Raw genomic sequence first — 922,746 nt, 5'->3', positions numbered from 1 at the left:
GATTTGGCAAGACCCAGTCCCAGCCGGACGTGACGACTATGATGTTGAAGCCCTCAAAGCGGCGATTAGTGACACCGATTTGTCGGTCAGCGATTTGGTCAGCACCGCGTGGGACAGCGCACGTACGTTTCGTGGCTCAGATAACCGCGGTGGTGCGAACGGCGCACGTATTCGCTTAGCGCCGCAAAATCAGTGGCAAGGCAATGAGCCACAACGCTTGCAACGCGTGTTAGCTGTACTAGAACCGCTTGCTGAGAGTTTCGGCGCGAGTGTAGCAGACACGATTGTATTAGCAGGTAATGTTGGGCTAGAAAAAGCCATCAAAGCCGCAGGTTATGCTGTTTCGGTTCCGTTTGCTCCTGGGCGCGGCGATGCTAGCGCAGAGATGACCGATGAGGACTCTTTTGACGTGTTGGAGCCACTTGCTGATGGATTCAGAAACTGGCAAAAAGAGCATTACGCTGTCTCACCAGAAGAGTTACTGCTTGATCGCGCTCAACTGATGGGGCTCACTGCGCCTGAGATGACGGTATTGCTTGGTGGGATGCGCGTATTGGCCACCAACCATGGCGATACCCGCCACGGCGTATTTACCGATCGTACTGGTGTATTAAGTAATGACTTTTTCGTCAATCTCACTGATATGGCTTACCAATGGCAACCTAAGGGTCGTAATCTTTATCATATTAATGATCGAACCACTGGTGAAACAAAATGGACAGCCACTCGGGTAGACTTAGTGTTTGGCTCTAACTCGATTTTACGCGCTTATGCTGAGGTGTATGCTCAAGACGACAATCACGAGAAGTTTATTCAAGACTTTGTCGCCGCTTGGAACAAGGTAATGAATGCGGATCGCTTCGATTTAATCGCTTAAAACCTGACACGTAAGTAACCATAGGCTGTTCATATGAATGGCCTTTTTTAATCGGAACGGTTTGTTTATTGATGCTGCAGTGTGTATGTTAAACCTGTGACTCTCATCATCGGAACCGTTATGAACCCACCGCGAACTCTGACTTCAAAACAGGCAATAGCTGATAAAAACGTCAAGCTCGAAAAGCGAAGTTTGACTATTTTGACTGAACTGATTCGATTTGTTCGCCCTTATCGTTGGCAAGTGATCGCCGCACTGGCCGCGCTGGTTGTGACCGCATCATTAACCTTGTCGGTGGGTCATGGGGTACGATTATTGATTGATCAAGGCTTTGCCAGTCGTTCATTGACGCAACTTGGTAGCGCCATTGGTTTTATTCTTACGGTCACGTTGCTCATCTCTGTCGGGACTTTTTTTCGCTTCTATTTGGTTTCGTCGGTAGGGGAGCGAGTCAGTGCCGATATTCGCTTAGCGGTCTTTAACCATGTCATTCGTCTGCACCCAAGTTATTTCGAAACCAATGGTAGCGGCGAAATTATGTCGCGGATCACCACCGATACCACGTTACTGCAAAGTATTATTGGTTCGTCTTTTTCAATGGCGATGCGCAGTGCTTTGATGTGTGTTGGGGCGCTGATCATGTTGTTTGCCACCAACGTAAAACTAACCCTGATCGTGCTGGCCAGTGTGCCGTTTATTTTAGTGCCAATCCTCTACTATGGGCGCAAAGTTCGCGCTTTGTCGCGCCAAAGCCAAGACTCAATGGCAGAGGTAGGTAGTTACGCAGGAGAAGCGATCGAGCAGATCAAAACCGTGCAAAGCTACAGTCAAGAAAGCCAAGAGCAGATCCTTTTTGCCACTCAAGTAGAAAAAGCCTATCAAATTGGTCGTCAGCGTGTGATGCAACGAGCGATTTTAATTTCCGGCGTCATTGTCATTGTTTTTAGCGCTATTTCAGGGATGTTATGGGTCGGAGGCAGTGACGTGATTGCAGGCACCTTGTCTGCAGGGGACTTAGGTGCATTTGTTTTTTATGCGATTATTGTCGCCTCATCGCTGGCGACCATTTCAGAAGTGATGGGTGAATTGCAGCGTGCTGCTGGTGCAACTGAGCGATTGATTGAAATTCTTCAGGTTGAAAGTGATATTGTTGCCCCATCGAGTAACGGTGTGTCGCTTGAAGAAGTCACGCCTCAGATCGAGTTTGCGTCGGTTACTTTCCATTATCCATCGCGCCCTGACCAAGCCGCGTTATCTGATCTGAGTCTCCTCGTTGAGCCCGGCAAAGTACTGGCGTTAGTAGGGCCTTCAGGAGCAGGTAAAACCACCATCTTTGAGCTATTGCAGCGTTTTTATGACCCTCAGCAAGGCTCAATCGCCTTAGGAGGCGTTGATATTAAACAGTGTGAGCCGAGTCAACTGCGTAACAAAATGGCATTGGTTCCTCAGCAACCAGCTCTGTTTAGTCATGATGTCTATTACAATATTCGTTATGGTAAGCCTGAAGCGACTGATGAAGAAGTTGTAGCGGCGGCGAAGAAAGCCCATGCTCATGAGTTTATTGACAACTTACCAAACGGCTACAGAAGTTTTTTAGGCGAGAGGGGCGTGCGTTTGTCGGGTGGACAACGACAGCGAATCGCGATTGCGCGCGCGATCTTAAAAGACCCCGAGATTTTGTTGCTTGATGAAGCAACCAGTGCGTTAGATAGTGAAAGTGAACACCATGTACAACAGGCACTCGAAGAATTAATGCGTGGTAGAACGACAATTATCATTGCCCATCGGTTATCAACCATTCAGCATGCTGACAAAATTGCGGTTTTAGAACAAGGTAAATTGGTCGATATTGGCAACCATCACACCTTACTCAACACTAGCCCACTTTATCAACGCTTGGTTGAACTGCAATTTAAGTCCAAGTCTAACGTTTAAACAAAGACAACAAAAAAGAGCCACTCGATGAGTGACTCTGTTAAATGTTCAAGTCGTTAAACTTGTTCTAGTCGTTATTAAGCTTGCTGTTTTTGCAGCTCAACGTCTTTCGCTTCTTCTTCAATCAGAGCGTCAACAATTACTGCACACGCAGCGTCACCGGTGATGTTGAGCGCGGTACGGATCATGTCAAAGATACGGTCTAAAGCAAACAGTAGCGGTAGACCTTCAATTGGAATGCCTGCGGCAAGCAGTACGGCAACCACTAAGAAAGATGGACCAGGAACGCCTGCTTGACCAACTGCACCTAACGTTGAAGTAATGATGATGGCGATGTAGGCGCCCATACCAAGATCAATGTTAAACAGCTGAGCAAAGAAGATAGCCACTAAACCGTAGTAAATAGCGTTGCCTGACATGTTGATGGTCGCGCCAAGTGGCAGAACAAACGATGCTGTCGAGTTTCTCACTCCAAGCTCATGCTCAACGGTGTCCATCGTGACAGGCAGTGTCGCCATAGATGAAGCCGTTGAAAGTGCCACAGCTTGTGGTTTTTTCATCGCGGTTAGGAACTTCTTCGCCGAAGTTTTGGTGAAGATGTGTACCATCAATGGGTAGACAACAAAGCCGAAGATAAGGATAGCGGCAACGTAAACCACAAACAGTTTGAATACTACCATCAGGGCACCAAAACCGAAGGTGCCGACCGCTTCTGCCATAAGACCGAAGACGCCGATAGGAGCAATCACCATCACTTTGTTGATCATCCATACCATCGCATCAACAATACAGTTTACGCCATTGATGATAGGTTCACGACGTTCTTTGGCCTGCTTTGAAATCGCGATACCAAAGAACATACAGAATACCAAGATCTGGAGGATGTTAGCTTCATTGAGTGACTGGAAAACGTTGGTTGGGATCATACCAGTGACGGTAGCCCAGAAAGTAGGTAGTTCACCTTTTGAAGCGTACTCTGCAGAGAACATGCCTTCAACGCCAGAAACGTCGATGCCCATGCCTGGTTGGAATACTTCACCCATCAGTATTGCGAGGGCAACGGCAAGTGCCGATGTAAGACCAAAATAAGCTAAGGTAGTTAGACCAACTTTACCTGCAGATTGGCTGTTTCCTAGACCAGCAGCACCAGAAATAAGTGCGACTGCTACCAAAGGAATAACCAACATTTTAATCAAGCTGATAAAGATTGCACCTAACGGAGCGAATAGGACTGCGTCGCTGCCCATCATGGCACCCACGGCAGTACCAACGATCATTGCAATGACGACTTGCACGCCAATGTTGCTTAGTAAACTCTTTTCTTTTAACACTTCCATAACCTCTGTGCTAATTAAATTTAAATTCCTGGAATTACACTCCATTAATCATATTTGATTTGGATGATAATCCTGTCTCGCTTTGTACACTTAATTTTTACAATTGGCAATATCAGCAACAGGGTTATTGACTAAATAATCACTGTTTTATTGACGAGTGCTAATTTTTTGCGCAAAAGCAAACGATTGCTATTGATCTTGGTAATGATTCAGCGACATCTAATTAACGTTTCGGTTGTTATCGGCAAGAGGGAGAAAGGGCGGGAAATGTTAATAAAAAGATCAGCTTCATCAAGGGGATAAGAAGCTGATCTCATAGGTGGTTAGATGGCTAACACGCTACTTTTGTGTTGCAGCTTTCATTGCTGAAACAAAGCTCGCGAGCTTATTTAACATCTCGTGGGGTTGGTCGAGATTGTTTTCGATGATTTTAACCACTGCAGAACCTGATATCGCGCCAGCAGCGCCTGCTTGCAACGCTTGTTTCACTTGTTCTGGCTCTGAGATGCCAAAGCCTAGTAGGGCTGGTGGGGCATCAAATCGATTAAGGTTGTCTATCATATCGGCTACGGGCATATTCGCCTTTGTTTCAGCGCCTGTGACACCTGCACGCGAGAGTAAGTAAGTATAGCCTCCACCAAGCTGGGCAACCGACTGCAAAGTGGCATCCGAGGCAGTGGGCGGCGCAATAAAGATCGGTTGAATGCCATGATGTTTGGCCGCAATAACGAACTCTTCACTTTCATTAGTTGGAACATCTGCGATCAAAACAGAATCCACCCCGGCCTGTGCGCAGCGCTGATAGAAATTATCGATGCCGCGTGAGTAGACCAAATTAGCGTACATCAACAAACCGATTGGTAGCTCTGGGTATTGCTGACGGATTTTGCTGATCGCATCAAAGCATATCTCTGGTGTGGTTGCCGACTCTAACGCGCGGATATTCGCCCCTTGAATGGTTGGGCCATCGGCCAAGGGATCCGAAAAAGGAATGCCTAATTCCAGTGCGTCAGCGCCTGCTTCTACTAAGGTTTGCATAATGTTGAGTGAGTGCTCTGGCGTTGGGTCACCAACCGTTACGAACGGGACAAAAGCGCCTTGGTTTTTTTCGCCAAGACGGGCGAACATAGCTTCATAGCGGTTCATTAGATCGCTCCTTTTTGTTCAAGAATGTCATGCACAGTGAAGATGTCTTTGTCACCACGACCAGATAGGTTAACCACCAGTAATTGTTCTTTGTCTGGGTTCTCACGAGCCATGCGCAGTGCATGTGCTAGTGCATGAGAAGATTCGAGCGCAGCAATGATCCCTTCACTACGTGCGATTTCTTGGAATGCTTCGAGTGCTTCGTCATCGGTGACATTGTCATACTCAGCACGGCCGATAGCGTGGAGGTGAGCGTGTTGCGGCCCGACCGATGGGAAGTCAAGACCTGCAGAAACAGAATACGACTCTTCAACTTGGCCATTTGCATCTTGCATTAACGGCGCTTTCATACCGAAGAAGATACCTGTTTTACCGTGTTTAAGCGGCGCACCGTGTTGGTCAGTGTCAATTCCTTTACCTGCCGGCTCAACTCCAATAAGGCGAACGTTTGGCTCTTCGATAAAGTCTGCAAAGATGCCAATCGCGTTTGATCCGCCGCCAACACAGGCAATCACCGCATCGGGTAAACGACCTTCGCGGGCGAGGATTTGATTTTTGGTCTCCTCACCAATAATACGCTGGAATTCACGCACTATGGTTGGGAACGGGTGTGGACCGGCGGCAGTGCCTAATAGATAGTGCGCTTTCTCGTAGCTACCAGACCAGTCGCGCAGGGCTTCATTACAGGCATCTTTTAATGTGGCTGAGCCCGAGTGAACAGGGATAACCTCGGCGCCCATCAGCTTCATGCGAAATACATTAGGATTTTGACGCTCAACATCTTTTGCACCCATGTAAACGCGACATTTGAGGCCAAGCAGAGCACAAGCCAAAGCGGTCGCAACACCATGTTGACCTGCGCCAGTTTCAGCGATGATTTCATCCTTGCCCATACGTTTAGCGAGCAACGCTTGACCGAGTACTTGGTTGGTTTTGTGCGCCCCGCCGTGCAGTAAGTCTTCACGCTTTAAATAAAGTTTAGTTTTGGTTCCCTTGGTGAGGTTACGAGTCAAAGTCAATGCAGTAGGACGGCCGGCGTACTCTTGCAACAGTGACATAAACTCACTGCGAAACTCAGGGTCGTCTTGGGCATCAATGAACGCTTGCTCAAGTTGATCTAGCGCTGGAACCAGAATTTGCGGTACGAATTGACCGCCGTATTCGCCGAAATAGGCGTCGAGTTTTGCCATGATGTTGTTCCTTTAATTTGAGTCAGCGCAACCATGCCACGCCGATGAAATTGGTTAATAGTTTCTGATTGCCATAAACGCTTGGGCGAGTTTGTCGGCATCTTTTTTACCTGGCGAGCTCTCTACGCCAGAATTTAAGTCAAGACCCAAACAACCTTGCTGAGCCGCTTTTTGTGCATTGAATGGGGTAATGCCTCCTGCCAGCATGACTTTTGAACGATCGCCAATTAATGACCAATCAAAGACTAACCCAGTACCGCCGACCTGAGAGCCGACTTTGGTATCCAGTAGATGGCGGTCAATGTGTTCGGCGATCAGGGCAGGCATCGATTCACCTACGCCGTATGCTTTCCAAATTTCAATGGTTGGCGAAAGCTGAGCTCTTAGCTGCGCAATGAAGGCTTGATCTTCATCGCCGTGCAATTGAACCGCCGCTAGACCGAGTTGACTGGCGGTGGCGGTAATCGCGTCGATAGCGTGGTTACGAAAAACCCCGACGTATTTCAGTGGTGCGCCGCTCATTATGATGCGAGCGGTTTCAACCTCAATAAAACGTGGCGATTTCTCGACAAAAATTAGACCACCGAAGACCGCACCCGATTGATAGGCTTTGGCTGCGTCATCAGGGTGAGTAAGGCCACAGACTTTGTTTTCACCTAAGATCACCTTACGTACCGCCAGCTCGAGATTCTCTTCGGCCATCAGTGAGCTGCCGATGAGAAAACCATCAGCAAAGTCGGCTAACTCGCGAACTTGTTGGTGGGTATAAATCCCAGACTCGGAAATCACAATCGCCTCAGGGGCAAGCTGTCTAACCAGAGGCGCGAGTTGTTTTGTTCGGTCTAAATCGGTGGATAAGTCACGTAAGTTACGGTTATTGATACCGATGACTTTTGCTTCTAGTTTGACAGCGCGATGCAACTCATCTTCATTGCTGACTTCAGTCAGTACGCCCATCTTTAATGAGTGCGCCACCTCGGACAGTTGTTGGTACTCTTCATCACTTAACACGGAAAGCATCAATAAAATAGCATCTGCGCCGTAGAGGCGTGCCAAGTAGACTTGGTAGCTATCGACCATAAAGTCTTTACATAAAATTGGCTGTTTGGTCTGTTTTTTTACCTGCGGCAGAAAGTCGAAATTGCCTTGAAAGTATTTTTCGTCGGTCAATACCGAAATAGCGTCAGCATGATGATTGTAAACGGAAGCGATGTAATCCAAGTCAAAATCTTCACGAATCAATCCTTTAGAAGGAGACGCTTTTTTGCATTCGGTAATAAACACGGTGTCACTTTGACTTAGTGCTTGATAAAAACCGCGATCAGACGCTTCAAGCGAGTCTTTAAATGAGGCGAGGGGTTGTGACTGCTTTCGTTGTGCAACCCATTGATACTTATCAGCTACTATCTTAGCCAGTACCTCAGCCATTTGCGCCTCTTGTCGCGAAACGTGCTCAGAGAGCTTGTCTTTAACCTCAGTCATGTTGATTACCTTCTCTTTACTAGCTTAAGCATGCGCCGCAAGCTGAGTGACCAGCTGGTAGGCTTTGCCTGAATTCATTGCGTCAATCGCTTGTTGAGTATTGGCCTTAAGATCTTCATGACCAAACAAGCGCATTAATAATGCGACATTAACCGCGACCGCGCCAAGCTGCGCCTCGGTTCCTTTACCGGTTAAAATATTGGTGATAATCGCTTTGTTCTGTTGTGGATCACCACCTTTAATCGCCTCAAGTGGGTGGCGATTAACGCCAAAATCTTCTGGCGTTAACGTATATTCGACGATGTTACCGTGTTTAATTTCAGCGACGAGTGTCTCACCGTGAATGGCGACTTCATCAAGACCGCTGCCATGCACAACCGCCGCGCGCTTCATCCCCATCTGTAACATGGTTTCAGCGATAGGGCGAACCAGTGCTTTGCTGTAAACGCCCATTAATTCGATATTTGGTCGAGCCGGGTTAATCAGGGGGCCAAGAATGTTAAAAATGGTGCGTGTTTTCATGGTTTGGCGTACTGGCATCGCGTGTTTGACGCCAAGGTGATATTGAGGTGCGAATAAAAACGCCACCCCTAACGTGTCGACAGCAGAGCGGGTATCTTCCGCGCTCATCGCTAAATTGATGCCAAATGAGTCAAGCAGATCTGAGCTGCCAGATTTGCTAGAGACGCTGCGATTGCCGTGTTTCGCTACCTTTAACCCACAAGCGGCAGCGACAAACGCAGCCGTAGTGGAAATGTTAATGGTATCGTGACCATCGCCACCAGTACCGACAATGTCGGCAAAATCATAATCGGGACGTGGGAATGGTTTGGCGTTTGCCAGTAGTGCTTTGGCCGCACCTGCTATCTCATCCGGTGTTTCACCTTTGATTTTTAGCGCGGTTAGGGCCGATGCCATTAGAATCGGATCGAGTTCGCCACGGATGATCGAGTCAAAAAGCTGTTGGCTCTCTTGTTGAGTAAGTGGCACTTGGTCGTAGAGTTTATTAATGATCGCTTCCATGTCACTTATCCTTGCTGTTGATGGTTGGCAACGGCCCACTCAATCGCATTCGCGAGTAAGGTTGCGCCGTGGGTGGTCATAATGGATTCTGGGTGAAATTGAAAACCACACACTTTGTCTTGTTCTTGTACTACAGACATCACTAAACCATCAACCTCTGCGGTAACGGTCAATGCTTTGGGCACGTGAGTGGCAACCAAAGAGTGATAACGTGCGATCGCAAGCGGGGAAGGTAAATTTGCATAGGTCGGATGTTGCTGATGCGCCATCATCGAGACTTTACCGTGAATGATTTCGCCTGCGCCTGCAACGACACCACCATAGGCTTCGACGATCGCTTGATGACCAAGACAGATACCAATCATTGGCACTTTACCGCGTAAGAGTTGAATCACCTCTGGCATAGAGCCTGCGTCTGATGGAGCGCCTGGGCCGGGTGAGAGTAACACCACGGGATTGTCGAGTTCAGTCACTGCCGTGATAATCTTTTGCGCCGCGATATTGTTGCGATAAATGGTGACTTGATGGCCGAGTGAACGAAACTGATCAACTAGGTTGTAGGTAAATGAATCGAAATTGTCGATAAAAATAATATTCGCCATCTCTGCATTACTCCTTATGTGCGTTTTGGATAGCAGAGATTACTGCTTGCGCTTTGCCGCGGGTTTCGTCGGCTTCTGCTTGAGGATCTGAATCAAACACCACCCCAGCGCCTGCCTGAACTTGGGCCACACCATTTTCAACGTATGCCGAGCGGATGACGATACAAGTATCGAGTGTCCCTTCGCCAGTAAGGTAACCCACGGCGCCGCCATAACTGCCTCGGCGAGTGCCTTCTACATTACGAATAAGCTGCATGGCGCGAATTTTTGGTGCCCCGGTCAGTGTGCCCATGTTCATACATGCCTGATAAGCATGCAGGGCATCAAGGTCGTCACGCAGTTGACCGACGACGCGCGAAACAAGATGCATCACATGGCTGTAACGGTCGACTTTGAGCAGATCAGCCACGTGTCGAGTTCCTGCTTGAGAAATGCGCGCCACATCATTACGTGCTAAATCAACCAGCATCATATGCTCTGCGTTCTCTTTTTTATCGGTGCGTAATTCAAGTTCGATACGGCTATCAAGATCAAAATCAAGTGTTCCGTCAGGACGTTTTCCACGGTGGCGAGTCCCGGCAATTGGATAGATTTCGACTTGGTTGGTACCAGTTTCGTATTTGAGCGCGCTTTCAGGTGATGCGCCAAATAGGGTAAAGAGTTCATCTTGCATGTAGAACATATACGGGCTGGGATTGCTCTGCTTAAGTTCTTTATAAGCCGCAAGCGGCGATGGGCAAGGAAGGGTGAAGCGGCGTGATGGCACCACTTGGAAAACATCACCGTTAACAACGTACTGCTTTAAATCACGCACGATTTGACAAAAGTCTTGGTCAGAAACGCTTGGTTGCACATCAAGGTGATTAACTGGGTGTGCTTTAGGTACGGGTTTTAGTGCGCCACATTGTTGACGGATATCGTCGATTCTTGCTTGCAGCGCTGGTTTTTGTGAGTCATCGACAAACAAACTTGCTTGCACATCGCAAGATTGAGTCTGATGGTCAATGACTAGCAGTGTTTCAGCAACGTAATAAACGTAGTCAGGGCATTGATTATTGGCTTTGGCTGCCCCCAAAGGTTCGAAGTTTGCCACAAGATCGTAGGCGAATAGTCCGCCGATAAAGATGGCATGCTTATGCAGGTTGGTAATGTCGAAACTATGTTGAATCAGGCGCAAGGCATCAAATGAAGAGGCTTCACGTAGTCGAGAGTCTTCATCCAATAAGTCAGACGGCGCTTTAAAGCTAAGGGTTAGCTCAGTACCGTTAAATTGGTGCTGAATATCGTCATGAATATTCATTGCAATATGGGCCAATAGATTGCGGCCATTGGCGGTCAGCGCCGTCATCGTCACCTGATGACCAAAACAAACAATTCGTACTGCTGAATCGACGATCAATAAACTTTTGAGATCTTGTTTAGAATCAATTTCAGCCGATTCCAATAACAAGCTATCGGTCTTACTTTCACATAGAGTGTGAAATAACTGCGTTGGGTCTTGTGCATAGGGAGCGTCAGTTCTTATCAGCTCAATATTAGCTAGCTTTCTGATTTCAATGGCCTTGTTCACAAGACCTCCTTATCGATATCGTTATTCTTCCTTTGTCACCATAGTCGCATAAAGCGTAGGTTGACCCAATCAAGATTTGGTCAAAACTGACCAATGTTTAAACACCTGAATGTGAGGAAGATTGCAAAACAAAAAAGCCCGCTTCAAGAGCGGGCTTTAAAACATGAATTCTTTAGATTAAAAGTACACGTTAGCCCACCAACAACTGGTCCAAGTACGCCACCAAGCAAGATCCGCCTGAATCCGTTGGTTAGGATTGGCAGCAACTTTTTCTTTATGCAGTTGGTTAATGTCTTGTAACATAGAGAGCCTTGAATTAAGTACTTCGTATTTGTGTACTAGTTAACTAGTGCAGGGGTAAAAAGTCAACAAAAAAATGAAACTATGAGAATTGATTTACACAGCCATACCACTGCCTCTGATGGTCGACTAGACGCCGAGCAGCTTATTGACCGAGCTTTGAGCTTTGATCTCGATGTGTTGGCGATTACCGACCACGATACTGTTGATGCTCTCGGTGCCGCGCATCAATACATTCAAGATAAGCAACTGCCCTTACAATTGATCGACGGCATTGAGATTTCGACCGTATGGCAAAATAAAGATATTCACATTGTTGGGTTGAACATTGATCGCCACAGCGAAGCGCTACAAGCATTAATCACCAAGCAACAACGTCACCGCGAGTCGAGAGCCGAGTTGATTGCCGAGCGGTTGCAAAAGGCGACCCGAGAAGGAGTACTTGACGAAGTCAAAATGATTGCGGGCAGTGCGCCAATCACACGAGCACACTTTGCCAAGTGGCTGGTCGATAATGGTTACGCTAAAACGATGCAACAGGTGTTCAAAAAGTATTTAACTCGCAATAATCCCGGTTATGTTCCACCGACTTGGTGCTCTATTGCCGATGCGGTTGAAGCAATTCATGCCGCGGGCGGTCTTGCTGTGTTAGCGCATCCTGGACGATATGATCTCACGGCAAAATGGTTGAAGCGCTTATTAACCGCCTTCGCTGAAGCGGGTGGTGACGCGATGGAAGTGGCTCAACCTCAGCAAGGGCAACAAGAAAGACGCAACTTGGCTGATTATGCTATACAATACAAACTATTAGCCTCTCAAGGCAGTGACTTTCATTACCCGTCACCTTGGATGGAGCTAGGTAGGAATTTGTGGTTACCGAAAGGTGTTGAACCAGTATGGAAAGATTGGGGTATTGAGCCTTCTGGAACAGACTCCATCCCCACAGATTAACTATAGAGTCGAGAGACTCGATAATGAGGAATGACAATGAGCCAGTTTTTTTACGTTCATCCAGAAAACCCCCAGGCTCGCTTGATCAATCAGGCTGTAGCAATCATTCGAAACGGTGGGGTGGTCGTTTATCCAACCGATTCAGGCTACGCTTTAGGTTGTCAGCTTGAGAATAAGCAAGCGCTTGAGCGTATTTGCCAAATTCGTCGTCTCGATGATAAGCACAATTTTACGCTGCTTTGTCGCGATTTGTCTGAGCTTTCTCTCTACGCACGAATCGACAATACCGCGTTCCGTTTGCTCAAAAACAATACGCCGGGACCGTACACTTTTATTTTTAAAGGGACCAAAGAGGTGCCACGTCGCCTAATGAACGCCAAGCGTAAAACGATTGGTATTCGTGTCCCTGATAACCGCATCGCTCTTGATTTACTCGAAGCATTGGGCGAGCCCTTAATGTCGACATCGTTGATACTGCCGGGAAACAGCGTGACAGAGTCAGACCCTGAAGACATTCGCGATAAGCTTGAGCATGCAGTGGATTGTATTCTAAATGGTGGTTACTTGAGCGAGCAGCCAACCACTGTGGTTGACTTTAGTGATGGTGAGCCTGTTATTGCACGTATTGGCTCGGGTGATACTGCGCCTTTTGAATAATCGAAAGTACGTGATTTCCTCCACACTTTTTGCGATAATGTGCGGCCGCGATTTTGGGTCGCACTTGTTTATTCGACGTCTGAGAAGACGACACATAGGTAGATAAATGAACGAAAAACTACAGAAAGTATTAGCTCGAGCAGGACTTGGCTCTCGCCGCGAACTAGAAGCTTTGATTAAAGCGGGTCGTGTGAGTGTTAATGGTATTGTGGCTAAGCTTGGTGAACGACTAGAAGATGAAAGCGCTGTAGTGCGTATCGATGGTCATATTGTTTCTGCCAAAGCGCAGGAAGAGGTGGTGTGTCGTGTGCTTGCCTACTACAAGCCGGAAGGTGAACTGTGTACTCGCCATGATCCGGAAGGTCGCCGTACTGTCTTTGACCGTTTGCCTAAAATCCGCGGTTCACGCTGGATTTCTGTGGGTCGTTTAGATGCCAATACTTCAGGTTTGCTCTTGTTTACCACCGATGGTGAATTAGCCAACCGCTTAATGCATCCAAGTCGACAGGTAGAACGTGAGTATTTGGTTCGCGTATTCGGTGAAGTGACCGAGCAGAAAGTGAAAAACCTTGTCCGTGGTGTTGAGCTAGAAGATGGTGTTGCCCGTTTTGAAGACGTGGTTTACGCTGGTGGTGAGGGTATGAACCACACTTTCTACGTCGCGATTAACGAAGGTCGTAACCGAGAGGTTCGTCGTCTTTGGGAATCTCAAGACACGACGGTAAGTCGTTTGAAGCGTGTTCGATACGGTGATATCTACCTCGACAAAAAATTGCCACGCGGCGGTTGGATGGAATTAGACCTGAAACAGGTTAACTACTTGCGTGAGTTGGTTGAACTGCGTCCTGAGAAAGAGACGCTGCTTGACGAAAACAAAGCCAACACTTCTCGTAAACGTGAACGCTCTCGTAGTCAAAAAATTCGTCGTGCTGTTAAGCGTCACGAAGAACGAGTGAACAGCGGTGGTGGTCGTAGCAATAACCCATCTCGTCGTAAGCCGAAGAAAAGCGCAGGGCAGCAGAATGCTCGTAACAATCAACGCTAATACATGATTAGCGCATAAAAATTATAAAAGCAGCGGCTCAATTCGCTGCTTTTTTTATGCGAAAAATTGGTAAATAGTTAAATAATTGTAGAATATGATATGTAAATCAGAACAATCGTAGAATTAATTGGTAACCTACGGATTGACGTCTCGCGCAAGGTAATGGATGAATCGTTGAGCGGCGTTATAAGAGTTATCACATCTAATCGTAGGCTTCGGCAGGGATATGAGCTAAATGGCTTTGATCAAGAAAAATATTTGGTTGGCGTTTTACTTTATTATTGCGGTTTGGTCTGTGATCTCTGCGGTGGCTGCATATTTGTCTTATCAAGACTCTTATCAAGATATCACACGCTCTCAAGTTAACCTGACAAAGTTAACAGCCAGTGCGTTTGATGCCTCATTAAATCAATATCGTACTATTCTCGACATTATAGGCTCCGACTTAATTCGCTTTGATATTACCCAAGATATTGAGCATACTCGACAAATACTCGACTCAACGGTCAGCCTTGATGAGTCTATTTTGGCGGTAGAATTGTTTAATCTTGATGGCACGCCAGTGACTAGCTCGACCAGAGTATTAACCAACCAAGCGATAAACCCACTTTTTCGTCCCCAAACTCGTGATAGCTTTCAGCAGACCCTAAAAACGGATCAGACCGTGATAGGGCGCACTTATTTAAAGCCCGGCCTGGGTGAGCTAATTATCCCGTTTCGAAAAATGATGCATGATAACAATGGTAAACCGCTGTTTGTGATTTCAATTTCGGTATCGCTCGAAAAAGGTTTTGACTATTTCTATGCTTACAGAACGCAACAGGCCAATCAAGAATTTGATATTTACCTTTATCGTGAAGAAGACAGATATTACCAAATCGCTCCCAAGAACAAGATATATCAATCCAAGAGCTATCTCTATCAATTACGCCAGTCAGAAGTAGACTTGAGTGTTGCGCGCTTAGAGCGAAAAAGCGGGCTTGATTATGATCACATCAAATCGAACCAGAATGTTGTGGTCAACCAACTTGAAAACCGTGCCCGAGGAACGATTGGGGCGGCAACCTACATTGACCGATATCAGCTTTGGGTCGTAAGTGAAATTAACAAAAGCATGGTGATTGAGAGTTTCTTATCGAAGCTGCCAATTATTATTGGTCTGTACATTATTGCGATCAGTGTGATGTTTTTCTTGTTCCGAAGTATCGCGCTTAGCGAACAACGCAAACAACAAGAACTAACCTATCAAGCCAATCACGATTATTTGACCGGAATTGCCAACCGTTTTTGTCTTGAGCGTTATTTGTCGAGCCTGAATAAGTTCCAAGATTTTAGCCTCATCCTAGTGAATGTTGACAGCTTTAAACTGGTCAATGATAACTTTGGTAATCAAGCGGGTGATGCGGTGTTAAAGAGTATTGCTAAACGCTTGCATGTTTTCATTGATGAACAACACCGATTATTTCGCTCAGGTGGGGATGAATTTACGGTTGTCACGCCGTTAACTGACCAACAGGCTTTAACGACCTTGTGTGAAGGGATCCAGCAAGTATTCACTCAGCCGTTTAGTTATCGTGATGCAGAGATTTCGCTTGATTGCAGCATGAGTGTTGCGACAAGGGAAGAGAGTAATTGGGATATTGAAGCAATCAAACGTAATGTCGGTCTTTCGATGCATTATGCCAAACAAGCTCGCCATGGATTGATGTTTTATCAAGCGAGCTTCCTCGAACATTACCTAGAAAGAAACCGTATTGAATTAGCACTTAAGCAGGCGATTCAGCGTGGCGAGTTATCCATGGCCTATCAGCCTCAAATTAATGCCCATCGTCAACTAAAAGGGGTTGAAGCTTTAATTCGCTGGCATAGCCCTGAGCTCGGTTTTGTGCCGCCAGATAAATTTATTCATGTTGCAGAAAACTCCGGCTATATGCCGATTTTGGGTGATTTTATCTTGGAGCAGACCTTAACTGATATGACTGAGCTTAAAGCCAACACCGGCGCCAATATCGACGTCGCGATCAATGTTTCGGTTAAGCAGTTGCAAGACTATCGTTTTGTTGAAAACGTAAAAAATCAGCTCAATCACTACCATTTTGATCCACATAAGTTAATTCTTGAGGTGACAGAAAGTGTCTTTGCGGAAGATGTCGATACGCTGATTGTTTTACTCAATGCACTTAAAGAGCAAGCGATTCGTATTTCCCTTGATGACTTTGGCACTGGTTACTCGTCACTCAGCTTGCTGAAGAACTTGCCTATTTGCGAAGTTAAAATCGATAAAAGTTTTGTCTCAGATATGCTCACTAGTGACAAATCTTACTCTATGTTGGCGGGTGTGCTGGATATGGCGCAGCGTATAGGCATGGAAACGGTAGCCGAAGGCGTCGAATCTTCAGAGGAGGCGGCGGTGTTGCGTCAACTCGGTTGTGACGTCTTCCAAGGTTACTTTTTTGCCAAGCCGATGGATCTGGCTTCGTTGCATGAGTTTGTGTCCAAGCAGGATGTCGCCTAGCGCTGACAACCCGAGTTGCCAGCGCTAGAGGTTTAAAGGGTCTGAGTCAGTTGAAAGTAGCGCCCTTGTTGTTCAACCAACGCTTGGTGGCTGCCGTGTTCAACGATTTCACCGTGTTCGATAAGGCAAATCGAATCCATCTTATTGAGATTAACTAAGCGGTGTGTGATAAAGACCACTGTCTTGCCGCTAAAGTGCTGCTCGAACAGTGCCATGACCTGCTGCTCTGTCTGTTTATCAAGCCCTTCAGTCGGTTCGTCTAATAGCAAGATCGGTGCGTTATGCAGTAAAGCACGTGCGATGCCAATCCGGCGTTTCTCCCCACCAGAAAGCTGTCGGCCACCATCGCCAAGCCAAGCATCAAGGCCGTTATCTAGCGTCAGTTTTTCTAGCCCGACTTGACTTAACACTTGGATGAGCTCGTTGTCATTGGCGTCAGGCTTTGCCATCAAGAGATTGTCGCGCAAAGTACCGTTAAGCACATCGACGCGCTGGCTGACGACACTGATCGCTTTTCGCAGTTGGCTCTCGCTCCATTGTTGCAAAGGTTTTCCGCCGATTTCAATCGTGCCTTGTTGTACATCCCAGTATCGATTTAATAGCTGAATCAAGGTAGATTTACCAGAGCCAGTTTGACCGACTATCGCAATACGATGCTGAGCAGGAATCGATAAGTCGACGTGTTTCAGCACTTGTGTTTGCGAGTCTGGGTAGTGGAATGAGACACCTTGGTAGGCAATCGAAAATTCGCCGCTATGCGCAACATCTTGCTGGGTAAACTGAACCTCTGGCTCAGAGAGAATAATGTCGTTGAGGCGACGCGCAGAGGTTAGGGTTTGGCCAAGATGTTGAAATGCGCCTGCAATTGGCATCAGTAATTCAACACTCGCCATGGTCGCAAATGCGACTAATGCAATCATCGGGTCGGGCGTGTTGCCGCCAACGCCGTCGGCGGCGAGCCACAGCATAAGAACCAGAGTCCAGCCATTGGCTAGCAGCAGTAACGCTTGTGCTAAGCCTGAGAAATGGGCGTTAAAAAACTGATTCTTCAATAACTTTTCTTGTGTCGTCACGATGACATCGCGATAACGCTGCTCAGCGCCAAACAGAGTCAGTTCACTATAGCCTTGCAACCAGTCGAGTGTTGCGATGCGCAAGTCGGCTTTGTGTTGGGTGAGCTCGCCGCCATTACGTTTACCTAGCTTATAAAACACCAGTGGCCAAGCCAGTAAAAGAGCGAAGAGGATGGCGCCAAGAATTAAACCAAGCTGGCTGTCAAACCAACACACCAAAGCCGTTAGACCCATAATGCCGAGTGTACCAACCATCATCGGACTAACCAGTCTGAGGTAGACATGATCCATTGCATCAATGTCGGCGACAAGTCGGTTCAGTAGATCCGCATCGCGTAGATTTGATATTCGGCCTGGAATAAGCGGTGCTAACTTGGAAAAAAAGAAAACTCGTAGGTCTGTCAGTAATTTAAACGTCGCATTGTGGCTGACGACACGTTCGCCCCATCGCCCAGCAGTGCGTCCCATAGCAAAACCGCGTACAAAAGCACCAGGCAGCATGTAATTAAAAGTTTGCCTTGCAATGGTCAACCCCGCCACCGCAGCCGCTGACAAGAACCAACCAGATAAGGTCAACAGTCCAATTGAAGCGGCGACCGTCAAAAACGCTAGCAGCATGCCGAGCGAAAGACCAAACCAATGTTTCTTATAAAGTTTAAGGTAGGGAAGGAGTTCACGCATCGAGATTTCCCTTGTCTGTCTGTTGAAGTGTCTGGTTAGATTGCAACATCTGCCTGAATAAGCCGTCGTTATCGGCTAACTGTTGATAGTGACCGCGTTGAACGAGTTGTCCGTTTTGCATCACCAAAATTTGCTGCACATTCTGCAGCGGGGTGAGCTGGTGGGTCACCATCAGTGTGGTTTTGCCGTTAATTTGTTTATCTAAGCCTTGCATCACCAGTTTTTCACTGCGTGCATCAAGGCTTGCGGTCGGCTCATCCAATAGCCAGAACAACCCATCTTGAATCATTGCGCGAGCAAGGGCTAGCCGCTGTGCTTGACCAACAGACAATCCACCCGATCGATCAGAAATGTTGTAGTCTAAACCGTGTGCATCGACAAACTCCGAGGCAAAAGACTCATCTAGCGCTGTGGCGATCTGTTGATCACTGACACCCTGCTTGCCGAGCGTAACATTGTCACGAATCGTGCCGTGCAGTAACAGTGGATTTTGGCCAACCCAACTGATGTTTTTGCGCCAATCTGACAGTGAGAGTTCACGACGTTCAATGCCGTTAATTTTTAATGAACCTTTATAAGGTAAAAAACCAAGCAGAGCGTTGATAAGGCTAGTTTTTCCTGCGCCACTAGGGCCAACCAACGCCGTAGTTTGGCCATTATTGATGTCGAAACTCATCGGCCCAAGGAGTTTCACGCCTTCGGGTGAGAACACCTCAAGTTCACTCGCGGTGATGCTTACCCCTTGATTCACAGGTAAAAGTGTTTGTCCAGAGCGCACGGTTTCGACATCAGTGTCTAGAAACTCGACGATACTCTCTGCCGCGCCAACCGCTTGTTGCTTGGCATGGTAAAACGTCCCAAGGTCACGAAGCGGTTGATAGAACTCAGGTGCCAACACAAGAATAAACAGCCCGGCAAAGAGGGTAACTCCTGCGCCATAATCACCAAAATTAAGCTCGCCGATAAAGGCAAAACCGAAGTAAACCGCCGTTAATGCAATCGAAATAGAGGTAAAGAACTCAAGCACTGCAGAAGAAAGGAAGGCGATTTTAAGCACATCCATAGTGCGAGTGCGGAAGACTTCAGAAGCGCCACGCATCATCTCAGTTTCTGCTTTGGTTCGGTCAAACAGACGAATGGTTGTCATGGATTGTAGGCGATCATAAAAATGGCCTGACAAGCGCTGCAGTGCTTTAAAGTTTTTACGGTTTGCGTCAGCGGCTTTCATTCCCACTAAGGCCATAAATAATGGCACTAGAGGCGCGGTCAGCAAAAAGATTAATCCAGCCGCCCAGTTAACCGGGAACACCACAATTAAAATAACGAACGGGATCAACACCGCCAACGACATTTGTGGCAGGTAACGGGCGAAAAAGTCGTGCATGTCTTCAACTTGCTCAAGCAGTAGTGTTGCCCAAGCTCCAGCAGGTTTTCCTTTGATATAGGCAGGGCCAAGCTCATGCAACTTATCGAGAATCAATTGCCGAATGTAAATACGAATCTGCTCACCACAGCGATACCCTGCGATTTCACGACCCCAAGAACAAAGCGCTCGAATAGCAATGATGGCCGCGAGAGCGGCGAAATGAGGCACAAGTTGAGACTTATCAACATGTTCGATGATCAATTGGTGTAATAGGCTAGCCAGTAAAGCGGCTTGAGCTAAAAGGAAAAAGCTTGAAAGTACACCAAGGCCAACAGCCATCATAAGCCAGCGTTTGGCGAGCTTACTTTGCTGCTTGAGCCAATTGTTCAAGCTGCGTTGTTTCTTTTTATCCATCGTGAAGGCTTAATGATAATTATTATTACGAATTAGAATGGGCCATTATACAAAAGAAAGCCCTATGGGCATACCATAGGGCTGTAAGGATTTGAGCTAAAAATGGAAATTATTATTTAGCGTCTGCAAGTTCATCAAGGTAACGTTCTGCATCTAGCGCAGCCATACAACCGCTGCCCGCAGAGGTGATCGCTTGACGGTAGTTGTGATCCATGACATCACCAGCCGCAAAAACACCAGCAACGCTGGTTTGAGTCGCATTACCTTCAAGGCCTGATTGAACCAAGATATAGCCATCTTTCATTTCTAGTTGGCCAGCAAAGATATCGGTATTTGGTTGGTGACCAATGGCGATGAATGCACCCATAACATCAATCTGTTCGATAAGATCTGACTGGGTATCTTTGATGCGAACCCCAGTAACACCCATGTCGTCACCGACAACTTCTTCAAGGGTGCGATCAGTGTGCAATACGATATTGCCGTTTTCGACTTTGTCCATTAGGCGCTTGACCAGAATTTTTTCGGCACGGAAGCTATCACGTCGATGAATAAGGTGTACTTCAGATGCAATATTGGACAGATAAAGCGCTTCTTCTACCGCGGTATTACCGCCACCGACAACGGCAACTTTCTGGTTTCGATAGAAAAATCCATCACAGGTCGCGCAAGCAGAAACACCGCGGCCTTTAAATGCTTCTTCAGATTCTAGCCCCAAGTATTTTGCTGACGCACCCGTCGAGATTATCAACGCATCACAGGTATATTCACCGCTATCGCCTTTTAAGCGTAGAGGACGTTGGCTCAGATCGACTTCGTTAATATGATCGAACAGAATTTCGGTTTCGAAACGTTCAGCATGTTCTTTCATTCGTTCCATCAAAACCGGACCAGTTAAGCCCTCTGGATCGCCTGGCCAGTTTTCAACCTCAGTGGTAGTGGTTAGCTGACCGCCTTGTTGCATTCCGGTGACCAATACGGGTTTTAGGTTCGCTCGGGCTGCGTAAACCGCTGCTGTGTATCCTGCAGGGCCAGAACCAAGAATTAAAAGGCTGCTATGTTTTACGTCGCTCATTTGTGCTCCATTAGCGGTGACGCTTGCTGAATAGTTTGTCTCGATTGTAGGGAATATATACGGCTTTTGAAAGAGTTAGCAAGGGAGAAAGCTGTAATAATTGGTTATAGGCTAGAACGTAAACGATCACGCTACTGATAAAAGCTTGTATTCTAACTATCTGAAAAATAATAATTAATTTTTCCCACTAGTGGAGTTGTCTAATATTTCTACACTCACTCGCTTTAAATTGGTTTGTTTGACTGATTTTTTATTATTTGTTGGATTTTAATGCTTAAATAAATATTTTGATAGATAGTGATGCTAATAAAGGTTGAACTTACAAGATAAATGCGCAGATAATGATTGTGAACATGATGTTAATTTATTTGTAAGTATGTACGTTCATTAAGGAGATGATGATGTTACATCAGCGTGAAACCACTCTTCAACTGACCAAACTCAGCGACACGGCGATTGCTCAGCTTGCCCCCACTTTCACCCAGCTTCCTAAAACTAGCCATGCTGACGGTAAATTCCGCTTACGACGTTATTCCGTAGTTGCCTTTAAAAACGGTGAAGTGCTTGATTTAAATAAAAATGAGTTTATGCAAACCGACGATATCAATCGCTTCCAAGGCAACGTTGTACGCCAGTTCGAGCCTGTAGAGGAGACCACTTTGAAAAGTGATGGCATGCGCGAGATGTGTCAGTTGTTCGCGACATCAAATAATCTTGTCAATGGTCAAGAAATAGAAATTCACCAAATTCGCATTGCAGCGGTTTACGACGAAACTCAGGTTGCCCCAGAAGGCGTTCACCAAGATGGCTTTGAACATATCGCCTTAATCGGTATGGGACGTCACAATATTGAAGGTGGCGATATCATGCTTTACAACAGTTTTAATGAAGCGCCATTTTTTAGAAAAGTTCTGCAAAGTGGTGAAGTGGCGATGTTGGCTGACAATAAGCTGTGGCATAACGCGCAACCAATTCGTTCTGTCAACCAAGGCCAAGAGGGCTATATGGATGTATTTGTACTGACTGCGAAGGATGCCGTGAATGAGCTTCACTCCTAATCTAGTAAGGGCGCAATTTAGCGCGCTGAGCCAAACATATAATGACTTACCAGTGACGTTTCTTGATGGCCCGGGCGGTTCGCAAGTGCCACAGTCGGTGTTAGAAGCGATGCAAGCTTATCTGGGTTTTTTCAACGCGAACTTGGGTGGGCATTATTTTTCAAGCCAGCAAACGACGCAATTAATGCTCCAAGCGCGCGAGCATGCCGCGGCACTGGTCAATGCAGAGTCGAAAGATAATATTGTGTTTGGCGCTAACATGACATCACTGACTTTCCAACTCAGTCGAGCCATCAGTCGTGAGTGGCAGGTGGGGGATGAAGTGATCGTTACCGTACTCGATCATTATTCGAATGTGTCGAGTTGGCAGCAGGCAGCAGATGACAAAGGGGCGATTGTCCATCAAGCCCGTGTTGACGAACTCGATTGCAGCTTGGATATCGACCATTTGCTGTCACTTATTAATGACAAGACCAGACTTATTGCGTTGACGTTTGCGTCAAATACCACAGGGTCGATTGTTGACGTGAAGCGTGTTGTTGAGGCTGCACATCAAGTCGGAGCTATGGTTTACGTTGATGCAGTGCATTACGCGCCGCACCATTTGGTTGATGTTCAGGCCCTTGGCTGTGACTTCTTAGCCTGTTCTGCGTACAAATTTTTCGGTCCGCACGTTGGTATCGCCTATGTCGCTCCGAAATGGTTGCATGCGTTAAAACCCTATAAGGTCGAGCCGGCAACTGACTGCGGCCCTGGTCGCTTCGAGACAGGAACGCAAAGCTTCGAAGCATTGGCAGGCTTAGTATCTGCGGTTAAATACCTTGCGCAATGGGGGTCGAGTCATTCATCGCTACGAGAGCGTTTGGTTGAATCTTATCGTTACTACAACCAACATGAATCTGGGCTCAGCGAGCGTTTCCTACTGCGTCTATCTGAGTTATCAGGCGTGAAGCTATATGGTCGACAGGTTGCTGATAGTGCGCTTCGAACCCCAACCTTTGCGTTGACGTTCGACAATCATTCATCAGAAACGATTGCACGTAAGTTGGGCGAACGTAATATTTGTGTTTGGAACGGCCACTTCTATGCTCTTGGCTTAGTGCGGCAGTTAAAGTTAGAACAATCGGGCGGTGTGGTGCGTATTGGCTTTATGCATTACAACACGCTAGAAGAGGTCGATACGCTGTTTGATGAGCTTAAGGCCATTCTTGGCGATTAACCTGAATCAACAAAGGACCTCAATTGAGGTCCTTTTAACTTTACGCGCTGACTTCAACTTCATAAGAGGTGAATTTACGAATGTTAATTACCCCGGTATCAAAAATCAGATATTGGCCTTTAATCCCTTGAAGAACCCCAGTCACTTGGGGAGTTTTATCAAAATTATGTGAAGTGATTTTGATCGGATGCTGTTCGACAGGGTATTCGATTGGCGTAATACTTTCTGTCAGAACGTCAATGGCATCATCGCCAAATTGCTGTTTTATCTCTGCAATCTTATCGCTGAGGAGCGGCAATAGTTGTGCAAAGCGCTGATTAAGATCAATCGGTTCACCATCACCTTTGAGTAGCGTTCTCCAATTGGTTTTATCCGCGATATGCTTAGCAACTTCCACTTCAATTAAACCAGAAATATGACGGGTTTTGACTTTAAAAATAGGCAAACCCTGTGTCGCCCCTTGGTCTATCCAACGCGTTGGGATCTGCGTATGGCGAGTAATACCGACTTTTAAACTCGAGGTATTAGATAGATAGACATAATGGTCGACCATACAGTTGTCCTCACCCCATTTTGGCTCGCGACAAGTACCTTGATCGTAGTGACAGGTTTCTGGCTTCATTATACACATGTCACAGCTGGCAAGCTTGCGCATACAAACAAAGCAATGGCCTTGTGAATAGCTTTTTTTGGTCTTCTTACCACACGCACTGCAATAGATATTGCCAGTGTGGGTTAGCGTGAGGGATTGACCGATAAATGGTGTCAGGTCGACAAACTGTTCGCCGACAGGAAGTTGATAGATGACTTTGACATCCAGTGAAGCACGCATTTTATTGAGCGTACCTTTCGCAATTAAAGACATGACAATGCTCTGTATTCGTTCTTAGGTTGACCTTTTGTGTGGCGGCGATTGTAGCATTTTTTGTTATCGAACCTGTAAAAAATACGCTAACAACATCTCCTGATAGCTAATCCGTAACGCTGACCAGTCACATACTTTTCACAGTCGACTGAGTTTATGAGCCACTTCTAATAATTATCGATAATTAGCACAGTAAAGTGAACTATAATGGAACCAGTATCTTATTAATTGGCATCGTTACATTTAATTTAATTATTAATCTGGTCAGGACAGTAGGGACTACGATTGAAAACAATCCACAAAATTATCTTTCTATTGGTCGTGGTCACCGTACTTCTGGTGCAGACTTATTGGGTCTATGGCAGCGGTCAGGTGTATAAAATACACCCTAATCAATTTGATTTCTTCGCAACCAATGACCAAGTTCAAGGTGGTTCAAGTACGTCAACATTGACGCAGAGTGAAGGAACGTACTTGCTCGAATGCCAGTTGTTTAAAACCGACGCTTATCAGTGGCCATATTGCGGTGTCTCGATTCATTTGGGAGAGAGTATCGAGAAGGGCATCGATCTTGATGGTTATCATACATTAAGACTGAATGTCGACTTTATTCGCCACGATAGCCCAAACGAGCCGGGAATGAGAATTTATTTACGTAATTTCAACCCTGCCTACTCCAATGCCGACAATCAATATAGCCTTAAATACAATGGACTTGAATATACGCCCGGCGCAGAGTCGGGGCAAGTCGAGATCCCGCTCGCTAATCTACAGGTGATGACTTGGTGGCTGGCTGATAACGATATTGAGATTAAATATTCGGCGCCTGAATTTTCCAATATCTCGTTGCTTGAGCTAGCGACAGGATCTGGAGAGAATGAGGGTCGATATACCATGAAGATCCATGGCATTGAGTTTGTCGGCAATTACATTGATGGTGAGTACCTGATGTTCGGCTTACTGGTTTTCTGGGTCTCGTTAGTATTGGTGTATAGCATGGTGGAAATTAAGCGCAGCCGACAAGCAATTTCCCAAGCTCAGTTTAGACAGATTCACTTACGACGTTTAAATCGTGAACTACAAGAACAGAACATTCACTTTGCTGAACTGGCCAATCGCGATGCGTTGACTGGGGCGATGAATCGTCATTCGATTCGAGAGTGGTTAGCGCGTCATTTTGAAGGCGAGGGCAATCGTCACCGCTCTTTGACTGTGCTCTATCTCGACATCGATCACTTTAAGCAAGTTAATGATCACTATGGACATAAAATGGGAGATGACATACTGCGCGAGTTCACTATGGTGGTGTTAAGTATATTGAGTTCAGAGCAAAGGTTGGTTCGTTGGGGCGGTGAAGAGTTTGTCATTTTCTGCCCTGACCTCGATCTTGAGCAAACAATAGCACTGGCCGAGAAAATATGTCATCGAGTGGAGTCACATATCTGGGTTCATGGTGATGTGTTGACAACCAGTATTGGTGTCGCAGCTCGTGGTAATGAACGTATTAACGAGATGCTAACCAGAGCGGATGACGCACTTTATATCGCCAAGCGTCGAGGTCGGAACCAAGTTGCGGTTAGTGCGTGTCACCATTAGTTGTCACTGCGCTTTGCAGTTGGTCTGACTCTAGCTGTTGGTCGATAGCGATTGGCTCTTTAGGGCCTAAAAACTTAGGTTTGGTATTAGTGATGTAGATATCAAGTAACGCCTTTGCGCGGGCGAAGACTTCGCGGATGCGGACTTTAAAGCCTGAATGACGTGAAGGGCCAGGAACCGCAAAACACTTGGCATTAATATTGTGCGAGTTGGCAATAAATAGCGCCCGTTCACAGTGAAACTTCTGCGAAATAATCAAAAAATTATCGGTATCAAAAATCTCTTTTGCCCTGACGACGGAATCTAGAGTGCGAAAGCCTGCATAATCCAACACAATCCGTTCTTCAGGAATCCCCGCTGCTAGTAGATCACGCTTCATGGTCCAGGGCTCATTGTATGAGCGATGTGCATTGTCACCACTGAGTAGAAAATGACTGACTTTGCCCTGTTGATAGAGTGCGATAGCCGCCTCAATACGATGGGTGTAGTATTCGTTGAGGATTTTACCAAGGTATTTGCTGGTGCCCAAAACCACAGCAACATTGAAAGAATCAACCTGATCCATTTGCGAAAACAACTGTTCACGTGCTTGAACAGAGACCCACCGATCGACGCTAAATAGTGTTACCGCGATCAACAGTAGGCTAACGAATAGCCAGATGAACAACTTGATTAGCCGTTTAAGCCAAGTCTGTGATTGTGTCTCTCGATGGAATAATTTTCGCACTAGATTTGTCGATTCCTTTGCGCCCAAAGACCGATGATAATAAAACATGTCAGCACGATAGAGAACATTACACCGCTGTCCAATGATCGTAGTGTCCGAGTTAAATAGGGCGTTGCTTTAATGATGATTAAGCCGTAACCAAACGCGTTGATCAAGACAAACGCGATCGTTCTGAGCACGAAGTTGTAGTTTCTCAGCCATCTTCTGACTATGGTATTGATTTCACCGCCTGCCATCACTAACGTACAAGCAATCAATGCCGTAGAGATTTCACTCAGATAAGGCAGCAAATAGCGCCCGAGTATATGTAAATATTCCATTATTGATTAAAGAGTTAACTGAAAACAGCCCAAGGATATCATGAAGTAGTGCGCCGCTGTCTAGAGTAAATCATAAAGAAAAAACCCAGCAGTTGCTGGGTTTTAATGGATTAGAACGCTGTGCGTTTGTAACGGCGATACACTGGCTGCCAGAAAGAGGCGTCGATGGCCTCTTCGAGAGCTTCGTCAGTTATCTCAAGCGCCACACCTTGCTCAATCGCTTTTTTGGCGACAGCGAAGGCGATTTTCTTCGAGACAGAATGAATCGCTTCAAGTGGCGGTAACAGTGGGCCTTGACCATTGATCGCCAGCGGAGAGCAGGTCGCTAGTGCGCGGCTCGATTCCATCAGCATTTCATCTGTCACGCGTTTTGCTTGTACGGCCAGAACGCCCAAACCAATGCCCGGGAAGATATAGCTGTTATTACATTGGGCAATGGCGTAGGTCTTACCATCATGAGTGACTGGATCAAACGGACTGCCTGTGGCAACCAAGGCCTCACCGTTAGTCCAACGTATGATGTCATTCGGCGTGGCTTCTACTCGGCTGGTCGGGTTTGACAATGGGAAGATAATAGGGCGCGCGCAGTGAGCGTGCATCTCTTTGATTACTTCTTCGCTAAACAGACCTGGCGCACCAGAAACGCCCACTAGCACGGTTGGTTTGGCATTGCGCATCACATCAAGCAGTGAAAACCCATTGCTTTCTGCTTGCCAATCGGCGGTATTTTTGTGCTTTTGTACCAAGCGTTGTTGGAAGTCGAGTAGGTTAGGCATGCCCTCTTGCAGTAAGCCCCAACGATCGACCATAAAGACTTGTGAGCGAGCTTTGGCATCACTAATACCCTCAGACACCATTTGTGCAATGATCGCTTCTGCAATGCCGCAACCTGCTGAACCTGCACCAAGGAAGGCGACGCGTTGCTGTGATAATTTACTGCCTGCCGCCTGACATGCAGCCAGTAGCGAACCAACAGTAACAGCGGCGGTGCCCTGAATGTCATCGTTAAAGCAACAAACGCGGTCTTTATAGCGCTCAAGTAGTGGCATCGCGTTCTTTTGTGCGAAGTCTTCGAATTGGATCAGCGCCTCTGGCCAACGACGTTGAACGGCTTGCATGAACTCTTCGACAAAGGCATCGTATTCTGTGCCAGTAATGCGCGGATGACGCCAGCCCATGTACATTGGGTCAGCCAGACGCTGCGGGTTGTTGGTTCCCACATCAAGAACGATAGGCAAGGTATAAGCAGGGCTGATACCACCACAGGCAGTATAGAGGGCAAGCTTACCAATAGGGATACCCATACCACCGATACCTTGGTCGCCAAGGCCCAAAATACGTTCGCCGTCAGTGACCACGATGACTTTAACGTTGTGGTTCGAGGCATTGTTGAGGATATCATCGATGCGATCTCGGTTGGCGTAAGAGACAAACAGACCACGGCCACGACGATAGATGTTAGAGAAATTTTCACATGCCGCGCCAACCGTTGGCGTATAGATAATTGGCATCATCTCAGAAATATGATTTTGCACTAAACGGTAAAACAGAGTTTCGTTTGTGTCTTGAATATTGCGCAGGTAAATATGCTTGTCCATATCGTTTTCAAAGTTACGATATTGCAAATAAGCACGTTCTACCTGTTCCTGAATCGTTTCAGTATTTTCTGGTAGCAGACCTTCAAGGTTAAAAGAGCTTCTCTCTTGTGCGGAGAATGCGCTGCCTTTGTTGAGCAGAGGTGTACTCAGAAGTGCTGGGCCTGCATATGGGATATATAAAGGGCGTTTATCGTTATTCATTACATGCCTATAGTAGGGTTTCGGTCAACAGACCATCGGGAACAGGAACCTAAAAATGATAGGGATTCGTAGTCGTATTGTAAACTGAATATTCCTCCATTTTAACAAACTTTGCGTATATAATTTGCCGCTTCAACTCAATCTGCGTATTTGTCATGACACCTTTACCGATCGATATTCTCAAGCCTCAATTTGACCAACTCATTACTGATGATGATTTAATCATCGAAGCGGAAACTGGATCGGGAAAATCGACACGTCTGCCGTTATGGGCTGCTGAAAAAGGCAGAGTGTTGGTTATCGAACCAAGACGGATTGCTTGTACTTCATTGGCACAGTTTCTGGCGCAGCAATCAGGTCAACCAATAGGCAAGTCGATAGGCTACGCGATAAAACTCGACAACTGCTGTGATGAGCACACCCAAGTTGTCTTTGTTACTCCTGGGGTTGCTTTACGTTGGTATGCCGAAAACCGTTTGGCAGAATTTAGTCATGTCATTGTGGATGAATTTCATGAACGACGTTGGGATACCGACCTAATAGTCGCGCTGTTAAAAGGGCGCTCGTCACATCGATTGATCATTACCTCAGCGACGATTGAAGGTGAAAAGCTCGCTCACTACATTGGCGCGTCGCGTTTGCAAGCGCCGGGGCGCCAATTCGACGTTGAAATTGGCTATCGGGCAAAAGATGCCAAGCAGTTACCGGATAGCCGTTCTTTAGACCAACGGGTTGTTGGTGAAGTTGAAAATAGTCTGCATACTCCTGGCGATATTTTGGTCTTTCTGCCCGGGAAAAAAGAAATAAATCAGTGCATGAGCCGACTGGCAGCAATAGAAGAGATAGTCGCCGTTCCGTTGCATGCATCAATTACCGATCAGCAACGTGAAATCGCACTCAACCAACAAGACTATAAAAAAGTGGTACTGGCCACCAATGTGGCAGAGACCTCGTTAACCATTGCTAATATAAGTCTGGTGATTGACTCTGGGTTAGAACGAAGAACCGAGCAACGCAACGGAAGAACAACACTAAGTCTCAAGTCCATCTCTAAAGCCAGTGCTAAGCAGCGTTGCGGCCGCGCAGGACGAGTGATGAACGGCGTCTGTATCCGCTTATATGGTGAATTTGCAGCGTTATCAGAATCAACACCACCTGAGTTACACCGTGAAGCGCTCACTGAGGCGATGTTGGCGTCGGCTTGTTGTGGTTACTCATTGGATCAACTCGAATTTCTTGAACCACTACCGGCAAAGTCACTTTTGCAAGCGCAGCATATATTAACCGTAATGGGGGCGATTGATTCACACGGCATAGCAACCAATCACGGCCAGCGCCTTTATCCATTGCCCATTGATGCGCTTTACGCCGACTTAACCACTCGCATGCCAACTAAGGCACTGCAAGAGGCCATGGTTGATTTAACGGCGGTGCTAGCCACGCCAGCGACGTTATACCGACTCAATAATGATCAACAACAACGCCAACAATTGGATCAGCAAGAGCCATTAGGCTGTGATGCACAGCTAGCAATTGCCTTGCTGCGTGGTCAAACGTTTTCAGCACTCACTGTTGACCAAGAGGTGCTAAAAGAAGCGCGTTTACTTTCACAGCAAATGAGAGCGGCGTTTGAGTTACCTCAGTTGAGTGTTGCTTCTCGCTATCAGCATGCGCACTTGAGTGAAGCGATTGCAAAGTTGCACCCTGAATTGGTTTTTGTCCGCCGTGAAAAGCGTCGCGAAGCGTTTGGTAACGGTGAAATGGAGGTGCTGTTAGCTAGAGAAAGCCGACTGAAATCGGACCAAGAAGCGGTGTTGGTGTTAGATACTCACAGTGTGCCGGGTCGTGGCGTTAAACAGACTCTGAACCTTGCCACTATCACCGTCCCCTTAGCTTTCAGTCAACTGCAACATTTGGCCATCGGTGAGTGGCGGCAAGGCGATGTGATCCATCAAGATGATAAGATCTGGGTAGAGAGCGAGTTATATTATGCCGGTAGGGTGATTGCTACTTGCCAACAAGAAGCCAAAGGAGAGTTGGCGGTCACCCCCATTGTACAAGCGGTGCTGGCTAACGAACAATTTCCAGGCTTTGCCAAACAGCGCGGCCAAGAAATAGAGCATTGGAAACTCTATCTTGGTTTAGGATTGAGTGAGACACCACAAGAAGCTTGCGAGCTGACGTTTGAAACTTGGTTTACACAACAACTCTCGTTGCTTGAAATTAGTGATATCGAAGAGTTGGCGCTGTTTGAGCCACAAGATTTTGCGTTTAACGGTATTCCTGACTGGGAGTATGCCGAGTTTGCCCAAAGTTACCCGTTTGAGCTGTTGCTCGGTGATCTGAACTTAGATGTTGATTACCACATGGATAAGAAGTTGGTTCAGGTGGTTTATCGCGACGGGCTGAGAAAAGGCTACCCTAAACGCTGGGAGTTACCCAAGTGGCCAGGTTGGCGAATTCAGTTTAAAAAAGCCAGCAAAGTGATCGACATCCGCTGATGTGTACAGGGATATTATTCGATAAACAAAATATTACGCAACCGGTTACTTATATCTCTGAGATGTACATAGATTGTTACTTTATGGCGTTTTATATAGCTTTTTCAAACAAAGAATGGGTATAAAAGACCATTCTTTTATATCCTATTGCCATAAGGACGCGGATCTTGGATATTGGGTACATTGTGTTGCCGTTAACACGGGGGATGATATGGAACATCTGGGCAAGACAAGCGTTGTTTTTGACTATACTTCTTTTCTTGGCGCTTCATGCACTAAAAAATGGACGTTTTTAGAGGCAATGAGTACTTTTGCACCCATTTTTAGCTTGGCGTGGAAAAACACCATTAAAGAGTCGATAACGGTTGAAGATCGTTTGTGGCAACAGGCGATGAATAGCTTGTCTGCGAATCGCAGTGATGAGTCCAACATTCTCACTCTGCTTGAACTGGCAAAATTCGAAGGGGTGGAAGAGCTTAAGTTGGTGATGCCCTACGAGTTAGAGGATGAGCAAATAGAGCGGATGCGCCGTAAATCTGGCGTATCGATTCTGGCACTGACTCAAGATGAGCTCATGATTCGTTTTTAAACTGAAAAGATCTCGCAAGAGGTCTTTTTTTATTTTTGCTCGGATCAGATCATAGTTCTCAACTGTGGGGCAATAACTTGAAGCGCTTATGATCTATATTAAATGACATAACTACCTGACTCTTATCAGGGTATATGGATTGTACGAGGTTGTAATGGAAGTAAAGTACACACGTTTTATCACGCCATTTTTGCTCGCCTTCGCAGCATCGGCGACTGCCAATGGTGGTACAAATCAACTCAATTATGATTTTCTCTATGCAGATTTAAGTGCCGGTTCGCTTAATGAAAATTTAGGTGTGAATAACAATGTCACGGCGTTAGCGGTGGGGGGCAATTATCTACTCGCTGATAATGTGTTAGTGACACTCGATTACAGTGCACGCTTCATTCATCCTGAAGGCTTTACCACTGAGCTATACACATTATTGCCAGGTGTGGCTTATCGCTACCCTATTATTGACAAACTCGATCTGGTCGTCGGGGCTAGGTTAGGTTACTTGTGGGCGACACAAACTAAAGATGATACTCAGCAGAAATTATTTAGCGACAATGACTTTGTGCTGAGTGCGACCTTAGCATTGAAGTATGCCATTAATGAAAAGTGGGAGGTTGCCGCGCAAGGTGAAATCAACCATAGCGATTTCCTTGAAGAAAACGTCTTCCACTTTAGGGCGGATTACCAATTTGCCGAACGCTTTACTGTTGGTGGATTTTATACCCATCGTGATGGTGATTTTGAAACGACACGAATTAATGGTAACGCTTCAACTAACGAAGGGGGAGTATCACTTCGTTATCTTTTTTAGTCCCAGCATAGAAACCAAAAGAGCCAGCAATTAAATGCTGGCTCTTTTTAGTTAAATCAGCCGCGATTAAAGAACGGCTGCAATGCCTTTACATAGTGGTAGCATGTTGTTGCGCGTCATGCCTGCAACACTGATGCGACCCGAGCCGACAATGTAGATAGCAAATTCGTCTTTTAAGCGGTTGACCTGCTCTTTACTTAGACCAGAGAAAGAGAACATGCCATTTTGGCGCTCAATAAAGCTAAAATCAGCGTCAACGCCTTGCTCTTTTAACGTCGTAACGAAGAGTTCGCGCATCGCTTGAATACGGTCACGCATCTCTTTCACTTCCTGTTCCCATTCAGCGCGCAAGGCTGGATTGTTAAGGATATGAGTAACAACAGCGCTGCCGTGTGCTGGTGGGTTTGAGTAGATAGAACGAATGATCGCTTTCACTTGTGAAAATGCGGTCGTTGCGACGTCAGCAGACTCAGCCACCAAGGTAAATGCACCCACACGTTCATTGTAGAGGCCAAAGTTCTTCGAGAATGAACTCGCGACGAGAATCTCTTTATTGTACTTGGCGAAAATACGCAGACCAGCGGCATCTTCTTCGACACCTTTAGCAAAGCCTTGGTATGCGAAGTCGAAAAGTGGCAGTAGTTTTTTATCGGCGATCAGTTTTGCTAATGTTTCCCACTCTTCAGCGGTTGGGTCGATGCCCGTAGGGTTATGACAGCAGCCGTGCAACAGAACGATATCGCCTGCTGCCGCTTTATCGAGATCCGCGAGCATTGCCGAGAAATCTTTGTCTTGAGTGTCTGCGTTGTAGTAGCTGTATTGCGCAGTTTCGATGCCTGCAGCAGTGAAGACACCGTTGTGGTTTGCCCACGTTGGGTTACTGATCCAAATTTTCACATCGCCAAGTTGGCGTTTGATGAATTCGCCTGCAACGCGCAGCGCACCTGTACCGCCTGGAGCTTGCGCTGTTTTAGCACGGTTGGCGCTGACGATTTCAGCGTCTGCACCGAACAGGAGTTTTTGTACGGCGAGGCCGTATTCGGCTGTCCCTTCGATGGTTAGGTATGACTTGGTTTTCTCAGTTTCTACCAGTGCCGTTTCTGCTTTTTTCACCGTCGCAAGAACGGGGGTTTCACCTTGTTCATTTTTGTAAATACCAACACCAAGGTTGATTTTTTCTGCGCGCGGATCTTTTTTAAATTCTTCAGTCAGGCCGAGGATAGGGTCAGCCGGAGCAGCAACTACTTTTTCAAACATAATCGTCATCCATGTTAATCGAAGGGAGGATAGTAAATAACTTGGTTATTTATACCTTTCTAAGATGAACGAAACAACCGCAAAGCAAAGAAAAATCTAAAAATAGCAGCATTTTATAGCCACACTTCTCTTAACATGGATTTCTATATAAAAAGTCCCGCTATCAAACCGAGTAGCGAGACTTTATCTGTCTTGATGATGTTATTTTAATCAGACACTAGCTGGGCATGACGCCTTCTTCTAATGCGTTCTCACTGGCTTCCATGCTGCGATATTTGTCCGCAATGGCGACGAACTGCTGTTCAATAGCTAAAAAGGCTTCGACAACTTGAGGGTCGAAATGGTTACCGTTGCCCTGCAAAATAATCGATTTGGCTTTATCGTGGCTAAACGCTTTTTTATAGACGCGTTCAGAGATGAGTGCGTCATAAACATCTGCTAATGCCATCAATCGTCCTGAAAGTGGGATTTCTTGCTCTTTTAGTTGGTTTGGATAACCGGAACCATCCCACTTTTCATGGTGAGTAAGCGAAATTTCTTTGGCCAGCTGTAAGAAAGAGTTACTCCCTAACTGGCCTTCTGCCATGGATAACGCCTTAGCACCAATTTCAGGGTGTCCTTTCATGATTTCAAACTCATCGTCAGTCAGTTTACCTGGCTTGAGTAAGATATTGTCGGGGATACCAACTTTACCCACATCGTGAAGTGGGGCGGATTTATAAAGTAGCTCAATATAGTTGTCAGTCAGCAAGTCTTTATAGCATTCAAACTGAGACAAGTGCATTGCCAGAGCGCGGACATACTCCTGTGTACGCAGGATATGCGCACCGGTTTCGTTATCTCTTGATTCTGCGAGCGCAGAAAGGCTGACAATAGCGACATCTCGAGTGGTTTTTACCTCATCTTGAGAGGATTCAAGACTGTCGAGCATTTGGTTTGTTAACGACGCCACCGAGCCCAACTCATTATGTTCAAAGATTGGCAGGCGCTTAGAAATGTTGCCCTGTGTGACTTCCATTAGAGAACTTTCGTGAGAGAGTAAAACACGATGCATTAATTTGCTCCACTGGACCATAATCGCGATGACATAGCCCCCTAACACCAAGGCGATATAAAGGAACTCTTTAATGACACTTATCTTGCCACTGCCATCTAGAATACGTTGTGGATTGTGCTCAAGCCAAAAAATGTCTTTGACTGCTACCATGGTTAACATTGTTGTCAGAGTGAACAGTAACAGGCTGATCAGCAATATCATCTGTTTTACCAACGATTGGCGTTGGCCGCTGAGTTCAAATTGCGCACGCTGCTGTTTATCTAATCCATCAAAGGTGGCGATTTTTGAGTCGAGTTGCAAAAGCAGGCCAGTAAAGAAACCAAACAAGGTCATACCGAACAGGACTTTAAGATTACTGTCTAGGGTGAAGTCGTAGTGAAGGTTATAGAAAGCGGCGAGTATCAAACTGGCAAAAAACATCAATGTCGTGTCTAAACGCGCTTGTCGCTGTTGAGTCACTAAACTATGGTCGCGGAGTAGAAAGTGACGTATTAAAAATACCACGCCAAACGTTAAGGTAATGTGGCTGAACAATTGGGTAAAAGAGAGGGTTTCTAGCATTGGACACACTCGTCCAGCATAGATACCAAACACCACACCAGCTAATACATAGAGTTTGAGAGTTAATGGTGCATTATAAGGGGAATGTGTCATATCGAAGCCTATATTCTATGATGCATTGCGAGTTCAGGTTAGCAACGCAGAAAGAAAGTCGAGTAATCATCCATCTACTCAATACAAGACCGTTGATAGTATCGATTTATTGCATTTATTGATATGTTTTTGCAACTTAAGTGCTAAAGCTATAAAGCCAAAGCAAGTAGCGTTCGCACACCTTAAGAGGTGTGCGACAGGCAATTATTTTTTTAAATCGAGTTGAGATTCGACAGCATTCGCTTCAATGTCTGGGTTTTTATTTAGTTTGTCTGCTGCCCACTGATTGAGATGAGACAAAATGGCGGTAACGGCGTGTTTTTCATTAGCCGTTTCGCCAGCACTGACATCAAGCGCTTGCTTAGGGTGAGAGCCCATGGCATCTTCAGCAATATGGAGCCAGTCAGGGTGCCAGTAGTATGGCTGACCACTTGGTGCGATCCAACTGTGTACGCCGTTAGTTTCGCCTTTGTACTCGATGTGCGAGGAATCGTATTTTTTCATTATCATCTTGTCCCTAATGTAAGGTTGTTTTGATCACTTTAACCTGATAAATGTAACAAACTCGTCAAGTATTAATGTGATTTGCTTCAATAAATCGAGTTCGCCTAACACAATCACTTTTTGTGTTGTTGATTGGAGGCCGAGTTTGACTTGCTTGTGGTAAGCTGGCGCAGTGAAGCTGAGGAAGTTATGAACCGTTATCAACAGTTGGCCCAGACAATCCAAGTGCAAATCGAGCAGCAGGTATGGCGTCCAGGTGACAAAATACTTTCCATTCGTGCCGCGAGTAAAAGTTATGCAGTGAGTGCCGCGACCGTATTGCAAGCTTATCAGCGATTAGAGAGCGAAGGTTGGCTGATCGCGAAACCGCAATCGGGGTATTTCGTTGCATCGAGGCTTGCACATCATCATGCGAAGCCAGCTTTACCTACCACAGTAACGTCGTATCACGATCAATTGTATGACTATCTAAAAGACAGTAATCAAGCTAGCATCGCGCTTGGGGCCGCTTTTCCTTCACCCGATTTGTTTCCATTGGCACTGCTCAATCGTCATTTGGCAAGTGCAGGGCGCAAGCTTCCTGTTGAAAGTGTGTTGCATAGTATGCCTCCGGGAAATGAATCTCTACGCCGTAGCATAGCCCAGCGCTACCTAGCTAATGGCCTCACCGTTTTGCATCAAGATATTGTGATTACCTCGGGAGCGATGGAAGCACTTAACCTCAGTCTAGCCACGTTATGTAAGGCTGGTGATACTGTGGTGATTGAGTCGCCAGCATTTTATGGTGCACGACAAGCCGTCGAGAGACTGGGCCTAAACGCGATTGAGGTGCCGGTTGATCCTCAGTCTGGTCTCTGTCTTGCTTCCTTCGAGCGAGCGCTGCAATCTCAACCCGTCACAGCGTGCTGGTTAATGTCACGTTTTCAAAACCCAACAGGTGCTTGTTTAAGCGATGCAGGAAAACAGCGAGTGGTGGAGCTGGCCAATCAATACCATGTTGCGATTATTGAAGATGATGTTTACGCTGAACTTGGATTTGCTGCGACTTCGCTAAAACCATTCAAATATTATGACAAGCAGGATAGGGTGCTGCTGTGCGGCTCATTGTCGAAATCGCTTTGTCCTGGTTACCGTATCGGTTGGGTGGTCAATCAAGGTTTCAATGGCCAACTACAGAAACAGCAAATGCTATCAACACTGTCGGGTAGCGCTCCGGTACAACAAGGTATCGCGCATTATCTGCAACATGAAAGCTACGATAACCACTTGCGCAAATTACGTAAGACGTTGCAACAGCGTCAGGCTGATACCATCGCGATGATTAGACAATATTTCCCTGCTGATATCACCTTGCATAGTGCCGAGGGCGGCTACTTTGTGTGGCTAGAATTGGCTGACGATATTGACTGTTATTCAGTCTACACTCAGGCATTGGCCGATGGAATTTCTATTGCATATGGTGGTCTGTTTGCTAGCAAGCCCCAATACCGTCACTGCATGAGATTAAATGTGTCGTTAGCACCGAGTGAACAACTTGAGCAGGCTCTAAGACGAATAGGATTATTATTACGTCAGCAAGCAACTGCTTAGTCATTTTTCCGTTTAACTGTACCGTAACAGAATGTAGCTTGCGTGATTAAATAGCGTCATTGGAATCAATGAGGTACAAGTATGCAAGCAACGAGGAAGTCAACACGTGAATCTCGCCTGATCATCATTGCGGTTATTTGCGCAGCACTCTTAGTGTTTGGTCATGTTATTTTAGCGAAAGGGTTTGCTGAATTAATCTGGACAGAGTACACCGCGGCAGCGATCCCTTTCATTATGTTCGGGCTTTGCTTATACAGCATCCGTTACGCTGCAAAAGGGCCAGATGACAAGCAATAATGGGTGTTTTGTTTAATCATTTAGGTAAGAGGCATCAACAACAAATATGCTGAAACTAGCTGATTACACATCGGTTCTCTAATAGCGATAGACACAAAAAAGCCTTCACAATATGAAGGCTTTTTTACACTATAACCTAACGTTGTGCGCCAAGTTAGAAGTTAGCTGAGCGTGGCGTACGTGGGAAAGGAATCACATCACGAACATTGCCCATACCTGTGACATAAGACACAAGGCGTTCAAAACCTAAACCAAAACCGGCGTGCGGCACTGTGCCGTAACGGCGAAGATCGCGGTACCAGTTCATGTGTTCAGGATCGATACCGACTTCACGCATACGTGCATCGAGAACGTCCAGACGCTCTTCACGCTGAGAACCACCAATGATTTCACCGATACCCGGTGCAAGGACATCCATTGCAGCTACAGTTTTGCCGTCTTCATTGAGACGCATGTAGAACGCTTTGATGTCTTTCGGGTAGTTCTTAACGATAACCGGCGCTTTGAAATGCTCTTCTGCAAGGAAGCGCTCGTGCTCAGAAGACATGTCGATACCCCATTCAACAGGGAACTCAAACTCACGACCTGATTCAATCAAGATTTGAATCGCGTCAGTGTAGTCAACTTGGGCAAAGTCAGATGAAACAAACTGCTCAAGGCGTGTAATGGCCTCTTTATCGATACGTTGTGCAAAGAACTCAAGATCATCGCGGCACTCATCAAGTACGGCTTTAAACACATACTTAAGCATATCTTCAGACAATTTAGCCACATCGTCGAGATCAGCGAACGCAACTTCTGGTTCAACCATCCAGAATTCCGCTAGGTGGCGACTGGTGTTTGAGTTTTCAGCGCGGAAAGTAGGTCCAAAAGTGTAAACTTTGCTTAGCGCACAAGCGTAGGCTTCTGCGTTTAGCTGACCTGATACGGTTAGGAACGTCTCTTTACCGAAGAAATCTTCGTTGTAATCGACATTGCCTTGCTCTGTACGAGGTAGGTTTTCCATGTCTAGCGTTGATACGCGGAACATTTCACCAGCACCTTCAGCATCAGACGCGGTGATAAGTGGTGCTGACACCCAGAAATAACCTTGTTCGTGGTAGAAGCGGTGAATCGCTTGTGAAAGACAGTTACGAACACGCGCTACTGCACCGATCACGTTTGTACGTGGACGTAGGTGTGCAACTTCGCGAAGGTATTCAATTGAGTGACGAGTTTTCGCCATTGGGTAAGTTTCTGCATCCTCAACCCAACCGACTACTTTTACATCAGTAGCCGCTAACTCAAAATCTTGGCCCTTCGCAGGAGACGCAACAATCTTACCTGTTACTTCAACAGAGCAGCCAGTGGTTAGCTTGAGTACTTCGTTATCGTAATTATTCAGATTATTAGGGACCACGGCCTGAATCGGGTCGAAACAAGAGCCGTCATAAATGGCGAGAAAAGAGATTCCAGCTTTGGAATCACGACGTGAACGGATCCAGCCACGAACAGTCACTTCACTGTCTACTGCTAGCTGACCTTTCAAAACGTCTGATACAGGCGCGTAAGTCATGTTGTAAATATTCCCCATTGAGATGAAAATTCAACCCAATGTGACATTAGTTTACGAATAAATAATGAACAAACATTGGGTTGGATAGAATTCTAGTACTTCAATGAGACATATTACCTTTCAATTACTAAGCTTCAACCTTTATTGTCGTTTAGTCGGACAAAAATAGCCGATAAAGGGTTATTTTTTGGTTGAAAGGGTGAATTGATCAAGCAGAGCCTCCAAATGTTCGGAAAGTTGCTCAAGATTCATACTGATATTATGAGTTTGAGCCGCGGACTCGCTAGTTTGGTTGGCATGTTTGGTAATGATCTGCACTTTACCTTGTACCTCCTGACTGATGGCCGCGGACGTATTGGTTTGCTGTTCGATACTGTTGGCGTGTGACAATGCTTGTTGCATCTCTTTTACTACTCCCGACATCGCTTGTGAAAGCTGCTCAATTTCTGTCGAACGCTGGTGGGCAGTACTACATACACTGTCAACAGAGTTCAACGAGGTTTGGCTGTCATGTTGGAACTGAGAAATAATGGTTTCGATGCTACTGGTGGCCTCTGCGGTGCGACTAGCGAGATTACGTACTTCATCGGCCACGACCGCAAAGCCGCGCCCTTGTTCGCCCGCGCGCGCCGCTTCGATCGCAGCGTTGAGTGCCAGTAAATTGGTTTGTTCAGCAACGCCTTTAATCACTTCAAGAATACTTGATACTTCAGAAGTTTGATTATTGAGGGAAACGATACTGTCTTTGACGTGTTCAATATCATCGACCAAGGATTTTATATCATGGCTGGCGTTGTGTGCTTGCCCAGCACTTTGATTGGCAATGGTAGTGGTATGGGTGATCAAAGAAGAGGCGTCTTTGGTGGCTTGCTCGACTTGAACCTGCTGCGCTTGCATGTTTTCGATGTGGTCTTGAACGTCTGAAGTTTCGCGTTGCTGATTGTCGGCGGCAGAGTCAGTCATCTGAGCCACCTGAGTCAGTTCAGTCGCGCTAACCGCTACTTTATGCGAGGTGGTTTGAACTTGTTCAAGACTGTCGTTCACTGTATCCATAAACGAGTTAATGGCGCCAGAAAGCTGGCCGATTTCGTCTTTTTGCGTAGCGTCTAAGCGTTGGGTTAAATCTTTTGTTGCGCTCAAGCTTTGCATAAACCCGGATGTCTTTTGAATCGGGCGAACAATTATCTTACGAATCAGTGCCATAGTAATAAGGAAGCCGACGAAACCAAACGCAGACATGATTGCTAAAGCGATAAACGCTCGTTGACTGATTAATTGATTAACATGAGAAAGGTTGTACTCAAGTCGAATCGCGCCCAATACTTCACCTTCTGCGGCCATATGGCAGGCCACGCAGTTAGTTCCGCGGTAGTTTTCACTAGACTTCATCGGCAAAGCAACCACAATCCCTTTACCCCAATCGGCAGAAATTGGCTCAATCACCAATTCGCCCGCCAACGCACGTTGGTCTATTTCATCAGTTGGAACTTGATTGTCCTGACCCGGACCGTACAGTTTGCTGACGGCATCGGCACGCAAGACTTTGACTTGCTCGATACCGTCTTGTGCCAGTGCTTTCTGGCGCAATGTCTCTTTTTGAGCCATGGTTCCGGTTAGCATCATCATATTTAAGCTATCGAAATAATTGCTCGCTTTGTCGTGCAATTGTTCACTTAAAACGGAGTTGATAAGTTCACGTTGTTGGAGGTATTGGTAGGTTGTTGATGCGACCAATACCAGTCCGAACACGGTCAAAAGGGTGATAAGCAACTTGGTTGTAATTGTTAAGCGCATGATAGACTTATTATTTAGAATTATTGGAATGAACTTAAAAGATCTTGTCTTATCTACTAGCAGAAAAAAAGATAGCGAACTTTATACTGTGACCTTACTCTCCTCAAGGGTATTGTAAATGTGATGTAAGCGTAATGTAATCAAAAAATTGACGCGGTAACGTGAAATTGACGTGCTAGGGGCAGGGTATCGTTTAATCGCAGAATAAGTGGCCGAATGTCGAGAGCAAAGCTTGTCTCACTTGTCGTTATTCCTTAGTATTGCGTCTGTTTTGACAAGCCTGAGATCTAAGATGAAAACAGAATTATACAAAGAGTTTATGTTTGAAGCGGCGCACCATCTTCCGCATGTTCCGGAAGGCCATAAATGTGGTCGTCTCCATGGGCACTCTTTTTTAGTTCGCCTTTATGTTGAAGGTGAGGTGGATCCACATACAGGCTGGGTGATCGACTTTTCTGAGATTAAAGTCGCCTTTAAACCGATTTACGACCGACTTGATCATTATTACCTAAATGATATTAAAGGGTTAGAAAACCCAACTAGCGAAGTCCTTGCTAAATGGATTTGGAATGAGCTGAAACCAAGCTTGCCACTCCTGAGCAAAATCGAAATCAAAGAAACCTGTACCGCAGGTTGTATCTATAAAGGCGAAGCCTAACGGTTAATCGAAAAGCGAAGCACAGACTTCGCTTTTTTATTACCATTAACTGCCTGAACTTTAGTCACTTGACTGCTCGTCCGTTGCAATCGTTTGTTTTGACGATAAGATAAAAATATCTCGATGTGAGATGACATAGAGCATGAAGCGCTATTATTTCAGCCAGCGGATGGTTGTTTGTTAGGATACCAAAGTGATTTTCAAAATAACGACACCGATAATAGAGCCGACAGAAGGATCACCCCATCGCGCGGTTTTCATTTGCCAATATTCCTTATCATCACTGCTTTCCCCACTTTGCCGCAGCCCCTATTTAAAGTCCTATTCATTTTCTCGCTTTAGCGCCTTGTATTGATCATTGCATTCTATACCCGTGCTCAAAATACCCACATACAGTCAAAAATAATTAATTATTTCGGTTTTACAAAAAATGAATACAAAACTATTGGGCAGTGCGCTCATTGTTTCGGGGACCGCTCTTGGTGCCGGTATGCTAGCTATACCTATGGTATTAGCTCAATTTGGCTTGGCTTATGGCTCCTTGTTAATGGCCTTTATATGGTTTGGTACCACTTATGCCGCGTTGTTGTTACTTGAAGCGACCATCAAATCAGATGGTGGCATTGGGCTTAATTCGATCGCGAGAAAACTGTTGGGCCGAAGCGGCCAATGGCTAAGTAACAGCCTGCTGTATGCGCTGCTTATCTGTCTGCTAATGGCTTATATTCTGGGTGCTGCCGATTTGTTAGCACAATTATTATCCAGCGTTGGCCTAACTCTGAGTCAGGTTGAAAGCCAAGTAATGTTTACCTTAGCGGCAGGTGCAATCGTTACCTGTGGTACGGGCGTGATTGACAAGCTTAATCGCGTGCTGTTTATGGTGATGATCTTGTGTTTAGTTTTAACACTCGGCGCGCTTTTACCACAGTTTTCTTTTACTGCGTTACAGCAGGTGAGTAATCACGATCACTTTAGTTTAATCGAAACCAGTTCGGTGCTATTCACCAGTTTTGGTTTTATGGTCGTTATCCCAAGCTTGGTGACATACAACAATGAAGCGACCGACAAACAGCTAAGAAACATGATCATACTTGGCTCAATTATTCCCTTAGTTTGTTACTTGTGTTGGTTGTTTGCCGTGGTAGGGAGCTTGCCAGCACAGCAATTGAAACAGTTTACTAATGTGTCTGAATTGATGAGCGTTTTTCAGCAGCAAACCCCATGGATAGGGAACGTATTGTCACTGTTTATTGGCTTGGCGTTACTGACATCATTTTTTGGTGTGGCGATGGCTTTGTTTCATCAAAACAGTGATGCGCTGGGTAGTAATCGCACGCTGATTTACGTGGTTACCTTTATATTGCCATTGCTTGGTGCGATAGGGGCAGCGGATAAGTTTTTGTCAGTACTGGCTTATGCGGGGATTATTCTCGTGTTGTTAGCCGTTGGCATGCCGTTAATCATGGTGATAAAAGCACGCCGAGCAGAGATCATGTCGCAACGATATCGAGCTGAAGGTGGTACGTCCATGCTGATCTTTAGTTTATTGTTTGGCGTGTTTCTTATTACCTCACAGCTGTTGTGATGCAATAAAAGAGCTGCGGTTGATCATATCTTGAATAGGGTAAACCGCAACGGAAAATGGGTAGGATTTCATGTTTGATATCTGGTAACAATCCATAAAAAAGCCCGAACAAATGTTCGGGCTTTTTAGATTATACAAGGCGGGTATTTAGCAAATAACTTTGATTGCTAAGCCACCTTGAGAAGTCTCACGGTATTTTGCGTTCATATCTTTACCTGTCTCTAGCATGGTCTCGATAACCTTATCTAGAGAAACGGTTGGAGCAGAAGAACGACGTAGCGCCATACGAGTCGAGTTGATCGCTTTCACAGCAGCAATGCCGTTACGTTCGATACAAGGTACCTGAACTTGGCCAGCAACAGGGTCACACGTTAGACCTAGGTTGTGCTCCATGGCAATTTCTGCTGCCATGCAGACTTGCTCAGGGCTACCACCCATAAGCTCTGCAAGACCAGCCGCAGCCATCGAACACGCAACACCCACTTCGCCTTGGCAACCTACTTCAGCGCCTGAAATGGATGCGTTACGCTTGTACAGACCACCAATCGCGCCAGAAGCAGCAAAGTAGCGGATGTAATCTTTTTCAGTAACCGTCTGAATGAACTTGTCATAGTAAGCCAGTACCGCAGGGATGATGCCACACGCACCGTTGGTTGGTGCTGTCACAACACGACCGCCTGCTGCGTTCTCTTCGTTAACAGCAAAAGCAAACATGTTTACCCAGTCAACCACAGTCATAGGATCGTTGGTGGTTTTCTCTGAAGTAATCAGTTGCTGGCGTAGCGCTGCTGCACGACGCGGCACACGTAGGGGACCTGGCAAAATACCTTCGGTATTCATACCGCGTTCCATACACTCGCGCATGGTTTTCCAAATCTTGGCAAAATAAGTATGTGATTCTTCTTCAGTATGTAGTGCAGCTTGGTTCTTCATCACCAAGGTACTGATAGAAAGGCCACTCTCCTTACATTGCTTCATTAGCTCTTCAGCGCTGGTGAATTCGTAAGGTGCTTTAACTGGATTTTGTTCTTCTTTACCGAAGTTTTCTTCATCAACGATGAAACCACCGCCGATAGAGTAATAAGTCTTTGAGTACGCTTTTTCGTCATCGACCCACGCGTGGATCTGCATGCCGTTTTCGTGTAGTTCAAGGTTGGTAGTATGGAAGTTCATACCACCTTCTTTCGGGAACGATACTGTGTGACAGTGCATGCCAACAGGAAGGCGCTCAGTTTCTTCTACGCGAGCAATAAAGCCCGGAATAGAGTCGATATCAACTTTCTCTGGCGTATTACCAGCAAGACCCATAATGATGGCGATATCGGTGTGGTGACCTTTCCCTGTCAGTGATAGTGATCCATAGACGTCCACGGTAATTTTAGTGATGTCGCGCAATTTTCCCATTGAACGTAAATCATCAATAAATTCTTTACCCGCTTTCATTGGGCCTACAGTGTGTGAGCTTGAAGGACCAACGCCGATCTTATAGATGTCAAAAACACTAATCATATCGATTACCTCAAAACTAAGCCTCCCAAGGGTTGGGAGGCTTATTATTATCGTTATATTTTTGGCTTAATCAGACTGTGTAAAGTCTTAAGATTAAAGAGCGCCGTAGATTACAGAACTAATTGCAGCAAGACCACAGATAGTTGTGAAAATCTGTACGGGTGCAGAAGTTTTGTACTTCGCCATCGCTGGCACTTTATGCATTGCGAATACAGGCATTAGGAACAAGATACCCGCGATCATTGGTGCGCCCATTGTTTCAATCATACCTAGGATACTTGGGTTAACGATAGCTACGATCCAAGTAGTAATGACGATGAACAGCAGTGACACTTTTTCAATTTTGTTGACTGATGCGCTAGAGCGAGACTTAACTAAACCAACCAAACCTTCGTGAGCGCCTAGGAAGTGACCAAAGTAGCTAGAAGTGATTGCTGCGAATGCAACCAAAGGACCCATGTAAGAGATCAGCGGTGATTCGTGAACGTTAGCAAGGTAAGAAAGCACTGAGATGTTTTGCTCTTGCGCCATAGCAAGTTGCTCTGGAGACAGTGAAAGTACTACAGAGAAAACGAAGAACATTACGAAGCCCATCAGCATCATTGCTGCGCCGCCCGTGATCGCGTCGGTTTTCTTCACTGCGTCATCACCGTATACACGACGTTGCTCTTTAGAGAACTGTGAGATGATTGGGCTGTGGTTGAAAGAGAACACGATGATTGGGATTGCTAACCAAACGATAGATGGCATTGCAGACCAATCCGGTGCGACAGAAACCATTGAGCTGTTCCAGTCTGGGATAAGGAAGAAAGATAGCGCAAGCAAGATAGCGACAAGTGGGTAAACCATCGCTGACGTTGCTTTTAGCATCAATTCTTTACCAAATACCACGCCCGCTGTCATGGCCGTGATAAGTGCACCAGACAGTAACCAGCGTGGAATAGATTCCATACCGACTTGGTTAACCAAGAAAGAGTCAACCGTGTTGGTGATACCAACGCCGTAGATAAGAACGATTGGGTAGATAGCGAAGAAGTAAGCGAAAGTAATAAGGTTTGCGCCAGTCTTACCAAAATGTTCTTCAACAGTGTCCGTAATGTCAGCTTCAGGGTTTTTCGCAGAAAGCACGAAACGAGCAAGAGATTTATGCGCAAACCAAGTCATTGGTGCTGCGATTAGAGCAAGGATAACTAATGGCCAAAAACCACCAGCACCTGCTTTGATTGGTAGGAAAAGTACGCCAGCGCCGACCGCAGTACCAAAAAGCGACAGACACCAGGTGAAGTCCTTGTAATTAAATTTACTAGACGATTGTGTGGCAGAAGCCACTGTATTAGCAGTATTCATTTTGTGATACTCATTTTTGGGAACAGGAAATAAGTCGGGTGCAATTCTGCAGAATTTCTTTACATGAAAAGTAGATCTAAGTCATGAATTGATAAGAGTTATAATAGGATATGTCAAAAATAGGTTTTTGCTCACGAAAATGATGTGCTACTAGTGATTTATGCTAATACGTAGCATTAGAAAAACTAATGATGTTATGAGTTTGTTTAATCGATGTCGATAGAAAACGATTGCTATATTAAAAAACAATTTACCTAATGTGACGGATTATCAAGAGCTAGTCGGTTTTTTCGCTACTATGCATAATCTGTTTTTGCATCGCATCGATAATTTGCGCTGTCATTCCCCAAATAAAGTGGTTTTGATAGGATAAACCAAATACGCGATGGAAATAGTTGTTGATTAAGAACTGCTCACTGTGCAATTTCTGAGTATCTAAAACGACGTTAGCCGGGACTTCAAACACTTGGTCGACTTCGTTGTGATCGATCTTGGTTTGATAGTCAGAAGCGATAAAAGCGACGAAAGGAGTGACCGTGAACTTACTCACTGTCACTAGCTCAGGTAACTGACCAAGAATTTGTATTTTATCTTGGCTAATTCCCACTTCTTCATAGGTCTCCCTCAGTGCGGTGGTGGCCAAATCACCATCACTAAGTTCATATTTGCCTCCGGGAAAGCTCACTTGACCTGGATGGTGTTTAAGGTGGATCGCTCGGCGAGTAAAGAGTACGTGTAAGCCGTTGTCTCTTTCAACAAAACCAATTAGTACCGAGGCTTTTCTTAGCTTACTCGGTTGTAAATGCGCAACACGTCGGATCGCCTCTTGATGATAGTCAACGGTCTTGTGCAATTGGAAGCGCTGAATTAGGCTGCTTTTATTTAAATCAGACAACACGTTAGCTCCTAGTGCAATTTGAAAATGTGAATAAAATGACTCATGCTTTTGGTAAGCAAAAATCGCGTAAGGATAGCGAAACGGATGAAAGGAATTATATTCACCGAATTTATGGATTTAGTTGAACAGCAGTTCGGTCTTGAAGAGCTAGACGCTGTTCTATCTCAAGCCGAAGACAGCGGTGTCTACACCACAGTAGGTAGCTATGATCACAGAAACCTAGTTAAGCTCATCGTCCAATTGAGTCAGCGTACTGGCATTTCCCCTCAACAACTGCAACGTATATTCGGTCAGTCCGTCTTTCACAATTTATATCGCACCTTACCTAGTAATAGTAGTCTACAGAATTGCAAATCTACCTTTCAATTCATAAAGTTGGTTGAAGACTATATTCATGTCGAGGTAAAAAAACTCTATCCAGATGCTAAACCACCAAGGTTTGAGTTCTTATCCGACTCGCAAACGAAGTTAGTGTTTGATTACATAAGTGCTCGTTGTATGTCACATGTTTGCCTTGGATTGATCGAAGGCTGCGCTGAGTACTATCAACAAAGAGTGGCGGTTGAAATGGAGAACCAAAGCGAAGATGGTCGCCAAGTTCGGTTCATGGTCACTTTAGTTGAGTAATCGACATGGACAATCAATCGCCGCTAGAGAGAAAATTAATCCGTGAAATTGCTTCACGAAAACAAGCAGAACAGCTTTTAGAAAATAAGAGTTTAGAGCTGTATCAATCCAACCAACATTTAGAGCTGGTCCTAAACCAACTCAAATTGCAAACACGTACTGACCTGCACAAACTTGAATTTGAACAGCATATTAATGACGCGCTGATTCATTTTGGTCGCGCCTTTCTGAGGCGTAATTTTGATGATGGGTTGATCATCAGTTTGCTGGAATGCCTTGAAGCACTCAGCGTCATAAAAACCGCCAGTTTAATTCTTCAAACGGATCTGATTGCAACGGTGGTCGAAAGTGAATTTGGTCAATGCAGTGAATCAGCGTTACATATGACTAAGCCATACCCGGTTTGGGATGGTTTACGGCTGCGCTTACCGATAGAAGTTGATCAGCAAGTAGTGGGTGAATTAACTATCTTCGTCAATGAAAGTGATATCGAAAAAGATTTCATCGTCAGCCAGATGTTACTGGTGTCTGAGTTGGTCTGCAGCGCAATCAGTCGCCAGTTAATCGTAATTAGCAATCAGCAAGCTCGGGCAAGAGCAGAAGAGTCTGAACGCTCGACTCAAGAGTTTGTGGCAATGATCAATCATGAACTGCGAACGCCCCTCAATGGTTTGCTAGGCAGTGCCGAATTATTAGCCGACACACCATTGACGGAAGAGCAACAAGCACTGCTGTCTAATCTTTCCCATTCCGGTGACTTATTGCGCCATATTATTAATGACCTGCTTGATTTCAGCAAAATGAACGCTGGCATGATGGAGCTTATTCCATCTCAGTTTTCATGGACAGACTTGTGTGAAACACTTATTGGCATCTTTGACAACCCTGCGCGTGAAAAAGGCATTGAGTTTGAAATTCGTCAAGAAAACTCGTTACCCGCTGCGCTGATTGGCGATTTTGAGCGTATTGGACAAATTCTCGTTAACCTGATTGGTAACGCAGTAAAGTTTACCCTTGAGGGTAAAGTGAGTGTGGTTGTCGACTGGCATCAAGACCAATTGCGCATTTTAGTCGAAGACACTGGGGTAGGGATAAGCCCAGATGCGCAAAAAGATCTGTTTAACCCATTTGTTCAGGTCGACCGAACAGCAAAGCGTCACTTTGAAGGCACTGGCCTTGGTTTGGCGATATGTAAAAACTTAGTTGAGCTGATGTCAGGGTCAATCACTCTCAGTAGTCAGCTAGGCAAAGGAAGCTGCTTTGAGGTGATATTGCCTTTAAAAGCAGGCACGGTAGAGCAAGCGCGCGACTTACAACTGGCGCCAGAGAATCGTAAGAAACCACTTGATGCGTTGGCAATTTTGGTTGTGGATGATATTCGTATGAATCAAGTTATTATTAACCAGATGCTCAAAAAGTTGTCGATTACGCCAGATATCGCTAACAATGGTATTGAGGCCATTAAAGCGGTGTGTAGCGGTCAGTATGATTTGATTTTTATGGATTGCCGCATGCCCGAAATGGACGGTTTTGAAGCAACACAATACTTACGTGAGCAAGGCTATCAATTGCCCATTATTGCCCTGACGGCAAGTACAACCTTAGGTGAACGTGAAAAATGCATCCAAAGCGGCATGAATGATATTTTAACCAAACCGTATACCGCTAAGGATTTAACACAGACGCTAGATAAATGGGTTTAGTGTTCGCGGCTTTGGCGACTTAACACGGGTAAAATGCGACTGAGCTTATCAAGTGTCTCTTGGTATTCGCTATCGCATTGACTATCGGCTACGAGGCCGCCTCCAGCCCATACATAAAGCTGATTGTTTTCGGCGACCAAAGTACGAATGGTAATGCTAGTGTCCATGGCGCCATGTCGACTGATGTAACCAATGCTACCGCAGTATGCACTGCGACGATGTGGCTCTAACTCCTCAATGATTTCCATTGCTCTGATTTTCGGAGCGCCAGTAATTGAGCCTCCCGGAAACGATGCTCTAAGTAGATCGGCGGCAGCGAAACCGTCATCCAGTTGAGCTCGAATCGTGCTGACGAGGTGGTGAACAGCTGGAAAGCTTTCGATTTCAAACAGTTTCGGTACATGCACACTGCCAGGCTTAGCCACCCGACCGACATCGTTACGCAGTAAATCAACGATCATCAAGTTTTCAGCTTGATCTTTTTCAGCATGAGCGAGTTCGCTGGCCGCTTGCTGGTCAAGCGTTTTATCGACGTGTCTTGGTCGAGTTCCTTTGATTGGCTTGGTTTCGATCATTCCCTGTTTAACTTGCAAGAAACGCTCAGGTGAGACGCTGATGATCGCGCTCCTATCCGTACGGACAAACGCTGAAAATGGGCCCTGATTGATCTGCTCAAGTTCTAGGTAGGCTTGCCATTCGCTGCCTTGGTATTCGGCGTTAAATCGTTGGGCAAGATTGATCTGATAGCAATCCCCACAGCGTAGGTACTCTTGTACTTGATGAAACTTGTCACTGTAGCTTGCTTTGGTCATATTCGATTGCCAGTCACTGGTGAGCGAGAAAGCTTTATTGCTCTCTGACGTTTGGAGTTGTAACCACTGCCAACGCGCCTCAATATCAACGCCAACCACGAATGCATGCTTTGTCTGGTGATCAACCACAACCGCCCAATCATAAATGCCGACAGCCATATCCGGAGTCGTGAGATCTTGCTCGGCAATTACCGGTAAACGCTCAACACGGCGACCCAAGTCGTAAGCAAAATAACCGAGCGCGCCACCAATAAAGGGTAGCTCTCCCTGATAGTCGATTTCAGGTAGGAGCTCGGATTGAATCTGCTTAAGTAGCTCAAAGGGATCTTGCTGTGACTCGCTGATATGACCCTTTTTGACAAGGCATGTTTTGTCGCCAGTGGTGGTTAGGGTTGCCACCGGATTGACGACAAGAATGTCAAAACGGCTATCGATATGAGAAGGCGAGGGAGAGCGGAGTAACATCGCCCACGGCTGTGACTCGACAAGATTAAAAAGCTCGATTGCTAAGGTGTTTTTATAGGTAATCGGCTTGATTTCTAAGCGATTTGGCTTGTTGTTATTCATTTGTTTAATTTGTGACAAAGAGATCGTTGCTACCGTGGCGTGTTGAGGAAAGCAAGAGTATCATAATGACCATAAATGTCGCTACACCAGCGTGTTGCTAATACAAGTTCGTTTAGCAATCGTTTGTGTGCGATGACAAAAGGAAGCATAACGATAACGAGGCATGCAATGACCGTAATTCGCCAACAGGATGTGATCAGTAGTGTTGCTGATGCACTTCAGTACATCTCTTATTACCATCCATTAGACTTTGTCCAAGCCCTAGAAAAAGCCTACCACCGTGAACAAAGCCAAGCGGCAAAAGACGCCATGGCGCAAATTCTGATTAACTCACGTATGTCTGCCGAAGGGCACCGCCCGATCTGTCAAGATACGGGTATTGTGACCTGTTTTGTCTACATCGGTATGAACGTGCAATGGGACGCGACCGATATGACCGTTCAGCAGATGATTGATGAGGGTGTGCGTCAAGCTTATACCAACCCGGATAATCCGTTACGTGCTTCTATATTGAAAGACCCAGCAGGAAAACGCATCAATACCAAAGACAATACTCCGGCGGTCGTTCATATCAGTATGGTGCCAGGCGACAAGGTTGATATTCAGATTGCAGCCAAAGGTGGCGGCAGTGAAAACAAAACCAAAATGGTGATGCTCAATCCTTCCGATGATATAGCTGAGTGGGTAGAAAAAACCTTGCCAACAATGGGCGCGGGCTGGTGTCCACCGGGCATGCTCGGTATCGGTATTGGTGGCACGGCTGAAAAAGCAGCCGTGCTTGCGAAAGAGTCTCTGATGGAGCATATCGATATTCAAGAGCTTATCGATCGCGGTCCAGAAAATGCAGAAGAAGAGTTACGTCTCGATATCTTTGATCGTGTCAATAAACTCGGTATCGGCGCGCAAGGTCTTGGCGGTTTGACGACCGTTGTTGATGTCAAAATTAAAACGGCGCCAACTCATGCGGCCTCTAAGCCTGTCTGTTTGATCCCGAACTGTGCGGCGACGCGCCATGTTCACTTCACACTTGATGGCAGCGGCCCTGCAGAATTGACGCCACCAAAACTTGAAGATTGGCCAGATATTACTTGGGAAGCGGGTGAGAACACACGTCGCGTGAACTTAGATACGGTCACTAAAGAGCAAGTTCAAGAGTGGAAAACCGGTGAAACGGTACTCCTATCGGGTAAAATTCTGACAGGTCGTGATGCGGCGCATAAGCGTATTCAAGGCTTGCTTGAAAAGGGTGAAAAGCTACCAAATGGCGTTGATTTAAAAGGTAAGTTTATCTATTACGTTGGCCCAGTTGATGCCGTGGGTGATGAAGTGGTTGGCCCTGCTGGCCCTACAACGTCAACCCGCATGGACAAGTTCACCGACATGATGCTCGAAGATGCGGGCATTATGGGCATGATTGGTAAAGCTGAGCGCGGACCTGCGACAGTTGAATCAATCAAAAAGCATAAAGCGGTTTACCTAATGGCCGTCGGTGGTGCTGCCTACTTAGTCGCTAAAGCGATTAAGAAAGCGCGCGTGGTCGCATTCGAAGATTTGGGTATGGAAGCGATTTACGAGTTCGAAGTTGAAGATATGCCAGTGACAGTGGCAGTTGACGCAAACGGTGCTAATGCTCACCAAATAGGTCCAGATACTTGGAAAGTAAAAATCCAAGAAATGGATGTTAAATCGTAATTATAACGGTTAATTTTGAAAGAAATTACTGATTTAATTAGCAAATATTTGACAAAGGTGGCGCAAAGGCACCACCTTTAGTCTGTATACTCTAATATTTTAAAATCGTCAGGAGCTTACATGCCACGTTTTATTCAAATCTTGCAAATCTTCATTGCGGTGGTGGTGGGTGCATTTGTCTGTTATGACCTTATTTTACATGGTATTAGTATCTTCGATGAGAAGTACGTGACGATCACCTGTGTGTTGTTGCTAATAGTAGAAATTGCCCTGTTTATTATCTATAAATTGATCGAAGACGATTAAATTTTCGTTGATAGCACATATATTTTAAGCCTCTGGATCTCTTCAGGGGCTTTTTTGTTCATCTAGGATTAAGGTTAGTCACAATAAGCTAGGGCTATCAATCGCAAAAGAGAGTGTGAATGAAGCAATTAACGCAAGAAATGAATGATTTACTTAGCCGTACTATGGACTCCCATGTTCGTATCGCGGTGACGGGGTTATCGCGCGCAGGTAAAACCGCTTTTATTAGTTCACTGGTGAATCAGTTACTTCATACTTCGACGCACGACAATCTGCCATTGTTTGCCGCGGCTCGGGATAAGCGAGTGATTGGTGCAAAACGAGAGCCACAAAGCAACATGCTGGTGCCGCGTTTTGCTTATGACCAAGCCATGGACCAAGTCCATGCAACGCCACCAACATGGCCTGAGCCGACGCGAGATGTGAGTGAAATTCGTCTGGCGGTAAAGTATCGTCCAACAAAACGGACTAAAAAACTCTTCGGTAGTACCGCAACACTCAATATCGACATCATCGATTATCCAGGTGAATGGTTGCTCGACTTGCCTTTGTTAGACATGGATTTTAATCATTGGTCCCAGAGTCAGTTTACCGCGCTAAAAGGTTTACGTGCGGATTTGGCCCAACAGTGGCTTGCGCAGATTGAGCGCTTTGACCCTGACGCGCCGTTAGATGAAAAACAGATTGCCCAGATATCATCTAGCTACAGCGACTTTTTGTTTGCGTGTAAGGATCATGGCTTGCATTGGGTGCAACCGGGGCGTTTTGTGTTACCCGGAGAGCTTGAAGGTGCGCCAGTGCTGCAGTTCTTCCCATGCCGTTTTGATCCAGAGCACAAAGTGGTCAAGGGCTCGAACTTAGCGATGCTAAAAGCACGCTATCGAGAGTATCAACAAAAAGTGGTTAAGGCGTTTTACAAACATCACTTTTCAACGTTTGACCGTCAAATCGTACTGGTGGATTGCTTGCAACCACTCAATGCAGGTCACGAGTCGTTTAACGATATGCGTCAAGCGTTAGAACAGATCATGCACAGTTTTCGTTATGGTCGCAGTAATGTGCTTAAACGTTTGTTTGCACCGCGTATCGACAAGATTTTGTTTGCAGCAACCAAGGCTGACCACGTGACTCCAGAGCAGCACAATAACTTGGTGTCACTGTTACAACAAATGGTGCATCCGGCGTGGCAAACGGCATCTTATGAAAACATTGAGATGAGCTGCATGACATTAGCGTCGATTCAAGCCACTGAAGCTGGTTTTATTGCCCAAGGCGATCAATCACATCCTGCATTGCGTGGCGTGACTATTGACGGGCAGCCGTTGACGGTCTTCCCCGGAGACGTGCCGAAAAAACTGCCAGAAAAAACTTATTGGCAGCAACAAGGCTTTGAGTTTATTGGTTTTAGGCCGATGGCAAATTCTATCGATGAACCGTTACCGCATATTCGTATCGATAAGGCGTTAGAGTTTTTAATAGGAGATAAACTGAAATGACCTCAAGTGATAAAGCACCGCTTAAACCTAAACAGGTCTTCAATGAGTCTTTGGATCAACCCAACGTTAAGCTTGACCCCGATCTGACAGCGAAGATGCAGTTTGCTCAAAGCGAGACGTTTGTTCCGGTCAATATCGAACCAGAAACACCGACAGAGGCAGAGCAAAAACTAGAACAAGTAATCAGACCTAAAAGTGGTTCTAAGTGGCTGACTACCGGTTTATTAACGTCTTTTGCAGGTCTAGTGGCTTGGCAAGCGATAGACAATGTGCTGACTGCAATACAGAGTGCAGATTGGTTGGCGCTAGGCTGGGTTGGCTTTGTAACTGTGCTCGCGAGTTTAGGGATTGGTGCGATTGGTAAAGAGCTTCTAAAACTGCGTAAGCTTAAGCATCACTTTAGCGTTCAAGAGCAGAGTGAGGTGATGATCAACACACACAATGTCGGACAAGCCAAGGCTTTTTGCCAGACCTTAGCTCAAGAGGCGGGGATTAAGCCCGAGTCACCGAGTTATGACCGCTGGCTAAACAGTATCAATGCGTCGCACAATGATGCAGAAATCCTCGATATGTACGACGCTATGGTGGTTGCCGAGCAAGACAAAGTGGCAACGCGCATTGTCTCTCAACACGCAACCGAGTCTGCTGCGTTGGTGGCCATAAGCCCTCTAGCGTTAGCTGATATGCTGCTGGTGGCGTGGCGCAACTTTAAAATGATCGACAGCCTAGCGGAAGTCTATGGTGTTGAGCTTGGTTACTGGTCACGCTTGAAACTATTTAAAGCGACCTTGATTAATATGGCCGCGGCAGGAGCGAGTGAATTGGCGGTTGATGCGAGCATAGATCTGATGTCGATGGACCTAGCCGGCAAAGTGTCGGCAAGGGCCGGGCAAGGTCTTGGCGTGGGGATTCTGACTGCCCGTTTGGGGCTGAAAGCAATGACGCTGTTAAGACCGACGCCGTGGAACGCGCAGCGACGGGTTAAATTGGGTGCAATTCGCAAGCAGATCGTTGAAAAAATCGGCGCAATTACCTTCAAATAGTATGAATGTGACGCGAGCGTTATCAGTTTACTTGACGGGGATCTAGGCTTAAGGGAAACTACTGTCAACTTTTCGTGACACCTAGTTAGGAACTCATCCGTGCGTCTAGAAGTTTCCTGTGAAGACAGACTTGGTCTGACTCGTGAATTACTCGATATCCTCGCGTCTAAAAGCATAGACTTGCGTGGTATCGAAATTGATGTCAGCGGTATTATTTATCTCAATTGCCCAGACATTGATTTTGATATGTTTAGCGAGTTAATGGCTGAAATTCGTCGTATTTCGGGTGTTAAGGATGTGCGTAAAATTCAGTTTATGCCCATTGAAAGACACAATAACGAATTGATTTCATTGCTCAACAACTTGCCCGAACCAGTACTTGCTATTGATTTGAAAGGCAATGTTGATATGGCAAACCATGCGGCTCTGACACTATTTGGCCATGAAGAGAGTGACATGATTGGTCATCAAATCTCTTCACTGCTGCCAAGCTTTAACTTTAGCAAGTGGGCGGAAGGTAAGATCACCCGCCTGAGAGAAGAAATCGTCATCCGCGGCCTCGACTACATGATGGAAATCATGCCTGTCTATATCAGCGATGAAACCAACGAGTCAATGCTGGCAAGTACGGTGATGATTATTCGCTCGCGCAATGAAAAACCGCTGTTTGATGATTCTCTTTCTGTGCACAATAACTTGGGTTTTGAGCACTTTGTTGGGGTTTCAAATCGTCATAAGGCATTGATTAGTCAGGCGAAGAAATTGTCTATGCTTGATCAGCCGCTATTGATTCAGGGTGAGACCGGTACTGGCAAAGAGATGCTCGCTAGGGCATGCCATAATCGCTCTCAACGCGCGGCACGGCCATTTTTAGTCTTGAGTTGCGCTTCGATGCCCGATGATGTGGCAGAAACCGAGTTGTTTGGCCATGCGCCGGGCTCGTTCAATCACCAGCAAGGCCATAAAGGGATCTTTGAACAAGCTAACGGTGGCACCGTCTTTCTTGATGAAATTGGTGAGATGAGCTCGCACTTGCAAATCAAATTGTTGCGCCTACTTCAAGATGGCACTTTCCGCCGGGTTGGTGAAGAAGATGAAATACATGTTGATGTGCGAGTGATTGCCTCAACAAGACATCATCTTGCCGATTTGGCTGAATCAGGAACTTTCCGCGAGGATCTTTTCTATCGACTCAATGTATTAACGCTGCTTATTCCACCGTTAAGAGAGCGATCGAATGATATTGCACCGCTGCTTGAGTTATTTGTTGCGAAATACGTTAAACAGTTGGGAATGGCGAAACCGAATATTGATGATGAGTTGATTGATCAACTGGTTAGCTACCAATGGCCAGGTAATATGCGTCAGCTCGAAAACGTAGTACTGCGCGCACTGACCGAGTTAGAGTCCGATCAACTGACGGCGGATCTATTCCATTTGCCACAACTTGAGTCAGCCAGCAGTAACGCGCCAACATTAAATCTCGATGGTTCGCTGGATGAAATCATGAAAGAGTATGAATCTCAGATCTTAGAGCGTTTGTATCAGTCTTTCCCATCAAGTCGTAAACTTGCGAAACGTCTTAATGTGTCGCACACCTCAGTGGCGAACAAACTCAGAGAATATGGTATTCGGAAAAATTAATGGACAGAGTCAGTACCCCCACTCAAGTATATGAGGTTGATGATGAGATTGTGGTCCGCACGGCTGAGCCAACCGATGGCGCGTTGATTGCGGACTACTTTATTCGCAATAGAGCACACCTTAAAGCGTGGGAACCCAAGCGTGAAGAGGCGTTTTTTTCTATCTCTGGATGGACACAGCGTCTTATCAAGCTCAATGAACTGCATCGGATGGGGTTAGGTTATTACTTATTGATTATCGATAGAGAATCGGATCAAATGTTAGGCACTATCTCATTTAGCAATTTGTCGCGCTTTCCTTTTCATGCTTGCAATATGGGGTATTCGTTAGGCGAAGAGGTGCAAGGAAAAGGCGTGATGACCCGTGCACTGCGTTTAGCGGTTGACTACATGTTCCATATACAGAATATCCACCGCATCATGGCCAGCTACATGCCGAAAAATAAACGCAGTGAAGCGGTACTTGAGCGGATTGGGTTCGTTAAAGAAGGTTTTGCGCAAGATTACCTGTTGATCAACGGTAAGTGGGAAGACCACAACTTAACATCTTTGATCAATCCGCACTGGAAGACATTGTAATCGTGCATCATTGAAACCAACCTGAATCATAGTAATTTATCAAGTCAGCAGATATGGCTGGCTGAAAGCAGCATGCTTTAAGAGGAAACTAAATGTCGTACCTACCTTTGGATCAATACCAAAGAAAATGGATTTTTACTCACCAGTCAATGCCAGTGCCTGAATCAGAGCTTGCGGCGATAAAACCAATGACTCAATTGCGCGCGTCGCAGCTGTGGAAAGAAAACATCAGTGCGCAAAGCCCAGATGCCGATCGCTTCAGTTCTAGTGATTGGCCGATGAAAGAGTCAAACTGGAAAGACAACGTTGATTGGATGGCGGCTTGGGAATCTGATGACGAACAATTGCCGCAAGAAGTATTAGACTTCGTTGACTGGCAAGATGATGTCACTGTCTATTTTTGTTACGAGAAATACAACGTGATCGAAACCAGTTGGTCATTTTTTAAAAAGTATTGGAAAAACTTCCTTTTTTACGATGATGGCCCGATGTTGATTGGTCGTCGACGCAGTGAAGCATTATGGTTTGATAGCGAAGGCAAGGTGAAATTAGGCCAACGTAAATAGATAAAAGCAGCGTCAGCTGCTTTTTTGCATTGCGTCTTTTGCCATGCGGCTCTTATCGAACTTGTATAACATGTTATTTGCTAGTGGTTGAATCTAATGATCGTACTTAAGCCAATGAAGATCATTATTGATCGACTAAGTACCAGAAATGTAAAGAGTATGTTTGACGATAAAGTGTGATTTTAAGCCCATTATTGAACCTATTTTTTGCGTGGGAATTTGTGTTTGTTATCATTTATAAGACAAATACATCCAGTGAGTTATTTTTCACATTTCATCATCGTCTTAGGGAAAAGTAGTGGCCATGAACATAGCTCAATTACGCGAAGATTTTTATGCGCATATTAGCGCTATACAAGCCTACGCGCTGCCTCAGACTAAGCCGACGCTTTCACTATTAACTGAAGAAGAGCTCAGAGAACTAGAAGCCTGCTGGATTGAATTATCAGTTTGGAAAAACCAGCAAGATTAAGCAACTGATAGCCAATCGTTGTTGAAAAACCTCAATATATTTCATATTGAGGTTTTTTATTGCCTGGACGATTAATTGTTATATTATAACAATTGTGATCTTGTTATTGAATTATCCAGTAATAATCCCCATAGTTAACCTCAAAGTGGAGCATCGCATGAATGCAGCGACAGATATAACAATTACAGAATTCCAGGTGAGTAAGAATATGGCGGAAGTAAGAGCCAGAGTTGACTTCAAAGTCGGTGTTAAAAGTAATATTGATGCAGAAATCCTATCTTTCAGCGGTTTAAAGACTGATAAAGAGCATGTCGCTGTGATTTTTAAGCATGCTGATAAAAACCAGCCAGCGCCTTTAGTACGCATGCACTCAGAGTGCTTAACCGGAGATGTATTTCACTCTTCGCGTTGTGACTGCGGTGAGCAACTCGACGAAACCATCAACCGCATGGGAGAGTCGGGCGGTATCATCCTCTATTTGCGTCAAGAAGGTCGTGGCATCGGTCTTTACAATAAAATTGATGCATACAAGCTGCAAAGCGAAGGGATGAACACCTACGAAGCTAACAATCATCTCGGTTTTGGCGATGACCTACGTGACTTTACCGAAGCCGCGCAAATGTTATCGGCCTTGGGTATCACCAATATTCGTTTAGTGACCAATAATCCAAAGAAAGTTAAAGAGCTGCAAGAGCATGGTATTACCATCGAAGAAGTTGTTAACACTTCTGCTCACGTCAAAGAAGGCAATGAAGGTTACCTGAAAGCGAAGGTGTCTCATGGCAAACACAATCTCGATCTCTAATTTGTTAACCATTCCATGTTGATAAAAGCCTCACTTTTGTGAGGCTTTTTTGTTTGGTGCTTGCAAAAAAAATGTAAATTTGTATTATTCCCACCTAAGAGTGCAAATGATAATAATTAGCACTACAGATAACAAATGATAATTAAGCTCAACAAGGATGCTCTTTAATGAATGTAAACACGCTTTTCGCTCAATCAGCAGTTGCCGCGTCACTTTTGCTCGTTGGTGGCTCTGCGTTGGCCGCACCGGTCACTCAACAACAAGTGGTTGAGCATTATGCCGATGTGGCCCATGCGGTATTTGCTGACTCGTTAACCACCGCTAAAGCGCTAGACACAGTAATCGAATCCTTCTTAGCCAACCCAAGTGCAGAGAAGTTTGAACAGGTTAAGCAAGTTTGGCTAGCGTCACGCGTACCATACCAACAGTCTGAAGTTTTCCGTTTTGGTAATGCGATTGTCGATGATTGGGAAGGGCAGTTGAATGCCTGGCCGCTTGATGAAGGTCTGATCGATTACGTCTCTGCTGACTACCAGTATGAACTCGGCAACGAAGGGGCGAGCGCGAACATCATTGCGAGTAAAACGCTGAAGATTGGTCCATCAACGCTGGATGTATCGACGATCACTCCAACATTGATTGCTGATTTGAATGAAGTGGGTGGTTCTGAGGCGAATGTGGCATCGGGCTATCACGCCATCGAATTTTTACTGTGGGGCCAAGACCTTAACGGTACCAATGAGGGCGCAGGTGCGCGCGCTTATACCGATTTTGTGGTTGGTGACGCCTGTACTAATGGCCATTGTGATCGCCGTGGTGCTTATCTGCAAGCGGCAGCGGACCTGCTGGTACAAGATCTTGAGTGGATGGAAAAGCAGTGGTCGGCTAACGAAAAAGGCAACTACCGCGAAACTCTTCTCAATGAGTCTGCTGAAAATGGTCTACGTAAAATGCTGTTTGGCATGGGCTCACTCTCATTAGGTGAACTGGCTGGTGAACGGATGAAAGTCGCGCTCGAAGCAAACTCAACCGAAGATGAGCATGATTGTTTTTCTGATAACACCCACAACTCGCATTACTACAACGAGCAGGGCATCTACAACGTTTATACCGGATTGTATAAGCGTGAAGACGGAACCTTACTTTCTGGACCTAGCCTTCACGATTTAGTTGCGCAAAAAGATAAACAAGCAGCGCAGCAGATCCAAAAACAATTTGATCTGACTCGAGCGCAAGTGGGCCAATTGGTGACGTCGGCGGAAAAACATAATCAGCACTTTGATCAATTGATTGCGGCAGGCAACGTTCAAGGCAACGCACTTGTCAATCAAGCGATACTCTCTTTAGTCGCGCAAACTGCACAAATTGAACGAGCTGCAAAAATTGTTGGTATTACTAGTCTTAATCCAGACACAGCGGACCACGAATTTTAAGCTCTGTGACAGTTATCGATAAAGGGCTCACTAGAGCCCTTTTGCTGTTATGAGTCCTGTTTGTTTATGAGAAATATTCCCATTTTCATGCTTCGGTTTTTACCTTTATAGAGTTATCGCAATGACGTTTTTTCCCAAATCTTTAATGGTCACCTGTTTGGCACTGAGTGCATGCTCTTCATTTGCTTATGAAGTGAAATCGGGTGGTGACACTGCTGTTAAAAAGCAGGGCGCGAATGCCTATTCTCTTCCTGCCGCCAATTTACCGATGTCAAAGCGACTTGATTTCAGCGTCGGTAACAGCTTTTTTCGTAATCCATGGGTTCAGGCACCAGCCTCAACCGATGCTCGGGATGGCTTAGGTCCGTTATTTAATACTAATGGCTGTCAAAATTGCCACATTAAAGATGGTCGTGGTCATCCCCCTGAGAAAGGCGACAAGCACGCGGTGTCGATGTTGGTTCGTTTAAGTATTCCAGCTATGACAGCAGAACAAAAGAAGGCATACATTAAAGACGGTGTGATTCCAGAGCCCAATTATGGCGGCCAACTGCAAGATTTTGCTCTCCAAGGTGAGCAGCCAGAAGGAACGATTGATATTCGCTATGACGAGGTTCCAGTTACTTTTTCTGATGGCACGGTAGTGACGCTGCGCCAACCGAATGTATCGATTACACAATTAGGTTACGGGCCGATGCATCCCCAGACTCAACTGTCCGCGCGTGTGGCGCCACCTATGATTGGTCTTGGTCTGCTAGAAAGTATCCCTGATCAAACCCTCATCGACTGGTCTGATCAACAAGACCAAGATAATGACGGCATTTCCGGCAAAGTGAATCGAGTTTGGGACGTACGCAAGAAGGATTTCGCGATTGGGCGTTTTGGCTGGAAAGCAGGTCAACCTAATTTGATGCAGCAAAATGCAGCGGCATTCAACGGTGATGTTGGTTTAACCAGCGCCTTGTTTCCACAAGAAAACTGTACCGCGACACAATCCATCTGTGATGATTTACCTAATGGAGGCGCCCCTGAAGTCAGTGATAACATCCTCAATTTCGTTGAATTTTACTCTCAGCATTTAGCGGTGCCTGTTCGTCGAAATGTTGATGATCCGCAGGTTAAACTTGGTCAGACACTGTTTGCTAAAGCAGGCTGTGATAGCTGTCATAAACCGAGTGCCAAGACTGAGGTGCGCTCCGATCTGCCGGCGCTTTCTAATCAAACTATCCATCCTTACACCGATCTTCTGCTTCACGATATGGGGCCTGGATTGGCTGACCATCGACCTGAATATTTAGCCAATGGACAAGAGTGGCGTACGGCGCCGTTGTGGGGTATCGGTTATACCCAAGAAGTGAATGGCCACACCTATTTTCTCCATGATGGTCGAGCGCGTAATTTGATGGAAGCGGTACTATGGCATGGTGGTGAGGCGAAAATGGCTCAGCAACAGGTATTAACATTCAATCAAAAACAAAGAGATGCATTAATTGCATTCTTAAACTCGTTATAGGGTAGGCCAATGGATTTTAAGCAAGTGCTGTTAGCTTCACTGCTGACGATATCTCTGTTAGGTTGCCAGAGCACTGACACACAGACGGTCAACCCACAAATTTCTAGTCATCCTAGTCACCACGTTTATAAGCTTGAGTTTGAGTTTGCTCAACGCTTAAAAGTTGAGTCAATCAATTTATCCCAGACGGTGAGCGATTATTGCGCCGCCAATGGTGATCTTGCGTCGTTAAAGCAGCAATGGCATCGTACTATGCTCGCCTGGATGGCATTACAAGGCCAACAACGAGGGCCTGAGTTGGCATTGGCTCAAAGTTGGAACCTGCAGTTTTGGCCAGATAAGAAGAACACGACCGGGCGTAAGATGCATCAGCTTATCGCGCAACCTAAGCGTTGGACTCAGGCTGAAATTGCTAAGCAAAGCGTTACAGTGCAAGGGTTAGGCGCAATGGAGTGGTTGTTGTTTGATTCGGCGTCTGACTTGTCTACAAACACGTCGACATGCCAAACCGCTATCGCTATCAGTCATAATTTAGCACGAAATACCAGTGAGATTGCCCGTGCGTGGCACACAAATCCATGGCTCAATCTTGATGAAAAACAGTGGCATGCAGAATACATTGCTCTTCTATCCAATCAACTCGATTATAGTATCAAGAAGCTAAGTCGTCCTTTGGCAAATTTTGGTCATCCAAGGCCGTATTTTGCTGAATCTTGGCGCTCACAAGCCTCGATGAAAAACTTACAAGCCAATATTATGGCTTTGCAGGCACTCTATTTGGCTGATGGCCACGGAATCGATGCTGTGCTGCGTGATAGGGGTAAAGCGAACCTGGCAGATAGAATTGTCAATCAGTTCAATACGATGGTAGAGACTTGGCCAAGTGAGCAAAGTGTGTTTGTTTTACTGCAAACCAAATCAGGCTATCAGAAGGTCTATGCGCAACTGAATAAGTTAGAGCAACTCAACTACCTTATTCATGAAGAAGTAGCGATTGAACTAGGTGTCATAATAGGGTTTAACGCAACAGATGGTGACTGATAAAACAAGACGTCGTTTACTTAAAGTCGCTCTGTTGGGCACGGCTTATCCATTGGTCGGGTGTGTATCGACGTCAGCAAAAAACACCCAACCTGCGCTTATTGGCTGTGCGATCAATGGACGCGATCGTTTTTGTGCGGTTGTTGCCAATGCGGATGGTCAGTTTATTCGCCAAGTTGCGCTGCCTGAACGTGGGCATGGTGTTGCCACCCACCGACGCCTGCACCACGCGGTGGCTTTCGCTCGTCGTCCAGGGCGTTATTTTCAAGTGTTTGACTTTAATACTGGCGAGTCGATAAAACTGCGCCCAGCTGATGACAATCGTCACTACTATGGTCATGGAGTTTACTCTAACGATGGACAATGGCTGTATGCGACAGAAGGGCAACGCGGCAGCAGTCGAGGAATCATCGGTGTGTATGACGTTGTTGCAGGCTATCAAAAAGTGGCAGAGTTTAGCGGCTTTGGTATTGGCCCACATGAAGTGATAGTCATGCCGGACGATAGGCTAGTGATTGGCGTTGGAGGCGTACATACCAATGGACGCGAGCCACTCAATCTCACCACTATGTCGCCGAGCCTTAGTTATTTGGATCGAAATGGCGAGCTGGTGGATCAAGTCGGGCTTAGTGATCACAAGCTGAGCATTCGCCATCTTGCTCATGACGGAGATAAAACGGTGTTATGTGGTCAGCAGTATCGCGGTGAACCAGAGGAATACCCAGCGCTATTAGCGATGCATAAAGCTGGGGGGCCGATGGTGCAGCTTGAGGCAGAACCAGAGCAGTGGGCACGTTTTAACCATTATATTGCCAGTATTGCGGCAACTAAGGAATGGATCTTAGCGACTTCACCACGTGGTAATTGCTATGGAATTTGGTCTAAGCAGACACTAAAACTGGTCGAGTTAGCGCCGCTTCCCGACGCTTCTGGTGTCGTAGTGCAGGACGAGACATTTAAAGTAAGTTCTGGGGCTGGGGGCGTGGTGTCTTTATCCAACGCTACGAGTAAGCATGTGAGCCAATCGGGCATCCAATGGGATAATCATTGGTCGGTCATCACCTAATCAAGAAAAACGTAGACGTGGTTAGAACTCTTAGCAACAAGTCATACCTATGTCACTTATCTCTGCCATACTTCTTGAATGGATGTGAAGGGGTGAATCAATGGGAAGATGGACATGCTGGCTGTTGGTACTATGCCTAACACCCACAGCGGCTTTTTCTGGGCAATACTTTAATCAGATAGGTTGGCTTGAGTCGAACAGTCAACTGACGAAAATACTGCAATATCCAGCAGTTGTAGAAGACATCTATCGCAACAATAACACCCAGATGATTTGGTTTGACTTGCAACAAAGCAGCAAGCTGGAGTTTCAATTAGAAGTTATCCAACATGCGGGGTTTAGCCCGTTGTTTTCTCGTCAACTTAGCTACCTTCAGTTCTATCGCAAAAGTAATCGCTGGTATGAATACGACATTCTTGCCACTGACACGCTATTGCTCTATCTCAGCTATGCAGAACTGGCTAAAACTCAAGGCAAACAATGGTTTTTTCAGACGAAACTCAAACGAGGCTTAGATCTGCCACCAAATAGCGCCTTTATTGCCATGCACCGAGCCATTGCTCAGCAGCAACTTGGCGAGTTAATAGAAGCTTATACACCAGACAGTCGTGAGTACCAAAAGCTGGTGGATACCTATCTGCATCTGATTAAGTTTCAGCAACTCGAACTCCCGCTTTATCAACAAGCTGGGTTAAAACGAGTAGGTGATACGCTGGATTATCGTGACGTGTTGCTTCAACGCTTGGCGATGGTAGACATTAACCTAGCTGATGTCCGTAAAGACGTTAGTTGGTATGATTTGTCATTACAAGCTGCGATCAAGCAATTTCAGTATTTACACGGATTAAAAGATGACGGCATTATTGGCCCTGAGACAGTTAGGTGGCTTAATCTGCCGATTGAAAAGCGTTTGGCAACGTTGGCACTGAATGCCGAACGTGTTCGTTACTGGCCTGTGCAACGTGACACTATAATTGTGGTCAATGTTCCTAGTTTTCAGATGAGATATTGGGCGGCAGGAGAAGAGGTTTTTCACTCTAAAGTCGTGGTCGGTAAAAAAGCGCGTCCTACCCCGGTAATGACAACCAATTTAGATTCACTGATCCTCAATCCGACTTGGAATATACCATGGAAGATTATGATCGAAGATATCATTCCGAAAGTGAAACAAGACAAGCAGTACCTGGCAAAACATAATATCAAAATCATACCCAAGTGGGGCTCGCCTGAAGTAGTCAACCCTGCTGAGATTGATTGGGATAACCTGAAACCGCAAGCGTTTCCATATCGGATGACCCAGTTATCAGGAAATGCCAATGCGTTGGGGTTGTATAAATTTAATACGCCAAATCGCCGTGCCATTTATCTGCATGATACGCCGAGTAAAAACCTGTTCACTCAGACTCAGCGCGCGTTCAGTTCGGGTTGTATTCGCGTTGAGAATGCCGATGTGTTTGCCAATTTATTGCTCGAGTCACAAGGTTTGATGATGGAACCTAAGTCAGACAGTGAACCGACCCCAAACCAGTCAATTCCACTGCGAAGCCGTATTCCTGTGCATATCATTTACCAAACGGCATGGTTTGAGGAAGGAACCGTCCACTATCGGGAAGATATTTACCGTTTCGATAGATTTGGTTACACAAAAGGATAGAATTAACACAATCATGACGTGTTTTGTATTTGGTTTATTTTATTAATAGGTTCAATAAGTAAGCATTTCTTACCGTGGCTTACAGCGGTTTGAGCATGTTTTATGCATTTGCACTTCACTATAGAGTTCGGTACGGTCGCTGCCGAAAACAGAATAACTCAATTGTGAAGGTAAAAGATTGTGGCATTATCTCGACGAAATTTTTTAAAATTAGCCGGAAGTGGATTAGTGGTCGCAAGTTGTGCGCCGACGATCGCCTTGGCCTCTTACCCAGAAGAACCTCGCTCGCTTGCTTTGACTAACCTGCATACAAGAGAAGCGCTTGAAACTTGCTATTTTGATGGGGCAGAGTACGTTTCAAAAGAACTGCGCCGTATTAACCATTTGTGCCGAGACTTCAGGCGCAATGAAGTTCATCCGATGGACAAACGCTTGTTCGATCATATTAGCCAAATTCAAACCGAGCTCGGTGTTGAAAGCGAAGTGCAGATCATTTCTGGCTACCGTTCGCCAGCAACCAATGAAGCGCTGCGCAGTCGATCCGATGGTGTGGCGAAGAAAAGCTACCACATGTTGGGGCAAGCCCTCGATTTCCGTCTTGATGGTGTCGAGTTAAAACGCGTGCGAGATATCGCTCGTGAGCTTGATTTTGGTGGCGTTGGCTATTACCCACGCAGTAATTTTGTTCACATTGACACCGGTCCCGTACGTTACTGGGCGTAGCTTCGCCGTGTCTCTGGTTGTCAAAAGGCTCGGCAAATGTCATAGTTCTGCCAGTTTAGAAGATTGCTAAAGGTTAGCTATGTCGCTTAAGTATCAAGTTGTTCCTGTTACCTCGTTCTCTCAGAATTGCTCTATTGTTTGGTGTGATGAAACCATGGAAGGCATCGTTGTCGATCCAGGTGGTGATGTCCAACAACTTAGCATGTTGATTAATCAACTCGGTGTGAAAGTGGTCAAGTTAGTTTTGACTCATGGCCATTTAGATCACGTAGGTGGCACTGAGCCTTTAGCCAGTGAATTGGGTGGTGTTGAGATTGTTGGCCCACATAAAGCCGATAACTTCTGGCTACAAGGATTAGAAGGGCAAAGCCAAATGTTTGGTTTTCCTCTGACTCAAGCATTTGAGCCGAATCAGTGGCTTGATGAGGGTGATAAAATCACCTTTGGTCAGCAAGTTCTTGATGTTATTCATACCCCTGGTCACACTCCAGGCCATGTGGTGCTATTTAGCGAACAAGCGAAATTAGCTTTTGTTGGCGATGTGCTATTCAATGGTTCTGTTGGTCGTACTGATTTCCCTCAGGGTGACTTTAATACTCTGATTACTTCAATTAAAACTAAGCTGTGGCCGTTAGGTAACGATGTGCGCTTTGTGCCAGGTCATGGCCCAGAATCCACTTTTGGTCGCGAACGCGCTTCAAACCCATTTGTTGCCGACGAAATGCCGCTCTATTAACGCGTGTTTAAACAGTAAAGGTCGCTGATGCGGCCTTTTTTATCGCCGTTGTTCATCAAGCTGTCGGCTCAGACTCGGCAGCGGCGAGATAGCGCCGTGCAAGGCCAACGAATTCTTCTGGCGCTCTGTCTAAGTCTTGCGCTGCAATAAAAATATCGTAATCGAAATAACGCCGCTGATAGCGCATGCGGTTGGCTAACATCGCTTGTAGGCCTTTAAACTCCACACCCTCTTCATTTCTATAAATAGCTGAGTCGAGTACAATATCCTCAAAATTTTCGCTTTGTTTATGCTGTCTCGCACCTAAATAAAGCAGCGCTCGTTGACTTAGCAACAGCTCGGTAGCGATGCGTGGGCAAATACTATTGATGTAAGGGGAGTAGCATTTCAACTTGATTCCGATCCACGGCAAGGGGTGCTGCCAACCGTCTTGCTCGTAGGTGCAAATATCAATTTTTTGGATGTTATTCCATTTAACTACCCAACCGCCCTTGAATAAGTGTTGCTGGAAATGCGTGGCAGTGAGAGTAAAACGTACGGTGCTTTTCAGGATCAGTAGGTAGCCGAAGGCGAGCACGCAGCCTATCGCGATTATCGTGATCAACCCCTGCTGCCAACCAGGAGCATACACCATCAAAAATACGCAACCAATGGTAAAAATACCCGTTAGCCAACGTACGGTGATAGAAGAAAATACAAAAGGTTGATTGGTTAAGTGTACGGTTTGCATCCTTCATTACTCAAGTCGCGAGATACCTCTGTTTATATAATCAGTAGTCTAAGAATCGATCACAATAACACTGATTAAATTGTAGTCTGATACCTGCGTATCGGGTATTTTTGTGGCATAAAGGCGTCGATACCCTGTAAATTCAGCCAAAAATTTGCTATAAATCGCGCTTCAAATTTTCACCACTGCCACGTATGCAGTGAAATGGAGAAATACTCGATGAGACTTGCTCATAAGCGTAAGGTGCAGTTAAAGCTGCAAAAACGCATTAAAGCGACAGTTGCAAACGTAGAAGCAACACAGAAAGCCAAGCCTGCTGTTGAGAAAAAGCTAGTGGCCAAGCCAGCAGCGAAACAACAAGTTGTAGCCGCGGCGAAAATAACTGACGTTGCGCTCACTCCAAAGCAACAACAAGTTTTAGATATCGTTGTGAAAAATGCAGACGGTATCAATCCAAAAGGCATTGGCCTTGAAGCGGGTCAAGATGACGCTAAAGCGGCTTCTTGGGCGACTGGCGCTTTGAAAAAACTACTGGAAGAAAACCTAGTAGCGAAAGAGCAGCTTGCGGGTAACAAAGTTATTTACAAAGCCATTTAAACGCCGCAGCAGCGTGCTTTATGCCGCTAAATGTACATTGAAAAGCCTCGATTTTGTCGAGGCTTTATCATTTATTCAATGTGTTATTAATATCTTTGTCACATTTCCAGCTAATGTCTGCGTTGTTTTACTCGCGTTTATCACTACGTAGTTAACGCATGGTAGTCATATTTCTCTTCCGTTTAATTTATTGATTTTTTTACTATAAAATTATCTCGTATCTTATGGATTACGTAGTACTACGTAGTTCTTTAGTCTAACTTCCGTCGTGTGTGTTAAAAAACATCCGTGTTCACGCTGATTTCATCTTTGCTAATGATCGACCACTCTGTAATCGATATAGAACATATCTAAAAAGGTATGACCCGTTAACAAAGGACGTGAACATGAGTGTTATTAAAAAATCGCTAAAACGAATTTTTAAAGGAACCGCAATGGCAGCTGCGTTAGCTGTTATGGCTACTTCTGCTTCTGCGGCAGAAAAAGTATATCGCTTGAAGCTGGCAGAAACATGGGGACCAAACTTTCCAATATTTGGTGATGCCACCAAAAATATGGCCAAAATGGCTGAAGAGATGTCAAACGGACGTCTACAGATTCGTATCGACTCTGCCAACAAACATAAAGCGCCGCTAGGTGTTTTCGATATGGTTAAGTCTGGCCAATATGATATGGGCCACTCAGCGTCGTATTACTGGAAAGGTAAAGTGCCAAACACCCTTTACTTCACTTCGATGCCTTTCGGCATGCTACCAACAGAGCAGTACGCATGGTTCTACTACGGCGGTGGTATGGAACTAATGGAGCAGGTTTATTCTCAACATAACCTTCTATCGTTCCCTGGCGGTAATACCGATACCCAGATGGGTGGCTGGTTCCAAAAAGAGATTAACTCCGTTGAAGACTTACAAGGTCTGAAAATGCGTATTCCAGGGTTTGCCGGTGAGATCCTTGCCGAACTTGGCGCCAAACCGACTAACATTGCCCCGGGCGAGCTTTATACCTCACTTGAGCGTCGTACCATTGATGCACTAGAGTGGGTCGGTCCATCGCTTGATTTACGTATGGGCTTCCACAAAATTGCGCCTTACTACTACACAGGTTGGCATGAGCCAGCAACAGAACTTCAGTTCTTGGTTAACAAACGTGTATGGGAACGTCTACCGGCTGATCTACAAGCTATCTTACGTGTCGCGATGAAGACTGCAGCCTACGATATGTACACACAGTCAAAACACGAAAGTGGTAAGAACTGGGCGTCAATCAAGTCTGAGTACCCTAATGTCATGGTTAAAGATTTCCCAGAAGAGGTCATGACAGCGCTACGTGAAGCTAATGATCGCTTGCTAAAAGATCATGCAGAGAAAGATGCATTGGCGAATGAGATTCAACAGTCTCAAGCGAACTACCTAAATCAGGTTCGTCCGTGGTCTAACATCTCACATCGCGCTTACCTCAACAGCCAAGCACAACAATAAAAGATTTGGCGTAACAATAACAATAAGCGAATGGGTGACGTTGTCACTCATTCGCTAGCCCAAGAAACCTATCAGATAGTACTTCGCTGCTCTATGAGTGGCATCTATTCAAAATTCCATGGAGTAGGGAATGAGAAGCCTAATATATATCGAGCGAGCATTTAATCGCCTTGGTGACTTCCTCGGATGGTTATCGAGCATTTTATTTATCTTGCTACTGGCCAATGTCGTCTACGATGTTGTGATGCGCTATGCGTTCAATGATGTTTCCATTGCGTTTCAAGAAATGGAATGGCATCTATTCTCGGCCGTTTTCCTACTCGGCGTTCCTTATGCGATTAAATCCGGTGGGCATGTTCGCGTTGATTTGTTTTATGAGCGTCTGTCGAACAAAGCTCAAGCCATTATCGATGTGCTCGGTACGCTGTTTTTCTTATTCCCATTTTGTCTGCTAGTGGCTTACTACGGCGTCGACTTTGCTCGCGAGAGTTACGAGCTAGGCGAAACATCCGGTGACCCTGGTGGTCTGCCTTACCGTTGGATAATCAAAGCGATGATCCCACTTTCATTCTTCTTTATGGCGATCAGTGGCGTTGGTTTATTGCTTCACTCCATCAACAAAATCGTCAATCCACATCTTATATATTCACAAGAGCAAAAGTAAGGAGACAAGAAAATGGTCGGTATTGTAATGTTTTTTGTAGCCTTGTTTGCTTTGCTACTTGGCTTTCCAGTTGCGTTTACCTTTGGCGGTATTGCGTTGATTTTTGGTGTGTGGGCAGAAGGCATGGATATGTTTGCCTTTATGCCATATCGAATCCAGTCGATTATGGAAAACACCGTGTTAATGGCCGTTCCCCTGTTTGTCTTTATGGGGTTGGTATTGCAAAAAACGCGTCTTGCTGAGCAACTGCTAGAATCGATGGGCAAGTTATTTGGCGGCGTTAATGGTGGTATCGCGATCTCTACCGTATTGGTTGGTGCGCTTTTAGCGGCGTCAACAGGTGTTGTTGGTGCTTCTGTTGTTGCCATGGGGTTGATTTCACTCCCTGTTATGCTCAAGTACAATTACGATAAAGGCTTAGCGTGTGGCACCATTTGTGCTTCTGGTACGCTTGGCCAGATCATCCCACCTTCTATTGTTTTGATTCTGCTTGGCGACGTACTAGGTGTCCCTGTCGGTGACTTGTTCCAAGCGGCGATTTGGCCAGGTTTCGTGTTGGTTGCAGCTTACATCATCTACATACTTATCTATGCCAAATTAAACCCTGAATCGGCCAAAGCGATGCCAGCTGATGAGAATCTTAATCGTAAGCAAGAAGTTATTGCTGCTCTGAAAGCGGTGGTCCCGCCATTAGCGTTGATTATTGTGGTACTGGGCTCGATTTTTGCGGGTGTGGCGACACCGACAGAATCGGCGGCGTTGGGTGGTGCCGGTGCGATTGTACTCGCGCTACTGTATGGTCAATTCAGTTTCATGATGGTTTATGATGCGGCCAAAGAAACGGTTAAAGTGACGGCGATGGTCTTTGCGATCTTGCTCGGTGCAACGGCTTTCTCAATGGCGTTTACCTACACAGGTGGTGACTATTTGGTTGAAGAGTGGATGCTTCAGCTTCCAGGTGAGAAATGGGGCTTCTTGATTATCACTATGTTGGTTATCTTAGTGTTGGGCTTTTTCATCGACTTCGTTGAAATCTGTTTCATTATTGTGCCAATTATAGCGCCAGTGGCTGAACTGATGGGCATCAACATGACATGGTTCGCAATCCTCGTTGCGATGAACTTGCAGACATCATTCTTAACCCCACCGTTTGGCTTTAGTTTATTCTATCTAAAAGGGGTCGCTCCAAATGGTGTGACAACCCGAGACATCTACCGAGGTGTAATGCCATTCATCGCGATTCAGGTGTTGGTCCTGGCTTCCTTGTTGGTCTTCCCTGGATTCTACGGAATGTGATCAACAAGTTACGATTTGATCACAACTCCTGCTAAAGTGAGGCTGCTTAACCGAAAGGTAAGCAGCCTTTGTTTTTTTATTGGGGAAAGGGATGCCTCTACAAGGAAAACTCATACTTCTCAGTCTACTGCCACTTATGTTGGTGACGGCATTGACCAGTTGGATATCTATCCACCAAGCTAAAACGCTGGGTGAAAAAGAGATTCAAATTTTTGAAGATGGATTGATTCGTTCCAAAGAGACAGCATTGAAAGATTATGTTGACCTTGCTTTTGATGCTATCGGGCATATCTACAATGACACCAGTTTACCTGAGCAACAAGCCAAACAGCAGGTTAAAGAGGTGTTAAATAAGCTTCGTTACGGCAAAGATAAAGACGGCTATTTTTTTGCCTATGATCAATTTGGCGTCAACTTAGTTCACCCGATACAGCCAGAGTTGGTCGGACAAAATCTTCTGCTTCTTCAAGACGAAAATGGTGATCACCTTATTGAAGCTCTGCTTAATGAGGCACAAAATGGTGGAGGTTTTCATCGTTACTTATGGCAAAAACCATCAACAGGAGAAAATGTCCCTAAACTCAGTTATGCCGCCTGGCTTGAAAGGTGGAACTGGATGGTGGGAACAGGGCTTTACATTGAAGATGTTACCTATGAGGTAGCGAATTTAAAGTCCGAGGTTAATAATAACATTGATACGACGTTTTTCTCGGTGATCGTCATTATGAGCGTCACCGTAGGAGTCATTGTGGTGATTACGCTGGCAGTTAACCTGCATGAACATCGATTGGCGGATAAGAGTTTAAAAGAGCTTGCGCATAAAACAGTGATGTTTCAAGAAGATGAAAAAAAGCATCTGGCCAGAGAGCTACACGATGGTATCAATCAGTTATTGGTATCGAGCAAGTGTCATTTGGAGTTATTGGCCAGTAAAATTGATGACGCTCCCCTTAAACAGCACCTGGCTCAATCGCAACAATCGTTGATGACGGCGATCAATGAAGTGAGGCACATTTCGCATAACCTGAGACCAAGTGCGCTTGATGATATTGGCTTAGAAGCCGCATTAAACAGTTTACTGCTAGACTTTAAGGCGCACTCAGGTATCGATGTTGAAGCGACACTCAATACTGACTCTTCGAGTAAGCTAAAATCGGAAGTGGCGACCACATTGTATCGCGTTGCTCAGGAGTCACTGACCAATATTGAAAAACACGCTCACGCTGACAGCGTCAGTGTCATTTTGCAGCAGATGGGCAATATGCTGCAGTTGATCATTCGTGATGATGGGGTCGGGTTCGATGTTAATGCAACCTTGAGGAAAAGCGGCATTGGTCTGCGTAATATGCGTGAACGTGTCGAATTTATTGGTGGCGAACTGGATATCGAAAGTCAGCCAGGGTTGGGCACTGAGATAACCGTATTGTTGGAGTTGGACGGATTAGTTTATGGATGAACCGATTAAAGTGGTGATTGTTGATGATCACCAAGTTGTTTTAGACGGTTTTAAAGCGCGACTGCAGACCGAATCTGATATTGATGTTGTTGGCTCTGCAAGTAACGGGCTAGAGGCGATAGAGGTTGTGAAGGCGCTGCAACCGGATGTTGTTTTGATGGACGTTAGCATGCCACTGATGAACGGTATTGATGCAACGAAGGTGATCAAAGAATCGATGCCTGATGTAAAAGTGTTGATGTTAACCATGCATGACAATCGAGAGTACATTATGAAAGTGATGCAGGTGGGGGCCGTCGGTTATATGCTCAAAGAAATCTGCGCACAACGCATGGTTCAAGCGATCAAAACTGTCTATCAAGGCTCGACCTATTTTTGTGAATCGGTCACACAAACCTTGTTTTCCCAAGAAGTGATCCCCGCAGCGCAACGGCCAAATCCACTCAGTCGACGAGAAGAGGCGATCTTGAAGTTGGTGGCGGAGGGCAATAGTAGTAAAAAAATCGCATCACTTTTAAATATCAGTTACCGCACAGTGGAAACACATCGGCAAAATATCAAACACAAACTGGACTTACACAGTACCGCGGAGCTAGCAAAATACGCACTTGAGCAGGGTATCGTTGCGTAGTGAATGTTTTTCTTGTGTAAAATTTGGCGTGACTTGGTGGTGGCGCCACAATTTTCTGTTTTGACCTCATTTGTCGTTACGACAAGAAATCTGATTAGTTGTTGTCTGTATTGATTGTGTATAAGCGTGGTTCCAATCGCTTTAATGGACTCCACGCGAGAAATGAACCAGCTTATCGATGCGTTATTTACCCAAGGATATTATGTTTGGGATGACTTTCTGTCGCCAAATGAAGTTGAGCAGCTACGGCAGTGTCTACCTCCTGAATGGGAAAAAGCACGAATCGGGCGTGGTGAGCAAGCAGTGCGTGCAACCTCAATTCGCAGTGATAAAGTTCATTGGCTACACCGAGCGATGGACGCCCCTGTTTTGTCCTACCTCGATAAGATGGAATGCCTACGATTAGAAGCAAATCGCCATTTCTTTCTTGGTTTATTTGAGTATGAAGCCCACTTTGCCAAGTACGAGCGAGGAGATTACTACCAAAAACACCTCGACAGTTTTAAAGGCAATGAGAATCGTAAACTGACAACCGTCTTTTACTTGAACGACTCATGGACAGTGGATGATGCTGGCGAGCTAGCGATCTATGACCTTGAAGATAAGCACTTGCTGACCATCGCCCCAAAGTCAGGTCGGTTACTGGTGTTTTTTTCTGAGCAATTTCCACATGAAGTGTTGCCGACCAATAGTGAGCGTTACAGTATTGCTGGGTGGTTTCGCGTCAATGGAGTACAAAACAACCGGCTTGATATCGCCAACTAGATACAGAAGTGACAGTTTTCACGGGTTAAGCCATGTACACCTTGTCGACTAGCAAGGTGTTGTTGTCCTTTTGAACGTCCCATCTGATAACCTTGCTCTAATAAAGTTTGTTTCATGGTTAAACGCTTGACGGCAAATGTCTGTGAGGGTGCGATAACTCTGATGGTGGCATCAACAGGTGGATGGCGAATAAACTCAAGCGATTGATTGTAGCGCCTAGCTCGGTCGACCATCGCATCGCCTATCTTTGGATACTGTTTAAGAAGGCGTTTAAAGACTAACGCACTTTTTCGTACTGGCATTTGATAGCTGAGCGGATGAGACAGTATTACCGTGATCTCTCGTGCACCACGACGATAAGCTTCGATGACAGGGATCGAATCGGCGACGCCGCCATCGGTGTAACAGCCACGTGATAAACAGGGAGTCTGTTTGTAGGCGATTGGCAGCGCGCTAGTGGCTTCTAGCACTTTCTCTAAATTGTCAGCATTTACCTGATAGTAGTCAGCACGGCCTGTTTCGATATTAGTCGCCGTCGCAATTAAAGGGATGTTGTTAAACATAGTATCGGTATCAAGCGGATACTGTTGATTCGATTGTGTCACCAACCACTTTACATCAACAAGGTTGCCTCCTTTAAGGAAGCGAGCAGGATTATAAAACTGCTTATCTGTCGCAAGTTGAGTAATCACTTGGTAACTACGACCAGATTGTTTGGCTAAGTACCCGACTAAATTAGAGACACCCGCCGACACTCCAAGTGCGAAATCAAAGGGATAATAGTTTTGCTCGATAAATTGATCTAACACACCTGCCGCAAAAATACCTCGCATTGCCCCACCTTCAACCACTATCGCTTTCATCGTTACTTCATCATCTGCTGTTCTTCAATATCGACAGTGTAATTAGTGTTGCTAGGTTTTTGAAATGGGTGGTGTATATCACTGCGATAGAGTGTTCCTATTGATAGAAAATACCAATGTAATTGATAGGGAATGACAGGTTCAAGATAACACCAATAAAGACTAGCTTAACTAAATGGCCAGACAAACAAGCAGTTAAAATGATTGTCTGTGCATATACACAGGTGTTTTCTTGCATTGCTATTAAACTGAACTATACTGTTTATAAACACAGGTTAAGGAGGTGTGTATGTTGTTAGAAACGATTGAACGTGTAAACCGCCTACGCCAACAAGCGTTGAGCGATCCTAAATTTCTTAATTCTGCCAAAGAGCATGAGAAAGCATTGCAGGCGCAAGAACAACGTTGTGTGAGCCAAGCTAATAAAGCTAAGTCTCGTAAGGATCGAAGTCTTGCCAATATCTACCACCAAGCCGAATTTGGTCAGCGTAGTGATAGTTCAACTCACTAGATGCGGCTTTTATGTGGCATAAAAAGTTATTACTAGGGGAGCACTTAGCTCCCCGTTTTTGATATTTTATTCATCGATTCGCCAATGGATCATGCTGCATAGAGAGGATGAATGTTTTCATCTGGTGATATCGACATTAGGTAGAAATCATCCAAGTTACTATTGAGATATTGAAAAACTTCATCGTCAATTAGTTTATCCGTCACCATCGGCTGCATGATGTCGATAATTTCATTGGCTGTAAGACGATCACGATACGGGCGGTCTTGCGACAAGGCTTGAAAAATATCGGCAACAGCGATGATTCTTGAGGGTAAATCAAGGTCTTTAGCTGATTTATTGTACGGGTAACCTGTTCCATTGAGTTTTTCGTGATGATTTGAGGCCCATTCTCCAATCTTTGAGTTAGGGAACACCATCTGCAGCGCAATTTCTGTGTCGATAGTGTGACGTTTGATGTGAATATACTCTTCAGCAGTGAGCTGACCGGGTTTATGCAAAATCTCGTCTGGTGTACGCAATTTACCGATATCATGAACCAATCCAGACACATATAACATACGTGCAGTGTGCCTAGGTAGATGCATTGCCAGAGCAAGGTGTAAGCACAACTCGGCAACTTTGATTGAATGCTGGTAAGTAAAAGGACTTTTAGCATCGACAATACCCGCAATAAAGCGGCCTAACTGAATCAGATCATGCATCGAGAGATCTTTGTGCAGCCATTCTAAGTGAGTGAAGTGCAACGGTATTGATTCAATGTTTTCAGGCTCCATCGCAAACCAAAAACCATCTTTGGTCACTAATTCACACAGAACTTCAACGTATTCTGGACGGAAAAGCGTGCCGCTGCGTTTATTGAGTTCGTCAGATATTTCCTTTTTGCGTAGTGTTACCAAGTCAGCGCTATTAGAACTAATATGTTTGGCACGCAGAAAGTCCAATCGATCCGAAATAAAAATAAGCGCCGCGATATCCTTCTCGTAAGGAGACAAATCGATCTCTTTCAATAGCTCCCAATGGGTATGATGATGAAGAATGATTGTAGAAAACTTGGCCAGTAAACTGCACTTATTAAGGGCGTTAAATCCGACAGAGCAGTGCGTTTGGACGTGGGCTGGTGTTAATTCACGGATAAGTTCTTGGTGTTCATTCGTTTGCGATACACCACAATCGTGTATAAGGCCTGCGAAAAAAGTAAACTCTTGTTTTTTTATCGGCCAGTTGAGTCGTTTCGCACACTCATGCGCGATATAGGCGACGCGATGATTGTGGTGAATGTCATCGACACCGACATAGTCTAGTGCCCGAGCTACCCAGACGAGCGCGTGCTTAAGATCCACAGAAAAGGATTCGGCACCTACGGTTTTTATCTTTTCCACCAACGAACACCTCAAGCTAATGATAGTTAGGTAATTTTCAATCACTGAAAGGCTAGTCTAAAAAAGTTGCTTCACGAGTGATGCTGCTCAAAATTACAGTATTTGAGTTGGTAAATGTGATGAGTGGTGTGAAATGCGTTGATATCCAAAGTAGGCCTTGCACCTCAAAAACATGCTGATGAATTTGAGGTGCCACTAGCCTTTATGAATGTTCGAATTGATCAGCGAAATGAACGCCCCCTAAGAGGTAAACGAACTTGTTTGAGGGTATTCGTGACACGAGGTTTAGTCACTGTTGTGTGCTTAATTGACTCAAATAAAACAGGATCAAATGCATCTGGCTGTTTGAGATCATGACATAAGCTGTCGATCAGAGTCTTGTCTACGTCCCACATCGTGAAAAGGTGAACATAGTGCCTCTGCTCTTTATCTTGGCCTTCTCCTAAGCTGATGCTCTCTTTAGCAAGCGAGTAACGGAAAATGATCGACTCATTCGGTTGGCAGAAGATAAGAGAGAGCGACAATGGTGTTCTTTGTAACCATAATCCTTCTGGTAATCCCACTCCCTTGTTGCGCCAAAACTCGGCCACAAGAGACAACTGCTCATAAGCATAATGTGCCATTTGTTGTGCTTGCATGGCGAGCTCGATTTGTTGCTGATAACTGTTACGAGCAAAATATTCCCAAAGTACTAGCGGAGAGAGCCCATTACGTGAACCAGCAAAGGTGGTATCGGGGGAGCCAATGTATTCTGGGTTATCAGGTGGGGAAACCATAAATTGTTGTTTGGTCATGTAGACGCCTGTCGGCCAAGGAGCCCCCGGCCATTTATGTCCGCTAGTGACAATCGAGTGAACCATAGGGTTACTGAAGTCAAAATTAGGCCCAGTGTCGTCACCATGCTTGGCAAAGTACGTCTGATACTCTTGGCAATCCTTGGCCATTTTAATGAAGGGCAGGTAGCTGGCGCCAAGTGCTCCATCGATATGAAGCCAGTAACCTGTGCGAGTCTCGTAGTGGCTCTGGGGATCTTTAGGGTCAACGGGCACCTTTCTTTGCCACAGTCCATTGGCTTTTAAAATTGGTTCCAATCGACGAGTAACATGGTCAACATCATCATAGGCGCCTTTAAACGTCGTACCGCAGTTGAGAACCACCAAAATAGGGTGACCTTTTTCAGCAAAAAACGTCACGTATTTAACGAGTTTTTCAATATCAATTGCACCGGAGCCTGCTGGAAGGTCTGCAGTTGGTTTCTCTGACTCGACCTCGCTTGGCCAAGGTTTTCCTATTTCGACGGGGTTCTGTTGCGGGTAAAGTCGATTCCCAAGTTCACCAAAGGTATCGATTTTTTCAACCGCCATCGCCTTCACGATCGAGTAATGAGTGTCCTCTGAGAAAAATGCGACAGGAGTATAGGCATTGGCGTTTTGTGGTGGTGGGCAAGGGTAGTGTGCATAGACTTCGCTATTCATTATGGTTGTGCCGGTTTCGGTTTCAGATCGTATTTCCTCTTCTAACAACATCACACCGCTTAAATAGTCTCGAGCATTGAGCATCGCATATAAGTTTCCTTCGGTACTGCCCATGGTAAGGACATAACCCCAGTAACTCTGTGGATCACCTGATTGAAGCTGGTTGTTCTTATCGATATATGGCCCTTGAGATGGCCATTTTGCATTCCATAAACAAGCAAAATAGTCGAGCACCGAGCGCTCTACACATTTTGAATTGATCGTATAGTTGCCGTTGACGAAAGGGTCACCCACGTTGTTTAGACTGGCGTTAAGAAAAGGGGGTAAATGACTTTGATAGTGGATTTTTTCTTCCGTTTGATAACCAAGAAAGTGCTGTTTTTGTCCATCAACATAGGCAAGAAGTTGTCGAAAAACTTGGTCTTGTTCACTTGCCGTTTGCCCACCGGGAGGCAGCTCTACATCAAAGCTGTTAACGGCTTGTTCGGTGTAGTGAAAATCATAATTTCTTTCGGCATAGATCTTGGTCGGATCTGCTGAAGGTGGGGAGATCTTGCCAAGCGCGAAGTCGGGCACCTGTTCTATCCAGGGGTCTCGCCTAGGACCGTACTTAATGTTGGTTTTTTCACTCATAATTGTTGCTCCAAGTTTTTAAGATTGTTTTATCCGGAACAAGTAGCGAGAGCTTTTTCGCTACCTAGCCAACCACGATATGTTCGTGTATCGCTTACTATAGTCACCTGGTTGAATATTAGCTTGAGCAATTTTCAAAGTATTAACTCAGTCGCATATATGCTTGTCGGGATTTACTAAAGACTAAATAAGGCGATTTTTCGAGAATAAATACTATTCAAATGTTGATAGTTGTTGTCAAAACAGCTACACATTCTATTGGTAACTTAGTTGCATATAATTAAAAAGAGTTATCATGGCTAGGTGATAGATTGGTTTTCGTCTTTGCGTATTGAGTGATCAGTAACGTGAAGCACAAAATTAATGACCAACATCATCAAAAATACCGCTCTAACACGCAAACCGTGAGGTATAAGATGAATTTAGGCTTTAAATCAAGAATTTACATTGGCGTAGGGGTGCTCGTCGCGGCTTCTCTCATCGTATTGGGCACGCTCAATATCGTCGCGATGAGAGACAATATGGTTGACGGCCTAGTGGCGAAAACATCAGACAAACTGAGTTTTCATGTGGCAGAGCTTGAGCAGATGATGACGTTTAAAACTCAGGCGATTAAGAATGGTGCCAAAAGTTTTAACCTCCAACTCAACGATGACGACAATCAACGCTTAGTTGAACTTCTGGCGACAAGCGCTTCGATTTCAAATGTCATCATGTCCTATCAAGACGGTCGTTCGTATATGTCGCTTGACGATAGCAAATATGATTTTCGTACCAGGGATTGGTATCAAAGTGCGAAAAACGCCTCTGACGTCACGGTTACCGGAGTATATAAAGACCAAATTACTCAACAGAAAGTGGTCAGTGTAACGATGCCTGTTAAGCAAGAGGGGCAGGTGATAGGCGTTTTATTGGGTGATATAAAACTTGGCGATGTGATCAGTGCGGTGAGCAATATGCGTTTTGCTGGTGGTGCAGCGACACTAACTGACAACAATGCGGTATTTTTTGCCAGTGACGATCCGAATGATATCGGAAAAACCCCTTCGCAAATTAGCGCAAATTTCGCTGACATGGAGCGCGCCTTTTTCTCGCAACAATCTGGCCATTTAAGTTTTCCTTATCTCGGTATTCAATTTGATGGTTATTTCGAACGCGTTAACTTGACCCCCGATATGTATTGGACCTTGATGGTATTTGTTGATCAAGAGAGTGCGCTGGTGGATGTTTACGCAGCAATGTACGAATCTTTGCTGACCGGCGGCATATTACTGCTTGTCAGCTGTGGCGCGATTTTTGTTATTTTACAATACGCTTATCGACCGCTGTTGAAATTAAAAAGCGCGGTGCTTGACTTGTCTCATGGTACCGGTGATCTGACGCAGCGACTCAAAATTGAAGGCGATGATGATTTAGCTCAGATAAGTCAGGGCTTCAATCGATTTGTTGAAAACCTCCAAGAGATGATGCTGCATATATCGCAAGCCAGCCAAAATATCTCGGTTAGTGCTAAACAGTTGGGCACGACGGCGCGTGAAAATGAGGCCAAACTGGTGACCCACTCAAGTGAAACAGAGCAAGTGGTGACTGCCATTACTGAAATGAGTGAGAGCGCTCGAACCGTAGCAGAAAACGTCAATCAATCAAATCGCATCACCGAAGAGGCGAGTAAAGAAGCAGAATCATCTCTTGCCATTGTTAATAACGCCGTTAGCACCGTAAGTGCGTTAGTGACAGAAGTAGAGGACATGTCAAACCGCATTCTTCGCATGAATCAAGACGCGAATAAGATCAGTAATGTGTTGACTGTGATTGGTGAGATCTCTGAACAAACCAATTTACTTGCGCTTAACGCTGCGATAGAAGCCGCTCGCGCGGGTGAGCAGGGTCGGGGTTTTGCCGTTGTTGCTGATGAAGTTCGTGCTCTTGCCGGGAGAACGCAAAACAGCACGATGGAAATTTCTGACATGCTTAATCAGTTACTTGGTGGTACAGAAAGCGTCGTTAAGGCTATGGACTCAACCAAAAGGCAATGCCAAGAGACCGCCGATAAAACCGCTGAAGTGTCTGAAAGCCTGACCGTAATGAGCACATCGGTACAAGAAATTGATGATGTCAGTACTCAAATTGCGGCAGCTACAGAAGAACAAAGTACCGTAGCAGAAGAGTTAAGTCGTAATATGCTGTCGATCCGAGATATTGTCGAGTCATTGGTCACTAGCGGTCAGCAAACGGTACAAGCGACGGAGTTGCTTAATGACACCAATGACGATCTTAAGCGACAGGTCGCCAACTTTAAGCTGAGCTAATTCAAACAGTTAAAGCGATAAACTGTAAAAAATCAAATCGGCTTAACTGAGCGTTAAGCCGATTTTTAGTTTAACTTATCAAACGACACACGGCTCTCAAGGCAACAGCTATTCATTTTGGCGTAACTAATTTTTGGGCAAAAGTTTCTTAGTTAAAATGACTTAGAGGAATAAATTCACATAAGAAAAAGTATCTTGAGACTTTAAAAATTTGTATGTTTGCAGCTTATGTCCATCTAAAATCCTACTGTCAGATATGAAATTATAATACCTAGGTCTTATTTCCATTAACCATTAATACTTCTTTGTATTATCGCATTGGTGAATACGTCAAACCGAGTTTTATCAATGAGAGTCAGATCATACTTCAACTGTGTACGTGTTTTCTACAGGTCATTGATACCTTACCATTCTGCCTGTTTACAATTTTTTAATAATCAACTTATGAAATTACCTCTATTTGCCTTATCTACCACGCTACTGATTAGCACTTCCTCTTTTGCTGACACTTACACTTATGTCTTTTGCGGCCTACCTGACGGGAGTGATTGGGATTGGTTAATTTCAGAGCAGGATGACTACATCACCATTGAAGGAAATTGGGGACGCGTAACAGAGACAACGGGGCGGTATTTTGATGTCTTCAAGGTTAACGAGCATACCTTTTATACCAAGGTGTTACGTTGTCCAGCGGGTTACATCCCTCAACCAGCAGATAGAGGTACATCGCGTTGGCAGATCTTCGAAATCATTCGAGCCGATGGCTCAAGTTATCTTATTGACGCATATACAACCTATTATTTCCAAAATTCAGTTGAGTCAAACTTTCAACTTAGAGTTTAATCAGAAACTTCTCAGTTTAGCGCTGTACCGCCTAAAAGTAAGGCTCATTTTCTATGTTTAAACCATTCTTACTAGCACGTTCTATTTTGGTATCTTGTATCTACTCAGTACGAAGAGTGTGATTAAAGAGAACGGAAAATTACTTTAACTTCAATGATTTGAAGAAAATTGAGCGCGTTTTTGAGGGCTCAAAAACGGTGAAACCCCGATGTTGGTAGTAAGCAAAATTGTAGGGTATTGATTTTTAATGTTTTCATTGTTTTATAGAGCATTTCGTATCTTAAAGTGGCGTCTTAAATGCGAAAATGCTCTAATTGGTAAAGGCTTATAAATCAATCGTTTGTAATTTTGCTATTACTGTATAAGTCCACCCTATAGCGACTGGCATCGACCACTTTACGCACCTCTTCTTCATTTGCTTTTGTTGCCAATTGCCGCGCAAAACAAATCTTACCGAAAATTTCATGCATAGTTTTTCTTAAGCAGTTTTCATTATTTGAAATGTGAGGAGAAGAACATGGCAATCCGATACTTAAGACCGAGTCAGTACATTGAGGAATTTTATCCTGGATCTGGTATGTGCAGCGCCACGATCATTAATTGGATAAAAATTGGGAAGCTGGGCGGCACTCGAACCCCCACAGGCCGATACCTTGTCTGTATAGATGAGGATATAGGCAACCCAGCCGATCGAATTTCAGAATTAGTCAGATTTCTGGAGTCGTAATGGTAGGTCGAGCAAGAAGTAAAGAAACGGCTCACTACCCAGCATTTCTTGTGCGAATGAGCCACAGGGGAGAGCTTCGTTTTCGCTTTACAACAGTTGAAGGTGTTAAACGACTTTTCCCTAGTGGCACAACTGAGCAAGAGGCGATTCAAGCGGCATATGTTTATAACATGCAGAACAGGCCGGAATTGACGCAGGATTTTAATCTCAGTGAGCCAACCCAATTTCAAAGAGCAATCTCAAAAGGGCGTAGAGATAAGTTTAATAAGCCATTAAAAGATTGGCTCCCTGTCGTGTTGGCCCGTGTCAAAGCCGAAGAGAAGCTTTCAAAAGATGTATTTAGAAACTTAGAACGCGACTGCGAAAGGTTAGAAGAGCATATGGGTAAGTGCTTAACAAAATCGCTGAAGTTACAGCATATCAATGAGCACATTGGTAAATACTATGCTGAGCTCAATAATCGACAGCTAAATGGAAAAATTAGCAATCTGAAAAAGATATTTTCCTATTTGGCTGATGAGAGTGCTATAGAGAGTAACTTTGTTCTCAACAAGAAACAGCGACGTTTATCCAAAGAGGATTACACCAAAGCGCGTCACAACTTAGATTATGAAAGCTATCTTCAGATTTACGAAGCAGCACCACTGTTCTTGAAAGTAGCAATGTCTTTAACCCTAGAGACGACTCATGCTGTGCGAGAAATCTACAGATTGCGCTATCGAATCAAGAAGCCCAGAGAAGGTGTATGCGGCATCCTTTGGAATCCAGAGGGCAGGGTAGATTACATTGACAGCCAACCTATCTACGGAACGCTTTATATCCACCGCCAAAAAGTCCAAAAGTCTGAGACCTCTGCGGTAGCGATTCCTGTAACTCAGGCGATTAAAGACATTGTCGACCTATCCAAAACCTCAAGGCTGCACTGTCCGTATGTGGTGCATAGAAAACCTCGCCAGTTGCAGCGTGGCATTTCTAAGGAAACGGATCATCTTTATCAGGTTCACCACCACAATATAAGCAAAGAGTTCAGCAAGGTAAGAGACTCTTTGGGCCTATACGATCACCTCAAAAAATCTCTTCGACCTACCTATCACGAGATTCGAGGTCTATCGGCTAGAATGATAGAAGAGCAGGGCATAAGCGCAACTGAGCGAATGGCCCATGCGAATGCAGATACAACGAAGATATACACGAGAGAAAATGATATTCGCTGGAATCAGGTTCCAGCGATTGAGGTGAAGCCAAAAGTGAGTTAGTGCAATAGCGCTCTTCATCTAAGTAGATCAGAAAGGCTATATTGAAGAGCAGACCAGGGAAAATGGCGGTGTAATTTTGCTAATTGTTATCGCACTTCAAACTTGATACTAAGTTTTTCCACAAACGGGTAGCTTGTTGTTAGAACTAAAGTTGCTAATAATTTCTGAGTCAGACTTTTTCTTATCTTCTTCTAACGAGTAATTAAAACTAACTTGAGGATCACTTGATAGTTTTGAGTACAAAATTGGTCTTAATATTCGCGTCTTATTGTCATTATATGGACTTCTATTCCCATTGTTCGGATTTCTCTTAGCTGAAAAACAGTATATTTTTCTTGGGTCCTCACTATCACTCTTTGACAAAGATTCAACCATAGCAACATCAACTTCTTGAGTTCTATGTAAACCAACGGTTAAGGGGATAAAGTTAGAGAGATATTCATAAAATTGACTTAAGATATCACGCAAATTTTCTGACCACTCAATACCAAAATATGTTCTTAGCTCCTGAGCTGTGATCAAAAGCTTCCTGGTATTAGCCGGAGCAACTAAGTTATCTGAGATGTCATTTTTCTTCAAAAACTCTAGCTCCAAAAGTGCATGTTCTGGTCTTTTAGCATCGTTTTTATCGTACAGCTTAACTAGTACAATATAGTCTACCGCTTTAAATGTGAACGGAAACGCATCGATCACCCAACCGTTACTTTCCATGTCTGTTTTGAGTACCCTAAGGTTTTCTAACACATTCATAACGCTACCAATTTATTCTATTATCGTTGTACACATTACAATCTAAATGCCCTTAACTGTACAGCGTGTATTGTGAAAAAAGCTCACAATTTAGAATAAAAATAGGATATTTCTGAACTGTGATTTCGAACAAAAACATAACTATTGTTAGCTGTCGCTTCGTGGGCTTAATCTTTACGTTTAGGCATTTATGCGCCACAACGTGCGCTAACAATCAATGTGCATATCACATAATGAAATATTGGAATGTAGTTCTGTATAGGCTTTTGTTATCAGATTCAGTACGGAGTTTGTTCACTAGTCCTGTCACTCCAAGCATGGAGTGACAGGACGGACAGCGCCCGCCATTACTACCTTCCGAGCTAATTCTCAGAATTACCAGCGAATGACGCCGAACCCAAACTGACGCTGAGAGCGTCACTAAATTTGAATACTCAACGCTCATCGCACACAATGAAATGGAATTAAATACGCAGCTATTGCTGCACAGATTACTCGTAGAAGAAACCACTTAATTTACCAGCGCATTCTTATCTCACCAGCCTTACGGGCTTCTGGGAATTAAAACAATTGTTCGTGGCTTACAGTCAGTCAATTGTACGGAATTTTTGCCGCGCAGTAGTCTCGCTCCAATACCTAATTACTTCACTGAAGTGATAGGCGTTCTGTCGAAACGAACGGGAGCAACAACACTAATCTAAAATCGCATTGATACCTAACTACTGTACCCGTGAAATAAGAATCGCAGCTTCAAAATGGAAAGAGCCGATGGCCTCGGCTCTTTGTTTTTCATCTTCTAACGGAGAAGTAAAAGATGGCTTCAGATTTCTCTTATCAGGTAATACAAATATTGCGTCGAAATCCGGATGGTTCGAAATCGACACAGGCGGAACGTAAGAAAACGCTTAGGTTGGTGGATAAACAACTACAAGAGATGCATGTAAAAAAGCTCCAAGTGCGAAACTTAGGTCGTCGTCATATCGACAAGCTCTTAAACCTGTGGCAATCGCAAGGCTTATCGGCAGGCACCATCAAAAACCGAATGTCTCACCTAAGATGGCTATCTGAAAAATTGGCAAGCACGGGCTTATACCCGCTAACAATGCATCTCTCGGTATTGAAAAGCGCCACTATGTCACAAACATCAATCGATCCCGTCACATATCAAATGAGCAGTTATCTAGGCTCAATAACCGCTATTTAGAAGCGAGTTTCAGATTACAAGCCGCTTTTGGTCTTCGCCGCGAAGAGTGCATGAAGATAATACTGCGCTTTTCAGATAAAGGTGATTACTTAGCTCTGAGTAAAACGAAAGGAGCTAGACCCCGAACTGTACCGATCAGAACCCAAGCACAGCGTGAGCTCATCGATTCGATAAAAAAGTGGGTGGGGGATGGCTCACTTATACCGAAAGAGGATACGTATAAAACTCAAAAAGGTAGATACGAACGAGCATGTATCAAGATGGGGCTAGAGAGTGCACATGGCCTGAGACATGCGTATGCGCACCAGCGATACCTTGAGTTGACGGGTAATAGTGCTCCTGCTGCGGGAGGACCTTCAACGAAAGGGTTGAGTGGTGCAGACAAGCAGCGTGACTATGAAGCCAGAATGTGTAGTGGTCAACTAAAATTGGCCACGGTTTTAGAGTTTTCCCAATATAATCGTTCTGATTCATTGGGAGTTAGACCACCGTTATACTGATGTGGTCTGAGTTGGCAGTAGTATCCGATAATGTAACGGGTAATCTCTTGTTGAGCCTCAGCGAAGCTACGATAACCCACAGTTGGCACCCATTCAGTCTTCAGACTTCTAAAGAAACGCTCCATCGGCGCATTATCCCAACAATTTCCTCGGCGAGATAAACTCTGTTTTATTTGAAAACGCCACAGCAATTGACGGTATTTACGGCTAGTATAATGACTGCCTTGATCGCTATGGAACATAACACCTTTAGGCTTACCACGTGACTCATAAGCTATCGAAAGAGCTTTGCCTGTTAGTTTAGAATCAGGTGATAGAGACATCGACCAGCCAATCACTTTTCGGGCAAAAAGATCGATAACAACGGCTAAATACATCCACCGATTACCTGTCCAAATATACGTCACATCACCAGCCCAGACCTCATTTGGGGCGGTAACCGCAAACTGACGACCTAAGTGATTTGGAACGTCAATATGTTCTTGTGAAGCTTTTCGGTAACGATGTTTTGGCACTTGGCAACTCACTAAACCAAGCGTTCTCATAAGTTTTGTTGCTCGGTATCGGCTCAGCTTTACACCCTGATTTGTGACTATATCTGCAATGGTTCTAGCTCCCGCAGAGCCATTGCTTGCAGCGTGAGCCTCACTGACCAAGCTGCGCAACTTTACTGTTTCAGCGTTAATTACCGTTGGGCGTTTAAGCCAATAGTGATAACTACTTCGATGAACATTGAAGACTTCGCATAATGTTTTTACGCTGTAGCTCTGCTTGAGTTTCTTGATTATCAAGAATTGTTCAGTGAGTCCGACATCAACAGAGCCGTGGCTTTTTTTAATATTTCATTATGCTCTTCAAGGCGAGCCAACTTCTTTTTTAATTCCCGAATTTCTATTTGCTCAGGGGTCATCGGTGAAGCTTTCGGTGTTTTTCCTTGGCGCTCTTCTCTAAGCTGGCGAACCCACTTATCCATCGTGGACTTGCCCACATTCATGGCTTGGGCTGCTTCAGTCACTGAGTAATTTTGGTCTAGGACTAACTGAGCTGCTTCTAACTTAAATTCAGCGCTAAATAGTCGTCTTGTACGTTTTGTCATAGTGTCACCTGTTAACTTATGAGGTGATGATATCACCTCTAACTAAGTGACCAAATTCACTATGCCACTACAATGATCATTAGCGAAGAGTTAGGGCATAGTCGAGAGGAAGTGACAGCGGTTTATCTAGGGCGTTGAATTAACGATTGAATCTCAACAACCGATCTTAAAAGTGTTCGAGGTTGGAACACTTTTTGTCGTTTTTCGGAGGAGAAAAATGTTCAAAGTCTGAACATTTTTAGCTGTTTATCCGTGTTGCTCTAACTTGTTCTTGCCCCAAAGTGCGTTAGCACTAACAGTTCAGGCTATTTCGCACGCTGATAACTGGCTTAAAAACTCTACGTGGTTGGGTTGCCAATTTTTTGTAATTTGTGACCATTGTGAGCCACAAAAATTGCTTGTATCGGGTAAGTGACTATGCTCATATCATCCTTCCGTATTTTGCGATAAAGTGTTGAAATTTAGTGAGACTTGCGCAGCGAAAGACTCATGAATTTCATTGTGCGCTTTATGGAGATGATAAATGAGTAATGATGTCAAACAACAGAGCAATCCATTTTCTACTGGAGGTGGTGGTGTTAACTTTGAAACTAGAGTTCAAGCTGCTTTTGCATTGTCATTACTAACAAAGTCTTGTGTTCCCTGCTTATCACAGGATATGAGGGCAAAAGAGTTAAAGTTTCAGAATAAATATGATGGCGTAAATACGGATGACTTTGTTTTAGTAGCGACTGATAAAGCAAGTAACCAAAGCCAGCTTTTTGCTCAGATTAAGCATGAAATCACTATAAGCGGGGCTGTTGATTCAATGTTCGCTGAAGTTATTCATAGTGCGTGGAATGATTTTAAAAGTACTGACTTTAATGTTGAAAATGATTCAATTGCATTAATAACAGGCCCGTTACCCAAACTTGAAGTCAATAATACTCTACCAATATTGGAATGGGCTAAGTATTCGTCAAACTCAGCAGAATTTATTAAAAAATCTAAAACGAAAGGCTTCACTAGTGAAGCAAAAGTTAACAAGCTTAATATATTCAGGTCACAATTAACCGCTGCCAATGGTGGGAGTTCTGTTACTGATGATGAATTATGGCGTTTCTTAAAAGCTTTTCAGTTAGTTTCATTCGACTTAGATGCAAAATACTCAGTAGTTGCAAATCTTTTGTGCTCTTTGATTGAATGTTACTCGGATGAGTCACCACCTCTTGTTTTGTCTAAATTAGTAACTTGTGCTCAAGAATTTAACCAGAATGCAGGAACTCTAACTCAAGATAATGCACCAGAAGAAGTTAAATTACTATTTAATTCGAGAGGTAAAGTAAATTTTGAAAATGATTTCTTAAAGCTTAAAGAGCGTGGTGAACATATATTTAATGGAATATCGAACACTATTAATGGTTTTCATATAGATAGAGCTGATCAGATAGCAGAAATATCTGAACTGTACGAGGAAAATGACTTTCTTTTTGTTACTGGTGCTAGAGGTGTTGGAAAGTCTGGAGTTGTTAAAGACTTTATCTCAACGAAAGGTAAAGACGTTCCTGTTTTCTATTTAAGAGCTGAAGACTTAGATAAAAACCACCTTAACGATGTATTTACATCTATCGGAATGAATTCTACGTTAGGTCAGATTGAAGGGTACTTCTCGTTACTTAAAGAAAAAATACTTGTTATTGAGTCTCTAGAAAAAGTTTTAGAGCTAAATTATCAAGATGCATTTATTGATTTACTTCAATACATAAAAAAACAAGCGGGTTGGACCATTATTGCAACAGGCCGTGATTATGCATATCAACAACTTACTTTTAATTATCTTCAACCAAGTGCTATCCAGTTTGACAGTGTTAATGTGGAAGGGCTTACTACGGATCAAGTTGCTCAAGTCAGTGAACATATTCCTGAGTTAACAGGGCTAATATCTAATGACTCGTTAACTGAATTGCTTAAAGTACCATTCTTTATCGAGATAGCAGTAAGAGCTATTGGTAATGGTGCGCAATTTAAATCTGGTGATACCGAAGTCGATTTTAGAAATACTGTCTGGGCAACAGTGATTTCAAAAGAGGCAGATAGAAAATCAGGAATGCCAGATAAGAGAAGAATAACTTTTATTAATATTGCAAAACAACGAGCAAAAAAGATGTTGTTTGGTATTAGAGCTAGTGAGTTTGATCCTGAAGTCATTGCTAAATTGGAAGAGGACCATTTAATCCACCGTGATCAGAAGTCTGCCACTATAAGTCCAATGCACGATGTATTAGAGGACTGGGCATTGGAAGAATACATTGAGAGCGAATACGTTGAAAATTCGCATGACTTAATTCAATTTTTATTAACGATTGGTAATGAACCTGCAATTAGTAGAGCCTTTCGGTTATGGCTATACAGAAAATTGAAATTTGATGATACAACCAATGAATTTGTTGAAGAAGTCTTGACTACTGATGGTATAGAAAGTTACTGGAAGGATGAAGCTATTGCAGCGATTATGCAACATGGTTCGCCAGAAGATTTTCTATATTCTCTTAAGTCTCAGCTTCTAAAGGACGATTGTGCGCTTTTGGTCCGCTTTTGCTTTATTCTCAGAATAGCCTGTCAAAGACCAAACTCACTATATAATAATTTATTGGTTAAAGATGAAAAATCAGGGATTTTGAAATCTTTGTTTTTACAGCCTTATGGTAACGGTTGGGAGGCATTGTTTAATTTTATCTATGAGGTTAAGCATGACTTGAGCAACACTATGCTTACTCAAGTTGTTGAGGTGATAAATGAATGGTGTGGACTCATTAATATATATGAGGAACTACCAAATGCATCACAAAAGGTTGGCTTGTTATGTTTATGGCTGCTTGAACCAGTTAAAGATTCTTATCGTGATGAGGGGCGAAGAAAGAAAATACTTAATGCCTTATTAAAGGTTTCGACAGCAATCAAAGATAAATTTGATGAATTAATGGCTCAGGATGTTTTCATCTCCAAGGTAAAGCCTAGAAGGTTAAGCTATGTTGATGAGCTGACTAGTTTAGCCCTAGTAGGAACTAATGTGCCTATGTTATGCAAGCGTGATCCTGACTTTATAGTTAAGCTTTCTTTGCATGAGTGGTTATTGCAAAAAACAGAAGAAGATGAGTTTGGCTATAGTTCTTATGGCCGAATTGATGTTGAAGAATCCTATGGATTAGATCGAGAGCGTGATTTTTTCCCCGCAAGTGGTTCTAAAGGGCCTTTTAAGTACCTACTGGAATCAAAACCTAGATTAGCGTTAGATTTTATTATTAAATTATGCAATTTAACTGCACAGAAGTATGCTGAATCTGAGTTTGGCGCTCCTTCTGCGGATGAACAAGAAAAGTACTTCTCTGATGAAACAGCTGCAACGCAAGTGGGTGTAATTCTCAATGATGGAACATTAATAAAGCAGTATGCCTCACCTCACCTTTGGAAAGGTTACCGAGGTCAGTCAACATTACCATATCTTCTTCAGTGTGCGCTTATGGCGTTAGAAAATTGGTTGGTTGAATATGTAGATACGTGTAGTGAAGACAATGAAATAGAATGGATATACGATTACTTGCTGAGAAAAAGTAACTCTGTAATGCCTACTTCTGTTTTATCTTCTGTGGCGACAGGTTTCCCTAATAAAGTAGGAAAAGCAGCATTTCCTTTACTGAAAACTCCTGATTTATACCATTTAGATTTAATTCGAATGACGCAAGAAATGGGGGGGAATGAATTACACTTTTTTAGCCATCAAAGAGATGTAATGACAAAAATTTACATCGAGGAAAGAAGAAAAGCCGCACTTAGACCTTGGAGAAAAGAGTCTTTAGAAACCTTACTAACAAGGTTTCAATTCGTAAGTGAGTTAAGAGATGATGCTTTAAAAATTGTTGATGAATTGACAGGTGAAGCGATTGCTCGTAATGAAAAAAAACTTCGGTATATGGTACACCGAGTTGATACAAGGACTTGGGAAGCTGTTGAAGATAAAGATAATGATCGAATATTGCTTCAAAGCTCGTCTGAGCTTCCTGCAGATTTAAAGCAAGATCAACAAGAGTTTAACGAACAGTATGCAATTGATAACACTGTAACTAGTTTGAAATTATGGGGCCGAAAATTATTCGAAGAGAAGTTGCTCGAAGAAAAATATTTCTCTTCATATCAAGATGCATTAATAGCCGCAAAAGAATCACTCAATTCCCTCCAAAAAGGTGAAATTCACAACTTTGCCGATATGGCGGTTGGTGCAATCACAACTGTTGCTGCTGTTTGTGTTAGAGATGACCTTTTGAACTTAAGTGATGGAGATAAAGAGTGGTGTCTAGGAGTTATCCTAGAGTCCATATTTATGCACGCAGATAATATGAATGGAACAACAGCCCATGATAAGACTGATTATTATGGCTCTGGAGCGTGTGCATTTGTTTTACCTAAATTATTTGATTTAGAGCTAGATTCAGAACAAGAAGAGCATTTGAAGTTTGCTTTGGCAACAGCATTAACCCATGAGAACCTTAATGTTAGTGCTTATGCTGCTAAGGGGGTAAGGGAATTTCTTTGGTCAAGAGACGCTGAATTAGCATCCAGTTGTATAGCTGGAATAGTTGAGTATTCCAGATTACGAAGAGAAGATAGTGTGGTACGTAGGTTTTATCATCTACAAGGTGATGAGTTGCAAGCAGCTATCGAAAATTGGAATGCCCTTATAACAAAATTTCGCAATGAATTAGTTGATGGAAAATTTAAGCTTTCGGTTAACGACATTTCTTTGGAAAGTCATTGTTCATGGTTTCTTCATTTACCAATGTTAATGGTTCCATATTGTACTACGGATGATGTTCAGATTCAGTTAGTTAACAGGTTAGTGAATTTTGTATTTGATACTGAATATCAAAATCATCGTTCAAGTGGTTATGAAAAAATAAATCATGACATTAAAAAACAGATGCAAGATTGTCTTTCTGAGCATGTTATTTACTCAAGAAATAATAATTTTATGCCCTTTAAAGAGTTATTGGTCTTAGGGTGTTCAAAAGCCCCCAGCTTTATTTACTCTATAACACTCTCATATAATGTAGTAGTGGAAAAAGAAGATGATTACTACGCAGTCTGGGCACTTTGGAGTTTGTTAGCGCCAGAGGCACATAAGATAGCCATGAATGATGTCAATGACCGTTATGTAGGGTTACAGAATGATTTAAATCAGCTATTACGTGGACTAATGTATGCGGATAGTCCTTGGCAAGGCCATCCTAATGAAGAGCGTGACATGAAGGCTGGGGCACACTATTTATTGGAATTTGCCAATCAATCTGCTGGCAATAGCCACGTTTTTGAAGCTTTAGCGTCTTTAATATATCACTTTCATAGTGTGTTCTTTGATAAAGGTATTCATCTTCTAGCTTCAAAGTTCACTGTGAACTCGGAACTTATAGGTAAGCAAATTAATACGGCTTATTACTTAGAAATGTCGATAGGACGATATCTTCAAATAGAAAATAGAGGTGTATTAAATAAGAAAATGTATAACTCATGCCTTGAGCTACTTAATGGGATTGTAGAAACTGGTTCTGCAAGGGCTTATTATCTACGAGAGCACATGATTAGATCGAGAAAAATACGTGTTTAGTTATACTAAATTTTACTTGCTCAGACTTTATCTTACAGTCATCAAGTGCGTCTTGGTGGCTGTACTTGAGCCCGAATATTTACAATGTAGGTCTTCGATATTTTTCTCATCTAACTTAGCAGTTATAGGACAAAAGTCCTAACTCATTTTCGTCCAAAAATGAGTTAGCCCCTCAGGTCAATTTAATAGATAAGCAGCTGCGAATGAGCGCTTTACTCGTGGCTGCCTTCTTCTTTGACTTCATCTAAATCCATCTCTGTCTCAACCGGCTCCGCCAACTCATCCGCATGCGCAGTATGAGCATCTAATCCTTCGAGTAGCTCTTGCTCGGTCAAAGTCATCTTTTTCATTTCTGTAGCCTCACCAGTAAGCGATTTAATAGGAAGTATATCACTGATGGGGGATTGAATCGGACACCGTTTAGAGAGTCTTGGAGGCAGTTTCAGATATGTTCTAGAGTAAAGAATAAAGTAGGGGAAGCAGGGCAGTGATTTGAGTCGTGGTGAAAATGGGTCTAAGATAGTTGAGAGAGAAACTACTGTATAAGTCCACTATTCGTCCACACTTAATTCACCCAAGAATGATGTGGTTATAGTGGGTTCAGGTAAAGTGGCGAAGTTTCAGTAAGTTGAAGAGAATTGAGAGCGTTTTTGAGGGCTCAAAAACGGTGAAACCCCGATGTTGGTAGCATCGGGGTTTCGAATTTCTAGACTTCTCGGTTGGTAATTCCGATTATCTTATATGCAAAAGGTTGGATTTTATCCGAATAATTCCTGGTAGGAATTAGATACGGATGAAGTCCATGTGCTCAACTTTTGGCTTGAACGCGTGACGTTGAACGTCTTGTGGCTTAACTTTAACTTCAGCGCCGTCAATTACTAGAACGATACCTTCGTAGAACTCAGGCTTGTCCATTTGGTTGATAACGTCATCGTGCTTAAGAACGATAGATACTGGCGCAGCTTCACCACCGTAAACGATAGCAGGGAATTTACCAGCGTGACGTAGGCGGCGGCTCGCACCTTTACCTAGTTCAGTACGTACTACTGCTTCAAATTTCATAGTATGACTCTCTAAAAATACAAATTGATTTATACGTCCGCAATGCGACCTCGCGGACATTGAACGCTCAAGAGAAATTGGTAGTAACTCCATAAGCGAGCGCGGATACTAACATTCTCTCTCTTTTGCCGCAACTCAAAATCCTTTAATCCCTTTGTTTTAAGGCGATGCACTATCAATTGGTTAAGTCTAAAGCACTGTCTGTATAACGCTCTGATAATAGAAATCTTGCCTATGAGTAAAATGCTGCCTGAAAGTAGGCAAAACCTTGCTTGATTTTAGCGGTTCATGCGCTGGATATCAGCAATAAGCACAAGTTGTTTGTTGGCGCTATCTTTGCAACATCGCGTAGATTCACTAAATGGTCTCGTGAGTTGCGAGCAAAGAAAGGAAGCGTTATGCCAACACTGCATTACCGGATAAAAATTGAAGGGCTAGACGATGATTCGCTGGTAGTTCGACAGTTTTCAGGTACTGAGTCGTTATCTTCGACGCGTTTAGAATCTGGCCAAGAGTGCTGTGGTTATCGTTTCAACATTGATTTAGCCAGCCGACGTCATACTCTTCAACAAGATGATGTTGTTGATCAAAATGTACAGCTCGAGCTGTATCGTAATAATGTTCGCGAGCGAGTTGTACATGGCGTGGTAAGAAGCTTTACCAAAGGCGATACTGGCCATCATCATACCTTTTACTCGATTGTTCTTGTTCCCGCTCTTGAGCGTTTGTCGTTACGACATAATAGCCGCATATTCCAATCGCAGACGGTGCCAGAAATCGTCTCTATTCTTTTGCAAGAGATGGGAATTTCAGATTACGGCTTTGCACTAAAGAAAGAGTATGCAACTCGAGAATACTGTGTGCAGTACCGAGAGACAGATTTGGCGTTTATTCATCGTCTGTTGGCCGAAGAGGGCATCACGTACTACTTCCAGCATGAAGATAACAAGCATAATGTTGTTTTTTGTGATGCCACTGAGTGTCTAATCGAGTATCAGACACCGATTCCTTATAATGCAGTTTCTGGTGGCTCTGCAGATATTGCGCATGTTTTTGGCTTGGCAGAAACCAAACGTGTACAGGTAAGTCACGTTCAAACCGGCGACTACAGTTTTAAAAAGCCAGTTTATCGTTTTTTACAAGATCAACAAGCATCGCAAGCTGAATATCAAAACAGTCACCTTTACGAGCACTTTGATTTTCCTGGACGTTACAAACAAGAGTCAGTCGGCGCTGCGATTAGTCGTACTCGCTTAGAATATTTACGCAGGATGGCGCATTCAGCGGTTGCTCAGAGTAACCATTTACAAATGCAAGCCGGGCTCAAGTTTCAACTTGAAGATCAATTAGAAAACTTTTCTACTAACCTGTGGCAAGTGATTAATCTTGTCGTGACCGGAACCCAACCTCAAGCTCTTGAAGAAGAGGGGGGTAATGGTGCCACAACGTACCAAAATGAACTTATTTTGATTCCAGCCAATACTGTTTGGCAAGCAGAGCCGCAAGCGAAACCTAAAGTCGATGGTGCTTGTGTTGCCCTGGTCGTTGGCCCAGAAGCTGAAGAAATCTATTGTGATGAATATGGGCGAGTGAAGCTACATTTCCCTTGGGATCGTTACTCAAATGGCGACGAGTATAGTTCTTGCTGGGTAAGGGTTTCTCAAGGTTGGGCGGGTTCTCAGTATGGAATGGTTGCGTTGCCAAGAGTGGGGCAAGAGGTCATCGTCTCTTTCTTAAATGGCGATCCAGATCAGCCGATTGTTACTGGCCGAACTTACAATGCAACCAACGCCTTGCCTTATCCGTTGCCAGACAACAAGAGCAAAACGGTGATTCGAACTGAGTCACACCAAGGAAATGGTTTTAATGAACTGAGCTTTGAAGATCAAGCCAACCAAGAGCAAATCTACTTGCATGCACAAAAAGATTTTCAAGCTGAAGTTCTCAATGACGCAAAAACCCATATCCGCAATGACCTCCATGTTCAAATTGATAATGATCAGTTTGACTCAATCACTAACAACTATCATGCAGCGACACAAGCTGAATCAAGGCTGACCGTTGTAGGCTCAAACACGGAAATAGTCGAGAGTAACCTTGAGCAAAAAATTGGCACCTTATTCGCAGCCGAGGCGGGGCGCGAAATTTCATTCAAGAGTGGCGCCAAAATCGTTGTAGAGGCTGGGGCTGAAATTACCCTCAAGGCCGGTGGCAGTTTCGTCAAAGTTGATGGCGGTGGTGTTCATTTAGTTGGTCCTGCGATCAATCTAAACTCTGGAGGCAGTGCAGGTTCAGGCAGCGTCTATAGTGGCAGCGAGCCAATACTACCGATTGATGTAGAGTCGCCGCCAGTTCCTGAAGTTGCAAAAACCATCCGTTACCAATCTCTTTTACAAGCTGAAGAGTCAAGTATTCCGGCGGTGAAAATGTGCCCATTAGCAGGTGATGTTTGATGTTAGCCGCTTATTTACCGAGGAGTGACAGTAACGCCTATTGGTTAGTCGATAGCAAAGCGCATCGTCTTGCTGTGAAAGCGCTTGGTTTCGGGTTTGATGAGGCGGTACCACTCTTCTTTGGAGAGAGTTTTGCGCCAGCGATGGACTTATCACCTTGGTTGATCCCCGTAACCGAACAAGTCACGTCATTGGATGATGTTGTATTGGATCTAGGTATCCTATTACGCAGTGAAAGGCCAGTTGATGAGGTGATTGATCACCTACGCAGCCTTTTAATCGCATCGTTAGACGGTGAAGAAGTCATGTTTCGCTATTACGATAAAAAGGTCCTTCTCGCGATGCTTCAAGCCATGGATGAAAGTGAACGTTATGCATTTATGGGCAATATCGACACTATGATACTCGCAGAGCAAGAAGTTCATGAGTTTAAAAATAACGCGAGTATGCCTTTTGAGCTCAATGTGGACGTTTGGTGGCGTCTATTGCCGCATCATATGGATGCGCTCTACGACGTTCAAAACCATGCGAAAATTCTTGAAAGACGTTTGTGGGAACTGATACCCAATGCGTTAGCGCAATTCGACAGTCCATCCAATGTGATCATTCATGCGCTTGAAAGTGCTATTGAACGCAACTATGAAAAGTCGCAGCTAGAGTCGTGCGTGATCATTGAAGTGGCTAAACAAGCGAATCTACACCTTTCAGAACTATCAATGCCCCTTCGTTTAACATTTGATGAGCTTAAAGCATTACAAAGCATTAAGGAGACTTGGTCGTGAGTAGTGAAACAGGAACCAGTCCTTACTGCTATCCGTGTGAAAACAGTAATCACTGGATTGAAATCCTTGTTCGGGATGAGTTCAATCAGCCCTTTTCAGGCGTGAGTGGCGTTTTAATTGACGGCGCTGGTAATGAATTTTCAATATCATTAGGTGAAGCTCCAATTTTATTGGAAGAGCTCGCACCGGGTGTTGCCACTCTTAAGTTAGACAGTCAATCTTGGTTGATTGAAGCCCAAGGTGACAAGCGCACACCGAATTCAGAAGCCAATCCGACAAAAGAGTTCGCCAGTGAATATCAGGGACATCAAGATTCTACACCAAAATACGTCGAGATAACCGCCGGAGATGTAACCGAACTTGCGGAAGGGGAAGTTCTGCCTTCTCGCCATCAAAAAGGTAAAGCAGACAGCTTAAAGTTGGTAGTAGATAATAGTTATGTACTGCAAGTACGCGGCTTTAACTTTATTACTCTTCGTGTAGGGATGTTCTTTGATGGGACAGGTAACAATACTTACAGTGCTCAGTGGGGCAAAAAGCAGTTAGAGAAGTATCAATCTAAGTGGCGTCAAATATACGATGCAGATTGTCAATTGATCTCAGAAAGGTCTGACTACGAGAAAAATAATATACCAATTACGGAGTTGTCTGAGGAATGCTTCAAATACCCTGAGGAAGAAAACTTCTTGGTCAAATTATTTTCTGAGAGTGATGATGAAGTAGAAACTGTTGAGGGTAGTGCGACCAATGAGCTAACTAATATTCAAAAGCTTTTTGATTTATATAAGAAAAACGTATTTTCTGAAGATGGTGACGTTTATCATCACGCGGTATATGTTACGGGTATTGGTACTGGCAATAACATAGCAGTAGCTCCTGCAGATGAGTCACTATTCGGACAGGGAACAGGTATCGGGGATTACGGTGTTGAAGCAAAAGTAATAACAGCTATCAATAGCCTTACAAGTACGCTGAAAAAAGAAGTTTTTCCTAACTTTCCAGAAGATCTCGATGGACTCGGAAAAATAGATATTGATGTTTTTGGATTTAGTCGAGGAGCTGCAGCGGCAAGGCACTTCATTAATATGCTGTTGGATGGTAAAGGGAGTGAGTTCTCTACCAGTTTTGAAAAAGCAGTTGAAGAAGCGGGCTTCATCCTATCAAAGTCGTTTGATTGGGCTGAGAGGGATGTTGACAAAGCGAGCTGCATAGTTCGGTTTGCAGGGCTTTTTGATACTGTCGCCTCTATAGTCCATTTAGTGTCATTGGATGCTGAAAACTTGCTTGATTTGGATTTTTCTACTCATAAAGACAGTGGGGATGTTCGCTTGTGGCTCGATCCTTCTCGAGTGATGAAAGCCGTCCATTTAACTGCAGATCCTACGTTAGAGTGCCGTGATAATTTCAGTTTAAACCATCTCAATGAACATGCTAATTTTTCAGAACTCGTTCTTCCTGGTGCACATTCTGATATCGGTGGGGGTTATCAGTCAGTACACACCTACAAAAATAGTAATTTCTTGTTACCCGAATTGGAAATGAAGCGCATCAAACGAATAAGTCGTGCTTATTCATCTGACTGGGAAAAAAAGAGGGCTGAAAATTACATTACTGAGAACCTTCAAGACTTTGTGGAAATCGATCAAAGAACTGGTTGGAAAAAAGAAGACTACTATATTCCAGATTTTGTATATAGAAAGGTTAACTCCTCTAAAAATATCGTGACGGGTAGCGCATACATAAAGCGAAGAGTAAGAGGTGAATTGTCGCGCCTATATTTGCGACTGATGTATGGTTTGGCCAGCTTTAACGAAGTTCCATTTGAAGATGAAAGTAAGTATGTTTGGACTGACAACCCCTATTATACAGTTCTTGATATTGAGGGGAACTCAGGATTTAAAGAGTTAAATGAACAGATACTGGAACTAGCTATGCAAGGTAAATGCGACGATATTGAAAGGCTGTTATCGAATGAAGAGAGAAGGAATGAGTTTATGTATCTAAACTTAGTTCATCATTCGTGTGATGACAGTTTCGCCTTTAAACCTTTGTATGATAAAGAAAATAATGCGTATAGACGAGCGAGCTATAACGTTACGCAAGAGGATTAGAATGAATACCAATGGTTTGTTGCTGAGTGTGATGCTTGCATTTGTCTCATCCTGCTCAGGCAAGGCTTATTCTGCGCCAGATAGACAGTGGTCTATCAGGGTGGCGATGCCATCTTTTTACCCTGTAAGTATAAGTCAAGCGTATGGGATTAATGGTGACCAAGACTGGACTTCACCAATACACAATATGCTTAGCACTATGAGCACAAGCAGGCTTTCGTCGGTCCGTAAACGGATACCTAATTATGATGGATATGGCATCCCTATAGATACCTTTACTAGTGTGTGGGGAAGGCAAGTTTCTGGCACGAATCAGTTACCTGATACAATAATAATAAATTGGGTATCTCTAACTAATACAAAGTTCTACTTGACGAAGTTTGATTTATCTGAAGAGATAAAAAGGATAATGTCCTCAAAAGTTTCATATGCCCGTCCAAATGGAACAATAGAAAACTTGTGTTTTAGAACTGAAGTTGTTTTTGGGCTTTTACCTGACGGGCGCGCTAAGGTATTTGTAAAAGGATGTGGAGAACTCATCTACATCGCAGAGCTAGAGCCAGAGCGAGTTATGGATCATGATAGCCATGGCTTCGGTGCCGACGACTACAAAAAACGTTCATACCTAAAACGAATACAAAAAAGAGCCGAAGAAGCTGGTGTGTCGATAGACCCAATTCCATGGGACAAAGTGAACAAAGTGTACTCCAGCGACAAAATTACACAGTTAAACTGATATACATTCTTCTAGTGTTTACCAAGTTTCCCGAAAGTGGTGATAGTGCAAAAATTAATGTCTAGCGTGTTAATGATGTTGCCGATGGCCTCTTGTGCATTTACAAAAGTACCGAGTGTTCCTGAAGATATGCCTAAATGGCGTATTGGATATGCTATGTCTTCGTTGTATCCGGCAAAAATAACCGAAGCTTATGGAGTGAATGAGGAAAAGGATTGGACATCGTTTGTTCACAACGATATGCACTTTCTGACTAGAACTGGGTTTAGCAATATAAAAAGGATTGAGCCTGAATATGATGGGCTTGGTTTGGTGTTAGGAACTCCAGTTACAGTAAAGAGGCAGATTGGAGGCACGAGAGAACTGCCAGATAGTATTTATATTTATTGGGCATCCATTAGTAATGCTAGGTTTTTTGCTACTCGGTATGATTTATCAGAACAAGTAAAACAACAGATGGCACTGAAAAAGAAATTTATAACTTTGGATGGTGCCGAACTAGATTGTTATGATAAAGACATTATTTTCGGGTTTTTACCCAATGGGCATACCAAGGTTTGGTTAGATGGTTGTGGTGAGTACAAATATCTTACTGAATTATCTCCTGATACAGAGCAGGACGCAGACACATTCGGCAATGATGCTTTAATCTATAAAGCAAATTATAGTCAGATAATTGCTAAAAGAGCGAAACAGGCTGGTGTGTCGATAGATCCCATCCCTTGGGACAAAGTGAACAAAGTGTACTCCAGTGACAAAGTTAAGTAGGTCAACTGGTGCGAGTAATCCTATATTTTCCCAAGTTTCTCGTGAGTAGTGATAGTGCAAAAATTAATGTCTAGCGTGTTAATGATGTTGCCGATGGCCTCTTATGCGTTTGCTCAAGTCCCGAGTGTTCCTGAAGATATGCCTAAATGGCGTATTGGTTATGCTATGTCTTCGTTGTATCCGGCAAAAATAACCGAAGCTTATGGAGTGAATGAGGAAATGGATTGGACCTCATTTGTTCACAATGACATGCATTTTACGACTAGGACCAAGTTAGCAAGTCTTCGAAAACACATCCCAGAATACAATGGATTTGGGTTAGTGCTTGGCTCTCCGGTAACAGAGAAGAGGCAAGTAGCAGGAACTCAATCTTTGCCTGACACTGTTTATATTTATTGGGCTTCAATTACAAACCAACGCTTTTTCACCACTAAGTGGCAACTGACGCCAGAAGTGAAAAAGGTTATGAGTACTAGAGAACAGTACACCAGATGGGACGGTGTGGTGAGAGATTGCTATCGTACCGACATGATTTTTGGCTTCTTACCCAATGGAAACACCAAAATATGGCTATATGGTTGTGGTGAATACAAATACATCACTGAGATAGCGGCGGATGCAGAACTTGAAGCTGATACTTTTGGCAATAATGCCGATATCTATAAAGCTAACTACAGTGACATGATTGCCGAGAGAGCCAAACAAGCGGGTGTGTCGATAGACCCTATCCCATGGGAAAAGGTAAACACAGTCTATTCAAGAACAGAAATTACACCGTTAAACTAGATAGCGAAGGCTAGGTACTTACTGAGTTGTCCGAGAGAATTAATGATGCATAAATTAATGCCTAGCCCATTGGTGTTGCTGCTAGCCTCTTGTGCATTTGTCAAAACTCCGAGTGTTCCTGAAGATATGCCTAAATGGCGTATTGGATATGCAATGTCTTCGTTGTATCCGGCAAAAATAACCGAAGCTTATGGAGTGAATGAGGAAAAGGATTGGACATCGTTTGTTCACAACGATATGCATTTTCTGACTAGAACTGAGTTGAGCAGTATAAAAAAGGACTTGCCTGATTATGATGGGTTTAGCCTTGTGTTAGGAGCTCCAGTTACAGTAAAGAGGCAGGTTGGAGGCACGAGAGAACTGCCAGATAGTATTTATATTTATTGGGCATCCATTAGTAATGCTAGATTTTTTGCTACTCGGTATGATTTATCTGAAGAAGTAAAACAACAGATGGCACTTAAAAAGAAATTTATAACTTGGGATGGTGCCGAACTAGATTGTTATGATAAAGACATTATTTTCGGGTTTTTACCCAATGGGCATACCAAGGTTTGGTTAGATGGCTGTGGTGAGTACAAATATCTTACTGAATTATCTCCAGATGCCGAGCTTGATGCTGATACTTTTGGCAATAACGCTGAAATTTATAAAGCGAACTACAGCGATAGAATTGCTGAAAGAGCTAAACAAGCTGGTGTGTCGATAGATCCCATCCCTTGGGACAAAGTCAATAAAGTCTACTCAGACATCAACTAGTTAAGTTCATTTAGTTAATCAGAGTCTCGGCAGTGCTTTTCGTGGTTAGGCGGAAAGCTTCAATGATAGAGTGACTTTTAGTCCACCTAAGTGACTCGTAGAAAGCGACAGCTTACCACGGTAACTATGAGCCATTTCGCTGACAATATTGAGGCCAAGACCGCTGCCGGGTGTTGTTTCATCTAACCTGACACCGCGCTGCGTGACTTGATTAACATCCTCGTTAGGAATTCCCGGTCCATCATCTTCAATAATAATATTAATGTCGCCGATTTCACCGGGCTCGGAGTAAACACGAATAATCGTATTCGACCACTTGTAGGCGTTCTCAAGTAGGTTGCCGACCATTTCATCTAGGTCGGTTTGCTCTACAGCGACATCGATTTCAGAATCTAACTCGTTAACCAAAGTGATTTGACGGTTCGCATAGAGCTTGTCAAATGCCATCGAAATTGCATCGACCCTTGATGCTACGTTGCTACGCACGGAAAGAATATTCTTCGATCCTGCCATGCGGGCTCGGCCAAGATGATAATCAATCTGGCTTTGAATTTGTTCGACAGAAGGCAGTAAGTGCTGTTGAGTGTTAGAGTCCAAGTTATTGATTTCGTTTTTGAGTACCGAAAGGGGCGTTTTTAATGCATGGGATAAGTTACCACCATGATGCCGAGCGCGTTCGAGTAACTCTTGATAATGGAACAGTAGCGCATTGAGATCAGAGACGACGGGCGAGACTTCTTTCGGATAGTCTTGGTCAAGGCGTGTTTTATCTCCGCTGCGCAGTTGAGCCAACTCTTTTTGCATTTTGGTCAATGGACTCAGCGACCACTGAACTTGCAACATGATGACGAGAAGTACGCCAAAATAGAGTAGCCCAAGAATGACCCACAACTGACTCATAAGGTCGCGCACCGTATCTTTAATCGGTTGCTCATCGATACCAATTAGTACTTGAATTGGCCCTTTGTAATCGGGGTAATAGAGATTCGTTTTGACGAAAATTAGTGGCTCACCGCGCGCGCCGAGCATCTCTTTACCGTTACGTTCAGACACCATGGTTTTATCCCACAATGAGCGCGAACGCAGTAAATCAGAGTCAGTCTGAGCAGACCAATAAAGCCCGCTGTAAGGTCGATTAAAACGCGGATCAGAAAGCGCATTAGCCAGTGTGATATTGCCGGTTTCATCCGCCTCAATCGACGCGGATATTTCGTCTATAAATAGATTTAATTGTCCTTTAGTGTCATCGACCATGTAGTTGAGTACTTGGTTCGGAACACTGATTCCAGCAGCAAAAACCATCGCGGTTAGCCACACAATGGCAGCCAGTACTAAGCGACTTTTAAGGCTCAGGCGCTTGAGAGTTGGACGTATTTTATTCGGCATTCAATTGATACCCTAAACCGCGGACAGTCTTTATTACTTTAGGGGCGATTTTTTTTCGGATTCGGCCAATGAAGACTTCAATTGTATTTGAGTCACGATCGAAATCTTGTTTATAGATATGCTCGACGAGCTCAGTGCGTGAAATGACTTTTTCTGGGTTATGCATAAAATAAGCAACAACTTTATATTCCAAGGCGGTTAAGCTTACCGTTTGTCCTTGCCACATTACTTTTGACGTACGAGTATCTAGGCTCAAGTTGCCGACTTGTAGAATAGGTGAAGCACTGCCTGAAGCGCGGCGCAGTTGAGCACGAATACGAGCGGTGAGTTCGACCATCTCAAATGGCTTGGTAAGGTAGTCATCGGCGCCGGCATTGAGGCCTTCAACGCGCTGAGTCAAGGTGTCACGGGCGCTCAAAATAATCACTGGGGTATTGATGTTTTCATCGCGAATGCCATTTAATACGGTTAAACCATCCAGTTTTGGTAACCCAAGATCTAATACAATCGCGTCCCACTCTTCAGATGTCGCGCGGTATAAAGCATCAATGCCGTCTTGGGCAAGTTCTGGCACCCAGCCCGTCTGTTCCAGTGACTCAATAATTTGTTGGCCTAAACGTGGGTCATCTTCAACAACAAGAATTTTCATAAGCGTTAGTCTTCTGTATTTTTAAGTGCTTGTCTGATGTTTCTGCCTTTAATTTGCAGCATTTCCAACGTCTGGGCGTTGTATTCAACTTTCAGAATGTTGTTATTGTGGTTTAGTTTTAGCTCGTAAATCCACATATCATCATCCTCTTCAAGTTCAACCTGAATAATTCGACCATGCAAGTCGCGCTCAACCACGGCGTACATTTCAGAAAATGGCTGAATATAGCCTTTTTTTACGGCGTCGTAGACTTCGTCTTGGTCCTCATCGAATTCAATACGAGTGCCCGGTTTGTGGACGTCTTGAACTAATGCATGGCCATCATAGTCGTCGTGATCTTTTGCTATCGTAGGCCAAGCGAACAGTGTACATACCATCAAGACTATAAAATGTGTAATTGGACGTTTAGACACAATGGTACCCCTTTAAAGTTTCTCAATATGAGTATATGGACTCAAATATGAACGCCAAGTGAATTATCGATTACTGGGTTAACTCATCGGCGAAGATTTTGTCGCGCATTTTCCAAAATCGGCCAGATTTTCTGGCAATAACAAATTGTGGCGGTCGAAAGCGGTGTTGATTGTTCACCACTTTAGTTGGTGAAGCGTCTTCAAATGGGCGGTGTTTGTCAGCAAGATGAGGACGAACAAACTGATCTTTAAAGCGCTGTTTCTGATTTTTAGTTGTGAGTGACCAAAATTCGCTGACTTTAGCCTGATTTTCGCCGATATAACATACCTTAAGACTACTTTTTCCCTTGTCATCTCTATGCACGGTTAAATCCATCTCGATGCACTCGAAAACCAAGGCATCTTTTAGATTTAATGCCTCTTTAAGCTTTTTGTCAGGGTCGACTAAGGTTGCGTCACATTCATGACATATACGCGCGGCAATGTCATTGTCTGCGCCACATTCACCGCAGTATTTGGCGCGAAAACGGTAGTTGCAATGCTCACGCTCTCCCGTTTCATCGTCTTCGAGAAAGCCCTGACATTTACGACCAAAGTGTTCGATAAGAAAACCGTTGCTATCAAGCTTGCCCCAAAAGTTATTATTGAACCCGCAAGCAGGGCAGGGAATGGTAATGATTTCGCTATCAGAATCGGGTTTGGGATCGCCAACTTCAGGCTGATAAAGATCGTAACTGTTACCCGCATAATCAAGCACTAAACACTCTTTTTTTCCGGGAGATAACCGTAATCCACGTCCAACAATTTGCTGATAGAGGCTAATTGATTCGGTTGGGCGTAAAATGGCAATGAGATCAACGTGGGGGGCGTCAAACCCAGTCGTCAGTACTGAGACGTTAACCAGAAACTTAATCTGACGCTGTTTGAATTGGTCAATAATGCTATCGCGTTCGGGTGTCGGGGTATCACCGATAACAATGGCTGTTTGGCCGCTGGGTAAAAGCTGATAAATCTCTTGAGCGTGCCTGACGGTAGCGGCAAAAATCATCACACCTTGTTTCTCTTTAGCCATGGTAATGATCTGCTCAACAATTTGCGGGGTGGCTCGCTTGGCCTTGTCGATCACCATGTCGAGTTCTGCCTCTTTGTAGCGTCCTGTGCTTGCAGGTTTAAGCTGCGAGAAATCGTAACTTAACACGGGAGCATCCATCATTTTCGCGGGCGTCAGGAACTGTTCGTCAAGCAGGTAACGAATCGGCAGTTCAAAAATGCAATCTTTAAAAAATCGAGGTTCTTCACTACGCACTAAGCCGCGTGTGTGGTATTGGTAAATCCATCCCATGCCTAAGCGATAAGGGGTGGCCGTTAAACCGAGTACTTTGATGCCAGGGTTCTGTTCGCTGAGATGCTGAATGACTTTCTGGTAACTGGTGTTTTTGTCATCGGGAACGCGGTGGCACTCATCAATCACCAGCAATGAGAATTGATTTTTGAACTGATCAAGGTTACGAACGACCGATTGAACCGAGGCAAAGACCACTTGTTGATCGGTCTCTTTGCGGCCAAGTCCAGCCGAGAAAATGGCCCCTTTAAGATCATACCCTTCGTATTTTGCGTGGTTTTGTTCCACCAATTCTTTGACGTGGGCGAGAACAAGCACGCGTCCTTTGGCTAGCCGGGCGAGTTCTGCAATCACTAAGCTTTTGCCCGCTCCGGTAGGAAGCACCAATACCGCAGGTGTCGAGTGTTTACGAAAGTAATGGATGACAGCTTTGACAGAGTCAGCTTGGTATGGGCGAAGTGTATACATAAATTGTGTGAAATAGCTCAACTATTTGGTCCAGTCGCACTATAATACCTCACCTAAGAAAGATGAGGTATTCATGCGTTTAGATAAATATCTATGCGACGCACTTGGTGCGACGCGAAAAGAAGCAACAAAAATCCTTAAAAGTGGTGAAGTCACGGTGAACGACGTCGTGCAAAAAAGTGGGGCGTTCAAAGTGACCGATGACTGCTGCGTAGAGTGGCAGGGCAGAGAAATTCACAAACTGGGTCCGCGCTATATCATGTTATTTAAACCAGATGGTTTTGTGTGCTCGCATGAAGATGGCTTCAATCAAACGGCATTTATGTTGCTAGATGAAGTAAAAATGGACGAACTTCACTTTGCTGGCCGATTAGACGTTGATACCACAGGTTTGGTTTTAATTACCGATGATGGTCAATGGTCACACCGTATTACATCGCCAAAACACAAGTGTGAGAAAACCTACCGTGTTTGGCTTGTTGACCCGATATTAGATGATTACGTCGAAAAATGTGCCGAAGGCATTCAACTGCGGAGCGAAAAAGATCTGACGCTTCCTGCCAAGCTTGAGATTGTGGATCGTGAAGATAACCAAGTATTACTGACCATTACCGAAGGTAAGTACCATCAAGTGAAGCGTATGTTCGCGGCATTGGGCAATAAGGTCGAGCATTTACACCGAGAGCGAATTGGTGCTATCGAATTATGTGATTCTCTAGAGCCTGGTGAATATCGCTACCTCACTCAAGATGAAATCGACTCTGTTTGGAAATAATTCTAGGTTTAGGAAATGGTTTATTTCCAAATAGGAACTAGTCTTTTTGCTTTAAATGTTTGAGGATAGAACGCTCAAATATCTTTTTTTAGGTGTCGATCGTCATGTGACTTCGCGATGAAGATACACGGCACCGCGATTCCATTCTGTTTGGTTGTAGCAAGGAGGCTGCACCTAATCCACAGCCGAGTAGGAGACTTATGTCCGAGAATACCTCACCGTCATCTAATGTTAATGCGCCACAAATCAATTTGCTTTTATTTATTGTTCTCGGTGCCATCGGTGCACTAACGCCTCTGGCGATTGATATGTATTTGCCAGCGATGCCAACGATTGCTCGCGATCTTGGTGTGCAACAAGGCGCCGTTCAGATTACGTTGACCGCTTATACAGCCGGTTTTGCTATTGGGCAGCTTATTCATGGCCCACTTGCGGATAGCTACGGGCGACGCCCAGTATTGATTTTAGGTATACTGTTCTTTGCTTTAGCATCCGTTGTCAGTGCGACAACCGAGGGTATTGAAGCATTGATGTGGATTCGTACCGCGCAAGGCTTTGCAGGAGCAGCCGCGGCCGTTGTGATTCAAGCGGTCGTACGAGATATGTTTGATCGCGAAGACTTTGCACGAGCGATGTCATTTGTCACTTTAGTGGTCACGCTTGCTCCTTTGGTCGCGCCAATGATTGGTGGTTATGTTGCTATTTGGTTTGGTTGGCGAGCCATTTTTTGGATATTAGCCGGCTTCTCTTTGGTTGTGATTGCTTTGGTATTGTGGAAGATCCCAGAAACATTGAGCGCTGAGAATAAGCAACCGTTCAGATTGCGAAATACCTTAAGAAACTATTCACGTCTGTTCCAAAACCCTCAAGCGCTTGGTTTGATTTTCTCGGGGGCGTTTTCGTTTGCAGGTATGTTTGCCTTTCTAACGGCGGGCTCGTTTGTTTATATTGATATTTATGGCGTGCGTCCTGACCAGTTTGGTTACTTGTTTGGTATGAACATCATTGCGATGATCGTGATGACAAGTATTAATGGACGTTTGGTTAAAAAGGTTGGCTCACATACCATGTTGCGCTTTGGTTTAGCGGTGCAATTGTTGGCCGGATTCGGATTGTTCGCGACATGGTTATTTGATTGGGGACTGTGGGGGACCGTGATTTTTGTTGTGATGTTTATTGGCACGCTATCAACCATAGGTAGCAATAGTATGGGGCTACTTTTGAGCGGATACCCAACCATGGCAGGCACAGCATCTTCACTGGCAGGCACATTGCGTTTTGGTACCGGTTCGATCATTGGTGCCGTTGTCGCATGGTTGCCAGGCGGTGTAACATGGCCAATGGTATTAGTTATGAGCGCGTGTTCGATTATTTCGGCCGCGTGTTATTGGATGTATGGAAGAAAGGCGTGATGTCGCAATATACCGTAGAAATACAAAAACTCGTGGATCAAGCACTAGAAGATATTGCTAAAGAGCATAAAGCGGGCAGGCTAAGCAATGGCTCGGTGGCTAACAATCTCTATCTGGTACGTTGGGTGACTAAAGCGATTAAATCGCAGCAGTTTCCGCGTATTGTTGTCGATGATCTTGTTCGTTGGCAAAAAATGGGTCGCTCAAAAGGCGATCAGGCCGGATTGATGACAACCTTCCAACGGATCTCGACTTATTATCAGCAGTTTTTCCCGCAAGGTGAAGCTGAGCGTGTGATCAAAGATAAAGAGATCGATGCTTTTCTCGATATGATGGAAGCAAACGGTTGGGAAGTGTCGACGTCAGAGCCTTTGGTTGGCTGTGGCAAGGTGCAGATATTTATCGAAGGTTCTAATTCGTTGGCGCTTTGCTCGGATCAATGTGACGACTGCTTTGATGGTGAAGAACTGGTCAAACCGATGAATTGGTTTGTTCGTGGCCACCATGCTGATTTTATTGAAAAAGCATCAGCGGCAGGTTTTATGGTGCATAAAGTGACCGACTACAAGTCAAATGTGAAATATCATGGTGAGTACCTGATTTTTCCTGCCAACCGCGGTAACCAGTTAGCTGAAATTCCCCTGAGCTTAACGGTCTAGCTGAAACGATAAAAGAGCTTCCATTACGGAAGCTCTTTTGCTTTACGCACAATGGCTTTAACCATACCTTTAAAAATAAACAGGTGCGCTGGCATCATCGCAAACCAATAAAGTAACCCTTTAAAGCCTTGTGGGTGCCACCACGCGGTGACATTCAACGTTCTTTTATCGCCAAGATCTTGAATAGTGAATTCGAGTCGGCCAAGCCCCGGCCCTTTCATGCCAAATAAGAGTGAGATAAATGCCTCGTCTTCACAACGAATAACTTTCCACGAATCAATAAAATCGCCCACTTTTAGTTCCGGGCCTGGCGGGGTGCGTCTGATAGGTTTACCGCCGCCAAAGAAAATATCGAGCCATTCACGTGTGCGCCAGAGGCTATTAGCAAAGAAGTAACCTTGTTCTCGGCTACCAATTGTTTTCACGATTTGCCAGAGTTGTTTCGTCGTTAAGTCCGTGGTTATTTCAGCACCAGTTTGTTTTGGGTAGTAGCCAAATCCGGGTTGCCAACGTGAAAATGCTGCAGGGTCGAACCCCCAGACATTGCTGCGAACAAAGGTTCCTTCGCGCTGAATACTGTTGTTGACCATCTGCTCGAATCGAATCAAAGGCTGTGGGTATTTAGCTTGAATATCTTCGCAATTAGCAATGAAGTCATGCTCTAGGCCTGACAACAAAGCAGCGCCGATACTGGAAGGTACCGAAGTCACAATCCCCAACCAACGTGATGCCATTTTAGGTGTCAGTAGTGATGTTGGCCAAATCGTGATCGGCTTATTGACCGCTTTAGCGATTACTTTAAATTGATCGCGGTAGCTAAGGGTGTCAGGACCGCCGATTTCGTATAGCTGATGAGTCGACGGCTGCTCTTGAGCGATTTCAAGAAGGTAGTGATTAAGATTTTCTAGGGCGATAGGATTGGCTCTAGAGTCGACCCATTTCGGTGTGATTAATATCGGCATGTTATAAACAAAATCGCGCATTATTTCGAATGCTGCCGAGCCAGGACCAATGATCACTCCAGCGCGAAGTTCTGTAATAGGGATATTGGCTTGGCGGATGATGTCACCGGTCATACGCCGAGCTTTCAAATGATAAGAATCGCCAGTTTGCGGTTGAATCGCACTAAGGTAGATCACGTGCTTAACCGAGCTTTGCAGCAACGCTTGTTTGAAGTTCTCTGCGAGTGAGATTTCGTAGTCGAGAAAATCATGTCCATGGGCCATGCCATGGACAAGGAAATAAACTAAATCAAAGTTTTGGATAAGCGTTTGAGTAGCTTGCTTGTCGGCTAGATCAAGATATTTCAGTTGCAGGTTCGGATGAGGAACAACCCGAGCACGCAAATAGTCTATTTGACGTGCGGCAGCCGTGACATTGTAACCTTGGGCGCACAGCTGGGTAAGCAATTGCGAGCCGACATAACCAGAAGCTCCTAAAACCAGCACATTCTTCATCACGACCCTCTGTTATTTTATTGGTTTCATATCAGGAGTGATCATATAATAGTCGGCCGCTTTTTTCTCTTTTTTCATGCTGTTACAATTTAAGGTACGGTCACTACGATGTTTTCACAAGTGTTACACCACACCCGTGGTGATTTTATTCGCCGTTTGATTGCGATCGCGATGCCAATAACGCTACAAAGCATTATGTTTTCGAGCCGTAGTTTGGTTGACGTTTTAATGCTCGGTCAGCTCGGCGAGGCTGAAATTGCCGCCGTTGGGGTAGCCGCTCGAGCCACGTTTGTGACGACCATTATGCTGGTCGGCGTCACCACTGGTGGTGCAATGCTGACGGCGCAGTATTGGGGAGCCGGCGATCGTCAAGGGGTTCGTGAAAGTACGGCGCTCACTTGGTTAGTTTGTACACTCTTTGCCGCGTTGACAGCGATTTTGTTTATTTTGTTCCCGACACAGATAATGGGACTTGCGACCAACGATCCTGAAGTGAATCGCTTAGGCAGTGAGTACTTGGTGATTACTTCTGTGACAATGTTTGCAGTTGCGAGTGTTGCCAGTATGTCTGTTGGGCTACGAGCTATGCATCGGCCTGGTATTAGCACCTTATTTAGTGGTATCGGGATTGTGTCGAACATTTTCCTCAACTGGGTATTGATCTTCGGTCAGTTCGGTATACCTGCAATGGGAATCAAAGGTGCTGCGATCGCGACGGTATTGAGTGGCGCGATAGAAGTGGCGACACTTTTTGGCTATCTGTACGCTAAAAAGCATCTTCTCGCGTTTGGCCCTGATGATATTCGCTCGGTCATTGAGTTACCACGAGTGATTAAATTTCTTAAACTCTCTCTACCGACTACGTTTAATTTTCTTGCTTGGGCTGGGGGGTTGTTTGCCTACCATGCGATCATGGGGCAGTCGGGTGTGCAAGGTTTAGCGGCACTGTCGGTAATGACTCCGGTTGAGTCGATTTCCTTGGCACTTTTGATTGGTATGTCTAATGCTGCTGCGGTGTTAGTGGGAAATCAGATTGGCGCCAAAAATTACGAAGCGGTGTATTACCAAGCGATTGGTGTGACGTTACTTAGCTTAATCGTCGGTATTGTGGTCGCAGTAATACTCTATTTTGTGCAGGGTAGCGTGTTGGATGCCTTTAGTGCCTTAACCCCTGAAACCAGAGCGCTGGCTGAAAAGTTTATGATTGTATTGAGCTTGAGCATTATTCTGCGTTCCGTACCAATGATGACTATCGTTGGCATATTGCGTGCTGGCGGCGATGTGAAGTTCTGCCTCTATCAAGACTTGGTTGCGCAATGGCTGATCGGAATTCCATTAGCGGCGTTCGCCGCGATCGGGCTAGGTTGGGAGCCGCAGTGGATTTATCTGCTGTTTTTAACCGAAGAGCTTATCAAGTGGTTTGGTTCACTTTATCGCACCCGTACTCGCAAATGGATTCGAAATTTGATTGAAAATTAGACGTTAGGCGTGATTTTATATCACTTGAGTGCATATCCTGTGATCTAGAGTCCAAAATACTTTCTTGAGAGTGAGATTTAGTGTAGATTCACAGCCTAAATTTACGTTATTGAGAGTTTCAATGTTACAACTGACAGACCTATGTAAAGGCTATTTAGACGGGGGAGAATTCCACCCAGTTTTACAAGGTGCTGAGTTGTCTTTGAAGCAAGGTGAGCAAATCGCTTTGATGGGTGAAAGTGGGTCAGGTAAAAGTACCTTGCTTAACTTGATCGCAGGTCTTGATACGGTCGATTCTGGTGAAGTGCTGTTTCCGGACTTTTCGATGCATCAGGTCACCGAAAACAAACGTACGGTTTATCGAAGAAATAATATTGGTCTTATTTTTCAGCAGTTTAATTTACTTCCGACTTTGAATATCGCAGACAATATTCGTTTTTGTCGTCAGTTAAAAGGGCTACCTGAAGATCAAGGCTTATGGCGTCAGATTCTCTCCTCACTCGATTTGATGCCGCTGCTAGGTCGTTACCCTGAAGAAGTCTCAGGTGGGCAGCAGCAACGAGCGGCGATTGCACGCGCACTGTATATGGAACCCAAACTGCTATTAGCGGATGAGCCCACTGGCAGTCTCGATGAACGTAATGCCGAAGCGGTGATGCGCTTGTTGACATCGCTAACCAAACAGCTTAATTGCACACTGTTACTGGTTACTCACAGTCAACGTGTGGCAGAGCACATGGAAGGAAAAGTGAGGCTGCAAGGAGGGCAATTGCATGTTATGGCCCGTACTTAAGGCGTTACTGGGTCACTATCGACGTTATCCGTTGCAAATATTGCTGGTGTGGCTGGGTTTGACACTTGGCGGCTCATTGCTTGTTGGTGTTACTTTAATTAACGACCATGCTCGTGCCAGTTATGAGCATGGTGAAAAACTATTTGATAATCCTCTTCCTTACCGAATTCGTTCTAAGCACTCTCCTAACAAAATACCTCAAGGTTTTTACGTTCAACTACGTCGCGATGGTTTCCAGCAATGCGTGCCGTTTGATAATGTTCGGGTTAAAACCATCGATGGGACCGATATTACTCTAATGGGTATTGACCCTGCGGCCATGATGCATTTCAAGCAAGAGGCTCAACTTAGTCAGTTTAAGTCTTTGGTTTTGATGCGCCCTCCTTATCCCATTATGGTCAGTAGCGAGTTAGCTGCGCATATGGGTTGGAAGGCAAATGACGCCATCCAATTGCAAGACGGTCGCATGATAGGCCCTATTGTCATTGATTCGGAAGGCGTGATCTCTGGAACCCGCATCGTGGCGGATATTGCACTACTACGCATGATAGAGCGCAGTGCTGGTATCTCTTTTATTGCTTGTAGTGAAATGCCACAAGAGAAGTTGGCAATGCTTAGAGCTATGTTGCCAAACGGGATAGAGATCAGCCATAGTTCGCGTATGGAGCTTGAGTCTCTTACCCAAGCTTTTCATATCAACCTCAGTGCGATGGGGATGCTGGCATTTCTGGTCGGACTGTTTATTTTTTATCAAGCAATATCACTCTCTTTGACTCAACGTCAGCGTTTGGTCGGCTTACTTAGACAAATGGGCGTTTCAGGCTGGCAGCTTGCTCAGGCGCTGTTTTTAGAGCTGATTGTGTTGGTCGTTGTCAGTTGGATGTGCAGTAATTTGTTTGGTATGTTGCTCGCCAAACAATTGATTCCTTCTGTATCGGCAAGCTTGGCCGATCTCTATGATGCCAATGTCGGTTTGTCAGTGGCTTGGAGTTGGCACGCAAGTTTGTATAGTCTAGCGATGTCGGCATTGGGCGCTGTAACCGCTTGTGCATGGCCATTGGTTCGTCTGCTGCGTTCGCCGCCTTCACGGTTAACCACAAGGCTGTCGCTGACTCGCTTTACTGGTAAAGAGTTTACCTTCCAAGCATTACTCGCATGTGTTTTTTGTGTCTCAGCGGTGGCTATCTATCAGGCGCCAAGAAGTCAGGAGTTGGGCTTTGTAATCATCGTGCTGATGCTGCTGAGTGTGGCACTGTTTACGCCCTACATTATCTGGCGGGTATTTGAAGGTTTTTCTTACTCGCTTCGTTGGGTTAAAGCACGTTGGTTTTTTGGTGATGCGGCTGCGAGCATGAGTTATCGCGGGGTTGCGACGATGGCTTTTATGTTGGCGATGGCAGCCAATATTGGTATCGAAACCATGGTCGGGAGCTTTCGAGATACAACCGACAAATGGCTGAGTCAGCGTTTAGCTGCCGACTTGTATATCTATCCAAATAGTCAATCAGCGACAAGGATAAGTGCTTGGTTAACCGAGCAACCTGAAGTTAATTCGGTTTGGTGGCGCTGGGAGAAAGAAATATCAACCGATAAAGGTTTGTTGCAAGCTGTGAGCACTGGGCCATCAGAAGGCGAACTTGACTCGTTAACGGTTAAGCTTGGAATTCCTAATTATTGGTATTATCTTCATCAAGCCAAAGCCGTGATGATCAGTGAATCGATGGCGCTTAAAATGGACATACGTCCCGGTGATATCATTAACCTCAATGGTGAATTGGGTGATGGCTGGTTGGTGAGCGGAGTTTATTACGATTATGGTAACCGCTATAACCAAATACTGCTTTCTCATCGGAATTGGCTTTATGCTTTTGGTGGCACTGGCAGTATTGCCTTAGGTGTTGTGCTTGACCCTAAAGCAGAGACAAAAGCATTGCAGCACCGCCTCGAAAACCTGTTCAGAATCGACTCTCAACGCATTTTTGACACTGGCTACATTCATGATCAAGCAATGCGTGTATTTGATAGAACCTTCTCTATCGCAGATTCTTTGGGCAACATTACTTTGGTGATTGCGGTGTTTGGTATTTTCTTTGCGACAGTGGCCGGGGAAATCTCGCGTCAACGGCATATTTCGTTATTGCGCTGTTTGGGAATGTCTGGACGAGAGCTGATCGTGATGGGCAGTTTGCAGTTGTTTGTCTTTGGCGCAATCTCAATACTGATTGCGATGCCTCTCGGGCTGGCTTTGGCGAGCCTTGTGGTCGACATTATCATCAAGCATTCATTTGGTTGGACCATTGAGCTGCAATTTATTCCTCAAGAGTACTTTTATTCGGTCACACTAGCGATGGGCTCTTTGATGCTGGCAGGTGCAATCCCCGTTTTAAGAATGGTTCGAAACACACCCATGAAGTCTCTGCGAGACTCGTTGTAAATGGAGGTTGTGGTGAAGAGGCGTTTAGTATCCACCTTGGTTGTGATAACCATCATCGTCTTAATCGCTGCCGCTTTTCAATCGCGCTTTTTTGATCTCTTTGCACAAAGTCACGACACTGCTGTCAATGAAGACATCTACCTACCTAATGGCAATGTATTCGAGCCGGTTTTACCTGATAATCCTGTCGTTCTACCGCGTGATTTCGCTTTTCATTATGAATATCAACATAGCTGGTGGCACTTTTTTGCTAACGTGTTTGATAAACAAGGTAATCAATACTCAGTGCAATGGAGTTATTTCCGGATTGCCAATCATGATACTAACCTTAAGGGGTGGTTAAATTCACAGCTCTATATTGCTAACGTTGTGATATCAAACCAACAACAGGTATGGCGTGAGCAGAGAATTGCCCGAGGTGGTATTGGACAAGCGGGAATGTCACAGAAACCTTTCAAGATATGGATTGATAATTGGTATTGGCGCTCACTTGGTTTAAATCCATTCCCTGGCATGCTGAGCATTGAGACCGACCAGTTAAAATTAAGTTTGCATACCTCAACATCGGGTCCTTTGGTTGTACCTGGAGAGCGTGGCTATGTACAGAAACACGATTTGCTGCCCGTGGCGTCGCACGCGATAACCGCGCCCTTTTTGTCAGTACGTGGTGAACTGCAACTGAATGACGGCCAACCTTTTCAAGTGGAAGGCAAAGCATGGATGAGCAAAGAGTGGGGAAGTGGTCTGCTTGGTCAAGGGCAACAAGGATGGGATTGGTTTGTTATCAATTTAGACAATCAAACCACATTATCTGTCAGTCGGTACAGACAAGATAAGCAGATACCCTATCTGTTTGGGACTCTTGCCAGCAACGACGGTAAAGTGATTGAACTTAATAATGAACAATTGACTATCGTACCTCTTAACACAACGGTTATCGCTAACGGAAAATCGATTCCCACTCAGTGGCAAATTGCTGTACCTGAGTATGGAATTAATGTCGAGGCGACGACACTGAATGACGAGCTTTGGCTACCTTTTGCCCTTCCTTATTGGCAAGGCCCCATCGAAACGCAAGGCAGTCACCAAGCGCAAGGCTTTATGCAGCTAGTTGGTTACTAGTACAACGTTGTAGAGCAGTATTTAAACGAGCCACAGGTCAGGAAATGACAAGTGGTTTTTGACTTGCCTAGGGAAAATGGTCAATATTGCCTATAATTACTGAAAGAAAATAAGTGGTTTAAAGTTGTTTGTATCGGTTTTTCCGAAGTTACAACTCTAAACAAGCGATTATTATCAAGGTGGCTTACTCTATACACTCAGAGTTATTCTTTGCTACTCGCTTATGTAAATAATTAATATAAGGGCAATATCATGACTGATGCTATTCGCGATTTTTTCAAAATGGAGTCTGCCGGAGGCATACTTCTTGTGATAGCTGCGGCTATCGCAATGACTATCGCAAATACTGATCTCAACGATGCATACCAAGGTTTTCTGCACACTTACTTACTGGGTATGTCAGTTTCTCATTGGATTAATGACGGCTTAATGGCTGTGTTTTTCTTACTTATTGGCTTGGAAGTAAAACGAGAGCTGCTCGAAGGGGCGTTAAAATCTAAGGAAACCGCAATCTTTCCAGCCATTGCCGCAGTCGGCGGTATGTTGGCTCCGGCCCTCGTATATGTTCTGTTTAACTATAACGATCCACAAGCTATTCAAGGTTGGGCAATTCCAGCAGCTACTGACATCGCGTTCGCGCTTGGTATCATGGCATTACTAGGTAATCGTGTTCCTGTTAGTTTAAAAGTATTTTTACTCGCGCTTGCGATCATTGATGATTTAGGTGTGGTCGTCATTATCGCCTTTTTCTACACAGGTGATCTTTCTACCACAGCGCTTGCGGTAGGCTTCGCGATGACGGCGGCGTTAGTTTTACTCAATAACAAAAAAGTCACTAAGTTAACTCCGTATATGATTGTCGGTGCGATTCTCTGGTTCGCGGTTCTCAAATCTGGTGTGCACGCGACCTTAGCGGGTGTTGTGATTGGTTTTTCTATTCCATTGCAAGGCAAGGAAGGGGAGCACTCGCCGCTTAAACATATGGAACATGCGCTGCACCCTTACGTCGCTTTCGGTATTTTACCTTTGTTCGCTTTTGCTAATGCTGGTATTTCTCTTGAGGGCATTTCGATTGATAGTTTAGGTGCTGCGCTGCCTATCGGTATTGCGCTTGGCCTGTTGATTGGTAAACCATTAGGTATTTATACATTCAGTTGGGCGGCAGTGAAGCTGGGTATCGCTAAGTTACCTGAAGGGATTAACTTCAAGCATATTTTTGCGGTATCTGTGCTGTGTGGTATTGGCTTTACGATGTCAATCTTCATCTCTTCACTGGCCTTTGGCCAAGCGAACGCTGAGTTTGATACCTATGCTCGACTTGGTATTTTGATGGGATCGACGACGGCTGCCGTGCTTGGTTATTGCTTGTTACGATTGTCACTACCAAAGAAAGCCGTTAATGTCGCTCAGTAGGTAGTTCCGAGCAACAATCATCGTGCTAATTCCTAGACGAAACAAGCGCTCCAACTGGAGCGCTTGTTTATTTTCAAATGAACATTATGATTTATTTTTCGATTACAGTGAAAATTGTCCACTCTTCTATCACCTCTTCTTTCAGTCCAACCACTTTTGCTGTAACTCTTCGATTTAGAGCGTGAGAGGTTTCATCGTCACCCTGAGCTTCGAGCCTATTTTCGCCATAACCAACAATGGTCACCCGTTTGGGAGCAACATCATAAGAGAGCAGTTGATCTTCGACCGCATGTGCGCGTTTCTTCGATAGCTCAAGGTTGTAATCTGGGTCACCTACTTGACTGGCATAACCTTGAATTTGGATTGAAGCGGATTTATACCTTTCAAGAAACTCTGCCATGGTTTGGATCTGGTTGGCGAAGATAGGATTAATCTCATAAGAATCATTAGCAAAAAGAATTCTTAGTTCACGTTCCTCTTGCGCATTGACCGCAGCACCACAACCATCGTTATCAACTTGCGCACCCATTGGTGTTCCAGGACAGATATCGCGCGCATTAACAACGCCATCTTTATCATCGTCTGTAAGATCAGAAATCTGGTCAGCGATGGGTGTTTCTATATAACGGTACTCATCTTCCGCGTTCACCATAACGAACGGTATGCTTGCGATAAGTGCACAAGGAATCAGTTGTTTGATTTTCATGTTAATACTCCACTGGCTCTGCCCATTCTTTTGGTGTGTCGACCAATAATGCATCAAGCAGCCCGCCGCTCGCGTTCATCACACGATACTTTGCATATTGCTCAGCGTAATGCGCATCAAGGTAGTCTTTTCTCGCTTCAAAAAGTTCGTTTTCGGTATTAAGTAGATCCAGTAGGGTACGTTGGCCGATACCATACTGTTTCTTATAGGCAATAACGGTTTCTGATGCCGAATCGACGTGGTCAGCAAGGAAGTTCTTTTGTTGTAGGGTTAAGTCTAATGCGCTCCATGACAGTCTTAGGCTCTCTTCAACTTGTCGATAAGCGTCGTCTCTGAGATCTTTCGCTTTATTAAGTTGGTAGGCTGATCTTTCAGATAAGTCACTGTCAGTACCACCGTTGTACAAGTTGTAGCGCATTCGAAGCATGGCTAAGGTTTCTTCACTTTGTCCTCGATCACCGCCTGCATCATCGCGCCATGTCTGGCTGGCTTCAATTGAGAATGTTGGAAAATAGTTGCCTTTTGATTGCTTATATTGGAAGCGGGCTGCATCCACATCAACCATAGATATACGAATAACAGGGTGTTTATCGAAGGCTTCGACTAATGCGTCCGATAATGACAGCGGCAGTTTAGACTCATCGGCACGAGGATAAATAAGGCCAAGTGGGGCTTGTCCCACCAAACGTTTAAACTGGGTGTGAGTGTCGATGAGGTTATTCTGCGCGGCCAGAAGATTACCGTGCGCTTTGGCAATACGGGCTTCAACTTGGGTTACGTCAGCTGTTGAGCCAATCCCCGAAGTCGCTCGTCTCTTGATGTCGCGATAGATATCTTTATGCACAGCGAGGTTACTCTCTGAAAGCGCCAGTACTTCAGTCGCCTTTACTGCGTTAAGATAGATTTGAGTAATTTGCAGCGCAAGATCGGACGCATTCGATAAAAGTTGATAGCGAATTGACTCGGCGTCTGCGGCGGTTCTATCCATATCATTTAAGGTGGCGTTACCATCCCACAATAATTGGGTAAGGCTGATAGTTGCTTCTTTTCGAGTTAAGTCTGTGTCGTTGCGCCCAGTCGAGGAAGCAGGATCAATGCCTTCATAGCCAATACCGGCGTCTAAGTCTAGGCTTGGAAGATAAGCACCGCTGGAGGCATCGGCTTGTTTGACCGCACTCTTAAACTCGTTATAAACACTTTTAATTTCGGGGTTGGTTGCTAGGGCAATAGCGACGGCTTGTTCGAGTGTTTGCGCGTACGATGGCGCATGAGTCGCCATAATGACACTGCATGCTACAAGTGACTTTTTCCAGTTCAAGGTGGCCTCCTTACTATAGTGCCAAGACTTAGTCCGCTTTAATGAGGGCAGAGAAATCCCCAAAGCCAGCTAGGTAAAAGAAGCTGGCTAGGTAAAAAGATCTTAGTTGACTCGGGGATGTTTTGTGAGCTTGTTGTCAATAAAATGTTCTAAAAGTTTTAAACCCGCGACACATTTCGTTAGGACTTTCTTGTTATTAACTAGATTGTCATTAGTAACGGGTCTAGTTTTTAGCATGTAGAGGTATGCGAATTTTTCATTCTCATAGGGTAGAAGGAACTATTTAGCATAGACGCAGCAGGGGAACTGGGTTATGAATGCGAAAAGTCTAGCGACATTAATGCTCGCTAATACCAGCGTGGTTATTGATGTAAACGGGGAAATCCGCGCGCTACTTCCGGGTGAGGTGCCAGCGCCGGGAGAAGTAGTCGTAACGGTGGGACAAGATACGACAGCAGAAGTTGGAAGCACGATTGATGCTCAGCTATTTGGTAATAACGTTGATGGGATTGGTTTAGATCTCGATAACGAAATTGCGTCAATAATTGAGCAAATTGAACAAGGGGTCGATCCAACTCAGAATGATGAATTTGCCACTGCCGCCGGAGGACAAAATGGGTCGAGTCCTACCAATACGGGTGCGATTGAGCGAACAGGGGCAGAAACCTTAGCGCAAACTCAGTTTGACACCGCGGGGCTTGAGTCACAGGGGCTGTCAGAGACACAAAGTTTAGCCGTATTGGATCTCGTCACGGCGCAATTGATCTCTGAAGTAGAAGCTCCGCAATTTGATTTAGACAGTTATAACTTTTCCTATGATGAAAACTCACTAGCGGGTGCTGTTGTTGGCACTGTTTCTGCAACCGACCTTGAAGGGGATAGTGTTACTTACTCACTCGTTTTTGAAGACGGTAATCCACTCGCTGATTTCTTTATCATCGACCCTGTTTCGGGAGAAATTTCTCTAACATCAGCAGGCGCTGCCGCTTACACCAATGATTTTGAAGATCAAGGCGCTATCAATACGCACCAGCTAGTGGTGCAAGCAAGCGATGGCAATAACATTTCTCAAGTGCTTGTCACTCTCAATGAACAAGATGTCAATGAGCCGCCGACGTTCCAGCCTCCTGAAGATGAAGAGCAAGGCTATGTGTTTAGCTATCCGGAAAATAGCCCAGCCTATGATGAGAACGATGTCGAGGGCACTCGAGTCGCGTCTGTGTCAGCGAGCGATCCTGAAGGAGTGACAATTAGTTATCGATTAGATTTTGCTGAAGGTGATCCACTCGCGGATTACTTCATGATTGATGACAACGGCAATATTTTCCTCACCGAGGCGGGCGCGGAGGCGTTCACCAATGATTATGAAGATCTCAATGTATTGAATGAGCATGGGTTAACCGTGGTCGCCAGTGATGGGGTCAACGACACCTCGATCAACGTGGCGTTAAGAGAAACCGATGTCAATGAGCTGCCGACGTTCCAGCCTCCTGAAGATGAAGAGCAAGGCTATGTGTTTAGCTATCCGGAAAATAGCCCAGCCTATGATGAGAACGATGTCGAGGGCACTCGAATCGCGTCTGTGTCAGCAAGCGATCCTGAAGGAGTGACAATTAGTTATCGATTAGATTTTGCCGAAGGTGATCCACTCGCGGATTACTTCATGATTGATGACAACGGCAATATTTTTCTCACTGAGGCGGGCGCCGAAGCGTTCACCAATGACTATGAAGATCTCAATGTATTGAATGAGCATGGGTTAACCGTGGTCGCCAGTGATGGGGTCAACGACACCTCGATCAACGTTACGCTCAAAGAAGAAAACGTAAACGAATTGCCAGTGTCGGAAGATTTCAATATTGATGCGGGTAATGCGGTATTTGTACCGATTGTGTTTGATTCAGATGATCCAGCCCTTGACCACATTTCAGATGAGGATGATGATTTTAATAAGGTTGATTTGAATGTCATGATCACCTCTTTACCTACATACGGCACTTTGCTTTACACCGATGATTTCGGCGAAAGCCGTGTGATCACCACTGAAGACTTGCATGTAGTAGGACAAGAGATTGATGCGGCTAAACTATTTAACCCGGATAACTTCACCTACGTACCCGGAGAAGGAGAACCGTTCGAAATTGGTTACAGTGGCGATCCTGAAACCATCATTGGTAGTCTTGATGATGATGGATTTTATAACTGGGGGGCTTACGTTAGCGATACCGAGCGCCTGATAACACTCGATAATGGTAACACCATCGGCGTAGCATTACTCGACAATAACGATAAGGAGCTAGTTCAATATCTCGGGGGTACACCACACACCGGATTCGGTATTGGTGATGAAGACGGCCAAGGCCTGAATATGCAAGAAACACTGGTGTTAAATTTGTCAGATAATCCTCTAGGCGTTGTTACCTTCGGACTAGATGGCCTAGGAGGCTCATTTACTACTAACAGTGCAGTATATGTTGCGGTCACTTATACCTTGGCCGACGGTTCTACTCATATAGAACACTACCAAAAAGATGAAGGTGATGTAGGTAACAGTGAAACGTTGTACGAATTTAGCTATTCATCACCAGACAATCCAGTTGTCGAAATGGAAATGACATCGACAGGTGGCAACTGGGTATTAAGCTATCTTCAAGGCACTCAGGAGATAACTGAAAATGACAGCTTCGATTATGTTGCCGTAGATTCAGACTTAGCAGTGAGTAACGAATCTTCAGTCTTCATTGATGTCTCTGATTCGCCGGAATACAGTGTTGTGAGTGCTGATGATACAGGTGAGGTTAACGCTGAACTTGGTAATCAAGTCATGTTAGGTGATGAGCAAGATAATGTATTTGTTTGGTTAGATGACGTTATCGATAACGGTAGTGATGTGGTCGATAACTTTACCCTCGGAGAAGACTTACTCGACTTACGCGGGATTTTAGAAGAGGCGGAGAGTGTTGATCTTGAAGATCTGGTTGGCAAGATTGATAGCGAAATCGTTGATGGCGATATCGTGTTAACGGTTATCGACAATGAGGTGGAACAAAGCATTGTACTTGACGGTGCTGCAAGTGATCCAAGTTTCGCTGTCTTCATTGATAACGGCACACTTAACGAGATGGAGATGTTAACGCAAATTCTAAAGACTGATACTGTGTAATTTCGACGGCAAAGTGTAACAAAAGCTGGCCTCAATTAGGCCAGTTTTGTTTTGATAGTTAGATAAAAATTTTGCTTCTTGACGACAAATTATTATTGCCAGTGCGTCGCATTTTATGATAATTTTCGCCGCAATCTCGGAGATGAGTCGAAAAGATATTCTGGGGGATACGCGTGATGACATTCGGGCTGAGTGAGCATCACGTAGGGTAGGTATCGACAAGTCCTTTTGTCGATAGACGGGATACTAATGTCGCTTAGCGGCATGTGAATGGGAAACCCAACATTGAATTCACATAAAAAACAACCATTAATCAGCTTCGTTCTTCCTCAATGCCCTGTTCTACAAGACAGTTGCATTACTGAACCTTGATTTAATTACCAGTATATAGTCCATCTTTGATGGAGCGATTTGTCGTACACGCTACTTTATTTTAGTGCGTGACTCTTTGCTTTGCCCTCATTCTAGAATCGGTTTCTGAATAGGGAAATAAAACTATTTCAAGGGATTACATCATGAGCACCGCCTTTGAAGTCGATAATTCATTTATCGCAACACCTTTTTCTACTCAGGTTCCCGTTCTGGAAGGTATTTACGATCTTACTCCAGACCAGGTTCTTCTTGACCAAGAGCAGCATGAATCTGCCGTTCGTTCATACCCTCGTCGACTCCCTATTGCTATTAAACAGGCATACGGGGCGCTCGTGGAAGATACGCGTGGTCAATTATTTCTCGATTGTTTGGCTGGAGCTGGCACGTTGGCAATGGGTTATAACCACCCAGAGATCAACCAAGCGCTTAAAGACCAACTTGACAGCGGTTTACCATATCAAACATTGGACATCGCCACTGAAGCGAAAACCAAGTTCATTAAGGCCGTTAAAGACTTTTTGCCTGAGCAATTGGGTAATCACTGTGTGATTCAGTTTTGTGGCCCATCAGGCGCAGATGCGGTTGAAGCAGCGATTAAACTGGCTAAGCAGACGACTGGGCGTAATACCATGTTTGCTTTTCGTGGTGCCTACCATGGTATGACCAATGGTACCATGGGAATGATGGGGAATTTAGGTACAAAAGCACGTCGTACAGGTTTGATGTCTGACGTCCACTTTATGCCATTCCCATATAACTTGCGTTGCCCGTTTGGTTTAGGCGGAGATGAAGGCGCTAAAGCGAGCATTCGTTATATCGAACGTCTTCTTCACGATGATGAAGCAGGAATAATGAAGCCTGCCGCTATCGTGGTAGAGCCCGTTCAAGGCGAAGGCGGCGTTATCCCTGCTCCAGCGTTCTGGCTGCGAGAGTTGCGCCGCATTTGTGATGAGCATGGCATCCTACTTATCTTTGACGAAATTCAGTGTGGCGTTGGCAAAACAGGTTACAACTTCGCTTTCGAAGAAGCAGGTATCGTACCCGATGTGCTCTGCTTATCGAAAGCGATCGGCGGTGGTATGCCGATGTCGCTATTGGTGATTAAAAAAGATCATGATACGTGGAAGCCTGGTGAGCATACGGGTACGTTCCGTGGCAACCAACTTGCGATGGTTTCAGGCGCCAAGGCTCTTGAAATTATTCAGCGTGATAACCTTGTTGAGCATGCCAATATTGCTGGTCAATATTTACGTCATGGTCTTGAAGCGATCCAAAAACGTGTTGACTGTATTGCTGAGGTCCGAGGCAAAGGGTTGATGCTGGGTGTTGAAATCCGTAAGCCGGGCAATGAACTGAACAAGTTTGGAGAGCCTGCATCGGATGGTGAGCTTACCCTAAGAATTCAACGTGCGGCGCTAGAGCGTGGATTGATGATCGAAAAGGGTGGTCGTGACGGCTCGGTGATTCGTTTCCTTGCGCCTTTGATTATCTCTTTTGAGCAGATCGACTTTGCACTGCGTGTGATTGAAGAGGCTATGTTAGTCTCAGGCGCCAATAAAGTCGATGCTGAGCAGGCCAATCAAAGTTGGAAGCAGCACTTTATCCATACCGGAGAGATGGGAAGTCACGAGTTTGCTAAGGTGATGAACCACACCACGGCGACAATGAAGTCGGTATTTGAACAAGTAGACGCGCCATACTCTGGTCTTGATCCTAAGCTTTTGCAAAGTGCGATCAACGCCGTTGACCTCGATAACAAGAATGCTTCGCTTATCGATGTGATTGGCGAAACCGCGGACCTTGTGGCGAAGAATGCTATCTTTACCCAACATCCCAACTGTATTGCGCATTTGCATACTCCGCCGTTAATGCCAGCCGTGGCAGCGGAAGCAATGATTGCGGCGTTAAACCAATCGATGGACTCTTGGGATCAAGCGTCATCAGCGACCTATGTCGAGCAAAAAGTGGTTGATTGGTTATGTGATAAGTACGAATTAGGCGAAAAGTCAGATGGTATTTTTACCAGTGGCGGCACGCAAAGTAACCAAATGGGACTCATGCTCGCACGCGACTGGATTGCCGATAAGTTATCGGGACATTCGATCCAAAAGCTTGGTCTTCCTGACTATGCAGACAAACTGCGTATTGTGTGTTCAAAGAAATCTCACTTTACGGTACAAAAATCCGCCTCTTGGATGGGATTAGGTGAAAAAGCGATTTTAGCAGTAGATGCCAACGTAGACGGTACGATGGATGTCACTCAGCTTGACGCAGCCATTGAGCAGGCAAAAGCTGAAGGTTTGATTCCTTTTGCTATCGTTGGTACCGCAGGTACAACCGATCACGGAGCGATTGACGATCTTGATTTTATCGCTGATATGGCTGACAAGCATCAGATGTGGATGCATGTTGACGGCGCGTACGGTGGTGCATTGATTCTAAGTAGCCACAAGAATCGTCTTAAAGGCGTTGAGCGCGCAGCGTCGGTAAGCGTTGATTTCCACAAGCTGTTTTACCAAACAATTAGCTGCGGTGCTTTGCTGGTCAATGACAAATCCAACTTCAAGTTTCTTCTGCACCATGCAGATTACTTGAACCGTGAACATGATGAGCTGCCAAACTTGGTCGACAAGTCTATCGCGACAACTAAGCGCTTTGATGCATTGAAAGTGTTTATGACAATGCAGAATGTTGGCCCAGCCACTTTAGGTGAAATGTACGATCATCTCTTGGCCCAAACTCAGCAAGTGGCAAATTTAGTGCGCAGTAATGACAGTTTGGAGTTATTGGCAGAACCTGCGTTGTCGACAGTTTTGTTCCGCGCAGTGCAGGGGAATACCGACCTAGATGAACTCAATAAAACTCTAAGACTAGAAGCGCTAACACGTGGTGTAGCGGTACTTGGAGAAACTGTTGTGGATGGCAAATCGGCCCTTAAATTCACAATACTAAACCCTTGCTTGAAGATCTCGGACTTCGAATCTTTGCTAAATAAAATTAATACTCTAGCGGTTGAGCTAGCGAAATAAAGGTAACGAAAACTATGGCAATTCTACAAATTGGTGCAGGCGGCGTTGGCTGGGTAGTTGCACATAAAGCGGCGCAAAACAACGACGTTCTGGGTGATATCACCATTGCATCACGTACCGTGGGCAAATGTGAAAAAATCATTGAATCTATTCAGAATAAAAACAACCTGAAAGATCCATCGAAGAAATTAGAAGCTCGTGCAGTCAATGCCGATGACGTTGACTCTCTCGTTGCTCTTATTAAAGAAGTTCAGCCTGATCTTGTGATCAACGCAGGTCCTCCATGGGTCAACATGTCAATCATGGAAGCGTGTTACCAAGCTAAGGTATCTTACCTAGATACTTCGGTTGCAGTCGACTTGTGCAGCGAAGGCCAACAAGTACCACAAGCGTACGACTGGCAATGGGGCTACCGCGAGAAGTTCGAACAAGCAGGCATCACAGGTATTCTAGGTGCCGGTTTCGATCCGGGCGTGGTATCCGTATTTGCCGCTTATGCTGTAAAACATCTGTTTGATGAAATCGATACTATTGACGTCATGGACGTTAACGCTGGCGACCACGGCAAGAAGTTCGCGACTAACTTTGACCCAGAAACCAACATGTTAGAGATCCAAGGCGACTCTTTCTACTGGGAAAATGGCGAGTGGAAACAAGTGCCTTGTCATTCTCGTATGCTTGAGTTTGATTTCCCGAACTGTGGTTCGCACAAAGTTTACTCTATGGCACACGACGAAGTGCGTTCAATGCAAGAGTTTATTCCGGCAAAACGTATCGAGTTCTGGATGGGTTTTGGTGACCGTTACCTAAACTATTTCAATGTAATGCGTGATATCGGCCTGCTAAGCCCTGATCCGCTCACACTCCACGACGGTACCGTGGTTCAGCCGTTACACGTTCTTAAAGCACTGCTTCCAGACCCAACGTCTCTTGCGCCGGGTTATACAGGCTTAACGTGTATTGGTACTTGGGTTCAAGGTAAGAAAGACGGCAAGGAGCGCAGCGTATTTATCTACAACAACGCTGACCATGAAGTGGCATATGAAGACGTTGAGCACCAAGCGATCTCTTACACCACTGGTGTTCCTGCGATCACGGCGGCACTACAATTTTTCCGCGGCAAGTGGGCAGACAAAGGCGTGTTCAACATGGAACAGCTAGACCCAGATCCGTTCTTAGAAACGATGCCTGCTATCGGTCTGGATTGGCATGTACAAGAACTAGATCCGAGCCAACCTGTGATCCACAAGTTGAAATAAGAACGTCACTGCTCTTATTTGAAATCTAAATGTAAGCCGATGCATCTGCGTCGGCTTTGTTCGATTTTATATTTATAGTGCCTTCGTTTACGCGAGGGAGCTTAAGGTATTTAAATGCAACACAACGAACTTAAAACTCCGTACTTCATGATCAATGAAGATAAGTTGATAGAGAACCTAGAGAAAGCCAAACAACTCAAAGAGATCTCTGGCGTAAAGCTTGTTCTGGCGCTGAAATGCTTCTCAACTTGGGGAGTATTTGACATCATCAAGCCATATTTAGATGGCACCACGAGTTCGGGCCCGTTTGAAGTCAAGCTTGGCCATGAAACCTTTGGTGGTGAAACACACGCTTATAGTGTCGGTTACAGTGAAGATGACGTGCGTGAAGTGGCAGACATTTGCGATAAAATGATCTTTAACTCACAGTCTCAACTCGCAGCGCACCGTCACATTGTGGAAGGTAAAGCATCGATTGGCCTTCGTTTGAACCCTGGCGTGAGCTATGCGGGGCAAGATTTAGCCAATCCCGCACGTCAGTTCTCTCGCCTTGGGGTTCAGGCTGATCACATCAAGCCAGAAATTTTCGATGATATAGATGGCGTGATGTTTCACATGAACTGTGAGAACAAAGATGTCGATGCGTTTATTGGCTCGCTCGATTCCATCTCACAGCAGTTTGGTGAGTATTTAGACAAACTTGATTGGGTTAGCATGGGCGGCGGTGTCTTCTTTACTTGGCCTGGATACGATATCAGCAAGCTTGGTTTAGCGCTGAAAGCGTTCTCTGAAAAGCATGGCGTGCAAATGTATCTAGAGCCGGGTGAAGCTATTATTACTAAAACCACTGATCTGGTCGTGACTGTGGTTGATGTGGTTGAAAATGTGAAGAAAACGGCAATTGTTGACTCAGCCACTGAAGCACATCGTTTAGATACTCTGATTTACAATGAGCCGGCTTCGATTCTAGAAGCGTCTGATAATGGTGAACACGAGTACGTTATCGGCTCATGTTCATGTTTGGCGGGTGACCAGTTCTGTGTGGCGAATTTTGATCAGCCATTAGAAATCGGTCAGCGTCTGCACATTCTTGATAGCGCTGGTTACACCATGGTGAAACTAAACTGGTTTAACGGTCTGCGCATGCCGTCGGTTTACTGTGAACGTTCAAGCGGTGAGATTCAAAAGCTTAATGAGTTTGACTACGTTGATTTTAAGCGTTCGTTATCGCAGTGGTCTGTGACATAACGGGATAAAATAACAAGAGAGCGTTCATTTCGCTCTCTTTGTTGTTGCAGTATTCGCCTAGTCGCGGTTTTAGCTTTCAACAATCACTCGGGTATCTTCGCTAAGAGACTCTAATTCGTTAGCGACATCGTTGATGTCAACTTGTTGAGGAATACGAATGGCTAAGCTGGCAGTAAATAGACTCGAGCTGACGCCACCGCCACCTGCGATAAAGACTCGTTGACAGTCCATATCGAGAATACTGATGCCTTGGTCATCAAGGACGTGAGTAATTTCATTAACGATACCAGCCCTGTCGTTAGAATCGACTCTAAGTTGATAGATGGTATCGGCATTGTGACTTGTGGTATCTGAATCGGTAAATTGAACCATCAACTCTGGATGTGAACTAAACGCCTCTTTCACGATATCCATATTGCTTGTCGGCAAATCAACTTTGATCACCGCGGCAACTTGGTCTTCAATAAAGTTAACTTTACTGATAAGCCATTTACCACCATTTTCGTGAGTAATGGTCGCCAATTGTTTAATGGTTGTCGGGGTTGCTCGGCCGACAAAGTTTACGATAAATGTACTGTTCATAGTGGGGCCTCCTAGCGCTGAAGTAGATATTGCAAACCAATCTTTTCAGCGTCGAAAAACGGATTGGTGCCTAACCTCAGTGTAGAAGAGCTCAAAGGCTAAGGTTTGATGTAAATCAACTTTTAAACCTAATGCCTTGTCAGTCTTACCAATATTATACCGCGAGCACAAAAAAGGCGCATCAAGCGCCTTTATTTCACCAAAATCTGTTGTTACGGCGATCAGAAGGTGACCTTCATTTCTACACCGTAGAAAATATCGTCGTAGCTCGCACCCGCATCAAGGGCAAATTTGGCTGCATCTTGATTGCCAAACCAAGGATTGCTGCTGTACTGAAATTCTGCGCTGCCGCCCCAAGCACCACTGACCCAACCGTGAATATGCCCGACAGGGTTCAAGAAGAAGAGTGTGATATCGCCCATGGTTTCCGAGCCCATGACTTCACCACCAGTGTTGACAATGTTTTGCTCGGCTTCGAACATCATTTCACCGACGATCGCACCAAAGAATGGTGTGATAAAGAGATCTTGCCATGAAGGGATCTCAGCAAAGGCTTCTACACCATATTCCCAGAAGAAAGTAGACATGGTGGCAGAGTAGAGGAAGGATTCAAACTCGTTAAACCCGGCATGGCGCGCTGCCGTGTAATACACGCCACCAAAATAGGGGTGCATAACGTAGTTGAGAAAGTGTTCATCGCGATCCCAAACTGGGCCTGCGGTGACGTTGTCTTTCCATTTTGAGCCTAAACCACTTAAGTTACGGTCTTCTTCATCCCATTTAGTGATAGATTCTGGCAGAAGTGTCATCAATCCGACGGTTGCGACGCTCAAACCTAAAATGGTGTAGGTTTGACCTTTTAAATAATCCCAATCCTTCTCCTCAGACATGGTTAAATATTTTGGTAAGCCTGGTGCTTCTAATTTAAACGTGCTCTCAGTTAGACTTAGAGAATAAGGATCGCTGATCTGATACTGATAGGAGTTGTGAAATATGCTGTCAGGTTGCGCTTGATCTACTTGATACGAAAGCTCAATATGTTGATTCGACTGATAAACATTGGCATTGGCGTAAGTGCAAGCTGACAACATTAAAGCGGAAATGCTTTTTTGGAACACGAAAGACTCCATCGTTATTATTTTTTGATGATCAGGTTCACAATTATCCAACAAAGTCAGCATAATGGGAACTTGAAATTGTCCTAAATAAGAAACTGGGTCCATTTTTCACCAAAACGCATGATTATTATCAGTTAAACTCTACAAATATGTGACGATTTCCCACAAAGGATATAACAATGTTAAAGATAGCAATGCTCAGCACTGGGGAAGAGGTCCTTCACGGCGATATTGTTGATACCAACGCTGCCTGGTTGTCGCAACGCTTTTTTGAACATGGCTATAGCATGACCAAACGTTCAACCGTCGGTGATGAAATGGCGGCGTTAATTGAAGAATTATTAATGCTCAGTTTTAACTGTGACATTGTGGTTGTGAACGGTGGACTAGGTCCAACATCAGATGATTTGAGTGCTCAAGCGGCAGCGCTCGCGCTAGACACTGAACTTGTGCTGTTTCCACAGTGGTTAGAGACATTAGAGGAATTTTTTGCTGCTCGCGGCATTGCCATGCCAGAAAGTAATCGCAAGCAAGCAATGTTGCCTAAAGGCTCAATATTGCTAGATAATCCTGTCGGAACGGCATGTGGCTTTAAGCTCACGCTTAACGACTGCGATTTTTATTTTACTCCTGGCGTTCCCAGTGAGTTTAAACTCATGATTGATCAACAAGTGCTGCCTGATATTAAAGCAAGTCACCCTCAAGTGACAGGACAAGATTGCAGCAAGCTTTATACTTTCGGTACGTCAGAATCAGCACTCTCTGACAAACTCGACAAGATCAAACTGCCACCAGGTTATACGCTTGGTTATCGCTCCTACTTACCTTATATCGAAGTAAAGTTGTTCGGTCCCAAAGAGGACTTGGATAATCGCGTCAAACTACTACAAATCATATTTAAACTTATCGAAGAGCATGTAGTGAGCGTCGATGAGTCGATGCAGAAACATGTTGCTTACTTGATCCAAGAGAAGAAAATGTCTATTTCGACCGCAGAACAATCTACGTTTGGTGCGCTTTCTCAGTGGATCCAGTCAAATGCTTTGGCGGCAGAATTTTGTGGTCATGGTTGGGTCTTAGGTGAGCGAATTGCGGTTGGAGAACAAGCGGATGACAAGTTAGCGGCAGCGTTGGCGTTGGTTGGTGCGACTAAGGACAAATGCGGTACCGATGTAGCGATTGTGACGGGGAAGGTTACCGATAATGCGTTCTGCGTTACGCTTGCTGCGCCAGAAGGTGAATGGGGACAAACACTAACCTTGAAGCGAAATTACTCCCGTGATGAGCAAGCATTGGTGATAACCATTGTCGCCGCCGATATGTTGCGCCGTTATTTGAGTAAGAAACCGATGTTTGTCGGTTACAGCTCGTTATCGAGAGTCAAAGAGATGTTCGTGCCTCGTAGCATAATTAGTGAATAAAAATTCAGCTAGGGTAGTGCGCTAAGTTTGTCAAACACTAACCGTTTTGCGTTCTGTAATAAGTGAATGAAAGCTCTTCTTATTACTCATCGAGCGAGATAATTAATTTTTATTCGAATTTCATATAATAGCTAACTGAATGATTTTTCATAGAAGACGTTTTTGTCTTAGATTTGCAACGTGCATTCGTCAGAATAACCTTTAAAATGACAATTCGGTTGCCAATTGCATAAGGAGGTTAGCATGTTAAATCAGTCCAAGATTTTGGTTTGGTATCAAGTGGCTAGCCAAAAAGTTATTTTGGGTGAAGCGCTGAATAATCAGCACCAAGACTTGATTTCGAGATGGCTGCAGGCGCCAGAGGAGCCTCTTGCTACCGATTGCCTAGGGTACCGTCTTTCTTTATATGATGATGATGGCAGAGAGATTGGTGGTAAGTCAGTATCAATGCTGACAGCAGATGAATTTTTATCCGGTGTTCGAGTGCAGATATAAAAAAGGCCAGCGTTTCTGCTGGCCTTTTTTGAATGATTATGCACGTCTTTCTTTGAGCGTATATTTGACATCTTTGACTTCAATGTCAGATTTTGCTCGGCAAATGCACGGCAAAATCTCTTTTTCTTGAGTGTAAGCCATCGCAAAACCAACGTACTCAACTTCTCCAGAAATCAAGGTGCAGCGACAAGCACCACAATGCCCATCGCGACAATTGTATTCTGGCTCCAGCTCTGCCCGCTCTAGAGTTTCTAGAATGGTATTAGACGGGTGGGACTGAATCGTTGTAATTCCGTTAATTTTGATACTGGGCATTACAGTTCGAAATCCTTAAAATCATCGGCGCGAACATCACTGTCGATCTGGCCGACAAGATAAGATGAGATCTCTGCTTCTTGTGGTGCAACTTGGACGTTGTCTGATGATAACCACGCGTTAATCCAAGGAATTGGGTTAGACGTCGCTTCTGGGTAAGCCGTACCTAGGCCAACCGCTTGCATACGAATGTTCGTGATGTATTCAACATACTGGCTCAGAATATCTTTGTTAAGGCCAATCATAGAGCCATCTTTGAATAGGTATTCTGCCCACTCTTTTTCTTGCTCAGCAGCGGCTTTAAATAGATCGAAACACTCTTGCTTACACTCTTCTGCAATCTGAATGAAAGCAAAGTCATCTTGTCCATTACGCAACAAGTTAATCATATGCTGCGTGCCAGTGAGGTGCAGCGCTTCATCGCGAGCGATAAGCTTGATTATTTTAGCATTACCTTCCATCAATTCACGTTCAGCAAAAGCGAATGAACAAGCAAAACTCACATAGAAACGAATGGCTTCAAGTGCGTTGACTGACATCAGACACAGGTAAAGCTTCTTCTTAAGCCCATGCAGTGAAACCGTTACATCTTCACCGTTGATTTGGTGAGTGCCTTCACCATAGCGGTGGTAGTCGTTGGTCAGCTGAATAAGCTCATCGTAATAGCGAGAGATATCGTCAGCACGCTTTAGGATATGCTCGTTCTCAACAATGTCGTCAAACACCACACCCGGATCATTAACAATGTTACGGATAATGTGAGTGTATGAACGCGAATGAATCGTTTCTGAGAACGACCAAGTTTCAATCCAAGTCTCGACTTCAGGCAATGAAACCAATGGCAACAGTGCAACGTTAGGGCTACGGCCTTGGATTGAATCCAACAACGTCTGATATTTCAAGTTCGAGATGAAAATATGCTTTTCATGATCTGGAAGCTTGTTGTAGTCGATGCGATCACTTGAAACGTCGACTTCTTCTGGGCGCCAGAAGAACGAAAGTTGCTTTTCGATCAACTTTTCAAAGATTTCAAATTTTTGTTGGTCGTAACGTGCCACGTTAACGGATTGACCTAAGAACATTGGTTCTTTTAATTGGTCATTTTTATTTCGATTAAAAGTACTGTAAGCCATGATGCCTCAATTCCTTTTATGCCCCTTAATCATAAGGGGCGAATAATTTGTTAAACCTGATAACTGTATAAGGCTATCGATTAGATCTTACAACCGCCGCCTGCACAATCGTCATCTTGTGGTTGTACTGCGTCTTTTTGGTCATCGCTCGCACCATCACGTGTGTTGTGGTAGTAGAGTGTTTTGACACCAAATTTGTACGCAGTCAGCAGATCTTGAAGCAATTTCTTCATTGGAACTTTGCCACTCTCAAAACGAGTTGGGTCATAGTTCGTGTTGGCAGAAATGGCTTGGTCAACGAATTTTTGCATAATGCCGACAAGATGCAAGTAGCCCTCATTTGAACCAATGTTCCACAGCAGCTCATAGTTATTCTTGTATTCAGTGAATTCAGGAACCACTTGCTTAAGAATGCCATCTTTAGATGCTTTAACTGAAACGTAACCACGTGGTGGTTCGATGCCGTTGGTCGCATTTGAAATCTGAGAAGAAGTCTCAGATGGCATAAGCGCCGTTAAGGTAGAGTTACGTAAGCCATGAGTCATTATTTCTTGACGTAAGTTTTCCCAGTCATAGTGCAGCGGCTCATCACACACTAAATCGATATCTTTCTTGTAGGTATCGATAGGCAATAGACCTTTTGCGTAGTTGGTTTCGTCGAACAAAGGACATTTACCTTGTTCTTTAGCCAAGCCAACAGACGCTTTCAACAAGTAGTACTGCATTGCTTCAAATGTACGGTGAGTCAAACCGTTGGCACTACCATCCGAGTACTTAACACCATTTTTCGCTAAGTAGTAGGCGTAGTTAATCACACCCACACCAAGAGTACGACGGTTCATACTTGACTTATAAGCGGCCGGAAGTGGGTAGTCTTGGTAATCAAGTAGGGCATCTAGTGCACGTACAACCAGATCAGCCAACTCTTCAAAATCATCCAGTGACTTAATGGAACCTAAGTTAAACGCTGACAGAGTACATAGCGCGATTTCACCTGAGTCGTCTTCAACGTTCGTCAGTGGCTTAGTTGGTAATGCAATCTCAAGACATAGGTTTGACTGGCGAATAGGCGCAACTTCAGAGTCAAATGGGCTGTGCGTATTACAGTGGTCAACGTTCTGAATATAGATACGACCCGTTGAAGCACGCTCTTGCATTAAGATTGAAAACATCTCAACGGCTTTTACGGTCTCTTTCTTGATAGAAGGATCGTTTTCGTACTTAACGTATAGGCGTTCAAATTCATCTTGGTTTTCGAAGAATGCGTCATACAGACCTGGAACATCCGAAGGTGAGAACAGTGTGATATTACCGCCTTCAACCAAACGTTGGTACATCAGACGGTTCAGCTGTACGCCGTAGTCCATATGACGGACGCGGTTCTCTTCAACGCCACGGTTGTTCTTGAGCACCATTAATGCCTGAGACTCACCATGCCACATTGGGTAGAAAACGGTTGCAGCACCACCACGAACACCACCCTGAGAACAACACTTAACGGCAGTTTGGAAGTACTTGTAGAAAGGAATACAACCAGTATGGAATGCTTCACCGCCACGGATTTCTGATCCTAAGGCGCGGATGCGTCCAGCGTTAATACCGATACCAGCACGCTGAGAAACGTAACGAACAATCGAGCTCGCTGTCGCATTGATCGAATCTAGGCTGTCACCACATTCAATCAGTACACAAGAGCTGAACTGACGAGTAGGGGTACGCACACCAGACATGATCGGCGTTGGTAGCGAGATCTTGAAAGTAGATGTCGCATCGTAGAAACGCTTGATGTAGTCAAGGCGAGTCTCTTTTGGATACTTCGCAAACAAACAAGCGGCAACTAAGATATAAAGGAACTGAGCACTTTCATAAATTTCACCGCTGACACGGTTTTGGACAAAGTACTTACCTTCTAGCTGTTTAACGGCCGCGTAAGAAAAATCGAGATCGCGTCTGTGGTCGATATACGAATCCAACTCATCCAGTTCCGCCTTACTGTAGTCTTCGACAATATGCTTGTCGTACTTGCCCTTATCAATAAGGCGAGTAACGTGATCATACAGCTTTGGTGGCTCATATTGACCATAAGCTTTTTTGCGCAAATGGAAAACCGCTAAGCGTGCTGCAAGATATTGGTAATCTGGCGTTTCTTCCGAGATAAGATCGGCGGCTGATTTGATGATAGTTTCGTGAATATCAGAGGTCGTAATGCCATCATAGAACTGAATGTGAGCGCGTAGTTCTACTTGTGATACAGAGACGTTGTCTAGGCCTTCGGCAGCCCATGTAATCACGCGATGGATCTTGTCGAGATCGATACTTTCTTTGCGTCCGTTACGCTTAGTAACGGTAAGTTGTTGGTTCATTCTGCTTCATTTCCCTAACAAAACTGATTAAAGCCGATTTTATGTGTAATTCTTGTAAAAATCGTTCCGGCTTTGTGATCAAAGTCTATCTATATATTGTAGTACAAACACAACATATAGGGGTGCACTGCGGTGCGGATTACAAGATAGTGCTATCTCGGGTAGTTTTCAAGTTACAGATCTTGGATGACTTGTGGATAACTAACAAAATTAAAAAAAACAGTAAGTGACTACTAACCGATGAGAATAGTGCTGGCAAGATTGCATAAAATTACCGTTTTAGAATCGGTTTATAACTAACCATAAACAAAAAAAAATACCTTGATCTTTAGATAAATTTGAGACCGTTTTTTAGGTTGTTTAAATTGGAATCAAATCGACAAAAATCGGTTAAAAAAGCACTAAAAAAGGCGGTGAGCTTGTGCTACCGCCTGAATCGTCATCACTTAGAGTAATGAGTGATGGTTGGTTAAAATTTCTGGGTATGGACGATGTAATTTACGTCGACATTGTGGCCGAGCTTGTAGCTATCGGTGAGTGGGCTGTAATGCAGCCCAGTGATGCCTGTTTCGGTTAAATCGGTTTGATCGACCATTTTAATTAGTTCAGCAGGGCGAATGAACTTGTCATGGTCATGGGTGCCTTCTGGAACGATCTTTAATAGCTTCTCTGCGCCGACAATAGCGAACAGGTATGACTTAATGTTTCGATTTAAGGTCGAGAAAAACACATGGCCACCAGGTTTTACCAACGCTGCACAAGAGCGAACGACCGAAAGTGGATCTGGAACGTGCTCAAGCATCTCCATACAAGTTACTACGTCGTAGGTACCCGCATTGTGCTGCGCGTGATCTTCGATCGTACTCTGAATGTAAGTCAGTGTTGTGCCTGTTTCTAGTGCATGAAGGCGAGCGACTTCGAGGGGCTCTTTACCCATATCTAAACCTGTCACCTTGGCGCCTTCTTTCGCCATGCTTTCAGCAAGGATACCGCCGCCACAACCTACATCAAGTACCGTTTTGCCAAACAGACCATTACAATTGTCGAGCACATAGTTCAAACGCAGAGGGTTAATTTGATGTAGAGGTTTAAATTCACCCTCTAAATCCCACCAGCGAGAGGCCATATCCTCGAATTTTTTAATTTCATTTGGGTCGACGTTTTGTGATTGGGTCATAACAACTCTGCTAATAAACTGCTTTCCTTAAGATAGGCATTATACCTGACTCGATAAATGAGGCCACTTTTATCCAAATGTGGATAAAATGTAGCCACTTATCAGCAGCATATAGTCCAAATGTGCATTTTGTCGGCGTTTGATTCACAACCAATCTCACAACCTTGTAAAAGGAGAGGGAAAGTGATGCCGAACAAATGAATTCTATGTTATATTTTTGCACCTTAAGCGTATTGTACATACGATCTATAGAATAGAGGGATAATGGCTCTATGAGCGATCTAGCGAAAGAGATCACGCCCGTAAACATTGAAGATGAGCTGAAAAGTTCGTACTTAGACTATGCGATGTCAGTTATCGTTGGTCGAGCTCTTCCAGATGTGCGTGATGGCCTAAAGCCAGTGCATCGCCGCGTATTATTTGCGATGAATGTGCTAGGTAATGATTGGAACAAACCATATAAAAAATCTGCCCGTGTTGTTGGCGATGTAATCGGTAAATATCACCCACATGGTGATAGCGCAGTGTACGACACTATCGTACGTATGGCTCAACCGTTTTCACTTCGTTACATGCTAGTCGACGGTCAAGGTAACTTCGGTTCGATCGATGGTGACTCAGCGGCGGCAATGCGTTATACCGAAGTTCGTATGGCGAAAATCGCCCACGAGCTTTTAGCTGATTTAGACAAAGATACTGTTGATTATGTACCTAACTATGATGGTACAGAACAAATTCCAGCAGTTCTGCCAACAAAAATTCCTAACCTATTGGTCAACGGTTCCTCTGGTATCGCAGTAGGTATGGCAACCAACATCCCACCTCATAACTTAACTGAAGTTATCGATGGTTGCCTTGCATATATCAATAATGAAGAGATCACTATTGATGAGCTAATGGACTATATACCTGGTCCAGATTTCCCGACCGCAGCGCTAATCAGTGGCCGTAAAGGCATCATTGACGCTTATAAAACAGGTCGCGGTAAAGTCTACATGCGTTCGAAAGCGGATATCGAAGTAGAAAAGAATGGTAGAGAAACTATCATTGTCAGCGAGATCCCTTATCAGGTAAACAAAGCTCGCTTGATTGAGAAAATCGCTGAGCTTGTAAAAGATAAGAAAGTTGAAGGTATCAGTGCACTGCGCGATGAGTCAGACAAAGATGGCATGCGTATTGTTATTGAGTGTAAGCGTGATGCAGTTGGCGAAGTGGTACTAAACAACCTGTACGCCAATACTCAGCTCCAAACGACTTTCGGCATCAACATGGTGGCATTGAACAATGGTCAGCCACAACTTTTCAATCTAAAAGACATGTTGAAGTGTTTCGTTGACCACCGTCGTGAAGTGGTGACTCGACGCACTATTTTCGAATTGAAGAAAGCACGTGACCGTGCTCATATCTTAGAAGCTTTAGCTCTCGCTCTCGCGAATATCGATGACATTATCGAATTAATTCGCAGCGCATCAACTCCAGCGGAAGCCAAAGCTGGCCTAATCGCCCGTGGTTGGGATCTCGGTAATGTTGCTGAAATGCTGGAACGTGCAGGTACTGATGCTGCCCGTCCAGATTGGTTGGAAGACCAATATGGCATTCGTGACGGACAGTACTTCTTAACCGAACAGCAAGCACAAGCGATTCTTGATCTTCGTCTACATAAGCTAACAGGCTTAGAACATGGCAAGATTCTCGATGAATACAAAGCACTGCTTGATGAAATTGCAGAGCTAATGTACATCTTGGCAAACACCGAGCGTTTGATGGAAGTGATCCGTGAAGAGCTTGAGCTAGTGCGTGAGAACTATGGTGATGTTCGCCGTACAGAGATCACAGCCGCTAGTCATGATATCGACATGGAAGAGCTGATTGCACGTGAAGATGTGGTAGTGACTCTATCGCATGGTGGCTATGTTAAATATCAAGTACTGAGCGACTACGAGTCACAACGTCGTGGTGGTAAAGGTAAGAGCGCAACTAAGATGAAGGACGAAGACCATATTGAGCGTCTTCTAGTGGCGAATACCCACGATAACATCCTATGTTTCTCTACTCGTGGTAAGACCTACCGTCTGAAAGTGTACCAACTACCATTTGCTAGCCGTACCGCGCGTGGTAAGCCGATTGTTAATATTCTTCCACTTGAGGATGGCGAGCGTATCACGGCGATCCTGCGTGTTGATGAGTTCTCAGAAGATAAATTTATCTTTATGGCAACGGGTGATGGTACGGTGAAGAAAACGCCGCTCAACCAGTTTGCCAACGTACGTTCAAACGGTTTGATTGCGGTTAACTTACGTGATGATGATTCACTGATTGGTGTGGATATCACCAATGGTGAAAACGAAATTATGCTGTTCTCTAAGGCGGGTAAAGTGGTTCGCTTTAAAGAGGCAGAAGAGACACCTGTACTTGATGAAAATGGCAATCCAGTTCTTGATGAGAACGGTCAACCAGAAGTGAAGTTTAAAGGGGTTCGCCCAATGGGTCGTACTGCCTCTGGTGTCCGTGGTATGAAGTTGGCTAATGATGATCAAGTCGTATCACTGATTGTTCCATCGAATGATGGTGATATTCTTACGGTGACAGAAAACGGCTACGGTAAACGTACGACGCTTAATGAGTACCCTACCAAAGGTCGTGGTACTCAGGGTGTTGTATCGATCAAAGTTTCCGAGCGAAATGGTCCGGTTGTTGGTGCGGTTCAAGTCGTAGAAGGCGACGAGATGATGATGATCACCGACGCCGGTACTCTGGTACGCACACGTGTCGCTGAAGTTAGTCAAGTTGGCCGTAATACTCAAGGGGTTACCTTGATCCGTACTGCTGAAGACGAATCTGTGGTCGGTTTGCAACGTATTGAAGAAATTGATGAAGCTGAACTGTTGCAAGATGAAGACAATGCAAGTGCTGAAGAGGCAAGCGTTGACACATCGGCAGAGGCTCCAAGCGATAGCGATGATACTCAAGAGTAATTAAATTTCGTTACTTTGTTCGAACAAATGCCAGACTTTATGTCTGGCATTTTTTTTGTTTTTACTCGCATTATATCTACAAAAACATGCACTTTGGCGTACATCATATACAGTTATAGGAGTGTCTGTTTAAGTTCAAAGCTTAACCAAAGCGATGATATCTAGCGTGGATGTCGAGAACAAGCTCGAAACTAAGAGGGGTAGTCAGTGACAGCTGAACAAATGAATAAGTTTGCTCGGTCAGTACTTATCGCCTTCTTTTTTATATCTGTTTACCTGATCTCGGACACTCTAATCTCTGAGCATAAAATGCTACGTTGGATATATCTGTTGTTTCCGATCGCGCTTATTGTGTGTTTCTTTAGTGCTAACCGAAAAGTGAGAGCCTATTTATCTACGTTGTCACTCCTTATTCTGTTTATCGGTGGACTCTTCGAACCGCTAGATTTTGATGTAATTGAAGAGAGCTTTATCCTGCTGCCTCTTTGTTATGTTTTCTTGTTTCCAGGTGCGTTATGGCCGATTGCGGTTGCGATTGGGTTAGTCATAACTTATTGGTTCAACCTACCGGCTGAGAAATTTGGTGAATTTGTCGAAGATGCAATCGAGTTGGTTTTCATCGCATCATTTGCGACTGTGATGACTTATTATTATCAAAAGTCACAACGCCAGTCTCTGCGTTACAAAAAAGCCAGTTTGACAGACCACCTCACCAACTTACCCAATCGTAAATCCTTCTTTAATACCACCGCTGATTTACTGGCCGATGAGCAGAACGATCATGCGGTAATACAGTTAGGGTTGGATAACCTCAAGGCAGTGAATGACAATCTAGGTTACGGCTATGGCGATGAATTACTCAAACAGTTTTCGACCCATGTACAAAGCATTGTAGGAGAATTTGGCACAGTATTTAGACTTGGCGGAGATGAATTGGTCGTGTTGGTCTCGTTTGCTACAGGAGATAGACAGCCGTTGCAGCAGGTCATCGATAGGCTCGTTCAGCACTATGATACTGTCTGCCAAGTTTTTAATACTTCGCATAGTTTACTTTTTAGCGGGGGAGTAGCGTTACTCAGTGATGCACATAACAATATTAATGTTTGGGGCAAGAATGTTGATGCCGCGGTGGCCCGCGCCAAGAGCAGCGATAATGAAATAATGCGCTGGTATGACGAAGAGCTGATGAATGACACTATTCGTGATCATCAGATTGAAGTTGAATTAAAAGGCGCAATTGATAACCAACAACTGAAGTTGGTCTATCAACCTAAAGTCGACACTCGAAGCAATTCGATCGTTGGGGCCGAAGCGCTGCTGCGTTGGCATCATCCAGATCTAGGTGTTGTCTCTCCTTTAGACTTTATTTCTGTTGCTGAAAAAACAGCGCAGATTATTCCCATTGGGCGCTGGGTACTTGATCAGGCCATTCAGCAAGCAAAAGAGTGGCAAGAGATAGGCAAGCCAATCTGTGTTTCTGTCAATGTTTCCAGTGTTCAATTTACCCATGATGACATTTATCCTTTCATCGAAGGTTTGTTGGTTAAACATGAACTTGCCCCTCAACAGCTTCAAATAGAAATTACTGAAACGGCGATGATGGATAAACACACTCGGGTAGCGAAAACTTGTGACAAATTGCAACGATTAGGCGTCAGTATTGCGATTGATGACTTTGGTGTCGCGTATTCATCACTCAATTACCTTAAACGGTTACCTATTGATGTGATAAAAATCGACAAGTCTTTTATTGATCACTGTGTTACAGAGAGAACGGATCATATGATAGTCCGCACTATTATTCAGATCGGGCACAACTTAAATAAGGGTGTCATTGCTGAAGGAGTCGAAAATATAAAGCAGTGCGAGTTGTTAAAAAGTGAGCAGTGTTATCTGATCCAAGGCTATGTGTATTCTAGACCAGTCTATTGTCGCGAGTTTACCCACTTGCTCCTTTCTCAAAGTTGATGGCTCATTTCGTGATTGAAAAAAAAAGGCCGCAACTGCGGCCACATAACAGGAAGTAATGGATAACGCCAAGAGACAGAGGTTACGGTCTGTTGAACGTTTAATACTCAGTGTAGTCGATTAACACTGTTTAGCGATTTTTATGCATTAATTTATCAATAATAGGGATAATTAGTCGCATATTTGTCGATTTTTGTTTCGCTGTATATTCCGTTTTTGTCTTTAATTTTAGTTGTAAATGTTGTAATTGTTGCCTCGGTGTTTACTAATTTGCTGTTATCTTTGATTTCTGCGTTTTATTTGACTAAAAATGAATTCATCAATTGATCGGTGGCAATGAAGTGCCAATTAGTTGCTAAAGTATGAGATGTGGCTCACATTCGATCTGCCTATTGATGCCAAATCAGCGTAAAATCCCCCCTTCGAAAAACGGTATCTCCGGAAATGAAAATGGATAATAAACTCGGATTAAGCTCTTTAACCGCCATCGTGATTGGCTCGATGATCGGTGCGGGGGTATTTAGCTTACCGCAAAATATGGCATCCGTGGCAAGCCCAGCCGCCGTCATGATTGGTTGGACGATCACAGGGGTAGGGATGATCTTCCTTGCGCTTTCATTTCAAAAACTTGCATTTCATCGACCTCACGTTGATAGCGGTGTTTTTGGGTATGCCAAAGAAGGTTTTGGCGACTTTGTAGGCTTTTGTTCTGCGTGGGGTTATTGGTTGAGTGCGATGTTAGCCAATGTCTCTTACTTAGTGATTGTATTTAGTACCTTAGGAATGTTATTCGATACGCCTGACAATGTAATATTTGGTCAAGGTAATACGCTAGTTTCGGTCGTTGGTGCATCGTGCTTATTGTGGCTAGTGCATGCTTTAGTATTACGCGGTGTACAAACGGCGGCGTTAATTAATATGGTCACCACTTACGCAAAGTTAGTTCCTCTAATAATTTTTATTATTTGTGCAATGTTTGCCTTTAGTTGGAATACCTTCACCTTTGATTTTACCGGTGTTCATTTTGGTGAAGAGTACGATCTGCTCGAGCAGGTGAAAAGTACTATGCTTATCACCGTCTGGGTATTTATTGGTATCGAAGGGGCAGTCGTTGTCTCAAGCCGAGCTAGAAATCGAAAAGATATTGGTCGAGCGACAATTTTGGGGCTGCTCACGGCACTGGCGATTTATATCTTCGTGACTTTGTTGTCTATGGGGGTTGTTAAGCCAGTGGAATTAGCCACTTATCAAAATCCATCGATGGCCAAAGTATTAACGTTGATTCTCGGCCCTTGGGGGCAATACATTATCAGTGTTGGGCTGTTGATTTCAGTATGTGGTGCGTTTCTCAGTTGGACAGTTCTGGCATCCGAAGCGCCGTACTTGTGTGCTAAAGAGAAAATGTTCCCGAAGAAATATGCGCAGTTAAACAAGGCTGGTAGCCCAGTGAAACCGCTAACCTTAACCAATATATGGATACAGGTTTCGCTGATTTTTGTCATGTTCGCTGGCAGTACTTATGATACTTTGTTGATCATCGCTTCAGAAATGATTTTAGTGCCTTACTTCCTTGTTGGGGCATTTGTATTGAAAATCGCCATCACTGAGAAAAACAGAGGTAGCTTGCTGTTGGTTGGACTTGGTGCGAGCGTATATGGTTTATGGCTACTGTATGCTTCTGGTCTTAACTACCTGCTGTTATCAGCATTGCTCTACTTGCCGGGTCTCTATTTCTACATTCAAGCTAAACGAGAGCAAGGTATCCATCCATTTAAAGGAAGAGAAAGGCTTGGCGCTGGTGTATTGGGTTTCACCGCAATGTTGGCGGTTGGCATGATATGGAGCGGTAGTCTGAACTTAGCATTGTAAATAAAAGCCCCAGTAAATATTTGCTGGGGCTTTTTTCTAGTCCAAATCAGGACGTTACCTCTCACTAGTTTGCCCATCTACACCACGTTGATATTCATCATCATTCACTTTTTATATGGCATGTTTTCTCTTAGTGAGCAAAAGCTTGCTTGAGTGAGGTAGAAAACTGCTTGATTACACTCTGAGCTTCACTTTAAGGTGCTGATATATAATAATATTAAGTTGGTATTAAGTTTGCTTCTATTGTGCCTCGATAGTTTCTATCAACGGTTAAAGACAAAAGGAAGCCCCGATGCCAACGCTCAACTTCAATATCCGAATCGATGGATTAGCACCAGATACATTAAGGGTGATTGAATATTCTGGATGGGACACTTTTTCACGCCAATCTTTACCTGTTGAGCATGCATGTAATGGTTACCGCTATGAGTTTCAACTTGCGAGTCGTCAGCACACCATTACGCCTCAACAAGTGGTTGATAAAAACGTTCAGTTTGAAGTGGTTCGTGATGGTGTTGTTGTGCAGCGGCTGCATGGTGTAGTGCGTAACTTTGGTAAAGGTGACACAGGTCATCGTCATACTTTCTACACCCTCAGTGTTGTTCCAGCAATTGAACGTCTGTCATTACGCCATAATTCCCGTCTCTTTCAGTACAAAACTGTCCCTGAAATTGTTTCTATCTTGCTGCAAGAGATGAACATCAATGACTATGCATTTGTGCTAAAAAACGATCATTTGCAAAGAGAGTTTTGTGTTCAATATCGAGAGTCTGATTTAGATTTTGCCCATCGTTTGCTCGCAGAAGAGGGGATTATTTATCATATTGTGCATGACAGTGATAAACATACCGTGGTGTTCAGTGACGCCAATGACAGTTTGGTGAAACTTGGCCAGCCGGTACCGTACAACAACCTAAGTGGTGGCGGAGTTGTAGGCGCGCCTTATATCAACACTTTTGCAACCCATCATACAGCGCAAGTCAGCCATGCCGAGATTCAAGATTACAGTTTTAAAAAACCGGCTTATTCATTCGCACAGAGCGTTCAGGGTACAGAAATGGCGTATCAAATTGAAAATCGCTACGAGCACTTTGATGCGCCAGGCCGGTTTAAATGCGATGACGCAGGCAAGACCATCACCCAAGCACGGCTTGATTATCTAAGGCGAGACGCTCGCTTAGCGACAGGAATAAGCAATCAACCATCACTTTCAGCAGGAGTGAAGTTTGAACTTCAAGAGCACAGTGATACTAGCTTGAATCGAGAATGGGTAGTGGTAGCGACGCAACATATTGGCAAACAACCGCAAGCGCTAGAAGAAGAGGGGGGCAGCGGGGCAACCACCTATCACAACGAATTTAAACTTGTTCCTAGTGACGTTATTTGGCAAGCAGAGCCTATGACGAAACCTCAGGTTGATGGCCCTATGATTGCAACCGTCGTTGGCCCGGAAGGTGAAGAGATATATTGCGATGAATTTGGTCGTGTCAAAGTTCATTTTCATTGGGACAGATACTCAAATGGCGATCAACACAGTTCATGTTGGGTTCGAGTCTCTCAAGGTTGGGCGGGGCATCAATATGGCATGGTCGCGATCCCGCGCGTTGGTCATGAAGTGATCGTCACCTTTCTCAATGGTGACCCAGATCAACCAATTATCACAGGTCGAACTTATCATGCGACCAATGTAACGCCGTACCCTTTACCCGACCATAAAACCAAAACAGTGATTCGCAGCGAGTCTTATCAAGGCGAGGGTTTTAATGAGCTGAGCTTTGAAGATCAATCTGGCCTAGAGCGTGTTTATCTACATGCCCAGAAAGATATTGAAGTTGAAGTGAAGAACGATCACACAACAGAAGTGCATAACGATAAACATCTGACGGTTGAAAATGATCAATTCAGCCTGACAAAGAACAATCGTCACCTAACGATAAATGGTGAACGACGAGAACAAGTCAGCGCCGACAAAACCATCAATATCGGTGAGTCATTACAACAAAAGGTCAAGCGCAAAACGGCGATAGACAGCTCTGATGAAGTTCATCTTAAAGCGGGCAATAAAATTGTTCTTGATGCAGGCAGCGCAATCACAATAAAAGCTGGTGGTAGCTTTGTTACAGTGGATGCTGGAGGCGTACACCTTGTCGGATCAGCGATCAACCTTAACTCCGGCGGCAGCGCAGGTGGTGGTTCTGGTTATGCCGGTGTTGCTGCTGTACTACCAATGGGGCTAGAGGCGTTGGCTGCGCCGGAGGAGTTGGAGCCGTTACACGTCTCTTCAACAAAAGAGTCCATGAGTCCGTTATTGAAGAGTCGTCAGATAGAAGCGCTCAAGAGTGCGGAGCCAGTATGTGAAGTTTGTGAAGAGATTGACAATAATGATTAGTCTTAATGAAGCTTTCATAGATTCTGGGTTCAGTTTCGATCTGTCTAAAGGTGAGCGCTTATATTTGATTGTTGATGGCGCACAAATTGAGGGATTAGCTAGAACGCTTTACGCCTTAAATGGCCCTATAAACGTAGAACCAATTTATATGATGCCTCCTCACGATCAGCTTCTAGAAGTATCTCCGTATATTGTGCACGCAACAAAGGCAATCCAGGACTGGTTCCTTGCTCAAAATAAACCTATGTCAGGGTATTTCGTCGCTTCCGCTAAATCTCTAGAAATTATCTGTGAAAACTATAGAAACTTCATTATTGCAGAATCACCGTACGGAAGTCAGCTTTACATAAAAATGGCAAACTCTGAATGTGCTTGGGTTTTTTACTCGACTCACACTCCGCAATTTTGGAATGACATATCTCAGGTTTGGATTCCAACTCGTAAAGGCTGGCAGTCCGCCATCTGTCCAGACCTAAACCGTAATAGAGATAAGTTGAAGATTTCTGACGAGCAATGGTCCTTATTAGGGAAAGTCTCTTGGGATACAACCGTTATTAAGTTAAAAGATCACGTGCTGAAATGGTTCCCATTATTGCTAGATGGAAACGTAGAAAGTTTATCATGGGTAGAGACGTATGCATTGAGTGCATACAAACAAGGCTTTACCTCGGAGCGCGATCTTATGATGTACATGAACATTATAGGGTTTTTAGGAGAGGATAAATTTTTGGATGAAAGGCTATATCCGGATATACATGATTTGATTCTCAACGCGTCTCAGCAAACCCCTTCTCAGCGAGTAGAGAAAGCCGCAAATCTAGCCCAAGCCTATTCAAACCATAATAACAATCAGGAGAAACAAGTATGAGCACCCCAAATGACGACGCCAGAACTGGTCAGACAAAAGATGCTCAAGACCCCGCGGGTACTTGTCCTCTGAAAAAAAGTAAAATACAGCTAGTTCCACTTAGGTATGGATTAGTCGAAAAATTGTCCGTCAAAGAACACACAAAAGTACCTTTCGAGACCTTTGCTAAACCTTTAGGAATTAGGTTACTTCGTGATGGTTGGATCTATGTATTGGTAAGCGACAATAACCAATGGATTCTTCATGAGTATCGAGTAGAAGCGGGATTAATAACAAAACTACTATGGCAAGACTCTGAAGTAAGCAGTGACGAGCGAACAACATCTGTCGGAGAAGCAAACTTAATCTTCAAAAGGTGTAGTGTTATTTATTGCTCCTATTCTGAGCTTCAATGGACGGCAAAAAAATGCTCTCAGGTAATTGGATCTGATAAAGATAGATTGCGTTTTATGCAAAAGGTAAACCTATCGAGCTTTGATGCAATTAATGGTGGGACAAATCTACTTACTCCAAAGCAAGCCTCGGAACTTATTGCCGAATGTTCAGAGAAATCAGCTGATTCAGCCAGTAATCTAGAATATCAACCTTATGAATGGGAACACAAACCAATCTTCCAACCTACTGATTTCACGAATCTAAATAGCGAAATTCTTACTGAGTACCAAGAAGACCATCTTTACTTAGTCTTCAATGATGATATTGGCGTTTTAAGAGATCTAGCAAGCTATCAAGGGTTAGTTGCTAAGTCTTTGGAAGAGTGGCAGTCAAATGAAACACAGTATCAAAAATATGTAGAAGGCTGCTATATTGAGACACAATTGCAGATTTCGCCTGAAAAAGTCGATGCTCTAGCTGCGATGCTTGGGAATGAAAAGTTTAGTAGTGAACTTAACCCAAGCCAGAAAGAAAGCGTTGTAGCTTGGGTAAAAGAGTACGACGACAAATACCATGATTTTAGTCGACCTTCTGTTGGAGAGAAATATCGACAAATGGAGCAAGCCCTTGGACATGAAAAAATGGATACATATAAAGATCTGATCCATGACATCCAAGAACAGTTTGCCAACGATCTGCATGGAGTCTCAACGTTGAAAATTTGGAATGGTTCGCATGGAAAACAAGGAATTAAAGATGTAATCAATCAAAGTGAGATGGAACAATTTCTCGTACAAGAAAGAGAAAAACTGGCCTATTGGGATGAAAGACTTAACACCATTTCTAAAGACCGTATAGAATTGTTCAGTCGCTTCTACTTCGCAGCTTGGTACTATGATGCTAGTACCAGTACTCAGTTAGAAGAACTCTTAGCAGCTGAGTACAGTTGTATTCAGGATATATGTTGGAACGACGCAGCTAGTCAATTAGTTGCTAAAAAGTTAGAAAAGATGCCTTGGGTTGCGACCTATCGAGCGCTATTTACGCTTTCCGTTGATGAATACGACAAACTAACAGAAGCCATTAGCAAAAAAATATCAGAAGCAAGGTTCATAGCTGAATACAAAAATAATCTTACCGAACTAAATAGTGTCGGCACGGAGCTCAATAACATTATCAATGAGCAGTTCAGGCCTCATGAAACAATTCAAACAAACGACAGTTTAAATAGTTTCTCTCAACTTATTGACTCAACATACACCCCAGCCAATACCATTGGATTAACAAGTACAGTTGAAGCTTTCTTTCAAAAAGTAAATAGCGTTCAGGAGTTTAACCCCTCAGACGTTTTACGCAATTACACCGGAGCTGCATGGTTGGGCGTACTGCAAGCCTATAAAAATACTGACATAACTCTTGGCTTTGCAAGTGAGCAAGAGATGCATAAGTTCAATAACCTCACTGAGCGGGCAACTCAAATCCGCAAAGAAAACACCGTTTTAAAAAACTCTATACGCCAAGTGTGGGCTGAACATAGGAAAAAAGGGCGCTCAGGCAAGCCTGATGTAACAGCACTTACCGAGAGTCACAAAGCCAATCAGGTTAAACTATCCGAGCTTGAGATTAGCATCCATAATGCAATGTCTCCTTTTGGGGAGGGCTCAGAAAAAGCTGGCTTCTATATAAAAGGCCTTACAGAAGCTCAGAAACTGGATGTTAAAGCAATGGCTTCAGATTATCGCTCAGAGCGCCGAACTAGAGCTTGGAGCAAACTTAGAGCTTGGGACGGATTGGGCGCTCTTATTTCAGCCTTTGCAGTGTACAATGCAGTTAATGCATATAAGACGCAGTTTTCATCATCTACACCAAGTATAAACAAAACATTGTTAGTGAAAGAAACTACTACTGCACTAAGTGCTGTTTTTGGTTTTGCCCAAGGACTAAGAGAAGGATACGATAAAGCCGCTCTTCAGCGTGTCAATCACGTTAACTCAAAATTAGCGTATGGAGCAATTCTAGGACGCTGGAGTGCAACGCTTGGTAGTATGGCATACTTTTTTGGATTATTAGCATCTGCATCCAAAACATATCAATCGGTTACCCAACTTACAACTTCAATTAAAAAAGGAGATATTGCGAATATAGCAAAGCACGGTACCGATGTTGTAGGTGAAACGACTATGACCTTAGTAAACGGAGCTGGCTTTGTGCGAACTACTCAAGTAGGTTGGATGGTATTGAATACAGAAAAGGCAGCAAGAGCCGTTGTTTGGGCTAGCAATAGTAGCCGTCTTTTATCTATTGGTATAAGAGTTAATATGATCGGCTTGGTTGTGTCTGCAATTCAACTTGGAGTGACCGCAGGGTACAATTATTTTAGCTTATCTGACTATATGCAATGGTTTAGGGATAGCTTATGGGGAGATTCCCCAAAAAATAACTCTTTAAAAACCAGTAATGAAAAACTTGCCAAGATTAGCTCTAAACCAACCATGTCAATTCAACAACTCCCGGCAGGAAACGCTCTTTCATTGATAATGCCTGGCATTACCATTAACGAACTTGATGATGCTGGTATCGAAATTGCGGTTTATTGGCTTGTGGATCATCAAAAAAATAACTGGCAACCTTGGACTGAAGCAGCAGGTCAACAATGGGTTTGTTTAAGCTCACCAGAGGATCCACTTGAGATCGGACTTCCAATATTTATACAAGAAGCAAATGCCCATCATGGAATCGGCGTAGAGTTACATTATTTACCAACAGCCGATTCCTCAGAAAAAAGTGTAGTGCGATATCAAACCACAAGTTTAAACCGACTTGGGCTTTTGAGTGAGGTAAGTATGCTAAAAGTAAGGACCATTGCACAAGGCAACCTATTACCGCTAACGACGAATCAACTGAAACTACAAGGCGTATAACGTGGCAAAAGATCAAAGTGTGGAACAGGATTTTAACTTAAATGACCAACGCCCTCTTGCGGGAGAAGTACGCACTTATCCTCTGGGAGAGGCATTATTCTTTTCACCAAAACCGTTGCCTTCTGCAAGAATTATTTCTGGTGGCTTAGGTGAATCAAATCAAATAGTGGTCATCAACGATACCTATATGGACATCGGACAATCGAATCACGGTAAAGCCTTTCAAGTTCAATTAATAATGTTTTGTGTGATGCTGGGGGTAATAGTCGTTGCATTGATATTTTTGGCTAGCGCATATGCGACGCAAGACAGGTTAGGGGGCTTTTTTGAGGCTTTATTGTTGGGACTTCGTGATGAAGGGGTTGTAATTGGTACGATTCTGCTGATTCCCCTATTCATTGGTTGGTACACCATAATCAATTCTTCTTTAAAAAAAGCACGTCAGAAGCCTATTCGTTTTAATCGACAGCGCCGAGAGGTTTGTTATTTCGAGGAAGGAAGTCAAACTCCAACCATTGTTCCTTGGGAAGAAACCGTTTCATGGGTGTCCATGTATAAAGGCTTTACTGGCAATGCTATTGTTTCAAATGTCACATTCGGAATTGCCTTACCGGATTCAACGGGTAAAGATTATTGGATGTTTAAAAGACCCGTAGGGATTATGGAAGAAGGACAACGCTCGTGGGAGATTATCCGCTGCTATATGGAAGAAGAGCCCGAGTTTTGGGCTCAAAAAGCGGGAGATGAAAGTCGACAAACATTCGATGAAAATCGCCGCCAGATAAAGCAGAAGTTCAAAAACGGGCCTAAGCCTTTATTTGCGATGAGTATGTCGGATCCCACTGCCTCGTATTTCAATATGTTTGGTTACTATGCGTTTAATATTTTATGCCTTTGGAAATTACCTTACTTGGTTTCAGAGTGGGACAGCAAAATATCCATGGCAAAGTTTCCAAGCGAGATCGATGAGTGGTCTAAGCCCTTGCCGAAAGAAGAATGGGCTAAACCAAGTGATGTGTTAAGGAAACAGAAAGACGCTGCGATTAAGCATTACAAATCTGGTGGGAATCTAACCAATCTAAAGTTGTTGAACGCATAGTAGATATAGAGAATAAGCCGCTTATTGAAGCGGCTTTGTACACACTAAACCAAATACCCACCACTCAACGCACGTCACTAAAGAAACCAGTGAATTTGTCGATATCATTCTTAGTATGTTAGATTTATTTGATCAATTATCGGTTCACGCGTAACCGACTATACTTAAGGATAAGCTGTAGCCATGTGTTACGAGGAGTACGACCATGAGCGACATTGAACAGAAGCGTCAATATTACCGGTTGAAATACCCCAAGCGGGCTAGGCCATATGTGCGCTTTGCTGATGAGATGTTTCAAGTGACCGAAGTATCTGAGGGCGGGATACGAATGGTCTTGAATAATTTTACCTCTATGTACAAAGGGTTAACTATGAAAGGCGTACTCAACTTGCATGGTGACCATAGTATTCCCATCGAAGGTGCCGTGCTCCGTTTTGACAACGATGAAGTCGTACTGCAATTGCGTAAAGGGCCGACATTCAAGATTATGGTCGACCAACAGCGCCACATCAGACAAAAGTACCCCTCTTTTTTTGAACGTTTACGCGGGACGGCGGCTTAAGAAAAATTCCACAAAGCCGCACAATTAATCATACTCATCTCTCAAGAGCAGAAACCCGGAAAGGATTTCTGCTTTTTTTACACTTTTTCCAATCTCGTCAACGCGTTATGCTACCTGTATCGAAGATAGATGTAGGAATTCGAGATGTCTGAGTTAGAAAAAATGATGGCAGGCGAACCCTTTGATGGTGCCTCGCACGAAGTTGATCAGATCAGAACACAAGCCGCCAAGACTTTACAGCAACTGAATTTGTGTCTGGAAACAGAGCAAAGACACCAACTACTCACTGCACTGCTTGGGAAGATAGGCAATAGTATGGTCCAGCCACCGTTTCAATGTGAATTTGGCAAAACCATTGAAATAGGCGACAGCACGTTCATCAACATGAATGTCGTGATGTTAGACGGTGCGAAGATCACCATTGGCAACCATGTGTTAATTGGCCCTAGCGTACAGTTCTATACTGCTGGTCACTCTCTGGATTATCGAAGCCGTCGTTTATGGGAAACCTTTTGTTTACCTATCACGGTTGAAAACGATGTTTGGATCGGAGGTAATTCTGTTATCAATCAAGGTGTTACAATTGGTGCGCGTTCGGTGATTGCTGCTAATTCGGTCGTCAATAGTGATGTACCCTCAGACTGTTTGTATGGTGGGACGCCAGCCAGGCTCATCCGCCGACTTGATGATAAAACGCCGCTTTAGTAAACCACTTAGTAAACAATCCATACCTGCTCATAAATACGTCAAATCGACTGAAATTGGTCGCCGAATATTCATTCGGCGACAGAGTAATGACGTCAAAAAATAAACATAATAACAATAAGTTATCTTGACCCAATCGTCCTATATTATTGCGTGCATATTCAGCTATTTGATTATAAAATTCGCGCCCTGTCTGTTCCTATTATCAATAAGAAACTCTATGAAACTCACTCTTAAGCAAAAACTCATCGGCTCAAGCCTGTTGGCTGTGGTGTTGATGGCAAGCGCGTTGACTTGGCTGTCTGCTGATCAGCTAAAAAAACAAACTCAAAATGGCGTTCACGCACGAGCAGAAAGCCTAGCGAATGCAGCTTCTGCAGGTATCTCAGATTGGATCTCGATTCGTGAAGATATTGCCTCTGCATTTAATGACTACAGCCAAGAAGTGAACGTTGTTCCTTTTTTGCAGCAAGCACGCAATGCTGGTGGTTTTGACGATATATTTCTTGGTACACCAGAGGGCGGTATGTACCGTTCTCATCCGGAGCGTAACCGTGCCGACTACGATCCTCGTGTGCGTCCTTGGTATATAGATGCGAACAACGCAGGTAAGCAAATTATTACCACGGCGTATAAAGATGCAATCACTAACGCGTTGTTGGTCACCATTGCCGAGCCTATTCGTAGTAATGGTAAATTTGTTGGTGTCGTTGGTGCAGATGTACTGATTGACCAACTCGTCAACGATGTTATCAATCTTGATGCGGGCAAAAATGCTTACGCAATGCTAATTGATACTCAAGATGGTACTTTCCTTGCGCACCCTGATAATGCGTTATCGCTTAAGCCGGTCACAACGTTATCGAAGCAGTTTACGCTTCGCGCGATCGAAGATGCGGCTAACTCGGGCAAAATTGAACAGATTGAACGTAAAGGCCAGCAGAAGTTGTACTTCTTCCGCCAAGTCGAAAATACGCCATGGATTTTTGCCATTGAAATGGATCGTGCAACAGAGGAAGCGGCGCAAAGTGAATTGCTGACCAGCCTGATTGTTACGGCCATCATCATTACGTTGATTGTCATTGCCCTTGTTTCTTGGTTGGTCAGCTTCTTATTCCGCGATTTAGGCCGCGTCTCGAAAGCTCTTGAAGAAATTGCTTCAGGTGAAGGCGATCTTACGCAACGCCTTGAACCGCGCAGTGATGATGAGGTGGGCCAACTTGCAACTAACTTCAACACCTTCGTTGGCAACATGCACACCATGGTATCTAAACTAAGCCTCGTTTCTGCGTCACTTTCTGAACAATCAAAGCAGACCGCTCAGCAAGCTGAAGAGCGTAGCTCGCGTATTCGTTTGCAACAAGACGAAATCAATATGGTCGCAACGGCGATTAATGAGATGGCGGCGGCGACGCAAGAAATTGCTGGTAATGCCGACAATACCGCACAAAACTCAACGGAAGCGGTAACGGCGTGTGTGCACGGTGGCGAGCAAGTGGTTCGAACTCAGGGTTCAATTAAGAACTTGGCAACAGAAGTGCAGGTAGCGACAGACGTCATCCAAGAACTAGAAACACATGGACACAGTATTAGTACGATTTTAGGTACCATCCAAGATATCGCTGAGCAAACCAACCTTTTAGCATTAAATGCTGCGATTGAAGCGGCACGTGCTGGTGAGCAAGGTCGTGGTTTTGCCGTGGTGGCTGATGAAGTTCGTGTACTTAGCCAACGTACACACGCTTCGACCAAAGAAATTCAGCAGATGATTGAAACGCTCCAGTCGACCACAGGCAAGGCGGTCGGCATTATGGATGATAGTCGTCAACTGGCAGATACCAGTGTGTCGGATGCTGATTCTGCGGCAGTGAGTTTGACTCAAATTCAAACAGCGGTTGAGCGTATTAGTGATATGGCTACACAGATTGCTTCGGCGGCTGAAGAGCAAGCATCTGTGACCTCTGAGATCACTCGCAATACGGTGGGTATCCGTGACGTATCGAATGAACTTGCTGATGAAGCGCACGATGCTGCCGCTCAGGCCGCTCAACTATCCGAATTGTCACATGAATTAGAGCAAGAGATTCAACGCTTCAAATTGTAATCTGCTTAACTTTAGTGCTTGTCTAGGCCTCGCTTTCCGTGAGGCCTTTTTATTACCATGAATATCTTAATCGTAAATCATGTCCAAATCGTAACTAGTTTCCAAATTGGAAATATTAGTAGGATGTAATTTCAATCGTGGACATGATGTGGCTGATATAAAATCCATAAAAACTTTAGGGGATTATAGTCATGTCCGATTTATATCAAGCGTTCCAGTCGCGTATTACGTCTATTGTTAACGATCCTCACCTTGGTGTGAAACAGAAAAATCAGTTTTTAGCGCTAGAGGCTGAGGCAAGTTTGCCGTATCTGACTGTTTCACAGCAGGTTAAGAGTGCTATGGAGAAAGGCATTCTATGCGATATGTTTGAAGGCCATGCGCCCTTTAAGCCGCGCTATGTATTGCCTGATTATGCCAAGTTTCTCGATCAAGGCTCTGACTATCTTGAGTTAGAACCAGCGCAAGACTTTGACGATGCACTTAACCTGCTAACCATTCTCTATCACCATGTACCGTCTGTGACTAATATACCAGTTTACCTTGGACAACTAGACGATGTGTTACTTGCTTATGTTGGCGACCTATCAGAGCAGCAGGTATATCAAAAGCTAAAGCGTTTTTGGATCATGCTTGATCGAACCCTGCCGGATGCGTTTATGCATGTCAATATTGGCCCAAGTGACAATATTATTTGTCGAATGATTTTGCGTATTGATGCTGAGCTTAAGCAAATTGCGCCAAACCTAACGTTTATGTATGACCCAGAGATAACGCCAGATGATCTGCTGCGTCAAGCGACCGACAATATATGCGAATGCAGCAAACCCCATATTGCCAACTATCCTATGCACGCCGCCGCTTATGGTGAAAAGCGCTTCGGAATTGTCAGTTGTTATAACTCCTTACCATTGGCTGGAGGTTCAAACACGTTAGTGCGGATGAACCTTAAGCAGATCGCGCAGTTAGCTGAGAACCCGGCACACTTCCTCACGCAATTATTGCCGATGTACAGTGAGCTTATGATTGAGTTGATTGATGCGCGCTCAACCTATCTCCATGAAAAATCCAATTTCTTTCAAGGATTTCTGACCACTGAGGGGCTGATTGAAGAAGCACGCTTTGCACCAATGTTTGGAATTTATGGTATGGCTGAAGCGGTAAATCTTTTGATTGAAAAAGAAGGACGATCGGAACGCTATGGTCATGACCAACAAGCGAACCAATTGGCACATACAATATCATCTAAACTGGCTGAGTTAGTTGATAGTTTGCCAGTGAAATATGGCCTCAATGGTAAGGCGTTGCTGCATGCGCAAGGTGGGATAAGCCTTGATCAAGATGTCACACCAGGTGTGCGTATTCCATATGGCAACGAACCAGATCCGGTTAGCTACGTTCAGGCAACAGCTCAACATCACCAGTACTATACCTCAGGTATCAGTGACATCTTAACCATTGATGAAACGGTGAAGTCGAATCGCGAAGCCATGTACAATCTGTGTAAAGGGACGCTGAATATGGGCTATAGAGAGTTCACCGCTAATGTCGATTCCAATGATTTGGTAAGAGTTACGGGCTACATGGTTAAACTGTCTGATATTGAAAAGTTTGCCAAACAGGGCTCACGTAACAACACCACCTTTCTCGGCACCGAAGCGGCCAAAAATACAGCGATTCTCGATAGAAAACCGCGTGTTGCTAGCTTAGAGAGCACGCCAGTTTATACGACGTCGTGAGCAAGTATTATGACAAAACGCGCCAAAGTTAGCCGCATACTGCGTTTTTCTTGTGTTGATGGACCGGGTAATCGCCTGGTCATCTTCATGCAAGGGTGCAATTTCAACTGTGTCAGTTGCCATAATCCGCATACGATTAACCACTGCAATCATTGTGGCGATTGTGTAGAGCATTGCCCGACGCATGCGTTAACAATCGACAACGATAATCACGTCATATGGGATGAATCACTGTGCACACATTGTGATATTTGTATTAATACCTGTCTTCATCAATCAAATCCAAAAATATCTAGTTACAGCGTCACTGAGTTGCTGGATGTTATCGAAAAGCAATGCGGTTTTATTAGCGGGATTACCGTTTCAGGAGGTGAAGCCACGTTGCAGTTGCCGTTTATTATTGAGCTGTTTACGCAAATAAAACGCAACCAACAACTTAAACACCTTAGCTGCTTTGTTGACAGCAACGGCTACCTCAATCAAGTCGGATGGCAAAAACTCGCACCGGTACTCGACGGCGCTATGATTGATTTGAAAGCATGGCAAAACGATACTCACCAATGGCTAGTCGGTCGTGATAACCACCGAGTGATAACATCGATACGCTATCTGGCGAGCTTAGACAAACTGCACGAACTTCGACTTCTTCATATTCCGGGCGTTACTGATCTCGAGGACGAGGTACAAGCCATCGCGCAACTTATCGGCACATTCCCTAAGCAGGTGATCATCCGTCTGAATGCATTTCAACATCACGGCGTTATTGGTCAAGCGTTTGAATGGCCAAAATGCAATGAAGCGCAAATTGAATCATTGCGCGCAAAACTGGCGCAACGAATCTCTCACACCATTATTACTCCAAGCGTCTACACTTAATCCTCGGTGGTGAATTGGGTATGAAGCCAGTTCAGTGCAGGTTCGTTAAGGCTGGCTGGATTCCAGACTAAGCTGTATGCAACTTTACCATAGTCAAAGGGCAGCGATTTTGTGACTAAGCCTTTAGCTTGCAAGGCATGTTGCGCCCACATTTTTGAGCATGTTAAAAGTAACTCGGTTTGATGGCATAACACTGCACCAGCGCCAAAATCAGCGACCGATAAAGCGAGCTTTCTTGATCCATATTGCTGAGTCAGATTTTGCTCAAAATAAGGCTCAGACAGATCTTTGTCTAAGATGCCTATGTGATAACAGCTTAAGTAATGTTCAATGTTCATCGGTTTATCAACCAGCGGGTGCTTCGGGCTCATCAAACATACCATTTCATCTGCAAGCACTTGTTGCCACATAAGATCACGACTGCGAGTTGGTGGTTGACTGATATCATGAGGGAGCAACATAAAATCCACTTGTCCGCGGCTCAGCGCCTCAAAACTTAACTGCTCTTTAGCGAACACATTAAGACAGCGAGCATTCGAAAGTTGTTGAGAAATCTGGACGATTTTCGGTGCAAACAGTTCAAAGGTGCTCTCTCGCATTGAAAGAGAAATGGAACCGGAAAATTGCTGTGGTGAAAAATCACCTTGATGAAGAATGCCATTCATCGCAGATAAAATCTTGTGAATTTCAGGGCCAATGCTTAAAGCAAATTGCGTCGGGATCAGGCTGCCATTATCACGATAGAACAATTCATCATTGAGTTGTGTACGTAATAGAGACAGATTTTTGCTGACGCTTGATGGGGTGACGCACAAGATCTCGGCCGCGCCTGTCACGCTATGAGTACTAAGCAGGACATGCAAAACTGTCAGGTGTTTCAAACTGATACGGGAAAGGGTGATATAGTCCATAGAGTTCAATAATACGAACAACAATAAGCAGTTATAACGTTTTGCACTACTAATTGATAGAGCCTAGTTATCTAATCCGCACTTTTCAACTGGTGTTCTAAACTTATGGTTGAAAGATAAATACGGAGTCAGTTATGTATAAAGCAACCAGTGTACTCGTCGCCTTGTTAACCATATTAGTTTTTGGTGCTCAAGCTGAAGAAGAGAGTGATATCAATAATCGTTCAAAGCTATCACCCGACATTGCTGACATGGACAGTAATGGTGATGGGTTAGTTTCTAAAGATGAATTTAACCAGTATCGTTTAGGATCATCAGATCAAGAGCCTGAAGAGGGCGCAGAGGAAGAAAGTGAAGTTGATAATGATGATGGCAATAAACTCAGCGCTTTTGCCTCGTTTGATAAAGATAAAGATGGCTTTGTGACCCAGCAAGAACTTGATGCTCATGCAAAATATTCCAATCCTGGGAATGGGACTGGTGAGTTAAAAGAGCAGAAGCAGCAAATCCGCGCGACCGCACAGTCTGACAAGGCCAGTGAATCCAACAACCGTTCAGGCAGTAATAAGGGTGGAGGTAACAAGGGCGGTGGCAATAAAGGAGGATCAGACAAAGGTGGTAAGGGGAAAGATAAATAACAAAAAAGCCTCAACATGGTTGAGGCTTCTATTTTTGATTAATCAATGAGTCCGTAGTCACGGGCGAGAATATCGATAATCTCTTGCTTCGGATTGGTGCTGAGTGCGATTGACCGTCCGGTTATTTTCTCTGCGATACCAAGGTAAGTTGTTGAGATATCCATTAAAGCGTCTGTCGGTAGGGCATTGTCGCGAGCCAGTGCTTCACGTTCGGCCATTCGCTCTTTATTGAGCAAGATGTCTGGATCTGGGAAATAGTTAAGCAAAAACTGGCGGAAGCCTTCTTTAGAGTTCTCGACAATCTTGCCTGCATTATACTCATTTTCATCCCAGAGACGTGATGAGTCAGGCGTGCCAACTTCATCCATGTAAATTAGCTTTTCATTACCAGCTGAGTCGGTGACATAACCAAACTCGAATTTTGTATCGACGAAGATTTGGTCAATTTCTGCCAGCGCATTGCTGATTAGAACGAAACCTTCTCGCAATAACTTTTCGTATTGGGCAATATCTTCGGCTTTAGAAAAATTAAATGCAGCGTAGTTTTCTTCAATGTTTTGGCGAGTAATGTTGACATCATCGGCTTCAGGAACCCCAGGAATACCGCGTAAAATGCCTTTGGTTGAAGGGGTCATCAGCAGTTCGGGCAGTGGCTTATCTTTTTCTAAACCTTCTGGAAGCTCAATGCCACAGAAATTACGTTCGCCGTTTGCATAGGCGCGCCACATTGAACCCGTAATGTATTGACGACAAATCGCCTCAATCATGATTGGTTTTGCTTTTTGTACAATCCAGACAAAAGGGTGGGGAATATCTAAGATGTGACTGTCTGCTAAACCGTGTTGCTGAAATAGGCTGAACCAGTGATTTGAAATCGCATTGAGTGCAGCGCCTTTACCCGGAACGCCTTTTAGGCCACCCTCGGCATGCCAAATGCAGTCAAATGCAGAGATTCGGTCACTGATCACCATAATCGCCAACGGCGCATCTTCGGCGACGTCGTAGCCTTTTTCTTTGATCAGACGTTTACTGTCTTGCTCGGTTAACCAATACACAGAGCGGACTTTACCGCTATGAACGGGTTTATCTGTACGAATGGGTAGATCGTCGTTTACAGCGAGTACTTGATCTGCGAGATTCATTTAGACATTCCTATCTTAAGCAACATGGAAATTATCAGAGTCAGATAATTTATTTGCCCCGCATGATACCAGAACTATTTTGCTCTGCCAGTTAAAAAGCAAACGTTTGCTTATTTTTTCTTATTAGAGTCGAATCATGATTTATTGGTTGGGATAGAAAAGAAAACCCCTCGAATGAAGGGGTGCACGACCGTCTATGATTGCTGTGCTTAATTAGTGGTACTGATTAGTTTTGCCCTCAACAAAGAACACTTCACACTGGCATTGAACGGCGAGATCACAGAGTAAGCTTTGTTCTGCTAGTGGAATTTTGTTTGAAGCAATAACCGCGCTCGCATTTTTTGACTGTATGGCTTTCATGACGATTTCAAATTCGGATTGTTTTTGAGAAGCCTTCATGTGAATAATTTTTTTACAGCTAATACGCGAGGATGCCAGTTGACTATAATCAGGGCGAGGGCATTCGGCAGTAAATAAGATCCACTGCTTTTGATTTGAAAGACCCGCTAAGCGACTCAGCGTCAGTGGATCGATATTCATTGGCTGCGTCGGTTGAGCAAGAACATTGTATTTTGAAAAAGTGCGAGCTGCAGTCTGTGCCTGAATCATGATTACTGTTCCCTTGTACATGCTGTATACTTATACAGTAGTTTGGGCGCGGAAAATTATCAAGACTTTTTGGTGCAACTTTTGAGCATAATTTTGTATTGAAAAACAATGAATTTAATTATCTATATGATTTTTAAATAATTTATTTATTTTTACTTTTGAGGAAAGAATGAGGGCGAAGATTAGATAATGTGACAAATATCACGAGTGTGAATGCAGGGCCATACAGTCGTTCTGTATGGCAGAGGTATACGGACGGTTAGTTTACGAAGCGCTGCGGATAGTCGCTAAACAAGGCATCAAGATTCGATAAATATTTTACACGGTGCGGGTTGTTTACTGTGTAACTCCAAACTTGATAACCGAGTGATTGAAGTTTTGCAATCTGCTGCTTGCTAGTCCAACGATGATCAATATTACAGCTAAAGGCCGCCACTTCGGCTAACAATGCATACACCTTGTGTGAAACTCGGCCACACAAAACTGCGCGTCGATACTGGGGTAGCATTTGATGTAACTGACGCATCACATCAGGATCAAAGCTCGATAAGATTATGTTGTCGGTTGTGACGTTTTCTTGATGCAATACATCGGTAAGCAGTTGACAGACAAATTTGGCATCATGCTTGTCGACTTTAATTTCTAAGTTTAACTTCAATCGATGTAATTTAGAGAGATTAAGTAATTCACCCAGCGTCATAATACGCTCGCCAGTAAATCTCTTATCAAACCAATCGCCAAAATCCAATTGTTTAAGTTCCTTTAGTGTGTGTTGATCAACACGGCCATGACCATTACTACAACGATTAATGGTGTGGTCATGACAAACGACAAGATGGTGATCTTTAGTCGACTGAATATCAACTTCGACCCACTCCAAGCCCAAGTCAATCGCTGCCATAATACTTACGCGTGTATTCTCGGGATAGTGGCCAGCAACGCCACGGTGTCCAACAATAATCATCAATGCATTTCTCGATAGTAAGCGATTTTGCTTGCCGCTTTTCCAGCACACTTTACGTAGCCAGCGACGCCAAGATCTGACACTATCAAGTGATAATGAACAAAACAATAATCAACGAGATATAAATTGAACGCGGAACAAAAAGCAACATGGATCTTGATAGCGACCACAGCGTTGGCTGGTTTAGGCTGGATATTTTCTAAACAAGCAATTCAAGGTTTACCACCTTTTGGCTTTGTTGGTTTGCGTTTTCTCGTCGCTTCGATCTGTTTGTTGCCATTCTCAATTAAGTTTTTCAATCAACTGAATGTCAAGTTAGTTATGCAGGCTCTCGGGGGCGGTGCGATTTTGGCGTTGGCGCTGCTGAGTTGGGTGTATGCAATTTCAATAAGTGAAACTTTAGGCGAGGGGGCATTTATTGTCAGCCTATCGATGATTATTGTGCCGATCATTGCTTGGCTGCTGTTTAAAGATAGGCCAAAACGGGCGTTTTGGCTCTCCATGCCTATTGCGGTTTCAGGTCTAGCGATGCTTTCACTAACCGAAGGCTGGAATAGCTCCTCAGGTCAATTATGGTTTCTGGTCAATGCTTTCCTGTTAGCGCTTCATTTCAACATCAATAGTAAGCTTGCACAGCAACTCCCGGTTTTATTGCTCACCTGTATTCAGCTCTTTACCACTGGCGTTATTGCTTTGGCTGCATCGTTATTATTCGAAACGTTTCCACAACACATCGACGCTTCTATTTGGGGGTGGTTTGCATTAAGCGCGATTTTGGCTACGAGTTTAAGGTATGTGATGCAAACGCTAGGACAAAAAGGCTGCAACCCAGCAAACGCCGCTTTGATTATGTTATTGGAGCCTATTTGGACGGTTATTTTGAGTATTGCTTGGTACGGAGAGCAACTCTCAGGTAACAAACTGATTGGTTGTGCTTTAATTTTGTTGGCGCTGATCTTTTATCGTACCGATGGTCGACTGTTTAAAGTAAAGAATTAGTCAGTGGTGTATCGTTTAAACAAGTCGGGGTTTTGACACAGCTTAGCATTGCGACACAACATAAACGCAACTAAGTCACAAATTAGAGTGATTACTCTTTCTTGCCAGGCAATCCCTGTTAAAGTCATTTGTTGTGAAATTGTTAAAACGGACTTCAAGCATGAAGATTCACGCTCTTGATGGATACATCCAGACTCTCTATTTAGCGGAATACCCAGATAAATTACTGCTTTTGGATGGAGCGTCGCGAGCGGATATCCCTTACCTAAAGCATTTTATTGTCCACCAACTGCAAAGACCATTCTCTAGCCTGACCGCAGTAGTGGTGACTCATATGCATCCTGACCATGCTGGTGCCGCACATAAACTGCGCACTCTCACGGGATGCAAAATTATTTCGGCGAAACGCAGTCGAGATTGGTATTCCGGTGTGGATGGGGCATTAATGCATCTTACCGATATTGCTTTGGCACGCTGGGTTGCGCAGCGTAAACGTAAACCAAAACGAAATCTGTGGTACTCACGTAAACTACGACCGGATATCGTCTTATCGGATGGCGAGCCAATACCTAACTTTTTAGATTGGACGGTATTAGAAACTCCGGGACATACAGATAGAGATCTGTCGCTATATCATCCGCAGCAGCAAATACTGTATGTGGCGGATCTCATGGTTGAGGTGAAACAAAAACTGGTGGCACCTTTCCCAGTATTCTATCCGAATCAATATAAAGCGTCCTTAAAACGCGTCTACAACTTAGCGCCTAAAGTTCTGTTGGTCGCGCATGGAGGGCAGGTGGCTTTGAGTCATGAAGTCTATCAGCACCTTATATCAACGGCGCCAAGAACACCCGCGACACACTGGCGAGCGATTAAAGTAAAAGCGAGAAGTTTAGTTGGCGCTTTGCTAGCGGTGGGTGTCACGAAATCCCATTAATTGAAACTCGTAAACGATTTACACAGAGAAATCACTGCTGTTGTTTACGGCAACAGCAGTGAAGCAAAAATAAACGTCGTGCTTTGTATTTAACCAATGATCATTTGTTGTCCATACAGACAAACTCGGCGCGCCAGAATAAGCGGTTTGACTCGTGCATATTGCTGAGTACTTCTTGCCCTGACATCTGTGGAAAAGCGCGCATGACAACAAGGTCGTCGCTTCCATTTGGTTTTTCATAAGCTCTGACGTGGGTAAATGTACTGGCTAGATTGTTTGACAGCATATTTTTCGACAAACAAATACCAAAAACGTCACGTTTCATTGTCTTTCCCTCTGACATTTGTTCAGTCGACTTTTTATGTTGTTTTATTGTTAAGTCTGACTGGCCGTGTATCAACGCACACTCTATGCGTGCCTAATAATTATACAACCGAATGGATGCTTTCGTACGAAAAATAACCGCCATTTCCTTTGATCTAAATCAAAGGAAATGGCGGAGTTAAGGATGATTTTGTGATTAGTAATGATTGCAATCGTTTGCTCTTTGCTGAGTGCTTTTTTAGTAATCAAAGAGAGCGCGAATTCCTTGTAGGCTTCACAGTTTGTTCTGACACTACTCGGTTGCTTGTTAGCAGGATGTTATTCTGGCGCGAAAGTAGGGAGAGAGTATGAAATGGAGCAGTGTCAGTTTTCGTAAAAGAATGCTGATCATCATGACACTATCTGGGCTGATTGAGCTTTTGATTTTAGTTGCCGCAGGTTTTATCTACATTAAACAAGCGCAAGAAGATGAAATCGGCCATAAAGCACTCGGCGTTGCCTCTTTTTTGGCTCAATCTCCGTACGTTGTGCAAATAATCGAAAGTGGTACGACGCCAGCGAGTCAGCAGCGGTTTAGAGATCTCACCACCTTGATTGGTGCTGCTTTTATTGTGGTTGGTGATAACCAAGGTATGCGTCTTATTCATCCTCTTGACCAACGTTTGGGTAAACCGATGAAAGGCGGAGATAATGAACGAGCTTTGATTGATGGCGAAGCTTATATTTCGTTCGCCAAAGGATCGCTCGGTTACTCAGTGCGAGGGAAATCGGCGGTTTTCAATCAGCAAGGTGACATCATTGGCGTGGTATCAGTTGGATATTTAATTGACCGACTGCAAGATAGAATTGAACCTTATCTTACTTATTTGATTTTAATGGCGTTCATGGTTGTTGGGGCAAATGCAGTCATCTCTAGTTATGCTTCACGTCGTTTTCAGCGAGCAATATTGGGGTTTGAACCTGAAGAAATCGGCCGTCTATATGTCGAGCTAGACGTCACAATGGAAACGCTGAAAGAAGGAATTTTAACTATTGATGACAAGGGAAAGCTGCGTTCGATTAACAGAAGTGCCTGTAACATCTTAGAGTTAGTGAAAGAGCAATGCCTCAATCAACCGCTCAATGAAGTGCTACCCGACAGCGATTTACACACAGTATTGCAAACTGCACGTACCGATCACGACATCAATTTATACCTTAACAAAAAACGCTTAATTGCCAACCGTAGCCCCATTATTGTTGAAGGGAAAGTGGTTGGAGCGGTATCCAGTTTTCGTCTTAAAGATGATTTAACAGAGTTAACCGAACAACTGGCTAAGACCAAAGAGTACGCTGAGATGTTACGTTCACAAACTCATGAACATCGAAACAAACTCAATACGATCAGTGGGATGGTCCAAATGGGTGAACTTGAGGCCGTCCAGCATTTGATTGGCCAAGAAACCGCGCATTACCAAGCCTTAATCGAATTTTTACGTGAAACAATAAAAGAGCCCTTAATCGCAGGAATGTTACTTGGTAAAACAGAGCGAGCACGTGAGTTGGGCCTTGAACTGGTTGTTGAAGAGGGCTCACGTTTAGAGCCATTACCTGAGCAAATCAATCCAGAAGATGTTGTCACTATATTAGGCAATTTGATTGACAACGCGTTTGATGCGGTTCGGGATGAAATTAATAAGGATAAGTACTTTCCACTTAGTCGCCGCGTTATTGAAGTATCGATTAGCGATTTTGGTAATGAAGTTATTTTAGAAGTCATTGATCAAGGATGCGGACTGCCTGATGAATTGAGTTTACAAGCCTTAGTGAAGCGAGGGGTCTCAAGTAAAGGCTCAACCATGCGTGGTGTCGGCTTGTATCTCACCAACCAACTTGCGATTCGTTATCATGGTGAATTAGAGATGGCTAATAATAAGCAGTATGGAGCGAGAATGGCGGTGTATTTGCCTAAGGAAAAACAGATATGAATGGTGTGACTCAAGTGATGATCATCGAAGATGATCAGGCAATTGCTCAACTGCATCAACGCTATTTAGAACAGATGGGCGGTTACCAGGTGATCGGTATTGCAACTAGTAAGCTGGAAGCGCAAATGCAACTCGATATTTTTGAGCCTGATCTATTGTTGCTTGATGTCTATCTTCCGGATGGAACCGGACTTGAGTTACTCAATGCGTTACGCGCAAAAAGCCTCAGTTGCGACGTGATTTTGATCACTGCCGCAAGAGATGTCGATACGCTTCAGCAGGCAATGCGTGGTGGTGTCGTTGATTACTTATTAAAGCCCGTCGTTTTTTCTCGCTTGGAGGCTGCGTTAAAGAAGTACAATGCACAGAAACTTCAATTTAACCATACTAACGACCTAGACCAGTCGATTGTCGATAAAATGTTACGCTCCAATAATGGCCCTGAGGTCGCGAAAAACCGGTTACCCAAAGGAATTGATAGCGTCACCCTAGAGAAAATCCAAGCATTATTTAATGATCACGAAAGTTTGACTGCCGATGAAGCGGGAGAAAAAATTGGAGCAAGTCGAACGACGGCAAGACGTTATTTAGAGTACTTAATTAGTAGTGGTCAATTAGAAGCAGATCTTAGTTATGGTAGTGTAGGTCGCCCTGAACGTACCTATCGAAAATCCGTTTAAAGTCAATAACGAACGATAGAAGACTGGACGATTGCGCAAAGCGCTCCTACATTATTAAGTGAATGGTCAATAAATGTGGTTGTTTATGTTATTAAAGGCGCTGTAACGCTAAACAATCATTGCTGCTTGATTGTGCAATGTATTACAAACTGAGTAGGTCGCTAAAAGGAAAGTAAATGAAGCTTTGGAGCATACTTCTTAGTCTTGTCGCGATGCATAGCTTTGCTAAAGATTCATTGACACTAACACTCGCCTCTCAACTTGATAATGGCCATGCTTTTTACCATGAATTACTTTATCAAGCGCTAACTCGTGAAGGGTATTCGGTCGAAATTATCGTTCCGAGCGAGCATATACCACAAAAGAGAGTGGTAAAAATGGTTAAAAGTGATCAACTCAGTTTAACTTGGTTGATCGCGACACCGGAGCGAGATGCTGAGTATACATCGGTTAATGTAGCGTTAACCAATGGATGGATTGGTAAGCGTTTGCTATTGATTCCGCCAGGCTTGCAAAGTCAATTTGACAAAATCGATAGCCTTCAATCTTTGAGAGATTCTAAATTGGTTGCAGGTCTTGGCATTAATTGGTTTGATGTCGATGTATGGAATTTCAATTCATTGCCTGTTTATCAGCAAGATGGTGAGTGGCGCTCGTTATATTGGAATTTGACCGAAAAAGGACCGGTGAATTACTTTCCTCGTGGTCTAAACGAAATCGGTCTTGAAGCGGCGCAGAATCCCCATTTATCGATTGAAAAGCACCTTATGCTCGTTTATCAGCGCGATTTTAAATTTTATTTGTCCCCTCAAATGGCCAAGTATAAACCCGTTTTAGAGCAAGCGCTGCTGCGCGCACAGCAAGACGGATTGATTGATCAATTGGTTGTTAAATACTGGGGTGAGAGCTTTAAAACATTGCAACCAGAGCAGCGAGTTGTGATAAATCTCGATCTACCCTCTCCGGTCTCTCAAAAACATTAACTCAGGCTTGCTGTCTGGGTGTAAACTCGAATAATTGATGTATGTGATTCATTTAAGGTCAGTTTTAGCCCAATGGAAAGTGTTTTTATTGTCGTTGGCATTTTGGTCATCTTTTTTGTGGTAGTGCAAAAGCGGTTTTTGAAGCAAGATGAGCTCAAGGACAACCACTATAAAAGAAAGGGGCCGTTACTTAATGCAAAAGAATCAGCCTTTTATAACGCTTTGATTGCTGCTGTGGGTCATCACGGTGTGGTAATGAGCAAAGTGAATATGGCCAATGTATTGGCGCCCGTTTCAACAGAAAAAAAACAATGGTTTATCGCCAATAACCGAATTGCTAAAAGCTACTTTGATTATGTGGTCTGTGACCCACGAACTATGGAAGTACGTGTTGCTATTGAACTCGACAATGGTAAAGAGCTCGACAAAGGTAAGCTTGAGCGTCAAAAGTTATTACTGCATGTGTGTAAGTCAGCAAATATCCCATTGATTGGTACCAATATCAAACACAGCTACCAAGTAGGGCGTTTACGTCGTCTATTGGCCGCACATATTGATTTGATCGAGCCTGATAAAGAGGTGCGTTTTTGTAAACGCTGTGGAAGTCCGATGACGATTAAAATTGCGTATCAGGGAGAGCATAAAGGAAGACGTTTCTTTACCTGTAGCCGTCAGCCGCATTGTACGTATACCGAAAATTACAATGTCGTATTTGAAGACGATGAGTAACAGTTAAGAGAAACTGATTACAGAAGATTGGCTGCATACCATGACTTGGTTGCGGCCATTTTTTTTTGCCCGATAGAGCTCTTTATCGGCTTCTTTTAATACCGATTCAAGATTCGCGTAATGGTCGCATTGATAAACACCAATACTTGCCGTAAGTGATATTGGTTCAGACACACTATTGAATGACGATTTCTCAATGGCGCCGCGAATGCATTCAGCTTTTTCCTGAGCGCTTGTAACATCACAGTTATGTAGTGCGACGCAAAACTCTTCTCCGCCAATTCGATACACCAAATGTTCATCACTCAGTGAGTCAATGAGTGCTGCGGTTTCAGTCAATACCTTGTCACCGACGTCGTGGCCATGTTCGTCATTCACTGCTTTGAAGTAGTCTAAATCGAGGACAAGTAGAGACAAAGGCAGCTTACGACTCTCTTTTCGATAACGTTCAAAGTTGTGCATTAAAGCATGACGATTATAGACACCTGTCAATGCGTCTCTGGATGCCAGTTGGCCTAATGAAGATTCTGATAAACGTCGCTTAACTTCAATAACATGCGCGATGATCCAAATTGAAACAAAGGCAAAAATGAAGTTCCCAACAAGTGGTAAATAGTGACTTAACCCATTAGAAAAAAACAGGTTTGCGATGATACTCATTTGCAGAGTAAAGCCAAAAAATGTCGCGATGAAACCAAAACGTCGCCCTAAAAGAAGGTAGAACACGGCAGGAAATAAGCAGGCCCACATGATGACTCCAAACTCAATTGGTAGCATTGCGGTGGTGAGGTAAGTGACACTGATTAAGCTATAAACGTATAAAGAAACCGTGAACTTAGAGGTGTTACCTTTAAATGCATAATGAGCGATGAAAACAGAAAATAAACCGAACAGTGCAAGAAGGACGTTAATCCCATCGAGTCGACCCACGACAAGGTTATAGATCGTGATCGCGAGCGCTAAGCAGGCCAATAAAGTACTGAGCCAAAACAGCACCGCACGTCGTAATTGCCGTGAAGGATTGAAAATATCTAGCTCCATCCGTGTCGCCTTGGTTAGATTGAAGAATATATGCTCAAGCTTGAATATCGATTTATACTATGCTTTTTTCGGATGGAATCAAGGATATAAATGAACCAGTGTCACACTATGAAAAACAAAATAGCAAGAAATTAACCGATTTTCGCGGCGCGCATTAAAAAGCTAATGAAATGATGTGGGATTGTGTTTCAGAACAGAGAAAGTGTCATGTGTGAACATTCAGTCGCTGATATTGACCTCGATCAGATGTGGCCAGTCGAAATGGTTTCGATATTAATCCACTTACTTGAAACGGCTGCATGCAATGTGTCTTGCCGTGAGCTTCTTGGTTAGCGATTAATGATTTATTACAAATTGACAACTTTTAACTCAATTTGTACTAAAAGCACACTTTTATCAATCTATTCCTTTCATCTACCCCTTTAGAGTAGTTTAAAACTGTAATTGATTTACATCATGTATTAATTTTCTTTCACAAACAACAATGCACCTAGATATAAGAACCTAACCCTTAGGAAGTACTATGAGCAAGTTGAAGCTGGTCGTTGTTGGTAATGGAATGGTGGGCCATCGCTATCTCGAAGACCTCGTTGATAAAACCGATGTTTCACAATACGACATCACCGTTTTTTGTGAAGAACCTCGCGTCGCTTATGATCGCGTTCATCTCTCTTCTTACTTTTCACACCATACCGCTGACGAACTCTCTTTGGTGAAAGAGGGCTTCTACCCAAAACATGGCATCAATGTGCTGGTGGGTGAGCGTGCGATTACTATTAATCGAGAAAAGCAAATTGTTTACTCTAGTACTGGTCGTGAAATCCAATACGACAAGCTGATCTTAGCGACAGGTTCTTACCCATTTGTTCCACCGATTAAGGGCAATGAGAGCAAAGACTGTTTTGTTTATCGAACGATTGAAGATTTAAAAGTCATTGAAGCTTGTGCGAAAAACAGTAAAAGCGGCGTTGTGATTGGTGGCGGGCTGTTAGGCTTAGAAGCTGCGGGTGCATTGAAAGCTCTAGGTGTTGAAACTCACGTGGTTGAATTTGCGCCCAAATTGATGGCAGAGCAACTTGACCAAGCGGGTGGTGATCAGCTTCGCCAAAAAATCGAACGCATGGGGGTTAAGGTTCATACTAGCAAGAACACACTTGAAATCGCAGCAGAAGGTAATAATGCGCGCAATGTGATGCGGTTCGCCGATGGCAGCGAGCTTGAAACCGATTTTATCGTATTTTCTGCTGGCATTCGTCCTCAAGATAAATTAGCTCGTCAAATGGGACTCGGTATTGCGCCACGCGGTGGTATTGAGATCAACGATGTTTGCCAAACCACCGATGAAAACATTTACGCAATCGGCGAGTGTGCTTCTTGGAACAAGATATTTTATGGGTTAGTCGCGCCAGGTTACAAGATGGCGACAGTAGCCGTCGATCACCTGATTGGTAACGAGAGTAAATTTGAAGGCGCTGATATGTCAGCCAAACTGAAATTACTCGGTGTAAAGGTTGGCTCTATCGGTGATGCTAATGGTCGCACTCCAGGTTGCAAAAGTTATGTGTATCAAAACGAAGAGCAGGAAGTGTACAAGCGCCTGATTGTTTCACAAGATAATAAAAAGCTGCTTGGCGCTGTAATGGTTGGTGATACCTCCGATTATGGTGACTTGTTGCAATTAATGCTTAATGAAATCGAGTTGCCTGAGCACCCCGACACACTAATCCTACCGGCGCATGCTGGCGCAGAGAAGCCGACTCTAGGTGCGGATGCTTTGCCAGAAACTGCGGTTATCTGCTCATGTTTTGATGTTACCAAAGGCAAGATCGCTCAAGCCGTTGCAGATGGTCACCATACTATTGGTGATATTAAAGCGGTTACGGGAGCGGGCACGGGTTGTGGGGGCTGTATCCCGTTGGTGACATCCGTACTCAACGCTGAACTTGCAAAAGCAGGTGTCGAAGTGAAAAACGACGTTTGTGCGCACTTTGCTTATTCACGTCAGGAACTGTTCCACCTCATTCGTATTGAAGAGATCATGACTTTTGAAGAGCTGTTAGCGAAGTACGGCACAGGTTACGGCTGTGAAGTATGTAAGCCATTAGCAGGTTCAATCTTAGCTTCATGCTGGGGTGAGCACATCCTCAAACCTGAACTGGTCAAACTGCACGACACCAATGATAACTTTCTTGGCAACATGCAAAAAGACGGCACTTACTCGGTGATTCCGCGTATGGCAGGTGGTGAAGTGACACCGCAAGCGCTGAAAGTATTGGCGGAAGTTGCCGCCGAATACAAACTCTACACTAAGGTGACGGGCGCACAGCGTATTGGCTTGTTTGGGGCGCAAAAAGACGATTTGCCAGCGATTTGGAAAAAGCTTATCGCGGCAGGTTATGAAACGGGTCAAGCTTACGCGAAAGCACTACGTATGGCGAAAACTTGTGTTGGCTCCACTTGGTGTCGTTACGGAGTACAAGATTCGGTTGGTTTGGGCGTAATGATCGAGAACCGTTACAAAGGTATTCGTACCCCACATAAAATGAAGTTTGGTGTTTCTGGCTGTACTCGTGAGTGTGCAGAAGCGCAAGGTAAAGACTTAGGTATTATCGCGACTGATGCAGGCTGGAATATGTATGTGTGTGGTAACGGCGGTATGAAGCCTCGTCATGCAGACTTGTTAGCCAGCGATCTAGACCAAGAGACCTTAATCAAATACGTCGACCGTTTCATGATGTTCTACATTCGCACCGCAGCACCACTGCAACGTACATCGGTATGGATGGAAAACCTAGAAGGGGGCGTTGACTACCTTCGCGAAGTGATTGTGAATAACAAGCTTGGTATTAACGATCAACTGGAAGCGGATGTCGCTAAGCTTGTCGAAGAGTACCGCTGTGAGTGGACCGATACCATCAACGATGAGACGCAGCTTGAGCGCTTTGCACATTTCATCAACTCGGATGAGCGTGATGACAACGTGGTTTTTGTTTCAGAGCGTGCGCAGCACCGCCCAGCAACATTTACTGAAAAACACCCAGATGTGAAGGGCGATATCCTTCATGTTGAACTTGTTTAATTAGGGGCATCATCATGGCATTTACCAAAGTATGTAATATCGACGCAATCATCCCAGGCACTGGTGTGTGTGCTCTAATCGAAGGTGAGCAGGTCGCGATCTTCAGACCGAGTGAAGAGCAACAGGTGTTTGCAATCAGCAACCTAGATCCTTTCTATCAATCCAATGTGCTATCACGTGGTTTGATCGTTGAACATAACCAGCAACTATGGGTAGCTAGCCCGTTGAAGAAGCAGCGCTTTAACCTAGTTACTGGTGAGTGTATGGAAGACCAGCAATTCAACGTCAAGGCCTACCAAGTACGTGTTGTCAAAGGCACCATTGAAATCGCTGCTTAGATGCGGATTAAACAAGATTAAATAGCTTAAAGGCTTGCTGTTTCACTATCGGGGGACAGGAGAAACCGCGAGCCTTTCACTATTTGATTTCAACTTTTAACTTTCACTTTTGGATAAGGACACATTCATGTCTACTGATTTTAAACCTGCAGAATTCGTGCAAACCATGATCAATGTTGGTGAAGCGAAAACAAACACCAGCGCTCGTGATCTTCTACTGCGCGGTACTATGGCTGGTGTTATTCTTTCGTTAGCGGTTGTGGTGGCTATTACAGCTATTACTCAAACAGGAATTGGGCTTGTTGGTGCACTAGTGTTCCCAGTGGGTTTCGTTATTCTCTCGGTAATGGGCTACGACTTGGTAACCGGCGTATTTGGTCTTGCGCCGTTAGCTAAATTTGAAGGACGTCCAGGTATCACTTGGGGACGTATCTTTCGCTGTTGGGGCTTAGTGGGGCTTGGTAACCTAATTGGCTCATTGTTGGTCGCTTACCTTGTTGCGGTTTCTTTAACAGGTAACTTTACGCAAGAGCTCAATGGTGTCGCGAAAACCTTTATTGGTGCCTCTACTGCTCGTAGCGCAGGCTTCGAGGCAATGGGTATGGACGGCTGGATCACTTGTTTTGTACGCGCTATCTTCTGTAACTTGATGGTGTGTCTCGGTGTGATTGGTAATATGACGGCTCGCACAGTGGCAGGTCGTGTGATGATGATGTGGTTCCCAATCTTTATCTTCTTCGCGCTCGTGTTTGAACACACGGTAGTAAACATGTTCCTGTTCCCACTAGGCATGTTGCTAGGCGCTGATTTCGGTATCGCGACGTGGTTGAACTTCAACTTAATCCCAACCATTTTAGGTAATATTGTTGGTGGCTTAGTGATGACTTGTATTCCACTTTACCTAACGCACGCAAAAACGGCGCCTTCTATCAATGTTGAACAAGAAGTAAATGCGCAGCCTGCTATGGCTAAATAATCATTGATTATGGTCCTGCCTTTGATTAGGTGGGACCGTTTTAATCTTTTCTTCCTCCTCATCTTTGATTGGTTTAGCGATAAAAAGTAATACTCTTTACTGGCTTGTTGAGCGTTACTCTTTATATCTAAATTTTCGATAGGCATTGATATGACTACTCATCACGACTCTTTGAACAACGGTTTTGTTTCCCTTGTGGGCGCTGGACCGGGCGATCCTGACTTGTTGACGGTAAAAGGGTATCGGGTCATTCAACAAGCTGACGTAGTGGTGTATGACCGCTTGGTCTCGGCCGAGATTTTGGCGCTCGCTGATAGCAAAGCCGAGATGATTTATGTCGGTAAAAAGCTCGACTTTCACTGCGTGCCTCAAGAGCAAATTAATCAAATTCTGGTTGAAAAAGCCCAACAAGGTAAAAGGGTCGTGCGCCTCAAAGGAGGAGACTCCTTTATTTTTGGCCGAGGTGGTGAAGAACTTGAAGAGCTTGTCGATTACGGAATCAGCTTCGAAGTCGTGCCGGGAATTACCGCAGCAGCCGGAGCAACGGCTTATGCTGGTATACCATTAACTCACCGTGATCATGCACAAAGTGTTCAATTCATTACTGGCCATGTACAAAAAGATGGCCGTGAAATTGAGTGGGCATCCTTGGCGCAGTCAAATAACACCTTAGTATTTTATATGGGGTTGAAGCAAAGTGGCCATATCAGTCAAAAGTTAATCGACACTGGGTTAGACTCGTCAATCTCTTGCGCGATTATCGAAAACGGAACGCGTCGCGAGCAACGCGTGTTTACTGGTGAGCTAAAAGACCTCGCGACGATGGCGAAACAGGCGCTTAGCCCCGCGTTAATCGTGGTTGGTAGCGTGACGTCGCTGCACAATAAATTAAAGTGGTTTAATGAATCTAGATGAGACCACACGGACGTGGTGATCAGCAGACAGCTCGTAATTTTTCATCGCAATACAGTAATTAACTGCCAAGCGGTTCAATCGTTGTTAGAATAGCTCGTTATGTCACTCACCTATGGGCTTACGATGGAAAAAGTCGCAATTTTTGTCGATGTGCAAAACATCTACTACACCACTCGAGACAAGTATCGAGCTAACTTTGACTACAACCAGTTTTGGTATGTGGCAACGACAGATGTCGAAGTGGTGGAAGCAAACGCCTATGCGATTGCCTCACAAGATCCTAAACAACGTCAGTTTCATCATATTCTTCGAGGTATCGGGTTTAACGTCAAACTTAAGCCCTATATCCAAAGACAAGATGGCAGTGCGAAAGGGGATTGGGATGTCGGCATCGCGCTTGATGTTTTTGAGTCAGCAGCCACGGTAGATCGAATCATTTTGCTTTCAGGCGACGGTGACTTTGAGCTGCTGGTAGAAAGAGTCCAGCAGCGTTTTGGCGTCAAAGTTGATGTTTATTCTGTACCGGGATTGACGGCTCAAACCCTGATTGATGTGTGTGACCGATTTGTACCGATCGAAGAAGAGTTATTGCTCAGAAGGTAGTGTCTGTTGCTCATCTTGATTGGCAGCGGTGTCAACGTCACTCTGCTCAATAGCTTGTTCTGCTTCGTTTTTTTCGCGTTCTGCTTTTGAAATGTAGCGCGGTTTATTGCTCTTATGCAGTTTGGCGTTTTGCTTTTTGAGTTTAGATTTTAAGATGCTATTGATCTTTTTCTTACGGTTCATGATTTAGTCCAAAACGAATCGAACGCGAATAGTATCAGAAAAAAAATCAACCAAACACCTGATTCTCTTCAATGGTTGTAGCTACGATGTAAAAAGTTAACTCGGTTATCGATACGACAATACGACAACAGCCTGACTAGTACTTGTAGCTGCACCTATCATTTAAGGAAAAAGCGATGAAAGATCTCAATAAACAACTGGCAGAAATTAAAGTAGTTCCTGTGATTGCTATTAAAGATGCAGGTAAAGCGGTGAAGCTTGCACAGGTGCTGATTGAAAATGGCCTTCCATGTGCAGAAGTCACTTTCCGAACCGATCACGCCGCGCTTGCGATCAAAAACATGCGTGAAGCTTTTCCCGATATGTTGATTGGAGCAGGGACAGTGTTAACCAGTGCGCAAGTTGATGAAGCGATTGAGGCTGGCGTAGACTTTATTGTTAGCCCTGGTTTCAATCCAACGACAGTGAAGTATTGTCAGCAACGTAATGTGACCATTGTTCCAGGTGTAAACAACCCGAGTCTCGTTGAGCAAGCGATGGAGATGGGTCTGCGTACGCTAAAATTCTTCCCAGCAGAGCCATCAGGTGGCGTTGCAATGCTAAAAGCATTGTCAGCGGTTTACCCAGTGAGCTTCATGCCCACAGGTGGTGTGAGCCCAAGCAATGTCAAAGATTACCTGTCTGTTCCCTCAGTCTTAGCGTGTGGTGGTACCTGGATGGTTCCTGGTGATTTGATTGACAATCAGCAATGGGATGAACTGGGACAGTTGGTACGTAAGGTTGCTGATATCATTAGTTGATGAAATGTGTTGTTGTTTTCACTTCGCGCAAAACCACATCTTAACTGAGAACTGGTCACCGATTTTGAGGCTAAACGGTATCTTTTGACACCGTGATATCGTCGGTAGCCTCAAGATTGTACTCGTCGTTAAGCGCGGTTTTTAAATTAGCAAACTCACTTAGGCTGCGCTGTAAAATCTCATTTATCGTTTTAAAATTGACCGCTTCGTTGTATCGGACTTCTTGCTCAAGCTCAGCCATCAACTCACTTAACTCATCAGCACCAATTTGGCTGCATAGTCCTTTTAGTTTATGGGCCCAATGCGCAATTTGGTCAATATCCTGATGATTAATCACTGCCTCTAATGTTTCTATGTACTCAACCGAAGATTGTTGGAATATCGACACGATGTGTTCTAACAATTCGTCATCGCCTTCCATTCGCTTGAGTGCCGCCTCTTTATTCCATCCAGAATAACGTGAAGGCGCTGGGTGGGCAGGCATGTGGTTTAAGCCCTGCGTAGTATTACTGCTAGGGTGTTTTCGAGTCCAACGAGAAACTTTGTCTATCAAAAGCTTAGCGTTTACAGGTTTGGTGATGTAATCGTTCATACCATGAGCAAAACACTTCTCTTTTTCGCCAGAAAAGGCATTCGCCGTCATCGCGATAATAGGTGTATTTACCACGTCATAATATTGCGAGCTAAAGCGTAATGTCTTCGAACATTCGTAGCCGTCCATCACAGGCATCTGGCAGTCCATGAGGATACAGTCGAATAGGGTGTTATTAAGTATTGCTTGCTCGATTAAATCGAGCGCTTGTCTGCCATTATCAGCTGTTTTGACGTTCGCTCCTAATGGAGCCAGAAAACCTTTTGCTACCTCTTGATTAATCTCATTATCGTCTACCACAAGTACATGGACGCCTGATAAGTCGACAGAAGTGGGATTGAAGTCATTTTGCGTGTCATCATGTGAAGTGTCGTTTGACGTATCGAGTTCGCCGATTAATGCGGTAATTAAATCATGACTGATTAAGGGCTTGGCGACCAAAATAGTACTCAATTGATCAGAGACTCTATAAGGAGGTAGAACGCTACTCGCACTCAGTTCAATAACATTGGGTAACTCTGGGTGGGTGATTCGGTGGCTCTCGATTGCTTCGATAATAGTTTCAAACAGAGGTGAGTCTTTCTCTGTGACCACGGTATCGAGATCGCTGAGCCAGATATCCAGTGGTTCATCTACGGCTTTAGATTTGCCGCCGAAATTCTCAACCGCTTTGGCCACCGCTTGAGTTAAATCTGCGTTGGCCAGTGAGATTCCCACCGTTACACCATCTAATATACATTCAGAAGGCATGGCTTCACATTCTGAGGCATTGATGTCTAGATAAAAATTAAATTGACTGCCAACGCCTTGCTTAGACTCAAAATCGATATATCCATTCATAAGCTCACACAATTGGCGGCAGATAGACAGTCCTAAACCGGTTCCCCCATATTTAGTGGCGGTGTCGGCCCCTTCTTGAGAAAAGGGTTGGAACAAACGATGCTGGTTCTCTTTTGCAATGCCAATTCCAGTGTCAGCGACTTCGATTTTGAGGCGTACCATATCATCCAAACGTTCCGTTGATGCGATGATTTTAATCGTGCCGCTCTGCGTAAACTTAATGGCGTTATTCATTAAATTATTGAGGATTTGCTTAAGTCGGTTCGGATCGCAAGTTATCGATTTATGGCGTATTTCGGTGGTGTCTAGCACCACTTCAAGTCCCTTTTTAAACGCTTTCACTGACGTTGACTGAACCATACTTTCAATAACATTACGGGGAGAAAATCGTTGGTTATGCACCTCTAATTTGCCCGATTCTATTTTCGATAAATCTAAAATATCGTTGATTAATATGGATAAGGTATTGACAGAATTCTCTGCCATGGTGAGGTATTTTTTTTGCGCCGTATTCAACGAATCATTACGGATCAAGCTGAGTGTTCCCACCATACCATTTAACGGGGTGCGCATTTCGTGGCTGATTGTTGAGATAAAATTACTTTTCGCTTGGCTCGCTTCTAACGCTTTGTTACGGGCTTCTTCCAATGCTTTACTGTGCTGTTGAAGTTCTAGCGTTCGCTTATCGACCTCGTTTTCCAGCTTGGTATTGTATTGTTTAAGTTTTTCCTGAGCTTCAACCATCTCGGTCACGTCTCTTGCGGAAATTACGTACGAATCAATCTCATCAATGTGGTTGTTCATTACTGGTGAGATGATGATATCGAGGTACAGATGCCGATTGTCGCTGAAAAAAACAATATCTTGAAACTTCATTGTCGATTTACTGCTTTTGCACTGTTCAATCTGATCCATCAAATCGAGAGAATTCAATGACACTAAGGTGTCAATGTTTCGATTTAACGCCAAATTAGCTTGAACGTTAAATAAATGAGCAGCGGTACTGTTCCACGTTTTTACCAATCCAGAGGGGGAGATACAAATGACTGCATCTGTTGAGCCTTCAACGATAGCTTGAAATATCAAGTTGGCTTTATTAAGTTTCAAGCTGGCGGCATAGGAGCGATAGAACATCGAGAGAACGATGAACACAATCGACATCGCCCCAAGTGTTAACAATAAAATTTCGTTGAATCTGCGGTTGACCTGCTCCAGTACTTTTGATTTGTCTATCAAGCCATAAACAAACAGTTTTTGCTGGGTGTTCGTCCCTGTTAAAAGCGTACTTCTGTATCCAAACCAGTGTGTCTGAGCGCTATCTTTGCTCACCATCTCTACGATGTCACTGTGAGCACTGCTACTTAAAGAGAAGACACTGTCAAGTGTGATTTCCGGCGCAAGTTGGCGTGTAAACGAAAAACCTTCAACCGGTGAAAAAACGATGTAACCGTCGTTGTCCACCACCCAAAATGCATCCAGAACCGAATTGTCAGCATTGAGAGCGCTGAGTAATGGTGACGCATCAATATTCATAATGATAAAACCGAAACGCGCTCCCGAAGCATAAAAAATCGGAATCGCCAGGCGATAGGTAGGCTGCAAAGGGTAGGCAATATTGCCGTACTCTTTATTTAAGTTAATCGGGCCGACGTAGACTTGATTGGGCTGGAGAGTCGAAGCGGCTTCGTAATAGTTCTCTTCGCTCTTATTTTGTAAGCGAGTTGACGGTTGAATAGTGACTCTGCCGCTTTCTCTGTCAACGCGCAAAAATTCTTGACCTGCATCTTCGACGGATATCACTCTCAATTGCCTGATAGAAGCGTCATTTTCGATGAGCGCTTTAAAGATGGTAGAGAGTCGATGTTGCCATTGAGCTAACGTGGTTTTATCGAGGTTATCAATGCCACCGTTCGATTGCGCCCGTGTTATTCCTGAAATTGGTGGCGTCGAATGAAGAAAGCGTATTTGGTCAATGTTGCGCGAGATACTTTGTTGTATCACCGCGACTTTCTCTCTAGTTTGAGATTGTAAGGTGAAAGCGGTGTGATCATAAACAGTACGGATAGAATTGTGTCTGTAGGTGTTCAGCGCATAGACGACAAGCACAATGAGCAAGGGAATAGACCACCACCAGATTTTTTTTATTCTCATAAGGGTTCCTGTAATAGTTGTCAGCTCTACTAACCGCTACACATGATCAAACACGACTTTACCTTTGGTGTGGTGTAGAAAGCATATGCAACTCTTAACCTTGAATAAAAATATTAGCACAGTCTTAAAGGTTCAACGTTCTAATGCATTGATATTGATTAAACATTGTTAACGATATCGTGTGAGCGAGGGGGATTTAGCTCAGAGACTTGAAGTCAAGTTAGGGGTATATACGACATTAAGCTCGGAAATAGGCTACGAGCGCTTTCAATACTTGAAGTGATTTTTGTTGGGCTAATTGCAGCTTGAGCTAGCGTTAAATGAGATTAAATAGTTTGGTGGCTTGCGGTTGCACTGCCTAGGCCGGGAGAAACCGTTTATACCGGCATGCCATCAACACACCGCAATGATCGAAAACTGAACACGACGTGTACCGTGCACTTAAGGCGTATTAATTAACGCGATACATTTCAGTCATCAAATCTATGAAAGTTCTAACTTTTGCAGATGAAAAATGGCTCTCTCGATGGATGATGTGTATCGGTAAAGCTAATGGTTGGAATGACTCAAGTACGTTAACAAGATGGTTATTTTCACATTCTTCAACGACTTGATAGGAAATTGCTCGAGTTATTCCTAATCCGGCCTTAGCGGCATCTATTGCTGATTGATTGGTTGTTACTGTAAGACGAGGCTGAATATGAAGCCTCGTCTTTTGACCATTGTGGGTAAATTGCCAGTCGCGAGGAAAGTTATTTGACGAAGAGCTAATCAGTGTGTGTTGTTTTAAGTCTGCGGGCGATGTAGGTATACCATGAACGTTTAAATAGCTCGGTGATGCGACAAGCATCAGTTTAACTTCGCCAATTTTTTTTGCTCTCATGCTTGAGTCTGCTAAGGTTCCAATTCGAATGCCCAAGTCAAACCCCTCTTCTAAAAGATTGACAGTTCTGTCCAAAAATACCGCGTTAACATTGACCATAGGGTAGCGACGTAAATACTCGACTACCACTGGCATAACGTGTTTTTGCCCAAACATCACAGGGGCGGTTATGCCCAGTTCACCTTTAGGCTCAGAGTTAATACCAATAGCCGTTTGATTGGCAAGTTCGATATCGTGCAAAATTTGACGTGTATCTTCTAAATATCGCAAACCAACATCTGTTGCTCGTACATGGCGTGTGGTTCGAATCAACAGTCTCACACCAAGTTGTTGTTCTAACGATAAAACCGCTCTAGTGACAGCAGGTGGTGACATATTTAAATGCCGAGCTGCGGCGGCAAAACCTTGTTTTTCTGCGACGGCGACATAAACGCGCATAAGATGTAGTTGATCCATACTATCAATTAATTATTCCGCTAAGTGGAATAATCAATTGTGCTTGATGGGTATTCTTTACTCAATCACTTTTTGACACACTGTTTTCGTCGAGTGAGGAGAACCTCTTATCGAGCACTTACACCTTTTGGGTGATTTAGATGTATAACCATTGATTAAAAAGGAAATAGTATGAGCCGCATCAATATCGTTTTAGAACAACATGCCGACAGTGAACAACAAGAACTTTATTCGGCGATTCAATCTCAGTTAGGCATTATTCCTAATTTTCTAAAAGTTTTTGCCAATTCCCCAGCAGCACTCAAAGCTTTTCTAGGTTTACACTCCATCGCAGGCGCGGGCTTTTTAGATGAACAAACCCGAGAAAGAATTGCGCTTGGCTTAGCCCAGAAAAATGCGTGTCAATACTGTGTATCTGCTCATACAGCTATTGGCCGAAAAGTAGGATTATCGGATAGCGAGATGGAAGAAAACAGAAAAGGGGGCAGTCAAGACAGTAAAGCGGCTGTTGCCGTCAAATTTGCCCAATCATTAGCAGAGAAAAATGGCGAGGTATCAACTGCAGAGTTGTTACAAGTACGTAATGCAGGATATAGCGACGCCGAGATTGTCGAAGTAATTACGCATGTCGGTATGAATATTTTAACAAACATTTTAGGTAAAGCTAGCCGAGTTGAAATCGATTTCCCGAAGGTTGACTTACACACAAAATAGTCTGCTGTGTTGAGCTTTAGTTCGAGTTCTTAGTCACCCAGATGCTAGGAACTCGGATGCGATAAAATTTATAAGGAGGCGCTCATGCCGCATAAGTACGCAGAGTTGATGTTTACCGATGACGTTAAACACTTTCAACAAGAAATGGGCAGCCGAACTAGCTATAAATCTATGGAGCACGGCGAAGATTACAATTTTATTCTTTCGGAAGTTGAAGCATCATTTATTGAACAACGTGATAGCGTATATATGGCAAGTGTAAATAGTTCGGGGTGGCCATATGTCCAGCATCGCGGTGGCCCTAAAGGTTTTATCAAGGTATTGGACAATAATAAGCTTGGCTTTGCCGATTTTAGTGGTAATCGACAGTACGTGAGTGCAGGAAATTTTCGAGGCAATAATAGGGTGTCTCTCTTTTTTATGGACTACCCCAATCAACGTCGACTCAAATTGAGTGGTCGGATTGAGCAAGTTGCTGACGACGATTGGGATACTTTAGCGCATTTAGAAGTGGCGGATTACCCAGCACCAATTGAACGCGCCTTCATTATTAGTGTTGAAGCATTTGATTGGAATTGTCCCAAATATATAACGCCTAGGTTTACAGAGTTGGAAATTTCACATTTTCAGACCTCTTTGCAAGCAGAAAGTAAGACGTTAAATACAGACAAAAAACAGACAGAAAGCTTAGGTGATGGAAAATTGCCCTTGGTTGTGACAGGAATACGACAGCTGACTCCCAATGTACGTGCGTTTGAATTTCGCCACCGTGATAATCTTCCTCTGCCTGAAGTATCCGCTGGTGCCCATCTTTCTGTTCCCATTACTATTAAAACTGGGGACTTAACTACTCGTCGATACTCGATTTGTTCTAATCCCAGTCGGCGAGATATTTATGAAATCGCAGTGCAGTGTAAAAGTGATGGGACCGGAGGGTCGAAAGCGATTTATGAACAGTTCACACTTGGCTTACGGCTTAACTGCGAGCATCCTGAAAACTATTTTGAGATGCACAACGACCATCGGCCAAGTGTATTGATTGCTGCAGGGATCGGTATTACACCAATCAAACCAATGGCCCAGAAACTGGCTGAGCAGGGGCGGGATTTCGAACTTCATTATACTGGTAAACGACAAGAGCAAATGCCATTTCATGATCGGTTATCAAGGGAGTTTGGTGATAAAATTCAATGTTACTATACCGAGGGCTTACAACGTCTTAACTGTCAAAAAGTGCTAACGCAAGCACCAGAACAGAGCGTATTTTACGTGTGTGGGCCTGAAGCGTTGATCGATGAAATGTTAGTAACGGCAACTAAGCTAGGCATAAATACGAACCGAATTCGATATGAACGTTTTTCAGCGCAAACTGCGAACAACTGGCAAGCTTTTTCTGCGCGATTAATTCAATCGAATCTGACAGTCAACGTCGCTAACAACCAGACTTTGTTAAATGCAATTATAGAGGAGGGCGTGTCTATCCCAAGTGGTTGCCATAGTGGTGAATGTCGCAGTTGCGTTGTCGAAGTTGAGCAGGGTCTAGTGGACCATAGAGACAACTGCCTGACCGAGAAAGAGCGTCAACTTTGGATGTGTCCATGTGTGTCACGTGCCAAAACGGGTATTCTCAAGCTTAAAATTTAGTGAGATATGGAAGAGATTTAAATCGAGCAAAAATGGGAAGATTCAAAAACAATAAAGCCCGCTAAAAAGCGGGCTTTATTGTTTTGTTCACAAGGAACTAAATTTGGTGGGTCCGACCAGATTCGAACTGGTGACCCCTACCATGTCAAGGTAGTACTCTAACCAACTGAGCTACGGACCCAAATTTTGTGTTCTTGCATTACTGCACTCTAGGGAGTGGTGGGTCCGACCAGATTCGAACTGGTGACCCCTACCATGTCAAGACATGTCTAATGTATTTTAATATAATAATAATCACAATAAATTACTTAATTCAATGATTTACGAGCATTTCCCAGATTGGAAATGTATTGTTTATCACAAATATTGGTCACCACATGGTCACCAGGCGCTGTAAATACTATAGTTCCTATATTGTAGTAAAATTATACAGCGATTTAGTCAATGAAGGAATTGAATAAGTTTGAATCGACTCTTTTTGATAACGTCGAGTTGAAGCATATCGCCCTGGACGATCTCGTTCCCGACGACATTTTGGAGAAGCTGTACAGTGAGGCCAACCCGATCGCACTGTTAAGAACTCAGCCGAAAGTGAACTTCAATAATGAATACTTATTTAATTTCTCTACACTTCAATCACCAGTGATTACGTATCCCTCTCGCCGCTACTTTCGATATCTCGTAGGAAGTTTTACTATCGAAAATCTGCGGACAGCCAATGCGCAAAAGCTCATATCTCCAGACTACGAATTGCCGGTTTTCGTATTAAAGAAAAAACCATCAGAAACAATAAGACGTCGAATAATCCAGTTCGACCTCACCGATAATCTGCTCGACAAATGCTTCGTTAGTGACACAAAAAAAATCCTATTCATTCTAAAAAAATGGTTCAAGAAAGACGTCGGAAAACGCAGTATTCTTCAATCGGAAGAGTGGCGGTCTTTGTACCCCCAGATTACGTCTACTGAAGCGCTGGCATCTTACCTTTCAGCTTCAAAAAAAGACATTTAGGATGATGTAATGGGAGCGATAACTGAAGAAAATTTGATTAAGCTTTGTCCCGACATTTCGCAAGAATTAGCTAAGGTTTGGTGCGCATTTTTAAACACGATTGAGTGTCCAGAAGATTTTCAATCACTACAGTATGTTTTGCATACCCTCGAATCAGCTTGTCTGAACCATCCGCATCAGTTTTTTAAAACATTTTCCATAGCACAATCGGTCAGTTCATCTTTGTTCGACGTTTTTATGAAAGTCGATCATGACGCCTATCCAAAGTACTCATTCCAAAAGTTACCTCATGGTTCCAAAAGTGAACGACCAATTTTTTCATTGTTATTTACTTTTTCAGAACACTTCACTTCAAAAGGCACTCTCTCTTTGCTGTTATTTCTTGAGCACTACTTTGCAAATGAAGCAAAAATCGTAGCCAGAGGCAAAGAAGAGGAGTCATTCAGGGCATACCGGTTGCTATATACAGATCAACTGTTTGAACATGATTGCTTGGTCGGAGAAGATGCAGAGAATGTTGCGGTTCAACTTGAGGAATATAGAAAGCATCTATCAACTTCAAAAGATGACAATGATGCCAAGAGAATGAGTAATTACGTACGTGAACTCATTCATTTTTATAGGTTAGATTGGACCAGCAGAACCAAACGGCGAAGAAAAAATGTCTCTTCGATGCGAGCTGCATATCAACGAAGTGGTTATGAGCGTATTTATGGCACCGATAATCTCTATACAAGCAAGTTAAATAAGCCTCAGTTATCGGAAGAAGAAAAGTTAACGGGCATTACTGTTGAAGAAGACTTTCCACCTTTAGCCTTTATCAAAACTGAAGTCACAGACTTGGCTAAACCACGGCATGAAATGCCAAATAAAGCCGTGATTCGAGACAGTCACAAAGAAAGGTTACAGCAAAGGCTTATTCAGCGAGACTCCAAAAAATCGCACAACCTAAGCCTAGTGAGTAGAAACGTTCTTCAACCCTATGAAATCCAGTACTTAGTTGATGAGTTACTATCAACAAGAAAAGGAAGCCTTAATGGTATCGATAAGCGTCATGTCAGAGTCATTGTATTGCTTTGTTTGATTCTAGGCCGTTATGTAGAGGGTGTTAATACACTTGGTGTATTGAGTACTGAGGATTTTGATGGTGAAGGGCTGTATTCAAAAAGTGGCCGGTGGTTTTTTAAAGCTCATCATGGATTGACTGCGGTGTTGGGATCACAAAGATTGAATACTCATTTACTTTCAGCAGGCACCGAGATTCATATTGCGCTCCCTAGTTGGGCAAGCGAGGCGTTGGAACAAGCGCGTATGCCAGTCGGGAGCAAATTTTTAAGTGGTAGTAAAAATCATTGTTTGATTGCAGCCGTTGAGCAGTTACTAAAAAGTATCAACAAGAAACACCATTGTCAGATCAGCATTAAACGCATTACCAATCATCTTACGAATTACGTCGTCGCTCGTGAAAGAACTGATCCTGTATTGTTAGAATGCCTGACAGGTAAATCGAGTTACTACACGCGAGCGCCAAGACATTACATGTGGTACTCAACGGAACTGGTGAACCGCAAGTTGGCTGGATTATATACAGAAATGTTCTCGATGGTTCAAACCTGTCAATCGCAACTAACTTTAGAGCTGACGGACGATGTTGTTGATGAGAATGAACAGGGGATTGGTTCTCAATTTACTGCTAAGCGATCATCGTTGCGGCAGCTTGTTAAAACACTTCAGAAGCCTTTATACCAGACAAAAGCGTTTGATGCTGCAAGTGATCTTCATTCAATCGTGACCTATCATAATGCTTATACACTCTATACCCTATATATGCTCCTATCTTCGACGGGCTATAGGGCGGTGGGAAATCCCTTACCCACGTTTAATTTATATCTGAAGAGGTATGGGGCTCTGTGTATATCAGATAAAGATAACATAACAACATTCGCGCATATGCGTGTGGTGACCTGTGCTAAGACACTTGAAAGCCAGTTAGATCACTACCTGTCGCACATACAGGCAATGTCGAGGTTACTAACGGTGGCCTCTCCACATTATTCGAGCCAGTATAAGTGGCAAGCGACTAATTCTCAGTTGCTGGACTTGAAATCAAAGAACGTAAAGCTTGATTGGTTTATCAGTGTCAAAAACTCTAAAGGGACTGATGGACTGTTTTTATTTTTCAAGCTCAACGAGCAGCAAAAGTTGGTTGCTTACAATGCCTACCCAAAATCTGTAAAGCAATACAGTCAACATTTACCTGATATTCCAATGAACTTTGGAAGGCACTACCTTCGTTTACACTTGCAGAATATGGGTGTACATCAAGAGTTAATAAAATTTCAATTAGGGCACTGGGTTGCAGGGGAGAACCCACTGGAGCTATTTTCATCTTTTGCAATGGCAGACTCGATAAGAACACTACAGCCGATTCTAGATACTATGCTCAGTGAAATGGGCTGGGAAGCTATCCCATCACTCTTGACGAGACGCCGAGCATGAAGAAACCGCAACGTATTCAAAGTGATGGGCTTTGGCTTAAGTTTGAACCAGAGGCAGAGCGTGAACTAGAACTGTATCTAAAATCGCTCTCGATTGAAAATCTGAATTACTCAGAAAAAAGTAAGATCATAAAGAAAGTTTACAAGTTCACGGTTGAGTCTGCTCGTCATGTTGAAAACCAGATAACATCGTCGTCTCTAAACTCTATCCAGCAGCGCTTCCCTAAGAATATCGAATTAGAGCCAATTTATAGAAAAGTACTTGGACTTTTGCTGGTCGTGATTGAAAAAGAGCTAGGAATACGCGCACCAGAGTTAGGTTCTAGCACCTATCTGAATCAAGAAGTCCCGCAACTCACACCAGATACATTTCTCAATTCAAGGTTAGCCAATGAGATATATGACTTACTCGAATCTAAACATGCACTGCACGAGTATTTAAAGGCTCCTAAAGAAAATAGTGGGTTCCTAGCGTTGTGGCTGTGTCTTAAAGAGGCTATAGATCATCAAAAGGGCATCCTTAAGCTCTTGAGTTCAGCGGATAGCTTGCTGGAAATTGATAAGCACTGGTTGTTCCCTTATCAACAAAAACGTTATTGGCTATCTACCAAAGCGGAACTCCTCCTGCATCGCTGGTATGAAACATGTACATCAAAAAAGTTAATGGTTGTTGGTGTGATGAATCGATATCTATGTGAAAAAGGTATATTGCCAGGAGAAGTCACTCTTAGTTTTATTGAGCTTAGGCAGATGCTAAAGCTTGAGTACATTATGCGCCGAAGTGCTATCGAGTACGGTTTATCAACACGAAAGATTGATTCAGCTTTGCTGCCAGAGCATGTGTTGTACCGATTGTTGCATAATGAACGTGTTGAGTACGACACAACCTCTCCTCCTAATATATCGACGACGGTCAGGCAATCACGAAGTTGGGATGGCGCTTTTTCCGAGAGCTGCAATGGGAAGCGCCGCAATGCAAATAGCGTTGAGATTTTAGAATTAACGACTAAAGAACAACTTAATGTGGTAAGTAAATACACAAAAAAACTCGAAAAGGAAAACCGCAAGACCAGTATTCGTATTCGTCACAGCCTATTGGAAAAAATAAGAGTTAAACTGGAAGACCCCGTGACAACAAAGAAAATGCCATGGGCCTGGTTAACCCTTTCATGGCTATACCATTTGCTGAAAAATGGCGGGAAACATAAGCGCACGTTACGCTTAGATACCATAAAGTCTTATGTTCATTATGTTGCACAGCCTTTCATTGCAGAGTTTAATGGCTGCAACCCGACTTTAATGAACGAAGTTGACTGGGCAGAAAAGTTAAACACGGTGATAGAGCATATCGCTTCTGTTAGCAAGAAGGCTTATGTTGCCTATTTCGCTGAGTTCTTGATTGATAGTGAATTAGTGCCAAACCTCTGCTTGTCCGATATTGATGTGCCAGCCGCGCAACACAATGCTGATGCTAATGTGATCACTCAGCATGAAGCAGATAGGATATTAAGTGCTTTGGAACAGAGCTCTCATCCAAAGGCTGAATTGGCAACGCTTTGTTTTGTGTTTGGGTTTTATGCGGGTTTACGGCGTAATGAAATCAAAGGATTGCAGTTCAAAGATTTTCATCAGTACCGCGATAGTTATCAGACGTTGCATGTTCGCCCCAATCGCTACCGAGAATTAAAATCCAAAGACAGCTCGAGAAATTTACCGCTTGATGCCTTATTGCCAAAGCCCGCGTTAATTCAAGTTTATGATTTTCTAGATAGATCGAGAGTGAAGTACGCTAGTAAAGATAGCTCTGTCTTTCACTTTTATGGTGATGCAGAGCTCAATGAAGGGTTTAGTTTTCTCACTCAAGTGATAAAGGGCGTGACGGGTGATGGCACACTTCGTTTTCATCATTGCCGCCATTCGTTTGCTAACTGGACTATGTTGCAGTTTTATCACCGAGCTCTGACAAACGTGGAAGGCTATGCTTTTTTAGATCATCCGCATTTTAGCAACCAAAGAAGCGATTTTTTGTTAGAACGATTGGGAATAGAGCCGTTTAGCCGAAAAGGATTTTGGTCGGTAGGGGAGATGTTAGGGCATTCGTCACCGGCAACCACTGCTTCATCTTATTTTCATTTGGCCGATTTTTTGAGACGTAACTTGTATGCCAATCACCAGGCAGAATTATCAGCGTTAAGATTGGTTTGGGGACAACGTATAGCTACTGATCTGTTTGGTCGAATTGTGCCCAAGCCTTCCATAAGTCAAGCAATCATCGCGACTAGGCCAAATCCATCAGGGATTAAAACATCCAATGATGCATTTGATATTAGAACTCTAGAGAAGAAAAAGGTTGGAAAATCACTGATTGGGCTAGGGCTTGATACCTACTGGAGGATCCTCAGTCGCACAGCGGAGAAACACTCACCACAAAATATAGCCCATGATTTGAATATGACGTTGGATGGCGTAAACACGGTTCTGGAGCTGGAAGCGGAGATAACTGCGAGAACACTGCGAAACTCAAAACACAGAGCAGAACCCAATATCAACTATGCTCGGCTTAATAAACCGAACATCAGTGTCGTTAAAGGGCTGATAAAACGTTTTATGAGTATCGAACAACAGTTAAACAGCGAGATCAAACTGTCGTTGTTATTACCGAGCATTGAAAACTTGATCGGTGCTAAAGACTCGCTGTTACGAACTAGGGACAAAAACTCTGCATTGACCATACTTAGATTTTTAAAGTTAATGAATTTCGAGCCTTTTGATATCAGTGTTAAGTGGTATATGGACGACATACCATTAACTGAAGGAAATAAGCTGAAACCCTACTTGAATCATGCTGAATTTTGGAAGAAAGCTTTGGCCAACAACGTAGGGTTAACCAATACAGCGTTTTCAATTGTATTGCCTCATTGCTTAAATCAATTTAAGCGCCAATTTGAGAGCATTGCAACAACGACGTTAAGTGATGACGGTAAATTCTTAGCTTACAAAGCGCCTGGCTACGTTTCTATTCATGTCAAGCAGACACGGTTTGTAAACGATATGCGTAAAGAGCCCGAACATTTGCCAAGCCGCCCACGGAGAACAAAAGCCTTTGTCAGTTTCCTTCGATTGCTAGTGGTGTATTTGTCAGCCAAGCAGTCGGTTACTAATATCGGCACTTGAGCATGGAAGTACGCTTGAATATAGGTAGTTTTCTATCCCAACTCAGGTGGGTCAATTTTAAATCGGCGTTGACTGATCAAAGCTATGAGACGAAATCGGCAATAATGCTCAGCCCCCATATTACCCACCGAGCATAATTCCTAGTTACTTATCCTTATCATGCGGCCCCTCGCTCCACTTTATGATTTGTGGCGAAAAGTATGCAAAAGTGCAGACAGCAAATGCTAGCCCTGCAATGGTCATCACAAATAGCATAACGTATACCTTTCGGAAGCCAGTTACATTTCTGTATTAGACTTTAGCACATCGAAATAAAACATGCTTTAGCCACCATCGAAGTAGAACAAGTTCAGAAACGCAAGTGCTTCTGTTTCGGCGCTTTTCGAGCTCAATGGTCTCGATTACTTTGTTAGTCCACAGTTCATCATCCAATGAAAAAGATACTATGGCACTCGATTAATTCGTTTAGTATGTGTGGTGATTGACCGCTTACTTTGAAGATAACTTGAGTTACCACATGATTCAATGTGAGATTTTCGGCGTGAATGAACCACCTCATTTAGAATAAAAGAGTAAAACGATCAATCATGTTAGTCTTTCGTATGTTCAATCAGATCTTCAATTTTACATCCGAAGTAATTACAAAGTAGGTCAAGCGTACTGGTAGTAGTGACGTAATTATCATCATTGATTAATTTGTTAATAGCAGAGCGCTGAACCCCAATATCTCGAGCAATAGAAGCTTGAGATATTTTTCTCCCTTCAACTTTCTCTTTTTTATCAATTAGTTCCGAAATTTTATATCGAATAGCCAAAGTAAGCTTCCCTTTGTATCTTGACAGGGGACGTCAATGCGTTATATTGAATAATGTATCTTGTTAGGAAACAGAGAGGGGTCGTATGGACCAAACACTATTAACTACTAAAGAGCTCGCAAGTCGCATCAAATTTAGCGCCAACTATATCAATTCGACATTGCGAGACTCTGTATTCATCGAAGGTAAACACTACATTCGACCGTTCAATGGTAGAAAAATTTTGTACATTTGGGAAGAGATCGAAGTCGATTTATACCGCTCTGCCTGCAGAAATGTTGCCTACATCCCGATGGCGGGTGGGAGAGTGTGTAATGGGTAGTATCAATGTACGTAGAGAAAAGCTGTTCATTGATTTCAGATATCAAGGAGTTCGTTGTAGAGAACAAACAGCACTTTCTGATTCTCAAGCTAACCGTCGTAAGCTGCAAAAGTTACTGAATCAAATTGAAGCTGACATTCGGCTAGGTTGTTTTGTGTATGCGGAGTGTTTCCCAGGCTCGCCAAAAGCTGTTCGCTTCGCTAAACAGGACGCGATTGCTAAGAGGCAAAAATCCGAAATGCTAGTGAACTACGAAGTAGCTGCTAGTCAACTTCAAGGGATTTCTACGATCCGTTTTGATGACTTTGCTCAGGAGTGGTATGAAGAAAACGAAGTGCGGTGGAAAGAAAGTTACAAGGACAGTATGCGTATTTACCTTGGCTCATATCTCATTCCTCAGTTTGGGGAGTTATCTGTCGATAAAATTACGCGTCCAGATATCCTGAAATATCGCGCATCGCTAGTGAAACCCAAAGCAAATGGTAAGAGATTATCGGCCGATTTTATCAACCACATTATGACACCACTTAGAATGATATTGAATGAAGCTGCTGATCGTTACGAATTTAAAGCTCCATTTGAGAATATTAAACAACTCAGAGTAGAGAAGCGTGATGTTAACCCATTCAGTCTTGATGAAGTGGTTCAGTTCCTCCGTGTGGTAAAACCAGAATACGTTGACTATTTTAAGGTTCGCTTCTTCACGGGTATGAGAACCTCCGAGATCGACGGGCTTAAATGGGACTATGTTGATTTTGAGCGTCGTACTATTTCGATTCGCGAAACCTATGTTCATGGCAGAATGGATACAACGAAAACAACGGGTTCTCATCGTGATATCCAGATGTCTTCCATTGTATTTGACGCTCTTATGTCACAACGTAACGTTAGCGTAGGGCAAGAATTTGTCTTTAGTAATGCTGCTGGAAACCCATTAGACAAACGCAATGTACGTGAACGAGTCTGGAAGCCAGCCTTAAAGGCAATGGGGGTAGGTTATCGTCGCCCGTACGAAACCCGTCACACAGCCGCTACCTTATGGCTCGCGGCAGGTGAAGCTCCGGAGTGGATAGCTCGGCAGATGGGGCATACGACAACTAAGATGCTGTTTGAAGTCTACAGTCGGTTTGTACCGAACCTAACTCGCCAAGATGGTAGTGCATTTGAAAAGTTACTTGAGAACAATCGTAGTGGAAGAGGGAAGCTATGATTTATTCCCCATTAGCAGTACATTGCACGAGTCTATGCTGCGATATCCTGCAGGATGAAAAATTCCTCATGTTATCTCATGAAGAGATTAACTGGTTTTATGATGATGTGTATGAATTGATTCAACAAAGAACGGAACTGTGGCCAAACAAGCATAAAAAAGAGCATGAATTTGTTCATGCAGTAACACTTGGTGTACTTAAGGCTCTGCACTTCTGTAAAAACAGCTCCAAGGCAAGAAACCCCGCTTGGCTGTTAAAGGCAATGCAATCAAGGATCTCTTCAACACAAAAACGACTGTATACGGACATTAAGGTCAATCGAAGATATTTTATCTAAAGTCTCATGTTCAATAAAAGCCGCACATCAAAGAATGATTGTGCGGCTTTTGTTTTTACGTCATGAGTACGCTAATGTCACTTCGTGTAGCAAATCTTGATTACCGATGGATCTTTTTGTGGGCAGGTTTAACCCACAGTGTTCAACTCACTTCTGCCCCATTGTGAGTCAGCATCATAATTTTGGCTAAGTGTGATACATACTAATAGACCAAATTTTAGTAATGCTGCAGAGTATCTATAGAAATCAGGCCTTACCAGTTTTGTTCTGAGCCTGATAATATCGTAGAGCTAAAAGATGGAAAGTCATTCAAATTATCAGATATATAGAAGTAATTAAATAAATTCGAAGTTGGGGGCAAGGATGAAACTGCACAGTATTCGGATATCAAATTTTCAAAGTTTTGGTGCAGAACCAACAGAACTGGAACTGTCAGATATTACTTATCTGATTGGCCCCAACGGCTCAGGTAAGACTGCTGCACTTCTGGCTCTGTGCCGACTGTTTGCATTTGATCAATCATTACGCCGTATTCAGCGCTCAGACTTCCATGTCCCGCACGATGAGCAAGAAGCGCCCGAAGAAAGGCAGCTATGGATTGAGGCGGACTTCGTGTTCCCCGAGTTAGAGGGTGAAGAAGATAACTCAACCGTTGCTCCCCATTTCAGTCACATGCGCCTTGATGATCCTGATGGAATTCCTAGGGTACGGTATCGCCTAAGTGCCACTATGGGCCTGGATGGGGATATTGATGAGACTTTTGTGTATGTGCTTGAAGCTAACCCGGACGGTTCACCTCTAAATCCCGAATCCGTTCCCAGATCAGAACGAAATCACATACAAGTCCACTATCTTCCCGCAAGAAGAGATCCTACTGACCACATTGCATACGGAACGAGCGCGTTACTTGGCCGATTGCTACGTGCTGTTAACTGGGAAAATGAACGAGAAGAGGTCAAAGGATTCACCGACCAGATTAGCGAGAGTTTGGCTGCTAATCCATCGGTCAATGCTTTTAGTGCTCACCTGAAGAAAACATGGAGCACCCTTCATAAAGGTAGCTACTTTACAGATCCCAAGATTACTTTTGTGGCATCTGAAATCGAGGCGTTGCTTCGTCATTTGTCTGTATCATTCTCGCCTGGACATGACGAACATCTTATCGATTTTTCCCGACTCAGTGACGGCCAGAAATCGATGCTCTATCTGTCATTGGTTCTTTCATCTCAAGCAATTGGCCGTGCTGTCCTTGCCGGTGATGACGGCTCTTTTGACCCAGAAAAATTGCGTCCGCCAGTCTTCACTTTGATTGCCCTTGAGGAGCCAGAAAACAGCCTATCGCCTCACTATTTGGGGCGGATTGTCAGCGCTCTGAGCGCCATGACGAGCAACCAGGATGCTCAGGCATTAATCGCTACGCATGCCCCGTCAATGTTACGACGTGTTGAACCGGAACATATTCGATATCTTCGACTTACCGAAACCCGGCAATCAAGAATTAAGAAAATCCAATTACCCGCTAAAACCGATGAAGCGCACAAATTTGTACGCGAGGCTGTCCAGGCATTCCCTGAGATCTACTTCTCTCGTGTAGTTGTGTTGGGTGAAGGAGATAGCGAAGAAATTGTATTACCGCGTATTTTCAGTGCAAAGGGTGTACCAGTTGACGAATCCGCGGTGACGATTGCACCTTTAGGAGGACGACACGTTAACCATTTTTGGCGCCTTTTATCGGCATTGCAAATCCCATTTTTAACCCTTCTCGATTTAGATGTGGGCAGATATCAAGCGGGCTGGGGAAGAATAAAGTATGTAAATAACCAACTTGGTTTGTATCAACCTGAAAAGGTACTACCAACTACTTTTTCTTTATCAGATTGGAATGATGACAAAGTACCTGTTCGTACACATCATTTCTTTGAAAACGGAACTAAGAGTGTATTTTCAGAGCTGGAAACACGTGGTGTTTTTTTCTCATTTCCAATGGATTTAGATTTTTCAATGCTTCTTGCTTTCCCTAATGCGTACGGTGTTCAGCGGGAGGTTTCAGATGAGTCTACGATTAAAGCCGTTTTGGGCAAGAGCCATCATGGCTCATACCAATACAGCGGAGACGAGTTAAATCTTTTCTCTACGTATCACAAGCTTTTTAAACTGGGTAGTAAGCCCGCTGCGCATATAGATGCTCTTGCTCAACTGAGCAACAAGGAATTGCTGGCGAACATGCCAGAATCATTTGGACGACTTGCAGATGCCGTGATAGCCAAGCTTGCGGAGTTGCCCGAGTGATTGCTGTAGATGCATGGTTGCCTTCGGATGGGCTAACACTTGAACCCAATGCTCTGCTGGCTGCGAAGGAGCAAGCGCGCTGTCTTGCACTAACTGCGGGGCCTGGAGCGGGCAAGACGGAAATGCTTGCACAGCGAGCTGACTTCCTCCTCCGAACCGGAACCTGCCGTTATCCGAAGAGAATACTCGCTATTTCTTTCAAAGTTGACGCCAGCAAAAACTTGAAGGAGCGAATCCAGCGACGCTGTGGACAAGAATTGGCTTCCCGTTTTGATAGCTACACATTTCATGCGTTTGCAAAGCGTATTATTGATCGCTTCCGAGTAGTACTTACTGGTAATAATGCTCTGGATATGGATTATTCGATTGGCGAAAGAAAAGTCACAAGAAGGCAAATTACATTTCATGATCTTGTGCCGCTAGCAATTCAAATTCTCAAGGCCTCTGCTGTCGCAAGAAATGCCATACGCCAAACTTACAGCGATGTTTTCTTGGATGAATTCCAAGACTGCACGGATCAGCAATATGAACTCGTTAAGGTAGCTTTCCAAAGCACAAGCATTCGTCTTACCGCTGTCGGTGACACCAAGCAGAAAATCATGGGATGGGCAGGAGCTTTGGACGGAATTTTCCAAACTTTCGCTAAGGATTTTTCAGCTGTACCACTAAACATGTACCGAAACTTTCGTTCAAAACCACGCCTGCTTCGGATGCAGAACGAGATAATTCGTGTGCTTGATCCAGCTTCCGTTATGCCAGATCACCAACTTGCTGGTGAGGAGGGAGAGGTTTTCGCGTGGCAATTCGAGAATGCACAGGGGGAAGCTGAGTATTTGGCCGATTTGATTGCCGGGTGGATAAGAAATGAAAAGGTTCCGTTGTCCGAAATCGCCGTCTTAGTGTCCAAACAACTAGATCTTTATGCCAACCACTTGATGACGGCATTGGAAGTTAGGGGAATACCGTACCGGAACGAGCAGGAGATGCAGGATATTACTGTTGAACCTGCCGCGAGGCTCGTTGTTGACTATTTGTCCTGCCTCTATGGCCAGCGAGAGCCCAAAGCTTGGATTCGGCTTATGAATCAATTGATTCCCTTCGCTGATGATGAGGTGCAGTCTAGCGCTAGGCAAAGTTTCCAACGCTTCTTCAAGGAGCAGAGAAAAATCATCACCATGACCGAGCTGTTGGATGAGCCGTTTTCGGGATGGTGGGATTCTGTGTGTAGCTTTCTGAAGAAAATAGGAATGGAGACTCTTGTTGCTCTCTCGCCTGACTATGAGTCACATGCTAGGTTAAGTGAAGTTGTGAGAGATACCAAAGCGCACATTGAAGAATTACTTGAACTTACCCCCGATTTGCCTCAAGCCTTGACTCGTTTCTCTGATGATCAGGCTGTGCGTATTCTGACGATCCATAAGAGTAAAGGATTGGAGTTCGACTCAACGATAATTATGGCCGTTGAGAACGAAATATTCTTTGGGGATCCAGATGCTAATCGGTGTGCTTTCTTTGTTGGTGTATCCCGTGCCAAGCGTCGCCTAGTTCTTACATACGCAAAAGAGCGAGATAGGCCTGCTGATTATCATAGGAGGTGGGATATAGCACGAACTCCTCAAGTCGAATATTTTGGCTACGTATAGCCATTCCTAGTTAGGTCAGGTTAAACATCTAATTCGACTATCAATGCTTGCAAGCTTAGGCTTTGAACTATTGTCGGAATTACAGTTAGGTGATACGTGTGGTCAAGTAAAACTGGCCACAGGTTTAGAGCTTTTCCATACTTTTGGTAATCTGAAATGCCTTCGTTAGAGCAAAAGTCCTAACACGCTTGTGTTCATTCTCGAGTCCTCTTGATCTAAGCTGATTCATTTTGCTCCAATTTTGGATAGACCTATACTCATTCATATCTTGTTAATGGTTTTTTAGTCCTACTAAAAATTATCCGATTGAGTTGATGGCGGAGCATCCCCGTTGTTAAGCGACATCTTGCATTTTAGTTCATCTTCGTGTGGTATAACTTATTGATTATCAGTTGAGCGCATGTGAGAGATGTTGCAACATTGAAGGTTCAAAGACGACAGTTTGTCGTCTAATAAGCGTTATGTTTACTTGAATTTCAATGGCTTAAAAATTCTTCGATCTCTGTTCTTTGTCCCTTTAGCCATTCGTCCGAGTTGCCTCAGCAAATCTGTATTGTCGGCCTAAATTCGTGAATTTCTCAGCCAGTAAAACATGCCAATATTCGTGGGTTGCTTCATTTGCAGGTCGTGGAGGTTGGCTTCAAATCTCATTGGCTCTAAGTCGCTTTTAGGTTCTTTGCCAAGCAGTATTTCAATTTGGCAGTTGCCTCGGCAATTTGCCATTGTCTTGCGCTTTGGTTGGAAAGAGAGGGCGCTTGTTGAAGTAAAGTCGGGTTGCCTCATTGGGCAGGGAAGTGGACTTACTCGCTTGGTGTTTCGTGCATTTGGCGGCCAAGTGAGTACGAGCTTGTGATTCACTTCTTGAAATGCGTTCAACAAAGCAGTTCTTTGCCAAATAAATCAGTCGTTTGTGGTAAAACATAACAAACAATTCAAGCAGACCCTCAACGCTCGGCATTTTTGGTTTGCGTCGGGTTTGGTGTTTACGGCGCAATGCGGAAGGTTAGCCAGGGCGTTTCGGGCTACTTAATTGGGCGTTATGAGGCATATGGATATTCAACTAATACAAATAGAAAATGATGAGTTTGAAAGTCTGTTCTCTGTTGTGAAACAGGGGCTTTATTCGCATGTTGATGCCGTCTTTGGCTGGTGTGATGAGTTCCAAGTCAATCGTTTAAAAAATGACTACGAGCCGCATTGGTTTCACTGGGTTTATCTCAATAACACGCAAGTTGGAATGCTATGCTTCAAGCCTTACGAAAACGCATTTCATGTACATTTACTCATTGTGTTTCCAGAATTTCAGAATCAGCAACTTGGTGGAAGGGTAATGAATGTGGTTCACGAAATGGCGCGAGAGCAAGGGCGTAGTCATGTAACCTTATCAAGTTTTACTAGAAACGAGTCAGCGGTAAGGTTTTACAAATCTCTTGGCTATAAGATGACTGAAAGCGATGAAAACTTCCTTTCTTTGTCGCTTCAAGTTGCCTCATAACAAAGCGTTTAAGACGGATTCTCAACGCTTGGCATTTTCGGTTTGATTCAGCTTTAGTGTTTACGGCACAATGGTTTAGGTGTGGTGGTCTGCGTTGCTCACCACTTAACGCGGCGTTAGGTTTTCGAAGTACTAATTTCCTGGATTTGCTTGAAAACTTCTTCTGCTTCAGCTGTTAATTGAGAGTAAGTTCGTATGTCACCTTTTCTCTGGGCATGCATCGCTTGCTCAAGTAACGTTGAGTGTCGCTTTTTGAGTTTTTTGGCTGGGTTGCTTTTGAAAAAAGAAAACATGAATAACTCCTTAATGTTGAAGCAAGTACTACGTATATTTACAGCAAAAGTTCATTCAAAGGGAGGTTGTGACTACAAACCTAACAAGCAATTCAAGCAGACCCTCAACGCTCGCCGATTTTTGTTTGCGTCGAGTTTTGTGTTGCCGAGGAATGCGGAAAGTAAGTCAGGGCGTTTCGGGCTACTTAATTGGGCGTTAGTTGCCAGCGGTAAAAACGTAGCTAAATCGGAAAACTTAGGGCTAATGAATCGTGCAATTTTGCTCTGTTTTGTGTCTGGGTGTGTGGTTTGATGAAATTGTGTTCGATTTTTATTATTGTGGCTTTGTTTTCCCGTTTCAGACGCGAATGTACTCGTTGAAAATCAGCTTTGTGAGATTGTCTTTCCAAAAGGTCTTTTTGGTGCTTTTAGTCAGTTTTCTACGGCGTTGCTAGTCCCAAGTGGTTTCAGTGACAGGCGCTTTAACACTGCGCCTGATTTGAGTTTTTCAACGCGCTCGAAAACGGTGTTGGCAAAATGGTAATGAACTGGAAATCAGAGGTTTAGAATGGCAACTAACAAGGCGTTTAAGGCAGATTCGCAACGTTGGGCATTTTCGGTTTGCTTTGAATTTAGTGTTTACGGCACAATGGTTTAGGTTAGGTGGTAGTGTTGCTCACTACTTAACGCGGCGTTATGAATTTACAAGTTTAAACACAACATATAAGGAAAAATTATGGCTAGAAATATCTTGTTAGTGGTACTTGCAATTGGACTTACTGGTTGTACAGCGTTCAATGTTTGGGATCAAGATGACGGCTCAATTGTTATTATCGGGCATGCTACAGTGCTTAAAGATAGAGCAACAGTTTTTGAAGAAGTGAAAGAAAAAGCCGAAAAAGTGTGTGATGGAAAAGGATACGATGTGGTCAATCCTGCGACAGGAAAAGTCGACCCAAACTATAATCCGAACGTTTTCGCCTCAACTCAGTCAGTGTCTATGCGTATAAAATGTAAAAATTCATAACAAAGCATTTAAGAGTGATTCGCAACGCTTGGCATTTTCGCTTCGCTCAAGTATAGCCAAGCGCTGCTCACACCTTAATGCGGCGTTAGCTTAATAGAACGAGATTTGAGTATGTTTACAGTTCCAGATACAGAAAAGAAAATTCGAGCTAAGATTTCAAGCTACAAATCTGGGCTTAACCGTGAGCTTAGAGAGTATGGTGCCATCTCGGATGGTTACGGGAAAAGGTACTTAATATTTCCGTTGCTGCTTGTGCTCAATGACTTGAAGAAAGCAGAAGAATACATGGAATGGTATGACTCTCAATTTCCAGACGATATTGGCGAACCAATCCAGATGTTATGTCGCTCAATTTTGTCTCATCGTTTGGGTAAAACAGAAAAGGCAACGTATGAATTAGCAGCAACGATGCTATCTAATGTGTACCTTTTACCGTGGCTTTTCGGTAATAATATCGGTCCATTTGGTATAGAACAAACACCAGGCTTTGCTGACCCTGAACACTGTGATTATTTACCTGTGGAAGTATTTCACAGCATCAGTGGTGAGGAACTGCATTGGATTGAAAGTTGTTTTGAATCTGAGCTTTTTAGAGAAGCTCATACAAGGTTTATAGAAATATCGCTTATTTTGAATCTTGTTTCAGAAGAAGAGCGTCATGCTTTACTAAATGAACGAAATGGTCTTCTAAAACCGTTTGAGAAATTCAGCTAACAAAGCATTTAAGAGTGATTCGCAACGCTTGGCGTTTTCGCTTCGCTCAAGTATAGCCAAGCGTCGCTCACACCTTAATGCGGCGTTATGTTTACTTGTATTTCAATGGCTTAAAAACTCTTCGATCTCTGTTCTTTGTCCCTTTGGCAGTTCGTCCGAGTTGCCTCAGCAAATCTGCATTGTCGGCCCAATTTCGTGAATTTCTCAACCCGTAAAACATGTCAATATTCGTGGGTTGCTTCATTTTCAGGTCGTGGCGGTTGGTTTCAAATCTCACTGGCTCTAAGTCGCTTCCAGCATATTTGTCAGTTAGCATCTCGGCTTGGCAGTTGCCTCGGCAATTTGCCATTGTTCTGCGCTTTGGTTGGAAAGAGAGGGCGCTTGTTGAAGCTAAGTCGGGTTGCCTCATTGGGCAGGGAAGTGGAATTACGCGCTTCGTGTTTCGTGCCTCTGGCGGCCAAGTGAGTTTTGGCGTGTGACTGACTTCTTGAAACGTGGTCAACAATGCAGTTCTTTACCAAATAAATCAGTCATTTGTGGTAAAACATAACAAACAATTCAAGCAGACCCTCAACGCTCGGCGATTTTGGTTTGCGTCGGGTTTGGTGTTGCCGAGCAGTGCGGAAAGTTAGCCAGTGCGTTTCGGGCTACTTAATTGGGCGTTAGGCAAATAGGTAGATAAATGAACATAGAATTGTTTTTTATTCATGCAATTTTAGCAATGGTTTTGTTTTTGTGCATGAACTGGATTGGAAAGCACTCCATTAATGCTGGTTATATTCAAATGTCGGTCTTTGTAAAAACAGATGAAGCACCTGCATTTAACTTTCTATATCGCTCTTTTGCGCCGGTAGTTTTTATAACATTGGTATCCGCTGCATGTTATGTTGCTAAACAGGATTGGGTCGTTACTGATATTTATATGGTTGTTGTTTACCATGCTGTATTTCGGTTAGGGTTCAATATATTGACTGGTCGAGCTAGGCTGCTAAATTGGGGAATGCAAATAGCATATATACTCCTTTCAGTTGGAGCTTCATATTATGTTTACGCAAACTTGATTTTGGATAAGTCTTTCTTCTTTCCTGAACCGAAAGACATTGGCAATGCTTTGTGGTTGGGGGTTATCGGTTTTATTTACCACACGTGTAATTCAGTGCGGCTTTCAGAAGAAAGCACTAAAAGACGTAAAAGAAATTACCTTTCAAGTGTTTATCAAACTTATAGCCAATTGTATGGAGAAACCATCAAAAGCATTGTTGAAAGCCAAGATCAGGAAAGTTTAGTTTACGCTGTTCTGATTTATGAAAACTTCAATCGACCTAAAGCATACCGAATAGTCGAAAACGTACTTTTCTATCTCGGGTTCGCAAAGACACTCGGCATCATGCAAGTAACGACAGATAAATACATAAACGATCAAGAAAGTGTAGTGTTGGGTTGCGAAAAAATTGTCAAAGATTTTGAGTTGGCAAAGAAGCACCCTGATGCAAAATATGGTTACTGGAGTATTCGCCGAGAAGTGTTAAAGGCTTATAATCCGGATATCGATTACATTTCTGAAGTTGCCAGAATTCATGAAGATATTAAGCAAAGCTTTTACCAAGAATACTTTGAACAGTTGGAAGCCGAGTCGTGCTAAATTTGCCTAACAAACAATTTAAGAGTGATTCGGCACGCGTGGCATTTTTACTATGCGTTGTTTTTAGTGATTAAGGTGGTATGCGGAAGCATCGGCATTGCGTGCCTCACACCTTAATTGGGCGTTAGTTGCCAATGAAGAAAAAGTAACTAAATCAGCAAGTTTAGGGCTAATGTTAGTGTGCTAGTGGCTAGGTTTTCGTGTTTCACCTTCTAGCTTTTCGAATCGGTGATAGTGTAGTTCTGGTTGATGTGTCGCTGGGCTCTTTGTTCCAGAAACTGATTCGTTCGTTGAAGGTTAGCTCTGTTGCTTAGTCTTTCCAAAAGAGTCCTTTGGTGTGCAAAGTCTGTTTTCTGCGGTGTTGTTAATTCCAAGTGGTTTCAGTGATAGTCGCTTTGAAACTGCGCCTGACTTGGTCTTTTCAAAGTGCGTAAAGGCAGTGTTTGCAAAGTCTCAATGAATTTCAAAGTAAAGTCTTTGAGTAGGCAACTAACAAACAATTTAAGCAGATTCGCAACGCTCGGCATTTTTGGTTTGAATCAGTTTTAGTGTTTACGGCACAATGGTCTAGGTAGGTGGCAGCGTTGCTCACTACTTAATTGGGCGTTATGTGAATCCAAGGTATTTGAGTATATGAAGAAGTTTTTAGCAATATTTGTGGCAGCCTTGTGCCTGATTTCAGTTTGTGCGCAAGCCAATGATCACAAATTGAAACAGGCATATGAAAATCATCAAAGTGACCTTCAAGTTCAGGGGGTAGGCACTGTAATTCGTTTGTTACCCGATGACAATGATGGAAGTCGACATCAAAAATTCATCATAAGACTGAATAGTAAACAAACCCTACTTGTTGCTCACAATATAGATCTTGCGCCGAGGATTCCTAACTTAAGAGTAGGCGATCGAGTTCAGTTTTACGGTGAATATGAATGGACTAAAAAGGGTGGTGTAATGCACTGGACACACCACGATCCTAACAATAAACATCCGCATGGTTGGTTAAAGCACAACGGTAAAAAGTACGAGTAAAAATTCACATAACAAACAATTTAAGAGGGATTCCCAACGCTTGGCATTTTGCTTCTACTTCAATTTTAGTGCTTACAGTACAATGCATTAGGTTGGGTGGTAGCGTTGCTCACCCCTTAATTGGGCGTTATGTGCTAGCGAGGAAAAATGAAAATACCAACAGATTTAAAAATACTAGAATTCATTTTGAATCATTATATGGAAGATTATTTAGCATATGAGACAGCTAAAAATAGAGAAACAAAAATCTATGTGCCAATCGATGTAGATCATATCGCCAAACACTTCCATATGGAAGGTGATCTCGTATTTGGTCGTCTCTATTATCACCTGAATCCAAAGTATCAGCACGACAATGCAGATGGAGTGACAAACTATTTGTTCAACCTATCTGTAGGAAAAGACAAGCATTGCATTAATTTCCCTATGCTATCATCAATCGTCGCAGATCTTTCAAATGATCATAGTCGCTTTAAAACATCACTTTATGTCGCTGTTTTAGCTGCTATTGTTTCTATTTTTACTCTGGGTGTAACCATAAAGTCAGAGCTACTTAATCAAACCGAGCAAGTTGTAGAGAGTGTGAAAAAAGAACGCACATAACAAAGCGTTTAAGACAGATTCGCAACGCTTGGCATTTTTGGTTTGCTTTGGCTTAAGTGTATACGGCACAATGGTTTAGGTTTGGCGGCGGCGTTGCTCACTACTTAACGCGGCGTTAGGTGTTTTCACGGAAATAAGGACAATTCAATGGAAAGTAGGATCCCTTTACCAACGGATAATATATATAAATTTTATGCTTTGTTTGGGTTATTGCTTGTTATATTTGGCTTGGGTTCCATCATCTATGTTAACCAATCAACGAACAGCCTTGTTTATGATGTAATTATCGAATATCACACGCTTAAGAACATCCCAGTTGAAGCACGGACGCTGGTGCAAGAAGCTACATTTCAAGTTTTAGATAAAAAATTAGATGTTGCAGTCCGTAACAAGTTTATATTCCTAATCGCAATCGGCGGAATGATTGCCGGTGGTATTTATATGCTGTGGTATGGTTTCAAAACTTGGCATACTAAGATCCAACCGATGCAAGATGAAATGGCTCGATTGAATATTAAAAAATTAAAGCAAGAAGTCGGTGAATAACCAACACCTAACAAAGCGTTTAAGAGTGATTCGTAACGCTTGGCATTTTTGTTATGCGTTGGCTCTAGTGTTTAAGGAACAGTACTGAAATTTCGGTATTGCGTTACTCACACCTTAACGCGGCGCTGGCGGATCCCCTCATAATTCCCCCAACCCACAGGTATGCGTGAGGCGCTGATATTCCACCATTGCCCAATGATATTGGGACTCTTGTATTCGGTATCTCCGGTGGCAACGTACTTCCTTACCAAGTCTAGGAATGGAGAGCACACGACGGTGCTTGATGGTGTTGGCTTGGAAGTCATAATGCCATTTGGCTTGCATGGCGATTAAGCCATTCCACCACATGATGATTTCGGCCATCAATGCCATGAGTAACAAGATATCAATGCGTTTGGTGCAACGTGTTCGGTTATGGCGGAGCGCCAACCCGTAGGCTGGACTTTTTAGATCTCGGAACGACTCTTCAATTTGCATTCTTTTGGCGTATAAACGGGTAATTTTAATGCCGTTAAGTACATGGTTGGGGATGTTAGTGACCAGAATCCAAGGTTCTTTCGCTCCTTTATGGAACACTTTTCCAGCCGAGTGTTTCTGGCAGGTTCGACTATGCCGATGGGCTTTTCTGCCTTTGGAATGACTCTTGTATAAGTAAGCAAAGCACTTAAGCGGTGAGCGCTTAGCAAGTTGGCTTTCTCCTAAAAACAGCGGCTTATCAGATGCTTGAGGATAAAAGGTTTTATTCCATTGCCAAGAGCCCTCGCCACACTTAATCGAGACTTCGCCCCGAACACGCCCAAGCCAGAACCAACCTTTGTTGGCGACTTGCCTGAACCACGTATTTCTAAAGCCAGCGTCGGAGATAATGATAGGGGTGCAGCCTTGGGGGAGTAGGGATTGAAGCTTATCGAGAAAGTGTTGATGGCTCTTGGGTGAGTTGTAGTTTTTGTACTCAAATGCCTGCTCATAAAGCGTGACGGCGCGACCTTTAACGGATACCGAAGCGCGTAATGTCATATAGCGCAGTTGCTCACGAACATCCGACCAATCAACAAGCACCACAGGAAAAGGATTGGCTCGGGTAATAAAGGACGCATGCCATTTATATATGGACTCTTTTTCACGGTGTAGATTGCGATTACCAAGCAATCGGTCGATACGTTTGATAGCATGTTTCACCGTAGTATCAGTGTCGAGAGCTCGTCCAATTTTAGTGAGGGTGAGATCAGAGCCGTCAAGTACCGTTCTGGTTGCAAGCATCAGAGATCTAAGTCGTTTTTTGTGAATGTCAGGGCATTGGTTTTCGAGTGTTTGCTGTAGAATTTGAACATCGCGCATCGTTAGGGTTCCCTATTAAATCCATTTAATCAGGTGTGTTTTTGGCGAAATTCATTAGATCAGAATGAGCGATGCGCGTCTACTCATTGTTTTATATAGAAATTATGAGGGGATTCGTAAGAACGCGGCGTTAGCAGCTAGGAAGTAAAAAATGATTAGGCACATATTATTAATCAAGTTCAAAGAATCATCACCGCTCTCGGAAATCGAAAAGCTTAAAGGGTTATTCGAAGCTATGCCTGAAAAAGTCGAGGGTGTTGTGTCTGTCGAGTGGGGTGTCAACGATAGCCCTGAGGGTAAAAACAAAGGTTACACGCATTCAGTCTTAATGACGTTTGCAAACGAAGCTGGGCGTCAAAACTATTTACCGCATGTTGAGCACGAAGCGTTGAAGCAAGTTTTTAGACCTTTGCTTGAGGATATCGTTGTATTTGATTATACGTTCTGATTTGAGAGCGCAGCTAACAAGCAATTCAAGCAGACCCTCAACGCTCGGCGATTTTGGTTTGCGTCGGGTTTGGTGTTTACGGCGTAATGCGGAAGGTGAGTCAGGGCGTTTCGGGCTACTTAATTGGGCGTTATGCGACTGAGCAAAAAATCTTCTCTATCTCTTTTTCTCGCTCTCTCTAGCCATTTGTTTTTCGGTGTCGGCAATTTAGCATTGTCGGCCTAAATTCTTGAATCACTCAGGCCGTAAAACATGCCAGATTTCGTGGGTTGCCTCATTGGTTTTCAGAGTTGGTTAGTGGCGAGGTTGGCTGGTGCAAAGTGTGGCAAGGGCAAGTTTATCGGTGGTTCTTCTTCGATGGTCTGCCGCCTCGTTGATTTTCTCGAAGCAAAAGCAAAGTCATGCGCTGAAGTTCACCATTAGCTACTTGTGGGAAGTTGGTCTGTAACATAGCGACTTCGGCTGTTCAGTGAATCACAAAAAGTGCTTGGTTTGTTTGTGGTTTATCGTGTCTGAGGTAATCTTTCCACTGCCAACTTGGCTTGGTAGGTAAATTCGCATAACAAACAATTCAAGCAGACCCTCAACGCGTGGCACTTTTGGTTTGCGTTGGCTTTTGTGTTGCCGAGCAATGCGGAAGGTTAGCCAGGGCGTTTCGGGCTACTTAATTGGGCGTTATATGCTTTCAAATTTCAAACAATAAAAGGACTTAAAAATGATTCTAAATCACGTCTCAGTTGGCGCATCTGATGTGGTAAAAGCAGTTGGTTTTTATGACTCAGTTCTTTCTACGTTGTCTATTAAGCGTGCTCACTATATAGAAAATATCGCAGCGGCTTATGGTGAAAACTTTGAATTTTGGGTCGGAAGTCCCTGCGAAGGAAAAGCTACATCAAGTAATGGTGCTCATATTGCTTTTAATGCGCCTTCAAAAGAAGCAGTTGACCAGTTCTATACTACAGCCATTGAGTTAGGTGGTTCATGTGCAGGTAAGCCAGGGGTAAGACCAGAGTATGGTGAAACTTACTACGCAGCATTCGTACGTGACTTAGACGGAAACAAAATCGAAGCAGTTTCAATGTAGCTTCTAATACGCATATAACAATAAATTTAAGAGTGATTCACAACGCTTGGCGCTTTCACTTCAAGTCAGTTTTGTGTTTATGGCACAATGCGTTAGGTAGGGTGTTAGCGTTGTTCACACCTTAATTTGGCGTTATGCATAAGGAGTATATATGACAGATTCATCGTTTAGTTGGGAATATGCTTATGCTTACGATCTACTAGAGGAAATCGATGGGAAGCTAGAGCGAAATACCAAAATCCAAGCTTTAGAACTTGCCTGTAAGACAAGTGTTTTAAGCAACAATCAACTCATTTCAGAGTATTCGCAAAGTCTCAAATTAATAAAAAGTGTTCAGTTGAATGTGGACGAGTTCTTTGGCTCAATAGCGGCGTATGTTCGTCAATACATAGACGAAAAGCACATGACAGACGAACTGTATGAAAATATAACCTTAGACCTAACTAGGCAGTTTTTGAATCTATCTAGTATGTTTCGCTCCTTGCTTGATCATTCTGATTTTTCAATTTCTCGGCTTTGTGGAAAAGAATCGCCAGAATTTAAAAAATGGAAAGCCTCTCAATCTGAACTATACGACGCACATAGTGAATACAGACTGTTTTACAAATTGAGGAACTATTGTCAGCACGTTGGTGTTCCTCCTTTCACTTTTCAACTTGAAGACTCTATGGGTTCAGAAGAGGTAACGTTACAACTAGATTTGAAAACTGATATTTTGTTAGAAGAAAAGTCGGTTTGGAATAGCCAGCTGAAACAGGATTTACGCGCATTCCCTGACAATTTACCAGTTCTTAGTTTCCTCGAAGTTTGGCACAACTGTTTCCAGAAACTCAGTGAAGTTTTACTAGATATAAAGGCTAGTAAGGTATACTCGGTCGCAAATGACATAGTCAATTTGCGAGTTAAACATGATTTGCCAGCTGAGGTAGGCAAGCTGTGTTTACTAGGTTTACCGTTAGAGGGCTCCAATTCCGATAGCTTAAACATGCACATGTCTTGGTTACCCGAATTGTCTGCTCAACAAATTGTATCTCGTGTAAATCGAGAAAATGCATAACAAAGCATTTAAGAGTGATTCGCAACGCTTGGCAGTTTCGCTTCGCTCAAGTATAGCCAAGCGTCGCTCACACCTTAATGCGGCGCTGGCGGATCCCCTCATAATTCCCCCAACCCACAGGTATGCGTGAGGCGCTGATATTCCACCATTGCCCAATGATATTGGGACTCTTGTATTCGGTATCTCCGGTGGCAACGTACTTCCTTACCAAGTCTAGGAATGGAGAGCACACGACGGTGCTTGATGGTGTTGGCTTGGAAGTCATAATGCCATTTGGCTTGCATGGCGATTAAGCCATTCCACCACATGATGATTTCGGCCATCAATGCCATGAGTAACAAGATATCAATGCGTTTGGTGCAACGTGTTCGGTTATGGCGGAGCGCCAACCCGTAGGCTGGACTTTTTAGATCTCGGAACGACTCTTCAATTTGCATTCTTTTGGCGTATAAACGGGTAATTTTAATGCCGTTAAGTACATGGTTGGGGATGTTAGTGACCAGAATCCAAGGTTCTTTCGCTCCTTTATGGAACACTTTTCCAGCCGAGTGTTTCTGGCAGGTTCGACTATGCCGATGGGCTTTTCTGCCTTTGGAATGACTCTTGTATAAGTAAGCAAAGCACTTAAGCGGTGAGCGCTTAGCAAGTTGGCTTTCTCCTAAAAACAGCGGCTTATCAGATGCTTGAGGATAAAAGGTTTTATTCCATTGCCAAGAGCCCTCGCCACACTTAATCGAGACTTCGCCCCGAACACGCCCAAGCCAGAACCAACCTTTGTTGGCGACTTGCCTGAACCACGTATTTCTAAAGCCAGCGTCGGAGATAATGATAGGGGTGCAGCCTTGGGGGAGTAGGGATTGAAGCTTATCGAGAAAGTGTTGATGGCTCTTGGGTGAGTTGTAGTTTTTGTACTCAAATGCCTGCTCATAAAGCGTGACGGCGCGACCTTTAACGGATACCGAAGCGCGTAATGTCATATAGCGCAGTTGCTCACGAACATCCGACCAATCAACAAGCACCACAGGAAAAGGATTGGCTCGGGTAATAAAGGACGCATGCCATTTATATATGGACTCTTTTTCACGGTGTAGATTGCGATTACCAAGCAATCGGTCGATACGTTTGATAGCATGTTTCACCGTAGTATCAGTGTCGAGAGCTCGTCCAATTTTAGTGAGGGTGAGATCAGAGCCGTCAAGTACCGTTCTGGTTGCAAGCATCAGAGATCTAAGTCGTTTTTTGTGAATGTCAGGGCATTGGTTTTCGAGTGTTTGCTGTAGAATTTGAACATCGCGCATCGTTAGGGTTCCCTATTAAATCCATTTAATCAGGTGTGTTTTTGGCGAAATTCATTAGATCAGAATGAGCGATGCGCGTCTACTCATTGTTTTATATAGAAATTATGAGGGGATTCGTAAGAATGCGGCGTTATACGTTCTAAGGAGGAACGGTGGTAGTAATATATGGAATCAAAGAGTATTTAAACCCGATCAAAGCTGAATTATCTGATGTAATTCAAGCCTCTATGACACAAGTGTTGAGTCTGCCCGAAAGCAAGCGTGCTCACAGAATTGTTCCACTCGATCAGTCTGACTTCTATTATCCAGAAGGTCGCACGGATGCTTATACAGTCATTGAAATCAATATGATGCAAGGGCGTAAAGCTGAAACTAAAAAAGCTCTGATAAAGTCACTTTTTGCTAATATCGAATCTAGCTTGGGCATTTCTCCTGTAGACATTGAGATTACGATCAAGGAGCAACCACCGCATTGTTGGGGTTTTCGTGGCATGACTGGAGATGACGTTAAGGACCTGACATATAAGGTAAATGTCTAGCTGTGGATATGGTGGAAACAAACGTATAACAAAGCATTTAAGAGTGATTCGCAACGCTTGGCAGTTTCGCTTCGCTCAAGTATAGCCAAGCGCCGCTCACACCTTAATGCGGCGTTAGAAAACCAGTGAGGTTCCGAATATGTCAATAAAAGATGAAGTTATGAATTGGGATCGAAAGTCAGCATCTGATATTGAACAGATCTATGCTACTTACCAACAGACTTCAGAATTTGAATCACAACTCATTGAGCTTTGTCTAGACGAAAGTTTGAGTGTAGGTGGAACTTGGTTAGTTAAATTTCACATCGAGCACGGTGGTTCTATCAATGCTCTGGATATACAAAAGGTACTGATTAAGTTACCAACTTACGGCCACTGGGAATCAAAGCTTCACATATTGCAGGTTTTATCTCACTTCGAAGTTAGCCGTAAAACTCGAAAAGTTCTCGAACCGTTTTTTAAACACAGCGTATCAGGTACAAATAAGTTTGTTAAAGCGTGGAGCTTTAACGGGTTATATGAGTTAGCTGTACAGTACCCAGAGCTACAACAGGAAGTGACTGACCTTTTAAATCTTGCACTAAATAATGAGCCAGCATCAGTAAAAGCTAGGGTTCGCAAGCTCCTCAAAAAAGGTTTCTAACAAACAATTTAAGAGGGATTCACAACGCTTGGCACTTTTGCTTCTACTTCAGTTTAAGTGTTTATGGCACAATGCTTTAGGTTTGGGTGGAAGCGTTGTTCACCCCTTAATTGGGCGTTAGGCGAATACTCACATTAACTAAAATTAGGTGGAAAAATGGCAGTGAAACATGAATGGCGTAAGCATGAGAAATCGATCTATATGCCGAAGAACACACCAGAATTGATCAACGTGCCTACTTTTAATTTCATTACGATTTCCGGACAAGGCAATCCTAATGATGATGATTTTTCTGAGCGCGTAGGTGCTCTATATTCTGTGGCCTACAGTCTCAAAATGGGACTTAAGAAAAGTGAGCACAAACCTGAAGGGTATTGTGATTTCACAGTTTACCCCTTAGAGGGTGTGTGGGATATTACCACTGAAGCGAAAGCTACTTTCGACGGGACAATCAATAAGGATGACCTAGTTTATACGTTGATGATCAGGCAGCCAGATTTTGTTGATAATGTTCTTTTTGAAAAAGTTATAGCTCAAGTTAAGGTAGCGAAGCCGTCTAAGCACTTACCTTCCATATCATTCAAGAAAATATCAGAAGGTAGTTGTGTTCAAATGCTTCACTTAGGGCGTTTCGAGGATGAGCCAGAGAGTTTTTCGTTAATGGAAGAGTTCGCAAAAAGCAACGGACTGACTCGTATTTCGAAAGTACATCGGGAAATCTACCTATCTGATGCAAGGCGGGTGAGTCCAGAAAAATACAAAACTGTATTGAGGTTTGGGGTGCAATCTTAACCCATCGCCTAACAAGAGACTATGGCGTCAATAGTTAATTTTGGGCGCTATTGTTATCCCACATTACACCGTCTCTGAGCATCGAGTTTAAGATCACAACCATCTTTCTCATGCAGGCAACTATGGCTACTTTTTTGGGTTTTCCTGCCGCAAGTAATCGTTCATAAGTGGTCTTAAAAACAGGGTTACATTGGATAGCAGACATCATCGCCATATACATAACGGTTCTAACCTGAGTCCGACCGCCTTGTGTTATGCGCTTTACTTTGTAACGACCACTTTCTCTAACGATGGGTGCAACGCCAATCAAGCTAGAGGCTTGTTTATTGGTGATGTAACCAAGTTCTGGGACGTTGCTAATGATTGATGCGGCCAGTATTTTACCGACACCAGGCATGCTTTGAAGTATCTCATTTTTATTCTGATATTCAGGTGAGGTATCGATGAGCTTAGTGATTTTAGCTTCTACTTTCTCAATTTGATTTTTAAGAGCGGTTAAGATGGGTGTAATGGTTGAAGCGATGTTCTTTGGCAATATTTGTAGTCGGTTTCGTTCCATGGTCTGTATGGAGAGTAACTGATTACGCCTTGTTACTAAGTCACTCATTAGTCGGATGTTTTCGGCTTTCAGTTTGGTTAGCTCAGGCTGAACTTTTTCCGCATAGTGGGCAATGATAGCGGCGTCTAAACGGTCGTTCTTAGCTCTTTGTCCGATAGCACCAGCGAATCTTTTTATCCTCAATGGGTTAGCGATGACATAGGGTAACTTTGCTTGGTCACAAGCAAGGATGAAGGGCATTTCTAATCGTCCAGTAGCTTCAATCACGACACGTTGAGGATGGTGTTTAGCGATAGTTTTGACGGCCTCTTTAATGTCTTTGTCACTGTTAGGAACAGTGAAGTAAATATCGAGAGGACGAATATCAATATCTAACTGTGATTTGCCAGTATCAACACCGACATTAATGTTTTGAAGTGTGTTTGTATTCATAATAAGCTAACTCTTGCTTGCAAATGCGGGCTCGAGACCCAGAAGACTATCCGAGTGTGGTGCTTGGAGTTCTATCTGACGTTCGTACTTGTTATCGGTCTCTCGATAGAGGAGCCATCATTTAATCGAACTATCAGATAGAAGAACTTTAGTTGCAGCTAAAGTCTGGGTCTCACCTTACCCGATTGCGTTAGTTATTATCCATACAAACAATTTAAGAGGGATTCCCAACGCTTGGCTTTTTTGCTTCTACTTCAAGTTAAGTGTTTATGGCACAATGCTTTAGGCTGGGTGGTAGCGTTGCTCATCCCTTAATTGGGCGTTATGCGACTAAGCAAAAAATCTGTTATGTCTCTCTTTCTCGCTCTCTTTAGCAGTCGGTTTTCGGTGTCGGCAATTTAGCATTGTCGGCCCAAATTCTTGAATTTCTTAAGCCGTAAAACATGCCAAAGTTCGTGGGTTGCCTCATTGGTTTTCAGTGTTGGTTCGTGGTGAGTTTGGCAGGCGCAAAGTGTGGTAAGGGCTAGTTTATCGGAACTTCTTCTTCGCTGGTTTGCCGCCGCGTTGAGTTTCTCGAAGCAAATGCTTAATTACTAGCAGAAGTTCACCATTAGTCACTTGTGGGAATTTGGTCTGTAACATAGTGACTTCGGTTGTTCAGTGACTCACAAAAAGTGCTTGGTTTATTTGTGGTTTTTCGTGTCTAAGGTAACCTTTCACTGCTCAACTTGGCTTATGCGTGTGAATTCGCATAACAAACAATTTAAGCAGACCCTCAACGCGTGGCACTTTTGGTTTGCGTCGGGTTTGGTGTTTACAGTGCAATGCGGAAAGTGAGTCAGTGCGTTTCGGGCTACTTAATTGGGCGTTATAAGGCTATAGGGTAGTAATAAAGTGTATAAAATCGACAACAAAAAGCTCAGAAAGGAAAAGCTAAGCCCCATTTGGACGCTAGTCTTTGTCCTGTTTTTAGGAAGTCTAATGTCTACGCCAGAATATGGTGAAGACTTTGATTGGTCCAAACTCATATTCCTAGTTGCTTTCACTGGATTGTTCGCCGTCGGTACGAGAGTCTACGGTGTAATACGTTACCTAAAGTGGGCGAAGATTCATCGAGTGGTTATTGAAAGTGACGGAGTGAGTTTTCAAAACTTTGGTAGTAAAACTATTTTACCCTGGGATCAAGTTACCTATTTACAGGTTAAAGAAAAGGGCGGAAATGTCACCAACATAATATTGAAAACACGAGCGTCCGGCAAAATAGATTTCAAAGATTACGACAATCTAAACCTATTAAGCGAAGAGCTGAAAGCTAATGTAGATGAACAGTTTTGGGTATAACGTTGTTGTACTTCGTACTTGAATCCAAGCCTTATAACAAACAATTCAAGCAGACCCTCAACGCTCAGCACTTTTGGTTTGCGTCGGGTTTTGTGTAGCCGAGGTATGCGGAAGGTTAGCCGGGGCGTTTCGGGCTACTTAATTGGGCGTTAGGCAACAAACCGGCCGCAATAAAGCCGGCTTGCTAGTTCTTAGTCGGTGTTCTCATCCATAATAAACTCCAGAGTCTCTCTTATATCAGCGGTTGCATTAACGACTTTAAATATTTTATAAGCTTTCATACCTGTGGACTTAACTGGAGAAGCAAGCAGAGCGCTCAAGAAACTGTGTGGTGAACTTTCAACTCCTTTAAAATCAAGTAGTATCTTTTTGCCAGCTTCTAATGCAGGGAATATACGTTCGTTTTTGAAGCGGATCGCTGATTCTTTATCCTCTGCGAAAAATCCAAAGTAATTTGAGATGTTGACGTACAGTTGAGAGTCTTGTTCTTGTCCATCTGCTCTAAGGTTTGCTCGGATGGCTCTAAGTCAACCTTGATTGTTACTAACACAAATGTCCCAGGTCAGTAAGACTCAATATTCCTAGTCGTAATATCTCGTGGAGATATATGTACAACGCCATTTCCGGATACAATATGCATATCTGCATTTAATCGGCGTATGATGTTAGTTGACAAGAATAATCCAATACCAGCATTATTTTTGTCTTTATAAGGGTCGTTTTTTCCAAAAGTCCCTGAAACTTGAGGTTTCATTGCTTTTAGAATCGCATCGGCGTGGCTGTCCTGTCCAGGATACGCTTGCTCTAGGTGCTCCTTAATACCAATCCCTGTGTCAGCAAGGATAAATGAAACTTCATTTTTACTTTTGTACCAAGAAAACTGACACAATGAAGGTAGTCGATGCATTCGTTCACCATACTCATAATGAGCTTGTCCATGCTCTAAAGTGTTGTACAGTAATTCACTCAGTACAAAAACTGACCCGTTATCGAGCATCTAAGATGATGAAATTATTAGGGCTGGTAAGCTGTCAAACACCGAAGCACCGATATCGAAAGGCATCACAAGAGCACGTAGAGATCCCAAACCATCTGTCTCGACAGTTTGCCGTTACCGCTCCCAACCAAGTCTGGGTCGGTGATGTGACGTATGTTTGGACGGGACAGCGCTGGATGCATCTTGCTGTTGTCATCGACCTGTTCGCGAGAAAGCCAATTGGTTGGGCGGTGTCAGTATCGCCTGATAGTAAGTTGACAGGGAAAGCACTCTCTATGGCGTTTGAATCACGAGGTAAGCCCAAAGGCGTGATGTTCCACAGCGACCAAGGAAGTCATTGCACCAGTCGTTCTTATCGGCAACTGTTGTGGCGTTATCAAATCAAACAAAGCTTATCTCGGCGAGGTAATTGCTGGGACAACAGTCCGATGGAACGGTTCTTCAGAAGCTTAAAGACAGAATGGATACCAACCAGTGTCGGGTTATCGGAGTTTTGGCGAAGCGAGAGAACATATAACTCGATACATCACAGGCTACTACAGCCAACTCAGGCCACATCAATATAATGGTGGGCTTAACCCCCAATGAGTCTGAGCGACTGTATTGGGAAATAAGATGAGTCGTGATAACAACAAAGGAGCTCTATATTGTCTATACAAAGTGTTGTCGCGTTCTCAAAACTTAGTAATGAAGCTAGGTTTTCATGAAATGTTTGTTCATATTGTCCCTTGGTATTCGCTCAGGAGAAAATATGATTACGCGTGAATATATGGTTGAAGGGGATTTGACCTCAGATAGAAGCGGTGAGGCATACACAATGGTTGTACTTTGCGATAAAGCAGCTATCGACCTTGGTTTCGCCGTCTTGCAGGGAACGGTTGTTCATGATGGGGTTTGTGAACATGAGGACTGTGACTGTAGCAACTAGACCTTTCCTTGTGTTCGAAAGGCCCATTTGGTTAATGTACCAGCAGTTGCCTTTATCCTTTATCGCTGAACCTATTTCGGTCTAGATTGTTTTTGTCCAATAGGTCCCCAAAGCAAAAGTCTAGAGATAACTCTAGACTTTTGCTTTGGGGACTATCGTCTATATACGTAACTAATGCGCCAAAATGTATCGATTTGAGGGCAATGAAGCAATGAACCTAGGCTATAGCTTTGGGTTAAATGAGAATAGCAAAGCCTTGCACATAAAAACGCGAGATTAACTAATCATGAGGTTTTCTTCTGCGATGTGAGAAAACTTAGCTTTTCTACAGCTAGCTTTCCTAATGCATTTGCCGCTAGTGGACTTGCACCAGTGATTAACAAACGGTCAGAGCAAACCGTGTTGTCAGCTGCTCTGTTGACCAGCTCGACGCCAAAGTCCTTTAACTTCTGACTCAATTTCCAAGGCATGTTACCTGGCAAGTATCCGATGAAAGGGGTTAGAGCATCGACTGAATCAGGGAAAACAGCCATTCGATAGCCATGATATATGAAATCAGATTCTGGTTTTAATGTTGAAAAGAAAGCAGCCGGGCCATGGCAGATGGAAATTGTAAGTAAATCGTTGTCATGTGCCCACCTAAGTGCGGATCCAACAGCTCGGTTTTCAGGTAGGCCTAACATAGCGCCATGACCTCCAGGAACAAAAATGGCAGCATAGTCTTCTGCGTTGAGGCCATTGGACACAAGCTCACTTAAGTTATTAGGGGCTTCGAAATGCTCTCTATATTCGGTATAAATTGAACGCACGTGCTCGTCTTTCTTTGGAAAGGCCCACATTTCTATTACGGCGGACTTTCCAGTAGGGGTTGCTATTTCTAACTCATAACCTGCACTTTGTAGATGTAACATAGGGACTAAGGTCTCAACAGGGTGATTACCTGTTGAAAACAGCTTCCCATTTTTCATTTTCATATTTTTTTGTTCAGTCATGATGACCAAAACTCTGCTCTTCGTTTCTGGAAGCGGACTGGAGTCGACTTTCTGGTAATCTGTCTTATCAGTAGTAGCAAGCATCAACGAAACTTTTGAAGGTGCGTGTGAACCGTCTGGTTCGAGTTTTGGGTCTATTCCTAAAATTTTCTTGAGCATGGTTGGATTCCTCTTGAAAATGGATTAAGGATTTTAACTTGAGCTACTGTGTCACAAGCTGAATCTGATGTTTGTGCCTCGGACTGAAATCAGTAGGATTGATGGTTTACTTATCGCGTGTCGACGTAAAGTCAAAGCTATATTGATTGAGCCTGAAGTAATTGATTGTGTACTCAAAAGGCGTTCCGCATTTTAGGTAGCCTGTTGACTCTACCTTCAAAATAGCTGAGTTGACCTTCTCATTCAGGTGATTCGCCATATCTTTGTCGAGCAAGTAGGGCTTGACTGATTGCCTGCTTTTGGAAATGGTTAGTCCCTTCTCGATTTCTATATAGTCATATTTAGAACCACACATAACGGCTATGCTGAGGTCTGGAAAAAGGCTCGCAGGCATATGAGTGATTTCATATATTTCTGGCTCATCGTTAATGCAACGTAGCCTATGTATCTCAAAAGTATCATCGTCGAGTTCAAGCTCCAGCCTTTCTGCGACAACGGGTGTGGGCTTTTTCAGCTCAAACTTCACCACTCTAGAACTCGGTGTTTTTCCTTGGCGACTCACCTCTTCGATAAAGCCTAATAGGTGTAGTGCGTCATGCCGCGCTTTGAGGTCATTGATATACGTGCCACTTCCACGCGAGCGAGAAATAAGCCCACTGTCGACCAAAATTTGTAAGCTTTTTCTTATGGTCACACGACTTACTGAAAATTGCTCTTGAAGAACACTCTCCTTAGGTAGCATTGATTTAGGTGCTAAAACACCTTGCTTAATTTGGCTCTCAAGATACTCGGCGATTTCAATGTATTTTGGTTTCATAGTTCCTCTCAATTGACCGGCGTATCTTATCAGGGATCTGTGATCCCAGCACAAGTTTAAGTCTTTTCTGAGGTTAGTTTTGTGACCGACGATCTTTTTGTGTGACTTTTCACTTTAAAAGTATCTAAAAAGTATTAATACTTAAAGCAAACATAGCAACTAAAGTCATTTACCAGAGGTCTTCTAATGAAACGCCTAAATCTCACTATTGTCGGTGCCGGTAGCACATACACGCTCGGAATGATAAACAGCTTGATTGCCGAGAAGGAAAATTTTCCTCTTAAGAAGGTGGTGTTCTACGACATTGATGCAGAGCGTCAGCAGTCAAATGCACTGGCGACTGAAATCTTGCTGCGCGAGCAATATCCAGAAGTAGAAGAATTTGTTTATACCACTGATAAATCAATCGCGTTTGCTGATTCTGATTTCTTCTTTATACAGATTCGAACTGGTGGATTGGCCATGCGTGAACGCGATGAACAAATTCCACTCTCAAATTCTTGTGTTGGCCAAGAAACCTGTGGAGCGGGTGGGATGGCCTATGGCCTTCGCTCAATAGGTGACATGATTGAACTGGTTAACGACATTCGTCAGCATTGCCCTGATGCTTGGATTCTAAATTACACGAACCCTGCTGCAATCGTGGCTGAAGCCCTAAACCGCGAGTTTCCCCACGATAAGAAAATCCTCAATATTTGTGATATGCCTGCAGCCATCATGGTCAGCTATGCGCAATTGCTTGGCTGTGAGATATGGGACTTTGTTCCTGAGTATTTTGGTCTTAACCACTATGGATGGTTTACCAAAATTCGCAACAAACAAGGCGAAGATCTAACCGGACGAATCAAAAAAATCATCTTAGAGCAGGGGATCAGTGCAGTCGATTCTGAGATTGCTGATGATCCATCTTGGCAGGCGACATTCAAAAATATGCAGGTGATGCTTGAGGATAATCCAGAGTATCTACCCAATACATATCTTCAATACTATCTCTACCCTGAAAAAATGGTTGCTAAAGAAGACATCAACAATACACGCGCCCGTCAGGTGATTAACGGACGAGAAAAACGAGTCTTTGAGTTGAATCAACGCATCATTGATGCAGGGACAACCGCACATGAAACGTTGCATGCAGACATTCATGGTCGTTACATGGTTCGAGTGGCCTCGTCACTTGCTTACAACCTCAATGATGTTTACTTGGTCATTGTTCCCAATAATGGCGCTATCTCTAACTTACAAGACGACGCGATGGTTGAGGTATCCGCAGCATTGACGAATGAAGGTCCCAAAGCGTTTAGTGTTGGAACAATCCCTACTTTCCAAAAAGCGATGATTGAGAGTCAGCTCGGCTATGAAAAGTTAGTCGTGGATGCCTGGTACGAAGGCAGCAAGCAAAAGCTGATTAACGCGCTGACCCTCAATCGTACTGTGGTCAATGTACCGAAAGCAAAAGCGATTACAGAACAATTACTAGAAGAAAATAAAGCCTACCTTCCACAATTTTTTCAATAACACATGGAGGACAGGAGCTCAATGAGTGGGCTCCTAGTCACAACAAGAGGTTGACATGAAAGATATTATCCAACGTTTTGGGGCAGCGATGTTTGTCCCCGTACTACTATTTCCGGCCGCAGGTATGTTACTTGGGCTGTCTGTTGTATTACTCAATCAGGATGTGTTTCCTTGGGCGCAAGAAGGCAGTGCCTGGGTAAAAGTATCGACCATTATTCTTCAGGCTTCACTGGCTGTTTTTAAGAATATGGCGCTGATATTTGCTGTGGGCTTACCCATAGCTCTAGCAAAGAAAGCCTCGGGCCGAGCAGTTTTGGCCACGCTCGTCTCCTATATCACGTTTAATTACGTTATTGGCGGGATTCTTCAATTCTGGGGCCCAAGCCTTGGTGTGAACTATGTTGCTGGTGAACGCGGGTTGACTGAAGTGGGTGGCATTCTCACGCTAGATACCAACTTACTAGGTGCAATTCTAATAGCGAGTGTCTCTGTTTGGGTACACAACCGATTCTTTGACAAAAAACTTCCCGATTGGGCCGCTGTGTTTGCGGGTACACCACTAGTGGTTATCATCAGTTTTCCAATGATGATTGCGATGGCTGTTGTTACCTGTTTTGTTTGGCCGAGCATTCAACATGGTATCAATAACTTGCAATCATTCCTAGTGGAAGCAGGCTCATTGGGAGTATGGTTATTTACCTTCCTAGAACGCATTATGATCCCAACAGGCTTACATCACTTTGTGTATGGTCCTGTGTTTTATGGCCCAGTCGCTGTCGATGGCGGTACGGTCGCTTACTGGATAGAAAATATGCAGAGCTTTGCCCAGAGCTCGGAAAGCTTGACCACTCAGTTCCCACAAGGCGGGCTCATGCTTACAGGTATGGGTAAAGTATTTGGCTGTACAGGGATTGCTTTAGCACTGTACTCGGTAGCCAAACAAGAAAACAAAAAGATGGTCATGGGCCTGGTATTAGGTGCTGCGATTACCGCTATCCTGACCGGGATTACGGAGCCAATTGAATTTACTTTCTTGTTTATCGCTCCTGCATTATTTGCACTGCATGCTGTCCTATCTGCAACCATGGCAACCATCGCTTTTACACTTGGGGTATCTGGAAACTTTCAAACGGGCTTAATCGATTTTATCTTCCAGAATTGGTTACCACTGGCGGGCAATCATGCAGGAACCTATGCGCTTCAAATTCTAGTTGGTTTGCTTTTCACTGCGATTTACTTTGTTACTTTCCGAACTCTGATTTTGAAGTACAACATTTTAACGCCCGGACGTGAAGGCGCTGAAAACAAACTGTATTCAAAAGCGGACTACAAAGAAGGTAAAAAATCAGTAGCTCAAGGTTCGGAGACATCGCAGGCGAGCGCGTTTATCGAAGGCCTAGGCGGTAAAGAAAATATTGAGCTTTTGACGAACTGCGCCACGCGACTAAGAGTCAAGGTCAAAGATACAAGTATTGTTAAAGACAACGCCTTCTTTACTTCGCATGGAGCAGTGAATGTGGTGCGCAACAAAGAGAGTTTTCAAATTATTGTGGGTCTAACGGTTCCTCAAGTTCGTGAAGATATGAGTCAACTTATAAAAGCATAACCCCCCTGTGCTCCTGAAAGTAGACTCATGGGTGAGGCAGTTTCTGCCTCACCTATTTTAATCTACTGAATCTCATAAATATCTTTGTAATAAAAATGTCAATATGTACTACCTTAGTAGTATGTTACAGTTTTATAAACTTAGTTAGACAATGGAGTGTCATCATGATTAAGAAAATATCGTTTCTACTCCTATTGGTGTTCAGTACATTGCTGAGTCCCTTGGTTTACGCCGATACAATAACCGTGCGAAAAGTAGAGGGCCTTAAAGAGGAGATTGTCTTCGACATACTCAAGCTAGCACTCAGTAAAACTCGTCCTGGTGCTCAGTACGCCACTTCCACTCAAGATTACAATGAAGCACGCTTAATGGAGGAGGTCGTTGCCGGGAATATTGATGTTATGTGGGCCGGCGCAGCACCTGATAAAGAAGAAAAAATGCTCACCGTGCGAATCCCTATCTTGAAAGGGTTGTTGGGGCACCGAATCTTTATCATTCGTCAAGAAGACCAAGCGAGATTTGCTTCTATTCAAACGTTGAATCAACTGAAAGCTTTTGAGGCAGGGCAGGGCACTTTTTGGGGGGATACAAAGGTGTTAAAAGCTGCACAGATACCAACGATTACTACTATTAAGTACGCGAATCTATTCCCTATGTTAGAAGGTGGACGGTTTGACTATTTTCCTAGAGCAGTCCATGAGCCTTGGAGTGAAGTGAACTCTCGTCCAGAGTTAAACCTAACCATCGACAAAAATGTCATGCTGGTCTATCCGTTTGCCATGTATTTTTTTGTCAGCCCTGACAATCAATCGCTGCATGACGATATTTACAACGGATTCGAGATGGCAATTCAAGATGGTAGTTTTGATCTTCTCTTCTTCAACCACCCAATGATTAAGGAAGTGTTAGCAAAAGCGAACTTAAAAGAAAGAACTGTGTTTCGTATTCCTAACCCATATATGCATGAGGAGACCCCTTTTGACCGAAAAGAATTCTGGCTTGACGTTTCCAAATTGTAACAATCACAGGGAAGAATGATGAACTCTATTAAACAAAAGTCGATGACATCTTTGTCACTGGTCACGCTCGTCGTCATGACAGTAGCGTTTATATCTACATATTATGTCGCGAAGGGCTATCTCGATAAGTCGTTGCAAAGTGACATAACAGACACTAACCAGACGTTAAGTATCGTATTGCAAGAGCCTGTTTTTGCGTATGATCAAGCACTTATCACCAACATTATCGATTCTTTTGTGGCGTTCCCACACATCCAAAGTATTCAAGTCTCTGATCATCGCAATAAAGCACTGGCAACGGCGAGTGCTGAAGAAGAGGCCTCTATGACTGAACTAGAAACTCAAACAGTCGATGTTTTCTGGGGAGGAGATAAAAAGGTCGGCTCTTTGGAGATAGAGTACCGCCTCGACGCGAATGATACCTTGTTACAGGCATTAAGAATGGTATTGCTGCTACTGGGTGGAGCGTTACTTGTCTCGCTTCTGGCAACGAGTTGGATGGTTTTATCACAATTTGTAGTGAAACCCGTCGAGAAAGTCGCACTGGCATTGCATGAGATCGCCCAGGGTGGTGGTGATTTGACTAAGAGACTCAACATCACAACGAATGATGAGATCGGTCGACTGGCGACAAGCTTCGACAGTTTTGTCGCCCATCTGCAATCATTGGTTCAAAGTATAGCGACATCCACAGAAGCGTTAGTGGAATGTTCAAGTGATATTAAACAAAGTGCACATGTCAACGCTCAGTCGATGAAGCGTCAGTCTGCTGATGTGGAACAAGTAGCCACAGCGCTCAGTGAAATGAGCAGTGCTACAGAGGAAGTATCTGGCAACGCGGTTCAAACGTCTGAAAAGACTGCCCAATGCAGCAACTTGGCCAAGTCTGGAAGCGACGTTGTCAGTAAAACAGTGTCTGATGTCAAAGAGCTCGGTGTACAGATAGAGCAAACGTCATTGACGATAGGTGAGTTGAGAGAAAAAAGTTCTCATATCAATACGGTACTAGAAGTAATTAAAGAAATAGCTGAACAAACCAACCTTCTGGCGCTGAACGCTGCGATTGAGGCTGCGAGAGCGGGTGAGCAAGGTCGAGGATTTGCTGTTGTTGCTGATGAGGTAAGGGGGCTTGCTCAACGCACTCAGAATTCAACAGAGGAAATTGAAGAAATTATCCGAGAGTTGCAAACTGCATCCATGCAAGCTGGTGAGCAGATGAACCGAACGAGCGATCGCTTGTCGGGTACGCTAGAAGAGTCCGACAAAGCGCTCGAAGCGTTAGCTGATATATTAGAAAACATTACAATCATTGCTGATATGAATGCACAAGTTGCGACGGCAACCGAGGAGCAAAATGCAGTGGCATCTGATGTAAGTGAAAAAGTAGAGAACATCAATAGCACTACGCAGGAAGTTACTCAGAATGCGCTTCATGTCGGCGATCAAACCGAGATATTGGACAAACTGAGTGGAGAGATTAAGTTGGGCCTTAAAAAATTCAAAACAAGCTAGAAACGTTTTTTTCTTTGAACTTGTGATGCGAAGGCTTGTTTCGTTTAATAGGTGGTGTACTGATTATGGGAAGAACAGATACAACATCTCTGATGCTGCAACTGTTTGAGAGGGAACTCTCTATAGGAACCTGGAGCTTTAATATAGATGGAGAGTTGTTTTCGTGGAGCAAAACGACGAGAACAATGTTTGGTTTTCAGATTGACGCTACACCTAGCCTTGTCGAAGTCTTGGGCTTCTTTTTACCTCGTTATCAAGCGGATTTGATTTATAGACTACGTAACATAAATCGATTCGGTGGACGGTTTCAGTTTGATGCGGAAATAAGAACTCAGACTGGCAAATTGGGCAGAGTGAGGCTTTATGTTGAATATACAGAACACAATAAGGAATACTACGGCCTTATAAAAGAAGTCAAAGCAACGGAGAGTAATGATCGTCTGGCAACATTATTTGGGTTAGAAAACTCAGTGTCGACACTGAGTTCTCAACTGCTCCATCTCATTGAAGAGTCCGTTATACTTTACGATAAAGATGGACTGATTGTCAGTATGAATGACGCCGCCAAGTCGAATTTGCTACTTTCAGGAAGCCGAGACGTCACACTTGACGCAATACTACCATCATTGATTTTTGATAAAAGCTGGTTGCAGCCTCCAGTGGGCAACCAGGTTTACTTTGATACTAAAGTTCCATTTTCAACTGGTGTGGAAACATGCGTGCAGGTACTACTAACACGCTTTTCCACGGATAAAAGTGCGCCAAGAATAGCGATAGTTAGACCTAAACCCAGTGCAGATACTAATCTTTATGAAGACGTTTTGACGGGGCTCAAAAGTCGGCATGCCCTTATTGAGTTGCTGAGTTCGAACACGACTGAAGAGATGACTGTTTTGGCGATCAACTTGAAGGAGTTTGCCAAGATTAATTTTGTGTTCGGTGACGAAGAAGGTGATTCGGTTCTTATAGAGCTTTCTAGAACACTCGTAGACCATTTTGGACACAATGGCGTTGTTGTTAGAGACTATGCTGACCGGTTTTTTGTTGTATTGCGCGACTATGGCTACGGCGAGATAGACGATGTGAAACATCAAGTAAAAGCTTTTTTGGAGCGACTTGAGAAGAAAGTTAGTGGGTATCGTTCGGAGCACTATGTCACGGTTTATGTTGGGATTGCGGTAGTTGATAAGTCTTCTCCGTTATCAGTACTCGCTAATGCTCAAAGCGCTTTAATGAATGCAAAAGTAAGAGTAGGCAAAAACTACTCTGTGTTTAAATATAGTCAGTTAGAAAACGTCAAAGCGAACTACAACTTGGAGTTCGAACTGCGCGAAGCATTGGAAAATAACCAGATTGTGTTTTGGATTCAGCCACAGTACTCTCCAGAAGATACGATTCTTGGGGGAGAATTACTATCTCGTTGGGTTGGTAAAGATGGTGTGATTAAACACAGTCCGGCTGTTTACATGGATATAGCTGAAGCCACGGGATTGGTTCACGGCATAGGATTATTAGCGATTGAGTACGCGGCGATATTTTTGAATGAAATTAACGAGAGTTATCCAGATTTTTCGCTGTCTATCAATGTAAGCCCCTCACAGATGCTCTCTTCTTCATTCGTTTCAAATATAGAGGACATCTTTTCTGCGTATGAGGCGAACTTAGCCAACTTAAACGTTGAAGTCACAGAAGAGCTACTTGTGAGCGATGTTAGTCAAGTAGAGAAATCGATTCGCTCTTTACGTGCACGAGGTGTTTCGGTATCGATTGACGACTATGGGACAGGGTATTCGAATATAAGAAGGCTTGTCGATTTAGATGTCACTGAACTCAAGATTGACAAATCTTTAATTATACCCCTACCGATTTCCAAACAGTGCAAGGCAGTCGTCTCTTCTATCGTGGAGATGTCACATAAACTTGGATTCAAAACGGTAGCAGAGGGGGTTGAATCCAGTGAGCATGCTGAGCTATGTAAAATAATGGGGTTAGATGTGTTGCAAGGTTTCCACTTTTCGCCAGCGGTTCCCTATCCAGAATTCTATATGCTCATTGAGAGTAACAGAGGAAAATAGAGTGTTTTGTCAGCGGTGAAATTGTGAGCAAATACTTACTCAATTTAGTATGATTGACCTAGATAAACTTAACCAAAAAAGCTTATGTCCATTTGGATAGACACATTGATATCGATTTAGTCACTACACTAGCCTTGGCTAGTTTTCCACCACATTGTGGTAAGGCAGTCCTAACCCTCAAAGGTTCCTGCCTTTTTTTTTGAAAGAGTGAAGAGTATTAGCAGGTGGGCTCAGTGGTTTGACAGCTTCTCGTGTAAATAGCTTTTCATTTTTTCACTGTTTTTCGGATATGTCTGGATTAGGTGCTCGAGATAGTTATTCTGCTCTAGTTCATCAAAACTAAGTTGTAGAGCTTTTACCACTTCAGGGTTGGTGGACTTATTGGCTACCAACCACAAGTCTTCGCAAAGGTCTGCGATGTCGGTCACTTTTTCAAATTCATCAGGATTGTAACCATACTCTTTCAGGCGATAGTACGCACTGGCTTCAACCATTGGTGCATAATCAATACGTTCGCTATGGAGTAATCTTAAGGCTTCTTTACTTTCGCTAACAGGAAGAATATTAGTGAAGTTGTAGCGTAGAAAGAACTGCTGGAACGAACTTCCGGGTGGGGCACTGACTCTGTAATTGGAAAGGTGTCTAATATCAGTAATTGTTTTCTTATTCCTTCCATGAACTTGAAAAAGCGCTACTTTATACGGCGAGACCTTAGCGATCCACAAGTACTCGTTTTCACGCGCTTGTGTTCTTGAAATGGAAAAGAGTAATGTGTTTTCTCTTTCTTTGACCGTTTTCAATGCGCGTTTCCAAGGAGCAAAATACACACCAGCAACCTTCACAGGGACGAGGTCATTAGCAAGTTCAACTGCTTTTGTAACATAGTCAACTACGTAACCTTGTGGTTGACCTTTCAGTGTAAACTGGAGAGGCGGAAAATCCTGAGTGTACAAATTGAGCTCTATTGGTTTAGCCATGCAATTACTGCTAAGAAGTATTAGGAAAAAACTTAAGCTGGTTTGAGTGCGTAAGGACATGAAAGTGACCTCCTCAATGTATTTTTCTCAACCACATCATGAACCTTTGAAACGGCATCGGCTTAGCGAAGTAGTAGCCCTGCATTTGCTGTATTCCAGCTTCTTGACAGTATTCTACAACTTCCTTAGTTTCGACACCTTCAGCGGTTAAAGGAAGTGATAAGCTGTTCGCCATGAGAACAATTGAGTCAATTAGAGCTTTAGATTTTTCAGAGTTTTCAAGACCGATCATTAGAGATTTGTCAATTTTGATATCATCAATGTTCAAGTCCAAGATACGCTTTAGGTTCGAGTACCCGGTTCCAAAATCATCCAAAGATATCTTGACACCTAAGGATTTCAGGCGAGCGATGGTTTTAGTCACTTCGGTCTCATCATGAAGTAGAAGATTTTCAGTAACTTCAATCATCAGTTTGTTTAAACTGACATCGTATCTGTTGAAAATCTCTTGTAGTTGACCAACAAACTGGTGACTCATGAATTGACTGGGACTGACGTTGACAGAGAGAGTCAATGTTGGGTGTGATAGCTGCATATCTGAAAGGCAACGAGCGGCATAGGTAATGGCTTTGCGACCTAAAAGCATCATCAGCCCACTTTCCTCTGCAACGGGGATAAAGTCATCGGGATTGAAGGGGCTATGTCCATCTGCGTCCACCCATCGTATCAGTAGTTCTGCAGATGTGACTTGCATGTGGTGATTGACTTTCGGCTGCAAATAGAAAGTAATCCTATTGCTTTCAATTGCATGTCGAAGCGCCTGTTCAATCGAATATTGTTTCTTTAGTGTGTCTGTATCAGACGCCTCGTAAATGTGTAGAGGTTCAGTTGGAGAGGAGCGTGAGGTCAATAAGGCACTCTCAGCTCGCGCAATTGCGTCAGATGCTCGTTCCTTTGGTTTAATACTCGCGATACCGAGTGAAAGAGAGAGGTAGTGCAATTTTCCACCAGCTAAAGGTGAATCCTGAATTTCAAGTAGTCTTGAAGCCAAAAGACGACCATCTTGGTCGTGTGCTGAATCAACGCTGGATTGGAGAACAAAAAAGCGATCTGCAAGATCTCTAACAACGAGAGCATGTTTTCCAGCGCGTTGATTAAGCTGTCTTGCAACCTCAAGTAGGACGCGGTCTCCTTCATCGTGTCCGCAGGCTAGATTAATCTTACTGAAGTTATTAATATTAATAGCGATTAAGTTACGTACGTTTGCAATCTTGTTTTCAAGTTCGGCCATTAGATAGTGTCGGTTTGGTAATCCAGAAAGTTCATCAAAGAATGTTAATCGCTCTATTCGTTCAAGTGTCTCAAACTCTCCAGAAAGATCTCTAAATATGGCCATGCAGACATCTGAGTTGTCTATTGCCGAGGTAATGAGCGTGGCTGGAAAGGTAGAGCCGTCGGACTTACGTGCTAGGATTTCTTGCTGTTGTTCATTCCCCTTACAGCATGAGAGGTTAGCAATGTGGTTCTGCTCTAAAAGCGCAGCTATGTTCAGGTCGAGGAGTTGGGGCTCGGTATATAGAAAGAGATTTGATGCCACATTATTTACGCTGACGATGTGTCCATCACAGTGGTAATGAACGATTGCCTCAATCACATTGTTCAAAGCGCTGTCCCTATTGGCCAGTAGCTCAGTAAGCCTTTTGCTCAAAGCGATCTCTTCGGTGATATCTTGAATCGCTCCATAAAGCACACCTTGATGAGGCTCTGATTGACCAAACACTTTTACCCACTTTTCGCGTCCGGTAGCAGAAACGATTCTGGTCGTAAAGACAAGGGGAGTTTGGTTGTGAACAGCAGAGTGAAGTTGAGAGTGTAGCTCTGCCCTAAACTCCACAGGGTAAAAGTCGATGGCGCTTTCAAGCTGAGGCTCGTAAGAAGATGGTACATCGTGGATACGCTTTGTGTTCGCACTCCAGTGGAGGGTCTGCGAGTGGAAATCTAAGCTCCATGTGCCGACAGCCGTCGTGTTTTCTACTGCATCCAGCAAGTTCGAATCTTTACTTTTTTTCATAATAAATAACGCACCCAGCCATTAGAATCGCGACAAAAGGTTAATTGCAAGTGTAAACGTTTCCAATTTTTTGTACTATTGTTTGAACGCTTGATTTATTAATTATTTGTATAGCACAAACGCGAAAGGGGTACTACTGACTAGTTTATTAGTTTTTCTATCGGTGGTGTGATGCTTATGTTTTATAAGGAGTAATAGTGCACTTGTCATAAAAGATTCACATAAGTCATGTCGATTCATTCTTCTGAAATGACGAGTAAAATTAGCTAATGTTTCTGATGGGATGCTTTTGGGTAAACGAAATTGAAGTAATTCACTTGGTGAATGTTATTGAAAGTTAATGTTTACAAAATGAATTGTAATATTGACCTTCGTCAATTATTTTTGTGTTTCATTGCACTAAATTGCACTGCCTTACCTGTTAATGGAATAGATAATAATGGAATGGCTTCGTCAGAAAGCGTTGGGAGCACAATTAAAAATCGTTGTATTTTGTGTACTGGGATTAACAAGTCTCACGATGGGTGGGGCGATATACCAGCAAGCCACGCAAACTTTAGTTGGGCAAAGTGTCTTTGATGCCCAGCGTCAGTTGTCAATGTTATCCTCGCAACTGGGTGATCAATATCAGGGGTATCTACTCCAAGCAAAGCGATTGAACGATGTCTTGCTCGATCGGTATCTTCCTCATGTCTCTGTCAGTACGACGAGTAAGCAATTAGGTCAGAGTCACTATCAAGAGCTGATGACAGAAGGTCGTTCTATCACTTCTCTCTTTGAGCCGCTTGACCAGTTTACGGCGGTGACGGGCGCCGTGGCCACCATCTTTGCACCTACCCGAGATGGCGACTTTGTTCGAATTACGACCTCTCTGAGAAACGAACGCAATGAAAGGGCGTTTGCAACGCAGTTGGGGCGAGAGCACCCAGCTTTTCAATCATTGCAGTCCAAGCGACCTTATCAATCGTTGGTATCTCTCTTTGGCTCTCGTTATCTCACTTACTATTTCCCGATTGTCCAAAACAACCAGGTCATTGCCTTGAGCTTTGTCGGCCTCCCGCTTGATGAAGTTATGAATGAGGTATTTTCCGGACTTAAGGATGTGGTCTGGGGGGATACGGGGTACACCATTGTTCTTGACGCTTCTATCGGTAACGAAGGTCAATATCTGTTACATCCGAAGTTTGATAGTGACGAAAACATTAAAGAGCTGGTCTTGCCTGATGGTAGTCGACCTTTTTCACATATGTTTAACAAAAAGACAACGGTGTCATTTCATACCCTTTTGAAAAGTCCAGCGGAGAGGTTGATGTTAAACACATGGCGTTTACGCGTGTGCCCAATTGGAACTGGATGGTCATGGGCGGGGCGTTTGAGTCTGAATTGGGTAAAGAAAGTGCGGTGTTTTTGACCTCCCTAGCTTGGCAGTTTTCAATCGGTGGCGCCATCTTGTTCGCTGTGTTGACGTGGTACATCAACAAGACTTTTTCACCGCTGTCGACACTAACGTCTACATTAACTGACCTTGGGAATGGGGATTGGACAAAGACCTTTAAAAATGAGACGACGGCTGGGCATAACGAGTTGCGTTTACTCTCTGAGGCGGCTGCAGCGATGACGGAGTCGGTACGAGAGATGGTCATGTCTGCTCAAATTACAGCGCAGCAAGGCCTCAAAAGTGCCAGTGATATCGATGTTGTTTCAGACGATGTGACGGGACATGTATCGGGTGTTAAAACAGAGCTGTCTCAGATGGTCAGCGCTGTCGAGCAATTGTCAACGTCGTCACAGGAAATTGCCACACAGATTGAACAGCTCTCAGGCAGTATTATTGAAGTCGATAGTTTAACCCAAACGGGGATTGGTCATTTGGGCTTAGGCATAGAGACTGTCCGCCAGGTAGTCGATGAACAGCAAAAACTCAATGACAAAGTACAGGGACTCAATCAGCAAGCAGACCATATTCGCTCTGTCATTCACATCATTGGCGAGGTGGCGGAGCAAACCAACTTGTTGGCGCTAAATGCAGCCATTGAGGCGGCTCGCGCTGGCGAAGCGGGGCGCGGTTTTGCTGTTGTTGCAGATGAAGTTCGCTCACTTGCGGCGAAAACCCAAGGCTCTATTGCTGATATCGAAGGTATCGTGTCTGCATTGGTCCAAGAGGTTGCCGATACCTCAGGCACGATGCGCTTGGTCACCGAGCAAAGTGAGACCATGATGGAACAGTTATCGAACACTCAGAGAGATATGGGCCATATCGGGGAGCACATGAGTGCCTCATCGGCGCAAGCGCAAAGTATTGCGGCAACCACCGAAGAACAAGCGCAAGCAACGGCCAGTCTGTCTGAGCAAGCGGCCGTCATTGATACGCTCAGTGAGAAGGTGAATCACGCGGCCAAAACCTCAGCCCGTCATGCACATACTTTGGTAGCGGATATCACTAAACTCACTCAAGCGTTGGCACTGTTTAGAACGTAACCGTCTTAATTTAAGGAATATATCCTATGTCCCAGTTTTCAGACCAGTCTCAAAGTGTTCTGATGTTTCGTCTGTACGAGCAAGCAACGTCTTATGCCTTGGGTACCATGAAGATTAAGGAGATTGTGCCTTTTCAGCGTCCAACGGCTCTGCCTGCATGTCATGATTATGTCATCGGGGCGGTGACCATTCGTGACACCAGTCTGCCTGTGATTGACTTGTCGTTGGCAATGGGGGGGGGCGGTGTGCCTTTGTCTATGCGCGAAAAGCAAACCTTAATCATTGCTGATTGCATGCGTATGCAAGTGGCGTTAATGGTGGACAAAGTTGAGCATATCATGCCGTGTGACTGGAAGTCGGTCACACCTTTACCCAAAGCGGCGGGGCAGGATACGTTTGTGTTGGGGAGTACGCGCTACGATGAGCAGTTGGTGCAACTATTGGATGTTGAAAGGATACTGACTGAAATTTTCCCAGTAGGCATTGAAGATGCGGGTGTCCAGTTATCACAAGAAGAATTGGCGCTATTACAAAGACTCAATGTGTTAGTTGTCGACGACTCTATTATTGCTCGTCGAATGATGTCGAAGCTATTGGACCGTTTTGGTTTGAGGTATCAGTTATGCCGTAGTGGGGATGAGGCATTGGCATTGCTGCTTGACACTGGGGAAGCGGGAACGAAGTTTGACATGGTCATTAGTGATATCGAAATGCCTGGTTTGGATGGTTATGAACTGGTCTTTGCATTGAACGATAACCCAAACACACGAGCGATATACACGATTTTACATACGTCACTCTCCAGTGATATAAGCGAAGAGCGTGCACAACAAGTTGGTGCGAATGAAGCCCTATCTAAGTTTAACGGTCAAGAGTTGATAAAGGCGATAACGCGGGGGGCAGAGGTGTTACTCTCAAAGACCGCCAAAATGGTGTGAAGGTTCATCATGCGACGAGACCTCCAGTGCTATCGATTGGATGAGTAACTGTGTCTTTCTTTACAAATCGCTGATGGCATTTCTTGTGGAGTGTAACTCTCGACAGTCAGGTTGCTTGAGTATGCGAAAAGCTCGTTAGCCGTTACGATTTGGGGCTTCTGATTCAAGTGCATAAAAAGTCGAATCATAAGGATTGATTTGAAACACTATGAAAAAACATCTTTTCCCGACATCGGTATTACAACTGTTTGATACCACCAGTGAAGGTCTTTGGTTTATGACCCGTGATAACTTGGTGGAGTTTTACAATACCCCGTTTTACGAACAGTTCGATATGCCCCTAGAAGGCTCGACATTGGATGACTGGATGGCCCTGGTACACCCAGAGGACCGCCAGTTCTTGCAAGGCAAAGTCGATAAACATCAACACGAGGCGCTATCCGCGCGCGTAAAAACCCGTTACCGAGTCAAGAACCGATTCGGACACTATTTGTGGATTGAGGCAACCGGCACGTTGGTAGAACAAGAGGGTGACCTGATGATGGTTGGAACACACAAGAATGTGTCTGAAGAAGTGTTTCTTAACCAATATCTTTCCCACATTGCCAATCATGACAGTGAAACGGGGCTCTATAACCGCCATCAGTTTTTAAAAGACATGGTCGACTTTGATGAGGGAGGTTGGTTGTTTGCGTGTTGTTTTACTCAACTTCATGAAGCCCAGCGCCGAGTAGGGCAGGAAGCGACCTCCCGCTTGATCTCTACGTTGGTGGCGGTGTTGGATGAAGTGTTGTCACTGCGCTACGGGCTATATCGCATCGGGGCTGATACTTTAGTCTTTACGGTCGACGAGCCGCTGAGCGCAAAACAAACCATGACTTTGATGAAAAAAGTAGAAACTCGCTTTATAAACCAAGGTCGGACCCATGACGTGCCCCTGAGTACTCAGCTCGTGTTAGGCACACTGCGACGTGAAAGTGGTGAATCGGCGCATTTGCTTTCGCAAGTATTTAATGTGTCAGAGTACGCTCGGTTAGTGGAGTCGCCCGTCGCCTATGTCGGTCCGACACGAAAGGCAATACAACGTCATTTTTATATAGAAGATACGTTAGATTCTGCGATTGCTCATCGACAAATAGACATAGTATTACAACCCATCGTGGCCTCTGCAACAGGCGACTTGGTGAGCTACGAAGCTCTGGCTCGTTGGGCTCATCCCACCTTGGGAAGTGTCTCTCCTGGGGAGTTTATCCCTATGGCAGAAAAGCTGGGGTGCATACATGCCCTTGGGTTGGTCGTGCTAGAAAAAGCATGTCAGTTTTTGTCTGCCTTTGACAAGGTGCATCAGTCGAGGCCAAACGTTAATGTTAACGTGTCGGCCCAGCAACTGCTTAAGCCAAGTTTTGTCGATGATGTAATGTCGGTTGTCACGGATAATCGACTGTCTCCGTCACGAGTGGTATTGGAAATTACCGAATCTTACTTACTTGAAAACACCCAATCACTGATGAGTACTCTAAACGCCCTTCACCGCGTCGGTTTCAAGCTCTCCATTGATGATTTTGGTGCGGGTATGACGGCGATTACCGGACTGTTCAGTTTGCCGCTTTATCAGGTCAAATTAGACAGAGCATTGGTGATGGAAGCGATGCGATTACCTGCATGCTTAAAACTTGTGTCGTACTTATGTGACTATGGAAGAAGTCATGGCATTACGATAGTCGCTGAAGGGGTAGAAACCACCGAGATGTTTGACCGACTGACATCAACAGGCGTCCCGTACCTTCAAGGCTTCTGCTTGTATCGTCCTTGTGAGCCAAGCGTTTGGTTAGCCAGTGGGGTAACAGCATGAGGCAGCCACCCCTCACCAGTGAGCAAGCGCTGTATGACTTGATTTGTCATAGCTTATTGGCTTTGCTAATGTCAGCGACGCTGACACAGGGGCGCGTTACCGAATCGCAACGGCGTCAAGTGTTGGTGAAATTTTATAAACGCGCACTGACCAACCCGAACTACAAATCGGTTCGTCAAGACATCCGAAGACTACTTGCCGCGAGTCGCAATGAGCAGGTGGACGTGTACGCCATTCTCAAACAGCTTAATGATGATGCTTTTAAGCTTGATACCATCGATAACCCCTCGGCCGTGAGCTAGACTTTGATTGATAGTTGTGTAGCTAACTGTCACGAGAGACTTTCTTCGACCGGGTAAGGACACCACTATGAATCTTTCTATTCGCAGCCGGCTCTATGTGCTGGCGTTTCTCCCTTTACTGAGCATCATGCTCGGCATGTTAGTCGTCACGTATGTCAAAACCACGGAGCTCAATGCGCATCAAGTCGAGGTGACTCGAGAGCGGATGATGGCGATGAAAAAGGACGAGTTGAAAAACTACATCAAAATGGCGCAAAGTGCTGTTGCGCCTTTGTTGAGTCAAGGTGCGACGTTGGACGAGGCACTGCCGACCCTCAAAGCGCTCAAGTATGGTGACGATGGGTATGTTTTCGGATATAACTCGAAAGGGGTTCGAATGCTCCTGGGCGAGAGTAATAAAGGGCTTGGCGAGAGTTTTTGGACCTTAAAAGATAAGCAAGGCAGTCTGTTTATTCAGTCGCTGGTACGCAACGCGAAGTCTGGGGCATTTACCACGTACTATTTCCCTAAACCGGGACAAACACAAGCTCTCCCTAAACTCAGTTACTCGGTGCACATTCCGCAGTGGGACCTGATACTTGGTACGGGGTTTTATACCGATGATATTGATGCGGTCATTGCGGACTTGGAAGAGGCAACAGGGCAGGCGCTCACTGATACGTTAACCACGATTGTGGTCGTCTGTTTACTACTCTCTGGTCTTGTCGCTGTCTTGGCTGTGGTGATTAACCGCTCAATAATGAAGCCTCTAACCCTCTTTGATGATTCTATTCGCGCGTTTGCCCATGGTGAAGGGGATTTGACCGCACGTATGGAGGCGTTCACGGTGCCAGAGTTTGCGAGGCTGAGTCATCATTTCAATCTGTTTGTGGCGAACCTCCAAACCATCATTAAAAGCGTGAGCGAGGTGGGACAACAAGTGGTCACTGAAACACAAAGCATGGCGCAGCGCGCGACGCAAGTGGACGCATTGGCTGCCGGTCAACGAGAGGAAACCGAGCAAGTGGCGACCGCCATGACGGAAATGACCACGACTGCAACAGAAATCTCGAGCAATGCGAGTCAAGCAGCTGCGTCGGCAAAGCAGGCGGATGATAACGCCAAGCAAGCGCAATCTATTGTGGATACGGCGGCGGAGTCTGTAGAGGTACTAGCGAAAGAAGTCTTGCACGCCAGTGGCGTCATTACAAGATTGGAAGGCGATGTGCAAAATATTTCGGCAGCGCTGGGTGTCATTCAAGATATTGCTGAGCAAACCAACTTACTTGCTTTAAATGCCGCGATTGAAGCGGCGAGAGCGGGAGAGCAAGGTCGAGGTTTTGCCGTGGTGGCAGATGAAGTCAGAAAACTGGCCAGTCGCACACAAGAGAGTACCGGTGACATTCATCAAATGATAGAGCGACTAAAAGCGGCGTCCGATGATGCGGTTAGTGCCATGTCTTCGAGTCAGACGAGAGGTGAGGCGACGGTCAGTGAGGCAAAGGCTGCGGCAAAGGCGTTGATAGAAATACAAAGTTTCATTGGTACCATCATGGATATGAACACGCTTATCGCCACGGCCACAGAAGAGCAAAGCCTGGTCGGGCAGGAGATATCACAACGTGTTGTAGTGATTTCAGAGCAGAGTTTGCAGTCAGCGGAGCTCGCCAATGAAAACCGTTCAGGAAGCGAGACCTTAACAGGACGGGCTAACGAGTTGTATGACTTGGTGGGTCGATTTAAGGTATAGAAAAACTAGCATCACGTAATGCAAAGTGGCTGGGTAACTTATCTGCTGTTGAAGGGTTCTGGCCTGGATCCTAAGAGCATACAGTATAGAAAATGGAATCGGAGTTCAGCCCATGAAAAACAACACCTATGGTGAGTGTCTATGTTCATCAGTGAAATTTTTTATCACAGGGCATGTTCCTCATTTCTATCAATGTCACTGCTCTTTATGCAGAAAATTATCCGCTTCGGCATCGGATACGGCTACGTTTGTCGACAAGTCCCAGTTTTATTGGGAGAAAGGAGTCGAACTTATATCCACTTATCGCCTTCGTTCTGGTTATCGTTCAGACTTTTGCTCTCTGTGTGGAAGTACAGTCCCTCATGAAATGGATAATGGTAAGCAGTTCTGGGTGCCCGCTGGACTCCTTGATTTAGTCGGCAATTGCAAAGTAAAAGCCCACATTTTTGTGTCGTCAAAAGCATCATGGGATGATATATCGAGCAATGCCGAGCAGTATGAAACGATGCCATCGGTAGAGGCGCTGAATAGCATACTCAATGATGATTAGTTCATTCCAAATGGCCTGAACGAATCTTCATTGCATGATATCGAACTTCATGTCAGACGGCAAACATATGTGGTTAGAGCTATTGGAACTTATGAAAGATAGTTGTCAAAGTAATGAGCGGTTTAATGCGAGACTTTGGAAGACGAAGGCCTGAGGCGATAATAAAAGAGCCGTCTAGCTTGTTGTTTTTTTTTGTACCGAGCTTAAGGTTAGAAAACGGCGACCTTTCTTTGACCGCAGTGACTATTAGAAATTGCAGAAGTTCTATGCTAAGCCAAACCATAGCAATTTGTTTGAAGTGATATAGATAACAGTTGTTATGGTCCATGAACGCGATTTCTACCAGTGTGTTTGGCTGAGTATAAGAGCTCATCAGCGCGAACAATACTGTTATCTAGGTTTCCATTGATGCGAGTAAACCCAATAGAAATGCTGGTTCTAATACTAGCCTGTTTGGTTGCGACCCTTTCTCTTAGACGGTCAAGTGTTTGGTGTGCCGCGTATGTGGACTTCGAGTTGAAAAGTAAAAGAAATTCTTCGCCTCCATATCGAACTAAGACGTCATTTTCACGTATGCTTTGTTTAAGCAAGTAACTGACTTCTCGAAGTACTCTATCACCCGTGTTGTGGCCATATTGATCGTTGATCGCCTTAAAGTGGTCAATGTCTATTAAGGCTATATGGGCATCCGCGTTGGCTTCAAAGTCAGGCTTTACGACATCTACGTAGTGACGATTGTGCAATTGAGTTAAGTTATCTTTAAAAGATCGGGCCTTCATTTGTTTCCGATTAGAGTTAACCCTTAAGACCACAAATACCATAAAACTGATAAGGACAATACAGACAGTCAATGCTTGATACAATGACTCAACCAAAGGGTCATCCTCATGATAAAAGGTTGCAAACTTGTATGCGCCAAATTGCCATACGAGGAAACTTATGTCTGTGCCTTTGTAACTCACATTTTTTAAACGCTCGTCACTGTCAATGACAAGACCACTCATTTCCAATGAGTATGGAGGCACTTCACTTGAGAGAAAGTCGACTCGAGTGTGTGTAACCAGTGCGGTGCTGATATTAGAGTTTGAAGTATCCCAGAACTCATCGCTATGGAACCAGACAATGCGAGGGTAAAGGCCTTGTTTGAAAACAAAAAATGTCTTCTCGGGTAAAACAAAGAAACGTTGGTTTGGATTAGTACTGACTTCAGAGCGAATATCCGAAGAGCAGGGAGAATAAGATTTCGGTGCATAGTTGCAATAGTGAGCTTGAAATCGACCAAGAACAGGAGTAGGGGAACTAATGAACTCAGATGAGTTCATTAGTAAATGGAAATAGTGCATATAGCTTTGATAGAGCTCTTTGACGGTTTCAAGCTGCGCAGCCTCATACTCCAGTCGTTTTTCAACAAAAGCTGAGCGAGGGACATTTACCGCAACTAGGCTGCCTAACATGAGACAGACGATGAAAATCTCTCCTTGTACGGGTTTCAACATTCTTTGCCAAGGGATCCGCTTCATTTCCTACCTAAGTCCTTTATCAACTCATCATTTAATCGGCCAAACACAAAGGAGTCAAGAAAAAATGCGCAACGCCTGTAACATACTCGTATGCTAATGGTAAGCATGCCAGCTATAGCGTTGATCTTGTAGCGATCTTGAATGAACACAGTCAGCTCACTCCAATAAAAAGGATATAACAATGGAACATATTGCGCTTCTATCAAAGAGGTAAACGCCACAGATTGTGATGAGTGGATTCGAGCTCAAGATGACTTTCAGTTTGTCTTCCGATGAGGCAGAAGTCTTTGAAAAAAGGTCATAAAGCCAATCTTCTTGTGTAATAAAAACGTCACAAAATAAACCTTGTTCCAACAATAACCTGGATCTATAAGTTTATAGATAGCACGAAAGTGATATTAGTATACAGACTTGGCAAGGAGTAGCACATTTTGATTGGGGACATGAGTAGATGATTAAGCAGAAAGTTGGCTTTAAGGGCGCTTTGCTAGGAGCGATGGTCTCCCTCTTAACTGCGGCACTTGCAATTAGCGCATGGTACGGTTATCAGCAGACTCAGAGCATTGTGTCGGCTAAGGTCGAGCAATATTTTATTGATTACGCTCGTCAGCAAGCTCGCGCTGCAGAAAGTTATTTTGGGCAGAAGACAAGCAGTATTCGCAAAGTAGCGGCACATTATAAAACGACACCTTTTCCAACAAACTATGTAGAGCAAACAAAAGTATTTGCCAGTGCGATGGACATAGGAAGTGTCGTCATCTCTCTTGACAATGGGGAGGCCTATTGGAACCAAACCGCAGATACTTGGCCCAATCATAAATATAATGGAGATGTAAGAACAAGGGAATGGTACCAACTTGCTCAGCAAAAGAGAGGGGTATCAGTTACCGAGCCATATGTTGCGTCAGACGGCGTAATTTGGATCAGTTTTGTCGAAAAAACCTTCGATGGCAGTATCTCATCCGACTTAACACTCGATTTTCTCAATCAAATAGTCAATCAAGTTACTGACATTCCGGGAGCTGTCGCGATAATGATGGACAGCGAAACAACTATATTGGCGTCATCTTCTCCTGCGATAAAGAACGGTGAGAAAGCGATGAACTTGGCGGGATTCGAAGAGACAGCTCGAAAGTCGGTGTCTATGGAGTCCGGTGTGCAGGCTTATGAACTTAGCGGAAGCGAAAAGCTGTTTTTCTCTCAGTCGTTCCAAGTTGCCGATAAAACATGGTATCTGGGAATAGGGGTTGATGAAGACGTGGCATTTTCACAGTTGAATCAACTAGAACTTGATTTAACGCTTGGTGTGATACTTAGTGTAGCGATCTCTCTTTTTGTATTGTTCCTAGTTTTTAGACATGTCTATGAACCGGTTTTAGCACTGCGTGATGTTGTTGAAGGTCTTGCCGAAGGTAATGGCGACTTGACGAAACGTCTGCCAGTACGTTCCCGAGATGATTTAGGAAGGGTTGCTGAAGGGATTAATAGTTTCATTAGTCAATTGCAAGCTATGATTTTGGAGGTAAAACAACTTTCCGGAGAGTTACAATCCCGAATAGAGTCCCTTTCAAGGCAGACCACGCAAAGTGCCGTTAGGCTTAACGATCATGCGTCAGAAACTGAGCAAATAGCCGCTGCTATTGATGAGATGAATGCCACCGCAGAGACCGTCGCACAAAGTGCATCCAAGACAGCTCAGTTAACTCAAAAGGCTGAAGAGTTAGGCTTAGAATCTCAGCTTACTATAGAGAAATCCAAGCAAGCTATATCATCATTGAAGCATGAAGTGAGTGTTGCCGACGATCGAGTTGTGACAATGAACAACCAATCGCAAGGGATCTCGTCAATTCTGACTGTTATCGGTGAAATTGCCGAGCAGACCAACTTACTCGCTTTGAACGCTGCCATAGAAGCAGCCAGAGCAGGTGAGCAGGGTCGCGGGTTTGCGGTTGTCGCGGATGAGGTTAGGAGTCTTGCTGGACGAACAAAGTCAAGTACTGAAGAGATCGAATCGGCATTGAAGCAGTTGCTGTCGAGCAGTCAGTCGATGGTTACAGCGATGAATGAAACACGGTCGTGTTGTGATCAGACGGAAATGAGTGCTGAGGCTTTAGAAGGAAGTGTTTCAAATGTGTCGGAATTAGTCACAGATATCAATGATGCTAGTATACAAATTGCCACATCAGCAGAAGAGCAAAGTAGTGTCACTCAAGAGATTGGGCGTAACATCTCCCAAATCAATACGATTGTTGGTGAGCTACAAAGATCGGGGGCCGAAATGAATGAGGAAACCCGACACTTAGTTGATGCGAACAGACGTTTGAACGCTTTGATGGATCAGTTTCGAGTCGAGCAGTAACTATGAATCCGCTTGCCTGGGTGGTCTTTTGGCGAGGTTTTAGATAGAAGGTGCGTTGCGTAAAAGCGTTATTGTAGTTGGAAATGGAGGCATGAACTATGATGAACTGGTGTCTTCACAATACCAAAGTAATAAAACCACTGTTCGCTGCGCTCCTTGCTGTTTGTTGGTTAATCGGTGCGATCGTGCTGTTTGGAAACTACAAAGACGAGGTCAGGCTTGAAGTAAAGCGATCGCTGAACGAGAGAGCTGAACTTGTTGAACAGTACCTTGAGGTCACGATCCACTTGGTAGAACTGATGCGTAAGCAAATGGAAATGAATATCCATTTGTCGTCCGCTCAGAGGCTTGTTCATCCCCATTACGAGAATGCAAAAGACCACGTGGGATATCGTGTGTGGTATTTGGAAAAAGGCTCACAAAGGGGACCATTGCAATCTAATAGTGATGCTAATCCTGTCGCCATCACGTCTGGTATTGGCTCCATTGACGAACACTCGGAACAACTCAAACATGAACTGCATGCTGCTTTATCTTTAGTGGTAGACATCGCAACGGTGAGAGAAGACTTAGAATACATTTGGGCGTACTATACGTCTTTACAGAAATTTATTCATATCTCGCCATTTGTTTCTTTAGACTCTTTCCATTTCTCAGAAGAGTTATTTCATAAACCATTTTGGTTTGCCGCGATTCCGCAAAATAATCCGGACAGAAAAACAGTCATTTCGGAACTATATGACGATGCTGCTGGTCAAGGTTTGATGATCTCTATTTCTTCACCAGTCTACGAGAACGATGCATTTCGCGGTGTGGTTTCTCTCGATATCGGACTAAACCGTCTCAATGAAGCATTAAGTCTTGGAACAATACCAGGGGAAAGTGTACTGGTTGATGAAAACGGACAATACCTGGCAAAAGCGTCCCCCTTTCTACTTGGTGAAAAGGCTATTGATTTGAGCACGTTACTTCGTGAAGAAGCCTATTACGAAGAAAAAGACTATGTGAGATTTACCATTCCAATTGTACCTGGGGAAGTGTACTTACTACATCGGATGTCGCGCTGGGACAAAAACATGATGGTATTGAGGCAATTAGCACTTTATTTAAGTCTATCCAGTTTTTCACTGCTCGTCATTTTCTTGCTATTTTCCATAAAAATATCGGTAAGCCAGTTGAAAGAACTGGCTGAAAAGGACTCTTTAACCAGTTTGTTGAACAGAAGAACAATCGAGGAGTTGACGCAAAGCTTGATAAAAACGCAGAGTAGGGTTATTTCTTGTCTTATGATCGACATTGACCATTTTAAACGTGTCAATGATGTCTATGGTCACTCGGTTGGAGATAAAGTGATTCAGAGTGTCGCTGAAGTTCTTTCCTGTAGTTGTCAAAATGGTGAACTCATTGGTCGAGTTGGGGGAGAAGAGTTTCTAGTTGTCTTGCCTTATGTTGATGGGCCAATGGCAAAAACTTTAGCTGAACATATTCGACACCGAGTGAGTACCAAGCGTATTGGAGCTCAAGCTATTTCGGTCACACTATCGATTGGGTGCGCGCAAAGACATTACGGAGAGAACTATGACACATTTATTCGTCGTTCGGATAAAGCGCTTTATCAAGCAAAAAGACAAGGCCGAAACAGGGTGATATCGGCCTTTTGAAGTGACACTTATAATTATCTACATGTAAACGTTGGTAAGTACTCGATATTCCGAGATGGTGTTTCTCAGAGAAGGGTTGTCTAACTTTTTCGTACATAGCTCCTCTTCGATTGAATCAATTTCTCGGTTTAATATATCAATCAGATCCGCTATAACCTCATTTTTATGGCCTAGATGCACGAGATTTGTCCTTAGTTTCCTTAAGCTTATGCGTAAAACGAGATCATGCTTGTGCAAAGGGTAGTTAGATTCCAAGCATTCATTGATGTCAGAAAAGCATGATTCGCACACCTCGTTGTCAATGTTTGCCAAGTTTGTTGAAATAGATTTAGTATTAAACGTCGCTGTGCAAAGCTTGCACGATTTAATATGTTGTGTTTTTTGAATATCCATAACCAAGTAGCAATGTTCTTTCCATGTAAAAATAATATGTATCCAAGTAGAGCGCTCTTTTAAAGAACGACGTCAAATGGCACATTGTTAGAGAGAGAAGCGCTTTGTTTGTGCCAACAAGCCTTCTGCTGCTCGAGCGACTTCTTGACTTGAAGCTGAAAGTTCTTGAGCGCTTACAGAGGTTTCGGTGGAAACTGTGCTGATGTGGCTAATTCGTCGGTTAATATCATCACTAACGTGTGCCTGCTCTTCAGCTGCTGTCGATATTTGAGACATCATTTCATCAATTCGTTCAACCGCTTCATTAATGGCTTTAAAAGCACTAACCGTTTCTTGTGACAGGCGGTTGGCCGTCTCCGCTTGTGAAACACTTGTACTCATGTTGTCCGACGATTCTTGGGTCGCATGTTTTACCGAAGTAATGATGTTTTGGATGTCTGTTGTTGATTGCTGGGTTTTCGACGCAAGTTGTCTAACCTCATCGGCAACGACGGCAAAGCCTCGTCCGTTTTCACCGGCACGCGCGGCTTCAATCGCCGCATTCAGTGCCAGCAAATTGGTTTGTTCGGCGATTGTTTGTATCACACTAAGGACTTGATCAATGTGTTGAGTTTCGTTCAACAAGTTCCTCATGTTTGCAGAAGTTTTGGTCATTTCATTCATCAGACCTTCGTTCGCAAGGACACTTTTTTCAAGCAATGTTACACCATCAAGGCTCTTCTGATGTGCCTCCTTGGTGATCAACGCGACAGATTCGGTGTTCGACGCTACCTCCGCAACGGTGCTAGACATTTGATTGACTGCAGCCGCAATCATTTCTGTATCAGTTTGTTGATTGGTGACCGCCGTAGTTGTTTGCTCAGACGCAACAGAGGCTTGTTCTGCGGTTGATGCCAACTCTTGGCTTGACTGAATAATATGACCAATAAGTGATGTTAGGTTGAGAGACATTGATTGCAAGGACGCGTAGACGCTTCCATCTTTTCCCCGGTGTTTGAACTGGTAAGAGAGGTCTCCAGATGCAATTCGATTGGCAAGTTCCATCATATCCCTTGGCTCGCCACCTAAGGGTTTAATAATTAACCTGGAAATGAACAATGCTAACGCCACAGTGATGAGTAAAGTGCTGACCACGCCAATGGCCAACCAGTAATTAATGTCATCGATGGCACGGAACGCCTCGGCAACATCAATTTCTGCGATAACAGCCCATCGAGTGTCCCCCACTTGTATGGGAGAGTATGATGAAAGGACTTGATTGCCATTATAGTCGGTTATTTGCTCGGTTCCTGTACCGCCATTTAAAGCCACTTGAGAAGCTTTTGTTTGAACGCCATTCTGTTCAACGCTGCCCGCAAATGAGGCCGATACTGAGTGCCCTGAAGGATCGAGAAATGAGTCGGAACGCATTTTGAAATCCTCCCCGACTAGATATGTTTCTCCTGTCTCACCCATCCCTTCACGTAATTGCATCATTGTGTTGATGGAATCTAAAGACAGTTGTAGAGCAACAAAGACGACAGGCTCTTTGTTGCTGTTTAGTACTGGTATTGCAATGAATGAAGCCGGAGCATCGAAGGAGGGGGCATAAGGTTCGAAATCGACAATATCAAACTCTAATGTGTTTGATACTTTCTGTATAAGCCTACCTAGGTTTGAACTGGAATATTTGCCAGATAAAATATTGGTCTGATAGTCCGACTCTTTTGCTACTGTATAAAAAATGTCACCTTCAGGGTGAATTAGAAATAAATCATAATAGCCATATTCTTTGAGATAATTGTCGTAATAGGATTCATTTTGACTCATTGTCGGAACTAAAGCAGTATCGACAGACATTTCGGTGACCAAGGTCCAGTTGACAGAAGCCGAAACTTGGACGACCTCAGACATGACGACAGATAAGCTTCCTTGTTGATTTCGGACTATCGTTGGCTGTCCGATTTTGTTTAATTTGGGCAGGTCATACGAAACTTGGTAGTTTGGAGACTTTAGTAAAGATGTGAATGGAGTATCGGAACGAAGTTTAGAATCATTCCCTACGAGGTAGCTGTATATATTAGACTCAGACACAGCGTTTTTAGACATTATCTGGTTGACACGACTTAAGGGTAACTGAAGAGCGACATACCCTAGAACCCTTTGCTCTGAGTCAAGAACTTTTCTGAGCATGAAAGCCGCATATTGTCCTGTTGGTTGATGATGCTCTATATCGCTGAAGACATTGTCATCGGAGTTTTGTACTTGCTTGAAAGCCTTTTGCAAGGCAGTGCTCTTCATATTTTCACCCAGGATACTCAAACCCAAGTCTGAGTCTTGCAACGCTGAATAAATTATCTCTCCGTTCGGTGATATAAGGTATGCGTCATACCAATCAAAGGCTTCTTTGAAGGCGTTTACATGAGGCCCAAAAATATCTCGATGGATTCTCCAACGAGCATTGTTTTCAGTCGGCTGTTCTAGTGAAAAACTGCTATTAAACGCCTTCAAAGCTTCAAATGTATCGTAGCTTTTTGAAAAAAGAGTAAGCTCACGTTCAATTTGTTGAAAGAGAGACCTCAATGAACTTGATTTTATTGTCGCTACCTGTGCCAATTGCCCTTGAGATTGTTGGTAGAAGGCATTGATTGCATTGGATAGGACGGTAAGGTCTGCTTCCCTTTCTTGAAAGTAGGTTTCGACTTGTTTGGACTTAATAGATCGGGTTGCATTGAGCTGGCTATAGGCGCTGCTCTCCAAAGCAGATTTTGTTAGAGATGTAAGGAATAGAGATATTGAAATCAAAGGGACAATACCAACCAATAACAATGAGCCTTTAATTAAGCGTGAAAGAGGGAGTTTCTGGTGAAGTGTTAGTGACATATCAAGCCTAGCCTTTGTAAACGTTTACACGTCATGTTGGAAGTTATTCAACATCTTGTAGGTGTCTGTTATTTGCAATACGAACGTTAAAGAGATGAACAGAACTGATTTTTATATAATCATTATCGATGATAATTATATAAAGTATACGAAAAAGTTGTGACTAATTTCACGTTTCATTTGTATGTAACAAATTGGTAGTAAGTTCTAGAATCATATTTCGATACTGATGTGGTCGAGCTATCTACTCTTGCTAGGTATACAGTCACGGTATTGTTGATGAGCGTTACAGTTTTCGCGCGGGAAAACTCGAGACGCCCTTTTACCGAACGGTCTTGGGAGCAAAATCTGAAGTTGAACAGGACTAGTCTTGACTGAATTGATCAGATATGAACCAACAACATAAACATCTCTGACAGACAGCTCTATGACGTCTTCGTTCTAAACTTGCTTTTCTGAGGATATTAACCTTGTAACCAAGCTTGCCTTTCACCCCTGCCACATTTCGCTATTGAGCTATTTGATAGTGAAAAAGCTCATGTGAAGCCATAATGAACAATCTAAATGTGACCAAATGCAAACATTATGAATGTGCATTAGTAAAAATGGCTTCACTAATTATGGATAATTATTGATCTAGATCGGTTTTAGTCTGACTTTCTTGATAACTCGATGAATATCAATTCACTATTTAATCCATGATGAGTGAGTGAGGTCTGATTGAAATTAAGAATAAAAGGAGTATGTTATATATTAACCCTATACAACACGCGGAGTAAAAATAGTATGAGTCTGATAATCCAGATTACATTTGACTATAAACATGCTTTGCGTTGCGTATTTTCTACCATTACCGCTTGCACTTTTATCGGTTTCTACAAACTCAGTCGCCATGCTTTAAGTGAATGGTGCAACGAGTAAAACTCTTTTTCGTTTTCGAAGTCTTTTCGACGTACTCAATGTCACTTTATCGAGCTTTCTAGTTCGTGTGATTCTTCGTGTTTTGGCCACCTGTATTGCATTCAGTTGATATAACTGATGTTGGCTATGTGTGCGTCGTTTTTTATCGCTCTATTGATCTTAGGGTGATTTAGATTTTAGTAACGATATAGGAGTTATATCCTTATGATTCGTCTAATCACGAACGCAAGTCTATACACGCCTGAGTATGTAGGCATTAAACACATATTGATCGCCGGCAACAAAATTGAGGCAATCTATGACCAAGATTACTGTCTTCAAACCCCAGCATTTGTTGAGGTATTGGACGCAGAAGGAAAGTGTATTGTTCCAGGTTTTGTTGATGGCTTAGTTCATTACTGTGGTGGTGGTGGGGAAGGTGGATTTAAAAATAGAACACCAGAGCTCTTCGCACATGAGGCTAAGGAGTGCGGTGTAACCACGCTTGTAGGCGCTCTAGGTACCGACTCGCTCACGCGGACCGTTTCCAACTTGTTAGGAAAAGCCCGCGAATTGCAAGAGCATGGGCTGTCAGCATACTTTTATTCTGGTTCATATCATATCCCACTAAAAACGCTGACCACATCAGTAGAAAGCGATTTGCTTTATATCCCAGAAATTATCGGTGTTGGTGAAGTGGCATTGGCCGATCATAGAGCATCGGTAATCACCTTTAACGACTTGCTAGATATCGCCCGAAAAACGAAAACCGCCGCGTCACTATCAGGGAAGAAAGGTGTGGTGTTCTGTCATATGGGGGATAGCCCTGAACAACTGTCTTTGATACGAAATGTTGTAGAACAATCCGATATCTCACATGAACACTTCATCCCCACTCATTGTAATCGGAACCCCCACCTTTTCGAAGACGCTATACGCTACGGCCAAGAAGGCGGGTATATCGATTTTACAGCCAGCACTAATGAGGGACTTATTCAGGATGGTGAAGTCATAAGTGCAATGGCCATAAAGCTTGCAATGGAGGCTGGCGTTGATCCATCACTTATCACTTTGAGCTCTGACGCGAACGCGAGCCTTCCTAGGTTTGATGAGAATGGGCATACCATCGGTGTTGATGTTGGTCGTATTTCCAGCCTTTACGAATCAGTAAAACAAGCGCATTTCGAGTTTGATGTGTCTTTCGATAAAGCACTGGCTTGTATCACCAAGAACCCGGCTAAAGCACTAGGATTGGTCCAAAAAGGTCATATTTGCGTTGGGTCTGATGCCGATATGGTTATGCTCGCGAACGACACTCTAGATATAGAAGCGGTTTGGGCTCTAGGTCATAAGGTCTACACCCGCTAAAGATCAAATTATGTATATAAAGAGGTTGAGTTATGGAAACAAAAATAATGGATAGCGCGTCGAAAAAGACGTTCAAGATGCCGACGGTATACACCATATTATTTGCCATTATCGCGATGATAGCGGCTTTAACTTGGGTAATTCCAGCAGGGAAATACGATTATAAAACTGCCGATACACAACAGCTTGTCACGGCACAAGAAGCGTTAAGTTATGGAGGAGGAGAGCGACTCCTTCCTATTCCTGGTACTTACACCGAGTTAGAGTCATCACCACAAGGTGCAATTGATGTTCTTATGGCGCCAATCAAAGGCTTCCACAAGGCAGCGGATGTTGCATTGTTTGTTCTGGTCATCGGTGGCTTTTTGGCTGTCACAATGAAAACAGGCGCTATGGATGCGGGGGTTTCTGCCGTCGTCAATAAGTTTGAGGGGCGAGAGCAACTGCTCATCCCCATATTGATGTTTCTTTTTGCGATTGGGGGCTCAACATATGGTATGGCAGAGGAGACGGTTGCATTTTGGGCATTGATTTTACCCGTTATGGCAGCGGCAGGTTATGACCGTATGGTTACCGCTGGCGTTATATTACTTGGGTCGGGTGTCGGTGTGCTGGCCTCTACTGTGAACCCATTTGCGACCGGTATTGCCTCTCGATTTACAGGGCTCCAAATTGGAGACGGGATCATTCTAAGACTTATCATGCTTGCGATCTTCTTTGTCGTTGCAGTTGTATTCGTCATGCGCTATGCCGCTCGCTCAAAAGCAGATCCCGAAAAATCAGCACTGAATGGTGTTGAGTTTGATGATGACCTAACCAATGAAGTCCAAGCGTTAGAGTTTACCCCGGCTAGAAAAATGACTATGGCCGTCTTCTTCGGTACGTTCATGGTGATGGTTTACGGTGTTGTGCCCTGGGAAGATATGGGCATCGATGTTATGCCGACGCTTTGGTGGTGGTTCGATGAGCTGTCAACCCTGTTTTTCTCCGCAGCGATCTTAGTTGCATTGATTAATCGCATGCCTGAGAGTGATTTTATAAAGACTTTTCTTGATGGCGCTAGAGATTTAATTGGGGTTGCGCTAGTCGTTGCAGTAGCACGTGGTATCTATGTTGTCATGGGTGATGGCGCGATTATTGATACCATTTTGCATTGGGCAGAAGGGCTTGTTAGTGGCCTACCGTCCGGTGTATTTGTTGTTGTGACTTATTATGTCCATATTGTCCTTAGCTTTTTCATCCCTTCTACCTCAGGGCTTGCAACCGTTTCAATGCCACTAATGGGGCCGCTTGCTGATTTCTCAAACGTGGGGCGTGATTTGGTGATTACTGCTTATCAATCTGCCACGGGTTGGATAAATATGTTTGCACCAACATCTAGTCATCTTATTGCTGGCTTAGCGTTAGCAAGAATCCCTTATGGACGTTTCTTTAAGTGGGTAATGCCATTTATTGGGACGGTATTCTTCATTACTAGCATCGTTCTGTTTATTTCTGGGTCAATGTCATAGCCCATTGGCAGTCATTGTTGAGTTGGCGATGGCTGCCTCTTTCTATCTTCATCTCATGAAAAGGAACTCTCAATGAAACAACATGTAATCACTGTGGCACTTGCTACGATATTAGCACTCCCTGCGGTTGCGGAAGAACAACATGGGACGCTAGTTATCGCTGGAGGAGCGCTATCTTCAGCGACAATGGATGTTTATGGAGCATTTGTTAACTCGGTTGATGGTGACCAGGTGAGAATTGGTGTTGTGCCTGCAGCGACAGGGTCAATCAACAAAAAGTTTCTTAAGCTACAAGAAATTTTTTCCCAATTTGGTGTCAATAAAAATCATGTCGTACTTCTACCGCTTGCAGTAAAAGATGACAAGAAAACAAAAGATACAGATGAATCAACATGGCTAACGAATGGCAACGATACACAGTTAGCAGATGACGTTAAGAAGTTGAACGCCATATGGTTTGTCGGGGGAGATCAAACCTTAATAACTCAAGTGCTACTCAATAAAGACGGGACGGATACGAAAGTGCTCGGCTCAATTCGAGAAGTGTTCGATAACGGTGGCGTTATTGGGGGAACCAGTGCAGGCGCAGCGATTATGTCAAAAACCATGCTCGCCGGTGGAAATAGTACAGGAGCATTGTTTCAAGGCTCTAAGAACGATTATACGAGCATGGATGAGCAAGAATATGGGCCTGTGGTCACTCGAAGAGGTGCTAACTTTTTCACTTACGGAACTATCGACCAGCACTTTGACCGGAAAGCCCGTTTAGGCCGTTTGATAGTCTCGTTACTAGAAAAAGCGGATAGTCAGCCAGGTTATGGTGTAGACGAGGGTACAGCCATGGTTGTCAAGAATGATATTGCAACGGTTGTTGGACGAGGTGGCGTTACAGTCATTAATGTAAATTCGGCGACACATACAAGAAAACAGTATCCACTCAAAGCGTCAAATGTGCGTTTAAGCTATTTACAGGCTGGCGATGAGTACAATCTATCTTCACATACCTATATTCCACGGCCCAAGAGTTACAAAACCGTTGGTCATGAGTATTTTGATGTGCCCAGTGCCTCAGTCAGCGGCATTATGAGTTCGAATCGGAACTTAGACGAGTTCATTGGATTTAATATATTGGACAATAAGAGTGCAACACAAGCAATATCTTGGGTTCTAGATGGAGAGAATCAAGGAGTTAAACTGACCTTCAGTCAGGATGAACAATCTCAAGGGTATTGGAGTCAAGACATCACAGCAGACGTCTACAGTTTTGAAAACGTTAAACTGAATATTGAGCCGATTTCTGTTCAGTTCAATGATTAATTCTCTTTTGAGAGTGTCCTGAGTTCTGTGTAACTGTCTAAACTTAAGCCTTAGAGGTTGAGGGCGGACAATATGGATATGAAAGCACTCGAAGCTTTTTGCTCGTGAAGCAGCAAAGTCAATTAAGACATAACCTGATCTTGATGACTTCCGAAAAATGTTAACCAAGGTGACCGTTGAAACAGCGTTAAACGCTGAACTCGATGAGCACCTTGGATATCAAAAACACCAATCTAGAACCGGATCCAACTCCCGCAATGGCTACTCGGTCAGGTCCATCATCACCGATGATGGAGAGGTCGACATCGACATCCCGCGCGAACGTGAAGCTAGTTTTGAACCTCAACTCGTCCGCAAGCACCAAACTCGGTTCCAATCCATGGATGACAAGATATAGAGTCTGTACGCGAAAGGCATGACCACACGTGAAATCGTCGCAACGTTCAAGGAAATGTATGATGCGGATGTCTCGCGAACGCTGATATCAAAAGTCACCGACTCGGTGCTTGAGCAAGTGATTGAATGGCAGTCGCAACCTCTCGACGCAATTTACCCTATCGTCTATCTCGATTGCATCGTGGTTAAGGTGCGTCAAGACAAGCAAGTCATCAACAAAGCAGTCTATCTTGCGCTAGGCGTCAACATGGAAGGCCAAAAAGAACTGCTCGGTATGTGGCTCTCTGAAACGGAAGGTGCTAAGTTCTGGCTCAACGTGCTGACCGAGCTTCAAAATCGTGGGGTAAAAGACATCCTTATCGCTTGCGTTGACGGACTCAAGGGCTTTCCTGACGCCATCAACACCGCGTTCCCAGAGACGCAAATACAGCTCTGTATCGTCCACATGGTGCGAAACTCGGTTAAGTACGTCCCTTGGAAAGACTACAAAGCGGTGACGATTGACCTGAAGAAAATCTACCAATCAGCCACAGAGGATGAGGCTCTGCTGGCTCTAGAGCAGTTCTCTGACCGATGGGATAGTAAATATCCTCAAATCAGTCGATCTTGGACGGCGCATTGGGACAACCTCAACACCCTGTTTAACTACCCAGAGGATATTCGCCGAGCCATTTATACGACTAACGCCATTGAATCCCTCAAAAGAATTATTAGAAAAGCGATCAAGAAGCGCAAGCTCTTCCCAACAGATGAATCAGCTCGAAAAGTGATCTACCTGGCTATCCGAGATGCTTCCAAGAAGTGGACGATGCCGATTAGAAACTGGCGACAAGCTCTAAACCGCTTTATGATTATGTTCGAAGACCGACTCACTGAATACATGTAACCCCGACAGTTACACAGAATTATTTACAGGGTCCTTGTCTATGCCCCAAAACGAGTTAGAAACAGTACTCGTGAAGAATACGGGGTGGACCATTTTCATTTGATTCTCTCATGCACGACTGCAGCTTTTCATATCTTAGTATCGTTTCTTGTCTAAACTCAGCATTCCTAATTAGGGGCGAAGCTTATTTTGGACAGTATACCTCTCCAGAGCGGTTTGAACTGAGAATGAGCACTATCTTTCTATACGACATTCGTCTGCAATGCAGGCGGCGCAATCGTGGGGCAGACTACGTGTTCAGCTTTGAGGTGATACATCTCAATATCTGGATGACTAAAAAATCCCATTTCCCACGGGTTTTTAGTGATAAAGAGCTCTCTGACTTGCGCAAACACTTCGCTGTCCTTGGGGACATGATATACAGAACCTTGAATGATACTGTAATTCCACTCAATAGCATGTTCAAAAGTAAACGATGCCCTACCATCAATGGCAAAATAGCAGCGATTGTCTCTTTGTAACATCAGCCCCTTAAAAGTACTTGGGAAAGTAATGAAGAAAATATCGTCATCTACTGATGAAAGAAAAGCCATCACTGTAGTATGCGGCTGCTGACTTGCGTATGTCAGCAGTACACCGATTTTATTATCGTGCTCTTCTTCATCGATACGCGGAGCGTCAACTAATGGTGTCAGAGGCAATTGCTTTGTTTGACGAACATCTTTAGGAAACTGGTAATCGTCTGCCATATAGGTTTTGACAGCGGAAATACCATAAAACACCTGATACTCTAAGGCATCAAGCACCACTTCATTTTGGTTGATAACGGAACGAACATTCGCTTTGTATGAGAGACGATACACTGACAGCTCTGCATCGTACTCGGACACACCGGTACGATTATCTAGATGTAACGTCACTAATTGACCGTTGGTTAAGGCGTGGCCTTTCGGAAAGTTAAGTTTTAAGTGGGTTTCATCAGGGATCTCAACTCCGCAGATATACACGTCCATTTCGTCGGAACCTTGCTGATAGGTCCCTAGTACACCAAGTACTTGCTTACCTATTAAATCCTTAAGCGGCTGATTTTCCATGCTAACTCATTGCCCTGCTTGGCTCTTCTGTGAAGAAAAGTATAGCGCAAGAGCTTGAATCTCGTCATCACTTAATCCACGAGCATTAGGATACATTATCATTGCCATGCCGCCCTTGCGATCGCCACTACGATACGCCTTCAACGCATATTCTAAGTAACCTTGTTTTTGTCCAGCCAAATTGGGATTGGATTCAACCGGTGAAATTCCAGTTAATCCATGGCACCCGGCACAGCTGTGAGCAAGGTCTACGCCTATTTGATAAACCGGATCTTGGGTTACCTCGGCAGAACTCAGTGCAGAAAATGTCAGAGCTATTATACCTGCCAAAAAAAAATTGCTTTTCACTGTATCGACCTCTAAAAAGGCGCGGAGTCTGACTCCGCGCAACAAATCAACGAATAGGAAATGAAAGGATTTTCAGTTTAGGTATAAAGGTTTATTTACCTTCTTGTGCACCCCACATGCTGTTTGCATAAATAAGACCCAGACCGTAACCACCAGCGTGCTCCTTAGCGATATTCACTACTGCCTCGTAAGTATCTGCGCGGGCCCAATCACGTTGCAGTTCGAGCATATATTGAACCCAAGTAATTGGTTTAGCACCGGCTTGAATCATACGCTGTACCGCCATATCGTGAGCTTCTTTACTCACACCGCCTGAAGCGTCCGTGACAAAGTACACTTCATAACCTTGCTCGATGGCTGACAGCACTGGCATCACACCACATACTTCAGTCCAAAGTGCGGCAATAACAATCTTGTTCTTTTTGAATTTTTTAACTTGGTCTACCACTCGCTGGTCTTCCCAAGTGTTCATTGTGGTGCGGTCGATCGGTTTTTGATCCGGGAAGACTGCTTGGACTTCAGGAAAAATTGGGCCGCTAAATGATTTTTCAGCCACAGTCGTCAAAATCGTCGGTACTTCAAAAGCTTTTGCGGTTTTTGCTAGTCCTTCAACGTTATTTCTAACATCTTCAACATCATGAGAGCGTGTAGCAAATGCCATTTGAGGTTGATGATCGATCAAAATAAGTGTGTGGTTATCGGCGCTAAGTAGACTGTTTGCAGGTTCCGCTGCTGCTTGTGCCACAGGTGCCGTAATAGCTGCTGATAGAGTCGCTAATGCGACTAGATTTTTAACGAACTTTTTCATGATTTTTCCTCACTAGATTTTGTTTTTCCCTTGGCGTTTCCGCCTTTCGAAATACAATTTAAACGACACCTAAAATGGAAAAAATCAAAACAATTTGACTTATTAATTCAAATATTTTGAACTTATGATGATTTGTACGTTTTTCACTCTAAAAATCATAATGTTAAATTTACTCATAGCCATTAGTTCAACCCCCAGTCCAATTGACATAATTTTTCTACGAACCAGTCAAATGCTCGACCTTGTTGTTCCTTATGCCACGCAATAAACAGGTCCTGATCGGGTCTTGGGATTTCACACCGCTTCTCAACTAGCTCTCCTCTTTCAATATATGGAACCGCCATATGTTTAGGCAAAAAGCCGATTCCTAGCCCCTGCGCTTGAGCATTTAATTTGGTTTCCATCGAGTTTACCCGAATCACTCTTTTACTATTAAATAGCCCACTATCTCTTACCGGTAAGAGTTGAGACGTATCAGAAACGACAATAGCCGGATATGCACTGAGTGTTTTCGCTTCCAATATACCTTCATATTCTGCCAACGGATGATCAGGGGATACGGCAAACACAAAAGAGAGCTCACCTATCCTATGAGTTTGAAACAGCCCTTTCGGTAATTCGCCCGTCGCACCTATCACTATATCTACTCGTCTTGAGTGCAAAGCATCCCAACCTCCACCTAGCACTTCTACCCCCAAGCTAACATCCACTTTATGTTCAAGTGTATTGAAGTCTTCAATGAGGTCGAACAAGGGTTGAGGGGCAATCACGGTATCTCTGGCTATTCTTATTTCGTTCTCCCAGCCGCTTTCTAGTTGCTGCACCGAGTCGACAAGTCGATTAGCGGCAAGAAGAATTTCTCTGCCATGTTCTAACACCAATTGACCAGCAGGAGTAAGTTGTGCACGTTGCCGGGAGCGATCAAATAAAGCGACCCCCATGTCTTCTTCAAGTTTTTTTATTGTATAGGTTAAGGCTGAAGGTACTTTGTACAAAGATTCAGCCGCTGCGGCAAAGCTGCCTTTTTTATCGATAGCATCTAATGCTCTCAAAGCGTCTATGGTTATGGCGTTATGCATGACTCCCTCATATTCAAATATTTTGAATTTACCATTCAAAATGTTCCGATTTTCTCCTAAATCTAACATACATAAACTTGTATTCAACGCTTGAGAGCGAATCTTTAAGGGCTCTCAAATTAAATGAAAAAATATTGAAAATTATTGAGGAATAAAAATGAAAGATCTCATCCAAAAAGTATCAAAATCTGAAGCTGGCTACGGAGCATTGGCATTACGTATCCCTGTAGGTTTTATTTTTATGGCCTACGGCGCGCAAAAACTGTTTGGTTGGTTTGGAGGCTATGGATTGGAAGGAACTGGTCAATGGATGGCTTCAATTGGCCTAGGTCCCGGTGTGCTAATGGCATTATTAGCAGGAAGTGCGGAGTTTTTCGGCGGTTTATTCATTCTACTCGGTTTGTTAACTCGCCCGGCAGCACTCTCTCTAGCAATGACCATGATTGTCGCTATTTTCGCTGTTCACTTTGAAAACGGTCTGTTTATGGCCAACAACGGGTATGCATTTGGTCTTGCATTATTAGCTGCAAGCGTATCGCTGGTATTCTCTGGCGCAGGCAAAGCGGCTCTTGATCAATTCGTAGCCAAAAAGTTAGCTTAATGAATCTAAATATAGGAGATAACAAAATGATCAGTGTAAGACATTCTCATGAGCGTGGCCGCGCAAACTTCGGTTGGTTAGATAGCAAACATACCTTTTCGTTTGGTAACTATTATGACCCAAAACATATGGGCTTCTCAGCATTGCGAGTCATCAACGATGACATTGTTGACCCGGGGGCCGGATTCGATACTCATGGTCACCGAGACATGGAAATCATCAGCTATGTTCTCGAAGGTTCAATAGAACATAAAGACAGCGAAGGTCACGTGCAAGTTCTTCCAGCTGGTGAATTCCAACTCATGTCAGCGGGAACTGGGATATACCACAGTGAATATAATGCATCGAAAAAAGACAATTTGCGATTTTTGCAAATCTGGATTCAGCCCAATACGTTCGGTAACAAGCCGGGATATGCACAAAAAGACTTTGGTAGGAATCCAGGTTTGACCACGATAGCAACGCCTACCGGAGAGGAGGGGACTCTACCTATCAAACAAGATGCTAAGCTCCACCAGTTGATACTAGAGCCGGGTACTGATTTAGACTTGGACATTGAGAGAGGGCGTAAAATCTACGTACATCAAATTGAAGGCACACTGTCTGTCGATGCGACTGAGCTCAACGCTGGCGATGGTGCCAAAATTGAGGATCAACAACGCATTAGCTTAGCTAACCAAGGAGAGATGAACGTTACCGCTTTGGTGTTTGATTTGCCCTAAATTCACTAATGTTTCCGAATTTATTGAACAAGACCCACATTTGTGTCCAGTTATCTGGGCATAAGAAGCAATTAAGATTGCTATTAACAAATCAGAGCAGGCAAACAGCCGCGCAATTATTGAACAAAGGAACATGATTATGTCTAAGCTACTTGTACTCAAATCGAGCATTCTTGGTGAACACTCGCAATCAAACCAACTTATTGACGCCGCAATAGAAGGCCAATCAAATGCACTTGTGCGAGATCTTGCTGCTAACCCATTGCCTGTTCTAGATGCTGAAGCCATGACCGCTATTAACAGTGGTGATGACCTAGCTGATGAACTCAAAGAGATTCAATCATTATCAAACACATTGGTTGATGAGCTAAAATCAGCAGACACTATCTTAATTGGCGCACCAATGTACAACTTTATGGTCCCTACTCAGTTGAAAAACTGGTTTGACTTACTTGCGCGTGCAGGCGTGACTTTCTCATACACAGAGCAGGGTCCTAAGGGGCTTATCGAAGATAAAAAGGTTATTGTTGTCACTACTCGTGGCGGTATTCACATAGGTGGAGAAAATGATCACGTGACCGGCTACCTAAAAACAATGCTTAGCTTCTTTGGCATTAGCAATGTGGAGTTTGTTTACGCTGAAGCGTTAAACCTAGGCGATGAGCCAGCTCAAGCTAGCCGCAACCAAGCGCGTGTAGAGCTTGCCGCTAAACTGTAATTCATCTCGCATGCCCCAAGTTAAAAAAACACGCTAACTTCACCACTAGCGTGTTTTTTATGGTTAAAGCAGAAGACGGCCCTCACTCGGTGGGGATTATCTCATGATGCATTAACCAGCTAATTGAGATGAACTTTGCTTAGCGTTAGTCATCGATTGCATCTAGATAGTTGTAGTGGATGGGTTAATTTGGCCACTAGCGGAGAGGTTTTGTAATACCTTTAGTAATCCATGAAATGCTAATTTAGGGTAAGATTTAACTCATTCCTGTCCAAAAATGAGTCTGGAAAGTTGGCTTATCGTGTGGCTTATTGGTTGTACCGCTTGTGTATAGAAGCAAAAAAAGAATGGGGAGCGCTTTTGCTTTTCATTGTCGTTTTTTATCGTTGCTAGTGGCATTACTTTTCTTGATTGCGTCACAGCCTTCAGGAGCAGTGATGGTCGCCTTCCTGCAGAGCCGCTTTTACATCTATTTTGTATTAAGTGCATTTACCCACACTAACGTTGACGGCTCCCGATTGGTTTATTCTGAGGTTGAGTTTACAGCCAATGATTGTTACTTTGTTTGGATGAAACGTATCTCGACACCTTCATCATTTTTCTTTTGGTGGCGCTCTAACTAGAGCGGCACGGGATTTTCACATTCTTAAGCTGCTGGAAGGTAGCTAAGACTGTGTTCTGATTATCTCCGGTAGCGATCTATTTACTAGGAGATAAACATGAACACTAACCGCTACTCTGAAAATTCAGAAGTCATCTTAACTGGTGACAGAGCTACAGGCCCATTACATCTTGGTCACTATATTGGTTCACTAAAGCAGCGTGTTGCTTTGCAGCATGCTAACGACCAAACTATCCTTGTTGCTGACATGCAAGGTTTAACAGATAACGCTCACAATCCATCTAAGGTATCTTCCAACATACTTAATGTCGTCGCCGATTATCTGGCGGTAGGCATTGACCCAAGTAAAACAACAATTTGTCTCCAGTCGCAGTTACCCGCATTAGCTGAACTAACGATGTATTACAGTAATCTTGTGACAATAGCGCGGTTAGAGCGAAATCCTACGGTGAAAAGTGAGATTCAAAATAAAGGCTTCGAGCGCTCAATCCCCGCTGGTTTTTTGACATATCCAATTTCTCAGGCCGCCGACATCACAGCCTTCAACGCGACTCTCGTTCCTGTAGGAGATGATCAACTGCCTATGCTTGAACAAACGAATGAAATAGTGAGGAAAATAAATACTCTAGCAGGGAAGACAGTTCTTAATGAATGCCGCCCACTACTAAGTAGTGCATCACGTCTACCTAGCACTGACGGAAAGAACAAGATGTCAAAATCAATGGGCAATGCTATCAATCTTGGTTCTTCCCCGAAGGAGATCAGTGCTGCAGTAAAATCAATGTTTACCGACCCAAATCACTTGAAGGTTGAGGATGCTGGTTGTGTTGAAGGAAACGTTGTTTTTACCTATCTTGATGCATTTCATCCAGACTCAAACTACATCACTCACTTGAAGGAACATTACCAACGAGGCGGTCTTGGTGATGGAACTACAAAGAAAATCCTTGAAGAATGTCTGCAAGAGCTACTTCGGCCAATTCGAGCGAAAAGAGCCGAACTACTCGATGATAAAGCACAGCTAATTAATATTTTGGCTGAAGGAAGCCAACTATCTAAAGAGAAAACTGAGAGGGTACTTTTTGATATTAAAGGTATATTTGGGCTAAACATCCTCTGAACAGACCTCACTTCGGGAGTGTTAACTCAAATTGAAGAATAATGCTCCCGAAGTGTTCAGAGTTGCCTTAATGCGTCATCTATTAAGCCAGTTTAAGATTGCCCGATTTGTTTCTTCCGGTAACTCTTGCTGTATCCAATGACCACAGTCTAAATGAATGACTTGGACATTGGGTACAAATGCTTTCAGATTCTCTGGTTGAGGTATCATGTCCCGATCACCATAAATCATCAGTGTCGGATGCTGGATCACAGGGTTTACATCCGATAATTGGTGCCAGTTCCGGTCAAGGTTTCTATACCAATTGATACTACCGTTAAACCCCGAAGCTCTAAAGGAAGATACATAGACGTCTAATTCAGACTCACTCATCACAGGCTCCCCAGAGGCCGTTTCCGATTGCGCGAGATTTATCATCATGCCGGACTCTGCACCTGGGGTGGGAGTATCTTTTCTGTACAAGTTATGAAGAAACTGAAATGTGTTCTCTTCTAGTATGGTATCTGCAACACCCGGTTGTTGATTAAAATGAACAAAGTAATAATCCGGGCCAAGTAGATGTGACATGAGCTCTATCCAGGGCACATCTCCACGCTCTTGATAGGGCAAGCTCAGGTTTATTATCTTGCTAACACGTGTGGGGTGTAATAAAGCTAGTCCCCAGACAACCATTGCTCCCCAATCATGACCAACAAAAATGGCATTGTCGTATCTATAGTGATCGAGCAGGGCAACAAGGTCACCAGATAAATGTTCGATATCATACGCCTCTACTTCTTTAGGAGATGAGGAATTTCCATAACCCCGTTGATTAGGAATGATGACATGGTAGCCCTCAGCTACGAGGGCAGGCACTTGGTAACGCCATGAAAAAGCGAGCTCTGGCCAGCCATGGCAAAGGATAATCGGATTCCCGACGTTTTCCTGACCAGCTTCGAACACTTCAAGTTCGATATTATTAACGGAAATTAATTTGGGCGTGGGAAAGTGATTAAAATCTAACATAGTCCTTCTCCTGAGTGGTGGCATGGTTGTTCTACATTTAAGCTATACGGCTATCTATTAAGATAATTGTCTGAGTCGAAACAACATTTGGATCCACTGACAAACAATGTTAAGTAATGTATAACTTAATGGTGACACCAGTTGGCACTAAATATCAGGAAGTGTAAAAATGAATGTGAGAGTACGACAAGATGCCATCATTCGTAATCTTCGACGAAACGGAATATTAACCGTAGCGGGTTTGGCTGAAAGTGTTGGTGCATCAAGGCGTACAGTACTACGGGATATCAGTACGTTGAGGGAAGAAGGGTTTGTTATTCACTCGGAAGCAGGGCCTGGAGGGGGGCTTCGACTTGAGCCTCAGTCCGTCTTAACCAGCGCTCGAATTTCTGTTGTTGAGGTATTTTCTCTTATCATCAGTGTGACCGCGATACGTTCAACAGGGAGTATGCCATTTTCTAATATTGCCGATACCGGCTTAGCAAAAATAGAGGACTTATTGTCTTCAGATAAAGTCAAAGATCTGCGCCGCTTATTGGATGGTCTATATATTGGAAAGCTCGCACCAGGTGTAGATACAACTAACATAGGAGAGATAGATACCAACCTTTTGCCTGTTTTCGAAACGGCTTTTTTGCAGCGACAAATTATCCGTTTCAAATACTTTGATGCGAAAGGTGTTACAACGAGTCGTGAAGTAGAACCGCAAGCCATACTGATACTGTGGCCTCTCTGGTATCTGGTCGCATGGGATCCACTACGAAATGATTTTCGCCACTTTCGTATGGATAGAATTAAACTACCTGAGCGTGTTGAAGGTAGTAAATTTCGCCAGCGTTACGTACCGTTTGAAGATAACGTTTCTCAATATCGTAACCTGGCTCGTTGACCACCCAAAATTTTTTGTTCTAGGCTCAACTGACACAAAACTTATCAAAAGTGTTTACTGGTTGACCATACAGGCTTTAATTGCCCTTTGAAATTGGATTACTCCCTTCCGAATAGTGAGACTCATATGGGCACCTACTACCACACTATTGCTAGTGTTGGCAGCTTATGCGGTGGTAATGTAAGTCCTAACATGGGGCCTGGTCAGGGACTTGGATAATGTCATACCCATATGAGTTATCGATAGAGCACAACCAATGCTCACCATGCACCTTTTTAAAGACATAGGTTGCTTTATGGTTACTTCTGGGTAATTCGGCGCTGATACAACCGTATTCGCCAGCACTAAAGCTGTATCACCAGACTCCAAAATTTCTAAACCGTTTTGGTTAACTCTCAGCCCGTTTCTGAAATAAACAGCTTAAGCCTCAAACGCTTTTCTGATGGCTTGTTTGCCAACAACGTTCTTGCCAGGCTCGACCACTAATACAGCGTCACAAGTATAGATAGATATTAACGTATCAAAATCTTCCGCAACTATCGCTTTATCAGTTTTTTCTATTTGATTGATTATTGGATGACACATGTTCCAACACCCGTGTCACACATTGATACTCTCCTGAGCGTTATAGAGAACGGGCATTTCATTTTTCCAGATACTCCAGGTTTGAGGTGAAGAAATCAATTCCACCATAAAACTGGCGACATTGATGCGACTGCTCTTCATTGACGCAAATATGGGGTCACAAAGCGGTGAGGGGTGGACAGAAAACTCCGTTTTAAATGGTTGGTCAACCAAGCTATCTGGTCTGACTGCAACCCACTCCAATGAGGAGGAAGAACCGGAAATATTGTATTGCAGGTACTGGGCAGCTTCTTCATTATCCACATGGGGAGGGATGGTTTTTCTTAACAGCTTAATAACCATTTTATGCATCCAGGAAACTGACTCACCTTTTAGTGCGTTTTGATATCCAGACGTACTCATCAAAACAAACTTTACTGGCTGCAATGGTTTCAGTTCTGCAACAGCTCTGCATATCCGCTTTGTGGTGTCTGCTACCAGTTTTCTTGGTTGGCCGTAAATTCCCTTCAGCGTCAAATTGTGCCCAAGGCAGCAAATCACAGCTTCGCAACCTCTGACATGGAAAAGCAATTGCTCCTCAGATAAATCAACTATGCTGGCAACCACTACTTCTACCTGAGTGTTGTCGATAAGGTCAGTTTCTACTCTATCTAATGATCGCACAATGGCTTTTACGTGGTAACCCCGCGAGATTAGTTCTCTTACGACAAGTCGCCCTGTTGCTCCTGTCGCCCCCAACACTAAAACTGTCATAAATAACCTCAATAAAACAATTGTGCAGATACTATATCTATACATATAGTTATGGTAATTACTTAAAAGTGTATAGAGGTATACATATTTGTATGAATTGGAAATCAATTTCTTTTGACTGGAATCGGACAAGGGCCTTTTTAGCAACTGCAGAGCTTGGAAGTTTGTCTGCAGCAGCAAAATCTTTATGTGTGACACAACCAACGCTGAGTCGTCAGGTGTCAGCCCTGGAGCAAGAGCTTGGAGTGTCTCTTTTTGAGCGCTCAGCCCATAAGTTAAAACTCACTCGCAGCGGTGTTGAGTTGCTTAATATCGCTCGCGAAATGGGAGATGTAGCCCACAAGTTTTCGATGGCTGCAAATGGCCACTCGGAAGATCTGACAGGCGTTGTTGTGATTTCAGCTTGTCAGCTTGATGCCATGTATAGGTTGCCACCGATTATTAGCAAGTTGAGACATGAAGAGCCAAATATATCCATAGAGCTGGTCGTTACAAACGATGTGAGTGATTTAAAACGTAGAGATGCCGATATTGCCATTCGAAGTTTTCAACCTACCCAGCCGAGTCTCATTGCAAAGAAGCTAGGAGAAGAGCGAATTTATTTATATGGTACCAGAGAGTACCTCCAACCGTTCGTTAATGTAAGGGCTATCGAGAACTTCCAGGAGCTGCAAATTATAGGTTTTGGAAACAACAGCAGAGTAATTGAACAGTTTGCTGATTATGGTTGGCAGCTAGTTGAAGATAATTTCAAGCTTTCTACTGAATTTCAGCCTGCTCAACTCGAGTTATGCAAAAACCATTTAGGGTTGATGTATTTGCCAGAAGACATAGCGAAGCAAGAACCCAAACTTATTCGAGCTCCCGATGATTTCTTTCCGATGATGCAGATACCACTCTGGCTTGTATGTCATGAGGAGCTTAGAACGAACATTCGAGTTTGCCGGGTGTTTGATCTATTGGCTGCAGAGTTGGAAACTGTTGATATTCCCTAATTGGCCATTCATTTCATTGTAAGGACCCCATCTTCAGATGAGAGCCCGGACAGGCGAAATTGAAGTTTAAAACCGTAGTTCAAAAGGCTAAAGCTTGCACAAGCTTTTCTCGGAATAACTAGTATTGGTGTCAAGTTATGTCACCAATACTAGTTATAATCCTCGTCATCCTAAGTTGAAAAGGTAGGCGTCTGTTAGAGTTTCGGAGATGTCTCCAATTGTAAACCGTTCATTCGTTTAACCTTTAAAAGTGCAAAAAAAAAACAAAGCAAGATTGTTTGGAGACAATAAATGTCAGCAGTCCTATTTTTTAAGAATCAAGAAGAAATGCACGCCTGGTTAGAGTTAAATCATGCTAAGCAAACTGAGGTTTGGGTGGGTTTTTATAAAAAAGGCTCTCGAAAGTTATGCTTTACATGGTCCGAATCAGTTGACATCGCGCTTTGTTTCGGTTGGATAGATGGCATCCGGAAATCAATAGATAAAGAGAGTTATAAAATTCGTTTCTCACCTCGGAAGATAGATAGTGTTTGGAGTGCTGTGAACGTGAAGAAAGTGCAGAATCTTCTAAAAATGGGGAAAATGAGGTCGGAGGGCATTTTGTTATTTGACAATCGAAATGACGAGAAAGGCTATTCCTCTGAACAAAGAAATGTCCCGTTAGATAGGAAGTATGAAGAGTCACTTAAGGCGAATGCACCCGCCTGGCAATACTTTACTAGTTTAGCGCCTTCGTACAGAAGAGATTCGATATGGTGGGTTATGACTGCCAAGAAAGAAGAAACTCGTGATAAAAGATTGCATGTACTCATTGAATCATCTGCAGCAGGTCAAAAATACCTATGTTACGTAAACATAAGTAAAAATGATTCCTACCCAATATGTGCTATCGAAATGATGATCACTATTAAGTTTTTGTTAGATTAGAAAGCTAGTGGGGTTGGTCAAAGGGGATCAACTGGTTGAAGAGAGTTACTCAGAAGAGTGATAGATATTTAAACGTCTATATCCGCAAGCTTTTAATGGATGGGATTGTACTTTTGTATAGATCTGTAAATGTTTCTGTTGACCTAAATTAAATGTGAAGGCAAAGTGAGTTGTGAGTCCATTCTAGTATGAGTCGGATGTTTTTGGAAAAGGAAGTTTGAAGTTGTCAAGAACTGATAATAACAACTATGTTTCTGTCGCTGCGGCTCTCGACCTTATTGATGAACTTAACATGGTTAATTTGGAACATAAGGACGTGAGGTTACAGCAACTGCTACAGAAGCTTTCTTCCCTTGATTTGATCGATCGTTTACCCATCGCTGACTATATCTACCTTTGGGGAGTGATTCGCAAGAATCACACTATTCCTGAGATCGGACTCAATCTTGGTCAAAAGATTAATCCAAGTTCTAAAGGTGTACTAGCTTGCTGGGTTAGTCAAACAAGCTCTCTAGCTGAAGCGGTAGATATCTTCGTTGAGAATACTTCTCTGATGAATACTGCGGAACAATGGCACATGGATAACGATGGGTTGACTTGCACCCTGAAGCTGACTATTCATAAATGTAATGAGTACCCTTCGATAGCCGTCGAAAGAAGTATGAGCGCAATGGTTGCTTGGGCTAACTTGCTAAGCGGGAACAAGGCCAACATATCAAGGGCAAGTTTTACTTTTGATGCTCCGAGCTACAAGCGTAAGCTTGAACTAGTATTTGGAAAGAATATAACCTTTTCATCCAACGTCAATTCCCTAGAGTTTCCTTCAATGTTCTTAGAGGAACCAATCCAAACGAGCAGTAAACTCCTTAAAAGTATCGCGGAGCAAAAAGCCAAGGAGGTATTAGTAACTATTCAGGGTGATTCAAATATCAAGGATAAGACAAAGGCATTAGTCGTTGATTGTTTGGGCAAGGGTCACCCCCCCTATATAGATGTGATTGCTGAGCAACAGCATATGAGCAGACAAACACTATATCGAAGACTCAAAGAAGAGGGATCGAATTTCAAAAAAATTGTTGACCAAGTCCGTAGCGAAAGAGTTAGAAGCTTGATTAGTTCTGGCCAGCATAGTATTACCGAAATATGTTTTAGCCTCGGATTTAAAGAACCATCAAGTTTTTACAAAGCGTTTAAAAGGTGGTTTGGAGTTACACCAGCACAGTACATCAATGGTTAGCTAGATGATTTTGTCACTCCGTATCGAATCTATGGTTCTCTTCCTATCTGACAAATAGTTTCGCTTCCAACTCCCTGACGGTATAACAGGCTTAGTAGTTGATAGTACTTGCACATCAAGCAGTACGACCGTATCTATCAGTTGAGCAGCAATGTTAAGTATAGTAGTGTTCTCTTAAATTTTTAATGCGTTCGGCTATCTCTCCATAAGCTCCATCATAATCAATTACAGTTCTAGGCGTATAAGCACAACCCACAATTGAGAGTGTTATCAAGCCAATTGTTATAGATTTCAATCTAACTAGATTAACCAACTTAATCAAAAGTAGTATCCGATCGTTGCTCCCCATCCAAAGCCACCAGCGTCTCTATTTTCACCGCTCAGCTCCACATCGACACTTGAATAACGAGCGTCAAGACCCACAGACCAATGACTGTAAAAGCGAAAGTCGATACCACCCCCAACCCAATAGCCAGTACCAGTACCCTCATGGGTGGTTTTGGTTCCCGAGTTGATTTCCTCTAGTTCGACTGCTACGAAACTGACGCCACTACCCAAATAAGGTGTAAAAACACTTGATGCAGTTTGGGGGTGATATCTTAGACCGATGTTCATTTCACCTATAGCTGATTCTGTTGCTTTACCAGCTACTTTGTTTTCGTAGCTATTGCCATGAAGGTCAAATGCTATACCGAATGGCAGGGCTGCAGTTTGAAACGTCGAAAGGACGGCAAACGTGTGCATTGAGTCATCTTTGCCCCAGTTTGATTCTAATGTTTTATTACCAACCATTACCTTTATAGAAGTTTGACTATCTGCTGCATTTGCAACACCACCAGTTAGCAGCGCCAAACCAATCACAGTGAGTAAGATGGGTTTCTTCTTCATGTTAAGTCCTTTATTTATTGCCCTTTATCGGCAAAATTCTGTCGGCGGAAGTATGTAGAGGGCCAATTTATCAAACAAATAGAACCGCAATGATGTCTATCGGTTACAATCTATTGTCCTTAGGTTTCAGTTTATTTCACCGGCTTGTGTTCAAAGCTAATCTATCTAGTATCGTCATAGCGTGATGTGGTGTTAGCAGTTAAAGGGAAAGTAGTAGTGGACAGATTACAAAAATTTCTAGGTGCTGCAGCTTGGATTGAAGCACTCATTTATATCCTTGCCTTTGTATACTTTGGTGCTTTTTGGGCATATCCCTCGGAGGGTAGTGCATCAGAAAAAATGGCCTATTTGTCAGAAAATCAGCTTTCTTTTTCAATGATGTATTTTCTGATGTATGTCGTGTTTGGAGTTTTTCTTTCCGTACTTGTTGTGGGAATATTTGAAAAACTAGAATCTACAAATGATCCACTTGTTAAAGTCGGCTCAGTCTTCGGCTTTGTTTGGGTTGTTCTGGTCATTGCAAGTGGCATGCTGGCGAATATTGGGCTTGCACATGCTATTGAACTAATGGATGTATCTGTAGAGAAAGCTTTTGATACGTGGAGAGTGATTTCAGTAATAGTTGAAAGTCTTGGAGGAGGAAACGAACTAGTTGGTGGGCTTTGGGTTCTATTACTTAGCCAAGCAGCTTTAAAGGTGAAGATACTTCCACGAGGGCTCAATTACCTTGGCATGACTGTAGGAGTTGCTGGAATTTCGACAGTATATCCCGCTGAAGTCTTAACTGAAATTTTTGGTATCACTCAGACTCTATGGTTTGTCTGGTTAGGTGTGTTCATGTTAGGTAAGCACTCCACTAATAAGTTAGCAGATAGTTAGAGCGTGTGGTGATTCATCGCAGGCTGAATGCTAATGAAACTGAATGAACTTTATGAACGGTGACAGTTCGACGGTGTAAAGTAATAAAGTGAAGATGTCAATTGTCTAGCGTTAGTATAAGTCAAATTATTTCAATATCTTAGATTAGCTTGTAAATTTCATTAGGAAAGAATGCAGAGACTAATAGAGTCCTATCTTTACCAACAGGCCTTATTTTAAAGAGAGTATATGTCTGCAGAAATTTTATTCATTAGACTACAGGTGTTTGTTTTTACATTGGTATTGCTAATGATTCAGGCTCTTGTCTTCCCGACTAACTCGTTTGCTAGTCAATCAGATGATGGTGAAAGCCGCTTTTTCTCACTCAAAGAAATTCAGCTTTCTGAAAAAAAGGAATTAGCGCCTTTGGATTTTATACCGTCAAGCGATGGTGTACCACTCGCTTTTAGAACTTACCGTTCCAAAAATACTAAAGCTATTCTGATTTTCTATCACGGTGCAGGGGCACATAGTGGGCTTCTATATAACCATGTCGGAGTGGGGTTGAGAGACGAGTTTCAAATGACGGTATACATGCCTGATATCAGAGGGCATGGGAGCTCGGGTGGCGCGAGAGGGGATGCACCCAGTGAAAACCAAGTTTGGCATGATATTACAACAATGATTAATCATATTAGGACTTTACATCCTACTACACCTATTTTCTTAGGTGGTCATTCAGCGGGTGCGGGACTGGTACTGAATTACTCGAGCTGGGAGCAGCGGCACGCCGTAGCAGGTTATGCTCTTGTCGCACCATACTTAGGTTTTCGTTCAAAAACAAACCGTGAATCTGATGATGAGGAGTATAGTTTTTCAGAGGTAAATGTAGCTAAATTTGTAGTTAATTCAATAACTAAAGGTCTGTTTTTTAGCCATTCAAAAGCTGTGGAATTTAGCTTTCCCGAAGACATTCTCGAGAAAAACCCAGAAATAGTGACTTTTAATACAGTGGCAATGTCTAACGCGGTAACCCCAAGCTCCCCAGATATCCAATTGCATCAATTGAAACGATTTGGGCTTTGGATAGGCTCTGAGGACGAAGCTTTTGATCCGGATAAGGTCATAGAATTTGTAGAGAATAATACTCATAAACATGCAGATGTAGAAATCGATGTTCTTGATGGGGAGAAACATTTCTCTATTGTTCTCAAAGCAGCGGAGGTCATAGGTTCATGGATGTTGCGTATGCACGAACAAGATTTTTAAGGCGTGTTGAGTTGCGCGTATAAGACGTCGACCAATGATGTTGCATGAGCCGAAAGCTGCGATTGGTGCATTAGGACTTCAAACTGTATCCTGGTGTCTGTCCACACTGCCGTTAAAAGTCGCGTTTTCATTGAGAAGTATAAGCCACTCTGGTTTGCGAATGTGTAGTTGTTAGCCAAAGACTTGTTAAGCAATGCTCACCTTGGACGGCTTGAGTTATTGTGATGATGAGATGGAGTCGATAAGGGTAACTCCTTCCAATATAGGGAAATAACATGGACAAGCAGGCTTTACCCCAAGCGTTACTCAGCCTTTTTGACACGGCAAGTGAAGGTTTGTGGTTTATGAGTGACGACAATGTCGTTCAGTTCTACAACCACTCCTTCTACCAACAGTTCGCACTCTCGACAGATTATTCAACGTTGGATGATTGGCTGGCCCTTGTACATCCTGAAGACCGAGAGCGATTAACGCAAGAAGTGGATGGACACCAAAAAGAGCAAACATCGACACGTGTCAAAACCCGCTACCGGGTAAAAAACACCTCAGGTCGTTATCTATGGATTGAAGCCACGGGGGTGAGAGTGGAGTATCAAGGTGGGTTTGCCATGGTCGGCTCTCACAAAAACGTGTCAGAAGAAGTGTTCCTGAACCAGTATCTCTCGCACATGGCTAACCATGACAGCGAGACGGGGCTGTTGAATCGGCACCAGTTTTTACAAAATGCGCCAAAGTTGAATAAAAACGGCTGGATTCTTGTGTGCTGTTTAACCCAATTGCAGCAGTTTCAACGACGAGTGAGGTATGATGCGACGGGCCAGCTTTCTTCGACTCTGGTGTCGACCCTAGATGATGTCTTGAATTTAAGATACGGGTTGTATCGAATCAGTGCAGATGTCTTTGTGGTGACGATGGAGCAAGAGCTGGATGATGAGAAGGCGTGTTCATTGATTAGTCAAATCGAAGCGGTGTTTCATCAGGGTCGAATGTGCAGTACAACGCTGACCAGTCGACTCGGTCTTGGAGCACTCCCCGTCAATGATTTGGATGTCACCCACCCTTTAGAGCAAATCTTTAATCTTTCTGAGTACACGCGATTGGTATGCTCCCCGGTCACCTATACGGGGGAGTCACAACGTAACATTGACCGACATTTTGCCATACAAGACGCGTTAGAAGCGGCCATTGATACACACCAAATCATGATAGCGTTGCAGCCAATAGTCGAAGCATCGACAGGGGACCTGATAAGTTTTGAAGCGTTAGCTCGGTGGGAGCACCCTGAGTTGGGTTCGATATCCCCCGCAGAATTCATTCCCATTGCCGAGCGGTTAGGGCATATACATGCGTTGGGCTTATTAGTCCTGGAGTATGCCTGCCAATACTTGGTGATGTTTGACTCAACACACAATGCAAGACCTTTAGTCAATGTAAATGTGTCAGCGCATCAATTATTGAAGGCGAGCTTTGTTGAAGATGTGTGTGAGATTGTCGCTCGATTTGGTGTTTCTCCTAGTCGTATTGTGCTCGAAGTGACCGAGTCCTACCTACTTGATGAAGACCCTACCATTACAACAACACTTAATGAGCTTCATACCCACGACTTCAAGCTGTCCATCGATGATTTTGGGGCAGGCATGAGTGCCATTACAAGCTTATTTAGGCTTCCGTTGTATCAAGTAAAATTGGATAGAGCATTGATTCATGAAGCGATGCGACGTGATGCCTGCCTAAAGCTCATTACGCATTTGTGTGAGTTTGGTCGTACACACAATATCAGTCTGGTTGCGGAAGGCGTAGAGACCTCGGCGATGTTCAAGACATTAACTGGCGTAGGTGTCCCTTACCTTCAGGGGTATTGTCTTTACAAGCCTTGCTCACCTGAAGTGTGGTTGGAAAAACGCGCGCTGGTTTAAGATTTAGGGAGGATACGAATGTTAAATTACACCTGCAAGTTATGTACTTTTGAATCGACGGTTGATGTACAAGAAACGGTTCCGTTTCAGATTGAGCATGGAGTATGCGAGTTTTGTATGGATGATGTCCATCACGCGTTAAAAGCGAGCCATCAGTTCAACAAAGTTGAGCTTCATTTGAGAATTAATTTGCGTAAGCTCAGGTACAACTTACAGCGAGTGACACGCCATGATAAAGAAGTGAGTTCGGTGCTTGATGTCGTTCAATCAGAGGTGAGCGCCATTGAGCGTGAGTTGGGAGAGTTGATGTCAGACTATCCTTCGATTGCTGAAGTGTTATCGGAATATCGAAGTTTATTATGCGTGTATAAGTAGCGAGCAGGTAGCAACACATGGTCATTGCGGAGTTTCGTTTTATTCATTATGGCTATTCAGGCTCATTGAGCGTGAGCGACCAGAATTTAATTAGAAGAATACAAGAGCATATCAACCAGGGGAGGCGTCGAGAGCTGTTTGGGATGCTTATCGTACTTTTACTCGGAGAGTCTGCGCATAGAAGTGTGAGTGAAAAGGCTGACTCTACTTTGATGGAGCTGAAAGATCTTTATGAACTGAGCGATAGTTCGGTCAAGTTAAGTAATGGGGTGAACCTGCGAATTGTATAAAACCAAACGATCAGGGGTTATTAATCATGGGGCAGACATTACCATTCAAGATTAAGTCGATGTTATGCGGTTAGTAAGATACGTACATATAGCCTCTGATTCAATGTGTTTTCAACACGGTTGTAGCACAATTAGGAACACTTATTTAGCGGTTTTTTATTAGGTACGATTAGGACGAACGAATTATGAAAAAAGGATTTTTTGGGTTTAAAGGGATACTGCTGAGCGCCATGGCTTGTTTGCTAACAACGGCCCTTATTGTAAGCGCTTGGATTGGCTATAATGAAACTCGCGAAATCGTCGTGGAAAATGTGGAGCGTTATTTTACTGACTATACACGACAACAAGCGATGGCTGCAGAGAGCTATTTCGGACAGAAGACACGCAGTATCAGTAAAGTGGCGAAGCATTATAAGGCTCAGCCTTTTCCTGAAAACTATATTGAGCAGACTAAGTTACTCGCTAATGCCATGGACATAGACAGTGTTGTGATATCACTTGACAATGGTGATGCGTACTGGAATCAAACAGCCGACACATGGCCCAACCACAAATATAATGGCGATGTTACGACACGTGAATGGTATCAACTGGCTCAAGGAAAATCACAGGTCTCTGTAACCGAACCGTATGTTGCTTCTGATGGTGTGATCTGGATTAGTTTTGTTGAAAAAACATTCAATGGCACGGTTTCTTCTGACTTGACTCTGGATTTTCTAAACCAGATCGTCAATAGAGTGAGTGATATACCTGGTGCGGTTGCTGTTATGATGGATAGTGAGACGACAATACTTGCTTCATCTTCACCTGTCATAAAAAATGGTGAAAAGGCAAGGGACCTGAATGGATTCAGGGATACTGCGCTGAATGCGGTCAGAATGCCTTCCGGTGTTCAGTCTTACGAACTGGATGGTCAAAAGAAGCTGTTCTTTTCTCACAGATTCCAAGTGGCGGATAAAACATGGTACCTAGGTGTAGGGGTTGATGAAGCAATTGCATTTCAAGAGTTAGGAGAGTTGGAAAACCGCCTTACTCTCAGTGTCGCGATTAGTGTCCTGTCTGCACTCGTTGTTATGTCACTACTCTTCCATCGCTTATACCAACCCGTCCTAGCTCTTAGGGATGTCGTAGAGGGGCTCGCCAAGGGTAATGGCGATTTAACCAATCGGATCCCAGTAACGTCAAGCGATGACCTTGGACGGATAGCCGTTGGTATCAATGGGTTTATCGCGCAGTTACAGACAATGTTCCTAGAGGTTAAAACCTTGTCCAAGGAGCTTGAAAGTCGCATTGGTACCCTTGCAACTCAATCCCAACAGAGTGCTCTGCGCCTCACAGAGCACGCTTCCGAAACCGAGCAAATTGCTGCAGCAATTGAAGAGATGAACTCCACCGCGGAAACGGTTGCTCAGAGTGCTGCGACAACTGCGCAACTGACACAGAAAGCAGAAGACTTGGGGCGTGACGCTTCTCAGAGTATTGACCAGTCCAAAACAAACATGAATTCATTGCGTCGAGAGGTTGATGTGGCCGTCGGACGTGTAGAAGAGATGAATGGTAAATCACAAGGTATCCACTCTATCTTAACGGTCATCAGTGATATTGCTGAGCAGACAAATCTGCTTGCCTTGAATGCGGCGATCGAAGCGGCTCGTGCGGGTGAGCAAGGACGGGGATTTGCGGTTGTAGCGGATGAAGTTAGAAATCTCGCGGGACGAACAAAATCCAGTACAGAGGAAATTGAGCAGGCGTTAAATGAGCTGTTAAGCAGCAGTCATCTAATGGTGGATTCAATGGAAAGTACCAAAGTGTGTTGCCAAGAAGCTGACTCTAGCGCTAATGCCTTGGAAACGAATGTTTCCCATGTTGCAGAGTTGGTCACACACATTAATGACGCCAGCATGCAAATAGCAACATCGGCTGAAGAGCAGAGCAGCGTTACACAGGAAATTGGTCGTAACATCACCCAAATTAACGATATTGTGAATGCACTAAAATTATCGGGCGTTGAAATTGAAGAGGAAACACTCAGACTAGTAGAAGTTAATCAGCAATTGAGCGGGTTGATGGCGAAGTTTAAAGTTGAGCAGTAGAAGGTGTAAATCTTAGTAGTCGAAGAGGAGTCGATAGACTTGAAGAGAGTCGCACTGACGTATGGGGATGCGCCAAGAGCTGTTTTTGATGCTGGTTGTGCTTTTACTCGGAGACTTTGCGCATAGAAGTTTGAGTTGAGAGGATGACTTAACTTTTATGAGTCTTGAAAGAGCGGATAAGTTGGTAGTCGATGCTGCGAGAAACGACATCGACTAACACAACAATGTGGCTTGTAGGGTTGATACCTACAAGCCGCTAGTACCTGTTATTTACGTTTTTGTAGATAACATATATCTGAAGTGGGATGTGATGCGAGACCGGACATTAGACTAACCGCTCTCCTAGCAAGTTTTTGCCCTGTTTTGCGTTACTGGAAGCAAACCTCTTCAGCCACATTTCAAAAGTTTTCGATAGATTTCCTGATGCCAATGTGATGTATGTAGGAATATAAGTTTTGTTATGTTTCGTGCTTTGGGGTAACTCAAATTTGAAGATACGCTAACCAAGTCATTTATTTATGCAATTAATTTTGTATCATCAATAATGAATAGAACAAAAGATAGGGTGTAAGTATCTTGCTTTATGATTAGACAGCTATGTATTCAGGTTCCGGTTAGGTATACCGGGAAAGCACAACCATTAGGCCAAAACACTATTCAATCAGTGGCTTTATCGACTCTGTCATTACAGACAGCGTAACAAGATTCGTCTGATATGGAAAAAGGAAATATTTGACACTTGCGCAATCAGCTACCGCTTCACTATGTTTTTAGATGCGAACCCCTATCAGCCGATGGCAAATGAACGCCAAATCAGAAAAATTAACGGAAGGCATTACACGAACGTGGGTAACTTCAACTAACATGAGCTGTGTGTTTCATAAAGATGGTTTCAATTTTCTTAGCTGAAGCTTGTAATTCTGCTTTCGCGACACCTCTTTCCTGAGCGGGTAGTGCTGTGATACTTCTTCAGACAACGGATCTTGGTCAGATAACTCTGTAATCTTGTTAGCACCTTTAGTGAGTTAGGGGGCCGTTCCCAGTTGTAGTAGTGCTAGCAGTAGGTCCAGTTCTTCTAGCCCCACCGGCCAATAGAGTAAATGCATTCCCCCTCCCCAGATACCAAGAACACTGATGGACTAAGGTCACAAAACCCTTGAAACACGAGAGGCACACAATTTAGTTGCGACGCTCTTACAGCACAAAATCTAAGTCAACTTCACCATATACAGCGACAATCTATAAATTTGAGTACCAAATGGAGAGCGACTAAGCAATCTCCATTACTACGCCTTTAAAATCAGTAAGACAAACTAGGGGCGGCTCGCACATAAGTTTTATCTGTCAGCTGCTTGAGCATGAACTCCGCCGCATCTGCTGCTGAAATTTTCAAGGTGATCTCTCTGTAATTTGAAGAAAAACCATGTTGGTAGTTACCAGTACGAACTCCGTCGGTTAACGATCCTGGGCGAACAATGGTCCAGTCGAGACTGCTTGTCCTAATAAACTCCTCTTGGAGCACATGATCAGCATAGGCGCCTCTCAACAAGAATCCAAACATAAAATATCTCCAATATGCGTTTAGGTTGTTTACGCTGTCACCTACACCTAGGGTAGATTGAGAGACTAATCGATGAACTCCAGCTTTTGTCATCGCTGTAATAATGTTATTCGTTCCTTTTGAACGTACCGTTCCTTTTAGTCCCGCGCCCAGAGATGATAAAACCGCATCTTGGTCTTTTACCGCTTTGTGCACATCGTCAACATTAAGTACATCCCCCTGTATTACCTTGAGATTGGGATGAGCTAATGTCACTTTTTTCGGATTGCGAGCGAAGACGCTGACGGTGTATCCCAAATCGATTGCCTGTTTGACAACTTCTCTTCCTGTGGTGCCTGTTGCACCAAAAACAACTATGTTCATTAACAACCCTCTTAGAAATTACTTAGTTCATTTATGAAGTTTTGACTACAGAGAACGTTTCTCTAGTCATGTTATTGTCAGGGGAACCATCACTCCCAACTATCGTGTGAGACAAAATCATCTTATTGTCTCTGTGCTTGAAGCCCTACATGGTCCCGTCTTTTATTCAGCTTGGCCAATTCTAACGCCTTTAAGTTATGCAACATTATTGTGCATCTGGTTTTACATGCCACTCATTATGGTTTGACAAGCTGAGCTATAACGTTTGTTTTAAGGAAACGAATACCATTTCTAAACCCATCGTTAAGGTCAACAGAAAGCAAGTTCTTATGCCTGGCTTTACGAAGTCCGGCTACAACTTGACCTACCTACCCTTTAGTTGCTTGTGACCTTTACCTGATAGAAAAACCAGTTTGTCCAGCTTATTGGTGAATATTTCTCAGTTTATGATGATCCTATATTCGATTTGTTTCATCTTAATACGAACTTGGTTCATTATACTCAACCGTTCTATTGTCACTTGACACAAAATCCAGCTTTCACAACATTTAATCCAAATTTCGAAAGTGGCTACTTATCTATTCAGACAATGATTACTGCGTGAAAGGTTTCAACATCTGGATGGACGATTGGAAAGACCGAGGTTGGCGTAAAGCGAATAAAAAGCCAGTTAAACATCGTAAGCTTTGGAAGCAAGTCGATGAACTGCGATCTAGAAAGTATGTCGAGGTACTTAAAGTCAAAGCGCACTCTGGCATTGAAGGAAATGAGAGAGCGGATATGTTGACAGAGCTGATATCTTCGTCAGTACCATCAAACCCGACAACTAGAGCACTCTTATTAGAGGCTTGAATCGCTTTAATTGCGCCGAGTGCCATCTCATCATTTTGTGCAAACACGGCTTGTACTTCTGGGTACGAAGCCAACAAGTTTTCCATTACGTTCAACTCTTTGCTTCGGTCAAAGTCTGTGGGTTGAGAAGAGAGAAGCGCCTCCAGCAAGCCGAGGTTGATGCTATTGGTGTTTTTGTTGATAACATATGCCTACAGCACCTAGAGTATGTCATGTTACGGAGCGGCTAACGTATGGACAAAGTGGTGAGTCCAGCGTTTTATCATTGCCCAATCTCTATAATCCCCTTCACTCACGCCGTTGCTTTTCGCGATCCACTTGAGGGGAAAACGAAAGTACCAAGGCATTACCTTTAGCTTTAATGTACCAGGAAAACCTGCAACCATAATCGGTTTAACTTGGGTGTTCATGCTAAGCAGTGTGTCATCGTAGACTTGCTTGTCATCAATTGGGTTTGATGTGCCTTGCACAAGAGAAAGACAAGTATAAAAATACGCAACTGGAATCTCTCTGAGTATCGTTTGATAGCGAGTCACATACTGTCTGACGGTGGGTAACCACTTGTCATAACGGATGGGACTTCCCACTATCACCGCTTCATCACCTAGAGGTGCACGCGCATTTTCAGCATTTTGGCACTCAACCTGCAGACCTAATCGAGAAAGCTCAGTTGCCATTGAGCGCGCAATGTCTTCGGTTGAGCCAAATCCCGAGTCGTACACGATGAGCACTTTATTAAAGTTCATGATATGGGTCCTTTCGATGAGTCACTGAAAATTTGAATATGGTTGATATTGAGCGAGAAAAACACGTTATGTGAACGCTTTCGTTTTTCTAAAGGCGACGAAGAGTAAAACCGCAATCGCAGTTTCTACCGCTAGCGCGGCCAAAATAGCCTCAGACGGCATACCATCGGTAAGTATTCCTATTACTCTACCCACAGGAAAAGCGAAAAAAACGATTTTTGCAGCAATGATGGAGGTCTTAGATAAGGGATGGTAGAAGAGGCCAGCTAGCATTACTGCGCCCAATACAGCGAGATTTGTCCCCGGTCCTCGTAGCTCACTGAGTAGGCTTGGGTCATCCGCGAGCGCAATACCATAGCTTAAGTAAAAAGTATGTGGCTCTAATGCAATAAACCCGCCGATAGTAAAGGCGGTCACCCCAGCTATCCCTAAAACAATACGTTCAAACATAGATACAATCATGGTGCAATCTCCTTCTAGATTTTATGACATCATTGGATTTACTGACTAGAGCCACAAAACTGCGGCAGGCAGTGAACGTTGTTTATTAGACCAAATTGGGCGATGATTTAATTGACAGAAAGTCGCTAAACGTTTGCAGGAAGTACATATTGATGGACGATAGAAGAACACAAGCCATGGCGAAGTTTGAACAAAACAGGTGCCAGGATGAGGAAGTCAGCTCTCCGCTCAGTCAACTGAAAATGAGTAGCGTTTTTTATACTTACTCAACGTTGAAGCAACCTTGGGGGGTGAAGATCCCTGCTATTCCCTCTAGTACAATGTTTCACTTGGTGCTAGAGGGCGAAGCGTTAGTTTCAGCGTATGGGACACGCGTAAAACTGGGGCCTGGTGACTTTATTTTGCTACCACGAGGTACCGGTCATGATATCGTTGACGTCAATAACACACCAGCCAATGACCTGTTTGACAATGATATCGAAAAAATCACCGAACACTATGAGCGTTTAACTACGGCTGGTGAAGGTGCGTTGACGACGACTCTGTGCGGCACGGTCTTGTTTGATAACGAGGTGACGACATCCATCATTCAATCAATGCCGGATTATATTTTGGTGCCGTCACAATCCCCAGCGCACCAAACCATCGAAAGTGTGGTCCAATCGATACACAGAGAAACTGAAAATGAGGATTATGGCGCAGGACTTATTGTCTCTAAGTTGGCGGATGTATTAATCCTTCAATGTATTCGTGCTTGGGTGAATGAACTCTCTGATGAGCATCAGACTTGGCTACTGGCACATACAGATAAGCGTCTTTCTCGTGCGATGAAAAAAATACATGGAGACCCCTCTGCGCATATCGATATTGAGTCTTTAGCTGAGTTATCTGGTATGTCTCGTACCAGCTTCATTGATTATTTTAAGAAAATCGTGGGTCAGACGCCTAAGAAGTACATTACACATTGGCGCTTATCGTTAGCGCGAGAGCGCTTGTTGCATGGCAATGAGCATATTCTCAATATTGCACTCGATGTTGGCTATCAATCTGAAGCCGCGTTCAGCCGTGCATATAAGAGTAAGTATGGAGTGTCACCATCTTATTCTAAGAAAACCGGATAATATCGTTTTATCTAGGGAACGGTGGGCAACCCGATGGAAACTCGGGCTGCCCAATGGTGATGGTTGCATCTCCCGTCCTGAATGCTCTATCCCCAGTAACCTCCTTCAATGGTTTTGGTGACATAGTCTGAGAACTTTGTCGGTTTGGTGCCAGTGGCTTCCTCGACACCATACGCAAGGTTTGAGTTACGCCCGTCAAAGACAACAGTGAAGAGCTCATTAAGAAGCCATTGGTAATCTTCTGGTACGTTTTGCTCTTTGAGGATGTTTAGGTAGTCATCGATACTGACCGAGGTAAATTTAATCTCTTTGTTGAGCTGTTTGGAAATCTCATCAACGCAGTCCTGAAAGGTCAGTAACTCAGGACCGGTCACCTCATACAGGCGGTTGCGTTTGCTTGGGTCAACCAGAGTGGCCACCGCTACTTCTGCAATGTCATCCGTGTCAATGAAGGGCTCTGGTGTGTTTCCAGCAGGTAATATTAAGTGGCCGTTCAAGATGCCATCAGCCATAAAGCTTTCGCTAAAGTTTTGTGCAAACCAAGAAGCGCGAACCACATTCCATTCAAGGCCACAGTTGATAAGAACTTGCTCCGCTCTTTCAGCCCCGTCTTCACCTCGCCCTGAAAGCAAGACCACATGCTCAACGCCCTCGGCTTTCGCCACTTCGATAAATGCGCGGATATCACTTTCTGCATTGGGTACGGCAAGGTCGGGCTGATAAGTCACGTACGCTGACTTTGCGCCTTTTAAGGCGCCAGGCCAAGTTGCTCTATTTTCCCAGTCAAAGCAAGTCGAGGTGCTGCGGGAGACTGGGCGAGTCTCAAAGCCAAGTTCAATGAGTCTTTTGTTGACACGAACACCGGTTTTTGCATTTTTTCCGATGATGACAATGGGGGTAGATGGATTGTTCATGATGGATCTCCTCGTGGGATTATGACGTGTTGTTGACGTGGTGTTCATCATGTCCTGAGAGTGCCTTTAGCGGAATGATATTAAGTTCGTATTTGTTTGCATAAAGTTCAAAATTGGAGAAAGGGGACGATACATGGGGTTGAGGTTTTAATCACTCGAAATGAACCTTTGTACATATGTCGTCTTGATGACAAGTCTTGTGACCTCATGGAGATGACTACGTCCAACGACAATGTCGCTATTCCTGAACGAAACGTTATAAAAAACGGACTTTCAGTCAAGTGGAGATGGAGCGGTTGAGTATGATGTATCACGGTTACGCTAGAAGTCGATGCGTAATGAACGGATTTATCATAAATACTCGGTCCCAGGCAAGGAAGTGTGATGGACTTGGGGATGTCCAAGTCCATTGGATGTTAGGGAAAATAATGTTTAGTGATAAGTAAGCGCAATAGGGAGATAGCTATGGTTCGATTTCGTAACGCTAAGCAAGAAGATCTGACGTGTCTAGTGCACTTGCTCGCTGACGATCCGTTGGGTCGTGATAGAGAGGATACGACCCAACCTTTAGATGAACGATATCAGCAAGCGTTTCAAACTATATTGAGTAATGCGCAAAATCAAATGATTGTTGCGGAACTTGACAATGAGGTTGTTGGAATGTGCCAATTGACGTTCATTCCTTATTTGACCCATAAGGGAGGATGGCGATGCTTGATTGAAGGCGTCAGAGTGAAAGCGACAGTAAGAGGGCAGGGAGTTGGAACCGCACTGATTCACTATGCGCTCGATCTCGCGAAGGCATCAAACTGCATTATGGTCCAGTTGACCAGTGATAAATCTCGCCCTGACGCTATCGCCTTTTATCAACGCTTAGGGTTTAGAGACAGCCACGAAGGTCTCAAACTACTCATCGGATAGTCTATCGTCTACTCCGGTTGCCTACACCTCAATTTTCTGTCGCACAGATGAAGACGAATGAATTCTATTTGGTAGGCTTCAACACTCTAGGATATGAAGGAAAAGAAAATGAATGCTCGTCACGTAAAGCAACAGTTATTTGAAGAAAGTGGTCAGAATCTTATTGTGGGAAGAGTCATTGACTGTCCCATTGAACCTGAACATTTAGCACAAACGACAACTGATTCCCCTTATGTTATCGAGGCTTTTGACAGCGGTTTGACGGCGGAAGTCTATAGAGTTCGTTTTGACAATAAGGACTTTACTCTAAAGAAGAAGCGTCAAAGTGCAAAGGTGCAAAACTTAGATGGTCAATTTTCTTTTCTTAATGAGGTTCAGCGGCGTCAGGACTTTCAGAAGTTAAAAGCAGAGCGTCGTACTGGTCGGTCTCTTGATGGAATTGTGAATACCGTTTATGCCGACTATCGATTAGGGATCATCTTATCTGAATGGATAGAAGGTGCGCCAATCCAAAGCCTAACGCCTGAAATACTCCAGCAACTGTTTTCGACTTTGATGATGTGTGAACAAAACGGATTGTTCGAATGGGACTTATGCTCTGGCAATTTGTTAGTTGACCATCATCAACAACTTAAATTGTTCGACTTTGGTTACATGTATGAGTTTGACCCTAGACGGGCATTTAATAGTAACGGAACGAACGATCCGCTATTTAACTTCTGTGAAAGGTTTGAGACGCGTTTCTTATCTGGATGGTTACTCGAGAAGGGGTATACCCAGGATAAGGCCCTCATTTTGTTTAGAGAGGTCAAAATGACCGCACTAAAAGCCATAGAGGATAAAATAACTTGGCTTGAGGGGAACGGTGGCGAGTCTTATATCATCGAATACTATCGTGGTATCCAGAGAGAGTTCAGCGAGGCCATTTCTAACCAATCAGTACTTGAGCGGTGTTTCTTGACAACCATGTTCCGCTCTCATGTGCTTGATATTGAAGACGATCTGGAAGGCAAAAGTTGCACAGCCTTAACACTCAAGCGAATTGATGTCGTTCAAGAGATTCTCAATCATCATTTTCCACTGCTTGAAAGTTACAGTGCTCTATTTTATCAGAATGAAGGAGCCTCTCAGGAAGAGTTGGGCCTTAGATATGAACAGAAGCGCCAACTGGCGGTAAGCTATCAGTTGTAAAACAGAAGTTGGAGTTATGGACACTATATGCAGCAGTAGCTCGAAACGACACTAGATCGACTAGGCTCCCTCCCTAGTAACCCGGAAAGTTGATACTTGAACGAGCGAAAAATGGACAAACGGACTCTTGATTAGCTACTGACGAGCCTTTTAGACTCTCGAGTTGAAGGGGCTGTGGGCGAAGAGAGCGTTGTTCAAAATAACGGCAGCACTTCTACTGGCGGTTTAATCTCTTTTTGATATTTAACTATGAGGAAATTGGTCTTTCCAAAAGACTGGACCTAGGAAATAAATTGCGATGGCTGTTGCAAAACTGGAACAACATATAACACCAATCGCCAGATGACCAGTTCAACTGGCGTTTTTCATTGTAATGGCTGTTGAAAACGCCGTAGACGCAATGTCAAAAGGTATTAGGTTATCGGATCAATAAGAAGCGTGTAGATAATACTGGAGAGGTGCTGGATCCCATCTCTGAACAATTGAATCAAGTAACTGATATATTAGATTAAAAATTACCGACAAAGCAAAACAACAAGCGGGCGGATTTAGGAAGACAACCGCGTATTGTTAGCATCAAGACTTTAAGTGACTCTCAGCGGAAACGTCGAAATTTCAACTCATTGAAGAGGGCGTTCAGAATTCTGTGTCAGCTAATTCTGGCTAGATATCTAAGACGTCATCTAAGCGCCCATCAAAGTGAATCGCCAGTTGAGACAATGTCATATTCCAGTTCTGGATTGGCATTGTCCATTTCTTAGAAGCATTCAATATCCCAGCATACAGTAGCTTAAGCAAGCTGTTTTCGTTCGGGAACCCACCCTTAGTTTTGGTCAATTTACGGAATTGACGGTGTACCGCCTCGATGGCATTCGTGGTGTAGATGGCTTTTCGTACGTACTCTGGATACTTGAAGTAAACGGACAGATTTGCCCATTTGTTCCGCCAAGAACGGAGCACGATTGGGTAATGTTGCCCCCATTTGGATTCTAAACGATCCAATTCCATCTCTGCTGCTTCTTTGCTGACGGCTCGGTAAACAGGCTTCAGGTCAGCCATGAACTCCTTTTGGTGTTTGGAAGCTACGTACTTCAGGGAGTTGCGGATTTGGTGAATAACGCACTGCTGAACTTCAGTCTCAGGATAAATGGTCGTTATGGCTTCTGGGAAGCCTGTCAGGCCATCCACGCAAGCTATCAGGATGTCTTCAACACCACGGTTATGTAGATCCGTGAGCACTGACAGCCAGTAGTTTGCCCCTTCAGACTCGGATAGGTACAGACCTAGCAGTTCCTTTTTGCCTTCGACATTGAGTCCTAAGATCGTGTAGACCAGACCGCTTTGCTGACGTAGCGCCCGTCCTCCTTGATTTTGTAGTGGATAACATCAAGCCAGACAAATGGATAGAGGGTATCCAGCGGTCGCTGCTGCCACTCTTTCAGCTCGGGTATCAAACGGTCTGTAACGCCAGTGATGGTGGCCTCAGAAACATCAACGCCATACATATCTTCGACATGACCACGGATATCGCGGTAGCTCATACCGAGTGAGAACATGGATAAGATCTTACGGTCGATCTCGTCAGTCAATTTGGTCTGGTTTTTCTTGACCAACTTCGGCTCAAACGAGCCTGTACGGTCACGCGGAGTATCCAATTCGAAAGCGCCCACTGACGACTTAACCGTTTTCTTGCTGGAGCCATTCTTACGGTTTGGCTGATCATCATCTTCTAGATGCTGTTCCAGTTCCGCCTTTAAGGCAGCTTCGGTTATCTGTTTGATGAGAGGGGTTAAGAAGCCATCTTTGCCTGTCAGATCTTGTCCTGACTGAAGAGCTTTAATGGCTTGTTCTAAATCGAAGTCTTTGGTCATGTGTCATTCCTGTTTTATATATGATACTGAAATGACACAGATTTCTAAACACTACCTCATTGAATCGAAATTACCAGTTAGTCGAACAGTTAGAAGGGCTAGAGCACCCAATGAAACGATTTAGTGTTCACTTGAGTTTCTTGCCTGGGCCATTGGATATTGCCTTGAAATCGCTTGCTTTATACTGGTAGAGTTTGTTTATCAAGGAAGAATGTCGATCATTTCTAATTCCCATGAAATCTAACAGTCACGACTAATTATACTGATAAGTCAGGGCAGTTAGCATTTTCTATGAAAGTCTCTGCTTCTTCAATTGGTAGAGGCTGACAGTAGTAATAACCCTGATACACGATACATCCTAATGATTCGAGGTAATCTCGTTGGTATTTCGTTTCGACGCCTTCAGCAACTGTGCGCAACCCAAGAATATTGGATAGTGAAATAATCGTTTCAATAATCGATCGGGCGTTTGGCGTCGACTCAAGCTCACAAATGAAAGACTTGTCGATCTTTAACTGACTAATAGGAAGCTTTTTTAGGTAGCTCAATGATGAGTATCCTGTACCAAAATCATCCAAAGCGAACTCAACACCTAAGGCTTGGACCTCGTTCATGCATTGTATTGCTTGCTCTATGTCATCAATTAACATAGTTTCCGTCAGCTCTAGCTTTAGCCTACCTGCAGGGATGCTATATTTCTCCATTAGCTCTTGAATAATCTTAGGAAAGTTGTTCGAGCGGAACTGTTGGTAGCTGATGTTGACTGAAATCGACAAATGGGATTTGGTCGACTCACCTTGCCACTTAGCCAATTGCTTGCAAGCCGTTTTGAGCACCCATTCGCCTATAGGCATTATTAATCCTATGCTTTCGGCCAAAGGAATGAAATGATAAGGACTTACTAACCCTTTTATGGGGTGTCTCCAGCGAATAAGTGCTTCAGCACCAATAACGGTTCCATCTTCATTTACTTGCGGTTGATAGTGGAGTTCAAATTGTTCCTTTTTTAATGCCTCTCGTAAGTCTCTTTCTAGCTCAAAATTAGAAGAAATCGTCTTTTGCATCTCTGGTTTAAAAAAGCTGATTCTATTTTTACCCGAGCGCTTTGCATTGTACATCGCAATGTCGGCTTGTTTGAGTAACTCGGAACTTGTTTTAGATGCGTTATTAAACAGTACAACCCCAACACTGACACTGCTACTGTACTCATAGTGATCAAATCTATAAACCTGAGACAGGCCCTCGAGCACATTTGAAGCAGTGAGTGCAATTTTTTCTTGAGCAGCAAGTAAATCCAACTCAAAGGTTGGTAGCAAAATCACAAATTCATCGCCTCCAAATCGAGCGAGAAAATCACGTTTTCGTAAATGATGGATGATACGTTTTGTGGTCTCCTTCAGCAGAGTGTCACCATGGTCATGTCCGTAGGTGTCATTTATTGTTTTAAAGTTGTCTATATCAAGAAACAAAATGCTGTAGTAATGACCGCTTTGAGCAGTACTTGTAATCGCTTGATCGATTTTTTTTACCGCTAAAGAACGATTACCTAGCCCCGTCAAAGAATCAAGGTGGGCGAGTTTCATCAGCTCATTTTCCTTTTTCTTTTCAGCGTTGGCGACTGATTGGGTGAGTTTAAAAATCCAGAGCAAGTAAAGAGCAAAGGGCGCGAGGCTAAGCATCATTCTGTGATAGAAAGTTTCTTGGATCATTTGTTTATCAAGTTTCGAGACAAACCAAAAATCCAGGTAACTGTTGTATAGTGCAACTACTTGACGCGAGCTCCCTGAACTGGGGTCGACGAAGTTGAAGGTTGAAACAGCACCACTGCCGTGGAGTCTTTTCATTAACTCACTGTAGTAATGTTGCTCGATGGGCTGAGTATAAAGAGTGCTTTTATCCGTCGTAAACAAAGGGTAGCGGTCTTTACGGATGATCTCGATGATTTGAGTTTGGTTTGTTTGCTTGTAGTCTTTAAATAGAGAGGATGTGTCAAGTCTAACCCCCGCCGTCATTACCGCCACTGCCTTGCTTGAGTCGTCTAAGTAAATAGCTTTACGAACAGGAATGGCCAGTGCCTGACTGTCCAGGGTGTTGATGGTATACGTTGGACCTGTATGCAGCTTATCACTCTCTCTTGCTTCCATGTAAGACACTCTAGTTTGTGCCAGTTCCATTAAGTTGGGTAAATGCTCAAGATCGAAGTTGGAGCTGACCACCAATGCCTTGCCATCATAATCTGCCAAACCCAGACCAATGAATGCGGGATAGGTCTCCATGGTGTTGTCGAGCAGAGAGTCATGTATTGGGCGGGTAGGAAAACCATTTCGATAAATAAGCTGCTTGCCCAACACCTCTAAAAGGGACTCTTGCGTCTTCAGAAAAGACATGACGGAATTATTGAGCAGTCTTACGTGGGTTTCCTGTTCTTTTTTAGCGGCTAATACCAAAGATGACCAGTTATAATAAGCATAGTATCCAAACAGCAGTAAGCGCCCCATGAACACACGGGCGCTTTTTTATGTGTGGGAGAAGTTCCAGGGAAGAAGTGAGTCGATATCAGGCTCGGGCTTAGCCAACTCTTTCATGCACTTAACCATGTAGTCGTACAAGATAAGGTCATTCGCTTTTGCTGTCTCGATGATGCTGTAAAGCATTGCGCTGGCGTCGGCACCTCTGGGAGTGTCAGAGAAGAGCCAGTTTTTTCGGCCAATAACCATGGATTTTATTGCTCGCTCAGCCCGATTGTTATCGATAGACAGGTGACCATCTTCGACATACCGAACCAGTTTCGGCCACTGACCAACCGCGTATTTGATTGCTTTGCCTAGTTCACCTGTACCGATGACCTTTTGCGATGTCAGCCATTTATGCAGGTCATCAAGCATAGGTTTCGCCAGTTTTTGTCGTTCAGTCATTCGCTCCAGAGCAGACCTTCCTTTCAGGCGAGTTTCAAGCGCATACAGTTTTTGGATTTTTGCCAGAGCGACATCCGCTTTTCCTGTTTTGCCTTTACCTTGTACCTTCTTCGCATCCATGAACTTACGGCGAGCATGAGCAAGACAGCCAAGGTGTTCAACCTTCTCCAGGCCGTCATAGACTCGGTATCCATCCGTTTGCAGGTAGCCATTGTAGTCACCAAGGAAGCCGATGGGACATGCTCTTGAGCGACGATTTTGATAATCGTACAGCACGATGTTTTTAACGCCTTCCAATGTCGCTTCAGGAGAGTCAGCACCAGAGCAGTAAACCCACATATAGCATTGCTTATCTTCTTTAAGCACGGTTAGTGGTGTTTCATCTGCCTGGATGACCACCTGCTCCAGCAAGTGTTTGTGCAGAGCGTTATACAACGGAGTAAAACGTTCGCTGACCTGCATCATCCAGCGAGCCATGGTTGTTCTGGATAGCTCGATACCAGACTGCTCGAACAGGGTTTCCTGACGGTAAAGCGGTAGCGCGTACTGATATTTTCCAAGGATGATGTTAGCCAGAAGGCTTTCTGTCGCGAAGCTTTTAGGGATAATACTGGCAGGTGCAGGCTTTTGGCTGATGCTAACCTTATCGGCTTCCTTTTCACACTGGCGGCAACTGTACTTAGGGCGAACATATTCCAGAACCTTCAGTACTGCTGGCGTGAACTCCAGCTTTTCACAACTATCTTCACCGATTTTATGCAGAGGGTGCTGGCAGCATGAGCAGACTTTTTCATCATCATCCAGGTCCAGAACGATATGCTCACGGGGCAAGTCTTTAGGAAGCGGCTTGCGTTTACCTCGTACTTTTTTGGTCGTGGTTGTCGTTACCACTTCCTGTTCGTCAGAGGCTGCATCGACCTCGCACTCCGCTTCATTAAACAGGTCACCCTGTGCATCATCATAAGGTTTGAGTGATTCAGAGCGTTTGGCGAACTGACGGTCGATAGCTAATTTGAACTGTTCAAGCAGCGATGCCTTTTCAGCCATAAGGGCTTTTACCATCGCTTGAAGCTCGGCAATATCTTGGCTGTCAGGGTTAATATCAGGCATCTTTTTCATGGCATCCATTATACTAAAAATGCCGCTGCAACACCTGATACATCTGACTTTTATAACGATTAACTCATTGTAAAATCGTGTATTTCAACAGGCTTGTGGCCGATAATAGTGAAGCCTGAGAGCAGCCTGTCCAACTCAAATTGGTTGAGGGTAAATACCTGTTTTTTCTCCTGGGAAGGCCATTTGAACTTCGCTTTTTCCAGTCGTTTATACCAGAGCGCGAAGCCCGTTTTATCCCAGTAGAGTATCTTTATTTTGTCGCGCTGTTTGTTGGTAAACAGGAACAATGCTCCTGAACTCAGAGGCAAGTTAGTTTCACACTCAACCAGTGCGGCCAGACCGTTAATGGATTTTCTGAAGTCAACGAACTCACGATACAGGTAGATAGCAGGCGCGTTAGTTAATCCCCTCATGATGATAATGCACCGATAAGTTCGGCCAGATAATCTGTTGGCGTGCCTTGCGGGATGCTCAACTCAACATCGTTAAAGCAAAGCGTCATATTTTCTGTTGCGGAATTCGTTACCTGATAGCGAGTGGTCTGTTCAACTACCTCCGCTCGGACAAAACTGCATTGCTGGTTTTCTCTGGTTAGCTTCAGCGACCGTCGCTTTGAAAAGAAAGTTGAAGGGCTGAGTTGATTCTGTCGGCAGAACTCTCTTTGGTTAAGAGAGCTGTCTTCGTATTGCTGAAATATTTCCAGCCATTCCTGATCGCTGCGTCGTCGGTGAGCCATGATCTTATCTCCTTATTAGTGAAGATAAGATCATAAGTCTGGTGCCTGGCTAATTGAATGTGTGCTTTGTGGGGCGCTTACAAACAGCAGTATGGAAGAAGCTAAAACAACATTAAAAATTACCCAGATATTGCTTTTGTTCCATGTTATCTTTGATTTCATATTTAAGTTTACATTTGTTTGGTTTATCGAAAAATTGAGCTGTTAAAGATGGTTACGAATTTAGTTATTTTTAGCCGTATAACAGATAGTTCGTGTTCATGATATGCTGTCATTTTATTTAAATTGCATATGATGATTTATATTACTTTGAAGGGCTACGAGGCTTGTAACCAGGCCTCCTCATGTAAATATGAGGTGGTCTGGTTATAAGGATGGTCTTTACTTAAATGTATCAGTGATTTTTTTCGCTGATATAGAATAGATAAGTGGCACCTGTTGGTTTTTGTGCAACATTTGATACCCATAACCAGGTATGTATTCCAATCCATCAAAACAGTTGTATGGACTGTAGGGTGACTCAGAGAACACTTCAATTTTTAAGCCAGCAGCTAATAAGGCACTGATAACTTCACTAATTGAATGAGACCACGTAGCCATCGTCGAAGTTGTACCATCGCAGTTCTCGGTATATGTACCTTCTTCATCAATATCAGGTTCACTCTTTGGGAAATAGGAATAACCGCTTAACAAATCGTTGACCGAATGAAACTCTACAAGATGAAACTTACCACCACACTTTAGTGAGTTTGCGACGGTCCTTGCCCATGCAGACAAGTCCGATAGCCAGCAAAGTACGCCATATGAAGTAAATACGATATCGAACTGCTTTTGGTTAACCTGATCAAACTGACAAACATCACTTTCTACAAATGTTGCATCTATTCCTAGCGATTCTTTTAGTAAGTTAGCTTGTTCAATGGCTTTGCTTGATAGATCAACCCCCGTTACATTTGCACCCATGCGCGCTAGAGATAGAGTGTCTTGTCCAAAGTGACACTGAAGATGTAAAATAGATTTACCTTTCACATCTCCCAGCAATTTTAGTTCGGGAGGATTTAGAGAGGACCTGCCTTTTTTAAATGATTCGACATCATAAAACTCTGACTTGATATGAGTGTCTGTTCTGGAATCCCACGCATCTTTGTTTATTTCTAGATAGTTCATATTCATACCTGGTTTGCTTTGTTGATTTACTGATATCATTTATTCGTGTGGTAAAGATTTCGGAAGTGTTCTGATAAGGTCCTTTGCCCATACAACGGAGCGACCATATCCGCTGCGCTAACGGTAAGGAAAAACTCAACAGGGCCTCCAAAACGCTCAGGTATAGATTTTGCGACAAATAACGCAGTTCTTCTTATCCAGTCTGGTAATTTGATTATCTTAGCTCTATCAGCTCGTCCTTGAGCTTCGAATGCAAGCATAGCTATTTGGGATACAGATAGCTTTTCTGGTCCTCCAACACTAAGTTCACGCTCGCTCATATTGATAGCTTCTAAGCAAAAATGGGCCAAATCTGTACCGTGAATAGGGTTTAACTGTGTTCTTCCATCTCCGAATACATATGCTCGTCCAGATTGTGCCATTTTGTAATACTCTTCTAGATCCGAGAAAAATCCATTTGGCCTGATTACACACGGAGTTAATTTTTCTGTTTTGAGTAATTTGTCGGCAAACTTTTCCTTGGCATGAAGCAGTCGGACATGCTTATATTGCGGGGCATTAAAAGCAGAAATGTAAATAAACTTCTTGACACCTGCTCTTATAGCTTCTTCTAATAAATTGTAGTTAGCCTGAAAGTCTACATCCATGTATTTCAGACCATCTTTCTGCCTTGTAATACCAACACAGGAAATAACAACATCTATATCATCACAGCATCCAATTAGGCTACTAGGATTAGTAACTTCTGCAACTCTGATTTGTGAGTCAGTAACTCCACTTCTTTTGAGTTTCTCGGTGTGCCGTGCTAAAGCAAAAAAATCTGTATTAGAGGTTTTTAAAACATCGATGAGATGTCGACCAAGGTAACCACTAGCTCCAGCTACAAGAATCGTCTTAGTATTGTCCACATTACACCTCCTTTCTTAAGAATAGTGCTAGAAACCTATACCAACTATTCAATTTATCAATCACCATATGTGGTGATTGAGCAGCCTGTAACTAATGGTAGCTTGTTGGGCTGTTATTGTTGTCTCTGGGAGCGATAGTATGACTTCATTGAACAAAGCAAGAGCTTCTCTATTTATCAATATCTTTTGTTTTATGTTTGGGTTTTGGTTACTAGTCAGTAAGTTTCATTACTTACATGATAAAAGCCTCTTCCCTAAACAAGTAATAGAAATGCTGCAGTTAGATAGGTATCACTTTATAATTTGGAACTTGTTTGTATACGCTGTATTTGGAGTATCTTTGCTCTACTTAACTGTTGTTATCGCTTTTTATTTGAAAAAACACAAACCACAGTTGGCCACCAGTATTTTGACCATTGGGGGGGGTTGGTCCGGATTTATGTTGCTTAGTGGTGGACTTGCCATTGAACTGATCAATAGCGTTGTGGGCCTTTATACACAAAATCTAGATCTTGCAATTGACGTTTGGGTGGTAGGCAGTCTTTTTGCTTGAGAGCGTTGGAGGAGGGAATGTGCTCATTGGTGCGATTTGGATTGGGTTAATTTCTTACGCCCTGCCTGCTCACAAATGGATGACTACTAGTACTAAAATTACAGGTTATGTAGCTAGCGTGTTGGGTTTAAGTACGTTGTTTGACTCTTCTGAAACCTTTGCTATCTTGTTTGGGGCACTCTTGATATTCTGGTTTCTATTGCTGTTTGCCGCACTTCCTAAAACATTTACCTCATGGGAAGTCAAGAAATGATGATCCCGAGTTAAGTTGATGATTATACGAACGAAACTATACGCACCTAAGCCCAAGCTAAACTTTGTTTTCAGGGAAGGGCTAGGCAACAAGCTTGAGCAGATAAACCATACTAAACTAACTCTTGTATCGGCACCCGCTGGTTTTGGGAAATCACACTTAATCGCAGGCTGGTGCTCTATCTACAAGGGAAAGTTCACTTGGTTGTCATTGGATGTAAACGATACAAATACGGATACCTTTTTCTATTACTTAGTCGCTGCGTTTAGAGAGGTTGATTGCACTCTTGCTCAAGAGGCTTGGGACTTGGTCCAACTCAGTCAGGGGGTTAGCAAAGAAAGTGTAATTAAGAGTTTGCTAAATGAGTTAACCTACTATGAAAATGATGTCACTTTGATACTAGATGATTATCATTTAGCAAGCTCACCTGAAATAGATAAAATCATAGACAACTTTATCTGTCTGACACCTCCCAATGTTCACACAGTTCTTATTACTCGTTCAGATCCTTCAATTTCACTGGCACGACTAAGAGCGAATGGCGATTTAACTGAATTTCGTTCGGCAGATTTGAGATTTACCGATGAAGAAGCGATGGAGCTTTTGAATAAGACTTGTTCTACCCAAATTACTGAGAAGGAAGTAACTATAATAAATAGCAAAACTGAAGGTTGGGCAGTCGGTTTACAGCTTTTTTCTCTAGCGCTTAATAATAACAAGAATCCCAATAAGATTATTTCTGCTCTCTCTGGTGCCCATAGCTACATTATCGATTACTTGACAGAGCAAGTACTTACAGGTGTAGACAAGAGCATCCGAAATTTTCTAAGTGAGACGTATTTCCTAAAAGAGTTCTCAGTAGACCTTTGTAATTTTATACTTGACATTGAAAACAGTGAGGAGTTTGTCACTTACTTGGATTCTAACAATGTTTTTCTAATCCCCTTGGATAATGAGAGAAGGTGGTTTCGCTACCACCATCTTTTTTCAGATGTTTTACGTATCCATGCCTCACTGACCGAGAGCAGGTTACAAGAACTAAAATGGCGAGCTGCGGTATGGTTGGCTGACAAGGGGCGTCTCGCTGATGCAGTACAATATGCTCGTTCCTGCGGTGCGAACAAGCTGTTAGGGTTGATTGAACACCACTGGCCCACAGCACGAGCAACCTCTCATGATTCACTACTGTTGGACTGGTTGGCTTCATGCGATATTGAAAGTATCAAAAGATTTCGTGTTTTGGCAGGTTATTACGGCTTAGCGTTGTTACCTCGTAACCCTGAGCAAGGGCTTTACTTAATTAATGCTACAAGACTGTTTTTTGAACAAAGTGACAAACCATTATCTGAGAACGAAAACACTACTCTTGGAGTAGTTAATATTGGTCAAGCTTATGTTCATGCTGCCCAGAATAATTCAAAAGGAGTTTTGGGCTGTGTGCGTAGTGCTTTGAATGTTTTGCCAATGCAGGAAAATGTTTGGCGTGGTTCGTCAAGAGCTTTAAAGGGTATCGCACTATGGAGGGATGGAGATACTTTGAGGGCAGAGTATAGTCTTAAAGCGGCAGTAGCTGATATGGATCGTTCAGATGATATCAGCGCTAAAATTACGAGTCGCTTTTTGCTGGGTGATTTCTACTATCAATTCGGTTGGCTGAACCGATCAAAAACTGTTGTAAAGTCTGCGCTAGAAATAATCGATCGAAGCAGAAGCTACAATGTCGAGGGAAGTGCTGATTTATATCTCCTGTCTTCAGAGATTGAGTTTGAGCAAGACAATATAGAGGAAGCTCTAAATCTACTTGATACTGCGCGGCAGTTCGGCATGCTAGGTTCGATGCCAGAGACAAAATACCGTTATCCATTAATCGAGGGTAGGATTGCGTTAGCAGAGAATCGTATCAAAGATGCATTAAGGAGTTTAAGCGATGCAGATACTCAATATGCCGCGACACCAAATCCATGTCACAAGCCTCCACTGTTCTGGAAAGCTATTGTTCTGCTTAATCAAGGTAATGATGAGTTGGTAAGGCAGCAAGTACCTTTTTCGAGCTCGTTTCACTCAAATCCTTTCAACTATCTAGTCTATGCTCTTGTACAGCCTAACGAAATGGATAGAGTATTAGACAGCATAGGTAAAGTGAGTACACCTCACACTCCCCCTGCAATACAGTTTGCGTCAAAAATCGTTACGGCAATTAAGGCAGAATCCAACGGCGACAAAAAGTTGGTCGAAGATATCTTAAAGCAAGTGGTCCTGTTAGTTACGGAAAACAATAGCTTAATGTGGTTGACAGAGATAGAAATCGTATCTGATCTCTTCATCAAGTATAAAATTATAAATCAAAAACAAACACCTACCGTAACATCAGGAGAAGTCCTAATCGAGTCTTTAAGTCCTAAAGAAGAGCAAGTGTTGCGTTGGCTTGATACTGAGCTTAGTGGGCCACAGATCGCCTCGAAACTATTCGTTAGCCTGAATACACTAAGAACTCACACAAAGAATATTTACTCAAAACTTGGAGTCAACAATCGCAGGGCTGCGGTAAATAAATCGCGCTCACTCAAATTGATCCCTTGAGTAGGTGATAAATCACATCATTGGGTGATGAGTATGAAGAGCTCTACAAGTAATTTAGTAGTCAAGCAATCAAGCTTAACTACAGTGCTGAAAGGGGCTACTATGAATATGAAACTCACTTTGCTAACTATTACTGGTTTATTATTTATTCCTAGTTCTATCGTAAATGCTGCCGGGGGATACTCGTCTGTAAAAGTATTGCTTGGTAATAAGTCATTAGACAGTGATTGGAACAAAGATGATTCGATGGAAACGATAGGACTTCAGTCCACGTATTATCCTGCCTCGCTACCTCTTGGTATTGCATTGGATTTTTACGGTAGTGGTAATGAAGATAAGATCAACGGTGTTAAAGTTGAAACCACTGTTGGGGAGCTTAACCTAGGCCTAAGATATAGCCCAACCCCTATAGGTGGAGTTGTCTCTCCATACTTAGGTGGTGGTTTAAGTTATGCCTCAGCAGAGTTAGAGCAGATGATAAATGGGGCAAAAACAAAATACGAAGATAAGGGAGTAGGGTACTGGATTGGTGGAGGCATAGAGTACTTATTTACGGAACACTGGTCTATCGGAGCCGATGTACATTACTCAAATGTGGATGTTGAACTAAATGGAGAAAAGCGAGACGCTGGAGGGGTTAGTTGGGCTGCAACCATAGGATATCGGTTTTAGTCACTTGAATAGGGGAAGTATATGTGCAGCTTACACAACGACTTAGAACTATTCAAAATATATGTGGCAGAAGAGCTATCAGAAAATTGGCAAGAGACATTTTCGAACATATCCGTTAAAAGTGTTAATAGTGGTACGTGCATAGAAGTTTATTGCAAGGACATGTCCGAGCTTCATGGCGTCATACATTTGATATTTAATATGGGACTAAACTTACAAGCAATTATCAATCAAGGTTTTTCAATAGACAATTAGGCTCGAGTATGTATATTTTTTAGCATCTAACTAAGATGCCACGTGATAATCGCAACATCCCTATGATGTAGAGTCAGCCATAAGATCAAATTTCTCATCGAAAGTTGGTTTGATCTTATGGCTAAATGACCCACCGTCCGGCAAAAGAAAGTGTAACCCTCCTCCCAAAAAAAGTTCGATTTCTGTGAAATCAGGCTGTTTGTACACTGGTCCAATGAAGTTGGATGGACACCGAATTGAGAGACAATACTTGTCAGAACAATGAGGTGAAACATGACTGAGAAAAGAGCCTACAAACGCTACCCCAAGGACCTTAAAGAAGAAGCAGTCGCATTAGTACGAGAGCAAGGTTATAGCGTAGCTCAGGCAGCAGAAGCTGTTGGTGTTACAACTACGGTTCTCTACAAGTGGAAGTGTAACCCTCCCTGTTTTAGTGACACTCTAAATTAGAGTTTGTCCTACTTTCATGCCTTGCTAAATACTCCCAAGGAGTCAGATTGTAGTGGTACGGTGAATTTGGCCACCTGATTAGAGGTGTTAAGATACACCTCATAGCATGACAGGTGAAACTATGACCAAGCGTACCAGACGCACTTTCAGTGCGGAGTTCAAACTCGAAGCAGCACAACTTGTTCTCGACCAAAACTACACCGTTGTTGAAGCCGCCAAAGCCATGGGGGTGGGTAAATCGACAATGGATAAGTGGGTAAGGCAGCTCAAGCAAGAAAGAAAGGGAGTGGCTCCTCAAGCCTCACCAATGACACCAGAGCAAATTGAGATACGAGAGCTGAAGAAGAAACTTGCTCGCCTTGAAGAGCACAATGAAATATTAAAAAATGTATGGTCTGCTCCGTTTTTGCAAGTAAAAGCTCGCTGTCAGAATACGTTTGCGTCAATGTATCCGGCCTGTTTGTGAACTATCTAGTGTTCTGGCCTTGATGGGATCCGCACGTTGTTGTCCTAATAAAGCGCTCAGTCATAAAAGACTGCTTTTTTAGCCAGGCTTCAACATCGTGGGTTTAACGCTTCTGTCATCAGCTTGTCTCTCGCAAAATCTATGGAAAACATAACTAGCTATACGCTACTTCGTAGCCGAAGCTGGATAAGGTTGATACTCCTGCCCTGAGGTCAATACCTTCCAACAAATTCTCATTATCTTGTTAGCTAAGGCAATTAAAACAACATGGTGATGGTGTGTCGCCTCCAACTTGGCTATCCACTGCCCGAGTGCGGATTTATCTCGCTTCATGTGTATCTTTAATGCTTTAGCCCCTTGTATCACCTGACGGCGTAGATAAACGTTACCTCTTTTGCTTATACCACCAAGGTTGCTTTTTCCACCCGTGGAGTATTGTCTGGGAACCAAGCCTAACCATGCAGACATATCTCGACCTCGTTTAAATTGAGTGCCTGAGCCAACTGCAGCGATTAGCCCAGTGGCGACAATTGGGCCAATACCTGGAACGCTGGATATAAGTTGGCATTTCTCTGACGCATTTGAGGCTTGTTGTAGTTGCTCACTCATCTCATCGATTTGAACATCAAGGTGTTGCCAACGCTCTCGTAAGCGGAATACTAAAGCACGGATAAAATCAGGCAGTCCATTTTCCGCATCTTCGAGTATGCTAGGTAAGTTACGTTCAAAAACTTTGCGACCTACAGGAACTGTAATGCCGTACTCAAGTAGTAAAGCCCGCATTTGATTGACTGTTGCTGTGCGCTCAACAATAAAACGCTGCCTTACTCGATGAGTCGCTTGCAAGGCAAGTTGTTCGTGTGTCTTTAGGGAAACACAGCGCATAGTGCCACGGCTGCCCGCTTCAGCGATGGCGGCAGCATCATTGAAGTCATTCTTGTTTGACTTTAAGTACGGCTTAACAAACTGAGCGGGAATGATTTTTACTGAGAACCCTGCATCATTAAACAATCTTCCCCAGTATTGAGAGCCCGGACAAGCTTCAACCGCTACAATTGTAGGTGGAGTGTTAATCACAAAGGTTTTAAGTTGGCTTCGATTAAGCTTCTTCCGCCAGAGAATATGCCCTTGGTGATCCATTGCTACTATGTGAAACCAGTTTTTTCCTAGATCGATACCGTAAATATGCACATTTGAACTGGACATGGTCGGTCTCCTTGTTTTTGCGATCTCCCTTGCTGAGTATAGATATCAGAGGGAGGAGCAGACCATCCCATTAGGCTACAGCTCTCTTGATGTCGGACTCACTGAACAACTCTCGATAATCGAGAAACTCAGGCAGAGCTTTAGCGTTACCACCTTATGTCATGTGTTCAGTGTCCACCGCAGCAGTTACAAATACTGGCGTTGTCGCCCTAAACATGTTTCTCCAGAGTTGGTGAAACTCAAGAGTCTTATTAAAGAAGTTCATACGGCAAGCAACGGCTCTGCGGGTGCGAGAAGCATTGCCGACATGGTGACGGCTCAAGGTGTAAAACTGACACGTTATCGAGCTTCTAAGATGATGAAATTATTAGGGCTGGTAAGCTGCCAAACACCGAAGCATCGATATCGAAAGGCATAACAAGAACACGTAGAGATCCCAAACCATCTGTCTCGACAGTTTGCCGTTACCGCTCCCAACCAAGTCTGGGTCGGTGATGTGACGTATGTCTGGACGGGACAGCGCTGGATGTATCTTGCTGTTGTCATCGACCTGTTCGCGAGAAAGCCAATTGGTTGGGCGATGTCAGTATCGCCTGATAGTAAGTTGACAGGAAAGGCACTCTCTATGGCGTTTGAATCACGAGTTAAGCCCAAAGGCGTGATGTTCCACAGCGACCAAGGAAGTCATTACACCAGTCGTTCTTACCGGCAACTATTGTGGCGACATCAAATCAAGAAAAGCTTATCTAGGCGAGGTAATTGTTGGGACAACAGTCCGATGGAGCGGTTCTTCAGAAGCCTAAAGACAGAATGGATACCAGTGTCGGGTTATCGGAGTTTTAGCGAAGCGAGAGAACATATAACTCGATACATCACGGGCTACTACAGCCAACTCAGGCCACATCAATATAATGGTGGGCTGACACCCAATGAGTCTGAGCGACTGTATTGGGAAAACTCTAAAACCGTGGCCAATTTTAGTTGACCATTACACTGCTTTGCTCATGTTACGAACGGATAGTTTGATTCGGGTAGGTCAATTTAAAGTTGGCGTTAGTGGGTCAGTTACACATCGGCGCTGACCACGGGATGTTTGCTCTTGAAGTTGATAAGTTTCAAGTTGGTCCAAATCTCATCGGTATTTCTTGTATTCTTTGCGCATCTTCAATAAATTAATTTCGGTTAGCTTCAAATTTATGCTACTTGTCAAAGCATTGCTAAACTAGTGGCAAACACGATAAGGATTTCTGACTGTATGCTCTTTACTGAATCCCCATATGGCACTGTGATTCTGAACGGATTTGACATTGTTGAAATCGATGAAGCGGGGGCTTCAATGTTTGGCTATAGCAGTAGTGCGCACTTTCTAAAATGCGCGGGGACAATGGCTGATCTAGTTGTGGGCGATACCGCTGATCTTACCTCGAAGCCTAAAAGGGGTTTGTGGACGAACATTGGTGTTGCCAGGTTTGTAGATAGATTGGGGAAACAGTTTGAGGCGCTGCAGTTGGTCAAGAGAGCCCTTGATGAACAAAACGATTATCTATATCTGGCTCTACTTGATTTGAGCTTAGTTGGAGCATACATAAGACAACACCGAGAAGTTGACGAGAACTACAAACGTCTAGTTTTGTCTTCAGGGCAAGGCATTAGCGTGCATCAAGAGTTTTCTCCTGTTATGGTGAATCAAGCATGGGTAGAACTGATGCATGCTCCATCAATTGATTATGTGTTAAAGAATGTCAAATTGTTGGACTTTATTCCTCCAGAGCATCATGACGCTGTTAAAGAGAGATATCTAAAAGTGTTGAATGGTGAAATTTGTCGCTCTAAAGTTGTCGTTGAGAATATTTGCTTCGACGGCAAAAAACGTTTTTTCAGTGTTTACGATAATTTGGTTGAATGGAAGGGTCGACCCGCCGTTCAAGCCGTTATCGAAGATGTTACACATCAAGTATATCTAGAAAAAGAGTTAAGAAAGTTATCTGAAACTGATTATCTAACTGGTCTATATAACAGAAGAAAATTATCTCTCGTACTTGAGCTGCTCGATGTTTGGAGCGCTAGTGACCCAGAGACATTCTCAATCATTTTGCTCGATGTTGATCACTTTAAATCAGTTAATGATCGTTACGGTCATAACAGTGGAGATCATGTTCTTGTAGAGCTAGCCGATACGTTGAAAAACTCCTTGCTTAGCAGCCAAACATTTGGTAGGTGGGGTGGTGAAGAGTTTTTGATTGTCTGTCAAGGCATGGATCTTCATGAGTCTTCATTGCTTGCTGAAGAGCTTAGAGAGGCCGTTGAACAGCGACGCTTTCATGATGATCTAAGTATAACGGTCAGTATGGGGGTAGCGAGTTCTAACAACTGCAAATCCACTCAAGAGCTCCTCATTAGTGCTGATAAAGCCATGTACAGAGCTAAACAAAATGGTCGGAATAGAGTTGAGGTTGAGTACAATGTACCGAGTTGCAGTTAGGATGAAATAAAAACGTTCTTAGTCACAATCCATAGTTGAATTGTTCAGTAGCTAAGCGGTATTACATATTAAGGTTTCAGGTAACAGCCTAGGAAAGTTGACAGGTTTAATCTAAAAACGAAGTGCATACAATTTGTGTTAGAGGGCGCTGTCCGATATTTGAATTTTTTCTTTGATGCAAAGAGTAGACGAACATGATAGCCCTTTAAAGCCCTCTGTTGGGTGAAAACGAGCTGGTCTTCATGACATTTATACGCCCTAAACTAACAGTTTTCTTTTGAGCAGCATTACCATTTATCATCCTCGAACATCTCGTAGTTACAATCAGTAGATGGGCGTTTTAGTCTAAAAGTCTAGACTTACTCGTAGAGATGATTGTAGGGGGCGTAGAGAAATCAGGAGTCAAGTTTGTGTCGACACAAAACATTAACCTTACTACTGAAGGCCAAAAAAAAACAGGTGCCAGATAGGGGGACTCTGTAAATAATTCTGTGTAACTGTCGGGGTTACATGTATTCAGTGAGTCGGTCTTCGAACATAATCATAAAGCGGTTTAGAGCTTGTCGCCAGTTTCCAATCGGCATCGTCCACTTCTTGGAAGCATCTCGGATAGCCAGGTAGATCACTTTTCGAGCTGATTCATCTGTTGGGAAGAGCTTGCGCTTCTTGATCGCTTTTCTAATAACGCTGTTGAGGGATTCAATGGCGTTAGTCGTATAAATGGCTCGGCGAATATCCTCTGGGTAGTTAAACAGGGTGTTGAGGCTGCTCTACTTCGTCGCTCGTTGCGTCTTTGAGAAGTACGGTTATCGACTCTCGTGCTGGACGACCATGAATTTTAGAAAGTACATAACTTGGATCTAAGTCCTTCATCGTTGCCCATGTCGACCATGAACGAATCACTACAGGAATCGAATCCACTAAAGTGCCATCTAAATCAAAAAGCAGCCCTTTAAATGGTATGTTAATCATATGGTTATTCCTTTAAACGGTTTATTTTGTGACAATTTTATGTTGATCTGACGTGGCTGAACTATGAACAAAAATATTTTTATGAGTGTAAGTCATTGCTCAGTTAAAGGTGGTATTTGGGTGTTTTATTAGTTGTACGCCCTGGCTAACGTTCCTATTCCGTTAATCAGGTAGAAACAAGTGTTACATGTGACAAAAACAGATTCACCTGGAGTAAGTGAAATGGAGTTCTCTTGAGTCTCGACGAATATGTTGCCGCTTATGCAAAACAGTATTTCGGCGCTTCGCGTGAAGTACTGTTGGTCGCTCTTTCTAGAGTCAATTATCTCAAAGCAAAAATCATCAACGGCTACAGGGAAACAAAGCCTAGAGCCTTTCTTGACAGGGTGGATGAGGGCGCGTTCGATGGGTAGGGGGGCAACGGATAAACTTTGTAACAACTCCTTAAGGTCTATGTGCTTAGAGGTTAGCCCTGCTCTTAGCACATTGTCTGAATTAGCCATGATCTCTAGTGCCGTACCCGACAAATAAGCATGTGGTGTTTCTGCATGAAGGAACATAGCTTCGCCTGGAGCGAGTTCGATAATGTTGAGCAGCAGCGGGGCAAACAAGCCTACGTCATCTTGATAGTGCTCAGATAGGTTTTTGATGGTGTGAAAGGCTTCTCTGGCTAGGCGGCTTTTAGCAGGAAGTGTCACGGCTTGGTTTAGCTCTGTTAATGCTCGTTGCTTGTCGTTTCCTGATAAGGTCATGATGTACTTGAAGAAGGCTTTCAAACCGTTTTCATTCGGCTGAGCGAGCAGTGATTGCAGTGCTGGAATCATCGAAGGAATGTTGAGCTCTTCAAACAGAGAGGTGATCTCTTCAATCGGTCTAAACCCATTCAGAGCTAGGAAGAAGGTTAGTGCGTAAACCAATTCTGGTTTGTGGTTGTCATCTTTATAATTACGATTTCTGGCATCGATAGGGATCCCGAGCTGTTCTTCGCGCTGAAAACCTTGCTCCGCTTTTTCTTTACTCGGATGAACTTGGATAGAGAGTGGTGAATCGGCCGCAATGACTTTAAGTAGATATGGCAATTCACCAAAGCGCATTGCGGTGTAGCTCCCTAGCATGTTGGGAGTGTCTTCGACCAGTAGCTCACTTAACGCGATATCTAGGTCTGCGACTTTTGAACATCCTCTAGGGTGAGCTCCCATCCACATTTCTGCTTGCGGAGAATGTTGGGGATTTTCGATATTAAACATCTCATGGAGAGAAGTGAGGCTACCCCAATCATAGGTTTGAATGACGTTACTTAGCTTATATATCGACATGTTAAGTCTCTCTATTTCAAAAGGTTGGCTGTTCCAATTGGAACAGCCAACCTCTAGATTATTCTACATCTAGTAGCCATTTTTGAGCTGGAGTTAAGCGGCTAGCCGTATGTTCCGTAAGCCACTTTTGTTGGTCTTGTTGCGCTACATCATCTCGGTCGATATACAGGCCATGCAGCACACGGCGACGTGTTCCCGCATAGTTAATGGTTCCACCGTGCCAGGTGTGAGCGTTGAAAATCATCACGCTGCCAGCCGGGCACTCTAGATAGATTTCGTCAGGGTGCGCGCTTTCTACGTCGCCTAACACTTCTTCAGGTAACTCTGGACGTAAATGAGTGCCTGGGATAATTCGCGGTGCGCCGTTTTCACGAGTTAGGTCGTCAATTGCCCAAATAGAGTTAACCAAGTGAACTTTAGGAAAGTCGGGACGTGGTTTTTTCCAATCGGCATGCAGCGGTTGATGACCGCAGTCAGGATGCGCTTCGCGCGCGTTGAGGCTAGAGATTTTAAAAGCGCCACCAAATATGTGTTTACAGGCAGCGAGAGCAAGCGGGTGCGCCCATACTTTTTCCCACACTGTGCCTTTATTGATCAGGTTCGCGACTCTTGTTACGCCTTCTTCTTGGTGATGTTCAATCGCCAAGTTTTCGCCTTCTCGTTCAACGAGCATGTCGATAGTTCGACGCATCTCTTCAAGCCAATCTTCATCGACTACGTTGTGAATGACGGTGAAACCTAGGGTGTCTAGCTCGTGAATCATCTGTGGAGACAGTTCAAGATCTGCACCGAGCGCGTTTAAATGCGTTTGAGCGATTTGTGTCATGTAGGGTACCTTTTAATATTATTTTTAGTGCTGACTTCAATCACCAAAATAATGGACATTACGCGTTTTATAAGTAGGGGAATTGTTCGAAATGCTGGATATTTGTTGACTATTGAACAAAGTGTGATTTAGCACATATCCTTAAGATTACTGCTCGAATATCTTGTTGTAAGTTAATGGCTACAATGCTTTAAGGCTTAATCATCCTAAGATTGGGTGTAATGAAAACTTATACAGATAATCAACCATGCTAGACAAAACATATTTATTAGAAGCACTTGAATATTATGCCAACCAGACGGAAGCGATCAGCGATGTCTACTTTGCTGGCAACCTGCCTACACCTCCACCTTTGGCTTATCAGGTTCACTTTCCTCGTGTAGAAATGGTTCTAGTGGGCGAGTTAGATATGGAAGTGGGCAATAGCATGGGCGTTGATACCCAGTACACGCTAAAACAGGGTGGTGTGTTGTACCTGCCTGCGGAAAGCTGGAATAAGCCTGTGTGGAATAAGCCTGTCGTGACGCTAACTGTTATGGCGGGTAAGCAAAGCTTTGGTATGAGTCTATTGAGTTGGGATGGTGAACAGTTTGATTCCGCGATTAAAGAGAGTGTCCTTCGTCGCGGCCCTCGAATTGGTACCTTTATCCTTAATGCAATTGAAGAGTTGATCAAGCAGTCTGAAAGTCAGGGCACTAAGCGTTTATTGGTTGGTTCACTGTTTAGCCATATTCTTGATCTGATTGAACGTCCAGTTGAGACGCCATCTAAAAGTCATGCGCTATTTGAAGCGGTGAGGGAACATCTTGAACAACACTATCATGAGCCGTTAACGCGTGAGTCGGTAGCTCAGCATTTTTATGTGTCACCAAACTATTTGTCTCAGCTGTTTCAGAAAGAGGGGCAGCTTAAGTTCAACGAATATTTAAACCATGTTCGTTTAGAGCGTGCTAAGTACTTGTTGATTGAATATGATATGAAGGTCAAAGAGGTCGCGCATCGCTGCGGATTTAAGGATAGTAACTACTTTTGTCGAGTGTTTAGAAATCAAACTGCACGCTCACCATCGGAGTATCGCGCGCAGTATCTTAGCTCAAGCGCTACGCCTACAGATTAGAGGATAAGTTCTGCATTGGGTGGCGCGTTGCGTATTTTTTCAATCGCCCGAAGGACCTCGACGCTATTTTTCAAAAAATGCGCAATGGAACAACGCACAATTCGCGTTTGGCTGAATCGCTCGACACCATCAATATTGATATCGGCAATAATGACCGCAACATCAGCTTCTGCAATATCAGACTCTTCAAGTTGGTTCTCGCTCCCCAGTGCTCCTTGAGTTTCAACTGAGATTTTGTATCCCGCTTTTTTACAGGCTTTTTCTAGTGCTTCGGCAGCCATGTAGGTGTGTGCTACGCCACTGATGCACGCAGTAACTCCAACGATTTTCATAATGCGGTCTTTTATTAGTTATACCAATCGAGATAAATATCTGATTAGCATTATATGTTAATGCCCAACGATTGTAATATCATTGGGCATGCGATTGGTTTCAATTTGTGTGTTTTATAATCCAGTGACCAAAAACCAAGAACTAGATCACATTATAGTACGTCTAGTACCGTGGTATCTTTCCCATAAACACCTTCCCAATCAGCCACAAAGCCTGCGACACCAGAGTCTGTCAGTGGATGAACCAACAGTTGGTCAAATACGTCTGGTGCAATTGTTACTGAGTGTGCGCCTACTAGAGACAATTGATGCACTTGCTGCACGTTTTTAAATGATGCTCCAAGTACTTTAGCATCCAAGTTATAAGTGTCGATCAGTGCCACCATCTCAGCAGCAACATTCACACCATCGCTACAGATGTTGTCTAGACGGTTTACGTAAGGGGCTAGAAACTCTGCGCCAGCAACTGCTGCCATTAGCGCTTGCTGAGGAGTAAGGATAGCCGTTGCGGTAATACGGATGTCTTCTGCGTGGATAAGCTTGATTGCTTTGATGCCTTGAGGAGTTGCTGGCACTTTTACGATGATGTTGTTATCAAATGCTTTCAGAGCTTTAGCTTCTTCAAACATTGTTTCTGCGTCTTTCCCCATCACTTGGGCATGCAGCATACGCTCTTCACCAATACACTCACGGATATCCAAAAGGATCTCTTTGAGAGGGCGGTTCTCTTTAGCGACAATGGATGGGTTAGTCGTTACCCCATCCAGTGGGTAAAGGTCTACCGCTTTTCGAATTGCGCTAAGGTCTGCGGTATCTAGCATGTAAATCATGGTATTGCTCCTAAATTGGGCTAGGCTACGCCCCCGCGTAGCCAAACAAACTTAAACAAAGTGGAATTCTTTCAGGCACTTGGTAATGGCATCTTTACTTTCAGTAAAGATCACCCCTTGGTCGGCGAGTTTGCTTGTGTCTAAGCGTACATCGCGTGTTTTTGGTGCATCTGCCGCTTCTAACAGTTCATTTAGGCGATCTTGTTGTCCTAACTCTGTGAGAATGTGCTGTGCAATCTCATAACGGCTTGCTGGGTTATGTGCACCTGTGTGGTAGGTACCGTAAGGAATAGTGAAAATTTTCGGGAACTGTTCGATAAGCTCGTGAACGTATGTTAGGCCACGGAATTCATTGCGACGCTCTTGCATCACCTGTCCGTTAACTAGCGCTTGCAGTGTGTTCCAAACCACGTTCGGGTTGATGGTCGTATTACGCTCAGGAAGGCCAAATAGCCAGGTAAAGCGCAGTACCCACATCTCGTCGAGAATACTCGCTAGCTCCTTCTCTGCCTCTAACTTGTTTTGACCGTAAACGGTATCTGGCACAGGTTGGTCTAATTCGCTGTATGGACCTTTCTCTGGGTTACCGTTAAACACTTGCTCCGTTGAGATAAACACAAGCTTAGCACCATGTTCTTTGCACGCTTTTGCTACGTTGATTGCGCCTTGAACATTGACCTTGTGTGCAACATCAGGATGCTTGTTACAGAAGTCTGTCACCGCAATCGCCGCAGCGTGGATCACGTAATCTGGTTGGAAGTCATCAAAAGTAGCAATGACTGCTTGGTTGTCTGTGATATCGAGTTGTTCAACGTCTAGGCCAAGGATTTCAAACTCGCCTTGGTAGCGGTTGATAAAACGAGTACCGAAGAAGCCTTTTGCGCCAGTAATGAGTATTTTCTTAGTCATGTTTATCCTCCAATGATGACGTGGTAGCCATGTGCCGAAACGTGTTGGCGTATGCTTTCCACCTCTGATTTACTCGGAACCGGAACGTCTTCGAGTAGATACTCCATCCCCAAGGTTTGGTATTTGTTTGCGCCATATTGATGAAATGGCAGTAAATGAATTTCGCTAAGATTGAACGGGCGCAAGAAATTGATCACCCGGTCAGTGTTAATTAGGTCTAAGGTGTAACCTGGGATGAGGGGTAGGCGAGGAACGACGTTCGTCCCTTGCTCTACCAATTGGCGGAAGCTGTCTAAAACCAATTCCAGATTAATCCCAATCACGGTTTTGGCCCGTTGTGGGTCCATGATTTTAAAGTCAAACAGCACTTCATCACACAACTGACCAATTCTGAGTAGTTGCTTGGTGTTACCGTGCCCCGAGGTTTCAATCGCGGTTCTAAATCCCATCGCTTTCAATTTGCTGAGTAACTCAATAGCAAATTTAGGCTGAGTTAACACCTCGCCACCTGATAAAGTAATGCCGCCATTTGAAGTGTTGAAGAACACGTCATCTTTGGTCACTTCAGCAACAACTTCATCTAAGGTCATATCTGAGCCTACTTGCTCCCAAGCGCCACTTGGGCACTCATCGACATCCATGGCACAGGTTTCACAATCAATGCACTTGGATTCTCGCCGCAAGTATGTAGTGCGGTGCGAACGCGATTCAGGGTTAGCACACCATGGACAGCTTAACGGGCAGCCTTTAAAGAACACGACGGTACGGATACCAGTGCCGTCGTGCAGCGAGTAGCGCTGGATATTGAATATCCGGCCGTTGCTCGCTTGATCTTTTGGCGTTGAATTACAGCTCATGTGCGGTTCGGCGAATGATGTCATCTTGAATCTCTTTCGATAATTCAACAAAGAATGCACTGTAGCCTGCGACTCGAACCACCAGCCCAGCGTAATCTTCAGGTTTTTGCTGCGCTTTCTTCAGCGTCTCCGCATTGAGCACATTGAACTGAACGTGCTGTAGTTTTAGTTTCATAAACGCGCGCAAGAAGTCAGACAGTTTGCTTAGCCCCGATTGACCTTCAAGAGTTGCAGGTGTGAACTTAACGTTGAGTAGGCTGCCGTTGGAAAGTAGGTAGTTGTCTAGCTTACTTACTGATTTTAGTACCGCTGTAGGGCCAAGTTGATCTTTACCCAACATAGGTGACAGGCCACCATCTGCGAGCTGTTCTCCAGCTAAACGGCCATCAGCAGTCGCGCCAACAACAGCACCTAGCGGTACGTGCGCTGAAACGGTGTAAGAGCCAGGTGTAAATTGACCACCGCGTGGGTTGTCATACTTCTCTACCTCTTTACAGAACAGGCGAAGAAGCTCAGAACCCATATTGTCGACCTCATCAATATCGTTGCCGTACTTCTCGTATTTGTTCATTAAGCGAGTGCGAATCTTGTCACCTTCAGGAACATCAAAGTTGGCGTTTAGAACGTCAATAAATTCAGCAAAGCTCAGACGTTGCTCTTCAAAAACAAAGCGTTTTAGTGCCTGTAGTGAATCTGATAGGTTGGCAATACCGATACCTTGCACGCCAGAGAAGTTATAGCGAGCGCCGCCGTAAGTGATGTCTTTGCCGTTCTCGATACAGTCGCTAATGAATGATGACAGTAGGGGAACTGGAGCCCAGTCACGGTGGCCAACATCACAGATGTTAGAGCCTTCAACCATGAGTTTTACGTAGTGTTTAATGTCATTGCGAATCTGCTCAACCAAGTTATCAAAGCTGATATCTGGATTGTCTTGATTGCGCTGCATGGTGAGTTCCATCACTTTGAGCAGGTTGAACATCGCAATGTCATGCAGGCCGTAAGTCTTACCTGGGATAGATAATTCAACGCAACCAACTACCGAGTAATCACGCGAGTCTTCCAGTGAAACACCACGGTTCAAGAAGGCAGGAACGACGACTTCATCGTTGAAGATCTGCGGGATACCGGTACCCAATCGAATGGTTTCAGCGGTCTTCATTAGGAAGCCACGGTCAATGAACTCATTAACGCGTACACCCAGGTTTGGTTGTGGTAGCTGTACGCTTTGATACGCGTCTAAACATAGGCTAGATAGTGGGTTAACCGCACTTTTACCTGTGTCAGTCAGTCCGCCAAGTAAGATGGTGTAACCGGTAGGGAAACCTGCGAAGAACTTAGCACTGCCAGAAGAGCGTAGCAGAACGATATCGTTGGTTTTAATCCATAGGCTTTCTAATAGCTCTTTTAGGAATGCCGGAGATTCTCCTGCATCAATAGATGCTTGATAGAACGGCATCATGTACTGGTCAAAGCGACCTAAAGATAGTGAACTTGCATTAGATTCGTATTGCAAAACAATGTTCATGTACCAAAATAGCTGACACGCCTCGTAGAAACCTTGTGGCTTACTGGTAGCGATCTTCTGAGAAATATTAGCGATTTTGACGAGTTCTGCTTTGCGCTCTGCATCATCACACGCTTCTGCCATATTCTGTGCAAGATCGGCATAACGGTAGATATGACGAATTGAGGCTTCTAGCAACAGCACCACAGATTGATAGAACTCATTGTCTGGGTTACTTAACGCTAGGCCTTGCATCTCATCCAGCAGTGAACCTAAGCCGTGCTCTAACAAGCGATCAAAGTCGATGATGATATGACCTTGGCCTTTATCTGTTTGGTTGACGCTAAAGATCTTTTGCGCCACGGCATCTTTAACTTCAGATGGGATTTGTGCGTTGATAAAATCTTTCATTGAGCGTTCTGACCAGTAAGCCAGTAGCTCGTCACGGTAAACGGCTTTATCTTGTTCTGAGATAAAAAACTTATCTTGAGGGCGAGTAGCGAAGATATCGAGCTCTTTCTCAATCCAGTATGGATCCATCTCTGGAGAGGCAATACCTGCGCGCGCTTTCACTGTGCGGTTACCTGCAATCAACTCATCTTCACGGATAGAAATTTCGACATTGTCGAGAACATAAGCGGTGGCTTTTGCACGACGAATAAGCGTGTGTTCACCTTCAGTTGTTTTATGACTTTCTGTGTAAAGCAATGCGCGCTCGAGTGAGATTTCACGTTGTGATTCAAACAGTGCTGACTTGAGGCGTTCAATTCTTGGGGTGCTCATTTGCGTGGCTCCTTGCATTACCAGTAATACGGTTGTTGAGCGTTTTGGGGTTTTGAATATTTATAACGAAGTCACCGTGTGCGGATTTCTCAACGGCGGTCACTTTGGTATCACTACTCGTTGGTGTTAGGCGTCCCCTCCAAGGAGGAGGGGAGTGAGCCTATAGAGGAAAGCGTTTAATGCTATCTTAAGCCGTTACGTTTGCTAGATGAACTTCAATCTTATCCATTACTGCTGCAGCTCGCTTAACCGCGTCGCTAACACCGATACTCACTACAGTTTTACCTTCAAAGCGTTCGCTGTTTTTGATGTCGATGTCTTTAGTTAGGATAACGACGTCAGCGGCTTCGATGGCTGCAGCAGTCAGTTCGTTTTCGATACCGATAGAGCCTTGAGTTTCCACTTCACATGTCCAGCCTTTGGTTTTTGCTGCCGCGTCGATCGCTTCTGCTGCCATGTACGTATGTGCGACACCTGATGGGCATGCTGTTACTGCTACGATACTAGTCATAATATGGTTCCTTAATATTCAGTCTGGAGAGCAAGGCGCTAAGTGAAAGAGAGCGCGCCTTGCAAGTTTTGATAGGGTTTGTTAATTAACCGATTTTGATATCTAGGTCTAAGTCGTCAGATTCTTCGTTTGTTTCTTCAAGCACCGGGCGACGTGCCTTTAGGAAGTTAACCAATAGTGCAGTGACGATTGAGCCAACAGCTAGAGCTGCGATAAACCCGATGCGTCCATCAACAACTGGTAGAACAATTAGGCCGCCCCAAGCTGCGTAGCTTTCTACACCGATTACTGCTGCAGTTACTGCGCCAGCTGCGGTACCGATCATGATAGATGGGATAACACGTAGTGGGTCGCCAGCTGCGAATGGGATTGCACCTTCAGTGATACCCATAGTACCCATTAGGATTGATGCGCGACCTGCTTCTTGTTCACTTGAGTCGTACAGTTTCTTGTTGATGAAGGTTGCTAAGCCCATACCGATAGAAGGAACCGCTACGGCTACTGAAGAGATACCCGCTACGTTGTAGATGCCTTCGCCGACACACAAGATAACGAATGCGTAAGCCACTTTGTTGACTGGACCACCCATATCGAAAGCGATCATACAGCCCATGATGATAGCAAGTACTACGATGCTTTCATTCTGCATGCTCTTTAGGAAGTCAGTTAGCGAAGCTGTTGCGGCACCAATTGGCTCACCAATACCCCATACAATAGCGCCTGCTGTAATGAAGGTACCTATGATTGGAATAACAAAGATAGGCATGATGGAGCGAGCAAACGCGGGTACTTTTATCTTCTTCAAGTAGAAGACGACAATACCACCGAGTAGACCAGCGAAGATCGCACCGAAGAAACCAGTGTTGTACATGTTAGCGCCAATAAAAGCGGCGATGGCAGAAGGTGCTAGCGCTGAACGGTCTGCGATGGAGTAGCCGATGTAAGCAGCTAGGATTGGCACCATAAGTTGGAAACCAGCCACACCGATGAAGAATAGGTCGTGTAACCATGTCCCTTCTTCTGGAACGGCACCTTCACCATACATCATAACTGACGCAGCAAGTAGGATACCGCCAGCTACCACAAATGGGATCATATGAGATACACCGGTCATCAGATGTCTTCTGGTGTCCTTCAAAATTGTGATTAAATCGTTCATAGACCTCTCCTTGGGTCAAATTGTAAGTATTGAATCTGTTTCACGTTGGTTTAGCTGCCCGGGCTTTGAATCTAATATAGTGAGCATTTGTGCTGTCTAGTTAGAGGATTTTTATGCTATTTACTGGATAATTGTTAGAGTGGAGGCAAAGTTTGATCTCCATCTACATTTTTGTCCAGATTAGCATTAGATACACTTGCTATGGTTTTTGTCTAATAAAACCAATGGCTTACTTTATTTGTTTTTGATTTTCCTATCATTTAAAGTGTTCTGGCTCACAAAATGGATAGTAAATTTGATTTCCTTCACACTTAGTTCCTGATAATACAAAAATCCAGTAATTAGTATTTTTGTCCAATGGCTGGAGTGTGATGATTTGTTATTGTTGTTACATCAACTCGGGCCTATCGCCTAGCAGTACAAGGACAATATCTAATGAAAACTTTCTCTTTCTCTTGCGAGCTACCCAACGGTGTTCACGCTCGTCCAGCGAGTCATGTCGAAGCGCTTTGTAACCAATTTTCTTCTGACATTACTTGGCAAAATAAACGCACAGGAATGAGTGGTAACGCGAAGAGCGTTCTCTCTCTTATTGGTACTGATACACTTCTTGGTGATGAGTGTTTAATTACCATTGATGGCCAAGATGAAGAGTCTGCCATTAACCAGCTTAAACAGTTCATCGTTAACGAGTTCCCACACTGTGACGCTCCGTTACAAAACAATGAGAGTGCTGATGATGCTGAACTAGCACCGCTACCGCGTAACTTCTTTAATCTAGAAGTGGCACATGAGCGTGGCCGTGCAGTGAGTGAAGGTATTGGTCGCGGTACCCTTACTATTATGGGGGCGGTTAACTTCGACAGTCTAGACAATCTTCCACCTGCGTTAGTGCTAAGTGAAGAGCAGCTGCAAATGCAAAATGGGTTGGAGTCAGTGATTAAGTCGATTTCAATTCAACTCAAAGCCGCTGAACATACCGAAGGGGAAGTGCTAAAAGCTCACCTTTCAATCGCTAAAGACGAAGAGTTTCAGCAAACCATTACAGGTAACTTGAGTGAAGGTCAAAGCTGTGCAGATGCTATCATCGCAACAGCAAAACACTTTGGCGAGATGATGAAGAACTCGTCTAGCAGCTACATGCGTGAGCGTGAGTTAGACATTCGTGATGTTTGCTATCAACTACTGCAAAGCATCTATGGTGACGAGCGATTTGCTAGCCAAACTCAGCTTAAAGAACCAACAGTGTGTCTAGCTGATGACCTAACGCCAAGTCAGTTCCTTGAGCTAGACAAATCTCTGCTTAAAGGCTTGATCCTATCTCACGGCGGTAGCACTTCGCACACTGTCATCTTGGCGCGCTCTTTCGCTATCCCGACGATTGTTGGTTTAGATGCGGCTAAGTTAAGTGAGTTTATGGGTAAGCAGGTGATTGTGGATGGCCACTTAGGTGCGGTAGTGACAGATATTACTGAACCGGTAGAGCGTTACTATGCTCAAGAGCAAAAAGTAAAAGAGATTGTGGCGACACGCCAAGCAAAATACCGTGACCTAGCAGCGACAACAGCCGATGGCAAAGTGTTAGAAGTCGCAGCGAACATTGCTCACTCAGTAGAAGCGCCACAAGCCTTTGCTCACGGGGCGGAAGCGGTAGGTCTGTTCCGTACTGAAATGCTTTATATGGACAGAACATCTGCGCCAGATGAGAACGAACTATACAACATCTTCTGTCAGGCTTGTGAAGCGGCGAATGGCAAATCTATCATTATCCGTACCATTGATATTGGTGGTGACAAGCCAGTGGATTACCTCAATATCCCGGCTGAAAACAACCCATTCTTAGGCTACCGCGCGGTTCGTATCTACCCTGAGTTTATTGAGATGTTCAAAACTCAGCTGCGTGCCATCTTACGCGCCTCGGCTCATGGTAACTTGAAGATTATGATTCCAATGATCTCATCGATGGAAGAGATCCTTTGGGTGAAAGATGTACTAGCAGAAGTGCGCCAAGAGCTGCGCAAAGAAGAAGTTCCTTTTGCCGAGCGCGTGCCACTAGGCATAATGCTTGAAGTTCCTTCAGTTGCTTTCATTATCGACCAGTGCTGTGAAGAGATTGATTTCTTCTCAATTGGTTCAAACGACCTGACTCAGTACCTGATGGCGGTTGACCGCGACAACGCTAAGGTTGCTAAAAACTACAACAGCTTGAACCCTGCATTCTTGCGGACCCTTGACCACGTAGTACGCGAAGTGCATCGCCATGGTAAGTGGATTGGCTTGTGTGGTGAGCTAGGAGCGAAAGGTTCAGTTCTACCGCTATTGGTTGGCTTAGGCTTGGATGAAATCAGTATGAGTGCGCCAAGTATTGCAGCGACTAAAGAGCGAATTTCTAAGCTAGATAGTCGTGAATGTCGCCAACTGCTTAACCGCGCAATGGAGTGCCGCACTGTTCAGGAAGTCGAACATGTTCTTGCCCAGTTCCGAATGACTCAAACTGAGGCGCCGATGGTGTCGAAAGACTGCATCAGCCTTGACCGAGATTTGCGCAGCAAAGAAGAAGTGATTAAGACCCTTGCCGACAACTTGTTTATTACCGGACGTTGTCGTTACCCGAATAAATTGGCTGACGACTTATGGGCTCGCGAGGATGTGTTCTCTACTGGATTAGGGTTTGGTTTTGCGATTCCACATACCAAGAGTGAGCATATTGAGCAGTCCGCAATTAGCGTGTGTCGTCTAGCGAAACCAATTGCTTGGGGCGATGAAGAAGCGCAGTTCATCATCATGCTGACTCTGAATAAACACGCTGCTGGTGACCAGCATATGAAGATTTTCTCTAAACTTGCGCGCAAAATTATGCATGCAGATTTTAGGGAGCAGTTAATGACTGCAAGCAGTGATACTCAAGTTGAAGCACTGCTGAAACATGAGCTTGAGCTCGCATAAGTTACCCCCGTTTATACTTTTTGGCTGTGGCGCTCTCCGGAGTCACAGCCTTTTTTATAAGGATTATTTAATGGAAACAATTAAAGTCGGTTTAGTTGGCTTCGGTATTTCGGGGCAGTGTTTTCAAGCGCCAGTTATCAGCGATTGTCCACAGTACGATCTTAAGGCGGTTGTCTCTAGCAACGAAGAGAAAGTAAAAGCTCAACTTCCTAATGCAGAGGTCTACCCGAACCTCGAAACCATGCTTGAACGTGCCGACATTGAACTCGTCGTGGTCTCGACTCCCAATCACTTACATGTGCCGCAAGCGATGGCATCACTGCAAGCGGGTAAGCATGTGGTGGTAGAGAAGCCGTTTTCCGTCTCATACCAAGAGGGTAAAGCGCTGCTAGATATTCAGGCCACCTCGGGAAAGGTACTGACGGTTTATCAAAGTCGTCGTTTTGATGGCGACTTTATCACTATCAAAAAGCTGATTAGTGAAGGAAAGCTCGTAGATATTCATACCTTTTACTCCAGCTACAATCGATATCGTCCAGAGGTGAAAGTTCGTTGGCGAGAACAAGACGTCCCTGGTGCAGGCATTCTTTATGACTTGGGCGCACACTTAATTGATCAATCCATCGCGCTGTTTGGCACCCCAGATGAAGTGACAGGCATATTGCGCAATCAGAGGCCGGGAGCAGAGGCTGTCGACCACTTTCATTTAGTGCTCCACTATCCAGAGCGCGAAGTGATTGTCCATGGCAACTGCTTGAGCACGACAGAAGGGCCAAGATTCCAGATTTTTGCCAACAATGGCAGCTTGATTAAATATGGCATGGATAGTCAAGAGGATTTCCTGCGCGAGAAGAAAGGACCGAGCACTCCAGGTTGGGGTAGCGAAAGCGAAGATCTTTATGGTCAGTATACAGATGTAAACGGCGTTCAGAGTCGTGTTACGACCGAGCTTGGTTGCTATCAAAACTTCTATCATCAATTGGCTAATGCTATTCGTCATGGTCATCCTGAGCCCGTTCCTGCGCAAGAAGCTTTGAGTGTTATTGCAGTGATCGAAGCGGCTTATTTAAGTGCTAAAGAGAAGCGTCGAGTGAAATTACAGGAGCTACTATGATTACCGATCTAAACCAACTGTTGCTGCAAGAAGCTGAACTGCAGTTTGAAGTGTTTAACAACCAAACTGCCTGGGAACTGGGCAGTTTAATTAAAAGTCGTGCTGAGGCTAAACAGGTTAATGTGGCTATCGAGATCGTCCGTAACGGCCATCGCTTGTTTAGTTTTGCCATGCCTGACACGTCTCGTGACAATCAACGTTGGATTGAGCGTAAGCGCAATGTGGTCGACCGTTACGAGCATAGCTCATGGTATATGGGTCAATACTACAAGGCGAAAGGCAAAACTATTGACCAAGCATCCTTAGTGGATGCCAAAGAGTTTGCTCCCTACGGTGGTAGTTTTCCTTTGATTATTCGAGGCGTAGGTGTGGTTGGCTCTATCTCTGTATCTGGCCTTCCTCAGTATGAAGATCACAAGTTAGTGGTGGATACCATTACTGAGTTTCTGGCAGGTGAAAGGGCATAACTATGGACATATTACAAAGGGCACGTGAGGTAATCGCCCAAGAAGCGGCCGCTATTGCTAGTATCGAAGTTGATGACAACTACGAGAAGGTGGTAAAGCTAATCTTAGAGTATGACAGTAAAGTCATTACTACTGGGATAGGTAAGGCGGGTTTGATTGCGAAAAAGATGGCTGCGACGTTAAGTTCTACGGGTAGTCCTGCAGTGTTCCTTCACGCTGCTGAAGCCGCCCATGGTGATCTCGGCATCGTAAACAGTAACGATATCCTTATCGCCTGTTCAACCAGTGGTAAATCCCGTGAGGTGATTGAGATCTTAGAACTCGCTCGTCACCTTGGCGTTCGACACATAGTTGGTATTACTTCGCATCCAGATTCAGAGCTTCGAGAACATTGTGAATATGTGCTAAACATGGGCCAGCACAAAGAGGCGTGTCACCTAAACCTAGCACCGACAACCACAATCGCGGTGATGCTGGCGATTTGCGATGCGATTTCAGTATCTGTTTCAGAAGCAAAAGGGTTTACAAAACAGGAGTATGGACTTAGGCACCATGGTGGTTATCTAGGAAGAGCCTCGCGAACTAACAACAACTAATTGCGTGACTTCTCAATATTAGCAAGATCGAACATTTCTCTAGTTTATCGAACATCTAACCTACATATTGCATTGCGCTGATTACTTAGACTATTTACAAATCCATAACAATCTATGTTTGGGGCCGCTTACCCCTTATGGTTGAGAATCTCTAACCAAATATATTGCACATTAGGAGGTAAATATGAATCCAACAAAATGGGTTAGTGTGACTCTAAATCCCGCTATAGACCTGTCTGTTGAAGCTGAACGTTTTGCGGTTAATCAAGTTAATATAGTCAAGGAGCAGCACTGCTACGCCGCCGGAAAAGGGATAAATGTTGCTAAGGTGATGTCGGATCTAGGTACACCAGTTACTTTAACGGGGTTTCTTGGCCGTGCCAATCGAGAACTGTTTGATGAGATGTTTGACGTTAGTGGGCTAGATGCTCAATTTGTTAGTGTGGATGGTAGCAACCGGACCAACATCAAAATCCATGCAAATAACGGAGAGACCACCGACATTAACTTTGATGGTTTTTCTGTACAGTCTAGTGATATTGAACGACTGCATGGCAAGCTTTTAGAGCTCGCTTGCGACCATGACGGGTTTATCTTCGCGGGTAGCGTGCCAGAAAATATCGAAGAAAATGTCGTGACTCGTTGGATTCGTGAGCTAAAACAGCTCGGGAAAAAGGTCGTGCTCGATAGCAGTAAAGCCATGCTCAAAGCGGGTGTTGCTGCGCAGCCTTGGCTAATTAAGCCCAACGAAACAGAAGCTTCTGAACTGCTTGGTCGCGACGTAGTATCAATCGAGGACGGTGTCACGGCCGCCCAAGAGTTAGTCGAGCTTGGCATTGACAATGTTCTAATTTCTATGGGGGAGAAAGGGCTAATTTGGGCAACTGAAAAAGACGTATTACTTTCGACACCTCCGACCGTTAAACCTGTCAGCACCGTCGGGGCTGGTGACTCTGTAGTCGCTGCATTCTGTTGGGCGAGTCAGTTTGATAATCCACGCAGGCAGCTTGCGAGTGCGACAGCAACAGGCGCTTTGGCGGTGTGTCAAGTGGGGGTTGGCGTTGCGTCAATTAATTTGCTTGATGAAATGCTCAAGCAAGTTCTTGTGCGGCGATATGTGACTTGAATGACAGCTGAGGTCAAGTATGAGACTAAGTGATCTTGCTAAGTTAGCTGGTGTGTCTAAAACGACTGTGAGTTATGTATTAAGCGGCAAAGGTGATCAATATCGAATCAGTTTATCGACCCAGAACAAAGTATGGGCGTTAGCCGAACAGCATAATTATCAACCTCACATTGCTGCTAGAGCCTTACGTGGCGGTCGAAGTCAACTGGTTGGTGTCATATTGCCGAATTTGCAACATTCAAAGGCAATGGAATGTTTGGCAAGACTAGAAAAACTCACCCAAGAACTTGGGTATCGCCTACTGATTAGCTGTAGTGAATCTGCGGATACGTGTGCGGAAGAGTTGTACCGCGATATGTTGCTGCAGGTCGATATTGCAGTTTTGATAGCTCATAATCGAAATGAGTTAGGCCTGCAAATTAACGTGCAATATCCAAGAGCAGACATACAGACCATTAAGCTGATGGAAGCGACTATTCGTGATGAACAAAAATAGCAGGGTCGTAGCTATTTAAACGATCAGTCGGATAGCATTTTCCTACTATTGGCTGTGTCACAGAACGAGGATGAGTGTTCAAAAATGCTATCGAGTGAAGATTTGTACTATTTCCGCCACTTACGACTCCTGTTGAAATGGAAGCAGAAAACGTATTGAAATCATTATCATAAGTAGAGGTAAATTATGATTACAACGACAGTATTTCCGGGCCGTTATGTACAAGGCAAAGGGGCAAGAAAACACCTCGGTGAAGAGCTTCAACGATTTGGACAAAAAGGCCTGCTCATTTGTGACCCGTTTGTTTATGACAATATTTTGCCTGAGTTCGAGAGCTACCTTAGCGAAGTTGAGGTCGATATTGCTTCCTTCTCAGGCGAGTGCTGTGACCAAGAGATCTCTCGCCTTGTTGATAGACTGAAAAGCAGAGGCGGCGAGTTTGTCGCAGGCCTTGGCGGTGGTAAAACCATCGATACGGCTAAAGCAGTAGCTCACTATGCTGAAGTTGCAGTCGCGGTTGTGCCTTCTCTTGCTGCCAGTGATGCGCCATGTAGCGCGCTTTCGGTTATCTACACACCGCAGGGTGAGTTTGACCGTTACTTAATTCTGCCGCAAAACCCTAACCTTGTTCTAGTCGATAGTGAAATCATTGCTAAAGCGCCGACTCGTTTACTGGCGGCAGGTATGGGGGATGCCCTTGCGACTTGGTTTGAAGCTAACTCATGTAAGCAAAGCTTTGCGACTAATATGACAGGCCGCTTAGGCTCTATGTCGGCCTACGCGTTAGCAGAGCTTTGTTACAACACTCTGTTAGAGTACGGCCCTTTAGCTAAAGCATCTAATGATGAAGGCGTGGTCACTACAGCGCTGGAGCGTGTTGTAGAAGCTAACACACTGCTTAGCGGCTTAGGTTTTGAAAGTGGCGGCCTTGCAGCGTCGCACGCAATTCACAATGGCTTAACTGTACTAGAGCCAACTCACGCCTATCTGCATGGTGAAAAAGTTGCGTTTGGGGTTCTTACTTCGCTGTTCCTAACAGGCAAAGACCCACAAACTATCGAGCAAGTTTACCAATTCTGTGAACAGGTGGGTCTTCCAACGACACTAGCGGAAATTGGACTAAAACAAGTAGACGATGCTGACCTAGTTAGAGCTGCACAAGCAGCCTGTGTAGAAGGCGAAACGATTCATAACGAACCAAATCCAGTCGATCCTGATGCAGTGTTTGCCGCTATTAAAGCCGCAAACGCAGAAGGTTGTCGACGCAAAAGCGCTTAGCTTCAAATAGCAAGCCCATATCAAACGCAAGTTTTTCGTTATCAACTACTATTTAATCAATCTATCTAGAACGTGAACTAAAGAGGCTTCTTTTCGGAGCCTCTTCCTACAACAATAAACTGAGCTAGGCGCACTTCATTTGCCGAAGACTCCATACAAGGGGCTAACATTGAATTTAACTGTCATTAGTCGCACCATATTGGGCTTTAGTATTGTCGTCTTTTTGATGACACTCTTAGCGATGGTGGGCTTCTATGCCCAAAAGCAATCATCCAGTGCCTACAAAGAAACGGCAGAAACGCTGATTCCGGTCATGGAGCGCAGCTATCAACTAGCGATTATCGCGCAGAACGTTAATAGAGCTGTGAGTCAACATGCCAATGCTCTCAACAACCAACAACGCAATCAACTAGAGCAAGAGTTTGATGGTGCCGTCAAACAATATACGGACCTGCGTTCTTCATTGAGCAACTCTTTAGCAGACCAAGCCGAGTTCAATCGCTTGTTAGAGCAAGCTGATCAAGCATTCTCTCAAGCCTTTGCTTTGGGGCAACAGCAAATAAGCGCGACCAATGAGCTGGCGACGACGCGCGACGTCTCACGTGCCGAAATACAGAACTACACGGCGAGATGGATTACTTTCGATGATGAGAGAGATGCAGCAGTATTGCTAGCTAGTAACTTAGGCTTAGTAGAAAGCTTTGCGGTCTCAGTAATTGCTGACAGCTTAACTCTGGCACAAGCAACCCTAAGTGGCGTTAGTAACATTGAGAATTTAGAGCTGCTGAATAACATTAAACAAAAGCTATCGACCAATGCGCTAAAAACCGTCTCTCGAATCGAAAAGCTCACTGATATGGCACCAAACTCAGCCGAGAAGCTCAAGCCTTTTGTCGAATTCCTTAATTTCTCAGTTAACGATGAGCGAGGCTATCTATCTCTGCAGATCAAGTTGGTCTCATTGGGTGAGCAGATAAACCAAAATTTGGTTGAAATCGGCTCATTGGTCAATAGAGGTGCGAACAGCCTAGATGAACTATCTCAATCGATAAATGCGTTAGTCGCGAGCACCAACCAGAAAGTGGAGCAAGGCGCTGACTCAAATATTCTAATGACTTCAGTTTTGTTTATCGTAGCGATAGTGGTCAGTGTTTTGATCGTGTTGAGTCAAATTCAGAGCATTAAAACGCCACTAAAAAGTATCACCAATGCACTGGCCGAATTGGGCAATGGTCAGATCGATCAGCATATTGATCTTAAGAAGAAAGATGAGTTTGGTGAGATTGCTGGTGGTATTAATCAACTCGCCAATAAACTTGGCGGCGTGCTTTCCGAGCTAAAAGAGAGTTCAACTACGCTCTCTCATTCCGCTCAAGGTGCACTCGATGTGACAACTAAATCGGAAGAGATGCTAGAAAGCCAGAAGTTCCAAACCAGTTCAGTTGCGACAGCGGTTACCGAGATGGAATCGGCGGTTTATGAAGTGGCGAGAAATGCGGAGTCTTCATTGGGGCAAGTGCTAGCAATTCGCGAACTTGCATCTACTGGTAAATCGAAGATGGATATGTCGATTAACTCGATTAACGAACTTGATTCAGATATTGAATCCGCTGCTCAAACCATAGGTCAGATGAAGCAAGAGTCGGAAAATATTGAAGGGATTCTTGAAGTGATCACCGGTATTGCCGAGCAAACCAATCTACTCGCTTTAAACGCGGCCATTGAAGCAGCTCGCGCAGGGGAGCAGGGCAGAGGTTTTGCTGTTGTTGCGGATGAAGTGCGTAATCTAGCCCGTAAAACGCAGAGTTCGACGGAAGAGATCTATCGCATGATTCAGTCACTACAGAAAATTTCCACATCGTCAGTGAACATTATGAAGAAAAATAGTCAGACCGCGAAAGAGGTGGTGGATAATTCTCAACATGCTGCGACTTCGCTGCTTGAAATTTCAACTGCCATTGATTCTGTTGCCAATATGAGCGAGCAGATCGCTTCTGCAGCGCAAGAGCAGTCCCATGTATCGAAAGAGATCACGGAAAATGTGGTTGCTATTTCAGACTCAGCAGTGGAGATACACCAACTATCGCGAGGTAATCGACAAACCTTTGCGGACTTAATGTCGCTTTCAGATCAGCAAGCGAAAATCACAGAACAGTTCAAAATGTAGGGGAAAGACAATGAAGAAACTCGCACTCACATTATGTCTATGTTCTGGATTTGCGTACGCCAACTCTTCAGTTGAAGTATTGCATGGTTGGTCATCCGGTGGTGAAGCTGCTGCCGTCGAAGTGTTAAAGAACAACCTACTTGAACAGGGCATTGAATGGAATGACTTGAAAATTGCCGGGGCAGCGGGCGCCAACGCTCAAAACTACCTTCGTGTTCGAGCCGCCTTTGGGAATCCGCCAACAGCGGTACAAATGGGTGGCACTAAGCTAACTGAGTGGGCTTCAGAAGGGGTGATGGCAAACATCAACAGTGTCGCGCAGCAGGGTAATTGGGATCAAATAGTCCCTCCGGCGCTGCAGAAATTCTCAAAGTATGAAGGTAAATGGGTCGCTTCTCCTGTAGGGGTTCACCGAACAAACTGGATATGGGCCAATAAGCAGATCTTCGATGAGCTAAATATTGCAGTGCCAACAACATTTAACGAGCTGATGGCGGCCGCTAGCTTAATTCAAGCGTTTGGTTATGTTCCATTCGCAGGTGGTGGTCAAACATGGCAAGAAGTGACCATTTTCGACAGCGCAGTACTCAGTGCGGGAGGCTTAAGTTTCTATCGCAAAGCGTTTGGTGAGTTGGACTATAACAGTTTGAATAGCGTGACCATGGCTAAGGCATTTGAACAGTTAAGGCAGTATCGCAGCTATGTGGATGCTGATTACCCAGGGCGGGATTGGAACAAGGCTACAGCTATGGTGATGCGTGGCGATGCCGCAATGCAAATCATGGGCGATTGGGCTAAAGGTGAGTTTATTAATAATGGCAAAGTGCCAAACAAAGACTTCCTCTGTTTCCAGTATCCAGGCACGGATGGCGCTCTCGTGTTTAACTCTGATCAGTTTGGAATGTTCGACGTGTCTCAAGAGAAAAAAGGAGCACAGGACAGTATGGCGAAAGCGGTCATGGAGCCGGGATTCCAAGCCAAGTTTAATCAGGTTAAAGGTTCTGTTCCTCCCAATTTAGAGGTTAGCGATGAGGGGTTTGATGCTTGTGCAAAGAAATCGATGGCCGATTTGAAGCAAGCCGTTAAACAAGATTCAATGGTAGGCAGTATCGCTCATGGCCATATGGTATCCAGCGAAGTGCAAAGTGCAATTTATTTGGTCGTGGGGGAATTTATGAACTCAAATATGAGTGCCCAACAGGCGTCTCAAGTACTTGCTGACTCAATCTCATTTCTTAAATAGTGGTACGATTTCGTTAACGAAAGTCGCAATTCAGTACCTTCTAGCTTAATCTAAAATTCATTAATAACTGAAATTTGAATTGAGCTAGAAGTTACGTTTATAGAAAAAGTTTGATTGTGAAGATTTTGAGAGTTTCATTAAACCCTGTCTTGATTTTATCCGAAGTCTAGTAAATGAGTAGAAATCGTCACAACATCCATTTTCTCCCTTGAATGTATCAGCACCAATAGGCAATCTCTGTGTCGCGACATCTAAAGTGATTCAGAATACAACTGATAAGGAACATACAAAAGTTGTCGCCCCGTGGGTTCATGGGGCGGATAAGGCGTACTCAAGGTACTACACTTCGGTAAAGACAGTTCAATAGCAAGAAACCCTGCTTGGTTGTTACAGGCAATGCAATCAAGGTTCTCTTCAACACAACAACGACTGTATACGGACATTAAGGTCAATCGAAGATATTTTATTTAAAGTCTCTTGTTCAATAAAAGCCAAACATCAAAGAATGATTGTGCGGCTTTTGTTTTTACGTCATGAGTACGCTAATGTCACTTCGTGTAGCAAATCTTGATTACCGATGGATCGTTTTGTGGGCAGGTTTAACCCACAGTGTTCAACTCACTTCTGTCGGGTGGACGACACTTGTTACCAAGTGCCGTCTCCCTAAGAACCCAGCGTGCAACTTTCACTGCACTAGGCTCAAGCCTCCACAAAGGCATCGTTTGATACCCAGCAACTTATAAAGCAGTCGGAGCAGGTTCGTTCCAAGAGTTGCGAGCTTTCCTTTTGGACTTTCTTTTAGCCAAGTATTCTTGGTATTGAGGGTCAAATGGTGTCACTGCACTTCGGATTTTTACATGCCTTTCTATTGGCACTTTGGCTATTTGGAAGAGATTGAACTGGCAATCTATATCCATGATCTTCTGCCAACCATGAAACTGCCACTGGCCTTTTCGGTTGATGAAGTATTTTAGGGCGATCCAAGTTTTAGACTTTGTTGGATGACGCCTTTTAGCCCAGTGCCATAACGTATGGAATAGCTTGTGACCTATATATCCGAATATCTGTTTTGCAACGCTGTGTCGATAGTAGTTCGACCAACCCCTGAGTTTCGGATTTATCAGCTTGATAAGATCGTTCACTGGAAGGGTTACGTGCTTTTTGATGAGTTCTCGCAGATTGCTTAAGAACATCAACGTGTTGGATTTACTCGGTTTAATGAGCAGTTTACCTTTGTACTTCCTATGGTTAAAACCTAAGAAGTCAAAGCCATCGTTGATATGAGTAATGTGCGTTTTCTCTTCGGATAATGTTAGGCCTCGTTCTGCTAAGAAGTCAGCAATCAACGGTTTGATATCGCTCTCTAGCACTTCCTTTGAAGCGCAAGTGACGACGAAATCGTCGGCGTAACCAATAAAATTGGCTCTAGCGCCCTTTTTGAGGGCGGTGGACTTTATCTGCTGTTCAAGGCCTGCGAGAGTCATTAGCATCAAGGTCGGAGATATAATCCCACCTTGTGGTGTGCCCTCATCAGTGCGATAAAACAGCCCTTTATCCATAAAGCCAGACTTTAACCATTGTTCTAACATTCGTTTATCAACGGAGATGTTATCCATAAGCCATTGATGTCCGATCTTGTCAAAACAGGCTTTTATATCGCCTTCAAGAACCCATTTAGAGGACTTCTTTAGAGCCAAACATTTGAAGCACTGATCGACTGCGTCAGCAGTGCCGCGGTTGGGTCTAAATCCATAGCTATTTGGATCGGCAAGCGTCTCAGATATAGGTTCTAGCGCTGTAAGATAAAGCGCTTGCTGCGCTCTATCTATCATGCACGGGATACCCTGAGGTCGAAGTTTGCCATTCTTTTTAGGGATATAGATACGCTTGAGTGGTTTGGCTTGATATGCCTTTCTACTCAATTGATTGACTGCTTTCATGCGGCGTGTATCCGTATTCCAGATGACACCGTCTATTCCTGGCGTTTTACTGCCTTTGTTTTGAGATACTCGCTTAACAGCAAGAAGTTTTGCTGAGCGAGAATGAGTCAGTAGCCACTGCAAGGCTTTCGCTTTACCGTGTTTACCTTCTCGAGTTGCCTTTGCGATACGCATCTGAAGCTTTAATACATGCGATTCAACGGATTTCCAGTCTATTGACTGCCATTGGGCGCTGTCAGGAGAGGCACTAATCTCATTTGAAATCATCATTTGCATTTCTCCTTGAATAAAGTTCTTCAAACTCTCTCGCAACGAGAGACCAGTTGGAAGTGGGCTCACTTTCGTGACAAGACATGAGTCTGTATCTGCATCGTTACAATGCAGCCTTCGCTTTTTCCAACCTCCTATACCAGCACCACTATCGGCCACAGAGGCTTTCCCAGAGGGAGTGATACAGGCTTACCGTGTTCCGTATGTCGCGCAATATCAGTTTAGATGCCCGCTATGGTGCGGAGAGTTCAATGATCACGAAAAAGCATGGGGCAATCTCTTTCCGACTCTCGTGCCTTTTGGCTACAGCGTATTAACCACTTCCGCTGTTTCATCACATAACGCACCTTAAGCGGATTCACATATGTTCATCATGCTGACTACCTAGCATTCACCCGATTGTGGTTATCAGGAGGATCGTTCTCTCACGATTCAAATCCCGAATGGTCAAGACCATTCTTCATTACATTGTCAGGCTCGCTACTTTATTCAGAGCCCTAGGTTCATCTGGTGATACAGATGGTTCACACGTTAAGCGGTGAACAGCGCTTCATACGACTTCACGTCGCACGCCCCAACGTGATTTACGTTTCATCATCGGCACACATTGTCGACTACATTTTTCGAAATATTTTTGGTAATGCGAAAATATTATGCGGGTATATAACAGTCTATTTGAGGGGACTTGATGTTACTGACGAGATTACCACTATAAAAAGAGAGCTCCCTTTTAATTTGATTAATTGTACTGATATCAATCAAACGAGGTAGCTCTATTTTTATTGAATTAAAACAACAGATTTAATCGAACTGGTTGCACATTAATCAACAATGGTTGTTATTTCATCTGAAATAATATTACTCTGTTGTATGCAGTCACCATTAATAGGTCTTGGTGTTTACCGCCAATTTCGATGTTACTGATATGACCTGCATCAATTGCAATGTAGTCAAGCTGTTGACCTTCTGTGTTGAATACACCTACACCACCTGGCCCGGCTACATAAACATTGCCTTTATGATCGACTTCAACCCCGTCGGCCATCGGCTCTGACGCAGAAGGTGGATTGACCTTGGCAAACTGGGTCTTGTCACTGAGAGTCTGACCCTTCACCTTAAAGCGATAAACCCAACCATCCGACGTATCAGCAACGTATAAGAATGATTCGTCAGGAGAAAAGGCAATACCATTGGGTAATTTCAGATCCCCATATACCATCTGAAAATCACCATCCAAGTAGCGGTAGATACCTCTTACTGGTTGCTCTTCTTCCGCATTTTGTGGGCCATAGCCTTGAATGCCGAATGGTGGATCGGTAAACCAGATGCTATCATCACTTTTAACTGTTAAGTCGTTTGGGCTATTCAGGCGTTTTCCGTTGTATGTAGCCGCTGCGATGACTTTCTCACCGTTTTCTTGAACGTATGACAGCTTTCTGTCATGACGTGCCGCCCATAGGTTGCCCTTTGAATCAAAATCGAGGCCATTGGCATAGCCAGAGTTTTCATCAAAGATGCTCAGTGTCCCTTTTAGGTCATAGGAATATGTCTTGTTGTTGGGTATATCGCTAAACAAGAAGCGCTGATGTTGCGCATCCCACGCAGGGCCTTCAACAAAGCCAAAAGTGTCGCCGACAAGGGTCGGATTATCTTCTACCAATGAGTTAGCTGACGCGTTCATAGAGAAAGCAGTGACAGCGGCCATAAAAATTAGCTTATTCATCTCAAATACCTCTTGTTAACTCAGTTGCCTGCGAAGGCCTTGAATGTTTGACCCGACTCAACCCCTAACACCGAACGGATATAGGATGTTGCGACATCTTTTGCAGCGATCGAGTGGAATCCAGGGAAATAGTTACCGTATGTGCCCAGTGATTCGGTGACCATTGATGGACTGACGACATTGATTCGAATACTACGCGGCAGCTCAGTCGATACCGCTTTTGCGAAATGCTCTATTGCACCGTTAAGCGTGGCTGCACTCGTCCCATAGGCGATCGGGTAATCTGCGATAATGCCGCTTGTTAGCGTGATGCTGCCGCTATCATTGAGATATTCAGCACCAATTTGTGTTAAGTTCACTTGCCCCATAAGGCGACTGTTAATACCAATATCCCACTCTTCACGCGATAAGCTTGTGAAAGCGTTAAAGGCAACATCACCAGTAGCGCAGATAATTGCGTCCAGCTGACCTATTGAATCAAGTGCCGAGCGGATCGAGTCGGGATTAGTAATGTCAATTTGCACATCGCCGCTGCCTTTGCCAGCTTTAACAACGTCATGTGTGTCACCTAGAGCTTCTACAACCTTGCTGCCGATTGTGCCCGATGCACCAATTACGAGAACTTTCATCGTTTTTCTCCTGTCTGTTTATATTTTGAATATTAGATGATTGATGTTGAGAGAAAAACAGCAGAAAATGACCTAACTGTTTACTAAATGGCGCTAATTGATGAATTTAACCTATTTGCAAACCTTCCGTGTAGTAGCCGAAGAGCATAGCTTCACCAAAGCAGCAGAGACACTCGATGTATCTAAAGGCCTGGTGTCACGTCATATTCAGAAGCTTGAGGAGGCTTTGAATTCCAGGTTGTTCCATCGGACTACTCGGTCAATCAGCCTTACCGAAGTCGGGGAAGAGTTATACTCAAAGGCAAAGCAAATTCAGCTACTGGCCACTGAGGCTGAGATGCGTGTAAAAGATATTACTCAGGAAGTCGCAGGTGAGCTGAAAGTAACTGCGCCCATCGAGTTTGGTCGAGCACTTTGTCGTCATGTGATCCCATCCTTCAGACAACAATACCCGAAGGTTAACTTAACCCTCGATTTTGGCCCTATGAAAAAGAAAATTGAGTCCGGAGATTTTGATGTCGCTTTTCGGGCTTATGATGAATTACCAGGCGATGTCATTGCCAAAGAGCTGGGCTACATCCGAAATGTGTTGGTTTGTAGCGCGAATTACGCCAAAAGGAAAAGACTGGCAACTATCGAAGATATTCATCAATGCAGCTTCATTCTTAACAGTCAAAATGAGAGTTGGAACCAACTAGAGCTTATTAGTAACGAGCAAAGCTATGATGTTGAAGTGACAGGAAGCTTTCGCTCCAACACCTATAATTCAATATTAGAGCTAGCTATACAGGGAATGGGAGTAGCAAGCTTGCCGTATTATCAAGTTGAAGATCTTTTCGAGAGTGGTGATCTTGTTCATGTTTTCCCTGAATGGTCAGTAAAAACTCATAAACTGAGTATGATATATGCCCAAAAGCGCATAACACCCAAGAAGCTGGTAACTTTTAATCTCGCGGTAAAGCAATGGCTCGAGTCTAACAATTTATACATGATATGAGGTAGGGTATTTATAAAGGTGAAGAGGTATGGTGAGTTTGGTCAATTTGTTATAGGCGACTGATTATTTGCCATAGTTCAGTTAATACGAAGGAATAGAACTCAAGTAAAGAACCTAAAAAGGGAATGTCCAGAACCTTCACTGTTGGCACTTCGTAACACAGAAGTGCCCCATTTCACGTTAAAGTATTTACTCAATCCAGAGCAGGCTCGTAGTTTTTCCTTAGAATATGTAATGTGACCTGCCATAGATTCAGGCAATATCAATTTATAGGATCTCATCGTCATCCCAATCCCAGTCAATTTGGGAAATATCACGGGAGACTTTGTATAAATACCACCAGATCAAACCGACAATAGAAAGGATTAAAACTATAAATAAAAGCATATCATACCCTTAGAACTTGCATGTGACGTAACTACAGGGCTTACCACGGCAATTGAGTGCCATCGTAGACAAAAAATGAACCTGAATGCTTAAGTTTTAAATTGTCGATAACATTAAGCATGCCTTTAACACTCTCTTCTACTGTTACCTTGCCATCCTTTCCGCCCATATCGGTTTGTACCCAACCAGGATGAATGGCCATAGTCTTCACTCCCACTTCGGATAGCTCACAAGCCAGAGATTTAATTATTTGGTTGAGGGCGGCTTTTGATGCGCGATAGCTGTATCGACCACCAGAGCGGTTGTCATCGATGCTAGCGAGTATTGAAGTCATCCCAATGATGGTTTTATCTTCACCCGCAAGAATGTTATTAAGCAAAGCCTGCGTGATTAACATGGGCGCAATGGTGTTGACGTTTAATACATTTATCCACTCCTTTTGCCCCATGTTGCCTAGGCTTTCACATTCATCTCCGCTCACTCCTGCGTTATGAATGAGTACATCAATGGCGATGCCCGCAAATTTTTCTGTCAAAGCGAGAATATGGGACTCATTACTCACGTCGAGCGGATGAATACAAATGGTGGGATAAGTTTGTACCAAGAGACACAAAGCCTGAGCTGTATTGATGTCACGGCAGCATGCAATCACACGCCATCCACGCTGAGCGTATTGTTTAACAAGCTCTAGGCCCAAGCCTCGATTGGCGCCAGTGATAAAAACCGTTTTCATTGTGAGCTACCTAAGTTGATTATAAGTAAGAATTAGCTGGTCAATGCCGAGCCTTGACCAGCTTGTAACCATTGTCGTGATACTTACTTCACAAGTACGTTTGCTTCCGACAAATGAACTGCTTTACGTTTATCAAGACGTCCACTCATTCGAGTAAGAGCGAGCGCAACGATCACTATCACGGCTCCAATCCAAGGGGTATGCATTAAGCCCATTTCTGACACAATCATACCGCCGCCCCATGAGCCAAGCGCAATACCCACGTTAAACGCCGCAATGTTTAGACCAGAAGCGACGTCTACCGCATCAGGAGTGTATTTTTCAGCCAGTTTAACCACATAGACTTGTAAGCCAGGAACATTACCGAATGCAAAGGCCCCCCAAACTAAAATGGTCGCTACTGCGGCGATAGGGTTAACGGCCGTAAAGTTAAATACAACTAATACGGTGGCGAGTCCCGCAAAAATAATTGTCAGCGCTTTAATTGGCCCCATCTTATCGGCCATTTTGCCGCCCCAAATATTACCAATCGCTACTGATACGCCGTATACCAACATAATTAGGCTGATTGCATTGGCGCTGAATCCTGTTTCCTGTTGCAAAATCGGCGCTAGGAAAGTGAAAGCGGTAAAGGTACCACCGTAGCCGAGTGCGGTAATTGCATACACCAGTAGTAACCTTGGTTGAGTGAGCACTTTTAGCTGCGATGACAGTTTCGCGGCAGCAGGCTGTTTTAGGTTGCTTGGCACTAAGAACGCACTACCAATCAGCGCAATCAGTCCCAATAGCGCTACAATCAAAAACGTCGATTGCCAACCAAAGGTTTGGCCGATGTAAGTACCGAGCGGCACGCCCGTTACTAATGCCACGGTTAATCCCGTGAACATAATCGCAATCGCGCTGGCTGCTTTTTCTTTGGGGACTAGGCCTGTCGCAATCGTAGAGCCGATAGAGAAAAACACACCATGGGCTAAACCAGTCAAAATGCGAGCAATGATAAGGGTGTTGTAACCAGGTGCTTGCCATGCCAATAAGTTGCCAATCACAAACAATGACATAACGGTAATGAGTACATGCTTACGGTTCCACTTTCCCGTTAGCGCGGTTAAAACAGGTGCGCCAATCGCAACACCGAGTGCATAAAGGCTCACCAGCAGTCCTGCGGATGGTAGTGAGACATTTAAGTCAGAAGCCATGGTCGGGAGCAAGCCCACGATCACAAACTCCGTCGTTCCGATAGCAAAGGCGCTGAGCGTCAATGCAAGAAGTGCTAATGGCATATCATTTACTCTCTTTTGTTAGGTTCTAGTACACAGCAGCGAATGTGCTTATCAACGTTTCGCGCTGCCGTGATTTGATAGAGGGATTTTGCGTGGAAATGTCGTTGCAAAAAATAGGTTATTTAACAAATAATATTTGTTATAAATGCAATAATTAAACGAAACTGTTGAGTAAATGGTAGGCAAGCATGCGCACGAAATCTGACGATTTAGAAATTCTACTTACTGTCGTTGATACTGGTGGATTTACTGCGGCGGCAGAAAGTCTCGATATACAGGTGGCACGCGTATCACGAGCGGTGAGTAAGGTAGAAAGCCAACTTGGCGTGACGATATTAAACCGAACCACAAGACGGATTGAATTAACGGATGAGGGGCGGCAATTCGTTGAGTCGGTAAGAATAGGGCTGATGCAGTTGCAGCAAGCGGAAGACGAGATCATATCCCGTGGGGAATTACCCAAAGGGCGGCTGCGTGTTGATGCCGCCAGTCCATTTGTGTTTCACCAGTTAGTTCCACTCGTTCAGCCATTTAATCAAGCCTATCCTGATATTGAGTTGGAGTTAACTTCTAATGAAGGTTTTGTTGATTTGCTAGAAAAGAAAACCGATATCGCTATTCGTATCGGTGCATTAAATGATTCAACTTTACATGCAAGGCCTCTTGGCCGAAGTTTACTTTACATTGTTGCTTCACCTGATTATTTATCAAAGCGCGGCTTTCCGAGTAAGAGCAGTGATTTGGAACATCACGATACCATCGGATTTTCAACACCAAAAACACTCAACGAATGGCCTCTGAAAGGATTTTCAGGGCTGACACCCACGCTGACCTCAAGTAACGGTGAAACGGTGAGACAGCTAGCATTGATGGGGAATGGAATCGCCTGCCTATCAGGCTTTATGGTGAAAAAAGATATTGCGGAAGGAAGATTAATTGCGTTGTTAGAAGGTGAAAAAATCGGCAACTCAGGCAGGGAGCAAATTAATGCCGTCTACTATAAGTCTTCTTCTGTTGCCAAGCGGATTTCTGCTTTTATCGATTTTATTCAGCCGAAACTGGATCTGTAAATCGTTCCAAGCGAGGCCGTTGCCGACCTCGCTTTTATATCGATTTTATTGTATCGGTTGACCAGTATGCAGCTCTAAGCCACCAGAAATAGGTAGGTTGATACCATTGCATGAGCTTGATGTATCAGAGGCCAAGAAGTACATTGCTTCAGCGACTTCCTCTGGCGTGCAGATCCTGCCTAGAGGGTTGGCCTGATTAAATGTGTCAATCACTTCTTTGGCGTTGGCAAGAAACATTGGAGTAGCGCAAGCGGCAGGACATACATTGTTTACTCTAATGTTATATTTTCCATAATCGAGTGCCATCGCTCGGACTAAGTTAACAACTGCTCCTTTTGCTGCATTGTAGGCTGCCATCTGATGATCCCCATTCAGCCCTGATACTGAAGCAGTATTTACAATAGTCCCTCCACCTTGTGCAATCATGTATGGCACAAAGTACTTACTCATCAAAAATATCGATTTCACATCAACATCAAACAATAAGTCCCAATCTGTCTCTGTTGTTTGATGTAGTTCACCACCACGCCAAACTCCAGCATTGTTGATCACGCTGTCAACTTGTCCAAAGTTGTCAATTGCAAACTCGGCGACCTGCGAGACCTGTGATGCTTGAGTGATATCACAACGTTGAAAATAAACCTCAGTAAAACCTTGGCTTTGAAGTTTCAAACATTGCTGTTGCCCGTGCTCCTCGTTGGTGTCTATCATCAGAACGCGCCAATGTTTTTCTAGAAACAACTTACTAGCCGCTAACCCCATGCCAGAAGCTGAGCCAGTAATCACTACCGTTTTCATCTGGATCTCCTTATTGACGAGCTGCAAGTTGTGCAATGGCTTCATCGGCTTCAACGGTCGCTCCTGCAACCCCTATAGCGCCAATAACATTACCTTGTTCGTTACGGAGGATCACACCACCACCAAAGGAAATAAGTCCTCCATTCGTGGCTTCAAGTGTATAAATCGCACCTCCAGGTTGTGCGATCGCACCAAGTTCAGCACTATTGGTTTGGAAAAGCGCTGCTGTTCTGGCCTTTTTTATCGCCACATCAATCGCGCCGAGCAATGCATTATCCATGCGTTCAAAATGGACTAATAATCCAGCTTGATCAACAACACTGACACAGATGTTAAATTCTTGTTGTTTCGCTTGTTGTATAGCTATCGCAGTGATCTGTTTTGCTAAGTTGAGAGAAATCACAGGCGTCTCCTAATTATGATCGTGAATGACGCGATCAGTTTAATTAGATAAATCCTGGGGGGCATTCGAACCGTGTGAAAAGTAAGTAAGATTCGATAATGTCGAATCACCTCAGAAATACTTGAGCAAAATGACGCAATTTTGCCTCAGTGAGTTCATCAGCAGCACCACTTAAACCCGCAGCAGCGACAAGATCACCATTCATATAAAGAGGAATAGCCAAACAGTGCAGCCCAGGCTCTGCTTGCTCTAGATCCAATGAAAATCCTTGTTGGGAAATCTGCTCAATTTCCATCTCCAACCATGGTGTTAACGCACCTTGCATTCTTAGTATTCTTTTTAGTTGAGGGTTAAAAGAAACAAATATTTTCCCAATGGCAGAGTCAATTAAACTTTCTCGGCGTCCTCTTGGGCTGCGTATCGTCAAGGGATTATCTTTTTCTATTGCGTCGATATAAAGGTACTCATCAGCCCCACTTTGGATTGCGAGATAAGCTGTGTTATTGGAAAGCAGTGCCATTTTCTTTAGAAGTGGGTAAAAATGGCGACGAACAAGTTCGTCCCGTTGTTCGAGTGGCTTAGATAGCTCTCTCAGTCTTAAACCGAGTTGGTATGTTTGTTTGGTACGTTCTACATACCCTAGTTTGACTAACGTTGCGAGCAGCCCATATACGGTTGTTTTCGCTAATTTTACTGATTGGGTAATGTCTTGCAGAGACAGTGGCGATTCTGCGAAAGAGAGTGTTTCTAAAATCATGAAACCGCGCTCCAACGACTGAATGGTTTTGCCCTTAGTATCCATATTTCTCCTTAACAACAGTGATAAGTGAAGGTGCCTATAACTCGTTTTAGACAAACATATTCGCCAATGTCCCATAACACAAGGCAACGGAAGCATGCTTTATAGTGAAGCTATATTCAGTTATCTCTTTTTCATTGATCCAAATTATTGCAATTTTAACAACTATCATTTGTCTTTGTTGCTATCAATGTAATGCGTTGAGTTTGTTAGTATCCCTCTCAAGAAATAAGAGGGCTTATTATGTCTAAATCACTTTTTCAACCTATCCAATTGGGGTCCTTGACACTCAAAAACCGCATCGTCATGCCACCGATGACACGCTCCAGAGCAACTCAACCTGGGGATGTCGCTAATGACATGATGGCGACGTATTACGCTCAGAGAGCCAGTGCAGGTTTAATTGTCTCCGAAGGAACACAAATTTCCCCAAATGCAAAAGGCTATGCGTGGACGCCAGGTATATACACACCTGAGCAGATTGAAGGCTGGCGTAAAGTAACTCAAGCAGTGCATGCAGAAAATGGCGCAATTTTTGCTCAGCTGTGGCATGTAGGTAGAGTCACTCACCCAGATAACATTGGTGGTGATCAACCGATTTCTTCATCAGCGTTAAAAGCGGAAAACGTAAAAGTATTCGTTGATAATGGCAGTGATGAACCTGGTTTTGTTGACGTCGTCCAGCCTAGATCAATGACAAAAGCGGATATTCAACAAGTCATCGCAGATTATCGTCAAGCGGCATTGAATGCTGTTGAGGCAGGCTTTGATGGTATTGAACTGCATGCGGCGAATGGTTATTTGATCAACCAATTCATAGACTCCGAAGCTAACAGCCGTACCGATGAATACGGTGGTAGCCTGGAAAATCGTCTTCGTTTTCTTGATGAAGTTGTTGCAGCATTAGTTGAAGCGATTGGCGCTGACCGTGTTGGGGTGCGTCTCGCTCCTTTGACTACCTTAAACGGCACCGTAGATGCGAACCCTATCGAGACCTATACCGCTGCTGCTGCGTTGTTGAATAAGCACGGTATCGTTTATCTACATATCGCGGAAGTCGATTGGGATGACGCCCCTGATACGCCAGTCTCTTTCAAACGTGCCTTACGTGAGGCTTATCAAGGCATTTTGATTTACGCAGGTCGTTATAATGCGGAAAAAGCGGAACAAGCTATTGATGACGAACTGGCTGATATGATCGGCTTTGGTCGCCCTTTTGTTGCGAATCCTGACCTTCCTGAACGACTACTTCATGGCTACCCGTTCGCAGAGCATGACCCAAACACCTTGTTTGGTGGCGGTGAAAAAGGGCTGATTGATTATCCAACGTATAAAGCATAGGAGTATGTATGTTTAATGTATTTAAAGGTCACGGACTCGAGACCAGCAACCGTATCGCTATGGCACCGATGACTCGTTCACGCACATCTCAACCTGGTGATGTGCCAAACGAGATGATGGCAACCTACTATCGTCAGCGTGCCAGTGCTGGTCTAATTGTGACAGAAGGTGCGCCTGTATCAGCCGTAGGTCGTGGGTATTCTATGACGCCAGGCATTTACACAAAAGAACACATTGAAGGCTGGAAGAAAGTGACTCAGGCTGTTCATGAGGAAGGGGGTAAGATATTTATCCAACTCTGGCATGTTGGGCGCCGTAGCCATTCTTCTATTTCTGGTGAGCAGCCTTTAGCACCCTCAGCCATAAAAGTGCCCGATCAAGTATTTGGCCCGCTACCAGAAGGTGGGTTCGGAATGATTGAAACAGAAGTTCCACGAGAAATGACGATTCAAGACATCGAGAGTACGATTGCTGATTTTGTTCAAGCCGCTAAAAATTCGGTTGAAGCTGGCTTTGACGGTGTTGAAATCCATGGTGCACACGGCTATCTGTTTGATACATTTATGCGTTTAGAAAGTAATCAACGTCAAGATCAATATGGTGGCAGCCAAGAAAACCGTATGCGGTTTCTACTGGAAACCTTACAAGCGGTCGCAAACGAAATCGGTAGCAATAAAGTAGCGGTGCGCGTCTCTCCACACGTGATTGAAGGTTTTGCTGATGAGGATCCTGAAATCATTGAGGTTACGCTAAAAGCACTTGAGAAAATGGCACCGATGAATTTGGCTTATGTTCATTTTTCTGAGCGAATTTCTAGTTATGTTGACGTTCCAGAAACGTTCCGTCATCAAGTTCGCGAAGTGTATCCAAACCCAATTATGATAGCGGGTAAGTTGACTAAGGAATCAGCGCAACAGTTACTTGACAAGCAGTATGCTGATTTCGTTGCCTTTGGTACACCTTTTGTAACGAACCCAGATTTAGTCGCCCGATTTGCCCATGATTTACCACTGACCGAGTTTGATGCCGATGCTAGGCTCACCTTGTACGGTGGTGGAGAAGAGGGCTACATCGATTATCCAACCTATCAGGCCTAATACACCAGGCACCAAGGACAATTCTTTGGTGCCTTATCTTTTCATTAAGCGAGTTGAAGTGATATGGAACCCTATCGAATTTGGCAATATCAAACTGAGACACACAGTCTTGTTTTAGGTAAGGCTGAAATACCAGCTTTAGATGACAACGAAATCTTAGTACAAAACAAAGCCATTGGTATTAACCCTGTCGATTGGAAATTTATTAAAGCCAATCCTTTAAATTGGCCGAATGGCCATGTTCCAGGTGTTGATGGTGCAGGTCTCATCGTACAAGTAGGAGCTAATGTTGATACCAGTCTAATTGGGCGCAGAGTGGCGTACCATGCCTCATTAAAACGCAATGGTAGCTTTGCTGAGTATACAGTTTTGAATGCTGAGAGAGTGATGGTGCTGCCTGAGAGCCTATCATTTGAACTTGCAGCAGCGCTACCTTGCCCGATGCTTACCGCATGGCAAGCATTTGAAAAAATCCCATTAACCCTGCAAAAAGAAGTGCTTATCGTTGGTTTTGGAGCGGTTAATAATCTACTATCCCAGTTCCTCGTCAATGCTGGTTATACCGTTGATGTTGTCTCAGTTAGCCTTAGTGAAGAACGTGCAAAATCACTAGGAATTCGTCGAGTTTATCGAGAACAATCTCTAATTGACATAAAATACTTCGCCATTTTTGATGCGGTGAGTGGGGAAAATGCCGCCCATTTAGTGCCACTGTTAAGAGCAAATGGACATATTGTCTGCATTCAAGATCGTATTGCTAAACCCATTGACCCTCCATTTACACGCACTATTTCTTACCACGAAATAGCCCTTGGAGCGTTACATAATTTTGGTGATAAAGATGATTGGCATGCATTAATGCAAAATGGTGAAGCGCTGCTTGAGCGTATTTCAAAAGGCAGTTTTGACGTTAGTTTACCCGTATATTTTAAATTCGAACAGATGGCCGAAGCGTTGGAGCACAGCGAACTTATGAAAACAAAAACGGTCATCGCCTAGTCGTATTTTATATCCAAATAGCTTCACATTAAATGAAGCTATTTGACTAAAACTCATTCTCAATCGCTTAAAATCATGATTTCATAATCGGACTTTGAAAAATGAGCATTTTGATAAGCTCTAACAGCCGTTCTGTTGTCTTTGTGAACATATAGGCGCAGCTCTAAGCCATTTTGTTGTTTCATTTCATGTTTTACTGCATCCAAAAGCAATAACATATGACCCTTGCCTCGCTGTGATTTGGATAAGAACATGCTTTGAATCCACCAGTAATAACCAGCGTTCCAGTCGCTCCACTCGCGAACCGCAGAGACACTGCCTACGGGAGTGTTGCTCTCATCAGCTAAAACCCAATAGGTTGCAATTGTAGGGTCACGAAGCGCGACCAGAATGCCCGTTTCAAGTGTTTCTGGGATCTTAATGCTCCCCTCAGCCTCTCTTGCCTCTTCTGCAGTGAAGTTAACAAGGTAGGGTAAGTCATCTAAAACGGCTTTTCTTACTTTCATCATAGCCCTCAAATTTATCAGTGGTTTCTTTAGGTTATCAAAGAATAATTGCTTAGAACATACACGGTATGTTCGTTGTGACTAGGTGAGCATAGTAAGAGTACCGCTTAGAAAATAGTGTTTAAGCATAGATACCGAAATTCAGAAACGAAGGAATTTTCACGCCAATTAACTACCAATAATATGGATTGTCGATAGCGGGTAAGCATGTTGGTTTTCCCTCGATGTTAGGGACCGCTTTACTGACTAAAGATTGTGCAATCCAACCTTCAGGGTAGGACAAGTCTAGCGGTGCTTGAATTACGCCCTGACTGATTGGAGCGAATCCTGTTTTTGAGTAAAAGTTGATATCCCCGTATGTAATGGCAACGGTGACGCCTTTTTCTTTCAGTGTCGCTAACCCAAATTTGATCAGTCCTTGACCTACACCTTGCCCATGACGATCTGTTGCAACTGCCACGGGGGCTAAAAGGAATATGTTTTCACCATTTGGAAACGATAGGCGAGAGAAAATGATGCTGCCAACAATGCGTTCACTTTCATCTTGAGCAATAAACACATAAAGATCCTCATCTTTGGTTGGTAAAGTGAGAAAGTCTTCTACGAGTTTCGCAATCAATGTACCTTCTTCTTTGCCTTCTGAATCCGAAAATGTGTCATTGAACAGTGTAATGATTTCTTGAGTTTGTTCTTGTTTGTACGAAGCGTATTTCATATCTATATCTCTAGTTTGCAAGTTTTAAAATAAAGTACTGATAGGTAAAATCTTTTGCAGCACTGCGCTCGTAAACTGAAATCTCTTTCTTAATGTCTAGTAACGCTTGCGACACGGGCATAACAGCTTGTAATTCCTCAACTCGGTCTTGAAGCGGTTGCCAGTAGTTTTGCCATGCATCGACGCCTAATGAGAAGTGTTCGATCACGTCGTAGCCATGCTTTTGGAACAGAGCGAGTCGTTTAGGTATCGATTGAATGTCTGGGTAGTCTGCCAGCCAATACTGTTTTGTCTCTTCGTCGGGAGAGTCAGTCAGCCACACCAAGTCACTCACCATCAAAACGCCATTATCTTTTAACAGCGGCTTCCATTGTTTTAGTGCGTTCTCCATTCCCATAATGTACACACAGCCTTCCGCCCAAATGGCATCAAAGCTCTTTGCCTGAAATGGCAGTTCCCTCATGGAGGCACAAACAGGAGAAATGCGCTCATGCAACTGTGCGTTTTGTATTTTTTTATCGAGCTGCTTAATGGCAACAGGCTCATTATCCACTGCTATTATGTGTGCGTTACTGTTGTCAGCTAGTAGTAACGTTGAGATGCCAGTGCCACAACCAATGTCTAAAATATCGGTCATTGTCTGAGGTGACATTAATGAAATCGCTTTTAAAGAGTCCTTGTGACTCCCTGGCCCCCATCTTTCTAATGTTGCAAAGACCGTCATAAAGTCTTTCATGTAACTCTCGTGTTCGTTCATATCTTTTGATAGCCACTTCAATCGGAGCGCTTCTTTTTCACTGTAACCCTGCGTACTTAACCAGTTTAAGTAAGCGCTAGGCGCACTTTGACTCAGGGAATGGTGTAACTCTCTTTGTGGACGTTCCCCAAGTAACGCCAGTAGCAACTCACGAGCGTGGATTTTTTTATCAATTTCATGGTTGAGTTGCGTCAGCCGATTTTCCAATAAGCTTCTACTTAACTTCGCGTCCAAGCATTGTTCGCACTCTTTCAATGAGAGTCCTGCGCTTTGAAGTTGCTGAATCAATAACAGTCGCTGCAAATCGTTTTCGCTGTAATAGCGATATCCATTGTCAAGGCGCTGTCCTTTAATCAACCCTAACTTTTCGTAATAGAGTAGGGTGGTGCGAGAGAGACTTGCCTTCGCCGCCAATTCCGAAATCAAATACATGTTAGATTTGACCTAAGTGTTCTTAGTATTTGGATAGTATGAACTGTAGAGTAGTAGACAGGTCAAGTAGACTTGTTCGAATTTTTCACCCACAGTGGCAGAAGTGAGATGATGGTGGTGAGGACTGCGGATGATTTTGAGATATTAGTCGGTAGCTAGTAGCCAGTTTTCAATACCAGAACTTATTTATGAATAGCTAAATTAGCAAACTCCCTAAAACAGAATTGTCCAAGAGTGTGCTACAGGGCATGAAACACGAAAATGCACCAAAATTAGATACGCCTTCAAATCACACAATGATACTCAGTCAACTTTGATATACAAAAAGTAATAAGAGTCAAAAGACAATGTATGGTTCGCCCCTTACGGTCAACCTTTTTATTCAATAATCTCTATTCGTGAAACTAGCTTGCGTCAATGTATTCGGGTTCAGTTTGGCTTTCTTCTTTCACCAAGACCACTATGAAAATGCGCACATCGCCATCCTATCAAGACCGACAACGTCATTGCGTTTAAGCCTTTTTCAGGTTCTCAGCGATGTCGCATAAGCTGTTGTTTCATAAAATCGAGCTAATACTAAAGTTATGCTTGGAAGCGAGGTTCTTTGACCATCACTGCCCAAACAATTCGTGCTAGTTTATTCGCCATCGCGACACAAACAACGTTCGCTGCCTTTGTTGATTGAAGTTTTTTCAACCAAGATGACCACCTTAGAGAGCTTTCGCTATGCCATTGAATTATGGAGCGTGCTCCATGTATAAGGCAACGTCGTAAATGGCTATCACCACGCTTGCTTATGCCAAGCAAAGTATCCTTTCCTCCCGTGCTATATTGTCTTGGCACTAGCCCTATCCAGGCCGCGAGCTCTCGACCATTTTTAAATTGCTTACCATCTCCAACTTTAGCTATAAGTAATGCCGTCGTAATAAGACCAACGCCATGTATTTCCATTAGTTTTTCCGCCAAAGGCTCTGGTTTAAGCAATTCAGTTAAACGAGTTTCCACTTGCTTTATTTGCTGTTGTAAGGCTTTGTATTCATCATAAAGTCGAGAAATGATCTCTCTTAAACCATCAGGGAGCGGGGCTTCACTATCTTCAAGTAATAAAGGAATTTCACTAAGAGACCTCTTTCCTTTTGAACGAGAAACACCGAATTCCAGAAAAAACGCATGTATTTTGTTACAGACCGCTGTTTTCTCAACGACGTAACTTTCTCTGACACGACACCACGCACTAATAATCTGTTGTTGCTCTGTTTTGAGTGTAATGAAGCGCATTTGTGGTCGACAAACGGCTTCACATATCGCATCAGCATCGATGAAATCATTCTTATTCGATTTTACATACGGTTTGACGAACTGAGCTGGAATCAACTTAACTTCATGCCCATACTCCTTGCATTTTCGGCCTAGCCAATGAGCACCAGCACAACCTTCCATGGCAATTAAACATGGAGGTAGGTTAGCGATAAATTCCAATAGTTTTTGGCGAGAGTACTTAGCTTTTTTTACCTGCTTCTCATTTTCGTCACGGCCAATAACATGAAATGAACGTTTGCCGATATCGATACCTAGAGTTGCTATAGTAGTCATAATGGTTTGCCTCTTTCGGGTTGATTCTCATCTTTACCTTAGTCGGTGCCGATGAGGCGAACCATTTCATTAGACCTGACCTCGAAGTTCGTTCAACTCACTTCTGCCCCGTTTCGATTTATTCCTATTCTTTGCCTACCTTACAGAACACGGGGCTTTCAATATTAAAACTAATCTTTTCCTCCATTCTTTCCCCTGTAAATTCAGTCAATTGCCGAGAGTTTTATCGATAACCAATGCCATTTCTATGTGACTACAGTCAAGTCTTAAATTATGTGCTTTATGGTACAGTTACGTTTAATAATTTAGACAGCGATAGCTCTTTATGTGCCGTTAGGCACCGAGCGGTAGCGTAAGAAACTTTGGGCAATGTAGAGAGTAATATGTCGATTGAAAGCGTTGTTAGCTGGGCTAACAAGTTAAAAAAGAACCTTTGGTGGCGTCATGCGATCAGATTAGCTGCTGAGAAAGGCGAACTAGGGGGGGATGATTTAAAATTCCTTTTCACTATCGCCAAAATGGAACATGGTCTAGAGGCTCAGGACGAATCATACTCAGACTGCATTGCGCCACTAGACCTTACTGGCTTTGGTGAGGAAGGACAGGCTGTAAATCTGAAGAGTATTGGCAAAGTGAACCATGTATCCGCATTGGTTTCTGATGCCTTGTTGGAATTCAAAACCGAAGGTCTGACTGCGGTGTATGGTGACAACGGCTCTGGTAAGTCGAGTTATGCAAAAATCCTCAAGAACGCCTGCTTAACTCGCGGTGATACACCTCAAATCCTATCTAATATTTATAATGATAGATCTGGAGACCCTTCAGCTGAACTCTCGATTGTCGTAGTCGAAGAACAACATGATGTCGAGTGGGCTCTATCTGCCACCCCACGTGAAGACCTAAAGTCTATTCGTGTCTTCGACAACACCTCTGCTGCTCACTATATTTCGGGTGAAGATGCTATTGAGTACAAGCCTGTTGGAATGAAGCTCTTGGCCCAGCTTATGCGCGCCTGTGAGTTTGTGCGCGCTGAAAACGATAACGAGAAGAAACCGTTTGTTCAATCTACCCCACTGCCGACCTTTAAACCTGGTGGTGAGGTTCTTGCTTTTGTTTCAGCATTGTCAGCTAACACAAAGCCTGAAGATGTTGACGCACTTTGCATCGATAAAGAAGCAGAAGAGTCGATCCCTGTTCTCATTGAAGAACTAGCGAAACTCAGAACCAGTACTCCTGAGCAGCTTCGCAAAGGTTACAGTGACAAGAGCAAGGGTCTACAGCCATTGCTTACTCATTTGGAGAAACTGAAAGAGAAGTTAGATCAAGAGCACTTCGACTTAATCAAGGCTTCCTATGATGATTACAAAACAAAGCAAGGCGCTGCGGAGTTAGCTCGCAGTCAGGCTGTTGATGGTCATGACCTGGCCGGCATCTGCTCACAAGAATGGGCGCAGATGTGGTCCCACGTTAAGACATTTGTTCAAACTCATAACAGCAAGTTAGCATTTCCACCTCCTGAAGGGTCACCATGTCCTACGTGCCTCCAACCTATTTCAGGCAAAACTGCAACTAAGCTGAAATCATTTGACGACTATTTGAAAGATCAAACTCAGGTAGAAGCCAAACAAGCGAAAAGAACGTTTGACACCTACATTGCGAACCTGAAGATCCTCAACTTCGATCTAAAGCCATATGAACTGGCACTAAGCAAGATCCGCGACCACAGTGCAGAGTGTGCGGAAAGCATCATCGCACTGAATGCAAGCCTCGAAATTCTTCGCGACAACCTAGTTAAGATTGAACCGGACTTTACTTCTATAAAGGTTGACTTCAAGGCTGTTGACTGGATTGCTGCTCAGATCGCCTCTTGGAAGAAGAAAGAATCTGAAGTTGCAACGAATGAAGGTTTAGCTAAGAAGATTGCAGACATGGCGGCTCAGATCCAAGAGCTTGAGGACAGAAAGGCCTTCACTACAGCTAAACAAAATGTAATGAGTGAAATTGCTCGTCTGCAAACTCTCGCTCTATACAATAGTCTTGGTAACTCTTGTCAGTCTACGTCTATCACCACTCAAGCCAACGCTATCGCGAATAGTGGTGCCGTAGGTGCTCTGCAGGATGCATTCAGAGCGGAACTAGAGAAGCTAGGCTTTGACAACTTTGATGTAGGTACCGTTACTCGCGGACATCGTGGCAAGCAAATGCTCAAGATTCGTCTTACAGATAAGCCCAACGGGATCACTGATGTCGCAAGTGAAGGGGAGCAAAAGTGTATTGCCCTCGCTGGTTTCTTGGCTGAGCTTACTGTAGATAACAGAAAATCAGCCATTATCTTTGATGACCCAATTAACTCACTCGATCACAGATGGCGTCGCTTGTTCGCTGATCGCATCGCTCAAGAAGCTTTAACGCGTCAGGTGATTGTGTTCACTCACGATATGTCTTTCTTAAAGATGTTAGAGGAATCAACAGGGGTAGCTCAGGCTCCTTTGGAAGTGGTTTCTATTCGTAAATTAGGGAATGTAGCCGGTTATCCTTTCCGAGAGCCGCCGTGGGATGTCAAGAATACAAAAGCTCGAGTTGGTGAACTGAAGAATTTGGCGCCTCAACTCAAAAAGATGGAAGCATCAGGTAATTTTGAGTATGAATGGAGAGTTAAGCATGCTTACGGTTTGATGCGTGAAACTTATGAGCGTCTTGTTGAAGAGTGGCTACTGGGAAAAGTTGTTGAGCGATTTGGTCGCGCAGTTAAAACTCAAAGCTTGAAAGAGGTCGTCGACGACGTGACCTCTGAGGACAATGATATCATCAATGCAGCAATGTCTAAATGCAGTACTTATATGTGCGGTCATGACAACGCAACTGGTTTGGCAGTTGATTGTCCTCGCGCGAGTGAATTTGAGAAAGATGTGAATGCTTTGGACGAATACTTCAAGGCCATGAAGAAGCGCCGAAGCTAAACTAAGAAGCTGGGTCTATAAAGTTGCTAACTCCAATATTCTATATTTCTTGCTCTTAATTTGGCAGAGCGTTTCATGAAATATTAAATTTAAAAACAATAATTTAAGTCAATCACTGGTGTTGGGTGTTTTTGGCTGCGAAAGCAGCCAAAATGCTCTCAAACAACAAAGCAGTCCAGTTTAATTTCCCCAATCTTAAGTTATCCGAAATGACCGATTTAGAGCATAAGGTCTAACTGATTTATGTCCAGCTTCGTGCCAGCTTTTTCGTCTGGCAAAGATCGTAAGCGCATCGATCTAAGGCGCGTCAGCTTTGTTTTCTCCGGTACCCATGCTCGTAGTCTTAGTCGACTGGTTTCGATTGATGGCGTTACGGGCCCCCATTGACTGCATGGCCGCTCTATCACTCTCTATGGGAAAGCATTTCCTCTATCTGAACAATGCTTTAAGTTACATGACAAATTTCTAGCGATTTTGCCAACATCTTACCACCCAATCTCATGCGACTTATAGTGAGCGATGCTGGATTTAAGGTTCAATACACCAATGACTGTATAGGGACATTAAGGTTAATCGAAGATATTTTATTAAAAGCCTAATGTTAAATAAAAAACCGCATCAAAGAATTATTGTGTTTTTTTTTGCGTTATGAACACGTTAATGTTATTTCGAGTAGAAATCTTGATCGCTTGGGATGGCTCGTTAAACTGGAATAGGGCACATCACATCACTATATAAAAGGGGGAGTTGTGATGGAGCATTCGATCCAATTTTATCTTCTAATCGGTTTTTTTTATCATTGTCGGCGTTACCATTTTTGGCTCTTGGGTATTGTATCAAAATTTTAGAGATAAATAGTCCTTCAGTGCTTTTTGTGACACTGTAATGTGTTCGTTCATTTCGTTACCAAATGACTAACGTATTTACTTACATATCTAGAATTCTCGCTTCATCTTTATGCGGATGCTGTGAATATTCACCCATTCCATCAATTTACCCTTATTGTATAAAAATGTTTCGTACGCACAGCAGTGCAGACATTGACCATAGACAATACTGGTATCGCGTAAACAGAATTGCAGACTAATCGACACACACATCTGAATAACCCGAGCATTTGACCACTATATTTTATGGTCACCAAATATTGAGGTTGATTTTGTCGTTTGGTCACCAGTTTTGCGAGACAAAAATTTTCATCTGGTCACCGTTTTGGTCACCAGATGGACACCGGGCATTTCTTACTAATAAATCGAGATTTGGTTATTGGATAAAAATTCATAGTGAGGGGTGATGGGAATAGGGCTTCAATAAAGAAAGGCGGGTCTAATTTTTATAGAGTAGAAACAACAACGCCAAGCTAAGTGCTTGGCGTTGTTATATAATATGGTGGATCCGGGCGAACTCGAATCGCCGACCCCCGCCATGTCAAGGCGGTACTCTAACCAACTGAGCTACGGATCCAAATTATGTTCTTTTGCATTTCTATGCATAAAGGAGTGGTGGGTCCGGGCGAACTCGAATCGCCGACCCCTACCATGTCAAGGTAGTACTCTAACCAACTGAGCTACGGACCCATTCCCTAAGAACGAGATGGATGTTACCGAGAGTTATTGATTCGTGCAAGTGCATTTTTATCGATTTAAACTCGTTTGCTCTATATCTAGGCGAATTGTTGACAATTTATTCGCCACTGACTAGAAAGTGTGCTTTAAATCACGAACATATCGAGTGAGACCCATTCACTATCGGCCTCGTCCATCAAACATCACGATGATAGTTTTAGTGATAATGCTCAAGTCCATATTCAACCATGATCTCATTGAACATAGTGACAGGGCATAGCTGTGGTCATAACCCACTTTGCGTCGCACATCATCAATGCAAGTATCATAGCCTTGGTTAACCTGAGCTAATCCGGTAATACCTGGCATAACACCGTAGGTACGATCGGCGAAATAAGGAATCGCATTTTCTAGCTTATGATAAAAACTTGGGCGCTCTGGTCTAGGACCAATTAATGACATATCACCCAAAACCACATTCAACAGCTGAGGAATTTCATCAAGGCGGGTTTTGCGTAAAAATCGACCCACTGGCGTGATACGAGGATCGTTTTCTGTCGCCCAAACCGCTCCAGTGCGCTGCTCTGCATCCTGATACATGGTTCTGAATTTGATAATCTCAAAAAACACCATTTTCTCTGGGGTCGATTTACCGACACGTAACTGTTTGTAGAATACTGGTCCAGGTGAGGTGAGCTTAATCGCGATGGCAATAAATGGCATCACGGGTGACAGCAATAAAAGTCCGAATAGCGCACCAAAAAGATCGAATAAGCGTTTTGCAAGCCAGATAGGGTAGTAGCGTTTTACATTGTTCATAATCGTTCCTTATTGATCTACGCGAGACCATTTTCCTGATTCAAGTCCAAAGAGGTAGCGTAAGCCGCCGATAAGGTTAGCCCAGTGCCCTGCAACCACATAGAGCACCAACTTGCACACCTTGTGACAGAAAACATGGGGGAATTGATAACTTAAAACCGCCATCGTATAGAGTAAAACTTGGCAATAAAAAGCCAGCATTAAAATCGGGTTGTTTAACATCGCAGCGGATGACGCAAAGCAGAGCAGTAATAAATAGGGAGTGAGGAGTCTGAGGCCTTTGCCCGAAAAGAAAGCGAAGGCCACACCACGGTATTTAGGCAAAAACATATCGAATAGCTGAATGGCTTGTTGCATGTTGCCTGCTGAGATACGCAAACGACGATGAAAATCATTGCTTTGAGTCGTCGTTTCTAACTCTAACGCCATAATTTGTGGTTCGTGAATGGCCACATAGCCACGGCGAACAATTTGCATCGGAATGACAAAGTCATCATTGATGGTATTCGCGTCAAGGGCGGTAAACAAATGGGTGCGAAATAAATAGAAAGCCCCATGTGCGCCAATAGTAGAACCAAGCTTGGCTTCATTCACTTTTACTTGGCTTTGATACTGCCAGTACTGATTTTCACCTGAATTTTCGGCTGAAAATAGCTGATAGTGACCGTTGACGACGCCAACATTACTGTTATTGAAATGCTGATTAGCCAGCCAAAGTGCATCGATAGATATAAGCGCAGACACATCACTGAGCGCGGCAATATCACTATCAATGGTTCTGATTTGTTCATTGAGAACGGTAACCTTACCGCGATTATCTGCAAAAGCTCGGATCTCAAAGTGCGTGTCGCTACAAATCGCTTCTTGTATGGTCTGTTCGGCTATATCGACGGTACTGTCACTGCAACCGTCGCAAACAATGATGACTTTCAATTTGTCGCGAGGGTAATCGAGGCAAGCGAGGTTGCGAATTTTTTCAGCAATCCATAACTGTTCATTATAAGCGGGCACTAAAACAGTAATCGAAGCGCAGTCGCTATCATGTTTCGCGCTCTTATAGCCACGACGAGACGTGAATACATCATAGTTAGGGTGCTGTTTTGAATACCAAGATAGCAACAATGGATACACTAGGTGATGATAGATAATCAGGCCACTCGAGACGCCAAATAAGGAGATTAAGATAATACTACTCATGCTTGTTTCTCCCCGCTTAGCTGGTTGTAGGCTTTAATCATTGTCCGTATGTCATTGTTTTTAATTACAAAACTTCGAGGCGATGTTGCAGGCGATTGCTTTAGAGAAGCCATGATGCCGTCCGCTAACGACTCTGGGCAGCCTGGCTTGACACAGATGCCGGATTGAGGACAAATGGTCTCTTTACTGGCACCCACATCGGTTACCACTGTGACAACGTCACACGACTGTGCTTCTAGAGTCGACAATGGAAATCCTTCACTTCGAGAGGGTAAGCAGAATAAGTCGAGGGCTTGGTAGAAACGGGTCATATCGCATAATAACCCCGTGAAAGTGACTCTGTGCTGAATGTGTAATTGGTGGGCTAGCTGGGTTAACGAATGACGCTGTGAACCATCGCCTGCGATCACTAGATGAATATGATCTGGTAAATTGACCATGGCTTTTAATAGAAGATCGTGGCCTTTGACTGGTTCGAGTCTTCCTGCGCAGCCAATTAAGGCCACATCGGTGGGCAGATTGAGTAATTGTCTAGCGAGGTGCTTAGCGCCGGGCTTAAATTTTTCACAGTCGATGCCGTTTTTGATCACGCTTACTGAATGATGGTGAAAATGTTGGTTGATTTGCTCGCGAACTAGTTCGGCATCAGCAACCCATTGAGGTTGGGCAATACGTAGAGCTAGGGACTGTAACCTCCGATGTTTACTTTGGTTTAAATGCCAAGCATCGTGCTCGGTATGAATTCGAGTCGTAACACCAGCAAGTCTCGCTGCGATTCCAGCATAAAGCACCGGACCAATATGATGAGTATGTACCACATTTGGGTTTAATGATTTAAACAACTGACGCAATGTTACGATAGTGCTCAGGCTGAAACCTTGTGGCTTGTCGAGAAAAATCAGCTGCTCACGATACTGACTAAGTCTGGGCCAATGTTCGATGGCTTGAGATTTTTCTCCTTCAAGGCTAATGATCAAGCAGCGTTGTTCGGTGGAGGAGAAGGTAAGCATATCGAGTGCCAAAGACTCTAGCCCGCCTGGGGCAAGGTGCTGAACCACGTGCACGATAAGTTTGGTTGATTTGATCATGGACACTCCTGATAGAAAGTTATCTTTGGATTGCTAACTTATTATTTATATAGAGTTTTGCATGGAATGTGCCAGTAATTTAGTTATTTAAAATCAATCAGTTAAATTGTTTGTTGGTAAATTCTTATCCTGATTGTCAAATTGAGTTTTAATTGACAAGACGAGGTCCGATATTGGGAATATAGGTAATAACTGGCGCACCAGTGATGACTTCGATTTCATCTTTACGGCGTACTGAAGAGTCAAATAATTCAACCAAAGTAGCAATTCCGACACCTAATCCAATTCCCGCGACTATTCCGGCAATGATGAAAATGATCAGTGGTAGGTTGGCTGGACGGCTAGGTGTATAAGGGAGGTCAATAATTTTGACGCGTTTATTTTGTTCAAATACCCCAAGTGAACCTGTGAGTTGGGCCATTTCATAACGCTGAATCAATTCATCATATAACTGACGCTTGAGCTCTGCATTGCGCACTAAACGGTGCATGGTTTTGGCATTGTCGCCAAATTGATTGGCCTCTTGTTCAAGGCTTTCAATCATGGAATGGAGGCTTTTGGTTTCTTCACTCAGCGACTCATACCGGCTGCGTACTAGCTGTAGGCTTTGCAACTGAGTGACAAGAAGAGGTTGCATCTCGCTGATGTCACCTAACTGGTTGCTGCTGGCAATATCCCATAATTGATCACTGGTGATGTTAGGTTGTTCCATATTGAGCAGTAATTTACGCTCGTTTTCTAATCGGCGCAGTTCACGATCTTTGCCCTGAATTAAGCTGTGACTGTCGGTGTAACGCGCCTTAAGTAAGGTTAATTGACTTCGAATTTCTATGATTTGGTCTTCGATTTTTCCGACCACAGGGTTGGTCTTAGAAAGCTGTTGATCCAGTGAACCTAAACTACGCTCAACGCCAGCTAATTCGGCTTTTTTTTCGGCATAACTTTGTTTGAGAGAGGCCAGGCGACCTAAAGACTGAGATTGCATTTCTGGAGTTACGGAGGCGAAGCGGTTTTTGAAGTCTGCAAGCTCGTTTTCAGCGACATCGAGCTCTTCGCGGCGTTTCTCAATATGAATCGCCAGAAATGCAGCCGAGTCTTGAATCGACGAACGTTCCGGTGCCAAAAGCTGCTCGATAAAATGGTCGCTGATCGATTCAAGCATCTCTTTCATACCAGCTGGTTTTGGCGCAGAGAGTGAAATTTTAAGAAAGTCTTTACCAGGTTGAACAATCGTTAAGTTATTGGACAGTTTATTGATGACGTAATCTTTTGCCTCTGGCGACATGTCATCGTTGATCAAGTTATGCTCTTTCGCGACGGCAGTAAGAACATGACGACTTTTTAATAAGGTGCTCAGTGCATTCAAGCGTTCTTTGAGCATGGTTGATACCGCTATGTCCTCTAAAAAAGGGTTCATCTTAGCGGTTTCTTGGATCAACATTGATGTGTGGGAAACATAGTTAGTTGGCGCCATTTTTCCGATCATCAAGCCGATAAACGGCAATATGAGGATCGGCACAACAATAACGTAACGTTGACGCCAAGCTGCGTTTAACAGCACGATTAACCTTTGTTTCAAGTCGTTCATAATGACTCCAATAGCGTCGTTAGTTGCGCTGAACGATAGTCCCAGCTGTGATCAGAAATATTCACGCTTGTCGGGTTGATAGTGTGTTGCTCAACTTGCTTTAGTGCCTGTGAAAATTGCGCCGCGTTATCGACGACAGAAATGCATTGTTGGTAGGGCGTCAATGCAGGAAAAGACGTACTGATCACACGACTACCCGCACTGAGGTATTCGAGTAATTTTAATGGGCTGCATGAGGCAATTTGCCCATTATTGATAAAGGGCAGCAAGCTCACATCCCAATGTTGGCTATAACGCGGCAATTGACTGTGTGGTTTTGGCCCCAAATAGTGAACATTTGCTAATGACGGTAAAGGGTTATGGCTGAGCTCTATTGGCCCGATAAAAACAAATTGCCAGTCCGGATTTTCGCGACAGACCGTATCAAGTAACGAGTAATCGAGCCAATTGGATATACTGCCGTAAAAGCCAGCAATTTTATGCCCTTGATGAGGTAGGTCTTGTGCGCGCTTCGCAGGGCGGCTAAACAGTGCAATGTCGACACCATGCGGCAGATAATGCGCTTTCGATTGAGGAAATTTGGTTAGCAACTTAGCACTGGCGGCTAAAATTAAATCAGCCTTAGCGGCCAGCTTTATTTCATGTTGCTGCACCGTTTGATGGTCAACGCCAGCCAGTGATGAAAAGTCATCGCCGCAATAGTAGACAACCGATGACTCACCTAAGTGTCCACATAGGTCGGCGGTGGTTGGCAAAGAGCTCCACAGAATCGGTTGATGCAGTTCAAGACGTTGAATCACGGGTAAAAGCTGCTGACACATCATTATACGTGCGAGTTTCCGTGCAATCCCAGACTGCGGTGCGGGAATGGTTTTGATATTGACGATTGTCATATTTGTCGGGAGTTCGCAGTCAATCCGATAACCACCTTTGCCGCGACCGAGCAGTTTGAGTACCGCGCGCTTAATATCTTGTCGATTCCACTTTGGCTGTCTTAGGCCGATTGAGTTAACCCACAGTACTTTCCTTTGCTTGGCAAGACGAGTGATAAGGTGTTGAGTGCTCGAAGGGAGCCCGCCGAAATCTTCCCCAAATACAATAAGATCACGCATGGTCTGCTCCTTGTTCGAGTTGGCGAATCACACGCGCTGGATTGCCTGCAGCCACCACAAATGCGGGTAAGCTTTTCGTCACGACACTGCCTGTTCCGACGATGGTTCCTTGACCTATGGTGACATTAGGACAAACCGTTACATTGGTTCCGAGCCAAACATCTTGCTCAAGAGTTATCGGGCCAACATCGGTGTCTAAATCGCCATCGCCGGCAGCGCGGCGTTGGGCATCAAGTGAATGGCCAGAATATCCAAACAAGAAAGCGCGGCCAGCAATTCGAACATTATCTTGAATTTCAATTCGGGTTCCTACAGCCAGAGTGCTTTGCCAACCAATGTCAACGTTATTGCCAATAATCAATTGTGGTTGATTTGATTGAGGCCTTGCACTAAATGTTGTATGACCAGAAACACGACAATTGCGACCAAGTTTGATCGTTAACGGCCCAGAAACAAAGGGAACCCCGCCGAATAGATAAAGTCCGCGGCCACATTGTGTGGTGCGGCCTTTAAAGGCTGGGGTATAGATGAAGATGCGTACGAAATTGCTCGCACTTGTCATTACGACACTGTAGCAGGCGTAAACGAGTTGATTAAACCATCTGGGAGTGGGGAAATCGCAAGCTCGGATCGTTTTCAAAATGACAAACAATTTGCGATATGATGAATTGTCGTGGCATTGCAGCCAAACCTTAAAGTGGTTGAGGTGTTGTGCAATCATGGTGCTTTCCTAATAACGTAACGATATTAGGTTGTTTCACTTTATGTGCCATAATATAAAGTCAATAAAATCATAAGCTTAATTTTATACTTGTGCGGTTTTCTCAATTTGAGAATAGTTTTGCGTGATACGAGAAATCGCGATACACAGCGCCGCCAAGATATAAATTGGCCATGTAAATCCTTGGGTTAGAAAGGTGCCAGAGACAATTGTGCCAACAATACCAGCGTAAACCGCTAAGGCCGTTGCCATTAGGTAGGGTGAAGTTTGGTGCTGAATCGATGTTAATAAGAGTAAACTTTCACGGCTAGTTTTGACTAACGAAACGATAATACCAACAAATACCGCCAAGCCTAAAAATCCAGTTTCGGCCAGTACACCAAACCAGGTGCTGTGCACCGCATGATTGAGACCATCCCAATGAGGGCTATAAAAGTAATAGTTAGCATAGAAATTATTCAGTCCGACCCCGGTTAATGGGTTATCAATGGCCATTTTAAACGCAGCTTCCCATGCGTATAAACGTCCCATCGCCGATGCGTCTATCCCTTCTTCGGCTGCGCCGCCCGATTGGCGATCAGAAATACCTGCAACCGCGAACAGCAGCGACAAACCAATAATGGCAATCATAATGAGTAAAGATTTTGAGCGAATTAAACGTAAGCCGAATATGCCAAATACCGCGACAGAGCCGAGCAGCCCACCACGACTTTGAGTCGCTATCACCGCTGACATGGCGAGCACGAGACCAATGGCGCCAAGCAGACGCGAAAAACCAATGCCTTTGGTGGTCGCAAAACTAAGGGCAAACGCGAGTGGGAACATCAATACTAAGGAAAGATCGTTGGGATCGCCAAGCACCGAGCCAAGTTGTCGACCAATCGTCACTCGGCTGCCTTCCACCAAGCCTATGCCTGCTGCCGAATTATACAGAGCGACAATGGCAATCAACGAACCAGCCAAAATGATCAGCGTGGCAATTTTTCTCACTGCGATTTGACTGTCGACTAACCAAGCGATCGCGAGAGTCATGATGATGATTTTCCAGTAGATATTTTTAAAATAAGTAATTGCCAAACCTGGGTTAGAAGAGAGCACGGCGCCAATTACGACCAATAACCAAAATACGGCTAGCCAGGTAAAACTTGGATGCCAGAATGGACTTATTTGACGACTGATCAGGGTGTGCCACATTAATGCAGATAGAGCGCCAAGTGACAATAACAACGGGATTTTAAGCGAATAGAGTGCAGGAATCGCTTCATGAATACGGAAAAATGAAAACAGCACAAACAAACTAACCAGCCAAAAGGTTTGATTAAGTACGAATAGAGCACCAAGCGGTAGAAAACAGATCACCACAATTAACGCAGGATGTGGCATTAGATACCATAGGGCAGCTAACGCGAAACACAGCATGGTCATCAATATGATGGCTTTACTCCGGACGCTGTTTATCATGATGCTTTCCCAGCATAGCATTGAAGTTGGATTATCATCTCGCGGACGACATTGACTTTGAGTATGTCACAACGAATGGCGTACCCAATCAAAATGGCGACTTGTAGTGCAAGCATCAATAAGGATAGCCCAAGATGTGATGCAAGGTGGCTAGTCATAATAAACAAACTAGAAAGTAATAATAAACCAATGATTTTATTAAGGCTGTAGTTCAGCTCAATCGATTTTTGACTGTAATAATAAACCAGAGTGAAACGGGTGATTTGACCGATCAGTAGCGCAATTAAAATAGCGTAAACCCCGTAGGTAAAAGTGACGATACCGACGATCAAAGCAGTCATGGTCGAGGCGAGGTTAATGTATAACAACTGAGGGGTTTGACGTTGATAAAGTAATCCAAAATTTGTCAATTCGACCATCTCTTTAAACAGCATCATGATGATGGTAATAGCGATAAAGGGAATCGCATTGCTATAGGCAGATGGCATTGCAAAAGTTACAAATAGCTGGCTCATCCAACACACAACAACGGAAATAATACACAGCAAGACCATGCCTTGATTGGCAGTATTCGCGACATAATCACGACCACATTTTTCCATTGCTTCGAAACGCTTTGGCATCCACCACATATGAAATGGTTGAATTGCAATACCAACGGCAAGCGAAAATTTCGCCGCGATGGCATATAGGCCAAGTGTCGTAAGGTCGCTCACTGCGGCAATAATCCAGCGTTCAGCGCCACTGAGTCCAAAGGCGACGACACCTGATAGCATAAGTGGTGCTGAATAGGCTAAATAGTGTTTAAGACGTTTACTGCTTAACCAAGTGAATGGGAAGTTTAGGTATCGGTGCAACACCAAAAACTGAGCAAAGGTACAAAAAACATTAACGGCAAAGATCGTGGTGATATCGGGTTGATTGTACAACACGGTGATGAGTAAGATGACTTGGGCTGTCACCGTCAACATGCACAGTTTAAAAAAGAACCTCGCTTGATTGTGCAAACGCAGCCAAGCTAAACCAATCGCAAGTGGCGCTTCAAAACACAACACTAGGGCAATAAGCAGTACTTGGTTTTGTTCAAAAGGGGTGTGAGTCGAAACCACAAGTTGGTAACCACCGAGCAGCGCAATACTAGTGCCTATCGATATCAATAGCGCCGCGCTATACAACCTCGCGGCTTTGGCTTTGCGTAATTTTGGCCATTTGATGGTACCAATGAATCGGTAGAGGTTTTCATGCATGGCAAGGCCAACCACTAAGCTGAGGAAAACAGTAGTAATGCCTAACAGCTCAAGTTGACCAATCTCACTCGGGGTGAGGAAATGTGTCATCAAAGGTAAAGTGAACAGCGACATCCCTTTGACCAAAACAAGGCTCATTGCATAGAGACTGATGTTTTTTAGATTCGATAAGCTCATCATGTCACCTCTATTATGAGTAAATACGCATCGTTTTATTGATTTGTGCATCGTTGAGACAGTGAGTAAATTCAAGGTATTGCGACTCTGCACGATACTGGAGTGCAAGTTGGCGGGCGTTGGCCTGGCAGCACAACATCAACTCCCTGTTATTGATAACGTCGAGTAGTGCATGGGCTAAGCTGCTAGCGTCATTCGGCTGGTATTTAATGCAATCGACATTATGTGTTAGCTGTTGATCCCAATACGCGTCATCTTGTGGGATCACAACACACATACCTGCCGCGAGCGCTTCTAAAATCGAGAGACCAAAAGGCTCATTATGACTGGTTGAAACAAAAATACTCGATTGACTACGTATCTCATCAAGATTACTAGGATCTTCCCACCATTGGGTATACGAGAGGTCGACTGGTGCATGGCTAACTGGTAGGCAGATATCTTTCGGACGAATGTAGCAGATATTCATGAGTAGCGGCTGATATGGCGCACATCTCTTGGCCGCGTCAATAAGTAAATCCAAGCCTTTCCATTTCAATAAAGATGCGGCCCAAAAGCACACTGGCAGTGTGTCTTGACATTTTGATGGCCAGCGAGAGGCAGGAATGCCATTGGTAAACGTTTGATAACTTGAAGCTGATAAATAGTGTTCGGCGACCGCTTCGCTATCATCAATACCGAGCTTGTCCGTTAGATAGGCTTGCAGCGCGAGACGAATACTCGCACGTGCACAAGGCAGATAAAAAACACGATCCGCGTTGGCCAAACAATAGCCGATTGAACGCGATAGCCCAACATTACCGTGAATAAACTGGATAACGTCAATGTTGATGAGTTTTTGTAATCCGTATAGCGCCATATCAATCCCCGGTCCTGATGCACCAATGACTTTTTTTACCTTATGGGATCTGATAATAGCTTTGAGTATCAAGAGCAAAAGATAGGCTTGATTGAGCCAGTAGCCTAAGCCGTGATGTTGACGCATTAGCCAAGCTATAGAAGGCAACTGGACGCATTTAACTTTATGATTACGATAAAAATCTGTCTGTAGCCAGAAGTCAGGTTCGATGGTAAGAACGAGGAAATGAGTGTCACTGACTGGCACACAATTAAGAGCATCACTAGTGGCAATTTTTGAGCCGCCTTTGAATGGGATCGGGTCAAAAATGAGAGTTGTTGATGTGTTAGCCATGTTGGCCCCCTAGCGGCAGGCGCTGTGAAAGAAACGTTCTGACTGGTGCAAAGGTTGATATTAAAGAACGCGTTTCAGAAGGTTGTGTGACAAGTTTTTGGTAGAGGTGCTCAATTTTTTGGCAGCTAACGGACACATCGTGATATGACTTAATATGCTGATAGGCGTTACGGGCGTATTTGTCACAAAGAGCGCGGTTGTTAATTAAGATCCGCATCGACTTCGCTAACGGAGCAGCCCCTTTATTTGGGTATAGAATACCAGTCTCGCCATGCTGGATGAACTCGGGTATCCCACCTTCAAATGGTGCGATAATAGGTAGTTTGGCTAAAGCCGCTTCGGCTAAAACTAACCCAAACGCTTCACTGCGTGCAGCACTGACGAAACCATCACAACCTTTAAGCCAACCAATAACATTACTTTGTTCTCCAGTAAAATAGACACGATCTGCAAGATAAAGGTATTCAGATTGGCGCATAAGTTTTTGTTTCAAAGGTCCATCGCCAATGATAACCAAGCTCACATTAGGGTATTCAAAAGCTACATGACGAAGTGCAGTAAGAATTCGGTCGACTCCTTTACGGTGAATAAGCGAACCTACCGTGGCGAAAACGAAATCTTGCTGAGGAATACCGAGCGTTTGTTTAACGTTGACGCACTGTTGCTGTTCAAGTCGAACCGTATCAATGCCATTATGAATCACCGACAATTTACTTTTTGGGTAGCCGTCTGAAAGTAGTGTTTTAGCCACATGGTGACTGACCGCAATAATGTGTGGTGACAAGTGGATGCCAAGTGTGAGCCGATCACGAGCCGGGTAGGGACAGTGCAGTTGTGTTACGCAGGGCACACCGCACCATTTGGCTGCCGCTAACATCCATTGACACGGCGCTGCACTATTAATGTGTATTAGATCAATGCGGTTTTGCTTGATGAGCGCCTTACCGTAGTTGACGAGTGTTTTCCATCCTTGGATATCAAGTCTTGGTGCCCGCCAACCAAGTAACAGTGGGAAGTTATCTAATCGGTTGGCAACACCCAACTCATCAAGCTGCGAGGTCAACTCTTGATTATTAGTCCAAACGAAAGGACGGTATTGGTGACGAGATACATATTGCACCAAGTCGAGCAGGCATTTTTCACTGCCTCGGATCCAGTCGTCGCCATAATGTACAAATAAAATACGTTTACTCATTGCTCGCCTCTCAGTTTGCCACTCGATTGAGCTGTGGTTAGTTGTGGTAGATAAGGCAAGCGCAATGCCAATAATGACATCGGTTTAAGCTACTGAATTTTAGTGTTATTTTTTATTTTAGAAATGGTGTGTAGTCACTTTCTCAATATGACAATCACATTGCGATGGCTAACAAGAGTAGAGTTGGCGTATTTGTGGTATCACCGCTTGGGGAGAATAGTGATGATTGACGGTAGTGATGGCATTGTCTTTAAGCGATTGTCGTTCGGTCGGAGTAAGGCTTAAGTACTGGTGGATTGATTGCTGTAATTGGGCCATTGAAGACACAATATACCCATTGCGACGATGTTCAATCAATTGACTCATGTTACCGACATCTAAGCTGATCACGACGATGCCACGACTCATTGCCTCTAATGCGGTCATTGGCAATCCTTCAAATCTTGAACAGATGATTAATAGACCGATAGACGGCCATATACTATCCATATGACTTTGATGGCCGTGAAAGCAAACATTATTGACACAACAAGCTTGAAGTTCGTTCTCCATTGGGCCAGACCCGTAAACATCAAAGCTTAACGCAGGGTTAAGCTGTGCTAACTCAATGAAGCGATCGGGGGCTTTTTCATAGCTAAGTCGCCCAACGAAAGCAATTTGTTCGCCATCAGCGGGTTGAGTTGAGTCAACACTGACAAAGTTGTTAAATACAACCGCCTTAGCTTTGACCTTGGCAGCAACTTTGTTACTGACCGCGATGGAATGACAAGAGATAAAGGCACTGTAACGGTCGAAGAGATCATATAGCCACACTTTGCCAGTTGGCGTTTCACCTGCATGATAAGTGCTGATTTGAGCGACACTGGTCAATAGCCGCATTGCTTTACCAATCAAACTGGCTTTGTAACCATGGCAATGGATAACCGTGGGGGGCTGCTGCCTGATGCGGCTAAGGAGCGTGTGAAAATAGTGGCCTTCAGTGTCAAGAAACTCAACTTGGATCTTAGCATCGCTAAGCTTATCAGCGACTAAACTTTGTTGTTGGTAGCGACGCAATAATAATACTTTGACTGACACATTGGCTTGCTTGAGCCCGTGGGCCAGTTCAACGACGTGGGTCTCTATACCACCAAAAGTGAGGCTATCAATCAACAGCCAAACTTCATCACACCAGTTGTTGCTCATCTTCCGCTTCCCAGGCTTGTTTCTTACGATAAACGGTCGAAGGACTCAATTCGAGCAAAACGGCGGCATTAAGTACATTGCCATCGCAATAATCTATAGCTTGTTGAATCGTTTCGCGCTCTATCTGCCACATTGGTCTAATTTCAGCAGGCTTAGCGTTCTCTGCAAGGGCAACGTTATTTGAAATGTTGTTTGAGATATTGTGCCCACTTTGCGCTGAAGCTGAAGTAGGTTGGTGCGAAACACTCTCAACTTCACGCGTGACCTGTTGCGGATGCTTGGCCCGCTTGGAGTAGGTCACTTGCTCTGGCATGTGTTGCAGACGCAGGGAGTTATCATCATTGAGTACCACAATATTACGAATAATATTTTGTAATTGTCTGACGTTACCCGGCCATGCGTAACGTTTTAGCGCAGGTTCTGCATCGCGATTAATGACATTGAATTTTTTGCCATCTTCTTTGGCGTAAAGTTTAACGAAATGGGTCGCCAGCGTAATGATGTCGTTGCCACGTTCGCGAAGGGCAGGCATTTCAATCGGTACCACATGCACGCGATAGTAGAGATCTTCACGGAAACGGCCCTCTTCAACTTCAACTAGAGGATTGCGGTTGGTGGCGCAGATAATTCGTACATCCACTTTGCTTTCTCTGCTCGCCCCAAGAGGGGTAAAGGTGCCTGTTTGGAGAAAACGCAGCAGTTTTTTCTGCATCTCAAGTTCCATTTCACACAATTCATCAAGGAAAAGAGTGCCACCATGGGCCATTGATGCCGCGCCTTTACGATCGCTTGTTGCACCAGTGAATGCCCCTTTAACATGACCAAAAATCTCACTTTCCATCAAATCCTTGGGGATTGCGCCGCAGTTGATGGCGATAAAGGGCTTATCGCTGCGTTTGCTTTCTTTGTGGATAGCTTCGGCGCACACTTCCTTACCTGTACCGCTTTCGCCGACAATAAAAACACTGGCTGAAGTGGGCGCAACCGCATCAATGATTTTGTATACTCCTTGCATTGGTAAGCTTGAGCCGATAAAACCGTGGAATCGATTACGATCAAACTTACTTTCAATGCTTTCGACAAGACTTTCAAGTTTGCACTGCTGTAGATGGAGGGTTATTGAGGTTTTTAATCGATCGGCATTGATGGGCTTTTCAAGAAAGTCTTTGGCTCCTTTTTGTACCAAGTTAACCGCCAAATTGACAGAGCCATGCGCCGTCGCGATCACGACCGAAGTGGGGACTTGATTCTCGTTGATCCAATCGAGGATCTCCTCGCCATCCATGTCGGGCAGTTTTAAGTCGAGAATCACTAACTGTGGGATATTTCTTTCAATAAATGCGATCGCTTCTCGACCCGTTTCGACATGAAACAGATCGTATGGTTCGTCTTTAACATACTGCTTGTACAAAATGGCTAGTGAAGTTGAGTCTTCAATGAGTAGTACTTTTGCTTTCATCGCCAACGTCCTTGGTTTTTATCTTTAAAGTTCAGGTGACTCGCTAAATCCTTGCTGCTTACGCTGCTCTAGGGCTTGCAAAGAGCGCATCGCGGTCAACTCTAATTCTGTTTTCAACTGGTAAGCTTCTTTTTCTCGACCTTCTAGACACAAGTGTTCGATTTTACGTGAAAGTATCGATAGGGCGCGGTTGCCGAGCGCGAGTGAAGAACTGCCCAAAGTATGAGCCTCGAACTCGAGTACATTTTTATCTTCATTTGTCATCGCCACGGCGATCTTTGCCAATCGTTGTTGTGACTCTTCTAAGTAATGTTCAATCAGCATCGGCATGATGTCAGCACTAGTGTCTTCAATCATCTGCTGGAGGATGGTTTCATCAACTAAATCCACATTAATACCTTTCTCATTGGCAACATCTTGTTTGTCTACGGATAATCTGTAGGCTATGGCTTGCCTGTTGTTCGGTGACGATGGCTCAAATATCGTGTTTGAAGTCTCATTTAAGAATAGATTAATTTTTTCAATTAGTTGTGACAATCTCAACGGTTTTGACAGGTAGTCGTTCATTCCTGATGCAATGAATTTCTCTTTGTCACCCGCTAGAGAATGGGCGGTTAGCGCGATGATAGGTAGGTTGGCACTCGACGGATCATTTAGCGCTCTAATCATTTCGGTGGCTTTCATTCCATCCATTTTTGGCATTGAGATATCCATAAAAACCAAGTCATATTGATAGTTTTGTATCATCTCGACGGCTTCTAAACCGTTTTGAGCCATGTCGATCTGCAGACCAACACGCTTAAACATCTCTTGAATGACTAACTGGTTGGCGCGGTTATCCTCTGCGACCAGTATTCTGGCGTTAGGGCAGAGCAATTCGTGGTTGGCATCGGATTCGATTATGGTGTCGTGTTGGTCATCACAGACCTTAAGTTGGATTGTAAACGTAAACGTACTACCGACCTCAGGCACACTAACCACTCTGACTTCACCATCCATTAAGTGGCAAAGTCTGCGGCAGATTGCAAGCCCCAATCCAGAGCCTTCCTTGCTGCGAGAGTAGGTCTGATCAACCATAGTAAACTCATCAAACAAGTAGTCTAGTGCGTTTTTTTCGATGCCGATCCCAGTGTCTTGAATATCAAATTGAAGCTTTACCTTTTCGCCAGACAACGCTTCACTGGCTATTTTGACAGTGACGCTGCCTTGTTGAGTAAATTTGAAAGCATTACCAAGCAGGTTAAGTAAAATTTGTTTGATACGATTGTGGTCGCCTCTGACCTTGGTCGGTATATCGCCTTGGAAATAACAATGAAAAACCAAATCTTGACTCGCGGCGGTCGGAGAAAATGAGTCAACGACACTTTCAACGCAATGACGAAAATCGAACGGTTTATCTTCTAAAATCAGTGTATTAGATTCCATACGAGTAAAGTCGAGAATGTCATTGATTACTGAAAGTAAAAAGTGGCCCGACTCCGTCGCGGTTGAAACCATTTTACGCTGTTCTGCAGTGAGGTTGGTTTCCTCGAGAATATTGAGGATGCCAAGTACGCCATTCATTGGGGTACGTATCTCATGTGACATTGAAGCGAGGAAACGACTTTTTGAGTCGTTAGCTTGTTCAGCACCTTGACGTGCTTGAGTGAGGTGCTGGTGATCTTTGGCTAATTTAGCGGACATTTCGTTAAACGCTTTCGATACCTGACCTAACTCGTCTGTGGGATGTTGTTCGAGCTGATAACCGGGGCCATGAGTGCCTAAATTGTTTACTGCTGTCGTTAAACGAGTCAGGTGACGCGTTAAATACGTTCCCAGAGTAAAAGACGCTAAAGCGACTAAGAAAACTTCAACAGCGGCAAGGCCGACAATGGCTTGTTGAGCTTCAGCCAACATCTGCTTGATAGGCGAGGTTGCAAAACCAATATCGACATAACCAAATACCTGCTCATCACTAACAATCTCGGTTCGTAAGTCAAACACACCATCGTTAACGGATGCCAAACTTGTGTCAGTGATGAACGCTCTACTGAGTAAACTTTCGTCACCTGCAACCGCAACATCCTGACCATCATGAGAGACGCGAACATATGCCACATCTTCAATGGCCATTAAGGTGTTTACTAAGTCATTGAGCGTGACGAGATCGGTTGAATTGAGCGCATCTTTGGCTGCGTGCGCAAACATCATGGCACTGGATTGGGCACGTTGCAGTAGCTGCTTCTCGTTCGAGTCAGCAAGAAATTGCATCGCGCTAAACACTAATGTGATCAGAACGACAATCTCAATCAGTGCAATGCTGAGTATCGTCTTAAAGCGAAGTGTCATCACAACTCCTAGGCTGACTGAGCTAAAAATTCATTGGTCAGGATTTTTTGGGCCCATTTCTTACGCCAGTTTAGGGGAATAAAACGCAAACGGTTAAGCTCACGTACCATTTCTTCAGCTAAGGTTGCTTGCTGTTGTAAATTTAGCACCGAACCTAATAGTGAGATGGTGTTGCTCTCGAGCATCTGAGTCGCTTTATGCAGTTGTCCTGAAGAGGTTTTACCGCCCATGACGACCAAAGCGGTTTGATCGCAGGCGCTTGCGACGACTTGCGCAGGTATGTTGCTGCGATTGATTTGCAATATCGGTGAGGTATCGCAAAGAATGCGGTCAAACTCATTTAGCCAACCAGACATCACTTTAGTTAATTGGCTGGGATCTTTGTAGGCCAACAGAGCAGACTGATTGCTCGGTACGGTTAATCCAGTAAATAACTGATGGGTTGAGGAGTGCTCAATTAAGTGACCAACTTGATTATGTTGATTCGGTGTAATGTCAACGGCTTCAAACGCGGGGTGGAATGTATTTAAGTCAACCACCAAGGTTTTGTGGCCTGCCAACATGTAACGCTCGGCCAACGCTGATACTACTGAAGTGACGCCGTCAGCAGATTGACAAGCCGTAATACAGAGTGAGCGACACTGCTTCATCTCGGCGGCAAGATAAATTTGTTCAATTTCGGTATGCGTTGCAGGAATCGTCATTACAGCGCTCCTATTAATACGATGGTGGTGGTGAGGCGCAAGATATCCTCGAGACCAACACGGGCTTTTTCCATGAAACTGTCATTACGGTCAGGAACATAGATGGTGTCACCGGCGCGAAGTACAGGCAGTTGGTAGATGTTAGCGGTTTTACTGAAAGAGACTAAGTCGAAGGTACGTGCCTGCCCTTGGCAGCATGACATGTTGACGATGGATATTTTCTCTAAATAGGCACGTTCAGAGGGGCCGCCGGCTTCGGCGAGTATATCTAATACCGTCATGTTGTCATCAAAGACATAGCGACCTGGGCTATTGACCGCACCAAGCACGCGCACCGTGGACTCTTTAGAACGGTCTAACCAAATCTTATCTTTTTCTGGGATGTAAATCGTATCACCCATAGTGACTTTAGGAAGTAAACGCTCATCACCCGTTTCAAAATAGAGGGATAAGTTAAGTTTACTGACCTTTGCGTACTTTTTGTCTCGATGAGTGATGCGAATGTTGTGTATATCAGCATCTTTGGTTGGTCCATCTGCGGCAGATAGAATGTCGAGAAAGTGCATATCTTTGGTAAAGCGGTAGCGACCTGGGGCGTTGATTTGACCGAAGACATAGATAGAAGCATCGGAACTCTGGCGTACCCATTGTGATTTGTTGTCAGAAGGATCTTGTGGCAGATCGTGGACGCGAACAATAGCACCAGCCGTTACAGGCGGTAAGTCGGCCGATGGGGCACCAGCAAGAATAAAGGCATCTAAGTCAAAAAGATGTAACTTATTCCCTGTGCTTACAACCTCGATTTTTGATGTGTCGGCTCGTAATGTTGGGCCTCCAACATGGGACAGTAAGTCCATCAAGTCCATTTCATCTGACCATTCCACTCGACCAGGGCGCACGACTTCGCCAATCACACTTACGGCGCGATCAGGTGAAATTTTGAGCCATGATTTTTCGTTCATATCGGTTTTTTCTGGAACAAAAATAGCGTCACCAGCGTCGATATTTGGCGTTTTTTGTTTGGTTAACCCTTCGGTGAACGCGGTAAGATCGAATTTCACGACGTTACCGTTAGCCTTGATAATGCGTATTTGGCGTGATTCTGCGTAGCGTGTTGGGCCGCCAGCGTTGGCCAATATATCCATAAATGAGGCGTTCTTTTTGCCTTCATAGGCGCCAGGCTGAGCGACTTCACCCATGATGTAGACCACATTGGCACCCGCTTTTATTTCATCTTCTTGTTTAGGCACAAAAATGGTTGTGCCAGGGGTTAAAGTCGGAAGGAGTGATATATCGCCACTGTCGAGATAGGTTTTAAGGTTGAATAGCTTAGGACTATTGTCCGAGATGACACGAATTTGCTCGACAGAGGCGTAACGAGTGACGCCGCCAGCTCGCATAATGATATCGACTAAATCAGATTTAGCTTGATAGCTAAACGAACCTGGGGCGTTGACTTCACCAAAGACTTTAATCGCAGTACGTCCATCGGCACTGTCTCCTGAATCGGCGAGTTTACTTGCGTCGAACTCTTGCTCTATGTTGCCGACTAAAGGCGAAGCAGGGACGAAAACAGTATCAAGCGATCGTAGTGGCGGTAATAACGATTCGTCGCCAGTATCAAGAAAAGCTTTGTAATTGAAGTTGAGTTTGTCTTTTCCTCGTTTGATAAAAAGATTATTGAGCTGGGCGCCAGAGCGTAACCCTCCTGCGGCATGTATGGCCATTTGAATATCGGCGCTTTTGGCTAAAGTATATTCTCCGGGTGAATTTACATAGCCTTGTATCGAAACCAAGATCTGCTGTTGAGCGATGTAAACAGACGCTGAGGATAAGTCACGATAGACTTTTTCTAATGATTCTTTGACGGCATGTTCAAGCTGAACCTCGCTATAGCCCGCGACATATAAGGCGCCAACTTCTGGGAGGGTGATTCGGCCCCGTTTATCAACTTGAAAACCTTTATTTAAAGTCGATTCACCGGGCAAGTTCACCTGTATAAGATCGCCAATTTGCACCCGTTCCACTTCAGTTTGTGCGTAAGTAACCATACAGAACAGCCACAGCGCTAAGCATAAGCTAATCCTTTTCATAGTAGCCCCCTTGTTGGCTAGCCTTGGTCTTTTCTTGGCTATCAAGTACTTCGATACTGACACGGCGGTTAGTTAAATGAGTTGCGGCAGACTCTCCTTGATATAGTGGTAGGTCACTACCAACAGATAAAGTATTAATACGATCCGGCGCAAGGCCAAAGATGGTTAAGTAGCGTTTGACTTGCTGGGCTCTGCCCATCGCCAACTCAATATTACTTTGTGGATCACCGCTTGAATCGGCGTGTCCGGTGACGGATAGAGTGAGCGTTGGATTTTGTTCTAGGACATTGGCCGCACGTGCCAAATGTCCCATGTATTTAGGGTTTACTTCTGTTGAGTTTAAAGCAAATTGATTGTCGATATTCAACAAGTCATAGAGCCTTTCTATCACGGCTAATCGTTGTTGGAAGGCATTTTCGTCAACAGGAGCCACGCATCGTGATTGCGAAGTCACGTAATCAAGCTGTAACTCAAGTTCATTGAGCCTGTTGCGTTGAATGACTAGATCATTGGCCGCATCAAGCAAAAGACCACCCTCAAGCTCACGTGCAATACGATTTTGTTTTTCTAACGCTTGGACTACGGCTGCGGGGAAGCACCATCGCGCGCCCTCACGAATGAGCGAGTCGAGATGAAGCTTAGCCAATTGCCAATCAAATCTTAAACCATGCTCAGGGCCAAGAGGTTCATCGGGCATGATAGGAGTAAAACTTGATTGAATATAGGATTCAGCTAAGCCACCACGCCCTTGCTCAGGATAACTAGAGCATCCGCTAATCACGGTGATCAAGACTATCTGAGCAAAGAGTAATAGAGTTAATTTCATGCCAACGTCCTTTATTAATATTATTATTTTTAAAAAGTTTGCGAGTTAACCGGAATCGCTTGATTGATACGAAGGAGGTTCATAATCTCAAGTGGTTGACCTGACGCGTTCTCAATACGCATACTCCGCTGACGTTCAACCAAACGTTTATATAAATAAACGATAGCACCCACACCAGAAGAATCGAGGAATTGGACCTGACTAAAGTCAATTTCAATATCTTGCACAGACTCTTGTGCGATCAGCTCATCGATATGAGGCTGAGCAAATCGACTGCCATCCGCATCTAAATTGCCATTAATGAATAAAGTGATGTTAGTGTCGCTTGCTTGTACTTTACGTAGTTCCATGAGATTGCTCCTTTTGCTGTTCTATAGCAGAGAGCATGGAATGTGCCAAAATTATAGTTATTACAATTCAATGGCTTAGTTAATGCCCTTGTTGTTTTCTCAATTTGACACATTCGCTTTCTCAAATTGAAACAAGAATTCTGGTGATCTTGACGTATTCACGCGAGCGCAACGGTCATGCAATGAAATCGGCTTGTAAGATGATGATGAAAGACATCAAGTTAAACGAGGTTTTACGATTGTTTGACTAGAGAATACAACACAGTCATGAATAACTAGGGGCATTATTGGCTTATTGGGACAACAAGCGATGCAAATGCGCCTGACTTGTATTGCGCTGGCGATCACGGCCTTCAGCGCGCAGTCAAACACTGAAAATATTTATCCGTTGCAGAAGATCAACGTCACTCTTGCCAACGAATACTCGACGGCGGCGGTACTTTCTCACTATTGGGTGAGTGAAAAACTTGATGGTATCAGGGCGATTTGGGATGGAAGCATCCTAAAAACTCGCGGAGGTAAAGAGATTTATGCACCTAGTTGGTTTACCGCAGCCTTACCTAGTTTCCCTGTAGAAGGGGAGTTGTGGGCAGGAAGGGGTAAATTTACTCAAGTTCATACTACGGTATTGGACCACAACCCGAGTGAGGCTGCGTGGCAAACGATACGCTTAATGTTATTTGATTTACCCAATAGCATTGGCAGTTATCAACAACGTTATGCAAAACTGAGTCAGTTCATTGAGAACAATTCAAATCCGCACATTGATGTCATAGAGCAAAATGCCATTACTACGGAGTCTGAGTTATTGGAAAAACTTGCTTCAGTAACGGCAGAGGGAGGAGAAGGGTTAATGCTGCGCCACATCGAGAATGCGTATCAAGGTGGACGTAGTGATGATCTTTTGAAGTTAAAGCAATATCAAGATGCAGAAGCGATCGTGGTGGGCTACAAGACAGGAACAGGCAAGTACAAAAATCAAGTCGGCTCATTGTTAGTTAAGATCGCATCTGGACTCGAATTTTATATCGGCAGTGGGCTTTCTGATGCACAAAGGCAATCACCACCGCCGCTTGGCTCTTCCATCACATTTCGCTATAACGGCCTAACGAGCAACGGGATTCCAAGATTTGCCCGTTACATTCGTCAACGTAATAGCATTGAAAATTAAAAAAAGGCCAGACAACTGGCTTTTTTCTTATTTACTGGCTATAGCGAGTTGTTGATCATCGCTTTGGGTATGCAGCCATTTCAAACGCAAACCCAATAGTAAAGCGGCTGAGGATAAACCAATAATAAATCCAATCCAAAAACCATGCGCACCCATAGGTTCGACGATCCAGTCTGTCATGGCTAATACATAGCCAAGCGGTAAGCCTAAAACCCAATAAGCGACAAAGGTACGGTTAAAGATAGCAGCCATGTCTTTATAACCGCGCAGAGCACCAGCAGCGACAACTTGAATCGCGTCGGTCACTTGATATACCGCAGCAAGAACGAGCAGTTGCATTGCCAGTTCGATAACCGCGCGGTTGTCAGTATAAAGCAGTGATACTTGTTCGCGGAATAACAAGGTCAATAGTGCCGTGAAAAGAGACAAGCCGACCGCAACAAAGAGACCAACACGTGAGGCAACCGTTGCACCATGCACATTTGACTCACCCAATCGATGACCAACCCGAATGCTGGTCGCTGCGCCAATACTCATTGGCAGCATAAACACCATAGTTGAGAAATTGATCGCCACTTGGTGTGATGCAACAACCAGTGGACCTAATGGAGCCACTAACAGGGAAACAACCGCAAACAGAGTAACTTCGAAAAACAGCGCTGCTGCCACAGGAAAGCCGAGCTTGAACAGACGGATTTGCGCTTTCAATTCTGGCTTATATAGCTGTTGAAATACGTTCACTTTTTCTAAGCGTGGAGAGGTCAATACATAGAACAATAGCAGGGCGAACATAATCCAATAAACAATCGCGGTTGCAACGCCACAACCGACACCGCCTAGCTCGGGCGCGCCAAACTTACCATAGACAAACATCCAGTTAAGAGGAATGTTGAGGAGCAGACCGATAAAGCCAATGATCATGGCTGGCTTGGTCAATGACATACCGTCGGTAAGGCTTCGTAGAGTTTGGAATAGCAAAAATGCTGGAACCGCATAGATTACCGCATCCATATAACCGATGGTCTTAGCGCCCATTAGAGCCTCTACATCCATTAGGTTAAGAATATTCTCTGTTTGCATTAAAACCAGACAAGTTGGCACAGAAAGAAACAGTGCCATCGCAATACCTTGCTGAATTTCAAACGGGACTTTTTGTTGTCTACCCGCACCATTGAGCTGTGCCACCACAGGGACCAAAGCCATTAGCATGCCAATCCCAAACAAAATCGTAGGCAACCAAATACTGGATGCAATAGAGACAGCGGCCATATCAGTAGCACTGACGCCACCGGCCATCACAGTATCGACAAAACTCATACCAGTTTGAGCCACTGACGCAATTAATACTGGAGTGGCGAGTTTTATCAGTTGATTTGCTTCGTGTTTATAATGTTGCAAGTAGATAACTCCAGCTACAAGGGAAACTAAAGCGCTTTGAACGAGCGGTTAGTAAGAAGAAAGATGTTGTGTCGGATAATAAAGAAATGTCACACTAAACACCATTAAAAACTGATGGAAAAAAGAGAATGTTCACTGGCATAGTGCAAGGTATGGCTGAAGTGGTCGCCATCGATAAAAAAGAGAAATTTCAAACGCATACACTTTATATAAGTGATGAAATGAAACAAGGCCTAATGATTGGCGCTTCAGTCGCTCACAACGGGTGTTGCTTAACCGTGACACAGATTAATGGTAATCACGTCGACTTTGATTTGATGCAAGCGACCCTCGAACTGACTAACCTTGGCGGTATTAACGTCGGTGATAACATCAATATCGAGCGCGCCGCCAAGTTTGGTGATGAAATTGGTGGTCATTCGATGTCGGGTCATATTTCGCTGATGGGTGAGATTACACAAATCATCGATACACCCAATAACCGCACAATTTGGTTTGAGATACCGCAACAAATGATCAAATACGTGTTAGTCAAAGGCTATATTGGCTTGGATGGTTGTTCGTTAACGATTGGTGAGGTTAAAGACAATCAGTTTTGTGTCCATCTTATTCCTGAAACCTTAACCCGGACATTGTTCAAAGAGCGCAAAGTCGGTGATAAGGTCAACGTTGAGTTCGATCCGCAAACCCAAGCGATTGTGGATACGGTTGAGCGCGTTTTAGAGAGCCGCGCTCACGAATCGACCTTCAAGATTGATTAAAATATCTGTTCGTCATCAGCATCGATAACTAATTCGATGGTATCTCTTTGTTCGTCAACACTCATACTCAAGTGAATGGCATGACAGCAAGCTGGGCAGTCATCATAAAAGTTTTGGCTGCCATTGGATGCATCTAGTGTGATGCCAATTGAATGGCCACAGTGAGGGCATGACACCATTTTCTCTGTGTAGTTTTTCATAATTCTGTCCTCTACATCTTTACCAATTACGTCAAGTCCAATAACTAGATTGGCTTGTCATAATAATAGTAAGGCTAAAAGTTTGTGTTAGACATGAATTAAGTATAAACCTTGATTAAGGTAAGGAAATGGCGACTTACCTTAATCAAGCGTCACCTTTACGACTAAAATTAGTTGACACGTTCAATGTAACAAAATGTAAACCACTGTTAGCTAAGGAAATATTTAACATTAAAAGCAAAGTATTCGCTTAATCATTTGGTCGGCTTTCTCTAGGTAATGTCCACCAAACTGATTGTAATGATTGAGCAAATGATAGAGATTATAGATGTCTTTACGCTCAGCGTAGGTAATATCGAGTGGAAAAACGCTTTCATAACCTTGATAAAACTCGGGCTGAAATCCTTCAAATAGCTCTGTCATGGCTAGATCGCATTCTCGATCCCCCCAGTAACAAGCTGGATCATAGCAAATCGGGCCAACGACAGAGTTAGCGACATTACCGTGCCATAAATCACCATGCAACAGAGATGGTTTGGGCTGGTGGCTAGCTAACTTTTCATGGATCAATTGGGTAAATTCATTGATATCGACAAGATTGATGCCTTTTTCCCGCATTAATTGTAATTGCCAACCAATTCGTTGCTCGGCGAAGAAACGAGACCACTTTTTGTCCCACTTATTCGGTTGGAGTGTCGACCCAATGTAGTTGTCTTGATCAAAACCATACTCTTTCTGTTCACTCCACATATGTAAACGGGCCAGTTGTTGACCAAATGCGTAGCTATTTTTATTATCGTCCAGTGGCTTAGTGGGCAAGAAATTGAGAATAATAAAAGCGTGTTGTTTAGACGTGCCCGTCATAATCAGTTCAGGAACAAACACCGTGTTACTTTCACGTAGAATACGGATGTTCTCTGCTTCGATTTCAAATTTGTTGATAAAGTCACGCTGGTTTACTTTAACGAAATAGCGCTGTTGACCATCCGAGATCATATAGCAATCGCTAATATCACCACCGTTGACTTTCTCTTTTTCGTTGATCTGGAAAGTGAACAGCAGAGTGTCAGAGAGCTGTTTTGCAATAGCTTGCCACATAATTCATTCCATCATTGGATTACAATATTGTTAGTTTAGATGATCGTAGAGCAAGATAATGGCTACTAGTGCAAAAAATTCAATCGTTTAACTGAAACAAAACGTTATACATTTAAAGTGTGACTTGGGTCGCTGGTTATTGGCCAAAATGCTCTATTATTCGAATCAGATTGATAAATTTTTGCCAATTTCAAACTTTTGATTGGAAGTTGTGTTAGCTTTTGTAAGTGGAAGTTGACTCAAATTGTCGAATAAATCAGCAACCATAACTGGTTAGGTTGTGTAACGTCCTTGATATGTCTTAGTATTAAAGGTGTAACTCTACGTATGTATTGAATGGAGATAAACTGTGGTTGTTGAAACCGATGGTTACCTAGCTCTTATTGAGCACTTAGCTTTTAACTTAGATGTATTTGCTCGTGAAGATAGTGATACAGGGACAGAGAGCGTTGAAGATGTTGTGACTGACATGGTTGCGAGTAACATCATGGCCATTTTTGAGCAAAATCCAGAACTTCATTCAAGTGTTCGTTTTCAATTATTAAAAGAAGCGGATTCAGTAGTAGAAGATCTTGGCGAAGTGCTGGCTGGGGTTTGGGGTAAACCTGCTACCAATGAGCAGATACTGTTTTTGGATGAATATATTGCGCTCGTAAAAAACTTATTCGACTCTGCCGTCGCGACATACGATTAGTTGATATACGACCAGCCTTAGTGGGGTTCAAACGAGAAACTGACTCGCCTAATGTGCCAGTATTTAGACGCCCAGTAAGGGTTGTCTAACCTAGAAATAATGACCCCCTTAGAGGTTGACGCGTGCATAAATTGCTTATTGCCAATATACACGCCAACATGCCGCACTTTGGGCGAGGTTTTAAAAAAGACCAAGTCGCCTACGCTTGCCTGTTGATATGAGATCTCGCGTCCGATCTTGACTTGTTCTAGGGTTGTTCTTGGTATTTGATAACCCATTGCCTGTTGATAGGCTGTTTGCACAAACGCCGAACAATCCACGCCATTGAGTGAGCTGCCACCCAATCGGTATGGAACACCCTGCCAAACGTTATATACCTCCATCAACGAGCGCTTCAATTGCTTCTCTTCACTAGATAAGGGCATTACGTGTTGCTGAGTGAACTCAACATTCGGTTGAGAACTACATCCGATTAACGCTGAACATAACAGCAAAGCTTTGAACTGACTCGCACAAGATAACCACTGACTCATTAATCCCTTCCATGAAATCTAAACGTAATAAACGCCCCATACCATGCCTGCAGTGAATCTAAGCTGTAGGAAAACCATTTCGTATGAACACGTTGAATAAAGGCCGATTTAAACTGTCATTGATTCAAACCATCAGTACAGTATTTATTACTATTACCTTACTGGTTGTTCTACTCTCTGCGACCAGTATTAAAGGTCTAGAGCGTATCGGTCAACAATTTTCCGATTTGTCACAGCGCGCACTGCCTCTTGCCATGACCAACGCTAGTCTGACACAAACTATATTAGAGCAAGTCAAACAGTTAAGTTATGCAACGCAAACTCGCGGAAAACCAGCACTCAATGTGATATCAACTCAGATCGAACGTTTAAAACAAGATACAGACTCATTGATCCAACAAGTGCGTTTGATTGCCAGTGATTACGATACGGCGATCGATAACCAACAAATAGACACCTTGTTTACCCGGATCACTGAGCTTAATCAATTCAGTGCGACTGTGATGAAAACACAAGGCGATTTGCTGCAACGCCAAGCCGATATCAATCAGGAGTTGGATGGGTTTCGATATGGCCTAGGTTCTATCGGTCCAGAAATGAGCCGAATTAGTTCGTTTTTAAGTGGGGACAACCCAGAATCAGCGGATGCGGCCAACCGTTTTATCGCTAATGTTAGTTCGATGGAAAGCGCTTTTGTTGAACTAATGATGCAGACCGATTTAACCAACGCACAGCAAGAATACCGTGAAATGAAAAATCGTTTGGCAGGGGTGAGTTTGGCTTACGATGATTTTAAGCAATGGCACCCCGACGTGGTTGATTTTGCAAGTTTAACGGCGGGTTATCAAATGGTTGAAGAGGGCTTTAAGCCTTTGGGAATCGTTGATCAAATTCTTAATAAGCTTGAATTGGCCAACCAACAGATGAATGAGGTTGAACAGGTCACGATGCTTGCCAGCCAAACCATCAAACAATTAAATCACATCTCTTATCAAGCACAATCTCTGATTAATACCAGTCAACATGTGGTGGGCTCAACCATGGATTTGGTCAAGTCGATTTTATTGGTCAGTGGCGCTGTGTTGGTGTTTGCGGTTGTATTGACTTGGTTGTTACTGCGTCGTTGGATTCATCGAGGCTTAGTGAATATTTTGTCCAACCTTAATCACATGACGCAACACGATTTGACGGCGACAGTCGAATTGATTGGCCCATTAGAGATGAAAGAGGTCGCCGTAAAACTCAATCAAGTGATCACGTCGACGAAAGAATCGATCAGTACAGTAACGAGAAACTGCGAAACGTTATATCAAACGGCTGAAATCAGCCATGGTGCTGCTGAGCAATCTAACCAAAGTCTTACCGAGCAAAACGAATCTTTGGCGAGCATGGTGACGACAATCAATCAACTCGAAGCATCGATAAAAGAGATTGCATTAATCACTAACGAATCTTATCAAGAGTCGACTACTGCCAGCGAACACTCTGCTAGCGGAGTATTGGCAATTGAAGAAAATCAGACCCGCTTACGTAGGCTAGAAGAAACATTGAACGCCAACGAAGGTTCGATGGTAGAGCTTGATAAGCGTGTCAAACAAATTCGTGAGATGGTTGACTTAATTTCAGGCATCGCAGAGAGCACCAATTTATTGGCTTTGAACGCGGCAATTGAAGCGGCGCGGGCAGGTGAGCAAGGACGTGGCTTTGCCGTTGTGGCCGATGAAGTACGAAAACTCGCCAGCGATACCTCGAGTCAAACCATGAGTATACGTGAGCGGATGAATCAATTGGTTGCTGCCGCTGAACGCTCAAGAATGGCCGTTGATGAGTCACGTCAAGAGATGGCCAATGCGCTCGATTCCAGTGAGTTAGTCAAATCAACATTTGTCGATATTGAAACGGCGGTAATGCATATTCGCAATCGAGTCGAGCAAATTTCTGTTGCAACCGAACAACAACAAAGTGCCACAGCATATGTCAGTGAGTCGATAACACGGGTATCGGATCAAGGTACTCAAACTAAGCTGCAGCTCGAATCGATGGTTGAAAGTTCTGAACAGGTCGCGGATATTGCTGGTCACCAACAGGCAATGCTACATAAGTACGTAGTCTCATAAACAAACACCGCTTCAGTATCCAAACGCTTCGAAAATCTAACTAGCGATTGCGAAATGGTTGCGACAACATGTTATCCAACCGCTGTTCCTTAGCACTTTGAAAGAGTGGAATACCAATTTTAACCCGTTGGTGGCCAAGCTTAGGTTGGGCACGATAGGTATGAAATAAACGGTCCCAAACCGACAGGAAAAAGCCAAAATTAGAATGGGTTTCTTGTGTGATAACAGAATGGTGAACACGATGCATATCTGGGGTGACAATGATTTTTCGCAGTAATTTATCCAGTTTTAGCGGTAGGTAGCCATTACTATGATTGAACATAGCACTCACATTCAATACGATTTCGAAGACAATAATGGCCAGTGGCGAAATACCTAGCATTAACGTACAGGCGATTTTAATCCACATTGACAAGAGAATTTCTAGTGGGTGAAAGCGAGTACCAGTCGTGACGTCAATATCTTGATCGGCGTGGTGCATTCGATGTAGACGCCATAGCCAAGGGACACGATGAAAAACTAAGTGCTGGAGATATATAACAAAATCTAAGATGATGACGGCTGCGAAAATCTCTACAATAGCGGGCTGTTGCCATTGATTAAATAACCCTAGCTCGTGTTGCTCTGCATAATGGGCCATCCCGAACGCGACAATCGGCATGAGCAAGCTTAAACAGAGCGAGTTGAAGCCAATCAATCCTAAATTATTGAGCCAACGATAAGTTTTATTTTGCGTTAACACTTTGCGCGGCATTTTCCATTCCCACACCGCACATAAAACTAATGTGGTGATAAAAAAGCTCAAACGAATCAGTTCGGCATCTTGCATTATAATGTCCTTGCAACGTGAGTAACGCTAAGTAAACTGGCAGACCCTAACATTATTACGATCTGTTATGAGAATCCACGCCTTTCATCACCTCTATCAGCAGCGACTAGAGCGTTCAACCAAGCCTTTTAACGCCAGAGGCAGCAAAATCGAACGTTGTCAATATTGCCAAGTCGCACAACAACACTGCCTGTGTCCACACCAACCCAATATCGATAGTAAATTGGCAGTCATGTTGCTGTTATCCGAAAATGAGGTGTTCAAACCAAGTAATACTGGGCGACTCATATTAGATACTGTCCATCAAGGCTACGCGTTTCAATGGAGTAGGACAGACCCTGATCAAGCGATGCTTGAGCTATTGGCGAACCCTAACTATCAACCGTTGGTGATCTTTCCCAAAGAGTACGTCGATGATGATACCCGATTGGTGGGGGAAAATGTGATAACACGATGCCAAGGCAAAATCCCCTTATTGATCTTTATTGATGGCAGTTGGCGCGAAGCGAGGCGTATTTTTAGAAAATCGCCTTATCTCGACCGTTTGCCGGTGGTGTCTATTGAACCTCAAGCGGTTTCTCGCTACTTGATGCGTCGTTCTGACAACGAACAACACTTAGCCACCGCTGAAGTGGCGACACTGGTTTTTGAGCAGTTGGGAGAGACGCATTTATCACAAACTTTAGCAATGTGGTTTGACGTGTTCAAAGAGAGTTATATGCACAGTAAAAGTCGTGCGAAGTCTGATGATGGCAGGCCAATACTGCAACGCTTTATTGAGCGAAAAAGAAACGAGAAATCGCTCTAATTATTGGCTTTTGGTTGGACACACACTGTCCAACCAGGCTCACCCCACGGCTAAATCAGTGATATGTCACAGTTTGTAGGCGTAGCTATATGGATAATAGCTCGATTATTTGAATTTTATTTTTGTTTTTCTGGGAGAGATTGAGATGTACTACGGTTTTGACGTTGGCGGTACCAAGATTGAGTTTGGTGCGTTTAACGATAAATTAGAACGAGTTGCAACTGAGCGCGTTCCAACGCCAACCGACGATTACGCGCTATTGGTTGATACCATTGCAGGCTTAGTAAGTAAGTACGATCAACAGTTTGATTGTGAAGGGAAAATTGGTCTTGGTTTGCCAGGTATGGAAGATGCTGACGATGCGACTGTCCTGACGGTTAACGTGCCCGCAGCAAAAGGTAAGCCATTACGTGCAGACCTTGAAGCCAAAATTGGCCGCAGCGTAAAAATCGAAAATGACGCTAACTGTTTTGCCTTATCTGAAGCTTGGGATGATGAACTTAAAGATGAACCCTCAGTAATGGGCTTGATCCTTGGTACTGGCTTTGGTGGCGGATTGGTTTATGACGGCGTAGTATTTTCTGGTCGTAACCACGTTGCCGGTGAATTGGGTCATATGCGTTTACCACTCGATGCTTGGTTCCATTTAGGCGAGAATGCGCCGTTATTAGGTTGTGGCTGTGGCAAACAAGGCTGTTTGGATAGCTACTTATCTGGTCGTGGTTTCGAACTTATTTACAATCATTACTTTGCCGAAGACAAGAAAGCAATCGACATCATTAAAGCTTATGAAGCGGGTGAACCGCAAGCATGCGAACATGTTGAGCGCTTTATGGAGTTACTGGCTATCTGTTTTGGCAACATCTTTACCGCAAATGACCCACACGTTGTTGCGCTTGGTGGTGGTCTATCAAACTTTGAACTTATCTATCAAGAGATGCCAAAACGCGTGCCGAAGTATTTGTTATCGGTAGCAAAATGTCCAAAGATCATTAAAGCTAAACACGGTGACTCTGGCGGTGTCCGTGGGGCAGCTTTCTTAAATATTAAGAAGTGAAAGTAATAAACTGACGACTAACGGGAGCACATTGCTCCCGTTAGTGTTTTATTGAGTAGTGTTACCCAAATCGATGATGATATCTTCAATCCGTTTTGGCTTGCTAATAAAATAGCCTTGGATGTAACGACAGTTTAGTCGGCGTAGTATTTCTAGTTGTTGCGCCGTTTCAATACCTTCAGCGATCACCGTTAAACCAAGTTGTTTAGCGAGCAAGTTAAGTGATTGAATGAGCACAACGTTATCTTGGTTATGTTCAATGTCGACAATAAAAGATCGGTCTATCTTTAAAATATCGATGGTGTTTTTCATCAGGTTTGAAAAGGAGGCGTACCCCGTACCAAAGTCATCGAGCGCCACTTGAACGCCTTGCAGCCTTAAAAATTTGAGTAACTCTTGAACGTGAGGCTTGCCGTCTAATGGAATGGATTCCGTCACTTCAATCACAATATCACCATCATTGAGACCATGGTGCCGAATGATCTCAATAATAGAGCAATGGGTAAGGCTCTCTTGGCTTAACTCATCGATAGAACGATTGACACTGATCGAGATTTGGTCGAACCCGAGCTGTTTGAGCTGTACTAAGTCATGGCAAGCTCTCTCTAACACCAATTGACCTAGCTGGAAGATGTAACCAAACTCTTCGGCAATGGGGATAAACTCATGTGGAGGGATCGACTCATTACCATCATTCCAGCGAGCCAACGCTTCCAGTTTAACCACGGAGTCAGTCTCAAGGTCGTAAATCGCTTGATAAGCTACATCGATATTTTTCTCTTGGATCGCCTTTTTCAAACGGATACTCAAGTCATGTCGACGGGTAACTTGTTGTTCTAATTGATGTGAGTAAGCGATGGTTGCGGTTGTGGTTGCCTTTTTAGCATGAGTCAAAGCGTAATACGCTTGTTTGATCGGATGCGTATCGATATTCGAAAGGTGCGCAGAGTAGCCGATATTGACCATCAATTCGATGGCGTGATTATCAATGCTAAAGGGTGACTCAATGACGTGTTTTAATCGGTCGATCAACTGAGGCAGTAGGTGTTCAACTTGAGGGGCAATACTCAAAGCAAATTGATCAGCCCCGTAGCGACAGATGTTGACCGTGTCACTATTAAAGTTACTGTGGAGAAGCTGGCCAACATGAATCAGAAGTTTATTACCGAACGATTCACCATACATGTTGTTATATGAAGAGAAGCGTTTGATGTCGACGATTACGATCGTTCGTTCATGGTCGTGTTCAAGTTGGTTGATAAACTTGTCGCGTTTCATTAATCCAGTGAAATCACATTGATTTTTGTAGCGTGATAACTCATTTTCAATCGATTTTTGCAGACTGATATCTTCAAAAATTCCAATGTAGTTTTGCACTTCACCTAAATAATTGCGTAAGACAAACACCGATAACTGCTCTGGATAAACCGCGCCACTTTTGGTCTGGTTCCAAACTTCACCTTTCCACAGATCATCTTTTTGAATGCTCGACCACATCGAATAATAAAATTCAGCAGGATGAAGGTTTGAGCTTAATACACCAGGCGTTTTGCCCTCAAGCTCTTGTGCCGAATAACCGGTAATGGACTCAACGCGAGTATTGCACTTAATGATACGGTTGTACTTGTCGGTAATTAATACCCCATTAGGAGATAGGTCAATGACTTTTTGCGCCAAACTGAACTCTGCTTCTAGCTCAGAAATGTCAGTAACATTTTTTATATTGCCAACAATCTCAGTTAAGGTCCCATCGAGTGCATAATTACGCGAGTAACTAATTTCTAACTGCAATCCACTTGAACTCATTTCCTTGAAAACAGTTACGGGCATGACTGGCTTTTTGCTCAGTAATTGGGCTTTGAAGTGCTCAAAATCATTAAGTCTTTGGAAAATATAGTGGCTGAAAAATGAATCAAAACAGAACTGGCACGGATGATCAGCGGTCAGCAAGTGGATAAGGTTATGCGAACAGGTTAAATGATCGTTCACTACATCCCAAGTCCAGGAGCCACTATTGGTCAGCTGTTCAGAACGATCAAATAGGTTTAATAAATGATCTTTTTGGTGGCCTAATCTTTGCTGAAGGATAGTTTTGCCAATCAGATAGCCCAGAGTTTCTAACCAATCTTTGTCAAATGACATATTTGGTAGGTCAGTGTTATACATTAAAGCAATAACACCAACGACTTTGTGAGTGCGTGATTGAATTGGGATGCCAAGATAACTCTGCGCATCAATGACTTGCAATATTTCATCTTGAGGAAACTGCTGTTGAATCTGGGACTCGTAGATACAGATATCGACGCTATCTAGCACCTCTTCACATGGTGTTCCGCCAAGAGAATAACGGATATTGTCGGCAAGTTTTCCTTGTACAAGATAACAACGGGTTTGCGCTGTGCGATGCTCTAAGTTGTATTCTGCGATCAAACAGTGATCGGGTTTGTAACGCAGAAAAACTTCATGTAGGCAACGTTGGTACAGTTCCATATCATCTTTCGAATCAATGATTTTTTTGATCAGCGATTCCATTGAAAATCGGTCATCCTTGGCTTGGTGAAATAATCATCAAAATAAGGAACGATAGTCACACAATTGACTATCGAAGTATATTGTACGTTTGACGATTTGTGACCAGAGATATGAAAAAATGTTAATGAAGAAATGAATAAATACCCATTAATATTCACTAATCATTCTTCTTGCCCACTCCGCGATTTTCTTTCTGTTTAAGCGTTATTTTGCTAAAGCCGAGCTTTCTAAAATGGTTATCGCGATAGTTGCGCACTGCTTTGGTATCAGAGATGGCTTCTATTTGCTGTTCCATTTTCAAATACCCTGAAATATCAATGCCTTCAGCTTCAGCTACCGCTTCATGTATAGAGTGATGTTGTTGATAAGAAAAGGTAAGCGTTTTTTCTTCATCTTTGTAGGTATAGAGAATGGTGCGAGACATAAAAAAGCATCCTAGATATTAATAAAACAGACCAGTGACACACTGGTCTAACATTTAGTAGGCTAGATTCTGCCTTGAAGTGGGATGATTGTCACGCTTTCTCCCGGCTTAACCGTATCGATAGCAGGGGAGATTTCAATCAAGCAGTTGGCTTCACTCATGGATCGTAATATTCCCGAACCTTGTTTACCTGTGGTGCGTACTGTTAATTGACCCAATGGATTGATTTGATAAATACCACGGCTAAACTCTGTGCGTCCTTGACGAGAACGAAGAGACTCTTCAGCAATAGCGTTTACTTTGAGTGGTTGCCAGTTTATTTCGCCTTGCATTTTACGCAGTGCAGGTTCGACAAAGTTAATAAATGAAACCATGACCGCTACAGGATTGCCGGGTAAACCGAAAAAAGGCTTCTTGTTGATATGACCAAAGGCGAGGGGACGGCCTGGCCTCATGTTGATACGCCAGAAGTCAATGTGACCAAGTTGTTCTAAAACCAATTTAATGTAGTCGGCATCGCCAACAGAAACACCACCAGACGTAATCACCACATCGGCGTCATGAGAGGCCTTTTCAAGCGCAGACATAATCGCTTGTTGATTATCTTCAAGAATGCCCAGATCTAAGACCTCGCAACCAAGCTGTTGCAGCAGCGCCATAATGGTAAAACGGTTGGAGTCATAGATTGAGTTTGCTTGCTGTTCACTCCCTGGAGCTTGCACTTCGTCACCAGTTGAAAATACCGCAACCTTTAACGGCTTGAATACCGAGCAATGAGCAAATCCTAATGAAGCCAACATGCCTGCTTCAGCTGAAGTGACACGTTGCCCTTGCTTGAATACATGGCTACCGATCTCAAGGTCTTCACCCGCTTGACGAACATTCTGCTGTGGTTTTATTAATGCGTTAAATGTGACACTGTCACCTTTGCTTTGAGCTTGCTCGCGCATGACAACAGTATCGGCATTGATAGGCATTGGAGCGCCAGTCATAATCTTCACCGCTTGCCCTTCAAGTAGCGGTTTATCGTAGGCATGCCCAGCAAAGACCTCAGCGATAACCTGATAAGATTCACGGCCTATATCTGTACTGCGAATGGCATAACCGTCCATGGCCGAGTTGGTGTATTGAGGAACATTGACGGGTGAAATAACGTCAGTCGATAAAACACGTCCATATGCATTTTCAATTGCACAGTTGTCTTTAGCTTGGACGGGCTCAATTAAGGCAAGGATTTTTTGCAGCCCTTGTTCCACCGACAAAAAGGCCGGAGATAATACATCACAACATGTCGCACTCATTTTGTTGTGTTCAGAAGAATGATTCGCGACATAATTGATAATGAACTGACTGATTGTCTCAAGATCGTTAATGTCCATCTGAGGCAAATCAGAATCGGTCACTTCGCTGTCAGCCGCAATAGCGATAATATTATCGTCATTGGGATACAGCCAAGGTTTATCGAGTGCTTGGCGATGAAGTTCAAGTTTAGGAAAGGCGACATTCTTGCACCCTTCAACCAAAATAATATCAAGGCAATCACAATCAAATCGGCTCAGCAGATAGTCAAAACTTGACTCTTGCTGTGGGGTTTCTGTAATCAAAGCAAAGCGGTTGCGTGATGAAATTAACATCTGGGTTGCTCCCGCCTTGCGCAGGCGATAGCTGTCTTTGCCCGGCTTATCGACATCGAAGTTGTGGTGAGCATGCTTAAGGATACCAATGCGCAAACCCGCATCGGTCAATTTCGGCAGTAACGCCTCGAGTAATGTTGTTTTACCAGTACCCGAATAGGCAGCGAAACCTAACAAAGGGATAGGGAATGGGTAAGTCATCAGTTCAGCGTTCCAAATTGAGAGAGTTCTTCAGGTGTATTCAAATTAACAAAGCAGTCAGCAGAGTCACTAAAGTCAACATAGTGAGTATTGCACTCTTTGTAGAGCAATATAATCTTACGATCGCCACGCTCAAGAAATGCGGTTAACTTAGGTAATACACGTTTGTGATAAAGGGTAAAGACAGGTTGTTGATGTTCACCGTCGTGAGCAACCAAAATATCACTCTCTGGTGTCACGGCTGCACAAAAACGAGCAACTAAATCGTGATTAATTTGCGGACTATCGCACGGAACGAATCCAACCCAGTCAGTTGGCGCATTAAGTAGGCCAGCATGTATACCACCCATCGGCCCTGGGTATTGTTTAAACTCATCGCCAAACACTTGACCAAATTGAGCGTACTCTGCTTGATTACGGTTAGCGTTGATTAAAATCTGTGATGTTTGTGGGGTAAGACGATCAATGACGTGTTGGATTAACGGTTTATTGTCTAACAGGATTAGACCTTTATCATTGCCACCCATGCGGCTAGCTTGACCACCAGCCAAAATAACCCAACTAGTTTGCGTTGGAAGAAGCATAACTATTCTTTATCTCTTTATCGGTGATGACTTGCAGCAGCGGTGCCTCTATTAAAGTGGTTTCTTTGATCCACCATTGTTTCCGGCACAGGCCAGTCAATGCATTTTTCTGATGACTCGTAATCACTAAACTTGATCCACGGTTTAATAGATCTTGCGCCATTACGACTAAGCGATCAATTGATTCTTGATCAAGTGAAGCACTCGGTTCATCCATCAATAAAATAGAAGGCTTTAAAATCCAGGCTCGCGCCATGGCCACGCGCTGTTTCTCTCCTCCTGATAAAACCGAAATATGTTCATCAGCAAGGGTTTCTAAGCCTACCATACGCAGAGCAGTAATTACTTGAGCTCGCTTATCTTTTAACGGCTCTTTTTGATAGCGAATACCGTAAGCGATGTTTTCGTAAACAGTACCATCAAATAAATAGGGGGATTGGTGCAGATAAATGACTTGGTTGCGACCGCTGCGTGGGAAAACACGTTGTAGCCAACTATCGTTGGGTGCGTTGACTTTCCCAGTTGTGGGCTTAATAAGTCCAGATAGAATTTTAAGCAGCGTCGTTTTGCCCACACCATTGTCCCCTTTGAGGTAGATGGCGTCATTCGGGCCGATAGACAGCGTTGGGATATGGAACAGAACTCGATCCTTGAAACGCATCGACAGCTGTTGAGCAGTCATTTTTATCGTCATGTACTACGTCCTTAAATAGCCTTTTCCACGCATGCTAGTGAGAAAGAAATTCAGTACCAAGGCTAACGTGAGTAACACTATGCCTAAAGCGACACCTTGAGCAAAGGCGCCTTTGTGGCTTTCCATGGCAATGGCAGTAGGAATATTACGCGTAATGCCCATGATGTTTCCGCCGACCATGGTCGAACAGCCCACTTCGGTAACAATACGCGAAAACGCCGCGATCGCGGCGGCCATCAACGGAAAACGCGTTTCCCAAATCATGGTAGCGATAATACGTGGCACGCTGGCACCCAGTGTCACGGCGGTTTCTACCGCACGACGGTCGCTAGATTGCAATGCCCCATGCATCATTGAAACCAAAACAGGAAAACCAATTAACATTTGGCCAACGATCATCGCTTTTTGAGTAAACAGCATTTGCCAATCGCCGAGTGGCCCTGATCGCGACAACAACATATAAAGCAACAAGCCAATTACCACGGTTGGAATCGCTTGTAGAGTGTTGATGAGAGACAACAAAACCCACTTGCCTTTGAACTCAGTATAGGCGAGCAGAAATGAGAAAATAATAGCTGGAAACAACACTATCGAGATCGCAGACAAAGAGACACTAAAAGAGACCGCAACAATTCGCCAAAGCTCTTGATCAAAGCTGACTAATAAAGCGAGTGCATCAAGGGTTGTTTGCCACAAACTCATCTTCAATTACTGCTCATCAGCATTGGCAACAAACAGTTGGGTGCCGTTGAGTGAAAAGCTATTAATTAACTGCTGACCTTTAGGGTTGACCAACCAATCGCTGAATGCTTTTGCTCCTTGGTAGTTGATACCTGGATAGCGCTCAGGATTAACCAAAATCACCTGATAGGGGTTAAATAAGCTCTTGTCACCTTGAAATAAGATTTTAAGGTCAAGTTTGTTGGTGTAAGCAAGCCAAGTGCCTCGATCTGTCATCGTGTAACCTTGCATTTCATTGGCCATATTAAGTGTTGGGCCCATACCTTGGCCTACACTGCGATAGCCACCGAAATTGGGCTCTATTTGGGCTTGTTGCCAAATGGCTTTTTCTTTTTTATCTGTACCAGAATCATCACCACGAGAAACAAAGGTTGCATTGCTGGTAGCAATCGACTTAAACACCTCGGTAACGTTTGTTTGCTCAGTTACTTTAGCTGGATCGGCGTCTGGGCCAACAACAACAAAGTCGTTATACATTAGTTGACGAGGCAAAATGCCATAGCCTTGCACAACAAAGTTAGCCTCTGCTTTAGGTGCATGAGTCATAACGAGATCAACATCGCCATTCTCGCCCATTTTGAGCGCTTTGCCTGTTCCCGCTGCAATTACATTAACTTTGTAACCTGTGTCTTGTTCAAACCTTGGTAAAAGATAATCGAGCAATCCAGAATGGTAAGTACTGGTTGTCGTGGCTAAGCGCACGTGGGGCTTCTCATCCGCTGCTAGGGCAGAGTAACTGACAAGGGCGAGTGACGTTGTTGCAAATATAATCGTTGTTGCTTTCATATTATTATCATTCCATTTCTTCGCTTATAAAACCGCAGCCTATGCCACGGTTCACCAACATTTAGTATTGATTTATAAGTTGGCACGCATATTAAGCAATCTTAATGCCAGAAATATGTGTATGGTTTCAAATGAAATATCAACAAGTTAAAGCATTAAACTATGACGAGGGACAAAATGTCCCACATTGATTAAGTCAGCGGATAAGAAACTTGGTACACTCTGACCCAACTCATCATCAATTGAAATAATCGTTATGCCTCCATCACTTGATCCTAATAAAGCGTCGCAATATCAAGCCTTTTCCGTTCTCGTCGTTGATGATGAAGTCGGAATGCAGACGATTTTAGACAAAGCACTGAGTAAGTGGTTCTCTAAAGTCGATTGTGTCGGCAGCATTGAAGAGGCGGAGGCACTGCGCATTGCCAATCATTACGATCTGATCGTGCTCGATATAAACTTACCCGGACGTTCAGGCATTGATTGGGAAGAAGCATTTAACGATCCTGATAAAAAGGCCGACGTTATTTTTATGACGGGTTATGCCGATTTAGAAACTGCCATCTGTGCCCTTAAGCTGGGTGCCTCTGATTTCATCCTGAAGCCATTCAATCTTGGACAAATGTTACAAGCTGTGCAGCGCTGCATGGATAAGCGCTTAGAGTTACGTCATCAGTATGCACTTCAACACGACTTTAACCGCCATATCACCACCGATATTGTTGGTGGCTCAGAAAAGACCAAGCAGTTAAAACAACTGATCACGCAATTCGCGCCATCACGTGCTTCGGTGTTGATTGAAGGGGAATCTGGCACCGGCAAAGAGTTGGTCGCCCGTGGCGTGCATGAAGCGAGTATGCGCAGTGGACCCTTTGTTCCAATTAACTGTGGGGCCATTGCCCCTGAACTGTTAGAAAGTGAACTTTTTGGCCATAATGCTGGCGCTTTTACTGGGGCAAAGAAGAGCCGTGAAGGCTTGTTTCGCGTTGCCAGTGGCGGCACCTTATTTCTCGACGAAATCGGTGAAATGCCACTTGCCATGCAATCAGCGCTGCTTCGCGTGTTAGAGCAGCGAACCATTCGCCCAGTCGGTTGCGAAAAAGAAGTCAGTGTTGATGTTCGAGTGGTGGCTGCAACCAACCGCAATCTTCAACAAGAAGTCAGTAATGGCAACTTCAGACAGGATTTGTTTTATCGACTCAATGTGCTCAAGATTGAAGTGGCGCCTCTTCGTGAGAGAAAGGCCGATCTGATAGAACTTGTGCCATTTTTTACCAAAATGCTTTCCTCAGAATTGGGTATGCCGGATCCACAATGGGCGCACGAAGATATTCTCGCGGTGAATGAATACGATTGGCCCGGCAATATTCGTGAGCTAAAAAATCTCATTGAGCGCTGTATCTTACTTGGCAAGCCGCCAGCGCATTACTGGCGAGACAATCATGGCGACACTTTTAAACCATCGGTTACGATGACAGTGTCAAATGGCGCCGAACTGATTGAATTGACATCAAATGGTCACCAACAGCAAGGTTATCCAAACGATTGGGATCTTAAAGAGGTTGAGAAAGCGCACATACAACAGTTGGTCGATTACCACAGCGGTAACAAGTCGGCGGCCGCGCGCGATCTTGGTGTGGCGCGTAAAACGTTAGAGCGAAAATTCAAAGAGTGGGAAAATGAAGAGTCAAGCTATGTCGATTAACGCGACTTTTTGGTCAAAATGGCGTTATCGCTTTAAAACCATGGTGCGTTATCGCTTGATGATTCTGACTTCGGCGCCGATTGTATTAACTCTGATTGCTTTAATTGGTATAACGATTTATTGGTCGATACATTACACGTGGCAAAGTGCACTGGTGGATGTTTCAGAGCGTCTAGGTGTGGCTGAAAACAGTATTGAACTGATCCAAGAAAAACAAGCTAATCATGTTCAAGCTTTTGCTCACTCCTATGAATTTGTTAAACGCTATCGTGACCCTGTCACTGAGCTCGGTGATTTACAACACTGGGTTTCTCAACAGCGTCATCACTATAAACTTGATTTTCTTCGCTTTCATCGTGTTGATAACATAGAGAGCAAATTTCGCTTTATGGATTTGACTCGGCGCGAATCGTTTTTTGATGTACTGACGACGCAAGAGTTAAGCGAATTGGGTGACGATTTAGTCAAGCGTGCGCAGACGCCAATCCTCAACAGCCATCAGGTTGAAGGGCGTGGTTTGGTGAGTCGAACGGTTATTCCCATTTACAACCAAACAAGTGACATCATTGGTTTTCTTGATGGTGGATTACTGCTCAATAACAGCACCAATTTAGTCGACGCTATTCGCGACCTCATCTATCCGACAAAGCAAGACAGCCTAAGGCCTGTTGGAACGCTAACCGTTTTTCTTGATGACTTGCGCGTTAGCACCAATGTCCCACTCGACAGTGATGATCGATTGGGGCGCGCGATCGGCACTCGGGTATCCGATGAAGTAAGGCAAACGGTACTCGTTGATGGTCAAGAATGGGTTAACTTAGCCTTTGTTTATGACGCCTGGTATATCACCGCTTACAAACCACTGTATGACCAATACGACAATGTCATCGGCATGCTTTATACCGGTTATTTGATGTGGCCCTTTGTCACCACGTACATGACTAATTTGGCGGAAATATCCGTGACCACATTAGTGCTGCTGTTGTTATCAAGTTTGCTGGTTTATCGAGGCTCACGCGATCTGTTTATTCCGATTGAACATATACACCGCGTGGTCAAAATGATTCAACTCGACAAAGAGACCCGGATCGGTCACTTAGGGTTAGACGAGAATCATGAATTAGCCCAACTGGCCAAACAGTTCGATAATATGCTTGATCTGCTAGAACAACGTAAAAATGAGTTGGAACGCGCAGCGGGTGAGCTCGAGAGTAAAGTCAATGACCGTACCATCAGCTTAAAAGAGAAAACCGAACAACTTGAGCTACACATTCAACTGCTTAACCAAACGCGAGACAAATTGGTTGTTAATGAAAAGCTCGCGGCGCTGGGCGAGTTGACCGCAGGTATCGCGCACGAGATCAATAATCCAACCGCAGTGATCCTAGGAAATATTGAATTGATTCAGTTTGAACTGGGGGACGAGTCACAACGTGTCGCCGAGGAAATTGAGGCGATTCACGTTCAAATCGACCGTATCCGCAATATCACCCGCAGTTTATTGCAATACAGTCGCCATGGCGGTGTACAGGACGAAATTACTTGGCAGCATGTTAACCCCATCATTGAAGAGAGCATTACACTGGTCAAAACTGGCTCAAAGAAACGTGATGTGGTGTTTCATACTGAGTTACAGGCTCACCATTGTGTTGAGATCAATCGCCATCAGCTCTTGCAGATTTTGGTTAACTTACAGATCAATGGTATCCACGCCATGCAAGGCAAGGGCGAACTGACAATCACGAGTGAAGATTGGATTGATAATGGTGAAGTCCGTGGTGTGGTGATTCATGTCCAAGATCAGGGCTGCGGTATCAAACCAGAAAACCTAAACCGAGTGTTTTCCCCTTTCTTTACCACTAAGCGTGATGGAACTGGTTTAGGCCTGTCGGTATCGCAAAGTATTTTAAGCCAATCAGGTGGAGAACTCACGGTTGAATCAACCTTGGGGCAGGGCAGCCGCTTTTCGATATACCTGCCGGAACGGGCACATGTTGAATTGCTGGTGACAAATCTATAGGTCGAAATAAAAACAAAGCTTGAAGTTAATCGCAGTAATCAGTAGTGTGGCGCCGTTTTTGATATTAAATAGGTACTGACATTGATTTCCACCAACAACATCACACAACAATTTGGGGCTAAGCCACTATTTGAAAATATTTCAGTTAAGTTTGGTGAAGGTAACCGTTATGGCCTGATCGGCGCAAACGGCTGTGGTAAGTCAACCTTTATGAAGATTTTGAGCGGCGAGCTTGAACCTTCAGGTGGTAATGTCAGCTACGATCCCAATGAACGTGTCGCAAAACTGAACCAAGACCAGTTTGCCTATGAAGAATACACCGTTATTGATACCGTTATCATGGGCTACAAAGAGCTGTGGAAGGTAAAGCAAGAGCGTGACCGCATCTATTCACTGCCAGAGATGAGTGAAGATGAAGGCATGCAGGTTGCGGATCTTGAAGTGCAATTTGCCGAGATGGACGGTTACATGGCAGACTCCAAAGCGGGTGAATTATTGCTCGCCGTGGGTATTCCTGAAGAGCAGCACTACGGTTTGATGAGTGAAGTGGCTCCAGGTTGGAAACTGCGTGTGCTATTGGCACAGGTTCTGTTTGCTGACCCGCATATCATGCTACTCGACGAACCAACCAACAACTTGGACATGGATACCATTCGCTGGTTGGAAGATACGTTGAACCAACGTAACTGCACCATGATCATTATCTCGCACGACCGTCACTTCTTAAACTCTGTGTGTACTCACATGGCGGATTTGGACTACGGTGAATTACGTCTATACGCTGGAAACTACGACGAATACATGACGGCTGCGTATCAAGTTCGTCAACGTCTTTTGACCGATAACGCTAAGAAGAAAGCGCAAATTGCCGATTTGCAAACCTTCGTTGCTCGCTTCTCTGCTAACGCATCGAAAGCTAAACAAGCGACTTCTCGTGCTAAACAAATCGACAAAATTCAACTTGAAGAAGTCAAAGCGTCGAGCCGCCAAAACCCATTCATTCGTTTTGAGCAATCAAAAGAGCTATTCCGTAATGCGCTTGTGGTTGAAAACCTCAGCCAAGGTTTTGACGACGATCTGTTTAGTGACTTCAGCGCTATTTTTGAAGTCGGCGAACGTGTTGCGATTATCGGTGAGAACGGCGTGGGTAAAACAACCTTGCTTAACACTCTCGCTGGCAAACTTGAGCCTCGTCACGGCGAATACAAGTGGTCTGAAAACTCAAACATTGGTTATTACGCTCAAGACCATGCGCATGACTTTGAGCAAGACATGAACTTAATGGATTGGATGGGACAGTGGCGTCAAGCTGGCGATGATGAGCAAGTGCTGCGTAGTTTCTTAGGTCGTATGTTGTTCTCACAAGATGATATTAAGAAGTCAGTCAAAGTGCTGTCCGGTGGTGAGCAAGGTCGTATGTTGCTCGGTAAGATCATGATGCACAAACCTAACATGCTATTGATGGATGAACCGACCAACCACATGGATATGGAGTCTATCGAGTCACTCAACAATGCCCTTGAGCAGTATAAAGGCACTCTGTTCTTCGTTTCTCATGACCGTGTATTTGTTGACTCACTCGCAACACGAATCATGGAAATCAAAGACAACAAGATTACTGATTTTAAAGGCACTTATGCCGAGTTCTTAAAATCTCGCGGTGTAGAGCAGTAATTGATTCGATTGTGTTAGTAAAAAGCCCGCGAATGCGGGCTTTTTTGTACCTCAACAGCCAACGCTAGTAATTCTGTATAAAACTCAAGGACGCGTTTTGGTATTTGTCAGCATGGAGCATTTTCTGCATGCCAAGTAAGGTATTGTAGGGTTGCGAGACGGATACCAAGTTCACAAGCCATGCGGGCAGCGTGCCGCCTGGCTCAGTTAGTACTTGATAGGATAGGTGCGTGGTCGCGCTATCAATTGGGGTTAATACCCAACGAGATTTTAAGTACGGGATCCTAACTACTTTATGATCGCTAGGGTGCGGAAGATAATCCGGTAATCCTTGCTGTTCAATCGTCACAGTGAGCGTTTTATCGTCTTGGCTTATGTGATTTTCTACAATTGCTTCACGGTCAGCAACTGGCCAAGGCGCTTTACTGTAAGTCTTAGTTATTGAGTGGGTTGGGTCAAAGTGTTCGATCTCTTCCATCTGATCAATGTTCTCTACCCATTCGGTCCCGACGGATGTATCAAGGAAAAGCGCAATAATACTGGTCAAGCTGGCATTGATGTCAGCTTCTGAACGGAACTCTTTAAAGTCGCTGCCTTCAATACTGCGGTTATAAACTTCAATACCAAGTTTGTCACGAGCGAGATGCCAATCTGTCTGATCAGAGCTGGCCTGGCTGGCAAATGATATAAAGATGACAAATAAAGAGAGAATGGGTTTGATCATGTTAACGCTCTACCTTTCCACATTAATTGTTTGTTTTTTGATAATCGGTAACTATTTAACACTAAAGCGCTTTGTATGCTGACACCGAAGGGCACAAGTAGGGCGTAGTGTATTGGGACAAATAGCGCCTTTGCTAACAGGATATATGTAACGAACAAGCACACAGCGGTAATACCATTTATACCGACTGACCACAGGTTTATCAGCGAAGGGTTGGTAAAATAGACCATCGATGAGATGATCAATAACAATGGGGTTGACCATGCGATAATATTTGCTTTGATGAAAATAGCACTGGCATCGAACAAAGAGCTGCAACCCACAATTCGATTCATATTCTTAGAAAATCCAGACCAAATAGTATTAAGCCCGGTATACATGCGAGTACTCATCAACTGATCCGCAAATGCCCAGAAAATAGTATGACCAGTGAGTTTCATTACTTGTGCAAACGCGATGTCTTCGGAAACTTGATCTGCGACTGCGCTATGCCCGCCAACATCTTCATACGCCGAGCGTTTAAACAGCATTGCTTGACCATTCGCAATGGCCTCTTCTTTGGAACTATCGTTAGAGTCTCGAAAATTCATATAAGAGGCAATAGAGAGAAAAACGCCCGGTAAAATCGCTTTTTCAGCACGAGATTCAAGTTGTTGCTTTGGGTTAAATGAGAGAAGATCGATAGCCCTAGACTCTGAGAACTGAATGACGGATTTCAACATCGCGGGTTCAGATTTTGTATCAGCATCGATAAAGTACAAGTAGTCACCACTTGCAGTTAATGCGCCTGTCATACACGCATTACTTTTTCCTAACCACCCAGGCGGCAGTGAGCGACCAGAGATACAGCGAACGGAAAACGGACTCTGTTTGGCCAGTTGTTCAACGATGGCGCGCGTATTGTCAGTCGAAAAATCATCAACCACGATAATTTCCAATTTATCTCTGGGGTAATCTTGTGTGAGCAAAGAACCTAAGCTAGTAGCAATGTTCTGCTCTTCGTTTCTTGCAGGGATAACAACACTAACACTTGGCCAATTCACTTGGTCTGAACCTAACACCGTCGGAATGTGAACTCGATTTCGATCCAATCGTGCAAGTTTGAGTAAAAATGCTAAAACAACGATTGTGCAAAGAATAGAAAGGGCAAATAACTCCATATGGCCTGCTTATTTTTATGGATAATATAATGCTGGCAAGAGTAGCAGAAACGTGTCGGAACCCAGGTATCTGTTATGAAGGATGAAATCATTCAATGGAAAAAGAACCAAATAAAAACAGCCAGTAGGCAAAGTTTATTAGCTATTTTTACTGTGCGTGATAACGGCGCAGCAGCATAGACGGATAGTCTATCTGGTTGTGATAGACATTAAGCCTTGCAAATATGCTGGGCTTTTTTGTCCATGAGCCTCTTTCAATCCATACACGCGATGTTTGGGGATGCATCCTGAGTGAGCCACTTCAATATGCATATTATCACTCACTTGATGGTGCTGAATGCATTCACCATCAATATATGCATATTGTTTGATATTTGTTTGGCTGAGATAATTCTGCTCCTAATTCTACAGATGAACAAACTATAAAGCGGGCGCTTTATAGCTATATTCATTACAAATATTGGAGCTACTCATGTCATCTGTTACAGAGCAGATCTCATTCTACCAACCTAAAGCGCTGTACAGTGGTCTTGGTTATCATTCACGTTCAGTTACCCAAACCCTGTATCCCAAGACCGACAAAGAACTGCAACAATATATTCAACATGCCTTTACCGTTAGTCAACCCGTTTACCCAGTTTCAAAGGGCAACAATTGGGGCTATGGCTACAAAACACCAGCAAGTGACGGTTGTACTTTATTGGATTTGAGTGCAATTAACAAAATCGTCAGCTTTGATGAAGAGTTAGGTGTTATTGAGGTAGAGCCTGGTGTTACCCAAGGGCAAATAGCCCAGTATCTGCAACATACAGAGTGGATGCTTGATTGCACGGGTGCAGGTCCCGATACAAGCGTGATGGGTAACGTACTCGAAAGAGGCTTTGGGCATGGAGTGATGGGTAATCGTAGCCAACACTTTACGATCAGTGAATTGATCCTTGCCAATGGTCAGCTTCTCAGGCTGAGTAAAAGCACCCGTTACTGTGGACGAGCCGGCTTAGCGGCAAATCTACATGAGCTGTTCACTCAAAATAATATTGCCGTTATTAGCAAAATTAAGTTTGAGCTTATGCGCAGGCCAGAAATGAGCTTACGGTGCTTAGTTCGGCTCAAGTCGAATCACAACCTAGCTGCTTATATAGATATCATGCGGCAATTAAAATCTGAAGGCACAATTGATGGGCTTCCGCATCTGGGTAATGCTTATCGTATGTTGACCATGATGCAACAGTTCGATTTCGAAAAGTGGGACCCTTCTATTGGAGCAAATAAAAACGATATCAAACAATTATGTCAGCAATACCGGCTCACAGACTGGTCTGGCGCATTTGTTATTACTGGCACGAAAGCGGTCGCTAAGGCGAAAGCAGCACGCATAAAACATAGCCTCAAGCCAATTGCTCAAGTTGATATTATCAGCCTTGCAACGCTTAAGAAAATTAACCAAATTACTCAAGCCCTGAAACTGATATTTGGCCGAATGGCCGCATACCGACGTTTAGAAAAGAGTCTTGCCGATTTTACTGAAATGATGGATATGCTTGAAGGGAATCCAAAAGACATGGCACTGAAAGGTTGTTATTGGCGGTATCGCAAGGCTATTCCTGTAAAAATGAATCCGGTAGATGATGGCGCAGGATTTTTTTGGATCGCCCCTACGTTACCCATGATCGGCGAGGAAGTTGGAAAGTGTATGCAGCTTTCCAAGCGCGCTTTTGATAATGCTGGCTTTGAATTTGGCGTAACATTGACAGCGGTCAATGCCTATATGTGTCAGGCCATAATCAGTATTTACTACGATGCCAGTAACCCGAAAGAGGTTAAACAAGCAACCGAACTGGTTAGCACACTACGCGTGCTTTACCGTACCCATAAATGGCCTTGTTATCGTCGCTCAGTGGATGAAATGCCATTTAATGATGTTGATGAACTAGAGCAAGATGCTCTGAAACTTCGAAGCCTAATTAATAAGGCATTCGATCCTGCGGATATCATTGCGCCTGGACGCTATCAAATGGATGGAGTATTCGATATTCCGGGGGCGAAACAGTGATCCTTACTCGCAAGCACCTGACTAATGATCAGGATATTTTAGAGTTCATCAAACAATACCAACAGGTTTCAGGGCATCAGAATACGATAGAACAGCTTAAAAGCCGAACATGCGTATGCGCTTTTTACACCGATAGCGGAGAAATGTGTGCCGGATTTACCATCAACAGCCATGAGCCTTTGGTTTATCTTGCCGACTTGCCAGACTGCGTTGTTGAACATCCATTACAGCAACTAAAGGGAGAGATCGTGGAAGGGGGCGGACTTTGGGTAAGTCGAGATCTGACCGACTTTGAGCGAGGCTATGTGTTCATTTGTGCCAGTTGGGAGGCGTATAAATCCAATAAGTGTTATTTCATGAGTGGCGCAAGAAATCCTAAAGTTGCTGAACGGCAAAAATACATTTACCCCAACATTTTATTTGAGGGTCCAACAGACAAGTTTGATTATGTCTGCATGCTTTATTGCAAACGTCAGTACATTTTTGTGCAGATAGCTCTGTTTGTTTCACGTTATTGGTTTTCGCAACCGTTCAAAAAGATTCTAAGACGCCTAACGCGAGCTCCGGCCTAACTTTCTAGTGCATACAGTACATGGAGGAAGAAGCGGACAATATTTCCTCCTCCATGACAGAAACGGTATTAACCTGGGGAGTAGACTGTGACTTCAGTCTTGTTGTTCACCTTTGACATCGAACTGGATCTTAGTCGCACCGGTAAAAACCTGAAAACGCAGCCCTTTAGCTCTGGCAATCGTCGTAATTCCAAATTGCTGGGCAAGATCTAACCCCATTTGCGTCACGCCACTGCGTGAAAGCAGTACTGGTATACCCATTTGAGCAACTTTAATCACCATCTCGCTGGTCAAACGCCCGGTTGTGTAAAATATTTTATCTTTGCCTTCTTCACCATTGAGCCACATTTCACCAGCAAGTGTATCAACGGCGTTATGGCGGCCGACATCTTCAACAAAAGAGAGCACTTGATTGCCTTTGCATATCGCGCAACCATGAACCGCTCCGGCTTTTTTATAGGTATCGTTGTAATGGGTCAGGGCTTCGAGCGCTGCGTAGACTTCGGACTGTTTAAGCTTAACTTGCGGAACCTGATAACCTTCTAATTGTTTCATCACGTTGCCGTACATGGTGCCTTGACCGCACCCTGAGGTGACCGTTTTCTTCTTCAGTGCCGCTTCGACTTGCTGAATATCCTCCTTGGTAACCACCGCAGCACTATTGGATTCCCAATCGATGATCACCGATTCAAGCGCATCAGGATCGCTTAAGAAGCTCTGATTCTTCAAGTAGCCTAAGACTAAGGATTCAGGACGCGACCCTAATGTCATTAAAGTCACCACTTCTTTCCAGTTCAACAGTACCGTCAGAGGTCGTTCACAGGCAATTTGCTTTGTTAAACGTTCGCCGTATTCGTCAAAAACTTCAACTTCAATGGTTTGTAAAGGATTCTCACTGGTTTTAATTATCGTTGGCTTGGCCACAAACGTTTCCTGTTTTAGTGATGGATTGATGGTTAATGGACTAGTGCAAGCAATTACTGTTCCCAATTTTTAGCGCTAACTAAATTGATCGGAGATTCTCAACCTTGAATCTAACCCTCGACTACATTGATAAAAAGAGGGTTGGTGATAAATATTACTGTCTCTTGGCCTGTAGGTACAAAACTTGCTTTGTATCGTTAAGTCATTGCAATGTTTGGTTAGATTGTGCTGCACAATTCAACCAGAACAATGCTTACATTTAATCACATATTTCATATTGGTGAACCATGTCAAAACAACAATCTGTGACGGCGAAACTGCATAAAGATCAGGCGCTTTGGTCTATTGAGTGCAAATTGGTCGCTCATGAAATTGCAACCGGTTTATGGACAACCACTCAATGGCAGTTGACCCATTTTGATTTGCAACCGAGCGAGTTGAATTCACTCGTTAGTATTTTGCAGCTACATCGCGACGAGCGCACAGATTATCGATTCAACCTCAGCTCTAACCAACCTAAGCTGTTTTTAATTTTGGATGACATGGATTCAAACCAGCAGCCTACCATTGTGACCTTAACAGCTTCTCAAAGCGTAGCAAGCCAGTATATGGACGGTGACTATTTGGTTCTGTCAAACGATATGCCACTCGCCGTACAGGCATGGATCGAAGCCTTTATTGGCCGGCATGGCGAACTGTTAGAGCAGCGCCGTAAGAAGCGCAAAGGGGCAGGGCGAGCCAGTGGCAACTAATTTTATCCATCGTTGGTCAAAGCGAAAACTTGAGGGTGAACTTGAACAAGATCGCGTACCTCCAATAGCAGAGTCGCCATCTTCGCCAGAGTCTCTAATCCCAGAGCAAACTGACGAGACCCAAGCTAGTGATACGAGCGTTGCAAGCCTGTTGGCTTCACAAGCTGAAGCCGCAGTAAAAAAGGCGGCACTAAGACAACTATTTCTCTCTGGCGAATTTAGCGAAATCGATGGACTCAACGATTATGACCATGACTACAAAGCGGTAAAATCACTCTCTAGCGAGGTGGCCGAGAAGCTGCGTGACTGGATGAATACCGAAGAGGAGCCGATGACTGACACGCCACCGCAACTTGATCATGAAAACGATGACGTTGCCACTGATTTAACCTGTGATGCAGTGCAAGACCCTTTAGAAACGGTAGCAAACGATGATGGAGCGGTTTTAGTCGTGGGACAAAATATACCACACAAAAAATAGGTACATTTTGACTAACTCAGTGATTTATCAAGTGGGACATTTTGTCTCACTTGATTTTTTAAACGATGAATAACTCAATAATCAAGACTAATTTACTGATTTGTAAGTACTAAAAAGTTGGTACAGCAATTGCTAATACTCACCAGAGTGAATATTCGGTTCTAATGGAACAGAGCAATGTTAAAACAGCAACTACGACAATCAGTCACACAAAATGGCAAGGCGCGACTTTATGCCTTTGAAAACACGGTTGAGCTAACCAACCTGATCCCCCCGACAGTCAGTTATGAAAGCGGCGGGAACACCCTTATCGTTGGTCCTACGTCAATAATCGAGAGTGCCGCTCAGCAACTTGAGCAGATGAGCAGTATTACACTTCTTTCGACAGATGGTGAACGCAGTACGTGCGACAATCTCTATTTCGCCAGCTCGGTGCAAATTAATGGTTTTCTTGGCGCCTTCGATGTGGTGACCGAAAGTCACGGTCGTGAAATTAACCTGGCTAAAGTGGCACTGAATCATGACTGCTTTGATATCGTGCTCGATCTTTGTCTAAACAGTTGTATGAGCGAAGAGGTGCCCGTTCCCGGTTATTATCCAGTGGGTAGAGGCTATCCGAAATTAGCGCAAGCGCTTGAAGAAATTCCGACACTAATGGGAACGTTCGATAAGCCTAAGTTTTTCCGCCTTGATACCGATTTATGCGCACACAGCTCGCGAGGAGTAAAAGGCTGTGAGCGTTGTGTCGATGCTTGTCCTGCCGGTGCGTTATCGAGTGTAGGTACAGACAAAACGGGCCATAAAATCGAAATCAATCCATACCTCTGCCAAGGTGTGGGAACCTGCGCAACCGCTTGTCCAACTGAAGCGATTCATTACGCGTTGCCGAATCCACAAGATACGCAGAAATTTATCGAACGCACGTTAGCCAATTATGAGTCTCAAGGTGGGGTGAATCCCATCATCTTAATCTGCAGTTCTCGTCACGAATCGTATAACGTGATGGCACTAAGCGCACTTCCTGACCATGTCATCCCAATTGTGGTTGAAGAGCTACCATCGGTCGGGATTGATTCATGGTTTGCAGCGCTAGCTAACGGCGCATCTCAAGTTTTGTTCGCCGCTAGTCAACATATGCCTGCCACTATTTTGCGTATTCTTAATAGTGAAGTGTCGTTAGCTCAAACCCTACTAGAACAGTTGGGGATTGCGAAAGAGACCATCGACATTATCTATTTAGAGTCATTACGCGAAGGGGCACCGACACTTTGCACTGAACACTTTGATTTGGCATTAGGCGATCTGGAAGGTGATAAACGTCAGCGCTTATTTACCTCTCTTGATGCGCTAGCACAAGCGCGAATTCCGGTTGAAAACGTGGTCGAACTGCCATTAGGCGCGCCGTACGGCAATATCTCATGCGAAAGCAACGACTGCACACTTTGTATGAGCTGTGTAGCGGTTTGTCCTACTCGGGCTCTGCATACCGATGGTACTTCACCATCACTCAAGTTTATTGAGCAAGATTGTGTCCAGTGCGGTTTATGCGTTAAGGCCTGCCCAGAGCAAGTATTAACCATGACGCCAAGAATGAATTGGGAGCAGACAAGTCGTCAGCAAGCACAAGTCATTCATCAAGAGAAAGCGGCAGAATGTGTTCGCTGTCATAAACCATTCGCTCCGCAATCGATGATTGACATGCTGCAAAATAAGTTACGTGGTCACTCTCATTTCTCTGATGATGCTGCGCTAAATCGGATTGCAATGTGTGAAGACTGCCGGGTGGTTGACATGTTCGAAGCCATGGCTGATGACCCGACCAAACAACTAAATTATTAAGCGTGAGAATGATAGATGGATAACCAACAACAAAGCATTCGCAGTGAAATCTACTTAGTTCTGGCGACATTATATCGCCAAGCACCAAGCGCTGAGATGATTGAGTTTCTTGCGCAATTAGAGACTGAACCAAGCAATAGCGCTATGAAAGTCGCATGGGACAAGCTTAAAAACGCCGCATTGGCGAGTGATACACAAACCTTGATTGACGAATATCAAGAGTTGTTCATTGGTATTGGGCGCGGTGAAGTGATGCCTTTCGCTTCATGGCACCTCACAGGATCTTTGATGGAAAAACCCCTAGCGGCGATACGACATGACCTAACGCGCCTTGGTTTCGAAAGAGCCGAGTCAGTGAAAGAGCCAGAAGATCATATCAGTGCACTGTGCGAAGTGATGGCTGCACTGGTGAGTGAAGAAGAAAACCTTCAACAAGCTTTTTTCAATACCCACATTGCGCCATGGTTTGAGTCGTTGATCAAACAAATTCTACAGGCGAAGCATGCCTCGTTTTACCTCTGTGTTGCTGAGCTCACACACGCGTTCCTGACGGTTGAGCAGGTCCGGTTTAGTGAACACCACTCAAGCAATAAAACCACATTAAAAATTGATGTTAAGAACGTTACTGAGTACGAGCAACCTCAGTCTTAAAACGTCACATCGAAAGTCATACCTCCAAAAAGGGTAAGGAAGCAATAATGAAAGAGAACAAAGCGCTAAATCAAAGTCGAAGGGATCTCCTTAAAGGATTAACGACGGCTGCTGTTGCGGGTGCCGTTGTCGCTGGCGGTACAAAAATAGCCAACGCATCAGAAACGGATCAACCAAAACAAGACGTCAAGAAAACCGGCTATCACGAAACCCAACACATTCGTGATTATTACGACACGCTATAGGAGCTAAACCATGAAATTAGTCAAACGCTCCGATAGCGTGAATAGAGAACAGAATCAGCTGGGTGTTTCTCGACGTGCCTTTATGAAAAACAGCTCTCTTGCGGCGAGCGGCGCAGTTGTTGGTGCAGGGCTTTTTGCGCCTGGCATGATCAAGAAAGCTCAAGCAAAAGCTGTGGATCCATCAGCAGAAACTGAAGTAAAACGCACCATTTGTTCACACTGTTCCGTGGGTTGTGGCATTTACGCCGAGGTACAAAACGGCGTATGGACGGGTCAAGAGCCCGCATTTGATCACCCATTTAATGCTGGTGGACATTGTGCTAAAGGTGCAGCGCTACGTGAACATGGCCACGGTGAACGCCGGCTTAAATACCCAATGAAGCTCGAAAACGGCAAATGGAAAAAACTCTCTTGGCAACAAGCGATTGAGGAAATTGGCAACAAAGCGTTAGAGATTCGACAGCAGTCTGGCCCAGATTCAGTTTACTGGTTGGGTAGTGCTAAGCACAGCAATGAACAAGCGTATATGTTCCGTAAAATGGCGTCATTGTGGGGGACGAATAACGTCGACCACCAAGCGCGTATCTGTCACTCAACCACGGTGGCGGGGGTGGCTAATACGTGGGGCTACGGAGCGATGACCAACTCGTTCAATGACATGCACAATTGTAAATCGATGCTGTTCATTGGTTCGAATCCTGCTGAAGCGCATCCAGTCGCGATGCAGCACATCTTGATTGCCAAAGAGAAGAACAACTGCAAGATCGTGGTGGCTGACCCTCGTCGTACCCGCACTGCAGCAAAATCCGATCACTACGTCTCGCTTCGTCCGGGTTCAGACGTTGCTTTCATCTGGGGTGTCTTGTGGCATGTTTTTGCTAACCAATGGGAAGACAAAGACTTTATCCGCCAACGTGTTTTCGGCATGGATGAAATTCGTGAAGAAGTTGCGAAATGGACGCCTGCAGAAGTAGAGCGTGTCACTGGTGTTACTGAAGCTGACGTTTACCAAACCGCTAAACTGCTGGCGGAAAACCGACCAGGTTGTGTCGTATGGTGTATGGGTGGTACTCAGCACACCACGGGTAATAACAACACTCGTGCTTATTGTGTGCTTGAATTAGCACTCGGTAACATGGGTAAATCTGGTGGTGGTGCCAACATTTTCCGCGGCCATGATAACGTCCAAGGCGCGACCGATTTGGGGGTGCTTTCTCATACTTTACCAGGCTATTACGGTTTGTCTGACGGCGCTTGGAAACATTGGTCTAAGGTGTGGGATCTTGATTATGAATGGGTCAAAAGCCAGTTTGATCAAAGTGAATATCGTGGCAAGAAACCAATGAATAATATGGGTATTCCCGTCTCGCGTTGGATTGATGGGGTACTTGAAAACAAAGATAACATCGAGCAAAACGATAACATTCGTGCCATGTTCTATTGGGGACATGCCGTGAACTCGCAGACCCGTGGCGTGGAAATGCGTAAAGCAATGAAAAAGCTTGATATGATGGTTATCGTTGACCCATACCCAACCGTTGCCGCTGTGATGAATGATCGCACCGATGGTGTCTACCTATTACCTGCCACGACGCAATTTGAAACCTACGGTAGTGTGACAGCGTCAAATCGCTCGATTCAATGGCGTGATAAAGTGGTTGAGCCTTTATTTGAGTCTAAACCTGATCACGAAATCATGTATCTGTTGAGCAAGCAACTCGGCTTTGCTGATCAATTGTTCAAGAACATCAAAGTTGAAAACGATCAGCCGTTGATTGAAGACATTACGCGTGAATTCAACCGTGGAATGTGGACCATCGGTTATACAGGGCAAAGCCCAGAGCGTCTTAAAGCACACCAACAAAGCTGGCATACCTTCCACAAAACGTCACTCGAAGCCGAAGGCGGCCCTGTGCATGGTGAAACCTATGGTCTTCCTTGGCCGTGTTGGGGAACGCCGGAAATGAAACATCCGGGAACCCACATCCTATACGATACCTCGAAACCCGTTGCTCAAGGTGGCGGTAATTTCCGTGCCCGTTTTGGTGTTGAATTTGAAGGCACCAATTTGCTCGCCGAAGATAGCTATTCAAAAGGTTGTGAAATTCAAGATGGCTACCCGGAGTTTAGCGATAAGCTGATTAAAGCTCTCGGTTGGTGGGATGATTTGACTGGCGAAGAGAAAGCGGCGGCTGAAGGTAAAAACTGGAAAACGGATCTGTCGGGTGGGATTCAACGAGTTGCGATCAAACATGGCTGTATGCCTTTCGGTAATGCCAAAGCTCGCGCCGTGGTTTGGACGTTTCCAGATCGAGTACCACTGCACCGTGAACCACTGTACACCCCACGTCGTGACTTGGTCGCTGATTACCCAACATGGGATGACAGTGAGTCTATCTACCGCTTACCGACGATGTACAAATCTATTCAAGATCAAGACAAGTCGGGCGAGTACCCCATTATTCTAACTTCGGGTCGTTTGGTTGAATATGAAGGGGGCGGTGAAGAGACACGTTCAAACCCATGGCTTGCGGAACTGCAACAAGAGATGTTTGTTGAGGTTAACCCGAAAGATGCCAATGATCTTGGCTTCAAAGATGGTGAAATGGTCTGGGTTGAAGGGGCAGAGAAGGGCCGAATCCACGTTAAAGCAATGGTGACACGTCGCGTTAAACCGGGCATGGCTTTTATCCCGTTCCACTTTGGCGGCAAATTCCAAGGAGAAGATCTACGAGATAAATACCCTGAAGGAACCGATCCATATGTGATTGGTGAGTCTGCCAACGTTGCAACGACCTACGGCTATGATCCGGTCACGCAAATGCAGGAAACGAAAGTCACCCTATGTAACATTCGCAAAGCGTAAGGAGTCAACTGATGGCTAGAATGAAATTCCTATGTGACACCAAGCGCTGCATTGAATGTAACGGCTGTGTCACTGCATGTAAGAACGAAAATGACGATGCGTTAGAGTGGGGCATCCAGCGCCGCCGAGTGGTCACGCTGAATGACGGTGAGCCGGGCGAAAACTCGATCTCAGTCGCCTGCATGCATTGTACTGATGCACCTTGTATGGCGGTTTGTCCTGCAGATTGTTTTGAGCACACAGAAGATGGCATTGTTCTACACAATAAAGACTTGTGTATTGGCTGTGGTTATTGTCTGTTTGCATGCCCATTTGGCGCCCCTCAGTTTCCCAAACAAGAAGCGTTTGGTGAGCGTGGCAAGATGGACAAGTGCACCTTCTGTGCCGGTGGTCCTGAAACAGAAGCGGGTTCAGTCGAAGAGCGTCAAAAATACGGAGCTAACCGTATTGCTGAAGGCAAGTTACCTATGTGTGCGTCACTATGTTCTACCAAAGCGCTATTGGCGGGGGATGCAGAGAAAGTGTCTGATATTTTCCGTCAGCGCGTTGTTGAGCGCGGCGCAAAAGGAGCTGGCTGGACTGATGGCAACGATCTGTCTTACGATGCAACCAAAAGTTAGAGTTGGAGAGAGTCATGTTTTCAATACTTAAACGTGCATCTCTCGCAATGCTGTCGTTAATGACAGCATTGTTGCTTGCTTTGTCGTTACCTGTGCATGCTGAGCAAAACGAGTCTCAAGTTGCACAACGTGAAATGACCCAGCTAGCCGGTGCGGATTTTTGGCGCCAGGTTCGTCAAGGTGAAGAGGGTTATACCACCTCTCAGTCTGCCGAGCATGGCATTCTGATCAGTACGCCAGGTCAAACCTGGTATATTCTGAAAGAGAAGTGGATGTCTCCCGCTGGCGCTGTCGCTATCTTCGGCAGTATCGCATTGGTTACTTTGATGTACGTCGCCATTGGCCCTTTGATGTTGAGTGCCCCAAGAACGGGGAAGAAAATCAAACGTTGGTCGCGACTCGATAGAGCACTGCATTGGAGTATGGCGTTTACCTTCTTAACGTTAGCTTTCAGTGGCTTGATGTTGGTGTATGGCAAACACTTCCTTAAACCTTACATTCCATCCGAGCTGTGGGGCTTCATTGTCATGCTGGCCAAACAGTATCACAACTACATCGGACCGATTTTCTATGTCTTACTGTTGTGCGTTTTGATCAAATGGTGGCGTAAATCGATCTTTAAAGAAGTCGACTTCGATTGGTTTATTAAACTTGGCGGTATGGTTGGCAAACATAAAGGAACGCACCCCTCTGCGGAATTTTCTAATGCCGGTGAAAAAGCGCTATTTTGGATGCTCATCATTGTTGGCAGTGTCGTAGCCTTAAGTGGGCTGATTCTTGATTTCCCGATTTTTGGTCAAACACGCCGAGACATGGAAATGTCGAACCTCGTCCATATGATTGCAGCCTTAATCCTTATCTGTGGATTTATTTTCCATATTTATATTGGTCTGTTTGGTATGGAAGGGGCGCTTGAAGGCATGGTTACTGGTGAAGTCGATGAAACGTGGGCCAAAGAGCACCACGATCTTTGGTATCAACAAGTCGTCGAGAAAGAGCAAACATTTACTGAGTCTTCTGAGATTAGCCAACAGAGAAAAGGAGCACAAACCAATGAACAAACCTCATAAAGGGATTTGGGTTGCGTATATCCTAAGCTGTTTTACTCCGTTTACCTGTTTGATCTCTGGCGTTTTGGCGATTGTTTATGCGGGTTACCGATTAGATAAAGGAGAAGATGGCGATATTCTCGATTCCCATTACTATGGTTTAATCCGCACCTTCTTCTTGAACTTAACCTACTTTGTGGTCCTTATTATCACGGTAGCGACATCAAATGGGGTGCTTTCTGGCGTCAATGACTACTGGTACAAGAGCCCAGTGATTGATCAAATCGCTTATTACATCCCCTATGTTGGTTTTGTTTTTGGTTTAGTCGCCATCGTTATCTGGTTTATCAGGATGTATCAGGGAATGAGCCGATTGAAAGACAATCAACCCTTTAGTTTTTCAAAAGGGCCCAATTTATAGCGATGCCATTTGCTTAATAAAAGCCCTAGTCTCTAGGGCTTTTTTTGCACCACAAAAGCACGCTTTAATCTAGTGCAGTCTCACCATGTTAGTGCAATTAAAGCGTTAATTAAGCTTGCCTTAATACAATTCTTGTTATTCACAATATAATTAACTACATTATTTCAATGACTTAATGTTAGTTGATAATGGTATCATTCGCTGGCACATAACTTGCCGTAACACCTCTTCATACCGATTCACCAAGATGGTGATTAGTGTAAATTGATGCACATAAAAAGTGCGCGACAATCAACATGGAGACATTACGGATGAGCGTAACAGCCAGTCAGGTTCATGGAGCAGTACAAACCTTGACCCAAAGTTCCGATACATTATTTCTTTTACTCGGCGCCATTATGGTGTTCTTGATGCATGCAGGCTTCGCTTTTCTCGAGGTTGGCACCGTCAGACATAAAAACCAAGTGAACGCTTTGGTGAAAATTCTGGCTGATTTTGGTATTTCTGCGCTCGCGTATTTTTTCATCGGTTATTGGGTCGCTTATGGCGCTAACTTCTTTGCCGATGCGCAAACCTTGTCGCAAGGAAATGGCTATGAGTTAGTGAAATTCTTTTTCTTACTGACCTTTGCAGCAGCGATCCCGGCAATTGTATCCGGTGGTATTGCTGAACGTGCGCGTTTCTACCCAATCTTAGTGGCAACTTTTTTTACCGTCGGTTTGGTTTATCCGCTCTTCGAAGGAATGATCTGGAACGGTAATTTTGGCTTGCAAGCTTGGTTTGAAAGCCAATTTGGTTATGGATTCCATGACTTTGCAGGTTCAGTCGTCGTCCATGCTGTCGGTGGTTGGATAGCACTTGTTGCGGTTATTTTCTTAGGCATGCGTAAAGGCCGTATTCGCGCAGGCAAACATACCAACTTTGCACCGTCTAATATTCCGTTTCTTGCCTTAGGTGCCTGGATTCTGTGTGTCGGCTGGTTTGGTTTTAATGTGATGTCAGCCCAAACCCTCAACGGCATTAGTGGTCTTGTTGCAATGAACAGCCTAATGGCAATGGTTGGCGGTATTGTCGCCGCATTGATTGTGGGTAAAAATGACCCGGGTTTTATTCATAATGGTCCATTGGCAGGGTTAGTGGCCGTATGTGCAGGCTCGGACTTGATGCATCCTATCGGTGCTTTAGTCACAGGGGCTATCGCTGGAGCTCTGTTTGTTTACTTATTTACTTATCTACAAAACAAAACCAAAATTGATGATGTACTGGGCGTATGGCCTCTGCATGGCGTATGTGGTGCATGGGGTGGCATCGCTGCGGGAATCTTCGGTCAAACGGCATTAGGTGGTTTAGGTGGCGTCAGTCTGAGTGTGCAACTATTAGGTACAGTTGTCGGCATTAGTATCGCACTGATCGGTGCAGGCATTGTTTATGGTGTGATTGATAAAGTGTCTGGCTTACGACTGTCAGAGGAAGATGAGTTCAATGGTGCCGACTTAGCCATCCATAAAATCTCGTCAACCAACGAAGACTAATGGGTCAACAACCATCAAAGGTGGCGTTTAAGCCGCCTTATTGGTTTGCCACACAAAATAGGTTCACCTCACAAAAACAGCGTTAAGTTGCGCCATTTTCGACCATGGTCTAACCCAATTTATTAGGGTGTGAGCCTTGCCAATGCTAAGCTAACAACATCAATACTAAAAAGGATGTGGTATGAACTTTCCTTATCGTAACGTTGTGGTCTTAACTGGCGCGGGTATCTCGGCAGAATCGGGAATTCAAACCTTTCGAGCTCAAGATGGGCTTTGGGAAAACCATCGCATAGAGGATGTCGCAACGCCCGAGGGTTTTGAACGCAACCCTGATTTAGTTCAAGACTTTTATAACCAACGTCGTCTCAGTCTGCAAGATTCAAAGATTAAGCCTAATGCGGCTCATGTAGCGTTAGGCAAGCTTGAAGAGCAACTTGAGGGTAAGGTAACCATCATTACCCAAAATATCGATAATCTTCATGAGCGCGGAGGCAGTGTGAATGTCATTCACATGCATGGTGAGTTGTTGAAATCACGTTGCAGTGTTTCTAATCAGGTCATTGAAGAGAAAGGTGACATCAACACAGGTGACCTGTGCCATTGTTGTCAGATCCCATCACAGATGCGCCCTCATGTGGTTTGGTTTGGCGAAATGCCACTGAGAATGGGGGACATCTACGCAGCACTCGAAGAGGCCGATTTGTTTGTTTCGATTGGTACCTCAGGCGTGGTTTATCCTGCTGCTGGTTTTGTTCATGATGCGAGGATGCACGGCGCTCATACTATTGAGATAAACTTAGAGCCGAGTGCGGTAGAAAGTGAATTTGAAGAAAAGCGTTACGGCAAAGCGAGTGTTGAAGTGGCGAAACTAGTCGATGAAATACTCTCGTTACAACAGCCTGATATCAAGCATGCCTAACGGCAACAACACCTTTGAACACGCTTAATGCTTACGTTGAGCGTTTTTCATTTCATACATCGCCTTATCTGTGCGCTCTATTGATTCAAACACGCTCGAACGGGTAGAGTGCTCAATCCCGTAACTAAAGGCGATGGGATCTTTTTCCAGTTGCTGTTTCACTTCGGTAATGAAAGTTTCCGCGCGTTCAGGCAAACAAACCACGACAAACTCATCACCACCAATGCGAAATGCTTGTTCAGAATCGATGGTGCAGTTTTTTAGTACAGTAGCAAACCGAACAATCACCGTGTCACCCATCAAATGCCCCTGGGTATCATTGACCGCTTTTAATCCATCTAAATCAATAAATACCAATTCAAATGGATCGAGCTCGATATCATGGAGTTTTTTACGGTTGTATAGCCCTGTTAACTCGTCTGTTGTTGCACTCTTTTGAGCCGAGTGAACCAGCTTAGTAATGCCAAACGCTAAAAGTAAAAAGGAAAGTTGTAACATCCCATCTTCCATCAATGAGTCAATCATCGGGTGATGGTCTGCTATCTGGTTGAAGTAGTTGAATTCGGTAACGACCTCATAAAAGCTATTGATGATGAGTAAACCGATGCCGTATAGAATCATCGTATTGGATTTAATCGTGTTTAATGAAATGTTCGCAAGGTAAATAACCAGAATGAGTGTGTTCGTTTCAAACAGTAAATCGTAGCGAGAATCAATGGCAAGAAAATGACTAATGATGAGCATAATGAGATGCGCACCAATAAGTATTGAAATAAAAAAGAGTGTCGCTCTATACATGCTTCTCCAGATATAAATAAAGCGGCTTGTGCCGCTTTATTAAGTGTAAAACAAATTGTTTAGTTATCTACTTTTAGTTTTTGGAAATACTCATCGTATAGAACACTGGCTTCACCAACTTCATCTTGCCAAGTACCGCTGTCCATTACCGCTTGCGGTGGGAAAATGTTCTGATCTTCAGTGAACGTTTTCGGCAATAGCTTGTGCGCCGCCGCCACTGGAGTAGGGTAACCAATCTCTAACGCAATTTTCGCTGCGTTTTCAGGACGTAGTAGGAAGTCGATCATCTTATGCGCCGCTTCAATGTTTTTCGCACCTGATGGAATTGATAGGCTATCCATCCAGAAAACAGTGCCTTTTTCTGGCCAGATAATGTCGATTGAAGCGCCTTCTTGACGAGCGGCGTAGGCTGAACCATTCCACAACATACCTAATGAAACTTCACCGCCTAAGTAAGGTACCGCTGGGTTATCAGAATTAAATAGCAGCACGTTTGGCATCAGTTTTCTTAACTCTTCGTACGCCGCTTTGATTTCATCTGGATTGGTTGTATTTGGCGAGTAGCCCAATTTTGTTAACGCAATATGGAATACTTCACGTGAGTCGTCCATCAGCATCAGTTGGCCTTCCCACTTGCTATCCCAAAAGTCATCCCATTTGGTTACTGATGACTTATCAAGCATATCAGAGTTAATACCAATACCGGTTGCACCCCAAATGTAAGGGATAGAGTAGTTGTTACTTGGATCGAAAGGTTTATTTAGGAAGTTAGTATCCAAGTCGGCGAAGTGAGATAGCTTAGTTTTGTCGATTTGTTGCAGCATTCCCTCTTTACGCATTTTAGACACAAAATAGGTTGACGGTACAACGAGATCGTAACCAGAACCTTGAGTCTTTAACTTTGCGTACATGCTTTCGTTTGACTCATAAGTGGAATAAATCACTTTTATTCCGGTCTCTTTCGTAAAGTCTTCAAGAACTTCATTGGGAATATATTCAGACCAATTGTAGAAGTAGAGTTCTTGATCAGCCGCCATTGCAGGCGTCGTGAATAGCGTCGCTGCGCATAGCGCACTTGCGTAGAATTTACTTTTCATTTGATTTCCGTTTTTTATCTATGAACGCTCAAAAGCCTGTCTCTTCTGAGTGAGCCTGATGATTGAATCTGCTTGTCATATGACAAACCTAGCAACGGATTAGTATATCAGCCATAAACGAAAATAGGCAGCGAACGCTGCCTATTTTTGCTGAACTTCGGCTTATTGGCCGGCTTTCAACTTCAAGAAATACTCTTCGTATTTCGCCGTTAAATCACCCACAGAATCTTGCCATTCAACGCGGTCAAGATCGTGTTGCGATGGGAATAACGGAGCAACATCTTTAAACTTCGCATTCGATTCGGCAACCGCGGTGAGATACCCCGTATCACGAGAGATTTGCTCAGCTATTTCTGGACGTAGGAGGAAATCAATCATCTTGTGCGCAGCGTCAACGTGCTTTGCACCTGAAGAGATCGCGAAGTTATCAACCCAGCCGATCCCGCCTTCTTTTGGGAAGACCAGTTTTAGATTCATGCCTTCGTTTTGTGCAGCGGCGGCGCTACCATTCCAAAGCATACCGACACCTACCTCGCCAGACATGTAGGGTGCTCCAGGGTTGTCGGAATTAAACACCAGTACATTGGGCATCAATTTTTGCAGCTCGGCGTATGCTTCATCAATCTGTTTTGGATCGGTAGAATTACCCGAATAGCCAAGTTTACGTAGCGCAATATGGAACACTTCGCGTGTGTCATCCATCAGCATCAATTGGCCTTCAAGCTCTGGGTTCCATAGATCAGCCCAGCTTTGAAAATCATTCGGATCGTACATGTCGGCATTAACCGCTAGCCCTGTAATAGCAACAACATGGGGAATAGAGTAGTCATTGTTTGGGTCATAAGGCTTGTTTAGATAGTTTTTATCTAAATTGTTAAAGTTAGTCAGCTTAGTTTTATCAATTTTTTGCAACATACCTTCATCGCGCATTTTAGCAACAAAGTAGGTTGATGGCACAACAAGGTCGTAACCCTGATTATGCGTCTTTAGTTTGGCATACAAGGTTTCGTTCGACTCATAAGTCGAATAGATAACCTTAATACCCGTTTCCTCGGTAAACTGTTCTAGGATATTACTGCTGATGTAAGGCCCCCAGTTCATAAATACCAATTGTTTGTTTTCGTCCGCTGTTACTGAACCTGAGAACAGTGAAAGCGCACATGCACTACCAGCTAATAAAGTAGCCCATTTTTTCATTTACGTTAGCTCCAAACCAAACGTTGCCGCATAATGAAAGTCATTAATTGGCACTAGATAGAAAATAGAATGGCGACATGCCATCCTATTTAGTGAAATCGAACGTGATACTACTGTACTTTTTCTCTTGCCAACAATTGAGAGACGATAACAAGAAATAATGAAACAATTAACATCACGGTTGCGAGCGCATTGACCTCGGGTGAAATACCGACCTTAACCATTGAGTAAATTTTCAATGGCAAGATTTCGTATGTTGGCCCAGTAACAAAAGAGCTGATGATGACGTCGTCAAGCGATAGGGTAAAGCTCAATAGCCATCCTGCAGCAACGGCAGGTTTGGCAAGTGGCAGAATGATTTGCTTCAAAATCGTCCACTCACTTGCCCCGAGATCTTTTGCAGCCTCAAGCATTTTTACGTCAAAACCATTTAAGCGACTGTAAACAGTCACCACGACAAACGGTAAACAGAAAGTAATATGCGCAATAAGCAAGGTGATGAAACCGAGCTGAGCTCCTAGCACCAAGAACAAAGCCAATAGCGAGATCGCCATTACGATGTCTGGTGACATCATCACCACGAACAGCATACCGTTGACCGCACGTTTGCCTTTAAAGGTGTAGCGAAATAGGGCTACGGCGGTCAAGCTACCGATAATCGTCGCTGCGGTAGCAGAGAAAACGGCAACATTCAGTGAATGCCACGCTGCCTGCATTAAGCTGTCATTGTTAACTAGGGTTTCATACCACTTGGTGGTGAAGCCGCCCCATTTCATACCAAATTTGTTGGCATTAAATGAGTTAACGATCAACACGATAATTGGCAGATACAAAAACGCGTACACTAACGCCATAAAGCTAAATCGAACTGCTCGTCCCATCAGTCTAGCTCCGCTTTTTTATTCAACAGTTTGCCTGCACGGTAGTAAGCATAAAGCATAATCGCCATCGCAATGGTTAAGGCAATGCTAGTCGCCGCGCCAAAAGGCCAATCTCGCGCATTCAATACTTGGCTCTTAATCACGTTACCAATCAATAGATTCTTCGCCCCACCTAATAAGTCTGAGATGTAAAACATCCCCAAAGCGGGCAACAGCACTAACAAGCAGCCGCCGATGATTCCCGGCATAGTCAGAGGCAAAATTATCTTAGTGATGGTTTGCAACTTATTGGCCCCTAAATCTTTAGCAGCTTCAATATAAGTGTGATCTAGCTTCTCAATAGCGGAATAGAGCGGCAAAATCATAAACGGTAAAAGGATGTAGACCAAACCGATCATCACCGCGGTTTCGGTGTACATCAGACGTATCGGTTTATCGATAATTTCCATTGCCATCAGTGATTTATTTAAAATTCCTTGCGTGCCTAAGACTATTTTCATTCCATAGGTACGAATCAATGAGTTAGTCCAAAAAGGAACAATCACCAAGAACAGCATAATAGGGCGCCATTTAGGCGGCATTTTTGCAACGATATACGCGAATGGATAGCCAATCACTAAACACAACAACGTCGCGATAATGGCCATATAAAAAGAGTGCAACAACACCTTGGCATAGAGTGGATCGATCAAACGGACATAGTTATCCAACGTGAATGTCAGCTCAATGAGATTGGATTCATCACGCGTAAGGAAACTGGTTGCAATGATCATCACGTTTGGGATCAGCACAAACAGCGTTAACCAACCGACAATCAGGGCAATGATCGCATTTTGTAGACTAATCGTCTTGGCTTTCATTGAGGACGACCTCCCAACTTTCAACCCAAGTGATAGCAACTTTTTGACCTAAAGAGTGGTCCACATCGGGATCGTCTTCATTGAAAAATTCGCTGACCATGACACGCATACCAGACTCAAGTTCGATCACTGAATCTAGCGTCATGCCTTTGTAAGTCCGTTCCATTACGTGACCTACAATGCCTCTTTGCTCAGACTCTTTGATCTCTTCGATGCGAAGATCTTCTGGGCGCAGTAATACTTGCAGCTTATCACCGCTGTTGGCGGATTTATTGCAGTAGACAACTGAGTCAACGCCTTCAATATTGGCGCGAATGCGTTTGTTGTCGGTGCGTTCAAGCATCGTCGCGTTAAAGACGTTGATCTCGCCAATAAATTTGGCAACGAATAGATTTTTTGGCTCTTCATAGATTTCGCGTGGAGAGCCATCTTGCTCAACCACACCATCACGCATCACAATAATGCGGTCAGACATTGACAAGGCTTCTTCTTGGTCGTGAGTCACGAAGATAAAAGTGATCCCAAGCTGACGTTGAAGTTGCTTTAGTTCAATTTGCATCTGCTTGCGCAATTTGTAGTCGAGTGCAGACAATGATTCATCAAGCAATAAAACTTTGGGCTTATTCACAACCGCACGCGCTATCGCGATACGTTGTTGCTGACCCCCAGACAGTTGGTGTGGTTTACGCGCAGCCATCTTCTCAAGTCGAACCATTCGCAGGGCTTCCATGACGCGAGGCTCAATGTCTGCAGCATTCACTTTTTGCATCCGTAAACCAAAGGCAACGTTTTCAAACACGGTCATATGGGGAAATAGTGCATAACTCTGAAATACAGTATTGACGTGCCTTTGCTCTGCAGGAACTTGAGTGACATTCTGATTGGCTAGGGTGATTTCACCGCTATCAGCGGCTTCAAAACCCGCAATCATCCTCAATACGGTCGTTTTACCACAGCCGGAAGGACCTAAAATTGTAAGGAACTCACCATGGTTAACATCCAAATTCAAATTCGAGATGATTTCCTTGCCATCAAAACTTTTACTTATGCCAGTTAGACGTACAACTGGTTGTCCTGCATGTTTAGTAGCGTTCAACGTCTGTTTTTCTCCCATTTGGGGCGTCACTGAAACCTAAGTTCAACGACCGATTGTTACACAAATTCGAGGCGCGCATCATAATCACCAATAGTGTGAAATCAAAGCATTTTCTCATCTTGAAACAGAAAAAAATTTGTCGATAAAAGTAAACATTCCTTACCATACACTTTCTATTTACCGAGAGTCGTACTTATGTAAGAAAAATCTCTTTGTTTTTATTGGGATATAAACACTTATGCACTGCGTTTAGTGCTTAATTATCAACCAATCAGACAGGAAAGCAAGCGGATGTTCGAGAACTGATTTTAGACTTAGCTTGGTTGACGTATAATACTCGCAACTTTTTATCAACAGGTTAGCTTAGTGGCATTGTCATTAAGCATTGGATTCAAGAATGAACAATGACATTGAAAAAGACTTCAACTTAGGCGGAAGTGTTGACCGAGCACTGTCTGGCGACTACGAGCTCAAAGCTGGAGAGGTGTTTCGTGAAGCTTGGCAACATACGCTCAAGAACTTCCTCTCGTTTTCACCATCGATTGTAATTTTGATTGCTTTACAGTTGGCCATTTTCTATGCCGCGTTGAAACTGCAATTGGGGAATCCTGGCATCATCATTGACGCTTTTATTAATCCAGAAGCGTTTGACCCAAGTATTTTCAATGCCATCATGGTAGCTAACTTCAGTTATGAAGTGATTAGCGCACCAATCTACGCTGGGATTAGCCTTATGGCGATGAGCCATGCTGCTGGGCTTGCGACCAAACCTCGTCATATCGGTAAAGGCTTACAGCACACTGTCCCTGTCATCTTAGCCACGTTATTTAGCTTACTGTTACAAGGTATCGCAGGTATGATTTTTCCCCTGCTATCCCTTTACCTCTCGCTAGCCTTTAGTAACGCTATTTTGCTGATTTGTGAAAAGAAGATTCCACCAATGCAATCCTTATTGCTCTCGCTTCGCGCAGTGAATAAGAAAATTTTTGTCTTATCCGGAATCTACTTATTTATCTCGATTATGTTCGTAATTAGCGCCATGTCTTACGGTATTGGCTTGATCATTGTTTTACCATTCTTTTTCCATGTAAAAGGGATTATTTACCGCAACATGTTCGGCATTAAATTAAAAATTGTTGCAACCGACCGCCCACAAAATAAAGATGATAACGATGACGATCCACAAGTGTTCAATGCGTAAGAGTGAGTTTGCCGCAATTGCTGTCGCAGCGGTCATTGCTGGTTGTAGTTTTTATAGTTATGAACTAAACGTTCAACAGCATACAGCGCCGACGGAGCCAACGACTGGTTCGATTGAAAAGTCGGTTGGTGATGCACCTGATTTTGCTGCAATTAAAGATGTAAACCAGAAGAAACAAGCCTTTTTTGATTACTTAAGGCCTGGTATTGCTCTAGAAAACAAACGCATTATTGATGAGCGTAAGTGGTTGGAGTCGATCGCTGATCATTTTAATAGTCAAACACTCTCTGCAAGTGATATCAGCTACGCTAAGCGACTGGGCCAACTATACAACGTTGCGTTGCCAACCCAAGGAATTAACCAAGCTTGGCTAGACGATATGCTGCACAGAGTAGATGTCATTCCTGAGGCTTTGGTTCTGGTTCAAGGCGCCAATGAATCGGCTTGGGGGACGTCTCGTTTTGCCACACAAGCAAACAACTATTTTGGTCAATGGTGTTATACGTCGGGATGCGGTTTAGTGCCAATGCAAAGAGGCGAGGGTATGACTCATGAAGTGGCTAAATTTGGATCAGTCCAACAATCTATTAACGGCTATTTTATGAATGTCAATCGTAACAAGGCGTACGAACAGTTACGTGAAATTCGTTACCAACGTCATTTGGCCGGACAAAGTTTAACCGATACTGACGCTGCAATGGCGCTGACCAATGGATTGTTAAGATACTCTGAGCGCGGTGAGGCATACGTCAATGATTTACAAGCGATGATCAGGCAAAATAAGCGGTTCTGGGAAACTCCCTCAATAAATCAATAAGAAAGAAAACAATGAAGAAAGTATCGTTAGCAATTTTAGCCGCTATGCTCAGTAGTTCCGTGGTTATTCCAGTGCAAGCTCAAGAATATATGTTTACCTACTCAAAGCTTTTTTCGCACATGAAGCAAAATGCTAAAGAGGGGCACGACGATGTTAAAGTCGGATTTTTCTTTTTAAATGCCAATACTAAGCAACTGTGTCATATCGAAAAAGCTTGGATGGAGAAAGAAGAGCACTACGAAGAGTTACAAGTTTCGCCTTACCAGGAAGTACTGGTACCGCTCGATGACAACTTACGTTCCGCTAATCCACTGGTATTTGTGCAAACGCCAATGGATCAACGTTGTGACTTTTCAATGGTTGTCATGACCAAGGCGCCGTTGTCAGGTAGCGTGAGCTATGATGAAATCAAAGTATTGTTACCACAAATGCAAACTATCTTAGAAGAGTTAGGAGGAATGTTCGCCAGTTGGTTTACGCCAGATGTCGAAGGCGTGACACTAGAATTTCCGGACAAGCTTAACTCGCAAATTGTGTTCTCTAATGGTCAAACAAAACCCATCATTGACGGTAAAGCTCAGGTCGCTCTATCGGAAATAGGCCAGGGAGGCACCATGATGCTTCCAGCTGAAACCTCGCGTGTACTGCCTTACTTACCCAAAGCGAATTAAGTCAAAAAGAAACGTTGCTCGTTATATAAAAGGGTCGCATTTACGACCCTTTATCAATTAGAGATTGGTGACATTGAGCTGTAGGCTGGGATCAAACTCTTGAACTAAATCTTGCGCTGATGACGCTTGGCTAGGTAGCTCTTCTTTATCAAAGCCAATATCACCACCGTTAATAACACCAGAGTCTTTGTCGATCGACTTAAAGTCAAACAACTCGAAGTCCGCTAGGTGACTCGGGACGACATTTTGCAAAGCGCTGAACATTGACTCAATACGACCAGGGAAGCGCTTATCCCATTCATTGAGCATCTGCTTAATGTTTTGACGTTGTAAGTTTGGCTGAGAGCCACACAAGTTACATGGAATGATCGGATATTCACGCATAGCAGAAAACTTGATGATGTCTTTTTCACGACAATACGCCAACGGACGAATTACCACATGCTCGCCATTATCAGAGACAAGCTTAGGTGGCATGCTTTTCATTTTTCCACCATGGAACATATTCAAGAATAACGTTTCGAGAATATCATCGCGATGATGTCCAAGTGCTATTTTTGTTGCCCCAAGCTCTTTTGCCGTGCGGTACAAAATACCCCGTCTTAAACGTGAACACAGTGAGCAGGTTGTTTTACCTTCTGGGATCTTGTCTCGAACAATCGAGTAAGTGTCTTCTTCAACGATTTTGTATTCAACGCCCAAAGACTCAAGATACTCTGGAAGAATATGCTCTGGGAAACCTGGCTGTTTTTGATCGAGATTGACCGCGACCAAAGAAAAAGATATTGGCGCACTTTTCTGCAAACTCATCAGAATTTCAAGCATCGTAAAGCTGTCTTTACCACCAGAGAGGCAGACCATAATTCGATCACCATCTTCAATCATGTTGAAGTCTTGGATCGCTTGGCCTGTATTGCGGCGGATGCGCTTTTGTAGCTTATTAAAGTTATATTGTTGAGCTTTAGTACGCTCTTGAGTTTGCTCAGTCATTGGCTTGCAGTCTTCGTCAATCTTCAATACAAAATGAAGGGGGTATGATACGGATAAATAAAGCAGATGCCAGATCTATTGATGAACGAAAGACAAAAAAATCCCCTTAGCGCGGCCAAGGGGAGTATTGATTTAGTTAGATTGCAGTTTTAGGGTCAAGAGGGCTGACATAGCCTTGTGGTTTAAGTGCAAGGACATCGCAGTTGATCTTATCGATGACATGTTCAGCGGTATTGCCAATAAAGACTGCAGACAAACCAGTTCGGCCAGTGGTGCCAATAATAACCATAGCCGCGTTTAACCTTTCTGCGGTATCTGGAATGACATCTTCGGGTAAGCCTTGCTCAACAACCGTTTGTTCTTCATCATAACCGTGTTTTTGGCGTAGTGCTTTCATCGCTGTCAGGTGATGACCACGAACCGCATCAGTGTACATTGCAGGATCAAACTCAGGAAGTTCAATGGTTATATTGGCAGGCGTAACCGGATAAGCGTTAACCAAATAAGGTTTAGCACCTAATCGTTCAGTTAAGCTATTTAATTGCTCAACCATGGCATCATTTAAGCCTAAATGTGTATCGTTTTCTGAGCCAACGTGTACTGAGGCTAAAATGCTCGCATCTTTAGGCCAGTCGGTATTCTTTACTAGTAATACAGGACATGGGCACTTACGCAATAAATGCCAATCTGTTGGTGTAAAAATAACCGACTCTAATACATCGTGCTTTCGAGTGCCTTTAATCACAATGTCATGTTCACCGGCAAAAACTTCAGCAATAACCGCTTCATACGGTCGATTGTGCCAAACCACACGCACATCGAATTCAACACCATCAAGCAGGTAGTCTTTGGCAATCTTGTGCATCCACTGTTCGCGCTGATGGATAACGCCACGACGCATGGCATCACGTTCATCAACAGACAGCATTGATGTCATGTCGTAAGAAAAATCATAGATAGAGAGGAAGAAGGTAACGTGACTTGGTGAGCGACTTTTTTCCGCCAGTTGCATCGCACGAGCAAGTGCAGGTTGTTCATCTTTATTGATGTCAGCAACGACCAAAATCTTATTATAGATACTCATATGTTCTCCTTAGAGACGAGGAGGGCTATATGATTAATGTAGCTTACTTAAGAGGAGAGTTTTAGCATTATTTGAAGGATTATAAGAGAAGTATGATGTAGCTCTATTTCAAAATGAATAACGAGCTACATCATTGAAAGGTATTACGATTCTTTAGACACGCCAGCCAATGCCATTAGTGCGTCGTGATCTAAGATAGTGATATATTTGCCTTTAACACTAAGAATTTCTGACTTCTGAAAACGACCTAAAAGACGAGAAATAGTTTCAACGGTGAGGCCAAGGTAGTTACCGATATCACCACGAGTCATGGTCAAACGGAATTCACGAGGGCTAAAGCCGCGCTGAGAGAAACGGGTTGAAAGGTTGTATAAGAACGCGGCAAGACGCTCTTCTGCATTCTTTTTGGAAAGCAGCAATATCATCTCTTGATCGCCTTTGATTTCATTGCTCATCAAACGCATGATCTGCTGACGTAGTTTAGGCATTTTGCCTGAAAGATCGTCAAGAATTTCGTAAGGAATTTCACACACCATTGAGGTTTCTAGTGCTTGTGCAAAGCTTGGGTGCAAATCACCAGTGATCGCATCAAAGCCAACTAAATCACCGGCAAGATGAAACGCAGTAATTTGCTCATCACCTTGTTCAGTAATGGTGTAACTCTTGATTGTACCTGAACGAATTGCGTAAAGAGACTTGAGTTCATCTCCCGCTTTAAACAGTTCTTGTCCTTTCTGGATTGGCTTTTTACGCTCAATGATTTGGTCAAGCTGGTCGAGCTCAGACTCATTAAGTGTAAACGGAATACAAAGCTGACTAATGCTACAATCTTGGCAGTGGATAGCACAACCGCCGGATTGAACGCGCTTTGTTGCAGGCTTTTCAGAAATCATAACAACCTTTCACTATTTGATATACATCAATATTTTAGCACCCATTAAGCCTAAAGGGTAGTGTAAAAAGCCCCGTAAAAACAGTTAACTAAAAGTTAATTGATAATAGACTTAGCGCGCCGTAGCCAGTATAAACGCCATAGAGCAGGATTATAACCGCAACAATGTGTCGGAATGTGTAAGATGATTGCAACTTATGCAAAGAGGTTGCCGCGTGGCCAACCAAGAGCATTGCAGGCAGCGTTCCTAAGCCGAAAGCTAACATGACTAGCGCGCCATTAAGGGCACTCCCTGACACCGCAGACCAAGTTAGCATTGAGTAAACCAAGCCACAAGGTAGCCATCCCCATATAAAACCAAAAGGTAAAGCATGGATGGGTGAACGAAGAGGCAACAGGGATTTACCGGCTGGAGAAATCACCCGCCATAAAGATTGGCCAAGTTTTTCAATATGCAGTAAACCTTGCCACCAACGGCCAATATAACCAGCAAGCAAAATCATAAATAGTGCAGCGGCCAGTCGCAACCAAGCCAAAACGTCATTAAGGTGACCAATTTCAGTCAACGTTGATACCGCACCGCCAACCAGAGCGCCAATCACCGCATAACTGGTTAATCGACCAAGGTTATAGAATAGCGGCGTTAACTTTGACGGGTGTTTTTGTCCCATGGTGAGCATAGAAGCGATGCCACCGCACATCCCCATACAGTGGCCAGCGCCAACCAATCCTATCAAAAATGCACCAACCCAATCAGGTGTCATTTTGGGCGCTTCTCTTTATTTTCGTCATCATCAAAGAGAATGCTGTGCCCTTGACGTTCCAAATCTTCAAACTGTTCGCTCTTCACCGCCCATAAAAACACTGCGACGGCAACACACACCAATACAATTGCGATTGGGATAAGGATATAAAGGCTTTCCATCTATTTACCTTTTTCTTTGAGCAGACGCAGAGAGTTAGATACTACAATAATTGAACTCGCAGACATACCAACGACTGCAAAATAGGGGGCGACGAAACCCAATACGGCCAACGGTAATATAAGTACGTTATAACCTAACGACCAGGCTAGGTTCTCGCGAATGATCTTACGAGTTTGCAGTGCAAGTTCACGAGCTTCAAGAATTCTATCAAGTCTGTCACCAAGTAAGACCATATCGGCTGACGCTTTCGCCACATCAGTACCGCTACCCATTGCTACCGACAAGTGCGCACCCGCTAAAGTTGGTGCATCGTTGATTCCATCACCAATCATCATTGTAATATCATTGGCATCAACGTTTTGCAGATAAGTCAACTTATCTTGCGGCTTAGCACCAGCCACGACATTCTCAATGCCAATCTGATCGGCAACAATTTTAGCGTTATGTTCGATATCGCCTGTCAGCAATGTGACTTTAACGCCAGCGCGTTGGAATTGCTCAATAAATTGTTTCGTTTCTGAACGAATCGGATCTTGGTAGATAAAGGTCGCGACATGCTGATTATCTATCGATAGATACACGGAGTTGGCTTGAGCTAAGTCCGCGTTGTCTAACACAAACTGGGCACTGCCAATCTTTACTTGCTGGCCAGAAAATAAGCCTTGGATACCAGAGCCAATCACGTTTTCAACTTCTGTCACCGTTACATCATTATCTGCGTAACGCTTAAATGCTCGAGCGATCGGGTGATTCGCACGCTCTTCAAGTGACGCGGCAATGGCGAGAGCTTTGTCTTTGGTTAGTTCGCTGTGTAATTGAACATCATCAATAACAATATCACCATGGGTTAAGGTGCCAGTCTTATCGACGATAAGATGATTGACCTTACATAAGGTTTCAAAAACGTGGCTTTTACGCAGCAAAATACCTAAATTTCCCATACGTGACGTGGCACAAGTCAACGCTGTTGGGGTAGCAAGAGACAACGCGCAAGGGCAGGTCGCAACCAGTACTGACAACATAATCCAAAACGCATCATCTGGACGAGCTTGATGCCAGAAAAACCAAGTACCAGCAGCAATGACCAAAATGATGGCGACAAAGTAACGCGCAACAATATCTGCAATTTCAGCGATCTTGGGCTTGGATAGCTGCGCTTCATCTTGCAAGCGGACGATATTAGAAATCATTGAATCGATTTTCGAAGATGTGACTTCAAGCTCAAACGCTTCCTCGCCGTTAAGCGTACCTGCAAAAACCATGTCATCAACCTGTTTAACCACAGGTAGGGATTCGCCTGTTAACATTGACTCATCAATGTGAACACGACCAGTAATGATCTTACCATCGGCAGGAACATGCTCACCGGGTAAGACGCGAATTTGGTCACCGACCTTGAGTGTCTTGACCGGAACTTGTTCTCCATCTAGGCGATTGGCAATTGCTGGGATAAGTTTCAGTAAATTACCACTGGCCGCTGCTGCTTTACGACGGGCGCGCATTTCAAGAAAACGTCCAACTAACAAGAAGAAGGCAAACATTGAGATAGACTCAAAAAAGACTTCCCCTTGTTCTGTCACCGTCGCAACTAGACTTGCGCAGTAAGCAAAGATCATCGCAATCGAGACAGGTACATCCATACCCAGAGTACGGCTGCGAATACTTCGCCATGCATTGAGGTAAAAGGGTAAGGCAGAGTAGAGCATCACCGGAGTAGCAAAAATTAAGCTCACCCAACGAAAGTAGTTTTTAAACTCAGGCTCTAGGTCGCCAAACACTTCAAGATAAAGCGCTACCGCGAGCATCATCACTTGCATGGTCGCAAGACCTGCAATCCCCAAACGATAGAGGTATTGCTTCATTTGCTCGTGATAGGCCGCTTCTTGTTTATCCGCTTCAAATGGTGCAGCTTTATAACCAAGTTTGTGAATTGAAGAGAGTAATTCACTGAGCTTAGTTTGAGTTTTATCCCAGGCTAATATCGCACGGTTGGTTGTCGTATTAACACGAATAGAAACGACACCGTGTTTAGTCGACACTTGTTTTTCTATCAACCAAGCGCAAGCCGCACAAGAGACACCTTCTAGTGACAGCGTCACTTCTGCGTAATTGTCGTTGTTGCGAACGAACTCCGATTGTACTTCATCATTATCATAATGAATGAGAGCCTGAAGCTGCTCAGGAACAAGATCGGCTTTTTCTGCCGGTGCGGTTCGATATTGATAATAAGAGACGAGGCCGCTATCAACGATAGTCTGAGCGACGGTTTCGCATCCTGGGCAACACATTTCTCTGGTTTCACCGAGAATATCTACTTGGTAGTCCGTGTTGGCTGGTACATCTTCACCACAGTGATAACACGATTTGCACATAGATTTTGCTTAGTTGGATAGTGGGACAAATGACATAGTAGGGAACTCTACTCGGCCTTGAATTAACCATTTTTCATCATGTGGAGTTAACTCGATAAACCACGGACCTTGCAGCTCATTCTCAAGAGTTAAACGGTAATGACCACGTGCATCGGATGTGATCAGCTGAGTGAAGTCTCTATCGGGTAAGGTGCGATGGGCAAACATAGCGGTAATAGCAGGGTAGTGATCGAGCTGCCCCTTTTCAAACTGGACCACAATTGTGTTGCCTTCAGAAGAAACTGCAGCGCTCAGGCCCAGCTCTTTCGCGGTGCTAACACGAGATATATCAACGTTAATACCCTTACCTTTTTTATAGTAATCCTCAGTAACAAGATGAACTGATTGATTTGTGAGTATTAACACTCTGACTACCGTTAAAAGAGATACACCGACGGTAAGAGTAATCAGAAACCACGGCCAAAACTGCTTATACCAAGGCTGTTCCATAAAAAAGTTCTCAATAAAAGATGAAAGAAATTAGGGCTTTAATTTAAAAGAAAGACAGCCCCTTGAATAGGGGCTGTTATTGGAATGTTACTTATTATCTGAGTTGCTTAGGCTCCAAACATAGGCAGAAACAAGTTGAATTTTGTCTTCACCAAGAATGTCTTTCCAAGCCGGCATTACACCAGAACGACCATTCATTACTGTTTCAGTAACGTCAGCTCGTGAACCACCAAATAGCCAGTATTGATCTGTCAAGTCAGGAGCACCCACAGCTGGGTTACCTTTACCGTCAGTACCGTGACAGGCAGCACACACAACAAAGCGAGCTTTACCTGCTTCTGCTTCACGTGCGTTGACACTACGACCAGACAAACTTAGCGTGTAGCTTACTACTTCGTTCACACCTTGTTCACCAAGCGCATCTTTCCAAGAAGGCATTTGACCAATACGACCTTGCATCAATGTTGTCACGATAGCTTGCGGCTCACCGCCATATAGCCATGCATCGTCAGTCAGGTTAGGAAACCCTTTCTGACCGCGGGCATCAGAGCCATGACACTGAGAACAGTTTTGCAAGAACAGACGTTGACCCACTTTTACTGCTTCACTATCCGCTGCAATTTCAGGGATAGGGCGCAGCTCAGTTGAGCCATCGACGTACGCAAGTTTCTTAAATGCTTCGCCAAAGTAGGTTTCTGCATCATCAAGCTCTTTCGCGTATTGAACCAACTGTTTATTCTGTTGAGCAGCAGCGATAGACGCTTTTGATTCCTCAATAGAACGCACAGTTTGGTCAGAACTCTGCCAACCTAGTACACCTTTGAAACTACCTAAACCTGGGTACAGAGTTAGGTAGATCGCAGCGAATACAAACGTACTAACGAACAGGTAAGTCCACCACTTAGGTAGTGGGTTGTTCAGTTCACGAATACCATCGTACTCGTGTCCCATGTCTGCACCTTCTTCAACGCCCATCTTATCTTTTAGGCACCAAAGCAGAAGTGCAGCACAGCCGACAAGAGTACCGACGGTGATGATGATTATCCAAAGACTCCAAAACGTCGTCATTGCTTAGTCACTCCTTGTTCTTTTTCAGGCGCTTTCTGCTCATCAGCGAAAACAAGGTTCGCGGCTTCGTCAAAGCGGGCTTTTCGGCTTTTACCGTAAGCCCACCAAACCACACCAAGAAAGCTAACAAACAGCACTATGGTCCAAATACTGTGAATAGTACCGATATCCATAATTTAACCCCTTTAATTACTTCATTGCGTGACCAAGAGACTGAAGGTAAGCAATGATGGCATCCATCTCTGTTTTCCCTTCGACATCTTTAGACGCGTTTGCGATTTGCTCATCAGTGTACGGAACACCAAACTGATCTCGGAATATTTGTAGCTTTTTCTGTGTGTCCTTACCATCAAGGACATTGTCAGCAAGCCATGGGAAACCAGGCATGTTTGACTCAGGAACTAGCTCACGAGGATCAAGTAGGTGAACACGGTGCCACTCATCAGAGTAACGCCCACCAACACGCGCCAAATCAGGGCCAGTACGCTTAGAACCCCACAGGAACGGGTGCTCATAAACGCTTTCACCTGCCACTGAGTAGTGACCGTAACGCTCTGTTTCCGAACGGAATGGGCGAATCATTTGGCTGTGACAAACGTTACAACCTTCACGGATGTAAACGTCACGACCTTCCATCTCAAGCGCAGTATAAGGACGTAAGTTCTCTACTGGTTCAGTGGTTTGTTTTTGGAAGATCAGAGGAGTGATCTCTACGAGAGCACCCAGACTGATAGCAAAAACGATCAGAATCGCTAGCAAACCGACATTGCGTTCAACAATTTCGTGGCGATTGTTAGAATTAGAACTCATTCTTTAAATCTCCTTATGCCGGCTGTGGGATAGCTTTTAAACTATCTTTTGGCGCTGTTACCGTTTTGTACGTGTTGTATGCCATTAAGAACATACCAGCTAGGAAGATAAATCCACCTAAGAAACGTACGAAATAGAACGGGTAAGATGCTTGTACAGATTCTACGAAGCTGTAAGTCAATGTACCGTCAGAGTTAACTGCACGCCACATCAGACCTTGCATTACGCCAGAGATCCACATTGCTACGATGTAAAGAACCGTACCAATTGTTGCCAACCAGAAGTGAGTATTGATTAGACCTACTGAGTACATACGTTGTTGACCAAATAGTCGAGGAACTAAATGGTAAACCGAACCAATCGAAACCATCGCAACCCAACCAAGAGCACCAGAGTGCACGTGGCCAATAGTCCAGTCAGTGTAGTGAGACAGTGCGTTAACTGTCTTAATCGACATCATAGGACCTTCAAACGTAGACATACCGTAGAACGATAGAGATACGATGAGGAAACGTAGGATAGGGTCATAACGAAGTTTGTGCCATGCGCCAGACAGCGTCATGATACCGTTAATCATACCACCCCAAGACGGTGCGAATAGAACCAGTGACATCACCATACCTAGCGATTGCGTCCAATCTGGAAGCGCAGTGTAGTGTAAGTGGTGAGGACCTGCCCAAATGTACAAAGAGACTAATGCCCAAAAGTGAACGATTGACAGACGGTAAGAGTATACTGGGCGTTCAGCTTGCTTAGGTACAAAGTAGTACATCATACCTAGGAAACCAGCCGTCAGTAGGAAACCTACTGCATTATGACCATACCACCACTGAACCATCGCATCGACCGCACCAGAATAAATCGAGTACGATTTACCCATAGACACAGGGATTGCCATGCTGTTTACGATATGAAGCACCGCAACAGTGATGATAAAGGCACCGAAGAACCAGTTTGCTACATAGATGTGTGAGGTATTACGCTTAATCAATGTTCCGAAGAACACAACCGCATAAGAGACCCAGACAACTGCGATGGCGATATCGATAGGCCACTCTAGCTCAGCGTACTCTTTACCCGATGTAAAACCAAGCGGTAGAGTAATTGCTGCTGCTAAAATAATGGCTTGCCAGCCCCAGAAGGTAAAGGCGACAAGAGGGCCACCAAATAAACGTGTTTGACAAGTACGCTGAACAACGTAATAGGACGTTGCGAATAGGGCACTTGTACCAAACGCGAAAATAACCGCATTAGTATGCAGAGGACGTAAGCGACTGTACGTCAACCACGGCGTATCAAAGTTTAGCTGTGGCCAAACTAATTGAGCGGCAATCAAAACACCAACAGCCATGCCAACAATACCCCAGAGAATAGTCACTAAGGTAAACTGACGGACGACTGTATAGTTGTAGTTTTGTTCAAGCTGCTTTTCTTGGCTCATTTGCATGCTTCCAATTTCTAATTAACTACACTTTACTTCCAACACGACACATGTCGTAATGCCACCCAAACCTTAAAGAAAAATAGAACCGTATCAGTCGGTTAATAATTCTTGCCGATTTTTAAAAAAAGTGGCATTTTCAGCCGCCAACTATACTGCATTTAACAATTCAATGACAGAGTAGTAACCTTACAGTCGGTCAGGTTTTGACCTTTTATTTTAAAACTTTGAACTTTGTTACACGGAGAACCCCTCAAATGGCCGCTGAAAAACTCACTCGTGGACGTTTTGTTCAAATAATCATCATGTTAACCCTACTGATTAGTGCGTTTATTTGGCGTACTGTCGTGCATACGTCACAAATTTCAGTGACCTGTGAGGAGACTGAAGAGTGTGTCTTTTTTGTAAATAACTCTCGGTTTTTTGCTCAAATAACCAGTGATGAGTTACAGATTCGTACCGATGCCCCAGAAGTAACGATAAAGGCACAATTTTCACCCTCGGAGCTGACTCAAAAAAACGACATTTGGACATTTTCTTACCCAGAGTCATTAAATGAGTTTGAGTTAACTGTTAACGTAGTAAATCAAACTCATCAGGTCATTATCGTCAAAAAATAATAATGGATTTTAAAACTCATATTACTCATCAATTAAATGAGCAGTTTGCAGTTGAAGAACTGGTTGCGAACTTGAGTACTAAAAACTTGGCTAGTGTCGTCTGTTACTTTACGCAAAATTATGGTGCCGAGAAACTGAGAAAAGCCTTCAAACATGCACTACCTAACGTATCTATCATCGGCTGTTCAACCTGCAAAGGAATGATGACTGAACGTGACGTTCACTTTGGCTCTGTTGTTGGCATCATGGCAATTTATGACACAAACTCACAAGGCTATGGCTCGGGATTAATGCCATTCGATACTCCGTCAGAATCGATTGCGGCGACAAAACAAGCGATTGAGCTTGCACTGATCAAAGCAAACCGAGTAGGAGAAGTGCCGAGATTTGCTGTTGTTCATAGTACGCCTGGGGTAGAAGAGACATTGATAAAGTCATTTGACGAGGTGTTCAAAACTCCGGTTCCCATCATTGGTGCCACTGCAGCTGACAACGCAATCAAAGGGCAATGGTCGGTTTTTACCGAAGACGGTTCAACTCATCAAGGCCTGGCAATTCAACTGGTGTTTGCATCAAAACCACTGGCGACAGGCTTTAGTTCCGGGTATTCACCGACCGAGTTTTCCGGGGTGATCACTAAGGCTAAAGGGCGTGAACTGATAGAAATCAATGGCAAACCTGCCCAACACGTTTATCGTGAATGGATATACCAGCATAGCCAAACACAAGTGCCTGAATATTTTCAATTCGAGCTAGTGACGCGTTACCCATTAGGACGCATTGCTGGCCAACTATATGATCAACCTTATTATAAACTCTCTCACCCAGTATCAGTCACCCCCTCAGATGGCATTCTGCTGTTTACCGACATTCATACAGGCGAACAAGTCACCTTAATGTCAGGTGACAAAGCTCAGCTAATCGCAAGGCCAGCACGCGTTATTAAAGAAGCTAAGCGACAATTTGTCGAAAATGGCCGTTTATCAGGCGCTGTTTGTGTGATTTGTGCTGGAGCGATGCTTTATTTAGATGATGACATCAAGTTAGTCCATGACATGATAAAAGAAGAAATAGGCGATTTACCGTTCATATGTCCATTTAGCTTTGGCGAGCAAGGCCGCTTTATCAATGGCGAGAATGGACACGGTAATTTAATGATATCTTCTGCGACCTTTTATGCGGATTAGGCGATAAATGAGTTTAGAAATTAGAGAACAGCTCAACGAAGCCTTGATTGAACTCAAACAGAGTCAAGAGCGCGAAGCAAGGTTGAACGCTGAAAACCGAGCGATTTTAGATGCAATTTCAAGTATTACCAGTGCAGCGAATAAACAACAGATCTTTACAGAACTGCAAAAGGTATTGGGCTTATATATTGATTTTTCGCACTTTATAGTAATCGGGAAGACACGCGATCAACACCAATATCACACCGTATTAAGCTCTGACCCCAGCTTCAAACACACAGTGTGGGGCTGTGGTGATAAATTTATTAGAGCCCTTAATGGAGAGTGTATCACGTTGTTCGATCCGGCTTCATTGGGTGAATTTTCTTCACTAAAATCACACCATACTAAACAGCTTAGCAGTGCGTTGATCACCGGAGTACAAACCGCCACGTCAGATTCCGTATTGATCATGATCGGGCACAGAGCAGGGCAGTTTAGCCTTGAATCAAGTGACACCCTGTCACGCTTTAGACCTCTTTTAGAGCGTGCACTGATCGATATTGAACACAAAGAACAATTACAACGTTTAGTTGATATACGCACTAAACAGCTCAAAAAAGCTCAACTGAAAGCCGAGAACGCCAATGAAGCTAAATCAAGATTTTTAGCAATGATGAGCCATGAATTGCGCACGCCGCTCAATGCTGTTCTTGGCTATATTGATGTCTTATTAGGTTATCCATATCAAAAGGATCAAGTAGAAATTCTGGAAAAAATGGAATGTTCAGCAGAGCTTCTACTAGTTTTGATTGATGATATCCTCGATCTTTCACGAATTGAAAGTGGCGAATTTCCGATAAAATATCAGTGGGTTAACCTGAAAACAGAATTGTCGCAAGTGTTGGAGCATTTTCGTGAATTAGCCCTTAGTAAAGGGTTACAGTTAGATTTAGACATCGCACTCGATAAACATGACTACATTTGGGTCGACCGTGCTCGAGTCATGCAAATCGTGTTCAACTTAATTGGCAATGCGATTAAGTTTACAGAACACGGGAGCGTCTCGCTTCAGGCCCAGTTGAGTGACTCTAAACTACAGATTAAAGTCGACGATACAGGGATTGGTATTGAACGTTCACGTCTTAAGGCAATATTTAGTCAATTTAAACAAGCCGATGATTCGATTACCAGAAAATACGGCGGCAGCGGTTTAGGCTTGGCCATTTCGCAACGATTAGCTAAGCTTATGAATGGCACCATCGTGGTAAACAGTGTGCTAGGTTTAGGCGCCACATTTGTGGTTGAGCTGCCAGTTTCAATTCAGCGTCAGCAAATGGCACCAACCATTGACAAAGTCACTAATCAACATAAGCCATTAGACATTTTGGTCGTCGAAGACACGGAAACGAACCAAATGGTGATTAAGCTAGTGTTAGAGCGATTAGGCCACAATGTACTCACTCTAAATAACGGCAAAGAGTCCGTCGAGTACCTAAAGCAGAATATCGATCGTATAGATGTGGTTTTTATGGATATTTCGATGCCAGTAATGGATGGCATTACAGCAACAGAAAAAATTCGTCAGTTTTGCCAACAAACGCCAATTATTGCGTTAACCGCACATGCTCTAGCGCAAGACAAGAAAGCTTGCTTAGACGCTGGCATGAATGCCTTCATCTCTAAACCAATTCGTAGTATTGAGATACAAAACTCATTGACTGAAGTGATTGTTAATAACCATATTCAGTAATCTCTGATTAACTGATATATGGTTATTAGGTATTTTATGGTAAATACGATTATGTTCAATCCTACGCGAAAAGTAACTAGGGTAGGATCGTTAAAAGCGGCACATTTCAATCTAGCAACACCTTATTTAACATAAGATAGATAATACGCACTGAAGGGTTTGGCTTATTTAACCCGTGATAGCTTGGAACATTTGTTGTTGCTCGTACTGTAACGCTGCGCAAACTTTCAAATTAACTGCTTTATAGCGAATTCTTATGCTTGCCTTTGGCTCTGAAGCCTTGATGAGGAAAAACGTTGCGAATACGTTGTTGTACTTTCTTTGGTATCTGTTTCGAAAGAACCAATTTCGTGCCGGTGCGCTGTTGGTAAACTTTCAGTTCTCCGCTAAACGGAGTTCGCTCAGCGATATCGAGCACGTTATGTTTAAAGCTCGGAGGAAAATGGCCTTTTTCTTGGGTGACTTTTCCGTCGCAAAACACCACCTTCAGTAACGGTCTGTCTATAGCAACGAGCCAGAAGACGACAATTGCAGCAATTAGAATCACATATAACATAGAATAGCCCCCGTATTAATCAAGTAACTTACTCAAATCTTCTTTTAAACTGGTTACTGCTTTGCTTGCTTTTTCGCTTCGTGACGCTTCTGACAACAGATATTCGATCGCATCCGACAAGGTACATCCCAACTCATTAGCTCGATACGATAATTTTTCCCAAACGCGATAGTCAAGATCAATGGATTTCTTTTTCGTATGGACTTGCTCTGCGTTGAAATGACGTTTGCGTTTTGCTCTAATCGCCTGCTTAAGTTTATTCTCAAGCTCGGGAGCCATATGCAACTCAATCCACTCCAGCACTCTCGTTGGTTGATGCTCTAACTGGCGAAGCTCATTAACGGCGGCATCGGCTTCACTGGTATCAATGTATGATGTGATGGACTCGCCTGCTTTCCATTTATTAATCAAGTAATTCCATTTCCAACCGCACTCTAAGTTTTCAAGCTGTTGATATTTCATTGCGAAGCCATTCCGTTAACGTTATAGGTGACAGCGTAACCCTATACTAAGAAAGTTACAATCCCCATTGTAATAGAAAAGAGACCAAGATCATTAGATAAATTATCTATATATACTGATTGGCTTTTTCTATATAATTCACGTCTACTTAGCGGACACAAAACGATATTAATGAACCAAGAAAGCTGGCACGCCGTTACCCCTCAGTATTCTCAATACGACTCTCAGATTCAACGCTTCGATACTTTAGAGTTGGTTGATTTTTTCGACATCCAAGCTCGACTCAAGCATACATTAACAACCTTTTGTCATTTAGATGGCCTAAGCCGCTTGCTGATCGTCAACTCGCTCGATAACTCTTTTTATCGTCAGTTAATAAAAGACGGCATCAACCGCATTGATCGTAATAAGCCAGTATTCTCGACAGAGTCTTTAAACATCGCCACTCTATTAGGCTCCTACACATGCAATGATAAAGGTGACATTGTCACCTCTAGTGTCGGTCTGTTAGATAAAGCGAATAATGGCTATTTAGTGATTCCGGTAAGTTTGGTACTTGCCAACCCAGCTAGCTGGCAGATGTTGAAATCCGTTCTTCTTGGTCAAGGCGTTAGTCCAATCAATGCGAACCCACATAAAATTGCGACTGAACAGCCAGTAAACCACTACCAAATAAAAATTGTTATTGTCGGCGACCGCCATCAAATCGCAGACTTTGAGTACATAGAACCAGAAGCTTATACTGGCCTTGCCCTGTTTACTGAAGTTGAAAACGAGTTTGCCTTAACGCCGCAGAGCGTAGAAGCTTATTTTGGCTTTATCGCTTGGTTGGTCAAAACGCATCAGTTACCTCCCCTGTCTTTCGGTGCGCTTCATCGGTTAATGATTGCCGGTGCGCGCTATACTGAAGACCAACACTACATGCCTATTGAGGTGCTGTGGTATCTTTGTTTGTTTCAAGAAGCCAAACTTACCTCAAACGGTAAAGTACTGTCAGAGCAAGATCTTGATGCCGCTCTAGACAGCAAGTATTTCCGAGAAGCTTATCTACCTGAACGGGCATTGGCTGACATCACCGATGGGCAAGTCTTGATTGAAACCAAAGGTGAAAGTGTTGGTCAGGTAAACGGATTAACCGTGATTGATATACCAGGTCACCCTATGTCATATGGTGAACCCGCGCGAATTTCATGTGTTATCCACTTCGGCGATGGGGACATTTCTGATGTAGAGCGAAAAGCGGAGCTTGGTGGTAACTTACACGCCAAAGGCATGATGATAATGCAAGCGTTCGTCAGTAGTGCACTTAGACTCGACGAGCCGTTACCCTACTCTGCATCCGTTGTTTTTGAACAATCTTACAGCGAAGTCGATGGTGATAGCGCGACGCTTGCCGAACTATGCTCGTTTGTCAGTGCTTTGTCGGAATACCCAATAAATCAACAAATTGCAGTTACTGGTGCTGTTGATCAGTTTGGACGAGTACAAGCTGTTGGTGGCCTCAATGAAAAAATTGAAGGCTTTTACCATGTTTGTAAACATCAAGGCTTAACTGGCGAGCAAGGTGTCATTTTACCAAAATCAAACTTAAAGCATTTAGCGCTCAACAAAGATGTCGTTGAGAGCATTAAAAACAATCAATTTCATATCTGGTCAGTATCAACCGTTGATGAAGCCGTCCCTATCTTAATGGGTAAGCCATTTCGTGGTGATGATGACGAAAGCGTAATCAGCAAGATTGCGCAACGTATTGAAAACTTTGAAAGACATGAACATCCGCAAGGAATTGTGGAGCGCATCAAAAACTGGTTCGTTTGAGTAAAAAATGGCCACAAAACGACTGATCGGAGTTGTTTAGCGTACACCTGTTCACTAACATGCTGCTATCAAAATCTGGAGTAATTGATAATGCAAAACAAACGTGATTCTTATAACCGTGATGATCTTCTAGCCTCAAGCCGAGGAGAACTGTTCGGTCCTGGTTACCCACAACTACCAGCACCAAATATGTTGATGATGGATCGCATCTCTAAGATGTCAGAAACAGAAGGTGATTTCGGTAAAGGTCTTATTCTAGCAGAGTTAGACATTACTCCTGATCTATGGTTCTTTGATTGCCACTTCCCTGGTGATCCGGTAATGCCAGGTTGTCTAGGCTTAGATGCCATGTGGCAATTGGTTGGCTTCTTCTTAGGCTGGGTTGGCGGTAAAGGTCGAGGCCGAGCTCTGGGTGTTGGTGAAGTGAAATTTACCGGCCAGATTCTGCCAACGGCGAAAAAAGTAACTTATGAAATCCATATGAAGCGTGTCGTTAATCGCAAACTGGTTATGGGTCTTGCTGATGGACGTGTACTGGTTGACGGTAAAGAGATTTATGTTGCTAAAGATCTGAAAGTTGGCCTTTTCCAAGATACGTCAGCGTTTTAACTGTTTCTTATAGTAAAGCGACTCTCTAGAGTCGCTTTTTTGTTCACAGTGCATTTAGTTATAGTGCATCAGGTAACTGTTTAAAAGCCCCTTACGGGGCTAAGTTCCTATATCGTATGTGGATTGAGTGTTATTTGTAGAGACCAGAGTGTTTATCTTCTCTGGCATCGCGCCAACCACCAAGCCAATTGGATCGAACATCCATCTGTTGGTACGGACATGCCTCCATCGAGCGGCCATTTAGACCTGCTTTGTAACCTTGAGATTGAGCTCTTTCCAAGCGGTCACGCTTTTGTCTCTTCATAGTGTCGTCCTCATACATAAAATGTTTCTTAACGTACTACTTAAAACACCTCACTCCATTCATCGTTTACACAATGACGTAACGAGTAGATGTGAAGCTTTTATGACTTCACCTTTAAGATTCGATCAAAAAAGAGCCAAATTCAAGCGAAAAAAAAGCACAGATCCAAAAATGTGAACCTGTGCTCTTGTTTACAATTTAATCTATTTTCTACGGAACCCAAGTAAGCCGAGTAGAGTCAGTGCTAAGAACCCTAATGTACCACCTTGGCGCTCTACCGTACTCTGTTCGATTGGACGAACAGTAATATCACCTACGTCTTGCCCATTAATCGGCACAAGTTTTACACCAACTAGTGAAGCACCTGCAGAACACTTTGCATCAATAGCTTCGCTTTCAAATCCACCAGCACAATAATAAGCACTTGCAGCAATGACACCCGCATCATTAATATCTGCCGCTTGAACGATACGATATTGATTATTGTCTGAGGAAGCTCCAGAACCATATGTTAAGTCATCTAGATAACGAGCTTGACCACCGATTGGCGCTGAGCCAGATGTTACACCCAGATTAGTGATAAATGCACGTTGCCCACGAGGCTTACCATTAGTTTCAGGATGTTGATCATAATCTATGGTACCAACTACATCATTATGATTATTGATACTTCCGGCTTTACCGTTCGCGCCTGAAAAAAAGATACTGCCACTGAATGCTTTATATGAAGGTGAATCCAAATCATTCACATAAAATAGCGTATTAGAATATGCCCCGTTTAGTGGCTCATCAAGCTTAGCTGTACCAATTGCTATCTTGTTATCGTTAACCGCCTTCAATGTTTGATTCAAGTACCGTTCTGAATCATAAGGAAAGTTGTTAACCTGCACAGGTGTCCAGTTTACACCACTGTCTGTTGATTTAAAGACCGTCGCCTTAAACCTTATATCATTATCTGAGTTGTACCCCACGGCATACAAATTGGCACCGTCTTTAATGATATCGCGCGCACTTGCATGAGCACGTCTATCGCCATTGTTCGCGCCACCAAACCAACTAATTGGTTGCTGCAATATACCATTTATCCATACTGCGGCTTTAGAGTCGTTATCACTTGAAGAATGATTGTTGGTTCTAGTAACGCTGCCGACAGTATAGTAATTGACTCCATCATAGAGTGTCTTCCATGCATGCGACTCAGCATATGTGGTACTTGCTGTATCCGTTAAAGGAAGATCAGAAACCGTACTGCCGTCAGAACTGGTAAACGCAACATTTCTCGGCGTACCACCAATGGTTCGGTTACCAGTAGCCAAACCGCTATCAATACTATTAACTACTGTATTTTCTGAGTAAAGTGATACACCATCTAGATACGCGATAGAACCCGCATAATTACCACTCTGCTCATTGGCGTAGCCATTAGTGTATTGCTGGGTTGCCCATCTTTCACACAGCGTATCCGAATAACCTAAGAAACGATAACAATAGCTACGAAAGCCTTCCCAGTTGTCATCTAGATAACTCCAGCCAAATGGTGAGAAAAACGGAGCTTCGTCGCGATACTGAAAACCTTCACGATAGCGTTTTACTTCCGTTGCCATAACAGAAGTGTTTTCGTTACAAACATTGTTCCAACAAACCGAAGTTTCAGGCGATATTGCTACACCATAAGTTTGCAGGTCTGTGCTCGCACCTTCAGGCGCACTCTGATACACATTGTAAAGCGCAGCATTGGCGCTAAAAGAAGCCGCAACCATCGCGGCTAATGTGGTGACTTTTAATATATTACGACTCATTAAATTTAACTTTCCTGTTGCATTGCTTCGAGCTCTTCCCAGCGCTCGAAGGCAATTTCAAGCTCCTGCTCTAGAGCAGCAAGCTTTTCTAATACGGCTTGTGTCTGATCGACGGGCTTTGAGAAAAACTCAGCGCTGTTAACTTGCTCTTGAAGAGATTCGATGTCAGCTTCGAGCTGTTCAAGTTTGGCCGGAAGTACTTCCAATTCTCGCTGCAGTTTATAAGATAACTTCTTCGGCTTGTTGTTCACTGCACTCGTTTTGGGAGTTTCCTCAACCTGTTGGACGGTTTTCGTTGTTTTTTCGCTCACTCGCGCTTTATGAGACTGCGCACGCTGTTGCTGAGCATCATGATAACCACCAACGAACTCTTCGATGACACCTTCTCCCTCGAAAATCCAGCTTGTCGTTACCGTGTTATCAACAAACTGGCGATCGTGGCTTACTAATAAAAGCGTACCCTGATAGTTGGCAAGCAAATCTTCTAAAAGTTCCAATGTTTCGATATCTAGATCGTTGGTCGGCTCATCGAGAACTAGCAAGTTATTCGGTTTAAGGAAAATACGTGCGAGTAGTAAGCGGTTCTTCTCACCGCCTGACAGTGCTTTTACTGGAGTACGTGCGCGTTTAGGAGCGAAGAGGAAATCTTGCAAGTAACTTAAGGCATGGCGTTGACGACCGCCGACCATCACTTCTTGTTTCCCATCGGCTAAGTTATCAATCACCGTCTTCTCAGGATCGAGAATTTCACGATACTGATCGAAATACGCCACTTCAAGTTTAGTCCCACAATGCAAGGTACCCGATTGTGGCTCAAGCGTGTTCAATAGAAGTTTAAGTAGTGTACTTTTGCCGCAACCATTTGGCCCGATTAGCGCAATACGATCGCCACGCATGATATTGAAAGAAAAGTCTTTAACAATCGATTTATTTTCAATCGAGTAACTCATATTCTTAGCTTCGAATACGATCTTTCCTGAGCGAGAAGCGTCATCAATCTGAATGTTCGCTTTGCCCTGCACTTCACGACGGTCTAGACGTTCGTCACGCAGTTTTTTCAAGGCTCTAACTCGTCCTTCATTACGCGTTCTACGCGCTTTGATACCTTGACGAATCCAGACCTCTTCTTGCGCTAATTTTTTATCAAACTCGGCATTTTGCATCTCTTCGACACGAAGCATCTCTTCTTTTTCGATCATGTAATTATCGTAATTACCAGGGAACGAGGCCAACTTACCACGATCAAGATCGACGATACGCGTTGCCATTGACTTAATAAAAGCGCGATCGTGAGAGATAAAGATAATCGAACCGCGAAAATCCTTTAGGAAATTTTCCAACCATTCGATGGTGGTCACATCAAGGTGGTTGGTCGGTTCATCAAGCAATAGCACATCAGGGTCACACACTAGAGCGCGCGCCAATGCAGCCTTACGCTGCCAACCGCCCGATAAATCAGTCAGCTTGACATGTCCATCTAGCTTCAGTGCAGCCAAAACATTCTTAATTCGGTCTTCGTAACGCCATGCACCGGAATGCTCAAGCTGCTCTTGGATACGTGAAAGCTTATTAATATTTTGCTCTGATGGATCGACCGCGATGAGATCGAGCAGATCTTGATAGATCTTAATTTGATTGCCGATTTCCGCAACGCCACCAGCAACATAATCAAATACAGTTCCTTCTTGATTACGCGGTGGATCTTGCTCTAAGCGCGATACCACGACATCTTGAGTCACGGTAAGTTTGCCATCATCGAGCAGTACTTCGCCCGCGATCACTTTCATTAACGTCGATTTACCGGCACCATTACGGCCAACTAAACAAACGCGTTCGTTCTCTTGTAAGGCGAAGTCCGCGCTATCAAGCAAAGGATGGTCGCCATAGGCTAACAGTCCATTATTAATTGTAAGTAATGCCATTGTTTCCTAACCAAATCTGTAACTGTTGTAAATCAAACGGCCAGTTTAGCTCACTGCCGTGATAATGTAGCACTGGAATAGTGACGCCGTAACGAGAAAATAATTCATCATCAAACGCGATATCAACGATGGTAATAGATTCGTTGATATTAAGCTGTTGGGTGAGAGTCAGTGCCATCTCACATAGATGGCAGCCCTCTGTACTGAATAATGTAATCACGGCTCACCTATTAGTGTTTGTGCGCAAGAACCCAACAATTGTGGATATGCTTATTACGTGCAAAGTCCAGTGGTAACGTTTGGTGCGAGATATTATTTGCAACCAAACCAATCTCTTCTAACGCTGCCTGATCCATTTTGAAATGACGTTTATTATTTGAGAACACGATAGTACCGTCCGCTCTCAATAAGCGCTTAAGATTTCTCATCAATTGGATGTGATCGCGTTGCACGTCAAAGCTTTGTTCCATACGTTTTGAGTTAGAAAACGTTGGTGGGTCAATAAAGATCAGATCAAATTGCGCCGTTGATGTCTCAAGCCACTGCAAGCAATCCGCTTGCTCGAAACGATGCTGACGACCAACTTGGCCATTAAGCTTCATGTTCTCTTTGGCCCAATCGAGATAAGTGTTAGACATATCAACCGTCGTTGTTGATTTTGCCCCACCACAAGCCGCATGCACGGTTGCAGAACCTGTATAGGCGAATAGGTTAAGGAAATCTTTACCTTGCGCCATTTCACCTAACTTGCGTCGAGTGAGCTTGTGATCAAGAAATAAGCCAGTATCGAGATAATCGTGCAGATTAACAATTAGCTTAACACCGTACTCATTGACGGTTAGCGTTTCAGACTCTTGTGATAGCTTTTGATATTGAGAGCGGCCTTTCTGTTTCTCTCGAACTTTGAGTACCACTTTATTAGCATCAATGCCCGTCACTTGAATCGCTGCACGAATAATATCGGTAAGGCGACGTTTGGCTTTCTCTTCTGGAATATCTTTTGGTGCAGCGTACTCTTGAATCACTAAGTTATCGAGGTAGATATCAATGGCAACGTTATACTCTGGTAAGTCAGCATCGTAAATACGGTAGCAATCCAGTTGTTCTTTACGTGCCCATTTCCCTATCTTAGCGATATTCTTTTTTAAACGATTCGAAAAATCAGGAGCAATCAAAGATTCAGTGACATTGTCACCTTTTGCTTGCGGAGAACGCTCACTAATTGAATAGTTCTTTTGGTGACAAGGTAACGCGCCGTTGTTGAGCTTGAACTGTTTATCTGCACGCATTCGCAAACAGCTAAGTAATTCATCAGAACTTGAGAAAATAGACGCCTGACAACCACCAAATTCAGCCTTGAGCTGGGCGCCAAATGCGGTATAGAGCGCGATTAAACCTGGATGAGTCCCCAAACGCTCACCATAAGGCGGGTTAGAAACAATAACACCAGCTTCAAAGCCTTTTGGACGTTTTAGTTTTGCCGCATCCGCCAATTCAAATTCAATCAACGAGTCCACACCCGCACGGCGAGCATTGTCACGTGCAGTTTTGAGTACCCGTTCGTCGTTATCAAAACCGAAAAATTTAGCGTCAACTTTTTTGACGCCACGTTTTGCCTGTACTGATGCTTCGGATTTAACCTCAGCCCACAACTCAGGTTGAAAATCTTCCAGTACTTCAAAGCCCCATTTAGGACGATTAACACCAGGAGCCATATTCGCCGCCATCATAGCCGCTTCAATCAATAAAGTACCTGAGCCACACATCGGATCGAGGAATGATTTTTCATGCGTCCAACCACTGCGAAGGATAATTGCCGCCGCAAGTGTTTCTCTTAAAGGCGCGCGCCCCGACTCAGGACGATATCCACGTTGATGAAGGCCACCTCCAACCATATCAACACCAAGAATCGCTTTATCTCTGTGTAAACGAACGTGAATGCGAAGATCAGGTTGATCTTTACTGATCGACGGTCTAGGTAGGTTTTTCTTTTCAAAACTATCGACTATCGCATCCTTTACTTTCATGGCGCCGTATTGGCTATTACGGATTTCTTGGTTAGTACCGTTGAAATCAACAACCAACTTGTTTCGGCTGTGGAACTGATTCACCCAGTTAACAGCCGATGCGGCCAAGTAAAGATCCATATCATTGTTACAAGTGAATTCTGATAGCACGCGTACGAACCTTGAAGCCAAGCGGCTCCACAAGCAGACTCGATAGATCTGTTCATTTGTCGCTTTAAAGCGAACCCCTGCTTGCACGGGTTTGGCGTTGCTAATTCCAAGCTTGGTCAGCTCGTCTACCAATAGGTTTTCAAGGCCATTGGAGGTAACGGCAAGATATTGATGCATAGTGATGTTTTGATTCTTTAAAAAAATGACCCCGCATTATACCTGACTCGCTTAGTTACTGTTAGCTCAATCCCTTAATTCACCCTTTTTCTCTCTTCAATCGTTCAATTAATCATCAACATCTCGTGTCGTATTTTAACGTCATGCCAATGGAGTAGCTAAAACCAATTCTGTTATTCGATAAGCAATTAAAGCGAAGTGAATACTTATTCTCGCTAAAATTGGTCTATACCAGACATTGATTTTTACGTAATAAAGCAACAGAAAATCGTCAAATGGGGAATTATTGGGGGATTACGCGAGATTTAAAGGACAGATATGAGGATAAAGACATTGCTTTGTCGGTGAAATTTTGAACTCATCTCACAATAGAGACACACGCTGCTGACGATGATTCGAGCAGCTCGTCTCATTTAGGACGTAAATGATAGACAAAAAAAAGCCAACTTTTTTAAAAAGCTGGCGGAAAATGAAACAAAGGAACGATAATTGGGCTTACGCCTATCCTATCCAACCATTGAGATAGGTTGAACATGGAAATGGTGATTACATAATTGAATTCGGTCGTGCATAACTTTAATGGCTTGGCCAAACTCTAGGCACTTAGAACTATTGAGCCAAAACGCTTCTAAATTGACAGAGGCACATAAGCTGGCGCTCTCACCCACTTCAAGCACTAAGAAGTAGCCATCACTGTAAGAGTTGTTAAGACGAATTAGGTCCCCTTCCTCAGGCTTTAACTGACCATCGGAGAGTGAATCAAAGAACCAGCTTTTAGGCTGAACAGGTTTATGAAAGCGTTTTGCCGCAACACAATAGAGCGTCAGTTCTGCTTGTTTTGGCTCACTGAGACCCAGTAATGAGATTTGCTCTTTGTATGTCATGTAAGCTGAGGCGTCATCAACTGAAAATTCATTGATACCAATCGCGCACTCGACAATCAACTTACGAGCAAGATTGGTTCTAAATACCATGTTATCACCCAGATCAAGCATCAAGTGCTGCTCTGAGTCATCATAGTACCAGGTCCATTTGTCACTGGGTTTAAGCATCGTTCCATCTCTTTATTTGTAATGAATGTCGGTAAAACGCTTAATTACCTCGCCAATCAATACTCAGATTCTATGCGCTAATAGACGAAAAAAAAGAGGAAATGAAAGCTCATTCCCTCTTCTCGAGTGCTTAAAATTGCTGTATGTGTCCCTAGTGACAATGTCACTTAAGCGATTAATAATACTAACTATTAAATGTTTTTAACAATATCTCGTACTAATCCAGGACCTTTATAAATAAAGCCTGAGTAGACCTGAACCAGATTTGCACCAGCCATCATCTTCTCTTTTGCCGCAACATATGAATCTACACCACCAACACCAATTATCGGGATTTGGTTATTAAGCTCTTGATGCAAACGGCGAACCACTTCGGTACTACGTAATTGCACAGGTCGACCACTTAAGCCCCCTGCTTCGTTCGAATGTTTCATACCTTCGACAATTGAACGGTCTAGTGTAGTATTGGTCGCGATCACTCCATCAATCTGATTTTTGATCAATGACTGGCAAATTTGGCTGATCTCATCATCACTAAGATCCGGTGCGATCTTTAGAGCAAGAGGGACATATTTATCATGCTGCTTCGCTAACTCGGCTTGTTTTGCTTTTAACTCAACAAGAAGTTCATCTAATGCTTCACCATATTGTAGTGAACGCAATCCAGGTGTATTCGGTGATGAGATATTAACGGCGATGTAATCGGCGTACTGATAGACTTTATCCATACAGATCAAATAGTCTTCTGCACCCTTTTCGATTGGTGTGTCTTTATTTTTACCAATGTTGATACCAAGAACACAGCTGTATTTGGCTTTCTTAACATTTTCAATCAGGTTATCGACACCTAAGTTATTGAAGCCCATTCGATTGATGATGCCTTCTGCCTCAACGAGACGAAATAAACGTGGTTTGTCATTGCCTGATTGAGGTCGCGGCGTGACCGTTCCGACTTCAACAAAGCCAAAGCCCATCGCATCAAAAGCTTCTATGCATTCACCATTTTTATCAAGCCCTGCAGCAAGTCCAACCGGATTACGGAACGTTAGCCCCATGCATTCGACTGGGCGATGTGGTAGCTGTTGACGATAAAGAAGATCGAGTGGTGTACCCGTAAAACGTTTGAAGTTTTGAATTGCAAGATCATGTGCCTTTTCGGCATCAAGTTGGAAAAAGCCAGTTCTGGCTAGACGGTAAAGCATTGTGCCTCCGAAAGAAAAAAGCCCCGTGTAAACGGGGCTGTATTATTCAATGTTTTACCGAAAAATTCAACGAATTAAAGCAATCGTTTACTCATTGGCTGAACAATTCAAGTTAAGCAGCATGAGTTCACGCAATGCAACAGAGAACTTAGCGAATTCGTGCACTGAACCGACTTTGAATTCGTTGAGGATGTTTTCCCAACGGTGCAACGAAATTTCGTTGGTCACAATCCAGTCATCTAGTGCTTTCATCACATCGAGATCTTCAGGTTCACAAGCACAGTTCAATACCTGACCTGTCAATTGACGTTGTTGCCAATCGAGATCTTCACGGAATGCAGCACGTGCAAGTGCTTGCCAGTTATTATCGACCGCTTGGCCGTTAATCTGTTTCAAGAACCAATGCAACGACAAGCGATCACCAAGGTTGAAGTATAATTTCGCGGTCTTCTCAATCCCTTTTCCTGCCTCTCGAGACACGGTTGATATGTCAAGAGCTGAGTAGAGACTAGAAAGTCGAGCAACGTAATTCGCCAGTTCGGTACTAATTCCCTGTTCGATCCACGCTTGTGCCATATCGTTATGTTCTTCAACTTCCGATGGAACCAGCATCTGATCAAGATGTGTTTTGATAGTATCAACATCAGCTTGATAAAGCTCAATTAGGGCTTTAACTGACTGTTTACCCTTGCGGTTGCGCAATAACCAACGTGACAAACGACGTAGAGTACGACGCACATAAAAGATCATGCTGTATTGTGCTTGAGTTGTAGCCTCATTATCTAGCGCACGAACCTGTTCTAACACTTTACCTAGGCCAAATATTTCACGAGATGCGGCATATGCATTGCAAATATCGACTACGTTTGCCCCGGTCTCTTCTTGCAGACGCGTAACGAAGTTACATCCCATTTCGTTAACCATTTGATTAGCAAGTGCTGTCGCAATGATTTCTGCTCTCAACGGATGGTTGTTCATCTGCTGAGAATAGTTACGGCGTAACTCTGTTGGGAAGTAGTTAGTTAACTGCTCAGCATGGAAATCGTCATTGGCAATGTCTTCATGAACTAGCTGCTCTTTCAATACCATTTTAGCGTAAGCCACAAGCACTGACAGCTCAGGACGAGTAAGTGCCATCCCTTGTTTTTCACGTTCTAATAGTGTTTCATCATCAGGAATATACTCTAAGGCACGATCAAGATAGCCCGCTTTCTCCATTGCATGAATAAAGCGAATTTGTTCTTTGACCAACGACGTACCTTGCTGCTCAGTCACAGAGATTGACTCGGATTGGCAGTAGGCATCATCAAGAACGATTTCGCCCACTTCTTCTTCCATCGACTCAAGGATCTTGTTGCGCTGTTTAACGGTAAGATCACCGTTTGCAACCAAGCCATTTAAGAAGATCTTAATGTTTACTTCATTATCCGAACAGTCTACACCGCCAACATTGTCAACGAAGTCGGTATTAACACGGCCACCATTGAGAGCATATTCAATACGACCGAGCTGAGTCATACCTAAGTTGCCGCCTTCTCCGATCACTTTCGCTTTCAGATCACGACCATCGATACGCAATACATCGTTGGCACGGTCACCTACGTCGGTATGAGTTTCAGTTGACGCTTTAACATAAGTACCAATACCGCCGTTCCAAAGTAGATCAACCTTCATCGAAAGGATCATCTTAATCAGATCATTGGGTGCCACTGATGCTTTCTTAGTACGGAGCATTTTTTGGATTTCTGGCGTCAAGGCAATCGATTTTGCACGACGTGAGAAAATACCACCGCCCTGTGAGATAAGTTTTGGATTGTAATCTTCCCAACTTGAACGAGGCAGATTGAACAAACGGTTACGCTCTTCCCAACCAGACTTTGAATCAGGGTTTGGATCAATAAAGATGTGCATATGGTTAAATGCAGCTTGCAAGCGAATATGCTTAGAAAGCAACATACCATTACCAAATACATCACCCGCCATGTCACCCACGCCAATCACAGTAAAGTCGGTGGTTTGACAGTTGATGCCCATTTCACGGAAATGACGCTTAACCGATTCCCAGCCACCTTTCGCCGTGATCCCCATTGCCTTATGATCGTAACCGTTAGAGCCACCGGAGGCAAAAGCATCACCTAGCCAGAAGTTATATTCTGCTGAAACAGAGTTAGCTAAATCGGAGAAAGTTGCTGTCCCTTTATCAGCGGCAACGACCAAATACGGATCGTCTTCGTCATGACGTACCACACCGGTTGGGTGTACTACTTCACCTTCAATGATGTTGTCAGATACATCAAGTAGTGCGCGGATAAAACGTTTATAACAACGTTGACCTTCAGCAAAGATTTCATCGCGACCACTGAACGTATGTTGACGCTTACAGACAAAACCACCTTTAGCACCAACTGGAACAATGACCGTGTTTTTCACTTGTTGCGCTTTCACCAAGCCTAAAATCTCGGTGCGGAAATCTTCTTGGCGATCCGACCAACGTAAGCCACCGCGAGCCACTTTACCACCACGCAAGTGAACACCCTCGATGTCGGGGGCGTAAACGAATATTTCAAATGCTGGTACAGGTTGCGGAATATCAGGGATTTCACTTGGCTTCATTTTGAGTGCTAGCCAAGGTTTATGCTGCTTATTGTCGTCAACTTGATAGTAGTTGGTACGTAACGTAGCCGTGATCATTTCCATGTAGCGGCGAATAATTCGATCATCATCCAAGCTTTCAACATGATCTAGCTGCTCTGTCATCTTATTGATCAGATCGGTTTGACCTTTCTGACTACCCTTAGATTTTGGCTCAAAGCGCTTAGCAAATAATTCCACCAACCCTTTGGCCAATTCTGGATAATGGCTAAGGGTGTCTTCAATATATTGTTGACTGAATGGGAAACCGACTTGACGCATGTAACGAGCATAAGCACGAAGAATAGAAATCTCGCGCCCCGTTAATGAAGCACCTAATACTAAGCGGTTAAAGCCATCACTCTCGAGTTCTCCCGCCCAAATGGCGGCAAATGCTTGTTGGAAACGATCACGAGCTTCACGAAGATCGACCGTTTTGTCGCTCTTATGCAGCATCGAGAAATCTAAAATCCAATAGACTTGACCATTCGCCTTACGCACTTCATATGGCGATTCACCAATAACGCGCAAACCGAGATTTTCTAGCATTGGCATCACATCGGATAGATGGATGGGCTCGTCACGGTGGTATAGCTTGAGTCTCACTGATTTAGAATCAGCGCCTAATTCTTGTGGACGGTAAAACAACATTCCCAGCTTGTTGTCATCATTGAGCTTCTCTAAGCGCTCAATGTCTGCCACTGCTGAACCAGGCAAAACGTCTTCTTTGTAGGAGCGAGGGAAAGCGCGCAAATACTCTTTCGATAGCGGTAGGCCTTTACTTTCACCAAAGTTTGCCACGATCGCTTCGGATAGACGATCATCCCAAGTTGAAGATGCTTCCATTAAGTTTTGCTCAATCGTTTTAACGTCAACGTCCATATTGTTGTTATCAACACGAACAATGTAATGTGTGCGAGCCAACGGACTCTCAGAAAAGTAAGTGGTGAACTCCACTTCTTGCTTACAGCCAAAATACTGTTTAAGAATGCGCTGGGTGTGGCGTCGAAGCTCAGTGTTATAACGATCTTTCGTTACATAAACCATGCAGCTGAAGAAGCGCCCAAACGGATCTTTACGCACAAAGAGGCGCAATAGATCGCGGTCTTGCATCTGTACAACACCCATTCCCACTTCAAGTAACTCATCTTCTTTCGCTTGTAGAAGTTCGTCACGGGGGTAGTTTTCAAGAATATTGTGCAGTGCTTTGAAAGAGTACGAGCCTTCACGGTAACCGCTCGCGTTAAGAATTCGCTCTACTTTTTCACGAATAAGTGGAATATCCGCCACACTCTGGTTGTACACCGCTGAGGTATATAGGCCAGTAAAGCGATGTTCACCAATCACTTTGCCATTCTCATCGAATTTTTTAATGCCGATATAATCCGTGTACGCAGGTCTATGAATTCTTGATGGGCGATTGCCTTTAGTCACAATCAGCAAGAACGGTTTTTTCACTTCAAGACGTGCTGAGTCGGGAAAATCGTTAAGATTAACGGTACGCACTCGTTCTCGGTTGGCAAATAAGCCTAAGCCTTTATCAGGCGTTGGCCTTAGTTCGGTATCGCCATCAACGGTCACTAAGTCATACTCTTTGTAACCCATAAAGGTAAAGTTATGATCACCTAACCAACGTAGGAACTGGATAGATTCATCATAACGATCACGTTCGATCGCTATTTTGCCCTTTTGAGCTTCGACCACAGAGGTCACTTGCTCAAGTTTTTCGACCATCAATAACCAGTCTTGCACAACCAGTCCTGCGTCATTAAGAATACTTAACAACTCTTGCTTGAGTGACGTCATGGCTTCTTTGTCACTAAGGCGATCGACCTCAATGTGGAACAGAGACTGTAGTGCGCCCTCTCCAGCATTGATTGAAACAATCTCTCCCTTTCCAGTGCGAGCAATTTGCGTCGGTCCGTGGAGCATTAAGTGTGATGAAAGATCTAAACGGCTGAGGGCCATTTTTACTGAGTCGACTAGGAAGGGACAATCGGGTACCACAATCTCAACGATGGTATGAGTCGATTGCCAACCTTGGCGACTTACCGTCGGGTTAAAAACTCGTACAGAGAGTTCATCAGCTTTTTTCTCATTAATATGGTGCCATAGAGAAATAACGGCGCCATACAGATCTGATTCATTACGTTCGATAAGATCGTCTTGAGAAATGTTGCTAAAGAGATGTTGAGCAAGTTGGGTGACTAGGGGTTGATGAGCAAGCTCGAGTTTGTCTTGAATAAGCTTGTAAACTTTTTCAAGCAGAACCGGCATCAATGTTTCACGCGCGGTCATAATCACACTCCACAATTAGAATTGTATGTATTTTTGAGGGATGTTGTAAGCATAGTGCTTAACACGGGTAATGCCGCTTCATTGTAAAAGCTTTATTGATAAATAGTTAATTCTTTTGGGAGTGGTAAGAGGTGAAATGTTTGATATTGTGACTAAGGTTCTATTTAAACTTCTATAAAATCAGTTGCTCACAGAAGTTCCAACTTTATAAACTTATTTTTTTGGTCAGTTGTTAATCTGAAGCGCCCTTTTAGACCAATTTGACTAACAAAGGGCCTGAAACGAGATGCAGGCAATTGCAAGCGTAACCCACTGTCAGTTATAACTAAAATGTTGCTTGCGACACCATTGTAGTGTGACAAGAAAGTTTGATAAGAAATATTGAGAGTAAAATAATAATGGTTCATAAATTGGTTAAAAAAGTAACGTTATTGGCTTAGCCCCAAAAGTACTGTATTAATAAACAGTAGCACTAAAAAGTGCTACTGTTTTACTGCGCTTGATTAGGATTCGAGTGCTTTATTCACTTTCTCAAATAGATCGTTAGCAAGATTATCCATTGCTCGTAACTCTTCTAATTGCTGCTTGATAAGTAGTTGACGCGTTTCATCATACTTACCAAACTTAAGTAATGGATCAATTAAACGCGACGCCACTTGTGGGTTGCTGCTGTTAAGTTGACGTAGAATTTCCCCAGCAAACTGATACCCTTCACCACTCTTGGCATGAAAACGGACCGGGTTCATATTCAAAAACGACCCTATTAAGCTACGGGTACGGTTGGGGTTTTTCAGACTGAATGCCTCGTGACTCATGGTCTGCTTTATCACCTCAAGCGCATTTTCAGCTGGGTTAGCACCTTGTAGTGCAAACCATTTATCCATCACCAAGCCATCGTGCTTCCACTGGTTACTGTAGTCAGCCATCAATGACTCACGACAAGCCAACTGAGCACTATTGGCTGCGTTCATCGCGGCAATAGTGTCTGTCATGTTGTTGGCACTGTCATACTGAGCTTTAACTAAATGATTACCCTGCGCAGTATACGCAAGTAAGCCCAACGCACTATTACGTAGCGATCGTTGACCAATCGATGCGTGGTCAACCGTGTAATCGGCTTGTTTTAAGCTGTGGTATAGCGCGCTCAACTCATCCTCAAGTTCAGTCGCTAAAATCACTTTGAACGCTTTCAACACTTGAGCAATTGCATCAATATCTGCTTGTTTATACCATCCCATCACTTCGTTGTGACTTGGCAAGGCCATCATTTCGGCAATAAATGCTGGCTCCAGCTGATCGGATAATAGTACACCACGGAAGGCATCAACCACTGCTGGCGGCAATGCAACGTCTCGTTGTGCTTGCACGTCTGCTACGCCATCACGAATGTATTTTGCCAACAGCATTTGTCCTGCATCCCAACGAGCAAATTCATTGCGTGCATGAACCATCAAGAAAATGAGCTCTTGGTCGCTGTAGTCATATTCAAGTTTTACTGGGGCCGAAAACTCGCGCAATAATGAAGGAATAGGCTGCTCGGTAACATTGTCAAACACAAAGCTTTGCTTGGCCTCGGTGACACTGAGTACATTATTGATTGGATTTCCGTTACATTGTAACTCAATCACTTCACCGTTATTCGTGTACAACTCAACGTCGAATGGAATATGTAGAGGTTGTTTGTCTGCCTGATCTTGTGTCGGTTCCGTAGATTGTTCAATCGTTAACGTGTAAGTTTTCGCCGCCTGATTGTACTCACTTGACACGCTAACCGTTGGTGTCCCCGATTGGCTGTACCATAAACGGAATTGTGTTAAATCAACACCTGACGCATCTTCCATCGCCGCGACAAAATCTTCGCATGTCGCTGCTGTCCCATCATGGCGCTCAAAGTACAATTTCATGCCTTTTTGGAAACCTTCTTCACCCAATAAAGTATGCATCATACGAATGACTTCGCTGCCTTTCTCATACACGGTCAAAGTGTAGAAGTTGTTCATCTCTATCACTTTTTCTGGGCGGATCGGATGTGACATCGGGCTTGCATCCTCAGCAAATTGAGGACCACGAATAATACGTACATTATTAATACGGTTCACCGCACGAGAACCTAGATCCGAAGAAAACTCTTGATCGCGGAATACAGTTAGACCTTCTTTAAGACTTAGCTGAAACCAATCTCGACAAGTCACACGGTTGCCTGTCCAGTTATGGAAATACTCATGACCGATAACCGCTTCGATACCCAGGTAGTCGGTATCCGTTGCGGTTTTTTCATTGGCGAGAACAAACTTAGAGTTAAAGATATTGAGACCTTTATTTTCCATCGCGCCCATGTTGAAAAAGTCGACCGCAACAATCATGTAGATATCTAAGTCATACTCAAGGCCAAAACGTTCTTCATCCCATTTCATTGAGTTAATAAGTGACGTCATCGCATGTGGCGCGCGGTCTAAATTACCTTTATCAACGAATATTTCGAGATCAACGTTACGCCCAGATTGAGTTACAAATTTATCGCGCAGGACATCAAAATCACCAGCCACTAAAGCGAACAAATACGCAGGTTTCGGATGTGGATCTTGCCATTGAACCCAATGACGACCACCTTCAAGTTCACCTTGGGCAACACGATTACCATTACTGAGTAAGTAAGGGTATTGGCTCTTATCAGCAATAACTTTGGTTGTGAACTTCGCCAATACATCGGGGCGATCAAGATAATAAGTAATGCGGCGGAAACCTTCTGCTTCACACTGGGTACAGAAAGCACCACCTGATTTGTACAACCCTTCTAATGCAGTATTCGCTTCGGGGTCAATGAGAGTCACGATTTTTAGCTCACATTCTTCAGGCAGTTGATTGATTTCTAAACCACCCTCGACTTGTTTAAAAGCACTCCAAGCTTCACCGTTAACATGAATACTTTTTAGCGTTAACGCTTCACCGTCAAGCTGGATGGTTGTTGATTCTTTTAGCTGTTTAACGCGGGAAACGGCGCTAACCGTTGTTTGATTATCGTAAAGATCAAAGGTCAAATCGATATCAGTGATGGTATGCGATGGAGACTGATAGTCTTTGCGGCATTTGGCTTGTGGAGTCTGAGCCATGTCTAAATCCTTCTGACTAATTAGAGATGAAAAGCGCACTGCTTGTGCAGTTTGAACTCGCGTCGTAAAGACGTCGAACTATTGCGTATTAGCTTACCTGTCTCGATACAAAAAAACGAGGTTCCGCTAAGAAATACCTCGTTTTTTGTCTACAGCTGGTGTCGAATTCAAACAATTTGTCTAGATTATCGTCAAAGTTCACGCTAATTGGTTATGACTTATCGTATACGGTTCAATACCGCATAGAGCGCGCCTTCCTCCATTTCTAACGTCAAGATATCTCGATTAAGAGTGTACTTAGTTTCGTGCTCACCATTTTCGTATAACAACACCAAATGTTCACCTTCGGTATAGTACACACCACGATGAACAGCCTCATCGCCCTCATCATTACTGACTCGAAACATGAAGACAAAATCAGGCTGTAGGATCAAATCGAGCCGATTAACATCATTTGAGTCGATATCATCGCCGGCCAATTGAGCACTGGACCACATTCCTGCGAGTGCATTAGATAACGCTTTGGTGAAGGTGACACCGTTGAGATTAAGTAGATTATGATTGGCAGAATATTGATAGACCTGTGGCTCATCACTATTGAGACCAAGAATAATAGTATCGTCATTGGCCGTATACAAACCTTCCCAATGATCGACGGAATAATCATGCTTTTGTATATCGATTTTAAAAGTGTAGTTGGAGTCAAGTGAGAGTTTAATCGCTAAAAACTTCTCTTGCGATTGTTCTGGCTGTGTATTGACCAAATACCAATCACCAAGTAAGAATGGCTGATCAAATTGGGTTAAATCGCTATTGTCGCGCGCCTGTTCCGCAAACACACCACTGGTGAACAAAAGTAAAAATAAGGCCATCAATCTCATAGCGCGCTCCATACTCTTTTTCTTAAGCTTAGGCGCCATGCCGATAACACGCTAAAAAAATTGATCTAAATCACATTAATTATTGGCAAAAAAAAAGCGGACTCATTGAGCCCGCTTGATAACTGCATGATGTTACTAGGATTTCAGCATATCGACCATAATTGCAACCGATTCATCCAGATAAGCATCTGGTGCTTGATAATCTTTAGGAACATCATCAAGCGTTTTAAATAGAGCTTCGCCCATCGCTTTTTGACGCTGATTAATTCGCGCTAAGCGTTGAATATCCGCCTGCTCACTTTCAGCCTTGCGTGTCTTCTCATTCAAAGACAATGCATTGTCGTCTTTCTCTGCTTTGTATTTAGCAATATCTTCAGCAATAAAACCAAATTCGAGATCTTGAGCAATACGGGCTTGGTGAGCCGCTGTTAATTGTTCAACTTGAACAGGGTTACGTTGTAACACTTGATATTTAGCCGGTTCAATACTATCCCAAGGCAGCGCATTATCTTCGACACTTTCACCAGTCTCACTCGGCTCAACTGCGGTTGGGAAGGCAATATCGGGTGCCACACCACGATTTTGCGTACTACCACCATCGATACGATAGAACTTTTGGATTGTGTACTGCACGTAGCCAAGTTCTTTATCAAATAAATCATAGATATGATTAAGTGAACGGTGCTGCTGCACTGTCCCCTTACCGAATGAGTTTTCACCAACAATCAATGCACGACCATAATCTTGCATTGCCGCAGCAAAGATCTCAGAGGCCGAGGCACTGTAACGGTTAACCAGCACGGTCATTGGCCCGTCGTAACTGATTTCACCATCAGTATCACTATTGACATTAACACGACCATAGCTATCACGCACTTGAACAACAGGGCCACTGGTAATGAACAAGCCCGAAAGCGCTGTGGCTTCAGTTAAAGCACCACCGCCATTATTACGTAGATCAACAATAATACCGTCAACGCCTTGCTCTTTTAGCTCAGAGATAAGCTTGTCAGTATCTTTTGCAAGTCCTACATAAAAGCTTGGAACTTCAAGTACACCGATTTTTTTGCCATCTTTTTCGATAACTTCTGATTTCACCGCCCGATCTTCCAAACGGATCTTATCGCGAACAATGGTGATCACTTCGGGTTTGGCGTCTTTACTTTCTGGCAAAATCTGCAGATAAACTTTGGTGCCTTTTGGACCTTTGATTAGCTGTACCACATCATCAAGACGCCAGCCAATCACATCTACAATAGCTTCACCATCTTGCCCAACACCAATAATGCGGTCACCTTCAGCCAATTGCTTACTGCTTGAAGCCGGGCCACCAGCAACAAGTGAACGGATGACAGTGTAATCGTCGGTCATTTGTAGCACCGCACCAATCCCTTCGAGCGACAAATTCATCTCGGTTTGGAATTGGTCGGCGCTGCGAGGTGAAAGGTAACTGGTGTGGGGATCCACTTCCCGCGCAAACGCGTTCATGTAAAGTTGGAAAACATCTTCACTATGAGTTTGGCTAAGACGCTTAAGCGCGTTGTTATAACGCTTACCGAGCATCTCTTTTATCTCATCCCACTCTTTACCCGTCAGTTTAAGATTGAGCGCATCGTATTTAACTCGCTTACGCCACAGTTCATCTAACTCAGCGGTATCTTTTGGCCAAGCCGCTTCACTTCGATCTAACTCAATGAACTCATCTGTGTCGAAGGTCATCTCTTTGTCGAGAAGTCGAAGGGCATATTGGAAGCGCTCATAACGACGTTTCATCGAAAGATTATACACATCAAACGCAATCTGATTGTCACCGGATTTCAACTGGTCATCAATCAATGTAGACCATTTATTTAATGTGGCGATGTCTGCTTGAGTAAAAATATTACGATTGTAATCAAGCATTTCGATATAACGTTCGAAAATAGCTTGAGAGAACTGGTCGTTAAGTGAGAAGTGTTTGTAGTGGGATCGAGTAAAGCGCGATGTGACACGTTTGCTTGCGGTCTCATGCTGAGCTTCTGAAGAGAGAACGGGTAAGTCCTCTAAGCTGATGTTTGCCTCTAACGCGTTAGCGGTAGACGCTGCTAGCCAGAGGCTAGCAGCAATCAGCGACAATTTTGAACGGCATTTCATGCGTAGGAGTATCTCCTTTAAGCGCGCAAGTGCTCCGCTTTCACAACCATTTGTAGGCCGTTAGACAGTTGAACACGCACATCTTCCTTATTGATTTCAACGATAGTCGCAGCCATATTTCCTTTGCCCATATTAACGTTTACTTGATTGCCGACTGTCATATCGTCAGCAGTCAGAGCACGAGTCTCTACTGGCTTATTGGCTTTTTGTACTTTGTTTTGTTGCGGGCGACGGCCTTGAGGCTTGTTCGCCGCTGGCTTAGCTTTCGCTTTGCCTTCTTCACGGGCTTTTTGTGCTTGCTCTTTACGACGAGCTTGTACTTTCGCTTTGCTCTCAGCTAGTGCTGCTTTCGCATGTTCAACATGCTCTTCGTCAAGCTCACCTGCTGGGTTGCCGTCTAAATCTACACGAACTGCACCAGGCTTAACTCCGTGAAGGTAGCGCCATGATGAAGTGTACTGTCTTAACGCTGCACGAAGTTGAGTTTTGCTAACTTTCGGGTCGTCAGATAGACGCTCCGCAAGATCTTGAAAAATACCAATTTTAAGTGGTTTTGCTTCACCTTCTAAAGTAAAGCACTTAGGGAAACATTCAGCAACGTACGCGATAACTTCTTTGCTGTTTTTTAACTTTTCAGTGTTTTCCATGAGGATTCCTGGTTATTGCGGCTTGTCCGCGAGCATTTAGTACAAATATTTGAGGTATTATAGTGACCTGCAAGCGAAAAACCACACTCAATAATCAATTTATGCCTTGATAGCGTGTGAATTAAGCAGCTTTTCTACTTCACCCATCAAAAATATCAGCCCTTGCTGATCAATTTCATTAAATCGACCCACATTTGGACTATCAATATCGAGTACGCCCACCACTTGACCATTAATAGAGAACGGAATCACGATCTCGGCGTTGCTTTCCGCGTCACAGGCAATGTGCCCATCAAACTGATGTACATCTTCAACTCTTTGCACGGTATTGGTCGCCGCAGCGGTACCACAAACACCGCGACCAAGTGGAATTCTCACACACGCGGGTTTGCCTTGAAACGGTCCTAAAACTAGCTCATCCCCTTGCATTAAGTAAAAACCTACCCAGTTGAGTTGTTCAAGTTCCATATTCAATACAGAACTTATATTGGCTAAATTCGCAATAAGATCAGGTTCAGACTCAATTAACGCGATGACTTGCTTGGTTAAGCGTTGATAATGTTCTATTTTCATACTACTTCCATTTGAAACTGGAGACTTCTATCATGAATCTACGTACAATACGTACAAAGAATAAATAGTAAGCATTCTCATTATAATGACTGACAATCCCAACACTATTAGCCGTTCTTGGTTGATAACTCAAGTAAAAAAGCATAAATCTAAGCTGATCTTTGCCAATATAATCGCTTTGATTGCAACCTTGATCAGCGTGCCAATCCCGCTATTAATGCCTTTGATGGTTGATGAGGTACTTCTCAATCAACCAGGACAAGGGCTTGCAGCAATGAACCGCCTTTTGCCTGACTCAATGCAAACACCGACTGGTTATATTTTTTTAACGTTGATGTTGGTTGTCTTAATGCGCAGTGTAAGCCAAGCACTCAACATTTTGCAAAGTCGTCAATTTACTCTTGTCTCCAAAACCATCACTTATCAGATGCGCAGTCAAATGATTGATAAGTTGGGGCGAATCAGTATCCGTCAGTATGAAACGCGCGGCAGTGGTGGCGTGAACGCCCATCTGGTTACCGATATTGAAACGATCGACCAGTTTATTGGCTCGACGTTAAGTAAATTCTTGATAAGTTTGCTCACCGTTTTGGGCACTGCTGGAGTGCTATTGTGGCTTGACTGGCGCTTGGGTTTATTTATTTTATTGGTTAACCCCATCGTCATTTACTTTTCTCGAAAACTTGGCAGTAAAGTAAAACATCTTAAAAAGCGTGAAAATCAATCTTTTGAACAGTTCCAAAATCGTTTGGTTGAAACCTTAGATGGCATCTATCAACTTCGCGCTGCCAACCGTGAACGAGAGTTTCTTCGTGAACTGAAGCAGCAAGCCAATCAAATACGAATTGATGCAGATAAATACGCCTGGCAATCAGAAGCGGCTGGACGCATCTCCTTCTTACTGTTTTTACTCGGCTTTGAACTGTTTCGCGCGGTCGCAATGTTAATGGTGCTGTTTAGCGACCTCACCATCGGTCAAATATTCGCCGTGTTCGGTTATCTGTGGTTTATGCTCTCTCCGGTTCAAGAGTTACTGGGGGTTCAATTCTCTTGGTATAGCGCTAAAGCCGCTTTAAAACGGATCAATGCCCTACTTGACTTAGAAGAGGAAGCTCGACCTGTCAGTAAGGTTAATCCGTTTAATGATGATCGCGAAGTCGAAGTCGTGGTTGATAAGGTCAATTTCTCGTATAACGCCGAAGCGCACGTACTACGTGATCTCTCTCTAACTATCCCAGCAGGAAAAAAAGTGGCTCTGGTTGGTGCTAGTGGTGGGGGGAAATCAACCTTGATTCAACTGCTTATTGGTGTGTATCAAGCGGATTCCGGTACTATCCGCTTTAATGGTGAGAAATGCGAAGATATCAGTTTTGAGATTATTCGTGAGCAAATAGCTGTGGTATTACAACAGCCTATACTCTTTAATGATACTTTAAGGCATAATCTGACCTTGGGCGCTGAGTTTGATGACTTACAACTGTGGCGTGCACTCGAAATTGCCCAAATGCAAGACGTCATCAAACAACTCAGCGACGGCTTAGAGACACAAATTGGCCGCAGTGGCATTCGTTTATCTGGTGGACAACGACAACGTTTAGCGATTGCTCGAATGATATTGAGTAACCCAAAATTTGTTATTCTTGACGAAGCAACTTCCGCACTTGATACCGCAACAGAAGCGGCATTACACAAAGCGTTGACAGACTTCTTACAAGGACGAACCACGTTAATAGTCGCCCATCGACTGTCAGCGGTGAAACAAGCCGATCTGATTTATGTACTTGAAGATGGTCAAGTCACACAAACAGGTACGCATGGAGAGTTGGTTGAACAACAAGGCTTATATCAAACCTTATATGGCAGTGTGCAATCACACCATTAGTCATATTTTTTCAACAAGTAATGGAGAGTTGCAATGAGCAACTCTTCTGCTTCACACGCCCATCCATCGAGGCTCACATCGGTGCGACTTTGTCACGGTTGCGAACTTCCGGTTGATTTAGTCTCCGTAGAGCGCGGAAAAAGTGCTTTCTGTCCTCGATGCAATACCTTGCTCTATCGGGGTGGAACACCGTCACTCTCGGGTAATTTGGCATTGGCGATTACCTGTTTAGTATTATTTATCCCTTCGCACTTTTTCGACTTTATCAGTATTCGTCTTTTTGGCGTGATGATACCGGCCACCCTTCCATCCGGGATATTTACTCTGGTCGATGAAGGGTTTGTACTCTTAGCCACGTTGATTTTTTTCTGCAGTTCAATTGCGCCATTGCTGCTTTGCAGTGCGGTTGTCGCCGCCCACTTTGCACTAAGCACTCATTCATTTCGCATCCTGAAATTATCACTATTGCTAATACAGCGATTAAAACCTTGGGTTATGATCGATGTCTTTTTAGTTAGCATTGCAATCTCGTGTTTTAAGCTGCAAGACTACTCTGACATTTTTGTTGGCCCCGGATTGATTGGTCTCGTTCTACTGCAACTGACAACAGTACTACTGCTGACACGTGTCAATGTTAGACGTTATTGGGAAGTTTTCGAGCCGGAAGACACTTATCCAATCAATGTTAAAACGCTACACTGTCACCATTGTCATCTGTCACAACCTGATGGTGAGCACTGCTTGCGCTGCCAAAACCCAATTCATCATAGAAAGCCACGTTCAATTCAAAAAACTTGGGCTTATTTGATTGCCGCCAGTATTGCTATTTTTCCAGCTAACTTGATCCCGATATCGATTCTGCTGACTAATGGCAAACGACTTGAAGACACGATTTTTTCAGGCGTGGCATCGCTAATCAACAGCGACATGACGGGGATCGCGATTATCATTTTTGTCGCCAGTATCGTTGTGCCTGTGGCGAAAATCCTAGGGTTGTCTTACCTGCTCCTCGCAATTCAATTCAAGCGTAAGATCTATCATAAACACCGCATGCTAATTTACTTTGTGGTCAAATGGATTGGTCGCTGGTCGATGATGGATCTTTTTGTTATTTCAATCATGATGACCTTAGTCGATCGCGGTCAAATACTCGACTTTACCCCCGGCTATGGTGCTGTCGCATTTGGTATTGTCGTAGTATTGACGATGCTCGCAGCCGAAAGCATGGACCCGAGACTAATTTGGGATAACTACCCTGATGCAATTAAAAAGAAAGAGCCTATAAATGAGTAACCCCTCTCCGACGCAAAACTCATACTCACCCAAAGTGAAACGCAATAAAGGTGTCTCACCATTGTGGCTGCTGCCAATTTTAACGATGGTGCTCGCTGGTTGGTTGGTCTTTAGCGCAATCCAAGACGCAGGGCAACGGGTACAGATTTACTTCTCCGATGCACAAGGTTTGATTGCTGGACGCACCACCATTCGCTACCAAGGGCTCGAAGTCGGTATGGTTAAAGACATAAACCTAGCCGAAGATCTGCAAAGTATTTATGTTGATGCTGATATTTACCCTGAAGCTACCAAGTTGCTGACCAAAGGCGCACGTTTCTGGATGGTTAAACCCACTGCCAGTCTTTCGGGTATTTCTGGATTAGATGCATTGGTGTCGGGCAACTATATTGCGATTTCTCCGGCGACTGCATCGTCTGAACCCGAAACAAAATTCACTGCACTCGAACGCGCCCCTTCTGATCTGCTAAACAAAGAAGGCCTTAGTATTTCGCTTAAGTCACGCGATCTAGGAGGCATTTCCGTTGGCTCACAAATTGTCTATCGTAAAATCCCGGTAGGTGAAGTCTACAGCTATCAACTCGATGCTGATGACAAAAGCGTCATTATTAATGCGAGCATTGACGAAGAGTACCGCCACATCATCACGGATGATAGCCGTTTTTGGAATGTGAGTGGTATTGGTGCCAATATCGGCTTTGCTGGCGTCGACGTGCGTTTAGAGAGCTTGAGTGCTTTGATTGGCGGTTCAATTGCGGTCGACTCCCCTGACGGTGGTGAGCCAGTGGCCGAAAATACCCAATTCAAACTCTACCCCGACATCCAAACCGCGGGGCGAGGAATCGCGATAAAAATCACCTTACCGGACGATAATAACGTCAGCGCCGCTGGAGCACCTATTGTTTATCGTGGTATAGAAATTGGCCAAATTACCGATCTCGAACTTAGCCAAGGCCGTGAACGTATTCTTGCCTCTGCTGCGATTCAGCCCGCTTTCAGTGACATGCTAACCACAGGCAGTCAGTTTATCTTGCAAGAGGCTAAAGTCTCTCTGTCTGGTATTGAGAACCTAAGTAATCTTTTCAAAGGCAATTACCTGACCATTGCTCCCGGTGACGGCGACCGCTCACGCCACTTCACCGCGGTCAGGCAAGATGAGTATAAACGCGAACAAGCGCAAACCGTGGCACTACGTTTAACTGCAGATAACTCTTACGGTCTCGAGAAAGGGGCGAGTATTTTATATCGTGGTATTAGTGTGGGATCGATAACTGCGGTTGCACTTGTCAAAGATAGCGTACAATTTGATGCGCTAGTTGATAGTGATTATGCCCACTTAATTAAGTCGCTCAACCGTTTCTATGTAACGGGAAGTGCCAGTGCAGAATTGACAGAGTCGGGACTCAACATCAATGTCCCACCCGCGAAGCAACTGTTAACTGGATCGATCAGTTTTGTCAGTGAAGGTCAAAGTAAACCGCGCGTCACCTATCAACTTTACCCAAGTAAGTCTCTCGCCGAACTGGCCAAATACAATATGTCGGGGTCGACTAAACTTACCCTGTTTTCCTCAGAGCTTCCGCCGATCAGTAAAGGCAGCCCACTGTTATATCGCAACTTACAAGTTGGAAGTATTGCGGACTTCTACCTCGTTGATGGCGGTGTCATTATCATGGCGAGCATTGAAAATCAGTATAGTCATCTTGTAACTGAACAGACGGTATTTTGGAATCGTTCCGGTGTAGAGATTGATGCCAGTCTTGCCGGTGTAAATATTAAGGCCGCCCCGCTGACCTCCTTAATTAAAGGCGGAATCGCGTTTGATTCGCTGCCAGGTGTCGACAACAAGCAAAACGAAAAGTGGTTACTGTATAAAGACTTTAAAACCGCACGCAAATTTGGCCAGGTGATCACCCTCTACTTTGATGGAGAGAACTCGCTCTCCGAAGGCGCGGACATTCTTTATAACGGTGTCAAAGTAGGCGAAGTCACGCTGGTTATCCCTGACTTTAAGCGCAGTCGTATTGAGGTCAAAGCGCGTATACTGCCAGAATATACACAACAGATTGCGGTAGAGGGTTCTTTCTTCTGGCTTCCTCAAGCCGAAGTAGGCTTAAGCGGCGTTAAGAATGTACGACATTTGCTTTCTCAAGCAATCAACGTGATCCCAGGTCATGGCCAAGCGCGTCAAAGCTTCGTCTTAAATGAGAGCCCAAAGGTTGCCCATGGTGTTCAATTCACGTTGCAAAGTGAATCGCGCGGCTCTATTACACAAAATACCCCAGTGTTATATCGCGAAATGGAAGTCGGACAAGTCACTCATGTTGAGCTTGGTGAGTTTGCTGACCGCATCGTTTCAACCATAATGATTAAGCCAGAATACGCCTATTTAGTTCGACGTAATACGGTGTTTTGGAATACATCTGGTGTCGATATTTCTATTGGCCTTTCAGGTGCCAATATCAAAGCAGGCACGCTCGGTAGTATTGTACGTGGCGGCATCACGTTTGCGACACCAGAACAGAAACAGCTCGAAGCGATTGCCCCGCCAGGTATGTCTTTCTATCTTAATGAGCAAGCAGAAGAGAGTTGGAAACAATGGCGAACCGCCATACCGAAACCTTAAGCAAGTGAAAAACGCAGCAAAAAAGCTGCGTTTTTTTGTTTGACCATAGTATTTCTTGTTGAACCTTAGCTATAATCGCCACCTTTCACGCTAGCAGAGACACCGCCGTGCATCATAACGTTTTTCTACCCGAAGCCTTTCTGAAAGAGATGGCAGAGATCCTCCCAAAGCATCTTAGTATGGATGACTTTATCGCCGCCTGTCAGCGCCCTTTGCGTAAGAGTATTCGAGTTAATACTCTAAAAATATCGGTCGAAACGTTTATGCAGCGTGCCCAAGATAAAGGCTGGAAACTAGAAGCTGTTCCTTGGTGTAAAGAAGGTTTCTGGATTGAGGCAGATGAATCACAAGTTCCGCTTGGTAATACCTCAGAGCATATGTCAGGGCTATTTTATATCCAGGAAGCCAGCTCGATGATGCCAGTGTCGGCTCTGTTTACCGATGAAGATCGAGTCGCTGCAAGCGTGCTTGATATGGCGGCTGCCCCTGGTTCAAAAACCACCCAGATTGCAGCAAAAATGGCCAACAACGGCGTATTGGTTGCGAACGAATTTTCCGCCAGTCGCGTCAAAGTACTTCATGCTAATGTTGAGCGCTGTGGCGTACGCAATACGGCGTTGAGTAATTTTGATGGGCGCGTCTTCGGCGGATGGCTACCAGAGCAGTTTGACGCAGTACTAATAGACGCCCCCTGCTCTGGCGAAGGTACAGTCCGTAAAGATGCCGATGCGATGAAAAACTGGGATAAAGCATCCGTTATTGACATCGCCGAAACGCAAAAAGACTTGATTGAAAGTGCATTCCACGCCTTAAAACCGGGTGGTATTATGGTTTACTCAACCTGCACCCTAAGCATCGAAGAGAATCAACAAGTTTGCCATCATCTCAAACAGACATTTGCCGATCAGGTTGAGTTTGAAAGTTTAGCTGACTTATTCCCAGCCGCAAAAGAGGCGCTTACTGAAGAAGGATTTCTTCATATTTTCCCTCAAGTGTATGACTGTGAGGGTTTCTTCGTTGCTCGCATTCGAAAAACAGCGTCCGTTGACGCACCGAAAGTTAAAAAGCGACTGGGTAAATTTCCGTTTGAAAAAGCGAGTGCCAAAATTCAGCAAGAGATCACTGAGCAACTAAAACGCACTCTTGATATTGACCTACCAGAACAAGCCTGTGTTTGGCTACGCGATAAAGATGTGTGGTTATTCCCATCCGCTTTAGAGCCTATGCTTGGTGAACTGCGTTTCTCACGGATGGGCATCAAAATCGCTGAAACACACAAAAAAGGTTACCGCTGGCAGCACCAAGTCGCAACGGCATTAGCGAGCGGCAAAGAACAAATGTGCGTAGCACTTTGTGTCGAAGATGCACGTGAATGGTATATGGGACGAGATGTCCGACCTGAGGGAATATCAGGACAAGGTGAAGTACTAGTCACCTACGATAACGATGTGATTGGATTGGGAAAATGGGTTGGCAATCGAATTAAAAATGGTTTACCGCGAGAGCTCGTGCGCGATAAAAACCTATTTTAATCGGTCATGCTAAGGCATGAATTACACGTCGAAGCGCGCATAACCAGTAGAATGAACTACAATTAAGCATGTAAACAGGCAAGAGTAATTAAATGATTAGCGCAGGCTCTCACTGAGCCCTTCCCCTAGGCCCAAAGCAGGATCAGCAATGGGCCTTTTTTTTCAGTCATTCATTTTAATTAGCTTAAACGAATGCCCTCTTTTTCAATTACAATTTTACCTTGCTTGTACAAACCGCCAATGGTTTTCTTAAACGTGCCCTTACTGGTACGAAAAGCAGCAAAAATTTCTTCAGGGCTCGACTTGTCATTGAGTGGTAAGAACCCACCTTTTTTCTCAAGTAAATCGAGAACTTTTTGGCTCAGATCATCCATCTTACTCACGCCAATCTTTTGCAAAGAGAGATCGATTTTGCCATCTTCGCGCACGCTCTTGATGTAACCCTTGAGTTTTTTACCAACAAATAGCTTACCAAATACGTCCGAAGTAAATATCATTCCCCAATGTTGCCCTTCGACAATGGCTTTGTAGCCAAGATCACTGCGCTCCGCGATAATCAAGTCAACTTGTTGATTTTTTTCATAGTTAGCCGGCGTTTTATCAAGCAGCTTATTAAACTTGGTGGTGCCTACAATGCGACCAGAGGCTTTGTCGGTGTAAACATAAACCAGCACGTTTTGACCTTCAGAAAAACGCGCACGCTGCTCACTGAACGGGATCAAAAGATCTTTCTCTTTAATTCCCCAGTCAGCAAAAGCGCCCGTCGCGTTGACTCCTTGGATTTTCATTAAACCCCACTCGCCTACTTGTGCGATCGGGGTTTCAGTTGTGGCGACTAACTGACTGTCAGAATCAAAGTATAAAAAAGCATCGACATAACCGCCCACTTGAGTACCTTCAGGTACATGACGATTAGGCAGTAGTACGGTGCCATAATCGCCCGCATCAAGAAATACGCCAAAATCGGCTTTTTTTACAACTTCTAAGTGGTTAATCTGACCAACTTTAATCATTTCAACTGTCTCTCATTAAATTTGCGGTGATTATAGCGAATCTCTGATATGCTTGCGCAAGATATTTGGTACTTTTTTCAGGAGCACTTTTTTGTTAACTGTTGATAAGCAGGACGGCATTACTCTTAAAATTTCACATGCAATGGATGCCACCAAAAAGTCAGATCTCGACCTGTACTTTTTTATTCCTGGCGAGCTGGGTTTAACACCAGACGTGCTGAAAGAGAGTGAGTTTTACTACGAATCGATTACACAGCAACGTGCTTACTACAGTGACAAAACTCTACTTCCTCTGGTGCACAGTCGCCTAGCCAAACGTGGTCGTCTCTCTTCAACCCAATATCGAGTCAGCTTAAGCCTATTCGCATATCAATATGTAATTGCGTTAGATAAAGCCGTCAACGAATTAAACAAACACAACAAAGAGTCGGTCACCATCGATGAGGTAGACGAAGTTATCTACCTGTCACTCGATATTCTTAAAAAACTTCGCCGAAGTATACCATACGAAGAGAGCCTCAAGCGTTACTATGCCAATATCGACAATTATCTGTCTTGGTATACTGGTCAGCGCCTCATGTCGCTGGTGGCACATATGCCGCGCGACAGTGAGTACAAGAGTTTAAAAGAGAGCTTGCTCGCTATTGTTGAAAAAGAGGCCGCTCACCGTAAGCTTAATAACTACAACTCAAAACATGTTCGCGATGATGTTACACGCCTAAGCAACAAGATGCGTTTGCTGCGTCGCTTAATTGAACACCCTGTCGTTTTGCAAGAGAAAACACAATCACTCGGCAACAACATGAAACGTGCGGTGAAAGGCAGTGCGACAGGCTTCGTGATGGTTTTTGTTACCATTACGGCAATTTTGGCTCGTGACTACTGGGGTGAAATCACCGTATCTTTTATTGTGTTAATGTCGTTCGTTTACGCCTTGCGTGAGATATTTAAAGACGATTTACGCGATGTCATGTGGCGTTGGATTCGTAAAGGTCGGCCCAAATGGCGCAAGATGTACTTAGATCCCACCACCAAAAAGGCCGTAGGACAGAAGCTTGAATGGCTCGACTACAAAATGTTCGACAAATTGCCTGATCGTATCAAGCAAATTCGGAAAAAGCGCGTCGTGCAGCGCGAAGAACAAGTATTGCACTACAGCTCGAAAACCGAGATGTCGACCTCCAAGTTTATGAGTGGTTATGAAGAAACACGAGAGTCCATGTTGGTCAGTATGCGCGCGATAACCCGTTTAATGGATAAAAGCTCAAACAAGATCTATATCAATAATAATGGCCAAGTCAGCCGTGAATCAGTCGAAAAGCGCCACCTGGTCAACCTGATTGCACGCGAGAACAATTATGACGGCAACCCCAAATATTATCGCTGGAAGATCGTGCTAAACCGGAGCAAAATCGTTGCCGTCGAGGAGATTGAGGTCGAAGATGTTAATCACCCATTCTCTTCAGTGAAAGAGTCAACATAAATTCCGCCATCGGTTCATCGCCATGTAATGATGGGCAAGTAGCGGTTATTTTGACCGCTTGATTGACACGTTCGCCAGTCTTAAAAGTTTCGGCAAGCATTTCATCAATCAACGGTCCATCCTCACAAATAAAATGCACATCCGCTTCTGGCCGTTTTAAAAATTGCCCATCCACCGCTTTAAATGCCAAAGAGACTTTCTGACCGCACTGTTGCGCTTTATTCATCGCCATAAATCCGCCAGCAACATCCGCTCCAACTGCGAGTACACCAAAGTACATGCTATTGAGATGATTTTTAGTTCGGCGTTTGAGTGGAATTTTTACTTCAACTCGGTTTGAGTCTAGCTGTAACAATTTTGGCCTTGCTAACCAGATAAAAGGAACTTTGAAAAAACCAAACATGTTGAGGTAGAGATTTGCTTTAGTAAGTGGTGATAACATTGAACTTGTCCGACCAGTAAGATTCAATCTAGTTCATAACGAACAACGCCCAATGTCAACATATCATTAACATTGGGCGTGTAAAGAGTGATATGGTACCGAACAGGTGTTACACCGTCACAATAACATCTACCTGGCCGTGCTCAGCAAGATATTCTTGCAATTTCGGATAAGCGACTAGACCACTACTGGTTACAATCACTGGTTTATGCGTGTTTAATGCTGACGTCACCGCTTGTTCAATCAATTGCAACACCGCTTCGCTTTGTGGATCAAACAAGTAATCGAGAGGCTCGCTGAGTCTGTCGATCCCCAACGTAAATTGGGTTAAGTTTTCAAGATTGATGACCAAACCATCGAAATAATGCAGCAATCGTTCCGACAACAGAGCCGCCGAAGGAACATCAATACGATAAAAAACCTTAAGACCGTTAAGACCACGTGGCAACCCTTGTTCAGCAAGCAAATCAATGATCTTCGCCGCATCAGATAAGCTACGCACAAAAGGCACAACGATATCGATAATGTGCCCCTGCTCTTGAAGCGCTTTAATCACTTGACACTCAAGAGCGAATTGCTGGCCTAACGCTTGAGTCGCATAACGAGAGACGCCACGAACACCTAATGCTGGATTCGCTTCTTGTGCTTCGCATTGCCCCCCTAACAGTGAGCGAAAACTGTCACTATCAGCGCAACTTAAACTAACGCGAATCGCCTGATGACTTGGCTGAATTGCGTGTTTGATTTTGTCACTTAAGGTTTGAACAAAATGAGACTCCGCCTCACGATCACCTAAAATTGCATTGATTGATGCTTGTTCCCTCTCATTCAGAGTAGAGTCACCTAAGTGATGTAGGGGGTGGTAAAAAATATGCTCTAAGATCATCTCAGACAAAGAGACATATAGGTGACTATCACCACTTGGCTCTTCAGGGCTAGGAAGTGACTGACCCAAAGTGAGTGCTGGATGCAAACTGCTTGAACTGTTTAAACTCATTACTGCTCCGTGCAAAGGTTTTATTGTCTTCTATCCACTCAACATAACGCCCGACTTTAGGGAAAACAAGAGCCAAAAGCATTTTTAACCTACTAAAATGCATAAAATTTCACTTTTACACTCAAGCAAGAGCAAGAATCCAGATAAGTAGTTTATTCCTCGGTTGGTTTCCGTTATCTTTACCGCTTCGCAATAAAAAGAACAGGCTGTGGTATGCCACTGAAAACCGATGAATTAAGAACCCAACCTTTGGGGCCCATGCCAACTCCGGCAGAATTAGGTCAAGCTCATCCTATTACCGATGAAGTCGCTGAGCGTATCGCACAATCTCGTCGTCAAATTGAAAATATCCTAACCGGAGAAGATCAACGTCTTCTGGTGATTGTTGGGCCATGTTCAGTTCATGACACGGCCGCGGCCATCGACTACGCACAGCGTCTCGCCGCTGTCCAAGAGCAGTATAAAGATCAACTGTTCATCGTCATGCGAACATACTTTGAAAAGCCGCGCACGGTTGTAGGCTGGAAAGGATTAATTACGGATCCGAATCTTGACGGATCTTACGCACTCGAAGCTGGATTGAATAAAGCACGTAAACTACTTTTAGACATCAACAAGTTAGGTCTAGCAACGGCGACTGAGTTTTTAGATATGATCACAGGTCAGTACATCGCTGACTTGATTACTTGGGGTGCTATTGGAGCGCGCACAACTGAGTCACAGATTCACCGTGAGATGGCTTCTGCTCTTTCGTGTCCTGTTGGCTTTAAAAACGGCACTAATGGCAATATCAAAATCGCAATTGATGCCATTCGCGCGTCTCAAGCTTCGCATTATTTCTACTCGCCAGATAAAAATGGCCGCATGACGGTCTATCGCACCAGTGGCAACCCGTATGGCCATGTAATTTTACGTGGTGGCGAAAGCGGCCCTAACTTTGATGCTGCGTCTGTTGATGCTGCCTGCAAACAATTGGCTCAGTTTGGATTGCCGCAGCGTTTAGTCGTCGACTTCAGTCATGCTAACTGTCAGAAACAGCATCGTAAACAACTTGATGTGACAAAAGACATCTGCGAGCAAATTAAGTCAGGTAAGAATCAAGTCGCTGGTATTATGGCCGAAAGCTTTATTCTTGAGGGCAACCAACCTATGGATGATCTCGGCAACCTCACTTATGGCCTGTCTATCACCGATCCTTGCTTGGGTTGGGACGATACTGCCACTATGCTCGCAATGTTAGCGGATGCTGTGAAATCACGCGGTTAATATAAGGATACTAAGATGCCATCATTTGATATCGTTTCAGAAATCGATACTGTTGAACTGCGCAACGCTGTAGACAATGCCTCGCGAGAGCTTACTACACGTTTTGACTTTAGAGGCGTAGAAGCGTCATTCGAGATGCAGAAAGACGAATCGGTCAGAATGAACGCTGAGGGTGATTTTCAACTCAAACAGATGCGCGACATTTTACGCGCAAACTTAGCCAAACGTGGTGTTGATGCCAACGCGATGGAAGCCAAACAAGAAGAGGCGTCAGGGAAAAACTGGCACCAAATTGTGGCTTTCAAGCAAGGTATCGAAACCAGTATGTCGAAAAAGATCGTTAAGCTAATCAAAGACAAAAAGATGAAAGTTCAAGCCTCTATTCAAGGCGAGAAAGTGCGAGTCACTGGTAAAAAACGTGATGACTTGCAAGCGGTGATGACAGTGATCCGCGAAGCTGAGCTCGGTCAACCTTTCCAATTTGAAAACTTCCGCGATTAAGCCCTACTGATCGCTTAAATAAAAAAGGCTGATTCTTCAGCCTTTTTTATTACTGGTTAGGCACTGCCTAGTGTCAATACGCTATCACTCGCTTGAATAAAGGTCACTCGGCTTGCGGTCGGAGCAATAAAAACCACCACTCTTAATTGCTCAGATTTAGCGCTCTCAAGGGACTCAGAAAGCTGAGCTTCACTCGTGTATTCGATACGCTCGGCATCACGACGCACTAAATCCACAAAACCAAACGGACATGAGTGGTCATACAGCACTACTTCTGCTTGCTGCATTAATCTTAATGCCTTGAGAGTCAGTAATTCGACATCAACGCCGTACTCTATCCAAGTCACGCTCCCCTTATCATCTACATCCATTTCTAGTGCTTGTTGATAAGCCGTCTCAAGTTCGCTATTGGCCTGAGCTCTCTCGACGTCAACGAGCGCAAAAAAACGCTCCCAGAACTTTCTACGCTCATCTACAGAGGGGAGTTTTTGTTTAATGTCATTGCGTTTGGATGCGGCAAAATCCGCTTGAAGCCCGAGGTTCTGGGGCAAAATACTTTCTAACTTTTCACGTACATTGCGAATAAGTACTGGTGCGGCACCACCGCTAGAAATCGCGAGTTGGATGCGCCCACGATTTATAATAGAGGGGGTAATAAAGTCGCAGAACGGTTGATCATCAACAACATTAACCAATATCCGCTTGCGTTTGGCATCATGATGAACTTGATGATTTAAGCTCGGGTTATCCGTCGTCGCCCATACTTGCACATAATGAGGCTCGAGTAAGTCAGCCGAATAAAAGCCTTGTATCCACTGACAATGAGCATCGTTGATCAAACCCATTAAGTATGGCTCAACCTGAGGCGAGACAATCGTGACCGCCGCACCAGCTCGAATTAAGCTGTCAACTTTTCGGCAAGCGACTTCTCCGCCACCCACAACTAGGACGGGTTTATTCTTTAGATCTAGAAACAGTGGAAAATATTGCATTTCATTCCTTGAATTAAAAATAACGACTTTGCGCACGATACTACCAAAAATGGGGCATGACATTCATGTGATTTCGATCATAGCCATAATTAATCACCAAATTTCACATTATTTGCAGTCATATAAACCAGATCGTGACACCCATTCAACTTTCAAAATCTATAAGTATTGATAATTTTGTTACACCATCCTGTCGCACCAGAACTGTGAAGTGTTGCACTATTTACATTTAAGCAACATTTAGCCATTCTAGTGTCTGTCAGGAATTGTGAGTTCTCTCAAAAATCTTTTTAAATTATATATTTGAGAAATCACGAATCCTTTCCTACGCTTATAACTGGTTGATTTACTTAAGACTCGATAACGAGCAATAGCAACCTAATAATGAATGAAACACAACACTTTCAATCGTTGAATCAGGGGAAACCCTGAACAAACATGGATCATACAGGAAGGATACAAATGGCACATAAACTAACACTTCTTGCTTCAGTTGTAGCTGCATCTACTGCATTGATGTCTACAGGCGCTTCTGCAGCAGAGAGCACGCTGGATAAAGTAACTAAACAAGGATTCATTACTTGTGGTGTAAGTACTGGCTTGCCAGGTTTTTCTAACCCTAACTCAAAAGGTGAATGGGAAGGTATCGACGTAGAGTACTGTCAAGCACTAGCTTCAGCGGTTCTAGGCGATAAAACAAAAGTGAAATATGTTCCACTAACGGCGAAAGAACGCTTCACAGCACTTCAATCTGGTGAGATTGACGTTCTTTCTCGTAACACAACATGGACGCTACACCGCGATACAGCACTCGGTCTAAACTTCGTAGGCGTTAACTACTACGATGGTCAAGGCTTCATGGTCAAAAAAGAGCTTGGTCTGAAAAGTGCTAAAGAGCTAGATGGTGCATCTGTGTGTGTTCAATCTGGTACCACAACTGAACTTAACCTTGCTGATTACTTCCGCAACAGCGGTATGTCATACAAGCCAGTGGTATTTGATACGGCAGCTCAAACATCTAAAGGCTTCGATGCTGGACGTTGTGACGTGCTAACGACTGACCAATCAGGTCTGTACGCACTTCGCCTGAACCTAGAAAACCCATCATCTGCACAAGTATTACCAGAAATCATTTCCAAAGAACCTCTAGGCCCAGTAGTACGTCAAGGTGATGACCAGTGGTTCAATATTGCTAAGTGGACGCTTTCTGCAATGGTTAACGCCGAAGAGTACGGCATTACATCGCAAAACGCAGACCAAATGCTTAAATCAACCGATCCAAACATCAAACGTATTCTTGGTGTTGACGGTCCTAAAGGTAAAGGTCTAGGTATTCGTGATGATTGGGGCTACCAAGTTATCAAGCAAGTCGGTAACTATGGCGAAAGCTTTGAGCGCACAGTCGGTGAAGGATCTCCTCTACAGATCTCTCGTGGTGTAAACGCACTATGGAACGCTGGCGGCTTCATGTACGCTCCACCAATCCGTTAACGATAGGTTAGTTAAGTAACTACAAAAATGGGCGGTCTAGGCCGCCCTTTTTAAAAAATGGATTTGAGGTTATAGCTGTATGAAACCTACTAATGTTACGACGAAGCCACAGAGCAGACCGGCTTCAAACGTTAACCTTTTTTACAATCCCACCTTTCGAGCGGTTGTCTTCCAAATAATTGCGATTGCAGCGCTTGTTTTTTTCTTTTACAACATTGTCAACAATGCTCTTACCAACTTAGAGTCTCGCGGTATTGCTACTGGTTTCGATTTCCTCAATCAAGAAGCAGGGTTTGGGATTGGCCTAACACTGATTGAATACGACGAAACTTTCTCTTATGGCCGTACCTTTATTATCGGTCTACTAAATACTGCACTCGTATCATTTTTTGGCATCATCCTAGCGACCGTTATCGGTTTTATTGTTGGTATCGCGCGTTTGTCGTCTAACTGGTTGGTTAGTCGCTTTGCCGCCGTTTATATCGAAATATTCCGAAACGTCCCTTTGTTGCTGCAAATTTTCTTTTGGTACTTCGCCGTACTTCAAGCCCTGCCATCAACACGTCAAAGTATGAGTTTAGGTGAGGCCATCTTCCTCAACGTTCGAGGACTGTACTTTCCTGCTCCTATTTTTGAACAGGGTTCGTCGTTTGTAGTTGGTGCATTTGTACTGGGCGTGATAGCGACAATTTTCATTGGTATCTGGGCTAAAAACAGACAAAAACTCACTGGCCAAATCACGCCTATGGGGCGTATTACACTTGGTTTGTGTATTGGTTTGCCCGTTGTCGTCTATTTTATCATGGGCGCTCCTATTACCGCCGAATACCCCGAGCTTAAGGGTTTCAACTTCCAAGGTGGTATTAGTATTATTCCTGAGCTTGCAGCCCTATTGCTTGCATTGAGTATCTATACTGCATCATTTATCGCAGAGATCGTACGTTCAGGCATTAATGCCGTTAGCCACGGTCAAACTGAAGCAGCAATGTCGCTAGGTTTACCACGCTCACGTACGTTGAAGCTGGTAGTGATCCCGCAAGCACTGCGTATTATCATCCCTCCTCTTACGAGCCAATATTTAAACCTTACTAAAAACTCATCGCTCGCGATGGCGATTGGTTACCCAGATTTGGTTTCTGTATTTGCAGGGACAACGCTAAACCAAACCGGTCAGGCAATCGAGATCATTGCAATGACGATGGGCGTGTACCTAACACTCAGCCTACTCACATCCGCGCTGATGAACCTGTACAACCGTAAAGTGGCCTTGGTGGAGAGATAATATGAGTGTACATCAATTTCAACCCGACCTTCCGCCACCTGGTAACACCGTAGGTGCTGTCGGTTGGCTGCGTAAAAATCTATTTAATGGTCCGATTAACTCAATCATTACCATTATTCTTGCCTACTTCTCGTTTACTTTGCTTTGGAATATTTTTGACTGGGCATTATTGAAAGCGGATTGGGTCGGCACTACTCGTGATGCCTGCAGTCGCGAAGGCGCATGTTGGGTGTTTATTAGTGTGCGTTGGGAGCAGTTTATGTATGGCTTCTACCCACAAGAAGAACTGTGGCGCCCTCGCCTGTTCTATGCCACCTTAGCGATCTTCACCGTATTATTAGCGTATGAAAAAACGCCTAAACGTACGTGGATTTGGTTATTTTTCGTTAACATCTATCCGTTTATCATTGCTGCACTTTTGTATGGTGGTGTATTTGGTCTAGAAGTAGTCGAAACCCACAAATGGGGCGGCTTACTTGTTACGTTAATCATTGCGCTAGTCGGGATAGTGGTTTCATTGCCTATCGGTGTCGCATTGGCGTTAGGACGCCGCTCAGAAATGCCAATCATCCGCAGCATGTGTACCATCTACATTGAGGTTTGGCGTGGCGTACCATTGATTACCGTACTATTCATGGCCTCAGTAATGTTGCCTCTTTTCCTCGCTGAAGGTTCAGAGACAGACAAACTGATTCGCGCGTTAATCGGTGTGGTGATGTTTAGCTCGGCGTATATGGCTGAAGTAGTTCGTGGTGGTTTACAGGCAATTCCAAAAGGTCAATACGAAGCCGCGGATGCCCTTGGTCTGAGCTATTGGAAGAAAATGGGATTGATTATTCTGCCGCAAGCATTGAAGATCACTATTCCATCAATCGTCAACACCTTCATTGGTTTGTTCAAAGATACCAGCCTAGTGCTTATCATCGGCATGTTCGATGTACTGGGTATCGGTCAGGCTGCCAATACCGACCCAGAGTGGTTAGGTTTTGCAACAGAAAGTTATGTATTTGTCGCGTTAGTGTTCTGGGTATTTTGTTTCGGCATGTCGAGGTATTCGATTTGGCTAGAAAACAAACTCCATACCGGTCACAAACGATAATTCGTACCAATGCCGTCGGTCATCGACTTGATTGACGAAATTGGTAGCAAAAAATTCAAGGACGTATTATGACGCAACAACAAGATTACATGATCCAAATTAAGGATATGAACAAGTGGTACGGCGAGTTTCACGTACTAAAAAACATTAATTTAAACGTAAAGCAAGGCGAGAAAATCGTTATCTGTGGCCCTTCAGGCTCAGGTAAGTCAACGATGATCCGTTGTATTAACCGTTTGGAAGAGCACCAAAAAGGTCAGATTATTGTCTCTGGCAACGAGCTAACAGAAGATTTAAAAAATATCGAAGCCGTTCGCCGTGAGGTAGGAATGTGTTTCCAACATTTCAATCTGTTCCCTCACCTAACGGTACTCGAAAACTGTACCTTGGCGCCAATTTGGGTAAAGAAAATGCCTAAGGATGAAGCCGTAGCAGTGGCAATGAAATATTTAGAACGCGTTAAGATCCCAGAACAAGCCGACAAATATCCAGGTCAACTCTCTGGTGGTCAGCAGCAACGTGTCGCTATTGCTCGCTCTTTATGTATGAATCCACAAGTGATACTGTTTGACGAGCCAACCTCGGCACTTGATCCTGAGATGGTACGTGAAGTATTGGACGTTATGGTTGAGCTCGCAGAAGAAGGCATGACCATGCTTTGTGTAACTCACGAAATGGGATTTGCGAAAGAAGTGGCTGATCGGGTTATCTTCATGGATGCGGGTGAAATAATCGAAGAAAACAACCCGGTTGATTTCTTCGAAAATCCACAGTCAGATCGAACGCAAAACTTTTTGGCGCAGATTCTGCACCATTAATAGTACAGTTTGCTCAATGGGCGGCTTCGGTCGCCCTTTTTAGTTGTTATATTGTGTTACATCTTTCAAAATACATAAGCATCTATTTCTATTATTATTTTACTAACGACTAATCTCGTTGGGGCTTGATCTTTTGGTTAATCGGCCTCATATATGTTGGTATAAACATAAAACCTTACGAGGAAGATTATGAACAGTCCTATGTTTACCCGCACTTCAACACAAGAAAGTGCTCTGCAAACGAATAAAGTATTGCGTAATACCTACGCTCTACTGTCAATGACACTGCTTTGGTCTGCGGTTGTTGCTGGTGTTTCTATGGCGATGAACCTTCCTCGTCCTGGAATCATCATCATGCTCGTCGGTTTCTACGGCCTGTTATTTTTGACTGAAAAGAACCGCAACAACAGCATGGGTCTAGTATTCACATTCCTGTTTACTGGTTTCATGGGGTACACCATTGGCCCAATTCTTAATGCTTACATTGGCGCTGGGATGGGTGATGTTATCCTAATGGCACTTGGTGGAACCGCACTGTCGTTTATGGCGGCATCGGCTTACGCTCTAACAACTAAACGCGATCTTTCGATGATGGGTGGCTTGATGCTATCACTATTCGTTGTGCTTGTTGTTGGTATGATTGCGAGCTTCTTTATTCAGTCAACGATTCTTCATCTTGCACTGAGCAGCTTGTTTATTGTGTTCTCCACCATGGCTATTTTGATGACAACGCAGGGCATCATTCGCGGTGGTGAGTCAAACTACATCTCAGCGACCATCACGCTGTATGTATCAATTTACAATATCTTCATCAGCCTACTAAGCATTTTAGGCATTATGAACGACGACTAATCACTGTCGATTTCAGATGAATCAAAAGCCCGAAAACCTGATTTTCGGGCTTTTTGCTACTTGTCATATTGTTTCTTCAAGGTAAGCTGCGCTACCCTAACTGGTATCATTGGTTTTAGGACAAAAAGATGTTTGAGTACAACGGCAAGCAAATCGAAACTGACGCTCAGGGCTACCTACTTGACCATACACAATGGCAAGAAGGCATGATTGAGATATTAGCCGAGCAAGAAGGAATTGAACTCACCGACGCACACCTTGAGGTCGTGCATTTTGTACGTAAGTTTTACGAAGAGTTTAACACCTCTCCGGCAGTACGCATGCTCGTGAAAGCGATGGAAAAAGCGCACGGGCCCGAGAAAGGCAATAGCAAGTATCTGTTTAAACTTTTTAAGCAAGGGCCAGCCAAGCAAGCCACCAAACTTGCAGGTCTACCTAAACCAGCCAAGTGCTTGTAGCCTGCCTGTCGCTATAGAATTTTAAAACCCTTATAAGGTTTATAACAGATGGACTCCCGCACCACTGAGTCAACTCGTGAGGTGCGTGGTCCATCTTTTAGCCACACTGACAAGGCTTCGATTTTATCTGGGTTTCCTGACGCAACCACTTCGACATTACCGTTATTTAAATTCATCGCATAGCCGACTAAGCCAAGCTGCATGCCCTGATGCGCCGTGTGATAACGAAACCCTACTCCTTGAACATGTCCAGATACTGTGAACTTCTCACAACTTTGGTCCATAAGCATTACCTCAATTAATCCGTCAATGATATATTTATCAGGTTCTATTCTCACCCACAATGGATAGATGGGTCTCCATATCGGATATAATAATTATGAAAGAAATACCATTTCGTTGGATAGATAAATATCTTATTCATCTCAAAATTCAAGAAAAATTCTATTTACTGTTCTTATTGCCATTGATTGCTTTAGTTGTACTCACCTTAGTATTAGATAACACTGCTGATCATATGCTGCAGTTACTTTATCAAGAAGAGCTCGGTTTGATGCGCGATCTCATCGAAGCAGGTAACTTATCGCGAGATCAAGTTTCGGCGATTATTCATAATTCTGACTCAATCAGGTTTTCCTCTGAAGCTGGCGCTGTCAGCATTAACAATGGCGCGTTCAGTATTGCAGCAGTGCATGAGCAGAACTTGTGGGCATCAATGTCAACCACACATGGCGTCATCATTCTTGTTACATTGTCACTGATTGCGTTGGGCGTGTATTACATTATGACCTTTATCGGTGGTGCGATGTTTACGATGAACAAAGCATTAAATACCCTTGCCAATGGTGATCTCACCAGTCGAATGAATTTCTTTAAAGTTCGCGATGAGTTCAGTGAAATTGCGATTACGATAGATAAAGTCGCTGAACGTGAACAAAACATGGTGATTTCGATTCAAGAATCCATTGCGCTTATGCAGCAAATTAGTTCAGACTTAAATCAATCGAATCAGCAAAGCGCCAAGGTATCTGGTACCCAGCAAGAACATTTGAATTCGTTGGCCAGCGCAACAGAGCAGATGGCATCGACCATTCGCGAAGTCGCAAACCTTGCTCACGACTCAAGCACCCAGACCGAAGATGCGCGAAGTGTCGCGAAACAAGGCCAAGCTAAAGTGGGCCACACTTTAAGTTCGATTTCTCAACTATCGCAAGAGATCCTGTCGGCCTCACAGGCTGTCACAGAACTGGATGCCAATGCGGCACAAATTGACGAGGTGGTCAGTACTATTCGTGGTATTTCTGAGCAAACCAATTTACTTGCACTCAATGCCGCGATTGAGGCAGCGCGCGCTGGAGAACAAGGCCGAGGCTTTGCCGTTGTTGCCGACGAGGTTCGAGCACTAGCAGGTCGCACTCAGCAAGCCACTGTAGAAATTCAGTCGATGATAGAAGCATTGCAGCGCAACAGCCAGTCTTTGACGAAGCTAATGGAAACAACGGTTGCTAACGCCGCTGACGGCCAACAACTTATGTCTGAAGTCGATATCGAGATTGGCTCTTTGGCCGAGAAAAACCAATCAATATCTGACAGCAGCATGCAAATTGCTACTGCGGCTGAAGAGCAAGGTGTCGTTGCCGATAACATCGCCGCCAGTGTTGAAGAGATTCGAGTCCAGGCAGACAATGTCCACAATATGATCAACGCAACCAACTCGAACATCACTCAACTTCGTAGCCAGAGTGACCAAATGGAAACCTTACTCACTGGGCTAAAAGCTTAAACAAGCGAGCCGCTACTCAGCGGCTCTTTTATTTGCTTTTCCAAGGTACATCTTACAAAATACCCCTCCTTTCAAAACAGACAATTGAGCAGTGCAATGACTCCAGCTATCTATCTCGTCAAAGGCCGTGATAAATCTCTTCGCCGCAAACACCCTTGGGTATTTTCTCGTGGTGTTCACAAGGTGGAAGGTGAGCCAAAACTCGGTGAGACCGTTGATGTCTTTACCCATGACGGAAAATGGTTAGCAAAAGCGGCTTACTCACCAAACTCGCAAATTCGCGCTCGTGTATGGAGCTTTAAAAAAGAGTCGATAGACACCGCATTCTTTGTTAAACGTATTCAGAATGCTCAACTGCTGCGCGAAGACATTATTCAACGCGACGGTTTAACTGGCTACCGACTTATTGCCGCAGAGTCTGACGGTTTGCCTGGCATCACCATTGATAAGTATCAAGATTATCTAGTGTGTCAGCTACTAAGTGCGGGCGCGGAGTTCAATAAACAGTCATTAATTGACGCATTAGTACAAGTGTTTCCTCAATGCAGTGTATATGAACGCTCTGATGTGGCTGTGCGCAAGAAAGAAGGACTTCAAGAGACGACAGGGGTTCTACATGGTCAGGAGCCTCCTAAATCAGTCGTTATTGAAGAGAACGGCGTCAAAATTAGTGTTGATATTATCGGTGGTCACAAGACAGGTTTCTATCTCGATCAGCGCGACAGTCGTCAACAATCAATGAAGTACGTACAAGATAAAGAAGTGCTGAACTGTTTCTCTTACACCGGAGGCTTTGGGTTATACGCTCTAAAAGGCGGGGCAAAGCGCGTGATCAATGCCGATGTTTCTCAGCCAGCACTTGATACCGCTAAATACAATGCTGAACTCAATCAATTTGATATCTCAAAAAAGCGTGCCGTGTTCTTAAATGCCGACGTATTCAAGTTGCTACGTGAATATCGCGATCAAGGCACTCAGTTTGATGTGGTTATCATGGACCCACCTAAGTTCGTTTCAAGTAAGAACAACTTAACGTCAGGCGCTAATGGTTATAAAGATATCAACATGTTAGCGATGCAGATCTTGAAACCTGGCGGCACCCTACTGACCTACTCTTGCTCTGGCCTGATGAGTGGAGACTTATTTCAAAAAGTGATTGCTGACGCTGCCTTAGATTCAGGACGCGAGGTGAAGTTTATCGAACGCTTCGAACAAGCCGCCGACCACCCTACCGACAGTGCATATCCAGAGGGTTTCTACCTTAAAGGGTTTGCTTGTAAGGTGTTGTAGAAGCGAGAAAAACTTTGAAGGGTTGGCACTTAGTGTCAACCCTTTTTTTATTTTGGCAGAACTCTAATAGTTAATCTAGCGAGCATTAAAAAAGGGCCTTGCGGCCCTTTTAGCTTTAGTGGTTAGTTATGTCGTAAACCTTTAGCAAGTCGTTGAGGATTGCGCTAGTGTCCGTGATAGAACTACCTGAAATGTAGTCACCATATTGAGTAGCACCACCCTCAATTGTGATTTGTTGGCTATTTTCCCCCTGCTGCTCACCAGTCTCTGACAACGTAAGAGTAAGGTCATTGCCGCTGACAGCTAACCCGACTTCTTTATTAGCGAACAAAGAATCAATCGTGTCATTCTGATCTGTATGAAGCAACTCGGAGATATCGATCTTATCTTCATGAGCAGTAAAGTCCTTAATTGTATCGACTTCGCCATTACGGATACCCGAACCTTGGTCTACAAACTTAAAGATATCTTCGCCTTCGCCACCAATAAGGATGTCATCACCAGTCCCACCGATCAGATAGTCTGTACCTTCACCGCCGTCAATATAATCACTTCCTGTACCACCACGAAGCACATCCAGTCCCTCCCCACCATAAATGGTATCATCACCAGAACCACCAAAGATTGCATCCGTCCCACTTTCACCAAATACGATATCATTGCCGCCACCTGCATGAGCAATATCGATGTTTGCTGTGCTGATTTGGTTAGTATTACCATCTGGGTCATGGAAAACAAGAGCAGAGTTCTCTTCAAACTCAGTTATCGTATCATCTTTAAGGTTATCATTTCTAAAGCGATCATCAGTGGCTTCTAGGTGCATACCATCCGCACCAGAAGAATAACTATTGATCAATTTGTTCTGAACATCAGTTAGGTTATCTTCTTGATTCTCATGTTCATCAAGCAAAGCATTACTACGACCGAGGTAAATCGTATCATCTCCAGAACCTAGGTACACCTTATCGCCCGCTTCACCAACATCAACAAATAAGCCATTTTTATGACCTTCCAATGATTCATTGCTTATCGCTGGATAAATTCCTGACGCGCTCCAAAGGACTTCTTCTGAACCATGCCCATAATTAGTAACTCGCACATCATCAACGGCATTCGCGTTAGACGAAATAGTCAGGTTGCTACTATTTATAGTAATTGTTGCACTATCACTTGCTAAACCTTCTGAATCAACAGCTTTATAGTCAAATGAATCAACTACATCTGTAGCTTCAACAATCTTTATTCCTTGTAAGACATACCCTGCACTATTATTTTTCGCATCAAGCACAAAGCGTACTTCATCGAATGCCACATCGTTATGCAGATCCGCTGAAGCTTCCTTATTGTGACCACCTTGTACAAGAGTTAACTCATCAGACCCAACCAACTTGCCATCTTTAAAGAAAAGTGCAGTAAGTGAAGATTTATTATTGTTAAACAAACCATTTATACTACCTAGTGATACCACAGCTTTATTGACTTCAATAGACTCGAACTTAACCGATATGTATTCGTTTCGATTAATTTCATCACCATGCCCCGTATCGTTTTTGGAAGTATTTATGGCTAAGCCCTCTTCACCTTTAGCATGATCATATAACAACTTCCCTTTTTCAGTGAACTGATGGGATTCTGGAGCTGCCCCTTTGGAGACAATTCCACCTGAAATAGTGTATAGGCCATTGACGGTAAGGCTTGAACTACCGAGTAGGCTAGAGTCAATATCCTTTGCCACCATCGTCCCGTTAAGAGCAATAAGTTCAGGATCTAGGATATATTGAACCTGTGTTGTTTCAGCAATTGTGTCACCAACTGACAAATCGACTCGAACACCCTTATCATCAAAGTAGTAAATGTGCCCAAATTGTGGCGTAGACTCAATCTCGAGGTTAACAACTATACCAGCAGAATCATCTTCTTTATCAGATACTAACCCTTCAAAGCCTATTGTCTGCCTTCCCGCAACGGCATCAAATTCAATAGAAGTAACGTCAGGTCTTGTATTATCTACTGGAATGACCTTGATGGTAGTGTAAGCTGGATCACTTGTGTTAACACCATCAGACACCGTAATGGTGATCGTGCGGTCATCGGTACTTGGTTCGTTACTCGTGTTGTTAAACTGAATTTGTTTAAGAATCGCTTCAAACTCGGCTGGAGTAGATCCATTATCAGACGTAACAGTGATAGTAGTGCCGCTGTTATTGACCGTAAAGCCCGTAAAGGAGCCAGTTAGTAGTAGCTCATCATCAACATGCTGTTGTGACAACTCGATTGTCATAGACACAATGGTGTTTTTATCGTCGATGATATCAACATCAGCGTCTACAATGCCGACCGTTGGTCCACCTTCTGTAAAGGTAGTTTGGTAGTCATTTGTCGCGTCTTGTTTCACCACTTTAATCACTAAATCATTAAAGTCGTTGTCATCATTGCCAGTATGTTGATCGTCAATTTCTAATAATAAATTACCATTACCATCGCTATTTACACGTAACTGACCAAGGCCATCGTTCGATGTGAAGATAGACCGATTACTTTCTTGTCCATCGATCACTAACTTACCTTGGTCATTGATATGAAGTTCTTTACCCTTGACTAAGTCCGCACCATCAGGAATTAGGAAGTACTTAATGTTTTCTAATGAGCTGACTGTGCCTGGAAGTACTGAGCCATCTTGCGGTTCATGAGAGTTTGACACCAACACATGCAGTTCTTTATCGCCAGTTGTCCCATCAACCACGTAATAACCAAAAACATTTTCGTAGCTAGCACTCTCACTGACGAACTCAAAACGATAATCGCTACCATCTAAGTCGATAGTTGGTTTCTCATTATCAAGGATTGTCGCTGTACCCGTCACTACAACACCTGCTTGATACTCTGTTGTCGCATCTAGTCGGAACTGCTCGCCATCATCACTAATATCATCAGGGTTAACCGCTACAACGACTTGGAATGCCTTCGTATTGGCAGGTAGCGCATCGATAATAAACTTTCCGTTGTTACTGTCTACACGAATCGTTTGGTCTGGTTGACCAGAAACTTTAATGACCACATGTGTCGCATCAAAGTCTTCCGGTTTACCTGCTGTGCCTTCACGCAGTGTCAGCTCGACTTTTGTCGTCGAGGTACTTTCACTAGATAGCACCACGTCAAAGATTGCTTGAGGATTTTGCGCTTCTTCATTGACTTGAGGATCAGAGACACTTTCAACAACCGGACGATCATCATTACCCACTTGTGGGCCTTGAGGACCGTCTGGGTCTGTACCATCATCAACGATTACTGCTTCACCAGACACTTCTTTTGCAGATACACCTTCAACGCCTTTTGCTACCAGATTAAACGCTTCATCACCTTCAAATACTGGATTGAGATCGTCATTTAAAGTTGGAACCGTCACAATTAGCTCTATGATGCCTTTAGGTACAATAACGTCACCGTTGTCAGCGACATCGAGCGTTTCAATCTTTTTAGTTTCAGGGTTGTAGAACTCAACCTTAATAGCTCCTACATCAACACCATCGCCGCTCAGAGTGGCTCCGTCGCTTTCCGCTGTAAGGCCAAGGTTGATCTTAACACTAACTTCCGTATCTTTAGTAAGCTCTACCTTAAATACTGCATTTGAACCTTCGCTAACGTCACCAGCAGCCTCCACTCTTAGCTCAGGAATATCAATGTTGCTAATCGTTGCTGACTCACTGACTGCGTTTGAGCCTTCGCCTAGAGTAATACTAAAGGTTTCTGAGTTCTCGTAGGTACCGTCTTTAAGTGCTGGAACCAAGATAGAGAAGCTACTAACGCCAACTGGTACAGTGATTTGTCCATTCTCGAACTTAACGCCGTTAGTGAATACCACTTTACTTAAGTCAACATCCGATTGTTTATCAGCCGAATCATTGGCGCCGCCGTATGTCAATTTGAAAGACTGGGCGCTCAGAGGACCTTCGCTTAGAGTCACTTTGTAAACCAAGTTATCGCCTTCTAGTGCATCTATACCTTCAATAGACTTCACAGTTACATCATTAGGTTCAACAGGGTTGACAATCACCTTAACAGTTGCTTCGGCAAAACCGCCTTTATCGTCAGTAATCTGATATTTAAACTCCGCTGGACCAACGTGGTCACGGTCCAAGTTAAATACGACTTCATCACCATCGATGTACGCATCTCCATTTTGCTCGCCAAATACATAGGTGATGCGAATTTCGTCTCCGTCTGCATCACCATCGTTGCTTAGCAGTTCAGAAATCGCGATTCTAAATTCAGTTGTGCCATCTCTATCTTGCTCAATGACATGGGCACCACCATCGCTTGAGGCACTAAAGCCCGTGATGAAATAATCAGATGAATCTGTCCCTCTAGCTGGTACTTCAACAAAGTCGACGGCTTCAAATACCACACGGTCAAAAGCAAATTCACCATTAGTATCAAAGGAGTAACTGCCTGTATTACCAGTCTCGTTAGCAGTGAACATCCCGCTTGCTACTGCCGTATCGCCAAAGTAAGCGACCCACTTTCCTTGTTCGTGATTACCAGGACCACCTTCACCTTTAATTAGGTTTGAGACTGTAAACGAGAACTCCGTAGATGGTTTGCCAAGGTTAAAGACAAGTTGCTCAGAAATACCTGTATCGCGATTGTATTGGATTTGAGCGCCAGGACCACCATTCGCATCGGAATCAACGCCCATTTTTAGGTCGCCTTCCATCGAAATATTCACATGTTCCTGAGAGCCTGCGTAGTGTGCAGACACTACCGACTTATAACCGGACCAATCATCATTATTTAGTGAACCCAAATTAATGCTATAACCATCTGGGTCATCATTAGCAAATGGCGCTGTGTTACCTTCAGTGATGGTAACAGTCTTAACGTCACTCTCATTTCCGTCGCTATCAACCGCTTTATAGTCAAACGAATCAGATGCTTTAGCCTCAAGTGAGGTTAGCTCCCAGTTACCAGGACCTTTCGTGCTAGCTTCAACTGCCACGATCTCTGCATCTTCTGGAGCAACGATAGTTACAGTTTGGTTATTGTGGGTGTCGTCATAGTGGATAGTTTTATCTTCTGTAACGCCATTGCCGTAGTCAAAAGTTACGGTAATCTCAGCTCTTGAAAGCACGCTTTCATCAGCATTTGTGGCAAACCACCCGCCCAAGCCACTGAGTCCTAGAGTTACTGAATCAGCAGGACGAGAGGAGAAATCGATGCTGATCACTTCATCTTTATGAATGCCTATGTCAGTGGTTGCGATGCCAAAGCCCATGTGCCCCTGCTGGCTATTGTTTTGTACCAGCGGTTTAGCATCAACGTCGTTGCGGCTTTCAGACTTAATCGTGATTACATCACCATTCTCAAACTTTAGTTCACGAGTATAAGCATCCACTTCATCACCCCAGTTGTGGAACTCAGTAATGCTATGTGGACCTTTATCAAGGTTGGAAGTGTCATTTAAACCTAAGAAGAAGCCTGTTGATTCTTGATCGTCTTGGTAAACAATATTGTTCGGGTTAGCATACTTCTGTCCAACGACCACCTCAGTTTTTTCATCGCCATCAATGTAATAAAGCGTGCCTGAATCAGGAAGTTTTGAAACGATGACGCCTACGCTTGTATCCGAATCTTTGTCATTGTCGTCTTCGTTATCTGAAATATGATCAGAGCCATCATTTTCATCTGTGTCAAAAATGACGTTTGCCGTACCGTTGTTGCCAAGAGACACAGTAAAGTCTTCTGCTTGAGGTGGGTTGTCGGTTTTATCGTCCGTTTCGTTTAGATTAACGACAACAGTACCCACCGTTGGAACACCTTTGCCATCTAGGCCCTTAGCGGTAACGGTAATCGAGTGAGCATTACCCAAGGTTTCAAAGTCGTTGGTGTATGCTTTTACGCCTGCTTCGGTCAAGCTTACGTTACCGTCTTGGTCAACATCAAAGTAAGGTTCAGACTGGTCAGTGTCATCGTCTGCGTAGACGTTATCACCAGGCTCGATTGAGTAAACGATGTTATCGCCATCTAAGTCAGATGCAGATACGGTACCAATAGTTTCTCCGGCCGCTTTAGAGTTCTCTTCATAGCTAAATTCATAGGAATCTTCGGCAAATTCAGTGGCACTGTCGTTTAAGTTAAGCTCTGTTAGCTTAACCTCAACATCATCAGTAGCTTGACCATCACTAACGGTAACAAAAAGGTTATGGATGTTATCCTCAATCTCAAAGTTATTAGCCAAAGACTGAACGCCTTGTTCGGTTAAAGTAATGCGGCCCTGATCATCAATCGCGAACCATCCGTTTTCATTACCAGACTTAAAGCTAAACGTTAGTTCATCCTGAGTGTTGTCGATGTCTTTAGCTATTACTGTACCAATGACGTCAGACTGAGTGATACCCTCATCATAACTAAACTCGTAACCACCGTTCTGGCCATTTTCGTTGGTGAACTGTGGAGCATCGTTCACAGGTGTTACATTAAGAGTGACAGTAGCCGGATCCGATTCTGCACCGTTCTGATCTTTAACCGTGTAAGTAAAGGTTGCGTCACCTTTACCATCTTGACTATTAAAATCTTTGTCTGGAGTGAATGTGATGGTTCTATTTGTATAATCGACAGAAATATCACCATTATCACCTTTAAATACCGATGCGATCTCAAGACTATCCCCATCAATATCTGTGTCGTTAGCCAATAGCTCATCAAAAGAGATGGTGATGGAACGATCTTCTTCAGTCACAAGATTTGGCTGATTGATACCTGTCACTATGATATTGTCCAGCAAAGCACCATAGCTATCGGACGTACCTGCACCGGCAAAGCCAAGTTGTGTTGACGCACTTTCGTTAACATCAAACTCGCCAGACACTCTAAACCAGCCATTATTCGTTGGGGTGATTGAAACCACAATGCCAGGTGGAACATTAGATAACGTACCATCCGCATTTACAGTTATCACAGTGGAACCCACTGTAAATGTCATGTTCGATGACTCATTACCGTCTCGGCGAGGGTTGTAATCAAACTCTACACGGATGCTGTCTTGACCAGCGGTATCGATACTGGTGGTAATCGAAGTGTTATTGTGTGCATCTAGCTCAGCGATGTAATTACCGTCGGTAGCCTTGGCGACTAAGCCATCACGCTGAATTTCTAGGCCATTACCATTACCGTCTGCCCAATCACCCAGTTGATCACCTTTCACAACAGTCCAGCGACCGGTGGTACTCATATGTTCAAATGATTCAGCAAACAGTAGCGTCTCAGTTGTCGAACCGTAAGTATCGTTTAGGGCAACAGGGCCGTCATTGGTGCCATTGATAGTAATATCTATAGTTTTCTTAGTGCCATCCAACGTCTCGACAGTAAACTGACGCTGTAACGACTCTCCTTGTTTCAAATGCTGCGCCGCATCGTTATCCAAGGTAAAGGTCCAAATACCCTTTGGAGCATCAAAACTGAAAGTACCGTAGTCTACGGTAATATCTGCTTGAGGCTTGAACCCGCTTTGGCCTTCGTCTTTGTCGTCAACAGTCAAAGTACCAGATACAACTTGAGCAGTAGTTGTATCACCGTCCGTCGCTCCGTCTTCAGTTACTGTGCCTGACTGTGGCCCTGTAACTATTGGGGTGTCGTTGGTGCCAGTAATGGTAATCGTCACTGTGTGAGGGGTGCCATCTTCAGACTGTACGGTAAAGGTTTCTACGCGTGTTTGACCGTCACCAAGATACTCGACCTTACTGTTGTCAACTGTGTAAGTCCACACCCCACCTTCAGTGATGCTCAACGCACCCAGTGGCGTGCCCTCACCTGGATGAACCACTGGCGTGACGGCTGTACGGAATGTATTGTCCGCGTTGTTACCGTCAACATCCTGAGACAACAAGGTACCTGTGTCACTCAGTGTCACCGCTCCATCCGTTTCAGTTACCAGGCCCAAGTCGTCGCCGGAGACAATTGCCTTATCATTGGTACCTCGAACGATAACCGTCACTGTCCCTGTGCCCGTTCCGTCCACTGAAGTCACTTCGAACTCTAGGCGCTCTTTTTGACCCTTGCCCAAAGCTTGGACAACATCAGAGTTGTTATCAATGACAAATTCCCAATGGCCATTTTCGTCAACACTGAATGTACCGTAATCTGTTTTTTGTTGATAAGCGTCTACTTTTTGCTCACCCGCATCGACATCCGCAATAACTAAATCACCTTCCGCTTTGCTCTTCGCTGCTCGGTCTTCTTTTACTACACCGCGGTCATTACTGACCGTCGCAAAGTCATTGCTACCAGTAACATTCACTGTAATGGTCTGCGTCGCTGTACCATCCGCTGATTTGACCGTAAGGGTTTCCTGTACTTGCTCTAAGTCTGTTAACGAGTCTGCTTTGTCGTTATCCAGCACATAGGTCCAGTTGCCTTGCTCATCGAAAGTAAACTCTCCGTATTTACCCGATAAGTCACTTGGGATCTGGAACAGGTTTTCACCTTCATCTATATCATTGACCGTCAGCTTACCGCCCGCATTAACGTCACCAGAAACTACATCGCCAGTTTCTGTCACGCTTAGATCTTCTGATGAAGAGGTTTCAATCGTTGCTTTGTCGTTAGTGCCGCGAACGATAACCGTCACTGTCCCTGTGCCCGTGCCGTCCACTGAAGTCACTTCGAACTCTAGGCGCTCTTTTTGACCCTTGCCCAAAGCTTGGACAACATCAGAGTTGTTATCAATGACAAATTCCCAATGGCCATTTTCGTCAACACTGAATGTACCGTAATCTGTTTTTTGTTGATAAGCGTCTACTTTTTGCTCACCCGCATCGACATCCGCAATAACTAAATCACCTTCCGCTTTGCTCTTCGCTGCTCGGTCTTCTTTTACTACACCGCGGTCATTACTGACCGTCGCAAAGTCATTGCTACCAGTAACATTCACTGTAATGGTCTGCGTCGCTGTACCATCCGCTGATTTGACCGTAAGGGTTTCCTGTACTTGCTCTAAGTCTGTTAACGAGTCTGCTTTGTCGTTATCCAGCACATAGGTCCAGTTGCCTTGCTCATCGAAAGTAAACTCTCCGTATTTACCCGATAAGTCACTTGGGATCTGGAACAGGTTTTCACCTTCATCTATATCATTGACCGTCAGCTTACCGCCCGCATTAACGTCACCAGAAACTACATCGCCAGTTTCTGTCACGCTTAGATCTTCTGATGAAGAGGTTTCAATCGTTGCTTTGTCGTTAGTGCCGCGAACGATAACCGTCACTGTCCCTGTGCCCGTGCCGTCCACTGAAGTCACTTCGAACTCTAGGCGCTCTTTTTGACCCTTGCCCAAAGCTTGGACAACATCAGAGTTGTTATCAATGACAAATTCCCAATGGCCATTTTCGTCAACACTGAATGTACCGTAATCTGTTTTTTGTTGATAAGCGTCTACTTTTTGCTCACCCGCATCGACATCCGCAATAACTAAATCACCTTCCGCTTTGCTCTTCGCTGCTCGGTCTTCTTTTACTACACCGAGGTCATTACTGACCGTCGCAAAGTCATTGCTACCAGTAACATTCACTGTAATGGTCTGCGTCGCTGTACCATCCGCTGATTTGACCGTAAGGGTTTCCTGTACTTGCTCTAAGTCTGTTAACGAGTCTGCTTTGTCGTTATCCAGCACATAGGTCCAGTTGCCTTGCTCATCGAAAGTAAACTCTCCGTATTTACCTGATAAGTCACTTGGGATCTGGAACAGGTTTTCACCTTCATCTATATCATTGACCGTCAGCTTACCGCCCGCATTAACGTCACCAGAAACTACATCGCCAGTTTCTGTCACGCTTAGATCTTCTGATGAAGAGGTTTCAATCGTTGCTTTGTCGTTAGTGCCGCGAACGATAACCGTCACTGTCCCTGTGCCCGTGCCGTCCACTGAAGTCACTTCGAACTCTAGGCGCTCTTTTTGACCCTTGCCCAAAGCTTGGACAACATCAGAGTTGTTATCAATGACAAATTCCCAATGGCCATTTTCGTCAACACTGAATGTACCGTAATCTGTTTTTTGTTGATAAGCGTCTACTTTTTGCTCACCCGCATCGACATCCGCAATAACTAAATCACCTTCCGCTTTGCTCTTCGCTGCTCGGTCTTCTTTTACTACACCGAGGTCATTACTGACCGTCGCAAAGTCATTGCTACCAGTAACATTCACTGTAATGGTCTGCGTCGCTGTACCATCCGCTGATTTGACCGTAAGGGTTTCCTGTACTTGCTCTAAGTCTGTTAACGAGTCTGCTTTGTCGTTATCCAGCACATAGGTCCAGTTGCCTTGCTCATCGAAAGTAAACTCTCCGTATTTACCTGATAAGTCACTTGGGATCTGGAACAGGTTTTCACCTTCATCTATATCATTGACCGTCAGCTTACCGCCCGCATTAACGTCACCAGAAACTACATCGCCAGTTTCTGTCACGCTTAGATCTTCTGATGAAGAGGTTTCAATCGTTGCTTTGTCGTTAGTGCCGCGAACGATAACCGTCACTGTCCCTGTGCCCGTTCCGTCCACTGAAGTAACATCAAAAGTTAGAGGTACCTCTTCACCATCAGGTAAAGCTTGAACAGTACCGCTCTCATTATTTATCGTAAAGCTCCAACTTCCATCAGCCTCGACATTGAACGTACCGTATTCATTGGAGACCTCAAACGGTTGAACAAACGCTTCTCCAGCGTCCACGTCTGCAATAACCAAATTCCCAGTTGCAACGGATTGATTTTCTGCGTCTTCTAATACCAGACCATCACCGTCACTCACCGTTGCGGGATCATTCACTGGCGTAACATCAATATTGACTACCAGCGTATCTGTACCACCATTGCCGTCATTGACAATGACAGTGAAGCTATCAGGGCCGTTGTAGTTTTCATTCGGCGTATATGTCCAAGTGCCGTCTGGGTTTACGACAGCAGTACCGTTGGAAGGCGTTGATGATTGAGAAAAGGTTAGGATGTCTTGAACGTTTTGGTCAGTCGCGGTGAGTGAGCCGCTGATTGGTGTGTCTTCGTCTGTAATAACAGCAAGGCTTTCACCAAGAGGATCATCGTTAAAGTCTATAAATACAGGTTCGAACAAACGGAACTGTTCTAGCAGGCCAAGGCTTTGGGTTTGCGAAAGACCTAACGCTTCGAAGCCTGACGTATCAAAATTGGTATTGGCGATAGTTTCTACACCATCACGGGTAACGGAACCCGATGCTGTCAAGCTTGAGCCAGTTTGTCCACCGGCGGCGGTCGCGAACTCTTCGCCTAGCTGGGTTGGGTCTTGGCCTTCTTCTAAAGCAGCAAAAATGTCTTCTAGCTCGGCGGTAATATCTTGATTTTCACCGTCTTCGGCTACTAGTTCGACTTGTAAAGGCAACGACTGTGATGAAACCTGATCATTACCTTGAACGATAAGTTCACCAGGTTTAGGAAGCTCGCCCTCCGCGAGTACACGCACGTTACCGTTTAAATCGATCACGATAACTTGGTTGGCTGCAAGATTACCCATTGCTACGTAAGTACCAAAACCCATATTTTAAGCCCTTTATCCTTGACTACTTTCTAATTCAAATAGGTCACCGACAAATATTTGGCAACCTAAAGATTCATATACCCTATAAATTAGCATTATTAACAATTCTGCCAAACTTATTTTTTGCATAAATGCCGCGTTAAACACGACACAAGTTGCATTTCTCAACAATGAGAACATGAATCAAGATCTCATTTTTCAGCCACCATTAACAACATGACGTTTCTTTAAGCGCAATTGATTAACATTTGTGGAAACCCTCGATATTTAACATTTTCACACTCAATTTTGCTGTTTTTAATTCGTTATTAACTATTAATGGTGTTATTTTATTGGCGCCGATGATGGATTTATCTCACTAATGAGACAGTAAAGTTGAGTAATATCCTCAATTGAAAGCACTTCGAGGAGAGTCAGAGTGAATTGGAATAAGTTGAAAGTATTAAGTTGCGCGGTCGCACTTAGCTTTCCAGCACACAGTCAAACATTAGAGCAAGCCGTCGCACTTACGATTACGACAAACCCTGAAATCAAAGCATCTTATAATGAGTTTAGAAGTAAATATTTTGATGCTCAAGCGTCAACAGGCGCTTATATGCCTAAGTTAGATTTAGATGCTGGTGTTGGTTATGAAGCTGTGGATCTCGCCTCTGGTACAGAAAACGAATTAACCCGTAAAGAGGCAACGCTTTCTCTGACACAATTAATCTGGGACGGTTCTGCGACCTTAAATGATATAGATCGCACTGCTGCAGATGCCGAGTCAGTGCGCTTTCAGCTACTATCGGCGGCCCAAGACATCGCGCTTGAAGTGACTAAGATTTATCTCGATGCAACCAAGGCTTACGAAATTCTTGCCCTGTCTGAGAGTAATTTAGCGGTACACAAAGACATCTACCGTGATATTAAAAAACGTGTCGATTCCGGCATTGGTTCTACAGCAGACTTATCACAAGTTGAGGCTCGCTTGGCCAAAGCGCACGGCAACCTGCTCGCTGCACAAAACAACTTATTTGATGTACATACACAGTTTAAACGTTTTGTCGGCCAATCACCGCAAGGGCTTACCTTCCCACGTGCCGATCAAACCGCAATTCCGTATACTATAGATGAAGCGTTGAGTGAGGCATTTAACGCCCATCCGGTGATCAAAATTGCTCAGGCTGATGTCGATTCAGCTCGATTCCAATATGATCAAAGTAAAGGGGTTAACTACCCAACCCTATCTATCGAAGCGAATCAAACCTGGCGCGATGATGCTGGCGGTATCGAAGGCAGTAGCGATGAGTTTTCGGCAATGCTGCGTATGCGATACAACCTCTACAATGGTGGATCTGACTCCGATCGCAGCGAGAGTGCCGCTTACCAACTGAATAAAGCCAAAGATTTCCGCGACCGCACTTTCAGAAGTGTTGAAGAAGGTTTGCGTCTTTCTTGGAGCGCACTGGATTTAACCGTTCAGCAGAAAGAATTTTTGGCTGACCACGTGGATTCTGCCTCAGACACGGTTGTGGCCTATGGTAAGCAATATCGATTAGGTAAACGTACCTTGCTTGACGTACTCAATACCGAAAATGAACTTTTCGAAGCTCGTAAAGGGTATCTCGATGCTAAGTACGATGAGCAATATGCTAAATATCGTGTCATGAATGCGACTGGTAACCTGTTAGCAGCATTAAGAGTAGACACACCTGAAGAGTGGAATGAGGAAGTAGAGTACTAATATGAATAACACACTATTATCACTGCTTATCACAACTGCTTTGATCGCTAGCCCGGTGATGGCTGAAGACTCGTATGACTACATTGAAACTCCGACTCCAAATCAGATTGATGACTTGCTGGATGAAGATAAAGATGGCGTGATCAACGCGCGTGACCTATGCCCTCAGACTCCGACTATGGCTGAAATCGATAATGATGGTTGTGGCACTTACATCAAAACTGAAGAGCAAATGAACCTGCATATTCTGTTTGCCAATGACTCTTCAGATATTCAGCCCGCTTTCTTAGCGCAAATACGTGAAATGTCGGCGTTTCTTGATTCTTATCCCTCAACATCGATTGAGTTAAGAGGTTATGCAAGTAAAGTAGGCAATACTCAATATAATCTGGCCCTATCGGAGCGCCGCGCTCAAGCGGTTGAAGACGCTTTATTATCCAATGGCGTGGCTTCACAGCGAGTACGCATTGTTGGCTTTGGTGATTCCGCGCTTGAAGCTTATGGTGATGACGAAGTCAGCCACGCTCGTAACCGGAAGGTGGTGGCTACGGTCGTCGGCCATAAAGGTAACGTCAAAGAAGAGTGGACAATCTTTACCAAGATAGAAAAGTAACTAGATACAAAGATTAAGGGAGCTAATGCTCCCTTTTTTATTGTGGCTTACAGTGTATGAGTGCTACCCTAGCAGCGATTCAATCTAAGAGAGCTATCAAATGAGCAAATTAACTTCTGATATTCAAGCAAACCTAGAACTATTCGTTGCAGAAACCAAGCAAAATAACTTGGTTTGGGGTATGCGCAATGAAGAAGGCTGGCTATCGTGCGATTCTACTGAATTTGAAAACAGTGAAGTAATGCCGTTTTGGTCTTCAAAAGAAGATGCTAAAACGCACAATGTAGAAGAGTGGGCCGATTTTGAAGTCCTTGAAATTCCGCTCGATATCTTTGTTGAGGATTGGTTACTCACACTTGCAGAAGATGGCGTTCTTATCGGTACTAACTGGAACGCTCAGCTAGAAGGTAAAGAAATGGAACCTTCAGATTTAGCCAAGCTGTACATCGCTGAATAAAATATCAGTCGTAAAAAAAGCGTCTTTTCAGACGCTTTTTTTGTCACGGTGCGTATTAATTAATACTTTGCTTATGCTTTAATTGCGCCATGATAGCTTCTCGATTATCAAGGTAGTCGCTCAGACCCGCTTTACGCAAATCACACGACGGGCAATCGCCGCAGCCATCACCAATAATACCGTTATAGCATGTTAGCGTCTTTTCGCGCACCAAGTCTAATGCCTGATATTGATCGGCTAACGCCCACGTTTCGGCTTTATTGAGCCACATCAACGGCGTTGAGATTGTCAGCTCTCGATCCATTCCCTGAACCAAAGCATTGTTCATCGCTTTTACAAACTCATCTCGGCAATCTGGATAACCGGAAAAATCCGTTTCACATACACCAGTAATGATCGCCTCTGCACCAATCTGATATGCATAAATGCCCGCTAAGGTCAGAAAGAGAATATTGCGACCAGGAACAAATGAGTTAGGCAAGCCGTTTTCTTGGAGTTCATGTGAAACAGGAATATCGTCGCGCGTTAACGAACTGATCGCGAGCTCGTTTAACAGACCAACATCCATCACTTTATGCGCTTTAACACCAAGTTCATTTGCCAAGCTTTGCGCAACTTCAATTTCCAATTTATGGCGCTGCCCATAGTCAAACGTGATGGCATGGACTTGATCGTACTCTTTCAGCGCTTGCACTAAACAGGTGGTTGAGTCTTGACCACCACTAAATACAACAACGGCTTTTTTCATCTTAGTTTCCTTTACGCAATGCTGAGATATTTGTGAGTCTGAATAGATAAACGCCAGTTTCGTGCGATACACACGTCAATACATAACTGAGTTGCTCGCGGCTTTTGACTGATAGGCTGAAGTGCAATAGTCGTACTGGCACCGACCTCTGCTCGGTTAAGTAGCGCATCAAGTTGATCGATATCTTTTTGTGTCGCCACCGGGTGCTTAATTTCGTTTGCGCGCTGCAGAGCCGAATCAATGACTGGCAATTTGCCTTTCATTGCCACTTTAGGTGACACTGTCACCCAGGTGTTATCTGAGGCTAACACTGGCGATGTCCCGCTCGTTTCAATTTGACACTGGCAGCCAATCGACTCAAATGTCAATGTCAGCGGAGTTAAGTCGTAAATACAGGGTTCACCACCTGTGATCACGATATGTTTAGCGGAGTAACCTTGTCGATTGTACTCATTAACAATATCTTGCGCCGAGACACTACACCAGGTTGGAGAATCTTCCGTTTTCGCCAAAATATCTTTTAAAGGACGCTCATCTTGGGGAGTCGCATCCCACGTCTGTTTGGTATCACACCAAGCGCAGCCAACTGGGCACTCTTGCAGACGGACAAAAACAGCAGGCACGCCGGTAAACACACCCTCGCCCTGAATTGTCTCGAACATTTCGTTAATCTTGTACAACGTTATCTCAGCCTAAATCATGATCATTTTTTTGCAGGAACGAGACATTAAAGGAGACGCCTTAGAAGGTCAACTAATTCATAAATTGATCATTGTGACGACAGCCTTTATGCTGAGTTGTTTTGTTATTTTTGCAGCCAACTATTTAGGTAAGTTATGTATAAATTAATCGCTCTTGATATGGATGGAACACTACTCACCAGTGATAAGACCATCAGCGAACCAACCAAAAACGCGATTGCTCAAGCTCGGCAGATGGGAGTTAAGGTGGTGCTCGCCTCAGGACGTCCACTCGATGGTATGCAAGCTAAACTAGACGAACTAGGCATCGCTGGCGATAACGAGTTCGTGGTCTACTTTAACGGGTCGATGGTGAAAGAACTTGGCAGCGGAAAGCTAATCCATACCGCGATCATCGATGGTGCTAAAGCAAAGCAAGTTGCTGAATTGGCGCAGCAGCTCGGTTTGGATTGTCATGCTTTTAGCCACCAGCATGGTTTAATTACACCAAAATTGAACGAATATACGCACATTGAAGCGACCATTAATCAGATCCCAGTGACTGAGATGAGCTTTAACCAACTTGAAGACGACCATCCGATCATTAAAGCCATGATTGTCGGTGAACCAAAAAAACTAACGGCATCGATTAGCCAGGTTCCTTCAATTTTTTACGATCAGTTTACGATTGTTCAAAGCGCGCCGTTTTTCCTTGAGTTCTTGAATCTAGACAGCAATAAAGGTGTCGGTGTCGGCGCGATTGCCGAGTATCTTGGCATCGAGCCCAAAGAGGTAATCTGCGTCGGTGATGCTGAAAATGACCACCATATGCTCGAATACGCAGGGCTTGGTGTAGCGATGGAAAACGCCATGCCACAGACCAAAGCGATTGCCGATCATATCACTGCAAGCAACAACGATCATGGTGTAGCCAAAGTGATAGAGGATTTCATTCTCAATACGCACTAGCCGATTGACCACTGCCAAGATTACTTAGCCTTGGCAGTGGTTCGAACCATTAGTGTAAACAGCACAATCAAGAGTGGGTATCGCAGAGCCTCGACGATTAGGCTCGCTAACCCGCTGCTGGAAAATTGTTCAGCAATCGATGACACTACGAAATTTGTCACTAACAGCAACAAAACAGTGGTGAGCATTGAAACCCATGTCACCTCTGACTCTTGTTTCCATGTCATGATGACAGCCAAAATTGTCAATATTGCCGCCAGCCAGTAGGTAAAGACAGGGATTGGCCACACCAAAGTGGTGATTGCACTCACCACCAATAACACCAACCACACGGTTCTTGAAGCGATGAGATTGGATAAATCTATCTCAGGTTTTAGCTCCAAACGAATTAAATGCCATGCACATAGTGCCCCAAACAAAGCGCCGCTCAACCCATCAATAATGAAACTGGCACCGCTGTAATAATTGGCGATAATGCCCCAAACGAGCACCAATCCAAGTAATCCACTAGCTCTATTCAGCGCTAAACCATTTTTAGCCTGCAACACTAAGATGCCAGCACACGCCCACAACGCAGCGGTTAAGCTTGGCAGGCCAAAGCCATAGCTCGCTCGCTTAGCCACCTCTGGCAAATAGGCCTGAGGGCCAGGCAGAGCAAAACCTTGCTGAGCAATTAATACCAATAACGATGTGGTTGTGAGGGCAAAGATCAGTCGATAACCAAATTGTGTACCACAGCGCCAAAAAATGGCAGGCACTAAGATCATCGCGGTAATCGGGTTGGCAAACCATAAACCGAGCAAAATGAAAGATTCAGCAAATAAATGTAATGATTGCGGTAATTTGTGTAACGAGTGTTGAAGTTCGACCAACCATTTTAACTCAAACTTATGCCAAAACGGCGCCGCTTCAATCATATCAGCGATATATAGCGTCGGTTGATCACTCGCTAACAAGACAGCGCCTCTTAGCCACTCAAGCTGACCAGGAAAACGATAGCGTGAAGGCGATACTTGCCTTGGATCTATCAGCATCGCTGACGCGACTTCCACGCCATAATGAGGGGCAAACCAACTTGGTAACACATTGCCATCGAGAGCATTATTATATTGAAAAGCGATAATGTCTGAATCACTGACACAATCGTAAATAATGGCATTATCAACCCGAGCGAGTTCCTTGTTTGCACTGACGACTAAGCCCGTTTCTTCCCAAACCTCACGCTCTGCAGCCATTTTAGGGTTTTCTCCAGCAGTGACACCACCACCAGGTAACGACAGTTTTTTAGTAATGATTTCGTCAATCATTACTACACGTTCACCAGAACGAATAACACAGACTGCGCCTTTAATTTCGCTATCGTCTTGTTGCGCGATAGCAAAGGCCGACAACATAACGGCCAGACAAGATAAAACGACACCACCCCAACGAACTACTGCTTTCATCATTATTCAATTACTGCTTGTTGATTGCTTTTCTTAACCAATGGATATGGTGCTCAAAACCTTGTTGCTGATAAAACTCAACCGCTTGCTGGTTAAATTGCCACACCTCAACAAACACTTGCTGCACACCATAGTCATCAAAACGCTGTTCGATTTCGAGACATAGCTGCGAGGCGATACCTGACTTACGTTGCGCCGCAATAACATACAGTTCGTCGATACTGCCCATAGGAACAGGTTTACTGACCGATGAGATGAGCTCACAGAAATGCCCACTCACAAAACCAACGATCTGTTCATCAAGCGTCGCGACCAAAACCAAGCATTCAGGATCATCAAGGTAGCGCGCAATACTCTTTTCTTGCTCAATCTCCTGAGCGCTTTTAAAGTGTTCTGGACATCGCTGATGATGTTCATCATGAAGCTGAAACATCAACTGATTGAGTGACTCTAAATCGTCGTGGTTGGCGGCACGTATCGTCGTAGGTTGCATGTGTATTTTTGCGTTAAAAATAAAGCACTAGTTTGGCGCGAACGCTGGTATTTAGCAATAAAAAAGCCCCTCAAATATCGGGGGCTCTTGATTAACTTAGAACTTTTATGAATTCAGCGCTCTTTCTATTTCATCTAGGCTGGTTGGATCATCAATGGTGGATGGCACAGTGTACTGCTCTCCGTCGGCGATTTGGCGGATAGTACGACGCAAAATCTTACCTGAGCGCGTTTTAGGCAAGCGCTCTACCACCAACGCATGTTTAAAACAGGCTACTGCGCCAATCTGATCGCGAACCTTACCAACTAATTCACCTTCAAGCTGCGCATCATCGATTTTAACCCCATCCTTGAGTACCACTAATCCCAGTGGTAACTGACCTTTCAAATCATCATGCACACCAACCACCGCGCACTCGGCAATTGCAGGGTGACCGCCAACAATCTCTTCCATTTCGCCAGTTGAAAGACGATGTCCGGCGACGTTTATCACATCATCAATACGCCCCATAATGAACAAGTAACCCTGATCATCAAGGTACCCACCATCGCCCGAAACATAGTAACCGGGGAACTGGCTCAAGTAACCAGACTCAAAACGATCGTGATTACGCCACACCGTTGGCAAACAGCTTGGTGGCAACGGACGTTTTAATGCCACAAAACCCTGCTGATTAGGCCCAACTGATTCACCCAATTCATTGAGAATCTCAACTTGATAGCCTGGAATGGGTTTGGTTGCCGAGCCCGCCTTAATCGGCATCAGTTCGATACCGGTTGGATTACCGGCAATCGCCCAGCCTGTTTCGGTTTGCCACCAGTGATCGATGACGGGCTTTTGCGTTTTCTCTTCAACCCATTCAAGTGTCGGCGGGTCAAGGCGTTCTCCCGCCATAAAGATGGTTTTCAGATGAGATAGGTCATACTTTTTCAGCTGCTCGCCGTCTGGATCTTCTTTCTTAATCGCACGAAACGCCGTCGGCGCCGAGAATAGTACATCGACCTTGTGCTCTTCACATACACGCCAAAATGCTCCTGGATCTGGAGTGCGTACCGGTTTACCTTCAAACAAAATGGTGGTGCAGCCGTGGATTAATGGCGCATAGACGATATAGGAGTGGCCGACTACCCAACCAACGTCGGAGGCTGCCCAGAACACACCGTCTTGGGCAATGTTATAAATGGAAGTCATCGAGTACTTCATCGCCACAGCATGACCGCCATTGTCTCTAACCACGCCTTTAGGTTTGCCAGTTGTGCCTGAGGTATAAAGAATATACAAAGGATCGGTGGCAAGAACTGGAACACAGGCGTGAGGCAATGCTTGTTGATAGGCTCTCGCCCAGTCAAGATCACGATCTTGAGTCAACTCGGCTTGACATTCGGGGCGCTGCAAGACGACAACGCACTCTGGTTTCCAGCGACTGTCCATAATGGCTTTATCGACTAGGGGTTTATATGGAATGACTTTATTGACCTCAATACCACACGAAGCCGTCATCACCAGTTTTGGCTCCGCATCTTCTAAACGCACAGCCAGTTCATTGGCAGCAAAGCCACCAAATACTACTGAATGAATAGCACCTAGGCGCGCACACGCAAGCATCGCCATAACAGCCTCTGGAATCATCGGCATATAGATGACAACACGATCACCCTTCTCAACCCCCTGCGCTGCCAACATACCGGCAACTTTGGCCACTCGGTCACGCAACTCTTGATAGCTATAGCTTTGCTGGCTGTTGGTCACAGGTGAGTCGTATATCAACGCCGTTTGTGAACCTCGCCCCTGCTCACAATGATAATCAAGGGCTAGCCATGACGTGTTGAGTAACCCGTCGGGAAACCAGCGTTCGATTCCGTTTTCGTCTTCAGCCAACACGGTTTGTGGTGCTTTAAACCAATCGATATTTTTTGCTTGAGCGCCCCAAAAATCTTGTGGATCTTGGGTTGCCCATTGATATTCTTTTTCATATGCAGACATATTGCTTCCTCCAGTATGTCTAAACTTGCGCTTCGATTTGTTATCTACTCAGCAAAGACATTAGAGGGTACACGCACAAATCCCTCCATTAAAATTCGAGCACTTCGGCTCATGACCGCTTTTTCAACCAGCCAACCTTGGTCACTGTGGAGTGCTTTTGCCCCCACTTTCAATGTGCCCGAAGGGTGGCCAAAAGTAACCGATTCCATTTCACCGCCACCTGCCGCTCGATTGACTAACGTACCCGGTACGCAAGACGCCGCAGCGATAGCAACCGCGGCCGTGCCCATCATGGCGTGATGCAGCTTACCCATTGAAAGCGCGCGCACCAGTACGTCGATTTGTTTGGCATTGACCGATTTTCCGCTCGAAGACAGATACGACTTAGGCTTTGCGACAAACGCGACCTTAGGGGTATGTTGACGGCTTTGCGCCTGATCAATGCTATCGATTAAGCCCATTTTCAGCGCGCCATAAGCACGAATTTTTTCAAACCGCGCTAAGGCTTGTTCATCGTTATTGATCTCTTCTTGCAATTCTGTGCCTTGGTAGTCAAGCGCTTGCGCATCAATAAAAATCGTCGGGATTCCTGCATTGATCATCGTGGCTTCAAAACAGCCCACATCCGGCACGTCTAACTTATCGACTAAATTCCCAGTTGGAAACATGACGCCTTCACTTGGCTGCATAAAATCAACCTGAATTTCGGCTGCAGCGAAGGTCACCCCATCGAGTTCAAAGTGACCCGTTTCTTGAACTTGGCCATGACTGATGGGCACATGAACCACAATCGATTTATTAATGTTCGCTTGCCAAACGCGAACTTGCACAATGCCGTTGTCTGGAATCCGCTCTGCATCAATCAGGCCAGCGTGAATCGCAAAAGGGCCAACTGCAGCTGATAGGTTGCCGCAGTTACCACTCCAGTCAACAAATGGCTTATCAATTGAGATCTGACCAAATAGGTAATCAACATCGTGATCAGCTTGGGTACTCTTTGATACAATCACTGTTTTACTGGTGCTTGAGGTCGCCGCCCCCATACCATCAATCTGTTTGCCGTAAGGATCAGGGCTGCCAATCACACGCATCAGTAATTGGTCACGCGCCTGACCCGGTTTTTGTGCAGCTGGCGGTAAATCGGTGAGCTTAAAAAAGACACCTTTACTTGTTCCACCCCGCATATAAGTTGCGGCCACTTTGATTTGACTTGAAGTTGTCATCTCTTCCCCTTATTGCGCCAAGAAATCTTGAGCAAAGCGCTGCAAAACACCACCCGCATTATAGACATTGACTTCGTCCGCAGTATCAAGACGGCAAGTCACTGGCACATCAAATTTTTCACCGTTTGCTCGGGTCACCACCAGCGCTAAATCAGCACCTGGTGTGATATCTCCGAGGACGTCGTACAATTCGCTGCCGTCTAGCTCAAGGGTTTTACGATCCGTCCCTGCTTTGAGCTGCAGAGGCAATACCCCCATACCGACTAAGTTGGTACGGTGAATGCGCTCAAACCCTTCAGCAACAATCGCCTCAACGCCAGCCAAACGTACCCCTTTTGCCGCCCAGTCTCGCGATGAGCCTTGACCGTAATCCGCTCCTGCGACAATGATCAAGGGTTGCTTACGGTTCATGTACGTTTCAATCGCCTCCCACATTCGAGTGACTTTGCCTTCAGGCTCAATACGCGCAAGCGAACCCTGCACCACTTGGCCGTTGTCCATTACCATTTCATTAAATAACTTAGGGTTGGCAAACGTCGCACGTTGCGCGGTTAAATGATCGCCACGGTGTGTCGCATAAGAGTTAAAGTCCGCTTCTGGCACGCCCATGGATGCAAGATATTCGCCCGCAGCACTATCGGCCAAGATGGCGTTCGATGGCGATAGATGATCGGTTGTGATGTTGTCACCTAGCACTGCTAATGGACGCATGCCAGACAAACTGCGCTCCCCTGCGAGCGCGCCTTCCCAATACGGCGGGCGGCGAATATAGGTACTTTGTGGTCGCCAATCATAAAGTGGATTGTTATTACGCGCGCCTTCATCCAGTTTAAACATTTGAATGTAGACTTGCTTAAACTGCTCCGGCTTGACATGCTGGCCAACTACCGCGTCGATCTCTTGATCACTTGGCCATAAATCATTGAGGTATATAGGTTTACCACTGCTGTCTGTACCAAGCGCGTCACGTTCTATATCAAAACGAATCGTTCCTGCTAATGCATACGCAACGACCAAAGGTGGCGAGGCAAGAAAAGCCTGTTTCGCATAAGGGTGGATGCGCCCATCAAAGTTACGATTCCCCGATAGAACCGCCGTGGTGTACAGATCTCGGTCGATAATTTCTTGCTGAATGGTCGGGTCAAGTGCACCACTCATGCCATTACAAGTCGTACAAGCGTAAGCAACGATGCCAAAACCCAACTTCTCAAGCTCTGGCAGTAGGCCTGAGTCTTCAAGGTAAAGCTTGGCCACTTTAGAGCCCGGCGCAAACGACGATTTAACCCAAGGCTTTCGCACCAAACCTAGTTGGTTGGCTTTTTTTGCCAGCAGACCTGCAGCAACCACGTTACGAGGGTTACTGGTATTGGTACACGAAGTGATGGCTGCAATAATTACCGCACCATCAGGCAAGTTGTCATCATCTTGCGCAGGTGTTTGTGGAATAGAAATACCGCGCTGAGCAAGTTCAGAGGTAGGCAATCGGCGGTGTGGATTTGATGGCCCTGCCATGTTGCGCGTCACTTGCGAAAGATTAAATTCCAACACTCGCTCGTATTCGGCCTCAATTAAGTCATCGGCCCACAATCCAGTTTGTTTCGCATACAATTCAACCAGCGCAACTTGCTCTTCATCACGGCCTGTGAGTTTCAAGTAGGTAATGGTCTGCTCGTCAATGTAGAACATGCCCGCGGTAGCGCCATACTCTGGCGTCATATTTGAAATCGTCGCACGGTCGCCGATGGTAAGATCCTTAGCTCCCTCACCGAAGAACTCTAAGTAACAAGAGACCACTCGTTCGTTTCGCAAGAATTCGGTAATCGCCAACACAATGTCTGTTGCAGTAATGCCCGGCTGACGTTTACCGGTTAACTTAACCCCAACGATGTCTGGTAATCGCATCATAGATGGCCGTCCGAGCATCACGGTTTCGGCTTCAAGGCCACCAACCCCAATCGCGATAACCCCTAATGCATCAACGTGAGGTGTATGGCTGTCGGTGCCAACACAGGTATCTGGATAAGCAATGCCCTGCTTTGCCTGCACCACAGGTGACATTTTCTCAAGGTTGATTTGATGCATAATGCCGTTACCAGCGGGAATCACACTTACGTTCTCAAAAGCAGTTTTACACCACTCGATAAAGTGGAAACGGTCTTCATTACGGCGATCTTCAATAGCACGGTTCTTTTCAAACGCATCTGGGTCAAAACCTGCATGCTCTACCGCCAATGAATGATCGACGATCAATTGCGTTTCAACCACCGGATTGACTTTATCAGGCTCACCGCCTTGCAGAGCAATTGCATCTCTTAGGCCCGCTAAGTCAACCAATGCGGTTTGGCCCAGAATATCGTGGCACACTACTCGGGCAGGATACCAAGGAAAATCGTGGTCACGCTTGCGCTGAATAAGCTGTTGTAAGCTTTGCTTTAATATACTTGGATCGCAGCGTCGAACCAGTTGCTCCGCCAGTACGCGTGAGGTGTATGGCAGTGTTTCATAAGCGCCAGGAGAGAGCGCATTGACAGCTTCACGGGCATCAAAATAATCAAGATGTGTTCCCGGAAGCGGTTTTCGGTATTGGGTATTGACAGTCATAGCAGCTTCCATTCAGGTAAGTCGTTGTTATTCGCTCCCTCACTACAGGGAGGGAGCGTGCGTTGGGGTTACCTGTTTTCGATTGGCACCCAGTCTTGATGATCGGGGCCAGTATAGTCCGCGCTTGGACGAATAATGCGGTTATTGGCGCGCTGTTCATACACGTGGGCAGCCCAACCAGTTAAGCGGCTCATAACAAAAATCGGTGTAAATAGTTTGGTTGGAATATCCATAAAGTGGTAAGCCGATGCATGGAAGAAATCCGCATTACAGAATAAGCCTTTTTCACGTTTCATTACCGCTTCAACTCGCTCAGACACCGCGTATAAGTGCGTATCGCCCACCGCCTTCGAAAGCTGTTTTGACCACTGTTTGATCAACGTATTACGCGGATCACTTTCGCGGTAAATTGCGTGACCAAAGCCCATAATCTTGTCTTTGTTGGCCAACATTTGCATGATGTTTGCTTCCGCTTCATCTGGTGTTTGCCAATTTTCAATCATCTCCATCGCTGCTTCATTCGCGCCGCCATGCAGTGGGCCACGTAAAGTACCGATTGCAGCCGTCACGCACGAATGAAGATCAGACAGGGTTGATGCACAGACTCGCGCTGCAAACGTCGACGCATTAAATTCGTGCTCGGCGTACAAAATCAATGAGCAGTGCATTACTTTCTTGTGCATTTCTGTCGGCTCTTTGCCAGTGAGCAATTTCAAGAAATAACCGCCAATGCAGTTTTGCGATTGATCTTCAGTATCGACTCGCACGCCGTCATGGCTAAATCGATACCAGTAACAGATTATCGCTGGAAACAAGGCTAACATGCGCTCAGTAGCATCTAACTGCTGAGAAAAGTCGCGTTCTTGCTCTAAGTTACCTAATACAGAGCATCCGGTGCGCATTACATCCATTGGATGAGCAGAGGCGGGGATCAATTCAAGTGCTTGTTTTAGCTCAGCGGGGAGGCCTCGCAAACTGATCAGACGCGTTTTATACTCATCCAACTCTTGCTGATTCGGTAGATGACCGCGTAATAATAGATGAGCGACTTCTTCAAATTGTGCGTTATTGGCTAAATCAGTGATATCAAAGCCACGATAGGTTAAGCCAGTGCCTGTTTTACCAACGGTACACAGCGCTGTACTACCTGCACTTTGGCCGCGTAAACCTGCGCCGCCTATTTCTGCACTCTTTTTCGATGCTAGAGACATTTTTTGAACTCCTTTTCTGTTTGATACTGCTCTCTTGTGGAGCGTTTTTTACCAAACGATTTCACGTTATTAAATTGATTGAAATGGTTTTCTTGGGCTTGCGCGCTTGTTATTTTCCTTCTGAAAATAGCTGATCGAGCTTATCTTCATAGTCATGGTATTTAAGGTGTGCGTACAATTCTTTGCGCGTCTGCATTGATGCAGTCAGCGCTTCTTGATTACCGACATCAAGCAGATGCTGGTAGACATTTTCTGCCGCTTTGTTCATCGCACGGAAGGCACTCAACGGATAAAGCACCATATCAACTTTTGACTTCGCCAAATCATCGCAACCATAAAGAGGCGTTTGACCAAACTCAGTAATATTGGCCAAGATAGGCACATGCTTGCCCGTCGCTTGGTGCAGGGAATCAGAAAATTGCACATACTGCTCCAGCTTTGTCATCGCTTCAGGGAAGATCATATCGGCCCCCGCTTCAATGCAAGCAATTGCACGCTCTATCGCACGGTCGATCCCCTCGACTGCCAACGCATCGGTGCGCGCCATAATGACAAAGCTTTCGTCATGGCGAGCATCAACTGCTGCCCTGACACGATCAACCATCTCTTGCTGGCTAACAATGGCTTTATTCGGACGATGTCCACAACGCTTTTGTGCCACCTGGTCTTCCATATGCACTGCGCCAGCACCTGCTTTCTCCATTGCTTTTATCGTGCGCGCGATGTTAAACGCACCGCCAAACCCAGTATCAATATCAACAAGTAGTGGCAGATCACAGGCATTGGTAATGCGCTCAACGTCGACCAGTACATCATTCAGTGTCGTGATACCGAGATCGGGAAGGCCATACGATGCGTTCGCAATACCACCTCCAGAGAGGTAAATCGCTTGATGACCAATGTTTTTCGCCATCATCGCGCAATACGGATTAACCGTGCCGACAATTTGCAGTGGATTGTTTTGTTCAACAGCAAGTCTAAACTTTGCTCCTTGAGATAAACTCATGACTCTTTCCTCTAGTCCTTACGGATTTGTTGTGCAATCAGTGAGCGGCTTCCTGATATGTGACGACGCATAAGCATTTCGGCTAATTCTTCGTCACGATTGCGGATCGCCTGCAAGATATATTTATGTTCATCCAACGCTTCAACCGGACGCGATTGAGAGCGTGGCGACTGATAACGGTACATACGAAGCAAGTGGTACAGCTCGTCGCACAGCAGCGCAATCAACTTACTGTTACGACTGGCTAAAATGATTCGATAGTGAAAGTCGAAATCACCATGCTGGTGAAAGTATGAGGCCCCTTCGACTTGATCAATATGATGTGAATGTGTCAACAATACCGCTTCGAGCCCTGCAAGTTGCTCTTGCGTGATGTGCCGTGCGGCCAAGCGCGCGGCCATGCCCTCTAGCGCCTCACGCACAGAGTAGAGCTCAACCAATTTTTCTGGCGATAAAGTAATCACTCGCGCACCAACATGCGGAATACGTTCGATTAACCCTAACCCTTCAACGCGCATGATGGCTTCACGCAACGGACCTCGGCTAACCTGATAGCGCTTAGCCAGTTCGGGCTCAGAGATTTTACTTCCAGGCGCTATATCACCATTGACAATCGCTTCAACCAGCGACTCGGTCAAGCTTGCTGATTTGGTATGCTCTTTTTCTACGAGAGCGCCTTTTTGTCGAGTTTTAAGCTCTGTATTCATCTCTATTTTACTCTTGGTAACAACCGAAGACTGTCTACAATCTTTCTTCATACCAACAAAATAGACCATAACATTGTCGACAATCAAGGTCATTGTCGACAATTTAGACTAAGGTATAACTCTTGAGCAACTTAAGCTACGCACAACTGTGTCACATATTAGCAATCGATTACGGTGCCGATTAACACAAATGCCACAAAATCAATGACTCACATTAGGTATGCGTTTAGTATCGTAATTCATTAACACGGATAGTGAATAGATAAGGCTTATGTGGAAGTTAAAGCACAAATTAATGGTTGCCGCGATGCCACTGTTAGGCCTAAATGGCTGCTCTTTATTTGACGCGGATCAGCGTCAGCCCTACTACCCTTTGCTGCGCGACGCCATCTATTCAGAGCAAGAGCTCGCGGTCATTCAATCAGACAATATCCTTACGCAAGCGATTCGAAATAATCATTTTTTAGCCGTCAACGAGACTTCGACACTCAATCAAGCCTTTAACAAACTGTTCGCAGAAGCAACCAACAATCAAGCCGTGTCGATTGATGATCTGATTGAGTCCGAGTTTCACCAAAACTTAGCCTTACTAATCAAACAATTTAGTTGCGAGCTGTTCGCCAGTCAGCAACCCGTCGATTCAATCCAACTTTGCCCACTGAGTAACCAGATTGTCGACAATGGTTTGGATTATCTGCCCTTTCAACAAGGTCGCCGCGTAACCGAACGTTTGAGTGTGGTAAGCAAAAATAGCCAAGACACGTTTCAACTAGAATTGTTCTTAAGAAGTAGCCATGAACGTTCTCTCGATACTTTGTGGGGCGCGGTTCATGAACTGGGCGCATTGAAAGGATCGCAACTAGCACCTGAAAGTATCGTCCTCACAGTCAACCTCAATGCGTACAAAAAAAATCCTGCTATTCAGCGCTGGAAATACCTTAATCCGGAACCTTTACTTTTCTTTGTCGTTTTACCGCCAGTTGACTACATCACCAGTCGCCCTAATGAGATACAGAGCATGGACTTTGCCTATCGCAGTGCGAAACTATTAATCGTTGACAGCCGTTAAGTCATTGATGCGAAAAACAAGGTTACCAACAAAACCCTTTTAACCCCTTACATTTGATAATGTGTTTGTTTTCTGTTGAATTCGTGATGACTTGTCGAAGGATATGTAACTGATAAAATTGATAAATGTACCTTATTTGATATCGATTCATAAATAGCCACACGCCATCAATTTAACATTTTTTTAACGCCAATTTTCAGCAAGTATGTGACTGCTAAATCAACAAGGAGTCACAAATGCAAGTAAGCATCACAACAACAAAAACTATGCTCGCGACCGTTATCAGTACCACCCTACTTTCAGGATGTTACTGGGACGACCCAGAAAAAGCGGCGAAATACGTCAGTAACAAAATTGATCGTAAAGAGGTGATAAGCCACCTAGTCGAACTTGAAGCACGCGCATCAAAAACCACTGATGGCAGTTCCGTTACTCGTGCCGCCGGTAGTGACGGTTACCAATATTCTGTCGATTACATCATCGAGACAATGCGTGATCACGGCTATATCGTCTCAACCCAAGAATTTGATTTCCGCGCATGGGAAGAGCTAGCGGGGACCAAACTCAACGTCAACGGTAGCGATTTGATCAGTACTCGCGGTGCAGGTGAAGGGCAAGAGGCCGATTTTGCCGCGATGTCATACTCGGGCAATTCAAATGGTGTGCTTTCGGCACCGGCGGTATTTATCACTCCAGATTTTCGTTTTGATGCCCCAGATTACGACAGTACTGACGGCTGTGAAGCGTCAGACTTCGCAGGTAAAGACGTTGCAGATAAGGTAGCCGTCATTCAACGCGGAGGCTGTAGCTTCAATACAAAAGTCGTTAACGCGCAAAATGCTGGAGCGAAAGGTGTCATTGTCTTTAACCAAGGCAACGCAGAAGGCAGAACCGCGGTTGTGAATGGCACATTAGGCAGCGACAGCCAAGCGACCATCCCTGCACTAGGCGCGCGTTTTGAACTTGGTCAACAATGGTATCAACTGAGTCAAACAGCGGATGTTCCTGTCACACTCAATATTAATGTTCAAGACGAAAACGTCATTACTCAAAACGTCATTGCCGAGACTAAAGGGGGCAACCCTGACCAAGTGGTTATGCTTGGCGCACACTTAGATTCAGTGCCAGAAGGACCAGGAATCAACGACAATGGTTCTGGAACCGCCGGTTTACTTGAATACGCGGTAACGCTCGCCGATCTTAATGCTCCTGTGAAAAACAAAGTCCGCTTTGCATGGTGGGCGGCAGAAGAAGCAGGCTTAGTCGGATCGGAATACTACACCAATGAGCTGTTTGGTGCGCTACGCAGTCAGGCAGAGCAAGAGATAGTGGACGAGCTTGGTCTAGAAGATCCGAGTCAACTGACTGAAGAACAGCTCGATTTAGTTGAAGCGCGTTATTATCAGCTCAACAAAGTCCAGCTCTATCTTAACTTCGATATGATTGGCTCACCGAACTATATTTTCGGTGTTATGGATGGCGACCTGTCTGACACCAAAGACAGCCCAGACAATGCTTATACCGGTGACTTCACGCCGCCTTATGGCACATCGGATATCGAGTCAACATTCAATCGTTTCTTTGCGAGAAAATCGGAAGCAACCGTCCCACAAGCGCTATCAAAACGCTCTGACTACGCTGGCTTTGCCGATTGGGGAATTGCCTTTGGTGGTCTGTTTACTGGTGCAGAAAAAACCAAGTCGGCACAAGAAGTCGAGCAATTTGGCGGCGAAATTGATGTCGCTTATGACAAGTGTTACCACCAAGCATGTGATGACTTGAACAACATCAGTCAAAACGCCTTGTTCGTCAACACTCAGTCGCTTGCTTACGTCACCACCTACTACGCGTTTAGTGAACCCGTGTTTCCACAACCGCAACCAACAGCTCAAACTGCACTGCGCAGCTTGAGTGTTGCAGACGCACCGACCACGAAACAACGTATTGGTGAGAAATTGAAAGCAGCGGATAGCGTCTCTGACCACGATCACTTCCACGGTGACTTTGATCAAGACCGTCAATAGCCCCATCCTGTTTAACCCATAACATCAAGCCGCACCTAGTGCGGCTTTTTGTTTATTTGACGCGGAGGAAGTTGCGTGAACTTTATGAACAAAACTCACTTTATGCTCAATATTGTTTTTATCACCGCATTACAGACAGATATTTAACATGCCATTAACCTTAGATGCATCTATCAATAAGCATCCTCCTTATTGGTAGATCATTCATAATGATAAGCCTGCTCACAAAGAAGAATAGGCACCGACATAAGGAACGTGAATCATGTTTAAGGCATTTAAACCAACACTGGCCGCTTCGATCATCGCTGCGTCTTTTTCATTCAACGCTTTTGCAGCTGATGTAGAAAAAATCCACTTTCTGATCCCTGGTGGCGCTGGTGGCGGTTGGGATATGACCGCTCGTGGCACCGGAGACGTACTGATTAAATCTGATATCGTTGAAACCGTCTCATTCCAAAACCTTTCTGGCGGCGGTGGCGGTAAAGCGATTGCTCATTTGATTGAAACGGCACAGCGCCAAGAAGACACGCTAATGGTTAACTCCACGCCGATTGTGGTTCGCTCACTTAGCGGTATTTTCCCTCAGTCTTTCCGTGATCTTACCCCAGTTGCCGCCACGATCGCCGATTATGGCGCAATCGTTGCTTCTGTTGATTCACCGTACAATAGTTGGGAAGACGTCGTAAAAGAGTTTGAAGCCAACCCGCGTAAAGTAAAAATTGCTGGTGGATCGGCGCGCGGTAGTATGGATCACCTTGTTGTTGCAGCGGCATTTAAAGGCGAAGGCTTTGATGCCAAGAAAGTTCGTTACATTGCCTACGATGCTGGTGGTAAAGCGATGGCGGCGCTGCTTTCAGGTGAGACTCAACTGCTTTCAACAGGCCTAGGTGAAGTCCTTGAGATGTCGAAATCGGGTCAAGTCAAAATTCTTGCTGTCACGGCGCCTAAACGTCTAGACGCAGCACCAGATATCCCAACGCTGACCGAATACGGTAATGAGACGGTCTTTGCTAACTGGCGTGGTTTCTTTGCAGCGCCTGGGGCGAGCCAAGAAAAAATCAATGAATGGAACGCCGCTCTGACTAAAATGTATCAAACAGAACAGTGGCAAGTTGTACGTGACCGTAATGGTTGGATTGACAACTACAAAGCCGATAAAGACTTTTACGCGTTCCTTGAAAATCAAGAAAAACAAATGGGCGACCTAATGCGCGAGCTGGGCTTCCTTAAGTAAATAACAATATTGAGGGCCTAACCCACGCCCTCTTACCTATTCTGCCGTACTCGAGAACTCGCAATACAATCTCCTCTGTTTAGTAATGAACAGTTAAGCCTCGTTGACTAGCAGCAATGGGCTTATTGGTTGGTGAAATATGCTCATTAACCCTCGTGTACGGCTTTTTTATTTGTTCCCACCTGTCATGTAAATGGAGTTGGATATGTCGGATTTGCCAACCAATTCATTCAATAAAGGCAATTTCTTGCGAAGAGAAAACCTATTATGCCGTGATCGTGTCGGTGCGATGATCTTTCTCATCGTCTGCCTATGTTACGGTTATCAAACTGCTCAAATTGCCCTTTTTCCTGGTGATGAGTATGAACCTTTCACAGCACGTACTCTGCCGACCATACTCACCTATATTGGTATCGCACTGGCTTTAATGCTTCTCGTAACAGGGCAACCTGATGAGAAAAGTGGCGCCGTAGTTGAGTTCAACTGGAAGTTATTAATTGGCTTTTTGGTCTTGATGGCACTTTACGGGGTTGGGCTGACTTACCTTGGATTTGTCCTCGCAACGGGGTTGTTTTTACTCGCGGGTTTTTACTTACTCGGTGAAAGACGGAAAAAAGTGCTGTTTGGCGCTTCATTCCCCTTCGTTATCGCGTTCTATTTACTCCTCACCCAAGGTCTAGAAATCTATTTAGAGCCTGGTGTTATTTTCACCCTCTGGTCTTAATATTTTAAGGAAATGACATTATGTTAGATGGAATCTTACAAGGCCTTTCAACGGCGATAATGCCAATGAACATCATGATGGTGATCGTGGGCTGTTTCGTTGGTACCTTTATCGGCATGCTGCCAGGGTTAGGGCCAATTTCAGCCATCGCGCTGATGATCCCAATCACTTACGGCCTCGACCCATCATCGGGTTTAATTCTTATGGCTGGCGTTTATTATGGTGCCGTTTTTGGCGGTTCAACCTCCTCAATTCTGATTAACGCACCCGGTTGTTCATCGACGGTAGTTACGGCCTTTGATGGCTATCCAATGGCGCAAAAAGGCCAAGCGGGTAAAGCATTGGCTCTAGCGGCCTACTCTTCATTCACTGGCGGAACATTGTCAGCCATCATGCTATTGGTTGCGGCCCCAGCGTTAGCTAACGTCTCGCTCAGTTTTCAATCATCAGACTACTTCGCATTAATGTTACTGGGTTTATCTGCAGTAGCGGCATTTGCGGGCAAAGGACAAGTGATAAAAGCTTGGATGATGACCATATTAGGTTTGATGTTATCCACGGTCGGTATCGATAAAGGTGTTGGGGTTGAGCGCTTTACTTTTGGTATGACTGACTTAATGGATGGATTTAGTTTCCTACTACTCGCAATGGCAACCTTCGCCTTGGGGGAAACCTTGATGGGCATCTTGAAGCCAGAACAAGACACTCGCACCGATGAACAGAACAAAATGAGCCATATCGGCAGCATGAAGGTGACCAAAGAAGAGTTTAAAGAAGCGGCACCCGTGTCAATTCGCTCGTCCATTCTTGGCTTTTTCACCGGTGTTTTACCCGGTGCAGGCGCGACTATTGCGGCATTTTTAAGCTACGGCATGGAGCGTAACTTAGCGCCAAAAGAGAAAAGAGAAGAATTTGGTAAAGGCAGTATTCGTGGTCTGGTCGCCCCTGAGTCGGCGAACAACGCTGCATCAAGTGGCTCCTTTGTACCTTTATTAACGTTGGGTATTCCTGGTTCAGGCACCACCGCGATCATGCTTGGTGCGCTAATCTCTTATGGCATTCAGCCTGGACCACGCTTGTTCGTTGAACACCCAGATGTATTCTGGTCGGTTATCATTTCAATGTACTTTGGTAATATCGTGCTGGTTATTCTTAACCTGCCACTCATTCCGTACATCTCTAAATTGCTTGCGGTTCCGAGAACCGTTCTATTACCGATGATTTTATTCTTTTCTATTACCGGGGTTTACTTAGTCTCCTTCAACACCATGGATGTCTTTATCATGTTGCTGATTGCGATGGCGGCCATCGCGCTTAGGTTAGCCAATTTCCCACTGGCACCATTGCTTCTCGGGTTCATACTCGGCGGCTTGATGGAAGAAAACTTGCGTCGAGCGTTAATGCTCAGTGATGGCGAGCTAAGTTTCTTGTGGGAGCGACCAATTACAATGAGCTTCACCATTCTGGCGGTTCTCGTTCTGTGTAGTCCATTGCTGGTCAGATTGTTTGAAAAACTCAGACCGTCGGCAAAAAAAGTGACGCAATAACGATACGATCAATTAACAAGGGGAACATTATGTTCCCCTTTTTTAATGGCTGCTCTATAGTTAGACAGGTAAATTGCCTCAGTCTCATTTAGAGTATACACTCTAATTCCAAAGATAACCCAACTAGAGTGCCACTATGTTACCGCGCCCTATCGCTGCAATGATCGCATGTTTGAGTTTATATTCTCCCGTGTCGCTTTCAGCCGCCATTAGTTTTGAACAAGCTTGGCAGCTATTAAAGCAAGAAAATAATTCATTGGCTGCGCAACGTTCCAACGTTGAACGCTATCAACACCTAGAAAGTGCGACAGATAACCTTAATCTCCCTTCTATCACTTTAGGTGCCAATTACACACGACTCGACAGCGATGTCACTTTATCGGGGCAGCAAATTTTTAATAGTACGGGTCAGCCTCTACCTAACCTCGGCCCGACTTTTAATCAGTTGTTTGCCAACTTAGGTAATATCACTTCGACAATCACTGAGCGCGATATTTTCAGTTCATCGTTACGTGCGATTTGGCCGATTTTTACTGGCGGAAGAATTAACGCGGCTCAATCTGCGGCTGAAGGGAAAAAACAGCAAGCACAGAGCGAACTAGCAATGGAAACGCAAGCGCGTTTCGAAGATTTAAGTAAATACTATTTTTCCGTGCTGCTGGCACAAGACGTGGTCGAAACCCGCCGTTTAGTCGAACAGGGGTTAACTCACCACCGTGACAATGCGTTAAAGCTAGAGCAACAAGGGCAAATTGCTCGCGTTGAGCGCCTACAAGCACAATCTGCACTCGATAATGCGATCATTGAACGTAAAAAAGCAGATAAAAGCCTCGAAATCGCACAATCTGCTCTCACACAGATCTTAAATCAGTCTGCAGCAGTAACACCTTCAGATTCGCTGTTCATTAACCAAAACCTACCAGCCCAACAGTTGTTTATCGAACGTACGCTGTCGACTTATCCTGGCCTTGCACTATTAGATGCCAAAGAGAAACAAGCCGACAGTTTAATCAAAGCTGAGCGGGGTAAATACTATCCTGAAGTTTACTTATATGGTGATTACAGTTTGTATGAAGATGACTCAATCGCCAGTCAGCTCAAACCCGATTGGTTAGTCGGGGTAGGAGTAAATATTCCGCTCATTGAAAGTTCAGGGCGTAGCGAAAAAGTGAAAGCCGCACATAGCGCTGTGTCGCAAGTTCAATACCTTAAAGCACAGGCCAAGCAAGATCTGTCAGTATTGGTACAAAAGACCTACCTCGAAGCGCAACAGGCACAAGAAGAAGTGATCGGCCTGCAATCCAGTATCGATCTGGCACAGGAAAACCTAAATCTGCGTCAAAAGGCGTTCTCTCAAGGATTATCAACATCAACCGACGTAGTTGATGCCCAACTTTATATCGCAAAGGTGAAGACTCAAAAAGCCGCCGCTAGCTTCAACTACCTCATTTCGCTAGCAAAATTACTGGCACTCTCAAGCGAAATGGATGCATTTAGTCAGTACCAACACAACGCTATTAATACCTCAGGTTTATAAGGTTTACCGATGAAAAACGCCAAATCACTAGTTCTTTCAGCTGTCGCATTAAGTGTTGCATCTTGGGTGGGTTATAGCTTTTACCAAGCCTATCAACCTCAACCTGTTCGCCTGCAAGGTCAAATTGAATCGCAGCAGTACAGTATCTCTTCCAAAGTGCCAGGACGCATCGACCAAATTCTGGTGCGCAAAGGTCAAACTATTGAAAAAGGTGACCTCGTTTTCACCCTTCATAGCCCAGAAATTGAAGCAAAATTGGAACAAGCAAAAGCGGGCGAAAAAGCCGCAGATGCACTTGCAATGGAGGCCGAAAAAGGGGCGCGTAGCCAACAGATTCAGGCGGCCAAAGATCAATGGTTAAAAGCCAAAGCGGCGGCGTCACTGATGGAGAAAACCTACCTTCGTGTCAATAACCTTTATAATGAAGGCGTTGTCGCGGAGCAAAAACGTGATGAAGCTAAAACACAGTGGGATGCGGCTAAGTATACCGAAAGCGCGGCTTTTCAGATGTATCAACTCGCCCGTGAAGGTGTGCGCAGCGAAACTAAGTTGGCTGCCGCAGAGAAAGCTAGAATGGCTGCAGGCGCTGTTGCAGAGGTGGAAGCTTACGCTCAAGATACACGCATAGAAAGCTGGTTCGAGGGCGAAGTGTCTCAAGTACTGCTACAAAGTGGTGAACTTGCTCCACAAGGCTTCCCAGTTGTTACTGTGATCGATACCCAAGACGCCTGGGCGGTGTTTAATGTTCGTGAAGATTGGCTCAAACAGTTCGAGAAAGGCACACTGATTAACGCCTATGTTCCTGCTTTAGATAAGAATATTGAATTAGAAGTGGCGCATATTTCAGTCATGGGTGACTTTGCGACTTGGCGTTCAACCGACGCATCACAGGGCTTTGACTTACGCACCTTTGAAGTTGAAGCTAGACCAACGCAACCTGATCATAAATTGCGTATGGGCATGAGCTTAGTGGTCGAGTTGAATTAATACGGTTGTCATTATGCACGCTAGATCCGTTTCACAAATTACCATTGTCCGGCGCGATAAATGGCTCCTCTCATCCCTCACCTGGATCCCAGTGGTGCTGGTTATCCTCGTTTGGGCTATTTTTTCTCAGGGCATCGTCCGCGATTTGCCTATTGGTGTGGTTGATCTTGACCGAGGCAAATTGTCTGGAGAATTGATTCGTTACTATGACGCAAGCTCTAGTATGGCAGTCAAACAACACTACCCCAGTGTTGCCAGTGCCAAACAAGCCCTGATTTCTGGCGATATTTATGCTTATGCGGTGGTCCCGTACCACTTCGAGCAAGACACTTACAAACATCTCTCGCCACAAGTGAGTGTGTTTTATAACAGCCAAATGATCTTAATTGGTAAGATTCTAAGCTCCGCCTTTCTTCAAGCGCAAGGTACGCTTAACGCTCAACTAAGCACTGTCGAGAATTTGGCCAAGGGCGGGGCAACATTCGCGTCTGCTATGGGTAAAGCCGTACCGATTCGAACGCAGATAACCTCACTGTTTAACAAAAACTCCAATTATGCCCAGTTTTTAGTTTCAGCGATTGTTCCTGCGCTGTGGCAAATTGTTATTGTAGTCAGCACCATTTTGATTCTCTCTGCCAATTTACGCGATCGGGGCTTAACACACTGGCTAGGCACTCACGCCACTCGCAACTTAATCATGACATTAGCGCCTTATAGCTGGGTGTTTGCAGTGCAAGGTTTTGCGTTTCTGTACTGGTTCTATCTTGGTTTTGAATGGCCGATGAATGGCAGCTTTATTACACTAATTATTGCTCAATTTTTCACCATGATTGCATGCATAGTCATGGGGTGCCTGTTTTTCTTCTTAACTTTAGACGCAGCTAGAGCGATGAGCTTTGCTGGCGCATTTACGGCGCCGAGCTTCGCTTTTATGGGCATCACCTTCCCGGTGACTGATATGAACACGCTCGCTCAGATATGGCGAGACCTTTTGCCAATCAGTCACTATATTGAGGTTCAAGTCGGTCAAGTGAGTTACGGTGAAGCGTGGACCCAATCGATGACGCACTTGATACCGATGCTTGGTTATTGCCTTCCTCTCGTTATGGTTATTGGCTTAATGAGCATACATCTCAACGCAATACATTCGAGTCATTCGACTAAGGGCACCCAATGAGATTTGGCCTACTTCTTAAAGCCGAACTTAAAGCACTGCTGAGCAATCCGGTAATCTTGATTACGGTGTTTGGCGGCGTACTGTTTTACTCGTTCCTTTACCCGCTACCCTACAGTCACCAGACCCCGAGAGAACAGCAAATAAGCGTTGTTAACTTAGACAAAAGCCAAACCAGTTACCAGTTAGAGCTTATGGTTGATGCCACCCCTCAAGTTAAAGTCATGCAACGCGACTCAACACTCGCTGATGCGAAGCAAGCTTTTCTCGATGGGAAAGTCAGTGGTATTTTGGTGATTCCTGAACATTTCTACAAAGATTTAATGCTCGGGAAAAGCCCCACACTTGCCTACGCTGGTGACGCTTCTTATTTCTTGGTTTACGGCACCATCGTTGAAGGATTGGCGCAAGCTGGCGGTACACTCGCCGCACAAACGACGGTAGCTAAACTGGTACTCGATGGCGAACCTCTGTCTAAAGCTGCCACGCAATACGCCGCAACTCGCACCAATCTAAAACCGACCTTTAACCCACGCATGGGTTACGTTGACTATGTGGTTCCTGCGGTATTTGTGCTGATTTTACAACAGACCCTTGCCATGGCTGCCGGATTAATGGTCGGCACACAGAAACAAGGACGAGGATATTGGCTAAAAGTGTCGCCAGTGAAGCTATTACTGGCACGTAGTATAGTCCTGACGGTAATTTATTATCTGCTCAGCATGTATTACTTTGGCGCCAGCTTCTCGTTCTATGGGGTTAATCAACTGGCCAGCGCAGTCGACTTACTCACCTTCACCCTGCCTTTCTTGCTTGCAACCATAGCTATCGGTTCTTGGCTCGGTGCCATCACACCAAGACGTGAGTTGGTCACCTTAGTCGTACTGATAAGTTCGATGCCGCTTGTTTTCAGCGCCGGCTTCATTTGGCCTATTGAAGCGATCCCTGCTCCGATTGTTTGGTTATCTGAATTGTTCCCTAGCACGCCGGCAATTCAGGGCTTCCTGAGGCTCAATCAGATGGGAGGCAGTTGGCAAAGTGTCTCTGGTGAATATCTGCAACTTTGGATACAGTGTATTGGGTGGGCGTTGCTCAGTTACATCGGCTATCGAAAGTCCATCAGTAAGCTTTCAGCAAAATTATAGAACGAATAAAGGCTTAGCTAGGTCGCTAAGCCTTTATCATTGGCCTTAATAAGCAGACCAAAATCTAGCGCTGGAGAAGACTGATTATTTCATCTGCGGGCATTGGTTTATAGAAGTAAAAACCTTGAATCTCTTCGATGTTCCAGTTACACAGTTTACGTACTTGGGATGCATTTTCGACCCCTTCCGCCACCGTTGTTAAACCCAATTCTTGAGCCATATTGGCGATATGTCTAACCAGACTTTTGGCACGATCGTTGGTTTCCAGTTGGTCAATGTAAGACTTATCTAATTTCACAATATCTAACGGATAACTACACAAAGTACTAAACGATGAGTAACCAGTGCCGAAATCATCTAAAGCAAATAGAACGCCAAGCGCTTTAATCTCATCCATTAGCGCCACCACTTCACTTTCTGGCCCCATCAACATGCTTTCCGTTAACTCTATGACTAATTGACCTGGACGAATTTGATATTCAGTGAGGAGGTCAGCTAGAAAAGCAATCAACTGAGAATGATAAAAGTGCGGCGCGCTTAAGTTAACATGGATAGATAAGGGTTTCTTTGCCTGACTTTCCCGAATACCATTAATCTGTTGGATGAACTGGCAAGATTGTCTGAGTACTTGCTCTCCTAACTCAATGATCAGATCGCCCTTTTCTGCCAGTGGTACAAAAACCGCTGGTGAGATAAAACCAAACTCACTATGTTGCCAACGCGCTAGCGCTTCAAAACCATTAATATCACCGCTTTTACTGTCAACGATTGGTTGATAGTACGCTCTGATATCACCATCACGAATCGCACCGGCAAGATCTCGATTAATCGCCGCGGCAATTTGCGAGCGATCAAACATATCTTGATCAACGCGCGATACAGAGACCGAACTTATATCGGCCTTATTATTCTGCACGGTATAACTGGCGGCCTGAAGTAAGGCATTAAAATCCAGATGACTCATCTCAGGGGGAACAACACTCACTCCACACTTCAAGTCAATCTCGACGCCATTCACTTTTTGCTTTTCCGATAACTCTTCGTGCAGACGCATCGCCCCCCACAAAGCATCTTCAAACTCTACCCGAGTTGCGATCAACGCAATAAATTCATCGGCGCTGATACGGCCAACTGGAAAGCGGGCCAGTTTGTCTTTTAACAACGCCGAGACATATTGAACCGATTCGTCGTATTTTTCATGGCCATACACATCTGCGATAACGTTAAGGTTCGGAATGGAGACATAGATAAAGGTAAGTTCTTGATTTTTTAGCGCGATTACCTGTTCCATGATCGATTTTCTATTCCACAAACCAGACACCGCGTCACGTTCTACTAAACTTTCAATCATCTTAGCTTGTTGTTTTCTCTCTCGTATATCGCTGATTGAAAGCATAACTGCATCTTGGCTCTGATATTTGATTCGACTCACTTCGATATGGCAATCAATTTCAATGTTTTGACTGGTAAGCATTTGTGCTTCAAATTGTGTTTTGCCTTGTGCAAACTGACGGTACATCACGTCGATCTGGCACTCAGGCTGATCAGAATCAGAGCAGAGTACATCGAGTGGCTGATGAATAAGATCATCGTGTTGATATTCAAGTAAAGACAGCGCGGTCTGATTGGTATCGATGATTTCACGCCCTCTCACCAACACCATCGCGATATTTTTACTGTGATAAAGCGCGTCAAACTTACGCTGCGTATCTTGTAAGCGTTCATGAGTTTGCGAGTTATTGGTGGCTAGCGCTTGAACCAAATTGGTTAAATTGTCGAGCTCATCTTTGCTTGGCTGAGTTAAACCGTCCAATTTATAGGATTCAAATAACGCATTAAGATCGCGCTGTAAATCGGAAAAACGAAGAGCGACGCGACGTCTGAAGGTTAAAAAAGTCATCAACGAAATCAATACCGTGACGACGGCAAGTGAGGCCAGCAGGTAATAGAAAATAACGTTACCTTTATTGAAATAAGCACGGCTTATCGTGGTTCGAAGCGTGGCGACCTTCTTCCCTGTCATCCCTACTAAGCTGACCGTCTCAGTCATCGACTGCTGATTTTTTTCGATCAGTCGAGGAGTCACTTGTAGAGCATTAGTCTCTTTACTGTCCAAAGCTGCTGCCTCGTTAAAGGGAACGATCTCATTGTCGGCAATTAAAATAGATCTGAAGTCCCCGGGAAAACGCTGCGTTAAGTTTTGCCCCCATAACAGCCAACCAGATGAGCCAGAGGAACCCTCACTATCACGTACTGGCGTAATACTCAGGTTCCAGATTTGCCCTCCCACGAGCAACAGACCACTATAACTGTCGCGCGCGGCGTCTAGCACCCGGTTCATTGAAACAATATGACGTTGAATAAACTCGTTTTTCGTCATTAAACTGACCAACTGACCTTCTAAATCGTGGCCATCACGCACGATGCTTTCAATGACATTGCCATGTAGGTCACTAAATACCATTAGATCAAGCGTGAGCGCGTCCAATCCGTCTTGAGACAAATTTCGTTCACGAAATGCCTCTGGATCTCCGCCTTGCAGTAGTTGATGAGTCTCATCCCAATAGGACCAATCATATGAGTGCTCTTCAAGATCATTGGCCATCTTAGTGATCACACTGCGTGCTTGCTCACTCGACTGACGTAACTCACTGTTTTCCAAGTCATTAATAGCGACAACAAAAAAGTAGCGAGTAATAAACAAACAGCTCAGGGTGACACTCAACAATCCGACGATGAAGTAAAGCGCCGTTTTGGTTTGGAGAGTAAGATTCAGAAAGCGGATTCGATTCATTCAATGAATTGCCCAAACAAATACATTAGTGAATACTATAATAGTGTATGGCAATATAACTTGATATCGCTCCAAATTTTAAGTCATAAACCAAACAATCAATTGACCAATCATTGACTAAACAAGGCTATTTACCGCTTAAGGGGTATTTGCCAGCTTTGCCATCGCTGTTTCATTTTCTCAATGGTGTGTTCTTCAACACCGTGAATATTGCCAAAATTGTCGTGACACTCGATCACTTCAAATTTCGCGTTATAACGCTGAGCTAATTTATAGTATGGCGCCATTTCCCATCGACGCACAAAGGTATTGGAAACCACCACATCGTGACCGCGGGCTAGACAGCGCTGGGTATTGGTTTTACACCAATGATGAGCCTGTGGCAGCTTATTTGGTTGAAAAAGGTAGTCACCGTTATGGTCGACGAAATACATATCAGCCTCAAAGTGATGAGCTGGCAATGTTCTAGCCAAGGTACTTTTGCCCGATCCAGGTAAACCACGTATCAGCGTCAGTTTTAATGTCATAAAGAGATCGTGTGATTGATTTGGGCAACAATATTATTATATCTAGAGGTCAGATTGCTATCGACATCTTCATATGATTGGGTTAAGTTTAGAAGTATAGACGTCCATAACCATGCTTAGGGAGTAAGCTGTGCCGATTAAGATCCCCGATCAATTGCCCGCGTCTGACGTATTGCGTACCGAGAATATATTCGTGATGGCCGAGTCTCGTGCCTCTACTCAGGAAATTCGTCCGCTTAAAGTTTTGATCCTCAATTTGATGCCAAAAAAGATTGAAACGGAAACCCAATTTCTACGTTTGCTATCCAACAGTCCACTTCAAGTTGATATTGAACTGCTGCGGATTGATGATCGCCCAAGTAAAAATACACCGACGGAACATCTCGACAATTTCTACCGCCAATTTGAGATGGTCAAAGGGCGTAATTTCGATGGATTGATCATTACTGGTGCCCCATTAGGATTGGTTCAGTTTGAAGACGTGATTTATTGGGAGCATTTACAAACGATTATGAATTGGGCGAAGGGCCATGTGACCTCGACATTGTATGTCTGTTGGGCTGCGCAAGCTGGGCTAAAGTTGCTCTATAACCTGCCCAAACGTACACGTAAAGAAAAGCTATCGGGTGTGTACCAACATAAAGTCCACCAACCTTATCATCCAGTATTACGCGGTTTTGACGATACCTTTTTGGCGCCGCACTCTCGTTATGCTGACTTTTCACCCGAATACCTTGAAGAACATACTGATTTGGATATTCTTGCCACATCAGATATCGCTGGTGTTTATCTTGCCGCAACAAAAGACAAACGCAATGTCTTTGTAACCGGCCATCCGGAATACGATTCACACACTCTGCATCATGAATATGTTCGTGATCTTAGTGAAGGCATGGAGCCTGCGATTCCGGTCAATTACTACCCCAACAACAACCCAGACAACAAGCCCGTTGCCAGCTGGCGTAGTCACGGCCATTTACTGTTTGCCAACTGGCTCAACTATTGTGTTTATCAACAAACGCCATATGACCTCGACCAATTCAGTGAAGCCAATTTCACCATCAATGACTAATAACCATCGTAGGATGAAAGGAGCGCATTGCGTTCCTTTTTATTCGCCAATTCACGGCGCACTTTTTCTGCTCAAAACGACACATTTTGATGTATATCCTGTCTGTACTCAAGGATACTCTCTGCGCCTTCTCGGATTTTGACCACACGATATACTGCGCTTGTGATTTGTTATCTACAGTAAGTCATCGTTTATCATCACTGACTTACTATGCGTATTTTCATCCTACTTTTATTGCAGGTTATTAGCGGTTGCACAACCGTAGCCTCTTCTAATCAAATGACCTTAGGTGGTGACAGTAAACAAAAAGCAGATGCTCGTGTTGCTGTTGGCATGGAGTACCTTCGCCTTGGGCATCTTGATAAAGCGGGACAAAACTTTGAATTAGCTATCGAACATGCACCAGACTATTACCTTAGCCGACTATCACAAGCGCTCTATTATCAGCACGTTGGTTCAACCAGTTCCGCGCAAGCCCTCTACGATCAGTTGATTCAAACCGACCTGACTGAACCTGCTGTTGTTTCAAGTTACGCCACTTTTCTTTGTCAGCAAAATAAATTTAGTCAAGCTCAGCACTGGTATCGCCAGTCGATACTCAACGCCCATGCACTCCAGCGTGCATCAAACTATCAAAGCGCCGCTTTATGTGCACTTAAAGACAACGATTATCCGCTTGCCGAAACGTATTTGAACCAAGCGCTTGAGCATCAACCCGAACGCAAAGAGTTATGGTTCTACCTAATAGAAATGTATTTAAATACCAACCAAACCGAGAAAGCAAAAAATAGACTGGCTAACTTTGAGCAAAGATTTGGCTCTAACGCAGCAACAAAGAACTTACGGTTAAAGATAAACCAATAAGCACGCTGCAATCATGAGTGTATTGGCTCAATCTAGCGACGTTTGGAGCGAGGGGTTTGGCGACGACGTCGCACACACGAAGCGCGCTGAATTTTTTTATACTCACGGTAAAGAATATAAATAAAGCCAACTAGCCCTATGATTAGCAGTACCGCAAATAGCGACAAAAAGCTATCGCAGAGCCAAACGGGTTCGCAGGGCATATAAATTTCAATTTCCATCCCCTGCTCCTTGTCAATTTAATTACGGCTGTCGCGCCAACCATTGAGTCCGTTGCGTGTGATTGTGAAAACTCCAAGCTATAAAGCGGCTAATTTTTTGCCCTTGGCTCATTTCTACAACATGGATCTCTTTCGCTCCGGCCTTCTCAAGGTTTTTTCGCATCCAACGCACGTTGTCTTTTTTCGAGATCAAACTACTGAACCACAAGACTTGACTGGCAAAGTCTCGACTTTCAAACGCCATATTTTTGATAAACGCAGCTTCACCGCCAGGGCACCACAACTCGGCTTTCTGCCCACCAAAGTTAAGTATAGATGATGCTTGATTGGCCGCTTTTGGCAAACTCTGGCCTCGCTTGGCTTTGTTGGCGGTCAGATTATTCACTTTGCGCTGACTGCCTTGCTGCGCGTCTTGCAGAGACTTATGAAATGGTGGATTGCACGTCGTTAAGTGGTAGTACTCACCCGGACGAATAATTCCTTTGAAAAAATGCGCCGAACTGGTTTGTAATCTCGCTTCAATCTTGCCATCGAGTACGGCGTTTTGCTTAGCAATCCAATTGGCGTTTTTTACTGACACCGGGTCGACATCACTGCCCACACAGTGCCAATCGTACGCGGTAACACCCACAATAGGATAAATACAATTAGCCCCAACGCCGACATCTAGGGCGTACAATTTGGTCTGATTGAGCTTGGGTAAATCTTTGGTCACTAGGTCATGCAAACGGTGGATGTAATCAGCGCGCCCCGGAATCGGTGGACACAAAAACCCTTGAGGAATATCCCAATTCGTCACTTGATAATGATAAGCCAGCAGTGCCTTGTTGAGCAGCTTTACAGCCACCGGATCAGAGAACGAAATGCTCATCTCCCCTTTCGGGTTGCGAATGACATATTGTTTAAGTTCAGGCAGCGCCGCGATAAGTTTAGGAAAATCATATCGGCCTTGATGAACGTTGTGTTTGTGCAGCCCTGATTTACCTTTATCAACAACCATTTTAGGGGCTGACACTTTGGCGTCATGACGGTTGTTTTCAATAGCTAGCTGTTTTTTGGTGCGCGTATTCATAGTCACTTCTGTTTGACAGTTTCAAGGTAAATCATAAACAGTCGGGCATCGAGCTCAAGTTGGTGATAATCCGGCTGCATATGGCAACAGAGTTGATAAAAAGCCTTATTGTGCGCTTTCTCTTTAAGATGGGCTAACTCATGAACCACTAACATTCTCAGCAGTGGCTCAGGCGCTTGCTTAAAAATACTGGCAATACGGATCTCGTTTTTGGTTTTTATCTTACCGCCATGAACCTTGGCTACATAAGTGTGCAACCCTAGCGCATGGTTAATGAGATGAATCTTATTGTCGTACACCACTTTACTCAGTGGCGCAGTCTTCTTCATGTAACGGTTTTTAATTGCTATCGCGTAGTCAAACAGCGCTTTCTCACTTTTAATGTTGTGATGTTGCGGGTAACGCTGTTCGAACCATTGGACCAAATTACCTGATTCGACCAGTTGCGTGACTGGTTCAATAATATGTTGAGGGTAACCTTGAATGTATCTTAGGCTCGGATTCATCGCTATATGTGCCAGTCATCTAAAATAAAGGGGCGTAAGTTTACCCCATTCCGACTTGCCATTCACCGCCTTTTCATTAAACTCTGCGACTAATAATCGCCAAGGAAATTCTCATGAAACGACTTGTCTTGTACGTCAAAGATAAATGCCCACACTGTAAAGATGCACAGCGCTACTTAGATTCAAAGGGTTATAAGTACCGTTTAACTAATGCAAAAATGCAGCGTGGACGCAAAGAGTTGGATGCCATTGGTGCACGTTCTTTACCCGTACTTAAGATTGGAGACCGCTATCTGATTGGCTGGAACCCTAGCAACTTCGAGAAAATGTATCACTCCAACTAAGCCTATCAGCCCAATGCGCCTCGTTCCGAATTGGGCTGTTGACCTGATTGTGACCAAGTGAGCGAAAATACTTCGTCAAGTTTAGCTGAGCTTATTGGCTTGGTGATCACTTCGCTGCAACCCACTGCCATCATATTTTGTCGAGTCTCTTCAAAGGCATCTGCGGTACATCCGATAATAATAGGCTGAGACGCAAGAGTGAGTTTGGCAATCGCTTTTGTGGCTTGAATTCCATCCATAATTGGCATGTGATTGTCCATTAGCACAAAGTCATAAGTGTGTTTTTGTATCTGTTCTAGTGCTTGTAAGCCATTTTCTGCCACGTCATACTCGAAGCCTTTCTTCGTTAAGAATCGGCCAAGTACAATCGCATTGACGCGTGTATCTTCAACGATCAACACTGACATTCCCGTGCCATCAAACGTTTGCTGGATAAGATTGGGCGTTTCAGCTGTACTGTCTGAAATAGAGACAGGAATGCTAACGACAAAAGTGCTGCCTAATGTCAGCATGCTATCGACTTTCACCTCACCTTGCATCGCTTTGACTAACTCAGAAATGATCGCCAAACCGAGCCCCGTGCCACCAAAGCGACGGGTGGTATCCGTCTCGGCTTGGCTGAAAGGGTCAAAAATCAGTGATTGTTTCTCTTGGCTAATCCCGATACCAGTATCTTGCACTGTCATCTCTAACCACATTCCATCGGCTTTCTTCTTGACCCGTAGATTGAGCGTAATTCCACCTTTGATGGTGAACTTCCATGCATTATTAAGTAGATTTTGCAAGATTTGCATAACGCGCGTCTCATCGGCCAACAAACGAGTGTGGCTTTCAAAATCGCATTGGCAATCAAAGCTCAGCCCCTTCTCGGCGCACAAGGGCTTATACATTTGAGTCAGTTTGGTGGCAATCGCTTGCAGCGAAAAATGGCTTTGTTCAAGCTTGAGTTTTCCCGACTCTATTTTGGAAAAGTCGAGAATATCATTGAGTACCGTTAGCATATGCCGACCGGAGCTAAGGAAGGTTTCCACATATTCTTGTTGCTCATCATCAATAGCGGTATGTTGCAGCAACTCTCCAACGCCTAAAATACCGTTCATCGGTGTACGCAATTCGTGGCTCATCGCCGCAAGGAATTTTGACTTCGCGATATTCGCTGCATTTGCCTCGATGGCTTTTTGCTCCAATGATTCTTGTAATTCAATACGTTGACTAATATCACGTTCAACCGCCATAAAACCTTCCAGCTCTCCTTCTTTGTCATAAAGCGGCGTTAAGGCAAGCTCTATCCAATAAATTTCGCCCGACTTCTTATAGTTCATCAGCTCAAAGAATCCATACTGGCGTTGATCAATCGCACGACGAATTTGTTTGGTGACCTCTTTGTCGGTTCGTTCACCTTGGAGAAAATCGCTGGGTTTACGCCCGATGGCCTCACTTTCTTTAAAACCAGTCAATTGTTCGAACGCGCGATTGACCCACACAATGTTAACTTCAAGATCAGTAAATACCACGGCATCGCGCATATACTTCACGACTCGCGCTAGACGTGCCGATTCGGCTTCTTTACGTTTGAGCTCAGCCGACTGCATTATCAGTTGTTGCTCAGAGTGATAAAGGGCCTGAAATGGCGAGACCAACACTTTGCGGCCAAAGACAAACAGCACGACTAAGGCAAATAACGTAGACAACACCATGCCGAAGAAAAGACTTTCGATAAAGTCACGTTTGGTATCTGCAACTAAGACCGGAGAATATGAATAGAGCAAGGTAAAGTCGTTACCTTCAATTGGGAACTGCTCAACTGGCCACGAATGAGGTGACGTCATGGCCCATGAAAAACGCGACTGCTGCAAGCCAAACCAATACGATGAGTCACTACCGAACCCCTGAAAAAAATCACTTCTATCAAGAGGAGTGATATAGGCCGCAATCCCTTCTGATAACCCATTATATTTGACCGGTAAGGTAACAATAAGGTAATCACTTTGCTGTTGATTAAACATCGAGTATGACACGCTTTCGAGCAAGCGTTCACTCTCTGCGCCCCTAACGATAAATTGAGCGACTCTTTGTGGCAGCGCGACTTCGGAGTAGACTTTTTCGCCTGCAAAATCATACACATTAACGAAAGATTGAGCCCCTACAGGCTTAAAACGTGCAAGCTGATCATAAAAAGCCAGCGAATTATCAACACCTTCTAAGACAGCACCTAGTAACAACGGATGTTCAACAATATTGGCTAAACGTTCTTTACGAGCATCAAAGTACTCTTTGACATAACGTTCAACCGTTGTGAGCTTACTCTTTAAACTTTCATTAATGACCAATTCAGCGGTTTGTTGAGCCTGATGCTGAACAAATAGAAGACTGGTCGCTAAAAAAACCCCCGCACCAACAACGATGAATAGAGTAAATAAATGCATGGCGTTTTTTCTATCAAATTTGATCATCGTGCAGCCTTATTGTACATCCGCCAAATTAGACATCAGTTTTACCGCATTGTTTTCATCGTAGGAGGCCATGCAATAGTCGGCAGCATTTAGCGCTTCATGAGCATCATAATTATCACGACTGAATAATGAGAATGGCTGACGATACTGCTTGATTAACCCTTGTACTGGCGTATCGATGTTTTCCAACGCCTGCTTTAGTGAGCGTCGGTTAACTGCCATATCATCCGTTAACTCAACCTGTTGCGCTGCTTGGATGAATATTTTGGTTAAATCATAACCATGAACAAACCCCGCTGGGGCATCAATATTGGGCTCAGCGAACTGTTCTGCAAACAGGCTACTCGCATGAGCGAAGACTTGACGACGGAAATCATTCATTTCAGAGCTGTAAAAATTAAAACACGATTGAACAAATCTAAGCCGTGCTTTTTCTCTGATTGGGTAAGGCACATTGGTCGCAAATTGTCCGCCCGTGATACCCCAATGACTATAAATAGGTAAAGTGGCACCGAGTTCTGATACCGCTTCAATAATTACTTTTCCTTCACGAGCATTCGAAACCAGTAATATGCATTCTGCGCCTTCAAGTTGGGCCTCACGAACAATAATCCGCGCGTCTGAAGTCTGAATCCCCCAGTCAAACCACGACGTTTTGACCCCAGAGTCTATCTCGGGCGGTAAAGCCGTCATGATCGCTTTGTAATTCGATTTTCCCCATCCGGTATTTTCAAGCACTAGATGAGGTTGTTGGCATTGCTGGTCTAACGCAAAATCAACCAACAGCTTACCGACTTTTGAGTCATCTACAGAGAGGCGAAAAACAAAGTTGTTTTCACCATCAGGGTAGCGCGTGATTGGCGTGCCGGCCGCCCAAGGTACTAACGTTAAGATCTCTGATTGGTTGATATAGTCGCGATACTTAATTAAAGGTGGAGAGTGTATGCCAGCAACAAAAGCGATTGCGTTAGGGTCATCGAGAAAGCGCTGCATATTTTTTTTACTGCGCTTGACGTTGCCTCGATGGTCGGTAGTAACAAATTCGACCGCAATACCGTTAAGCTTGTTGTCTACTTCAGAGAAGGCGACCTTGACACCTTGCTCGATAGCCCGAGCCGATGCAAAATGTCCAGTACGATCCGCATCGAGATAAATTTTTAACACCTCAGAGGTCGCCATCGCACTGTGACCAAACGACATCAGCAACAACACAAGCGCGTATCGAATCATGTTTATACCTAACCTTTGAATAATAGCTATATCATTAGCTTAGGAGAGTAAGGGCGAATTTCCAGTTTACTCGCGATTGGTTGCATTTCGTCAAACAAGACGCCAGTGCTGTTTTCACTTTACTCAACCTCACTCACCACCTTAGGGATGTAACACTGATGCTGCTCGGAATAGACAAACTGCAATGCATTTTTGATCGCTGTTATCTTGTCGTTATCATAGTGGGAGACATAAAGCAGTTGAGATAGATTCTCACGTGCCACCAGCTCTAAGGTATTTTTTACCAATCGGCGACCAAGATAATCAAGCCCTTGATATGGCTCATCCACAATCAACAATGCAGGTTGTTTAACAATAGCTCGAGCAATCAGTAATAGCCTTTGCTGGCCATATTCTAAGCTTTTAAAAGGCCTCTTGGCGTAATCAGACATGTGCAAAATCGCTAACCACTCCTGCGCTATCTGAATCTGTTTTTTACTCGGTTGTTGATACAAACCAATTGAGTCATAAAAACCTGATAAGATCACCTCTATGGCTCGACAACTGACCCGATATTGTAAATGCAGCGCCGAAGAGACCATGCCAATGTGCTTTTTGATCTCCCAAATCGACTCACCTGAGCCGCGCTTGTTACCAAAGATATCAATGTCGTTGGAGTAACACTGCGGATGGTCACCAAAGATCATGCCAAGTAAGGTACTTTTCCCGCAACCGTTCGGTCCTTTCACCTGCCAGTGTTGACCGTTATCGATACGCCAATTTAGGTCAGTAAAAACGGTTTTATCACTATAGACAACCTGACCTTGACGTATTTCGAACAGCGGATCAGCAAAGTGCTGCGCATGTTGATAACGCTGAATAAGCGCCAGCATTTGTTCACTTTGTTGTTGCGACTGCGCCTTAATTTGAGAAATGATCGGATGAGATTGCCAACTTTGCTTATCCATGATGCTTTCAAGTTTGCCGTGATTAAACAGCGCAATTTTCTCAATCCAATCGGGAAAGTCCTCTTCGCGGTTAAAGGTGACAATCATTTGCGTGGTTTTCGCCAGTGCGGTCAGGTAGCGAGCAAGTGCAGCGCGGTGCTCAACATCAAGACCGCTAAAAGGGTTATCTAAAACAATCAATTCTGGTTGAGTGGCCAGTGCACGTGCGAGCATCACTCTGCGTGTTTCACCTGTCGATAGCACCCGAAAACCACTGTCAGCCAGATGGGTTAAGTCAAGATCGATGATTAACTGCTCGGTCAATGCCGATGAGTCACATTGGGCCAGAATCAATTGATAAACCGACGTTCCAGTATCAATTTTGTCGATAAAGTCAGTATCGTCATGAGCAATTTCATCATCGAGCAAGCGCTGCTGTTCGACGAGTGAGACTTGAGCAACCTTGTTTGTCGCCAAGGTTAACTGCGGGCTCGACACGTTGATCTCACCACAAAGCAGTGAGCCCAATAGCGATCCAATATCACCTTCGGTGCTAAAAACTGCCCACGACTCCCCTTTGGCAATATCCCATTGTTCGATGTTAAGTTGATTGGCGCTCAACTCAATGTTCAGTTGTTGAATACTGATTTGCATAGCTAGATTTGCCTACCTTGTCGTCATTAATGGTCGATTAATCAAGTTACTGCAAAGCGAGGCTCGGTGCGATCAACAAATAACAAACTGTGAACTTTAACGTGACAACGCTCTCTTAGGCATACTGCTTAACAAAATCAATAAACGTCTTATCTGCAATCGATAAATATCCATCCCGTCGCCATGCTAAAGCCAAGTCAATTTTTACCGCGGGCGAAAAAGGAATGCCAACGACGTCTTTCTCATGCTGAGTCACTAACTCTAGTAGCGCGGTAATCGCGAATTCATGCTTAACAATACTCAAAATCATCGGCAATAAGTTGGTTTCGAAAGAGAACTGCATCTCTTTGCCGCATAACTTGGCCTGATTCTCGATAAAATTGCGATGGAAATAGCCGGGTTTGAACATCACTAACTCGTGGTCGAAGAAGTCATCAAACGTCACCGTGTCTTGTTGGCAAAACGGGTGCTCTTTGGCGACAACCGCCACCATCTCCGCTTGGAATAAATGATCGGTTTCTAGATCCACAGGTACATTTTCATCATCGATCACCCCAATATCGAGCTCACCATTAAGTAACATTTGGCGAATATCTCGCGTCCCGGCATCGACTAATGTTAAGCGTAAGTTGGCATAGCGGCTTTTAAACGCCATTAATACCTCTGGAAAAAAATAAGAACCCATCATGCTTGGAGCGCCCAGTCTCACTTCTCCTTTTTCCAGCCCTTTCAACTCATCAATCGCCAACTGGGCGTCTTCAAGCTGCTGCACCACTCGTTTAGCATGTTCAAACAGCACCAGCCCTTCACGGGTCAGTGACACTTTGCGATCTTCACGTCGAAATAGCGCAACACCCAAGTTTTGCTCCAACTTCTTAATTGAAATGCTTAAAGCCGGTTGGGCGATATGCAACGCTTTCGCCGCTTGAGTAAAATGTTGTAACTCAGCAACAGCAACGAAATGGCGTAATTGTTTTGAATCCATTATCTTAATAACAAATATATATCGGTATGATATTTTTAATATATTTTATATATCATCATAAAATTGATAATTTGCTCACATAACCTACAAACCGTGCAGTTTTATGATTGAACTCGCTAGCCCTCAATATCGACGCGTGACTTACAGCCTAGCGCTAGGATCGTTTATTGTTTTCTGTAATCTCTATCTTTTTCAACCGATGTTGCCCTACATGGCGGTCCATTTTTCGGTTTCAGAAACTCAAGTAAACTGGATTTTTGCGGCAAGTACGCTGGCTTTATCGGTTTGTTTAGTGCCTTGGGCGGTCGCCTCTGAATCCATTGGACGACGCCGCGTCATGCTGTTGGGTTTAATCGCTATGCCGCTGATAGGGTTGGCAATGCTGGTAAGTGACTCACTGGTAGCAATGGTCATGCTGCGTGCGCTTATGGGAGTCGCTCTTGCCGCATTTGCCTCCGTTGCCGTCGCTTACATGGTCGAAGAGCTGTCAGAAAAAGCCTTCAGCCAAGCGATCGGTGGTTACATTGCCGCCAACTCACTTGGCGGGATCACCGGGCGAATTGTTGGTGGCTCACTGACTGATGCTTTGGGCTGGCAACAAGCCGTCATCAGCATGGCGATATTCTCTTTTGTCGCCACGTTGGTGGTGATGGTTAGCCTGCCCAAGCAAAAAAACTTTACCCCGCAACGAGGGATGCTGCGCTACCACAACCGCGCATTAGTCAAACATCTACAAAACCGTACTATCTGGCTGGCGATGCTGTTAGGCGGGGTCAACTTTGCGCTATTTGTTAACCTTTATTCGGTGATGGGATTTCGCTTGGTCGCGGATCCGCACAACCTTCCTATTGGTTTAGCTTCGCTGATTTTCTTGTGCTATTTAGCCGGTACGCTCAGTTCGAAACTCACCTCAGTGTGGCGAAAAAGTCATAACAGCGTATCAGGCATGGCCACTGGCAGCGTGATAAGTTTGCTCGGTATGGTTATCGCTTATATCGATTCACTCGCGTTTATGATGTTAGGCTTGTTGCTGATTAGTTTTGGCGCTTTCTTCACTCATACCCTCGCTTACGCATGGGTAAGTCAGAAGGCAACCCACGCCAAAGCCACCGCAACTGCGCTCTATCTGGTTCACTATTATATCGGCGGCAGTATCGGAGGGTTTTTCCTGCTTTACTGCTGGCAACACGGAGGATGGGACTACGTGATACTGGGCGGCAGCGCTCTATACGCGATGATATTCATCTTGTGCCGCTTGCTAAAAAATTGCGAAAATCGCTCTTTGCTAACGCCGCAACAACCAGATTCTGCTATTCTTGCGCCAAATTCTAATTGGGAAGCAAAATGACAGACCCACGCTCAATTCAAGATGATCATCAGCACGTTGAAGCGGCTGTATCTCAGTGGCTTAACGACGTCGTGATCGGACTCAACCTATGCCCTTTTGCGGCCAAACCGCAACGAAACAAGCAGATTAAAATTTTTGTCAGTGAGGCCTGCGACGAAGAGACGTTACTCAACGATATCTTGACTCAGCTATTAGAGCTTGAATCGAGCTCAGCGCAGCAATTAGAAACCACTTTAGTGGCTGTACCGAATATGCTCAGTGACTTCTATGACTACAATCTGTTTATTGACTGGATTGAGGCATTAATCCGCCAACAAGAGTGGGACGGTATTTTCCAACTTGCGACTTTTCACCCTGATTATTGCTTTGGCGGCGCCCAGCCCGAAGACGATGAAAATCTAACCAATCGCTCACCTTACCCGGTGTTTCATTTGATTCGCGAAGAGAGTATGGAGCGAGTCCTCAAGCACTACCCAAACCCTGAGGCGATTCCTGACACCAATATCGCAAGAGTCGAATCACTGACTGCACAAGAGCGCCGCAAGCTGTTTCCGTATCTATTTAGTTAATATTCTCATCGGCCAATAGCGAGAGCAGTGATGCTTTGGTAATATTGGCCCACTCTATTTTGTTACCCAGGTTAATTGGATATGCACCTTTCAAAACTGACCACCAATATTTTTAATCATCTTTATCGCGACATTACTGAATTCCGGAGTACGTTTGATCTCCCTGTCGCGTCACCTGAAAGCTTGGATGACAAAGCAGACACTCTGCACACCTCTCTTGCGATTGAAGAACTTACCGAACTGGCCGAAGCTGACTGTAAAACAGAGCAAGCGGATGCTATCGTCGATAGCGTGTATGTGTTGATGGGCCGTCTGGTTCACCTCGGTAACGACAAAATCGAAGACAACGTGGCGATCAACTACTTAATCGATCTGTTACTCAACGTTGCAGCCAATCGTGGGATTGATTTTATTTCGTGTTGGGATGAAGTACATTCGAGTAATATGAGTAAAGTATGTCGTAACGAGCAAGAGTATGCCGATACCGAAGCACATTATGCCCAGCAAGGTATTAAGTTGATGGCAGTACAAAAAGGCGATTACATCATTGCTAAATGTGCTGAGGATTTTGTCTCTGAAGGCAAAACCATTCGTCAGGGCAAAGTGCTAAAATCGGTTTACTACCGCCCGGCAGACCTTGCTCCATTAACAAAATAAGTAAATCTTAGATAAAAAGACGCCACCTTTGGTTACCCTCAGGTGGCGTAAGCTGCCATAGTCAAAACATAAACATGACTTCATCAATCTTTCACTGACTGCCCACCTAAATTAGCAGCAGCTAAGACCAAATCCGCCTAACAAGAACGAGAATGTATCCGTTATACTATTGCCAATTACGTGCCAGTTTTTAAAATAATTTAAATCGTTGATTTTAAAGTAACTTTGTCTTTTTCCCTTCACTACCTGCCGCTATACGTGATCGATAAAAGTGCAGCGCGCACCAATATAATCCCTATCATGTAATCCTTACAGAGACGCTAAGTAACGGCTTAGCAGCAAGATCTAATCAAACAACAGTACTTCAACACCATCAAAGCTCGCTTTGGTGACTTGAGTATTGAATACGTCAGAAAGCTGCACGGGATCGAGCACGTGATCGACATCGCCAAACTGCTGTAAGACACCTTTATCAAGCAGCAGCGCCTGATCAGCATGTTTCAGTGTTCGGTTCAGATCATGATTCGACATGATGACGGTGATCCCCATCTTGGCCACACGTTGAATCAATTTATACAGTAAGCTCTCTTGGCCAATATCAAGCGGCGCTGCGGGTTCATCTAGAATCAACACGTTAGCATCGGGGTTTAATGTCGGCCATACCTGCAAACAGATGGCACAGAGGCGAACGCGTTGCCACTCTCCTCCTGAAAGGTGGTGAATAGAGCGATGTAATTTGTCATCGATGTCTAATAACTGTGCTAATTCATTCACCACTGACTCAAGCTGTTGTGGGTGAACATCAAGCCATGAAGGCAGCGACAATGAAAGGTAGTGAACCACATCTAGATTGAACGCTGGTCGATCATTTTGACTTAAGAACGCGCGCGAATGGGCCAGCGACTCGATAGAGCTAGAAGCAACATCCACATCACCGAGACGCACTTGCCCGTCAAAATCGAGCAAACCTGCAAGTGCTGACAACAAGGTACTTTTCCCACTGCCGTTAGGGCCGATAACGTGCACAACTTCGCCCCGTTTAACCTTGAACGAGAGGGGTAGCAGTCGCGAGCCAACACACAAACTATTAACGTCAATCATGATTACTCACCAACATCCAAATGAAGATTGGCGCACCAATCGACGTGGTCACGACACCTAGCGGCAACTCAGCGGAATTTAACGCCGTACGCGCCACTAAATCAGCAAACACCACTAAGCTTGCGCCAGCCAAAGCCGACATCGGCAGTAAATAACGATTCTCACTGCCAAACGCGAGTCGTAAAAGATGGGGCACCACTAATCCAACAAAACCAATCACACCACCAAGCGCCACCGCACCACCCACTAGCACAGAAACCGCTAAAATGAGTTTCCAACGCACTTTATCAATGTCGATACCTAATTGCTTGGCATGCACTTCACCCATCATTAACCGGTCGAGCAGCGCACCGCGGCAACAGATCCAAACCAACACAGGCAACAGAACTAACGTCAATAAATGGTGATACCAACTGGCGGAGCCGATGCTGCCCATCAACCAATACATCAATTGGCGTAAGCTTAAATCATCACTAAAGTAAAATGCCCAGGTGACAACCGCTCCAGACAAAATACCGAGTGCCACTCCAACCAATAACAGCTTTGTCGTTGTTAAGCGCATGTTTTGCGCGATAGAGACCAACAAAAGAGTAAAGATCAAAGATCCTATGACTGCGGCGAGCATAAAACCTAGCGGCGTGGCCAACAGGGGGAAAAAGAACAGCACGATCACCATCATCACACTAGCGCCGCCGGAAATACCGATCACGCCCGGCTCGGCTAATACGTTCCCCAGTAGTACTTGCAGCACCGCGCCAGAGACCGCAAGCGAAGCGCCAACCGCAATCGCCGCAAGCAAACGAGGAAGTCGTAATTGCAGTACAAGTTGTTCTTGCAGTGTGGTTAACGGCTGAAAAGGATGAATGAACAATTCACCCACCATGAGGTAGACCGTGCTTGTTAGTAGCAGCAATAGACTAAATAGCAATGCGACACGGGTCCAACGACGACGGCGACGGTTAAGTAACTGAGTAAATTCCATTGAAAATGGTCGGGCTTAGGGTAAACGAATAGTGGCTTAACGATACCGTTAAGCCACTAAAATAGAAAGTGATTCGACAACAATAACGTCATCAGTCGTAAACGACTTGACCCTCTTCGTAACGAGTCTTGACTGGGCAAACCATTAATGCGGCTCGCTGACCTATCTCGACTCGACGATTCGGAAAGACAATCGCCTCGCCTTCATTCTTGGCCATCAACGGTTTATCACCATCATGACCGAACACTTCACCGTGCTTGAACGCGGTAAAATTCTCGACGTTATCGTCAAATAAGAAGTCGAAATCGTCATGAATACGCACAATAGTACGACTGACTCGATACATGGTCGGCTGGCGTGGCAAGTGTTCTGGTTTACTTTCAGCAATTAAGTCACGTAAAGCCAAATCAAAGGCAACCAATTTTTCAAGCTCATTCTCGCCGATCTTTGCGACCCGACCCAGTTCGATAGTCAACGCTTGGGCGGCGAAATTTTCTGCGCTAAACCAGCTAAACGTACTCGAAGGGGCATTAGAGAACATCACCGCTTCAAGATGGGCGCTCGCGACGAATTCCATCAACGCTTGGCTGCGAACAGGATGTCTGACCCTAGGACTAACCACAAACGAATAGTGCTTAGATAAGCGAATCGCGCAATGCAAATCAAGATGCCAGCGCTGCTCTACCGGTGTTCCTTGATAGAAATCCCTAACCACCTGTTTAAGGTTGTTAGCAATGTTAAGCTCTTTCGAAGGTGGGTACGCTTTGTCGTCAAACAAACGATTCAGATTGGTTTCGATAAATCGCGTGTGCGCATTAGTTGCTTCTGGGTGAGCATTAATAAATAGCAGTCGATGCTTTAACGGTTGAAAGCCTGACTGAATGTCGTGAATGATCTTATCGACAATTTCCATCGGTGCGGTTTCATCGCCATGAATACCACACGAAATAATGATGTGCTTGCTATCTGGTGATAGTTGCTTTGGAATAACCTCAAGCACGCCACGTTGATGTGATTTAAAGACAGAACCACCTGCAACCACAATTTGGCCTGTCGGCACTGCTTGTTGTAGGTCTAAGCTGTCAAAAAGAAAAGATTGGCGAAACAGGGTTTTCGTCATGCGCTACTCCTTTATTGCACAGCGGGTATGTTAATGAATTGTTCAGACAAATTATGTAGATGGGATCGCACTTATCGACACGAACCGTGTGCTTCATTGTAATTTATCACGTTGTCAAAAAATGACGATGACTTCGAAGTCTCTCACTGCGCAAATAAGCCGAGCTTTTGCTCGGCCAACTGATAATACCATGATTTAATGTTAGTTATTCTTGATCTAGCAACAATTCGAACTGATCAATTTTCGCTTTCACGTGTTGAATGCTCTGCTGCCAGAAATCCGGTAAGGTTAAATCCATACCAAGATGCTTTTGCACGACATCTTCCGCCATCATTGTACCGGTATCTCTTAGCAAGCTGACATAATCTGGGTAAAACTGCTCACCCTTACTCTCTCGCTGTGCATAGACACCAATGCTAAACAGATAACCAAATAGGTACGGGTAGTTGTAAAAACTCACTTCAGAGATAGAAAAATGCAGTTTGCTTGCCCAAAAATAGGGATCAGGCTCTGTCATCGAGTCGCCATACCACTCTTGCCAAGTTTCACTCATCAATTGACACAGCTCGGCAGGAGTGAGTTCTCCGTCACGGCGCAGGTGATAGAAACGCTGCTCAAACTCAAAGCGAACCGGAATATTGATCATCAACGCGTAGCAGCTTGATAGCTCTTCCCACAGCATTTCAAGCTTTTCCGTGCGGCTTTCAACTTGCTCAAGCAGATAATCACGCACAACGTTTTCAGCAAAAATGGACGCCGTTTCCGCCAAAGTCATCGGATAACGGGTTTGACACAGCGGCATATCGCGCATGATCCAGTTATGGAAAGCGTGCCCTAACTCGTGTGCCAGAGTCAGTAAATCAGAACGGCTTCCACCCCAAGTCATGAATACTAAGGGGGTTCTTGTCGCAGCGAATTTAGTGCAATAAGCTCCCAGGCGTCGATGCTCACTTGGTTGAGCATCTATCCAACCGTTTTCAACCATCAAGTCGACAAAGTCGGCCATTTCAGGATGGACTTGAGCAAATGCCGCGCGAATGATCTCAATCGCTTCGTCAAAATCATAAAGCTTGGGTTCGGCTTCGGTTAAGCTCGGCATACCTGCCAAATAGTTCCATGGACGCATTTTATCTAGACCATACACTCGCGCCATGAGATGGCCAGCTTTTTGACCAATGACACGATTAGATTTAGCCACCAATATCATGGTTTCGAGAGTGGCACTCTCAATACGGCTTTGATGCAAACTCGGATCAAGAAAATGGACATCGTTTAGCTTTGAGCGCTTTTGGCACTCAGTTAAACGCCAACCCGCTAGCGCATTTAAAATCGCGGCAAAGGACTCTTGATGAGTTTGCATCGCCTGTTGAATGCCTCGCCAAGCTAGCTCTTGTTTTGAAAAATCACTGCCATAAAGAAGGCTTGCAGCTTGCGACAAACCGATCTTGGTTTCCTGCTCGCCCTCATTAAGCACGACTTGCATTGAACCTGTGATGTTGTCGTACAGACGCCCCCACGCATCACGCCCGTCGACCTGCATCGCGGTCAGAAGTTGTTCTTCAGCTACCGATAACTTTGTTGTTGCCTGTTTTCTTGTACATTCAATTTGAAACGCCTGACCCGCAACATCAGCGCTGGGGTGATCTAAAACATCTGCAATGAAGCTCTCTGGGGCAACTGTTAAGGTATTCTCATAGGGTGCAAACGCCTGTGACAGCTCAGAATGGAGTTTAGCAACACGCCCAATCAGCCCTTTGGCCTGGCTGTTGATGGCATCAACCGAGGCATAACATTGTGCAAAGGTATTGATAGTGGCCAACAACTGCCCTGCCGCTTCGCTGGTTTGTATCGCATTCTGGGTCACTGATGGTGTATCACGATTGTCAACATGTACGCCTAAAGCTTGAATACATTGTTTGATAAGATCGATATCTTGCTCGATTCTTGGATCGTTGAGATCTAGATACGCGATCGATAAGTTCCAACTTGGTGCGGTCATGATACTTCCTTTACTGTCCCGTCAACGGTGCGCCGATAGAGCATACGCGTGTGTGTAGCTGTTCGGCCCGAGTAATTTGAATATGTGTCAGTGTCTGGTGGCCAATTGATAGCGCAGAATAGAGCGTAGGATTACGCCAATCTAACTGTAATACGTTCGCTATTATCATTCTGATCGTGCCACCATGACAAATAATCAGCGTGTCTTGTTGCGCAGCTTCGCAAAACTCCTGCCATTGCAAGCTCACTCTATGGTGAAACTCTTGCAAGCTTTCCGCTCCCGGTAAAGGGTTATTGGCAGGATCTTGCCAAAACGCCTCTAGTAATGGCCAAGCATGCTCTGCCTGCTCAAATGGCACACCATCAAGATCGCCAAATGAGATTTCGCGCCACTGTGAATTAATCTGATAACTTAGCCCAGTTTGATTGCTAACAAGCCGTTTAGCCAAATCTTGGCAGCGTTTTAAAGGCGATGTTTGTAGCGCACTAAAAGAACGAGCTTGTGCCAACAGGTTTTGACAAATCGCCGCTTGAATCTCATCATCAACGCCAATATCGGTATGACCATACAACGCAGGTAATCCAGCCGTTTTACCATGACGCAACAGATAGACGTTAATGGTTGTTACTTGTTTCATCAATCGCACTCACTGTTTTAAAACCAATGGCAGCCCGGCGGCGACCAAGGTCACTTTGTCGGCAATGTTAGCAATGGCTTGATTCATCCACCCGGCGTGATCAACGAACAGTCTTGATATTTCACCGAGTGGCACAACGCCTAGCCCAACTTCATTCGAGACCAAAACAATATCTGCGCGAGTCGCACTCAACGCTTCAACCAAACCGGCAACATTACGTTCTATATCGGGTGCGCTTAATGTTTGGCCTTGATTGTAAATGACGTTGTTGAGCCATAATGTAAGACAATCAACTAGAACGACTTGGTCGGATTGAAATTGAGCAACAAGCGTGGCCAGATCCACCGGGCATTCATGTTCAATCCAACCTTGCCCACGAGATTGTTGATGCTGTTCAATTCGCTGTTGCATCTCTTGATCAAAAGCGATGGCGGTCGCGACATAATGTTTAGTACGATTTTGGCTCAGTGCTATCACCTTAGATTCCGCAAGGCTCGATTTACCCGAGCGAGCACCACCTAAAATTAGCTCGATAGTCATAGCGTCCTCATCTGAAATGCAATCAGAGTTAGGTAGATCAAAAGTTCCGTAACTTGCTGCGCAGCGCCTAAACAATCACCGGTAAAACCGCCGATACGTTTAATCAACCACGCTTTAAATAGCCATCGAAAGGCCGCCATCACTAAAACCAACGCTACAATATGCTCAAGAGGTAAAAACAGACACGGCGCTATTCCAGTCAATAGCAAGAATATGACTTCACGGCGAGATTGGCGCTCAGCTAAAGGCTTACTTTTACTGGCATCGGTATCACTAACATAAGGCATATCAAAAATAAGCGAAGCTGCAATCGCGCGGCTTAGCGTATAACCGCAAATCACGATCAACGCAAAGTCATCAAGGCGAACCAGTTCACTTAGAAACAGGAACTTACCTAACAGCGCCATGATCAATGCGCTTGCGCCATACGTCCCTATCCGGCTGTCTTTCATGATGGATAAGCGCTTTTCTACGCTCATACCACCACCAATGCCATCGGCCATGTCGGTTAGGCCATCTTCATGAAAAGCCCCCGTCAATAATAGGCTAAACACCATCATCAAAAACAGCGCAATCGTATCAGAAAATAACCATTGCGCCGCGGTAAAAAATGCCACGCACAAGCTACCTAGCAGAGCGCCGACTAGGGCAAAATAACGCCCAGCTTGATTCATTCGCTCGCGACTATACGGTGTTGAAGCGGGTATTGGCAGGCGTGAGAAAAAGCTTAACGCCAACATAAACAGCTGGATTTGGTATTTCAACGCTGCCATTAGTCAACCACAACGCCAGCTTGTTCAAAACTAGCCATATTGCTGTAAAATTCAGCCGCTGCACGCACTAAAGGCAACGCCAACACCGCGCCCGTCCCTTCACCCAAGCGTAGTGACAGGTCAAGCAAAGGCTCAGCGTGCAATTCAGCCAATAAATATTGATGGCCGATTTCATGAGACTGATGCGCAAAAATCATCACCTCACGGCAACTAGGTTCGATAAGCGTTGCCACGTAAGCGGCGGCGCTAACAATGAAGCCATCAACCAATACCGGTACTTTGTTTTCTCCTGCGGCAAGAAAGCCACCGACCATTTGCACAATTTCGTAGCCGCCAACTTCAGCGAGGATCTCGCTGACTTTTTTACCTTGGCAACGAGCGACGCCTTGTGCCACCAGCGCGATTTTTTTCTCTAGCTGCTTATCACTAATTCCGGTGCCTCTGCCCACACAGGCGCTGGCATCTCGCCCAGAAAGTGCCGCTAGCAATGCCGCGGCACTGCTGGTATTACCGATGCCCATTTCACCAAACATCACAATGTTTGAACCCGACGCAATAATGTCAGTCACTAATTGTTTGCCCAGTTCAATACCGCGCTCAACCTGAAGCAGAGACATCGCAGGTTGCTCGGCAAAGTTGGCGGTTCTCTCACCAAGTCGCTGGACCAAAAAGTGTTCATGGTCCGATTCAATCGGTACAAGAATGCCGCAGTCGACGACTTTAAGCGCGACGTCATTAACAGAGCAAAAGCAATTAATCGCCGCACCACCTGCTAAAAAGTTTAATACCATCTGCTGAGTTACCGCACTTGGCGCAATACTAACGCCTTGATCGGCAATACCATGATCAGCGGCAAACACAATAGCTGTCGGTTGATGAATTGAGATATTAGTGACAACGTCACCATGACGATTACTAGCAATCAAGGCTAATTGATGTGCTAGCGATTCAAGCTGACCGAGCGCACCTTGTGGTTTGGTTTTTTGATGAATACGATGCCAAATGGCATCTGAATAACGTTGATCTAACATAATTTATTTCGGCCTTGCGACTGAGAAAACTTTATCAAGAGTGGCATATTGACTACCACCGAGACGAGAGAGAGGGTCTACGCTTAACGCATCGACGACCAAGCGGTCACTGCGTTCGCCAACCACTTGTGGATCGATATAAATCTTTTCAATCTCAGCAAAAATCAGGCTCTGCGGCGTTGCACCGATTTCCTTTACTTCATGAAGTTTACAGGCGAACGCAATTGGACAGCCTTTAACTCGTGGCAATTCAAAACCATCGAAATCGACTAACTCAAGGCCAGACGCTTCTACTTCAGACTCGCCGTGCTCAAGCGTCGCCGCGGTTTGAGTGACAGCATCCGCCATCTGTTGCGAGGCAATGTGCACCACTAAACGCCCAGTTTCCAACACATTGCGCGTGGTGTCTTTGACATCACCTGACGGTTTTTTACCGACAGAAAACATCAACAATGGCGGGTTACTTGCAACGGGTGTGAAATAGGAAAATGGCGCAAGATTATAATTGCCGTGTTCTGAGTCAGTGAGTACCCAGGCGATTGGGCGTGGAATCATCGTCTGCGTCATCAGATGATAGATCTGGGTCGGTGCAAGTGTGCTCAGCTCAATATTCATGACTCATCCTTTATCTCGAATCCTTTACTCGAGTGTATCGTGAAATCAGCGGCTTAGCATCCCTTATCCCGATTCACTGGCGACAATTATTGAGCTAATTAAAGATTAAACTGACAGGAAAAGTGACCGTTTTATCAAATTAGACGTATGCTTACTACTAGGGAGAAGTTTTACAACGGCACAAACTGTGCATTCTTTTTTGTCGTGACATCGTGTTCTCCCATTTGATAGTGCAAGGAGGTTGTATGTTTGCCAATCAAAAGTCGAAACAACAAAAACAGACCAAACCACAACAGAGAAAGAACAATAAAGTTCCACTCTCGTTAACCTAGTGAAGGATCAGACCTCGCCGACGCGCGAGGTCTAGCGTATCTACCCGCCGACTTACCACCGTTAGTTTGAGCTTTCTCAAGTTCCGCTTTGATTGCCTCTGCTATGCTCACTAGCCATACAACAATCGCATAGTTGTCATATCACTGAGATTGCAGTGACATGGCTAAGCTTCAATCAGGCTTGCGCTAATAAAGGACAGACCATTGAACTCATCAAAAGACATCTGCGTGATTACCGCGGGTTGCACGGGTTTGATAGGCAACGAGCTAATAAAACAGATGCTCGAACAGCAGCCTATTGCTCGAATTTATGCCTTAAGCCGCCGTCCTTTACCCTTCTTCCACTCCAAATTGAACGTCATCGAGCATCCACAGCTGCGCGTCCAACAATGGCAAGATGAAGATCCTCGCCCTGAATATGGTTTTATTTGTCTTGGCACGACGCTCAAGCAAGCCGGCTCAAAACAGGCCTTAGAAAGCGTCGATTACCAATTGGTTTGCGATGTCGCCCAAGAGATGAAACTGCTGGGGGTGACTAAACTTGCCGTCGTCTCAAGCTATGGTGCGTCGATACGTTCATTGTCGCATTACTTGAGATGTAAAGGCCGTATGGAACTCACCATTGAACGTATGGGGTTCGATCGTGTGGTGTTTGTTCAGCCCGGTCCTCTCAAAGGGCTAAGAGAGCAGCCGCGCAAAGATGAAATGATCGTACAGGCCATTGCGAGGATGTTGAAACCGATAATGTTTGGCCGCTTAGCGAACTTCCAACCTATAGACGCTTCTGACGTTGCTCAAGCGATGCAGTATGGTCTGTTTGCCCATTCAAACAAAAAACTTGAAATACTCGACAGTGTCAAGATGAGAAATGAGCTCAATCGATACCGATAGCTCAAGAGTTAGCCGACTCTTGTTCACGTATTCAGCAAGACACCGCATGCATAACTGATGGCTATATTTAATAGCCATTTATCATTTTGTTTAGTTACGTCAAACCTTTACCCTGCCAGCCGAATCTAATTTCGAATAAATACAATTAACTAATATTTAACACTATATAAATAAGGTTGGCTCATATGTCAGTGGCAGTTATCGCTTCACTTGCGATATTTCTTGGCATTCTGGTGTTTCTTTACACACAGCAGAATAAAGAGAACTCTTTATCACGTCTCGTTTTACTCGGTTTAGTTTTCGGCAGCTCATTTGGCTTGGCGCTTCAGCTGGTGTTGGGCGAAGGTCATCCAGCGATTAGCCAAACCTTAGACTGGGTGAATGTGGTTGGCCGTGGCTATGTCGGCTTATTAAAAATGGTGATCATGCCTTTAGTGCTGGTCTCAATGATTGCGGCTGTGGTTAAACTCGAAAAAGGTGGTGCACTGGGTAAGATCTCTGGACTGACCATTTCAGTATTATTGGCAACAACAGCCATTTCAGCTCTGATTGGTATTGTCATTACTCAAGCCTTTGGTCTCAGCGCAGAAGGTTTAACTGAAGGCGCACGTGAGACAGCACGCATGGCTGCACTTGAGAGCCGCGCTGACAAAGTCAGCGATCTTAGTATTCCACAGATGTTAGTCAGCTTTATTCCTACTAATCCATTTGCCGATCTCACAGGCGCTCGCTCAACATCGATTATTGCGGTCGTTATCTTTGGTGTGCTAACTGGCATTGCGGCGCGCAAAGTGATGGCCGAGAAGCAAGAGCTAGAGTCACCTATCCGCACCTTCGTTGACGCGGCGCAATCTATCGTTATGCGCTTAGTTAAGATGATCATGGCACTGACGCCTTATGGTATTGCCGCACTGATGGCGAAAGTGGTCGCGACCTCAAGTGCTGCTGATATTCTCAATCTTCTCGGCTTTATCATTGCGTCTTACGTTGCTATTGCGCTTATGTTTGTTGTGCACGGTATTTTAGTCTCTTTCGTTGGTGTAAGCCCAAAAGAGTATTTCCAGAAGATTTGGCCCGTGCTGACGTTTGCGTTCACCTCTCGCAGTTCAGCAGCGACTATTCCATTGAATGTCGAGGCACAAATCAATCAGCTGCGAGTACCACCGGCGATTGCTAATTTGTCGGCCTCATTTGGTGCCACCATAGGTCAAAATGGTTGTGCGGGTATCTATCCGGCGATGTTGGCCGTAATGGTTGCACCATCAGTTGGCATTGATCCTATGGATATCAACTTTATTGTTTCTTTGATTGCCATCATTGTTATCAGCTCATTTGGTATTGCGGGGGTTGGTGGTGGCGCGACGTTTGCCGCGCTGATCGTACTGCCTGCGATGGGCTTACCCGTCACCATTGCCGCGCTGCTTATTTCTATCGAGCCACTGATCGATATGGCGCGCACCGCACTTAATGTATCCGGTGCAATGACCGCTGGTACGATTACGAGTCGCTTGATGGGGCAAAAACTCAGCGACGAACAACTCGAAACACAGCAAGCTTAAATCACAAGCACATTGTTCAATGGCCGACTTACGTTGGCCATTTTTTTATCTAACTTCCGCCTAAACCGCGAACAGGTTTGCCTTGTCGAAACAGCAATGGTCTAATACCCAAGTGAATTACAACCGTTGGTAAAATGATAATGCAACAAGAGCAACAACCTACGTTCTTCTTTTTTGATTATGCATACAAATAAGTTAAGCATTGATAATAATTAACGTTAAATTTTAGTAATAAAGAAAAGTTAGACACACTAGTCCTTCTAAACTTCGCCATATTTCTCCATTGATTTTCTAGACTTCTCATCACACTCAAATATACTGCATATAAACACAGTTGTTATTTTAGCCCTATAAGTCATGTACCAAACCATTCAAGCTCGCTCTAACTACACAATTGATAAGATCGGTCCTGATAGCCCTATCGGTATTAGACCTAGCTGTGATGGTAAGGTGGACATTCCACTTAAGGACGGTCACTTTTTTTAAAGCGCCGTTCGGTGGCTTTTAGATGCTGCAAAGGTTATTGGCCTTCGCAGGGTGAAGGTAATGTATATTCGCGCTCTTTGTGTTGACCTGCTTGCGGAAGATGTTAGGTACATCATTCCAAATGACCACTATGTGGTTGGTACTGACCTAGAACACATCACCAATGATCTTCACCTATTCAGCCCTAGCTTTCATTGTTGAGTAAGAGAAACAACCTGAGCAATCCGTTTATGATGTAACTCGCTACCCAGGGTCGTCTAATAAGATCATGTGTCATCAAGAGGTATTAGATTTCTTCGACAAGAAACGCACCACTATTATTGCATGGCGAAAAAGCCGTAACTTTCCGGAGCCAATTAGCAAGTCACCACTACGTTGGATTCGTGCAGCGGTGATGGAATGGGTAGAACATGAAGGTGGGTTTAAAGTGGGCTAATGCCCACACCTTATTGAACTTTAACCTGCTCTTCGATAGCCAAATCAGAAACTTCCCAGTTATACTGGTCCATCAGACGGCTCATTTCATTATAAACTGGCTTTTCTTTGTCTATATCCCTGATTGTTAGCAGTATAGTGAACGGAACTTGAACGTCTTCTGCCTCATATCCATCTCTATCCAGAATTTTTACCCTTAATTTCCAGTCTTCAACATCTACCCCTTTGGTGAATCGTTTGTGGTAAACCTTAGTCGGAGACCACTTATCACCATTTTTTACCAGCTCACTCTCAAAATTGCTGCTGTCCTGCTGTCTAGGTATTTTAGAGTCAAATTTCCCTTTTTTTATTTCACCTAAGCCGAGAGTTACATCTACCTGACAATATTCAAACGCGCTCTTAGAGTCGAGCTCTGGTTGGTAAACGAGTGTAATAAAAAACTCCGCTCTTACCTTGCCTTCGTCAGTTCTTAAGCAATCAGGTATAGGGAATGGCAACTTTTGAACTTCAAAGCTCTTTTGTGCATGGCCTTCAAAAACTATTGTGGCTTCGTAACCATTAACTTCAAGAATGGAATCGGCATCTGTAGGAAGCCCCCACCCCATGTACGGCCGAGATTCCTTAGTGACCTTATGTCCAAAGTTTATATTTGCATCGTGAATCAATAATGACTTTACAAGGTTGGGACTCGCCGAGTTTCCCAACTTGTGAAACAAGTTCGCAGCAATTGTCGATACTAATGGCGTAGCGAAGCTAGTACCTATATCGTGGCGTTTAAAGCCATTTGGGCAAATAGAGTTAATGCCTAACGGTATGCTATTATTGGCGAACACCATTACATTTCCACCGAAGTGCATCAGTTCAGGCTTTTGAACAAAGTTAGATACAGGACCTTTTCGAGAGAATGGGGATGGATCCTCATTTTTAACGTGACCATCAACTTGCGCAAGAGAGCCTACTGTAATTGCTCTAACTGAGTCTCCAGGGCTAGAAACTCCATCGTTATGCTCTCTTTCTGGCGGCCAGTTCCTCAACGACTCGTTATAGTTCCCTGCCGCTATGACACACAAACAATCAAACTTGTCTTGAAACTCGTCTAACATAAGTGCCATCGCAGAAATTTCTTGCATCGAAGTTGGTTCAGATGCTCCTAGAGATAAGTTCCAAACTTTGATTTCTGGTCGTTTACTCGCGACTTCATACATAGCATGAACAATATCAAAAACGTCTCCAACGCCGTTTCCCAATACTTCGACACTTACAACTTTAGATTGGCACGTGGGGAATCTGTCGTCTGGGTTGAAGTAAGTAGGATTGGAAATAAGTCCACTAACAAACGTTCCATGAGAGCTATCTCGATATGGCTCTGGAACATAGTTATGTCTGTCGACAACCCAACTATTTAGAGGTGAGCAGTTCTGGCTAACCCCACTATCCACTACTCCAACAATGGGATAAGAGGTATCAGGTAAAGGATCATTATTTAAAACGTGTTCACTTTCCACCGAGTCTTCTGACATTGGTTGAACTGTAATACTTTGCGCTTTTACAGCACTCTGCACTGTACTAAACTCAGAAAGTTTAGCCACAAATCCGTCATCATAATCTTGAACTTTGTACAGACAAACATTTTGAGATGGATGTTTTACCCAAAAATTAGCGTAAGCACTTAGCAAATCCTCAAACTTTACATCTATCGCCTTATTCAAAGAATCATCTTGATATCTGAATAAGCGTACTATTAGAGGCTCCCTAGTATCCGCCACTTTACCTATATCAGGATGATAAACTTCGATGTCTTTTATCGTAGAAAGAGCCTTTACACCTGACTTAGTTTTTACTGTTTCCACTTTTTTCTTTAATTCGGATAACCCGCCCTTGGTAACTTGAATCAAGTATCGACCAAAGCCTTCATCACCAAAAAAAGGACAAGTTTGTTCATTAAATAGTGAAGTAGGACGGTGGCTCTTAGCCGTTGCATTGCTTTCCAATGCAACAACTGCAGTACATACACCTATATTGTTACTTCTAATTGATTGAGTTAATGAATCTTCAACTACATCCAATGATTGCAATAGTTCATTTCTAAAGTCATTAGTAACCTCTTTTAAAGGTGTTTGTTTCCCTCCACCGTTAACCGCAGGCTGATAGTAATCAGACATTGAAAACTGAACATGTTTTATTGGATGCTTTTCGATACTCATTATTTATGATCCTTTATAAGCCTACTAACGTAACTGGGTGTCACGTTCCATAATAGACCCAATAGTTTTCCCGTATACAGTTCAGTATTCAATTGTTTGAGCTTGAACATATTTGCACTGCGATCTGTATCGCATTCAAAATCAAGCCAATGATACTTCGAAGAAAGAATCGACTTCATTAAGTCATAGGAAGAATAATCTACTCCGTCGACAATCATCGACCTCAAGTACTCAAATGTAGCAATTTCTATTTCCGCCCCTGTCATTCCTTCCGAAATTGAAGCGAGGGTATCGAGATCTACTTTAGAAGTCGTAAACCTAAGTAAGAGAGATTCAAAAATCTTGCTTCTTTCTTGCGCTAGTGGGGGTAAAAGCTCCATTTTGTAATGGAAACGACGCCCAATAGCAGGATCAAGCAAATGCGCATGGTTTGTAGCTGCGATAACGATGGTGTCTTTTAACGTATCAATGTTTTGCAGCAGGCTGACTACAACGCGTTTTAACTCACCAATTTCATTTTTGTCATCACGAGCTTTCGCTATAGAGTCAAATTCATCTAAAAAGAGAACACAAGGTTCACTCTTTGCGTACTCCATTAACGAACGAATGTTTTTCGATGTAGAACCAAGATATGAGGATATAAGGGCGTCAGCTCTCGCAGTGACTAACGGCAAACCAACCCTTGCAGCTATATTTGCTGCAAGCTTGCTTTTACCTGTTCCCGGAGGCCCAAATAGAAGTAATGTGGGATTAATCGGAATGTTTAACGCGTTGAGCTCATCTTTTTTCCCGAGATACGAAACGAACGCATTTACCTTTTTGCCTAAATTGTCAGGTAAAAAAACAATCGATTCTTCAATTTGAGGATGAGTTCTATCAGCCAGTTCAAATCTATTATCTTTTTCAACTGGAACTGGACGAGCAAAACTAACTGACTTCTGCCCGACAATGGCGGAGCTTGCTCTTCGTTGAGAAAGCTGTTCAGTTAGCCCTTTTGCAGCTAAAACTTCCCCATCACTAGTTAACTTCTCTATTAGCTGCTGTGTATACGCTGATACAACTTGTTCGTCTTTAACAAGGGCTCCCCGAACCAAGTTTGATATCTCTGTAAAATACTTCATCACGTCGCTCACCTATACATTAATGTACCAATTCTCGCACACAATGAACTAAAACAACCACAATATTTACAAATCAAATCGACAAAAAAACACAACCGCTTATTTTGTGAACTAGAAGTACATTAATAAATGTAACGTATAGAGATACCTACAATTTCTAGAGGTTATTATAACTCACAGGCTTTTGGTCGAGCGCTGACCTAAAACTCAGCAAAGTCCTCGTACGACTGCAAGCAACTTGTTATAACTCTTTTTTGTACTTGAACGAACAACGCATCCGCGAATTTCTAATAGGCTTCTTTATGATCTGTAAGCCAATCGAATTTCTTGTAAATTGCCATTACTCCTACTAATTAATGCCCTAGCATTTTCTCTGTAACATGTAGCATTACCCCAAGCGCAGAACATGTCGCTAAGATACTACGCCGAAAGTCATGCGTCCTACAATGAGGTATGCTTAATGATCTCCTGAACCTTCTTATATAGTGATTGGCCGCTGATATAGTTATCGGCTTGTGTAACGAAGCTCCTGGAAACAAGTAATAATCAAAAGTGTTCATTAACCGCTCTAGCATCGGCTTGATATGTTTGGGGATTGGACGTCATATGGTGTTACCCATTTTGCTGAGTTCTCTGGTGGTACCGTCCAAATGTCATTGACCATATCAAAGTGCTCTCGCCTTGCTAAGCGTAGCTCTGATAATCACTTACCCCATAACATAGTTATTAAGTGTAATAAATTCTTCGTAGATGTTTCCGACTTTTCTGCGTTCAATTGCGATCCAAACTTTTGCTAGCTCTGGTAGTGATAACGCGCGGTAATTTTCTCTACATCCACCTCAGGGAAAGCATCGTAGAAGTAATTGTTGGTGACAGAACGGTAAAGGACTTGTGCCCCTTCTTTTTGGTTTGAGACTTTATTCTCAAACCAGTCATCGAGGCAGTCTTTTAGGGTAACGAAGTCAGTTTCACCAGTGAGGGCTATCTCCAGGTTTCTGCCTTCTTCTTTAAGCTCTAGCATCCTTTTATGGATTTGCCTTGCATTCTTAAGGGGGGTTATCGGATACTTGTCGATACGAATACGTTTGTTTTTACCATTAAACCTGCAGCGGTATTGAAAGGTGATGTTTGCTTTCGGGGAAATCTTTGCGATTAGCCCTTCTCCATCATTTAGTCTGCTGGGCCGCTATATTCTTTTTGCTTAGCAATCGCTTTTAGCTGCTTATCTGTAATGCCCAATTTGTCTACCTTTAGATTTGGACGCAGCGCTTACAGAATTTGGACGCAAGTGCAAATGTAAAACGTGCAAAAACAATAAAATTCAATTTAAAAGATAGCACACTAAATATAGCTAATCGACTGATAATAAAGGCTTAATTTGAATAATCACGAACAAAGCAACAAAACTATGAAAACTAACGAACAACCTACGTTCTTCTTTTTTGATTACGAAACGTGGGGAACAAGCCCTGCCAAAGATCGTCCTTGTCAATTTGCTGGCGTGCGCACCGATATGGACTTTAATATCATTGGCGAGCCTCTTGTTATCTATTGCCAGCCACCTGCAGACTACTTACCATCCCCAGAAGCGGCTCTGATTACCGGCATTACACCACAAACGGCAGAGACCCAAGGCCTTATCGAGCCAGAATTTATCGGCAAAATCCATGAACAACTTGCCACGCCTAACACCATTAGCCTTGGTTACAATAGTATTCGTTTTGATGATGAAGTAACACGCTATACCTGCTATCGCAATTTTATCGACCCATACGCATGGAGTTGGAAAAATGGCAATTCACGCTGGGATTTACTTGATGTGATGCGTGCTTGTTACGCACTGCGGCCTGAAGGCATTAATTGGCCAGAAAACGACGAAGGATTTATTAGCTTCAAGCTTGAGCATCTCTCGGTTGCCAACGGCATTGAACACGCCAACGCTCACGACGCGATGGCCGATGTGATCGCCACGATTGAAATGGCTAAAAAAGTGAAAGCCGCACAGCCTAAACTGTTCGACTATTTCTTGAGCATGCGTCACAAGCGTAAACTCAACGAGCTTATCGATATCGTTAATATGACCCCATTAATGCACGTATCAGGCATGCTGGGGAAAGAGTGTCGTTACACCAGTTGGATTGTCCCCGTTGCTTGGCATCCAACCAACCAAAACGCCGTCATTTGTGTTGACCTAGCCAAAGATCCGCAAGCCTTGCTCGATCTAGACGTCGAATCGCTCAATCAACGCTTATATACCAAGCGCTCTGAACTCGGTCCCGATGAATTGCCGGTCCCTGTCAAGCTAGTGCATTTAAATAAATGCCCGATTTTAGCACCCGCCAAAACATTAACCGCTGAAAATGCCGCAGCGATTGGCATTGATCGAGCAAAATGTTTAGAGAATCTCGCTCGTTTACGTCAACATCCAGAAATTCGTGAAAAACTCATCGGTGTTTACACGATTGAGCGTGAATACGAGAAAAGTACTGATGTCGATACTCAACTTTATGACGGTTTCTTCTCTCCGGCTGATAAAGCGGCAATGGATATTATTCGTGAAACCGATCCTAATCATTTAGCGGCTTTGGATATCAGCTTTAACGATCCTCGCATTAAACCCCTGTTGTTTCGCTATCGTGCTCGCCACTACCCTTGGACATTGGATGAAGCAGAGCAACAACGCTGGGCGAACCACTGCCGTGACTACTTCGAAAGCCGTATTGAACAGTACATGCTGAATTTAGAAAACTTAGTTCACGAACATGAGAGTGACGCAAGTAAGATGGCTATTTTAAAATCCATCTACCAATATGTAGAAAAACGAGTATCCTAGATATTTCTTAGTACTAAGTCCTGCACCCTACTGCAAATCCTGACGACCGCAACGAAATCAATTATTAGGCGTTAGGTAATTGATAAATAAAAGCTTTGGCGCTAAATGTCAAAGCTTGTACCTGTTTAAATAACCGCTTATTTAACTAGGTAATAGACGTTGGACGATAATTTACTATGACCAAAACCGTGCTTCAGTACGCTGTTTCTATGGCGCTGATATTTTTATGCCTTGTTGCTGGCATCAATATTCAACACTTACTCGACACCGCTATCCCCGGCAGTATTATCGGTATGCTGATCTTATTTGGTCTGATGGCCAGTGGCTTAGTGCGACCTGACTGGGTAAGACCTAGCGCGACGCTATTTATTCGATATATGGTGCTGCTTTTTGTTCCTATCAGCGTAGGTTTGATGGAGCACTCTGATATGTTGTTAGCCAACGCTTGGCCAATTTTAGCCAGTGCCGTTGGTGGTACTTTGATTGTCTTGGTACTGTTGGGCTTAATGCTCGACCGGATATTGAAAGGAGGGCAGCAATAATGTGGCTACTTATTACTATTGTTGTCTTTTTTGCTTCACGTTGGTTATGCAAGCAATTCAAAAGCCCCTTCATGAATCCACTGTTGATTAGCCTTGGAGTCTTGATCCCAATACTGACCTATTTCAAGGTACCTTTTGAGACCTACTACTCGGACAACACTTGGATTAACTATCTACTGCAACCCGCTGTCGTGGCACTTGCTTTTCCCCTTTATGAACAACTCCCACAGATCCGTGCGAACTGGCGTATTATCATGTTGGCGTGTGGTGTTGGTAGTGTCATGTCGATGCTAAGCGCCAGTATGATTGCGGTCTATATGCAGGCTGATTTAAGCTTGATTGCCAGTTTACTCGGAAAATCGGTCACGACACCGATTGCAATGGAAGTCTCTAGCCACTTAGGTGGAGAACCTGCGATTGCGGCAATATTGGTGCTGATCGTCGGTCTATTTGGCGCGATCATGGCCTACCCAATCTACAACGTCTTAAATATTACTCACCCGATTGCCAAGGGATTAACCATGGGCACGGTCTCTCATGCTCTGGGAACCGCAACGTGCGCAGAGAAAGATCCTCAAGATGCCGCGTTCAGTTCTTTGGCGCTGGTGGTATGTGGTGTGATTACCTCAATACTTGCTCCATCTTTCTTCTCTTTAGCACTTTGGATTTCAGCTTAAGTCCGTTTGAGCCACCCTGCGTGGCTCGTTACGCTCAGTGATGTACTTTTGTAATCGTTATCATGTGTGAGCTCACTCTAATTATGTAACAAACATGCAAATTGCATTCATTGTTGTGATCTATATCTCTGCTTTAATCTTCTCGTTACATAAAATGAAATACCAGTATCGGAGTTTAAATCTAATTAAAGGTATAGACTCTAGATATCCATTATGCAGATTAAAGGATTCACTATGAGAAGCCGCATTGAACAGGCGCTATCTGAAGTGCCAAAAAACGTCGCTGATTTTCTATCACCCATTATTCTTGCTGACGATTTTGACGCGACCTTATCTTCAGAGCAATTTGAGCAACTACTCACAATATCTGGCTTAGAAGACGTTGATCTTCGTGTTGCATTATTGCCATTTGCGGCGGCTTATTCTTATGCCCCACTATCAAACTTTTATGTTGGCGCCATTGTTCGTGGCCTATCCGGCAAACTCTATTTTGGTGCCAATGTTGAATTTTTGGGCGTGCAGTTGGGTCAAACCGTGCATGCGGAACAATCAGCTATCAGCCACGCTTGGATGAAAGGCGAACAGGGTGTTAAAGACATCACGATTAACTTTAGCCCTTGTGGCCACTGCCGCCAGTTCATGAACGAGCTATCGACCGCCGATCAGCTTGAAATACAACTGCCACAACGCGATGGTAAAAAGCTGCAAGCGTATTTACCTGAGTCATTTGGTCCGGCAGATCTCGGTATCAAATCCGCTCTGATGGCGCAGGTTGATCATGGTAAACACAGTGACGATCAAGACGAGCTTATTCAGTTAGCGCTTGCTGCACTTAACCGTAGTCATGCGCCTTATACCCATAACTTAAGTGGCGTAGCGTTAAGAATGCGCGATGGCAAAGTATATCAAGGCGCATACGCTGAAAACGCCGCGTTCAACCCAAGTTTACCTCCGCTACAAGTGGCCTTAATTCAACTTTTGCTCGATCGTCAAACCCTTGAGGATATCGAGTCAGCGGCACTAGTAGAAGTTGCCGAAGGTACCATCAGTCACTTGGCAACCACCCAATCAACATTGGAAGCCCTTAATCCCGATATTCCAATGTCATACCTAGAAATTTAAACGATCAGTTTTAACATCGAAGGCGCTCAAACGAGCGCCTTTGTCATATCATAAACATCATTCGTTTGTAGCCAAAAAAACCAATTACAGCAAAAAGCAAACGTTTGCTTTTTGGTTGATATTCAGTATCATTCTCTTCAGTTTCTATTCCTTTAAGATGATAGGGTTAAAAATGTTTGGTACAGCAACAGCAAGTCAAGCTACACGTGTTTTACTATTGGGCTCGGGTGAATTGGGTAAAGAGGTCGCGATTGAGTGTCAACGTCTTGGCCTTGAAGTAATTGCTTGTGATCGTTATGAAAACGCCCCCGCTATGCAAGTTGCTCACCGTAGCTACACTCTTGATATGCTTGATGGTGACGCTCTGCAAGCCATCATTGATAAAGAGCAACCAGACTATGTCGTGCCTGAAATCGAAGCCATCGCCACTGATAAACTGGTTGAGCTGGAGGCGAAAGGTGTCAACATCGTCCCAACTGCAAAAGCGACCAAACTGACGATGAACCGTGAAGGCATTCGTCGCCTTGCGGCTGAAGAGCTCGGCCTTAATACATCGGCGTATCGCTTTGCTGACAACTACCCAGAGTTTCGCGCCGCTGTCGAAACCGTAGGTATGCCTTGTGTGTGTAAACCCGTGATGAGTTCGTCAGGCAAAGGGCAAAGCGTAATCAAATGCACCGACGACATTGATAAAGCATGGAATTATGCCCAACAAGGTGGCCGTACTGGTGCCGGACGCGTTATTGTTGAAGGCTTTATTGATTTTGACTACGAAATTACCCTACTGACTGTACGTGCCGTTGATGGCGTTCATTACTGTGCGCCGATTGGCCATCGTCAAGAAGATGGCGACTATCGTGAATCTTGGCAGCCACAAGTGATGTCAGATATCGCGCTCAGAGCCGCTCAAGATGCCGCAGGTAAAGTGGTTAATGCTTTGGGTGGATACGGAATTTTTGGCGTTGAGCTGTTTGTCAAAGGTGACAGCGTGATCTTTAATGAGGTCTCTCCGCGCCCACACGATACTGGCTTGGTTACTTTACTTTCTCAAGACAGTTCAGAGTTTGCGCTTCATGTTCGCGCGTTTACTGGTCTACCGATTTCGGCCATTACTCAGTATGGACCATCTGCATCAGCGGTTATTCTTGGCCAAGGTACTTCAAACAACATACAATTTGATGGCCTCGATAAAGCCCTAGCGGCGCCACAAACCCAGTTGCGTTTATTTGCCAAACCTGACATTGATGGTCGCCGCCGTTTAGGTGTCGCAATCACTCGCCGAGACACTGTAGAACAAGCCGTTGAAGATGCTGTCACTAGCGCCGCTCAGATTAAAATCATCTATTAATTGACCCAAAGACACGAAAAAGGCTTGGTTCGAGACCAAGCCTTTTTCTATCTATTCCACTTTGACCAACGACGACTAGTTACTTTCTAACAAATAGACTTCTTCAGCAAATCGAGACAGACCTTTGTTGGCAATTTTAGGGTGAGTTTCATTCGCCTCATCACGATAAAGCTTGGTTATTTTAAATTCAGGATACAATGCGTGAATTTCTTGCTCTGCCACTGAGAACGGTGGCCCTGCCATTTCGTGTTGCGGATAATCTAAACTAACCAGCAAAATACGCCCACCAGGATTCAGTAATGACTTGATTCTATTGGCATAATCAACTCGCATCTCGGGTGGCAGCGCCACCAACGATGCTCGATCATAAACAATATCGACTGGTTTTATTGGCGCGGTAAACAGGTCTCCGGTGTAAATCGATAGTTCATCGAATTGAAACAGCTCGTGCTGACCATTAATCGGCATCACCATCGGAGTATAAAAATGCTCTGCAAAAAAAGCTCGAACGGCAATATTACTCAGCTCGACACCTTGAACGTCGCCATGCTTGGCGGCAAGCCAAACTAAATCTTCCGATTTACCACATAAAGGGACAAAGACTTTATCCTGATAGTCCGGTTTTGTATTTGGCCAATACTCTACCAATAAGGGATTGACATCGTCTAAATGAAAACCAAGTTGGTTCGCTGCCCACTTGTTGTGCCAAAATTCTGGGTCTCTCATCATTTTTCTCGGTTACTGGCTTTTAATCATACCTAGCCTAGCGGAATCTCATGCGTCTGGGTATCCCCGATTGCTTTTCTGTTATTCAGATTACGTTCATATAAATACGATATATTCAGTAACACATTGCTGTTGAACCTAAATCTTGGCCGTAACTCTAACTGAATGATAACAAAATGAGATAAGGCTCAAAGTTTTTAATCAAGGTTCAAAGTGAGGATTGGTAAAGCGAAATAAAAGCCCCATTTATTAATCAGCGATAAGTAGCGCAAGCGGTAGACCTTTGTTTGGCCCCTTTTAGCCCAGCCTACATATCTAAGGAGAGTGCATGAGTCTATTCTTGCGTACCACGGCGTTAATGCTTTTGATGCTCAGCCGAGCCCCTGCATTTGCCGCTATTCCGACGGCTCCCGATGAGCAACAAAATCATCCGACTAACCAAAACCAAGTCTGCTCACAAGCGTTCAAACATAATTTGAGCGGCCTGTATGGCATCCAGTCTATGCCTACCTTGCCTCTTCAGCCTTATAGTGATTTTGACATCCTTTATAGCAAAGCCCACCAGGCTCAAGCCGAACTAGAAACCTTGTGTAAAAGTACTGCTCTCTTGACAGATACCACCGCCTATTTTGCTGGCATCAAAGCTTCTCAGCGCGCCAAAGACAAGATTGCCCATGAATTGAACGGTCAAGTGGAACGCATCACTGACCTTGCTCGTGCCACGATTGTCGCTGATGATATCGAAAGTCTGATGTCTGTTTACGAAGTATTAAACCGCGAAACCACGGTCGTTAAAGCGAAAAACCGTTTTAAAAAACCCGCAACCTCTGGCTATCGCGATTTAAATCTCCTAGTCAAATTACCTAAAACTGGTTTAATTGCAGAAATACAACTCCACCTCAAAGCTATTGCTGATGTTAAAAGCGGCCCTGAACACGACATTTATGAGAACGTACAAAAAATTGAGCGCCAAGCCGCACGTGAAAACCGTGAATTGAATGACTTTGAAGTTGCACAAATTCGCTCAATGCGCCGTGAATCTGAAGCCCTGTACCAAAATGCTTGGCAGCCTTATATCACAACGCATCTCTCTGCCGCATAACGATTTTCTGTGCATACCTAAGCCTAGGTAGCTGGTTTTAGTGAGCGGTCATTAATCTTTCAAACTATATTTATATCAAAAGGATAATCAAATAGTTTGGAGGATATAATGACCATCGACTGGCGCACAGCGATCTGCCTACTGGCTATCTTGCTGACCTATCAAACGAATGCCAATACCAATGACGGCTATGGACCATTACAAAGCTATACTCAATCCCCTTTTCATACCAATAGCCTTTCTCCACAGTTGCGCTCTGGTTTTTCGATGCCTGTTGACCACAGTGAAGTTTACGCATCAGGTATCGTATCGAGTATCTGGGCAGTCACGGATCAATATGAACTCGATTATTATCAAAATCAGCTCGCGATTGGAGGCAAATGGCAGTGGAACGAGCGCTGGCAGGTAGACCTTAATTACCGTTGGAATTACGCGGGCAATAACCATCTCGATCGATTAACAATTGCTTTTCATGATTGGGTTGGACTTGAACAAAACGGGCGGACAGAAGTTAACAATGATCGCTTCGTGATCAATATGCCCGAGTACGGAATTGAATTAGAAGGCTTTCGCAGCGAAACCCTAAGCCATGTCTTGACGGGTTACCTGCAATATCAAATTATGACTCATAGCAATCATGGGCTCTCGATAGGGGCTTCGCTTTACTACAATGACACAAATCACGGTATTTTCAGCTCATCGGACTTTGAACAAGCGTTGCAGATTAATTATGGTTATCAGCGCGAAAAACATGGCTTCGATACCAGTGTTGCCATCACTTTTCGCAACACACCAACGGTTTTTAAACAGATACCATATCGCAACAGCAACTGGTCTTTAGGCGCAAGTTACCGCTATCAATGGTTACCTAATCACGCCTTGATTGGCCAGTTTGCCGTTCATCAGGGAATCACCACTGACGAGAGTGAATTCTCTAAGCCATCAACCGAGTTCACTTTTGGCTATCGCTATCGATTAAAAAATTCAGCGGTTGAGATAACCGCGGTCGAAAACATGTTTAACGCCGACAATAGTACTGATATCGCATTCGGCGTCACATTTCGTTATCGTTTTGGTGCTGGTGAGTCTTAAATAAGCAAGGTTTAACCTCATTATCCTCAGCATCACGGTGAAGCGAAAACAACAGCGACTGATCGCCGTAGATACTTAACCAAAGGCTAACTTCTGCTAGGCAATGTATTAAACGTAAAAGGTTGTGACGTAGTCTCACGATTAAATCAGATTGCTTGCATTATCACAGTAAATGTATAACCATTTGTATAGTCAATTCAATACACGATAAGAATATGAGCCAGTCGCCCCTATATCTGCAGATCAAACGCTATATTGCCGACCAAATCGACAGTGGCCTTTGGCCCGTCGGCCATCGAATTACCACCGAAATCGAGCTGACTAAACAGTTTAATGTCAGTCGTATGACCGTCAATAAGGCAATCCGCGATCTGGTAACAGAAGGACGGCTATTACGTAGGCCAAGATTGGGGACGTTTGTCTGTGCCCCAGATGATAAAGCAGAGTCACCGCTGCTCGATATTCGTAATATCGCTAAAGAAGTCGAACAACGCGGAAAGACTTACAGCAGTAAAGTCATCAAGCAAATTGCACTCACTGCCGATGATGCGGTGGCAATGAAGCTTGGCGTCATGCTTGGAAGCCATGTTTTTTATAGTGAGATAATACACTTTGAAGACAAACTTCCTATCCAGCTGGAAATGCGCTGGGTCAATGCCCATTACGCTCCAAATTATTTGGAGCAAGACTTCTCTCAAATGACACCCAATCAATATCTATCCGAGAACTGCCCATTAAGTGCAATTGAGCACACTGTCGAAGCAATAGTCGCTGGCGATGCTGTGCGCGCCGCTCTTAGGTTAGCCGTTAGTGAGCCGTGCCTATTACTCAATCGCCGCACATGGAGTGACGATAAACTCGTTAGTACTGCACTGCTTTATCATCCTGGTACACGTTACAAGTTAAGCTCTAAAGTACTGCTAAGTTGATACCCAGCAGAATAAACTAAAGTTAAAAAAGCGGTTCCACCACAGATAGTACTCACTGATCACATTTTTGCAACATCACACTTGTACAAATTCTATCTCTGAAAGCATAATTGTATATACATTTAATTATGAGTAACAGTGATGAGTTCTATCAATGACCTAGTATTAACCAACGCATCTATGGTCACTATGGCGCCAGGTGCAAATGGTTACACGGTATCAGCACCGTGCAATATTGGCATTAAGCAAGGTCGTATTGATACTCTTAGCCAGGCTCCCATCAAGGCGCATTCCAGTTTTAACTGCCAAGGCAAATTGGTGACCCCCGGTTTTATTGATAGTCACACGCATCTGATTTTTGCTGGCAGCCGTGCCGACGAATTTGAGCAACGTCTCAACGGTGTCCCTTACCAACAAATTGCCCAACAAGGTGGCGGCATTCTTTCAACCGTCAGAGCCACTCGTGATGCCAGCGAAGCGCAATTAACCGAGCTTGCTCTACCTCGTCTTGATGGGCTAATCCGCACAGGCGTTACCTCCGTTGAAGTTAAATCGGGATATGGCCTAACCCTTGATGATGAAATAAAGATGTTGCGCGCCGCCAAAGCGCTTGAAGCCCATCGAAAAATTCGCGTCACTACGACACTATTAGCCGCACATGCTTTACCCCCTGAGTTTACAGGTCGCGGCGATGCTTACATTGACTACGTCTGTCAGACGATCATTCCATTGGTTGCCGAGGAAAAGCTCGCGACCAGTGTTGATGTTTTTTGTGAGTCGATCGGGTTTAACCTTAAGCAAACCGAAAAGGTGTTCCAAGCGGCGATAGAACATGGTTTAAAAGTCAAAGGTCACACCGAACAACTGTCAAACTTAGGTGGCAGCGCATTAACGGCGCAATACTCGGGGTTATCAGTTGATCACATCGAATATCTTGATCAAGCAGGCGTCGAAGCATTAGCAAACTCGAGTACCGTGGCTACATTGCTTCCGGGTGCATTTTACTTCCTCAAAGAGAAGCAACAACCACCGATAGAACTGCTGCGCCAGTACCAAGTACCTATGGCGATCGCAACCGATTTGAATCCAGGCACTTCGCCGTTTGCCGATTTAACCATGATGATGAATATGGGGTGTACTCTGTTCGGTCTGACCCCAGAAGAGGCACTTCGCGGTGTTACCTGTCATGCTGCTCAGGCTTTAGGTTATGGTAACTCTCGTGGTCAAATTCAGCCTAAATTTGATGCTGATTTGGCGATTTGGGAAGTCTCACATCCGGCTGAATTCAGCTATTTCCAAGGTGCGCCACGGTTATCGGCGCGCCTAGTTGCAGGAGAGTTAGATTATGTCTAAGCCAGTCAAGACTCACCAAGATTTCCATTGGCAAGGGCGCCACGACGCTGAAGATGGTGCCCATGGCAAGCGCGTGCATCATGTAGTCAAGAAAATGCAAGTGGAGCAGATTCCATCACACAGCAACGCTGTAAGCTTACTTGGTTTTTGCAGTGATGCTGGCGTCGCACGCAATAAAGGTCGTATTGGGGCCAAGCACGCACCTGACTTAATCCGCCGCGCTCTGGCCAATATGGCTTGGCATCAACCACACTCACTGAACGATCTGGGTAATGTTATTTGTGACGATGATTTGCTCGAACAAAGTCAAACAGAGTGTGCTGAGGTTATTGCCCTTGCGCTAAAATCGACGCCTGTGATTACGCTTGGTGGCGGGCATGAAGTGGCTTGGGCATCGTTCTTAGGCTTAGCCAAATACTTTGAGTCACTCAATGTCGCCAAGCCACCTAAAATCGGCATCATCAATTTTGATGCGCATTTTGATTTACGCGCATTTGAAAGCCAACAAGCCGAAGTGAAACCCAGCTCTGGTACACCGTTCAATCAAATTCAACACTACTGTGCACAGCGCCAATGGCCTTTCCATTACGCCTGTCTAGGGGTAAGCCGAGCGAGTAATACTGAAGCCCTTTTCACTCGAGCCGACGAACTGGGCGTTTGGTATATCGAAGACAAAGATCTTGCTCATCACAACCATATTTATCATTTGACTCAATTGCAGCACTTTCTCGATAACTGTGACTACCTCTATCTCACCATCGACCTCGATGTGTTCCCAGCAGCCACAGCGCCGGGCGTCAGTGCTCCAGCCGCGCGAGGGGTCAGCATCGATATGATCACACCGTTTATGGAGCGAATTTTACATTACAAACACAAATTAGTGATCGCCGACATCGCCGAATACAACCCTACTTACGATGTCGACAGTCAAACCGCCCGCCTTGCTGCAAGGTTGTGTTGGGATATCGCCAACGCTTTTTCAGAACAATAACACCTAGGCCAGAAACAACGAGGAACAAGAGTAACCTCTACCCCTCGTTTAGCCTAGATACCGTCAATCACAAGGAGTATTACCATGACACAGCGCCAAGTTGAAGAGATGCGCCTCGATACAAGTCGAACCATTCGTGCCCCTCACGGCACAGCATTGAGAGCGAAATCTTGGCTGACAGAAGCCCCTCTGCGAATGCTGATGAACAATCTAGACCCAGATGTGGCTGAACATCCGCATGCACTGGTTGTCTATGGTGGTATCGGCCGCGCTGCGCGTAACTGGGAATGTTACGACAAAATTGTTGAGGTACTTGAACGTCTTGAAGATGACCAAACCCTAGTGGTGCAATCAGGTAAACCTGTGGGCGTCTTCCCAACGCATAAAAACGCTCCTCGTGTACTGATCGCTAACTCTAACCTTGTGCCACACTGGGCAAACTGGGAGCACTTTAATGAGCTCGATAAGCAAGGTCTGATGATGTATGGCCAAATGACTGCGGGTAGTTGGATTTACATCGGCTCACAAGGCATTGTGCAAGGTACCTATGAAACCTTCGTTTCCGTTGCCAAGAAGCATTTTGATGGCAATGCCAACGGTCGTTGGGTGCTTACTGGCGGACTTGGTGGTATGGGTGGCGCGCAACCACTCGCAGCAACAATGGCGGGTTTTTCGATGATCGCTGTTGAGTGTGACGAGTCACGTATCGATTACCGTCTCAGAACTGGTTACGTCGATAAAAAAGCCACCAGCCTCGATGAAGCGCTATCAATGGTTTACGAATCAGACACTCCAATATCGGTTGGTTTGCTTGGCAATGCTGGTGATGTGTTCCCAGAACTGGTTGAACGAAATATCACGCCAGATGTAGTGACAGACCAAACCTCAGCGCACGATCCACTCAATGGTTACCTACCAATTGGCTGGTCAATGCAACATGCGGCGCAATTACGCTTAACAGACGAAGCGGCGGTAGTTAATGCGGCCAAAGAGTCAATGGCGATTCAGGTTCGCGCCATGTTAGAGCTACAAGCTCGCGGCGCGGCAACACTGGATTACGGCAATAATATTCGTCAAATGGCTCTAGAAAAGGGCGTGGAAAATGCTTTCGACTTCCCAGGCTTTGTTCCCGCTTATATCCGCCCACTATTTTGTGAAGGCATTGGGCCGTTTCGCTGGGCAGCACTGTCAGGCGATCCTGAAGACATTTACAAAACAGACCAAAAAGTTAAAGAGTTGATCCCAGATAACCCGCACTTGCACAACTGGCTCGACATGGCGCGCGAGCGGATTCAATTCCAAGGCCTGCCTGCACGTATCTGTTGGGTTGGGCTCAAAGATCGTGAGCGTTTAGGTCAAGCCTTTAACGAGATGGTCAAAAATGGTGAATTGAAAGCACCAATTGTGATCGGTCGTGACCACTTAGACTCTGGCTCCGTTGCTAGCCCTAACCGAGAAACAGAAGGTATGATGGATGGTTCTGATGCCGTATCAGATTGGCCACTGCTTAACGCCCTATTAAACACTGCTGGCGGTGCCACTTGGGTTTCATTGCACCACGGCGGCGGCGTTGGCATGGGCTTTTCACAACACTCAGGAATGGTAATTTGTTGTGATGGTAGTGACGATGCGTCAGAGCGTATTGCTCGCGTATTACACAATGACCCAGCCACTGGTGTTATGCGTCATGCTGATGCGGGCTACGATATTGCAAAACGCTGCGCCGCCGAACAAGGCCTAGACTTACCGATGTTAAACGAAGAACTGCGCAAGCTTAAATAAGGATTATTTAGATGTTAAACCTCAATCTTAAGCCAGGCCAATTGAGCCTACCGGTATTGCGTCAGATTAGTCGCTCACCGCTCAAGCTCTCTCTTGATCCTAGCGCGATACCTGCGATTGATGAGAGCACTCAAGTTGTTGAACAAGTCATTGCCGAAGATCGCACCGTGTACGGCATCAATACAGGCTTTGGCCTACTGGCGAATACACGAATTGCACCTGAAGATCTTGAAACGCTGCAAAGAAGCATCGTGCTTTCTCATGCAGCCGGTATCGGTAAGTTTATGTCCGATGAAACCGTGCGTTTAATGATGGTACTTAAAATCAATAGCTTATCACGCGGCTATTCTGGTATTCGTCTAAAAGTCATTCAAGCGCTGATCGATCTGGTCAACGCGCAAGTTTACCCGTGTGTGCCACAAAAAGGCTCAGTAGGCGCATCAGGCGACTTAGCCCCACTGGCACATATGAGCACTGTTCTGTTAGGTGAAGGCCAAGCGCGTCACAATGGCGAGATAATCTCTGGCCAAGAGGCACTCAAAATCGCGGGACTAGAACCCATCACTCTCGCGCCAAAAGAAGGCTTAGCACTACTCAACGGCACACAAGCCTCAACGGCGTTTGCGCTTGAAGGTCTGTTTGCCGCAGAAGATCTCTTTGCCTCTGCCACGGTGTGTGGCGCAATGTCTGTAGAGGCCGCACTCGGCAGTCGCCGTCCATTCGATCCACGGATTCACCGCGTGCGCGGTCATCGTGGTCAAATGGATGCAGCAACGGCTTATCGCCACCTGCTCGATACCAGCAGCGAAATCGGCGACTCACACACTGGCTGTGAAAAAGTACAAGATCCATACTCGCTACGTTGTCAGCCTCAGGTAATGGGCGCATGTTTGCAGCAAATTCGTAACTCTGCAGAAATCCTGCAAGTTGAAGCCAACTCGGTATCAGACAACCCATTGGTATTTGCTGAAGATGGTGACATCATCTCTGGGGGCAACTTCCACGCTGAACCAGTGGCAATGGCGGCGGATAATTTAGCGTTAGCCATTGCTGAAATCGGCAGCTTATCTGAGCGTCGTATGGCGCTGCTGATTGATAGCGCACTGTCGAAACTGCCTCCTTTCCTTGTTGACAACGGTGGCGTTAACTCAGGCTTTATGATTGCCCAAGTCACCTCGGCGGCGCTTGCCAGTGAAAACAAAACCTTGGCTCACCCAGCGTCAGTAGATAGTTTGCCAACCTCGGCCAATCAAGAAGACCATGTATCTATGGCAACATTTGCTGGTCGCCGTTTGCGTTATATGGCAGAAAATACCCGTGGAATTTTGGCCGTGGAATACTTGTCCGCCGCGCAAGGTATAGATTTTCGCGCACCGAACAAGTCATCGCAACGCATTGAAGAGGCTAAGCAGATTCTGCGTGAAAAAGTCACGTTCTACGACAAGGATCGATATTTTGCGCCTGATATCGAAGCGGCCAACTCACTGCTAGAGCTTGCCGTTCATAACCATTTGATGCCAGAAGCGCTACTGCCTAGTGTGATATAACACTGTACGCCTAAGTAAAAACAAAACGCCCCACAATTATGTGAGGCGTTTATTTATCTGCGTCTTGCTGCTACAAATAATAAAAGCAAGCTGAACCAACCTAAGCTACCGCCACCACTCGAACTAGTGCCGCTGTTTGCGCTGTCATCCACTTTACGGAAATTCGAAATATACGCTGCATCATCACCGGAAGCAATTGAGGAATCTTTAGAATAAACAAACTTAACTTGGTTTAACTCTCTAGTTAATGATAAGTCATAGGTAAACGCCGTCTCTCCGCTCACTCCACCTTGAGTATCGCCATTGATATATAAATACAGTTCATCAGCTGAGGCTTCCGTTGATAGTTGAACATCCAACTTGTATTCTCCTGCAGCAACCCCTTCCAGAATCAATGTCGACTGCTGAGAGTGACCTATTGCAGCAGAGCGTACACCATTGGAGCCATAAAGTATCCATGGATTGTCATCGGCATAAATAGTGACGTTACTTACCCCCAATGCATCCGCTAAAGATGCGTCACCACGCACTGCAGCTTCTACTTCAATCACTTGCGAAAGACCATAGCTGGGGTCTGACCCCTTTGTATATTGCATTTGAGTATAAAAAGTCTTTGTCCCATAACTTAGTAAATTAAAGCGGACCGTCATAGAGCATGACTCGTTTGTCAGCAATGTCCCTTTGGTTAAGCAAGTATTGTTTATGACATCAGCCGTTTCAATTGAGTTAGAGTATGCCCAAGCGCTCTGTGAGAAATTAACTGGTTCTGAATCATAATTAGTAAACTTAACAGTATGGCTATGGGTACCAAGGTTAAAATAGCCTATATGTTCGTACGAAACATAGCTCAAACCATTTAATACTGTAGCAATCCAAGATTGATACTGGCTTAAGTTAGTATAAACACCATAGCTATTTTGCTCTCCACAACGTCTATTCCCCCAACTTACTAGGCCTAACTGAATGCCAGTATTTTCTACAATAATTGGCCCTCCACTATCCCCGCGACATGAATCAAATCCTTCATTGGTAGTGCCAGCACAAAAGCTTGTCGCCAAGATCGAATCTTCGACCCCATTCATTGTTTGACTGCAGGTTGTTTGATTAACCAGTGGTACTATGACTTCCTGAAGAATAGCTGGCGTCGTATGATCGCCATAATCAGGCGTGGTAGATCCCCACCCTGCCACTTTGAGTGAAGTACCATCTGCTGTTGCTTGACGCGAATCTGCAGCGGCTAGTGACACCGGCACTGCTTCATTCGATGAAACTGCTCGCTCCAACTCCAATACCGCTATGTCATTATCTAGCGTGCTGGAATTATAAAACGGATGAACAATCACGGACTTCACCGAAACGCGATAGCCCTCATTCGGCGAGTTATTAAGGTTATTGATCCCAACGATTACATCTAGACCTTCTTTTACTAGGTCATCCACACAATGTGCAGCTGTAAGAACGTAGCGGTCTTTGATCAGACTACCACCACAGAACTGACCATCGTAAGCACTTTGATTTTTCTTAACTAATGCGGCGATATACGGCCAATCAGATTGGCTAGCTGGTGTTCCATCAATAATGTATGGGGTAACTTGAGATGCAAAAGTAACAGGAGCTGATAGGCAGTATGTACCTACTGCTAAAGGGACAAGCCAACGAGACATATTGAAAGTGTTTCCTAGTTATAAGTGATTTATATTTGAGCTAGATTTATAACTAAAAATAACAACAATTTACATTGATTAGATCAATTAATTTGAACTAAAACATTTGCATTGAGCATTTACTCAAAAATGAGACGCATTGTGCTTATATCCAACGTCTTACCCGCTGTTTGTAATCAATATATTGCGCACCAAAAATGGCTTCAAGCGCCCGTTCTTCTGGGAGGATTTGAAAGCGGTTCATATAGAGGATAAAGCTAAAGCTAAAGACGATTGAAAGTAGGTTTTGTTGCCAGTAGCCAAAACCAAACAACAACAGAAATAGACCGAGATACATCGGGTTGCGTGTGTACGCAAAAATACCGCTTTCGACCATGGATGAAGCACCGTCTACTTTGACTGGATTCACCGTGGTTTGCGCACGACGAAACTGATATACCCCTGCAATACCAATCACGCCTGAAACGACAAAGCACAGTAAAAAAACCATACCATTCAATGGCAAGTTAAGGTGGAACGCCAAAAACTCTCGACTGATAAAGTTCATCGCAACGATAAACAGAACAAACAGTGCCACTGGCGGTATTTTTGTTTCAAGCTTGCCCATTTAACGACCTTAGTTGCCATAGTATTACTAAAAAATAGCTCAACCGAATCGGTTGAGCTATTTAAATTAGAGTATTTGCAATAGCGCCTGAAGAGGGTGTTTAGTTTTAACCTCTTCAAAACGTTTCACTTGGCTGCGACACGAATACCCCGTGATTAAGCAACGCTCTTTGTCCAAGGGTTCAAGTTTAGGCTTCCAACTGAGTCCATAGATGTCTTTCGACATTTGCAGTTTATCGACTTCGTGACCAAATGTGCCCGCCATTCCACAACAACCAACCGCAACCGTATTCAATCGCGCACCAAAGTGGCTAAAAATAGTGCCCCACTCTTTCTCGGCATTTGGCATTTTGGTCTTTTCAGTACAGTGGGCAAACAGATACCAAGGTTGCTCATCCGCGCACTCGCGCACCTCATACTCATGCAATTTTGGCTCTAACCATTCATGCACCGTCAATACTTGGAAATCGCCGCGCTTGTCGCCAAGCACCTCTTGATACTCATCGCGGTAACAAAGCACTAATGCAGGATCTACCCCAACCAGCGGAATGCCGATATCAGCAACCTGCTGAAGAAACGCCGCGGTATTGGCGGCACTCGAGGCAAATTGCTGCAGGAAACCTTTGATGTGTTGCGCCTTACCATTAGGCTTAAATGGCAACAATACCGGCGTTTTACCCAGTTTGGTGATCAAAGCTGCAAAATCAGCGACCACCTGAGCATCATAGTAGCTAGTGAATGGGTCTTGAACAATCACCACATGATTGGCTTTGTCTTGCTTAGACAGTGCAGCCAGCTGCTGTAAATCAAACGTTTTGAGCCCAGAGACCTGCTGTTTAAGCGTAGGAACCGACAACAACGGCGAGTCGACATAACCTACGGTTTTCGCCGTTAGATCTTGCACCCATTGCTGCTTTAACGCTCCGTTAACCAGCTTTGGTGCTTTAGCAAGTACGGGCAACATGGTTTCAATATTGGCGACCAAATAGTCTTTAACTGGTCGTTGATAACGCGAGTAGTAAAGGTTGAGAAAGCGCGAGCGAAAACTTGGCACATCAACCTTAATCGGACATTGGCTCGCACACGCTTTACAGGCTAAACAGCCATTCATCGCTTCATACACTTCGTGCGAGAAATCATACTCATGACGTTTATTGATAGTATTGCGCACACGATCAATCATCGACTTAATCGAACTACTGTTCTCAAGCGCCTGTTTTTCTAGATCAAGAACATCAATCCCTTGCTCCGTCAACTGGCGTAACCATTCACGTACTAACCCTGCTCGACCTTTCGGTGAGTGGCGACGGTCAGCAGTCACTTTCATCGAAGGACACATTGGCGATGAGGTGTCGTAGTTAAAGCACAAGCCGTTACCATTACATTCCATCGCCTGTTTGAAACTATCACGCACCTCAACATCAATCTGACGATCAAAGTAACCACGTTTGGTGTCTGTCACTTTAACCAACTCTTCATTGCTATTGAGTGGTGTACAGATTTTACCCGGGTTCATTTTATTGTGCGGATCGAAAGCTGCTTTGACCCGGCGTAGCTCAGTAAAGAGCTCTTGACCAAAAAACTCTGGCCCATATTCAGAACGATACCCTTTACCATGCTCACCCCACATCAAGCCGCCATACTTGGCAACCAGCTTCACCACTTCATCAGAGATTTGATGCATCAATGCTTCTTGTTGTGGATCGCACAAATCGAGAGCCGGACGCACATGCAGTACCCCTGCATCCACGTGACCAAACATACCGTAATTAAGTGACTTCGCATCAAGCAGCTCTCGGAATTCAGCAATAAAATCAGCTAAATTTTCTGGTGGCACACAAGTGTCTTCGGCGAACGCGACAGGTTTAGCACGCCCTTTCGCCGCGCCAAGTAAACCAACTGCTTTTTTGCGCATATTATAAATACGGCCAATGCTTGCCAATTCACTGCAAACTTGATAACCGATGATACCGGCCTGATTGTCAGCCAGCATCACATCAAGACGCTGGCATAAATCGCTGACTTGCTGATTCACCTCTTGCTCATCTTGGCCGGCAAATTCAACCATATTGATGCCTTGCATCTCTTTGCCAGGAACATCTGTTAACAAGTCGCTTACGGTGTGCCAAACGATATCTTGTTTAGCAAGATTGAGTACTTTCGAATCAATCGTTTCCACTGACAAAGCTTGCGCTTCAACCATTAATGGCGCGTTGCGCAGCGCTGAATCAAAACTGTTGTATTTAATGTTAACCAAAGTTCGCGCTTTAGGAATCGGCGTTAAATTGAGCGTAGCTTCTGTAATGAAGGCTAACGATCCTTCAGCGCCGCACAGCACGCGGGTCAAATCAAAACGATCATTTTCACTATTCAGAGCGTTTTTTAAGTCATAGCCTGTCAAAAAGCGGTTCAATGGCGGAAACTTTTGCTCAATTTGAGCGCGCTTTTCACGACACACTTGCTCGGTGGTATGGTAGGCATCAAACGCATACTCGCCTTCGGTTGGCATACCATGAGAAAGATCCGACTCTAAACAAGAACCATCGGCAAACACTGCTTGCAGAGACAACACATGGTCAGAGGTTTTTCCGTACTTCAGTGACCCTTGTCCTGACGCATCCGTGTTAATCATACCACCCAGTGTCGCGCGGTTACTGGTTGATAGGTCAGGCGAAAAAAAGTAGCCAAAAGGACGCACCGCATCATTAAGTTGGTCTTTGATGATGCCCGTTTGCACACGAACCCAACCTTGTTCTTGGTTGATTTCTAATACCTTATTCATGTGACGAGACAAATCAACCACGATACCTTTGGTCAGTGACTGACCGTTAGTTCCGGTACCACCGCCACGTGGTGAAAAGGTTACACGCTCATAGTGAGACTGCGTCGAGAGCTTACCGATTAACGCCACATCGCGAGTCGATTTCGGATGTACCACTGCTTGTGGAAGTTGTTGATAGACACTATTGTCAGTGGCAACGGCCAGTCGGCTAGAATATTGGCTTTCAATATCACCACTAAAGCCGGCATTTTTGAGTTCTTCCAGAAAGGTAAGAACGATCGGATCAACATCCGATTGAGAATGTAGTCTTGGTAACATTTGCTTCCTGCCCCTACGACGCTGATCCTATCAGCACTGGGTTCGTGTGGTTTAAACTATTATTTGAATCAAGTCACTGTACAACATTTAAAAGGGTGATCAAAACAGAAATGTAATGTCACAATGGCAATACTCGCATTTTTTTCCCACACTTATAACTATCTCTATTGTTTGTAAGTATCTCTATGAGCGAATCACCAATGAAAAGAAATAAAGTAGTCACCACAGAAGATATTCTTTTAAAGTTATGCCAGTCTGTTTCTGGTGTGCTCACTTCGGCCACCAGTTCGAACGTTACTTACTCTGCTATGGTGCAGAAAATTACTAAAACCAGCCTTAAGCCGGACTTCGGCTGTTTTGTGCTGTTCGATGGTGGGTTTTCGGGTCTTGTTGTCATTAACTTCACTTCAAAAGCCGCATTGGAGGTATACACCAATTACATGCGTAATATGGGTATGCCTGAAGATGAACTTGCGGTATCGCATACCTCAGACGAAGTTGCTGACGTGTTGGGTGAACTGATGAACCAACTGGTGGGTCACTTTACCAACCAAATACGCAAAGATCTGCAAACGCATATCACCCAGAACCAACCCAAAATGCTCTCTTTGAATAAACAGGTCAATTTGTCAGTTGATACCAATTTAGACCGCCCGCAAGCACGTCGCGTAACCTTTTCAACTGAGAAAGGTCATATTTTCTACCTTGAGCTTGCCATGGACAAAACTGAATTCATTCAACTTGAAGAGTTTGACATTGCCGAAGATGAGTGTCCTGATGATATCCTCGAGCAAGCTCAGCAAAAGATGAAGCAAAAACAAAAACCACCAGCGGCGAAACAAGATAACTCGGACGATCTTTTTGACGAGCTGGGTATTTAATCCTTAAAGTTCAACTATATCGATGTGATAAAGGCTAGCGTAACTTTCGTTAGCCTTTACTGTTTACTAAAAATACCGTTTAAAACACATATCCGATTTCCGTTTTTGCTCTGAAAACGGTAAAATGTGCGACTTTGTCAATTTAGTGAGATTTGATGCGGTCGATGGATAAACAAAAAGCCCTCAAAAAAATTGCGAAATGTCTAGAACTCGGTAATTCAGCCAACATTAACGAAGCGGCCAACGCGATTAAAATGGCCCATAGCTTAATGATTAAATATGGTCTGGATAAAGACGATATCGAGTTCATTAAGATGGGAAAAACCCAGTCGACTCACTTACTCCCTGCCAACGTGAGCTCCACTCTGCTGCGCATTATTCGTGGTATTAATACTAAGTTTGGCGTTGAGGCCGTATTGCTCAACCATAAAGGGCTTAAACGCGTTGAATATATCGGTGAAGCAGATCGCGCCATCTTTGCCGCGTTTGCCTTTGACATTATTTACCGTGAAATGAACGAACAAACTGGTCGGTTCCGTAATAGTTTTGCTGGCACTGGCACACCAACGACTGAAGTTACTCGCCGAGTTAATTCATTTCTCTCGGGTTGGGTTGAAGGTGCTATCGAAAAACTACCGATTATTAGCCCTGACGACGAATCCGCCAAAAAAATCGACGATTATATCGACAAAGAATTTCAGAACATCGATCGTGAAACCTTTAAGCAACAGCTTAGAGAGGCGATGAAAAACCTCACTGACGATTATGAAGTTGGTTTTAAAAAAGGGCGTACGGTTTCAGTTAACCGCCCTATTAATGGTGCACAAGCGCCAAAAATGCTGAGATAGTACAAACTTTATTCATCAAACGTTAATCTATTGTCAATTAATCTATTCATCAATTGACAATAGATATAGCATCCGCTTTATTCAGGGAACACATTGATCAAACTCGGTATTGGTCAAACTAAAATGCCACATGGAGATGTTAACGTGAAAAAAATTACGCTTGCACTAGCAGTCGCTATCGCCCTTTCTGGTTGTCAGGCAACACAACGCCAAAATGCGACAACAGGTGAGACAGAAACCAATTCTGCCGCTCAAGGAGCTTTACTGGGTGCCATTGCAGGCGCGGCAGTAGGCCTTGCAACAGGTGATGATGCAAAAGAGCGTCGTCAACATGCATTGATCGGTGCTGCGGGTGGTGCAGCTGTCGGTGGCGGTGTTGGCTACTACTTTGACCAACAAGAAGCAGCTCTGCGTAAAGAACTCCTCGACTCAGGCGTTCAAGTAGAGCGCGTCGGCGAAAACCAATTGCTGCTTCGGCTTGAGAACGGCATCGGTTTCCAAACTAACTCTTACCAACTAGACACTAGCATTCATAAAACATTGCGCGGTGTATCGCGTATCTTGGTCGAATACCCAGACACAAGCTTAGTGATTGATGGCCACACCGACAGCACAGGCAGCGATACGACCAACCAAATTCTATCTGAGCGCCGTGCTGAGTCGGTACGCGCATACTTAGTGTCACAAGGTGTCGCCGCAGGCCGTGCCGTTGCGCGTGGTAATGGCGAACGCTACCCACTTTGCAGCAATAGCACTGCGGATGGTCGAGCATGTAACCGTCGTGTCGAAATTCAAATTTTGCCGCTTAAATAGTTAAGTGTAAAAAAGATAATCTCTAAATGGCTTCTTCGGAAGCCATTTTTTTACACCTTATACCTATTTTACTGGGCGAATTGATATACTAAACAGATAATTTATCTTTTTAGCATCTGAGGTTACATTGCGACGACTTCCCTACCTGCTGTTAATCCTCTCATTATCGAGTGCTGCTCAAACCGTGGAGGAACTGCAGCAAAGTGCCCAAAACAACAATGTTCATGCACAACTAGAGCTGGCCGAGAAGTATGATCGCGGACAAGGTGTCGCACAATCCGATAGCGATGCATTTTATTGGTATCAACAAGCCGCGCGCAATGGCAGTCAAACGGCTGCACTAAACCTTGGTCAGTCTTATCTTGATGGTACTGGCACAAACCGAGATATGGAAAGTGCGATTTTTTGGCTGACTAAAGCGGCGATGCTAGGCAATGACCAAGCGCCAGCGCTACTTGGTCAAGTTTATGAACAACTGACTCAACAAACCAATCACTTAGATTTCGCCGAGCTGTGGTATCAAGAAGCGGCAAAAAATAATCCTCAAGCTGAAGATGATTACGCGCGCGTACTTGAGCAGCAATTTAATGACCGCCGAGCACAACAAGTCGCCACTTTAGACCAATTGGAAGTGGCCTTCGACGCTGAGCAAATAGAGCTGAGCCCGAACGCCAAGTCGGTGTCGCACAGCCAACAAAGCGAAAATACCACGTTATACGCGTTGCTCTCGCTACTGCTACTTGGTGCTATTGCCGTCGTCAGCTTGTTGCGAAGCAACCACAAACTCAAACAAACCGTCCATGTGAGTGATAATGATCAGCAACGCCAACAGCTAAAAATGGAACGCGATTTAAAACGAAAAGACCAAACTCTGGCTCAACAAAAGCGTCAACTTGAAACCCTATATCGCCACATTAAGAAACTACAGACTGCAGGCAGTTCAGCCACGTCAACAGCGCCTAGCAAAGACAATCCGCTTCACATCGCATGCGCGGTATTTGGTTTTCATCCGGCACAGATCCCCAACGAAAAACTGATAAAAGTGCGCTATAAGCAGCTCAGCAAAATTTATCATCCTGACTTGAAAGGCAGTGAAGACGAGATGAAGCGTTTGAACCAAGCTTTAAAAATCATCCTAAAAAACGTTAACAAATAGTTACAAATTCGCATTTCCCTTGTATTAACTTTCCGGCACAGTCGAAATTAAAAGGCAGCGCAATCGATCACCCTCCCATTACCGATAACAAACAATTAACTTAATAAGCGGTGGCATGGCATAATATGTCGCGAAATGAACACCTAATCAATAAAGGTGGGGAGAGTTCTATGTTTAAGATTGAAGGTATGTGCGACTGGTGTAAAAAACCTAGTATGCTGACCAAACACAATTATGTGGACGGTAAAAGTCACCACTCTTGCCAAGAGTGTAATGATCTCGCGACACTGGATGTGCGCCAATTTAACATTGCTGAGTTACAACACAGAGAGCGCCAAATCAGCGCATCACGCTAACTCGCACTGTTGATGAAACAAAGACGAACAAAGCCACCTCGAATCGGTGGCTTTTTGCTTTTTTGACACAAGCTATCATTCACTGGCGTCAGGCTGTTGCTCTGGCACTGCTTTGGCAAAAGCAGGCAACTCACTAAGTGACGCGGTAACGCGACAAATGGTCGGATACGCTGTTAATTCGATATTAAAGCGCCTGGCATTGTAAACCTGAGGCACTAGGCAGACATCCGCTAAAGAGACATCATCACCAACACAATAACGTCCGTGCGTGGTTTGCAGTCGTTTTTCAAGCGCTTCAAACCCCAACTCAACCCAATGTGAATACCATTGAGCCTTGTCGTGGTCAGACACCTCCAATGTTCCCGCTAAATACTGCAACACGCGTAAATTATTGAGAGGATGGATATCAACTGCAATATCCTGCGCCAACGCCTTAACCAGATAACGGCGCGCGGGGTCAGTTGGCGTTAACAATAGCTGAGGATAGGTCTCATCAAGATAATCGATGATTGCCAGTGATTGATTAAGCGATAGTTTGCCATCGACTAACACTGGCACCAATTGATTCGGGTTGAGCTGCTTAAACGCGCCGCTGTGTTGCTCGCCACCATTTTTAACTAAATGGACACTGCGCTGCTCATAACTCAAACCTTTAAGGTTGAGCGCGATTCTGACTCGGTAGGCAGCCGATGAGCGCCAATAGCCATAGAGAATCCGCTCACTCATACTTCACAACCTGTTGATCGATAGCGCCAAAAATGGAGTGCCCTTGGCGATCTTTCATTTCCATTTTAATCCGGTCTCCAAACTTCATAAACGCGGTTGAAGGTGAACCATCACGGATGGTTTCTATCATGCGCACTTCGGCAATGCATGAATAACCAACGCCCCCTTCGGATATCGCCGTACCATACTCGGTGCCCTGTTTGTTCGACACCGTTCCTGAGCCGATAATCGCCCCCGCACAAAGCGGTCGCGTCTTCGCTGCATGAGCGATGAGCTGCGCAAAATCAAACGTCATATCGATACCAGCATTCGGGCAACCAAACGGACGTTCATTGTAATAGCTCAGTAGCGGCAGATGCACTTTCGCACCATGCCAATCTTGCCCCAGTTCATCAGGTGTCACGGCAACTGGCGAGAATACCGACGACGGTTTGGATTGAAAGAAGCCAAACCCTTTACCAAGTTCATTCGGAATAAGGCAACGCAGCGAAACATCGTTAACGAGCATAAGTAAACGAATGGATTTAGCCGCATCTTGCGCCGACACTCCCATAGGAACATCATCGGTAATCACCGCGACTTCACCTTCGAAATCGATCCCCCACTCTTCACTCGCCACGGGTATATCATCGTAAGGCCCTATAAATGCGTCCGAGCCACCTTGATACATCAGCGGATCTTCCCAAAAACTTGGCGGCATCTCAGCACCACGCGCTTTGCGTACTAACTCGACATGATTAACATAAGCCGAACCGTCAGCCCACTGGTAAGCACGCGGCAGTGGCGATTCACACGACGAAGGTGTAAACGTCATTTCATGGAGCAATTCACCATTGTTGAGCGCGACATAGATTTCACTCAATTGCGCTTCAACATGTTGCCAATGGTCCAAGGCGTATTGCATGGTTTTCGCGATGTCTGACACCGCGACACACTTGGTTAAATCTTTACTGACGACGACCAACAAGCCATCGCGACTATTATTTTTTAGGGTGGCTAACTTCATACTCATTCCCTTGGTTATTTTGCTTGCCAGCTATACACATAGTGTTTGTTTTCAACTTGTTCGGCTTGCTCGCTAAACTGAAGAGCATGGCGAGTGTCGATCATCACCGCCACTTCATCAGTGAACTTTTTCTTGTATTCCTGACCTGCTTTGAACGCTTTGGGGTGCGGCCCATGCGTAAAGCCAGCAGGATGGAAGGTCACCATTCCGGCTTCAATATTGTCACGGCTAAAGAAGTCTCCTGCGTGATAAAACAGCACTTCATCGTAATCATCGTTGTTATGGTAAAACGGGACTTTTAACGCGCCCGGATCACTTTCAATCGGCCGCGGGACAAATGTGCAGATCACAAACCCTTGACCAACGAAGGTAGTATGCGCCGAAGGTGGTAAATGATAGCGATGCGACATCAGCGGTCTAATATCACGCCAGTTCACACGCACAACCGACAAATCACCATGCCAACCAATCGCATCCAGAGGATTGAAAGGGTACGTCACCACACTGACTTGCTCATGACGTTTGATGTGAACTTGGGTCGATTGTTCACTGTATTGATCTTTAAACGCTTGATCGATTGAGGGCACATCAAGCACGGCAGGATCGAAAATGGCGTGATTGCCGACCATGCCTTTTTCGGGCAAGGTGTACGCCGCATCGGTGTTCTCGATCATCAGTACGAACATTGGCTGTTGAGGCTCAAGGCGCCAGTTGGTCGAACGAGGAATCATCACATAGTCCCCTTCAACCACCTCTAGGTGACCATAATCGCAAAAAAGATCGGCTTTGCCTTGATGGATAAACAGCAGTTCATCACCATCAGCATTACGCACCAAGTGATCCATCGCAGTGTCGAGCTTCCACACGCGAACTTTACAGTTTGTGTTATGCAGCAGATGAGGAACTGCCCACGGCGAACTCTGCACTGACTGCTCGACCTGATTAAAGTTAAACGCGCGCGGTTTTAATTCGCCCTGCCATTCACTCCACCCTGTTGGCGCATGTTGATGGTGAAAGTGGGACGCCGGGCCAAAAAAGCCACTGCGCCCTGCTTCTCGTTCATAAATCGCTTGTTGCGGGAAGTCAGCATGCGCCTGCTTGGAGCACACTCCCTCCCGATGAGGGAATGTAATCCACTTATGCATTATCGAGTACTCCACGGCGAATTTGATCTTCTTCAATCGATTCAAATAGCGCTTTAAAATTGCCTTCACCGAAACCTTCATTGCCTTTGCGCTGAATGATTTCAAAGAACACCGGACCAATCACGGTTTGAGTGAAAATCTGCAATAAGATGCCATCTTTCATCGGGGCACCATCAATTAAGATTTGCAGATCACGCAACTGAGCTACATTTTCGCTATGCCCTTCGACGCGACTGTTGATCTTCTCGTAATAGGTGTCAGGTGTTGGCATAAATGCCATTCCACGCTCTCGCAAAGTTTGCACTGTTTTGTAGATATCATTAGTACTCAATGCGATATGTTGTATACCTTCGCCGTTGTATTCACGAATGAACTCTTCGATTTGCGACTTATCATCGGAAGACTCGTTGATTGGGATGCGTATTTTGCCGCATGGCGCTGTCATTGCGCGGCTAACGAGGCCAGTAAGTTTGCCTTCGATGTCGAAGTAACGAATTTCTTTAAAGTTACCAATACGTTCATAAAACCCAGACCACACACTCATGTTGCCCTGGCAAACGTTGTGGGTAAGATGATCGATCTCAAGCAAGCCAACATCCATGCTCGCTAAACGCTGTTGTGCGTCAGGATAGAAACGGAAATCAACATCATAGATGCTGCCGTCTTGATAGCGGTCGACAAAGTAAAGCAAGCTTTCACCGATACCGTAAATAGCAGGAATGCTCAATTCCATTGGACCAACTTCGGTCACATACGGTTCACCGCCATGCGCTATCGCGTGATGCATCGCAGCCGCCGAGTCAGCGACACGAAATGCCATACCACACACTGATGGACCGTGAATTTTAGCAAACTCATGCGCTTGACTGTGTGGTTGTGCATTGACAATAAAGTTCACATCCCCCTGTCGATATAACCAGGCCTCTTTTGAACGATGCTTAGCAACTTCAGCGAACCCCAGAGAGCCAAATAACTGTTTAAGATCTTGGATTCCTTTCTCATCAGAGGCCGTATATTCGACAAACTCAAATCCATCGGTACCTAATGGGTTATACACTTCGTTCATTTTTATTCCCTTATGATTGAAATCACTGCCGTGTCCACTCCTCATAATTTGGCTCAAGCGGGTGAAAAAATGAACCTATCACGTTTAATTTACTGTTAAATAAATGTTATTTTAAAGTGTAAAACACAAGCAACAATCGGTTAAATATCGCTAAATATCAAAACTTTAAACAACACCATGCGAGTAACGTTTTTTTTACAATTACATCGACTTGGTCGTTTACGCTGTTTTATTTACTTTAGCTCAACTTACATCCTGCCCATTTCGTCACTCTTTGCTTGATTGAAAGCGCTGTCATTGCCCCAATCAATCACTCCACGAGCCAATATTGACCTTTGCTATCGCTTGTTAAAAACAGCGCCAAAAGCAACAATAGATTGATATAGCGCATGCTCTCCAGTACCGCAGATCGCTATGTTATTGGCCTCTGTTCCTGAATGAGGTAGAACAATGACAACCATTAATCGCCAACGCCTGATGAATCACTTCTTTGAGTTGGTCAAAATTGACAGTGAATCTCGCAACGAAAAACGTATTGGTGAAGCTTTGGCTGAGCAGTTAGGTGAACTTGGCTTTGACGTCCACAAATTGCCTGTACCTGAAGCGATTTCCAACGGTTTTAATATCTACGCACGCCTAGAGGGTGAGCGACCTGATAGTGTCGTTTTCAGCTGTCATATGGATACGGTAACTCCGGGTATTGGCATTGAACCTGTCATTGAAGATGGGATTATTCGCTCTAAGGGTAATACCATTCTTGGCGGCGACGATAAATCTGGTATTGCGGCCATCATCGAAGCTGTGCGCGCGATCCAAGAGCAAAATCTTAATCACAAAACGATAGAAATCGCTTTTACCGTTCACGAAGAAGGTGGGCTGTTTGGTTCACAGCATTTTGATATGTCTTATATCCAATCAGACAAAGCCATCGTACTCGATAGTGGCGGTCCGATTGGTACGATAATCAATGCAGCGCCGGGACAACAAAAGATTGTCGCTAACTATATCGGCCGCCCTGCCCATGCAGGTCTGGCTCCTGAAGAAGGTATCAGTGCCATTCAGGTGGCAGCAGACGCTATTTCACAAATGAAATTGTTACGTATCGATGAAGAAACCACGGCTAATATTGGTATTGTTCATGGCGGTAATGCGACCAATATTGTAATGCCAGAACTTAAAGTGGTCGCAGAAGCGCGCTCTCTCAATGATGATAAGCTAAGCATACAAGTCAAGCATATGGTGGAAACGTTCCAAGCTGCAGCTATCAAACATGGCGCCGAGGTTAATATTGACTCGAGCCGCGCTTATAACGCTTTTGTCATTGCCGATGATCATCCACACATCGAAACAATTAAAGCGTCCTTCGAAGCCATAGGTGCCACCCCGTTCACCAAAGGCACTGGCGGCGGTAGTGACGCCAATAACTTCAATGCCAAAGGGCTAACCACGGTCAACATTTCAACTGGAATGGCAAAAGTTCATATTACTGAAGAGTTTATTGCTATCGATGACATGGTGAGAATCACCCAATTCGTTGAGCATTACCTGACTCATTAAGCCATAAGCTGACTGTTGCAATCATAAAGCCGCCTAACTACTGAGGCGGCTTTTGTTTATCCATCCTTGTAAGCCTTACTCTTTCGTCAGTTTAACTCGTCGGTCTTGGCGCGCCTCTTCTTTCATCATTGAAACAAACTCTTCAAACTTCAGTGGCCGAGAAAAGAGGTAGCCTTGATACTGATCACACACCTCTTCGCGCAATACATCCAGTTGTTGTTGATGCTCGACGCCTTCAGCAACTAACTTGATACCCAAACTGCGACCCATTTGTATGATTGTGCGTAGCAAGACACGATCCGAATGGCTAGAGGCACAATGATCGATAAAACACTTGTCGATTTTAATCACATCAACCGGTAACTGCTTCAAATACTTAAGGCTTGAGTACTCAACTCCAAAATCGTCAATAGCAATCGACACCCCAATCGCACGCAGCTGACGACAAATATCCGTGATGTGCTGAGGATCGCTCATTAACGTCGATTCGGTGATCTCCATCTGCAGTAAATGTGAAGGAAGTTGTGTTTCTTTGAGCGCTTTACACACGACTTCAAACAGATCGGAGTGAGCAAATTGCACCGTAGAAACATTCACGGCAACACATACGGCTAACCCTTGATCACTAAACTGTTTGGCCTGACGACACGCTTCATAAATGATCCAGTGACCAACCGGAACAATTTGCGTGGTTTTCTCTGCGATAGGAATGAACTCGGCTGGCGAAATCGGCCCAAGTTGAGGGTGGTTCCAACGCAAAAGCGCTTCAGCCCCCACCACTTTCGTACTCTGGACTGACACTTTCGGCTGATATAACAGCACGAACTGCTTACTGATCAATGCCGATTTAATCTCTGTCTCAATCTGATGCTGACGAATGATTTCACTAAGCAACTCATCATCAAACCAACACACCGCGCCCGCCCCTTCCGATCGAGCTTTGAACAAGGCAAAGTCGGCGTTTTTAGCCCATACCTCATGGTTGCCAAGTGCATCTTTCGCTAGGGCAACCCCAAGACAGTAAGCTAAACGATGTGAGGTATTATCAACTTGGAACATAAGACGATCATAACGAGTTAACTCATCGACAACCTCATCTAACTTGTGCGCCAATTCGTGGCTCTCAAGTAAAATCACAAACTCATCCCCGCCAAAGCGGTACACTCTGCCACTGTCCGCAACAATGTTTTTCACGTGCTGAGCAAACGCCACTAGCAGATCGTCGCCGTAACGATAACCAAGTCGGTCATTGACACTCTTAAACCCCTCAAGACCAACCTGAATCAAAGCAAAGTTGGCAGCGCTATCGGCGTTAACTCGCTCAATATCTTCGATGAAGGCATTCATGTTAGGTAACTTAGTTAGGTAGTCCGTTTGGCTATCTGTTTTAAACTTATCGGCTTGCTGACGCGTTTTGACATAAAAATAGGTCATTAACGTGGCGAATACCGTAATGGCGGTGACTTCTATTGAGGTCGATACAAACCATTCAAAGTCAGACACTGGCAGTTGATAAAGGGAAACGTTAATCAGAGCTGCGCACACTGCAATGGGCCACAACGAACCTGGGAAAAGGACGATATAACATAACGGTAAAAAGAATAGACACTCTCTGACTACGCTAAGCTGGAAGGGTTGAATCAATCCGCCCAACATAAACAACGCAACAGCGGCAAATGCGAAGACATGTTTCAAAGATACATTTCGAGTGTACAAAGCAAACAGTAAAAAAAACGGGAAGGCGTAATAGGCTATTTGCCACGGATGAGGTTGAGATAAGAGCGCATACGCCATTAGACCTACCACCACTAAATAGGCGATATAGGCTATCAATTGCATTCCTTCAGATACTTTAAACAGTTGCATGACCTGCCTTGATCAACTGTGCATTACTATAAACAGTAGCGTAATTTGAGACAGTGTCTGACGGAAAAGCAGAATTCTGTGTTGCAAAAAAGCAAAACGCCTCAAAAGTGAGACGTTTTTTACTCAGATAAGGTCGCTTTTACTCAGCGACTCCTTTCACAAACCGAGCTCTTCCGAAAGTGCGTCGATCTGTTTTAAATCTAGTTGGTGAACACGGATCATCTGTTCTACTTGGCTCAAGCGTGAAGATGCTTCATCTTGCTTATCACATGAATCTGATTTGGCATCCCAAGATGTCCCCTCTAGAAAAAGGTCACATTCTTTTTTTAGTTGGGTAATTTTCGGAGCCAAGGACTCACGCTCTTGCTCTAAGGCTTCTAGCTCTTGTTTTACCTTTAGCTCTTGTTGAAACAATTCTCGTGAACGCTCAAGCAGAGTAACCTGCATATCAGCTTGTCGATTTAAACGAGTATTCTGTGAATTTACCGAAGTCAGCTGTTGTTTTTGTTGATTCACTTGTTCGTCCAGTGACAGGTTTTCTTTTTCTAGCTCAGTCAACTGCTGCTGAAGATTGTCAACCTCGACTTTGTGTTTCTGCTGTTGATCGATGATCGCTTGCTGCAGTTTTTGCTCCACTTCGTTATCGACTTGAGCCACTTTCTGTTCAACTTTGGCGACCATCTGCTGCTTATCTTTAACCAGAGACTGGTATTGCTCTTCAAGCGTCAAGTAGGTCGATTGCCACTTTTGAGCCGTTAAGGTAGAACCGAGTAGCCCACCCAGAGCAAGACCAAGAACACCAGCAATGACGATATAAAGCAGCGTTTTGTTATCGCGCTCCTCTATTACCACCACATTTTCATCGTCTTGGTTGTCTGTCTGTTGGTTCACTTAAACACTCCTGAGGGTTAACGTATCAGTTCGGTGATCATCAATGTTGCGGCATAAATTAAGAAGCCTGAGATGAGTGTAATCACGACATATTTTTGTAATTTTTCACTGGTGCGATACCGGATTAACACAAATGCTATTGCAGCTAGAAATACTATTGCAAGCAACCTGGTCATAAACTCTCCTTAGCTCGGCTCACTGTTTCTACTTTATACCATTTTTACGCAAAAATAGTCAGGGTAGCGTAGTTTTACCCTTGGTGATGATTAAATTAATTGGTTCAAAAGGTGACATACCGTCCGGTTGATTTTATCCATGGCTAAAAAACCAGCGCATCACACCAAGCTGCTAGCATTTTGTTTGGCTGTGATAACAATATCATGTATAAAGAGCGGCTAAATCATAGTGAGGCCAAGTCATGAAACCATTTAAAACAGACAATAAAAAACGTCGTATTCAAAAGAAACTCTTCGTAGGCGAATTTGCTATGTTGGGCTTTGAAATTAGCTGCGAAACAAACATCAACGACTTTGAGCGTTACGATGTATTTGTCGATGATTTCATTGATTATATCGACAGCCTAGACCTTTGCTTCGGCGGCGGCGGCCTAGAAGTGTTTGAAGGCTTTTTGTGCGCGAAAGAGCGTTATGTCGACGTCACTGAAGAACAAAAAGCGCAAGTAATTGCATGGCTAGAAGCGCGCGCAGAAGTAAAAACAGCAAAAGCCAGCGAACTGATGGACGCCAATTACTTCTAGTCAGTTGTGGCAAAGTTACCTCTAAAATAGCGCCTAAATGGCGCTATTTTTTTGATCACCAAAAATCATGACTGAGTTCAAACTTTTTGTTGAAAACATAATAAAAAGTGATAAAGTTCACTGGTCAATACGCTGTAGCGCTATTGACCAACTTTTGCTCACATTTCGAGCAATTGTTCCGATGAAGACAGCAGGAGAGTGGTTATTAACCAAATGTTAACATTTGATCAGAATAACCTACCGAAGAAGTAAATCTTTCAGGTGCTACCTAGGTAGCGTGGACTGTTGTTGGAGGAACCTCTGGAGAGAACCGTTTAATCGGTCGCCGAAGGAGCAAGCTTTACGCCCGTAAAGTGAAACTCTCAGGCAAAAGGACAGAGGAGTGGAAAGATCTAATCCGCTAGTTGGCTTCGCCTGTCTATCGCTTTTAAGAGATCCCGATCTCTGCCCTTTCCCTCTTCTCCTTAAATTTAGTTTTATCAATTAAGGGGAAATCATGGATAACCTATACACTTTACTTATTACCATCGACAATTTTGTCTGGGGCCCACCACTACTGATTTTATTAGTCGGAACCGGTGTTTACTTCACTTTTCGCTTAGGCTTACTTCAGTTTAGACACCTTCCTACCGCCCTTAAGATGGTCTTCAGTAAAGACGATTCCAATAAACAAGGTGACGTATCAAGCTTTGCTGCGCTCTGTACTGCTCTATCAGCAACCATAGGAACGGGAAATATCGTCGGTGTGGCGACTGCCATTAAACTCGGCGGCCCTGGCGCCCTATTTTGGATGTGGCTAGCGGCTTTGTTCGGCATGGCAACCAAATATGCTGAGTGCTTACTGGCAGTCAAATACCGCAAAGTAGACGACAAAGGTCAGATGATCGGTGGCCCGATGTACTACCTTCAGTATGGTGTTGGTTCTAAAGCACTGGCGGTGATGTTTGCAGTCTTTGCCTTGGGGGTTGCCTGCTTTGGTATTGGTACTTTCCCGCAAGTTAACGCTATCCTTGATGCAAGCGAGATTTCATTTGGACTATCACGTGAGATCTCAGCGACGGTGCTTACTCTTCTCGTGGCATTTGTCACCTTAGGTGGTATCCAATCAATCGCAAAGGTGGCGGGCAAAGTTGTCCCGACCATGGCACTGTTTTACGTGCTGGCCTGTTTAAGTGTCATCATCATGAATGCCGATAAACTGTTTGATGCGGTTGAGTTGGTGCTAGTTTCAGCCTTCACTTCGACAGCTGCAACTGGCGGCTTCTTGGGGGCAAGCATCATGCTCGCGATTCAATCGGGTATTGCGCGCGGCGTATTCTCCAATGAATCTGGTCTAGGCAGCGCGCCAATGGCAGCAGCCGCAGCAAAAACAGACTCTTGTGTTAAGCAAGGCCTTATCTCAATGACGGGGACTTTCTTTGATACCATTATCATCTGTACTATGACTGGCCTTGCTCTGATCCTAACAGGCGCCTGGCAGAGTGAGTTTGCAGGTGCGGCAATGACAACGCATGCTTTTGCCGTGGGCTTAAATTCAGACACCATTGGCCCAACGCTAGTTTCCATCGGGTTAATGTTCTTTGCGTTCACAACTATTTTAGGCTGGAACTACTATGGCGAACGTTGCGTCGTGTACTTATTAGGCACCAAAGCGGTGTTACCTTACAAATTGATTTATGTTTGCTTAGTCGCATCTGGCGCATTCCTTCACTTAGATATGATTTGGGTCATTGCCGATATCGTCAACGGTTTAATGGCGATTCCAAACTTGATCGGTTTGATTGCCCTTCGTCATGTTGTAATAGAGGAAACCAAATGCTTCTTTTCATCGGTGGCATCATCAAAGAATATTGAGTCAGTGAAAGTGTAAGATGCACATTGAATTCCATCACACTCTAATTCGCTATGGTTCCAATTACGATGGTTCATTAAACACAGCAGTGACAGTTTATTCGATAGCGAGTCTTTGATATTTTACAGCCCTAGGCCAACTCGGCTTAGGGCGTTTGTCTATAATAAATTGACGCATATATCAAAATTTTAATTCTTATCTCTTATCTCTTATCTCTTATCTCTTATCTCTTATCTCTTATCTCTTATCAGAATACAGCCATCTCAGACTACACGACTACACGACTACACGACTACACGACTATAAATTTATCATGGCTCCTAATTAATCACAGCAATTATAATATTGGGAAAACACTAAAACTATGCCTAATTATGATTGACTACAGTACTTACTATCCGCGAAACTAAACACATTGTTTAATATAATTATTAGAGCAACGTCGCATGATTACATATGACCCGATTAAGAGTACGCTTTCCAATCGACAGAACTCGGTTCTCGTTGGCTATAGAGAATCGAGAATACTTAACTTATTGATTAAACACTCTCCCAATCTTATAAAAAAGCAAACTCTCCTATTACATGCATGGGAAAATGAAGATATTGGCGAAACATCGTTAACCAAAAGCATAAGTATTATCAGACAAATACTTATCCAATTGGGAGTAAAAGAGTCACCGATTATCACAGTGCCAAAAGTTGGTTATAGACTAATTGAAGGAACGGTCTTTTTCGAACCATCTGATGTGCCCCCTCCTATCAAGGCGCCACCGAATGCTCATTCAACATGCATTTTCGCCCACCTTAGCTTCCTCTCACTTCGACACTACAAAGATTTCGTTTGCTACTTGATTACATTCAGCCTATTCATTGGGACAATTCTTTTAGGTCTGAGCAAATTTTACCAACACTATGATGACAAAGAATCTAGCAATCGACTAGTATCCTATGCCATTGGCTCACTTGAAGTTTACATGGAGCCCAATATCCTAATCTCAAACGAGCTGAGAGCACTATTGCAAGAAAACCAATGCCAGTGTGTTGTTTATATTGCAGAAAATGAACAATACTCCTCGATTTCATGGCTAAATAAACAGACAAAAAAATCTATCAACTTGTTTTACACCCAAGAAAAGTTTGCACAAGCGTCCCGTACCATAAAAGAATTCATCGCCAGTGAGCAATTATGAAGCCTTACCTTGCTATTGCCGCCTCTAGTGCACTTTTCGCAGCCACATGGTTTTGGCCGTATGGTTCAAAAATACAAGATGTACAGTACCACCACCGTGTAGTTGATATGATTCCTAACGAACATATATTACGCAGCGATGGACTTACTCGTGTCAACAGTAATAGAGTTACTCAGCTTACTTCTTTGCAAGATGAATCACTGACCAATCGCATGATGCTTAGTTTTAAAGTAATTTCACTGCTTCAATCTGATTCCAGTTTTCTTGTAACTGGTACGGTCAACTTACTTTCTATTCAAGAACTCGAACCAGCACTCAATGACAAAATGCTCTCGCCTTACCTAGTTTTCAATGATGAGCCAAAGCAAGTTAACATCAAAGTATTATATTCAAACCGTAGCTTTATGATATTAAAGAACTTCAACAATAATAGGACAATGCTATACGCCAGGCGGTAGATTATTAATATACTAAATTAACTCAAGCTGTAACTTTCAGTCGACGAAAACTGCACATAATTCAGAATGCCAGCGAACATGCAACTCTGAAAATAGCACATCGGAAATTATTTAATTGTAGTGATAAACCTTTCTTGATGAACTTTTCCTGATCTTCTTGAATCTAACTATTGATTCATACCTGCAAGAATGGGACCATTACCAATTAAAGAACAGTCAAATCTAATAAAACAAACACTAAATAAGCCATCATTAACTTTATAAATATAAAAGTTGGAAATAATTTTTATAGCATCCTATCTTTTATATCCAAAAGACTTCCGAAATATGTAGATATTAACGACCTAAATCATATAAATCGTTATAAAAACATTTTACCAAAAATGAAATCAACAAAAAACTATTGAATTCATCTGAATTATTTCTGATAAAATTATTAACCAATTGAATTTTAAATAAAATAATCAATAAACCTTATCAAGCGGCATTATTTTCATTTAATTTACAATTTTATTCTTTGCGTTTAGCCTAATTATATTCCAAGTCAAAAGAGTCAACATTTATCCGAACCACTGAAATAAAAACATTAACGACCTAATTTGATAACAATACAAACCAAACAAAAAAAAGGAACGCCAATGTTAAATTTAAAACCGTATTTTTTACTCACACTATTTCTATTCACCAACTCGACTTTGGCTGCTATCAATAGTGACTATCAAGTTGATCTCACTTTATCATCAGACCACAGCGAAAGTAACCACGTCCCGATGCCCTTTTTTGCTAACGGGAAAATGCAGTCGAAGTTGAACGTTACTGTCAGTATTTCTGATGGCTACGGCAATCCGGTGAGCGTTAACGATGAAGAAGTAAGAAACTCGCTCTCGTTTTACATCAAAAGCACACATGTCGAGCTGAGCAAAGACCAAGACTGCTCCTACCGTCGCGATTGTTGGGGGTACACCTACAGTGAAAATGATTACGTTCACCAAATGGGCACTAGTTACCAATACGCTCAGAGCCTACCAACTTCACGCCTCTTATCTACCCCGCAGAACCTGATCACGGCTTGGGTATACAGTACAGAAGTCGCCCAATACAGAGCCGTGTGCGCTCGAATCCAATTTGACAACGACACAACTTATGACAGCTGTGCACATCCATACGATGAGAATGCTATCTATCAATCGGTCCAACCGGTGGTATACACAGCGAATGACTTCGCTGAACTAGGTGAAGGCGAAAAAGTATGGGAGGAAGAAGACTTCGAGGATTTCTACTTTTCGTATGCCGAAGTTCGTAATTTCTATATTACCCCTATCGACCCATCTTTAAGACTGGTTAAGGTTTCTACAGATAATTGGCAAGAGTCAAACCACGATAATGAATTTTTAAATGACCAATGGCTTGGTTGCTACAGTGATTGTCCAGAGGGGTTTAAGTCTGTCAAAGGCTTCCTATTTACACCAGGCCAGGAACGCACCGTAACTCACGAATATGTGTGGAACAGCGCCGCAGGTGAAAGCCGCACTGCAAAGTGGAGAGTCAACCAAAAGCTTCGCTCAGTCACCTTTAGCAAGCTTCTCTATTCAAATAATAATACCTCTCAAAACGACACTCAAAGTGAGTATCGCTTTATCGCATTTGACCAGTATGGCAATAAAGCCCCCTTAAAACTGACCTATCCAGAAAGTGCGTTTACTGACGGTGGCCAACGTTGGGACTACACCCAATGGAACCTCGTTAGCCAATAACAATTGCTGGGAACACTAGTTTTAGCCCAGAAGAACCGGGCTAATTCCCTCTATTTAAAGGATAAAATATGTCTAATTGGACTTCAAATGCATTTAACTTTGACAGTTATTGCTCAGGTGGCGTCGATCAGAGAACGCGAAGCTATTCTTATCAAATATTACTGGGCTCGCTACTCGGCAACTGGTTAAAAGGGCCGAACTTAGATATTTCGATTCAGTTTTCACCCTACAGCAGCGAAAATCTCGGCTTTGGCCAAGGCTGGACGTTGAATCTTCCTCGCTATGATATCGAGCAAAAGCAGCTGTACCTTGCCAACGGGCAATCGTATCGTGCAGAATTAACCGCAAATTATCAGCTCAACATTCGTTATAAAAAGTTATTAGACTTCACGGTTTCAGCAAACACTAATGGTTACCAAATTACCTATCGTAATGGCCGCAAAGACATTTTAGACAACAAGGGCTATATCAAAAAAATCATCCAAAGCGATGGTCATGCGCTGAATTTTTTGTGGCTGAATATCGGCGATAGTAAACGCCTAAGTAAAGTGTGGGACGATAGAACCTCTCAAGCTTCACCATTACTACTGATCACATACCCAAACGTCGCGAGAATCAATATCTTTACCAATATGGGGACTATTCATGAAGCCTATTTCTCCCTTATCTTAAGTAATCAAGAGTTGGTTCAATGTCACCTACCTGAAGACGTGGGAAGTTATGACTTTGTTTACCAACAAATCGGCAGCTTTAATCTGATCAAAAACGTCACTCATCCATGCGGTTTGGAAGAGCAGCTAACCTATATCGCCGATGGAATACGAGTTGATGCCAACAGCTACCTACCTGCCGTCACGCAACATAAAGTACTCACTCGTAACTCGCCTGTTATCACCACTCAATATGATAGCGTCGGAGGAGATGATCACAACTTCATGGGTTTTGGCGTATCGGGAGGAAGTTTAAGTGAAGGCATCGATAACCTATTAGAGAGAGGGGTTGCTTACACTTACCAAATTAGCCAAATAGAGAATGGTGAGATAGAGACTAAACAAACCTACAACCAGTTCCATTTGCTGATTGAAGAAGAACGCATTGTTAACCGTCAAACAGTCCATTGTAAAAAGCTCGGTTATCCTGCGCTCGATAACACATCGTTTGCCGATCAACCTGCTCAATACGCATTAATCGATACAGAGCAACAGACGTGGCAAATGGATAATGACAGTCATACTCAGATTCGATTCTGGATCTATGACAAGTATGGAAATATGCTGTCATTTACTGACGAAAACAACATCACCGAACAGTATCAATATTATGCGCCCGATGGTGAAACAGGTTGCCCTGCCTCTACGTCAGGCATGGCCAATTTTGTAAAATCGAGAACACTGACTAATGGCACGGACACACGCCAAATTTCTTACCAATACACCACGATTACGGGAGCAAACCAACATGACAGTGTGGTATTGAGCCTCGAAGATGCCCACCAGCGCTACCAAAGTCATTATCACTATCATACTGAAAGCGACCAAATACACTCGTTGGGCCGACTGGCTTCAATCAAAAATGACATTCTTCACCCAAACGGTCGCTACTCAACAATCACGAATTACCAATATGCATTGAATAGCGAAACAATAGAAGAACATCAACAATTAATCTGTCACGACGACAACCAAACTAACTTAGTCGTTGGTCATTACCTCGACATTGGTGAACTGTCACATCACATCGACGCAGATGGCATTCGCAGTTCAATTCAATATGATTCTTTGCGCCGTATCACTCAAGAATGCATTGAAGGCAGTGCTTCGCGCAGTTATCAATACACGATTGACACTGGCGATGCGCGTCAGATCATGGTGCTGACGGATTGTAAGGGTAATCAATGCGAACAAAGCTGGGATGGCCAGGGTCGAGAGCTCAATGCCAAGATAGACAACACGTTAGTCTGGCAGAAAGAGTACGATGAGCTAGGTCGACTTAAAAGCAAAAGTACTTGCGATACCCTTCTAGATATCAATGATCGCAAAATATCCGTGACACAGACCGAAACCTATCAATATGATGATTGGGGACAAGTAAAGGCCACTGTTCTTGCCAACGGATGTCGTCAGATTGAATTTAACAACCTCGCCACTAGACAAAAAACACAAGGCATTGAAGGACTGGAACTCACGGTCAGTACCTTGAACAACTGGGGACTAGAAAAGCACAAACAACAAGGTAGCCAAAGCTGGCGTTATCAATACGACAAATGGGGGCGATTAGAGCAAGAAACGAACCCACTCAATCAATCCACTCACTACTCATATGACCACTTTGATCGCGTCATTAACATCAAGCAAGCTAATCAAGTGTCGCAACAAATTACATATGCTGCGCACACCGATCAATCACAAGTTGCAAAGGTCAAAATTGGCGAACAACTTGTCGGATGGCGCGACGTGGATGGTCTAGGCCGCCCTCTCTCGCTTTACCGTGGTTCAAGCCCTCTGCCCTCTCTAGAATGGACATATAGTGACAGCAGCAATATTCCAGAGTTTGAATCAAGCTTATCATCACCATTGAGAACCTTTACCAGAGATACTCAGTTAGGCGAACTAAGTAGCAAAGCCTGTGGTGGTCAAAGCTCCGAATATCGCTATGATAAAATCTCAGGATTGCCTACCGAAAGCTTTGATAACGCCGGCAGTAAAAGCAGTATTACTTATAGCCCAACGGGCTTACCAGAAACAGAGATCAACAATAATAATATTCGACAATACACCTACTCTCCGGGAGGCGTAATTTCATCTATCCAAACAGACGACGAACACCGTCAGTATCGTTACGATGAGCTCGGTCGATTAGTTAAACTCAGTACTGATGCTGCTACGCTCTCTTATCAATATGATCAGTTTGACCGTATCATCGTCGAGCAACTGGTCTCAGCAGGCCAAACTCAAATCACCGAAATTGATTGGGATAACTACAGCAGAGAAATCAATCGGGCTGTCGAGCTAAATGATCACTATATTTTTGAGCAATCGCAAACTTACAACGATCTTGGCTTGGTCGCCTCTCGCAGCAAAACATGCGCAACCTTCGGTGAGGTCACCGAAAACTACACCTACGATGAGCTAAACCAACTGACCAAAGTGACCTTTCTGGGTAATGGCCCGATAAGTGATTGGAGTCAGCCCCTCACTTGTATTGAATGGGATTATGACTTGTTAGGTAATATGCAAACTCAGCGTTGCCAAACCGCTGAAGCACAAGATCTCGCCACTTTCTACTATGAGTCTGATGATCCTTGTCAGTTAACACGTATTAGCCATACACACCCAACGCTCGCCCAATCAATTGACATCCATTACGATGCGAATGGCAATATGATTCAAGATGCCGAGGGAAGACTGCTTGAGTATGACAACTTTGACCGGTTGGCAAACGTCAACACAAATGGCATTGATTGGGGCTACGAGTACGACAGTAATGACCGCCTCGTGCATCAGCGATCGAGCAATGAATCTCGCGATTTTGAATACCTGTGGAACGACCTTTGCTCAATTAAACACAATGGACACGTCACAAACTACGTCTATCACGATGGCTTACCTAAATGGTCACAGCAAGGCAGCGCAGTCTCTCTGTTAGCCACCGATCAAAATGGCTCAGTAGTGGCAGACAACGCACCTGGGCAAACTGGTGCAGTGTACCGCTACTCTCCTTTCGGACAACGCGACCAAGCGGAGAATAGCAATGAAGCATAACGAATCGATGTTAATTACTCCGTTAAACCGACGAGAGTTCTTAGTCAAGATAGGCCAAACGGCAGCAGTGGTTGGGGGTGTGTCTTTACTTCCTACCTCAGTTCGATTGGCGATGGCACAGTCAATGACCCGTTCACCTTATGGATTAGGATTTAATGGCGAATGGCTCGACCCTATTCTTGAAGGCTACCACTTAGGGCAAGGTTATCGTATCTATCAGCCGAAACTGATGCGTTTCAACGCGCCCGATAGCTTAGCGCCTTTTAACCAAGGTGGACATAACGCTTACGTTTACTGCCATAACGATCCTATTAACTTTACCGACCCCAGTGGTCATCTCAATATCAGTAAAATACTGTTCGGCGTTTTCGGCGTTGTCACTAGCATTATCGGTATCGCTTTAGCGGCACCAACTGGTGGTTCGAGCTTAGTATTGGCTGCCGGCATTATTGGTGGTCTTGCTGGCGCGACTGGTGGTGCTCTTCAAATAGCATCGGGCGTCATTGATGACGGCGACATATCACGAAAATTAGATATTGCCACGATTCCTTTCGATATTATTGGCATCGTTAGCGGCGGGTACTCAGCGTACAAATCAGTACAAAATCTTCGTTGGATTAAAGCAGGAGGCGCATTAGACGACGTCACTCAACCAGGTCTTGGCTCGCGGCTGTGGAATAAAATCAGTCCCTCTGGAGACTACAACTTAGAATGGGCGCGCAAAACTAACCCTGCAATGCGACTGGGTAACTCTGAAGGCCAAGTTATTGCAACAAAAATGATTCAGGGAGGAAAAACCATGACCTATACCCCTGCACCTATTCACGGCGGCTACACTAAAATTCTTCTTGGCCAGGTAAAAGTCAGTGCTCGAGGTTATACCATCTACCAAGGAATCATGACGGCGCGATCGATTGGTAGCCTTGGCTGGTCGAGCGTGAAGACAATTCCTGGGCGATTGGATGATGAAAAATCTTCGACTGGCAATAGCGTGATGGAAGGAAGAAGCGCCAACCCCGCGGCCAAGAAAACGCAGATGTATGCATTGGAAGAAACGCGTCAACGAATCAAGTATGGCAATGATATTCAACGTGTGATTCGCCAGCTCCCTCTTTCATAACCAAACTAAACAGCCAGAGCGAAAAACTCTGGCTGTTTGCAATCAATGCTCAATACAGAAAGTTATTCCTCAATCAGCAACTTCACGCCTAAACCCACCAACACAACACCCGTGGTAGCTTCCATACGCTTCATAAAGGTTGAACTTTGTAATAATTTCTTGGCTGAGTTCAGCACCCCGGCTAAACCGCACTGCCACACCATCGCAATGACAAAGTGAATACTGGCCATTAAGCATGACTGTAAAAAAGCTGAGCCTTCTGGATTGATAAACTGTGGTAAAAATGCAAGATAAAACACGGCCGTTTTCGGATTAAGTACATTCGACAGAAAACCTTCGCGTAGTGAACGCGTTAAGTTCAATTGACGATGCTGGGCTTGCGTATTAACCGTACCAAGTTCGCCCTTCCAAACACTCTTGAGTGTTGTTGCGCCAAGCCAAATCAAGTACGCCGCACCCACCATTTTTACTGCATTAAATAGTTCAGCCGATTGCGCTAAGATGGCCGAAATACCAATCGCAGAAAAAGTGGCATGGACAAATAACCCCAAACAAATGCCCAAACTGGTTGTTGAACCATCGGCAAAACCACCGCGCGATGAATTGCGTAATACCAACGCAGTATCTAACCCCGGAGTTAACGTTAAAATAGTAATGGCGATCAAAAACGCTTCAAAATTTTCTATCACAACAGCTTACTTCCCTGATTTGTTTTCACTCTTTATTGTCATACTTAGCTTAGCGGGTCAATCATTTAATTACCGACACTATTATCTAACCTATTAATTAAGGGGATTAATATCGCGATTGAGCGGCTTGGTGTTACCGCAATAGGTTGATAGACTCAAGGTTTTATATAGTCACGGAAGGCGAACGATGAGCGCATTCAATCAATTAAAAGCACATGCACAAAAAATCTCTCACTTTAATCACCTAGCAGCAATTTGTGGCTGGGACCAAGCCGCGGTTATGCCAGCGGGCGGAAACCAAGCGCGCAGTGAAGCGATGGCAGAGCTGTCAGTGCACCTTCACTCATTACAAACTCAACCTCAACTCGAAGAGTGGTTTGCGCAAGCTGACAATGAGAACCTTGATGGCACTGAACAAGCCACCCTGCGAGAGCTCAAACGTCAGTGGCAACAAGCCAACTTGCTCCCCGAGTCACTAGTGCAAGCAAAATCTCTGGCGGGATCAAAATGTGAACACGCGTGGCGAACCCAACGCGGTGACAACGATTGGCAAGGCTTTGAGAAAAACTGGGCAGAGGTGGTTAAATTATCGCAAGAAGAGGCTCAAATCCGCGCAGAGGCCAATGGGCTAACACCCTACGACGCCATGCTTGATATCTATGAACCTGGTACCAGTTCAGCGTCCCTCGACAACATTTTTGGTCAAGTGAAAACTTGGTTGCCGGAATTGATTGACCAAGTGATCGATAAACAAGCGTCAGAGCCATTCATGACGCCGCAAGGAACATTCAACACCGAGAAACAAAAAGCCCTTGGTCTAGAGGTCATGAAACTTCTTCAGTTCGATTTTAACCATGGTCGATTGGATGAGAGTGTTCACCCTTTTTGTGGCGGCGTCCCTACCGATGTGCGTATCACCACACGTTACGACCAAAGTGAGTTTGTTCAGTCATTAATGGGCATCGTTCATGAGACTGGACATGCACGCTATGAACAAGGGCTACCAAAGTCATTGGCTGGCCTGCCTTCTGGTGAAGCTCGTTCGATGGGGATCCACGAATCACAGTCACTATTTTTTGAGATGCAAGTTGGCCGCAGCGAACCTTTTATCGCCCACCTATCTCAACTGGCAAGCAAACACTTTACCGATCATGACTCGGCGCTGTTTTCTCAGCAAAACTTCCAAAAGCTTTATACTCGAGTAAAGAAAGATTTTATCCGTGTCGATGCTGATGAGCTTACCTACCCGGCTCATGTCATTTTACGCTACGAAATCGAGCGTGATTTGATCAATGGTCATCTCAAGCACACTGACGTTCCTGAATTATGGGACCAGAAAATGCAGCAATACCTTGGCTTATCAACCGAAGGCAACTTTAAAAATGGCTGCATGCAAGACATTCACTGGACGGACGGCGCGTTTGGTTACTTCCCAAGTTACACCTTGGGCGCAATGTATGCGGCTCAATTTATGGCGTCAATGAAGCAAACCGTCGATGTGGATAGCGCTATTCAAAGTGGCGACTTAACCCCAATCTTCACTTGGTTGTCGGACAATATTTGGAGCAAAGGAAGTTTACTAACTACCGACGAATTGGTGAAATCGGCAACTGGGGAAACACTTAATGCGCAGCATTTTCAAGATCATTTGAAAAACCGGTACAAGTAATTTTGATAAGGAAGACGGCACAGATTTAAATTCATACATCTTATAATACTTTCTCTATGCACTCTGAAAAGCCGAAAACTTGTTATCAAAACCTTAATTGATAACATAGAGCTCTTGGAACGTATGGCGATAAAGCTTCTAAATTAATTAAGTTTGCGCCTTTTCTTTAAGTTACCCATTAGATAATACTCAAGGTGACCGTTGAAAAAGCATTGAATGCTGAATTAGACGGTCACCTTGATGATGCTTCCAAACCCGGCTCCAATTTCCATAATGACCGCTCAACTAAGTCGATAATGGTAAGTCATCAACAAGTCACGACCAACTTTCAGGCAATCAATGAATTCAAGATACCTAAAAGAAATGTACAATACGAATCAAAAATTGGCGACAAGTTCTGAACTACTTCAAAATTGTGTTCCTGCCATCCGTGTAGGCTAGAGCTACATGGCATCACTTTGCTATTTACCTAAAACACACTCATCAATTAATGATTTAATATCTAACACATGCTTTCTTAGCGTGGATTTCGCTTCCTCAATTTCGTCATCATTAAGCATTTGATAGATCCGACGATGATCCTCCAAAATCTCAGTATAGGAATCTTCTGTGCTTGTCAAGTGACTGCGAATCGCTCCTATATGGAATTGTACTAATTGATAGCTCTTCTGAAGTAGCGAATTATTACAGTACTTGAAAAAAGACTCATGAAACTCGCCATCCAGTAGCAAAAATGCCTGAAAGTCTTTGTTTTTCAACTTATGTTCCATCTTTACAATGCTAATTTCTAAGCTTTCCAAAAACGCTTGAGAATCATTACGCATTGATTCTTCAATGGCGATAGGTTCGAGATAGCTACGAAAATTACAAAGCTCAACAATCGACTTTTCATCCGGTTGAAAAACGAAACTACCTTTCTGAGGGATAATATCAATCAACCCCTCTTGTTTAAGAATAAATAGTGCTTCACGCACTGGTGTTTTACTCACACCGAAGGTTTCTGACAAGGATGCTTCAGAAAGTGGCTGACCTAACTTCAATTCACCATTCACAATGGAATAGCGTAAATTTTCAGCTACATTTTCCGTTAGACTTTTAGGGCGAGTGATAACTTTCAATCTCGTTACCTCATGGTTAATTCTACTGACGTTAGTCTACCCCAATATCTTACTATTGACAGCAACTAATAAGTGGCACGACTGGTGTGCTCATGCATGTTAATAGCAAATATTATATTTATATAATTTGGTTATATCACTTGTTATTTCAGTGAGTTAAATCGCATTTGACTAAAGTAATCTAACATTAAACTAAGAACAAAGCCGTCATAGCCAAATACATACTCCCCGAGTAAAGGAAAGCGCTTCGCTTCGAGCGCTCATTCTCAAATTGAGTACCTAAAATGAAACCAACAAGGTACATCAATGCACTAGCGATCACAAAGCCGATTGTATACTGCATAGCCGATGTGTTCATGGGCATCTCGAACAGGTGGATGTATCCATGAAAACAAGCGAGTGAAGCCAACATGTATACTAACCTCTGACTAACCAATCTACCTGATACACCAAATGTTAATATCAGCCCAACTGATATGACTGATAACGTAATCAAACTATCGAACGTAGCAATAAAAACACCAGAAGCTGCAATGGTTGCACCTAAAATTAAGCTTAATGTAAGTACTGCTAACGAGGCCCATTTCATCAATCTATCACGGCCAAAATACAAACTAGACCAACTCCCATCATCGCTGCCATATGATCAATGCCAGAGAACGGATGAAGAATACCCGAAACCAAACCGATCTCAGAATGACTTGGATGAGCACTTACCAAAGAGGGAAAGAGCAAAATAAACCACGCGTTTTTCATAAACCTAACCTTGCGTTTTTGAGAATTTAAATAGTTTAAGCGAACTACCTCAACATCACACACTAACAACTAACAACTAACAACTAACATATTAGATGCTAGTAATTTATTTTATTAAATTTCCCTTTAAAGACACTGATCACAATTAAGTAAAAATACGACATATAGTAGCCTAACGGGCTAGATAATAAGCCAATTAGAAATTAAAGTATCTAACATATTAAAACAATAAAAACTCACTGCCTTTTTACCTAGGTAAGTGCAACGATAACTCGGAGTATTGAAATGCACATTCATTTGGATCTTGTCGGGGGTATTGCTGGTGACATGTTTAATGCATCCATGCTTGATGCATTACCACACTTAGAGTTGCCTTTGTTAGAAGTACTTGCAGCGGTAAAAGAGACTGCTCAGGTAAACTACTGGACTGAAGAGGCTATCGACAAAGGGTTAACTGGACGGCGATTTTATGTTGAAAATCAAAATGATAAATCAGAACATCACCATGAGCATAGAAGCTGGAAACATATACAATATCTTATTTCGGAATTATCCATAGATGAGTCCGTGAAAAAAAACACACTTGGGATATTTAGTTTGCTTGCTGAGGCCGAAGCAAAAATACACGGAAAAAATGTCGAAGATGTGCATTTTCATGAGGTAGGTGCTTGGGATTGTATTGTCGATATTCTTTCCGCTAGTTGGCTTATCGTCAATTCAAAAGCAACTTCTTGGTCTTGTTCTGATATTCCTTGGGGTGGAGGAATCGTACATTGTGCTCACGGTGATATCCCAGTACCAGCCCCAGCGACCTTATCTTTACTGAAAGGTTTTCAGATGATTGATGATGGTATAAAAGGAGAGCGAGTGACGCCAACAGGAGCCGCTATCCTTGCTTGGTTGCTCCCATCCCACAAAGTAAAAACTGGTCAAGTCGTCAATATTGGTTATGGATTTGGTAAACGTGAGCTATCCGGGAGGGCTAACCTACTTCGAAGTACAATATTGTCAACAACCAAAAGAACCCATGATAATCATGAAGAAATCAGCGTCATTCAGTTTGATATTGACGATATGACTGGAGAACTTCTCGCCATTGCCCGTGAGAAGATTCGATCTCAGCAAGGCGTACTTGAAATCACTGAAGTGGTGGCTCATGGTAAGAAAAATCGTCATATCAATACCATCACTGTCCTGACCCAGTTAACCGTTCAAGACTCTATTCTTGAGTTCATTTTTAACCATACTTCAACGCTCGGTGTACGTTACTGGAGATGTCAGCGCAAGCTACTTCCTCGACATCATCACCAAGTTACCGTCGACAACACACAATATAATGTCAAAACTGCCCGACGACCTGACGGCACTTTGACTAGCAAACTCGAGTCAAGCCATTTGGAACCGCACCAAATGAGTCTCAATAATCAAGTTGAAATCAAAATACTTACAGAGAAACTAGCTAACCATGAACTCACTAAACAACAAGATTGAGAAACTCGAGAACCACCTAAAACAGCTTGGCACAGTCACCGTTGCTGTTAGTGGTGGTGTTGACAGTATGACGTTAGCTTATGTTGCTCATCAGGTACTAGGAGAGCAGGCCAAGATGGCGCACTCGATATCACCAGCCGTTCCTTTGCAGGACACGCAGAGAATTCGCGATTTTTCGGCCAATTATGGCTGGAACATGGTGTTTGTCGAAAGCGGTGAGCTTGACACTCCAAACTATCAATCAAATCCAGTTAACCGATGCTATTACTGTAAATCGTGTCTTTATACAACCTTAGGTCGCTTGTCATTTGGTCAAGTTATTTCTGGTACCAACTTGGACGACCTTGACGATTATCGCCCTGGTTTGATCGCTGCAAAAGAGCATCAGGTTGTGCATCCTTTTGTCGAAGCATCAATCGCCAAGCAGGATATTAGGGATATCGCCAAGCAACTTGGTTTACCAACACTATCCAAACTACCAGCTTCACCGTGTCTTGCTAGCCGAATCGAAACGGGTATCTACATCAACGAAAATAATTTAGGGTTAGTTCATTCTGTCGAACAATATCTGCGTACTAAGATTGAAAGCGAGATGCTTCGATGTCGTGTTCAAAAACAACGTCTGAGCATTGAACTGGACCCCCATGCTATTGATATCCTCTGCGAATCTGATGTGAAATCATTAAAGCAACACATTACCACTATCGCTGAAAAATTCGACGCTTCAGTTCCTATCCAGTTCATTCCTTACCAAAGAGGTAGCGCGTTCATAGGAGAAAAAGAATGTCTGAAATCATAATTGACTTTGAACGTAAGCAGCGCTGTGGCGTTGAAGAAGCTATTTTTTGTGAAAGCAAGAGCATAACTCAAATTGAACAGATCATTCAGTTAGCTATGGCAAAAAAGAGCAGACTTTTTTTTACTCGCTTGTCTGAAGAAAAGTGGTGGCTTCTCAATCCAATCTTCCAGAAACATCTATCCTATTGCTCTATTTCTAAGACTGCGATCATGGGTGAAATTAAAGACTTATCACAGCAGAAAAGTCATATTGCTATTGTTTCAGGTGGTTCTTCTGACACAGGGGTCTGTCACGAGATAATGCAAACGCTCAACTATCATGGCATTAATGCGTCATTGTATGAAGATGTGGGTGTTTCCGCCCTGTGGCGTTTAAAAAATGCACTACAAGAAATCAATAAAGCCAATATCATAATTGCAGTAGCAGGTATGGAAGCAGCACTGCCAACGGTTTTAGCAGGTATGACACCTCGACCTATTATTGCGGTGCCCACCTCTGTCGGTTATGGCGTATCAGAAGGTGGGCAACTGGCGCTGCACTCTTGCTTAGGGAGTTGTGCTGCTGGCGTCATGACGATGAATATTGATAATGGATTTGGTGCCGCTTGTGCAGCGATAAAGCTACTCAACAGTTTCTTGGTATAATCACTCACAAAAGACAAAGGGCTCAGATAAGACCTTTATATCGGTTGCTATTCAGTCCAAGGCAATAAACCGCCTGCTTCATCAAACTGGAATGCTATTGGCTCTGAAATGCACTCTACACTTTCTAATGACTCAACGACATCTTTTAGCCCTTCTGATACATAAATGTTGTCGAGCTCAAGCGTGTTTTTTATCCACACTATTTTCGCATTCAAAATATCATGAATAGGCGCTGTTTTCAGCGCAAAAACGATCGCTTCTCGGTCATTACCCATGACCATAGGTATTTTTGCTGTCGCTAACGTGCCCGCTGTCGCGGCATTAGTGTACATCGCAGAGAAGTCGAGACTTTGCACCAATTGACGAGTAGTAATATCGGCCATGCCAATCCCAACGCCATTGCCGTGAGTTGCTTCTGTAAGAGCAAGTACCACCGTGCTTGAAATATTAGGCCCACTAAAACCACTGACACCAGAACCAGGACGCCCGGTCACGTTCGGATCCATCCCTTCACCACTGATGTTCTTGCCGATTTCTTGAATGATCAGCACATCAATATCCGGTATCTTAATCGTCGCAATATTCTGTTTGGCTTTTTCCAAGTACTTTGGTTCAAGCGATAAGATATCGGCTTGCTCTACCACCTCAATATTCATTAACTCATCGTAAGCATTCTCAACTAAGCCGATTGCGAAAGGCACGTTTATTTGTTCCAGCAAACGTCCTCCTGCTTCAGGAATCACTCGATGAAAATTATGAAAGCCATATCGGTGCAGTGACGATGCACCAACATGATTCCCTAACCCAATACATAACATCTTGAGCAAGCCACTCTCGACTTGTCCTTTGAAGTCGGCATGAGGTTTGATCTTATTGCACAGAATAATACCATCGGCTTCTGTCGCCACTTTATCCAAGTAGAGTGGTACACCATCAGGCATAGCAGCCACTTTGACCACTTCCATCGATGATACAATGGGTACGTCCATCGATTGCTCTGTCACACCGTAAGTTTTGAGAATCTTGATCTGCCCTTCTGCATTTGCAGAGCCGTGGCTCCCCATCGAGGGTACAATAAAAGGCTGTGCCCCATATTGCTTCAAGAACGCTATCGTTTCTTGCAGAACCGGTATAAGTCCCGAGATCCCACGACTGCCTACGGTAATCGCTAAAGACATCCCATTTAAGCGCTCCGGATTTGGAAACGTCAAAAGCTCTTGACTAATGCGTTTTTGAATGTCTTCGAGTTTTTTTCTATCGAAGTGCTGCTTCACTTTTACCATTTTTGGTAGTTTACATTCAAAGCCACCATCGAGTGTAAACTTGATTTCTCTGTCAAACATGTCCGTTTATCCCTAGCAGAACAAAAACAACTAGAGAGGGCATAACCCTCTCTAGAATAAAGTCGAAACCTTTTTAAAGGTTATCCTTTTGGCGATACTGCCTTGATGGTGGTCATCCATTCATCGTAAATGTCTGCACCTAGTTTCTGCTTGTACTCTTCACGTACTGACTCAGTGGCATCAATGAACAGTTGGAGTTGCTCAGGACTCAAAGCATTTACTTGTGTACCTAACTTCTTAAACTCTTCAATTTGTTGACCTTCTTCAGACGCAACAAGTTCTTGTTGGTAGATTTCAGCTGCACGCATTGATTCTGCGATTAGCTTCTGATCGTTAGCTGAAAGGCTGTGCCAAAACTCTAAGTTCATAACCGGAATGTAGAAGGTAACTACGTGGCCAGTCAGGCTAACGTAGTCCTGTACTTCATAGAAACGCTGAGCATAAATGTGCGCGATTGGGTTCTCTTGACCATCAATAACACCCTGTTGAAGACCAGAGTATACTTCACCAAAGTTCATTGGTGTTGCAGAAGCATTTAGAGAATTGAAGGTCTTAACATGAGCAGGAACCTTCATCGTTCTGATCTTCAGACCTTTTAGATCTTCTGGTGTTTCTATAGGACGGCTGTTGTTTGTAACGTGACGAACACCATTTTCCATCCAGCCGATGCCTTGCAAGTTCATGTTATTAAGTTTGCTCAACATCTTATCGCCAGCAGGGCTATGTACAGTATCTAGTGCCGCTTGCTTGCTTGGGTAGATAAACGGTAGCTCTACAACATCAAAAGATGTATCCCAAGATGAATAGAAAGATGATGGCGATACCGCCATTTGAAGCATGCCAGATTGAACCCCTTCAATCATTTCACGATCAGGGCCCATTTGAGAATTTGCAAAAATCTGCACTTCAAATTTGCCATCGGATTTTGCTTCGACATCTTCTTTGAATTTTTCTAGAGCTCGATGTAAGTGATAGTTTTCATTTGCACCGTGTCCAATTCGAATTGTCGTTGCTGACATTACTGAAGTTGATAGTGCGAGCATAGATACCGCGGTAGCCATAATTAGTTTTTTCATTGTGCCCTCGTTTCTCGTTTGCAGGGTGACTCTGGTTTATCGTTAAAGGCCGCTACATAGCGTGCAGCAACAATATAAGTATTCCCTAACCCATCTAGCATCTAATATATCAGATGCTAGATTTTAATTATTACCGACTAGTTTAATTATTGCTGTGAGAATGGTCACGAATATATAACCATTTTTATTAATGCTAGAAACAAAAAAGCCTTAGTATGAACTAAGGCTCCTATTTATTACTCAAAAGTATTAGTGCTATCCAACTAATTCTGTAAGGAACAGTGATATTCCTGGTATAAATGTAACTGCCAATAATAAAACTAACATTGATAATAAGAATGGAATTAATGCTTTCGATATTTTCTCTATACTTACATTAGAAACTTGGCTTGCAACAAATATATTAACTCCCAAAGGGGGCGTGCAGAAACCGATCGCTAAGTTAACAGTTAATATTACACCGAATACAATAGGGTCAACGCCTATCTGTTTGACTACAGGTAATAAAATAGGGGTTAGTATAATAATAGCTGAGATGGTTTCCATAAACATACCAATTATCAACAACATACCGTTAATAAGCAATAACAGAACAACTGGATTATCAGACAGGCCCACCAAGGTGTTAGCAACCACCGATGGAATCTGTTCGAACGTAACCAAACGACCAAATGCGGCCGCAAATACCACAAGAACTAAAATGGTTGCTGACGTTAAAGTCGAACGCGAGAATATTTCTGGCAAGTCAGAAAAAGAGATTTCTTTATATATGAACAGACCGCAAATAACAGCATATACAACCGCAACTGCTCCTGCTTCAGTTGGAGTAAATACACCACCATAAATACCACCAAGAATAATCCCTGGGACAATTAAGGCCCAAATGGATTCTTTAAACTGTGCGCCGACACCCGACCAAGAAAATGGCGTCGGTTCCAAATCCATAATAGGTTGATTGCGAACCACTACTCGGCTCATTGCCATAAAGGTAAGGCCAAATAAAACTCCTGGAATAATCCCAGCTAAAAATAACTTACCAATAGACACTTCTGCCGATACACCATAAATAATAAATGGAATACTTGGCGGAATCATAACTCCGATCATGCCGGCAGATGCCGTTAGTGCTGATGAGAAATCCTTTTTATAACCTTGCTGGGTCATAGAAGGAATAATATTAGAGCCGATTGCCGCCACCGTTGCAGGCGCCGAGCCAGAAATGGCAGCAAAAAACATTGAAGCGATCACGTTTACATAACAAAGGGAAGCTCGAATATGCCCAACAAGAGAATACGCAAAGCCGATAATACGTGCAGAAAGACCACCTTTTTGCATTAAGTCACCAGCTAAAACAAACAGCGGGACAGCAATAAGCGGGAATGAATCAGCCCCGGTCACAATTGAGCGTGCCATCAAACTTAGTGGCGGAGTACCATCAACAAAGCTCATCACGAACAGAGAGCTCATCCCTAAACTCATTGCAATGGGCATACCTAGGATTAATAAGAGCCCCAAAGCGCAAAATAGTATAATACCTGACATTTTATACCTCTACTGCCGGTGGTGTTTGTGTTGGTTTTACTAGGTAAAACTGAATAATCCTGAATACCGATAGTAGCGAACCTACCGGAGCGGATGAATACATGATGGCAATTGGAAGATTAAGCACCACCGATTTCTGTGATAGAACATAAGGCAGAGTAATCAACTTGTAAGATTGATATGTCATGGTCAACAGGAAAACAATAATGGCTACATCAATCATAATTTCTAACACTCGCTTCACCTTCGGCGGGAGTAAGTCTTGGAAAAATGTTACTTTTACGTGCTTTCTTTCCTTAAAGGCGTAGGCGATACCTATCCAAATAAACCAAATAAACGTCCACAAGGTAAGTTCCTCGGACCAGGATAATGCATTTTGAAATACATACCGCATCACTACCTGAACGGTAATCAATATTACAATTCCCGCAAGAAGCAACCCACCTAAAGCCGATTCTAAATTGTCATCCAACCATTTAACCATACTGATCTCACCGCCACCTAATTACTGATATGTCAGATATCATAGGCCTCAAACTGAGCTAAAAATAGACAAAAACCTCAATTAAACCGTCAAATATCGAGTTTTTTGTGATTGATCACAATTTAAAACCATCACCATTTCGATCCGAAAATTCAACTGATATGTTAGATCTTAGATATTATAACAAAAAGGTGATGTTACATGACTGATGAAACCAAATTCAAAGTCTATGTGTCTGATTATGACTATCCAGATCTAGAGATTGAGCGCAGTATCTTGGAACCAATTGGCGCGGAAGTTATAGGCTTAAAATGTAAAACAGGTATTGGCCTTGGTGAGCTTGCTAAGGATGCAGATGCTATTCTGCAACAATATGCAAAAATCCCTCGTAAGACTATCGAGCAACTAGGCAACTGTAAGATCATTTGCCGTTATGGTATCGGCGTGGATATTTTGGATGTGGAAGCGTGTTATGACCACGGAATCAAGGTTTCAAACGTACCAGACTACTGCATTGACGAAGTCGCCGATCACTCGATCTCACTAGGTTTAACTCTTTTCAGACGCATTCCTGCCTACAACAAGTTTACTCATGAAGGTCAATGGCACTGGGATATCGATGGTTTAGTTCCAAAACGCTTCCGTTCTTCTACTTGGGGGTTGATCGGCTTTGGCCGTATTGCTCAGAACATTGCCAAGAAGATGACAGCATTAGGGTTCAAAGTTGTGTCATTTGACCCCTATGTATCCGGTTCTTACATGAACACTTTTGGTGTAGAAAAAGTAAGCCTTGAGACTCTCATCAGCACTTCTGATGTCGTTAATGTTATGTGTCCACACACACCAGAAACCGACCGTTTGATCAATGAAGACCGCTTACGTCAAATGAAGTCGAATGCGGTACTCGTTAACGGTGCTCGCGGTAAAGTTGTTGATAACAAAGCACTTTACAAAGCTCTTGTTGAAGGTTGGATAGCCTCTGCTGGTCTTGATGATCCAGAGGAAGAACCGGCAAAACTCGATAACTGGAATCCTGATGACAACCCGATTTTTGGCTTAGATAACTGCATTGTGACACCACATGTCGCTTATGTATCACAAGAAGCTTTCCAAGAATGTCGTCGAATCGCAGCAGAAAACGCCAAAGCCGTTTTATTAGGTGGCGAACCTCTTGATCCAGTAGCGCGCGTAAAAACGCCAATTTCGGAACAACAATCATGAGACAAACAACTATTGCCGCCATTGAAGAACATAAGGTCTTTGCCATTGTTCGAGGGATTTCTCCGGACAACGTACGTCCAACAATGGAAGCACTATATAGCGGCGGAATTCGTTTAGTCGAAGTGACATTTGACCGAAAAAACAGCGACGAAAATACTTTGGCGGCACTCGATATTCTCGCCAGCGAGTTTCAAGACAAACTGATCTTCGGCGCAGGTACCGTCACTACGGTGGAGCAAGTCAAAGCTGTCAAAGCCCTGGGTGGACAATTTATCGTTTCCCCTGACTTTAATGCTGACGTCATTAAGGCAACCCTCAAATGCGACATGGTGTCGTTACCCGGTGTCATGACACCAACTGAAGCGGTACAAGCCAATGAAGCTGGTGCTGACTTTATCAAGCTGTTTCCAGGTGGTTTGTTAGGACCAGAATATCTCGCTGCATTAAGTGCCCCCTTGTCGGATCTTAAATTTATTGCTGTTGGTGGTGTTGATGCAAACAACATCCCTGACTTCGCTAAAGCTGGCGCAACTGGGTTTGGTATTGGCTCTAACTTAGTTAACAACACGCTCGTTGAAAACAACGAATTTGAAAAAATCTATCAAAATGCTTGTCGTTACAAGCGAACTATTGAATCTATTAGGAAGTAAAAATGGAATACGCAAAGAAAATCATTAACCCTCGTCCAGAAGTAAACGAAGAGCTCATCGCAAAGTGTGCAGAAATGACCGATGTTTTGAGCGTAAGTGCGGTATTTAGTGATGCGTTTAAACGCGATGGTGTTATGGACCACGAGATCAAATTCCGTTCATCAAACAAGCCATTTATTGGTACTGCACTGACTGTAAAACTTAAGCCAGGCGACATCGTTGATTGTCTTCCAATCTTCGATATTGCTAAACCGGGCGATGTGGTTGTTATTGACGCAAACGGCACACCAAATACCTCAATCTGGGGTGGCTTAATGTCTGGTCTAGCTCGTGCAGCAGGTGTTGTGGGTGCAGTCGTTGACGGCTCTGTTCGCGATACTGATGAGTCAAAAGTGCTTGGCTTCCCAATCGCATCTCGCTCTGTATCACCTCGCGCAGCACACTCAGCAGAAACAGGCCGCACTGAGCCAATCGAAATCAACGTTCCTGTTGTTGCCGGTGGGCAAATTGTTAAGCCTGGAGACCTAGTGGTTGCAGATGAGCTAGGTGTTACCGTTGTTCCTTACGAGTTTATAGAAGAAGTCTACCCTGCCGCTAAGCAGCTTGCTGAAAATGAGAAAAAAGTGCGTGAAGAAATTCTTAACGGCGCAACCGTTGAGCAGCTTTTAGCCAAGTTTGGCCGCATCTAATCAATGATTGAGACCCATTGAAAAATGGGTCTCTTCAGAGGGATATTCAATTGATCATTACAATAGATACTGGCACTACAAATACTCGTGTAGCGCTTTATGATGGTAAACAACGCGTTGATCTGGTTAAGGCGAATATCGGTGTTCGCAATACCAGTATCGACGGCAATAATCAGCAACTGATTAGTATTATTGCCAATGCAATAAGTCAGCTGAAAAAGGCCCACTCTCTGCAAGACTCGGATATTGAAGCCATATTAGCAGCAGGTATGATTACCTCTAATCTGGGTTTATATGAGGTTCCACATCTTGTCGCTCCAGTTTCTCTCGAAAGCTTTGCCGACAACATAAAATCGGTCGTCATTCCTGAAGTTTCAGCTTTACCAATCCACTTTATACCCGGCGTGAAAAACCTAGACACTGAAAACCTTCAGTCTGTTGTTGGTCTGGATATCATGCGAGGTGAAGAGGTTGAAGCACTGGCTATTGTCGATATGTTCAACATTGAGCAGGACGCCATTATTGCCCTTCCTGGTTCGCACTCCAAGTTTGTATCCGTTGATTCTCAACAGACAATTCTAGGGTGCTGTACCACTCTTGCTGGTGAATTAAATGCCATCGTGACCCATCACACCATTTTAACCAGCTCATTGGAAGACCGTTTTTCCGACACGTTGTGCAATGAATCTCTATTGGAAGGTTATAAATCGGCTGATCGTTATGGTCTTGGTCACGCTCTGTTTATGATTCGACTTCAGGAACAATTTGGTGGCAAACAACATAAGCAGCTCGCCAGCTTCCTTATCGGTGTCATACTGCATTCTGATATAAAGGCTTTAAGCTCCGCTCCACAACTGCACTTTAACTCAGAAACTCCAGTGTACATTGGTGGCTCAGGCTTGCTCTGCGAAGCAACCGCCACGCTGCTTAATTACCAATTCCCTGATAACTCTGTGATTCGCTGTGAAGATGTTCATGATTTGTCAGCTATTGGCTCTATTTATGTCGCCCAGAAGGCGAACCTTATTTAGTCACTCACCTCAAGTGACCTTTCTGGAGTTTTCGACCCCAATCGAAAGCTCCTTTATTGCTTTTGGAGACTGACAACATGAAAGCTCTGACCTATCAACCATCTATCGATCAGTTTCAAATTCAGAACCTGTCCATCCCTACACCAGACGCCTATCAAGTATTGGTAAAGGTTCTCGCCTGTAGCTTAAATCCCGTCGATACCAAAATTGTAAACTGGCACACATTAGTGAATGACATGAACGACGATTTTGTTGTAGGTCTAGATGTGGTTGGTGAAATCGTCTCTATCGGCGAGCAAGTCGACAACTGGAGAGCTTGTGACAAAGTGCTATTTCACGGCAATATGTTTAGCCAGCATGGTGGCTTAGCCGAGTTTTGCTTACAAGACAGTCGCACCTTAACACGGCTACCGAATGTCCCAATTGCAATGGCCGCTTCCACGCCTTGTGCTGGTTGGACCGCTTGGCGCGCGTTGTTCGACAAACTCAAAATAAAAGATCATAGCTCAATATTCATCACTGGTGGTTCAGGTGGCGTGGGTGGATTTGCCATTCAACTTGCTAAGTATTTTGGTCTTGAGACAATCATCACGACCTGCTCTGATCGAAACATTAATTACGTTAAAAGCCTTGGTGCCACCCATGCCATCGACTACCAAACGCAAGATGTCGTTAAAGAAATTATGTCGATTACTCAAGGCTCTGGTGTAAATAGCGCCCTTGATTGCGTGGGTGGAGAATCTGAACTCTATTGTTCAGAGGCTCTGGGGTTTGACGGCGAGATGGTAGAGCTTGTCGGGACAGCCGACCTAAACCAATACCGACAAGCCAAAGCAAGAGGTATTGGAGTTCATCAACTTAGTCTAGGCGCCGGATACAATCATGGCATCAAAGGGCTAAACTCCATTTTGAAAGCAGGAGAATCATTCAATCTATTGCTCAATCAAAACGTAATTAAAGCACCACGTATTCAAACCATTAATCTTGAGCAGGCAGGCCACGCTCTCATGGAAATGAGAAAACAGAGGACGGTAGGCAAAATCGTTGTTATCTTTCCTTAAGATAAATGAGACACAGATTTATCTCTAGCTACAAGTGATATTAAACACTAAAAATATTATACCCTTGGTTACTTCCCGAGTTACACCTTGGGCGAAATGATATGCGGCTCAATTGATGGCATCAATGAAGCAAGCCGTCGATGTGGATAGCGCTATTCAAAGTGACGACGTTCTTGTCAGACAAAAAAGGTCACATAAATATGTGACCTTCTGACGACGTTTGGAGCGCAAAAGTAACGATTTGCGCTCTTGGTACTGATGAGATTACGCCAACAGATCAACCAACGCTTTGCCTACACCGTGAGCACTGGCTGGGTTTTGACCAGTAATAACTCGCTCATCGACAATGACAAGTTCTTGCCAAGGCTGAACCTTAGTGTATTGAGCCGCGCTGCGTGCCAGAGACTCTTCCAACAGGAAAGGAATATCGTTGATGGTACCGAAATCCACTTCTTCTTCGCGGGTGAATCCTGTCACTGACTTTGACGCAAGTAGCTTGTCGCCAGTGCTCAACGTAATCGGTAACAGAGCGCTTGGGCCATGGCATACCGACGCAATCACACCGCCATTTTCATAATGATTGGCCGAAATTTGCGCAAAGTCTTCATTAGTCGCAAGATCAGACAACAAACCGAAACCACCTGGATAGAAAATAGCATCGTACCCTTCACCATTCACTTGAGAAACCGGAATGGTATTATTGATGCGGTTTAGGAAGCCTTCATCTGCAAGAATATCGGCATTGACCGTGTCCCCTTCCATATCGGTTCCATACAATGGCGCTTTGCCACCTTGGATCGAAGCAATGTCATAGTCGTAACCTGCGGTAATCAGTTCATTCAGAACATGGGTCAGTTCAGGAGCGAAGGTACCGTTCGCTTGATCCGTGTTACCGAGCGTTGCATGGTTGGTCACAACTACAAGTATTTTCTTCATAATTTATTCCTTTGGTCGGGTGTTATTTGACTCTAACCATACTAATTAAAAACCAAACGAGTGATAATACCCTTCATTAGCAAAACATTATTTCTATATAGCAAAGATAAAAATATGGACAGTTTTGAAGGTATCAATGAATTTGTTGCTGTTGCCGAGACTCATGGCTTCTCCGCGGCAGCAAAGCAGCTTGGCTGCAGCACAAGTCACGTGAGTCGACAAGTGACAAGATTAGAAGAAAGAGTAGGTACGCAATTGCTGGCTCGCTCTACCCGTATGGTCAACCTCACCGAAGCCGGGCACAATTACTATCAACAGTGTAAAGAGTTGATCATGGCGCTAAAGCAAGCCAATGAGCAGCTAACTTCTCAACAGACTCAGCTCAGTGGCACCTTACGTGTCAGTGCCGCAGGAGCGTTTGCCGAGAATCATGTTGCCCCTGCACTCATGACATTTGCCAAAGAGCACCCAAACTTAACCATAGAAATGAGTTTTAACACGCGAATGGTTAACTTCATCGAAGACGGTTTTGATTTCGCCATTCGCTATGGTCAGCTCAACGATTCTGGTCTGATCGCAAGAAAATTAATCGAACGCCCCATGGCCGCGGTTGCATGCCAACACTATCTCGATCAATTTGGTACACCAACTCATCCAGAACACCTAAAACATCACAGCTGCATCATCGCCAATAATGATATTTGGGTGTTTGACAAAGACCAAAAGCCGCTCAGTGGTGTGAAAGTATATGGCAGGTGGCGCAGCAATAATGCCAACGCGGTTGTACAAGCGTGTAAAGAAGGCTTGGGTATCGCTTACATGCCCAAAAGCACTTTTATCGAGGAGCTTAAAACAGGGGAATTAGTTCCGGTACTTAAACCTTATTGGGGGAAAGGGTCTAGCAGTTGGATCGTGTATCAAAATCGAAGGTTTCTACCACAAAGAGCAAAACTCGCGATTGAGTTCTTATTAAATTACTTCGCCAATTGGCAAGAGTAAATGAGCTTATCGACCATACTAAACTTACCTCCCCCTAGAGTTCAGTTTTTACTGACAAAAGGTTTGAATATAGAGTGCTTCAACCTTCGCGCGCGCCCATGGAGTGCGACGTAAAAACTTCAATGAAGACTTAACTGATGGGTTGTTATAAAAGCAATTCACCTTTATTTCTGTATCTAATCCTTTCCAACCGTAGTGCTCTTGTAAGCGCACTAGTATTTGTTCTAGTGTTAGTCCGTGCAAAGGGTTATTGGGTTGCTGTTGGCTCATATGAGTCTCTTCTTAACGTCACCGAGTTATTGATAATCGGCAGTGTAACAGAACCAAGATAGTGAATTTATAGTTTTGTTTGCACCGATTAAAGAAAATGGCTCAGCCAAACGTCAAGCTCTAATAACTGACACGATTTCTGCCTAAGTTTTTCGAACAATACATCGCATCGTCTGCACGGGTTAAAATACTTTTAATTGCCACATCACTTGCCAGCACTTCTGTTGCGCCAATGCTGATGGTCAATGCCACTTGATACCCATCGATATCAAACGATGCATTCTCTAAGCATCGTCTGAGCTTTTCGGCCACCAAAACTGAGGTCGCTAAGTCGGTATCATATAAAATGACGGCAAACTCTTCACCGCCAATCCGGCCAAAACAATCACTATTTTTAAGCTGATTATTGAGCAGTTGGGCGACCGAGCGAATCGCTTCATCACCAACACTGTGCCCCATTGAATCATTGACGCGTTTGAAATGATCGATATCGAGCATCAGCAAAGAGAACTGGCGTTGATCTCGATGAAAATCCTCTATCGCCTTTAATAAGGATTCGGTGAAAGAGCGCCGATTGGCAATACCCGTTAGATCATCTTTCTCGGATAATTCTTTAAGACGCATTTCTAACCAGTGTCTCTGAGTGATATTTCTCGCCGTCCAAACCACGGTTCGTTCGCCATTTTCAATGAAATCGAGCGGTTTGATGAGCCCCTCAAACCATAACTCTTGTGAAATCACAACATGATCAGGTAATTCAATCATATTTTGGCTATCAAATTTATAACGAACAACTTTAGTCTGATTAGTATCTAAGACAGTGGTGATATAAGAGTGGAATTGCTTCGCCATCTCTGGCGGTGAAACATCGTAAAGCGAGCGACCTATAAAGGGTTTACAATCAAAACCTGTCGCACACTCTTCACCACCATAGACGTCAATGTATAACCCTGACTGTGAAAAAATAAATACATAATCAGGCAATGAATCTAAGACGGTAAAATAACGATCCTTCAAGTCCATTCGATGGCCTTTTTACTTCAACGTGGTGTCAGCATAGCGTGAAACAATTGTGCAACATCAGACGTAGCTCAAAAAAATAAACCTATGCATGGTATTTATTGATAATAGTCTAAACATAGAGATAATCGCTGATCGAACAAGAAACTGATCGAATAAAAAGATCATCTAACATAAGTGGATTATTTTGAACACTACTCGATAAACTAACGATTGAATGACAGTTGTTCAGCGATGGAGTCGACCTCCTCTCGCCATATTTGGCACCACTACCGCGGATGCTATCGCCGCAAATGGTCACTATTTGGAAGGATTGATTACTACCGGATACTGGCTCTCACAGCGACGTTATCTGTCACACGGTAACAACGTGGCCCGTGGCCGATCAATGAGCAATCTGCGATAAGGTAGCGTTATCTGACTAGATTGAGGATGGAACGAAATGTTGGGTCGCGACAATCTTCAATCAACTCATACAAAGCCATCTCAAGACTGGTCGACATGACTCCTTGCTGTTCAAGTTTACGAATAGCCAATTGTTTGTTGCTTAATGTGCGTGAAGAGACACAATCTGTAACTAACTCAACCTGATAGCCGAGCTTATGCAGACCAAGCGCTGTTTGATAAACACAAATATGCGCTTCAATACCGCACACTAACCACGTATCAACATCAGCGCGTTCGACCGCTTCGATGAACCTTGGTTGTTTGCAACCGCTGAAGGTGAATTTGGTTATTGGTTGTTCCTCGACCAAACGGCAACCAAGTTCGTCAACGGTTGCGCCAAGCTTTTCTGGGTTTTGTTCCAACCACACAATAGGCAGCGTTAGTATCTGCGCGGCTTGCGCCAATGCTACACAGTTGTCTATCACCTCATTGCTGTCGGCGACCAAACGAGCTAACTTGCCTTGCACATCTACAATCACTAAACCCGTTTTCGCTCTGTGTAACATCGCTTTGTTCTCCCTATTGATCGCCATAACAATGTCGTAAAAGCCGCTGAACTAAATGACGACGCTTCTTTGGTCCATCAACTTACCAAATCCACCCGCCATTAAACTGGTGATCTGATCTGCATCAAGGTTCAATTCAACATTAATCACACTGGGTGACGCTGGCTGCATATACTCACCTTGGCGAATGACAAAGTGAGCCTTATTCATTTTAACTACATCATAGAGATAGCACGCTAATGGCCCAGCCGCCATTCCTGTTGCCGATTCTTCTTCAATAGCAAAACGTGGCGCAAACATTCGCGTCGTTGCATCCACTTGCTGCGGGGTGTCGATGGTAAACACGTACACACCGATTAAGTCCAATTTGTCGCTGATCGCCGTAATTTTTGCAAAATCTGGCACAATACTCGCCAAAGTGTTAACACTATCGACCGCTATGATGACAAAACTGTTGCCAGTATTAACTAGCGTCACTGGCATATCCTTAGCCAGTTGACTGGGCGACAAATTCAATGCCTCTAGTACCTCATTTTCAGTCACTCCACACTGGTGCCAATCACGCGCATCACTATAGCTAGGCGCCAGTTGTTCCATGTAGGCCGCCCCCTCTTTAATCACAACCTTACGCGGACCATCGATGGTCTCCTTACTGGTTTCGCCTTCGCCCACAACGCCTGTTTCTGCTAGGTAAGAAAAAGCGGCGATAGTGGCGTGACCACAATGGGCGATACGTCGATTTGGGGTAAAGAAATCCAATTTTAACCCTTCAGTTTGTGATGAGGACACAAACGCCGTTTCAGACAATCCGACCTTATTAGCAATCGACATCATTTGCTGCTCAGAATAGCCATCCGCATTGAGCACCACTCCGGCCGGATTGCCGCCTTTGCCATTAGCGACAAAGCCGTTAACGATATTCACATTGACTGTTTGATGAGTTGAGTTCATTTATTTACTTCCTAGTATCGATTGAATATTTGTTAAATATAATGATACAAGGCTATTATAGACACTCATCTAAACATGAGATTAATTCATGAATAATGACCAAGAAAAACTCACTCACCGCCTAACACAAGCCGCGCCTATGTTGGCTGTTATTGCCCAACAGGCAAGTTTTACTAAAGCCGCAGAGATACTTGGCGTTCAACAATCTGCAGTGAGCCATCGCGTTCGCTCACTTGAAAAGGCGTTAGGTTTAAGCTTATTCGAAAGAACCACTCGTCAACTCAAACCAACGCCAGCTGGAGACATTGTATGTCAAGCTGCCATTCAAGCTGTCTCTTTGTGGCCACAGGCACTTAAGCAATTAGAGCAGTTAAACGTAAGCCAACAAGTTCGTCTTAGTGTTTCTTCATCACTCGCGATGAAGTGGTTGATCCCTTTGCTCGCTCATAGAAATGATGATGTCGATGTCGCGCTGACAGTACAAGATGATCACACTGATTTCGCCAGTGGCGCAGTTGATGCAGCAATTCGATATGGTTCGGGGCCTTATCCTGGCTTGCACGCGGTGCGTTTATGTCATTCACAGTTACAACCTGTCGCGAAGCCGAACCTAACCGCAAGTATCAAGCACATAGAAGATTTGGCTGACAATGCGCTTCAACTACTAGAAGATCGCCGGGGCAAAGACGATGGCACGGGATTTAATTGGCGTGAGTACTTTATGCAACTTGGCATTGCCTACTCGACCAAACAACATCGTTACCAGTTTGATCGCGCCGACCTTATGCTGCAGGGCGCGATTAATGGCATGGGCATAGGACTAGGACGAACCTTGTTAATCGAACAAGATCTTAAGGCAGGTTTTATTGAGGCCGTTGGTCCGCCAGTGAAATTACAAACTGGCTATTGGTTGGTATGCCCAGCAAGCTTTGCGCAAACAGATCGTTATCGTGATCTGCTGCGTTGGTTAAAAGCGCAAGTCAAAGCCACCTTAACGCCACAGCAGTCGATTTAGACATTGTAGAAATATTACTTAGCAGTAATAACGAGATGGTTAACAAATTACCCAAGAGCACCAACGGAGCGCTTAAGGCGCCATTAAAATGCAAAAAGTAGATGGCTAGCGTAATGCCTCGGCACTTTCGACGACCAAAGCGCCCTTTTGCTCTAGTTCGGCGACAACGGCTTGAGTATTGTCAGCAAACACTGCTCGAGTCGATGCAAGGTTAAGCACGACGTTAAAACCCGCATCAAGCAACTGCTCAACCGATTTTTTAACACAGAAATCGAGCGCAAGCCCACCAACAATGACGGTCTCAATCTGGTGAGCACGCAAGAACTCAATCCCACCGGTCGAAAGCGTATCAGCCTGATCATGATAAAACGCACCATAAGGGTGAGCGTCAGGATCTATGCCTTTATTGAGTTGAAAGTCATAGTCACGAATCGCAGGTAGACCCGGAAGTAGCTCAACGCCCGGCGTACCGACCACGCAGTGAGGGTTCCACTTAATATCCACTTCTGGCAGACCAACAGGCTGTAACATTTGATCAGGCGATGTGGCCTCCCAAGCCGCGCCCGGCGGGTGCATATCGCGTGAAACTAATTTTAAACTGGCCATGGTGTGGTTACGTTTTAGTTGTTCAACGATCTCTAACGCACCTTGTACAGGCAGTTCATTGGGGCACAACTCACTAAACCCTTTCTGTGGGTCAACATCAATAGAAGCGGTTTTGCTTTGGTCAAGAACTATGGTTGGTATTGGCATTATCTACTCCTTTGCTGTTAACGCAGACAAGTCTGAAAGTAACTCACACGTTTTTCGGCCAAACGGTAAACCTGTGCAGGCTTTCCCCCTTTGCCTTTGTTGGTTGAAGCAAGTTTGTTGGCACTGACAATCACGCCGGTCTCAATCAGGCGACGCTTGACGGTCATGCGATTTACTTCAACGCCAAATTTTGCGTAAGCCGCAATAATATCGGAGACGAGAAACTCAGGCTCAAGCGCAAAAAGCGCCACCGAAGTATATTCAATCGCAGCTCTGAGCTTTGTCCATGCCAATTTAATTAACTCTGCATGGTCGAAGGCAAGCTCAACCTGATCACAAAGTATCTGTTTAAGTTCAAACCAACGCAGCTGTTGCTGGCACAGACCACAGTTGTCGATTTGATCGATGTTGGCGTGATTGAGTAAGGCATAGTGAGCGATGGACACACTCCAACCGTCTGGATCGCGTTTGGGGTTGCCGTCAACCATTGGTTCACTGATGTAATTAGGATAAGTGTGAATTTTTTGACGACAAATCCGTCTGCGTGCGGCATCAAAATCTTGGTCGGCGGGTTGTCCACCTTGGTTCACAAAATCATGCTCAAACACAAACCCACCCGGGATCGACCACATACCACAATGCGGCCTTTGCGGGTTGCTGCGCTTAATGAGCAAAACTTCCAGACCTTGCTCTGCGAGTCGAAGACAAATCATGTCGATCGTGACGATCATTTATTGCTCTCTTCTTCCTAACGTGTGACCTACTTTATCATTGCCTTAGCCAAGGTCAAATAGAAAGTAACCATTTGTGATTAACCTTATCATTAATCTAGGAGTCACTGTATTACACACTGTAATCACTAGAGTTAATAGTAAGTATAACGCTTAAGCGAAACATTGTTTTTACACATCTAGTTAGTAACATAGTTTGACAAACTAAATAGCATTACTTAAAGTTTGACCTATTGATCGCCTGTAAATGTAATAGGACTGGCTTGATGACTGCCGTGCTTTTTAATGACCGTATTATCCAAAGCGCACTTGATCTGGATGTGTATAAGATCAATATGATGTTTGGCGCGTTTAAGCTTTATCCGCGTACGCAGGTTCGTTACGAGCTAATCGTAAGGTCAAACGAATGCTTGGCGGCATTAGCCGAACAAGTCGAGGCTGAGATTACCCAACTTGAAGAATGCCGTTTTAGTGACCATGACATTCACTACTTAAACCAACAAGCCGATTACCTTGATGCGGATTTCTTGAATTACTTAGCTGAGTTTCGCTTTAAACCTAGTGAGCAAGTGACAGTGACCACCACAGAGAGTGGCCAGTTACGTGTTTCTATCCAAGGACTTTGGCATCAAACCATTCTTTACGAAACCATGGTGATGAGCATCATTTCTGAAGTGCGCAGTCGCCGCTTTTGGGCTGATATTTCATATTCTCATTTTGCCGATGTGCTTGAACGTAAAATCACTCATTTAACATCACAGTTAGCTCAGCGTGGGATCGGCCACTTTCAGTTTTCTGAAATGGGTAGCCGACGCCGATTCAGTGCTCAGGTGCAGCGTGAAGTGGTCAACTACCTACGCCATAATGTGCCCGACCTACTCTCTGGCACCAGTAACTATCACCTAGCGCGGGAGTTTAACTTAACGCCGATTGGTACTGTAGCGCACGAATGGTTTATGGCCCACCAGCAACTGGTTAACATTCGCGACTCACAAAAGGCCGCGCTTGATCATTGGCAAACACTATTTGATGGCAAACTAGGTATCGCCTTGACCGACACCATCGGTATTGAAGCCTTTCTAAAGGATTTTACTTTCGAACGAGCTGCGGCTTATGCTGGCGTGCGTCACGATTCAGGCTGCCCATTCACTTGGGGTGACAAAATCATCGCCCATTATCAGTCGCTCGGTATTGATCCAACCTCTAAAGTACTCATTTTTACTGATGGCCTTAATTTTGACCGAGCGCTAGATATTGCAGAATACTTTGCAGGTAAAGCTAAGGTAAGCTTCGGTATAGGAACCTTTCTCGCCAATGATATGGGCGACTGGACGGTTGATGGCGTGACGTATCAACCGCTCTCTATGGTAGTGAAAATGACGCGCTGCAGTGATGGCCCGGTGGCAAAAATAAGTGATGAGCCAGAAAAGGCGATGTGTGAAGATGAAACGTTTCTGACCCAGCTCAAACAGCAGTTTGGTTTGCTACCCAGTTTCGACATCGCGAGCTAACAGTCACCCCCCGACTAGAACTCAACATCCAAAGTACTCCACGCAAACTTGTCGCTCAGCCGTTTTAGCTCGGCAATGTCCGCCTCAGTTTGCGCAAGGAGCCATTGCTTGATCTCATTCGCTACAGGCGAGTGATTACGTTGATAGCAATAGTAATGCCAATCGCTGTGCTGAAGAGCAATGTCTTTAGGGCATTTGAGAAACTGGCGTTTAAGCTCAGGTAAGACTAAAAGCAGATCGGTAACCGTCACTCCCTGTCCCGACAGACAAGCACTAAGGGCAAGATCTAGACTAAAAAACACCGTATCTCGACCTTTGTTCTGCCCCTCTAGTGCAGCGTTCGCCAACCATAACTTCCAGTCTTGATGATCCAATGTGGCATGCAAATGAGGCAAAGCCAAAACGTCTTGAATGCGTAGATCTCGCTTTGAAAGCAGCTCAGCATAGACTGGCGCCATATATTCAGCGCGCAAAAACGTGACTCCCGGTTTATGTAAATAGCGCTCATGCTGACGTGTATTGATGATCAACAAGTCACAATCCTCTTGCTCCAGGACCGGGGCTTCCTCAATCGAAGGAATAATGACGATTTCATGTTCGGGATATTTCTCGTTTAAAAACGCGACATGGGAGATCAAAACTCGGGTGGCGTAACTTAACGCACTTTTGATCACAATGCGTTTTTTGGCGGGCGCTTTCCACTGGGCAATTAATGCATCTAGGTTATGGAAGTGCTGCCGTAACACCTCGAACAGATCGCGGCCTTGATCAGTGAGCTCAATCGCTCGATGCTTGCGAATTAAAAGCACAACATTGAACTCTTGTTCGAGCTGCTTAATCTGACGGCTCACCGCACTTTGCGTGACATTTAACTCATCAGCCGCTTTAGTAAAACTCATCAATCGCGCCACAGCCTCAAAGACTTTTAAGCTGTTGTGTGAGTAAGGTAGATTTGAATAAGGCCTCACACCTATCTCCTATAACTTGAACTCATGCTAATGTGGCATAAATGTCACTTGAACACCAGAGGGAGAAACCTTACCTTTATGTGATAATGATCACGAGGCAAACAATGAAGAAAATTCTCTCACTCGCCGTTCCGTTAATTATCTCGCAGATGATCTCAATGGCGTTGGTTCTAACCGACGTTTGGATGATGTCACGCCTGAGTGTGTCAGCCCTTGCAGCAGGTGGTTTGGGTGCCTCTATCTACTCTTTTGTTTTTATCATCGCGGGTAGCAGCATCGGCTGCGTCGCTAACTTAGTCGCCATCGCCTATGGTCAACGTGTAGCGCGCCCCGAGTTCGGCAATCAACAAATTCGCCTTGCGATTAAAGGCGCCGTTTTGCTGTCTTTTATCCTGAGTGTGATTCTAAGCCTCTGCTTTGCGTTTGTGCCACAGTTGCTGGCTGCGACAAAACAACCGAGCGAACTGGTTGCACCTGCGATGGAGTATGTCAACGCTTTGAAATGGGCCATGTTGCCTTCTCTATTGCTGTTAGTATTGCGAGGATTGACCAGCGCTTTTGGCAATGTTCGCTCCATCATGGTGATGTCACTTCTGACTGTCACGCTTAATGTTCCGATTAGCTACGTACTCGCATTTAGCCTAGATTTAGGTCTGACTGGGCTTGGCGCTGGCACCGCATTGGCAGCGTTGATCGTCACCATTGGTTACGGCGCATGGGTGTTTAAACGTCCGGAATATCTCTCTTTTGCCCCTTGGCACAACCGCGAGGAGTATTCTTGGTCTTTATTGACGCCACTGCTCGCGATGGGACTGCCTATTGCAATGGCAGCGCTACTTGAACATGGTTTGATTTATGGCGGAACATTGATGGCGGGAACGATCAGTATTGCTGCGCTCGCGCTGCATCAGATTTTACTGCAAAGTTTAAGCTTTACTTGGAATATTAATTTCGGCTTCTCACAAGCGGCGGCTATTTTGGTCGGGCAAGATTTTGGGGCCGAAAACTATCAGGGAATTAAACAAACCGCACTTCGCAGCTTCGGTATTACCACACTGCTGAGTGTTGTTCTTGCTGGTGGTTTTATCTTATGGCCAGAGGTGATCGCACACTTTTTCAACCTCGATAGTGAACTCAGTACACTGCTCAATCTCGTTCTGTGGGTTGTTGCTCTGTCATTTATTGTTGATGCTTGGCAGTTGCTAGCGATTAACCTATTACGTGGAATGAAAATTGTAATGAGACCAACACTATTAACCGCCATCGGTTATTGGTTGTTTGGTTTGCCTGCCGCTTGGCTACTGATGCCCGGCTACCAACTCACTGGCATCTGGGCTGGAATTGGGATTGGTCTCGGCGTTACGGGAGTCTTGCTGTTAGTGCAGTTATTGATAGCTATCCGTAAGCAGCGCAGTGGCAATTTGGTCAGTGTGGCATCACACTGACTTCGCGCGACTTCTAAAATGGACTTTAGCCGGCAGAACCCGCGTTTCCGATCGACGATCCGGCGTTTGTATTAACGCTCGGCTGGTCTCAAACAGCGTCTGGGCAATAAGCTGACAGTCCTGCTCGACCGAGTGAATGTGGAACGGTAGACAATCTAAAATATCGTAGTTGTCAAAGGTTGCGAGGCGAATGTCCGCTTGCAGCATGTTGTGCTCCGTGAGATAACGCAATACCCCTTCAAGCAGTGAATAAGACGCGGTGAAAATCGCTTGGGGCGGTCTGGCTAATTCTTGGAACGCCTGAGCCAGCATTTGATAGCCCGATTGCGGCTGATAATCTTGGCTAAAGACATGAGCCGCTTTAAACTCTAATCCCGCGCCTTTCAATCCAGCTTGGTAACCAGTGAAACGATCAATACTCGGTGACAACTCAAGTTGCCCACCAATATAAATACACTCGTCGACGCCCTGAACAAGCTTTTCCACCACCTGTTGAGTTGCGGCGGCAGCGTCTGTTGTCACACTGGATAATGTCGTTCCTTTTATCACTCGGTCAAACAGAATCACTGGCGTATTTTGTCCTATTTGCTCTAAATAGCTTGGATCTGTCATCGAACTGGCAACCAATAGTAGATCGACTTGTCTCGCGATTAAGCTCTGGATCGCCGCCATTTCGGTCTCAAGATCGTCATCCGATGAAGCAATTAACAGTTGATAGCCCGCCGCGCGACAATAAGTCTCAAGGTGTTTGGCAATGGTAGCAAAACCCATATTAGTCAAATCTGGGATAACTAAACCTGCGGTGTAGGTCTGTTTAGACTTCAATGCCCGAGCGTAACTACTGGGCGAGTAGTTATTCGCCTTCGCAATAGCTTGCACTTTTTTGACGGTCTCTTCATTAATGCGATGCTTTTGGGCATGACCGTTGAGCACAAAACTAACCGTAGACTTGGAAACGCCTGCAAGCTCTGCGATATCTGCTAGCTTAACCTTTTTTATTGTCATTATTTTCCTGCGTTATCGCTCGTTATTTGGGTAATGATGGCGTTGCTCTTCTGTTTTATTCTACTGCCATTAGGCAAGAATTCTAATGCTTTAAAAATTCAATAGCGCGTCCGCTGTAAACCAAATTAAAAAAGATCGCTTTGGATCACAACTTGTCGCTCGCTCAGAAATTATAGCGTCGATTTAGTAGCGAGCTAAACCGTTTTAGCTCTATAATTAGCTTATCGTCATTGAACATTAGAGGCAACCACATGAACAAAGTTTGGGTTACTGGCGACGCAGTCGTCGACTTAATTCCACAGTCACCATCGACTTATTTAAAATGTCCGGGGGGTGCGCCAGCAAATGTTGCGGTCGCAGTCGCAAGGCTCAGTGGGCAGAGCGCCTTTTTTGGTCGTGTGGGGCAAGACCCACTTGGGCGCTTCATGCAACAAACTCTGCGTGAAGAAAACGTCGATACACAGTTTATGTTACTCGACGACGCGCAGCGCACTTCGACGGTGATCGTTGATTTAGATGACAGTGGTGAACGCAGTTTTACTTTCATGGTTAAACCCAGCGCTGATCAATTTTTGGTTGAACAAGACATTCCACCTTTTAAAACTGGTCAGTGGCTACATGTCTGTTCAATCGCACTGGCTAATGAACCAAGCCGAAGCACGACACTAGAAGCCATGCGTCGCATCAAGTCAGCGGGCGGCTATGTCAGCTTTGACCCAAATCTACGTGAAGAAGTCTGGGCTGAGCCACAGCAGTTAAAGTCGGTTGTGCATCAAGCGATTGAACTGGCTGATGTGATTAAGTTTTCTGACGATGAACTGATGTACCTTACTGATACTCATTCATTAGACGCTGGGCTTGCGGCTATCGAACCGTACCGCAACACCTTAGTGCTTGTCACTCAAGGAGCTAAAGGCGCATTGGTTGTGTACAACAACACCCAGCGCCTGATCTCAGGCCAACCAGTCAAGCCGGTTGATACCACAGGTGCTGGCGATGCCTTTGTAGGCGGCTTGCTGGCGCAGTTGTCTCAATCCGACGAGTGGAAAAACGACGCAACAATCGAATTGGCCGTTCAATGGGCCAACGGCTGCGGTGCGTTAGCGACCACACAAAAAGGCGCAATGACAGCACTGCCAACTCAAGCAGAGCTCAAAGCTTATATTTAACCGCTCAGCAAAAGCCCCACGAATAATCTGGGGCTCATTGACGGTTGCATTCATGCTGGTTGTTAAGATCTAATTACTAGATTAAAGGTTAAGGTGTAACTCTTTTAACCAAATTGCCGCCTCAACGTTACAGGCAATAATCTCTTGTTCATTGACGCCGAGTTGGTGGCGAATGTGTTCTATTTCTTGCCATTGTGAAGCTTCAATTGACTGACTTAGAGCCAATAGTTCACCTAACATACCTTCACCTTGCAGTAGCGCCTGTTTAATGCTGCTATCAAGTTTAATCTTATTTAACGCGGTTTTAAGATCAACGTCGAGAATCGCATCGATCAACGATAATAATCCACACAAATAAGCGCTGTTGACTAACTCAGGCCCCTTAAGGTAAGCCATCATCAATTGAAACATCTTCGCTCGATGAAGTGACAGCAAGTAGAGGGCACTCGGCTTACCTGGTGCAAATGAAGAGATCACAGCGTAGGAGGCAAACTTCTTCAGTTTGTCTTCACCCAAATACGCTACCGCTTGTTTGAGCGACTTTATCGGCGTATTGAGAGCGCTGCACGCGTTGACAAAATTGAGTAATTGATGAGAGAGCACCGGATTGCGCGAGACAATAACACTGACTTCATCAAAATCAATTTTCGGCTCGGCCAAACATTGGGTTAAGCGGACCAGATCATTAAATGAGGTATTAATTTTCCGGTTCTTGATTATCTCGGGCTTAGTAAAAAAGTAACCCTGAAACAATTCAAAGCCAAAATCTTTAGCACGTTGAAATTCTTGATTCGTTTCTACTTTCTCAGCTAAAAAGCAGATATCGTGATCAACCAGTTTATCCATTAACCCTCGTGCCTTGAGCAATGAAGTTTGCTGGATATCAATCTTAATGATATCAACTAGTGGATAGAAACGATGCCAATCTGAGCTCTCAATATGATCATCAAGTGCGATGGTATATCCCGCTTGCTTTAGCTCAATTAATGCAGCAAACAATTTGTCATCTGGTGCGCAGGTTTCAAGCACCTCGACAACCAGCGCATCGCTTGGAAAATCGAATGGAATTCCCTCAATCAAACAGTCATAGCTGAAATTGACAAACCCTCGGCACTCGCCAAGAACTTTTGACTGGTAACCCAACAACTGCTCAGCGAGAAGCTTTCTGGTGGCTTGGCTGCTACTGATATCGACGGGAAAAGCGTTTTTTTCTCCATCACGATACAAAAGCTCAAACGCAATTAACTCTTGCTGCTGATCTAATATTGGCTGGCGCGCGACAAATGAGAACGCGATATTCTCTTGGTCGACAGGCTTGTGTAAGCGGGCTATTGCCATAAGACCCTTTACCTCTTAAATTCACACCACTGGCAAAGAAAATGGCTCAGTGGATTTATTGATAGCTCGAATTTGAGCGATTCTCGGTACACCTATCAATGAAATCCCTGTTGAAGATGGTTCAACAAATACTCTCGAGGTCATGACCGCTTCTCCCCCGTTGACAAACACTTCTATTGATGAAGTATCGGCCAAGATACGCAGTTGAACACGATCACTGGCTAAATGCAATTCACGTAATTTGTCACCCGCTCTGTTTAACGTTTGCGAGCGATCTAACACTAAAAGCCGATTTTTGACTTGTGCTTCGAGGGTGAGCTGTTGATTATCTGCGGCAAACAGACAAAGTTTATCGCCCCACTCTAGCTCAATGGTCATATCAAATGCGTTGTTCGCTAATCGGTGACGTTTCTCGCTGAGCAAAATCGTTTTGGCTGGTTGGTATAACCGCTCTATCTCCTTTGCAGGCCATTGAATAAGCTTACCTCGCTTTAAGGTTAGCTCACGCATTGCGGTAAGTTGGTGTAACCAACCACTTTCTACTGACGGCTGGTCAATTTCATCTGGTAACCCCATCCAGGCACACATTATCCGTCGTCCATCTGGCGTCAATAACGTCTGAGGTGCATAAAAATCAAAACCATGATCGAGATGCTCAAACTCCGTCAGGCTAAAGTGAGTATCATTATCCCACTTAGCCTTAGCAATGCCATTGTGATGAGGAACATGATGGTGCTTTGAAGGAGAGTCAATACCTTGAGGACCAATGACAACCATGGTTTGCCCGTCCAGTTCGAACATATCTGGACACTCCCACATATAGCCAAACGACCCGAACTCATCGCCATATAGGCCATCAAACTGCCATTGATGTAAGTCATCTGAGCGATATACGGCCAAACGACCATTGAGTGCAGAGGTTTGAGCACCGAGTAGCATCATCCACTGGTCATGGTTTCGTAGCACTTTTGGATCGCGAATGTGCGCCGTAACTCCTACAGGAGGGGCATCAATCACCGGGCCAAGTTTCGTAAACTGACGGCCATCGGTTGATGTAGCTAAACATTGAGTGGTGTGTCGCTCTCTCTGCTGACCAATACGCACATTGCCTGTATAAAATAGCATCAGTTCACCATTATGACTCAGCGCATGACCGGAAAAAACACCATGAGAGTCAAACCAATCTGATGGTGTCAACGCCACTGACTGCCAATGCCAATTAACTAAATCTAAACTGGTTAAGTGCACCCAATGTTTATCTTTGTGCTCGCACGCGTATGGGTACCATTGGTAGAAAAGATGGTACTCACCATTATGGTAGATAAAACCATTCGGATCATTTAGGAGGCCTTGTGGTGGGGAAACATGCCAGTTAGGTCGGTACGAGCACGCCTGCGCTGGTAAACAAGGAGCCATATGCTCTCGCTGTTGAGATTCAATAAGACGCCCGATCGATAACAGTTCATCAGCCCCAACGGTATTGGGCCGAATAAAAGTGACCTGATCCTCACCTAATACATTCTCAAGTAATACAATCGATTCACTATCGCTAACTAAGCGGTAATCTCGCACTGTAAAAATCAACGTGTCTTGCGGCGCTAATACGCGCTGAATATTGCTTATACCACCACAGATAGAAATATATCGTTCAACAGACATTGCCACTCACCTAAAAATTGGGAACGTTTGCAAAAATACTCTATCTGTTTTTCAACTACAAGCTAAAACCACATCCTGCTCTTCAGTCTCGCGATCAAACCAACAAAAAAACCTGACACAGTGGTCAGGTTTTACTCAACATTAAAGGAGTACTCAGCATGTCTCGCGGTAAATATTTTGGAAAGTGAGAACGACTTTACTCATCACAGCAGGAGTACCATCAATGAGGTCCAATAGTATCTTAGCAGCGCTTTCTCCTGCTTTATCAAAGGCATAATTAAATGTAGAAAGACCTGGTGAGTTGATGTACCCGAGCTCGTCATTACCCACTCCCAACACTTTAACGCCTTGTCCAACATCAATATCCGCTTCTTTGAGAGCTTTGATAGCCCCGACCGCGATTCTATCTGTGGCACAAAACACACCGTCTACTTGCGGGTAATCTTCAAGTAGACGCCTCATATTGGCATAACCCGACTCGATACTGAATTCACCATGACAATGGAATAGTAGATCACACTTCCCTTCCATTTCTAACGCTTGTTTAAGGCCTTCAGAGCGAAGCTTATCGACGGCTAAATCTTCGTCGTTGACACCAATAAAACCAATCTGACGACATCCAGCCGCCAACAAACGATTACCCGCTTCAAAACCGACCCTTAGGTCATCATGGACAATACTGGGGATATTAAACAACGACCCATCTTGGCCAACCAAGACGACCGGAGCTTGAGATTGATTAATGGCTTTGACTAATGCTTTGTCAATATGCGTTGCGTATAAGACAATTCCTTCAACACGCTTCTGATTAAACAATTGAATATATTGAATTTCTTTGTCATCTGATTGTTGAGTGCTGGCGAGGAGCACTTGTTTGTTAGCGTACTCAAAGATTCGACTTAGGCCATCGACACCTTGCGCTGTTGCGTGCGACGAAACACGTGGAACGATGACTCCGACCAAATTTGTTTTTTGTGATTTAAGATCCTTGGCAACTTGGTTGACCACATAGCCCACTTCCTCTACCGCCTTCATTACTTTGACTTTGGTCGCCTTTTTAACCCCATATTCATCGTTGATAACGCGAGAAACGGTCGATTTTGACACGCCTGCCAATTTAGCCACATCGTGTAAACTAGCCATAGTAGACTCATGATAAGTTATTGGGATTGTTTGCAAAAATAGCATATCCCTCAACAAAATCCACTTTGCTCAAACGGTTTAGCAAAAAAAATTAGCAGATCAATCTCACATAATTTCCCACTATTCTTTGACTGAATAGCGAGATTGGCGAAAAATCAATCTTGCAAACGTTCCCAATAAATTAAGAGCGTTAATCGTCTAACATAATTAAACCTAACAACTGGGGTTTGGAATGAACTATCCAATAATTGCAAAAGAGCTGCTAGCGCTGCTTGGAGGTAAAGATAACCTTCAAGCGCTTGCCCACTGTGCGACACGTTTACGTCTTGCGCTTAAAGATGACAGTATTGTCGATGAAGATGCGATCAGCGATCTAGACGGTGTTAAAGGCCAATTTAAAGTGGCAGGTCAATATCAGATTATTTTTGGTTCTGGCATCGTCAATCAAGTTCACGCCGAAATGGCAAAGCTGACTGGCATGAGTGACATGTCGACTAACGATGTCGCAAGCGCTGGAGCACAAAAACAAAACATAGTCCAACGCGCGGTGAAAGGTCTGTCTGATATTTTCGTACCTATCATTCCTGCGATCGTTGCTGGTGGTCTGTTAATGGGTATCTTTAACCTATTAACCGCGCAAGGCTTATTTATTGACGGTCAATCGCTAATCGAGGCAAATCCTGGCCTAGCCGACCTCGCAAGTATGATTAACACTTTTGCAAACGCACCTTTTGTCTACTTGCCTGTGCTACTGGCGTTCTCAGCCAGTAAAAAATTTGGCGGTAATCCATTCCTAGGGGCTGCACTGGGTATGTTAATGGTTCACCCAGACTTACTTAATGGCTGGGGATTTGGTGGCGCAAGCGTTGCAGGCACCATTCCAACCTGGAACATTTTCGGTTTTGAGATCCAGAAAGTCGGTTATCAAGGTTCGGTTCTACCAGTACTCGTTTCTGCTTTCATCTTAGCGAAAGTCGAAAATGGTCTGCGTACGTTTATCCCTTCAGTGCTCGATAACCTGCTTACTCCAATGCTGGCAATTTTTATCGCCGGTTTTCTCACTTTTACGCTAGTAGGCCCTATTACTCGTGATATCGGTTTCCTACTTGGCGACGGCTTGAGTTGGTTGTATGACTCAGCAGGCTTTGTCGGTGGTGCGCTGTTTGGCTTTATCTACGCACCTTTCGTGATCACTGGTATGCACCATAGTTTTATTGCTATCGAAACACAGCTATTGGCTGATATCGCTGTCACGGGCGGTACGTTTATCTTCCCGATTGCAGCTATGTCGAACGTTGCTCAAGGTGCTGCTGCTCTCGCGGTTGCTTTCACCACCAAAGACACCAAACTAAAAGGAATTGCAATGCCTTCCGGAGTCACTGCCCTACTTGGTATCACTGAGCCTGCAATGTTCGGGGTTAACTTAAAACTTCGTTATCCATTTATTGCCGCTATCATTGGCGCGGCTTCAGCGAGTGCATTTATCACCCTATTTAATGTTAAAGCCCAAGCGCTCGGCGCAGCAGGTCTACCTGGTGTAATTTCCATAACTCCAGACAAAATTGCCTATTATGTCGCTGGCATGGCGATTTCATTCGCTGTCGCGTTTGGCCTAACCTTAGTATTCGGTGCTCGTGAACGAGTGAAAGCGAGTAAAGCGGCGACTGCATAACGGCACAGAAAAACTTCCCCCTCGTCGAAACATCGTTTTGACTCCTGCCCCACCTTTTGGTGGGGCTTTTTTTGGTTCATCGCGGATTCAGGTAAAAGTCTCAAAATCGAGCCAGATACCAATTAAAAAGAACAAATTAACAAGAACATAAATAAAAAAACCCGCTAAAGAGCGGGTCACTGGTACAACTAAAACCAATAAATTGACAAGAATATAATTAAACCCCGACTTAAGAAAATAAATCTAATACGATCAATTAACTAAAAACTATGGATTATTAGTTCAAAAACATTTAGATTCTCGGGATACAAAAGAAACTTACACATCACATTAAAATAAATCAAAGAAATTTATTTTAATGAAACACAACCATGAATCATGTCACGTTTAATTGGCTATTAGATGATAGATAAGATAATAAAACTTATAACTGAAAGTAAGCATGACACAGGTGGTATCAAACTCCTTTCTCAGGAAATGGGCATAAAGTATAGCACCCTTTACAGTTTGTATTCTGGCAAGAACAATAACCCCACCATTGAAACCGTTGGAAAGATTTGTGATTACTACAACATCACCTTTTCTGATCTCTCCGATGCAACAGAAGTCCCGCATCGTTTTGACACCCTGAACGCAGAAATCATCGCACTTTCTCAACATCATGATATTGATATATTCATTACAAACAATAACTTAATTGATAGTTTACCCAAATGCAGCCAGCTGATTTTTGAAAAATTTGTCTCACCTTTGAAAAACAAAAATCACTATATTTGCACCACAGAATCAGATGGTATTGTATTAAGAAAAGCGATTAAAGAAGACAATAAAGTCATATTAGTATCTTCAAATCGGATTATTCACGAAAATGACAAACCAATAATGCAACTTAAGAATGTCAAAATTTAAATTATTTAAAATCAGAAAGAAAGAATCACAACTATATTCTATCGATGGATTAGTTGGCTTTATTGACAAAGAGATGTTTAGACACGCCCACATCGATAAACACGACATCAAGCTTCATCGTGGCAAGTATTTCATCTCAGACAAACGTATTCATACAATAAATATTAAGGAAAAGACCATAGAAATGGAAATTTCAGATATTCCTGTCACGGTAACGATGAAAAGCCTACTTCGTCCTGCCATCAGGCAGAAGCTAAAAATCAGTAACGAAAATTTTGTCGCTATTTATCGCCAAATGGAGCAATAAGTAATGAACGTACTAGAAAAATCGACCATGCTTGCAACTCTTGGGCTGTTCTGCTTCCTAACCGCGTCGAATATGGCCTCTGCCAAAGCGGTCGAGTTCTTTGGTATCCATCTTACGGCTGGTTTTTTTACTTATCCTTTCGTTTATCTGTTCTCTTCTGTGATTATGGCGACGCGTCCACCTGACGTCTATTTCAAGTGCATTACTTTTGCCTATTTCGCTTATCTGTCGTTCATCAGCCTTATGTACATTGCGGCAACCTTACCGGGTGTCAACGCGGAATCGAATTACAGCCAGAGCTTTGATCTCGTCTACAACCTTAGTAACTACCGAGTTTACTTGGCATCACTTTGCGCCTACTTCGTCTCTATGCTCTCGTTTGGCGTGCTATTTAACTCTCTCAAAATTGACAGTGTTGCCACCAAAATCACTCTGGCTACGTTTTTTGTCGCGCTGGCCGATGTGAATCTGTTTCTCTTGTTGGCTTTCTGGGGGGTTAAAGATAGCAATCTACTCTTCGATATTATGTTTTGGGCCAGCATTAAAAAATTGGTTGCACAGCTTATACTGCTTGGGCCAACCATCTTAGTCATTAACCTGATCAGGAACCGAAATGAGTACTGTGTTTCAAATTAGCGATTGTCATTTAAGTGATGAGTCTAGTTTTTATAACCTTAACAAGGCACTAATTCACGCAAATGCGGATGAGACTTGTGACACGATATTGTTGACTGGCGATATCTGTTGTAATCCGAAGCCAGGTGATTACAACAAGCTGCTGATTTTTATTGCCCGCCAAATCGAGAATAAAAAGGTGTTCGCAATCGCTGGTAACCACGATGACCTTGCTTTAATGAAAACAGAGCTCAAAGGTTCGTTGATTCGAGTCGTCGATAAATGCCGAATTGCTGGGCGCAACTTTATTTTCCTCGATTCAAGTCATAAAAACATCGACTCAAGACACCCGCTTGGCTCAGGCAGGGTCGACAACCGCGGTATCGCCCATCTAAAAAAACAAGTCCGTAAAATGACGCAACCTATTGTTGTTGTTCATCATCCGGTCATCCGTGTTGGCTCCGAATGGATGCAAGCCATCTGTTTGGAGAACGACCACAAAATATTCAATATTCTTAAACGTTCAGGTGTCACAGACGTGATTTGTGGTCACGGTCATGACTACATTACCTGTACCAAAGAGGGGGTAACGCAATATATGGCACCAGCGACCTCTTATGGATTTGATCATTCAATTGCTCAATACAACAGAAATGATCATATCGGCATGAACAAAATTACGCTTTCAAAACAAACAATAACTGTAAATAAGGTTGTACTATGAGGTTAAACTTGGTTCTTGATATTTCAAAAGCCGTCATCGCGATGTATGTGGGTTTATTCTGCGTACTGGTTAGCTATAACAATATGATTGACTACAATACCAACTTCCAATTTGTAGAACATGTTCTAGCGATGGATCAAATGAAATCATTCTTCACCGGTGACAATTTGTATGGACGTGCGATCACCTCTCCAACGCTTCACTCTATGTTTTACCATTTGATTATCGCCCTTGAGTTTTTAGCCGGTGCTTTGTGTGTAATCGGTGCCGTTATCATGTTTTTCAAACGTGAAAGCGTAGGATTTTCCAAAGGTCAGGCTTTTTATGTGTTGGGAGCGACTGTCGCACTGGGTGTTTGGTACTTCGGTTTCGGCGTGATCGGGGCAGAATGGTTTTCTATGTGGGCCAATTCGTGGAACGGTCAAATGAAGGCCTATACTTTTGCTATCTTCATCATATTGACTTTGATTTACGTCTTAATGCCTAGGCCAAACAACGACTAAAGACAGTATGTTGCAATAAAAAAAACCTGCCGATTTGGCAGGTTTTTTAGGCTAAAGCAGTGCGTTTATCGCGTGACCTTAGTCGCGCAATGCAGCGCCAAATTTTTCAGACACGTGAGCAACAATAGCATCGACCGCACCAGCGATGTCTGCATCTTCTAGCGTACGCTCAACTGACTGTAACGTCAGTGCGATCGCTAAGCTCTTCTTACCGTCTTCAACGCCTTTACCAACGTAAACGTCGAACAGTTTCGCGCCTTTTAGGAATTCGCCACCTTGCTCAAGACACGCTGCAACGATGTCGCCACAAGCAACTGCTTCATCAACAACCACTGCGATGTCACGACGGTTTGATGGGAACTTAGACAGCTGTACCGCTTCTGGAATCACTTTAGTGTTGATTGCTGACCATTCCACTTCGAACACGATAGTACGGCCATTGAGACCAAACTTACGCTCAAGCTCAGGGTGAACCGTACCAATCACACCTACCTGCTTGCCATCAACAATGATTGCTGCAGATTGACCAGGATGAAGCGCTGGGTTCGCCGCTTTGTCTTCAGCAGAAAGCGCTGCGAAAGAGTAAGCTGCTTCGTTTGCTGTTAGCTCAAGAACCGCTTCTAGATCGCCTTTAAGGTCAAAGAAATCAACTGTGTTGGTTTCGATGTCCCAGTGCTCTTCGCTGCGAGTACCAGCGATAACACCCGCAAGCATAGGCTCTTGGCGCATACCGTTTTCAGCCGACTCACAAGGGATGAAACGTAGACCGTATTCGAATAGACGAACACGTGGCTGCTGACGTTTCTGGTTGTGAACCACAGTGTTTAATAGACCTTGGATTAGGCCTAGGCGCATTGCTGACATATCCGCAGAGATTGGGAATGGCAGGATTAGTGGCTCAACACCTGGAACAACCAGTTTTTGCTGCTCTGGTTCAACGAAGCTATAAGTGATCGCTTCTTGATAACCACGGTCAACCAGTAGGTTGCGAACGCGTTTTAGCGGAATGTTCGCTTCAACGTGGTCATGCATCTTAAGTGCAGCTGCTGGACTTTGGTTAGGAATGTTATCGTAACCGTAGATGCGACCGACTTCTTCAATGAGGTCTTGCTCGATTGCGATATCAAAACGCCATGTTGGCGCAGTCGCTGTCCAACCTGCCTCGGTTGTTTCAACCGTTAGGCCAAGACGCTCTAGGATTTCAACAACATCGCTATCAGCAATGTGGTGACCTAGTAGGCTGTCTAGCTTAGTGCGACGAAGCGATACTGTGTTTGCTTTTGGTAGGTCAGCTTCAGACTCTACTGCAACAACAGGTGCTACTTCACCGCCACAGATCTCCACAAGAAGCTCTGTTGCACGCTCCATTGCACTTGTTTGTAGGGCGAAATCGACACCACGCTCAAAACGCATTGAAGAATCCGTGTGTAGACCGTAGCTACGGGCGCGGCCACGGATGTGATCTGGGGCGAAGAATGCACACTCAAGTAGTACGTCTTTCGTCTCAGAGGTTACACCAGACTCTTCACCACCAAAGATACCGGCGATAGCCAGTGCTTTGTTGTGGTCAGCGACAACTAGAGTATCTGCGTTTAGCTCAGCTTCGTTGCCGTCTAGAAGAGTGATCTTCTCGCCCTGCTCTGCCATACGAACCACGATGCCGCCTTCAATCTTAGCAAGATCAAATGCGTGCATTGGCTGGCCTTGCTCTAGAAGAACAAAGTTAGTGATATCAACCACTGGGTCGATAGAGCGAATACCACAGCGGCGCAGTTTTTCTTGCATACATAGTGGTGTTTCAGCTTGAACGTTTACGTTCTTAACCACACGGCCAAGGTAACGTGGACATGCAGCTGGCGCTTTCACTTCGATAGAAACAGTGTCGTCGATAGCTGGTGCTACTGCGTTTACCGCAGGCTCAGTTACGTCAGCACGGTTTAGAACGCCAACTTCACGCGCCATACCACGGATACTAAAACAGTCCGCGCGGTTCGCTGTTAAGTCTACGTCCACGGTGACATCGTCAAGACCTAGGAATTCGCGGAAATCAGTACCGATTGCTGCGTCTTGTGCTAGCTCCATGATGCCATCAGATTCAACGTCGATACCTAGCTCAGAGAATGAACACAGCATGCCGTGAGATGGTTGACCACGTAGTTTGGCTTTCTTAATTTTGAAGTCACCTGGAAGAACCGCGCCCACTGTTGCAACGGCAACCTTAATGCCAAGACGACAGTTAGAAGCGCCACAAACGATGTCGAGAAGTTCTTCGCCGCCGATATCTACTTTTGTTACACGCAGTTTATCAGCATCTGGATGTTGACCACACTCAACCACTTTACCAACTTTAACGCCAGTGAAAGAGCCAGCAACTGGTAGTACGTCGTCTACTTCTAGACCCGCCATTGTGATTTGGTGTGTAAGCTCGTCAGTCGATACCGCAGGGTTTACCCACTCACGAAGCCATGATTCGCTAAATTTCATAGTGATGTATCCCTTGGATTACTTGAACTGTTTTAGGAAACGAAGGTCGTTCTCGAAGAACGCACGAAGATCGTTTACGCCGTAACGAAGCATAGTTAGGCGCTCAACGCCCATACCAAATGCAAAACCAGAGTATTTCTCAGGATCGATACCTACGCTGCGAAGTACGTTCGGGTGAACCATGCCACAACCTAAAACTTCAAGCCATTTGCCGTTTTTACCTTTTACATCCACTTCTGCTGAAGGCTCAGTGAATGGGAAGTAAGAAGGACGGAAGCGAACTTCAACTTCTTCTTCAAAGAAGTTACATAGGAAGTCGTGCAGGATACCTTTTAGCTGAGCAAAGTTTACGTTCTCATCTACCAGCATGCCTTCCACTTGGTGGAACATTGGCGTGTGCGTTTGGTCGTAGTCGTTACGGTAAACACGGCCCGGCGCGATAAAACGAAATGGCGGTTTGCCATTTTCCATCGTACGGATCTGAACACCAGACGTGTGTGTACGTAGCATTAGATCTGGATTAAAGAAGAAGGTGTCGTGATCAGTACGTGCTGGGTGATCTTCTGCGATATTTAGTGCATCAAAATTGTGAAATGCATCTTCAATCTCAGGACCAGATTCAGTGTTAAAGCCTAACTCACCAAAGAACTGTTCAATTCGCTCAACAGTACGAGTAACAGGGTGCAGACCACCGTTCTCGATACGACGTCCTGGTAGAGTAACGTCGATAGTTTCTGCGGCTAGCTTCGCTTCAAGCTCTGCACGCTGTAGTGCATCTTTACGCGCAGCAATAGCTTGCTGAACCACGCCTTTCGCTTTATTGATCTCTTGACCAGCTTCACGGCGTTCTTCTGGTGGTAGTTTACCTAGGCTCTGAAGTTGAGTCGTTAGCTCACCTTTCTTACCTAGATACTGAACACGCACTTCATCAAGTGCGACTAACGAACTGGCCGCTTGAATCGCAGCATTCGCGTTAGCAATGATCTCTTCTAGATGTTGCATCGTTTCCTCATCTACCTATACCTACATGCAAGGCATAAGTGGTAGTGTCCATTATGGGCAAGTTGCTCACAGCAACTACCCGACGGGGATCTTTGGTCTATAGATAGCTGTACATAGTAACGAATGACAAGATCAAATCCAAACTGAAATCAGCTTATTTACCGCCTTTGGGTAAAATTTCACCTCAACACTTGATAATTATGTTTTTTGCACCAAGTTAATCAGTATTCATACGTTGTAAAAGGAATAGTAATGACAGTCAACATAGAGCCGATCCAGTCACAGCAAGACGAAGCGATCTGCGCAATTATTAAAGCCGTTGGCGCAGAATTCGGTGCAGTAGGCGAAGGGTTTGGCCCTTCCGACCCTGAAGTGCTCGCGATGAGTCAACACTACTCGCAAGATAACAAAAGTCTTTATTTAGTCGCGACACTGAACGGAAACATCGTCGGGGGATGTGGCATTGCACCATTTGCTCAATCCAAGCAAACATGTGAATTAAAAAAACTGTTCTTGCTACCACAAAGTCGTGGTTTAGGGTTGGGAAAAGCCCTCGCCGAGCAATGCTTAGACTTCGCCAAGCAACAGGGCTATGTTCAATGCTATTTGGATACACTCACCTCAATGGCATCAGCGATCCTGTTATACGAAAAGCTCGGTTTTAACCACTTAGATAAACCACTCGATGGAACTGAACACAGCCGTTGCGATGTTTGGATGCTAAAAATTCTCTAGGGTGATGTTGTTCTCTGCTAATACGACTTTATTACGACCTTGAGCCTTAGCTTCAAAAACGGCGTTGTCGGCCGCTTTGATAAGGTCGTTATAATTTTTCATCACTGGCAACCGCTCTGCTACACCCACACTGATGCTACCGCGCCACACACTGTCTCCTACGGGGACTAACATCTGATTGACTTTATCTCGGGTCATTTCCGCAATATGAGCCCCACCTTGTAAATCGGTGTTTGGGCAAATAACAAAGAATTCATCACCCCCTAAGCGGCACACTAAGTCATCGCTGCGAAACGAGTGCTGTAATGTCTGAGCTAAATCGATGAGCAATTTGTCACCAGCATCGTGACCAGCGCTATCATTGACCTGCTTAAAGTAATCTGCATCGATCATGATACAAACAAGTGGTTCATTGCTGTGTAATGACTCTGTCCAATAAGCTTTAAGTTTACGAATCGCACAACGTCTGTTAGGCAACTTAGTGAGAGAGTCCGTCAGTGATAGCTCTTCAAGTTGTTTATTGGCTTTTGATAACTGCTTGGTGCGCTCAAGCACTTTGTCTTCCAAGCTCTGGTTAAGCTCTAACAGCTCTTTATTGCGCTCCGAGACTTGCTCAAACAAACCATTTAGCGCTTTAAGCAGAGGCTCTGTCGACTTGTCTTGCTTGGTCTGTTCATTTTGCCACGCAACTTTCGCATCTACACCTTGCTTAATCTGCTTAACTTGACGTGACATATTCTGGTCAATACCGAGAATATGATAGGCCAACCAATGAATCAGGAAATTTAATAAATGTTCTGACGATTTCTTATTTTCTTCGCTGATAAACGCCTGCATGCTAACAATATCAGCCATAAAAGTACGATGGACTTGAATATGTTCGTCGATGTGGCCTTGATAAACACCCACTTCACGCATTAAATTCTCTTCTTCCTTAAAGTGGAACTCGGCGTAACGGGACATCTCAAACAACGCCATACGGATATCATGCATAGAAATGTTGTTCTGCGCGATCAGTCCACCGTAACGATTGATCACTTCTACTAAATATTGGTGTTGCTCATCGACATCATCTAACCCCGTCTCGTAACAACTATCCCACTCGAATGAATTCATTAACCCCAGTCCATATTTCACTGCCACCTAGGTCAAATAGTCGCAATGTATAATTACCATTAATTTAATAATGATTTTACATGCATTATTAGTGATTGCTAAGTGATCAAGCAAATAATAGGGAGCTAGATCAGCCCCCATGGATTTGGAATAAAAATCACAGTGAATAAGCGTGATCTGGCTAACGCTTAAAAGTAATACTCTAGAGACAATTCGATAAAGTCATCTCTGCGGGCAAAATAGAGCAAATCGTTGGGTGATTCATTTTCAAACAGCCAAGCGTTAACATTCCACGAAAGGTGATTGCTTAAACGGCTTGAAGCTTCTATCTTGGCATTATAGACATCACGATTGTCCAGATCTTGCGTAACCCCGAGTAAGACTTCACTACTATCTACATTGTTGAACGCCAATCGCAGCCCAGCAAACACATCGTTCTGGCCTATGGTTTGTGCATTGTTACCCCGGCTGTCATACAGGTACTCACCAATAAGACCAAGATCCCATACGCTTCCCATAACCCCAATTAATGTGTACTCGAAACCCGACACGAGGCCAACATGGTGGTCTTCGCTATCACGATAGATACTTTCAAGTTTCCAAAGCCAATCACCCATTATACCTTGTACATCTAACCCGGCTTGTTTTGCCAACGCGTAATAGGGCTTAAGTTCGCCACCAACCAATCGATAGTAAGGGTCGCGATTTGTCCCTTGGAAGTAGCTTAGTCCGACATCCCAATCGTCAATCATTTTCGAATAGCGCAGTGCAAAATCGATATGCTTTTCTTGCCTTGAAGATTGGTACAGTGCTGAGCGAGAAACTGGTATTGTTGGTCTTAAACGGCCATCCACACCAGCGAACGTCCGCTCCCTAAACCATGGCAATACAAGTGCGTCTAGTGTGCCATATTCGGTGAGCGAGGTAAGATGAAGCATAGGTTGGCCCAATTTATCTTCACCATCCACCGACTCAATCGCATCCGTTTGGTTTACGACATCGACCAAATGTTGCGATTCTGTCACCCCCCAAAATACTTTCCCTATCCCAGCTCTAAGCTCGTAATCGTCCCAATAAGTTAAATAGAGCGCTTCTCTGACATCAATATGGCTACGCTCTTCATCGATACTATCGAGACGGTAAAAAGGTGTCAGAGTAAAATCCGAGCGCTCACCCAAAGTCCAATATAACTGTGGCTCAATCACCACTGAAGTTTGCTCTTTGTCCTGACCTTGCGCTCCATGAGAGAAAAACTGGCGCTGCTCAAGGTTGACTTGGCCAGACACTTCTACCGCATGACACTGTATTGCAATAATCGTGAGCAATGAGCTGGCCACAATCTGGCCAGCATAATTAATAAGTGTCGACATAAAGCTCCCTACTTGACGCGTTTTAAGATATTTTTCTCAAAGTCTTGGTCTTCAAGACCAGTTTGAAACTCGAGCAAACGTGTAGTTAATAATGTACTTTTCCCCGTTTGATGATTAACTATTTCCATCGAATGAGCACGCCAATACTTGTCGAGGTACTGTTTGTAGTCATCAAATTCCAACGTCTTCAACAAAGCACTTTTACGATCATAAAACTCGATTTTAAGTGGTCGATAAAATTGTTGGTCAAGCCAGACTAACTGCTTGGTGTAACCAGAGTTTTTATCTGTTGGTGTTTGTTCAATCACAAACGTCGCAGTGCCATCTAAGGCTTCATCTCTGAGATAGTTAAAGGTGTATTTTTCTAACTCGAACGAACTCAGGTCTTCGTAAGCAAACTCACTGCCCATAAAAGGGCCTGATTTATTGCGTGAAGAGATCCGTTTAACGCGTTTTAACGCCGGTAGATAGAGCCACTGGTCATCAGGTGATGTGCTGTGGGAATGGTTAAGAAACGCAGTACCTTTGACATCCCTCGGTTGGTCAAAAATTGTTAAACCTTTATCACCATCATTGGCAACTTCAAGCGACTTTAAGCGCATCTCTCTGGTGCTGCTCTCTCCTTGCGCATTTTTTAGCAACATTTCCATGGTTGCGATCGAGTCACCCCACCCCTTGTCCCGCGCTTTACGCTCCTTGGCAATCTCCAATCCACGCTCTTCGTTAGCCACCCCTTGGGTAGAAAACGAAAGCAAGCAAGCCAGAGCAACTAAATTAAATAGTGATTTCAACGTAACTTTCATGATGTGTTCCTTTTAATTTTGAGTTTGGACTTTCGTAGACAATGGCAAAGATTCGGTTGGTTGTTGCTCAACATAGCTGGCTGTATCGAAGCGCATCAGCAGCGCTGGTAGGAAAACAAAATCAACCACAAGCGCAATAAAAATAACCAGTGCACTCAGCTGGCCCATATCAGCATTGAGCCGGAAGCTCGACATTGCCAAGACGCTGAAGCCTGCAACCAGAACGACGGTGGTGATCCATAATGCACGCCCAACCGTGTGGAAAGCGTAGCGAACCGCTTGTTCAGCAGTTTGCCCTTGCTTACGTGCGCGTTGGTATTTAGAAAGGAAGTGCACCGAGTCATCAACCACAATACCTAGTGTCAATGTGACCACGACGGATAGACCGAGGTTTATCTGCCCCGACAGCAGCGCCCATAAGCCAAAACCTATAATTGCTGGCGCCATATTAGGCACCACACTGATCAGACCTAGACGCAATGAACGAAGCGCCAAAATCATCAATGCAGAAATAAGAACCAGCGTGATCGGTAACGTTGACAACATACTGGTCATGTTGGTTTCCCCAATATGAGCGAACATTAACGAGGGACTCGATGCGATGACTTGATACTGAGGCGCGTGCTTTTCGAACCATTGATAGAGACGATTTTCTAGCTCGACTAATTCAGCACTGCCAAGGTTATCAACTGTTAACAGCAGTTTTACCGATGATTTATCAATATTGACTTGGTTGTTTAGATCAAGCCCATAAGGCAAAGACATCTCATACAACAGCAAATATTGCGCCGCAAGTTCTCGGTCAAGAGGCAATGAATAGAAACGACTATCATCGCTGTGCATATTCATATTTAAACGCTTATACACATCGGAAAGTGTCGCGACATGGTCGGTTTCAGGTTGGCTTCGCAACCAATCAGAGAAATCACCAATGGTTTGCAAATATATCGGGTCAGCGATACCTTGCGACTGGCCCGATTTAATCGCAATGCTAATCGTAGTCATACCGCTGATACGTTGCTCCATAAAGTCCGCAGCCTGGCGAAACTCATTACTGGTATCAAAATATTTAACTGATTCGTCATTGACCTGATTAAGTGGCAATAAGCTTGCGGAAACCGCAATCACTATTGCAGAGATCGGAAGCAGTGCTTTGCGGTTACTCACAACCCAATCGCCAAGCTTATCGATAAAATTAGACGTCTTCTGCGACTCTTCTGTTACTTTAATCGGCAGGAGGTTTAACAATGCGGGCAGTAACGTAAAGGAGAGCAAACAGGCAATCATCACACCCAGTGCGGCTAGGTTACCAAAGTCTCTTAAAACAGGAGAGTCAGACATATTCATCATCAGAAAACCAATCGCAGTAGTCACAGAAGTGATGACAATTGGCATAACATTAATGGTAACGCTCTGATTAATTGAGTATTCCTTACTATAACCTTTGGCCATATTCTGGCGCATGATCGCGATCACATGGACACAGTCAGCAACCGCGAGTGTCATGACAAGCGTAGGGATGTTGACCGTTGCGGTACTGAGGAACATACCCGCCCAACCAGATAAGCCCATGGTTGCAGCTACTGAGGTGATAATGATGAAAAGCGTGGCGATAACACTCAAGATTGAACGTAGCATGACGGTTAAGAATAACAAAATCACCACAAGCATGGTTGGTATCAGTATTTCGCTGTCTTGCTGAGCGGAGACCATAAAAGCATGGTTCATCGCGATAATGCCCGCTTTATGGAAGGTCACGCTTGGGTATTGAGCCTGATATTTTGCAATCAACTGGTCTACGTGCGCGACAATCTCAAGCGCCTCGGCGGTTTCATCAACCTCGGGCGTCTGCACGGTAATATTTATCACCGCCACATCGCCACGCTCAGAAACTAATGAATTGCGCACCACAGGCTCTGCTAGAGCGATTTTTTTGATCTTTTCAATACGTGGCTCTGTCAGTGGATACTCGTCAAGCAACAGGTCTTCCACAATTAAGTCATCTTGCTCGGCTTCAGTGTGTTGGTAGTTTGCTAACGAATCGACTCGGCTCGAATAAGGAACTAACCAGGCATCTTGAGTTAGATTCTGAATAAGTGTTAGGCTGCTTACATCAAACACATTGCCACTTTGCGGTGCAATGACAATCGCTAAACTGTCTGATTTGGCAAACGTCGTTTGGATCTCGTCGTAAGCTTGCAGTTGGGCATTTTCACCATCGAAGAAAATATTATAGTCGCCGCGGAAGTATAAGTTCTTCCCACCAAATGCAGCTAGCACCAATAAAGCAATAGAGATAGACATGATCCACCAGCTATGGCGTGTCGGTAGGGTTAACCAAGCTACAGATTGGGAAGTATTGGGTTGATTAGTGTTCATCACACTCTCCATTTGTGACGTTTCGTCAATAAAAGTCATTTAAAAACCAGCCGAGTGCTGGTTATTCAATGACATTCTCTGTTTTTTTGAACAGAGAATTGCGCATGCATCATATTTGACGAATCGTCACAAATGGTTATTTAAAAAGCCCGCAAAGGGCTTTCAGGTCAAGTTATCACGCTTAGCGACCGATTGAGGATAATAACTCTACCTCTTGGGAGAATATTTCTTGCTCAACACGTTGCCACGTTTTGCGATAATCCCACTCAGTCGATAGAGGCTTCCATCCCAACCCATCTAACAACATGTTCGCGTTGTTTAGAACCGAGTAAGGATCTTGTAAACGATGGATACAGGTGCTGTTTGAGGCATTTTGCGTTAACGCGTTAGAACCAAAAGCGATAGACCAGTTAGCAAACACGATCGCATCTGAACCTATGCCTGGCGAGAATCTCAAGTCTCCCTGTTCAACACCGTTATTGATCAGCTTGTCTGCATGGTCGATAACTTGTTCTTCGAGATAATTGAGAGCCTTAACACGTTCAGGAGACGCTTTTTCTAACACCCACGGCGTTTTGGCCATAATCGCGCAAGTTGATAGTATTGGCTCCATACGAGCATAAACACGATAGCCCACATGTAGGGCGATCACTTTCTCGCGAGAACTGCCTTCAAACTCTGCCGCTCGTGCAAATAATACCGCTTCACTCTTTAAAGAATGAATACACAGCGCAATAATCACATCTTCTTTGCTGCAAAAATGATTGTAAATCGTCCCTTTAGAATAAGCACTTGCTGACGTCAATTTGTCCATCGTCAAGTTGCTCCATCCTTGCTCTTGCACCAACGCCTTAGCCAGTAAAGTCAATTCAACTTCTCTGTCTGCGATCGCTTGCTGCTTCTTCGTCAAACTAAATGAACAACCCGGCCGATCTTTTTTATCACTTTTGCTACAACCCAAACCAAACATGATTACTTAATCCATATCTGTCGTTGACTCCTTAATTCGTTGAGTATACCACGAATTCAATTCGCTTGATAAAACCATTTATGACGCATCGTCATTTTTGACACTTCGTCATAATATCGCATTTATTACTCATGACAAGTAATTTTTTGATAAAACATTTATGACACTAATATTTATTGACTACTGTATTTATTAACTATTGTTAATCTGACACTAACCTAAACAATCAATGGAAATTCAATGGACAAACGGCTACTGGTTCTACTCATCATTATGATGGCGACAAACTCGCACGCAGTAACACTGTGGGATGCGGAGAAAATTGCGTCTGGGCTAACCACCCCTTGGGGATTAAGTTATGTCGGAAACAATAAAGTCATTGTCAGTGAGAAAAGTGGTGATATCGGATTACTGGATCTGACCAACAATGCGTATCAACGAATAGGCTCTTCACCAAATGTCGCCCAGTATGGCCAAGGTGGTTTGCTTGATATTGCTCATTCACCGTTCAACCCGAGTCATATCTACGTCACTTACGCGAAGCGAACACCTCAAGCAATAGAAACCACTCTTGCAATAGCACAGTTTGATGGCGGTTCATTGTCCCATTGGCAAGAATTACTCGTCACCCATTCAGGTTCAGATGGCGGACGACATTTTGGCAGCCGCATCACCTTTGATGATCAATTTGTCTATTTTTCAGTTGGCGATCGGGGAGTGCGAGATAATGGACAAGACCAGTCCACACATGCCGGTAGCATTTTACGCCTTCGACCCGATGGTCAAGTACCGCAAGACAACCCTTTTGTGGCGCAGAAAGGAGCCCGAGGCGAAATTTGGAGTTACGGCCACCGCAATCCTCAAGGGCTATTTTTCGACCCCAGTGAGAAGAAACTTTGGTCAGTTGAACACGGTCCGCGAGGGGGAGACGAAATTAACTTAATAGTCAAAGGTGGCAACTACGGCTGGCCTATCACCTCCCATGGTAAAGAGTTGTAGTGGCATAGTGAATTTGGTCACTTAGTTAGAGGTGATATCATCACCTCATAAGTTAACAGGTGACACTATGACAAAACGTACAAGACGACTATTTAGCGCTGAATTTAAGTTAGAAGCAGCTCAGTTAGTCCTAGACCAAAATTACTCAGTGACTGAAGCAGCCCAAGCCATGAATGTGGGCAAGTCCACGATGGATAAGTGGGTTCGCCAGCTTAGAGAAGAGCGCCAAGGAAAAACACCGAAAGCTTCACCGATGACCCCTGAGCAAATAGAAATTCGGGAATTAAAAAAGAAGTTGGCTCGCCTTGAAGAGCATAATGAAATATTAAAAAAAGCCACGGCTCTGTTGATGTCGGACTCACTGAACAATTCTTGATAATCAAGAAACTCAAGCAGAGCTACAGCGTAAAAACATTATGCGAAGTCTTCAATGTTCATCGAAGTAGTTATCACTATTGGCTTAAACGCCCAACGGTAATTAACGCTGAAACAGTAAAGTTGCGCAGCTTGGTCAGTGAGGCTCACGCTGCAAGCAATGGCTCTGCGGGAGCTAGAACCATTGCAGATATAGTCACAAATCAGGGTGTAAAGCTGAGCCGATACCGAGCAACAAAACTTATGAGAACGCTTGGTTTAGTGAGTTGCCAAGTGCCAAAACATCGTTACCGAAAAGCTTCACAAGAACATATTGACGTTCCAAATCACTTAGGTCGTCAGTTTGCGGTTACCGCCCCAAATGAGGTCTGGGCTGGTGATGTGACGTATATTTGGACAGGTAATCGGTGGATGTATTTAGCCGTTGTTATCGATCTTTTTGCCCGAAAAGTGATTGGCTGGTCGATGTCTCTATCACCTGATTCTAAACTAACAGGCAAAGCTCTTTCGATAGCTTATGAGTCACGTGGTAAGCCTAAAGGTGTTATGTTCCATAGCGATCAAGGCAGTCATTATACTAGCCGTAAATACCGTCAATTGCTGTGGCGTTTTCAAATAAAACAGAGTTTATCTCGCCGAGGAAATTGTTGGGATAATGCGCCGATGGAGCGTTTCTTTAGAAGTCTGAAGACTGAATGGGTGCCAACTGTGGGTTATCGTAGCTTCGCTGAGGCTCAACAAGAGATTACCCGTTACATTATCGGATACTACTGCCAACTCAGACCACATCAGTATAACGGTGGTCTAACTCCCAATGAATCAGAACGATTATATTGGGAAAACTCTAAAACCGTGGCCAATTTTAGTTGACCACTACAAGTATTGGGGGCCAATTGATGTGGGTGAGTCTGAAGAAAAAGAAGGGATTGTCTCGCCAAAGAAAGTCTATATACCTTCCATTGCACCCAGCTCTTTAGTTGTATATAACGCGAATCGCTATCCTGAGCTATCTGGTAAGTTGCTTGTGGGCGCCTTAAAACTGACTCATATAAATGTCGTTACTTTACAAGACGGCGTCGCCGTTACTGAGCAGAGGCTGATGGAACATTTAGCTGAACGAGTTCGGGATATCGAAGTACTGCCTGACGGTCATGTTATTTTCAGTACTGATAGTGGCAATATATACCGCTTAATCCGAGCCAATTAATATGGCGGATGTTCTTTATGCGGTATCGGCACAGTGAGCCAAAGTGCTTGATTGCGCCCTTTAAGTTTCGCCTTGTATAAGGTCTTATCTGCGGAATTAAACATCACCTCAAGTAACTCTTGGTGCGTAGTATAGTGAGTGTAGATATCATTCTGTTCAGCGACACAACTGCCAATAGACATGGTTATTACACCGTAAGGTTGGTTGCCTTGATGTGGTATCGCTAACCCTTCAACTTCACGTCGCAGACGTTCGGTGAAGTGATGAAGCTGCGCTAATTCTGGACGTGCATATAAAACCACAAACTCTTCTCCACCATAACGAAACGCTAAATCACTATCGCGAGCAAGAAGGTTAAGCTTATCGCCAATTTTGGCCAGTGCGTTATCACCTTCAGTATGACCGTAGAGATCGTTGTACGGTTTGAAGTTATCAACATCACAGATAATCAAACCGACATAATATCCTTTAGCTAAGTTGGATTTGATAAACGGCAGAGTAGTTCGCGAGTACTTATGTCGTGAACCTAAACCTGTTAATGGATCGGTATCTGACTTGGTGCGCAATATACTGAGCTGAATCTGTATTTTGGTTAACAGGCCATTGTAAGCTTTCGCCAACTGACCAATTTCATCGTCACGATCCATTTCAATCAACGCACTCGATTCAGATTGAGAGTGATCGGCACGCATATGTGCAGCCAAAGACTTTAGTGGTGAGACAATCCAGTGTGACACCCAACCGATCAGAATAAGGGAAATACCTAACGCAACAATCGCTTCCGCGAGTACCTCTTCAATTAAACGGTTCCTCAGATTGACCAATTCACTAGCATCAAACACCGCCCACACTTCACCGCCATTTTTATTTCTCAGTGGTAACACGATGCTCAAGGCATAATGGTCAGGATCGAGATAGTAACCTTGTTCGGAATCGATCTTTTTTTGCCATGGAATATTCGCAGTGTTAATTAGCGACTGACTTTCTACCAGCCAATCATACTGATTTTGGGTACGGTTAATCATGTACTGCAGCTTTTTGTAACGGATGGTATTGGTTTCAGGCGTTTGTTCGAGCATCTGCATGATCGATTGTGATTTTTGTTTTAACTCATCAATCTCAGCGGGTAAAACATCGCCTCGCCATAAAGCGCCAAGACGACGAAGGTAACGCAGGTGTACCCCTTGATTGATATAGTCTGATTGTCCAACTACGTCGAGAAACTCAAGACCGTTAATGGCAGCAAACGCAGCTTGTGACTCAGGCATGGTTAAACTCGCATAATTCATCCCAGCGACTGCATTAGACAAAAACGGAACGTGCGGTGCTATGGTCAGCTTAGCAATAGAAGCAGAATACTCGACATGTCGATGCCATTCACTATGATAACGACTGTAACTAAAGCCACTAATTAAAATTATAACCAGACACAAATGCGAGACGACCAACATTTGATTGATGGTGAGCTTAGTCGCAAGCTTTTTTGGAATGTTGAACAGTTTCACGAATTATTGACTCGACTGACAAAAAAAGACTTAACAAGGCTTTGTTGAGCAGAATCGTCAAGGGCGAAGAAAAGACAGCCATGCAGATTGAGTAACGGTTTGAAACCAGTGAGAAGAGACATTAAGGCCAATTCAATGCCACAAAAAACAGTCATCATCTCTTCTTCACCGGTCAAAATTTTGTCAATAAGCCCACAGTTTATGTGAATTTTAGTCAAAATCACACCACTGATATAGTCATCCGATCAGGCTGAGGCTTGAGTTCATACTTTTAACAGGTATAAAAAAACCCTAGCTAAAAGCTAGGGTTTTATATTTGGAGCGACACACGAGGTTCGAACTCGTGACCTCAACCTTGGCAAGGTTGCGCTCTACCAACTGAGCTAGTGTCGCATTAGATGGTGCCCCGGGCCGGACTTGAACCGGCACAGCGCGAACGCCGAGGGATTTTAAATCCCTTGTGTCTACCAATTCCACCACCAGGGCACACAAATCTAAATTTGTGATGGAGACACCATCTAGATACCGATTCAATTGAATCACTATCAAAAATATTTTGGAGCGACACACGAGGTTCGAACTCGTGACCTCAACCTTGGCAAGGTTGCGCTCTACCAACTGAGCTAGTGTCGCAAGTGGAGGCGCCTCCCGGAGTCGAACCGAGGTCCACGGATTTGCAATCCGCTGCATAGCCACTCTGCCAAGGCGCCTCAATATCCCTTAAGGCTCGCGCTAATTTCTCTGCGTTCCTCTTGGGTACGGGATGCATTCTACGGATTCGAACTTGTTCGTCAACACTATTTTTAATTTTTTAAATCGTTTGTCTAATTTACCGCCAAAACGAACAAAAATCGTTATTTCACATCACTCAATGATGCTAGCAACACTTAATTACCCCAACAAACCTAGGCAACAGATCGTTCTATATCGAGGTAACATCGCCCTTTCAAACTAGGATTATGCGCCTATCAATCATATCGCAAAGATTAATCTTCATTTTGTGAGCTTAACTGAATCGGCGTTGAATATGAAAAAGCCCATCGGTGATGGGCTTTTTCATTAATGATGCTGTTTATCGAGCAAATCGTCTTTGGCCGCTAACAAGTATTGCGCCATCGACCAGTAGGTTAATACGGTCGCTGCATACAATGCCACGTAGCCTAACCAAATCATCCAGTCATCGTAACGCCAAATGAGTACCCACAGTGCAAACATCTGACTAACGGTCTTGACTTTACCAACCCATGAAACAGCCACACTCGCACGTTTGCCAATCTCAGCCATCCACTCACGCAGTGCAGAGATAATAATTTCTCGCGCTATCATGGTCACGGCGGGAATCGTTATCCAGATAGAATGGTAATGCTCGGTAATCAAAATCAGTGCCGTGGCTACTAACACTTTATCAGCTACTGGATCAATAAACGCACCAAAGCGAGAAGTTTGCCCCAACTTCCTAGCCAACATGCCATCTAACCAATCGGTAAAGCCGGCGACCCAAAATACCATGGCTGCGGCGAAAGGAGACCAGCTGTAAGGTAGATAAAACACAACGACAAAGACTGGAATTAAGAATAGTCGCAACAAAGATAAAAGGTTGGGGATATTTAAACGCATATTTTTTAAGGCTCTTTTGTTTGCGTATGGCTCGGTTGGCTGCTTCCAAGCAGCGTCTTATGTTGCGGGATTTTTGCTATTGTTTCAATGCTTGATAGATGTTTTCTGCCAAAGATAGACTGATTCCAGGTACTTTGGCGATTTCTTCAACACTCGCCCGCTTAAGTTCTTGTAAACCGCCCATATACTTCAGCAGCGCTTGACGACGTTTTGGCCCAACACCTTCAATACCTTCTAGTGCACTGGTTCTACGGGTTTTTCCGCGCTTGGCTCTGTGACCTGCAATCGCGTGATTGTGGCTTTCATCGCGAATATGCTGCATCAGATGCAGCGCGGGCGCGTCACTGGGTAAGTTGAACTCATCCCCTTCTAGGGTAATCAATGTTTCCAAACCTGGTTTACGTGTCACGCCTTTAGCGATACCAATCAATACTGGGCGCTTTGGCCAGTCATTCCAGTAGCGCGCGATAATCTCATGAGCGCGATTAAGCTGCCCTTTACCACCATCAATGAAAACGATGTCTGGGATTTTTTCAACATCTAACTGTTTTGAATAACGTCGCTCAAGCACCTGCCCCATTGCGGCGTAGTCATCCCCTCCGGTAATACCTGAAATGTTGTAGCGACGATATTCTTGTTTGACCGGACCTTCTTGATTAAACACCACACATGACGCAATCGTACTCTCGCCCATGGTGTGTGAGATATCAAAACACTCCATACGTAGAATATTTTCTAGACCCAACAGTTGTCGAAGCTCTTTAAAACGCTGCGAAATAGTCATCTTGTGATTAATCTTGGTCGTGATGGCGGTCAGTGCATTGGTATTGGCCAACTTAAGATATCGCCCACGTGTACCGGTTGGATTGACCTGAAATGTGACTCGACGCCCTGCTATCTCAGATAACGCATCAGCAATAGGCTGCGTTTCATCGGTCAACTCTTGATTTAAAATGATCCGAGTCGGAATCGTGCGCGCTTCGTTATGACTCAAATAATACTGACTAAGGAAGCTATAAAACACTTCTTGCGATGTAGTATTACTCGGAATTTTAGGAAAGTGGCTACGACTCCCCAGCACTTTGCCCTGCCGTATCATTAGAATATGAATACACGCAATGCCGTTCTCCTGAGCAAAACCGAGTACATCCATATCATCCATCGAGTCTTCAGAGACAAACTGCTGCTCTTGAACACGGCGAATTGCTTGAATTTGATCGCGAAATTTGGCTGCTTGCTCAAAGTGCAGGTTTTGACTTGCCTGCTCCATCTTTTCTACCAACGAAGCCAGCACTTGTTTGTCTTTACCTTGTAAAAACAGCCGCACATAACCCACCAACTCATCATAGTCGGAGTCGGAAATAATCGTGCTAACACAGGGGGCTGCGCAGCGGCCAATTTGGTACATCAAACAAGGACGGGTACGGTTACTGTAAACCGTATCTTCACACTGCCTTACTGGAAATATTTTCTGAATAAGGTGAAGCGTTTCACGCACCGCACCAGAATCTGGGTAAGGTCCGAAGTACTCTCCCTTGCGCTTTTTCGCCCCTCGATGCATCGATAATCTGGGGTGTTTGTGAGCGCTGATAAAGATATACGGGTAGGATTTATCATCACGTAACAGCACATTGTACTTAGGTAAGTACTGTTTTATGTAATTGTGCTCTAAGATCAAAGCTTCTGTCTCGGTGTGCGTCACCGTGACATCAATTTTAGTAATATTACTGACTAAGGCTCGCGTCTTCTCGCCGTCAACTTTAGCGCGAAAGTAACTCGAAAGACGCTTTTTAAGATCTTTAGCTTTACCAACGTAGATCACCACAGCATCGGCGTTATACATACGATAAACGCCGGGCTGATTAGTGACAGTTCTCAAGAAAGAAGCAGAGTCAAATTGGGGCATGGTTATACTTTCAACTGGACCATAAAAACATTTGGGGACTAGCCCCTTAGAGAGTCTCAGTATCTATCATGCCATGACGAATCGCGAGATGAGTCAACTCAACGTCACCACTAATATCGAGTTTGTTGAACAAACGGTAGCGATAGCTGTTGACGGTTTTGGGGCTGAGGCTCAGCTGCTCAGAGATGTCCGTCACCTTCTGACCTCTCGTAATCATCAACATAATTTGTAGTTCGCGCTCAGACAGATCAGCAAATGGGTTTTCCGATGCCGGAGAAAATTGACTTAACGCCATCTGTTGTGCGATTTCAGGTGAGATATAGCGTTGTCCGCTGTTCACCATTCGGATAGCGTTGACCATTTCATCTGGACCCGCGCCTTTAGTCAGGTAGCCTGCGGCGCCTGCTTGCATCACTTTAGTTGGAAACGGATTTTCCGTATGAACCGTTAACACGATGATTCTAACATCTGGATTAAAACGCAGAATTTTCTTGGTTGCCTCTAAGCCACCAATACCTGGCATGTTCATATCCATTAAAATGACGTCTGCGTGGTTACTACGACACCATTTTACTGCTTCTTCACCGCTGTCAGCTTCCCCTGCTACGTTCATTCCACGGACGTCTTCAATAATACGTCGTATCCCTGTGCGAACCAGCTCGTGATCATCTACAAGGAAAACATTTATCAAACTTGTATCTCCACACTTTCTAATTGGCCCTGCACCCACAAAATGTGGTTTACAGCATAGCTGCCTAGTTTATCTAAAAAATTAAAATTTAGCTTCATCTGAATATGTGCTGAAACGCAAACTTTAGCAAGTACTTATTTTCAGAACTGACGCTTAATACGATATTAACATACCAATCAATACTTTAGTGAAAAACTTCCACCAAACATCTGATTGAAAGGGTGTCACATCTAGTCAGATTTTCACTTATTAAATGCATTGGTTTATATGTATTGATTGTCGCAGGCAATGAGCTAACGGCTTACGCTACCTATAAGCGATCAGTGGCCTGCGATAGAGTCATCGGGTGCTTATACTACTAGTCGTCAATATGTTAGACTCAAAAAGCTAAACACTGTGTTAGAGTTTCGCTTTTATTTTACAGTAACTAAATGAAAATTAACCAAGGCTTCTTACTTACTCGTCAAGCACGTGATGTTTCGGCTACCACTCAAATTGATTTATGGCTTATCACTGAGCAAGGGCCAACTCAACTGATCATTGAGGGAGAAAAACCGGTTTTTTTCATCGCACAAAGTGCACAGGCGCAAGCTCAGTCCATCGCTCAACAGCAAGGTATTGCTGCCACCTTTGTGGCACTCGAACTAAAAGACTTTGACGCAACGCCATTGACGGCGTGTTATACGACCTCAATTAGACAATCTCAATCGTTAAGCCAGCAATTCAAACAACACCATATTGTCGTTCTTGAAGATGACATTCGCTTGGCTGATCGCTTTTTGATGGAGCGCTTCATTAAGGGAAGCCTTGAATTTACTGGCAACACGCAAAATCGTTCTGGCTATACGCGAATCACCCAGCCTAAATGCCGTAGTGGCGATTTCACCCCACAACTCAACGTTGTTTCGCTCGATATAGAATGCTCCGAGAAAGGCGTGCTTTACTCGATTGGTCTCGATAGTCCAATGGACAGCAGAGTGATCATGATTGGTAGCCCACAACACGTCGACGACACTCCTATCCAATGGGTCACCGATGAGAAAGCTCTCTTGCTGGCTCTTGTGGACTGGTTTGCTCAATTTGACCCAGATGTCATCATTGGCTGGAACGTCATTGATTTTGATTTCCGATTACTGCATAAACGTGCTGAGTGGAATCAAGTTAAGCTGGCAATTGGTCGTGCAAAGCAAAACAGCTTTTTCCGCGCCTCTAAATCAACTCAGCAAGCATTTATCACCATTCCCGGCCGAGTGGTGATGGATGGCATCGACACGTTAAAAACTGCGACTTATCATTTTCGAAGTTGGTCACTGGAGTCGGTTTCTCAACAATTGCTTGGTGAAGGAAAACAAATTCATAACGTGCATGACCGCATGGACGAAATCAATCATATGTACCGTCACGACAAGCCTGCACTAGCGAAATACAATCTGCAGGACTGTGTGTTGGTCAATCGAATTTTTGATCATACCCACTTACTCGAATTTGCAATTCAACGTTCTAAACTTACCGGCGTCGAGCTCGATCGTATTGGCGGCTCAGTCGCCGCATTTACTAACTTGTATTTGCCACAGATTCATCGCGCAGGTTACGTTGCCCCGAACCTAGAGTCTGAGAACTGGGTAGCGAGCCCCGGCGGTTATGTAATGGACTCGATCCCTAACTTATACGATTCAGTGTTAGTGCTAGATTTCAAAAGCCTTTACCCCTCTATCATTCGCAGTTTTTTAATTGATCCCATGGGCCTTATTGAAGGGCTACAGCTAGAGATTGGAAAAGAAGAGAATCAAGCAGTACCAGGGTTTCGTGGCGGTCAGTTTCATCGCCAACACCATTTCTTGCCGCAGATGATCGAAACCTTATGGGCGGCAAGAGATGTGGCGAAGAAGAACAACGAGAAGGCTTTTTCCCAAGCGATAAAAATCATCATGAATTCATTTTATGGTGTGCTAGGCTCATCTGGCTGCCGCTTCTTTGATACACGTTTGGCGTCGAGTATCACGATGCGGGGTCACGAAATCATGAAGCAAACCAAACAACTTATTGAGCAGCGTGGCTACCAAGTGATTTACGGCGACACTGATTCAACATTTGTTTCTCTTGGCGGCGAATACTCGCAACAACAAGCTGACGCGGTTGGCAATGAATTGGTCGACTATATCAACCATTGGTGGACGACTCATTTAGCCGACACGTACAGCCTTAAATCGATATTAGAGATCGAGTATGAAACGCACTATAAGAAATTTTTAATGCCGACCATACGGGGCCAAGAGACGGGGTCAAAAAAACGTTATGCCGGGCTTATTGGTGAAGACGCATCTGAACGGATCGTGTTTAAGGGCCTCGAAAGCGCTCGCACCGACTGGACACCGCTGGCGCAAGAGTTTCAACAAAAGCTCTATTCGATGATATTTCACGACCAAAACCCAAGTGATTATGTTCGCGAATTTGTTGAGAGGACAAAAACAGGCGAATTTGATCACAAGCTCATCTATCAAAAACGTTTGCGTCGACGATTGCATGAATATCAAAAGAACATTCCGCCGCAAGTGCGCGCCGCACGCATGGCCGATGAAATCAATGCGCAACTTGGACGACCACTGCAATACCAAAATAAAGGACGTATTGAGTATGTCATCACGATCTCAGGACCTGAGCCGAGTGAATATCAAAAAAGTGCTATTGACTATCAACATTACATCGACAAACAACTCAAACCCGTTGCCGAAGCGATCTTGCCCTTCATCGGTATAGACTTTACAACCTTAACTGAGCCACAACTCGGGCTGTTCTAATCCAATAACGGTATAAATTAAAAACAAAATGAATACTAGCCGATTCTAAATTCTGTTTTTTTATATTGCTTAACTAACCAGTCACCAAAGCCATCCAAAATTCCTATCACCGAGCGTTTGGCGACTAGCCGCCCTGACAACAAAATGGCTAAGCGATCCACCTCGACCTTTTTGTCAGGGTAGTAGCGCAAAAAAACTTGGCCACACTCGATGGGATTTTCAAACCAACGTTTATCTTTGTACATCACTAAAGAATAGCTGGCTCTGAGTAGCTTCTTAGCGATGATTTTTTGCGCTTTAATCTGATCTTCAGGCTTATCTGCTCGAGCAATTCGATTGCGATACACCGCGACCCAATCTTCCACATCCATATTCCATTGCTTAGCAATCTCCCAACTAGGCTCATAATCACCAAAACATTCAGAAAGATCCTCACCATAGATACAGACCGCACAGTGGCGCAGTTGAAACCCCCACGAAAAAATACTATCGAGACTCGCGACTTCACTGACCAAGGCTGTTTTAAAACTAACTTCGGTGACAAAAGGATACGCTTTTTGAAAACGCCAACGAATCGAGTTGAACAAGGTGGTTTTTATGTCGCTGAAACCACCTTGAGTTACCACGATCACATCTAGGTTCGATTGACCAGGTCGAGCGGTTTTACGCGCAACGCTGCCATACAAATATAAACTATGTAGATTATCCCCCAACCCACTCACCATAAAGCTCACCAAGGCGTCAATCACTGGTTGGTACTGAGGTTGAAAGGCTTCATTGGTGTCGATGGTGGATAGATGCATTTGATTGTTAACAAATTAATCGGGAATACGTGCTTTTATGTTCGCTCAGCGCGATTGATCAATCAAGATATTCCTTCCGTTATTGTCTCGATATATAATACTCAGACTAACTCACATACGAAGGAAATTGTTCATGCCAAAGGCAAGTGAACTGAAAAAAGGTTTTGCGATTGAATCAAACGGCAAAACGCTACTAATCAAAGATATTGAAGTGACGACTCCTGGTGGCCGTGGCGGCGCAAAAATCTATAAGCTTCGCTGCACTGATTTAACGACTGGTGCGCGCGTTGATGAACGTTACAAATCTGACGATGTGGTCGACACCGTGGATATGTTTAAACGTGCATCGGCTTTCTCTTACGTTGATGGTGACGAATACATCTTTATGGACAATGAAGACTTCACACAATACACCTTCAAACAAGATGAAATTTCCGACGATTTAATGTTTATTACCGAAGAGATTCAAGGCCTTCACATTATCTTGGTTGACGGCAAGGCTGTCGGTCTTGAGTTGCCTGCTTCTGTAGAGCTGGTAATTGAAGAGACCGACCCTTCAATTAAAGGCGCTTCAGCTTCTGCTCGTACCAAGCCTGCGCGCTTTTCAACGGGCCTGACGGTACAAGTCCCTGAGTATATTGCTACTGGTGATCGTGTCATTATCAATACCACAGAACGTAAATACATGAGCCGAGCATAACGATGGCGGAATTGATCTCTTACGACGAAGCCATTGATACGGCTTACGATATCTTCTTGGAGATGGCACCGGACAACCTAGAACCTGCTGATGTTATTCTTTTCACCGCGCAGTTCGAAGAGCGTGGCGCTGCAGAGTTAGTCGAAACTGGCGATGATTGGCAAGAGCAGGTGGGCTTCGAGGTCAACAAAGAGACCTATGCTGAAGTTCGTGTAGGTTTGGTTAATGAACAAGATGATGTCTTGGATGATGTTTTTGCACGTCTGCTGATTAGCCGTGACCCAGAGAATAAATTCTGCCATGCACTTTGGAAGCGTGACTAGCCGTCAAGGTGTTAGATAGCAAAACGCCCCGGCAATAGCTGGGGCGTTTAAGTATCTAGCAGGTTTGCCGTCAAAGATTAACAAACAAACCTGTCACGTTGAGAGTCGTTAATCGTTAGTCATTAATCTCAATATTCTCAACGCGAGCTTTCAATTTTTGACCTGGGCGAAAGGTCACAACGCGACGAGCGCTGATTGGAATGTCTTCACCGGTCTTAGGATTTCGACCTGGGCGTTCATTTTTATCGCGAAGGTCAAAGTTACCAAAACCAGACAGTTTTACCTGTTCGCCACTTTCTAGTGCTTTACGAATTTCTTCGAAAAACGCCTCAACCGTATCCTTGGCATCCCGTTTACTGTAACCAAGCTTTTCAAACAGGTTTTCAGCCAAATCGGCCTTTGTGAGCGCCATAAAACTTTCCTCAAAGCTGTGTTAAACATTGCCACCTCAAGGCGACACCCTAACTTTCGCTAAGCCAATCAACAACATATCGGCTTTACTCTGGAAAGTGTATGACAAGCTTATGATTTTCGCCAACTTTTTTATACAATGAGCACTATTTCGCTATAAAAACAAAAGGATAGTTCACTATTAAAGCAGGATTTTAAGCGATTAGCACAATAACGAAACTTAAAAACCAGAACTTTAGTGCGCTAATGATAAAATAGTCGATACATTCTTCCAAAAAATAGTGATCATACGAATAAGGCCTTGATGTGGAATAGAAAACTCAACTTACGCCTGACAACCCAATCACCATACAACAAGTCTAAAGAATAGAAAATAGCCGGAGAAACTTCACTGCTTCAATCTACCTACTAAAACTATTCTAGCCTCAAGTAAAAAACTGAGAATGACGAAAATATGTGCATCACATCACTGATATAAATATTGGCCTTATCAAAGTGATTCTTTTATAGAAACAGAGTTGCATAAAAATGGTTCTCCATGAATACTAACCACCTAAATTATAAAAACTTACTAATAACTGATGTATGGCTAGATTCAATAATTCAACCTCAACTGAATACGGGGTCAAGAATGAGCAGTATGCTCTATTCGAGCAAATTGAAACACTTTTCGGTGTAGACAGTAACCACTTTTTCAAACATGTGTTGAATGAGCGCCTGTCTCAGGTTTGTGTGAAAAACAGCTCACTTCGCTCTAAAAACATCGCGACGCAACTCAAATCCCCTCATTATTACGCCTGTGTTGACCACCCATTAGTAAATACACCGACTCAATGGCACCACTTGGAAATAAGCGCTTTAAAGCTGTTCGACGATTGGGCACAAGCTTGGTGTGCTTTCAACATATGGCAAATTGAGAAAAAATATCAACAGCAGCCTAACGCTTTACGGCTAAACGCCACACCTGATTTTAGCCAAAGTGAAGGGGATTACGTTGACTGCGTCATTGAAGAAATAGAGAACCACACAAACCTGTATTATACCCTTCACTGTCAATACGCCTTGGAATTGCCTGATGCAGCGATGTTCATTAATCTCAGCACTTTTGTTTGGGAACAACATTGGTATGAGATGCTTTACGAAATAGATGTGTCTGCACGCGGGACTCATTTTGTACTCGCACAAATGATTGCCAAACTGCCATTACCTGTGATTGTTTCAACCGCCAAAGTAAATCAGAACACTGACGCTAACAATTGGCTCTATTTCTCACCGTTCTTTCAAACCAATTGCTGGCAATTAATTAATCAAGATAGTGTAAAAAAGCGATTAGTTGAGCTTAACCTCTTGTCTTCAGCAGCTTATATACCGGATACTTCCTCTGCCAATTATGAAAATGCTTTGTGGCAAAATGTCACTGACCATGAAAAATGCTGTGAGATCATCAGACTCACCGTCAGTGGCAAACAAAATCACAAAATATTCTACCTGTATTTATCGCAAAAAAGATTGATGGCGCAACTACAAACTCTCGGCTTCCAGATCGCCTTCGTTGTAATTGAACAACCACTTATGGTGCATTACTACCAGAGCATACAAGAATGCGCTTACTTGCCATTAAGCTACAGCGAAACATCGGATTCAGGTTTTGCAGCCTTTAAAGGCCTTTGGTTTATCGAGCAACTTAACCAAGCGCTATCTGAATGTAATTACCGCAATTATAAAACGGGTGCAATTACTCAACTGAAGCGACATCGCCAACATAGACAAGAGCTTAATTATGCTTAGTTACCTTGCTGAACAACTATTTTATCCTAAAGCAATCGTCTTGCTCCTAACCGCAATACTTGTCTTTGTCTGGGCTGGATACTTCTGCACGGCGTTGGCCAAAAAACAGGGAATTAATAGCTTACAGCAATATCGACACTATATTTCCTATACTCTAGGGCTCTCTATCTGGATATTGAGCAATGCGTATTTCCATACTGGACTACTTGTTGAGGGGGGGGCAGAGGTCGGCGCAAAAATGGCGATTGTGGCTAACTTGTCTGCACTGCTCGCGTTTAGCTCCGCGTATTATTTTTCTATTAAGTTGAAAAATCATTACACGAGTAAACGTTCAAGTTTTTGGCAACATGTCATCGCCGGATCAACCATACTCTTTTGTGTCGCGATTAATTTTGTTCCTGATCTTATGATCCGAGGCGTAATCATCAACGGCCCAAGTCAATTCATATTGGAATTTGGTGAATATACAAGGCCCTTTTTTATCGGACTCACGACACTGTTCGGTATGACTTTTATTAACCTTCTCTCAATTAAACAAAGTAGTAACCGCATTAGACGTACACGAATCAACTACATGATTCTTGGAATGACCATTTTCATGGCTTCCACAGCCGTCATCCAGATGGGCTTTACCTATTTCTTCAATAATTTTTCGCTGACATGGTTACCGCCCGCTTTGTCGGTGAGCGAAATGCTGTTTATGGGTTACGCGATTTTGGCTTCTCGCTTTTATAGCTTAAGGTACCTATCTCTCATTTCTCTGTCTCTGCTGATAACAGCCGCGGCTTACACCCTTGCTGTCGGGCTGTTTGTCCCACTAAATTATATCAATACTACCGCGATAGTACTGACTATCATGGCGATTGGCTTGTCTTGGCCGTATACATCAAAAATGGTTAGAACATGCCTAAGTTGTGCTCTATATGGGTCAAGAGTCTCTCCAACAGAAAAAATTGCTCAATTGGAAGATGAATTCCAAAAGTCCCCCAGCAGGGCAATGGAGTCTCTTGCAACGTACTTAGGGGTACCCAGTGACAAACTAAAGCTATTGGACGACTATCAAGGCGCGAACATATATCGCTCTTACTTTGAAAGCCACAGAACACCACTCGTTATTGACGAGCTAGAAGACGCCATCGAGCAAACGCGCAACCAAGAACTTTCTACTTTGCATAAAAACATGAACCAAATGGAATCTGCCTTAGTTCTGCCGATCTATGAAGGAAAGAACAAGTTATCTCATGTATTGGTTTCTAGTCACAAACAAGGCGGAGTTAATTTCTCATTCGAAGAACTCAAAGCCATGGAGCGTGTACTCGAAAAGGTACAAGTTCACATCAACTACGAGAGAAAAGTTCGCCAATCACAGGCATTGGCCAATTCGATCGCTCATGAAATGAGAAACCCACTCGCGCAAGTTCAATTTGAATTTGAATCACTTCACCAAAAGCTGCTATCGCCAAATAACGCCGACAACTTGCTGCAACACGTCAGTAAAGGCAAACAGGCCGTTAAACGTGGTCGCCAGCTGATTGATATTATTCTTCGGGAAGTAAATAGTTCATCTCTCGACCAAGAGCCGTCAGAAGCGACATCGATTGCTCACGCAATTAATACCGCGATCAATCAATATGGCTTCGATAATGATGATGATCTTAAGCGTATATCCATATTGACTGAACAAGACTTCGTGGTAAAAATCAATGACACCCTATTCAACTTCGTTCTGTTTAACTTACTGCGTAACGCCATTTACTATTTTGATTCCTATCCAAACAGTAAAATAGAAATTTATACAAAAAAAGCGCAGTACGAAAACTATGTAGTGTTCCGTGATTCAGGCCCTGGCATCCCTGAAAACTTACTGACTCGAATATTCGATGATTTTTTCAGCCACAACAAAAGCGGCGGTAGTGGTTTAGGGTTGGGCTATTGCCAACGTGTCATGAATGCCTTTGGTGGCTCTATCAGTTGCGAGTCCGAACCTAACAAATATACCGAATTTACCTTGTCGTTCCCTGCAACCAATATGAGTTTGGACCAAGTCGCCCCCTTTGAACCAATCACTTATTCAAAGTCGGTCGAGAACGCCTGCATAACGCCTACTGCAGTTGCAGCACAGCCAACAAAACCAAACCTAGCCTTATCACCAATTATATTGGTGGTTGACGATAAAGAAATTCAACGCGCTCTGGTTAAGCTCTATCTGGGACAGCTAGGTTATGGTGTAATATTAGCTAACAACGGTAAAGTGGCGATTGAAATCATTCACAACAACCCTATTGATCTCGTTTTTATGGATATCCAAATGCCTGTAATGGATGGTTTTGAAGCCGCAAGTATCATCAAACAAAACTATCCAACCATTCCTATTATCGCCCTTTCTGGAGAATCGGCCGCGAAAGATATTCAACGAATGAGCGAACTTATGGATGGACGGTTGAGCAAACCAACCACCAAGCAAGCTTTGAATTCAATACTCGAGTCAATCTTCACTCTAGAAACTGATTAAAGTCAAAATCGTGGCATTTTGGGCCTCATTTTGCCACTCAAGTTGAGTCTGTCGACGAAAGAAAGCGTCCCTTGCCAAACTCTTTCTCTCGCAAGACATTGTATTTTCGAACTAAAATTAAAAGCCAATTGAGTGTCACAACGTCATTATTAGAATGGCATCAAATATGCTTTAGTCATAGCTATCAAACATTAGCGGCAAACTAACAAACGGCCGCGGCATGAGAGGTACGTTATGGAAGTTCAACGCCACACCTATTACCGACTTATCCATCACGGTATTAAAAGCTTACTCGTCGAACGTGTCGGCCACTTCACTGAATTGGAATACCATCAATATCTTAGTGGTATGACGGGCAAATCAAGCTGTTTTTCGATGAGCGATGAAGAGTTACAATTTACAGTAGATAGCTTACGCGATGAGGGTTACCTAGAAGACTGCAAGCGTATCTTGAACTTTTCATCCAACTAACTCGCCATTTAAGATCAGTGAGCCCTTTGTCAATCCATACGTTTTGGTTAGACTAAGGGCTGCTTTCCTCACATTGACCTTCACCATGAAACAACTGCTCGACTTTATACCGTTAATTATTTTTTTCGTATTGTACAAAATGCACGATATCTATGCCGCAACTGGTGCTCTTATCGTTGCAACGGCAATTCAACTTATCATCACTTATTTGATCTATAAAAAAGTCGAAAAAATGCAATTAGTCACTTTTGTGATGGTAGCAATTTTTGGTGGTATGACCTTGTTTCTACACGACGATAACTTTATCAAATGGAAAGTGACCATTATTTATTTGGTCTTTGCCTTCGGTCTGGCTATCAGTCACCTGACCGGAAAGTCTGTAATTAAAAGCATGCTTGGTAAGGAGTTAACCCTCCCAGATGTCGTTTGGGCCAAGGTAACTTGGGCTTGGGTTGTATTCTTCACTCTATGCGCAGGGCTTAACGTCTATGTCGCTTTCGAACTTCCTCTTGATGTTTGGGTAAATTTCAAAGTATTTGGCTTACTTGCCGCTACCTTCGGCTGGACACTGGTCACGGGCATTTATATCTACCGACATATGCTTAAGCAGGACAACGAGGCTAGCTCTAGCGATTAAACTCACTTTTTTGCTACAATCTTATTTTTCTAGCGGCCAACTTAGTCGCTGTATTCTTATCGCGGATGTCAATATGAACCAAGAAAAGCAGACCCCCAAAGGACAACTACTACTACGAACCCTCGCCATGCCCGCAGATACCAATGCCAATGGCGATATATTTGGTGGGTGGATCATGTCACAACTCGATCTTGCTGGTGGCATTCTGGCTAAAGAAATATCATCAGGCCGAATCGTGACTGTCTCTGTTTCAAGCATCACGTTTAAAAAGCCTGTGCGTGTTGGCGATGTGGTATGTTGTTACGGCGAATGTACTAAAATTGGTCGCACATCGATGAGCATTGATCTTGAGGTGTGGGTTAAACCTGTCAAAGAAACCGGACTGGAAGATCGTTATATGGTCTGCGACGCAACGTTTAATTATGTCGCGATCGATAGCGATGGTAGGCCAAGGCCAATCGTGTAAACCCTTAACGTTATCGCAACATCTAACGTTCAGCGCTTTTCAATCGCGTCGATTAGGGTAAAGTAATCATACAGTCACTAGTATTAGTAAAAAGGAAGTCACCTATGTGGTACGTCATCTTTTCCCAAGACGTAGAAAACTCTCTTGAAAAGCGTCTTAGTGTACGCTCAGCTCACTTAGCTCGTTTGCAAGATCTGCAAAATGAAGGTCGTTTATTAACTGCGGGGCCTATGCCAGCTATTGATTCCGACAACCCTGGGGAAGCCGGTTTTACTGGTTCAACGGTAATCGCCGAATTTGATTCACTCAAGCAAGCACAAGCGTGGGCCGATGCAGACCCTTATATTGAAGCAGGTGTTTATCAAAGTGTTATCGTAAAACCATTTAAGAAAGTATTCTAATGATCAGTTCCTCAGTCAAAACATCAGCACTATTAGCCATACTCGTCACTCTTCTCGCAGGATGTTCATCTACAGAGATGGAGAAACAACACCACCTTTCAATGGTTGCAGAAAATCGCGCCAGTTTACTCGCTTCGGAATTACCGATTGAAGCGGGCCCTCTGTCGATTCTTAGAGCAACAGCTAACCAAACAACCATTGAAATTATGATGGTATATAATCAGGAAGCTAAAGGGGCGAAACCGATCGATCAAGTACTTAAAACAAGTATTCGTGCTTACTGCGACAATCCTGAAACTAAGAAAAACCTCGACGTGGGTTTAAGTTATCGCATCAAGATGCGTAATAGCCGTGGTCAACTGATGGCCGATGAGCTCATTACGTCTCAACGATGTAGCCAGCAAAGTCAGTAAGCTGTAAATAGAGAATCCTAATAGAAACCTTGTCGCGACAAGGTTTTTCTTTATTTGATAGTAAAAACATTAAAGAACAATATATTACTATTGCTTTTTAACCTCGATTTAACATTGCATCTATACTACCAAAGTAAGCTATCATAAGCATATGCTGACTAACTCTCAGCTAATCAATACAACTTCGGAGTTATTATGAAAAAGATCCTTACTGCAGTGGCTATCACAACAGCGTTAAGCTCTTCGTTTGCTATCGCCGCAACACCCGTTATGTTTTCATCACTTAACGATTTCAATGCGCCTGATAACACTCAAGTGGCAGGCGTTCGTCTATCGGCTCTTCACGGCAAAGTAGACAGTGTTAAAGGTGTCGATTTCTCTATTATTGGTTTATCTGAAACCAATACCACGACAGGTGTTAATTTTGGCCTTTTCTTAGGTGCTTCAAAAGTCAATCAAGAGATGACTGGTGCGTCTCTCGGACTACTGAACTGGAACGAAGGCCTAACAACCGGTGTCAACTTGGGAGCCGTTAACCTCACCAAAGACGTTAAAGGTGCAAACGTGAGTTTTGTTAACTATTCTGAAGGCAACACTATGGTTGACGTTGGCGCCGTAAACTTATCTAGTGAATCAACAGTACAAGTTGGTGTTTTCAATAAAACAACCAAAATTGAAGGCGTTCAAATCGGTTTAATCAACTGTGCTGACAATGGCTTCTTACCCTGCTTCCCAATCATTAACTTCGGTATGTAGTCCCAACAGCGCCTCGTACAGCGAGGCGTTATTGCAACACCACTTTGTGAATTTTTTATTTCATTGTGTTACCCACCCCATCAACACAATCCTCGTCAAATCAAAACGATAGATTTCAAATTATTTCGACTGTGAATTTTTGTAACTGTCTTTTATGTCAAATTGCTCACTTTTTACTCAAAACACATTGACGCCTGCGGGTTCAACTCCTAACTTTTCATATTAGTGTCACAACTAGGAGGATCACTGCATGAAACGCGCAAGCAACTCGTACCGTCTACAAATGATTAAAGAAGTCGCCACTCGCCAACAACGGCTCAAAGGCACGGATCAGATGGCGAGTTATATTCAACACCTTCTCGATGATGAACGGCACGATGTTAAAACCAGCGAGCTCAATCACCGATTTTCTGGTTGTCACTTTGATGAACACGCTGGTGGTTGGGTCAGTGACCATTGGGGACTTAAATAAGTTGAGTAAAATCTATCGCGATGAGAGGTTCTTGCTCAAGACGAAACAGAATCTCTCTACGTTGATGCTCTGGTAGTTGATACCACTGATAACGCTCCTCTCTTGATCGACCGCAGCCAATACACATCCCCGAGCTATTCGTTTGACATACCCCAATGCAAGGGTTGTCACATGAACTTGGTATCGTCATAGTAAACCTACCAATAGAGCACACGATAATTAAGCTATAGCTAATAGTGAGAAAAGTGTAAACCTTTTGATTTTAAAAAAGATCTTGTTGCGGGTTATCATCAAGGTTAGGTGGTATGTTTTCAGCACGCTGTTGTTTTATTTTACGCAAATAACGCTGTCGACAGAGTTTAATCACATGCAGTTGCTGTGTTGGGGTCATTGCTAGCCAGTTAAAGCGCTCTTCCCGTTTGCGCATGCAACCCTGACAATAACTTTTGTCATCGACGGTACAGACGCCAACACAGGGGCTAGGGACGGTGAAAAACTCTAATTGTTCCAAACAATTTCTCACTATAGGTTGATGCGATAAAAACACTCTACGTCATGTATAACTTCATGTTTATCAATAAGTTTTAATATGTGACCCAGACCAAACTATGACTTGCTATTGACAAAAATACACTTTTATTCACTATACTGCTGTCACTGCGCCATCCATAGTGGTGTGTTTATCAATTTATTGGAGTTGACAATATGAAGCTTAGCCCAAAAATATTACTTGCCGCAATTAGCCTCCCTTGGGTTGTTACTGCGTGTACCTCGAACGGTGACAACACCCCTCAAATTACGGCACAGGACCTCCAACATCATAATTGGGAGCTAGTGAGTATTAATGGTAACCCGATTAAACTGACAGAAAACCAGACTGCGCCACGTTTAGAGGTCGGCGAAAAAATGACCGCCAATGGCAATGCAGGTTGTAATAACTTCTTCGGTCAAGCGGAACTGAATGAAAATAAATTTCGCATCGAAAAAATGGGCATGACAATGAAGATGTGCGTCGGCGATCTGATGGATGTTGAGCAAGCTTTTTCACAAACACTGTCTAACTGGAGTGATATGTCACTGACCAAGGATAGCATGGTGCTTAAAAACGACATCCATACACTGACTTTTAAACTTAACGACTGGAAAAACTGATCGTTATAAATCTCGTTTTGAAGCAGCCCAAGTGGCTGCTTTTTTGTATTCATTCATCTCTGTGCAAACATCTCTACAACATTCCTCTCAAATCTATAATAAATCACTCTTTTTTAAGTCATAATGAATAGATAACTAAACTACCCCGGTCTAGTAACCTAACCGATATAAATAACTCAATTAACAGGGACGATTATGACAAGGCTGATCACTTTACTCTCTTCAATTGCACTCTCCTTCTCTGCCATAGCAGCAGAAAGTTGGCAGCAAACGCTTGACGAAGCCAAAGGGCAAACTGTCTACTTTCACGCATGGGGAGGCAGTCAAGAAATCAATCGTTACATTCAATGGGCTGGTCAAGAGATTAAAGCCAACTATGGCGTTGAACTTAAACATGTAAAAGTCACCGATATCGCCGAAACAACCACTCGCCTAATTGCCGAAAAAGCCGCAGGAAAAAATCGCGGTGGCAGCGTTGATATGGTTTGGATTAATGGTGAAAACTTTAAATCAATGAAGGATAACCAACTATTGTTTGGCCCTTTCGTTGCAAACCTGCCTAGCTGGCAATATGTCGATAAATCACTACCTGTAGACGTCGATTTCACCGAGCCGACACAAGGGCTAGAAGCACCATGGGGGGTAGGTCAGCTGGTATTTATTCACGATAAGCTATCGCTTAATAACCCACCACGTTCGTTTTCTGAAATGCTCAGCTATGCCAAAGCGTACCCAAACCGTCTAAGCTACCCACGCCCACCTGAGTTTCATGGCACCAGTTTTCTCAAAGCGCTCCTCATTGAACTAACGGACTATGACCAAGCACTTTCAGAACCCGTTGACCCCGAGCGCTTCCAACAAGTGACGGAGCCTTTGTGGAACTACCTTAATCAGTTTCACACTGTCGCATGGCGTGGCGGTAAGCAGTTTCCAGCCGGTACATCAGAGTCAATACAACTGCTTGATGATGGTCAAATTGATCTCGCGCTCACTTTCAACCCTAACTCCGTCTACTCCGCACAAGCAAACGGAACACTGGCACCAAGCACTCAAGTCTACGCTATGGAGCAAGGAGCATTGTCGAATATTCACTTCCTTGCCATACCATGGAATACCAACGCTGCCGCGGGTGCTCAAGTCGCGATTAACTTTTTACTCAGTCCTGAAGCCCAGTCACGTAAAGGTGACCTCAATATTTGGGGAGATCCATCAGTATTGAGTAGTCAATACTTAACGGGTTCGGCGAAAGAGACGCAGCAATTCAAGTCTATTGACGAACCGCACCCAAGCTGGCAAGCCGCTCTTGAGAAAGAGTGGTTGAAACGCTACGGAAGCTAGCTCATACCATGTTAAGAACGTTGTATTGGATTCTTATCGCCGTTTGCATCCTTCCGACCATCCCGGGATTACTCGGGGTGGTTGTCTCTGCACTGGGTTACATTCCCCCGGTTGGATTAAACCAATTCTCTTTTGACGGCTTTTATGCCGTATTCGATTGGCAAGGGGTAGAAAAATCCATTGCCATAACAATATATACCACCCTAGTGAGTTGCTACCTTGCCTGTATGATCACATTCGCTGTCTTACAGGCGACTTGGCACAGCAAGTTTTGGCGCAAAGTAGAAGTGAGCTTGGCACCACTTCTCGCCATGCCACACGTCGCGTTTGCTATTGGATTTGCGTTTCTGTTTGCCCCGACAGGCATGGGGATTCGAACCCTTAGCCAATTGTTCGATTATGACCCAAATACTCAATCCGTTGAGCAGTTAGCGTGGCTAGTTAAAGATCCCATTGGCGTTGGTTTGATCGTTATGCTCGCACTCAAGGAAGTGCCATTTTTGCTATTGATGAGTATTCCTATCTTAAACCAGTTAAATGTTGATAAATATGAGAAGCTGAGTCACTCATTGGGGTACAGTCACGCTCAAACTTGGTGGAAATGCATTTTCCCTCAATGGTTGGCTAAACTTCGCTTTCCGCTATTTGCTGTGATCGCTTATAGCCTCTCGGTAGTAGACGTCGCGTTAATTATTGGACCAACAAATCCACCTACCTTTGCCGTTCTCGTTTGGCAGTGGTTTAACGATCCAGACTTATCACTGCTGCCTCGTGCTGCCTCCGGCGCTGTGGTTTTGTTTCTAATAGCCTCAATACTGATTGGTTTTACTCGCTCGGTGGAGTGGTTTATCACCAAAAGATGGCGAAGTTGGCAAACCTCTGGTCGTGGCGGGATCGCCTTACCAGGCAAGAGTCTATTTAGTATCATTACGTTATTAACGTTACTCATGGCGCCGCTATTAATTATATGGAGCTTTGCCCAGCGTTGGCGTTTTCCAGATTTACTCCCAAGCCAGTACAGTTTACGCTTTTGGCAATACGAATGGCACAGTGTCGCAAGTACCGTACAGCAAAGCATGCTGATCGCGATGATGAGTGCCAGCATCGCGTTAATACTCGGACTGGTTGCTCATGAATACCACCTTCGTCACCGTTGGCGTATACCCAGCTATGTCATTGCTATCCCCATGTTAATTCCACAACTATCGGTTTTGTTTGGTATGCAAGTCGCGACCTTGTATGTCAGTAGTGGCAACTATTTATTTTGGGTTATTTGGTCGCATGTTTTCTTCGCCTTCCCATTTGTCTATTTATCGCTTGATGGGCCATGGCGAAGTTTTGATAACGGCTTAACTCGCGTGGCTTTAAGTTTAGGCAAATCTCCACTTCAAGCCTGGTTTAACATCAAATTGCCACTGCTACTCCCTGCCGTTGCCTTTGCGTGGGCGGTTGGTATCAGTGTTAGTTTGGCACAATACCTCCCGACCCTAATGTTGGGCGCAGGACGCATCAGCACCATTACAACCGAAGCGGTTGCGTTATCAAGCGGTTTTGATCGACGTGTCACCGCCATTTACGCTCTGTGGCAAGCGTTGTTGCCTCTGCTGTTTTTCTCATTTGCGATTTTGCTTAGCCGTTTACAGGCCAAATATCGCCGATTGTCTATAAAAGGTTTACTGTCCAATGAGTCTGTGTCTCGAAAACCTCACCATCCATAAAATCAATGGTGACCCATTATTCCCTGCATTGAATATCACAGTGCCACCAGGAGAAATTGTGACCTTAATGGGGCCAAGTGGCTGCGGAAAATCAACCTTATTGGATACGATTGCAGGTCATCTGAGTGCTGAATTTCGCTATTCGGGCGCAATCACGCTGAACGACATCAAGCTAGATAGTGTTCCGGCACACAAACGTGAAGTAGGAATACTGTTTCAAGACGATTTACTTTTCCCGCACTTATCGGTTTGGGAGAACCTCGCATTCGCTTTACCAGACTCCGTGAAAGGCGCCGAACGCCAACAACGGGCAACACAAGCACTCAAGAACATAAATTTAACCAAGCTTGCTTACTCGTACCCCGAACAAATTTCTGGCGGTCAACGTGCGCGAATTGCATTAACACGCATGCTATTGGCAGAACCAAAAGCGGCCTTACTTGATGAGCCATACAGTAAATTGGACAAAGATCTCAGGGTTCAATTTCGAACTTGGGTGGTAGAACAGCTCAAACAAGCCAATATCCCAACGTTAATGGTCACTCACGATGAAGCCGATATTGCTCATGGCAGCCGCTGCTTAACGTGGCCATGGGAGAATAACCATGCTTGATAGAGTGAGTATCAAACTAATTCGTGCTCCCCTTGCTTTGAGTGCTAAAGGACTCAACCGTTTAGGGGCTACCGCCAACCAAACCACACTGTTTGGTTTTGCACTCGGGGTATGCGCTTTTCCAGCTGTGGTCACGGAACACTATCTCGTCGCTTTGTTGTTTATCGTCTTAAACAGAATCTGTGATGGGCTGGATGGCGCTCTGGCCCGTATTCAAGGCATAACCGACGCAGGCGGATTCCTCGATATTTGCCTCGATTTCCTATTTTACTCTCTGATCCCGTTTGGTTTTGCTTTAGCCAATCCAGAGCAGAATGCGGTCGCGAGCGCGTTTTTGATTTTCTCTTTTATTGGCACAGGTTGTAGTTTCCTCGCGTTTGCGGTGATGGCAGGTAAACGCGGCATTGAAAACCCTGTGTATAAAAATAAATCACTTTATTACATGAGCGGTCTGACGGAAGGAACAGAAACCATTGGTTGTTTTGTGTTTTTCTGCCTATTTCCACACCACTTTGCCCTCATCGCCTATCTGTTTGGCGCCGCGTGCTGGTTTACCACCTTCACTCGCATCTACTCAGGGTTTCATACTCTCAACTCATAAATCTGTAGAGCGGTCAGTTTCATCTGAGCTGACCGCTCTATTTAGACCAGCAAGTTATTGATAACAAGCGTCATCAGCAACCCAGCAACAAAACTTGGCAAATGCCAACGGCTTTGCTTATGGCGATATACCTGCGTGGGCATCTCTTCTTGATAGCTCTTTACTGCTAGCTCTTTTATATAGGTATTGTGCATTTACCCTCTCCTATTGGACCTCAATAAGACCAAGATAAAAGCTCAAGTTAAGTTGAGGTCAATAGAGAATGTAGATTAATTGCCATTGATTAGGTTTATTCATCAGTATCGGCACACAAACCATTGATCGTCGTCAACCAAACATCAAACTAAATTCCATTTTGATGTTCAAATGACATCAGCTTGATAGCATAACACCATTGCTTATCAGCCAAGGATTGTCATGTCGCCCACTCTAGACCACGTTCTGCTCAATATCGCTCTTAACCTTAATTCCAGTCGTTCACACGATCAGCAATACCAGAGTTTGATTGATGGCGTTACGCAAGTCTTTCCCTGTGATGCCAGTTGTTTGTTCATTTTTGACCAAGATGGCTTTTTAACTCCAGTGGCAGTCAAAGGGCTATCCAAAGCCGTATTGGGTCGACGCTTCTTTCCTAAAGCTCACCCACGACTCGAGGCGATCATTCAAAGCCACCAGCCTGTACGTTTTGATGCGAACTCTCCTCTGCCCGACCCTTTCGATGGCAGCTTAGTCAGCCATGACACCTGTATCGATGTGCATGACTGTATGGGTTTTAGTTTATTTGTTGAAGGACAGTTAGTTGGAGCTTTAACCATAGATGCCCTTACTGTTGGTGCCTTCGATAACCTTGACCCAACGATTATCGATACCTTCGCGGCACTCGCGGCGGCGACACTGCGTAATATTTCACAAGTGAAAGCACTGAAGGCGCAGCATCGTCAGCAAAAAAACGTTACTCAGACCTTAATTCAGCAAGCTCGTTCAAAGCACAGCGAAATGGTGGGCTTAAGTCCGCAAATCAATCAGCTGCGCAACAATATTGCCACAGTAGCTAAGTCCGATTATGCCGTGCTGATCACCGGCGAGACCGGCACCGGCAAAGAGTTAGTCGCCCATGCCGTACACGCCCAATCCCATCGCAGCGATAAACCGATGATTTACGTCAATTGCGCCGCACTGCCAGAGGGCTTAGCAGAAAGCGAACTGTTCGGACACGTAAAAGGGGCATTTACCGGAGCCAATAGTCATCGAACAGGAAAGTTTGAACTGGCCAATGGTGGCACAATATTTCTCGATGAAGTGGGAGAACTGCCGCTATTGCTTCAAGCCAAGTTATTGCGAGTCATTCAGCAAGGTGAACTGCAACGGGTCGGGAGCGACCAACATCTGTTAGTCGATGTGCGAATTATCGCTGCGACTAACCGTCAATTAGAACAAGAAGTCGAGTCAGGCCGTTTTCGCGCAGACTTGTTTCACCGTTTAAATGTATTTCCAATCCATGTGCCAGCGCTGCGACATCGTGAAGGTGACATCGCGGTGCTCGCAGGCTATTTATTGGAAAAAGTGCGCGCACAATTTAATGCGCCCAACCTCCACGTCCATCCTAAGGTGTTGAACCAGCTCGAATCACTCCCTTGGTATGGCAATGTTCGCGAGCTTGAACACACCTTAACCCGCGCGGCGTTATATGCAATTCAGCAAGACGCCAATACCATCATGCTCAATCATTTTGATACCTCGCTGACGGCCAACGATGTAAAAAACACATCAAAGCACTTGCCGACGCAGAGCCAACCGATGCGTGAGTTGGTTGAATGCTATCAACGCGATTTAATTGAGCATGCCCTAAAGCAAGCTGACGGAGTCTGGGCGAAAGCCGCTGAGTTTTTGCAGATGGACCGAGGCAACCTTTATCGCATGGGTAAAAAGCTCGGGATTAAGGCCTAGCCTAGCGACTGCTCTCACCGCACCTGATTCACCATGCAGTAACAATCAACACGGATTATCGTCAACAACGCGACATATTGGCGATAATCCTTTTTAATCAGTGGCTAACAAACGCTCCATCAATATGAAAGACAACTGTCTGCTTTATCGCCACGCTTGATGTACGCGATGTGTTATTGACATCAAGACCGTTGTAAAAAATACATCAACTCACCAAAAATAATTAAAAAAGATTATATTTTTCAATAAGATAAAACCTGGCACATAACCTGCTATCCAGTGACCCACAAACAACTAATACCACAACCACTGGAGAACCCAATATGTTCTGTATTCAATGTGAACAGACAATCCAAACCCCGACAGTTAAAGGCTGCTCTTTTACTCAAGGCATGTGTGGCAAAACATCTGAAGTTTCTGATCTACAAGACGTGTTGGTCTATACGCTGCAAGGGGTTTCTTTTTGGGCATCGAAAGCACTCGAATTTAATATCGTCAATGATGAAATTAATCAATGGGCACCAAAAGCCTTCTTCTCAACGTTGACCAACGTTAACTTTGACCCTCAGCGTGTGCTTGAATTCACTTCTATCGCAGAGACTTATAAAGCAGCGCTCAAGCAGCAAGTCATCAGCGCGGCAACGCTGAACGACGAGACACTTGGGACACTTCCTGCGGTTGCGTTATTTGAACTTCCTGCAGATGCTGAGCAAATTTTAACGATAGCACCTCAAGTAGCCGTCAATCGTGGTAAAGACCAAGTTCATGAAGATGTGATTGGTCTGCGCCTACTGTGTTTATATGGTTTGAAAGGCGCAGCGGCTTACATGGAGCATGCACGCGTCTTAGAGCAAACTGACAATGACATCTATGCCGAGTACCATGAAATTATGGCGTGGCTTGGCACCGATCCACAAGATCTTGGCCAATTACTTGATTGTTCAATGCGTATCGGTCTGATGAACTATAAAGTGATGGAAATGCTCGATCACGGCGAAACCGCGACTTTTGGTCACCCAGAGCCGAGCACGGTTAACGTCAAGCCGGTGAAAGGCAAGTGTATTCTTGTTTCCGGTCACGACCTACACGACCTCGAGAAAATCCTTCAGCAAACCGAAGGCAAAGGTATTAATGTCTATACCAATGGTGAGATGCTTCCTGCGCACGGCTACCCTGAGTTGAAAAAATACTCTCATTTGGTGGGCAACTACGGTAGCGCTTGGCAAAACCAGCAAAAAGAGTTTGCTAACTTCCCTGGTGCGATTGTTATGACCTCGAACTGTTTGCTTAATCCTAACCTTGGCCAGTATGCAGATCGTTTATTTACACGCAGTATTGTTGGCTGGCCGGGCGTGGCTCATATCGAGGGTGACGATTTCAGCCAAGTGGTTGAATGCGCGCTCGACTTACCGGGCTTCCAACACGACGAAATTGAGCATCACATCACCGTTGGCTTTGGTCGCAACGCCCTAATGAATGCCGCCCCTGCCGTGATTGATCAAGTCAAACAAGGCAACATCAAGCACTTCTTCTTGGTCGGTGGCTGTGATGGCGACAAAGCAGAACGAAGCTACTACACAGACTTCACAGCGCAAGCTCCTGAAGACACACTGATTCTGACTTTGGCCTGTGGTAAGTTCCGCTTCAACAAGAACACATTTGGTGAGATCAACGGGATTCCACGTCTATTAGATGTCGGCCAATGTAATGATGCCTATTCTGCCATCCAATTAGCACTGGCGCTCGCCAAAGAGTTCGACTGCGACATCAACGATCTGCCGCTGACATTGGTGCTGTCATGGTTTGAGCAAAAAGCGATCGTCATACTACTTACCCTATTTGCCCTAGGCGTAAAAGGCATCTATACCGGCCCGACAGCACCGGCCTTCTTAACCCCGAACTTGCTAGCGATTATTCAAGATAAGTTTGATATGCGCAGCATTGGCAATGTAGAAGAGGATTTAAAAACCATCCTAGCCGCATAACACCATAGGTTGTACGCCCCCCTAATCTCAAACTCGGGGGCGATAGATAAAACCAGCAAAGAGATCCTTATGTTTTTTCAATGGCAAGACCATCACCCTGTCACACTGATCTGTATCGACAAGTACTACGAGACTAACGATGCAGTCAGTATCAAGCTGGCAGATTTATCTGAATCGCTTCTATTTGAGTTCAAAGCCGGACAATTTATTACTCTTGGCGTCGACATCGACGGCAAGACAGAGTTTCGTGCCTATTCACTCTGCTCGCAATCAGGCGATGACCACCTCCAACTCACGATCAAACGAGTAGAGGGTGGTAAAGTCTCTAACTTCATCCTTGATAAGTTGATGGTCGGAGATACACTGCAAGTCCTTCCACCAAAGGGGGATTTTAACTGTATTGATCACCCTCCTTGCGTTCACCAAGGGCAAAAGAAAGCTTTATTAATTAGCGCTGGATGCGGCATCACCCCCGTTATGGCAATGGCAAAGCAATGGTTAAACAGTGATGAGTTGGTGGATATTGAGTTCCTGCATATTGCCCGCTCACAACAAGAGACAATTTACTTCGATTTGATCGAAACCTATCACGCTGCCTACGATCATTTCCACCTGCGCTTGCTATTGAAAAATCGCGAAGCGACGGACTACCCTGAAGGACGCTTAAACGCCGTCTGGTTACAACAGCTTGTGCCAGACTTTAAACAGCGGACGATCTATCTGTGTGGTCCAAACCAGTTTATGCAAGATGTGCGACGTTATCTCACTGATCTCGATTTCGACATGAGGCACTTTTTCCAAGAGAGTTTCACACCAACACAACAGACGCAACAAGAGGTCAGTAGTGAACAGGTCATGGTTCAAGTACCTGACTTGGCTACGTCAATTGAAGCCAATAAAGGCGATCTGCTAGCGGATGTATTGGAGAATGCTGGACTGCCTTTGATTGTAGCTTGTCGCAGCGGGATCTGCGGCTCGTGTAAATGCAAAGTTAGCCAAGGTGCGGTGACATCAACCAGTCAAGAGACACTGACTGAGCAAGAACTTGAACAAGGGTACGTATTAGCTTGCTCATCATCACTTGAATCCGATGTCAAAGTGCAACTTGGCTAGTTAAGTTTAAACGCAATAAAAAAGCGCCCTGAGGCGCCTTAATTATTTGAAACGCAACACCTTAAGCGCCGCTTCGCTGTCAATATCCGCAAACTCTGGCGGATTGTCTAAGCGTTCGACAAAACTCAGTTGAGGCGCTTCTTCTTGCATACTCTCAATCAAAAAGTCACTGGTCACCTGAGGCGAATTCACGCACGCGATCACTTCCCCACCATCGCAGAGCAACTCAGGAAGACGACGCAGTATCCGTTTGTAATCCTTAGTTAAAGCGAAACTGCCTTTTTGAAACGAGGGTGGATCGATGATGATTAAATCATACGGCCCTAAACGCTTGATCTTGCCCCATGAACGGAAAATATCGTAAGCCAAAAACTTCACTTGGTTAAGGTTATGCTGGTTTAAATGATGATTGTCACGCCCTTTGCTCAACGACGAGCGCGCCATATCAACGTTGACGACCTGATCCGCACCACCGTCAATGGCGGCAACCGAAAACCCGCACGTGTAAGCAAACAGGTTCAAAACATTTTTTTGGCTCGCATTCACTTTGACCCAATCGCGTCCAAAGCGCATATCAAGAAACAAACCGAAGTTTTGATTGCGACCAATATCAAGCTGGTACTTAAGCCCTGACTCTTCGACGACCGGACGATTGTCAAGCTCACCCCAGATGATTTCGGAGGGCGCACCTTGTGCATATCGATGTTGTACAACAATCGCACGACCATTTTTTTCCTGCCATAGGCTGGATTGAGTCAGCTGATCAAAACCTTGTTTCAGCGCGGTAACGAATGTCTCGTCAACGCCTTTAAATACACTGACGATCAATTGGCCTTGAATCCAATCACAAGTCAATTGCTCTAATCCTGCAAAACGGCGGCCACGCCCATGAAACAAGCGGCGCACCTCATTGGGCGCAATGGCGAGTTGCTGAGTCAACTGTTGAAAAAAAAGTGGTAGTTGTGACGCTTGCATTGCGTATTCAGCGTCTATTTGTTTATCGTCGGCCATGATAACTCCCATGGTTTAAGCCAGGTTTCAATGCTCTGACTGGTATTTTCTTGATGCCATTTTTCGCCCAGATCAGCATAGTTGCGAGGATCACAAACAAAACAGTACTCTTGTTGCTGATATTGAAAACGCAGCACGAAGGCGTGTAGGTAACCACGATCGGCAATATTTGACGGGTTATAAATCGGATCGCCTACAATCGCAGAGCCCACCGACTTCAGTGCGACTCGTATTTGATGAGTCTTGCCAGTATGGGGCTTACATAAAAAAAGCCTCTCTCCCGGCTCGGATGCCAAAGAGAAAAACTGTGTCACAGCAGGATTGTCATGAGAGTTGATAAGCTTCCAAGCAGAGCGGCGAGAGCGTTGCATATCGCCACTCACTAGCCCTTGCTTTTTCTTCGGTTTTTTACTGCCGATCGCCAGATAAAACTTGGCGACCTGCCGCTTGGCAAACTGCTCGCTCAATTCTCGCGCTGCTTTGTTATTGCGACCAAGTAACAAAATTCCCGAGGTCATTTTATCTAAGCGATGAATCAAATAAAGCTGCTGATCGCCGCTCTCTTTGGCGACTTCCTGCAGCAACATCGTTTCGCCATCATCTTTGTGTACTGAAACATTAGGATGTTTATTAATGACCAAAAAATCGCGGTGAGTGTATAAAATATCAAACATTGGCATGGCTCCGTTTCGGAGGCAAGAGTATACCGTTTCTCACGCTGAAAACCAGTTCACGCTGAGGGCAACTCAGCAAAATACATCTTACTAGCGCCCATAAAAAAGCCTCCAACGAAGGAGGCTTTCGGTAACATTTTACTTGGCGAATTATAGCTTCTTAGAGAAGATACCCGCTAAAGCGATAATGCCGATACCCAGTAACATGATTTCGCCTTTACCGCTGTCGAAACCAGACTTGATCCCCATAAAGGCAACAATTGCGATTGCCACAGGAATGATGTACTTAACTAGGCTGTACCATAGACCAAAGAGTGGGAAAGAAACTTGACCATCGTTGGTCACTTCTTTCTCAAGCTCAGAGCGAGATAGACGCCAGCCAGCAAAAATACATACCAACATACCGCCAACAGCTAGGAAGATCTTATCCGTCAGTAGGTCGAAGATATCAAATGCACCAGTACCAAATAAGGTAGGGCCAACACCGCCAAGCGATAGAGAAGCAAACACACACAGTGATGCCATCACAGCGCTAGCACTGATAACTGCTGTCGAACGCTTAAGACCTTTCTCATCAATTAAGTAAGAGACCACCACTTCCAACAGTGACACTGAAGAGGTCAACGCCGCTACTGTCAAACCGATGAAGAACATCAGAGCCAATAGTAGACCAATAACGCCACCCATCTCAGCAAACAGTTGTGGAACCACTACGAAGACGAGACCTGGGCCTGCCGCAGGCTCCATGCCAAATGCGAACATTGCAGGGAACATTGCCACACCAGCAAGGATAGCGACACCGGTATCCATTGCCGTCACCATACCCGTCGTTTGGACTAGGTTCTCTTTCTTCTTCAGGTAAGAACCGTAGGTCATCATACAACCCATACCAAGCGAGAGAGAGAAGAAGGCTTGGCCAAGCGCGGCTAGAACCACGTTGCTGTCAACTTTAGAGAAATCCGGCATGAATAGGAATTCTAAACCTGCCATCGCGCCCGGAAGCATCAAACCCTTGACTGATACCACGATCAGGATCAAGAACAGCAGTGGCATTAGGATCTTACCCGCTTTTTCGATACCGCCTGAAATACCTTTCATAACGATAGCGATGTTAAGCATCAAGTAAATACCCATCCACATCAGTGGTTGAACTGGATCAGAGATAAAGCCGCCAAAGCTATCACCAATCGCTTCAGGGGTACTTAATAAACCGCCGCCCACTTTGAAGATATAAGCGAGAGCCCAACCACCTACCACTGGGTAAAAACCCATAATCAGTAGGCCACTGAGAACCCCCATCACACCAGTAAATGTCCAACGACGATCGGTCGATTTAAAGGCACCTACTGCTGATAGACCTGTCTTACGACCAATAGCGAACTCTGTCAACATCACGCTAAAGCCGATAAAAATTACAAAAATGAGGTAGATTGCAACGAACGCGCCGCCGCCACTTTCACCTGCTGTGTAAGGAAATTTCCATATATTGCCCAAACCAACAGCAGAACCTGCTGCGGCCATAACGAAGCCTAATTTAGACCCCCACGTATCACGGGGCTGTGCACTTGTACTTGTAGCCACGGTTACTCCATTAAATCGTTTTTTTAAGTTGTGTTTGCTTCTGTTAGGCGTCTAAAAAATGTGCGTATAATTATTTTTACACTTAATAGAATTATCAACGACGCTAACGTTATGGCAAGTAAACCAGTTTAGGATTAAAATTGGAAGCCCATTTAGTGCATTTTCCCACCACAAATGTAATTATTATGTTTAAATGCTGCTTTTTTGGCCTTTAACATCCACTATACACCATCATTTACATTCCTATAACATTATTGTTCTTTTTGCAGACAATTGCACTTACTGACCTTGTTCTTACAAATCATGCTTGTTCTCACCCTCTCTCGGTTCTAAGATTGAGGAGCATATTTTTATCTAGGTTACTGAATGGAAAAGTTTTATCACTTTCTAACACTGGCAAGCATTGGTTTTTACTGGATACTGGTCGCTGGGGTGACTATTCGCGTAGTGCTCAAACGACGGGCTGTTAGCGTATCTTTAGCTTGGCTGATGATCATCTACATCATCCCGATCGTCGGTGTCGCTTGCTACTTCTTGTTTGGTGAACTGAATCTTGGCCGAACCCGAGCAGAGCGCGCCAAAGAGATGCTCGCACCATTTGCGGAGTGGTTTTCCAACCTAAATGATTGCAACGCGCACTCACCCGAAAGCTTTGGTCGGCATATTTATCGCATTGATGAGCTGTGTAACAACCGTTTAGGTTTACCGGCACTGTCCGGTAATTCATTGTCACTGCAAAACTCACCTGAACAAATTCTCCACTCAATCATTCAAGATATCGAAAATGCTCAATCGAGTATTCGCATGGTCTTTTATATTTGGCACCCAGGCGGGCTTGCGGATTCCGTTGCATCCGCCCTTATTCAAGCCTCTAAAAGAGGTGTCAACGTTAAGTTATTACTCGACTCCGCTGGCAGCCCGCGCTTTTTTCGCAGTGAATGGTACAAAATGATGCGCGGCGCGGGTATTGAAGTGGTGCAAGCGCTGGAAGTAAGTCCATTGCGTATTTTTCTGCGTAGGCTCGATCTGCGCCAGCATCGAAAAATCATTGTGATTGATGAAGAAATTGCCTATACCGGCTCAATGAATATGGTTGATCCTGCCTACTTCAAGCAAAACTCAGGTGTGGGTCAGTGGATTGATATCATGGTACGGATCACAGGACCGACGGTGAACGTACTCTCGGCCATTCACTGCTGGGATTGGGAGGTCGAGACGGGCTCGCGCACTTTTCCTAAATTGCCAGAGTGTCAGATTGAAACCAATCAACCTAAACAGCCAGTACAGGTGGTTCCATCAGGACCAGGAATGCCTGAGCACCTTATTTCTCAGGTATTGACCTTAGCGATCAATCAAGCCAACCACTCGGTACGCATCACGACACCGTACTTTGTACCAAGTTCTGACTTATTGGAAACCTTAAAGATGACCGCCCAGCGGGGAATCGAGGTTGAATTGATCATTCCGCACAAAAATGACTCCATGATGGTTCAATGGGCATCACGCGCTTTTTACAGTGAACTACTCACTGCAGGAGTAAAAATCTATGAATTCTATGGTGGTCTGCTACACACTAAATCGGTGGTGATCGACAAAGAATTTTGCCTAGTCGGCACGGTTAATATGGATATGCGCAGTCTGTGGCTCAATTTTGAACTGACATTGGCGATTGACGACCCAGCATTTACCAAAGAGATGTATTGGCTACAGCAAAGTTATATTGATCAAGCCCACCCTGTCGAGCTAGCTCAATGGAAACAACGCACCATCTTTTCACGCTTCTTCGAGCGAGTCTTCTATCTATTTAATCCACTGCTGTGATCCCTCTTGCTATTGACGCGTTGCCATGTTTTAAATAAGGCAACGCGTTATTAGATAAGGACTTCCAATGTCACAAAGTAAGCAAACTAAGTATGTCACCGCAGGTCGCGACAAAAAGTGGACTAACGGTGTGGTTAACCCACCCGTGCAAAGAGCCTCAACCGTGGTTTTCGATACCGTGGCAGAAAAGCATCACGCCACCGTCAATCGTGCCAATAAAACGCTCTTTTATGGTCGCCGTGGCACCCATACTCATTTTGCCTTCCAAGACGCCATGACTGAAGTTGAAGGTGGCGCTGGCTGTGCCCTTTACCCTTGTGGTACTGCGGCTATTTCAAATGCTATTTTGGCCTTTGTTGAAAGTGGCGATCACGTATTGATGGTCGATACGTGCTATGAACCTACCCGTGATTTTTGCGAAATCATGCTGAAAAAAATCGGCGTGGAGACGACTTATTACGACCCAACGATCGGTGAAGGCATCCGCGAGCTGATTCAAGACAATACCAAAGTGCTGTTTCTTGAATCTCCGGGGTCAATTACCATGGAAGTTCAAGATGTCCCAACCTTAGCCAGTATCGCTCATGAACATGATATTATCGTCATGCTAGATAACACTTGGGCGGCCGGCGTGAACTTTTCCCCATTTGATCACGGAGTCGATATCTCGATACAAGCAGCAACCAAATACATTGTCGGTCACTCTGATGTCATGCTTGGCACCGCGGTGGCAAGTGAACCTTATTGGGAGCAATTACGCGAGCAAAGTTATTTAATGGGTCAGTGCGTCTCACCAGACGACGCTTACCTTGGCTTGCGTGGGATTCGAACCCTCGATGTGCGCTTACGTCAGCATGCAGAAAGCAGTCTCAAGATCGCTCAATGGCTACAGAGCCGTCCAGAAGTTGACCATGTCCGTCATCCTGCTCTTGAAACGTGTCCCGGTCATGAGTTTTTTGTCCGTGACTTTACTGGTGGTAATGGCTTGTTTTCGTTCGTACTTAAAACCAGTTATCCACGTGCAACTACCGCTTTGTTAGACAGCATGCAACATTTCAGTATGGGTTATTCTTGGGGGGGATTCGAGAGTTTGATTTTGGCTAACGAACCAAAAAGCTTCACAAGTCTTCGTACTGTCGCCAATCCAAACTTTGATGGAACCCTAATTCGCTTACATATCGGCCTAGAAAACGTTGACGATCTGATCGCTGACCTCAAAGCGGGCCTAGAGCGATATAATGCCGTGATGCTAGAAAAACCCGTTAGCGTTTAACAAAGCTTATAAATCATCAGCCTCGCCTCGCGAGGCTGTTATTGCCACAACTCGCACACCTCATTCATGTTCATGTTCAATATTGCTGTTGAATTTTGACACAAACTCATAATTTAACATCTTATTAACACTTGCTATTTCTTATCTCTCCCTTTTTCTTCTAGTTTTTAACTCTCAACAAGAGGTCTAACCAGAGGAACCTGCTTTGAAACTCACCTACTCACTTATACTTAGCTGTACACTGCTTTTGGCCCAGCCTTTTGTGGCGCTTCAGGCCCACGCTGGTAATTATACGCAAACCCAACACCCGATTGTGTTAGTTCATGGCTTATTTGGTTTTGATAAGCTCGCAGGAGTCGATTATTTCTATGGTATCCCTCATGCGCTTACCAAGGATGGAGCAACGGTCTATGTCGCTCAGGTATCTGGAACCAACAGTAGCGAAGTGCGCGGCGAGCAACTGCTATCGCAAGTAGAAACAATACTCGCAGCCACCGGTGAGGAAAAAGTCAACTTGATTGGGCATAGTCATGGTGGGCCGACAGCGCGTTATGTGGCCTCTGTCAGACCTGATCTCGTCGCGTCAGTAACGAGCATCGGCGGAGTGCATAAAGGCTCTAAGCTCGCCGACTTAGTGCGAACCAATGTTCGTGAAGGCTCTGGGCTAGAAGCGCTCGGTGTCAAACTTGCCGACGGACTCACTTCATTAATTAACCTGCTCTCTGGCGGCCAAGGCTTAGAACAAGATGCTTTGGCATCCCTTGACGCTCTAACCACTCAAGGCTCATTGGCGTTTAATCAACATTACCCTGAAGGTGTGCCAGCCAGTACCTGTGGTGATGGCGATTGGCTCGCAAGTAATGGGGTTTATTATTACTCATGGACGGGAGCCGCTACGTTTACCAATTTACTTGATCCAACCGATGGAGCCATGACAGTGCTAGGATTGGCTTTTGATGAGCCTAATGATGGCCTAGTCGGCACATGCAGTACCCATTTAGGTAAGGTGATTCGCGATGACTATCGCATGAATCATCTTGATGAGATTAATGGTCTACTCGGCATTCACCACTTGTTTGAAACGGATCCGGTCACCTTGTATCGACAGCACGCTAATCGCTTAAAGCTGCAAGGCTTGTAGAGCGTTGATAATGAAAAAGATCGCATTGGTTAGCCTAGTGATTGCGCTGAGTGTTTACTTCAGTGCGATCGCTTTCTTTACTGAAGAAACACTTATCTCTGACCCCATCACACTTGCACCCTCTCAGCATGATATCGAACCCGATACCAGTTCTGAGAAATCTTTTTATGACTACGCATTGTCAAGCCTTGGTGAACGCAATATTGAACAAATACAACAGCATGTCAGTCAACAAGCCAACAACAATGACATGGTTTCCATTACACCCGAGCTATTTACGCTTTATTTAGACTATAAAAGTGCTTTGATGCAACTTGACCCATTGCCCTCTGACTCAATTAACGCGCTTGCACTTGAGCAGTTGGATATTGGTATCCTGACACTGCAACGCCAATTTTTTACTCCGCAACAAATAGCCTTATTGTTTACCGATGAGAACCATTTACGCCAATTGGCGATTGAAAAAGCGTGGGCGGCTGAGAGCAGTTTGAGTAATGAACAGCAACAGCAACTGCTAGAAGATAAGCTATTAACAATGCCCGACTACATTCAACGGGCCGAAAGCAATACTCAACTGTTAACTCAGTTAAATCGTTTACCTGAACACAACATTCAACAGCGTTATACCACCAGCATCGAATTAGTCGGCCAACAAGGCGCTGAACGTTTAGCGGCTCTTGATAAACAGCGCGCAACATTCCAAACCGAGCTGACTCACTACCTGGCGATCAGGCAACAATTACTAACCAGTGCATCAATCACGGATCCATCACTTCAAGTTCAGTTAAACGAGCTTAGACAGCAACACTTCGCCACTAAACAACTCAAGCGTGTGGAAGCATTGGAGCGACTTTACGACCAAGGTTTACTCGAGACACCTTAAGGTGACTTTTTAGGGCATGTCACTAAGTGGTCATCAACCATCCCGACTGCTTGCATAAAAGCGTAACAGATGGTTTCGCCGACAAACTTAAAGCCGTTTTTCTTAAGGAACTTGCTCATCGCCTTTGACTGCTCAGTTGAGGTCGGCACATCACTCATCTTTGACCAATGATTGATCACAGGCTTATGATCAACAAACTGCCACAACGCCTTGGATAAGCTGCCATATTCCTCGATTAACGCCTGCGCTGCACGCGCATTACTAAACACAGAGGCAATCTTACCTTTGTGTTTGACCACATCAAAACTCTCAATAATAGGCATAACCTGCGACTCATCGTACGTGGCTAACTTGGCTAAATCATACCCTTCGAACGCCGCGTGATAACCCGCTCTTTTTTTGAGAATGGTGATCCAACTCAACCCTGCTTGAGCTCCTTCAAGGGTGATAAACTCAAATAACACCTTATCATCATATACAGGCACTCCCCACTCGCTATCATGGTAGCTGCGCTCTAATGGATGATTCATTGCCCATGCACAAGTGTGGTCTTGGCTCATACTGACTCTCCTGAAAAAACGCCCCCGACAAAGTCAGAGGCGTAATCGTAGTAACTTGATTTAATTAGGTACTTTCACTTTGTGAAATAGACCATACAACACAGGCACGACAATAAGTGTCAGGACAGTAGCAAAGCCAAGACCAAACATGATTGTCACCGCCATCGGTTTAAAGAAGATATCGGGTAATAGTGGCACCATACCCAACACCGTCGTAATCGCCGCCATACAAACAGGTCGCACACGGCTGAGCGCGGCATCCACAACGGCTATATAAGGATCTTTGCCAGAGTGCATTTCTATTTCAATCTGATCGAGTAACACGATGCCGTTTTTAAGTAACATCCCCGATAAGCTTAAGAAACCCAACAGCGCCATAAAGCCAAATGGCGTATCTAAGACCAATAATCCCGTCGTCACACCAATAATCGCTAAAGGCACGGTAAGCCAGACAATGATTGGCTCTTTAACCGAATTAAACAGAAACACAGTTACTAGGAACATAAACAAGTAACCCATCGGCATGGTGGTAAACAGAGATTCTTGAGCGTCACTAGACGACTCATACTCTCCGCCCCACTCCAATGAATAACCTGGTGGAAGTTCTATCGCCTCTATCAATGGCATCAAGCGTTTTTGCAGTGTCGCTGCGGTTTCTTCACCGAGAATATCCGGATCCGCCATAATAGTCAGTGTACGTTTACGGTTCTTACGCACAATAATCGGGTCTTCCCAACGTAAGTCGTAACCTAAGGTAATTTGTTGCAGCGGAATGTATTCACTTAATGCCGGGCTCCAGATCTTCATTCCTTCAATGTTACGAATATCAATTCGCTCATCTTCAGGCAATCGCGCCACGATCGGCATTAAGGTGGTACCATCACGATAGACACCCACGGTTTTGCCCGAGAAAGACATGGCTAAGAACTCGTCGACATCGGATTTAGTGATGCCGTAACGTCGAGCTTGGCTCTCGTTAAATTGAGGCTCTAAGATCTTAGTACGCTCGCGCCAGTCGTGACGAATATTGGTCGCGCCTGGGTCTGCATGCATAATATCTTCCACTTGGCGCGCAATACCACGCAGCACCGTAGGGTCCGAGCCTATGACTCGAGCTTCGATTTTTGCTCCACCACCTGGACCGAGTTCAATCTTTTTCAGCTTGTAATTTAACTCAGGAAAGCCCTGTTCTAGGTGCTGCCTGAAATCACTCATTAAACGATCCAATTGCTCATAATTGGTCACTCGGGTCGTGATTTCACCATAGGCGGCGTAGCTTTTCTCTGGCGCGTAAGTCAGCATAAAGCGTTGCAAGCCTTTACCAGCCGTTGTGGTGATATGTTCAACGCCGTCTTGATCAGACAACCAAGACGCCAGCGCTTTAAGCTTGGTGTTGGTCGCGCGAATATCGGTTCCCTCAGGCAACCAGATATCCGTTTGAAAAATCGGCGTTGTTGACGAAGGGAAGAAAGACTGTTTGACTTGAGTAAAGCCACCAATACTGGCAGCTAAGCCTAAAACTAATACAATCACAGTCAGCCAAGCGCGCTTCATGCAAAACTCTAGGAAGTTCTTGTAGACAACAAAGATCATCCCGTTGTAAGGATCGCTCTCTTCACCAGTTTGCTTAAACTTTTGTCCTTTAAAGAAAATATCGGCAAAAAACGGGGTAAGCGAGATTGCGGTAAACCAGCTAAGCATTAAAGAGATCAGCAGCACAGTAAATAAAGTGCCACAATATTCACCTGTCGCATCTTCAGACAGACCAATTGGCGCAAAGGCAGTCACCGCAATCACCGTTGCCCCCAAAAGCGGCCATTTGGTTTGCGTAACAATGTCAGTTGCCGCTTGCATCCTAGTACGGCCTTTCTGGGTACCTATCAATATGCCTTCGACCACCACAATGGCATTGTCTACCAACATACCTAGCGCAATAACCAATGCGCCCAACGATATACGCTGCAAATCGATGGCAAAATACTTCATGAAAATGAAGGTACCCAACACGGTAAGCAGTAAGATGAGCCCGATCAATAGCCCAGAACGTAAACCCATAAAAAACAGTAATACGATAATCACAATCGCAACCGCTTGAGCTAAGCTGACAACAAAGCCACTGACGGATTTGTCGACCTCTTTTGGCTGACTGTAGATTTCTGCAATATCAACACCCACTGGCTGCTGATACTTCAACTCGGCAAGACGTCGATCAAATCGCTTGCCGACTTCGACTACGTTCACGCCTTGCGCGAACGACACGCCCATATTCAAGGTCAGCTTGCCATTGAAAGTGATGATGTTGCTCGGTACTTCAACGTAGCCACGCTTGATTTCTGCCACATCTTTTAAATAGATCAGTCCTTGAGCACCACTCTCAGTAATGATTAAATCACCCAGTTTATCGACGCTTTGGAACTCGCCTGTTGGGTGGATACGTATGTATTCATCACCAATTCGAATCGCTCCGGCACTCGATACTACGTTTTGTGTCGACAGCAAATTAAACACCGTTTGCGGCGCAAGCCCTAAACTACTCAAGCGTTTCATCGAAATTTCAATGAACACTTGCTCTTGCTGCTGCCCAGAAACTGACACTTTACTGACGCCATCAACGAGTTCAAGTTCACGGCGCAAGTAATCCACATAATCGAGCAACTCTTTGTAGCTGTAGCCCTGCCCCGTGACCGCAAGCAAAATACCGTACACATCGCCAAAATCATCAATAACTTGTGGCGAGTTGACTCCCGGAGGCAGCTGACCTTTAAGGTCATTGACCTTCCTACGCAGCTCATCCCATATCTGGGGAAGATCATCTGGCCCGAAATTGTTTTTCATCGTAACGGTGATTTGCGACAGACCCCGACTTGAAATCGAGTTGACTTCATCGACATAGGTCAACTGTTGAATCGCTTTCTCTATTGGGTAGGTAACCTCCTCTTCTACCTGTTGAGGTGTCGCACCAGGATAAGAGGTGACCACCATGGCATCTTTGATAGTAAACGCTGGATCTTCTAGTTGCCCTAATCCAAAAAATGCCGCAGTACCACCAATCAAGAAAATCAGTGAAATCATCCAACTAATCACGCGGTTGCGGATGAAATAAGCCGCTATGCCGGTAATGTTGTCATCACTTTGAGGCGAATTGGTCTGTTGCTCACTCATTGTCTGCCTCCTGGTTTACGATTTGCACTTTCATTCCTTCCCTTAGCGGTGAGATTCCGGCAATCACGATTTTCTGATCTGGCTTTAAGCCATCCAGTATCTGCACTACATTTTGACTCACATTGCCAGTCACGACTTTTCGCTTGGACACCGTATTGTCGGGATTAACCAGCCAGACGAACTTGTTTTCTCGCTCGATTGATGCGCCGTCATCGTTAAATAACGCCCCAACTGGTACTTGTACACCTTGCGTGAAATTGATGTCGGCTTGGCCACCTTTCGCTGTAACCTCGACCGCCATACCGTCCAGAATAAACTCTTGCTCTGGCATTGGCAGTGACAGCGTTACAGTGAAAGTACCTGTCGCAGGGTCTGGTTCGGTGGTGTATTCCTTGACGGTAGCTGGGTACACGTTACCGCTTGGCACTTTAACAAAGGTCTCGAGAGCTTCCATCTCTTGATGGCTGGGCTGACTAGTGTATAAGCGATCGGGCAGTTGGATAAGTACTTCGACGTTCTCAATACTATGGATATTGACCACTTGCTGGCCAACTTGAATGTTTTCAAATTGATCAACGCTGACGCGAGAAATAATGCCATCGACTGGGGCATAAAGCTTGGTAAATGAGAGACGCAACTTCGATAGCTCAAGTTCAGCAAGCGCAATTTGTCGATTGGCATCAATCTCATCAAATTGAGATTTGGCTAACAGACCTTTATCAACCAAAGGTTTAGAGCGCTTAAATTGACTGTCTACGACACTAAAGCGCGCCGCGGCATTATCGACCTGAAGACGATAGTCAGTTGGGTCTATCTCAGCAATAAGAGTGCCTTTGGTTAAGCGTTGACCTTCTTTCACATAGATATTGTTGATCTCTCCTGCGACACGAAAGCTAAGGTGTGAACGTTCCGCCGCATTCGCAACGGCAGGGAAGTAGAGTTTGTCTAACCTTTCTTCGCTGTTAGAAAGATCAACAACTTTGACTTTTGGCAAACCAAAGTCGATGTAGTCAGGCTCTCCGCCACAACCCACGATAAGCGCCACAGTCGAGAGAGCGCAGAGTTTAAACCATTGCTTCATTTTACAATCCTCGCTCTTTGATCCACTCTCGCACTTTGATTCCCGGCTCGATACCTTCAACGCCAGAGATGATAATTTGGTCACCCTCTTCTAAGCCGCTACTCACCTCTCCTTTCTCATTAAGAGTTATCTGCGCTTTACTGACCATTCCTTGTAAATCAACACGCCAAACGTAATAAGCACCATCTTGCTCCATTAATGCTGATGGCGGTATCTTAGTTGCACCCGTTGATTCAACAGTCACATTGACCGTTCCTGCCATGCCAGGCAAGATCCCCACATCATTCGGTCTTTCCATGATCATCGTCACTTTATAAGAACCAGTCTTTGGATCAGCTTCTGTATCGACTTCTTGAAATAACAGCTCATATTGATGATTCGGAAAGGCATCAAACGTCATCATTGCGGTTAAGTTAACCCCGCGAGAAAAACGATTCAAAAGATGGTCAGGAAGCAAAAACATGATTTTCATCAATTGGTTGGTTTGAATGTTCATCACCCCTTGCTTGGCGGCGATGTACTCATAATTTTCCGCCGGGATTAACGATATCGTGCCATCATACGGCGCAACTAATTGTGTGTATTTCAGGTTCGCCTGAGCTTGCTCAAGCGTGGCTTTAGCGGAATTATGATTGGCTTTCGCTTGGTCAAAATCTTGCTCTGACACAACTTTATCTGCGCGCAACTTTGTATAGCGTTGATATTGGACATCGGCTAAGCGAAATTGTGCTTCGGCTTGTTTGGCTAGCAGTGAATACTCATCAGGATTGAGCTTCGCCAATACCTCTCCCTTTTGAACCTGTTGACCAGCAAGTACTTCAATAGACTGCATTTGACCAGGCACACGAAAAGCCAAAATAACTTTATCTCCGGCTTCTGAATTCGCAGGAAAGCTGCGTTGAAATTGTGAATTGCCGAGGGAAACCGTAAACAGTTTGGCAGGACGCGAGTCAGGCTCAGGGACGGGAGGAAGTTCCTTGCCACAACCGCTCAGAGCGGCGCTTGTGGCAAGTAACAAGGCCAGTTTGTACATAGTGATTCATCCAATGGTAATGATTAGTTACAACATAGATGAATGGGCTCAGGAGTTCCACTAAACGTACGACAAATTAGTATGCAAATTAGTCATTTGCCCTTGTTCTGAGTGAAAAGTCGCATTTTTAGAACCAGCGATTATAGTGATTTAAACTCTCGGTCAACCTTAAACCTGTCCGACGTAACGTACGCCTCTAGATCACGGACTTGTCCCTCTAACTGATGAAAGTCTTTTTCTATCGTGTTAAGCAGTGAATCTGGCGTTTGACCTTGCTGCCATGGTTTGTTCTTTAGTTTATGCTCCTGCTGCACTTTAATCGACTCAACATAATTGGCTGGTTGTTTTTCAATCATTAATGTCATCGCCGCATACGTCAACAAGACTAAAAAACTGCCGCCAAGCAGAAATGCCGAGATGAACAAGATACGTACCAACCACACCTCTATCGCAAAATAGTTAGCCAACCCGGCGCAAACCCCGGAAATCTTGCCATTAATGGGGTCACGGTACAGCTCTGTTCTATTCATAGCGTCGCCTCCATGTCGGTGTTTCTGCATCTAAAATACGTTCTAAGGTGTCGACTCGCTGTTGCATCTGTTCTGCTTTTTTCGATAAAGACTCTAACCGCTCTAGATCATCTTGCGACAGGCCTGTACTGGCGTGCTTTTTACTTCGATAGTGCAAAAACACCCACAGCGGCGCGACGAAAATCATAAAGACACTCAACGGAACGGCGATAAGAAATGAGGACATATTTGACTCCTTTAACAGACAGATAGCCATGCTCCCCGCAAGCTATCTGCCCAACTAAACTAACAAAAATTAGTGACCAACAACTGACCCAAATGGTTATTTCTTATCTTCCATTTGTTGTTTTAGTTTTGCTAGTTCTTTTTCAATTTCATCTTGTGCTTGTAAGTCAGCAAACTCTTGATCCAGTGACTTTGCATTACCGCTCTGAGCATAGACATCGGCTTCCGCTTCCATTTCATCAATTTTACGCGAGTATTGCTCAAACTTCGCCATCGCTTCACTGGTACGAGAAGTATGTAAGTGCTTTTGCACATCACGACGATTAGACGCACTTTGACCACGAATCGCTAAAGCTTGTTGCTTGGCACGAGTCTCGGTAATTTTGGTTTCTAACTTACCAATTTCTCCGGTCAACTTATCGATCGTCTCTTCAACTAGCGTTTGTTCGGTGTGCAGCCCTTTGAGCATATCTTGCAGCTTTTGCTTCTCGATTAATGCCGAGCGAGCCAGATCTTCACGCTGCTTGGTCAGTGCTAATGTCGCTTTTTGCTGCCATTCATCAATCGCGTGTTCGATTGACTCAACTTTGCGCGCCAACTCTTTCTTGTCTGCAATCGCTTTTGCTGAATTGGTCCGCACCTCGACCAAGGTGTCTTCCATTTCCTGAATAATAAGACGAATCATTTTTTCAGGATCTTCGGCTTTGTCCAAGAGAGCACTGATGTTTGAATTTACGATATCTGCGAATCGAGAGAAAATACCCATAGTGAGGCTCCTTTGTTGCTTCCCCGAGGGTGGACACTTCCCCCCTCATAAATTGAATCACCCTTAATTCATTTCAAGTAGCGTGCCAATTTAAAAGAACTTTAAAATCAGATATTTAAATAATTTGGCATTGCTTTTATGATTAATGTGTGATGAATTTGACCAAGGGTTGGTAAATTTCACCACGGAGTGCTTGATGCAACAAAATCTGATTGGCGAGTCGCCGCTGTTTCTATCGGTGCTCGATAAAGTTTCAAAACTCGCCGCCATTGAGCGACCGGTGCTAATTATTGGTGAAAGAGGGACAGGTAAGGAATTGATCGCTCAACGCCTTCATTACTTATCTAAGCGTTGGGATCAACCGTTAATTTCTCTTAATTGCTCAAGCTTAAGTGAAGGCTTGATTGATTCTGAACTGTTTGGCCATGAGCAAGGTTCATTCACTGGCTCAAAAGGTCGCCACAAAGGGCGTTTTGAACGTGCAGAAAACGGTACCCTGTTTCTCGATGAACTGGCCACAGCGCCTTTATTGGTACAAGAAAAACTGCTACGTGTGATTGAATATGGTCAATATGAACGAGTCGGTGGTCACCAACAACTCAGTGCTAATGTGCGCTTGGTTTGTGCAACCAATGCCGATTTACCTACCATGGCGCAACAAGGCGACTTTCGTGCCGATCTGCTCGATCGTTTAGCTTTTGATGTTATTCACCTTCCCCCTCTTAGACAACGTCGCGAAGACATCTTGTTACTGGCCGAGTACTACGCCATTAAAATGTGCCGTGAGCTTGGGTTCGATTACTTTGTCGGCTTTAGCCAACAGGCCGAGCAAGATCTACTCGATTACCCATGGCCCGGCAATATCCGCGAGCTGAAAAACTTGATTGAGCGCGCCGTCTACCAGCATGGCGCTCAGCACACACCAATCGAGCAGCTAGTCTTTGACCCATTTAAATCGAATTGGAGTGACGAACCACTGTCTTGCAATGACACGCAAACAGACGCTGAGATACGTTTTGACTTCCCACTGGATTACAAACAGTGGCAGGAGCAGCAAGATCAGCTCATACTTAAACAAGCGTTAAAGCACAGTCAATACAATCAACGTAAAGCCGCCGAGCTTTTGGGATTAAGCTACCATCAATTCAGAGGAATGGTGCGTAAATATGACTTAAACAAACTGAGTTGACGGGCAACAAGATAGGCGAACCTATAAATTCTAGGGTTTTACTTTTGTTACCACTGTGTATTAGTGGTAAATTATTAACATCTTAAGGCATAATGACCCGTTCATTTCTGCTTTGTCTCAGACAATTGTTCTTTCTATGAAAGCATTCATTCAGTTTACATTAAGTTTAGTCGGTCTCGCCCTAATCACCGGGTGTGGTGAAGAGCTCGACCACGATAAAATCCGTCAAAAGGGGTTTGTCTATTGTGGTCAAGGTGGCCCCACGACATTTAACCCTCAATTGGTTGATAGTGGCATCACTACAGAAACCCTGAGCCCGCAGATTTTTAACACCTTGTTGACGCTCGATTCTGAGAATTACCAACCAGTTCCTAGCTTAGCGAGCGATTGGACGGTCAATACTCAAGGTACCGAGTACACCTTCACCCTGCGTGACCATGTCCAATTCCAAACCACCGCGTGGTTTACTCCGTCACGACCAATGAACGCGTCTGATGTGGTATTTAGCTTTCGTCGTATTCTTGATAAGACCAACCCGTTTCACCATGTTGGTAACGGACTTTACCCTTGGTTTAGTGGGGTCGACTTTCAGAACTTAGTGATTGATGTGGTGGCACTTTCAGACAACCAAGTGCGATTTATTCTTAGCCGTCCGGATAACAGTTTTCTATCCAATATTGCTACCAGTCACGCGGTTATCCACTCTAAACAGTATGCCAATCAACTTGAGCTAAGAGATGATAAAGGCATGCTAGACAGTCACCCTGTTGGCACCGGCCCTTTCTACCTTGCTGAATATCAAGTTAACGATTTAATTCGTCTAAAGCGACATGATGGGTATTGGAAACGTGCTCCAAAAATGAATCAAGTCGTGTTCGATATTTCTCAGCGCGGCACCGGAACGTTAGCCAAATTACTGCGCAAAGAGTGTGATGTATTGAATTCTCCGCTTTCTAGCCAGTTACCTGTGATCAATCAAAACAGTGACATTGAACTGATGGCCAAACCCGCCATGAATATTTCGTTTGTTGCGGTGAATACTTCTCACCCGGCCCTCAGTGATGCCAGAGTGAGAAAAGCGCTCAATTACGCCATTAACCGACACAATATTCTGGACTCTGTTTACTATGGTACGGGGAGTCAAGCCTATTCTGTTCTGCCTCCATCCTCATGGGCTTACCAAAAGGATGTGGTACAAATTCGTTATGATCGTAACTATGCTTTGGCGCTGTTGCGCGACGCAGGTTTCAGTCAAGGGTTAGAGCTCAGTATGTTGGTCCCCCTTGAACCAAGAGCCTATAACCCGAGTCCGCGTAAAACCGCGGAGCTCATCCAAGCGAATTTTGCCGATATTGGCATTACCTTAAATCTCATCACAGAAGATCGCTTTGATCGAAGCGACCGCGACAATAATATCGATCTGTTTTTAACCGGCTGGATTGCAAACACCGGAGATCCTGACAACTTCCTTCGACCGTTACTTTCTTGTGAATCCAACCGCGTCGGGTTGAATGTTTCTAGCTGGTGCAACCCTGATTTCGACTTTTTGCTCGATCTTGCGCTAGAAGTCGATAAACAGCGCTATCGACTTAACTTATATAAGCAAGCACAAAATATATTGAACGAAGAGTTTCCTGTCATCCCACTCAACCATGGCATGCAACTGCAAGCTCAGCACCGATCTTTAACTGGCTTCAAGGTCAGCCCTTTCAATGTGCAACCTTTTGATAACGTCGAGAGGGTCAAATAATGCTGTTTTATAGTCTACGTAGACTCAACCTATTTATTATCACACTATTGATTCTGACCATGGTTGGTTTCAGTATTTTGCGCCTTGAACCAGACTCGCATTGGGCTCTGCAAGACTTTTGGAGCGGTTGGTTCTCCTATTTAGGCGAACTGATGCAACTCAACTTTGGCGTCACAAAAAATGGTGTGCCGATTGTTGACGAATTGAAAACCGTCTTCCCTGCCACACTTGAGCTTTGCTTACTCGCCTTTATCATTTCGCTACTTATTGGCATTCCAATCGGCACCTTAGCTGGCATGAAACAAGGTAAGTGGATTGACACCGCCATCTCATTCACTTCAATGTCGGGTTATTCTGCGCCCCTGTTTTGGATTGCGTTGTTAATGATTATGGTGTTTTCACTTCACTTGGAAGTGTTTCCAGTTGCAGGTCGTTACGACTTGTTGTACCAAATCGAACATGTGACGGGATTTGCTTTGATCGATGCCTTTTTTGCCAGTGGTGAATACCGCGCCCACGCCTTACAAAGCGTGATTGAGCATTTAATTTTGCCATGTCTGGTTCTGGCTTTGGCTCCCACCACTCAAGTTATTGGTCTGATGCGCGCATCAGTATCTGAGGTCATGGGGCAAAACTATATTCGTGCCGCGCGAATCAAAGGTTTATCGACGCATGAGATTGTGACTCAACACGTGCTGCGTAACGCTATTCCACCGATTATTCCAAAGATCGGCGTACAGCTGTCAAGTATGTTAACGCTAGCAATCATAACGGAGTCGATTTTTAACTGGCCGGGTATTGGCCGTTGGTTACTTGATGCGCTCTCAAACCAAGATTATGTTGCTATCCAAGCTGGGGTGATTGTTGTTGCCTCATTGGTTCTCACTGCTAATATTCTGTCTGATTTGATTGGCGCTATGGTCAACCCGCTAGTAAGGAAAGAGTGGTATGCTAACCGATAACGTTTATCAAGAAGATCGCATTCCGACTCAGTTAGAGCGTTTTTGGCGCAGCTACCGAGCCAATAACCTGGCAATGTTTGGGCTTTGGTGTCTGATACTCGTTGTGTTGTTAACCTTGGTTTCACCTTGGATTACACCACATGATCCTCAGGCTCAGTCGAGTGAACTCTTGCTACCACCCTCTTGGAACCCACAAGGTACCGTCGAGTACTTCCTCGGCACTGACGATCTCGGACGAGATATCCTGTCGCGTTTGATTGATGGCTCTCGCTTCACGTTTGGCGCCGCGCTGATTATCACTCTGATTGCCACTGTGATTGGCTGCGCAATTGGGGTTCTTGCCGGTATGACCAAGGGCTTACTTTCTAGTACCCTCAACCACTTACTTGATACGGTAATGTCAATTCCATCGCTGCTCCTTGCGATCATCTTTGTCGCTTTTCTTGGCTTTGGCGAATTCAATATTTTGTTGGCTATCTGTTTAGCCTTAATTCCGCGCTTTATTCGTTCAATTTATATCGCCATTCATGCTGAAGTCGAGAAAGACTACATCATGGCGGCACGCCTAGATGGAGCGAACGATATTTATCTGCTGTGGAACTCGATTATTCCTAATATATTGGTGGTGATTGCCTCTGAAATCACCCTTGCACTCTCTGTCGCCATTCTCGACATTACCGCACTCGGTTTTCTGGGTTTAGGCGCACAAGCTCCTAGCACGGAATGGGGGGCAATTCTTGGTGACTCTGTGGAGCTTATTTATCTCGCCCCTTGGACAGTGACTCTACCTGGTTTGGCAATTATGTTTACCGTTGTGGTCATCAACCTCGTTGGTGAAGGGGTTCGCCAAGCACTTAACGCGGGGATCGAATAATGCCGCTATTAGATATTCGCCATTTAACGATTGAAATCGAGACACCGCAAGGCATGATGAAAGCGGTTGATCGTATGAGCTTAACCCTCAACGAGGGCGAAATTCGTGGTCTGGTGGGAGAGTCTGGCTCAGGTAAAAGCTTGGTAGCAAAAGCGATTGTCGGTGTATGTAAAGACAATTGGAAAGTGACTGCCGATCGAATGCGCTTGGGCAATATCGATTTACTGCAATTGACGCCAAAAGAGCGCCGACGGGTAATCGCCCGTGACATCGCCATGATTTTTCAAGAGCCATCAACCTGTTTAGACCCATCCGATGAGGTAGGTAAGCAGCTTATTGAGTCAATTCCTGCCCGCTCTTTTGATGGCAAGTGGTGGCAACGATTCAAATGGCGAAAAAAACAAGCCGCCGCCCTGCTGCATAAAGTCGGCATTAAAAACCACCAACAAATCATGAGTAGCTATCCCTACGAACTGACTGATGGGGAATGCCAAAAGATCATGATTGCTATGGCGATTGCGGCCAAGCCAAAGTTGCTGATTGCTGATGAGCCAACCAATGACCTCGACCCGATTACACAATCACAGATCTTACGTCTGTTGAGCCGAATGAATCAGGTCCATAACACCTCAATTCTGCTTATCGGTCATGACTTGAATACCATTACACAGTGGGCAACGCGAATTACCGTGATGTATTGTGGCCAGTCGGTAGAATCGGCTGATACCCAAAAGATTCTGACCAAACCTAAACACCCTTATACCTTCGCGCTACTCAAAGCGATGCCAGATTTTAATGAATGGATACCACACAAAGAGAAACTGCACTCATTACCGGGGTCCATTCCACCACTGCAGCACTTACCAATTGGTTGTCGTCTTGGTCCACGCTGTCCTTATGCGCAGCGTCAATGTGTCGAAATACCACTAACCAGACGAATTAAAAACCATAAATTTGCCTGCCACTTCCCTCTCAATACGGAGAAGAAACAAGCATGAGTGCGCTATTAGAAGTCAACGATCTCTCTAAGTCTTTTGTGACTCGGCCTGGGCTATTGCGCAAGAAAGTCCACCAAGCAGTCAAACCGGTCAGCTTCAGCTTAGAGGCAGGACAAACCATTGGCTTTATTGGTCAAAATGGGTCAGGGAAATCCACATTAGCGCGGATGCTCGCTGGGGTTGTAGAGCCAACCTCTGGCGAAATACGTGTTAATGGCGAGCGTTTAGAACATCGCGACTATGAGACGCGCTGCAAGCTTATTCGGATGATTTTTCAAGACCCCAACACGTCTTTGAACCCGCGTATTCAAATTGGCCAAATTCTTGATGGGCCACTGAAACGAAATACTAGCATGCCTCCTCAAGCACGCATTAAACGTATCAAAGAGACACTACTGCGTGTTGGACTTCTACCTGAACATGCCTACTTTTATCCGCAAATGTTAGCAACAGGGCAAAAGCAGCGCGTTTGTTTGGCCCGTGCTCTGATTTTGCAACCCTCAATCATTGTGGCTGATGAAGCGCTCAATGGTCTTGATATGGCGATGCGTTCACAAATCATCAACCTGTTTTTAGAGCTTCAAGAAGAGATGGGGCTATCGTTTGTATATGTCTCTCAGCACATTGGTATCATCAAACACATCACCGATAAAGTGATGGTGATGCACGAAGGTGATGTAGTAGAGAGCGGTGAAACTCATCAAGTTCTCACCTATCCTCAGCACCCAATCACTCAACGCTTGGTGGAAAGTCACTTTAACAAAGTGGCCCGTTTTAGGTGATCGCAATGTGGCAGACAAGATTGATTGGGCTTATTTCACTCTTGATCGCCATCAATACGTATGGCGGTGGAAATCAAAAGACTTGGCTTGATCCCCAGTTTATCGAGACTGCTTTTATCAACGTTGCACTGCGCAATGAATACTCTGCCGGCCAAAAACCTTTGGTTAAATGGCGACAGCCAATAAAGGTATGGGTTGAACATAAGGTTGGCGATCAAGCGTTACATGATCAACTCACTAACGCTCATATTCGTCATTTAGAGCAAATCACTGGCCATTTGATACGTCGCGTCACTTCACCCGACCAAGCAAACGTGACTTGGATTTACACTCGTGAATCGACTTGGCGTCAAGATATTAAAACGCAGTTTGGGGCCTCGGCTCTTAAGCATGTCTATGGGGCGATCTGTAAAGCGGGCTATCAAGTCTCTGGCGATGGTGCTATTTTTCAAGCGGCCGTGATAATTCCAGTCGATCAAGCTCGGGAGCACGGTAAACTGCTCGCGTGTATTGTCGAAGAAATCACTCAAGTGCTCGGTCTCCCGAATGACTCTGAGTACGCTTACCCTTCAATCTTCAATGACGAAACCGCCGAAGATTTGCTCTCTCCGCTAGATGTTGTGTTGCTCAAACTTTTGTACGAGCCGCAACTCAAACCGGGGATGAACGAACAACAAGTGAGAGACGTTATCCGGCCATTAATACAGCGCTATAAAAAAGACGGCACATTAAATAGTGCCGTCTCGATATCCACCAGCGGTGAACTGTTTCAACTGATCGGGTATTAACCTTTAAGCACCGCGCTTTCTGAGCTCAGATTCAAACTCATCTGGATAGAGCACCATGCCCTCTTCGTTGTCATTTGGAAACACAACAACTGCCAATTCGTCATCTTCCAAGCCACGCGTCCAGCGGCTAAACCATTTTGCTGTCGAAATAGACTCAGCCGTGCAATGCTCCCACTCTCCTGTTGCCCATTGCAGAGCGAACTCTTGATGTGGCCATACAGGAACACAATCTTCATCTTCGGTATTCAGCATCACGCTGCCATGCTCATCGGTTAGAATCCAAACCTTGCGCTGCTGCGCAATCTCTTTAATACAGAAGTTAAAGCGTTCTTCTGGACGCATTTTATCGACTGACTCGATTTGCTCTTTCGTTAGTGGTTGTGACATAAGAACCCCCTAAATAAAACGCCCACGGCATAACCATGGGCGTTTAAAAATATCAATTGAAAACGACTTACGCCAGTTCAGCTTGTAGCCAAGGCCAGCCTTGTTTCTTGCGGCTGAGTGTGTTTTCCATCATTAGCACGCCATCTTTCTCGTGCTTAACCAGTTTATCAGCCCACTCACCTTTGTAGAGTAGACGAGTTTGCGCCGTGGTGATATCGGTAAGCATTACCGCAGCAAACGCAAGACCTTGTTCAGCGCAGCGACGCTCAAGATCCGCTTCTAGCGCTTCGATCATGCCATCAACTTGTTCAAGTGTCGCTAACTCTACCTGGCCGACAACAACGTCACGACCATTAAATGGATAGCCTTTTAAGTCTTTCTCAACTAGCTCAGCAGCAGACAAGCCTTCGATGTCAGTTTTCGCAATCAGTAGATCTTTAATGAAAGTATCAAGATCAGTGACACCTGCGATTTCAGCCAGTTCAGCAACGGCATCTTTATCTTTTTGAGTACACGTTGGTGAAGCAAAACCAACGGTATCAGACAGGATTGCAGACATCATCAGCTTGGCGATTTGCGGCTTGATCTCATGGCCTTCGATCTTGAACATATTGAATAACACTGTATTAGTACAGCCTACAGGCCAGATCCAAGCTTCCATTGGGTTAACTGTCATCACATCCCCAAGGCGGTGATGGTCAACAATACCAAGAATTTCAGCATCCGCCACATCATCAGGAGCCTGAGCTAAATCTGAGTAGTCAACCAACCAGATTTTTTCACCCGCAACTGAAGTACGTAACTCAGGTACTTGTGCGTCAGCGACTTCAAGAATGTGTTGAGTTTCACGATTAATTTCACCTTGGCGAATCGGCTTTGCTTCCACACCACGCGCAGTTAGTAGCTCAGTTGCAACCAGTGCACTACAGATACTATCGCTATCAGGGTTCTTGTGACCTACAACTAGAATCATCTTTTTTCCTATCTGACTTTATTCTACCCAACTTGGGCAATTACTCACAAAGCTGATATTTTACCCTTTTTTAGCCATTTGTCATCGGCTGCTAAAGAAAATTTCGTTATAAGTCCAAGCTTATAACTCAACAAGCCCGAGCCATTGTTGCAAATAATTCTCATTACCATACAATGATAATGATTCCCATTTGCAACGGCGCGCATTATGAACAGTACTTCGCCTCAGTTAGAACGCTTAGTTTGGCTAAATTTCGCTCAGTTTAGGCTGACCTATAAACGCTTATTGTTACCTATCAGTCTAATAGTATTGCTACTCGCTGAAGCTACAAGAGAGATAGTGTTAATATCGCTGTCAGATGCTTTTTGGGCAGTTGCCAGTTATGTGGCCTTGACTCTGGCACTCTATCACTATCTGTCACGCTTCTTTAGCGGACAACACTACCTGGTGACTATGTATCATCGTTCTCGCCACTATCAAGTGATGTTTGCAGCGCTACTTGGGGCGCTTCCTGGTTGTGGCGGCGCGATCATTGTGACAACGCAGTTTGTCAGTGGTCGGGTCGGTTTTGGCGCTTTGGTGGCCGTGTTGACATCAACCATGGGTGATGCTGCATTTCTTTTACTCGCGAGTCAGCCTGATATTGGTATCTTGGTTGTTGCCATTGGGATTGTGGTCGGTTGCCTTAGCGGTTGGGCTATCAATGCAATACACAAAGACGACTTTTTAAGGCCAGTACAGACTCACCAGCCCTTCTTAGCGCGATGCTGTCGTAATCGAGATCGCCATATCGAACAAACGGCGATAAATCTACAAGGCACCTTTTGGAAGTGGCTACTTGTGCCCACCACGCTTATCGCCAGCGTCAATACTTTTCAAGTTGATGTAAACCAATTGCTTGCATTACCGCACCAAAGTATCGAATGGCTTGGCGCTATATTGATTATTATCAGTATGTTACTTTGGTCTGTGACAAAAGAAATCAATGACTATGAGTCGACGGTCGCGGAAGACCATAAAACAACGACGTCTCATCCAATGCAAAAGGCTGCCCAAGACACCAACTTTGTTACCGCTTGGGTCATCGTTGCGTTTATTGCATTTGAGCTGATAACTTTCGCCGCAAATATTGATTTAGGCACAACACTAGCAAACTGCGGAGCTTGGATGCCGATGATGGGGCTTGCGATTGGCCTCCTGCCAGGATGTGGGCCACAAATATTGGTCACTAGCCTTTACCTCTCTGGCGTTGCCCCTCTTTCAGCACAACTCGCCAATGCCATTTCAAACGACGGGGACGCCCTGTTTCCTGCTATTGCTTTGGCCCCTAAAGCTGCGCTCGTCGCAAGTTTATACTCAGCCCTGCCCGCACTTTTAGTCGGTTACAGCTACTACTTCTTATTTGAACGATGAGAGTCAAAGACAACAAAAAAGCGCCCTGGTTTAGAGGGCGCAAATAAGGAGGGAGTGACCAATAATCGTGTTACGCTACTTTTTTCGTCGCAGACTTATCATTGGTGGTGGTTGCGGCTGTTTTTCTATCCGCAAAGAACTCCTCATGCAGAGCAAAAATCGCTTGCTGGTACTCTTTATCGCTGACCACAAACTGGACATTGACGTTACGCATTGATGAGTGCAGCGCAACCGGTGTGATCCCCTGATTCAGTAATGCAAACACCCCTTGTGCTAGCGCTTTATTGGTATCAATTTGCGCACCAATGGCGGAAATCAATGCCACCATACGACCTTTGATTTCTGCATTTGGGTATTTTTTTTCAGCCTTGTACAGCACCTTATTGAGGTTCTCGCTACTGCCACCTAAGTAATAAGTGATAGAGTTAGCGTTCATCTCTTTACCAATCAGACTTACGTGTGCATCAGAGATGATTTCCATCAGATCGTAGCTCACGTTATCAACGTTACCGACCATGCCCTGATCGAATAAATGCAGCGCGAACACTTTTTCTTTACCAGCGATAATCTCAATTTTGTCGGCACTCGACTGGTAGTCATTTGAGATTAACGTACCCGAATGATCCGGCTCGAAGGTATTTTTAATCTGTAGTTCAATACTCTTATCGCGCAGCCCTGCAGCTGCATTAGGGTGAATAGCCTCCATCCCCAAGTTCGCTAGCTGATCGGCAACATCATAATTGGTTTGACCAATAGGCAGAACTTTCTCTGGGCCAACCACGCGTGGGTCGGCCGAGCTTAGATGATATTCTTTGTGAATAATGGCCAAGTCAGCGCCCGTAATGGCGGCAATGCGGCTGAAAGTAATTTCACTGTAGCCTCGGTCATAAGTTGACATCAAGCCCTCAGAGCATGACGCATATCCAGTCACAATCGGGAGCTCTTTGGTCACGTCAATATCAGCAAATGCATCTCGAATACTCTCATCTAAATTTTTTGGCGTGGTGGTGGTCCACCCAGACAAATCAACAAATCGTGCATTTAGACCAATATTTTTCAGTTTCAACACGGTGTTAAACGCACTGTGTGCTTCACCTATCGATGCTAAAAACTCTCGGATTTGCGGCAGGTAATGACGCAACGAGAACTGGCCATATTCACATGTTTCAAGAATATTGGAGATACAGTTTTTCGCTTCAGCGATGCGCGAGCGAATAAACTTATCGGCGCGATGACGGCTCATCGGGTCAGCAAACATATGTTCATTAGTTAATAACATTCGTTGCTCTAAATAGGACAGCGCTTCTTGCCAACTGTCATCGCGTTTTGCGATCAGTTGATAAACACCAGGCTTGCTGGTTTTTTTACACTCAAGGAGTGAATCGGTCATACCGCCGTAAGCCGACACGACGAAGACTCGGTTATATCGTTTCTCTGGAGCGGGACGTAAAATGATGTTATCGAGAACAGCATCAAATGCTGTCATTGAAGTACCGCCGATTTTCTCTACGGTATAAGTCATATAAGAACCTTTTGGGTTTCTAAATGTGGGTTTATGGCAAATGAGTGGGGCAATTAGCCCCACTAAATTTCAGCTAGTCATTTAAGCTAGTCGACGAGAGGGTAAACACCATTGTCATCGTGCACTTCTTGCCCTGTGATAGGCGGATTGAATACACACGCCATAACCATAGGGGTATCTTTGTAGGCACGCAGATAGTGTTCATCATGTTTATCTAAGATATACAGAGTACCCGGTTTAATTGGGTAAGTTTCACCACCAACGATTTCAATTTCACCTTCACCACTCACGCAATAAACGGATTCAAGGTGGTTTTTGTAGTGTATGTGCGTTTGGGTATTTTCATAAATCGTCGTGATATGAAATGAAAAACCCATGTTGTCATCTTTAAGCAACATGCGAACACTTTCCCATGTCTCGGCGACGACTCTACGCTCACTGTTACGACACTCGTCTAATGTTCTGACTATCATCGGTTATCCTTAATCTTATGATGCTTTTTTGATGTGTTTAGCGGCAACTTGATCCACTGACTTTTCAAAGATGGCTAGGCCTTCTTCAAGCTCTGATTCCGTGATGGTAAGTGGGCAGAAGAACTTCACTACTTCGTCATTCGGGCCTGCCGTTTCAATCACCATGCCATTGTTAAAACAAGCGGTTGTGATTTCATCCGAGATCTCGCCATCATGACATTCAACGCCAATCATCATCCCGCGGCCTTTTTGCTGTAAAAACAGTTCAGGGTAGCGTTTGATATTTCGTTGAATCACGTCACTGACCTTATCAGCACACAGTCCGATATGAGATTCGAATTGGTCATCAGCCCAATAGATCTCTAAAGCTTTGGCTGCCGTGACAAAAGCGTGGTTGTTACCGCGGAATGTACCGTTATGCTCACCAGGCTTCCATTCATCAAGCTCTGGCTTAAGTAAAACCACTGCCATCGGTAAACCGTAACCACCTATCGACTTCGAAAGTGTGACGATATCAGGTGTGATACCTGCAGGTTCGAAACTGAAGAAGGTACCAGTACGGCCACAACCTGCCTGAATATCATCAACAATCATTAAGATGTCATGCTGATCACAGATTTTTCGTAATCGTTGCAACCATTGATTAGAAGCAGCATTTAATCCACCTTCACCTTGAACGGTTTCGAGTAGAACAGCAGCAGGTTTGTCGATACCAGAAGAATTGTCATCAAGCATGGTTTCAAACAATTTTAAGCCATCGATATCGGCATAGCCTTCAAATGGAATTCGGGTGACATTGTTTAGACTGACTCCCGCACCCTGACGGTGGTGTTGGTTACCTGTTGCGGCTAAAGCGCCAGCAGTACAACCATGGAATCCATTAGTGAAAGCAACAATGGACTCTCGACCTTTCACTTTACGCGCCAGTTTAAGTGCTGCTTCGACAGCATTGGTGCCTGTCGGGCCAGTAAACTGGACTTTATAGTTAAGGTCACGTGGCGCCAGAATGTAGTTCTTAAGCGCGGTCAGAAAGTCAGCTTTTGCTTGCGAGTGCATATCTAAGCCATGGGTGATCCCATCCATTTCGATATAATCGAGCAAAGCGAGTTTTAATACAGGGTTATTGTGGCCGTAGTTCAGTGAACCAGCACCAGCTAGGAAATCAAGATAGCGTTCACCTTGTTCTGTCTCAAGCCAGCAGCCTTTGGCTTTATTAAACACCACTGGAAAACTGTTTGAATAAGAGCGAACTTTTGATTCCTGCTTTTTAAAAATATCCATGATGATACCGTTTCTAACTCCTGATTATTGATTTTGGTTTAGTGGGATACGATACAAATATTCACTATCGTGTTTCCCTTTGAAATGTTGATGTTCATCGAGAAATTTACTTACTTCACCGTCGAGGCCTTTTTGTTGTTCGAGCTTGTTAAATAGCGCCCAAGATGCCTGATTGTCTTTAGTAATAGTGGTTTCTATCGCCGTTATATGGCTTAAGTTATTGCGTTCAAGCAACGATGACAGCATGGTAAATGCCAACCCTTGACCACGAAAATCACGTCCGATAGCAACTTGCCAAATAAAGAGCGTGTCAGGTTGTTGCGGTTTTAAATAAGCGGAAATAAATCCAGCAACCTGCCCCTCTTTTTTAGCGATAACACAGGTATTACTAAAGTGAGTTGACTGAAGAAAGTTACAGTACGAAGAATTGACATCTAACGGCGGGCAATCCGCAATTAATTGTGCAACGCCATCGCCATCTTCAGCACAAGGCTGAGAGAGTTCCCACTCTGATTGAAGCGTATCCTGTATCTCAGGGTAGATAACCCAAGGTGCTGAAGAAATCATATATAAAAACATTTCCTTTGAACTCTAAACAATTTCTGCATTTAATATCCGCTAAACCCCACTAACAAATCAAATTCAATTCGGTTATACAGGTAAAAAATGTGACGAGAATCACATAAAATACGTAAATATTGCTTAGTGGCCTAAATATATCCTTGATGTGAATTCAGACATGGTACAGTTAGCGCCCGCGCGTTTCTGGCGAGCTTAATTGTCAAGATAACGTATTAAACCGATAACAGATTTGTTAAGGTTTATCTTGAACAAACAAATAGATAAATGGACGCGGATATGCGATTTTGGATAACTTTCACCTCTTTGCTGTGGGTTCTTTTCAGTACACCGAGCTTGGCTGAGCAAACAGCCTATTCAGATTCTGAACTACTCGACCGACCTTTAATGGAACGCTACATTCTTGATGAGTTAAAAGCGCTTCGCCAAGACCAGCAAGACTTGGAGCGCAGACTAATCGTGCAAATTACCGACCGAGAACTTAGCGTCGCTGATAAGTCGCTTAATTATGCCAACGTGACCGTGACCTATTTCTTCTACATCATTGCAGGTGTTGCTTCACTGATTGCGTTAGTCGGTTGGCAGTCATTGCGTGAATTCAAAAACAACACCACAGAGATGGCCGATAAACGTCTCGACTCAATTGCAAGTGTGTATGAAAAGAAATTTGGCGCTCTTGAAAGAGATCTGAAACGCAAGACACGTATTATCAGTGAAAACAACAAAGAGATTGAGAAAATCAATGAGATCCACAACCTGTGGTTAAGGGCGCAAAGTATGCCAACCCCAGAGCAGAGAATGGATGTTTTTGATGAAATTTTAACTATCAGACCAGGTGATCTTGAAGCTTTGACCTATAAAGCTGATGCGGCAATGGAAATTAGAGAGTATCACTGGGCGCTCAGTTTATGTAACCGTGTTTTGGATCTTGATACCAGCAATGGTCCTGCGCTTTATCAACGAGCTTGTGCCTATTCACGTCTCGGAGTTGAAGAGCAAGCGATAGAAGATCTAGAAAAAGCCATTGAAGCTAGCCCATCAATTAGCGATCTTATTGATACCGAGCCCGACCTAGAAGGTCTGCATGGTAATCCGCGATTTGATGCCTTGATTCCAGTTCATAACGAGTAGCATCGATACAATTAAAAAAAAGCCCATTCAACAATGGGCTTTTTCATCATTCAAACTCATCAATGAGGGTTATTTATGGCGTTCTTTGAGTTTGTTCACCACATCATTCATCGACAAGCCTTGGTCTTGTAATAACACCATTAAATGGTAAATCAAGTCAGCGGATTCACAGACTAACTCCGCTTTATCACCCGACGTCGCCGCAAGCGCGACTTCAACGCCTTCTTCACCCACTTTCTGCGAAATACGTTTGGTGCCACGAGCATAAAGACTGGCGGTGTAAGAGGAATCTGGGTCGGCACTCTTGCGGGCAGCCAATAGCTGCTCAAGCTGATGAAGCCACACCATTTGTGACTCTTCTTGTGCATCGCCATCCCAACAGGTTGTGGTACCTGTATGGCACGTAGGGCCAATGGGATTCACTTTCACCAGCAACGTATCGTTGTCGCAATCAAGTGACATATTCACCAGTTGCAATACGTTACCCGAGGTTTCTCCTTTAGTCCAAAGACGTTGTTTAGTCCGAGAAAAAAACGTCACTTGACCCGTTTCCCCTGTTTTCGACAACGCGTCTTTATTCATATAGCCCATCATCAGCACTTGGCTTGACTGGTAATCTTGTACAATGGCAGGAACTAAACCATCCACCTTGCTCCAATCGATTCGCTCGGATAGCGAACTTACTTCGGCGGCTTTCAAACTCATAGTCGCACCTCAATGCCTTGCTGTTTTAAATACTGTTTTAGCTCACCAATATTGATGACTTGTTTATGAAACACCGACGCTGCAAGTGCACCATCGACATTGGCTTGTTGATAAGCCTCAGCAAAGTGCTCCATCGTTCCTGCACCACCAGATGCAATAAGCGGCACATGGCACACCTCTCGAACCATATTGAGTTGCTTAATATCGTAACCGTTACGCACACCATCTTGATTCATCATGTTTAACACGATTTCACCAGCACCACGTTTTTGCACTTCCTCAACCCAATCACATGTTTCCCATTGGGTTGCTTTGGTACGTTGTTCGTCGCCAGTAAACTGATATACCTGATATTTACCCGTCTCTTTATCATAGTAAGAGTCGATACCAACAACGATACATTGAACGCCAAATTTGTCGGCTAGGTCGGTAATCAACTGTGGATTCGCTAGTGCTGGCGAATTAATCGAAACCTTATCCGCACCAAACTCTAGAATGCGCGCGGCGTCTTGTGCTGATTTAATGCCACCAGCCACACAGAACGGGATATCAATGACCTCTGCAACGCGCGCAACCCAGCTTTTATCAACAACACGACCATCACTGGATGCCGTGATGTCGTAAAAAACCAACTCATCTGCGCCTTCCTCAGCATAACGCTGGGCCAAAGGAACAATGTCACCGATGATTTCATGGTTACGAAACTGAACGCCCTTCACCACTTGCCCATCACGGACATCAAGACATGGAACTATTCGCTTTGCCAACATGCAAATGCCTCCTGTGCAGTGAACTTACCATCAAGTAACGCGCGACCAACGATCACCCCTGCAACACCGCTGCCTTTCAAGGCTTCGATATCAGCTAGCGAACCAATGCCACCGGAAGATTGAAACTCAACTTGTGGGTACTGTTTACATAGGTCAACGTAAAGTTCTACGTTTGAACCTTCTAACGTGCCATCACGAGAAATATCAGTACAAAGTACGTGGGTTAAACCCACCGTGAGGAAATTGTCGATCAGCGCTTCAATCGTAATGCCTGAATCTTCTTGCCAGCCAGAAATAGCAACGTTACGAGTACCATTTTGGTCAATATTAATGTCCAGCGCTAAAACAATCTTGTCTGCGCCGTACTTTTTCATCCAACTTTTCACAAGCTCGGGCTGTTTTACCGCAGTAGAGCCGACCACAACGCGCTGAGCTCCTGCTTCTAACAGATCAACAACGTCTTGCTCGCAGCGCACTCCGCCACCTATTTGGATGTTAGCAGGCGTGCTTGCAAGTAGCTTTGCAATCAAATCAAGTTGGCGCGCTGTTGTGTCTTTCGCGCCGGTTAAATCAACCAAATGCAGCCAATTTGCTCCCGCTTGGTGATACAAATTAAATTGTTCTGCTGGGTCAACTTTATATTCTGTTACTTGGCCATAATCACCTTGATAAAGGCGGACCACCTGTCCTTCAATTAAATCGAGAGCTGGAATAATCACATTAAATCCCTTTTATAATTCTAAGAAGTTTTGAATCAGCTTCGCGCCCGCTTTTGAAGAACGCTCGGGGTGAAATTGCACACCGTAGTAGTTGCCACTTTGCAAGGCTGCCGTGAACGGTTGGCCATACTCACACTGAGCAATGGTATAACTACCAACAGGCATGGCAAAACTGTGGACAAAGTAGAAATACTCACCCTGTTCAATATCTTTAAACAGTGGATTGCCTTCTTTAGCCGAGACCGTATTCCACCCCATATGTGGCAGCGGTAAATCTCCAGTTTGCAATCGCTTTACTTCACCATCACACAAACCTAAGCAATCAACTTGCTCATCCGCTTTCTGACCTTTTTCTTGAGACACTTTGCCAAGCAACTGCATACCTAAGCAAATACCAAGTAACGGTTTTTCGACTTGTTTAACGAGCTCAATGAGGTCACGTTCTGCAAGATTTTTCATCGCCTCGCTAGCAGTACCAACGCCGGGCAGGAACAGTTTGTCAGCGCCGAGTACCACTTGCGGCTGTTTTGAAATGGTGACTTGATAGCCTAAACGTTGGATAGCAAATTTGACCGAAGAAACGTTGGCACAACCAGTATCAATAATTACAATTTTTTGCTCTGTCATAGTTTCGCCCCGCTACAGCACGCCTTTACTGCTTGGCAACTCAGTGCCTTCCACTTTGATTGCCTGACGCAATGTCCGACCAAACGCTTTAAACAAACTTTCAATAATGTGGTGGTCGTTGTCACCAGCAGACGATAAGTGCAAAGTACAAGCCAATGTATCGGTCAGAGAGCGGAAAAAGTGCACTACCATCTCTGTTGACAAGTCGCCGACTTGCTCACGACTGAACTTAGCATCAAATTTCAGATAAGGACGGCCTGATAAATCAAGCGCACATTGAGCCAAACACTCATCCATAGGCAAACTGAAACCAAAACGACCAATGCCGCGTTTGTCACCCAGCGCTTCTTTTAAAGCCTGACCAAGCGCCAAAGCAGTATCTTCGATAGTGTGGTGATCATCGATATGCAAATCGCCTTCGACCTGACAAACCATTTGAAAGCCGCCGTGAGTCGCAATTTGGTCTAACATATGATCAAAGAAGCCTAGGCCTGTAGAAATCTTATTGCCGCCTTGCTCATCTAAATTAACCTTGACGCGTATGTCGGTCTCTTTAGTGGTACGCACCACTTCAGCAACACGCGCTGTTACGGTCAAATCCTTGAGGATTTGTGGCCAATTCATCGTATCAGGGTGATACTGTATACCACGAATCGCCATATTTTCGGCCAACTGCAAATCCGTTACACGGTCACCGATAACCACTGAATGTTGAAAATCAACTTTACCGCCTTGCAGGTACTCTTTGACCATGCCTAGCTTGGGTTTACGACAGGCACAGTTATCTTGTTCAAAGTGCGGACAGATAAGAACGTCATCAAATTTAACTCCCTGCGACTCGAAGATCTCCATCATCATATTATGCGGTGCATCGAAGTCTTGTTGTGGGTAGCTGTCTGTTCCTAGGCCATCTTGGTTGGTAACCATAACCAGGCGATAATCTGCATCTTGCAGAGCTAAAAGGCTTGGAATGACCAATGGCTCTAATTTGAGTTTATCTAAGCGATCGACTTGAAAATCGACTGGTGGCTCGACAATCAAAGTGCCATCACGATCAATAAATAAGATTTTTTGTTGTTTGCTCACTCGAACTTCCTTATTTCAAATTGGTTAGCACTGAGAAACATCGTCAGTGCCAAAGATTCTTTTTAGCTGTAATAGTTTCTAATAAAGCCGAGTGTTTTCTCACACTCGTCTCGGCTGCCAACGCTGATCCGAACGCAATCTTCAATAGGCGAATTACGCAGAATAATCCCTCGCTCCCACGCCGCTTTAAACAAAGCATCGCCATCAGGAAATTTAACCAATAAGTAGTTACCCCACCCTTCAAAAACTTGCAAGCCAGGGATCATCATTAGCCCAACTTGTAAGTAAGCGCGATTGGCATTGAGATCCAATACTTGAAATTTCGTGCGGGCTAAACCGGCCTCAGACAGAGCTTGAATGGCAATCTCCGCCACAGGAATAGGCACAGGATATGGCGCAATAACCTTCAACAAGACGTTTATCAGTTGTTGATTTGCTAAAGTAAATCCACATCGCAACCCTGCAAGCGCGAACGCTTTCGACAACGTGCGTAAAATGGCAAGATTTGGGTACTGTGCTAGTAAATCGACGGTTGATGCCTCAGGGCAAAAGTCGATATAGGCTTCGTCCATAACGACAATGGCGCGATCTTTGGTCATTTCAAGCAAAGAGACGATGTCTTCGCGCTTTACCAAGTTCCCCGTTGGGTTATTCGGAGAACAGACAAAAACCAGTTTTACATTATCGAGATTTGCTTCGATGCTGGCCAGATCCAGTTGCCAATCTGCTGTTAATGGTATGGTTTTACGCTCAACACCGATCGTTTCAGCGCTGATGGCATACATGCCATAGGTGGGAGGGCAGTAGAGAATCGCATCTTGGCCTGGCTCACAAAACGCTCGGATCAGCAGTTCGATCCCTTCATCAGCGCCTCGAGAAGTTAAAGTCTGCTCAGGCAACACACCTGCATAAGCGGCATAGGCTTCGATCAGTGCTTTAGGTTGGCACTCGCTGTAACGATTTAAACGCGCAAAATCGGTTTTATATTCATTCGCAAAAGGTGATTCATTGGCATTGAGCCACACATCACCACTGCCACCAATTCGGCGCGCAGAAAGGTAAGGTGTTAACTGTTGTACTTGTTTACGTGCTAGCTTTTCCATCTCATTCAATCCTTACGCATTCTCTTTGGCAGCAAGTTTCTCAATACGGATCGTCACGGCTCGTTTGTGCGCATCGAGCCCTTCCGCTTCTGCCATCGTCACTACCGTAGGGGCAAGGTTTTTCAGCCCTTGTTGCGTCAGCTCTTGCACCGTCATCCGTTTAGAGAAATCCGCTAACCCTAAGCTTGAGTAAGTACGCGTATAACCATAGGTAGGCAGTACGTGGTTAGTACCTGATGCGTAGTCACCCGCAGATTCTGGTGACCAATCGCCTAGGAAAATAGACCCGGCATTATCGAGCAGCGGCAATAGTTCACGCGGATTTTTGGTCTGGACAATCAGGTGCTCAGGGCCATAGTAATTAGAGATCGCTACCGACTGAGTGATAGACTCCGCGATAATAACCAGGCTCGATGCCAAGGCTTGCTGGGCAATATCTGCGCGCGAAAGCAGTTTCAGTTGACGCTGAACCGCATCGGTCACTTGGTCAGCAATAATTGGTGATGGCGTGACTAACACCACTTGCGAGTCTGGCCCGTGTTCGGCTTGGCTGAGTAAATCGGCGGCAATAAAGTCCGCATCGGCGGTTTCATCGGCAAGCACTAGAACTTCAGAAGGCCCCGCCGGCATATCAATCGCGGCGCCGCGGAAATCATTACTGACCTGACGTTTTGCTTCTGTTACGTACGCATTACCAGGGCCATAAATTTTATCGACTTTCGCGACGGTTTCGGTTCCGTAGGCCATAGACGCAACGGCTTGAGCACCGCCGACGTTATACACTTCATCAATACCACACAGTTTTGCGACATAAAGAATTTCATCGGCGATCGGTGGAGGTGAACACAACACCACTTTGCGACATCCAGCAATTTTCGCCGGAACCCCAAGCATCAATACGGTTGATGGCAGTGGAGCACTTCCCCCTGGGATATAGAGGCCGACTTTCTGAATCGCACGAGTTACCTGTTCGCACATCACGCCCGGCTGAGTCTCGACCTTGATCGGCTGTGGTTTTTGCGCCTTGTGGAACTTAGCAATATTGTCATACGCTTGTTCAAGCGCTTGCTTCATTTTGGTGGATAAACGCAAACACGCTTCGTCTATCTCGGTACTTGAAACTCGAATCGATTGCGGCCTTACGCCATCAAATTTTTCAGTTAGCGCAAGCAACGCCGAGTCGCCATCTTGACGAACTTGACCAATCAAGTCGGCCACTGCCGCCGTAATGTTTGCGCCTTGCGTGATTGCTGGACGCTCAAGGATCGACGCTTGCTGCGATTCACTTAATGATTGCCAAACTACCGTTCTCATCGCGCTTACCCCATCATTTTTTCAATTGGTAGGACTAGAATCGAACTCGCCCCTAGCTCTTTTAACTGTTCCATGGTTTCCCAAAATAAATTTTCGGTACTGACAAGATGAATGGCGACTTTTTCTTGATCGCTCGACAAAGGCAAAACGGTTGGGTCTTCCGCACCCGGCAGGAGTGCTTTAATTTGTTCAAGCTTGCTAACTGGCGCGTGTAACATGATGTATTTAGATTCTTTTGCTTGCTGAACGCCTTGCATGCGAGTAAGCAGTTTTTCAATCAACGCGGTCTTGTCTGCATCAAACTCACCCAGTCGCTGGATTAGCGTGGCTTTTGATTCAAAGATCACTTCGGCTTCTTTGAGACCGTTTGCTTCCAAAGTTGCACCGGTAGAGACTAAGTCAGCAATCGCATCCGCTAGACCTGCTCGCGGCGCTACTTCGACAGAGCCCGTCAACATACAAGTCGAAAATGGCACGCCTTGTTTATCCATATAGGCTTTTAGTAATTGTGGGTAGGTAGTGGCAATTCGCTTACCAGCCAAATCTTGAGGGCCCTGATACTCTTCATCTTTATCCAGTGCGATAGAGAGTCGGCAACCACCAAAATCTAAACGGCGCAGTGAAACATATTCGCTTGGCTCTCCAAGAGCTTTACGATCAAGACGAACTTCTTCTAGCTCGTTCTCACCAATGAACCCCAAATCAACCACACCATCCATAATCAGACCCGGAATGTCGTCATCTCGCACTAATAGCAGATCGATGGGCATGTTTTCAGCGTGGACGACCAAACGCTCACCCATTACATTAAACTTCACACCACACTGTTTAAGCAGAGCTTGGCTCTCTTTACTTAGGCGACCTTTCTTTTGGATGGCGATTCTTAAGCGTTGTGTCTGCATGACTTTATCCCTGTGCAAATTTTTCAAATATGTAATTTCTAAACTGTAAAACTAAAAAACCCTCGGAAGAGTGTATCTCCCGAGGGTTCTAAATCTTGTAATTTGCGATTTTAGCCTCCGGGAGTTTCCTATCTCCCGGGTATGCGCGCATCTCCCGAAAGACTAGATTGGGTGATGATGGTGATGAATGTTCATTCCGATTAGGCGCATAGTTAATAAGCTCTTCAGTTTCGCTTGGTTGATATCCACACTAACTAAGGCGGACATTTTTTTCAACTATTTATTTAAACTTTTTTCAATTTGTATATAACAAATAAAAAGGGAGCTAACGCTCCCTTTTCATACGACTGAATGACAATAAGTTAGGCGTCGCTACACACCGCCATTTTTGATCTAGAGAGAACCGAAAGCAGTACACAAACCGCAATAAAGCTCACCGTTGCAGCCGCAAAAGAGATCGCGACCGAAGCCGTCATACCTAAGGTAATGAAGCCGATACACGATACAACCGCGACGGACAAGGCATAAGGTAGCTGAGTAGCGACGTGATCAATGTGATTACAGCGCGCCCCCGTTGACGACAAAATGGTGGTATCTGAAATGGGTGAACAGTGATCACCAAATACCGAACCAGCCAGCACCGCGCTCAACATTGGCAGCATCAGAGCCAAGTCGGTAGCGCCCGCCATGTCACCAGCGATAGGAAGCATAATCCCAAATGTTCCCCATGAAGTACCGGTCGAGAACGCCATCAAACCGGACAATAAGAACAAGATCACCGGTAACCAGTGTGGATTAATATTACCCTGAACTAGTGATGATAGGTATTTACCCGTGTTCATGTCACCAATAACCGAACCGATTGTCCATGCGAAGACAAGAATTAAAATCGCACCGAACATAGATTTTGCACCAATCCACAAGGTGCGTGTGATCTCACCTGTGGCAATCCCTTGTTTGATCACCGTAAATAGCGCAACCGCCAAGCCAACTAAACCACCGTAGATCAGTGACATGCCAACATCGGTATTTTCAAACGCGCCGAGTAGATTAAATTGATGGCCATCTGCGGCCAATGCTTGACCACCGGTGTAAAGCATCGAGGCGATAGTGGCTACAATAAGAAAAACAATCGGTAACACTAGATCTGAAACTTTACCGCCTTCGCTCTCAACAATATCAAGCTCTTCATTAAGTTCATGAGCTTCTTGGGCATCATCAGCTTGCTCTTTGGCAAAGCCATGACCGCGCGAAGCGGCGATCTCATGGTCGCGCATTTTACCAATATCTAGGCCAAACCATGCAACAGCAAAGACCATCAATAGAGCAAAAATTGCATAGAAGTTCATCGGGATCAATCGAACATACGCGCCAAGCGCAGAGTACTCAGTTATACCGTGAGAAACTAAGATGCCACCGATGATCGTCATGATGTACGCACCCCAGCTTGATGCTGGCATGATCACACACATAGGCGCTGCAGTAGAATCAAGAATATACGCGAGTTTAGCTCGTGATACATAAAAACGGTCAGTGACCGGACGAGAAATCGCCCCCACCGCTAAACTGTTAAAGTAATCATCGACAAAGATAAACACGCCAAGAAACGCAGCCAAAAGCTTTGAGCCCCGCTTACTTTTAACGCGAGTTTGTGCCCATTCGGCAAATGCACGAGTACCGCCTGACAATGTCAGTAAAGCGGTCATCATTCCAAGCAGAATAAGGAAACCGACAATACTCATGTTCCAAGTGTTAATACCACCGTCTTCAATAAAAACACTCGAAACGGTCGTGCCAACGTAGCCAGCAGCATTGGTTAGCGAGTAGTCGTTAAGCAAAACCGCGCCAAGTGCGATACCAACACCAAGCGAAACCAGCACACGGCGAGTAATGATAGCTAAACTCAAAGCCACAAGTGGTGGCAAAAGAGATAAAGGAGATAATGCAAAATCAATTAAATTCATGATCTTCAAAAACCAGTAATAAATGGTTAGAGATCTACTGCAGACTAATTGCAGGAATTCATTTCCAAACAATTGAGTTGAAATAAGCGATAGGTAAGCGAATGCTTTACCCAGCCCTACAGTAGCGCTCCATAGTTTAACAAATTATAGACTATGGCAGTGTTACCCCTTTCGAGTGTAACCCCAGCAAGCACCTTTGATAGGGCAACTCACTTCGGCGAAATAACCTTTCCTGCTTGTTCATTGGCATCACCCCAACAAACATTACTTATTTATCCCGCGCCTCTACCGCGAGTGATGAAACTTTAAACTACCGAAAAATCAATTTAACAATAATTTAACCATCACACCGCATTAGGTTGCGTTCATTGTACTTAACTCAGCACTCGATTCAACAGATTATTCCAAGTTTTATTGTTAATTTTTATGGTTCAATCGCTTAATCCATTACTGAATATCTTTTGAATACTCATCCAGTTCAATAACAGCCGCTACCTTTATATGAGTGACTAAATTCACTATTTCTAATGCCACACCCTCCTTGGCAATAACAAACCTATAAGTTAAAGTGAACAATATATGCTAAGCCGCTCATATAATGATTTTTATAATAGGTTTCACATCTTTATGAAATGGATGGAACGCAGTTACCTATTTTCTAGCTTAACCACTAACATTGAATTGAAATAGTCATTTTATGTTTATCTTTTCCATCAAATATGATTATTTTATGTAAATTTATCTCTATTGGATTGTATTATTAAAAATAGAGGTTTATGATTCTTGCATCGACAACTTATATATGAAGAGATGAATAAATGTCGGAACTAACAAAAACACTATTAAATATTCGTAGTCTACGTGCATTTGCTCGTGATCTGACTCTAGAGCAGCTTGAAGAAGCACTCGACAAATTAACTACTGTGGTTGCTGAGCGTAAAGAAGCTGAAGAAGCTGAGCGCGCCGCTGCCGCTGAGCAAGAAGCGAAACTGGCTGCGATTGCAGAGCAAATTTCTAAAGATGGAATTGATGTAGAAGCGTTAATTTCTGCTCTTGCTGGAGAGTCAAAAACCAAAAGCAAGGCAAAAACAAAACGCGCTCCTCGCCCAGCTAAATATAAATATGTTGATGCTTCAGGCGCAGAAAAAACTTGGACAGGTCAAGGCCGTACACCATCATCAATCCAAGAGCAATTAGACGCAGGTAAGTCACTCGACGAGTTCCTAATCTAACCATTTTGTATTATTTAAAAAGCGCCTGAATGGCGCTTTTTTTGTGGCTGGTATAAAAAAGACCTCATAAGTATGAGGTCTAAATGAAATTTCAATCACCATTATTCTCTAAACGATAAAATTAAGTATCGTTCAAGGGGCTTCGATTTAACGCTCCCAGTATGCCTCTTCCAAGCTATCTTCACGCTCTGGCAGCCCTTTTGAAAGACGCGGGGAATGCTGTACCAAAACCTCATAGCTTGCGCGATTTGAATACTTACATACTTGAGAAAAAGATGAATAAGTCAGGTATGAGTGAGTATGTTTACTCGAATTAGGTACATTTTCTCTATGGTATTTATTAGCGGCCATATCATGCAATAAGGCAGAGAGTGCCGCATCGCCAGCACCATTAGTGTTTTTAATTTTCTCAGGGCCACCCATATAAGGTGAAATATGTGAGTAAACTTTAATTGCATTATCACACAGTGCTTTCGATGCGGGACGACTAAATTCGTAACGGTTAAATTCTGCGATACTACCTGGCAAAAGCGGTAATGAGGTTTCACGTTTTGCCGCCTCTTCCGTATAGCCCGCCATAAATAACCCCAGTGGCCCAGCAGTACATAATACTAAATCTACCCACTCTAGTGCTTTATCAGAGGCAACTAATGGATCAGATTCTCCAGTTAGCGCCTCCGCTTCATCCTCATTCATGGCAACAACACTGACGTGATCGCGTAAAAATGCCTGCCAAAATTCAGGATCGTCTTGAATAACAAATTTTGTGCCTAGGGTTAACACTACTGGGACATGATACTGCTTGGCGTACTCAATCGCTTTCATTGTCGCCTCGGGCATTGGATCGCCTGCTTTGCAACGGACCAAGTAAGCGGTTAAGACGAGCGCTGAAGCATTTTTGAAAATTTTCTCAGGAATACTGTCTGGGTGGAGTTGGTTCATTTGACCTTCGCTAATCGCAAAAGTACGTTCACCATCTTCAGTAATCAGTGCAAAGCAGCGTCCAATCGCACCGTTAACGCCCTGCAAATAGTTCAGATCCATACGGCTAGACGTGTTACATAAATAACGGTAGCCATAACTGCCAATCTTGATGTCTTGGCTCATTACGCCCAATAAGGTCGAACGGTCATCAGCAAGAACCGAATAGTTATGGAGTGTGTTGCCTATAGTGCCGCCCGCATATTCATTAGTAATTAAAGCGTACTCTTTTAACTCGGTATAAAGCGCTTCTGCGGTTTCATCATCGATAACTAATGAGTGTCCCTTACTCAGATTGTATTTCTCGATTAACTCACTACTCACCTTGGCTTCAATATCAACCAAAGTTTGGTCAATACCAATAATGTGCGTTCGTGACATCTTCTTGCTATCTTGCGCTTGAGTAACCAGTGGATCACGAGCATGAACCGGAAAATAGTGTTTGGATTTGCGTTGACCAGGAAATTTCATATTGCTGATTCTGAATAAGGGATGAAAGGATGCCGGATTCTACATCGCCGTTTTCAGTGCGGCAATATCAGGAATTATAGCAAACGTTTGCTGCGTTAATTCATTATCCACGGTTCAAGGCTTCACCGTGGTTGCTCCAATATGCAAAAATGAGTCTACTAGCTGTAAACTCATAATAATCGGCAAATAAAGGCCCTTACTCACCTTCCATAAAGCTTAAGTCAGGTAAACGGTCTAAGTTGTCACTGTAGCGTTTTAAGTTGAACTGGCCGTCATTTTTTGACACATCAAATATTTCAATCGCCACGGCACAAGCCATCATAGCCACTGCATCTTCTTTTGAATTACCCGTCATCATCAGGCGCATCAAGGTCTCTTTAACTTTAACCGGATTGCCATCTTCAAGTTGATTCTCAATCACTTCGATCAACTGAGCTTCTTCGATTATCGAGTTCTCATCACTCATTGTATTTACCTTGCCTATCTTGAATTTTGCTTACTATGCCATATATACAAACTCTATAGACAATAAAGCGTGATTTTGTCGTGTTACTTGGTCAAACAATGGCCGTTAGCGAAATGTGAGGATGATCTCGGATCTGTCCCCTCGTTATGCTTTCTGATAGAATTTGCGTCCGGTTAATTTAAGTGGTGTTTAGTAATGTCTGACAACTGTACTGATAACAGTCAAAAGAAAGTCATCGTGGGTATGTCCGGTGGTGTTGATTCATCCGTTTCGGCTTATCTTCTTAAGCAACAAGGCTATCAAGTCGAAGGGTTGTTTATGAAGAACTGGGAAGAAGATGACAACGAAGAATACTGTACAGCAGCAGAAGATCTTGCCGATGCTCAAGCGGTTTGTGACAAGCTAGGCATTCACCTTCATACCATTAACTTTGCCGCAGAATACTGGGACAATGTATTTGAGTACTTCCTTGCAGAATACAAAGCAGGTCGTACACCGAACCCTGATATTTTGTGCAATAAAGAGATCAAATTTAAAGCTTTCTTGGAGTTCGCAGACGAAGTTCTCGATGCTGATTACATTGCGATGGGTCACTATGTACGCCGTTCATTTCCACAAAATGGTGAAAAACCGCAAATGCTACGCGGCGTTGATGGCAACAAAGACCAAAGCTATTTCTTATACACGCTTAGCAGCGAACAAATTGGCCGTAGCTTGTTCCCAGTCGGAGAGCTTGAGAAGCCTGAAGTGCGCCGCATTGCTGAAGAACAAGATTTGATCACGGCCAAGAAGAAAGACTCGACTGGTATCTGCTTTATTGGTGAACGTAAGTTTACCGACTTCCTTTCGCGCTACCTACCCGCTCAACCAGGTAAGATCGAAACCCCTGACGGCAAAGTTATCGGTGAACACCAAGGCTTGATGTACCACACTTTAGGCCAGCGTAAAGGTCTGCATATTGGCGGACAAAAAGGCGGTGGCGGTCACGAAGACCCTTGGTACGTTGCAGAGAAAGACTTAAAACGCAACGTGTTAATTGCCGTTCAAGGCGCTGACCACCCGTTACTGAAGTCACAGGGGCTGCTCGCATCTCAGTTGCATTGGGTAGATCGCGAAGTAATTAAACAACCGTTACAATGCAGTGTAAAAACGCGCTACCGTCAGACAGATATCCCATGTACTATCATCCCAATTGACGATGAAAACATTAAAGTTATCTTTGACCAGCCGCAAGTTGCCGTAACACCAGGACAATCCGCTGTCTTCTATCAAGGCGAAGTCTGTCTAGGTGGCGGTATCATTGAAGCGCGCATTTAAGTAACCATCAGGAGTAGAACTACGTGGCTAACACACTTTATGACCGTACTATCGCCTTTGCTGGAATCTGCCAAGCGGTTGCCTTAGTGCAACAAGTCGCCAAAAACGGTCACTGTGACTCTGACGCGTTTGAAACTTCATTAAAAGCAATCTTAAACACCAACCCTCCTAATACCGTTGGTGTTTATGGCCGAGAATCAGATTTAAAACTCGGCTTAGAATGCTTAGTGAAAGGGATCGACAGCACCCCAAGTGGCAGTGAGATTACTCGCTATATCATTAGCTTACTGGCATTGGAGCGTAAGCTGCAAAGCCGTAATGACGCGATGTCGCAGCTTGGTGATCGTCTGCAAATGCTTGAACGCCAACTGGAGCACTTTGAGTTGCTTGATGAGCAAATGATCAGCAACTTAGCCAGCGTTTATCTTGATGTGATAAGCCCAGTAGGCCCAAGAATTCAAGTCACTGGCACCCCTTCAGTGTTGCAACAAACCTCAAGCCAACACAAGGTTCGTGCTTTACTGCTTTCAGGCATTCGCAGTGCTGTGCTATGGCGACAGGTCGGTGGTAAACGTCGTCATCTCATCTTTGGTCGTAAAAAAATGGTAGAGCAGGCACAGATCCTGTTAGCTCGCATGTAAACTTTATAAAAATCAGCTCGTGATAACTCTCGAGCTGATTTTTTTTGCACAACATCAAACCCGCGCAAACGTTTGCGCAATATTCGTGACAATTGCCGTAGTTATTGGTATAAAGCTCACGAAATTTAGAAACCCAATTCAGGAGAACATCATGGAACTGTCAGCATTGACTGCTGTTTCACCAGTAGACGGCCGTTACGGAAGCAAGACAATTGCGTTACGCGAGATTTTCAGTGAGTACGGTCTATTAAAGTACCGTACTATCGTTGAAGTTCGTTGGTTACAAAAGCTTGCTGCTACTGCTGAAATCGCTGAAGTGCCCGCATTCAGCGCACAAGCAAGCCAATTCCTAGACGACCTGGCTGCCAACTTTTCTGAGGAAGACGCGCGTCGTATCAAAGAGATCGAGCGCACCACCAACCACGATGTAAAAGCGGTTGAGTATTTCTTAAAAGAAAAAGTGGCTGATGTTCCTGAGCTGCATGCCGTCAATGAGTTCTTCCACTTTGCATGTACTTCTGAAGATATTAACAATACCTCGCACGCTCTGATGCTAAAAGAAGCGCGTGAGACAGTAATTCTTCCAGAAATTCGTACTCTCATTGATGCGATTAGAACTCTTGCTGTTGAGTACCGTGACATACCACTGCTCTCGCGCACTCATGGTCAGCCAGCTTCTCCATCAACGATGGGTAAAGAGATGGCTAACGTGGCGTACCGTATGGAGCGTCAATATAAGCAGATCGAAAATGTTGAGATTCTAGCTAAAATCAATGGCGCTGTGGGTAACTACAATGCTCACCTTTCTGCCTACCCTGAGCTAGACTGGCACCAGTTCAGTGAAGAGTTTATTACTCAATCTCTTGGCGTTAATTGGAACCCTTACACCACTCAAATCGAACCTCACGATTACATCGCAGAGCTGTTCGATGCTGTTGCACGTTTCAACACCATCTTGATTGACTTCGACCGTGACGTTTGGGGTTACATTGCTTTAGGTCACTTCAAACAAAAGACTATTGCTGGTGAAATTGGCTCATCAACCATGCCACACAAAGTCAACCCTATCGACTTTGAAAACTCTGAAGGTAACTTAGGTCTTGCCAACGCTGTCTTTGGCCACCTTGCGCAAAAGCTACCAATTTCTCGCTGGCAACGTGACCTTACGGACTCAACGGTTCTTCGTAACCTAGGTGTGGGTGTTGGCTACGCGGTGATCGCTTACACTTCAACCTTAAAAGGGATCAGCAAGCTTGAAGTTAACCGTGAAGCACTTCTTGCCGAGCTAGACAAAAACTGGGAAGTACTTGCTGAACCAGTACAAACGGTTATGCGTCGCTATGGTATTGAAAAGCCATACGAGAAACTCAAAGAGCTAACTCGTGGTAAGCGTGTCGATGGGGAAGCTATGCGTGTCTTCATTGATGGTCTTGAGCTCCCTGAGCATGAGAAAGCTCGTCTAAAAGAGATGACGCCAGCAAACTACATTGGCCAAGCCATCGAGCTGACCGATAAGCTATAATAAAGCTTAAAAGCTAGCATAAGGTTGACGTCAAAGCGTCAACCTTTTTTTTGCGCCTTGCCATCATCATGACAAAGCTCAATCACCTTATTGCTTTTGAAAAAACAGCGTAATGCGTCCAACTTCTAACCCAAACTTCTTAATTTTGGTTAAATTAAAAATATGCTGTTCGTCTTGACGATAGAGCCAGTCATCAAAGGTTACCACCACCGATGAGTCTTCCATCTTGAGCTCAAAATCGTACTGCCATTGCAACGCGTTACCGACTTCTCGCCCCTTGGCAACACCAATGATGTCATCAGCCTGACCTTGATATTGACCATCACCCAATCGCTCAATGGTCCATATTCGTTGGCTTTTTTCTCCATCATCAAAGATAAAATCCTCGACGAGTGTGAGTGTATTTCCCTCAACAGTGCCAACAATGTCAACTTCAAAACGACGGGTCTGCTGATGAGTGTAGTCTTGCACCATGCCCCAAGCGGTCGACGTTCCTTGAAAATACTCAAATAAATCAAAACGAGGCTGGGTTTGATGATAATCATCAATATCCGCCGAACAGCCTAGTAAGCCAATCATCATAGCGACTGAAGCGAGTAAGTATGACATCCACTTTTTCATTGATTGTTTCCTATTAAGCTTGCTCGTAAACTTGGGTACTGCGTTTGTGGGGAAAGCCAAATAGCCACGAACGCATCGTTAAAAGATTCATCGGCGATCTGGCCAATGAGCTGCGAACTTGATTGTGGACCGGCATAATAGAACTGCCCCTGCTGACCATCCGTCACATAAGTCAGATTAGTGCCTTGGGTTATGTTGGGGAAAATTGTCGTCAACTCATCGATCCATTGCTTGGTTTGCAGCGGATCAAAGCCTAACTTTTGCCACTGCTCTCGGGTTGCTTCCAATAGTTGTTTTTGACTAATGTCGCGTTGATAAGTAATCGATAAAGCAAGAGGATGCGGCGTGACATCTTGACTGAGTTGATATTGACCGTTAGGGGTTAAAAGCTGTGACTGGTAAATATCAAAGAACAGCATTGACAACTGCGCCTGACCAACTTCAGGCCATGCTCGCCAGTCACTTTTAGACGATAAAACGGTAGAAGCGAGTGCACTATTCATCCACACCAAATACGTTGCTATTAGTATCGCGATTCTCATGACCCAACACCTTCATAATCACATAGACCACTGCGAACCATTGCAAAAACAGGATCGCAAGCATGTAAGGTAAAGACAGACCAAAAGTCACAGCGCCAAGATTCGCCCCTGCAACATAGCTCAATGCTCCGCCAACACCTCCAACTAGTGATACGAGATAAAGTGGATAACGGGTCAAAACAGAGTGTAAATAAAACGCATACCAAGCAAAGATTCCCCACAATCCAACTAACCAGAGAGGAAAACTTGTTGCACCAAACTCAAATAGCCCTACTGACAAATTAAGGTAATCGAGGGTGATACCAAGTAACACCACAAAGGCCGATTTGAGCAGGCGCAAACCGGCGTACAGATAGCTGATAACAATAGTTAGAGTTACTAGACTCAAGGTTAGCCACTGCCAGTTGTCATTACCAATAACGGCCAATAACCAGATGATTTGAAACCAAGTTGATATCAATAACAGTCGCTTAATAGACACTGGGTCTCTACCTTATGGTCGTTCAAAAGTCATGTGAACGGTACTGATTGAACGCGCTTTAAAACCGCCTTCACAGTAACAAAAGTAATAGTTCCACATTCTGACAAAACGCTGATCAAAACCTAATTGCGCCACCCTCTCGTGCTGTTGGTTAAACCGGATATACCACTGTTTTAACGTTTGGGCATAATCTTGGCCTATATCGAATAGATCACGCATCACCAAGTCACTGTGCTTAGTCGTAGCTTGGGTCACAGCAGTAATTGAGGGCAAAAAACCACCAGGGAAAATGTACTTTTGAATAAAATCGACATTGTTACTGTAGTAATCGTAACGCTGATCCGCGATGGTAATGGCCTGAATCGCCATCAAACCACCACTTTTAAGTAATGACTGGCACTTCTGAATATAAGAAGTTAAGTACTGCTTACCCACGGCTTCTATCATCTCTATTGAAACCAGTTTATCAAAACGGCCTTCTAACAGACGATAGTCTTGCTTGAGTAAGGTAATTTGCTCGCTTAAACCTTTGCGCTCAATTTGCGCTTTGGCATATTGATATTGCTGCTCTGATATTGTGGTTGTCGTGACCTGACAGCCATAGTTCTCGGCCATATAAATCGCCATGGCTCCCCAGCCAGTGCCTATTTCGATCACGTGATCATCTTTTGTCAGTTTTAACTGTTGGCAAAGTCGCTCCATTTTGTTGACTTGGGCTTGCTCTAACGAATCATTTGGATTGGTAAACACTGCCGATGAGTACAACATTTTTTCATCGAGGAACGTTTGGTAGAGTTCATTGCTTAGATCATAATGCGCTTCGATGTTTTTCGCCGAGTTAACAAGTGTATTACGGTTGAGCCAATGGGTAACTTGATACATCAGCTTCGACAGCAAGCTTGAACGGCTCTCAATCGAATCTAAAGCTGAGAGGTTAAGCGCCATTAGCTCCATAAGCTTGGTTAAATCTGGGCTTTCCCACCACCCATCCATATACGCTTCACCGGCAGCGATACTACCGCCTTTGAGCAAACGAGCGTAAAAAGCGGGGTTCTTAACTTCAATGATCGCGCTTGGCTGACCATCTTGAGGCTTACCGAAGTTTTCTCTTACTCCCTGACTGGCATCATCGACGAAATTCTCGATAACCGTTAGAGAGCCAACTTGCAATTTGCCAAGGCATGAGAATGCGATATTCCTAGCGGTCTTTTGTACTGATGTCAGTTGACGGGGAAACGGTAAGGTTTGCGAGTTTATCATCTCCAAAGCTCCTTGTTATTGTTCTGCTTCGTGCTTTTCTGAGCCTTTACTCGTACCTGGTTGGTATTTAGGGTGCGAGTAAAATGGGGCTTTCTTAATCCAAAGTTTTAGCGCATGCCAGTAGATGCCGATGGTTACTTTTACTGCCATAATGGGTGTTGCGATCAACTGCTTTAGTAATACTTTCGAGTTAAAGGGGTGTTTACTCATTTTAAGCGTAGCATCAAACTCTTTAATGTCTCGATGACATTCTAAATGTATCGATAATCGCTGTTTGAGCGGCTTTATTTTCCACTGATATTGTTGGTCAATTGGATTGAACGGCGAAACATGGAAGGCCTTTTGATGGTGCCATGTCGACTCATCATCAGCATTGAGTAAATAGTAATGACGTTGGTTCCATGGCGTATTACTAACTTCAGCCAGTAAATAGCGCCACTGATTGTTGTCGTCGTACACATAATAGAAATTAACGGGACTGAAATAGATACCGAAATAACGCAGATGAATAACTGCTTCAACCCGCCCGGTTAATCGCTCTCCTGACAAATCAAAGACTTTTTCAAACACAGCGCTTTTTAAGCTGCCGTCACCGAGGTAGTCGCTACGCTTGAATCGAGCCCAATGCCACCAGCGACGGCCAAACCCCCACACTTGCTGTTCGAGCAAGTCGATTTCATCGAGATCCAAACATGGCATAAACAACCCATACTCTAATGCGTGCTCAACAGGCGTAAAACGTCTGTGGCGCACGTTACCGACCAATAATCGACTATGGGTTTGCTGTGACATGTTAAGCCGCTCCCTGCGTGTTAAGCTCACTTTGCACCAGCTCAATACCGCGCACGACATCTAATGCACTGCGTACACCGTCTTCATGAAAACCGTTATACCAGTAGGCGCCGCAGAACCAAGTTCGTGACATACCATTAATTTCATCGCGTCTTGCTTGCGCTTCAATTGACTCGCGATTAAACACAGGATGGTGGTAGACAAAGCTACGCAACACTTTGTCGGCATTAACCTGTTCACGACTGTTTAATGACACGCAGAAGGTTTGTGGTGCGTCGATGTGTTGCAATATATTCATATTATAGGTCAAGGTTGGCGCGCGCGATTGCTCGTCATCGCTTCCCTCAAGCCAATAGTTCCATGCCGCCCACGCCGCTTTACGTTTGGGTAGCAAGCTGTCGTCAGTGTGTAGGATTACCTCATTTGCTTGGTAAGCCAAATTGCCGAGGATTTGCTGCTCTATTGCCCCCGCATCGGTTAACAATTGTTTAGCTTGGTCGCTATGACAAGCAAAGATCACTTGATCAAAGCGTTCAGACTGACCATTAACATGCAGTGTCACCCCCGCAGCATCACGAACCACGGCTTCCACGGCGCTATTGAGGCGTATACGCTCAGAGAAACCTTGAGTTAACGGTTTAATATACTCTCTTGAACCGCCTTTAATCACATACCACTGTGGACGGTTGGTGACGTCAAGCAGCCCATGATTGAGAAAGAAGCGAGCAAAGAATGGCAGCGGGAAAGCACGCATGTCTGCCAAAGTTGAAGACCAGATCGCCGCGCCCATTGGCAAAATGTAGTTATCGCAGAAAAAGTCACTAAAACGGTGTTCTTGCAAGAAGTCGCCGAGCGTTTTCTCGCTTTGCTGTTTCTGATTGGCGATCTCTTTCACCATACGGTTAAAGCGTAATATCTCGAAAATAAAAGAGTAAAACTTGGGGTTTATCCAGTTGCGTTTCTGCGCAAACAATGTACTTATCGTATGTCCATTGTACTCAAGGCCGTTAGCATCATTACGAACGCTAAAACTCATCTGACTCGGAATGCCTTCTACCCCAATTTCCTTCATCAAGGCAATAAAATTAGGATAGGTTCTGTCATTGTAGACAATGAAGCCCGTATCAACGGCGTATTGGGTGCCATCAAGGTCAATATCAACGGTGGCAGTATGTCCACCGATGTAGTTATTGGCTTCAAACAGAGTAACATCGTGCTGCTTATGAAGATAATAGCCACACGTCAAGCCAGAAATTCCTGTTCCTATAATTGCTATTTTCATCGAGTAAATCCTAACCTTGAGCGAGTAATTTTGTCGTTAGTGCATTTTGCCAACGGTAAGGTAAAGCACCAATCAAACGCAGAATAAGTGTAAATCGTTTGGGAAAATAGATATGCGATTTCCCTTTAGCTAACCCTGTGCGAATGGCTTGTGAGGCCTGTTCGGTGGTGATCAGCATCGGCATCTCAAACGTATTTTTTTCAGTTAGCGGTGTTTGAACAAAACCGGGAAAGATTATCGACACGTTAATACCACGCGGTTTCAAATCAACTTGCAACGCACGCGCTAAATAGCTGACCGCAGCTTTTGATGCACCATAAGCTTCAGCCCGCGGCAAGGCCACTTCACTAGCTATCGAACCCACAATGGCTAAGCGATGTCCTTTCTTAAACTGATCTTGGCACGCTGAGATGGCATTGGTTAAACCGAGCACATTGATGTCCATGACACGTTTGAATAACACCGCGTCAATTTGCCCATCATCGATATACTCGCAATCACCTGCATTGAATATCCATAAATCTGGTACGTTTTCCAGTCCGCTCAGCGCCTGCTTTGACTGCTCTAAATCCGTCAAATCGAACGCTAACGCGCTTACACAGGCGAACTTTTGAGTGAGTTCATTGAGCACATCGGTGTTGCGACCACACGCAATAACGTGTGTGCCCTGTTTGGCGTAATCTTCGGCTAACTGCCGACCGATCCCGGATGTTGCCCCAGTGATAAGTACGCTATTCATTGCCCTAGCCTCTGTTTGATTGTCTTAATCACCGAACCGAGAACCGGTAAATGTTCATATAACATTTCGCCAAGGTCGAAATAGTCACGGTGGTAAATGACTCGGCCTTGATGAAACTTTAGATGACTGACGCCGTTGACTTTGATCACCGCCCCTTTCGACAGTTTTGGATGCTCCAACGCCATCTGCCAGGTAATAAAACCATTGTCGCCACTTTGCTGATGCTCAATAACATCAAAGTCACAGCGCTTGACGTTGGTGTATAAAGCGTCGAAGTAACGTTCTAATGCATGCCAACCTTCCAAACGATGTGCTGCGTCTTCAAACACCACCTCTTGGTGATAAACGTCTGATAATAAATGCAGGTTCGATTTGTTAAGCTGCTGATAAACTTGACTCACCGTTTGAACATCCATTCACGCTCTCCTTACAAGGTTGTACAGACATTTTTTTTGTACAACCAATAAACCATAGATGACTTTTAAAAGTTGTACAAATATTTTTTTGTATAACTTTTGTGATTTTTGTACGTTGAGAACTTTAAAACAGATCAAAAAAGGCTTGGTTATAAACCAAGCCTTTTCAATATATTAGACGATAAGATTACGAATTGCGTAGTGCGTTAATACGTTTATCTAATGGTGGGTGACTCATCAGTAGTTCAGTCATTGAGCGCTTACCATTGATACCAAAGGCCATCATAGATCCCTCGAGTTGAGATTCATGACTCATTTTCAAACGCTCAAGTGCCGCAATCATCTTATGCTTACCAACCAGTTGTGCCGCGCCTGCATCGGCATGAAACTCACGATGGCGGCTGTACCACATCGTGATGAAACTTGCTAAGAAGCCAAAGACGAGTTCGAGCACCATACTGACGCCAAAGTAGACCATCATGTTGCTACCGCCTTCTTCTTCATTATCGTTCGAGGCCACAATATTGGCGATAAAACGAGATAAGAAGATGACAAAGGTATTTACTACCCCTTGCATCAGCGTCATGGTGACCATGTCACCATTGGCAATATGGCTCACTTCATGGGCTAATACCGCTTCTGCCTCGTCTCGGGTCATGTTGTGCAGTAATCCCGTCGAGACAGCCACCAACGAGTCATCACGCTTGGCACCAGTGGCGAAAGCGTTGATATCCGCCGAGTCATAAATAGCAACCGTTGGCATGCCAATCCCGACTTGTTCTGACTGACGACGAACCGTATGCAATAGCCAATGTTCGGTTTCATTGCGTGGGCTCTCAATCACTCTTGCACCCACAGAGCGCAGTGCCATACCCTTAGACATCATTAACGAGATGAACGAGCCACCAAAACCAAACACGGCTGCCATCACAAGTAACCCAGACAAACTGCCCGGCTGCATACCTGTCATTGCGTATACAATATTTAGGACAACACTCAGTACCAGCACAACCGCTAGGTTTGTTGCCAAAAATAACATAACTCGCTTCATTTACTTTTTCTCCAAATACGCAAGTATTTAACTGCCCAAGCAAGATCGCTTAGGTTTGACGTTTATTTATAGATATAGTGTATTCCCTTTATTTACAAGGTTAAGCAGTAAATTGAAACATTTGTTTTCTAGTTAGTTCAATAAGATGTGTTTCTTTTACCTATAAGTACCATTGAGCTTCATTGGTGTTGGCTAAACTTAAACCACTTATCGTTAGACTTTGGTCGTATTGCCAGTCACACCAAAGCTGCTAAATTTGGGCTAGATGAGAAATTCCAAGGGATAAGGAACAAAATCATGGTTGAAACTAACGACTATCAAATGGCAATTGATCTGTTGCGCTGTCATCTCGGTATTTCTGAAGAAGAAGCGAAGCAACAACTTGGTATTTCTGCCGACAATACAACTCAACAGCGTATAGCAGAAACTCAACAAGCGTTGATGTGGTTGAGTCAAGAGCGATAGTCCACCTCAACACAAACAAAAAAGGGCTGCCAGATTTTGGCAGCCCTTTGCATGTGTAATAAACAGGATTATTTGATAAGTGGTGTCACATCAATGTATTTTGCCAAATCCTTACGCTTAACACTCGGTACATAAGGAATCTCGCCAATTTTCGGCGCATCAATCTTATGTTCTAACATAGCGATGATTTCCGCGTAGTGCTCGGTGCCTGGATTGATTCGGTTTGCCACCCACCCAACCACAGACAACCCATCGGCTTTGATGGCATCTAACGTTAATAGCGCATGACTTAAACAGCCGAGCTTTATTCCCACCACTAACACTACTGGCAGTTGTTCTTGTTGCACCCAACTTGATAAACACTCGGTGTCAGAGACGGGTACACGCCATCCCCCGGCCCCCTCAACAAGCACAATATCTGAATTACGCTTGTGCTGAGCCAACTTGTCACTCAGTCGCGTGTAATCAATGCTGATACCTTCACGCTTAGCAGCAATATGCGGCGAAGCTGGCAGCGCTAGTGCGTATGGGTTGACATCATCGTAGTCGACGTCAACGGTCGCCGCATTTTGCAAATAAAGCGCATCAGAGTTGCGAAAGCCCAGCTCTGTTTTATCACTTCCTGCCGCAACAGGTTTATAGCCAATTGTGCGCAGTCCTTGCTGAGCTAAAGCATTAAGAATCGCCTTTGAAGCGACTGTTTTTCCAACATCGGTATCCGTACCCGCAATAAAAAATGCATCTATCATAGATGTATAACCCCTAAACAAACCTGATATGTTGCAGGTAGAAGACCTTGACGGTTTCGAAAAACTTGGTACTCACGTTCAACACCCAATAATGAACGTCGACTGGTTAGCCCTTGCGCGCGACCATGAACATAGGTGGCACCAATGCCTTTTAGATCGCGCATCAATGCAAACGCTGAGTTGTACCAAACGGTAATAGCGGGTAAGTCTAGTTGATGGGCAGTACACCCAGATTGCGCTAACGCAACTTTTATCTGATTGATAGAGGCAAAGTCATTGACGTGTTGATGTGAATCAATTTTTCCCCAAGCCTGTTTGAGTTCACATAGTGAGCCCTCAAGCAAAGTAGAAATGTACGCTTGTCCCCCTGGTTTTGTCACCCTTGAAACTTCCCGCAATGGCAGCGACAGATCCTCACACCATTGCAGGGCAAGACTGGAAAAGACTAAATCAACACTATTATCAGTCAATGGCAGAGATTCCGCATCTGCTTGTAGATAACTCACGCCATCATCACCACAACGCTGCTTTGCGCTCGCCAACATTTGCCCAGACAAATCACAACAGATAACTTTAGCGCCGCGTTTAAGCAGCTCTTGCGAAAAATATCCCGTTCCACAACCTAAATCGATGACCGTCTTATGACTCAAGTCGAGGGGTAAATACTCAAGTAGACGCTCGCCAACATCGCGTTGAAAAGCGGCGTGCTGGTCATACGTTTTTGCAGCGCGACTAAAGGCTTCTGCAATTGGGGTTTTATCGCTGTGCGGTGACAACTCTATTGATAGCGCCGTTTCCATTAGTCACTCTCCTTACCGATGCGCTTTAGCTGCTCAGTTAACAGCAAGATATCTTGTTGGTTATGCGCGGCGGTTATCGTCACCCTTAAGCGCGCACTACCCTTAGCGACCGTGGGGGGGCGAATCGCACTTACCCAAAGCCCCTTTTGCTTAAGTTGCGCTGAACATTGAACCGCGCTATTGGCATCACCAATAATGAAAGGTTTGATCGCGGTTGGCGTATAACGATATCCGGCAACATTGGCAAGTTGCTGATCGTAATAATGCGACAGCTCTAGTAACTTTTCTCGCCGCCAATCTTGCTGTTGTATCATGAGAGCCGCGGTTTGCAGGGCATAAGCTTGAGCCGGTGGCATTGCTGTTGAATAGACATGATGACGTGCAAATTGGGTTAAATAGTCCCCCACAGACTTGCTACACATGATCGCAGCTCCAGACAGTCCAAAAGCTTTACCAAAAGTAACGACCAAGATATCGGGCTTTATTCCAGCTTGAGCGCAGCTACCAGCACCTTCTTTTCCCAACACACCAATGCCGTGTGCATCATCAACAGCAAGCCAAGAGTGTGGTTGTGTAGCAAGAGAAATGTCAGCTAAGGGAGAAAGGTCACCATCCATGCTAAACACCCCCTCAGTCACCACCAAGGCGTTAGGTTTCAGTAACTGTTTAAAGTGCTCAACATCATTATGACGAAAGCGCCGCATTGTCGCAGGCGACAACACCCCAGCTTCAAGCAAAGAGGCATGATTGAGCTTATCTTGCAGTAACAAGTCGTGTTTTTCTAACAGTGTGAATAGTAGTGCTTGATTGGCCGAAAACCCTGAGCAAAATAAAACCGCGCGCTCAAAACCCAACCACTGACACAGTGTTTCTTCTAGTGCTTGATGAGCGGTGCAAAACCCCGTCACCAATGGAGAAGCTCCGCTGCCATTACCAAATTTATCAAGCCCTTGCTGCCAAGCTTGAGTTAACTGCTTATCGCTTGCCAAACCGAGATAATCGTTATTGGAAAAATTGAGATATTCTCGTTTAGCTTGTGACAACTGCCGTGAGTTACCGCCCTCTACACAGCCGATCTTACGCTCTAGCCCTTGATGTTGCCTTTGAGATAATGCGCGCTCTATTCGTTGATTAAGCGCCGACATCGTAGAACAAATCATCCTTAGTTGGTCTTGCTGCAACGCGTTCCACAACACGTTCAAGCAACTCGTTTTCTTCTATCTCATCGGGTTTTTGCGATACTGACTGACGATTAATTCCTAGCTTGTTAAATAGCTGCAAATCTTTGTCCTCAGAAGGATTAGGTGTGGTTAATAGCTTACAACCATAAAACACCGAATTGGCCCCTGCCATAAAACAGAGTGTTTGAATTTGCTCATTCATCTGTTCACGGCCAGCAGAAAGGCGCACTGCTGACTTGGGCATCATAATGCGGGCAATCGCAATCAAACGTATAAAATCGAACGGCTCAACATCCTCGACCTTTTCTAATGGTGTGCCTTTAACTTTGACTAACATGTTGATCGGCACACTTTCAGGGTGAGTTGGCAAGTTCGCAAGCTCTACCAATAGCCCAGCGCGATCGCTGCTGCTTTCACCCATACCAATTATTCCACCAGAGCAAACTTTCATACCGGCATCACGTACGTGAGATAAGGTATCAAGCCTATCTTGGTAGGTTCGAGTGGTAATAATATTGCCGTAAAATTCAGGTGAAGTATCCAGGTTATGGTTGTAGTAGTCTAACCCAGCTTGTGAGAGATCTTGCGCTTGCTGCGGCGTTAGCATACCGAGCGTCATACAGGTTTCGAGGCCCATCTGTTTGACCCCTTTGATCATTTCGGTCAGATGTGGCATGTCTCGCTGTTTAGGATTTTTCCACGCGGCGCCCATACAAAAACGCGTTGATCCTGCTTGCTTCGCTTTTTGTGCGGCATCCAGAACCCGCTCAACCTCCATCAGACGCTCTTTCTCAATATCTGTGGTATATCGTGCGCTTTGAGGACAATACTTGCAATCTTCCGGACACGCGCCGGTTTTTATCGACAATAAAGTGCTGACTTGTACGTGATTATGCTGCTGATAATGACGATGAACTTGCTGCGCTTCAAAAAGCAGATCCATAAAAGGCTTGTCCATAAGCGCTCGAACTTGCTCAACGGTCCAGTTGTGACGAACTTCCACTTGTCTTCCTTTGATTATTGTTAGTTTGACTGCTTGGCTAGTCTACCGCCGAGATGTAAACTGTCAACAAATCAAAAACACCAACATTGACAAATGGCTATTAATTAACCATAAGTAATTTAGGATTTATCATGGATCTCGACTTCGATCGCCGTCATATCTGGCATCCTTATACTTCGACCTTAACACCTCTGACCTGCTATCCAATCACTTCAGCCCAAGGTGTTTTTCTTAAGTTAGAGGATGGCAGAGAACTGATAGACGGCATGTCGTCATGGTGGTCAGCAATTCATGGCTACAATCACCCACACTTAAACCAAGCCGCTCATCAACAAATAGACGCTATGTCTCACGTGATGTTCGGCGGTATTACTCACCAACCTGCGATTGATCTATGTAAAAAGCTGATTGGACTCACTCCAGGGAGCTTGCAACATGTATTCCTTGCAGATTCTGGATCCGTGGCGGTCGAGGTGAGCTTAAAAATGGCGCTGCAATACTGGCATGCCAAAGGCGAATCTCGACCAAAATTTCTAACTTTACGAGATGGCTATCACGGTGACACCTTTGCTGCCATGTCGGTCACCGATCCCGACAACTCAATGCATTCACTGTACAAAGGCTTCTTACCGGAACACATTTTCGCACGCTCTCCTCAAACGGGTTTCTGGCAAGAGTGGAGCGAGAAAGATATTGAGGACTTCGAGCATAAAATAGCAGAGCACCATCGCGATATTGCGGCTGTAATTCTAGAACCTATTGTTCAAGGAGCCGGAGGGATGAGGATCTATCACCCTCAATTTCTAAAACGTGTGCGTCAACTTTGCGATGAATTTAACGTATTGTTGATCCTTGACGAAATCGCAACAGGATTTGGCCGCACTGGTAAAATGTTTGCTTGTGAACATGCTCAGATAGAACCAGATATCTTGTGTGTGGGTAAAGCGCTGACGGGCGGCTACATGACCTTGTCGGCAACGTTAACCAGCAGTGAAGTGGCAAATACTGTCTGTGGTGGTGAAGCGGGCTGCTTTATGCACGGCCCAACATTTATGGGGAATCCACTGGCCTGCGCTGTCGCCGCCGCAAGTATGGCGTTACTAGAACAAGGTAAGTGGCAACAACAAACCACACAGATCGAACAGCTATTTTCACAACACCTTCCTAAACTAAAAAAATATCAATTGGTTAAAGATGTACGTTGGCTAGGTGCAATCGGCGTTGTAGAAACAACGACCCCAGTCAACATGGAAGCCATCCAAGCTCATTTTGTTAACCAAGGCGTTTGGATTCGACCGTTTGGTAAGCTGATTTATTTAATGCCGCCCTATATTAGCCAACCCGAGCATATTGAAAAACTGGTTAACGTAATAGAAAGTGCGCTAAATAAACCTAATTGCTTTCTCTAAATACAAAATCGGCTTCCGAAAAGAAGCCGATTTTTAAAATTCTTTAATAGCTTGTATTACTCTTGGTCAATCATCCAACGACGGAACGCTTTACGCTCTTCTGTCGAAGATTTTAAATACCAAGCTTTGAGTTGCTCAACATTACCAGCAACGGCGTCTTCTTTAACTGTATGAGCTTTGGGGTTTGGCTTCACAGCAACGGTTGTCGCAGCAGCAACAGGTAGCATTTTTGCCTCAACAGGTTTATCGATAAGCTGACCGTTGTTAAAGTAAATACCACGTTGAGTATTGTGTTTTTCAATAAGTGATGCCATTCCGCTGTAAGGAATGAACCCTACCTTACCCTCTAATACATCCTGCTCATGATTCAAAGACTCTCCGTCTTGAATGACAATCCATTCAGGATTTGATTCAAATACTCTCTCTGCCTCTACACGACTACGGACTTTTGGGTGGTTAATTTCAATATCCTCACCATTAACCGTAAATGAGATCACATAGGGCTTAGAAGTAAATACGTCACTGCTAGAACCACGTGACATATCCTTGTCCATACGCACAACAACTTGATTAAAACCCGTTTCTATATGATTTTCAGAGATTTTACTTTCAGCAGCCTCTCCATTTATATATAGAATTGATACGCCAGCCTTTGGTGTTAAAGTGGCCGCTTGCACTCCCCCTACCATCAACCCCATAGATAAGGCTACAACAAAGCATTTTTTCATAAATATTCCTTTTTTAAGGTAAGTGATTTACAAGATAGAAAATGAAAAAGCCACCCTGAGGTGGCTTTTAGCGAGAGTTTAGCTCATTTCATCTTAGAAAGAAGCTTCAACACCGATAGCTAGACCATTGTCAGTTTTGTAAGCTGTGTTATCAGTGTCGATACCACCAACTTCTGCGTATAGCTTAGTGTTTGGAGCAACAGCGTAAGTTGTGTTTAGGAACCAACGGTCTTCGTCTAAAGTATTTACATCATGATCACCGATTGAGTAACCAGCAGCAAAGCCCCAAAGACCCATAGTGTAATCAGCAGCAAAAGCAATAGTGTCACTGTCAGAGTTTGCAAGATCAGACGAAACAGCGTAGTAAGCAACAGCTAGACCAATGTTCTCGAAACCACTGTATACAAGTTCAGCACCGTATGCACTAGCATCTTTGTCAGTAGCAGTTTCAACGTTGTAGCTGTAATCAGCATAGAATGCAGAAACGTCAAAATCAGCTATGCGGTAACCAGCACGTGCATCCATGTAATCGTCGTTTGAACCTTCACCTTCAGCTGAGTTCATTTTGTTTTGAACATAGCCAAGCGTTCCGTAGAATGAACCATTATCGTAGTCATAACGAACAGCTTCGTCAGAACATTCATCAGTAGCAGCTTCTAGAACCGTTGAAATACCGTAAGCTTCATCTGAACCGATACCCAAGTCATCAACTGCTGTACATAGGCGACCAAACTTGATAGAACCGAAAGTTTTGCTGTAAGCAGCAACGTATGTATCACCATTTTTGGTGTTTTCAGCATTTGCGTAATCTGAGCCGTTAAATTCCCAGTATGCACCAACTGTCCATTCTTCGTTAACCATGTAGCGAACGTCAAAACCGAAATCTGCATCTTCGATTTTTTGCTCCATTGAAGAGCCTTTCTTAAATTCGTTACTGTATACGACTTCGATATCGCCTTTAAGACCTACTGTTACACCGTCTTGGTTGTAAAGTTCGATACCAGCTTGCGCTGAACCTGCTGCAAGTACTGCTAGAGCTACTAGAGTCTTTTTCATAATAATCCACTGCCTTTTCTATAGAATGGGAATTCCTTGTCCGGTTCCCTTATGTTTTTTGATGATAACTCTTACTTCTTGTGAGTAGGATGTCATCGCCACTAAATTCGAGGTCTAGATTGCAAAAGATTATCCTGCGTGTCAAATGTTCTAAAATTACAACATAAAAAAACATAAAAACGTTTAAAAACAAAAACTTGCATTGTTGCATGCGTAAATTTCGACCAACTTCATGTCATTTTCCACCTTATTCAACCAAATGCGGCACAACACAAAAATAGAATAAACCACCAAAAATAAGTGTTATTTTTTATAATAACGACATATTTGAGCGGCAAATCATGACCAGCGGCGTGATATATTTTTTAGATTTAGAATTAATTGTAAGTAACTGAAGGTTCAGTTTTTTTTTGTGAACAAGATCCACCTTTGGCAATAAAGGATTCTATTTCGTGAACTAAGTAGTGTTTAGCAAACTGTGCTATGATGCCGCACTCGTTATTTAGGCCACCGTATGATTACCAGTAAAGCCCAGCAAGCCATTCGTGCTAGTTATCAAAACCTTCAATTTCAGCTCGATAACTTTGTACCTCGTCGAGCTCAGAATTATCTTGTTGCAGAGATAGCCAAAACATTATGCGGGGAGTATCACAAATCAACCCGTATTATCGTTGCCGAAGCAGGCACCGGAATTGGTAAGTCTATCTCTTACTTAATGGCAACGATTCCTGTTGCCGTGCTCAGCAAACGTAAAGTCGTCATTTCAACCGCGACGGTCGCTTTGCAAGAGCAGTTGATCAATAAAGATTTACCTCTATATAGAAGGTTGACTGATTTTGAGTTCTCTTTCTTGCTTGCCAAAGGTCGCCAGCGTTATTGCTGCGCTGAGAAGTTGGCGTCAGCCAGTGGCGTTGACGGCGGTCAGCTCGCTATGTTTGAAAGCAAACCGAAGAAGAAAGATATCGAACAGCTCGAAACCATGTACAAATCGCTTGCGCAGGGTAAGTGGGATGGTGACCGCGACGCTTGGCCAAAACCGATAAAAGATGAAATTTGGCAGAACATTGTGAGCGATAAACATAGCTGTAATAACAGCATGCCTGCGCACCGTGATTGTCCGTTCCAAAAAGCGCGCGCCGAGATAGATAAAGCAGACGTCATTATTGCGAATCACAGTTTGGTGATGGCCGATGCCGATTTAGGTGGGGGCGTGATTCTGCCTGAACCAGAAAACACCTTCTATATATTTGACGAAGCGCATCATCTTCCACATGTTGCGCGCGACCATTCGTCAGCCTCTGCTAGCCTCAAAGGTGCGGCCAGCTGGCTTGAACGACTCAACCAGTCGGTGAGTAAATTTGCCAATATGGCCGAGGAAAAGCGCGTCGCGAGATTTCGCAATGAATTACAAGATTCGGTGCAGCAACTGATTCCTTCGTTATCTCAACTCGCCACACGCTTTGATCCCACTCATTTCAACGACAATATCTATCGATTTGAAAATGGTGAACTGCCGAGTTGGCTTGACGAAGAGGCGAAAGATCTCAAAAAGTTAACCAGTAAAGGCGCTCAAGCGGTGGCGAAAGTTGCTGATCTTATTGCCGAGCGAGTAAAAGATGGCGAATTATCGAACCGACTTGCAGAACCGGCGCTCGCCGAGTTGGGATTCTACATTCAGCGTATGGATAACCTTGCGCAGGTTTGGCGATTAATGGCAGAGCCCATGCGTGAAAAAGGTGCCCCACTGGCACGTTGGTTGGAAGTTAGCTCTGAACGTGAGGGTGATTTCACCGTCAACGTTTCGCCATTAGAAGTCGGTTGGCAACTCGATCAACAACTGTGGAGCCGCTGTGTTGGCGCTGTACTTACCTCTGCAACTTTACGCGCCTTAAACTCATTTAGCTTTTTCTGTCGCCAAGCTGGCATCAGTGAAAAAGCGGATGACGGTGTGCGCTTCTTAGCCCTTGCATCACCGTTCGATTATGCCGCTCAAGCAGAGTTACACCTGCCCAAAACTAAATGTGAACCCCAAATGCCCCAGTTCACTGATTATCTTATTGAGGCGTTGCCTGATCTAATCGAAGATAAGAAAGCCAACTTAGTCTTATTCGCTTCCTATTGGCAGATGAATCAAGTCGCGCAAGCCTTGTCGAATCCTATGCAAAAAAAAGGTTGGACACTTCAAGTACAGGGACAACAATCTCGCTCAGAAATACTAAAAAAACATAAAACCTTGGTTCAATGTCAAAAGACTAGCGTACTTTTCGGTACTGGGAGTTTTTCAGAGGGGTTAGATCTGCCGGGAGAGCTGCTCGAAAACTTAATCATTACCAAGATCCCTTTCGCGGTTCCGACATCCCCTGTAGAACAAGCTCATGCAGAGTATATCGAAAGTCGCGGTGGTAACCCGTTTATGCAAATCAGCGTACCGGAAGCGAGCAAAAAGTTAATCCAGTCGGTAGGTCGTTTGCTGCGTAAGGAACGGGATTCTGGTAAAGTCATCATTCTCGACCGTCGCTTAGTGACCAAACGTTATGGCAGCGCTTTACTTGACTCTCTGCCACCTTTTAAACGCGTGATTGAATAACACTCCGAAGACATAAGTAGAAGAATTAAATATGGAATTATTTGAGCCAAGCGTACTTGTCGTGTTGGCACTAGTGGCGTTTGCTGCAGGCTTTATCGATGCGGTTGCTGGCGGAGGAGGCATGCTCACTGTCCCAGCACTGCTATCGTTAGGTTTGCCACCGCACATTGCCCTTGGCACCAATAAACTTGCGGCTACTTTTGCCTCATCAACGGCCGCTTTCACTTATTACCGAAAACGACTGTTTAAACCACGATGCTGGAAGCGCGCCTTTGTCTCCACCTTAACTGGAGCGACTTTAGGCACCCTAGCGGTCGATTTAATTGCAACGGAGTGGCTTGAAAAAATGTTGCCATTAGTTATCTTGGCGGCCGCTATTTATACTATTTGGCACAAAACGCCAAATACGACCGATAACGCCACCCCTCAACCGTGTCCGACACTAAATAAGAAGCAATATATCCAAGGTTTGTCGCTGGGATTTTATGATGGCGTGGCTGGGCCTGGCACTGGCGCATTCTGGACGGTCAGTTCTATGGCGCTTTATCGGCTCAATATTTTGCTCGCATCAGGCTTAGCCAAAGCAATGAATTTTACCAGCAATTTCACATCACTAGTGACCTTTGCGCTACTCGGCCATATCGACTGGGTACTTGGTTTAACCATGGGTGTGTGTTTAATGGCTGGCGCCTTTGTCGGTGCTCATTCAGCAATACGATTCGGCGCGACATTTATTCGGCCGGTTTTTGTCACTGTCGTGAGTATTCTTGCCGTCAAGCTGGCCTATGAAGCCTGGTTTGTTTCACTGTAAAGGGAGTCTCTGCAATGAGTAATATTCGTCAACTACAAACGACATTAGAACGACTCGCTATTGACGCTGCTGCCCTTGACCGTCAGCGTGGTGAACACCATCTTCCGCTGTTTGATGAACGATTGTTTCACTCGAAAGCAAAACTATTGGTTCCCTGTGTTAAAGAAACACAAGCAACCTTGAGCAGTATTGTGCGTGAAGAAGACGCGAAAAAACTGACACCAATGCGCGCTGAATATTTAACGGAACGATTACTTGCTCAAGTGTCTGCCATCCAGCGCGAGCTTGCGACAACAAACATACGTAAGCACGAGCCGAAACACAAAAGCTATTTTCTAAAGCCGATCAATGAACTGTATCAACAACTGTCGCAACATCAAGAATGGGAACGTCGACTATTAGAAATGGTCAGGGATAAAGAACTCGCGATGCAGTACGCGCCTCCTTTCCAGCAACAAGAAGCGCAGCAATCGTTACTTGCCACCGAGCAAAGACTCAAACGTTGCCAAGAATCTAAATTAAAGATTGAAAAGCAGATCACTTATCGAGAAAGGAATCAGCCATGACAACAAACAATACTGGCTTAGAAAATGCCCCGACTGAAATAAAGCTCGCGGTTGATCTTATCTACTTACTAGAAAGTAATGACGTTGACCCGCAGGTCGCGTTGGCCGCAATAAAAATTGTCAGCGCGGATCTGGAAGAGAAACTGATACAGCAAAACAATAAATCTTAATAAAAAGGCGCTTCGATGATTTCGAAACGCCTTTTTTGTTACGTAAACGATCAGACTTTAAATTGACTCACTAACTGCTGCTGTTTATTGGATAAAGCGCCAATTTGTGAGCTAACAGTTTCTGATTCTTCTGCTTGAGAAAGGATCTGCGCGCTAAGTTCACGGATGTTACTAACGCTCTGATTGACTTCCGCCGAAACCGATTGTTGCTCTTCAGCGGCTCTGACAATTTGTGAGTTCATATCGTTGATAGAGGCGATCGCTTCAAAAATATGATTGAGCTCTGCAGCGGCTCTTTTCACATGACTGGCTGAATCATTGGCTAAATCATTGCCCTCTTGAATCGCCTGCACCACATCTCGAGTCCCTTTTTGCACATTTTCAATAACGTGGCGAATCTCACCAACCGAGTCTTGTGTTCGACTGGCTAAATTACGCACTTCGTCAGCCACCACCGCGAATCCTCGCCCTTGCTCACCTGCCCTAGCAGCCTCTATCGCGGCATTGAGGGCAAGCAAATTGGTTTGCTCAGAGATCCCCTCAATCACTGACAAAATCTCAGTGATATTGGCGTTATTATTCGCTAGCTCTTCAACAACCGGCACTGCTGCGGTCATGCGCTCAACCAAGCGAGCCATTTCTGTTTGCGACTGCTCAACCACATTTTGTCCACTACCCGCGGCTTCATTTGCCAGCTCCGCAGCATTCACCGCGGTTTCGGCATTCTGAACCACTAGACTGGCGGTTTGCGTCATCTCTTCCGCCGCGGTGGCAACCAAATCCACTTCTTTGAATTGAGAGTCGCTACTTGCTCGCGTTTGCTGAGCCGCAATCGTCGACTGTTGTGAAGTGGTGCCAATCTGTAACGTGGTATCAACGACATCACTAATGATCGACTGCAGTTTGTCTAAGAACTTATTAAACCCTTGCGCTAGCTGACCAATTTCATCTTGTGATGACACGTCTAAACGCTGAGTAAGATCGCCCTCTCCCGATGCGATATCTTCTAATCGAGTCACCACCTGACGAATTGGCTTAACCAATCTTGATGCAGACACGGCAATTGTCGCCAAGCCAAATAAGACTAAGATTATTCCAGCCAATAGCTCAGTCGCGATGCTCGATTCAACCTGCTGGCTAATTGTTGCATCCAGCGCGAGAGCGTCAGCTAATACACTATCACGTGGCATATCAAATAATATCCCCCAAGTCTGATTCGCAATCACGATAGGGGCAAACACTTGCAACCATTGACCGTCTTTACTCCACTGAGTGCTGACCTCTTGGCCAAACAATAAATCGGTCAGTTGTTGATTAGATAACGTATCAGTAACAAATGGCTGGCCAACTTGAGTCTTGCTCGAATCACTCGCGATCAGCGTCCCATTTAAGCTCATTAAATTAACGCTACCATTACCCGAGAAAAGTTCTTTATCCGAGTTCGCGACCACATTGACGAGACTATCTAGGCGTAAATCAATACCAAAGAAGCCAATCGCAATATCATCGATCAACAGCGGAACTGAAATTGAAGTTGCAAGAAACCGTCCGTTATCTTGGTTGACGATACGAGGCGAGGTAATACAAGTGGTTGCGGAAGCGATGGGACAGAAGAAACGCTCACTGTTAGAGTTATCTGTAAGGGTTGCCTCAGAAAGAACGTTCGCAACCACATTCTCACCGTTTTGAGCAATCATCCAATATGGCGCAAAACGACCGATTTCATTTGAACCAACGTATTCAGCGTCTATATAGTTGCTGTCTTCTGAGTCAAGCAAGTCTGGCTTAAACACCAGATAGGCACCTTGAATTGCATCAAAATCGACTACCGCTCGCCTGACCATTTCATCAAGCGCAGTTCGCAATGTTTCGCTATCGCCAAAGTTCTCTTCGCTGAGGGTCTTTTGGAACATCGCACTCGACGCCAACATTTCGGCTCGATATAACGCTTCATTCAAGTATTCCGACACTTCAGTCGCATTCAGTAGTGCCCGCGTCTCCACAATCTGCTCAGATTTGTCACTGACTGACTCAGCGCTTTGCGCTTTGATTTGATCCTGATTCGTCACTGCGTTATACACAGAGAATCCAATTAACGATAGAGAAGTGACGAGCAGACAGAATCCTGCCAATAAGGTAATTTTCCATTGCACCGATAAGGTTCGCATACTACATCCTTTTAGCAAACGTGGTTGATGGCTTTTGCATCAAAGCTAAATAACATCGTGAATTACATCATAATTCGCCGATTTATCAATCGAAAGTTTAAATAATGTTAACAAAAGCGTTGTCTTGACGCCGAGTTTCACTCGCTTAATTAATTGATGTTAGTATGACATCAGCTAAAAAACGAACCGTCAGTAAAAAAGGAATCTAGATGAAAGTCATCTCTTTCAATATCAATGGCCTACGTGCTCGCCTTCACCAACTTCAAGCTATTATCGATAAGCACCAGCCTGATGTGATTGGTTTACAAGAAATCAAAGTTCATGACGAAGCCTTCCCTCTCGACGCAGTCGAAGCGATGGGTTACAAGGTTTACTTTCATGGTCAAAAAGCGCATTACGGCGTTGCTATGCTGTGTAAACAAGAGCCGATCTCTGTTCGAAAAGGCTTCCCGAGCGATAACGATGAACATCAGAAACGTATGATTATGGTGACGTTGCAAGATGAGCATGGTGAAAAAGTCACGGTTCTAAACGGGTATTTTCCACAAGGTGATAACATCAATCACGAGACAAAATACCCTTATAAGCGCCAATTCTACAAAGATTTGATGGCTTACCTGAACGAGTACCACAGCAACGATGAACAACTAATCGTGATGGGAGACATCAACATTAGCCCACTCGACAGCGATATTGGTATTGGCGAACCAAACCGTAAGCGTTGGCTCAAAACAGGCAAATGTTCATTCCAACCAGAAGAACGTCAATGGCTAAAAACGCTACTAGATTGGGGGTTTGTCGATACCTTCCGCCACATTCACCCCGAAGCAAGTGAGCGTTATTCGTGGTTTGATTATCGTTCACGTGGTTTTGATGACAATCGCGGCCTGCGTATCGATGTCGTGCTGGCAACACCACCACTGGCCGCTAAATGCATTGAGTCGGATATTGACTATGAGTTACGCGGGATTGAAAAGCCGTCAGATCACGCCCCAATATGGTCAACGTTTAAGTAAACGACAACGCTCGATTGCCATTATTATAAATAAAAAATCCGGTGTCAGTGCACCGGATTTTTTTAGGCTTCATCATCAATTAGATGGTAATAAAGTCGTGTTCAATTGCTGGATTAACATCAGCATCGTAATCGACGCCTTCAACACCAAAACCAAATAACTTCAGGAATTCTTCTTTGTACTCAACGTAGTCGGTGAGTTCTTTTAAGTTTTCCGTCGTGATTTGTGGCCATAGCTCACGACAATATTGCTGAATATCATCACGCAGTTCCCAATCATCAAGACGCAGGCGATTGTGATCATCCACCTCAGGTACACTGCCATCTTCTTTATATAGACGCTGACTGAACATACGGAAGATCTGCTCCATACACCCTTCGTGTACCCCTTCTTCGCGCATCTTTTTGAAGACCATCGCAATGTAAAGTGGCATAACAGGAATCGCAGAGCTTGCTTGAGTCACAACCGACTTCAGTACTGCAACATTTGCGCTGCCACCTTTAGCGGCTAACTTCTCGTTTAGCGCTGATGCGGCGCGGTCCAAGTCCATTTTGGCACGACCCAGTGCGCCGTCCCAGTAGATTGGCCACGTCAGCTCAGTACCGATGTAGCTGTATGCCACGGTTTTACAACCGTCTGCAAGAACACCCGCTGCAGAAAGTGTGTTGATCCACAGTTCCCAATCTTCGCCGCCCATGACGGTGATGGTGTCTTTGATCTCTTCTTCTGTTGCAGGCTCAACACTCGCTTCAATGATTACATCTTTATTGGTGTCAACCGCTGTCGAAGTGTAAGTTTCACCAATCGGTTTTAGTGCAGAACGCACTAGCTCACCTGTTTCTGGCATTTTACGTACTGGAGATGCCAGCGAGTAAACCACCATATCAATCTGGCCAAGATCTTGTTTAATCAGATCAATGGTCTTTTGCTTGGCTTCATTTGAAAACGCGTCACCATTTAAGCTTTTGGCATACAAGCCCTCTTCACGAGCCAGTTTTTCAAATGCCACTGAATTGTAAAAGCCTGCCGTGCCGGGCTTTTTCTCTGTGCCTTCTTTTTCAAAGAACACACCGATAGTTGAAGCACCACCGCCGAATGCAGCCGCGATACGAGAAGATAGACCGTAGCCACTTGATGCGCCAACCACTAGCACACGTTTTGGTGCATTCTTGATTGGACCTTGCGCTTTAGTGTAAGCGATTTGTTCTTTTACGTTAGCTTCACAACCCACTGGATGCGTTGTGGTACAGATAAATCCACGAATTCTAGGTTTGATGATCATATTCAACTTCCTTTAAAAAACCCCGCTAGGATAAAAGGTTCGCCAGTGGATCGCATCTAATTTCTGTCAAAACAGCGCTAAAATGCAAGTGGTTGGAGCACTTTCACTCGATAGCTTGAGTTTACGCAAAAAATAAAGGCACCTGAGTCGGTGCCTTGAACTGTTCAACACGTTTTGCAGCTTACGCGGCGCTGTTCAACTTAGCTTTGCGCTTTTTTTTATCATGGGTGAGAACTTCACTGAAATCATGGCTAAAGTGGTCAACTTGAATGGCTTTGTAGCGCAATTGGTCTGCCGCAACAATTTTGTCGACTTCTTCTTGAGTCAATACATCCGCCTCAAGTGCTTGTGCCAATCGGTCTGCAAGTAAACCTTTACGAGCGATTTTACCCTCTTTTGCTGCGCGTATTAGTTTTCGCTCTAGGCTCTTAACGCTATACATCGCAAGGAAAGCGTTTTCCATCAGGCCAACACTGTCATCATCACCTTTACCTACATAACAGAGATGAGTTAAGCGATCACGATGCGCTCCTGGCGTCATTAAGCTATCCGCCAGTTTGACTGTTAGATCATCACTCGGTTTGGTGTAACGATTGCCAAGAGGGAAGATCAACACCTTCAACAAGCGACCTACCGCTTTTTGTGGGTAGTTGTTAAACGCCTGCTCTAGTGATTGCGCAGCATTATATAAGCAGTATTGAACTGCGTAATGAACGTAATCTAAGTCTTGTTGCTGACGCCCTTCATCTTCGTATTTCTTAAGCGCGGCAGATGACATATATAAATAAGCCAACACATCACCTAAGCGTGCAGAGATCATCTCTTTACGTTTAAGATCGCCACCTAGCGTTGCCATTGCAATATCAGCACTGACCGCCAAAGAACGGCTTAGTCGGGTCATCTCTTTATAGTAATGTTGAGTAGGACCGCTCATCTCCGCTTTAATAAAACGCGAGCCAGTTAGCGCTGCGCCAAACGCGCCAAACGTATTGCCCATCGCATGTTTGATGTGCTTAAAGAGCAGTTCATCGAACTCTTTCGCACCTTGTTTTTCATCTGGATTGGCCGCCGCTTCCATCTCTTTTAAGACATAAGGGTGACAACGTGTTGCGCCTTGACCAAAAATCATCAAGTTACGGGTTAAGATGTTGGCACCTTCAACCGTAATGGCAACCGGAATGCCTAAATAAGGCGCCGCTAGATAATTCATTGGGCCATCTTGAATCGCACGACCTGAATGAATATCCATTGAATCATTGAGGATAGTTCGCGCCATTTCGGTCATGTGGTACTTAGCAATTGCTGTCACTATGCCTGGTTTTTCTTTCAAATCGAGCGAGGTCGTCGTCAGCGTTCGTGTTGCTTCGAGTAGATAGGTTAACCCACCAATGCGACCGAGCGCTTCGGCAACCCCTTCAAATTTACCAATCGACATTCCAAACTGCTTACGAACATAAGCGTAGGCACCCGTTGTACGTGCAGTGAGATGACCCATCGCCGAGCCGAGTGCAGGCAGTGAAATACCGCGCCCCGCTGACAGACACTCCACCAGCATACGCCAACCTTTACCGGCGTAATCTTGTCCGCCAATCAGCCACTCCATCGGGATAAAAACATCTTGGCCGCGAGTCGGGCCGTTCATAAACGCAAGACCTAATGGATCATGTCGTTCACCAATCTCAACGCCTTTGTGATCCGCAGGGATAAGTGCACAGGTAATGCCGATATCTTTCTTATCACCCATTAGCCCTTCTGGGTCATACATCTTAAATGCTAGGCCTAGCACGGTCGCAACCGGCGCAAGGGTAATGTAGCGTTTGTTCCAATTCAGACGCACACCCAACACTTCTTTTCCGTCATGTTTGCCGTAACAAACGATCCCTTCATCAGGAATACCACCGGCATCTGAGCCAGCTTCCGGCCCAGTCAGAGCGAAACACGGAATATCAGTGCCGTCTGCTAGACGTGGCAACCAATAATCTTTTTGCTGTTGGGTACCATAATGAGACAACAACTCTCCCGGACCTAACGAGTTCGGAACCATGACTGAAACGGCGGTACTTATACTGCGCGTGGCAATGCGTGAAACGATGGTTGAGTTGGCTAGTGCTGAAAACTCACGGCCACCATATTCTTTAGAAATAATAAGTGAGAAGAAACGCTCTTTGCGCAAGAAGTCCCATACTTCTTTCGGTAAGTCGCGATCTTGCTTAACAATTTTGTGGTCATCGAGCATATCGAGCAAAGTCTCAAGTTCGTTGTCGATGAACGACTGCTCTTCATCACTCAGTGACGGGGTTGGGTATTGGTGAAGTTTGGTAAAATCAGGTTTTCCTGAGAACAACTCTCCATCCCACCACACACTACCCGCTTCCATCGCCTCTTTTTCGGTGCTAGACAGTGGCGGTAGTACTTTTTTAAACAGTTTGAAAGCTGGGTCGCTGACCCATTTTGTTCTTAGAGAGCCCATGATCAGATCCTTTTGTTCTGTGGTGGTTCAATGTTGTTATTTTTGTAGGTCGAGGTTTATTATTTCGCAGCGACACCCGCTGCTAAAAATGGAATCAGTTGGTCAACAACAGATTTTGCATCCATCGCTTTGCCGTAATCGTTTTCTGCTATTTCAAGTAGCGCCTGGCTTGATGCCATGGTGAAGACACACGTCCCAAGCGTAAAGTGCAAGCGCCAAAACAGCTCCTCTTGCGTCAGTTCTGGGTTGGCTTTTAACACCGATTGAGTAAACAGGGCCAGTGTGTCGGCATAGCGGGTGGTAATGAACCAACGCAGATGGCCTTGTACATCGGTGTAGCCTCGGCCGATTAGCAACATAAAGCGGCTAGTACCGTTTGGTCTAACATCGTTTAGGTTGCGCAGCGGGCCACGCAACGACTCAAAGACATCCGCCATTTGATAGCTATCGTTGAGATTTAAGTTAATTAAAGCATCTTGAACAGGAGGCATAAACGCCTCTAAATAGCGGTTCAACACGGCTCTTACTAAGGTTTTTTTATCGCCAAAATGATAGTTGACCGAGGCTAAATTCACGCCCGCTTTGCTGGTAATTGTGCGCAAAGAGGTATCTTTGAAGCCGTGCTCTGCAAACAAGGCCTCTGCAACATCTAGGATTTTCTCTTTGGTTGAATTTCTCGCCGACATTTCAATCACTCGTATTAAACAACTGTTTGAAATATACATTCGAAACACAAAGACAACAAGTTGTTAGCATCACACTTTTGCGCATTGGTCCGACCAGACAGGCAGCAAACGGAATTAACTCGCTGAATTGGTGGAAAATAAATTTTTTTGAAATTAATTGGAACTGTTTGCCAATCACTCGGTCTCAATAGGTGTAGTTAGCAGAGCATTCAAGGGTTTTGGACAACCCGCAAAGTTTACAGGCCGTCAAACTTGTTTTCTTACTGAAGCTACTAATTTACACTGCTTTTTCTTATTAACTCCTATGTTTATTTGTATATGCCCAGAGCCAATTTGCTCTGGGCTTTTTTTATCTGCGTAATTCATCCCCTTGTCACCATTTCGCAAAAGAAAACTTGATCTAAAATGATGCGCGAACGATTTAGCACGTTAAGATAGGCGCCCAATTCCGATTAGATTGATTGTATGAAGCTGTCGAATACTCCAATGACTCAGCACACATTCGCTGGTATGACATTTTTTGTTAAACGCGATGATCAGCTGCATAGCCATTTTTGTGGTAACAAAGCACGCAAGTTTATGGCGTTTTTACAGCAAGATTACCCCGAGGTTGACACCTTAATTAGCTATGGCAGCGCCCAAGCCAATTCACTCTATTCTCTTGCGGCTTTGGCCGCGATAAAAGGCTGGCAACTGGAGTTTTATGTCGACCATATCCCTAAATGGCTCAGTGAAAAGCCATTGGGTAATTATCGTGGCGCATTAGAACTTGGCGCTAAGGTGATCGCGACCACATCGCACCAGTTGCATCCGCTCGACTATATTGAACAAATACGTCAACCTGACAATCACTGCTTATTTATTGATGAAGGCGGTCGGTCTACAGCGGCTGAAGAAGGCATGAAACAGTTAGCCAGCGAGATATTGTCTTGGACGCGCTTTGAATCAAACCAAACCTTTGTTGTCGCGCTACCCGCAGGTACGGGGACTACCGCTTTATACTTACATAAGTATCTGCAACCGCACGGAATTGAGGTACTCACCTGCCCCTGCGTTGGAGGCACAGACTACTTATTGAGCCAATTTAAACAGCTAGGCGAAAACGACTATCCACAGATTCTTGAGTTGGATTACAAACACCACTTTGGCAAACTTTATCAGCAGGACTTTCGCATCTGGCAACAACTTCTGCAACAGACTGACGTTGAGTTCGACTTACTGTACGATCCTATGATGTGGCAGTGTCTACAATCATGGTATAAAGACAATCAAGACAAAACCATCATATACGTTCATCAAGGTGGGCTGCTTGGCAACGAAAGTATGTTGCCTCGCTACGAGCGAAAGTTTGGTTCAAACTTTGGAGAGAGCTTATGAAGTCGATATTTTTCGCGTTGCTGAGTCTTATTGCTCAGCCATCAATGGCGAGTATTATTACCACACCAGCAAGGCCTGTGATCGGAATTAACGCCAGTGAGATGACCAAACGCATCTGCTATTATCAAGATCAGGCCTACTCTGAAGGGGCCGTCATCCAAGTAGGCGATTACTACATGGTGTGCGCCGCCGCAAAAGAGTTTGAAACCAATGGCGCACTGATGTGGCGTCAGCTTGATAAGAGCCAGCAAACACCAGAACCTAACAAAGTGCCGACCAAAAGTTATAAAACCCACTAATCCATTAATGATGTGAGAATGTTTTGATTACCGCTATTGCCACCCGACTAACCAAAGGTGACGACCTTAAACAGACGATTCAACAATTAGTCACTCAACATCACATTCACGCAGGTAGTATCGCCTCTTGTGTCGGTTGTTTTACCCAGCTCAACATTCGCTTAGCAGGTGCAACCGAAACACTCCAACTGTGCGAACCGCTAGAAATTGTCTCGATTATGGGTACGCTGACGGCAGAACATCAGCACATTCATCTGTCTGTTGCCAAACAAAATGGTGATGTCATTGGCGGGCATCTGCTTGAAGGGTCGCTTATTGATACCACCGCTGAGTTGATCTTACACCACTACCATGACTTGAGCTTCTCGCGCCAGTTTGATGCAAAAACTGGCTTTACCGAACTACAAGTTGATTGATTGCAACCTACGCTGTCAAGTATGTTTACATTTGATACTAACTGCTAGACAACATATGTATCTCGATACCTAACTAACTTTCTTTAGTCTCAACAGGCAGCTTAATATCAAATTGACAACCTTTACCGATCTCGCTTTGACAACTAACATTCCCGCCCAATTTATGAGTAACTAGATTGTAGATAATATGGGCACCTAAGCCCGAACTTCCATCACCACGTTTAGTGGTTATAAAAGGCTCAAATATCTTTCGAATAATATCTTGTTCGATCCCACAACCATCGTCTTTATATTCAATATGAATAATGTCATCTTCAAATGTCACATTTATATAAATGTTATTTGAGCCATCACTTCCATCAAAACCATGGACAAGTGAATTGACAATAAGATTATAGTAAACTTGAGCTAAAGCCCCAGGGTAACTATTTATCTTCAATTCAGGGTCACAAGACACTTCTACTTTAGCGTTATACTTTTTAAGCTCGTGCTTCAAAGACGTAACTACGTTATGTAGATTTTCACTAATACGAAACTGATAACGTTCTTCCGAGCTTTGATCAACAGCTACTTGCCTAAAACTTTTAACTAAGTCAATGGAACGAGCCATACTGCTTTCAATAATAGTATTCGATTCATTGATGATATCTATAATCCGTTCAAGATCGTCTTGAGACAACTGATTACTATCCAAGCTTTTTTGTAATTCAAATAACTGATCTTTTATAAATGAAGAGGCCGTAACACATATCCCTATGGGAGTATTAATTTCATGAGCAACACCTGCAACTAAAGATCCAAGTGAGGCCATCTTTTCAGATTCGATTAACGTTTCCTGTGTTTTCTTTAGCTCTTCGTAAGCAGCTTCTAGACGTTTACTATTTTCTTTCTCTATTTGTGAGGCTTTTTCTAAACCGATTATAGCCGTAATATCTGTACAGATTTCTACGTGTCCCACCGGGTCTCCTTTACGATTGTAAATATATCTGGTGTTCACACGAAACTCTCTATCAAATTGAGAAAAATAGGTTTCATCTATTCCTTTCCTTAACCGCCAAACACCACATTTATCGCTCTTACAAATAGGGGCACCCCAATTATTGCAAGGCTTACCAATAAAGCTTTCTCTGGGTTTGTGAAACAGGTCTTGTACAGGTTTATTGATATAGGTCCAATTCATATCTATATCAGTAACTGACAAGGGAGTTTGAAGTGAGTCTAAAATCTGCTCATACCTAAAATATTTATTTTCAACATCTTCATGAACATTCTTAATTATAAAGAAAGCAATCGCAGCTAAAGAAAAACACAAGAAGATTACTACAATCAAATTTAATTCAGTATTAACTGAGTAACCAACTAACAACGTAAGTAAAAACACAATAATGGTTAAAGAAGTCATCTTCTTTACTAAAGATAATTCAATCATATTCATCTCTTATATTAAGTCCCAATTGGATTTTTGCCATCAAGTTGAATTCTCACCTAATCAATATTCTTTACGTAAATATCGGGTGATATATTCAGATGTGATTCATCAAGTAAGCCCTCTATTTTACGAATACCCTCTAGTTGTACATTGAGCTTAGTCGCAAGACTCGATAGCTCTCTCGCTGAAAGAGAAGTCTCCTCAGCAGAAGCCGCCGTTGAATGAACCACCTCATCAATTTCTGACATTCCTTGGTTAATCTGACTTAGGCCTTCTGCCTGACTTTGAGATGCATTGTCTATTTCTTCTACTGTATTGGATATTTCAGTGACCTGAACCACTATCTGATTCAGAGCAGAAACGCACTTTTGAGATACCTCATTGCCTTTCACAACATTTCCGATAGAGCTTTGAATGTGTTGCACAGATTCACTCGCTGCCTTACTACTTCTCTCAGCCAGTTGTCTTACTTCGTCTGCTACCACTGCAAACCCGCGGCCTAACTCTCCGGCTCTGGCAGCTTCAATGGATGCATTGAGAGCAAGTAGATTGGTTTGTGAAGCAATGTCCTCGATGACTTTGATTATTTCTCGTATTGCACCACTTGACTGATTTATTTCAATCATCGCTTTCTCAAGTTCCCGCATTTCATTCACGGCATGACTTGCTGCAGATTGAGCTTCGACAGAGACCAAATTCGCTTTGGCTGCTCTCTCTGCATTATCACTTGCTTGCACAAGAATTTCGTTTACTGCACTGCTAATTTCAGTGACCGAGGCGGCTTGCTGGGTAGAACCCACTGTGAGTGCATGACTTGCATCATTCAAGTTGTGTGCACCACTGGTAATATTTTCACTGATTGCCTCAACATGGTGATAAACGCCATTGAGCGCAACCTTTTCAGAGATTTCTTGCACGATTTCTACATGGCCTACCTTTTTGCCGTTTAGCCCCATGATGTAACTCGTGTCAACTTTGAAGTCCTTACCCCATTGATTAAAAAATGTGGTAGGGTTGCCTTTTCTCAGACAATTCACACCACAATTTTCTGTATTGCAAATATTGGATCCCCAGTTCGAGCAATGCTTACCAAGAATCTCTTCTCGTGTAACGCCCAAAGGATTCGTAGCTGCTTTATTGGCAAAAGTCCACTTCATATCCATGTCTGTGACAGAAAGTGGGTGAGGAATGGCATCAATAATTTGCTCGTAGAAATTAAAGCGCTCTTTGACCGTTCGTTGAATAAGGAACAAACAAAACGCCCCCCCTAAAACTGCCACTATTAAAACTACTGTGAATATTCCTTTAAAACCAAAAGATAATGCGGATAAAATCGACAAAGTACTTAATCCAAATGCAAGTCTGAAATAAGTATTCATGTTCACCTCCTACTGTGATCGTAGTGATTTTTTGCGTATAACCATTAACAACCAAATCATTCAACAAATATTCATGTTTAACACTTTGATCACGGCGTAAACTTAGCCAGTCTGTGCGCTGCAAATTGCCTAACTAAATACTCCATTACCTAACAAGCCATAATAATTGATACTTTCACTGGTTTTTAGACGAAATAATTAAATCAGCTTAATTTTATCGCACTTGCTTCAGAACACTATTTTCGAGAATAAAAAACACTCACTCGTTTGCCTTCAAAACAATGCAAAATGCCATCAAATTAATCTCTTTTCACTAATCGTAGAAGTATAGATTAACTCTAGATTAGTTGGACTGAAATTGCGATAAAAGAGGACGGCCAGAAAATACTTTCACACTATCATTCAGGAGGGAAACTGGTTTTATTTAGTCATTAACCATAACTAAATAAGTAAGTTACGTCATAACTAGCAGTTACGTAATAATCAGCAATACCGCATGATATAACATACTGGAAAACTCTACTCGATACATATTATTCGCTTTGAAATATCCAATACAGAAGCCCAAAATCCCTCAGATAAAGAGCAATACCTCACCCTACCGTTAACTGTATTTGACACAAAGCAACTTCTCGTTATGCAATGGAATGTACACAACAAAACTATGAGCTCTGTCATTCGTTAAAACATCAAAATTGCTAAAGTTAGCTTCGCCTTAAAATTAAAAAAAACAAATAATTATAATGAGTTAGATATGAAATTAAGTAACCTCTCTATCAAGTCAAAGCTAGCGTCAATTGTACTGTTATCCGTTGTTCTAATCGTAATGGCGTGTGCTTATAATTTAATCCAACAACGTAACTCTTCGCTGCAAGAACGTGAAGACAAACTCAGTGCTCAAGTTGAGGCGGTTATTAGTTTGGCTCAGCACTATTATGATCAACGTCAAGCACTTGGAGAAGAAACCGCCGAGCAACAAGCTCTCGCAGCTATCCAAGCGCTAAGATATGACAGTAGCAACTACTTTTGGATTCTGAACCAACAGATGAAAGTGGTATTGCACCCTCTAAAGCCTGAGCTCAATGGCAAAAATGCACAAGACTTCAAAGACGGCGCGGGTAAATACCATTGGCGCGAGATGGTTGCCATCTCTGACACACCCACGCAAAAAGGTTTTCTCGACTACCAATGGAAAAGCCCACAAGGCGATTTGAAAAACAAGCTGTCTTATGTCCAACTTTTCCCAGAGTGGAACTGGATTATTGGCACTGGTATTTTGGTTGCGGATATCCAAGAAGCATTTTACGCATTGGCCATTAAAGAGGCGATCGTTGCGCTGTTTTTGTCGGGGCTGCTGTTTGCTATGGGTTACGCCATCTCGAACAATATATTGACTCCACTTTACAAGCTTATCGATAACACTCATAAAATTGCGGATGGCGACTTGCGAGTTCGTATGGCTATGACCCGCAAAGACGAGTTAGGTGACATGAGTAATCAAATCGATAAGATGCTAGACAAACTGCAATCAACACTGCGCACTGCTAATGAATCGGCAGTGCAATCAAGCACAATGGCGACCCAGATTGCGCAAGCAAGCGAAGAAGCCTCAACCAGTGTTAACTCACAACATGCCCAACTTGAAATGCTGTCCACTGCCATGACAGAAATGAGTGCCACAATTGCTGACGTGGCCACCAATGCCGAAAATACGGCCACCAGCACTAACAAAGTGGTTGACCATGCTCACCGCAACGACGAAACCATGAAATTGACTTCTCAATCCATTTCGCATGTTTCTGACAATATTTCGATGGCTAACGAACTTGTACGCGATCTTCAATCAGGCGTAAACGAAATAAGTAACGTGGTTGGCGTTATCCGCGAGGTATCGGAACAAACCAACCTACTGGCACTCAATGCCGCGATAGAAGCAGCACGAGCAGGCGAACAAGGGCGTGGATTTGCAGTAGTGGCTGACGAGGTGCGTAATCTTGCCAGTCGCACTCAGAATTCGACCAATGAAGTTCAGCAGACGATTGAAAAGCTTACTAAGCAAGCAGGAAAAACCTTTACCGCAATGCAAACCAGCAACGAAAGTGTGGAGCAAAGTGTTCAGGCCTCAGACGATACCCGCAAACAGCTAGATGTGATTGTTGATGAGATGCACAATGCCAACGATAGGGTGGCTCAAATCGCTGCGGCGTCTGAACAACAAAGCGCCGTGGCTAGCGAAATGAATCAAAATGTGACTGGAATACACCTTGCTGCCAATGCAGTATTACAAGCTTCTCAGTCACTTGCAGAAGATAGCCAACAGATGGCCAATACTGCGGAACACCTCACCGATCAGCTTAAGTATTTTAAAGTTTAATCATGGTATAAGCGGAATATACGATAAAGACGTCCTAGGGCGTCTTTTTGCTTTTGTGCTCTCGGTCTGACACAACGTGGCCATCTTTAAGAGTAATGATGCGCTTGGTACGCTGCGCGAGCGCAACGTCATGAGTGACAATGATCAGCGTTCTGCCATCAACATGAAGTTGGTTAAATAATGCTTCGATTTCTTCGCCAGATTGAGAATCGAGTGCACCCGTTGGTTCATCAGCCAAGATCACTTGTGGGTCATTTACCAAGGCTCTCGCGATAGCGACCCTCTGTTTTTGACCACCAGACAACTGATTCGGTTTGTGATTAAGGCGATCACCCAAACCAAGTTGTTCAAGTAGCGTAGCTGCACGCTCACGGCAATCTTTCCTTTTAAGGCTAGAATAAACCAAAGGTAAAGCCACGTTATCGAGCGCAGTGGCGAACTCAAGTAGATTAAAACTCTGGAACACGAAGCCAATCTTCTGGTTACGAATCGCGGCCAGCTGATTTGCAGTTAAAGTGGCAACGTTTTGACCATCGAGCAGGTACTCTCCATCCGTGGGTGTATCTAGACAGCCTAGCATGTTCATCAACGTCGATTTTCCTGACCCCGACGGACCAAGAATCGAAAGGAATTCTCCTTGCTTAATCGTGAGGTCAACACTATCTAAAGCACGAACTTGTGTCTCACCGCTTGAGTAGTATTTACAAATCTTACTCAGTTCAACCAGCGGTCTGTCCGACATTGTCTGTCGCGAATGATGGCTATTATTCACTTTGCAGCGCCTCCAGCGGACTTATTTTTGCGGCTCGGTGTGCTGGTAACCAAGCAGATATAACGCCGATGACCACCAAGCTGACAATCACAATCGCGACAACGGCCCAAGATAACTGGGGCACAGGTCTCCCCAACTGCTCATAAAAGGCATTGTCTTCAAAGCGAATAGAGCTGATGACATGAGCCAGCGAATAAGTCACGCTCAAACCAAGCACGCCACCCATCATCATGGTGATCAGCGATTGAATCAAATAGTGTAAACGAATGGCCAAAGGTGTGGCACCGACCGCCATGCGCACACCAATATCTTTAGCTGTTCGAGTGACCGTAGCGTACATGACGTTGGCAATCCCAACACCAGCCACGGCTAACGTTACGAAACCGATAATTCCAAGGAAACTTTGTAGACCAATCAAAAACTGCTGCATACTTTTTTGCTTAATAAACCTATCGTCGACCTGAACAACCTGTTCGTCATTGACACTGGCACCATGTTTGCGAGCGATCACTTGTCGAATTGTCTTGGCTAATTTTACTCGTTCTGCCTTCGCTTGCGGCTCTACGTTGATTCCGCTGATATCACCGTTGGTATGGAATCGTTGCCAAGTTGCTAACGGCACAAAACTTGAGTAGTTAATTTGGTCGCCTTGCTCAATTCTAGCGCTGTTCTTTTCTAACACACCAATCACGGTGAACTCTTCTTGACCAATTCTGACCTTTTTTCCGACCGGATTAACTTGTAAGGTCACTGGCGAAAACCAATTAAGATCATCGGCAGAATTGAACAAGTCCGTCGCCAGCGAGTAGCCTAAAACTATAACTTTACGCCTCTGTTGTTGATCAAGTGGGTTTAACCATCGTCCTCCAATAAGCGGCGCTAGATTGGTCATCTTGGAGAACTCGCTTGTCACGGCTAACGGATCTTGCCATGAAGTCCGATTGCCTAAAGTAATGGGTCCATTCCATCTCGCTGTTGGCGCAACTCGTTTCACTTCCGGCAAGGCTTGAACCACTTCTGCATCTTCGGCTTTAAGGGTGAAAGACTTACCCCTATAAAACACGCCGTACTCAACTGTCGCCATGCCTCCAGTCAAATAGATTAAATTGCCATTACCATTTTGTGCAATTTTCAAGACGCCAATACGAATCCCCTCACCCACCGCTAGCATAGAGGCAATACAAAACGTTGCCCACGCGACCGCGAAGATAGTCAGCCCCAGACGAAGTTTTTCTGCCATCATTTCTTGAAAGATCTGCCTCATCGGTAACTGCATGACTAAGCCCTCGAGCTCAAGGCAGCCACAGGGGTAAGACGCGATGCTCTTCTTGCAGGAAAATAAGAAGCCATCAATGCCAAAATGAAGGTGACTAATAACGACCAGACTATCGAAACTAAGGTAATAACTGGCGAACCTATCCACCTTGGTAACGTTAAGGTCGAGAGTACAAATACCCCAGCATAGGCGACTATTAAGCCCAGTACGGAGCCGACTACTACCAAGAGCATTCCTTCTAGCACAAACTGACTGAGTATCGATTTTTGCGTTGCGCCGATGGCCAAGCGGACACCAATTTCTCGTGTGCGCTCAGTCACCGAAAGAAACATGATATTTGCAACTCCCAGCGCACCAACGGCCATGGTCATAGCACCGCTAGCTCCTAGGAAGATCTGAATACCTCGAAATATCCCAGTAATGCGCGTGGCACCTTCACTAAAGTCAGGTAGCTTGATGGCGTCTTTGTCGCTCGGATCAAAATACAGTCGCTGAGCTAAAAAATTGATAATGTTGTGCCTAAATAACGATGGGGCGATTCCGTCAATAGGCTTGAGCAATAGCATCTGCAACTTAGCATCCCACACATCAAGATAAGTACTTTGTGGAATAAACACTTTACGACTTTCACCAAAGGAAATACTCATATCCTCGCCTTTGATGATGCCAATCACGACAAAAGGAATACTATTGACCTTGATACTCTCACCAATGCGCACGCCCCCCATTTTTGCAATTTGATCACCGAGTACCGCCACACGAGTATGATTGGCAATATCGCCAAAAGAAATATTGCGAGAACCAGTTTGCAATACACGTTGAGTTAAAGCAAAGTACCTAGGATCGATGCCGCTCACAGCATTTGTTAAGCTCTGCCCTTTAATGTTGGTGACATTTGCGTCCCACTTGGCGTAAACACCCGACGCATCACTGACAAAACCCGACTGTTTGATCATATCGATGTTGTCTAGAGAAATAGAGATCTGGCGTTTTGAGGGTAACCCATGCCATGATTTGCTGGTGCTTGATGGAAAAGCCACTTGCACATTGTTGACAAGAAAAGACAGCGACTGTGCCTGATGGCGATAAAAACCCTCTCCCAACGCGAGCAACACCACCACCGATATGATGCCCCAGGCAATGGCGATGACAGCTAACGCGCTTTTCATCCGTTGCGCGTTCAGCGTTTGCCAAATTTGCTGTAACAGACTCGCCATCAATTAAAAGCCTGCGAGATGCGTGTCATAGCGTTGTCATCTAGCTTGCCAGCCGTCTGCAATAAGCCTATTCGCTGGCGCCAGTAATTATAAAAATGAGTTTGCAGACTGTGCTTCGCCTCAAACAGACGATTGTGCGCACTGATAACATCTGACACTTCAAGCCTGCCCGCATCGTAGAGCTTTTCTTTGCTGCGTAGGATCTTATCTCGCAACTCAACCAACTCGCTTGCCATCAATACCTGGTTCCAGTTGATAGCGACTTGAGTAAACCGTTGGATAATGCGCTTGTGAATATCGATCTCAACTAGGCGTATATCTTGCTTAGCACTGAGAACATTGAGCGCCGCTTCGTCAACGTTAGCACGTGTCGCGCCATTAAGATCAATCGGGACATTCAGAGTAATACCCGCACTTAATTCTCCATTGGAGTGCCAGTCACTGTTCCTGTAGTCGACATTACCTTTGATTGTCGGGTAGTAACCACCCTGAGCCGATTGTTGAGCAAACTCGCTCGCTTTGACCTTCTGCGCAGCCACCAATAACGCAGGGCTGTTGTCTTTGGCTAGTTTAAGCCATTGATCCCGAGACTCTACCAACATAGGCGGTTTCACCAGTGAGTCAGTACGTATTTGATCTACTTTATCGGGCATCTGATCAATCAAAGCCGCAAGTTCTGCCTTGTTTTGTTCTAAGTCAGCTTGAGCACGTAAAATATTCACCTTGTCAGAGACTTGAGTTGCACGCAGTTCCTCAACGTCAATCGATTTTACTTTGCCCGCTCGATAACGCTTCTCTATAATTTCTAACCGCTTGTTGCTCTCTTCGAACTTACTCTTCGCTAACTGGAGGTCATCCTGTTTACTTGCCACATTTAAATAGGCCGACAATAGTTTTTCGGCAAGTTGGTTATGTGCCTGAGATAATTCCAGTTGAGATTTTAGGTAATTCGCCTGCGCCTGATCTAAATCTGACCACAAACGGCTATCCCAAATAGTTTGCGCAAGTGATGCGCCATAACGATTAGTGTTATCTGTACTTTCATTCCAATTTGCAGAGGCTGTTGCGCTTAACGATGGCACCAAAAAACTGCGACTAGATGCAACACCCGTCTCGCCTAACTGCACACCAATTTTGGCTTTCTCATAGCTAGGGTCACTCATTTTCGCCTGCTGCCACGCTTGCTCTATCGAGATAGCGTAACTTGGCCAACTCAGTACCGCTACCACTAGCGCACAAGCTACTTTAGGCAAATGCAGCTTAGCCATGGTTCGCGCTCATCATGCTGGTATCGATAACCTCTTGATTGAGCTCTACGCCCTCAAGCACTTCGACATTGATTCCGTCAGACAAGCCCAACTTCACCTGACGTTTATGGAAACCTTGATCTGAACTATCCGGGATCAGCACATTAGGCGTATCACCTTCAAATTGCAGCGCTCGCTCAGGTAGCACAAGTACGTTTTCTGATTTTTGTAGGGTGATCGTTGCCGTTGAAGAGAAGCCTGAACGCAACATTATCTCCGAAGGAATCGCCAACTCGCCGACCTCAACACCAAAACCATTGTCAAAACTCTCTGCTATGGCGTCTGGAGAGTTTAAGTTTTGTGACTGAATAGCGACTTTAGTTAGCTCCCCCTTAATGACCACATCCGAGTAAGGAGCAACGGTTAGCAATACTGGCATTCCTGGAAATAACTGGCTGGCATCTTGCTCGCTGACACTGCCTTTAAAAATGAGGTTATTCATATCGGCCAAAGACATCATCTCTGTTGCCGCCTGACTTGATTGAGTTGAAGTGATCGGTTCACCCACTTCCACTTTACGATTTAGCACCGTGCCGTCAATGGGAGCATAAATAGTCGAGGTTAAGCGCACCTGCCCAATCAACGCTTCGCCACTGCGAATTAGCTCTAGGTTCTGACGCTTTTGCAGTACACTGGCCCGAGCAGATTTAACCATCGAGCGAGCACTAACATACTCATCATAGTTATTAGGAATAATGTCTTGCCTAACCAGACTTTCTAGGTTGGCGAGTTTCTGTTTAGCCGATTCAAGCTCGGCTTCGCTGCGCATTAACTCAGTTGATGCGTTAGTCAATGCTTGAGGCGTAGGGTTTGGTCGCACTTTAATCAGTGCTTGCCCTTGTTTTACCTTCTCTCCTACTTGAACATAGATTTCTCCTACAATTCCATCGAGCTGGGATTTGATTAGCACCGAATGCGCCGGGACAATTTGACCGACGGCCACAGCTTGCTTCTCTAGTGTCCCTTTCCCTACCATTAAGGTCACAAAGGTTTTAGGTTGCATCGATGACTGCAGATAGGAATAAATCCCACTGCCGAGCAATACAACACTCACTGCGCAAGCAAGCCAAGTTTTCGCCATTATAGAATCCAATTATTGTCGTGTAGTTATTATTGTTGAGTAGTTCATATTGTTGTGTAGTTCTGTCGCGACTCCAAGTTCACAAAGTTCTGGGACAATGCACAACTTTAGGTAGATAACGTTGTAGCATTTTATCAGTACAGCCTTCCACCTCGTTAACCCAATATCGACCTAAACACTCTGTTCAACTCACTCTCATTCTCGCGCGTTGCCTCACAGCGATTGCATTGACTCATCACTCAGTTACCTGCAAAAGTGCTGAATGTTCGCAACTCTGATTGATTTTGATTTACTTACCGCTTGCTGGTCAGCACAGTTCAAGCAACAAGAGTTAATCAGAGTAAGTTATGCAGATTATCCACCACGGCGGTAAAGAGACAGTAACGGGTTCGTGCCATGAGTTCCGATCAAATGGCCAAGCGGTGTTGATTGATTGTGGGCTATTTCAAGGCGCTGATACCCGCCCATTGGATATTGAGTTTGACACCAAACCGCTCTGTGCCCTGCTGTTTACCCACACCCATATTGATCACATTGGCCGCCTGCCATGGCTGCTCGCGAACGGTTTTAATAAGCCGATTTACTGCACTGCAGCGACCGCAGAGCTTATCCCTTTGATGCTCGAAGACAGTTTAAAGCTGCAGCTCGGGTTAAAATACAAACAAGCACAGCGAGTTCTGAACCGCATCCGTAAGTTGTTGGTTGCCAAAGAATATAATCAATGGTTTCCGATTGATGCGCAGCAACCAAATGGCCTTTACGCTCGCTTTCAACCTGCGGGTCACATTCTGGGTTCGGCGTACATTGAACTGCAATTGCCCAATCAAGAGGTAGTGGTTTTCTCTGGCGACTTGGGGCCAAGTAATACACCATTATTACCTGACCCAGTTTCTCCTGAGCGAGCTGATTATCTATTGATTGAAACCACTTATGGTGACAGCAAACACGAAGAGATCGCGTCTCGCGCTGCGCGGTTGAAAGCCATTATCGACCGTTCATTACAAGATGGTGGATCGATCCTCATCCCTGCGTTTAGCGTTGGCCGAACGCAAGAGCTACTGTTTGATATTGAACAACTGATTCATGCCCACGATATCGACATTCGTCTACCGATTATTCTCGACTCCCCGATGGCGCAGAAGGTCACTCGATCTTATCGACGTTTTAAAAGCTTGTGGGGGCAAGAGGCCAAGCAACGCTTGCAAGCACGCCGTCATCCGTTAGCCTTTGAGCAATGCATCACGGTAGAAGACCACCGTACCCACCAGCGACTAGTGAACCGTTTAAAATCGACTGACGAGCCTGCGCTTGTGGTGGCGGCCTCAGGAATGTGCCAAGGCGGGCGCATAATAGACTACCTGAAAGCACTGCTGCCTGACCAACGAACCGATGTGATATTAGCCGGCTATCAAGCCGAGGGAACGCTAGGCCGTGCGATTCAATCGGGTGATAAGCAGGTACACATTGATGATGAATACGTCGAAGTTAACGCACATATTCACACCATGTCTGGCTATTCAGCCCATGCCGACAAGACCGATTTACTGCGCTTTGTCGAGGGAATAGAGCCTAAACCTAAACAAGTGCATTTGATTCATGGTGAGCCACAAACCCAGTCGTATTTTGCTCAAGAGCTGAAACAGCGTGGTTACTTGGTAAAATAACAACGGTCATCAGATAACGAGAAGCACCAAGCAAGCCCATTAAATGACAGCTGTATGGAACTTTAGAGACCAAAACAGCAAATAAGCTGTTTGTTATAAATTTAAATGTCTTAACGCTGTATTTTTTACTAGAATCATAACGTTAATCGATAATATTGATTTCCATATTAATTTTGCAATTGTGACTGGGTTATATCAATACCAGCACGATTGCTTCATAGGGAGATGCAAACGTTGGCAAACTTTATCCACTCAGTGTTTCAGCGCTTTCACTGTGCAATGATAAGCAAAAATAGTATTCAATTTGTTGCTCTGTTGTTGGTAAGCTTATTACCTTTCTCAAATGCATCCGCACAAACCATTTTTGAACAGTACGGAATACCTCACCACTTGCCTAAATATGGCATCAGCTCTCTGACACAGGGAGACCATATTGTTGAGCATGTAGAGAAGATCACCACCATTGATGGCGATGCCTCTAAGTCCTCTTTCTATTTGGTTCAAACAACCGATGACAAAGGCATCATAGACCTGCGAGTGAAATATTTTCCGGATCAACTTTCCCAAGATGAAGACGGTCTTTCGCTTGTTGATGATGGCGATGTAATTGATTCAATTGAATATTTATCAAGAACTGAGTACAAACTACGTCTGTATGCCGATAGTTATGACCAATCTTCGGTGGTGGTTAAAGAGATAGATGATAAAACCGCGATTGTGAGTTTCAATTATTCAAAATACGCACTACCGCAAGATGTCGCTTACTTTCGATTTATGAAAGTCGATGTCCATGTGATTGACCGTCAACCACAAAAAATGGTCATCGTGAACTCGGCACCATTCGAGTATGGCCGTTATATCATTGAGAACTACCATCAAGAGATCATATTCGACAAACTGAGTGATGGTTCACTGTACGTAAAAACAAAAGCGGTCACAGCAAAAGGTACCTTTAAAGGCAAGCCAGCAAAATTGGAAGTAACCACCACTCCCGTTGTTTTCTATGATGATGTGACTGGCATCGAAGTGAAAAACGAAGAACTGTTTAAAGTCGTCTCTGATCCGCGTATACGAGAGAAGAAAATCGAGCTCAACAGAACCTTCCCTATAATGGCGGATTTGGTTCGAAAACAAGGGATTGATTTACCCCTTCCCTACGGATTTTCCGTTGCATACCGCAACCAAGCGATGGACTTAGGCTTTGAAACCTTCAATCTAGGTTTAGGTGAAATTGGTTACACAAATTTAGACAAAGACTTTGACCCGAGTAAAAGCTTTGCGACAGTCAGCGCTGAAAGCATTTCACTGCGTGGTGATGTGTTTATTTTACCATTTTGGAACGTTTATGCGTTGCTAGGAAAGATCAAAGTGCGTGCCGATATTGATGCTCAATACACAGCGACTACGATGAATGAGATACGTAATCGCCTTAATGGAGACATCTTAAAGCTTGGTGATGCGCTGTGTGAATCATTAGCAAATAATGGATTACCCTTGTGTGATGAATCTCGGTTAGGTATTCCTATTAATCTAAATTACGATCTGGTCGGTGTTGGTACAACCTTAGCAATTGGCTATCGGGAGTTTTTTGCCACATTAAATGCCACCGTATCCCAGACACGTTTAGAGGGACAAAGCGATTGGGGAGACTCATTGTTAGTCGTTCAACCGATGCTTGGTTACCAGTTAGTAGACTATCGAGCACAAATCTTGGTTGGCGCAGAATATCAAGGTCTTGACTCTCGTCTTAGCGGCAACTTAGGCTACGTAGACTCATTAGGCGGTGACTTTGAATACGATGTCGGTGTTGAGATCAATGAGTGGGCTTACTTGGTTGGCTTTAACAAGCAGTTAGGCAGGCACTACAACGTGACGGCATTGTACAACAAAGGTGAAACGCGTGAATCGGTCACCATCAGCCTTGGTTATCGCTTCTAATTGTCCTTGATTTGACGTCAATAACGGTTTGTTTCAAACCATGATTTTATTCAAATTTAAGTCTATTCGCAGAGCTTGGTGCAATCAAATACTGATTGCACCAAGCAAACGACATTTATCAATTCAAAACAGTGTAACCTCTATGCACCATGCAGTTGCGGGTTACCTCAAATTTTTGCTCTTCACTTAACTCAGAAGCATGACGTTTTTCGGCTCGGTGGTGTAACGCGCCCCCAACCAGACCGATGCCAGCACCAACCTTAGCGCCATCGCTACCACTACCACCTGCAATGGCAGAGCCTGCTGCACCAAGTAGTGCACCTCTGGCGGTTGAACCAACAACACTCCTACCTGCAGAATCCACCTCTTCAGGTGACACTTGCTGCGCATATTGCTGACACTCATACATATCAGCATGATATTGGGTGGTATCAACACCTTTAGTGTCCACAATCACATTTGGCGTAGCATAGGCGGTACTTGTAACCACCAGCATAAAAGCCGCAACCTTTAGCGCTCTCATGATTTATCTCCAACAACTTTCAGTCACCGAAGTTTAACGCTGCAATACGATTAATCGCTATCGGATAAGAAGGATCATATCCTCGCTTTAAGTTGCAATGAACAGACGTGAGAGAAGCAGCATAATTGCACCTTTTAAGGTATGATGCACGATATTAACAACTATAGTCAAAGCTCTAAAACCCAAGATTAATTTGAAAAAGAATGGCTACAATCGCTTAAAGCTACGACTCAGAAAGTGCTGTGTGACATATTCGAAAGATTATAACCATTCGTTGATAAGTAAGCGGCTTTTGACGCCTCTAATTTGCAAATTCATTGCCTCAAACACTTCTTCGAAATCACGGCATTGCGGCGAAACATTAGGCAAAGATAAACACGCTTCTTGGAAAAAACGATCCTCACTCTCCGTTCCCAACCAAGCCATTGACCACCACTCTACAATTCGAGTTTTCGAATCCTGCAAACGCTGTTGGCTAGGGACACGATTTCTCTTGCTGTTGTTTTCTGCCGCTGTAGAAGGTAACAAATTCCATCTATCGTTATTGGGCCAATAAACAAAAGGCAAGCAGTGATCGATTTGATACGTCGACTGCAACTGTTGACCACTCCAAACACTCTCGACTCTACCTTGTCGCTGGGTAATTTGGTCTACACGTTTGCGAACAGCACGAGTATCATGATCTTTCTCTACCCAAACTAAATAATCATAGTAAGTCTGCAAAGAAATATTACGTGCTTGATTGCGACTATACTTTTGCATCTCCATCACCCACTGGTTAACCACCAGAGGTTCAATCCACGAATGGAATAATCGCAAGCACTCCCATAAACTCTCATCAAGAATAAAATAACCATAGCTTTCAAAGAAGTCTCGGTCTAACACGATGTTTTTCTTCTTACGTTTTGTCTTACGAGTAACGGAAAATACACAATTCTGTTTATCGCCGATATAGGTAAATTTCACTGGGTTTTGGATGATGGTATCGAGTGTATCTTTCAACGTTTCTTGAAGCGCTTTAGCCTCATCACCGACGAAAATAGAGCCTACTGCTAAATCGTCAACGCCAATATGTTTTATCTTGTGCCAACCATCTGGCTTTATGAAACCTAACCCCTTATTTGGATTGCTGTTTTGTTGGATATCACCAATATCGATTAAACGCTTAAACTGGCGTATCCAGTACAACGCCACGAGGCCCAGTGGGATTGCCACTTTACCATCAGTTCTGTCGACTACAGAACCTGAGTGAGCATCGGCAATCCGCAACAAAGTACGGAGTAACGCGAGTTTGTAGGTTGCCGCTTTATTGTCATTAACCACAATATGTCGAATTTTCGTCAAATCGCCTGAACCATCATCAGGTAAACTCATTACCACCGTTTGCCAAGTTACATCGTCTCGATTCAATGAGTCTGAATTCATCGATGACACATGTCGAACCACTAACGCAGAGTCTTTTGCCAATCGCTCTAGTTCTTCTGCACTAACGTCATACGATTGGCGTTTATCATTAAAATAACCATGCCTTAGTGTAATTACTAGCCGACCATTCGGTGCTAACAAATTCGATAATTTTCGGAAAGCACGTTCTCGATGAGAAGGCGCGACGTGCATCCACACTGCGCTCACTAGAATAAGGTCAAAGCGAACCCCCAAGTTAATCACTTTGTTCAGCGAAGGGAGTGAATCATCGATCCATGTAACATCGGTCCCAGTATGCTCTCGCCCTATCTTGCGCATCGCTTCTGCGGGCTCAACAGCAAATACATCGCAATGTTGCTCTGCCATCCAAAGCGCATCTCGGCCAATTCCAGCGCCAACATCCAAGACTCTATCTTTCGACAACGGCCAGAATGATTTCCACGAACCATGCACAGACTCGAAATTCGTCGCAGTGTATTGCTCGAAGCACTGCTGCGCATTGTTGTCGTAAAAAGAGATTGTTCTAGACATATATCCAACCAAGACAGAAACTTACCTTGATAATATATAGCTTGGTTGCATAGTGCGAGAAAGTATTGGATTTGAATGACCTTGTGAGAAGTGGGTCATGCTTATTAACGGAATGATTCAATACAGATCGAATATGGGCACCCAAAAAGAAAAAGCCAGAGGGGGGATCTCTGGCTTTAATATTTATTAAAATTCAGTTTCACTCGAACGCCATATAATGCACGCTACAAACTGGTTCTAGTTTATAGATTTAACATACATTAAGTGGATACCTGTAGGCGTAATCTTAGTTAAGTCACGGCTGTACACGTAACCGTATTTCTCTAGTAAATCGAGACTGTGATATGTCCACCCAGCCGCAAAAGCCACCCCTACTAATGCGAAGTAAAGGGTTATCTTATTCGCTAGTTGCATTGCTTTTGGAGAGTAAACCTTTCCAATTCCTTTCCCTTGATAAAGAGCTCTTGGAGACATCCAAAGTAGGCTAAGTACAGCCCCTAAACCACCAATGGGAACCCATAAAGTAATAACTGAAACTCTTACAACATCTGCTTTTTCTATCAGGGATATGTAATCCTTCATTACCCCACTGGAACAAATGAACCAAAAGCCAATACCAAACAAAATCAAAGCAGAACCCGACAGTCGAACCTTAGTTTTGGATTGCATGTTCTAACTCCCGAACGATAAGACTGGATATTTTATATTCGCCCCATAGATACTCAATTCCTACGTATGCAATAGCAATAAACACAGCTCCTACGAGAACTGGTGCGCTGTAGCTCGCAGCTATCCATAACATTGCCTCACCAGTCCCCATCTGAACTAAAAACTTAAACATGTCAGAGCCAACGTTACCGAACCAGTCAACTAAGTGGTAATCACTTTTGAACACTAAATCACTAGTGGCAATACTAGCCGATACGACAAACGTTAATATCCCTGCGCCTTTGAAGTTAGTTGCTCTTGCTTTAGGGCTAAACCCTGCTTGCTTTGACTTAAAAGAATTGAGTGGGTACTTTTTCCCATCCATGTTGATACGGGTACCATTTACAAACGCGTGCTTAAGCGCTTTACCATTCTGGTCTGTGCCATTGAATGCAACAAAGGTTTTACCTTTACTTTCGACAAGATCCGCTTTGATATTCATGTCACCAAATTGCTTGGCAATTGAAGCGGCATTGAACATTGGTTCAGTATGATTAAACCATGATTTAGCGGTGTTAATACTGGCAGCAATGGCCGCCACATCTTTTCCAGCTTCAAACCATACGTTATGTAAAATCTTATGAGCATCCTCAAGATCTACAATCATTACATGTTGATTGTTTTTCTTCATTTCCTCTTCAAGAGAGCACTCTAACCCCATTGAATCACCGAGTACTTGCGAAGCATTGCGTTGAGTTAATGTCTCTGCTCTTTGGTTTGCATAGCGCTCTTGGTTGGCTTGTACATAAGCCCAGTCCTTCTCAGATTGAGCATTACGTTCATCATGCTGTTTAGCTATTCGTTCTTTTGTGGATAAACGGGGAGGCTCAATAGAGGGAGGTGTATCGCCCTCTAACCAGCGAGTATTGTCTCTAATCATAAATATGTATTCCTCTTACTGTCGAACATAATACATGACAAAATTACGAGGCAAAAACTTGCTCAAGGCGAGAGTCAAAGGCAACACTTTCAAGCTGAATTCTGACAGACCAAACTCTTTGTCCTCTTCAAACAGCAGGGATAAGTCCTCTTATGCGAGTTAGGTGCTCTTTCTCCAGTAGCCAAACTGTAAAGGCCCAAAGTAATTTCCAGTTTTAAGCATATTTTTAAACTGAATACTTCACGAAAAATATTACAGGCATAAAAAAAGACGTCCTAGGACGTCTTTCTTCAAGAATGTGGCGGTGAGTGAGAGATTCGAACTCTCGATACGTTGCCGTATACACACTTTCCAGGCGTGCTCCTTCAGCCACTCGGACAACTCACCGAATCAAATTGTGGTTGGTATTGCTAACCAACGAGGCGCTAATTTAATGATTCTACTCAATTAGGTCAAGCCAAATAGTGAAAAAAAGACGGCTTAAAGCACTGTTTGGTTACTAACTAACTCATTTGATCGCCAATGCATCAAATTAAGCTTGTTGATAGTAACCAGGGACACGAAACCATTTACGGCAGATGTCGAGAAAGTAACCGTACAACACGCCCATCGCACATGATACAACCGCATTTGAGCTGACGGCGGTGATAATTTGCTCGGGTGCTGCGCCAACCGCAAATAAAATCGCAGCGTACACCGGAGACTGGAACAAAACGTACGCGACTAAGTCTGAAACATTCTTCATCTTACTGGTTGCCGATATACGCGAGCCTTGCTTAAGTACAAAATCACGAAACAGACCATATGGCCAAGCAATGGCAATGTTAACCGGAATCGAGAGCATTCTCGAGGCAAGCGACTGTTCAAATGACATACCAGAAACAAAGACTTCAATCAGCATTCCAGATATAAAGCAAAACACCACCATTGCAAAGGTATCCGCTGCTGCATTGCGAATACAAAAAGGCCCACGCGACTTCATCTTCACCTCAAAATATAAAACCAATCAAAAGACAGTTAAAAGAACCATTAACTGGACAACAAGCAACAGTGCAGTTAATGGCGCTATTAAAACATCAAATATGTAGTTTTAGATTTCAAATTAAATTATGAGGTGTGGATAAATGACCAAATTCTGTAATTAAGTTAGATTAAAGCACTGGTTTTGATGGAAACGTTCAAATAACAACCAAAAACAAGAAAGTTAGTAACAATAATCTTTAACCAAGACCGTCAATACATCCAATTCAGTTGCGCTTGGCATTTTACCTTGCTGCAAACTAACGTTGATGTCTTGAAGGCATTTTTGTAATTGTGGCGTAGAAATAGACTCAAGTGCCTGAGTAATGATCTCGTAGCGATTGATAGCATAAGGCAGATCTTGGTTTTCAATCGCCATATAGAACAGCGCTAACGCTTCTTCAAAGTCTATCCCACGGCCTTGCGCTGCAACTAACGAATGTTGGCGATATTGATAGAGTTTGTCTGAATAGGTCATTAACGCATCATCAAGCTCTATCTCATCGATGGGCTTCGAGATAATGAAATCGACACCAACGCCCATCATCCGCTCTCGCGTCTCTTTAAAGACATCAGCGGTACAACCAAAGATCAATACATTCGCTTTAGCACTATTGAGGCTGCGTATTGCAGCGGTGGCATCAACACCATCCATGACAGGCATATGGTTGTCCATCAGTACTAAGTCGTAGTTATCATTGACGATAGCATGAACACTGAGTTCTCCATTTTCTACCGTGTCACAAGAGAAACCTTTATTGGTCATGAAAGTGGTTAAGATAATGGCGTTGGTGCGGTTATCTTCCACAATCAATGCCCTGAGGCCGTGGTAATCTAGTTTCTTGTTTTCGGTATAATCTGTATACGCAGGTTCGCAGTGCTGTACTTTTAAACGTACTTCAAAGCTCGACCCAATCCCTAATTCGCTGGTAAGTTGAATGTCACCTTCCATTAAATCGCACAGCTGTTTCACGATCGCTAAGCCAAGCCCTGTTCCACCATATCGCCTTGTTGTAGAAGACTCGGCTTGCTCAAATGGCTTAAAGACTTTTTGCTGCGCTTCTTTCGCAATACCGATCCCCGTATCACGTACACGGATAAGTAAGTAGTCACTACCCTGACGCTGCTCTTCTTTGAAATACACCTCAACATAGCCACGAGAAGTGAACTTGACGGCGTTATTGAGTAGATTAAACAATACTTGGCGCACGCGAGCTTTGTCGCACATATACCAACGATCACTTGCGACCTCTGAGTAAACTTTGAACTGTAAGCCTTTCTCAGAACAAAGGGTGTAGTAAACACTATTGATACTGCCAATAATGGCTTCAAGCGGGAATGGGGCGCGCTCCAGCTCTAGATGGCCTTGCTCTACTTTAGAAAAATCGAGAATTTCATTGAGTAAGGTCATCATGTGCTCACCAGACTCGTACAGCGTCTTAAGGTGTTTGCGCTGTTCGTCAGTCAGGTCTGTTTTTAATAATATTTGCGCCGTCCCCAATACCCCATTCATTGGGGTACGGATCTCGTGTGATAAGGTCGCTAAAAAGGCACTCTTGGCTTTAGTCGACGCCTGCGCTTTGACTTTTTCGCGCTCTAAATAGATGGTTTTGTGATTGAAGGTATCGATTAAATACTTAATTTCATCTTGGCTATCATAGTGAGTCTCAATGATGCCCCCTTCCTTTGAAGCATCCACACTACGCGCGATGGCAATGATCGGGGAAATCAAAAAACGATCGATAAGGAAGTAACCAAACATCACACACACGAGCATTATCGGTACAATGCCCGCTTCTACTTTCGACACCACATCATAAACTTGATCAGCAACTAATTGGCTAGCATTAACCACTTCAACGCTCCAGCCAAGCCCACCAAACTGGTTACGGCCGATATAGATATTCTGTGTGAGCTCAAAATTGAATTCTGTAATCGTCTCGCCATAGCCATCACGTAAAAGCACCCCCAGACCATATTCTTCCGCATGCACTCGGACGAAATCAACAAGAGTCTCAAGAGAGATGTCCACCGTCGCTACCCCAGCGAATCGACCGTCAACGTAATATGGTGAAGAAGCGGTTATCATCTGGACATGGATAAACGGGTCGATATAAACGGGCGACCATGACACCGTTCCTTGCGGCTTATCAACCACCGACAAATACCACGACTCGTTCTCGTACCCGCCCAGTGCCGGGTTGTTCCATGAGTGTATTTGATCAATAAGCCCGTCACTGGCACGAGAAAAAAACAGGCTGGTATAAGCTTTATCGGTTGAGATTGAATGGGGTACCGGCCATATACCGCCACTCACCGTGACACCATCAATGACGGTAAACAGCTGACTAAGCTGCTCGGTTTGATGTTGTGGAGAGTCAGCGTTACTGCCAATACTGACGATGGCCTTTAAGATACCTAAAGAGATATTCACCGGTTGTTTGATTTGTTCTGATATTAGCTCAGTCCGCAGGTCGAGGTTTTGCTTGAGCTGATCACGCGTTGGAGGTTCAACCACAAGGTAGCTGATCGTCCCTATAAGGGCGATCACAAGCGCAAGGTAGATAGCTAGCGCAACAATACTTTTCCTTTTGAGCGATGAACGTATATCCATAAATCTTTGAATTTTGTGTATTTATAAGAAATTATAGCGAATATATCACCACAGCAACCTTTTTATCTCACTGTTTGACTGTGATACCATCACGTCATTACTATTCTAGCTCGATATAGGATGTCTGTTTTGACACTACAACAACTACTTGCCCTGCCTGAACTTGAGGGAAGATTAATCAATGAAGCCAAGACCCAAGGCTTTGTCACGGCCATGGCAGCGGCGCCAAACATACTCCCTCCTAACGAGTGGCTGCCATTTTTGTGGGGTGGCGAGGAAGTCGCACCATTTAGTGACGGTGAGCAGTTAGAGTCTTATATCGAACATATTATTGCGATGTGGAACGACTATCGCCCGGCATTACTTGAAAACCGCTGGCAATGGCCACAAGGCTGTGCATTAAATGATGAAGAGATCGTCACTGAATCTACCCGCGAGTTTTGCGAAGGCGTATTGCAAGGGTGGCAACTTACTCGTGATGATTGGGAAACCGTAATGCCAGAAGAGAGCGAAGATAATGCCCTACTCGGCGGCGTGCTACTGTCATTGAGTATGCTTTATGATCCAGAAACCTCGATTGCGACATTGGCAGAGCAAGGTATTCAAGGACTAGAGCAGTTTGAAGAGATTTTCAACGCAATGCCAACCATGCTTAGCGGTCTAACAATGCGCGCTAGTATGCTTGCAGAACAAGCTTAAATCAGACTGGTAACAATCAAAAACGCAGCAAGAACGCTGCGTTTTTTTTGTTTTTATCACGCTGGTATCATCACGTTGTAATCGAGCGCCAGTTTAAGTGCTCGATACGTTCATCAGCAATATAGAACACCTTAGCGCCTGGGGTTATTTCTCTATCCAGATCTGGGTTTAACTCGATGCCTTGACCAACATCAAGGGCAATCAAGGTGGCTTGGTAATGACGCTTCATAAAATCGAACGCCACATCGACCGAAATAGCCTCAAGATCTTGAGGATAGATAGTTGAGTACTGCGTCATGCCACGTGTCGATGCCAATAGCTCTTGATGGAGAGCGCTTGAACCTGGGTCTACCGCGGCTTTGGCGAGCATTTCAGCACCTACCGCCGGGATGCACTCCGCATTTGGGCAGTGTTGGCTGAGTAAATGGCTTAGCGCTTCATCTTTAAAATAAGCAAGTAGATGAGCAGTAGGATTAATATTGGTGCAATAGAGCGCGGCTGACAGGGTAATATCATCTTCCATGTTATCGACGACAATACAGCTGGCCTTATCGATGGCTGCTTTTTCCATCTCTTGTCTATCGGTATAACTGTTAACTTTTACAAAGCCAATTTCACCTGGCAGCGGGTTTTCGATATCGGAACGGCTGCATAATACAATCGGTCGCTTACCTGCTTCTTCGTGTTGCAGCATACGAATTAAGTGCATGGTACGTTGACCATTCCAACCCAGTAATAAGATATGATTTTCCACACCAACTCTCCGTTTTCCTAATATACCTGCACGCCAGTACTCAACCGCCCCTGAGGCTAAACGGCCAATCAACGCCGCAAATAGTGATAATCCTCCGGGGATGACAAATAAGATCACCACCCACTTTCCTAAAGGTGTCACAGGTGAATGATCGCCATAACCGACCGTGCTTGCCGTCACCATCAAGAAATAAATGAATGTCGACACCTCTTCTGTTAACGCCTGTTCACCGCTCAGGCGCAACAGCAGCCAAGACAACGCAATATACGTAAACAGTAAGATAAAAAGATTACGATTGCTTAAGCTAAACAGATGGGAGTGGAGCCACTTTCTTACTACGATCCAAACTGTCATAACGCTCCTTATTACCTTATTTCACTCTAAGTCATTGAATAAATTCAACATAGCTTAGAAACAAGAAATGATATCATAGCGAAGATGTTACAAAGCCAGCTCACAGGCTGGCTTTCATCGCTGTCAACACATGCGGTTTATGCGTTGCCTTTGACTTGCATGTTCAGCTGCTCAGCAAAGTCGAGCATACGATTAAGAGGAATCAATGATTTAACGCGTAGCGCTTCATCAACAAAGATTTCATGATCCTCACCGCCATCACGTAGCGCAGTTTCAATCGCTTTTAATCCGTTCATCGCCATCCAAGGGCAATGTGCACAGCTGCGACACGTTGCTCCAGCACCTGCTGTTGGCGCTTCAATCAACTCTTTTTCTGGCACCAATTGCTGCATCTTAAAGAAGATACCTTTGTCGGTGGCAACGATCATTTTTTGCTGAGGCAGAGCTTTCGCCGCTTTGATCAATTGGCTAGTAGAGCCGACCGCATCGGCCAATTCGACTACGCTCGCTGGTGATTCAGGGTGAACAAGAATAGCCGCATCTGGGTAGACACTTTTCATCTTACGCAATGCATCAGCTGAAAATTCATCGTGTACCACACACTCGCCTTGCCACAGCAACATATCTGCACCAGTTTTATTGGCAATATATGAACCTAAGTGACGATCTGGCCCCCAAATAATCGGCTTATCTTCAGCATCAAGGTGTTCCACTATTTCCAATGCAATGCTTGAGGTCACCACCCAATCGGCGCGCGCTTTCACGGCCGCCGAGGTGTTGGCGTAAACCACAACCGTATGATCAGGATGGGCATCACAAAACTGTGAAAACTTGTCGGCTGGACAGCCCAAATCAAGAGAACACTCGGCTTCAAGCGTCGGCATTAAGATACGCTTTTCAGGCGTCAGAATTTTTGCTGATTCGCCCATAAAACGCACACCCGCGATGATCAGCGTACTGGCCGGATGACGATTGCCAAATTTGGCCATCTCTAGCGAGTCACCCACAAAGCCGCCAGTCTCTTCTGCTAGTGCTTGGATCTCTGGGTCGGTGTAGTAATGGGCAATCAAAACCGCGTCTTTTTCTTTCAGCAGCGCTTTGATGTTGTCAATATGCCCTTGCTGCTGCTCTTTGGTAAGCGGTGCAGGTTTTGCTGGAAATGGGTAAACGGTCTCTATTTTGTCTAATATGTGGCTCATTGCTCTTGCTCTACGCAACTTCCTATAATCCGGCTATTGTAACCTTAACGTTGGCGTAGATGCCAGTTTCGCTCAATAGCAGAATAAAAAAAGGAGCGACTGGCGCTCCTTTTTTACTGTTGGGTAAGACTACAAATGCTCTTGCGCCAATTTAGCCGAGGCACTATTTGGATACTCGGCAACAACTTGCTGATAGTACTTAGTCGCTTGCTGTTGGTTATTATTGCGCTGGGCGAGATCACCCAACTTAACCAACGCATCGGCACGCTTATTAGACTCTTTGTACGCCACTACCGCGGCAAAACTCTTCGCGGCTTCTGTATCTTGCTTTTTGGCAAAATAAAGTTGGCCTAACCAATAATGTGAGTTAGGAGTAAAGCTGGATTCCGGATAATCGTTTTGGAACTGCTTGAAAGCAGTAATCGCACCGGTGTAATCACGCTTTTTCAGAATTAGGTCGACCGCATTTTGATACGCGGTTTGTTCGTCAACGTCAGAGCTGAAAGTCCCCGCCTTTTCTGGTTGACTATCACTCACCTGCGGAGTTTCTGCAGGGCTTGCGACTTGCGAGCGCAGTTTATCTAATTCGATAAACAGTTCACGTTGACGCTGCAACATTTGTTGCATGTCGTAAGTGCTTTTTTCTAGCTGACCACGAAGGTTGCTGATTTCGAGTGACATATCATCAAGCTGCTGCTGCATTTGCAACTGAACTCGATTACGATTTTCCAATAGGCGCTCTAAGCGCTGGACATCGGTTTCATTAGAAACTGAAGACGTGGTGTTGACAGTGTTGCTGCCGCTTAGATCGGATACTGGAGCTGGTGCAGCGAACGCATGGCTCGCTGCACTTGCCAGTAACGTAAGCGTAACAACGCGCTTAAGGTTACTGAACATCAGGTATTTCCTTTATTAGTACACTAGAACTGCGCGGCGGTTCTTAGCGTATACATCTTCTGATTGACCTAGAAGAAGTGGTTTCTCTTCACCGTAGCTTACGATAGAGATTTGGTCAGCTTGAACACCTAAAGCTTGTAGGTACTTAGATACCGCGCTTGCACGACGTTCGCCTAGTGCGATGTTGTACTCTGGAGTACCACGCTCATCAGCATGACCTTCAACCGTCACGTTTAGTGCAGGGTTCTTGCTTAGGTATGCTGCGTGTGCTGCTAGCATCTCTTCGTAGTCGCCAGCAATCGTCGCGTTGTCAAAAGCAAAGTAGATGGTTTGAGTTTCGCGTAGCGCTTGCTCTTTTAGTTCTTGCTCTGACAGTTGACCGTTTGCATCAAGTGGAGACACAGCGGTGTTATCAACAGTTTGAGTTTGATTAGTCTGAGTAGAACCAGATGCATTTGCCGCGTCATCGCTTGAGCTACATGCAGTAACTGCAAGTACTGGTAGCGCAATTAGAAGCCCTTTAAGAACTTTGTTAAGTTGCATTATTATCGTTTCCTTTGTTATTGATACTTACTTGCTACAAAAACGGTGACCATGCAGGTGCACGAACTCGACCATTTGTTGCCGGTAATCTTGCTTTAAAGCGTCCATCAATAGAGACCATTGATAGTACATTTTTCTGGTTGTAGATCGAGCTATAAATGACCATCCCACCGTTTGGTGAAATACTCGGAGACTCATCTAACAATGTTTTGGTTAATATTTCCATCGCCCCAGTTTCCAAATCAAGCTTGGCGAGATTAAAGCCCGCGTTGCTACGATTAACCATCACTAAGAAGCGACCGTCTGGGGTAATTTGACCACCTAAGTTTTGGCTACCCTGCCAAGTTAAGCGGTTGGCTGAACCATTTGCCAAATCTACTTGATAAATTTGAGGTTTTCCACCCCGATCGGAGGTAAAGATAAGAGATTTACCATCTGGATGCCAATACGGTTCCGTATTATTAGATCGACCACGAGTTATTTGAGTCAGTTTTCTTGTGGTTAGGTCAAGTGTATACACTTGTAAGCTGCCCGTTTTAGACAATACTAGAGCAAGCTGACTGCCATCAGGTGAGAATCTTGGCGCACCATTATGACGCGGGTATGACGTCACTTTCTCACGTTCACCGGTGTAGATGTTCATGATGAAAATCTCAGCTTGACCGTTTTGGAAGCTAACATAAGCCAGCTTCTGACCATCTGGAGACCAAGCCGGAGACATCAAGGGTTGCTTCGAACGTAACACTAAACGCTCGTTGTAGCCATCATAATCCGCCACGCGCAGTTGATAAGGAAAACTGTCACTATCGTTGACAACTACATAAGCAATGCGCGTTAAGAAGGCGCCCTTTTCACCCGTTAAAGCTTCATACACCAAATCAGAAATGCGGTGTGCATACTCACGCATGCGCTTACCGGGCACAGTGGCACGTTTATTAAATAACACATGATCTTTTGACAGTACTAACTGGCCATCATTGCTTAACGCTTTGCTCTGACCTTGCGTTAACTGACCACGCACCACGTCAACCAATTGATAATTGATCACGTAATTGCCTTCAGCATCTTGTGTAATCGAGCCTGTGACTAACGCATCAACCCCAAGTCCGGTCCAAGCATTGAAGTCGACTTCGGCTTCGCTGTACGGTGTTTGTGGCATCTTACTCGTCGCAACCGGGCTAAACTTACCGCTGCGCTGTAAATCGGAGGCAATTACAGACGAAACGTCTTGAGGCAATTTACCCGGGCCATCCCATTTAAATGGCACAATAGCGATGGGACGCGCCGAGTCGATACCATCAGTAATGACCAACTCTAACGCGGCATTTGCCGTTTGAACTACGCTCAACAACGTGAGCACACATCCTATTACTAGTCGCTTTAACACAAGCTATTCCTTATCACTCAGGTACTACGGTTAAATTGATATTCTTAACTTTGTTGACGATATCCGGGTCTTTCGGCAATGGAAAACTGCTTACACGAGCCACGGCTCGCTTGGTTGCCGCACATAAACGACTGTCGCCCTCTAAAACCGAGAGATTGCCCAAAATCGCATCTGCTCCAGTTGGGATCAATCGTAAGTTAACTCGGCAGGACTTTCCCCGAAAGCTGTCCTCCAACAATAAGTTTTGTTTGATCAGCTGCGTATAAATCGCACCATAACGCTGTGCTTCATTGGCAACAAACTTAGAGCGCGCTGAGGTATTCAACTCAACTTCCGATTCAAGGCCAGCAAAAATATCATTTAGTGCGGCTTCTTGCTCTTTACGCTCTCGCTCAATACGCTCTAAACGTTGCTTTTCTTTACGAGCTTTTTCCGCCGCTTCTTTAGCGGCCTTCTCTTTCGCTATCCGTTCTTGTTCCGCTTTAGCGGCGGCTTCACGTTCGCGACGGGCTTTTTCTTCAGCCTCTTTCGCAGCCTTTTCGCGTGCCACTCGCTCTTGCTCTGCCTTAGCGATGGCAGCCTCTTTGGCTAAACGTTCTTGTTCAGCCTTTTTGACTGCTTGCTCTTTCGCTTTACGCTCTTGCTCTAGCTTAACCGCGCGCTGCTTTTCTTCTTGAGCACGTTTTTCTTCAGCTTGGCGCTCTTTTTCTTTTTCTGCGCGACGCTTTTCTGCCTCACGAGTCGCTTTAGCTTCTTTAACTTGCTGCTCTTTGAGCTTGCGAATACGCTCTTCTTCTATCTTGCGATTTTTTTCGAGCTGTTCGCTTTCACGACGCAGTTTATCAAGGCGATCTTGTTCTTTTTTCGCCGCCGCTTCACGCTGACTACGAATTTGCTGCGCCTGTTGCTTAACCAGTGCCGGATCAATGACCACCGCCTGAACCATTCTGCCGCTCGGCTCTGGCTTAGACATGGTAAAGTCAGTGCCCCAGATAAGGGCGATAATCAATAACGCATGCAAAGCAACCGAGATTAAAATCGGCTTTTTGTAGTCGCTACTTTTTTTAATTTGCTTCTCTTTCATGAATCGCGAACGTTATTCCTTTATGTCCGTCAGCAACCCGACTTTCGGGATACCAGCGCGACTCAATTCGTCTAAAACCAAAACCACATCAGCGTATGGAGTGGCTGCATCTCCACCCACCGCAACCGGTGAATTGGGTTTAAGTGATAACTCAGCTTTGACACGAACAATCACATCTTGCAATGAAATACCGCGCGTGACTTCTTCATCATTGACACTGAGTCCCAAATTACCCTCTTTGTCGATTTCAACAATGATAAAGCTAGCATCACTGTCACCAGCAAGATCGGAAGCTGGTTTGGCCGTGGCGGTTTTTGGCAATTCAACATCTACCCCTTGGGTAACAAAGGGAGAGGTGACCATGAAAATGATCAGCAGCACCAACATAACGTCGATGTAAGGAACCACATTGATCTCAGCCGTCAGTTTTCGCTTTTTCGTTTGGTAACCAGCCATTACCATTAATCCTTATGCACTGTGTCTCGTCCAGCCATGGCTTGACGGTGCAAAATACTGTGGAACTCTTCAGAAAACGTCGCATAGTTGTGCTCAAGCTTACCCACTTGGTTGCTAAGGCGGTTATAGGCCATAACAGCAGGAATCGCGGCAAATAAGCCCATCGCGGTTGCAACCAAGGCTTCAGCGATACCCGGAGCCACCATGGCTAATGTCGCTTGCTTGACTTCACCTAAGGCGATAAACGCATGCATGATGCCCCATACCGTACCAAACAAGCCGATATATGGACTGATCGAACCGACTGTTGCCAAGAAAGGCAAATGGCTTTCTAACTCGTCAACTTCACGCGCGACCGCAACACGCATGGTGCGCCCAGTGCCTTCCATAATGTAATCTGGTGAACCGGAATTGGATTTACGTAAACGCGCAAATTCGGTAAAACCTGAATAGAAGATCTCTTCAGTGCCCGTTAATTCATCTTTGCGTTTTTTAGCATTTTGATAAAGGATCGACAGGTCAGTCCCCGACCAAAACTGGTCTTCGAATTTTTCGGTATCTTTCGCGGCTTGTGACAATACTTTGCTGCGTTTGATGATCATCGCCCAAGAAAGGATCGACATACCTAAAAGAATCAGCATTACCATTTTTACAAGCAGACTGGCCTGCAAAAACAGATCGAGCATCGAGATATCAGCGGTCACTGTAAGTTAACTCCATCACTATTGATTTAGGCATCGCTTTCGGCCTCATTTTTTTATTATCGATACATGCTACCTTAACCATTGCTTTACACAATGTCTTGCCATCATGATTAACGATCTCCTGACAGAAGACCAATGAGGCTTTTTTCAGGTCAGCAATTTTGGTCGTCACTGTCAGGTGGTCATCAAGACGTGCGCCTTGTAAGAAATCGATGTCCATGTGTCGGACTACAAAACCTAAGTTTTGTTCCAACAGTACCTGTTGCGACACACCAATTGTGCGAAGCAGTTCTGTTCTTGCCCGCTCAAAGAATTTGAGATAGTTCGAATGATACACAACGCCACCGGCGTCAGTATCTTCGTAATACACCGTCACCGGCCATTCAAAAATCGCAGCTTGCTGTTGCACCTTACTATCCACCAGTGAATTATCCACCAATTACTTTTCTAGCTAGATACTATAACGCAACTCGTCACCCACAATGCAAGGGTAAATCGATGAATTCAAAGCTTGAAACAAAAAAAAGCGCTCACTCTTCAATGAGTCGCGCTTTTTTTATACAACCGGTTTTACATTAAGCTCAAAACGAGGCTAAACGCAGTACCGACAAATAAATTAAGATGGTCAAACTGCAATAAGGGCTGAACAACAACTGCCAGTACCAATTGCGTGGTTTAAAACCCAGTCCAAATACCATACTTGAGCACACTGCCCAAATTAGCAGCGGGGAAATCAGGCCGTTAAAGCCGCCAATCGATGCTGCATAGAGTTCTGGATTCCACATTACCATTGCGACATGGTAAAAACCAAGAACCAGAGATAAGGCTCTCAAAAGAGCCTTATCAACAGGGGCATGAAGTTTCGCCACCTGCTCAGAGAGATTACTCACTGTCTTTGTCCATCATTTCAGAGTGCTCTAACCAAAGAGCGTTGATGATGCCAAATGCACAAGCTAATAGTACACCTAGAATCCATGCAAAATACCACATAGTCAATGCTCCTTAGTAAGCTGAAACGTCGTTGTCTTCGATGTGCTTGTTATCTAGACGACCGAACATTTTGTAATAAGTCCAAGTCGTGTAGCCAAGAATCACAGGAACCATCACAGCGGCAACCGCCGTCATTAGGCCTAGCGTCAACTCGCTTGCTGTTGAGTCCCACATGGTTAAGCTGTGGCTAGGCACAAGGCTTGACGGCATGACAAACGGGAACATAGCAAAACCGGCGGTTAAAATCACACCAGCATTGGCCAAACTAGAGAATAGGAAGGCAAAGCCACCACGCTCTAGACGAGAAGCGACCACGGCAAGTAGCGGCATAAATACCCCTAAGATCGGTGCCGCCCACATCGCTGGGTAGGTTTCAAAGTTTGTCATCCAAGCACCCACTTGAGTCACCACTTCTTTGTTCAATGGGTTTGAATCGGCGAAGGTATCTAGGGTACTGGTAAGGACATAACCTTCAATAGACTGAACCCAGAAGCCACCTAGTACAAACAGTGCAACGACAATCAGACCTGCAATCTGCGCGGTATTACGAGCACGGGCATGCAGCGCTTGAGTGGTTTTCATCTGTAACCAGGTTGAACCTTGAAGCACAAACAACATCAGGCTTAATACACCACATAGCAAAGCAAATGGATTAAGCAGAGCAAAGAAGGTGCCTTTGTATTGAGACATCAATAAGTCATTGAGTTCAAATGGGACACCTTGTAGCAGGTTACCAAAAGCGACACCGAAGATAACCGGAGGCACTGCACCACTGAAACAGATAGCGCCATCCCATACATTACGCCACTGTGGGTTTTCGATTTTTGAACGGTAGTCTAGGCCCAAAGGACGTAGCCAGAGCGCCGCAAGGGTAATATACATTGCCAGGTAAAAACCTGAAAATGACGTGGCATACACAAGTGGCCATGCTGCAAACAAAGCGCCACCAGCGGTAATTAACCAAACTTGGTTACCATCCCAGTGCGGTGCGATGGTGTTGATCATCACACGGCGCTCTGTGTCAGTTTTACCAATCACAGGCACAAGCGCGCCCACACCCATATCGAAACCATCAGTCACAGCGAAACCAACCAGTAGCACCCCAATCAGTACCCACCAGATGAATCGCAAGATTTCATAATCAAACATTGTTCTCTCCTTGCCTATGCTTCTACTTGGCGGCTAACTTTGTCTTCAACAGAGTCGACATTCTGTTCGAAGTGGTAGCGTCCCGTTTTCAGGCTACTTGGTCCTTTACGCGCAAACTTCACCATGAGGTAAACTTCTGCAATCAAGAACACGGTATACAGCGCTAGAATGGCAAATAGTGACGTCCACAGCTCAGTGACAGTCAATGCAGAGGCTGCAACATGGGTTGGCAAGATTTCACCAACAGCCCAAGGTTGACGACCAAATTCTGCAACGAACCAACCGGCTTCAATCGCAATCCAAGGCAATGGAATGCTGAGTAGTGTCGCTTTAAGAATCCAACGTTTTTGTTCGATCTTTTGGCGACATGTTTGAATAAACGCGGCGCCGAAAACAAACAGCATGATGAAACCACAAGCAACCATAATACGGAACGAGAAGAACAGTGGCCAAACGGTTGGAATTGAGTCATCCGCCGCGGCTTGGATTTGCTCTTCGGTCGCATCGACGACTTGTTCGGTGTAACGTTTTAGCAGCAGTCCGTAACCTAAGTCACCTTTTACTTCATCAAACGCGGCTTGGTTTTCTGCTGATTTGTCACCAGCACGCAGTTTTTCGAGCAGTTCGTATGCGTACATACCAGTACGAATGCGCTCTACGTGTTCGTCACGCAGGTCACGAAGGCCTGTGACTTGCTCGTCAAATGAACGCGTTGCAATAATGCCCATAACGTAAGGGATCTTGATCGCGTAATCTGTGTGCATCTCATCTTGGTTTGGAACACCAAACAGAGTGAAGGCCGCAGGTGCTGGCTCGGTGTGCCATTCTGCTTCTACTGCCGCAAGTTTGACTTTTTGAACTTCACCTAGCTCGTAACCAGACTCATCACCTAGCACGATAACCGACAAAATGGCGGCCATACCAAACGAGGCGGCAATGGCAAATGAACGACGAGCGAAAGCAACATCACGACCTTTAAGTAGGTAGTAAGAGCTGATACCAAGAATAAACATCGCGCCAGTGGTGTAACCAGAAGCCACTGTATGCACAAACTTAACCTGAGCAACTGGGTTAAGCACAACTTCGGCAAAGCTGACCATTTCCATACGCATGGTCTCAAAGTTGAATTCTGCCCCTACCGGGTTTTGCATCCAACCGTTGGCAACAAGAATCCAAAGCGCAGAGAAGTTAGAACCTAATGCCACTAACCAAGTGACAACTAAGTGTTGACGTTTTGATAAGCGATCCCAGCCAAAGAAGAATAAACCGACAAAAGTGGATTCTAAAAAGAACGCGACCAGTGCTTCAATCGCCAGTGGTGCACCAAAAATATCACCGACATAGTGTGAGTAATAGGACCAGTTAGTACCAAACTGGAATTCCATGGTAAGGCCCGTGGCCACACCTAGTGCGAAGTTAATACCAAAAAGCTTACCCCAGAACTTGGTCATGTCCTTGTAGATTTGCTTGTCCGTCATTACGTACAAAGATTCCATGATGGCAAGTAGGAATGCCATACCCAGAGTCAAAGGTACGAAGAGGAAGTGATACATCGCTGTCAGTGCAAATTGCAACCGCGACAGATCAACTACGTCTACGTCAATCATGTTTACTCCTATGTGTCGGCTGAAGACACTTTTCACATTAATGCATTGTTAGTCAGAGTTAATCAAACTCGAACACTGTTGCCAAACATCGGCTTCTTGTTGCAAAAATGTACTGTAATGGTTAGTTAATTGTTAAGCATCAGCTAATATAGCTGGAGCTAATACTACTGCTAAAAAATGATTGTTTCAAAAGGTTTATATCCAGAGTTCGCTTTGATTTAAATCAAATTTTGTGCGCCCAATCTGAGCATAAAACCATCACATTGATCTATATCAACAGTTTACATTATGTTTTGTTACGGCAGGGTTATTGCCAAGATGGTGATAACTATTTATGCAAAACAAGCGGTTAACAACTCATTCATTTGCGCTACGTATCCACTGACAAGCAATATTTATTAGTGTGATCATGATCACTAAAATAAAAAGCCAGCATTTAATTGCTGGCTAGTGGAAACTTATTTTTCAATTCCGAAATGAAGATAGGCACGGTCGGTTGCAACCCGTCCTCTTGGCGTTCTTTGCAAATACCCTTGCTGAATAAGATAAGGTTCGAGTACATCCTCTATGGTGTCTTTTTCTTCACCGATCGCGGCTGCCATGTTATCAAGCCCCACGGGACCACCACCAAACTTCTCCATAATCGCTAGCAAAAGTTTTCTATCCATGTAGTCGAAACCTTTGGCATCAACATCAAGCATGTTAAGCGCTTTGTCAGCAATATCGAGGCATATATGCCCGTTACCTTTCACTTCAGCGTAGTCACGAACTCGACGTAATAATCGATTCGCAATACGTGGAGTGCCACGGGCGCGTCTTGCCACCTCTAAGGCTCCTTCTGCTTCCATCGACAACCCTAAGCAATCAGCGCTGCGTTGCACAATATTTTGCAAGTCAGGGATGTTGTAATACTCAAGACGCTGAGTAATACCAAAACGGTCACGCAATGGTGAGGTTAACGAGCCTGCTCTTGTCGTCGCACCAATCAGAGTAAAAGGCGGCAAGTCGATTTTAATTGAGCGAGCAGCAGGCCCTTCCCCGATCATAATATCCAACTGATAATCTTCCATCGCAGGATAGAGCACTTCTTCAACCACTGGACTCAGACGGTGGATCTCATCGATAAATAACACATCGTTTTCTTCGAGATTGGTTAGCAGCGCGGCAAGATCACCCGCTTTTTCTAATACCGGCCCTGATGTAGTGCGGATATTAACGTCCATTTCGTTGGCGACGATGTTGGCTAATGTGGTTTTGCCCAAACCCGGTGGACCAAAAATCAGCAAATGATCCAGTGCTTCACTTCTTAGTTGCGCAGCCTTGATAAAGATTTCCATCTGGCTGCGCACATGGTCTTGCCCTTTATAGTCTTCAAGTTTTTTCGGCCGTATGGCTCTATCAATAACGTCTTCTTCTCGGTAGACACTATTGTCAGGTGCGATAAGGCGATCCGCTTCAATCATAGTTTATGCCTCTATACCATCGACTTAAGAGCTTCTCGGATAAGCTGCTCACTGCTCATATTCTCTTTCATTACCTGAGAGACGACTTTAGATGCTTGTGTCGGCTTGTAGCCTAATGCCAGTAGTGCACTCACGGCTTCTTCCTCAGCGCTTGACTGAGCTAATTGAGGCGAACTGTCCGTCGCAGCGGCATCCGTAAACGGTGTAAAGAGATCGCCAGCCCCCCAACCTTTGAGGCGGTCTTTCATCTCCACCACCAAACGTTCGGCAGTCTTTTTACCAACGCCCGGTAATTTGACCAAGGTCGACACATCTTCACGCTCAACTGAAGCTACAAACTGGCTGGCCGTCATGCCCGATAGAATGCCTAAGCCCAATTTAGGACCAACGCCATTAGCTTTAATCACTTCGCGAAACAACGCACGCTCTTTAACATTGTTAAAGCCATACAACAATTGAGCATCCTCTCGAACAACAAAATGAGTATAGATGATCGCTTCTTCGCCGACATTTGGCAGTTCATAAAAGCAGCTCATCGGCATCTGGACTTCATAGCCAATACCATTCACTTCAATAAGCAGTTGGGGAGGTTGTTTTTCAATTAGAATGCCGCGTAGACGTCCAATCACGGTGAGTACTCTTGGAAAAATGGATTTGCGACAGGATAATAAAGAACTGGATAGACATCCAGTTCTTTATCAATCGAGGATCAAAAAGGCGTGAGCGAATCGCAGAAGGCTACAAGTTTAAAACTAGCGGTATCGACCGCGACGCGCACTGGTCGCTTTACCTGCAAGTGCAACGAGAGTTTTGTTGGTATTGGCATGGCAAATTGCAACGCCCAACGCATCCGCGGCATCCGCTTGAGGTTTAGCGGGTAACTTGAGCATATTTTGCACCATGTGTTGAACCTGATCTTTATCAGCGCCACCGTTACCGACCACCGCTTGTTTAACTAGCCTTGCCGCATATTCGTAAACGGGTAAATCAGCATTGACCGCCGCTACGATAGCACTGCCTCGTGCTTGACCTAATTTCAAGGCAGAGTCTGGATTGCGCGCCATAAAAACTTGTTCAATGGCGAAGGCATCAGGCTGGAACTGAGTAATGATTTCAGACACTCCGGCGTAGATTTGCTTAAGTCGGCCTGGCAGCTCTTTTTCTGAAGTACGAATACAGCCACTGCCAAGATAATGCAGATGGCGACCCGTTTGTCGAATCACACCATAGCCTGTGATGCGTGAACCTGGGTCGATACCTAAGATGATAGACATGAGATTGTTAATTATCGCTAAAATGGCCAGTGATCTTAATCTAGCTCGACCACTATAGCGAGGTAATTATCGCCCGGCTGGACAAACCGGCCTCAAGTGCCACTTCTAGGACTGGCGTCGGATCGGCCACCAGCCTCTCTCCTGTCCAATAGTCATACCAATAGACCGGGTAGTTGGCCGTCAGCGTCACATCACGGGCCCGACCGCGATAATTAAACAGACAATGTAAGTCGTTGCGTTCGGTAAGCGGCAAATATGCATGGTGCAAGTTCAATGCGCTAAATCGGGCTGACTCTTGATTATGGCGATGCCTAATAATGAGCTTGGCTAAGGATCGCTTGGCAAATGGTGTTAACTCATCTAACGGATCGCCGGAAAGCAGTAAGCCACCACAAGCAAGTAACGTATCTCGATGGAATTGGTAATTTCTGCGCTCAGTCGCTTGGTTTGGCAACGACACAAAGGTGGCGCAATCTGGATCAATTTGCCATAACTTACGATGTTGCCAGCTGCGATAGAACGTCTCTTTGGCTATTTGTTCAAAACGGTTTGCGCAGCGCTCGACATCATCAGAAACACGCATCGCATCAACCATGCCAAGCGATGGCCACATTGGCGCGTTACAGCCCAAAATAAGTGCCTCTCCTGCGCCTTCAATGATCGCTTCCATGCCCAATCGATAAGCTTCTACTCCTGTAACACCACTTTGGCTACGCACGCCTTTTAAAGTCCCCCAGTAGTTGGCGTCGAGTTTGAATAGCTCTACCCCCCACTCTTCTCGCATCGTGCGCACGACTTGAGTCAAATGCTCTTGCACTTCGAGGTTAGTGGTATCAAGAATATACCAAGGGGTACAGCGCCAACCTCCATAGGTAACATCTTCAGCTTTGAGCAAACTGCCATCAACATGACGCACAAACCAGTCAGGATGGTCTTGAAAGAGCTGTGATTCAGGTTGAGCGATAAAGGGAGCCAACCAAATAGCGGGCTTTTTGCCTTGCGAACGAATCTCGCTAAGCACCGATTTAATTCCAGAGGGAAACTTAGTAGAAGGCGTTAACCAATCCCCCATATAAGCTTGGTAACCGTCATCTAATAATACATAGTCAAGCTGCTTAAGGTGTTGGCGCATCTCAGCAACGTTTTTCTCAATATGCTGTTCCGTCACCTCAGCGTAATAGGCATACCAAGAACACCAACCTAGTGGTGAACGTTGCGTCACCCCCTGACGTGCAGAGTGGCGTTGGTTTATCAACTGAGTAAATTCTTGATAGAGCTCTGATAGCGAATCTCCGCGTAACACCACCACCGACTCCAGCCGATTGGTTGACCAGTCCTGCGGGCAGCTATTTTCACCATCAAGATAGGCATGAATTCGCAGTTTTTCCTGCTGCTGTGTCACGGTAAAGTACCCAGCAAAGCGCTCACAAGAGGTAAAACCAAACAGAGCATAACCGGCAGAATCTTCAATCACTAAGTAGTTGTAGTAACGCTTAGCTTCATCGGTTGGATAAATGCGATAACTGGGACTGTTATCTGGGCAGCGGCCAACATCAATGGGGTTATCCCATTTCCCCGTTGTTTGTGCCAGCATCTGAAAACCATCGCCGAGCAGAGTCGCTTGCTTTTCAAAATCAAAGTCACTACTAAATAACAGATAATGCTGACCGATAGCGTGATTGGACAATCCGCGATAGAAGAAACTCAGCTGGTTTTGCAACACCTCGACACTAAGGTCGCGATTATCCACCGTAACCCACCGATCGTTGGATAAACGATAATTTTGCGACATATGACACTCTTTATTATTCGTTTTGGTCAATTAGAGCATTACGCCTTGATATTGTCTATTTGCTCAACAAAAACTAACACTACCGAGCTCACGTTTATGACACCAGTAAACAGAGCGACATTCTCAACACGCCTAACTCATTAGCCGAGCGCGTAACTAGGCTACAATTACTGATAATCCACACAACAGGTGAAGTCGGTGTACTCAATGAGGATTAAGCACATAATGTCGGTTGTATTGTCGCTTTGGTGTACGGCGGCCTTCGCACAGTCACAATCACAATCACAATCAGCACCAGTATTAAAGGTGGCACAAACACAGTGGCCACCGTTTATTATGGATTCCGCCTATGGGCAGGGCATCGCTTATGATTTCATCATTGAAGGACTCGTCGCAGCAGGATACCAAGTTGAGTTTAGCGAAAAGCCTTGGGGGCGAATTCTAAAAGAGACGGCTCATGGCAAAAATGATGTCATCGTCGCAATGTGGAAAACGGAGCAGCGCGAAAAACACTTTTTGTTCACCGAACCTTATATGCATAATCAGATGTCAGTGTTGTCACGCCGCAACAGTGATTTTGAGTTTACCGACATCGATAGTCTTAAAGGTAAAGAAGTCGCCTTAATCAATCGTTATGCTTATACCGCCAAGTTACTCGATTACCCTCATTTCATTCCTGTTAATTCGATTGATCTGCCCAACAGCGTGCGCTTGGTACTAACCGAACGTGCCGATGTGCTCGTTTCTGATGAAATTGTTGCACGTTGGACGCTAAAAGAGATGAGACTTGACCCATCACAGATCAAGTTCAGTAGCACTTACCTCGATACGTCCCCTTTGTACGCAGGTGTGCGACGTGATCATCCTCTTGCACAAGAAATCGTCAATGCGCTCAATCACTACTTTAAAAATCACGGAGAAAGACGCTTGGCAGAATTAAAAACCAAATACGGCCTATCAGACTAGAGCCAAAAAATGAAAAACCAGCCAAACGGCTGGTTTTTCATCAGTAGCAAAATGGTTATGCTACTTCGATTGGACCACCAAATGAGGTCACTGGTGGTACCTTACCAGTGAATTTCTCAAAGTTGACGATACAGGTATTAGCAGAGGTTGCCTGTGCGAGCTCAGACGTGCCGATATCTAACGTTAGCGTATTTGGATCGCCGTAGGTACAAATCGCCCCTTCTTTCTCGTTGAGTGGGCCATACCAAGCCCCCTCTTCAATCCGAATAACGCCACGTGGGTAGCTGTCGGTCAGTACTGCACCCGCAAGCAATTGGCCTCGATCGTTGTAAACACGCACTAAATCGCCCTCTTTAATGCCCTTCTCTTTGGCATCAAGTGGGTTGATGTAAACCGGTTCACGACCTTGTACAGCGTAGGTCGCACGGAACGCTTCAGATTCACACATTTGCGAGTGAAGACGCTTGTCTGGGTGACATGACTGTAACCAGAACGGGTGCTTCTCAGAACCAGGACCACCGTGTGAACGCTCGGTTTTTTCAAACCACATTGGGTGCTCTTGACAGTGTTCATAGCCGTAACGGCCAATCTTACGTGAAGTGATTTCGATAAAACCAGAAGGAGTACCCAGTGGGTTAATTTCTGGATCTTGACGGAAGTCAGCATGGCGAACCCAAGGTTTACCTTCACCGAAATCAAGCACGCTCTTCTCCCAGAACTCATCAAACTCTGGCATATCGAACTTACCGTCATTCGCTTTACGACAGTCGTTATAGAGGCTTTCGATCCACTCCATTTCACTCATACCGCGCGTGTATTCATCACGACGGCCAAAGCGCTGAGTCAACTCACTCATGATTTGGAAATCAGGCTTCGATTGGAACAGTGGATCAACCAAGCGATGCATGGCGACCAGGCCTTTGCTTGAGTAAGAACCGTAAACGTCGATATCGTTACGCTCCCACTGAGTACAAGCTGGTAGCACGATGTCTGAGAAACGACAGGATGCCGTCCAAGCAAACTCAATCGTCACCACGGTTTGTAGTTTCTTGAACGCTTGCTTCATACGGTTGCGGTCTTGGTGGTGATGCCAAGGGTTGTTACCTGAAATCACCATCATTTTGAAGTCTGGAAGCTTCACTTTACCGCCATTGTAACGGATCTCTTTGCCCGGCTCTAACAGGCAGTCAATCCAACGCGCAACCGGAATCGTGCGGCTATAACCGTTGAAATCGTTGTTGTCCCATTTCGGCTTCATTCCGGTGTCTAGATTACGTGGGAAGCCACCAGGTCCGGCAAAACCGGTCGATGGTACACCGATACTTGAATAGTGGTGACCGTATGAAATGCCGCCACCAGGCAGACCAATTTGACCCACCATCGCAGCGACTACGGCAGCGGCCCAGTATGGCTGCTCACCATGCTCTTGACGCTGAATACACCAACCCATCAAGATTTGAGTGCGACCGTTAACCAACATGCGAGCAAATTCACGAATCTTATCGGCTTTTACGCCACAGATTTCCGCTGCCCACTCTGGAGTTTTCGCTACTTTATCTTTGGTTTCACCCTGAACATATTGGATGAACTCGCTAAAGCCTAAACAGTAAGTATCGATAAATTGCTTATCGTATAAGTCTTCATTGTAGAGTACATGAGCCACCGCCAATATAAACGCCACATCGGTTTGTGGGTTGATGTAAAGGTGGTCATTGTCGAGATAGCGCTGGGTTTTATTCTTAACCGGATCAACCGACAAGACATTGATCTCGCCTTTAGCGACTTTTTCTTTTAACTGCTCAAGGTAAGCAAACGACTCATGGGTTTCACAGTTCCAACCCACTTGGAGGTTTTTAACCGGATCGTTGGCCCACATTACGATATTGTCTGAATGTTTAAGGATTTCAGACCATGAAGTTCCTTGTGCATACACTTCGGTAGACCCGAGCACGTATGGCAAAATGGTTTGGCCTGCGCCCGTTGAGTAGTCACCCACTTTAGTAATAAAGTTGCCATGCATACCCACAGCGCGCTGCATGTGCGCCGTACAGTTGTTAAATGAACCTGTTTGGTTCCAACCCGTTTGACCTGCGTGCAGTGCCCAAGGGCCGTAATCTTTTTGTACTCGCTCTAGTTCACGATAAAACAGATCTAACGCTTCATCCCAAGTGACGCGAATGAAACGGTTATTACCGCGTGTTTCTGCGCTGTATTTGTGTTTCTTAAGCCAATCTAAGCGCACCATAGGGTAACGAACACGTGATGGGCTGTAGATAATACCTTTGATGCCGTTAAGCATCTCGGTCGGGTTTTTATCTAATTCTAACGGTTTGATCTCTTGAACTTTACCTGCGTAGATGTGGGCACGGAACGCGCCCCAGTGAGAACCAGATACCTTCCAAGTTCCAGTACTCTCAACCGCATGAGCAGAAGTAGATGCTAATAAGCTCGGACCAATGACCGACGCCGCACTTGTCGTTGCAACGCCTTTGAGAAAACTTCTTCGTGTAATAGCCATTTAAATTACTCCATCCGACGCTTATTAGTGATGACCTTCAGCATAATCTGAAGAGTGTTTTTGCAAGTACTTCAAGATAAGTGCTTCACTGTCTGTATCTAGGTTAACGAAGGCAAGCATACCGTCGAACATACCTGGCCAAGTATTGGCATCAAAGTGCTCTTCTGCTGGCTGCGTATGACAAACCGAACAGTTGGTTTTGTAGGCTTCTTTGGATTTTTCCCACACTGGCGTAATGTCGTTTAGCATCGACTCTTTCTTAAGCCAAACGTTAGCTGACACTTTCTCCCAAGGCAGGCCAGTCAGTTCATCGACTTTTTTCTCGCCCGTTTTGACCACGTTGGCGTCCATTGAAGCTTCTTTAAGTAAAGATGCCACGGCAATGTTCTTACCAAAATCTTCTTGGATAACGCGACCAAAGCCTTTTGCTTTACGCCAACCATCAATTTCGATCGCGACATAATCGCCTTTTTCTTCAATCACTTTGACCGTCGATGCTGGGTTAAGCAAGCCCGCTTCTGTCGCCCCTTGCTCGTCAAAGTAAATCGGTAGGTGACGTACACTAACCAATGATTGACCAACAGAGTAATTCGTATTCGAGGCAAGCGCTTCTAAGTCACCAACAATGCCACCGATGCTATCCATACCTGCAGGCAGTTTGTGTGCGATGCCTTTGTGACAATCAACACAACTTTGATCTTTCTCTGCCGCTTGCTTCATTTGAATGCGAGCTGTCGGAGACATAAGTTCAAAGTCCATTGAATCGTAATTGTGACAGTTTTTACACTCTAACGACTTATTAGCAGAGAAACGATCCCATTCATGCTTGGCCAATTCGATACGACGCTCTTCAAATACTCCGGGTTCGTCATAATTGCCAAACACCTGAGCAAACACTTCTTTGGAAGCCTGCATCTTACGTGCAATCTTGTCGGTCCAATTGTGTGGTACGTGGCAGTCAGGACAGGTCGCACGCACCCCTGAATGGTTTTTCCAGTGAACCGTTTCTTGCAGTTCAACGTAAACATTGTCACGCATGGTGTGACAACTGATACAAAATTCTTCTGTGTTGGTCGCTTCTAGCGCAGTGTTAAAACCGCCCCAGAAGATAACCCCAGCAACAAAGCCGCCCATGGTCAGCACGCCTAGGCTGATATGGACAGCTGGACGCCGCATAGTGCGCCACAGTTTAACAATCATTGATTTCATGGTTTGCTCTCTTAAAATCTTTTTAAAAATGTGGTGTTGAGCTCACGGACTTTTACATGCCGTGCGCGCCCGGAGGTCCCATTACAAACACTTGGAGCATCCACACCAAGAATCCGTAACCGCCGACGAACGCCACACTTAAAACCGGAAAAAGAACAACCGCGATGAAGAAGAACGACTTCCACTCCAGAGAGCGTTTTTCACTACTCTCAGTTTTGTTAACATCACTCATACATTTGCCTATTTTGTATTTAGTGTTATTGGTTAGCTCAGTCAGATGAGCTGAAGTTTTTTACAATCTCTAATGAAAAAGATTAGACCATACTAGGAGTAAGGTTCAATCAATTCATCGCTTCTGAAGCTTGTTATTCCACACTTTTTTGAGCTCAACCAGAGATGTGTTTAATCGTGCTTTGATGTGTCAATATGCCATTATTTATGAACAAATATGAACAGGATTTTGGGCGATAAAAAAGCCCAAAAATACCCAAAAACTGACCCTGTTTTCGACACTTAAGCAGTGACTATGTCAGTTAATCTTAGACTGAATGTAAATGAGTTGTTACTTGGCTTGTTGAGGATTGGGCTTATTATCAATTTCAAGACAAGGTGACCTTTGGCGGTTTTCGCGTACAATAATCCTTCATGATCAGGAGGATGTTATGGACAGTGTGGTGGATATTTCATGGTTGACCTTGGGGTTGTTTTCGAGCTTGCTGATCATTCCATTCTCAATCAGTCGCTACTATCAACTTAAACTAAGCAAAGAGATCGCAGTTAGCGTGGGGCGCATGGCACTGCAGTTAATCTTGGTCGGGGCCTATCTTGAATACCTTTTCAAGCTCAATAGCTTAGCCATCAATGTCATCTGGATTATCGTCATGACCCTGATTGGGGCGAGTGCCATCACAAGCAAAGCCAAATTACCACGCGCTAAACTAATGCTTCCAGTGGTGACAGGTCTGTTTGTGGCTTTGATCCCGATGCTAGGAATTATCGCGTTAGGCGTAATTAAACCGACGCCTTTTTATCATGCTCAATATTTGATCCCTTTGGCTGGCATGTTGCTTGGTAACTCGATGAGCGGCAATATTGTGGCATTGCAAAATTTTTTCCGCGCTTTCGAAGAGCGCAAAGCAGAATATGAAGCGGCGATATCGTTGGGCGCCTCCCCAAGCTACGCCACACTGCCTTTTGTACGCGATGCGATTGCACGTTCAGTCGCACCAACATTAGCCACGATGGCAACGACTGGTCTTGTGACGTTACCGGGTATGATGACAGGTCAAATTCTCGGTGGTGCCAGCCCGATGGTGGCGATTAAATATCAAATTATGATCATGATTGCGATATTCGTTACCATGTCACTTTCTGTGGCATTGTCGCTGAAACTGTCAGTCCATAGTTGTATCAGTCGTTATGGTCGTGTGCTGGTCAACGTCGTTCATGATGACGCCATATAGCGCCTATTTAGCGATTGTAGGATCTTATCCACAGAATCTGTGGATAACCGTGGTGATACCTAGAAGTCAACTGGTCAAACCTGAGTTAATGAATTATCTCTCACAAAATTCACTTTGCATTCATACGCATATCTTTTAATTCTACCAATGTAATAAATACGTAAAGACCAGACATTAGCCTTGCGCTATCAAATCAATGCAAGGAGCGCGAGCGATGACTTTGGACCAACACAGCTTGGATAATGCATTTACCGAACGAGATGAAATGAGAGATTGGTTAATCACTCAGCCTGAGGCCTTAATAGAGAATGCAGTTAAAGATGGCTTGTTAGGCCATCATCAAGATCAAAAAAACTCACTTAAAGTGAGTTTTTAAACCAGTTCGCATCATTGCTGTCAATCACGTAGATAGATTAACCAGTACCACATGCCGACAAACACCCCACCACCAATGATGTTGCCCAATGTCACCGGGAGCAAATTATTGGTGATAAAATCCAGCATATTCAAATCAGCATAGTCGGCGATATTGGCTCCGGTCATTTGCCAAAATTCAGCAGGTGCGAAATTTTTAATCCCAATCGCCATCGGAACCTGAAACATATTGGCAATACAGTGCTCAAACCCTGCAGAGACAAACATCGCAACGGGTAAAATCATGACTGCGATTTTATCTGTCAAAGTTCGGCCACTGAATGTCATCCAAACGGCCACACACACTAAGACATTACACATGACACCCAATGCCACTGCTGAGAGAAAAGTATGATGAAGCTTGTGCTGTGAAATCGCCATTGCGTTGAGGCCAACTTGTCCATGGTCAAACATATATTGTTTGGTCAACAGCATACAAACGACCAATAACAAGGCACCAATCAAGTTACCGCAATAGACAACCGTCCAGTTTTTTATCAGGGTTCGCCACGAAATTTTGCCACTTGCTCGAGCAACTAAAGTCAGCACTGAGCTAGTAAATAGCTCACCGCCAGTCACCACTACCAGAATCAGTCCGAGACTAAAGGCTAAACCGCCTAATAAACGCGTAATTCCCCACGGTAGATCGCCTGCCCCTGTCGTGACCACAGTATAAAAGACAAAAGCGATACCGATATGGATACCTGCCGAAATCGCCAGAAGGAAAGACTTGATAGGATCTTTGGTCGCTTTGCCCACGCCAATTTCAGCCGCACGTTCGGCCATTTGTGGGGGTAAAAGAGAATCAAATTGGTTGAGGTTTATCATTTCGAAACATTTTGCAACATCAGGGTCAATGGGCGCGGATAATTACTTGAAATGTGATCAAATTCAAGCACAAATTATACAATGCCGATGAAAAGCCGTTGCATGTAAACTAAGTAAGCGCAGTTTTGTCTTTTACGACTAATATCTATGTTAAAAAAACTCCACACAAATACATAAATCCCTTATTTTTCAATAAATTAAAATAAACCTTCTACCGTTAATTGTGTCTGACACCATTTTTAGGCTAAATATTCATATTAAAGTCAATTTTTATACTATTTTCTCATTTATAGGCGCAAGGCGGCTCGCGATACTGTTTAGTGGTAGCCTGCTTTGATCTCGCTCTAGTCTTATCGTGACTGTTTAACTCCTGAACAATCTGCTCCAGTTATCTGATCAAACTCTGGCTTAGGTAACATTTCTATATAGTGGGCATTGCTGAACGCCAACTTCCTGATTAAGTTGAGTACATACACTTTATAAGGAATCGAATATGAAATTTACGCCTGAATATATATCTGAACTTAACTTACTGCTTCAGTTTGATATCAGCAGTGCTGCGACTGGCATTAAAGTTCATAATGACGCATCTGAAGAGATTCAATCAGCTGTGCAGCGTCTTTACGCCAAAGGCCTATGTACTTTTCCTGATGGCGGCTACTTAACCGATGAGGGCATCGAAATGGCCGAGCACGCAGACAAAATTATCCGTGTGCTTTCTAGCTAACTTGACTCAACAGCAAACGCCAGAGGCGCACTCTGGCGTTTGCTAAAACCCCTCCCCCTTAGATATCATCTCGCACATAACACCACTGATATTGCTGCAACAACAACGGTTGTTGTTGCGTTCAATAAATGCCAAAGTAAGTACGTTTCAGCAAGCGTGTAGCCCTAGCCTTTGGTATACCAACAGTGACTATATATTGCTGGATCTGATACAACATCAATCGTTGACTACCCAACCATTCACAAGGTGTTACGTACACAACTTGGTCATTTATTAGCAAGGAGTCTGACATGAAAACCATCACAGTCGTCGGTGGAGGTTGGCTAGGTAAACCACTTAGCCAATACCTGACATCCATCGGGTATCAAGTCTTCACCAGTAAAACAACTCCAGAAGGGGCGGCAGAGCTTGAGCAACAAGGACTCAACAGTTTTGTGTGCGACTTAAATTTGGGTCTTGAACAACTCAAAGATCAACTCAATACAGCACCGAGCGAAATAGTGATTGGTTGTTTTCCTCCAGGATTTCGCCGAGGAGCTGGCGATAATTACGTCACTCAATGGCAAAATCTTATCCAAGCGGCCAAGCAGAGTGCGGCGCAACGTATTGTTATGGTCAGTTCAACAACCGTTTACCCAAACACCGCCACAGAGATGGTTGAAGAGGACGCTAGCCTTGCATTAGCACAAAGCCATTCTCTATTTAGTGATAATGCGATAACGATGTTAAAAGCTGAGCAAGCGCTGATTGATTCTGGCCTGAGCTACGCCATCGTTCGTTGCAGCGGGCTGGTCGGCCCCGATAGACACCCATCGCGCTTTGCCGCTAGATTAAAGCAAGTCAGTGAGCAAGCGCCTGCTAATATGCTTGAGCTAAAAGATGCGATTGGCGCCGTGAGCTATATGGCCCTAGCAACACACAACACGGTAGTGAATGCCACCACACCAAACACGGTCAGTAAGGCACAGTTTTATCAGGCAGCGCTCGACAGCGTTGGTTCAAGCGACCCTCTTCCACCCGTGGTTCAACAGCCCGATAAGCGCATAATGGCAGACAAGATCATTGCCCTTGGCTATCGTTTCCATTTTGACCACACACTCGAACTGGTGTGAACTGAGAGGGGTTTATGAACCAAACTAAGTTGTATCAACACATTGAGCGCTTATGGCGTTACATGCAACTCTCCGACGATTTAATCCAATCAGATTGCCTCTTCGTGTTAGGCAGTAATGATGTTCGTGTGGCGGAGTATGCTGCGAATTTGTATCTACAAGGCTGGGCTGAATATTTAGTCTTTTCTGGCGGGTTCGGCCGTTTAACTGCGGATGTGTTCGAGCAGAGCGAAGCGGAAACTTTTGCCCAAATCGCACGTGATTTAGGTGTGCCGAGCAATAAAATTATTATTGAGGATCAGGCAACCAACACCGGAGAAAACCTGCTCTTTACGCATCAGCTACTTACGCAAAAAAATCTCAACTTCAACTCGTTTATCTTAGTGCAAAAGCCGTACATGGAACGACGCACTTACGCTTCATTCCGTCAGCAGTGGCCAACACAGGTTAAGCATCTTTGTGTAACCTCGCCCAAAGGCGAGTTCTGCGACTATTTTAATGAAGAGATCGACCTCTACACCACCTTATCGGCCATGTTGGGCGATTTTGAGCGAATTAAGACTTACCCTGCTTTGGGCTATCAAATTGAACAAGTGATCCCAGACGACGTCAACACGTCATATCAAGCGATTAAGTCCGCACTAAGTTAATTGCTTAGCAAATAAAAAAGCCAGAGACATAATGCTCTGGCTTTTCTCATTTTGGTTGATTAATGAATCGCGGCTTCTTTTTGACTGAGATAAGTGAATTTAAGCTCATCATCTTTCAGATCAACTTTCACCGTACCACCATCGACTAGTGAACCAAATAGCAGCTCATTAGCGAGGGGTTTCTTCAGTTTGTCTTGCACAACTCGTCCCATTGGACGCGCGCCCATGGACTTATCGTAACCACGAGAAGCCAACCAATGACGTGCATCGTCCGACACTTCAAGCGAGACACCACGCACATCAAGTTGCGCTTGCAGTTCAACGATAAACTTATCAACCACTTGATGGATAACGTGCTCATCTAGGCTGTTAAACCAAATGATGTTATCAAGACGGTTACGAAACTCTGGAGTAAATACCTTTTTAATTTCAGACATCGCATCGTGACTGTGATCTTGTTGGATCAAGCCGATCGATTTCTTAACCGTTTCTTGCACGCCCGCGTTGGTGGTCATCACCAAAATCACGTTACGGAAATCCGCTTTACGACCGTTGTTATCCGTTAACGTGCCGTTATCCATCACTTGCAGCAACAAGTTAAAGACGTCTGGGTGCGCTTTCTCAATCTCATCAAGTAACACCACCGAGTGAGGGTGTTTGATCACAGAATCAGTCAACAGACCGCCTTGATCGTAACCGACATAACCCGGAGGCGCGCCGATAAGACGACTGACAGAGTGACGTTCACCATACTCAGACATGTCAAAACGCAGCAGTTCAATACCAAGCAGCTTAGACAACTGCACTGTCACTTCTGTTTTACCGACCCCGGTTGGGCCTGCAAACAAGAAGGAACCAACCGGTTTATTGTCTGCCCCCAAACCCGCACGGGTTAACTTAATCGCTTCGCTAAGAACATCAATCGCATCATCTTGGCCAAACACCAACATTTTCATCTTCTCATCGAGTTTCTGTAGAATCTCTTTGTCAGAAGAAGAGACGGACTTCTCTGGGATACGCGCCATCTTGGCAACCATCGCCTCGATATCAGCAACCCCAACCGTTTTTTTACGACGACTCGCCGGAGTAAGACGACTACGAGCACCCGCTTCATCGATAACATCGATCGCTTTATCAGGCAAATGACGCTCATTAATGTACTTAGCCGACAGTTCAACCGCTGCACGCAGTGCTTTATTGGTGTAACGCACTTCGTGGTGTGCTTCGTACTTCGGTTTCAGGCCCATCAAGATTTTAGTGGTATCGTCGAGTGAAGGCTCAACAACGTCGATTTTTTGGAATCGACGAGAGAGCGCGCGCTCTTTCTCGAAAATATTGCTGTACTCTTGATAAGTCGTTGAACCAATACAGCGTAGCTTGCCACTACTAAGCAGAGGTTTAATTAAGTTGGCGGCATCGACTTGACCACCAGAAGCCGCGCCAGCACCGATGATGGTATGAATCTCATCAATAAACAGAATCGCATCTTCTTCTTTTTCAAGTTGTCTTAGTATTGCCTTGAAGCGTTTCTCAAAATCACCGCGATACTTAGTGCCCGCTAGTAGCGACCCGATATCTAATGAATAGATGACACTGTCAGCGATAATTTCTGGGACCTGCCCTTCCACAATACGCCACGCTAAACCTTCTGCGATAGCAGTTTTACCTACCCCTGCCTCACCAACGAGCAATGGGTTGTTCTTGCGACGACGACAAAGCACTTGAACAGTTCTTTCAAGCTCTTTCTCACGACCAATAAGTGGATCAATCTGGCCCTGCTTGGCCAATTGATTGAGGTTAGTAGCAAAGCTTTCTAAACGATCTTCGTTACTCGCTTCTTCGGCATTTTCGCTACCAAAAGAGTCGGGAGAAGACGGTTCATCACCTGCGCTTGATGCCTTAGTGATGCCATGCGAAATAAAATTAACAATATCAAGACGGCTAATGTCGTTTTTCTTGAGTAAGTACGCCGCATGGGACTCTTGCTCACTAAAAATAGCCACCAGTACGTTAGCCCCAGTCACTTCACTACGACCAGAGGATTGAACGTGAAACACCGCGCGTTGCAAAACGCGTTGAAAACTCAAAGTGGGTTGCGTTTCGCGAGTTTCATCATTTTCAGGAATCAGCGGCGTTGTTTGATCGATGAAGATATCTAGTTCACCACGCAAGGCATCGATGTCCGCCTGACACGCCTGAAGTGCTTCTCTCGCAGCATCGTTTTCTAACAACGCCAGCAGGAGGTGCTCGACAGTCATAAACTCATGTCTTTTGTCTCGAGCGCGGGAAAAAGCGCCGTTGAGACTCGACTCTAACTCTTTATTCAGCATAAGTACCTCCTTTAAGAACAACTTAAGTTGCTCGAACAAGCATTAGGCTTGTTCCATTGTACAAAGCAAAGGATGCTCATTCTCGTTCGCATACATAGTAACTTGCGCTACCTTGGTCTCAGCAACTTCTGCAGTATACGTGCCACAAATTGCTTTGCCTTCATAATGCACCTGGAGCATTACCTGTGTTGCTTTGTCGATATCCATTGAGAAAAATCGCTCTAAAATTTCAATGACAAAGTCCATCGGGGTGTAATCATCGTTGTTCAAAACAACGTTATACATAGATGGTGGCTTAACTTTTGTTTTTTCTCTCTCCAGTAAATCTGAATCTGGAGTAACCCATTCAAAATGTTTGCTCATGACTATAACGACGTTGATGTTTGACTCTGTGAATTTTACCACTTCGACGAGCAGAAGTTTTGAATTTAGCTCTCTTTAAATAAGGACCATTTAGGTAGAAAACAATATTTGGCCCTACTTAGAGACTAATCCACCATTTGAGTCGCTGCAAATAAAAGATTTTGATCCGCCTAATTGGCGTATCTAATTGATTAAAAAGAACCCGAATTCCATTCACAGTGCGTATATTTTAATACGTGGCATTGAGCTATAAGTTGCACAAATGTAAATCTTAAAAGTGATTTGCTTGCAAATATGTCGACTATGAGACCTTTTTACTATTGACTGCGCTCGCCCATTGGCTACATTGGTCAAATAGTGACTCAAAATTTGGCAGCGGCTGAATGGATATTCACTTTCTGTTTACTAAGGATGATAAGTAAACACTTAACAACGTTACAGACACAATGCATGAGGGATGTAAAGCATGGCTACAGGTACAGTAAAATGGTTTAACAACTCCAAAGGATTTGGTTTTATCTGTCCAGAGGGAGAAGACGGAGATGTGTTTGCGCACTATTCAACGATTCAAATGGACGGTTATCGTACTCTGAAAGCGGGCCAACAAGTAAGTTTTGAAGTGGAAGAAGGGCCAAAAGGTTATCACGCAAGCTCCGTGGTTCCAGTGGAAGCCCACTCAGCAAAATAACCGCTGCCAACTGACTTAGGTTACTGATAAAAAACCGGTTGTTGATAAAAAAACCCGCTTGGCAGCGGGTTTTTTAGTTTCAGCGTATTTATTATCGGTTGATAATCGCGTTCAAGGTCGCACTCGGGCGCATCAAGGCTGATACCTTTTCAAACACCGGTGAGTAGTAACCCCCTAGATCAGCAGGCACACCTTGGGCTTGATTGAGCTCAGCAACGATTTGCTGTTCGTTTTCTGCCAGTGTTTGAGCAATTGGCGCAAACTCGGCAGCAAGATCAGCATCTTGAGTTTGCTCAGCAAGCGCTTTAGCCCAGTAAGTCGCAAGATAATAATGGCTACCACGATTATCAAGCTCACCAACACGGCGCGATGGTGACTTATTATTGTCGAGGAACTCACCTGTCGCTTTGTCTAGCGCATCAGCAAGCACTTTGGCTTTAGCGTTACCCGTCACCGTACTTAAATGCTCTAGAGACGCAGCCAATGCTAAGAATTCACCCAATGAATCCCAACGTAGGTGGTTCTCTTTCTCAACTTGTTGCACGTGTTTCGGTGCACTACCGCCCGCGCCGGTTTCAAACAAACCACCACCATTCATCAGCGGCACGATTGAAAGCATCTTCGCCGAAGTACCGAGTTCTAGAATTGGGAACAGGTCAGTTAGGTAGTCACGAAGAACGTTACCCGTCACTGAAATAGTGTCTAGGCCTTGCTTGATACGAACCAACGAGTACTGACACGCTTCAAGTGGTGCCAGAATCTTAATTTCTAGCCCTTCGGTATCGTGCTCAGGTAAGTAAGCGTTAACTTTCTTAATCAGCTCCGCATCGTGCGCACGATTTTCGTCTAACCAGAATACCGCTGGAACACCAGTAGCACGAGCGCGAGTGACAGCAAGTTTAACCCAATCTTGGATTGGCGCATCTTTCACCTGACACATACGGAAGATATCACCTTCTTCGACCGCTTGCTCAAGCAGTACTTTCCCTGACGTGTCAACAATGCGCACAGAGCCTGCCGCATCAAGAATAAATGTCTTGTCGTGAGAGCCGTACTCTTCGGCTTTTTGCGCCATTAGACCAACATTTGGCACGCTGCCCATAGTGGTTGGATCAAAAGCGCCATTCTCTTTACAGAAATCAATTACCGCTTGATAGATACCAGCATAGCTACGATCTGGGATCATTGCTTTGGTGTCTTTCTGCTTACCATCAGGTCCCCACATTTGACCGGATGAACGCAGCATCGCAGGCATAGAAGCATCAACGATAATGTCACTCGGTACGTGGAGGTTAGTAATACCGCGGTCAGAATCCACCATGGCTAATGGTGGCTGAGTTTGATATACCGCTTGCAGCGCAGCTTCAATTTCTTGTTTTTGCTCAGCAGGCAAGGTTTGAATTTTAGCGTACACATCACCAATACCGTTGCTGACATCGACGCCTAGTTGCGTAAAGAGTTCTCCATATTTTGCAAATACATCTTTATAGTAAACTTTAACCGCATGGCCAAAGATCACAGGGTCAGACACCTTCATCATGGTGGCTTTCATGTGCAGTGACAGTAGCACGTCTTGCTGCTTCGCTTCTTCAATTTGCTGTTCGAAAAACTCTACGAGTGCGTTCTTGTTCAGTACCGCACTGTCGATGATCTCTTTATCTTGGATTGGAAATGGCGCTTTAAGTTCTTTTACCGTGCCATCGGTAGCCACAAACTCGATTTTAACTTCTGTTGCGCCATCAAGCGTGACTGATTTTTCGCTACCGAAGAAGTCTTTATCAGCCATGCTTGAAACATGTGATTTAGAATCCGCAGACCATGCGCCCATTGAATGAGGATTTTTCTTGGCGTAGTTCTTAACTGACAGCGGTGCGCGACGGTCAGAGTTACCCTCACGCAGTACTGGGTTTACCGCACTACCTTTGATCTTGTCGTAGGTCGCTTTGATCGCTTCTTCTTCGTAGGTGCTCGGCTCTGCAGGATAGTTTGGTAAGTTGTAGCCTTTGTCCTGAAGTTCTTTGATCGCCGCTTTTAACTGTGGGATAGAAGCAGAGATGTTAGGTAGCTTAATGATGTTTGCCTGTGGTGTTTTTGCCAATTCACCAAGTTCAGTTAGCGCATCACCAATGCGCTGCTCTTCAGTCAAATGTTCTGGGAAACTAGCAAGAATACGCCCAGCTAGAGAGATGTCACGAGTGTCAACATCAATGCCAGAAGAAGCAGTAAACGATTGAATAATCGGAAGTAGCGAATACGTTGCTAGTGCAGGAGCTTCATCTGTAATGGTGTAAATGATTGTAGGTTTTTCTGTAGGCATGAAATTTCCCTATTGTTCTAACAAAGCCATCGGATGAGTAGCCTTGTGTGAATGGCCGCTAACAAGTTGAATACTTCATCTCCCCACTTGTTGCGATTTATCCGTCTCTTATTGTTTTTGCCACTGACCAGTGACGTCCATGAGAGCGATTAATTATAATTAAACAAAAACAAGATAATAGTCTATCATCTTGCTCGACAATCCTGTTTTTTGGCGCGCAAATGATAGCTTAAATTGGATATATAAGAAACTTTCAAACACACTTTATTCACATTTTTGCAAGGTAGTTAACATGCCACCACCATCACGTCGGGACTTCTCATCCGATTCTAACACCAAGTCCCAATCTGGTTTTAAACGCAGTAAATCCGGTTCTTCAATGGCCAACAGTTCGACCAAACGTCGTCGCAAGCCTGTGAGTCAAAAACCGAAAATCTCAGCCGCAGAAAGACGCGTTATCCTTTTTAACAAACCTTTTGACACCTTAAGCCAGTTTACTGATGGCGATGGTAGAAAAACCTTGGCCGATTATATTGAGGTCAAAGACGTGTATGCCGCAGGCCGCCTCGATAGAGACAGTGAAGGCTTAATGGTGCTGACCAATGACGGAATTTTGCAAGCAAAGTTGACCCAACCCAAATCAAAATCCCCGAAAACCTATTGGGTTCAGGTTGATGGCGCACCGAGCGAAGCTGACCTTGATAAACTGCGTAAGGGCGTTGAACTCAAAGATGGCCTAACTCTGCCAGCGACAATCGAGCGTATTGATGCGCCCAACGTTTGGCAACGTAATCCGCCAGTGCGTTTTCGAGCCAATATCCCGACCACCTGGCTTGCTATTACCATTATTGAAGGACGTAACCGTCAGGTGCGACGCATGACCGCGCATATCGGCTATCCGACCCTGCGCTTGATTCGCTATTCGATGGGAGATCTTACTCTGGGAGATTTACAACCGGGCGAGTGGCAAGAGATTAACATCTAACTTCAGCCCTTATCGAAAGCACACCCAATCCTAGATTCCAGATCATTCGTTGCTCGCTTGGGCAATGACGAACAAAAAAACGGCGCTTCAAGTGAAGCGCCGTTGTTAAATCTTCAAAGAAAGTAAGCGATTAAGCTTATTGTTTTTTCTCTGCAATTTTAACCGCAATCGATAGATCTTCAAGCGACGCTGGGTTCGCTAGGCTTGGAGCGTCTGTGAGTAGACACGCCGCTGCTGTTGTTTTCGGGAATGCGATAACATCACGGATGTTCTCTGTACCACATAGCAGCATCACTAGGCGATCAAGACCAAATGCAAGACCTGCGTGCGGTGGCGTACCAAACTTCAATGCATCCAGTAGGAAGCCGAATTTCAGTTGCTGTTCGTCAGCTTCGATACCTAGAATATCAAATACCGCTGCTTGCATTTCTGCGTTGTGGATACGTACCGAACCACCACCAACTTCATAGCCGTTAAGAACCATATCGTACGCGTTAGAGTTTGCCGCACTTGGGTTGGCTTTCAGCTCTTGCGCTGTCACACCCAAAGGCGCGGTGAATGGGTGGTGCATCGCATGGAGGTTACCTTCGTCATCTTCTTCAAACATTGGGAAGTCAACAACCCATAACGGAGCCCATGCAGATTGGTTGGTTAGCTCTAGATCTTTACCCAGTTTCAGGCGTAGTGCACCAAGTGCTTCTGCAACGATACCCGCTTTGTCGGCGCCAAATAGGATGATATCGCCAGACTCTGCTTCAGTGCGCTCTAGAATGGCGTTGATTACGTCTTCGTTTAGGAACTTAGCTACTGGAGATTGGATACCTTCCATGCCTGCAGCGCGGTCGTTAACCTTCATCCACGCCAGACCTTTCGCGCCGTAGATACTAACAAACTCACCGTAACCGTCGATTTGCTTACGAGTAAGAGATGCGCCACCCGGAACACGGATTACTGCAACGCGGCCTTTCTCGTCATTCGCTGGGCCAGAGAAAACTTTAAACTCGACGTCTTTGACAAGATCAGCGACATCAACAAGCTCAAGTGGGTTACGAAGATCAGGCTTGTCAGAACCAAAACGACGAATCGCTTCACTAAATGGCATCACTGGGAATTGACCTAGGTCGACGTTAAGCAGCTCTTGCCACATATCGCGAACCATGTTTTCCGTTACTTCACGAACTTGATCAGCGCTCATGAATGACGTTTCGATATCGATCTGGGTGAATTCTGGTTGACGGTCAGCACGCAAGTCTTCATCACGGAAACACTTAACGATTTGGTAGTAACGGTCAAAACCAGACATCATTAGCAGCTGTTTGAATAGCTGAGGAGATTGAGGAAGCGCGTAGAAACTGCCTTTATGAACACGACTTGGTACTAAATAATCACGAGCGCCTTCTGGCGTTGCTTTGGTCAGTACCGGAGTTTCGATGTCAAGGAAGCCGTTGTCATCAAGGAAACGACGCACAAAACTTGACGCTTTAGCACGCAGTTTAATACGGTCACTCATTTCTGGGCGACGTAGATCTAGGTAACGGTATTTTAGACGCTGTTCTTCCGAGTTCTTTTGGTTGAAGTCTAATGGCAGTGCGTCAGAACGGTTGATGATTTCAAGGCCTGTGGCCAAAACTTCAACTTCACCAGTCGCCATATCTTTGTTGGCTTGGCTTTCTGGACGAGCGCGTACTTCACCCGTTAACTTGATACAGAATTCATTACGAAGTGTATTGGCCACTTCGTGTGCGTCTGCCATATCTGGATCGACAACTACCTGAACAACGCCTTCACGATCTCGCATATCGATAAAAATAAGACCGCCTAAATCACGACGACGGTTAACCCAGCCGCAAAGTTCTACAGTTTGTCCTGCAAGGGACTTGTTCAGATGACCACAGTAATGGGTACGCATAATGAATTTCCCAATCTCTTTAAATTTGTTGATTACTCTCTATCAGTGATAGATTTACCGATAGAGCAAAGTTCCATTTATACGCTGAAAGTCAGTTTAGATCGACTATTCAACGTACAATTTATTGCGATTTATCATCTGTTGATGCTTTTTAAACCAATAAAGCGGTAAAAGCACTACACAGACAATTGAATGGCGCTGATTATAGCCTTTAAAAGGTCGGTTCGGCAAAGCTCTGATAGATCCAATTCAAACCAACGGTGAATAGGGGCACTATGGACGATTTACCCATCAGATTCGGCCTGACGATGTGGTCGCACAATCACTGGCAGCACAGCTTTTATGGTAAGGGTACTCAGGCCAATCAACGACTTGAGAAATACGCGCGCGTCTTCCATACCGTTGAGGGCAACACGACCTTCTATGCCACCCCAAACCCAACGACCGTGCGTAATTGGTATAACGCCACTCACGATCAGTTTCGCTTTACCTTTAAACTGCCGCAAAGCATCACCCACCAGCAAATGTTGCGCGGCTGTCAAGCTGAGCTAAAAAGCTTCATGCAAGTGATGCAGCCTTTGCATGAGAGAATTGGCCAGTGGACCATTCAGTTGCCTGCCGCGTTTGGCCCAGAACATTTAGCGCAGCTACAACAGTTTTGCACGCTATTCCCGCCAGATTACCCGCTAGGTATTGAGGTTCGTCATCCGGCATTTTTTGCCAAAGGTGATGCAGAGAAAGCTTTAAATCAGTGGCTTATCGAGCGAGGATACGACCGAATCATTATGGATAGTCGCCCAGTGTTTGCCGCCAAACCTGATAACGAAGCAATTATCGATGCGCAAATGAAAAAGCCCAAAGTCCCAGTGCATGCCATAGCGACCGCCCAGCAACCCATGGTTCGTTTTATCGGTCACCCACAAGAGCAGTTTAATTATGAATTTTTCGCCCCCTGGCTACGCAAATTGCCACAATGGATAGCCGAGGGAAAGCAGCCTTATGTCATGATTCATACCGCCGATAATATTGTCGCCCCCGAACTTGCCGCCGGTTTATATCAACAGCTACAAAAAAGTGTCACGTTACCCGATTTAGCGCCTTTCCCGGCTCAAAGCGGCCAACGGCAAATTTCGATGTTTTGATTGATTCACCGTCAATGCATGACAGCGCGGTAAATTTCCCATAAAATACGCGCCTTTTTTAGTGGCAGGCAATATCCCCTGTCGTTGGCATGTTACGAGAACTGAGCTATGAACCCGAAAAGCAATCCCGACACTATTTTTTCGGCTCCTATCGATAAAATTGGTGATTTCACCTTTGACGAACGCGTTGCAGAAGTGTTTCCTGACATGATTCAGCGCTCTGTTCCTGGCTACAGTAACATCATCTCGGCGATTGGCATGCTGGCAGAACGATTTGTCAAACCGCACTCCAATATCTACGATTTAGGTTGCTCGCTTGGTGCCGCAACCCTTTCTATGCGCCGCCATATCAAACAAGAAGGCTGTCAGATCATCGCGGTCGATAACTCGTCAGCCATGGTCGAGCGTTGCAAATTACACGTTAATGCCTACCGCAGCGATACCCCCGTTGATGTGGTCGAAGCGGATATTCGTGATATTGAAATCGACAATGCGTCTGTGGTGGTACTCAATTTCACGCTGCAGTTTCTGTCCCCAGAAGACAGATATACCTTATTGAAAAAGATCTACGCCGGTTTACGCCCTGGTGGCATTTTGATCCTGTCAGAAAAATTTGTCTTTGAAGATAAAATGGCCAATGAACTGCTTGTCGATTTACATCACGACTTTAAGCGTGCCAATGGCTATAGCGAGCTCGAAATTAGTCAAAAACGCAGTGCAATCGAAAATGTCATGCGACCTGACTCTAAGCAAGAACACAAACAACGCTTTGCACAAATTGGCTTCACCAGTTACGACGTCTGGTTCCAATGCTTTAACTTCGGGTCAATGTTCGCGATAAAATGATGCGATAACGCGTGATTGAACGCTGAGCCATTTGAGTCAAATTTTTAATTTATCTAGCAGTGAAAAACTATGTTTAACTTTGCAAATTTCTACCAATTGATTGCACAAGACACACGTCTCCAGCCTTGGCTAAACGTATTACCTCAACAGTTAACCGATTGGCAAAATACTGAGCATGGTGATTTCGCTCGCTGGTTAAAGGCACTCAATAAGATCCCTGAAGGCTCACCTGATCAAGTGGATTTAAAAAACTCGGTGACTATCGCCAACGACACACCATTCCACAGCGGTGAACTTAAAAAGCTCGAAAGCCTGTTACGTACTTTTCACCCGTGGCGTAAAGGCCCATACACGGTTCATGGTATCCATATTGATACCGAATGGCGCAGTGACTGGAAATGGGATCGTGTTTTACCGCATATTTCTCCACTGAAAGATCGCAGTGTCCTTGATGTAGGGTGCGGTAACGGCTATCACATGTGGCGTATGTTAGGCGAAGGGGCGCGTCTGACGGTGGGCATCGATCCATCCCATCTGTTCCTGATTCAGTTTGAAGCGATACGTAAGCTGATGGGCGACAATCAGCGCGCACATTTGTTGCCGCTGGGTATTGAACAATTACCTAAGCTCGAAGCATTCGATACCGTGTTTAGCATGGGTGTTTTGTATCACCGTCGTTCACCGCTGGATCACTTGATTCAACTCAAAGATCAGTTGGTGTCTGGAGGTGAATTAGTACTGGAAACGTTAGTCATTGAAGGCGACGAAACCTCGGTATTGGTTCCGGTTGATCGTTATGCACAAATGCGTAATGTCTACTTTTTCCCTTCTGCCAAAGCGTTAAAGGTTTGGTTAGAGCAAGTGGGCTTTATTGATGTTCGCATCGTTGATGAAAATACCACCACCACCGGTGAGCAGCGCACGACTGACTGGATGACCCACAATTCGTTGCCAGATTACCTCGATCCCAATGATCCAAACAAAACCGTTGAGGGTCACCCAGCCCCCAGAAGAGCGATTTTGGTTGCACAAAAACCTTAACCGATGTGAATTGACAAAGAGTTAACTCAAGTGAGCATCAAATCGATTCCTCTGTGAGTGATTCCCTTTTACAATAAAGGATGCTGTTATTGCATCCTTTATTGTATTTATCGCTTGAGAATCAGATCATTATGGAACTGAACGTATGCTCTTCGATAAAGTGACATAGAGATTGGCTTGACTCCACATTTGCAAAATCTCAACCTGACTTAGGCGAATCAATGTTTACAAGATCTATCCCCGTATTGGCCCTGATACTGCTTTCCGGCTGTACCCTTACCAACAGTGAAAAATACCATCTAGAGACGTTAGCCGCGATTAAGTCTTCTGAAAGCAACCTGACTAACCACTACCAGAATCTTGATGCCCATATCAGTAACCAAAATGATTACATCGAGAGCTTAGAAGAACGTTTAACCGCTTTAGAGCAAGAACTGTCAGACTTCAAATATGAATCTTTACAAAAGCAGTGCTTAGCCGAGAAAGCGGCTCAGGTTCAAACCATGCCTGCCGTGCCGACCCCACCAAGAAATGAACTACTGCTGGGCGAAGTTGAGAAAGTCACCATCGATAAAATCCAGCAGGTGTTTGATGCTCGAATCGACACCGGCGCTGCCACCTCTTCTCTCAATGCGGTTGATATTGAAGAGTTCGAACGCAACGGCAAAAATTGGGTACGTTTTCACCTCTCTGACGGTGAAACGCCACTGGACGACTCAAATTGGATCGAAGCCCCCATTGTTCGTTTCGTTAAAATTCGTCAATCTAGTAATGATGACGTTGAGAGAAGAGCCGTGGTTGAGTTATGGGTCAAGCTCGGAAAAATCCATGAAAAAGCGCAATTTACCTTGGCAGATCGCTCTCAAATGAGTCATCCTGTATTGCTAGGGCGTGAGTTTATTCGAGACATTGCGATCATTGACGTAAGTCAAAAATATATCCATGCGAATACTCCTAAAAATTAATAACGGTAGCGTGAGTTTATGACGTCTAAAATTCCTTTTTATGTATCAGTCATTTTACTGATCTTAGCGGGCATCGCCTTGAGCATGTTCCGTCACCAAAGTTATGGTGTTCCTTGGACTCCAGGGGAAACGCGCCAAGTCTGGGACATTGAAGCGCGCATTGAGTTTAATGGCCAAGCCAAACCTGTTAAAGCCTCACTTGCGGCTCCTCATACTCAAACGGGCTTTACTCTGATTAGCGAATCTTCTTCCTCGCCTGGTTACGGTGTCTCTTACCTTGAAACTGAAACTGGCCGCCGAGCCGAGTGGTCTATCCGTCAAGCGACAGGCCCACAAACCATCTACTATAAAACTCAGTTCTTGGTTGACCCACAGGCAAAAGTAGATCCGATTCCACCAAGTGGTGAGATCATTGCACCAACCTTTGAAGGCCCAGTAGAAGCCGCCGCGATTGCTTTGATTGAGCTGGCTAACCAACGTTCAGCCGATGACATCACCTTTACCCGTGAGTTGATCAAATCGTTCAATGACTCTGACAGTCAGAACGCATCGCTCGTCCTCAACACCATGTCTAAAGTCGATGCGGTCAATGCACTGCTTTCTTATGCTAAAATTCCCAACAAGATTGTCGGTGTTATTGAGTTAGAAGATGGTCGTCGTCGTCAAACGATTCAGCATATGAATCAAGTATGGGATGGGACCAACTGGATTTTGTTCAACCCGAATAAAATCAATCAAGTTATTGCCGATAACCTTCTGGTTTGGGACGAATCAAACGTATCATTGCTCGATCTGATTGGTGGGCAAAACAGCCAAGTCCATTTTTCGATGATTGCTCTAGAGGTCACACCTACCCAAGCGACGGTAGACAAAGTCGAAGCGGATGGCTTACTTAACTTCTCAATTCATAGTTTGCCACTCGAAGAGCAAGCGATGTTCAAGACGATTATGCTCATCCCTATTGGCGCACTGATTGTTGTGTTCTTGCGGGTGATTATCGGCCTTAAAACTTCTGGCACCTTTATGCCGGTTCTTATCGCGGTAGCTTTTGTCCAAACTCAGCTCGTCACAGGTATTGTCGGTTTCTTGCTCATTGTCGGCACCGGACTGGTGATACGAAGTTATCTTTCTAAACTCAATCTACTTCTGGTGGCGCGGATCTCCGCGGTGATTATCACGGTGATTATGATCATATCGGTCTTCACCGTCGTCGCATTTAAGATTGGCCTAACCGAAGGTTTATCCATCACCTTCTTCCCGATGATTATTTTGTCATGGACTATCGAACGTATGTCGATTCTATGGGAAGAGGAAGGTGCAAAAGAAGTGGTACTGCAAGGCGGTGGATCACTGCTCACCGCGGTGCTGGTCTACTTAGCCATGACCAATCCATTTATCCAACACCTGACCTTTAACTTTATTGGACTACAACTAATTGTTTTAGCTTGCATCTTATTGCTAGGTACTTACACAGGTTACCGCCTGACAGAGCTACGTCGCTTTAAGCCACTTGCGGAGGACTAACTATGTTTTCTCGTATTACTTCGCCAAGTAAGCTCCGTCATAAAGGCATCATGGGGATGAACAAGCGTAACCATAGCTATATTGGTCGCTACAATGATCGTTCCAAATACCCATTGGTGGATGACAAGCTCAAGACAAAAATCATTGCTCAGCAACATGGCGCCACCACACCTGAGCTGATTGGTGTGATCAGTAATCAAGCTGAAGTGAAAACCGTCCATAACATGGTTAAAAACTGGCCAGGCTTTGTCATCAAGCCAGCACAAGGCAGTGGTGGCAAAGGCATCTTGGTGATCACCTCGCACAAAGATGGCGTCTATACCAAGCCTTCAGGCGCGACCATCAATAAAGAAGGCGTTGAGCGCCACATCAGTAATGCACTGGCGGGGCTTTTCTCTCTTGGTGGCAAAAACGATGTGGCCGTCGTTGAAAACCTAATCAAGTTTGATAGCTGCTTTGATGGTTTTAGTTTTGAAGGCGTGCCTGACGTACGAATTATCGTATTCAAAGGCTACCCTGTAATGGCAATGATGCGCTGCTCGACGTCGGCTTCAGACGGCAAAGCGAACCTTCACCAAGGCGCGGTCGGTGTCGGCATCGATATCGCAACGGGTCGTGCGGTGCGTGCCGTGCAGTTTGATCATCCTGTCACGCATCACCCTGATACGGGTAAAGACCTTTCAACACTTCAGGTCCCTCATTGGGAGCGTTTGTTGATTCTGGCATCCAGTGCTTGGGAGATGACAGGGCTGGGTTACATGGGGACGGATATGGTACTCGACCGAGACGAAGGCCCAATGGTGTTAGAACTTAACGCGCGTCCTGGACTTGCGATTCAAATAGCTAACGGTGCCGGGTTATTGCCTCGTTTACATCATATTGAAAGCTTGGGCTCACCCGCTGAATACCCCAAACCTGCTGAGCGTGTTGCCTATGCGGCGAAGCAGTTTGGTATCTTTGCTAAAGAAGTCACCAACTAATCTTGGTTCCAATGTAAAAAAAGCCCGTTTATCACGGGCTTTTTTATTGGCTTTACAACTCTTCAACGAGCTGTTGAACTTCACTTTTTGCTTTGACCTCTTGCCCAAAGCCACGTAAGCCGACCACATGAACGTGCTCGTGATCCTTAAACACTTTCCGTACTAGCTTATACGTCGTGCCTTTTTCAGGGCTGATATTCTCTGGCGCGGCAATAAGCAACTGCATATCTAGGCGATCACAAAGCTCAAACAGGGTTGAGATGGACTTAGTATCTAAACGCGCCGCCTCATCAAGGAACAATAAACGACATGGCACTATGTCTTTACTGCGTAAGCGACGAGACTCCTCTTCCCAACTTTGCACAACCATCAACAAAATCGACTGACCCGTACCAATCGCTTCACCCGTTGATAGTGCGCCAGACTCGGCTTGTAACCAACCATCGGAACCACGGCTTACTTCAACACTGAGTTCAAGGTAGTTGCGGTAATCAAGTAACTCTTCACCCAAAACCTGCGGTGAGCGTTGACCCATATCGATATGTGGATTAACACGTTGGAACAGTTTCGCCATCGCTTCCGAGAAGGTGTAGCGCGTAGACTCAAATAGGTCTTTATGCTGCTCTTGCTGTGTGGATAAACCGTTGAGTAGCACCTCGTGGCTTTCGCGCACCTTAACGTTGAGACGAACCCCTTTCACTTGACCAAAAGAAATATTAGACAAGCCTTGGTTAAGCATACGAATACGGTTTTGCTCACGCTGAATGGTCTTGTTAATGATGCTTGCAACCGATTCAGAGCTGATCGCCAAGCGGTTTTCACGTTGCGTAAGCTCTTCAGTCAACCGCGCTAGCTCAACTTCCATCTCTTCAATCGCTTCGACTGGATCATCAGTGCGAATAATATCTTGACGAATACGTTCACGCAGATGTTGATAGACGGCAATATAAAACAGCACTTTACGCTCTGGGCGAGCATTGTCTTCCGATAAGCGCAGCGCATCACGCAAATCCTCATTATCGGCAACAGCAAGGCGCAGTGCCCCTAGCGATTTATCCGACATTGAACGCAGTTCATCCGCAGACAGGTAGGCAAGTTCACGTTTATGTAGACGACGCTCGACATCGTTCTCACGTGCCAAACGCAGCACTGAGCACCAACCCGCTTTCGCTGCAACAACGAAAGTACGCAGTTCAACATACTCTTTCTGCACTTTCTTCAAACGCTTAGCCAGCGCTTTCATTTCAAGTTCAGTTGACGTAATGCTGCGTTCGTATTCACTCTTACGCGTGCGTGAGGTATGCAGACGCTCCTGCAACTCATCGCGACGGCGTAAAGCGCGTTCTGCCGAGCCCTCGTCCGCAGTGACACCGAACTCTTGCAGTTCTTGCTTGAACTCTTGCACAGTTTCCTGTTTGGCTTGGTGTGAGCTCTTGAGCGATGCAAGCAACTGGTGATATTGACTCAATTGACTTTGTGCTTGCTTGAGTTCATCACGTGAACGCGTACGAGCACGCTCCGCCTCAACCAATTTCGCCTTCAACTGCTCACTCAACTCGCTGCTCTTGTTGAGTAAATCCACCGAATCCGAATAAGTAAAGTAATGACGACGCTCAACCAAATCGGCCAAGGCAAAAATTTGGCGTTTCAACTGCTGTAGCGCTTGATCGGCCGCTTGGTATTCAGCAGCCAGCACATCAAATTGCTCAGGGTCAGTATTGAGAGAAGAGGCGATTTTATCCAGTTCAGCAAGCGCTTTGCCATGCTGATCAACAAAGGCTTTCGCTTCAGAAAGCGCGCTCAAACTGTGCTCAAGTTCTTCAAACTGAGCCGCTAAGGTGTCCTCTTCAATCAAGGCCATATTTGGCGCTATCTTGTCGAGATCGTTTAACGCTTGTTTGCATGCTTCTAACTGACTGCGCTGCTGCTGTTCTTTGCTACCAATATCAGCCAGCTGGCGCGTCACTTGATTGCGCTTGTCACGGGCAATCGCCAGTGCCTGCTCAGGATCCGCTTCAAACGCGACTTGAATGTGTTGTGCGACAAAACGGTTCAGTGCTTGATATAAGCGTTGCAGTTTCTGTGAGTCAAATGACGCTTTGGCGTGCTGCTCGACCACATCTTCGCGCTCGTTACGCAGCAACTCTAAACGCTGCTCACGCGCCGCACGACCAAATAGAGGTATGTCAGGCAAACGCGAATAACGCATTTGACGATCGTTCATGCGAACACACACTGCACCTTCAAGCTCTTCGGCGTTAAAGGAGCTATCATCAAAGGCATCGACATCCCCTTCTAGGATGTACAGATCCTCTGGACAGTCATCAAGCTCAACCAATTTCTCTTCGATACCTGACAAGTCAGACACAACGATCGCGTGGCGAGCTGGACCATACATGGCACTGAAATATGGCGCATCTTCAATGGTAATATCGTCGTAAATCTCAGACAGCAAAACACCGCCTAAGCTATCGGCAAGTCCCTTCAGGCGCGGATCATTCGATCCCCCCGGAGACGCGAGGCGCTCAATCTCGTTGTCGAGTTGATTGCGACGTTCAGCCAACTTATCTTTTGCCACCGACTGTTGCTTTTCTTGCTCAAGCACCACTTGCATGTGACTCATCACGGACTGGCTATCGTAAAGATCAGCACCACTTTGCTCTCGAAGCGATTCTAATGCGTCGTTGGCCGCAATCCAGCTTGGCGCTATGGCCTCAAACTTGTTTATTTCAGCGCTCACATCTTGTTCGACCCGACGCTGGTCACTGCGCTGTTCACGCAGATCTTCTTGCGCCAATTGCAAAGACTCAATGTGCATGGCATGACGTTCGCGCTCTTGTTCAAAAGCCAACTCGTCATTGAGCTCAATCTGGTGCTGTTTTTGGTAATTGTTGACCAATTCTTGGGTCTGACGCTGCTTGTGTAGCCGACGTTCAATATCACGATGCTGCGCGCGCCATTGGGATTCGTTTTGCAGCAGTTGCTGTGCATCTCGCCCTTGTTGTATCGCAGCGAAAGCTTTTGTCGCAGCGTCATGACGCTCAACCTGACCGACAATACTCTTAACTAACGCGAGCGCTGTTTCAAATTGCTCAGAGGCCGCAGACGACATATCCAATTTATGCTTGGTCGCAAGAAGCGCAGTGGTGTGCTGTGCTTCTTGGGCTTTTAACTCAGCCAAACGCGCCTGGGCGGTGTCAGCACTCAAGCTATCATCAGCCAACAATTGTTGAGCTTTATTCAAAGCCTGAATCGCTTGTTGGTACTGCAATGCACGTGTTTGCTGGACATCAAGCGCTTGCTGGTAATCAGCCAACTGTGTTTTTAAGCTATCGACTTCTTGTTCTGAAATCGTGGCTTGCTCTTCCGCCATCATCACGCGTTCTTGCGCTTCTTCAACCACCATCATTTGTTCTTCAAGACGCTCACTGAGTTCTTCAAGATCTTCTTGATAACGTTCGATTTTCTCTTGCTGACGCAACGCATTTTGCACCAATTGCAAGTGATCAGACGCGGCTTGGTAGTCTTGCTCTAAGGACGACTCAGACTCAACCAACAGTTCTAGTTGTTCTTGAACTCGATTAAGTAAGGTGTTTTGTTCAAGCAATGTCTCGCGTGAGCTAAACAGCTCTGAGCGCAAAGATAGTGTCTGATCAAGCTTATTGCGTCGATCGTTAGCATGACGCATGTAATCTGCGGCGACGTAATTGGTCGATTCGGCGATCAAATGTTTGAACAGATCGCGGTCAGCTTGAGTGGTTTTAATCGCGTCGAGCGTCATGCGGTTTTCACGCAGCGCAGACTCCATATCCTGGAAGGCTTTCTTAACCCCACCATTTTGTGGCAACAAGTAATCACGCAGCGAACGAGTGATGGCACTTGAAATACCACCATAGAGTGATGCTTCGATCAGGCGATAAAACTTCGAACGATCACTTGAGTTACGCAATTTCTTTGGAATCACGCCGTACTCAAACATCTGCGCATGGTAATCCACAATCGACGAGAAAGTTTTAAATTGTACTTCTTCCCATTGAGCGACCGACTGTTTGACTTCGTTAATTTGACGCACACGAGCTTGAGTATCAGACACACTCTCGATCAGCACATCGGTCGGTTTCACATGGCTTGGCAGCCCTTGAATAACAAACGGTTTAATGTCGACTTTCTTATCTCGGCCTGCCACTTGTTGCAGCTTTACCACAAATAACAAGCGTTGATTGCGCGAGTTAACCACATCAAGCGCGGCATAACACGCCCCCGCTTGCAGCTTGCCGTACAAACCTTTGTCACGTGAAGATTGGCTGCTGCCCGCTTCCGTGGTATTGCGGAAATGAAGCAGAGTTTGATCAGGGATCAGGGCGGTAATAAAGGCCGCCATAGTGGTCGACTTACCCGCACCGTTACCACCAGAAAGCGTGGTGACCAGGCCATCAATATCAAAAGTACGGGCAAAGAAGCCGTTCCAGTTGACCATGGTTAACGATTGATACTTACCACGTTCAATCATGCTTGATCCTCTTTAATCATTGCTTCTTCGACTTGTTCTTCATCGGTTTGCTCTAACAGACTGCCTTGATTCGGTTCTTTGGTGTGCACGACCGCTTCGCCATCGCGAATCAATCGGAGCTGCGCTTCACGCATATCATCGCCGACACGCACGTCGGCACCGAAGCGAAACACCGATTCGCTAATACTAAATTTACCGGTCTCACCGATGTTGATGATCATGCCAAGACGACGCAAACGACGCAGCGACGTACGGACTTTCTCAAACAGCTTTTCTTTATCGAGATCAGAGCCGCTTGCTCGGTTGGTCACAAGCTTCATTAACTTGGCTTCATCTGCCAAAGCCAGCAGTTCTTCATACAGCTCTTGGTTAGTAAAGATACCTTCATGCGCCAAGCGCTCTGGGCTGAGGTAAAGAAAACACAGTACCTTACCCACCAACATGTCTAACTCAGACAGGACACTACGACCAATTAAAGCTGTCGAACGTGGGCGCAGATAAAAGAAACCTTCTGGCGCCTTAACAAGCTCGGTATTGTAGCGTTGGTAAAAAGAGGATAATTCGATTTCAAAGTCCGACAACAACGCATGGTTGTCGAGATCTTCCGTTGAGATATGGCGCCCTGCGCGGAGCATGCTATCTAACGCAGGGAACAGTGGGTTTGAAATCGCTTTTGCCAGGTTATCTGACATGTATTCATTAATATCGGTCGATGACATTTGCTTGTACCTTTGCACCGTAATTGTTGATCGCTTGCCAGTCAGGTTGAACGGCTTGATAGTCTGACTCGGAATAACCGAGACGCACCGCTTGGTCGATAACAATTCGTGCTAAATCAAAATGATGAGTCTGAGGATGTTGTTCTAAGTAGTCGCGTAGTACCAAGCCGAGATCAATTGGCGTCCCGTTATGCTTGTGAACTTTTAACATGCTACCAATACGTTCAGATAGCTCATCGTTGACCTGTTGAAACTCTTCGTATTCCACGTCAAGTGGGACTTGGCCAGTCACTTCATCATCTCGAAGGACCAACGCTTCATCACGAAGATCAGTTAGGCGCTCGGCATCTGCATAAGTGAGATACCAAGGCATATCGAAGTAATCTTTTACCGATTGACGCAAACGCGAACTGAACGCTCGGTTCTTATCCATATCAATCGCGGTTCGAATAAATTTATGCACATGACGATCATAACCAATCCATAGGTCAATCGTCTGTTGCCCCCAGCTAGTGATGCGATCAAGTTTCATCTGTAAACCAAACAAGGTCTCTGCGATAAATTCTAATTCATCATCACCATAAACTAGCTCTTGAATATCGAGGATCTGGGTTTGTAACTCATCACCCGCAGCTTGCAATGTATCTTGCAGCTCTTTGAGGGTATTTGATGTTTCAGACAACAGAGCTTCACAGTTATTGATCGCGTCGCGCCAATCTTTATTCAAAAGCTCTGCGATCTGAGTTTTGACCGATTGTTGCTGCTCATCCATGACTCGCTGATTAAGATCAATCTGGTCAAAAATTTCACCTACAGAGTATTTGAGTACGCCGTAGACATTTTTACGCCAGTGACCAGCGGTACCGCCTTGACGAGCCGATTCAATCGCTTTAGCCATCTCATCCGCTACCATAGAGAGCTGAATAGAAAGTCTTAGCTTTGAAAATTGGCGATGACGAACGTAATAATCCGTGATCCCCAGAGCCAACGGAGACAAGCGATAGATACTTGCCCCTTCGTTCACTTCACTGGTAAAGCGAGTGATTAAACGTTGTTTAACCATCTCATTGATGGCGTTGTTGGCGCGAAACGCCGACGCCTTTCCTGTTTGTTCAAACAGGCGCGTTACTATGGTGAACGCATCGTGCAATTCACCCTCACCCAGCTCTTCATCAAATCTTTCATTACTGAGTACCGCAATCGCAATCAGGAATGCTAAGCGCTCATTAGAGAGATTTAATGAGAAATCGTGCTGTTTAACCCAGCCGACCAATTCGTCGAGCGGCTGCTCTGCAGCATTTAGAGTCATCTCACTCATTGTTAGTCCTGCTTATTGTTCTTCTTTGCCCATACATGTATGTATCGGCCTAACGAGAGGTAGGGCTCTTGTCTGCACAATTGTCTTTCTAGTGCCAACACATCTTCAGGCTGGTAGTCACCCATATACTGTTGATTACCGATGTAATCGTTAAAGCAACGGATACCAGACTTGCCACAAATTGAGAAACCAGCGTCTTCTATCCATTGATAGACTTGCTCTGGTTTTAAGCCTTTTTGTGGTTGTAACTTAAATCTTTTGCGATGAGGCATGCCCTCGAGTACATGAGGAATATTGCCACACACCACATTCTTGTAGACCAAACCATGATGGTTATAGAACATCACAGAGGCCATACCGCCGGGTTTAACCTGATCAAGCACAGTTTCAAGCGCAGCTTTAGGAGAGGCAAGCCACTCCATCACCGCATGAAACAGGACAACGTCCACTTTACTAGTAAGGTGTTGCTCAATAGATTGAACTGGCGAATGAATGAAACGATACTGCTCAAGCAGGCGATTATTTGCAATATCCTGCTGTGCCAATTGCAGCATTTCAGAAGATAGATCACATAACGTAATCTGATGTCCGAGTTTAGCAAGCTTTTGCGACATTTGGGCTAAGCCACCGCCTGCATCAAGGATGTTCAACGCTTGCTTATCCCTTTCAACCAGCTTGAGTATCTGTTGAAGATCTTCCCAAACAATGACTTGACGAATGTCGCCTTTGTCAGAGCCGTAAATGTTTTTTGCAAATTTGTGGGCAATATCGTCGAAATTACGGTCTTCAGTCACAGCGGCTTGAGTTATCATGTCTAATCGTGCTGCTATTCTGTCACAAGAAAAGCAGGAATAAAGAGGCTTTCTCTTAAAATGTAATCAATTGATGTTTTTTCGGACTATTTAGTATGTTTGAGCTGAAAAAAGTAGTGTCTTCCTTACTTATGCCGCTGCCAGCCCTATTAATCATTGGCCTGTTCGGCTTAATGTTGATCATGTTCACTCGCAAGCAGAAGAGTGGCTGCTTTGTTGTTCTCTTCGCTTTTATCGGTATTTTCCTTATCGCATTCCAGCCTGTGTCTTCACGTCTGTTAATGCCACTTGAACGGCAATATTCCGCATTCTTCCCTGTTGATGAATCGATAGACTATGTCATGGTGCTCGGCAGCGGGCATGTCGTCGATGATAAAATTCCTCCCACTTCCGAGCTCAGCCGGACCGGATTAATGAGACTTGCGGAAGGGATTCGTATTATGCGCATATACCCAGGCTCTAAGCTGATTTTATCAGGCTATGCCGGAGGCTCGGAAGTCAGTAACGCGCGAATGATGGCGAAAGTCGCCCTCGCCCTTGGGGTTTCTAAATCAGACATCATTTTGCTCGAAACCGCCAAAGACACGTGGGAAGAAGCGCGTCAAGCAGCCGCTTTCGTCACCACTAAACAGTTGGTGGTCGTAACGTCAGCGAGCCATATGAAGCGCGCGTTACATGAGTTCCACTCGGCCGGCTTAAAACCTTACCCAGCACCGACCAATTATTTAGCTCAGTCGAATATTACCCAAGCATGGGAAAAATATACGCCCAAAGGGAAATACCTTGAGCAAACGGAACGCTACTGGCATGAAACCTTAGGCCGCTTGTGGCAAAAACTGCGTGATTGGGCATCTGATTACGAACAAAAGGCGCTCCAATCAGCCGAGAGCCAAGTCTAAACCTCACCGATAAAAAAGACCGTGGCATGCCACGGTCTTTTTTATCGGTCATTTTAATCAGTGATAGCCACCTAATCACCCGCGAACATATACCCTTCACCGTGAACCGTAACAAAGATTTGTGGATTCTTAGGATCAAACTCCATCTTGGCACGCATACGACGTATCAAGACATCAATGGTACGATCATTCGGCGCATCAACTCGATGGCTTATCATATTCAGAATACGTTCACGACTGAGTACCTGATTCGAGTAGCTCGACAATGCCACCAGCAATTCATACTCAGCTTTAGTCAGTTTAACTGGCTCACCATTGCGACTTAGAGCGCGGCGTTGAATATCAAACGTCCAATCACCGAAGCAAACTATATTATCATTACCTGCTGATGATTTACTTTTATCGCTTGAGTCTCGCGCCGAGGCAATACGCCACAATAAATTTTTCACTCGTACTAAGAGTTCACGTAGTTCAAAAGGCTTAGTCACGTAGTCATCTGCCCCCATCTCTAAGCCAACAATTTTATCGATGCTATCCGTGCGTCCTGTGACCAGGATAATTCCAATGTTAGATTGACTGCGAAGCTCACGTGTTAGCATCAACCCATCTTCACCGGGAAGATTGATATCTAGCATCACGAGATCAATCGCGTTATTACTGAGTGCTTCACGCATTTGTTGGCCACTTTCGGCCTCACTCACTTGGTAACCTTCATGTTGAAAGTATCCAACTAGCTTATTGCGCGTCACTGCGTCATCTTCTACAACGAGGACATGATAGCTCATCTACACCACTTTATTTGCATTGGTCATGGGTCTACCAATTATTCTATTCATAAATAGTCACATTTCTAGTAAACATGAGAGTAAAACCAAGAAAGATGATTTTTTCTTGATTCAAGACAAACCCACTCCTTTATTCATAATCTTTCATATCTACTCTTATGCTGACATATGAGCCATTATCGCTATTCATTTTTATTGGTTACACTAATAGGTAATTATTTTAGGAGTAGCCCCTAGTGCAAGAAACTAAAGCATTTAATGAAAAACGCGCCGAAATCTATTGGTGGTTGTCGAGCCTGTTCGCAAAAGAACTGACCGAGGAGAACTTACAGCAATATCATTCTGCTCAAATTCGCTCTTTTCTTTCAGGGTTAGGAGAAAATGCCGAGCTGAAGCCCGCCGTTGAGCGTGTGGTTGATGCACTCAATCGCCTGATCGACAGGGAAGATTCTCAATTGGAATTAGCAGCCGACTTTTGCGACCTGTTCTTAAAGTCTGACCGAGACTCTGCGCTGCCTTACGCCTCTATGTATATTGGCAAAAATGGCTTGCTTAATGACACCCCCGCCAAAGAGTTAGAAGCGTTAATGAACGAGCATGGCGTCTCAGTTGAACACGGACTCAATGAGCCTGTCGACCATATCGCTATCGTACTCGATTTCTTAGGTCATTTAATTATCCGCTCCAATGAGCTTGAGCAACAACGTCACCTTGAAGACGCGTTAATCCAACAAGCGCAATTTATTCAGGCCCATTTGTTGAGTTGGGTGCCACAGTTCGTTGCGAAGTGTCAAAAACTGGACCAATTTGGTTTCTATGCTGCGATTGCGAGTTTGACCGAAGCGTTCCTTAAACTCGATAGCCACTACTTAATTGGTGATGAATAAAAAACGTTGTGAACTCAGGCATGCCCTTTGCGCGTTTTTTGTTTGCCCTAATGACGTTTGCGGTCTAAAATTGTGACCGAAAACGATAAAAAATTAACGACTAAAATACAAACCGCTAGTTAAGAGCGGTTTTTGTGTTTCTGGTACTTCTGCCTCGATATTCTAAATTAGGATATAACCTTGTGGCAGTCATCGACAGGACAAAACCTATGGCCACTATTAAAGATGTTGCTCGCCTCGCTGGTGTATCAACGACCACCGTCTCTCACGTAATCAATAAAACGCGATTTGTAGCTGAAACGACTCAAGAAAAAGTAATGGAAGCGGTTACTGAGCTAAATTACGCCCCGAGTGCCGTTGCTCGTAGTTTAAAATGCAACACAACTCGAACCATCGGCATGCTCGTCACTCAATCAACCAACCTTTTCTTCTCTGAAGTTATCGATGGTGTCGAGAGTTACTGTTATCGTCAAGGTTATACACTGATCTTGTGTAACACGGGTGGTATTTACGAAAAGCAACGTGACTACATTCGCATGCTCGCAGAAAAGCGCGTCGATGGCATTTTGGTGATGTGTTCCGACTTGACCGAAGAGTTGAGTGAAATGCTTGATCGCCACAAAGACATTCCGAAAGTGGTAATGGATTGGGGCCCTGAAAGCTCACAAGCAGATAAAATCATTGATAATTCCGAAGAAGGTGGCTATCTAGCGACCAAATACCTGATTGACCACGGTCATAAAGAGATCGCTTGCCTAAGTGGACATTTCGAGAAGGCCGCCTGTCAAGAGCGCATCCGTGGCTTTAAGCGGGCCATGACTGAAGCCAATCTAAGCGTAAATGAAAATTGGATCCTAGAAGGCAACTTTGAATGTGATACCGCTGTTCTTGCCGCGGATCAAATCGTTGCAATGGATAAGAAACCAAGCGCTGTTTTCTGTTTCAATGACACCATGGCACTCGGTCTGATGAGTCGCTTGCAGCAGAAAGGTATTCGTATCCCTGAAGACATCTCTGTGATTGGCTACGACAATATCGAACTGGCAGAATATTTCTCTCCACCACTCACAACGGTTCACCAACCAAAACGTCGTGTGGGTAAGAACGCATTTGAGATCTTGCTTGAGCGCATTAAAGATAAAGAGCACGAAAAACGCATCTTTGAAATGCACCCTGAGATTGTTCAACGAAGCACCGTTCGTAACCTCAATAAATAGCCTCTGATTTCACTCAACTGAGTTGTTTAACCTTAGTTGAGTGAACCAATAACAAACATTTATGAGACATGTATCACATATACTTCACATTAATGTGATGCTCTACGCATATTTATTTATCCTTTCAGAGTTCGCAACAAGCCACGAACAGGGCAAACCACTTCGAAAGGGTGGGACGCAAAGCCTCCGGCCTTAAACATTTTATGTCAGGTAGCGGGGTTGCCGATGGCAAATATGCATACCGTCTTAAGACATACCTACAAAGGTATAACATCATATTGACACAGTAACTGCATTTTTTTGCTATTCTCTCGGACCTGAATTGGTGGCGTATATTTATACACCGAGATAAAGACAGCATGGATAAACCTATTTTAAAAGACTCAATGCGATTCTTTGAGCAGCTTGGAAGCATCAAGTCTCGCTCAATGTTTGGTGGTTTTGGAATTTTTGCCGATGACACCATGTTTGCACTGATCGTTAACAACAAACTGCATGTTCGTGCCGATACAGCACTAACGAAACAATTCAAATCTCAAGGTCTTGAACCCTACGTTTACAAAAAACGGGGTTTCCCAGTTGTGACCAAATATTTTGCTCTAGATGACGGCTTAATCGCTGACACAAGCAAAACCTTAGAGATAGCGCGGCATGCACTCAGTGCAGCCAACAAAGAGAAGCAGACTCAGTCGCAAGCAAAACCAAACCGGCTCAAAGATTTGCCTAACTTACGCCTAGCAACGGAGCGTATGTTAAAAAAGGCCGGAATTGACACGGTGGAGAATCTTGAAAAGACGGGGTCGGTTAACGCATTCAAAGCGATACAGTCTACCCACTCTACCGATGTTAACATCGAACTCCTCTGGGCTTTGGAAGGCGCGATAAAAGGCACACATTGGTCTGTCATTCCTCAAAACAGACGCCAAGAGTTACTCAATCAGCTCAGCCACTAAGTTAAATATGATAAAAAAGTCAGCCATTGGGCTGACTTTTTTTGTTTTCAGTGAAATATAAATCTTGCTTTCTCTGTCTTGTCTATTAACACTTGAAACGCATCTGCTTTAAATCAGGACGGAACGTCACAATGAATAAGAAAGTCATCTTTGGTGCCATTTTTTTGGCCTTAATTGTCATCTTGGGGGTCAACTTTGGCCAGTATTTGACCTTGGAAAATGCCAAAGCACAACAAGCAGAACTCGCGGTCTTTATTCACGATAATTTTGCCCTCTCCGCTGCCATTTATTTTTTCGCTTATGTCGCCGCAACCGCTTTCTCGATTCCCGGAGCTGCGGTAGTGACCTTACTCGGCGCGGCACTGTTTGGCTTTTGGACAAGCTTGTTTTTGGTCTCTTTTGCCAGCACCATTGGCGCTACTCTGGCATTTTTAAGTAGCCGCTACCTGTTGCGTGATTGGGTTCAGTCAAAGTTTGGCGATAAGCTTAATGCCATTAACCAAGGTATTGAGCGCGACGGCGCGTTTTACCTGTTCTCGTTACGACTTATCCCTGTTTTCCCCTTCTTCCTGATCAACTTGTTGATGGGGTTAACGCCACTTTCAACCCTGCGTTTCTATTTAATCAGTCAATTAGGTATGCTTCCAGGGACCGCTGTGTATCTTAATGCTGGTACTCAACTCGCACAGATTGACAGCCTGTCTGGTATTGTCTCGCCCAGTGTTTTACTCTCTTTTGCCCTACTTGGGCTTTTCCCTGTGATCGCTAAATGGATCATGGCCAAGCTTAAAAATACCCCGCCGACATCGAATGGAAACGTTTAGTGAAGATATTTACCGCAGCAACCCCGACCGAGGCGCATATTGTTTGTGAGCTATTAAAATCGAACCAAGTGTCGTGTGAAGTGCGTGGCGAAGGTATTTTTGGTTTACAAGGTGAAGTGCCGTTCGGTGAAAACAGTGAACCCTATGTGTGGTTATTGGATAACGATACGTTGCCACTTGCCCAAGCCATCATCGCTGACTACCAACAAGCCCATCTTGGCGAACAGTGGCAATGTCATCAGTGCCATGAAAGCAATGAGGCACAGTTTGGCATTTGTTGGCAGTGTGGTGCGACTGCGCCTTAAATACCTTAGCATTGGTGCCTTAAGCAGTAGGAGAGTCGATCTGTTTCTGGATAAACGCAATAGAGTGCTGATTGAACTCTTCAGGGCGTTCTACATTACACACATGACCACAATCTGCAATTTCAAGTAACTGACTTTTGCGATGTGCCGCCACCATCTCTTTAACTGGCTGGATAAACATATAGTCACGCTCTCCCATTAGGTAAAGCGTCGGAATGGGTATTTCCCGATCCTTAAAATAACGCATCAGTGGGTTCACTTCTGCGGTAAGTATAAACCAACGTTTAAACTCTTTCTGACACAGCTTTTTCGCTTCACGGATAAACAGGTGTCGAGACTCTTTTTGCGTCCTTTGCGGCATGACAATGTAAGCAAACAGGCTATATAGCCACATGTAGGGCAAGATATGCTTACATAGATTACCAAGCTTGACCAACACCTGAGAACGGGTGTTTAAACGCGTTACCGCACCACCAAGAACCATTGATTTAACTCTGTCAGTCGCCAGCTCAGCTAAATTGCGCACAATGATGGTACCTAAAGACATACCGACAAAATGAGCAGAGCGAATCTTTAAGTGATCCAACACTTTGAGAATATCAAGCGTGACCGACTTGAAGGTATAGCGATTTGACATTAACTCTTTCAACAGCTGATTTGATTTTCCGTGACCACGTAAATCAATCAACAACAAGTTAAAATGTTGCTTATAAGCTTTGATCTGCTTAAACCAAATGGATGAACTGCCTCCTGCACCATGCACAAAAACCACCCACTCATCACTGGTTGGGTGCGCAAAGGTCTTATGAAAAAGCAAAGTGTCACTCATAGTCAAAACAAATAAACGCAGTTGATGTTGGCTTAGGAGATTACCACAAAGATAGCCGAATTTGAGTCGTCTTGCGTTAAATCTTGGCGAATGTAGCGATAAAATTGTAAACAGCCATCAAAAAAGGCGCCATATTGACGCCTTGTGAATACCAATTATGCACCTAGTGCACTCTGGTAGAGTTTAATGTATTGACTGGCGGATTTTTTCCAACAAAAATCTTGCTCCATCGCATGCAACTGCACGCGTTTGAACTCGTTCGGTTGTTGAAGATAAAGTAGCAAAGTACGCTGAAGTTTAGCCAATAGCGCCAGAGGATAAGGCTCATCAAACATGAACCCCGTCGCTTGAAGTGGATCGGTATCATAGTCGCGAACACTGTCACGTAATCCCCCGACACCACGCACGATAGGTAGAGTGCCATAAGCCATACTGTAGATTTGATTCAGTCCACAGGGCTCAAATTCGGACGGCATAACAAAGAAATCACTGCCTGCTTCGACTAAGTGTGCGAGCTCATTATCGTAGGCTTCAACAAACGCCAACTTATCTGGATTATCGTCCGCCACTTCTCGCAACGCAGCAGCAAGTTCAGGATCGCCCGTACCAACAATGACTACTTGCACTTGGTTGTGCAAAAAGTCTTCCAGTATAGGCAGTAAGTAGTGCACCCCTTTCTGATGAGTCAAACGACAAACCATTCCATACACCGCCACATCGAGCTCTTGCAACCCTACATGTTGCTGCAACGCGCGTTTACATGCTTTCTTACCACGAACCATACTTTGACGATTCGCTTTGTAGTTAGCAGGTAATAAAGGGTCAGTCTGTGGGTTCCAAGCTGAATAGTCGCAACCATTAAGAATTCCAACCAAATCAAGCGCACGACTTTGAAACTCCACCGCCATACCATGACTACCTAACTCGGTGGTAAGCTCTTGGGCGTAAGTAGGGCTGACAGCATTAATTTTGTCCGCGTTCATCACCCCGGCTTTCAACATGGTGACATGAGTACTACTGACCGCAGCATCAGGAGCAAAACGAGTATGCATTTCAGGTAGGAACTGCAACTCATCGTAACTAAATACCCCTTTGAATACCGCATTGTGGACTGAAATAACGCTTTTGGTTTGTGCAAAGAACGGCGTCGCGCCATAACGATGCTTTAACAAATAAGGCACAAACCCAGTATGCCAATCGTTAGCATGAATAATATCAGGTTGAAAACCAAGCTTAGGCAGCATATCAAGACTGGCCGCGCTGAAAAACGCGAAGCGCTCGCCATTGTCGGCATACGCTTGATTGTTTTCTGCGTACATTTCAGGTCGATCGAAATACTGAGCGCATTCGATAGCGTAAACGGGCACATCTACAATTTCTAACTGCTTGACGCGGTATTTTGTATGTGGCCAATGTTCTAGCTGCGTTTCTAGTATCACCTCAGCCTCAGCGGCTTGCGCCATCTTCTGATAGGCTGGTAACGTCAAACGAACATCTTGTTGAAGTGCACGCAGCGCTTGAGGCAGTGCCTTAGCAACATCTGCCAAACCACCGCTCTTAATTAACCCTTCAACTTCTGACGCTACAAATAGAACCGATAAATTCTTAGTAGCCAACTCGTGCTCCTTTAGGAATGACCACAATGCCCTCTTCAGAAACATGGAAATGTTTCTTATCTTCCGACAAATTAACACCAATTTGAGTACCAGGGGCAATATCCGCGTCTTTATCGACAATCACTCGACGTAATACGCACCCTTCGCCCACTTTCACATCACCTAGCAAGATACTTTCACTGATGTCACAAGTTGATGCAATGTTGCTGCGAAAACCTAGCACCGACTTTTCTATACGCGAACCCCGCACATAACTTCCACTACAGACTAAGCTGTCAATGATTTGTACTCGACCATTGGCTGAGTCGGTAAACGTCGCTGGTGGCAGTGGCGGATAGTAGGTATGTAATGGCCACTTACGGTTGTAGAGAGAAAACGGCGCATCTTTCTTAAGCAGATCCATATGTGCGCCCCAGTAGGCATCAATGGTTCCAACATCACGCCAATAGACCTCTTCCTTTTCGCCCGTAATGCGATTGGTGCTAAAGTCATACACAAAGACATCACCTTTAGGAAACATATTAGGGATTATGTCTTTACCGAAATCGTGCGAAGATTCAGGATTCTCAGCATCTTCAATCAGTTCGGCGAATAATCGTTGTGCTTCAAAGATGTAATTGCCCATAGAAACCAACGCAAAATCAGGATCGCCAGGAATCGATTTTGGCTTAGCGGGTTTTTCTTCAAAGCCAACCATGCGCCCCTCTTCATCCACTTCAATCACGCCAAACTCTGAGGCTTCTGATAATGGCATACGCAAAGCTGAGACTGTCAATGAGGCTTGCTTTTGCGCATGGTAATCGAGCATTTGCTTGATATCCATTTTATAAATATGGTCTGAACCAAAAATACACACTTGCTCTGGCTCGGAGAGTTCCATAAAGCGTAAGTTTTGATAGATGGCGTCTGCGGTACCTTCATACCAGCGTTTACCTGTGCGCATCTGAGCAGGAATGGGATCAATAAAACGGTCGGTAATGCCGCTGATATTCCAACCCTTTTTCATGTGATGGAACAAAGATTGGGATTTAAATTGAGTCAGCACGTAAATGCGCATCAAGTCAGCATTGACAAAGTTATTCAGAGCGAAATCGATAAGGCGGTAGCTACCGCCAAAAGGTACAGAGGGTTTACTACGAGATTCTGTTAAAGGGCGAAGGCGTGATCCCTCACCTCCAGCCAAGATCATTCCCAAAACTCCAGCCATTCATTGTTCTCCATTCTATTTTTTCTTGTGGGTCAATCCTTTATTGAGGGGAGATTCACCCAATATATTCCGTTTTTAGTCCCCATTTTTAGAGAGGGACCTATCCAGCTTAAGCCATGTCACGTCAGTATCAAGGCGTCGATCAACAAACCCGATAGACGTGCAAAAGGTTTACTATAAGTTATCGTATTCCTTTAAGATTACAATTTAAAATATGCTGTACTATCGACCGCACATTAATTACTTTTTAGAGCCCTGCGTTAGCTCACACAAAATCATCGAATAGCTACAGGTTAATAACATCTCGCCTACATTAAAGTGACCTAGTTCGCAGACTGATTTTATTGAGTATGATCTGCTCAATCTGTACTCACTACCATACTTGTCATAACGTTTTGCTATAAAAAAAGCAGCCATTCGGCTGCTTTTTAATTGGGTGTATTCGATTATTTTTCGGTCTTCTTACGCTTGTCGGTAATTTCCCACTTACCATCAACATATAACGCGGTATAACCTGAAGGCTTACCATCGATTTCAGAACGCACGTAATTCTCTTTGGTCTTACGACTAAAGCGCACGACCATTGGCAGACCATCAGGGTCTTTTTGTGGCGCATCTGTCAGATAATGGAATTTAGGTGAAATACGATCTTTAAATCTGACCAACTCTTCAACAAGAGGCGCTCGCGTTTCACGCGATTTAGGGAAAGTACTCGCGGCTAAAAACAGACCTGACGCACCATCACGCAGTACAAAATAAGCATCTGAATTTTCACACGGCAACTCTGGCAGGTGAACTGGATCTTCCTTAGGCGGAGCCACTTCACCGTTTTTCAAGATCTTGCGCGTGTTTTTACAACTTTCACTGGTACAGTCCATGTATTTGCCAAAACGACCATTTTTCAGCACCATGTCGCTGCCACACTTGTCACACTCGACAACTGGGCCATCATAGCCTTTGACTTTAAACTCACCATGCTCAACCACGTAGCCTTCACAGTTTGGGTTGTTACCACAAACATGCATTTTACGCTTGTCATCAATCAGGTAAGCATCCATCGCCGTTTCACAGATAGGACAACGCTTCTTCGCGCGCAGTGCAGCTGTTTCAACGTCTTCTTCAAGCACATTGATAATGCCATCTTCATCGCCAAGGTTGATCGTTGTCTTACAACGCTCTTTGGGTGGCAATGCATAACCCGAACAGCCTAAGAATACGCCAGTTGATGCGGTACGAATCCCCATTGGACGCGAACATGTTGGACACTCAATATCGGTATAGACGATATTATTTGGCTTCATACCACCTTGTTCTTCGTCAAGCTCGGCCTTCTCAAGATCGCAGGTGAAGTCTTTAAAGAAGTCATCAAGGACGGTCTTCCAGTTGGCTTCTCCTTCTGCGATTTGGTCAAGCTTTTCTTCCATACGCGATGTGAACTCATAGTTCATCAACTCATCGAAGCTACCATCAAGACGGTCAGTAACGATCTCACCCATTTTTTCTGCGTAGAAACGACGCTGCTCGACCTTTACGTATCCACGGTCTTGGATCGTAGAGATGATCGATGCGTAGGTTGATGGGCGGCCGATACCGCGTTTTTCGAGCTCTTTTACTAGCGCGGCTTCAGTAAAGCGTGCTGGCGGCTTAGTAAAATGCTGCTTAGGATCGAGCTTAATCAAATCAACGCTATCACCCACTTGAACCGCAGGTAGGATTTGATCTTCGTTTTTACCCAGAGGACGTTGAACGCGAGTCCAACCATCAAACTTGAGAATACGGCCTTTTGCTTTCAAGGTGTATTCTGCCGCTTTCACACTGACGGTGGTTGAATCATATTTAGCTGGCGTCATTTGACAGGCAACAAATTGATTCCAAATTAAGGCATACAGTTTGTGTGCGTCAGCGTCCATTCCATTGAGATCATCCGTTTTTACCGCAACATCAGAAGGTCGGATCGCTTCGTGCGCTTCTTGCGCACCTTGCTTGCTGCCATAAACATTGGCTTTAGCAGGTAAATAAGCATCACCATACTCTTCACCAATGAAGCCGCGTACGGTCTCCACAGCTTCCGAACTTAGGTTCGTTGAGTCAGTACGCATGTAAGTGATGTAACCCGCTTCATAAAGGCGCTGAGCTAACATCATGGTCTTTTTCACGCCATAGCCAAGACGCGTACTCGCGGCTTGTTGCAATGTCGAAGTAATAAAAGGGGCCGAAGGCTTGCTTGAAGTCGGTCGATCCTCTCGTTTGCAGACTTCGTAGCGCGCTTTTTCAAGCACCGCCGTCGCAACTTGGGTTTCGGCTTCATTGACAGGCTTAAACGCAACACCATCTTTTTGCGCCACTTGCAAACGAAAATCGGCTTTATCTTTGGTTTTAGTGTCTGCGTGGATATCCCAAAATTCTTCAGGAACAAAGGCCTTGATTTGACGCTCACGCTCAACCAACAGTTTAACCGCAACCGATTGAACACGCCCGGCAGAAAGACCACGCGCCACTTTCTTCCATAGCAGCGGAGAAACCATAAAGCCCACAACGCGATCCATAAAACGACGCGCTTGCTGTGCATTAACACCATCAATACTCAACTCGCCCGGTTTCTCGAACGCTTGTTGAATGGCGTTTTTGGTGATCTCGTTAAAGACTACTCGTTTGTATCGCTCTTCATCGCCACCGATGATCTCACGAAGGTGCCAAGCGATGGCTTCTCCTTCGCGGTCCAAATCGGTTGCGAGATAGACGCGGTCCGCGTCTTCAGCGAGCTTTTGCAGCTCGGCGACAACTTTTTCTTTTCCGGGTAGAATTTGATAGTTCGCTTCCCAACCATGATATGGGTCTATCCCCATTTTCTTGATTAAGGATTTACGATCTTTTTCTTTCTTAATGCGTGCTTTTTCTTCAGCGCTTAAGCCTTTAGTGGATACCGCTGCCGCTTTCTGGCCCGTACTTTGGCCAGCCGTCGGCAGATCACGTACGTGACCTACACTGGACTTTACAATAAAGTCCTTACCTAAATACTTATTGATGGTCTTCGCTTTGGCTGGCGATTCCACAATAACCAGTGACTTACCCATAATTGACTCAAGTGTCCTTTATCGAGTGCGAATTTATCGCACGACATTCTTAATATTCTGCTTCTTTTTTACTATCGAGCGAGAATGCAAGAAGATCAATCTCTTTTTTAAAAATTCTCTCTTGACTGCTCGACAAAGCAGCGATGTATCCAAAAACGCCAAGTCGATTTGATATTGATGTCCGCTTGAGTGTTAATGGTGGGCTAGAAAGTCGGACATACTAAACGTCAAGGGCAAAAAGTTGCCAAACTATCACAAAGATTTTTGCCATCAGTCACAAAACCTGTCGCTAGCGCAAGCCAACTCGATTGATCTATCGCATTGGAATTTGCTGTGCAACTCCTTACAATCACGACAACCCTTCCTGTGAGAAGCTGATTAACACGAGGCAAGACTTTTATGAGCGAGAAAAAAATCATCCCACAAAACGAACTATTGATGATAGCTAACCACCTCATTCAAGAACATGACGACTACATCGAGGGGATGCGCGCGGACAGCGTCGAGGAAAAAGAGGGCGTGCTCGTTTTTAAAGGTAACTATTTCATTGATGACAAAGGGTTACCTACCATTCAGACAACAGCGGTATTTAATATGTTTAAGTACTTAGCCCACCATTTGTCGAAAGAGTTTACCCTACAAAAATAGCAACGAAAAAGGGTTGGCACACTGTGTCAACCCTTTCATTTTTTTGAGCCTTAGATCAAAGCTCAGCAATCCGCTATGAGCTCAGCCCTGCCAGCTTGTCAAAATAGTCTGGGAACGTTTTTGACGTACATTTAGGGTCATTGATCGTAACAGGGGTGTCACTCAGCGCAACCAGAGAGAAACACATTGCCATGCGATGATCATCGTAAGTGTCGATCGCGGCATGAATCAGCTGCTGAGGGGGGGTGATGATAATATAATCTTCACCTTCTTCCACTTCCGCACCTACTTTGCGCAGTTCTGTCGCCATTGCCGCTAAACGGTCGGTTTCTTTCACTCGCCAGTTGTAGACATTACGAATTGCCGTTGTACCTTTAGCAAACAACGCAGTCGTAGCAATGGTCATCGCCGCATCAGGGATATGATTAAAGTCCATATCTACCGCGTTCAGTACGCCAACGCGAGAGATAACATAGTCATCACCCCACTCTATTTCAGCACCCATTTTCTCAAGCGCATCGGCAAACTGAACATCACCCTGGATGCTCTTTTTGCCAATACCTGTGACTTTAATCTCACCGCCTTTGATTGCCGCAGCGGCCAAAAAGTAAGACGCCGATGAGGCATCGCCTTCGACTAAAAACTCGCCTGGTGCAACATAAGATTGCCCTTTACGAATAACAAACTGCTGATAGTTATCATTTTCCACTTCGACGCCGAACTGCTGCATAATATGCAAAGTAATGTCGATATAAGGTTTAGACACTAAATCACCGATGATCTTAATGGTGACATCATCTTGGGCAAGTGGCGCTGACATAAGAAATGCGGTTAAGAACTGACTAGAAATCGAACCATCAATTTCTACCGTCCCACCCTGAAGACCGGTGCCATAAATCTTAAGTGGCGGATAGTTTTCATTTTCTAGGTAATCGATTTTGGCTCCCGCTTGACGCAGGGCCGTCACTAAATGACCAATCGGACGCTCTTTCATGCGTGGCTCACCCGTCAGAACAAATTCACCATCGCTCAAACACAGTGCCGCCGCCAAAGGTCGCATCGCTGTACCCGCATTGCCAAGAAATAGCTCTAACGCCTGTGGGCTCGTAAAGGGCTTGCCAAGACCTTCCACTTCACACACGGTTTTGTCTTGAGAAAGCGTGTAAGAAACACCCAACTGAGTGAGTGCATTGAGCATATGACGAATATCGTCGCTATCGAGCAAATTGGTTAAACGGGTTGTACCATTCGCCAATGCTGCAAGTAACAAGGCGCGATTTGATACGCTTTTAGAGCCGGGTAAGTTGACCTCACCATTGACTTTATTGATAGGTTGTAACGTAAGGCTTTCCATTAAAATTGTTAGTCCTTGCTCATCCCACTGTCCTAATGCTGAATGGAATGATGAAAAATTCTTCGTAGTTGCAGACTATCTAAAAACAACGCGTAAAACCAGAGCCAAACTGCGATTAGGACTGAATAATTATGTCACAGGGCAGAGAGCGTTAATGATCAGATTAATACGCTTTATCAACCCGCACACCATTATCAAAATAGAGTATGCGCACCTTATCACCACGTTTGAAAAGCATTTTATTATCAACATCTTGAATGACATCAATTAACTGCCCATCATCACTGTTAATTAGTAACTCAACCAATTGATACTCTAGTTGGTATTCTTGTTGGCCATGATGGCGCGCCACTCCTGCGCCTGCCACAGCGCCAACCGCTGTGGCGACTTCCTGACCAGTCCCGCCTCCAAACTGATGACCAATTACGCCCCCAATAACAGCGCCAAGCAGGGTTTGCCAACCATTGGCACGTGACTTGATAATCTCTTGTTCACTGATATACCTGACCGTATCGACTTGACCAAAAACGACTTGGTTGACGGGTCTGGCGCTATTTCTTTCATAAGCTGCATTGGCAATCAATGGAAAAACCAATATGATCCACAACCACTTCTTCATTCACGTTACCTCGACCTAATATGGCGTTTTATCTTACTGAACTTGATTCCGACCAACTCTGGTTTCCGTCTCCCTTCGAAGCGTTAACCGACCCAAACGGGCTCCTCGCTGTCGGTGGTGACCTAACCCCAGAGCGAATCAAACTCGCCTATCAAAATGGCATCTTTCCTTGGTATGGACCTGGAGAGCCGATTTTATGGTGGAGCCCTTCTCCGCGTGCGGTGTTTAACCCTAAGACCTTCAAAGCGGCAAAAAGTCTCAAAAAGTTTCAACGCAAGCACCAATATACTGTCAGTATTGACCACGCAACGAATGCTGTCATCGACTATTGCGCCTCGACTCGCAGTGAAGATGAAACGTGGTTGAATGAAGAGATGCGTGCGGCCTATAAACAGTTGGCTGCTCTTGGAATTTGTCACTCAGTCGAGGTTTGGCTTGATGACGAGTTAATCGGCGGGTTATATGGTCTTTCAATTGGTCAGGTCTTTTGTGGCGAGTCGATGTTCAGTTTAAAGACCAACGCCTCAAAAATTGCACTTTGGTATTTTTGTGAACACTTTCATAAACATAATGGTCAACTTATCGACTGTCAGGTCATGAACTCTCATTTGCAGTCCTTAGGTGCATACGAACTGGAAAGATCGGATTTTTTACAAACACTGCTATCCTTTAAGAGCCAAAGCGTAGTAGAAAACTGTTTTGCAAAACAGTGGCTAAAGAGCGAGACCTAAAGATTGATGAGTTCAGACCTACAACAAATCCGTATTGGCTTAACCGATAGCCATGCGTGCAGCTATTTAAGTGACCGTCAGGAGCGTGTGGCGGTTGCTCTCGATCCCGCGATGCACTGCGGATCAAGTTATGAGGTATTGCTTGCCAACGGTTTTCGTCGAAGTGGAGATACCATTTACAAACCTCATTGCGATCGTTGCCAAGCTTGCCAAGCGATTCGGATTTCGATCCCCGACTTCACTCTTTCTCGTAATCAAAAACGCTTGCTCAGTAAAGCTCGCTCAATAACTTGGCAATTAAAAGATCAAATGGACAACGATTGGTTTGAACTTTATAGCAAGTACATCGAGGCACGACATCGTCACGGCTCAATGTATCCTCCCAAACGGCGTGAATTTGCTCAGTTTGCTCAATGTAATTGGCTAAATACTCAGTTTTTGCACCTCTATGACGATCAGCAATTGATTGCTATCGCCGTCACCGATATGCTGTCGAACAGCGCCAGTGCCTTTTATACTTTTTTCGATCCCGAATACTCGATTTCATTAGGAACCTTAGCCGTCTTGTACCAAGCAAAATATTGCTCCCAACAAGGAAAGCAGTGGCTCTATTTGGGTTATCAGATTGATGAATGCCCAGCAATGAGCTATAAAGTCCGATTTCAGCGCCATCAAAGGCTAGTAAATCAGCGTTGGCAAGGGTAGAATACCGCCCAACTTTACTTAATTCATTTTTATCGGCATGAAAAGTCGCTAAAAATTGTCCATTTTTTAAAAGAGGATTAAATGGCTAAAGAAGACGTAATTGAGATGCAAGGCACCGTCCTTGATACTCTTCCAAACACAATGTTCCGTGTTGAGCTAGAAAACGGTCACGTAGTTACTGCTCACATCTCTGGTAAAATGCGTAAGAACTACATCCGTATTCTTACTGGTGACAAAGTAACTGTTGAGATGACTCCATACGACCTATCTAAGGGTCGCATCGTCTTCCGTGCTCGTTAATCTCTGATTCTCGAACACAAACAAAAAACGGAGCTTCATGCTCCGTTTTTTGTTTCAATCACAAGTGGCACTACTTACCAAGCGCTTCTTTGTAGTGTTGACGACAGACAGAGACATATTTGTCATTACCACCAATGGCGACTTGGTCACCTTCAGCAATCGCAACACCATTCTCATCCGTACGAATCACCATATTCGCTTTGCGTCCACAGTGACAGATAGTTTTCAATTCAACCAACTTATCAGCCCAAGACAATAAGTATCGACTGCCTTCAAACAATTCACCAAGAAAGTCTGTTCTTAGGCCATAGCACAATACTGGGATATGCAGTTTATCAACGACTTCTGTTAACTGATAAACCTGCTCTTTACTCAAGAACTGACATTCATCAACTAAAATACAGTGACGCTTTTCTGCGTCATTCAGCGCGACGGTTTCCTGATATAGATCGGTATCAGGGCGGAACAAATGCGCGTCAGACTGCAAACCAATCCGTGAACTCACTTTGCCAATACCGTAACGATCATCAAGCGCCGCGGTAAAAATCACTGGTGTCATGCCTCGTTCTTGATAATTGAACGAAGACTGAAGAAGAGTGGTTGATTTACCCGCATTCATTGCTGAGTAATAGAAGTACATCTGAGCCACGAAATGCCCTACCTCAAAATAAGAATTTAATAGAAAAAAGGGCTGAAAAACAGCCCTTCATTTAATCATCGTTGTCTATCACTTGCGACGCCAGATAGTTCCTTCTGCGCCGTCTTCTAACACAATACCCATCTCGTTAAGCTTATCTCGTGCCATATCTGCGTTGGCCCAATCTTTAGCGGCGCGACTATCGTTACGCAGCTTGATTAACGCTTCAATTTCAGCAACTTCATCATCATCGCCCACAGTACCTTGAAGGAAGACTTCCGGCTGTTGATGAAGAATACCAATCACATCGGCAAGTTCACGCATTAATGCTCCCAGAGAGCTCGCTTGATCTAATTTTTCACCTTTGAGACGGTTAATATCACGGGCCATATCAAACAGTACTGAGTAGGCCTCCGGTGTATTAAAATCATCATTCATCGCGGCAATAAAGCGCTCAATATATTCTTCACCACCCGCAGCAGGTACGCTCAGGTCAAGACCACGCAACGACGTGTATAAACGCTCAAGTGATGCACGCGCCTGATTAAGGTTCTCTTCGCTATAGTTCAACTGACTACGGTAGTGGCCCGACATAAGGAAATAACGTACCGTCTCAGCATCGTAGTGGCCTAATACATCACGAATGGTAAAGAAGTTACCTAATGACTTAGACATCTTTTCTTTGTCGACCATCACCATGCCGCTGTGCATCCAAGTATTTACATATTGGGTGCCGTGCGCGCAGCAAGATTGAGCAATTTCATTTTCATGGTGCGGGAACTGCAGATCAGAACCACCGCCATGAATATCAAAATGGTTGCCAAGGATTGATGAGTTCATTGCTGAACACTCAATGTGCCAGCCTGGACGACCAGGTCCCCAAGGTGATTCCCAAGTTGGTTCGCCTGGCTTCGACATTTTCCACAAAACAAAATCTAGAGGGCTGCGTTTAGCGCTTTCGACATCAACGCGAGCGCCCGCTTGCAGTTGGTCAAGGTCTTGCTTAGATAACTTGCCATACTCGTCAAACTTTCGAACTTCGAACATGACGTCGCCGTTACTCGCAACGTAAGCGAAACCACGCTCAATTAACTTTTCGACCAGCTCTACAATTTCTGCAATAAATTCCGTTGCGCGGGGTTCAATATCAGGACGCTTCATATTGAGCGCATCAAAATCGGTATGCATTTCGCCGATAAGACGTTCAGTCAAGGAGTCACAAGACTCACCATTTTCGTTTGCTCTCTTGATGATCTTATCGTCAATATCCGTAATGTTACGCACAAAGGTCAAGTCGTAGCCTAGGTAGCGTAAGTAACGTGAAACAACATCAAAAGAGACGAAAGTACGGCCATGACCAATATGACAGAGATCATAGATGGTTACCCCACACACATACATGCCAACTTTGCCAGCATTGATTGGTTTGAATTCCTCTTTCTGTCTTGTGAGTGTGTTATATATCTTTAACATGATCTCTTTCTAATTTTCGAGTGATACAAATGGTCGACCAGTATATCAAGTCACGCCCTGTTAGGTAATCCCTCAAACGCTCAAAAACCCATCAATGACACCGATACCTAGGTCTCAAGACGTGCTTTTGACGTATTAATGTCGCCGAAGTTGAGCTAGAATCTTGGGCTCAAGTTAAAAACATCTGTAAAGGAAACAATCATGATCACCCTTCACACTAATTTTGGTGACATCAAAATTCAGCTCAACGATGAAAAAGCACCAGAAACTAGCGCAAACTTCCTTCAGTACTGCCGTGATGGTTTCTACGACAACACTCTTTTCCACCGTGTTATCGATGGTTTCATGATTCAAGGTGGTGGTATGGAGTCTGGCCTTCGTGAAAAACCGACTCGCGCAGCAATTAAGAACGAAGCAAACAACGGCCTAAGCAATAAAATCGGCACGTTGGCGATGGCACGTACCATGGAACCGCATTCAGCAAGCTCTCAATTCTTCATCAACGTTAACAACAACACTTTCCTAGATTTTCGTAGTGAAAGCCTAGACGGATGGGGTTACTGTGTCTTCGCTGAAGTCGTTGAAGGCATGGATATCGTCAACAAGATCAAAGGCGTGAGCACTGGCTCATCAGGCATGCATCAAGACGTACCACTCGAAGATGTAATGATCACTGGCACGACTATCGAAGAATAATAAAGAATAACAGAGCGCCTAGTGCGCTCTGTTTGTATTGACTATGACCACATTATTTATATCTGATCTTCACCTCTCTCCCGCGACCCCGGCAACCACCGATTGCTTTGTTCGATTTATGCGCCAAGAAGCCATCCATGCTGAAGCATTATATGTGCTCGGGGATCTGTTTGAGTTCTGGATTGGCGATGACGACCGTTCTGAATTTGCCGAACAAATTAGAGCCGAGTTTAAAACCTTGACCAACAGCGGTGTTGCTTGTTTCTTTACCCAGGGTAACCGCGATTTTCTGGTTGGCAAACGTTTTAGCCGCCAAACAGGCGTGACGCTACTGGGCGACGAAACCGTTATCGACCTCTACGGAAGAAAAGCCTTAGTATTGCATGGTGACACCTTATGCACCCGAGATGTCAAATACCTCGAATACCGCAAAAAGGTTCATCAACCTTGGCTACAATGGTTGTTTAATCGTATTCCGATGCGTTATAAGAAAAAAATTGTCAGTAAGATACAGTCAGATATCAAAACCGATAAACAAACTAAGTCGCTCGACATCATGGATGTGACACAGAGCGAAGTAGAACACGTCATGCAAGCCTATAATGTCGACCTAATGATCCATGGCCATACGCATCGGCCTAACGTTCACACATTCGAGTCAGACCAAACCATCTGCACCAGAATTGTGTTAGGTGATTGGTATACACAGGGCTCAGTGTTAACATTCGATAAAAATGATTTCGAGTTACAGCAAAGACCTTTTTCAGGATAAGCGCAGTTTTTATGCATAATGTCGCCGCCCAATGATTTGGGCAGCCAAACGCATAAATGATTCATACGGAGCAGGTTATTACCTTGAAATACTCATACGTCGCAAGACAACCTATTTTAGATATCAATAAGCAAACGGTTGGCTATGAGCTTCTCTTTAGGGATGGACCACAAAACACGTTTCCAGAAATTGATCCAGAACAGGCAACAAGTCGCTTGTTGTCTGACCATTTTCTCTCTACTCACTACGATACCTTGGGCGACAAACTTGGCTTTGTTAACTTTCCCTATCAAAGCTTAATCAATCGAGTACCGACTCTGTTTCCAATGGATAATTTAGTCGTCGAAGTGCTTGAAGACTGCCCGCCAACTACAGAATTACTTGATGCGATCAAAGAGATGACCGCCCTTGGCTATAAAATCGCATTGGATGATTTTATTCCAAGCAAAGAGTGGCGAGCATTTCTTCCTTATATCTCAATAATTAAGTTCGACATACGCCAAGTTTCCATCGAGAAAGCACGCATTTTTATGCTGCGCTTAAGTGGTAGCAATATCGAATTTCTTGCTGAAAAAGTTGAGACTTACCAAGAGTTCGAATTGGCAAAAGACGCAGGATTTGATTATTTCCAAGGTTACTTCTTTAGCAAACCTGAGATGATCACACGTAAATCGCTTGAGCCTTCATTCATGACGGTCATCCAGCTTCTCACGGAAATAGCCAAACAAGACATGGATTTTGCGGCGATTGAGTCTCTGATTAGCACTGATGTCACCCTATCGTATAAGCTGCTCAGTTTTGTCAACTCGTCATCTATTGTCATGACTAGGATTCATTCATTTAAGCAGGCGCTTATCTACTTGGGTGAAGACAAATTACGTAAATTTATCTCGTTAGTTGCACTCGCTTCTAGCCAAGACAGCAAACCCGATTATCTCTATCGGCTATCAATTCAGCGTGCGCGTTATTGCGAACTTGTTGTCTCTCGGCTAGAGACCAAATTTGAGTCTGGTCAAGCGTTTCTAACCGGAATGTTCTCATTGCTCGACAGCTTACTTGATCGCCCTCTTGAACAAATCGTCAGCCAAATATCAATTGACGAATCAATCAAGCTTGCCATTACCAACAACGAAGGCACTCTGGGCGATATTCTTTCACTAACCAAAGCCTACGAACAGGCACAGTGGGACGATGTAAATCACTACTGTGACAAGATCGGCATTGATCAGAGCACATTAAGTGAGTGCTACGATGAATCGGTGAAATGGACCGCTGACATTCTGTCTGTCAAAACAAACTAATTGGAGTCGGTATGAATTCCTGCCCTTGTGGAAAGCCAAGCGCCTATGAACAGTGCTGTGGTCGCGTGCACAATGATGTCACTCAAGCCCACACCCCAGAAACATTGATGCGTGCCCGCTACTGTGCACATGTCAAAGGGTTAGTCGATTTTGTCGTCAACACATACCATCCTAGCTGCCAAGCACAAGCACAGCGCAGCGAAATCGCCGAGTCAATTGACAGCGATTGGACACGCTTAGAAGTTATTTGCAGCGAAGATGGCAGCCACATCGATGAAGGTTTTGTTACCTTTAAAGCCTTTTTCCGCCAAGAGGGCGACGAGTATTGTCTACAAGAGCGTTCTCGCTTTGTGCGGGAGAATGGCCAATGGCTGTATATCGATGGAACCTTCCCTTCGGAAAGTGACACTGCACGCGACATTGATGCTAGGTTAAATCAATCAATAAGCAGTATTAAGCTTGGTCGAAATGATCCATGTTTGTGCGGCAGCGGCAAAAAATTCAAAAAGTGCTGTGGGTAACATCTTAGCTAACACCGCTATAACAAAAGGCAAGGTTTCCCTTGCCTTTGTGATTTATTGATCTTCTTAAAGCGATTCACTCTTGATTTGGGTTGACTCGCACAATGTCATCCTGCCCTTGCTGAAACTGCCTTTTCAGCTCCGCTTTAGATTTAAAACTGATTTCTCCACCCTGAGCAACTGTCATATGTTGAGCTTCTGCATTATGCTTAGATTGATACAACATCACAGCTTGCATACAAGTGCCTCGCTGCTGCTCAGAAAGTAGAGTACCCTCGGGCCACTTACCAGTTTCTACTGCAAATAGTAGACGCTCATAAGCCTCAGGTGTAATGGCATTAATTAACTGCTCTGCGTCCATGTTATGTCCTATAAATCGACTAAAGTAAGCAAACACTACCGGGCTAGCAGAACGAGTCAAGACACCTGCAATGATTAAGTGTAACGGATCACAAGCAACGATAGTATGAAGATAACCAACGCGCTAACACTCTTGGGATCGAGCCTCCTACTTACAGGGTGCTTCGAAGGAAACAAGAACACTGAACAATTGTGCAATGACAACCCAGCCTTGCAATGTGAGCGACTCAATATTGACGATGGTCAATGCCGCGTTCCTCGCACTGATCTTATATGGCATCGTTTTGAAGTATTGAAAAACCCAACAGACACTAACCAAATAAAAGAATATCTGCTGTTAGCCGACTATCGAAAATGTCTCGAGCTCGCCGCACAAATTCAACCGCTCGATCAAACCAATTTGAAACAACGTCGCTTCAATGCACTGGTCAATTCTGGTGAAGATTTAGAACACATAGTCACTAAATTACAACAGTCTTCATCTCCGAACGCACTTTACTTTTTGTGGAGTCAAATTGGGGATGATCAAGCACGGCGACGCTTCTTGCAACTCGAAGGATCTCCCGCACTAGAAAGCGCGGAAATGCAATATGCCCTGGCGACTTTTTACACTAGCCGTGATCAGGGAAAGACACGCCAACTATTATTTCATGCCCTTGAGTTGACCAAGGGTAACAACATCAATACCGAAATATTTAAGTCTCTGGCCAGTACCACGTACCGACTTAACTTGAAGGAAGAAGCGTACATATGGACACGTATTGCCGAATCGTTCAATGTACCGATCGCGTCTCAAAGTGAATTACAATTGCTGTACGGATTTGAGCCCAGCATTTATGACCAACTTGACGACATCGCCGAGCAAATCGAAGATTCCATCCGTGCTGGCACTTTCAACTCAGAGCAAATTCCCAAATTTGCCAGCGCCAAACGGTAAAGTGAAAGGATAAAACAATCAGCGGTGGTTAAATCACCGCTTTTTTATCAATTGTTGAAAATTAACGACACTGAGTTAACACAGTAACGCTCACCTGTTGTTTGCGGTCCATCATTAAAAATGTGACCTAGGTGGCTGTCACATGTAGCACAACGTATCTCAGTTCTCACCATTCCGTGACTCAAATCTTCTAAATAGCGAATAGCCTCTTTATTGATAGGGGCATCAAAGCTTGGCCAACCACATCCAGAGTCATACTTATTATCAGAGATAAACAGTGGCGCTTCACAGCAAGTGCAGTAATACACTCCCGTCTCTTTATTATGCAGTAACGTCCCAGAAAATGGTGCTTCGGTCCCCTGCTCTCGGCACACTCGGTACTGTTCATCAGATAGCTTTTCACGCCAGTATTCATCAGGCTTAGTGACTTTCTCTACCTTATGTTTCAAAACGTTATTTCTCCGTATTCTCAATTTTAATCATGACTTTTTTTTCGAAAAACTTGCGAATATCAACCTTTGTAGCACATACTTTGAAACCATAAAAGGATGTTCAAACTTTCAGCACTGCTGTCAACATCTAAACTATTTTACGTCAACTGGTTTAGGAAGAAACTAGCAATCCGTTCAAAAGTTAACCATTTGCGACTAATTGTGAAAAAAAGCGACACTTTTTTTTGACTTTAAACAAGTTAAGTCCGATTATCAGTTGCAGATTTTGACTGGATTCTGTAATTTTACTACCAGTTATCTTTAATCAGAAATTAAGTTGTGGAGCAACTATAATGACTATCAAAGTAGGTATTAACGGTTTTGGCCGTATCGGTCGTTTCGTATTTCGTGCAGCGCAAGAGCGCAACGATATCGAAGTAGTAGGTATTAACGATCTTATCGACGTTGAGTACATGGCATACATGCTTAAGTACGACTCAACTCACGGCCGTTTCAACGGTACTGTTGAAGTTGAAGGCGGTAACCTAATCGTTAACGGCAAAACTGTACGTGTAACTGCAGAGCGTAACCCTGAAGATCTTAAGTGGGATGCAATCGACGTTGACGTTGTTGCTGAAGCAACTGGTCTTTTCCTAACAGATGAGACTGCACGTAAGCACATCACAGCTGGCGCTAAAAAAGTTGTTCTAACTGGCCCTTCTAAAGACGCGACTCCAATGTTCGTTATGGGCGTAAACGACGCAACTTACGCAGGTCAAGACATCGTTTCTAACGCTTCTTGTACTACTAACTGTCTAGCACCTGTTGCTAAAGTTCTTAACGACAAGTTCGGTATCGAATCTGGTCTTATGACAACAGTTCACGCTACTACAGCAACTCAAAAAACTGTAGATGGCCCTTCTGCTAAAGACTGGCGCGGTGGCCGTGGTGCTTCTCAAAACATCATCCCATCATCAACTGGTGCTGCTAAAGCAGTAGGCGTTGTTCTTCCAGAACTAAACGGCAAACTAACTGGTATGGCTTTCCGCGTACCAACAGCTAACGTTTCTGTTGTTGACCTAACAGTTAACCTTAAGACTGCTGCATCTTACGAAGCTATCTGTGCTGCGATGAAAGAAGCGTCTGAAGGCGAGCTTAAAGGTGTTCTAGGTTACACTGAAGACCAAGTTGTATCACAAGATTTCATCGGTGAAATTCAAACTTCAGTATTCGATGCTAAAGCTGGTGTTGCTCTAACTGACAAATTCGTTAAAGTTGTATCTTGGTACGACAACGAAATCGGTTACTCAAACAAAGTTCTAGACCTAATCGCTCACATCTCTAAGTAATCATTACTTTAAGATAAGCGTTTAGCGCAGAATATCGTAAAGGCGGCTCTCGAGTCGCCTTTTTTGTACCTGTTCTATTGCTCACTGGCAAAAATATCCTGAGCTAGATTTGATTCAATTGGAAGCGCTTCATATAAGAAGTGAAACCCTGTCTAATTGAATACAATTTATTTTTGAGGGACATGCGATGAACCTGAACCAATTACCGGCATTAACGGTACTGTCTGATAACGTCACGATCGTCGAACAAGACAAAGTAAAAATCGTCCGAATCATCCACAATAAAGCATCTGCTGGTATCGCTCTTCATGGCGGTCACGTGGTGTCATTCAAACCTGAAGGTCAAGACGATCTGATTTGGATGAGTGAGCAAGCCAAATTTGATGGAAAAACAGCATTACGCGGTGGTATTCCAATATGTTGGCCATGGTTTGGCCGTCTTGCCGCCCCTGCGCACGGCTTTGCGCGCACTTCGCAATGGACACTGATCGAACATCGTGAAAGTGATAACGGCGTTATTGTTGAGCTTGGTTTGATGCCTTCTGAAGAGACTCTTTCGGTGTGGCCACACCTCTTTTCTGCTCGACTATTGGTCGAAGTCAGTGAAGAGCTCACAGTGACTCTAGATGTACAAAATACCGATCAAACACCTTGGACATTTTCCGGCGCGCTGCATACCTACCTTAACCTCGGTGATATTACCCAAGCACAAACCACAGGTATGGGATCTCAATACATCGATAGCCTAAAAGGTGGCGGGGTTTTCCAAGGTGATGATGTACTTCAGCTTACCGACACCATTGATCGTGTTTACACTCAGCCGCAAGCGAACATTATCGTTAAAGATCCCGTGTTAGGTCGCTCTATGGTTGTCAAGAATCAAGGTCACAACTCGGCGGTACTTTGGAACCCATGGTCCGAAGGCGCACAAAGCATGGGTGATATGGCCGATAATGGCTATCAAACCTTTCTCTGCGTTGAATCAACATTGCACGCGGCCACATTAGAGCAAGGAAAAACGCTGCAACCTGGCGAAACCCATCAGTTGGTCACCACCATCTCAAGTAAGTAGCTTCCTGTACGCAGGTCGCCAGACCTGCGTCTATTCAATTGCCACTAGGTTGGCAATGATGTTTTTTCACTTCTATTTTCTCTTTATTCCCTTTCTATAAGCTTGAAGCAAAGACAGTATGATTGGTCTTAAAGCCTTGCTGCGAAATGAATTTTCTCAATATATCAGCCACTTCGTTTAGTTAGTTGATCCTAGCGTAATGGAATATGGACATTTCAAAGACTAAAAACAACCTCTAAATACACACAATATATATGGACATTATGAGTATTTATTCACATTAATAAAATATCGACATGGATATAAACATTGTGTTTAACAGTTTTTTAATGTCAGTTTTATCAAAAGCAATCTACATTTAATTGTCAGTACCAAAATCATTAGTTAAATTTATTTTCAACAATATTATTAAAAGCTAGTAATCATATTTCAATCAACTGATTAAATGGAGTCATGTATGAGACTTTTAAAAATATCTAACATCGTTAATTTATTAATAATCTCCCTACTACCCTCTATATCTCTAGCGCAGAGTAGCAGTCCATCTCTAACTATAAGGACAATTTCTGGTTTATCCTCGGCAACTATCTACGCTAATGGGAACATGCAAGCGAAGTTGCTTGTATCATATAAAAACATTCCTCAAGACTACACAGTTGAAAAACTTTCAATAAGGGAAGCTTATACGAATAATCCATTACCAAGTAGCTGGGAAAATAGTTCCATTGATAACGGGTACGATAGTGACATTAGTGGGTATCGCTCAGCTGAAAAAAATAAAACTGTTCAAAACTCTACTAGTCAAATATTTTATTTATCAACGCGAAATAGTGATAATAATATCACATTATGCGCTGAACTTGTGGCATCAAATGCTAATGGAAATAGGGAAACACTGACAACTTGCAACGGAGATGTTAATAGTGGTCTTGTTTATTTAAACGTGGTTCCAGAAATAAACTATGGTATCGAAGATCTAGATCAAGTAACTAGCCGTGAATGGTATGAAAACGACTCTTATGCAATAGCTCAAGAGAGGTTCACACTGAAAAACAATCGGGAAATTAGAGGTGTTGGTGGCTGTGATACAAAACATGAAAACAATGGTAAAAGATATTTAATCTCATCGACGAATGGACCTGAACACCCATATAGCGGCAATCGAAAATATGGTGCTGCATACTTATTTGAACCAGTTCGTGGAGTAGTAAGTACAAGTTTTCCATATTTTGGTATAACTGTGAACTTAATTACTTTCCGGGAAGAATTTGTTGAAAAAGAAACAGAAACATTAAAATTCAACACTACTAACAGTATCACTTTTGCTTGGCTTAATGGTCAAGATAATCTACATACATATATAAATCCATTAATCAACATTGAAATTCATTGCCCACTTGTGACATTTGTGGATAATTATGGTAATAACGGGATAATAAATATATCTAGACATTCAAATCCTAATGACAAATGGGGTAAGGTGTATTATCGCTTCCATTAACTAGTCACACTATAAATTATAGTGTTACAGTCCAATTTTAAAAATTATTTAATCGATTTATTATTGTATAATAAGGACATGTTGTGAGTATTCAATCTAATGCTAATAACTTTATGGAAAGTCTGACCTCTGACGTAGATGTTAGAACAGGGATGTATTCTGTAAGTATCCCCCTAGTCTATTTCTTGTCACATAAACTTTTGGGCCCTAGCATACCCATTACGCTTTCTTACAATGCTGGTAGCACACAAGATATCGGTTTTGGTCGTGGGTGGTCACTTTCTCTCAGTCAATACGACAAAGTATCTAACACCATAAACCTTTCAACAGGTCAATCTTTCAAGATATTTAAACCTTGGGGAAAAAAAGAGTATGAGATCCCATATAGAAAGCTCAAAGACATTAAAATAACATACTCAGCTGAAAATAAAGAACTAAAAGTAATTAGCGAAGGAGGCGTCTGTGAGCATTTGAATGAAAGTTCTGGAAAGACAAATAAAATATCATCTCCGGATGGAAAAAACGTCTATTTTAGCTATCACGAGTGGACGGGGAGAATAAATAAAATTTATGATGATGATGGACGCGAGGTACTCTTTAACTGGAGTGAGGAGGCAACCAAAGTCGATATTATCCATAATTTGGATAAAGAGACATTCCAAGTGTTGACTATTTATAAAAGCGACAATGGTGTATTCAAACGCTTATCCAGCGTAAAACTAGCTGATGAACTACCTTGTGTAGAGTTTGAATATCGATTCATCTCGAGCTCAAACTATGACGTCATAGAAAAGGTCACCCACCCCTCTGGATTGATTGAAGAGATGGTTTATCTCGATGATGGTCACTCCCTACCATCTGGATCTCCTTTGTCGAAAATTCCATTCATTCAAACTCATAAACTCATACCTGCTTCTGATAATAGTCAACCTGCTCGACTGACAGAATATGACTATTCAGATAAAAACTACCTAGGATTTGCTAGTGAAAGAGTATGGGTTCCCGGCGAAGATACATTATTTAAATCATCTGCTAATTACACTTATACCACTACAGAGATCATTAACAACTCAAAAAAAATAGTTAGAAGTTACAATAAATATCATTTACTGGACTCAGAGAAACACTATAATAATAATTCACTCTACAGAAAAGACTCATATGAGTATTACGCGATTCTCAATAAAAGTATAGAACAGCAACCTGCCATTTATAGCTTGCCCAAAACTCAGACGACGACCCATTATTATAATGGCGCTTCGAGAAGTATCACCAAAAGATACCAATATGATGATTACGCAAACCCTACTTTAATTCAAGAATCCGATGGTTCTCAGCAGGTTTATAGGTACTACCCTGCTGAAGGGGAAGAGGGTAATTGCCCTGCAGACCCTTACGATATGATTTCCCAGTTAAAAGAAGAGCAGTTTATTCCAGCCACGTATCAATATGGAGAAACACCTCTTACAACAAAATACACATATACTTCCTTAGCAAGATTAGACGACCCAAGTCAGTATTTTATTGTGTTAGCCACTGAAAGTGATGAAAATCAAACGGACGAATTAAGCTATTACGACAATAATAAAGAGTCTGATACCTACGGACGTTTAAAAGAACTCGTTTCCAGTATAAACGGCTATAACAACACAGTTACTGTCAACTACGAATCTTTAAGCAATGGAGTTAAGACAACCAGAACGGTGTTAACTCATGACGGGTTAACAAGAACTTATTCTACCTCTATAGAGTATTTCTGGGGACTACCCATTGAGAAAACAGCAGAGGGGGAATCTACGATTAAAGTAACCTATGATTCTATAGGAAGAAAAAAAAACATCATCGTAGCACCAAATACAAACAACGAATCCGCAACGTCATTTGCCTATACCGTTGGTAATGACAACAATACCATCACCCAAAGCGACGCGAAAGGGAACCTAGAAGTCACTGCGTATAACAATGCGGGAAAAGCCATAGCAATAAAGCAGTCACAGGGTATTGATCTATATACGATTAAGTCAATGACTTATAACGAATATGGTCAACTAGAATCAGTAGTCGATACTGACTGGCTAAATGGAGAGCAAATTAGTATTACTACCGGTTTTCAATATGATGTTAATGGTGAAGTGAGAGAGATAAAACACCCAGATGGTCGCCAAGAAATTATAGAGCAAAACCCAGTGTTACTGACGACTGTGCATAAGCAGGTTGGCTTAATTACAGAAACAACAAGTTATAACCTTTCTGGTCTAGAAATTTATAGAGAAACCATCGACGCAGCAGGGAATATACTGGCCAAAACTCACTATGAGTATGATGCTTTCGGCAAACTTCGCCACACAACAGATACTCAAGGTAAAGCCACAAGATATCGGTATGACGAGTTTGACCGACTCAGAGAAGTGGTACGAGTTATTGATGGACAAGATGTCATTGAGTCCTATTCTTACCCTAAGTTCACTTCTGCAGACCTATGCCAGAGTGTCAAGGTTAATGGTATATCGCTTGGTGACAGAAATTATGATGGACTAGGTCGAATAAAAGATGAGACCGTCAATGGAGCAATCAACTCATATGACTATGTGGGTGCCTCTAATCAACCAGATAGTGCAGTATTAGCTGATGGCAGTGTTGTCGATATGGTAAATAATACTCAGCTTCAAGTCACTGAAACGGTATCTGTACGCGGAAAACCCGCACTAAGCAGCCATTATACCTTCGACCCACAAACCGCGCTGCCAACCGATAGCTTAAATCAGGGAGCTAAACGAACTGTCACTCGTGACTCTTATGGTCGAATAGAAATTGATCAAATTGAGGTTAATGATGGTGAAATCAGACAGGCAAGCGAAGAATATTCACTCCAAGGTAGGCTGCTAAAGAGTTGTGATTATTTTGGTAACCGTCAGGAGTATCAATACGACGCATTAGGTCGACCAGAAATTATTACTGAACATGTTGCTGATGTCACCACAACAACACATATCGATTACGACAAATTTAGCCGTCCTTGGATGTATACAACCAAGCGTGAAAAAGATACCGCGGTTATTGCGCTAACATTCAACAGTATCGGCATGGAAACCCACCGAGTGGCAAAGTTTAATGGTGTCGAAGAGTTTAGTATTGACCAAAATTATAATAGTAATCTTCAATTAGAAACCAGAGCCTATGCAGATGGACTCGAGACCACAACAGAAACCTTCGACTATGATGAACTTGGGCGTCTAGAGACCTATTCATGCCATGGCCCCAATGCACCTTCTGATGAATATGGCCATCGTCTTCTTAAACAAGTATTCAAGCATGACCTGTATGGCAATATAGCTAAAGTCGTCAGCGACTTTCGTGATGGCACATCGAACACCGCAGTATATGCATATGACCCTAACAACCCTACCCAGTTAGTACTGGTTACTAACACACATCACAGTTATCCATCCAGTGTTCAATTGCACTTCAGCGTTAGCGGAAACATGTTGAATGATGAACAGGACAATGGCTACCATTACAACGAATTAGGCCAGTTAACCTCAATTGACAATGCTCATGGGGAACAGCTATCGCGATACCAGTATGACGGAGACGGTCGAATGGTGTCTCAAACGGTACAGGAACAATTAGTCTACCTTTTTTACCGTCACACACTAGCCAATGAAACGTCAGGGGGAGTGCATTCTAGTTACCATCATATTGCCCCAGGCCTTGTTAGCCGAAGTGTCCGTGATGACGCCGATCATATCCACCACCAACTGTTACTCGGCAACAGTCAAGGAAGCATCATTGAGTCATTGTCCACCTCAGCAGAATCTGAGAATCGAGACAAGCAAACTCGCCGCTATACACCATACGGAAAGGATGATTGTTATGAATAGCAAACACAAAGTCGATCTGCATAGCCGAAGACTATTCTTAAAACAGACAGGTGGACTCTCAGCGCTTGCTACCACAAATGCGTCATTGCCTATGTCATCAGCATTAGCATCAACCAGTTCTTTTGACACAAATGTTATTGTGAAAAGTCCGTTAGGTTTTAACGGAGCTCGACAAGACCCAGCAACTAAGCTCTATCCGCTAGGTAATGGTTACCGGATGTATAGTCCAACCCTCATGCGCTTTAATACGCACGACAACCTCAGCCCTTTTGGTCCAGGCGGCGTGAATGGCTATGCTTATTGTCTCGGAGACCCTGTCAACCGCCGCGACCCAAGTGGCCATTTTGCTCTGCTTAGTATCTTAATCGGCGCTATTGTGGGTGCCGTGGTAGGAGCAGCAGTATCTGCCGCCGCAGAGGGTATTCAGATGGCAGTTGATCCGACGCATAAATTTGACTGGAAGCAGGTGGGAATCGGAGCGGCATTGGGCTTTATTACTGGTGGTTTAGGGATTGCCGCTGCCGCACCAAAAGCCGGGACACAGTTAGGTCTTGCCATTGCTAAATCAGCATTAGCAGAGGTTGCATCTGTACCTATTTCGACCGTGACTGCTTTATCGATGCAACCCAACGCTTCAAAGGGATTGCAGATATTAGGTAAAGCGTTGGGCTTTTCACTCGCGATTGCGGGGGTAGGATATGGTCTAAAAGGGAGCGCCCAGCTTGGAAGAACGATTGCCAAAGGTCGGGTACTTAGCATCCGCTCCAGTTGGAAAAAGAGTCTGCCGTTCTATGATGATCATATTACTCTGCGGCAAGCTGTATTTACTGGTGCTAGCATTGTAAGCGGCATTTCTAGTGCTTCTGCTGGTATCGCCTTTAATACCATGAACCATTTAGGTAAAAGCTCCTATAATAGCGAGTTAGTCATGCGACTTTTCCATTTTACCAGCTCTTCGTTTGGCGCTCTGGCTGGTAAATCGATTAACCCAATAAAAAATATCAAATCCGATCCAGTGGGTTATTTATCCGCTAGATTTACAGATGTTTCGCACGCAACAGGTCTTATTGCACTGCTCGCGACAAAACCCGGTAGTGACGCCAATCGTCAATGGAATACCGTTTCATTCTTGGCTGGCATCACCTCAGTTTATACATTAAATACCCAAAACCATCTGAAGCATTTCGATAGAAAGCCACTTTGGAAGCAATTTGGCTTATCCGAATCTGTATGGAACAAAGCGTTAAGCAATAGTCCTTCAGCAAGGTTTCACTATCTGGATAGTGATCTACTTCCTTATTAGTTTGTGTTGTTAATTACTAGTAAGTAATTAAAACAACGATCATCAATACGGTTATTAGTATCTTTTATTAACCTAGGCTTAGGGCAGCAAAACTGCCCTTTGTTTTCTTGGTGCTAGTGCCTGACAACGCTTCCTGATAAAATCTTCGCCTTCACTATTAAGCGAGCGATTTATGTCTTACACCTGCCCTCTATGTCATCAAACTTTGAGTTTTTCTCAACACACCTATCAGTGTGCCAACAACCACAGTTTTGATCTCGCGAAAGAAGGCTATGTCAATCTCATGCCTGTGCAACATAAACGCTCAAAAGATCCTGGTGATAACAAAGAGATGATGCAAGCTCGTCGTCGATTTTTGCAACAGGGCCATTATCAACCTTTGATGCAACGAGTCGCTGAAGTTTGCGCACAACATACAGTTAACACTCCGCATCGCCTACTCGATATTGGATGTGGAGAGGGCTATTACACTACGCAAGTCGCCACTGCGCTCACTAAGCAGTTCGAGCCAGCTCAAACCTATGGCCTCGACATTTCAAAAGTAGCGATTCGTTATGCCGCCAAACGCTACCTCAACTGCCATTTCAGTGTCGCTTCGAGTCATCGCTTACCTTTTGCTGATCAAAGCTTAGATGCCGTACTGCGTATTTATGCACCTTGCAAGGCACAAGAGCTACAACGTGTTGTAAGTGACAACGGGGTTGTCATCACGGTGACGCCTGCCGCTCGTCATCTTTATCAACTACGGGCTAACATTTACCCGGACGTCAGGCTGCACAACGAAGAAGCGGAGGCTATCGCAGGCTTTGAGCTTGAGCATCAAGAGATGCTTAACTACACCATGTCACTAGGTGAAGGGGCCGGATTCGACCTACTGCAAATGACCCCTTTTGCGTGGAAAGCCAGTGACGAACTACGTCAAAAACTGACGCAGGCGAGTTTATTTGAGTGTGAAGCACATTTTATGATCCGAGTTTATCGTAAACAATAACCCAAACAAACGACAATAATTCTCATTAAAATTGAGTTGTCCCATAGCCTCGATTACTATTAGATTATCTTTAGTGGAGGCTTTTATGTTTCAGCGTATATTCATCGCACTATTATCAACGCTACTTAGCGCTTGCTCAATGTCGCCCCATTCCGAGCAAGCGATCATTAGCTTTTATGACTATCAACTCTATTCTCCTCAATTGACCCCCGTCGAACTACAGACACTATCTGACGACATTAACCAAGCCGACATCATCTTAATTGGCGAGTGGCATACTCATGCTGGAATCCATCGCTTTCAAAGCGACTTTCTTAAGCAGCGACTACAGCAGCAACGACCTGTCACACTGTCTATGGAGCAATTTTCGCGAGACAAACAAGCGGTTGTCGACCGTTACTTAGCTGGCGAAATTGGAGAGCAGGTGCTGATCAAGCAAGGCGCAGCTTGGCCAAACTATGAAAGTGATTACCGACCATTAATCGAACTTGCCAAGTCACATAATGCCGATATTATCGCAGCGAACGCGCCCAGAGCCATCGTACGCTGTATCGGGCGACAAGGGTTAAGCTATCTTGACACACTCGATAGTCAACAGCGTCAATGGGTTGCAGCGCAGATTGACGACTCCGAAAGCCCTTATAAAGAGAAATTTATGGCGTCAATGCATCATGGCACACTGGAGCAAACGACACGTCAATATGCGGCGCAAGTAACATGGGATGAGACGATGGCAGACAGTATTGTCACTTACCTTCAACACCATCCCTCAGTTCAAATCGTCCATATTGCGGGCAAGTTTCATACCGAGCAAGGACTAGGCATCAAGGCGTCAATACTCAAACGTAATCCAAACCTCAAGGTTGTGGTTATTACCCCAGGATCGCTCGCCTCCATCAGAACATCCTTAAAGCAAGATTACTGGCTTGATGTTCTTGAACCACCAGCGCGTTACGTCAGCGAAGAGAATCGCCAAGCGGCCTATCGCCATATCGGCCAAACAAATAATGACTCAGACTGCCAATAGCACTGATTTTGCTTTGATCATCAATCAGACGAGCTTTTTGGGATGAGGAATGTGGTAAACACTCGCGCATTTCTTCTCACTGGCGAGGAAGCCAGTGAGCAATAGTTAAACAAGCACGGTTAATAGTTAAACAGGCACGATTTATGCTTGGTTTGTTTTTACACAAATTTTGCATATTTTGCACAAGTTTTTCTTAAAGCAGTCGATATATTGTCTGAGGATGATGTAAGGAGATCATTATGACACCAGTAGGAATGGAGCCAGCCAAGCTGTCACCGACCCAGCAGGTAAAGCCTCAAGCAGCTGCAGCTGACGCCGCCTCTAAACCAGCCCCACTCAAAGTGGAGCAAAATAAAGTGACCCTTTCCGATGAAGGTAAAGCGCTTTTAGCTGCTCTTCAAGAGATTGATAAAGAAAGTAAAATTGCTGATAAGAGCGTCGGCGAGAAAGTCGAGTCGTTTGCCCATGGCGCACTAGGGATGGATCATCCAGACAAAATTGAACAAGAGGAAGATGGTTCGTATTCTGCAGGGCAATATCTTTCCGCAGCGGCAACGGTTGGTGGCATTCTGCTGGCACTCATTTAGGGTCTTGCCAGCTTGGCCATAACCCTCTATTCCCCTCACGACAAATCACCCGGTTTGTCGAGAATTAGCTGTGGATCCGATAATTTCATCCTTTTTAAATCATGACATCATTGCGCGTGGCTGATTTCAACATTCAATAAACTAACATTTTTGGACTGACATTAATGCTACTCTCAATGGCTATTTTGTTGATATCTTTTTCTAAATAAGTTCCAACGCTTTCCTCACCATTACTCAACACAACCGCTCTCTTGATTCAAAGCTCAGTAATTGGTGAGCTTTTTCTATCCCTTGTAACAGAAGCCGTGACGCCTTGTTGTTATCATTTTGCAACCAAAGTGAAATATTCACGAAATAAATCAATGTTTTAATTATTGCGCTTTTATAAACAAGGACCATTTAATGAAGCTCTATATAAAACCAATTATTGCCGCAGTGGCAACGTCTACGCTCTCTTTTAGTGTCATTTCAGCAGAAATCAAAAACGTTATCTTAATGATTGGCGATGGTATGGGGCCACAGCAAGTTGGCCTACTCGAAACCTACGCTAATCAAGCTCCCAACTCTATCTATCAAGGTAAAAAAACCGCGCTCTATCAACTGGCAGAACAAGGTGTCATTGGCTCCTCCTTAACCCATCCAGAAGATGCGATTGTGGTCGACTCCGCTTGTTCAGCGACTATGCTCGCAACCGGTATTTATACTGGTTCTGAAGTGATTGGTATCGATGCACAAGGTAACCACGTAGAGACCGTTCTTGAAAAAGCAAAACGCGCGGGCAAAGCGACGGGGCTTGTGTCTGACACACGTTTGACCCATGCCACCCCAGCTGCTTTTGCCGCCCACCAGCCGCATCGTTCCCTTGAGAATGACATTGCTTCCGACATGCTAGCCACTGGCGTCGATGTGATGTTATCGGGTGGTCTACGTCATTGGATTCCTCAGTCAACCAATGACAAAGGTGATACTTATCAGCAGCTTGAAAAGCTTACTCAAGGCGATGTTTACCTTAAGTCAAAACGTAAAGACCAACGTAACCTTCTCACAGAAGCACAGCAAAGTGGTTACCAACTTGCGTTTAATCGCAGCATGTTGGACAACGCAAAAGGCGATAAACTACTAGGCCTATTTGCCTATTCTGGGATGAATGATGGTATCGCTTATCGTAACGAGAAAGACGATCCTCAACGCAGCCAACCAAGCCTAAAAGAGATGACCAATAAAGCGCTCGAAGTATTGGCGAAAGACAAAGACGGTTTCTTCTTGATGGTTGAAGGTGGGCAGATTGACTGGGCGGGACACAGTAACGATGCCGGTACCATGCTGCAAGAATTGATTAAGTTTGATGAAGCAGTTCAATCTGTCTACGACTGGGCAAAAGATCGTGACGACACCATTGTGATTGTGACCGCTGACCACGAAACAGGTTCATTTGGTTTTAGTTATTCATCAAATAACTTGCCTCAACCACAAAAGCGTTCAGGAAAAGCATTTGAAAATCGCGACTACGCACCAAATTTCAACTTTGGCGCTTTTAATATCCTCGATGGCTTATACAACCAAAAACTCAGCTACTACGCGATGATCAGCCAATTTGAAAAACTCGAAAAAGCGCAACAGACACCTGAAAAACTCGCAGAAATTGTCAACCAAAACAGTGCATTCCCTATTACGCCAGCGCAAGCGGCGAACATACTGAAAAGCAAGCCCAACCCATACCGTTTAGCAGGTCATAGCTATCTATCGGTAGAAGAAGTGCCAGCAATTAACGACTTTGATGCTTTCTTCCCGTACAACGACCGTGGCAACCTGCTGGCGCGTGAACAAGCGACCGGACAAAACATTGTTTGGGGAACGGGCACGCATACTCATACGCCTGTAAATGTATTCGCTTGGGGTCCTGCGGAAAAAGTGTTACCTGTCTCTAAAATCATGCACCACTCAGAACTTGGCGAGTTCATTAAATCTCAAGTGAAATAGCCTGGACAGATTTCGCTTGGGCTAATCAACGCCCTACGGAGCGTTTTTTAGTTCGCCACAGACATTGTCTGTTGTTGGCGATGCCCTTATCTCAGCAACAAAAAAGTCCGAGTGTTATTAAAAACACTCGGACTTTGGACTCTTTAGAAGAGGGGTTCATAGGCCAGCATTAACTGCTGACGATCTCCGCTAGTTTAAAGGTAATTATTACTTACTCGCGTTGATCATATCGTTGAAGTAGTTCACTTGATTTGACATAGACAGACCTTGGTTGTTCGAACCCAAAGTCCACATAAAGAAGCCCCCATAACCATTGTCTTTCTGCCATTGTGCGCGTTTTAGATTGTTTGCACGGCTTTCAACGAAAGCGCCATCGGGTCCCCACTGACTGTTGATTGTATTACCTAAAACAATCTTCGACTTGTCGCCAATGTGTCGAGCATAGTTGTTCATCGCGACATCGTAGAGGAAGTTTTCACCCGCGTCGTAAGTCATCACATTGAAGAAATCAACGTCATGCTTGGTATCCTCTATAAGGTCAATCACTTCACCATGGTGAGATGAACGACCAGATGGCTCAATGTAAGAACAATTTTCGAATACGCCTGCATCCTGACATTCAACCGGATCGGCGCCCACGTGGTAAGTCGTTAATGACAATACTTTTTTATCGGCTACTTTTTGACGGATTAGCTTTATCAATGCCGTTAGATCTTGATTCTCTTTGTCGGTAATCCGAGCTGCTTTTTCAAAGTCAAAATCCAATCCGCCAATTTGAACGTAACCAGCTAATTGGTATTTGCTGTAATCACAATTGCCACTCCAATCTGTCGCCAGACATTCACCAACTACTTCTTCAGGTTTAAGGTTTTTCTTGTACACAGGGTACGGAGTGTTGACTAAGTCGACAAGACTGTTGGCAACCGCTTCACGGCTTTGCTCTGTGCTGATTTGAGACCAAATACTTTCATACGTCTGACCACCAAAAGCGACCATCATTGTGACATTGCTTTGATCATACTTTAAGGTCGTCCATGCTAAATACGGAGCTGGCATCCAGTCTGGGTTATAATTTGGTGGCGTTAGCATGTTATCAGAGACGGTGATATTACCGTTGGCATCCCACCGACCGAATGACAGTAAGTAGCCATCACCTTTTGAGTTAAGCAGTTCTTCGTGATCGTTTAACCCCCAAGAGGTTAGGTAACTAATCGAGCGATCTGAGTTATCCATTAAACCACCATCTCCAGCCCCTGCGCCCGTATTCTCTTTTACAGTAATGTTCGATGGTGCAGAAGTTTGCTTATGGTTTGCTGTGTTGGCCGCTTCTGCAGAGATTACGTGACGGCCAGGTTGCGCTCCTAACCATTGGTATTCGTAAGGGGCTTCTGTATCTTTGAAAAGCGTATTGCCATTTGACATAAAGGTTACTGAAGTCACCTTACCTTCATAACTTTCCGCATCCGCTTTGATTGAAATAGCGTGGCCTTCAGTAAAGCTGGAACCATCGACAGGTGAAGACAAGGACACCATCAGGTCTTCATCCGTGACAGCGATAGACATTGGGATGGTTTCTGCGCTTGCATTTTGATCATCATATGCAACGGCCGTTAGCGTATATTGGCCTTCACGTTGACCGGGGACCGTAAGGGTATACAGATCGCTGCCCGAAGATTTCGTCGACGTGGTAACCACTTCTCCGTTCAGTTTCACTTCAACACGTTCAACGCTAGTATCGTCTGTCGCTTTCACAATTACATTAAATGGTTGATTTGGTGATATTTTGCTTCCATCTTGTGGTGATTGTACATTCACTTCTGGCACAGGGTTATGGTCGCATTGACCCTCTTCACTCCACGCATCTTTCCATGCACCTGGGTAGTTAGGATCGCCAGTACCCGGAGTCCAGACTGAATTGCCACACCATCCTGCCACTTTACATGTATAGATATTACCAATATTGGTGACTTGATCACCCATCTTGTAAGCCACACCGTTTTCGTATTGCGGGACATCGCCACAACTGTTACTCGCATCCGTTACTGTAATGGTTAAGCTTTGGCGTGTGACATGACGTTCATCATCTCGAGCTTCTACGCGAATTGGCACCGTACCCTTGGTTTGAGGCGTCCAGTCACAGGAAAAGTCATGATGAGCTTTCGCATCTAGATTACAAACTTCGACATTATTTGCAAAGAACTTAACGTTCGATAGATCGTCATCAGCATCAAACACATCCGCTTCAATCGTTACGATTTCGCCTTTTTTATGCGAAGAGCCCGCTTGCGGAGAAACAAAATGCACTACAGGAGGGTTGGCTGCTGTCGATTCTGACTCTACTGACACTGTTACCTTTTGCTCTGATAGTTTCTCACCTTCATCATCAAAAGCAATGACAGAAATCGCAGCAGCACCGACTTCAGTTGGTTGCCATTCTTGCAAATACTCTTTTGTGCCTGCCACAACAGGCTGTTGTGCTAGTTTAGTGTTGTTAACCCAAAACTCGAGCTTATCAGCCCCCTCACCTTCAACACTCGTTATAATATCGACATTAGATCCCTTATAAATAACAGAGCCTTGTGTTGGTGAAAGGATATCTAGAGAGACCTCTGGCGATGGCGTGACTTCACCATCAGTTTTCACCACAACAGAATCTTCAAACGCATTGATATCTTTCAATTCGCCACCAAACGCGAGTGTCAGTGTTGCCGATTCACCTGAAGCAAGTGTACTGTCTACCCAAGAACCAGTTGGGAACTTAAGTTTAACTGAGTTGAGAACGCCATTTGACTGAGGAGTGTGCGTGATTTTCCATGATGGATAAGATAAATCAGATGATGCCCACCCAATATCATTAATCGCAACTGGCAATACGAACTCAATCACTGCTTCGTGCATGTTTTCTGCTGCGGAGCCTGTATTTTTCACTTCAAGTTTATAACTGCTCCACCACTCACTCTCAGATTGTGAATTCACTCCCGTGCTAAATTCAGACGCCATTGCTTGAGAAATCGGACTTAACAAGAAACCAGAAAATAGAACAGCCAATCCTACCGTTCGAAAACCGTTCATCGTTATTTCTGCCGAACGTTTCCTATATTGAATCATCATTGTTGTGAGCACCCATGTTTAATTTGATAACTTATTCAGTAAATTGAGAGAGGGGGGGTATTAAAGGCGATCAGACATCATTCGCGACAAAGTCGCAGGACTTTTCTGATTAAAATTAACCTCACCTATCTCACGTACGTTATAGACACCCAGTTTAGAACTCAGTGAATAACGGACCAGTATTTGACCTTATCGCTCCAATGAATAGAACTAAACAATGCGTTTAGTCACTGCTCTTCTAGAGGAAAGATAATCATGGCGGCTTGCTACCAAGATGAAGATGTTTTACAAAAATAGCAGATAAAGTAGAGCGCCAATCGACGCTCTTTTATGAAGTGATTAGGCAGTGTGATCTTGATTGACCATGTGCAAATGGACATCTTGTTGTGGGAAAGGAATCGAGATCGCTTCTTTATCGAACCTAAGCTTGACCTCTTTCGTCACATCCCAATAAACGTCCCAATAGTCATCCGTTTTCACCCATGGACGAACAATGAAATCGACCGAAGAGGTATTAAGTGTGTGCACTTTGACCATCGGCTCAGGAGTACGTAATACCGAGGGGTGTGAGGTGATAATGTCAGTCAAAACCTGCTCTGCTTTTAGCAGATCATCGGCATAACCGATACCAAACACCATATCAACGCGACGAACACGCTCATGAGTAACGTTCTTGATAACATCACCCCAAATTTTGCTGTTCGGAATAATAATGATCTGATTATCAAACGTTTTAATGGTGGTGTTAACCAAACTCATATGGCTGACCTTACCATCAACGCCACCCGCAAAAACAAAGTCACCCACATCAAACGGACGATAGATTAGTAACATCATCCCCGCCGCAAAGTTCGACAGGGTATCTTGCAAGGCAAAACCAATAATCACACCTGCAATCCCGAAACCAGTCAGCACAGGGGCAAGGTTTAAGCCAATTTGTGACAAGGCGACTAAAAAGCCAATCACCCAGATGAACTTGCCTGACATGCCGATAAAGAAGTCTTGCATCAAGTGCGACAAATTGAGGTTTTTGGTCACCACTGTCTTACTCACGACTTTACGCACCAACTTTGCGAGCATACTTGTCGCAAGCAGGATTAAGGCAAAGACAAACAGTTGGAATAAATGCTGGGGTGCATTATTGACCATCCAATGCCATAAGTTGTCCGTCCAAGTTGTCACAATCGCTAACATTACCGGACCATTGAGCAAATCTTGAGTAATACTGCCGGTCACTTCAAACTGCAAGCGTTTGTACTCGGCACTATCGATATCAAGCTTGTCTGCTAGGTTAATCAGTGTAGAGAGGCTGTCGACCGCAATACTCATGCGCTGTTTAATCACCAACTGATTAAGTTGCAATGCTGATTTTTCCGACTCTGGACTGACCGTAAGTTGCTTACCAACCACACTTATCTGTTGATTAAAGTACTCAACAGATGCGGACACTAATCGCAGCCTTTTCAGCACTACATTGCGCAGTTGCTCTTCTGCCACGGCTTCATCAAGACCGAGCGCTTTGAGCCACTGAATATTCTGCCAACGGGAGGTAATGACTTCATCAAGGTAATGTTGTAACTCTTGATATTCGGTAATCAACGACAATCGCTCGGTATTCTCAGCTTCATCGATTTTTACGTTCAGTGCTTTGATCTTACTTTCAAGATAGGCAGTGGCATTGCTGGTGTACTTTCGCTGCATTTCCACTTGCGCAATCAACATTTCCTTATCAATGCTTTGGCTGTTGATCGCACTCGTCAGTTGCGCTCTGAGCTCTTCATTTTTTTGAAATAACTTGAGTTGCAGAGCATCCTTTTCATCGCCGCTGGCACTGTTCAAAGAATCACTCAGATCTTTTAAATCGCTATTAATTGTCTGCAGCGCTATTGCGTCTCGAGATAATACCGGTTGCGTGGACTCTTCGACAGCATGAGCATTCAGGCTGACAACCAAGGCTAGCACCGCAACCAGTGACCAGCAGAAAAAAGAGAAATGTGAACGTTTGACTTGTCCCATATTTACCTCAAAAAGACTCAAACAAGTCTTTGTTTTACAAATTGATGCTTTCTAGTGTACACCACTCTCCGTACAAGTTTTGCATTCTCACTGTTAGCCGTCAGCAAATACAAAAACAGCCGCGAATGGCGGCTGTTTGTCTCAACTAGTCTCGGTTAGGATGATTCAAAATGTGATCTTCCCAATTGACGACATCAATTTCGTAAACCACCTTATTACGCACGCTTTCACCGGCGGCATGCATGGCAGATTTGGAACCTGTGATCAATGGGTGCCACTCTGGCAGAGGTTGTTTTTCTGCCAGCAAACGATACGCGCATGTGTGTGGAAGCCAGGTAAAGTCGTCGATATCATCACGAGTCAACTTTGTGCACTCTTCACCTGAGGTGAAACGGTTTGGGTAATCTTTACACGAACAGGTTTTGCTGTTTAACCAGCTACATGCAACATTGGTGTAATAGATCTCATCACTGTCTTCATCCATCAATTTATGCAGACAACATTTACCACAGCCATCACACAAAGATTCCCACTCTTGTTCAGTCATCTCTTCTAATGATTTTTGTTGCCAAAACTGCGTCATGTGTCTAAACCCTAACTACTCGAGTACTTGATGAAAAAGCAAAGCCGAATTTATATAGATCCTGAGCCGAAAGTGCAAGTAGTTAGGGTGAACATTCTATTAACTACTGTTCAAGCATTTGATTTAACTGCGCCACTTTCCAACTTAAATTGTTTAGCCTGCGTTTGAGCTCTTCAAACTCTTGTTGTGCTTGCTGATATTGCTGCTTCTCTATCAACTCTTCAACGTACCCTACGCGGCCGTATATTGGCGATAGACTGACCGCAAAAGACTCTAACGATTTTGTTTCGTTGGCCACATCAGACCAACGACGCTTTTTCGCTAACAGTGCAACATTGGCCATTTTGGTGCGAATTTCACTAAAGCGAGCGACAAACTCGTCCGCTTGCTCAAGAGCGTATTGCTGATCTTGACCAAGCTGATCACTGATTGCAACCACCTGCTCATTATCTGCATAAAGCTGCTGCAAAATGTTGAGCTGCTCCATTGCCTCTAAATAAGGCTGCTCTATCGACACCTGGGTGTTGCGCTTAATCGACGCTTGATACATAGGCACCATTTCATTGCGAAATGACTGCAGTGTATCTGGGCTGGTGAATTCAACAAAGTCAGGTAAATTGCGACTGTCGAGCGAAGGTACTTCAACCGATTGTTTGTAATAATATTTATGAAAAAAATCGGGGTGACTATAAGCCCACAACCCGCCCCCGCCAATCACGCTGCCCAGTAAACCCGCAGCAACTAAACCCAAACGAAAACGTTGTGGGCTAACTTTCTCACTGGATTCTTGGCGCTGTTTTTCTTGGCGCTTGAGCGCCGTATGGTAGCGCGTTTCTATCTGATCAATATGCTCGAACAAAACAAACCCTACCCCCTCGAAGTTAACCCTTTGTTCTGGTTGTTGCAGAGTTAACCAATCATTAATCCGTTCACACAAGCGTTCACTGCGATACAAATCGCGAAGCTGTTCCTGAGTCGGTTTCATCTTTTTCAGCTCAGGGATCGCTTTACCATTGACCCAATCGAGAACTTCTTTGCGCATTTTGGCCGACTTAGTGTCTGGTTTTGGTAATACCAATAAACACTGCATAATTAACTCTAAGCCGTTAGCATAACCGGTCAGCCCTTCTATTTTGAGTTTAGCAATGGTCATGTAACTGCTAAGCAACAGATCAATACCAGGTCCTTTGGCTAGTGCTTCACAACACTCATAAACCGCTTGCCAATTCGTCCCACCCGAAAGTGGATTAAAGCGTGCATTAATTTCATCACGTACCTGTTGGTAGTGTTCAAGGTGTCGAATCGCTTGTGAGTCTGAAACGATATGGTAAACATTGTGATCAAGAAAAATCGTTGTGGACATGGAAACTTCGGTCCTAGTAGTCAAAGGAGCAAGTTACCTTGCTCCTTTTTCTGGTTAATACAGGGTTTTAGAAAGCTTGAACGACTTAAACAGCCTCTCAGTGAACGGGTTCGCATCAGACTCGGCGTTGATTCGATAAATCATCTCTCCACCATCGACCGAGAAACGATAGTCGACCGATGTTTTACTCGCTGACAAGACACTGCCCTCTTCGAGCAAGCGGAAAAATGCCCATGGTCCCTTGAGATTAATACTGCGTGGTGACAAGTTAGACTTCGTTGGTACTAAGGTCACTTTCGACACCGCCGAATCTCGCAATGTGTTTGGCCAAATCAGCTCGGCACCTTCACGTGGCCCATGACTGTACGTTAAGTACTGGCCATCTACATTCAAGACACTGCGCCGTTTGTTGCCACTTAGCTGCAGCGGCTCAACCGAGAAATTGACGTCCAAAATCCCTTTTCGATTAAAGAAAGCTTGGCGAATGCGCTGCGCTTGAGCAATTTGTGCCAATACTTCAGGGCGAATAATCGACTGGGCACTGTCATACTCATCAACCGCAATGTTCTCTTCAATAAACACTTTCAACTGGTTATTGTAGAAATTATCTAACGTTCCCTGCGGAGCAAAGAAGGCTTCAAAATCTTGTAACGCCACATCTTTGTTCGACTGTTCATTAAACGGATAGCGACTGGCTAGTTTAGTGTAGTAAGGCTGGTAAACGTCTTCATACCAACGTACTTCCAAGTGCTTAATTGCCTCTTGCTTAACCACATACCAGCTCTCATCAGCGAGTTTTGCCACCATGCTGTCAAGTGGCCTTGGCAAACCTGATGAAATCCGCTTTAAGGTATAAATAGGGTCGGCGCTGACCAGCTTGACCCGTGCTTTAGTCGCATCTAATGCCGCCATACCAACATCTGGTGACTCTTGGATCGCTTTCAGATAGGTTTTGAGTTCATCAACCGATGCCAATACTTCATTGATATAAGCTGGCTGTTCGCCGACAGGTTTAAGCATCAAGTTAAGTTCCGCGAATGGCGATTGAATGCTCGACGCCACTTTGTACTTAGCACTTTTTAAAAGCTCATCCTTTGCTTCACTGTCTGGGTCTAAACCCGCAATCACTTGGGTATTATTTTCCAACGTGCGCAGCAGACGCTGCATTGGCTCAACGTTACCAGTGAGATTTTCTAGCACCATAACCGCATCATTGATATCACCGAAATACTTCATATCGATATCATTGAGCGCCGCTCGCCAGGTATTGACGTAATCGGCGACATATAGATTGCGGATCTTCTCACGCAGTACCTGTTTATCCGCTTCACTAAACTGAGCAACTTTTGACTGCCCCAGCACCCAGCTGTCAATCAGGGCCAACTCAGATACCGATTCAGAGCGCGGCATAAAGTAGTTTTCAAAGCCCTCTTTGGTCAGCATTTGTGGGATGTATAAGCTACTATTAGCAACACGTTCTTCAAATACGATATCAAAAATAGGCCCGACTAAGTTGCGAATACTGATAGCAGGACCAAGCACGGTTTGCGCATTGAGCTTAAGGTTACGATAAACACGTTGATCGTTCGGCATCGTGCTCAGTTCAGACTGAACCTTAGCAATAGTGCCATCATAAGGTTTCATCACTTGCTCTGCGAACGCATCTCCTTGAGCTCGCGCACTGGCCAAATCGGTGTGGCGCATCGCGTAATCTAAATGCTCAATCAACTCGCCTTGGACTTTCTTTTGTCCTGCGAAGGCGCGTTGCCAATACTTGCCAAAATAATCAAGAACATAGTCTTTATAACGACCACTTTTATCAACCATCATGCGATAGACACGCAGTACCGCGAGCTTTTCTTCTTCGGTTTTCGCTTGCTCAAGTGCGACGACAACATCAGCCATCAACAAGGGGAGGAAGCGGTTTTCCAATAAGTTTAAGTAGGTATCTTCAACCATTGGTCCGATTGTATGCCCTTGATAAAGACCAAAGTCCGAGATGTAACGTGGTTTTTCACGAAAGAAACCAAACTCTAACGTCGCTTGACGAATTTTGTTTAATGGCTCCAAAATATCCTTTTGTGACGCCAACGCAAGATTCGATGGGTACTTAGCTTTGTACTCATTCACCTTGGTCAATACCGCATCTGATTGATTAACGTTGACCTGATAGTAACGATGCCAAGTTCCGAACAGTAATACCGACGCCACCAAACAAGCGGCAAACGACAGCCCCATCAAACGGCGCTTTTGCTTCGCGACCCGGAAGTTATCAGAGGCTAATCCCGCTTCAGGATAGATAACATTGCTAAACAACTGCTGAGTAAAATAGACCGTTGAGTTCTTCGCGTTTTGCGCTTTATTAACCGAATGCGATAAACCATATCGGCGTGACGCAGAGTCACCAAAGGCATTACTTGGTACGCCTTGTTGATAGACCGAAGTAAAGTAAGCACCACGAACCAAGGCTGACGTCGAAAACTGGTCGCTAGAGAGCGCATCTTGGAAAAACTCTTTCAAGATACTTTGCAACCCGGACATTTGACGCGTAAAGCTATAAATGGCGTCGCGCTCTTCTTGATCAATTGGCTCTGCAACCGCATGAGGAAAGAGATCATTAATACGGGCAACAAATTGACCATAGTCGTTATCGAACTCTTCGAGCCAATGGTCAAGGTTATCGACCGATTCAAGTGAAAAGGTAAAACCCAGCACTTCATCACGTTGCGACTTGGAATAGTGTTTGAAGAATGGTTCAAAACCGTAGAGCAGATCGAGCTTTGTCAGCGTAATATAAACGGGCAGACGAGTAGCCAATGTTTCCATCAACTCACGAATACGTGCGCGCAATAGATTGGCATAGGCTTTACGCTCACTCGCAGTAGAGGTTGCTAAATGCGATACATCCAATGCCAGTACAACACCGTTAAGCGGTCTGCGACTGCGTGTTTTCTCTAACCAATTGACAAAGTGAAGCCACAAACGACGCTCCAGTTCACCATCATTGTCTTCGCTACGATTTCCCTGAGTGAGCAATTCACCGTCAGGGTCAATCAGTACCGACTCATCACCAATCCACCAGTCGAATGAGTATGGGTTCTCACTCTTTTGCCCAGAAGCGCGCATCACCGAAGATAACGCGAAATTCTGTCCAGAGCGATTGATCAAACTGGTTTTACCAGCATTTTCCAAACCAAGTACTAGATACCAAGGTAAAGCATAAAGGTAATTACGTGTGTTGAGACTCTGCTTCATCTCTTTCATCACGTCATTAAGTTCGGCTTCTTGGCGCTCTTCGTAGACCTGGATCGGATCTTGTTTTAACTGCTCTTCGCGCTTTTGCTGACCTTTGAAACCTTGCAGTTTTCGCCACTGCCAAATTCCCCAGCCTGATAGGGAGAAAAGCATGAATAGCGCACTCGCTAAACCGCGAGCAAATACGCTCTCTAATGGTTTGCTGCCTTGAATTTCTAACCAAGGACCGGCCCACCAAATAGCGACATTTAATAGAATAAAGAGTGTAAACAACAGAATTGGAAGCGCTGCTGCAATACCCGGCTTAAATTTCTTAACGATCCCAATGATACTTTTCCACATGGATAGTCCCTTAGCTTAATCTGACGCTGTATTTCGTTCTAATTGTTCGATGAGTGACGGCTCCCACTGGGTAACGCTCGTCTGTGTAATTTCTTGTTTTAAGGTTTGATATTGCTCTTTAGCCATCGCATCTAGGTGGTTATGTTTAAGAAGATCGGCACTCAATAAGCGCCAGTAAAAACGATCGCGAGGCTCTGTTGCAGCCACTAAACCATCATTGAGCATCGACATCGCGACCGCAATCCCGCCCTCTTTGGCCAAACTGAACGCTTCGTCGCGCTGCTCTTGCCAACTGCCAGAGCCTGAAACAGCCGCCGTGCCGCCTTGATAAGCAGTGAGCCACTCTCGAACTGCGTCACTAATAAATGGCGCGCCCCCTTTAAATTTCAGTTCCACAACCGTGGGGAATCGCTCAATAAACGCTTGAGTTTCTTCAATAATCGCTTTGCACCATCCTTCTTGGCCCAATGCCTTTGCGATATCGTGACTCATCAGTTGACCTTCAAACCAATACGGTGCGATGGTCAAGCTCTGTTCCACTCGACGCCATAGTGCGAGATCCGGTTGATGCAGATGATCTTGATACTCTTTCACGCGCTCAGTTTGCATTCCTCTTAGCAAGGTTTGGCCTTGATGATCGTGATCAGGAAGCGTAGTAATCGCCCCCCATAGCGCATGGCGACGCACGCGAATGGCCAGCGCGCCCGAGAATTCTTGTTCAGAAAGATATTCCGCGACTTTCAGCAGTGTCTGTTTAGCCGCTTTGTCACTTGAATTGTCAATCGCTAAAGATGACGAGGACGTTGGTGACGTACTCGTCGGAGCAGGTTGCTGCTGCGCGGCTTGCGCGACTTTCTCTCGCTCTTGAGCTCTTGTTAGTTGATTAACAATCGTCACCACTACCGACTCGGCCACATCAGACGATAACTCGTTGGCTTCAATGACCGCCTGCCACTCTTGCACCGTTTGTTGCAACTCCTCTCGGTCTTGGCTATCGAGTGTGGCAAAATCAAACTTATCCACGGCCAATGAAAAACGCTGGCAGATTTGACTAAAAAACTTTCGTCTCGGCAGGTTGCCGCGTTTACCCGGAGCTGGAAAACAGTCTTGCCAATAGTGGGTAATAAAATCACTCATGACACCAAAAGAAGTGATCAAACGTTTGGGGGTCAATTGATGATGCAAACACTGCAAAAGGTAAACCAACAGTTTGATGTCTTTACTTTTCTCATTCAACAAGGTGACGGTACTATGCTCGACCTCTTGCCACTGCACACTGGCATGAGATAACGAACCCACCTTCATCATTTGATCTTCAACAAAATCAAACAGCGGCTCATCCAATAGTCGTTCACCGACTGGTGACTCTGCGCTGATCGGGCGCACAATGCTGGCTCGATACTGAGTAATGTCCATTGTTACCACCCACACCTTTGTCGCAATGGCACTAGGGCTTGATCTAACTGCGTAGCGTCAAATTTTAGGCCGTCAATCTGCGGCGAATTTGAGCGCAGAGTCAAACGCGAGTTTTTCGTCATCGCTTTCATCATAGAAATCGCAGGCATTCCTCGTGCTGACGAGAACAACACCCCAACATCATCGCTGCGCCAATGCTGTTTTGGGCCATAAGCAACAGAAACCTGAATCCGTGCATCTTCCAGGGCAGTCGGTAGCGCCAATTCAATCCGGCTTATTTTGTTAATACAGCTCATCATCAACACAGGTGAAGGCTTATCTTGAGTTTGCGCCACGGATAGCGTTAACCACGCATCACCATTGTCTTTATCGCCCTGCTCAATCACATTGATTGGCTGCGCTTCAAGTGCGGTGGTAAACGCGGTATGCCAAGCTTGTGGTTTGTTATCGCCTAAAGACTGAGTCGATAACTGTGTTGGTGTATTTAGGGCTTGATCAAAGCAACTTAATCGCTCAAGGCGCTCGCTAATGGTGGTGCATTGCTGGGCACGCTCAAGCGGGGACATTGTGGCGTCACTCGCCACCGTCTGGGCACTAAACAATAAGCTGTTAACCGATATTGTCAGTAGCCAAGTCGAGGTTTTCATAACGCTTTGATCTCCAACTTCTGACATTTGTAGGCGAGTGTGCGCTTAGGGATACCTAAACTCTTGGCCGCTTTACCACGATCACCCGAAAATTGATTCAAACGCTCACGAATGATCTGCTCTTCATAATCATTCATCGCCTGTTTCAGGTCATTAATGGCAGAAAAGCCCCCTTGAGCTGGCGCATAAGGATGATCACTGATAAAGGTTGACTGTAGATTGTGATGCATTGCTGGCTCGGCACTTTGCAATTCAAAGTTCAAGCACGCGATGCGATTGGCGAAACTGCCTTCACTCACTTCAGATTCATCGCGGCACTGAGCACAGCCAAATTCCACTAAATGTTTTAACTCACGCACATTTCCCGGGAAGGTGTACTGCTTTAAGCAGTCCAGAGCACGGTAATGTAAACCACGGATTTTAGTCCCATGTTGTCGATTGAATTCACTAACAAAATGTTGGCTCAACTGATCAATATCTTCGAGGCGTTCAGACAAACGCGGCAAAGTGAGTGGGTATTGGAACAGACGATAGTACAAATCTTGGCGAAACTGCTTGCTACGTACTTGTGCCAGCAAGTTAACATGCGTTGCCGAGACCAAACGAAAATCTGAGCTGAGCTCTTCTTTGCCCCCAATCGGGCGAAATTGTTTGGTTTCGAGAACGCGAAGCAACTTAGCTTGAAGTGAAAGCGGCATATCACCAATTTCGTCGAGAAATAGTGTCCCACCATCGGCTTGAGCGATCAGACCTTTTCGGTCAGATTCAGCGCCAGAGAATGCCCCTTTACAGTAACCAAATAACTCACTTTCAAGCAGGTTTTCGGGGATAGCAGCACAGTTAATTGCCACTAATGGCTGCGCACTACGAGTGGATAGATGATGAATCGCTTGTGCGACCAACTCTTTACCCGTTCCGGTATCACCTTGTACCATAACCGAAAGCTTTGATTCCGCCGCACTGACGATTTGCTGACGAAGCCTTTGCATCGAACCACTTTGGCCAATCAATGACTCAGACAGTTTATCCGCCATATCACGCAACTTTGTGTCGCGCTGAATATCGCTAAGCGATTCAGACAACACTTTAATGTCACGCTGCTCGCGCTCCATCTCTTCAAGCAAATGCCATTGTTTGGTGAACACATCAACAAACTTAATGCAGTCTTGGCTTGCAAACGCTCGACTGACCGTGCGTTGATCTCCCAACATGAACAGCACTAACTGCACCTGCTTCGAGTTCAACGGCAGAGGATGAATACACACGCTTTCAAACATGCCAACCCCAGCCACCAACTCAGCAAAAGCGCGATCGGATTGCCAGAACAATAACTCATCCGAAGAGAGTGCCATTGGTGATGCGCTTTGCAACACATGGGCAAATGGATTATTGAGATCATCGACCCCCCACGAGACGTTAGTCTGCCCATCATGAGGAACGAGACGACGTCCCTCTGAGTTAGGCATTAACATCATGCAGTTAGACAGACTCAACTCACCCACAACAATTTCTACAAACCGAGCCATCAGCTCACTCTTGGTCTTGATGCCAATAAGATCAGTGACTCGCTCTAACCAGTTAGACATCACTACTCAACCTCGCCGATAAACTCACCGTCTTGCGCAGCAAGGTAAATACGAGTCACAGGTTGCTGCTCAGAAAGCTTGTTGAGTAACGCCAGCGAAATTGGTGGTAATAATTGACCTTCGATAATCGCTTCTAGCATACGCGCGCCATTTTCTGAGCGAGTCGCACGCGATAAGATTTCATCTATCAGCGAATCTTCGATCAATACTTCCGCTGCATAACGTTCTTTAAAGAGTGTTTCGAGACGCGAAAGCTTAAAGCGCACAATAGACTCAAGCACTTCGTTACTAAGTGGCATATAAGGAACCACTTCCATTCTTGCCAATAGCGCGGGTTTGAAGAAAGCGGCCAACTCTGGATAGAGTGCATCATCAAGCTTTTCGACTTGGTCAGCGTAATCAACAATGGTCTGGAAACCTAAGTTTGAAGTTAGGAAGAAGACAATATTCTGGCAATCGATAATGCGACCTTCACCATCGGCAAGTTCCCCTTTATCAAAGGCTTGATAGAAAAGGTTGAGGACTTCCGGATGGGCTTTTTCTACCTCATCAAGCAACACTACTGAATAGGGCATCTTACGAATCGCTTCCGTCAATATGCCACCTTCACCGTAGCCAACATAACCCGGAGGTGAACCGATTAAACGCGATACTGTGTGTTTCTCTTGATACTCAGACATGTTAATCGTGGTTAGAAATTGCTTACCGCCATACAAGTGCTGGGCAAGCTGTACTACTGTTTCGGTTTTACCGACACCACTAGGCCCCACGAGTAAGAAAGCCCCTTTTGGTCGGCCTGGACGACGTAAATCGGCACGAGCGGTCAGAAGGTGTCGATGAACACGTTCAATGGCGACATCTTGCCCCTTGATTGACTGACCTAAAATGCTCGCTAAGTGCGTAATCTTATGCAGTTCATCGCTGTTCATTTGATCAACAGGCACCCCCGTCCAATCGGCTATCACTTCCGCGACTTGCTGAGCATCAACTTGAGGATGAATCAGACGTTCAGTGTGGGGAATGGCATCTAACTGCTGATATTTTTCGCGGATGGTCGCGACAATTTGCTCGCGCTGATCGACAGGTAAAGCGTTTTGTTGCTCGCTTGTGAGCGAAGCTCTAAGTTCAATAATCTCTTCAACCAACTCTTTTTGCTGCTGCCACTGAGCCGTCAAGCGCTCACGCTCTTGTTCGTCTTCTGCCTCTTGAATTTTAAGCTCTTCCAGACGTTCATGGTCAACGTCTTTACCGAGTAATTGAGCTCGTTCCAGCATATCGATTTCAAGTTGACGTTGGTGACAAGCGGTTTCGATAAACGCTAAACGTTTTGGTGGCGCGGTCAAATTGATGGCAATACGTGCACAGGCGGTGTCGAGTACGTCAATCGCTTTATCAGGCAGTTGTCGACCCGAGATATAACGCACCGACAACTCAGCCGCCGCTTTCAATGCATCATCGGTGATCAGAACATTGTGCGTTTTCTCATACACGCTGTTCAACCCGCGTAGAATATCAACCGCTTGCTCTACACTTGGCTCATCAAGTTTAACCAGTTGGAAACGGCGGGTTAATGCCGGATCTTTCTCAAAGTACTTTTTGTACTCTTTCCACGTGGTTGCTGCGATGGTGCTTAGTTCACCTCGAGCGAGCGCTGGTTTAAGTAAGTTAGCCGCATCACCGCCCCCTTCTTGATTGCCCGCTCCGATTAGGGTGTGCGCTTCATCGATGAACAAAATGATCGGTTTTGGTGAGTGCTTAATCGCATCAATGACCCCTTTAAGGCGCTTCTCGAACTCACCTTTAACTGAAGCACCTGCTTGCAACAAACCTAAATCGAGTGAGTGAAGTTCAACACCTTGTAGTTGCAAAGGCACGGTCCCAGCGACCACGCGAAGGGCCAACCCCTCAATCATAGCGCTCTTACCAACACCGGCATCCCCGACCACGATCGGATTGTTCTTGCGTCGTCGACATAGGATATCAATCATAAGGTTGATTTCGTTTTCACGACAAAGCACAGGATCCAGTTGATTCTGGCGCGCCTGCTCGGTCACGTTAGTGCAGTATTTGGCAAGAATAGAGGTATCGCTACCCTCTTGTGCCAACGTTTTACCTGGCGAGCTTGGTTCAACTTGTGTTTCTGAAGAGTCAGCGAGCACCATATCAAAGTGCTTTTTCAAGCTCTCGCGATTAATACCATCAACAATACGCACCAACTTATGGTCCATATAGCGATCAGCTCGTGTCAACGCAGCCAATAGAATGGCACCTGAGCGAAGTTCCGGTTGATCCAGTTCGGTGGTTGATAATAGCCAAGCTTCTTGAAGCAGCTCTACCAATAGTGGAGAAAACGCTGGATAACTATCAAGCGCTTGTTCGCGAACAAAACTGGTCACAATGGCTTGTTTAATGTCATCAATCGATAAGTCAGACTGCTTCAAGATCACGCGCACATCTGAAAGTGGGTTGTCTAATAAGACTTCAAGATAGTGCTCAAAAGTAATTTCACTGTGCTGACGTTCAATACACACAGACGCTGCCTGCTCTAGGGCAAGCTTGCTCTGTTGATTTAATTTAGCAATAAGAGTGGGTAGTTCAATACGTATCACGGCAATCACCTAGCCTTAATTATTTTTATAGAATTTGATTGAGTTGTTCGATTACGTCACTGGTTTTGACGTGGAGTAAGTAGCTGTAGCCGAGAAACGCGCCACTCCATAGCACGACAAAGCCTACAAATATCGACCACAAAGGCACCTGCTTACTCAATTTGTACTTAGAACGCACCACATGCTCAGTGGCGCTCGTGAGCTGAGCAATATCGGCCTCATTATCTCGATTAAGCAATTTGTGCAACTGACTAATGACTTTCTCACGCTCAATCTTCCCTGATTCAATCACGCGATATTTGCCTTCGAAACCAAGCACTAAACATTGATAGATGAATTCAAGCAACGGTTTGTACTGTTCAGGTTCAGCTTCAAGACGCTTAAGGATGGTAAAAACTTTTTCGCCTCCCCACGTTTCATTATGAAAGCGCGAGAGCATGGAATGCTCTGCCCAAACTGTTGATGCGCCCCACGACGTTCCCATCACAGACTCGTCCAAAAACGTACACAGAATGTAGCGATAAGCCATTAACACCGCGTGTTCATAACCAAGCTCCGTGAGCTCAATTTCAATGGTTTTGATCTCTTCAACAGTCTGCTCATAAATGGCTTCAATATTGTCACACTCAGCCAGTTGGCGAACTCGCAGTGCCAAACCAAGCAGCGGGGTCGCCGCATCAATCAATGGGTTATTCAAACTGCCGCGCATCTGAAACCAGTAGTCCTGGTCATGATTGATTCTCTCGACATCATCAAATAGCAAGCTGCTGTATTTACTGTCTTTTTTATTGATATCCATGCTTAACTCCTGATTGCCCAGAACTGCAGATCGAGTTCTTCAAATGCCGCTGCCACGTGGAACGCAAAACCACTAGAGTGCTGAAGCATACTCCAGGCACTGCTGGTCTTATCCAATTGGTAATAGGTGTAACCCGCGTGATAAGGAAGCTGACGTGGTGCAACTGGCAACGCAACCAGAGGGACACCAGGCAATTGCAGTGAAATAAGCTCACGAATTTTCTCAACAGACGAAACTTTGGTTTGCTGAGTGAATTGACGACGCAGCTCATCCATTGGCATACGCGCCTTGACAGCGATAATAAAGTCAGCGCTCGCCATCAACTGTGGATCTTGAATTGGCGCGACCATCAAGCCGTACTTACGTTTATCTAACTGAATGGATACCGCTCTCGGTTCAAGTACCACACTGAGCGACTGACGTAGATTACGGATCAAAGGCCAGAACGACTCCGTTGGCATATCATGGTTATAGCTAACGGTTTTCGGTGGCAGACGGCTTTCGTCGGTAAAGGTCGCTAGTTCACCAGCCACTGTTGACAGACATTCAAACAAGCGCTCTGGGTGGAGACTACGTAACTCTGCCAAATGTTGCATCTGCGGCTGTAAGCGGTTTAGAGCTTGCAGCAACATAAAGTCAGACACATCCGCAACACCACCTTGTGATGGTGAACTAATACGCTGAGCAATATTCTTGGCGCGTTCACGCATCAGACCTGAAATTTCATTAACAAAACGGTGCAAAGCTACATTACCGACCACATTGAGGTGACACGGAATAAAATCGGCGTCCATCACCACACTGCCATCAGGACGTTTTTCTAAAATGCGACCGACCGCCATTGACGCATACGCGCTACGATCTTCTTTCTCAAGCATCAATTGAATGCGCATCGGTGACACATCAATGGTCGTCATGTCGCCTTGTACGGTATGGACATCACGAACTTCAAGGCGGCGGCTTTCATAGCGCCCTGTGCCTTGAACTTCTGGCCAGTTAACCTCCATTAAGGACTCACTACGCAGCGGAATTGCTAGGTAAACCAGTTGATTTGCTAGCGATGCATCTTCTATTTCTAACGCGTCAGGCAGTGTATCTTCTTGAGGAATACGGAACGCAGTACCGTCAGGCATAATGCCAACAGCACGTTCAATCGCGATACGACCGAAAGAGAGGTATTCTGGGTTTAACGAGAATTCTGACACACCATATAGATAACGACTCACCGAACTCATGCGTTCGTCGATATAGTATTCTGTGTATCTTTGCTGCTGTTGGAAGTGCTGAGGCTTTATAAATAAGCCTTCATTCCAAATAACACGATTGCGTGCAAACATCTTGTCTATTCCACCTTTTCCAACTTCACGTCGTATTCATCTAGAAGCATCAAAAGGTGATACTCCCTGCCTTTGTTTAGTACTTTGACCGCTTTCTTCCACTCACTCAGCTCAATATCGGAGAAGTTCGCCATGATGCCGATATAATTAGTCTCTTCATCGACTTCGATCTGATTGACGAATTTAAACTGCCCTGGCATCAAGACATAGTCATAGCTTTTGACGAAATTACTTTTCAGTGCTTTCTCATAATCCGCTTTCAACTGGTCATAACTTGATGACATAAACATCGAGTCGTCCACCAGCTCAAACACTTGAATTTCGACTGGTGATGCCTGGCCCCAAAGACTCGGATTAACGTCATCACCTGCGACAATACTGAACGTCACTTTGGTCGGTAACAGCGTAGGATCGTAACGTTCCGGTTCGCTGCTACACGCAGTGAGGATCACAGTGAGAAAGCCCATCCATAACAGATTTCTCACACCTAAAACTCCAGTTGCTTCTCGCGAATCTTCTTGTCGTACGCTTGCTCAAAAATTTCCCAGAACAGTTTTTCAAAGCCTTGTTGGCGATGTGAGGTCAGCTCTTGGTAATAATTGCAGTACATATTCCACGCCCAGGCGTCTGTGTCGTGGGCAGTATCTTGATGAGATCGCTTGTAGTTTTGGAAACGACGTTGCAGCACCTGTGGCGAAAATGCGCCAAGAATCTGGTTTAACGCTTCACCAGTAGCATGTTGCATCGCTTCATTGTGCGCTTGAACATTACGTAAGCTTTCTGCAATGGCTGCCGGCGCCGACAAATGCACGGCACTTTTCTCTGCGTCATACAAGGTTTTGATTGTCTCTTGGTAAGACAAACCTAAACGCAACGGGTTATCTTCAATCGGCTGCAAATTACGGTTCAAGGTGCCAAATCGGCCGTTACAGACCTGTTGATGTAAATCAAGCAACCCTTGAATACACGCTTGTAACGATTCACCCATTTCTTGCGAGAGCATGTGCATGCGCTCAATATCATCCGTTTGATCAACTTGTACGCCTAAACCATTAAGCATCGGCCCGGTCAATAGGTGACCACCTGTTGCTGACTGGCTGTGATTCGTACTTGGTTCTGGTTGAATGCTTTTTGCTACTTCTTCCTCTAGCAAATCTAATGTCTGCTCGTCCATTTGGAGGCCCTCTGAAACGTTGTCGTGAGTTATCTGTTGTTGTGATTCAAGCTGACTAGCTTGTTCAATATTGGTTTGTTGCATCGGTTTGCTCGGCGCTGCTGCTTTCTTGCCAAAGCCAAAGCTAAGAATGCGTTTCAGCGTCATTGATGAGCTAATTTCATTATCACTGTCTGCTTGCACGGTAAAATTCGGCGTACGCAGGGTTAAATCTTCTTCAGGAACAATCGAGTGCTGCTCGTCTTCCCTTGCCGTTTCAAGTTGACCGTCAATCAGTGACTCTTGCTCGCTGCCGATCATAAGTTCATCAAGCGCCGCTAATGGCTCGGTGCTGATTTCGCTCTCTTGCTCACCCTCTGTGTCGATATCGAACGTATCATCGGCAAGCAAGTCAGTACTTGTTTCTTCAAATAATTGACTCAATGGACCCGCAGTGTGATCTTCTTCGTAGTCACCTAGCATTACTCGCAGTTGGTAAGGACCAATGTTGATGTGGTCTTTGTGAACCATTTTCGCCAGCAATCCTTTGCCGATCGGCATTTCGGTCCCATTAACGAATGTCTCGCCACTTAAGTCACGCAGACAGAAGGCACCATCAAACATCAACACTTCACAGTGCTCACTTTTAACTTGACCCTGACCATCTTTGAGCAGCCATTTACTGTGTGACCCAGAGCCAATAATGCCGCCGGATTTGTCCCACTGCATCGCAGCAGAAAGGCCTGATTCCAGTCGCTGTGCGTTTATCACTAACAGGGTGAGATTAGGTTGAGCCGAAGAATCCATTGTTATTGCCTTACTTGTATTAATACACTTTTCTCTTGTGAGCTGGTGCCAAGAAACGATGTCCAGCCAAGTGCAATACCCGACTGTTCGCCCAATACGAAATCAGGGGCTTCATCGTCATCCATAGTCAGCTCCAAGTCGTATGCCATTTGCTCACGTAATATAAATTCAACCAGTTTGCATAGCGGTTCAAACTCTTGTCCTGATGGTAAAAAGTCAGAGAACTTACTGCGCGATAGTTGGCGAATACAGATCGTAAACTTACCGTTGCAGTCAATAATCGATTCACCCACCATGCTGGTCACGCCCAGTTGTGAATTTGCTTTACCCAAGGTCGTTTGCTGAGCCGGGTCAATCAGCACTTTACGTCGCGTCCATTGGCGAATTTCAACATCGTCCAAATCAAAACAGTGGGCAATGATCCCAGACACCACTTGCGGCGAGCGACTTCGCCCTGCCAACGTGCCTGAGTAAGCCAACATCTTGCACCAGTTGATTGGCGTATCACCGCGCAAATCAGGCGAACCTAAGCCAACAAGTGACAGTAATTGAGCGGAAAAATCGTCCTGAGCGTCAGGTTGAAAACGCACAAAATAGCGATACTTACGCCAAATTCGGTACACCAGATTGATTAGTCGGTTGTTAAAAAAGTCGAAAAATGGCTGCTTAAAACCACCTGGCTCTTCGTTTAATAATTGTTCGACCACAAACCCTGGTAGTGGTGATTGCGCTCCTGACAAACCAAAGAAATTAGTCAGCATGACCAAACGTTGGTCATCCCGCTTATCAAGCCGACTGACATCAGACGGTGAAAAGCCGAGACTCGGGTTGCCACTAAATACCAATTTGCACTGGCGCTCCCAATCGTCATTTTCCGGATTTAATTCAAATAGCTTTTGCAGCAACTCAACCAGCTGATAAAAGTTGTAGTCATGAACGTCTTGTGGCAACACGGCCTCAACGGTTTGACTCAACTCATCCGCTAAATGAGTGGTTGCATCCCCGTCTGAGTACCCCATGTGTACCTCTCTTGATTGGTGGTATTGACCACATTAAGCTCATGAAATGAGTTAATGCTGGCGTATAAAGCAAAGAAATGACTCAACACGGTACCAAATAGGAACAAATCACCTTCTGAGCCAAAACCTGATTGGTCGATGTATAAGGTGGATTGCAACCCACGAACCGGCAGGCCACGCAATACCTTATCCAGTGGCTTAGATTCTATTTTCTGAATCGCTGCGAGCCGCTGCCTAGAAACCCGCTCGGCTTGGCGATCAACCAAAGCACGAAAATCATAAGCACGTAACACACTGCTTAATGCGTCTTTAGATAACAGCGATAAATAGTTAAGCGACAAGTTGGAAATCAAGGTCCACAATAAACTTCCATCTAACACTGGGCGCAGCGACTGCGAAGGCACAGATAAATTGGCGAACGTGGCAAATGGCGGTGACGTATCGGTGGGTAGGCAAATATCTCCCACACCGAGTTCTAGTGGCAGCAGTCGGTTAGTGCAGTTGAGCTTAATCGAGACCGCTTCATCAACATCAAATGAGACCGTTTCATCACTGCGGACAAACGAGATAAAGGAATCAAAACCATCACCACGAATACTCTCTTTAACGCGAGTGCGGTAATAGAGGGCATTACGATTACGCACTCGCTCAACTTCGTGCTGGAAGCTTTCAAACGAGGAATAGACACGTTTTGCACCACGAACCCGCTTACCTTCACTAGCTGAGTCTTGCCAACCCGTTACCGCCTCGACATTGAAAACTTCATAATGCGATGGGTAACGGCTTGACGGCGCAATACGATATTCAGATTGACGGCCGGACAACGCAATAGGATCAGCATCGTGTTCAAATAAATTGATAATCGGGGTGCAATAAAGCTGAAAATTGTCTTTCTGAACCCGAACATCTGCGGGGAGCGTTTTGGAGAAATGCAGCTGGATAGAAAACGTCCCAGTGACATTTTTCGGGATTGCTCGGTCAAGCCCTACCAAGTCAAAGAAATGAAATGCCTCTGGAAATGACAAGTATTCTTGCAAGACACGATACCCTTCATAGACGTTGGTTGGGTAAGGGAGTAGAGCATCGTCACTATCAAAACCTACGGTTTTAAAACAGCCTTCATCAAGTGGAAACTGAGTGCCATTGACATCAATGGTGACCTTGTCCAAGTAGTGATTAAGCCACAGGTAGATCATCTGTGAGCTGTACTTATCGCCACCCAGATAAAAGCGCAGGCCGTCAAGCAGTGCACTGCCTACTGTGGTGTCTCCTAACATCTCAAGTGATAGGTCAATTGTGGTTGCTTCGCGGGTGTGTTGCGCTCTAACATCAGTGCATGTTAATGGGTAAAGATCGACACTACGACAGATGCTAAAGTGACATTTAGTGCCAAAAACTGGCTTACTGTCTACCTGAGTGCCTTTAGCAATCACCTGCTTTTCACTAACACTTTTATCTGGTTTAAAAGCCAAAATAGTCATGCTTGGGATAGGCCTTAAGTAGTTAGGCCAAAGCATGTTGATCATTGAGTGAGTGAGTTCAGGGAATTCATCCTCGACTTTTTCTCGCAAACGCGCCGTGAGAAAAGCAAACCCTTCAAGCAGTCTTTCGACATCCGGGTCCATTGTTCTACCGTGCAAGAATCGAGAGAGCTGAGGGTGAATTTCGGTAAATTCACGCCCTTGCTCTTTGAGAAAAGCCAGTTCCTCTCTGAAATACTTGTCTTGAGTCATAATCCCTAAATCACTCGATATTGTCTGTTTTGGTCCAAAAGCAAACTGATGTGAACGCGGTCGTGAATTGCATCGCTATTAATTTGTGCCGTTATTCTGAACTGAAGCGACAACGGACTGAATCTGTCCGTCTCAGCAATGACTTCAATGTTCTTGAGTCTCGGCTCAAAATTATGTAAGCAGTTTTGAATCGCTAACTTGACCTTTAGCGACAGATCTAAGGTGTCTAGCGTGGCATCATTGAAATCAATCAATCCCAAACTCGGCGAACTTTGTGCCCCACCAACACGTGTATTTAAGATCTTGGAAACGTTACCTTTAATTGAGTTGAGAACATCATTTGGCTCTGGGCCTTGTGTTAAAGAAACGTTCTTAGCGTTGGCTTCTAAGCGTTCAAAGAAGCCAACACCGAACGTACTTTCTTCAGGAGCAAAGTACGTCATGATGGTTATGCCTGATCTAATCGGCCAACCAGTGACAATTCAAAGTTTGCACCCATGTACTTGAAGTGAGGACGGACAGAAAGAGAAACTTGGTACCAACCTGGGTTACCATCCACATCAGCCACTTCAATCTTCGCTGCACGTAATGGACGACGACTACGAACGTCTGCTGGTGGGTTCTCTTGGTCAGCCACAAACTGCTTGATCCAAGTATTCAACTCACGCTCTAAATCTTGACGCTCTTTCCATGAACCGATCTGCTCGCGTTGCAGTACTTTAATGTAGTGAGCAAGGCGGTTAATGATCATCATGTAAGGTAGCTGAGTACCCAACTTGTAATTGGTTTCCGCTTCTTTCCCTTCTTTAGTATTAGGGAAGATCTTCGGCTTCTGGATTGAGTTTGCCGAGAAGAACGCTGCATTATCGCTGCCTTTACGCATTGTTAGGGCGATAAAGCCTTCTTCTGCTAATTCAAACTCTTTACGGTCAGTAATGAGGACTTCGGTTGGGATCTTCGCCTGAAGCGCACCCATTGACTCGAACACGTGGACAGGAAGATCTTCAACAGCACCGCCACTTTGTGGGCCAATGATGTTTGGACACCAGCGGTATTTGGCAAAACTGTCGGTTAAACGTGTCGCAAACGCGAAAGCAGTGTTGCCCCAAAGGTAGTGTTCATGAGACTGAGAAACACTCTCTGCGTAGTTAAATGACTTAATTGGGTTTTCAGTTGGGTCATAAGGTACACGCAAAAGGAAACGCGGCGCTGCCAAACCTAAGTAACGTGCATCTTCAGATTCACGAAGTGAACGCCATTTGGTGTACTTCGGGCTTTCAAAGATAGATTTAACATCTTTAATATTTGGTAATTCTTCGAACGAATCAATACCGAAAAACTCTGGGCCAACGCTTGAGATAAAGGGAGCATGAGCCATAGCTCCGAGTGACCCCATGTATTGAAGTAACTTCATATCAGGTGTTGATGGCGTAAAGCTAAAGTTACCCACAATCGCACCTGTCGGTTCGCCACCAAACTGGCCATAGCCCGACGAATATACATGTTTGTATAATCCTGACTGGGTGGTTTCTGGTGCAAACTCAAAGTCTTCAAGTAGCTCTTCTTTAGTCACGTGAAGAAGATCAATTTTGTTGTTCTCACCAAAATCGGTACGATCAACCAGTAGTTTTAATCCACGCCATGACGATTCCATCTGTTGGAATTTTTCGTCATGGAGAATTTCATCCATCTGAGCGCTGATTTTTTTATCTAACTCAACCAACATTTGGTCAACGAGAGATTTATTCACGGCTTCGTCAGTTTGTTGCGAGCCAATGAGGTTCTCAATAAACGCAGCGACGCCTTTTTTGGCAATATCGTAGCCTTCTTCACTTGGCGCAATTTTCGTTTGTGCCATGATTTCATCTAGTAAGCCGCCTTCAGCTAACTGGGGTCTTTCTAGTACCGTTTCTGTAGACATCAGGTATTTCCTAATCCATTAAATGACGAATGTTGTTAGTTAGTCTCTTGTTCTATTTTGGCTCTTCGCCAACGATGCTGAGCTCTTCAAGTAATTTGTCGCGTGACTCCTGAGAGTGCAGCAGTTCTTGCAGACGTTCGCGGAACGCAGGGATATTGCCAAGAGGACCTTTCAGAGCCACAAGCGCTTCGCGCAGTTCAATCAACTTGTTAAGCTCTGGGACTTGACTTGCAATTGAATCTGGAGAGAAGTCAGCAAGTGAATTGAAACTCAGCTCAACAGGAAGTTCTGCATTTTCGTCGTCGCTTAACTTACTCGCTACCGAGGTAGACAAGCTAAGTTCACTTTCACGCATCACTGACTCAAAGTTGTTTTTATCAACTGAAACGGTACTACGCTCTTCGACAGGTGTTTCTTCGGTATGGCCTTTAAAGTCACCGACTACTAATGTTTTTAGTGGCAGTTCAACTTCAGCCTGAGCATCGCCGGTAGCAGGAATATATTTAATATTAATCCGCTCTTTAGGAGCAACGCTTCCTTCCTTAGACATAATCAAAGTTCTCCGATATTAATTAAATGGATGGTGGTATTTATGACAAAAGAACCCCGAACCTATATTTTCCAATACAGGCTAATTATTCTTTTTATCAAATATTTTTATTTACACTTATTTGGTCGATAAGATAATCATAATTAAATTATCGATTGCTGATAAAAGTTATGGAATAGACATCACACATAACCCTTAACAACACTAAATGAGGGAATAAGTTATTACGAACCAAGTAAATCAGTCTTTAGGACCACTCTTAAAGTTGATCCTTGCCATAATATCTAACCCTAAATTCATTCTTTTATGACTTAATCAAGCCATAAATAGTCATGATGAAAATACGTTTCTTGTTTAACCAGTTCTGCTTTCATTAACTCGGCCTGAGCAATTTCTTGCTCGGAAAGCGTATCAACAATGTCTTTGTAATCTTGCTCTACTTTCTCGTAGGTTTGCAGCAAACGATCTTGCCCTGCTGTCTCTAGGTAAAGCTCCAAGTACGCTTTGGCTTTGATAAGGTCTCGCTCAATAAACCCATAGCGCTGACTTTGACCACTGTATATCTTAGCTAGTGTGACCAATGACGTCACATCGCCCTGCTCCAAGGCCTTTTGTCGCCATTCAAACGCTCTGTTTAGCTTGCCCTGCTCTTCAAGCAAACTAATGTATTTCTTAGTGGCAGGTATGTACCCAGCCTGCGCTGCTTTTAAATAACTCTGATTCATCGCGGTAATACGATCGCTATCAAAGAAAAACTCACCTTCACCTTGCTCTAAGCGCGCTGCATAAGTCATCTCTGCCTTAGGCAGTTCAAATAGACGGGCTTTATCAAGGTAATATTGAGACAGTGGTCGATCACTGTGGTAAAAATAGCCAGATAACAACAACAACGCACGACCAGGATCATCTGCTCCCAATTCAATGAGTTGGTCATGATACTGGCGTTGGTAACGGTCACGTTTCGCCGCACTAATCCAATCACCAAATTGGTAGATATAATTAAGTGCAAATAAACTTTGACCTTCTGCCGCCTTCTCTAAATAGCGCTGTGCTTGTTGATTAATACGTTCAGTGTGTCTATAACCCAAAGAATCAAGGGCGTAAACATACGCAGCATCCGCGTTGCCTTTATCAGCCGCATACTTGAGGTATTGGCGTGCTTCGCTATTTTTAAACTGCGCTCGCAACAGTGCACCCGTTGAGTAGGCTTCGTCAGCACCCATTTGCTCAATGTGATAATTATTTGATGCAAGAGCGGGATAGCTGAAGCCTATGAAAACCAAAATATAGAGCCTGAACTTAACCAATATTGACACTACTTCCACCTTGTAAAACACCACCACAACTCACGGCATCACCTGCTCTTGCTGCCGGTTTACCATCAATGTTTACTGTCCCTGACCCTGCGGCAATTGTCCGTCCATGGGGAGGGTTATTAGGTTTATCATGCGGAGCGAGTGGATCGCCCTGCCGAGCTGCGGGTATCCCATCGATTTTCACGCTTCCAGAACCAGCAGTCACTGGCGTTGGTGGAAAACCATCATGCTCAGTGCCGATGTGTCCAACAATAATTCCATTACCCATATTGGTATTCTTCTCATTAAATAACTAAGCAGAATTAAATAGCAAATACCGCACCAACATTAATACGGCTAATTATTAATACGAAAGCGATTATTTGTGGTATATCCTTAAGCAATAACCTGTATATATCAAGCAATTTTTTACCACACGATGGGCAATAAGTTGCCAAAAAAATAAATCAGCCAGCTAAATTAGATTAATATAAATTAGATAAATCAAATTCACAAAATTATCACTATTTAATTAATCATGAATTTGCAAACTATCAATAAGCCACCTTAAAAACAATACTATTAATAAGGCGGTGTAATTTCGTTACACTGATTCAGTGAAATTTACTACGAACGCTGTTTACAGTACGGTGTTATTAGTCAACCCTTTATAAGAATATAATGATAGTTCAATAAATAGCTTTAATGCACTCCCATTTTTCGGCTAATAATTTTCTGGATTAATCGGATTGTTTAAGTACATTTACCTCAATAAAATACTCATCCGACATCTAATTTTGAGGTGTTTTTACATAGCAATCAGACATAACCCAAGTGACACAGATCACACTCAGTGATAATATTTGGTCTATTATTGTTTGAGGATATAAAAAGATGGACTGTCGTTTAGGTTGTGGGGCTTGCTGTATTGCTCCAAGTATCTCTTCTGCTATACCGGGAATGCCGGATGGCAAACCGGCCGGAGTGAGATGTGTTCAGCTTAACGAGGACAACTTGTGTAAGCTGTTTGGTAAAGCAGAAAGACCGAAGGTTTGTCACCAGTTTAAACCGTGCATCGAGCTTTGCGGAACTTCGAACCAACAAGCTTTGGCCAATATTATTGAGTTAGAGAGCCTCACCTAAAACGAGTGGCAAGCCAATGCATGTCAGCTACTCATTGTAAATTAATAAAAAAAAGCGATGCTCAGTGGCATCGCTTTTTACTCTGTATTGAGGCGCTATAGCTTTAACCTGCCCAGCAGTGAGTGAGACAGTGTAGTGCCGTCAACCAATTCCAGCTCGCCCCCTACCGGAACGCCATGAGCAATACGACTCGCTTGCACCTGATGTGCACGGCATAGTTCAGCGATGTAGTGAGCGGTCGCTTCACCTTCTACGGTCGGGTTTGTCGCAAGGATGACTTCGTTAACATCACCTCGGCGTAACCGATAGTCTAATACATCAAGACCGATATCACTGGGGCCAATACCATCTAGGGGTGACAGGTGGCCCATCAACACAAAATAGCGACCAGAAAACTGGCCCGTTGCTTCTACTGCTGCAATATCTGCAGGGCTTTCAACGACACAAATCTGGCCATTTTCTTGCCGTTTCGGGTTGGTACAGATGTGGCAAGTCTCTTCTTCTGTAAAAGTACGACACTCATTACAATGACCAATTTCTGTCATCGCTTGACTCAGAGCATCCGCCAGTTGAAGGCCGCCTTTTCTATCACGCTGTAACAAATGAAAGGCCATACGCTGCGCCGACTTGGGGCCAACCCCAGGTAGACAACGTAAGGCCTCCATCAATTGCTCCAGCATATGACTGGTGCGCATTATTTTTTACTCGATTAGAATGGCATTTTCATGCCTGGCGGAAGTTGCATACCACCAGTCACACCAGCCATTTTCTCTTTTTGTGTTTCTTCAACACGGCGAGCAGCATCATTGAACGCCGCAGCGATCAAATCTTCAAGCATTTCTTTGTCATCTTCCATCAAGCTCTCATCGATCTCAACGCGACGAACGCTATGGCTACCAGTAATGGTTATTTTCACTAGTCCAGCGCCTGACTCGCCAGTGATTTCCATATTTGCGATTTCTTCTTGAAGCTTTTGCATGCGATCTTGCATTTGCTGGGCTTGCTTCATCAAGTTACCCATACCGCCTTTACCAAACATGTTTATCTCTCTGGTTATTTAGCTTGTTTTGTTATTAGATGGGGCCAAATCACTTAAGTTCAACCCCAGTAAATTAAATCGGTCGTACGCTGTCTTTGTCGAGTTGAGCACTAAAGCGTCGCTCGATAAACTGTACATTTTGATCGTTATCCAAACTGTTAAATGCCTGTTGAAGTCGACCTTGATAAAGTCTGTCTCGTAATTCCAGCGGGGTTTCACCGCTCTCTCCCACTTCAACACTCAAGTGACACTCTTCACCCAGCACACGATTAAGTTCTTCAAGAAGTTCACTTTGTGCCTTGTCGGTATCTAAGTGTGCTTGAGACGATCTCAATGTCAGCGCAATAGATGCACCGTTTTTTTGATAGCTGGAGTTCAGCGCAAGTTGCTCGGTGAGTTTTGCCGTATTAAGTTGGCTGATCAATTTAGCCCACTCATCTAAGGCTAAGCTCTCATCGACCAACTTCTGTGCCATTTCAGGGGTCTTTTCATGTTCCAATGCTTTTTTTAGTAGCGTTGGCGTCAGCTGTGACACTGGCTTTTGTTTTGGAGGCAGTGTCGGCTTCCACTGATAAGGTTCATCCTTAGCTGACTCAGAGACTTGAGCAGATTGCGTGGAAGACGGTGACGACACCTGCCCTGAACCGGCGTGCTTTTTCGCAACGCGCTCAAGAACAGACTCTGTTTTTTTTGCAGATGCCGTATTAGCCTTTTTTGGCGAATTACTCTGTCCTGGGGTCAACCCTTTACGTTGAGAACGTAATTGGTGTCGCAGGCCACTTATTGGCGATGAAGAACGCGGCTCCTCAGGTTGTACTGATGGTGGAGCTTGAGGCGCCATCTGATTGGGTGGCTGTGACTCATTAGTCGCAGGCATAGCATAATCAGGATCATCATATTGAGGTGGCCCAGACATATAGTCCGGAACAGGTGGAGCCTGGTCATTGTTAACAAGTGGCGCCGACTGAGGGACTGGAGGCGTGTCAACTCGGGCAACCGTTTGAGCCTGTGGCGCTGACGCTACAGGCGCACTTGGCGCAGATATCGCAGGGGCTGCCTGAGTGGAAATCATCGCCGCTTGCGGCTGAACGGGTCTAAACGCCATCATGCGCAAAATAACCATCTCTAAACCAATACGTTCAGAAGGTGCCAAAGGTAAATCTTGACGTCCTTTCAATACGATTTGGTAATAGAGCTGAACATCTTGTGGCGTTAATGCTCGACTGAGTAATTCAATTTTTTCGGCATCTGGCTGAGTCATATCAAGCGTGGCAGGCAATGCGTGGTACATAGCAAGGCGATGCAGTTGAGTAGCTAACTGTTGGAGTAAACCATCCCACTCAACCCCATTTTGTGCCAATGAAGAGAGACAATCCATAGCAACTTGGGGTTGCTTTGAACTGATCGCTTCGAGTAAATGTATTGCTTGATCGGTATCGAGTGTTCCCAACATATGGGTAACACTGTCAGTCATCACCTTCCCGTTACCCAGTGCAATCGCTTGATCAGTCAAACTTAACGCGTCACGCATACTGCCATCAGCGGCATGGGCAATCATACCAAGGGCGCGCGTCTCTGCTTCGACCTGTTCTTTTTGTAACGTTTGCTTAAGCTGCTCATGAATCGTATCAACACTGATCGGTTTAAGATGAAACTGTAAACAACGAGACAAAATCGTCATTGGTAACTTTTGCGGATCCGTCGTCGCAAGAAGAAACTTCACATACTCCGGTGGCTCTTCAAGCGTTTTCAACAGTGCATTAAAACTGTGACGCGAGAGCATGTGCACTTCATCGATCAGGTAAACCTTAAATCGGCCACGCGCTGGTTTGTACTGCACGTTGTCGAGTAATTCACGAGTATCTTCAACTTTGGTACGCGATGCTGCATCTATCTCTAGCAGATCAACGAAGCGACCTTGATCGATTTCCTGGCAAGTATCACAGACACCACAAGGGGTAGCAGTAATCCCCGTTTCACAATTTAGCCCTTTCGCAAATAATCGACCAATGGTCGTTTTACCCACACCACGCGTACCACTAAATAAATAAGCATGATGAAGACGATTTTGAGCCAATGCATTTTCTAATGCGGTTAAAACGTGGGCTTGACCGACAACTTGATCAAATTTAGTCGGTCGCCACTTTCGCGCTAAAGCAAGATAACTCATGAAACTGTACCCATATATAGCCTAGCCGATTAGTGACCTTCAAATTCACAGATGCTATAAACGTTGAGGCCAAGGCCTTCAAGTCGTTTATCACCACCAATTTCAGGAAGGTTAATCACAAATGCAGCGTGTTCCACCACACCACCGAGTTGTCGAATTAGCTTAGTTGTGGCTTCAATCGTGCCGCCTGTCGCTAGTAAGTCATCAACAACCAACACTTTGTCGCCTTCACGGATTGCATCGACGTGAATTTCTAGTGTATCTGTACCGTACTCTAACTCATAAGATTGAGCGATGGTTTTACGTGGCAGTTTGCCTGGTTTACGTACTGGGACAAAACCGACACCGAGCTCTAGCGCAAGCGGTGCACCAAAAAGAAAACCACGCGCTTCGGTACCAACAATTTTAGTAAACCCCATCTCTTTATAGCGGTCTACGAGCAGTTGAATGGTGGCCTGATAAGCCTGGGCATCTTCCATCAAGCTAGTCACATCACGAAACAGAATGCCTGGTTTTGGGTAATCGGCAATGCTTTGGATGCTAGATTTGATTTGCGCAATAGTTTCAGTTGTCATAACTCTTTACTTAGATTGGCTAATTTATCCATCGATTTGGTCAACAAATGACTGGAGGCGTTAGCACAGTTCTCAGCACAACCTAACCTAGGGTTTCACCAGAAACAGCGACCAAGGTTTATTGTGCCTAAAAAAACAAACGCCCACTATAAAAGCAGGCACACTTCTCAGCAATCTTAGTGATTTTCTTCGCTATCGGCAAGGTACTCAATCACAGGCAAACGAATAAACCAACTGAGCAGAACCACAAGCATGGCCACTAGACCAATCTTTAGCCAGAAATGGGGAACAATCCAAATCGAAAATGAAAAACTTAACACCATACACACCGCACCGCGTGCTTTTACTTTGCGTGATATGGCGCGGTGTTGATGCCAATGTGTGATGATAGGCCCGAAGGTATTGTGTTGATGAAGCCAACGGTGAAAAACAGGGCTGCTGCGCATAAAGCATGCACTGGCTAATAAGATAAAGGGTGTAGTTGGTAAGAGAGGAAGAAAAATACCAATGACGCCTAACACTAGGCTGAGCATGCCAACAAAACTCAGAGCAATTCTACGAATGATGATGGCATACTCCTATCGCATGAGTATTAGAAACCCGAATATCCATTCATTACGCGGATCCAAGTCAGCGTCGCTGGAAGCGTCGGGATCAGTAATACCGCGATAAATCCAAGAAAGTAGAAAATATTATAAGGTTCTTTAAAGTCTTTGTCTGCCATGAGCTTGCTTCTCTAATATAAAGGTAACGAAACGTATGCCCAATTGATTAATCAGATGTTAATAGGTTGGGCTTTTTTTGTTTGTCGCGACTATACCTTAATCACTCGGTGAAAAACACCGAGTGATTATAGGGTTATTAAAGTGCTCATAAAACGTTTAGGCATTTGCTGCACGTCGAATATCGAGGCAAAAACTGCTCGAACCAAGACAACTAAGTGTCAATTGACAAGCCGAGTGAATTGGCAAATCTGTAGTGATAAAGTTCTTCATACAGTTGTCACCAAGAAACACTCCTGCAGGGATGTGCTGAGAAAAGTAACCATTGGCCCATTGCGCATCAAGACCAGCAGGCAGCAGTTCTAACGTGCCTTCAGACAAGTCTGCGACACCAAAAAGTGCCTTGACTGGCGTACTACAATCAGAACACTTGATGCCTCTTTCAAGTAGAGTGGCAAGATCTTTCAAGTCGGCATTAAAAGACTTGAGGTTACGTAAATAGTCATGGAATAACGCTCTGACCAGCAAGGTCGTTGCCGCACCGTGCTTTTCTTCGCTCGCAGAGTCGACCAGATAAAAAACAAACTGTCCGTTTATCAACCATGCGTAGTCAAAAACCAAGGGCATGACGTCCGTTGACTGCAACAGACGGTAGCTGCACTTCCAATCACCTTGGGTGGTATCTTTATCAGGCAATAGCGCATGCAATAAGTCTGTTGCAGCGCTTGGATTATCATCTAAGTACTCTAAGTGCCAATGTAACTCTTGCTCTTCTGGCACATCACCACTATCGATACGAAACCATTGACTAGAAAAATCCCGCTGGTCACTGAGGTGGTTATCAGAGTCATCTAATGTGTTCTCTATAGCACAAGCCAAATGTTGATGATTGCTAATGGGCTTAGCGAGAAAGTCTTTGATGCCATATCTGAGTGCTTTGGCCACATCGGCTATCTCATCAGTCGCAGACACAACAATAAGCGGCAGCGAGGGGTACTCTAAGCTGACTTCTTCGACGAACTCGATACCATCAAGAATGGGCATCGAAAGATCGCACAAAACCAGATCGGGTTCATTGGTCCTTAATTTCTGTAAGCCATCTAATCCATCGTGAGCTTCGACGACTTGATAGCCTTGTGCCAATAGAAAACCCGACGTTATGCGACGAAAAACCGGGTCATCATCTACCAACATAATCATTTTTTGACTCGCATTAGCGAGTGTCGTCGTGTTAGTCGCAACGTCAATTGTTTTATGCATACATCTTCGCCTCACACCTAAAAAGAACGACTGCTTATATTATTATTGTTATTTGTAGTTAAATCGCTCTTTAAAAGTAGCCCCGAAAGCTAATTTATACAAATCTTCCACTTTTGTTCTAGGTTGCATACTATATGTATGGAATATCAAATTTCGCCAAAGTTGTTGATGTGACTCAAGCTTTGACATTTGATATAGATATAAATTAATCAAATTGGTAAAAGTGTGTGTCGAACGCAATGAAATTAGATGATCTCAACCTGTTTAGATTGGTGGTAGAAAATGGGAGTTATACCGCAACTTCCCGTAAAACCATGATTCCTGTCGCTACTATCACGCGACGTATTCAAGCTTTGGAGGAGTCGCTCAATCTACGACTGCTCAATCGTCATGCGCGTAAACTGTCTTTAACAGAAGCTGGCGAACGTTTTTATAGCGAGTGTTCTCCACTACTCGACCGCCTCACCTCTGCCGCAGAAGAGATTACCGACGAATGTCGTGGTGCTGCGGGCAAAATTCGCATTAACTCGCCATCGAACTTAACCAAACGCATGATGATGCCGATGTTTAACGCTTTCATGTGTCAATATCCCGATATTAACATCGAGCTGACCACCAGCAACCACGCCGATCAACTCGACCCCACCGAATGGGATGTTATTTTCCGAGTCGGGCCACAACGCGACTCAAGTTTAATTGCACGTAAGATTAGCTCGGTGGTAGACATTCTGGTCGCAAGCCCAGACTATTTGAACAACAAACCAGCGCTAAGACACGCCGAAGAGCTACACCAACACTCATTACTCAAAGGCGCACCACTGCTTAAATGGCAACTATCGAATAATAGTGGTGAAACCGTCATTAATAATGACAAAGGACGCTTTCAATCTAATACACTCAATGTGGTAAGGAGCGCCTGTTCTGACGGTTTAGGGATTACTTTGATGCCAGATGTGATGATAAAAGAGTACATCGACGATGGTAGCCTAATCCAAGTACTTGAAGACTGGATCGCCAACCCTCGTGATATCTATATGCTCTACAATCACAAAGATCACCTCCCCGAGAAGGTGCGTCTTTTTATCGACTTTGTTATCGCATACAACCTTCACTAAAAAAAAGAGCTTGGCAGTTAGCCAAGCTCTTTTTCCGTTATAGATATTCAACAAATTGGCTTAAATCTCTTTCAGGTACTTTCATTGGAGTACAACCCGGTGTCCCCAAATACAAAAAGCCAACAATTTGGTCTTCGCCTTGCAGGTTAAACGCTTGATGGACTTGCGGGTGGAACATCCACTTTCCTGAGCGCCAAAACGCCTGAAAACCTTGAGCAACTGCGGCCATTTGCATCGCTTGGACAGCGCAGCCCGCCGATAAATGTTGCTCAAACGCTGGCACTTTGTCATGTTCAGTCACCTTGGCAATCACAGTGATCACCATTGGTGCGCGAAATGGGGCATTTTTGACCTTTTCTATCAGGCTCACATCACTGCTTTCAGACTCTGCAGCAGTCACTAGAATTTTCGATAGCTTATTCAGCCCTTCACCTTGTGCAATTGAAAAGCGCCATGGTGTGAGTCCGGCATGATCAGGAGCGCGTAAACCGGCGCGAATGATGTTTTCTAGTGCTTTACCTTCTGGCGCTGGCTCAGACAATTTTGCAATTGAGCGACGGTTGAGCAAGAGATCGAGAGCATCCATTTGGTATCCTTTTGAACGTATTGTTGTTATTTCTTCTTGATAATAACTCTCATCAACAAAAAAGGCGAACCGATTGGCTCGCCTTTGTCTTTAAATGTGATTATGAATAAAAGCGTGCATCAACCCCAGCTCGAGTTAACAAGCCATCACAAGGGGCAAAACGATCACCGTACTTCTGTGCATGCTCGTTCATGATCTCAACAAGTTTCTTGATGCCTATCTGATCCATATACCGGAACGGACCACCTAAGAACGGCGGGAAACCAATACCGAATATAGAACCGATGTCGCCATCACGTGGGCTACGGATAATGCCTTCATCAAGACAGCGAACCGCTTCATTGAGCATTGGTAATACGCAGCGCATAGCGATCTCTTTCTCTGCCATCTTTGACTCAGGCTTCAAGCCTAGCAGTTTGTAAACCGACTTATCGACATCTTTCTTCTTGCCTTTATAACTATAAAAGCCTTTGCCGCTCTTACGTCCTTTACGACCATCATTAAGCAGCTTATCGAATACATCTGGCCCTTGGAATCGTTCACCAAGCTCTGCAACCAAGATAGGCATAATTTTAGCACCAATATCAACACCCACTTCGTCGAGTAGCGTTATCGGTCCAACAGGGAAACCGAAGTTGAGCAGCGCAGTATCGAGTTGCTCAATGGGCTCACCAGTCATCAACACTTGAGCGGCTTCATTCATGTAAGGCGCCAGAATGCGGTTAACATAAAAACCTGCACAATCTTTGACCACAATCGGCGTTTTGCCTTGCTTACGCGCAAACTCAACCACGGTTGAAATGGTTTCATCAGAAGTACCTTGATGAGGAATGACTTCGACCAATGGCATCTTTTCTACAGGGCTGAAGTAGTGTAAACCGACCACATTTTCAGGGCTCTGTGCTTTCTCAGCAATCTGATGAATTGGCAGTGACGACGTATTAGTCGCAAAAATGGTCTCGGGCTTGGCGTTTTGCTCAACATCGGCCACCATCTGCTGTTTAAGCGCCAAATCTTCAAATACCGCTTCAATCACCATATCGGTATGATTAAACGTCGTAAAATCAGTCCCTCCCGATAATTGCATCATCTTATTTTGCAACTGCACTTTTGAGATAATGCGGCGTTTTCTTTGTTTCTCAAACAACTTGAAGTTGTACTTGAGCGCGTTTAAAACACCATCATTTGACACATCTTTAATGCGTACCGGTACTTTGGCTTTGGCTACGCTGACATGGCTTATCCCTGCCCCCATTAAACCACCACCGAGTACGGCCGCACGCGCAATGGTTCTTGGCTCGGCGTCACTGCCGTTGTCTTTCTTCATTTCAGTAGTAGCAAAGAAAATTGATCGCAGCGCTTTTGATTCTGGCGTCATAACTAGCTCACCGAAACGCTCTGCTTCTTTCTGCAGACCTTTCTCGAACCCTTTTTCAAGACCAAAACGAATAACATCTAAAATCGCGTCTGCCGCTGGGTAATTACCTCGCGTTTTTTGACGCGTTTTCTTCGCCGCTTGCTCAAAAATCACTTTGCGTCCGAGCCCAGTGTTAGCCATCAACTTCTCTTTGGTTGAGGCTTTAGGCTTGGCTTTGTTGCTATGTGCATTTTTCTCGACAAAGCTTTTCGCAACATCAAGTAGCACAGTCTGAGGAACAACGGCATCCGCCACGCCCAGTTTTTTGGCTTTCTTCGCACGCAATTGTTTACCGGTCAGAATCATATCTAGCGATGGCAATAAACCAATCAGGCGAGGTAAACGCTGAGTCCCACCCGAGCCTGGCAGCAAACCAAGCTGAACTTCTGGCAGACCAAGACGCGTGTTGTCGGAGTCGGTACATACTCGGAAATCACAGGCCAACGCTAACTCTAAGCCGCCGCCTAAACACGGGCCATGAATTGCTGCAACCACCGGGTAAGGCAAGTCTGCCAGCTTCTGGAACATTTGCTGGCCTTTTTCTGCCAATGCTTGCGCTTCTTTGGCACTGGTACACGCATCAAGCATGCGAACATCTGCACCAGCAATAAAGTTGTCAGGTTTTAACGAATGAACGATCAACCCTTTAAGCGCAGATTTTTGCTCTGCTAACTGAGCAAAAATAGCTTCCATTTCATCGGCAAATGCCGCTTGCAAAGTGTTCATTTTCTCGCCAGGAACATCAATAGACAGCCAAGCAATCTGTTGTTCATCAATCGATAATTTAAATGCTGTTTGCTCGCTCATTACTCAACCTCCAATACCATTGCTGCACCTAGACCACCTGCTGCACATGCGGTATTTAATCCCAAACCGCCGCCTCTGCGCTTAAGCTCTCTTAAGGTCTGGGTGATCATACGTGCGCCAGTGGCTGCAAATGGGTGACCATAAGCAATCGAACCCCCTAGCACGTTAAATTTATCCATGTCGATTTCACCAATTGCTTTCGAACGACCTAGTTTTTCTTGAGCAAACTTATCGCTAGCAAACATTTTTACATTCGACAGAGCCTGCGCCGCAAACGCCTCATGCATGTCAATAAGCGTCAGATCAGACAGGGTAATGCCTGCTCTATCAAGTGCCATTGGAGTTGCATAAGAAGGCCCCATCAACATATCGCTTTCAACGCCGATCGCCGAAAAAGCGTATGAGCGGATATAGCCCATAATTTCAAGACCAAGCTCTTTTGCCTTACCTTCACGCATTAACATGATCGCGGCAGCACCATCAGTCAGTGGCGTACTGTTGGCCGCGGTGACACTACCGTATTGGCGATCAAACGCTGGACGCAACTTGGCGTAACCCTCAATGGTAGAATCTTCACGTACGTTATTGTCTTTCGCTATCCACTTTTTATAAGGTTCAGGGAAAGCGGTCATCACCTCCCCTTCAATCTTACCTTGGCTCCACGCTTGGGCCGCTAAGGTGTGAGAGCGATGGGCCAACTCATCTTGGGCTTGGCGAGTAATGCCATGGGACTTCGCCATTTGCTCGGCGGTTTGCCCCATTGATAAACCAGTTGAATACTCAGCGACAGCGGGTGGAACCGGCATTAAGTCTTTTAATGACAGCGTTTTTAAAATACTGAGTTTTTGGCCGATAGTTTTGGTCTTACTGAGGGCCAAAAGGTTTGCAGCAAGCTTTTTCGTCACCCCAATCGGTAACACAGAAGAAGAGTCTGCACCGCCAGCGATTCCGATATCGATGGTGCCCGACATAATGCTTTCAGCAACATTGACCGCAGATTGAAAACTGGTCGCACAAGCACGAGTGACACTGTACGCATCGGTGTGAATGTGCATACCGGTACCTAAAACAATTTCTCGTGCAATGTTTGGCGCTTCTGGCATTTGCACCACCTGACCAAAGACCACTTGCTCGATCAATTTCGGGTCAATGTCTGTGCGAGCAAGCATGTCACTCACCACCATTTTGCCAAGGTCCACGGCTGGCACTTGGCTGAATTCTGTACTTTGACGCGCAAACGGTGTACGCAAACCAGCGACAATCGCGATGCGTTCTCCTGAGCGAGTTTTCACTTCCTGCTTGCCCATTGTTGCTCCTTAATATTTAGAGGTCTGACCACGCCATTGTAACGAGAATGTTAATTCAATCAAACGCTCGTTTGAATAAACGTGACTTATGGCAGATTACCATTACTCGCAATCCCCTCGCGACTTATCGAGAAGGAAAATAACAACAAAAGCGTCGAATTTTTCGGTGGATGCTTACTAGTTTTCGGTGGGTACTGACTAGCTTACTAATAGAGGGGGCAAAAAAAAACCACACAAAACTGTGTGGTCGGAATATATAAAGCAATTAACTAACGCCAATTGAAATAATCAGTTTCCTGATTAGGAGAAAGTAAAGTCAGCCTTCAAAAGGAAGTGTCATCTTGCTCAACTCGCCAGTGAAAACACTGACTAGATGACAGGTGTTACTATAACCGTTAGAGTTTGTTAGATTTTGAAGTAGATCAATTTTAAGTGGATTTGTGCGTTGCGACTGATGATTAAATTGTGCGGCGCTTTTTTCAAGCACTGAAAGCTTGAACCTAATGTCATTTAGCGCAGTCAAACTTAGGTGGTACGCATCCTACTAGGACGCACTGTAAATGGTAACTAAGATAAATAAAAAATATTCAATCAATAGAAGTGACGGATCCATGAGGGAAGCCAAGTGTCTATTATAAATTTTTTTGGAAAGAAAAAGTCCCCCGACCCGGTCAACTCGGATATGGACAGACAAAGAAAATACGAAGCGCTTGTAAGAGCCTATCATAGAGACTTGTTCCGCTACGCTTATTGGCTATGTAAAGACCAAAGCGTTGCTGAAGATCTGGTGCAAGAGACCTGCCTTAGGGCATGGAAATCTCTCGATAGTTTGCAAGATGAAAAGGCCGCCAAATCTTGGCTAATTACGATTTTGCGTCGCGAGAATGCGAGACGCTTTGAACGTAAGCAGTTCGATTTGGTAGATATTGACGATCACGGCAATGATGCCAAGGTCTCCGACGACCCACATCATCAAACCGAATGGATTCAAGCCCAGATCATGAAATTAGAACAAGAGTATCGCGAACCGCTGTTTCTTCAGGTGGTCGGCGGCTTTAGTGGTGAAGAGATCGGCGCGATCTTGGATCTCAATAAAAATACTGTGATGACTCGCTTATTCAGAGCCAGGAATCAACTCAAAGAGATGTTAGATACAGATAGCCAACAGAGAGGGCAGCAAAATGGATGAGTTAGAATTCCGTCGACGCATTATGTCCGATCCAAAATGTCGCGACCAACACATCACCGCGGCCATTAAAGCCAACGACAAAAACAGTCAGTTTGCAGACGAAATTTGCGAACTCGACAAAAAAATTGCCAAAGCGATGACGGTAGATGTTCCTGACGATTTAGCTGATCGAATTTTGTTTAACCAAACCTCGTCAATAAAAGACGATGATAAGGTGGTAAGACCAAATTTTGCGCGCAAAGCGATGGCGATGGCAGCATCGGTTGCTTTTGTCGCGGGTCTATTAGTTGGTCAACTCAACTGGGGCAATGTCGTTATCGCCCCCGCACAAGCCAGCTTGGTTAACACTGCGATTAAACATGTGATCGATGAGCAGCCTTTTGTCGATAAACTCGATGAACAAGTGCCCTCTTCGCAGATAAACGCCAAGATGGTTCCGTTCGAACATCAGCTAGCAGAAAATTTTCCTTATCACGTTTATTACTTGAACCATTGTGGCTTTGGCCAATCGAATGCCTTACATATGGTATTCCAAGGTGAAAAAGGCAAAGTCACCTTGTTTCTCACTGGTATCGCAACAGATAAAACGGTCGACTTTAATGAGCAGGGAATGTCAGGGGTGGTGGAACCGATGGGCAACAACAGTCTGATCTTGGTCGGTGAAGAGGGCGAAAATGTCGCTATCATCGCTCAAAACCTATCAACGATCATCAAAGTCTCAAATTAACAAATGCGTAACATTTTGTGATCGAGGTCATGGCTTGGAAACTCTGTCCAAGCCATTTTTTTAGCATAAAATTAGAGTCAACACTCTAAAAAGACCATTTTTGCAACACTTTCCTGCCAGATAGCCATCATTTCCATAATTTTACCCCCCAAGTTGGCAATGGTCGGATTTCTATATTCTATACTTGGGTCTAGTATCAGCCACCACTGAGCTTTTGCTCAAATAATATCGCCCATCAGAGGCGAACGAAGAAGGAAAAAGCAAAAATGAACAAGACGCGTCTGTTTAAAAAAACACTTTTAGCAGTAACCATTACATCCGCTACTCTCGCTTCGCAGCACGCTCTCGCTGCCGGCTTCCAACTTAACTCTCAGTCAGCCACTGGTCTTGGCCGTGCTTTTGCGGGTGATGCAGTTATCGCCGATAACGCATCAGTAATGTCACGTAATGCTGCTGCGATGGCTCTGTTTGATCGTACTGAGATGTCACTAGGCTTCAACATTATCGACTCTGAAGTCAAAGTTACAGGGTCTACATATACCTCTCCATTGGGCTCTCAATCAATAGAAGATACTACAAATAATGCAACTTCGGTTATTCCGAACTTCTACATTGTTCATCCTGTGAATGACAAATTTGCTGTAGGACTTGGAGCTTACTCTAATTTCGGTACGACTAACGAGTTCGACTCAAATTGGGGAGCAGGCTCAGGAACTTTATTCACAAGTGGCGGCAATCCGGTACAAGTGGTCCCTGGTGCTGATGCATTTGGTGGTGTAACAAATGTATCCACCATGAACTTCCTACTTGCTGGCTCTTACCGTATCAATGACCAGTGGAGTATTGGTGGTGGCCTAGATGTTATCTACGGTGAAGGTGAACTAAAACGCCAATCAACGATGAACATTGTCGAAGTACCTAATACGCCTACAGGTCTAACTAATACTCAACAACTTATGGATATTGACGCATCTGCGTGGACTGTTGGTTTTAACCTAGGAACAGTCTATGAAATGGATGAGAACAACCGTTTCGGCTTTAGTTATCACTACAGCCCTGAAAAAGAAGTAGGTGGAACAGTTTCATATAGTGGTGACTCTAACATTGGTGATCTGATCATCCCACTTCCAGATATGGCAGAGTTTTCTGGTTATCACCGAATTGAAAATACTGCTTTTGCTGTGCACTATAGCGTGCAATGGATTGGTTGGAGCAGTTTTGATCGCCTAGCGACCACAAATGGTACTGAGATTAAACAGTACAAGTGGAAAGATACTTTCCATTACGCAATTGGCGGTACTTACTACATCAATCAGAGCTGGGAAGCGCGTATTGGTTACATGTTCGATGAAGGCGTACAAGATGAACTAACATCAGTTTCTGTACCAGATTCAGATCGCCAATGGTTCTCTGCTGGCGCGACATACCATATCAATAAAGATCAAGTCCTCGATGTTGGCTTCACATACCTTGTAGGCAAAGACACGCAGGTAAATGATACAATTGGCACTGCACCGAGCCAAGTAACACTAGACACCACAACTAAAGCAACGGCGATGCTGTTCGGTGTCCAATACACGCACAAGTTCTAAGCTCAGCAAACAAACTAACGATTAAAAGGTCAGCCTCTGCTGACCTTTTTGCTTTCTAAATCTCTGCCTTACCAACACATTTAACGAAGCCATCACTCAATTCGAGCTTACAACTGTACTCGCAACGGTTTATATACCGCACAAGTGTACGCTCAAAAAAACACACACTTCATTAACATCCAGTTTATTCAACCAATAAATGTGGTATTTTTTATATATAATTTCAAACACAGGCGATACAGTGTTTTTTATTTTTAAAGTAATAACTCTAACCTTATCATCTCGCCATGGATATAAAATCAATTCAGCGAACATTATAATGAAAAGCAATAAAACACTTCTCTCTATCGCAGTGGCTTGCGGTTTAATCACCACGTCAGCATTTGTTAATGCGGCCGGCTTTCAACTAGCAGAATACTCAGCAACCGGCCTTGGCCGCGCATACGCAGGCGAAGCAGCCATGGCTGATAATTCCAGTGCACAGTGGCGTAACCCAGCGATGTTGACGTATTTGGAAGGTACTCAGATCTCAGTGGGTGGTATTTATGTCAACCCTAATGTTGATGTTGAAGGCACGGTAACACACCAGCAACTTGGTAAAACTCACGCTTCTTCAAACGATTTTGCGCACGATGCAGTGATTCCCAATTTCTACTTGTCGCATCAGCTGAATGAACAAGTGGTACTGGGCTTTGCTCTTGGTACTAACTACGGTATGGAAACGGATTTGGGTACTGAGTTTGCAGCTTCTCACTTTGGTAACCAAGCCAGTGTGATCAGCAAAGAAGCAAACCTCAACATTGCTTACCAAATTCTCCCTCAACTAAGCATTGGTGGTGGTGTACGCTACGTCATGGGTGAAGGGCACTTTGGTGCAACTGCTCCAGCAAAAAATGCACTGACGCTTTCGCAAGGCACAACCCTAAAATATATGGAAGGTGAAGATGAAGCATGGGGTTGGCAAGCTGGTACTGCATGGCAAATCAACCAACAGCACCGAATTGGCTTTGCGTATAAATCTAAAGTAGTGATGGATTTTGAAGGCCATGCGAAAGGCGTGAGTTATGGCACTTATAAGCCCGGCATGATGTCTGTGACCTTGCCAGCAACGGCTGAATTAGCGAGCTTGCACCAAATAAATAAACAGTGGGCAATTCATGCCAGCGTGAACTGGACAGATTGGAGCTCATTCAAGGAACTGACTGCCGTATTCCCAGAAAAATCAGATCTGATCAAATCAGAAAACTGGGAAGACAATTACCGCTTTGCCTTAGGTACGACTTACCAATACGACGCTAAGATCGCTCTGCGTGCAGGCGTGGCTTACGACACATCAGCAGTGGACGATAAAAACCGCACCGCAACAATCCCAGAGACTGACCGTACTTGGCTAAGCATCGGCGGCAGTTATGTCGCAACGCCTCAATTGACGCTGGATGCTGGTTTCACTTACATCTTTGCCAAAGATGCAACCATCAACGAACCTCGTGACGCATCAGACCAAACTGCAGCGCTAATTGGTGGCGCGTTCACTGGTGAAGTATCGGGTAACGTATGGCTAATCGGTGTCCAAGCTAATTACACCTTCTAACAACGATTGGTTAAATGATAAAGGCTTGGTCGAGACCAAGCCTTTATTTTATTCGTGGCTAAACAAGCGATTCCAACCTAAAAATCATCTAAGTACTCATCTAAATACGCTTCTTGTGCAGCATCGTAATTGTCGGTTTGAATTTCTGCTTTAAAGTCTTTGTGCTGAATATAGATATCGCGCGTTAAGGCATATGGATCTGGTGAGTTTTCTAACATCGACTCTTGATTAACAATAGCGGCGCGAGTCTCCATACCTTCGAACGCCCACTTGCTTAGGCTTGCCCAAAAGTTCAGTAGCGATAATGGCACATAAGCACTGTCTACTAAGTCTGCCGTTTCGCGTACTGTCCACGGGCCATAACCAGGCACCATCACATACGGACCATTTCCAACACCATAGTGCCCTATTGCATCGCTGAATGCTTTTTCATTATGATCGGTGATGCCAGCCTCAGAGGCGATATCAATTAAACCACCTAAGCCAAGAGTGGTGTTAAGCCAAAAACGATTGAAGTGGTCTAACGCCTTTTCACCATTACCCATCAGTAAGTTGTTTACCATACTAGCAGGCTCATCTAAATTGCCAAAAAAGTTACTGATCCCAGTACGGATGGGGACGGGTATATAATTGACGTACGCTAGGGACACGGGACGAACAAAATATGGGTCAAGATAATCGTAGTTGATTGTCCACATCGAACGATTAAAGCTTTCGATAGGGTCATATACCTGCGGCTCGTTAAGCCCTTCTTGCCCGGTAGGTGTCGTTGCACACCCAGCCCCCACTAACATTGAGCACAGCAATATCCAGCGCTGCAGTTTAATACTTTTCATTATTATAATATCCATTAAAAAAGGCCGATGTTTCCACCAGCCTTCGTCATCCTATAACCAGTAGTTATCAATACTGGTTATCAATCACCACATCAACGGGTTCGCCCATTCTAACGGCTTCGCTCTCACCAAACCAGTCCCCTTGTTTGGTTGCAACGTTACCATCACTATCTATACGGACACGAACCAATAGTGAATCAAGTGATGAAAGCTTACGATCTGCTAGCATACTATTGCCATCATCGAGCACAACAGTACGTGGGAATGTGCCAACAGGGTATCGCGCAGCGGCAACAGGCATAGGTGAACCATCAGCGGAGTGAATAGATACAATCAGTGCAGCATTGCTGTCGACAGGGACTTGATCGCCAAGAGAAATCGTCACCGCGACAGATTTGCCTTCTCCAACTTGCTGACCCATTTGCTTTTGCGCATTTTCGATACTGCGGGAAAGCATCTCGTAACGGCTGTCTTCGGCACCAATCATCTGCTGCATGATGCTCCAATAGCGCACGGCGGCAGAGTAATCTTTACGTTCGTAAGCATCAAACGCTAACAAAGAGAACACTTTCAAGTCGACATAATCTTGTTGAACAAGCTTACCTAGTAGGCTGCGGGCTTTGTCTTGGTCAACGTCGTCTTGTGATAACATCAAAGCTTGCGCGTAACCCAACATCACATCGGTATTGTCCGATTCAATATTATAGGCCTTTTTCATCGCGCCAATTGCCGTATCAACATCACGATTAGCTAAAGCAATACGACCAAGTAACAACCAACCCGTGGAATCGTCCGGCTGATAATGCAAGCGAGTACGAAGCGCAAGCGTCAGATCTTGCATTTCATCATCGCTAAGTGCAGTACCTTGTGGCGACATTAGCTTCTTCGACAACGCAGGTAAGTTGGCGTTTACTTGTTGCCACTGCACCACTTCATCAGACGCGCCAAATTTAAAGTATAGGCCATACGACAGACCAACCACTAATAGCGCAGAGGGAACAATAATCGACCAAGATGAGGTATTGTTTTCTACTTCGCTCGACGTATCGCCAGGGATGTCATCAAGCAACGATTGCTTCAAATCATCAATAAGTTCTTGCTGATTTCCCACTAAGCCTTCGTCACTTTCTTCTGCGAGTTCTTCGAGACGATCTTTGTAAAATGCTTTATTCAGTTCATCTCGAAGCTGCGCGTCGTTGTTCGACTTCTGCTTGATAAACGGCAGTGCAATCACCACCACACTGATTGCGACAAGAATGATTGAAGCGATCCAAAATAGTGCCATTACTGCTTATCTCCATCATTCTTTTCATCAAGTAGCGCTTTGAGTCGCGCTTCTTTTTCTTCATCCCATTGCTGTTGGCTTTTGCTTGACTGCACGCGCGCCTTGCGGCTGCGAATAACAATAAAGCCAAAACCAAACAGAACAACGGCAACTGGCCCCAACCATAAAATTGACGTTGCAATAGTAAATGGCGGGTTATAAGTCACGAAGTTGCCATAGCGAGCGATCATGTAGTCAATGATGTCTTGCTTTGACTTACCCTCTTTGGTCATTTGATATACTTTATGACGTAAATCAACCGCCAGTTCTGCGTTAGAATCGGCAATGGTGTTGTTTTGACATTTTGGACAACGCAGGGTACTGCCGAGTTCTTTGAACTGCTGCTCTTGCTCTAAGCTATCAAACTCATACACTTCAATCGCCGCATGAGCAGATAACGCTAACATCAAGCTTGCCGCGAATGTAAGTAACCACTTTCTCATTGGTTCGCCTCCGCGAGTAAGGCCTCATACATTGGCTTAAGCGTCGCGCCCCAATTATTTGGATTGACGTCGCCAACATGACGATAACGGATAACGCCATTAGCATCGATCAAGAAAGTTTCAGGTGCACCATACACGCCCAAATCAAGACCAAGCATGCCGTTGCCATCAAACAAGCTAATTAAATAGGGATTACCTAAGTCGTTTAACCAGCCAACCGCTTTTTCGCGATCGTCTTTATAGTTCATGCCAATGATTTTGACCCCTTGTTGAGCCAACTCATTTAAGTATTGGTGCTCAGCGTAACAAGTTGGGCACCACGTCGCCCACACGTTAAGCAGCAAAGGTTCGCCCTTAAAAATAGCCTGATCGTAAAGCTTGCCAGGTTCGGCTAAGTCTTCGAGTCGGAAATCTGGCACATTTTTTCCGACCAGAACCGATTCCAACTTGGTTGGGTCATCACCATGCTGGTTTTTGATAAGTTGAGTGGCAAATACCGCCACTAAACCTAGAAACATCACCAGAGGAATAAACAAAAGTTTCTTATTCATTATGCCTCCTCCAACTTAGTCTTCTTTCTAAAACGATAGCGTTTATCACTAATGGCTAGAGCGCCACCTAACGACATCAATAAGGCACCAGCCCAGATCCAACGGACAAACGGTTTGTAATAGATACGCACTGCCCAAGATTTATTATCGTCAAGGCGCTCGCCCATCGCGATGTAAAGATCGCGTGTGACGCCTCTATCTATCGCCGCTTCGGTCATCATTGAACGCGCTGTGGTGTAGAAACGCTTTTCTGCATGTAAAGTGTTGACGTAACGGCCGTCTAACGTGACTTCAAAGTCAGCGATATAGCCGTCATAGTTCGGACCATCTTTATCACGAACCCCTGAGAAGAAAAAGTCATACCCTTGAATTTCAAACGTCTCACCGGGCGCCAAACGTACATCACGCTCAATGCTGTAGTTTTGCACCATCGCAATACCAATAACACTCACCGCAAGACCAACATGACCTAACATCATTGCCCAGTGACTGCGTTGAAGCTTTTTCACCCCTTCAATGAAGTTGTGTCGGTGAGTGGCTCGTTGATGCAGTTCAAAACCGTGCATTGTCAAAATCCACAGCGCCATCACCCAACCTAGGTACGCCATAAATTGGAAGTAGTCTGAGAACAGGTGAACAAATACCGCCGCAAAAACTAGCGAAACAACCCCTGATACAGCCATTGGTTTGATTAAGCTGGAAAGCTGATCGCGTTTCCAACGAATCAATGGACCGATACCAAGCAAGAAAGCAAACGGGATCATCAACCAAGCAAATAGCATATCAAAGAAAGGGGCACCAATTGATACCGAGCCTAAACCGAGCTGTTTATGAACCAGTGGTAATAATGTACCAACCAGAACCACCACCAACGCGGCAATTAACAATACGTTATTGGCCAACAACACATTTTCACGCGAAACAAGCTCGAAGTTACCGCGCACACGCACTGCCGCACCTTTAACCGCGAACAATAGCAGTGAGCCACCAATAACAAACACTAGGAAGCCAAGGATAAACATACCGCGTGCAGGATCAGATGCGAACGCATGCACCGAAACCAAAATGCCTGAGCGTACTAAGAAGGTACCTAGCAAGCTCAATGAAAAGGCCGAAATCGCCAATAATACCGTCCACGCTTTGAACGTACCGCGTTTCTCTGTCACGGCCAGTGAGTGCATTAATGCCGTACCAGCCAACCATGGCATAAATGATGCGTTTTCAACTGGATCCCAGAACCACCAACCGCCCCAGCCAAGCTCATAGTAAGCCCACCACGACCCCAACGCGATGCCGAGTGTCAGGAATAACCATGCGGCAGTTGTCCATGGACGAGACCAACGCGCCCATGCAGTGTCGAGTCTACCTGTCATCAATGACGCGATCGCAAACGAGAACGCCACTGAGAAACCGACATAGCCCATGTACAACATTGGCGGGTGAATGATCAAACCCGGATCTTGTAGTAGTGGGTTCAAATCTCGGCCATCTACCGGGAAGAAAGGTAAAGTACGTAAAAATGGATTCGATGTGAGGATAATAAACAGCAAGAAACCAACCGTGATCATCCCCATCACCGCAAGCACGCGCGCGACAGATTCTTGCGGCATGCCACGGCTAAACGACGCAACCGCGACCGTCCAACCTGCTTGTATCAGAACCCAAAGAAGTAGCGACCCTTCGTGTGCTCCCCAAACTGCCGTTAAACGGTAGTACCAAGGCAACTGACTGTTAGAGTTACTCGCGACATAATTGAGGGTGAAGTCATTGGTGTAAAACGCCCACAATAGCACCGCAAATGACAACGCGAGCAGCAGGAACATTCCCCACGATAGAGGCCTGGCGCTATTCATTAGTAGCGTATTATTTTGCGATGCTCCGACTAATGGCAAAATGCTGAGTAGCACGGCCAGAGCCAAAGAGATGATCATCGCAAAATGACCGATTTCCGCAATCATTGGTCGCTTCCTTGTATCTGTGTTTCTGAGTACTGAAGTGGCTCATGCGTTTTTTTCATCGCTTCTGCAATTTCTGAAGGCATATACTCTTCATCGTGTTTTGCAAGCACTTCAAATGCTTCAACTGTTGTCGCATCTTTTAAGACGCCCTGAGCGACGATCCCCTGCCCCTCACGGAACAGATCAGGAAGAATACCGTCATAGACGATGGTGACGGTTGGCCCAACATCACGCAGTTCGAATGAAACACGCAGTGACTCAGAGTCACGTTTAACTGACCCTACCGTAACCATACCGCCAATACGTAGTCGTTGACCGACTTCAGGCTTTGTCCCGTCAGGCTTGCCGTTGACCAGTTCGGTCGGCGTGTAGAATAGATCCATGTTTTGATTAAGAGCATAAAGCATTAAACCAACAGTGGCACTGATACCAATAAAGACCGCAAGAACAATGCCGAGCCTCTTTTTACGTCTTGGGTTCATAACGTATTCTCCAAATTTTTCGCAGCATCAATACGCGCTTGCCTATCAACCTTAGCTTGTACTTCATTGAGTAAGCGACGCCCACGGCTTACGCTTACCCATAGTAAAATCAACATCGCGCCAAACGTAATGCCAAATGCGCTCCAGACATAGCCGGCGTAGCCGCCCATCGCAACAAAATCACTCAAAGATTCAAAATACATCGCTTAATCCCCTCTCTGAGATGTCACTTTGGCTAGCGTCATCACCCAAGGACGGTGACTCTCTTTATTAATGATTTCATTGCGTAAGCGAATCATTGTTAGTGCGCCAAAGAAAAATGCAAAACCAAAGATATTGAGTAGCAACGGCCACAACATATCATTCGAGATAGACGGTTGTTCAAATTTAGTAATCGTCGCGCCTTGGTGCAGTGTGTTCCACCACTCGACGGAAAAGTGAATTATCGGTAGATTAACCACACCAACAATCGCTAAAATGCCAGCCGCTTTTGACGCTGTTTTTTGATCGTCAAATGCGTGATAAAGCGCAATAACACCCAAATAGAGAAATAGAAGAATCAGTTCAGACGTAAGGCGAGCATCCCAAACCCACCACGTTCCCCACATAGGTTTGCCCCATACCGCACCCGTTACTAGCGCAATAAAAGTAAACACTGCGCCTATAGGTGCCATGGCTGCGGCGGCCATATCCGATAAGCGCAACTGCCATACGATGCCAATAAACGCCGCAATCGCCATCGACATATAAACACCCATCGACCAAATTGCCGAAGGAACATGAATATAAATAATTCTGAAACTGTCGCCTTGTTGATAATCTGATGGCGCGAAGGCAAGCCCCCACACAGTACCAACAGATAAACACAACAGCGCCAGTATGGAAAACCAAGGCAGTAACTTACCGCACAACTGATAAGTCGATTCTGGTTTGGCATAAGGATGAAGCCATTTCCACATTGTCGTTCTCACTCTCACTTCAGTTTCGTTTAACTTGGGCTAAACAATTTTTCGTTATTGTATTTTATAAAGGGTAACTATTGGTTGGCCGTAGCCATTAATTGACGCTAACTCGCAACGCCGCACTAATAGCAAAAGGCGTTAAGGTCATTGCGCCCATTAACATCGCACCTAAGACGGCCAGTTGTCCGTTATACGCCATTCCTAAAGATGCCGCATCAATGGCTGAGGTCGCAAAAATCAAAATTGGGATGTAGAGGGGTAATACTAACAAGCTAAGTAATACGCCACCCTTTTGTAATCCAACCGTCAGCGCCACGCCTATTGCCCCAATAAAGCTCAAGGTTGGCGTACCAATGAGTAGGGTCAGCACGACACCAAGCCAGGAATTAAAATCGAGCGATAGCAGCACCGAAAGCAGCGGACTGATAATAATTAACGGCAACCCCGTCAGTAGCCAGTGCGCAATCACTTTCGAGATCACGACCACAGGTAAAGGCACGGGCATCAACATCATCTGCTCTAAGGCACCATCTTGGAAATCGTCTCTAAATAGACGTTCAAGTGATAATAGGGCGGAAAGCAGCGCGGCGACCCACACAATACCGGCCGCAATACGTGCTAACAAGTTAGGCTCAGGGCCGATACTAAGCGGAAACAGGGTAATGACGATAATAAAAAACCACAAAGGGTTAAAAATATCCGCTTGTCGGCGAAAAGCGATGAGAAGCTCTCGTCTGATAATACTATTGATGGTCCCAAACATGGTTAGTCACCCAGTTTAATTTTTCTAAGTTTTGGGTTGTCAGCAAACATGTCTTGGTGCGTGGTTAGCATCACAATGCCCCCGCTTTCAGCATGTTGCAAAAACAGTGATTCAAGAACTTTAACCCCCTGCTTATCAATCGCGGTTAAGGGTTCATCAAGTATCCATAGCTTATGATCACTCAACCATAAACGCGCTAAGGCAACACGACGCTGCTGGCCAGCAGAAAGCTGTGCAACAGGAACATCTTCACGCCCAGCAAGGCCAACTTTGGTCAACGCTTGATAAACTGTTGCTTTATCAACGCGCTTTTTGGCATGAATGCTGAGGTAAAAACGGAGGTTTTCGTACGCGGTCAGTTCACGCTTAACACCGGTTTGATGGCCTAAAAACAACAACTCTTGATGAAAAGCATCGCGATTAGACTCTATCTGTTCACCATCCCAAAAAATATCGCCATTGTCACGGTCACCCAGCCCTGTAATGATGCGCAAAAGGGTGGTTTTACCGGTGCCGTTTCGTCCTTCAATCTGAACTAATTCGCCAGAATCTATAGTAAAAGACAGAGATTCAAACAAAATTCTTTCATCTCTAATCGCGGTCAGTTGAGATACTTCTAACATTTGGGATCACTAGATAAATTTCGAGGCTGTATCTTACCACAGCCTATTGATGGCAAAACAGAAATAGACCTATACGAATCACGAAACTAAGTAAGAATCTGTTAATATCTAACCACAAACCTTAGTAACTACCACTAAATGATTACAACCAGACATAAAAAAAGTGCCCTTAGGCACTTTTTAGCAATTATTTCTTACTGGTTGTTCTTCGACGAGAATCTTGGCGACGTTCAAAGCCGCTCTCTAAAGGGGGGATTTTTTCTTTGCCCGTGATTTTGTTTTGCAGCGACATCATCAGCTCGGCCTCCGCTTTAGGCAATTCACACTCTTCAATCAACTCTTCCAGATCGGCCCCTAATTGAACCATCTTGGTGGCTCTAGAATAAAGTCGCCCATCACTATCGACTTGTTCTAATTCAGTAATACGCTCACCTAAGTGTTGGATCAAATCCTGCTGCTCACTGACTTTCTGCCCAAGCCCAACCACGACCGAGCGTACTTCTAACAGTTGCTTATTGGCTTTTTGCAGTTCTTTATCTAAGTGGCGATTCTGTTGACGAATATGTTCAGAAGCACGAACTTGTCCTTGCTTGAGTCGAAAAAGTGCCAAAAAAAACAGCAGTATGACTGAAACAATAGCCCCAGCGATCACCGGAGCATTTGTCATCCAACTCGCATCCATTACAGATGAGCCATATCATCCCACTCTTCATCAGTGAGTAGTTTATTGAGATCAACCAGAATGAGTAGCTTGCCATCGCGGTTGCTGACACCTTGAATGAACTTAGCACTTTCATCGGTACCGACACTTGGTGTTGTATCAATTTCAGAAGAACGTAAGTAAACCACTTCAGCGACACTATCCACCAAAATACCAATCACTTGATGTTCAGACTCAATCACGATAATTCGTGTATTGTCGGTGATCTCACCTTCCATCAAACCAAAACGTGAGCGAGTATCGATGACAGTGACTACGTTACCGCGAAGATTAATGATACCTAAAACATAGTCAGGCGCACCAGGTACAGGGGCAATCTCTGTGTAACGCAACACTTCGCGCACTTGCATGACATTAATGCCGTAGGTTTCTTCTTCTAGCTGGAACGTCACCCACTGAAGCACTTCGTCACTTGACTGGTCTTTTCTTACTTCAACTTCATTAGTTTGAGACATACCTTATCCTCTCTAAGCCTAAATCGGCATAAATGTTCTAATTATCTAATGCTTTAACATCAAGTCCTGCATTAAGCATAGCTATCAATGCTTCAACGTGGATCAAAGCACACATTTTTTCTTTCACCATGCCAGCAAGCCACGGCCTTTTCCCGGCAGTTTCTCGCCAGCGTACCATTGCTGGGTCTAGGGCTTCGGTTCCCTTCAATTGAGTTGAGGCCAATCCCCACATACTCTCACCCAACATCACAATATATTGGTAATTTTCTTTATAAGTGTCGTCGTTGAGCTTTTCACTCATCACCCACTTCGCGGTATCGACCACATCCAGCTGGGCCTCACGACTGGTTTGCAAGCCGAGATACCAGTCAGGCCGACCGATAAGATGGTTCATTTCCGCAATACGGTGAATACCGCCAAGCTCGTCAAGAGGGACCGCAAAAGTGACGCCATTAACGTCAAAGTAAAGTACCGGAAACTCAACATCGCGCTGTGTAGAATGCCAATCACCCAACTTATGGCTTGGTTGTGTCGCTAATTCGGCGTCAGTGGTCAGATTGGTATCAACGAATGTCTCACCCTCGGTGACCACCTCAAGCTCAGTGTCCAACGACTCTGCGACTTGGGCAATAGGCTCGATTGACTCAGTGACGGTTTCTACGCTTTGCTCGACGTCAATATCGAGCTCAGGCTCTACTAAGTCCCACTCTTGAATTTCCTCAACCGCAGTTACTGTCTCTGGCTGTACTTGGGCGATCTCGAGCGTGTTTTGCACCATTACCTGCTCTAAATCAAGCTCGGCAACGGGGTTGTCAGTTTCTAGCTGCTTAAGTAGACGTTCCACATCTTCAAGATTTGGCACTTCGACTTCAGTAGCCGGTGTATGAAAATAACTTTTTTCTTGCACCGACTGCATCATTGGTTCAAGTTCATGAGTTTCGGTTTTAGCCACAATGGCTAGCGTTGCGTCACTCTCTAGCGGTTCTATCTCATCTTGCTCGACTTCCTCTGCAAGTAATGCTGAAAAGTAATCGTCAAGGGCTTGTTCACTCGATAGCAATGATTGGCTAGTCATCAATGGCTAACCTCTCTATATGAATAAGTAGTTGCTTGTAAGCAAACACACCACGACTTCCCGATGCAAAGTGAGATACGGGTAAATGCTTTAAGCTGGCATCTCTAAATTTAGTATCGATCGGAATCGCTGATGACCAGACTTGGTCAGGGTAATCTTTCTTCAATTGCTGTAGCGTTTGCAAAGAAGCACGCGTTCTTTTGTCGTACATCGTTGGCACTACGGTCACTTTGAACGGCTTATTGCGTGATTTTTGCATGATAGCCAACGTGCGTACCATGCGCTCTAAACCTTTCATCGCAAGAAACTCTGTTTGCACAGGAATAAGAATTCTATCACTCGCCGCCAACGCATTGACCATCATCACACCTAAAATAGGAGGACAATCGATCAGTACATAATCATAACGGTCACGAATGGCCAACAAAGCGCGCTTAAGAATCAGACCCATGCCACTGCGATTGCCCATCACTCGATCTAGAGTGGCTAATGACATATGCGCGGGGATCAAGTCGATACCTTCAATATCTGACTTCATCACCAGAGGCATCACCGTTTGCGCGGTGTATTCTCTTAGTTGGAAGAGATCAAAAAGGCTTGAGGACACCGTATCCGAGTCATAACCAAGATAAGTGGTCAATGAAGCGTGCGGATCGGTATCGACCAAGAGTACACGCTTTCCTTGCTTACTAAGCAAACCCGCAAGGGTAATGGTCGTGGTTGTTTTACCCACACCGCCTTTTTGGTTTGCTATGCTCCATACAATCATGTGAAACCTCTATGCTAGACCGACTTCGACTAACATACGTTCAGCGATTCTATCTAGCGGCAAATCTTCTGTAGAAATGCCTGCTTTAGCAACAGCTTGCGGCATGCCATAAACGACACAACTCTCTTCATCTTGCGCCCAAATCGTCGCACCCGAATTTTTCAGCATCCGAGCACCTTCGCGCCCATCAGCGCCCATTCCAGTCAGCACCATTGAGAGTACTTGATCGGAATAGATTTTAGCGGCACTACCGAAAGTCACGTCGACACAAGGCTTATAGTTCATCCGTTCACCACCATCGATGATGCGCAATTTTGCTGAGCCCGGCCTACCATCAATCATCATCTGCTTGCCACCTGGCGCTAAGTAAGCGACGCCCGGCTTGAGTAGATCACCATCTTGCGCTTCTTTCACTTGAATTTTGCACAGCGAGTTAAGTCGACTAGCGAAGGCTGCCGTAAACGTGGCCGGCATATGTTGAATGAGCACAATAGGATGCGGGTAGTTTGACGGAAGCTTAGTTAAAATTTTCTGCAATGCGACAGGGCCACCCGTTGATGTACCGATCGCAGTCAGTTGGTATTTCTTGCCACTGGCTTTAAATCGCGTTGTTACAACAGGCTTGGCTGCTGTAGGTCGGATGGGGGTACGGTTTGGCGTAGTGGCAGTATCTGAACGAGCAGATGCGGCCGGCCTTACGATTGCGCGGCGCATTGACGCTCGTTTTGATGCGATTTGAATCACGCGCTGTTGCAATAAGGTAACCGCTTCATCACGATTACGTGCGATATCTTCAAACTTCTTTGGTAAGAAGTCTAACGCACCAGCTTCAAGCGCATCTAAGGTTGCTTTAGCACCATCGTGGGTTAACGATGAAAACATCAAAATCGGCACAGGGCTTTTCGCCATGATTTCACGAACGGCAGTAATGCCGTCCATGACTGGCATTTCGATATCCATAGTGATGACGTCAGGCTTGATTCGTAGTGCTTTTTCAACGGCTTCTTTACCATTAGTCGCCACATCAATGACTTCTAAACGCGGCTCTGCGTTAATAATTTCACTCACTCGGCGGCGGAAAAAACTCGAATCATCTACAACTAGTACTTTGATCGCCATATGCGTCCTTCTTTATCTCACGACTTAGATTCGTGAAGCAGCAGCATACTGCTTGAGCAAATCTGCCACATCTAAAATCAGAGCGATGTGACCATCACTGGTAATTGTCGCACCAGCCATACCGGGTGTACCTTGCAATAGGTTATCAAGCGGTTTGATGACCACTTCTTCTTGTCCAATTAAGGTATCAACTACAAAACCAACACGTTGATTACCAATTTGGACAATGACCACATGGCCATGGCCTTTACCACGTTCTACTTGACCCATTTGAGGGGCAAGCCAGTTCTGCAGATAGAACAGTGGTATCGATTTGTCGCGTACTATGATGGTTAACTGGCCATCAACGACATTGGTACGACCTAAATCTAGGTGGAAAATCTCGCTAACACTGGCAAGAGGCAGTGCAAATGGGTGATTCGCCACACCAACCATAAGAGTTGGCAATATAGCTAATGTCAGCGGCACCTTGATGGTTATCTTGGTCCCTTTACTAAGCTCAGAGTCGATGTCAATAGAGCCGTTTAGGGTATTAATCGCGGTTTTAACCACATCCATACCTACACCACGGCCAGAAATGTCGGAAATCTTTTCTTTGCTTGAGAAGCCAGGCATGAAGATAAGGTTAAAACACTCTTTGTTGGTCAAACGAGACGCGGCGTCTTCATCCATCATCCCGCGCTTAACCGCAATAGCGCGGAGCTTGTCTGGGTCCATACCACCACCGTCATCGACGATAGCTAACTCGATATGGTCACCCTCTTGAGATGCCGATAAAATAACTTTACCAGTTCGCGGCTTCCCAGCGGCCACTCGGTCATCTGGCATTTCAATGCCGTGGTCAACCGAGTTTCGCACTAAGTGAATCAATGGATCAGCAAGCGCTTCGACCAAGTTTTTATCAAGATCGGTCTCTTCACCACGCATTTCAAGAGTAATGTCTTTGTTAAGGCTTCGCGCCAAATCACGAACAACGCGAGGGAAGCGACCGAAGACTTTCTTAATCGGCTGCATACGCGTTTTCATTACCGCGCCTTGCAAATCGGCAGTGACTACATCTAAGTTGGAAACCGCTTTCGACATTTCTTCGTCGTTGCTGTTAAGCCCTAAGCTTAACAGGCGGTTACGCACCAGAACTAACTCACCCACCATGTTCATAATGGTGTCTAACGTTGAGGTATCAACACGAACAGTTGCATCCACTTGTGGCTTTTTCGCTTGTGTTGCTGGTGGCGTCGCTTCTTTTTTAGCTGGCGGTTGAGGCGCTGCTTGCACAGGTACTGGTGCTGGCTTTGCCTCAGGTTTTGGTTGTACAGGCTCCACAGGTTCAGGGTTAACCGCAGCAGCTGGCTTAGTAGCCGCTTCGAGTTCTTCTACTGAAGGACCTTTACCAGAACCATGCAAGTCATCGAGGAGTTTTTCAAACTCTTCATCACTCATTAAATCACTGTCGCCCACCTCAGCAGAAGCTGGAGCGGTTGGCGTGACAGGTGGTGAGGCAGGTGCAGCCACTTCGTTCTTGCCAGGCGCTTTACCTGAGCCGTGAAGTTCGTCAAGAAGCTTCTCAAACTCATCATCGGTAATGTCGCCGCTGCTTTGACTACTTGGTGCCGATGATGGCGGTGTAGCGGGAGCCGCCGGAGCTGCTGCCGCGCCAGGAGCACTACCAGAACCATGCAGTTCGTCGAGCAATTTTTCAAATTCGTCTTGGCTTATTTCGTCAATTGAACCAGCAGAGATCTGTTTAGATTCAGCAGGTTGTTCAACTTGTGGTGCTTCAACAGGCGTTTCGTCAACAACAGGTTGCTCAGCGATAACAGAGTCTGCATCATCAGGCGCGGAAGGGTCACTGAGTCGATGTAGCTCGTCGAGTAGTGCTTGTTCGGCTTTGGGTAGAGGCTGATGATCTTGTACAGCTTGGAATTGTTCGTTAACCGTATCAAGCGCCTTTAACATGGTATCCATCAAGCCAGAACTGACTTTACGCTGGCCATTGCGCAAAATATCAAACACGTTCTCTGCACCGTGACAGGTGTCAACAAGTTCAGTCAACGCTAGGAAGCCCGCGCCACCTTTTACGGTGTGGAAACCACGGAAAATAGCATTTAACAGATCTTTATCATCAGGGTTATTTTCTAGCTCGACTAATTGCTCAGAGAGAAGTTCTAGTATCTCTCCTGCTTCGACTAAAAAGTCCTGAAGAATGTCTTCGTCTAATTCGTAGCTCATATGTTACCTCTAAAACCCAAGACTCGAGAGTAAGTCGTCGACTTCGTCTTGTGATGAAACGGCATCTTCCCTTTCTTGAGGGTTAAGAATAGGACCTTCTGGATCCGTTGCTGATTTGTTGTTTTTATTTGCACTATCATGTTCTGAATGGCTAGAACCAAATGCGGTCAGTATTTCAACTAGCCTACCCTCAACTTCATTAACAAGGTTAATCACTCTACTAATGATTTGCCCAGTTAAGTCTTGGAAATCTTGAGCCATTAGGATTTCAGTCAATTGCCCTCTTAATTCCGAGCTATCGCCTTCGACTTCTGTTAATAGTTCATCGATATGATGACATAACGCTTTGAATTCAGAGAGTTCAATGCGACCACGCATCAGCTCGTTCCATTGCGGACGCACTTTGAGTAACCCTTCATGCAAGTTGTCAGCAATAGGCATACATCGATCGACAGCGTCCATGGTTTTATTCGCGGCGACTTCGGTCTTGTCAATAACGTACTGGAGGCGATCCCTAGCATCAGGGATTTCGTCCTTGGCTATCTCGCTAATACGCTCATCCACACTAAAGTGTTTAATCGACTCGTGTAAATCACGAGTCAATGCACCAATCTCTTGTAGCATTGGGTTTGAAGCGTTTTCGTAGATGCCTTTAACAAGAACATTCGCGTCTTGTTGCTGACCACTTTCTAGCAGTGCTACGAGTTCTTTTGCCTGTTCTAATGAAATCATTCTGAATTGGCCTTTTAACTTATAATCAATCCCTTGACTATAAACGCTCAAAAATTTTGTCTAGTTTTTCTTTCAATGTCGCAGCAGTGAATGGCTTAACGATATAGCCATTAACACCCGCTTGCGCAGCTTCGATGATCTGCTCACGTTTCGCTTCTGCAGTGATCATTAATACTGGTAAATGCTTCAACCCATCGTCTGCACGGATGTGCTTGAGAAGGTCAATACCTTGCATACCTGGCATATTCCAATCTGTCACGACAAAGTCGAATTCACCTTTCTTGAGCATAGGTAACGCCGTTAAGCCGTCGTCTGCTTCTTGGGTGTTGTTAAAACCCAAGTCACGAAGTAAGTTCTTAACGATACGTCGCATTGTTGAGAAATCATCAACAATAAGGATCTTCATGTTTTTATTCAAAATTGCCTCCACTGAGTTCGAGATCAGTGATTTTTACTCATTATTTTGTCCAAGCACTTAACTTTGTGCGTAGACGCTGCATTGATTGGCTCAATATTTGGCTAACGCGTGACTCGCTAACACCAATTATCTCACCGATTTCCTTTAAGTTTAACTCTTCATCGTAATAAAGCGAAAGTACTAGTGCTTCTCGTTCTGGCAGAGTTTTGATCGAGTCGACCAAAGCTTGACGAAAATACTCGTCGGCAACGCCTTGAAAGGGTAAATTCTCTGCTTCGCTATCTCCAGATGAAATGACATCTTCGGAAACGCCAAGATCTTCAATACCTACCAAACGTGAACAGCTAATATCGGTTAAAATCGTATGGTATTGCTCTAAGCCAATTCCCATATGTTGGGCGACTTCTGAATCAGTTGGGTCTCGATTCAACTCACCTTCGAGCGCAGATATCGCTTGGCTAACTTCACGATTGTACTTATGTACTGAACGTGGTACCCAGTCACCGCGACGAATATCATCTAGCATAGCACCTCGTATTCGGATGCCTGCATACGTTTCGAAGCTCGCTCCTTTACTACCATCATAGTTCTTTTGAGCTTCAAGTAGTCCAATCATGCCCGCCTGAATAAGATCTTCCACCTGCACGCTTGGCGGTAAACGCCCGAGCAAATGGTGAGCAATACGCTTCACAAGCACCGAGTATTTCTCTAAAAATACACGTTGACTGTTTTGGTTGGCGTACTGGTCATAGGTCAAGGCCTTATTCACCAAATGGTTCCTCTAACATCTCTGGTCTGTTTAGTAAGCGTTCGACAAAAAACTCAAGATGTCCACTCGGTGTTCTAGGTATTGGCCAAGTAAGTGCCTTACTTGCCAACGAACCGATTGCTAACGCCGCTGGAGATCTTGGGAACGCGTCGACAACAATTTTTTGTTTTTTAACTGCTTGTCTAACTTTATCATCCAACGGAATACATGCGACGAGCTCAAGGCTCACATTCAGGAATCGCTCTGTGACCAAGGTCAACTTTGCGAACAATTCTCTACCTTCGCGATAACTTCTGACCATATTTGCAACAATTTTGAAGCGTGGTACTTGGTGGTCTTTACTCAACAACTTAATCAAAGCATAGGCATCGGTGATTGATGTTGGTTCATCACACACCACCACTACCACGTCTTGAGCCGCTCGTGAAAAGCTCACCACCATGTCAGAAATCCCTGCGGCCGTATCAATAATCAATACGTCCATTTCATCTTCTAAACTACCAAACGCACGGATAAGACCGGCGTGTTGCGCATGGGAGAGCTCAGTCATAGATTGAGTTCCGGATGTCGCGGGAATAATGCGAATACCGTGTGGTCCTTCAACAATAGCATCTTTCAGCTCGCATTCGCCGGCTAAAACATGACCTAAGTTACGTTTTGGTCGAATACCCAACATTACGTCAACGTTCGCCAAACCTAAATCGGCATCAAGAACCATTACTTTTTTGCCTTGACGCGCCATTGAGATCGCCATACCCAAAGCTACGTTTGATTTACCAACACCGCCTTTACCACCCGTCACCGAGATAACTTTAGTCAAAGAAGGTTGTGTTAAGCGGCGTAATCCGCTTGCTTGGTCTTGTATCATATTATTCGTCATAATCGTCCGCCGCCTAGAACCTCTCCGCTTCACTATTCCAGTAGTGAGGTTCATCATCTGTCGACTTCTCAAGTAATTCATTTGCTTTAGCGACCATATACTTTGGTTGCGCTATCACAATATCTTCGGGAACTCGTTGTCCATTCGCGATGTAAGCCACTGGCAGTGCATTCTGCACCACTACACTGACGAATTCACCTAAACTCAGGGATTCATCCAGTTTAGTCATAATGCATCCAGACAGTGGAATACGCTTAAAATGGTCGATAGTCTCTTGCAGTACTTTGCGCTGTGCAGTGGCAGGAAGCACTAAATAACTGTGGATGACCTCACCACTCTCATGCATAAGCGTGTCTAATTGTTCAGACAGCCTTACATCACGCTGCCCCATACCTGCTGTATCAACCAGAATTAGGCGACGATTTCGTAACTGATATATTACATCGGCTAACTCATTGGAATCTTTAGCGACTTTTACAGGACATCCCATAATTCGTCCATAAATCGCTAATTGCTCATGTGCACCAATACGATAAGTATCGGTAGAAACGAGCGCGACGTTATCAGCGCCAAACTCCATCGCCGCGCGTGCGGCCAGTTTTGCAACCGTGGTTGTTTTGCCTACCCCTGTCGGGCCAAGCAGCGCAACAACACCGCCACGTTTTAAAATATCTTGCTTAGAAATTGGTATTTGGTCAGACACTAAACCCAACAGCGCTTTCCACGCTTTAGTCGGAGGGGTGTCTTCTGGGATATAGCACGCCAGTTGGTCGGCGAGATCGGAAGAGACCCCCATGCGTTCAAGGCGCTTAATTAACATCGCTCTAAGTGGTTCACGTCGCTCGACCTCTTGCCACATTAAGCCCGAAACTTGATGTTCGAGCAGGCGACGAATCGATGTCATTTCTTCTTTCATCTCTTCGAGATCGTCACTCGACATGCTTGGTTCGTTTTGACGCGAACGCTCATAGCGTGTGGGATCAAGTTTGGCCGCAGGTTTGTCAATACGACGATCTTCTGCAATAAGGCGCGCTAACGGTGAGTCTTCTTTTACTCGAACATTTTCTTGGCTGTGAGGACGAGACGAGGCTTGACGTTTTAACAAGGCCGATAAAGAGTCTGAACTCTCTTCCTCCTCTCGACCGCCTGCATCGGTTTGACCATAACTGTATTGCTTAAGCATGTTCGCAAAGCGTTTGGTCATTGAACGTCCAGAGTCCGCTTGTGACTGCAGGCTCACACGGTCATCGTCGAGCGCTCGCTTAGGCGTGCTCGGCATTGAGTTAGAAGCCTGACGAGGCGGCGTATTTCTTGGGGCCGAGTTATAGCCTTGACTATTGCTATTGCCAGCACCAATGCGATTTGCACCTTCGCCATCGACAGCAGCAACGATTTCAACTCCGCCCGAAACTTTTTTATTTGACATGATCACGGCATCGTCACCCAGTTCAGCTTTAACCTGAAGCAAGGCGGTGCGCATGTCTTTGGCAAAAAATCGTTTAATCTTCAAATTGAGTACCGTATTTCAACGCATTAGAACTAGTTGCCGACAGCTTGAACAATGCGAATTTGTTTCTCGTCAGGGATTTCTTGGTAAGAGAGAACTCTTAACGAAGGAATCGTATTCTTAACAAATTTAGCCAACGTTGAACGTAACACACCGGATGTCAACAGAACCGCGGGTTCGCCTTTGAGCTCTTGCTCTTGCGTTGCATGACTTAACGACGATTGAAGTCGCTCTGCTAAACCAGGTTCAATTCCCGCGGATTCGCCACCAGAAGCTTGCATAGTTTGATGCAATATTTGTTCCAGCTCAGGAATTAGGGTAATAACGGGCAGTTCTGGCTCTATCCCATTGATTTCCTGAACAATTAGTCGTTTCAGTGAAATACGAACTGCAGCAGTCAAAATGTCAGGTTCTTGACTCTTACTTGAGTATTCGGACAAGGTTTGAACAATGGTGCGAATATCTCGAATAGGCACGGCTTCATTGAGTAAGTTCTGCAAGACTTTAACCACCACACCTAACTGCAATTGCTCAGGGACAAAACTCTCCACCAACTTCGGAGTGCTACGGCCGAGCATTTCAATCAGGTTCTGCACCTCTTCGTGCCCAATCAGCTGTGAGGCGTTGTTGGTCAGTAGTTGACTCAAATGGGTCGCCAGTACTGTCGATGAATCCACCACTGTGTACCCCAATGCTTGTGCGTGCTCGCGCTGCTCTTCACGAATCCATACCGCTTCCAAGCCAAAGGCGGGATCTATTGTTGGCTCACCTTCGATCAGACCATAGACCTGACCGGGGTTAATCGCTAACTCCATATCTGGACGGATTTCTGCTTCGCCCACCGCGACTCCCATCAGAGTAATTCGGTAGCTATTTGGCGTTAATTCTAAATTGTCGCGAATGTGTACGGCAGGGATTAGAAAGCCAAAGTCTTGTGAGAGCTTTTTCCGTACCCCTTTAACCCTTTCTAGCAATTCGCCCCCTTGATCTTTATCGACCAAAGGAATCAAACGATAGCCCACTTCTAAGCCAACAATATCAACGGGTTGGACATCATCCCAAGAAAGCTCTTTCGGTGTCGGTGAGTCTTGATCTGTGTTGGCGGGTAAATTCGGTTTCTCAGCCGCTTTTTTCTGCTTACGCTGAATCATATACGCACAGCCCGCGGCGATAGCAGCCAGCAGTAGAAAAGCGAAGTGAGGCATTCCAGGAACAATACCCATCACACCAAGAATCACCGCAGTGATCATCAAT

General features: G+C 44.5%; 790 protein-coding genes, 8 tRNA genes, 14 pseudogenes, 3 riboswitches and 2 other annotated features (2 of these 817 only partly in view). Of the genes and pseudogenes, 392 read left to right on the top strand and 420 right to left on the bottom strand.

Annotation, left to right across the window (positions count from 1 at the left end; translation table 11 throughout):
- Positions 1–877, top strand: the end of a protein-coding gene (gene katG / locus ViNHUV68_RS08395; protein ID WP_391087295.1) for a catalase/peroxidase HPI. The gene continues 1,298 nt to the left of window position 1, outside the view; the window shows 877 of its 2,175 coding nt (coding positions 1,299–2,175); its start codon lies beyond the left edge, outside the window; it ends in the stop codon at positions 875–877.
- Positions 878–997: 120 nt separating this feature from the next.
- On the top strand, positions 998–2,812 hold the full coding sequence (locus ViNHUV68_RS08390) for an ABC transporter transmembrane domain-containing protein (RefSeq protein ID WP_391087292.1): 1,815 nt from the start codon (positions 998–1,000) through the stop codon (positions 2,810–2,812).
- 77 nt (positions 2,813–2,889) lie between these two features.
- Here the strand turns inward: ViNHUV68_RS08390 and ViNHUV68_RS08385 are convergent, their stop codons facing one another.
- From ViNHUV68_RS08385 to ViNHUV68_RS08350, 8 genes are all read right to left on the bottom strand, one after another.
- Complete coding sequence (locus tag ViNHUV68_RS08385; RefSeq protein WP_038172546.1) at positions 2,890–4,149, bottom strand: dicarboxylate/amino acid:cation symporter; 1,260 nt, start codon at positions 4,147–4,149, stop codon at positions 2,890–2,892.
- Between the two features lie 339 nt (positions 4,150–4,488).
- Positions 4,489–5,295, bottom strand: a complete 807-nt coding sequence (gene trpA, locus ViNHUV68_RS08380; protein WP_391087289.1) for a tryptophan synthase subunit alpha — start codon at positions 5,293–5,295, stop codon at positions 4,489–4,491.
- Positions 5,295–6,485 (bottom strand): tryptophan synthase subunit beta, encoded by a 1,191-nt coding sequence (gene trpB / locus ViNHUV68_RS08375; RefSeq protein WP_038172542.1) that lies wholly within the window; start codon positions 6,483–6,485, stop codon positions 5,295–5,297. Before trpB ends, trpA begins: the two co-directional genes overlap by 1 nt.
- Before the next feature lie 54 nt (positions 6,486–6,539).
- Positions 6,540–7,967, bottom strand: coding sequence for a bifunctional indole-3-glycerol-phosphate synthase TrpC/phosphoribosylanthranilate isomerase TrpF (trpCF, locus tag ViNHUV68_RS08370; RefSeq protein WP_391087285.1), 1,428 nt, complete (start codon positions 7,965–7,967; stop codon positions 6,540–6,542).
- Between the two features lie 24 nt (positions 7,968–7,991).
- Entirely contained in the window at positions 7,992–8,990 is a 999-nt protein-coding gene (trpD, locus tag ViNHUV68_RS08365; RefSeq protein ID WP_038172538.1) for an anthranilate phosphoribosyltransferase, read from the bottom strand.
- Positions 8,991–8,995: 5 nt separating this feature from the next.
- Positions 8,996–9,592, bottom strand: coding sequence for a gamma-glutamyl-gamma-aminobutyrate hydrolase family protein (locus tag ViNHUV68_RS08360; RefSeq protein ID WP_391087282.1), 597 nt, complete (start codon positions 9,590–9,592; stop codon positions 8,996–8,998).
- Positions 9,593–9,599: 7 nt separating this feature from the next.
- A complete protein-coding gene (locus ViNHUV68_RS08355; RefSeq protein ID WP_391087279.1) occupies positions 9,600–11,162 on the bottom strand; it encodes an anthranilate synthase component 1 in 1,563 nt (520 codons plus the stop codon).
- Positions 11,163–11,290: 128 nt separating this feature from the next.
- Positions 11,291–11,393, bottom strand: a sequence feature (Trp leader region).
- A complete protein-coding gene (locus ViNHUV68_RS08350; RefSeq protein ID WP_391087277.1) occupies positions 11,340–11,465 on the bottom strand; it encodes a Trp operon leader peptide in 126 nt (41 codons plus the stop codon). Its footprint overlaps the feature before it by 54 nt.
- Before the next feature lie 81 nt (positions 11,466–11,546).
- On the opposite strand from ViNHUV68_RS08350, the gene ViNHUV68_RS08345 reads away from it, so the two are divergent.
- The 4 genes from ViNHUV68_RS08345 to ViNHUV68_RS08330 all read left to right on the top strand — a co-directional run bounded on the left by ViNHUV68_RS08345 (position 11,547) and on the right by ViNHUV68_RS08330 (position 16,630).
- Positions 11,547–12,413, top strand: a complete 867-nt coding sequence (locus ViNHUV68_RS08345) for a PHP domain-containing protein (RefSeq protein ID WP_391087275.1) — start codon at positions 11,547–11,549, stop codon at positions 12,411–12,413.
- Positions 12,414–12,449: 36 nt separating this feature from the next.
- Positions 12,450–13,070: an L-threonylcarbamoyladenylate synthase gene (locus ViNHUV68_RS08340; RefSeq protein ID WP_038172530.1), complete on the top strand. Its 621-nt coding sequence runs from the start codon at positions 12,450–12,452 to the stop codon at positions 13,068–13,070.
- A gap of 106 nt (positions 13,071–13,176) precedes the next feature.
- Positions 13,177–14,115 (top strand): 23S rRNA pseudouridine(2605) synthase RluB, encoded by a 939-nt coding sequence (rluB, locus tag ViNHUV68_RS08335; RefSeq protein WP_038172529.1) that lies wholly within the window; start codon positions 13,177–13,179, stop codon positions 14,113–14,115.
- A gap of 235 nt (positions 14,116–14,350) precedes the next feature.
- Entirely contained in the window at positions 14,351–16,630 is a 2,280-nt protein-coding gene (locus ViNHUV68_RS08330; RefSeq protein ID WP_391087272.1) for an EAL domain-containing protein, read from the top strand.
- A gap of 32 nt (positions 16,631–16,662) precedes the next feature.
- Here ViNHUV68_RS08330 and cydC read toward each other — a convergent pair whose 3' ends face one another.
- The 3 genes from cydC to trxB all read right to left on the bottom strand — a co-directional run bounded on the left by cydC (position 16,663) and on the right by trxB (position 21,239).
- Positions 16,663–18,384 (bottom strand): cysteine/glutathione ABC transporter ATP-binding protein/permease CydC, encoded by a 1,722-nt coding sequence (gene cydC / locus ViNHUV68_RS08325; protein WP_391087271.1) that lies wholly within the window; start codon positions 18,382–18,384, stop codon positions 16,663–16,665.
- Positions 18,377–20,164, bottom strand: a complete 1,788-nt coding sequence (gene cydD, locus ViNHUV68_RS08320) for a cysteine/glutathione ABC transporter permease/ATP-binding protein CydD (RefSeq protein WP_391087269.1) — start codon at positions 20,162–20,164, stop codon at positions 18,377–18,379. The genes cydC and cydD overlap by 8 nt, the downstream gene beginning before the upstream one ends.
- 112 nt (positions 20,165–20,276) lie before the next feature.
- Complete coding sequence (gene trxB / locus ViNHUV68_RS08315; RefSeq protein ID WP_391087266.1) at positions 20,277–21,239, bottom strand: thioredoxin-disulfide reductase; 963 nt, start codon at positions 21,237–21,239, stop codon at positions 20,277–20,279.
- Between the two features lie 401 nt (positions 21,240–21,640).
- Here trxB and ViNHUV68_RS08310 point away from each other — a divergent pair, with 401 nt between their 5' ends.
- Positions 21,641–22,297, top strand: coding sequence for a 2OG-Fe dioxygenase family protein (locus tag ViNHUV68_RS08310; RefSeq protein ID WP_038172520.1), 657 nt, complete (start codon positions 21,641–21,643; stop codon positions 22,295–22,297).
- Positions 22,281–23,516 (top strand): cysteine desulfurase-like protein, encoded by a 1,236-nt coding sequence (locus ViNHUV68_RS08305; protein WP_391087264.1) that lies wholly within the window; start codon positions 22,281–22,283, stop codon positions 23,514–23,516. The genes ViNHUV68_RS08310 and ViNHUV68_RS08305 overlap by 17 nt, the downstream gene beginning before the upstream one ends.
- A 40-nt stretch (positions 23,517–23,556) precedes the next feature.
- Here ViNHUV68_RS08305 and ViNHUV68_RS08300 read toward each other — a convergent pair whose 3' ends face one another.
- Positions 23,557–24,381, bottom strand: a complete 825-nt coding sequence (locus ViNHUV68_RS08300) for a DUF2797 domain-containing protein (RefSeq protein ID WP_038172515.1) — start codon at positions 24,379–24,381, stop codon at positions 23,557–23,559.
- Positions 24,382–24,666: 285 nt separating this feature from the next.
- Here ViNHUV68_RS08300 and ViNHUV68_RS08295 point away from each other — a divergent pair, with 285 nt between their 5' ends.
- A complete protein-coding gene (locus tag ViNHUV68_RS08295) occupies positions 24,667–25,977 on the top strand; it encodes a GGDEF domain-containing protein (protein ID WP_051686458.1) in 1,311 nt (436 codons plus the stop codon).
- On the opposite strand, the gene ViNHUV68_RS08290 is transcribed toward ViNHUV68_RS08295, so the two are convergent.
- From ViNHUV68_RS08290 to ViNHUV68_RS08280, 3 genes are all read right to left on the bottom strand, one after another.
- Entirely contained in the window at positions 25,958–26,704 is a 747-nt protein-coding gene (locus tag ViNHUV68_RS08290) for a vancomycin high temperature exclusion protein (protein ID WP_038172513.1), read from the bottom strand. The two genes, ViNHUV68_RS08295 and ViNHUV68_RS08290, sit on opposite strands and share 20 nt — an antisense overlap.
- Positions 26,704–27,024: a DUF3392 family protein gene (locus tag ViNHUV68_RS08285; protein ID WP_391087259.1), complete on the bottom strand. Its 321-nt coding sequence runs from the start codon at positions 27,022–27,024 to the stop codon at positions 26,704–26,706. Before ViNHUV68_RS08285 ends, ViNHUV68_RS08290 begins: the two co-directional genes overlap by 1 nt.
- Before the next feature lie 110 nt (positions 27,025–27,134).
- Positions 27,135–28,823 carry an NAD-dependent malic enzyme gene (locus ViNHUV68_RS08280; RefSeq protein WP_038172509.1) on the bottom strand — a complete coding sequence of 563 codons (1,689 nt, stop codon included), beginning with the start codon at positions 28,821–28,823 and terminating at the stop codon, positions 27,135–27,137.
- 155 nt (positions 28,824–28,978) lie between these two features.
- Between ViNHUV68_RS08280 and ViNHUV68_RS08275 the strand changes: the two genes are divergently transcribed.
- The 3 genes from ViNHUV68_RS08275 to ViNHUV68_RS08265 all read left to right on the top strand — a co-directional run bounded on the left by ViNHUV68_RS08275 (position 28,979) and on the right by ViNHUV68_RS08265 (position 32,721).
- On the top strand, positions 28,979–31,324 hold the full coding sequence (locus ViNHUV68_RS08275; RefSeq protein ID WP_391087256.1) for a helicase-related protein: 2,346 nt from the start codon (positions 28,979–28,981) through the stop codon (positions 31,322–31,324).
- A 211-nt stretch (positions 31,325–31,535) separates the two neighbouring features.
- Positions 31,536–31,913, top strand: a complete 378-nt coding sequence (locus tag ViNHUV68_RS08270; protein WP_038172506.1) for a hypothetical protein — start codon at positions 31,536–31,538, stop codon at positions 31,911–31,913.
- 154 nt (positions 31,914–32,067) lie between these two features.
- A complete protein-coding gene (locus ViNHUV68_RS08265) occupies positions 32,068–32,721 on the top strand; it encodes an outer membrane beta-barrel protein (protein WP_038172504.1) in 654 nt (217 codons plus the stop codon).
- 66 nt (positions 32,722–32,787) lie between these two features.
- Here the strand turns inward: ViNHUV68_RS08265 and ViNHUV68_RS08260 are convergent, their stop codons facing one another.
- From ViNHUV68_RS08260 to ViNHUV68_RS08250, 3 genes are all read right to left on the bottom strand, one after another.
- The gene (locus tag ViNHUV68_RS08260) at positions 32,788–33,978 is read right to left on the bottom strand and encodes an aromatic amino acid transaminase (protein WP_391087253.1); all 1,191 of its coding nucleotides are present in this window, start codon (positions 33,976–33,978) and stop codon (positions 32,788–32,790) included.
- Positions 33,979–34,195: 217 nt separating this feature from the next.
- Positions 34,196–35,689 (bottom strand): HD domain-containing phosphohydrolase, encoded by a 1,494-nt coding sequence (locus ViNHUV68_RS08255; RefSeq protein ID WP_391087250.1) that lies wholly within the window; start codon positions 35,687–35,689, stop codon positions 34,196–34,198.
- A 204-nt stretch (positions 35,690–35,893) separates the two neighbouring features.
- Positions 35,894–36,193 (bottom strand): hypothetical protein, encoded by a 300-nt coding sequence (locus tag ViNHUV68_RS08250; RefSeq protein WP_038172497.1) that lies wholly within the window; start codon positions 36,191–36,193, stop codon positions 35,894–35,896.
- 189 nt (positions 36,194–36,382) lie between these two features.
- Between ViNHUV68_RS08250 and ViNHUV68_RS08245 the strand changes: the two genes are divergently transcribed.
- Both ViNHUV68_RS08245 and ViNHUV68_RS08240 read left to right on the top strand, forming a co-directional pair.
- Complete coding sequence (locus tag ViNHUV68_RS08245) at positions 36,383–37,783, top strand: aminotransferase class I/II-fold pyridoxal phosphate-dependent enzyme (protein ID WP_391087247.1); 1,401 nt, start codon at positions 36,383–36,385, stop codon at positions 37,781–37,783.
- Positions 37,784–37,864: 81 nt separating this feature from the next.
- On the top strand, positions 37,865–38,080 hold the full coding sequence (locus ViNHUV68_RS08240) for a hypothetical protein (protein ID WP_391087244.1): 216 nt from the start codon (positions 37,865–37,867) through the stop codon (positions 38,078–38,080).
- Positions 38,081–38,234: 154 nt separating this feature from the next.
- On the opposite strand, the gene asnS is transcribed toward ViNHUV68_RS08240, so the two are convergent.
- Both asnS and ViNHUV68_RS08230 read right to left on the bottom strand, forming a co-directional pair.
- Positions 38,235–39,635, bottom strand: a complete 1,401-nt coding sequence (gene asnS / locus ViNHUV68_RS08235) for an asparagine--tRNA ligase (RefSeq protein ID WP_391087241.1) — start codon at positions 39,633–39,635, stop codon at positions 38,235–38,237.
- A 180-nt stretch (positions 39,636–39,815) separates the two neighbouring features.
- Complete coding sequence (locus tag ViNHUV68_RS08230) at positions 39,816–41,429, bottom strand: methyl-accepting chemotaxis protein (RefSeq protein ID WP_038172493.1); 1,614 nt, start codon at positions 41,427–41,429, stop codon at positions 39,816–39,818.
- 292 nt (positions 41,430–41,721) lie between these two features.
- Here ViNHUV68_RS08230 and queD point away from each other — a divergent pair, with 292 nt between their 5' ends.
- Positions 41,722–42,087, top strand: a complete 366-nt coding sequence (gene queD, locus ViNHUV68_RS08225) for a 6-carboxytetrahydropterin synthase QueD (RefSeq protein WP_038172492.1) — start codon at positions 41,722–41,724, stop codon at positions 42,085–42,087.
- A 430-nt stretch (positions 42,088–42,517) separates the two neighbouring features.
- Positions 42,518–43,672, top strand: a complete 1,155-nt coding sequence (locus ViNHUV68_RS08220; protein WP_391087237.1) for an aromatic amino acid transport family protein — start codon at positions 42,518–42,520, stop codon at positions 43,670–43,672.
- 147 nt (positions 43,673–43,819) lie between these two features.
- Here ViNHUV68_RS08220 and ViNHUV68_RS08215 read toward each other — a convergent pair whose 3' ends face one another.
- The 3 genes from ViNHUV68_RS08215 to ViNHUV68_RS08205 all read right to left on the bottom strand — a co-directional run bounded on the left by ViNHUV68_RS08215 (position 43,820) and on the right by ViNHUV68_RS08205 (position 47,423).
- A complete protein-coding gene (locus tag ViNHUV68_RS08215; protein WP_038172486.1) occupies positions 43,820–45,181 on the bottom strand; it encodes an L-serine ammonia-lyase in 1,362 nt (453 codons plus the stop codon).
- Positions 45,182–45,274: 93 nt separating this feature from the next.
- Positions 45,275–46,528 carry an aromatic amino acid transport family protein gene (locus ViNHUV68_RS08210; RefSeq protein ID WP_391087234.1) on the bottom strand — a complete coding sequence of 418 codons (1,254 nt, stop codon included), beginning with the start codon at positions 46,526–46,528 and terminating at the stop codon, positions 45,275–45,277.
- A gap of 277 nt (positions 46,529–46,805) precedes the next feature.
- Positions 46,806–47,423 carry a CoA pyrophosphatase gene (locus ViNHUV68_RS08205; protein WP_391087232.1) on the bottom strand — a complete coding sequence of 206 codons (618 nt, stop codon included), beginning with the start codon at positions 47,421–47,423 and terminating at the stop codon, positions 46,806–46,808.
- 87 nt (positions 47,424–47,510) lie between these two features.
- Between ViNHUV68_RS08205 and ViNHUV68_RS08200 the strand changes: the two genes are divergently transcribed.
- Together ViNHUV68_RS08200 and ViNHUV68_RS08195 are read left to right on the top strand one after the other, a co-directional pair.
- Positions 47,511–48,053, top strand: coding sequence for a heme NO-binding domain-containing protein (locus ViNHUV68_RS08200; RefSeq protein WP_391087229.1), 543 nt, complete (start codon positions 47,511–47,513; stop codon positions 48,051–48,053).
- Between the two features lie 5 nt (positions 48,054–48,058).
- Positions 48,059–49,756: an ATP-binding protein gene (locus tag ViNHUV68_RS08195; RefSeq protein WP_391087226.1), complete on the top strand. Its 1,698-nt coding sequence runs from the start codon at positions 48,059–48,061 to the stop codon at positions 49,754–49,756.
- Here the strand turns inward: ViNHUV68_RS08195 and pabB are convergent.
- Positions 49,753–51,135 carry an aminodeoxychorismate synthase component 1 gene (pabB, locus tag ViNHUV68_RS08190; protein ID WP_391087223.1) on the bottom strand — a complete coding sequence of 461 codons (1,383 nt, stop codon included), beginning with the start codon at positions 51,133–51,135 and terminating at the stop codon, positions 49,753–49,755. The genes ViNHUV68_RS08195 and pabB overlap by 4 nt on opposite strands.
- Before the next feature lie 168 nt (positions 51,136–51,303).
- On the opposite strand from pabB, the gene ViNHUV68_RS08185 reads away from it, so the two are divergent.
- The 16 genes from ViNHUV68_RS08185 to ViNHUV68_RS08110 all read left to right on the top strand — a co-directional run bounded on the left by ViNHUV68_RS08185 (position 51,304) and on the right by ViNHUV68_RS08110 (position 67,903).
- A complete protein-coding gene (locus ViNHUV68_RS08185; protein WP_038172471.1) occupies positions 51,304–52,827 on the top strand; it encodes a fumarate hydratase in 1,524 nt (507 codons plus the stop codon).
- Between the two features lie 120 nt (positions 52,828–52,947).
- Positions 52,948–53,133, top strand: a complete 186-nt coding sequence (locus tag ViNHUV68_RS08180) for a hypothetical protein (RefSeq protein WP_038172468.1) — start codon at positions 52,948–52,950, stop codon at positions 53,131–53,133.
- Between the two features lie 119 nt (positions 53,134–53,252).
- Positions 53,253–54,629, top strand: a complete 1,377-nt coding sequence (locus tag ViNHUV68_RS08175) for a YcjX family protein (RefSeq protein WP_391087220.1) — start codon at positions 53,253–53,255, stop codon at positions 54,627–54,629.
- The gene (locus tag ViNHUV68_RS08170; RefSeq protein WP_391087217.1) at positions 54,626–55,672 is read left to right on the top strand and encodes a TIGR01620 family protein; all 1,047 of its coding nucleotides are present in this window, start codon (positions 54,626–54,628) and stop codon (positions 55,670–55,672) included. The genes ViNHUV68_RS08175 and ViNHUV68_RS08170 overlap by 4 nt, the downstream gene beginning before the upstream one ends.
- A gap of 99 nt (positions 55,673–55,771) precedes the next feature.
- Positions 55,772–57,316, top strand: coding sequence for a transcriptional regulator TyrR (gene tyrR, locus ViNHUV68_RS08165; protein WP_038172461.1), 1,545 nt, complete (start codon positions 55,772–55,774; stop codon positions 57,314–57,316).
- Positions 57,316–57,894 (top strand): ribosomal protein S5-alanine N-acetyltransferase, encoded by a 579-nt coding sequence (rimJ, locus tag ViNHUV68_RS08160; RefSeq protein ID WP_391087214.1) that lies wholly within the window; start codon positions 57,316–57,318, stop codon positions 57,892–57,894. The genes tyrR and rimJ overlap by 1 nt, the downstream gene beginning before the upstream one ends.
- A gap of 92 nt (positions 57,895–57,986) precedes the next feature.
- Positions 57,987–58,460 (top strand): DUF2947 domain-containing protein, encoded by a 474-nt coding sequence (locus ViNHUV68_RS08155; RefSeq protein WP_038172458.1) that lies wholly within the window; start codon positions 57,987–57,989, stop codon positions 58,458–58,460.
- A 298-nt stretch (positions 58,461–58,758) separates the two neighbouring features.
- Complete coding sequence (locus ViNHUV68_RS08150; protein WP_169738994.1) at positions 58,759–58,932, top strand: hypothetical protein; 174 nt, start codon at positions 58,759–58,761, stop codon at positions 58,930–58,932.
- 157 nt (positions 58,933–59,089) lie between these two features.
- Positions 59,090–59,737, top strand: coding sequence for a GTP cyclohydrolase II RibA (gene ribA / locus ViNHUV68_RS08145; RefSeq protein WP_391087211.1), 648 nt, complete (start codon positions 59,090–59,092; stop codon positions 59,735–59,737).
- Positions 59,738–59,904: 167 nt separating this feature from the next.
- Positions 59,905–61,170 carry an imelysin family protein gene (locus ViNHUV68_RS08140; protein ID WP_038172452.1) on the top strand — a complete coding sequence of 422 codons (1,266 nt, stop codon included), beginning with the start codon at positions 59,905–59,907 and terminating at the stop codon, positions 61,168–61,170.
- Between the two features lie 121 nt (positions 61,171–61,291).
- A complete protein-coding gene (locus tag ViNHUV68_RS08135) occupies positions 61,292–62,683 on the top strand; it encodes a di-heme oxidoredictase family protein (protein WP_391087208.1) in 1,392 nt (463 codons plus the stop codon).
- A 9-nt stretch (positions 62,684–62,692) separates the two neighbouring features.
- Entirely contained in the window at positions 62,693–63,724 is a 1,032-nt protein-coding gene (locus ViNHUV68_RS08130) for an imelysin family protein (RefSeq protein WP_391087205.1), read from the top strand.
- Positions 63,714–64,790, top strand: a complete 1,077-nt coding sequence (locus ViNHUV68_RS08125; protein WP_391087203.1) for a DUF1513 domain-containing protein — start codon at positions 63,714–63,716, stop codon at positions 64,788–64,790. The genes ViNHUV68_RS08130 and ViNHUV68_RS08125 overlap by 11 nt, the downstream gene beginning before the upstream one ends.
- A 100-nt stretch (positions 64,791–64,890) precedes the next feature.
- Positions 64,891–66,444, top strand: coding sequence for a L,D-transpeptidase family protein (locus tag ViNHUV68_RS08120; RefSeq protein WP_391087200.1), 1,554 nt, complete (start codon positions 64,891–64,893; stop codon positions 66,442–66,444).
- Between the two features lie 180 nt (positions 66,445–66,624).
- Positions 66,625–67,167 carry a DUF882 domain-containing protein gene (locus ViNHUV68_RS08115; protein WP_391087197.1) on the top strand — a complete coding sequence of 181 codons (543 nt, stop codon included), beginning with the start codon at positions 66,625–66,627 and terminating at the stop codon, positions 67,165–67,167.
- 79 nt (positions 67,168–67,246) lie between these two features.
- Positions 67,247–67,903 (top strand): MBL fold metallo-hydrolase, encoded by a 657-nt coding sequence (locus ViNHUV68_RS08110; protein ID WP_038172437.1) that lies wholly within the window; start codon positions 67,247–67,249, stop codon positions 67,901–67,903.
- A gap of 55 nt (positions 67,904–67,958) precedes the next feature.
- On the opposite strand, the gene ViNHUV68_RS08105 is transcribed toward ViNHUV68_RS08110, so the two are convergent.
- Positions 67,959–68,633: a DUF2982 domain-containing protein gene (locus ViNHUV68_RS08105; protein WP_038172434.1), complete on the bottom strand. Its 675-nt coding sequence runs from the start codon at positions 68,631–68,633 to the stop codon at positions 67,959–67,961.
- Positions 68,634–68,852: 219 nt separating this feature from the next.
- On the opposite strand from ViNHUV68_RS08105, the gene ViNHUV68_RS08100 reads away from it, so the two are divergent.
- The 7 genes from ViNHUV68_RS08100 (at position 68,853) to ViNHUV68_RS08070 (ending at position 75,520) form a co-directional block, all read left to right on the top strand.
- A complete protein-coding gene (locus tag ViNHUV68_RS08100) occupies positions 68,853–69,230 on the top strand; it encodes a hypothetical protein (protein WP_038172431.1) in 378 nt (125 codons plus the stop codon).
- Between the two features lie 386 nt (positions 69,231–69,616).
- Positions 69,617–70,708, top strand: coding sequence for a TRAP transporter substrate-binding protein (locus ViNHUV68_RS08095; RefSeq protein ID WP_038172428.1), 1,092 nt, complete (start codon positions 69,617–69,619; stop codon positions 70,706–70,708).
- Between the two features lie 130 nt (positions 70,709–70,838).
- Positions 70,839–71,372 carry a TRAP transporter small permease subunit gene (locus ViNHUV68_RS08090; RefSeq protein WP_038172425.1) on the top strand — a complete coding sequence of 178 codons (534 nt, stop codon included), beginning with the start codon at positions 70,839–70,841 and terminating at the stop codon, positions 71,370–71,372.
- A gap of 12 nt (positions 71,373–71,384) precedes the next feature.
- Complete coding sequence (locus ViNHUV68_RS08085) at positions 71,385–72,668, top strand: TRAP transporter large permease subunit (protein WP_391087193.1); 1,284 nt, start codon at positions 71,385–71,387, stop codon at positions 72,666–72,668.
- 91 nt (positions 72,669–72,759) lie between these two features.
- Positions 72,760–74,124 (top strand): cache domain-containing protein, encoded by a 1,365-nt coding sequence (locus ViNHUV68_RS08080; protein WP_391087190.1) that lies wholly within the window; start codon positions 72,760–72,762, stop codon positions 74,122–74,124.
- Positions 74,117–74,755: a response regulator transcription factor gene (locus tag ViNHUV68_RS08075; protein WP_038172413.1), complete on the top strand. Its 639-nt coding sequence runs from the start codon at positions 74,117–74,119 to the stop codon at positions 74,753–74,755. Before ViNHUV68_RS08080 ends, ViNHUV68_RS08075 begins: the two co-directional genes overlap by 8 nt.
- A 162-nt stretch (positions 74,756–74,917) precedes the next feature.
- A complete protein-coding gene (locus ViNHUV68_RS08070; protein ID WP_038172411.1) occupies positions 74,918–75,520 on the top strand; it encodes a 2OG-Fe(II) oxygenase in 603 nt (200 codons plus the stop codon).
- On the opposite strand, the gene ViNHUV68_RS08065 is transcribed toward ViNHUV68_RS08070, so the two are convergent.
- The gene (locus ViNHUV68_RS08065) at positions 75,517–76,383 is read right to left on the bottom strand and encodes a patatin family protein (RefSeq protein ID WP_038172407.1); all 867 of its coding nucleotides are present in this window, start codon (positions 76,381–76,383) and stop codon (positions 75,517–75,519) included. The genes ViNHUV68_RS08070 and ViNHUV68_RS08065 overlap by 4 nt on opposite strands.
- Before the next feature lie 289 nt (positions 76,384–76,672).
- Between ViNHUV68_RS08065 and ViNHUV68_RS08060 the strand changes: the two genes are divergently transcribed.
- Positions 76,673–76,894 carry a hypothetical protein gene (locus tag ViNHUV68_RS08060; protein WP_038172406.1) on the top strand — a complete coding sequence of 74 codons (222 nt, stop codon included), beginning with the start codon at positions 76,673–76,675 and terminating at the stop codon, positions 76,892–76,894.
- Positions 76,895–76,983: 89 nt separating this feature from the next.
- Here the strand turns inward: ViNHUV68_RS08060 and ViNHUV68_RS08055 are convergent, their stop codons facing one another.
- The gene (locus tag ViNHUV68_RS08055; RefSeq protein WP_391087185.1) at positions 76,984–78,276 is read right to left on the bottom strand and encodes an HD domain-containing phosphohydrolase; all 1,293 of its coding nucleotides are present in this window, start codon (positions 78,274–78,276) and stop codon (positions 76,984–76,986) included.
- Positions 78,277–78,497: 221 nt separating this feature from the next.
- Positions 78,498–80,384, bottom strand: coding sequence for a glutamate decarboxylase (locus ViNHUV68_RS08050; RefSeq protein WP_391087182.1), 1,887 nt, complete (start codon positions 80,382–80,384; stop codon positions 78,498–78,500).
- A gap of 416 nt (positions 80,385–80,800) precedes the next feature.
- Between ViNHUV68_RS08050 and ViNHUV68_RS08045 the strand changes: the two genes are divergently transcribed.
- The 3 genes from ViNHUV68_RS08045 (at position 80,801) to ViNHUV68_RS08035 (ending at position 85,519) form a co-directional block, all read left to right on the top strand.
- Positions 80,801–82,693 (top strand): methyl-accepting chemotaxis protein, encoded by a 1,893-nt coding sequence (locus ViNHUV68_RS08045; RefSeq protein WP_391090297.1) that lies wholly within the window; start codon positions 80,801–80,803, stop codon positions 82,691–82,693.
- Positions 82,694–83,137: 444 nt separating this feature from the next.
- A complete protein-coding gene (locus tag ViNHUV68_RS08040) occupies positions 83,138–83,536 on the top strand; it encodes a hypothetical protein (protein WP_038172398.1) in 399 nt (132 codons plus the stop codon).
- Positions 83,537–84,262: 726 nt separating this feature from the next.
- Complete coding sequence (locus tag ViNHUV68_RS08035; RefSeq protein ID WP_391087179.1) at positions 84,263–85,519, top strand: integrase; 1,257 nt, start codon at positions 84,263–84,265, stop codon at positions 85,517–85,519.
- Positions 85,520–85,627: 108 nt separating this feature from the next.
- Here the strand turns inward: ViNHUV68_RS08035 and ViNHUV68_RS08030 are convergent, their stop codons facing one another.
- On the bottom strand, positions 85,628–86,269 hold the full coding sequence (locus ViNHUV68_RS08030) for a DUF6037 family protein (protein ID WP_391087176.1): 642 nt from the start codon (positions 86,267–86,269) through the stop codon (positions 85,628–85,630).
- A gap of 814 nt (positions 86,270–87,083) precedes the next feature.
- Between ViNHUV68_RS08030 and ViNHUV68_RS08025 the strand changes: the two are divergent.
- Positions 87,084–87,973 (top strand): annotated as a pseudogene (locus ViNHUV68_RS08025) (phage integrase N-terminal domain-containing protein).
- Here the strand turns inward: ViNHUV68_RS08025 and ViNHUV68_RS08020 are convergent.
- A protein-coding gene (locus ViNHUV68_RS08020) for an IS3 family transposase (protein WP_391087173.1) occupies positions 87,892–89,069 on the bottom strand; the annotation gives its coding sequence in 2 pieces (ribosomal slippage) (positions 87,892–88,811 and positions 88,811–89,069; 1,179 coding nt in all). The pseudogene ViNHUV68_RS08025 and the gene ViNHUV68_RS08020 overlap by 82 nt on opposite strands.
- A gap of 523 nt (positions 89,070–89,592) precedes the next feature.
- On the opposite strand from ViNHUV68_RS08020, the gene ViNHUV68_RS08015 reads away from it, so the two are divergent.
- Positions 89,593–94,707 carry a hypothetical protein gene (locus ViNHUV68_RS08015; RefSeq protein ID WP_391087170.1) on the top strand — a complete coding sequence of 1,705 codons (5,115 nt, stop codon included), beginning with the start codon at positions 89,593–89,595 and terminating at the stop codon, positions 94,705–94,707.
- Positions 94,708–94,919: 212 nt separating this feature from the next.
- Here the strand turns inward: ViNHUV68_RS08015 and ViNHUV68_RS08010 are convergent, their stop codons facing one another.
- Both ViNHUV68_RS08010 and rplY read right to left on the bottom strand, forming a co-directional pair.
- Entirely contained in the window at positions 94,920–95,057 is a 138-nt protein-coding gene (locus tag ViNHUV68_RS08010) for a hypothetical protein (protein ID WP_391087167.1), read from the bottom strand.
- Between the two features lie 433 nt (positions 95,058–95,490).
- A complete protein-coding gene (gene rplY / locus ViNHUV68_RS08005) occupies positions 95,491–95,769 on the bottom strand; it encodes a 50S ribosomal protein L25 (RefSeq protein ID WP_038174579.1) in 279 nt (92 codons plus the stop codon).
- A gap of 398 nt (positions 95,770–96,167) precedes the next feature.
- Here rplY and ViNHUV68_RS08000 point away from each other — a divergent pair, with 398 nt between their 5' ends.
- The 7 genes from ViNHUV68_RS08000 (at position 96,168) to ViNHUV68_RS07970 (ending at position 104,164) form a co-directional block, all read left to right on the top strand.
- A complete protein-coding gene (locus ViNHUV68_RS08000; RefSeq protein ID WP_391087164.1) occupies positions 96,168–98,222 on the top strand; it encodes a type VI secretion system tip protein TssI/VgrG in 2,055 nt (684 codons plus the stop codon).
- Positions 98,222–99,004, top strand: coding sequence for a DUF4123 domain-containing protein (locus ViNHUV68_RS07995; RefSeq protein ID WP_391087162.1), 783 nt, complete (start codon positions 98,222–98,224; stop codon positions 99,002–99,004). Before ViNHUV68_RS08000 ends, ViNHUV68_RS07995 begins: the two co-directional genes overlap by 1 nt.
- On the top strand, positions 99,001–101,115 hold the full coding sequence (locus tag ViNHUV68_RS07990; RefSeq protein WP_391087159.1) for a phospholipase effector Tle1 domain-containing protein: 2,115 nt from the start codon (positions 99,001–99,003) through the stop codon (positions 101,113–101,115). The genes ViNHUV68_RS07995 and ViNHUV68_RS07990 overlap by 4 nt, the downstream gene beginning before the upstream one ends.
- 1 nt (position 101,116) lies before the next feature.
- Positions 101,117–101,851, top strand: coding sequence for a DUF2931 family protein (locus tag ViNHUV68_RS07985; protein ID WP_391087157.1), 735 nt, complete (start codon positions 101,117–101,119; stop codon positions 101,849–101,851).
- A 45-nt stretch (positions 101,852–101,896) separates the two neighbouring features.
- Positions 101,897–102,619, top strand: coding sequence for a DUF2931 family protein (locus ViNHUV68_RS07980; RefSeq protein WP_391087154.1), 723 nt, complete (start codon positions 101,897–101,899; stop codon positions 102,617–102,619).
- Between the two features lie 66 nt (positions 102,620–102,685).
- Positions 102,686–103,405 carry a DUF2931 family protein gene (locus ViNHUV68_RS07975; RefSeq protein ID WP_391087151.1) on the top strand — a complete coding sequence of 240 codons (720 nt, stop codon included), beginning with the start codon at positions 102,686–102,688 and terminating at the stop codon, positions 103,403–103,405.
- Positions 103,406–103,447: 42 nt separating this feature from the next.
- Positions 103,448–104,164 (top strand): DUF2931 family protein, encoded by a 717-nt coding sequence (locus ViNHUV68_RS07970; protein ID WP_391087149.1) that lies wholly within the window; start codon positions 103,448–103,450, stop codon positions 104,162–104,164.
- Between the two features lie 45 nt (positions 104,165–104,209).
- Here ViNHUV68_RS07970 and ViNHUV68_RS07965 read toward each other — a convergent pair whose 3' ends face one another.
- The 4 genes from ViNHUV68_RS07965 to ViNHUV68_RS07950 all read right to left on the bottom strand — a co-directional run bounded on the left by ViNHUV68_RS07965 (position 104,210) and on the right by ViNHUV68_RS07950 (position 108,422).
- Complete coding sequence (locus ViNHUV68_RS07965; RefSeq protein ID WP_391087146.1) at positions 104,210–105,550, bottom strand: ATP-binding protein; 1,341 nt, start codon at positions 105,548–105,550, stop codon at positions 104,210–104,212.
- The gene (locus ViNHUV68_RS07960) at positions 105,540–106,199 is read right to left on the bottom strand and encodes a response regulator (protein WP_391087143.1); all 660 of its coding nucleotides are present in this window, start codon (positions 106,197–106,199) and stop codon (positions 105,540–105,542) included. Before ViNHUV68_RS07960 ends, ViNHUV68_RS07965 begins: the two co-directional genes overlap by 11 nt.
- Positions 106,200–106,204: 5 nt before the next feature.
- The gene (locus tag ViNHUV68_RS07955; RefSeq protein ID WP_100752410.1) at positions 106,205–106,576 is read right to left on the bottom strand and encodes a PepSY domain-containing protein; all 372 of its coding nucleotides are present in this window, start codon (positions 106,574–106,576) and stop codon (positions 106,205–106,207) included.
- Between the two features lie 106 nt (positions 106,577–106,682).
- The gene (locus ViNHUV68_RS07950; RefSeq protein WP_391090295.1) at positions 106,683–108,422 is read right to left on the bottom strand and encodes a DEAD/DEAH box helicase family protein; all 1,740 of its coding nucleotides are present in this window, start codon (positions 108,420–108,422) and stop codon (positions 106,683–106,685) included.
- 73 nt (positions 108,423–108,495) lie between these two features.
- On the opposite strand from ViNHUV68_RS07950, the gene rsuA reads away from it, so the two are divergent.
- From rsuA to ViNHUV68_RS07935, 3 genes are all read left to right on the top strand, one after another.
- The gene (gene rsuA / locus ViNHUV68_RS07945) at positions 108,496–109,197 is read left to right on the top strand and encodes a 16S rRNA pseudouridine(516) synthase RsuA (RefSeq protein WP_391087141.1); all 702 of its coding nucleotides are present in this window, start codon (positions 108,496–108,498) and stop codon (positions 109,195–109,197) included.
- Positions 109,198–109,397: 200 nt separating this feature from the next.
- Entirely contained in the window at positions 109,398–110,609 is a 1,212-nt protein-coding gene (locus tag ViNHUV68_RS07940; RefSeq protein ID WP_391087138.1) for a Bcr/CflA family multidrug efflux MFS transporter, read from the top strand.
- Positions 110,609–111,268 carry a DUF2913 family protein gene (locus ViNHUV68_RS07935; RefSeq protein ID WP_391090293.1) on the top strand — a complete coding sequence of 220 codons (660 nt, stop codon included), beginning with the start codon at positions 110,609–110,611 and terminating at the stop codon, positions 111,266–111,268. Before ViNHUV68_RS07940 ends, ViNHUV68_RS07935 begins: the two co-directional genes overlap by 1 nt.
- A 23-nt stretch (positions 111,269–111,291) precedes the next feature.
- On the opposite strand, the gene ViNHUV68_RS07930 is transcribed toward ViNHUV68_RS07935, so the two are convergent.
- A complete protein-coding gene (locus ViNHUV68_RS07930) occupies positions 111,292–112,725 on the bottom strand; it encodes a DUF2867 domain-containing protein (protein ID WP_391087135.1) in 1,434 nt (477 codons plus the stop codon).
- Between the two features lie 108 nt (positions 112,726–112,833).
- Here ViNHUV68_RS07930 and ViNHUV68_RS07925 point away from each other — a divergent pair, with 108 nt between their 5' ends.
- From ViNHUV68_RS07925 to nhaA, 5 genes are all read left to right on the top strand, one after another.
- Entirely contained in the window at positions 112,834–114,204 is a 1,371-nt protein-coding gene (locus ViNHUV68_RS07925) for an MATE family efflux transporter (protein ID WP_391087132.1), read from the top strand.
- A 121-nt stretch (positions 114,205–114,325) separates the two neighbouring features.
- The gene (locus tag ViNHUV68_RS07920; RefSeq protein WP_391087129.1) at positions 114,326–114,997 is read left to right on the top strand and encodes an ATP-binding cassette domain-containing protein; all 672 of its coding nucleotides are present in this window, start codon (positions 114,326–114,328) and stop codon (positions 114,995–114,997) included.
- Positions 114,978–117,431, top strand: coding sequence for an FtsX-like permease family protein (locus ViNHUV68_RS07915; RefSeq protein WP_391087126.1), 2,454 nt, complete (start codon positions 114,978–114,980; stop codon positions 117,429–117,431). Before ViNHUV68_RS07920 ends, ViNHUV68_RS07915 begins: the two co-directional genes overlap by 20 nt.
- On the top strand, positions 117,432–118,553 hold the full coding sequence (locus tag ViNHUV68_RS07910; protein ID WP_391087123.1) for a lipocalin-like domain-containing protein: 1,122 nt from the start codon (positions 117,432–117,434) through the stop codon (positions 118,551–118,553). It begins immediately after the preceding gene.
- A gap of 252 nt (positions 118,554–118,805) precedes the next feature.
- Positions 118,806–119,966 carry a Na+/H+ antiporter NhaA gene (nhaA, locus tag ViNHUV68_RS07905; RefSeq protein WP_038174598.1) on the top strand — a complete coding sequence of 387 codons (1,161 nt, stop codon included), beginning with the start codon at positions 118,806–118,808 and terminating at the stop codon, positions 119,964–119,966.
- 91 nt (positions 119,967–120,057) lie between these two features.
- Here the strand turns inward: nhaA and ViNHUV68_RS07900 are convergent, their stop codons facing one another.
- Both ViNHUV68_RS07900 and ViNHUV68_RS07895 read right to left on the bottom strand, forming a co-directional pair.
- Positions 120,058–120,672 (bottom strand): OmpA family protein, encoded by a 615-nt coding sequence (locus tag ViNHUV68_RS07900; RefSeq protein WP_391087120.1) that lies wholly within the window; start codon positions 120,670–120,672, stop codon positions 120,058–120,060.
- A 1-nt stretch (position 120,673) separates the two neighbouring features.
- The gene (locus ViNHUV68_RS07895) at positions 120,674–121,990 is read right to left on the bottom strand and encodes a TolC family outer membrane protein (RefSeq protein WP_038174600.1); all 1,317 of its coding nucleotides are present in this window, start codon (positions 121,988–121,990) and stop codon (positions 120,674–120,676) included.
- Positions 121,991–122,303: 313 nt separating this feature from the next.
- Here ViNHUV68_RS07895 and ViNHUV68_RS07890 point away from each other — a divergent pair, with 313 nt between their 5' ends.
- The 4 genes from ViNHUV68_RS07890 (at position 122,304) to nspC (ending at position 131,061) form a co-directional block, all read left to right on the top strand.
- Positions 122,304–125,153, top strand: coding sequence for a hypothetical protein (locus ViNHUV68_RS07890; protein WP_391087117.1), 2,850 nt, complete (start codon positions 122,304–122,306; stop codon positions 125,151–125,153).
- Positions 125,154–125,668: 515 nt separating this feature from the next.
- Positions 125,669–128,554: a diaminobutyrate--2-oxoglutarate transaminase family protein gene (locus ViNHUV68_RS07885; protein ID WP_391087116.1), complete on the top strand. Its 2,886-nt coding sequence runs from the start codon at positions 125,669–125,671 to the stop codon at positions 128,552–128,554.
- 14 nt (positions 128,555–128,568) lie between these two features.
- Complete coding sequence (locus ViNHUV68_RS07880; RefSeq protein ID WP_038174604.1) at positions 128,569–129,813, top strand: carboxynorspermidine synthase; 1,245 nt, start codon at positions 128,569–128,571, stop codon at positions 129,811–129,813.
- Between the two features lie 114 nt (positions 129,814–129,927).
- Positions 129,928–131,061: a carboxynorspermidine decarboxylase gene (nspC, locus tag ViNHUV68_RS07875; RefSeq protein ID WP_391087113.1), complete on the top strand. Its 1,134-nt coding sequence runs from the start codon at positions 129,928–129,930 to the stop codon at positions 131,059–131,061.
- Positions 131,062–131,130: 69 nt separating this feature from the next.
- On the opposite strand, the gene ViNHUV68_RS07870 is transcribed toward nspC, so the two are convergent.
- Together ViNHUV68_RS07870 and ViNHUV68_RS07865 are read right to left on the bottom strand one after the other, a co-directional pair.
- Entirely contained in the window at positions 131,131–131,643 is a 513-nt protein-coding gene (locus ViNHUV68_RS07870; protein ID WP_391087110.1) for an ACT domain-containing protein, read from the bottom strand.
- Between the two features lie 221 nt (positions 131,644–131,864).
- A complete protein-coding gene (locus ViNHUV68_RS07865; RefSeq protein WP_391090291.1) occupies positions 131,865–132,773 on the bottom strand; it encodes a DUF3943 domain-containing protein in 909 nt (302 codons plus the stop codon).
- 167 nt (positions 132,774–132,940) lie between these two features.
- Here ViNHUV68_RS07865 and ViNHUV68_RS07860 point away from each other — a divergent pair, with 167 nt between their 5' ends.
- Positions 132,941–134,182: a CinA family nicotinamide mononucleotide deamidase-related protein gene (locus ViNHUV68_RS07860; RefSeq protein WP_391087107.1), complete on the top strand. Its 1,242-nt coding sequence runs from the start codon at positions 132,941–132,943 to the stop codon at positions 134,180–134,182.
- 243 nt (positions 134,183–134,425) lie between these two features.
- Positions 134,426–134,677, top strand: a complete 252-nt coding sequence (locus tag ViNHUV68_RS07855; protein WP_038174611.1) for a hypothetical protein — start codon at positions 134,426–134,428, stop codon at positions 134,675–134,677.
- Positions 134,678–134,713: 36 nt separating this feature from the next.
- Here the strand turns inward: ViNHUV68_RS07855 and yfaE are convergent, their stop codons facing one another.
- The 4 genes from yfaE to ubiG form a co-directional block, all read right to left on the bottom strand.
- Positions 134,714–134,992: a class I ribonucleotide reductase maintenance protein YfaE gene (yfaE, locus tag ViNHUV68_RS07850; RefSeq protein WP_038174613.1), complete on the bottom strand. Its 279-nt coding sequence runs from the start codon at positions 134,990–134,992 to the stop codon at positions 134,714–134,716.
- Positions 134,992–136,125 (bottom strand): class Ia ribonucleoside-diphosphate reductase subunit beta, encoded by a 1,134-nt coding sequence (gene nrdB / locus ViNHUV68_RS07845; protein WP_038174614.1) that lies wholly within the window; start codon positions 136,123–136,125, stop codon positions 134,992–134,994. Before nrdB ends, yfaE begins: the two co-directional genes overlap by 1 nt.
- A gap of 80 nt (positions 136,126–136,205) precedes the next feature.
- Positions 136,206–138,488 carry a class 1a ribonucleoside-diphosphate reductase subunit alpha gene (nrdA, locus tag ViNHUV68_RS07840; protein WP_038174615.1) on the bottom strand — a complete coding sequence of 761 codons (2,283 nt, stop codon included), beginning with the start codon at positions 138,486–138,488 and terminating at the stop codon, positions 136,206–136,208.
- 469 nt (positions 138,489–138,957) lie between these two features.
- Entirely contained in the window at positions 138,958–139,665 is a 708-nt protein-coding gene (gene ubiG / locus ViNHUV68_RS07835; RefSeq protein WP_391087102.1) for a bifunctional 2-polyprenyl-6-hydroxyphenol methylase/3-demethylubiquinol 3-O-methyltransferase UbiG, read from the bottom strand.
- 272 nt (positions 139,666–139,937) lie between these two features.
- Here ubiG and gyrA point away from each other — a divergent pair, with 272 nt between their 5' ends.
- From gyrA to ViNHUV68_RS07775, 12 genes are all read left to right on the top strand, one after another.
- Complete coding sequence (gyrA, locus tag ViNHUV68_RS07830; RefSeq protein ID WP_038174617.1) at positions 139,938–142,640, top strand: DNA topoisomerase (ATP-hydrolyzing) subunit A; 2,703 nt, start codon at positions 139,938–139,940, stop codon at positions 142,638–142,640.
- A 207-nt stretch (positions 142,641–142,847) separates the two neighbouring features.
- Positions 142,848–144,608, top strand: coding sequence for an EAL domain-containing protein (locus ViNHUV68_RS07825; protein WP_391087099.1), 1,761 nt, complete (start codon positions 142,848–142,850; stop codon positions 144,606–144,608).
- Between the two features lie 450 nt (positions 144,609–145,058).
- Positions 145,059–146,477, top strand: coding sequence for a basic amino acid/polyamine antiporter (locus tag ViNHUV68_RS07820; RefSeq protein WP_391087096.1), 1,419 nt, complete (start codon positions 145,059–145,061; stop codon positions 146,475–146,477).
- Positions 146,478–146,769: 292 nt separating this feature from the next.
- On the top strand, positions 146,770–148,866 hold the full coding sequence (locus ViNHUV68_RS07815; protein WP_391087093.1) for a type VI secretion system tip protein TssI/VgrG: 2,097 nt from the start codon (positions 146,770–146,772) through the stop codon (positions 148,864–148,866).
- The gene (locus ViNHUV68_RS07810) at positions 148,859–149,734 is read left to right on the top strand and encodes a DUF4123 domain-containing protein (protein WP_391087091.1); all 876 of its coding nucleotides are present in this window, start codon (positions 148,859–148,861) and stop codon (positions 149,732–149,734) included. The genes ViNHUV68_RS07815 and ViNHUV68_RS07810 overlap by 8 nt, the downstream gene beginning before the upstream one ends.
- The gene (locus tag ViNHUV68_RS07805; protein ID WP_391087088.1) at positions 149,731–153,030 is read left to right on the top strand and encodes a toxin VasX; all 3,300 of its coding nucleotides are present in this window, start codon (positions 149,731–149,733) and stop codon (positions 153,028–153,030) included. Before ViNHUV68_RS07810 ends, ViNHUV68_RS07805 begins: the two co-directional genes overlap by 4 nt.
- A 1-nt stretch (position 153,031) precedes the next feature.
- On the top strand, positions 153,032–154,129 hold the full coding sequence (locus tag ViNHUV68_RS07800) for a DUF6708 domain-containing protein (RefSeq protein WP_391087086.1): 1,098 nt from the start codon (positions 153,032–153,034) through the stop codon (positions 154,127–154,129).
- 205 nt (positions 154,130–154,334) lie between these two features.
- The gene (locus ViNHUV68_RS07795) at positions 154,335–154,691 is read left to right on the top strand and encodes a PilZ domain-containing protein (protein WP_038174624.1); all 357 of its coding nucleotides are present in this window, start codon (positions 154,335–154,337) and stop codon (positions 154,689–154,691) included.
- Between the two features lie 144 nt (positions 154,692–154,835).
- The gene (locus ViNHUV68_RS07790) at positions 154,836–155,396 is read left to right on the top strand and encodes a sugar O-acetyltransferase (RefSeq protein ID WP_038174625.1); all 561 of its coding nucleotides are present in this window, start codon (positions 154,836–154,838) and stop codon (positions 155,394–155,396) included.
- Between the two features lie 220 nt (positions 155,397–155,616).
- Positions 155,617–157,500: a methyl-accepting chemotaxis protein gene (locus tag ViNHUV68_RS07785; protein WP_038174627.1), complete on the top strand. Its 1,884-nt coding sequence runs from the start codon at positions 155,617–155,619 to the stop codon at positions 157,498–157,500.
- A gap of 191 nt (positions 157,501–157,691) precedes the next feature.
- Positions 157,692–159,239: a YjjI family glycine radical enzyme gene (locus ViNHUV68_RS07780; protein WP_391087081.1), complete on the top strand. Its 1,548-nt coding sequence runs from the start codon at positions 157,692–157,694 to the stop codon at positions 159,237–159,239.
- A gap of 9 nt (positions 159,240–159,248) precedes the next feature.
- Positions 159,249–160,115 carry a YjjW family glycine radical enzyme activase gene (locus ViNHUV68_RS07775; protein ID WP_391087078.1) on the top strand — a complete coding sequence of 289 codons (867 nt, stop codon included), beginning with the start codon at positions 159,249–159,251 and terminating at the stop codon, positions 160,113–160,115.
- On the opposite strand, the gene ViNHUV68_RS07770 is transcribed toward ViNHUV68_RS07775, so the two are convergent.
- Positions 160,112–161,026 carry a LysR substrate-binding domain-containing protein gene (locus tag ViNHUV68_RS07770; RefSeq protein WP_391087075.1) on the bottom strand — a complete coding sequence of 305 codons (915 nt, stop codon included), beginning with the start codon at positions 161,024–161,026 and terminating at the stop codon, positions 160,112–160,114. The two genes, ViNHUV68_RS07775 and ViNHUV68_RS07770, sit on opposite strands and share 4 nt — an antisense overlap.
- A gap of 134 nt (positions 161,027–161,160) precedes the next feature.
- On the opposite strand from ViNHUV68_RS07770, the gene ViNHUV68_RS07765 reads away from it, so the two are divergent.
- On the top strand, positions 161,161–161,664 hold the full coding sequence (locus ViNHUV68_RS07765; protein WP_391087072.1) for a hypothetical protein: 504 nt from the start codon (positions 161,161–161,163) through the stop codon (positions 161,662–161,664).
- A gap of 38 nt (positions 161,665–161,702) precedes the next feature.
- Here ViNHUV68_RS07765 and ViNHUV68_RS07760 read toward each other — a convergent pair whose 3' ends face one another.
- The 3 genes from ViNHUV68_RS07760 to ViNHUV68_RS07750 form a co-directional block, all read right to left on the bottom strand.
- Positions 161,703–162,806 carry a phosphoribosylaminoimidazolesuccinocarboxamide synthase gene (locus tag ViNHUV68_RS07760; RefSeq protein ID WP_038174634.1) on the bottom strand — a complete coding sequence of 368 codons (1,104 nt, stop codon included), beginning with the start codon at positions 162,804–162,806 and terminating at the stop codon, positions 161,703–161,705.
- Between the two features lie 213 nt (positions 162,807–163,019).
- On the bottom strand, positions 163,020–163,415 hold the full coding sequence (locus ViNHUV68_RS07755; RefSeq protein WP_100752269.1) for a hypothetical protein: 396 nt from the start codon (positions 163,413–163,415) through the stop codon (positions 163,020–163,022).
- A gap of 259 nt (positions 163,416–163,674) precedes the next feature.
- Positions 163,675–164,379: a glycerophosphodiester phosphodiesterase family protein gene (locus ViNHUV68_RS07750; protein ID WP_391087068.1), complete on the bottom strand. Its 705-nt coding sequence runs from the start codon at positions 164,377–164,379 to the stop codon at positions 163,675–163,677.
- Between the two features lie 126 nt (positions 164,380–164,505).
- Here ViNHUV68_RS07750 and ViNHUV68_RS07745 point away from each other — a divergent pair, with 126 nt between their 5' ends.
- Positions 164,506–165,378 (top strand): EamA family transporter, encoded by an 873-nt coding sequence (locus ViNHUV68_RS07745; RefSeq protein WP_391087065.1) that lies wholly within the window; start codon positions 164,506–164,508, stop codon positions 165,376–165,378.
- A gap of 160 nt (positions 165,379–165,538) precedes the next feature.
- Complete coding sequence (locus ViNHUV68_RS07740; protein ID WP_038174639.1) at positions 165,539–166,315, top strand: MBL fold metallo-hydrolase; 777 nt, start codon at positions 165,539–165,541, stop codon at positions 166,313–166,315.
- Positions 166,316–166,415: 100 nt separating this feature from the next.
- On the opposite strand, the gene ViNHUV68_RS07735 is transcribed toward ViNHUV68_RS07740, so the two are convergent.
- Positions 166,416–166,640: a hypothetical protein gene (locus ViNHUV68_RS07735; RefSeq protein WP_038174640.1), complete on the bottom strand. Its 225-nt coding sequence runs from the start codon at positions 166,638–166,640 to the stop codon at positions 166,416–166,418.
- Between the two features lie 346 nt (positions 166,641–166,986).
- On the opposite strand from ViNHUV68_RS07735, the gene ViNHUV68_RS07730 reads away from it, so the two are divergent.
- The 4 genes from ViNHUV68_RS07730 (at position 166,987) to ViNHUV68_RS07715 (ending at position 170,998) form a co-directional block, all read left to right on the top strand.
- A complete protein-coding gene (locus tag ViNHUV68_RS07730; protein WP_038174641.1) occupies positions 166,987–168,606 on the top strand; it encodes a sensor histidine kinase in 1,620 nt (539 codons plus the stop codon).
- Complete coding sequence (locus tag ViNHUV68_RS07725) at positions 168,603–169,286, top strand: response regulator (RefSeq protein ID WP_391087061.1); 684 nt, start codon at positions 168,603–168,605, stop codon at positions 169,284–169,286. The genes ViNHUV68_RS07730 and ViNHUV68_RS07725 overlap by 4 nt, the downstream gene beginning before the upstream one ends.
- A gap of 176 nt (positions 169,287–169,462) precedes the next feature.
- A complete protein-coding gene (locus tag ViNHUV68_RS07720; RefSeq protein ID WP_038174644.1) occupies positions 169,463–170,269 on the top strand; it encodes a hypothetical protein in 807 nt (268 codons plus the stop codon).
- A gap of 72 nt (positions 170,270–170,341) precedes the next feature.
- The gene (locus ViNHUV68_RS07715) at positions 170,342–170,998 is read left to right on the top strand and encodes a DUF2726 domain-containing protein (RefSeq protein ID WP_038174645.1); all 657 of its coding nucleotides are present in this window, start codon (positions 170,342–170,344) and stop codon (positions 170,996–170,998) included.
- 3 nt (positions 170,999–171,001) lie between these two features.
- Here the strand turns inward: ViNHUV68_RS07715 and ViNHUV68_RS07710 are convergent, their stop codons facing one another.
- Complete coding sequence (locus tag ViNHUV68_RS07710) at positions 171,002–172,039, bottom strand: diguanylate cyclase (RefSeq protein ID WP_391087057.1); 1,038 nt, start codon at positions 172,037–172,039, stop codon at positions 171,002–171,004.
- A gap of 207 nt (positions 172,040–172,246) precedes the next feature.
- Here ViNHUV68_RS07710 and ViNHUV68_RS07705 point away from each other — a divergent pair, with 207 nt between their 5' ends.
- The 6 genes from ViNHUV68_RS07705 to ViNHUV68_RS07680 all read left to right on the top strand — a co-directional run bounded on the left by ViNHUV68_RS07705 (position 172,247) and on the right by ViNHUV68_RS07680 (position 177,950).
- Positions 172,247–172,372 carry a hypothetical protein gene (locus ViNHUV68_RS07705; RefSeq protein ID WP_391087054.1) on the top strand — a complete coding sequence of 42 codons (126 nt, stop codon included), beginning with the start codon at positions 172,247–172,249 and terminating at the stop codon, positions 172,370–172,372.
- Positions 172,373–172,562: 190 nt separating this feature from the next.
- Entirely contained in the window at positions 172,563–175,118 is a 2,556-nt protein-coding gene (gene nirB / locus ViNHUV68_RS07700; RefSeq protein WP_391087052.1) for a nitrite reductase large subunit NirB, read from the top strand.
- Between the two features lie 14 nt (positions 175,119–175,132).
- Positions 175,133–175,456: a nitrite reductase small subunit NirD gene (nirD, locus tag ViNHUV68_RS07695; RefSeq protein ID WP_391087049.1), complete on the top strand. Its 324-nt coding sequence runs from the start codon at positions 175,133–175,135 to the stop codon at positions 175,454–175,456.
- 127 nt (positions 175,457–175,583) lie between these two features.
- A complete protein-coding gene (locus ViNHUV68_RS07690) occupies positions 175,584–176,432 on the top strand; it encodes a formate/nitrite transporter family protein (protein ID WP_391087046.1) in 849 nt (282 codons plus the stop codon).
- A gap of 150 nt (positions 176,433–176,582) precedes the next feature.
- Positions 176,583–177,347 (top strand): uroporphyrinogen-III C-methyltransferase, encoded by a 765-nt coding sequence (cobA, locus tag ViNHUV68_RS07685; protein ID WP_391087043.1) that lies wholly within the window; start codon positions 176,583–176,585, stop codon positions 177,345–177,347.
- A 123-nt stretch (positions 177,348–177,470) separates the two neighbouring features.
- Positions 177,471–177,950: an NYN domain-containing protein gene (locus tag ViNHUV68_RS07680; protein WP_038174809.1), complete on the top strand. Its 480-nt coding sequence runs from the start codon at positions 177,471–177,473 to the stop codon at positions 177,948–177,950.
- Here ViNHUV68_RS07680 and ViNHUV68_RS07675 read toward each other — a convergent pair.
- A complete protein-coding gene (locus ViNHUV68_RS07675; protein WP_038174652.1) occupies positions 177,933–178,133 on the bottom strand; it encodes a DUF2986 domain-containing protein in 201 nt (66 codons plus the stop codon). The genes ViNHUV68_RS07680 and ViNHUV68_RS07675 overlap by 18 nt on opposite strands.
- A 176-nt stretch (positions 178,134–178,309) precedes the next feature.
- Between ViNHUV68_RS07675 and ViNHUV68_RS07670 the strand changes: the two genes are divergently transcribed.
- On the top strand, positions 178,310–178,933 hold the full coding sequence (locus ViNHUV68_RS07670) for a bifunctional 4-hydroxy-2-oxoglutarate aldolase/2-dehydro-3-deoxy-phosphogluconate aldolase (RefSeq protein WP_391087039.1): 624 nt from the start codon (positions 178,310–178,312) through the stop codon (positions 178,931–178,933).
- Positions 178,934–179,003: 70 nt separating this feature from the next.
- Here ViNHUV68_RS07670 and ViNHUV68_RS07665 read toward each other — a convergent pair whose 3' ends face one another.
- Positions 179,004–182,516 carry an ATP-binding protein gene (locus ViNHUV68_RS07665; RefSeq protein WP_391087036.1) on the bottom strand — a complete coding sequence of 1,171 codons (3,513 nt, stop codon included), beginning with the start codon at positions 182,514–182,516 and terminating at the stop codon, positions 179,004–179,006.
- Between the two features lie 451 nt (positions 182,517–182,967).
- On the bottom strand, positions 182,968–183,855 hold the full coding sequence (locus tag ViNHUV68_RS07660) for a LysR substrate-binding domain-containing protein (protein WP_391087033.1): 888 nt from the start codon (positions 183,853–183,855) through the stop codon (positions 182,968–182,970).
- 171 nt (positions 183,856–184,026) lie between these two features.
- On the opposite strand from ViNHUV68_RS07660, the gene ViNHUV68_RS07655 reads away from it, so the two are divergent.
- Both ViNHUV68_RS07655 and ViNHUV68_RS07650 read left to right on the top strand, forming a co-directional pair.
- Entirely contained in the window at positions 184,027–184,569 is a 543-nt protein-coding gene (locus tag ViNHUV68_RS07655; RefSeq protein ID WP_038174656.1) for a carboxymuconolactone decarboxylase family protein, read from the top strand.
- An 84-nt stretch (positions 184,570–184,653) separates the two neighbouring features.
- The gene (locus tag ViNHUV68_RS07650) at positions 184,654–186,213 is read left to right on the top strand and encodes a pyridoxamine 5'-phosphate oxidase family protein (protein WP_391087030.1); all 1,560 of its coding nucleotides are present in this window, start codon (positions 184,654–184,656) and stop codon (positions 186,211–186,213) included.
- 104 nt (positions 186,214–186,317) lie between these two features.
- On the opposite strand, the gene ViNHUV68_RS07645 is transcribed toward ViNHUV68_RS07650, so the two are convergent.
- Positions 186,318–186,394: transfer RNA gene (locus ViNHUV68_RS07645), tRNA-Val, on the bottom strand.
- 263 nt (positions 186,395–186,657) lie between these two features.
- On the opposite strand from ViNHUV68_RS07645, the gene ViNHUV68_RS07640 reads away from it, so the two are divergent.
- From ViNHUV68_RS07640 to ViNHUV68_RS07630, 3 genes are read left to right on the top strand one after another with little or no spacing between them, the layout of a single operon-like run.
- The gene (locus tag ViNHUV68_RS07640) at positions 186,658–187,224 is read left to right on the top strand and encodes a hypothetical protein (RefSeq protein WP_391087028.1); all 567 of its coding nucleotides are present in this window, start codon (positions 186,658–186,660) and stop codon (positions 187,222–187,224) included.
- Positions 187,225–187,233: 9 nt separating this feature from the next.
- Entirely contained in the window at positions 187,234–189,723 is a 2,490-nt protein-coding gene (locus tag ViNHUV68_RS07635) for a hypothetical protein (RefSeq protein WP_391087025.1), read from the top strand.
- Positions 189,720–192,896, top strand: coding sequence for a hypothetical protein (locus ViNHUV68_RS07630; RefSeq protein WP_391087022.1), 3,177 nt, complete (start codon positions 189,720–189,722; stop codon positions 192,894–192,896). Before ViNHUV68_RS07635 ends, ViNHUV68_RS07630 begins: the two co-directional genes overlap by 4 nt.
- Before the next feature lie 590 nt (positions 192,897–193,486).
- On the opposite strand, the gene ViNHUV68_RS07625 is transcribed toward ViNHUV68_RS07630, so the two are convergent.
- The gene (locus ViNHUV68_RS07625) at positions 193,487–193,711 is read right to left on the bottom strand and encodes a helix-turn-helix domain-containing protein (RefSeq protein WP_371720636.1); all 225 of its coding nucleotides are present in this window, start codon (positions 193,709–193,711) and stop codon (positions 193,487–193,489) included.
- 85 nt (positions 193,712–193,796) lie between these two features.
- Here ViNHUV68_RS07625 and ViNHUV68_RS07620 point away from each other — a divergent pair, with 85 nt between their 5' ends.
- The 6 genes from ViNHUV68_RS07620 (at position 193,797) to ViNHUV68_RS07595 (ending at position 201,008) form a co-directional block, all read left to right on the top strand.
- Positions 193,797–194,033: a hypothetical protein gene (locus ViNHUV68_RS07620; protein WP_391087019.1), complete on the top strand. Its 237-nt coding sequence runs from the start codon at positions 193,797–193,799 to the stop codon at positions 194,031–194,033.
- Positions 194,026–195,243 carry an Arm DNA-binding domain-containing protein gene (locus tag ViNHUV68_RS07615; RefSeq protein WP_391087017.1) on the top strand — a complete coding sequence of 406 codons (1,218 nt, stop codon included), beginning with the start codon at positions 194,026–194,028 and terminating at the stop codon, positions 195,241–195,243. The genes ViNHUV68_RS07620 and ViNHUV68_RS07615 overlap by 8 nt, the downstream gene beginning before the upstream one ends.
- On the top strand, positions 195,240–195,581 hold the full coding sequence (locus ViNHUV68_RS07610) for a hypothetical protein (protein ID WP_391087014.1): 342 nt from the start codon (positions 195,240–195,242) through the stop codon (positions 195,579–195,581). The genes ViNHUV68_RS07615 and ViNHUV68_RS07610 overlap by 4 nt, the downstream gene beginning before the upstream one ends.
- Positions 195,582–195,944: 363 nt before the next feature.
- Positions 195,945–197,870 carry an AAA family ATPase gene (locus tag ViNHUV68_RS07605; RefSeq protein WP_391087012.1) on the top strand — a complete coding sequence of 642 codons (1,926 nt, stop codon included), beginning with the start codon at positions 195,945–195,947 and terminating at the stop codon, positions 197,868–197,870.
- The gene (locus ViNHUV68_RS07600) at positions 197,867–199,513 is read left to right on the top strand and encodes a UvrD-helicase domain-containing protein (RefSeq protein ID WP_391087009.1); all 1,647 of its coding nucleotides are present in this window, start codon (positions 197,867–197,869) and stop codon (positions 199,511–199,513) included. The genes ViNHUV68_RS07605 and ViNHUV68_RS07600 overlap by 4 nt, the downstream gene beginning before the upstream one ends.
- A gap of 1,039 nt (positions 199,514–200,552) precedes the next feature.
- Positions 200,553–201,008, top strand: a complete 456-nt coding sequence (locus ViNHUV68_RS07595) for a GNAT family N-acetyltransferase (RefSeq protein ID WP_391087006.1) — start codon at positions 200,553–200,555, stop codon at positions 201,006–201,008.
- A gap of 116 nt (positions 201,009–201,124) precedes the next feature.
- On the opposite strand, the gene ViNHUV68_RS07590 is transcribed toward ViNHUV68_RS07595, so the two are convergent.
- Positions 201,125–201,301, bottom strand: a complete 177-nt coding sequence (locus ViNHUV68_RS07590; RefSeq protein WP_391087004.1) for a DUF6435 family protein — start codon at positions 201,299–201,301, stop codon at positions 201,125–201,127.
- 715 nt (positions 201,302–202,016) lie between these two features.
- Between ViNHUV68_RS07590 and ViNHUV68_RS07585 the strand changes: the two genes are divergently transcribed.
- The 6 genes from ViNHUV68_RS07585 (at position 202,017) to ViNHUV68_RS07560 (ending at position 206,841) form a co-directional block, all read left to right on the top strand.
- Positions 202,017–202,307: a hypothetical protein gene (locus ViNHUV68_RS07585; RefSeq protein WP_391087001.1), complete on the top strand. Its 291-nt coding sequence runs from the start codon at positions 202,017–202,019 to the stop codon at positions 202,305–202,307.
- 111 nt (positions 202,308–202,418) lie between these two features.
- The gene (locus ViNHUV68_RS07580; RefSeq protein ID WP_391086999.1) at positions 202,419–203,021 is read left to right on the top strand and encodes a hypothetical protein; all 603 of its coding nucleotides are present in this window, start codon (positions 202,419–202,421) and stop codon (positions 203,019–203,021) included.
- 682 nt (positions 203,022–203,703) lie between these two features.
- The gene (locus ViNHUV68_RS07575; RefSeq protein ID WP_140210999.1) at positions 203,704–204,663 is read left to right on the top strand and encodes a hypothetical protein; all 960 of its coding nucleotides are present in this window, start codon (positions 203,704–203,706) and stop codon (positions 204,661–204,663) included.
- Positions 204,664–205,296: 633 nt separating this feature from the next.
- Positions 205,297–205,692 carry a DUF3465 domain-containing protein gene (locus ViNHUV68_RS07570; protein ID WP_263138036.1) on the top strand — a complete coding sequence of 132 codons (396 nt, stop codon included), beginning with the start codon at positions 205,297–205,299 and terminating at the stop codon, positions 205,690–205,692.
- 147 nt (positions 205,693–205,839) lie between these two features.
- Positions 205,840–206,295, top strand: a complete 456-nt coding sequence (locus ViNHUV68_RS07565) for a hypothetical protein (RefSeq protein WP_391086995.1) — start codon at positions 205,840–205,842, stop codon at positions 206,293–206,295.
- A gap of 147 nt (positions 206,296–206,442) precedes the next feature.
- A complete protein-coding gene (locus tag ViNHUV68_RS07560; RefSeq protein WP_321460055.1) occupies positions 206,443–206,841 on the top strand; it encodes a hypothetical protein in 399 nt (132 codons plus the stop codon).
- A 138-nt stretch (positions 206,842–206,979) separates the two neighbouring features.
- Here the strand turns inward: ViNHUV68_RS07560 and ViNHUV68_RS07555 are convergent, their stop codons facing one another.
- The gene (locus ViNHUV68_RS07555; protein ID WP_391086986.1) at positions 206,980–208,179 is read right to left on the bottom strand and encodes an IS4 family transposase; all 1,200 of its coding nucleotides are present in this window, start codon (positions 208,177–208,179) and stop codon (positions 206,980–206,982) included.
- A gap of 151 nt (positions 208,180–208,330) precedes the next feature.
- On the opposite strand from ViNHUV68_RS07555, the gene ViNHUV68_RS07550 reads away from it, so the two are divergent.
- The 3 genes from ViNHUV68_RS07550 to ViNHUV68_RS07540 all read left to right on the top strand — a co-directional run bounded on the left by ViNHUV68_RS07550 (position 208,331) and on the right by ViNHUV68_RS07540 (position 210,768).
- A complete protein-coding gene (locus ViNHUV68_RS07550; RefSeq protein ID WP_391086992.1) occupies positions 208,331–208,627 on the top strand; it encodes a Dabb family protein in 297 nt (98 codons plus the stop codon).
- Between the two features lie 715 nt (positions 208,628–209,342).
- Complete coding sequence (locus tag ViNHUV68_RS07545; protein WP_192076206.1) at positions 209,343–209,711, top strand: VOC family protein; 369 nt, start codon at positions 209,343–209,345, stop codon at positions 209,709–209,711.
- 151 nt (positions 209,712–209,862) lie between these two features.
- Positions 209,863–210,768 carry a hypothetical protein gene (locus tag ViNHUV68_RS07540; protein WP_391086989.1) on the top strand — a complete coding sequence of 302 codons (906 nt, stop codon included), beginning with the start codon at positions 209,863–209,865 and terminating at the stop codon, positions 210,766–210,768.
- A 98-nt stretch (positions 210,769–210,866) separates the two neighbouring features.
- On the opposite strand, the gene ViNHUV68_RS07535 is transcribed toward ViNHUV68_RS07540, so the two are convergent.
- The gene (locus tag ViNHUV68_RS07535) at positions 210,867–212,066 is read right to left on the bottom strand and encodes an IS4 family transposase (protein WP_391086986.1); all 1,200 of its coding nucleotides are present in this window, start codon (positions 212,064–212,066) and stop codon (positions 210,867–210,869) included.
- 152 nt (positions 212,067–212,218) lie between these two features.
- Between ViNHUV68_RS07535 and ViNHUV68_RS07530 the strand changes: the two genes are divergently transcribed.
- The 3 genes from ViNHUV68_RS07530 to ViNHUV68_RS07520 all read left to right on the top strand — a co-directional run bounded on the left by ViNHUV68_RS07530 (position 212,219) and on the right by ViNHUV68_RS07520 (position 214,040).
- Complete coding sequence (locus tag ViNHUV68_RS07530; RefSeq protein WP_391086983.1) at positions 212,219–212,605, top strand: tautomerase family protein; 387 nt, start codon at positions 212,219–212,221, stop codon at positions 212,603–212,605.
- 139 nt (positions 212,606–212,744) lie between these two features.
- Positions 212,745–213,248, top strand: coding sequence for a hypothetical protein (locus tag ViNHUV68_RS07525; RefSeq protein ID WP_391086980.1), 504 nt, complete (start codon positions 212,745–212,747; stop codon positions 213,246–213,248).
- Between the two features lie 156 nt (positions 213,249–213,404).
- On the top strand, positions 213,405–214,040 hold the full coding sequence (locus ViNHUV68_RS07520) for a GyrI-like domain-containing protein (protein WP_319537214.1): 636 nt from the start codon (positions 213,405–213,407) through the stop codon (positions 214,038–214,040).
- A gap of 34 nt (positions 214,041–214,074) precedes the next feature.
- On the opposite strand, the gene ViNHUV68_RS07515 is transcribed toward ViNHUV68_RS07520, so the two are convergent.
- The gene (locus ViNHUV68_RS07515) at positions 214,075–215,031 is read right to left on the bottom strand and encodes an IS110 family transposase (protein ID WP_391086977.1); all 957 of its coding nucleotides are present in this window, start codon (positions 215,029–215,031) and stop codon (positions 214,075–214,077) included.
- 981 nt (positions 215,032–216,012) lie between these two features.
- Between ViNHUV68_RS07515 and ViNHUV68_RS07510 the strand changes: the two genes are divergently transcribed.
- On the top strand, positions 216,013–216,372 hold the full coding sequence (locus ViNHUV68_RS07510; RefSeq protein WP_391086974.1) for a hypothetical protein: 360 nt from the start codon (positions 216,013–216,015) through the stop codon (positions 216,370–216,372).
- 191 nt (positions 216,373–216,563) lie between these two features.
- On the opposite strand, the gene ViNHUV68_RS07505 is transcribed toward ViNHUV68_RS07510, so the two are convergent.
- Together ViNHUV68_RS07505 and ViNHUV68_RS07500 are read right to left on the bottom strand one after the other, a co-directional pair.
- Complete coding sequence (locus ViNHUV68_RS07505) at positions 216,564–216,737, bottom strand: STAS-like domain-containing protein (protein ID WP_391090289.1); 174 nt, start codon at positions 216,735–216,737, stop codon at positions 216,564–216,566.
- A gap of 197 nt (positions 216,738–216,934) precedes the next feature.
- A complete protein-coding gene (locus ViNHUV68_RS07500; RefSeq protein ID WP_391086972.1) occupies positions 216,935–217,279 on the bottom strand; it encodes a hypothetical protein in 345 nt (114 codons plus the stop codon).
- A 71-nt stretch (positions 217,280–217,350) separates the two neighbouring features.
- Here ViNHUV68_RS07500 and ViNHUV68_RS07495 point away from each other — a divergent pair.
- Positions 217,351–217,988: pseudogene (locus ViNHUV68_RS07495) on the top strand (IS3 family transposase); the annotation flags it as partial.
- A 132-nt stretch (positions 217,989–218,120) separates the two neighbouring features.
- Positions 218,121–218,297 (top strand): hypothetical protein, encoded by a 177-nt coding sequence (locus tag ViNHUV68_RS07490; RefSeq protein WP_391086969.1) that lies wholly within the window; start codon positions 218,121–218,123, stop codon positions 218,295–218,297.
- Between the two features lie 284 nt (positions 218,298–218,581).
- Here ViNHUV68_RS07490 and ViNHUV68_RS07485 read toward each other — a convergent pair whose 3' ends face one another.
- Both ViNHUV68_RS07485 and ViNHUV68_RS07480 read right to left on the bottom strand, forming a co-directional pair.
- Positions 218,582–219,448 (bottom strand): DJ-1/PfpI family protein, encoded by an 867-nt coding sequence (locus ViNHUV68_RS07485; protein WP_391086966.1) that lies wholly within the window; start codon positions 219,446–219,448, stop codon positions 218,582–218,584.
- A 106-nt stretch (positions 219,449–219,554) separates the two neighbouring features.
- On the bottom strand, positions 219,555–220,265 hold the full coding sequence (locus ViNHUV68_RS07480; protein WP_391086963.1) for a UTRA domain-containing protein: 711 nt from the start codon (positions 220,263–220,265) through the stop codon (positions 219,555–219,557).
- Between the two features lie 186 nt (positions 220,266–220,451).
- Here ViNHUV68_RS07480 and ViNHUV68_RS07475 point away from each other — a divergent pair, with 186 nt between their 5' ends.
- The 5 genes from ViNHUV68_RS07475 (at position 220,452) to ViNHUV68_RS07455 (ending at position 227,992) form a co-directional block, all read left to right on the top strand.
- Complete coding sequence (locus ViNHUV68_RS07475; RefSeq protein ID WP_391086960.1) at positions 220,452–221,780, top strand: 6-phospho-alpha-glucosidase; 1,329 nt, start codon at positions 220,452–220,454, stop codon at positions 221,778–221,780.
- A 55-nt stretch (positions 221,781–221,835) separates the two neighbouring features.
- Entirely contained in the window at positions 221,836–223,386 is a 1,551-nt protein-coding gene (locus ViNHUV68_RS07470; protein WP_391086957.1) for an alpha-glucoside-specific PTS transporter subunit IIBC, read from the top strand.
- Positions 223,387–223,550: 164 nt separating this feature from the next.
- Positions 223,551–224,405 carry a diguanylate cyclase gene (locus tag ViNHUV68_RS07465; protein ID WP_391086954.1) on the top strand — a complete coding sequence of 285 codons (855 nt, stop codon included), beginning with the start codon at positions 223,551–223,553 and terminating at the stop codon, positions 224,403–224,405.
- 15 nt (positions 224,406–224,420) lie between these two features.
- Positions 224,421–225,917, top strand: coding sequence for a methyl-accepting chemotaxis protein (locus ViNHUV68_RS07460; RefSeq protein ID WP_391086951.1), 1,497 nt, complete (start codon positions 224,421–224,423; stop codon positions 225,915–225,917).
- Between the two features lie 65 nt (positions 225,918–225,982).
- Entirely contained in the window at positions 225,983–227,992 is a 2,010-nt protein-coding gene (locus tag ViNHUV68_RS07455) for an EAL domain-containing protein (RefSeq protein WP_391086948.1), read from the top strand.
- A 230-nt stretch (positions 227,993–228,222) separates the two neighbouring features.
- On the opposite strand, the gene ViNHUV68_RS07450 is transcribed toward ViNHUV68_RS07455, so the two are convergent.
- Both ViNHUV68_RS07450 and ViNHUV68_RS07445 read right to left on the bottom strand, forming a co-directional pair.
- Positions 228,223–228,969, bottom strand: a complete 747-nt coding sequence (locus ViNHUV68_RS07450; RefSeq protein ID WP_391086945.1) for a transporter substrate-binding domain-containing protein — start codon at positions 228,967–228,969, stop codon at positions 228,223–228,225.
- A 73-nt stretch (positions 228,970–229,042) separates the two neighbouring features.
- Entirely contained in the window at positions 229,043–231,040 is a 1,998-nt protein-coding gene (locus ViNHUV68_RS07445) for an EAL domain-containing protein (protein ID WP_391086942.1), read from the bottom strand.
- A gap of 439 nt (positions 231,041–231,479) precedes the next feature.
- Between ViNHUV68_RS07445 and ViNHUV68_RS07440 the strand changes: the two genes are divergently transcribed.
- From ViNHUV68_RS07440 to ViNHUV68_RS07410, 7 genes are all read left to right on the top strand, one after another.
- Positions 231,480–232,451 carry a Cache 3/Cache 2 fusion domain-containing protein gene (locus ViNHUV68_RS07440; protein ID WP_391086940.1) on the top strand — a complete coding sequence of 324 codons (972 nt, stop codon included), beginning with the start codon at positions 231,480–231,482 and terminating at the stop codon, positions 232,449–232,451.
- Complete coding sequence (locus ViNHUV68_RS07435; RefSeq protein WP_391086938.1) at positions 232,361–233,518, top strand: methyl-accepting chemotaxis protein; 1,158 nt, start codon at positions 232,361–232,363, stop codon at positions 233,516–233,518. Before ViNHUV68_RS07440 ends, ViNHUV68_RS07435 begins: the two co-directional genes overlap by 91 nt.
- 26 nt (positions 233,519–233,544) lie before the next feature.
- Positions 233,545–234,456, top strand: coding sequence for a chemotaxis protein CheW (locus ViNHUV68_RS07430; RefSeq protein ID WP_391086935.1), 912 nt, complete (start codon positions 233,545–233,547; stop codon positions 234,454–234,456).
- Positions 234,457–234,664: 208 nt separating this feature from the next.
- Entirely contained in the window at positions 234,665–236,308 is a 1,644-nt protein-coding gene (locus ViNHUV68_RS07425) for an EAL domain-containing protein (protein ID WP_391086933.1), read from the top strand.
- Entirely contained in the window at positions 236,305–236,610 is a 306-nt protein-coding gene (locus ViNHUV68_RS07420) for a DUF2913 family protein (protein WP_391086930.1), read from the top strand. Before ViNHUV68_RS07425 ends, ViNHUV68_RS07420 begins: the two co-directional genes overlap by 4 nt.
- 67 nt (positions 236,611–236,677) lie before the next feature.
- Positions 236,678–238,339 (top strand): methyl-accepting chemotaxis protein, encoded by a 1,662-nt coding sequence (locus ViNHUV68_RS07415; protein WP_391086927.1) that lies wholly within the window; start codon positions 236,678–236,680, stop codon positions 238,337–238,339.
- A 112-nt stretch (positions 238,340–238,451) separates the two neighbouring features.
- Positions 238,452–238,889, top strand: a complete 438-nt coding sequence (locus ViNHUV68_RS07410) for a GFA family protein (protein ID WP_391086924.1) — start codon at positions 238,452–238,454, stop codon at positions 238,887–238,889.
- A gap of 317 nt (positions 238,890–239,206) precedes the next feature.
- Here the strand turns inward: ViNHUV68_RS07410 and ViNHUV68_RS07405 are convergent, their stop codons facing one another.
- On the bottom strand, positions 239,207–240,409 hold the full coding sequence (locus ViNHUV68_RS07405; protein ID WP_391086921.1) for a diguanylate cyclase: 1,203 nt from the start codon (positions 240,407–240,409) through the stop codon (positions 239,207–239,209).
- A gap of 451 nt (positions 240,410–240,860) precedes the next feature.
- On the opposite strand from ViNHUV68_RS07405, the gene ViNHUV68_RS07400 reads away from it, so the two are divergent.
- Complete coding sequence (locus ViNHUV68_RS07400) at positions 240,861–242,768, top strand: methyl-accepting chemotaxis protein (protein ID WP_391086918.1); 1,908 nt, start codon at positions 240,861–240,863, stop codon at positions 242,766–242,768.
- A 98-nt stretch (positions 242,769–242,866) separates the two neighbouring features.
- Positions 242,867–244,429, top strand: a complete 1,563-nt coding sequence (locus tag ViNHUV68_RS07395) for a diguanylate cyclase domain-containing protein (RefSeq protein WP_391086915.1) — start codon at positions 242,867–242,869, stop codon at positions 244,427–244,429.
- Positions 244,430–244,909: 480 nt separating this feature from the next.
- On the opposite strand, the gene ViNHUV68_RS07390 is transcribed toward ViNHUV68_RS07395, so the two are convergent.
- Positions 244,910–247,684: a methyl-accepting chemotaxis protein gene (locus ViNHUV68_RS07390; RefSeq protein ID WP_391086912.1), complete on the bottom strand. Its 2,775-nt coding sequence runs from the start codon at positions 247,682–247,684 to the stop codon at positions 244,910–244,912.
- Positions 247,685–248,809: 1,125 nt separating this feature from the next.
- On the opposite strand from ViNHUV68_RS07390, the gene iadA reads away from it, so the two are divergent.
- From iadA to ViNHUV68_RS07370, 4 genes and pseudogenes are all read left to right on the top strand, one after another.
- Complete coding sequence (gene iadA / locus ViNHUV68_RS07385; RefSeq protein WP_391086909.1) at positions 248,810–249,952, top strand: beta-aspartyl-peptidase; 1,143 nt, start codon at positions 248,810–248,812, stop codon at positions 249,950–249,952.
- A 32-nt stretch (positions 249,953–249,984) separates the two neighbouring features.
- The gene (locus tag ViNHUV68_RS07380; RefSeq protein WP_391086906.1) at positions 249,985–251,463 is read left to right on the top strand and encodes a YfcC family protein; all 1,479 of its coding nucleotides are present in this window, start codon (positions 249,985–249,987) and stop codon (positions 251,461–251,463) included.
- Between the two features lie 72 nt (positions 251,464–251,535).
- Positions 251,536–252,780, top strand: a complete 1,245-nt coding sequence (locus ViNHUV68_RS07375) for a cyanophycinase (protein WP_391086903.1) — start codon at positions 251,536–251,538, stop codon at positions 252,778–252,780.
- A gap of 121 nt (positions 252,781–252,901) precedes the next feature.
- Positions 252,902–254,062 (top strand): annotated as a pseudogene (locus tag ViNHUV68_RS07370) (IS256 family transposase).
- 242 nt (positions 254,063–254,304) lie between these two features.
- Here the strand turns inward: ViNHUV68_RS07370 and ViNHUV68_RS07365 are convergent.
- The 4 genes from ViNHUV68_RS07365 to ViNHUV68_RS07350 form a co-directional block, all read right to left on the bottom strand.
- Positions 254,305–255,156: a hypothetical protein gene (locus ViNHUV68_RS07365; RefSeq protein ID WP_391086900.1), complete on the bottom strand. Its 852-nt coding sequence runs from the start codon at positions 255,154–255,156 to the stop codon at positions 254,305–254,307.
- 6 nt (positions 255,157–255,162) lie between these two features.
- On the bottom strand, positions 255,163–255,486 hold the full coding sequence (locus ViNHUV68_RS07360) for a c-type cytochrome (protein ID WP_391086897.1): 324 nt from the start codon (positions 255,484–255,486) through the stop codon (positions 255,163–255,165).
- A gap of 109 nt (positions 255,487–255,595) precedes the next feature.
- Positions 255,596–256,312 (bottom strand): hydrolase, encoded by a 717-nt coding sequence (locus tag ViNHUV68_RS07355; protein ID WP_372224962.1) that lies wholly within the window; start codon positions 256,310–256,312, stop codon positions 255,596–255,598.
- A 182-nt stretch (positions 256,313–256,494) separates the two neighbouring features.
- A complete protein-coding gene (locus ViNHUV68_RS07350; protein WP_391086894.1) occupies positions 256,495–257,460 on the bottom strand; it encodes a LysR substrate-binding domain-containing protein in 966 nt (321 codons plus the stop codon).
- Positions 257,461–257,548: 88 nt separating this feature from the next.
- Between ViNHUV68_RS07350 and ViNHUV68_RS07345 the strand changes: the two genes are divergently transcribed.
- The 4 genes from ViNHUV68_RS07345 (at position 257,549) to trpS (ending at position 261,174) form a co-directional block, all read left to right on the top strand.
- Positions 257,549–257,992, top strand: coding sequence for a DoxX family protein (locus ViNHUV68_RS07345; RefSeq protein WP_372224958.1), 444 nt, complete (start codon positions 257,549–257,551; stop codon positions 257,990–257,992).
- Positions 257,993–258,018: 26 nt separating this feature from the next.
- The gene (locus ViNHUV68_RS07340) at positions 258,019–258,714 is read left to right on the top strand and encodes a pirin family protein (RefSeq protein ID WP_391086891.1); all 696 of its coding nucleotides are present in this window, start codon (positions 258,019–258,021) and stop codon (positions 258,712–258,714) included.
- A 139-nt stretch (positions 258,715–258,853) separates the two neighbouring features.
- Positions 258,854–259,432: an NAD(P)H-dependent oxidoreductase gene (locus tag ViNHUV68_RS07335; protein WP_391086888.1), complete on the top strand. Its 579-nt coding sequence runs from the start codon at positions 258,854–258,856 to the stop codon at positions 259,430–259,432.
- 719 nt (positions 259,433–260,151) lie between these two features.
- Entirely contained in the window at positions 260,152–261,174 is a 1,023-nt protein-coding gene (trpS, locus tag ViNHUV68_RS07330) for a tryptophan--tRNA ligase (RefSeq protein WP_391086885.1), read from the top strand.
- A 75-nt stretch (positions 261,175–261,249) separates the two neighbouring features.
- On the opposite strand, the gene ViNHUV68_RS07325 is transcribed toward trpS, so the two are convergent.
- On the bottom strand, positions 261,250–262,179 hold the full coding sequence (locus ViNHUV68_RS07325; RefSeq protein ID WP_391086882.1) for an alpha/beta fold hydrolase: 930 nt from the start codon (positions 262,177–262,179) through the stop codon (positions 261,250–261,252).
- Between the two features lie 169 nt (positions 262,180–262,348).
- Between ViNHUV68_RS07325 and ViNHUV68_RS07320 the strand changes: the two genes are divergently transcribed.
- Entirely contained in the window at positions 262,349–263,068 is a 720-nt protein-coding gene (locus ViNHUV68_RS07320; protein WP_391086879.1) for a WYL domain-containing protein, read from the top strand.
- 420 nt (positions 263,069–263,488) lie between these two features.
- Here the strand turns inward: ViNHUV68_RS07320 and ViNHUV68_RS07315 are convergent, their stop codons facing one another.
- Both ViNHUV68_RS07315 and ViNHUV68_RS07310 read right to left on the bottom strand, forming a co-directional pair.
- Positions 263,489–263,653 (bottom strand): hypothetical protein, encoded by a 165-nt coding sequence (locus ViNHUV68_RS07315; RefSeq protein ID WP_391086877.1) that lies wholly within the window; start codon positions 263,651–263,653, stop codon positions 263,489–263,491.
- Between the two features lie 15 nt (positions 263,654–263,668).
- Complete coding sequence (locus ViNHUV68_RS07310; RefSeq protein ID WP_391086874.1) at positions 263,669–264,406, bottom strand: NAD(P)H-binding protein; 738 nt, start codon at positions 264,404–264,406, stop codon at positions 263,669–263,671.
- A gap of 92 nt (positions 264,407–264,498) precedes the next feature.
- On the opposite strand from ViNHUV68_RS07310, the gene ViNHUV68_RS07305 reads away from it, so the two are divergent.
- From ViNHUV68_RS07305 to ViNHUV68_RS07295, 3 genes are all read left to right on the top strand, one after another.
- Complete coding sequence (locus tag ViNHUV68_RS07305; RefSeq protein ID WP_391086872.1) at positions 264,499–265,401, top strand: LysR substrate-binding domain-containing protein; 903 nt, start codon at positions 264,499–264,501, stop codon at positions 265,399–265,401.
- A 291-nt stretch (positions 265,402–265,692) separates the two neighbouring features.
- The gene (locus ViNHUV68_RS07300; protein ID WP_391086869.1) at positions 265,693–266,328 is read left to right on the top strand and encodes a YdeI/OmpD-associated family protein; all 636 of its coding nucleotides are present in this window, start codon (positions 265,693–265,695) and stop codon (positions 266,326–266,328) included.
- Between the two features lie 223 nt (positions 266,329–266,551).
- Positions 266,552–267,565, top strand: coding sequence for a helix-turn-helix domain-containing protein (locus ViNHUV68_RS07295; protein ID WP_391086866.1), 1,014 nt, complete (start codon positions 266,552–266,554; stop codon positions 267,563–267,565).
- 318 nt (positions 267,566–267,883) lie between these two features.
- Here the strand turns inward: ViNHUV68_RS07295 and ViNHUV68_RS07290 are convergent, their stop codons facing one another.
- Positions 267,884–268,453 (bottom strand): outer membrane beta-barrel protein, encoded by a 570-nt coding sequence (locus ViNHUV68_RS07290; protein WP_391086863.1) that lies wholly within the window; start codon positions 268,451–268,453, stop codon positions 267,884–267,886.
- Positions 268,454–268,669: 216 nt separating this feature from the next.
- Here ViNHUV68_RS07290 and ViNHUV68_RS07285 point away from each other — a divergent pair, with 216 nt between their 5' ends.
- The 5 genes from ViNHUV68_RS07285 (at position 268,670) to ViNHUV68_RS07265 (ending at position 275,254) form a co-directional block, all read left to right on the top strand.
- Positions 268,670–269,332 (top strand): hypothetical protein, encoded by a 663-nt coding sequence (locus tag ViNHUV68_RS07285; protein ID WP_391086860.1) that lies wholly within the window; start codon positions 268,670–268,672, stop codon positions 269,330–269,332.
- Positions 269,333–269,560: 228 nt separating this feature from the next.
- Entirely contained in the window at positions 269,561–270,580 is a 1,020-nt protein-coding gene (locus tag ViNHUV68_RS07280) for an alpha/beta fold hydrolase (RefSeq protein ID WP_391086857.1), read from the top strand.
- Between the two features lie 275 nt (positions 270,581–270,855).
- The gene (locus ViNHUV68_RS07275) at positions 270,856–272,496 is read left to right on the top strand and encodes an EAL domain-containing protein (protein WP_391086854.1); all 1,641 of its coding nucleotides are present in this window, start codon (positions 270,856–270,858) and stop codon (positions 272,494–272,496) included.
- An 18-nt stretch (positions 272,497–272,514) separates the two neighbouring features.
- Positions 272,515–272,871: a hypothetical protein gene (locus ViNHUV68_RS07270; RefSeq protein ID WP_391086851.1), complete on the top strand. Its 357-nt coding sequence runs from the start codon at positions 272,515–272,517 to the stop codon at positions 272,869–272,871.
- A 475-nt stretch (positions 272,872–273,346) separates the two neighbouring features.
- Complete coding sequence (locus ViNHUV68_RS07265) at positions 273,347–275,254, top strand: methyl-accepting chemotaxis protein (RefSeq protein ID WP_391090217.1); 1,908 nt, start codon at positions 273,347–273,349, stop codon at positions 275,252–275,254.
- An 878-nt stretch (positions 275,255–276,132) separates the two neighbouring features.
- On the opposite strand, the pseudogene ViNHUV68_RS07260 reads toward ViNHUV68_RS07265, so the two are convergent.
- Both ViNHUV68_RS07260 and ViNHUV68_RS07255 read right to left on the bottom strand, forming a co-directional pair.
- Positions 276,133–276,339: pseudogene (locus ViNHUV68_RS07260) on the bottom strand (IS481 family transposase); the annotation flags it as partial.
- A 215-nt stretch (positions 276,340–276,554) separates the two neighbouring features.
- Entirely contained in the window at positions 276,555–277,178 is a 624-nt protein-coding gene (locus tag ViNHUV68_RS07255; RefSeq protein WP_391090215.1) for an NAD(P)H-binding protein, read from the bottom strand.
- Between the two features lie 573 nt (positions 277,179–277,751).
- On the opposite strand from ViNHUV68_RS07255, the pseudogene ViNHUV68_RS07250 reads away from it, so the two are divergent.
- Positions 277,752–278,030 (top strand): annotated as a pseudogene (locus ViNHUV68_RS07250) (RNase H family protein); the annotation flags it as partial.
- Here the strand turns inward: ViNHUV68_RS07250 and ViNHUV68_RS07245 are convergent.
- From ViNHUV68_RS07245 to ViNHUV68_RS07235, 3 genes and pseudogenes are all read right to left on the bottom strand, one after another.
- Positions 277,946–278,167, bottom strand: a pseudogene (locus ViNHUV68_RS07245) (substrate-binding domain-containing protein); the annotation flags it as partial. The pseudogenes ViNHUV68_RS07250 and ViNHUV68_RS07245 overlap by 85 nt on opposite strands.
- 78 nt (positions 278,168–278,245) lie before the next feature.
- Positions 278,246–278,776: a flavodoxin domain-containing protein gene (locus ViNHUV68_RS07240; RefSeq protein ID WP_391090213.1), complete on the bottom strand. Its 531-nt coding sequence runs from the start codon at positions 278,774–278,776 to the stop codon at positions 278,246–278,248.
- A 66-nt stretch (positions 278,777–278,842) separates the two neighbouring features.
- Complete coding sequence (locus tag ViNHUV68_RS07235; RefSeq protein ID WP_391090211.1) at positions 278,843–279,238, bottom strand: DUF4345 family protein; 396 nt, start codon at positions 279,236–279,238, stop codon at positions 278,843–278,845.
- Between the two features lie 152 nt (positions 279,239–279,390).
- Here ViNHUV68_RS07235 and ViNHUV68_RS07230 point away from each other — a divergent pair, with 152 nt between their 5' ends.
- The gene (locus tag ViNHUV68_RS07230; protein WP_391090209.1) at positions 279,391–280,359 is read left to right on the top strand and encodes a cupin domain-containing protein; all 969 of its coding nucleotides are present in this window, start codon (positions 279,391–279,393) and stop codon (positions 280,357–280,359) included.
- Between the two features lie 86 nt (positions 280,360–280,445).
- On the opposite strand, the gene ViNHUV68_RS07225 is transcribed toward ViNHUV68_RS07230, so the two are convergent.
- Complete coding sequence (locus tag ViNHUV68_RS07225) at positions 280,446–281,273, bottom strand: NmrA family NAD(P)-binding protein (RefSeq protein WP_391090207.1); 828 nt, start codon at positions 281,271–281,273, stop codon at positions 280,446–280,448.
- Positions 281,274–281,738: 465 nt separating this feature from the next.
- On the opposite strand from ViNHUV68_RS07225, the gene ViNHUV68_RS07220 reads away from it, so the two are divergent.
- The gene (locus ViNHUV68_RS07220; protein ID WP_391090206.1) at positions 281,739–282,194 is read left to right on the top strand and encodes a GNAT family N-acetyltransferase; all 456 of its coding nucleotides are present in this window, start codon (positions 281,739–281,741) and stop codon (positions 282,192–282,194) included.
- A gap of 108 nt (positions 282,195–282,302) precedes the next feature.
- Positions 282,303–283,385, top strand: a complete 1,083-nt coding sequence (locus ViNHUV68_RS07215; RefSeq protein ID WP_391090204.1) for an AarF/UbiB family protein — start codon at positions 282,303–282,305, stop codon at positions 283,383–283,385.
- A gap of 663 nt (positions 283,386–284,048) precedes the next feature.
- On the opposite strand, the pseudogene ViNHUV68_RS07210 reads toward ViNHUV68_RS07215, so the two are convergent.
- From ViNHUV68_RS07210 to ViNHUV68_RS07180, 7 genes and pseudogenes are all read right to left on the bottom strand, one after another.
- Positions 284,049–285,256: pseudogene (locus ViNHUV68_RS07210) on the bottom strand (IS256 family transposase).
- A 257-nt stretch (positions 285,257–285,513) separates the two neighbouring features.
- On the bottom strand, positions 285,514–287,643 hold the full coding sequence (locus ViNHUV68_RS07205; RefSeq protein WP_391090202.1) for an EAL domain-containing protein: 2,130 nt from the start codon (positions 287,641–287,643) through the stop codon (positions 285,514–285,516).
- 129 nt (positions 287,644–287,772) lie between these two features.
- Complete coding sequence (gene tnpC, locus ViNHUV68_RS07200) at positions 287,773–289,290, bottom strand: IS66 family transposase (RefSeq protein WP_391090200.1); 1,518 nt, start codon at positions 289,288–289,290, stop codon at positions 287,773–287,775.
- 59 nt (positions 289,291–289,349) lie between these two features.
- Positions 289,350–289,703 carry an IS66 family insertion sequence element accessory protein TnpB gene (gene tnpB, locus ViNHUV68_RS07195; RefSeq protein WP_010451947.1) on the bottom strand — a complete coding sequence of 118 codons (354 nt, stop codon included), beginning with the start codon at positions 289,701–289,703 and terminating at the stop codon, positions 289,350–289,352.
- Positions 289,700–290,026, bottom strand: coding sequence for an IS66 family insertion sequence element accessory protein TnpA (gene tnpA / locus ViNHUV68_RS07190; protein WP_010451948.1), 327 nt, complete (start codon positions 290,024–290,026; stop codon positions 289,700–289,702). Before tnpA ends, tnpB begins: the two co-directional genes overlap by 4 nt.
- Positions 290,027–290,407: 381 nt before the next feature.
- On the bottom strand, positions 290,408–291,193 hold the full coding sequence (locus ViNHUV68_RS07185; protein WP_391090197.1) for a methyltransferase domain-containing protein: 786 nt from the start codon (positions 291,191–291,193) through the stop codon (positions 290,408–290,410).
- Positions 291,194–291,228: 35 nt separating this feature from the next.
- Complete coding sequence (locus ViNHUV68_RS07180; RefSeq protein WP_391090195.1) at positions 291,229–292,101, bottom strand: NAD(P)H-binding protein; 873 nt, start codon at positions 292,099–292,101, stop codon at positions 291,229–291,231.
- A gap of 139 nt (positions 292,102–292,240) precedes the next feature.
- Between ViNHUV68_RS07180 and ViNHUV68_RS07175 the strand changes: the two genes are divergently transcribed.
- The 6 genes and pseudogenes from ViNHUV68_RS07175 to ViNHUV68_RS07150 form a co-directional block, all read left to right on the top strand.
- Complete coding sequence (locus tag ViNHUV68_RS07175; RefSeq protein ID WP_391090193.1) at positions 292,241–292,654, top strand: hypothetical protein; 414 nt, start codon at positions 292,241–292,243, stop codon at positions 292,652–292,654.
- A gap of 19 nt (positions 292,655–292,673) precedes the next feature.
- Positions 292,674–292,907, top strand: coding sequence for a hypothetical protein (locus ViNHUV68_RS07170; protein WP_391090192.1), 234 nt, complete (start codon positions 292,674–292,676; stop codon positions 292,905–292,907).
- Between the two features lie 18 nt (positions 292,908–292,925).
- Positions 292,926–295,487 (top strand): LuxR C-terminal-related transcriptional regulator, encoded by a 2,562-nt coding sequence (locus tag ViNHUV68_RS07165; protein ID WP_391090190.1) that lies wholly within the window; start codon positions 292,926–292,928, stop codon positions 295,485–295,487.
- 33 nt (positions 295,488–295,520) lie between these two features.
- On the top strand, positions 295,521–296,159 hold the full coding sequence (locus tag ViNHUV68_RS07160) for an outer membrane beta-barrel protein (protein ID WP_391090188.1): 639 nt from the start codon (positions 295,521–295,523) through the stop codon (positions 296,157–296,159).
- A gap of 528 nt (positions 296,160–296,687) precedes the next feature.
- Positions 296,688–296,864: a transposase gene (locus ViNHUV68_RS07155; RefSeq protein ID WP_391090186.1), complete on the top strand. Its 177-nt coding sequence runs from the start codon at positions 296,688–296,690 to the stop codon at positions 296,862–296,864.
- Positions 296,865–296,985: 121 nt separating this feature from the next.
- Positions 296,986–297,249: pseudogene (locus ViNHUV68_RS07150) on the top strand (transposase); the annotation flags it as partial.
- A 246-nt stretch (positions 297,250–297,495) separates the two neighbouring features.
- Here ViNHUV68_RS07150 and ViNHUV68_RS07145 read toward each other — a convergent pair.
- Positions 297,496–298,536 carry an IS110 family transposase gene (locus tag ViNHUV68_RS07145; protein WP_391090183.1) on the bottom strand — a complete coding sequence of 347 codons (1,041 nt, stop codon included), beginning with the start codon at positions 298,534–298,536 and terminating at the stop codon, positions 297,496–297,498.
- A gap of 73 nt (positions 298,537–298,609) precedes the next feature.
- Here ViNHUV68_RS07145 and ViNHUV68_RS07140 point away from each other — a divergent pair.
- Positions 298,610–299,521 (top strand): annotated as a pseudogene (locus ViNHUV68_RS07140) (IS3 family transposase); the annotation flags it as partial.
- A gap of 270 nt (positions 299,522–299,791) precedes the next feature.
- On the top strand, positions 299,792–301,018 hold the full coding sequence (locus ViNHUV68_RS07135; RefSeq protein WP_391090181.1) for a diguanylate cyclase: 1,227 nt from the start codon (positions 299,792–299,794) through the stop codon (positions 301,016–301,018).
- A 506-nt stretch (positions 301,019–301,524) separates the two neighbouring features.
- Here the strand turns inward: ViNHUV68_RS07135 and ViNHUV68_RS07130 are convergent.
- From ViNHUV68_RS07130 to ViNHUV68_RS07115, 4 genes and pseudogenes are all read right to left on the bottom strand, one after another.
- Positions 301,525–301,785 (bottom strand): annotated as a pseudogene (locus ViNHUV68_RS07130) (transposase); the annotation flags it as partial.
- The gene (locus ViNHUV68_RS07125; RefSeq protein ID WP_391090179.1) at positions 301,766–301,990 is read right to left on the bottom strand and encodes a hypothetical protein; all 225 of its coding nucleotides are present in this window, start codon (positions 301,988–301,990) and stop codon (positions 301,766–301,768) included. The pseudogene ViNHUV68_RS07130 and the gene ViNHUV68_RS07125, both read right to left, overlap by 20 nt.
- Before the next feature lie 128 nt (positions 301,991–302,118).
- Entirely contained in the window at positions 302,119–303,306 is a 1,188-nt protein-coding gene (gene manA, locus ViNHUV68_RS07120; RefSeq protein WP_391090177.1) for a mannose-6-phosphate isomerase, class I, read from the bottom strand.
- A 58-nt stretch (positions 303,307–303,364) separates the two neighbouring features.
- Entirely contained in the window at positions 303,365–304,132 is a 768-nt protein-coding gene (locus ViNHUV68_RS07115; RefSeq protein ID WP_391090175.1) for a phytanoyl-CoA dioxygenase family protein, read from the bottom strand.
- A 247-nt stretch (positions 304,133–304,379) separates the two neighbouring features.
- On the opposite strand from ViNHUV68_RS07115, the gene ViNHUV68_RS07110 reads away from it, so the two are divergent.
- The gene (locus ViNHUV68_RS07110) at positions 304,380–305,249 is read left to right on the top strand and encodes a helix-turn-helix domain-containing protein (RefSeq protein ID WP_391090173.1); all 870 of its coding nucleotides are present in this window, start codon (positions 304,380–304,382) and stop codon (positions 305,247–305,249) included.
- Here the strand turns inward: ViNHUV68_RS07110 and ViNHUV68_RS07105 are convergent.
- The 7 genes from ViNHUV68_RS07105 to ViNHUV68_RS07075 all read right to left on the bottom strand — a co-directional run bounded on the left by ViNHUV68_RS07105 (position 305,246) and on the right by ViNHUV68_RS07075 (position 312,137).
- Positions 305,246–305,581: a fructose PTS transporter subunit IIB gene (locus ViNHUV68_RS07105; RefSeq protein WP_391090171.1), complete on the bottom strand. Its 336-nt coding sequence runs from the start codon at positions 305,579–305,581 to the stop codon at positions 305,246–305,248. The genes ViNHUV68_RS07110 and ViNHUV68_RS07105 overlap by 4 nt on opposite strands.
- A gap of 152 nt (positions 305,582–305,733) precedes the next feature.
- Positions 305,734–306,411, bottom strand: a complete 678-nt coding sequence (locus tag ViNHUV68_RS07100) for a transaldolase family protein (protein ID WP_391090169.1) — start codon at positions 306,409–306,411, stop codon at positions 305,734–305,736.
- A gap of 51 nt (positions 306,412–306,462) precedes the next feature.
- Positions 306,463–307,320, bottom strand: coding sequence for a sugar nucleotide-binding protein (locus ViNHUV68_RS07095; protein ID WP_391090167.1), 858 nt, complete (start codon positions 307,318–307,320; stop codon positions 306,463–306,465).
- Between the two features lie 2 nt (positions 307,321–307,322).
- Positions 307,323–308,201 (bottom strand): [formate-C-acetyltransferase]-activating enzyme, encoded by an 879-nt coding sequence (locus ViNHUV68_RS07090; protein ID WP_391090165.1) that lies wholly within the window; start codon positions 308,199–308,201, stop codon positions 307,323–307,325.
- Positions 308,167–310,467: a formate C-acetyltransferase gene (locus ViNHUV68_RS07085; RefSeq protein WP_391090163.1), complete on the bottom strand. Its 2,301-nt coding sequence runs from the start codon at positions 310,465–310,467 to the stop codon at positions 308,167–308,169. The genes ViNHUV68_RS07090 and ViNHUV68_RS07085 overlap by 35 nt, the downstream gene beginning before the upstream one ends.
- Positions 310,468–310,654: 187 nt before the next feature.
- Positions 310,655–310,978, bottom strand: coding sequence for a PTS fructose-like transporter subunit IIB (locus ViNHUV68_RS07080; RefSeq protein WP_391090161.1), 324 nt, complete (start codon positions 310,976–310,978; stop codon positions 310,655–310,657).
- An 85-nt stretch (positions 310,979–311,063) separates the two neighbouring features.
- Positions 311,064–312,137 carry a PTS fructose transporter subunit EIIC gene (locus tag ViNHUV68_RS07075; RefSeq protein WP_014232155.1) on the bottom strand — a complete coding sequence of 358 codons (1,074 nt, stop codon included), beginning with the start codon at positions 312,135–312,137 and terminating at the stop codon, positions 311,064–311,066.
- A gap of 435 nt (positions 312,138–312,572) precedes the next feature.
- Here ViNHUV68_RS07075 and ptsP point away from each other — a divergent pair, with 435 nt between their 5' ends.
- The 9 genes from ptsP (at position 312,573) to ViNHUV68_RS07030 (ending at position 323,570) form a co-directional block, all read left to right on the top strand.
- Positions 312,573–315,083, top strand: coding sequence for a phosphoenolpyruvate--protein phosphotransferase (gene ptsP / locus ViNHUV68_RS07070; RefSeq protein ID WP_391090159.1), 2,511 nt, complete (start codon positions 312,573–312,575; stop codon positions 315,081–315,083).
- Between the two features lie 70 nt (positions 315,084–315,153).
- Complete coding sequence (locus ViNHUV68_RS07065; protein WP_391090157.1) at positions 315,154–316,197, top strand: oxidoreductase; 1,044 nt, start codon at positions 315,154–315,156, stop codon at positions 316,195–316,197.
- Positions 316,194–316,664: a heme-degrading domain-containing protein gene (locus tag ViNHUV68_RS07060; protein ID WP_391090155.1), complete on the top strand. Its 471-nt coding sequence runs from the start codon at positions 316,194–316,196 to the stop codon at positions 316,662–316,664. The genes ViNHUV68_RS07065 and ViNHUV68_RS07060 overlap by 4 nt, the downstream gene beginning before the upstream one ends.
- A gap of 2 nt (positions 316,665–316,666) precedes the next feature.
- A complete protein-coding gene (locus tag ViNHUV68_RS07055; protein WP_391090153.1) occupies positions 316,667–317,260 on the top strand; it encodes an SIS domain-containing protein in 594 nt (197 codons plus the stop codon).
- Positions 317,261–317,444: 184 nt separating this feature from the next.
- On the top strand, positions 317,445–318,386 hold the full coding sequence (gene pfkB / locus ViNHUV68_RS07050; RefSeq protein WP_391090151.1) for a 1-phosphofructokinase: 942 nt from the start codon (positions 317,445–317,447) through the stop codon (positions 318,384–318,386).
- A gap of 19 nt (positions 318,387–318,405) precedes the next feature.
- Positions 318,406–318,882 (top strand): LacI family DNA-binding transcriptional regulator, encoded by a 477-nt coding sequence (locus ViNHUV68_RS07045; RefSeq protein ID WP_391090150.1) that lies wholly within the window; start codon positions 318,406–318,408, stop codon positions 318,880–318,882.
- 186 nt (positions 318,883–319,068) lie between these two features.
- Entirely contained in the window at positions 319,069–320,160 is a 1,092-nt protein-coding gene (locus tag ViNHUV68_RS07040; RefSeq protein WP_391090148.1) for a glycerol dehydrogenase, read from the top strand.
- A gap of 169 nt (positions 320,161–320,329) precedes the next feature.
- On the top strand, positions 320,330–322,327 hold the full coding sequence (locus ViNHUV68_RS07035; RefSeq protein ID WP_391090146.1) for a methyl-accepting chemotaxis protein: 1,998 nt from the start codon (positions 320,330–320,332) through the stop codon (positions 322,325–322,327).
- Positions 322,328–322,337: 10 nt separating this feature from the next.
- On the top strand, positions 322,338–323,570 hold the full coding sequence (locus ViNHUV68_RS07030) for an extracellular solute-binding protein (protein ID WP_391090145.1): 1,233 nt from the start codon (positions 322,338–322,340) through the stop codon (positions 323,568–323,570).
- Positions 323,571–324,307: 737 nt separating this feature from the next.
- Here ViNHUV68_RS07030 and ltrA read toward each other — a convergent pair.
- From ltrA to ViNHUV68_RS07015, 3 genes are all read right to left on the bottom strand, one after another.
- The gene (gene ltrA / locus ViNHUV68_RS07025; protein WP_391090143.1) at positions 324,308–325,780 is read right to left on the bottom strand and encodes a group II intron reverse transcriptase/maturase; all 1,473 of its coding nucleotides are present in this window, start codon (positions 325,778–325,780) and stop codon (positions 324,308–324,310) included.
- A gap of 838 nt (positions 325,781–326,618) precedes the next feature.
- Positions 326,619–327,503, bottom strand: coding sequence for an SMP-30/gluconolactonase/LRE family protein (locus ViNHUV68_RS07020; protein WP_391090141.1), 885 nt, complete (start codon positions 327,501–327,503; stop codon positions 326,619–326,621).
- A gap of 20 nt (positions 327,504–327,523) precedes the next feature.
- Entirely contained in the window at positions 327,524–328,132 is a 609-nt protein-coding gene (locus tag ViNHUV68_RS07015; RefSeq protein ID WP_391090139.1) for a short chain dehydrogenase, read from the bottom strand.
- Positions 328,133–328,232: 100 nt separating this feature from the next.
- Between ViNHUV68_RS07015 and ViNHUV68_RS07010 the strand changes: the two genes are divergently transcribed.
- Positions 328,233–329,129, top strand: coding sequence for a LysR substrate-binding domain-containing protein (locus ViNHUV68_RS07010; RefSeq protein WP_391090137.1), 897 nt, complete (start codon positions 328,233–328,235; stop codon positions 329,127–329,129).
- 427 nt (positions 329,130–329,556) lie between these two features.
- On the opposite strand, the gene ViNHUV68_RS07005 is transcribed toward ViNHUV68_RS07010, so the two are convergent.
- Positions 329,557–330,249, bottom strand: coding sequence for an SDR family oxidoreductase (locus tag ViNHUV68_RS07005; protein ID WP_053816374.1), 693 nt, complete (start codon positions 330,247–330,249; stop codon positions 329,557–329,559).
- Positions 330,250–330,332: 83 nt separating this feature from the next.
- Positions 330,333–331,529 carry an MFS transporter gene (locus ViNHUV68_RS07000; RefSeq protein ID WP_391090135.1) on the bottom strand — a complete coding sequence of 399 codons (1,197 nt, stop codon included), beginning with the start codon at positions 331,527–331,529 and terminating at the stop codon, positions 330,333–330,335.
- Between the two features lie 188 nt (positions 331,530–331,717).
- Here ViNHUV68_RS07000 and ViNHUV68_RS06995 point away from each other — a divergent pair, with 188 nt between their 5' ends.
- Positions 331,718–332,599: a LysR family transcriptional regulator gene (locus ViNHUV68_RS06995; RefSeq protein ID WP_001259369.1), complete on the top strand. Its 882-nt coding sequence runs from the start codon at positions 331,718–331,720 to the stop codon at positions 332,597–332,599.
- A 45-nt stretch (positions 332,600–332,644) separates the two neighbouring features.
- Here ViNHUV68_RS06995 and ViNHUV68_RS06990 read toward each other — a convergent pair whose 3' ends face one another.
- The 3 genes from ViNHUV68_RS06990 to ViNHUV68_RS06980 all read right to left on the bottom strand — a co-directional run bounded on the left by ViNHUV68_RS06990 (position 332,645) and on the right by ViNHUV68_RS06980 (position 334,602).
- Complete coding sequence (locus ViNHUV68_RS06990; RefSeq protein WP_391090132.1) at positions 332,645–333,397, bottom strand: SDR family oxidoreductase; 753 nt, start codon at positions 333,395–333,397, stop codon at positions 332,645–332,647.
- A gap of 10 nt (positions 333,398–333,407) precedes the next feature.
- A complete protein-coding gene (locus tag ViNHUV68_RS06985) occupies positions 333,408–333,800 on the bottom strand; it encodes a heme-binding protein (RefSeq protein WP_000624560.1) in 393 nt (130 codons plus the stop codon).
- 106 nt (positions 333,801–333,906) lie between these two features.
- On the bottom strand, positions 333,907–334,602 hold the full coding sequence (locus tag ViNHUV68_RS06980) for an IclR family transcriptional regulator (protein ID WP_055044649.1): 696 nt from the start codon (positions 334,600–334,602) through the stop codon (positions 333,907–333,909).
- A gap of 240 nt (positions 334,603–334,842) precedes the next feature.
- On the opposite strand from ViNHUV68_RS06980, the gene ViNHUV68_RS06975 reads away from it, so the two are divergent.
- From ViNHUV68_RS06975 to ViNHUV68_RS06965, 3 genes are all read left to right on the top strand, one after another.
- Positions 334,843–335,940 carry an alkene reductase gene (locus ViNHUV68_RS06975; RefSeq protein WP_391090130.1) on the top strand — a complete coding sequence of 366 codons (1,098 nt, stop codon included), beginning with the start codon at positions 334,843–334,845 and terminating at the stop codon, positions 335,938–335,940.
- Positions 335,941–335,948: 8 nt separating this feature from the next.
- Positions 335,949–337,037, top strand: a complete 1,089-nt coding sequence (locus tag ViNHUV68_RS06970; RefSeq protein WP_391090128.1) for an alkene reductase — start codon at positions 335,949–335,951, stop codon at positions 337,035–337,037.
- A 63-nt stretch (positions 337,038–337,100) separates the two neighbouring features.
- Positions 337,101–338,036 carry an alcohol dehydrogenase catalytic domain-containing protein gene (locus ViNHUV68_RS06965; protein WP_391090126.1) on the top strand — a complete coding sequence of 312 codons (936 nt, stop codon included), beginning with the start codon at positions 337,101–337,103 and terminating at the stop codon, positions 338,034–338,036.
- A gap of 59 nt (positions 338,037–338,095) precedes the next feature.
- Here ViNHUV68_RS06965 and ViNHUV68_RS06960 read toward each other — a convergent pair whose 3' ends face one another.
- The 4 genes from ViNHUV68_RS06960 to ViNHUV68_RS06945 form a co-directional block, all read right to left on the bottom strand.
- A complete protein-coding gene (locus tag ViNHUV68_RS06960; protein WP_391090124.1) occupies positions 338,096–338,545 on the bottom strand; it encodes a GNAT family N-acetyltransferase in 450 nt (149 codons plus the stop codon).
- Between the two features lie 169 nt (positions 338,546–338,714).
- Entirely contained in the window at positions 338,715–339,257 is a 543-nt protein-coding gene (locus ViNHUV68_RS06955) for a GNAT family N-acetyltransferase (RefSeq protein ID WP_391090122.1), read from the bottom strand.
- 10 nt (positions 339,258–339,267) lie between these two features.
- Positions 339,268–340,446 (bottom strand): methyltransferase domain-containing protein, encoded by a 1,179-nt coding sequence (locus ViNHUV68_RS06950; RefSeq protein WP_391090120.1) that lies wholly within the window; start codon positions 340,444–340,446, stop codon positions 339,268–339,270.
- Between the two features lie 582 nt (positions 340,447–341,028).
- On the bottom strand, positions 341,029–342,039 hold the full coding sequence (locus ViNHUV68_RS06945) for an IS110 family transposase (RefSeq protein WP_391090118.1): 1,011 nt from the start codon (positions 342,037–342,039) through the stop codon (positions 341,029–341,031).
- Positions 342,040–342,422: 383 nt separating this feature from the next.
- Between ViNHUV68_RS06945 and ViNHUV68_RS06940 the strand changes: the two genes are divergently transcribed.
- Complete coding sequence (locus ViNHUV68_RS06940; protein ID WP_391090115.1) at positions 342,423–344,999, top strand: AAA family ATPase; 2,577 nt, start codon at positions 342,423–342,425, stop codon at positions 344,997–344,999.
- Positions 345,000–345,303: 304 nt separating this feature from the next.
- Positions 345,304–345,541, top strand: a pseudogene (locus ViNHUV68_RS06935) (IS4 family transposase); the annotation flags it as partial.
- An 845-nt stretch (positions 345,542–346,386) separates the two neighbouring features.
- Here the strand turns inward: ViNHUV68_RS06935 and ViNHUV68_RS06930 are convergent.
- The 19 genes from ViNHUV68_RS06930 to ViNHUV68_RS06840 form a co-directional block, all read right to left on the bottom strand.
- Positions 346,387–346,463, bottom strand: a tRNA-Val gene (locus ViNHUV68_RS06930).
- A 36-nt stretch (positions 346,464–346,499) separates the two neighbouring features.
- A tRNA-Val gene (locus tag ViNHUV68_RS06925) sits at positions 346,500–346,576 on the bottom strand.
- A gap of 168 nt (positions 346,577–346,744) precedes the next feature.
- Positions 346,745–347,383, bottom strand: a complete 639-nt coding sequence (locus tag ViNHUV68_RS06920) for a sugar transferase (protein WP_391090113.1) — start codon at positions 347,381–347,383, stop codon at positions 346,745–346,747.
- Positions 347,384–347,392: 9 nt separating this feature from the next.
- Complete coding sequence (locus ViNHUV68_RS06915; protein WP_391090112.1) at positions 347,393–348,580, bottom strand: glycosyltransferase; 1,188 nt, start codon at positions 348,578–348,580, stop codon at positions 347,393–347,395.
- Positions 348,577–349,668: a glycosyltransferase gene (locus tag ViNHUV68_RS06910; RefSeq protein WP_391090110.1), complete on the bottom strand. Its 1,092-nt coding sequence runs from the start codon at positions 349,666–349,668 to the stop codon at positions 348,577–348,579. The genes ViNHUV68_RS06915 and ViNHUV68_RS06910 overlap by 4 nt, the downstream gene beginning before the upstream one ends.
- Before the next feature lie 148 nt (positions 349,669–349,816).
- Positions 349,817–351,256, bottom strand: coding sequence for a chain-length determining protein (locus ViNHUV68_RS06905; RefSeq protein ID WP_038174662.1), 1,440 nt, complete (start codon positions 351,254–351,256; stop codon positions 349,817–349,819).
- Positions 351,253–352,368 (bottom strand): glycosyltransferase, encoded by a 1,116-nt coding sequence (locus ViNHUV68_RS06900; protein WP_038174663.1) that lies wholly within the window; start codon positions 352,366–352,368, stop codon positions 351,253–351,255. The genes ViNHUV68_RS06905 and ViNHUV68_RS06900 overlap by 4 nt, the downstream gene beginning before the upstream one ends.
- On the bottom strand, positions 352,361–353,089 hold the full coding sequence (locus ViNHUV68_RS06895) for a DapH/DapD/GlmU-related protein (protein WP_391090108.1): 729 nt from the start codon (positions 353,087–353,089) through the stop codon (positions 352,361–352,363). The genes ViNHUV68_RS06900 and ViNHUV68_RS06895 overlap by 8 nt, the downstream gene beginning before the upstream one ends.
- 84 nt (positions 353,090–353,173) lie before the next feature.
- Positions 353,174–354,514, bottom strand: coding sequence for an O-antigen ligase family protein (locus ViNHUV68_RS06890; protein WP_391090287.1), 1,341 nt, complete (start codon positions 354,512–354,514; stop codon positions 353,174–353,176).
- A 32-nt stretch (positions 354,515–354,546) separates the two neighbouring features.
- Complete coding sequence (locus ViNHUV68_RS06885; RefSeq protein WP_391090106.1) at positions 354,547–355,977, bottom strand: oligosaccharide flippase family protein; 1,431 nt, start codon at positions 355,975–355,977, stop codon at positions 354,547–354,549.
- Between the two features lie 10 nt (positions 355,978–355,987).
- Positions 355,988–357,166, bottom strand: coding sequence for a glycosyltransferase (locus tag ViNHUV68_RS06880; RefSeq protein WP_391090104.1), 1,179 nt, complete (start codon positions 357,164–357,166; stop codon positions 355,988–355,990).
- Positions 357,159–358,361 (bottom strand): glycosyltransferase, encoded by a 1,203-nt coding sequence (locus ViNHUV68_RS06875; protein WP_391090102.1) that lies wholly within the window; start codon positions 358,359–358,361, stop codon positions 357,159–357,161. Before ViNHUV68_RS06875 ends, ViNHUV68_RS06880 begins: the two co-directional genes overlap by 8 nt.
- Before the next feature lie 168 nt (positions 358,362–358,529).
- Positions 358,530–359,546, bottom strand: coding sequence for a glycosyltransferase (locus ViNHUV68_RS06870; protein ID WP_391090100.1), 1,017 nt, complete (start codon positions 359,544–359,546; stop codon positions 358,530–358,532).
- Positions 359,527–361,005 carry a sigma 54-interacting transcriptional regulator gene (locus ViNHUV68_RS06865; protein ID WP_391090098.1) on the bottom strand — a complete coding sequence of 493 codons (1,479 nt, stop codon included), beginning with the start codon at positions 361,003–361,005 and terminating at the stop codon, positions 359,527–359,529. Before ViNHUV68_RS06865 ends, ViNHUV68_RS06870 begins: the two co-directional genes overlap by 20 nt.
- Before the next feature lie 24 nt (positions 361,006–361,029).
- Positions 361,030–363,333 carry a response regulator gene (locus tag ViNHUV68_RS06860; RefSeq protein WP_391090096.1) on the bottom strand — a complete coding sequence of 768 codons (2,304 nt, stop codon included), beginning with the start codon at positions 363,331–363,333 and terminating at the stop codon, positions 361,030–361,032.
- Between the two features lie 8 nt (positions 363,334–363,341).
- A complete protein-coding gene (locus tag ViNHUV68_RS06855) occupies positions 363,342–364,037 on the bottom strand; it encodes a chromosome partitioning protein ParA (protein ID WP_391090094.1) in 696 nt (231 codons plus the stop codon).
- Positions 364,037–366,088: an SLBB domain-containing protein gene (locus ViNHUV68_RS06850; protein ID WP_391090285.1), complete on the bottom strand. Its 2,052-nt coding sequence runs from the start codon at positions 366,086–366,088 to the stop codon at positions 364,037–364,039. Before ViNHUV68_RS06850 ends, ViNHUV68_RS06855 begins: the two co-directional genes overlap by 1 nt.
- A 28-nt stretch (positions 366,089–366,116) precedes the next feature.
- On the bottom strand, positions 366,117–366,956 hold the full coding sequence (locus tag ViNHUV68_RS06845) for an OmpA family protein (RefSeq protein WP_038174677.1): 840 nt from the start codon (positions 366,954–366,956) through the stop codon (positions 366,117–366,119).
- Between the two features lie 29 nt (positions 366,957–366,985).
- Complete coding sequence (locus tag ViNHUV68_RS06840; protein ID WP_038174678.1) at positions 366,986–367,306, bottom strand: STAS domain-containing protein; 321 nt, start codon at positions 367,304–367,306, stop codon at positions 366,986–366,988.
- Between the two features lie 310 nt (positions 367,307–367,616).
- Between ViNHUV68_RS06840 and ViNHUV68_RS06835 the strand changes: the two genes are divergently transcribed.
- Positions 367,617–368,477 carry a DNA ligase gene (locus tag ViNHUV68_RS06835; RefSeq protein ID WP_391090092.1) on the top strand — a complete coding sequence of 287 codons (861 nt, stop codon included), beginning with the start codon at positions 367,617–367,619 and terminating at the stop codon, positions 368,475–368,477.
- A gap of 27 nt (positions 368,478–368,504) precedes the next feature.
- Here the strand turns inward: ViNHUV68_RS06835 and ViNHUV68_RS06830 are convergent, their stop codons facing one another.
- Positions 368,505–369,875, bottom strand: coding sequence for an MATE family efflux transporter (locus ViNHUV68_RS06830; RefSeq protein ID WP_391090090.1), 1,371 nt, complete (start codon positions 369,873–369,875; stop codon positions 368,505–368,507).
- A 128-nt stretch (positions 369,876–370,003) separates the two neighbouring features.
- Between ViNHUV68_RS06830 and ViNHUV68_RS06825 the strand changes: the two genes are divergently transcribed.
- Positions 370,004–370,636 carry a riboflavin synthase gene (locus ViNHUV68_RS06825; RefSeq protein WP_038174684.1) on the top strand — a complete coding sequence of 211 codons (633 nt, stop codon included), beginning with the start codon at positions 370,004–370,006 and terminating at the stop codon, positions 370,634–370,636.
- Here ViNHUV68_RS06825 and ViNHUV68_RS06820 read toward each other — a convergent pair.
- Both ViNHUV68_RS06820 and ViNHUV68_RS06815 read right to left on the bottom strand, forming a co-directional pair.
- On the bottom strand, positions 370,633–370,836 hold the full coding sequence (locus ViNHUV68_RS06820; RefSeq protein WP_038174685.1) for a CPXCG motif-containing cysteine-rich protein: 204 nt from the start codon (positions 370,834–370,836) through the stop codon (positions 370,633–370,635). The genes ViNHUV68_RS06825 and ViNHUV68_RS06820 overlap by 4 nt on opposite strands.
- 231 nt (positions 370,837–371,067) lie before the next feature.
- A complete protein-coding gene (locus ViNHUV68_RS06815) occupies positions 371,068–371,934 on the bottom strand; it encodes a fructosamine kinase family protein (RefSeq protein ID WP_038174687.1) in 867 nt (288 codons plus the stop codon).
- 349 nt (positions 371,935–372,283) lie between these two features.
- On the opposite strand from ViNHUV68_RS06815, the gene ViNHUV68_RS06810 reads away from it, so the two are divergent.
- Positions 372,284–372,628, top strand: a complete 345-nt coding sequence (locus ViNHUV68_RS06810; RefSeq protein ID WP_038174688.1) for a DUF3802 family protein — start codon at positions 372,284–372,286, stop codon at positions 372,626–372,628.
- A 17-nt stretch (positions 372,629–372,645) separates the two neighbouring features.
- Here ViNHUV68_RS06810 and ViNHUV68_RS06805 read toward each other — a convergent pair whose 3' ends face one another.
- The gene (locus ViNHUV68_RS06805) at positions 372,646–373,161 is read right to left on the bottom strand and encodes an NlpC/P60 family protein (protein ID WP_391090087.1); all 516 of its coding nucleotides are present in this window, start codon (positions 373,159–373,161) and stop codon (positions 372,646–372,648) included.
- An 83-nt stretch (positions 373,162–373,244) separates the two neighbouring features.
- Here ViNHUV68_RS06805 and ViNHUV68_RS06800 point away from each other — a divergent pair, with 83 nt between their 5' ends.
- Entirely contained in the window at positions 373,245–375,278 is a 2,034-nt protein-coding gene (locus tag ViNHUV68_RS06800; RefSeq protein ID WP_391090085.1) for a methyl-accepting chemotaxis protein, read from the top strand.
- 40 nt (positions 375,279–375,318) lie between these two features.
- On the opposite strand, the gene ViNHUV68_RS06795 is transcribed toward ViNHUV68_RS06800, so the two are convergent.
- Positions 375,319–376,110 carry a sterol desaturase family protein gene (locus ViNHUV68_RS06795; RefSeq protein ID WP_391090284.1) on the bottom strand — a complete coding sequence of 264 codons (792 nt, stop codon included), beginning with the start codon at positions 376,108–376,110 and terminating at the stop codon, positions 375,319–375,321.
- Between the two features lie 64 nt (positions 376,111–376,174).
- Here ViNHUV68_RS06795 and ViNHUV68_RS06790 point away from each other — a divergent pair, with 64 nt between their 5' ends.
- Both ViNHUV68_RS06790 and nagK read left to right on the top strand, forming a co-directional pair.
- Positions 376,175–376,915, top strand: coding sequence for a tRNA-uridine aminocarboxypropyltransferase (locus ViNHUV68_RS06790; protein ID WP_038174695.1), 741 nt, complete (start codon positions 376,175–376,177; stop codon positions 376,913–376,915).
- Positions 376,916–377,060: 145 nt separating this feature from the next.
- Positions 377,061–377,972, top strand: a complete 912-nt coding sequence (gene nagK, locus ViNHUV68_RS06785; RefSeq protein ID WP_391090083.1) for an N-acetylglucosamine kinase — start codon at positions 377,061–377,063, stop codon at positions 377,970–377,972.
- Between the two features lie 48 nt (positions 377,973–378,020).
- Here the strand turns inward: nagK and ViNHUV68_RS06780 are convergent, their stop codons facing one another.
- The 7 genes from ViNHUV68_RS06780 to ViNHUV68_RS06750 all read right to left on the bottom strand — a co-directional run bounded on the left by ViNHUV68_RS06780 (position 378,021) and on the right by ViNHUV68_RS06750 (position 385,568).
- A complete protein-coding gene (locus tag ViNHUV68_RS06780; RefSeq protein ID WP_391090081.1) occupies positions 378,021–380,504 on the bottom strand; it encodes an EAL domain-containing protein in 2,484 nt (827 codons plus the stop codon).
- 157 nt (positions 380,505–380,661) lie between these two features.
- Positions 380,662–380,928: a DUF2960 domain-containing protein gene (locus ViNHUV68_RS06775; protein ID WP_038174699.1), complete on the bottom strand. Its 267-nt coding sequence runs from the start codon at positions 380,926–380,928 to the stop codon at positions 380,662–380,664.
- A 62-nt stretch (positions 380,929–380,990) separates the two neighbouring features.
- A complete protein-coding gene (locus tag ViNHUV68_RS06770) occupies positions 380,991–382,763 on the bottom strand; it encodes a bifunctional molybdopterin-guanine dinucleotide biosynthesis adaptor protein MobB/molybdopterin molybdotransferase MoeA (RefSeq protein ID WP_391090079.1) in 1,773 nt (590 codons plus the stop codon).
- A complete protein-coding gene (mobA, locus tag ViNHUV68_RS06765) occupies positions 382,763–383,347 on the bottom strand; it encodes a molybdenum cofactor guanylyltransferase MobA (RefSeq protein WP_100752289.1) in 585 nt (194 codons plus the stop codon). Before mobA ends, ViNHUV68_RS06770 begins: the two co-directional genes overlap by 1 nt.
- A complete protein-coding gene (locus ViNHUV68_RS06760; protein ID WP_038174702.1) occupies positions 383,325–384,041 on the bottom strand; it encodes an energy-coupling factor ABC transporter ATP-binding protein in 717 nt (238 codons plus the stop codon). The genes mobA and ViNHUV68_RS06760 overlap by 23 nt, the downstream gene beginning before the upstream one ends.
- Before the next feature lie 3 nt (positions 384,042–384,044).
- Positions 384,045–384,743 carry an ABC transporter permease gene (locus ViNHUV68_RS06755; protein ID WP_391090077.1) on the bottom strand — a complete coding sequence of 233 codons (699 nt, stop codon included), beginning with the start codon at positions 384,741–384,743 and terminating at the stop codon, positions 384,045–384,047.
- A 6-nt stretch (positions 384,744–384,749) separates the two neighbouring features.
- Positions 384,750–385,568 carry a substrate-binding domain-containing protein gene (locus ViNHUV68_RS06750; protein WP_391090075.1) on the bottom strand — a complete coding sequence of 273 codons (819 nt, stop codon included), beginning with the start codon at positions 385,566–385,568 and terminating at the stop codon, positions 384,750–384,752.
- Between the two features lie 256 nt (positions 385,569–385,824).
- Here ViNHUV68_RS06750 and ViNHUV68_RS06745 point away from each other — a divergent pair, with 256 nt between their 5' ends.
- The 3 genes from ViNHUV68_RS06745 (at position 385,825) to ViNHUV68_RS06735 (ending at position 390,967) form a co-directional block, all read left to right on the top strand.
- Positions 385,825–387,273: a sigma-54 dependent transcriptional regulator gene (locus ViNHUV68_RS06745; protein ID WP_038174706.1), complete on the top strand. Its 1,449-nt coding sequence runs from the start codon at positions 385,825–385,827 to the stop codon at positions 387,271–387,273.
- Positions 387,263–389,293, top strand: coding sequence for a cache domain-containing protein (locus tag ViNHUV68_RS06740; protein ID WP_038174813.1), 2,031 nt, complete (start codon positions 387,263–387,265; stop codon positions 389,291–389,293). Before ViNHUV68_RS06745 ends, ViNHUV68_RS06740 begins: the two co-directional genes overlap by 11 nt.
- Positions 389,294–389,374: 81 nt before the next feature.
- Positions 389,375–390,967: an ABC-F family ATPase gene (locus ViNHUV68_RS06735; protein ID WP_038174707.1), complete on the top strand. Its 1,593-nt coding sequence runs from the start codon at positions 389,375–389,377 to the stop codon at positions 390,965–390,967.
- A gap of 64 nt (positions 390,968–391,031) precedes the next feature.
- Here ViNHUV68_RS06735 and ViNHUV68_RS06730 read toward each other — a convergent pair whose 3' ends face one another.
- Complete coding sequence (locus ViNHUV68_RS06730) at positions 391,032–391,691, bottom strand: START domain-containing protein (protein ID WP_391090072.1); 660 nt, start codon at positions 391,689–391,691, stop codon at positions 391,032–391,034.
- Positions 391,688–392,851 (bottom strand): glycosyltransferase, encoded by a 1,164-nt coding sequence (locus ViNHUV68_RS06725; protein WP_391090070.1) that lies wholly within the window; start codon positions 392,849–392,851, stop codon positions 391,688–391,690. The genes ViNHUV68_RS06730 and ViNHUV68_RS06725 overlap by 4 nt, the downstream gene beginning before the upstream one ends.
- Before the next feature lie 472 nt (positions 392,852–393,323).
- Between ViNHUV68_RS06725 and ViNHUV68_RS06720 the strand changes: the two genes are divergently transcribed.
- Positions 393,324–394,904, top strand: coding sequence for an FAD-binding protein (locus ViNHUV68_RS06720; protein WP_391090069.1), 1,581 nt, complete (start codon positions 393,324–393,326; stop codon positions 394,902–394,904).
- Positions 394,901–395,476, top strand: a complete 576-nt coding sequence (locus ViNHUV68_RS06715) for a hypothetical protein (RefSeq protein ID WP_391090068.1) — start codon at positions 394,901–394,903, stop codon at positions 395,474–395,476. Before ViNHUV68_RS06720 ends, ViNHUV68_RS06715 begins: the two co-directional genes overlap by 4 nt.
- 93 nt (positions 395,477–395,569) lie before the next feature.
- On the opposite strand, the gene fdhD is transcribed toward ViNHUV68_RS06715, so the two are convergent.
- A complete protein-coding gene (gene fdhD / locus ViNHUV68_RS06710; RefSeq protein WP_391090066.1) occupies positions 395,570–396,400 on the bottom strand; it encodes a formate dehydrogenase accessory sulfurtransferase FdhD in 831 nt (276 codons plus the stop codon).
- Between the two features lie 287 nt (positions 396,401–396,687).
- Between fdhD and ViNHUV68_RS06705 the strand changes: the two genes are divergently transcribed.
- The 11 genes from ViNHUV68_RS06705 to cobB all read left to right on the top strand — a co-directional run bounded on the left by ViNHUV68_RS06705 (position 396,688) and on the right by cobB (position 407,775).
- Positions 396,688–397,152, top strand: coding sequence for a DUF3305 domain-containing protein (locus tag ViNHUV68_RS06705; protein ID WP_391090064.1), 465 nt, complete (start codon positions 396,688–396,690; stop codon positions 397,150–397,152).
- Positions 397,142–397,633, top strand: coding sequence for a DUF3306 domain-containing protein (locus tag ViNHUV68_RS06700; RefSeq protein WP_391090062.1), 492 nt, complete (start codon positions 397,142–397,144; stop codon positions 397,631–397,633). Before ViNHUV68_RS06705 ends, ViNHUV68_RS06700 begins: the two co-directional genes overlap by 11 nt.
- Before the next feature lie 177 nt (positions 397,634–397,810).
- Positions 397,811–399,472 carry a 4Fe-4S binding protein gene (locus tag ViNHUV68_RS06695; RefSeq protein ID WP_391090060.1) on the top strand — a complete coding sequence of 554 codons (1,662 nt, stop codon included), beginning with the start codon at positions 397,811–397,813 and terminating at the stop codon, positions 399,470–399,472.
- A 15-nt stretch (positions 399,473–399,487) separates the two neighbouring features.
- A complete protein-coding gene (locus ViNHUV68_RS06690; RefSeq protein WP_391090058.1) occupies positions 399,488–400,123 on the top strand; it encodes a molecular chaperone TorD family protein in 636 nt (211 codons plus the stop codon).
- A gap of 47 nt (positions 400,124–400,170) precedes the next feature.
- Positions 400,171–400,368, top strand: a complete 198-nt coding sequence (locus ViNHUV68_RS06685; RefSeq protein WP_038174720.1) for a twin-arginine translocation signal domain-containing protein — start codon at positions 400,171–400,173, stop codon at positions 400,366–400,368.
- A 10-nt stretch (positions 400,369–400,378) separates the two neighbouring features.
- Positions 400,379–403,234 carry a formate dehydrogenase subunit alpha gene (locus ViNHUV68_RS06680; protein ID WP_038174721.1) on the top strand — a complete coding sequence of 952 codons (2,856 nt, stop codon included), beginning with the start codon at positions 400,379–400,381 and terminating at the stop codon, positions 403,232–403,234.
- A gap of 11 nt (positions 403,235–403,245) precedes the next feature.
- Positions 403,246–403,854, top strand: coding sequence for a formate dehydrogenase FDH3 subunit beta (gene fdh3B / locus ViNHUV68_RS06675; RefSeq protein WP_004745954.1), 609 nt, complete (start codon positions 403,246–403,248; stop codon positions 403,852–403,854).
- Between the two features lie 14 nt (positions 403,855–403,868).
- Complete coding sequence (locus ViNHUV68_RS06670) at positions 403,869–404,924, top strand: formate dehydrogenase subunit gamma (protein ID WP_391090055.1); 1,056 nt, start codon at positions 403,869–403,871, stop codon at positions 404,922–404,924.
- Entirely contained in the window at positions 404,908–405,324 is a 417-nt protein-coding gene (locus ViNHUV68_RS06665) for a membrane protein (RefSeq protein ID WP_038174724.1), read from the top strand. Before ViNHUV68_RS06670 ends, ViNHUV68_RS06665 begins: the two co-directional genes overlap by 17 nt.
- Positions 405,325–405,635: 311 nt before the next feature.
- Positions 405,636–406,856 (top strand): ammonium transporter, encoded by a 1,221-nt coding sequence (locus ViNHUV68_RS06660; protein ID WP_038174725.1) that lies wholly within the window; start codon positions 405,636–405,638, stop codon positions 406,854–406,856.
- Between the two features lie 181 nt (positions 406,857–407,037).
- The gene (cobB, locus tag ViNHUV68_RS06655; protein ID WP_391090053.1) at positions 407,038–407,775 is read left to right on the top strand and encodes a Sir2 family NAD+-dependent deacetylase; all 738 of its coding nucleotides are present in this window, start codon (positions 407,038–407,040) and stop codon (positions 407,773–407,775) included.
- Positions 407,776–407,799: 24 nt separating this feature from the next.
- On the opposite strand, the gene ViNHUV68_RS06650 is transcribed toward cobB, so the two are convergent.
- From ViNHUV68_RS06650 to potA, 6 genes are all read right to left on the bottom strand, one after another.
- Positions 407,800–408,573 carry a diguanylate cyclase domain-containing protein gene (locus ViNHUV68_RS06650; RefSeq protein ID WP_391090051.1) on the bottom strand — a complete coding sequence of 258 codons (774 nt, stop codon included), beginning with the start codon at positions 408,571–408,573 and terminating at the stop codon, positions 407,800–407,802.
- Positions 408,574–408,632: 59 nt separating this feature from the next.
- Positions 408,633–409,670 carry an extracellular solute-binding protein gene (locus ViNHUV68_RS06645; protein ID WP_038174729.1) on the bottom strand — a complete coding sequence of 346 codons (1,038 nt, stop codon included), beginning with the start codon at positions 409,668–409,670 and terminating at the stop codon, positions 408,633–408,635.
- Between the two features lie 162 nt (positions 409,671–409,832).
- The gene (locus ViNHUV68_RS06640; protein ID WP_391090049.1) at positions 409,833–410,867 is read right to left on the bottom strand and encodes an extracellular solute-binding protein; all 1,035 of its coding nucleotides are present in this window, start codon (positions 410,865–410,867) and stop codon (positions 409,833–409,835) included.
- A gap of 110 nt (positions 410,868–410,977) precedes the next feature.
- Positions 410,978–411,748 carry a spermidine/putrescine ABC transporter permease PotC gene (potC, locus tag ViNHUV68_RS06635; RefSeq protein WP_100752304.1) on the bottom strand — a complete coding sequence of 257 codons (771 nt, stop codon included), beginning with the start codon at positions 411,746–411,748 and terminating at the stop codon, positions 410,978–410,980.
- Positions 411,748–412,608 carry a spermidine/putrescine ABC transporter permease PotB gene (gene potB / locus ViNHUV68_RS06630; protein WP_038174732.1) on the bottom strand — a complete coding sequence of 287 codons (861 nt, stop codon included), beginning with the start codon at positions 412,606–412,608 and terminating at the stop codon, positions 411,748–411,750. Before potB ends, potC begins: the two co-directional genes overlap by 1 nt.
- On the bottom strand, positions 412,589–413,722 hold the full coding sequence (potA, locus tag ViNHUV68_RS06625) for a spermidine/putrescine ABC transporter ATP-binding protein PotA (protein ID WP_038174733.1): 1,134 nt from the start codon (positions 413,720–413,722) through the stop codon (positions 412,589–412,591). The genes potB and potA overlap by 20 nt, the downstream gene beginning before the upstream one ends.
- A 379-nt stretch (positions 413,723–414,101) precedes the next feature.
- Between potA and ViNHUV68_RS06620 the strand changes: the two genes are divergently transcribed.
- From ViNHUV68_RS06620 to ViNHUV68_RS06610, 3 genes are read left to right on the top strand one after another with little or no spacing between them, the layout of a single operon-like run.
- Positions 414,102–414,905, top strand: coding sequence for a hypothetical protein (locus ViNHUV68_RS06620; protein WP_038174735.1), 804 nt, complete (start codon positions 414,102–414,104; stop codon positions 414,903–414,905).
- A complete protein-coding gene (locus ViNHUV68_RS06615; protein ID WP_391090282.1) occupies positions 414,898–415,722 on the top strand; it encodes a glucosaminidase domain-containing protein in 825 nt (274 codons plus the stop codon). Before ViNHUV68_RS06620 ends, ViNHUV68_RS06615 begins: the two co-directional genes overlap by 8 nt.
- 11 nt (positions 415,723–415,733) lie before the next feature.
- A complete protein-coding gene (locus ViNHUV68_RS06610) occupies positions 415,734–416,393 on the top strand; it encodes a DUF2987 domain-containing protein (RefSeq protein WP_038174738.1) in 660 nt (219 codons plus the stop codon).
- Positions 416,394–416,450: 57 nt separating this feature from the next.
- Here ViNHUV68_RS06610 and ttcA read toward each other — a convergent pair whose 3' ends face one another.
- The 11 genes from ttcA to ccoN form a co-directional block, all read right to left on the bottom strand.
- A complete protein-coding gene (gene ttcA, locus ViNHUV68_RS06605) occupies positions 416,451–417,383 on the bottom strand; it encodes a tRNA 2-thiocytidine(32) synthetase TtcA (RefSeq protein ID WP_391090047.1) in 933 nt (310 codons plus the stop codon).
- A gap of 136 nt (positions 417,384–417,519) precedes the next feature.
- The gene (gene uspE / locus ViNHUV68_RS06600) at positions 417,520–418,467 is read right to left on the bottom strand and encodes a universal stress protein UspE (RefSeq protein WP_038174740.1); all 948 of its coding nucleotides are present in this window, start codon (positions 418,465–418,467) and stop codon (positions 417,520–417,522) included.
- Positions 418,468–418,610: 143 nt separating this feature from the next.
- Complete coding sequence (locus ViNHUV68_RS06595; protein WP_038174741.1) at positions 418,611–419,360, bottom strand: FNR family transcription factor; 750 nt, start codon at positions 419,358–419,360, stop codon at positions 418,611–418,613.
- 88 nt (positions 419,361–419,448) lie between these two features.
- On the bottom strand, positions 419,449–420,123 hold the full coding sequence (locus ViNHUV68_RS06590; protein WP_391090044.1) for a sulfite exporter TauE/SafE family protein: 675 nt from the start codon (positions 420,121–420,123) through the stop codon (positions 419,449–419,451).
- Entirely contained in the window at positions 420,120–420,284 is a 165-nt protein-coding gene (gene ccoS, locus ViNHUV68_RS06585) for a cbb3-type cytochrome oxidase assembly protein CcoS (RefSeq protein WP_038174743.1), read from the bottom strand. Before ccoS ends, ViNHUV68_RS06590 begins: the two co-directional genes overlap by 4 nt.
- On the bottom strand, positions 420,285–422,657 hold the full coding sequence (locus ViNHUV68_RS06580) for a heavy metal translocating P-type ATPase metal-binding domain-containing protein (RefSeq protein ID WP_391090042.1): 2,373 nt from the start codon (positions 422,655–422,657) through the stop codon (positions 420,285–420,287).
- Positions 422,658–422,666: 9 nt separating this feature from the next.
- The gene (locus ViNHUV68_RS06575) at positions 422,667–423,146 is read right to left on the bottom strand and encodes a FixH family protein (RefSeq protein ID WP_038174745.1); all 480 of its coding nucleotides are present in this window, start codon (positions 423,144–423,146) and stop codon (positions 422,667–422,669) included.
- 87 nt (positions 423,147–423,233) lie between these two features.
- Complete coding sequence (ccoP, locus tag ViNHUV68_RS06570) at positions 423,234–424,214, bottom strand: cytochrome-c oxidase, cbb3-type subunit III (protein ID WP_038174746.1); 981 nt, start codon at positions 424,212–424,214, stop codon at positions 423,234–423,236.
- The gene (locus ViNHUV68_RS06565; protein WP_004745916.1) at positions 424,211–424,387 is read right to left on the bottom strand and encodes a CcoQ/FixQ family Cbb3-type cytochrome c oxidase assembly chaperone; all 177 of its coding nucleotides are present in this window, start codon (positions 424,385–424,387) and stop codon (positions 424,211–424,213) included. The genes ccoP and ViNHUV68_RS06565 overlap by 4 nt, the downstream gene beginning before the upstream one ends.
- 16 nt (positions 424,388–424,403) lie before the next feature.
- The gene (ccoO, locus tag ViNHUV68_RS06560; protein WP_038174748.1) at positions 424,404–425,024 is read right to left on the bottom strand and encodes a cytochrome-c oxidase, cbb3-type subunit II; all 621 of its coding nucleotides are present in this window, start codon (positions 425,022–425,024) and stop codon (positions 424,404–424,406) included.
- Between the two features lie 13 nt (positions 425,025–425,037).
- Entirely contained in the window at positions 425,038–426,465 is a 1,428-nt protein-coding gene (gene ccoN, locus ViNHUV68_RS06555) for a cytochrome-c oxidase, cbb3-type subunit I (protein ID WP_391090039.1), read from the bottom strand.
- 257 nt (positions 426,466–426,722) lie between these two features.
- Between ccoN and ViNHUV68_RS06550 the strand changes: the two genes are divergently transcribed.
- The 3 genes from ViNHUV68_RS06550 to ViNHUV68_RS06540 are packed head-to-tail and all read left to right on the top strand — an operon-like array spanning position 426,723 to position 430,004.
- Entirely contained in the window at positions 426,723–427,085 is a 363-nt protein-coding gene (locus ViNHUV68_RS06550) for a hypothetical protein (protein ID WP_391090037.1), read from the top strand.
- 2 nt (positions 427,086–427,087) lie between these two features.
- The gene (locus ViNHUV68_RS06545) at positions 427,088–428,272 is read left to right on the top strand and encodes an FIST N-terminal domain-containing protein (protein ID WP_391090035.1); all 1,185 of its coding nucleotides are present in this window, start codon (positions 427,088–427,090) and stop codon (positions 428,270–428,272) included.
- 7 nt (positions 428,273–428,279) lie between these two features.
- Positions 428,280–430,004, top strand: coding sequence for a response regulator (locus tag ViNHUV68_RS06540; RefSeq protein ID WP_391090033.1), 1,725 nt, complete (start codon positions 428,280–428,282; stop codon positions 430,002–430,004).
- Positions 430,005–430,245: 241 nt separating this feature from the next.
- Here the strand turns inward: ViNHUV68_RS06540 and ViNHUV68_RS06535 are convergent, their stop codons facing one another.
- On the bottom strand, positions 430,246–430,560 hold the full coding sequence (locus ViNHUV68_RS06535) for a DUF3634 family protein (protein ID WP_038174752.1): 315 nt from the start codon (positions 430,558–430,560) through the stop codon (positions 430,246–430,248).
- Between the two features lie 15 nt (positions 430,561–430,575).
- Positions 430,576–431,022, bottom strand: a complete 447-nt coding sequence (matP, locus tag ViNHUV68_RS06530; protein WP_038174754.1) for a macrodomain Ter protein MatP — start codon at positions 431,020–431,022, stop codon at positions 430,576–430,578.
- A gap of 171 nt (positions 431,023–431,193) precedes the next feature.
- Between matP and ViNHUV68_RS06525 the strand changes: the two genes are divergently transcribed.
- Positions 431,194–432,840 carry a Lon protease family protein gene (locus tag ViNHUV68_RS06525; protein WP_038174755.1) on the top strand — a complete coding sequence of 549 codons (1,647 nt, stop codon included), beginning with the start codon at positions 431,194–431,196 and terminating at the stop codon, positions 432,838–432,840.
- Positions 432,841–432,930: 90 nt separating this feature from the next.
- The gene (fabA, locus tag ViNHUV68_RS06520; protein WP_038174756.1) at positions 432,931–433,449 is read left to right on the top strand and encodes a bifunctional 3-hydroxydecanoyl-ACP dehydratase/trans-2-decenoyl-ACP isomerase; all 519 of its coding nucleotides are present in this window, start codon (positions 432,931–432,933) and stop codon (positions 433,447–433,449) included.
- Between the two features lie 130 nt (positions 433,450–433,579).
- On the opposite strand, the gene rmf is transcribed toward fabA, so the two are convergent.
- The 14 genes from rmf to ViNHUV68_RS06450 all read right to left on the bottom strand — a co-directional run bounded on the left by rmf (position 433,580) and on the right by ViNHUV68_RS06450 (position 454,355).
- Positions 433,580–433,753 (bottom strand): ribosome modulation factor, encoded by a 174-nt coding sequence (rmf, locus tag ViNHUV68_RS06515; RefSeq protein ID WP_038174819.1) that lies wholly within the window; start codon positions 433,751–433,753, stop codon positions 433,580–433,582.
- A 203-nt stretch (positions 433,754–433,956) separates the two neighbouring features.
- Positions 433,957–435,552, bottom strand: coding sequence for a DUF3466 family protein (locus ViNHUV68_RS06510; RefSeq protein WP_391090031.1), 1,596 nt, complete (start codon positions 435,550–435,552; stop codon positions 433,957–433,959).
- A gap of 5 nt (positions 435,553–435,557) precedes the next feature.
- A complete protein-coding gene (locus ViNHUV68_RS06505; protein WP_391090029.1) occupies positions 435,558–437,474 on the bottom strand; it encodes an ABC transporter ATP-binding protein in 1,917 nt (638 codons plus the stop codon).
- The gene (locus tag ViNHUV68_RS06500) at positions 437,455–437,694 is read right to left on the bottom strand and encodes a glutaredoxin family protein (RefSeq protein WP_084185954.1); all 240 of its coding nucleotides are present in this window, start codon (positions 437,692–437,694) and stop codon (positions 437,455–437,457) included. The genes ViNHUV68_RS06505 and ViNHUV68_RS06500 overlap by 20 nt, the downstream gene beginning before the upstream one ends.
- A 10-nt stretch (positions 437,695–437,704) precedes the next feature.
- Entirely contained in the window at positions 437,705–439,828 is a 2,124-nt protein-coding gene (rlmKL, locus tag ViNHUV68_RS06495; protein WP_391090027.1) for a bifunctional 23S rRNA (guanine(2069)-N(7))-methyltransferase RlmK/23S rRNA (guanine(2445)-N(2))-methyltransferase RlmL, read from the bottom strand.
- Positions 439,829–440,334: 506 nt separating this feature from the next.
- Positions 440,335–440,880 carry a cell division protein ZapC gene (locus ViNHUV68_RS06490; protein WP_038174762.1) on the bottom strand — a complete coding sequence of 182 codons (546 nt, stop codon included), beginning with the start codon at positions 440,878–440,880 and terminating at the stop codon, positions 440,335–440,337.
- Positions 440,881–441,071: 191 nt separating this feature from the next.
- Positions 441,072–442,082 carry a quinone-dependent dihydroorotate dehydrogenase gene (gene pyrD / locus ViNHUV68_RS06485; protein WP_038174764.1) on the bottom strand — a complete coding sequence of 337 codons (1,011 nt, stop codon included), beginning with the start codon at positions 442,080–442,082 and terminating at the stop codon, positions 441,072–441,074.
- Between the two features lie 87 nt (positions 442,083–442,169).
- Complete coding sequence (locus ViNHUV68_RS06480) at positions 442,170–447,011, bottom strand: NAD-glutamate dehydrogenase domain-containing protein (RefSeq protein WP_391090025.1); 4,842 nt, start codon at positions 447,009–447,011, stop codon at positions 442,170–442,172.
- 188 nt (positions 447,012–447,199) lie between these two features.
- Positions 447,200–447,418 (bottom strand): DUF2835 domain-containing protein, encoded by a 219-nt coding sequence (locus ViNHUV68_RS06475; protein WP_084185955.1) that lies wholly within the window; start codon positions 447,416–447,418, stop codon positions 447,200–447,202.
- A gap of 96 nt (positions 447,419–447,514) precedes the next feature.
- The gene (gene pepN, locus ViNHUV68_RS06470; protein ID WP_391090023.1) at positions 447,515–450,121 is read right to left on the bottom strand and encodes an aminopeptidase N; all 2,607 of its coding nucleotides are present in this window, start codon (positions 450,119–450,121) and stop codon (positions 447,515–447,517) included.
- Between the two features lie 218 nt (positions 450,122–450,339).
- On the bottom strand, positions 450,340–450,993 hold the full coding sequence (locus ViNHUV68_RS06465) for a hypothetical protein (protein ID WP_391090280.1): 654 nt from the start codon (positions 450,991–450,993) through the stop codon (positions 450,340–450,342).
- 144 nt (positions 450,994–451,137) lie between these two features.
- The gene (prc, locus tag ViNHUV68_RS06460; protein ID WP_391090021.1) at positions 451,138–453,135 is read right to left on the bottom strand and encodes a carboxy terminal-processing peptidase; all 1,998 of its coding nucleotides are present in this window, start codon (positions 453,133–453,135) and stop codon (positions 451,138–451,140) included.
- A 17-nt stretch (positions 453,136–453,152) separates the two neighbouring features.
- Complete coding sequence (proQ, locus tag ViNHUV68_RS06455) at positions 453,153–453,782, bottom strand: RNA chaperone ProQ (protein ID WP_391090019.1); 630 nt, start codon at positions 453,780–453,782, stop codon at positions 453,153–453,155.
- A 99-nt stretch (positions 453,783–453,881) separates the two neighbouring features.
- Complete coding sequence (locus tag ViNHUV68_RS06450; protein WP_391090017.1) at positions 453,882–454,355, bottom strand: GAF domain-containing protein; 474 nt, start codon at positions 454,353–454,355, stop codon at positions 453,882–453,884.
- Positions 454,356–454,440: 85 nt separating this feature from the next.
- Here ViNHUV68_RS06450 and ViNHUV68_RS06445 point away from each other — a divergent pair, with 85 nt between their 5' ends.
- The 4 genes from ViNHUV68_RS06445 to rsmF all read left to right on the top strand — a co-directional run bounded on the left by ViNHUV68_RS06445 (position 454,441) and on the right by rsmF (position 461,688).
- Positions 454,441–456,237, top strand: coding sequence for an ATP-binding cassette domain-containing protein (locus tag ViNHUV68_RS06445; RefSeq protein ID WP_391090015.1), 1,797 nt, complete (start codon positions 454,441–454,443; stop codon positions 456,235–456,237).
- A gap of 33 nt (positions 456,238–456,270) precedes the next feature.
- Positions 456,271–457,530, top strand: coding sequence for a PqiA/YebS family transporter subunit (locus tag ViNHUV68_RS06440; RefSeq protein ID WP_391090013.1), 1,260 nt, complete (start codon positions 456,271–456,273; stop codon positions 457,528–457,530).
- Entirely contained in the window at positions 457,523–460,156 is a 2,634-nt protein-coding gene (locus ViNHUV68_RS06435; RefSeq protein ID WP_038174777.1) for a PqiB family protein, read from the top strand. Before ViNHUV68_RS06440 ends, ViNHUV68_RS06435 begins: the two co-directional genes overlap by 8 nt.
- 107 nt (positions 460,157–460,263) lie before the next feature.
- Entirely contained in the window at positions 460,264–461,688 is a 1,425-nt protein-coding gene (gene rsmF, locus ViNHUV68_RS06430) for a 16S rRNA (cytosine(1407)-C(5))-methyltransferase RsmF (RefSeq protein WP_391090011.1), read from the top strand.
- A 179-nt stretch (positions 461,689–461,867) separates the two neighbouring features.
- Here rsmF and ViNHUV68_RS06425 read toward each other — a convergent pair whose 3' ends face one another.
- Complete coding sequence (locus ViNHUV68_RS06425) at positions 461,868–462,701, bottom strand: S1 RNA-binding domain-containing protein (protein ID WP_038174781.1); 834 nt, start codon at positions 462,699–462,701, stop codon at positions 461,868–461,870.
- 91 nt (positions 462,702–462,792) lie between these two features.
- Here ViNHUV68_RS06425 and ViNHUV68_RS06420 point away from each other — a divergent pair, with 91 nt between their 5' ends.
- Positions 462,793–464,184 (top strand): hypothetical protein, encoded by a 1,392-nt coding sequence (locus tag ViNHUV68_RS06420; RefSeq protein WP_038174782.1) that lies wholly within the window; start codon positions 462,793–462,795, stop codon positions 464,182–464,184.
- Here ViNHUV68_RS06420 and ViNHUV68_RS06415 read toward each other — a convergent pair.
- Complete coding sequence (locus ViNHUV68_RS06415) at positions 464,147–464,626, bottom strand: DUF4442 domain-containing protein (protein WP_038174784.1); 480 nt, start codon at positions 464,624–464,626, stop codon at positions 464,147–464,149. The genes ViNHUV68_RS06420 and ViNHUV68_RS06415 overlap by 38 nt on opposite strands.
- Before the next feature lie 109 nt (positions 464,627–464,735).
- On the bottom strand, positions 464,736–465,623 hold the full coding sequence (locus tag ViNHUV68_RS06410; protein WP_391090008.1) for a putative PEP-binding protein: 888 nt from the start codon (positions 465,621–465,623) through the stop codon (positions 464,736–464,738).
- 213 nt (positions 465,624–465,836) lie between these two features.
- Between ViNHUV68_RS06410 and ViNHUV68_RS06405 the strand changes: the two genes are divergently transcribed.
- Positions 465,837–466,889: a 3-deoxy-7-phosphoheptulonate synthase gene (locus ViNHUV68_RS06405; protein ID WP_391090007.1), complete on the top strand. Its 1,053-nt coding sequence runs from the start codon at positions 465,837–465,839 to the stop codon at positions 466,887–466,889.
- 15 nt (positions 466,890–466,904) lie between these two features.
- Positions 466,905–467,390 carry a YajQ family cyclic di-GMP-binding protein gene (locus ViNHUV68_RS06400; RefSeq protein ID WP_038174787.1) on the top strand — a complete coding sequence of 162 codons (486 nt, stop codon included), beginning with the start codon at positions 466,905–466,907 and terminating at the stop codon, positions 467,388–467,390.
- A gap of 56 nt (positions 467,391–467,446) precedes the next feature.
- Here ViNHUV68_RS06400 and ViNHUV68_RS06395 read toward each other — a convergent pair whose 3' ends face one another.
- On the bottom strand, positions 467,447–468,382 hold the full coding sequence (locus ViNHUV68_RS06395) for an NAD(P)-dependent oxidoreductase (RefSeq protein WP_391090005.1): 936 nt from the start codon (positions 468,380–468,382) through the stop codon (positions 467,447–467,449).
- A gap of 462 nt (positions 468,383–468,844) precedes the next feature.
- Here ViNHUV68_RS06395 and ViNHUV68_RS06390 point away from each other — a divergent pair, with 462 nt between their 5' ends.
- The 6 genes from ViNHUV68_RS06390 to ViNHUV68_RS06365 all read left to right on the top strand — a co-directional run bounded on the left by ViNHUV68_RS06390 (position 468,845) and on the right by ViNHUV68_RS06365 (position 474,382).
- Positions 468,845–469,873: a transporter substrate-binding domain-containing protein gene (locus tag ViNHUV68_RS06390; protein ID WP_391090003.1), complete on the top strand. Its 1,029-nt coding sequence runs from the start codon at positions 468,845–468,847 to the stop codon at positions 469,871–469,873.
- 79 nt (positions 469,874–469,952) lie between these two features.
- Positions 469,953–471,155: an ABC transporter permease subunit gene (locus ViNHUV68_RS06385; RefSeq protein WP_391090001.1), complete on the top strand. Its 1,203-nt coding sequence runs from the start codon at positions 469,953–469,955 to the stop codon at positions 471,153–471,155.
- A gap of 1 nt (position 471,156) precedes the next feature.
- Positions 471,157–472,254 carry an amino acid ABC transporter permease gene (locus ViNHUV68_RS06380; protein WP_038174792.1) on the top strand — a complete coding sequence of 366 codons (1,098 nt, stop codon included), beginning with the start codon at positions 471,157–471,159 and terminating at the stop codon, positions 472,252–472,254.
- A gap of 68 nt (positions 472,255–472,322) precedes the next feature.
- Positions 472,323–473,072, top strand: coding sequence for an amino acid ABC transporter ATP-binding protein (locus ViNHUV68_RS06375; protein ID WP_038174793.1), 750 nt, complete (start codon positions 472,323–472,325; stop codon positions 473,070–473,072).
- A 189-nt stretch (positions 473,073–473,261) separates the two neighbouring features.
- A complete protein-coding gene (locus ViNHUV68_RS06370; protein ID WP_038174795.1) occupies positions 473,262–473,924 on the top strand; it encodes a Bax inhibitor-1/YccA family protein in 663 nt (220 codons plus the stop codon).
- Positions 473,925–474,052: 128 nt separating this feature from the next.
- A complete protein-coding gene (locus ViNHUV68_RS06365) occupies positions 474,053–474,382 on the top strand; it encodes a TusE/DsrC/DsvC family sulfur relay protein (RefSeq protein ID WP_038174796.1) in 330 nt (109 codons plus the stop codon).
- 11 nt (positions 474,383–474,393) lie between these two features.
- Here the strand turns inward: ViNHUV68_RS06365 and yccX are convergent, their stop codons facing one another.
- Positions 474,394–474,666 (bottom strand): acylphosphatase, encoded by a 273-nt coding sequence (yccX, locus tag ViNHUV68_RS06360; protein WP_038174798.1) that lies wholly within the window; start codon positions 474,664–474,666, stop codon positions 474,394–474,396.
- Between the two features lie 95 nt (positions 474,667–474,761).
- Between yccX and ViNHUV68_RS06355 the strand changes: the two genes are divergently transcribed.
- Together ViNHUV68_RS06355 and ViNHUV68_RS06350 are read left to right on the top strand one after the other, a co-directional pair.
- Positions 474,762–476,165: a methyl-accepting chemotaxis protein gene (locus ViNHUV68_RS06355; RefSeq protein WP_391089997.1), complete on the top strand. Its 1,404-nt coding sequence runs from the start codon at positions 474,762–474,764 to the stop codon at positions 476,163–476,165.
- Positions 476,166–476,261: 96 nt separating this feature from the next.
- The gene (locus ViNHUV68_RS06350) at positions 476,262–477,455 is read left to right on the top strand and encodes a class I SAM-dependent methyltransferase (protein WP_391089995.1); all 1,194 of its coding nucleotides are present in this window, start codon (positions 476,262–476,264) and stop codon (positions 477,453–477,455) included.
- A 115-nt stretch (positions 477,456–477,570) separates the two neighbouring features.
- Here ViNHUV68_RS06350 and ViNHUV68_RS06345 read toward each other — a convergent pair whose 3' ends face one another.
- Positions 477,571–489,006, bottom strand: coding sequence for a VCBS domain-containing protein (locus ViNHUV68_RS06345; RefSeq protein ID WP_391089993.1), 11,436 nt, complete (start codon positions 489,004–489,006; stop codon positions 477,571–477,573).
- Between the two features lie 418 nt (positions 489,007–489,424).
- On the opposite strand from ViNHUV68_RS06345, the gene ViNHUV68_RS06340 reads away from it, so the two are divergent.
- The 3 genes from ViNHUV68_RS06340 (at position 489,425) to ViNHUV68_RS06330 (ending at position 491,799) form a co-directional block, all read left to right on the top strand.
- Complete coding sequence (locus tag ViNHUV68_RS06340) at positions 489,425–490,729, top strand: TolC family outer membrane protein (RefSeq protein ID WP_391089991.1); 1,305 nt, start codon at positions 489,425–489,427, stop codon at positions 490,727–490,729.
- A 1-nt stretch (position 490,730) separates the two neighbouring features.
- The gene (locus ViNHUV68_RS06335) at positions 490,731–491,342 is read left to right on the top strand and encodes an OmpA family protein (protein WP_391089989.1); all 612 of its coding nucleotides are present in this window, start codon (positions 490,731–490,733) and stop codon (positions 491,340–491,342) included.
- Positions 491,343–491,442: 100 nt separating this feature from the next.
- A complete protein-coding gene (locus ViNHUV68_RS06330; protein WP_038174302.1) occupies positions 491,443–491,799 on the top strand; it encodes a DUF2750 domain-containing protein in 357 nt (118 codons plus the stop codon).
- Between the two features lie 55 nt (positions 491,800–491,854).
- Here the strand turns inward: ViNHUV68_RS06330 and queC are convergent, their stop codons facing one another.
- Together queC and queE are read right to left on the bottom strand one after the other, a co-directional pair.
- The gene (gene queC, locus ViNHUV68_RS06325) at positions 491,855–492,547 is read right to left on the bottom strand and encodes a 7-cyano-7-deazaguanine synthase QueC (RefSeq protein WP_391089987.1); all 693 of its coding nucleotides are present in this window, start codon (positions 492,545–492,547) and stop codon (positions 491,855–491,857) included.
- 11 nt (positions 492,548–492,558) lie between these two features.
- Complete coding sequence (queE, locus tag ViNHUV68_RS06320; RefSeq protein ID WP_391089985.1) at positions 492,559–493,209, bottom strand: 7-carboxy-7-deazaguanine synthase QueE; 651 nt, start codon at positions 493,207–493,209, stop codon at positions 492,559–492,561.
- 174 nt (positions 493,210–493,383) lie between these two features.
- Here queE and ViNHUV68_RS06315 point away from each other — a divergent pair, with 174 nt between their 5' ends.
- Entirely contained in the window at positions 493,384–494,196 is an 813-nt protein-coding gene (locus ViNHUV68_RS06315) for a Cof-type HAD-IIB family hydrolase (protein WP_391089983.1), read from the top strand.
- A gap of 20 nt (positions 494,197–494,216) precedes the next feature.
- Here the strand turns inward: ViNHUV68_RS06315 and ViNHUV68_RS06310 are convergent, their stop codons facing one another.
- From ViNHUV68_RS06310 to ViNHUV68_RS06275, 8 genes are all read right to left on the bottom strand, one after another.
- Positions 494,217–495,644, bottom strand: coding sequence for an NUDIX domain-containing protein (locus ViNHUV68_RS06310; RefSeq protein WP_391089982.1), 1,428 nt, complete (start codon positions 495,642–495,644; stop codon positions 494,217–494,219).
- 7 nt (positions 495,645–495,651) lie between these two features.
- The gene (locus ViNHUV68_RS06305) at positions 495,652–496,134 is read right to left on the bottom strand and encodes a GNAT family N-acetyltransferase (RefSeq protein ID WP_391089980.1); all 483 of its coding nucleotides are present in this window, start codon (positions 496,132–496,134) and stop codon (positions 495,652–495,654) included.
- 105 nt (positions 496,135–496,239) lie between these two features.
- Positions 496,240–498,117, bottom strand: coding sequence for an AMP-binding protein (locus ViNHUV68_RS06300; protein WP_391089978.1), 1,878 nt, complete (start codon positions 498,115–498,117; stop codon positions 496,240–496,242).
- Positions 498,118–498,161: 44 nt separating this feature from the next.
- A complete protein-coding gene (prpF, locus tag ViNHUV68_RS06295) occupies positions 498,162–499,340 on the bottom strand; it encodes a 2-methylaconitate cis-trans isomerase PrpF (RefSeq protein WP_391089977.1) in 1,179 nt (392 codons plus the stop codon).
- A 9-nt stretch (positions 499,341–499,349) separates the two neighbouring features.
- On the bottom strand, positions 499,350–501,941 hold the full coding sequence (acnD, locus tag ViNHUV68_RS06290; protein ID WP_391089975.1) for a Fe/S-dependent 2-methylisocitrate dehydratase AcnD: 2,592 nt from the start codon (positions 501,939–501,941) through the stop codon (positions 499,350–499,352).
- A 68-nt stretch (positions 501,942–502,009) separates the two neighbouring features.
- Positions 502,010–503,152, bottom strand: a complete 1,143-nt coding sequence (gene prpC / locus ViNHUV68_RS06285) for a 2-methylcitrate synthase (RefSeq protein ID WP_391089973.1) — start codon at positions 503,150–503,152, stop codon at positions 502,010–502,012.
- 109 nt (positions 503,153–503,261) lie between these two features.
- Positions 503,262–504,158, bottom strand: a complete 897-nt coding sequence (gene prpB / locus ViNHUV68_RS06280) for a methylisocitrate lyase (RefSeq protein ID WP_038174313.1) — start codon at positions 504,156–504,158, stop codon at positions 503,262–503,264.
- Positions 504,159–504,169: 11 nt separating this feature from the next.
- Complete coding sequence (locus ViNHUV68_RS06275; protein ID WP_038174554.1) at positions 504,170–504,865, bottom strand: GntR family transcriptional regulator; 696 nt, start codon at positions 504,863–504,865, stop codon at positions 504,170–504,172.
- Positions 504,866–505,136: 271 nt separating this feature from the next.
- Here ViNHUV68_RS06275 and ViNHUV68_RS06270 point away from each other — a divergent pair, with 271 nt between their 5' ends.
- The 9 genes from ViNHUV68_RS06270 to ViNHUV68_RS06230 all read left to right on the top strand — a co-directional run bounded on the left by ViNHUV68_RS06270 (position 505,137) and on the right by ViNHUV68_RS06230 (position 516,306).
- Complete coding sequence (locus ViNHUV68_RS06270; RefSeq protein ID WP_038174314.1) at positions 505,137–505,934, top strand: hypothetical protein; 798 nt, start codon at positions 505,137–505,139, stop codon at positions 505,932–505,934.
- A gap of 236 nt (positions 505,935–506,170) precedes the next feature.
- On the top strand, positions 506,171–507,958 hold the full coding sequence (locus ViNHUV68_RS06265; protein ID WP_391089970.1) for a M20/M25/M40 family metallo-hydrolase: 1,788 nt from the start codon (positions 506,171–506,173) through the stop codon (positions 507,956–507,958).
- Between the two features lie 262 nt (positions 507,959–508,220).
- Complete coding sequence (locus ViNHUV68_RS06260) at positions 508,221–509,192, top strand: tripartite tricarboxylate transporter substrate binding protein (RefSeq protein WP_038174316.1); 972 nt, start codon at positions 508,221–508,223, stop codon at positions 509,190–509,192.
- Positions 509,193–509,397: 205 nt separating this feature from the next.
- On the top strand, positions 509,398–509,916 hold the full coding sequence (locus ViNHUV68_RS06255) for a tripartite tricarboxylate transporter TctB family protein (protein ID WP_391089968.1): 519 nt from the start codon (positions 509,398–509,400) through the stop codon (positions 509,914–509,916).
- Positions 509,917–509,936: 20 nt separating this feature from the next.
- On the top strand, positions 509,937–511,463 hold the full coding sequence (locus ViNHUV68_RS06250; protein ID WP_038174318.1) for a tripartite tricarboxylate transporter permease: 1,527 nt from the start codon (positions 509,937–509,939) through the stop codon (positions 511,461–511,463).
- Positions 511,464–511,599: 136 nt separating this feature from the next.
- Positions 511,600–513,000: a TolC family protein gene (locus ViNHUV68_RS06245; protein WP_391089966.1), complete on the top strand. Its 1,401-nt coding sequence runs from the start codon at positions 511,600–511,602 to the stop codon at positions 512,998–513,000.
- A 9-nt stretch (positions 513,001–513,009) separates the two neighbouring features.
- Entirely contained in the window at positions 513,010–513,987 is a 978-nt protein-coding gene (locus ViNHUV68_RS06240; RefSeq protein ID WP_391089964.1) for a biotin/lipoyl-binding protein, read from the top strand.
- 13 nt (positions 513,988–514,000) lie between these two features.
- The gene (locus tag ViNHUV68_RS06235; protein ID WP_391089962.1) at positions 514,001–515,164 is read left to right on the top strand and encodes an ABC transporter permease; all 1,164 of its coding nucleotides are present in this window, start codon (positions 514,001–514,003) and stop codon (positions 515,162–515,164) included.
- Positions 515,161–516,306, top strand: coding sequence for an ABC transporter permease (locus ViNHUV68_RS06230; protein ID WP_391089960.1), 1,146 nt, complete (start codon positions 515,161–515,163; stop codon positions 516,304–516,306). The genes ViNHUV68_RS06235 and ViNHUV68_RS06230 overlap by 4 nt, the downstream gene beginning before the upstream one ends.
- 64 nt (positions 516,307–516,370) lie before the next feature.
- Here the strand turns inward: ViNHUV68_RS06230 and ViNHUV68_RS06225 are convergent, their stop codons facing one another.
- Both ViNHUV68_RS06225 and ViNHUV68_RS06220 read right to left on the bottom strand, forming a co-directional pair.
- A complete protein-coding gene (locus ViNHUV68_RS06225) occupies positions 516,371–519,100 on the bottom strand; it encodes an EAL domain-containing protein (protein WP_391089958.1) in 2,730 nt (909 codons plus the stop codon).
- A 131-nt stretch (positions 519,101–519,231) separates the two neighbouring features.
- Positions 519,232–519,627, bottom strand: a complete 396-nt coding sequence (locus tag ViNHUV68_RS06220) for an ATP-binding protein (protein ID WP_038174325.1) — start codon at positions 519,625–519,627, stop codon at positions 519,232–519,234.
- A 130-nt stretch (positions 519,628–519,757) separates the two neighbouring features.
- On the opposite strand from ViNHUV68_RS06220, the gene metA reads away from it, so the two are divergent.
- Positions 519,758–520,699: a homoserine O-succinyltransferase gene (gene metA, locus ViNHUV68_RS06215; RefSeq protein WP_038174327.1), complete on the top strand. Its 942-nt coding sequence runs from the start codon at positions 519,758–519,760 to the stop codon at positions 520,697–520,699.
- Between the two features lie 210 nt (positions 520,700–520,909).
- Positions 520,910–521,563 carry a tetratricopeptide repeat protein gene (locus ViNHUV68_RS06210; protein ID WP_038174328.1) on the top strand — a complete coding sequence of 218 codons (654 nt, stop codon included), beginning with the start codon at positions 520,910–520,912 and terminating at the stop codon, positions 521,561–521,563.
- A gap of 32 nt (positions 521,564–521,595) precedes the next feature.
- Here the strand turns inward: ViNHUV68_RS06210 and ViNHUV68_RS06205 are convergent, their stop codons facing one another.
- Genes ViNHUV68_RS06205 through ViNHUV68_RS06195 form a run of 3 tightly spaced genes read right to left on the bottom strand, consistent with a single transcriptional unit; the run spans position 521,596 to position 523,362 of the window.
- On the bottom strand, positions 521,596–521,784 hold the full coding sequence (locus ViNHUV68_RS06205; RefSeq protein WP_391089955.1) for a hypothetical protein: 189 nt from the start codon (positions 521,782–521,784) through the stop codon (positions 521,596–521,598).
- Between the two features lie 22 nt (positions 521,785–521,806).
- Positions 521,807–522,856 carry a 23S rRNA (adenine(1618)-N(6))-methyltransferase RlmF gene (rlmF, locus tag ViNHUV68_RS06200; RefSeq protein WP_391089954.1) on the bottom strand — a complete coding sequence of 350 codons (1,050 nt, stop codon included), beginning with the start codon at positions 522,854–522,856 and terminating at the stop codon, positions 521,807–521,809.
- Between the two features lie 2 nt (positions 522,857–522,858).
- Complete coding sequence (locus ViNHUV68_RS06195; RefSeq protein WP_038174332.1) at positions 522,859–523,362, bottom strand: M48 family metallopeptidase; 504 nt, start codon at positions 523,360–523,362, stop codon at positions 522,859–522,861.
- 113 nt (positions 523,363–523,475) lie between these two features.
- Between ViNHUV68_RS06195 and ViNHUV68_RS06190 the strand changes: the two genes are divergently transcribed.
- Positions 523,476–523,706: a glutaredoxin family protein gene (locus ViNHUV68_RS06190; RefSeq protein WP_038174333.1), complete on the top strand. Its 231-nt coding sequence runs from the start codon at positions 523,476–523,478 to the stop codon at positions 523,704–523,706.
- A 5-nt stretch (positions 523,707–523,711) separates the two neighbouring features.
- Here the strand turns inward: ViNHUV68_RS06190 and ViNHUV68_RS06185 are convergent, their stop codons facing one another.
- From ViNHUV68_RS06185 to ViNHUV68_RS06170, 4 genes are all read right to left on the bottom strand, one after another.
- Positions 523,712–526,159 (bottom strand): ATP-binding protein, encoded by a 2,448-nt coding sequence (locus ViNHUV68_RS06185; protein WP_391089951.1) that lies wholly within the window; start codon positions 526,157–526,159, stop codon positions 523,712–523,714.
- A 9-nt stretch (positions 526,160–526,168) separates the two neighbouring features.
- Positions 526,169–527,389, bottom strand: a complete 1,221-nt coding sequence (locus tag ViNHUV68_RS06180; protein ID WP_391089949.1) for an ABC transporter substrate-binding protein — start codon at positions 527,387–527,389, stop codon at positions 526,169–526,171.
- 119 nt (positions 527,390–527,508) lie between these two features.
- A complete protein-coding gene (gene modF / locus ViNHUV68_RS06175; protein WP_391089947.1) occupies positions 527,509–528,969 on the bottom strand; it encodes a molybdate ABC transporter ATP-binding protein ModF in 1,461 nt (486 codons plus the stop codon).
- A 115-nt stretch (positions 528,970–529,084) separates the two neighbouring features.
- Positions 529,085–529,954: a LysR substrate-binding domain-containing protein gene (locus ViNHUV68_RS06170; protein WP_391089945.1), complete on the bottom strand. Its 870-nt coding sequence runs from the start codon at positions 529,952–529,954 to the stop codon at positions 529,085–529,087.
- Between the two features lie 103 nt (positions 529,955–530,057).
- On the opposite strand from ViNHUV68_RS06170, the gene ViNHUV68_RS06165 reads away from it, so the two are divergent.
- The 3 genes from ViNHUV68_RS06165 (at position 530,058) to ViNHUV68_RS06155 (ending at position 532,528) form a co-directional block, all read left to right on the top strand.
- Positions 530,058–531,302, top strand: a complete 1,245-nt coding sequence (locus tag ViNHUV68_RS06165; RefSeq protein ID WP_391089944.1) for an MFS transporter — start codon at positions 530,058–530,060, stop codon at positions 531,300–531,302.
- Positions 531,299–531,871 (top strand): DUF1415 domain-containing protein, encoded by a 573-nt coding sequence (locus ViNHUV68_RS06160; protein WP_038174339.1) that lies wholly within the window; start codon positions 531,299–531,301, stop codon positions 531,869–531,871. The genes ViNHUV68_RS06165 and ViNHUV68_RS06160 overlap by 4 nt, the downstream gene beginning before the upstream one ends.
- 81 nt (positions 531,872–531,952) lie before the next feature.
- Positions 531,953–532,528, top strand: a complete 576-nt coding sequence (locus tag ViNHUV68_RS06155; protein ID WP_391089942.1) for a nucleoside triphosphate pyrophosphohydrolase family protein — start codon at positions 531,953–531,955, stop codon at positions 532,526–532,528.
- A 345-nt stretch (positions 532,529–532,873) separates the two neighbouring features.
- Here the strand turns inward: ViNHUV68_RS06155 and btuD are convergent, their stop codons facing one another.
- The 9 genes from btuD to ViNHUV68_RS06110 form a co-directional block, all read right to left on the bottom strand.
- Positions 532,874–533,629 (bottom strand): vitamin B12 ABC transporter ATP-binding protein BtuD, encoded by a 756-nt coding sequence (btuD, locus tag ViNHUV68_RS06150; RefSeq protein ID WP_391089940.1) that lies wholly within the window; start codon positions 533,627–533,629, stop codon positions 532,874–532,876.
- On the bottom strand, positions 533,622–534,611 hold the full coding sequence (btuC, locus tag ViNHUV68_RS06145) for a vitamin B12 ABC transporter permease BtuC (protein WP_038174342.1): 990 nt from the start codon (positions 534,609–534,611) through the stop codon (positions 533,622–533,624). Before btuC ends, btuD begins: the two co-directional genes overlap by 8 nt.
- Before the next feature lie 91 nt (positions 534,612–534,702).
- A complete protein-coding gene (locus tag ViNHUV68_RS06140; RefSeq protein WP_038174343.1) occupies positions 534,703–535,731 on the bottom strand; it encodes a succinylglutamate desuccinylase in 1,029 nt (342 codons plus the stop codon).
- Between the two features lie 205 nt (positions 535,732–535,936).
- A complete protein-coding gene (locus ViNHUV68_RS06135) occupies positions 535,937–537,730 on the bottom strand; it encodes a M3 family oligoendopeptidase (RefSeq protein WP_391089936.1) in 1,794 nt (597 codons plus the stop codon).
- 10 nt (positions 537,731–537,740) lie between these two features.
- Positions 537,741–538,367: a histidine phosphatase family protein gene (locus ViNHUV68_RS06130; protein WP_391089934.1), complete on the bottom strand. Its 627-nt coding sequence runs from the start codon at positions 538,365–538,367 to the stop codon at positions 537,741–537,743.
- Positions 538,368–538,376: 9 nt separating this feature from the next.
- Complete coding sequence (cobU, locus tag ViNHUV68_RS06125; protein WP_391089932.1) at positions 538,377–538,907, bottom strand: bifunctional adenosylcobinamide kinase/adenosylcobinamide-phosphate guanylyltransferase; 531 nt, start codon at positions 538,905–538,907, stop codon at positions 538,377–538,379.
- On the bottom strand, positions 538,904–539,680 hold the full coding sequence (locus tag ViNHUV68_RS06120; protein ID WP_391089930.1) for an adenosylcobinamide-GDP ribazoletransferase: 777 nt from the start codon (positions 539,678–539,680) through the stop codon (positions 538,904–538,906). The genes cobU and ViNHUV68_RS06120 overlap by 4 nt, the downstream gene beginning before the upstream one ends.
- On the bottom strand, positions 539,680–540,711 hold the full coding sequence (cobT, locus tag ViNHUV68_RS06115; RefSeq protein ID WP_391089928.1) for a nicotinate-nucleotide--dimethylbenzimidazole phosphoribosyltransferase: 1,032 nt from the start codon (positions 540,709–540,711) through the stop codon (positions 539,680–539,682). The genes ViNHUV68_RS06120 and cobT overlap by 1 nt, the downstream gene beginning before the upstream one ends.
- 3 nt (positions 540,712–540,714) lie before the next feature.
- Positions 540,715–541,326 (bottom strand): flavin reductase, encoded by a 612-nt coding sequence (locus ViNHUV68_RS06110; RefSeq protein WP_391089925.1) that lies wholly within the window; start codon positions 541,324–541,326, stop codon positions 540,715–540,717.
- A gap of 536 nt (positions 541,327–541,862) precedes the next feature.
- On the opposite strand from ViNHUV68_RS06110, the gene ViNHUV68_RS06105 reads away from it, so the two are divergent.
- The 4 genes from ViNHUV68_RS06105 to ViNHUV68_RS06090 all read left to right on the top strand — a co-directional run bounded on the left by ViNHUV68_RS06105 (position 541,863) and on the right by ViNHUV68_RS06090 (position 545,030).
- Positions 541,863–542,549: an oxidoreductase gene (locus ViNHUV68_RS06105; RefSeq protein ID WP_391089923.1), complete on the top strand. Its 687-nt coding sequence runs from the start codon at positions 541,863–541,865 to the stop codon at positions 542,547–542,549.
- A 185-nt stretch (positions 542,550–542,734) separates the two neighbouring features.
- The gene (locus ViNHUV68_RS06100; protein ID WP_391089922.1) at positions 542,735–544,108 is read left to right on the top strand and encodes a cation:dicarboxylate symporter family transporter; all 1,374 of its coding nucleotides are present in this window, start codon (positions 542,735–542,737) and stop codon (positions 544,106–544,108) included.
- A gap of 546 nt (positions 544,109–544,654) precedes the next feature.
- Positions 544,655–544,795: a hypothetical protein gene (locus tag ViNHUV68_RS06095; protein WP_391089920.1), complete on the top strand. Its 141-nt coding sequence runs from the start codon at positions 544,655–544,657 to the stop codon at positions 544,793–544,795.
- Positions 544,796–544,862: 67 nt separating this feature from the next.
- Complete coding sequence (locus ViNHUV68_RS06090; protein ID WP_391089918.1) at positions 544,863–545,030, top strand: helix-turn-helix transcriptional regulator; 168 nt, start codon at positions 544,863–544,865, stop codon at positions 545,028–545,030.
- 10 nt (positions 545,031–545,040) lie between these two features.
- On the opposite strand, the gene ViNHUV68_RS06085 is transcribed toward ViNHUV68_RS06090, so the two are convergent.
- The 4 genes and pseudogenes from ViNHUV68_RS06085 to ViNHUV68_RS06070 form a co-directional block, all read right to left on the bottom strand.
- The gene (locus ViNHUV68_RS06085) at positions 545,041–547,233 is read right to left on the bottom strand and encodes a S8 family serine peptidase (protein ID WP_391089916.1); all 2,193 of its coding nucleotides are present in this window, start codon (positions 547,231–547,233) and stop codon (positions 545,041–545,043) included.
- Positions 547,233–548,354 carry an AAA family ATPase gene (locus tag ViNHUV68_RS06080; RefSeq protein WP_391090278.1) on the bottom strand — a complete coding sequence of 374 codons (1,122 nt, stop codon included), beginning with the start codon at positions 548,352–548,354 and terminating at the stop codon, positions 547,233–547,235. The genes ViNHUV68_RS06085 and ViNHUV68_RS06080 overlap by 1 nt, the downstream gene beginning before the upstream one ends.
- A gap of 793 nt (positions 548,355–549,147) precedes the next feature.
- A complete protein-coding gene (locus ViNHUV68_RS06075; protein WP_391089914.1) occupies positions 549,148–549,375 on the bottom strand; it encodes a hypothetical protein in 228 nt (75 codons plus the stop codon).
- A 27-nt stretch (positions 549,376–549,402) separates the two neighbouring features.
- Positions 549,403–549,480 (bottom strand): annotated as a pseudogene (locus ViNHUV68_RS06070) (hypothetical protein); the annotation flags it as partial.
- Positions 549,481–549,762: 282 nt separating this feature from the next.
- On the opposite strand from ViNHUV68_RS06070, the gene sbcB reads away from it, so the two are divergent.
- The 5 genes from sbcB to purT all read left to right on the top strand — a co-directional run bounded on the left by sbcB (position 549,763) and on the right by purT (position 554,876).
- Positions 549,763–551,187 (top strand): exodeoxyribonuclease I, encoded by a 1,425-nt coding sequence (sbcB, locus tag ViNHUV68_RS06065; protein WP_391089912.1) that lies wholly within the window; start codon positions 549,763–549,765, stop codon positions 551,185–551,187.
- A gap of 176 nt (positions 551,188–551,363) precedes the next feature.
- Complete coding sequence (locus ViNHUV68_RS06060; RefSeq protein WP_038174357.1) at positions 551,364–551,729, top strand: CidA/LrgA family protein; 366 nt, start codon at positions 551,364–551,366, stop codon at positions 551,727–551,729.
- Entirely contained in the window at positions 551,729–552,406 is a 678-nt protein-coding gene (locus ViNHUV68_RS06055) for a CidB/LrgB family autolysis modulator (protein ID WP_391089910.1), read from the top strand. The genes ViNHUV68_RS06060 and ViNHUV68_RS06055 overlap by 1 nt, the downstream gene beginning before the upstream one ends.
- 234 nt (positions 552,407–552,640) lie before the next feature.
- The gene (cdd, locus tag ViNHUV68_RS06050; RefSeq protein WP_391089908.1) at positions 552,641–553,528 is read left to right on the top strand and encodes a cytidine deaminase; all 888 of its coding nucleotides are present in this window, start codon (positions 552,641–552,643) and stop codon (positions 553,526–553,528) included.
- 172 nt (positions 553,529–553,700) lie between these two features.
- Positions 553,701–554,876, top strand: a complete 1,176-nt coding sequence (purT, locus tag ViNHUV68_RS06045) for a formate-dependent phosphoribosylglycinamide formyltransferase (RefSeq protein WP_391089906.1) — start codon at positions 553,701–553,703, stop codon at positions 554,874–554,876.
- A gap of 75 nt (positions 554,877–554,951) precedes the next feature.
- Here the strand turns inward: purT and ViNHUV68_RS06040 are convergent, their stop codons facing one another.
- Positions 554,952–555,602 (bottom strand): thiopurine S-methyltransferase, encoded by a 651-nt coding sequence (locus ViNHUV68_RS06040; RefSeq protein ID WP_391090276.1) that lies wholly within the window; start codon positions 555,600–555,602, stop codon positions 554,952–554,954.
- A gap of 328 nt (positions 555,603–555,930) precedes the next feature.
- Between ViNHUV68_RS06040 and ViNHUV68_RS06035 the strand changes: the two genes are divergently transcribed.
- The 7 genes from ViNHUV68_RS06035 to hutH all read left to right on the top strand — a co-directional run bounded on the left by ViNHUV68_RS06035 (position 555,931) and on the right by hutH (position 564,398).
- A complete protein-coding gene (locus ViNHUV68_RS06035; RefSeq protein WP_391089904.1) occupies positions 555,931–556,704 on the top strand; it encodes a phosphoribosylglycinamide formyltransferase in 774 nt (257 codons plus the stop codon).
- 108 nt (positions 556,705–556,812) lie between these two features.
- Positions 556,813–557,796 carry a DUF3187 family protein gene (locus tag ViNHUV68_RS06030; protein WP_391089902.1) on the top strand — a complete coding sequence of 328 codons (984 nt, stop codon included), beginning with the start codon at positions 556,813–556,815 and terminating at the stop codon, positions 557,794–557,796.
- Positions 557,797–558,011: 215 nt separating this feature from the next.
- On the top strand, positions 558,012–558,725 hold the full coding sequence (gene hutC, locus ViNHUV68_RS06025; protein WP_391089900.1) for a histidine utilization repressor: 714 nt from the start codon (positions 558,012–558,014) through the stop codon (positions 558,723–558,725).
- Between the two features lie 141 nt (positions 558,726–558,866).
- On the top strand, positions 558,867–560,078 hold the full coding sequence (hutI, locus tag ViNHUV68_RS06020) for an imidazolonepropionase (protein WP_391089898.1): 1,212 nt from the start codon (positions 558,867–558,869) through the stop codon (positions 560,076–560,078).
- Entirely contained in the window at positions 560,071–561,069 is a 999-nt protein-coding gene (gene hutG, locus ViNHUV68_RS06015; protein WP_391089896.1) for a formimidoylglutamase, read from the top strand. Before hutI ends, hutG begins: the two co-directional genes overlap by 8 nt.
- 84 nt (positions 561,070–561,153) lie before the next feature.
- Positions 561,154–562,851 carry a urocanate hydratase gene (gene hutU, locus ViNHUV68_RS06010; protein ID WP_038174368.1) on the top strand — a complete coding sequence of 566 codons (1,698 nt, stop codon included), beginning with the start codon at positions 561,154–561,156 and terminating at the stop codon, positions 562,849–562,851.
- Positions 562,852–562,862: 11 nt separating this feature from the next.
- Complete coding sequence (gene hutH / locus ViNHUV68_RS06005) at positions 562,863–564,398, top strand: histidine ammonia-lyase (RefSeq protein WP_391089894.1); 1,536 nt, start codon at positions 562,863–562,865, stop codon at positions 564,396–564,398.
- A gap of 53 nt (positions 564,399–564,451) precedes the next feature.
- Here the strand turns inward: hutH and ViNHUV68_RS06000 are convergent, their stop codons facing one another.
- The 3 genes from ViNHUV68_RS06000 to ViNHUV68_RS05990 all read right to left on the bottom strand — a co-directional run bounded on the left by ViNHUV68_RS06000 (position 564,452) and on the right by ViNHUV68_RS05990 (position 569,768).
- Positions 564,452–566,062 carry a trypsin-like serine protease gene (locus tag ViNHUV68_RS06000; protein ID WP_391089892.1) on the bottom strand — a complete coding sequence of 537 codons (1,611 nt, stop codon included), beginning with the start codon at positions 566,060–566,062 and terminating at the stop codon, positions 564,452–564,454.
- Positions 566,063–566,207: 145 nt separating this feature from the next.
- Entirely contained in the window at positions 566,208–566,669 is a 462-nt protein-coding gene (locus ViNHUV68_RS05995) for a methyltransferase (protein ID WP_391089890.1), read from the bottom strand.
- Positions 566,670–566,735: 66 nt separating this feature from the next.
- On the bottom strand, positions 566,736–569,768 hold the full coding sequence (locus tag ViNHUV68_RS05990; RefSeq protein ID WP_391089888.1) for an FAD-linked oxidase C-terminal domain-containing protein: 3,033 nt from the start codon (positions 569,766–569,768) through the stop codon (positions 566,736–566,738).
- A gap of 200 nt (positions 569,769–569,968) precedes the next feature.
- Here ViNHUV68_RS05990 and ViNHUV68_RS05985 point away from each other — a divergent pair, with 200 nt between their 5' ends.
- The 5 genes from ViNHUV68_RS05985 (at position 569,969) to ViNHUV68_RS05965 (ending at position 573,822) form a co-directional block, all read left to right on the top strand.
- Positions 569,969–570,649 carry a DUF3334 family protein gene (locus tag ViNHUV68_RS05985; RefSeq protein WP_038174375.1) on the top strand — a complete coding sequence of 227 codons (681 nt, stop codon included), beginning with the start codon at positions 569,969–569,971 and terminating at the stop codon, positions 570,647–570,649.
- 164 nt (positions 570,650–570,813) lie between these two features.
- Positions 570,814–571,497: a DUF2786 domain-containing protein gene (locus tag ViNHUV68_RS05980; protein ID WP_038174376.1), complete on the top strand. Its 684-nt coding sequence runs from the start codon at positions 570,814–570,816 to the stop codon at positions 571,495–571,497.
- Positions 571,498–571,641: 144 nt separating this feature from the next.
- Positions 571,642–572,310, top strand: coding sequence for an OmpA family protein (locus tag ViNHUV68_RS05975; RefSeq protein WP_391089886.1), 669 nt, complete (start codon positions 571,642–571,644; stop codon positions 572,308–572,310).
- 127 nt (positions 572,311–572,437) lie between these two features.
- Positions 572,438–573,466, top strand: coding sequence for a hypothetical protein (locus tag ViNHUV68_RS05970; RefSeq protein ID WP_391089884.1), 1,029 nt, complete (start codon positions 572,438–572,440; stop codon positions 573,464–573,466).
- 170 nt (positions 573,467–573,636) lie between these two features.
- The gene (locus ViNHUV68_RS05965) at positions 573,637–573,822 is read left to right on the top strand and encodes a hypothetical protein (RefSeq protein ID WP_038174379.1); all 186 of its coding nucleotides are present in this window, start codon (positions 573,637–573,639) and stop codon (positions 573,820–573,822) included.
- Positions 573,823–573,897: 75 nt separating this feature from the next.
- On the opposite strand, the gene maiA is transcribed toward ViNHUV68_RS05965, so the two are convergent.
- From maiA to hppD, 4 genes are read right to left on the bottom strand one after another with little or no spacing between them, the layout of a single operon-like run.
- Positions 573,898–574,548, bottom strand: coding sequence for a maleylacetoacetate isomerase (gene maiA / locus ViNHUV68_RS05960; protein ID WP_391089882.1), 651 nt, complete (start codon positions 574,546–574,548; stop codon positions 573,898–573,900).
- Complete coding sequence (locus ViNHUV68_RS05955) at positions 574,541–575,554, bottom strand: fumarylacetoacetate hydrolase family protein (protein ID WP_391089880.1); 1,014 nt, start codon at positions 575,552–575,554, stop codon at positions 574,541–574,543. Before ViNHUV68_RS05955 ends, maiA begins: the two co-directional genes overlap by 8 nt.
- Positions 575,555–575,568: 14 nt before the next feature.
- Positions 575,569–576,699: a homogentisate 1,2-dioxygenase gene (locus tag ViNHUV68_RS05950; protein ID WP_391089878.1), complete on the bottom strand. Its 1,131-nt coding sequence runs from the start codon at positions 576,697–576,699 to the stop codon at positions 575,569–575,571.
- Positions 576,692–577,765 carry a 4-hydroxyphenylpyruvate dioxygenase gene (gene hppD / locus ViNHUV68_RS05945; protein WP_391089876.1) on the bottom strand — a complete coding sequence of 358 codons (1,074 nt, stop codon included), beginning with the start codon at positions 577,763–577,765 and terminating at the stop codon, positions 576,692–576,694. Before hppD ends, ViNHUV68_RS05950 begins: the two co-directional genes overlap by 8 nt.
- 450 nt (positions 577,766–578,215) lie before the next feature.
- Between hppD and ViNHUV68_RS05940 the strand changes: the two genes are divergently transcribed.
- Positions 578,216–579,322 (top strand): M20/M25/M40 family metallo-hydrolase, encoded by a 1,107-nt coding sequence (locus ViNHUV68_RS05940; RefSeq protein WP_391089875.1) that lies wholly within the window; start codon positions 578,216–578,218, stop codon positions 579,320–579,322.
- Positions 579,323–579,397: 75 nt separating this feature from the next.
- On the opposite strand, the gene ViNHUV68_RS05935 is transcribed toward ViNHUV68_RS05940, so the two are convergent.
- The 3 genes from ViNHUV68_RS05935 to ViNHUV68_RS05925 all read right to left on the bottom strand — a co-directional run bounded on the left by ViNHUV68_RS05935 (position 579,398) and on the right by ViNHUV68_RS05925 (position 582,255).
- Positions 579,398–581,188 (bottom strand): EAL domain-containing protein, encoded by a 1,791-nt coding sequence (locus ViNHUV68_RS05935; RefSeq protein ID WP_391089873.1) that lies wholly within the window; start codon positions 581,186–581,188, stop codon positions 579,398–579,400.
- Between the two features lie 156 nt (positions 581,189–581,344).
- Positions 581,345–582,079 (bottom strand): chromosome partitioning protein ParA, encoded by a 735-nt coding sequence (locus ViNHUV68_RS05930; protein ID WP_391089871.1) that lies wholly within the window; start codon positions 582,077–582,079, stop codon positions 581,345–581,347.
- Between the two features lie 17 nt (positions 582,080–582,096).
- Positions 582,097–582,255: a hypothetical protein gene (locus tag ViNHUV68_RS05925; RefSeq protein WP_038174389.1), complete on the bottom strand. Its 159-nt coding sequence runs from the start codon at positions 582,253–582,255 to the stop codon at positions 582,097–582,099.
- Between the two features lie 242 nt (positions 582,256–582,497).
- On the opposite strand from ViNHUV68_RS05925, the gene ViNHUV68_RS05920 reads away from it, so the two are divergent.
- The 7 genes from ViNHUV68_RS05920 to ViNHUV68_RS05890 all read left to right on the top strand — a co-directional run bounded on the left by ViNHUV68_RS05920 (position 582,498) and on the right by ViNHUV68_RS05890 (position 592,974).
- A complete protein-coding gene (locus ViNHUV68_RS05920; protein ID WP_391089869.1) occupies positions 582,498–582,836 on the top strand; it encodes a 50S ribosome-binding protein YggL in 339 nt (112 codons plus the stop codon).
- Between the two features lie 290 nt (positions 582,837–583,126).
- Positions 583,127–583,224, top strand: a riboswitch (glycine riboswitch).
- Positions 583,225–583,332: 108 nt separating this feature from the next.
- The gene (locus ViNHUV68_RS05915) at positions 583,333–584,706 is read left to right on the top strand and encodes an amino acid carrier protein (RefSeq protein ID WP_391089867.1); all 1,374 of its coding nucleotides are present in this window, start codon (positions 583,333–583,335) and stop codon (positions 584,704–584,706) included.
- Positions 584,707–585,134: 428 nt separating this feature from the next.
- Positions 585,135–585,881 (top strand): winged helix-turn-helix domain-containing protein, encoded by a 747-nt coding sequence (locus ViNHUV68_RS05910; protein ID WP_391089865.1) that lies wholly within the window; start codon positions 585,135–585,137, stop codon positions 585,879–585,881.
- On the top strand, positions 585,878–586,339 hold the full coding sequence (locus tag ViNHUV68_RS05905) for a hypothetical protein (RefSeq protein ID WP_391089863.1): 462 nt from the start codon (positions 585,878–585,880) through the stop codon (positions 586,337–586,339). Before ViNHUV68_RS05910 ends, ViNHUV68_RS05905 begins: the two co-directional genes overlap by 4 nt.
- 638 nt (positions 586,340–586,977) lie before the next feature.
- Positions 586,978–588,093 (top strand): hypothetical protein, encoded by a 1,116-nt coding sequence (locus ViNHUV68_RS05900; RefSeq protein WP_391089861.1) that lies wholly within the window; start codon positions 586,978–586,980, stop codon positions 588,091–588,093.
- A gap of 68 nt (positions 588,094–588,161) precedes the next feature.
- A complete protein-coding gene (locus ViNHUV68_RS05895; RefSeq protein ID WP_391089859.1) occupies positions 588,162–591,854 on the top strand; it encodes an RHS repeat protein in 3,693 nt (1,230 codons plus the stop codon).
- Positions 591,844–592,974: an RHS repeat-associated core domain-containing protein gene (locus ViNHUV68_RS05890; RefSeq protein WP_038174397.1), complete on the top strand. Its 1,131-nt coding sequence runs from the start codon at positions 591,844–591,846 to the stop codon at positions 592,972–592,974. Before ViNHUV68_RS05895 ends, ViNHUV68_RS05890 begins: the two co-directional genes overlap by 11 nt.
- Before the next feature lie 62 nt (positions 592,975–593,036).
- On the opposite strand, the gene ViNHUV68_RS05885 is transcribed toward ViNHUV68_RS05890, so the two are convergent.
- The gene (locus ViNHUV68_RS05885; protein WP_391089857.1) at positions 593,037–593,663 is read right to left on the bottom strand and encodes a LysE family transporter; all 627 of its coding nucleotides are present in this window, start codon (positions 593,661–593,663) and stop codon (positions 593,037–593,039) included.
- A gap of 187 nt (positions 593,664–593,850) precedes the next feature.
- Between ViNHUV68_RS05885 and ViNHUV68_RS05880 the strand changes: the two genes are divergently transcribed.
- Entirely contained in the window at positions 593,851–595,332 is a 1,482-nt protein-coding gene (locus ViNHUV68_RS05880) for a carboxypeptidase M32 (protein WP_391089855.1), read from the top strand.
- Between the two features lie 461 nt (positions 595,333–595,793).
- Here ViNHUV68_RS05880 and ViNHUV68_RS05875 read toward each other — a convergent pair whose 3' ends face one another.
- Both ViNHUV68_RS05875 and ViNHUV68_RS05870 read right to left on the bottom strand, forming a co-directional pair.
- A complete protein-coding gene (locus tag ViNHUV68_RS05875; RefSeq protein ID WP_391089853.1) occupies positions 595,794–596,450 on the bottom strand; it encodes an FCD domain-containing protein in 657 nt (218 codons plus the stop codon).
- A 187-nt stretch (positions 596,451–596,637) separates the two neighbouring features.
- Positions 596,638–597,206: pseudogene (locus tag ViNHUV68_RS05870) on the bottom strand (HupE/UreJ family protein).
- Between the two features lie 285 nt (positions 597,207–597,491).
- Between ViNHUV68_RS05870 and larC the strand changes: the two are divergent.
- From larC to larB, 3 genes are read left to right on the top strand one after another with little or no spacing between them, the layout of a single operon-like run.
- Positions 597,492–598,697 carry a nickel pincer cofactor biosynthesis protein LarC gene (larC, locus tag ViNHUV68_RS05865; RefSeq protein ID WP_391089851.1) on the top strand — a complete coding sequence of 402 codons (1,206 nt, stop codon included), beginning with the start codon at positions 597,492–597,494 and terminating at the stop codon, positions 598,695–598,697.
- Positions 598,672–599,496 (top strand): TIGR00268 family protein, encoded by an 825-nt coding sequence (locus ViNHUV68_RS05860; protein ID WP_391089850.1) that lies wholly within the window; start codon positions 598,672–598,674, stop codon positions 599,494–599,496. The genes larC and ViNHUV68_RS05860 overlap by 26 nt, the downstream gene beginning before the upstream one ends.
- Complete coding sequence (gene larB / locus ViNHUV68_RS05855; RefSeq protein WP_391089849.1) at positions 599,481–600,140, top strand: nickel pincer cofactor biosynthesis protein LarB; 660 nt, start codon at positions 599,481–599,483, stop codon at positions 600,138–600,140. Before ViNHUV68_RS05860 ends, larB begins: the two co-directional genes overlap by 16 nt.
- Before the next feature lie 47 nt (positions 600,141–600,187).
- Here larB and ViNHUV68_RS05850 read toward each other — a convergent pair whose 3' ends face one another.
- From ViNHUV68_RS05850 to ViNHUV68_RS05835, 4 genes are all read right to left on the bottom strand, one after another.
- The gene (locus tag ViNHUV68_RS05850) at positions 600,188–601,483 is read right to left on the bottom strand and encodes a hypothetical protein (protein ID WP_391089847.1); all 1,296 of its coding nucleotides are present in this window, start codon (positions 601,481–601,483) and stop codon (positions 600,188–600,190) included.
- Positions 601,484–601,563: 80 nt separating this feature from the next.
- Positions 601,564–602,559 carry a DctP family TRAP transporter solute-binding subunit gene (locus tag ViNHUV68_RS05845; RefSeq protein WP_391089845.1) on the bottom strand — a complete coding sequence of 332 codons (996 nt, stop codon included), beginning with the start codon at positions 602,557–602,559 and terminating at the stop codon, positions 601,564–601,566.
- Positions 602,560–602,814: 255 nt separating this feature from the next.
- Positions 602,815–604,101 carry a TRAP transporter large permease subunit gene (locus tag ViNHUV68_RS05840; RefSeq protein ID WP_391089843.1) on the bottom strand — a complete coding sequence of 429 codons (1,287 nt, stop codon included), beginning with the start codon at positions 604,099–604,101 and terminating at the stop codon, positions 602,815–602,817.
- 1 nt (position 604,102) lies between these two features.
- Positions 604,103–604,585, bottom strand: a complete 483-nt coding sequence (locus ViNHUV68_RS05835) for a TRAP transporter small permease subunit (protein WP_391089841.1) — start codon at positions 604,583–604,585, stop codon at positions 604,103–604,105.
- Between the two features lie 201 nt (positions 604,586–604,786).
- Between ViNHUV68_RS05835 and ViNHUV68_RS05830 the strand changes: the two genes are divergently transcribed.
- The 5 genes from ViNHUV68_RS05830 (at position 604,787) to ViNHUV68_RS05810 (ending at position 609,237) form a co-directional block, all read left to right on the top strand.
- Positions 604,787–605,806, top strand: a complete 1,020-nt coding sequence (locus tag ViNHUV68_RS05830) for an NAD(P)-dependent oxidoreductase (protein ID WP_391089839.1) — start codon at positions 604,787–604,789, stop codon at positions 605,804–605,806.
- Complete coding sequence (locus tag ViNHUV68_RS05825; RefSeq protein ID WP_391089837.1) at positions 605,803–606,456, top strand: bifunctional 4-hydroxy-2-oxoglutarate aldolase/2-dehydro-3-deoxy-phosphogluconate aldolase; 654 nt, start codon at positions 605,803–605,805, stop codon at positions 606,454–606,456. The genes ViNHUV68_RS05830 and ViNHUV68_RS05825 overlap by 4 nt, the downstream gene beginning before the upstream one ends.
- Positions 606,457–606,458: 2 nt before the next feature.
- A complete protein-coding gene (locus tag ViNHUV68_RS05820) occupies positions 606,459–607,145 on the top strand; it encodes an RraA family protein (RefSeq protein ID WP_391089835.1) in 687 nt (228 codons plus the stop codon).
- 50 nt (positions 607,146–607,195) lie between these two features.
- Positions 607,196–608,176: a 2-dehydro-3-deoxygalactonokinase gene (locus ViNHUV68_RS05815; RefSeq protein WP_391089833.1), complete on the top strand. Its 981-nt coding sequence runs from the start codon at positions 607,196–607,198 to the stop codon at positions 608,174–608,176.
- A 77-nt stretch (positions 608,177–608,253) separates the two neighbouring features.
- Positions 608,254–609,237, top strand: coding sequence for a zinc-binding dehydrogenase (locus ViNHUV68_RS05810; protein WP_391089831.1), 984 nt, complete (start codon positions 608,254–608,256; stop codon positions 609,235–609,237).
- Positions 609,238–609,501: 264 nt separating this feature from the next.
- Here ViNHUV68_RS05810 and ViNHUV68_RS05805 read toward each other — a convergent pair whose 3' ends face one another.
- Positions 609,502–610,173 (bottom strand): DJ-1/PfpI family protein, encoded by a 672-nt coding sequence (locus tag ViNHUV68_RS05805; protein WP_391089829.1) that lies wholly within the window; start codon positions 610,171–610,173, stop codon positions 609,502–609,504.
- A 114-nt stretch (positions 610,174–610,287) separates the two neighbouring features.
- Between ViNHUV68_RS05805 and ViNHUV68_RS05800 the strand changes: the two genes are divergently transcribed.
- Positions 610,288–611,172, top strand: a complete 885-nt coding sequence (locus ViNHUV68_RS05800; protein WP_038174403.1) for a LysR family transcriptional regulator — start codon at positions 610,288–610,290, stop codon at positions 611,170–611,172.
- A gap of 48 nt (positions 611,173–611,220) precedes the next feature.
- Here ViNHUV68_RS05800 and ViNHUV68_RS05795 read toward each other — a convergent pair whose 3' ends face one another.
- The 4 genes from ViNHUV68_RS05795 to ViNHUV68_RS05780 form a co-directional block, all read right to left on the bottom strand.
- The gene (locus ViNHUV68_RS05795; RefSeq protein ID WP_038174404.1) at positions 611,221–611,442 is read right to left on the bottom strand and encodes a VF530 family DNA-binding protein; all 222 of its coding nucleotides are present in this window, start codon (positions 611,440–611,442) and stop codon (positions 611,221–611,223) included.
- Positions 611,443–611,562: 120 nt separating this feature from the next.
- Entirely contained in the window at positions 611,563–612,465 is a 903-nt protein-coding gene (locus tag ViNHUV68_RS05790; protein ID WP_038174405.1) for a sensor domain-containing diguanylate cyclase, read from the bottom strand.
- A 410-nt stretch (positions 612,466–612,875) separates the two neighbouring features.
- Positions 612,876–613,415, bottom strand: coding sequence for a hydrolase (locus tag ViNHUV68_RS05785; protein WP_038174406.1), 540 nt, complete (start codon positions 613,413–613,415; stop codon positions 612,876–612,878).
- 51 nt (positions 613,416–613,466) lie between these two features.
- A complete protein-coding gene (locus ViNHUV68_RS05780; protein WP_391089826.1) occupies positions 613,467–614,366 on the bottom strand; it encodes a PhzF family phenazine biosynthesis isomerase in 900 nt (299 codons plus the stop codon).
- 88 nt (positions 614,367–614,454) lie between these two features.
- Between ViNHUV68_RS05780 and ViNHUV68_RS05775 the strand changes: the two genes are divergently transcribed.
- Positions 614,455–615,381, top strand: coding sequence for a LysR substrate-binding domain-containing protein (locus tag ViNHUV68_RS05775; RefSeq protein ID WP_391089824.1), 927 nt, complete (start codon positions 614,455–614,457; stop codon positions 615,379–615,381).
- A 105-nt stretch (positions 615,382–615,486) separates the two neighbouring features.
- Here the strand turns inward: ViNHUV68_RS05775 and ViNHUV68_RS05770 are convergent, their stop codons facing one another.
- Both ViNHUV68_RS05770 and ViNHUV68_RS05765 read right to left on the bottom strand, forming a co-directional pair.
- Complete coding sequence (locus ViNHUV68_RS05770; protein WP_391089823.1) at positions 615,487–616,134, bottom strand: isochorismatase family protein; 648 nt, start codon at positions 616,132–616,134, stop codon at positions 615,487–615,489.
- Between the two features lie 17 nt (positions 616,135–616,151).
- Entirely contained in the window at positions 616,152–616,865 is a 714-nt protein-coding gene (locus ViNHUV68_RS05765; protein WP_391089821.1) for an NUDIX domain-containing protein, read from the bottom strand.
- Positions 616,866–617,131: 266 nt separating this feature from the next.
- Here ViNHUV68_RS05765 and pncB point away from each other — a divergent pair, with 266 nt between their 5' ends.
- The gene (pncB, locus tag ViNHUV68_RS05760) at positions 617,132–618,376 is read left to right on the top strand and encodes a nicotinate phosphoribosyltransferase (protein WP_391089819.1); all 1,245 of its coding nucleotides are present in this window, start codon (positions 617,132–617,134) and stop codon (positions 618,374–618,376) included.
- 14 nt (positions 618,377–618,390) lie between these two features.
- On the opposite strand, the gene ViNHUV68_RS05755 is transcribed toward pncB, so the two are convergent.
- Positions 618,391–619,344, bottom strand: coding sequence for a LysR family transcriptional regulator (locus ViNHUV68_RS05755; protein WP_084185947.1), 954 nt, complete (start codon positions 619,342–619,344; stop codon positions 618,391–618,393).
- A gap of 104 nt (positions 619,345–619,448) precedes the next feature.
- Between ViNHUV68_RS05755 and ViNHUV68_RS05750 the strand changes: the two genes are divergently transcribed.
- Complete coding sequence (locus tag ViNHUV68_RS05750) at positions 619,449–620,789, top strand: MATE family efflux transporter (protein WP_391089817.1); 1,341 nt, start codon at positions 619,449–619,451, stop codon at positions 620,787–620,789.
- Here ViNHUV68_RS05750 and ViNHUV68_RS05745 read toward each other — a convergent pair.
- On the bottom strand, positions 620,781–621,794 hold the full coding sequence (locus ViNHUV68_RS05745; protein WP_391089815.1) for a substrate-binding domain-containing protein: 1,014 nt from the start codon (positions 621,792–621,794) through the stop codon (positions 620,781–620,783). The two genes, ViNHUV68_RS05750 and ViNHUV68_RS05745, sit on opposite strands and share 9 nt — an antisense overlap.
- 251 nt (positions 621,795–622,045) lie before the next feature.
- Between ViNHUV68_RS05745 and ViNHUV68_RS05740 the strand changes: the two genes are divergently transcribed.
- Positions 622,046–622,963 carry an aminoimidazole riboside kinase gene (locus tag ViNHUV68_RS05740; protein WP_391089813.1) on the top strand — a complete coding sequence of 306 codons (918 nt, stop codon included), beginning with the start codon at positions 622,046–622,048 and terminating at the stop codon, positions 622,961–622,963.
- An 81-nt stretch (positions 622,964–623,044) separates the two neighbouring features.
- Here the strand turns inward: ViNHUV68_RS05740 and ViNHUV68_RS05735 are convergent, their stop codons facing one another.
- The 3 genes from ViNHUV68_RS05735 to ViNHUV68_RS05725 form a co-directional block, all read right to left on the bottom strand.
- On the bottom strand, positions 623,045–624,301 hold the full coding sequence (locus tag ViNHUV68_RS05735; protein WP_391089811.1) for an HDOD domain-containing protein: 1,257 nt from the start codon (positions 624,299–624,301) through the stop codon (positions 623,045–623,047).
- A gap of 21 nt (positions 624,302–624,322) precedes the next feature.
- Positions 624,323–625,960, bottom strand: a complete 1,638-nt coding sequence (locus tag ViNHUV68_RS05730) for a sucrose-6-phosphate hydrolase (protein ID WP_391089809.1) — start codon at positions 625,958–625,960, stop codon at positions 624,323–624,325.
- Between the two features lie 153 nt (positions 625,961–626,113).
- A complete protein-coding gene (locus ViNHUV68_RS05725; protein WP_391089807.1) occupies positions 626,114–627,103 on the bottom strand; it encodes a substrate-binding domain-containing protein in 990 nt (329 codons plus the stop codon).
- 232 nt (positions 627,104–627,335) lie between these two features.
- Between ViNHUV68_RS05725 and ViNHUV68_RS05720 the strand changes: the two genes are divergently transcribed.
- The 6 genes from ViNHUV68_RS05720 to ViNHUV68_RS05695 all read left to right on the top strand — a co-directional run bounded on the left by ViNHUV68_RS05720 (position 627,336) and on the right by ViNHUV68_RS05695 (position 631,833).
- The gene (locus tag ViNHUV68_RS05720; protein WP_038174420.1) at positions 627,336–628,775 is read left to right on the top strand and encodes a sucrose-specific PTS transporter subunit IIBC; all 1,440 of its coding nucleotides are present in this window, start codon (positions 627,336–627,338) and stop codon (positions 628,773–628,775) included.
- Between the two features lie 402 nt (positions 628,776–629,177).
- Positions 629,178–629,684 carry a helix-turn-helix domain-containing protein gene (locus ViNHUV68_RS05715; RefSeq protein ID WP_391089805.1) on the top strand — a complete coding sequence of 169 codons (507 nt, stop codon included), beginning with the start codon at positions 629,178–629,180 and terminating at the stop codon, positions 629,682–629,684.
- The gene (locus ViNHUV68_RS05710) at positions 629,671–629,991 is read left to right on the top strand and encodes a hypothetical protein (protein ID WP_038174422.1); all 321 of its coding nucleotides are present in this window, start codon (positions 629,671–629,673) and stop codon (positions 629,989–629,991) included. The genes ViNHUV68_RS05715 and ViNHUV68_RS05710 overlap by 14 nt, the downstream gene beginning before the upstream one ends.
- 3 nt (positions 629,992–629,994) lie before the next feature.
- On the top strand, positions 629,995–630,627 hold the full coding sequence (locus ViNHUV68_RS05705; RefSeq protein WP_391089803.1) for a queuosine precursor transporter: 633 nt from the start codon (positions 629,995–629,997) through the stop codon (positions 630,625–630,627).
- Complete coding sequence (locus ViNHUV68_RS05700) at positions 630,605–631,330, top strand: metallophosphoesterase (protein ID WP_038174424.1); 726 nt, start codon at positions 630,605–630,607, stop codon at positions 631,328–631,330. The genes ViNHUV68_RS05705 and ViNHUV68_RS05700 overlap by 23 nt, the downstream gene beginning before the upstream one ends.
- Positions 631,327–631,833 (top strand): DUF2165 family protein, encoded by a 507-nt coding sequence (locus ViNHUV68_RS05695; RefSeq protein ID WP_038174425.1) that lies wholly within the window; start codon positions 631,327–631,329, stop codon positions 631,831–631,833. The genes ViNHUV68_RS05700 and ViNHUV68_RS05695 overlap by 4 nt, the downstream gene beginning before the upstream one ends.
- A gap of 78 nt (positions 631,834–631,911) precedes the next feature.
- Here ViNHUV68_RS05695 and pheT read toward each other — a convergent pair whose 3' ends face one another.
- Both pheT and pheS read right to left on the bottom strand, forming a co-directional pair.
- A complete protein-coding gene (gene pheT, locus ViNHUV68_RS05690) occupies positions 631,912–634,317 on the bottom strand; it encodes a phenylalanine--tRNA ligase subunit beta (RefSeq protein ID WP_391089800.1) in 2,406 nt (801 codons plus the stop codon).
- Between the two features lie 18 nt (positions 634,318–634,335).
- Positions 634,336–635,319: a phenylalanine--tRNA ligase subunit alpha gene (gene pheS / locus ViNHUV68_RS05685; protein WP_038174427.1), complete on the bottom strand. Its 984-nt coding sequence runs from the start codon at positions 635,317–635,319 to the stop codon at positions 634,336–634,338.
- A 252-nt stretch (positions 635,320–635,571) separates the two neighbouring features.
- On the opposite strand from pheS, the gene ViNHUV68_RS05680 reads away from it, so the two are divergent.
- Positions 635,572–636,054 carry a GNAT family N-acetyltransferase gene (locus tag ViNHUV68_RS05680; protein WP_038174429.1) on the top strand — a complete coding sequence of 161 codons (483 nt, stop codon included), beginning with the start codon at positions 635,572–635,574 and terminating at the stop codon, positions 636,052–636,054.
- On the opposite strand, the gene ViNHUV68_RS05675 is transcribed toward ViNHUV68_RS05680, so the two are convergent.
- From ViNHUV68_RS05675 to ViNHUV68_RS05655, 5 genes are all read right to left on the bottom strand, one after another.
- Entirely contained in the window at positions 636,040–637,170 is a 1,131-nt protein-coding gene (locus tag ViNHUV68_RS05675) for a GGDEF domain-containing protein (protein WP_038174430.1), read from the bottom strand. The two genes, ViNHUV68_RS05680 and ViNHUV68_RS05675, sit on opposite strands and share 15 nt — an antisense overlap.
- Before the next feature lie 188 nt (positions 637,171–637,358).
- Entirely contained in the window at positions 637,359–638,540 is a 1,182-nt protein-coding gene (locus ViNHUV68_RS05670) for a hypothetical protein (protein ID WP_391089797.1), read from the bottom strand.
- An 8-nt stretch (positions 638,541–638,548) separates the two neighbouring features.
- Positions 638,549–639,343 (bottom strand): outer membrane lipoprotein-sorting protein, encoded by a 795-nt coding sequence (locus tag ViNHUV68_RS05665; protein WP_391089795.1) that lies wholly within the window; start codon positions 639,341–639,343, stop codon positions 638,549–638,551.
- Between the two features lie 12 nt (positions 639,344–639,355).
- On the bottom strand, positions 639,356–641,722 hold the full coding sequence (locus ViNHUV68_RS05660) for an MMPL family transporter (RefSeq protein WP_391089793.1): 2,367 nt from the start codon (positions 641,720–641,722) through the stop codon (positions 639,356–639,358).
- Positions 641,723–641,903: 181 nt separating this feature from the next.
- Positions 641,904–642,692, bottom strand: coding sequence for a TetR/AcrR family transcriptional regulator (locus tag ViNHUV68_RS05655; RefSeq protein WP_100754342.1), 789 nt, complete (start codon positions 642,690–642,692; stop codon positions 641,904–641,906).
- Between the two features lie 240 nt (positions 642,693–642,932).
- Here ViNHUV68_RS05655 and ViNHUV68_RS05650 point away from each other — a divergent pair, with 240 nt between their 5' ends.
- From ViNHUV68_RS05650 to ViNHUV68_RS05640, 3 genes and pseudogenes are all read left to right on the top strand, one after another.
- The gene (locus ViNHUV68_RS05650) at positions 642,933–643,691 is read left to right on the top strand and encodes a PQQ-dependent sugar dehydrogenase (RefSeq protein ID WP_391089791.1); all 759 of its coding nucleotides are present in this window, start codon (positions 642,933–642,935) and stop codon (positions 643,689–643,691) included.
- Positions 643,692–643,758: 67 nt separating this feature from the next.
- Positions 643,759–644,936 (top strand): IS3 family transposase gene (locus ViNHUV68_RS05645; RefSeq protein WP_391087173.1). Its coding sequence is split into 2 segments (ribosomal slippage): positions 643,759–644,017 and positions 644,017–644,936, totalling 1,179 coding nucleotides; the frame shifts between segments, so codons are not numbered across the junction.
- Positions 644,920–645,273 (top strand): annotated as a pseudogene (locus tag ViNHUV68_RS05640) (PQQ-dependent sugar dehydrogenase); the annotation flags it as partial. The gene ViNHUV68_RS05645 and the pseudogene ViNHUV68_RS05640, both read left to right, overlap by 17 nt.
- On the opposite strand, the gene ViNHUV68_RS05635 reads toward ViNHUV68_RS05640, so the two are convergent.
- From ViNHUV68_RS05635 to uvrY, 8 genes are all read right to left on the bottom strand, one after another.
- The gene (locus tag ViNHUV68_RS05635) at positions 645,270–646,778 is read right to left on the bottom strand and encodes a diguanylate cyclase domain-containing protein (protein WP_391089789.1); all 1,509 of its coding nucleotides are present in this window, start codon (positions 646,776–646,778) and stop codon (positions 645,270–645,272) included. The pseudogene ViNHUV68_RS05640 and the gene ViNHUV68_RS05635 sit on opposite strands and share 4 nt — an antisense overlap.
- Before the next feature lie 317 nt (positions 646,779–647,095).
- Positions 647,096–647,171: transfer RNA gene (locus ViNHUV68_RS05630), tRNA-Gly, on the bottom strand.
- Positions 647,172–647,177: 6 nt separating this feature from the next.
- A tRNA-Leu gene (locus ViNHUV68_RS05625) sits at positions 647,178–647,264 on the bottom strand.
- Positions 647,265–647,335: 71 nt separating this feature from the next.
- Positions 647,336–647,411 (bottom strand) — tRNA-Gly (locus tag ViNHUV68_RS05620).
- Positions 647,412–647,414: 3 nt separating this feature from the next.
- Positions 647,415–647,488: transfer RNA gene (locus tag ViNHUV68_RS05615), tRNA-Cys, on the bottom strand.
- Positions 647,489–647,837: 349 nt separating this feature from the next.
- Positions 647,838–648,395: a CDP-diacylglycerol--glycerol-3-phosphate 3-phosphatidyltransferase gene (pgsA, locus tag ViNHUV68_RS05610; RefSeq protein WP_038174433.1), complete on the bottom strand. Its 558-nt coding sequence runs from the start codon at positions 648,393–648,395 to the stop codon at positions 647,838–647,840.
- A gap of 76 nt (positions 648,396–648,471) precedes the next feature.
- Entirely contained in the window at positions 648,472–650,301 is a 1,830-nt protein-coding gene (uvrC, locus tag ViNHUV68_RS05605) for an excinuclease ABC subunit UvrC (protein WP_391089787.1), read from the bottom strand.
- A gap of 46 nt (positions 650,302–650,347) precedes the next feature.
- Positions 650,348–650,992 (bottom strand): UvrY/SirA/GacA family response regulator transcription factor, encoded by a 645-nt coding sequence (gene uvrY / locus ViNHUV68_RS05600; protein ID WP_391089785.1) that lies wholly within the window; start codon positions 650,990–650,992, stop codon positions 650,348–650,350.
- A gap of 431 nt (positions 650,993–651,423) precedes the next feature.
- Here uvrY and ViNHUV68_RS05595 point away from each other — a divergent pair, with 431 nt between their 5' ends.
- Positions 651,424–653,790, top strand: a complete 2,367-nt coding sequence (locus ViNHUV68_RS05595; RefSeq protein ID WP_391089783.1) for a DNA polymerase II — start codon at positions 651,424–651,426, stop codon at positions 653,788–653,790.
- 35 nt (positions 653,791–653,825) lie between these two features.
- Here the strand turns inward: ViNHUV68_RS05595 and ViNHUV68_RS05590 are convergent, their stop codons facing one another.
- Complete coding sequence (locus ViNHUV68_RS05590; protein ID WP_038174439.1) at positions 653,826–654,593, bottom strand: nucleotidyltransferase domain-containing protein; 768 nt, start codon at positions 654,591–654,593, stop codon at positions 653,826–653,828.
- 133 nt (positions 654,594–654,726) lie between these two features.
- Here ViNHUV68_RS05590 and yeiP point away from each other — a divergent pair, with 133 nt between their 5' ends.
- Positions 654,727–655,293 carry an elongation factor P-like protein YeiP gene (yeiP, locus tag ViNHUV68_RS05585; RefSeq protein ID WP_038174440.1) on the top strand — a complete coding sequence of 189 codons (567 nt, stop codon included), beginning with the start codon at positions 654,727–654,729 and terminating at the stop codon, positions 655,291–655,293.
- A gap of 2 nt (positions 655,294–655,295) precedes the next feature.
- Positions 655,296–655,616 (top strand): HI1450 family dsDNA-mimic protein, encoded by a 321-nt coding sequence (locus tag ViNHUV68_RS05580; protein ID WP_038174441.1) that lies wholly within the window; start codon positions 655,296–655,298, stop codon positions 655,614–655,616.
- 115 nt (positions 655,617–655,731) lie between these two features.
- On the opposite strand, the gene ihfA is transcribed toward ViNHUV68_RS05580, so the two are convergent.
- On the bottom strand, positions 655,732–656,028 hold the full coding sequence (gene ihfA, locus ViNHUV68_RS05575; protein ID WP_038174442.1) for an integration host factor subunit alpha: 297 nt from the start codon (positions 656,026–656,028) through the stop codon (positions 655,732–655,734).
- Between the two features lie 584 nt (positions 656,029–656,612).
- On the opposite strand from ihfA, the gene ViNHUV68_RS05570 reads away from it, so the two are divergent.
- The 9 genes from ViNHUV68_RS05570 to ViNHUV68_RS05530 all read left to right on the top strand — a co-directional run bounded on the left by ViNHUV68_RS05570 (position 656,613) and on the right by ViNHUV68_RS05530 (position 663,943).
- Entirely contained in the window at positions 656,613–657,815 is a 1,203-nt protein-coding gene (locus ViNHUV68_RS05570; protein ID WP_391089780.1) for an acyl-homoserine-lactone synthase, read from the top strand.
- Positions 657,808–660,327, top strand: a complete 2,520-nt coding sequence (locus ViNHUV68_RS05565; RefSeq protein WP_391089778.1) for a response regulator — start codon at positions 657,808–657,810, stop codon at positions 660,325–660,327. The genes ViNHUV68_RS05570 and ViNHUV68_RS05565 overlap by 8 nt, the downstream gene beginning before the upstream one ends.
- A gap of 234 nt (positions 660,328–660,561) precedes the next feature.
- The gene (locus ViNHUV68_RS05560) at positions 660,562–660,798 is read left to right on the top strand and encodes a hypothetical protein (RefSeq protein ID WP_038174446.1); all 237 of its coding nucleotides are present in this window, start codon (positions 660,562–660,564) and stop codon (positions 660,796–660,798) included.
- Positions 660,799–660,883: 85 nt separating this feature from the next.
- A complete protein-coding gene (locus tag ViNHUV68_RS05555) occupies positions 660,884–661,435 on the top strand; it encodes a septation protein A (RefSeq protein WP_391089776.1) in 552 nt (183 codons plus the stop codon).
- Positions 661,436–661,508: 73 nt separating this feature from the next.
- Positions 661,509–661,901: an acyl-CoA thioester hydrolase YciA gene (gene yciA, locus ViNHUV68_RS05550; RefSeq protein WP_391089774.1), complete on the top strand. Its 393-nt coding sequence runs from the start codon at positions 661,509–661,511 to the stop codon at positions 661,899–661,901.
- Between the two features lie 104 nt (positions 661,902–662,005).
- Positions 662,006–662,302 carry a YciI family protein gene (locus ViNHUV68_RS05545; protein ID WP_038174449.1) on the top strand — a complete coding sequence of 99 codons (297 nt, stop codon included), beginning with the start codon at positions 662,006–662,008 and terminating at the stop codon, positions 662,300–662,302.
- On the top strand, positions 662,302–662,715 hold the full coding sequence (locus ViNHUV68_RS05540; protein ID WP_038174450.1) for a GspS/AspS pilotin family protein: 414 nt from the start codon (positions 662,302–662,304) through the stop codon (positions 662,713–662,715). Before ViNHUV68_RS05545 ends, ViNHUV68_RS05540 begins: the two co-directional genes overlap by 1 nt.
- A 195-nt stretch (positions 662,716–662,910) precedes the next feature.
- Positions 662,911–663,471 carry a VC2662 family protein gene (locus ViNHUV68_RS05535; RefSeq protein ID WP_038174451.1) on the top strand — a complete coding sequence of 187 codons (561 nt, stop codon included), beginning with the start codon at positions 662,911–662,913 and terminating at the stop codon, positions 663,469–663,471.
- Between the two features lie 250 nt (positions 663,472–663,721).
- On the top strand, positions 663,722–663,943 hold the full coding sequence (locus ViNHUV68_RS05530; RefSeq protein ID WP_038174452.1) for a hypothetical protein: 222 nt from the start codon (positions 663,722–663,724) through the stop codon (positions 663,941–663,943).
- Here the strand turns inward: ViNHUV68_RS05530 and ViNHUV68_RS05525 are convergent.
- Positions 663,936–664,133: a DUF1289 domain-containing protein gene (locus tag ViNHUV68_RS05525; RefSeq protein WP_391089770.1), complete on the bottom strand. Its 198-nt coding sequence runs from the start codon at positions 664,131–664,133 to the stop codon at positions 663,936–663,938. The two genes, ViNHUV68_RS05530 and ViNHUV68_RS05525, sit on opposite strands and share 8 nt — an antisense overlap.
- A gap of 72 nt (positions 664,134–664,205) precedes the next feature.
- Positions 664,206–664,454, bottom strand: a complete 249-nt coding sequence (locus ViNHUV68_RS05520; RefSeq protein WP_391089769.1) for a DUF1289 domain-containing protein — start codon at positions 664,452–664,454, stop codon at positions 664,206–664,208.
- A gap of 194 nt (positions 664,455–664,648) precedes the next feature.
- Between ViNHUV68_RS05520 and ViNHUV68_RS05515 the strand changes: the two genes are divergently transcribed.
- The 5 genes from ViNHUV68_RS05515 to ViNHUV68_RS05495 all read left to right on the top strand — a co-directional run bounded on the left by ViNHUV68_RS05515 (position 664,649) and on the right by ViNHUV68_RS05495 (position 669,365).
- The gene (locus ViNHUV68_RS05515; RefSeq protein ID WP_038174455.1) at positions 664,649–665,095 is read left to right on the top strand and encodes an META domain-containing protein; all 447 of its coding nucleotides are present in this window, start codon (positions 664,649–664,651) and stop codon (positions 665,093–665,095) included.
- 195 nt (positions 665,096–665,290) lie between these two features.
- A complete protein-coding gene (locus ViNHUV68_RS05510) occupies positions 665,291–666,433 on the top strand; it encodes an ABC transporter substrate-binding protein (RefSeq protein WP_038174456.1) in 1,143 nt (380 codons plus the stop codon).
- Between the two features lie 8 nt (positions 666,434–666,441).
- Positions 666,442–668,151, top strand: coding sequence for an ABC transporter permease (locus ViNHUV68_RS05505; protein WP_391089766.1), 1,710 nt, complete (start codon positions 666,442–666,444; stop codon positions 668,149–668,151).
- Positions 668,117–668,764, top strand: coding sequence for an ATP-binding cassette domain-containing protein (locus ViNHUV68_RS05500; protein ID WP_038174459.1), 648 nt, complete (start codon positions 668,117–668,119; stop codon positions 668,762–668,764). The genes ViNHUV68_RS05505 and ViNHUV68_RS05500 overlap by 35 nt, the downstream gene beginning before the upstream one ends.
- Entirely contained in the window at positions 668,757–669,365 is a 609-nt protein-coding gene (locus tag ViNHUV68_RS05495; RefSeq protein ID WP_391089764.1) for a CDP-alcohol phosphatidyltransferase family protein, read from the top strand. The genes ViNHUV68_RS05500 and ViNHUV68_RS05495 overlap by 8 nt, the downstream gene beginning before the upstream one ends.
- 41 nt (positions 669,366–669,406) lie before the next feature.
- On the opposite strand, the gene ViNHUV68_RS05490 is transcribed toward ViNHUV68_RS05495, so the two are convergent.
- On the bottom strand, positions 669,407–669,559 hold the full coding sequence (locus tag ViNHUV68_RS05490) for a hypothetical protein (RefSeq protein WP_169739007.1): 153 nt from the start codon (positions 669,557–669,559) through the stop codon (positions 669,407–669,409).
- Positions 669,560–669,782: 223 nt separating this feature from the next.
- Between ViNHUV68_RS05490 and norR the strand changes: the two genes are divergently transcribed.
- The 3 genes from norR (at position 669,783) to ViNHUV68_RS05475 (ending at position 674,410) form a co-directional block, all read left to right on the top strand.
- Positions 669,783–671,312 carry a nitric oxide reductase transcriptional regulator NorR gene (gene norR / locus ViNHUV68_RS05485; protein ID WP_391089762.1) on the top strand — a complete coding sequence of 510 codons (1,530 nt, stop codon included), beginning with the start codon at positions 669,783–669,785 and terminating at the stop codon, positions 671,310–671,312.
- Positions 671,313–671,635: 323 nt separating this feature from the next.
- On the top strand, positions 671,636–673,297 hold the full coding sequence (gene hcp / locus ViNHUV68_RS05480; RefSeq protein WP_391089760.1) for a hydroxylamine reductase: 1,662 nt from the start codon (positions 671,636–671,638) through the stop codon (positions 673,295–673,297).
- A gap of 69 nt (positions 673,298–673,366) precedes the next feature.
- Positions 673,367–674,410 (top strand): 2Fe-2S iron-sulfur cluster-binding protein, encoded by a 1,044-nt coding sequence (locus ViNHUV68_RS05475; RefSeq protein ID WP_391089758.1) that lies wholly within the window; start codon positions 673,367–673,369, stop codon positions 674,408–674,410.
- Between the two features lie 42 nt (positions 674,411–674,452).
- Here ViNHUV68_RS05475 and ViNHUV68_RS05470 read toward each other — a convergent pair whose 3' ends face one another.
- The 3 genes from ViNHUV68_RS05470 to ViNHUV68_RS05460 form a co-directional block, all read right to left on the bottom strand.
- A complete protein-coding gene (locus ViNHUV68_RS05470) occupies positions 674,453–675,385 on the bottom strand; it encodes a class I SAM-dependent methyltransferase (protein ID WP_391090274.1) in 933 nt (310 codons plus the stop codon).
- Positions 675,386–675,399: 14 nt separating this feature from the next.
- The gene (locus ViNHUV68_RS05465) at positions 675,400–676,095 is read right to left on the bottom strand and encodes a TIGR01621 family pseudouridine synthase (RefSeq protein ID WP_391089756.1); all 696 of its coding nucleotides are present in this window, start codon (positions 676,093–676,095) and stop codon (positions 675,400–675,402) included.
- Between the two features lie 150 nt (positions 676,096–676,245).
- Positions 676,246–677,676, bottom strand: a complete 1,431-nt coding sequence (locus tag ViNHUV68_RS05460) for a sodium-dependent transporter (protein WP_391089754.1) — start codon at positions 677,674–677,676, stop codon at positions 676,246–676,248.
- A 366-nt stretch (positions 677,677–678,042) separates the two neighbouring features.
- Here ViNHUV68_RS05460 and cls point away from each other — a divergent pair, with 366 nt between their 5' ends.
- The 4 genes from cls to ViNHUV68_RS05440 all read left to right on the top strand — a co-directional run bounded on the left by cls (position 678,043) and on the right by ViNHUV68_RS05440 (position 682,794).
- Entirely contained in the window at positions 678,043–679,497 is a 1,455-nt protein-coding gene (gene cls / locus ViNHUV68_RS05455) for a cardiolipin synthase (protein ID WP_038174466.1), read from the top strand.
- A gap of 67 nt (positions 679,498–679,564) precedes the next feature.
- Entirely contained in the window at positions 679,565–680,770 is a 1,206-nt protein-coding gene (locus ViNHUV68_RS05450; RefSeq protein ID WP_038174468.1) for a cystathionine beta-lyase, read from the top strand.
- Positions 680,771–681,011: 241 nt separating this feature from the next.
- On the top strand, positions 681,012–681,911 hold the full coding sequence (locus ViNHUV68_RS05445; RefSeq protein WP_391090272.1) for an alpha/beta fold hydrolase: 900 nt from the start codon (positions 681,012–681,014) through the stop codon (positions 681,909–681,911).
- Between the two features lie 10 nt (positions 681,912–681,921).
- Positions 681,922–682,794: a lipase secretion chaperone gene (locus ViNHUV68_RS05440; RefSeq protein WP_391089751.1), complete on the top strand. Its 873-nt coding sequence runs from the start codon at positions 681,922–681,924 to the stop codon at positions 682,792–682,794.
- On the opposite strand, the gene ViNHUV68_RS05435 is transcribed toward ViNHUV68_RS05440, so the two are convergent.
- From ViNHUV68_RS05435 to pspA, 7 genes are all read right to left on the bottom strand, one after another.
- A complete protein-coding gene (locus ViNHUV68_RS05435; protein WP_391089749.1) occupies positions 682,791–683,354 on the bottom strand; it encodes a DNA-3-methyladenine glycosylase I in 564 nt (187 codons plus the stop codon). The two genes, ViNHUV68_RS05440 and ViNHUV68_RS05435, sit on opposite strands and share 4 nt — an antisense overlap.
- Before the next feature lie 60 nt (positions 683,355–683,414).
- Complete coding sequence (locus ViNHUV68_RS05430; RefSeq protein WP_038174472.1) at positions 683,415–686,516, bottom strand: efflux RND transporter permease subunit; 3,102 nt, start codon at positions 686,514–686,516, stop codon at positions 683,415–683,417.
- Positions 686,509–687,597, bottom strand: coding sequence for an efflux RND transporter periplasmic adaptor subunit (locus tag ViNHUV68_RS05425; RefSeq protein WP_391089746.1), 1,089 nt, complete (start codon positions 687,595–687,597; stop codon positions 686,509–686,511). The genes ViNHUV68_RS05430 and ViNHUV68_RS05425 overlap by 8 nt, the downstream gene beginning before the upstream one ends.
- Before the next feature lies 1 nt (position 687,598).
- Positions 687,599–688,630, bottom strand: a complete 1,032-nt coding sequence (locus tag ViNHUV68_RS05420) for an efflux RND transporter periplasmic adaptor subunit (protein ID WP_038174474.1) — start codon at positions 688,628–688,630, stop codon at positions 687,599–687,601.
- A 140-nt stretch (positions 688,631–688,770) separates the two neighbouring features.
- Entirely contained in the window at positions 688,771–689,160 is a 390-nt protein-coding gene (gene pspC / locus ViNHUV68_RS05415; protein ID WP_038174475.1) for an envelope stress response membrane protein PspC, read from the bottom strand.
- A complete protein-coding gene (gene pspB, locus ViNHUV68_RS05410; RefSeq protein ID WP_038174476.1) occupies positions 689,153–689,386 on the bottom strand; it encodes an envelope stress response membrane protein PspB in 234 nt (77 codons plus the stop codon). Before pspB ends, pspC begins: the two co-directional genes overlap by 8 nt.
- Positions 689,387–689,482: 96 nt before the next feature.
- On the bottom strand, positions 689,483–690,151 hold the full coding sequence (gene pspA, locus ViNHUV68_RS05405) for a phage shock protein PspA (RefSeq protein ID WP_038174477.1): 669 nt from the start codon (positions 690,149–690,151) through the stop codon (positions 689,483–689,485).
- A gap of 196 nt (positions 690,152–690,347) precedes the next feature.
- Between pspA and pspF the strand changes: the two genes are divergently transcribed.
- The 7 genes from pspF (at position 690,348) to ViNHUV68_RS05370 (ending at position 697,494) form a co-directional block, all read left to right on the top strand.
- Positions 690,348–691,340, top strand: a complete 993-nt coding sequence (gene pspF / locus ViNHUV68_RS05400; RefSeq protein ID WP_391089743.1) for a phage shock protein operon transcriptional activator — start codon at positions 690,348–690,350, stop codon at positions 691,338–691,340.
- Positions 691,341–691,476: 136 nt separating this feature from the next.
- A complete protein-coding gene (locus ViNHUV68_RS05395; protein ID WP_038174479.1) occupies positions 691,477–693,090 on the top strand; it encodes an ABC transporter substrate-binding protein in 1,614 nt (537 codons plus the stop codon).
- On the top strand, positions 693,090–694,052 hold the full coding sequence (locus tag ViNHUV68_RS05390; RefSeq protein WP_038174480.1) for an ABC transporter permease subunit: 963 nt from the start codon (positions 693,090–693,092) through the stop codon (positions 694,050–694,052). The genes ViNHUV68_RS05395 and ViNHUV68_RS05390 overlap by 1 nt, the downstream gene beginning before the upstream one ends.
- On the top strand, positions 694,039–694,926 hold the full coding sequence (gene sapC / locus ViNHUV68_RS05385; RefSeq protein ID WP_038174482.1) for a putrescine export ABC transporter permease SapC: 888 nt from the start codon (positions 694,039–694,041) through the stop codon (positions 694,924–694,926). The genes ViNHUV68_RS05390 and sapC overlap by 14 nt, the downstream gene beginning before the upstream one ends.
- On the top strand, positions 694,926–695,924 hold the full coding sequence (locus ViNHUV68_RS05380) for an oligopeptide/dipeptide ABC transporter ATP-binding protein (RefSeq protein WP_038174483.1): 999 nt from the start codon (positions 694,926–694,928) through the stop codon (positions 695,922–695,924). Before sapC ends, ViNHUV68_RS05380 begins: the two co-directional genes overlap by 1 nt.
- Positions 695,921–696,706: an ATP-binding cassette domain-containing protein gene (locus ViNHUV68_RS05375; protein WP_038174485.1), complete on the top strand. Its 786-nt coding sequence runs from the start codon at positions 695,921–695,923 to the stop codon at positions 696,704–696,706. Before ViNHUV68_RS05380 ends, ViNHUV68_RS05375 begins: the two co-directional genes overlap by 4 nt.
- 5 nt (positions 696,707–696,711) lie before the next feature.
- Positions 696,712–697,494 carry a DUF2927 domain-containing protein gene (locus ViNHUV68_RS05370; protein WP_391089740.1) on the top strand — a complete coding sequence of 261 codons (783 nt, stop codon included), beginning with the start codon at positions 696,712–696,714 and terminating at the stop codon, positions 697,492–697,494.
- 3 nt (positions 697,495–697,497) lie between these two features.
- Here ViNHUV68_RS05370 and ViNHUV68_RS05365 read toward each other — a convergent pair whose 3' ends face one another.
- Both ViNHUV68_RS05365 and ViNHUV68_RS05360 read right to left on the bottom strand, forming a co-directional pair.
- Positions 697,498–697,881, bottom strand: a complete 384-nt coding sequence (locus ViNHUV68_RS05365; protein WP_038174488.1) for a DUF2750 domain-containing protein — start codon at positions 697,879–697,881, stop codon at positions 697,498–697,500.
- A 67-nt stretch (positions 697,882–697,948) separates the two neighbouring features.
- Positions 697,949–698,854 (bottom strand): manganese-dependent inorganic pyrophosphatase, encoded by a 906-nt coding sequence (locus ViNHUV68_RS05360; RefSeq protein WP_391089738.1) that lies wholly within the window; start codon positions 698,852–698,854, stop codon positions 697,949–697,951.
- 207 nt (positions 698,855–699,061) lie between these two features.
- On the opposite strand from ViNHUV68_RS05360, the gene ViNHUV68_RS05355 reads away from it, so the two are divergent.
- On the top strand, positions 699,062–700,267 hold the full coding sequence (locus ViNHUV68_RS05355) for a putative manganese transporter (protein ID WP_391089736.1): 1,206 nt from the start codon (positions 699,062–699,064) through the stop codon (positions 700,265–700,267).
- A gap of 70 nt (positions 700,268–700,337) precedes the next feature.
- Here ViNHUV68_RS05355 and ViNHUV68_RS05350 read toward each other — a convergent pair whose 3' ends face one another.
- The 4 genes from ViNHUV68_RS05350 to ectA all read right to left on the bottom strand — a co-directional run bounded on the left by ViNHUV68_RS05350 (position 700,338) and on the right by ectA (position 704,110).
- Positions 700,338–701,789 carry an aspartate kinase gene (locus tag ViNHUV68_RS05350; protein WP_391089734.1) on the bottom strand — a complete coding sequence of 484 codons (1,452 nt, stop codon included), beginning with the start codon at positions 701,787–701,789 and terminating at the stop codon, positions 700,338–700,340.
- Between the two features lie 86 nt (positions 701,790–701,875).
- Positions 701,876–702,262 carry an ectoine synthase gene (locus ViNHUV68_RS05345; RefSeq protein ID WP_038174491.1) on the bottom strand — a complete coding sequence of 129 codons (387 nt, stop codon included), beginning with the start codon at positions 702,260–702,262 and terminating at the stop codon, positions 701,876–701,878.
- A gap of 15 nt (positions 702,263–702,277) precedes the next feature.
- On the bottom strand, positions 702,278–703,543 hold the full coding sequence (gene ectB, locus ViNHUV68_RS05340; RefSeq protein WP_038174493.1) for a diaminobutyrate--2-oxoglutarate transaminase: 1,266 nt from the start codon (positions 703,541–703,543) through the stop codon (positions 702,278–702,280).
- A 24-nt stretch (positions 703,544–703,567) separates the two neighbouring features.
- Positions 703,568–704,110 carry a diaminobutyrate acetyltransferase gene (ectA, locus tag ViNHUV68_RS05335; RefSeq protein ID WP_038174494.1) on the bottom strand — a complete coding sequence of 181 codons (543 nt, stop codon included), beginning with the start codon at positions 704,108–704,110 and terminating at the stop codon, positions 703,568–703,570.
- Between the two features lie 291 nt (positions 704,111–704,401).
- Between ectA and ViNHUV68_RS05330 the strand changes: the two genes are divergently transcribed.
- Positions 704,402–705,253 (top strand): TPR end-of-group domain-containing protein, encoded by an 852-nt coding sequence (locus ViNHUV68_RS05330; protein ID WP_038174495.1) that lies wholly within the window; start codon positions 704,402–704,404, stop codon positions 705,251–705,253.
- Between the two features lie 69 nt (positions 705,254–705,322).
- On the opposite strand, the gene hisIE is transcribed toward ViNHUV68_RS05330, so the two are convergent.
- The 9 genes from hisIE to ViNHUV68_RS05285 form a co-directional block, all read right to left on the bottom strand.
- On the bottom strand, positions 705,323–705,958 hold the full coding sequence (gene hisIE, locus ViNHUV68_RS05325; protein WP_038174497.1) for a bifunctional phosphoribosyl-AMP cyclohydrolase/phosphoribosyl-ATP diphosphatase HisIE: 636 nt from the start codon (positions 705,956–705,958) through the stop codon (positions 705,323–705,325).
- The gene (hisF, locus tag ViNHUV68_RS05320) at positions 705,955–706,728 is read right to left on the bottom strand and encodes an imidazole glycerol phosphate synthase subunit HisF (RefSeq protein WP_038174498.1); all 774 of its coding nucleotides are present in this window, start codon (positions 706,726–706,728) and stop codon (positions 705,955–705,957) included. The genes hisIE and hisF overlap by 4 nt, the downstream gene beginning before the upstream one ends.
- Positions 706,710–707,447 carry a 1-(5-phosphoribosyl)-5-[(5-phosphoribosylamino)methylideneamino]imidazole-4-carboxamide isomerase gene (hisA, locus tag ViNHUV68_RS05315; protein ID WP_391089731.1) on the bottom strand — a complete coding sequence of 246 codons (738 nt, stop codon included), beginning with the start codon at positions 707,445–707,447 and terminating at the stop codon, positions 706,710–706,712. Before hisA ends, hisF begins: the two co-directional genes overlap by 19 nt.
- 12 nt (positions 707,448–707,459) lie before the next feature.
- On the bottom strand, positions 707,460–708,074 hold the full coding sequence (gene hisH / locus ViNHUV68_RS05310) for an imidazole glycerol phosphate synthase subunit HisH (protein WP_391089729.1): 615 nt from the start codon (positions 708,072–708,074) through the stop codon (positions 707,460–707,462).
- Between the two features lie 12 nt (positions 708,075–708,086).
- The gene (hisB, locus tag ViNHUV68_RS05305; RefSeq protein WP_391089727.1) at positions 708,087–709,160 is read right to left on the bottom strand and encodes a bifunctional histidinol-phosphatase/imidazoleglycerol-phosphate dehydratase HisB; all 1,074 of its coding nucleotides are present in this window, start codon (positions 709,158–709,160) and stop codon (positions 708,087–708,089) included.
- Between the two features lie 62 nt (positions 709,161–709,222).
- Positions 709,223–710,263, bottom strand: a complete 1,041-nt coding sequence (hisC, locus tag ViNHUV68_RS05300; protein WP_391089725.1) for a histidinol-phosphate transaminase — start codon at positions 710,261–710,263, stop codon at positions 709,223–709,225.
- A gap of 12 nt (positions 710,264–710,275) precedes the next feature.
- Positions 710,276–711,577: a histidinol dehydrogenase gene (gene hisD / locus ViNHUV68_RS05295; protein WP_391089723.1), complete on the bottom strand. Its 1,302-nt coding sequence runs from the start codon at positions 711,575–711,577 to the stop codon at positions 710,276–710,278.
- 5 nt (positions 711,578–711,582) lie between these two features.
- The gene (gene hisG, locus ViNHUV68_RS05290) at positions 711,583–712,479 is read right to left on the bottom strand and encodes an ATP phosphoribosyltransferase (protein ID WP_038174506.1); all 897 of its coding nucleotides are present in this window, start codon (positions 712,477–712,479) and stop codon (positions 711,583–711,585) included.
- A gap of 50 nt (positions 712,480–712,529) precedes the next feature.
- Positions 712,530–712,666, bottom strand: a sequence feature (His leader region).
- 175 nt (positions 712,667–712,841) lie between these two features.
- Positions 712,842–714,443 carry a Na+/H+ antiporter NhaC family protein gene (locus ViNHUV68_RS05285; RefSeq protein ID WP_391089721.1) on the bottom strand — a complete coding sequence of 534 codons (1,602 nt, stop codon included), beginning with the start codon at positions 714,441–714,443 and terminating at the stop codon, positions 712,842–712,844.
- A 114-nt stretch (positions 714,444–714,557) separates the two neighbouring features.
- Positions 714,558–714,739, bottom strand: a riboswitch (Lysine riboswitch).
- Positions 714,740–715,261: 522 nt separating this feature from the next.
- Between ViNHUV68_RS05285 and ViNHUV68_RS05280 the strand changes: the two genes are divergently transcribed.
- Positions 715,262–715,675, top strand: coding sequence for an H-NS family nucleoid-associated regulatory protein (locus tag ViNHUV68_RS05280; protein WP_038174509.1), 414 nt, complete (start codon positions 715,262–715,264; stop codon positions 715,673–715,675).
- Between the two features lie 147 nt (positions 715,676–715,822).
- Here ViNHUV68_RS05280 and ViNHUV68_RS05275 read toward each other — a convergent pair whose 3' ends face one another.
- Together ViNHUV68_RS05275 and ViNHUV68_RS05270 are read right to left on the bottom strand one after the other, a co-directional pair.
- Positions 715,823–717,127, bottom strand: coding sequence for an inosine/guanosine kinase (locus tag ViNHUV68_RS05275; RefSeq protein WP_038174510.1), 1,305 nt, complete (start codon positions 717,125–717,127; stop codon positions 715,823–715,825).
- A gap of 196 nt (positions 717,128–717,323) precedes the next feature.
- Complete coding sequence (locus ViNHUV68_RS05270; protein ID WP_038174511.1) at positions 717,324–717,593, bottom strand: hypothetical protein; 270 nt, start codon at positions 717,591–717,593, stop codon at positions 717,324–717,326.
- A 195-nt stretch (positions 717,594–717,788) separates the two neighbouring features.
- Here ViNHUV68_RS05270 and mnmA point away from each other — a divergent pair, with 195 nt between their 5' ends.
- From mnmA to purB, 3 genes are all read left to right on the top strand, one after another.
- Positions 717,789–718,910, top strand: coding sequence for a tRNA 2-thiouridine(34) synthase MnmA (mnmA, locus tag ViNHUV68_RS05265; RefSeq protein ID WP_391089718.1), 1,122 nt, complete (start codon positions 717,789–717,791; stop codon positions 718,908–718,910).
- A 23-nt stretch (positions 718,911–718,933) separates the two neighbouring features.
- Complete coding sequence (gene hflD / locus ViNHUV68_RS05260) at positions 718,934–719,551, top strand: high frequency lysogenization protein HflD (protein ID WP_038174513.1); 618 nt, start codon at positions 718,934–718,936, stop codon at positions 719,549–719,551.
- A gap of 151 nt (positions 719,552–719,702) precedes the next feature.
- Positions 719,703–721,073: an adenylosuccinate lyase gene (gene purB / locus ViNHUV68_RS05255; protein WP_391089716.1), complete on the top strand. Its 1,371-nt coding sequence runs from the start codon at positions 719,703–719,705 to the stop codon at positions 721,071–721,073.
- Between the two features lie 87 nt (positions 721,074–721,160).
- Here purB and ViNHUV68_RS05250 read toward each other — a convergent pair whose 3' ends face one another.
- The 9 genes from ViNHUV68_RS05250 to htpX form a co-directional block, all read right to left on the bottom strand.
- Positions 721,161–721,694, bottom strand: coding sequence for a DUF3833 family protein (locus tag ViNHUV68_RS05250; protein ID WP_391089714.1), 534 nt, complete (start codon positions 721,692–721,694; stop codon positions 721,161–721,163).
- Complete coding sequence (locus tag ViNHUV68_RS05245; protein ID WP_038174516.1) at positions 721,691–722,236, bottom strand: chalcone isomerase family protein; 546 nt, start codon at positions 722,234–722,236, stop codon at positions 721,691–721,693. Before ViNHUV68_RS05245 ends, ViNHUV68_RS05250 begins: the two co-directional genes overlap by 4 nt.
- Positions 722,190–722,717, bottom strand: a complete 528-nt coding sequence (locus ViNHUV68_RS05240) for a DUF2878 family protein (protein WP_391089712.1) — start codon at positions 722,715–722,717, stop codon at positions 722,190–722,192. The genes ViNHUV68_RS05245 and ViNHUV68_RS05240 overlap by 47 nt, the downstream gene beginning before the upstream one ends.
- A 12-nt stretch (positions 722,718–722,729) precedes the next feature.
- On the bottom strand, positions 722,730–723,977 hold the full coding sequence (locus ViNHUV68_RS05235) for a class I SAM-dependent methyltransferase (protein WP_391089710.1): 1,248 nt from the start codon (positions 723,975–723,977) through the stop codon (positions 722,730–722,732).
- Positions 723,978–723,992: 15 nt separating this feature from the next.
- A complete protein-coding gene (locus ViNHUV68_RS05230) occupies positions 723,993–724,769 on the bottom strand; it encodes a DUF1365 family protein (protein WP_391089708.1) in 777 nt (258 codons plus the stop codon).
- Position 724,770: 1 nt separating this feature from the next.
- On the bottom strand, positions 724,771–726,051 hold the full coding sequence (locus ViNHUV68_RS05225; RefSeq protein WP_038174521.1) for an NAD(P)/FAD-dependent oxidoreductase: 1,281 nt from the start codon (positions 726,049–726,051) through the stop codon (positions 724,771–724,773).
- A 10-nt stretch (positions 726,052–726,061) separates the two neighbouring features.
- Positions 726,062–726,790 (bottom strand): SDR family oxidoreductase, encoded by a 729-nt coding sequence (locus tag ViNHUV68_RS05220; protein WP_391089706.1) that lies wholly within the window; start codon positions 726,788–726,790, stop codon positions 726,062–726,064.
- Positions 726,787–727,206 (bottom strand): nuclear transport factor 2 family protein, encoded by a 420-nt coding sequence (locus ViNHUV68_RS05215; protein WP_038174523.1) that lies wholly within the window; start codon positions 727,204–727,206, stop codon positions 726,787–726,789. The genes ViNHUV68_RS05220 and ViNHUV68_RS05215 overlap by 4 nt, the downstream gene beginning before the upstream one ends.
- 187 nt (positions 727,207–727,393) lie before the next feature.
- Positions 727,394–728,257 carry a protease HtpX gene (htpX, locus tag ViNHUV68_RS05210; protein ID WP_038174524.1) on the bottom strand — a complete coding sequence of 288 codons (864 nt, stop codon included), beginning with the start codon at positions 728,255–728,257 and terminating at the stop codon, positions 727,394–727,396.
- 297 nt (positions 728,258–728,554) lie between these two features.
- Between htpX and ViNHUV68_RS05205 the strand changes: the two genes are divergently transcribed.
- A complete protein-coding gene (locus ViNHUV68_RS05205) occupies positions 728,555–728,722 on the top strand; it encodes a hypothetical protein (RefSeq protein ID WP_391089703.1) in 168 nt (55 codons plus the stop codon).
- A gap of 68 nt (positions 728,723–728,790) precedes the next feature.
- On the opposite strand, the gene bioD is transcribed toward ViNHUV68_RS05205, so the two are convergent.
- From bioD to bioB, 4 genes are read right to left on the bottom strand one after another with little or no spacing between them, the layout of a single operon-like run.
- Entirely contained in the window at positions 728,791–729,471 is a 681-nt protein-coding gene (gene bioD / locus ViNHUV68_RS05200; RefSeq protein ID WP_391089701.1) for a dethiobiotin synthase, read from the bottom strand.
- Positions 729,468–730,271 (bottom strand): malonyl-ACP O-methyltransferase BioC, encoded by an 804-nt coding sequence (gene bioC / locus ViNHUV68_RS05195; protein ID WP_391089699.1) that lies wholly within the window; start codon positions 730,269–730,271, stop codon positions 729,468–729,470. The genes bioD and bioC overlap by 4 nt, the downstream gene beginning before the upstream one ends.
- Positions 730,271–731,416: an 8-amino-7-oxononanoate synthase gene (bioF, locus tag ViNHUV68_RS05190; RefSeq protein WP_391090270.1), complete on the bottom strand. Its 1,146-nt coding sequence runs from the start codon at positions 731,414–731,416 to the stop codon at positions 730,271–730,273. Before bioF ends, bioC begins: the two co-directional genes overlap by 1 nt.
- Positions 731,403–732,455 carry a biotin synthase BioB gene (bioB, locus tag ViNHUV68_RS05185; RefSeq protein WP_391089697.1) on the bottom strand — a complete coding sequence of 351 codons (1,053 nt, stop codon included), beginning with the start codon at positions 732,453–732,455 and terminating at the stop codon, positions 731,403–731,405. The genes bioF and bioB overlap by 14 nt, the downstream gene beginning before the upstream one ends.
- Before the next feature lie 131 nt (positions 732,456–732,586).
- On the opposite strand from bioB, the gene bioA reads away from it, so the two are divergent.
- A complete protein-coding gene (bioA, locus tag ViNHUV68_RS05180; RefSeq protein WP_391089695.1) occupies positions 732,587–733,864 on the top strand; it encodes an adenosylmethionine--8-amino-7-oxononanoate transaminase in 1,278 nt (425 codons plus the stop codon).
- Positions 733,865–733,920: 56 nt separating this feature from the next.
- Here the strand turns inward: bioA and ViNHUV68_RS05175 are convergent, their stop codons facing one another.
- Together ViNHUV68_RS05175 and ViNHUV68_RS05170 are read right to left on the bottom strand one after the other, a co-directional pair.
- A complete protein-coding gene (locus ViNHUV68_RS05175; protein WP_391089693.1) occupies positions 733,921–734,592 on the bottom strand; it encodes a DUF2057 family protein in 672 nt (223 codons plus the stop codon).
- Positions 734,593–734,685: 93 nt separating this feature from the next.
- Entirely contained in the window at positions 734,686–735,648 is a 963-nt protein-coding gene (locus ViNHUV68_RS05170) for a porin (RefSeq protein WP_391089691.1), read from the bottom strand.
- A gap of 514 nt (positions 735,649–736,162) precedes the next feature.
- Between ViNHUV68_RS05170 and dinG the strand changes: the two genes are divergently transcribed.
- Genes dinG through rsmS form a run of 4 tightly spaced genes read left to right on the top strand, consistent with a single transcriptional unit; the run spans position 736,163 to position 739,782 of the window.
- Positions 736,163–738,235, top strand: a complete 2,073-nt coding sequence (gene dinG, locus ViNHUV68_RS05165) for an ATP-dependent DNA helicase DinG (protein WP_391089689.1) — start codon at positions 736,163–736,165, stop codon at positions 738,233–738,235.
- Positions 738,236–738,266: 31 nt separating this feature from the next.
- Positions 738,267–739,046 carry a TSUP family transporter gene (locus tag ViNHUV68_RS05160; protein WP_391089687.1) on the top strand — a complete coding sequence of 260 codons (780 nt, stop codon included), beginning with the start codon at positions 738,267–738,269 and terminating at the stop codon, positions 739,044–739,046.
- 14 nt (positions 739,047–739,060) lie between these two features.
- Complete coding sequence (locus ViNHUV68_RS05155; protein ID WP_100753005.1) at positions 739,061–739,612, top strand: primosomal replication protein; 552 nt, start codon at positions 739,061–739,063, stop codon at positions 739,610–739,612.
- Positions 739,609–739,782 (top strand): pleiotropic regulatory protein RsmS, encoded by a 174-nt coding sequence (gene rsmS / locus ViNHUV68_RS05150; protein WP_038174539.1) that lies wholly within the window; start codon positions 739,609–739,611, stop codon positions 739,780–739,782. Before ViNHUV68_RS05155 ends, rsmS begins: the two co-directional genes overlap by 4 nt.
- 50 nt (positions 739,783–739,832) lie before the next feature.
- Here the strand turns inward: rsmS and ViNHUV68_RS05145 are convergent, their stop codons facing one another.
- Entirely contained in the window at positions 739,833–741,950 is a 2,118-nt protein-coding gene (locus ViNHUV68_RS05145) for a methyl-accepting chemotaxis protein (RefSeq protein WP_391089685.1), read from the bottom strand.
- A gap of 209 nt (positions 741,951–742,159) precedes the next feature.
- On the opposite strand from ViNHUV68_RS05145, the gene xthA reads away from it, so the two are divergent.
- Positions 742,160–742,966 (top strand): exodeoxyribonuclease III, encoded by an 807-nt coding sequence (gene xthA / locus ViNHUV68_RS05140; protein WP_391089683.1) that lies wholly within the window; start codon positions 742,160–742,162, stop codon positions 742,964–742,966.
- A gap of 79 nt (positions 742,967–743,045) precedes the next feature.
- Here the strand turns inward: xthA and fabV are convergent, their stop codons facing one another.
- The 3 genes from fabV to ViNHUV68_RS05125 form a co-directional block, all read right to left on the bottom strand.
- Positions 743,046–744,248, bottom strand: coding sequence for an enoyl-ACP reductase FabV (gene fabV / locus ViNHUV68_RS05135; protein WP_391089681.1), 1,203 nt, complete (start codon positions 744,246–744,248; stop codon positions 743,046–743,048).
- Between the two features lie 181 nt (positions 744,249–744,429).
- Positions 744,430–746,718, bottom strand: coding sequence for an acyl-CoA dehydrogenase (locus tag ViNHUV68_RS05130; protein ID WP_038174543.1), 2,289 nt, complete (start codon positions 746,716–746,718; stop codon positions 744,430–744,432).
- A 59-nt stretch (positions 746,719–746,777) separates the two neighbouring features.
- On the bottom strand, positions 746,778–747,413 hold the full coding sequence (locus ViNHUV68_RS05125; protein WP_211252993.1) for a TetR/AcrR family transcriptional regulator: 636 nt from the start codon (positions 747,411–747,413) through the stop codon (positions 746,778–746,780).
- A gap of 456 nt (positions 747,414–747,869) precedes the next feature.
- Between ViNHUV68_RS05125 and ViNHUV68_RS05120 the strand changes: the two genes are divergently transcribed.
- The 3 genes from ViNHUV68_RS05120 to ViNHUV68_RS05110 are packed head-to-tail and all read left to right on the top strand — an operon-like array spanning position 747,870 to position 749,496.
- Positions 747,870–748,781 carry a pyridoxal-phosphate dependent enzyme gene (locus tag ViNHUV68_RS05120; protein WP_391089679.1) on the top strand — a complete coding sequence of 304 codons (912 nt, stop codon included), beginning with the start codon at positions 747,870–747,872 and terminating at the stop codon, positions 748,779–748,781.
- Complete coding sequence (locus ViNHUV68_RS05115; RefSeq protein WP_391089677.1) at positions 748,778–749,080, top strand: DUF1496 domain-containing protein; 303 nt, start codon at positions 748,778–748,780, stop codon at positions 749,078–749,080. Before ViNHUV68_RS05120 ends, ViNHUV68_RS05115 begins: the two co-directional genes overlap by 4 nt.
- Positions 749,081–749,103: 23 nt before the next feature.
- Complete coding sequence (locus tag ViNHUV68_RS05110) at positions 749,104–749,496, top strand: PCC domain-containing protein (protein ID WP_391089675.1); 393 nt, start codon at positions 749,104–749,106, stop codon at positions 749,494–749,496.
- Positions 749,497–749,569: 73 nt separating this feature from the next.
- On the opposite strand, the gene ViNHUV68_RS05105 is transcribed toward ViNHUV68_RS05110, so the two are convergent.
- The gene (locus ViNHUV68_RS05105) at positions 749,570–750,925 is read right to left on the bottom strand and encodes an ATP-binding protein (RefSeq protein WP_391089673.1); all 1,356 of its coding nucleotides are present in this window, start codon (positions 750,923–750,925) and stop codon (positions 749,570–749,572) included.
- Between the two features lie 56 nt (positions 750,926–750,981).
- Positions 750,982–752,304: a methyl-accepting chemotaxis protein gene (locus ViNHUV68_RS05100; protein WP_391089671.1), complete on the bottom strand. Its 1,323-nt coding sequence runs from the start codon at positions 752,302–752,304 to the stop codon at positions 750,982–750,984.
- Positions 752,305–753,058: 754 nt separating this feature from the next.
- On the opposite strand from ViNHUV68_RS05100, the gene ViNHUV68_RS05095 reads away from it, so the two are divergent.
- Positions 753,059–754,678: a methyl-accepting chemotaxis protein gene (locus tag ViNHUV68_RS05095; protein ID WP_391089669.1), complete on the top strand. Its 1,620-nt coding sequence runs from the start codon at positions 753,059–753,061 to the stop codon at positions 754,676–754,678.
- A gap of 34 nt (positions 754,679–754,712) precedes the next feature.
- Here the strand turns inward: ViNHUV68_RS05095 and ViNHUV68_RS05090 are convergent, their stop codons facing one another.
- The 5 genes from ViNHUV68_RS05090 to ViNHUV68_RS05070 are packed head-to-tail and all read right to left on the bottom strand — an operon-like array spanning position 754,713 to position 760,331.
- On the bottom strand, positions 754,713–755,420 hold the full coding sequence (locus ViNHUV68_RS05090) for an ATP-binding cassette domain-containing protein (RefSeq protein WP_391090268.1): 708 nt from the start codon (positions 755,418–755,420) through the stop codon (positions 754,713–754,715).
- Positions 755,421–755,442: 22 nt separating this feature from the next.
- Positions 755,443–756,726: an ABC transporter permease gene (locus ViNHUV68_RS05085; RefSeq protein ID WP_038174550.1), complete on the bottom strand. Its 1,284-nt coding sequence runs from the start codon at positions 756,724–756,726 to the stop codon at positions 755,443–755,445.
- Between the two features lie 2 nt (positions 756,727–756,728).
- Positions 756,729–757,943, bottom strand: a complete 1,215-nt coding sequence (locus ViNHUV68_RS05080; RefSeq protein ID WP_391089665.1) for an ABC transporter permease — start codon at positions 757,941–757,943, stop codon at positions 756,729–756,731.
- Entirely contained in the window at positions 757,943–759,211 is a 1,269-nt protein-coding gene (locus ViNHUV68_RS05075; protein WP_391089664.1) for a TolC family protein, read from the bottom strand. Before ViNHUV68_RS05075 ends, ViNHUV68_RS05080 begins: the two co-directional genes overlap by 1 nt.
- Positions 759,204–760,331, bottom strand: coding sequence for an efflux RND transporter periplasmic adaptor subunit (locus ViNHUV68_RS05070; RefSeq protein ID WP_391089662.1), 1,128 nt, complete (start codon positions 760,329–760,331; stop codon positions 759,204–759,206). The genes ViNHUV68_RS05075 and ViNHUV68_RS05070 overlap by 8 nt, the downstream gene beginning before the upstream one ends.
- A 347-nt stretch (positions 760,332–760,678) precedes the next feature.
- On the opposite strand from ViNHUV68_RS05070, the gene ViNHUV68_RS05065 reads away from it, so the two are divergent.
- On the top strand, positions 760,679–761,995 hold the full coding sequence (locus tag ViNHUV68_RS05065) for an MBL fold metallo-hydrolase RNA specificity domain-containing protein (protein ID WP_391089660.1): 1,317 nt from the start codon (positions 760,679–760,681) through the stop codon (positions 761,993–761,995).
- A gap of 234 nt (positions 761,996–762,229) precedes the next feature.
- Positions 762,230–763,933, top strand: coding sequence for a hypothetical protein (locus tag ViNHUV68_RS05060; RefSeq protein WP_391089658.1), 1,704 nt, complete (start codon positions 762,230–762,232; stop codon positions 763,931–763,933).
- 118 nt (positions 763,934–764,051) lie between these two features.
- Here ViNHUV68_RS05060 and ViNHUV68_RS05055 read toward each other — a convergent pair whose 3' ends face one another.
- The 7 genes from ViNHUV68_RS05055 to ViNHUV68_RS05025 form a co-directional block, all read right to left on the bottom strand.
- The gene (locus ViNHUV68_RS05055) at positions 764,052–764,456 is read right to left on the bottom strand and encodes a glycine zipper family protein (RefSeq protein WP_038176082.1); all 405 of its coding nucleotides are present in this window, start codon (positions 764,454–764,456) and stop codon (positions 764,052–764,054) included.
- Positions 764,457–764,717: 261 nt separating this feature from the next.
- Positions 764,718–766,412 carry a methyltransferase domain-containing protein gene (locus ViNHUV68_RS05050; protein WP_391089656.1) on the bottom strand — a complete coding sequence of 565 codons (1,695 nt, stop codon included), beginning with the start codon at positions 766,410–766,412 and terminating at the stop codon, positions 764,718–764,720.
- Positions 766,413–766,649: 237 nt separating this feature from the next.
- Positions 766,650–767,081, bottom strand: coding sequence for a hypothetical protein (locus ViNHUV68_RS05045; RefSeq protein ID WP_391089654.1), 432 nt, complete (start codon positions 767,079–767,081; stop codon positions 766,650–766,652).
- A complete protein-coding gene (locus tag ViNHUV68_RS05040; RefSeq protein ID WP_391089652.1) occupies positions 767,065–768,000 on the bottom strand; it encodes a hypothetical protein in 936 nt (311 codons plus the stop codon). The genes ViNHUV68_RS05045 and ViNHUV68_RS05040 overlap by 17 nt, the downstream gene beginning before the upstream one ends.
- A 299-nt stretch (positions 768,001–768,299) precedes the next feature.
- A tRNA-Ser gene (locus ViNHUV68_RS05035) sits at positions 768,300–768,387 on the bottom strand.
- A 145-nt stretch (positions 768,388–768,532) separates the two neighbouring features.
- Entirely contained in the window at positions 768,533–768,982 is a 450-nt protein-coding gene (locus ViNHUV68_RS05030) for an L-alanine exporter AlaE (RefSeq protein WP_038176845.1), read from the bottom strand.
- Positions 768,983–769,204: 222 nt separating this feature from the next.
- Positions 769,205–771,634: an ATP-binding protein gene (locus tag ViNHUV68_RS05025; protein WP_391089650.1), complete on the bottom strand. Its 2,430-nt coding sequence runs from the start codon at positions 771,632–771,634 to the stop codon at positions 769,205–769,207.
- A 129-nt stretch (positions 771,635–771,763) separates the two neighbouring features.
- Here ViNHUV68_RS05025 and ViNHUV68_RS05020 point away from each other — a divergent pair, with 129 nt between their 5' ends.
- Positions 771,764–772,333 carry a UPF0149 family protein gene (locus ViNHUV68_RS05020; RefSeq protein WP_391089648.1) on the top strand — a complete coding sequence of 190 codons (570 nt, stop codon included), beginning with the start codon at positions 771,764–771,766 and terminating at the stop codon, positions 772,331–772,333.
- Positions 772,334–772,403: 70 nt separating this feature from the next.
- Here the strand turns inward: ViNHUV68_RS05020 and ViNHUV68_RS05015 are convergent, their stop codons facing one another.
- The 17 genes from ViNHUV68_RS05015 to ViNHUV68_RS04935 form a co-directional block, all read right to left on the bottom strand.
- Positions 772,404–773,441, bottom strand: a complete 1,038-nt coding sequence (locus tag ViNHUV68_RS05015; RefSeq protein ID WP_391089646.1) for an ion channel — start codon at positions 773,439–773,441, stop codon at positions 772,404–772,406.
- 137 nt (positions 773,442–773,578) lie between these two features.
- A complete protein-coding gene (nadA, locus tag ViNHUV68_RS05010) occupies positions 773,579–774,640 on the bottom strand; it encodes a quinolinate synthase NadA (RefSeq protein WP_391089644.1) in 1,062 nt (353 codons plus the stop codon).
- Between the two features lie 129 nt (positions 774,641–774,769).
- Entirely contained in the window at positions 774,770–775,537 is a 768-nt protein-coding gene (gene ybgF, locus ViNHUV68_RS05005) for a tol-pal system protein YbgF (RefSeq protein WP_038176854.1), read from the bottom strand.
- A gap of 15 nt (positions 775,538–775,552) precedes the next feature.
- Positions 775,553–776,080: a peptidoglycan-associated lipoprotein Pal gene (gene pal / locus ViNHUV68_RS05000; RefSeq protein WP_038176855.1), complete on the bottom strand. Its 528-nt coding sequence runs from the start codon at positions 776,078–776,080 to the stop codon at positions 775,553–775,555.
- 34 nt (positions 776,081–776,114) lie between these two features.
- Positions 776,115–777,467: a Tol-Pal system beta propeller repeat protein TolB gene (gene tolB / locus ViNHUV68_RS04995; RefSeq protein WP_391089642.1), complete on the bottom strand. Its 1,353-nt coding sequence runs from the start codon at positions 777,465–777,467 to the stop codon at positions 776,115–776,117.
- Between the two features lie 13 nt (positions 777,468–777,480).
- A complete protein-coding gene (tolA, locus tag ViNHUV68_RS04990) occupies positions 777,481–778,551 on the bottom strand; it encodes a cell envelope integrity protein TolA (RefSeq protein ID WP_391089640.1) in 1,071 nt (356 codons plus the stop codon).
- Positions 778,552–778,563: 12 nt separating this feature from the next.
- Positions 778,564–779,007 (bottom strand): ExbD/TolR family protein, encoded by a 444-nt coding sequence (locus tag ViNHUV68_RS04985; protein WP_038176860.1) that lies wholly within the window; start codon positions 779,005–779,007, stop codon positions 778,564–778,566.
- A 5-nt stretch (positions 779,008–779,012) separates the two neighbouring features.
- On the bottom strand, positions 779,013–779,711 hold the full coding sequence (tolQ, locus tag ViNHUV68_RS04980; RefSeq protein ID WP_038176861.1) for a protein TolQ: 699 nt from the start codon (positions 779,709–779,711) through the stop codon (positions 779,013–779,015).
- Complete coding sequence (ybgC, locus tag ViNHUV68_RS04975) at positions 779,701–780,120, bottom strand: tol-pal system-associated acyl-CoA thioesterase (RefSeq protein ID WP_038177244.1); 420 nt, start codon at positions 780,118–780,120, stop codon at positions 779,701–779,703. The genes tolQ and ybgC overlap by 11 nt, the downstream gene beginning before the upstream one ends.
- A 172-nt stretch (positions 780,121–780,292) precedes the next feature.
- Entirely contained in the window at positions 780,293–780,601 is a 309-nt protein-coding gene (gene ybgE, locus ViNHUV68_RS04970) for a cyd operon protein YbgE (protein WP_391089637.1), read from the bottom strand.
- Positions 780,594–780,701 (bottom strand): cytochrome bd-I oxidase subunit CydX, encoded by a 108-nt coding sequence (gene cydX, locus ViNHUV68_RS04965; RefSeq protein ID WP_000270284.1) that lies wholly within the window; start codon positions 780,699–780,701, stop codon positions 780,594–780,596. Before cydX ends, ybgE begins: the two co-directional genes overlap by 8 nt.
- A 12-nt stretch (positions 780,702–780,713) precedes the next feature.
- Positions 780,714–781,850, bottom strand: coding sequence for a cytochrome d ubiquinol oxidase subunit II (gene cydB / locus ViNHUV68_RS04960; protein WP_038176863.1), 1,137 nt, complete (start codon positions 781,848–781,850; stop codon positions 780,714–780,716).
- A gap of 14 nt (positions 781,851–781,864) precedes the next feature.
- The gene (gene cydA / locus ViNHUV68_RS04955; protein WP_391089635.1) at positions 781,865–783,457 is read right to left on the bottom strand and encodes a cytochrome ubiquinol oxidase subunit I; all 1,593 of its coding nucleotides are present in this window, start codon (positions 783,455–783,457) and stop codon (positions 781,865–781,867) included.
- 458 nt (positions 783,458–783,915) lie between these two features.
- A complete protein-coding gene (gene ruvB / locus ViNHUV68_RS04950; RefSeq protein WP_038176866.1) occupies positions 783,916–784,920 on the bottom strand; it encodes a Holliday junction branch migration DNA helicase RuvB in 1,005 nt (334 codons plus the stop codon).
- 11 nt (positions 784,921–784,931) lie between these two features.
- Complete coding sequence (ruvA, locus tag ViNHUV68_RS04945) at positions 784,932–785,549, bottom strand: Holliday junction branch migration protein RuvA (RefSeq protein ID WP_038176867.1); 618 nt, start codon at positions 785,547–785,549, stop codon at positions 784,932–784,934.
- A 123-nt stretch (positions 785,550–785,672) separates the two neighbouring features.
- Complete coding sequence (ruvC, locus tag ViNHUV68_RS04940) at positions 785,673–786,194, bottom strand: crossover junction endodeoxyribonuclease RuvC (protein ID WP_038176868.1); 522 nt, start codon at positions 786,192–786,194, stop codon at positions 785,673–785,675.
- Between the two features lie 52 nt (positions 786,195–786,246).
- Complete coding sequence (locus tag ViNHUV68_RS04935; RefSeq protein ID WP_391089632.1) at positions 786,247–787,986, bottom strand: alpha-galactosidase; 1,740 nt, start codon at positions 787,984–787,986, stop codon at positions 786,247–786,249.
- A 225-nt stretch (positions 787,987–788,211) separates the two neighbouring features.
- Here ViNHUV68_RS04935 and ViNHUV68_RS04930 point away from each other — a divergent pair, with 225 nt between their 5' ends.
- Positions 788,212–788,952: a transporter substrate-binding domain-containing protein gene (locus ViNHUV68_RS04930; protein WP_391089630.1), complete on the top strand. Its 741-nt coding sequence runs from the start codon at positions 788,212–788,214 to the stop codon at positions 788,950–788,952.
- Positions 788,953–789,007: 55 nt separating this feature from the next.
- Here ViNHUV68_RS04930 and torA read toward each other — a convergent pair whose 3' ends face one another.
- Genes torA through torE form a run of 3 tightly spaced genes read right to left on the bottom strand, consistent with a single transcriptional unit; the run spans position 789,008 to position 792,911 of the window.
- A complete protein-coding gene (torA, locus tag ViNHUV68_RS04925) occupies positions 789,008–791,470 on the bottom strand; it encodes a trimethylamine-N-oxide reductase TorA (protein WP_391089628.1) in 2,463 nt (820 codons plus the stop codon).
- Positions 791,471–791,494: 24 nt separating this feature from the next.
- Entirely contained in the window at positions 791,495–792,679 is a 1,185-nt protein-coding gene (torC, locus tag ViNHUV68_RS04920; RefSeq protein WP_391089626.1) for a pentaheme c-type cytochrome TorC, read from the bottom strand.
- 52 nt (positions 792,680–792,731) lie between these two features.
- Positions 792,732–792,911: a trimethylamine N-oxide reductase system protein TorE gene (torE, locus tag ViNHUV68_RS04915; RefSeq protein WP_038176875.1), complete on the bottom strand. Its 180-nt coding sequence runs from the start codon at positions 792,909–792,911 to the stop codon at positions 792,732–792,734.
- A gap of 430 nt (positions 792,912–793,341) precedes the next feature.
- Here torE and ViNHUV68_RS04910 point away from each other — a divergent pair, with 430 nt between their 5' ends.
- Both ViNHUV68_RS04910 and ViNHUV68_RS04905 read left to right on the top strand, forming a co-directional pair.
- On the top strand, positions 793,342–794,142 hold the full coding sequence (locus ViNHUV68_RS04910) for an ABC transporter permease (protein WP_391089624.1): 801 nt from the start codon (positions 793,342–793,344) through the stop codon (positions 794,140–794,142).
- Between the two features lie 214 nt (positions 794,143–794,356).
- Complete coding sequence (locus ViNHUV68_RS04905) at positions 794,357–794,518, top strand: hypothetical protein (RefSeq protein WP_391089622.1); 162 nt, start codon at positions 794,357–794,359, stop codon at positions 794,516–794,518.
- Between the two features lie 20 nt (positions 794,519–794,538).
- Here the strand turns inward: ViNHUV68_RS04905 and focA are convergent, their stop codons facing one another.
- Positions 794,539–795,381, bottom strand: coding sequence for a formate transporter FocA (focA, locus tag ViNHUV68_RS04900; protein WP_038177245.1), 843 nt, complete (start codon positions 795,379–795,381; stop codon positions 794,539–794,541).
- Between the two features lie 496 nt (positions 795,382–795,877).
- Between focA and ViNHUV68_RS04895 the strand changes: the two genes are divergently transcribed.
- The 3 genes from ViNHUV68_RS04895 (at position 795,878) to ViNHUV68_RS04885 (ending at position 797,873) form a co-directional block, all read left to right on the top strand.
- Entirely contained in the window at positions 795,878–796,111 is a 234-nt protein-coding gene (locus ViNHUV68_RS04895; RefSeq protein ID WP_391089620.1) for a TIGR02647 family protein, read from the top strand.
- Positions 796,112–796,401: 290 nt separating this feature from the next.
- Complete coding sequence (locus ViNHUV68_RS04890; RefSeq protein ID WP_391089618.1) at positions 796,402–797,223, top strand: NAD(P)H-binding protein; 822 nt, start codon at positions 796,402–796,404, stop codon at positions 797,221–797,223.
- 14 nt (positions 797,224–797,237) lie between these two features.
- Positions 797,238–797,873 carry a YdcF family protein gene (locus ViNHUV68_RS04885; protein WP_038176882.1) on the top strand — a complete coding sequence of 212 codons (636 nt, stop codon included), beginning with the start codon at positions 797,238–797,240 and terminating at the stop codon, positions 797,871–797,873.
- A gap of 59 nt (positions 797,874–797,932) precedes the next feature.
- On the opposite strand, the gene clpA is transcribed toward ViNHUV68_RS04885, so the two are convergent.
- Entirely contained in the window at positions 797,933–800,203 is a 2,271-nt protein-coding gene (gene clpA / locus ViNHUV68_RS04880) for an ATP-dependent Clp protease ATP-binding subunit ClpA (RefSeq protein WP_038176884.1), read from the bottom strand.
- A gap of 42 nt (positions 800,204–800,245) precedes the next feature.
- Complete coding sequence (gene clpS / locus ViNHUV68_RS04875; protein ID WP_100753211.1) at positions 800,246–800,566, bottom strand: ATP-dependent Clp protease adapter ClpS; 321 nt, start codon at positions 800,564–800,566, stop codon at positions 800,246–800,248.
- A 466-nt stretch (positions 800,567–801,032) separates the two neighbouring features.
- Here clpS and cspD point away from each other — a divergent pair, with 466 nt between their 5' ends.
- On the top strand, positions 801,033–801,254 hold the full coding sequence (gene cspD / locus ViNHUV68_RS04870) for a cold shock domain-containing protein CspD (protein ID WP_038176885.1): 222 nt from the start codon (positions 801,033–801,035) through the stop codon (positions 801,252–801,254).
- A gap of 91 nt (positions 801,255–801,345) precedes the next feature.
- Here the strand turns inward: cspD and ViNHUV68_RS04865 are convergent, their stop codons facing one another.
- A complete protein-coding gene (locus tag ViNHUV68_RS04865) occupies positions 801,346–803,571 on the bottom strand; it encodes an NADP-dependent isocitrate dehydrogenase (protein ID WP_391089617.1) in 2,226 nt (741 codons plus the stop codon).
- Between the two features lie 292 nt (positions 803,572–803,863).
- Between ViNHUV68_RS04865 and ViNHUV68_RS04860 the strand changes: the two genes are divergently transcribed.
- On the top strand, positions 803,864–804,556 hold the full coding sequence (locus tag ViNHUV68_RS04860) for a pseudouridine synthase (RefSeq protein WP_038176887.1): 693 nt from the start codon (positions 803,864–803,866) through the stop codon (positions 804,554–804,556).
- Positions 804,557–804,692: 136 nt separating this feature from the next.
- Here ViNHUV68_RS04860 and aspS read toward each other — a convergent pair whose 3' ends face one another.
- Positions 804,693–806,465 carry an aspartate--tRNA ligase gene (gene aspS, locus ViNHUV68_RS04855; RefSeq protein WP_391089615.1) on the bottom strand — a complete coding sequence of 591 codons (1,773 nt, stop codon included), beginning with the start codon at positions 806,463–806,465 and terminating at the stop codon, positions 804,693–804,695.
- A 275-nt stretch (positions 806,466–806,740) separates the two neighbouring features.
- Between aspS and ViNHUV68_RS04850 the strand changes: the two genes are divergently transcribed.
- From ViNHUV68_RS04850 to ViNHUV68_RS04825, 6 genes are all read left to right on the top strand, one after another.
- On the top strand, positions 806,741–807,607 hold the full coding sequence (locus ViNHUV68_RS04850) for a DUF72 domain-containing protein (RefSeq protein WP_038176891.1): 867 nt from the start codon (positions 806,741–806,743) through the stop codon (positions 807,605–807,607).
- Positions 807,608–807,715: 108 nt separating this feature from the next.
- Complete coding sequence (gene cmoA / locus ViNHUV68_RS04845) at positions 807,716–808,453, top strand: carboxy-S-adenosyl-L-methionine synthase CmoA (RefSeq protein WP_038176892.1); 738 nt, start codon at positions 807,716–807,718, stop codon at positions 808,451–808,453.
- A 69-nt stretch (positions 808,454–808,522) separates the two neighbouring features.
- Entirely contained in the window at positions 808,523–809,494 is a 972-nt protein-coding gene (gene cmoB / locus ViNHUV68_RS04840; RefSeq protein WP_038176894.1) for a tRNA 5-methoxyuridine(34)/uridine 5-oxyacetic acid(34) synthase CmoB, read from the top strand.
- A 221-nt stretch (positions 809,495–809,715) separates the two neighbouring features.
- Positions 809,716–810,459: an ATP-dependent zinc protease gene (locus tag ViNHUV68_RS04835; RefSeq protein ID WP_038176897.1), complete on the top strand. Its 744-nt coding sequence runs from the start codon at positions 809,716–809,718 to the stop codon at positions 810,457–810,459.
- An 18-nt stretch (positions 810,460–810,477) separates the two neighbouring features.
- Positions 810,478–811,983: an inactive transglutaminase family protein gene (locus tag ViNHUV68_RS04830; protein ID WP_038176899.1), complete on the top strand. Its 1,506-nt coding sequence runs from the start codon at positions 810,478–810,480 to the stop codon at positions 811,981–811,983.
- Between the two features lie 2 nt (positions 811,984–811,985).
- Positions 811,986–812,963, top strand: coding sequence for an alpha-L-glutamate ligase-like protein (locus tag ViNHUV68_RS04825; RefSeq protein ID WP_038176900.1), 978 nt, complete (start codon positions 811,986–811,988; stop codon positions 812,961–812,963).
- Positions 812,964–813,015: 52 nt separating this feature from the next.
- Here the strand turns inward: ViNHUV68_RS04825 and mukB are convergent, their stop codons facing one another.
- Genes mukB through cmoM form a run of 4 tightly spaced genes read right to left on the bottom strand, consistent with a single transcriptional unit; the run spans position 813,016 to position 820,304 of the window.
- The gene (gene mukB / locus ViNHUV68_RS04820; protein ID WP_391089612.1) at positions 813,016–817,473 is read right to left on the bottom strand and encodes a chromosome partition protein MukB; all 4,458 of its coding nucleotides are present in this window, start codon (positions 817,471–817,473) and stop codon (positions 813,016–813,018) included.
- Entirely contained in the window at positions 817,470–818,192 is a 723-nt protein-coding gene (mukE, locus tag ViNHUV68_RS04815) for a chromosome partition protein MukE (RefSeq protein WP_038176903.1), read from the bottom strand. The genes mukB and mukE overlap by 4 nt, the downstream gene beginning before the upstream one ends.
- On the bottom strand, positions 818,173–819,510 hold the full coding sequence (gene mukF / locus ViNHUV68_RS04810) for a chromosome partition protein MukF (protein ID WP_391089610.1): 1,338 nt from the start codon (positions 819,508–819,510) through the stop codon (positions 818,173–818,175). The genes mukE and mukF overlap by 20 nt, the downstream gene beginning before the upstream one ends.
- Positions 819,511–819,512: 2 nt before the next feature.
- On the bottom strand, positions 819,513–820,304 hold the full coding sequence (gene cmoM / locus ViNHUV68_RS04805; RefSeq protein ID WP_038177247.1) for a tRNA uridine 5-oxyacetic acid(34) methyltransferase CmoM: 792 nt from the start codon (positions 820,302–820,304) through the stop codon (positions 819,513–819,515).
- Positions 820,305–820,417: 113 nt separating this feature from the next.
- Between cmoM and elyC the strand changes: the two genes are divergently transcribed.
- Entirely contained in the window at positions 820,418–821,221 is an 804-nt protein-coding gene (gene elyC, locus ViNHUV68_RS04800; protein WP_038176905.1) for an envelope biogenesis factor ElyC, read from the top strand.
- A gap of 71 nt (positions 821,222–821,292) precedes the next feature.
- Here elyC and torR read toward each other — a convergent pair whose 3' ends face one another.
- Complete coding sequence (gene torR / locus ViNHUV68_RS04795; RefSeq protein ID WP_391089608.1) at positions 821,293–822,006, bottom strand: two-component system response regulator TorR; 714 nt, start codon at positions 822,004–822,006, stop codon at positions 821,293–821,295.
- A gap of 236 nt (positions 822,007–822,242) precedes the next feature.
- On the opposite strand from torR, the gene torD reads away from it, so the two are divergent.
- From torD to ViNHUV68_RS04770, 5 genes are all read left to right on the top strand, one after another.
- Entirely contained in the window at positions 822,243–822,893 is a 651-nt protein-coding gene (gene torD, locus ViNHUV68_RS04790; RefSeq protein WP_391089606.1) for a molecular chaperone TorD, read from the top strand.
- Positions 822,894–823,102: 209 nt separating this feature from the next.
- Positions 823,103–824,110, top strand: a complete 1,008-nt coding sequence (gene purR / locus ViNHUV68_RS04785) for an HTH-type transcriptional repressor PurR (protein ID WP_038176908.1) — start codon at positions 823,103–823,105, stop codon at positions 824,108–824,110.
- A gap of 141 nt (positions 824,111–824,251) precedes the next feature.
- Positions 824,252–824,337: riboswitch (cyclic di-GMP riboswitch) on the top strand.
- 132 nt (positions 824,338–824,469) lie between these two features.
- A complete protein-coding gene (locus ViNHUV68_RS04780) occupies positions 824,470–825,063 on the top strand; it encodes a TfoX/Sxy family DNA transformation protein (RefSeq protein WP_038176909.1) in 594 nt (197 codons plus the stop codon).
- Positions 825,064–825,194: 131 nt separating this feature from the next.
- Entirely contained in the window at positions 825,195–825,887 is a 693-nt protein-coding gene (locus ViNHUV68_RS04775) for a TVP38/TMEM64 family protein (RefSeq protein WP_038176911.1), read from the top strand.
- Positions 825,887–826,192 carry a putative signal transducing protein gene (locus ViNHUV68_RS04770; RefSeq protein WP_038176912.1) on the top strand — a complete coding sequence of 102 codons (306 nt, stop codon included), beginning with the start codon at positions 825,887–825,889 and terminating at the stop codon, positions 826,190–826,192. Before ViNHUV68_RS04775 ends, ViNHUV68_RS04770 begins: the two co-directional genes overlap by 1 nt.
- 19 nt (positions 826,193–826,211) lie before the next feature.
- Here the strand turns inward: ViNHUV68_RS04770 and ViNHUV68_RS04765 are convergent, their stop codons facing one another.
- From ViNHUV68_RS04765 to topA, 4 genes are all read right to left on the bottom strand, one after another.
- A complete protein-coding gene (locus tag ViNHUV68_RS04765) occupies positions 826,212–827,021 on the bottom strand; it encodes an alpha/beta fold hydrolase (RefSeq protein ID WP_391089603.1) in 810 nt (269 codons plus the stop codon).
- Positions 827,022–827,176: 155 nt separating this feature from the next.
- Entirely contained in the window at positions 827,177–828,637 is a 1,461-nt protein-coding gene (glgA, locus tag ViNHUV68_RS04760; protein ID WP_391089601.1) for a glycogen synthase GlgA, read from the bottom strand.
- Positions 828,627–829,844: a glucose-1-phosphate adenylyltransferase gene (gene glgC, locus ViNHUV68_RS04755; protein WP_038176917.1), complete on the bottom strand. Its 1,218-nt coding sequence runs from the start codon at positions 829,842–829,844 to the stop codon at positions 828,627–828,629. Before glgC ends, glgA begins: the two co-directional genes overlap by 11 nt.
- A gap of 446 nt (positions 829,845–830,290) precedes the next feature.
- Positions 830,291–832,918 carry a type I DNA topoisomerase gene (topA, locus tag ViNHUV68_RS04750; protein ID WP_391089599.1) on the bottom strand — a complete coding sequence of 876 codons (2,628 nt, stop codon included), beginning with the start codon at positions 832,916–832,918 and terminating at the stop codon, positions 830,291–830,293.
- A 399-nt stretch (positions 832,919–833,317) separates the two neighbouring features.
- Here topA and ViNHUV68_RS04745 point away from each other — a divergent pair, with 399 nt between their 5' ends.
- On the top strand, positions 833,318–833,566 hold the full coding sequence (locus ViNHUV68_RS04745; protein WP_038176921.1) for a YciN family protein: 249 nt from the start codon (positions 833,318–833,320) through the stop codon (positions 833,564–833,566).
- A 73-nt stretch (positions 833,567–833,639) separates the two neighbouring features.
- Here the strand turns inward: ViNHUV68_RS04745 and aroA are convergent, their stop codons facing one another.
- Together aroA and ViNHUV68_RS04735 are read right to left on the bottom strand one after the other, a co-directional pair.
- Positions 833,640–834,920: a 3-phosphoshikimate 1-carboxyvinyltransferase gene (gene aroA / locus ViNHUV68_RS04740; RefSeq protein WP_038176922.1), complete on the bottom strand. Its 1,281-nt coding sequence runs from the start codon at positions 834,918–834,920 to the stop codon at positions 833,640–833,642.
- Between the two features lie 163 nt (positions 834,921–835,083).
- On the bottom strand, positions 835,084–835,539 hold the full coding sequence (locus ViNHUV68_RS04735; RefSeq protein WP_391089597.1) for a glycine zipper 2TM domain-containing protein: 456 nt from the start codon (positions 835,537–835,539) through the stop codon (positions 835,084–835,086).
- A gap of 20 nt (positions 835,540–835,559) precedes the next feature.
- On the opposite strand from ViNHUV68_RS04735, the gene aat reads away from it, so the two are divergent.
- From aat to infA, 3 genes are all read left to right on the top strand, one after another.
- Positions 835,560–836,270: a leucyl/phenylalanyl-tRNA--protein transferase gene (gene aat, locus ViNHUV68_RS04730; RefSeq protein WP_038176925.1), complete on the top strand. Its 711-nt coding sequence runs from the start codon at positions 835,560–835,562 to the stop codon at positions 836,268–836,270.
- Between the two features lie 6 nt (positions 836,271–836,276).
- Complete coding sequence (locus tag ViNHUV68_RS04725) at positions 836,277–836,975, top strand: arginyltransferase (protein WP_038176927.1); 699 nt, start codon at positions 836,277–836,279, stop codon at positions 836,973–836,975.
- An 81-nt stretch (positions 836,976–837,056) separates the two neighbouring features.
- On the top strand, positions 837,057–837,275 hold the full coding sequence (infA, locus tag ViNHUV68_RS04720; RefSeq protein WP_001040192.1) for a translation initiation factor IF-1: 219 nt from the start codon (positions 837,057–837,059) through the stop codon (positions 837,273–837,275).
- A gap of 70 nt (positions 837,276–837,345) precedes the next feature.
- Here infA and ViNHUV68_RS04715 read toward each other — a convergent pair whose 3' ends face one another.
- Both ViNHUV68_RS04715 and cysS read right to left on the bottom strand, forming a co-directional pair.
- Complete coding sequence (locus ViNHUV68_RS04715) at positions 837,346–837,924, bottom strand: thymidine kinase (protein WP_038176928.1); 579 nt, start codon at positions 837,922–837,924, stop codon at positions 837,346–837,348.
- A 78-nt stretch (positions 837,925–838,002) separates the two neighbouring features.
- Positions 838,003–839,385, bottom strand: a complete 1,383-nt coding sequence (gene cysS / locus ViNHUV68_RS04710; protein WP_391089594.1) for a cysteine--tRNA ligase — start codon at positions 839,383–839,385, stop codon at positions 838,003–838,005.
- Positions 839,386–839,586: 201 nt separating this feature from the next.
- Between cysS and ViNHUV68_RS04705 the strand changes: the two genes are divergently transcribed.
- From ViNHUV68_RS04705 to ViNHUV68_RS04690, 4 genes are all read left to right on the top strand, one after another.
- Complete coding sequence (locus ViNHUV68_RS04705; RefSeq protein WP_038176931.1) at positions 839,587–840,081, top strand: peptidylprolyl isomerase; 495 nt, start codon at positions 839,587–839,589, stop codon at positions 840,079–840,081.
- Positions 840,082–840,124: 43 nt separating this feature from the next.
- Positions 840,125–840,853: a UDP-2,3-diacylglucosamine diphosphatase gene (gene lpxH, locus ViNHUV68_RS04700; protein ID WP_391089592.1), complete on the top strand. Its 729-nt coding sequence runs from the start codon at positions 840,125–840,127 to the stop codon at positions 840,851–840,853.
- An 83-nt stretch (positions 840,854–840,936) separates the two neighbouring features.
- On the top strand, positions 840,937–842,154 hold the full coding sequence (locus ViNHUV68_RS04695; protein ID WP_391089590.1) for an HDOD domain-containing protein: 1,218 nt from the start codon (positions 840,937–840,939) through the stop codon (positions 842,152–842,154).
- A gap of 11 nt (positions 842,155–842,165) precedes the next feature.
- Positions 842,166–842,675, top strand: a complete 510-nt coding sequence (locus ViNHUV68_RS04690; protein WP_391089588.1) for a YchJ family metal-binding protein — start codon at positions 842,166–842,168, stop codon at positions 842,673–842,675.
- A gap of 76 nt (positions 842,676–842,751) precedes the next feature.
- Here the strand turns inward: ViNHUV68_RS04690 and ViNHUV68_RS04685 are convergent, their stop codons facing one another.
- Positions 842,752–843,036, bottom strand: coding sequence for a YeaC family protein (locus ViNHUV68_RS04685; RefSeq protein WP_038176934.1), 285 nt, complete (start codon positions 843,034–843,036; stop codon positions 842,752–842,754).
- A 105-nt stretch (positions 843,037–843,141) separates the two neighbouring features.
- Here ViNHUV68_RS04685 and ViNHUV68_RS04680 point away from each other — a divergent pair, with 105 nt between their 5' ends.
- Positions 843,142–843,972 carry a DUF2989 domain-containing protein gene (locus ViNHUV68_RS04680; RefSeq protein WP_391089586.1) on the top strand — a complete coding sequence of 277 codons (831 nt, stop codon included), beginning with the start codon at positions 843,142–843,144 and terminating at the stop codon, positions 843,970–843,972.
- Between the two features lie 47 nt (positions 843,973–844,019).
- Here the strand turns inward: ViNHUV68_RS04680 and msrB are convergent, their stop codons facing one another.
- On the bottom strand, positions 844,020–844,421 hold the full coding sequence (gene msrB, locus ViNHUV68_RS04675) for a peptide-methionine (R)-S-oxide reductase MsrB (protein WP_391089584.1): 402 nt from the start codon (positions 844,419–844,421) through the stop codon (positions 844,020–844,022).
- Positions 844,422–844,756: 335 nt separating this feature from the next.
- On the opposite strand from msrB, the gene gap reads away from it, so the two are divergent.
- From gap to ViNHUV68_RS04630, 9 genes are all read left to right on the top strand, one after another.
- Positions 844,757–845,752 (top strand): type I glyceraldehyde-3-phosphate dehydrogenase, encoded by a 996-nt coding sequence (gene gap / locus ViNHUV68_RS04670; RefSeq protein ID WP_391089582.1) that lies wholly within the window; start codon positions 844,757–844,759, stop codon positions 845,750–845,752.
- 187 nt (positions 845,753–845,939) lie between these two features.
- Positions 845,940–846,824, top strand: coding sequence for a D-hexose-6-phosphate mutarotase (locus tag ViNHUV68_RS04665; RefSeq protein ID WP_391089580.1), 885 nt, complete (start codon positions 845,940–845,942; stop codon positions 846,822–846,824).
- Between the two features lie 457 nt (positions 846,825–847,281).
- On the top strand, positions 847,282–848,325 hold the full coding sequence (locus tag ViNHUV68_RS04660) for a hypothetical protein (RefSeq protein WP_038176940.1): 1,044 nt from the start codon (positions 847,282–847,284) through the stop codon (positions 848,323–848,325).
- Between the two features lie 83 nt (positions 848,326–848,408).
- The gene (locus ViNHUV68_RS04655) at positions 848,409–852,206 is read left to right on the top strand and encodes an RHS repeat protein (RefSeq protein WP_391089578.1); all 3,798 of its coding nucleotides are present in this window, start codon (positions 848,409–848,411) and stop codon (positions 852,204–852,206) included.
- Positions 852,199–853,509 carry an RHS repeat-associated core domain-containing protein gene (locus tag ViNHUV68_RS04650; protein ID WP_391089576.1) on the top strand — a complete coding sequence of 437 codons (1,311 nt, stop codon included), beginning with the start codon at positions 852,199–852,201 and terminating at the stop codon, positions 853,507–853,509. Before ViNHUV68_RS04655 ends, ViNHUV68_RS04650 begins: the two co-directional genes overlap by 8 nt.
- Before the next feature lie 172 nt (positions 853,510–853,681).
- Positions 853,682–854,500 carry a 23S rRNA (guanine(745)-N(1))-methyltransferase gene (gene rlmA, locus ViNHUV68_RS04645; protein WP_391089574.1) on the top strand — a complete coding sequence of 273 codons (819 nt, stop codon included), beginning with the start codon at positions 853,682–853,684 and terminating at the stop codon, positions 854,498–854,500.
- Between the two features lie 85 nt (positions 854,501–854,585).
- Positions 854,586–855,527, top strand: a complete 942-nt coding sequence (locus tag ViNHUV68_RS04640) for a ChaN family lipoprotein (protein ID WP_391089572.1) — start codon at positions 854,586–854,588, stop codon at positions 855,525–855,527.
- A gap of 239 nt (positions 855,528–855,766) precedes the next feature.
- Entirely contained in the window at positions 855,767–856,114 is a 348-nt protein-coding gene (locus tag ViNHUV68_RS04635) for a hypothetical protein (RefSeq protein WP_038176948.1), read from the top strand.
- Positions 856,115–856,516: 402 nt separating this feature from the next.
- Positions 856,517–858,094: an alkaline phosphatase gene (locus tag ViNHUV68_RS04630; protein ID WP_038176949.1), complete on the top strand. Its 1,578-nt coding sequence runs from the start codon at positions 856,517–856,519 to the stop codon at positions 858,092–858,094.
- Between the two features lie 207 nt (positions 858,095–858,301).
- Here the strand turns inward: ViNHUV68_RS04630 and ViNHUV68_RS04625 are convergent, their stop codons facing one another.
- The 20 genes from ViNHUV68_RS04625 to ViNHUV68_RS04530 all read right to left on the bottom strand — a co-directional run bounded on the left by ViNHUV68_RS04625 (position 858,302) and on the right by ViNHUV68_RS04530 (position 885,925).
- Complete coding sequence (locus ViNHUV68_RS04625; RefSeq protein WP_211253019.1) at positions 858,302–861,199, bottom strand: Ig-like domain-containing protein; 2,898 nt, start codon at positions 861,197–861,199, stop codon at positions 858,302–858,304.
- 345 nt (positions 861,200–861,544) lie between these two features.
- On the bottom strand, positions 861,545–863,221 hold the full coding sequence (locus ViNHUV68_RS04620; protein WP_391089570.1) for a mechanosensitive ion channel domain-containing protein: 1,677 nt from the start codon (positions 863,219–863,221) through the stop codon (positions 861,545–861,547).
- A gap of 145 nt (positions 863,222–863,366) precedes the next feature.
- Positions 863,367–863,804 (bottom strand): YcgN family cysteine cluster protein, encoded by a 438-nt coding sequence (locus tag ViNHUV68_RS04615; RefSeq protein ID WP_391089568.1) that lies wholly within the window; start codon positions 863,802–863,804, stop codon positions 863,367–863,369.
- 103 nt (positions 863,805–863,907) lie between these two features.
- The gene (locus ViNHUV68_RS04610; protein ID WP_391089566.1) at positions 863,908–865,167 is read right to left on the bottom strand and encodes a type VI secretion system ImpA family N-terminal domain-containing protein; all 1,260 of its coding nucleotides are present in this window, start codon (positions 865,165–865,167) and stop codon (positions 863,908–863,910) included.
- A 54-nt stretch (positions 865,168–865,221) separates the two neighbouring features.
- Complete coding sequence (gene tssM / locus ViNHUV68_RS04605) at positions 865,222–868,719, bottom strand: type VI secretion system membrane subunit TssM (protein ID WP_391090265.1); 3,498 nt, start codon at positions 868,717–868,719, stop codon at positions 865,222–865,224.
- A gap of 60 nt (positions 868,720–868,779) precedes the next feature.
- Positions 868,780–870,180, bottom strand: a complete 1,401-nt coding sequence (gene tssA / locus ViNHUV68_RS04600) for a type VI secretion system protein TssA (protein ID WP_391089564.1) — start codon at positions 870,178–870,180, stop codon at positions 868,780–868,782.
- Positions 870,181–870,182: 2 nt separating this feature from the next.
- The gene (gene vasI, locus ViNHUV68_RS04595; RefSeq protein ID WP_391089562.1) at positions 870,183–870,827 is read right to left on the bottom strand and encodes a type VI secretion system-associated protein VasI; all 645 of its coding nucleotides are present in this window, start codon (positions 870,825–870,827) and stop codon (positions 870,183–870,185) included.
- Positions 870,824–872,413 carry a sigma 54-interacting transcriptional regulator gene (locus ViNHUV68_RS04590; protein ID WP_391089560.1) on the bottom strand — a complete coding sequence of 530 codons (1,590 nt, stop codon included), beginning with the start codon at positions 872,411–872,413 and terminating at the stop codon, positions 870,824–870,826. Before ViNHUV68_RS04590 ends, vasI begins: the two co-directional genes overlap by 4 nt.
- Positions 872,414–872,415: 2 nt before the next feature.
- Positions 872,416–874,944: a type VI secretion system ATPase TssH gene (tssH, locus tag ViNHUV68_RS04585; RefSeq protein WP_391090263.1), complete on the bottom strand. Its 2,529-nt coding sequence runs from the start codon at positions 874,942–874,944 to the stop codon at positions 872,416–872,418.
- Positions 874,945–875,047: 103 nt separating this feature from the next.
- Positions 875,048–875,821 (bottom strand): type IVB secretion system protein IcmH/DotU, encoded by a 774-nt coding sequence (gene icmH, locus ViNHUV68_RS04580; RefSeq protein WP_038176964.1) that lies wholly within the window; start codon positions 875,819–875,821, stop codon positions 875,048–875,050.
- Between the two features lie 2 nt (positions 875,822–875,823).
- The gene (gene tssK / locus ViNHUV68_RS04575; RefSeq protein ID WP_391089557.1) at positions 875,824–877,158 is read right to left on the bottom strand and encodes a type VI secretion system baseplate subunit TssK; all 1,335 of its coding nucleotides are present in this window, start codon (positions 877,156–877,158) and stop codon (positions 875,824–875,826) included.
- Positions 877,159–877,163: 5 nt separating this feature from the next.
- Positions 877,164–877,643, bottom strand: a complete 480-nt coding sequence (gene tssJ / locus ViNHUV68_RS04570; protein WP_157631206.1) for a type VI secretion system lipoprotein TssJ — start codon at positions 877,641–877,643, stop codon at positions 877,164–877,166.
- Positions 877,644–877,645: 2 nt separating this feature from the next.
- Positions 877,646–879,118, bottom strand: coding sequence for a type VI secretion system-associated FHA domain protein TagH (gene tagH, locus ViNHUV68_RS04565; RefSeq protein ID WP_391089555.1), 1,473 nt, complete (start codon positions 879,116–879,118; stop codon positions 877,646–877,648).
- Positions 879,119–879,120: 2 nt separating this feature from the next.
- On the bottom strand, positions 879,121–880,137 hold the full coding sequence (gene tssG, locus ViNHUV68_RS04560) for a type VI secretion system baseplate subunit TssG (protein WP_391089554.1): 1,017 nt from the start codon (positions 880,135–880,137) through the stop codon (positions 879,121–879,123).
- A complete protein-coding gene (gene tssF, locus ViNHUV68_RS04555; RefSeq protein ID WP_391089552.1) occupies positions 880,101–881,870 on the bottom strand; it encodes a type VI secretion system baseplate subunit TssF in 1,770 nt (589 codons plus the stop codon). The genes tssG and tssF overlap by 37 nt, the downstream gene beginning before the upstream one ends.
- 5 nt (positions 881,871–881,875) lie before the next feature.
- The gene (gene tssE, locus ViNHUV68_RS04550) at positions 881,876–882,313 is read right to left on the bottom strand and encodes a type VI secretion system baseplate subunit TssE (protein WP_038176975.1); all 438 of its coding nucleotides are present in this window, start codon (positions 882,311–882,313) and stop codon (positions 881,876–881,878) included.
- Positions 882,314–882,318: 5 nt separating this feature from the next.
- Positions 882,319–883,794 carry a type VI secretion system contractile sheath large subunit gene (gene tssC / locus ViNHUV68_RS04545; protein ID WP_172953568.1) on the bottom strand — a complete coding sequence of 492 codons (1,476 nt, stop codon included), beginning with the start codon at positions 883,792–883,794 and terminating at the stop codon, positions 882,319–882,321.
- A 49-nt stretch (positions 883,795–883,843) separates the two neighbouring features.
- Positions 883,844–884,341: a type VI secretion system contractile sheath small subunit gene (gene tssB / locus ViNHUV68_RS04540; RefSeq protein ID WP_038176978.1), complete on the bottom strand. Its 498-nt coding sequence runs from the start codon at positions 884,339–884,341 to the stop codon at positions 883,844–883,846.
- 311 nt (positions 884,342–884,652) lie between these two features.
- Positions 884,653–885,657, bottom strand: coding sequence for a sel1 repeat family protein (locus tag ViNHUV68_RS04535; RefSeq protein WP_391089549.1), 1,005 nt, complete (start codon positions 885,655–885,657; stop codon positions 884,653–884,655).
- On the bottom strand, positions 885,641–885,925 hold the full coding sequence (locus tag ViNHUV68_RS04530) for a type VI secretion system PAAR protein (RefSeq protein ID WP_038176979.1): 285 nt from the start codon (positions 885,923–885,925) through the stop codon (positions 885,641–885,643). Before ViNHUV68_RS04530 ends, ViNHUV68_RS04535 begins: the two co-directional genes overlap by 17 nt.
- A 605-nt stretch (positions 885,926–886,530) precedes the next feature.
- Between ViNHUV68_RS04530 and ViNHUV68_RS04525 the strand changes: the two genes are divergently transcribed.
- Positions 886,531–886,779, top strand: coding sequence for a YkgJ family cysteine cluster protein (locus tag ViNHUV68_RS04525; RefSeq protein WP_084186063.1), 249 nt, complete (start codon positions 886,531–886,533; stop codon positions 886,777–886,779).
- A 95-nt stretch (positions 886,780–886,874) separates the two neighbouring features.
- Here the strand turns inward: ViNHUV68_RS04525 and recR are convergent, their stop codons facing one another.
- The 7 genes from recR to ViNHUV68_RS04490 form a co-directional block, all read right to left on the bottom strand.
- Complete coding sequence (gene recR / locus ViNHUV68_RS04520) at positions 886,875–887,474, bottom strand: recombination mediator RecR (protein ID WP_038176980.1); 600 nt, start codon at positions 887,472–887,474, stop codon at positions 886,875–886,877.
- Between the two features lie 14 nt (positions 887,475–887,488).
- Positions 887,489–887,818 (bottom strand): YbaB/EbfC family nucleoid-associated protein, encoded by a 330-nt coding sequence (locus tag ViNHUV68_RS04515; RefSeq protein ID WP_038176981.1) that lies wholly within the window; start codon positions 887,816–887,818, stop codon positions 887,489–887,491.
- 73 nt (positions 887,819–887,891) lie between these two features.
- Positions 887,892–889,988: a DNA polymerase III subunit gamma/tau gene (dnaX, locus tag ViNHUV68_RS04510; protein ID WP_391089546.1), complete on the bottom strand. Its 2,097-nt coding sequence runs from the start codon at positions 889,986–889,988 to the stop codon at positions 887,892–887,894.
- A 29-nt stretch (positions 889,989–890,017) separates the two neighbouring features.
- The gene (gene apt / locus ViNHUV68_RS04505; protein WP_038176983.1) at positions 890,018–890,563 is read right to left on the bottom strand and encodes an adenine phosphoribosyltransferase; all 546 of its coding nucleotides are present in this window, start codon (positions 890,561–890,563) and stop codon (positions 890,018–890,020) included.
- A 176-nt stretch (positions 890,564–890,739) separates the two neighbouring features.
- Positions 890,740–891,096, bottom strand: coding sequence for a YbaN family protein (locus ViNHUV68_RS04500; RefSeq protein WP_051686572.1), 357 nt, complete (start codon positions 891,094–891,096; stop codon positions 890,740–890,742).
- Positions 891,097–891,155: 59 nt separating this feature from the next.
- Positions 891,156–891,287 carry a hypothetical protein gene (locus ViNHUV68_RS04495; RefSeq protein ID WP_157631207.1) on the bottom strand — a complete coding sequence of 44 codons (132 nt, stop codon included), beginning with the start codon at positions 891,285–891,287 and terminating at the stop codon, positions 891,156–891,158.
- Between the two features lie 157 nt (positions 891,288–891,444).
- The gene (locus tag ViNHUV68_RS04490; RefSeq protein ID WP_391089544.1) at positions 891,445–892,545 is read right to left on the bottom strand and encodes a response regulator; all 1,101 of its coding nucleotides are present in this window, start codon (positions 892,543–892,545) and stop codon (positions 891,445–891,447) included.
- Between the two features lie 239 nt (positions 892,546–892,784).
- Here ViNHUV68_RS04490 and ViNHUV68_RS04485 point away from each other — a divergent pair, with 239 nt between their 5' ends.
- The gene (locus ViNHUV68_RS04485) at positions 892,785–893,660 is read left to right on the top strand and encodes a LysR family transcriptional regulator (RefSeq protein ID WP_038176988.1); all 876 of its coding nucleotides are present in this window, start codon (positions 892,785–892,787) and stop codon (positions 893,658–893,660) included.
- Between the two features lie 37 nt (positions 893,661–893,697).
- On the opposite strand, the gene ViNHUV68_RS04480 is transcribed toward ViNHUV68_RS04485, so the two are convergent.
- From ViNHUV68_RS04480 to fadI, 3 genes are all read right to left on the bottom strand, one after another.
- Positions 893,698–894,246 (bottom strand): NAD(P)H nitroreductase, encoded by a 549-nt coding sequence (locus ViNHUV68_RS04480; protein ID WP_038176990.1) that lies wholly within the window; start codon positions 894,244–894,246, stop codon positions 893,698–893,700.
- A gap of 100 nt (positions 894,247–894,346) precedes the next feature.
- Complete coding sequence (gene fadJ, locus ViNHUV68_RS04475) at positions 894,347–896,470, bottom strand: fatty acid oxidation complex subunit alpha FadJ (RefSeq protein WP_391089541.1); 2,124 nt, start codon at positions 896,468–896,470, stop codon at positions 894,347–894,349.
- Positions 896,470–897,777: an acetyl-CoA C-acyltransferase FadI gene (gene fadI / locus ViNHUV68_RS04470; RefSeq protein WP_038176994.1), complete on the bottom strand. Its 1,308-nt coding sequence runs from the start codon at positions 897,775–897,777 to the stop codon at positions 896,470–896,472. The genes fadJ and fadI overlap by 1 nt, the downstream gene beginning before the upstream one ends.
- A 682-nt stretch (positions 897,778–898,459) precedes the next feature.
- Between fadI and ViNHUV68_RS04465 the strand changes: the two genes are divergently transcribed.
- From ViNHUV68_RS04465 to ViNHUV68_RS04450, 4 genes are all read left to right on the top strand, one after another.
- Positions 898,460–898,966, top strand: coding sequence for a sigma-70 family RNA polymerase sigma factor (locus tag ViNHUV68_RS04465; RefSeq protein ID WP_245609306.1), 507 nt, complete (start codon positions 898,460–898,462; stop codon positions 898,964–898,966).
- Positions 898,959–899,693, top strand: a complete 735-nt coding sequence (locus ViNHUV68_RS04460; protein WP_391089539.1) for a DUF3379 family protein — start codon at positions 898,959–898,961, stop codon at positions 899,691–899,693. The genes ViNHUV68_RS04465 and ViNHUV68_RS04460 overlap by 8 nt, the downstream gene beginning before the upstream one ends.
- A gap of 266 nt (positions 899,694–899,959) precedes the next feature.
- Positions 899,960–901,285: an outer membrane protein transport protein gene (locus tag ViNHUV68_RS04455; protein WP_391089537.1), complete on the top strand. Its 1,326-nt coding sequence runs from the start codon at positions 899,960–899,962 to the stop codon at positions 901,283–901,285.
- Positions 901,286–901,604: 319 nt separating this feature from the next.
- Positions 901,605–902,876 (top strand): outer membrane protein transport protein, encoded by a 1,272-nt coding sequence (locus ViNHUV68_RS04450; protein ID WP_391089535.1) that lies wholly within the window; start codon positions 901,605–901,607, stop codon positions 902,874–902,876.
- A gap of 77 nt (positions 902,877–902,953) precedes the next feature.
- Here the strand turns inward: ViNHUV68_RS04450 and ViNHUV68_RS04445 are convergent, their stop codons facing one another.
- From ViNHUV68_RS04445 to flhA, 22 genes are all read right to left on the bottom strand, one after another.
- Positions 902,954–903,712, bottom strand: coding sequence for an MlaA family lipoprotein (locus ViNHUV68_RS04445; RefSeq protein WP_391089534.1), 759 nt, complete (start codon positions 903,710–903,712; stop codon positions 902,954–902,956).
- A gap of 67 nt (positions 903,713–903,779) precedes the next feature.
- The gene (gene ccmI / locus ViNHUV68_RS04440) at positions 903,780–904,997 is read right to left on the bottom strand and encodes a c-type cytochrome biogenesis protein CcmI (RefSeq protein ID WP_391089533.1); all 1,218 of its coding nucleotides are present in this window, start codon (positions 904,995–904,997) and stop codon (positions 903,780–903,782) included.
- Entirely contained in the window at positions 904,997–905,479 is a 483-nt protein-coding gene (locus ViNHUV68_RS04435; RefSeq protein WP_038177004.1) for a cytochrome c-type biogenesis protein, read from the bottom strand. Before ViNHUV68_RS04435 ends, ccmI begins: the two co-directional genes overlap by 1 nt.
- Positions 905,476–906,030: a DsbE family thiol:disulfide interchange protein gene (locus ViNHUV68_RS04430; RefSeq protein ID WP_038177007.1), complete on the bottom strand. Its 555-nt coding sequence runs from the start codon at positions 906,028–906,030 to the stop codon at positions 905,476–905,478. Before ViNHUV68_RS04430 ends, ViNHUV68_RS04435 begins: the two co-directional genes overlap by 4 nt.
- Positions 906,030–907,988, bottom strand: coding sequence for a heme lyase CcmF/NrfE family subunit (locus tag ViNHUV68_RS04425; protein ID WP_038177008.1), 1,959 nt, complete (start codon positions 907,986–907,988; stop codon positions 906,030–906,032). Before ViNHUV68_RS04425 ends, ViNHUV68_RS04430 begins: the two co-directional genes overlap by 1 nt.
- Positions 907,985–908,470, bottom strand: a complete 486-nt coding sequence (ccmE, locus tag ViNHUV68_RS04420; RefSeq protein ID WP_038177009.1) for a cytochrome c maturation protein CcmE — start codon at positions 908,468–908,470, stop codon at positions 907,985–907,987. The genes ViNHUV68_RS04425 and ccmE overlap by 4 nt, the downstream gene beginning before the upstream one ends.
- Complete coding sequence (gene ccmD, locus ViNHUV68_RS04415; protein WP_391089530.1) at positions 908,467–908,673, bottom strand: heme exporter protein CcmD; 207 nt, start codon at positions 908,671–908,673, stop codon at positions 908,467–908,469. Before ccmD ends, ccmE begins: the two co-directional genes overlap by 4 nt.
- Positions 908,674–908,676: 3 nt before the next feature.
- Positions 908,677–909,429, bottom strand: a complete 753-nt coding sequence (locus ViNHUV68_RS04410) for a heme ABC transporter permease (RefSeq protein WP_038177011.1) — start codon at positions 909,427–909,429, stop codon at positions 908,677–908,679.
- A 97-nt stretch (positions 909,430–909,526) separates the two neighbouring features.
- A complete protein-coding gene (ccmB, locus tag ViNHUV68_RS04405) occupies positions 909,527–910,195 on the bottom strand; it encodes a heme exporter protein CcmB (RefSeq protein ID WP_038177012.1) in 669 nt (222 codons plus the stop codon).
- Positions 910,196–910,197: 2 nt separating this feature from the next.
- Entirely contained in the window at positions 910,198–910,818 is a 621-nt protein-coding gene (gene ccmA / locus ViNHUV68_RS04400; protein WP_038177013.1) for a cytochrome c biogenesis heme-transporting ATPase CcmA, read from the bottom strand.
- A 187-nt stretch (positions 910,819–911,005) separates the two neighbouring features.
- Positions 911,006–911,500 carry a DUF2802 domain-containing protein gene (locus ViNHUV68_RS04395; RefSeq protein ID WP_391089527.1) on the bottom strand — a complete coding sequence of 165 codons (495 nt, stop codon included), beginning with the start codon at positions 911,498–911,500 and terminating at the stop codon, positions 911,006–911,008.
- On the bottom strand, positions 911,500–911,994 hold the full coding sequence (locus tag ViNHUV68_RS04390; protein ID WP_038177015.1) for a chemotaxis protein CheW: 495 nt from the start codon (positions 911,992–911,994) through the stop codon (positions 911,500–911,502). The genes ViNHUV68_RS04395 and ViNHUV68_RS04390 overlap by 1 nt, the downstream gene beginning before the upstream one ends.
- 37 nt (positions 911,995–912,031) lie before the next feature.
- Complete coding sequence (locus tag ViNHUV68_RS04385; RefSeq protein WP_391089525.1) at positions 912,032–913,069, bottom strand: chemotaxis protein CheW; 1,038 nt, start codon at positions 913,067–913,069, stop codon at positions 912,032–912,034.
- On the bottom strand, positions 913,062–913,838 hold the full coding sequence (locus tag ViNHUV68_RS04380; protein ID WP_038177017.1) for a ParA family protein: 777 nt from the start codon (positions 913,836–913,838) through the stop codon (positions 913,062–913,064). Before ViNHUV68_RS04380 ends, ViNHUV68_RS04385 begins: the two co-directional genes overlap by 8 nt.
- 9 nt (positions 913,839–913,847) lie before the next feature.
- Positions 913,848–914,957: a chemotaxis response regulator protein-glutamate methylesterase gene (locus ViNHUV68_RS04375; protein ID WP_038177018.1), complete on the bottom strand. Its 1,110-nt coding sequence runs from the start codon at positions 914,955–914,957 to the stop codon at positions 913,848–913,850.
- Between the two features lie 24 nt (positions 914,958–914,981).
- Positions 914,982–917,186 (bottom strand): chemotaxis protein CheW, encoded by a 2,205-nt coding sequence (locus ViNHUV68_RS04370; RefSeq protein WP_391089522.1) that lies wholly within the window; start codon positions 917,184–917,186, stop codon positions 914,982–914,984.
- Between the two features lie 9 nt (positions 917,187–917,195).
- Positions 917,196–917,918: a protein phosphatase CheZ gene (locus ViNHUV68_RS04365; protein WP_391089521.1), complete on the bottom strand. Its 723-nt coding sequence runs from the start codon at positions 917,916–917,918 to the stop codon at positions 917,196–917,198.
- 37 nt (positions 917,919–917,955) lie between these two features.
- Entirely contained in the window at positions 917,956–918,324 is a 369-nt protein-coding gene (gene cheY, locus ViNHUV68_RS04360; protein ID WP_038177020.1) for a chemotaxis response regulator CheY, read from the bottom strand.
- 52 nt (positions 918,325–918,376) lie between these two features.
- Positions 918,377–919,105: an RNA polymerase sigma factor FliA gene (locus ViNHUV68_RS04355; protein ID WP_038177022.1), complete on the bottom strand. Its 729-nt coding sequence runs from the start codon at positions 919,103–919,105 to the stop codon at positions 918,377–918,379.
- Complete coding sequence (locus ViNHUV68_RS04350) at positions 919,098–919,985, bottom strand: MinD/ParA family protein (RefSeq protein ID WP_038177023.1); 888 nt, start codon at positions 919,983–919,985, stop codon at positions 919,098–919,100. The genes ViNHUV68_RS04355 and ViNHUV68_RS04350 overlap by 8 nt, the downstream gene beginning before the upstream one ends.
- A 13-nt stretch (positions 919,986–919,998) precedes the next feature.
- Positions 919,999–921,495 carry a flagellar biosynthesis protein FlhF gene (flhF, locus tag ViNHUV68_RS04345; RefSeq protein WP_038177024.1) on the bottom strand — a complete coding sequence of 499 codons (1,497 nt, stop codon included), beginning with the start codon at positions 921,493–921,495 and terminating at the stop codon, positions 919,999–920,001.
- Between the two features lie 29 nt (positions 921,496–921,524).
- Positions 921,525–922,746 carry the 3' portion of a flagellar biosynthesis protein FlhA gene (flhA, locus tag ViNHUV68_RS04340; protein ID WP_038177026.1) on the bottom strand. Its footprint extends 872 nt past the window's final position, so the window shows 1,222 of its 2,094 coding nt (coding positions 873–2,094); the start codon falls outside the window, past its right edge; it ends in the stop codon at positions 921,525–921,527.

Origin of the sequence: Vibrio sp. NH-UV-68, assembly GCF_042940635.1 — a bacterium.
Lineage (GTDB): Bacteria > Pseudomonadota > Gammaproteobacteria > Enterobacterales > Vibrionaceae > Vibrio > Vibrio pacinii.
This window is presented reverse-complemented; position numbering and strand designations above follow the sequence as displayed.

Coding starts and splice junctions, on each gene's coding strand:
- ViNHUV68_RS04650 (WP_391089576.1), top strand. CDS start 852,199: ATGAATAGCAAACACAAAGTCGATCTGCATAGCCGAAGACTATTCTTA.
- ViNHUV68_RS07135 (WP_391090181.1), top strand. CDS start 299,792: ATGCTCTTTACTGAATCCCCATATGGCACTGTGATTCTGAACGGATTT.
- ViNHUV68_RS06480 (WP_391090025.1), bottom strand. CDS start 447,011: ATGACCGCGCGTGAAACATTGATGCCGGTTCTGCTTGAAAAAGTTTAC.
- ViNHUV68_RS05845 (WP_391089845.1), bottom strand. CDS start 602,559: ATGAAAAAACTAATTATGGCTACCGCGGTATCTATGCTCGCACTATCA.
- ViNHUV68_RS05770 (WP_391089823.1), bottom strand. CDS start 616,134: ATGCCAATACCAACCATAGTTCTTGACCAAAGCAAAACCGCTTCTATT.
- ViNHUV68_RS08090 (WP_038172425.1), top strand. CDS start 70,839: ATGAGAAGCCTAATATATATCGAGCGAGCATTTAATCGCCTTGGTGAC.
- ViNHUV68_RS08350 (WP_391087277.1), bottom strand. CDS start 11,465: ATGTTACAAGACATTAACCAACTGCATAAAGAAAAAGTTGCTGCCAAT.
- nrdB (WP_038174614.1), bottom strand. CDS start 136,125: ATGGCTTACAGTACTTTTAATCGAAATAAAAATGACCAATTAAAAGAA.
- nagK (WP_391090083.1), top strand. CDS start 377,061: ATGTACTACGGTTTTGACGTTGGCGGTACCAAGATTGAGTTTGGTGCG.
- ViNHUV68_RS06255 (WP_391089968.1), top strand. CDS start 509,398: ATGTCGGATTTGCCAACCAATTCATTCAATAAAGGCAATTTCTTGCGA.
- ViNHUV68_RS07100 (WP_391090169.1), bottom strand. CDS start 306,411: ATGATTTACATGCTAGATACCGCAGACCTTAGCGCAATTCGAAAAGCG.
- hisH (WP_391089729.1), bottom strand. CDS start 708,074: ATGACAGAGCAAAAAATTGTAATTATTGATACTGGTTGTGCCAACGTT.
- hisIE (WP_038174497.1), bottom strand. CDS start 705,958: ATGAGTTTGAAAGCCGCCGAAGTAAGTTCGCTATCCGAGCGAATCGAT.
- ViNHUV68_RS06855 (WP_391090094.1), bottom strand. CDS start 364,037: ATGACGATTCCTGCAACGCATACCGAAATTGAACAAATTTATCTTGCC.
- ViNHUV68_RS08180 (WP_038172468.1), top strand. CDS start 52,948: ATGCCACGTTTTATTCAAATCTTGCAAATCTTCATTGCGGTGGTGGTG.
- ViNHUV68_RS08075 (WP_038172413.1), top strand. CDS start 74,117: ATGGATGAACCGATTAAAGTGGTGATTGTTGATGATCACCAAGTTGTT.
- prpF (WP_391089977.1), bottom strand. CDS start 499,340: ATGACAACTTCAAGTCAAATCAAAGTGGCCGCAACTTATATGCGGGGT.
- pspF (WP_391089743.1), top strand. CDS start 690,348: ATGCAACAAAATCTGATTGGCGAGTCGCCGCTGTTTCTATCGGTGCTC.
- ViNHUV68_RS04490 (WP_391089544.1), bottom strand. CDS start 892,545: ATGCATAAAACAATTGACGTTGCGACTAACACGACGACACTCGCTAAT.
- ViNHUV68_RS06415 (WP_038174784.1), bottom strand. CDS start 464,626: ATGTTATCACCACTTACTAAAGCAAATCTCTACCTCAACATGTTTGGT.
- ViNHUV68_RS06265 (WP_391089970.1), top strand. CDS start 506,171: ATGCAAGTAAGCATCACAACAACAAAAACTATGCTCGCGACCGTTATC.
- ViNHUV68_RS06305 (WP_391089980.1), bottom strand. CDS start 496,134: ATGCAACCTACGACGATACGTGCCGCCAACCACGACGATTTAGAGTCA.
- ViNHUV68_RS05205 (WP_391089703.1), top strand. CDS start 728,555: ATGGTTGAAACTAACGACTATCAAATGGCAATTGATCTGTTGCGCTGT.
- larC (WP_391089851.1), top strand. CDS start 597,492: ATGCACATTCATTTGGATCTTGTCGGGGGTATTGCTGGTGACATGTTT.
- ViNHUV68_RS07740 (WP_038174639.1), top strand. CDS start 165,539: ATGAAGATTCACGCTCTTGATGGATACATCCAGACTCTCTATTTAGCG.
- potA (WP_038174733.1), bottom strand. CDS start 413,722: ATGGGAGAAAAACAGACGTTGAACGCTACTAAACATGCAGGACAACCA.
- fadI (WP_038176994.1), bottom strand. CDS start 897,777: ATGGGCAAGCAGGAAGTGAAAACTCGCTCAGGAGAACGCATCGCGATT.
- tagH (WP_391089555.1), bottom strand. CDS start 879,118: ATGGATTCTTCGGCTCAACCTAATCTCACCCTGTTAGTGATAAACGCA.
- potC (WP_100752304.1), bottom strand. CDS start 411,748: ATGGGACGAGCAGTTCGATTTAGCTTTATGGCGTTAGTGTACGCGTTT.
- pspC (WP_038174475.1), bottom strand. CDS start 689,160: ATGAATAGAACAGAGCTGTACCGTGACCCCATTAATGGCAAGATTTCC.
- ccmI (WP_391089533.1), bottom strand. CDS start 904,997: ATGGCACTATTTTGGATCGCTTCAATCATTCTTGTCGCAATCAGTGTG.
- ViNHUV68_RS07965 (WP_391087146.1), bottom strand. CDS start 105,550: ATGCCGAATAAAATACGTCCAACTCTCAAGCGCCTGAGCCTTAAAAGT.
- ViNHUV68_RS07095 (WP_391090167.1), bottom strand. CDS start 307,320: ATGACTAAGAAAATACTCATTACTGGCGCAAAAGGCTTCTTCGGTACT.
- ViNHUV68_RS07435 (WP_391086938.1), top strand. CDS start 232,361: ATGGCGTTTACGCGTGTGCCCAATTGGAACTGGATGGTCATGGGCGGG.
- ViNHUV68_RS07430 (WP_391086935.1), top strand. CDS start 233,545: ATGTCCCAGTTTTCAGACCAGTCTCAAAGTGTTCTGATGTTTCGTCTG.
- pfkB (WP_391090151.1), top strand. CDS start 317,445: ATGAATCCAACAAAATGGGTTAGTGTGACTCTAAATCCCGCTATAGAC.
- ViNHUV68_RS05095 (WP_391089669.1), top strand. CDS start 753,059: ATGAAATTAAGTAACCTCTCTATCAAGTCAAAGCTAGCGTCAATTGTA.
- ViNHUV68_RS07890 (WP_391087117.1), top strand. CDS start 122,304: ATGAATGCGAAAAGTCTAGCGACATTAATGCTCGCTAATACCAGCGTG.
- ViNHUV68_RS07510 (WP_391086974.1), top strand. CDS start 216,013: ATGTCTACGCCAGAATATGGTGAAGACTTTGATTGGTCCAAACTCATA.
- ViNHUV68_RS07275 (WP_391086854.1), top strand. CDS start 270,856: ATGGACAAGCAGGCTTTACCCCAAGCGTTACTCAGCCTTTTTGACACG.
- gap (WP_391089582.1), top strand. CDS start 844,757: ATGACTATCAAAGTAGGTATTAACGGTTTTGGCCGTATCGGTCGTTTC.
- ViNHUV68_RS07205 (WP_391090202.1), bottom strand. CDS start 287,643: ATGTCTTTTCTGAAGACGCAAGAGTCCCTTTTAGAGGTGTTGGGCAAG.
- ccmD (WP_391089530.1), bottom strand. CDS start 908,673: ATGTATTTTGAATCTTTGAGTGATTTTGTTGCGATGGGCGGCTACGCC.
- ViNHUV68_RS06245 (WP_391089966.1), top strand. CDS start 511,600: ATGTTACCGCGCCCTATCGCTGCAATGATCGCATGTTTGAGTTTATAT.
- ViNHUV68_RS07545 (WP_192076206.1), top strand. CDS start 209,343: ATGATTCTAAATCACGTCTCAGTTGGCGCATCTGATGTGGTAAAAGCA.
- cspD (WP_038176885.1), top strand. CDS start 801,033: ATGGCTACAGGTACAGTAAAATGGTTTAACAACTCCAAAGGATTTGGT.
- ViNHUV68_RS05495 (WP_391089764.1), top strand. CDS start 668,757: ATGCTTGATAGAGTGAGTATCAAACTAATTCGTGCTCCCCTTGCTTTG.
- ViNHUV68_RS04985 (WP_038176860.1), bottom strand. CDS start 779,007: ATGGCTGGTTACCAAACGAAAAAGCGAAAACTGACGGCTGAGATCAAT.
- ViNHUV68_RS04365 (WP_391089521.1), bottom strand. CDS start 917,918: ATGATTTCATTAGAACAGGCAAAAGAACTCGTAGCACTGCTAGAAAGT.
- cysS (WP_391089594.1), bottom strand. CDS start 839,385: ATGTTAAAGATATATAACACACTCACAAGACAGAAAGAGGAATTCAAA.
- ViNHUV68_RS05540 (WP_038174450.1), top strand. CDS start 662,302: ATGATCAGTTCCTCAGTCAAAACATCAGCACTATTAGCCATACTCGTC.
- ViNHUV68_RS04350 (WP_038177023.1), bottom strand. CDS start 919,985: ATGACGAATAATATGATACAAGACCAAGCAAGCGGATTACGCCGCTTA.
- ruvC (WP_038176868.1), bottom strand. CDS start 786,194: ATGTCTATCATCTTAGGTATCGACCCAGGTTCACGCATCACAGGCTAT.
- ViNHUV68_RS06355 (WP_391089997.1), top strand. CDS start 474,762: ATGAAAGAAATACCATTTCGTTGGATAGATAAATATCTTATTCATCTC.
- ViNHUV68_RS06110 (WP_391089925.1), bottom strand. CDS start 541,326: ATGAATATTGAGCTGAGCACACTTGCACCGACCCAGATCTATCATCTG.
- ViNHUV68_RS07425 (WP_391086933.1), top strand. CDS start 234,665: ATGAAAAAACATCTTTTCCCGACATCGGTATTACAACTGTTTGATACC.
- ViNHUV68_RS06345 (WP_391089993.1), bottom strand. CDS start 489,006: ATGGGTTTTGGTACTTACGTAGCAATGGGTAATCTTGCAGCCAACCAA.
- btuD (WP_391089940.1), bottom strand. CDS start 533,629: ATGATTGACGTTAATAGTTTGTGTGTTGGCTCGCGACTGCTACCCCTC.
- ViNHUV68_RS05215 (WP_038174523.1), bottom strand. CDS start 727,206: ATGGATGTTCAAACGGTGAGTCAAGTTTATCAGCAGCTTAACAAATCG.
- ccmA (WP_038177013.1), bottom strand. CDS start 910,818: ATGTTAGAAGTATCTCAACTGACCGCGATTAGAGATGAAAGAATTTTG.
- cmoA (WP_038176892.1), top strand. CDS start 807,716: ATGAACCCGAAAAGCAATCCCGACACTATTTTTTCGGCTCCTATCGAT.
- ViNHUV68_RS04590 (WP_391089560.1), bottom strand. CDS start 872,413: ATGTCTAACTGGTTAGAGCGAGTCACTGATCTTATTGGCATCAAGACC.
- ViNHUV68_RS07000 (WP_391090135.1), bottom strand. CDS start 331,529: ATGCCATTAGCACTTCTTGCATTGACGCTCAGCGCCTTTGCTATCGGA.
- ViNHUV68_RS07770 (WP_391087075.1), bottom strand. CDS start 161,026: ATGGACTATATCACCCTTTCCCGTATCAGTTTGAAACACCTGACAGTT.
- ViNHUV68_RS04495 (WP_157631207.1), bottom strand. CDS start 891,287: ATGGCAGACAAAGACTTTAAAGAACCTTATAATATTTTCTACTTTCTT.
- ViNHUV68_RS06805 (WP_391090087.1), bottom strand. CDS start 373,161: ATGAGTCAGTGGTTATCTTGTGCGAGTCAGTTCAAAGCTTTGCTGTTA.
- ViNHUV68_RS04725 (WP_038176927.1), top strand. CDS start 836,277: ATGAGTTCAGACCTACAACAAATCCGTATTGGCTTAACCGATAGCCAT.
- ViNHUV68_RS08125 (WP_391087203.1), top strand. CDS start 63,714: ATGGTGACTGATAAAACAAGACGTCGTTTACTTAAAGTCGCTCTGTTG.
- ViNHUV68_RS08245 (WP_391087247.1), top strand. CDS start 36,383: ATGAACCGTTATCAACAGTTGGCCCAGACAATCCAAGTGCAAATCGAG.
- ViNHUV68_RS08035 (WP_391087179.1), top strand. CDS start 84,263: ATGGTAGGTCGAGCAAGAAGTAAAGAAACGGCTCACTACCCAGCATTT.
- yeiP (WP_038174440.1), top strand. CDS start 654,727: ATGCCAAAGGCAAGTGAACTGAAAAAAGGTTTTGCGATTGAATCAAAC.
- pheS (WP_038174427.1), bottom strand. CDS start 635,319: ATGCAACATCTAGAAGAGATCATTGCTAACGCGAATGCTGCGATTCAA.
- ViNHUV68_RS04430 (WP_038177007.1), bottom strand. CDS start 906,030: ATGAATAAGAAACTTTTGTTTATTCCTCTGGTGATGTTTCTAGGTTTA.
- ViNHUV68_RS05730 (WP_391089809.1), bottom strand. CDS start 625,960: ATGTCTGTTGAACGATATATTTCTATCTGTGGTGGTATAAGCAATATT.
- nrdA (WP_038174615.1), bottom strand. CDS start 138,488: ATGAACCAACAACTTACCGTTACTAAGCGTAACGGACGCAAAGAAAGT.
- ViNHUV68_RS06960 (WP_391090124.1), bottom strand. CDS start 338,545: ATGATGAAAGTAAGAAAAGCCGTTTTAGATGACTTACCCTACCTTGTT.
- ViNHUV68_RS05440 (WP_391089751.1), top strand. CDS start 681,922: ATGAAAAAGATCGCATTGGTTAGCCTAGTGATTGCGCTGAGTGTTTAC.
- ViNHUV68_RS06690 (WP_391090058.1), top strand. CDS start 399,488: ATGGATAACCAACAACAAAGCATTCGCAGTGAAATCTACTTAGTTCTG.
- ViNHUV68_RS05805 (WP_391089829.1), bottom strand. CDS start 610,173: ATGAAGAAAATACTTGTAGTTGTGACCAACCATGCAACGCTCGGTAAC.
- ribA (WP_391087211.1), top strand. CDS start 59,090: ATGAATGCAGCGACAGATATAACAATTACAGAATTCCAGGTGAGTAAG.
- ViNHUV68_RS07340 (WP_391086891.1), top strand. CDS start 258,019: ATGATCAGTGTAAGACATTCTCATGAGCGTGGCCGCGCAAACTTCGGT.
- potB (WP_038174732.1), bottom strand. CDS start 412,608: ATGAAAGCCAAGACGATTAGTCTACAAAATGCGATCATTGCCCTGATT.
- ViNHUV68_RS06860 (WP_391090096.1), bottom strand. CDS start 363,333: ATGACACTTCGCTTTAAGACGATACTCAGCATTGCACTGATTGAGATT.
- ViNHUV68_RS07420 (WP_391086930.1), top strand. CDS start 236,305: ATGAGGCAGCCACCCCTCACCAGTGAGCAAGCGCTGTATGACTTGATT.
- ViNHUV68_RS05250 (WP_391089714.1), bottom strand. CDS start 721,694: ATGAAAAAGTGGATGTCATACTTACTCGCTTCAGTCGCTATGATGATT.
- ViNHUV68_RS06375 (WP_038174793.1), top strand. CDS start 472,323: ATGACGCAACAACAAGATTACATGATCCAAATTAAGGATATGAACAAG.
- ViNHUV68_RS06000 (WP_391089892.1), bottom strand. CDS start 566,062: ATGTCTCGTTGGCTTGTCCCTTTAGCAGTAGGTACATACTGCCTATCA.
- ViNHUV68_RS04865 (WP_391089617.1), bottom strand. CDS start 803,571: ATGCCTACAGAAAAACCTACAATCATTTACACCATTACAGATGAAGCT.
- ViNHUV68_RS05515 (WP_038174455.1), top strand. CDS start 664,649: ATGAAGCTTAGCCCAAAAATATTACTTGCCGCAATTAGCCTCCCTTGG.
- iadA (WP_391086909.1), top strand. CDS start 248,810: ATGATTCGTCTAATCACGAACGCAAGTCTATACACGCCTGAGTATGTA.
- ViNHUV68_RS08040 (WP_038172398.1), top strand. CDS start 83,138: ATGAAATTACCTCTATTTGCCTTATCTACCACGCTACTGATTAGCACT.
- ViNHUV68_RS07010 (WP_391090137.1), top strand. CDS start 328,233: ATGAATTTAACCTATTTGCAAACCTTCCGTGTAGTAGCCGAAGAGCAT.
- ViNHUV68_RS05825 (WP_391089837.1), top strand. CDS start 605,803: ATGAGACAAACAACTATTGCCGCCATTGAAGAACATAAGGTCTTTGCC.
- ViNHUV68_RS07480 (WP_391086963.1), bottom strand. CDS start 220,265: ATGAAACCAAAATACATTGAAATCGCCGAGTATCTTGAGAGCCAAATT.
- ViNHUV68_RS08060 (WP_038172406.1), top strand. CDS start 76,673: ATGTTGTTAGAAACGATTGAACGTGTAAACCGCCTACGCCAACAAGCG.
- ViNHUV68_RS06275 (WP_038174554.1), bottom strand. CDS start 504,865: ATGAATACAGAGCTTAAAACTCGACAAAAAGGCGCTCTCGTAGAAAAA.
- ViNHUV68_RS04930 (WP_391089630.1), top strand. CDS start 788,212: ATGTCGGTTGTATTGTCGCTTTGGTGTACGGCGGCCTTCGCACAGTCA.
- ViNHUV68_RS07730 (WP_038174641.1), top strand. CDS start 166,987: ATGAAATGGAGCAGTGTCAGTTTTCGTAAAAGAATGCTGATCATCATG.
- ViNHUV68_RS04680 (WP_391089586.1), top strand. CDS start 843,142: ATGAAGATAACCAACGCGCTAACACTCTTGGGATCGAGCCTCCTACTT.
- ViNHUV68_RS07055 (WP_391090153.1), top strand. CDS start 316,667: ATGGACATATTACAAAGGGCACGTGAGGTAATCGCCCAAGAAGCGGCC.
- ViNHUV68_RS05880 (WP_391089855.1), top strand. CDS start 593,851: ATGAGCGCATTCAATCAATTAAAAGCACATGCACAAAAAATCTCTCAC.
- ViNHUV68_RS05725 (WP_391089807.1), bottom strand. CDS start 627,103: ATGGCTAGTTTACACGATGTGGCTAAATTGGCAGGCGTGTCAAAATCG.
- sapC (WP_038174482.1), top strand. CDS start 694,039: ATGCTAACCGATAACGTTTATCAAGAAGATCGCATTCCGACTCAGTTA.
- purB (WP_391089716.1), top strand. CDS start 719,703: ATGGAACTGTCAGCATTGACTGCTGTTTCACCAGTAGACGGCCGTTAC.
- pyrD (WP_038174764.1), bottom strand. CDS start 442,082: ATGCTTTACCGTCTAGCCAGAACTGGCTTTTTCCAACTTGATGCCGAA.
- ViNHUV68_RS05330 (WP_038174495.1), top strand. CDS start 704,402: ATGCGATTTTGGATAACTTTCACCTCTTTGCTGTGGGTTCTTTTCAGT.
- ViNHUV68_RS07315 (WP_391086877.1), bottom strand. CDS start 263,653: ATGTGTCATCCAATAATCAATCAAATAGAAAAAACTGATAAAGCGATA.
- ViNHUV68_RS06205 (WP_391089955.1), bottom strand. CDS start 521,784: ATGGAAATTGAAATTTATATGCCCTGCGAACCCGTTTGGCTCTGCGAT.
- ViNHUV68_RS07630 (WP_391087022.1), top strand. CDS start 189,720: ATGAAGAAACCGCAACGTATTCAAAGTGATGGGCTTTGGCTTAAGTTT.
- ViNHUV68_RS08260 (WP_391087253.1), bottom strand. CDS start 33,978: ATGTTTGAAAAAGTAGTTGCTGCTCCGGCTGACCCTATCCTCGGCCTG.
- ViNHUV68_RS08250 (WP_038172497.1), bottom strand. CDS start 36,193: ATGAAAAAATACGATTCCTCGCACATCGAGTACAAAGGCGAAACTAAC.
- glgC (WP_038176917.1), bottom strand. CDS start 829,844: ATGGCTGGAGTTTTGGGAATGATCTTGGCTGGAGGTGAGGGATCACGC.
- pabB (WP_391087223.1), bottom strand. CDS start 51,135: ATGAATAACAACAAGCCAAATCGCTTAGAAATCAAGCCGATTACCTAT.
- ViNHUV68_RS06505 (WP_391090029.1), bottom strand. CDS start 437,474: ATGGCATTACTTACAATTAATAATGGACTGTTAGCCTATGGCGACCAT.
- norR (WP_391089762.1), top strand. CDS start 669,783: ATGTCGCCCACTCTAGACCACGTTCTGCTCAATATCGCTCTTAACCTT.
- ViNHUV68_RS05430 (WP_038174472.1), bottom strand. CDS start 686,516: ATGAGTGAGCAACAGACCAATTCGCCTCAAAGTGATGACAACATTACC.
- ViNHUV68_RS06130 (WP_391089934.1), bottom strand. CDS start 538,367: ATGAAACAAGTAACAACCATTAACGTCTATCTGTTGCGTCATGGTAAA.
- ViNHUV68_RS07805 (WP_391087088.1), top strand. CDS start 149,731: ATGAGCACCCCAAATGACGACGCCAGAACTGGTCAGACAAAAGATGCT.
- ViNHUV68_RS06445 (WP_391090015.1), top strand. CDS start 454,441: ATGACTGACAATCCCAACACTATTAGCCGTTCTTGGTTGATAACTCAA.
- ViNHUV68_RS06475 (WP_084185955.1), bottom strand. CDS start 447,418: ATGAACCATTATTATTTTACTCTCAATATTTCTTATCAAACTTTCTTG.
- ViNHUV68_RS05510 (WP_038174456.1), top strand. CDS start 665,291: ATGACAAGGCTGATCACTTTACTCTCTTCAATTGCACTCTCCTTCTCT.
- ViNHUV68_RS06060 (WP_038174357.1), top strand. CDS start 551,364: ATGACCAAAACCGTGCTTCAGTACGCTGTTTCTATGGCGCTGATATTT.
- ViNHUV68_RS06565 (WP_004745916.1), bottom strand. CDS start 424,387: ATGGATATCGGTACTATTCACAGTATTTGGACCATAGTGCTGTTTGTT.
- ViNHUV68_RS04530 (WP_038176979.1), bottom strand. CDS start 885,925: ATGGGTAATGGAATTATTGTTGGACACATCGGCACTGAGCATGATGGT.
- ViNHUV68_RS04735 (WP_391089597.1), bottom strand. CDS start 835,539: ATGAAGAAGTGGTTGTGGATCATATTGGTTTTTCCATTGATTGCCAAT.
- ViNHUV68_RS05595 (WP_391089783.1), top strand. CDS start 651,424: ATGAAAATTAACCAAGGCTTCTTACTTACTCGTCAAGCACGTGATGTT.
- ViNHUV68_RS06170 (WP_391089945.1), bottom strand. CDS start 529,954: ATGGATTCAAAACAATTACGCCATTTCGTTGCTGTTGCTGAGTTACAA.
- pgsA (WP_038174433.1), bottom strand. CDS start 648,395: ATGCGTTTAAATATCCCCAACCTTTTATCTTTGTTGCGACTATTCTTA.
- trpCF (WP_391087285.1), bottom strand. CDS start 7,967: ATGACTGAGGTTAAAGACAAGCTCTCTGAGCACGTTTCGCGACAAGAG.
- mukF (WP_391089610.1), bottom strand. CDS start 819,510: ATGAGTGAGATGACTCTAAATGCTGCAGAGCAGCCGCTCGACGAATTG.
- ViNHUV68_RS07815 (WP_391087093.1), top strand. CDS start 146,770: ATGCCAACGCTCAACTTCAATATCCGAATCGATGGATTAGCACCAGAT.
- ViNHUV68_RS05085 (WP_038174550.1), bottom strand. CDS start 756,726: ATGCAGTTACCGATGAGGCAGATCTTTCAAGAAATGATGGCAGAAAAA.
- maiA (WP_391089882.1), bottom strand. CDS start 574,548: ATGAGTGAGCGGATTCTCTATGGCTATTGGCGCTCATCGGCTGCCTAC.
- ViNHUV68_RS05735 (WP_391089811.1), bottom strand. CDS start 624,301: ATGGCAATAGCCCGCTTACACAAGCCTGTCGACCAAGAGAATATCGCG.
- ViNHUV68_RS04515 (WP_038176981.1), bottom strand. CDS start 887,818: ATGTTTGGTAAAGGCGGTATGGGTAACTTGATGAAGCAAGCCCAGCAA.
- ViNHUV68_RS07075 (WP_014232155.1), bottom strand. CDS start 312,137: ATGAACGATTTAATCACAATTTTGAAGGACACCAGAAGACATCTGATG.
- ViNHUV68_RS06120 (WP_391089930.1), bottom strand. CDS start 539,680: ATGGCAGCGTTGAAATACCAAATCCAGCTGTTTATGTTGGCGTTAAGC.
- ViNHUV68_RS08140 (WP_038172452.1), top strand. CDS start 59,905: ATGAATGTAAACACGCTTTTCGCTCAATCAGCAGTTGCCGCGTCACTT.
- ViNHUV68_RS08080 (WP_391087190.1), top strand. CDS start 72,760: ATGCCTCTACAAGGAAAACTCATACTTCTCAGTCTACTGCCACTTATG.
- ViNHUV68_RS07225 (WP_391090207.1), bottom strand. CDS start 281,273: ATGAACAATCCATCTACCCCCATTGTCATCATCGGAAAAAATGCAAAA.
- ViNHUV68_RS05365 (WP_038174488.1), bottom strand. CDS start 697,881: ATGTCACAACCACTAACGAAAGAGCAAATCGAGTCAGTCGATAAAATG.
- ViNHUV68_RS05115 (WP_391089677.1), top strand. CDS start 748,778: ATGAAGTCGATATTTTTCGCGTTGCTGAGTCTTATTGCTCAGCCATCA.
- ViNHUV68_RS07705 (WP_391087054.1), top strand. CDS start 172,247: ATGTGTGAACATTCAGTCGCTGATATTGACCTCGATCAGATGTGGCCA.
- ViNHUV68_RS07405 (WP_391086921.1), bottom strand. CDS start 240,409: ATGAAGCGGATCCCTTGGCAAAGAATGTTGAAACCCGTACAAGGAGAG.
- ViNHUV68_RS06465 (WP_391090280.1), bottom strand. CDS start 450,993: ATGGCCTTATTTTTACTTTTGTTCACCAGTGGTGTGTTTGCGGAACAG.
- ViNHUV68_RS08170 (WP_391087217.1), top strand. CDS start 54,626: ATGACCTCAAGTGATAAAGCACCGCTTAAACCTAAACAGGTCTTCAAT.
- ViNHUV68_RS06250 (WP_038174318.1), top strand. CDS start 509,937: ATGTTAGATGGAATCTTACAAGGCCTTTCAACGGCGATAATGCCAATG.
- recR (WP_038176980.1), bottom strand. CDS start 887,474: ATGCGCACCAGTCATATGCTGGAGCAATTGATGGAGGCCTTACGTTGT.
- ViNHUV68_RS06620 (WP_038174735.1), top strand. CDS start 414,102: ATGAACAATGACATTGAAAAAGACTTCAACTTAGGCGGAAGTGTTGAC.
- ViNHUV68_RS06800 (WP_391090085.1), top strand. CDS start 373,245: ATGAACACGTTGAATAAAGGCCGATTTAAACTGTCATTGATTCAAACC.
- ViNHUV68_RS06645 (WP_038174729.1), bottom strand. CDS start 409,670: ATGAAAAGTAAATTCTACGCAAGTGCGCTATGCGCAGCGACGCTATTC.
- ViNHUV68_RS04745 (WP_038176921.1), top strand. CDS start 833,318: ATGAGCGAGAAAAAAATCATCCCACAAAACGAACTATTGATGATAGCT.
- prc (WP_391090021.1), bottom strand. CDS start 453,135: ATGAAATGCCGTTCAAAATTGTCGCTGATTGCTGCTAGCCTCTGGCTA.
- ViNHUV68_RS06370 (WP_038174795.1), top strand. CDS start 473,262: ATGAACAGTCCTATGTTTACCCGCACTTCAACACAAGAAAGTGCTCTG.
- ViNHUV68_RS06160 (WP_038174339.1), top strand. CDS start 531,299: ATGACAGACCCACGCTCAATTCAAGATGATCATCAGCACGTTGAAGCG.
- tnpB (WP_010451947.1), bottom strand. CDS start 289,703: ATGAGGGGATTAACTAACGCGCCTGCTATCTACCTGTATCGTGAGTTC.
- hisG (WP_038174506.1), bottom strand. CDS start 712,479: ATGCAGACACAACGCTTAAGAATCGCCATCCAAAAGAAAGGTCGCCTA.
- ViNHUV68_RS04835 (WP_038176897.1), top strand. CDS start 809,716: ATGTTTACAAGATCTATCCCCGTATTGGCCCTGATACTGCTTTCCGGC.
- ViNHUV68_RS04435 (WP_038177004.1), bottom strand. CDS start 905,479: ATGAGAAAGTGGTTACTTACATTCGCGGCAAGCTTGATGTTAGCGTTA.
- ViNHUV68_RS07230 (WP_391090209.1), top strand. CDS start 279,391: ATGGACGATAGAAGAACACAAGCCATGGCGAAGTTTGAACAAAACAGG.
- ViNHUV68_RS06380 (WP_038174792.1), top strand. CDS start 471,157: ATGAGTGTACATCAATTTCAACCCGACCTTCCGCCACCTGGTAACACC.
- ViNHUV68_RS07750 (WP_391087068.1), bottom strand. CDS start 164,379: ATGATTATTGTTGGACACCGTGGCGTTGCTGGCCACTATCCCGAGAAT.
- ViNHUV68_RS05555 (WP_391089776.1), top strand. CDS start 660,884: ATGAAACAACTGCTCGACTTTATACCGTTAATTATTTTTTTCGTATTG.
- ViNHUV68_RS08000 (WP_391087164.1), top strand. CDS start 96,168: ATGCCAACACTGCATTACCGGATAAAAATTGAAGGGCTAGACGATGAT.
- ViNHUV68_RS07145 (WP_391090183.1), bottom strand. CDS start 298,536: ATGTCCAGTTCAAATGTGCATATTTACGGTATCGATCTAGGAAAAAAC.
- ViNHUV68_RS05940 (WP_391089875.1), top strand. CDS start 578,216: ATGACAACCATTAATCGCCAACGCCTGATGAATCACTTCTTTGAGTTG.
- ViNHUV68_RS06660 (WP_038174725.1), top strand. CDS start 405,636: ATGAGCGTAACAGCCAGTCAGGTTCATGGAGCAGTACAAACCTTGACC.
- ViNHUV68_RS06885 (WP_391090106.1), bottom strand. CDS start 355,977: ATGATGAGCTTATCGAATCTAAAAAACATCAGTCTCTATGCAATGAGC.
- ViNHUV68_RS05535 (WP_038174451.1), top strand. CDS start 662,911: ATGAAAAAGATCCTTACTGCAGTGGCTATCACAACAGCGTTAAGCTCT.
- ViNHUV68_RS05910 (WP_391089865.1), top strand. CDS start 585,135: ATGATTACATATGACCCGATTAAGAGTACGCTTTCCAATCGACAGAAC.
- ViNHUV68_RS05895 (WP_391089859.1), top strand. CDS start 588,162: ATGTCTAATTGGACTTCAAATGCATTTAACTTTGACAGTTATTGCTCA.
- ViNHUV68_RS04640 (WP_391089572.1), top strand. CDS start 854,586: ATGTTTCAGCGTATATTCATCGCACTATTATCAACGCTACTTAGCGCT.
- ViNHUV68_RS06030 (WP_391089902.1), top strand. CDS start 556,813: ATGACCATCGACTGGCGCACAGCGATCTGCCTACTGGCTATCTTGCTG.
- ViNHUV68_RS07755 (WP_100752269.1), bottom strand. CDS start 163,415: ATGATTCAGGCACAGACTGCAGCTCGCACTTTTTCAAAATACAATGTT.
- ViNHUV68_RS05030 (WP_038176845.1), bottom strand. CDS start 768,982: ATGAAGTCGCGTGGGCCTTTTTGTATTCGCAATGCAGCAGCGGATACC.
- mnmA (WP_391089718.1), top strand. CDS start 717,789: ATGTCTGACAACTGTACTGATAACAGTCAAAAGAAAGTCATCGTGGGT.
- ViNHUV68_RS07735 (WP_038174640.1), bottom strand. CDS start 166,640: ATGAAACGTGACGTTTTTGGTATTTGTTTGTCGAAAAATATGCTGTCA.
- ViNHUV68_RS08095 (WP_038172428.1), top strand. CDS start 69,617: ATGAGTGTTATTAAAAAATCGCTAAAACGAATTTTTAAAGGAACCGCA.
- pheT (WP_391089800.1), bottom strand. CDS start 634,317: ATGAAATTTAGCGAATCATGGCTTCGTGAGTGGGTAAACCCTGCGGTA.
- hutC (WP_391089900.1), top strand. CDS start 558,012: ATGAGCCAGTCGCCCCTATATCTGCAGATCAAACGCTATATTGCCGAC.
- ViNHUV68_RS04935 (WP_391089632.1), bottom strand. CDS start 787,986: ATGTCGCAAAATTATCGTTTATCCAACGATCGGTGGGTTACGGTGGAT.
- ViNHUV68_RS05245 (WP_038174516.1), bottom strand. CDS start 722,236: ATGAGAATCGCGATACTAATAGCAACGTATTTGGTGTGGATGAATAGT.
- ViNHUV68_RS07040 (WP_391090148.1), top strand. CDS start 319,069: ATGATTACAACGACAGTATTTCCGGGCCGTTATGTACAAGGCAAAGGG.
- ViNHUV68_RS04390 (WP_038177015.1), bottom strand. CDS start 911,994: ATGTCTCAAACTAATGAAGTTGAAGTAAGAAAAGACCAGTCAAGTGAC.
- ViNHUV68_RS08210 (WP_391087234.1), bottom strand. CDS start 46,528: ATGAATACTGCTAATACAGTGGCTTCTGCCACACAATCGTCTAGTAAA.
- ViNHUV68_RS07940 (WP_391087138.1), top strand. CDS start 109,398: ATGTCCGAGAATACCTCACCGTCATCTAATGTTAATGCGCCACAAATC.
- ViNHUV68_RS07560 (WP_321460055.1), top strand. CDS start 206,443: ATGGAAAGTAGGATCCCTTTACCAACGGATAATATATATAAATTTTAT.
- ViNHUV68_RS07020 (WP_391090141.1), bottom strand. CDS start 327,503: ATGAATAAGCTAATTTTTATGGCCGCTGTCACTGCTTTCTCTATGAAC.
- ViNHUV68_RS04615 (WP_391089568.1), bottom strand. CDS start 863,804: ATGACGCAGTTTTGGCAACAAAAATCATTAGAAGAGATGACTGAACAA.
- ViNHUV68_RS05070 (WP_391089662.1), bottom strand. CDS start 760,331: ATGGCGAAAACTTGGCTTGCTTGCGCAGTGAGTGTTGTATTGCTCGGC.
- ViNHUV68_RS06575 (WP_038174745.1), bottom strand. CDS start 423,146: ATGGAACAGCCTTGGTATAAGCAGTTTTGGCCGTGGTTTCTGATTACT.
- ViNHUV68_RS07390 (WP_391086912.1), bottom strand. CDS start 247,684: ATGTCACTAACACTTCACCAGAAACTCCCTCTTTCACGCTTAATTAAA.
- ViNHUV68_RS06055 (WP_391089910.1), top strand. CDS start 551,729: ATGTGGCTACTTATTACTATTGTTGTCTTTTTTGCTTCACGTTGGTTA.
- ViNHUV68_RS04860 (WP_038176887.1), top strand. CDS start 803,864: ATGCCACCACCATCACGTCGGGACTTCTCATCCGATTCTAACACCAAG.
- ViNHUV68_RS05145 (WP_391089685.1), bottom strand. CDS start 741,950: ATGCGAACCTTATCGGTGCAATGGAAAATTACCTTATTGGCAGGATTC.
- pepN (WP_391090023.1), bottom strand. CDS start 450,121: ATGGCTCAGACTCCACAAGCCAAATGCCGCAAAGACTATCAGTCTCCA.
- ViNHUV68_RS07580 (WP_391086999.1), top strand. CDS start 202,419: ATGTTTACAGTTCCAGATACAGAAAAGAAAATTCGAGCTAAGATTTCA.
- cydB (WP_038176863.1), bottom strand. CDS start 781,850: ATGTTTGATTATGAAATCTTGCGATTCATCTGGTGGGTACTGATTGGG.
- ViNHUV68_RS07395 (WP_391086915.1), top strand. CDS start 242,867: ATGATGAACTGGTGTCTTCACAATACCAAAGTAATAAAACCACTGTTC.
- ViNHUV68_RS05920 (WP_391089869.1), top strand. CDS start 582,498: ATGAAACCATTTAAAACAGACAATAAAAAACGTCGTATTCAAAAGAAA.
- ViNHUV68_RS07810 (WP_391087091.1), top strand. CDS start 148,859: ATGATTAGTCTTAATGAAGCTTTCATAGATTCTGGGTTCAGTTTCGAT.
- ViNHUV68_RS05935 (WP_391089873.1), bottom strand. CDS start 581,188: ATGCAACTGTTTAAAGTATCTGAAGGAATGCAATTGATAGCCTATATC.
- gyrA (WP_038174617.1), top strand. CDS start 139,938: ATGAGCGATCTAGCGAAAGAGATCACGCCCGTAAACATTGAAGATGAG.
- ViNHUV68_RS05660 (WP_391089793.1), bottom strand. CDS start 641,722: ATGAACACTAATCAACCCAATACTTCCCAATCTGTAGCTTGGTTAACC.
- ccoP (WP_038174746.1), bottom strand. CDS start 424,214: ATGACGACGTTTTGGAGTCTTTGGATAATCATCATCACCGTCGGTACT.
- ViNHUV68_RS06165 (WP_391089944.1), top strand. CDS start 530,058: ATGATTGAACTCGCTAGCCCTCAATATCGACGCGTGACTTACAGCCTA.
- ViNHUV68_RS06155 (WP_391089942.1), top strand. CDS start 531,953: ATGCACCTTTCAAAACTGACCACCAATATTTTTAATCATCTTTATCGC.
- ViNHUV68_RS04630 (WP_038176949.1), top strand. CDS start 856,517: ATGAAGCTCTATATAAAACCAATTATTGCCGCAGTGGCAACGTCTACG.
- ViNHUV68_RS06580 (WP_391090042.1), bottom strand. CDS start 422,657: ATGTGCAAATCGTGTTATCACTGTGGTGAAGATGTACCAGCCAACACG.
- torR (WP_391089608.1), bottom strand. CDS start 822,006: ATGAGCTATCATGTCCTCGTTGTAGAAGATGACGCAGTGACGCGCAAT.
- ViNHUV68_RS07155 (WP_391090186.1), top strand. CDS start 296,688: ATGACTGAGAAAAGAGCCTACAAACGCTACCCCAAGGACCTTAAAGAA.
- ViNHUV68_RS07915 (WP_391087126.1), top strand. CDS start 114,978: ATGTTATGGCCCGTACTTAAGGCGTTACTGGGTCACTATCGACGTTAT.
- ViNHUV68_RS07665 (WP_391087036.1), bottom strand. CDS start 182,516: ATGAGAATAAAAAAAATCTGGTGGTGGTCTATTCCCTTGCTCATTGTG.
- ViNHUV68_RS07640 (WP_391087028.1), top strand. CDS start 186,658: ATGAAGGAATTGAATAAGTTTGAATCGACTCTTTTTGATAACGTCGAG.
- bioD (WP_391089701.1), bottom strand. CDS start 729,471: ATGATAGATGCATTTTTTATTGCGGGTACGGATACCGATGTTGGAAAA.
- ViNHUV68_RS07045 (WP_391090150.1), top strand. CDS start 318,406: ATGAGACTAAGTGATCTTGCTAAGTTAGCTGGTGTGTCTAAAACGACT.
- ViNHUV68_RS07175 (WP_391090193.1), top strand. CDS start 292,241: ATGACTTCATTGAACAAAGCAAGAGCTTCTCTATTTATCAATATCTTT.
- ViNHUV68_RS06910 (WP_391090110.1), bottom strand. CDS start 349,668: ATGATCAAATCAACCAAACTTATCGTGCACGTGGTTCAGCACCTTGCC.
- ViNHUV68_RS06270 (WP_038174314.1), top strand. CDS start 505,137: ATGTGGAAGTTAAAGCACAAATTAATGGTTGCCGCGATGCCACTGTTA.
- ViNHUV68_RS06330 (WP_038174302.1), top strand. CDS start 491,443: ATGAGCAAATTAACTTCTGATATTCAAGCAAACCTAGAACTATTCGTT.
- ViNHUV68_RS06835 (WP_391090092.1), top strand. CDS start 367,617: ATGCAAATGCGCCTGACTTGTATTGCGCTGGCGATCACGGCCTTCAGC.
- ViNHUV68_RS07765 (WP_391087072.1), top strand. CDS start 161,161: ATGTATAAAGCAACCAGTGTACTCGTCGCCTTGTTAACCATATTAGTT.
- ViNHUV68_RS05130 (WP_038174543.1), bottom strand. CDS start 746,718: ATGGGCTCTCTAAGAACAAAATGGGTCAGCGACCCAGCTTTCAAACTG.
- ViNHUV68_RS04890 (WP_391089618.1), top strand. CDS start 796,402: ATGAAAACCATCACAGTCGTCGGTGGAGGTTGGCTAGGTAAACCACTT.
- yciA (WP_391089774.1), top strand. CDS start 661,509: ATGAACCAAGAAAAGCAGACCCCCAAAGGACAACTACTACTACGAACC.
- ptsP (WP_391090159.1), top strand. CDS start 312,573: ATGAAAACTTTCTCTTTCTCTTGCGAGCTACCCAACGGTGTTCACGCT.
- ViNHUV68_RS07570 (WP_263138036.1), top strand. CDS start 205,297: ATGAAGAAGTTTTTAGCAATATTTGTGGCAGCCTTGTGCCTGATTTCA.
- ViNHUV68_RS06750 (WP_391090075.1), bottom strand. CDS start 385,568: ATGAAAGCAACAACGATTATATTTGCAACAACGTCACTCGCCCTTGTC.
- fadJ (WP_391089541.1), bottom strand. CDS start 896,470: ATGAGCGAGCAAACAGCATTTAAATTATCGATTGATGAACAACAGATT.
- queC (WP_391089987.1), bottom strand. CDS start 492,547: ATGAAAAAAGCCGTTGTTGTATTTAGTGGTGGTCAAGACTCAACCACC.
- ViNHUV68_RS07615 (WP_391087017.1), top strand. CDS start 194,026: ATGGGTAGTATCAATGTACGTAGAGAAAAGCTGTTCATTGATTTCAGA.
- torE (WP_038176875.1), bottom strand. CDS start 792,911: ATGAGTGATGTTAACAAAACTGAGAGTAGTGAAAAACGCTCTCTGGAG.
- ViNHUV68_RS05565 (WP_391089778.1), top strand. CDS start 657,808: ATGCTTAGTTACCTTGCTGAACAACTATTTTATCCTAAAGCAATCGTC.
- ViNHUV68_RS06905 (WP_038174662.1), bottom strand. CDS start 351,256: ATGAACGACTTGAAACAAAGGTTAATCGTGCTGTTAAACGCAGCTTGG.
- ViNHUV68_RS06720 (WP_391090069.1), top strand. CDS start 393,324: ATGTCATCTGTTACAGAGCAGATCTCATTCTACCAACCTAAAGCGCTG.
- ViNHUV68_RS04635 (WP_038176948.1), top strand. CDS start 855,767: ATGACACCAGTAGGAATGGAGCCAGCCAAGCTGTCACCGACCCAGCAG.
- ViNHUV68_RS05900 (WP_391089861.1), top strand. CDS start 586,978: ATGTTAAATTTAAAACCGTATTTTTTACTCACACTATTTCTATTCACC.
- ViNHUV68_RS07215 (WP_391090204.1), top strand. CDS start 282,303: ATGAATGCTCGTCACGTAAAGCAACAGTTATTTGAAGAAAGTGGTCAG.
- ViNHUV68_RS06235 (WP_391089962.1), top strand. CDS start 514,001: ATGCACGCTAGATCCGTTTCACAAATTACCATTGTCCGGCGCGATAAA.
- ViNHUV68_RS07910 (WP_391087123.1), top strand. CDS start 117,432: ATGGAGGTTGTGGTGAAGAGGCGTTTAGTATCCACCTTGGTTGTGATA.
- ViNHUV68_RS06525 (WP_038174755.1), top strand. CDS start 431,194: ATGAACCAAGAAAGCTGGCACGCCGTTACCCCTCAGTATTCTCAATAC.
- ViNHUV68_RS04905 (WP_391089622.1), top strand. CDS start 794,357: ATGACTTTGGACCAACACAGCTTGGATAATGCATTTACCGAACGAGAT.
- ViNHUV68_RS05100 (WP_391089671.1), bottom strand. CDS start 752,304: ATGAATACTTATTTCAGACTTGCATTTGGATTAAGTACTTTGTCGATT.
- ViNHUV68_RS08175 (WP_391087220.1), top strand. CDS start 53,253: ATGAAGCAATTAACGCAAGAAATGAATGATTTACTTAGCCGTACTATG.
- cydA (WP_391089635.1), bottom strand. CDS start 783,457: ATGATTGACGTAGACGTAGTTGATCTGTCGCGGTTGCAATTTGCACTG.
- ViNHUV68_RS07310 (WP_391086874.1), bottom strand. CDS start 264,406: ATGACAGTTTTAGTGTTGGGGGCGACAGGAGCAACAGGGCGACTTGTC.
- ViNHUV68_RS08010 (WP_391087167.1), bottom strand. CDS start 95,057: ATGAAAAAGATGACTTTGACCGAGCAAGAGCTACTCGAAGGATTAGAT.
- ViNHUV68_RS07220 (WP_391090206.1), top strand. CDS start 281,739: ATGGTTCGATTTCGTAACGCTAAGCAAGAAGATCTGACGTGTCTAGTG.
- ViNHUV68_RS06310 (WP_391089982.1), bottom strand. CDS start 495,644: ATGATGAAAGCAGTAGTTCGTTGGGGTGGTGTCGTTTTATCTTGTCTG.
- ViNHUV68_RS06540 (WP_391090033.1), top strand. CDS start 428,280: ATGAGTTTAGAAATTAGAGAACAGCTCAACGAAGCCTTGATTGAACTC.
- bioF (WP_391090270.1), bottom strand. CDS start 731,416: ATGTCGGCGCTTAATCAACGAATAGAGCGCGCATTATCTCAAAGGCAA.
- ViNHUV68_RS08195 (WP_391087226.1), top strand. CDS start 48,059: ATGGACAATCAATCGCCGCTAGAGAGAAAATTAATCCGTGAAATTGCT.
- cls (WP_038174466.1), top strand. CDS start 678,043: ATGGAAAAGTTTTATCACTTTCTAACACTGGCAAGCATTGGTTTTTAC.
- mukB (WP_391089612.1), bottom strand. CDS start 817,473: ATGATTGAACGTGGTAAGTATCAATCGTTAACCATGGTCAACTGGAAC.
- ViNHUV68_RS05980 (WP_038174376.1), top strand. CDS start 570,814: ATGGATAAACAAAAAGCCCTCAAAAAAATTGCGAAATGTCTAGAACTC.
- ViNHUV68_RS07125 (WP_391090179.1), bottom strand. CDS start 301,990: ATGATTAACATACCATTTAAAGGGCTGCTTTTTGATTTAGATGGCACT.
- ViNHUV68_RS05890 (WP_038174397.1), top strand. CDS start 591,844: ATGAAGCATAACGAATCGATGTTAATTACTCCGTTAAACCGACGAGAG.
- ViNHUV68_RS07500 (WP_391086972.1), bottom strand. CDS start 217,279: ATGCATCGACTACCTTCATTGTGTCAGTTTTCTTGGTACAAAAGTAAA.
- ViNHUV68_RS07995 (WP_391087162.1), top strand. CDS start 98,222: ATGTTAGCCGCTTATTTACCGAGGAGTGACAGTAACGCCTATTGGTTA.
- ViNHUV68_RS08340 (WP_038172530.1), top strand. CDS start 12,450: ATGAGCCAGTTTTTTTACGTTCATCCAGAAAACCCCCAGGCTCGCTTG.
- ViNHUV68_RS07900 (WP_391087120.1), bottom strand. CDS start 120,672: ATGAAAATCAAACAACTGATTCCTTGTGCACTTATCGCAAGCATACCG.
- ViNHUV68_RS07670 (WP_391087039.1), top strand. CDS start 178,310: ATGAAAGATCTCAATAAACAACTGGCAGAAATTAAAGTAGTTCCTGTG.
- ViNHUV68_RS07460 (WP_391086951.1), top strand. CDS start 224,421: ATGATGAACTCTATTAAACAAAAGTCGATGACATCTTTGTCACTGGTC.
- ViNHUV68_RS06970 (WP_391090128.1), top strand. CDS start 335,949: ATGTTTAATGTATTTAAAGGTCACGGACTCGAGACCAGCAACCGTATC.
- ViNHUV68_RS07080 (WP_391090161.1), bottom strand. CDS start 310,978: ATGACTAGTATCGTAGCAGTAACAGCATGCCCATCAGGTGTCGCACAT.
- ViNHUV68_RS06490 (WP_038174762.1), bottom strand. CDS start 440,880: ATGCTTAAACCCAGTGACAAATGGACCTGGTACTATGATGACTCAGAG.
- ViNHUV68_RS05160 (WP_391089687.1), top strand. CDS start 738,267: ATGGAATTATTTGAGCCAAGCGTACTTGTCGTGTTGGCACTAGTGGCG.
- ViNHUV68_RS06725 (WP_391090070.1), bottom strand. CDS start 392,851: ATGGAGTTATTTGCCCTTTCTATTCTTTGCACAATCGTTGTTTTAGCA.
- ltrA (WP_391090143.1), bottom strand. CDS start 325,780: ATGATGATTTCAAATGAGATTAGTGCCTCTCCTGACAGCGCCCAATGG.
- ViNHUV68_RS08135 (WP_391087208.1), top strand. CDS start 61,292: ATGACGTTTTTTCCCAAATCTTTAATGGTCACCTGTTTGGCACTGAGT.
- trpB (WP_038172542.1), bottom strand. CDS start 6,485: ATGGCAAAACTCGACGCCTATTTCGGCGAATACGGCGGTCAATTCGTA.
- ViNHUV68_RS06350 (WP_391089995.1), top strand. CDS start 476,262: ATGACTCCAGCTATCTATCTCGTCAAAGGCCGTGATAAATCTCTTCGC.
- ViNHUV68_RS07160 (WP_391090188.1), top strand. CDS start 295,521: ATGAAGAGCTCTACAAGTAATTTAGTAGTCAAGCAATCAAGCTTAACT.
- ViNHUV68_RS07960 (WP_391087143.1), bottom strand. CDS start 106,199: ATGAAAATTCTTGTTGTTGAAGATGACCCACGTTTAGGCCAACAAATT.
- rsmS (WP_038174539.1), top strand. CDS start 739,609: ATGACAACAAACAATACTGGCTTAGAAAATGCCCCGACTGAAATAAAG.
- ViNHUV68_RS06615 (WP_391090282.1), top strand. CDS start 414,898: ATGCGTAAGAGTGAGTTTGCCGCAATTGCTGTCGCAGCGGTCATTGCT.
- ViNHUV68_RS05525 (WP_391089770.1), bottom strand. CDS start 664,133: ATGACGATACCAAGTTCATGTGACAACCCTTGCATTGGGGTATGTCAA.
- ViNHUV68_RS05350 (WP_391089734.1), bottom strand. CDS start 701,789: ATGACTTATACCGTAGAGAAAATCGGCGGTACTTCAATGACAGCATTT.
- pal (WP_038176855.1), bottom strand. CDS start 776,080: ATGCAACTTAACAAAGTTCTTAAAGGGCTTCTAATTGCGCTACCAGTA.
- ViNHUV68_RS05675 (WP_038174430.1), bottom strand. CDS start 637,170: ATGAATTCATTCGAGTGGGATAGTTGTTACGAGACGGGGTTAGATGAT.
- ViNHUV68_RS06400 (WP_038174787.1), top strand. CDS start 466,905: ATGCCATCATTTGATATCGTTTCAGAAATCGATACTGTTGAACTGCGC.
- larB (WP_391089849.1), top strand. CDS start 599,481: ATGTCTGAAATCATAATTGACTTTGAACGTAAGCAGCGCTGTGGCGTT.
- ViNHUV68_RS05345 (WP_038174491.1), bottom strand. CDS start 702,262: ATGATAGTCAGAACATTAGACGAGTGTCGTAACAGTGAGCGTAGAGTC.
- ViNHUV68_RS06450 (WP_391090017.1), bottom strand. CDS start 454,355: ATGAAAATAGAACATTATCAACGCTTAACCAAGCAAGTCATCGCGTTA.
- ViNHUV68_RS07085 (WP_391090163.1), bottom strand. CDS start 310,467: ATGAGCACCCCAAGAATTGAACGCCTCAAGTCAGCACTGTTTGAATCA.
- ViNHUV68_RS06815 (WP_038174687.1), bottom strand. CDS start 371,934: ATGTGGCAAGCTATTGCAAAACAGCTCTCTGACACTCTGCTGTTCACT.
- pncB (WP_391089819.1), top strand. CDS start 617,132: ATGACTGCCGTGCTTTTTAATGACCGTATTATCCAAAGCGCACTTGAT.
- ViNHUV68_RS05235 (WP_391089710.1), bottom strand. CDS start 723,977: ATGATAAACTCGCAAACCTTACCGTTTCCCCGTCAACTGACATCAGTA.
- hppD (WP_391089876.1), bottom strand. CDS start 577,765: ATGAACGAAGTGTATAACCCATTAGGTACCGATGGATTTGAGTTTGTC.
- ViNHUV68_RS05745 (WP_391089815.1), bottom strand. CDS start 621,794: ATGACAATAAAAAAGGTTAAGCTAGCAGATATCGCAGAGCTTGCAGGC.
- ViNHUV68_RS04425 (WP_038177008.1), bottom strand. CDS start 907,988: ATGATTGCGGAAATCGGTCATTTTGCGATGATCATCTCTTTGGCTCTG.
- ViNHUV68_RS06760 (WP_038174702.1), bottom strand. CDS start 384,041: ATGACGATAAAAATGACTGCTCAACAGCTGTCGATGCGTTTCAAGGAT.
- ViNHUV68_RS04775 (WP_038176911.1), top strand. CDS start 825,195: ATGAATAAGAAAGTCATCTTTGGTGCCATTTTTTTGGCCTTAATTGTC.
- cheY (WP_038177020.1), bottom strand. CDS start 918,324: ATGAAGATCCTTATTGTTGATGATTTCTCAACAATGCGACGTATCGTT.
- ViNHUV68_RS05225 (WP_038174521.1), bottom strand. CDS start 726,051: ATGAAAATAGCAATTATAGGAACAGGAATTTCTGGCTTGACGTGTGGC.
- ViNHUV68_RS05775 (WP_391089824.1), top strand. CDS start 614,455: ATGAATAATGACCAAGAAAAACTCACTCACCGCCTAACACAAGCCGCG.
- ViNHUV68_RS05230 (WP_391089708.1), bottom strand. CDS start 724,769: ATGTCACAGCAAACCCATAGTCGATTATTGGTCGGTAACGTGCGCCAC.
- ViNHUV68_RS07415 (WP_391086927.1), top strand. CDS start 236,678: ATGAATCTTTCTATTCGCAGCCGGCTCTATGTGCTGGCGTTTCTCCCT.
- ectA (WP_038174494.1), bottom strand. CDS start 704,110: ATGATTTCTTCAGCACCTTGGGTTATCTACCCTGAGATACAGGATACG.
- ViNHUV68_RS08230 (WP_038172493.1), bottom strand. CDS start 41,429: ATGCGCTTAACAATTACAACCAAGTTGCTTATCACCCTTTTGACCGTG.
- ViNHUV68_RS04480 (WP_038176990.1), bottom strand. CDS start 894,246: ATGGATGCTCTCGATCTCTTGCTCAACCGTCGCTCAATTGCAAAATTG.
- hutH (WP_391089894.1), top strand. CDS start 562,863: ATGTTAAACCTCAATCTTAAGCCAGGCCAATTGAGCCTACCGGTATTG.
- ViNHUV68_RS06755 (WP_391090077.1), bottom strand. CDS start 384,743: ATGAGTTTGTGGCAAACAACCCTTGATGCACTCGCTTTATTAGTCAGC.
- ViNHUV68_RS06680 (WP_038174721.1), top strand. CDS start 400,379: ATGAAATTAGTCAAACGCTCCGATAGCGTGAATAGAGAACAGAATCAG.
- ViNHUV68_RS05680 (WP_038174429.1), top strand. CDS start 635,572: ATGACAGTCAACATAGAGCCGATCCAGTCACAGCAAGACGAAGCGATC.
- cdd (WP_391089908.1), top strand. CDS start 552,641: ATGAGAAGCCGCATTGAACAGGCGCTATCTGAAGTGCCAAAAAACGTC.
- ViNHUV68_RS06220 (WP_038174325.1), bottom strand. CDS start 519,627: ATGACATTAAAACTGACGCTGATACGTGGTTTACCTGGATCGGGCAAA.
- ViNHUV68_RS06780 (WP_391090081.1), bottom strand. CDS start 380,504: ATGGAATCGCTGATCAAAAAAATCATTGATTCGAAAGATGATATGGAA.
- ViNHUV68_RS04525 (WP_084186063.1), top strand. CDS start 886,531: ATGGACTGTCGTTTAGGTTGTGGGGCTTGCTGTATTGCTCCAAGTATC.
- ViNHUV68_RS06440 (WP_391090013.1), top strand. CDS start 456,271: ATGAGCAACTCTTCTGCTTCACACGCCCATCCATCGAGGCTCACATCG.
- tssF (WP_391089552.1), bottom strand. CDS start 881,870: ATGACTCAAGACAAGTATTTCAGAGAGGAACTGGCTTTTCTCAAAGAG.
- ViNHUV68_RS07985 (WP_391087157.1), top strand. CDS start 101,117: ATGAATACCAATGGTTTGTTGCTGAGTGTGATGCTTGCATTTGTCTCA.
- rplY (WP_038174579.1), bottom strand. CDS start 95,769: ATGAAATTTGAAGCAGTAGTACGTACTGAACTAGGTAAAGGTGCGAGC.
- ViNHUV68_RS05380 (WP_038174483.1), top strand. CDS start 694,926: ATGCCGCTATTAGATATTCGCCATTTAACGATTGAAATCGAGACACCG.
- ViNHUV68_RS05570 (WP_391089780.1), top strand. CDS start 656,613: ATGGCTAGATTCAATAATTCAACCTCAACTGAATACGGGGTCAAGAAT.
- prpC (WP_391089973.1), bottom strand. CDS start 503,152: ATGTCTCTAGCATCGAAAAAGAGTGCAGAAATAGGCGGCGCAGGTTTA.
- ViNHUV68_RS05015 (WP_391089646.1), bottom strand. CDS start 773,441: ATGACAGTTTGGATCGTAGTAAGAAAGTGGCTCCACTCCCATCTGTTT.
- ViNHUV68_RS08120 (WP_391087200.1), top strand. CDS start 64,891: ATGGGAAGATGGACATGCTGGCTGTTGGTACTATGCCTAACACCCACA.
- matP (WP_038174754.1), bottom strand. CDS start 431,022: ATGAAATATCAACAGCTTGAAAACTTAGAGTGCGGTTGGAAATGGAAT.
- ViNHUV68_RS07610 (WP_391087014.1), top strand. CDS start 195,240: ATGATTTATTCCCCATTAGCAGTACATTGCACGAGTCTATGCTGCGAT.
- ViNHUV68_RS05655 (WP_100754342.1), bottom strand. CDS start 642,692: ATGTTTGGTTTGGGTTGTAGCAAAAGTGATAAAAAAGATCGGCCGGGT.
- rluB (WP_038172529.1), top strand. CDS start 13,177: ATGAACGAAAAACTACAGAAAGTATTAGCTCGAGCAGGACTTGGCTCT.
- ViNHUV68_RS06335 (WP_391089989.1), top strand. CDS start 490,731: ATGAATAACACACTATTATCACTGCTTATCACAACTGCTTTGATCGCT.
- ViNHUV68_RS06665 (WP_038174724.1), top strand. CDS start 404,908: ATGAACAAACCTCATAAAGGGATTTGGGTTGCGTATATCCTAAGCTGT.
- ccmB (WP_038177012.1), bottom strand. CDS start 910,195: ATGTTTGGGACCATCAATAGTATTATCAGACGAGAGCTTCTCATCGCT.
- ViNHUV68_RS06865 (WP_391090098.1), bottom strand. CDS start 361,005: ATGAAAGCAAAAGTACTACTCATTGAAGACTCAACTTCACTAGCCATT.
- ViNHUV68_RS07595 (WP_391087006.1), top strand. CDS start 200,553: ATGAGGCATATGGATATTCAACTAATACAAATAGAAAATGATGAGTTT.
- trpD (WP_038172538.1), bottom strand. CDS start 8,990: ATGGAAGCGATCATTAATAAACTCTACGACCAAGTGCCACTTACTCAA.
- ViNHUV68_RS05560 (WP_038174446.1), top strand. CDS start 660,562: ATGGAAGTTCAACGCCACACCTATTACCGACTTATCCATCACGGTATT.
- ViNHUV68_RS04895 (WP_391089620.1), top strand. CDS start 795,878: ATGAAATTTACGCCTGAATATATATCTGAACTTAACTTACTGCTTCAG.
- ViNHUV68_RS07470 (WP_391086957.1), top strand. CDS start 221,836: ATGAAAGATATTATCCAACGTTTTGGGGCAGCGATGTTTGTCCCCGTA.
- ViNHUV68_RS06040 (WP_391090276.1), bottom strand. CDS start 555,602: ATGAGAGACCCAGAATTTTGGCACAACAAGTGGGCAGCGAACCAACTT.
- ViNHUV68_RS04455 (WP_391089537.1), top strand. CDS start 899,960: ATGAACAAGACGCGTCTGTTTAAAAAAACACTTTTAGCAGTAACCATT.
- ViNHUV68_RS07775 (WP_391087078.1), top strand. CDS start 159,249: ATGACAAAACGCGCCAAAGTTAGCCGCATACTGCGTTTTTCTTGTGTT.
- ViNHUV68_RS05715 (WP_391089805.1), top strand. CDS start 629,178: ATGATAGATAAGATAATAAAACTTATAACTGAAAGTAAGCATGACACA.
- ihfA (WP_038174442.1), bottom strand. CDS start 656,028: ATGGCGCTCACAAAGGCCGATTTGGCTGAAAACCTGTTTGAAAAGCTT.
- ViNHUV68_RS07305 (WP_391086872.1), top strand. CDS start 264,499: ATGAATTGGAAATCAATTTCTTTTGACTGGAATCGGACAAGGGCCTTT.
- ViNHUV68_RS07865 (WP_391090291.1), bottom strand. CDS start 132,773: ATGGAGTCTTTCGTGTTCCAAAAAAGCATTTCCGCTTTAATGTTGTCA.
- ViNHUV68_RS06845 (WP_038174677.1), bottom strand. CDS start 366,956: ATGAAATTAACTCTATTACTCTTTGCTCAGATAGTCTTGATCACCGTG.
- fdh3B (WP_004745954.1), top strand. CDS start 403,246: ATGGCTAGAATGAAATTCCTATGTGACACCAAGCGCTGCATTGAATGT.
- ViNHUV68_RS08275 (WP_391087256.1), top strand. CDS start 28,979: ATGACACCTTTACCGATCGATATTCTCAAGCCTCAATTTGACCAACTC.
- ViNHUV68_RS07110 (WP_391090173.1), top strand. CDS start 304,380: ATGCTAGACAAAACATATTTATTAGAAGCACTTGAATATTATGCCAAC.
- ViNHUV68_RS07575 (WP_140210999.1), top strand. CDS start 203,704: ATGAACATAGAATTGTTTTTTATTCATGCAATTTTAGCAATGGTTTTG.
- ViNHUV68_RS05105 (WP_391089673.1), bottom strand. CDS start 750,925: ATGATTGAATTATCTTTAGTAAAGAAGATGACTTCTTTAACCATTATT.
- ViNHUV68_RS06085 (WP_391089916.1), bottom strand. CDS start 547,233: ATGAGTATCGAAAAGCATCCAATAAAACATGTTCAGTTTTCAATGTCT.
- ViNHUV68_RS05285 (WP_391089721.1), bottom strand. CDS start 714,443: ATGAATTTAATTGATTTTGCATTATCTCCTTTATCTCTTTTGCCACCA.
- cydC (WP_391087271.1), bottom strand. CDS start 18,384: ATGCGTGAACTCCTTCCCTACCTTAAACTTTATAAGAAACATTGGTTT.
- tolA (WP_391089640.1), bottom strand. CDS start 778,551: ATGAAAGAGAAGCAAATTAAAAAAAGTAGCGACTACAAAAAGCCGATT.
- cobU (WP_391089932.1), bottom strand. CDS start 538,907: ATGACTATCGAGCTAATTTTAGGTGGTGCTCGCTCGGGTAAATCGAGC.
- ViNHUV68_RS04660 (WP_038176940.1), top strand. CDS start 847,282: ATGAGACTTTTAAAAATATCTAACATCGTTAATTTATTAATAATCTCC.
- ViNHUV68_RS07925 (WP_391087132.1), top strand. CDS start 112,834: ATGTTTTCACAAGTGTTACACCACACCCGTGGTGATTTTATTCGCCGT.
- ViNHUV68_RS06705 (WP_391090064.1), top strand. CDS start 396,688: ATGTCAAAACAACAATCTGTGACGGCGAAACTGCATAAAGATCAGGCG.
- ViNHUV68_RS05665 (WP_391089795.1), bottom strand. CDS start 639,343: ATGAAAGTTACGTTGAAATCACTATTTAATTTAGTTGCTCTGGCTTGC.
- ViNHUV68_RS05470 (WP_391090274.1), bottom strand. CDS start 675,385: ATGCAAGCGTCACAACTACCACTTTTTTTTCAACAGTTGACTCAGCAA.
- ViNHUV68_RS06695 (WP_391090060.1), top strand. CDS start 397,811: ATGTTAAAACAGCAACTACGACAATCAGTCACACAAAATGGCAAGGCG.
- dinG (WP_391089689.1), top strand. CDS start 736,163: ATGATTACCAGTAAAGCCCAGCAAGCCATTCGTGCTAGTTATCAAAAC.
- ViNHUV68_RS08255 (WP_391087250.1), bottom strand. CDS start 35,689: ATGACACATTCCCCTTATAATGCACCATTAACTCTCAAACTCTATGTA.
- sbcB (WP_391089912.1), top strand. CDS start 549,763: ATGAAAACTAACGAACAACCTACGTTCTTCTTTTTTGATTACGAAACG.
- ViNHUV68_RS04395 (WP_391089527.1), bottom strand. CDS start 911,500: ATGGATGCGAGTTGGATGACAAATGCTCCGGTGATCGCTGGGGCTATT.
- ViNHUV68_RS06510 (WP_391090031.1), bottom strand. CDS start 435,552: ATGAGTCGTAATATATTAAAAGTCACCACATTAGCCGCGATGGTTGCG.
- ViNHUV68_RS05220 (WP_391089706.1), bottom strand. CDS start 726,790: ATGAATAGCGTACTTATCACTGGGGCAACATCCGGGATCGGTCGGCAG.
- ViNHUV68_RS07820 (WP_391087096.1), top strand. CDS start 145,059: ATGGATAATAAACTCGGATTAAGCTCTTTAACCGCCATCGTGATTGGC.
- tssA (WP_391089564.1), bottom strand. CDS start 870,180: ATGGACATTACTCAGTATCGAGCCAGCATTGTGCGCCCGATCAGCGCA.
- ViNHUV68_RS05425 (WP_391089746.1), bottom strand. CDS start 687,597: ATGAAGCAATGGTTTAAACTCTGCGCTCTCTCGACTGTGGCGCTTATC.
- ViNHUV68_RS06195 (WP_038174332.1), bottom strand. CDS start 523,362: ATGAATCCGAGCCTAAGATACATTCAAGGTTACCCTCAACATATTATT.
- ViNHUV68_RS07525 (WP_391086980.1), top strand. CDS start 212,745: ATGTCAATAAAAGATGAAGTTATGAATTGGGATCGAAAGTCAGCATCT.
- ViNHUV68_RS05360 (WP_391089738.1), bottom strand. CDS start 698,854: ATGATTCTAGTTGTAGGTCACAAGAACCCTGATAGCGATAGTATCTGT.
- ViNHUV68_RS05700 (WP_038174424.1), top strand. CDS start 630,605: ATGAGTACTGTGTTTCAAATTAGCGATTGTCATTTAAGTGATGAGTCT.
- ViNHUV68_RS07655 (WP_038174656.1), top strand. CDS start 184,027: ATGAGCCGCATCAATATCGTTTTAGAACAACATGCCGACAGTGAACAA.
- ViNHUV68_RS07860 (WP_391087107.1), top strand. CDS start 132,941: ATGTTAAAGATAGCAATGCTCAGCACTGGGGAAGAGGTCCTTCACGGC.
- ViNHUV68_RS06095 (WP_391089920.1), top strand. CDS start 544,655: ATGTATATTCGCGCTCTTTGTGTTGACCTGCTTGCGGAAGATGTTAGG.
- ViNHUV68_RS07065 (WP_391090157.1), top strand. CDS start 315,154: ATGGAAACAATTAAAGTCGGTTTAGTTGGCTTCGGTATTTCGGGGCAG.
- ViNHUV68_RS06260 (WP_038174316.1), top strand. CDS start 508,221: ATGTTTAAGGCATTTAAACCAACACTGGCCGCTTCGATCATCGCTGCG.
- ViNHUV68_RS07005 (WP_053816374.1), bottom strand. CDS start 330,249: ATGAAAACGGTTTTTATCACTGGCGCCAATCGAGGCTTGGGCCTAGAG.
- ViNHUV68_RS07620 (WP_391087019.1), top strand. CDS start 193,797: ATGGACCAAACACTATTAACTACTAAAGAGCTCGCAAGTCGCATCAAA.
- ViNHUV68_RS08185 (WP_038172471.1), top strand. CDS start 51,304: ATGACCGTAATTCGCCAACAGGATGTGATCAGTAGTGTTGCTGATGCA.
- rmf (WP_038174819.1), bottom strand. CDS start 433,753: ATGAAGAGACAAAAGCGTGACCGCTTGGAAAGAGCTCAATCTCAAGGT.
- ccoO (WP_038174748.1), bottom strand. CDS start 425,024: ATGAGTTCTAATTCTAACAATCGCCACGAAATTGTTGAACGCAATGTC.
- ViNHUV68_RS07335 (WP_391086888.1), top strand. CDS start 258,854: ATGTCTAAGCTACTTGTACTCAAATCGAGCATTCTTGGTGAACACTCG.
- hutI (WP_391089898.1), top strand. CDS start 558,867: ATGAGTTCTATCAATGACCTAGTATTAACCAACGCATCTATGGTCACT.
- ViNHUV68_RS04500 (WP_051686572.1), bottom strand. CDS start 891,096: ATGCTCAGCCTAGTGTTAGGCGTCATTGGTATTTTTCTTCCTCTCTTA.
- ViNHUV68_RS05490 (WP_169739007.1), bottom strand. CDS start 669,559: ATGCACAATACCTATATAAAAGAGCTAGCAGTAAAGAGCTATCAAGAA.
- ViNHUV68_RS08045 (WP_391090297.1), top strand. CDS start 80,801: ATGAATTTAGGCTTTAAATCAAGAATTTACATTGGCGTAGGGGTGCTC.
- ViNHUV68_RS07240 (WP_391090213.1), bottom strand. CDS start 278,776: ATGAACTTTAATAAAGTGCTCATCGTGTACGACTCGGGATTTGGCTCA.
- ViNHUV68_RS07115 (WP_391090175.1), bottom strand. CDS start 304,132: ATGACACAAATCGCTCAAACGCATTTAAACGCGCTCGGTGCAGATCTT.
- ViNHUV68_RS05925 (WP_038174389.1), bottom strand. CDS start 582,255: ATGACCAGGTTGCTTGCAATAGTATTTCTAGCTGCAATAGCATTTGTG.
- ViNHUV68_RS04765 (WP_391089603.1), bottom strand. CDS start 827,021: ATGAGTGACACTTTGCTTTTTCATAAGACCTTTGCGCACCCAACCAGT.
- torA (WP_391089628.1), bottom strand. CDS start 791,470: ATGGCTATTACACGAAGAAGTTTTCTCAAAGGCGTTGCAACGACAAGT.
- clpA (WP_038176884.1), bottom strand. CDS start 800,203: ATGCTGAATAAAGAGTTAGAGTCGAGTCTCAACGGCGCTTTTTCCCGC.
- rlmF (WP_391089954.1), bottom strand. CDS start 522,856: ATGAATACGCGCACCAAAAAACAGCTAGCTATTGAAAACAACCGTCAT.
- ViNHUV68_RS05050 (WP_391089656.1), bottom strand. CDS start 766,412: ATGTCTAGAACAATCTCTTTTTACGACAACAATGCGCAGCAGTGCTTC.
- ViNHUV68_RS07030 (WP_391090145.1), top strand. CDS start 322,338: ATGAAGAAACTCGCACTCACATTATGTCTATGTTCTGGATTTGCGTAC.
- ViNHUV68_RS06740 (WP_038174813.1), top strand. CDS start 387,263: ATGTCGATTAACGCGACTTTTTGGTCAAAATGGCGTTATCGCTTTAAA.
- ViNHUV68_RS08215 (WP_038172486.1), bottom strand. CDS start 45,181: ATGATTAGTGTTTTTGACATCTATAAGATCGGCGTTGGTCCTTCAAGC.
- ViNHUV68_RS07165 (WP_391090190.1), top strand. CDS start 292,926: ATGATTATACGAACGAAACTATACGCACCTAAGCCCAAGCTAAACTTT.
- ViNHUV68_RS05830 (WP_391089839.1), top strand. CDS start 604,787: ATGACTGATGAAACCAAATTCAAAGTCTATGTGTCTGATTATGACTAT.
- ViNHUV68_RS05275 (WP_038174510.1), bottom strand. CDS start 717,127: ATGAAATTTCCTGGTCAACGCAAATCCAAACACTATTTTCCGGTTCAT.
- ViNHUV68_RS06425 (WP_038174781.1), bottom strand. CDS start 462,701: ATGATTAAAGTTGGTCAGATTAACCACTTAGAAGTTGTAAAAAAAGCC.
- ViNHUV68_RS06745 (WP_038174706.1), top strand. CDS start 385,825: ATGCCTCCATCACTTGATCCTAATAAAGCGTCGCAATATCAAGCCTTT.
- fabA (WP_038174756.1), top strand. CDS start 432,931: ATGCAAAACAAACGTGATTCTTATAACCGTGATGATCTTCTAGCCTCA.
- ViNHUV68_RS07550 (WP_391086992.1), top strand. CDS start 208,331: ATGATTAGGCACATATTATTAATCAAGTTCAAAGAATCATCACCGCTC.
- ViNHUV68_RS06230 (WP_391089960.1), top strand. CDS start 515,161: ATGAGATTTGGCCTACTTCTTAAAGCCGAACTTAAAGCACTGCTGAGC.
- ViNHUV68_RS05500 (WP_038174459.1), top strand. CDS start 668,117: ATGAGTCTGTGTCTCGAAAACCTCACCATCCATAAAATCAATGGTGAC.
- pspB (WP_038174476.1), bottom strand. CDS start 689,386: ATGTCCTCATTTCTTATCGCCGTTCCGTTGAGTGTCTTTATGATTTTC.
- ViNHUV68_RS06975 (WP_391090130.1), top strand. CDS start 334,843: ATGTCTAAATCACTTTTTCAACCTATCCAATTGGGGTCCTTGACACTC.
- ViNHUV68_RS07540 (WP_391086989.1), top strand. CDS start 209,863: ATGACAGATTCATCGTTTAGTTGGGAATATGCTTATGCTTACGATCTA.
- ViNHUV68_RS08390 (WP_391087292.1), top strand. CDS start 998: ATGAACCCACCGCGAACTCTGACTTCAAAACAGGCAATAGCTGATAAA.
- ViNHUV68_RS06075 (WP_391089914.1), bottom strand. CDS start 549,375: ATGCTAGAGCTTAAAGAAGAAGGCAGAAACCTGGAGATAGCCCTCACT.
- ViNHUV68_RS07680 (WP_038174809.1), top strand. CDS start 177,471: ATGGAAAAAGTCGCAATTTTTGTCGATGTGCAAAACATCTACTACACC.
- ViNHUV68_RS05965 (WP_038174379.1), top strand. CDS start 573,637: ATGTTTAAGATTGAAGGTATGTGCGACTGGTGTAAAAAACCTAGTATG.
- ViNHUV68_RS05835 (WP_391089841.1), bottom strand. CDS start 604,585: ATGGTTAAATGGTTGGATGACAATTTAGAATCGGCTTTAGGTGGGTTG.
- ViNHUV68_RS05055 (WP_038176082.1), bottom strand. CDS start 764,456: ATGAGAGCGCTAAAGGTTGCGGCTTTTATGCTGGTGGTTACAAGTACC.
- ViNHUV68_RS07935 (WP_391090293.1), top strand. CDS start 110,609: ATGTCGCAATATACCGTAGAAATACAAAAACTCGTGGATCAAGCACTA.
- ViNHUV68_RS08105 (WP_038172434.1), bottom strand. CDS start 68,633: ATGCAAACCGTACACTTAACCAATCAACCTTTTGTATTTTCTTCTATC.
- ViNHUV68_RS04445 (WP_391089534.1), bottom strand. CDS start 903,712: ATGAAAAGTATTAAACTGCAGCGCTGGATATTGCTGTGCTCAATGTTA.
- queE (WP_391089985.1), bottom strand. CDS start 493,209: ATGTTCGAGACAATTCAGGGCGAGGGTGTGTTTACCGGCGTGCCTGCT.
- queD (WP_038172492.1), top strand. CDS start 41,722: ATGAAAACAGAATTATACAAAGAGTTTATGTTTGAAGCGGCGCACCAT.
- ViNHUV68_RS06365 (WP_038174796.1), top strand. CDS start 474,053: ATGTTTGAGTACAACGGCAAGCAAATCGAAACTGACGCTCAGGGCTAC.
- ViNHUV68_RS07270 (WP_391086851.1), top strand. CDS start 272,515: ATGTTAAATTACACCTGCAAGTTATGTACTTTTGAATCGACGGTTGAT.
- tnpC (WP_391090200.1), bottom strand. CDS start 289,290: ATGAAAAAGATGCCTGATATTAACCCTGACAGCCAAGATATTGCCGAG.
- ViNHUV68_RS07375 (WP_391086903.1), top strand. CDS start 251,536: ATGAAACAACATGTAATCACTGTGGCACTTGCTACGATATTAGCACTC.
- nspC (WP_391087113.1), top strand. CDS start 129,928: ATGCAACACAACGAACTTAAAACTCCGTACTTCATGATCAATGAAGAT.
- ViNHUV68_RS07265 (WP_391090217.1), top strand. CDS start 273,347: ATGAAAAAAGGATTTTTTGGGTTTAAAGGGATACTGCTGAGCGCCATG.
- ViNHUV68_RS07440 (WP_391086940.1), top strand. CDS start 231,480: ATGGAATGGCTTCGTCAGAAAGCGTTGGGAGCACAATTAAAAATCGTT.
- ViNHUV68_RS06945 (WP_391090118.1), bottom strand. CDS start 342,039: ATGACTACTATAGCAACTCTAGGTATCGATATCGGCAAACGTTCATTT.
- hisD (WP_391089723.1), bottom strand. CDS start 711,577: ATGAGAACGGTAGTTTGGCAATCATTAAGTGAATCGCAGCAAGCGTCG.
- ViNHUV68_RS07450 (WP_391086945.1), bottom strand. CDS start 228,969: ATGGCTAAACCAATAGAGCTCAATTTGTACACTCAGGATTTTCCGCCT.
- ViNHUV68_RS06790 (WP_038174695.1), top strand. CDS start 376,175: ATGAGAATCCACGCCTTTCATCACCTCTATCAGCAGCGACTAGAGCGT.
- ViNHUV68_RS05475 (WP_391089758.1), top strand. CDS start 673,367: ATGTTTTTTCAATGGCAAGACCATCACCCTGTCACACTGATCTGTATC.
- ViNHUV68_RS05395 (WP_038174479.1), top strand. CDS start 691,477: ATGAAAGCATTCATTCAGTTTACATTAAGTTTAGTCGGTCTCGCCCTA.
- ViNHUV68_RS08270 (WP_038172506.1), top strand. CDS start 31,536: ATGGAACATCTGGGCAAGACAAGCGTTGTTTTTGACTATACTTCTTTT.
- ViNHUV68_RS04825 (WP_038176900.1), top strand. CDS start 811,986: ATGTTTTCTCGTATTACTTCGCCAAGTAAGCTCCGTCATAAAGGCATC.
- ViNHUV68_RS07660 (WP_391087033.1), bottom strand. CDS start 183,855: ATGGATCAACTACATCTTATGCGCGTTTATGTCGCCGTCGCAGAAAAA.
- ViNHUV68_RS05840 (WP_391089843.1), bottom strand. CDS start 604,101: ATGTCAGGTATTATACTATTTTGCGCTTTGGGGCTCTTATTAATCCTA.
- ViNHUV68_RS06550 (WP_391090037.1), top strand. CDS start 426,723: ATGGCCGCTGAAAAACTCACTCGTGGACGTTTTGTTCAAATAATCATC.
- ViNHUV68_RS06100 (WP_391089922.1), top strand. CDS start 542,735: ATGTCAGTGGCAGTTATCGCTTCACTTGCGATATTTCTTGGCATTCTG.
- btuC (WP_038174342.1), bottom strand. CDS start 534,611: ATGGAATTTACTCAGTTACTTAACCGTCGCCGTCGTCGTTGGACCCGT.
- clpS (WP_100753211.1), bottom strand. CDS start 800,566: ATGAGCAAACATTTTGAATGGGTTACTCCAGATTCAGATTTACTGGAG.
- ViNHUV68_RS04665 (WP_391089580.1), top strand. CDS start 845,940: ATGAACCTGAACCAATTACCGGCATTAACGGTACTGTCTGATAACGTC.
- ViNHUV68_RS06405 (WP_391090007.1), top strand. CDS start 465,837: ATGCCACTGAAAACCGATGAATTAAGAACCCAACCTTTGGGGCCCATG.
- ViNHUV68_RS06385 (WP_391090001.1), top strand. CDS start 469,953: ATGAAACCTACTAATGTTACGACGAAGCCACAGAGCAGACCGGCTTCA.
- mobA (WP_100752289.1), bottom strand. CDS start 383,347: ATGCTTCTTCCAACGCAAACTAGTTGGGTTATTTTGGCTGGTGGTCAA.
- ViNHUV68_RS04385 (WP_391089525.1), bottom strand. CDS start 913,069: ATGACTAGCCAATCATTGCTATCGAGTGAACAAGCCCTTGACGATTAC.
- ViNHUV68_RS05905 (WP_391089863.1), top strand. CDS start 585,878: ATGAAGCCTTACCTTGCTATTGCCGCCTCTAGTGCACTTTTCGCAGCC.
- purT (WP_391089906.1), top strand. CDS start 553,701: ATGTTTGGTACAGCAACAGCAAGTCAAGCTACACGTGTTTTACTATTG.
- ViNHUV68_RS05355 (WP_391089736.1), top strand. CDS start 699,062: ATGAACAGTACTTCGCCTCAGTTAGAACGCTTAGTTTGGCTAAATTTC.
- ViNHUV68_RS06965 (WP_391090126.1), top strand. CDS start 337,101: ATGGAACCCTATCGAATTTGGCAATATCAAACTGAGACACACAGTCTT.
- nadA (WP_391089644.1), bottom strand. CDS start 774,640: ATGAGCCACATATTAGACAAAATAGAGACCGTTTACCCATTTCCAGCA.
- hisC (WP_391089725.1), bottom strand. CDS start 710,263: ATGGAAAAGCTAGCACGTAAACAAGTACAACAGTTAACACCTTACCTT.
- ViNHUV68_RS05710 (WP_038174422.1), top strand. CDS start 629,671: ATGTCAAAATTTAAATTATTTAAAATCAGAAAGAAAGAATCACAACTA.
- ViNHUV68_RS05720 (WP_038174420.1), top strand. CDS start 627,336: ATGAACTATCCAATAATTGCAAAAGAGCTGCTAGCGCTGCTTGGAGGT.
- ViNHUV68_RS05810 (WP_391089831.1), top strand. CDS start 608,254: ATGAAAGCTCTGACCTATCAACCATCTATCGATCAGTTTCAAATTCAG.
- ViNHUV68_RS07565 (WP_391086995.1), top strand. CDS start 205,840: ATGAAAATACCAACAGATTTAAAAATACTAGAATTCATTTTGAATCAT.
- topA (WP_391089599.1), bottom strand. CDS start 832,918: ATGGGTAAGTCACTGGTTATTGTGGAATCGCCAGCCAAAGCGAAGACC.
- ViNHUV68_RS05155 (WP_100753005.1), top strand. CDS start 739,061: ATGAGTAATATTCGTCAACTACAAACGACATTAGAACGACTCGCTATT.
- ccoN (WP_391090039.1), bottom strand. CDS start 426,465: ATGAGCCAAGAAAAGCAGCTTGAACAAAACTACAACTATACAGTCGTC.
- trpA (WP_391087289.1), bottom strand. CDS start 5,295: ATGAACCGCTATGAAGCTATGTTCGCCCGTCTTGGCGAAAAAAACCAA.
- ViNHUV68_RS06990 (WP_391090132.1), bottom strand. CDS start 333,397: ATGAAAACGGTAGTGATTACTGGCTCAGCTTCTGGCATGGGGTTAGCG.
- ViNHUV68_RS07535 (WP_391086986.1), bottom strand. CDS start 212,066: ATGCGCGATGTTCAAATTCTACAGCAAACACTCGAAAACCAATGCCCT.
- ViNHUV68_RS07885 (WP_391087116.1), top strand. CDS start 125,669: ATGAGCACCGCCTTTGAAGTCGATAATTCATTTATCGCAACACCTTTT.
- ruvB (WP_038176866.1), bottom strand. CDS start 784,920: ATGATTGAAGCGGATCGCCTTATCGCACCTGACAATAGTGTCTACCGA.
- modF (WP_391089947.1), bottom strand. CDS start 528,969: ATGCAAATCAGTATTCAACAACTGAACATTGAGTTGAGCGCCAATCAA.
- ViNHUV68_RS07855 (WP_038174611.1), top strand. CDS start 134,426: ATGTTAAATCAGTCCAAGATTTTGGTTTGGTATCAAGTGGCTAGCCAA.
- ViNHUV68_RS05950 (WP_391089878.1), bottom strand. CDS start 576,699: ATGCATAAGTGGATTACATTCCCTCATCGGGAGGGAGTGTGCTCCAAG.
- ViNHUV68_RS07515 (WP_391086977.1), bottom strand. CDS start 215,031: ATGAATACAAACACACTTCAAAACATTAATGTCGGTGTTGATACTGGC.
- ViNHUV68_RS05995 (WP_391089890.1), bottom strand. CDS start 566,669: ATGGGCAAGCTTGAAACAAAAATACCGCCAGTGGCACTGTTTGTTCTG.
- tssB (WP_038176978.1), bottom strand. CDS start 884,341: ATGTCTAAGGAAGGAAGCGTTGCTCCTAAAGAGCGGATTAATATTAAA.
- ViNHUV68_RS05985 (WP_038174375.1), top strand. CDS start 569,969: ATGAAAAGAAATAAAGTAGTCACCACAGAAGATATTCTTTTAAAGTTA.
- ViNHUV68_RS07105 (WP_391090171.1), bottom strand. CDS start 305,581: ATGAAAATCGTTGGAGTTACTGCGTGCATCAGTGGCGTAGCACACACC.
- ViNHUV68_RS06435 (WP_038174777.1), top strand. CDS start 457,523: ATGAGTAACCCCTCTCCGACGCAAAACTCATACTCACCCAAAGTGAAA.
- ViNHUV68_RS05795 (WP_038174404.1), bottom strand. CDS start 611,442: ATGAGCCAACAGCAACCCAATAACCCTTTGCACGGACTAACACTAGAA.
- ViNHUV68_RS07290 (WP_391086863.1), bottom strand. CDS start 268,453: ATGAAGAAGAAACCCATCTTACTCACTGTGATTGGTTTGGCGCTGCTA.
- cobA (WP_391087043.1), top strand. CDS start 176,583: ATGACTACTCATCACGACTCTTTGAACAACGGTTTTGTTTCCCTTGTG.
- ViNHUV68_RS05820 (WP_391089835.1), top strand. CDS start 606,459: ATGGAATACGCAAAGAAAATCATTAACCCTCGTCCAGAAGTAAACGAA.
- ViNHUV68_RS07465 (WP_391086954.1), top strand. CDS start 223,551: ATGATTAAGAAAATATCGTTTCTACTCCTATTGGTGTTCAGTACATTG.
- ViNHUV68_RS07760 (WP_038174634.1), bottom strand. CDS start 162,806: ATGAATCTCGCAGATCAAGTACTCGCTGTAAACGACGATCTACCCATT.
- ViNHUV68_RS06940 (WP_391090115.1), top strand. CDS start 342,423: ATGTCGATTGAAAGCGTTGTTAGCTGGGCTAACAAGTTAAAAAAGAAC.
- apt (WP_038176983.1), bottom strand. CDS start 890,563: ATGACAACTGAAACTATTGCGCAAATCAAATCTAGCATCCAAAGCATT.
- ViNHUV68_RS04685 (WP_038176934.1), bottom strand. CDS start 843,036: ATGGACGCAGAGCAGTTAATTAATGCCATTACACCTGAGGCTTATGAG.
- ViNHUV68_RS05580 (WP_038174441.1), top strand. CDS start 655,296: ATGGCGGAATTGATCTCTTACGACGAAGCCATTGATACGGCTTACGAT.
- ViNHUV68_RS08220 (WP_391087237.1), top strand. CDS start 42,518: ATGAATACAAAACTATTGGGCAGTGCGCTCATTGTTTCGGGGACCGCT.
- ViNHUV68_RS06890 (WP_391090287.1), bottom strand. CDS start 354,514: ATGACCATGCTGTGTTTCGCGTTAGCTGCCCTATGGTATCTAATGCCA.
- ViNHUV68_RS06410 (WP_391090008.1), bottom strand. CDS start 465,623: ATGAGTTTAAACAGTTCAAGCAGTTTGCATCCAGCACTCACTTTGGGT.
- ViNHUV68_RS05590 (WP_038174439.1), bottom strand. CDS start 654,593: ATGCATCTATCCACCATCGACACCAATGAAGCCTTTCAACCTCAGTAC.
- ViNHUV68_RS05120 (WP_391089679.1), top strand. CDS start 747,870: ATGAAGCTGTCGAATACTCCAATGACTCAGCACACATTCGCTGGTATG.
- ViNHUV68_RS07930 (WP_391087135.1), bottom strand. CDS start 112,725: ATGAAGAATGTGCTGGTTTTAGGAGCTTCTGGTTATGTCGGCTCGCAA.
- ViNHUV68_RS06240 (WP_391089964.1), top strand. CDS start 513,010: ATGAAAAACGCCAAATCACTAGTTCTTTCAGCTGTCGCATTAAGTGTT.
- ViNHUV68_RS06595 (WP_038174741.1), bottom strand. CDS start 419,360: ATGATTTCTGAAAAGCCTGCAACAAAGCGCGTTCAATCCGGCGGTTGT.
- cmoB (WP_038176894.1), top strand. CDS start 808,523: ATGTTTAACTTTGCAAATTTCTACCAATTGATTGCACAAGACACACGT.
- ViNHUV68_RS06180 (WP_391089949.1), bottom strand. CDS start 527,389: ATGATTCGATACGCGCTTGTGTTGTTGCTGATGTCGTTTGGTCACAGT.
- ViNHUV68_RS08085 (WP_391087193.1), top strand. CDS start 71,385: ATGGTCGGTATTGTAATGTTTTTTGTAGCCTTGTTTGCTTTGCTACTT.
- ViNHUV68_RS06590 (WP_391090044.1), bottom strand. CDS start 420,123: ATGACACCTGATTGGGTTGGTGCATTTTTGATAGGATTGGTTGGCGCT.
- acnD (WP_391089975.1), bottom strand. CDS start 501,941: ATGACTGTCAATACCCAATACCGAAAACCGCTTCCGGGAACACATCTT.
- ViNHUV68_RS05765 (WP_391089821.1), bottom strand. CDS start 616,865: ATGATCGTCACGATCGACATGATTTGTCTTCGACTCGCAGAGCAAGGT.
- ViNHUV68_RS05450 (WP_038174468.1), top strand. CDS start 679,565: ATGTCACAAAGTAAGCAAACTAAGTATGTCACCGCAGGTCGCGACAAA.
- ViNHUV68_RS05435 (WP_391089749.1), bottom strand. CDS start 683,354: ATGAGCCAAGACCACACTTGTGCATGGGCAATGAATCATCCATTAGAG.
- ViNHUV68_RS05065 (WP_391089660.1), top strand. CDS start 760,679: ATGCAGATTATCCACCACGGCGGTAAAGAGACAGTAACGGGTTCGTGC.
- bioC (WP_391089699.1), bottom strand. CDS start 730,271: ATGGAAACGGCGCTATCAATAGAGTTGTCACCGCACAGCGATAAAACC.
- mukE (WP_038176903.1), bottom strand. CDS start 818,192: ATGTCATCGACCGATATTAATGAATACATGTCAGATAACCTGGCAAAA.
- ViNHUV68_RS07720 (WP_038174644.1), top strand. CDS start 169,463: ATGAAGCTTTGGAGCATACTTCTTAGTCTTGTCGCGATGCATAGCTTT.
- ViNHUV68_RS05390 (WP_038174480.1), top strand. CDS start 693,090: ATGCTGTTTTATAGTCTACGTAGACTCAACCTATTTATTATCACACTA.
- ViNHUV68_RS07725 (WP_391087061.1), top strand. CDS start 168,603: ATGAATGGTGTGACTCAAGTGATGATCATCGAAGATGATCAGGCAATT.
- ViNHUV68_RS05850 (WP_391089847.1), bottom strand. CDS start 601,483: ATGTTTGACAGAGAAATCAAGTTTACACTCGATGGTGGCTTTGAATGT.
- ViNHUV68_RS08070 (WP_038172411.1), top strand. CDS start 74,918: ATGAACCAGCTTATCGATGCGTTATTTACCCAAGGATATTATGTTTGG.
- ViNHUV68_RS04460 (WP_391089539.1), top strand. CDS start 898,959: ATGGATGAGTTAGAATTCCGTCGACGCATTATGTCCGATCCAAAATGT.
- hisF (WP_038174498.1), bottom strand. CDS start 706,728: ATGTTGGCAAAGCGAATAGTTCCATGTCTTGATGTCCGTGATGGGCAA.
- ViNHUV68_RS06870 (WP_391090100.1), bottom strand. CDS start 359,546: ATGAGCAACAACTGGTGTGATGAAGTTTGGCTGTTGATTGATAGCCTC.
- ViNHUV68_RS07715 (WP_038174645.1), top strand. CDS start 170,342: ATGGAAAGTGTTTTTATTGTCGTTGGCATTTTGGTCATCTTTTTTGTG.
- ViNHUV68_RS04705 (WP_038176931.1), top strand. CDS start 839,587: ATGATCACCCTTCACACTAATTTTGGTGACATCAAAATTCAGCTCAAC.
- ViNHUV68_RS07635 (WP_391087025.1), top strand. CDS start 187,234: ATGGGAGCGATAACTGAAGAAAATTTGATTAAGCTTTGTCCCGACATT.
- ViNHUV68_RS06185 (WP_391089951.1), bottom strand. CDS start 526,159: ATGATCAAATTTGATAGAAAAAACGCCATGCATTTATTTACTCTATTC.
- ViNHUV68_RS06875 (WP_391090102.1), bottom strand. CDS start 358,361: ATGAGTAAACGTATTTTATTTGTACATTATGGCGACGACTGGATCCGA.
- cobT (WP_391089928.1), bottom strand. CDS start 540,711: ATGTTAGATCAACGTTATTCAGATGCCATTTGGCATCGTATTCATCAA.
- ViNHUV68_RS06225 (WP_391089958.1), bottom strand. CDS start 519,100: ATGAATCGAATCCGCTTTCTGAATCTTACTCTCCAAACCAAAACGGCG.
- ViNHUV68_RS05075 (WP_391089664.1), bottom strand. CDS start 759,211: ATGGCTAAGCTGCATTTGCCTAAAGTAGCTTGTGCGCTAGTGGTAGCG.
- xthA (WP_391089683.1), top strand. CDS start 742,160: ATGAAAGTCATCTCTTTCAATATCAATGGCCTACGTGCTCGCCTTCAC.
- ViNHUV68_RS05045 (WP_391089654.1), bottom strand. CDS start 767,081: ATGCAATCCAAAACTAAGGTTCGACTGTCGGGTTCTGCTTTGATTTTG.
- ViNHUV68_RS05370 (WP_391089740.1), top strand. CDS start 696,712: ATGTGGCAGACAAGATTGATTGGGCTTATTTCACTCTTGATCGCCATC.
- ViNHUV68_RS07485 (WP_391086966.1), bottom strand. CDS start 219,448: ATGCTCAAGAAAATTTTAGGAATAGACCCAAAACTCGAACCAGACGGT.
- ViNHUV68_RS04830 (WP_038176899.1), top strand. CDS start 810,478: ATGACGTCTAAAATTCCTTTTTATGTATCAGTCATTTTACTGATCTTA.
- cydD (WP_391087269.1), bottom strand. CDS start 20,164: ATGGATAAAAAGAAACAACGCAGCTTGAACAATTGGCTCAAGCAGCAA.
- ViNHUV68_RS05505 (WP_391089766.1), top strand. CDS start 666,442: ATGTTAAGAACGTTGTATTGGATTCTTATCGCCGTTTGCATCCTTCCG.
- ViNHUV68_RS08030 (WP_391087176.1), bottom strand. CDS start 86,269: ATGAATGTGTTAGAAAACCTTAGGGTACTCAAAACAGACATGGAAAGT.
- ViNHUV68_RS06080 (WP_391090278.1), bottom strand. CDS start 548,354: ATGAAGTATTTTACAGAGATATCAAACTTGGTTCGGGGAGCCCTTGTT.
- ViNHUV68_RS08015 (WP_391087170.1), top strand. CDS start 89,593: ATGAGTAATGATGTCAAACAACAGAGCAATCCATTTTCTACTGGAGGT.
- icmH (WP_038176964.1), bottom strand. CDS start 875,821: ATGGATATCAATAAAAAAGACAGTAAATACAGCAGCTTGCTATTTGAT.
- ViNHUV68_RS07380 (WP_391086906.1), top strand. CDS start 249,985: ATGGAAACAAAAATAATGGATAGCGCGTCGAAAAAGACGTTCAAGATG.
- ViNHUV68_RS07475 (WP_391086960.1), top strand. CDS start 220,452: ATGAAACGCCTAAATCTCACTATTGTCGGTGCCGGTAGCACATACACG.
- ViNHUV68_RS07300 (WP_391086869.1), top strand. CDS start 265,693: ATGTCAGCAGTCCTATTTTTTAAGAATCAAGAAGAAATGCACGCCTGG.
- ViNHUV68_RS07015 (WP_391090139.1), bottom strand. CDS start 328,132: ATGAAAGTTCTCGTAATTGGTGCATCGGGCACAATCGGCAGCAAGGTT.
- ViNHUV68_RS05545 (WP_038174449.1), top strand. CDS start 662,006: ATGTGGTACGTCATCTTTTCCCAAGACGTAGAAAACTCTCTTGAAAAG.
- ViNHUV68_RS06825 (WP_038174684.1), top strand. CDS start 370,004: ATGTTCACTGGCATAGTGCAAGGTATGGCTGAAGTGGTCGCCATCGAT.
- ViNHUV68_RS07880 (WP_038174604.1), top strand. CDS start 128,569: ATGGCAATTCTACAAATTGGTGCAGGCGGCGTTGGCTGGGTAGTTGCA.
- ubiG (WP_391087102.1), bottom strand. CDS start 139,665: ATGACCCAATCACAAAACGTCGACCCAAATGAAATTAAAAAATTCGAG.
- tssE (WP_038176975.1), bottom strand. CDS start 882,313: ATGACGTACTTTGCTCCTGAAGAAAGTACGTTCGGTGTTGGCTTCTTT.
- aroA (WP_038176922.1), bottom strand. CDS start 834,920: ATGGAAAGCCTTACGTTACAACCTATCAATAAAGTCAATGGTGAGGTC.
- ViNHUV68_RS08240 (WP_391087244.1), top strand. CDS start 37,865: ATGCAAGCAACGAGGAAGTCAACACGTGAATCTCGCCTGATCATCATT.
- ViNHUV68_RS06920 (WP_391090113.1), bottom strand. CDS start 347,383: ATGAACAATGTAAAACGCTACTACCCTATCTGGCTTGCAAAACGCTTA.
- hutU (WP_038174368.1), top strand. CDS start 561,154: ATGACACAGCGCCAAGTTGAAGAGATGCGCCTCGATACAAGTCGAACC.
- ViNHUV68_RS05670 (WP_391089797.1), bottom strand. CDS start 638,540: ATGTCGACACTTATTAATTATGCTGGCCAGATTGTGGCCAGCTCATTG.
- ViNHUV68_RS05090 (WP_391090268.1), bottom strand. CDS start 755,420: ATGTCGGACAGACCGCTGGTTGAACTGAGTAAGATTTGTAAATACTAC.
- nirB (WP_391087052.1), top strand. CDS start 172,563: ATGAGCAAGTTGAAGCTGGTCGTTGTTGGTAATGGAATGGTGGGCCAT.
- ViNHUV68_RS08100 (WP_038172431.1), top strand. CDS start 68,853: ATGAGACTTGCTCATAAGCGTAAGGTGCAGTTAAAGCTGCAAAAACGC.
- ViNHUV68_RS05915 (WP_391089867.1), top strand. CDS start 583,333: ATGGATAACCTATACACTTTACTTATTACCATCGACAATTTTGTCTGG.
- ViNHUV68_RS07870 (WP_391087110.1), bottom strand. CDS start 131,643: ATGAACAGTACATTTATCGTAAACTTTGTCGGCCGAGCAACCCCGACA.
- ViNHUV68_RS06315 (WP_391089983.1), top strand. CDS start 493,384: ATGTATAAATTAATCGCTCTTGATATGGATGGAACACTACTCACCAGT.
- ViNHUV68_RS06210 (WP_038174328.1), top strand. CDS start 520,910: ATGCGTATTTTCATCCTACTTTTATTGCAGGTTATTAGCGGTTGCACA.
- ViNHUV68_RS05420 (WP_038174474.1), bottom strand. CDS start 688,630: ATGTACAAACTGGCCTTGTTACTTGCCACAAGCGCCGCTCTGAGCGGT.
- ViNHUV68_RS07255 (WP_391090215.1), bottom strand. CDS start 277,178: ATGAACATAGTTGTTTTTGGTGCAACAGGCACCACAGGAAGAGAAGTT.
- ViNHUV68_RS07520 (WP_319537214.1), top strand. CDS start 213,405: ATGGCAGTGAAACATGAATGGCGTAAGCATGAGAAATCGATCTATATG.
- ViNHUV68_RS06390 (WP_391090003.1), top strand. CDS start 468,845: ATGGCACATAAACTAACACTTCTTGCTTCAGTTGTAGCTGCATCTACT.
- proQ (WP_391090019.1), bottom strand. CDS start 453,782: ATGGAAAACACTGAAAAGTTAAAAAACAGCAAAGAAGTTATCGCGTAC.
- ViNHUV68_RS06915 (WP_391090112.1), bottom strand. CDS start 348,580: ATGAGTAGTATTATCTTAATCTCCTTATTTGGCGTCTCGAGTGGCCTG.
- ViNHUV68_RS06545 (WP_391090035.1), top strand. CDS start 427,088: ATGGATTTTAAAACTCATATTACTCATCAATTAAATGAGCAGTTTGCA.
- uspE (WP_038174740.1), bottom strand. CDS start 418,467: ATGAGTATCTATAATAAGATTTTGGTCGTTGCTGACATCAATAAAGAT.
- ViNHUV68_RS06880 (WP_391090104.1), bottom strand. CDS start 357,166: ATGGCTAACACATCAACAACTCTCATTTTTGACCCGATCCCATTCAAA.
- ViNHUV68_RS04370 (WP_391089522.1), bottom strand. CDS start 917,186: ATGAGCTACGAATTAGACGAAGACATTCTTCAGGACTTTTTAGTCGAA.
- ViNHUV68_RS04450 (WP_391089535.1), top strand. CDS start 901,605: ATGAAAAGCAATAAAACACTTCTCTCTATCGCAGTGGCTTGCGGTTTA.
- ViNHUV68_RS08200 (WP_391087229.1), top strand. CDS start 47,511: ATGAAAGGAATTATATTCACCGAATTTATGGATTTAGTTGAACAGCAG.
- ViNHUV68_RS06650 (WP_391090051.1), bottom strand. CDS start 408,573: ATGTATAGAGCGACACTCTTTTTTATTTCAATACTTATTGGTGCGCAT.
- ViNHUV68_RS05740 (WP_391089813.1), top strand. CDS start 622,046: ATGAACAAAGTTTGGGTTACTGGCGACGCAGTCGTCGACTTAATTCCA.
- ViNHUV68_RS07590 (WP_391087004.1), bottom strand. CDS start 201,301: ATGTTTTCTTTTTTCAAAAGCAACCCAGCCAAAAAACTCAAAAAGCGA.
- ViNHUV68_RS07785 (WP_038174627.1), top strand. CDS start 155,617: ATGAAACTCACTCTTAAGCAAAAACTCATCGGCTCAAGCCTGTTGGCT.
- ViNHUV68_RS05695 (WP_038174425.1), top strand. CDS start 631,327: ATGAGGTTAAACTTGGTTCTTGATATTTCAAAAGCCGTCATCGCGATG.
- ViNHUV68_RS06140 (WP_038174343.1), bottom strand. CDS start 535,731: ATGACGAAAACCCTGTTTCGCCAATCTTTTCTTTTTGACAGCTTAGAC.
- ViNHUV68_RS07970 (WP_391087149.1), top strand. CDS start 103,448: ATGATGCATAAATTAATGCCTAGCCCATTGGTGTTGCTGCTAGCCTCT.
- ViNHUV68_RS05860 (WP_391089850.1), top strand. CDS start 598,672: ATGAACTCACTAAACAACAAGATTGAGAAACTCGAGAACCACCTAAAA.
- ViNHUV68_RS07185 (WP_391090197.1), bottom strand. CDS start 291,193: ATGAACTATCTAGAAATAAACAAAGATGCGTGGGATTCCAGAACAGAC.
- ViNHUV68_RS07490 (WP_391086969.1), top strand. CDS start 218,121: ATGATTACGCGTGAATATATGGTTGAAGGGGATTTGACCTCAGATAGA.
- trxB (WP_391087266.1), bottom strand. CDS start 21,239: ATGAGCGACGTAAAACATAGCAGCCTTTTAATTCTTGGTTCTGGCCCT.
- ViNHUV68_RS06900 (WP_038174663.1), bottom strand. CDS start 352,368: ATGCGTGATCTTATTGTATTTGGGGAAGATTTCGGCGGGCTCCCTTCG.
- ViNHUV68_RS05530 (WP_038174452.1), top strand. CDS start 663,722: ATGAAACGCGCAAGCAACTCGTACCGTCTACAAATGATTAAAGAAGTC.
- ViNHUV68_RS06190 (WP_038174333.1), top strand. CDS start 523,476: ATGAAACGACTTGTCTTGTACGTCAAAGATAAATGCCCACACTGTAAA.
- cydX (WP_000270284.1), bottom strand. CDS start 780,701: ATGTGGTATTTTGCATGGATTCTAGGTGTACTATTAGCTTGTGCATTT.
- ViNHUV68_RS06535 (WP_038174752.1), bottom strand. CDS start 430,560: ATGTTATATGTGATTCTAATTGCTGCAATTGTCGTCTTCTGGCTCGTT.
- hutG (WP_391089896.1), top strand. CDS start 560,071: ATGTCTAAGCCAGTCAAGACTCACCAAGATTTCCATTGGCAAGGGCGC.
- ViNHUV68_RS06035 (WP_391089904.1), top strand. CDS start 555,931: ATGAGTCTATTCTTGCGTACCACGGCGTTAATGCTTTTGATGCTCAGC.
- ViNHUV68_RS04485 (WP_038176988.1), top strand. CDS start 892,785: ATGAAATTAGATGATCTCAACCTGTTTAGATTGGTGGTAGAAAATGGG.
- bioA (WP_391089695.1), top strand. CDS start 732,587: ATGGATCTCGACTTCGATCGCCGTCATATCTGGCATCCTTATACTTCG.
- prpB (WP_038174313.1), bottom strand. CDS start 504,158: ATGAGTTTATCTCAAGGAGCAAAGTTTAGACTTGCTGTTGAACAAAAC.
- ViNHUV68_RS06300 (WP_391089978.1), bottom strand. CDS start 498,117: ATGTCTGCATATGAAAAAGAATATCAATGGGCAACCCAAGATCCACAA.
- ViNHUV68_RS06850 (WP_391090285.1), bottom strand. CDS start 366,088: ATGGTTACTTACGCACAAACTGAAGTGGAACGGGTGCAAATTGGCGAT.
- ViNHUV68_RS07650 (WP_391087030.1), top strand. CDS start 184,654: ATGCCGCATAAGTACGCAGAGTTGATGTTTACCGATGACGTTAAACAC.
- ViNHUV68_RS08330 (WP_391087272.1), top strand. CDS start 14,351: ATGGCTTTGATCAAGAAAAATATTTGGTTGGCGTTTTACTTTATTATT.
- ViNHUV68_RS06610 (WP_038174738.1), top strand. CDS start 415,734: ATGAAGAAAGTATCGTTAGCAATTTTAGCCGCTATGCTCAGTAGTTCC.
- ViNHUV68_RS07350 (WP_391086894.1), bottom strand. CDS start 257,460: ATGTTAGATTTAGGAGAAAATCGGAACATTTTGAATGGTAAATTCAAA.
- ViNHUV68_RS08065 (WP_038172407.1), bottom strand. CDS start 76,383: ATGAAAGCGATAGTGGTTGAAGGTGGGGCAATGCGAGGTATTTTTGCG.
- ViNHUV68_RS07410 (WP_391086924.1), top strand. CDS start 238,452: ATGAAAAACAACACCTATGGTGAGTGTCTATGTTCATCAGTGAAATTT.
- ViNHUV68_RS04620 (WP_391089570.1), bottom strand. CDS start 863,221: ATGGGACAAGTCAAACGTTCACATTTCTCTTTTTTCTGCTGGTCACTG.
- ViNHUV68_RS05705 (WP_391089803.1), top strand. CDS start 629,995: ATGAACGTACTAGAAAAATCGACCATGCTTGCAACTCTTGGGCTGTTC.
- ViNHUV68_RS08310 (WP_038172520.1), top strand. CDS start 21,641: ATGTTACATCAGCGTGAAACCACTCTTCAACTGACCAAACTCAGCGAC.
- vasI (WP_391089562.1), bottom strand. CDS start 870,827: ATGAAAACCTCGACTTGGCTACTGACAATATCGGTTAACAGCTTATTG.
- hcp (WP_391089760.1), top strand. CDS start 671,636: ATGTTCTGTATTCAATGTGAACAGACAATCCAAACCCCGACAGTTAAA.
- ViNHUV68_RS07455 (WP_391086948.1), top strand. CDS start 225,983: ATGGGAAGAACAGATACAACATCTCTGATGCTGCAACTGTTTGAGAGG.
- ViNHUV68_RS07555 (WP_391086986.1), bottom strand. CDS start 208,179: ATGCGCGATGTTCAAATTCTACAGCAAACACTCGAAAACCAATGCCCT.
- ViNHUV68_RS07950 (WP_391090295.1), bottom strand. CDS start 108,422: ATGTATACACTTCGCCCATACCAAGCTGACTCTGTCAAAGCTGTCATC.
- ViNHUV68_RS05170 (WP_391089691.1), bottom strand. CDS start 735,648: ATGAAAAAGACTCTAGTAGCTCTAGCAGTACTTGCAGCAGGTTCAGCG.
- ViNHUV68_RS08265 (WP_038172504.1), top strand. CDS start 32,068: ATGGAAGTAAAGTACACACGTTTTATCACGCCATTTTTGCTCGCCTTC.
- lpxH (WP_391089592.1), top strand. CDS start 840,125: ATGACCACATTATTTATATCTGATCTTCACCTCTCTCCCGCGACCCCG.
- dnaX (WP_391089546.1), bottom strand. CDS start 889,988: ATGAGTTATCTTGCTTTAGCGCGAAAGTGGCGACCGACTAAATTTGAT.
- rlmA (WP_391089574.1), top strand. CDS start 853,682: ATGTCTTACACCTGCCCTCTATGTCATCAAACTTTGAGTTTTTCTCAA.
- ViNHUV68_RS07955 (WP_100752410.1), bottom strand. CDS start 106,576: ATGGTATGTACACTGTTCGCTTGGCCTACGATAGCAAAAGATCACGAC.
- ViNHUV68_RS05080 (WP_391089665.1), bottom strand. CDS start 757,943: ATGGCGAGTCTGTTACAGCAAATTTGGCAAACGCTGAACGCGCAACGG.
- ViNHUV68_RS07790 (WP_038174625.1), top strand. CDS start 154,836: ATGTCTGAGTTAGAAAAAATGATGGCAGGCGAACCCTTTGATGGTGCC.
- ccoS (WP_038174743.1), bottom strand. CDS start 420,284: ATGGAAAGCCTTTATATCCTTATCCCAATCGCAATTGTATTGGTGTGT.
- ViNHUV68_RS04850 (WP_038176891.1), top strand. CDS start 806,741: ATGGACGATTTACCCATCAGATTCGGCCTGACGATGTGGTCGCACAAT.
- ViNHUV68_RS05955 (WP_391089880.1), bottom strand. CDS start 575,554: ATGAAGTTAGCCACCCTAAAAAATAATAGTCGCGATGGCTTGTTGGTC.
- ViNHUV68_RS05270 (WP_038174511.1), bottom strand. CDS start 717,593: ATGAGTGATGAGAACTCGATAATCGAAGAAGCTCAGTTGATCGAAGTG.
- aat (WP_038176925.1), top strand. CDS start 835,560: ATGGCGTTTTATCTTACTGAACTTGATTCCGACCAACTCTGGTTTCCG.
- trpS (WP_391086885.1), top strand. CDS start 260,152: ATGAACACTAACCGCTACTCTGAAAATTCAGAAGTCATCTTAACTGGT.
- ViNHUV68_RS07355 (WP_372224962.1), bottom strand. CDS start 256,312: ATGAAAAAGTTCGTTAAAAATCTAGTCGCATTAGCGACTCTATCAGCA.
- tnpA (WP_010451948.1), bottom strand. CDS start 290,026: ATGGCTCACCGACGACGCAGCGATCAGGAATGGCTGGAAATATTTCAG.
- ViNHUV68_RS05025 (WP_391089650.1), bottom strand. CDS start 771,634: ATGGATATACGTTCATCGCTCAAAAGGAAAAGTATTGTTGCGCTAGCT.
- ViNHUV68_RS07325 (WP_391086882.1), bottom strand. CDS start 262,179: ATGTTAGATTTTAATCACTTTCCCACGCCCAAATTAATTTCCGTTAAT.
- tssG (WP_391089554.1), bottom strand. CDS start 880,137: ATGGGGTACTCAGACGGGGATGCAACCACTCATTTAGCGGATGAGTTG.
- ViNHUV68_RS06955 (WP_391090122.1), bottom strand. CDS start 339,257: ATGAAATACGCTTCGTACAAACAAGAACAAACTCAAGAAATCATTACA.
- ViNHUV68_RS06820 (WP_038174685.1), bottom strand. CDS start 370,836: ATGAAAAACTACACAGAGAAAATGGTGTCATGCCCTCACTGTGGCCAT.
- elyC (WP_038176905.1), top strand. CDS start 820,418: ATGTTTGAGCTGAAAAAAGTAGTGTCTTCCTTACTTATGCCGCTGCCA.
- ViNHUV68_RS06685 (WP_038174720.1), top strand. CDS start 400,171: ATGAAAGAGAACAAAGCGCTAAATCAAAGTCGAAGGGATCTCCTTAAA.
- ViNHUV68_RS07235 (WP_391090211.1), bottom strand. CDS start 279,238: ATGATTGTATCTATGTTTGAACGTATTGTTTTAGGGATAGCTGGGGTG.
- ViNHUV68_RS04885 (WP_038176882.1), top strand. CDS start 797,238: ATGAACCAAACTAAGTTGTATCAACACATTGAGCGCTTATGGCGTTAC.
- ViNHUV68_RS04610 (WP_391089566.1), bottom strand. CDS start 865,167: ATGTCCACAACGATTTTTCTTGATCACAATGTTTACCATATCGTTTCA.
- ViNHUV68_RS05990 (WP_391089888.1), bottom strand. CDS start 569,768: ATGTTACCAAGACTACATTCTCAATCGGATGTTGATCCGATCGTTCTT.
- ViNHUV68_RS06775 (WP_038174699.1), bottom strand. CDS start 380,928: ATGTCTCGCACCATTCTCTATACCTACAAAGATGAAGAAAAAACGCTT.
- ViNHUV68_RS07690 (WP_391087046.1), top strand. CDS start 175,584: ATGTCTACTGATTTTAAACCTGCAGAATTCGTGCAAACCATGATCAAT.
- ectB (WP_038174493.1), bottom strand. CDS start 703,543: ATGGATATTTTTAAAAAGCAGGAATCAAAAGTTCGCTCTTATTCAAAC.
- ViNHUV68_RS06395 (WP_391090005.1), bottom strand. CDS start 468,382: ATGCAATATTTTCCACTGTTTCTAGATCTAAAGAATAAACCCGTCCTA.
- ViNHUV68_RS05785 (WP_038174406.1), bottom strand. CDS start 613,415: ATGTTACACAGAGCGAAAACGGGTTTAGTGATTGTAGATGTGCAAGGC.
- ViNHUV68_RS06980 (WP_055044649.1), bottom strand. CDS start 334,602: ATGGATACTAAGGGCAAAACCATTCAGTCGTTGGAGCGCGGTTTCATG.
- ViNHUV68_RS04910 (WP_391089624.1), top strand. CDS start 793,342: ATGGACAGTGTGGTGGATATTTCATGGTTGACCTTGGGGTTGTTTTCG.
- ViNHUV68_RS04465 (WP_245609306.1), top strand. CDS start 898,460: ATGGACAGACAAAGAAAATACGAAGCGCTTGTAAGAGCCTATCATAGA.
- ViNHUV68_RS07400 (WP_391086918.1), top strand. CDS start 240,861: ATGATTAAGCAGAAAGTTGGCTTTAAGGGCGCTTTGCTAGGAGCGATG.
- manA (WP_391090177.1), bottom strand. CDS start 303,306: ATGTCGATATATAAGCTAAGTAACGTCATTCAAACCTATGATTGGGGT.
- ViNHUV68_RS07975 (WP_391087151.1), top strand. CDS start 102,686: ATGTCTAGCGTGTTAATGATGTTGCCGATGGCCTCTTATGCGTTTGCT.
- ViNHUV68_RS07780 (WP_391087081.1), top strand. CDS start 157,692: ATGTCCGATTTATATCAAGCGTTCCAGTCGCGTATTACGTCTATTGTT.
- ViNHUV68_RS07365 (WP_391086900.1), bottom strand. CDS start 255,156: ATGGAAAATCAGCCGCTTAAGGATTTAATAGGTAAGCAAGTACTTGGT.
- ViNHUV68_RS08155 (WP_038172458.1), top strand. CDS start 57,987: ATGTCGTACCTACCTTTGGATCAATACCAAAGAAAATGGATTTTTACT.
- ViNHUV68_RS06670 (WP_391090055.1), top strand. CDS start 403,869: ATGTTTTCAATACTTAAACGTGCATCTCTCGCAATGCTGTCGTTAATG.
- ViNHUV68_RS06950 (WP_391090120.1), bottom strand. CDS start 340,446: ATGTATTTGATTTCGGAATTGGCGGCGAAGGCAAGTCTCTCTCGCACC.
- yccX (WP_038174798.1), bottom strand. CDS start 474,666: ATGGACCAAAGTTGTGAGAAGTTCACAGTATCTGGACATGTTCAAGGA.
- aspS (WP_391089615.1), bottom strand. CDS start 806,465: ATGCGTACCCATTACTGTGGTCATCTGAACAAGTCCCTTGCAGGACAA.
- ViNHUV68_RS08305 (WP_391087264.1), top strand. CDS start 22,281: ATGAGCTTCACTCCTAATCTAGTAAGGGCGCAATTTAGCGCGCTGAGC.
- asnS (WP_391087241.1), bottom strand. CDS start 39,635: ATGACTTACGCGCCTGTATCAGACGTTTTGAAAGGTCAGCTAGCAGTA.
- ViNHUV68_RS05800 (WP_038174403.1), top strand. CDS start 610,288: ATGGACAGTTTTGAAGGTATCAATGAATTTGTTGCTGTTGCCGAGACT.
- cobB (WP_391090053.1), top strand. CDS start 407,038: ATGAACTTTCCTTATCGTAACGTTGTGGTCTTAACTGGCGCGGGTATC.
- nirD (WP_391087049.1), top strand. CDS start 175,133: ATGGCATTTACCAAAGTATGTAATATCGACGCAATCATCCCAGGCACT.
- ViNHUV68_RS07320 (WP_391086879.1), top strand. CDS start 262,349: ATGAATGTGAGAGTACGACAAGATGCCATCATTCGTAATCTTCGACGA.
- ViNHUV68_RS04375 (WP_038177018.1), bottom strand. CDS start 914,957: ATGGCGATCAAAGTACTAGTTGTAGATGATTCGAGTTTTTTCCGCCGC.
- ViNHUV68_RS08110 (WP_038172437.1), top strand. CDS start 67,247: ATGTCGCTTAAGTATCAAGTTGTTCCTGTTACCTCGTTCTCTCAGAAT.
- ViNHUV68_RS07445 (WP_391086942.1), bottom strand. CDS start 231,040: ATGAAAAAAAGTAAAGATTCGAACTTGCTGGATGCAGTAGAAAACACG.
- rsuA (WP_391087141.1), top strand. CDS start 108,496: ATGCGTTTAGATAAATATCTATGCGACGCACTTGGTGCGACGCGAAAA.
- ViNHUV68_RS05040 (WP_391089652.1), bottom strand. CDS start 768,000: ATGATTAGAGACAATACTCGCTGGTTAGAGGGCGATACACCTCCCTCT.
- ViNHUV68_RS05790 (WP_038174405.1), bottom strand. CDS start 612,465: ATGGACTTGAAGGATCGTTATTTTACCGTCTTAGATTCATTGCCTGAT.
- nhaA (WP_038174598.1), top strand. CDS start 118,806: ATGACTGATGCTATTCGCGATTTTTTCAAAATGGAGTCTGCCGGAGGC.
- rimJ (WP_391087214.1), top strand. CDS start 57,316: ATGGACAGAGTCAGTACCCCCACTCAAGTATATGAGGTTGATGATGAG.
- ViNHUV68_RS07090 (WP_391090165.1), bottom strand. CDS start 308,201: ATGACATCATTCGCCGAACCGCACATGAGCTGTAATTCAACGCCAAAA.
- fabV (WP_391089681.1), bottom strand. CDS start 744,248: ATGATCATCAAACCTAGAATTCGTGGATTTATCTGTACCACAACGCAT.
- ViNHUV68_RS04410 (WP_038177011.1), bottom strand. CDS start 909,429: ATGTGGAAATGGCTTCATCCTTATGCCAAACCAGAATCGACTTATCAG.
- ViNHUV68_RS05465 (WP_391089756.1), bottom strand. CDS start 676,095: ATGTTTGATATTTTATACACTCACCGCGATTTTTTGGTCATTAATAAA.
- ViNHUV68_RS07795 (WP_038174624.1), top strand. CDS start 154,335: ATGAGCGACATTGAACAGAAGCGTCAATATTACCGGTTGAAATACCCC.
- ViNHUV68_RS06840 (WP_038174678.1), bottom strand. CDS start 367,306: ATGGAACTACGTAAAGTACAAGCAAGCGACACTAACATCACTTTATTC.
- ViNHUV68_RS05650 (WP_391089791.1), top strand. CDS start 642,933: ATGGACAAACGGCTACTGGTTCTACTCATCATTATGATGGCGACAAAC.
- ViNHUV68_RS05780 (WP_391089826.1), bottom strand. CDS start 614,366: ATGAACTCAACTCATCAAACAGTCAATGTGAATATCGTTAACGGCTTT.
- ViNHUV68_RS08280 (WP_038172509.1), bottom strand. CDS start 28,823: ATGAATAACGATAAACGCCCTTTATATATCCCATATGCAGGCCCAGCA.
- pspA (WP_038174477.1), bottom strand. CDS start 690,151: ATGGGTATTTTCTCTCGATTCGCAGATATCGTAAATTCAAACATCAGT.
- ybgF (WP_038176854.1), bottom strand. CDS start 775,537: ATGTTCAGTAACCTTAAGCGCGTTGTTACGCTTACGTTACTGGCAAGT.
- purR (WP_038176908.1), top strand. CDS start 823,103: ATGGCCACTATTAAAGATGTTGCTCGCCTCGCTGGTGTATCAACGACC.
- ViNHUV68_RS04780 (WP_038176909.1), top strand. CDS start 824,470: ATGGATAAACCTATTTTAAAAGACTCAATGCGATTCTTTGAGCAGCTT.
- ViNHUV68_RS06895 (WP_391090108.1), bottom strand. CDS start 353,089: ATGATTGCACAACACCTCAACCACTTTAAGGTTTGGCTGCAATGCCAC.
- ViNHUV68_RS07605 (WP_391087012.1), top strand. CDS start 195,945: ATGAAACTGCACAGTATTCGGATATCAAATTTTCAAAGTTTTGGTGCA.
- ViNHUV68_RS05375 (WP_038174485.1), top strand. CDS start 695,921: ATGAGTGCGCTATTAGAAGTCAACGATCTCTCTAAGTCTTTTGTGACT.
- yfaE (WP_038174613.1), bottom strand. CDS start 134,992: ATGCCCAGTATCAAAATTAACGGAATTACAACGATTCAGTCCCACCCG.
- ViNHUV68_RS07920 (WP_391087129.1), top strand. CDS start 114,326: ATGTTACAACTGACAGACCTATGTAAAGGCTATTTAGACGGGGGAGAA.
- ViNHUV68_RS08050 (WP_391087182.1), bottom strand. CDS start 80,384: ATGAGTGAAAAAACCAACATTAAGTACGGTCCTAGGCGAGACCCCTGG.
- ViNHUV68_RS08130 (WP_391087205.1), top strand. CDS start 62,693: ATGGATTTTAAGCAAGTGCTGTTAGCTTCACTGCTGACGATATCTCTG.
- uvrC (WP_391089787.1), bottom strand. CDS start 650,301: ATGCCCCAATTTGACTCTGCTTCTTTCTTGAGAACTGTCACTAATCAG.
- ViNHUV68_RS06135 (WP_391089936.1), bottom strand. CDS start 537,730: ATGACCGCACCAAGTTGGAACTTATCGATCGCGTATCTAGATCTCAAC.
- ViNHUV68_RS06090 (WP_391089918.1), top strand. CDS start 544,863: ATGTGTCATCAAGAGGTATTAGATTTCTTCGACAAGAAACGCACCACT.
- tssK (WP_391089557.1), bottom strand. CDS start 877,158: ATGTTTGCACGCAATCGTGTTATTTGGAATGAAGGCTTATTTATAAAG.
- ViNHUV68_RS05750 (WP_391089817.1), top strand. CDS start 619,449: ATGAAGAAAATTCTCTCACTCGCCGTTCCGTTAATTATCTCGCAGATG.
- ViNHUV68_RS08385 (WP_038172546.1), bottom strand. CDS start 4,149: ATGGAAGTGTTAAAAGAAAAGAGTTTACTAAGCAACATTGGCGTGCAA.
- ViNHUV68_RS07675 (WP_038174652.1), bottom strand. CDS start 178,133: ATGAACCGTAAGAAAAAGATCAATAGCATCTTAAAATCTAAACTCAAA.
- ViNHUV68_RS07280 (WP_391086857.1), top strand. CDS start 269,561: ATGTCTGCAGAAATTTTATTCATTAGACTACAGGTGTTTGTTTTTACA.
- ccmE (WP_038177009.1), bottom strand. CDS start 908,470: ATGAACCCAAGACGTAAAAAGAGGCTCGGCATTGTTCTTGCGGTCTTT.
- ViNHUV68_RS05175 (WP_391089693.1), bottom strand. CDS start 734,592: ATGAAAAAATGCTTTGTTGTAGCCTTATCTATGGGGTTGATGGTAGGG.
- ttcA (WP_391090047.1), bottom strand. CDS start 417,383: ATGACTGAGCAAACTCAAGAGCGTACTAAAGCTCAACAATATAACTTT.
- ViNHUV68_RS06995 (WP_001259369.1), top strand. CDS start 331,718: ATGCGCACGAAATCTGACGATTTAGAAATTCTACTTACTGTCGTTGAT.
- infA (WP_001040192.1), top strand. CDS start 837,057: ATGGCTAAAGAAGACGTAATTGAGATGCAAGGCACCGTCCTTGATACT.
- ViNHUV68_RS08285 (WP_391087259.1), bottom strand. CDS start 27,024: ATGGAATATTTACATATACTCGGGCGCTATTTGCTGCCTTATCTGAGT.
- ViNHUV68_RS08360 (WP_391087282.1), bottom strand. CDS start 9,592: ATGGCGAATATTATTTTTATCGACAATTTCGATTCATTTACCTACAAC.
- ViNHUV68_RS04690 (WP_391089588.1), top strand. CDS start 842,166: ATGAATTCCTGCCCTTGTGGAAAGCCAAGCGCCTATGAACAGTGCTGT.
- ViNHUV68_RS07585 (WP_391087001.1), top strand. CDS start 202,017: ATGGCTAGAAATATCTTGTTAGTGGTACTTGCAATTGGACTTACTGGT.
- rlmKL (WP_391090027.1), bottom strand. CDS start 439,828: ATGCATCAATATCTTGCCGTTACCTCCAATGGCCTTGAAAACCTATTG.
- ViNHUV68_RS08300 (WP_038172515.1), bottom strand. CDS start 24,381: ATGTCTTTAATTGCGAAAGGTACGCTCAATAAAATGCGTGCTTCACTG.
- ViNHUV68_RS07710 (WP_391087057.1), bottom strand. CDS start 172,039: ATGGAGCTAGATATTTTCAATCCTTCACGGCAATTACGACGTGCGGTG.
- ViNHUV68_RS04380 (WP_038177017.1), bottom strand. CDS start 913,838: ATGATTGTATGGAGCATAGCAAACCAAAAAGGCGGTGTGGGTAAAACA.
- ViNHUV68_RS05280 (WP_038174509.1), top strand. CDS start 715,262: ATGTCGGAACTAACAAAAACACTATTAAATATTCGTAGTCTACGTGCA.
- torC (WP_391089626.1), bottom strand. CDS start 792,679: ATGAAATCAATGATTGTTAAACTGTGGCGCACTATGCGGCGTCCAGCT.
- ViNHUV68_RS06770 (WP_391090079.1), bottom strand. CDS start 382,763: ATGACTTACCCATTCCCTATCCCTTTGTTAGGTTTCGCTGCCTATTCG.
- ViNHUV68_RS06730 (WP_391090072.1), bottom strand. CDS start 391,691: ATGATCAAACCCATTCTCTCTTTATTTGTCATCTTTATATCATTTGCC.
- htpX (WP_038174524.1), bottom strand. CDS start 728,257: ATGAAGCGAGTTATGTTATTTTTGGCAACAAACCTAGCGGTTGTGCTG.
- ViNHUV68_RS08345 (WP_391087275.1), top strand. CDS start 11,547: ATGAGAATTGATTTACACAGCCATACCACTGCCTCTGATGGTCGACTA.
- ViNHUV68_RS06640 (WP_391090049.1), bottom strand. CDS start 410,867: ATGAAAAAATGGGCTACTTTATTAGCTGGTAGTGCATGTGCGCTTTCA.
- ViNHUV68_RS07060 (WP_391090155.1), top strand. CDS start 316,194: ATGATTACCGATCTAAACCAACTGTTGCTGCAAGAAGCTGAACTGCAG.
- ViNHUV68_RS07345 (WP_372224958.1), top strand. CDS start 257,549: ATGAAAGATCTCATCCAAAAAGTATCAAAATCTGAAGCTGGCTACGGA.